Source organism: Actinomadura flavalba DSM 45200 (assembly GCF_000374305.1).
In the GTDB taxonomy this organism is placed as follows: Bacteria; Actinomycetota; Actinomycetes; order Streptosporangiales; family Streptosporangiaceae; genus Spirillospora; species Spirillospora flavalba.
In genome coordinates this window covers 1314747-2052655 of the sequence record NZ_KB894093.1, presented here as the reverse complement: position 1 = coordinate 2052655, position 737909 = coordinate 1314747, and the positions used below count along the sequence as shown (strand labels likewise).

Genomic DNA, 737909 nt, shown 5'->3' with positions numbered 1-737909 from the left:
GGTCATGAGCGGGAAGTCGCCCATGAACACCGTCTGGCTCTTGATCTCACCGGTGGTGTTGTTGATGAACTCCGCCGTGACGAACATCGGAGCGGAGAACGTCATGTCCTTGTCCTTGCACTCCTCCACGGAGTACTTCGGCGGCTCGAACCGGTGATCCCGGAAGGACAACGACATGGTTCCGGAGAAGTCCTCGATGGGACTGATCTCCTCGAAGATCTCTTCGAGGCCCGACTGGGTCGGGACGCTCTTACTTCCAGCCTCCTGGGCCGCCGTGACCCGGGACTTCCACCTCTCGTTGCCCAGCAGCCAGTCGAATGAGTTGGTCTGGAGAGCAAGGAGGTCCGGGACTTCGAGCGGCTCCTTGATGCGCGCGAAGGAGACGCGGTTCGGACCGGTTGCGGTATTCGAGGCGTTGCGCGAGGCTGCCAAGAGTGGTCCTTCCGAGGGCTCGCGGGTGACGACACGCACGCCGAGACGTCCAAGTGCGAGATGACCGGAGTACGCCTACAGGCAGGCGCGGGCAAGGGTGCTTCACACGAGGATAGTCAGAGGGCAGCGCAAAGAGGCAGTGTAGCCGAATGCTACACCGCTTGCAAGTCTGGCCCCGCTGTATGCATCACAGTTGCCTGCGAGCATCGCTGCTCGTGAGCCGCGAGTCAAGAGCGGACTTGGACTTTTCCGGCTCTGACCTGCGGTGAGGAAGGCCATAGTTTAGGATCTCACCGCTTACCCGCCGGTAGCGCCCATGCGGCGGCCCGGGAACGCGAAAGGCCGCCCCCACGGGGGCGGCCTCACACTGCGGCGACGGCTCCGGAGCGACGTCCGGGGCGGTCGCCGGCTACAGCACGATGAGGTTCGAGGCGAGCCAGCGGTCGCCCTTCTTCTCCATCGTCAGCCGGATGCGCAGCGGCTCGGGAAGCCGCTGCTGCTTGTCGTTCTTGCTGACGGCGTTGCGGTTCGCGAAGACCAAGACGTCGACCTTGTCCGTGCCCGCGCTGATCACGCCCGTCTTGACGACGGTCGTCGTCGCCACCATCTGCTGCTCGGTCACCGAGGCGCGGATCTGCTGCGCCTGCTGCTCGTACTGCGTGCGCAGCCTGCCGGTGACCGCCGCGCTGCCGGTCTTGAAGTCCTCGTCGAGCGTCTGGAAGTCGTAGGACGAGACGTCCTGCGCGGCCCGCGTCGCGGCGAACGCCGCCTGCCGGGACGCCGTCGCGATCGCGTCGGCCTCGCGCTTCTTCCAGAACAGGACGCCGGAGGTGACCACCAGGGCGACCGCCAGGACGCCGAGCAGGACGACGGTGAGCCCGGCCGAGGGGCGGCGGCGTCCGGAACCGGCCTCGGCGCGCTCGCGCTTCCGGACCTTGGCGGCGCCGGTCTTCTTCGGCTCGTCCTTCTCGTCGGACGTCGCGTCCTCGGCGGCTTCGTCGTCGGACTTCGTCAGGACGACGGGCGTGTCGTCCTTCTCATCCGTGTCGTCTTCTTTGTCGGCCTCGGGCTTCGCCTCGGTCCCGGACTTCGCCGTCACGACCGGGTCGTCGTCGGACTCGGCCGTCTCGGGCTCGTCCACCTCGACGGCGGCGGGCTTCGCCGCGGCGGCCGAAGCCACCGGCTCGTCGTCGTCCCCGGCCTCGGCCGCCTCGTCCGCCGCCGCGGCGGCAGCGGCGGCGACCTGCGCGAGACGCGCGGCCTCGCGCGCCCGCTCGGCGGCCTCCTCGGCCAGCGCGGCGATGCGCGCGGCCTCCCGGGCGCGCTCGGCCGCCTTCGCGGCCTTGGCGTCCTGCGGAGCGGCCTCGTCCGCCGGTTCCTCGGCGGCGGTCTCGTCGGCGTCGGCCGCCTTGCCGTCCTTGCGGCCCTTGCCGCGTCCGAGCATCGTCATGGGACCAGCTCCATCTTGGCCACGAGCCAGCGGCCGTCCTTGCGTTCGAGGTCCATCACGCACCGCCAGGGGCGGGGCGCGGCGTTCTTGACCTTGTCGTTGGTGACGACCGCGTTCATCGACACCATGACCTCCGCCGAGTCACCGTCCATCGCGACGACCGCCGCGATCGGCTCGCTGACCGTGGACTTGGCCTTGGTCTTGGCGAGCTGGTCCAGCAGCGTCTTGGACTGGCTCGCGAGCGTGTCCTTCAGGCCGCCGGTCGTGACGGCGAGAATGCGGTCCAGGTCGCGCTGGGCCTGCTCGTGGTCGAGCGAGTTGAGGTTCACGCCGAACTGGCGCGCCGTCTGCGCGGCCTTGGTGCGCTGCTCGTCGGCCTCGGCGCGGTCGTGCACGGCGAGGCCGACCCAGACGGCGACGCCCGCGAGCGCCACGGCGAGCACCGCGAGGACGACGGCCAGCGGCCCCCGTTCGCGCTTCACTGGCTCAGCGGCCCGACCAGCAGCCACTTCCACGAGGCATCCTCTCCCAACTGGCGAGTTCCCACGGAACGGGGCATCGCGTACTGCTTGCCGTCCGGGGCGTAGACCGTGCCGGTCGAAGGATCGTACCCGGCGTATTCCACCGTTCCGTCCGTTCCAGCGGCACCGGCGGCACGGGCTCCACCTGCGTTTCCGCCGCCACCGCCGGCCGGGAACCCGGCCCCGTCGGTCGCGCCCGCGGGCACCTTCGGCACCGGCAGCATCGCGTCGCGCGGGATGTTGCGGTGGCCGCGCACGGCCTGCTCGGAGTCCTTGGGCGCCTTGCAGCCGTTGTCGAGCCGGGGCACCTTGCGGGAGGTGTCCTGCGGCCAGCGCTTCTTGGTGTTGTAGCCGGTCGTGCAGTTCGGCGGCGAGGAGATGTTCAGCGCCAGGCCGAGGTGCTGCGTGCCGTCGCCCGGCGTCACGGTGAACGCGCCCGCCACCGTGACCGGGTACAGGATGAACAGCGACCGCAGACCGGGGATGCGCTGGTGGATGATCTGCCCCGTCGTCGTCAGGTTGGCCAGCAGCACCGGCAGCGTCGGCTCCAGGCCGGTGATGAGCTTGTCGGTCTCGGAGACCGCGCCCGGCGTGGCGTCGATGACGTTGCGCAGCGCCCGGTCGTCCTTGCGGATCGACGCGCTCAGCGTGTTGAGCTGACGGGAGAACGCCGCGATGTTGGACGCCTGGCCGCGCTGGGTGTCCAGCACGGTGCGGCTGTTGTCCAGCAGCGCCTTGGTGTCGGGGAACGCCTCGTCGAAAGTCTGGAGCAGACGGTCGGTGTCGTCCAGGATCTTCTGGAGGTCGGTCGCCGAGCCCGCGAACGCGGCGTCCAGCTCGTCCACGATCGTCCCGAGGTGCTTGGGGTTGACCGACGAGACGAGCTTGTCGACGTTGCGCAGCAGCTCCGCCGTCGAGACCGGCAGCGTCGTGTTCTGCCGGGGGATCGTGTACGGGCCGCCCGGGTCGTCCAGGTACTTGACGCCCCGGCCGTCCTTCGCGGCGGGCTGGAGGTCGATGTACTGCTCACCGACGGCCGACCGGTTCGCCACGACGGCCTTCAGGCCCTCGCGCGGGATGCGGCGCTTCTCGTCGCGGTCGAGGATGAGGCGGACCTTGATGCCGTCCTTGGCGTCGGTCAGGATCATCTCCCCGACGCGCCCGACGGGCACGCCCCGGTAGGTGACCTCGGCGTTGGTGAACACGCCGCCCGAGTCGGTCAGGTCGACGTAGGCGTTGTACTGCTTGCCGAACGCCTCGCGGCCGAAGCCGATGTAGTTGAACGAGACGATCCAGACGCCGACGACGGTGATCACCGCGAAGACGATCAGCTGGAACTTGACCCCGCGCTTGAGGATCACGCCAGACCCCCCCTCATCAGGCTGGAGATGTCACCGGGACCGGCGGCCCGCGGCTTCTGCGTCGGCGACGGGGACTTCGTCGTCGTGGGCGTCGGCGTCGGAGTCGGCGCGGGCGGCGTGCCCGCCGCTCCGGCGTCCGGCAGCGCGCCAAGCGGCGAGCGCGGCAGCGCCACGTTCGGCACCTTGAGCCGCTGCGCCATCTGGTGGGCTCCGGCGGACGGGTCCAGGTCGGTGCCGCCCAGCAGGTTGTGCGCGATGTTGTCGAAGTCCAGGTCGATCGTCAGCTTGACGTTGCCGAAGTCGCCCTCGATGACGTTGCCGAACGTCGCCGGGAACGGGAACGTGATCAGCGCTTCCAGGTTCTTCGGGATCTTGTCGCCGGCCTTGTTCACGTTCCGGAGCGTGGTGTCCAGCGACTTGAGGTTGGCGATCAGGTCGTCCTTCGACCGGTTCACGACGTTGGTCGTGGTGCGGCTGAGGTTGTCCAGCGCCTTGAGCATCTTGGTGAGATCGGCGCGGTTCTCGTTCAGGACGGTCAGCGCCGGGCCCGTCTTGTCGATCGTGTCGTTGATCGTCGCGCGCTCGTCGTTCAGCTTGCCGGTGAGCCGCTCGATGCTGTCCAGCGCCCGGGTGATGGCGGCGCGGTTGCCGTCCAGCGTCCCGACGAAGGTGTCGACCCTCCGCAGCACCGACTTGATCTCCGCCTCACGCCCGTTCATCGCGGCGTTCAGCTCCTTGGTGATCGTGGAGACCTGCTCGATGCCGCCGCCGTTGAGCAGCAGCGACATCGCCGACAGGACCTCTTCGATCTCGGTGCTGCGCGTCGTGCGGGAGAGCTGGATCAGGTCGCCGTTGCCGAGCTGCCCGCTGGCGGGCTCGGCGGTCGGCGCGGCGAGCGCGACGTACTTCTCACCGAGCAGGCTCGTCTGGCCGATCGACGCGACCGCGTTGTCCGGCAGCTTCACGTCGCCGCGGATGCGGACGGTCACCAGCGCGTGCCAGCCGGACCCGCCGCGCAGGTCGATCTTGTCGACGCGTCCCACGGACACGTCGTTGACCTTCACGACGGACTGCGGCACCAGGTCGAGCACGTTGGCGAACTCGATCTTCACCGTGCGCGGCCTGTCCCCGAGGTCGGGGCCGCCCGGCAGCGGGATCGACTCCACCCCCCGGAAACCGCAGCCGGTCAGGGCGACGCTCGCGGCGAGCGCCAGCCCGGCGAGCCTGACGTTGCGGCGGCTCATCGGCCACCTCCCGGGAGCAGAGCGGACACGTCGCGCTTCCCGCCCTTGCGGTTGGGGTTGCGCGGATCGTTCGGGCCGTAGGCGTCCGGCGGAATCGGCATCGGGTCGTAGTGCGTGGTCAGCGCCGTCAGCCACGACAGGTCCAGGTGCAGGCCCGTCAGGGCCTTGCCGATCCCGTTGTAGGGAGTGACGAAGTCCAGGCACTCCTTGGCGGGGGTGCCGACCGAGTACGCCAGCGAGCAGATCCAGTCGGCCAGGTCGTTGAACTGGCGCAGGTCGGCGCGGTTGTGGATGGTGCCGCTGATCGGGTCGTAGGCGCGCGCCAGGTTGTTGATCGCGAGCGGGCCGACCTCCAGCACCTCGGCCAGCGCGTCCTTCTGCTTCACCAGCACACCGGTGATCTGCGCGAGCTGGCGGGTGCTCTCCGACAGCTCGCCGCGGTTGTCCTTGACGAACTTCTGGACGTTGCGCAGTGTCGGGCCGAGCGTCTCCAGCGCGGCCGTCAGCTCCTCCTTCTCCCCCACGAGCTGTCCGGAGACGCCGTTGAGGCGGGCGCTGAACTGCTTGATCTGCTGGTCGTTCGCCTTCATCGACCCGGTGATGATCCGCAGGTTCTCGATCGTCTTGGCGATGTCGCCGCGGTCGGCGCTGAGCGTGCTCAGCATCTTGGACGTGTCGGAGATCGTCTTGCGGACGTCGTCGCCCTGGCCCTCGAAGGTGTTCGCGCCGACCTCCAGCAGCCGCGACAGCGACCCGTTGGCGTTGGCGCCGTCGGGGCCGAGCGCCTTGCTGAGGTCGTTGAGGCTGGAGCCGACCTGGTCGACCTCGACCGGGACGCGCGTCTGCGCGACGGCGAGCGTCCGGCCGTCGGCCATCACCGGCCCGCCCGTGTAGGCGGGGGTGAGCTGGATGTAGCGGTCGGCGACGAGGGTCTGGTTGACGATGACGGCCTGGGCGTTCGCCGGGACCTTGTACTTGGATTCGTACTTCAGTTCCACGCGGACCGCGTCGCCGGTCGGCTTCACCGAGACGACCTCGCCCACGGGCATGCCGAGGATGCGCACGTCCGCGCCCGGGTAGAGGCCGACGGCGCTCGTGAAGTACGCCGTCAGGCGCCGCTGCGGCGGTTCCCGCAGCAGCACCACGGCAACCGCCGCCAGCACCGCGAGCACGAGGACCGCGGTGCCGGCGCGGAGGAGGGTTGCTGAGTTTCGCACGAGTGACCTGCCTGCTACGGGAGGAACGGCAACGGGTTGTTGGTCTGGTTCTGGCCTCCGCCGGGCTGCTGCGTCCCGGTCGGGCCGCGTTCGCCCGATCCGCCCCGGTTCGGCGCGGGGTCCTTGATGGAGGCGGGGATCGGCAGGAGGTTCTGAATCCAGGCGTCGAACCAGCGGCCCGTGCCCGTGACGTCGGTGAACTGGCGGGCGAAGGGGGCGAACAGCTCCAGCGTCCGGTCCAGGTTGTCCTGGTTCTTCAGCAGCACCCGGCTGACCGCCTGGAGGTTGTTCAGCATCGGGCGGAGCTGCGCGTTGTTCTCGCGGATCAGCGCGTTCACCTGCTGGGAGAACACCACCGTGTTGACGAGGAGCTGGTGGATGACGTCGCGTCGCGCCTGGACGGCGGCGAGGATCTTGTCGCCGTCCTGGATGAGCTTGGCGAAGTCCTGGTTGCGGTCGGCCAGCAACTGCGAGACGTTGCGGGCCTTTCCGGCCAGTTCGTGCAGCTCGTCGTCGCGCGAGGCGACCGTGTCCGACAGGCGGCGCAGGCCCTGGAGCGACGCGCGGATCTCCTGCGGGCTGTTCTCGAACGTGTCCGACAGGGTGTTGAACGACTTGGCCACCTGCGCGTGGTCGATCTTCTCGACCCGCTCGGTCAGCTCACTGATGGCCGGGACGACCTCGAACGGCACCGTCGTCCGCTCGACCGGGATCTGCCGGGACAGCGTGCCGCCGCCGCGCGGGTCCAGGGCGAGGAAGTGCGAGCCGAGCACTGTCTTGATCTTGATTTCGGCGCGGGTGAGGGAGCCGAGCCGGACGTTGTCATCGTCCACGCGGAACGTGACCTTGACGCGGCCCCTCTCCAGCTCCATGCCGGTGACCTGGCCGACCTTCACACCGGCGACGCGGACCTCCTCGCCGGACCGCAGCCCGGCCGCCTCGGCGAACGCCGCGGTGTGGGTCGTGCCGCCGGTCAGGAACGGGATCGAGCGCAGGTTCATCGCGACCAGCAGCGTCACGATGATGACCGCGAACGCGGCGAGGCCGATGGGAACGGGGTTGCGCTCCCGGAACGGGACCCTCATCTACTTGCACCTCGCGTTCTCGTTCATGATCGCGGGCGTCTGGTACACGGGGCCGCCGGGCAGCTTCACCCGGGCGTCGAGTCCGCAGACGTACATGTTGAACCACGAGCCGTAGGAGGAGATGTTGACCAGTCCCTCCAGCCGCTTCGGGGAGCGCTGGAGGCCCCGCTCCAGGTCGGCGCTGCCCTTGTTCAGCTCTCCGGCCAGCTTGTTCAGCCCCGCGATGTCGTTCTTGATCGAGGGACGTGCGTCCTTGAGCAGGTCCGCGGTGGTCGCGGCGAGTCCGTTGATGCTCGCGACCGAGTCGAAGATCGCCTTGCGGTCGTTGGACAGGCCGGTGACGAACCCCTGGAGGTCGGTGATCATCCGGTTGACCTCGGAGTGCCGGGCGTCGATCGTGCCCAGCACGTTGTTGAGGTTGGTGATCACGTCGCCGATGACCTTGTCGCGGTTGGCCAGCGTGTTCGTCAGCGACGCGACGTGGCCGAGCAGGCTGTTGACCGTGCCCGCCTCGCCCTGGAGCGTCTGCACGATCTGCGTGGCCAGCGTGTTGACGTCCTTGGGCTCCAGCGCCTGGAACAGCGGCCGGAACCCGTTGAACAGGACGGTCAGGTCCAGCGCGGGCTGCGTCTGCGTGACCGGGATCGTGCCGCCCTCGGCCAGGTAGGCGTTCGCGGGGCCCGGGCCCTCGCTGAGCGACAGGTACCGCTGGCCCATGAGGTTGCGGTACCGGACCTGCACCTGCGTCGACTTCGGCAGGCCCGCCCGGAAGATGCTCTCCTCGTCCTTGTTGACGGAGAAGGTGACCTTCGCCTGGTTGTTGCGGAAGAGCTGGATCTTCTCGACCTGGCCGACGCGGACGCCGGCGACGCGGACGTCGTCCTTGTCGAGCAGGCCCGCGACGTCGGTGAAGATCGCGTGGTAGCGGTGGCCCTCGGTGAACCGGGCGTTGGTGATCGTCATCGCGAGGATGCCGGTGACGAGCGACGTCAGCACGACGAAGATCGTCAGCTTGATGGCCGGTGCGAGCGTGTTCACTTGACCGTCACCACCGATCCCTGCACGAGCGGGCCGAACAGCAGCACCGCGGTGTCGGTCACCTCGTCGGCGTGGGTCCGCGTCAGCGGCCCGACCAGGTTCCTGATCTTTTCCTTCTCGCTCATCTGGGTTCCCGGATCGACGAAGACGTTCGGCGTCTCGCGGTTACGCGCGCCCGCGCTCGTCGGGTGGTTGATGGGGTCGTCCCGGCCGTGCGGGTTCTTCCACCACAGGTTGTCCTCGGTGCCGTCCAGCGCCAGGTAGTCGGGGAACGGGACCTTCGGGTTCGGCAGGTTGTAGCAGCGCGGCCCCCGGAAGTCCTTCACCTCCGGCAGCTCCAGCGGGTTCTTGTACGGCGGGCGCGGCTTGACGATCTCGATCGTCAGGTTGAACGTCTTGCCGCCGTTGCCGCCCGCCACGCGCTCGGCCTCGGGGCGCAGCGCGTCCAGGCCCTCGAAGACGCACGGCAGCGACGGCGAGTACCGGGCGATCAGTTCCAGCCCCGCGCGGTTCGCCACATTGAAGCCGATGATCTTGGCGGCGTTGTTCGTCATGAACTGATTGCCGTGGGTCGCGAATTGCGCGGTCTGCGGCAGGATCTGCTCGATCGTGGCCTTCTTGTCCGTGACGGTCTTGCTGGTCACGTTCAGGTTCCGTAGCGTCTGGAGCAGATCGGGAGCCGCGGCCGAGTAGATGTCGGAGACGTCCGCGATTCCCTTCAGGTCGTAGACGAGCGTGTTCAGTTCCGGGTTGATCTTCCGGAGCAGCGCGTCCGCCTGCTCCAGGTTCTGGCCGAGCTGGTCACCACGGCCCTGCAACGCCGTCGCGACGGCGTTCAGCGTGGCGTTCAGCTTCTCCGGCTTGACCGCCTGGAGGAGCGGGAGCAGGTTGTTGAGCACCTTGTCGATCTCGACGGCGGCCTGCGACCGGTCCTGCTGGATCGTCTGGCCCTTGGCCAGGCCGGACCGGCCGGGCTGCGCCGGGATCTCCAGATCGACGTACTTCTCACCGAACAGCGTCTTGGGCAGCAACCGCGCCTGCACGTTGTTCGGGATCAGCTTGGCGTGGTCGGGGTCCAGCGCCAGGTCGATGATCGCGCCGTTCTCGGTCGCCCGGGTCGCGCGGACCTCTCCGACGATGATCCCGCGCACCTTGACGTCCGAACGCGGCAGCAGTTGCAGCCCGGCGCGCTCGGCCGCGACGCGCACCTTGATCGTCGGCGTCAGCGCCTTGTTGAACAGCGCGACGGTGAGCGCCAGCAGCAGCGCGAACACCAGCAGCATCGACAGGCCCAGCAGCCGGTAGCGCATCCGCTGCGACAGGCCGCGCCCACGCGGAGTTGCGGCATGAGTCATCGCTGTGTCACCCCGCAATCCGAACGGTCGTCGTGGCGCCCCAGATGGCCATGCCGAGAAGCAGGTCCGCCACGTTGATCACGACGATGCTGGTCCGCACCGCCCGGCCCACCGCGATGCCGACGCCCGCCGGTCCGCCGCTGGCGTGGTAGCCGTAGTAGCAGTGGATGAGCATGACGAGCATCGCGAAGATGATGACCTTGCCGAACGACCACAGGATGTCCTGTGGTGGTAGGAACAAGTTGAAGTAGTGGTCGTACGTTCCGGTCGACTGCCCGTAGAACGTCGTCACGATCAGCCGCGTCGCGCCGTACGAGGCCAGCAGGCCCACGATGTAGAGCGGGATCACCGCGACCATTCCGGCGATCAGCCGCGTCGTCACCAGGAACGGCATCGACGGGACCGCCATGACCTCCAGCGCGTCGATCTCGTCGGAGATCCGCATCGCGCCGAGCTGCGCGGTGAAACCGCAGCCGACCGTCGCCGACAGCGCCAGCGCCGACACCAGCGGCGCGATCTCGCGCGTGTTGAAGTACGACGCGACGAACCCGGTGAACGCCGCCGTACCGATCTGGTTCAGCGAGTTGTAGCCCTGGAGGCCGACCTGGCTGCCGGTGAAGAACGTCATGAACCCGACGATCACCACCGAGCCGCCGATGACGGCCAGGCCGCCCGTGCCGAGGCTGACCTCGGCCAGCAGCCGCATCACCTCGGTGCGGTACCGGCGCAGCACCCGGAAGATCCAGGCGAACGCGCGCGCGTAGAACGAGAGCTGGTGACCGAAGTCGTCCAGCCGCTGGAGGGGAGTGTTCACCGCTTTGGAGACGGCCTTCCCCGTCTTCGTGGGGGCGGCCATCACATGCCCTTCGACGGAACGAACTGGAAGTACAGGGCGGAGATGACGAAGTTCTCCAGGAACAGCAGCATGAACGTGATGACGACGGTCTGGTTCACCGCGTCGCCCACGCCCTTCGGCCCGCCCTTGGCGTTCAGCCCCTTGTACGCCGCCACCAGACCCGCCGTGATGCCGAAGACGAACGCCTTGAACTCGGCCTGCAACAGGTCGGGAAGCTGCGCCATCGCGTTGAACGACGCCAGGTACGCGCCCGGCGTGCCGTCCTGGAGCACCACGTTGAAGATGTAGCCGCCCAGCAGCCCCACCACCGAGACGAGCCCGTTGAGGAACAGCGCGACGAACGCGCAGGCGAGCATCCGGGGTACCACCAGGCGGTGCAGGGGATTGATCCCCAGCACCTCCATGGCGTCGATCTCCTCACGGATCTTGCGCGAGCCGATGTCGGCGCACATCGCCGAGCCGGCGGCCCCCGCGACCAGCAACGAGGTCACCAGCGGACTGGCCTCGCGCACGATCGCGACGACCGCCGTCGCACCCGTGTAGGACTGGGCGCCGAGCTGACGGATCAGCCCGCCGACCTGGAGCGACAGGATGCCGCCGAAGGGAATCGCCACCAGCATCGTCGGGATCACCGTCACGCTGACGATGAACCACGACTGCTGAATGAACTCGCGCCACTGGAACGGCCGCTGGAACATCGCCCGGAACGTGTCGAGCACGAGGGCGAAGAACCGGCCTGGTTCACGAATGGCGACATTGGTCGCACCGTCGGAGATCTTACGGAAGGTGGGAGACCCACTCTTCTTCGTGCCCTCTCGCTGGTCCGCGCCGATACCAGGAGTGGACATCAGTACCCAGCACCTCCCGGCTGGGCCGCGTGCCGACCGCGTCCCTGACCGTCGGGGCCGTCGTGGCCGGGCCCGCCCGCGGGCGCCCCGGCCGACATCGTCGCCACGTAGCGCGGCCACTCCTCGACCCAGTTGCGGCCCAGCTCGTCGATGAACGACCCGGGCGGGGGCGTCACGCCGTGCGCCGCGCACCACGCGCCCGGCGGGTGCTGGCCCGGGCGGACGCGGCCGTCGGTCGGCATCGGCTGCGGCGGGACCGGCGGCAGCTTGCCGGCGTCCAGGCCCATGTTGGCCTCGGCCTCCAGCTCGGAGATGTCCTTCTCCTCCGACATGCCGATCGGGCCGATGCGGCTGGCGTTGAGGAACTGCCGGACGACCGGCTCCTCGCTCGTCAGCAGCATCTCGCGCGGGCCGAACATCGCCAGCTCGCGCCGGTACAGCAGGCCGATGTTGTCCGGGATCGTCCGCGCGGTGTTGATGTCGTGCGTGACGATGAGGAACGTCGCGTTGATCTGCGCGTTGAGGTCGATGAAGACCTGGTTCAGGAAGGCCGTGCGGACCGGGTCGAGGCCGGAGTCCGGCTCGTCGATCAGCAGGATCTCGGGGTCCAGGACGAGCGCGCGGGCCAGGCCGGCGCGCTTCTTCATACCGCCGGAGATCTCACCGGGGAGCTTGTGCTCCGCACCGATCAGACCGACCAGGTCCATCTTCTCCATCACGATCCGCTTGACCTCGGACTCGGACTTCTTCGTGTGCTCGCGCAGCGGGAACGCGATGTTGTCGAAGAGGTTCATCGAGCCGAACAGCGCGCCGTCCTGGAAGAGGACGCCGAACAGCTTGCGGGTCTCGTAGAGCTGGTGCTCCGGGAGGTACGGCAGGTCCCGGTCCCCGATCCAGATGTGGCCCCGGTCGGGCTTCAGCAGACCGACGAGGGTCTTCAGGAAGACCGACTTTCCGGTACCGGAGGGGCCGAGGAGAACGGAGATCTCCCCTGCGGGCAGGGACAGCGACACGTCCTGCCAGATCATCTGACGACCGAAGGACTTCGTCAGACCCTCGACTCTGATTTCGACGCCCACTCGTCACCTTTCTCCAGGCCGGGGGAATCCGGATGCGATGCGCGAGCCTGCGGACTCGGCGGGGTGGTCGGTCCGTCACACCTGGTATCCGCACCGTTGCTACCAGCGGGTAGCTGTGGCGGGTGCCACTACCGTAGCGGCCTTCCGGCAGAAGGGAAGGGGTCGGAGGCCAAAACAGCGGGTTAATGCGACGTTGTACGACAATCGTTACTTACGTCACGCTGAGACTACTGGTCCACGAACCTGCACCTCAAGCCGGGGGTGGGAGTGACGGCACCGTGCCAGACGGGCCGGATGTGGCCCGTCATGCTCCCCGGACGCTACGCGGCGCCCGACATGCCGCACAAGCGGCCATCAGAAACGGTTTGGCGAACGGATTTGTCACACGAGCACAGTCCGTCCCAGGGTACGCACACCCGCGACCGGCCGGTTCGTCCGCTTCCCTCGGGTACACGCACGAAGGGCGGCCACCCCGGTGATGGGGTGACCGCCCTTCGCGGCGTCACACGCGCGGGCCGCACGGGCCCACCGCGGAACTACTTGACGGTGACCGTCGCGCCGGCCTTCTCCAGGGCCTCCTTGGCCTTGTCGGCGGCGTCCTTGGCGACCTTCTCCAGGAGCGGCTTGGGCGCACCGTCGACCAGGTCCTTGGCCTCCTTGAGGCCCAGGCTCGTCAGGGCGCGCACCTCCTTGATGACCTGGATCTTCTTGTCGCCGGCGGCCTCCAGGATGACGTCGAACTCGTCCTGCTCGGCGGCGGCCTCGGCGGCCGGGGCACCCGGGGCGCCCGGCGCGGCGGCGACGGCCACGGGAGCGGCGGCCTTGACGTCGAAGACCTCTTCGAACTGCTTCACGAACTCGGACAGCTCGAGGAGGGTCATCTCCTTGAAGACGTCGAGCAGCTCGTCGTTGCTGAGCTTCGCCATGGTGTTTCCTCCGTAATGACGTATGGGGTGGTGCTGGGGTACCGCGGTTCGGTCCGGACGGACCTACTCGGCGGGGGCCTCGTCGGCGGCCGGAGCGTCGGCGGCCTCGGCCGCCGGGGACTCGGCCGTCTCGCCGGCGGCCTCGCGCTTGGCCCGGAGGGCCTCGGCGAGCTGCGCCGCCTGCGTCGGCAGGGCGTTGAACAGCGCCGCGGCGTTCGCCATGGAGCCCTTCATCGCGCCGGCCAGCTTCGCGAGGAGGACCTCGCGCGACTCGAGGTCCGCGAGCTTGGTGATCTCGGCGGCGTCCATCGACTTGCCGTCGACGAAGCCTCCCTTGATCACCAGGAGCGGGTTGGCCTTGGAGAAGTCACGCAGGCCCTTGGCGGCCTCGACCACGTCGCCGGTGACGAACGCGATCGCCGAGGGACCGACGAGCAGGTCACGGAACTGCTCGTCGAGACCGGCGTCGTTCGCCGCGATCTTGGTCAGCGTGTTCTTCACCACGGCGAACTTCGCGTTCTCGCCGAGGTTGGTGCGCAGCTCCTTGAGCTGCGCCACCGTGAGCCCGCGGTACTCGGTCAGCACGGCGCCGTTCGAGCTCTCGAAGTCGTTCTTGAGCTCGGCGATCGCCGTGGCCTTCTCGGCCTTGGCCATGGGGCCTCCTTCCGATTACCTGGGTGGCCGCGCCGCACACTCGTGAGAGCGGACGGACGCGACCCGGTGTGGAAGCCGCCGGGGCGTAGCCCTGAAAAACAGCGAACGCCCCGGCGCAGGCGCGCGGGGCGTACAGGACACGGAGGTCATGGAAGCTCTCGTCACACCTACGCGGGCCGCCCGAATCTCTTCGGAACCTTCGGCCGTCCCTCACGGAACGGCGACCGGCGGTCTTCGGCAGCCCACAGACTACGTCGCCGCCCCCACCAACACCAAATCGAATTCCCGCCACCCCACCATCCACACACCTGCGCGCAGCACACCCCCACGACCGAAGGCCGACCGCACGACCCACCACGCAAGGCAGACGCGCGAACGCCGAACGCGCAAGGCGCGGGAACGCGCGAGGCCGCGTCCCGCTGGGCGGGACGCGGCCTCGATGCTCGGGGTCAGGAGTTGGGGAGCTTGACCGTGCCGACCTCGGCCGCCGGGGGCTCGGTGACCTGGACCGGCTTGCCGTAGTCGGAGTAGAGCGCCGTCGTCGTGGACCGGCCGCTGTTGGTGTCGAAGACGCTGACGTGCTTGCGGGGCAGGCCGTCCTTGTCGACCCAGACGTCGAAGTTGATCGTCTGCGCGCCGAGCTGCTGGAACGCCTTCTCGGCGGCGGCGCGTGCCTCGCCCTCCAGCTTGCCCAGCGCCTCGGACACGGGCAGCGTGCCCTTGTAGTGCGTCGTCTCGACGCCGCCCACGTTCTCGGTGCCGAGGTTCTTGGCGTCCTTGGAGGCGGTGAGCATCTTGGTCTGCTCGGCGGGGCTCTGCTGGCGGGCCTGCCCGATCAGCTCCTGCATGTTCATCCCGGCGGTGGCGCCGAGCTGGTCGAGCGAGAACCGCGTCCACGGCTTGCCGCCGTTGGCCTGCGACAGGGCGGGCATCTTCATGTACGCGGCCTTCTCGTTCATGACCATCTCGTAGCCCGGGACCTGCTGCGACGCCATCTTCATCGAGTCGACCTTCATGTTCATCGCGACCTCGGGCCGCAGCTTGGCCTGGAGCGCCATCTTCATCTGCACGGCGCCCTGCGGGGTCGGCGTGTTCATGTCGATCTGCGCGGCGAAGGTGTCGACCTGCCCCGCCTTCTCGGCCGCCTGCCCGAGCGCCTGCGACGCGGTCAGCTTGGCGTCACCGCCCCCGCCTCCGGCGGCCTTCTCCTCGCCGCCGCCGAGGCAGCCGGTCAGGGCGAGGACGAGGCCGGTGCCGACGGCGGCACTCGCGGTGAAACGACGAAGCATGAAAGGGAACTCCTCCGGAGGTGGGGGCAGGCGTCGGCCGGGGCGTTGGCCGCGCCTCAGAACATTCGACGCAGACTATGACAGACCGGTTCGCCTCCGCACACGACTTCTCACCGCCCGCAACCCGTCAGTTGCGGGGCTGGGCGTTGAAGAGGCCGTCGAGGGAGAGCTTGCCGACCTGGTCGGACGGGGGGCGGTTCACCGTGAAGGGCTTGCCGTAGTCGCTGTAGCGGACCTCGACCGTGCCGTTGCCGCCCTCGGTGCCGGTGCTCTTGGCGACCAGCTTGCGGGGCAGGTTGTCGCCGCCCGTCCACAGGTCGAAGGCGACCTTGCCGTCGTTCGGCAGGTGACGGCGGGCGTTCTGCCGGGCCTCCGGGTCGAGCTGCTTCAGCGCCTCCTGCACCGTCACCGTGCCCGCGTAACGGGTGGTCTTGACGCCGTCGACCGTCTCGGTGCCGACGCGGCGCACGTCCTTGGAGGCGGTGAACATCTTCGTCTGCTCGGCGGGGTCGATGGTCCGCACCTGCTGGAGCAGGGACTGGACGTCGAAGCCGGTGCGCTGGGAGATCTCGTTGACGTTCACCTCCAGCCACGGCTTGCCGCCGGCGACGAACCGGGCGAGCTGCGGGACCTTCGCGTAGAGCGTGTCGCCGGTGAACAGGGCGCGGCCCGTCACGCCGGTCATCGCCTGGCCGCCGCGCGAGTACTCGTCGAGCTGGGCGGTGAACTCCAGGTTCGGGCGCAGCCGGAACTGGCCCGTGCCCTTCAGCGTGCCGCCGTCACCGGCGTCGGTGACGGTCAGCGCGGCCTTGAACGCGTCGGCCTTGCGCGTCTGCTGCGACGTCTTGACCAGGGCCTCCGTCGCGCTCATCTTCACCGCGTTACCACCGGCGGCGTTCTCCACCTCGGCGTTGCAGCCGGACAGCACCAGGGCGGCGCCCAGCGTCGTGCCACCGGCGGTCATCATCCATCGGCGCCTCATGCGGAATCCTCCTCGGTTCGCCTGCTGACGAATCCAGTCTCGCCCTGCCGCCGCTCCCCCGGCATCACCCGAAGGAACGAAAGAACGGCCCCCCGGTCAGACCAGCGAACTACCCCGGAGATCGGCACCCTAACGAGCCCCGCCCCGGAAACGCCGAAGGGCGCCTCCCGCGCGGGAGACGCCCTCGGATCGAGCCGGATCAGCTCTCGTCGATCTCGGCGGTCAGGTTGCGGACCGCGTTCGGGTCGACCGGGATGCTCGGGCCCATCGACGTCGTGAAGACGGCCTTGCGCACGTAACGGCCCTTGGCCGCCGACGGCTTGAGCCGCTGGATCTCCTCGATCGCCGCCGCGTAGTTCTCCACGAGCTGACGCTCGGTGAACGACGCCTTGCCGATGATGAAGTGCAGGTTCGCGTGGCGGTCCACGCGGAACTCGATCTTGCCGCCCTTGATGTCGGTCACGGCCTTGGTCACGTCCATGGTGACCGTGCCCGTCTTCGGGTTCGGCATCAGGCCGCGCGGGCCGAGGACGCGACCGAGGCGGCCGACCTTGCCCATCTGGTCGGGGGTGGCGACCACGGCGTCGAAGTCCAGGAAGCCGCCCTGGATCTTCTCGATCATGTCGTCGGAGCCGACGATGTCGGCGCCGGCCTCGCGGGCCTCGTCGGCCTTGGCGCCGCCGGCGAAGACCAGCACGCGGGCCGTCTTACCGGTGCCGTGCGGCAGGTTGACGGTGCCGCGCACCATCTGGTCGGCCTTGCGGGGGTCGACGCCGAGCCGCAGCGCGACCTCGACGGTCGCGTCGAACTTGGTGACCGCGGTCTCCTTGGCCAGCCGCACGCCCTCCAGCGGCTGGTACAGGTTGTCGCGGTCGATCTTGGCGGCGCCGTCGCGGTAGCCCTTGCTGCGCTTCATGTTGCTTCTCCCTCGTGGTGTGCGGACCCGGACGGGTCCTCCCACAGGCCCGCGCGGACCGTCCGCGCGGGCGTTCACTCGAAACGAGCGGGTGTTACTTGACCTCGATGCCCATGGAACGCGCGGTGCCGGCGACGATCTTCTCGGCGGCGGCCAGGTCGCGGGCGTTCAGGTCGGGCAGCTTGGTCGTGGCGATCTCGCGGATCTGGTCCGCGGTGACCGAGCCGACCTTGGTCTTGTGCGGCTCGCCGGAGCCCTTCTCGACACCGGCGGCCTTGAGGATGAGCTGCGCGGCCGGCGGCGTCTTGGTCACGAACGAGAACGAGCGGTCCTCGTAGATCGTGATCTCGACGGGGATGACGTTGCCACGCTGCGACTCGGTCGCGGCGTTGTACTGCTTGCAGAAGTCCATGATGTTGACGCCGTGCGGACCGAGCGCGGTACCGACGGGCGGCGCGGGGGTCGCGGCACCGGCGTTCAGCTGGACCTTGACGACGGCCGCGATCTTCTTCTTCTTGGGAGGCATGCTCGCCCACCTTCCGTTCCGTGCACTGTGACCCCGACTCCCGCACAGCGGGCAACACCCGGACCGGAACGACTGCCGGGTGTTGGAGTCCTGGAGTTCTGCGTCCTGCGGGTACTGGGCCACCGGCGAGGCGGGGGCGACTTCCCCTGGCAGACGACGAACTCACCCAGTGTACGGCCTGATTGGAATCGTTAGGACACAGTAGAAATCAAACGCCCCGGCCATCAGGACCGGGGCGTTCTGCGTGCGTGCTGGGTCAGATCTTGGAGACCTGGTTGAAGGACAGCTCGACCGGGGTCTCGCGGCCGAAGATCGAGACGAGCACCTTGAGCTTCTGCTGCTCGGCGTTGATCTCGTTGACGGTCGCGGGGAGGGTGGCGAAGGGGCCGTCCATGACGGTGACCGACTCACCGACCTCGAAGTCCACGGCGGGCGACGCCTTGGCCTGCTGCTGCGCCTTGGCCGGGGTGCCCTCCTCGGGCTCGGGGGCGAGCAGGTTGGCGACCTCGTCGAGGCTGAGCGGGGACGGCTTGTTCAGCAGCCCCACGAAGCCGGTGACGCCGGGGGTGTTGCGGACGGCGGCCCAGGACTCGTCCGTCAGCTCCATCCGGACGAGGATGTAGCCGGGCAGGACCTTCTCGTTGACCTTCTGCCGCTTGCCGCCCTTGATCTCGGTGACCTCGTGCTGGGGCACCTCGATCTGGAAGATGAAGTCCTCCATGTTGAGCGTCTGGGTGCGGGTCTCGATGTTGGTCTTGACCCGGTTCTCGTACCCCGCGTAGGAGTGCACGACGTACCAGTCGCCCGGCTGGAGCCGCAGTTCCATCTTGAAGTCGGCGTAGGGGTCGACGGGGGGCTCGGGAGCCTCCTCGCCCGCGTCCGCGGCGGCGGCGTCGGCCTCGGCGTCCGGGAGGGCGTCCGTGTCGCCGAGGGCGTCGGACGTCTCGGGCGCGGCGGAGGTGTCGGCGTCGAGGACCTCGGTCTCGGCGACGGCGCTCTCGCCGGCCTGCTCCGCCGCAGCCTCGGTGGACTGGGCCTCGATGATGGCCTCGTCACGGGGCTGTGAGGACGACTCGGACACGGTGGCTGACTCTTTCTCTCGACGGATACTCGGGTGAAGACCAGGACGGTCGGAAACGCCGAATCTACGCGACGGCTCCGGCTAGCGGAGGCGGTGACCCGGCCGGCTCATCAGGTGAAGAGCCAGAACACGCCCTTCTGCAACGCCCAGTCCAGGCCGGAGACGATCGCGATCATCACGAGGACGAACATCAGCGCCGCCGCCGTGTAGGTGACGAGCTCGCGCCGGGTGGGCCAGATGACCTTGCGCAGTTCGGCGATCACCTGACGGACGAACAGGACGGGATTGGTCCGCTTGCCCGCGGGCTTGCCGCTGCCTTCGTCCTTCGCCGCGGCGTCGCCGCGCGTCTCAGTCGCCATGATGCCGCCGTTCACCTCGTAGGTCGTGTTCAACCACCTCGTGGTTGCCGCGCATTCCCGCGCCGGAGAGCACCGCACGGCGCTCGGTCGTGAGACCGGAACGGGTGCGCGCACCGCACCTCGCAGGGCAGGAGGGACTCGAACCCCCAACCGCCGGTTTTGGAGACCGGAGCTCTACCAATTGAGCCACTGCCCTTCGACTCCCCCGGCACAGGGTGCCGAAGGTCGTACCGGAGACAGCTTAGGGCCTGTGCGGAGATGGCCGCCACGCGTCGCGTCACCGGTACTAGGTGAAGGAGTCTACGGGGCGGAGGCGCCCGCGTCGAACCGGAAACGCTCTTGGTCCTCGCCCCGGCGTCCGCGCGCCGCGCGTCCCGCTCCGGGAGGTCCGGTGCGCATCGCGGTGCGCATCACGCTGACCTCGGCGCGCGGGGTCTGTAACGATAGGGACATGAGCACTGACCGTCCTCGCATCTCCCGGCGCATCGCCGCCATCTCCGAATCCGCGACCCTGGCCGTGGACGCCAAGGCCAAGGCGCTGAAGGCGGCGGGCCGTCCGGTCATCGGGTTCGGTGCCGGCGAGCCCGACTTCCCCACCCCCGACTACATCGTGGAGGCGGCCGTCACGGCGGCGCGCGTGCCGCGTTTCCACAAGTACACCCCGGCGGGCGGGCTGCCGGAGCTGCGGCAGGCGATCGCTGAGAAGACCGAGCGCGACTCGGGCTACACGGTGGACGCGTCGCAGGTGCTCGTCACCAACGGCGGCAAGCAGGCGGTGTACGAGGCGTTCGCCGCGCTGCTCGACCCGGGCGACGAGGTCATCGTGCCGACCCCGTACTGGACGACCTACCCCGAGTCGATCAAGCTGGCGGGCGGCGTCCCGGTCGACGTCGTCGCCGACGAGACGACCGGCTACCGCGTGAGCGTCGAGCAGTTGGAGGCGGCCCGCACGGACCGCACGAAGGTGCTGCTGTTCGTGTCCCCGTCCAACCCGACGGGCGCGGTCTACACGCGCGACCAGATCGCCGAGATCGGCGCGTGGGCGGCCGAGCACGGCCTGTGGGTCGTCACCGACGAGATCTACGAGCACCTGGTCTACGGCGGCGCCGAGTTCCACTCGATGCCGGTCGTGGTGCCGGAGCTGGCCGACCGCACGCTGGTGCTGAACGGCGTCGCGAAGACGTACGCGATGACGGGCTGGCGGGTGGGCTGGCTGATCGGCCCGCAGGACGTGGTGAAGGCGGCGGCGAACCTCCAGTCGCACGCGACGTCGAACGTGGCGAACGTGTCGCAGGCGGCGGCGCTCGCGGCGGTCACCGGCGACCTGTCGGCGGTGGCGACGATGCGCGAGGCGTTCGACCGGCGGCGGCGCACGATGGTCCGGATGCTGAACGACATCCCGGGCGTGCTGTGCCCCGAGCCGGAGGGCGCGTTCTACGCGTATCCGTCGGTGAAGGAACTGGTCGGCAAGGAGCTGCGGGGCAAGCGCCCGCAGACCACCGTCGAGCTGGCGGCGCTGATCCTGGAGGAGGCGGAGGTCGCGCTGGTCCCGGGCGAGGCGTTCGGCACGCCGGGCTACTTCCGCCTGTCGTACGCGCTGGGCGACGACGACCTGGTGGAGGGCGTCTCGCGGATCGCCAAGCTGCTGTCCGAGGCGCGCTGACGCCGCACGACCGTCGCGAGGGGCCGGGCGTTCCGCCCGGCCCCTTTCGCGTGCGCGCAGGCGGCGGGCCAGGCCGGGAATGGCTCCGGACGGCCATCCGCGCATGGCCCGCTGGGACCGTCCTGGTGAGCCGGGCGTTCACCGGCGCGCGGTATCCGGCAACATTGGCCCATGGAGGCCGTCATCACGTCACCCGTTTCCGCGCCGGGCGGCGGCGCCGTCCGCGACGTCGCCGCGCTGCCCAAGGCCCATCTGCACCTGCACTTCACGGGTTCGATGCGGCATTCGACCCTGGTGGAGCTGGCCGAGCAGAACGGTGTGCAGCTTCCCGACGCGCTCGTGGAGGACTGGCCGCCGAAACTGCGCGCGACCGACGAGCGCGGCTGGTTCCGGTTCCAGCGGTTGTACGACATCGCCCGGTCCGTCCTGGTCACCCCGGACGATCTGCGCCGGCTGCTGCGCGAGACCGCGCAGGACGAGGCGTCCGAGGGGTCGGGCTGGCTGGAGATCCAGGTCGATCCGAGCGGGTACGCGTCCCGGTTCGGGGGCCTCACCCCGACCGTGGAGCTGGTGCTGGACGCGGCACGCGAGGCGGGCGACGCGGCGGGCATCGGCGTCGGCGTCGTGATCGCGGCGAACCGGACGCGGCATCCGCTCGACGCCAAGACGCTCGCGCGCCTGGCCGTCCACTACGCCGACCAGGGCGTCGTGGGGTTCGGGCTGTCGAACGACGAGCGGCGGGGCCGCGCCTACGACTTCGAGGGCGCGTTCCGCATCGCGCGGCGCGGCGGGCTGCTGTCCACGCCGCACGGCGGGGAGCTTCAGGGCGCGGCGAGCGTCCGCGAGTGCGTCGACCTGCTGGGCGCCGACCGCATCGGGCACGGCGTGCGGGCGGTGGAGGACGGGCGGCTGCTGGAGCGGATCGTCGACCGCGGCATCACGCTGGAGGTGTGCCCGGCGTCGAACGTGAGCCTCGGCGTCGCGCCCACGGCGGCGGACGTGCCGGTGCGGGCGCTGTTCGAGGCGGGCGCGCGGATCGCGCTGGGCGCGGACGACCCGCTGCTGTTCGGCTCGCGGCTGGCGCGCCAGTACTCCCTCGTCCGCGACGAGCACGCGTTCACCGACGCCGAACTCGCGGAACTGGCCCGCCAGTCGATCCAGGGCTCGGCCGCCCCCGACGCCGTCCGCAAGGAACTCCTGACCGGCGTCGACGCCTGGCTGGCCGCTCCCTCGGACGCGCCTAGAGCGTGACGCCGACCAGTACCGGTTCGTTCACCAGCGTCACGCCGAAGGCGTCGCGGACGCCGTCGCGGACCTCGCGGGCCAGGGCGAGCAGGTCGCCCGTGGTGCCGTCGCCGGGGTTGGTGAGCGCGAGCGTGTGCTTACCGGAGATGCGGGCGGCGCCCGCGCCGTGGCCGCGGACGAAACCAGCGCGGTCGATGAGCCAGGCGGCGGACGTCTTGACGCGGGGTTCGCCGTCCGGGCCGGGCTTCTCGGCGTAGCGCGGCGGCTCGGCGTCCGGGCCGAGGCGCTCGTGGACGCGGTGTTCGAGCGCGGCGAACCCGTCCTGCGACAGGATCGGGTTGGTGAAGAACGACCCGGCGCTGCGGGTGTCGGGGTCGGCCGGGTCGAGCACCATGCCCTTGCCCGCGCGCAGCTCCAGGACGGCGTCGCGCGCCTCCTTGAGCGGGACGCGCGCACCGGGCTCGACGCCGAGGCGGCGGGCCAGCTCGGGGTAGGCGATCGGCTGGGAGTCCTCGCCCTCGCGGAGCGCGAACGCGACCTCCAGCACCACGTGCCGGTCCGAGCCCTTGAACGCGCTGTGCCGGTAGGTGAACGCGCAGGCGGCGTGGTCGAGCGTGACGGTGGTGCGGCGCTCGCGGTCGTAGGCGCGGACCGCCACGACGGTCTGGCCGACGTCCTGCCCGTAGGCGCCGACGTTCTGGATCGGTGACGCGCCGACGCGGCCGGGAATGCCGGACAGGCACTCGACGCCGGACAGGCCGTCTGCGACGCAGCGCGCGACGAACGGGTCCCACTCCTCGCCCGCCTGCGCGCGGACGATGACGCGTCCGCCCTCGTCGGCCTCGCGCAGCGTGCCGCGCGTGGCGACGTGCACGACGGTGCCGGGGAATCCGGCGTCGGAGACGACGAGGTTGCTGCCGCCGCCGAGCACCAGCACGGGTTCACCGACATCGTCGGCCGCCCGCACCGCGGCGATCACCTCGTCCTCGGTGGCCGCCGACACGAACCGCCGCGCCGGTCCCCCGAGCCGCAGCGTCGTGTACCCGGACAGGTTGACTTCCTCGGCGAACACCGCCACCCGCGCTCTCCCCCTCACCCGACGCCGCCCGGCACCGGAACGCTCATCATCTCGTACCCCGGTGGCGCCGTCCGCGTCAGGCGAGCCGGACGGTGGCGCGGGCCCGGGTGAGGACCTTCTGGTCGCCGCTGCGGGCGGTGAGGGTGACGCGGACGGTGCCGTCGTCGTGCTTCTCGTCGACGACGCCGCTGATCTCCAGGTCGGCGCCGCCCTCGTCCGGGACGACGACGGGGGCGGAGAAGCGGACGCCGTACGCGACGACGGCACCCGGGTCGCCCGCCCAGTCGGTGAGGAAACGCCCGCCCTGGGCCATCGTGAACATGCCGTGCGCGATGACGTCGGGGAGCCCGACCGACCGGGCGAAGCTCTCGCGCCAGTGGATCGGGTTGAAGTCGCCGGACGCGCCCGCGTACATGACGAGATTCGCGCGATCCACGTGGAAGACGCGGGCGGGGATCTCGGTGCCGGTCTCGACGTCGGCGTGCTTCACCTGCGCGGCCATCAGATCCCCCGCTCGACGATGGTGTTGTGGGTGGTGCAGATCAGCTCGCCGTCGACCGTCCTGATCTCGGTCTCGATGACGAGCTTCTCGTTCTTGCCGATCGCCTTGATCTCGGTGACCGTCGAGGTGCAGGTGACGACGTCGCCGGCGCGGACGGGCCGCTCGTAGGCGAACGACTGCTCGCCGTGCACGACCATCGCGTAGTTGAGGCCGAGTTCGGGGTCGGCGAGGGCGTCGTTGGCGAGCGACACGACGATGGGGAACGTCGGCGGCGCGACGACGTCGGGATGCCCGGCGGCCTGCGCGGCGGCGGGGTCGCGGTAGACGGGGTTGGCGTCACCGATGGCGTCCGCGAACTCCCGGATCTTGACCCGGCTGACCTCGTACGGCGCGCTGGGCGGGAACGCCCGTCCGATGAAGTCACGATTGAGTGCCATGCTGTCCCTCCGACGGAGCTGGGCGCCGCTCGCTTCGTCGCGCCTCCCGCGCGACAGGCCGGGACCTCGCGCGGGCGAGCGTTCCGGCCCGCTGGCAACGCTGGTCGGGACCATAACAGAACGACGTTCAGCCCGCTCCCGGCGGACGCGGGAACGGGCTGGGACGTGGTGCAAGCGAAGTCGCGCCGGGGGGCGCGGCGAACTGCCGGGTCAGCGGGTCTCGCGGTGCGCGCGGTGGCACCGGCAGTTCGGGCAGTACTTCTTGATCTCAAGGCGGTCCGGGTCGTTGCGCCGGTTCTTCCGCGTGATGTAGTTGCGGTGCTTGCACTCCTGGCAGGCCAGCGTGATCTTCGGCCGTACGTCGGTGGCAGCCACGATGGAGTGCCTTTCTGGGCTAGGAACTAGGACGTCACCATCGGCCGCCCCGAGAAGGGTGACCGGAGTGGATCAACCCAGCCTGCCCGCCCCCGTGAGGGGCGAGAGGCCAAGGTAGTAGCGAGGGCCGGACTTGAACCGGCGACACAGCGATTATGAGCCGCTTGCTCTGCCTGACTGAGCTACCCCGCCGCGATGGTCGGTGTGGACCAGATGCAAGGATACCGGATGCCGACACGGACCTGGAATCGCGAGAACCCTGCGGGCTCCCGCCTCCGGCCGAAGGCCGCCTCGGTGTGCACCGAGACGGCCTCAGATCCGGGAGCCCCTTTACGGAATCGAACCGTAGACCTTCTCCTTACCATGGAGACGCTCTGCCGACTGAGCTAAAGGGGCCTGGTCGGCGCCGCTTTCGCGGCGACGGGTGTAACCATACACGCCCGTGAGACCGGATACGAACTCGAAATCGGGGTCAGTCGCGCAGCAGCGCGCGGGCGATGACGAGCTGCTGAATCTGGCTCGTCCCCTCGTAGATCCGGAAGAGACGGGCGTCACGGTAGAAGCGCTCGACGGGGACACCGCGCATGTAGCCCATGCCGCCGAAGACCTGCACGCCGCGGTCGGCTACGCGGCCGACCATCTCCGAGCAGAAGTACTTCGCCGACGACGGGCCGATGCGGGTGTCCTCCCCCGCGTCGTAGGCGCGGGCGGCCTCCAGCACCATGGCGCGTCCGGCGTACAGCTCGGCCTGGGAGTCAGCGATCAGGCCCTGCACGAGCTGGTGGTCACCGATGCGGGCGCCGCCCTGCGAGCGTTCGCGGGCGTACGCGACCGTCTCGTCCAGGATGCGCTGGGCCAGGCCGACGCAGACGGCGGCGATGCTGACGCGGCCGTGCGCCAGCGAGGACATCGCGGTGCGCAGGCCGCTGCCCTCGGCGCCGATCAGCGCGGCCGCCGGGACGCGCACGCCGTCCAGGAACACCTCGGCGGTATGCGCGCCGCGCTGGCCCATCTTGGCGTCCGGCGGGCCGACGCGCAGGCCGGGTGCGTCGCGCTCGACGAGGAAGGTGGAGATGCCGCGTCCGCCCGCGCCGCCCGTGCGGGCGAAGACCATGAGGACGTCGGCCTCGGGCGCGTTGGTGATGAAGCGCTTGGCGCCGTCCAGGACGTAGCCGTCGCCCTCGCGGCGGGCGGTGGTGGTGAGCGTGCTCGGGTCCGAGCCGGCCTCGGCCTCGGTGAGCGCGAACGCGCCGACGACCTCGCCGGACGCGAGCCGGGGCAGCCAGGCGTCCTTCTGTTCGTCGGTGCCCGCGTGCACGAGGACCTGGCCGGCGATGCCGTTGCTCGTCCCGAACATGGAGCGGAACGCCGGGCTGGCGTAGCCGATCTCGAAGACGAGCCGGACCTCCTCGCCGAGCGTCAGCCCGAGCCCGCCGTACTCCTCCGGCAGCGCGTACCCGAACAGGCCCATCGCGCGGGCGGCGGCGCGCACCGGCTCGGGGATGGCGTCGGTCTCCTCGATCTCGTCCTCGCGCGGGACGACCTGATCGCGGACGAGGGTGCGCACGGCGTCGAGGACGGCGGCGAAGTCAGCGGAGTCCATGCGCCGCATTCTAGAAAACGATTCTAGGATTGGGCAATGGCCCGCAGCACGACCGCCGTCGCGTCGTCATGCGGCTTGCCGCGGACGATCGGCGCGGTGTGCGCGGCCTCGGCGGCGCGGGTGCGGGCGATGACGGCGGCGGGGCCCTCGGCGTCCAGCGCGTCGAGCAGGCCCGGCCAGGTCAGCGCGCCGAACAGTTCCACCAGGCGGGACGCGCCGTCGCTCAGGACGGCGGCGCGCCGCACGTCCGGCGCCGTCCCGACGACCGCCTCGTAGGCCGCCTCCGGGCGGGTGCTCGCCACCCAGAAACCGCCCGCGCTGTTGCGGGCCGCGCGGACGGCCTCGGCCGTGTACGACGGGAGGCGGTCGACGCGGTCGTCACGGACGACGCGGACCGCGCCGTCGTCCACCAGGACGGGCGAGTCTGCGAGCACGAGCCAGTCGAGGCGGCGGCCGTGCCAGCGGACGATCGACACCGTCGTCGACGGGCTGTCCGGGTTGCCCAGGTCGCAGCCGTCGTGCCGGGTCCGGACCTCGTCGATGGCCTCGGCCAGGACGTCGCGCAGGTCGCCCGCGCCGTCCCCCAGCCGGACGGCCAGGGCTCCCCCGAGCCGGCGCACCAGCCACGCCGGGTCGTGCGCGCAGCCGGTGACGACGCCGGGCCGCGCCGTCGCGCCGTCCAGCACCGCGGCCCAGCCGTCACCGGCGACGACGTGGTCCTCGTTGACGCCGCCCGGCGTCGCCGCACTGGCGTAGGTGACCTGCACGACCTACTCCTCGCCCCACGTCATGACGACGACGGCGAGCACCGCCACGACCGGTGCCCACGGCGCGACCGGCTCCGCCCACCGCAGCAGCGCCCCGGCCGTCGCCGCCCCCACGCCCACGGCCGCGATCACGCCGAGGCGGCGGACGGCCGACGCGTCCGGCCGGGCCAGCTCGGCGAGCTGCCCGAGCAGCGCGGTCAGCGTCCCCGTGACGTACGTCGTCGAAATGCCCGAAACGCCGATCCGCGTCGCGAGCGCGCTCTGCAACCCCATCGCGGTGCCCGCGCACAGGACCACGGCGGGCGCCCATGTACCCCATACCAACGCAAACAGGACCAGCAATGCCAGCTCGACCAGCAGCGCGACCCGCGTCCGCCGCCCCCACCGGGGATCGCGCCCCGCCAGCGCGAACCCGCCCAGCGCCCCGACGACGAATCCGCCGAACGCCAGCGCCGATTCCGCCGCCTCCCCGACCGCGCCCCGGCTCACCGACGTTCCGAGCAGGACGATGTTCCCGGTCATGTTCGCCGTGAACACCTGCCCGACGCCCAGATAGCTCAGCCCGTCGGCGGTGCCGGCGGCGAACGCCAGTACCGCGAGCGGCACCCCGTGCCGATACCGCGTCCTCGCCATGGCCCCGGCGTCAGGAGGCGGGCCCCGCCTCCTCGGCGGGCTCGGTCTCGGGGTCGTCCTTCACCGCGTCGCTCTCTTCTTCCCCGACTTCCTCCCGCAGCCCCTCGGGCAGCTCGCTGAACTCGTCCACCGGCACGTCCCGCGGCACCGGCTTCTCCTCCACCGGCCCGTCATCCGCGTTCCCGGCCCGCTCAGCCACAGTGTCCGACTCCCCACCAAGCCGCCACGCCTCAACCACGACACTCCTCCTAGCGCAGAAACCCATACGCCCGGGTACATCCCCACCCGTCCTGCGAGCACACCACACCGCTGCGGACAGCGGCCGGAAACCCGCACCCACATGCCCGACAACGAAACAAAGCATTCCGGCGTCGACCTGTCATGAAGACACATCGGTTGCCCCGCAGAAGAAACGCACTCTCGACCGAACCGAACGCAAACGGCCCTCCACCGTGTTCTACCTGGTGAAGGGCCGTTCTCAGTGTGTGGCGGGTGCAGGGTTCGAACCTGCGTAGGCTAAGCCGACGGATTTACAGTCCGCTCCCATTGGCCACTCGGGCAACCCGCCGGGCGCTCGCTTTCGCGGCGGCACTAGGAAGGATAGCGGACGGGGGGAGCGGACGTGACATCACTTGTGGACGCGGAGGAGGATGGGCCAGGTCTGGGGGCCGACGATGCCGTCGGCGGGGACGCCGCCCCACTTCTGGACGGCCTTGACCGCCGCCTCGACCTTGGCGTCGAAGCCGCCCTCCACGGGGCCGATCTCCTGGTGGGAGCGGGCGTGCAGGAGACCGCGCAGGGTGTGCACGGCCTCGCCGGTCGAGCCGCGCTTGAGCTGGGGCAGGTTCTTCACAGCTTTCTCCGTCCAGGAAGAGGTGCCGCCGGTGTAGGCGGGGCGGCCGAAGCCGGCGACGGTGTCGGCGCCGCGGACACGGCGCAGGACCGCGTCGGAGGTGTTGCCCTCGATCGTCTGGACGCGGCCGCCGGACAGGACCTTCTCGACGACGCCGACGTGGTCGATGGCGCCGACGCTGTTCGTCGCGCCCCAGTCGAAGAACACGATGTCGCCGGGCTTGGCCTTGCTCAGGTTCGCGGCCGTGCCGGTGTGCCAGCGACCGGCCTTCTGGAAGTCCTGCGCGTGCCAGACGGTGTAGGCGCGGTCGCCGCCCGGCAGGACGGCGCCCGCGTTGCCCGAGCGCCGCGCCCAGTACGTGACGGCCATGTCGCACCACGGCGCGGACAGGAACTCGCCGCCGTGCCGGGCCGCGTAGTCGCGCGTGATGTAGTTCGGACGTCCGCGCAGGCCGAGCGACTTGCGGGCCTCGGCCAGCATTCCCGCGGCGGTGCCCATCAGACGTCCCCCTCGTCCGCGTCCTCGACCGGGTCCTCGTGGGGTGCGATCGCGGCGCCGCGGAAGACGCCCTCGGCGTCGGGCTCTCCGTACAGGTCGCGCAGGATCTGGTCTTCGTCCGGTTCCGTCGCGCGGTGAACGTCGGGATGGACGTCCACCTTGTCCATTTCTTCCAGTTCTGCTGCATCAGCGGGCTTCACGGGGCCTCCGCGGTCGTTTCCGGGGTTCGACGACCAGTGTGGCGAGTCGTCCGCACGCACGGTGCCCTTTCCGCGAGACCGCACACACGCTCGCTACGCTGACTCCGTGCGTCGTGCTCCGTCCGGGCACGCTCTGCGGACCGTTTCCCCAGCTTGAAGGATGGTTGTGCTATGGCGGACAGCTCTTTCGACATCGTTTCGAAGCTCGACCGGCAGGAGGTCGACAACGCGCTCAACCAGGCGGCGAAGGAGGTCGCGAACCGGTTCGACTTCCGTAACGTCGACGCGGGGATCAAATGGTCCGGTGAGGCGATCGAGATCCAGGCGAACTCCGAGGAGCGCGCCAACGCCGTCCTGGACGTGCTGAAGGACAAGCTGGTGAAGCGGCAGATCTCGCTGAAGTCGATCGACCCGACGGAGCCGAAGGCGTCCGGCAAGGTCTACAAGCTGACGGTGGCCCTCAAGGAGGGCATCTCGCAGGAGAACGCCAAGAAGATCGGCAAGATCATCCGCGACGAGGGCCCCAAGGGCGTCAAGGCGCAGATCCAGGGCGAGGAGCTGCGCGTCAGCTCCAAGAAGAAGGACGACCTCCAGGAGATCATCTCCCTGCTCAAGGGCAAGGACCTGGACGTCGCCCTGCAGTTCGTGAACTATCGCTGACCTGGTCCGATCACGGAGCGGGGCGCGAGCCGCCGACGTCGTTGGCGGCGGCCCGCCACTCGGGCCACGCGGCCCAGATGCCGGAGGGGGGCCGGGCCGCGTGACGTTTCGGAGGGAGTGCGCCGGGTCCCTCCCCCGCAGAAGGTCCCGGCGCACTCGTTACCTCTGACGCGGCGAACCCCCGCCCGGTTCGGAGCAACCTGACAACCGTCCGCGGGACGGACGGATCAGCGGTGGCCGGCCATGCGTTCCAGGCGGGCGACGCGCTCGGCGGTCGGCGGGTGGGTGGAGAAGAGCCTGCCGATGCCGCCGCCGCGGAACGGGTTGGCGATCATCAGGGAGCTGGTGGAGGCGAGCTGCGGGTCCTGCGGGAGGGGCATCGCCTGGGTGCCCGCCTCGATCTTGCGGAGCGCGGACGCCAGTGCGAGCGGGTCGCCGGTCAGCGCGGCGCCGGAGGCGTCGGCCTGGTACTCGCGGGTGCGGCTGATCGCCATCTGGACGACGGCCGCCGCGATCGGGCCGAGGATCATCATCAGGAGCGCGCCGAGCAGGCCGGGGCCGTCGTCGTCGTCCGACCGTCCGATCGGGAGGAAGATCGCCAGATGGGACAGGTAGGTGATCACCGTGGCGATGGCGGCGGCGACCGAGGAGATGAGGATGTCCCGGTTGTAGACGTGGGACAGCTCGTGCCCGAGGACGGCGCGCAGCTCACGTTCGTCGAGCATGCGCAGGATGCCGCGCGTGCAGCAGACGGCGGCGTTGCGCGGGTTGCGGCCGGTGGCGAAGGCGTTCGGCTGGAGGGTCTCGGAGACGTACAGGCGCGGCATCGGCTGCCGCGCGGACGTCGCCAGCTCGCGCACGAGCCGGTACAGGACGGGCGCCTCGACCTCGCCGACCGGATGTGCCCGCATGGAGCGCAACGCGATGCGGTCGCTGAAGAAGTACGCGACGCCGTTCGTGCCGAGCGCGATGACCAGCGCGACGGCGAGGCCGACGCTTCCGCCCAAGGCCCAGCCGACCAGCAGCATCAGCGCGGACAGCGAGGCGATCAGAGCCGCCGTCTTGACGCCGTTGAAGCCCACGTCACCCGCCCTCCCGGTAGCGTTCGATCACCCAGGGAACGGTTTGACCAGGAGAAACGTTCCCAAACTAGGTGACAGACGTCACTGCCTGGAGAACGATCTGCGGCGCGACGGACAGCACGATCGCCCCGGCGGCCGTCACCGCGACGACCACGCGCAGCGGCAGTCCAGGCACGGCGGTCGCGTAGGCGGGGCCGGACGGCTCGCCGAACAGGCGCACCGCCCACTTCAGGTAGTAGTAGAGCCCGATCACCGTGTTCAGCGCCATGATCACGGCGAGCCAGGTGACGCCTCCGGCGACGGTGGCGCGGAACACGACGACCTTCGCGAACAGCCCCATGACGCCCGGCGGCAGACCGGCCAGGCAGATGAGGAAGAACGCCAGCGCCGCCGCCACGGCCGGGCTGCGGCGGCCGAGGCCCTGGTAGTCGGCGAGGGAGTCCCAGCCACCGACGGCACCGAGCCGCCGACGGAACCCGATGACGACGGCGAACGCGCCCAGGTTCATCACCGCGTACAGCGCCATGTAGGCGGTGGTGGCGGCGACGGCCTCGGGGAGCCGGTTCGCGCCGACGGCCAGCGGCGCCAGCATGTAGCCCGACTGCGCGATCGACGACCACGCCAGCAGCCGGATCGCGGTGCCCTGCCGCAACGCCATGAGGTTGCCGAGCGTCATCGTCAGCGCGGCGATGACGCCGACGACCGGCCCCCAGATGTGCCCGTAGGCGGGGAACCCGAGGGACAGGACGATCGCGAATCCGGCGAACCCGGCGGCCTTCGACACGACGGACAAGAACGCGGCGACGGGCAGCGGCGCGCCCTGGTAGACGTCCGGCGCCCAGAAGTGGAACGGCACCGCCGCGACCTTGAACCCGAAACCGACGAGGACGAGCACGATCCCGGCCCCGGCGACGGGGTCGAGCGTGCCGGGCAGGTTCTCCAGCGCGGGCGCGATGCGATCGAGGTGCATGGCGCCGGTCGCGCCGTAGACGAGACTGACGCCGAACAGCATCACCGCCGCCGAGACGACCGAGACGAGGAACAGCTTGATGGCCGCCTCGGAGGCGACGCCGTCGTAGCGGCGCAGCGCCACGAGCGCGAACACCGGCAGCGACAGCGTCTCAAGGGCGACGACGAGCAGGATCAGATCGCGGGCGGCGACCAGCGTCAGCGCGCCGACGACGGCGGCGAGCAGCAGGAAGTGGAACTCCCCCGCCGGAATGCGGCTGTCGGTGATCTCCCGCAGCGACAGCAGCACGACGACGAGCGCGGCGGCCAGCACGATGATCTGGAACACCATCGTGAACTGGTCGGCGACGTACGAGCACGACGGCGGGCCGTCGCCGCGCAGCCCGGCAGGGACGCAGAACGTGGCGCGGCGGTCGCCGAAGGCCAGCGGCACCGCCGCGGCGAGCGCCACCGCGACGGCGGCGCCCGACAGCAAGCCGAGGACGCGGCGCGGGACGTCGAAGGCGTCGGCGAGCAGCAGCCCAATCGCGGCGACGGCGAGGATCAGCGGCGGCGCGACCGCCGCGTAGTCGATGCCCTGGATCACGGGTCAGCCACCTCCGAACAGCGCGCGCACCGGTCCGGTGGTCACGTCGAGCAGCGTCTTGGGCCAGAGCCCGACGAGCAGGGTCAGCGCGATGAGCGGCGTCCACGCGGCGTACTCGTAGGCGGAGACGCGTCCTGCGCCGTCCGGGACGGACGCCGGTGGCGGACCGTGCGTGATCTTGGCGAGCATGCGCAGGAAGTACGCGGCGGTGAGCAGAGCACCGAGCGCCCCGGCGACCATGAACGCCAGGAAGACGCCGCGCGGCAGGTCCCCGTTGGGGCGGTAGGCGCCGAGCAGTGCGAGCATCTCGCCCCAGAACCCGGCGAGGCCCGGCAGTCCGAGGCTGGCGACGGACGCGAACGTCAGCACGCCTGCCAGGCGGGGCGCCGTGGTGAGCATGCCGCCGCCGAGTTCGCGGAGGTCGCCGGTGCCGTAGCGGTCCTTGACGGAACCGGCGAGGAAGAACAGCAGGCCGGTGATGAGGCCGTGCGCGACGTTGCCGAACAGCGCGGCGTTGACGCCGACCGGCGTCAGCGTCGCGATCCCGAGCAGGACGAAGCCCATGTGCCCCACGGACGAGTAGGCGATCATGCGCTTGAGGTCGGTCTGTGCGAGGCACGCGAGGGCGCCGTAGACGATGCCGACGACGGCGAACAGCCCGAGCCACGGCGCCCAGAACACGGCACCCTCCGGCGTGGCCGGCAGCGCAATGCGGATGATGCCGTAGGTGCCCATCTTCAGCAGGGTGCCGGCGAGCAGCACCGAGCCGACCGTCGGCGCCTCGGTGTGCGCTGCGGGCAGCCAGGTGTGCAGCGGCCACATCGGCGCCTTGATGGCGAAGCCGAGGCCCATGAGCAGGAACGCGGTGATCTGGACGCCGCGCGTCAGGCCCTCGCCGTGCCGGTCGGCCAGCACCGTCATGTCCAGCGTGCCCGCCTGCACGCCGACGAGCAGCATCCCGACCAGCAGCAGGCCCGAGCCGAGCAGCGTGTACAGGATGAACTTCGTCGCGGCGGGGCGCCGGTTCGCGCCGCCCCAGATCGCGATGATCGCGTACATCGGGATCAGGACGACCTCGAAGAACACGAAGAACAGCACGAGGTCCAGGGCGGTGAACGTGCCGAGCAGGCCCACTTCGAGGACGAGCAGCAACGCCGTCAGCAGCCGGGTCCGGCCGCCGGCGGGCGGGTGCTTGATCGTGTGGACGAAGCACAGGAACGTCAGCAGCGCGGTCAGCAGGACCAGCGGCAGCGAGATGCCGTCCATGCCGAGGTGGAAGCGCAGTCCGATCGCGGGAGACCACGAGCGGTCGATTTCGAGCTGCATCCGGGCCGGGTCGCCGAAGTCGAACGCCGTCACGGCCGAGACCGCGACGAGCAGCGTCGCGCCCGAGACGCCGAGGCCGAACCGGCGGACGGCCGTCTCCCCCGGCAGGAAGCGACCCGCCGGGAGCAGCAGTGCCAGCGCGCCCAGCAGCGGGATCGCCATCATCAGCAGGAAGATCACAGGAAGACCACCACCACGGCCGCGATGACGACGAACCCGGCGAGCAGGCCGGTGAGATAGGACTGGGCGTCACCGTCGCGCGGGAGGCGAAGCGTTCCGGCCAGGCGGCGCGTTCCGGTGGCGATGCCGTTGACGGCCGCGTCGATGCCCCGGTCGTCGGCGACGGCGACGCGTCCGGCGAGCCACCGGACGGGGCGGACGAACAGCAGCGCGTACACCTCGTCCAGGTAGAAGGCCCGGGCGAGGGCGGGCCGCGCCGGACCGAGGGAGCGTGCCGGGTCGAGCGCGGGGTCGCGGTTCCAGAGCAGGAACGCGGCACCGATGCCCGCCGCCGTCAGCAGCAGGCCGAGCAGCGCCGAGCCGAGGTGCGGGCGCAGCTCGCCCGAGGCGAGACCGGTGAAGCCGAGGAACGCGGCGGGGACGGCGAGCGCCGCGACCGTCCACGACATGAGGCGCGGCGCCTCGCGCGGCTCGCCGGTGCCGCGGTACTCGCCGAAGAACGTCATCAGCCAGGCGCGGGCGGCGTATGCGGCGGTGAGCACGATCGTGAGCAGCAGGCCGAGGTAGATGAGCCAGGCGACGGCCGGTGGGAGGGCGGCGTCGGCGGGCAGGTTGGTGGGGCTCAGCGGAGCGGGGGCGGCACCCGTGTAGGAGCCCGAGACGGCGCCCGGTCCCTCCGGGACGCCCACCAACGTCAAGCCGCCTTCGACGGCTCGGCCGCCGGGCGTGGAGGCGCTGTGGACGAGTTCGCCGCCGTGCAGGGCCGCGTGCTGGGCGCCTTCGAGGACGGCGTCCTTGCTGAAGAAGCCGCTGACCGGGGGGACGCCCGCGAGTGCGGCGAAGCCGATCGTCATCGCGCCGAACGTCAGCGGCATGCGGCCGCGCAGGCCGCCGTAACCGGCGAGGAGGTTCGTGCCCGCGACGAAGATGACGCTGCCCGCCGCGAGGAAGAGCAGCGCCTTGAACGCGCCGTGCGCGACGAGGTGGAAGACCGCGGCGGGCTTCGCGCCGACGGCCAGGCCCGCCGCCATCACGGCGAGCTGGCTGATGGTGGAGTAGGCGAGGACGCGTTTCAGGTCGTCCTGGGCGAGGGCCGCCAGCGCGGCTCCGACCATGGAGACCACCGCGAGGACGCCGAGGACCGCGAGCGCCGTCGGTGCCTGGACGAACACGTCGAACAGGCGCGCGACGACGTAGATCCCTGCCGCGACCATCGTCGCGGCGTGGATCAGCGCGCTGATCGGGGTCGGGCCCGCCATGGCGTCCGGGAGCCAGGTGTGCAGGGGGAACTGGGCGCTCTTGCCCGCGACGCCCGCCAGGAGCAGCAGCGCGGCGGCGAGGACGGTGCCGTCGGGGAGCATCGGGGCGCGCTGGATGATGCCGTCGATCGAGAATGTGCCCGCGCCGACGCCCAGGATGATGATGCCGAGCAGGAAGCCGACGTCGCCGAGCCGCGTCACCAGGAACGCCTTGACGGCGGCGCGGGAGTTCGCGCGGTCCTCCCAGTGGTGGCCGATGAGGAAGTACGAGCAGACGCCCATGACCTCCCAGCCCGCGTACAGCACGAGCAGGTCGCCGGACAGCACGACCAGCAGCATCGCGGCGGTGAACAGGGAGATGAACGCCGCGTACGAGGAGTACCGGGCGTCCTTGGCCATGTAGGCGACGGAGTAGAGCTGGACCGCGAACGCGACCGTGCAGACCATGACGACCATCAGCGCGGCCAGCCCGTCGACGTGCAGACCGACCCGGATCGGGACCGACCCGGCGTCGATCGTCGTGAGGACACCGGTGCGGACGCCGGGTGAGCGCCAGGCGACGAACCCGACGATCACGGCGAGGACGAGCGACACCGCGCTCGCCCCGCACGCGATGAGAGCCGGGCCGTTGCGGAACGCCGCAGCCCGCGCTGCCTCCGGAGGTGTCGCACCGGCGGCGGCGGAGTCAGGATCGGCGTCCGCCTCCGCCTCGGTCACGACGGTCGCCCCCACGGGCGCCGCCGCCGGCGGCCGTCCCCCGAGCAACCGCGTCAACCGGGGCCCGAACAGGAACCCGACGAACGCCGCCACGAACGGCACCAACACGATCAACGACGTAAGGACGATCACCGCCCGACCTCCGTCCCCTCGGCCCCACCCGGCGGCTCCTCGCCCTGCCCGCCGCCCCCACGCCCACGGCGCTTCACACCACCGGCCTCGGCGGCTCGGGACTCACCCTCACCAGACCCGGCGGGACCGGCCTTGTTCTCACCGGACTCAACGGCTCCGTCCTCATTCGCACCGGACTCAGCGGGACCGGCCTTGTTCTCGCCCGGCTCACCGGACTCGACCGGACCGGGCTCGTTCCCACCTGACTCAGCGGGACCAGACTCGATCTCGACGGACTCGACAGCTCCGGGCTCGTTCGCACCGAACTCGACCGGACCGGACTCGTTCCCACCCGGCTCAGCGGGACCAGACTCGATCTCGACGGGCCCGGCAGCTCCGGGCTCGTTCGCACCGAACTCGGCCGGACCGGACTCGTTCTCACTCGACTCAGCGAGACCAGACTCGATCTCGTCGGATTCGACAGCTCCGGACCCAACGGGGCCGGGTTCGTTCTCTTCTGGTTCAGCCGAGTCAGACTCAACCGGCCCGCGCTCCGCACCGCCGGATTCGGCCGCGCCGAGCTTCGTTTCGCCGGGCTCGGTACCACCAGGCGCCGTTCCTCCGGGCTGGATTCCGCTGGGCTCGGCCGGGCCGGGCTCCGTCCCGGCGGACTCGGCGGTACCGGACTTGCGGACGCCGCGCGCTTCCTCGGGCTCGATCACCTCCGGCGAAGCGCCCTCGGACGCGGCCGTGCTGGATTCGGCCGCCCCACGCTCGTCACGGGGCTCAGCCGCTTCCGACGCGATCGCGCGGGGTTCGAGCGCAGCAGGCTCGGCAGCGCTACTAGGTGCGGGCGTTGTGGGCTCTGCGGCTATGGGCTTGGCCGGGGCGGGGTCGGTCGTTTCGGGGGCCGTTGCCTCGGGGGCGTGTTCGGCTGGTGCGGTGACGTCGGGGTCGGGTTCGGCGGCGCCGGGTTCGGGGATGGCGGCCTCGCTCGTGGTGGGGACGGCCGCGGTGGGGAGCACCATGGTGCGTTCGTCGTCGGCGGCGGGCGGCGGGGCATCGGCTTCAAGCTCGCTGAGCGGTGGCGTCTTGGGTGCGCGGGTGTCGGCGTCGAGCTTCGGCGGACGTTCGTCGGCCGGTCGAGGAGGCGACGGCTCGTCTGCGAGGTCGGAGGGCTCCGCGCCGACCGGGGACGGCCGTTCGTTCGCCGGTGCGGCTTCGGCGGAGGCCGGGGCGGCGGGCGGGGTTTCGGCGAGGGTGCGGAGTTCGTCGACGTTGATGGTGGAGCGCGTGCGGTAGACGAGCAGGACGATGGCCAGGCCGAGGCCGATTTCGGCGGCGGCGATGACGATCGTGAAGAGGGTGAGGACCTGGCCGCCGTGCAGGGCGTCGCGCCACCAGACGTCGAAGGCGACGAGGTTCAGGTTGACGGCGTTGAGCATCAGCTCGACCGCCATCAGCATCAGGATCGCGTTGCGGCGGGCCAGGACGCCGTAGACGCCGACGGAGAAGAGCAGGGCGGACACGACCGCGGGATAGACGATGTGCATCAGTCGTCCTTCTCGCCGATGTCGGACCGGGACAGGACGATCGCGCCGACGAGCGCCGCGAGCAGCAGCACCGACAGCACCTCGAACGGCAGCACCCAGGTGCGGAAGACGGCGGCACCGAGCGTGTCGGCCGAACCGCCGCCGGGCTCGATCTCCTTGTAGGCGTGCCCGAAGCCCATGATCACGACGGTGACGAGGAGCGCCGCCGTCGCGAGCGCCACGCCGAGCGCGACCCAGCGGTTGCCGGAGTCGAGGGCGGGGTCGCGTCCGATCGGGGCGCGCGTCAGCATGATGCCGAACAGCAGCAGGACGACGACCGCGCCGACGTAGATGAGCACCTGCACCCAGGCGACGAACTCGGCCGTCAGCACCAGGTAGCCGCCCGCCAGGCCGCCGAAGGACACGACCAGCCACAGCGCGGCGTGCACGATCTGCTTCGTCGTCACGCAGAGCACGCCCGCGCCGACCGCGATGGCGCCCAGGAGCAGGAAGACGACGTCGTGGCCGGTCATGCCCTCCTCCCGCGCGCGGCCGCCTTCTCCGCCGCCGCGATCTCCTTGGGCGGGTCGCCGGACGGGTCGAGGGCCTGGGGCGGCGGGACCGTCCACATCCATTCCCGCAGCCGGTCTCGTTCGTGGGTGAGTTCGGCGATGTCGTATTCGGCGTACTCGAACTCGGGCGACCAGAAGAGCGCGTCGAACGGGCAGACCTCGACGCAGATGCCGCAGTACATGCAGAGCGAGAAGTCGATCGCGAACCGGTCGAGCACGTTGCGGGTGCGCGCCCGGCCGCCGCCCTCGGCGGGCAGCGTCTCCTTGTGGGAGTCGATGTAGATGCACCAGTCGGGGCATTCACGCGCACAGAGCATGCAAACGGTGCAGTTCTCCTCGAAGAGTGCGATCACCCCCCTGCTGCGCGGGGGCAGATCGGGCTGCACCTCGGGATACTGGCGCGTGTTGGTACGCCGCGTCATCGTTCGCAATGTGACGGCCAGCCCCTTGGCCAGACCGCCTCCTGGTAGCCGTCCCACGGGGGACATGATGGCGTACGCGGCGCGTGGGGGGAACGCGGCGGGGGTTGCGTTCGTCCCAAGAGCAGGGACGTGCGGAGGCTCCGGCACGGCCCGGTGGGAGGAGCGCAGATGAGCGATCACGTCCACGACCCCTACGGCGGCGGGGAAGAACACCTCCGGCACCACGCGTCCCGTCCGCCCCGTCATGGCAGGTCCAGGCCGGTCGACGGGTACGGTGCGCCACCGCACGGACGGCCGGTGCCACAGGCTCTCCCGCATCCCGCTCCGTTGCCGCCGCCGCCCCTCCCGCCGCGCCCCGGCGGTGCCGGATGGGCGCTCGTGCCCTTGGTCACGTTCGGTTTCGGGACGCCGTTCTCGTTCGGCTACATGGCGATCAAGCGCCGGTCGGCCTCGCTGGCGGTGGCGACGGCCGTCTACGGGGCGGTCGTCGCCCTGATGGTGGTGGCACCCGACGCGAGCGTCTTCGCGGCGATCGCCGGGCTGGTCTGGATGATGGCGTGGATCGGCGCGACGATCCACGCGTTCGCGCTGCGCCCCTCGCTGTTCCCCGCGCCCGAGCCGCCGACGCCGGCGAGTGTGCGCAACGAGCAGGCCGTGCACGTCGTGAAGTACCGGCGCAAGCTGCGCGCCGAGGCGCGGGCGCTGGCCCGGGAGGACCCGGCGCTCGCCTACGAGCTGCGCATCGGCCGCCCCGACCTGCCGCGCGCCTACGACGACGGCGGCCTGGTGGACGTCAACAGCGCACCGCCGGGCGTGCTGGCGGGCCTGCCGGGGATGACGGACGAGCTGGTGGAGCGGATCGTCGCCCGGCGGAGCGAGGAGGGCGGGTTCCTCTCCGCCGAGGAGATGGCCGTGGAGATCGACCTGCCCCCGGCGGTGTTCCAGCGCGTGGCGGATCTCACGCTCTTCATGCCGTGATCGCATGGCCTGACCTCGCTCTCCATCACCGACCGACCATCGGCCGTTACGGAGAGTCTTGTCGGGTCGGGCGGCTTCCGAAAGTCAAATCTGAGGCTGTGGATAACGGGAGCTGCGCCCGGCTAAGCCGACACCACCCGCATGACCCCCGTCAAAGCCAACTGCGCAAGGGCCAGCGGCACCAGCCACGCCCACGCCAAACGCTGTAGTTGATCTTCACGCATGCGCGGGAAGCTCACCCGAAGCCAGATCACGATGAAGGCCAGCGCGAACACCTTCAGCAGAAGCCAGAGCCAGCCGAGTTCCGCATCCAGGAACGGCCCTTTCCAGCCACCGAGATACAAAACGGCCGTCAACGCCGCCAGAACCACGATCCCGGCATATTCGGCGAGCAGGAAGAGAGCGAAGCGAAGACCGCCGTACTCGGTGTAAGGACCGAGAATGATCTCGGAGTCCGCGATCGGCATGTCGAACGGAGGACGGCGCAGCTCGGCCAGCCCCGCGACGAAGAAGACGACGAGCCCGACCGCCTGCCACGGCAGCCAGTACCAGCGCCATTCCTCGACGATCCCCGACAGCGACAGGGTGCCCGCCGCCATCGCCACCGACGCCGCCGCGAACACCATCGGCAGCTCGTACGACAGGAGCTGCGCCGCCACCCGCATGCCGCCGAGCAGCGAGTACTTGTTCGCGCTCGCCCACCCGGCCATGATCGCGCCGATGACGCCGATGCCCATCACGGCGAGCGCGAAGAACAGGCCGAGCCCGAGGTCGAGCACGACCATCCCGTCCGGCCCGACCGGGATCACCAGCAGGACCAGCAGGTACGGCACGAGCGCGACGCCCGGCGCGAGCTTGAAGATGCGCCGGTCGGCGGCGGCGGGGACGACGTCCTCCTTCTGCGCGAACTTCACGCCGTCGGCGACGAGCTGCGCCCAGCCGTGGAACCCGCCCGCGTACATGGGGCCGAGGCGGCCCTGCATGTGCGCCATCACCTTGTGCTCGGCCTGCCCGACGAGCAGCGGCAACACCGCGAACACCGCCGCGACGAGCGCCAGCTTCAGGACGATCTCCAGCAGATCAGGCATGCGGGCCCCAGTCGTCGGGCACGCCCGGCGGGCGCACGCGGCGGCGGCTGGGCGCACCATGGCCCGACTCGCCGGGTTCCTTCGCCCCGGGCCACGCCTTGGCGACCCGGGACGCGAGCACGAAGTCCTTGCGCAGCGGATTCCCCTGGAACCCGTCGGGCAGCAGTAGCGGGACGAGGTTCGGGTGGTCGTCGAAGACGATGCCGAACATCTCGAACGTCTCGCGCTCGTGCCAGGACGCGCCCCGGTACACGCCGACGGCGGTGGGCAGCCGGGGGTCCTCGCGCGGGACGCGGGTGTGGACGAGCAGATGGTGCCGCTTCTCCAGCGAGTACACGTGCGCGACGACGGCGAACCCCTCCGCCATCTCGTCCACGCCGGTGATCCAGTCGAAGAACTCGCACGACAGGACGTCCCGCGCGAACGTCAGCGCGGCGATCCAGTCGCCGGGCAGGACGCCGACGGACAGTCCCGCCTCGGTCTCCTCGGTGGTGACGTCGCCGTCGAAACGGTCGGTCCAGGCGGCTTCCAGCACGACCGCGCTCACGCCCCGTCCCCCCGTCGCTCGTCGGCGAGGCCGGGGATGATGGACGGGTCGTGCTCGGAGCCGTCGTCGGGCAGGGCCGACAGTGGCCGCGTCACGTCGTGCGGGCCGCCGTCCCCCTGAGCGTCCGGCGACGGTACGGGACGCGTCGCGTCATCCGGGCTCGCCGCGGCCTCCGGCGGCAGTGACGGCACCGGACGCGTCGCGTCCTCGGCATCGGCCGGAGCCTCGACGGGTTCGGGAACGGGCCGCGTCGCGTCCTCCGGGCCACCGGCCGGTGCCGAGGACGAGACGGTCGGCAGAATCTGCGTCTCCTGGGAATCCGGAGACCCGTCCCCGGCCGGAACCGGCCGTTCTTCGACCGCCGGCGGAGGCGGCGCCGCGACCGGCGGGCGCCGCAGGACGGTCGGCTTCAGCGGCCGCGACCGGGGCGCTGGGCTCACGCTCTCGCCGTCGCCGCCGTACCGCTCACCGAGCGACTCCCCGGCGATCTTCTCCTGGAGCTTGAGGATTCCGTGCAGCAGCGCCTCGGGCCGCGGCGGGCATCCGGGCACGTAGACGTCCACGGGGATGATCTGGTCGACGCCCTTGGTGACGGCGTAGGAGTCCCAGTAGGGGCCGCCGCAGTTCGAGCACGCCCCGAACGAGATGACGTACTTGGGCTCGGGCATCTGCTCGTAGAGCCGCTTGATGGCGGGCGCCATCTTGTCGCTGACGGTGCCGGAGACGACCATCAGGTCGGCCTGGCGGGGGCCGGGCGCGAACGGGATCACGCCGAGCCGGATGAAGTCGTGCCGGCTCATCGACGTGGCGATGAACTCGATCGCGCAGCAGGCCAGCCCGAAGTTGAAGACCCACAGCGAGTACCGGCGGCCCCAGTTCAGCACGAACCGCATGGGTTTGGGCGCGAGCCGCGACAGCGGCCCGACGCCCGGCGTCGGCAGATCGACGGTACTCATGCTGTGTCCCTCACGCTGGGCGGCCCGCTCGCAGTCACGGGTGCATTCTTACAGCCCCGGCGCCACCGTCCAGAAGGTCAGACCCACGACAGGACGCCCTTCTTGGCGGCGTAGAGCAGTCCGGTGGCGAGGAACCCGAGGAAGACGAACATCTCGGCGAGCGTGGTCATCCCATAGCCCGGAGCAGCGAAGATCGTCGCCCAGGGGAAGAGGAAGACGGCGTCGACCGCGAACACTACGTAAAGGAACGCGAACACGTAGTAGCGGACGTAGGACTGCGCCCAGTGCCCGCCAACGGGATCTACGCCACATTCGTAGGTGGTGAGCTTCTCGGGCGTCGGCCGGTCGGGACGCAGCAGCCGGTTGGCCGCGAGCCCGCCGCCGACGATCCCACCACCGACCAGGAGCAACGCCACGAAGACCGCGTAGCCACCGAAGTAGTCAGACACGTCTAACCTTCCCTAGAGCGTCGGACAAGTATCCCCGAGACCTCGAAGTTGTGGCGATGCCGCATCGGTCCGAACCTTCTGCCCGCAACGAGCGTCTTTTGCTGCACACTAGAAGTTGCATTTTGGGGTCTCTTGACCTGGAAGGACGTGACCGGATGAGCAACCCACCGCCTCCCCCCGGCTGGGATCCCCCGGCCGGCTCTTCGTGGCCCCCGCCTCCCCCGGCGGGTCCCGGAGGTCCGGGCGGTCCCGGAATGCCCGGTGGCGGACCGCCGCCGGGGCCGGGTTACGGCCCTGGCACTCCCCCGCCGTTCTTCCCGCCGCCGGGCGGGGGACCGCCTCCGCCGCAGCGGCGGGGTTCGAGCGGCGCGCTGATCGCCGCGATCATCGGCGGCACGGTCGTGGTGATCGTCGCACTGGCCGTGGTCGTGGTGATCATCGCCTCCGGCGGAAAGACGCCGGAGGAGCAGCTCAACGGTGCCGCCGCCAAGCTCAGCGGCGCGCGGGGCATCACCTACAAGGGCACGGTGACCAGCGGCGGCACGGACCTGCGCGGCGACCTGACGGTCACCAAGGGCGGCCGCGCGAGCGGCGCCGTCACCTACAGCGGCTCGCAGGTGACGCTGCTGTCCGCCGACGGCAAGACGTTCCTCAAGGCCAACTCGTCGTACTGGCGCGGCAAGGTCAGCAGCACCAGTGAGCCGTACTTCCTGGACGGCGAGCAGTGGGGCCGCCTCGGCTCCTCGGATCTGCGCATCGACTTCAAGGAGTCGCTGGCGCCGTCCGTGCTGACGGAGAAGCTGCGCACCGCCGCGAGGCTGAAGCGCGAGCCGGTCAAGACGACGGTGGGCGGCACGAAGGCCCTCCGCTTCACCACGGGCTCGACCGTGCTGTACCTGTCGGACACCAACGACCCGGAGCTGATCCGGTACGAGAGCTCGTTCCCGCGCATCGCGGCGGACGTCTCGGTGGCCGGTGACAGCGCGATCAACGACATCCGCAACCGGATGGGCGAGCTGGAGAACTCCTTCGACGTCTCGTCCCGCCCGCGGATCTCGGAGTGGAAGCGGGGCGGCTGCACGGGCACGTCCGGCTGCCTCGTCGAGGCGCAGGTCGCGCCGCCGTCCGGGCTGGAGGGCACGACGCCGATCGAGATCCGGTTCAACATCACGGCCGACAGCCTGACCGGCCGCGACCTCGGCAACTGCACCACGAAGATCACCGTGTCGGGTTCGACCCCGGTGTGGGCGCGCTGCCAGGTGACCAGCGCGGCGTGGACGTCCTGGGCCAAGAAGGGCGGGACGTTCTACAAGCACGTGCAGTACAAGGTCGCCGGTGCGAGCAGCTCCGACATCCAGTCGATGCAGAGCGGCCTCGACCAGGAGTGACACCCTCATGCCGGACGTTCCGGGCTCCACGAGTCCGGAACGTCCGGCATTCTGGGTCCGCACCATGAACGAAATCGGCTGAGGCGAGGCGATGAAGACGGCACCGCACCCCGCACGGACGACCCGGTGAGCACCGAGCCGCCCCGCCCCCGGCTCGACACCGACGGCCCGCACACCGGCGACATCCGCGTCGCGGGCGCCCCCCGTCCGGAGCCGTCCTTCGACGCCCGCGCCCGCCCAGAGGCGACCACCCGCGTCGACGGCTTCCCGGCGATCACCGTCACGAGCGGCCCCCCGTACAGCCCTCCGGCCAGGTCCGGGAAGGGCCGCCGCAAGGCGGTCTGGATCGCCGCCGGGGTGGGCGCCGTCGTCGTCCTCGGCGTCACCGCGTACGGGCTGACGTCCGGCGACGCCGCCGAGTCCGCGCCGCCCGAGCCGTCCACGGCCGCCGCGGCGGCGGCCCCGTGGACACCCGACGCCGCCCGCGGCCTCGCCGAACTCCCCGCCGTCCGTTACGCCGGGAAGCTCCCCAAGGGCGACGCCGACGTGCGGCTCCGCCTCGACGTCACCCGCGCCGGGTCCGCGACCGGCACGATCACGTCCGGCGCCTACCGCGGCGACCTCGTCACGATCGACGGCGACACCTACCTCCGCGCCGCCGCGCCGCTGTGGCGCGCGCTCGGCACGGGCGCCGAACGCCCCGACGACTACGCGAACCGCTGGACGCGCGCGACCCCCGCCCTCCTCGGCGTCGACCCCGCCGTCCTGGCCCCCAAGGCCCTCGCCAAGGCCCTCGACGGCGACGCCCGCGCCCTCGACGACGCGGTCGGCGGCACCGCCGCGCACCGCGTGAAGACGCCCCGCGCCGACGTCCTGGTGGCGAAGGACGCCCCGTACGGCCTGCTCGGCGTGCAGACGTCCGGGCACGGCGAGCCGCTGTTCACCGCCGCTCCGCTGCCGGACGCGGCACCGGTGCTCGGCCGGATTCGGACACGCGTCGCGGCGCTCGGCGGCGCCGTCGACCCGGCGCTGCGCTTCTCCCCGGGCAAGCTGACGTTCATCGGCTGCGCCGAGAACGTCAACGGCTGCACGATCAGCGTCCCCGCCCGCCTGACCGCCCCCGGCGGGAACGTCCCCGACGGCGCCCGCGCCGCGCTCCGCGCGACCGTCACCGCCGGCGGCCGGACGCTCGGCGCCTGCGCCGCGTCCGCGGACGTTCCGGAGAACCGCTCGCTCGTGCTGCGGTGCACGGTGACGAGCGCGGGCTGGCGCGCGTGGATGCGCCGCGCGATGGACACCCCCGGGCGTCACCCGTACTCGGCGACGGCCCGCGTCGTGGGCCAGGCCGTCGCGCCCGGCGACGTCGGCGCGCTGCTCACCGGGCTCGACGGGGAGCGCACGGCCCCGCCATGACCGGGGGGTCGGTGCGTTCGAGCACGCCACCGCTTATCTATAGTCGGGAAGTGTGAACTCCGCGCCCCCGGAGAGCCCCGGCTCCATCCCTCGTCGCAGGCGCCTCGTACGGCGGCTGCACGTCGACCTGTGCAGGCTTGCCAGCCAGCTTTGTCCGGAGTGACACGGAGCGTTCCCACGCACGCCCGGCGGGCTCCGGCCCCGTCCGGCAGGACGGCCACCTCGGCGTTCTCCGCGTCCGGTACCCGTCACCCGACATACCATGAAGGTAAGCCTAAGTAGCATCACGATCCTGGGACGCCTCCCCCGGGACGGATGCTGCGCGTCGAGGAGGTCTTCCTCTGTGACCAAACAGGTCCAGCAGCTCGACCGCGTCATCATCCGCTTCGCCGGCGACTCCGGCGACGGCATGCAGTTGACCGGCGATCGCTTCACCCAGGAGACGGCCGCGTTCGGCAACGACTTGTCGACGTTCCCGAACTTCCCGGCCGAGATCCGCGCCCCCGCCGGAACGCTGCCCGGCGTGTCCAGCTTCCAGCTCCACTTCGCCGACCACGACATCCTGACGCCGGGCGACGCGCCGAACGTGCTGGTCGCGATGAACCCGGCCGCCCTCAAGGCCAACGTCGGGGACCTCCCGCGCGGGGCCGACCTGATCGTCAACACCGACGAGTTCACCAAGCGCAACCTGGCCAAGGTCGGCTACGCGGCCAGCCCCGTCGACGACGACTCCCTCGCCGAGTTCCGGGTGCACGCGCTGCCGCTGACGTCGATGACGGTCGGCGCGCTGACCGGCTACGACATCAGCAAGAAGGACGCGGAACGCGCCAAGAACATGTTCGCGCTCGGCCTGCTGTCGTGGCTGTACCACCGTCCCACCGAGGGCACGCTCGCCTTCCTGGAACGCAAGTTCGCCCGCAAGCCCGAGATCATGAAGGCGAACATCGCCGCGTTCCAGGCGGGCTGGAGCTACGGCGAGACGACCGAGGCGTTCTCGGTCCAGTTCGAGATCAAGCCGGCCGAGCACGAGGCCGGTCTGTACCGCAACATCACGGGGAACGTGGCGCTGTCGTACGGGCTGGTCGCGGCGGGCGCGCAGAGCGGGCTGCCGGTGTACCTCGGCTCGTACCCGATCACCCCCGCGTCCGACATCCTGCACGAACTGTCCAAGCACAAGCGGTTCGGTGTGAGAACGTTCCAGGCCGAGGACGAGATCGCGGCCGTCGGCGCCGCGCTCGGCGCGTCGTTCGGCGGTTCGCTGGGCGTGACGACGACGTCCGGTCCGGGCCTGGCGCTGAAGGCCGAGACGATCGGGCTGGCGGTCGCGACGGAGCTGCCGCTCGTCGTGATCGACGTGCAGCGCGCGGGTCCGTCCACCGGGCTGCCGACCAAGACCGAGCAGGCCGACCTGCTCCAGGCGATGCACGGCCGCAACGGCGAGGCGCCGGTTCCGGTGATCGCGCCGCGGTCCCCGTCGGACTGCTTCGACGCCGCGCTCGACGCCGCCCGGATCGCCGTGAAGTACCGCACGCCGGTCATCCTGCTGTCGGACGGGTATCTCGCCAACGGCTCCGAGCCGTGGAAGCTGCCCGCCGTCGAGGACCTTCCGGTCATCGAGCCCGCGTTCGCGCCCGCCCACCAGGAGGACTTCCAGCCGTTCGCCCGCGACGCCGAGACGCTCGCGCGTCCGTGGGCGGTGCCCGGCACGCCGGGGCTGGAGCACCGCATCGGCGGCCTGGAGAAGGCCGACGGATCGGGCAACATCTCCTACGACGCCGCGAACCACGAGAAGATGGTGCGGCTCCGGCAGGCCAAGGTCGACGGCATCGCCGGCGACATCGCGCCGCTCGACGTCGACGACCCGTCCGGCGCGGCGAAGGTGCTCGTCCTCGGCTGGGGCGGCACGTTCGGCGCGATCTCGGCGGCGGTGCGGCGCGTCCGCAAGTCGGGCCAGCCGATCGCGCAGGCGCATCTGCGGCATCTCAACCCGTTCCCCGCCAACCTCGAACAGGTCCTGCGCTCCTACGACAAGGTCGTGGTGCCGGAGATCAACCTGGGCCAGCTCGCACTGCTGCTGCGCGGCCGGTTCCTCATCGACGTGATCAGCTACAACCGCGTGCGCGGCCTGCCGTTCAAGGCCGAGGAGCTGGCGGGTGTCATCCAGGATGTGATCGACAGTGAGTGACGTCAACGGCCACAGTCCGCTGACCCTGGTGCCCAAGGCCGAGGGGAAGCAGACCCTGAAGGATTTCAAGACCGACCAGGAGGTCCGCTGGTGCCCGGGTTGCGGTGACTACGCGATCCTGGCGGCGGTGCAGTCCTTCCTGCCCGAGCTGGGGCTGCGCCGGGAGAACATCACGTTCGTGTCCGGCATCGGCTGCTCGTCCCGGTTCCCGTACTACATGAACACCTACGGGTTCCACTCGATCCACGGGCGCGCCCCCGCCATCGCGACGGGGCTGGCAACGTCCCGTCCCGACCTGTCGGTGTGGGTCGTCACCGGGGACGGCGACGCGCTGTCCATCGGCGGCAACCACCTGATCCACGCGCTGCGCCGCAACGTCAACCTCAAGATCCTGCTGTTCAACAACCGGATCTACGGGCTGACCAAGGGCCAGTACTCGCCGACGTCCGAGGCCGGGAAGATCACCAAGTCGACGCCGATGGGGTCACTGGACGCCCCCTTCAACCCGGTGTCACTCGCGCTCGGCGCCGAGGGGACGTTCGTCGCCCGCACCATCGACTCCGACCGCAAGCACCTCCAGTCGGTGCTGCGGGCCGCCGCCCAGCACCGGGGCACGGCGCTCGTCGAGATCTACCAGAACTGCAACATCTTCAACGACGGCGCGTTCGACCCGCTGAAGGACCCCGACGTCCGCGACGACGTCACGGTGCGGCTGGAGCACGGACAGCCGATCGTGTTCGGCGCCGAGGGGCAGAAGGCCCTGCGGCGCACCGCCACCGGCGCGTTCGAGGTCGTGGACACCGCGACCGTGGACGCGTCGCAGATCGCCGTGCACGACGCGCGCGACCCCGACCCGTCGCAGGCGTTCGCGCTGTCGCGGCTCGACTCGCCCACGTTCGAGCACACGCCGATCGGCATCTTCCGCGACGTCGACCGGCCGTCCTATGACGAGCTGATGCGCGAGCAGGTCGAGGCCGCCGTCGACCGCGACGGCCCCGGTGACCTGGGCGCCCTCCTCGGCAGCGGGGACACCTGGCGCATCGACTGACCCCGGTCCGGGCCCGCGCCGGCACGGGCGGGCCCGGCCCCGAGGTGCGCTGCGACCCGCCGGGCTGGAAGACTTGGCCGATCATCAGCCGGGAGGTGACGATGCGGGTCGTTCCCCGCCGCGGCCGCAAGCGCGGCCGGCAGCAGGAGCACGCGGCGGACGCCGCCGTCGCGGAACGTTCCGCGCCCGTCCTGGAGGCGTCGCCCCCGGCCGATCCGGAGGAGCGCCGCCGGGCGCGGCTCGCGGCGCGGCAGCGCGAGGCCGCCGAGCTCAAGCGCAGCCGCGCGGCGGCGCGGGCGGAGCGCATCGAGGCCGAGGAGCGGACGCAGGCGACCGGCGAGCACCGGTCGGCGCTGCTGATCATGGTCGTGCTGCTGGGGCTGCTCATCGCGGCCGTGGCGGTGGCGGGCACGATGCTCGCGGCGTCCAAGCGCGACAAGGCGATCGCGCTGCGGACTCCGCTGAACGTCTACCCGGTGACGCAGACGACGCCCGGGCAGTGCCCCGCGGGCACTCAGGGCGTGACGGGGCAGGTCGCGACCGGGCCGGTGTGCTACCAGCTCGCGCAGGGCATCACGATCCGCAGCGTGACCGATCTGCGGGTGCAGCGCGCCGACGCGGGCGGTTTCGACGTCGCGGTGACGCTGCGCGGCCCCGACCGGCGGGCGTTCGCGACGCTGACGCGCGCGTCGGTCGGGCGCGATGTCGCGTTCGTGACGGGTGACCAGCTCGTCACGGCGCCCCGCGTCGACATGCCGATCACCGACGGCAAGGTCGTCATCACCGGTTCGCCGAACCGCGCCGAGGCCGACCGGCTCGTCACGCGGCTGCGCGGTTCCTGACGGCGGTCAGCCCGCGGTCACGTCGGCCGGTGCCGCGTCCTCGACCGGCGCCGCCGCCGGGCGCCCGCCGCGCAGCGGCAGTTCCTTGAGCAGCAGCACCGCGGCGAGCCCGACGAGCGCGCACGGGACGCCGACGAGGAACACCGTCTCCATCGCCCGGTTGAACGACTCCAGGACGATGCCCCGGACGGGTTCGGGCAGGGCGTGGATGGCGTCGGGGGCGCCGAGGTCGGGGCCGTCCGCGCGCGGGGCGGCGATCCCGGCGGCGTGCAGCCCGGCGCTCAGCTCGTCGCGCAGACGGCTCGCGAGGATGGCGCCGAACGCGGCGACGCCCATGGCGCCGCCGAGGTTGCGGAAGAAGGAGACGCCGGCCGTCGTCGCGGCCAGGTCGGCGCGGCCGGACGCGTTCTGCGCGGCGAGGATGAGGATCTGGAGCGTCAGGCCCATGCCGAAGCCGAGCACCGCGACGTCCACGCCGATCAGCGCGATGGGCGAGTCGGTGTGCAGCCGTGACAGCAGGAACAGGCCCGCCGCGACGCAGGTCATGCCGATGACCGGGAAGATCTTCCAGCGGCCGGTGCGGGTGACGATCTGGCCGGAGAACGTCGAGGTCACGAACATCGCCAGCACCAGCGGCAGCGTCATCAGGCCGGACGCGGTCGGGCTCATGCCCTTGACGATCTGGAGGTACTGCGGCAGGTAGATCATCGCGCCGAACATCGCGATGCCGATGCTCAGCGACGCGATCGCGGTGAGCACGAACGTCCGGTTGCGGAACAGGCGGGGCGGCAGGATCGGCTGCCGGGCGCGGCGCTCGGCGACGACGGCACCGGCCAGCAGGCCCGCCGTGGCGGCGGCGAGCAGGTACGTCCACACCGAGTTCCAGGCGAACTCCTTGCCGCCGAGCGACAGCAGGAGCATGAGCGTGGTCGCGCTGCCCGTGATGGTGACGGCGCCCGCGACGTCGATGCGGGTGTCGCGCTTGACCTTCGGCAGCTTGAGGACCCGCTGGATGACGGCGAACGCGATGACGGCGAGCGGGATGCAGACGTAGAAGCACCAGCGCCAGCCGAGGGCTTCGGTGTCGACGATGAAGCCGCCGAGCAGCGGGCCCGTGACGGTGGAGACGCCGAAGACGGCGCCCATGAACCCGGCGTAACGGCCTCGGTCGCGGGGCGGGACGATGTCGCCGAGGATGACCTGCGCGAGCGCGGACAGGCCGCCGACGCCGAGGCCCTGGAAGGCGCGGGCGGCGATGAGCTGGCCGATGTCCTGGGAGAGCCCGGCGGCCATCGACGCCACGACGAACAGCAGCAGCGCACTCTGGAAGACGAGCTTGCGGCCGAACAGGTCGGACAATTTTCCCCAGAGCGGGGTGGACGCCGTCATCGTCAGGAGGGCGGCGCTCGCGACCCAGGCGAGCTGGTCCTGTCCCCCGAGATCACCGACGATCGTGGGGAGCGCGGTGCCGACCACCGAGGTGGAGATCATCGCGGTGAGCATCGCCATCATCAGGCCGGAGAGGATCTCCAGGATCTGGCGGTGCGTGTACTGCGGCATCTCGGGTTCGTGTTCGTCCTCGGTCTGCTGTGCCACGCTTCGTCCCCCAAAAAGTTACCTGCACTTCGCATATATGCTAAGTAGTCGGGCGTTTACTTGCAAGGCGCAGGGATACTGGGGGACGTGTTCGACGACCAGATCACCGTGCCGCCCGTCCGTCCGCGCCGCGACCGCGAGGCCACCCGCGGCCGGCTGCTCGACGCCGCCCGTGACCTGTTCGGGCGGCACGGCTACGACGGCGTCACCGTCCGGATGATCGCCGGAGCCGCCGACGCGAACGTGGCGCTCGTCCACCGGTACTTCGGGTCGAAGGCCGCGCTGTTCGCCGAGGTGGTCGCCGGGGAGTCCCTGCTCACCGCCGTCATCGAGGGCGACCGGGACGGGCTGCCGAGGCGGCTCGCGGAGCACTTCGTCCGCGCCGCGCGGCGACCGCCGTCGGCCCCGCTGGCCCGGATCATCGACCGCTCGCTCGGCAGCCCGGAGGCGCAGGCGTTCCTCAGCGGCCACCTGGAGGCGGTCCTCGTCGCGCCGCTGGCCGCGCGGCTCGACGGGCCCGACGCACGCGCCCGCGCCATGCTCGCGGCGGCGCTCGTCATGGGCGGCGGGCCCGTGCGGCGGCTGCTGGACGTCGCGGACCTGGCGACGGCCTCCGACGACGACCTCGTCCGGCGTCTGACCGCGATGTTCGCCGCCGCGCTCGACTGAACCGCCTCCGACTTCAGGTGGTGGAGGGGTCACGGAGTGCGACGAAGGTGGCAGGGTCTGCGCCCGGAGGCGCAGGGGAAGTTCCTCCTCGCGGCCGGTGAGGGGCGATCGCGGAGCGCTCTAGGCTGCTGACATGAGGCCGAGGGGTGCGGAGCGGCTCCGCGAACGCTGGAAACGAACCGGGCGTGCCAAGCGATGGGGCGCGGCCGGGGCGGCGCTCGCCGTGCTCGCGGCCGGAGGCGTCGTCTGGGGCGTGACGTCCGGTGAAGCGCCCGTCCGCGCGGTTCACCAGCGCATCCAGGTGGTCGACGGCCCGCGCGACGATCAACGCGTCACGCTCGACACCTCGTTCTTCCTGCCCGACGCCCCGGGCCGCGCGCCCGCGCTGCTGCTCGGGCACGGCTTCGGCGGTTCCAAGGACGACACCCGCGCCGAGGCCGAACGGCTCGCCCGCGCCGGATACGCCGTCCTCACCTGGTCGGCGCGCGGCTTCGGCCGGTCCACCGGGCAGATCGCCCTCAACTCCCCCGACTACGAGGTCAAGGACACGCGGCAGCTCATCGACTGGCTCGCCGCCCGCCCCGAAGTGCGGCTCGACGCCCCGGGAGACCCGCGCGTCGGCATGACCGGCGAGTCCTACGGCGGCGCCATCGCGCTGCTCACCGCCGCGCACGATCGCCGCGTCGACGCCATCGCCCCGCGCATCACGTGGAACAGCCTGCCCGACGCGCTGTTCCCCAACGCCGCGTCGCCCGCCGGGGCCGTCCCGGCGGCGTCGCCGGGGCCCGACGCGCCGCCCAGCACCGGAGGCGCCCCGAGCGCGGGCGGGGCCGAGCTGGGCGTGTTCAAGAAGCTGTGGGCCGGGCTGTTCTTCACCGGCGGCGCCGGAGAGACCGCCTGCGGGCGATTCCTGCCCGACCTGTGCGCCATGTACCAGAAGGTCGCCGAGACCGGCCGGGCCGACGCCGCCGCCATCGCGACGCTCCAGCGGTCGAGCCCCGCCGCCTACCCGGGGCGTGTCCGGGTTCCCGCGCTGATCGTCCAGGGCCAGTCCGACTCGCTCTTCCCGCTCGACCACGCCGACGCCAACGCCCGCATGATCGCCGCGACCGGCGCACCGGTGTCGATGGTGTGGTTCCAGGGCGGGCACGACGGCGGCGACGGCGAGACCGCCCGCATCGACGGACGCGTCCGTGCCTTCTTCGACGAGCGGCTGCGCGGCGTCAAGGGCGAGGAACCCGCCTTCACCGTCACCCGGGCCGGGGGCATCGACTCGTCCACGCAGCAGGTCATCGTCCAGGCGGCGTCGGCGTCCCGCTACCCGGGGCTGCGCGCGGGCACCCGCGACCTCGCGCTCACCGGGAACGAGCAGACCGTCCACAACCCGGCGGGCGGAACCCCGGCGTCGATCTCCGCGCTGCCGGGGCTCGGCGCGCTCGGCGGCCTGGGCGATCTCGGCGGGTTCGGGGGCGGCCTGCCCGTCGACATGCCGGGGCAGAGCGCCACGTTCGACACCGCGCCGGTCGCCGAGCCGACGCAGGTCACCGGGTCGGCCACCGTCCGGCTCCGGGTGACCGGGCGCGGCGACGTCCCGCTGTTCGCCAAGCTCTACGACGTCGCGGCCGAGGGCGCGCCCGTCCCCGCCAAGCGCATCGCCGCGCCGTTCCGGGTGCCCGACGCCGGGGACGGCCGCGAGGTCACCGTCACGCTGCCCGCGCTTGACCACCGCTTCGACCGCGGCCACCGGCTCCGCGTCGTCGTCGCCACGACCGACATGGGCTTCACGACGCCCGTCGCGCCCGCGTCCTACCGCGTCGCCGCCGTGTCGCCGCTGTCCGTGCCGACGGTCCCCGCGCTGACGGCCCCGGCGGCCGGGGTGCCCGCGTGGGTGTGGGCGCTGCCGCTCGCCGCCGCCGTCATCGCCGCCGCGATCCTGCTCACCGGGCGCGGCCGCCGTCCCCGCGACGGCGAGTACGACGCCGCCCTCGCCGACGTCCCGCTGGAGATCACCGGGCTCACCAAGCAGTACAAGAACGGTCACCGAGCCGTCTCCGACCTGTCGTTCCGCGTCGAGAAGGGCCAGGTGCTCGGGCTGCTCGGGCCCAACGGCGCCGGAAAGACGACGAGCCTGCGCATGCTCATGGGGCTCATCCACCCCGACGCGGGCGAGATCCGCATCTTCGGGCGCCGGGTCACGCCCGGCGCGCCCGTACTGTCCCGGCTCGGATCGTTCGTCGAGGGGCCCGGCTTCCTCCCGCACCTGTCCGGCCGCGACAACCTCGACCTGTACTGGCGCGCGACGGGCCGTCCCGCCGCCGACGCGCACCTCGACGAGGCGCTCGCCATCGCCGACCTCGGCTCCGCGCTCGACCGGGCCGTCCGCACCTACTCCCAGGGGATGCGGCAGCGGCTCGCCATCGCGCAGGCGATGCTCGGGCTGCCCGACCTGCTCGTCCTCGACGAACCCACCAACGGCCTCGATCCGCCGCAGATCCGCGAGATGCGGGACGTCCTCGTCCGGTACGCCGCCGCGGGCCGCACCGTCATCGTGTCCAGTCACCTGCTGGCCGAGGTCGAGCAGACGTGCACGCACGCCGTCGTCATGTCCGGCGGACGGCGCGTCGCCGCCGGTCCTGTCTCCGAGATCACCGGGTCGGGGCGGCGCCTGGAAGACGCGTTCCTGGAGATCATCGGAGAGGGCTCATGAGGGGCACCGCGACCGCGCCCGGCTACGACGTCCGGCACACGCTGCCGCTGCGCGTCGAGGCGGTCCGGCAGTTCCGGCGACGGCGCACGCTGTTCGCGTTCGCGATCCTGCTGCTGTTGCCGTGGGTCCTGGTCGGCGCCTTCCAGATCGGCGGCGACCCCGGCCCCGACGGCTTCCCGAGCCTGGTCGACGTCGCCACGTCCAGCGCCCTCAACTTCGCGCTCTTCGCCCTGTTCGTCTCGACCGGCTTCCTGCTCGTCGTGGCGGTCGCCCTGTTCTGCGGCGACACCGTCGCAAGCGAGGCGAACTGGTCGTCGCTGCGCTACCTGCTCGCCGCGCCGGTGCCCCGCGCGCGGCTGCTCCGGCAGAAGCTCATCGTCGCGCTCGGCTACGCGACGGTCGCGCTGATCAGCCTGCCCCTGATGTCGCTCATCGCCGGGACGGTCGCGTTCGGCTGGGGCCCGGTGTCCCTCCCGACCGGCGGCACCGTCCCCGTCGACACCGCGCTGAGCCGCATGGGCGTCATCGTCGTTTACGCCGTCGTCAGCCAGCTCGTCGTCGCCGCGCTGGCCTTCCTCCTGTCCGTCACCACCGACTCCCCCCTCGGCGCGGTCGGCGGCGCCGTGGGCCTGGTCATCGTCAGCAACATCCTCGACGCCGTCACCGCCCTCGGCTCCTGGCGCGACTTCCTCCCCACCCACTGGATGTACTCCTGGATGGACGCCCTCCAACCCGACATCCAGTGGACCGGCATGGCCAAGGGCACCGCCCTCTCCCTCACCTACTCCCTCATCTTCCTGTCCCTGGCCTTCCGCCGCTTCCGCACCCGAGACATCACCTCCTAACCCCCCACGCCAACCCTCCACCCACCCACAACCCCAACGGCAAGCACGACGCCCACACCAGCCACCAAGACACCGGAACAAACCCAGCGCTGCCCAGCGGGCGAAAACAACCCAGCCACGCCCACCCCGGCGGCACACACCCGCTCACCGCACCACCAGACCAAGACGCCACCCGGCGGCGCTCCGACGGACGAAGGCGCCCCAACGGCGTGACGTCGAGCGCGCCTGCGTGCGGATGGCGCAGGAGCTGGGCGAGGCGCACCCGGAGATCGACGAGGTCTTCCTCGAACCGGTCCCCCGCGACGACCCCGACCTGCCCGCCCGCGTCGTCGCAGCGCCTTCCGGCGGCGCGCACGGCGCCCCACGCGCCAGCCGCCACACCAGACGGCACCAGCCTGGTGCCCTAGCGGGCGAAGACGGCCCAGCGGCGCCCGCACCCTTCCCGGCGGCGCGCACGGCGCTCCACGTGTCGGCGGCTGTATTGCCAGAGCACCAGGCGGGGCCGCAGTGGGCGAGGATGACCCACCGGCGCCAGCTCCCTTCCGGGAGGCGCGCACGGCGGCCCCACGCGCCAGCCGCCGCACCGCCACGGCACCAGGCGACACCCGGCGGTGTCCCACCGGGCGAAGACCGCCCGGCGGCGCCCGCGTCAGCTTCAGACGGCACGCACCCGCTCCACCACGTCGATCGCCTTCCCGCCACGGCACCGGGCGGCACCGGGCGGCACCGGGTGGTGCCGGGTGGTGCCGAGGCAGGCGAAGACGGCAGCGGGGCCAGCGCCCTTCTGGCGCCGCATACCCGGTCCGCCGCGTCAGGCGCCGTGCCGCCAGGGCGCCCGACGGCACCCAGCGGGCGAAGGCGACCCGGCGGTTCCCCAGCGAGCGCTGGCGGCTCGGCGGTTCCCCAGCGAGCGCTGGCGGCTCGGTGGGGCCGCAGCGGGCGAAGGCGGCCCGGTGGCACCCGCGTTGGCTTCCGGCGAAGGCGCAGTCGATCCGTCGCGTCGGCTGCCGTCGTGTTGGCTGCCCGTCGCGGCGGGGAGCTGGGCGGTGCCTCGGTGGTGTTCGTGTGGGTGGAGGCGGTTGGCCGTGTCCTTGCGTGTCGTGGTGTGGGCGGGGTGGGAGCTTCGAGGTGCCGGGTGGGCGCCGGTCGGGTAGCGTGCGGGCCATGTCGAGTCCTGAGGCAGACAGGGCGGGGGCTTTCGGTCACGCCGTCAGCCCCCTGCACCGCTGAGCTCGTAGGTCCGCCGTCGCGCCGTGACGCGCGGTCGGACGCGTGCGCCCGGGGACTGGCCGCGGTGACGAGATGACCTCTCGTGCCTCTCCTCACCTCGGAGCCACTCGATGCCTCTCGCGCTGTTCCTGCTCGCCATGGCCGTCTTCGCCATGGGCACCTCGGAGTTCATGCTCGCCGGTCTCCTGCCGGACATCGCCTCGGATCTCGACGTCAGCGTCGGGACGGCGGGCACACTCACCTCGGCCTTCGCGGTCGGCATGATCGTCGGGGCTCCGCTGATGGCGGTGCTCGCCCGCCGTCGGCCGGGCCGGTCGAGCCTGCTCGGCTTCCTCCTCGTCTTCCTGGCCGCCCACGCCGTGGGCGCTGTCACCACGAGCTTCCCGGTGCTGTTCGCGTCCCGGGTCGTCGCGGCGCTGGCGAACGCCGGATTCCTCGCCGTGGCCCTGACGACCGCCGCCACGCTGGTTCCCGCCGACCGGAAGGGACGCGCCCTCGCCGTGCTGCTGGCGGGTACCACGGTGGCCACGATCGCCGGAGTTCCCGGAGGGTCCGTCCTCGGCGCGCTCCTGGGCTGGCGGGCCGCGTTCTGGGCGGTCGCCGCGCTCTGCCTGCCCGCGGCCGTCGGCGTCCTCGTCGGCGTCCCCGCGCGTCCGGCGGATGCGGCCGATAGCGGCTCACCGAGTTTGCGCGCGGAGTTCGCACAGCTCAGAAGGGTGCGGCTGGCGCTGGTGATGCTGCTCGGCGCGCTGGTGAACGCGGCGACCTTCGCGACCTTCACCTTCCTCGCTCCCGTCGTCACCGGTCCCGCAGGGCTGGGCGAACTGTGGGTTCCGGTGGCGCTGATGCTCTTCGGTGCCGGTTCCTTCGTCGGTGTCACCGTCGCCGGGCGGTGGTCCGACCGGCGCCCCGGCCTGGTCCTCGCGGCCGGGGGCCCGCCGCTGCTCGTCGGCTGGCCCGCCCTGGCACTGCTAGCAGACTGGCCGCCCGCCCTGCTCGTCCTCGTGTTCCTGCAAGGAGCCCTGTCGTTCGCGGTGGGCAGCACGCTGATCACGCGGGTCCTCTACGAGGCGGCGGGAGCCCCCACCATGGCGGGCTCCTACGCGACGGCCGCGCTGAACGTCGGCGCCGCCGCCGGACCGCTCATCGCCGCGACGACGCTCGGTACCTCGGCCGGGAGCCTCGGACCTCCGTGGGCGAGCGGGCTCTTGGTCGCTGCCGCACTGCTCATCGCGTTCCCCCTCCGTTCCGTCGTCGCGGTCCGCCGCTCGCAGCGGCCTGCCACACCGGCGCGCAGCCCCGTCGGCGGCCCGGACGCCGTCTAGCCGTCGGTGCCAGGGCATGGGGTGCGCTTGGGCCAAGGACGAGCGTCACCAGTGTGACCAATACCACATCGATACAGTCTCCTGGCGCGGACGATGGCCCGAATTGCCCGAATCTAGGGGGCTGTAAGCCTACGTAAAGTGGCTGTATGGCAACCCATAGCCAGCTTGATCACGGAAAAGTACTGCGAAGACCCCGATCTCGTCGCATAGGCTCGGCGAAACCTCACTGAGGTCGCGCCGGTGAAGGTGTCGCGGGCGCGACATCGACTCGACGGCGGATTAACTTCCCGCCGAAGGGGGGAGATGATCACCATGGCACGGCAGCAGCTCATCAAGCGCCCGAAACCGCCACGTCAACCGAGCCCGCTCGACCTCCGGACCCCCTCCGGCCGAGTCCTGCCGTACTGACGACGCCGTCACTCCTCGGGGGAACCCACACTCGTCCAGGGCCCCTCCGCCCATCCAGGCGCGGAGGGGCCCTGTCACGTTCTGGCCCACCCCATCCCACCGCACCCAGCACAAGCCACGGCCCGCAACCGCCTGCGCGACTCCGGACACGCGACCGGCCTCGGCGCTGGAGGCGCGTCGAAGGGAGCACTGGCGGTGAGGGCTCAGCGTGATCGCGACCTCTGGGCGTACCCAGCGAGCATGCACCGAGAGGTCAGCGTCAACGCGTGCGCGGCCCTGACGCGGTCGACCTCGACGGCGGATGTACACGTCAGCGCGCGAGCGTCAGGCGTCTACACAACCCCACGGCGGTCCGCATCGAAGACCGGCCCCAGGCGGGCGCGACCCCACGGACCGCGCCGAGCTCCAAGACGCGATGCCGCGTACTGGCCCCAGGCGTGCGTGACCCACGGTGCGCGTTCAGCGCAGGCTAGGCACGTGCGCCGCCCCACGGACCCGTGGCGGGCGGCTCTAGGCGCGCGTGCGCGGCCTGGCGTGGCCCGCCACGGCCGTGGGAACACGTGCTCACAATCAGGACCGGGCTCGATGTGCCGGGCCGGTGAGCCTGACCCGCGTCGGCGCTCTGCGTACGGCGAGGGTCAGGTGTGCGTGCGGCCCTGGGCTCGGCCGGCCTCGGCGGCGGGGGTGCGCGTCGACGGGGCGAGCGGGTCGGGGCCGAAGGCGGCGAGCGAGGCTTCGTCCGGGGTGATGAGTTCCACGGTGCCGGTGAGGGCGGCGATCTGCTCGTCGAGGGCCGGGTCCGCGCTGGGGGCGAGGATGAGGACGCGGTCGTGGCCCTCGGCCAGGTCGGCGTTGACGAGGCTGCGGACGCCGCCGTCGATGTAGCGCGCGTCGCCGATCGTCGCGGGCGGCCAGACGCCGGGGACGGCGCAGCTCGCCGTGACCGCGTCCACGAGCGAGACGCCGGAGGCGCGGTCGAAGACGACGGGTGTCCCGGCGCTCGCCTCCACGGCGGTGATCCTGACGTCGCGGTCGGGCCAGTCGTGACTCGGCAGCCGGGCCTCGATGACCTTGCGGCGGGTCTCCTCCGGCGGCGTCGGCGCGTCCAGCGCGAACTCCGCGACGGCACGGCGCCTCTCGGCCGGGTCGCTGATCTCCCCGACGAGCCGCAGCATCGTCTCCAGCACGACCCCGACCGGCCCGGACGGCACCTCCTCCGGCGTCTGCAACGCCGGGTCGGCCTGCCGCGCGAACAGCGCCTCCAGCGACAGCCCGGCCCCGAGCTGCGCCGCCACGGCCGCCCCCGCCGACGTCCCGACGACCAGATCGGCCCCGGTCGCGTCCCGTCCGGCGTCCGCGAGGCCCGCCAGCACCCCGATCTGCCAGGCGATGCCCGCGACTCCGCCGCCGCCCAGCACCAGTGCGCTCGTCATCCCGTCACCCTTCCGTCAACGTTCCGCCCCAACCCTCCCACCCTCCCCACTCACAACGCTCCCAGCCCTCGCCGCAACCGCCGGACGATCTCGTCCCGCTCCCGCGCGGGCACCTCGACGCCGTCGCGCAGGTAGGCGAACACGCCGGGGCCCGTCCGCTCGGCGGGCAGCGCCGCCGCGCGCGGTACGACGTGGAAGTGGACATGCGCGAACCCGTCCGCCTCGGCGAACTGCGCGACGTACGTCTTCGCGCACCCGGTCGCGTCGTGCAGAGCCCGCGACAGCCGCACCTGCCACGTCCCGAGTCCCGCCGCCTCGGCGTCCGTGAGGTCCGCGACCGCCGTCACGTGCCGCTTCGGCACGAGGACCAGCCAGCCGGGCAGCGACGTCCCGAACGCGTGCGCGACGCGCCAGTGCTCGTCGTCCGCGATCCACTCGTCGGACCGTCGGCGCGCGCAAACGAGACATTCCACGCTCTCGACCCTAGGCGGGTGGGCGCTGGGTGAAGGTCGCGCGGTAGGCGGAGGGGGTGAGGCCGACGTGGCGGGAGAAGTGCGCGCGGAGGGAGTCGGGGGTGCCGAGGCCGGTGTGGCGGGCGACGTCGGTGAGCGGCAGGTCGGTCGTCTCCAGGAGTTCGCGGGCGCGGTCGACGCGCTGGCGGAGCAGCCATTGCAGCGGGCTGTGCCCGGTCTCCGCGCGGAAGCGGCGGGTGAGGGTGCGCGGGCTGGCGCAGGCACGGGCGGCGAGGGTCGCGACGGTTATCGGCTCGGCGAGGTGCGCGCGGGCCCAGTCCTGGACGCCGCCGAGCGTACGGCCGTCGGGCGGGGGCGCGGTGATGAACTGCGCCTGGCCCCCGGCCCGCATTGGCGCGACGACGACCCGCCGCGCGGCCGTGTTCGCGACGGCCGCGCCGTGGTCGAGCCGCAGCAGGTGCAGGCACAGGTCGATCCCGGCGGCGAGTCCGGCGGACGTGAGGATCTGCCCGTCGTCGACGTACAGGACGGACGGGTCGAGCCGGACGTCCGGATACGACGACGCGAACTCCTCGGCGCGCCGCCAGTACGTCGTCGCGGGCCGGCCGTCGAGCAGCCCGGCCGACGCCAGCACGAACGCCCCCGTACAGATCGACACAAGCCGGGTACCTCGCGCGGCGGCGTCCCGCAAAGCCGCGACGACCCGGTCATCGCGGGCGCGTCCGTCGGTCCCCGGCACGACGATCGTGTCCGCCCAGTCCAGCACGTCGAGCCCGGCCCCGATCGTGAGCGCGTAGTCCGCCGACGTCGGGACGGGTCCGGGCTCGGGCGTGCACTGCCGCACCGCGTACAGCCGCCGCCCGTCCCGCTCGGCGCCGCCCAGGACGAGGTCGGGGATCGCCACGTCGAACGGCACCACGGACGGCATCACCAGCACCGCTACCCTGTGCATACACCCTCCTTGGCCGAATCCTCCGGAACATTGGCATTATGGCCACTTCTGGGAGGAGTCGCGGGCCAGCAGAGTGAACCCGTGCGAACCCTCCCCCACCGCGCGTGGCTCGTCGCCGCCGTCGCGTTCGTCGCGCTGGTCGGCGCCGCCGGCTTCCGCGCGACCCCCGGCGTCCTGCTCGTCCCCCTCCAGGACGAGTTCGGCTGGTCACGCGCCACGACCTCGTTCGCGGTGTCCGTCAACCTCGTCCTCTACGGCCTCACCGCGCCGTTCGCCGCCGCGCTCATGGACCGGTTCGGCATCCGCCGCGTCACCGCCGCCGCCCTCGCGCTGGTCGCGGCCGGCAGCGCCCTCACCGTCGGCATGACCGCGAGCTGGCAGCTCGTCCTGTGCTGGGGGCTGCTCATCGGCCTCGGCAGCGGCTCGATGGCCATGGTGTTCGCCGCGACGGTCGCGGGACGCTGGTTCGAGCGGCACCGGGGCCTGGTCGTCGGCGTCCTGACGGCGGGCGGCGCCACCGGCCAGCTCGTGTTCCTGCCCGTGCTGGCGTGGCTGACGGAGGCGCACGGCTGGCGGTTCGCGTCGATCGCCGTGGCCCTCGCGGCGCTCGCGGTCATCCCGCTCGTCGTGCTCGTCATGCGCGACCGTCCCGCCGACGTCGGCCTCCTCCCCTACGGCGCGACGTCCGCCGAACCCGAGCCGCCGCGCGGCAACGCCGCCCGCGCCGCGCTCGGCGCGCTGGCCACCGCGTCCCGGACCCGCGCGTTCTGGCTGCTCGGCGGCGGCTTCCTCATCTGCGGCGCGACGACGAACGGCCTGGTCGGCACCCATTTCATCCCCGCCGCCCACGACCACGGCATGCCCGAGACGACGGCCGCCGGGCTGCTCGCGCTCGTCGGGCTGTTCGACATCGCGGGCACGGTCGCGTCCGGCTGGCTGACCGACCGCGTCGACCCGCGCAAGCTGCTGGCCTGGTACTACGCGCTGCGCGGCCTGTCGCTGCTGGTGCTGCCGACGCTGTTCACCGCGACCCCGCACCCGGGGATGCTCGTCTTCGTGATCTTCTACGGCCTGGACTGGGTCGCGACGGTCCCGCCGACGATCGCGCTGACCCGCGAGGTGTTCGGCCCGTCCGCCGGGACGGTCGTGTTCGGCTGGGTGTTCGCCGCGCACCAGCTCGGCGCCGCCGTGGCGGCGTCGCTGGCGGGCCTGCTGCGCACGTCGCTCGGCGCGTACACGGTCGCGTGGTGGGGTGCGGCGGTGCTGTGCCTGGTCGCCGCCGTCCTGTCCCGGACGATCGGGCGCCCCGCGCTTGAACCGCCGGGGCTCGCGGTCCGTCCTAGGACGTAGGAGGCCACCATGACATCCGCCGACGCCCGTCCCGCACCGCTGACCACCGCGCTCGCCCTGCTGGCGGGGGCGTCGGCGCTGCTGACGCTGGTGCTGCTGGCGCAGTACGACACGGCGCAGGCGTTCACGCCTTCCCCGGCGGAAGGACCGGCGGACTTCTCGCTGTCGTTCGCCGTCCTGGTCGTCGCGGCGGCGCTGATGGGCTGGGGCGGCGGACGCCGGACGCTCGGCCGACCCGCGCTGCTCGGCGCGGCCGTCCTGCTGACGCTGGAGCCGCTCCGGCTCGGCCTGGCGGCGGCGACGTTCGCGAACGGCCTGCCGTTCGTGCTGATCGGCGTGGCGGCGCTGCCGGCCGTGTGCCTGCTGGCGCTGCCGTCGGTGGCGGCGTTCTTCAGGTCCCGGCCCTGCTGAACACCCCGGACGCGGAGATCGCGGCGAAGACGCGTGCGCAGCGGGCGGCCATCGCGGCGGCGGACTCGTCCGGATGCTGCGTCCACCACACCACGAGCGACCCGACGGCGTTGTTCCACAGGCGTTTGAGCAGGTCGGCGTCGAGCGGGTCGCCGAAGCCGATGATCTCGGCGGTGCCGCGCGCGGCGAGCGCGTCGATCGCGTCACGGTAGCGGGCGGCGACGGCGGCGGGCGGGCTGCCGGGCGGCAGGGTCTGGTCGTAGAGCAGGAACCACGCCTGGTGCTGGCCCTCCAGGCAGCCGAAGACGGCGCGCAGGACGGCGAGCGGCGTGTCGGGCGACCGCTCGGCCATGACGGCGGCGACGGCCTGCGACAGCGGCGCCCCGATGCGCTCGACGCAGGCGGCGTAGAGGCCGTCCTTGCTGCCGAAGTACTGGTAGAGCAGCGGCTTGGTGACGCCAGCGCGGGCGGCGACCTGGGCCATCGAGACGTTGGCGTAGCCGTGCCGGCCGAACTCGTCGACGGCCAGGGACAGTAGCTGTTCCTCGCGCCGAGGGCGAGGCACGCCCTTCGTCCCTGCTCTTGCGTTCGCCATGGAACTGATCTTACCCTTCGGTAAATTACCGTAAAGTCATATAGGGAGAGCGAATGGGCACGAGGTCGTGGTGGGGCTGGGGCTGGGCCGAGAACGCCTTCCCAGACGCCGAGTGCGCCGCGCTCGGCGCGCTGATCCCCGGACTGCCGGACGCGCCGCTGCCCGTCCCGTCCGTCCCCGATCTGCCCGCCGCACGCGTCACCCCACCCGCCTCACTGGCCCCGATCATCTCGGACGCGCCGGACGAGCGCGCCGCCCACGCCCTCGGAAAGGCGTACCGGGACGTCGTCCGGGCGTTGCACGGAACGTTCGGCTCCGCACCCGACGTCGTCGCGCGGCCCCGGACCGAGCAGGACGTCGTAGACGTTCTGGACTGGGCGGGACCGGCGGGCGTCGTCGTCGTGCCGTTCGGCGGAGGCAGTTCCGTGGTCGGCGGCGTCGAATACCGGGGCGAAGCGCCCTGGCTGTCGCTCGACCTCACGGCCCTCGACCGCGTCCTGGAGATCGACCGGACGAGCCGCGCCGCCCGCGTCCAGGCCGGCGCCCTCGGCCCCGTCCTCGAAGACCAGTTGCGCCCGCACGGCCTGACGCTGCGCCACTTCCCGCAGAGCTTCGAGTTCTCCACGCTCGGCGGCTGGCTCGCGACCCGCGCGGGCGGCCACTACGCCACGCTGCACACCCATATCGACGACTTCGTCGAGTCCCTGCGCGTCGTGACGCCGATCGGCGTCAACGAGTCGTGGCGCCTGCCTGGCTCGGGTGCGGGCCCGTCCCCGGACCGGCTGTTCCTCGGCTCCGAGGGCACGCTGGGCGTGATCACCGAGGCGTGGATGCGGCTCCAGGACCGCCCGGTGCACAAGGCGTCCGCGTCGGTGACGTTCCCGTCGTTCGAGGCGGGTCTGGACGCGGTACGCGTCCTCGCCCAGTCCGGGCTGAACCCGTCGAACTGCCGCCTCCTGGACCCGGGCGAAGCCGGCTTCTCAGGCGCGGGCGGGTCGACCACGCTGGTCCTGGGCTTCGAGTCGGCGGCCGTCCCCGTCGATTCCCGCCTGGCCGAGGCCGTCGCGCTGACCCGCGACCACGGCGGCACCCCGACGCCGGAGCGCGGCACGTCGTCCCCGGCCGACGCGTGGCGCGCCGCTTTCCTCCGCATGCCCTACCAACGCGACGCCCTGGCCCGCATGAGCGCCATCGTGGAAACGTTCGAAACGGCCTGCACCTGGGACGTCCTGCCCACGCTGTACAACGCCGTCCGCACCGAGATCGGCGCCGCGATCGAACGGGTCACCGGCTCCCCCGGCATCATCAACTGCCGCCTGACCCACGCCTACCCAGACGGCGCCGCCCCGTACTTCACCGTGATAGCCGCCGCCCGCCGAGGCTCCGAACTGGCCATGTGGGACGAGATCAAGTCAGCCTCCATGACCCTCCTGACCCACCACAAAGCCACCATCACCCACCACCACGCCATAGGCCGCGACCACCGCCCCGCCTACGACAACCAACGCCCAACCCCCTTCACCAGAGCCCTGACCACCACCAAACAAACCTTGGACCCCCACAACATCCTCAACCCCGGCACCCTCATCGACTAGCGCTCCAGCCGCAGCAACCCATACGAGGGCGGGTGCTCAAGCGCTCGTAGCGCCAGTACTCGGTCAAAGTGACAGGTCCTGCCCTATGCGTAGCGCACAGACCGGGCGTTAACGATCAAGCTGACGGAGCTCGGTCCGCGGGCCTACGCTGTGCGTCATGACCGAGTTGCGGCCCGGCACGTACGAGCACATCGTGACCGCTGACATCCGGCGGCAGCTTCACGCAGTGGACGGCGATCTTGTACACCGCGAGGGGCTTCACACGGTGGACGGGGAAGAGATCCTCGTCCGTCACGTTGCCGGGATCGTTCGTCGTGCGCTCCGTATCGCGGGCGGGGCAGGCGAATCTCAGCCGGCGCTCGCCCGACAGGTCGCCGCTACCAATGCCATCAGTGCAGCGATCTCCGACATCGTCGCCGGTGCTGCCCTACCCGAAGAGATGATCGACGACAGCCAGGATGTTCTCCTCGCAGTCGCCGCGTCAAAGCTGCCGGACGGGTCCGTGCGCTTTCCGCAGCGACCGCAGGTCGGGCTGACATCTAGCGCGCTGCTGGTCAACGGACGCGACCAGCCCCAGATCGGACGCGAGATCGTCAAGGAGCTGGCCTCCGCCGACCGAGTCGATCTACTCTGCGCATTCATCAAGTGGACTGGCTTGCGCCTCATTCAGGACGCGCTCCATGCCTTCCTTCGGAGGGGCGGCAAGCTCCGCATCATCACGACGACCTACATTGGCGCGACGGACCTTCGCGCCGTCAATCGCCTGGAAGAGATGGGTGCCGACGTCGCTGTCTCCTACGACAGCCGACGGACGCGCCTGCATGCCAAGGCGTGGCTGTTCCATAGGGATTCTGGGCTTGATACCGCCTACGTAGGTTCGTCCAACCTCTCGCGGGCAGCGATGCTTGACGGTCTGGAGTGGAACGTCCGACTCGCACGGGCGGAACAGCCGCACCTGCTCGACACGTTCGCGGCGACGTTCGAGGAGTACTGGAACGACCCCTCGTTCGAGCGTTACGACCGCGAGCGCGATAACGAACGTCTCCGCAACGCGCTCGCCTTGGAGCGTGGCGGCTCGGAACCGCTTCCCCTCCAGATCGCCAACATCGACATTCACCCCTACCCATACCAGTCGGAGATCCTGGAGCAGCTCGCCGCGCTCCGCACTGTCCACGACCACCGGCGGAACCTCGTCGTCATGGCGACAGGCACGGGTAAGACGATCGTGGCCGCGCTGGACTATGCGCGACTCGCCGCAGCGGGGAACGCCGGCTCGCTTCTCTTCATCGCGCACCGCAAGGAGATTCTCGAACAGGCGCTCACAACGTTCCGCATGGTACTCAAGGACGGGTCGTTCGGTGAGCTGCTGGTCGGAACACAGAAGCCAACGCGCTGGGAGCACGTTTTCGCTTCGATCCAGTCGCTGAACAACCTACAAAATCTTCCGGCCGACCAGTTCACCATGGTCATCGTCGATGAGTTCCACCATGCGGCAGCCAACACCTACGCCCAGGTTCTCGATCGGTTGACTCCGCACGTCCTTCTTGGCCTGACTGCGACTCCTGAAAGACCCGACGGCGACGACATCCTGCACTGGTTTGACGGAGCAAGACCAGCCGTCGAGCTGCGGCTCTGGGAGGCTCTCGAGCGCAGTCTTCTCGCGCCGTTTCACTACTTCGGCATCCACGACGACGTCGATCTCTCCGCAGCCACGTTCCGCCGCGGTCGATACGATGCGGCCGAACTCACCACGCTCTACTTGCATCACCGCGAGCGAGTCGACAAGATCGTGCACGCATTGAACGCCAAGGTGGCGGACCTTGCGACCGTGCAGGCCATTGGCTTCTGTGTGAGCATCGAACATGCGGAGTTCATGGCCGAAGAGTTCAATCGCCGCAACATCGCGGCTCGCGCACTCTCCTCCCGTAACAGCACTGAAGAGCGCGAATCGACCCTTCGCGCGCTCAAAGATGGGACGGTCCGCGTAGTCTTCACCGTCGACCTCTTCAACGAAGGTGTTGACGTACCAGACATCGACACCATCCTGTTCCTCCGCCCGACCGAAAGCGCGACGGTCTTCCTCCAGCAACTCGGCCGAGGGCTACGACTCACAGCGACCAAAGATGTTCTTACCGTGCTCGATTTCGTCGGCCACCAGCATAAGGATTTCCGCTTCGACCACCGTTTCACCGCGCTGACCGGCATACCCCGAACTCGGCTGAGTGACGAAGTCGAGGCCGGTTTCCCGACGCTGCCGGCGGGCTGCTCGATCGACCTCGACCACGAAGTGAGCGCACTGGTACTCAGCAACCTCCGCCGATCACTCACTTACCGCTTCGACGACGCCGTCTCCGAGTTGCGCGCGCTTGGCGACCTCCCCTTGCCTGAGTTCCTGGAGCGGACTGACCGCGCTCTGCATGAACTCTACGCAAACAAGCGGGGCGGCTGGACTCGCGTGCGGCGGGCCGCCGGTTTCGACCAGCGCCCAACCCCCGACGCGGTGGAAGACGCAGCGTTGGCGCAGGCACTGGGGCGGCTGCTGCACGTCGATGACCCAGAGCGGCTGTCTTTCTTGCGGGAGCTTTTGATCAAGCCTCACCCGCCGCGGCTCACCGCACTCACAACGCACGAACAACGCTTGCTTAGGATGGTGCAGGCGGCAGTGGACAGCGGCAAGCAAACCAGCGAAGTCGAAAAGATGCTCGATGCACTCTGGCGCAATCACGCGCGCCACGAAGAGTTCAGGACTGTCATCGACATCCTCTACCAGGATATTCGCCGCGTTACACCGCACATCCCCGAAGCCGCACACCTGCCCCTACGCTTGCATGCACAATACAGCAAAGACGAACTCTTGGCGGCTTTCGGGCTCGAAAGGACGCGCAGTTGGGTGCAAGGCGTTCGCTGGATCGCCGACGCACAGGCCGATGTCTTCATGGTGACGATCAATAAGTCCGAGCGAGGCTACAAGCCCTCGACAATGTACAACGATCGCGCCATCACGCCATCGTTGATTCAGTGGGAATCGCAAAACCACACACGTCAAAACTCCAAAGATGGCCAGCGATATATCAACCATCGAGAACTGGGCTCGTCGGTCCACCTATTTATTCGCGAGACAAAGGCAGGCGCTCCGCCCTACCTCTACGCGGGGCCCATGACTTACCAGAGCCACGAGGGAGAGCGCCCGATGCGGATTCTCTGGGAGCTCGCGTACGAGCTACCGGCCGACGTCTTCCACTATGCAAAGGTCGCCACAGGCTAAGGAACGACGGAGCGCACGCGGGAAGAGCGCGACTGCGACCACGCTTGCACCGGAGCTAGTCGATGCGTGCCGCGACCTCACGAACACCGACAAGCGTCGCGGTCCCTCGAAGGTGTGGCAACCGCGTTTAAGTCGACACGAACGGCTCAGTCTGCCTGTCGATTCCTCTTGGGAAAATTTCCGGCGACGCGCTGACGGTAAACCTGACGCAGTTCGACTGACCGCTCTACGCTGTACGTCATGACCGAAATGTGGCTAGGCGTGGACCCCGCGCACAGGGCAACCCGCCGCCACGATGCGGACGCCCCCTCCCGTACCGACACTGCACCGACGGAGTAGCGCATGACGTTGATCCGCTTCAGCGGCCCCCAGGCCGACGACGAGGCTCGATCGTTCTACACGTTCCTGCTCGACCACGAAGAGCTGCGTAGCCGGCGCGTCAAGCTCGACGCTGCGGCGATCGAGCCTGGCGAGATGGGCGGCGCCCTCGAAACCATCTCGCTGGTGATCGACAACGTCGAGCAGTTGGGATCGCTCATCCTCGCCTACCTCACCTGGCGGGGCACACGACCGCGCAGGTCGCCCAGCCGCGACTCAGGTAGCGCCACGATCGAGCATCAAGGCACAACGCGGCAGCTTGGCGATGAAGTAAAGCCGGAGAATGCCGAAGAGATCGCGCGTTCCATGGAGCGTCCCCCCGATGAAACTGCCTGACCCCAGGAGTTCTCGTGCTGTTCTCATCGGGACTTCAACGTACGACCACCTGCCCCAGTTGCCAGCGGTCAGCAATAACGTCCTCGCACTCCAAGAAGCTCTGTGCGACGAAGACATTTGGGGCTTGCCTGCCGAAAACTGTATTACAGTGACCGAGCCCGGTACGTCCATCGAGATGCTTGATCCGGTAGTCGATGCAGCGGAATCCGCGGAACGGGTGCTGCTCGTTTACTACGCCGGACACGGACTCCTCGGCGGCAGTGCCGACCTTTCTCTGGCGCTTCGCGGGACCCGCGATGATCCGGCTCGACTGTTCTCGGCTGTTGACTATTCCGCCCTTCGGAACATCCTGCAATCTAGCTGCGCGCAGTACAACGTCGTGATCCTGGATTGCTGCTACAGCGGGAAAGTGATCGGACGTATGGCCGCCGCAGATGTTGGCCAGCACGCTGATATCGAAGGCAGTTTCATCTTGACTGCGACTGCCCCCAGCAAGCCAGCGCACGCAGACGAAGGCGCAGAGTTTACGGCCTTCAGCAACGAACTGATCACGGTACTTCGCGACGGTATCCCTAACGGAGAATCCACACTCAACCTCAACGCGATCTACCGGCACATTTACGCATCGCTCAATGCAAAAGGCAAACCCACGCCGCGTAGTCGCGGAAACAATGTTGCCGCGGAGATACCCTTCTTTCGCAACCGGGCAAGTGCATCGACAAAGCATCCGCAGGGTTACGGTGAAATTCCCGATACCCAAGAGGGGCAGCATTTCCCCACCCGTCGCGATCTGTCGCGCGCTGGTGTCCATCGCGCCCTACAAGCGGGGATCGTAGGGACGCAGGCCGCCGGCGGCGCCGAATCCATTGTGTCGTCCGGTGGTTACGTCGATGACCTCGACGAGGGCGACACCATTATTTATACCGGCCATGGCGGCCGCGACGAGCGGGGACGCCAACACAAGGATCAAGAGCCGACCGATTCCGGCAACGCTGCCCTCTTGATGAATATCGCCTCCGGGCTTCCCGTGCGCGTCATCCGAGGAGCACAGAAAGGCAATCCTCATGCCCCGGAGGAGGGCTATCGCTACGATGGCCTCTACGCCGTAGAGGAGTATTGGACGAATCGCGGGCAAGACGGCTTTCTCGTTCTTCAGTTCCGGCTGGAGAAGATCTATGACGACGAGAGTCGAGCACCGTTCTATCGCGCAACCGGCCCAGGCTCCCTTGACCCCTACGGCCGTAGCCACAGCGCCTCGGGCGGTGATCGCAGGACCGCCGAGAAGGTGAAGAAGGCACATGATCACGCGTGCCAAGTGTGCGGCGAGACACTCCGTACTCCATCGGGCTTCAAGTGGGCACAGACTGTCCACCTACAGAGCATCGGCATTCCGCACTATGGCCCAGACATCCCCGCGAACATCATCTGCGTCTGCCCTACTCATCAGGTTCAGATTCAGATGGGAATGCTCACGATAAATGATGACCACAGCGTGGTCGATGAGAGTACCGGCGAACCGTTTACCGACCTAGCGAGCGCGCGCGGCCACCGCGTCGGGTCCGAGTACATCAAATTCCACAGAGAACTCTACCGCGGGCGCGCTACGTCGGACTTCACCTCATTCTGATCTGCGCGAGAGGCTAGGTACACAGCACCATGGAGCACAGCAGCGAGAACCGGATCACGTCGTTTGGGCGTGGTGGGTTTGTGTTTGATGTTGTTGATCAGGGGCCGGTTGGTGGTGATGTCGTGGTGTTGTTGCATGGGTTTCCGCAGACTGGGCGTTGTTGGGATGTGGTGGCGCCGCGGTTGCATGCGTTGGGGTATCGGACGTTGGTGCCTGATCAGCGGGGGTACTCGGTAGGGGCTCGGCCGCGTGGGAGGTTCGCGTATCGGTTGTCGGAGCTCGTCCTCGATGTTGTCGGGCTCGTTGAGGTGGCTGTGCCCGCGGGGCGGAAGGTGCATGTTGTTGGGCACGACTGGGGGGCCACGGTTGCTTGGGCTCTTGCGGCTAAGCGGCCCGATGTAGTGGCTACGGTGACTGCGTTGTCTGTTCCGCATCCGCTTGCGTTTGTGCGGGCGCTTTTTACCAGTCGGCAGTTTTTCATGTCGTGGTACATGTTCGCGTTTCAGGTGCCCGGCGTGCCTGAGCTGGTGCTTCGTTGGATTTATCGGCGCGCGCGGGGGCGGCTGGTCGCCGGGCTCGCCGGGGGCGAGCACACCGAGGGTGGCGCTGCTCGGGACGTGGATTTCCTGGCGACGTCCGGGGCTCTTACGCCGGCGCTCAACTGGTATCGGGCCATGCCGTTCATCTCGCCGCGAGCGGTGGGGCGCGTCACCGTTCCGGCGTTGTTCGTGTGGAGTGACAAGGACCCGGCTCTGGGACGGAGGGGCGCTGAGCTGACTCGACGGTATGTGAGCGGCCCCTACACCTTCCATGTGCTGCCGGGAGTGGGCCACTGGATTCCCGAAGAGGCCGCCGGTGAGGTTGCTGAGCTACTACGAGGGCACCTGGCCCGGTGAACCCGGCTATTCCGCTGGGGCTACGCCGATGGGGCAGCTAACGCCTGTGCCGCCTATTCCACAGTAGCCGTTGGGGTTTTTGTTTAGGTATTGCTGGTGGTAGTGCTCGGCGTAGTAGAAGGTGGGGGCCTTGGTTATTTCTGTGGTGATTCTTCCGTAGCCTGCGTTGGTCAGGGTTTGTTGGTAGGTTTCGCGGGACTTCTCTGCTGCTTCCTGCTGTGCGGGCGAGTGGGTGAAGATGGCGGAGCGGTATTGGGTGCCTACGTCGTTGCCCTGGCGCATGCCCTGGGTGGGGTCGTGGGATTCCCAGAAGAGGCGGAGGAGGGTCTCGTAGGTGACCTCGGCTGGGTTGTAGGCGACTCTCACCGTCTCGGTGTGGCCTGTGGCGCCTGAGCAGACTTCCTCGTAGGTCGGGTTCTTGGTGTAGCCGCCCTCGTAGCCGACCGACGTCGAGACGACGCCCTTCGTCTCCCAGAACTTGCGTTCGGCGCCCCAGAAGCAGCCCAGGGCGAACTCCGCCAGCTCGGTGCCCTCCGGGAAGGGGGGCGTCAGGGGGGTGTTCAGGACCTCGTGGCGTGGGGGGACCGGGATCGGGGTGTCGCGGCCCGGGAGGGCGTCCTCCGGGGCGATCATCTTGGTCTTCGCGAAGCCGAACATGTCCTTCAATCTAGCTCGCGTCCCGCCATGTCGGACGGTGGACGAGGTCAAGGGAACCCCATCGCGACGACAGGAGCGTCTAACGAGTTCAATGCTTACGGGTGCTAGGGTCGGCGCGTGGTCGATCGTCGCGGGATGCTGGCCGGGGCCGCCGCCTATGGGCTGTGGGGGCTGTTCCCTCTCTACTGGCCGTTGCTGAAGCCGGCCGGGGCCGTCGAGATTCTCGCGCACCGGATTCTCTGGTCGCTGGTGGCGGTCGGGGTGCTGCTGCTGGTCGCGCGGAACTGGGCGTGGATTCGGTCGCTCGGATGGCGGCGGCTCGGGTTGCTCACGGTCGCGTCGGTGACGATCTCCATCAACTGGGGCGTCTACATCTACTCCGTGAACTCCGGGCACACGCTGGAGGCGGCGCTCGGGTACTTCATCAACCCGTTGATCAGCGTGCTGTTCGGCGTCGTGATCTTCCGGGAGCGGCTGCGGGCGTGGCAGTGGGCCGCCATGGGGCTCGGCGCGGCGGCGGTCGGGGTGCTGACGGTCGACTACGGACGGCCGCCGTGGATCGCGCTGACGCTGGCCGGGTCGTTCGCCGTGTACGGGCTCGTGAAGAAGTTCGCGGCGATGCCGTCGGCGGAGAGCCTCGCGGTCGAGACCGCCGTGATGGCCGCGCCCGCGCTGGTGTTCGTGCTGACGCTCGGCGGGGACGCGACGTTCGGGACGCGCGGGCTCGGGCACGTCGCGCTGTTCGTCGGCGCGGGAGTGGTGACGGCGCTGCCGCTCATGCTGTTCAACGCCGCCGCCACCCGCATCCCGATGAGCGCGCTCGGGATGCTCCAGTACCTCGCGCCCGTCCTCCAGTTCCTCATCGGCTATCTCGTGCAGCACGAGGAGATGCCCGCGAGCCGGTGGGCCGGGTTCCTCCTGGTGTGGACGGCGCTGGTCGTGCTGACCAGTGACGGCCTGTGGGCCGGACGCCGCGCCCGCCGCGCGCTCGTGGAGCCTGCGATCGCTCGCTGAGCCGGTCCCGCGCGCGTTACAGTGCCCTCGGTCACAAACCCCGTTCGTCTCCGAGGAGCTCCCGCGTGCGCGCTCTGTTCGTCCCGTTCGCCGTCGGCACCGCCGTGGTCGTGGCGGGCCTGGCCGCTCCCACGGGAGAGGCGACGATCGTCCCGACCGGCGCGGAGCAGGCGGGGCAGGGCAGGCGGACGGAGGTCGTCGTGCCGGGCTGCACGGGGACGGGCGACTACGCCGAGTCGCGGGCGTTCACGGCCCGGGTGAGCCTCAGCGGTGACGGGTCCGGCGTGGCGACGGTCCGTCCGGACGCGCCGCTGGGCCGCCACCCGGTGACGGCGCGGTGCGGCGCGCGGACGGTCCGGGGCGCGATCGTGGTCACGCAGGAGCGGGCCTGGCAGGGACTGCTACCGCCGTCGCTGGCGTTCCGCGCGTCGTGACGGCCTGACGCCCTTCAGTCCGTCCGTTTATACCTTTTCGGCCTGGCACTTTCGCCGGGCCGTTCCTTTCTCACCCTTTTTGCGATCGCGCCACTGCGCTGCCTGATAGCGCCGCTGCGTACATTCAGCGTCTGCCTCAATCCGGCGGTCCGAGCGCGCGCCATTCTTTACATCCCAGGTCAGTGGATGTGACACGCGAGCAGTCATGTGACGAAGGTCACGGAACCATCGTTGAAAGATGCACCACCTTGGCACTTGAACGCACATTTTTGCCATGTGATACTTCCCCGGAAACGCCCAAAACGCCCATGCCTTCGGAAGTCGACCCACCCCGCCAGGTGGCCTCCGGACGACGTGCGCGTCCCATGACATGAGACGAAGGGCTGCGTAAATGGCCGTTGACGTCGGTACCGTTCCTCTCCGAAAGGCTCGGAATTTCCCGCTGTACCAGACGGCCAGGCGGTTCATGCAGGACCCGCTCGCCGAACTGATGCGCATCGGCCGGACCGCCGACGGCCAGGTCGCCCGCCTCGACCTGGGCGCCTCCCGCCCCTTCCTCGTGACCCACCCCGACCACGTCCAGCAGGTCCTGCGCGGCGAGTCGGACAACTTCGTCCGGGACGGCATGTTCTGGCGTCCCCTGCACAGCCTGTTCGGCGACAGCATCATGTCCGAGTACGCCGAGTGGGAGCAGAGCAAGCGCGTGCTCCAGCCGGTCTTCTCCACCAAGACGATCCGCGGTCTGTCGACCAGCATGGCGACCGCGATCAACGAGGCCGTGGACCGCCTGGAGGAGCCCGCCCGGGCGGGCCGCGCGGTGCCGGTGATGCCGACGATGTCGCGGATCGTCAACGAGACCGTCATCAAGGTGCTGTTCGGCGACAAGATCCGGCAGGCCGAGGCGGACCGGCTGATCCCCGCCATGGAGAAGATCGCGACGTCGATCGCGTTCCGCTTCCTGCTGCCGTTCGTCCCCGACAAGGTGCCGATGCCCGGCGACAAGGCGTTCGCCGAGGGCCTCGCGATGATGGACGAGACCCTGTACGCGCTGGTCGACCGCTTCCGCACCTCCCCCGGCGAGGGCTACGACATCTTCACCGCGCTCTGCCAGGCGCGCATGGCCGAGGGCAGCGACCTCGACGACGCGTGGGTCCGCAACAACCTGCTGGCGATGTTCGCGACGAGCACCGAGACGACGTCGACGGCGCTGACGTGGCTGTGGCCGACGCTGGCCGCCAAGCCGGAGGTCGAGGAGCGGCTGCGCGCCGAGATCCGCGCCGTCGTCGGCGACGAGCGGGTCCGGCCCGACCATCTCCAGCACCTGCCGTACGTGAAGCAGGTCGTGCAGGAGCTGCTGCGGCTGTATCCGGTCGGCTGGATCTTCCCGCGCGTCGCGCAGCACGACACCAGGCTCGGCGGCCAGGAGATCAAGGCGGGGCAGACGGTGCTGATCAGCCCGTTCCTCAGCCACCGGCTGCCGTCGGTGTGGGAGCGGCCGCTGGAGTTCGACCCGGAGCGCTTCACGCCGGACAAGGCCCGCTCGATGCACCGGTACGCCTACTTCCCGTTCGGCGGCGGCCCCCACCAGTGCATCGGCCGGCACGTCTTCAACCTGGAGGCGGAGCTGATCCTGACGAGCATCATCAGCCGCTTCCACACGACGATGGAGGAGACGCCGACGTCGGTGGAGGCGAGGATCGGCGCGACGCTGCGGCCGAACCAGCCGATCCGGATGACGTTGCGTCCGGTGCGGGCCACGACGTGAGCGACGGCCTGACCGACGGTTTCGCGGCGGGCCGGACGTGCGCCGTCGCGGGGCAGGGCCAGCGGCAGATGCGCGACTGGGCCGCCGATCATCCCGGTCTGTACGGGGCGGAGGCGTTCGACCCGGCGCTGTTCAGCACGCTGGCGCTGGCGGCGGCGTTCAGCGGCCCGGGCCTGTCGGCGGACGACCTGCGCCTGGCGAACCGGACGTGCCTGTGGTGCTTCGGCCTGGACTGGCTGATCGACTACGCGGCCAAGACGCGCGCCGAGGTGGACGCGGTGACGGGCCGCTGCGCGGTGGTCGCCGACGGCGGCCCGCCGGTGCCGGGCGACGACCTGACCCGGTTCCTGCACGACGTCCGCGCGGAGCTGGCGGCGCAGCCCGCGTTCGCGGAACTGGGCGGGGTGTGGCGGGAGGAGTTCCAGGCGGTCCTGGACTCGATGGCGCTGGAGTGGGACTGGAACGCGGCGCGCGGACGCGGCGAACCCGGCCCGACGTTCGACGAGTATCTCAGCAACGCCGACAACCTGGGCTTCACGTTCGTCCTGGTCGCGCACTGGATCGCCCGGGGCGGCGGCGGCGACGTCGCGAAGGTGCGGGCGGCGAGCGCGGCGGTGCAGCGGGTGATCCGGCTGCTCAACGACCTCGGCACGTACCGGCGCGACCTGAAGTGGGGCGATCTGAACGGCCTGCTGCTGGACCTGAGCCGCGAGCAGGTCGAGGAGCGGCTGGCCGGGCTGACGGCGCGGGCGCGGGAGGCCATCGGCGCGATGCGGGACGGGAACCCCGAGCTGGCGGGCTACATGGAGCGCCAGATGGACTTCTGCGCCGGGTTCTACGGAGTGACCGACTTCTGGGGCGCGCCATGAGCGTGAGCGAGGAGACGGCGGTCGCCGCCGTCGTTCCCGCCCCGGACCTCGTCGCGAACGCGGCGCGGCTGGTGGACGGCCTCGTCCTGTGGCCGTGGGGCCAGGTGTCGCCGTCGGTGTACGAGACGGCGCGGGTAGCGTCGCTGACGCCGTGGCTGTCCGGGCACGCCGAGCGGATCGCGTTCCTCGTCCGGACACAGCGCGCGGACGGCGCGTGGGGGGCGCCGGACGACGGTTACGCGCTGGTGCCGACGCTCAGCGCGACGGAGGCGCTGCTGAGGGAGCTGCGCCGGGAGCGTCCGGCGGGTGCGACGCCGGCCGTGCTGGCGGACGCGGTGGCGCGGGCGCTGCACGTGTTGTTCACCCGGCTGTGCGGGCCGGACGGCGCCCGCCGGGAGTTGCCGGACATGCCGGCGGTCGAGCTGATCGCGCCGTCGCTGGCGGAGCGGATCGACGGGCATCTGGCGGCGCTGGGGCACGGCCCGGACGGGGGGATGGGCGATTTCGCGGGCCGGACGCTCACGCTGCCCGCTGGGCTGTCCGGCCGCAAGCTCGCGCTGGTCCGCGCGGTGATCGGGGCGGGCGGCGACCTTCCGCCCAAGCTGCTGCACGCGCTGGAGATCATCGGTGATCTGGCGGTGGCGCTGCCCGTCGTGTCGCCCGAGCCGACGGGCACGATCGGCGCGGCACCCGCGGCGACGGCGGCGTGGCTGGGCCCGGAGCCGCCGCGCGACGCGGGCAGCCCGGCGCGCTGGTATCTGGAGACGGTCTCGCACCAGCACGGGGGCCCGGTCCCGGTGGGGTTCCCGCTGACGGTCTTCGAGCGCGGCTGGGTGCTGGCGTGGCTGCTGCGCGCGGGCGTGCCGGTGACGGTTCCGCCGGAGCTGACGCTGAGCCTGACGGCGCCCCTCGGCGCGGCGGGCACTCCGGCGGCCGACGGCCTCCCGGCGGACGCCGACACGACGTCGGGCGCGCTGTACGCGCTGGCGCTGCTGGGTGCGCCGCGTCCGCCCGATCCGCTGTTCATCTACGAGCTGGACACGCGTTTCTGCACGTGGCAGGGCGAGGAGGGCGCGTCGCTCACGACGAACGCGCACGTGCTGGAGGCGTTCGGCGCATACGTCGCGTCGGTGCGCCCGGCGGACGACGCCCGGTACCGGGCCGCGATGGCGAAGGCGGCGGCGTGGCTGCGGGGCTGCCAGCGGGAGGACGGGAGCTGGACGGACCGCTGGCACGCGTCGCCGTACTACGCGACGGCGTGCTGCGCGATCGCGCTGGCGAAATTCGGCGGCGCCGGGTCGGCGGAAGCGGTGGCGGCGGCGCGCCGCTGGGTGCTGGCGACGCAGCGTCCGGACGGCTCGTGGGGCCGCTGGGAGGGCACGGCGGAGGAGACGGCGTACGCGGTGCAGCTCCTGCTGCTGACGGGCGCCGGGAACGCGGCGCAGGTCGCGGACGCGGTGGCGCGGGCGCGTCCGGTGCTGCGCGCCGAGCTGGCGGTGGTGCCGGCGGGGCCGGACCTGGGACCGGCGCTGTGGCACGACAAGGACCTGTACCGGCCGACGGCGATCGTACGCGCGGCGGTCGTGGCGGCTTTGTGGCTGGGAGACGGATTCCCGGACGTGAATTAGCCCACATCAGGGCGGTTCGCAAAACTTCGGCACCCCTCGTCCTGGACGATTCACTTGAGTGGGTTTAGAGGGGTTGCTAGGGTTCTACGCCGTATGGCAGGACGATCGAGCTTCCGGGTCGTCCGCCGAATTTAGTCGTTACGCTCCCGTTTTTCCCTCACCGGGCCCGGTTGCGAACCCACATACAATTTGTAGGGGCGATTGTCATGCGCTTCCGCAACTCGCGCCTGCGGACCAAGGTCACGGCGCTGTTGCTCTCCCTCATCGCACTCTGGGCGTTCGCGGCCTGGGTCACGCTGCGGGAGGGAGTCAACCTGCTCGGCGTGTCCTCACTCGACCAGAGCATCGCGCAGCCCACCGACCCGCTCCTGGCCGAACTTCAGACCGAGCGCCGCCTCTCGGTGCGCTTCCTCGCCGTCCCGGGCACACCGGACCGCCGCAATCTGGACGCGCAGCGCAGGACGACCGACCGAGCCGCGGCGACCGTCGCCAAGCTCGCCCGCGACGGCAACGTCGGCCGGTTCGCCAGTGACGACCTGAAGCGGCGTGTCAACGAGATGCTCGGCCAGCTCCGCGGCCTTCCCACGTTGCGTGACGACATCGACAACCGCCGCGCCGATCGAAATCGGGCAGCAGGCCAGTATTCCGGCATCATTGAGTCGATCTTCCGCTCGTATGACGAGCTGGCCACGCTCGACGACAAGGACTTCGCCACCGACACCCGCACCAGCATCGAGCTGAACCGCATGTGGGAAGTCCTCTCCCAGGAGGACGCGATCATCACCGGCGCCCTCGCCGCCGGACATATGACGGCCACCGAGCACGTCGAATTCACGCAGACCGTCGGCGTGCGACGCGTCAACACCGAACGGGCGCTCAGCGCGTTCCAGCCATCCGACGCGGTCGTGCACGAACGCCTCACCGCCAGCGCCCGGCTCGCCCAGGTCCGCAAGCTCGAGGACCGCGTCATGCAGTCGCGGCGGGTCTTCCAGTCCCGCGCCGGGCGACCGGCCGCGCTGACCGCCGCCGAGTGGGACCGCACCGTGCCGCCCGCGCTCGCCGAGATGCGCACCGAGATCCAGGCGGCCGGTGACCGCCTCGTCGAGCGGGCGACGCCCATCGCGACCGGCGTCCTCATCCGGCTCGCCCTGGCCGGTGGGCTCGGGCTGCTCGCGGTCATCGCGTCCATCGTCGTGTCGATCACCACGGCGCGGGCGCTGGTGCGGCAGCTCGAACGGCTGCGGGCGGCGGCGTGGGAGCTGGCCGACCGGCGGCTGCCCGACGTCGTCGACCGGCTCGGGCACGGTGAGAAGGTGGACGTGGCGGCCGAGGCGCCGCCGCTGCGGTTCGGCAACGACGAGATCGGGCAGGTCGGCCAGGCGTTCAACGCCGTCCAGGAGACCGCGATCCGCACCGCCGTCGAGCAGGCCGAACTGCGCCGGGGCATCCGCGACGTCCTGCTCAGCCTGGCGCGCCGCACCCAGACGCTCGTGCACCGGCAGCTCTCCATGCTGGACACGATGGAGCGTCGCCGCGACATCGACCCCAAGGAACTGGACGAGCTGTTCCGGCTCGACCACCTCGCCACCCGCATGCGGCGCAACGCCGAGAACCTCATCGTCCTGTCGGGCGCCATCCCGGCGCGCGGGTGGCGGCGGTCGGTGCCGATGGTCGACGTCGTCCGCGCCGCCGTCGGTGAGGTCGAGGACTACACCCGCGTCTCGGTCCTGCCGTTCGGGGACGTCGAGCTGGCCGGACGCGCCGTCGGTGACCTCACCCACCTGCTCGCCGAGCTGATCGAGAACGCGGTCTCGTTCTCCCCGCCGGACACCGTCGTGCAGATCGGCGGGCACCTGGTCGCGTCCGGGTTCGCCATCGACATCGAGGACCGCGGACTCGGCATGACCGACGAGAAGCTCGCCGAGATCAACGAGCGGATCGCGGACCCGCCGGAGTTCAACCTCCAGAGTTCGGTCCAGCTCGGACTGTTCGTCGTCGGCAAGCTCGCCGAGCGCTACGGCGTCCAGGTGCAGCTCAAGCGGTCCGCCTACGGCGGCACGACGGCCGTCATCGTCATCCCGCAGGAACTCGTCGTGGACGACCCCGACCGCGACCGCGGTTCCAGCGGGCCGGTGCCGGTCGCCGCCGGGACGACGACCCGCAACGGGCTCGCCGTCCGGCAGCCGACCGCCGTCGGCGTCGGCGCCGCGCCGCCGCAGGCCGAGGCGCCCCGGCAGCGGTCGCTGGTCGCGCTGCCGCCACCGCCCCGCGACGAGCCCGCCCCGCCCGCGTACCGCCCCGACCAGCCGCCGCGGGAACAGTCCCCCGGCCCCGCCGCGACGCCCGAGACCCACGAAGCGGAGGCTCCGTCACCCGTGTCCGATCCGACCACTCCGTCCGGGCTTCCGGTCCGGGTTCCGCAGGCCAGCCTGGCGCCCGCGCTGCGCACCGAAGAACCGCTCTCCGCCGAAACGGCGGAGGAGGAGCCGGACGAGAGCGTCCGGTCGCCCGAGGAGATCCAGCGAATCATGGGCGCGTACCAGCGCGGCACCCGCCGCGGCCGGAGCGACGCCGCCGCCGGTCCGTCCGGCGCGCACCCCACGGAAGGCGAGGACGAGTAATGCAGAAGGCGGGTTCATCGGCCGACCTCGGTTGGCTGCTGGACGACCTGGTCTCCCGGCTCCCACACGCCAGGAACGCTGTCGTGCTGTCGGCCGACGGTCTGCTGATGGCCTCTTCGGCGGAGATGAGCCAGGACGACGGCGAGCACCTGGCCGCCGTCGCGGCGGGCATCCAGAGCCTGGCCAAGGGCGCGGGCGTCCGGTTCGGCGGCGGCGCCGTCCGGCAGACGATCATCGAGATGCAGTCGGCGTTCCTGCTCGTGACCGTGGCGGGCAAGGGAGCGTGTCTGGCGGTGCTGAGCGACGAGGAGGCGGACGTGGGCCTGATCGCCTACGAGATGGCGATGCTCGTGACGAGCATGGGCCACCACCTGAGCACGCCGTCCCGCGCGGACGTGGGGACGGAGGGGCGGGCGCTGTCATGATGCCGCCGGAGGAGCCCCCGAAGGAGCGCTGGCCCGAGCAGCCCCGGCCGTCGTGGCCGGAGCAGCCGTCGCACGACCGGTTCCTGGACGACCAGGCCGGGCCGATGGTGCGTCCGTACGTGATGACGAGCGGCCGGCTGGAGCCGACGCGCGGCAAGTTCGACCTGATCACGCTCGTGGTGGCGGCCGGGCCGGAGCCGGACGGCCAGCTCGGCCTCGGGCCGGAGCACGTGTCGATCATGCGGCTGTGTCAGCAGGTGATGTCGGTGGCGGAGCTGACCGGGCATCTGGACCTGCCGGTCGCGACCGTCCGGGTCATGCTGGGCGACCTGCTCGACAAGGGGTTCATCAACATGCAGGAGCCCGAACCCGAGGCGGACATGCACGACATCAGGCTCTACAAGGCGGTGATCGATGGTCTCCGGGCTCTCTAGCCGTGACTCGCGCGGGCGGCGCCTCCCCACGGCGGTCAAGATCGTGATCGCGGGCGGCTTCGGCGTCGGGAAGACCACGATGGTCGGCACGGTCTCGGAGACCAAGCCGCTGCGGACCGAGGAGGTCCTGACCGACGAGGGCATCGGCGTGGACGACATCTCGGGCGTCGAGCGCAAGAAGACGACGACGGTCGCGATGGACTTCGGCCGCATCACGATGCGCGACGAGTACGTCCTGTACCTGTTCGGCACGCCGGGGCAGGAGCGGTTCTGGTTCATGTGGGACGAGGTGGCGCTCGGCGCGCTGGGCGCGGTCGTCCTGGCGGACACGCGGCGGCTGTCGGACTGCTTCCCGTCGGTGGACTACTTCGAGCGGCGCGGCACGCCGTTCATCGTGGCGGTGAACTGCTTCGAGGGCTCGCAGCAGTTCGACCTGCCGGAGATCCAGATGGCCCTGAACCTGGGGCCGAACGTGCCGGTCATGCTGTGCGACGCGCGCAGCCTGGAGTCGTGCAAGAAGGTCCTCATCGACATGGTGCTGCACGCGATGAAGACGCGGGGGCTGGCACCGGCCCCGGCCTGACCGTCGCGCGAGAGGACGGGGGGACGCCACGGCGTCCCCCTTCTTCTTCCTCCTGTTACATACTTAATTGGTAGGAATAGTTGCTCAACGGGCGGTCCACGTGGTCTCATACCGGCACCGGATCATGCTCCAAGGAGTCCTCTTCCCCATGCTCAGGAAAACCCTCGCCGCCGCGCTGCTTCCCGCCCTGGCCCTCGCGGGCTGCGCGGACCACGACACCGGCGCGACCGGCGGCACCCTCAAGATCGGCTACTTCCAGGGCGCCGTCGCCGGGCCCGAGGCCGTCGTCGCCGGCAGCCCCGACCTCGCCGGAAAGCTCCCGGTCAAGCTCGAACTGCGCCCCATCGACAGCGGCGTCGCCGGTCTGGCCCAGCTCCGGGCCGGGGCGTTCCCGGCCGTGTCGGCGGTCGGCAACCCGCCGATCGTCGGCGCGTTCACCAGCGGCACCGACATCCAGGTCGTGTTCGTCGAGAGCCTGGACGAGTCGGGGCTCGCGGTGAACGACAAGATCAAGTCTCCGGCGGACCTGAAGAAGATCGGCGTGCTCGTCGGCTCCACGCTCGACTTCCAGCTACGCGGCTGGCTGAAGTCCCAGAAGCTGGAGGGCAAGGTCGAGGTCGCGAGCTTCGCCGGCGAGGCCGCCGCCGCGGCGGCGTGGAAGGCCGGAAAGATCGACGCGGTCTACATCAGCCAGGCGTTCCTCCTGGAACTGACCAAGCACAAGGCTCGGGTGCTGGTGAAGTCGTCCGACATCGCCGAGCTGGGGTACGCGGCGGTCAACTCGCTCGCGGTCACCGCCGCGTACGCCGAGCAGAACCCCGACACCGTGCAGCAGCTCGTCTGCCAGTTCTCCAAGGCGCAGGAACTGGTCAAGGGCGCCGAGGCCGAGAAGTACATCCGGCCCGCGACGCGGTTCCTCGGCGTCAAGCCCGAGGACGCGCTCGCCGCGACGAAGGTGTACCCCTACATCCCGTCCGCCGAGCAGGCGTCCTGGCTGAAGGGCGCCGACGGGTCGGCGGCCACCGGGAAGCTCGCCCGGAACTTCAAGCTCACCGCCGAGTTCCTGGTCACGCAGGGCCGGGCCAAGGCCGTGCCGTCCGACGCCGAGATCGCCGAGCACATCAATCCGGCGTTCTGGGACAAGGCACAGAACGGCGGCTGCACGTGAGCGCGCCCACGCTGACCGCCGTCGCGACGCCGACCGCCGTGCGGCTGCGCGACGTCCGCAAGACGTTCCGGCGGCGCCGCCGCGAGGGCCGCGCCGCGCTGGACGGCATCGACCTCGACGTGGCGGCGGGCGAGTTCCTGTGCCTGCTCGGCCCGTCCGGCTGCGGCAAATCGACGCTGCTGAACATCCTCGCCGGGTTCACCTCCGCCGACTCCGGCGAGGTCGTCGTCGGTGACCGGCCCGTCACCGGCCCCGGTCCCGACCGGGGCGTGCTGTTCCAGACGCCGATGCTGTTCCCGTGGCTGACGACCTGGCAGAACGTGCTGTACGGGCCGAAGTCGCGCGGAGCGCTCACCCCGGCCGTCCGCGACGAGGCCGCCGAACTGCTCGAAACGGTCGGGCTCGCGGACGCCCGGGACGCCTACCCGCACGAACTCTCCGGCGGAATGCGGCACCGCGCCGCGTTCGCCCGGGTGCTCATCAACCGTCCGGGCCTGCTGCTCATGGACGAGCCGTTCGGCGCCCTCGACGCCATCACCCGCGCCGCCATGCAGCGGTTCCTGCTCGACCTGTGGCAGCGGCACAGCATGACGATCGTCTTCGTCACCCACGACGTCGAGGAGGCGACGCTGCTCGGTGACCGGGTGGCCGTGCTGTCCGCGCCGCCCGGCGGCACCAAGGACGTCGTCGAGATCGGGTTGCCGCGCCCGCGCCGCTACGAGGACACCGACACGCTCGCGTTCGTCGAGGCCAAACGGCGCATCCGGGAGGTGCTGGAACGATGACGACCACCGCGGCCGTCGCCGCCGTCGCGGCCGTCCCCGAACCGCGCCGGCACCGCTGGCGGCGCGCCGGGACGGGCGCCGCGTCGCTCGCGCTCGTCCTGATCGCCTGGGAGGCGGCGGCGCGCGTCATCGGGGACGCGGTCACGCTGCCGACCGTCACCGAGACCGTGTCCGTTCTGGTCAGGTACCTCACCGAGACCTATCCCGAGGTGCAGGGCAAGACGCTGATCCAGAACGCGCTGATCAGCACCGCGCGCATCCTCGCCGGATTCCTGCTCGGCTCGCTCGCCGGACTCGCGCTCGGCTCGGCCATGGCCGGGAGCCGCGTCGTGCGCGACCTGGCCGACCCCGTCATCAGCGTCATCCGGCCGCTGCCGCCGATCGCGTTCATCCCGCTGTTCGTCGTGTGGTTCGGCATCGGCGAGACCTCGAAGATCGCGCTGATCTTCTTCGGGGTGCTGCCGATCGTCACGATCGCGACGCTCGGCGCCCTCGACGCCGTGCCCGACGGGCTCGTCCACGCCAGCCGCAGCCTCGGCGCGTCACCGCTGCGCACGATGCTGCACGTCCGGCTGCGCGCCGCCGTCCCGGGGATCATCACCGGGGCGCGCATCGCGATGGGCGGCGCGTGGACCAGCATCATCGCCGCCGAGATGATCGCCGCGACCGGCGGCGTCGGCTTCCTCATCCTCCAGGCCGGGAACTACCTCCAGACGCCGCTGATCTTCAGCGGCATCGCGTTCATCGCGGTTCTCGGCTTCGCCTTCGACGGCCTGCTGCGGCTGCTGCTGCGGCTCGCCGACCCGACCGTCCGCCGCTAGAAGGGACACCTCCCATGACCGAGATCCGCCGCATCGGGGGCCGCATCGGCGCCGAGATCACCGGCGTCGACCCGCACGCACTTCCCTTCGACGAGCTGAACGGGCTGCTGCTGGAGCACAAGGCGCTCGTCTTCCGGGGCGCCGGGCTGGACGAGGACGGCCAGCTCCGCTTCGCCGCCCGGTTCGGGGAGCTGACCGGCGCGCACCCGACCGTCCCGTCCGTGCACGGCCGCCCGCAGATCCTGCCCGTCGACGGCGACGAGGGGATCCGCTCGAACGTGTGGCACACCGACGTCACGTTCGTGCTGACGCCGCCCGCGGTCAGCACGCTGCGGGCGCTCGTCGTCCCGCCCTACGGCGGGCACACGCTCATCGCCAACTCGGCCGCCGCCTACCGCGACCTGCCCGGCCCGCTCCGCGAGTTCGCCGACCGGCTGTGGGCCGTGCACACCAACGACTACGACTACGTGCGCCCCGGGCCGACGGCCGCCGGGGCCGAGGAGTACCGCCGCGTCTTCACCTCGACGCGGTACCGGACGGCGCATCCCGTCGTGCGGGTGCATCCCGGGACCGGGGAGCCCGGGCTGTTCATCGGCGGGTTCGCGCAGCAGATCGTCGGCCTCTCGAACACCGAGTCCCGCGACATCCTGCGTCTCCTCCAGGCGTACGTGACGCGGCCGGAGAACCTGCTGCGGGTGCAGTGGAACCCGGGCGACCTGGTCGTCTTCGACAACCGGATCACCCAGCACTACGCGCCGGACGACTACGGCGACCTGCCCCGCGTCCTGCACCGCGTGACCGTCGCGGGCGACGTCCCGGCCGGCGTGACCGGCGAACGCAGCCGCATCATCGAGGGCGACCCCGCCACCCACTACACCCCGGCCCTGTCGGCCGCCTCCTAAGCGACCCACGTCCTCAGCCGGTGGCGCCGAGGCGGCGCGTCAGCTCCGCGACGAGCCACCGGCTGAACCCGCCGTCGCGGTCGGGTGCGACCAGCGTGACCAGGCTCAGCCGGGCTCCGACGAGCACCGCGTCGTGCGCGGCGAACCCGAACGGCCGTGCGTAGGGATCGTCCAGCACGTGGACGCGGACGGCGGGGGCGCGGCAGGGTTCGTACATGACCATGAACGGTCCCTCGCCGCCGGCGTCGGGCTCGTAGCCGTCCTCGTCCCAGCGGCGCACCATCTCCGCGTCCCGCGCGACCAGGACGTTCCCACTCGCCGCGGGCAGCACACCGAGCCGGTCGAACGGCACGAACGGCCCGACCCCGGACTCCCCTTCCTCCACGGCGACCCGCAACGCGGGCCACCGCTCCGCCACCGCGCCGACGAACCCGCGCACCGCGCCCTCGACGGGCGCGGCGGCGACCAGGACGGTATCGACACCGGTGATCATCCGGGAGTCCAATCTGCGGTGGGCACCGTGGCACCCTAACGATCCGCGAGTGGCGGACAGATGCCGTCCGCTATGGCGCCTAGTGTGCGGGTACAGCGACATCGGGGCGTACGGAGGCCGGGCATGACAGTACTGACGCGCAGGACGTTGAACCGGACGTTGCTGGAGCGGCAGTTTCTGCTGGAGCGGGCGGATGTCGGGGCGGCGGAGGTCGTCGGGCGGCTGGTGGCGGTGCAGGGGCAGGAGTGCAACGCGCCGTATGTGGGGCTGCGGGCTCGGGTGTCGGGATTCGAGCGGGACGAGCTGGCCGGGCTGCTGCATGACCGGGCCGTCGTGCGCGGGGCCACCTTGCGGGGGACGCAGCATCTCCAGCTCGCTGCGGACTTCGGGTTGATGCGGCCGTTGCTGGCGACGTTGTTCGCGCGGATCGGGCGGACGGGGTTCGGGACGGCGATCGAGGGGATCGAGCCGGACGAGTTCGTCGCGGCCGTCCGGGAGTCGATGACTGGGCGGGTGCTGACGCGGCCGGAGCTGGGGCGGCTGCTCGCCGAGCGGTTCCCGGGGCGGGACGCGAAGGCGCTGGGCTGGATGGCGCACTTCCTGGTCGGGCTGCTGCATCCGCCGCCCAGCGGGATGTGGGGGTCGTGGTGGAGCCGGGGCGCGGTGCCGTGCGTGCTGGCCGAGGAGTGGGCACCCGAGGCGGCGCGGGAGGAGGCGTCGGCCGGGGAGCTGGTGCTGCGGTACCTGGCGGGACACGGGCCCGCCACCGTCGCCGACGTCCAGACGTGGAGCGGGTTGACCCGGCTCAAGCCCGTCGTGGACGCGCTGCGGCCGAAACTGCGCACCTACCGCGACGAGGACGGACGGGAGCTGTTCGACCTCGCGGACGCCCCGCTCGCAAACCCCGACGCCCCCGCGCCCGTCCGGCTGCTGCCGAACTTCGACAACCTCGTCCTCGCCCACCGCGACCGGACCCGGGTCATCACCGACGAGCACCGCCGCGTCGTCATGCCGGGGTACTCCCAGGTGCTTCCGACGTTCCTGGTGGACGGCTTCGTCGCCGGCACGTGGGAGGTGTCCAAGACCGCGCTGACGTTCCGGCCGTTCGAGCGGCTGGCACCGGCGGACGCCGAGGCGCTGCACGCCGAGGCCGAACGCCTGCTCGCCTTCGTCACCGACGAGGACGCGCCGCCGCGCACGATCGTGCACGCGTAGCCGGGCTCGCTACCCGTGCGGGATGAGGGCGTGGACCGTCTTCCCGCCGGTGGGCAGCGGCTCGGCCTCCCACCGGACGCCCAGCGCGGTGAGGATGGCGAGCCCGCGCCCGCCCTCGTCGTCCAGGGTGAGTTCCCGTTCGACGGGCAGCCTCGCGCTCCGGTCGGTGACGCTAACGACGACTCCGTCCTCGACCAGGCGGGCCCGCGTCAGAATCGAGGACCCCCGCGTATGCCCGTGCCGCCAGGCGTTCGTGACGAGCTCGCTGGCGACCAGCTCGGCCGTCCCCACGGCGTCGTCGCCGAGCCCGTTCTTCCGCAGCCATCCGCCGACGAAGGCCCGCGCCTCCCCTGCCGCCCGCCCCGACGCCTCCAGCATCGTGACGGCTCCCGCGCCCACCGGCACGGCAACGCACTGTCGGTACATGGCAACCGCCTTACGCGAACGACCGTGGAAGCTCACACGAAGAAGACGGCAAACCGACCCCCGCATAACGCACCAAGCAAAACTTTCTCCCCAGGCCGCCGGCACACCCCACCTCACCCGAAGAGCCGCGCGCGCCGCCCCTGGCGCCGCAAGCCTCCGATCCGGCCCGCGCGACCACAACGCGTCCCGACAACATCACCGGGGGTTCTCAGATCGTCTCGATCTCATGGGGGTGTCGCAGACACGGTGAAGAGAGGATCACCGTGACGCGCGGCGCCCCCTCGGCCGTGATCACCGCCGCGACCCTGGCGCCGAACCCCCCTCTGGGCGCCTCGATCAGCAGGCGCGCAAGGTCACCGGTACGCGCGTCGTCGACGGCCTCCTCCAGGAGCGTCCACCCCCGCACGGAGAGCGCATCCCGCAGCGCCCGCACAGCGCCCACCGCGTCCTCCGGCGTCGCCACGTCCAGAAAACCGAGACGAGCGGCCACATAGGGACTGAACTCAACACCGTCGTTCACGCCACCACCGATCGCGTGATCGACCGCATTGAGCCGCTCGACGGCCTCACAGGGGTACACCAGCTCCTGGTCGAACTCCCCGCTCAACGAAGCCGGCCGAACCGCCTCCACGACATCAACGGCGCACCGTTCGAGATCGGCCCGCGCCCGCACCGGTTCCTCAACACGCATCAACGACCTCCGACGAACTCACGACAGCTCGGGCGAACCCGTGTGGACAAGTGGAACACCGACCAGGAACCCAACCCCTCCGGAGTTCGGTTCAAGCATTCGGATGCTTGAAGCAACGGCTGGTGACCGTGACTTTGGCATTGTCCAGGTCCGGTGCTTCATGCCTGGCATTCATTGACAGATCACCTTTGGTAGCGTTGAACTGCGGCGGCGGACCTGTGTCGAGGTCGCGAATACGCCAGTTCTTGGCGGCTAACCCGGAACGAAGGGACTGCAATGCCTTCTCGCCCTCAGCGCGCTTCCGCGTCTCCGGGATGGAGAAATGATAGGAGAGCACATAGAGAGGATACATGACCTTTCGCGGATCATCATCGAGCGGCTGTACCGACGGGCCGGGAAAATCATACCCGGAGCATTCTTCATTATGGAAATCTGCGGCGACCTCACTCGAATTCAGACTGAGGACGTTCTCTACATCACCCACCGCCCGGTCGAGCTGCCGCTGAATGGCAACCGGATGCCGCCCGGGAGGCTGGGGCTGGCCACCAAGAAGCAATCCACATGCCGAAAGGAGGACACCCGTACCCGTCACAGCAAGAATACTAACGACCCGACCGGCGATCATCGCCGCAACCCCGCGATCACACGAGCCTGCTGATCCAAACTCCCCGACGCGCCAGAGAAGCTGTAGGAATTTCCTCCTCCCACTACCTGGTTGTAGTAATTCGAATGGCCGCCCTGGCCGTGATCCGGGTCACCGACCGGCAGTCTGTTCGCCCCGAACGAATCATCCGACGGCACGAGAAGACCCCCGCCGTGCGCGATGCGTCCAATTTTCGGAACAGGATCATCGTGCGCTGCCTGCGCCCACACATTGCTTGCCCCGATACCCAGGTCTTCAGCGTTCGAAACGCGCATTCCGGGACTTCCTGCGACGATGATGTCGTCCACGGGAAGCCGCCTGTACTTCGCGTTCGCTGCCTCTCCGATGACCGTTGAGCCATAGCTGTGCCCCAGAAGACTCAATCTGCTTCCCTGGTTTCCCTCCGTTGACTGAGCCTCACGCACACCATCGAGGAAACTATTCAACCGAGGCCCGCCTTGATCGGCATAGTGCCCTCCCCCGGCATTCCATTTAACATCGTCCGGGGCGTCATAGCCCAGCCACATCGTGGTGGCCACCGACTGCTGCGTATGAAGGCCCGTCGCCTCGTTGATCGCGAAGGCCCGCGACAACGCCCCGTTCGCCTTAGTCAGGTCACTCTCGGTGCCAGGAACATAGACAGAATTGATCTTGGCGGTGTCGGGGTTGCCGATGGACACGATGACGCGACCATCCGAGCCGTCGTCCGTTTCCTTCTTCCCCGTCACCGTGGAGTCGAGTCCGAGCAAGTACATGTCTTTTCCCTTGACCTCGTAGCCCGCGATCGTCCGGTCGAGCATTTCCAACCTGGCGAGGTCTCGTTTCTGGAAATCCGTACGTTGATCCTCCGGAATCTCCCTGAGCTGCTGCACACGCGACTGTAGCCGCGTACGATTGGCCTCGTCTCGGTCCTCGGACGGGATGCCGTTCAACCAACCAATTTTCTCCGGATACGCGTTCATCAGGAGATGGCGCTGCTCCTCGGGCAGCGCCTTCCACCAGTCGGCCACCTGCCTGGGTGTCTTCGCGCCCCTGGGCGGAATGTTCGCCGGATTGAATCCCGCAAGCTGCGTCGCCATCTTGGACTCATCCCGCAACTCCTTGAGCGGGTTCTCCTTCGCCATGATGTCCGCGCCGAGACGCCGCAGCGCCGCTGCGATCTCCTGGTCAGCGGCACTCGCCTCGCGCACGGCCGCGACGAACCGTGCCTGGATCTGCTGTGCCTTCTTCTGGAATTCTTCCCAGGATGAGTAGCGCGGCGGGAGAGACGTCGGAAAGTCGAGCGAGCCGTCCGGACCGACCTTGAGGTACTCGGCTTGCGCGACGCTGATCGCGTCGAGCAATTTCTTCTGCGCGGCCGTGAACCGTGGGACCGCGCTATTGATGACACTCGCTACCGAAGAAGACTGCGCGGAGGCCACCTTGAACCGTTGCTGCACCGGAACCATCATCGTGCGCGCGCTGTCGGCGTCATCACCGCGCCAGCGCGCGCCGCTGATTCCGGCGAGCAGCTTTCCCCGATAGCCGTCCTCAGCCCGCTCCAGCAGCTCCACCGTCTTGCGCCATGACCGCCACGCCGTGTCGAGTCCCTTGACGTCGGCGTCCTTCAACTGCTGGAAAGAGACCACGATCACGATCCTCCCGCGCGAATCCGCCGAATTCTCGCGGTGATCTCCGCTTCGGCCCAGACTCGATTCCGCGCGCACTTGTCCAGCGCGTCGCCCTGGTACTCGACCTCGGCGCGAAGGCGGAGCAGCGCCGCGTTCCATCCCGTCACGAGGGAGGTCAACTGTGCCCCGGTCTGCCAGCCAGCGAGTCCTTTCGCGGCGGCCTCGGTGGGTCCGACGAACGACTTGGCGGACCGCCCCACCGACTCGGCGATCTCGTCAGCGGCTTTCGCCGCCCTCCGCAGTGCTGCGGGATCCATTGCGGAGGTCGGCTGTGAGGCGTGGTTCGGCTGAGCGAACCGGGGCCGGGAGCTCGGTTGCGGCGGGCCGGGGTTCGGCTGGGCGGTCGGGGGCCGGTAGAGCGGGTTGTCCGGCTGCGGTCCGGGCGGGGCCGGAGGTTGGACTGACGGGTTGAGCAGTTTGCTGAACGGGTTCTCCGTCACTGGGATCTCCTGCGAGGTTTGGCTACCAGCACGACGATGCCGATGGTCAGGGCCAGGGCTGCCAGCGCTCCGGCGGCTATCAGGAGGGTTCTCATCTCGATGACGGCGTCTGACTCGCTCGCGGGGAGAGGCTTCGCTCGCCGTTGTTCGGCCAGGCGTCGCTGTTCGGCGCGGTGTCTGTCCCATTCGTCGTAGACGGGGTTCGGGGCGTTGGCGGAAACCTGTGCGGTCAGGGCGCGGTAGGGCAGGACCAGGCCGTTGCCGGTCTTCGGGTCGCGGCCGGCCGGTTCGATGTCCCGGGCCGTGGCGATGATCCGTTGCACGACCTGGCGTGCCGAGAGCCGGGGATGCCTCGCCCGGACCAACGCCACGACGCCCGAGGTGAGCGCCGTCGCGGAGCTGGTTCCGGAGCCGGAGCCGATCCGGCCTCCCTTTCCGATCAGTTCCATGCTGACACCGGGCGCCGCCACGTCAACGGACGGTTGCCTGGTCGAGCCTTTCCAGGGACGGATGTCCGGATCGACGGCCGCGACCGTGAGGACTCCGTAGCAGCTTCCGGGCTCGCTCGGAAACGCCTTGTCCCCTTCGTTCCCCGACGCGGCCACGACCACGATGTCCTTGTCGAGGGCGTAGTCGATCGCTTCCTGCAGATCCATCGAACAGCCGGTGTCCCTGCCGCTCGGATCTCCGATGGAAAGGTTAATGATCTTGACGTTTTTATCTGCGAGCCAGCGCACGGCCTTGACGTGCTGCTCAAGATCCGCCGCGGCGACCGGCATGATGCGAGCGTCCGGCGCGATACCGAGGTACCCGCTCCCCGTACCGTTGGCCGCGATCAGGGCGGCCATTCCGGTCCCGTGGCCCCATCCCTTACCCGGAGGCGCCCATGTGTCGTGCAGGTCGGTGAGTCCGTCGCTACCATCGCCACGAACGCTCCCGCCGGGCACCAGGCTCGTGCGCAGTTCCGGCAACCTCGAATCGGCACCGCTGTCCGCGACGCCGACGGTGACTCCCCCGCCACGGGAGAGCGGCCACAGCTTCTCCTGCACGCTCCACGTCGTGAACCACCACTGCCGCGCGCGGGGAGCACCATTCTCAGCGGCGGCTCCCGACGCGGTCCCCGCCCACGAGGCCGGCGCCAGCACGCAGGTGACGGCGAGGGCCGCCGCCCCCACAACCTTCAGCCCCAACGCCTAACCCTTCAGTTCCGGTGACGCCTCCAGCCGAGGCGGCGGCTCTTCGTCCCGTTTAGCCGTTGCCTGCCCGGCTTCCTCGGACTTCTCAGCGTCATCGTCCACGTCGTCCCGGTCCGTGGCCGGAGTTCCGGCCACGGCGCCGATCACCGCGTCACTGGGCAGCGTGTCCGGCTCCCAGACGGCTCGCTCATCACGCCGCCAGGCTTCGTTCTCCTCGGACTGCTCACCGTGCGAAGGATCCGCCCCGCCACCGACGATCGGCACGCCCGCAGGATCGCCCTGCCAGAACTCCGCGTCCTCGGCCAGCCAGAATTCGCGGCTCCGCTCGTCTCCGCCGCCCCGGCCCGATCCGGCACCGGCTCCGCCGGGCCCGAACGCCCCGGCGCCCGCCCCACCCGGCAGGGGACGACCTGACCCGCCGCTGGGATTCGTCCCTGGCGTAACCCGTGCGCCGGCGCCACCGCCGCGCACCGGGGCACCGGCCGTTCCGCCGGGTGCCGCCGGGGCTCCTGGCCGGGTGCCCCCGGCGAACCCCGGCAGCCCGCCCGGCCGCCCCGCGCCGACGGGGCCGGAACGTCCGCCGGACGCCGTACCCGCTCCGCCGCCGAGCCGTCCGGGCGGAGTGGAAGGCAGTCCGTTCGCGGGGAACGGACCCGGCCCAGCAGGAGCACCGGGCGTGCCGCCCGGCGGCACGGCGTTTCCGGCGCCGGGTGCGCTGAACGGGGCTGGTGAACCGCCCGGCGTCCCCGGGCTACCGGCGAGATCGGTGGTGCCCGCGGCACCTTGCGCGGCCGTACCCAGTCCGGTGCCGAGGGGCTCGGTCCCGGTACCGCGCACCCCCGCGTTGCCTGGACGGACACCGTCGCCCCCGAGAGCGTGCGGCGCCGTTCCGCTGGGTCGGCCGTCGGTTCCCGTGGCCGGGGTACCGACTTCCCCGGCCGTGTTGGTGCTGTTCGACGGAGGTTGGGCGGCAATATCCAACGGGTTCCGTTCAAGAGCGCTCCATTTGAGCGGCTGCGTCGTCACCGAAGCGGGCAACCGGGTCCACGCCTCGGCGATGCGGCCGTTCAGGCGTTGCATGAACTCGCGGGCGTACTCGTCGTCGCCGCCGTCCTTGATGAACCCGGTGCCGGGCTTGTGCGCGACGTACCAGGGCAGGATTTCGCCGCCGTACCAGTCCAGCGTCCTGCCGACCTGGGACGTCGCCGTGGCCAGTTCGGTCGCCGTCGTCACGAGTTTGCGCAGCGTCTTCTGTGCTTCGGCGGCGGCGTCGTCGTCCCAGGCGCCGTCCAGCGCGGCTACGGCGTGGCTGAGCGCCGCCCGGATTCCCGACAGGTTCCGGCCGGCCGCCTGGTAGGCGGCGGCGGCGTTGCGCACCGCACCGGCGTCCGTGCCGTCGAGCAGGGCCCTGATCCGGTCGATGTCGCCGTAGGACGCCGGGTCGCCGGTGGGTGCGCCGCCGTTGCGGAGGACGTAGTTCTCGGTCATCGTCACTCCACCGGCTTGGCGCTGGAACGCGTGGGCGGGCGGCCGTCCAGTCCGTTGCCGACCGCGTTGATCTCGGCGAGCATCTTCGCGTCGGATTCCCGGTAGTTGTTCGCGATCTTCTCAAGGGCCATCGTGACCTCGCGAAAATCCTTCACGAATTTCTCGTAGGCGTGAACGATCTGCTGGTTGCTGTGGTTCACGGTGGCGTGCAGCGCCTGCGCCGCGTCCCACTGCCCCAGGGCCGAGGGGGAGAGCGCGCCGCGTGCCGCCAAGCCGGCGGGCGTGCCGGTCACGGCGAGTGCGTCGAGTTCGCGCTGTAGCCGCCTGGCCACATCCTTGATCTGGGCGTGGTCGTAACTGCTCTTGCCGCCGTTTCCGGGAGGCGCCACCGATCAGCCTTTCAGTACGGGGGAATCGGCGCGGGGTGGCAGGAGTCTTTCGCACCGGCCTGACTGACGTCAAGCCACTTGAAATTGTGCACCCTTGGACGGCGGATAAAGCAGCGCTATGTGCGATAACGGCAGCGTGTGCCAATTCGGTGGATGAGTGAGGTGTCAATAACGCAGCAGGCCGACGACAGAGCTGTCGTCGGCCTGTCTGGTGGGGCGCGTCAGCCGGTTCGGGTGATGACGTAGTCGCAGAGGCCGGTGAAGGCGTCTCGGGACGGGAGGGGTGGGAGGGTGAGGAGCTGGTCGCGGGCGTCCTCCGCCCAGCGGCGGAGGTCGGAGCGGGCGCGGTCCATCGCCGGGTGGGCGCGCAGGAGCGTCAGGGCCTCGGCGTGGAGGGCGTCGTCCGTCAGGTCCTGGGTGAGGAGGTGGCGGAGGCGGGCGTCGTCGGGGCCCGAGCCGATGCCGGACAGGACGTGATGGGTGGGGAGGGTACGGATGCCCTCGCGCAGGTCGGTGCCGGGAGTCTTGCCGGACTCCTCGGCCTCCGAGGCGATGTCGAGGATGTCGTCGGAGAGCTGGAACGCGACGCCGATCTTCTCGCACGCCGAGGTGATCGTGTCGACGACGTGGTTCGGCGCCCCGGCCAGCAGCGCGCCGAGCTGCCCCGACGTGGCGATCAGCGAGCCGGTCTTGTCGGACACGACCTGGAGGTAGTGCTTGAGGGGGTCGCCGTCGCGCGGACCGACCGTCTCCTGGATCTGGCCGCGGACGAGACGGGCGAACGACCGGGCCTGGATGCGGACGGCCTCGGGCCCGAGGTCGGCGAGCAGGTCGGACGCGCGGGCGAACAGGTAGTCGCCGGTGAGGATCGCGACCGTGTTCGTCCAGCGGGTGTTGGCCGACTCCTCGCCGCGCCGGACGGTCGCCTCGTCCATGACGTCGTCGTGGTAGAGCGTCGCCAGGTGGGTCAGCTCGACCACGACGGCGGCGGGCACCACGCCGGGCGACGACGGGTCGCCGAACTCGGCGGCCAGCAGCACCAGCATCGGCCGGAACCGCTTGCCGCCCGCCTCGACCAGGTGCTTGGACGCCTGGGTGAGCAGCGGGTCCTCGCTGTGGACCGCCTCCAGGAGCTGCTCCTCGACGGCGGCGAGCCGCTCGCGCGAGGCGGCGGCCAGTTCCGCGTCGATCGGCAACCCGAACGGCGACCCTCCGGCGAAACCGCTGCTCACCCGTACCCCCTAGCGGATCTCTACCGCACGAACATCGACGAAGCCGCGTGCCCCGCCATGTCCAGGACGGGCTGCGGGAGCACACCCAGGACAACAGTAGCCGCCACGCCGAGCGCGACCGCCGCCGCGGTCGCCGGTGCGGCCACGACGCGGGGGCCGTCGGCCTCCGGCTCGCTGAAGAACATCACGACGATCACGCGGACGTAGAAGAACGCGGCGACCGCCGAGGCCAGCACACCGACGATGACCAGCGGCGTCGCGCCCGCGTCGATGGCCGCCTTGAACACCGCGAACTTGCCGGTGAACCCGGACGTGAGCGGGATGCCCGCGAACGCAAGCAGGAAGAACGCGAAGACGCCCGCGACCAGCGGCGAGCGGCGGCCGAGGCCCGCCCACCGGGACAGGTGCGCGGCCTCGCCGGCGTCGTCCTGGACCATCGTGACGACGGCGAACGCGCCGACCGTCGTGAAGCCGTAGGCGGCCAGGTAGAACAGTGAACCGGACAGGCCGTCGGTGGACGCCGCGACGACGCCGGTGAGCAGGAACCCGCCGTGCGCGATCGAGGAGTAGGCCAGCATCCGCTTGATGTCGGTCTGGGTGATCGCGACGACCGCGCCGACGATCATCGTGAGAATCGCCACTCCCCACAGCGCGGGACGCCAGTCCCACCGCAGGTTCTCCAGCGCCACGTAGTAGATCCGCAGCATGCCGCCGAACGCCGCGACGAGCGTGCACGACGCCATGAGCGCCGTGACCGGCGTCGGGGCGCCCTGGTAGACGTCGGGCTTCCACATGTGGAACGGGACGGCGCCGAGCTTGAACAGCAGCCCGACGGTGAGCAGCGCGACGCCGCCGAGCAGCAGGGTCTCGCTGCCCGCGTCGGTGCCCAGCTCGGCGGCGATGACGCCGAGCCGCACCGACCCCGCGTACCCGTACAGCAGCGCGGCGCCGTACAGGAAGAACGCCGAGGAGAAGGCGCCGAGCAGGAAGTACTTGACGGCCGCCTCCTGCGACAGCAGCCGCCGCCGTCGCGCCAGCCCGCACAGCAGGTAGAGCGGCAGCGACATGATCTCCAGCGCGATGAACATCGTCAGGAGGTCGTTCGCCGCCGGGAACATGATCATTCCGGTGACGGCGAACATCATCAGCGGGAAGATCTCGGTCTGCGTGTTCCCGGACGTGGCCGACCGCTGCTCGGCCTCGGTGCCGGGCAGCGCCGACGCCTGCGGCGTGAAGTGCGACCGGCTCCGCTCGGAGATCAGCAGCAGGCTGACCGTCGCGAGGATGAGGATCGTGCCCTGGAGGAACAGCGTGGGGCCGTCCACGCCGAGCGCGCCCTCGGCGGCGACGAGGTGCGGTTCGTCGCCGACGCCCATCCACACCGTCCACACGAACGCGGCGATGAGGCCCGCGAACGCCAGCGGCACCTGGATCGGGTAGCGCAGCCGGCGCCCGGCGAACGCCTCGACGAGGACGCCGAGGACGGCGACGCCGAACACGACGAGGATCGGGGCGATCTGCCCGTACTCGATGTGCGGTGCGGGGATGTCCTGCGCGAGGACGGCCCCCGCCGTACGGCTCGGGGTCATGGCCGGGCTCCGTTCTCGGCGACGTCACCGGTGATCTGCGGCCGGAAGCCCGGCCGGTCGAGCACCGTCTGCGTCGTCTCCACCGAAGGATTGATCACGTTGAGGACGGGCTGCGGAAAGAAGCCCAGCACCACGATGACCGCGATGACGGGCGCGACGGCGACCTTCTCCCGGACCGACAGGTCCGACAGTCCCGACACCTGCTCGGTGGCGGGGCCGCCCATGGTCCGCTGGTACATCCAGAGGATGTAGATGGCGGCCAGGACGATGCCGACGGCGGCGAGCACCGCCGCGACCCGGTACTGGGTGAAGGTGCCGGTGAGCACCATGAACTCGGACACGAACGGCGCCAGCCCCGGCAGCGACAGCCCGGACAGGCCCGCGACGAGGAACAGCCCGGCCAGCACCGGCGCCTTCTTCTGGACGCCGCCGAACGCGTCGATGCGGGCCGACCCGCGCCGCACGATGAGGAACCCGACGAGCAGGAACAGCGCGGCGGTGGAGAACCCGTGGTTCACCATGTAGAGCACCGCGCCGGACTGGCCCGCGTAGGTCATGCCGAAGATGCCGAGCACGATGAACCCGAAGTGCGACACCGACGTGTAGGCGACGAGCCGCTTGAGGTCGACCTGGCCGATGGCGAGGATCGCGCCGTAGATGATGCTGAGCACGGCGAGGCCGAGGACGACGGGCGTCGCCCACTGCGCGGCGCCGGGGAACAACTCCAGGCAGAACCGCAGCATGCCGTAGGTGCCGACCTTGTCCAGGACGCCGACGATCAGCACCAGCGCGCCGGGCGGCGCCTGCTGGGCGAGGTCGGGCAGCCAGGTGTGCACGGGCACCAGCGGCGCCTTGATGGCGAAGGCGAGGAAGAAGCCGAGGAACAGCCACTTGGCCGTCGTCGGCTCGATCGTCATCCCGCTGAGTTCCTCGAAGGAGAACGTCGCCGCGCCGAGGCCGCCCTCGGAGACCTTCCGCGACGACAGCGGGAACAGCCACAGCACCGAGACGAGCATGACGAGCCCGCCGAACAGCGAGTACAGCAGGAACTTCACGGCCGCGTAGGACCGCTGGGGACCGCCGTAGGACCCGATGATGAAGTACACCGGGATGAGCATCGCCTCGAAGAAGACGTAGAAGAGGAAGACGTCGGTCGCCGCGAAGACGCCGATCATCATCGTCTCCAGCGCGAGGATGAGCGCGAAGTACGTCTTCACCGACCGCTTGGGCGGGACGCCGGTGCCGCCGGACCGCTCGGCGTCCCGCCAGGAGGCGAGGATGACGAGCGGCACGAGCACGACCGACAGCACGACCATGGTGAGCGCGACGCCGTCGAGGCCGAGCGCGAAGTCGACGCCGAACGCCTCGATCCACGGCGTGCTCTGGGTGAACTGGAAGCGCGGGCCGCCGCTGTCGAAGCGGAACGCCAGCACGATGCCGAGGACGGCGGTGGCGGCGGCGAACCCGAGCGCGGTCTGCTTGGCGAGGGCGTCGCGTCCGCGCGGCAGCAGCGCGACGGTGATCGCGCCGAGCAGCGGCAGGACGAGCAGGACGCTCAGCCAGGGAAAGTCGTTCACGAGACGTTCACCGCCAGGAGCGCCGCGAGGATGACCGAGGCGCCGAGGAACATGGAAAGGGCATAGGAACGGGCGAAGCCGGTCTGGAGGCGGCGCAGCCGCCCGGACGAGCCGCCGATGCCGGCCGCGAGGCCGTTGACGGCGCCGTCAACGGCGCGGGAGTCGAACCAGACCGCGAGCCGGGTCAGCCACTGGCCGGGCCGCATCAGCAGCGACTCGTTCAGGGCGTCGCCGTACAGGTCCTTACGGGCCGCGACGGTGAGGAACGACCCGGCGGGCTGCTCGCGCGGCACCGGACGGGCGCCGTACTGCCGCCACGCGAGCCCGACGCCGGCGAGCATGAGGACGAACGCGGCGATCCCGTACGGGTTGAACGGGTTGAAGCCGTGGTGCTCGCCCTCGCCGACGACCGGTCCGAGGAAGTGCCCGAACCCGCCGAGGGTGAGCCAGCCGCCCGCGAACACCGACCCGAACGCCAGCACGACGAGCGGGATCGTCATGATCTTCGGCGACTCGTGCGGGTGGGCGTCGTCGGCCCAGCGCTTCTCGCCGAAGAACGTCATGAACATGACGCGGGACATGTAGTACGCGGTGATCCCGGCGCCGATCAGCGCGCAGGAGCCGAGGATCGCGCCGGAGGTGCCGCCCTTCTCGTAGGCGGCGGCGATGATGCCCTCCTTGGTGAACCAGCCGGACAGGCCCGGGACGCCGATGATGGCGAAGTAGCCGAGGCCGAACGTGGCGCCGGTGATCGTCATCTTCTTGAACAGGCCGCCGTAGTGGCGCATGTTCACGTCGTCGTTCATGCCGTGCATGACCGACCCGGCGCCGAGGAACAGCCCGGCCTTGAAGAAGCCGTGCGCGATGAGGTGGGCGATGGCGAACACGTAGCCCGCCGGGCCGAGGCCCGCGGCGAGCGTCATGTAGCCGATCTGCGACATCGTCGAGCCCGCGAGGGCCTTCTTGATGTCGTCCTTGCCGGTACCGATGATCGCACCGGCGAGCAGCGTGGCCGCGCCGACGATCGTGACGACGAGCTGCGCGTCGGGCGACATCTCGAAGATCGGGCCGGACCGGACGATCAGGTACACCCCGGCGGTGACCATGGTGGCGGCGTGGATGAGCGCCGACACGGGCGTCGGGCCCTCCATCGCGTCCAGCAGCCAGGACTGGAGCGGGAGCTGCGCCGACTTGCCGCAGGCGCCGACGAGCAGCAGCAGGCCGATCGCCGTGGCGGTGCCGGTGGAGAGCTGCGACGCCAGGCCGACGTGCTCGTGCCCGGTGCCGAGGATCTGCTCGAAGCCGACCGTGCCGAACGTCGCGAACATCAGCATGATCGCGGTGACCAGGCCGAGGTCGCCGACGCGGTTGACGATGAACGCCTTCTTGGCGGCGGTGGCCGCCGTCGGCTTGTACTGCCAGAACCCGATGAGCAGGTAGGACGCGAGGCCCACGCCCTCCCAGCCGACGAACAGCACGACGTAGTTGCCGCCGAGGACCAGCAGCAGCATCGCCGCGACGAACAGGTTCAGGTAGGCGAAGAACCGGCGCCGGTCCACGTCGTGCGACATGTAGCCGATCGAGTAGACGTGGATCAGCGTGCCCACGCCGGTGATCAGCAGCACGAAGCTGATGGACAGCGGGTCCAGCAGCAGCGACGCGTCGACCTTCAGGCTGCCCGCCTGGAAGAACTCCCACAGGTGCAGGGTGCGGCGCCGTTCCTCGTGCCCGTAGCCGAGCATCTGGACGAAGACGCCGACGCCGACGCCGAACGCGGCCAGCGAGGTGGCGGTGCCGAGCCAGTGCCCCCACTTGTCGGTGCGCCGTCCGCCGAGCAGCAGGATCGCCGCTCCGGCGAGCGGCAGTGCGATGAGAAGCCAGGCCAGAGCCTGGAAGCCTTCCGCTTTCATCCGTGACCTCTCAGTACTTCAGCAGGTTCGCGTCGTCGACCGACGAGGACCTGCGGGTCCGGAAGATGGTCATGATGATCGCCAGCCCGACCACGACCTCCGCCGCGGCGACGACCATCACGAAGAACGCGATGATCTGGCCGTGCAGGTTCCCGTGCATCCGGGCGAAGGTGACGAACGCCAGGTTGCAGGCGTTCAGCATCAGCTCGACGCACATGAACACCACGATCGCGTTGCGGCGGACGAGCACGCCGATCGCGCCGATGGTGAACAGGATCGCCGAGAGGGCCAGGTAGTGCCCCGGGCTCATTGACCAGCCTCGCCTTCGGTTGAGGTGCCGGTCGCGCCCGTCCCGGTGGAGCGGAACGGGGCCCGGCCTTCGGCGTCGGCGCCCTCCGCCTCCTCGGTGACGGCGCGGACCCGGCGGACGTCGGCGGCGAGCGCGTCGGTCTCGGAGTCGCCGTGCAGGTCGTCGTGGCGGGCGACGGTGTCGGTGCGCGCCGCGATGACGGGGCTGACCGACAGCTCCGACGGGGTGCCGTCGGGCAGCAGCGCGGGCATGTCGACGGCGTTGTGCCGCGCGTAGGTGCCCGGTCCGGGCAGCGGCCCGGGGTGCCGGCCGGACGCGAACCGCCGCTCGGAGAGCTGGCGCTGCGTCGGCCTGGGCTCGGTGCGCTCGCGGTGCGCCAGCACCATCGCGCCGAGCGCGGCGGTGATCAGCAGGGCGCTGGCCGCCTCGAACGCGAACACGTAGTCCTTGAACAGCAGCCGGGCGAGCCCCATGACGTTGCCGTCGGCGTTGGCGGCGCGCAGCCCGGCGGCGTCGCCGAGGGCGGCGTTGCCGAGCCCGGCGGTCAGCAGGACGAGGAAGCCGAGCCCGGCGACCGCGGCCCAGAACCGCTGCCCGCGGATCGTCTCGACGAGCGAGTCCGTGGAGGAGACGCCGACGAGCATGAGCACGAACAGGAACAGCATGAGGACGGCGCCGGTGTACACGATGACCTGGACGAACGCGAGGAACGGCGCGTCCTGGATGGCGTACAGCGCGGCGAGGCTCAGCATGACGACGGCCAGCAGCAGCGCCGAGTGCACGGCGCGCTTCATGAAGATCATGCCGACGGCGGCGGCGACGGACACGACCGCCAGGAGCCAGAAGAAGAACGGCTCGGCGGCGTGCGCGTCGGCCACCTGGGCGAGCGGCGCGTTCACTTGCCGTCACCGCCCTCGGGCTGCTGGAGGCCGAGCCGGTAGTAGTCCTCCTCGGTGTCGCCGAGCCGCATCTCGTGCGGCGGGGCGTCCATGCCCTCGCGCAGCGGCGCGAGCAGCATGTCCTTGGTGTAGATGAGGCTCTCGCGGCTGTCGTCGGCCAGTTCGTACTCGTTGGTCATCGTGAGCGCCCGGGTCGGGCACGCCTCGATGCACAGCCCGCACAGGATGCAGCGCAGGTAGTTGATCTGGTAGACGCGGCCGTACCGCTCGCCGGGCGAGTAGCGCTCGTCGTCGGTGTTGTCGGCGCCCTCGACGAAGATCGCGTCGGCGGGGCACGCCCACGCGCACAGCTCGCAGCCGATGCACTTCTCCAGGCCGTCCGGCCACCGGTTGAGCTGGTGGCGGCCGTGGAAGCGCGGCGCGGTCGGCTTCTTGGCCTCGGGGTACTGGACGGTCTCGCTCTTGGTGAACATCTGATGGAACGAGACCCCGAACCCCTTGACCGGGTTCAGGAAGTCAGTGAGTCCCACTGCCGACCTCCTCACGGGCGGTTGTCGTCGTGGACGCCGGGGCGGAGGCCGGTCGTCCGTGGTAGTGCGGCGCGTCGAGCGGCGGCACGGGGAAGCCCCCTTCGGCGGGCACGGGCTTGGCGGCGGACGCGCCGTCGTCCTCGTCGTCGTCGCTGCCGCCGCGCAGCAGTTCCCACGCGACGGTGCCGACCAGGATCACCGTCGCGGCGATCACCGAGACGATGACGATGTCCTGCATCTCGTAGCCCTCGTTGCGCAGCGCGCGGATGGTGGCGACGAGCAGGATCCACCCGAGCGAGAACGGGATGAGGACCTTCCAGCCGAGCTTCATGAGCTGGTCGTAGCGGACGCGCGGCAGCGACGCCCGCAGCCAGATGAAGAAGAAGATGAACGCCAGCAGCTTGCCGGTGAACCACAGCAGCGGCCACCAGCCGGCGTTCGCGCCCTCCCAGACCGTGGAGATCGGGGCGGGGGCGCGCCAGCCGCCGAGGAACAGCGTGGTGGCCAGCGCCGACAGCGTGATCAGGTTGATGTACTCGGCGAGGAAGAACATCGCGAACTTCAGCGAGGAGTACTCGGTGTGGACGCCGCCGACGATCTCGCCCTCACCCTCGGGCAGGTCGAACGGGATGCGGCCGGACTCGCCCATCATCGTCACGACGTAGATGAGGAACGACGGCAGCAGGAGCAGGACGTACCAGCGGTCGGCCTGCGCGTTGACGATCTCGCTGGTCGACATCGTCCCGGCGAACATGAACACCGCGACGAACGACAGCGCCATCGCGATCTCGTAGGAGATCACCTGCGCGGTGGAGCGCAGCCCGCCGAGCAGCGAGTACGGCGACATCGACGACCAGCCCATCAGGACGCCGCCGTAGACGCCCATCGACGCGGTGGCGAGGACGAGCAGCACCGCGACCGGCAGGTCCGTGCCCTGGAGCGGCGTGTGGTGGCCGAAGATCGACACCATCGGGCCGAACGGGATGATGATGAACGCGACGAACGCGGGCACCGCCACGATGATCGGCGCGAGGATGAAGACGACCTTGTCCACCTTGGACGGGACGATGTCCTCTTTCAGCGCCAGCTTGACGCCGTCGGCGAGGCCCTGGAGCAGGCCGAACGGCCCGGCCCGGTTGGGGCCGGTCCGGAGCTGCATGCGGCCGATGACGCGGCGTTCGATCCACATCGTCATCAGCACGCCGACGACGAGGAACCCGAAGATCGCGACGACCTTGATGGCGATGATCCACCAGGGGTCCTGGCCGAACGACTGGAGCGTCGGATCGGACGGCGCGGGTCCTGCGAGCGGGCTCATGCGGCACCTCCGGCGGTGATCGTGACCACGTCCCCGGCCGCCGCGCCGACCTGCGGGTAGAGCGCGCAGCCCGCCGAGTTCGTCGGCAGCCACACGACCCGGTCCACGAGGTCGGGGGTGATCTCCAGCGGCAACGTGACCGAGCCGCGCGGGCCGAGGACGGTGACCTCGGTGCGGGCGCCGATCTCGGCGGCGGTGGCGGGCGACAGCCGCGCGACGGCGGGCTTGGCGGTCCCGGCCAGGTGGGGTTCGCCGTCCTGGAGGCGGCCCCGGTCGAGCAGGAGTCGCCAGGTGGCGACGACGGCCTCACCGGCGGCCGGGGCCCCGGTGGCGGGCTGCGTCACGTTCGGCGCGGCGGGACGCTCGCCCCGGTACGCCCCGAGTTCGGTGAGTTCGCGGCGGGCGGCCTCCGGGCCGGGCAGGCCCAGGTGGACGTCCATCTCGGCCGCGACCGCGTCCAGGACGCGCAGGTCGGCCATCTTCCCGGACGACTTCAACACGGTGTCGAACGGACGACCCCGGCCCTCCCAGTCCACGAACGTGCCGGACTTCTCGGCGACGGCCGCGACCGGCAGCACCACGTCGGCGCGGTCGGTGACGGCGCTCGGCCGCTGCTCCAGCGAGACGACGAACGGGGTGGCGTCCAGCGCGGCCCGGACGGCGTCCGGGTCGGGCAGGTCGTCGGGGTCGACGCCGCCGACCAGCAGCGCGCCGAAGTTCCCGGCGGCGGCGTCGTCGACGATCGCCGCCGCGTCGCGGCCGGGGACGTCGGGCAGACCGGCGACGCCCCACACCCGCGCCACCTCGGCGCGGGCGGCGGCGTCGGTGACGGGCCGTCCGATCGGCAGCAGGGCGGGCAGCGCCCCGGCCTCCAGCGCGCCGCGCTCCCCCGCCCGGCGCGGCACCCACGCCACGCGGGCGCCGGTGATCGCGGCGAGCCGGGCCGCCGTGGACAGCGCGCCGGGGCTGCCCGCCAGGCGCTCGCCCAGCAGGACGATCGCGCCCGGCGCGGCGAGCAGGTCGCGGACGTCGCCGGGCAGCGAGCCCAGCGTCTCGGCCTCGGCGCCCGGCGCCGTCGGCAGCAGCGTGCCGCCGACCTTGGCCAGGCCGCGCGTCGCGAACGGCGCGACGCCGAACACCTTCAGCGTCCCCTTGCGGTACGCCTTGCGCAGCCGCAGGAAGACGATCGGCGACTCCTCCTCGGGCTCGAACCCGGCGAGCAGCACGACCGGCGCCTTCTCCAGGTCGGCGTAGGACACCTCGATCGGGCGGCCCGCGACGGACGCGGCGAGGAAGTCCGCCTCCTCCGCCGAGTGGGCGCGGGCCCGGAAGTCGATGTCGTTGGTGTGCAGCGCGGTCCGCGCGAACTTGGCGTAGGCGTAGGCGTCCTCCAGGGTGAGGCGCCCGCCGGTGAGCACGCCCGCGTTGCCGCGCGCGGCGGCCAGGCCGCGGGCGGCGATCGTCAGCGCCTCCGGCCACGACGCGACCTCCAGCTCGCCGCGCTCGTTGCGGACCAGCGGGTGCGTCAGCCGCTCGGGCCGGGTCGCGTACGGGAACGCCCACCGGCCCTTGTCGCAGTTCCACTCCTCGTTGACCTGCGGGTCGTCGCCCGCCAGCCGCCGCATCACCTTGCCGCGGCGGTGGTCGGTGCGCAGCGAGCAGCCCGACGCGCAGTGCTCGCAGGTGCTCGGCGCCGACACCAGGTCGAACGGCCGGGACCGGAACCGGTAGGCGGCGCCGGTGAGCGCCCCGACCGGGCAGATCTGCACCGTGTTGCCGGAGAAGTACGACTGGAACGGCTTGTCCTCGGCGACGCCGACCTGCTCCTTGGCGCCGCGCTCGAACAGGTCGATGAACGCGTCCCCGGCGATCTGGTCGGAGAACCGGGTGCAGCGGGCGCACTGGATGCAGCGCTCGCGGTCCAGCAGGACCTGGCTGGACAGCCCGATCGGCTTGGGGAACGTCCGCTTGGTCTCGACGAACCGCGTCTCACCGCGCCCGTTCGACATCGCCTGGTTCTGCAACGGGCACTCGCCGCCCTTGTCGCAGACGGGGCAGTCGAGCGGGTGGTTGATCAGCAGCAGCTCCATCACGCCGTGCTGCGCCTTGTCGGCGACGGCGCTGGTGAGCTGCGTCTTGACGACCATGCCCGGCATGACCGGCGTCGTGCACGACGCCTGCGGCTTGGGCATCCCGCGCCCGTTGCCCGCGTCGGGGATCTCCACCAGGCACTGGCGGCAGGCCCCGACGGGGTCGAGCAGCGGGTGGTCGCAGAAGCGCGGGATCTGGATGCCGAGCAGTTCGGCGGCCCGGATGATCAGGGTGCCCTTGGGCACCTCGATCTCGAACCCGTCGATGGTCAGCGCGACCATCTCCGGGCGCTTCTCGACGTTCTTCTCGTTCTCGGTGACGGTCATCAGGCACCTGCCCAGAGGGTGGACTTGGCCGGGTCGAACGGGCAGCCGCCCTGCTCGAAGTGCGCCAGGTACTCGTCGCGGAACAGCTTGATGGACGAGACCACCGGGCTCGTCGCACCGTCGCCGAGGGCGCAGAACGACCGGCCGAGGATGTTGTCGGACAGGTCGAGCAGGGTCTCCAGGTCCTCTTCGGAGCCCTGGCCCGCCTCCAGCCGCTTGAGGGTCTGCTTGTACCAGTACGTCCCCTCGCGGCACGGCGTGCACTTGCCGCACGACTCGTGCGCGTAGAACTCCGACCAGCGCAGCACCGCGCGGACGACGCAGGTGGTCTCGTCGAAGATCTGGAGGGCGCGGGTGCCGAGCATCGACCCGGCCGCGCCGACGGACTCGAAGTCCAGCGGGACGTCCAGGTGCTCGTCGGTGAACAGCGGCGTGGACGAGCCGCCCGGCGTCCAGAACTTCAGCCGGTGCCCGGCCCGCACCCCGCCCGCCATGTCCAGCAGCTCGCGCAGCGTGATGCCGAGCGGCGCCTCGTACTGGCCGGGCCGGGCGACGTGCCCGGACAGCGAGAAGATCCCGTAGCCCTGCGACTTCTCGGTGCCCATCGCCGCGAACCACTCGGGCCCGTTGCCGACGATCGAGGGAACCGACGCGATCGACTCCACGTTGTTGATGACGGTGGGACCGCCGTAGAGTCCCGCGACCGCCGGGAAGGGGGGCTTGAGCCTGGGCTGACCGCGGAACCCCTCCAGGGAGTCCAGCAGCGCCGTCTCCTCGCCGCAGATGTAGGCCCCGGCGCCGGTGTGCACGACCAGTTCCAGGTCGTAGCCGGAGCCGAGGATGTCGTGCCCGAGGTAACCGGCCTCGTACGCCTCCGCCACCGCCTGCTGGAGGCGGCGGATCACGTGCAGCACCTCGCCGCGCACGTAGATGAACGCGTGGTTCGACTTGATCGCGAAGGCGCTGATGATCACGCCTTCGACGAGCACGTGCGGGTTGGCCATCATGAGCGGGATGTCCTTGCACGTGCCCGGCTCGGACTCGTCCGCGTTGACGACCAGGTAGCGCGGGTTCGGGCTGCTCGGCGGCAGGAACCCCCACTTCATCCCAGTCGGGAACCCAGCGCCGCCCCGGCCGCGCAGACCGGAGTCCTTGACGGCCTGGACGATCGCGTCCGGGTCCATCGTGAGCGCCGTGCGCAGGCCCTGGTAGCCGCCCTCGCGCTCGTATCCGGCGCGGGTGAACGAGTCGGCCTGGTCCCAGTGCCGGGTGAGGATCGGAGTCAGAGTGGTCACCGGTTCGTCCCCTCCTGTGATCCGGGCTTGACCTCGCCGCCGATGGGCTTGCCGGGTTCGTTCGGCGGCGGGTCGGAGACCTCCTCCGGACGGACGGGCTCGTCGGGGCGCTCGCGGTCGGCGTCCGGGTCGGGCGCCGTCCAGCCGCGCTCGATCGCCAGTTCCAGGCCGCGCAGCGACTGCGGCCCGGCCTGCACGCCCTCGTGGGCGCGGCCGTCGGGGAACCCGGCGAGCACGCGGCACGCCTGCTTCCACGAGCACAGCGAGTCGGGGCCGCGCGACGGAACCACGGGCCTCCCGGCGCGCAGGTCGTCGACGAGTTGCTTGGCCTTCTCCGGCGTCATGTCGTCGAAGAACTCCCAGTTCACTGTCATCACCGGCGCGAAGTCGCAGGCCGCGTTGCACTCGATGCGCTCCAGCGACACCGTGCCGTCCGGGGTGACCTCGTCGTGGCCGACGCCGACGTGCTCGCTCAGCTCGGACCAGATCTGGTCGCCGCCCATCACCGCGCACAGCGTGTTGATGCAGACGCCGACGTGGTACTCGCCGACCGGCTCGCGCTTGTACTGCGTGTAGAAGGTCGCGACGCCCGTGACCTGCGCGGGCGTGATGCCGAGCAGTTCGGCGCACAGGTCGATGCCGCGCTGGGTGATGTGGCCGTCCACCGACTGCACCAGGTGCAGCATCGGCAGCAGCGCCGAACGCGCCTTCGGATAGCGCGCGATGATCTCCTTGGCGTCGCGCTCCAGCGCCTCGCGCGTCGGGATGTCGTAGGGGTCGGTGTTGCTGTACGGACCCTCGACGTGATCGTGCGTGTGCGTCATCGGTCCACTCCCCCCATCACGGGGTCGAGAGAGGCGACGGCGGCGATGACGTCGGCGACCATGCCGCCCTCGGCCATCGCGGGCGTCGCCTGGAGGTTGGTGAAGGACGGGTCGCGGAAGTGCGCCCGGTACGGACGGGTGCCGCCGTCGCTCACCAGGTGCACGCCGAGTTCGCCGCGCGGCGACTCCACCGCCGCGTAGACCTGCCCGGCCGGGACGCGGAAGCCCTCGGTCACCAGCTTGAAATGGTGGATCAGGGCCTCCATCGAAGTGCCCATGATGTGCGCGATGTGCCGGGGCGAGTTGCCCATGCCGTCGGCGCCGATCGCGAGCTGCGCGGGCCACCCGATCTTCTTGTCCTCGATCATGACCGGGCCGGTCACGGTCTTGAGCCGCTCGACGCACTGCTCGACGATCTTGAGCGACTCCTCCATCTCCTTCATCCGCACCAGGTACCGGCCGTACACGTCGGCCGACTCCTGCACCGCGACCTCGAAGTCGTAGGTCTCGTAGCCGCAGTACGGCTGCGTCTTGCGCAGGTCCCACGGGAGGCCCGCCGAGCGCAGCACGGGCCCGGTGATGCCGAGCGCCATGCAGCCCTGGAGGTCGAGGTAGGCGACGTCCTTGGTGCGGGCCAGGTAGACGGGGTTCTCGTCCATGAGCTTGCGCATCGCCTGGATGCGGCCCGGCATCCGGTCGAGGTAGGCGCGGACCTTGCTCAGCGTTCCGCTCGGGAGGTCCTGCGCGACGCCGCCCGGACGGACGTACGCCATGTTCATCCGCAGGCCGGTGATCTCCTCGAACAGGTCGAGGGTGTACTCCCGCTCCAGGAACCCGTTGAGCATGACGGTCGTCGCGCCCAACTCCAGGCCGAACGTCGCGATCGCCACCAGGTGCGAGGAGATCCGGTTCAGCTCCATCATCATCACGCGGATGATCTGGGCCCGCTCCGGGATGCGGTCCTCGACGCCGAGCAGCCGCTCGACGCCGAGCGCGTACGCGGTCTCGTTGTACAGCGGCGCGAGGTAGTCCATCCGGGTGCAGAACGTGGCGCCCTGCGTCCAGGTGCGGAACTCCATGTTCTTCTCGATGCCGGTGTGCAGGTAGCCGATGTTGAGCCGGCAGTCGTCGACGGTCTCGCCGTCGAGCGTCAGGACGAGCCTGAGCACGCCGTGCGTGGACGGGTGCTGCGGGCCCATGTTGACGACGAGGCGTTCGTCGCCGCCGTCCTCGGCCCCGGCCACGACCTTGTCCCAGTCCTGCCCGGAGACGTCGAACACACGTCCCTCGGCCGCCTCGTCGGCGGCGTACGCGTCGTATTCGGTGTACTTGGTGGAACTCATACGTACGACCTCCGCTCATCCGGCGGCGGGATCTCCGCACCTCGGTACTCGACGGGGATGCCGCCGAGCGGGTAGTCCTTGCGCTGCGGGTGGCCGACCCAGTCGTCGGGCATCTCGATGCGGGTCAGCGCCGGGTGCCCGTCGAACACGATCCCGAAGAAGTCCCAGGTCTCGCGCTCGTGCCAGTCGTTGGTCGGATAGATGTCCACCACCGACGGGATGTGGGGGTCGGCGTCGGGGCAGCTCACCTCCAGCCGCACGCGCCGGTTGTGCGTCATCGACAGCAGGTGGTAGACGGCGTGCAGCTCGGCGCCGGTGTCGTCGGGGTAGTGGACGCCCGAGACGCCCGTGCACAGCTCGAACCGCAGGTCGACGCGGTCGCGCAGCTCGCGCGCGACGGCCTTCAGGTGCTCGCGCCGCACGTGGAACGTCAGCTCGCCGCGGTCGACGACGACGCGCTCGACCGCGTCGCCGAAGTTCGGCAGCGCCGACTCCAGTTCGTCGGCGACGAAGTCGAACTCGCCCGGCTCGGCGCCGCCGCCCGGACCGCCGTACGGCCGCTCGGCGTACAGCTTGGGACGCTGCCGGACGACCAGGCCGCCGTAGCCGGAGGTGTCGCCCGTCGTCTTCGCGCCGAACATGCCGTGCCGGGCGATCGGCTGCTCGCGCCGCTCGTCCGGGGTCTCGGCGGGCAGCCGGTCGCCGCCCTGCTCGGCGTTCTGCTCGGGATGCTGTGAACTCACGACGCCGCCCCCGACTGGCCGAGCAGCGGAAGCTGCCGCCGCTTGGCGATCTCCAGCTCCTGCACCTGCTTCTTGCGCTGCGCGCCGAGCTTCTCGTTGCCGATCTTGTCGTGCAGTTTGAGAATGGCGTCCAGCAGCATCTCCGGGCGCGGCGGGCAGCCCGGCAGGTAGATGTCCACCGGGACGACGTGGTCGACGCCCTGCACCACCGCGTAGTTGTTGAACATGCCGCCCGACGACGCGCACACGCCCATCGCGATGACCCACTTCGGCTCGGTCATCTGGTCGTAGATCTGCCGCAGCACCGGCGCCATCTTCTGGCTCACCCGGCCCGCGACGATCATCAGGTCGGCCTGCCGGGGGGTCGCCGAGGCACGCTCCATCCCCCACCGGGAGAAGTCGTGCCGGGGGTCGCCGGCGGCCATCATCTCGATCGCGCAGCACGCGAGGCCGAACGTCGCGGGCCACACCGAACTCGCTCGCGCCCATCCGGCGACCTGCTCGACCGTGGTCAGCAGAAAGCCGCTGGGCAGCTTCTCCTCTAGACCCATCTCAGTCCCACTCCAGACCGCCGCGCCGCCAGATGTAGGCGTACGCCACCAGAACGGTGAGGATGAACAGCACCATCTCCACCAGACCGAAAATCCCCAGGCTGTCGAAGGCGACGGCCCAGGGATAAAGGAAGATGATCTCAATGTCGAAGACGATGAACAGCATCGCCGTCAGGTAGTACTTGACCGGCATCCGGCCGCCGCCGACGGGTTGCGGCGTCGGCTCGATGCCGCACTCGTAGGCGTCCAGCCGCGCCCGGTTCCAGCGTTTGGGGCCGGTCAGCGCGGCCATCGCCACCGAACCGGCGGCGAACAGGAAACCGAGCGCCGCCAGCACGATGACCGGGATGTAAAGGTCCATCTAGGGCCTCCCCTCGGGACGTACGACGTTGTACGGGGCGCGCCCGAACCGGCGCGCCCGGCGGCGGCCGGCCCCCTCGGGGCTGGCGCCGGAGTCACCGGCGCGGTCGGCCACCTGGATCAAGGTGATCAATCAACACTCCCCTCGGGGGATCACGTCATGGCGGAGGTCTCCGCTCGCCCGTTCACGTTCACGCCGCCGGAGCCACCTTCTGCATCGCGTTGATGAGGCGGTCCATGGCGTCGCCGCCGTGCGGGTCGGTCAGATTGGCCAGCAGCTTCAGCGTGAACCGCATCAGCGTGGGGTGGGGCAGGCCGTGCGAGGTGAGGAACTTCATCACCCGGGGGTCGCCGATGGCCTGGACGAAGACGCGCGCCAGCGTGAAGTAGCCGCCGTGCTCGTCCTTGAGGATGCGCGGGTACTCGTAGAGCGTCCGTTCGCGCTGCGCGGGGGTGCGGCGCGAGCGCGCCTGCACCATGATGTCGGCGGCCAGCCGCCCGGACTCCAGCGCGTAGTCGATGCCCTCGCCGTTGAACGGGTTGATCATGCCGCCCGCGTCGCCGACGAGCAGCATCCCGCGCGTGTAGTGCGGCTGCCGGTTGAAGCCCATCGGCAGCGCCGCGCCGCGGGCCGGGCCGCGCGCGTGGTCCTCGTCGAACTCCCACTCGGCGGGCATGCTGGACGTCCAGCCCTTGAGCATCGCGCGGTAGTCGACGTTCTGGAACGACTTGCTGGTGTTGAGCAACCCGAGGCCGACGTTGCAGGTGCCGTCGGCCAGCGGGAACACCCAGCCGTAGCCGGGGAGCAGGCGCTGCCCGTCCCACAGCTCCAGCCACGCCTCCATGTAGTCGTCGGTGTGGCGGGGGCTGTCGTAGTAGCGGCGGACGGCGACGCCCATCGGGCGGTCCTCGCGGCGCTGGAGGCCCATGGCCAGCGACAGGCGGGTGGAGTTGCCGTCGGCGGCGACGACGAGCGGCGCGCGGAACTCCACCTCCTCGCCCTGGTACTTGGCGGTGACGCCGATGATGCGGTGGGTGCGCTCGTCCAGGACGGGGGCGGTGACGTTGCAGCCCTGGTGGAGCCGGGCGCCGGCCTTCTCGGCGTGCTCGGCGAGGAGCTGGTCGAGGTCCATGCGGGAGCGGACGAGACCGAAGTCGGGGAAGCTGGCCAGCTCGGGCCAGTCCAGCTCGACGCGGTGGCCGCCGCCGTAGATGCGCAGGCCCCGGTTGCGGCTCCAGCCGTCGCCGTCGATGTCGACGCCCATGGCGATGAGGGCGCGGACGGCGCGGGGGGTGAGGCCGTCGCCGCAGATCTTGTCGCGGGGGAAGACGGCCTTCTCCAGGAGCAGCACGTCGAGACCGGCGTGCGCCAGCCAGTAGGCGGTGGCAGATCCGGCGGGGCCTGCTCCGACGACGATGACGTCGGCCTGCCGGGTGGAGTCGGTCACGGGGTTCCTCTTAGCTCGTTCGCTTGTGAAGTACTTCACAAGAGTCCGGTGGGGAGTCTATTCCTTCGGAGGCACTGGTGGGTACCTCTGTCCGGGTGTCGATTTGGACCGGTCCGTGGCGACTTGGGGGGTTCGGACCGAAACTCTGGTTACTGGGGGTTCGTGGCGTGGTGCAGAGCGGCGACGCCGAACGTCAGGTCGCGCCAGCGGACGTCCGTCCAGCCCGCCTCCTGGAGCAGCGCGGCCAGCGCGGGCTGGTCGGGCCAGGCCAGCGTGGACTCGGCGAGGTAGGTGTAGGAGTCGGGGTTGGAGCTGACGCGGGCCAGCAGCGGCAGGCCGACCTTCAGGTGCGCCTTGTGGCCGAGGGCCAGCACGCGGTTCGGCGGGTGGCTCACCTCGCAGACGAGCAGCCGCCCGCCCGGCCGCGTCACGCGGCGCATCTCGCGCAGGGCGCGCACGGTGTCGGCGACGTTGCGCAGGCCGAAGGAGATCGTCACGGCGTCGAACGCGCCGTCAGCGAAGGGGAGTTTCAGCGCGTCCCCGGCGACGAACGCCAGCCGGTCCACGCCCGCCTGCCGCCGGGTGCCGACGCGGAGCATGCCGAGGGAGAAGTCGCAGGCGACCGTCTGGGCTCCGGCGTGCGCGAACGGCACCGAGGACGTCCCGGTCCCGGCCGCGAGATCGAGGACCCGCTCCCCGGGCCGCGCCGCCACGGCCCTGACGACCTCGCCGCGCCACCGCCGGTCCTGCCCACCGGTCATCAGGGTGTTCAGCAGGTCGTAGCGGTCGGCGGTGCGGTCGAACATCGCCGCGACGTCGGCGGGCTGCTTGTCAAGAGAGGCGCGGGTCATGCGCCCCACCCTAGTAAGGGGTGGGCGTGACCTCGCGCGCGCCGCCCCTCCGGCTACACGTCTTCCTTCTCGCGGGCGACCTTGAGCCTGCCGCGGCGTTCGTTCAGGCCGTTCTCCACGGCGGCGGACATCTCGTCGCGGCGGGAGGAGAGCAGGACGAAGCTGATGACGCCGCTGATGAGCAGCGACAGCAGGAGCAGCAGGGCGCCGCGCGCGCCGACGAGGAAGAGGACGGCCGCGGTCACCAGGAAGAGGCCGAGGCGCGCCAGGGTGTAGAGCAGTACGGGTCGCATGACGGGTCCGAGCCTACCCGCGGGTCCGCCGTGCCGCGCGCCGGGGTGGTCGCGCACCCGGTCCCGTCGGCCCGAATGGGGTTCGGGAAAAGATTTCTGTCATGGTGCGGCGAAATATCGGATGCGCCCGCCGGATGCACTCCAGGGGGTGCATGATGACGACGGTAACGCGCGACCGCCTCGGCACCCGAGACCGAAGCGACGGCCGTGTTCGCGGCGCCCTTCACCCCTTGTCATCGCAACTGCTCGCGCCACTACTCTGCGTGATCTTTTGCGAAAACAAGGGAGAATTCGGTCGCGAACCGCCACACTAGGAAACAGTCCACCCGCACCGGAAGCGGGACAAAGGGGGAGAGAAAACGTGGAGAGCACGAGCGAGCGCCTGCTGACCCCGGGTGAGGTCGCCGCCCTGTTCCGGGTCGACCCCAAGACGGTCACGCGCTGGGCCGCCGCCGGCCGCATCAGCAGCATCCGCACCCCGGGCGGCCACCGGCGCTTCCGCGAGTCCGAGGTCCACGCGCTGCTGCGCGGAGAGGAAACCGTCGGCGCCGACCACTAGGCCGACCGACCGCCGCCCCCCTTCACTCCTCGGCCCGGCCCGCCTTCCACTCCTCGAACGTGCGGAGCAGCTCGTCGTCCTCCTCGCGCCAGCGGCGCCGCTTCTCCTCCAGCTCGGCCTCGGTCAGCGCACCGGCGGACAACCGCTCATAGTCGGGATCGTCCGGACCGATCTCCACGTACGCCTGGGCGATGACGCGCCCGCGCGCCGGATCGTCCGGCGATTCCGACAGGACCCCGTGCGGAACCCGCAGCGTGCCGTCGGGAAGCCGGATCACGTACATCGCCGCTCATCTCCCTTCGGTCGTCGCGCCACTCTAGATTCCGTACCTGCGGTTGAAGAAGAGCATGACCTCCAGGGCGACGCGGATGTTCCCGGCGAGCATGTCCACGAGGGCGGGCCGCTGCCGGGCCGAGATGGCGGCGAACGCGTCCGCGAAGAACTCGCGGCGGCCCAGGGCGTCGCCCTGGAGATGGAAGTCGCTGGCCAGGTGCGGACGGCACATCTCGTACAGCTCGCGGAAGCCCGCCGTGTCCGACACCCACGTGCCGGACTCGCCGTCGATGTCGTCGAGGGCGTGCCCGATCTCGTGCAGCATCACGTCCGGCGTGGGTGACGGGCGGTCGCCCACGACGATCTTGCCGTCGCCGTACGCGCCCGCGCAGATGTCCCACGTCGCCCGGTTCGACGGCAGCGGACGGCCCGCCAGATGGCCCATGTCGTCCAGCGCCGGGACGCCGCCGGGGCCGACGTAGATGCCGTCCAGCCCGGCTGCGAGCTTCACCTTCAGCCGGTCCGGCAGGGACGCCAGGCTGTCCACCGCGCGGACGACCTCGGCGGGCGGCGGGCCCTGCGCCGCGTCCCACTGCCGGTGCAGCACGCGTTCCAGCACGCCGCAGTTGAGGCGGCCGTCGGCCGCGTGCGGGACGCCCGGCGGATGCGGCTCGGCGTGCGGGAGACGGCTGTCCAGCTCATAGTCGCGCCACCAGTCGCCGCGCCGCGAGCGCGGGATGTCGCGGCGCTGGAACCGGCCGCGGCCGGATTCGGCCGGGACGCCCGGCGCGTCCGGCGCCCCGGGCACGGTGAAGCCGTCGTCGCGGCCCGCCTTGCGGAACCGGCCGAACCGGTCGCGGGGCTGGCTGCCGCGCGGGCGCAGCGTCTTCGGCTCGGACACCCCGTCGGACCGGTCGTCGTCGCGCCGGCCCGCGTCCCACCACCGCGACTCGCGCGTCTTGCGGTGGATGCCTTTGAAGCGCATCGGGCTCCTCTGCGGGGGAGGCACGGCGCACCTGTCGCGTCCCGGGCCTTCCGGGGCAGGGTAAGCCCTTCTCCGACCCGGCGTCATCCCCGCCGGTCACGGGTTACCCTGCCTGCATGGCGTATGTGCTGCTCGCCCTGGTCATCGTCGGAGTCTGGCTGTTCTGCCTCTTCGACGTCATCACCACCGATGAGGGGGAGGTCCGGCACCTCCCGAAGTTCGGCTGGTTCCTCGTCACGCTGCTGGGGTTCCTGCCGGGCGCCGTGCTGTGGATGGCGTTCGGCCGCCCCCGTCCCGTCGACGGGGACCGGGAGAACGTCCTGTGGCCCCCGGCCGCCCCCGGCGGCGCGTCGTCGCCGCCCCCGCGCGGACCCGACGACGATCCGGACTTCCTCCGCGACCTCGACCGCCGGTTGCGCGGCGACGAGGACAAGTAACGCGAAAAGGGCCGCGAATCCCCACGGGGGTTCGCGGCCCTTTCGCACGGCGTCACGCGTACGAGTGAAGCCCGGAGAACATGTAGTTCACGCCGAAGAAGTTGAACATCAGCGCGGCGAACGCGATCAGCGCGAGGACCGCCGCCTTGCGGCCGCGCCAGCCCGCCGTCGCGCGAGCGTGCAGGTAGGCCGCGTAGATGATCCAGGTGATGAACGACCAGATCTCCTTGGGGTCCCAGCCCCAGGCGCGGCCCCACGCCTCGTCCGCCCAGATCGCGCCCATGATGATCGCGGCGGTCCAGATCGGGAACGCGAACATCGTGACGCGCAGCGCGAGCCGGTCCAGGTCGCCCGACGACGGCAGGTGCGACCAGAAGCCGCCCGGCACGGCGTCCTTCCCGGCGGCCTCCCGGCGGGCCTGGAGGAGGTAGAGGATCGAGGCGACGCCCGCGACCGTGAACGCGCCCGTCGCGACGATCGCCGCGCTGACGTGGATCGCGATCCAGTACGAGTTGAGCGCCGGGACGACCGGCCCCGCCTCGCTGTACAGCCAGATGTTCGCCACGCCCAGCGCGATGACGGCCGCGAGCATCACGAACGCGCCCAGGAACCGCGCCTTGTAGCGCCACAGCACGACCAGGAACGCGCTCACGGCGGCGAACGCGATCGACGTGAGGAACTCGTACATGTTGCCCCACGGCCAGCGCTCCGTCGCCAGGCCGCGCGTCACGATCGCGCCCAGGTGCGCGCCCCAGCCGAGGACGGACAGCAGCACCGCGAACTTCGCCCAGTCGGTGCCGCGCGTCCGCGGCTCGGCGGGTGCGGCGGGCTCGGCGACGTCGGGGCCGCCCGCTCCGGCCAGCACCCTCGCCTTCTCCTCCGCGCGCTCGACCGCGTCGGCGGCGGCGCGGCGGCGGCCGAACCCGGCGTCCACCGCGAACGCGACCACCGCGATCACGTACAGGACGGCCGTGGCCAGGGTGAGCTTGTCGCTCAGGTTCGCGAGATCGGCGGCATTACCCACCCGTCACTCCTTCTTTCCGGTGTCGGACGACGGGTCTCCCGCGTCCTTCTCGCCGCGCAGCGCGGCCACGATGTCGTCGAACTCCGGCGTGGGATGGCCGAGCGTCAGACCGCCGACCTCCACCACGGTACGCCCGCCCTTCCCGGCGCGCGCACGGACCCACACCCGGCGGCGGCGCACCATGAACGACGCGACGATGCCCGCCACCGCCAGGATCGCCGCGATGAGCGCGGGCACCCGGCCCGGGTCGTGGTTGACCGACAGCGTCGTGTACTCCGCGAGGCCGTCGAACGTGATCGACCCGGCGCCGCCGGGCAGTTTCAGCGTCTCGCCGGGCTCCAGCAGCTTGCGGCCGTCCTTGACGACGTCGAGGCCGCGGCCGATGTTGTCGAGCTTGTAGACCGACTGCGGGGCGCCGTTGTCGAGGCCGACGTCGCCCTTGAACGCGGTGATCGACACCATCGGCCGGATCGGCGCCGGGAACGCCGACTGGATCTGCTTGCCGTCCTGCGACGCCGCCGCGCTCGGCCACAGGATGCCGTAGAACGCGAGCTGTTCGGGGCGCGCGTCGGGCGCCTTGATGACGCCCTCGGACGTCATGCCGCGCTGCTCCATGGGCAGGAACGGCACGGTGTCCTGGAAGGCGACCTCGCCCTTGCCGTCGCGGACGGTGAAGCGCGGCGCGTAGCCGTTGCCGAGCAGGTACACCTTCGAGCTGCCGACCTGGAGCGGGTGGTTGACCTTGAGGTCGTAGCGGCCGCCGGGGTCGTCCGGGCTCTCCTTGAACCGCAGCCGGGCCAGGTAGTCGAGCGCCTGGCCGCGCTGGGCGCCCTTCGCCTCGTACCGGGCGGTGAACTCGTCCAGCGTGATCGTGAACGGGGCGAGTTCGCCGGTGTCGAACCAGCGGCCGGGGGCGAACTGGTCGTAGTTGTTGATCGCGTTGGCGAACGTCTTGCCCTCGGTGAGCAGGACGTCGCCGCGGTAGCCGAAGACGTTGCCGACGCCGAGCGCGAACAGCAGGCCGAGCAGCGCCAGGTGGAAGACGAGGTTGCCGGTCTCCCCCAGGTAGCCCTTCTCGGCGGACACGGCGGCGCCGTCGGCGTCGGTGCGGAACCGCCGCCTGCGCAGCACCGTGCGGGCCTGCGCCAGGACGGCCTCGGGGTCGGCGTCGGTCTCGTACGTCGCCGTCTGCGGCAGCCGGGCCAGGTTGCGCGGCGCGCGCGGCGGACGGGCCCGCATCGCCCGGTAGTGGACGCCCGCGCGCGGCAGCACGCAGCCCGCCAGCGACACGAACAGCAGGATGTAGATCGCCGCGAACCAGGGCGCGGCGAACACGTCGAACAGCGAGAGCTTGTCGAGCCAGGGGGCCAGGGACGCGTGGTCCTCGTAGTACTGCTCGACGCGTTCGGGCGCCTGGCCGCGCTGCGGCAGGATCGACCCCGGCACGGTGCCGAGCGCGACGAGGAACAGCAGGATGAGCGCCGTCCGCATCGTGGTGAGCTGCCGCCACGCCCAGCGCAGCCAGCCCAGCGGGCCGAACCCGCGCGGACGCGGCGTCTCGGCCTTCGCCTGCCGCTCCGGCGGCGCGGCCGTGCCCGGTTCGGTGTCTGTGTCCGTCATCTCATATCACCGGTTCGAAGCCGCTGATCCACGACTTCAGCTCGATCGTCAGGTCGTTCCACAGTCCGGTCACCAGCAGGGCGCCGATGAGGACGAGCATCCCCCCGCCGACCCGCATGACCAGCGGATAGTGCCGGCGCAGCACGCCGAACGCGCCGAGCGCGCGGCGGTAGGCCAGCGCGGCGAGCACGAAGGGCAGCCCGAGCCCCGCACAGTACGCCAGCGAGAGCAGCGCGCCGCGTCCCGCGCTGGCCTCGGTGAACGACAGCGTCTGCACGGCGGCGAGCGTCGGGCCGATGCAGGGCGTCCAGCCGACGCCGAACAGCACGCCCAGCAGCGGCGCGCCCACCAGCCCGGCGGCGGGCAGCCGTCCCGTCTTGAACGTGCGCTGGAGCCCCGGGACGAAGCCCATGAACGCGAGGCCGAACACGATCGTGACGACGCCGAGAACCCGGGTGATCGGGTCTTCGTACACGGCGAGCCAGCGGCCCAGCCCCCCGGCGAGCGTGCCCATCGCGACGAACACGGCGGTGAACCCGGCGACGAACAGCCCGGCGCCGAGCGCGAGCCGCCCGCGCCGCTCGTCGGCCAGGTCGGCGCCGGACAGGCCCGTCACATACGACAGGTAGCCGGGGACGAGCGGCAGCACGCACGGCGACGCGAACGAGACCAGCCCGGCGACGGCCGCCAGCGGCGCGGCCGCCACCAGCGATCCCCCCATCACCGTCTCGGTCACGCTCACTGCGGCGTCACCGTTCTGCCAGGACTTCCGTCACGACCGGGGTGAGGCGCGAGTAGGTGGTGGAGCCGATGATGCGGGCGGCGACGCGGCCCTGGCGATCCAGGACGAGCGTGCTCGGGATCGCGTCCGGCGGGATGTCGCGGAAGGCCAGGCCGATCTGGCCGTCGGCGTCGAACCAGCTCGGGTAGGTGATGCCGAAGCGGCGGTCGAACGCCTGCGCGTTGGCCTTGGAGTCCTTGAAGTTGACGCCGACGAACTCGACGCCATTCGGCTTCTGCTCGGTGTGGACGCGCTGGAGCGACGGGGCCTCGCCCCGGCACGGAGCGCACCAGGACGCCCAGAAGTTCACGACCGTGACCTTGCCCCGCAGGTCGGACAGCTTGAGCTGCTCGTCCTTGAGCGTCGTCCCGGACGCCTGCGGACCGGCCTTGCGGTTCTCGGGGCGGATCTTCTGGACGTTGCCGTCACCCGCGACGAAGCGGTTGCCGGAGCCGTCCGGGCCGCCGGAGGCGCTCGTACCGGCGCAGCCGGCGAGCAGACCGAGCGCGGCGACGGCGGCGGCGACGCGGACGGGGGTGGCGCGGGGGCTCAACGGACCCTCCTACTACTACAGGGCGTAGTACTCAATGTAACGGCAAGGTCAGGCGCCCGCGACTCCGGGTTCCGCGCCGCCGATCCCGGCCGCCGGGCACAGGTAGGACACCTCGACCAGCCGGGCGTCCTCGAAGGTCAGGCTGGTGACGCTCGCCAGCGCGCATTCGCGGCGCCCCGGGTGGTGCCACAGGCGGCGCTTCTCCGCGTGCAGGCGCAGGACCCAGATCGGGAGCTGGTGGCTGACGCACACGACCTCGTGGCCGCGCGCCGCGTCCCGCGCGCGGATCACCGCCGACCGCATCCGCGCCGCGATCACCGCGTACGGCTCGCCCCACGACGGCGTGAACGGGTTCCGCAGGTGCGGCCAGTGCGCGGGACGGCGCAGCGACCCGGCGCCCGCGCCGAACGTCAGCCCCTCGAAGTGGTTGCCGGCCTCGATCAGCCGGTCGTCCACCGTCACCGGCAGCTCGAACGTGTCGACCAGCGGCGCGGCCGTCTCCAGCGCGCGCTGCATCGGCGAGGAGAACAGCGCGGCGACGTCCCGCTCGGAGAAGTGCCGCGCCGCCGCCTTCGCCATGAGGATGCCGTCCTCACTCAGCCGGTAGCCGGGCAGCCGCCCGTACAGAACGCCCTCGGGATTGTGCACCTCACCGTGCCGCAGCAGGTGAACGATCGTCGTCTCAGTCATCGCGCCGCCAGCGTACCGGCGCACCCCCACTGCCCCTCCCCAGCCCTGCCGCTTGCGCCGCTCAGCCCTGCCAGGCGTGGCGGTGCAGGAAGGCGCGCTCGCCCGTGGCGTACTCGTTGAAGGCCAGGCGTACCTCGGCTAGACCCGTCGAGGTGCGGTGGAGGGTGTCTTCCTTGTACTCCAGTTCGTAGGTGTCGTTCTCTGGGGACGTCTGGATGAAGTGTTCGCCGAAGACGACCAGGGACGTGAAGGGGTTCTGGGGGCCCAGGCGTTGGAGGGCGGCGTCGATGAGGCCCAGGTCGGGGTCGATGACGACCAGGCCGTCGCCGGAGTGGAGTTGCATTCCCCGGTAGGCGCCGAGGGGGCCGAGGTTGTGGACGAGGGCGCGTTCGGGGTCGTAGCAGATCAGTTCATGGTCGCGGGCGAGGGCGTAGACCTCGGACGACACCTCGTCCACCCGGTCGGGGGTCATCGTGACGACCGCGTAGCGCGACTCGGGGGCGGTGACCTCGGCGTCGGGGGCGAGCCCGGCCAGGTCCGTGTGGAACGCCGCGACCGCGGCGGCGGGGTCCAGTGTGTCCCGGTCGGTCGCCGCCGCCTGCTCGGCGCTGATCGTCCCGGTCTGCCGCCACACCACCAGCTCGAACGTCATGCGTCCATGCTGCCAGCCGCCCCGGCGGCGCGGGTCACAGGGACGGTGACGCGTCGTGGTCGGCGCTGAGCACGCGGCCCGCGGCGTCGAAGCGGACGATCCACGGGTTGGTGCCGGTGACGAGTCCGTTCCGGTCGCGGACGCGGCTCAGGTGGGCCTGGAACCGGGCCACGGTCATCGGGCGCCGCACGAGGCCGACGCCGTTCGGTCCCTCGCCGAGGGTGACGTATCCGGCCTTGAAGCCGGGGGCCAGCGCGACCGGGACGTACGTGCCCTTGCGCCGCACGGTGTAGTTGCCGGGGTCGTCCTTGACGGCGACGAAACGCGCCGGGGCGAACTTCAGGCCGGGCAGGAAGACCCCCTCGACTCTCCGGCCCGCGTACGGGTTCGCGGGCGCGCCCGCCCCGGTGCGCGACGCCGTGACGTACGTGCCGATGCGGGCCAGTGCCGCGTCGAGGGTCGCGGCCGGGGTCGCGGTGCCCTCGGCGTGCAGCAGGTAGGCGTAGCCGAGCGCCGCCGTGCACAGGTCGCGTTTCGCCCACGGCATCGAGCAGGTCGTGGACGTCGGCGCCCCGTTGTCGCTGACGGTGACCAGGCGGACGCTGACGCGCGGCGGAGGCGGCCCGGCGTCCGCGATGTCGCCGGGGACGAGCACCGCGCGGACGCCCTTCGCCCCGGCGGGCAGCGCCGTGCGGGGCGTGGACGACGTGCAGTCGCCCCGGTCCCGCCGGACCCGGGCGGCCTCCGGCGAGTCCGGGAAGTACTCGCACATCATGCCCGCGATCGTGCCGACCGAGCCCTGCCAGGACCGCGAGACGAACCCGGTCGCGGGCGTGCCGACGTCGTGGGTGCCGCTGGCGGCGCCCGCCGACGACAGGCACTCCCGGCCCGCCGGGCCGATCATGAACTGGTCGCCCCCGTAGTAGACGGCGGCCCCCTCGGGCAGCCGGATGCGCGCGGGCAGCGTCAGCGTCGCGGGCGGCGCCGCCTGGCTCGGGCCCGGCCCGGACGGTTTGCAGCCGATCGGCGCGACCGTCGCCGCCACCGGCGAGGCGCTGACGGCGGGGCGCGGCGGCGGGTCGTCCGGGACGAACTGCTGGGCGATGACGGCGCCGCCGACGACCACGGCCGCCGTCCCGGCCGCGATCCCGGCCATCCCCGCGCCGCTGCCGAGGAACCCCTTGGCCCCGCCCGCGGCGGCGGCCTTCCCGCCCAGCGACACCGCGCCCGCCGACGACCCGGCCGCGCTCGCCGCCGTTCCGGCGGGCACCGTCCACGCCGCGAGCGGGAACAGCGCGGCCAGGGCGACCGTGGCGAACGCGAGCATCTGCGCGCCCCGCCCCTCCCAGTCGTCGCCGTAGGCGGCGCGCGCGACGGTCTCCAGTTCCTCGACGAACACGGCCGCGCCGGGCGGCCGCGCGTCCGGCGTCTTGGCCATCCCGGCCAGGACGAGGGGCCGCAGCGGCTCGGGCACGTCCGCGACGGGGACGGGCGCGGTGAGGTGCGCGGCGCGCAGTTCGTCGCCGCTGCCGGAGTACGGGCGCCGCCCCGTCACGGCCTCCACGAACACGCAGGTGGCCGCGTACACGTCGGTCGCGGGCGTGGCGGTGTGCTCGGTCCACTGCTCGGGCGCCATGTACAGCGGCGTCCCGGCGCCGCCCGCGACCCGCCCGGCGGGGACGGCGATGCCGAAGTCGACCAGGCGGCTGCGCCCGTCGGCGGGGACGACGATGTTGGCGGGCTTGAAGTCGCGGTGCACGACGCCGAGGGCGTGCGCGGCGGCCAGCCCGAGCAGCGACCCCTTGAGCACCGTCAGCGCGGCCTCGGGCCCGAGCGCGCCGTGCCGTTCCAGCACGGCCTTGAGCGACACGCCGTCCACGGCCTCCATGACCAGCGCCGCGCCCGTGTCGCTCTCGACCATCCCGTAGAGCCGGGCGATGTGCGGGCTGTCGGCCTGCGCGAGCATCCGCGCCTCGTGCCGCATCCGCTCGCGCTCGGCCTCGTCGGCGGCGGGGGCGAGGTACTTGACCGCGACCGGCGCGCCGGACGCGTCGTTGCGCGCCAGCACGACCCGGCCCTGCGCCCCCGCGCCCAGCTCCCGGACTTCCGTGTACCCCGAAACCCGCCATTCCGTCACAAGGGGACGATAGCGCCCATCGCGGTCAGGAAGATCGTTCCGGCAGGCAGGCGCCGGTGGTGCGCAGCGCGTCGAGGGTGGCGCGGATCGCCGGGCGGCGGGCGGCCTCCTCGCGCCAGATCGCGAAGATGCGGCGGGTCATGACGGGCTCGACCTCGACGATCGAGACGGTCGGGGGCAGCGCGTCGCGGCCGAGCCGGGGCAGGATCGCGTTGCCGAGCCCCGCCGCGACCATGACGAGCTGCGTCGGGATCTCGTAGGCGGTGTGCGCGATGTTCGGCTCGCACTCGTGCCGCCGCAGCGTGTGGTTCAGCCACTCGCAGCAGATGCTGTTGGGCGACGAGCTGATCCACGCGTCGCCCGCCAGCTCCTTGAGGTGGATGCGGTCGCGGTGCGCGAGGCAGTGCGTGGACGGCAGCGCGATGTCGGCGACGTCGTCGCAGATGAAGCCGCGCTGGAGGTTGTCGGGGAGCGTGAGCGGCTGGTTGTTCCAGTCCTGCACGACGGCCATGTCGAGGTCGCCGCGCGCGACCAGGGGGATGCTCTGCATCGGGTCGGTCTCGTGCACGGAGACGGCGAGGTCGGGGTGGTCGCGGCGCAGCGACGCCAGCGCCTCGGGGACGAGCCCGCGCACGGCCGTGGCGAATGCCGCCATCGACAGCCGGCCGACGACGGCGCCGCGGTGCGCCTCCAGGTCGGACTGGGCGCGTTCCACCAGGGACAGGATGTTCTCGGCGTGGGTGACGAGCAGTTCGGCGGCGTCGGTGAGGCGGACGCCCCGGCCGTGCCGTTCCAGCAGCTTCTGGCCCGTCTCGCGTTCGAGCTTGGCGAGCTGCTGCGACACCGCCGACGTGGTGACGTGCAGGACGTCGGCGGCGGCGCTCACCGAGCCGTAGGTCGCGACCGAGTGCAGGGCGCGCAGGCGTTCGAGATCGAGCATGAAGCAATTCTAAAGCCGACCATGCAGGTTTTCTAGCTTGTTCTTAAACACCTCGCGCGCGAGGCTGAGCCCATGACGCAGATCCACGCCGCCCTGCCCACTCCCCTCACCGCCGCCGACACCGTGGACGTCGCGAGCCTGGAGCGGGTCGTGCGGCGCTGCCTGGACGGCGGCGCGGCCGGTCTCGTCGCGCTCGGCTCGACCGGCGAGGCGATGCTGCTCACCGACGACGAGCGCCGCACCGTCCTGGACGTGTGCCGCGCGTCCGGCGCGCCGCTGACCGTCGGGGCGGGCGGCGCGGGCACCGCCGCGACGATCGCCGAGGCGCGCGGGTGGCAGCGGTACGCCGACGCGCTGCTGGTCCCGGTGCCGTACTACGTGCGGCCCGACGACGACGCCGTCGTGGCGCACTTCGCCGCCGTCACGGCCGCGCTGGACGTACCCGTCATCGTCTACGACATCCCGTACCGCACCGGGAAGCGGCTCGCGCCGGACGCGCTGCTGCGAATCCTCGACCTGGACGGCGTCGCGGCGATGAAGCACTGCCCCGGCGCCCTCGGCCGCGACACCCTCGACCTGATCGCCAACAGCACCAAGCCGATCCTGTGCGGCGACGACGCGCTGCTGTTCCCGATGCTGGCGCTCGGCGCCGAGGGCGGCGTCACCGCGACGGCGTGCCTGGTTCCCGAGGCGTACCGCGACATGCGGCTGGACGACCACGACGCGCTGCTCCCGCTGCTCGACACGCTCGCCGAGCAGGCCGCCCCGGCGGTGCTGAAGGGGGCGCTGGCCGAGCTGGGCGTGATCGACACCCCGCTCGTCCGCGCCCCGCTCACCCCGGCGCGGCCGCTGAACGCCCGCCGCGCCGCCCGCCAGGCCGAGGCGGCGGCGCGCACCGCGCACACCGCGACGCCCCGCTACTCGACGGCCGGCGCGCCCTAGGCCGCGGCGGCCGCGCGGGCCGCGTGCGGCAGGGCCGCCAGGACGCGGTCGAGGGCGGCGTCGTCGTGCGCGGCGGACAGGAACCACACCTCGTACGCCGACGGCGGCAGGTAGACGCCGTGGTCGAGCGCGGCGTGGAAGAACGCGGCGTAGGCGGCCGAGTCCTGCGTCTGGGCGACGGCGAAGTCGTGCACGGGCTCGCCCGTGAAGAAGACCGAGAACAGGTTCCCGGCGCGCTGGAGCCGGTGCGGCACGCCCTCCTTGGTCAGCGCCTCGGACGCCGCGTCGCCGACGATCCGCGCCGCGCGGTCGATGGCGGCGTACACGTCCGGGGTGGCGTTGCGCAGCGTCGCCAGGCCCGCCGCCGTGGCGAGCGGGTTCCCCGACAGCGTGCCCGCCTGGTAGACGGGACCGGCGGGGGCGAGCAGCGCCATGACGTCGGCGCGGCCGCCGAACGCGGCGGCGGGCAGCCCGCCGCCCATCACCTTCCCGAACGTGACCAGGTCGCCCGCGACGCCCTCGACGCCGTACCAGCCGGACTCCGAGGCGCGGAACCCGGTGAGCACCTCGTCGACGACGAGCAGCGACCCGTTGCGCGCGCACAGGCTCTGGAGCAGCGCGTTGAAGCCGTCCAGCGGCGGCACGACGCCCATGTTGCACGGCACCGCCTCGGTGATCACACAGGCGATCTCCGGGCCGTGCTCGGCGAAGACGCGCTCCACGGCGGCGACGTCGTTGTACGGCAGGACGAGCGTGTCGGCCGTCGCGGCGCCGGTGACGCCGGGCGTGTCGGGCAGCGCGAGCGTGGCGACGCCGGACCCGGCGGCGGCCAGCAGCGCGTCGACGTGGCCGTGGTAGCAGCCCGCGAACTTGACGATCTTGGCGCGGCCGGTGAAGCCGCGCGCCAGCCGGATCGCCGACATCGTCGCCTCGGTGCCGGAGTTGACGAGCCGCACCTGCTCCACCGGCGTCCGCGCGACGATCTCCTCGGCCAGCTCGACCTCGCCGGGCGTCGGCGCCCCGTAGGACGTGCCGCGCCCGGCCGCGCCGGTGACCGCGTCCACGACGGCGGGGTGCGCGTGCCCGAGGATCATCGGGCCCCACGAGCAGATGAGGTCGACGTACTCGGTGCCGTCGGCGTCGGTCAGGTAGGGGCCCCGGGCGGAGGTGATGAACCGGGGCGTCCCGCCCACGGCGCGGAAGGCCCGCACCGGCGAGTTGACACCGCCGGGCACGATCCGCTCGGCCCGCGCGAACAGTTCCTGGGAGCGTTCGGTCGTCGTCACGCTCCCATCTTCCCCGCCTCCGCCCGTGCTCGCGACGGCCGGGTCAGCAGAACGCGGCGCCCTTGTCGGACCGGCCGCCGTCCTGCGCGGTGACCTTGAGCCGGCAGGGGTCGACTCCGGCGCCGCGCAGGGACGCCTGCGCGGCGGCGGTCTGCTCCGCGCTCAGCGCGGGGCGGCGGGACAGGACGAAGCCGCTGCCGCGCCCGGCGTCGGTGACGGTGGCCCAGCCGTAGTCCCGGTCGAGGCCGACGACGATGTAGTTGGCGGTCTTCTGGTGCACGTAGGCGCCGTCCCAGCGGACGAACGAGACGTTCAGCCGGGCGTTGGTGGCGTCGAGCGGCTTGGCCTCCCCCTGCACGGCGCTCGTCGCGCCGAACCACGCGGCGCACCGGTTCTCGACCGCGACCGAGCCGTTCGCGGCGAGGCCGTACCGCGCGGTGACGTTCTTGACGCACTGGATCTCGAACCACTGGGGTACCGCCGCGACCTGGTACCAGGTGCCGAGGTACCGGGGGACGTCCACCGAGGCGACCGGGGGCACCGGCGCCTCGGCCGACGCCGCTCCGGCGCCCGCCACCGTCGCGGCGGCCGCGACCGCGCCCACCGTCACCGCTCGCATCGTCCGCTTCGCGCGCATTCGTCGCTCCTCCGCTCGCCGGGTGTCGCCCCCTCTCTGTCCGGTCCGGCAATGAACAAACTTTGAACAAGTTCTTGCCGCGCCGACCGGCGCGCGACGCGGGCGCTCCGCAGTCGCGGCGCGACGGACCGCGCACACGCGCGCGCCGACGCGTTGCAGTTCGGTGACGTGCCTTGACCCTGCGGTGAACGGGCCTATAGTCCAGCAACGTACGCATCCGCCGTGTTGCGGTGGACAAGGTTGGAACGCACCGGAAAGCTCGCCTCGGACGCCGAGCCGGGCATGCGGATGCTCCGGCGGCACACGCCGCCGCGGAGGGGATGACTCGCAGGTGGTCAACGGCTGGACGGTCCCTGGCTTCACGCACGCCACGGATCTGGGCGGCGGCACCGCAGGCCGCGTGGTGCTGGCCGTCGACGACCTCACGCAGACCAAGGTCGCGATCAAGTACCTGGACTCCCGGCTGGACTCCGACGAGGTGTTCCTGTCCCGGTTCCGGATGACGGCGCGGCGGCTCTCCCAGATCGAGGACCCCAACGTCGTCGACCTGTTCGACCTCGTGGAGTCCCCGCAGGGCACCGCCGTCGTCATGGAGCGCGTGGACGGCGTGACGCTGCGCCGCATCCTGGCCGCGCAGGGGCCGACCGGCCCGCTCGCCGCGCTGTCGGCGTTCGGCGGCGTCCTGCTCGGCCTGGCCGCCGCGCACGACGCCGACGTCGCGCACGGCGCGCTGCGTCCCGCGAACGTGCTCGTGGACGCGTCCGGCAACGCCCGGCTCACCGACTTCGGCATGGCGCCGTCCGGCGACGCCGCGCAGGGCGGCCCCGCTTACGCGGCGCCGGAGCTGTGGGGCGGCGCGCCGCCGTCGGCGCCCGCCGACCTGTACGCGGCCACCGCCGTGTTCTTCGAGTGCCTGACGGGCTCGCCGCCGTTCACCGGCCGCTCGCTGGCCAAGGCGCACCGCGAGGCGCCGGTGCCGGTGGAGTCGGTGCCGGGGCCGCTGCGCGACCTGATCGCGCAGGGGCTGGCCAAGGAGCCGGAGAAGCGGCCCGCGTCGGCCGCCGACTTCCTGGAGGCCGTCGAGACCGCCGCCGTCGCCGCCTACGGGCCGTCGTGGGAGGCGCAGGGCCGCGAGCGGCTGACGGAGCTGGCCCGGCAGGCGGCCGAGGCGCCCGAGCCGCCGCCCGCCAAGGCGGCCAAGGCCGCGTCGCGCGGCGCCGCCGCCGCGCCCGCCAAGCGCAGCCGCACCAAGCCGCTGGTGGCCGCCGCCGCGACGATCGTCATCGTCGGCGGTGTCGCCGGGGCCGCGATCGCGATGCGCGGCGGCGAGGACACGCCGCCCGCGACGCCCGCCACGTCCGGCTCGCCGTCCCCGGTGCCCACGGTGGACCCGGCGCTGGCGCAGGCGTCCGCGCTGGCCGACAAGGTGGAGGCGGCGGTGGACCGTCCCGCCGGGGCGGCCTTCACGTTCCGCCGCAGCGGCTGCTGCGGCACCGCCAACGCCAACGGCTCCCTCGCGCTCCAGGCCGACGCGCCCGCGTCGTACCAGATGACCGTGCAGGGGTCGGGCGGCACCCGCAAGGCGGGCCGCTCGGTGCTCCTCAAGGACACCACCTGGCTGCGCGCGGGCGGACGCTGGCGCTCGGTCGACTTCGACCCCCGCGCGCGCGGCTACGCGGGCCTCGCCGCGCAGATCCGCGAAGGGTCGGCGGTGGCCAACGTCCCCGCGCTGCTGCGCAACAGCGCCACGTTCACCGCGAACGGCGGCGCCCACCAGGGCACCGCCCCGCTGGACCGGCTCGCCCAGGTCGCCAACGTCGGGGACCTGTTCGGCGACCTCGCCAAGCGCACCGGCGCCACCGAGGTCACCTACACCGTCCACCTGGACAAGCAGTCCCGGCCGACCCGCGTCACCTTCCGCGCGGCCGGACCCGAGCGCAACCAGACCTACACCTCGACCTACAGCCGGTGGGGCGCCAAGGTCTCCATCGGCGCCCCGCGCTGAGCGCCGGCTACGGCTCGCAGCTCTCCGACAGGACGGTGAGCAGGCGCAGCGGGTCGGGCAGCGGCGCGTCGCCGGGCGGGTGAATCCACGTGACGGCGCGGCCGAACGGCAGCATCGACGGCGGCGCCGGGACGTAGGAGTCGCGGCAGTGCCAGCGCATCCCCGGCGTGTCCGCGACGGTCGCGGGGGACGTGTCGAGCTGGCACGTCCACCACTCGTCCTCGTCCACCGGGGCGCCGCGCGTCGCGACGAAGAACAGGTGCCGGTCGGTGCCGATCGCGGCGACCGGCCCGACGGGAAGGCCCTCGGCCGCGATGCGGGCGAGGGCCAGGGCTCCGGCGGCGGCCGGGACGTCGAACACGTCGAAGACGCGTCCGGTGGGGAGCATGACGTTCGCGTCGGGCGCGGCGGCCCACAGCCGGGTCAGGACGTCGCCGTCCACGCTCGCCAGATGCGCCCACGCCTTCGACACCGGGTGCGCGCCCGGGTCGGGACAGCCGATGCGGTCGCATGAGCAGAACCGGTCGACGCCCGGCGTGGCGCCCGGGACGCACGGCCAGCCGATCTCCCCGTAGCCGCGCGCGGCCTCCACCATCGGCGGCGGCGCCTCGACCCGCGCGCGCTGCCGTTTCCTGCCCGAGACCACCGGCATCTTCCGCCCCCCAGAGTTCACCCGTGCGACGTTTCCCCGAATGATGACGGTCCGGCCGCCGGTGTGCCGGGCGACCGCATGAAAACGGTCCCAACTGACTACGCCGAAGTGATCACCGGCGGAAACCTACCGGCCGGTGCGCAACTCTCCGAGCCGTCTGGCGGCCTCGACGGCCCAGTACGTCAGGACGATGTCGGCGCCCGCGCGGCGGATCGACAGCAGCGACTCGTCGATCGCGCGTTCGCGGTCGAGCCAGCCGCGCTCGGCGGCGGCCTCGATCATCGCGTACTCGCCGCTGACCTGGTAGGCGGCGACGGGGACGTCCACGGTGTCGCGGACGCGGCGGACGACGTCGAGGTAGGCCCCGGCGGGCTTCACCATGACCATGTCGGCGCCCTCCTCCAGGTCGAGGAGGACTTCGCGCAGCGACTCGTCGGCGTTGGCCGGGTCCTGCTGGTGGGTGGAGCGGTCACCGAAGACGGGCGCGCACTCGGCGGCGTCGCGGAACGGGCCGTAGAACGCCGACGCGTACTTGGCCGAGTACGCCAGGATCGGCAGTTCGGGGTGCCCGGCGGCGTCGAGCGCCGCGCGGATCGCGGCGACCTGGCCGTCCATCATGCCGCTCGGCGCGACGACGTCGGAGCCCGCGGCGGCCTGCGCGGCGGCCACCGCCGCGTACCGCTCCAGCGTCGCGTCGTTGTCGATGTGCCCGGACTCGGTGACGATGCCGCAGTGCCCGTGGTCGGTGAACTCGTCCAGGCACAGGTCGGTCATGACGACGAGCGTGTCACCGAGGTCGGCCTTGAGGTCGCGGACGGCCGTCTGCACGACGCCGTCGGGGTCGTCACCGGCCGAGCCGACGGCATCCTTCACGGCGGGCACGCCGAACAGGATGACCCCGCCCACGCCCGCCTCGGCCGCCTCGTGGGCCGCCTTGCGCAGGCTGTCGCGGGTGTGCTGGAACACCCCCGGCATCGACGGGATCGGGTGCGGCTCGGCCAGACCCTCCTTGACGAACATCGGGAGCACCAGGTCGGCCGGGGCGAGCCGGGTCTCGGCGGCGAGCCGGCGCAGCGCGGACGTGCGGCGCAGGCGGCGCGGCCGGGCGACGGGGAACCGAGCGGACATGGCACTACTCCTTGGACGTCACTTGCGGCGGCGGGCACCCCGGCGCATCTGGCTGGGCTTGCGCAGCGGGTCGCCGGCCTCGACCTGGGCGGCCCTGCGCTTCGCACCGTACTCGGCGAGCGCCTCGGCGAGCGCCGAGACGGACGGGCGGTCGGCCATCACGTCGACCCGCAGTCCATACTCCTCGGCGGTGCGGGCGGTCTGCGGCCCGATGACCGCGATGACCGTCACATTGTGCGGCTTGCCCGCGATGCCGATGAGGTTCTTCACCGTGGACGACGAGGTGAACAGCACCGCGTCGAACCCGCCGCCCTTGATCGCCTCGCGGATCGGCGCGGGCGGCGGGGACGCGCGGACCGTCCGGTACGCGGTGACGTCCTCGCACTCCCAGCCGAGGTCGGTGAGGCGGGCGATGAGCGTGTCGGTGGCGATGTCGGCGCGCGGCAGCAGCACCCGGTTGATGGGGTCGAGGTCTTCGTCGTAGGGCGGCCAGACGGCGGCCAGCCCCTCGCTGGACTGCTCGCCCGACGGCGTCAGGTCGGGCTGGACGCCGAACTCGACGAGCGCGGCGGCGGTCTGCTCGCCGACGGCGGCGACCTTGAGGCCCGCGAAGGCGCGGGCGTCCAGGCCGTAGTCGACGAACTTCTCCCGGATGGCCCGGACGGCGTTGGTGGAGGTGAACACCACCCACTCGTACCGGCCGGTGACCAGGCCCTTGACGGCCCGCTCCATCTGCTGCGGGGTGCGCGGCGGCTCGACGGAGATCGTCGGGACCTCGTCGGGCACGGCGCCGTAGTCGCGGAGCTGTTCCGACAGCGAGGCGGCCTGCTCCCTGGTGCGCGGGACGAGCACGCGCCAGCCGAACAGCGGCTTGGTCTCGAACCAGGACAGCTTGTCGCGCCAGTTCACCACGTCCCCGACGATGATCATCGCCGGGGACTCCATGCCCTTGGTGTCGGCGGCGAGCCGGTGCAGCGTGGAGACGACGGTCTCCTGCTCGGTGGTGGTGCCGAGGCTCGTCATCGCGGCGGGCGTGGAGTCGGGGCGGCCGACCGCGATGAGGCCCTTGGCGACCTCCGCGACCGTGCCCTCGGCGCCGAGGATGACCAGCGTGGTGCCGGGCGCGGCGAACCGCTCCCAGTCGACGCCGCCCTCGGACGCGTCGATGACGCGGACCTCGCGGTGCTTGGCGTCGGTGAGCGGGATGCCCGCGTAGCCGGGGACGCCGGTGACCGACGAGACGCCGGGCACGATCTCGAACGGCACCCCGGCCTTGGCGAGGGCGCCGCCCTCGTCGGCGAGGCCGCAGGCCAGGCCCGGGTCGCCCCGGTAGAGCCGGACGACGCGGCGTCCGGCCTTGGCCGCCTTGGCGGCGAGCCGGGCGGGGTCGCCGGAGGCGGTGTCGAGGATCTCGACGCCGGGTCGGCAGTGGGCGAGGATCTCGGGGTGAACGGCGCTGGGATCGGCGACGACGACGTCGGCGCGGGCCAGCTCGGCGGCGGCGCGCAGCGTCAGCAGGCCGGGGTCGCCCGGCCCCATGCCGACGAGCGCGACGCGGCCCTCGGTGTCGGGGCGGGTGTCGGCGGCGGTGTCGTGGCTCTGGCTAGCGGGGCTCATCGTGCAGCTCCCCCATCAACTGGTCGGCCCCCTGGTCGAGCAGCCGGTGCGCGAGGTCGCGTCCCAGCTCCTCGGCCCGATCCGGGTGGCCGCTTGCGGACAGCCGCACCTGGCGGGCCCCGTCGGCAGCGACGACGTTGGCCGTGAGATGAAGCTTCTGTTCTTCTTCGGCAGCGTATGTTCCCACGGGTGCCGAACATCCCGCTTCGAGCACGGAGAGCACGGTTCGTTCCGCCGTGACCGCCGCGCGGGTCGCGCGGTCGTCCAGCGACGCCAGCAGCTCCACCAGCTCGGGCCGGTCGGCGCGGCACTCCAGCGCGAGCGCGCCCTGCCCGGGGGCCGGGAGCATCTGGTCGGGGTCGAAGACCTCGGCGACCTCGGCCAGCCGCCCGATCCGCCGGAGCCCGGCGTGGGCCAGCACGACCGCGTCCAGCTCGCCGTCCGCGATCTTGCGCAGCCGGGTGTCGGCGTTGCCGCGGATCGGGATGATCTCCAGGTCGGGGCGGAGCGCGCGGAGCTGCGCCACCCGGCGCGGCGAGCCGGTGCCGACGCGGGCGCCGCGCGGCAGGTCGGCCAGCTTGGCCGGACCGCACAGCGCGTCGCGGTGGTCGTCGCGGGCCGGGATCGCGGCGAGCGCGATGCCCTCGGCGGGGTAGGTCGGCAGGTCCTTCAGCGAGTGCACGGCGAAATCCACCTCACCGTCCAGCAGCTTGTCACGCAGCGCGCTGACAAAAACCCCCGTACCGCCCATCTGGGCGAGCAGTGCCTTGGATACGTCACCCTGCGTCGTTACCCCGACCAGCTCGACCGCATACCCCGTACGCTGCGTCAATGCGTCGGCGACGAGCCCGGACTGCGTCATCGCCATGAGGCTCTTCCGTGTCCCCAGGCGCAGTGGCGTGCTCATGATCGGTTTCCTTCGTCGTCGGTGCGGCGCCACGGGCGGTCACCGGCGGACGGCTCCTCGGCCGGCAGATCCGCCCGCGACACCGCCAGCGGCGCCTTGGGGTCCAGGTCGAACAGCTCGCGCAGCGCGGCGGCGTAGGTGTCGCCCCCCGGCGCGGCGGCCAGTTCCTTCACCCGGACGGTGGGCGCGTGCAGCAGCTTGTCGGTGACCCGGCGGACGGTCTGCTCGATCTCCGCGCGGGCCCGCGCGTCGAGGTCGGGCAGCCGGCCCGTCAGCCGCGCCAGCTCGCTCTGCACCACGGCGGCGGCCTTGCTGCGCAGCGCCACCACCGTCGGCGCGACGGCGGCGGCCCGCGCCGCCGACAGGAACGCCGCGACCTCGTCGGCGACGATCCGGCGCACGGCCTCCACCGCCTCGGGGCCGACCGCGCGCGCCGCCTCCTGCGCGGTGCGGAGCTGCTCCAGCCCGGCCAGCCGGACGCCCGCCAGCTCACCGGCGGAGGGCTCGATGTCGTGCGGCAGCGCCAGGTCGAGCAGGAACCGGCGGCGGCCCCGGCCGAACCCGTGCGCGGCGAGCTGCTCGGTGGTCAGGACGAGCCCGGTCGCGCCCGTGCAGGACACGACGAGGTCGGCGTCGGCGAGAGCGGCGTCCAGGTCGTCCAGGGCGATGGCCCCGGCCGGGACGTCCACCGAGGCGGCCAGCCGCACCGCCTTCTCCCAGGTGCGGTTCGCCACGACGATCTCGCCCGCGCCCGCGCGGCCCAGCGTCGCGACCGCGAGGCCGCTCATCGCGCCCGCGCCCACGACGAGCGCGCGCACGCCCGTCAGCGGCCCGAGGTGCGCCTCCGCGACCTTGAGGCCGACGCTCACCAGCGACGCGCCCGCCTGGTCGATGCCGGTCTCATGGTGGGCGCGCTTGCCGACGCGCAGCGCCCGCTGCACGACCTCGTGCAGCTCGCTGCCGATCGTGCCCTCCTGCTGCGCGAGCCGGAACGCGGCGCGGAGCTGCCCGAGGATCTGGCCCTCGCCCACGACCATCGACTCCAGCCCGCACGCCACCGCGAACGCGTGCTGAATGGCACGCTCCTCGTAGTGGACGTACAGGTGGTGCGACAGGTCGTCCAGCGGGACGGCCGAGTGCAGCGCCAGCAGCTCGGAGATCGCCGAGACGCCGCCGTGGAACTTGTCCACGACCGCGTAGACCTCGACGCGGTTGCAGGTGGAGACGATGACGGCCTCGGCGACGTGCGCCGAGTCGTGCACGGCGTGCAACAGCTTGACCAGGTCGTCCCCGGCCACGGCCGCCCGCTCCAGCACCGACACGGGCGCGGACCGGTGGCTCAGCCCCACAACCAGCACACTCATCGCGTACCTTCCGCATTCCCGCGACCCGGACGCCGCCGGGGCGCCGACTCGCCCATCACGCTTCCACCGTCTCAACGTACTGCGCCGCGCCCGGCGGGTCCTCTCCGAGCGGGCCTCCGGCCTTGCGCTGCTCGTGGAACGCGAGGATCTGGAGTTCGATCGACATGTCGACCTTGCGGACGTCGACCTCGTCGGGCACCGACAGGACCACCGGGGCGAAGTTCAGCACGCTGGTGACCCCCGACGCCACCACGCGGTCGCACACCGTCTGCGCGGCGGCGGCCGGCGTCGCCAGCACGGCGATGGACACGCCGCGCTCGGCGATGACCTCCTCCAGCCGGTCGATGTGCTCGACGACCATCCCGGAGATCTCCTGACCGACGATCCCCTCGTCGGCGTCGAGCAGCCCCGCGACGCGGAATCCGCGCGAGGCGAAGCCGCCGTAACCGGCCAGCGCCCGGCCCAGGTTACCGACCCCGATGATGGCCACGACCCAGTCCTGGGTCAGGCCCAGTTCACGGCTGATCTGGTAGACGAGGTACTCGACCTCGTAGCCGACACCGCGCGTGCCGTACGAGCCGAGGTGCGACAGGTCCTTGCGGAGCTTGGCGGAGTTGACGCCGGCCGCCGCGGCCAGTTCCTCCGACGAGACCGTCACGGTGCCGCGCTCCTGGAGGCCGTGCAGGGCCCGCAGGTACACCGGCAGCCGCGCCACGGTGGCGTCGGGGATGCCGCGTTCGGCGCGATCGCGGTTGCGGTTCTGGCGTGGTGTCACGGGCCTGCTCTTCGGGGGCTCGACGCTGGGGCCCGTCCGGGCTCCGGGCCCGGGGACGCGGCCGTCCGGCCGTGCAGGGCTGCCCCCAGGTTAACCCTTGTGAATACGCGCACAAAGTCGGCCCCGGCGTAGAGCGAACCGCGTTCGGCCCGGCGGGCGTCCGGCAGGGCCGGTCAGCCCGGCTTTCCGGGCGTCCGGCGCCCGATCGGCGCTGTTCGGCGGTGTGACAGATGAAACACCGCCGTCTCACGCGCCGTCGCGCAACCGCCCGATCGCGGCGCGCAGGCGCGTCTCGTCCACCCGCCAGAAGTCGTGCCGGACACCGTTCAGCAGCGTCACCGGGATCTGCTCCCAGTACTCCGCCGTGTCCTCCGCCGACAGCGTGATGTCGCGTTCCTCCCACGGCACGCCGAGATCGTCCGCGACGCGCGCGATGACCGCGCGGGCGTCGTCGCAGAGATGGCAGCCCGGCTTGCCGAGCAGCGTGACCACCACGTCGCTCACGGGACGGGATACCCCGGCCGGGCCGACGGCAGCGGCGGGATCTTCGCCGCGCCGAGCCGCAGGTCGATGACGTTCGTGGCGAGCACGTGGCTGCGCGAGTCGGCCAGGAAGCGCAGCAGGTGCGGCTGGCGCTGGTGCGCCGTGAACGACGCCTCGTCGCGGAACAGCCGGTACAGGATGCGCTGCGTCGGCGCGTTCACCACCGTGTGGCAGGCCAGGATCAACGCGTCCGGCTCCGAGCGGGCGCCGCGCACCAGGTCGTCGGCGAGGCGGTCGAAGGCGTCCTCGCGGCCGTCCAGCAGGGTGTACACGGTGATCTGGCCGTGCGCCGCCGACAGGTCGGGCGCGCCCGGCGGGCCCGGGACGGGCGCCAGCAGCGGGCCGTCCACGCTCGTCGGCGGGGCCTCGTCGGCGAAGCGCGGCGCCTCGTGCTGCGGCTCGGGGAAGCGCAGCTCGCCGTGCCGGTCGACCGGGGCGGGCGCCGGACGCGGCTCGGGCGCCTGCGGCGCCGGGGCGTACTCGGGCTCGTCGTAGCCGCTCGCGTCGTAGTCCTGGTCGTACTCGTCGTCCTCGTAGACGGGGATCGTGCGCATCGCCCCGTACCAGACCAGGCCCGCCGCGCCGCCGAGCGCGATCACCGCCAGCGCCCCCGGCAGCAGGCCGCGCGTGCCCGCCACGACGAGCACGCCCGCCAGCGCCACCAGCGCCACCGGGATCAGCAGCTCGGCCGCCTCCTCGTCGCGGCGCGACGCCAGCAGCGCGGTGAACACCGCGCACGCCACCAGCGCCAGGACGGCCACGACGTGCGCGCCGTCGATGAGCAGCAGCGGCAGGATGCCGTACACGTCGCCCGGCTTGGGCAGCCCGTCGCCGAACTTGCCGACGATCGGGTCGATCAGGGCGATCACGACCGCGACGAGCGTGTACGAGCACGCGAACAGCCACGCGCCGAACCGGATCTGGACGAACCGCGCGACCAGCTCGACCATGCCGAGCGCCAGCCAGATCGGCGCGAGCAGCGCGGCGCCGATCTCCAGCACGCGGAACAGCATGCCGTTGAAGTCGAGCAGCAGGCCGAGGGTCATCGCGATGAGCGCGAGCGAGATGCCGACCAGGGTGACCGACCAGGCGATCAGGTACAGCAGCCGGTCTCTGGCGGCGCGCCGGACCAGCAACCCGGTGGCCGTGAGGGCACCCGCGGTCGCCGGCAGCGCGAGAAGGGCGGTGAGCATCGTGGCCCCATGGTGCCCGATGTCCGGGCCGGAGAGGTAACCGCCCGTCCCTCGCGCTCGCGCGCACACGGCATTGCCCGAATGCCGTCCGGTATCTACAGTGGCGGTCCGCGACGGAGGCACCGGCCCCGAGGAGGACTGCATGAGCAGCCCGGCCCTCGACGCGCCGAGCCCGGCCCATGACCCGCTGAAGGCGCTCGTCCTGCGCGCCCGCGACGGCGACGCCGAGGCGTTCGGCGCCCTCTACCGCCGCTACCGGGGGCTCGTCTACCGGTACGTCCATCAGCGCGTCGGCTCCCACCCGCTCGCCGAGGACCTCACCAGCGAGACGTTCCTGCGTGCGCTGCGCCGCATCCGCGACTTCACCTGGCAGGGCAAGGACTTCGGCGCCTGGCTCGTCACGATCGCCCGCAACCTCGTCGCCGACCACTTCAAGTCCGGCCGGCACCGGCTGGAGGTCACCACCGCCGAACTGGTGGAACCCGCCCGTCGGCAGGAGGGCCCCGAGGGCGTCGTGCTCGGCGCGATGACCGACGCCGCCGTGCTGGCCGCCGTCCGGCTGCTCGGCCCCCAGCAGCAGCAGTGCGTCCGGCTGCGGTTCCTGCACGGTCTGTCGGTCGCCGAGACGGCCGACGTCATGGGCAAGCGGGCGGGCGCGATCAAGGCGCTCCAGTACCGGGCCGTCCGCTCGCTGGCCCGCCTCCTGCCCGACGACCTCCGGCGGAGGTGACGACCGTTCCCCTTCACCTCGCGTACACGGCCCGACGATCACGTCCGGCTAGGCTGGATCGCGCGCGGCGCGGCACCGGGGCAGGCGACGCTCCCGCGCGGAACTGAGGTCACATTGGAAGCAGGGGCTAGGCTCGGCCGCATGCGGTTTCTCTGGCATCGCGGCAAGGCGGACGACCCGGTCACGGCAGGTGCGGCGGCCGCCGCGGCGGCGGCCGAACCCGAGCCGCTGCCCGAGCCCGATCCGCACGCGGCGGCGTTCTTCGACGTCGACAACACGATGATGCGCGGCGCGTCGATCTACTACTTCGCGCGCGGCCTGGCCGCCCGCAAACTGTTCACCATGCGCGACCTCATGATGTTCGCCTGGGGGCAGGCCGCGTTCCGGCTGCGCGGCACCGAGAACGCCGAGCACATCGGGTCGGCCAAGGAGGCGGCGCTGTCGTTCGTCGCCGGGCAGCGGGTCGACGATCTCGTCCGGCTCAGCGAGGAGATCTACGACGAGGTCATGGCCGACCGCATCTGGTCCGGCACCCGCACGCTCGCCCTCAACCACCTCGACGCCGGGCAGCAGGTGTGGCTCGTCACCGCGACGCCCGTCGAGGTCGCCCGCACGATCGCGCGGCGGCTCGGGCTCACCGGCGCGCTCGGCACCGTCGCCGAGACCTCCGACGGCCTCTACACCGGGCGTCTCGTCGGCAACCTGCTGCACGGCCCCGCCAAGGTGGAGGCCGTCCGCGCGCTGGCGCAGCGCGAAGGTCTCGACCTCGCCCGCTGCTCGGCCTACAGCGACTCCATCAACGACCTGCCGATGCTCACCGCCGTCGGGCACCCGCACGCCGTCAACCCCGACGCCGCGCTGCGCGAGCACGCCCGCGAGCACGGCTGGCCCATCCACGACTTCCGCACCGGCCGCAAGGTCACGATGGTGGCGCTGCCCGCGGCCGCCGGTGCCGGGGCCCTCGCGGGCGGCGTCGCCGCCGGCATCGCGATCCGCCGCCACCACCAGCGCGCCTAGCGGCCCCTACAGGAACGCGGGACCGCGCAGCAGACGCGTGTCGTAGACCATCTGCTGGACGGTCTCGCGGACCTGGTCGGTCAGGTTGAAGACCGTCATCGCGTCGTCGGCGTCGCCCGGGCCGTAGTCGTCCAGCGGGATCGGCTCGCCCACCTGGATGAGCCACCGGGACGGCAGCGGCAGCAGACCCGCCGGGCCGAACCACGGGAACGTCGGCGTGACCGGGAAGTAGGGCACGCCGAGCAGCCGGGCCAGCAGCGGCAGTTCGGCGATCTTGGGGTAGATCTCCTCGGCGCCGACGATCGCGACCGGGACCAGCGGCGCGCCGGTGCGCAGCGCCGTCTCCACGAAGCCGCCCCGGCCGAACCGTTGCAGCCGGTAGCGCTCGGCGAACGGCTTGCCGACGCCCTTGAACCCCTCGGGGAACACGCCGACCAGGTTCCCGCCGTCGAGCAGGCGGGTCGCGTCGGCGCGGCAGGCCAGCGTGTGCCCGGCCTTGCGGGACAGGTGGCCGAGCACCGGCATCTCGTAGACGAGATCGGCGCCGAGCAGCCGCAGGTCGCGGCCGGTGGCGTCGTGCACGGCGACCGTCAGCATCAGCGCGTCGAGCGGGATCGTGCCCGAGTGGTTCGCGACGACGAGCGCGCCGCCGTCGGGGATGTTCTCCGTGCCGCGCACCTCGACGCGGAACCAGTGCTCGTACAGGGCGCGGGCGATCGGCAGCAGGACGGTCTCGTTCAGCTCGGGGTCGAAGCCGAACTCGTCCACCTCGTACTCACCGGCCAGGCGGCGGCGCAGGAACGCCAGCCCGGACGCGACGCCGCGCTCCAGCCGGGACCGGGGCGGCGGGTCGTCATGGCGGACGGCGTCGAGCGGGATGACCGGCGCGATGCCGTCGTCGTTCCGGGAGTGCTGCGCGGTCACGGGTGTCTCCTCACCAGCCGGTCGAACAGGGCCAGCGGGGCGGTCGCGGCGGGGCGGCGCTCAGCGACGAAGTCGGCGAACGCGGCCTCGGTGGAGTACTTGGGGTGCCACGACAGCTCGGCGGCGAGCGCGGCGGTGTCGACGACGCGGCCGTAGGTGAGCCAGCGCAGCAGTTCGGGCGAGAAGCCGGTGAGGCCCGCCAGGCGGCGCCCGGTGTCACCGAGGACCGACAGCGACGCGGCCGTGAGCGGGATCGTCGGGCGCTGCGCGCGGCGCAGGAGCTGCGACAGCAGCAGGACGCCGTCGCCGGCGACGTTGAACGTGCCGGGATGGTCCTCGACGGTCATCCGGCGCAGCACCTCGACGCCGTCGTCCTCGTGGACGAACTGGAGGCGCGGGTCGAACCCGAGCACGGTCGGCACGACGGGCAGCGACAGGTAGCGCGTGATCGGGGAGTCGACGCGGGGGCCGAGCAGGTTCGCGAAGCGCAGCACCGAGACGCTGAGGTCGGACCGGCGGCGGGTCAGGCCCCGGACGTAGCCCTCGACCTCCACGGCGTCCCTGGCGGATCCGCTCGCGGGCGGCTCGGGCGGCTGGTCGCGTTCGGTGAAGACCGCCGGGCCCTTGGCCGACGAGCCGTAGACGGCCGCCGTGGAGCGCAGGACGAGCCGCCGCATGCTCGGGGCGCGCTGGCAGGCCGCGAGGAGTTGCATCGTTCCGATGACGTTCAGCTCTTTGGCCCGCGCGGCCGTGCCCGGCGTACCCGGGACCAGGCCGGAGTGCACGACCGTGTCGACCCTGCCGGACGCGATGACCTTCGCGATCCCGGGCGTGCGGACGTCCACCCTGACGAACTCGGTCCGGCCGAGCGGCTCGACCGGCGGGACGGTGTCCACGCCGATCACGCGCTCGATGCCCGGATCGGCTTGCAGGGCGTGCGCGACCCGTGCCCCCAGGAAACGGGCGACGCCCGTCACGAGGACGACACGGGCCGCGGAGGAGGGCATATCTGACATGCGCCCCACCCCTCACGGCTGACGTGGCCGGACTACGGGTACTTCGTGGCGGATCGTTCCCCGCGCGGGGCGCGGGGCCGAGCCGTTCTACTTCTTGTTGCGCCGCTGGATGCGCGTCTTCTTGAGCAGCTTGCGGTGCTTCTTCTTGGCCATCCGCTTACGACGCTTCTTGATGACAGAGCCCACGAGACCTCGCCTCGGCAAATCGGCTGAACTGCTGACAGGGGACAGGCCGCAGCGAGGCAGAATCCTCAGCGCGCCCACGGTCCGACCGCCCAGCCTACCCGCCTCCCACCACGCGTGTGTCATTGAAGTCCCGGCCCAGGGGCTCGCCTAGCGGCTCACTCCCTGACCGTGCCTTTGCGAGTGCGGCATCGCTTCGCGATCTGGCCGGAGGGGCTCGCCTTCGGCGTCACCCCACCGGCCAGTCAACGCACTCGCGCGCGGGCCGAGGTCGGCCGCCGAATGGGACCGCGTATCCCGTGGGCGCTTTCGCGCTTACCCGGCTTCGATGTAGGCGTCCCGGAGGTAGTCGTGCACGGCCTGTTCGGGGACCCGGAACGAGCGGCCCACCCGGATCGCGGGCAGCTCCCCGGAGTGGACGAGACGGTAGACGGTCATCTTGGACACCCGCATCACCGAGGCCACTTCGGCCACGGTCAGGAACCTGACCTCGCTCAGAGGCCGATCGGATGAGCTCATCGGACGCCCTCTCCCACACGTGCCGAGCACCGGCTCTTGGGGTGACTTTGATCACGCACGTGTACTCCCTCAGCGTAAATCGAGTACCGACAGTCGCAAGAGGGGGGTTCCACCCATTTACGTCTCCGGACCTGGCGAAAGGGACACATTGCCCTTGCGGCCCGCACCCGCCACGGTTCCACCCCCGAGTAGGACGAATCCGGCGCACGTCTCTTCCGTTGCGTCCGAAACCCCCTTGACCAGCGACTCAGAGGTCGACGTCCGCACTCCGGCGGCACAGGGGCCCCGCGACGACCCACGCGTCACACGGCGTGACCGCGAGCGCGACCGGCCGGGCGGCTCAGCCGAGCCCCGCCCGCGCCAGGAGGAACGCCGTGAGCGGCTCATAGTGCTGCGGGGAGACCCCGTCGTCGAGCGGCACGACCACCTGCACCTTGCCCTCGGCCTCGCCGACGAACAGCGCCGGATCGTTACAGTCCGCGAACCCGACGGTGTCGATGCCCGCCTCCCCCGCCGCCCCGGCCCAGCCGTGGTCGGCGATGGCCAGATCCGGCCAGAGCGGCGCTTCCGCGTCCACCGAACCCGGTTCGGCAGCGGCGGCGCGGAGTTCGTCGAGCATCGCGTTCATCGGGTGCGGGTCGTGCGTGTGGTGCCCGCGACGATGATCGTCGACCAGGTAGGCGACGCCCGCCGGCGTGTAGGCGATGTGCCGGTTCACCCGGCGCCCGTTCCACTCCTGGATCTGGTACGTCCAGCCCTCCGCCGGGCGCAGCACCCGGCAGCCCGCAGCCGTGAGCGCCCGCGCCAGCTCGTCGTACAGGTCGATGAGCGGCTGCGGATGGCCCGTCGCCAGCACCACCGTCTGCCGCTCGCGCGCCGCCAGACCGATCCGGTCGCCCATGCGCTCCAGCGCGCCGACCGTGAGGTCGGGGTCGATCGTGTCGTCGCCGTACAGGTGCGACGGGTTCGCGTCCACGCCGCACAGGTCGATCATGACCTTGAGGACGTCGCGCTCGGTCCACTCCCGGTCGAAGGTGAGGCCGAACTGGTAGTACGGGTCGCCGCCCGCCATGCGGCGCATGTGCAGCAGGTTGTTCTGCCGGGGCGTCGCGACGTCTCCGGCGATCATCGTTCGGATCAGGTGCGCGCGCAGCTCGGCGCGGTCGGGTGCCATCACACGTCCAGGGGGTCGAGGCCGAGTTCGGGGAACACGGCGCGGCGCGTGGCCAGCACCGCCTGGTCGACCGGGTTGGCCGGATCGTAGCCGGATTCCCAGGTGCGGACGTCCACCCGCGCGGTGCCGTCCGTCATCCGGCGCGGCGCGATCTCGTCGGTGCGGCCCCGGACGAACGCGCGCCACTCGTCGGGGGTGGCGGCCTCCGGGTCGATCGGGGCGCCCGCCGCCTCGGCGAGCAGGTGCGTCCACGCGCGCGGCACGACCTGCACCAGCTCGTACCCGCCGCCGCCGGTGACGAGCCAGCGGCCGCCCGCGACCTCGTGGGCGAGCCGGTGCAGCGCCGCGTACGCGGCGCGCTGGCCGTCCACCGAGAGGGTGAGGTGGGCCAGCGGGTCGAGTGCGTGCACGTCGGCGCCGTGCTGGGTGACGAGCACCTGCGGCCGGAACGCGCGCAGCACCTGCGGGACGACCGCGTCGAACGCGCGCAGCCAGGCGGCGTCGCCGGTGCCGGGCGGCAGTGCGACGTTGACGGCCGTGCCCTCGGCGCCCTTCCCGCCCGTCTCGTTGGGGAACCCGGTGCCGGGGAACAGCGTGCGGGGCGTCTCGTGCAGGCTGACGGTGAGGACGCGCGGGTCGTCGTAGAAGACCGCCTGCACGCCGTCGCCGTGGTGGACGTCCACGTCGACGTAGGCGACGCGTTCGGCGCCCTGCTCCAGCAGCCACCGGATGGCCACGGCGGCGTCGTTGTAGACGCAGAAGCCGCTCGCCGTGCCCGGCATCGCGTGGTGCAGGCCGCCGGAGATGTTCGCGGCGTGCGCGGCCTCGCCCTCCCAGACGGCCCGCGCGCCCGCGACGGACGCGCCGACGACCAGCGCGGACGCGTCGTGCATGTTGAGGAAGACGGGGTTGTCGGCGGTGCCGAGCCCGTGCCGGGGCTGGGCGAGGCCGGTCGTGCCCGCCTGGCGGACGGCGGCGAGGTAGTCCTCGTCGTGGACGAGCCGCAGCAGCGCGTCGTCGGCGGCGTCGAAGGCGCGGACGTCGACGTTGGGGCGGTCCAGGACGCCGAGGTCGCGGGCGAGCGCCATCGTCAGCTCGACCCGGACCGGGTTCATGGGGTGGCCGGGACCGAAATCGTAGGCGGTCAGCCGTTCGTCCCACAGCACCCGCAGCCCGCAGTTCTCCGGGGACGCGGCCGAGGGCGGGGCTGACGGGCTGCTCATGCCCCACACGGTAGCGTCCCGGCCTCCGGACCGGCGGGGTGAGGTGGATCACTACAGGTTGTCGCCGGACGAGCGCACCGGGGATTCGGTTCGTCCTCAAACACGCCCGACTGACACAAAGTTGTGACGTGAACTACACGACGAACGGGGGAACAATCCCGTAACACGGATGTAACAGACACAAGCCCTGCGAGGGGGTGCAGATGGACACGCGAACCCGCACCGCGCAGCCCGCCGAGGTGACCCCGCTGCCCGTTCCCGGTGCCGACGTTCCCCGCCCGCGCCCCGCCACGCGGGACGACGCTCCCCACGATGCACCGTACGACCGCACGCCCACCCGCCGCAGCCGCGCCATCTCCGGCGCCCTGCGCATCGGCCTGCACCCCGTCATCCACCGCGTCCCCTGCTACGGCCGGGGCATCGCCGCCGCCCGCTCCACCGTCGACGCCGCCGCCCTGCTGCTGCGCGCCACCCCGCGCGTCCGCATCCACCCCGTCCTCGACCCGCAGGTCGAGACCGGCGGCCACCCGCTCGACGGCGAGTGGGTGGTCCCCCGCGACGGCGAGCGGCCGCGCGGCGCCGTCCTCTACCTGCACGGCGGCGCCTACGTCGTCTGCTCGCCGCGCACGCACCGGCCCATCACCTCGCGGCTCGCCGTCGACACCGGCCTGCCCGTCCTCGTGCCCCGCTACCGGCTCGCGCCCGAGCACCCGTTCCCCGCGCCGCTGGAGGACGCCGTCGCCGCCTACCGGTGGCTGCTCGCGCGCGGCGTGCCCGCCGACGGCATCGTCATCGCCGGCGACTCGGCCGGCGGCCACCTCGCCGCGTCGCTCACCGGCGAGATCCTGCGCACCGGCCTGCCGCGCCCCGCCGGAACCGTGCTGTTCTCCCCCTGGGTCGACCTCACCTGCGAGCTGTCGCTGGCCGAACAGCGGCTCGCCCGCGACCCCTACATCAGCGCGGCGACGGCCCGCCGGTTCGGGCGGCTCGTCGTCGGGTCCGGCGACTTCGACGACCCGCGCATCGCCCTGCTCACGTCCCCCTGGGCCGACACCCCTCCCGTGCTCATCCAGGTGGGCGGCGCCGAGGTCCTCCGCCCCGAGGCCGAGGCGCTGGCCGCCGCCCTGCGCAAGGGCGGCGGCACCTGCGACCTCCAGGTCTGGAACGGTCAGATGCACGTCTTCCAGATCCTGAACCGCGTCCTGCCCGAGGCCAGCGCCGCGATGCGCGAGACGGCCCGCTTCATCACCCGCGTCACCGCACCGTCCCGCGCGGACGCCGCCGTCGCCTGACGGCCCTTCGACGAGGCGCCCCCGGCGCGACCCGGCGACCCCCCACGGGCCGCACCGGGGGCCCTCACCACACGTCAGCCCTCGGCGAGGGCGCGGCCCCGGTCGCGGGCGGCCTCGATGGCCTCCAGGACGGCGGCGCGGACGCCGTGCCGTTCGAGTTCGCGGATCGCGGAGATCGTCGTGCCGCCCGGGGACGTGACGGCCTCGCGGAGCATCACCGGGTGCTCGCCCGAGTCGCGCAGCATGACCGCCGCGCCCACCGCCGACTGGACGACCATCTCCAGCGCGGCGGCGCGCGGCATCCCCAGCAGGATGCCCGCGTCGACCATGGCCTCGACCAGGTAGTAGAAGTACGCCGGGCCGCTGCCCGACAGCGCCGTCGCGCCGTCCTGGAGGGCCTCGGGGATGCGCAGCACCTTGCCGACCGGGCGCAGCAGCTCCTCGGCGAGCAGCAGGTGCTCCTCGCCTGCGTGCGCGCCCGCCGAGATGACGCTCATCGCCTCGTCCACCAGGACCGGCGTGTTCGACATGACGCGGACCACCGGCACGCCCTCGGGCAGCCGCTCCTCGATGAACGCCGCCGTGATACCTGCCGCCATCGAGATCACCAGCCGTCCCGCCGGGACGTGCGGGGAGATCTCCGCCAGCAGCGCGCCCATGTCCTGCGGCTTGACGGCCAGCACGAGCGTGTCCGCCGTCTTGGCGGCCTCGGTGTTGGACACGATCTCGATGCCGTACCGCTCGCGCAGCAGCACCCCGCGCTCGGGGCGGCGCGCGGTGGCCGTCAGCGCGCTCGCCGGGCGGCCCGCCCGCAGCACGCCGGACAGCAGCGCCTCGCCCATCTTCCCGGCACCCAGAATCGCGATCACACGCCCACCCTAGCGGCGCGCTACGACCGTCCCGCCAGCGCGCGGGCGAAGAACGCCAGGTTCGCGGGACGCTCGGCGAGACGGCGCATGAAGTAGCCGTACCACTCGGTGCCGTAGGCGACGTAGACGCGCATCCGGAAGCCCTGCCCGGCCAGGCGGCGCTGCTCCTGCGGGCGGATGCCGTAGAGCATCTGGTACTCGAACGAGTCGGCGGCGCGGTCGTCGAGGACGGCGAGGGCGCTCGCGATGTCCACCAGGCGCGGGTCGTGCGTGGCGACCATCGGGTAGCCCTGGCCCGCCATCAGCACCTTCAGGCAGCGCACGTACGACGCGTCTACCTCCGCCCGGCCGGTGAACGCCACCTCGGCCGGGGCCGCGTACGCGCCCTTGCACAGCCGCACCCGCGACCCCTCGTAGGCCAGCTCGGCGCAGTACTCCTCCGCGCGGCGCAGCGACGACTGGATCACGGCGCCGACGTCCGGATACTCGCCGCGCAGCGCGTGCACGACGCGGAGCGTGGAGGCGACCAAGGTGTGGTCCTCCATGTCGACCGTGACGGTCGTGCCCGCTTCCCTGGCCGCCGCGCACACGCGGCGCGCGTTGGCCAGCGCCATGTCCTCGTCCAGCGCCTGCCCGACGGCGGTGAGCTTCAGCGACACCTCGGCGTCCGCGCCGAACCCGGCGTCGGCCAGCGCGCCGAGCAGCGCCGCGTAGTGCTCGACGGTCGCGTCCGCGCGCGCCCGGTCGTGGGTGTCCTCGCCGAGAACGTCGAGGCTGACGAGCCGTCCCCCGGCGAGAAGGTCGCCGGTGACGCGCAGCGCGTCCCCGGTGGTCTCGCCCGCGACGAAGCGGCGGACGACGGCGCGCGTCGGCGGCGCCTTCTCGATCAGCGCGCGCACGCCCCCGCTGCGCGACGCGGCCAGCAGTGCCGAACGGAGCACGGCCACCTCCCCGGAAGTGCGTTTCCCCGGTTATGCCCGCCGTCGCGGAGAGATCACGAAACCGTGCCGACGCGGTTCTGGCCGCCGTGCGTCGCGACGTACTCCGCGACCTCCGACGTCTTCACCGCCTCGAACAGCGCGCCCGCCTTCGCCCGGTCCAGGAGCACGACGCTCTGCTTGGCGCGGCTCGCGCTGCCCTTGTTCGGCACGGTGAGGAACACGACGTCCGACGAGCGGATGCCGCGCAGGCTGAACGCCAGCGAGCGCAGGTCGCCGGTCTTGACGCCGCTGTCCACGCTGATCGACTTGGTGAACGCCGACAGGAACCGGTTCAGTTTCAGGGGGTTGCTGACGGTCCCGCCGTCGGCGGCCTTCTTCGCCAGCGCGCCCAGGAACGCCTGCTGGCGCTTGATCCGGTCGAAGTCGCCGTTGGGCAGGTTGTAGCGCTGCCGGACGAAGTTCAGCGCGTCCTCGCCGTTCAGCTTGTGCTTCCCTGCCGTCCACGCCGTCTTGCGGGCCGGGTCGTAGACGTCCTCCTTGATCGTCACCTCCACGCCGCCGAGCGCGTCGGTCATCGACTTGAAGCCGTTGAAGTCGATCGCGCCGAAGTGGTCGACGCGGATGCCGGTGAGGGACTCGACCGTCTCGGTGAGCAGCGGCGGGCCGCCGTAGGAGAACGCCGCGTTGATCTTCGAGGGGCCGTAGTCCCGGACCTGCACCCACGAGTCGCGCGGGAACGAGATGACGTACGCCTTCTTCCGGTCCGCCGGAAGGTGCAGCAGCATGATCGTGTCCGAGCGCTGCGCGCCCGGCTTCCACACCGCCTCGCCGCCGCCCGTCGTCGCGGCCTTCGCGCGGGTGTCGGAGCCGACGAGCAGCCAGTTCTCGGTGCCGACTGCGCCCGGCCCGGGGCGGTTCGGGCCGGTGGGCAGGGCGCTCGGCACCCGGTCGATGTTGTCGTCGTACGCCGAGCTGCGCTGCCAGAGCAGGCCGCCGACGCCCGCCAGGAGCAGGGCGACGAAGACGCCGAACGCGATGAGGACGCGGGGCCAGCGCTTCTTGCGCCTGCGCCCGGCGGGCGCGTCGCCGTCCGGCAGCAGGCCGCCGCCCGGACCGTCGCCGTACCCGCCGTCGTACCCGCCGTCGTCGCGGGGCTCCGCGGCGTGCGCGCCCGGGGCGCGGTGCGGGGCTCCGGCCGGACGATCCGGCCGGTCAGGGGCGCGCGCGTCGTCGTCGGCGGGGAGGTCTGGGGACGTCATGGCGCGCGAGACTACCACCGAGGCCAGCGGTTTTATCACCTTTGGCCATATCTGCGACGAGTGGATCTCCGCTGTGCGGTCGCGCACCGGGCTGCGCTCCGGAAAATACTTGACGATGTGGAAAGTGGGCTGTACTTTCTGGAGTGGAAAGTACTTCGCGGAAAGGAAGGTCGCCATGAACACCATGCCCACCGCGTCTGAGACGCTCGCCGAGATCCAGCGGGTCCAGTGCGCCGGGTACGCCGGTCAGCGGCTGCCGCGCTGGTACGCCCCCGGCCTGATCGGCCTCGTCACGCTCGCCGGGGTCGCCACCGAGGTGCACGGCGCCGTCCGCGCGGCGCTGTGGCTCGTCGCGGCGGGCTGGCTCGCCGTGTTCGCCGGGGCGCTGTGGTCCCGCACCCGGGTGAAGTGGCGCTCCCGCCCGTGGACGCCGCGCGCCACGGCGCGGATGGGGCTGTGGGTGCTGTCGCTGCTCGTCGTCTGCGGCGTCGTCCCGCCGGTCGTCTACCAGTTCACCGGCTCGCACATCTGGCCGCGCGTCGTGACGGGCGTCGTCGTCGCCGTCTACGCCGCCGCGACGATGCGCTGGGCCGAGCGCCGCGCCCACTCCGCCCTTGAGGAGCCGGTGACGCGATGAACCTCGACCCGATGATCCACGCACCGGCGCGGCTCCAGATCATGTCTTTGCTGGCCGCGGCCGACGAGGCCGAGTTCGCCTTCGTCCGCGACACCCTGGACATCAGCGACTCGGTCCTGTCCAAGCACGCCTCCGCGCTGGAGAAGGCCGGTTATGTCGCCATCCGCAAGGGCCACGTCGGCAAGCGCCCCCGCACCTGGCTCAAACTCACCCCCGAGGGCCGCACGGCCTTCACCGACTACGTGGCCACCCTCCAATCCATCGTGGGCTCCCCCCTCACCCCGTCCCCACCCGCCGACACGGCCAAGGCAAGCTGACCCGTCCCCCGCGGCCGGGCGGGGTCGTGAGGGTGGGTCACGGGGTGCGGCGGCGGAGGGTGGCGGCGCCCAGGAGGAGGGACAGGAGGGTGCAGGCGGCGATGATCGTGATGTCGCGGGTGAGGGTCGCGGTGACGGCCGGTTCGCGGGTGAGTTCCTGCATCGCGCTGATCGCGTAGGAGAGCGGGAGGACATGGGAGATCGCCTCCAGCCAGCCCGCCATCTGGTCGCGCGGGACGATCAGCCCGCACAGCAGCACCTGCGGCAGGACGAACGCGGGCATGAACTGCACCGCCTGGAACTCGGTGCGGGCGAAGGCGCTCGCCAGCAGGCCGAGGGCCATGCCGAGCAGCGCGTCCAGCACCGCCACGACGACCAGCGCCGCGACCGGGCCGCGCAGGTCCAGGCCCAGCCACGTCAGCGAGATCGCCAGCACCGCGCCGACCTGGACGAGCGCCACGAGCCCGAACGCCAGCGCGTAGCCGAGCAGCAGGTCGAGCTTGCCGAGCGGCATCGTCATCAGCCGCTCCAGCGTGCCGCCGGTGCGTTCGCGCAGCGTCGCGACGCTCGTCACGACGAACATGATCACGAACGGGAAGACGCCGAGCAGCAGCGGTCCCACCCGGTCGAACAGGCCCGGCTGGTCGAGCACGTACCGCAGCAGCACCATGAGCAGCGCCGGGACGCCCACGAGCAGCCCGAGCGTCCGGTGGTCGTGCCGGAGCTGCGCCAGGATGCGCCGCGTCGTCGCGAGGGTGATCGACGGGTTCACGCCGCCTCCCCCGTGATCAGCCGGAGGAACGCGTCCTCCAGGTCGGCGGCGCCGGTGCTCGCGCGCAGCGCGCCGGGCGTCCCGTCGGCGAGGATCTCGCCCTCGCGCATGAGCAGCAGCCGGTCGGTGCGGCCGGCCTCGTCCATCACGTGGCTGGAGACGATCAGCGTCACGCCGCGCCCGGCCAGTTCCCGGAACAGCTCCCACAGTTCCTCGCGCAGTACCGGGTCGAGCCCGACGGTGGGCTCGTCCAGGACGAGCACCTGCGGCTCGCCGAGCAGCGCCACGGCCAGGTTCGCGCGGTTGAGCTGCCCGCCCGACAGCGTCGCCGCCACCTGGTCGCGGTGCCGCCCGAGCCCGACCTCGTCCATGACGCGCGCCGCGTCGCCGCGCGGCGCGCCGAGCACGGACGCGAAGTACCGCAGGTTCTCCGCCACCGACAGGTCGGCGTAGAGGGCGGGCGCCTGCGTCGCGTACCCGACGCGCCGCCGCAGCCCCGCCGACCCGGCGGGCTCCCCCAGTACCGTCACCTCGCCGCCCGCGACGACCTGCACGCCCACGAGCGCCCGCATCAGCGTCGTCTTCCCGCACCCGCTCGGCCCGAGCAACCCCACCACCTCCCCCCGCGCGATCTCGAACGTCAGCCCGTGCAGCACATCCCGCTTGCCGCGCACCACCCGCAGATCGCGGACGCGCACCGCCGCCTCAGATTTCATCATGTGATGAATTAAAGACCGCGAAGCACCCCCGGTCAAGGACATGCCACAGAACCCGAGGTCAGCGCCCGGTCAACAGTGCTCTCGGGATCAGCCCAGGTAGCCCTGGAGGGCGGGGGCCACCAGGGCGATCAGGTCGTCGGCGGACGCCGAGGCCAGCGGCTCCACGCGCACTACGTGGCGGAGGATCATGACGCCGATGAGGTGCCCCGCCGCCACGTTCACGCGGAGCAGGGGGATGTCGTGCAGTTCGGCCGCGCGCGCGAAGAGGGCCGAGGTGACGAACTCGCGGAGCATCGTCGCGCCGTGCTCGCTCGTCATCGCCGTCCGGAGCACCGCGAGGATGGGGGCGCGGCGGTCCGGGTCCTCCCAGACGCCGAAGAACACGCGGGCCATCGACTCACCGAGCCGGTCCCGCGGCGCGCTCATGATCACCGGGATCAGCTCGCCCGGATTGACGGGGAACCGCATCGCCTCGGTGAACAGCCGCTCCTTGCCGTCGAAGAAGTGGTGCACCAGGGCCGGGTCGACCCCGGCACCGCGCGCGACGGCCCGCATCGACGTCCCGTCGTAGCCCTTCTCGGCGAACAGCTCGCGGGCCGACGCCATGATCGCCTCCCGGGTCGCGGTGGGGCCGGGCCGGCGGCCCCGCCCGCCGGTCACCGCGAGGACCGCCGGGTGACCTCCCCGCCGGAGGTGACCTCCCACGTCCGCTCCGCCGCCGCCAGGTGCAGCCGCGCGAACGCCAGCGCCTCGGCCAGGTCCTCGATGCGGTCCTCGCGGGTGTCGGCGCGGCGCGTGTTGACCTCCAGCACGATGTGCCCGGCGAACGCGCCCTCGGCCAGCCGCTCCAGCAGCGGCCCGCACGGCTGCCGTCCCCGGCCGGGGACCAGGTGCTCGTCCTTGTTGGTGAGGCCGACGCCGTCGGCGAGGTGGATGTGCCGCAGCCGGTCGCCGAGGTCGTCGGCCATCGCGAGCGCGTCCGACCCGGACACGGCCGTGTGCGACAGGTCGAGCGTGACGTGCGGGTAGTCCTGGTCGACGGGGTTCCAGTCGGGCAGGTACATGCCCGCCTCGGCGCCGCGCGCCTTCAGCGGGAACATGTTCTCGACGCAGAACTGGACGTCGGTCTCGTCCTGCATGCGGGCCAGTCCCTCGACGAACTCGCGGGCGTACTCGCGCTGCCAGCGGAACGGCGGGTGGACGACGACGACCTCGGCGCCCAGCTCCTCCGCGACCTCCTTGGACCGGATCAGCTTGCCCCACGGGTCGCGCCCCCAGACCCGCTGCGTCAGCAGCAGGCACGGCGCGTGGATCGACTTGATCGGCATCTGGTGGTAGTCGGACAGGCGCCGCAGCACGGCGAGGTCCTGCGAGGAGGCGTCGGTGGACACCATGACCTCGATGCCGTCGTAGCCGAGCAGCGCCGCGGTCTCGAAGGCGCTCGGCACCTTCTCCGGGTACACCGACGCCGTGGAGAGCGTGATCGGCGCGTCCGGCACGCGGAGGACCGGCGATGCCGCGCCGTTGTGCTGCGGGGTCAAGGCTCCCTCGCCAGATGAGTCGCTCAGAAGGATCGCTGGGGTATTGAAGCCTATGCTCCCGCGGGGCCGAAGGAACCCTCGCACTCCCGTGATCTCGCATTCCGGACCGTCGCCGCGGCTACCCTCGATGGCCGTGGCCGACATCGCTCCCGGGGCCGTCCCGAGCCCCAACATCTGGAACTCCCCGCAGGTCTACGAGATCGAGAACCGCGCCGTGGACCCGGAAAGGGCGCTGGAGGCGGCGATGCGGGCGCTGCGGCCGTGGGCGGGCGGCACCGTGCTGGACGTCGGCTGCGGTACCGGCTTCCACCTGCCGTTCTTCGCCCGGGACGCGGCGCGGGTCGTCGGCGTGGAGCCGCACGCGGGTCTGGCGGCGGCGGCACGGCGGCGTGTCGCGGACCTGCCGAACGTGGCGGTCCGCGTCGGCGCGGCGCAGGCGCTGCCGCTGCCGGACGCGTCGATCGACGTCGCGCACGCCCGCTGGGCGTACTTCTTCGGCCCCGGCTGCGAGCCGGGCCTGGCCGAGCTGGACCGGGTCGTCCGGCGCGGCGGCGCGATCTTCGTGATCGACAACGACGCGACGCGCTCGACGTTCGGCGGCTGGTTCCGCCGCTGGCTGCCGTCCTACGACCCGGCGGCGGTGGAGCGCTTCTGGACGCGCCGGGGCTTCTCCCGCGAGCCGCTGACGATCCGCTGGAGCTTCGCGTCCCGCGCGGACCTGGCGGCCGTCATGGACATCGAGTTCCCGCCGGAGCTGGCCGCGACGTTCCTGGCCGAGCATGACGGCGTCGAGGTGGACTACGCGGTGAACCTCTGGTGGAAGTACGCGTAACGGACCCCGCCCCTGGCTCGTACTGGCGCCGTGTACAACAATGCGGCTACCAGCCAACCAGGACAAAAGGGGTCAAGGTCATGGGTCGTGCCGCCAAGACCAGCCGCAACATCCTCGCCGCCTCGGCGCTCGGCGCCGGCGCCGCCGGCGCGGGCGTCCTCGCTCAGCGCCGCGCCCTGCGCCGGCTCCAGCTCCGCCCCGACCCGTACGCGGGCGAGCCGTTCGGCGCGCTGCGCGGACGTCCCGTCTCGGTCAAGGCGCAGGACGGCACCCGCCTCTACGCCGAGATCGACGGCGAGGACCGCACCGACCTCGCCATCGTCTTCTCCCACGGCTGGACCCTCACCCAGGACTCCTGGCACTTCCAGCGCAAGGCGCTGCGCGGCCTCGGTCGCCTCGTCTTCTGGGACCAGCGCGGCCACGGCCGCTCCGACGGCGGCGCCCGCGACGACTACGGCCTGCCCCGCCTCGCGCACGATCTCGCCGCCGTCATCGAGCAGACCGTGCCCGAAGGGACGCCCGTCGTCCTGGTCGGCCACTCGATGGGCGGCATGACGATCATGCGGTTCGCCGACGAGTACCCCGAACTGCTCGGGAGCCGCGTCGTCGCCGCCGGGCTGCTGTGCACGTCGTCGGGTAACCTCGGCAGCGTCACCCTCGGCATGCCCGCCGCGCTCGCCGCCGTGACCCAGCGCGTGCTGCCCCGGACGCTGCGCGCGGTCGGCCTCGGCGCCCCGGGCATCGAGCGGGTGCGCCGCTTCGGCCGCAACGGCTCGATGCTCATCGAGGACCTCATCGCGTTCGGCCCGGACGCCAGCCCCGCGTCGGTCAAGTTCGCGGAGGAGATGATGGCCGAGACGCGGATGGAGGCCCTGGTGGACTTCTTCCACTCGATGATCACCCACGACGTGATCTCCGACTGCGGCCGCCTCGGGTCCATCGACACGCTCGTCATCGGCGCCGAGAACGACCTGCTGACCCCCGTGGAGCACAGCCTGCACATCGCCAAGTGCGTGCCGTCGGCGCGGCTGGAGGTCGTGCCGGTCTCCGGGCACATGGCCATGCTCGAACGCCCCGCCGTCGTCTCCGACCACCTCGCCGACCTGGTGGAACGCGCCCGCAAGACGGACTGAGCGGTTCTGTCACCGGGCGCGGTTAGGGTGGCCGCCATGGCCAAGACGAAGGCGGCGAAGGCTTCCTACCGGTGCACCGAGTGCGGCTGGCAGACCTCCAAGTGGGTCGGCCGCTGCACCGAGTGCCAGGCGTGGGGATCGGTCGCGGAGGCCCAGTCCGCGACGCCCGCGCGCGTCGTCTCGGCCGGGCCGGTCAGCACGCCCGCCCGGCCGATCGGCCAGGTCGACGTGCGCTCCGCGCAGACCCGGCCCACCGGCCTGGACGAACTCGACCGCGTCCTCGGCGGCGGCATCGTGCCCGGCGCCGTGCTGCTGCTCGCCGGTGAGCCGGGCATCGGCAAGTCCACGCTGCTGCTGGAGGTCGCGGCGCTGGCGTCCAACCCCGGCGCGGCCCGCGACCCGGTGCCCGGCGCCGAGCCCCGGCCCGTCCTGTACGTGACGGGCGAGGAGAGCGCCGAGCAGGTGCGGCTGCGCGCCGACCGCGTCGGCGCCATCACCGACACGCTCTACCTCGCCGCCGAGACCGAGCTGTCGGCCGTCCTCGGCCACGTCGACGCCGTCGAGCCCGCGCTGCTCGTCGTCGACTCCATCCAGACCATCGGCACGTCCGAGGTCGACGGCGCGCCCGGCGGCGTCACGCAGATCCGCGAGGTCGCCGCCAACCTCATCCGGGTCGCCAAGGAGCGCGGCATCACCGTCGTGCTCGTCGGCCACGTCACCAAGGACGGCGCCATCGCGGGCCCGCGCCTGCTGGAGCACCTGGTCGACGTCGTCCTGTACTTCGAGGGCGACCGGCACTCCCGGCTGCGCATGATCCGCGCCGTGAAGAACCGGTACGGGCCCACCGACGAACTCGGCTGCTTCGACCTGTCCGAGGTCGGCATCGTCGGCCTGCCCGACCCGTCCGGCCTCTTCCTGACCCGCCGCGAGGAGCCGGTGCCCGGCACGTGCGTCACCGTCACGCTGGAGGGGCGGCGCCCGCTCGTCGCGGAGGTGCAGGCGCTCGTCGCCAAGTCGCACCTGCCGTCGCCGCGCCGCGCGTCGTCCGGGCTGGAGACGTCGCGGGTGGCGATGGTGCTGGCCGTGCTGGCGCAGCGCTGCAAGATCTCCATGCACGAGCAGGACGTCTACGTCTCCACGGTCGGCGGGGTGCGGCTCACCGAGACGTCCGTCGACCTCGCGCTCGCGCTGGCCGTCGCTGGCTCGACGGTCGAGCAGTCGCTGTCGTCCGGCCTGATCGCCGTCGGCGAGGTCGGCCTGGCGGGCGAGGCCCGTATCGTGCCCGGCGTGCAGCGGCGGCTGGCCGAGGCGGCGCGGCTCGGGTTCAAGTACGCGGTCGTCCCGCGCGGCTCGCTGGAGCTGGCGGACGGATCACCGCTGAAGAAGGCCGACCCCCAGCTCAGTAGCTACGAAGGCATGAAAGTGATGGAAGTGGACAGTCTCACTCAGGCGCTCCAGGTGGCCTTCACCGCACCCTGAGCGCACTCCCGACCGGGCGAGGGGCCGGTCGGGGCGTCTGCTCGGTAAACTGACGCCGTCCAGCGACCTCCGGGGGCCAGGTGCCAGCACACGACAAGGGCCATGACGAACGACGCCGAGCCACGCTCGCCGCGGTGGCGCCCGGCACCCAGATCCGCGACGGTCTGGAACGCATCCTGCGCGGCCACACGGGCGGGCTGATCGTCCTCGGCTACGACGATCTCGTCGAAGAGCTGTGCACCGGGGGGTTCGAGCTCGACGTCGAGTTCTCCGCCACGCGGCTGCGCGAGCTGGCCAAGATGGACGGCGCCATCGTCATCGACGACGACGCCATGCGCATCAAGCGCGCCGCGGTCCACCTCGTCCCCGACTCCACGATTCCCACCGAGGAGTCCGGAACCCGGCACCGCACCGCCGAGCGCGTCGCCCGGCAGACCCGCCATCCGGTCATCTCGGTCAGCCAGTCGATGCACATCATCGCGCTCTACCTCGACGGCATCCGCTACGTCCTGGAGGACTCGGCGGCGATCCTGTCCAAGGCGAACCAGGCCCTGGCGACGCTCGAACGCTACAAGCTCCGGCTGGACGAGGTGTCCGGCACGCTGTCCGCGCTGGAGATCGAGGACCTGGTCACCGTCCGGGACGTGAGCGCGGTCGTGCAGCGGCTGGAGATGGTGCGCCGCATCGCCGACGAGATCGAGGGCTACGTCGTCGAGCTGGGCACCGACGGGCGGCTGCTGTCGCTCCAGCTCGACGAGCTGGTGTCCGGCGTCGACGTCGACCGCGAGCTGATCGTCCGCGACTACCCGTCCGCCGAGGCCAAGACGCACGGCGTCGAGTCGATCCTGGCCGCGCTGGACGTCCTGTCCGCGAACGAACTGCTCGACCTGTCCACGGTCGCGGAGGTCATGGGCTTCTCCGGCCCCGACGCGCTCGACCTGCCGGTCAGCCCGAAGGGGTTCCGGCTGCTGGCGAAGGTGCCCAGGCTGCCGGGTCTCGTCGTGGAGCGCCTGGTCGAGCAGTTCGGCGGCCTCCAGAAGCTCCTGGCCGCGAGCATCGACGACCTCCAGGCCGTCGGCGGCGTCGGTGAGTCCCGCGCCCGCAGCGTGCGCGAGGGCCTGTCCCGGCTGGCCGAGTCGTCCATTCTCGAACGCTACGTCTGACGCCGCGTCAGACTTTGGTCGCACTCGGTCATCCCCCGGGATGACCTCGAAATCGTCCTGTGGTCCGTTCCGGAACACCTCTGACACTTCATAGAGTGACGAATACATCGCTCGAAGTGATGGCGGCCGGTCGGCCCGATGTCCGGGCCGGGGCCGTAGCCGAGGGAGCCGACCCATGTCATCTCATCGTCCTGCCGCCCTGATCGCCGCCCTCGCCGTGTCGGCCGGGGTGCTTCTCGCCACGTCCTCGACTTTCGAGGCGGCGGAGGCCGCCGTACCGGACGGCGCGGTGCGGGCCGCGTCCGGCGCCATTGAGGCGTCCACGGGGCCCGTCCGGTGGAGCCGGGTGCTGTACTCGCGAGAGGAGTGCATCACGACCCAGAGTGAGTTCGCGCGCTATTACCGCATCGTCCAGCCGTGCGTGAGCTGGAATCCGACCGCCTGGAGGTTCAGCTACACCGACCGATGAGCCCGCCCGAGCAAGCATAACACCGCCTTCCGTGGTCACCGATGGCACCGAAACGGATGACCCGCAATTCTCCGATTCGTTGATCCCGCGCGCCGTGCCGGGATACGCTCGGGCGGCGGTGGAACGCACCGCGGACCATTCCGGCGCCTGCGAGGACGATCTCGGTGAGCCTTTCGGAAATTCCTCGGATCGTCATTGTCGGGGCGGGCCTCGGCGGCACCGCGACCGCCGTGCGGTTTCTCCAGTTCGCGCGTGAACCGGTGCGGATCGTCATCGTCGAACGGCGGCCCGAATACCGCAACGCCGGTGTCGCCTACCACCCGGCGGGCAATCACTGGCACCACGTCTTCAACATCCAGGCCGGGCGCATGTCGATGTTCCGCGAGGACGTCGACGACTTCGTGGCCTGGGCGAACGACGAGGCCGACCGCACCGGCTGGCCTCCCGAGTGGCGCGACGTCGCGTTCACCGAGTCCGGCCCGGCGCCCCGCCGCGTCTACGCCGACTACCTCGCCGTCCGGCTGGCCGAGGCCGCCCGCGAGGCGGCGGACGGGGTGACGCTGGAGGAGATCGACGGCGAGGTGGTCGATCTGGCCGTTCGCGACGGCGGCGTGGACGTCGTCCTCGCGGACCGGCCGGAGGCGCTCCGCGCCGCCCACGTCGTGCTGGCGACCGGCCTGGAGGAGAAGGAACTCCCGTTCGCCGCCGCCGTGCGCGAGCACCCGTCCTTCGTGCGGCACGCCTACTCGGCGGCGGGCGTCGAACGTCTCCAGAACGTCCGGCCGGACGCCACGGTCGTCATCATCGGCTCGCTGCTGAGCGCCTACGACTCGGCGTCGCTGCTGCTGCGGCGCGGGCACACCGGCACGATCCACCTGATCTCGCGCTCCGGGCTGACGCTGCGCACCTACCCGCGGGATCACCGGCACCACGTGCTCGACCTGCCCCGCCCACGCCTGCACGCCGACGGCTATGAGGGCCGCGACGACTTCGTCCGGCTCATCCGGGACGAGTGGAGACGCGCCTGCGACACGGTCGCCCGCGAGCATCCCGGCGTCGCCCCGGCCGTGGTGACCGAACGCGTCACCAAGTCCTGGGAGCCGCACCTGCCCGAGGTGCTGGCGCGCGTCCCCTCGTCCGACCTGCGCGCCCTCCTGGACGGCTACGGCTCGCTGATCGCGACGCTGCGGGTGAGCGCCGTCGCCTACATCACCGAGTTCGTGGACGCCGCGCTGGAGCGCGGCGGGCCGCTCGTCCGCACCGTCGGCGGGGTCGACGAGATCGCCGCCACCGACGCGGGCACGCTGCGCGTCACCGTGTCCGGCGCGGACGCGGCGCAAGTGATCGACGCCGACCTCGTCGTCGCCAACTTCGGCCGCGAGACCGACTACGAGCGGGCCGGGTCGCCGCTGTGGGCGAACCTGCTGCGCACGGGGCTCGCGGTGCGGCACCGGCGGACCGGGCGCGGCGTCGAGGTCGACGCCTCCGGCGTACTGCTCGGGCCCGACGGCGCCCCCTCCGGCCCGATCACCGTCGTCGGCGGGCCCCGGGAGGGCGACGAGATCGTCCGGTACGGACGCCTCGGCGCGTTCGCGTTCAACCTCGCCGCGATCAAGAACCACTCGGTCGGCACGGCCGCGACGGTCCTGCACCGGGTCGAACACCGCTACGACGAGCGGGCGGGCGACGTCGCCGACGCCGTGGCCGGCGCGGCGGACGACGACGTGCGCGCGGCGTTTGAGCGCGCGGTCGAGCTCGACGTGCACCGGATGGCGGCGCGGAGCCGGGCCGACACCGAGGAGCTGGAACACCGGCTCGGCGCGAGCCTGACGGTCCTGTGCGACGCGCTCGCCCGCGCCGGCGGCCCGTCCGTACCGGACCGGGCGATGCGTTACGCGGTCAACAAGGCGGCCATGACCAGGCTCAACGACCTTTCGGTGACGCCCCGCGAACTGCGCCGCGAACTCGGCCTGCGGGAGCATGCCGAAGCGGAGTGAACGACGCGCACCCGGCATGAGAGAAGGTGCGCCCGCCGCGCATTCACTGCGAACCTCGAACCGTTAGCGCAATGGTGAGAGGGAGAACCTTCGTGAGTGATCGTGAAGTCCCCGGTGTTCTACTCGTCGGTGCACACCATCGATATGTTCAGGGAATATGCAATCGCACCACTGAACCGATCGAGGGCGCCGTTCTGGTGGCCGAATCACTCGGACCCGATCGGTACGACGCCCTGCTCGCCTCACGCGCGGTGATCTGCGCGCGAGGCGGCCGGACGGGCCACATGCAGTCGCTCTGCCGGTCGCGCGGAATTCCCGTCCTGCGCGTGGACCCGTCCCGGCTCGACGCGATCACCGGCGAGGTCACCGTCCTGCTCGACCGCGAGTCGGTGCTGCTCGGCGCGCCCGACTTCGTTCCGGCGGCGCCGGACCCGGCGGGCACCCTGTTCGGCGACGTCGAGTCGGTGTGCGTCGTCATCGCCGACGCCACCGACATCCGCTCGACCAACGCCCTCGCCGCGCAGGACGGGCGCGTGGAGTCCTACTTCGTCCGCGAGGAGTTCGTCTGCTTCTCCGCCGCGCTCAGCCCCATCGACGCGCTGCGGACGGGCCCCGCCGAGGCCGAGCGGTACGGCGTCGCCATCGCCGCCGAGCTGTGCGCCATGGTGCGGGAGCTGCTGCCCGGCCAGCGCCTGATCATGCGGCTGCTCGACCTGCGCTCCGACGACGCCGCCCGCATCACGTCCCCCGCCCACGTCGACGACGAGCCGAACCCCGAACTCGGCCGCCACGGCGCCCGCTGGCTGCTCCAGGAACGCCTCTACCCGCAGGCGTTCCACGCCCTGCGCGCCCGCCTGCGGGACCTGCTCGGCGCCGACGCCGACCTGGTGAGCTTCGCCGTCCCGTTCATCAACGACCGCGACGAACTGCTCGGCCTGCGCCGCCACCTCGCGCTGGACGACGCCACCCCGCTCGGCGTCTTCGTCGAGACCCCGGCGGCGGTGCACTCGGCGGCCGAGTTCTGCGCCTCCGGTGCCAGCGAACTGTTCGTCGGCACCAAGGACCTGATCCAGTTCTATCTCGCCGCCGACCGGGGCAACCACCTGGTGTCCGGCACGTACCAGACGCGGCACCCGGCCGTCCTGGCGGCGCTGCGCCAGGCCGTAGAGTCGGGCCGCGAGGCGGGCGTCCCGGTGCACGTGTTCGCGCTGGGCGTCGACCTGGACCACTACCTGCGGCACCTGCCGACGCGCAGGCTCATGATGTGCACCGCCGAGATGCAGCAGCACATCGCCGGGCGGCCCGCCGCCTAGCGCAGCGCGAAGACCGGCTTGGCCGTCTTGACGCCCTTGGCCTTGACCTCGGCGACGTAGGTGCCGGGGTTGACCTTGACGCGGTCGTCCTCGCAGCGGTCGGTGGTGCGGCGGCGGTCCCAGGTGAGCGTGCGGACGTGCGGGATGCCGCGCCGGAGCATCTGGATGGAGGAGCCGGAGGTGGGGTCGCAGTGGGAGGCGGCCCAGACGCGGTCGGAGCCGGAGCGGATGCGCACGTCCATGGCGCGGGTGCCGACGTCGAACGTGCAGGGCTGGGGGCCCGTGCTCACGACCGAGAGCTGCAGGTGAGGCTGCTCGCCCTTGGCGTAGACGTCCTTGGCCGACGTCAGGTTGACGACGACGTCGCGCAGCTCGCACGCGTCGCCCGGACGCTTGGGCGGCGGCGCCGTCGTCGTCACCTGGGCGGTCACGGTGACGGTCGGCATCGCCGTCGGGATCGCCGGGGACGGCGTCGCGCTCGCGGACGCCGCCGCGTTCCGCACCGGTTCCTTCTTCGGCGGCTCGCCTCCGCCGCCGCTGCACGCCCAGGCCAGCAGGCCCACCGCCCCCAGCACCCCGCCGAGCGCGAGCACCCGGCGCTTCCAGTACTGGTCCAGGCCCTCAACGTCGGGGTCACGCCCAGTGTCCGCAGCCATACGGCCAGTATGCATAGGGCGATCCCGGACGCCGGGCACGGCGCGCCGTGCGAGGATGAGTCACCGATGAACAGCCCTCTCAACGACGCCGTCCTCGACTGGTACGGCGTGCACGCCCGCGAGCTGCCGTGGCGGGAGCCCGGCGCCTCGCCGTGGGGCGTCCTGGTCAGCGAGATCATGCTCCAGCAGACGCCGGTGAAGCGCGTCCTGCCCGTCTGGCACGAGTGGCTGGCGCGGTGGCCGACGGCCGCGGCGCTCGCCGCCGAGCCGTCCGGCGAGGCCGTCCGCGCCTGGGGACGGCTCGGCTATCCGCGCCGCGCGCTGCGGCTGCACGCCGCCGCGCAGGCGATCGTGGAGCGGCACGGCGGCGAGGTCCCGGGCGACCACGCCGAACTGCTCGCGCTGCCCGGCATCGGCGCCTACACGGCCGCCGCCGTCGCCAGCTTCGCCTACCGGCAGCGGCACGCCGTCCTCGACACCAACGTGCGGCGCGTCCTGGCCCGGCTGGTCACCGGCGTCGAGTATCCGCCGAAGGCGCAGACGCGCGCCGAGGTCACGCTGGCCGAGGGCCTGCTGCCGCTCGACCCGCCGACCGCCGCTCGCTGGTCGGTCGCCGTCATGGAACTGGGCGCGCTGGTCTGCACGGCCCGCTCGCCGCGCTGCGTCGACTGCCCGGTGCTGGAGCGCTGCGAGTGGCAGGCGCGCGGACGCCCCGCCTACGACGGCCCGCCGCGCAAGGGCCAGACGTACGCGGGCACCGACCGGCAGTGCCGGGGGCGGCTGCTCGCCGTGCTGCGCGACGCGCCGCGCCCCGTCGAGAAGGGCGCGCTCGACATCGTCTGGTCGGACCCGGTCCAGCGCGAACGCGCCCTGGACGGCCTCATCGCCGACGGCCTCGTCGACCCGCTCGACGACGGCCGCTACGCGCTGCCCGCCTGACCCGCCATCTCGCTCGCCTTGATCTGGAGACCGTCGTCGGACGCCGTGACCGTCACGTGCTGCCCCGGACGGAGGTCCCCGGCGAGGAGCATGTCGGACAGGCGGTCGTCCACCTCGCGCTGGATCGTGCGGCGCAGCGGCCGCGCGCCGAAGTCGGGCTGGTAGCCCTCCCGGGCGAGCCGGTCGACGGCCTCGGTGGTGAAGTCGATCGTGAGGTCCTGCGCGTGCAGGCGGCGCCGGGTGTCCTCCAGCAGCAGGTCGGTGATCTGCCGGAGCTGCTCGGACTCCAGCCGCCGGAACACGATGATCTCGTCGATGCGGTTGAGGAACTCGGGCCGGAACTCCTCGCGCAGCCGCCGCATGACCTGCTCGCGCACGGACGTGGACGCGTCGTCGCCGCCGACCGTGCCGAACCCGGGCGCGCGGCGGCCGGTGATGACCTCCGAGCCGAGGTTCGACGTCATGATGATCACCGTGTTGCGGAAGTCGACCGTGCGGCCCTGCGCGTCGGTGAGGCGGCCGTCGTCCAGGAGTTGCAGCAGGACGTTGAACACGTCCGGGTGGGCCTTCTCGATCTCGTCCAGCAGGACGACCGAGTACGGGCGGCGCCGCACCTGCTCGGTGAGCTGCCCGGCCTCGTCGTAGCCGACGTAGCCGGGCGGGGCGCCGATCAGCCGCGACACCGTGTGCCGCTCCTGGAACTCGCTCATGTCGAACCGGATCATCCGGTCCTGGCTGCCGAACAGCGCCTCGGCCAGCGCCCGCGCCAGCTCGGTCTTGCCGACGCCGGTCGGCCCGAGGAACAGGAAGCTGCCGATGGGCCGGTCGGGGTCGCCCATGCCCGCCCGGGACCGCCGGACGGCCCGCGCGACGGCCGCGACGGCGTCGTCCTGCCCGATGACGCGGCGGTGGAGCTGCCCTTCGAGGTCGAGGAGGCGTTCGCGTTCCTCCCGGGTGAGCTGCGCGACCGGAACGCCCGAGATGCGGGAGACGACCTCGGCGATGTCCTCGGTGGTGACCTCTGGGACGGGGCTCTCGTCGCCCTCGGCGGGCCGGTGCAGCCGCGCCTCCAGCTCACCGATCTCGTCGCGGAGCGCCGACGCCTTCTCGTAGTCCTCGTCGGCGACGGCCTGGTCCTTCTCGCGGCGGCGCCGGTCGAGGCGCTGTTCCAGCTCGCGCTGGTCGCCGCCGCGCCGGCCCGCGCGCAGCCGGACGCGGGCGCCCGCCTGGTCGATGAGGTCGATCGCCTTGTCGGGGAGGAACCGGTCGGTGAGGTAGCGGCTGGACAGATCGACGGCCGCGACCAGCGCCTCGTCGGAGAACCGGACCTGGTGGTGCGCCTCGTAGCGGTCGCGCAGGCCGCGCAGGATCTCGACCGAGTCGCCGGTGGTCGGCTCGGGGACCAGGATCGGCTGGAAGCGGCGTTCGAGCGCGGCGTCCTTCTCGATGTTCTTGCGGTACTCGTCGATCGTGGTGGCGCCGATGACGTGCAGTTCGCCCCGGGCCAGCGCGGGCTTGAGCATGTTGCTCGCGTCCATCGAGCCCTCGGCGGCGCCCGCGCCGACGAGCGTGTGGATCTCGTCCACGAAGACCACCAGGGAGTCGGCGTTCTCCCGGATCTCGTCCATGATCTTCTTGAAGCGCTCCTCGAAGTCGCCCCGGTAGCGGGTGCCGGCGATGACGCCGCCGAGGTCGAGCTGGACGACGCGCTTGCCGCGCAGCGCCTCGGGGATGTCGTCGTCGCAAATGCGCTGGGCGAGACCTTCCGCGATGGCCGTCTTGCCGACGCCCGGGTCACCGATGAGCACCGGGTTGTTCTTCGTGCGCCGCGACAGCACCTCGACGGTCTGCTCGATCTCCTCCTCGCGGCCGATCACCGGATCGATGCGGCCCTCGCGGGCCAGCGCGGTGAGGTCGCGGCCGTACTCGTCCAGCGTGGGCGTGGCCGACTCCTCGCCGCCGCCCCCTCCGGACGCGCCGTTGGCGCCGCCGACCGCCGCCTGTTGCAGCGTCTCCGGCGTGACGCGCGCGTTGCCGAGGATGCGCCCGCCCGGCGAGTCGTGGTTCAGCGACAGCGCGTACAGCAGGTGCTCGGGGCCGATGTAGGACGAGCCGAGCGCCTGCGACACCTGCCGGGCGTCCAGCAGGACCCGCTTCGCCGACGGCGTCAGGTGCGGCGGCGTCTCCTTCGGCTCGCCGTGCCGGGTCGTCGTCTCGACCTCGCGGGCGAGCGCGTCGGCGTCGGCACCGGCGCGCTCCAGCCAGAGCCGGGTGCCCTGCTGCCGGGTCGCCGCCCACAGCAGGTGGTCGGTGTCGAGGTCGGGGCTGCCCCACTGCGCCGCCTGCGCGGCGGCGTCGCGGACCAGCTCCCGCGCCGGTTCGCTCATCAGGCGGGCCAGGTTGACGCGCTCGACCGGCGGCCGCGGCGTGCTCCCGAAGTAGCGTGCCAGCAGTTCCTCGAAGGGGTCGCGTCCGGCCCCGTACCATCCCGACGTCATGCCGGGCGACCTACCCCGGGACGCGGCGAACGCAAGCCCAGACCCAGGTCAAGCCTGTGACACGTCCGGTTCGGGCGGTACGGGGGCGGCGACGTGGCGCGGCACGTCGCGGAACAGCCAGCCCATCCGCGGCTCGACGGCCCAGGCCGTGACGGCGCGGACGGGCCGCGACGACAGGAGCACGGTCAGCGCCACGCACCCGGCCGTCACGCCGATGATCTGCCAGCCGTCCAGGCCGTAGTACCAGCTCTGGTAGCCCATCCACATGATCGGGACGCCGTGCAGCAGGTAGGCGTACATCGTCGCCGAGCCGTACCCGCTGAACCACGTCCCCCGGGCCGGGACGACGGCGAGGAACGCCAGCGTCAGCGCGAACGCGGCGGCCAGCGCGACGACGCTGAACCCCGTCCCCGCCGGGATCGTGACGCCGAGCTGCGCGAAGCTGCGCCGCCAGTGCACCCACTCGGCGTCCACGTTCCCGGCGACGAGATAGGCGACGCCCGCGCCCACGACGAGGACCGCCGCGCCGATCCAGCGCGCGGCGCGGCGGCGCAGCAGCGCCAGCCGTTCGGGCCGGACCGTCAGGCCGAGGACGAAGAACGGCAGGAACGACAGCACCTGCGCGGTGTTCAGCGCCGTCGGCAGCGTGATGAACCCGGACACGACGGAGATCGCGGTCGCGACGAGGACGGGCCGCTTGATCTGGAGCCAGAGCGGCACCGACAGCCGCCAGATCAGCAGCGCGAGCAGGAACCACGTCAGGTAGAAGGGCTGGAACGGGTCCCAGCCGCGCTGCTGGCCGTCGAGCAGCCCCGCCAGCGCGGTGTAGCCGAGGCTGAACAGCAGGTACGGGGCGACGATCGTCGAGACGAGCTTGCGCGTCCGGTTCCGCCCGGTGGGGAAGCCGCGCGAGAAGTAGCCGCAGATGAGGCTGAACACCGGGAGGTGGAACGCGTACACGAGCAGGTGCGCGGCCTCCAGCGTCCGGCCGCCCGCTCCGGCGTAACGCAGCGGCTCCCAGGCGTGACCGATGACGACGAGCGTGACCGCCAGGAACTTCGCGTTGTCGAAGTAGGGGTCGCGGAGCTTGATCGCTGAGGTTGTCGGGCGGGAGGAGGGCCTCGTCAGGAGCACGCCGGAAGACACCGATCCAGGGGTGGGAGCCAGGTCCAGCCGTCCACCGTACCCCGCTTACCTGAGAAGTTCCTTAACGCGGCGGGCCCGGCGCTTGCCCGCGTCGCGACGTAACCAGTATAAGTAGTTACATGGCTCTGAACTGGAAGCTCGTCATCGACTGCACCGACCCGCACGCGCAGGCCGCCTTCTGGGCCGCCGTCCTCGGCTACCGCGTCGAGGACAACGGACGCCTCATCGAGCAGCTCGCCGAACAGGGCGCCATCGGCCCCGACGTCTACACCGAGATCGACGGCACCAAGGCGTTCCGGCACGCCCGCGCCGCCCGCCACCCCGACGACCCCGCCGACCCCTTCTCCGACGTCGGGCTCGGGCGGCGGCTGCTGTTCCAGGTCGTGCCGGAGAAGAAGGAGGGCAAGAACCGGCTGCACATCGACGTGCACGCCGAGCCCGGCACCCGCGAGGCCGAGGTGGAGCGGATCACCGCGCTCGGAGCGACCGTCCTGCGCGAGGTGGTGGAGCCCGGATCGCACCACGTCGTCCTGGCCGACCCCGAGGGCAACGAGTTCTGCGTGCAGTGACGGCCGAAAAGGGGATGCCCGGAGCCGTCCGGTCGGCCTAGCGTGGCGCGGTGCGCGATCTGTCGACCCTTCCCAAGGCCCACCTGCACGTCCACCTGGAGAGCACCGTCCGGTGGACGACGCTCCGGGAGATCGGGGACGCGAACGGCGTTCCCGTCCCCGCCCGGCCCGCGTCGCTCGACGGCTTCGCCGGGTTCTTCGAGCAGAACTCCCTCGTGCGCTCCTGCCTGCGCACCTACGCCGACTTCCACCGCGTCGCCCGCGAGTTCTGCGCCGACGAGGCCGCGCAGGGCACCCGCTACGCCGAGGTCAGCTTCACGGCGGCGGCGCACGGCGAACGCGTCGGTGACCCGGACCTGCCGCTCGCGGCCGTCCTCGACGGACTCGCGACGGGCTTCACCGAGTCCGGCGTGCAGACCCGCGTCATCCTCGACCACTCACGGCGGCGTCCCGTCGAACGCGCGTGGGCGACGCTCGACCTGGCCCGCCGGCACGACGCCGTCGTCGCGATCGGCCTGGCGGGCGACGAGGCCCATCCGGGCGACCCGTTCGTCCCGGTGTTCGCGGCGGCGCGGGAGGCGTGCGTCCACGTCGTCCACCACGCGGGCGAGGCCGCCGGGGCGGAGAGCGTCCGGCAGGCGATCACGTCCGGCCGCGCCGAACGCCTCGGCCACGGCATCCGCGTGCTGGACGACCCGGCACTCGTCGCCGAGGTCCGCGAACGGGGCCTGGCCCTGGAGGTCTGCCCGTCATCGAACGTGGCCCTCGGCTTCGCCCCGTCCCTGGCGGAACACCCCCTCCCCCGCCTCCTGGACGCGGGCCTCACCGTCACCGTCAACACCGACATCCCGGCCATCATCGACACCACCCTCACCCAGGAGTACGACCACCTCCGCACCCTCCACGGCCTGACCGACGCCGAACTCGCCACCCTGGCCCGCAATGCCGTCAACGCCTCCTTCGCCCCACCCGCGACGCGCGACCGCGTACACACCGAAATCAACACCTGGCTCACCTGACGGCGCCTTCACCCCCCGAACCGGTCGGCCCGCACCGGCGAGGGGCGGCGGACGTCCACCGGGACGAGGCGGCCCGTGCGGATCTCGCGGAGGAACGGATCGGTGCCGGAGTGCCACTGGTCGCGGGTGCGGACGACGGCCTGGACGGGCAGGCCGAGGCGGCCGGACGCCGTCTCGGCGGCCAGGTGGGCCTCCGCGACCGGAACGTCCCCGACGATGAGGACGTGCACCTCGCCCGGAAGGGGGCCGGGGAAGCCCTGGTAGCGGTCGGCCCAGCGGCCGAACAGGAAGACGCGGGTGACGCCCGCGAAGTGCGCGCACTCCTCCGCCACGACGGCGCCCGGCCCGAACGTCAGCAGCAGCAACCGCGCCAGCGGCTCGTGCAGCGGCGTCGCCACGTTCCGCGCCACGACGCGCCCGCCCGCGACCTCCCGCACCCGGACGACACCGCTCGCCGCAAGCCGCTCGACCTCACGCCCCACCGCCGCCAGATCACTCCGCACCAGCACGGCCAGCTCCAGCATCGAGAACTCCCGCTCCGGCCCCAGCAGCAACCGCGCCAGCACCTCCCCCTGCACCCTCGACCGAAAGACCGGCAGCCGCGCCCCTGCCGCACCCTCCACCACATTCGATCGCATGTTCGAATGCTACGCCTGCCGTCCGACAAACCACAGGGGTTTCCAGCAGCGAACCCCGCACCCTCCGTGACCGCCCGTGGGAACCTCATAGCGAACGGAGGAGTACATGATCCCGGACCCTGGTTCCCGCGACGCCAAAAGGCCCTCGCCCGGGCTCCACCTGCCCCCTGGCGGCTGGACCGCCGAAGATCTCGACGGACTCCCCGGACCCGGGCGATGGGAGCTCATCGACGGGACGCTACTCCCGATCGCGCCGCAGACTCGCTGGCACTCCCGGGTCAGTACCCGGCTCGCCAACGAGATCGAGGGGTACGCCCCGGAAGGCGTCGAGATCGACCTGCGGTTGACCGTGCGGCTCGGCGCCCGACAGCGTCCCGAACCGGACATCGTCGTCTACCGGCAGACCGTGCCGGACGACGACGGCGACCGCACCTTCCTGCTCCCGGAAGAAGTCCTGCTCGTCGTCGAGGTCGTCACGCCGGAGTCGGAGATCCGCGACCGGCTGACCAAGCCCGCACGGTACGCGTCCGCGGGCATCCCGCACTTCTGGCGCGTGGAGAATGACGCCGGGCGACCCGTCGTCCACGTCTTCGGGGAAGCCGCCGCCGGGGCCTACGTCCCCGTCGCCATTCATCGGGGCACGATGAAACTCGATCTCCCCTTTTCGCTGGAGATCGAACTGCGCACCCTCCAGCCCTCATAGGCGGGAGCCGGAGGTCGCGGCGAGCGCAGGAACGGCGAAGGCCCGCACCCTTGTGGGTGCGGGCCTTCGTGGTGGTGCGGGTCAGTCCTTGTTGAAGTTGACCGCGCCCTCGATGGGGGGCGGGCTGTCGGGGACGCCGGTGGGCTTGGGGACGCCCTTGAAGGTGAACTTGGCCTTCTCGCCGGTGCCCTCGACGCCGACGATGACGATCTGGCCGGCCTTCAGCTCCTGGTACAGGATCTTCTCGGACAGGTTGTCCTCGATCTCCCGCTGAATGGTGCGGCGGAGCGGACGGGCGCCGAGAACCGGGTCGTAGCCGCGCTCGGCGAGCAGGTCCTTGGCCTCCTGGCGCAGTTCCAGGCCCATGTCGCGGTCCTTCAGCCGCTCGTCCACGCGGGCGATCATCAGATCGACGATCTGGATGATCTCCTTCGGGGTGAGCTGGTGGAAGACGACCGTGTCGTCGACGCGGTTGAGGAACTCGGGACGGAAGTGCTGCTTCAGCTCCTCACCGACCTTGGCCTTCATGCGGTCGTACGAGCCCTGCTCGTCGTTCGTCCGCGCGAAGCCCATCGACTGGCCCTTGGAGATGTCCCGGGTGCCGAGGTTGGTCGTCATGATGATGACCGTGTTCTTGAAGTCCACGACGCGGCCCTGCGCGTCGGTGAGACGGCCGTCCTCCAGGATCTGCAGCAGGCTGTTGAAGATGTCCTGGTGGGCCTTCTCGATCTCGTCGAACAGGACGACCGAGAACGGCTTGCGGCGCACCTTCTCGGTGAGCTGGCCGCCCTCCTCGTACCCGACGTAGCCGGGCGGGGAGCCGAACAGCCGCGAGACGGTGTGCTTCTCCATGAACTCGGACATGTCGAGCTGGATCAGCGCGTCCTCGTCACCGAAGAGGAACTCGGCGAGCGTCTTGGACAGCTCGGTCTTACCGACGCCGGACGGGCCCGCGAAGATGAACGAGCCGCCGGGGCGCTTCGGGTCCTTCAGGCCGGCGCGGGTACGCCGGATCGACTGGGAGAGCGCCTTGATGGCGTCCTCCTGGCCGATGACGCGCTTGTGCAGCTCGTCCTCCATGCGCAGGAGCCGGGTGGACTCCTCCTCGGTGAGCTTGAAGACCGGGATGCCGGTGGCCGTCGCCAGGACTTCAGCGATCAGCTCCTCGGTGACCTCCGCGACGACGTCCATGTCGCCGGCCTTCCACTCCTTCTCCCGGGTGGCCTTCTGGGCGAGGAGCTGCTTCTCCGAATCGCGCAGGGACGCGGCCTTCTCGAAGTCCTGCGCGTCGATCGCGGACTCCTTCTCGCGCCGCACGTCAGCGATCTTCTCGTCGTACTCGCGCAGGTCCGGCGGGGCGGTCATCCGGCGGATGCGCATCCGCGAACCGGCCTCGTCGATGAGGTCGATCGCCTTGTCGGGGAGGAACCGGTCGCTGATGTAGCGGTCCGCGAGCTGGGCGGCGGCGACCAGCGCGCTGTCGGTGATCGACACGCGGTGGTGCGCCTCGTAGCGGTCGCGCAGGCCCTTGAGGATCTCGATGGTGTGCGACAGCGACGGCTCAGCGACCTGGATCGGCTGGAAGCGCCGTTCGAGGGCGGCGTCCTTCTCCAGGTACTTGCGGTACTCGTCGAGCGTGGTGGCGCCGATGGTCTGGAGCTCGCCGCGGGCCAGCATCGGCTTGAGGATGCTGGCGGCGTCGATCGCGCCCTCGGCGGCGCCCGCGCCGACGAGCGTGTGCAGCTCGTCGATGAACAGGATGATGTCGCCGCGGGTGCGGATCTCCTTCAGGACCTTCTTCAGCCGCTCCTCGAAGTCACCCCGGTAGCGGGAACCGGCGACCAGGGCGCCGAGGTCGAGGGTGTAGAGCTGCTTGTCCTTCAGGGTCTCGGGCACCTCGCCCTTGACGATCTTCTGGGAGAGCCCCTCGACGACGGCCGTCTTGCCGACGCCCGGCTCACCGATCAGCACCGGGTTGTTCTTGGTGCGCCGCGACAGCACCTGCATGACCCGCTCGATCTCCTTGTCCCGGCCGATGACCGGGTCGAGCTTGCCCTCGCGGGCGGCCTGCGTCAGGTTGCGGCCGAACTGGTCGAGCACCAAGGACGTGGACGGCGCCGCCTCCGACGGCCCGCCGGCCGCCGAGGGCTCCTTGTTCTGGTAACCGTGCAGCAACTGGATGACCTGCTGGCGCACACGGTTCAGGTCGGCGCCGAGCTTGACGAGGACCTGCGCGGCGACGCCCTCGCCCTCGCGGATCAGGCCCAGCAGGATGTGCTCGGTGCCGATGTAATTGTGGCCGAGCTGTAGCGCCTCGCGCAGCGACAGCTCCAGCACCTTCTTGGCACGCGGAGTGAACGGAATGTGTCCCGAGGGGGCCTGCTGTCCCTGGCCGATGATCTCCTCGACCTGCTGGCGCACCGCCTCCAGGCTGATTCCCAGGCTCTCCAGGGCCTTGGCAGCGACACCCTCACCCTCGTGGATCAGACCCAGGAGGATGTGCTCGGTGCCGATGTAGTTGTGGTTGAGCATCCTGGCCTCTTCTTGAGCCAGGACGACAACCCGCCGCGCGCGGTCGGTGAACCTCTCGAACATCTCGTCGCTCCTCACAGAGCGGTCGGTCAAAGTCCGGGACGTCCGAACCTGTCCTTCCGCATGTTAGCCCGCCCCGAGGAGGTCGCCCGGTGCGCAACCACCGAGTGACGTTCCCCAGCTGAGCGCAGTTCAGTCTCGCTGGTGCGATCCTCGCCCGCCGCCGAGGACGAACGCCGTCTCTCCATCCAACTACCGTCCGACCTCTCGATGTTCCGGCTACGCCGCAAGCGAACGGGGCTTTTCGCACGCGCGCGGCGCGACCGCACGGGCGAACCCGGACGGCATTGCCGGTTGGAACCCTGTGTACCGCCCCGCCCGCCCGGATAACCCGCCATCCGCTACGCCAACGGCGAACGCCCGCCCCGGACAACCGGGACGGGCGCGCAGGGAGCGACGGCACAGATCGGGCCGCGGCCCGAGAGCGGGCGACCGCGGACCGGCACTTCTTCAGTGAACGGAGTCGTACTGCTCGATCACGGCGGCGGGGATGCGGCCCCGGTCGTTCACCTTGATGTTCTGGGCCTTGGCCCAGGCACGGATCTCCGCGCTGCGCTCCCGGTTGGACCCGGAACGGGGACGGCGGCCGCGCGGACCGCGCGCGGCGCCCGCCTTACGGGCCTTGTCGATGAACGGCGACAGCGAATCGCGCAGCTTCCCGGCGTTGGCGTCGCTGAGGTCGATCTCGTAGGAGGCGCCGTCGATCGAGAACGCTACGGTCTCGTCCGCCTCTCCACCGTCGAGGTCATCGACGAGAAGCACCTGGACCTTCTGTGCCATGGGGACAGACCTTTCGGTTCGAGCAAACTGCGAGCGGTTGTACAAACATATACCGGAGCGGCTGCCGCTGACAATTCAACACCCGCGATGGTAGCCATCTTGCCCCCGGTAACGCGGAGTAATCACCCGTCTTGCAATCGCCCGGCGAGACGTTAGCCACCCGGCCACAGGGGTTCCCAGGCGCGCGGAGCGGCAATTTCACGGCGCTTGCGCCGCCTCGGTCACACCCGTCGCACAGGGCTGCGACCTGGACATAGATCATTAATTGGACGCCGCCTCCAACGCCGCCGCGTACGGCGTGTCGCGCGTTCGAACGCGCCAAAGGCGTCTCGGCCCCCCATAACGGCCCGTGGTCGGCCCCGTCGTGAAGCCCCGGTGAATGCACACCCGGGCACTCGCCCGGGACCGGTCCGCGGCCGGGCTGAAAGCGGCCGGACCATGGAGGACCGGACGCCCCGCGTGAAGGAATACCGGCGTGCGGCCCGGCGCCGGAAACGACTTTCCGCACCCGGCGGCGGACTCCCGCCGTCGCCTGACCTTATTGGACAGATAAGTCGGTAATGACATGACTGTCCAGGAGGAGCGTGCGCAGCGCCAACGCGCCCTTCACCGACGCGGCCCAGCCCCTAGAGCACGGCGGCTCCCGCGTTAAGGGCAATTGCGCGGACGCAACCGTCCTATTCCGCGACGGCGGCCGGCTCCGGCCCGGTACGGACGACGACCGTGCCCGCGAACCGGTCGTGCAGCGCGCGGCGCGGCCCGTCCGGAACGGCGCGGCGCCCGCCCTCGTAAACGGCGGCGAGATTCACCACCCAGAAGATTCCGGCGAGCAGCCCGAGCACCGGAACCGGACGCGCGGCGATCGGCAGCGCGAACACGGCGGCGCGCAGCAGCGCCTGTACGGGCCTGAGCGGCCCGCCACCGTCCACGCGCACGACGGCGATACCCGCGATCCGTTTCCCGATCGTGCGGCCCCACAGGGCCGTCTGGACGCTTTCGTAGACGAGCAGCAGCCCCGCGACGGCGACCGGCGCGACCTCGTCCAGCCGGGAGCGCGGCACGGTCTCCAGCAGCACCATGACGGTGGGCAGGCCGACGATCAGCACGTCGGCGATGCGGGCGAGCAGCCGCTGCCCGGGGTCGGCGAGGGCGCCCTCCTCCGCCGTGTCCATCGCGTCCTCCGTCCGGCCGGACGCGCTAGTGGGCGTGCTCGCCGTAGTCGGCGTACTCGCGCTCGTCGACGACGAGCGTCCCGGCGACGCGGTCGTGCAGCGCCAGGTGCAGCGGCTCGTCCCAGATCGCCCAAAGGTAGGCCATGACGGCTCCGGCGAACGCGGCGGCGACGCCGTAGAAGGCGTAGTCCCACACCTGGACCGACAGGATGAGGAACAGGAAGACGCCGAGCAGGTAGCCGATGTTGTTGACGGCGGCGCGCGTGACGGCCTGCGCGGCGGGCGGCCGCTCCCCCGCCGGGCTCTGCCGGACGACGCCGAGGTGCAGCAGCCGCTTGCCGAGCGTGCGTCCCCAGACGACGAGCTGCACGGACTCGTACACGAACGGCAGCACCGCGAGCACCAGGAACATGAACCCGATGATCGGCCAGTCCCACACGCCGCCCTCGGAAGCCGCCTTGGTGCCGGAGGTGCCGAGCCCGTAGACGCCGATGCTGATCGGCAGCACGAGCGCGAACCCGAACACGGCGACGAGCATGTTGTCGATCAGCCGGGCGCCCGCGCGGCGGCCCACGGACGCCAGGTGGATCTCGGCGTCGGGGGCGTGGTCGCCGAGACCGAACTGCTGCGTCCGGAAGGGCTCCTGCCCGCCCTGCGGGGGCTGCTGCCAGCCGTCGGAGGCGGGCCGGGGCTGCGGCGGCTGCTGCTGGGGCGGTTGCTGCTGCGGACCCGGCGGCCGGTAGGGCGGGGGCGGGCCCCAGGACGCGCCGCCCCGCGGCGGGGGCTGCTGGCCGCCGCGGTGGGGGTGTTCGCTCATCGGTCAGTCCTCCAGGCGAAGCAACATCCGGGTGTTGCCCAACGTATTGGGCTTGACGCGGTCGAGGTCGAGGAACTCGGCCACGCCCTCGTCGTAGGAGCGCAGGAGTTCCTCGTACACCTCGGGCGACACCGGGGTGCCGAGGATCTGCGCGAAGCCGTGCCGGGCGAAGAACTCCACCTCGAAGGTAAGGCAGAAGACGCGCCGGACGCCGAGTTCGCGGGCGGTCTCCAGCAGCCGCGTGACGATGCGGTGGCCGATGCCGCGTCCGCCGTGGCGGGGGGCCACGGCGACCGAGCGCACTTCGGCGAGATCTTCCCACATCACGTGCAGCGCGCCGCAGCCGATGATCCCGCCGGCCTGGAGGTCCTCGGCGACCCAGAACTCCTGGAGGTCCTCGTAGAGGGTCACGGTGGACTTCTGGAGCAGGCGGCGGCCGTCGCCGCCGTACAGGTCGACCAGGGAACGGATCTCCTGGACGTCGGCGGTACGGGCACGCCTGATCACGACTTCCACAAACAGGCGAGGTTAGCGGACCGGCGGCCCGCCCGCCGCCGGGCGTGACTAGAGCGCGGCTAGTCCGACACGGCTGGTCCTCCCGGCGGATCGCCGTAGATACGACGTAAAGCCGCGTAAGGACGACCGGAACACCCGTCCTGTGGCGGTCCGTTCGGGTCGGCGGGACGCGGTATGCCGGAACTGGTTGGCATCCCCTGGCGACTCCGTTAGTGTCCCGCTGACATCGCGCCTCCGCCCGGTGCCGGACTCCACCCCGTGGCCGCGAAGCTCCCAGCTCGTGCGGACACGCCGGGTGCCGACGCCCACCGGGCTCGAAGGAGTCTTCGTTGGAGCCCTTGCGTCCCGCGTCCCGCCGCCGGATCGCGCTGCCGGTCCTGGCCGCCGCGCTCGTCGGCGCCGCCGCGCTCGCACCGCCGGCCAGCGCCGACCCCGAGCCGTCGACGCGCGAGCTGCGCACGCGCGCGTACAAGCTGGCCGACCAACTGGAGCAGCTCACCGAGCGGTACAACGGGCTGCGCGTTCGGATGCAGCAGTCGCAGCGCGCCGCCAAGCTCGCCGCGGAGAGCGCGCGGCGGCAGGAAAAGACGCTGACCGTCCTGCGGGACGAGTTCAGCGGCCTCGCGGCGACCACCTACATGCAGGGCTCCGGCGACCCGACGGCGTCGTTCGTCGCCGCGCAGGACCCGCAGACCGTGCTGGACCAGTCGGCGACGCTGCGCTACTTCGCCACCCGCGACGGCGACCAGATCCAGCAGCTCATGCGGGCGATGCAGGCGGCCGAGCGGTCGCGCCGGGCCGCCGAGGAGCGCACCCGGCAGGTCCGGGGGCTCCGGTCGGAGCTGGACGCCCAGCGCAAGCAGATCACCGGGCTGTACGAGAAGACGCGCGGGACGCTCGTCAAGCGCGACCCGTCGGAGCTGGCCAAGCTCCCGGTGGTCGGCGACGGCAAGGGCGCGCAGGCGCTGCGGATCGCGATGACGAAGCTGGGCCGCCCGTACGTGTGGGGCGGCGCGGGCCCGAGCGTCTTCGACTGCTCCGGCCTGACGATGTGGGCGTACCGGCAGGTCGGCATCAGCCTGCCGCACTACACCGGCAGCCAGTGGAACGCCGGGACGCGCATTCCACGCGACAAGCTCAAGCCGGGCGATCTGATCTTCTTCCACGCCGACCTGCACCACATGGGGATGTACGTCGGGAACGGCAAGATGCTGCACGCGCCGCACACCGGCGACGTCGTGAAGATCGCGCCCATCGCGGGACGCCCGTACGCGGGCGCGGTACGGGTCGCGTGAGGGGGAACCTCGTCCGCGGCGGCGCCACGGCAGGGACCGACCTGCCGGACGGCGCCACCGCGCGGGGTCGGACGCGGTTCGCCTCGGTCGTGCTCGGTTTACGGCCTAGATGAGCTGCCTTCGGGCCGCCCACACGACGGCCTCGATGGGGGTGTTGACATCGAGCCGGTCGCAGATGGTGCGCAACCGGCGCCGCAGGGTGCGCGCGCTCAGTTCGAGCTTGCGCGCCGCCACATCGGCGGTGACACCGCTGGCGATCTGTGCGAGAAGTTTCAGGTCCTCCTCGTTCAGTCGAGCGTCCTCGGTGCCACGACGTGCGAGTGTGGCCTGGTCCACTCCGTCCTCCCTCGTCCGTGGTGATGACCGCGGGGATGCAGCCGCCCGCTGCACAGGTGGGGGTGAGCGTCGGGTTGCCGGGTCCGGGCTACCGGACTGAGATCATCGGTTTCCTGCACTGCGAAGCGCGCCTGGCCGGAGGTGGCCGTCGAGTCATCAGCGGGGGCGCCGTGGGGAACTCCGGGTGACGATCCACTCGTTGCCGAGGTGAGCCGGGGACGAACCGTGATCTCCAGCAACCGCGATCCGTCCCTTCTCGCGATCCCCCTCTGCTCCACGCCTCCTCACGTGGAACCGAACGAAGATCGTGAATCGTTTCAAGCTACGCTTCGGCTCGGAACGCTAGGCGGCCGCATCCGGCCCGTCAAGCGCTGATTACGCACTATCTGTGCTCGTATGGAGACCTCGGGTGGCCTCCGCCGGGAAGCCCTTTCCGCGTACACCCCGTTGACCTGCGAGAACAGAACCGGCGCCGACGAGGAGTGACGTGCCGCAGACGAGTATCCGGGAAGTAGCGAGGCGTGCCGGCGTCTCAGTTGGGACCGTTTCGAATGTCCTAAACCGGCCAGAAATGGTGGCCGAAGCGACCCGTGACCGGGTCCGGGCGGCGATCGAGGAGCTGGGGTTCGTCCGCAACGAGTCGGCCCGGCGGCTCCGGCAGGGACCGGCGCCGGACGACGCCGACCGCCGCGCGCGGGCGTTCGGCGTCCTCGTCGAGGACCTGGCGAACCCGTACGCGTCCGATGTGGCGCGGGGGGCGGAGCTGGCGTTCGAGGAGGCGGGCTACGAGACGTTGTGGATCTCCACCGGCTACTCGCCCGAGCGCGAGCGGCGCGCGCTGGAGTTCCTGGTCGAGCAGCGCGCCACGGGCGCCCTCGTGAACCCGGTCGGCCTCGGCCCGGACAGCCTGGCGGCGCTGCGGGAGTCGGGGATGAGCGTCGTCCTGCTGGACCGGGCCGGGACGGACGCCTGCTCCGCGCAGGTCGACCACGTCGCCGGGGGCGACATCGCCGCCGCGCGGCTGCTGTCGCTCGGCCGCGACCGGCTGGCGTTCGTGACGGGCCGTCCCGAGCCGCAGCCGATCGTGGAGCGGGCGGAGGGGGCGGCGCGGACGCTGGCCAAGGCCGGCGGTGAGCCGCTGGTGACGCTCACCCAGGACGCGCTGTCGCCCACCGAGGGCCAGGCCGCCGCGCGGCGGCTGCTGGAGCTGGACCCGATGCCGACGGGGGTGTTCTGCGCGAACGACCTGCTGGCGATCGGGCTCGTCAACGAGCTGGTGAAGCGCGGCGTGCGGGTGCCCGAGGACATCGCGGTGATCGGTTACGACGACATCGAGCTGGCGGGCAGCGCGGCGGTGCCGTTGACGACGATCCGGCAGCCGCGCCGGGAGCTGGGCTGGGAGGCGGCGGAGCTGGCGCTCGCCGAGTACGCCGAGGGCGCGTCGCACGAGCACCGGCAGGTCGTGCTGGCGCCGGAGCTGGTGGTCCGCGAGACGGGCTGAGCGCGCCCCGGCACGGTACTTATCTGCATTTTGACCGGATGATCGCAATCTATTGACTTCGAGTGCAATGTCCGCCTGACTTGGCGCATGGACACTGCGGCCATTCTCGGCTTCGACCCGTCCGATCCGGCGTTCCGGGCCGACCCCTACCCCCGGTACCCCGCGCCCGGCGGACTGTCGCGGACGCCCGCCGGACTCTGGGTCACCTCCTCCTACGCCGCGTGCGAGCACGTCCTGCGCAGCCCCGCGTTCGGGCACCGCACGCCGGACGGGCAGAGCTGGCGCAGCGGCGCGCAGGGCCGCACCCCGTCCTTCCTGATCATGGACCCGCCCGACCACACCCGGCTGCGGCGCCTCGTCAGCAAGGCGTTCACGCCCCGGCTCGTGGAACGGCTCGAACCGCGCGTCGCCGCGCTCGTCGACGAGCTGCTGGCCGCCACCGGGCCCGAGTTCGACGTCATCCAGGCCCTCGCCTACCCGCTGCCCGTCATCGTGATCAGCGAGCTGCTCGGCGTGCCGCCGCAGGACCGGGAACGGTTCAAGAGCTGGTCCGACGCGCTGGCGCGCGGGCTCGACCCCGACTTCCTGCTCCCCGAACACGAGATCGTCCAGCGCGAGCAGGCGCGGCTGGAGTTCGCCGCGTACTTCCGCGAGCTGGCCGCGCTGCGCCGCGCCGAACCGCGCGACGACCTGCTCAGCGCGCTCGTCGCCGTCTCCGACGACGGCGACGCGCTCTCCGAGCCGGAACTGCTCGCCACATGCGTCCTGCTGCTCGTCGCCGGGCACGAGACGACCGTCAACCTCATCGGCAACGGAACGCTGGCGCTGCTGCGCGACCCGGAACAGCTCGCCTGGTTCCGCGACAACCCCGACGCCGCGGGCGCCGTCGTCGAGGAACTGCTGCGGTACGACCCGCCCGTCCAGCTCACGCTGCGCACGGCCGTCACCGACACCGAACTCGACGGGGTGCCGCTGCCCGCCGGCTCGATGATGCTGCTGCTCGTCGGCGCGGCCAACCGCGACCCGGCCGCGTTCGAGCGTCCCGGCACCCTCGACCTCACCCGGTACGCCGAGGGGTCGGCGGCGCCGCGCCACCTGTCGTTCGGGCACGGCATCCACTACTGCCTCGGCGCGCCGCTGGCCCGCCTGGAGGGACGGCTCGCGCTGCGGGCCCTCGCCCAGCGCGACCTCACGCTCGCCGCCGACGCCCTCACCTACCGCGACAACCTCGTCCTGCGCGGGCTGAGCGCCCTACCCGTCCGCGTGAACGACACGGCCGCGCAGGAGCACGTCATTCCGGCTTGACCAGCGGGAACAGGATCGTCTCGCGGATGCCCTTGCCGGTGAACGCCATGATCATGCGGTCGATGCCGGCGCCCATGCCGCCCGTCGGCGGCATCGCGTACTCCAGGGCGCGCAGGAAGTCCTCGTCGAGCTGCATGGCCTCCGGGTCGCCCCCGGCGGCCAGCAGGGACTGCTCGGTGAGGCGGCGGCGCTGCTCGATCGGGTCGACCAGCTCGGAGTAGGCGGTGCCCAGCTCGGTGCCGAAGCCGATGAGGTCCCACTTCTCCGTCAGCAGCGGTTCCTCGCGGTGCTGACGGGTGAGCGGCGACGTCTCCAGCGGGTAGTCCATGACGAACGTCGGCTGGATCAGCGTGTGCTCGATCAGCTCCTCGAAGATCTCCTGCACCAGGCGGCCCTGGCCCCACTTGGGGTCGTGGTGGATCTCGCGGGCGTCGGCGAGCTTGCGAACCGTCTCGATCGGCGTGTGCGGGGTGATCTCCTCGCCCAGCGCCTCCGACACCGACCCGTACAGCGTGATGCGCGGCCACTCGGGGAGGCCCAGGTCGATCTCGGTGTCGCCGTGCCGGACGACGGTGGTGCCCAGGGCCGCGACGACGGCCTTCTGGTACATCCGCTGCGTCAGGTCGGCCATGTCGTTGTAGTCGAGATACGTGCCGTACGCCTCCAACATCGTGAACTCGGGGTTGTGCGTGGAGTCGGCGCCCTCGTTGCGGAAGTTGCGGTTGATCTCGAAGACCTTCTCGATGCCGCCGACGACGAGCCGCTTCAGGTACAGCTCGATCGCGATCCGCAGGTAGAGGTCCATGCCGTAGGCGTTGATGTGCGTGCGGAACGGCCGGGCCGCCGCGCCGCCGTGGATCGGCTGGAGCATGGGCGTCTCGACCTCGAGATACCCCTCCTCGTGCCAGAAGTCGCGGACCGCGCGGACCGTGGCGCTGCGGATCTGCGCCATGCGGCGGGCCTCGTCGTTGACGATGAGGTCGACGTAGCGCATCCGGACCCGGGCCTCCGGGTCGGTCAGCCCGGCGTGCTTCTCCGGCAGCGGGCGCAGCGACTTGGACGTGATCGCGTACCGGTCGGCCATGATCGACAGCTCGCCGCGCCGCGACGTGATGACCTCGCCCTCGACGCCGACGTGGTCGCCGAGGTCGACGTCGCGCTTCCACGCGTCCAGCGCGTCCTGCCCGACGTTGGCGAGCGACAGCATGATCTGGAGGTCGCCCGAGCCGTCGCGGATCGTCGCGAAGCACAGCTTCCCGGTGTTGCGGATCAGCATGACGCGCCCGGTGACGCCGACCTTGTCGCCGGTCTCGGTGCCCGGCTCCAGCTCGGGATGCTTCTCGCGGATCTCCGCGATCGTCGCCGTCCGGGGGAAGTTCACCGGGTACGGCTCGACACCGCTCTCCCGCATCCGGTCGAGCTTCTCCCGGCGCACCCGCATCTGCTCCGGTAGCTCGTCATACGTCTCGTCGCTCACCCCCACAGGCTACCGAGCCGCGCACCCGCCCCGGGCCGCGCGTCCACGGCCTGTGGATAACTCAGGGAGTGTTGCGCTCGTAGATCAACCGCAGGCCGACCAGCGTCAGCCAGGGCTCGAACTCGTCGATGCAGCGCGACTCCTCCAGGACGAGCGGCGCGAGGCCGCCCGTCGCGATGACCGTCACCTCGGACGGGTCCTCGGCCAGCTCGTCGGACATGCGCTCGACGATGCCGTCGACCTGGCCCGCGAAACCGAAGATGATGCCCGACTGGAGCGCCTCGACGGTGTTCTTCGCGATGATGTTGCGCGGGCGCACCAGCTCGATCTTGTGGAGTTGCGCGCCGCGCGCCGACAGCGCGTCGATCGAGATCTCGATGCCGGGGGCGATGGCGCCGCCGACGTACTCGCCGCGCGCCGAGACCGCGTCGAACGTCGTCGCCGTGCCGAAGTCGACCACGATCGCCGGGCCGCCGTGCAGATGGACGGCGGCGAGCGCGTTCACGATGCGGTCGGCGCCGACCTCCTTGGGGTTGTCCATCCGGACCGGGACGCCCGTCTTGACGCCCGGCTCCACGATCACCGCCGCGACGTCGCCGAAGTAGCGGCGGCACATCTCCCGCATCTCGTGCAGGACGGACGGAACGGTAGAGCAGAGGGCGATGCCGCTGATGTCGGTCTCCGCGAGCAGCGGGCTCTGCGCGATGAGCCCCTGGAGCACCACGGCGATCTCGTCGGCCGTGCGCCGGGGATCGGTGTTGATCCGCCAGTGCTCGATGACCTCCTCGCCTTCGAAAAGGCCGAGGACGGTATGGGTGTTACCGACGTCGATGGTGAGCAGCATCAGGTCCCCGCTGTGGATCAGAGAAAGTCAAGGCCGATGTCGAACACGCGCGCCGAATGCGTCAGCGCGCCTACTGCAAGGTAGTCCACACCGGTCACGGCCACATCTCGGGCCCCGTCCAAAGCGAGTCCCCCGCTGGCCTCCAGCTCCGCGCTGCCCCCGGCCGCCCTGACCGCCTCGGTCATGTCGGCGACGCCCATGTTGTCCAGCAGGATCGACGTCGCCCCCGCCGCCAGCGCCTCCTCCACCTGCGCGAGCGTGTCGCACTCGACTTGAACGTGCAGCGACGGGTACACCGCGCGGATCGCCTCGAACGCCCGCGTCACCGAGCCCGCCGCCGCAATGTGGTTGTCCTTGACGAGCGCGGCGTCGCTCAGGCTCATCCGGTGGTTGACGCCGCCGCCGCACCGCACCGCGTACTTCTGGAGGGCGCGCAGGCCCGGCAGCGTCTTGCGGCTGTCGCGGACGCGCGCGCCCGTGCCCTCGATCGCGTCCGCCCAGCGGCGGGTGGCCGTCGCGACGCCCGACAGGTGCGTCAGCAGGTTCAGCGCCGTCCGCTCGGCGCGCAGCAGCGCCCGCGTCGGGCCCTCCGCCGACAGCAGCACCTGGCCCGCCCGCACGCGGTCGCCGTCCGCCGCGCGGAACGTGTACGCGACGTCGAGCAGTTCCAGCACCACCGCGGCGACCGGCAGGCCCGCGACGACGCCGTCCTCGCGGGCCGTGAACTCACCCGCCGCGCGGTCGTCCGGCGTGAAGATCGGCTCGCTGGTGACGTCGGTGCCGCCGTCCTCGGCCAGCGCGGTGCGCACGATCTCCTCGACCTCGGCGGGGTCGAGCCCGGCCTCGGTCAGCCGCTTGTCCAGGTCCGGCGTCATCGCGTCTCCTCGTCTCTGATCGAAGCGTGCCCCTCGAAGTCGGCCGTCAAGCCGTCGCCCGCCCGCCGCACGACGAGGTGCCCGCGCCAGGCGTCATCGGCGTCCGGGTAGTCGTCGCGCCAGTGACTGCCCCGCGTCTCGGCCCGCCGTCGGGCGGCCGCGACGATCGCGGTGGCGACCGTGTGCAGATTCGTCGCCTCCCAAGCGGCGACGTCCCCGGCGGCCCCCTCCTCGGCGCCCCCCGCAGGCGCGACAGGGACCTCCACAGCGGCGCGCGGACTCCCCGCGTCACCGGCGACGCGCCCGTGCGGCCGGGGGGCGAGGTCGGCCAGGGTTTGTTCGGCGGTGTTGAGGCCGTCGGCGTTGCGGAGGACGCCCACGTGGGCGGTCATCGTGGCCTGGATCGTCGCGCGGGCCGTCGCCGGGAGGAGGCGGGGCGGCCGGGTCGGGACGGGCGGGCCGGGTTCGGGCAGGTGGTCGCCGAGGGCCGCCGCGATGCGTTCGGCGAACACCAGGCCCTCCAGGAGGGAGTTGGACGCCAGGCGGTTCGCGCCGTGCACGCCCGTGCAGGCCACCTCGCCGCACGCGAACAGGCCCGGCACCGACGTGCGGCCGTCCAGGTCGGTGCGGACGCCGCCGCTGGCGTAGTGCGCGGCGGGGACGACCGGGATCGGCTCGGTCACCGGGTCGATGCCGTGGAAGCGGCAGGCGGCCAGGATCGTCGGGAAGCGGCGCTCCCACATCGCGGCGCCGAAGTGCCGGGCGTCCAGCAGCATGTGGGACGTTCCGGTCTCGCGCATCCGGGTCATGATGCCCTTGGCGACGATGTCGCGCGGGGCGAGTTCACCGAGTTCGTGGCGGCCCGTCATGAAACGCGCGCCGTCGTGGTCGACCAGGTGGGCGCCCTCGCCCCGAACGGCCTCGGAGATCAGCGGCTGCCGGCCGCGCGCGTCCGGGCCGAGCCACAGCACGGTCGGATGGAACTGGACGAACTCCAGGTCGGCGGCCTCGGCACCCGCGCGCAGCGCCAGCGCGACGCCGTCGCCGGTCGAGACCTCCGGGTTCGTGGTGGCCTGGAAGACCTGGCCGAGCCCGCCGGTCGCCAGCACGACGGCGCGGGCGCGGACGGCGACGGGGGCGGGCGCGTCGGCCATGAGACGCAGCGTGACCCCGGCCGCGCGGCCCCGGGCGTCCAGCAGCAGGTCGAGGACGAGCGCGTGCTCGACCACCTCGACGCCACTGTCCTTCAGCGCCTCCAGCAGCGCGCGGCTGATCTCCGCGCCGGTCGCGTCGCCGCCCGCGTGCGCGATGCGGTGCCGGTGGTGACCGCCCTCGCGCGTCAGCGCGAGGGCGCCCGCCGGGGTGGTGTCGAACGCGGCGCCGAGCGCGATGAGGCGGCGGACGGCGCCGGGGCCTTCGGTGACGAGGGTCTCGACGGCGGACTCGTCACAGAGGCCGACGCCGGCCGTGAGCGTGTCCGCGCGGTGCTCGGCGGGGGTGTCGGCGGGGTCGAGGGCGGCGGCGATGCCGCCCTGCGCCCAGCGCGTCGAGCCCGCGTCCAGCAGCGCCTTGGTGATCAGCAGGACGCGGCCGTGCGCGCGGCAGCGCAGCGCGGCGACCAGCCCGGCGATGCCGGAGCCGATCACGATGATGTCGGTGTCGGGGGTGGGCGACGTCAGCACGCGAGGGATCATGCTTCCCCTCCTCGGGGAGTCCAGTTCTCGTCATTGTGACATTAACCCGGAGCCGGTCATGCGACGACCCCCGCCCGAACGGACGGGGGCCGGTGGCCGCGCTCGACGGTGGACGAGATCGCGTCGCAGGTGCGGATGAACCGGGCGGCCGCGCTCAGTGGTGGACGAGATCGCCCCGGGCGTCCTTCGTCCCGGGGACGGGCTCGGCGGGGTCGGTGCCCAGCGCGATGATCCGGTTGGAGCGGTCGACGTGCACGACGTTCGGCTCGAACGAACGGGCGTCGGCGTCGCTCATCTGCGCGTAGCTGATGATGATCACCAGGTCGCCGGGGGCGACCAGACGCGCCGCCGCGCCGTTGATGCCGATCACGCCGGACCCGCGCTCGCCCGCGATCAGGTACGTCTCCAGTCGGGCGCCGTTGTCGATGTCCACGATGTGGACCTGCTCGCCGGGCAGCAGGTCGGCCGCGTCCATGAGGTCCTGGTCGATCGTCAGCGAGCCGACGTAGTGCAGGTCGGCCTGGGTGACGGTCGCGCGGTGGATCTTGGACTTGAACATGGTCCGGAACATCGGGACTCCTTACGGGGGATGCCGGTCAGGCGGGGAAGCCGAGCGGGAGATTGTCGATGAGGTGGGTGCCGCCGACGCGCCCCGCCACGGCGAGCACGGCCGGGCCGCGGTGCTCCGGGCCGACGTCCGTGAACGTCGCCGGGTCGACCAGGACCAGGTAGTCCCGTTCGAGCGGCGGCTCGGCCGACGCGGCCTCTTGCAGCACGGCGTTCGCCGCCGCCAGGACCGCGTCCGGGCCCTCCGCCACGGCGTCCGCACCGGCCCTGAGCGCCCGTGACAACGCCGTCGCCGTCGCCCGGTCCGCCGCCGACAGGTAGCGGTTCCGGCTCGACAGCGCCAGCCCGTCCGGCTCCCGGACGGTCTGGCCGCCCACGATCTCCACCGGGACGTTCAGGTCGGCGACCATCCGGCGGACGAGGGCGAGCTGCTGGGCGTCCTTCTCCCCGAAGACCGCAAGATCCGGGCGCACCATGTTCAGCAACTTCAGGACAACCGTGAGCATTCCCGCGAAATGCCCCGGACGAGTGATTCCTTCGACGCGCTCCCCCATCGCGCCCGCATTGACCGTGACCTGCGGAGCGTCCGGGTACATGGTCGCGACCGTGGGCGCGAACACGATCGCCACACCCTCTTGCGCGCACACCGCGAGGTCTGCGTCGAACGTCCGGGGGTAACGGTCGAGATCCTCGCCTGGTCCGAACTGAAGGGGATTGACGAAGACACTGACGACGACCGGGCCGCCCTTGCCCGCCCGCCGGATCAACGACCGGTGCCCCTCATGCAGCGCACCCATCGTCGGAACGAACCCAACACGTCCCCGCAAACCAGCACGAGCGACATCCAACTCATCACGAGTCCGCACCACGACCGGCCCCACCACGCCCTCGTCCCGGCCCACACCGGCACCCATTCCGGTGCTCATTCCGCTAGGACGTCGAGTAGGCGCTCGGCGTCCTCCGGCTTGAGGAGGCCCGCCGACAGGGCGCGGTCGGCGGTGAGGCGCGCGAGCGCGACGTAGGCGTTGCGGCTCTCCGGTGAGACGCGGCCCAGCTCGGCGAGGTGGCCCGCGACCGTGCCCGCGTCGCCGCGCGCGACCGGGCCCGTCAGGCCCTCCAGGCCCAGCCGCAGCGCGTTGTCGAGCGCGGCGCCGAGGAGGGGGCCGAGCATGCGGCCGGGTTCGGCGACGCCCGCCCGGCCCAGCAGGTCCATCGACTCCACGACCAGCGTGACCAGGTGGTTCGCGCCGCCCGCGAGCGCCGCATGGTAGAGGGCGCGCCGGTCCTCGGGTATCCAGACGGGCTCGCCGCCCATCTCCAGGACGAGCGCCTCGGCGACCGGGCGCAGCGGTTCGGGCGCCGTGACGCCGAACGAGATGCCGGTGAGGCGGTCGACGTCGTCGGGGCGGCCGGTGAACGTCATCACCGGGTGCACCGCGAGCGGCAGCGCGCCCGCGCGGGTCAGCGGATCGAGGACGGCGGCGCCGTGACGTCCGCTCGTGTGCAGCACCAGCTTGCCCGCGACGTCCGTGCCGGACGCGGCGAGACCGGCGGCCAGGTCGGGCAGGGCGTCGTCGGGGACCGTCAGCAGCACCAGGTCGGCGTGCGCGACGACCACCTGCGGCTCGGCGACGGCGGCGCCGGGCAGCCGCTCCTCGGCGCGGCCCCGGGACGTCTCCGACACGGCGGAGACGGCGACGACGCGGTGCCCGGCGCGGCCGAGCGCGGCGCCGAGCGCCGTGCCGACGCGGCCGGCGCCGACGACCCCGACGGTGAGGCGGGCGGGCCGGTCACGTGGGTCGCCCGCAGGCGCGTCGAACGACAGTGGGGACGAAGGGTCCATCTCGGTTCGTTCCAGTCCTCAAGGTTAGGTACCGGACGTGCGCGTCCCAGCGTACCCGCGCGACGCCGCCCGTCCAGTCACGCGGGCACCCCTGACGCGGTGGTGACGATAGCCGCACCACGCGTCACTCCAGTCTCGGGTAACGCGCCACACTTCACCGATGACACGCCGTGATCGGTTGCGGCCCCAGCGTCACCCTGACTACCTCTGGGGTGCGGCGCCCGGACGGGGCGCCGATGCCCGGGGCGCTCCGCCCCCTGACCGAGATGGAGCACACCGTGATCAGGACCGTCCTCAAGACCGCCGTCGTCACCGCGACCCTCGCGGGCGCCTCCCTCGCCGTCACCGCCCCCGCCTCGGCCGACACCCACTGGGGCGACAACAACAATCACACCCGCGGCGGCAACGCCGTCGTCAACATCATCGGCGGCTACGGCGTGAACTGCGGCTCGGCCTCGGTCGGCGGCCAGTCCACCACCAACTGCAACGGCAACAGCTTCTTCTTCTGGAACAACTGACTCCCTCCCACTCCGCGCCCCCGGCACCACCTCAGCCGGGGGCGCCCCCATACCGCTCCACACCGTTCCCACCGGGCCACACCCACCCGCGACCCGGGCTCGTACCGCCGGTGCCCAGTGACGGCGCCGAGTTCGCGGCGGGCGCACAGCGCGGCGCCGCCCCGGCTCGACGCTTCCTGACAGCTCCCTCCCGGCGGGTTCTAGCGTTGGCCCATGTCCACGCCGCCGCCACGCGTCGAACTCTGCCCGCTCACGCATTCCGCCCAGGACGAGTTCTGCTCGCTCGTGCGGGCCAGTTCCGGACTTCACCACCCATGGATGCGGCTGCCCGCGAACGCGGCGGAGTTCCGCACCTGGATGCGACGCTTCGACTCCGCGAACCTGGGCTTCCTCGTCCGGATGAAGGAGACCGGGGCCGCCGCCGGGATGGTCAACCTCAACACGATCGTCCGGGGCCGGTACCAGGGCGCCTCGCTCGGATACGCGGCGTTCGCGCCCTCCGCCGGACAGGGGTACATGACCGAAGCGGTCGGCCTCGCACTGCACCACGCCTTCACCGAGCTGCGCCTGCACCGGCTGGAGGCCGACATCCAGCCCGAGAACGAAGCGTCCCGTGGGCTGGTCCGGCGGCTGGGTTTCAGCTACGAGGGGCTGTCGCGCGGGTACCTCTACATCGACGGCGACTGGCGCGATCACGAACGCTGGGCCATCAGCGCGCCGCAACCCTGGACGCCCCACCCTTCGCTGCCGACGATCTGAGCCGCCCAACCTCATCGCGCATCGAACGGCGCAGCCCATCACCATGATCCGCGCCCCCGCCAACCTCCCACCCAGAGTCTTAGCCAGCGACTCAGCCGGAGCCTTGGCCGGCCTCGAAGCCAGCGACTTAGCCCGAGTCTTATCCAGCCTCATAGCCAGCGTCTTGGCCCACGCCCCAGCGAATTCTCTGGCCAACGTCTCGGTCAACGCCCTTGCCGACCTCCCTTCCCGCGTTCCAGCCAAGCCCCTGGCCAACGCCCGAAACCACGCCCTAGTCATGGGTCAGCGATTCCACGATGGACGCCTTGGTGGCGCGGCGGGAGGGCAGGAACGAGGCGGCAGTGCCAGCGACGGCGGAGAGGGCTATGAACAGGGCGATCTGCGCGTACGGGACGGCGAAGGCGGCTTCTTCGGTCATGGCGCGGGTGGCCGCCCAGGCGAAGGCGATGCCCAGGACGACGCCGGTCGCGGCGCCGATGACGGCCATGATCAACGCCTCCAGGGAGAGCATGCGGCGGAGTTGGCGTTTGGTCAGCCCCAACGCTCGCAGCAGGGCCGATTCCCGGGTGCGTTCGACCACTGACAGGGTCAGGGTGTTGGCGATGCCGAAAAGCGCGATGAGAATGGCCAGGCCGAGCAGCCCCGCGAAGACCATGAGGATCATGTCGATGGCCTTGTTGAGTTCGGCCTTCATCTCCGCCGACGAACCCAGGATCACGGACGGGTACGGCCTCAGCTCCTTCTCCATCACCGCGCGGGCGGTGTCCTCGTCGGCGCCTTCGGCGACCTTCGCATAGATCCGGGACGGGTCCTGGGGGCCGAAATAGCCGAGGAAGTCGGGCTCGGGAACGACGACGCCGGACAGCGGAGTGTCGCCGCCGAAGACGCCCGCCACCTTCACCTTGGTCTCGGCGCCCTTCTTGCCGCGCAGTGCGATCTCCGAGCCGGTTCGAAGGTTGAGGGACTTCGCCGTCTCCTCGTCCACGATGGCCGTGCCCGAGCGGAAGGCGGCCAGGGAACCCGCGCGGAACTCGGGACGCACCACGGTGCCCCACGCCGACGGCGTGACGGCCGTGACGGTCCGCTCCTCGCCCGCGATCCGGGTCTCGTGCCACCGGTGCTCGGTGACGGCGTCGAGTTCGGGTCGGGCGCGCAACGCGGTGGCGAGAGCGTGCGGGACGCGGGCCGTGTCCGAATCGCGGCCGAGCTGGGCGGAGACCTGGAAGTCGACGGGGAACTGGTCGGCGAGGCGGCGGTCGGTCTGCTCCTTGCTGCTCGCGGCGATGACGGCGAACAGGCTCATCAGCCCGACGCCGACCGTCAGCGCGATGGTCGTCGTCGCGGTGCGGCGCGGCGAGCGGCGGGCGTTCGCGACGGCCAGCCGCCCCGGGACGCCCCCGAACCGGGCGGGGACGGCCCCGGCGACGCGGCCGAGCGGGCCCACCAGCACGGGCATCAGCGCCAGGACCCCCAGGAACAGGACCGTGCCGCCCAACGCCACCGAGAAGAGCGCCACTTGGCCCTTCTCCAGGAAACCCGCCGCGAACACCGTGATCGCGAGGCCACCGACGCCGAACAGGGCGGTGACGCCCAATCGGAGCGGGCCGGGACGGAAGCGGCCGCCACCGGGCTCCTGCTCGGCGCGCAACGCGGCGACCGGCGCGACGCGCGTCGCGGCCCGCGCGGGCAGGACCGCCGCGCCGACCGTCACGACGATGCCGACGAACAGGGCGAGCGCGATCGTCAGCGGTGTCAGCACGACACCGGCCGAGGGCAGCCCCGCGCCCGCCGCGTTGATCGCCGCGAGCGCGCCCAGGCCCAGCAGCGCACCGGCGGCCAGGCCGAGCAGCGACCCCACGAGGCCCACGACGACCGCCTCGGCGAGCACGCCGCGGAAGACCTGGCGGCGGGTGGCGCCGACGCAGCGCAGCAGCGCCATCTCACGCATCCGCTGGGTGATCAGGATCGAGAACGTGTTGTAGATGACGAGCGCCGACACCAGCATCGCCACGAACGCGAACAGCAGCAGCCCGGTGCGGATGACGTCGGCGTCCGCTCCGTTCTCCCGCGTCAGCTCGGCGGCGAGCGCGTCGCCGCTCAGGACGCGGTTCGCGGCGCCGGCCGCCGTGGTGAGCGCGGCGGCGTCGGCGCCGAGGACGTCGACCTCGGTGAAGCCCTTGGCGCCCGTCATGCGCCGCGCGGTGGCGGGGTCGAAGCCGACGGCGCCCTGGAAGTTGGCGTCGGGGTCGATGCCGACGTCGATGAGGCCGGTCACGGTGAACCGGTGCGGACGGTCGGCGGGATCGAGGACGGTGACGGTGTCGCCGACGGCGAAGCCGTGCCGGGACGCCGTCCGCTGATCGAGGACGACGTCGCTCGGACCGTGCGGCACCCGGCCCCGCCGCACGTCATAGCGCAGCAGCGGCCCCTGCGGCACCGAGAGGCCGACCGTGGGGAAGTCGCCGACGGCGCGCCCGTCGCGGCCGAGGAGCGGGGCGTCGCCCTTCACCATGCCGTGCACGGCGGTCACGCCGGGGACGCGGCGGATCGCGTCGAGCGTCTGCGGCGTGACGGGTTCGTCCGCCTCGCGGGGCAGGACGGCGGCGTCGACCTTGTCGGCCGACTTGGCGAAGGTCACGGCGACGCCGCGGTCGACCGAGTCGGTGAGGACGAAGGTGCCGACGATGAAGCCGACGCCGAGCGTGATCGCGAGCGTGCTCAGGAGCAGCCGCACCTTGTGGGCGAGGAGACCCGCGAGGGTGGTCCGGAGCACGGGTCAGCCCTCCAGCGCGGCGAGGCGGTCGAGGACGGACGCGGGCACGGGATCGAAGAGCTCGTCGACGATGCGGCCGTCGCGCAGGAAGACGACACGGTCGGCGTAGGACGCGGCCACGGGGTCGTGCGTGACCATGACGATCGTCTGGCCGAGTTCGCGGACCGACGCGCGCAGGAACCCGAGGACCTCGGCGCCCGCCCGGGAGTCGAGATTGCCGGTGGGCTCGTCGGCGAAGATCACCTCGGGCCGCGCGACAAGCGCCCGCGCGCAGGCGACGCGTTGCTGCTGCCCGCCGGACAGTTCGGCGGGCCGGTGCCGCAGCCGGTCGCGCAGCCCGACCGTGGCGACGACCTGGTCGAACCAGGCCCGGTCGACGCGGCGGCCGGCGAGGTCGAGCGGGAGCAGGATGTTCTGCTCGGCGGTCAGCGTGGGCAGCAGGTTGAACGCCTGGAAGACGAACCCGGCCCGCTCGCGCCGCAGCAGCGTGAGGCGGCGGTCGTTCAACGCGCCGATGTCGGTCTCACCGAGGAACACGCGGCCGCCGCTGACGACGTCGAGCCCGGCGAGGCAGTGCAGCAACGTCGACTTCCCCGAACCCGAAGGCCCCATGATCGCCGTGAAGGCCCCGGCGTCGAAGGCGACGTCGACCCCGCGCAGCGCGTGGACCGCGGCGTCACCCGTCCCGTAGACCTTGGACACTCCCTCGGCCCGGACGGCGGGCGCGGCGGTGCCGACGCCCCCGTGGGTCTGCGGCGCGGACGTACTGGTCACGATGGCTCCTAGCGACGAGAAAACCGAACACGCCCCACGCTAGAAATTCCCCGGCCCCCCGCCATCGGCCGCGCGGCCACCGTTTCCCTGGTCCCCTGGTCGGTCTCCACGCCCCGGCTCCACCGAAAGTCTGATGCCCTTCACCGACTTCCGACGGTGATCCAGGCCGAAGCCGTGCTCGGGCGGGCGGCTGGGAGGCCGCAGTCTTCTCCCTGCTGCCTTCCACTCCTGGTGCGGGGTGTGCTTCTCGCCGCGCTTACCGTCGGCCGCGCTGACCGCGTTCGGATCAGAGGACCGGGTCGGGGCGGCCGCTCTTGATCAGGCCCGTCTCGTAGGCGAAGACGACGACCTGGACGCGGTCGCGGAGACCGAGCTTCATCAGGATCTGGCTGAGGTGGGACTTCACGGTGGCCTCAGCGAGGTGCAGGCGGCGGGCCACCTCGGCGTTGGACAGGCCGCGCGCCACGAGCAGCATCACCTGGCGTTCACGATCGGTCAGCGACTTGACCTCGGTCTGCGCGCGGGCGACCTCCGCGTCGGGCAGGTGGACGGCGAACCGGTCGAGCAGGCGGCGCGTCGTGGACGGCGCCACGACCGCGTCGCCCGAGCCGACCGCGCGGATCGCCTCGACGAGCTGCGCCGGGCCCGCGTCCTTGAGCAGGAACCCGGAGGCGCCCGCCTTGATCGCCGTGAACGCGTACTCGTCGAGGTCGAACGTGGTGAGGATGATGACCTTCGGGCCGCCCCGCGCGACGATGCGGCGGGTCGCCTCCAGGCCGTCCATGCGGGGCATCCGCACGTCCATCAGGACGACGTCGGCGGGGGCGGCGTCCAGCAGTTCGAGCGCGCGGACGCCGTCGCCGGCCTCGCCGACGACGGAGATGTCCTCCTGCGCGTCGAGCACCATTGTGAAGCCCGCGCGCACCAGCTCCTGGTCGTCCACCAGCAGTACCCGGATCATGGTGTTCCGTCCTGCCCGTCGTCCGTGTTCACGGCGCGCTCTCCTCCCGTACCGGTATGCGCGCCGCGACCTCGAACCCGCCGCCGGAGCGGGGCGCGGCGCGCACCTCGCCCCCGTAGACCGCGACACGCTCCCGCATGCCGGGCAACCCGTGACCGCGACCGTCGTCGTTCGCGGCGGCGCCGCGGCCGTCGTCGCTGACGAGGATCTCGACGGCGTCGGCCGCGTAGCGGAGCCGGACGCGCGCGGCGGCGGACGGACCGGCGTGCTTCAGCGTATTGGTCAGTGCCTCCTGGACGACGCGGTACACGGTGAGCTGGCGGCCCTGCGACATCGCCGGGGGGTCGCCACCGACCTCCAGCTCGACCGGCAGCCCCGCCTCGCGGACGGAGCCGACCAGCTCCCCGAGCTGGCCGAGGCCGGGCTGCGGCCGGGTGCCGGCGGAGGCGTCGTCCTCGCGCAGGACGCCGAGCAGCCGCCGCATCTCGGTGAGCGCGAGCCGTCCCGTGTCGGAGATGGCGCCGAGCGCCTGCCGTGCGCGGCCGGGGTCGGTGTCGAGGGCGTAGGCGGCGCCGTCGGCCTGGACGACGATGACGCTGACGTTGTGCGCGACGACGTCGTGCAGCTCGCGGGCGATGCGGGCGCGTTCGGCGGAGCGGGCCATGCTGACCTCGGCGTCGCGTTCGCGTTCGAGGCGGGCCGCGCGGTCTTCCACGGACCGCAGGTACTCGCGGCGGGTGCGCATGTAGACGCCGAGTATCCACACGCCGAAGACCACGGCGCTCACGGTGAGCAGGCCCTGGGCGAAGTGCGACCAGTCGACGCGGGTCATGCGGACGGCCAGCAGGACGGCGCCGAACTGCGCGGTGAGCACGGACGCGACGCCCCAGTTCGGTGAGCTGTACGCCGTCACGGTGTAGAGCGCGACGAGCAGCGACAGATCGGCCGGAAAGCTCAGGAACCCGGCGCACCACTGGGTGAAGCCGACGAGCGCCAGGACGGCGAACACCGCGCGCGGCCACCGCCGCCGCCATGCCAGCGGCACCGTGAGCGCGACCGTGAACGCCAGGTACACCGGGAGCGAGGGCGCGCGCGCCAGCGAGCCGTCGGCGACGAACGGCGTCTGCAACAACCCGAGCAACAGGATGGGCGCGGCGAACGCGGCGTCGACCAGCGTGCGCCGGCCGCGCCACCACTCCCAGAGCCCTGTCGCCATGACACGAGCCTAGGTTCTCCCAGCTCAGCCCGGCATCGGCCGCACGGACGAACACCTCAGCCGCAGGGATGACTACTTCCGGCGGAGGGCACGCGGCGGCGTGGCGCGGTAACGTCGCAGCGTGACGGCGTGGGAGAACTGGCGTGCCGCGATGGAGCGGGCGCTGTACGGCGAAGGCGGGTTCTACCGGCGGGGCGAGCGGCCCGCCGAGCACTTCCGCACGTCCGTGCACGCCTCACCGAGGTTCGCGCGGGCGCTGGCGCCGCTCGTGCTCGACGTGGACGCCGCGCTCGGCCGCCCGGAACGCCTCGACGTGGTGGACGTCGGGGCCGGGTCCGGTGAGCTGCTGGTCAACCTGCTCGCGGCCCTTCCCGGCGACGTCGCCGCGCGCGTCGCGCCGGTGGCGGTGGAGGTCGCGCCGCGTCCCGGCGCCGTCCCGGACGGCATCGCCTGGCGCGCGGAACTGCCGCCGCGCGTGACGGGCGTCGTGCTGGCGAACGAGTGGCTGGACAACATCCCGCTCGACGTGGTGGAGCTGACCCCGGCCGGGCCCCGCACCGTCCTGGTCGACGCGGTGACGGGCGCCGAACGGCTCGGGCCCGAGCCGTCCGAACCCGACCTCGACTGGCTGCGCCGGTGGTGGCCGCTGCGCGAACCGGGCGACCGCGCCGAGATCGGACGTCCCCGCTGCGCGGCGTGGGCGAGCGTCATCGAACGGCTCGACCGGGGGCTCGCGCTCGCCGTCGACTACGCGCACGCCGCCGACGCCCGCCCGCCGTACGGCACGCTCACCGGGTACCGCGACGGCGCCACCGTCCCGGCCGTCCCGGACGGCTCCTGCGACGTCACCGCGCACGTCGCGCTCGACGCCTGCTCCGTCGCGGGCGAGCGCGCGGGCGCCACGGACGGCGTCCTGACCACCCAGCGCGAAGCCCTGCGCGCGCTCGGCCTGTCCGGCGCCCGGCCCTCTCTCGACCTCGCGGGCACCGACCCGCGCGGCTACCTCGCCGCGCTCTGCTCCGCCGGCGAGGACGCCGAACTCACCGACCCCAGCGGCCTGGGCGGCTTCGGCTGGCTCGCCCAGACCGTCGACGTCCCGCTACCGGCCGTCCTGCGCCCGGCGGTCACCGTGTAGCCCGCCCGTCGCCGCGCGGGACATGGCCGCTTCGGGTCGCGAGGCGAAACGCACGACTCCGCTCAGCGGCTCAGGCCGTGGCGTTGAAGACACGCAGGCCAGAGCCCGGCTTCCGCTTCGCGGGCCTGAGCCGACCGCTGGTCGGCTCAGGCCGTGGGCTTGAAGGGTTGGGGCCACGTAGGACAGAGCCTGCCCTGCTCCGCGAGCCTGAGTGCGTACGACCGCTGGTCGGCTCAGGCCGCGGCCTTCAAGTACTGGGGGCCGCGCGGGACAGTGCCTGGCTCCGTTTCGCGGGCCTGGCCGCTGGTCGGGTCAGGTTGTGACGTCGAGGGACTGGAGGCCGCGAAGGACGTAGCCGGGCTTCCATTCGGGGGGCCGGGTCAGGGTGAGGCCGGGGGCCAGGCGCAGGACGGCGCTCATCGACTCGGCCAGTTCGATGCGGGCGAGCGGTGCCCCGAGGCAGTAGTGGACGCCGAGGCCGAACGTGATGTGCGGGTTGGGGTCGCGGGCGAGGTCGAGGCGGTCGGGGTCGGCGAAGACGGCCGGGTCGCGGTTCGCGGCGGCGAACTGGAGCGCGATCTCGGCGCCGCGCGGGATCGTCGCGCCGGCGACGGTGACGTCCTCCAGCACCCACCGCTCGAACATCGGCGCCGGGGTGTCGTACCGCATCAGTTCCTCGACGGCGGTGGGGATGAGGGCGTGGTCGGCGCGCAGGCGGGCCAGCTCGCCGGGGTTGCGGAACAACGCCCACCAGCCGTTGCCGGTGGCGTTGACGGTCGCCTCGTGCCCGGCGTTGAGCAGCAGGACGCAGGTGCCGATCAACTCGTCCTCGGTGAGCCGGTCGCCGTCGTCGACGACCTGCGCGAGCGCGCTGACGAGGTCGTCGCGGGGTTCGGCGCGGCGGGCGCGGGCCAGGCCGCGCAGGTAGTCGGAGAACTCGGCGGCGGCGCGGGCGGCGGTGTGCTGCACCTCCTCCGACGGGTTCAGCTCGTACATGGCGCAGATGTCGGCCGACCAGGGCCGCAGCAGCGCCCGGTCGGACGCGGGAACGCCGAGCATCTCGGCGATGACGTTGACGGGCAGCGGCTCGGCGAGGTCGGCCAGCAGGTCACCGCCGCCGCGCGCGACCAGGCCGCCGACCAGTTCCTCGGCCAGCGAGCGGATCATGGGCCGCAGCGCCTCGACGCGCCGCGCCGTGAACGCCTTGGACACCAGCCGCCGCAGCCGCGTATGCGCGGGCGGCTCCACGTCGAGCATCCCGGCGCGGACCATGTCCCAGAACGGACGCAGGAAGTCCGGCTCGGCCGTCTGCCCGAACTCCTCGTGCGTCGCGACGTGCAGGTACGACCGGCCGAGCCGCCGGTCGCGCAGCAGCGCGTCCACGTCGGCGTAGCGGCTGACGACCCACTGCCCGGTGGCGTCGTCGTAGAAGGCGGGCCGCTCGTCGCGGAGCCGGGCGAGCACCGGATAGGGGTCGGTCACAAAGGCACGGGAGGTCGGGTCATAACCGGTCATGCGGTGACTTTATGCGGCTCAGCGCGCCCATCGGGCCGTGTCGCCGCCGGTGCGGCGGGCGGCGAGCGCCCGCTGCGCGACGGACTCGACGATGGCGCGGGCCTCACCGAGGTCGCGCCCGGCGGCCTTGACGCGGACGGGCCCGGGCGGCGCGTCGATGTGGACGGTCGCGACGCCCAGCATCCGCTGCAACGGGTTGACCGTCATGCGGACGCTCTGCGCCCGCGCGTGCGCGATGACGTCGGTGCGCCGCGACGGGAACCCGCGCCGCGCGACGAACACGGTGTCGTCGGTTCCGGCGCCCTCGGGCCGGTCGGCGGCGACGGACTTCGGTGACGGCGGCACGAGCGGGATCGCGTCCAGCACCGTCCCGGGGAAGATCTCCCCGATGAGCCGGACGCAGACGGCGCGCGGCGCGACGGGCAGCAGCACCGACGACAGCGCCTGCCGCTCCCCCGCGTATCCGGCGACGGTGACCTCCAGCCGGGCCAGCGACAGCGGCCGCCAGGCGAGCGGTTCGACGAGCGCAACGGCCTGCACGCGGCCGGGCGGCACGGTCTGCATGCGGGTCTCCAGCACGCCGTACCGGAGCCGCACGCCGTCCGGGGAGAGCGCGACGGTGAACCCGCCGTACATGACGACGGGCACGACGACGGTGCGGATCATCGCGAGCAGCGCGGGCACGGCGACGGCGAGCATGGCGAGTTCGGCGAAGACGAGCAGGAACATCAGCGAGCCGAGGAACAGCAGGAACGTCGCGATGACGGGGACGCGCATGAGCAGCGAGCCGAGCAGCGTGCCGAACCCGAGCCGCCAGAACGGCGTCTCGGGCGCTTCGGGCGTTTGGCCGGGAAGCCCGGCGGCGCGGGCGAGGAGTTCGGCGCGGAGCTGCTGGGCGGGGTTCCGGCCGAGGTAGCGGAGCAGGATCTCGCTCCGCTCGCCGCCCGCGACCTCGACGCGGACCTCGGTGAGGCCGAACACGCGGGTCATGAGGGGCCGGACGAGGTCGATGGCCTGCACGCGCGACAGCGGGATGCTGCGCGTCCGCGCCCGGACCAGCCCGGTGACGACGACGAGATCATCCCCCTCGACGCGGAACCGGACGGCCCGCCATCCCCACAGCCCCGCCCCGGCGGCCGTCACGAGCGCGGCGGCGCCGGTGATCGCGAACAAGGTCAGCGCCTGCGCGGTGTCGTCCCCGGTGACGGCGGCGAACAGCAGCGGCAGGCCGAGCAGCACGAAGTAGATGACGAGCACGACGAACGCGCGCAGCGGCGCCGTCGCCCAGTGCAGCCGGTGCGTGCCCTCGGAGAAGTGGATCGGGCGCGGCGGAGCACTGTAGGACGCCGGTGGATATGGGTGCCCGACCTGCGGCGGATAAGGCCCCGGTCCACCCGGAGGACTGTACGGACGCGGCCCGCCCTGCGGCGGATACTGCCCCGCGCCCTGCGGCGGATACGCACCCGATGGATACGGCCCCGCGCCCTGCGCCGGATACGCGCCCTGCGGATATTGCGGCCCCGCGCCCTGCGACGGAAACGCGCCTCGCGGCGAGTGCGGCCCCGCACCCTGCGACGGAAACGCGCCCTGCGGCGAGTGCGGCTCCGCGTTCTGAGGTGGGTAGGCGGCCTGGGGGGTGTGCGGTCCGCCGGTCTGGGGCGGATACGCGCCCGGCGGGTGCGGTCCCGCGCCCTGGGGCGGATGCGGGCCTGGTCCGCGCGGCGGCGGGTAGGGCCCCTGCGGCGGGTACGGGTGCGACCCGCCCTGCGGTGCGTAGTGCCCCGGCGGGTACGGGCGCGGCGCGGGGGGCTGCCCCGGGTCCGGCGGCGCGAACGTGGGACGCGGCGGGTCCGGGCGGGGCGGCGGCTCGTCCTCGGGTGCGTCGCTCACAGCCCCATGCTCCGTTCCTCGCCCTTGCGCGCGAGCCGGTCGCGCAGCGCGGTCGCCTCGGCGACGGGCAGCGCGGGGATGCTCGCGTCGGTGGCAGCGGCGGCGGTGTGCAGCCGGACGGTCGCGATGCCGAAGACGCGGTCGAGCGGCCCGGCGGTGACGTCGACGAACTGCATCCGGCCGTAGGGCACGACGATGAGCCGCTTGACGAAGACGCCGTAGGTGAGGACGAGGTCGTCGTCGCGTTCGGCGTACCCGTAGGACCGGTGGGTGAGTTCGGCCACGATCCAGGCGAAGGCCAGCACGACGACGGCCAGCGCCACGATGATCACGGCTCCGGTGGCGCCGCCGTTCTTCCAGCCGGCGAGGGCGCCGCCGGCTCCTGCGAGCAGGCACCACAGCGTCGCGGACAGGCCGCGCGACCAGGTGTGGCGCCGCGAGACGCGGGACCACGCGCGTCCGTCGCCGGGCGCGAACGCCTGCTCGGCCGGGTATCCCGCCCGCTCCTCGTACTGGGACGGGGCGGACGAAGGCGAAGGTTCGTCATGGATCGGGTTCATCACCCCCTAGTCAACCGGAAAAGCCGCACGGTCCGCCATGGGAGCATGGGGGCGTCATCGCAGCAGCCTCGGGGCACCGGACGGTGGAGACACGACCATGACCACTGAGCGGATCGTCGGGATCGGCGCGGGCGCCAAAGAGCTGGCCACCGAGGACATGGTCCTCAACATCGGCCCGCAGCACCCGTCCACCCACGGCGTGCTGCGCCTGAAACTGACCCTGGACGGCGAGCGCATCACCACCGCCGAGCCCATCGTCGGCTACATGCACCGGGGCGCCGAGAAGCTGTTCGAAGTCCGCGACTTCCGGCAGATCATCGTGCTGGCGAACCGGCACGACTGGCTGTCGGCGTTCTCCAGCGAACTCGGCGTCGTGCTGGCCGTCGAACGGATGCTCGGCATGGAGGTCCCGCCGCGCGCCGTCTGGCTGCGGACGCTGCTCGCCGAGCTCAACCGCGTCCTGAACCACCTGATGTTCCTCGGCTCGTATCCGCTGGAGGTCGGGGCGATCACGCCGATCTTCTACGCGTTCCGCGAGCGCGAGGCGCTCCAGCGCGTCATGGAGGAGATCTCCGGCGGCCGGATGCACTACATGTTCAACCGCGTCGGCGGCCTCAAGGACGAGCCGCCCGCCGGATGGACCGGCCGCGTCCGCGCCGCCGTCGCCGACGTCCGCGCCCGGATGCCCGAGATCGACGAGCTGATCATGGGCAACGAGATCTTCCGCGCCCGCACGCGCGGCGTCGGCGTCCTGACCCGCGAGCAGATCCTCCAGTACGGGGTGTCCGGGCCGATCGCGCGGGCGTCCGGCGTCGACTTCGACCTGCGCCGCGACGAGCCCTACCTCGCCTACGAAGACCTCGACACCCGCGTCGTGACCCGTACCGAGGGCGACTGCCTGGCCCGGTTCGAATGCCTGCTCGACCAGGTCATGGCGTCCCTCGACCTCGCCGACGCCTGCCTGGACCGGCTCGCGGACCTGCCGCCCGGACCCGTCAACCAGCGGCTGCCCAAGGTGCTCAAGGTGCCCGAGGGCCACACCTACGCGTGGACGGAGAACCCGCTCGGCATCAACGGCTACTACCTGGTGTCGCGCGGCGAGAAGACGCCGTGGCGGCTCAAGCTGCGGTCGGCGTCGTACAACAACATCCAGGTGCTCGCCGAGATGCTGCCCGGCACGCTGATCGCTGACATGGTCGCGATCCTCGGGTCGATGTTCTTCGTCGTCGGTGACATCGACAAGTAGCCGTTCAGGCGCGGGAGGCGCCGCCGTCGCGGGCCTCGTCCTCCGGGTCGTGCGGGACGCGGCACGCGTACTCCAGGAACAGCGCCGCGCCCACCAGCACCAGGGCCGACACCCCGGACGCGGCGCTGACGAAGAAGTCGGCGCGCGGCGTCGTCATGTCGAGCGACCCCGTCAGCGCGAGGACGAACCCGCCGAAGACGCCCGCGAACACCGCCGCCGCGTGCGCGCTCGCCTTGGCCAGCGCCGCCATCCGGGCGACGACCAGCGGCTCCACCGGACGCGTGCCCGGTTTGCGGCGGATGCGGCGCAGCGTGTGGAAGGCGGTGAACGCCTCACCGAGCGCGAGCAGCAGGAACGTCGGGACGGCCGTCCACGGCAGCACCGGCAGTGCGCCGTAGACGGCCTGGACCAGCACCCAGGTGACCAGCGCGATCACCAGGACGAGGCCGACGAGGAAGAGCGGGCGGGTCGGTTTCATGCAGGCGGCTGGAGCGTCAGATCGTCGCGGCGGCCGACCTCCCCGGCGACCTCGGCGGCCAGGTCACCGACGCGGCCGTGCCCGGGCAGCAGGACGTCGGGCTCGATGTCGGCCCACGGCTTGAGGACGAACGCGCGCTCGTGCGCGCGGGGATGCGGGAGCGTGAGGTCGGGGTCGTCGGAGGAGACGTTGCCGAACACGACGATGTCGATGTCGAGCGTGCGCGGCCCCCAGCGGACCTCGCGGACGCGGCCCATCGAGTTCTCGATGTTGAGGACGCGTTCCAGCAGGTTCTCCGGTGGGAGCCGCGTGTCGGCGACGAGCACGATGTTGAGGTATTCGCCCTGCTCGGGCAGGGTCTCTCCGGGCGGCGCGTACGGCGCCGTCTCGTAGACCGGCGACGTCGCCACGTACTGGAGGCCCGGCGCGTCGAACAGCGCGTCGACGGCCTCCTGGAGGTTGTCGAGCCGGTCGCCGAGGTTGCTGCCGAGCGAGAGCACGACGCGGTGCTGAACGAGCATGTGGCCGCCGGTCGCGGTGCGGTCGGGCATCTGTTCGGTCATGGGCGGCTCCTCGTGATCTTCACGGCGACGTCCGTGAAGGGGTGCGGGACGGGGGCGCTCGGCTTGTGGACGGTGACCTCGGCCTCCGCCACGAGCGGATCGTCCAGACAGGTCTTCGCGAGCCGGTCCGCGAGCGTTTCGAGGAGATCGACCGGGTCGCCCTCGACGACCGCGACGAGCCGTCCCGCGAGCGTCCCGTAGTCGACGGTACGCGACAGGTCGTCGGTAGCCGCGGCGGGGCGGGTGTCGAGCCCGAGCGCGACGTCCACGACGAACTCCTGCCCGAGTTCGCGTTCGGCGGCGAGCACGCCGTGCCGCCCGCGGGCCCGCAGCCCGCGCAGTTCGATCCGGTCCAGGGTCATTCTTCCTCTGCGATGCCGAGTACGGGAGAACCGTGGTGGAGAAGGAGGCGCCAGCCCTCGTCGCCACGGACGAAGACGTTGGTCGCGACGGTGCTGCCGCCCGCGAGGAAGCCCGTCTCGGACTCGTCGTCGGCGGTCAGCATGTTCTCCTTGCACGTGACCACGGCGTGGTCACCATAAACGCCGCATTCAACATCGGTCAGGACGAACTGGATGTAGGTGGTGTTCGCCATGATCAGCGCCCACGAACGCAGCACCTCGTCCCGGCCGCGCAGCATCGGCCAGCCCGGATGCACGCACGTCACGTCGGACGCGAGCGGGCCGTCCGCCCAGACCGCCGCCATCCGATCCAGGTCACCCGCCTCGAACGCGGCGTAGTACTCGGTGTTGGCGGCCTCGGGTCCGTCAGACATCGGCGCCCCCCGCCTCCCGCACCGCCTGCGCGACCCGCACGGCGTCGGCGTTGCCGGGCACGCGGTGCACGCGCACGCACCAGGCGCCCGCGGCGGCGGCGAGCGCGGTGACGGCGACGGTCGCGTCGTCGGCGCCGGAGAACGGCCGCGGCGTTCCGTCGGGACCGGCGAGGAGACGGCCGAGGAACCGTTTGCGGGACGCCCCGACCAGCACCGGGTGCCCGGTCTGCGTCAGCGCCGCCAGATGCGCGATCAGCGCCCAGTTGTGGTGTTCGGCCGGGTTCTTGGCGAACCCGAGCCCGGGATCGAGGACGATCATCGACGGATCGACGCCCTCGGCCAGGACCGCGTCGACGCGCCGCAGCAGTTCGTCGCGCACCTCGGCGACGACGTCGCCGTAGACGGCGCGGGACTGCATGTCGTGGCTGTGCCCCCGCCAGTGCATCACCACGTACGGGACGCGGGCGGCGGCGACGACCCGGGGCATCGCGGGATCGGCGAGCCCGCCGCTGACGTCGTTGACGAGCCGCGCGCCCGCCGCGACGGCCGCCTCCGCGACCTCCGCGCGCATCGTATCGACGCTGACCGGGACGCCCTCGGCCGCCAGCGCCTCGATGACGGGCACGACGCGCCGCAGCTCCTCGTCCCGCTCGACGCGGGGCGCACCCGGACGCGTGGACTCCCCGCCGACGTCGACGATGTCGGCACCCTCGGCGACCAGGTCGAGCCCGTGCCGGACGGCCTTCTCGGGATCGAACCAGGAGCCGCCGTCGGAGAACGAATCGGGCGTCACGTTCACCACGCCCATGACGAGACACCGCCCCGGGGCGGGCAGCGTGGGAACGGCGACGCTCATGGACCCAAGCCTATGCCCCTGCGCCGCCCCGCCACGCACCCAGAACGCCGCCCGCCCGCCGAAAGGCGGAACGGACGGCGTTCGAGAGGGGTTCAGCGTCCGAGGATGAGGCTCATCGCCTCGGCGCGCGTCTCGGGATGATCGCGGAAGTCCCCGCGTACCGCCGACGTGACCGTCTTGGCACCCGGCTTGCGGACCCCGCGCATCGTCATGCACAGATGCTCGGCCTCGACGACGACGATCACGCCGCGCGGCTCCAGGATGCGCATGACGGCGTCCGCGACCTGGCTCGTCAGCCGCTCCTGCACCTGCGGCCGTCGCGCGAACACGTCCACCAGCCGCGCCAGCTTGGACAGCCCGGTGACCTGACCGGTCTTGTTCGGCGTGTACCCGACGTGGGCGAGCCCGTGGAACGGGACGAGGTGATGCTCGCAGGTCGAGTAGACCTCGATGTCCTTCACCAGGACCATCTCATCGTGGTCGGCCTCGAAGACCTTGTTCAGGACGTCCTCGGGCTGCTGGCGCAGGCCCGCGAACTGCTCGGCGTAGGCGCGGGCGACGCGGGCCGGGGTGTCGCGCAGGCCGTCGCGGTCGGGGTTCTCGCCGATGGCCAGGAGAATTTCCCGGACGGCCCGCTCGATGCGGGCGTTGTCGAAGTCACGGGCGTACAGGGCGCCTTCCGCGGCGGAGGCCGCGAGGCCCTCCGCCGCGATGGCGTCGTCGTGCTGATCGGTCAACGGTGCTCAGTTCTCGCCGTTGCCGGCCTCGGCCGCGGGCTCGCCGTCACCGGCGCCGTGGCCGTTCTGCTTGGTCAGGTCGGTGACGTCGCCCGGGCCGAGCAGCGCCATCTCCTTCGCGGTCAGGATGGGCGGCCGGTCGGACGGGAGCCGCTTGCCGTAGCCGGTGTAGGACTTCTGGAGCGGCCGCTTGGTGATCGGCGCGAAGATCTCCAGCACCATCTCCTTGGAGAGGGTCTCCTTCTCCATCAGGTTGACCACGAGGTCGTCCAGGACGTCCCGGTACTCGACCAGGATCTCCCAGGCGGTGTCGTGCGCCGACTCGATGTAGCGGCGGACCTCGTCGTCGATCGCGGACGCGATGTCCTCGGAGTAGTCGCGCTCGTGGCCCATCTCACGGCCCAGGAACACCTCGCCCTGCCCGCTGCCGAACTTGCGGGCGCCGAGCCGCTCGCTCATGCCGAACTCGGTGACCATGTTGCGGGCGATGGACGTGGCCTTCTCGATGTCGTTGGCGGCGCCGGTGGTCGGCTCGTGGAACACCAGTTCCTCGGCCGTCCGCCCGCCGAGCAGCATCGCGAGCTGGTCGTTCATCTCCGAGCGGGTGGTGAGGAACTTGTCCTCCATGGGCAGCGTCATCGTGTAGCCGAGGGCGCGCCCGCGCGGCAGGATCGTGACCTTGTGCACGGGGTCGGCGTTCGGCAGCGCGTGCGCCACCAGAGCGTGCCCGCCCTCGTGATAGGCGATGATCTTCTTTTCCTTCTCGGACATGACGCGGGTCTTGCGCTCGGGCCCGGCCATGACACGGTCGATCGCCTCTTCGAGGGTCTCCATGTCGATGAGCTTGCGGTCGGCGCGGGCGGTGAGCAGCGCGGCCTCGTTGATGACGTTCGACAGGTCGGCGCCGGTGAACCCGGGCGTGCGGCGGGCGATGACGTCGAGGTCGACGTCGGGGCCGAACGGCTTGCCGCGTCCGTGCACCCGCAGGATGCCCTTGCGGCCCTCCAGGTCGGGACGGTCGACGGTGACCTGGCGGTCGAAGCGGCCGGGGCGCAGCAGGGCCGGGTCGAGGATGTCGGGACGGTTCGTGGCGGCGATCAGGATGACGCCGCCCTTGACGTCGAAGCCGTCCATCTCGACCAGGAGCTGGTTCAGCGTCTGCTCGCGCTCGTCGTGGCCGCCGCCCAGGCCCGCGCCGCGGTGGCGGCCGACGGCGTCGATCTCGTCGATGAAGATGATCGACGGGGCGTTGGTCTTGGCCTGCTCGAACAGGTCGCGGACGCGGGACGCGCCCACGCCGACGAACATCTCGACGAAGTCCGAACCGGAGATCGAGTAGAACGGCACGCCGGCCTCGCCCGCGACGGCGCGCGCCAGCAGCGTCTTACCGGTGCCGGGCGGGCCGAACAGCAGCACGCCCTTGGGGATCTTGGCGCCGATGGACTGGAACTTGCCGGGGTTCTGGAGGAAGTCCTTGATCTCCTCCAGCTCCTCCAGGGCCTCGTCCGCGCCCGCGACGTCGGCGAACGTCGTCTTGGGCGTGTCCTTGGTGATGAGCTTGGCCTTGGACTTGCCGAAGTTCATCACCCGCGAGCCGCCGCCCTGCATCTGGTTCATGATGAACAGGAAGATCAGCACGATGAGGATGATCGGCAGCAGGCTGAGCAGCAGGCTCGTCAGGATGCTCTGCTGCGGAACGTCGATGTTGTAGCCGCCGGGCAGGTTGCCGGCGTTGAACTGCTGCTGAAGGGCCTGCTGCAACTGGACGCCCTGGCCGTCGACCCAGGAGGACTCAAGGTGGGTCTTGCCGTCCTTGAGGGTGACCTGGATCTTCTGGTCCTTGTCGATGATCTTGGCGGACCGTACCTGGCCCGAGTTGATCGCCGCGACGACCTTGGAGGTGTCGGCCGTCTCGTTGGAGTCACCTGAGTTGACGCTCCATACGACAAGGGAGACCAGGATGCCGAACAGCAGAATCCACAGCAGCGGCCCGCGAAAATAGCGCTTCACGTCCATGTATCCGGTTACCCCTTCGGGGCCCGTCCCTCCTGACCAACGTGTGTGTGGCGCCACGGGCCCGCCGAAGACGGGCCCGGCCGCCCTGCCCGTTCCGGCATGGCGCCCGGGGCCGCGAGGCCCCGGAGTATCGACGGTACACCGCCTTATACAGAGGATGCAGCCAGCGCCGATCCCCTGATCAGTTCGATATACCCCTTAGCCACTCATGCAACGATCCGTGACCGGCCCTTGTTCCCCGGACGGTTCGCCCGCGGCGAACGCCGTCAGGACGACGCGCCGCCGTACACGTGCGGGGCGAGCGTGCCCACGAACGGGAGATTGCGGTACTTCTCCGCATAGTCCAGCCCGTATCCGACGACGAACTCGTTCGGAATGTCGAAGCCCAGGTAACGGCAGTCGATCTCGGTCTTCACCGCGTCCGGCTTGCGCAGCAGCGCGCAGATCTCCAGCGACGCCGGGCCGCGCGACCGCAGGTTGCTGATCAGCCAGGACAGCGTCAGGCCCGAGTCGATGATGTCCTCCACGATGAGGACGTGCCGGTCGAGGATGTCGGTGTCGAGGTCCTTGAGGATGCGGACCACGCCCGACGACTTGGTGCCCGAGCCGTAGGAGGAGACGGCCATCCAGTCCATCGACGCCGGGGTGTGCAGCGCCCGCGCGAGGTCGGCCATGACCATGACGGCGCCCTTGAGGACGCCGACGAGCAGCAGGTCCTTGCCCGCGTAGTCGGCGTCGATCTGCGCGGCCAGCTCGCGGATCTTGGCCTGGAGCACGTCCTCGGGGATCAGTACCTTCTCCAGGTCGGAACCCAGGTCCTTCTCGTCCACAACCCCACCTCTGGGAGACGGGCGCGCCGGGTCGCGGCGCGCCGATGGCACGGTCTCAGCCTTCACCGAACAGCAGCCGGTCCCGCCGCCGGAACGCCCGGACGCCGCCGGGCAGGTCCACGTGCCGTTGCCCGCGCCAGGCCGTGACCAGGCGATCCACGGCGTCGACATGGACCGCCGCGAGCGTACCGGGTGCCGCTCCCGCGTCGATCGCCGCGGTCCGCAGGACGCGGGTGCGGACGGCGCGGGGCAGCCCGGCCAGCACCGGGACGGCGAGCCCTTCCCCGCCGTCGCGGGCGGGGCCGAGCGCGTCGGCGGCGAGGGCGTCCAGGGCGTCGGCGTCGTCGCGCAGGAGCCGCGCGGTGCGGGCGAGGGAGTCGGCGACGCCGGGGCCGAGGGTGCGTTCCAGCGCGGGCAGCGCCTCGTGCCGGACGCGGACGCGGGTGTAGGCGGGGTCGTCGTTGTGGGGATCGTCCCAGGGGTCGAGGTCCATCGCGAGGCAGGCGCGGCGGACCGTGACGCGGTTCAGGTCGAGCAGCGGCCGCACGTAGAGCACCCCCGGCCCGGGCCGCGACGCGGGGACCGGGGCGGGGCCGAGCGGCCCGCGCCCGGACGGCGGGAGGCGGCGGACGAACGTCGGCGGCATCCCGGCCAGCGACCGCGAGCCCGAGCCGCGCGCCAGGCCGAGCAGGACGGTCTCGGCCTGGTCGTCGCGGGTGTGCCCGAGCAGGACCGCGGTGGCGCGCAGCCGGTCGGCGGTCTCGTCGAGCGCGGCGTAGCGGGCGTCGCGGGCGGCGTTCTCGGGGCCGCCGCGCTCACCGACGACGACCGCGACCGACCCGGCCGGGTCGAGGCCGAGCCCGGCCATGACGCGGACGACGGTGTCGGCGCGGCCGGCCGAGCCGTCCTGGAGGCCGTGGTCGATCGTGACGCCCCCGGCGGGCCGCCCGGCGCGGAGCGCCTCGAACGCCAGCGCCCCGGCGAGCGCGAGCGAGTCGGACCCGCCGCTGCACGCGGCGAGGACGAGCCCGTCGTCCGGCAGCGCGGCGAGCGCCTCGCGCACCGCGCTCCGGACGGCGGCGACCGCCGGGTCGGGCCCCATGGCCGGTGCTAGCCGGGCGTGCCGGGGCGCGGCTCGTCGTCGGGGCCGCCGGGCGGCACGATGTCGGGACGGGTCGGCTCACCGGTCGGCCGGGCGGCCGAACCCGGCGTGCCGTCGGCGGGCGGAACACCCTCACCGCCAGGGACGGGCGGCAGGTCGCCCGGCCGAGCGGGCTCGCCAGGCGGCGGCACGGCCGAACCGGGAGTGCCGCCGCTGGGCGGGACGCCCTCGGCGCCGGGGGCGGGCGGCAGGTCGTCGGGGACGGCGGGTTCGCCGGGCGGCGGGACGTCCGGCACGGACGTCTCCGGGACGCCCGGGGTGTCGATGGGCAGGCCGCCGGGCAGCGGGTCGTCCACGGACGGCACGCCCTTGACGGGGCCGCCGCCGAGCGGGTCGCCCGGAGGCGTGTCGGGCGTCGTCGGGGCGCCGGGCGCCGCGTCGGGCGGCGTCGGGGCAGGGCCGGGCGGGGTGCCGCCGGTGGGCGGCGCGGTGAGCGGGGCGTCGGCGAGCGGCGCGGCGCCGAGGCCGCGCGCGCGGACGACGCGGTCGATCCACAGCTCGGGCGCCTTGATCTCGTCGAGCGTCGGCAGCGTCTGCGGCGACTCCCACACCCGGTTGAAGTCGGCCATACCGACCTGTTCCACCACGGTGCGGACGAACCGGGAGCCTTCGGCGTACTGCTTCATCTTCAGGTCGAAGCCGAGCAGCCGCCGGATCGCCTTGTCGAGCCGCCCGCCGCCCTCGCGGCGGCCCTGGAACCGGTTGCGGATCTGCTCGACCGACGGCACGACGCCGGGGCCGACCGCGTCCATCACGTAGTCGCCGTGGCCCTCGGCGAGCGTCATCACGGCGGTGATGCGGTCGAGGATGGCGCGCTGCTCGGGCGTCTGGATCGCGTCGATCAGCGAGCCCTCGCCGCCGCGGAACGCGTCGGTGATGACGTCGGCGGCGTCGCGGATGCGCTCCAGCATGGCGCCGGTGTCGAGGTCGGACGCGAGCAGGAACTCGGTCATCTGGGACTGCACGTATTCGCGCAGCCACGGCACGCCGGTGAACTGGGCGCGGTGCGTCTCCTCGTGCAGGCACACCCAGAGCCGGAAGTCGTGCGGATCGACCTCCAGCTCGCGCTCGACGTGCACGATGTTGGGCGCGACGAGCGTGAGCCGTCCGGTGGCCGCGCGGCCCTGCGGGTCGGGCGGGAGGAACAGCTCGTACTGGCCGAGCACGCGGCCCGCCATGTACGACAGGATGACGCCGACCTGCACGCCGGTGACCCGGGAGCCCACGGCCTGCACGATCGCCCCGCCGGGACCGTCGCCGAGCAGCCCGGCGCCGCGCTTGCTCTGCATGCGGTCCATCAGCGGCTCGAAGACGACGCGGAAGCCGTCGACGTTGGCGCGAATCCAGCCGGGCCGGTCGACGACCGTGGCGGGTTCGGGATCGTCCTCGATGGCCATGCCGGTGAACTCCCGCACGTGACCGTGCGCGATCTTGGAGAGGTCACGCAGCTCGGCCACGACCTCGCGGGCCTCGGCGTGGCTGATCTGGGGGCCGGGCCGGACGAGCCGGGTGCCCGTCTGGACGGCCAGATTCCAGTCGATCATTGAGGCGCTCATGAACACCACCGTACGTCTCGGCCTCCGCGCTCCCGCGCCTGCACGATCGTTCAACGAACGACCGTCCTCGTTATCTCCCGGTCGCGGCGGCCCAACCACGTTTCAGCAGCCGCAGGACGCGACGGCCGAGGCGAGCCGGTCGAGCTGGGCCGGGTCGACGGGGCCGCTGCCGTCGCCCGCCATGAACGCGAAGGCGAGCAGCCGCCCGTCGGCGTCGGCGGTGACGCCCGCGAGGGTGCTGACGCCCGACAGCGTCCCGGTCTTGGCGCGGACGGCACCGGCACCGGCCTGCGCGGAGCCGCTGGTGTAGCGGGGCGGGCGCAGTGTCCCGGTGAATCCGGCGACGGGCATGCCGGTGATCGCGGCGCGCAGCGCCGGACGGTCGGGCGCGGCGGCGAGCGACGTGAGCCGCGCCAGCGCCAGCGGCGTGATGCGGTTGCGGGTGGACAGGCCGCTGCCGTCGTTGACGACGATTCCGGCGGCGGCGCCGAGACCCGTCAGCTCGTCCTGGACGGCGCGGGCCGCGCCCGCGAACGACACCGGCGCGCCCCGCTTGATCGCGACCTGCCGGGCGACGGCCTCGGCGACGTCGTTGTCGGAGTCGGTCATGAGGTGCTCGACCAGCGCCGACAGCGGCGGCGACTGCACGGCCGCGAGGTCGGCGGCGTCCGGCCCGGCGCGGACGCCGCGTCCGGCCTCGGCCTGGACGCCCTGCCGGGTGAGCATCCGCGCGAACGTCCGCGCCGCCGCCTCCGGCGGGTTCGCGACGCGGTTCTTGCGGTTCGGGTCGGCGGGGAAGACGCGTCCGGCGTCGACGGCGAGGGCGCTGACGGGGGCGACCTCGCCGTCGGGGATGTAGTTGGGCTTCCAGCCGTAGGCGGCGGTGGAGCCGGTGTAGGCGGTGGCGTCGAAGTCGACGCGGGTGCGGGTGAGGCCCTGCGCCTTCAGCGCGGCGGCGGTGCGCGCGGCGAGCGTGCCGAGCGAGGCGTACGGCGGCTGCCCGGGGCGCGGGGGCAGCGCGGTGAGCGAGGGGTCGCCGCCGCCGACGAGGATCACCGACATGCCGCCGCCGCGTACCGTCCGCGTGGTGATGCGGTGGTCGGGGCCGAGCGCCGACAGCGCCGCGACCGACGTGACGATCTTGGTGGTGGAGGCGGGCGTCGCGGGGCTGCCCGCGTTGCGCTGGAAGAGGGCGCGTCCCGTCACGACGTCCAGGACGACGGCGTTCACCGGCGTCTTCGGCGTGTCGAGCAGCGGCGTCAGCCGCCGGGCGAGCACGGTGGCGTCGGGCACGTCGGCGGCGGCGTGGTCGGCGGCGGTCACGGCGCCGGACGTCGGCGCGGGCTCCCGCTCGGCGACGGCCGGGGGCTGCGGCGACAGGCGGCGGGCGGGTGTGACGTTCACCACTGCCACGGCCGCCGAGATGCTGAAAACGTTCAGCAGGGACAGCGTGATCATTGCTAGGGTGCGGGCCTGCATCGGCGCGTGAACGCCCCTCTCTGCTCAGCACTCACCAACGTGCGACATCCTTGTACCAGGGAACCCACCCTGTGGGGGTCGGCCTCACCCGCACAGACTCCCGGAAGACTATTCACTGCGAGAGCGCAGGGAGCGGAGGACAACGTGGATTTCGACGTCACCATTGAGATCCCGAAGGGTCAGCGCAACAAGTACGAGGTGGACCACGAGACCGGGCGCATCCGGCTCGACCGCATGCTGTTCACCTCGACGCAGTACCCCGCCGACTACGGGTTCATCGAGAACACGCTCGGCGAGGACGGTGACCCCTTGGACGCCCTGGTCATCCTCCAGGAGCCGACTTTCCCCGGTTGCCTCATCCGCTGCCGCACGGTGGGCATGTTCCGCATGACGGACGAGGCGGGCGGTGACGACAAGGTGCTGTGCGTCCCCGCGACCGACCCCCGCATGGAGCACATGCGCGACATCCACCACGTCGCGGAGTTCGACCGGCTGGAGATCCAGCACTTCTTCGAGGTCTACAAGGACCTTGAGCCCGGCAAGTCCGTCGAGGGCGCCAGTTGGACCGGCCGCGTCGAGGCCGAGCAGGAGATCGAGCGTTCGCGCAAGCGCTTCGTCGACGCCGGCGGCCACTGAGCCGGGCGGCGCCGGTCCGCTCCCGCCGCCGACGCTCCACTGCCTGCGAACCCTCCCGTGCCGGACACGGGAGGGTTCGGCCTTTCCGGGCGGAAAGGTCAGCCGGCCGGACGCGTGGCGCCGATGAGACCGCTCCGGTAGATCGAGGCGATCCGGACGCGGGCGCCGGTATAGGGCGCCTCCACCATCTTCCCGTTCCCGATGAAGATCCCCACATGGTGGATCGTGTCGGGATCGGACGTGTTGTTCGCGAAGAAGACCAGGTCGCCGGGGCGCAGGCGGCCGATCGGGATGTGCGGGCCGGACGTCCACTGGGTGCCCGTCCAGTGGTCGAGCCGGACGCCGACCTTGCTCCACGCGTACAGCGCGATGCCCGAGCAGTCGAAGCCGTGGATGCCCGAACCGTGCGCGATGCCGTAGCTCGGCCCGGCGGGGGTGCCGCCGCCCCACGAGTAGGGCGTGCCGAGCCAGCGCAGCGCGTACCGGACGACGGTCGCGCCCCGGCTCGACCCGGTGACGGTGGCGTTCCCGCCGAACGCGGACCGCGCGCGGCGTGCCTCGGCGGCCTCCAGCGCGGCCTTGCGGCGCCGCTCCAAAGCCCGCGCCTTCGCGCGTTCCGCGCCGAGCAGCCGTTCCAGTTCGGCCTTGCGCGCCTCGATGCGGCCGACGGCTTCGCGCTGCTCGGCGACCAGCGACTCCGCCTCGCGCTTGGCGTCCTCGGCGCGTTCGGTGGCCGCGTTCTGCGCGTCCACGGCCTTGACGGCCTGGCGGCGCATCACGTCGGCGACGGTGCGGGCGGCCTCGACGCGGCCGGTGTGGTCGGCGCGTCTGCGGGCGATCAGCTCGATCATGGTGGCGCGGTCGAGGAAGCCCTGCGGGCCGCCTTGGCCGGACACGACGGCCGACCACGGCGTGGCGCCGGTGACGTGCCGGTAGGCGTCGGACGCGAACGCGCCCGTCTCGGCGCGCGCCCGGTCCAGCGCGGTGGCCGCGTCGGCGACGCGTCGCTGCGCCTCGGCGTGCGCCTCCCGCGCCTTGCCCAGCTTCACCTGCTCGCCGTTGTAGCGCTCGACGGCCGCCGCCGCCCGCGCCGACAGCGCTTCCAGTTCCCCGTCGGCCTGCGCGAGCCGCGCGGCGATGCGCCCGACCTCGGCGGCGCGGTCGCGGACCTGCTCCCGTCCGCGCTCGACGTCGCGCGCGGACGGCGCGGGATCGGCCCGGACCGGGACCGGCGGGACGAACAGCGACGCGCCCACGGCGGCGGCCGACGTCCAGACGACGATCCGCCGTGCCGCGCCGGACGAGCGGGCCCGGCGCGGCACGGCGGCCGTCACGGTGGGTGTCGAAGCCATGGCCCTCCCCCGGAGTTCACGCACGTCGCGCAGGCGATCAGTTACCGAGCGTAGGCCACGAGGGGGACAAGAGGAACGTTCGTCACGGGTGCCACCCGAATTACTTCTGCCTCACCTTTCGTCACACGGTTGTGGCGGTTGGGGCAGGTGTCAGGCGTCGCGGCGGCGGAACACCGCATATCCGGCGAGGACGGCCGCGACGGCCCACAGCGCCAGGACGCCGAGGCCCGCCGGCGGCGGATACGCCGCGTCGTCGCCGCCGCGCATGAACGCCGCACCGGCGACCCCCGGGAAGTAGTCCGCGACGGCCGACGCGGTGTCCGACCCGACGGACTGGAGCGTCGCGGGGATCACGAAGAGCAGCAGGAACACCGTCGTCAACGTCAGCGCGGTGCTGCGCAGCGCGAAGCCCGCGCCCAGCGCGACGACGCCGATCAGCGCCGCGTAGACGCCCGCCGCCAGCACGTCGCGGGTCCACGACGCGGCCGACAGGTCCGCCCAGTCGCCGAGCATCGGCGCCGCCGCCAGCGACCCCAGCAGCGCCAGCGCGGTCCCGGCCACCAGGCCGAGCGCCGCCGCCGCGCCCGTCTTGGCGAGCACGACCGTGCCGCGCACCGGCACCCACGTCAGCGTCGACCGGATCGCGCCCGACGCGTACTCCGCCGTGACCAGCAGCATCACCAGCCCGATCACCGCGAACTGGGCGAGGTCCATCGCCTGCACCGCCGTCATGCCCGCCCCGACGACGCCCTTGTCGTCGGACGGGTCGTCGTTGGTGTTGGCGTTCGTGACGTAGATCGACATCTGCGCGGACGCCGCCACCATCAGCACGGCGCCGCCCAGCAGGCCCCACCAGGTGCTGCGGACCGACCACGCCTTCGTCCACTCCGACGCCAGCGCGCCCGGGAGACCGCCGCTCACCGGTCCGCCTCCGCCGCGTACTCGACGCTGTCGGCCGTCAGCTCCATGTACGCCTCCTCCAGGGTGGCCTCCTGCGGGCTCAGCTCGTGCAGCAGGACGCCGAGTCGGTGCGCGGTCTCGCCGACCTCCTCGATCCCGGCGCCGCGCACGAGCAGGCCGCCCGGCACGTCCTCCACGCTCGCGCCGCGCGCGGACAGCGCCGCCGCCAGCGCGCGCAGTCCGTCCACGTGCGGGCCGCGCACCCGGACGGCGCGGCGCTCGCTCGCCGCGATGACGTCCCCGACCGGCGCGTCGGTGATCAACCGGCCCCGGCCGATCACCGCCAGCCGGTCGGCGGTGAGTTGCATCTCGCTCATCAGGTGGCTCGACACCAGCACCGTGCGGCCCTCGGCCGCCAGACCCCGCACCAGCTCGCGGACCCACCGGACGCCGTCCGGATCGAGGCCGTTGACGGGCTCGTCGAACATCAGCACCTCGGGATCGCCCAGCAGCGCGCCCGCGATGCCGAGCCGCTGGCCCATGCCGAGCGAGAACGTCCCGGCGCGGCGGCGGGCGGCGTCGGCCAGCCCGACGAGGCCCAGGACCTCGTCCACGCGGGCGCCCGGGATGCCGTTCGTGCGGGCCATCGCGCGCAGGTGGGCGCGGGCGGTGCGGGCGGGATGCAGCGCCTTGGCGTCCAGCAGCGCGCCCACCTTGCGCAGCGGATACCGGTGGTCGGCGTAGGGGCGGCCGTCGATGAGCGCGGTACCGGCGGTGGGCCGGTCGAGCCCGAGGACCATCCGCATCGTGGTGGACTTTCCGGCGCCGTTCGGGCCGAGGAAGCCGGTCACCCGGCCGGGCTCGATCGTGAGCGTCAGGTCGTCCACGGCCACGGCGTCGCCGTAGCGTTTCGTCAGGTTCGTCAGCGTGATCACGGCACGCTCCGGCACAGGTTCGTTGACATGCCGTCGACGGTAGGAACGGCACCGGCCCCGCCACAGTGGACGGACGTCGGCGGGCACCCCCGACTTTCGTCGGGGGTGCCCGGCCCCCGTTCGGGGCTCCCGCCGATCGCTCAGACGCGCGCGCGTTCGCGGCGCAGCAGCGCGACCAGGTTGGCCAGGAGCCCCAGCAGCGCGACGCCCGCGACCAAGTAGACGCCCGGGTGGAACGGCGCGAAGCCCTCGCCCGCGCCGCCGTCCGCCGAGATGAGCGCCGTCACCAGCGCCAGGACCAGCGCCGCGCCGACCTGCGCCGAGGTGTGCACCAGCCCGGACGCCAGGCCCTGCTCGGAGTCGGCGACGCCGTCGGTGGCCTGCGCCATGATCGAGCTGAACCCGAACGCGAACCCGCCGCCGAGCAGCAGCATCGTCGGCAGGATCGACAGCGCGTAGTGCGGGGTGTTGCCCGCCGTGGCGATGAACCAGACGTATCCGGCGCTGAGCGACGCCATCGCGCCGATGATCAGCGGCGGCGTGCCGTACCGGTCGATGAGGCGGCCCATGAACGGCGACGCCGACGCCACGAGCAGGCCCGCCGGCAGCAGGCCCAGCGCCATCGACAGCGGCGACCAGCCGAGGACGTCCTGGAGGTACAGCGTCATCATGAACTGGAAGGACAGGAACGAGCCGAACAGCGCGACGATGCTCAGGTTCGCCCGGATGATCGAGCCCACCCGCAGGATGCCGAGCCGGATCAGCGGGTGCCGCACCCGCTTCTCGGTCGCGACGAACCCGGCCAGCAGCGCGACGGCCACGGCGGCCGACGCGAGCGTCACCGGGTCGAGCCAGCCCCGCTCCGGCGCGGCCACCACCGTGTAGACCGCGAGGAGCATGCCGCCCACCAGCGTCGCCGCGCCGAGCAGGTCGTGCCCGCCGTCGGCGGAGGGCCGGTCCCTGGGGATCAGGAAGTACCCGGCGGCCAGGGCGGCGAGGGCCAGCGGGACGGGCGTGAGGAACGTCCAGCGCCAGCCCATGCTGGTGAGCAGGCCCCCGAGGATCAGCCCGGAGGAGTACCCGCTCGCGCCGAACACCGAGAAGACCGACAGCGCGCGGTTGCGCGCCGGGCCCTCGCGGAACGTCGTGGTGAGGATGGACAGGGCGGTCGGCGCGGTGAACGCGGCGGCCACGCCCTTGATGAAACGGGTGGCGATCAGCAGCGCGCCGTTGTCGACCAGGCCGCCGATCAGCGAGGCCACGGCGAAGACGCCGAGCGCCGCCAGGAACACCCGGCGGCGGCCGAGCAGGTCGGCGGTGCGCCCGCCGAGCAGCAGCAGGCCGCCGTAGCCGAGCACGTAGCCGTTGACGATCCACTGGAGGGACGTCGTGCCGAGGCCCAGTTCGGCGCCGATGGACGGCAGCGCGACGCCCACCATCGACACGTCGAGCCCGTCCAGGAAGAGCACGGCGCACAGGACCGCGAGCACGCCCCAGAGCCGGGGCGTCCAGCGTTGTTCGTCGGGGTCGCGGACGTCGGGACCGCGCAGCGCTTCAGTGATGGTCATGGAGGAGGACAGTACATGCGTGCGCATAAGTTGTCGAAGCATAAGTTGCCTTGAGGTTTTATGCGCGTGCATCTAATGCGTCCGAATGCTAAGATGCCCGGCATGGACGCCGAGCGCACGGTGATCGAGCGGTGGCGGTCACTCGCGACCAGCTACAACGCGATCGCGGGCCGCCTCGACCGCGCCCTCCAGGAGGGCCACGGCCTCACGCTGAGCGAGTTCGAGACGCTGGAACGCCTCGTCGAGCTGGGGTGTGACAAACAGCGCATGCAGGAGGTCTCGGCTCGCATGTACCTGAGCCAGAGCGCCCTGTCGCGCACGGTCGGACGGCTGGAGAAGCAGGGGCTCGTCGAGCGCGCCCTGTGCACCGCCGACCGCCGCGGCATCTTCGTGAAGATCACCGAAGCGGGCCAGGCCCGGCACGCCGCCGCCCTCGCCACCCACCGCGCGATCGTCGCCGACCAGCTCGGCGCCGACGCGGCGCTGAGCTGATCCCGGGCCCGTCGCCCCCCGCATTCGGAACGGACGCAACCCGCCTTCGGGGCGGCCGCATCCCGGTGGAACGCCGCCGCGCACTATTTACTCAAGCGCTTGCTCGCTAACCTGACGGAGTGGAGCGCCTGCCGGACCGCGTCGCGATGGCCCTCCTGCTCTCCCTCTTCCCCGTCCCCCTCCTCGACGACGTGCTGCGCGCCAGCGGACGCGCCGGCGTGCGCCGCCGGACGCTGCCCGCGCGCCTCGTCCTCTACCACGTCCTCGCGCTCGCGCTGTTCTCCGACCGCAACTACGCGCAGGTCATGCGCCTCCTCCTGGACGGGCTGTCCTGGAGCTCCCACGACCTGCGCACCTTCGACGCCGCGCCGAGCGTGTCCGCGATCAGCCGGGCCCGGGCCCGGCTCGGCCCCGACCCGCTCCGCATGCTGTTCGAGCGCACGACACCCCGTCCGCCGCCCCGCCCCGGACCGCTGTTCGGCGGCCTGCGCGGCCTCTCGCTGGACGGCGTCTCCCTCGACGTGGCGGGGAGCCGGGAGAACGCGTCCCTCGGCTACCCCGCGCCCACCGCGCCGTTCCCGCAGATTAGGGTCGTCGCGCTCGCCGACAGCACGACCCACGCGCTCCTGGACGCGACGCTCGGCGCCTGCGGCACCCCCGACGCGACGCTGACGGACCGGCTGCTGCGCGGCGTCCGTCCCGGAACCCTCCTGGCGATGCCGCTCTCCGCGCGGTCCCCCGGCCTGCTCCGCGCCGCCGACCGCCGCGGCGCGCACCTGCTGCTCGGCGGCGGACCCGACGAGACCCGCCGGGGGCTGCGGACCGTCCGGACCGCGAACGGCGTCCTGCACACGACCCTCGACCCCGGCCGCGCCACCGCGTCCGCGCTGGCCGCCTGCTACGCGCGCCGCTGGACGATCGCGCCCGCGCTCGCGTGGCTGCGCCCGGCGCCCGCGGGCGGTGTGGCGCTCCGCTCCCGGAATCCGGAGATGGTCGTCCAGGAAGTGTGGGCACTGCTCTGCCTCTACCAGGCGCTGAACGCACTGACGTGCCAGTCGAGCGCGACCGAACACTTAAAGAAGAACTCCTGGAGCACCGGAAGATTTTCCTCCGCCGCTCGCCGTTGACGCCTTTTCCTGCCGTTTTTACGCTGACGGCGTTCGACGGACGAACAAGGAGTCATGCATGAGACACCCCCGCCCCACCGCCGCGACCCTGGCCGCCTCTGCGGCCGTCCTCGCCGCCGCGTCCCTCGCCACGGCGGCGCCCTCGGCCGCCGCTCCCCCGACCGTCATCCGCGTCGGCAACGCGGCGGGCGCGGCCTACAGCGGCAACATCCGCATGAACCTCACCACCCCCGTCTCCGTCTCCACGTCGCTCGGCACCGCGAGCTGCAACCGCGGCAGGATCGACGCCTCCGTCGCCTCCAGCGGCGCGAACCTGACCGTCTCGGTCTACACCTTCTACAACGACCCCGGCCCGGCCTGCACCAACAGCGCGGGCGGCAGTTCCAGCACGTCCCCCGTCGGCCTGCCCTGGACGGGCGGCGACATCAACTGGACCGGCTCGTCCGGGACCGTCCGCATCAACAACATGCAGGTCACCTCGACCAGCAGCACCTTCCTCGGCAACATCGTCTGCAACTACCGCGGCACCGGCCCCGGCAACAGCATCACGATGTCGGTGACCAACTCCACCGCCTCCACCCAGCTCAAGGCCACCGCGTCGGGCGTCTCGCTCGCCAAGGTCAACGCCGGCAGCAACGTCCTGTGCCCCTCCACCGCCACCTACAGCGCCGGATTCGACGTCTTCGGGCAGTCCGCCGGCGGCTACGACGTCAAGCTCTTCCTGAGCTGATCGTCCCGGGCCCGTTCCAGGCGCGGACGGGCCCGGTACGGAACTGTCGGACGGGGGTCCTACGCTCTGTGGCATCGGTGGGAAATGCTGAGGCGAAAGGGCGTCCGATGTCCGAGCAGGTCACTTACCTGGAACTGTCCGAGGATTCGGGGAGCGCCCACAAGTTCTACGAGGTCGTCCGTTCCGGAAACCGCGTGACCGTCACCTACGGCCGCATCGGCACGCCCGGGCAGGCCAAGACGTCCGAGTTCCCCACCGAGCAGGCCGCGCAGACGGCGGCCGCCAAGAAGATCGACGCCAAGGTGCGCAAGGGCTACGCGCCCGCCGTCCGGGGCGTCCGGCAGCGCCGCGCCGTCACCCGCCGACCCACCACCAGCGTCCGCTCCACCGCGCAGCAGGCGCCCGTCCGGTGGCGGTTCGCCAGCGGCGCCGCCGCCTTCGGCATCTTCGTCGACGGCGACCGCTGCTGGGTCGGCAACCAGCGCGGCGACGTCTACACCCTCGCCCACGACGGCGCCGTCACCGGCCACTTCCGCCTCCCCGACGGCGTGAAGTGCATCGTCGCGGACGACTTCTGGATCTACGCCGGCTGCGACGACGGCAAGGTGTACGACCTGAGCGGCAAGGTCCCCCGCGTCGCCTACGAGATCGCCGCCGACGTCGACATCTACTGGCTCGACATCGACGACGCCGTCCTCGGCGTCTCCGACCGCGCGGGCCGCGTCACCGCCATCGACCACGAGGACGAGTTCCAGTGGGCCCGCTCCGGCGACGGCGACGCGGGCTGGATGGTCCGCTGCGACGGCGACGCCGTCTACCACGGCCACTCCACGGGCGTGGCGCGCTACGCGGCGTCCGACGGCCGCCCGCAGTGGTCACGGCCGCTGCGCGAGAGCGTCCTGTTCGGCTGGCAGGAGCGCGGCGCCGTCTTCGCCGCCACCGCCGAGCACAACGTGTACCGCCTCGCCAAGTCCGACGGCACGGTCGAGGCCGTGTACCGCTGCGACGCGGCCGTGTTCTCCTGCGCCACGTCCCCCGACGGCCGCTACGTCTTCGCCGGCGACAACCACTCGTCCGTCTACTGCTTCGACCAGGACGGCACCCGGCTGTGGAAACTGGCGACGGGCTGCGGCTCGGCGTTCTCCATGCAGTACCTCGACAGCGACCTCTACATCGTCACCACCGCCGGCACCCTGGCCTGCATCGACGCCTCCGACCAGGCGATCCAGGCGGCGGTCCAGGGCTCCGTCCCGGCCCCGGTCGACGTGAAGGCCGCCGCGTCCCTCCCCACGGTGGAGCCGAGCACCCACGTAGAGATCACGACGCGGGTGGACGACGGCATCCTCGTCGAGTGCTACCAGGACGGCCCCCGCCTCCGAGTCCGCGTCACCCACCCCGACTACGACCCCACCTGGCACGTCCAGTTCCCCAAACACCTACGCCACCCAGGCGCCACCTACGTGGTAGACACCATCCGCCCCGCCACCCACGGCACCTTCTACAGAGCCCACGGAGAAATCCGCCGCCTCCACTAACCAAAAAAGACCCCCCGCAAAATCGCGGGGGGTCTTTGGGGTGGAGCCGCCTATCGGAATCGAACCGATGACCTATTCATTACGAGTGAATCGCTCTGCCGACTGAGCTAAGGCGGCGTTGCGCCGACGCCCTCGGGGCGTGGTGCGGGGATTAGTCTAGCGGGTCTTCGGGGTGGCGTGTGCATCAGTTGCAGGTCGTGCCGGTCGCCGGGGGGCGGGTCGTCGTCAGGTAGCGGTCGGTGGCGGTGGTGATGCAGGGGTCGCCCTGGAGGTAGGCGGTGTGGCCGTCGCCGTTCAGGGTGAGGAGGACGCCCTGGTCGAGCTGGGCGGCGAGGCTCTTCGACCAGGCGTAGGGGGTGGCCGGGTCGCGGGTGGTGCCGATGACGAGGATGGGCGGGGAGCCCTTGGCCGCGATGGGGCCGGGGGTCTCGGTGGGCTTGGTCGGCCAGTAGGTGCAGGGCAGACCGCCCCACGTGACGAACGGGCCGAAGCGGGGCGAGGCGGTCTTCGTGGACTCCGCGACGCGGGTGTAGGCGGCGAGGTCGGGCGGGCTCGGCTTGTCGACGCAGTTCACGGCCATGTTCGCCGGGGTCTGGTTGCTGTACTCGCCCTTCTCGTCGCGCTCCACCATCGTGTCGGCGAGCGTGATGAGCAGCGTGCCGTTGCGGTCGCGGATGGCCTGGCCGAGGGCCTGACGCAGGTACGGCCACGACTCCTTGGCGTACAGCGCCGTCGCGATGCCCATCACCGCCCACGACTCGGTGACGCGACGGGAGTCGCGCGTGTTCGTCAGCGGCGCGCGGTCGGCCTGCGTCAGCAGTTCGCTGACGCGGTTCAGCGCCGCCGGCGCGGACGAGCCGAGCGGGCACCCGGCCCGGGGGACGCAGTCGGCCACGAACGCCCGCAGCGCCGTCTCGAAGCCCTTCGCCTGCTCGACGAGGATGTCCGTCGCAGAGACCTTCGGGTCGACGGCGCCGTCGAGCACGAGCGCCCGCACCTTGCCGGGGAACTCGCGCGCGTAGAACGCACCGAGATAGGTGCCGTAGGACGCGCCGAAGTACGTCAGCTTCTCGTCACCGACGGCCGCCCGCAGCACGTCCATGTCGCGCGCGGCGTCGCGCGTGCCGACGTGCGGGAGGAGCTTGCCCGAGCGGTCGCGGCAGGCGTCCGCGAAGCCCTTGGACTGGGCGGCGAACGCGTTGATCTCGGCCTGGTCGTCGGGCGAGGCGTCGGTGCCGAAGAACGTGTCGAACTGCCGCCCGGTCAGGCACCGCACCGGGCTGCTCTGCCCGACGCCGCGCGGGTCGAAGCCGATGATGTCGAACCGGCGCCGCAGGTCGGCGCCGAACGCGCGCGCCGCCTGCCGGACGAACTGGACGCCCGATCCGCCCGGCCCGCCCGGGTTGGTGAACAGCGAGCCGATGCGGCGGGACGAGTCGGACGCGGGCAGCCGGATGAGCGCGATGTCGATCGCGTCGCCGCCGGGCCGCGCGTAGTCGAGGGGGACTTCGACGGTGCCGCACTGGAAGCCGTCGCCGCAGTTCTTCCAGGAGACGTCCTGCGCGCCGAACTCCGGGGTGGACGCGGAACCGGGGGCACCGCCGCCCTGGCAGCCCGCGAGCACGAGGAGCAGCGCGGCCACGGCACCGGTGAACGTCGTCGCCCGCACAAGAACCCCGTTTCGTAGCCTGCCGATCACACTCCGCCGGTCATGCCCGCCCATACTGGCATCGGATCTTCCCGGCAGCCACCCGGGGCGAACCGCCCGAATGCGATCAATCCGCCCGCCCCGGCATAGGACCCGCATCACACCGGTTGTCCCGGACATGACTTCCCTGCGAGTGGAGACGAGCGCCAAGCGCGTCCGGGCCTACCTCGCCGGACGCCTCGTGGCCGACACGCGAGCGCCCCGGCTGGTCTGGGAGCACCCCTACTACCCCACGTACTACATCCCGAAGGAGGACGTCCGCGCGGAACTGGAGCCCGGCGGCGCGGACGAACCGCACCGGACGCTCGGCACGCCCACCGTCTCGACGGTCCGCGTGGACGGTGCGGCGGCGCAGGACGCGGCCCGCGCGTACGACGCGCCCGAGCTGGCCGGGCTCGTCCGGATCGACCACCAGGCGATGGACGCCTGGTTCGAGGAGGACCGCGAGGTCTTCGCCCATCCGCGCGACCCGTACAAGCGCGTGGACGTCCTGCCCAGCTCGCGGCACGTCCGCGTCGAGGTGGACGGGGTGACGGTCGCGGAGTCTGCGAGCCCGACGCTGCTGTTCGAGACGGGGCTGCCCGTACGCTTCTACCTGCCGAAGACGCACGTCCGCATGGATCTGCTGGAGCCGACGCGGACCTCGACCGACTGCCCGTACAAGGGCACCGCCGAGTACTGGACGCTCCGCACGGGCGAAACCGCCCACGAGGACCTGGTCTGGTCGTACTCGACGCCGCTGCCGGAGAGCATCGACGTCGCCGGCCTGGTGTGCTTCGACGACGGTCGCGCCGCGCTGTTCGTGGACGGCGAGCGCCACTCCGAGTGAGTTATGGGCACGGGTGAGCGTTTTCCTCACTCGTGCCCACACTCTCCGAGCCGGTTTAGCAGCCGGGCTTACATCAATTAGTGGGACATCTTGCGATGGTGTGATGCCTGTCGCTTTGGGCACAGGACCCCTTGCATCCCTCCTGGACCTACGCGACCGTAGGTTACGGAAACGTAAGTTAGGACCGCCCGGGGAGGCCCGCTTGAGTCCGCAAGCGACGAGACAACGCACACCGGTCCGCCGGCTCGTGTCGGCCACACGCTGGCTGACCACACCCCTGCTGCCCGAGGACTACCTCGGCCTGGTCAACCCCCTGTGGTCGACGGCCGAGCTGCGCGGACGCATCGAGCACATCCACCCCGAAGCCCCCGGGACCGTGACAATCACCATCAAGCCCGGTCCCGACTGGGCCGGCCACCGGCCCGGCCAGTGGGTGAAGATCGGCGTGGACGTCGACGGCGTCCGCCACTGGCGGACGTTCTCGCTGTCCGCGCCCCGCACGTCCGACGGCAGGCTCCGCCTCACCGTCAAGACCAACCCCGACGGCGTCGTGTCGCGCTACCTCGCCGAACGCGCCGAGCCCGGCGAGATCGTGCGGCTGGAGCAGGCCGACGGCGAGTTCACTCTCCCCTCGCCGATCCCCGACCGGCTGCTGTTCCTGACGGCGGGCAGCGGCATCACCCCCGTCATGGCGATGCTGCGGTCGCTCACCGAGAGCGACGCGCTGCCGGACACGGTCGTCGTCCACTCGGCCCGAACGGCCGACGACGTCATCTTCGGCGCTGAACTGCGCGCGCTCGCCGCGCGTCATCCGCGGCTGACCCTGCACGTGCGGCACACCGCCACGGACGGCCGGTTCAAGCCGGCCGACCTGCCCGACGTCTGCCCCGACTGGACGACGCGGGACGCCTGGGTCTGCGGCCCGGCCGACATGCTCGACGAGGCCGAGGCACACTGGCGCACCGCGGACGCCGCGGACCGGCTGCGCGTCGAGCGCTTCCGTCCCGTGCTGGCGGGGGCCGGCGGCGAGGGCGGCCGGGTGCGGTTCTGCGCGAGCGACGTGACGGTGGACGCCGACGGCGCCACCCCCCTGCTGGACGCCGGGGAGAAGGCGGGCGCGCTGCTGCCGAGCGGCTGCCGGATGGGCATCTGCTACAGCTGCGTCGGCCGCCTGCGGTCCGGCCAGGTCCGCGACCTGCGGACCGGCGAGGTGCACGGCGAGGAGGGTCACCTCGTCCAGACGTGCATCTCGGCCGCGGCCGGGCCCGTCGAGATCGAACTCTGACCCCCGAGAGGAGTCACCCATCATGACCACGAACGTCACCGAGCATCTGACCCCGTCCGACTACGCGGCCATCGCCCGGGAACTGGACGCGATCCGCGACGAGATCAGCGCCGACCTCGGCGACCACGACGCCGACTACATCCACCGGATCATCCGGTGGCAGCGCGGTCTGGAGATCGGCGGCCGGGCGCTGCTGATGGCCTCCGTGCTGCCGCCCGCCTGGGTCGCCGGGACCGCGACGCTGTCCGTCGCCAAGATCCTGGAGAACATGGAGATCGGGCACAACGTCATGCACGGCCAGTGGGACTGGATGCGCGACCCCAAGATCCACTCGACGACATGGGAGTGGGACAACGTCTCCCCCGCCGAGCAGTGGAAGCACTCGCACAACTTCGTCCACCACACGTTCACGAACGTCCTCGGCATGGACCACGACGTGGGCTACGGCATCCTGCGGGTCCGCGCCGAGCAGCCGTGGCACCCGGCCAACCTGCCGCAGCCCGTCTACAACGCGCTGCTGGCGATGTTCTTCGAGTACGGCGTCGCGCTGCACGACCTGGACCTGGAGAAGATCCGCAAGGGCACGGCCGACCCGGAGGTCACCAAGGAGAAGCTGCGGCAGATCGGCCGCAAGATCCGCCGCCAGTGGGGCAAGGACTACATCGCGTTCCCGCTGCTCAGCGGGCCGCAGTTCCTGTCGACACTGTCGGCGAACTTCTCCGCGAACATCATCCGCAACGTCTGGGCCCACATGATCATCTTCTGTGGGCACTTCCCCGGCGACGTCGACGTCTTCGAGGTCACCGAGGACCGCCTGGAGGGCGAGTCCAAGGGCGAGTGGTACGTCCGGCAGCTCCTCGGCTCGGCGAACATCACCGGCGGGAAGCTGTTCCACATCATGACCGGCAACCTCAGCCACCAGATCGAGCACCACCTGTTCCCGGACCTGCCCAGCAACCGGTACGCCGAGATCGCGCCGCGCGTCCGCGCGCTGTGCGAGAAGTACGACCTGCCGTACCACACGGGTCCGCTGGCCAAGCAGGTCACGAGCACGTGGAAGAAGATCTTCCGGTACGCGCTGCCCGGTCCGAAGACGGTGCCGGTGCCGCCGCGCGCCCCGCTGGCCAAGGAGGCCGTCGCGGCGTGACGCCGGCTACCAGGCGACGTCGGTGAGATCGTCGGCCTTGGCGCCGAGCGCGCCCTTGCCGTAGAGCGTTCCGTCGGCGCCGGACGCCAGCAGGTGCCCGCCGCTGCCGTCGGCGTCGAGCCGGGCCACTCCGCCGTCGACCGGGCGGGTCCACAGGACGTCGGTGGGCTGCCCGGTCGCCACGGAGTAGGCGCGCAGCGACGTCTGCGCCTTGTCGGCGACACCCGCCAGCACGGTGCCGCCGTCGCGGCTGAGCACGGCGGCGCGCGAGCCCGCCGGGAGCCGCAGGACGGCGCGGCTGGTCTTCAGATCGCCCGCCGCGGCTGTGGTGTCGAGCGTGCGGAGCTGGTGGCGCTTCGCGCTCGGGCTCCAGACGAACGACAGCGTGTCCCCGGCCCAGGAGAGGCTGCCGATCCGCGCGGACGCGCGGGTCGTCCAGACCTTCCGCTCGCCGGTCTCGGCGTTCAGCACGGCGATGCGGCCCGTGGTGCCCTGGTAGGCGACGTAGGCGATGCGGTCGCCGTCCGGGGTGACGGCGAGGTCGGACCAGGCCGTCGAGCGGCCCTTCACCGTCGCGTCGGGGATGGCCGTGAGGGCGGTGGGGCGGCCCTTGTCGTCGAGCTTGAGCCGGTCGAAGGTGACGGTGCCGCCGCCCGCCGACGCGACGACGTAGCTGCGGGCTCCCCCGGCGGCGGCGACGCGCTGGAACCGCCGGTCGGCCGGGGCCGCGACGGGGACGCCCACGTCCTTGCCGGACTTGGCGTCGCGGACGACGAGCGCGCCACCGGCGCGGCGGACGCCGACGACGTAGCGCGGCTCGGTCTTCTTGGCGGGCTTCTTCTGCGCGGACGTGGTGGCCTCGGTCTGCTTGGCGCGCAGGTGGTCCTGGACGCGTTCGACGGTGTCGAGCCCGCCCGCGATCGTGAGCGACGCCCCGACCGCCACGGTGAGCGGGATCAGGCTGCGCCAGGAGAGAAGCCGTGGCCCGTTCCCGGCCTCGTTGTCGTGACCACTCATCGCCTGACGCTTCCACCCTTCCGTCCGCGCACGTGCCCGTCGTTTCTATCTCATCCCGCCCCCGACAAACACCCACATCCACGGAGTCAACCCCGCGTAACGGACGATTGCCGCGCACCAGCCTAAGCCGTCCGGCCCGACTCCACGCCCGTTCCCTGACACCTCCCCGGAACGCTCCACCTCCGCCCACACGACGCCGCGCGAACGCACCCCCGAACGTCCCGTCCTCACCTCGCGCCATGCCGAGCGGAAGCTCCCTCGTGCTCACCGCTGGACCTGTCAGCGGTGAACGTCGGCCCGCCACGGACCCGGCACCCGAAGACCCGAAACGGCCGCCCTACGCCCCAGGTACTCCCCCAACGGCACACGAGCTCGACGCCCGATCCCCGCAGAACCACCCCCACCGATTCCAGACTCAGCCCACGCGCGGGCGCGACGAGCGGGTCGGCCAGCTCGTCTCCGAGCGTCTACTCGATCTCCGCCCACGCGCGGGCGCGACGAGCGGGGCCGAGGTGGGGCCGTCTCGGCCTCGGCTGCTCCGCCCAAGCTCGGGCGCGACGAGCGCAGGCCGAATCCCGTCTCGCGGGCGCGAGGCTGCTGGTTCCTCCCAGACGCCGGTCGCGACGAGGCGGGTCGCGGCGGAGCAGGGGCCGGTGCAGGTCATCCCGCCCACACGCGGGCGCGACGCGTTCGGACAGCGCGCCCTCCGGTCGTCTCGCCCACGCGCGGGCGCGACGAGCCGGACGCGGCGGTTTGGATCGCGAGCCCGCCTCGTCTCGATCAGCCGGGTGTCGCCCTCAGCGAGCCCGGGGCCCGGGGTGACCGATGCGTCCACGTCCTAGCCGCCCGATGCGAGTGAGCGGGCGGCGGCGTCGGCGAGGCGGGGTGCGTAGGACGAGCCGAACAGCACGACGTGGACCAGGAGCAGGTGCATCTGGTGCAGCGGCACGCGTTCGCGCCAGCCGTCGGCGAGCGGCACCGTCTCGTCGTAGGCGGCGAGGACGCGGTCGAGGTGGGGGGCGCCGAAGAGGTCCAGGGCCGCGAGGTCGGTCTCGCGGTGGCCTCCGTGTGCGGCGGGGTCGATGAGGATGCCGCGCCCATCCGACCACAGCACGTTCCCGGACCACAGATCGCCGTGCGTGCGGCTCGGCGGCTCGGGCGGACCCGCGAGGGCGTCGATCGACTCCAGGACGCGCTCGACGCGCCGCACGTCGGCCGTGGTCAGATGCCGTGCGGCGGCGGGCAGGTAGGGCGCGAGGCGCCGTTCCGCGAACCAGCGCGGCCACGGCCCCGGATCGGGCGTGTTGTCGAGCGGGAGATCGGCGATGAAGCCGTCCCACGAGGCGCCGAACTCCTCCGGCCCGGCGGCGTGCAGCGCGGCCAGCTCGCGGCCGAACCGTTCGGCGGCGCGCGCGTCCGGGCTCCGCGTCGGCAGCCACGGCAGGACGAGCGTGCGCTCGTCGGCGTGCACGACCCGCGCCACGGGCGGATCGCCGCCCGCCTCGACGAGCCAGCGCAGGCCGCGCGCCTCGGCGTCGAAGACGCCCGGCGCGGACGCGGCGCGCTTGACGAACACGTCGGTGCCGTCGTCCAGCCGGGCGCGATGCAGCGTCCAGGAGTGGCTGGAGCCGAGGTCGGTGACGTCGTGCAGCGCGCTCATCGGCTGCGGATCTCGTCGAGCAGGCCGGGCATCGCGGCCTCCACCAGCGCGAGGACCTCGTCGAAACCGGCGTCGTCGCCGTAGTACGGGTCGGGAACGTCCAGGTCGTCCCCGGCGGCGGGATCGAACTCGCGCAGCAGCCGGATCTTGTCGCGGGACTCGGCGTCGGGTGCGCGGGCGCGCAGCTCGCGCAGATGGCCCTCGTCCAGCGCGAGGATCAGGTCGTAGCGGTCGAACCAGTCGGCCTCGAACCGCCGCGCCGCGTGGTCGAAGCCGTACCCCGCGCGGCGCAGCACGGCGACCGTCCGCGCGTCGGCCTCCTGACCGGCGTGCCAGCCGTCGGTTCCGGAGCTGTCGACCTCGACGTCGAGTCCCTCGTCCTTCGCGTGCCGGCGTAACACCTGCTCGGCCATCGGCGAGCGGCAGATGTTCCCCGTGCACACGAACGTCACCCTGAATGCCATGTCCCATGGGTATCAGCCGAGCGGCCCCCGGCGTCGAGACCGGGGGCCGCCTGTGGATAACTAGCGCCGGACGGCGTTCAGCGCGCTGATGATGCCCGCGCCGTAGAAGCCGTTGCGGCCCTTGGTGCCCTCGCACGTCTGCGTGGAGCTGTTCCGCACCCAGCTACCGTCGGCCGCGCGGGTGTACCAGACGTACTCCTGCGTGCGCGGCGACGGGCACGCCTTGGGCGTCGCCGTGCCGAGCAGGCGGCGTTCCACGGCCGCCGGGCTCATGGTCAGGCCGCCCCTGCGATCCTTCTTCCCGTACTTGCTGACGATCAGCGCCGCGACGCCCGCCGCGTGCGGCGCGGCCATCGAAGTGCCCTGGATCGACTGGTAGTACGCGCACGTGCCGCCCTTGCAGTCGCGCACGACGCGCGGCGTGTTCGGCGTTCCGTCGGCGTTCAGCTCGCCGCGCTCGCGGGCGATCGACTCGGGGTAGGCGGCCCAGATGCCGAGCCGGTCGTCGGCCTTGCCGTCCGGGTTGTCGACCTTGTCGCCACCGGGCGCCGCGACCTTGACGTAACCGTTGCCGTAGCTGGAGTAGTACGCCTTGCGCTCGCTGATACCGGTGGACGACACCGGGATCACGTGGTTGCCCTCGGACGGCATCGACTGGCAGCTCGGGTGGATCGTCCGCTCCCGCGGCTCCTCGCCCGGCTCGGACGCGAAGTTCGGGCTGCCGGTGTCGGTGAGCGGCTTGGTGTAGTCGACGCGCTGGTTGCCCGCCGCCGAGACGAGCGTGACGCCGTTGCGGTAGGCGAAGTCCAGGGCGCGCTGCGCCGCCTTGATCACCGTGGCCTGCTCACGCCGGTCGGCGGGCGAGTCGGCCGCGTTGTTCGTGCAGTTCCACGCCCACGGGTCGATGTAGTAGCTCATGTTGACCACGTCGATGCCGTTCTTGCCGGCGAACGTGAGCGCGTCCACGGTGGGCTGGAGGAAGAAGTAGCCCGAGTCCTGCCCGGCGCGCAGGTTCACGATCTGGACGTTCGGGGCGACGCCCGCGATGCCCAGGCCGTTGCGCGGCGAGGCGATGGTCGACGCGACGTGCGTGCCGTGCTCGTTCTCGTCGACGTCCGCCGGGTCGTTGCAGGAGCCGTCCGGCTCGTCCTCGCAGGGGCCGTCGACCTCGTTGCCGTTGGCGTCCGTGGGGACGTCGACGGTGAAGTTGCGGCTGAGCGCGCGGTTGAAGTTGGGCTTGATGTCCGGGTGGTCGCCGTCCACGCCGGTGTCGATGACGCCGACGATGACGCGGCGGTCGCCCGGCTCGGTGCGGTGCGAGCCCTTGGCGGTGGCGCCGATCTGCTTCATGTCCCACTGGAGGCCGGCGAGGGGCTCCTCGCCCTTGGGCCTGCCGAAGTCGAAGCGGCCCTGCGTGCCGGCGAGTTTCTCGTCGGTGTCGCGGCTGCGGGCGTGCGCGTTCTTGGGGGCCTTGCCGATGATCTGCTGCGAGGCGGCGCCGTCGAGGGCGGCCTGCGCCGCGACGGCCGCGCCGAAGTCGCGCGTCCGGGTACGGACGGTGGCGACGCCAACGTCGGTGTTCTCGCGGACGATCGTGGCGCCGACCGCCTTGAGCGCGGCGCGCGCCGCGCCGAGCGAGGCGCCGTCCTTGTAGAGGACGACGTATTCGGTGGCCTTGTCGGCCTGGGCTGGCTGCGCTTGCGCGGTGACGGGGGCGGCCAGCGACGCCGCGGTGGCGACGGCGCAGGCGGTGGCGAGCAGGACACGCCGCAAAGCGGACCTCCTGACGGATGGGTGCGCCCGGGAGGGGCCGGGCGCTTGGCCAGGAGACCGTAGGTTCGGCACGGTTGAGGCTTGCGTACGTGTTTATAACGAAGCAGGACAGTTTGCGTTAAGACGTCACAGATTGCGACGTTTAGAGGCGGGAAAAGGGGCCGCGAAGAAAGTTATCCACAGGGCTCGCGGAGGACGGCCGGGCGTCATCGCGTCGATCTAGCATCGCGGCATGGAGGGATTGCGGCGGAGACTGGGGACGTCGGACGCGGTGGTCGTCGGGCTCGGGGCGATGCTCGGTGCCGGGACATTCGCGGCGCCGGGGCCGCCGGGGGCGGCGGCTAGGTCGGGGCTGCTCGTCGCGCTGATGGTGGCGGCCGGGGTGGCGTACTGCAACGGGATGTCGTCGGCGTGGCTCACGACGCGGTACCCGTCGTCCGGCGGCGCGTACCCGTACGGGCGGGAACGGCTCGGCCGTTCTGGGGTACCTGGCCGGACGCCGCGCACGACGGTGAAGGCAGGTCGGAATTCAGACTCGCGATGCTGTGCGGGGCGGTGGACGTGGGACGGAGATCCGGCCGCACTATGCCGCACCGGGCGGCGGAAGCCGAGCGGAGGTCCGGTGGCGTGGCGCCGGGCAGGGTGGTGGAGGAGGGGCGAGGGACCGGCCGCACGGTCCCGCGCGGGGCCGCGAAAGTGGGGGAAGGGCCGGTGGCGTGGTGCTGTGCGGGGTGGTCGAGGTGGGGTGGAGGGTCGGGAGTGGGTTTTGTGCATGGTGGCGGGGCTCGCGGGGGTGGTTGGTCTTGGGTTTGGCGGCGGGGTGTGGCCGGGGGTGGGGGTCGTTGGTGTGCGGGGGTGGTGGCGTTGCCGTGGGTGTGGGCGTCGGGGGGATCGTGGTGCTGGGAGTGGGGGTCGTCGTGTACTTGGCGGGGGGTGTGGCGCGGTAGTTTGCAGGGATGACCACGTCCGCCGAGGCTGTGCCCGTCGCTGAGATCGGGCGGGAGATCGCCCGCCGTCGTACGTTCGCGGTGATCAGTCACCCGGACGCCGGCAAGTCCACGCTCACCGAGGCGCTCGCGCTGCACGCCGCGGCGATCGAGGAGGCGGGCGCGGTGCACGGCAAGGCCGGGCGGAAGGGCGTCGCGTCCGACTGGATGGCGATGGAGCGGGCGCGCGGCATCTCCATCACCTCGTCGGTGCTGCGGTTCGAGTTCGACGACGTCCTGCTCAACCTGCTCGACACCCCGGGCCACGCCGACTTCTCCGAGGACACCTACCGCGTCCTCGCCGCCGTCGACGCCGCGATCATGCTGCTCGACTCGGCGAAGGGTCTGGAGGCGCAGACGCTCAAGCTGTTCGACGTCTGCCGGCACCGGGGCGTCCCCGTCCTGACGTTCGTCAACAAGTGGGACCGGCCCGGCCGCGAACCCCTCGAACTGCTCGACGAGGTCGAACAGCGCATCGGGCTCAAGCCCGCCCCGCTGAACTGGCCCGTCGGCATCGCGGGCGACTTCCGCGGCCTCATCGACCGCGAGACGGGTGTCTTCACCCGCTACCGCCGCACGCCGGGCGGGGCGACGAAGGCCGTGTCCGAGGTCGTCGACGAGGACCGCGCCCTCGAAGAGGAAGGCGACGCCTACGTCACGGCCGTCGAGGAGATCGAGCTGCTGCGCGAGATCGGCGCCGACCTCGACGCCGAGGGCTTCCGCTCCGGCCGGGTGACGCCCGTCCTGTTCGGTGCGGCGCTGCCCAACTTCGGCGTGCGCGAACTGCTCGCCGCCATCCGCGACCTCGCCCCGCCGCCGTCCGCCCGCGCCGACATCGACGGCGACCCGCGCGATGTCACCGCGCCGTTCGCCGGACAGGTCTTCAAGGTGCAGGCCGGAATGGACCGCGCCCACCGCGACACGCTCGCGTTCGTCCGCGTCTGCTCCGGCCGGTTCGAGCGCGGCATGTCCGTCACGCAGGGCCGAACCGGGCGTCCGCTGGCGACCAAGTACGCGCAGACGATGTTCGGCCGCGACCGTGAGACCGTCGACCTCGCCTACCCCGGCGACGTCATCGGGCTGTCCGGCACCGGCGGTCTCGTCGTCGGCGACACCGTCTACGCCCGCACCCCCGTGACGTTCCCGCCGATCCCGGCGTTCGCGCCGGAGCTGTTCGCCGTCGCCCGCGCCAAGGACAAGGGCCGCACCAAACAGTTCCGCTCCGGCATCGACCAGCTCGACGGCGAGGGCGCCGTCCAGGTGCTGCGCAGCGACCTGCGCGGCGACCAGGCGCCCGTCCTCGCGGCCGTGGGGCAGCTCCAGTTCGAGGTCGTGGCACACCGGATGGAGACCGAGTTCAACTCCCCGGTGGAGCTGACCCGCCTCGACTACACAACGGCCCGCGTCACCGACGCCGCGTCCGCGCCCGTCCTCGACGCGCGCAACGGCGTCGAAGTCCTGACCCGCCGCATCGACGGCGCGCTCATCGCCGTCTTCACCGACAAGTGGCGCCTCAACGCCGTCCAGCGCGAGCACCCCGAACTGACCCTCACCCCCATGCTCGCCGCCGGTTCCTGACCGGGCGCCCGGTCAGGTGGCGGGGCGGCTGAGGCCGAGGTGCAGCGCCAGCGCGCCGAGGACGGTGCCGGTGACGTAGCGCTGGACGCGCTGCCAGGTGGGACGGGTGCGCAGGAACGCGGCGGCGGTCCCCGCGCCGAGGACGATGAGGCTGCTCACCGTGACGGCGACGGCGATCTGCGCGAGGCCGAGGATGAGGCTCTGCACCGCGACGGACCCGCGCGACGGGTCGATGAACTGCGGCAGCAACGACATGTACAGCATGGCGATCTTGGGGTTCAGCAGGTTCGTCACCAGGCCCATGGTGAAGAGGCGCAGCGGCGGGTCGACGGTGGTCCCGCCGGTGTCGAACATCGACGTGCCACCGGGGCGGAGCGTCTGCCAGGCGAGCCACAGCAGGTACAGCGCGCCCGCGATCTTCAGCACCGTGTACAGCGCGGGCACGTAGGTGAACAGCGCGGACAGCCCGAACGCGGTGGCGCACATGTAGCACGCGAAGCCGACCGCCACCCCCGCGAGCGACACGAACCCGGCCATCCGCCCCTGCGTCACCGATCGCGTCACGAGATAGACCATGTTCGGCCCCGGCACGAGCACCATGCCCAGCTCGACCAGCATGATCCCGAGCACCGCACCGGTCGTCACCATGCCGATCATTCAACAGCGCGGGGCCGAACGGCCGCAATCCGATTCACCCCCGCCCCACGCGACCCACCCGCCCCCACGCTGCACGGACACCGAAATCGCGCGGCCGTGCGGCGACGCACATCGCTGTCACGTGCCGCCGTCCCTCCGCGCACCCCGGGATCAGGCGCCGGGCTGAGATGTCCACCGCCGCGCGGACACCGGGATCACACGCCGGGCGGAGACGCCCACCCGCTCCGCGCACGCCGGAATCACACGGCAGGCGGCGACGCCCGTGCCTCCGCGCTCGTGGGGATCACGCAGCCGGGTGGTGCGGTTTCGGGGGTCGTGGAGGCGCGTGTGCGGTGTCCATGGGGTCAGGTCCGGGGTGGTGGCGGGTGGAGTTCGCGGTTGTGTTTCGCGCGTTGTGTGACGGTCGTCGGGGTGTTCGGGCGTTGGTCAGGTTGTGGGGCCGCTCAGGCCGAGGTGGACGGCCATGCCTGCGAGGACCGTGCCCATGACGCGGCGTTGGACGCGCTGCCAGGTGGGGCGGGTGCGCAGGAAGGTGGCGATGGTCCCGGCGCCGAGGACGATGAGGCCGTTCACGGTGAGCGCGACGGCGATGTGGGCGAGGCCGAGCAGAAGGCTCTGGACGGCGACCGAGCCGCGCGACGGGTCGATGAACTGCGGCAGCAGCGACACGTAGAGGACGGCGATCTTCGGGTTGAGCAGGTTCGTCACGAGACCCATCGTGAACAGGCGGCGCTTCGTGTCGTGGGCGGTCGTGCCGGGCTCGAACGGGGACGCGCCGCCGCGCAGCGTCCGGTAGGCGAGCCACAGCAGGTAGAGCGCCCCGGCGACCTTGACGGCCGTGTACAGGGCGGGGACGTGCGTGAACAGCGCCGTCAGGCCCACCGCCGCCGCGCACACGTACACCGCGAAGCCCGCCGCGACCCCGGCCAGCGAGACGAACCCGGCGCCGCGCCCCTGCGTCACCGACCGCGACACCAGGTAGATCATGTTCGGCCCGGGCGTCAGCACCAGGCCCAGCCCCACGGCCATCACACCGAGTACGGCCCCCATCGTCACCATCACCCCAGCCAACCTGCTCGTATCGGCTCGGTGCAATACTTCGCATTGCATTCAGAGCAAGAACGCAGCGCGGCGACCGCCCCCGGCCGGACGCCGAATGTGCTGCGCCGTGCCCCCTCGGGCGGGTTCAGCGGACGGAAGGTCGAGATGGAGTACCTGCGCATCGCCGATCGGATCGCGGCGGAGATCGCGGGCGGGCGGCTTCGGCCCGGGGACAGGCTGGCGCCGCAGCGGGTGTTCGCGCGGGCGGAGGGGGTCGCCGAGTCGACGGCGGCGCGGGTCTACGCCGAGCTGCGGCGGCGCGGGCTGGTCGTCGGGGAGGTGGGGCGCGGGACGTTCGTGCGCGCCGCGCCGCCGCGCGCCGATCCGGCCGTGGCCGAGCCCGCCGCCGAGCCCGTCGACCTGCGGTTCGGTCATCCGGTCGTCCCCGGGCAGGCGCGGCTGCTGGCGCGCGGCCTGGACCGGCTGCTGCGCCCGGACGCGCTCGCCGACGCGCTACGCCCCGCGACCACGGCCGGGAACGCGACACTCCGCCGCGCACTCGCCGCCCTGTGGACGCGCCCCGGCGGGCCCGACGCTTCCGGCACCGGCGCGGGCAATGCGGCATCCCGGGCAGGCGCGCGACCCGGCCGTTCCGGCATGGGCAGTGCGGCATCCCAGCCAGGCGCCCCACCCGGGTTGCCCGGCACCGGCAACGCGACACCCCAGACAGGCGAACAACCCGGGCGATCCGGCATCAACACGACCAGTGCGGCATTCCGGTCAGGCGTGCGGCCCGACTGTTCCGACATCGACGCGGGCGGTGCGGCGTCCCAGGCAGGCGCAGAACCAGGGCGATCCGGCGCCAGCGCGGGCGGTGCCGCGTTCCAACCAGGCGTGCGACGTGGGCGATCCGGCATCAGCGCGGGCAGTGCCGCGTCCCGGACAGGCGTGCAACCCGGGCGTTCCGACATCGACGCGGGCGGTGCCGCGTTCCAGGCAGGCGCGCCGACCGGCCTTTCCGGCGCAGATGGACGAACCGGTGCCTTCGGTGACGGTGCTTGGCCCGGTTGGGGGGCCGATGTCGAGGGGGTCGTGGTCGCCGGGGGTGGGCGGCAGGCGTTGGCCGCTGTCGTCGCGGCGTTGGTGCGGCCCGGGGAGCGGCTGGCCGTCGAGGACGTGAGCTATCCGATGGTGCGGGTGCTGGCGGAGCGGCTCGGGGTTCGGCTCGTGCCGGTGGCGATGGACGGCGCCGGGATGCGGGCCGACGCGCTGCTGGACGCCCACCGGCGCGCCCCGGTCGCGGCCGTGTACGTGCAGCCGACGCTGCACAACCCCTACGGCGTCACGATGCCGGCGTGGCGGCGCGCGGAGCTGGCGGACACCGGCCTCACGCTGATCGAGGACGCCGTCTGGGCGTTCCTCGAACCGGACGCCCCGCCCCCGCTGGCCGCGTTCGCGCCGGATCGCGCGGTCCTCGTGGACGGTCTCGCCAAGCGCTGCGCGCCCGGCCTCGGCGTCGGCTACGCCCTCACCCCGCCGCACCTGACCACACGGGTCGCCGACGCGGTCAGGGACGGCGCCTGGGGCGCGTCCGGCTTCGCGGTGGAGGCCGCGACGGGCTGGCTCAACGACGGCACGGTCGCCGCTCTCACCGACGCCAAGCGCGCCGACGCGCGGGAGCGGCAGCGGCTCGTCGGGAACCTGCCCGGCACGGTCCGCACCGCGCCGCACTCGTACTTCTGCTGGTGGGAGCTGCCCGCCCCGTGGCGGGCCGAGACGTTCACGGAGGCCGCGCGCCGCGCGGGCATCGCCGTGGCGCCGGGCGAGGCGTTCGCGGTGGCGCGCGGCAGCGCCCCGGCGGCGGTCCGGCTGGCGCTGTCCGCGCCGCCGCCCGACGTCCTGCGGGACGCCCTCGACCGCCTGGCGGCCCTCGCCGCCGGGGCGTTGTGAGCCGTCACCGTCACGGCGACCGTTCATGAGGCCACCGGACCTCCTCCCGCCGGGAGCGCGTCTGTGCGGTTCGCGCGTAAGCCCGACGGGCGGTGGGGCGGGGCCGCGGACGCGCTTCCGGCATCGTGCAGTTCGCCATGCCGGGCGTGCGACGCGTGTGCCAGGTGTTCGATACTGAGCGCGATGGTTTCCTACTCTCCGCGTTACAAGGCGGTCGCGTTCACCGTGGCCGCCGGGCTGGTCGGCGGTGGTCTCGCCGGGCTTGCCCCGAATCGTCACGAGCGGGGGCCCGACCCGACGCGGGCGCTGCTGGAGGCGCCGCGCGGGCCGCTGGCGACGGCGCGGACGGTGGTGCCCCGCGCCGAGGCCGCCGGATACGGCGGTGGGACGATCTACCATCCGGCGGAGATGCGGACAGGCGAGACGTACGGCGCCGTCGCGATCATCCCGGGCCGCAACGGCCCCCAGTCGGGCATGTCCTGGTACGGCCCCCGGCTCGCCTCCCACGGGTTCATCGTGTTCACGATCGACGCGCTGCGCCCGCTGGACCGTCCGCCCGCGCGCGGCGCCCAGCTCCAGGCGGCCCTCCAGCAGCTCGCCGTGCGGAGTCCCGTCGCGACGCACGTGGACGCGGGGCGCCTCGCGGTCATGGGCCACTCGCTCGGCGGCGCGGGGGCGCTGGAGGCGGCGAAGGCCCGGCCGGGGCTGCGCGCGGCGATCCCGCTGACGCCCTCGGACGTCGCCGGTCCGGACTTCTCCGGCGTGCGGGTGCCGACGCTGATCCTCGCGGCCGAGAAGGACACGGTCGCGCCGCTCGGCCGGCACGCCCGGAAGTTCTACCGGGCGATCCCGCGCGGCACCGAGAAGGCGTACGTGGAGCTGGCCGGGGCCACGCACGGCTTCCCGAAGCTCCCGCATCCGACGGTCGCGCGGTACACGATCGCGTGGCTGAAGCGGTGGGTGGACGGCGACCGGCGCTACGACCGCGTCCTGTGCCCGAGCGGGCGCCGCGAACCGGCGGTGTCGTTCCAGCGGGACACCTGCCCGCACGATTGACCTGCGCGGCGGGCATGATCGCGGCGCGTTCCGGGCACGTCCAGACGGGGTGATCGTTCGGAGAGAGGGCGTCATGGACGGTGTGCACGGACTGTCGGGGCTGGCCGGGCTCGGCGGCGACCCGCTCGCCATCTACCTGAACGACCACCTGGCGTCGGTCGTGGGCGGGGTGGAGCTGGCGCGGCGGACGGCGGGCGCGCTGGCGGACGGCCCGTACGGCGCGGCCCTGGAGCGGGTGGCCGAGCAGTTCGCCGACGACCGCGACGCCCTGCGCGACGTCATGGAGACGCTCGGCCTGCCGGTGCGGCACTACAAGGCGTGGGCGGCGTGGATGGCGGAGAAGGCGGGCCGGGGCAAGCTGAACGGCCGCGTCCTCGGGCGGGCGCCGCTGAGCGACGTCGTGGAGCTGGAGGGGCTGCGGCTCATCGTCACGCACAAGGTCGCCGTGTGGGAGACGCTGCGGGCGCTCGCCGCCCGCGACACCCGGCTGGACGGCGACCGCCTCGACACCCTGATCGTCCGCGCCGAGCAGCAGGCCCGCGTCCTGGACGACTTCCGCCGCACCCTCGCCCTGGAGACGTTCGCCCCGGTCTAGGACGTGTCAGCCGCGCAGCACCTCGCGGGCGGGTCCGACCGGGAGCAAGGCCGTGTCTGACACGCGGCCGGATATGGACGGTGATGAGCGACGAGACGGTGCGGCTGACCGGGTTGATCTACGAACTCGGGCTGTTGAAGCGCTACAAGCGGGCCGGGTGGCACGTGGCGGGGGTGGCGGTGCCGGAGAGCATCGCGGACCATTCGTTCCGGGCGGCCGTCATCGCCGCCGTGCTCGCGGCGATGGAGGGCGCGAGTCCCGAGCGGGCGGCGCTGCTCAGCCTTTTCCACGACTCGCAGGAAACGCGCCTCACCGATCTGCCGCTGCTCGCGAAACCGTATGTGACGCGCGCGCCGAACACCGAGGTCACCGCCCGGCAGACGCGCGGTCTCCCGCCCGCCGTCGCGGCGCTGATCGGCGGCGTCGTCGGAGAGTACGAGGCGAGGGAGAGCCCCGAAGCGCTCTGCGCCCGCGACGCCGACAAACTCGAATGCCTCTTCCAGGCCCTCGAATACGGCCATCAGGGCAACCCCGCGACCGGCCCGTGGGTCGACAGCAACCGCGCCCTCCTGCGCACCGCGTCGGCGCTGCGCCTCGCGGACGCCGCCGTCGCGACGGACTTCCTCGACTGGGTCAAGGCGGCCGTGGACGACGAGCGCTGATCCCGCTTGCGGTCAAGCCGGGGAGGGCAGGGCATCGCCGGTGTGTCCGGTCGGTGAACAGCCGGGCAACAGGGGTGCGTTTCGGTCTGTTTCGGGTGGTGCGGGCGCTGTACTGGGCGGGTTCGTGATCGAGGCGGAGGTTCCGTGAGCACCATTGATGTCTGGCAGGCCGTCGTCCTGGGGGTCGTGGAGGGGTTGACGGAGTTCCTGCCGGTGTCGTCCACGGGGCACCTGAAGATCGCCGAAGGGCTGATGGGGATTCCGGTGGACGACCACTCGGTGGTCGGTTTCACCGCCGTGATCCAGGTCGGGGCCATCGCGGCGGTGCTCGTGTACTTCCGCAAGGACATCTGGCGGCTCGCGTCGGCGTGGGTGCGGGGCGTGACCGGACGCGGCCCGCGGGACGCGCGCGACTACAGGTTCGCGTGGTGGATCATCTACGCGACGATCCCGATCGTGCTGGTCGGGCTGCTCGCCAAGCCGCTGATCAAGGGGCCGCTGGCGTCCCTGTGGGTGGTGGCGGCGTCGCTCGTCGTCGGCAGCGGGCTGATGTGGGCGGCCGAACGGTACGGGCGGCTCCAGCGCGGCGAGGAACAGGCGACGCTGACGGACACGATGCTCGTCGGGTCGTCGCAGATCCTCGCGCTGCTGTTCCCGGGCTTCTCCCGATCGGGCGCGACGATCTCCGTCGGGCTGCTGCGCGGCCTGGACCGGCAGGCCGCCACGCGGCTGTCGTTCTTCCTGTCGATCCCGGCACTGACCGGCGCGGGCGTCTACGAGCTGAAGGACGCGGCGGGCGGCGACACCTCGATCGCCGCGCTCGTCGTCGGCACGGTGGTGTCGTTTATCGTCGCCTACGCGTCGATCGCGTGGCTGCTCCGCTATGTCGCCCGGCACACGTTCACGGCGTTCATCGTGTGGCGCCTCGTCGTCGCCGCCGTGCTGGCCGGGCTGCTCGCGTCCGGCACCCTGGCCGCCTAGGGCGCGACGCCCTCCAGCAGCCGGATCGCCGACAGCGCCAGGACGAGTTCCACCAGGTCGCGCGGGCGGGCCAGCACGCACCCGGTCAGCGACTCGATCCGCCGCAGCCGGTTCAGCACCGTGTTGTGGTGGCAGTACAGCAGCGCCGCCGCGCGGGCGGCCGAGCCGTCGCAGTCGAGCCACGTCGCGAGCGTGGTGAGCAGGACGTCGCGGTACCCGGCCTCGACCTGGAGCAGCGGGCCGAGCCGGACGCGGCCCAGCCGGGCGCCGAGTTTCGGCTGCGAGATGAGCAGCGCGTCGGGCAGGCGGCGGTCCAGGACGGCGATGTCGACGCCGTCGGTCCAGCAGGTGCGCAGCGCGACCTCCGCGAGCCAGCGCGCGGTGCCCAGCTCGGCCAGCGACTCCACGACCGGGCTCACCCCGGCGTGCGCGCGGACGTGCGGACGCAGCGCCTCCACGACCTCGTCCAGTTCGAGTGAGCCGAGGTCGACCAGCGCGACCTGGGTGTCCGCGCGCAGCCGCCACAGGAAGCGCGGCGCCGCAGCGGTCGCCGGGCGCGGCACCTCGTCCTGCTGGCCGAGGATGACGACGGCGTACCGGCCCCGGGCGGGCAGCCCGAGCACCTCGGTCGCGGTGGTGAGCAGGTCGCCGTCCGCGCCGCGGCCCTCCAGCAGCGCGTCCAGGATGGCGTGCCGCCGCTCGTCGCTGCGCCGCATCAGGTCGTAGCCGGTGCGGTGGTACGCCTCGACGACGGCGGTGGACTGCTCCTCGATCGTCTGCCAGGTGCGGGTGGCCTGCCGGACGAGGATCGGCACGTAGGACGGGTCGTCCTGCGCGACGACCTCGACGACCGACTCCCAGAACACCCGCCCGGCCAGCCGGTACGAGCGCAGGAGCTGGTCGAGCGGCTGCCCCTGCTCGGCGCGGCGGCGGCCCAGGCGCGCCGCCCAGTCCAGGTCGGTGCGGCCCCGGCTCGGCGACAGGATCGCCTCGACGCCGTGGCTGAGGCCCACGTGGCACAGCTTCCACAGGTCGTCGCGCATCCCGGTGGGACGCGCCCACGTCTCCCCGGTGACGATCTCGGCGGCGAGCCGGTCGGCCAGATGGGGCAGCCGGTCCGAGAGAAGGCGGGCGGCCTGGCGCATGACCTCGGCGCCCTGACGGTCGGTGGACGTGGTCACGGTGGGCATGGCGGCCTCCCGGGGCGGGGTGGCCGTTCATAGTGCCAGGGATCACACCGGCGAAACCAGAGGTGCGCGCACGTGACTGTGAGTCTTCACAATCCGCCGCCCCGCGGGTTGCCCTTACTCCCTGTCATAGAACACCGCTCTAGACCGATGTTCCCGCAGCGTGCTGGTCTGTGCCCCCCGACCCCACCCCCTTGAGGAGGCATCGTGCGAGCTCCGCCAGCCCTGGACGTCACCGGACTGACGGTCGACTACGGCCCCGTCCGGGCGCTGCGCGACGTCTCGCTCACCGTGCCGGACGGCGGTCTGGTGGCGGTGCTCGGCGCCAACGGCGCCGGGAAGTCCACCCTGCTGCGGGCGATCTCCGGTGTGCTGCCCTACTACGGCGGTTCCATCCGGTCCGGCGACGTGAAGCTGCACGGCGACTCGCTGCGCGGCCGCCGCGCCGACCAGATCGTCGGGCGCGGCGTCGTGCAGGTGCCCGAGGGACGGCAGATCTTCGGCCGGATGACCGTGGGCGAGAACCTGCGGGCGGGCGCGCTCGGCGCCCGCGACCGGCGCCGCGTCGCGGACGCGCACGGCCGCGTCCTGGAGCTGTTCCCGGTGCTGGCCGAGCGGGAGAAGCAGCGGGCGGGACTGCTGTCGGGCGGTGAGCAGCAGATGCTGGCGATCGGCCGCGCGCTGATGGCCGATCCGAAGGTGCTGCTGCTGGACGAGCCGTCCCTCGGCCTCGCCCCGATCATCATCGAGCGCATCGCGGCGACGATCACCGAGATCAACGCGGCGGGCATCGCGGTGCTGCTCATCGAGCAGAACGCGGCGCTGGCGCTGGAGCTGTCGCAGCACGCGTACGTGCTGGAGATCGGCAAGGTCGCGCTGGACGGCGCGTCCGCCGAGCTGGCCGAGTCGCAGGACGTCCGCGACCGCTACCTGGGGGTCTCATGAGCGTCCCGGAACTGGCGGTGCGCGGGCTGACGGTCCGCTTCGCCGGGATCACCGCGCTGGACGACGTGTCGTTCACCGTCGCCCCGAAGACGCTGCACGCGGTGATCGGCCCCAACGGCGCGGGCAAGTCCACGTGCTTCAACGTGCTGTCGGGCGTCTACCGGGCGACCGAGGGCAGCGTGACGTTCGGTGACGCCGAGCTGACGAAGCTGCCGCCGCACAAGATCGCCTCGCTGGGCGTGGCGCGGACGTTCCAGAACCTCGCGCTGTCGGACTACCTGACGACCGCCGCGAACCTCCAGCTCGGCCGCCACCGGCTGACCAGGACCGGGTTCGTGACGGCCGGGCTGCACCTGCCGTCGGCCCGCCGGGAGGAGCGCGCGCAGGCCGACAAGGTGCGCGAGGTGGCCGAGTACGTCGGCATCACCGAGCACCTGCCGCTGCCGGTCGGGCTGCTCCCCTACGGCGTCCGCAAGCGCGTCGAGCTGGCGCGGGCGCTGTGCCTGGAGCCCCGGCTGCTGCTGCTGGACGAGCCCGTCGCCGGGATGAACGGCGGCGAGCGGCGCGCGATGGTCGAGACGATCGGCCGCGTCCGCGAGGTGATGGACCTGTCGATCGTGCTGGTCGAGCACGACATGGCCCTGGTCGGGCGGCTCGCGGACGAGGTGACCGTGCTCGACTTCGGCCGCCGCCTCACCACCGGCACGCCCGCCGAGGTGCGGCGCCATCCGGACGTGATCCGCGCCTACCTCGGCAAGTCCGCCGAGGAGGACCCGGCCGCCGCGCCGCGCACGAACGACACGCCCGCGCAGGGCCAGGGAGAGAACCCATGAGCGGGCTGATCGAAGTCCTCGTGAACGGCATATCGAGCGGTGCCGTCTACGCGTTGATCGCGCTCGGCTTCGTCATCATCTTCAAGGCGACCGAAGTGATCAACTTCGCGCATCCGTCGCTGCTGCTCGCCGGCGGCTACGCGGTCGCGGAACTCCACGACGACATCGGCTTCTGGCTGGCGCTGCTCGTCGGCATCGCGACGACGGCGGTGCTCGCCGCGCTCGTCGAGATGCTGGTGCTGCGGCGGATGCGGGGCAGGGACCACTCGGTGCTCAGCATCGTGACGATCGGCGTGGACATCGTCCTGACGGTCGAGCTGGCGCGCCGCATCGGCACCCGGGTGCTGCCCATCGGGGACCCGTGGGGCAGCGCCGTCGTCCGCTTCGGGGACGTGACGATCGCGCAGACGCGGATCGCGGCGATCGTCGTCGCGTTCGTCGCGATCGCCGCGTTCCTGCTGGCGTTCAAGTACACCTCGTGGGGCGTCGCGATGCGCGCCACCGCCGAGAAGCGGGAGACGGCGGCGCTGATGGGCGTCCGGCTCGGCCGCGTGTCGGCGGGGGCGTGGGCGGTCGCGGGCGTGTTCGCGGTGCTCGCCGCCGTGTTCCTGTGCGTGTTCCCGACGCCCGGCCTGGACCGGACGGTGTCGTTCGCGGCGCTGAAGGCGCTGCCCGCGGCGGTCCTCGGCGGCATCGACTCCACCACCGGCGCGCTCGTCGGCGGCCTGCTCATCGGCATCACCGAGGCGGCCGTCATCGGCTACCAGGGCGACATCGGGCTGTTCAGCCACGGCTTCGCCGACGTCGCGCCCTACCTGGTGATGATCGTGGTCCTGCTGGTCCGTCCGGCCGGGCTTTTCGGCACCCGGGAGGCCGCCCGTGTCTAGGAAACTGCTGTGGGTCGGCGCGGCCGTCCTGCTCGTCCTGCCGCCGTTCTATCTCGACGCGTTCTGGCTCCAGTCGGGCCTGTTCGCGATGAGCGCCGCCATCGGCGCGATCGGCCTCAACGTGCTGACCGGCGCCGCCGGGCAGCTCTCCCTCGGCCACGCGTTCTTCCTCGCCCTCGGCGCCTACGGCTACATCTGGCTCGCGGGCGGCGACGAGCGCACGGCCGGGATCGAACTCACCGGGCTCGGCCTGCCCACGCTGCTCGCCGCCGTCCTCGCGGTGCTGCTCGCGGGCCTGGTCGGTGGGCTGTTCGCGCCGCTGGCCGGGCGGCTGCGCGGCGCGTCGCTCGGCATCGCGACGCTGGCGCTGGTGTTCCTCGGCCAGCACGTGCTGTTCCGCGCCGAGGGCGTGACGGGCGGCGCCAACGGACGCGACGTCCCGCCGCTCAACGTGTTCGGGCTGGAGTTCGCCGACTCCCCCGAGCCCGTCCTGGTGCTCGGCATCCCGTTCAACGGGCTGGAGAAGCTCTGGTTCCTCGGCCTGGTGCTGCTGGCGGGCGCCGCGTGGTTCGCGCGGGGCGTGCTGGCGTCGCGGCCCGGCCGGGCGCTCAACACGATCCGCGACCACGAGATCGCCGCGGGCGCGCTCGGCGTCCCGGTGGCGCGGACGCGGGCGGCCGCGTTCGTGCTGTCGTCGATGTACGCGGGCCTCGCCGGTGTGCTGTTCGCGCTGATCTACCGGCGGACGGTCCCGGACACGTTCGGGCTCGCGCTGTCGCTCGACTACCTGGCGATGATCGTCATCGGCGGGCTCGGCACGGTCGGCGGCGCCGTCCTCGGGGCCGTGTTCGTCTCGATGCTCCAGCCGCTGCTCACCCGCTACGCCGACGGCATCCCGTTCGTCGCCGCGTCCGGCTCGGCCGGGCCCTCCCCGGCCGAGGCGGCGCGCATCATCTACGGCGTCGTGTTCGTCGCCGTCCTGCTGTTCCTTCCCACCGGGCTGGCCGGCGGCCTGTCCCGGCTCACCTCCCGGCTGCGGCGCCGCCGCCCGGGCACCACCCCGAATCCCCCCGCCTCCAACCCCAGTCGCGAGGAGTCCACCGCATGAACACCACCTTCCGGCGCGGTCGCGCCGCGGCCGTCGCCGCCGTCACGATGTCGCTCGTCCTCGCCGCCGCCGCCTGTAGCGGCAAGGCGTCCGAGGGCGGCGGCGACGGCGACGTCAAGACCGGCCCCGGCGTCACCGACGACAAGATCACCGTCACCGCGCTGACCGACCTGACCGGCGTCTACGCGGCGCTCGGCAAGGGCGTCACGCAGGCGCAGAAGCTGTACTTCGACGGGCTCAACAAGCAGGGCGGCGTCTGCGGACGCGACGTCGAGCTGGTCGTCCGCGACCACGGCTACGACGTGCAGAAGGCGCTGGCCGCCTACAGCGAGATGGCGCCGAAGTCGGCGGCGATCCCGCAGCTCATCGGGTCGCCGATCACGATGGCGCTGCGCTCGCGGATCGAGAACGACAAGCTCCTGACGATCCCGCAGGCGTGGGCGCACACGCTGCTCGGCAGCAAGTACGTGCAGGTCACCGGCACGACGTACGACATCGACATGATCAACGCGATCTCGTTCCTGCGCGACAAGCAGGGCGTGAAGTCCGGCGACACGATCGGGCACCTGCGGCTGGAGGGCGACTACGGGCAGAGCGCGCTCGCGGGCGTGAAGTACGCGGCCGAGAAGGGCGGGCTCAAGGTCGCCGAGCAGCAGGTCAAGCCCACCGACGCGGACATGACCGCCCAGGTCGCCGCGTTCCGCCGGGCGAACGTCAAGGCGATCCTCGTCAGCGTCGCGCCCCGCCAGGCCGCCTCGCTCGTCGGCGTCGCGGCGGCGTCCGGGCTGAAGGTGCCGATGGTCGGGTCGAACTCGGCGTTCGCGCAGCAGCTCCTGGCGACCCCGGCCGGGCCCGCGTTCGAGGCGTCGTACTACATCGCCCAGGCGTCGCCGCCGATCAGCGCCGACGTCCCCGGGCTGAAGAAGCTCGCCGCCGACTACCAGGCGGCCTACAAGGGCGAGCCGCTCGACCTGTCCGTCGTGTCCGGCTACAGCACCGCCGCCGTCATCGGCGAGGCGCTGAAGCGGGCCTGCGCGAAGAAGGACCTGACCCGCGAGGGCATCGTCAACGCCCACCGCGACGGGACGACCGTGGACCTCGGGCTCGGCCTGCCCAAGGAGGACTACACGCAGTGGACCAAGGCCGCCGCGCGGGCGACCTACATCAGCCGCCCGGACAAGAACGTGCTGGGCGGCACCAAGGTCGAGGTCGCGTCGTTCGAGTCGCCCGAGGCGAAGTCGTACGACCCGCCCGCCGGCTGACCCGTCCCCCGCCCCGGTCGCGCCCGCCCTCCTCGGGCGCGACCGGGTGTCGCCGGACGCGCGCTAGGAGACGACGCGCGTTCCGTCGCGGCGGCGGCGGCCCACGTAGGGGCCGGAGTCGCGGGACGGCTGGTCGGTCGGCTTCGGGTCGACCTGCGGCGGGGAGAAGGACACGACGCGGCGGCGTCCCGGCGTCGGCGGCTCCGGCTCGGCGGCGGGCTCGCGCTCGGCCGCCGCCGCACGGCGGCGCTGGTGCCGGGGGAAGGCCAGCACGGCGAGCGCGGCGAGCACGACGCTCCCGCCGCGCAGCAGCGTGACCGCGAGGTCGTCCGGCCAGGGCTCGCCGAGCAGCAGCGTCGAGGAGATCAGCAGGTGCGCCTTCGCGGTGACGGTGAGGACGGTGACGAGCACCGTCAGCCGGCACCGCTGGAGCCCGATCGACAGCAGCCCGATCCCGAGCACCCCGGCGAGCAGGAACACCCACGGGTACGGGGTCGCCCACAGTTCGGTGTGGCCGTCCTCCAGCAGCAGCGCCATGCCGAGCCCGAACGTCTCGGCGGTGCCGAGCAGCGCGCCCGCGCCGATGCCGTGGGCGATGCCGGTGAGGGCGCGGGCGTGCCGCCCGGCGGCGACGCGGTCGCGCAGCGAGAACATCCACCACGGCAGCACCAGCGACGGCACCAGCACGACCGCGACCGCCCACAGCGGCGGGACGGGCGGCACGTCCGGCCGCTCGACGCCGCCGAGCAGCGGCCCGGGCGCCAGGACGACCGAGAGGGCCGAGGTCGCCATCGCCGCGACGACGACGATCATCGCGAACCATTCCCGTGGCGTGAGCCGTTCACCGAACCGGACATATCCGAGGACGAGCAGAACGATGAGACTTCCCGCGTACGCGGGCAGCGCGCTGGCGATGGGCAGGGTGAGCAGGGCGAGGTCGGCCATCACGAACCCGGCCACGAGGATGAGCAGCCCGAACACCCAGCGGCCGTTGCCCGCGACGCGGGCGATGGTCTCCAGGGGGCGGCGGGCGGCGAGCGGTCGCATCTGGTCGGCGGCGGACTTGAACAGGACGAACGCGATGACGAAGACCACCTGTGCGGTACAGGCCAGAACCGGCGCTGTCATGGGCACCCCCGGGGTGGGACTCGATGAGCCTTGAGGTGGGGCCCGGCCCGCAAGCCGGACGAAAGGCTTATGCACGGATGGTGACATATGCCACCCCGGTAATAATCAACCCTGATGACGGAGAAAAAGTACGTCCTGTGCGTCCAGGTGAGTAATCCGGGACTGGGGTTTTTTGTTTCCGCACGGCAGGGAAAGGCGGGAGGGTAGTAACGTTGCGGTGGGTCCTCGTCCGCCGGTGTGCCTCCACCGACGGCGCACCCGTCCCCGAAAAATCAAGATCAATATGCGCAGCGCGTTGCCGATGACGCACCGTAGGTGAATGATTGCAACGCGTTCCCTATCCCGCAGAGTGGTGATCCAGTGACACTCGGTCCGTCCGCCCGCGCCCGCGCGACGTCCGCGCCCGCCCGACCCGGCCGTCCGCCCGCCGGCGCGCCGGGCCCCCGGCCATGACCGCGCCCATGGAGCGCATCGGCGACCGGCTGACCTTCCCCGGCGAGCGGATCGCGGGCCAGCAGGCGCGCCGCGCCGTCCGCGACCGCGCCGCCAAGGTCATCGCCGACGACGACGCCCTCGACGACCTCGAACTGATGAGCGCCGAGGCCGTCGCCAACGCCGTCCTGCACGGCTCCGGCCCGATCGACGTGGACGTCCTCGGCGACGGCGCGTCCCTGCGCGTCGAGGTGCGCGACCGCGGCCCCGCCGAGAGCGAGGAGGACGGGCAGACCCGCATCGACCACGGCCGCGGCCTCATGGTCATCGACGCCCTCGCGACCGCCTGGGGCCTGGAGTACGACTCCGCCGGCACGACCCTCTGGTTCGCCCTGGAACTCTAGGCGTCCGGCTCGGCGAGCACCCGCCGCAGCACCTTGCCGGTGGCGTTGCGGGGCAGCTCGTCGCGGAAGTGGACGTCGCGGGGCACCGCGAAGCGCGCGACGTGCTCGCGGACATGGTCCTTGACGTCGTCGGCGGTGAGCGCGCCGGCGTCCGGGGCCAGGACGATGTAGGCGGCGAGGCGCTGGCCGAACTGCTCGTCGGGCACACCGACGACGACGGCCTCCGACACCTGCGGCAGCTTGAGGACGACCTCCTCCACCGCGCTCGGGAAGATGTTCTCGCCGCCCGACACGATCATGTCGTCGTCGCGGCCGTCGACGGTGAGGCGCCCGGCCGCGTCCATGTGACCGAGGTCGCCCAGGCTCATCATGCCGTCGTGCATCTCCTTGGTCGCGCCGCTGGTGTAGCCCGCGAACAGCAGCTCGTTGGCGGCGAAGATGCGGCCCGTCTTCCCGGGCGGGACGGGGTTGCCCTCCGAGTCGAGGATCGCGACGCGGGTGCCGGACGGCGCCCGTCCGGCGGTGCCGGGGACGGCGCGCAGGTCCTCGGGGTTCGCGATCGTCACCCAGGACGCCTCCGTCGACCCGTACAGGTTGTAGAGGACGTCCCCGAACCGGTCCATGAACTCGGTGGACAGCGCGCCGGGCAGCGCCGACCCGCTCGCCGCGACGATGCGCAGCGCCGAGGTGTCGTAGGCGTCGATCGTCTTGGCGGGCAGGTCCAGGACGCGGCGCAGCATCACCGGCACGACGACCAGCGCCGTCGCCTTGCTCTCCTGAAGGCCGCGCAGCGTCTCCTCCGGGTCGAAGCGGCGGCGCAGCACGATCGTCGTGCGCAGCGAGATCGCGATCTGGAGCATCGCGTAACCCCACGTGTGGAACAGCGGCGCCTCGATGAACACCGTGTCGTGCACGCGCAGCGGAATCCGGGACAGGATCGACGCGAGCGGGCTCAGGCCGGGCTTGGAGTGCCGGTCGGCGCCCTTGGGGGTGCCCGTCGTGCCGGAGCTGAGCATGATCGTCCGGCCGGACTTGGCGGGCGGCTCGATGACGGCGTCGGGCGTGGACTCGATGAGCGCGTCCAGGCTCGGGTCGGGGCCGCCGGCCGTCAGCGTGTGCACGCCCTCGGGCAGGGCGGCGAGGAAGTCGGCGAACTCGTGGTCGGCGACGACGACGTCGACGTTCTGCTGCTTGACGACGTCGACGAGCTGCTCGGTGCTCATGCCGGTGTTGAGCAGGACGACGTCGGCGCCGCGCTTGCTCGCGCCGACGAGCACCTCGATGAAGCCGCGGTGGTTGCGGCACAGCAGGGCCAGCCGGGGCGGCTCACCGAAGCGGCCGAGGGCGACGGCGAGGCGGTCGGAGCGGGCGTCCAGCTCACCGAAGGTGATGGCGCCGTCATCGTCGAGGACGGCGACGCGCTCGGGGTCGCGGGCGGCGGCGGACACGAAGGACCCGCCGACGGTGGTGCCCCAGCGCTTGAGCGCGCCGAGCTGGCGGACGACGCGGCGCGGCGGGCCCGGCTTCCACAGCCCGCTGCGCGCGAACATCCCGCCCACCCGCGCCGCCGACCTCGTCCGGTCGCCCATGTCCGATCCGCTCATGTTGCCGTTCACCGCCGTCCGCCCAGGAGCCAGCGGCCCGGCCGTCCCGGGTCCGCCCCTAGACGCTAGGCGAACGGGAGGTGGCGTATCTTCGCCGCCGGACCAGGTGTTATCTGGCGATTTTGTCAATGTGCTGACAAGTACGCCCGGCCGGACGTGTAGCCGACAGACTATTGTTCACGTCGGCAGCACCCTTTCCCGGCAATTGCGCGCCCGGCGACAAAGCGCTGATCTTGCCCGCCGTTAGGATGGCCGCCATGGCCGACGACGACTCCGACCCCCCAGGCCGCGCGTTCCGGCGCCTGCCGTCGTCCCGCCGCCGTGAGGAGATCATCGCCGCGGGCGTCGAGGTCTTCGGCCACCGGCCCGAACCCGACGTCTCCATCGACGACGTCGCGGCGGCCGCCGGGACGTCCCGGTCCTCGGTCTACCGGTACTTCGACGGCAAGAACGAGCTGTACGCGGCGGTCGCCGACCGCGTCGGCCGCGACCTGACGGACCGCCTGGAACGCGCCACGGGCGACACCCCGTCCGCGCTGCTCATGGCTCGGCTGACCCTGTACTTCGACTTCGTGGAGCAGTACGCGGGCGGCTACGCGGGCATTCTCGGCATCAGCGACACCCGCGCGCCCGACGGCGCGCTGGCCGCCGCCCGCGCCGTCCGCGACCGCATCTGCGCGCTGACCTACCGCACCCTGGACGTCACCGACCCGAGCCCGCTGCTGGAACTGACCGTCCGCGCGTGGATCGCGAGCGTCGAGTCGGCCGGCGTCCAGTGGCTCGCCACCCGCACCCCGCCCCGCCGCCACATCGAAACGACCCTGGCCGCCCAGTTCATGACCCAGCTCGTCGCGGCCTCCCCCCTGGACCCCCTGTGCGCCGACCGCGTCACCTGGCTCTTGGGCACCGAACCCCCCGACTCCCCCCTGGCCGCCCTCATCCAGGCCATCACCACCACCTTCGACCGCCGCACCGTCATCCACCTGGCAGCCCTCCTCGCCGCCCCCTCCTGAGCCGGTGGCACGGTGTAGCACCGCATGGCACACCCGGTCTATCATGGGCGCTATGAGCGCTCAGCCCGAGGTCACCCAGCGGGACCTGCGCAGCCGGTCCAAGGAGATCATGGACGCGGTCGAACGCGGACAGGCGTTCACCGTCACGCGCGACGGCCGCGAGATCGGTGCGCTGGTCCCCCTGCGGCGGCGTCGCCGGTTCGTTCCGCGCACGGAGTTCGCGGCCATGTCCGCCAACGCCCCCGCCATCGCCCTGGACGCGTTCCGGGCCGACCAGGACGCGGTCGCCGACCACGACGCGGGCGACCCCTATGAGCGCTGAACCACACGCGCAAGGGCTCCTCGACACCAACATCATGATCCTGCGTAGCTGGATCGACCCGGCGGAACTGCCCGACGAGATGGCCATCAGCGCGATCACGCTCGCCGAGCTGTCGGCCGGTCCGCACGAGGTCCGGCGCAACGAGGACCAGGCCGTCTACGACGAGCATGTCGAACGGGCGCGGCGCCTGGACGTGCTCCAGCGGGCCGAGAACGAGTTCGACCCCATCCCGTTCGACGTCGAGGCCGCCCGGATCTACGGCCGGGTGTGCGCGGCGGTGGTCGCGGCGGGGCGTAAGCCACGGCGCCCGATCGCCGACCTGATGATCGCCTCTGTCGCCATCGCCGAGGGGCTGCCCCTCTACACCACCAACCCGCAGGATTTCCGGGGCCTGGACGACCTGCTCACCATCGTCCCCGTCACCCGACCCGACATCGCCTCGTAGCGGACACCGGGAGGCCGGGGACGGCGGCGCCGGTAGCGTCGGCCCGTCAGCGGGTCGGGGTGGGGGCGTGGCGGGCGTGGAGGATCATTTCCAGTTCCAGGGAGTGGTCCGGGTCGCGGAGGGATTCGCCGAAGAGTTCTTCCAGGTGGCGGAGGCGGTAGCGGACGGTCTGCGGGTGGACGTGCAGGCGGGCCGACGCCTCGGTGGCGTTGAAGTTGCACTCCAGGAGCGACAGCAGGGTCTCCGAGAGGCGTTCGGCCTGGGCCTCGGACAGGTGGTGGAGCGGGGCCAGGCGGGCGTCGGCCGCGTGGTGGATGAGGGTCTCGGCGCCAAAGATGACCAGGGTCGGGACGTGGTCCATGCAGCGCACCACGTCCGAGGCGGGCAGCCGGCCGCGGCGGGCCAGTTCGAGGCCCTGACGCGCCCAGCGCAGCGACTCCGGCGCCTGGTCCGGCGGCAGCGTGGGCCCCGCCACGACGATCCAGTCCCCCAGCAGCGCCTCCAGCACGCGGCCGCGTCCGGGCCCGTCCGGGTCGGGCAGCAGCAGGCACGGTTCGCGGCGGACGAGGTCGACCAGGACGTCCGGCGGCAGCGTCGGCGGGTGGACGCCCCGGTCGCGCCGGGGGTGCAGGACGACGGCGGCGAGGGTGCGGGGCAACGTCCACCCGGCGTCGGCCGCCGCGTCGGCGATCGCGGCCGCGTCGCCGCCCCCGAGCAGCACGCTCGACAGCCGCGCCCGGCGGCGCCGCAGCCCCTCGGCGCCGTGCGCGGACTCCTCCTCGTATCCGGCGGCGATCTCGGCGGCGACCGCGTCCATGTAGCCGAACTGCGCCTCGGCGATGCGGCCGAGCGTCACCCGGTCGACGTCGAGGGTGTCGGCCAGCGCGATCAGCGTCCGCCAGACGGTCTGCGCCGCGCGGCGCAGCGCGCGGTGCGTCTCCTCGGGGTCGGCGCCGCGGACGGCGAGGTCGCGGCCCTCGGCGCGGTAGGCGCGGGCGATCTCGGGCCAGGCGCTGCCGGGGTCCTCGACGAGGTCGTAGAACCGGCGCAGCGCGGCGAGCAGGGTGGCGCGGGCGGCGGAGTCGAGGGGGTCGTCGGCCGCCGCGGCGACGAAGGGGCGGATGCGGCGGATGAGGTCGCGGGGGATGGCCTCGAACGGACGGACGTCGAGCACGGGGTGGGGCATCGACCGACTCTCCTGCACGGTGGGGACCGATGTGACACGTCGAGTCCCACTAGGATGCAGCAGGCGTCCGGAACACGGTTGTCAGCCGGGCACAGCCTTCGCCCGTCGAATTCACCTCTGGATGCCAACGTGCCGGAGAAGTGCCAGCTCAACGCTGAGCCGCGCCCCCGCCCCCAAAACGGAGAGCCGAACCCCTTATGAGACGCCGTGTCCTACAGGGGCCGTCGCATACCGGGCGTGCAGGATCAGCTCCATCTCCAGGCACCGACGCGGATCGCGCAGGTCATCGCCGAACAGGTCCTCAAGCTGCCGCAGGCGGTACCGCACCGTCTGCGGGTGCACGCGCAGCCGCCGCGACGCCCGCGCCGCGTTGAAGTTGTGCTCCAGCAGCGCCTGCAACGTCTCGGTGAGCCGGTCCCGCTGCGCGGGCGCCAGGCCGTCCAGCGGCGCGAGCCGGGTGGACGCCGCGTCGTCGATCAGCTCCCCGGCGCGGAACACCACGAGCGACGGCAGATGGTCGGCGCTGCGGATCAGCCCGTTGCCGCCGAGCGCGCCGCGCCGCGCCAGCGTCAGCGTGTCCCGCGCCCAGCGCAGCGACTCGCGGGCCCGCGCCAGCGGCACCGTCGGCCCCACCGCGACGATCCAGTCCCCCAGCAGCGGCTCCAGCAGCCCCGCCCGCTCGGGCAGGTCCGGGTCGGGGACGAGCAGGTGCGGCTCGGCCATCCCGAGGTCGGCGAGCACCTCGGCGGGGACGGGCAGCACCGGCCGCGCGGCCGCGTCCCGCGCGGCGGGCGTCGGCCGGACGGCGACCGCGACGGCCGCGACCGTGCGCGGCAGCGGCCAGCGCGCCTGCTCGGCCAGCGACGCGATCCGGTCGCGTTCGCCCGGCGGCTCCCCGAGCAGCAGCGCCAGCAGCCGCGCCCGCCGCATCCGCGCGTCGCGCGCGGCGACGCCGTGCTCGGCCCGGTACCCCTCGGCGATCTCGGCCGTGACGGCGTCCAGGTAGGCGAACTGGGCCTCGACGACGAGCAGCACGTGGTCATGGTCGTGGTCGAGGATGTCGGTGAGGCTCGCCAGCCCCCGCCAGGCCGCCAGCGCCGACCGGCGCAGCACCTGGTGCGACTCGGCGAGGTCGCGGCCGTCGCGGGCGAGCTGCCGCCCGACGGCACGGTAGAACGCGGCGACGCGCCCCCAGCCGGTGTCGGGGTTCTCCAGCAGGTCGCAGAAGTGCGCCATGCCGGCGACGATCCCGGCCCGCAGCCGCATCCGGCGCGGCCCGTCGCTCGGCGGCGGGACGACGCCCTCGCCGTCGCCGTCACCGACGAGTTCGCGGAGCAGTTCGTCGGCGGCGTCCTCGATGGCGGGCCGCAGCCGTGTCCCCACCCAGCCGGGGATGGCCTCGAACGGACGGCAGTCGAGTGCGGTCACTGATCACTCCCCCGAAGGCGGCTGATTACCGTGTTCAGCGTGGCGCATCGGCGCTCTGGGCGGTTGTGTGCGGGGTAAGACCTTCGGGACCGACCTGGACAGGCGAGTGACAAAACCGGTGTCGGGGTGACAAACGCGAGAACACCCGCCCGCCCCCGGGAGATGGGGACGGACGGGTGCCCGGTGCCCTGACGCGGCGGACGAACCGCGTCAGGACGTCTTCGCGAGGATCACGACGTCGACGCCTTGCACGCCGGGGCCGTGTCGAACGCCTGAGTCAGCTTCGGGTCGGCCCGCAGGTCTTCGCGCGGACCCTGGTAGGTCGCCGCGGGGACCATGACCTTCGACAGCTTGCTCAGTTCCTTGGACAGCTCGGCCTTGTCGTTGACGTCGGCCTTCTTCAGCTCCTCCCGCGCCTTGCCCAGCGACTCGCGGGTCTCGGTGAGCTTGGCGAGCGCCTTGTCCACGGTGGGCTGCGCGCCGTCGACGGGCGGGGCACCGGCGCTCTTCAGCCCGGTCTCCATCGTCTCCAGCCGCTTGCCGACCTGGTCGAGGAACAGTTCGATGTTCGCCTTGTACTTCTGGGTGTCGGCATCGACGGCCGGCAGGGCGAGCTTCTGCCCGTTGATGCCGATCGAGGTGCAGACCTTGTCGGCCCAGGCGACCTGGGGGGACTGCTTGGGCTCGTCATCGCCACCGCAGCCGGTGAGGCCGGTGCCGACGGCGGCGGTCAGAACCGCGCCGATGATCAGACGCCGCATGGTGTTCTCCTTAGGCTTCGCAGTTGGGGGTGGGGTTCTCGCCGGCGAGCCGGGCGGCGATGTAGGCGAGGGCGTCGGCGTTGCCACGGCCGACTCCGGTGATGTGGTCGACCTCGTAGGTCTTCCAGGTGACGTTCACCTTGGCCGCGCAGTAGGCGGTCCGCAGCTCGGACGCCTGGCCGTAGGCGACGATGTCGTCCTTGGTGCCGTGGTACTGGAACACCGGCACCTTGGGCGGCAGCGAGCCCAGCTTGTTCTCGGCGACCCGGGCGAGCCACGGCGCGTCGAGGAACGGGGACTTGGTCAGGTAGTCGGCGGTGCGCTTGCCCGCCCACTCGGTGAGGATCTCCAGCGTGCAGGTGTCCTTCGGCATGTCCGTGAACGCCTTGCGACCGGCCTCGGTGAAGTACTGGTCGAGCTTGAGGTCGGCGTAGGCGTTGTCCAGGCCGATGAGCGCGTAGGCGAGGAACCCGAAGCCGCGACGGCCGTTGAGCGGCAGCGCGACCTTGGTCAGGTCGGACGGGACGCCGCCCGCGACGACGGCCGTGAGCTTCAGCTCGGGCGCGTACTCGGCCTGGAGCTGCCCGGCCCACATGGCGGCGCCGCCGCCCTGGGAGTAGCCGCGGAAGAAGACCGGCGACTCGGCGTTCAGCTTGGCGGCGGGCAGCCGCTGCGCGGCGCGGACGCCGTCGATGAGCGCGGGGCCCATGGCCTTGCCGGTCATGTACGTCGTCTTGACCTCGGGCTTGTAGCCCTCGTAGTCGGTCATCGCGACGGCGTAACCGGCCTTCAGCATCCCGTTGACGGCGGACTGCTCGTAGAAGGCGCCCTGGTCGAGGAACTTGGACGGCGCGCACCGGAACGCGGGACCGCTCGTACCGGGACCGAACCCGATGACGGGGGCCTTGGCCGGGTCGGCGCCCTTGGGAACCAGGACGCTGCCGGTGACGGCGTTGCGCTTGCCGAGCGCGTCCGTCGACAGGTACATGACCTGCCAGGCGTCGGCGAGGCTGCGCGCGGCCGGCGGGCCCGCCTTGGACGGGCGCCAGCGGATGACGTCGCCGGGCTTGCCCTCGGGCAGCGGGGACGGCGGCACGTAGAACGCGTCACCGGCGGGGGCGGGGTCGTCGGGGGCGGCGGACGCGACGCCGTTCAGCGACGCGCCGACCAGGACGGCGCCGACCGCGAGGGCGGCGAGGCGGCGGCAGCGGGCCGCCAGGGATGAGCCGTTCATCGGTCGTGGCTCCTTCACTGGCCCTGCGGCCGGGGCTGGGGGGTGAGGTCCAGGTCGAGGGTGTTGCCCGCGCCGGCGGTGAAGGCGCTGAGCAGCGGCGTCAGCAGGTCGCAGTCCTTGAGGCCGGACAGCTCGTACTCGCCGGTGAGCTTGCCGCCCTTCTCGAACGTGAAGGCGCCCTGGGAGGTCAGCTTGATCGCGGAAGGCTTCTCCGTGCGGCAGTTGGCGCCGCCGCCGAGCGGGATCGCGCCGAAGAGCTGGAACGTGGGCAGCTTCGTCTGCACCGTGGTGTTCGCGACGACCTTGCCGCCCTCGATCGTGCCGGTGACCTTGCCCTGCGGTTCCAGGACGATCCCGGCCCGCACCGGCAGGAAGCCGAGCACCTTGAAGTCGCCCTGCGTCGGGTTGAGGACGAGCGTGCCGGAGAACTCACCGGCGGACTGGAGGCCCACGTCGATCGCGCCGACGAGCGGCGCCGTGCCGTTGGCGGCCTTGACGGACGTCGAGCCCTTGATGGCGAACGACCCCTCGGGGTGGTCCGGGGGGTACTTCTCGGTGCGCACGGTGACGGGCGCGCTGGGCTGCGAGACGTTGCCGGCCTTGTCCTTGGCGCGGACGCGGAACGCGTACTCGGTGTCGGCGGTGAGTTCGCCGACGGTCGCGTTCGGCGCGGTGGAGGTGGCGACGACGTTGCCGGACGAGTCCAGGACCTCGTAGCCCGCGACGCCGGACCCCTCGTCGGTGGAGGCGGTCCAGCTCAGGGACGCGGTCGTGGTGGTGGCCTTGGCGGTCACGCCGGACGGGACGGACGGCGGCACCTTGTCCTCGCCGCCGTTGCCGTCCTCGTAGACCTCGACGGTGGCGAGCGTGACGTTCTGGCCCTCGTCCAGGGTGCACTCGGACTCGAAGGTCTCCAGGCCGGTCGGGGTGCCGTCGGCGAGGCGCGGCGTCAGCGTCAGCACGAGCCCGCCGAGGTTGATCTTCGCCTGGCCGGGCTTGCTGAACCGGATGGGCGGCGTCTTGCCGGGGGCGCTGATCTCGAAGCCGCCCGAGGCGGGCAGCTCCTTCTTGGCGAGGGTCGCGGGCACGCGCACCGGGACGTTGCCCTGCGGCGCGACGACGGTGACGGACGCGTGCGCGGTGCCCTCAAGGGTCTTGGAGCCGACCTCGCGCAGGCCCTGCGCGGACTTCTCGCCGACCGTCGACAGGGTCTCCACGTTGATCGCGGGCATCGACTCGCCCACCTTGGCGCGCTTCGGCACGTCGGAGTCGATCTTGACGGTGAGGGGCTGCGCGCCGAGCAGCGGGAACTGGCACTGGTACTTCAGCGTCAGCGACACGGGATCGGCGGCGGCCGGGGGTGCGGCCACGACACCGGCGACGCCGAGGGCGGCGGCGGCCGTGACGGCCGCGGCGGTCCGGAACCGGCGCGGCGGGTTCTCGACTCTCACAGTTACCTCTCGTCACCGAAGGGGGCGCGGGATGGACGGGCGGTCCGGGGGGTTCAGGGAGATCGGCCCCCGCCCGGAGGCGGGGGCCGATCAGTGTTCACGACCGGAGAACCGGTGCGTCAGGAGAGCGTCAGCCCTTGGCCTTCGGCGTCAGGTCCAGGTCGAGGGTGTTGCCCTTGCCCTGCGTGAAGATCGAGAGGATCGGGGTGAGCAGGTTGCAGTCCTTGATCTCGGACAGCTCGTACTCGCCCTTGAGCTTCCCGCCCTTGAGCGGCTGGAAGTTGCCCTCGGACTTCAGGGTGATGTCGGACGGCTTGGCCGTCTGGCAGTTCTCGCCGCCACCCAGGGGGATGGCGCCGAAGAGCTGGAAGGTCGGCAGCTTCACGAGCACCTTGGTGTTCGCGACGAGGTTGCCGCTCTTCAGCGAGCCCGTGACCTTGCCCTGCGGCTCCAGCTTGATGCCGGCCGTGACCGGGAGGAAGCCGAGGATCTTGAAGTCACCCTTGGTGGGGTTGAGCTTCAGGTCACCGGTGAACTCGCCGGTCTGGAGCTTGAGGTTGGCGTCGATCTCGCCGTCGAGGGGAGCCTTGCCGTTCGGCGCCTTCACGAAGGTCGAGCCCTTGATGGTGAAGCCGTAGTCAACGCCACCGGGGGGGTTGGTCGGGTCCGGCGAGGGCTCACCGGTCGGGTCCGGCGACGGCTCGCCCGTGGGGTCGGGCGACGGCTCACCGGTCGGGTCCGGGGAGGGGTCCGGCGAGGGCTCGCCCGTGGGGTCCGGGGAGGGGTCCGGCGACGGCTCGCCCGTGGGGTCCGGCGACGGCTCGCCCGTGGGGTCGGGCGACGGGTCCGGCGACGGCTCGCCCGTGGGGTCCGGCGACGGGTCCGGCGACGGCTCGCCCGTGGGGTCCGGCGACGGCTCACCGGTCGGGTCCGGGTCGACCGGGCCGCTGACGATCTCGGTGTTGGCCAGGACGGTGTTCTGTCCGGGCTTGAGGGTGCACTTGACGGCCTTCATCGAGATCGCGCCGTCGTCCTCGTCCGGCACTTCGATCTCGGCGCCGGTGTCGTCACGCGGCGTGATGTTCAGCACCAGGTTGCCGACGGTGACCTTGGCCGGGCCGGGCTTGTTGAAGCGGATCGAGGGCGCCGAACCGGTGCCCGTGATCGTGAACGCCTCCATCTCGGTGGGGACGTTCGTCTTCTCCAGCTTCACCGGGACCTGCACCGGGACGCGTCCCTGCGGGGCCTCCACGGCGGACTCCGCCTTGGCGGAACCCTCCAGGGTCGCCGCGCCGATCAGGCTGAGGCCACCCCAGGTGTCCTCGTTGATCGTCGAGATCGCCGTGATGTCGATCTTCGGGATCGGCTTGTTGACTTCGACCTTCTTGGGGATGTCCGACTTGATGTGGACAGCCAGGTCCTGCGACCCGATGAGCGGGTACACACAGGTGTAGTTCAGCTTCAGCTCGACCGGGTCCGCGGACGCGGAACCCATGCCGGCGAAGCTCACGCCGGCCGCGGCGATCGAAGCGGCGGCCACGGACGCCAGGGTGGTCCTGACCCTCACGGACTTCTTCTTGGGGTTCACTCGCTACCTCTCGCGTTGCGAAGAAACGGGTGTCTCGCCGGCGCCAGGTTCACCTCCAGGCAGCCGATGGACGTTGGCGGGGCGGGAGCACTCGGTGCGGGAACCGCGGCCGAGCGGAAGGCCAACCTGCGGGGCGTCCGGTAGCCGTTCGCCGTTCGGAATTCCCGTACGACTGCGGCTCCTCCGTCGGTGTTCCTTCGTTGGCGCAAACTATCCAGCGCCCGGCGAACGGGTCCACACCTTCTCCGGAGAGCTGGGAAATTTCATAAGTAGTGAGTGACACAGGCCACTGCCGCTATCGGGAGGCGCGAACGACCGGCAGGTCACAGTGACCATCGCAACTCGACCGGCGTTCAATTCTTCGCGTTCGAGTGCCAAAAAACGCTTCGATTTTGTCGGGGCCGGAGCACGCGGGACGACCGGCTCGGGACACCCCGGCCGCCCTCGACGGGCCCGCGCGGGCCGCGCAACGCGCCGTGAGCAGCGGCACCGGGCGGGTGCCCCGCGCGGTGTGCGGCACCGTGCGTCCGCGAACGGCCACGCTCGGCACTTGACGCCCCCCGCCGCCGGCGCGGGACGCCTCGGACCCCGTCCGCGTGCGGAAATGCGCCGATTCCGCGCCTTGACAGGCCCGGCCGCGCGCTGTGCCGCGCGGAGGCGGCACGGGCACGGTCGGCGCGGCCAGAGCACGGACGAGAGCGCGCACGGGGCGCAGGGGACGTGTGGGGGACGACGGGCGGGATGACCGGCCTACGCCTCGCCAGAGGCCGCCACGTGCCCGAGACCGGCGCGTGACGCCTACCGGTCCGGAGCGCCGGGCCGGGCCGCGAGAACGCGAACGGCCCCCGCCGCACGAGGCGACGGGGGCCGGACGGTCACGTCCCGGAACGGGAAGCGTCAGGGGCGGTTCAGCCCTTGGGCTTCGGCGTCAGGTTCATGTCGATGGTGTTGCCCTTGCCCGCGGTGAAGACCGACAGGATCGGGTTGAGGATGTTGCAGTCCTTGATGTTGGACAGCTCGTACTCGGCCTTGAGCAGACCACCCTTGAGCGGGTTGAAGTTCTCCACCGACTTCAGCGTGATGTCGGAGGGCTTCTCGGTCTGGCACTGGTCGCCGCCGCCGATCGGGATGGCCCCGAAGAGCAGGAAGACCGGCAGCTTCGTGATGATCTTGGTGTTGGCGACGAGGTTGCCGTTCTTCAGCGTGCCCGTCACCTTGCCCTGCGGCACCAGCGCGATGTCGGCCTTGACCGGCAGGAAGCCCAGGATCTTGAAGTCACCCTGGGTGGGGTTCAGCACCAGGTCGCCGGTGAACTCGCCGGTCTGGAGCTTGAGGTTGGCGTCGATCGTGCCCGAGAGCGGCGCGGTGCCGTTCGGGGCCTTGACGAACGTCGAGCCCTTCAGCGTGAAGCCGTAGTCGACGCCACCACCGGGGTTGGTCGGCGTGGGCGTCGGCGTCGGGGTGTCCGACGGCGTCGGCGTGGGGGTGGGCGTGGGGGTGGGCGTCGGCGTCGGGGTGTCCGACGGCGACGGCGACGGCGTCGGCGACTGCGTCCCGCCGCCGTCGACGATGTTGACGTTGGCCAGGACGGTGTTCTGTCCGGGCTTGAGGGTGCACTTGACGGCCTTCATCGAGATCGCGCCGTCGTCCTCGTCCGGGACCTCGATCTCGGCACCGGTGTCGTCACGCGGCGTGATGTTCAGCGTCAGGTTGCCGACGGTGACCTTGGCGGGACCCGTCTTGTTGAAGCGGATCGAGGGCGCCGAACCGGTGCCCGTGATCGTGAACGCCGCCATCTCGGCCGGGACCTTCGTCTTCTCCAGCTTCACCGGCACCTGCACCGGCACGCGTCCCTGCGGCGCTTCCACCGCGGACTCGGCCTTGGCCGAGCCCTCCAGGGTGGACGCGCCGATCAGGCTCAGGCCGCCCCAGGTGTCCTCGTTGATCGTCGAGATCGCCGTGATGTTGATCTGGGGGATCGGCTTGTTGACTTCGACCGACTTGGGGATGTCCGACTTGATGTGGACGGCCAGGTCCTGCGCCCCGATGAGCGGGTACACACAGGTGTAGTTCAGCTTCAGTTCCACGGGGTCCGCGTGCGCGGTCCCGGTGGAGACCGCGCCAACGAGACCGGCGGCCAGCGTGGCGGCGGCCGCCGTCGCGAAGGTGGTCCTCACCCTCGCGGTCTTCTTCTTCGCGTTCACTCGCTACCTCTCGCATGCAAGAAAACGGTGCATCCTCCTCGGCGCCAGGCTGGGGGGAGACCCGGACCTGTGGGTGGCCGCTGGATGCTTGGAACGAGCGGGGAAACGACCGGCGGATCGCCGGCCGGAAACTCCTCGTTCGGGGTCGTCCGAAGCGCCGCGGGAGACGCCGTACTCAGCGTTTCCGCGCCGCTTCCACCGGTACATCGGGGCTTCGTGGCGAAACGTATGCCGGAGCCGGGCCGGTGGTCCATGCATTTCCGCGATGCCGAGAAAACTTCATGACTTGTGAGTGACGCAGACCACTCGCACTGTCCTGGCCGCGCGTCGGCGTGTCGCCCGGCGGCCCCCCGGCCTGGCGCGGGACCATTACCTACTGGTCAGTAATGCGTCTTCTTGAACCATATTTCATCACCGGACGCGTCTTTTCCGAGCCGGACGCGGGCGGCGCGGCTTTCTTGTCACCACACGCGTGTCTGAGCCCTCCGCTTTGTTCCCAGACCATACGGAACATCCTCCGGACGCGGGTTAGCGTCAGCGTGTCCTGGATCACGGACGGCCCGGAGCGCGGGGGTCACGACGTTCAACGCGCTCCAGCCCGCCGTCCCGCGATCCCTGCACGAACCGGCCGGACGGCCGGGGACGCGCCGGGTGGCACCCCACATCCCGTCGCGAACCCCGCCGCTCCGCCGGTGCAGTGGAGGTGTCCCACAATGGCTCGAACCCTCGACCAGAGCCCGCTGACGGCGGTCCCTGGGCGCCCGGCGTCGCCGCTCCCCCGGCGGCTCGCCCAACTGATGCGGCCCGAGCTGCCCAGCCTGGCCGACGAGATCGTCACCGAGATCCGCCGCGCGATCCCCGAGTACGCGCGGCCCATCGACGGCCCGTACGGGCAGGTGCTGCGCGCCAGCGTCCGGCAGGCCCTGACCGCGTTCGTGGACCGGGTCGCGGCCGCGCCGCAGCCCGCCCCGCATCGCGACGGCGCCCGCCGGCTCGGGGAGTACGAGGCGCTGGAGGGCCGCAGCCTGGACACGTTGCAGGCCGCGTACCGGATCGGCGGGCAGGTCGCGTGGCGGCGCGTCATGAAGGTCGCGCCCCGCTACGACATCTCCTCGGCCGTCATGTCCCGGCTGGCCGACGCGCTGTTCTCGTTCATGGACGAGCTGGCCGCCCACTCCCTGGAGGGCTACCTCGCCGCCCGCTCGCACCCCGTCGCGGCGCTGGACGAGCGGCGCCGCCGGCTGCTGCGCGTCCTGCTGGACGGCGCGGCGGCGCCCGGCCCGGCGATCATGGAGCTGGCCGAGGCGGCGGAGTGGACGATCCCCGACGAGGTGACGCTGGTGACGCTGCGTCCCGGCGCGGGGTTCGTCCGCAGCGTCCTGGACGACGACCTGCTGCTCGACCTGGACGGCGCGGAACCCCATCTGATGTTCCCCGGCCCGCCGACGCCGCAGCGCCGCGCGATGCTCGCGGCGGCGTTCCCGGGCCGCCGGATCGCGGTCGGCTCGGCGGTGCCGCCGTCGCGCGCGCCGGACTCGCTGCGCTGGGCGCGGCAGGCGCTGACGCTCGCCGACGAGGGCGTCATCGCGGCCGACGGCCCGGTCGTGAACTGCGACGACCACCTGGTGACGCTGTGGCTGCTGGCCGATCCGGCGCTGCTGGAGCGGCTCGCGGCGCAGACGCTCGGCGTGCTGCCGTCGATGACGGCGGGCCAGCAGGACCGGCTCACCGAGACGCTGCGCACGTGGCTGGTGACGCGCGGCACGGCGGCGGAGATCGCCGCGCAGCTCCACATCCACCCGCAGACGGTCCGGTACCGCATGCGCAAGATCGAGCAGACGCTCGGGGACGAGCTGGCCGACCCCGACTACCGCTTCGGCATCGAGGCCGTGCTGCGCGCGATGGAGCTGCGTCAGCGGGCCGTGCACCAGAGCCGCCAGCAGTCCGGTCCCCGTCCGGCGCCGCGCCGGACCGCCCCGCCGATGGCGCACGCCGTCCGCGCGGCGGGGCCCCGCCGCCGCGCCTGACCGTCGTCCCCCGGCCCGGCCCTCCGGGGCCGGGGGAACGGTTTCCCCTCCGCCGTCCGGCCCGATTCTCTCGCCGTTCTATGGAACGTTCCACGATGGCCACCGGGCGGCGCTTGCTCACGACGCTGCCAAAAACGATCGCGCGAATATGAGTGCGGTTCATACTCACGACACACTGTGCGATACAGACTCCGAGACGGTTGACGAGCCGTCCGGAGGTGAACGCACATGGTGGTCGGACTGTGGTGGCTGGTGGGTGCCTGCATGGCGGGCAACGCGCTGCGGCTGCGGCGGCGGCTGAACGCGCTCGACCGGCTGGACACGGACGGCGTGCCCGGATCGGGGCGCTACACGCTGGTCACCGCGCCCGGCGTGACCGTGTCCGACGACGTCCGCCGCGCCGCCGAGCGGTACGCCGACGAACGCGGCCTGGACCTGCTGGACCTGGTCCCCGCCGCGCTCCCCGTGGACGACGCGCTCGACCTGCTGCGCCACCTCGCCCCCGCCGCCTACCGCGCCGACCGCCTCGGCATGGGCCGGGGCGCCTGCCACGCGCTGCTCGCCGACACCGAGGCGCTGAAGCGCGCCCGGACCGCCCCACGCCAGGCCGGGACCGCGCTGCCGGAGTGGGCGGAGACCGTCCCGGTCACGCTCGACCCCGACGAGCTGGCCGAGCTGACGGCGCGGGCGCGGCTGTTCACGTCCGGGGCCGCCGACCTCGTCGTCGTCGACGTCGGCGCGGCCGGACGCGGCGGCGTGCGGTTCCGGCGCGCGCGGATGCGGGCGATGGCGCTCGTCATCCCCCAGACGCTCGCGCTGCCGCAGACCCTGCTCGCCGCCACGGCCGGATACGGGCTCGTCCTCGCCGCCGTCGCGGTCAGCCCCGCGCACGGCGCGGGCCTGGCGGTGCTGTACTGCCTGCTCCCCTACGTCGTGTTCGGACGCACCGCGCTGCGCCCCCGCGACCTGCGCCGCGTCGCCCTGACCCGCCTCGCGCACACCCCCCGCTCGATCTGGCGGACGCTCCGCGCCGAGCGCACGCCGTGGGAACGGCGCCTCGTCGCGCGGCGCGAACGGGCCCGCGCCTGGTACCGCGACCAGATCAGCCGGGGCGTCGGCCGGTTCGTCGGCGAACGGCGCGCCGACTGCCCGTGGTGCCACGGGACGCGGCTGAAACGGCACGTCCGGCCGCGCGACATCCTCCAGGGCAAGCCCGGACGGTTCGTCCTGGAACGCTGCGGCTCGTGCGGGCACATCTTCCAGAACCCGCCGGTCACCGACGAGGGCCTGGCCTTCTACTACCGCGACATCTACGACGGCCTCGGCGACGTCCTCGCCGAACGGATCTTCAGCTCCAACACCCCCTGGTACCTGGCCCGCGCCGCGATGGTCGCCCGGCACACCGACCCGGCCGCCTGGCTCGACGTCGGCACCGGCAAGGCGCACTTCTGCCGGGCCGCCCGCACCGTCCTGCCGCACACCCGGTTCGACGGGCTGGACATGAGCGCCGCCGTCGACGAGGCCGTCGCGCGCGGCTGGGTCGACGCGGGCTACCGCGGCCAGTTCCCCGACCTCGCCCACCGCCTCGCCGGCCGCTACGACGTCGTCTCCATGCACCACTACCTGGAGCACACCCGCGACCCGCTCGCCGAACTCGACACCGTCGCCAAGATCCTGCCGCCCGGCGGCCACCTGCTCATCGAGATGCCCGACCCCGAGTCGCGGTTCGGCCGCATCCTGCGCGGCTGGTGGGTGCCGTGGCTGGCGCCGCAGCACCTGCACATGATCCCGCTCGGCAACCTGCGGGACGAGCTGGAGGCGCGCGGGCTGGAGGTGCGCGCCGTCGAGCGCCGCGAGGCCGACCAGGGCCCCGACTTCGTCGCGTCGGCCGCCGCCGTCGTCAACCGCCTCGGCCTCGACGTCGACCGCCCCTGGTGGCCCCGCCCGCCCGGCCGCCGCGAGTACGCGGGCGTCGTCGGCACGCTGCTGCTCGCCGGGCCGCTCATGGGCCTGGCCATCGCCGCCGACGTCGTGACCCGCCCCCTGGCCAGGACCAACAGCAACGCCTACCGGATCGTCGCCCGAAAGCAGGCAGGATGAAGAGACTCGTCACGGCGCTGGTGGCCACGCTGGCCCTGCTGGCGCTCGCCGTTCCCGTGCGCGCCGCCGACATCACCGAACGGCGCATCGACGCGCGCACCCTCGACCTGGAGTGGTACTCCCCGGCGGTCGGGCAGCGCGTGCAGGCGCGGCTGCTGCTGCCGCGAGGCTGGAGCCGCACCGCCAAGCGGACCTGGCCGGTCCTCTACGCCTACCAGGGCGGACGGGACGACTACACGTCCTGGACCCGCGAGACCGACATCGCCCGGCTCGCCGCGACGCGGGACGTCCTCGTCGTCATGCCGTCCGGCGGCGAGAACGGCAGCTACACCAACTGGTGGAACGACGGCGCGGGCGGCATCCCGCGCTGGGAGGACCACCACGTCCGCGAGCTGCCCGCGCTGATGAAGCGGTACCGCGCGGGCGACCGGCGCGCGGTGCTCGGCGTCTCGTCCGGCGGGCAGGGCGCCATGGCGTACGCGGCGCGGCACCCCGGCATGTTCCGCTACGCCGCGTCGTTCAGCGGCTCGACGCACCTGACGATGCACGGGATGCAGATCTTCCTGACGGCCGTGAACCTGCTCGGGTCGGGCGCCGACGCCTTCCGCATCTTCGGCGTCCCGGGCCGCGACGACGCCAACTGGCGCGCGCACGACCCGCACGTCCTCGCCGAACGGCTGCGCGGCACCGGCCTGTACGTCTCCAGCGGCACCACCGGCATGAACGGCCCGTTCACGCCGCCGGGCGCGCAGTGGCGGCTCACCCAGCTCAGCGAGATCCTCATCGGCCAGATGAACCACTCGTTCGTCAACCGGCTCCGCGAACTGCGCATCCCCGTCACCGCGCACATCTACGGCGACGGCTGGCACGCCTGGCCCGAGTGGACGCAGGAGCTGCACACGGCCTGGCCCCTGATCATGACCGCCCTCGGCGCCGGAAGGACGACCCCGTGACCCCGCTGACCGCCCGGCTCACCGAGTGGGCCCGCCGCTACCCCGACGAGCGCGCCTACACGTTCGTGGACCACGCCGCCGATCCCGCCGGGGTCGAACACCACCTCACCTGGGGCGACCTCGACCGCCGCGCCCGCGCGCTCGCCGCCCGGCTGCGCCGCACCGCCGTCCCGGGCGACCGGGCGGCGCTGCTGATGCCGCAGTCGCTGGACTACCTCGTCGCGTTCTTCGGCTGCCTGTACGCGCGGATCATCGCGGTGCCGCTGTTCGGCCCGGACCTGCCCGGGCACGGCGACCGGCTGCTGTCGGTCTACCGGGACGCGGCGCCGACGACCGTCCTCACGACGGCGGCCTCCCGCGACGCCGTCGCGTCCTTCCTCACCGACGGCACCCTCGACCAGCCCAAGGAGGTCGTCACCGTCGACGACCCGGCGCTCACCGGCCCCTGGGACGACGAGCCGGTCGGCCCGGGCGACGTCGCCTACCTCCAGTACACGTCCGGATCGACGCGCACCCCGGCCGGCGTCGTCATCACGCACGGGAACCTGACCGTCAACGCCGAACAGCTCCACGCCGCCGGACGCGGGACGCCGCGCACGTCCAGCGGCGTGAGCTGGCTGCCGCTCTTCCACGACATGGGGCTGGTGTTCACGGCGGCGCTGCCGCTCGTCCACGCCAACCCGTGCGTGTTCATGGACCCGGTGGCGTTCATCATGCGGCCGGTGCGGTGGCTGGAACTGCTCGGCCGGGAACGCGACGTGTACACGGCGGGTCCGAACTTCGCGTACGAGTACCTGACGAGCACCGTCACCGACGAGGAGAAGGCCGGGCTCGACCTGAGCGGCGTCCGGATGCTGCTCAACGGCGCCGAGCCGATCCGGCCGTCCACGCTCACCGGGTTCCGCGAGGCGTTCGCCGGGTGCGGGCTGCGCGCCGAGGCGCAGTCGCCCGCGTACGGGCTCGCGGAGGCGACCGTCTACGTGCTGGCCTGCTCGCCCGACCGGACGCCGGTCACCGCGTCGTTCGACCGGGACGCCCTCGCGGCGGGCGTCGCGCGGCCCGGCACGGGGAGCGCGCTGGTCTCGTGCGGCGTCCCGTTCGGGCAGCACGTCGCGATCGTGGACGACGGCCGCATCCTGCCGGACGGGCACGTCGGCGAGCTGTGGGTGCACGGCGCCAACGTCGCCGCCGGATACTGGGGCCGCGCGCGGGCCACCCAGGAGACGTTCGGCGCCGCCCTCACCGACCCGCCGCCGGGCCTGCCCGCAGGGCCGTGGCTGCGCACCGGCGACCTCGGCTTCCGCCACGACGGCGAGTACTACGTGACGGGCCGCAGCAAGGACCTCCTCATCGTCGACGGCCGCAACCACTACCCGCAGGACGTCGAGCACACCGCCGCCACCGCGCACCCGGGCGTCCGCGCGGGCTACGTCGCCGCGTTCGCCGGGACGGACGGGGACGCGCCCGTCGTCGTCGCCGAACGCAACCGCCGCGTGCCGGTCCGCCTGCTGGACCGGGCGGAGGTCGCGGCGGCCGTCCGCGCCGCAGTCCAGCGCGACCACGGCCTCGCGGTGCGCGACTTCCTGCTCATCGAGCCCGGCGCGCTGCCCCGCACGAGCAGCGGCAAGCTCAGCCGCACCGCCTGCCGCGACGCCTACCGCGCCGGGCGCCTGCACGAGCGGACCCGGCCGGCATGACGCTGGAGGTCCTCGCCGACGACGAGGAGTCGCCGCGCCTCCGGCACCTCCGGGTGCGCACGCCGTCGGTGCCCGGGCGGGTGCTGAGCGTCCGCGTCCTGCTGCCGGAGGGCTGGTCGCGCGACGTCCCCCGGCCGCTGCTGACCCTGCACCACGGCGGTCTGGACGACGGCTCGTCGTGGCTGCAATACGCGGGCGTCGAGGATCTGAGCCGCAACGACGACATCCTCATCGTCATGCCCGACGGGGGCCGCGCGGGCGGTTACGCCGACTGGCGCCGGGGGCCGCAGTGGATGACGTTCCACGTCCACGAGGTCTTCGCGCTGATGCGCGACCGGTACGGCGCGTCCCCGGTCCGCGCGGTGGCGGGCGTCTCCGGCGGCGGCTACGGCGCGCTGCTCGGCGCCGCGCAGAACCCCGGCACGTTCCGCTTCGCGGCCGCCCTGAGCGCCCCCTGCACGATCCGCACCCCGCTGACGGCCCTCACGCTGCTGGCCGCCACCGCGATCGCGGGCCGCACCAACCCCCTGCACATGTGGGGTTGGCCCGTCCTGCACGACCGGTTCTGGCGCCGCGCCGACCCGACGCACCTGGCCTCGTCCCTGAAGGGCACGGCCCTCTACCTCTCGGCGTCCCGCACGGGACGACGAGGTCCCCTGGACCCGCCGGACGCTCCGTGGAGCGCGGCGAACCTCGCCGAACCCCTCATCCACTCCACGCTGGCCCCGTTCCTGCGCCGCCTCCGCCACCACGACATCCCGGCGACGATCCACCTCTACGACCACGGCACCCACACCTGGCCGTACTGGCACCACGAACTGCACCGCGCCTGGCCCCTGCTCACCACGGCCCTCTCGCACCCCTGATCAGGGGCGGGGGACGTTGCGGAGGTTGCTCTTGGCCAGGTCGACCATGCGGCCCACGCCGCCGGTGAGGACGGTCTTCCCGGCGGCCAGCGCGAAGCCCTTCACCTGGTCGGCGGTGATGGCGGGCGGGATGGAGAGGGCGTTGGGGTCGGTGACGACGTCCAGCAGGTAGGGGCCGTCGTGGGCGAGCGCCGTCTCCAGGGCCTCGCGGACCTTCCTGGGGTCGGTGACGCGGGCCGACGCGATTCCCGCGCCCTGCGCGATGGCGGCGAAGTCGGTGGGGGCGTGGTCGGTCTCGTAGTCGGGCATCCCGTCGACCAGCATCTCCAGCTTGACCATGCCGAGGGACGCGTTGTTGAAGACGATCGTCTTGACGGGAAGGTCGTGCAGGCGGACGGTGAGGAGTTCGCCCATGAGCATGCCGAGGCCGCCGTCGCCCGACATCGAGACGACCTGGCGGCCCGGCGCGCCGAACTGGGCGCCGATCGCGTGCGGCAGGGCGTTGGCCATCGAGCCGTGCCGGAACGAGCCCGTCACGCGGCGGCGGCCGTTCGGGGTGAGGTAGCGGGCGGCCCAAACGTTGCACATGCCGGTGTCGACGGTGAAGATCGCGTCGTCGGCGGCCAGCTCGTCCAGCAGCGCCGCCACGTACTCGGGGTGGATCGGCGTGTGCTTCTCGATGTTGCTCGTGTAGGCGTCCACGACCTTCGACAGCGCCCGGTGATGCTCTTTCAGCATCTTCTCCAGGAACGCGCCGGAGGACTTCTGCTCCAGTTTCGGCAGGACGGCGCGCAGCGTCGCCCCCACGTCGCCGTGGACGGCGAGGTCGAGCGGGGTGCGGCGGCCCAGCCGGGACGCGTCGTGGTCGATCTGGATCGTGTTGCGGCCCGGGAGGAACGGGTCGTACGGGAAGTCGGTGCCGAGCAGCAGGACGAGGTCGGCCTCGTGCAGCGCGTCGTGGCAGGCGCCGTAGCCGAGCAGCCCGCTCATGCCGACGTCGAACGGGTTGTCGTACTGGATCCACTCCTTGCCGCGCAGCGAGTGCCCGACCGGCGACAGCACCCGGTGCGCCAGCTCCATCACCTCGGCGTGCGCGTCGCGGACGCCGACGCCGCAGAACAGCGTCACCTTCTCCGCCGCGTTGACCGCCCGCGCCAGCTCGTCCACCTGGTCGGCGGGCGGATGGACGGTCCCGCGCCGGACGAGCGTGTCGTGCGGACGCAGCGTGCCCGGAACCTCCTCCTTCGCGGTGTCGCCCGCGAGGACGAGCACCGACACGTCCTGGAGCCCGATCGCGTGCTGGATCGCGGTCCGCAGCACGCGCGGCATCTGCGCCGGGTTCTGGATCTCGGCCAGGTATCCGCTGCACTCGGTGAAGATGCGTTCGGGGTGCGTCTCCTGGAAGTACCCGGTGCCGAGCTGCGCGCTCGGGATCTGCGACGCCAGCGCCAGCACGGGCACCCGGGACCGGTGCGCGTCGAACAGCCCCTGGATCAGGTGCGTGTTGCCGGGTCCGCAGCTCCCGGCGCAGACGGCGAGCCGCCCGGTGGTCTCGGCCTCGGCGGCGGCCGCGAACGCGCCCGCCTCCTCGTTGCGGACGTAGACCCACTCGATGCCGTCGGTGCGGCGGACCGCGTCGACCACGGGGTTGAGGCTGTCGCCGACGACCCCGTAGATGCGCTGCACGCCCTCGTCCCGCAGGACCCGCACGAACTGTTCCGCGATCGTCGCCATGTCCCGGGAGATGCCCGGCGATCATCCGTCTAACCTCGCACGCGGGCGGGTAGGCGCAGCTCATGGGTGATGTGCGGATGCGCCGCGTGTACGACGAGCCGCAGGACGCCGACGGCGCCCGCGTCCTGGTGGACCGGCTCTGGCCGCGCGGCCTGTCCAAGGCGCACGCCGACCTGACGGCGTGGGCGAAGGACGTGGCGCCGTCCACGGACCTGCGCCACTGGTACGGCCACGATCCGGCCAGGAAGGACGAGTTCCGGCGCCGCTACCGCGCCGAACTCGACGCCCCCGAGCGCCGCGAGGCGCTGGACGGCCTGCGGGAGAAGGCCCGGCGGGGTCCGCTCACGCTGCTCACCGCGACCAAGGCGATCGAGGAGAGCCATCTCCCGCTGCTCGCCGAACTGCTGGACGGCTGAGCGATCCTTCGACTGACCTGCGTTTATCACTCTGCGTGCGGGAAAAACCGATAGTTGTCGGACAACTCCGTTACGTGGAAGCGACCTCGGGGGGTACCCGCGCTTCGGAGGCCACCGGTCCGCGGCACAGGGGGGTTTTTCGCGTGCAGACCAAGAGCACTGTCCAGGAACTGATGAACACCACCGTCACCGGCAGGGACGGCTCGAAGATCGGCGACGTCAGGCAGGTCTACCTGAACGACGAGACCGGCGAACCGGAGTGGGTGACCGTCAACACCGGCTGGTTCGGCAGCCGGGAGAGCTTCATCCCGATCTCGGCCGCGAGCCGCGAGGGCGACGAGCTGCACGTCCCGTACGACAAGCAGCTCATCAAGGACGCCCCGCACGTCGACGCCGACGAGCACCTCGACCGCGAGGCCGTCAACGACCTGTACCGCCACTACGGCATGCGGGCGCCGAACCGCGGCATTCCGGGGCAGGCCGGGCCGTCCGGCGAGGGCCGGACGCAGGGCGACCGGCGCCGCAACGAGCGCTCCGCCGCAGGCACCGACGCGGCGCAGCGCGACCAGATGGACCCGTCGCAGGAGGCCCTGATGGGCACGCCGGGCACGACCGCCGATTCGGACACGAGCCGGGCGCGCACCGGCAAGGCGGACCCGAACCGGACGAACCGCGCCGCCGACGACCACGCCCACCACCCGATCGAGATGATCCGGTCGGAGGAGCGCATGTCGGTCGCGACCGAGCGCACCGAGGCGGGGCGCGTCCGGATTCGCAAGACCGTGGACGTCGAGCAGGTCCGCGAGTCGGTGCACGTCTCCCATGAGGAGATCACCGTCGAGCGGATGCCGATCAACGACGCCGCGCCGGGCGAGATCGACCTCTCCGCCGACGAGCAGGAGATCATCCTGCACTCGGAGAAGATCGTCATCAACAAGGAGACGGTGCCGGTCGAGCGCGTCGTCGTCCGCACCGAGACCGTGACCGAGGAACAGGTCGTCCAGGACGAGCTGCGCAAGGAGCACGTCGAGGTGCTGGGGGCCGACGACGCCGACCGGGAGCGGGACCACCGGCGCAAGTGACGCGGCGGGGTGCGGCGGGCCGGTGCGGCCCGCCGCACTCGCGCGTCAGTAGCCGTAACCGCCGCCGTTCCCGCCCCCGGCGGCCCGCGCCTTCTTCCCCTCCGGCGTGCTCACCCACCACACGTTCTGCACGCCCTGCCCCTTGGTGTCGCCGGGCCGGGCGTCCTTGGCGAAGTAGTACATCGGCCAGCCGTTGATCGTGAGCTGGCACCGGCCGTCGTCCCTGCGCTCGATGTAGCCGACCGCCTTGCGGTCCACGCCCTTGAGCCTCAGCTTCTTCCACCCGTTGAAGATCACCGGCGGCCACGCCCTCTTGCACGCGCCGAAGCACGTCGTGCGCGGCGGGCGCGCGCTGTCGTCGTCGAACCGGTACATCACGCGGCCCTTGCCGTCGGTGAGGATCAGCCCGAGTTCCGCGTCCTTGCGGGCGGTCAGCACCGTCCAGCCCTTCCAGCGATCGTCCGGCGCGGCGCGCGGCGGCGGGGTGGACGGCGCGGCCGTCGCGACGCCCGCCTTGGCACCGGTCGGCGCCGCCGCGAACCAGGTGCCGCCGACGCCGTGGCCCCGCGCGTCCCCGGCGTTGAGGTCCTTGGTGTACCGGTAGAGGGGCCAGCCGCCGAGCGTGACCTGCCAGCGGCCGTCCGGGCGCCGGACCTTGCCGACCAGGTCGGCCCGCACGCCGTTGACCGACGGGTCCTCCTCGCCCGCCCAGACCGGCGGCCAGGTCGTCGCGCACGCGTCCTCGCAGGTCGACGCGGGCGGCCGGGCCGTGTCGTTGTCGAACCGGTAGAGGGTGCGGCCCTGCCCGTCGGTGACGACGCGGCCGATCCGGGCGATGTTCGCGGTCTCCAGCCGCGCCGGCTCGGGTGGCGCGGACGGGTCCGCCGAGGGGTCGGGCTCGGCCGAGGCGTCGGCCGGGGCCTGCCGCGTCCCGGCGGCCGTGCCGGTCTGCGGCCCGGCGTTCTGCCCGCAGGCCGTCAGCAGCACGGCGGACGCGGTCACGGCCGCGGCGGGAAGCGCCCAGCGGGGGAAGTCCATGTGCTCCTCCATCTTCGGAACCGGGGTCGGGGAGCAGTACGGGGACCGCCCCGGGCCGGTTCACTGTGACCACGGTCACATCGACGGGGCAGAACCGTGCGGCGCCGTGTCCGTCCAATCCCTTGTGAGCCAGTACGACCGGTCCAAGCCGCAGCCGCCGCCGTCCCTGTTCGTCCGCGTCCTCGCGGTGATCTTCGTGCTGCCGTTCCGGCTCGCGTGGGACCTGCTGTGCTGGCTGGGACGCGGCGTCCGGTGGCTACTGCGGCCGGTCGGGCGCGCGCTGGCGTGGCTGTGGACGCACGTCGTCTGGGCGCTGCTGCTCCGCCCGCTGCTGATCGCGCTGGCGTTCCTGGCGCGGTGGCTGCTCGCGTGGCCCGCGCACCTGCTGTGGACGTACCTGCTGTGGCCGATCCTCAAGGGGCTGGGGTACGTCCTGTACGGCCTGTTCGTCGTCCCCGCGCAGATCATCTGGCGCTACCTGCTCGCGCCGATCTGGACGTACCTGTTCCTGCCGGTGTTCCGCGCGATCGGCTGGGCGTGGCGGACGACCGGGCGGGCGCTGGCCTGGCTCGGGCGCGTGTTCGTCGTCGCCCCCTGCGCCCTGGTCCTGCACTACCTGCTCGCCCCGGTCGGCCGCGCGATCCGCGCCGTGTGGCGGGCGACGGTCGTCCCCGCCGCGCGCTGGGCCGACGTCCACTTCGTGCGTCCCCTCCGCCAGGCGATGCGCGAGCTTCGGCGCGGTCTCGGCCTCGGTGGCGGGGGCACGCGGCGCCCCTGAGATAATCGGGGATCGTGTATCGACACGTGTTCGACCTGGTCATCACCAAGGTCCCCGCCGAGACCGCCCACCACTGGACGATGCGCGGCCTGCGCGCGCTCCAGTCCGTGCCCGGCGGCACCGCCGCGCTGCGCCGCGTCCTCGCCCCCCGCGACCCCGCGCTGCGCGTCCGCGCGCTCGGCCTGGAGTTCCCCGGCCCGCTCGGCCTGGCCGCCGGCTTCGACAAGGACGCCGTCGCCTACGACGCCCTCGGCGCGTTCGGCTTCGGCCACGTCGAGATCGGCACGCTGACCGGGCAGGCCCAGCCGGGCAACCCGGCGCCGCGCCTGTTCCGGCTCCCCGCCGACCGGGCCGTCATCAACCGGATGGGCTTCAACAACCGGGGTTCGGCCGACGCGGCGGCCCGGCTCGCGCGCCGCCGTCCGGGCACCATCGTCGGCGTCAACATCGGCAAGACCAAGACCGTCCCCGAGGACGAGGCCGTCGCCGACTACACGGCCAGCGCCCGCCGTCTCGCCCCGCACGCCGACTACCTCGCGGTGAACGTCAGCTCCCCCAACACCCCGGGCCTGCGCGACCTCCAGGCGGTCGAGCACCTGCGCCCGCTGCTGACGGCCGTCCGCGCGGCGGCCGACGACGTCACCGACCGGCACGTCCCGCTCCTGGTCAAGATCGCCCCCGACCTGGCGGACGCCGACATCGACGCGGTCGCCGACCTGGCCCTCGAACTCGGCCTCGACGGCATCATCGCGACCAACACCACGATCTCCCGCGAGGGCCTGCACTCCCCCGCGCACCTGACGCAGGAGACCGGCGGCCTCTCCGGCGCCCCCCTCCGCGACCGCTCCCTGGACGTCCTGCGCCGCCTCCGCGCCCGCACCGACGGCCGCGTCACCCTCATCTCCGTCGGCGGCATCGCCACCGCCGACGACGCCTGGGACCGCATCCGCGCCGGCGCCACCCTCGTCCAGGGCTACACCGCCATGATCTACAACGGCCCCCTCTGGGCCCACCGCACCCACCGCACCCTCTCCCGCCGCCTACGAGAAAGCACTTTCGTGTCATTGACTGACGCTTCCCGCTGACGTTACGCAGCGAAGTAATCACCATTTCCGGAACCGCTTTATCCTGACACCAAAAATTGGCGCGCATCAGCCGACTTTCGCGCGGCAGCACACTATTCCACCGCTACGCGGCTCGCTAGATTGATCACGTTCGGCCTCTTTCCCCCGCTCTTCCGACCGGGAGACCACGTGCTCAAAACCCGCCATCCCGGCGGCACCCGCCGCCGCGCCGCCGCCGTCACCGCAGTGGTGGCCGTCGCCTCCCTGCTGTGCGGCGTCACCGGACCCGCCGCCGCGGCCGGCCCCGCCCCGTCCGAGCCCAGGCCGGGCACCGGCGGGACGATCGACCCGGCCCGTTTCTCCACGACGAGCTTCTCGGTCAAATTCCGTGCCGACCGGGAGGTCCGCCTCCGCGGCGGACGGCTCGTCTCCCGCGACGCCGCGACGACCACCGCGCTCCGAGCGATCTTCGCCGACCCCCGCGTGCGGATCGAACGCCTCACCCGGAGGGCGGAGAAGGATGTCGCGGACGAGCGCCGCCGACTTGAGGCGAAGACCGGCGAACGACTGCCCGACCTCAACTCCTGGTTCATCGTCACGCTGGAGACCGGCGGCATCGGGCCGCTGCTGACCAGGCTCAACGCCCTCCCCGCCGTCGAGACGGCCCAGGCGCAGAGCCTGCCGACCGCGCCCGCCGAGCCGTTCCAGCCCGCCCAGACCTACCGCAACGCGCCCGGCGATCCGGCGGGCGGCGGCGTGAACGCCGACGCGATCGGCACGCTGCCGGGGGGACGGGGCGCGGGCGTCACGATCACCGACCTCGAAACCCCTCCCGGCAAGGACCTGCTCCGTACGCCCAACGCCTACGGCGCGGTCGCCGCCGGCGACGCGCACACGCTGGCGGTGTCGCTCACGGGCGAGGTGTGGTCGTGGGGCGCCGGGTCGAACGGTCAGCTCGGGCTCGGCACGACGACCGGCAGCGACCGGCCGATGCGCGTGCCCGGCCTGACGGACGTGCGGGCGGTCGCGGCGGCGGCCAACCACTCGTTCGCGCTCCGGACCAACGGCGAGGTGTGGGCCTGGGGCGCCAACAACTCCGGCCAGCTCGGCAACGGGACCACCACGCGCAGCACCTCCCCGGTGAAGATCACCGCGCTGAGCGGGGTCCAGAGCATCGCGACGGGATTCGGCCACGCCCTCGCGGTCCTGTCGGACGGTCAGGTGCGCGCCTGGGGGGCGAACGCCTCCGGGCAGCTCGGCAACGGCACGAACACCGGCAGCACGACGCCGGTCACCGTCGCCGGTCTGCCGCCGATCCGCACGACCCCCGGCGCCCTCGCCGCCGGGAACCTGCACTCGCTGGCGGTCGGGGCCGACGGCAAGGTCCGCTCCTGGGGCGCGAACACGTCCGGTCAGCTCGGCGACGGAAGCACCACCAGCAGAAACGCCCCGGTGACGCTCACGGGGATCGACGACGTCACCCAGCTCGCCGCGGGCTCACTGCACTCGCTCGCCCGCCGGGCGGACGGTTCCGTGCGCTCGTGGGGCGCCAACGGATCAGGCCAGCTCGGTACCGGCGACCTGACGACGCGGACCAGCCCGGTCCCCGTGACCCTTCCCCATCCCGTCGCCGGTGTCGCGGCGGGCAACTTCCACAGCGTCGCGACGAGCGCGGCCGATCCGAGTCTCGCGTGGGGTGCCGGCTCCGACGGCCAGCTCGGCGGTGACGGGGACGGAAGCTCGGCCACGACACCGAGGCAGATGGGCCCCGGCGTCTACAGCGCGGCCGCCGGTGGCCGGGGCCACACGGTGCTGGTCGGCCAGGAGAAGCTTGCCGCCACCGGCGGGAACGGAGACGGGCAGCTGGGCCTCGGCACCACCGTCGCCAAGAGCGACAAGGTGGTGCCGGTCAGCGCCGAACCGACCCAGCTGAACACCTGCCACGAGGAATTCAGCGGCCGCCCGGCACCCGCCGGTCCGCCGGTCGTGCTGCCCGGCTTCATCGGTTCCGCCTGCTATGCGGGGACCGAAGCGCAGCACGCGACGCAAGTGGCCGGAGTCATCGGCGCCGATCCGGGCAACGGGGTGGGAATCGCGGGAATCGCGCCCCAGGCCCGTCTGGAGGTCGGATCGGCCACGGAGAGGCGTCTCTGTGACACCATCGACCGGCTCGCGCCGGGCGACGTGATCCTGTACGAGGTCGCCATCGGCGGCTATCCGTGGGAAGTACAGAAACCCATCCGGGACCTGACGAAGGTGGCCACCGCCAAGGGCATCATCGTCGTCGAGGCCGCCGGGAACGGCGGCCGCGATCTGGACGATCTCACCCAGCCGTCCGCGCGGGCCATCATGGAGGGGGGCGACTCGGGAGCGATCATCGTGGGCGCCGGTGAACCGCCCTCTCCGGGCGGCACGAACTGTCTCGGCTCGAACCGTCCGCCCGCGCGAAGCCGTCTCGCCCTTGACGACTTCGGTTCCACCTTCGGCTCTCGCGTCAACGTCCAAGCCCACGGACACTGCATCGTGACCACCGGAGTGCCCACGCGGAACGGGCACACTCCGGGGCAGACGGATCCGAACAAGATGTACTCGAACTCCTTCGGCGGCACCTCCGGAGCCAGCGCGATCGTCGCCGGTGCCGTCGTGGTGCTCCAGGGTGTCGCCAAGGCCCGTGGCGTGACGCTCACCCCGGCGCAGATGCGGCAGTTGCTGGTGCAGACAGGCACCCCGCAGACTGGGAACACCGCGCAGAACATCGGCCCGCAGCCCGATCTCGGCGCGGCGGCGAACTATCTGGCGGCCGGTCTAGCGGCGGGCGGGTCGCACACGCTGGCCGTCAAGAACGACGGCACCGTCCGTGCCTGGGGGCTCAACGGCTCGGGCCAGCTCGGCAACGGCACGACCACCAACAGCACCACACCGGTCACCGTCACCGGATTGACCGGCGTCTCCCGTGCCCATGGTTCGGTCGCGGGCGGGGACTGGCACTCCCTGGCGGTCACCGGCGGGACCGTCCGTGCGTGGGGCGCGGGCGCCAACGGGCGCCTCGGCAACGGCGGCACCGCCGACAGCACCGCACCGGTGACCGTGTCCGGGCTGGACGACGTCAGCTCGGTCGCCGCCGGAGGCGGCTTCTCCCTCGCGTTGAAGAAGGACGGCACGGTCTGGAGCTGGGGCGCCGGTACGAACGGACAGCTCGGCGACGGCGGCGCCACCGACCGCACCACCCCGGTTCAGGTCACCGGCCTGACCGGCATCCGCGCCATCGCGGCGGGCGCGACCCACGCGCTCGCGGTCCGGGCGGACGGGACGGTCTGGGCCTGGGGCAACAACAACGCCGGCAAGCTCGGCGACGGCACCTCGACGAACCGCACCACCCCCGTCCAGGTCTCCGGGCTGACCGGCGTCTCCACGCTGCCCGGATCGGTCGCGGCGGGCTTCGGTCACTCTTTGGCCGTCCGCACGGACGGGACCGTCCGTGCCTGGGGGCTCAACAGCGCCGGACAGCTCGGCGACGGAACCACCACCAACCGCACCACACCGGTCACCGTCACCGGGCTGACCTCAGTGCTGACGATCTCGGCGGGCAACTGGCACAACGTCGCCACCCGCTGGACCGGCACCGGATCGGCATGGGGCCTCAACACCAGCGGCCAGCTCGGTGACGGCACCACCACCAACCGCAGTACGCCCGTCGCCATCGGCGGGCTCGCCACGCCGTCGGGGCTGCTCGCCGGTGGGCAGCACACCGCGGGCGTCCGCACCACCGGGCATCTGTTCACCTGGGGTGCCAACACCAACGGGCAGCTCGGCAACGGGAACACCACCAACCGCAGCACACCGGGACAGCTCACCGGCTTCCCGTAAGGAACCGGCGCCGCCGTCCGGGCTTCCGGGCGGCGGTGCCCCTCCCGGTCAGTCCGGGGGGACGACGGTGAAGAAGCCGTCCGCGACGAGTTCGGGCAGGACGGCGGCGGCGTGGGCCTCGGTCTGGGACGGGTCGAGGCCGAGGAGCCGCGCGATGGCGTCGAGGAGGCGGGGCAGCGGGAGGGTGCCGTCGCAGACGCCCGCGAGGGCGGCCTCGATGGTGTCGACGCCCGCCGCGCGGCGCAGGCGGGTCGTCTGGCGGAGCAGGATGCGCTCGGGGTCGGCGGCGCCGGGCGGGCCGAGCTGCTCCTGCACGACGCCGTCGGCGGTGCGGAGATTTCCCCAGCCTGTGGAAAACTCCCGGGCGGCGCGGAGGCCGTCCAGGACGTCGTCCGCATAGGCGCCGACCGGCTGGTCGACGGCGTGCCGCAGTTCCTCGACGCGCACCGCCGGGACGGCGTCCGTGCGGCGCAGCGTGATCCAGCCGAAGCCGACGCCGGTGACGTTCCCGCGCTCGAACGAGTCGAGCCACGCGTCGTACCGGCGGCGATACTCGGGCGTGCCCGCCTCGGCCGAGTCGCGCAGCCACAGCTCGGCGTACTCGGCCGGGTCCTGGACGTCGCGCTGCACGATCCACGCGTCGCAGCCCGACTCCTCCGCCCACGCCCCGACGCGTTCCTCCCACGGCGTTCCGGCGACGTGCAGCCAGTTCGCGAGCAGGTGGCAGTGCCCGCCGGGGTTGAGGTGGTCGCGGGCGCCGAGGACGAGACGGCGGCAGAAGTCGTCGCCCGGCATGCCCGACTCGCGGTAGGTGTAGCGGGTTCCGCCCTCGGGCGCGACGACGAACGGCGGGTTGGACACGATGAGGTCGAACCGCCGGTCCGCGACGGGTTCCAGCAGCGACCCGGCGAGCAGTTCGACGCCGTCCAGGCCCGACAGCGCGAAGCTCATCGACGCCAGCGCGAGCGCGCGCGGGTTGACGTCCGTGGCGGTGATCGCGGCGGGCCGGGGCCGCACCCACGGCTCGGCGGCGTGCAGCGCCTGCACGCCGCAGCCCGTCCCGAGGTCGAGGACGCTGTCCACAGGGCTGTGGACGACGAGCCGCGCCAGGCTCGCCGACGCGCCGCCCGCGCCGACGACGTGGTCGGGCCGCACCGTCCCGCCCGACCCGGGCCGGACCTTGAGGTCGGAGACGGCCCAGCCCGCGTGCCCGAGCCCCGTCACCGACTCCAGCGGTTCGACGTGCAGCAGCGGGCGCAGCGCGTCGCCGTCGCGTTCGGCGAGCCCGGCGGCGACGAGGTCATCGGCGGCGGGCACGTCCGCCGGAACCGGCACCTGGAGCCAGAACAGCCGGACGAACGCCGCGAGCGCGCCGCCGTCCCCGGTCGCCCGGCAGGCGGGGACGATCTCGTCCCGCGCGAGCGCGCCGCCCGCGACCGGCCCGAGCAGCGCCCGCACCCCCTCGACGGTGTATCCGGCCTCTTCGAAGGCCGCACGGACGGAGAGAAGCGCACGATGTTCAGACATCCGCCCATCCTCCCGTCCCGCCCGCGCACCCGTACCGATCTTACGCACCGTAGTTACCTATTGACTCCATCGGAATACTGGGGAAAGGTGGGCAGCCCCGAACCCGAAGGAGCGTCCCCGTGAGCGTCACCGACGAACTGCTCGCCGCCAACGAGCGCTACGCCGCCTCGTTCGACCAAGGCGACCTGCCGCTGCCGCCCGCCCGCCAGGTCGCCGTCGTCGCCTGCATGGACGCGCGGCTCAGCCCCTACGACGCGCTCGGGCTCACCGAGGGCGACGCGCACGTCATCCGCAACGCGGGCGGCGTCGTCTCCGCCGACGTCCGCCGCAGCCTGGCGATCAGCCAGCGCCTGCTGGGCACCCGCGAGGTCGTCCTGATCCACCACACCGACTGCGGCATGCTCACCTTCACCGACGACGCCTTCAAGGACTCCATCCAGGCCGAGACCGGCATCCGCCCCGACTGGGCCGCCGAGGCGTTCCCCGACCTGGACGCCGACGTCCGCCAGTCCATCGCCCGCATCAAGGCCGACCCGTTCGTCCCGCACACCGACCGCGTCCGCGGCTTCGTCTACGAGGTCGAGACCGGACGGCTCCGCGAGGTCAAGGGCTGACCCGTCGTCCGTCCGCGCGCTCACGGACGGTTACCGTGAGTCGCATGGAAACGGGAGCGGACGATCCGTACGTCCGGGTGCGCGGCGCCCGCGAGCACAACCTGCGCGACGTGTCGCTGGCCGTCCCCCGCGACGCGCTCGTGGCGTTCACGGGCGTGTCCGGCTCGGGCAAGTCGTCGCTGGCGTTCGGCACGCTGTACGCCGAGGCGCAGCGCCGCTACCTGGAGTCCGTCGCGCCCTACGCGCGCCGCCTGCTGCACCAGGCGGGCACGCCGCAGGTGGACGAGATCACCGGGCTGCCGCCCGCCGTCGCGCTGGAGCAGCGCCGCTCGGTGCCGTCGTCGCGGTCGTCGGTCGGCACGGTGACGACGCTGTCGAACTCGCTGCGCCTGCTGCTGTCGCGCGCCGGGACGTATCCCCCCGGAGCCGCCCACCTCGACTCCGACGCCTTCTCCCCCAACACCGTCGCCGGCGCCTGCCCCCGCTGCCACGGCCAGGGCGAGATCCACGAGGCGACCGAGGCGTCCATGGTGCCCGACCCGTCGCTGTCGATCCGGGACGGCGCCGTCGCGTCCTGGCCGGGCGCGTGGCACGGCAAGAACCTGCGCGACATCCTCGCCGCGCTCGGCTACGACATCGACCGGCCCTGGCGCGACCTCCCGCAGGACCAGCGCGACTGGATCCTGTTCACCGACGAGCAGCCCGTCGTCACCGTCCACCCCACCCGGGACGCCGACCGCGTCCACCGCGCCTACCAGGGCACCTACTCCAGCGCGCGGCGCCTGCTGCTGCGCGCCTACGCCGAGTCCAAGAGCGAGGCGCGCCGCACGAAGGCCGCCGCGTTCCTGCACAGCACCACCTGCCCGGTGTGCGACGGCCGCCGCCTCAACCCCGACGCGCTCCGTGTCACGTTCGCCGGACGCGACATCGCCGCGCTCGCCGCGCTCCCGCTCGCCGAACTCGCCGCCGTCCTCGCCCCGTTCACCGGCGACGAGGGCCCGGCGGGCGTCCTCACCCGCGACCTCGTCGGCCGCATCGAGATCCTGGCCGAACTCGGCCTCGGCTACCTGGCGATCGACCGGTCGAGCCCGTCGCTGTCGTCCGGCGAACTCCAGCGGCTGCGGCTCGCGACGCAGCTCGGGTCCGGGTTGTTCGGCGTCGTCTACGTGCTGGACGAGCCGTCCGCCGGGCTGCACCCCGCCGACGCCGAGGCGCTCGTCTCCGTCCTGGACCGGCTCAGGCGCGCCGGGAACAGCGTCTTCGTCGTGGAACACGAACTGGACGTGGTGCGCCGCGCCGACTGGCTCGTGGACGTCGGGCCGGGCGCGGGCGTGAACGGCGGGCACGTCCTGCACAGCGGGCCCGTGGACGGACTGCGCGACGTCCCCGAGTCGGTCACGCGGCCGTATCTGTTCGGTGAGGTCGAGCGGACGGCCCGCGAGCCCCGGACGCCGTCGGGGTGGCTCAGGCTCGACGGCATCACCCGCAACAACCTGCGCGATCTGGACGTCGAGATCCCGCTGGGCGTCTTCACCGCCGTCACCGGCGTGTCCGGCTCGGGCAAGACGACGCTGCTCGGCGCGCTCGGCGCGGCCCGCGTCGACCGGATCGTCCGCGTCGACCAGCGGCCGATCGGCCGCACGCCCCGCTCCAACCTCGCCACCTACACCGGGCTGTTCGACACCGTCCGCAAACTGTTCGCGGCCACCCCCGAGGCGAGGAAGCGCGGGTACGGGCCGGGGCGGTTCTCGTTCAACGTCGAGGGCGGGCGCTGCCCGCACTGCCAGGGCGAGGGCTACGTGTCGGTGGAGCTGCTGTTCCTGCCGTCCACGTACGCGCCCTGCCCGGTCTGCCACGGCGCCCGCTACAACCCCGAGACGCTCCAGATCCGCTACCGGGACGCCACCATCGCCGACGTCCTCGAACTCACCGTGGACGACGCCGCCGCGTTCCTCGCCGGCGTCCCGGCCGCCGCCCGCTCGCTGCGCACGCTGCGGGACGTCGGCGTCGGCTACCTGCGGCTCGGCCAGCCCGCGACCGAGCTGTCCGGCGGCGAGGCGCAGCGCATCAAGCTCGCCTCCGAACTCCAGCGCGCCCGCCAGGACGACACCCTCTACCTGCTCGACGAGCCCACCACGGGCCTGCACCCCGCCGACTCCGACCTGCTCATGGACCGGCTGCACGCCCTCGTGGACGCGGGCGCCACGGTCGTCGTCGTGGAGCACGACATGGACGTCGTCGCGGGCGCCGACCACGTCCTGGACCTGGGCCCCGGCGGCGGCGAGCGCGGCGGGCGCGTCGTCGCGCGGGGCACGCCCGCGCAGGTGGCGGCGGCGGACGCGGGCGTCACCGCGGCCTACCTCAAGGCGCGCCTGCGCTAGCCGCGCAGGTAGTTCCCGAGGCCCTTGGCCAGTGCTTCGGCGATGCGCTGGCGGCCCTGTGCGCTCGTCATCTTCGCCGCGTCGCCCGCGTTGCGCATGTTGCCGCACTCGACGAACACCTTCGGCACCGTGGACAGGTTCAGCCCGCCGAGGTCGGTGCGGCGGTCGATGCCGTCGTCGCCGATGTAGTTCGACGGGGTGAAGCCGCTGTCGCGCTCGAACGCGTCCCGGACGTCGCGGCCCAGCTCGTTCGACGCGCGGACGACCGAGGCGGGCATGCCGCGCACCGGGCCCGGCTCGATCACGTGGAAGCCGTGCGAGGACGCGGCGGCGCCGTCGGCGTGCACCGACAGGGCCGCGTCGGCCTTCGCCTTGTTGCCGATTCCGGCGCGCTGGTCGATGCAGGGGCCCCAGCCGTCGTTGTCCTCCCGGGTGAGCACGATCTTCGCGCCCTGGCCGCGCAGGATCTTCGCCAGCCGCTGCGTGACGTCCCAGGTGAACGCGGCCTCGGAGTAGCCGTCGTTCGTGGACGTGCCGGTGGTGTCGCACTCCTTCGAGCCGTTCCCGATCTGCACCTTGCGGGCGATCTTCGAGGCGTTCGCGCCGTTCTTGCCGTTGTGCCCGGGGTCGAGGGCGATCGTCTTGCCGTCCAGCGCCCGGCCGTCCGGCCGGGACGGCGCGGGCTGCGTCGAACCCGACGCCGACGTCGTCGCCGCCGTGGGCGCGGTGGAGGGCTCACCGCCGTCGTCGCCGCACGCCGCCGTGACCAGTCCCAGGCTGAGCGCCAGCCCCGCGGCGACCACGCCGCCTCGATCGAAGCGCACCCGACTCTCCCCGTGATGGTTTCGTTACCGACCTCACAGAGTGTGCCACGCCCCCGTTTTCGTCAAACGGGGGCGTGCCTCACCCGGCGGGGCGCGGGGCGGCGGCGGCCACCTCCTCGCCGGACCAGGACGCGACCGGGAAGCCGTTCAGCACGGCGGCCAGCTCCCGCGCCTCGTCGGCGTCGAGCCCCAGCACCACCCGGGGCCTGCCCCACGGATGGTCGATCGAGTGCGCCACATAGCTCGCCACCGACTCCGGCGACCGGCCCGCCAGGCCGCGTGCGCGCCGCCACTGCGACCACGCGCGCTCCAACTCGCTCGCCGCGCGCTGCGCGCGCGACACCAACTCGGGATCACGCATGATCCGTCCCCCCTGGATACGACCGTCCCGCCGGGACCATTAACCACCTCCCGGCGGGGCGCGCGCGACGTGATCACGTCAGGCTTGGCCGGTCCCTTACCGGTGCCCGCGAACCTTCGAGGATGATCGACCCGCCGTCGACCCGCCGATCACCCGGGAGCCGGTCCGGTCGTCGCCCGCACCACCAGGTGCGGCACGACGAGGTTCTGCCGCGCGGGCCGCGCCTGGTCGGCGATCCGGGCCGTGAGCATCTCGGCGGCGACGCGTCCCATGTCGCGGCGGGGCTGGTCCACGCTGGTCAGCGAGATGTGCCGGATCGCGGCCAGATGCGTGTTGTCGTAGCCGACGATCGACACGTGGCCGGGGACGGCCAGCTCCAGTTCGTCGGCGGCCGACAGCGCGCCCGTCGCCACCAGGTCGTTCGGCGCGAAGATCGCCGTCGGGCGGACGTCCCGTTTCAGCAGCGTCAGCGCCGCCCGGTAACCGCCCTCCTCGGTGAAGTCGCCCGCCTCGACGAGGATCTGGTCGCCGAGGCCGTGCCGCTTCATCGCCTTCTCGTAACCGAGGCGCCGGTACCGCGCCGTCGTGGACCGTGCCCCCTCGATGTGCGCGATGCGCCGGTGCCCCAGCTCGACCAGGTGGTCGACGGCCAGCGCGGCGCCGAGTTCGTCGTCGTCCACGACGATGTCGACGTCGGCGACGTCGCGTTCACCGACGACGACGACCGGCACGCTCGCGGCGGCGTCGCGCAGCGACTCGGGCACGACGCTGAGCAGCACCAGCCCGTCCACGCGCATCTCCAGGAACGCCTCGACGGCCTCGGCCTCGAACAGCGGGTCCCAGCGGCCGCTGCCGACGAGCATGCGCAGGCCCGCGCCGTGCAGCGACTCTTGGAGCCCGTCCAGGAACTCGGCGAAGAAGGGGTTGTGCAGGTCGGCGACGAGCGCGCCGATCAGCCGGGTGCGGCCCTCGACGAGGCTGCGCGCCACGGCGTTCGGCCGGTAGCCCAGCTCGCGCGCCGCCTGGAGCACCGCCTGGCGGCGCCGCTCGCTGACGTGCGGGGAACCGCGCATGACGAGCGACACGAGCGACTTGGACACGCCTGCGCGTTCGGCCACGTTGCGGATCGTCGGCTTGGGCGGGCCCGGCGCGCGCCCCTCCGCCGGGGTGCGGGGAGCCGGGACAGCGACCTCTCGTGACGCAGACGTCGCGTTGTGCGGGGGATGGGCTTCACGAGCTGACATGCCACTCCGTCCGGGAGCTTTCTTGGACCTGCCGGCGCGGTGCTCCGCGCCCGCCGGGGACGGGTACGGGGCACCTTCCTCACTCGGGAGGAGATGCCATGATGCCCCGGCTCGCTCTGCCATGGCCGCAACTGCGAGTAACGGTCAGCCGTCAAATACCGTTCCGTACTGTGGTGTTCCGGATCACACCGTTCCAGGCGTAACGCCCGACCTGCGTCAGGACGCGGAACCGGACCTCGCGAGACCCGCGAAAATCCTCACCCGCGCACGGTCTCGCTCGTCTTCCGCGCACGTCCGCTCGGATACGCTGCCCGGGTGGCAGAGCGTGCGACGACGACCGGCAAGGACCCGGCCAGTTCCGGCAGCGGCCCCGCCCGGGCCGGTGGCCGGGGCCGCGGCGGCGGCCGGGCGCGGCGGCGGCTCAGCGTGGACGAGCGCCGCGACGAGCTGATCGAGGCCGCGCTCGAACTGTTCAGCTCGCGCTCCCCCGAGGACATCTCGATCGACGACGTGGCCGCCGCGGCGGGCGCGTCCCGGGCGCTCGTCTACCACTACTTCGGCGGCAAGCAGGAGCTGTACATCGCCGCGCTGAACAGCGCGAGCAAGCAGCTCTCGGTGCTGCTCGAACCGCCCGCCGAGGGCTCCCCGCTGGAGCGGCTGGCCCTGTCGCTGTCGCGCTACTTCGACTTCGTGGAGCGGCACGCCGCCGGGTTCACCGCGCTGCTGCGCGGCGGCCCCGCCGACCGCACCGGCGAGATCGGGGAGATCGTGGACGGCATCCGCGACCTGCTCCTCGGCCGCATCCTGGCCGCCCTCGACATCGGCACGCCGCCGCCCGTCCTGCGCATCACGCTGCGCTCGTGGATGTCGTCGGTCGAGACCGCCGGGCTGGACTGGCTGGAGAAGCGCGACCTGGACCGCCCCACGCTGGAGCGCCTGCTGGTCGACCAGCTCGTCGTCCTCCTGGACGTCGCGGGCAACTACGAGCCGCGCATCCGCACGCTGTTCAGCAAGCTGGCCGAGCAGGAGTTCGGCACCGCCTGAGAACGCAGACATCCCGCTCGAGACCGGTGGCCGTCGAACGGGACATCCCTGGCAGCGGCACTCGGCCCGGGACCGACGATTCTCGGACGATCGTGGTCCCGGGCCGTACGCGGTCGTGCCCCCCTGCTGTCCGCGCGGCGAAATTCGGGCCGCGCGGGGTACTACTCCGAGCGCTGCTGCGGAATGCCCGCGAGCAGCGCGCGCACCTCCGCCTCGCGATACCGGCGGTGCCCCCCGAGCGTGCGGATGGACGTGAGCTTGCCGGCCTTCGCCCACCGCGTGACGGTCTTCGGGTCGACGCGGAACATCGTCGCCACCTCGGCGGGGGTCAGCAGGGGCTCGGCCTCTGGCGTACGTGCTGACATGTGTGCGGCCTCTCCTTTGTGGACCGATGACAGTGATCCTCGCGCGGTCACTGATGTCCCCTATGGCCCGAAAGAGCCACTATGACATCACAACGTGTAACCTTGCCACCACTCATCGCAACAAGCAAGTACCTGACGGCATGAAACCTCCCGTGTACCCACGGGAGCCACACGCCGGAGATCACTGCCGCCGGACCTGTGGCCAGTGGGTCACGCTGAGTGATTCTAGCGACACGTATAGTCGTATGGCGCAGGGATTCGGGAAATTTGTTCGGGACGGACCCGCCGACCTGCGGTGTTCTCCGGAAAAAGCCGTCAGTTGGCCGATTCGAGAGCCCGTACCCGGCGCCATCGGACGGTCAGCCGCCCCGCCATGGCCACGGCCAGCTCCCGCTCGCCGCGCCGCAGCGCCGCCAGCGCCACGCCCGTCTCCGCGACCGACGCGTCCGCGCTCAGCGCGCCGTCGTCCAGCAGGTGCACCAGGCCGCCGTAGTCCAGCTCGACCAGCCCGCCCGGATGGAAGCCCGCCAGCCACCGCTCCAGCTCGGCCAGCCGCCCCTCCGTGACCGGGAACCCGGCCCCGGCCGGCGCCTCGGTGAGCACCGGCAGCGCGTCGGCGACGCGGCGCCGCGCCTCGGCCATCGAGGTGACGTACAGGAGCGTACGCGCGGGCGCCGCCGTCGCGGCGGCACCGCCGGGCGACTCGCCGGGGTCGGCCGGTTCCTCGCGCAGCACCAGGCACCGTTCGGTCCCGGCGAACGGCACGAACCACTCGCCCGGCACCCGCCACGTCGCCTCCCGGATGTGCGGGACGCGCGCCCGCCCGGCCCGCGACCACCGCTCGAACCCCTCGGCGGCCCGCGCCGCCGCGTCCGGCGCGACGACCGCCGCCGCGGGCGCGCCCGGCGCGCCGTCGCGGAACCGCGCGTACGCCAGCCAGCAGCGCAGCCGCGTCGCCCACGGCGCGACGTAGATCGTGTCACCGATGCGGCGGACGTAGGCGTCCCGGCTCTCCCGGTCGGGGGCGACGGCGGCGGGCTCGGCCACCAGCCGCAGCAGCGCGGCCCGGTGCTCGGCGGCCAGCGACCGCGCCCAGCTCGGCCGCCGGCGCGACTCCGCGTACGCCGTCCACACCGTGCGCTCCGGCTCCGGGAACGCGCTCACCGGCTCGTACACCCGGAGGTAGGCCGCATACGGAAGCACCCGTGCATCGTGGCACGCACCACTCCGCCCGGACACCCGACTCGCCCGCTTTCGCGGACTCCGTTCCCTCGCGTCCCGCCCGCCGCGCCCCCTACGCTTGATCCCGAGGACAGAGAGGAGGGCACCACCGTGCCTAATGTCTTCGGGTCGCCCCACAAGGGCTCAGGACCCGGTCACGAGCAGGTCGTCTTCTGCCAGGACGAGGCCAGCGGGTTGCGCGCCATCATCGCGATCTACTCCACGGCCCTCGGTCCGGCGCTCGGCGGCACCCGCTTCTACCCGTACGCCTCCGAGGCCGACGCCCTGGAGGACGTGCTGAACCTGTCGCGCGGCATGGCGTACAAGAACGCGCTCGCCGGGCTCGACCACGGCGGCGGCAAGGCCGTCATCATCGGTGATCCGGCCACCGGCAAGTCCGAGGCCGCGCTGCGCGCCTACGGCCGGTTCGTGCAGTCGCTGAACGGCCGCTACTACACCGCCTGCGACGTCGGCACGTTCAGCGAGGACATGGACGTCGTCGCCCGCGAGTCCCGCTTCGTCACCGGGCGCACGCTCGCGCACGGCGGCGCCGGGGACTCCTCCATCCTCACCGCGTACGGCGTCTTCCAGGGCATGCGCGCCGCCGCCGAGACGCTGTGGGGCTCGCCCACGCTGCGCGGGCGCCGGGTCGGCGTCGAGGGCGTCGGCAAGGTCGGGCGGCGGCTCGTCGAGCACCTGCGCGAGGACGGTGCCGAGGTCGTCGTGTGCGACGTCAGCGAGAGCGCCGTCGAGCGCGTGCTGGCGGCCAACCCGGGCGTGGAGGCCGTCGCGGACGGCGCCGCGCTGGTCCGCGCCGACCTCGACGTCTACGCGCCGTGCGCGCTGGGCGGCTCGCTGAACGACGAGACGGTGCCGGTGCTCGGCGCGTCGATCGTGTGCGGGGCGGCCAACAACCAGCTCGCCCACGCGGGCGTGGAGAAGCAGCTCGCCGATCGCGGCGTGCTGTACGCGCCCGACTACGTGGTGAACTCCGGTGGCGTGATCCAGGTCGCGGACGAGATCGAGGGCTTCGACTTCGAGCGCGCCAAGGCCCGCGCGAGCGGGATCTTCGCCACCACCGCGAAGATCTTCGCGCTCGCCGCCGACGAGGGCGTCCCGCCCGCCGTCGCCGCCGACCGCCTCGCCGAACGTCGCATGTCCGACATCGGACGGCTGAGGGGCATTCACCTCTAGAAGCCCGTCCGCGCCGCACGTTCCGTGCTCCGCGCCCCCTCCGGCCGCCCGCGCCGCGCCCGTCGCGACGCGGGCGTTTCCGGCCGTGCCGGACCCGCGCCGCCCTTCCGGCAGGCACCGGATACACTGGTGTTCTCCGCAGCCAGGGTGACCACCACGGACCGACCCTGTACCGAGCCGGGCGCAAAACGGGTACGGTTGTACCCGTGACTGACGCATGGCTCATCAGGCACCGGTTCGTGTGGTACACGCGCGCGTTGATGGGCCCACGAAAGCCCTGACCATCGAGGGGGTCGAGCCAATGGGTCGCGGCCGAGCCAAGGCCAAGCAGGTAAAGGTTGCCCGCCAGCTCAAGTACAGCAGCGGCGGAACAGACCTCGACCGCCTGAAGAGCGAGCTGGGAGTCGACGACTCCCCGGACGAGTCCTATGACGAGCTCGTGGAGAAATACGCCGACTACGCCGACGACTACGGCTCCGACGACCGCAAGGACAGCGCCTCCGGCCGCTGACCCCGCGCACTTCCCGCCGCCGCCCGCGTCCCTGGGCGGCGGCGTTCGTGTGAGCGGCGGCCCTACCGGCGCGGCTCGGCCAGCGCCTCGGCGACGCCCGTCTCGGTCCGGCCGAGCAGCGTGGGGTCGGGCCGCAGCGCCAGGCTCCGCACCGCCTTGAGCATCGCCAGCGGTTCGCGGGCGTGCCCGGCCGCCGTCGGCCCCGGCCACGCGCCGGAGCTGTCGTCCCCGACGCCCCACGCCCGCAGCCCGGCGGCCCGGCACAGCGCCACGGCGCGCGGCAGGTGGAACTCCTGGGTGACGACGATCAGCCGCCGCACCTGGAAGATCCGCCGCGCCCGGGTGCACGAGTCCCACGTGTCGAGCCCGGCGAAGTCGCGGACGACGTGCCGCTCCGGCACGCCCCGCCCCACGAGGTAGTCGCGCATGACGGTCGGCTCGTCGTAGCCGCGCACCCGGTTGTCGCCCGAGACGAGCAGCACCCGGACCGTCCCGCGCCGGTACAGCTCGGCGGCGATGTCGAGCCGCCGCGCGAGCAGCGGGCTCGGCCGCCCGCCGCCGATGCCGGCGCCGAGGACGAGCGCGACCGGCGCGGACGGCGCGTCCGCCACGCCGACGCGGAGCCCGGCCGTCGTCGCGTACGCCCATCCGGTCGGCGCCGCGCCCGCGTACGCCGCGAGCCCGGCCAGGACGAGCAGCACCCCCGCCCACCGGCGCACAAGGATCACGAAGAGTAGGACGGCCGGACCGCCGTCCGGGTTCACGCACCGCCCGGGCTGGCCTTTCTCCGCGAGAGGTGCACAATGGCGGGCGTGGATGATGGTTCCTGCGCCGAACTGCGGCGCATCCTCCGGTCGCTGATGGCGGCCGGGGGCGACGTGTACGTACGGGTCGCCGAGACCGGCGACCGCCACCCCTCCGAGTACCTGCACGCGCTGCTGGCCCGCGAGGGCCTGCTGGCCGGGGAGACCGGCGCCGCCGAGCTGCGCGCCCGGCTGCGCACGCCGCCGCACGAGGACGTCCTCGCCGCGCTGACCGAGATCGTCGCCGAGGACGACGCGTTCGGCACGCCGTCCCCGTGGTGCCGCGCGCAGGCGCAGCCCGCGCTGGAGCGGCTGTTCTCCGTCATGGGCCCCGAGGCCCGCTGGTGGAGCAACGTCCGGGTCGACGACGGCCGCATCGACGGCTGGGAGCCGGTCACGTCCCGCGCCGTCGACCACGTCGTCATCGGCCGCAACGACGAGACCACGGTCGTCTTCGTCCGGACGGGAGCGGCCGAGCGGGCCGCCCTCGCCTAGACGAGCGTCGCCCGGCCCGTGCCCTCGGTGATCTCCCCGAGGGCCCAGGCCGGGACGCCGCGTCCGGCCAGCAGCCGCAGCGCCGCGTCGGCGGTCTCGGGGGCGACGATGGCGGCCATGCCGACGCCGAGGTTGAACGTCTTGTCCATCTCGGGCGCGGGCACGTTCCCGGCCCCGGCCAGGATCGCGAACAGCGGCGGGACCGTCCACGACGCGCGGCGCAGCACCGCGTTCGCCGTGGCGGGCAGCGAGCGGGCCAGGTTGGCGGCCAGGCCGCCGCCGGTGATGTGCGCGAACGCGCGCACGCCGCCCGCGCGGGTCAGCGCCAGGCAGTCCTTGGCGTAGATGCGGGTCGGCGTCAGCAGCTCTTCACCGAGCGTGCGGCCGAGGTCGGCCGGGGTGGACTCCAGCGCGAGGTCGCTCGTGGCGAGGATGTGCCGCACCAGCGAGTACCCGTTGGAGTGGATGCCCGACGACGCCAGCGCCAGCACCACGTCCCCCGGCCGCACCCGCTCCGGGCCGAGCAGTTCGGACGCCTCCACGACGCCCGTGCCCGCGCCCGCGATGTCGAACTCGTCCGGGCCGAGCAGCCCGGGGTGCTCGGCCGTCTCGCCGCCGACCAGCGCCGCGCCCGCCAGCGCGCAGCCGTCCGCGATACCGCCCACGATGTCCGCGATGCGCTCGGGCACGACCTTGCCGCACGCGATGTAGTCGGTCATGAACAGCGGCTCGGCGCCGCACACCACCAGGTCGTCCAGGACCATCCCGACCAGGTCGTGCCCGACCGTGTCGTAGATCCCGAGGCGCCGCGCCAGGTCGACCTTCGTGCCGACGCCGTCGGTGGACGTCGCCAGCAGCGGACGCGTGTACCCCGTCAGCGCCGAGGCGTCGAACAGCCCCGCGAACCCGCTGGCGTCGTCCACCACCTCGGGGCGCCGCGACCGCGCCACCCGGCTCTTCATCAGCTCGACGGCGCGCTCGCCGGCGGCGATGTCCACACCGGCGGCCTCGTAGGACGTGCTCATGGGTTCCTTGTCGTTTCCGGGCCGCGTCACGGCCGGGACGGCTCCAGCAGGTGCTTGCCGCGCGCGGCCTCCTCGACGGGGATCGGGTAGACCCCGTCGAAGCACGCCCGGCACAGCCGGTCCTTGGCGATCTGCGACGCGGCGATCAGCTCGTCCAGCGAGATGAACCCGAGCGAGTCGGCGCCGATGGAGTCGCGGATGCCCTCGACGTCCAGCCGCCCGGCGATCAGCTCGGCGCGGGTCGCGAAGTCGATGCCGTAGAAGCACGGCCACGACACCGGCGGGCTGGAGATGCGCACGTGCACCTCGGCGGCGCCCGCCTCCCGCAGCAGCGCCACGACCTGCCGCTGCGTGTTGCCGCGCACGATCGAGTCGTCGACGACGACCAGGCGGCGGCCCTCGATCGCCTCGCGCAGCGGGTTCAGCTTCAGCCGGATGCCGAGCTGGCGGATCGTCTGCGACGGCTGAATGAACGTCCGGCCGACGTAGGAGTTCTTGACGAGCCCCTGCCCGTAGGGGATGCCGGACGCCTCCGCGTACCCGATCGCCGCCGGGGTGCCCGACTCGGGCGTCGGAATGACCATGTCGGCCTCGACCGGGTGCTCCAGCGCCAGCCGCCGCCCCACCTCGACGCGGGTGGCCTGCACGTTGCGGCCCGCGATCGTCGTGTCGGGACGCGCCAGGTACACGTACTCGAACAGGCAGCCCTTGGGGCGCGGCTCGGCGAACCGCTCGGCGCGCACGTCGGCCTCGCCGGGACCGTCGATCGCGATCAGCTCGCCGGGCTCGACCTCGCGGACGAACCGGGCGCCGACGATGTCGAGCGCGGCCGTCTCCGACGCCACGACCCAGCCCTTGTCCTCCCAGCGGCCCAGCACCAGCGGGCGGATGCCCTCGGGGTCGCGGGCGGCGTACAGCGTGCCCTCGTCCATGAACACCAGCGAGTACGCGCCGCGCGTGACCGGCAGGATCTCCCGCGCGGCCTCCATCGGGCCGCCCTCGCGGGTGGCCAGCAGCGCCGTCAGCACCTCGGTGTCGGACGTGGCCGTCAGCGCGCCGCCGTCCAGCCGGTCGGCCAGCTCCGGGGTGTTGATCAGGTTGCCGTTGTGCGCGAGCGCCAGGCCGCCGTGGCCGGTGGACCGGAACGTCGGCTGCGCGTTCTCCCACGTCGGCGAACCCGTCGTGGAGTAGCGGCAGTGGCCGACGGCCAGGTGCCCGTGCAGCGTCGACAGCACCGACTCGTCGAACACCTGGGAGACCAGGCCCATGTCCTTGAAGACCACGATGCGGGAGCCGTCGCTGACGGCGATGCCCGCCGACTCCTGGCCGCGGTGCTGCAAGGCGTACAGGCCGTAGTAGGCGAGCTTGCCGACCTCGGCCCGGCCCGCCTCGTCCGGCGGGACCCAGACACCGAACACCCCGCAGGCGTCCTGCGGGGCGCGGTCGGAGGGGTCGAGGTCGTGGCTCAGTCGTCCATCGCGGAGAGGCACGCCGTCAGTGTAGATGGCGGCCCCGCCTGCTCGGATCGGCGCACTCCTGGCTGGACCTTTACTCCTTGCGGGCACTGGGCGGAGGGGCGGCGCGGAAGTCTGGTCCCGAGACGGGGGAGGACGTTCATGACCATGCCGGGCTACCGCACCCAGACGCCGCTCGGGGCGCCGCCGCCCGACGGGCTGTCCCGTGCGTCGCTGGGGCTGGGGATCGCCGGTCTCGCCGGGCTGGCGCTGTGCCTGGCCGGGGTGCTGCCGGCCGTGGCGGGGCTGGTCGTCGGGGTCCTGGCGCTGCGGCGCGGGCAGGGGCGGCCCGGGCTCGCCAAGGCGGGCGTCGCGCTGTCGGCGGTCGCGCTGGTCGTCGCGGCGGTCGCCGTGTACGCGCTGCTCAGCAAGGCCGCCACCTGCGGCGACCGCGAGCGCTACCCCGACCACGCCGCGCGGGACCGGTGCATCGAGCGCGAGTTCCCCTTCACCGGCCGTGCCTCCGGGGGGTGAGAGATACCTCTCACCCGTCGGCCAGCGCGCGGACGGCCTCGTCGCCCAGTCCCGTGGCGTAGACGCGCAGGTCTTCGATCAATCCGGTGAATCCGGGACGTCCATCGTCGCCGCCGAGCACGATCGGGCCCATAGGGATCACCACCGCGTGTTCCAGCGGCAGCGCCACGTCCTTCTGCCCGTCCACATAGAGGAACATGCCGTCCGGGCTCACGACGAACGCCAGGTGCGTCCAGGTTCCGGCGGGCACCGAGCGGCGGCTGTCCACGTACTCCGGGCCGTGCGAGGTGAACAACTGCACCCTTATGCGCGGCGCATCCGGGTAGAGCCAGAACCCGAGCGCGCGGGCGTCGTCCTCGGCGACCCGCTTGGTGAGGACGGCCCGCCACTCCGACCCGTCCGGAGGCGCCTCGGGACGCACCGAGAACGCGACCGTGAAGCCGAAGAACTGATTCAGCACGAGCTGCGGCCCGACGCTCAGGACGGCGCGGCCGGTGCCGTCGAAGTTGAGCGCTCCGCCCGTCCGGCCCGGGATGACCGCGACGCCGTCGTCCAGCTCGGCGGTCATCCCGCCGCCGGAAACATCCGTCACCCGCCGCCCGTTCACGCTGTCCACCTCGAACGTCCAGTGCGCTACGAGCACAGCGTGTACCTCCCGTCCCACCCCCGAGATCGGTGACGCCCCTCACGCTGACACCGGAGAGGGCGGGCGGCAACCCCGTACCCGGCTAATCCAGCGGGATCGGGAGGTACGGCGACAGGTCGGCGCGCTGGCCGGACGCCGTGATCATTCCGGCGGTGCTGGCGTTGTCCCAGCTCACCTGGCCCGTCGCCAGCGCGATCCAGGTCGCCGCGTCCATCTCCACGACATTCGGCGGGGTTCCCCGGGTATGGTGCGGGCCGTCGACGCATTGCACGGCGGCGTGCGGGGGTATCCGCACCTCGACGGAGCGTCCCGGAGCCCGCTCGGCCAGCCGGTCGAGCAGGTACCGGACCGCCCCCGTCAGGACCGGACGGTCGGGTGCCGTGCAGCGCGCGCGGGCGGCCAGGACGGTGTCCAGCGCGGCACGGCGCAGCGGCGCGGGCTCGTCCGGACCGTCGTAGGGCGGCAGGCCGAGCTTGCTCCGCTGCTCGTCCAGCGCGGTGCGGGAGAAAGGTGTTCGCGGCATCATCCCGACCGTACCCCGCGAGATTCGCTCTAACGGAGGTCGAACGAGATGCCCGAGGCGCTGCCTCTGCAGCCCGGTGATCCGCGCCGGATCGGCGAGTACGAGATCACCGGCCGGCTCGGCGTGGGCGAGCACGGCACCGTGTTCCGGGGGCGTGCCGCCACCGGGCGCGACGTCGCGGTCAAGCTGCTGCACCAGCGGCTCGGCGGCGAGCCCGTCGCGCGCGCCCGCTTCACCGGCGCGTTCGCGGCGGCGCGGCGCGTCACCGGCTTCTGCACGGCGGCGGTCCTCGCGGCCGACGTCGAGAACGATCGCGCCCACGTCGTGAGCGAGTGGGTGGACGGGCCGTCGCTGGAGACGCTCGTCCGCGAGGAGGGGCCGCGCGGTGCCGCCGTCCTGGAGCGGCTCGCCGTCGGCACCGCCATCGCGTTCGCCGCCGCGCACCGCGCGGGAGCGGTCCATCTCGACCACACCCCCCGCGACCTGCTGCTCGGCCGCGACGGGCCGCGCCTCACCGACCTCGGCCTGGCCCGCGCGCTGGAGGCCGTCAACGCCGTGTCCGCCGGGCGCGCCGCCGACGAGCCCGCTTTCCGCGCCCCCGAACAGCTCAGCGGCACCGGCATCGGCCCCGCCGCCGACGTCTTCGCCTGGGCCGGGACGCTGCTGTTCGCCGCCACCGGCGCGCCGCCGTTCGGCGAGGGCACCCCGGCGGAGGTCATGCAGCGGATCGTCTACGACGACCCGGACCTGTCCGCGCTGCCCGAGTCGCTGCGGCCGGTCCTGGCGCGGGCGTTCGCCAAGACGCCCGGCGACCGGCCCACGGCGTCCCACCTGCTCGACCTGCTCCTCGCACCGGACACCGGCCTCGCCGACCGGATGCCGCCCCGCCTGATCGACGAGGCCCGCGCCCTCGCGGGCTCTCCCGGCGCCGCGCCGCCGCCCGTCGACGCGACGACGTTCGACCTGCCGCCCGCGCCCGCCGCCGAGCCGCCGTCCGTCCCGGTGCCCGACCGGGGCGCGGGCCGGTACGAGATCTCCCACGACCTGAGCGCCAACGACGCGGCGACGTCCGCGATCCCGGCCGTCCGGGCGGACGGGGACGACGCGACCGCGCTCATCGGCACCATCGCGCGCCCGCAGGCCGCCGCCGACGACGGCACCACCGTCATCCCCGGCCTCGGCGGCGACGAGCCCGGCGCCGGCACCGCCGTCATGCCCGCGCTGCCGCCGTCCGCGCCGCCCCGGCAGCGGCGCGGCAACCACGTGCTGGGCGTCGCGCTGTCGCTGGTGATCGGCGTGCTCGTCGGCGTGGCGATCATCGCGCTGGTGCTGTGGCCGCAGATGCGCGGCGACGACGAGGAGGCGCCCGGCGGCGACCCCGCCAACGTCGCCGACAACCGCCCGGTGACGGCGGTCCCGGCGTCGTTCGCGGGCACCTGGAAGGGCACGGCCGTGAACCAGAACAGCGGCGTCGGCTTCCCCGTCGAGGTGACGTTCCAGGAGGGCCGCAAGACCGCCCGCGCCGTCTATCCGCGCGAGGGCTGCGACGGCGCCCTGGCCCTCACCCGGGGCACCGGCAGCAACCTTCAGATGACGCTCCAGATCGCCAAGCCCTGCACCCCCGGCCACGTCCAGATCACCCGCCAGCCCGACGGCACGCTCCTGTACGCCTGGAGCCGCAGCACGCAGGGCCAGCCGGTCGGCTACCAGGGACGGCTGACTCGCGCGCAGAACTAGCCAGCAAATCACCCCAATAGCGGCGTATTACCGGCATAGGTGCGATCTGGTGCATTAAGGTTCTCCCGATCGAAAGAATCGATCTTGGTTGAGAAGGAGAACCCTTGCGGCCCACCTCCCGGCGGCTCCTCGTCATCGGCGTCGCCACCGCGCTCGCGGGCGGCACCCTCGCGGCGCCCGCGCTGGCCGACGAGCCCCTCGTGACCGTCGCCACCGTCACCGACGGCACGCCCGTCCCCGGCCAGTACATCGTGACGCTCAAGGACGGCGCGTCCGCCACCGCCGCGGCCAAGCGCGCCGCGGCCAAGTCCGTCCGGCAGTTCCCCGGGCGCGGCGGCTTCGCCGCCAAGGTGGACGCCGACGGCCTGAACAAGCTCCGCCGCGACCCCGGCGTCGCCGCGATCGAGCCGGACCAGATCGTCCGCGCGAACACCACGCAGCGGTCCCCGCTGCCGTGGGGCCTGGACCGGATCGACCAGCGCAGCGTCAAGCGGGACAAGAAGTACACCTACACCGCGACGGGCAAGGGCGTGAACGCCTACGTCATCGACAGCGGCATCGACCCCACGCACCCGCAGTTCGGCGGGCGCGCGTCCATCGCCTGGGCCGCGCCGAGCTTCGGCGGCGACGGCGCCGACTGCAACGGGCACGGCACGCACGTGTCGGGCACCATCGGCTCCAAGCTGCACGGCGTCGCCAAGGGCGTGAACCTGCGCGGCGTCCGCGTGCTGGACTGCAACGGCGAGGGATCGCTCTCCGACGTCATCGCCGCGGTGAACTGGGTGCGCACCAACGCGGTGAAGCCCGCCGTCGCGAACCTGTCCCTGGGCGGCTCGAAGTCCGCGGCGCTGAACACCGCCGTGGAGAACCTGTCCCGGTCCAAGGTCTTCACGGTCGTGTCCGCAGGCAACGACAACGTCGACTCCTGCAAGGTCTCGCCCGCGTCCGCCGGATGGGTCATGGCCGTCGGCGCCACGACGATCTACGACAACCGCGCCGGTTTCTCCAACTGGGGCAAGTGCGTCGACATCTTCGCGCCCGGCTACGGCATCACCTCCACGCTGCCGAACAACCGCACCGCCGCGTTCGACGGCACGTCGATGGCCGCGCCGCACGTCGCCGGAGTCGCGGCCCTGTACCTGTCCAAGTACAAGACCGCCGACTTCCCGACCGTGCAGAAGTGGCTGAACACCAACGCCACGAAGGTCGTCAAGAAGCTGCCCTCGGGCAAGGGCACGACGAACCGGCTCCTCTACAAGGCCGGTCTCTGATCCGGTCCGCGTAGGATCCGCCCGGCCCCTCCGGGGGCCGGGCTCACCGGACCGATGCCGAGGCGAACGCCACAGGGTCTAATCTTGGCGATGCACCGGCCGGTTCCTTACAGTTCAGTGGCATTCGGTCGGTGACTGGCCTCGAATCCCGGGGCAGGCTGGCCGGACCAGCCGAATCCCACGGTCTCCGCCGTGGGAGCCGGGGACCCGATCACCGGACCGACACGGTCCGGCCGGGGTGAATTCGCGGTCAGCGATAGGGCGGACTCCGCGCCCGAACCCGTCAGCTAACCCGGCAGGCGACCGAGGAGAGGAGACGACGACCCGTGGAGGCCCCCAGCTCCACCGGCCGGCGCCGGACGTCCGTCCGCCGCGCCGCCCTGGCCCTCACCGCGCTCGCCGCGGGAGCGCTGCCCCTCACCGCGGGCGCCGCCGTCGCCCCCGCGCAGGCCGCGCCCGGCGACACCAAGCGGATGGAGCAGCTCAACCGGCAGATCGCCAAGCTCGACAAGGAGTACGGCGGCGACCTCGCCAAGCTCCGCGACGCCGAGTACGGCGTGAAGAAGTCGCTGCGGCGCTCGGCCGAGCTGAAGAAGGACCTGGGCTCCGCGCAGCACCTCGTCGCGCAGATGGCCGCGAGCACCTACATGACGCGCGGGCAGGACCCGGCCGTCCAGGTGCTCGCCGACCGCGACCCGTCGTCGGTCCTCAGCTCCGCCTCGCTGGCCACGCACGTCACGCAGAACCAGGCGGCGCGCGTGCAGCAGATCTCGCGGCTCGTCGCGGAGCAGGAGAAGGCCCGCAAGGAGGCCGAGCAGAAGATCAAGGACCTGGAGAAGGACATCGCGGACCTGAACCGCGAACGGTCCCGCATCCGCGTCCTGGTCAAGAAGTACAAGCCCGAGTCACCGAGCGTCGGGATGGGCGGCGTGACGCCCCGCATGAACAAGGTCCACAAGGTCATCGACCTGGAGTTCGGGCCCTTCCCCACCATCGGCTGCGTCCGCATGACCGGCGACCCCCAGGACCACGCGAGCGGCCGCGCCTGCGACTTCATGGTGAGCATCGGCACGTCCCCGTCCTCCGCCCGCCAGCGCCAGGGCGACCAGGTCGCCGCCTACGCCGTCGCCAACGCCAACCGCCTCGGCATCAAGTACGTCATCTGGCGCCAGCGCATCTACGACATGCGCTCCCCTGGCTGGCGCTCCATGGAGAACCGAGGCGGCATCACCGCCAACCACTACGACCACGTCCACATCTCGGTCTTCTGACGCGTTCTCCGCGCCTCGGGTCACCGGGTGTAGGCGTAGTCGTCCAGGTCGAAGGTGCGGGCGCGGTGCCAGACGTGCAGGCCGGACTGGGGCCGGACGTAGGGCGAGTCGCCGTGGCGGTCGAAGTAGTAGCTGTTGGAGCGGGCGCAACTCGGCTGGGCGAGGATGGTGCCCTTCATGCGGCGGCGCATGTCGGCGGTGAAGTCGTCGTGCGGGGTCTGCCGGACGACGATGCGGGTGGCCCGGCGGCGCCTGGCCTCGACGATGCAGCGGACGGCGTGGGTGGAGCCCGCCTCGATGATCGAGAACCATGAGGCGCCCGTGACGGTGTAGGGGCCGTTCATCAGCCACAGGTTCGGCGCCTGCGGGACGGACAGGCCCTCGTAGTTGTGGTAGCGCTCGGTGTCCCAGTGGGCGCCGAGTTCGACGCCGTCCAGGCCCTCGACGGGGAACGGCGGCATGGCGCCGAGTTCGAGGATCTTGAAGCCGGTGGCGAGGACGAGCGTGTCGATCGTGCGTTCGCGGCCGTCCGCCGTGACGATGCCGTGCGCGGTGATCCGCTCGATCGGGTCGGTGACCAGTTCGACGTCGTTGCGGGTGAACGTCCGGAAGTACCGGTTCGAGAACGAGGGCCGCTTGCAGCCGAACCCGTACCTCGGGGTGAGCTTGCGGCGCAGCGTCCGGTCCGGGACCTGGCGGCGCAGGTGCGCGCGGCACACGGCCTCGGTGGCGCGGACGAGGAACGGCACCTTGCTGTAGTGCACGATGCCCAGCACCATGACGGCCTCGGAGATCGCCGTGGTGACGAACCGGACGAGCCGCTGCACCGGCGGCAGCAGCCGGAACGCCGTCCGCACCGCGCGCGGGATCGGGAAGTCGACCTTGGGCAGGACCCAGATCGGCGTCCGCTGGTAGACGTCCAGACGCGCCGCGCGTCCGGCGATCTCGGGGATGACCTGGAGCCCGGACGCGCCCGTCCCGATCACCGCGACGCGTTCGCCGGTGAGGTCGTGGCCGTGGTCCCACCGGGCGGTGTGCACGATCGTGCCCGCGAAGTCGTCCAGGCCCGGGATGTCGGGGTTCTTGGGCTGGTCGAGCGGCCCGACCGCGCACACCAGGAACCGCGCGGTGAGCACGCCGCGGCTCGTGTGGACGTGCCAGACGTCGGCGTCCTCGTCGAACACCGCCCGCCGGACCTCGGTCTCCAGCCGCAGGTGGGGCCGCAGCCGGTACTTGTCGGCGCAGTGCTCGGCGTAGGCGCGCACCTCGGCGCCGGGCGCGAACGAGCGCGTCCAGCCGGGGTTGGGCTCGAACGAGTAGCAGTACGTCGCCGACGGGATGTCCACGGCGACGCCCGGATAGGTGTTGTGCCGCCACACGCCGCCGACGCCGGGTGCCGCGTCGAGGATGACGAAGTCGCGGACGCCCTTGCGCCGCAGGTGCACGCCGACGCACAGCCCGGAGAACCCGGCGCCGACGACGATCACTTCATGGTCGGGTCGCATCCCGGTTCCTCTCGCGTGCCTGGACGGCGACCCGGCGGTCGTGGTCGCCTCGGGTGCCGAAGGTCTGCCGGTAGGCGCGGTCGCCGTCCAGGAGCCGCTGGACGGCCCGCACCACCGGCTCGGGCGTGACGCCGAGCGCGGGCTGCACGACGCGCAGCCAGCCGGGCACGGGGTACTCGGCGCGGCGGCTCACGCAGCTCCGGACGATCGCCGCGGCGACCTGTTCGGGGTCGATGGTCGGCAGCCCGCGTCCCAGCCGCACGCCCTCGGTGAGCCCGGTGCGGACGGCGGTGGGCAGCACGGCGCTGACGGTGACCCCGGTTCCGGCGACCTCCTGCCGGACGGCCGCCGACAGCCCCACGGCCGCGTACTTGCTGGCGTTGTAGACGGCCATGCCCGGCAACGGCAGCTTGCCCGCCATGGACGCGACGTTGACGACATGGCCGCGTCCCCGTTCGATCATCCCGGGCAGCGCGAGCCGCATCCCGTTGATGAGGCCGTGGACGTTGACGTCGAGGGTGGCGGCGCCGACCGCGTCGGGTTCGTCGAGGAACGGGCCGAGCGGCATGATCCCCGCGTTGTTGACCAGGATGTCGAGCGGGCCGATCTCCTGGACCCGGTCGAGGAAGGCGGCGAACGAGGCGCGGTCGGTGACGTCCAGCGGGAACGCCCGGATGCCGTCACCCGGTGGCGCGGAGACGTCCAGGTCACCGACGCAGACGCGGGCTCCGCGCCGCGCGAACGCCTCGGCGGTGGCGCGTCCGATGCCGCGGGCGCCGCCGGTGACGGCGACGACGGCTCCCGGCCGCGCGACGACGGGATCGCGCATGGCTCACTCTCCTTGGTCCGGCAATCCGGATACCGACGGTATTCGGAAACTGGACGAGTCGTCAATAGTCGCTCACTGGCGCGCTCCAGACGACGTGGATACCGTGGGCATCCCGATACCGATGGCCGATGGGACGGCGATGGCACGACTGACCAGGGCCGAGAGCCAGGCCCGCACCCGCGAACTCCTGCTGGCGACCGCCAAGCGGCTGTTCCTGCGTGACGGCTACCACGCCACCACGCTCGAAGGCGTCGCGGACGCCGCCGGCTTCTCCAAGGGCGCCGTCTACTCCAACTTCGGCACCAAGGACGACCTGTGCCGAACCGTGATCGACGCCGTCCGCGCCGAGCAGGTGCAGGCGATCGTCGCGGCGTTCGCGGGCGACGCCCCCGACGAGGACCGCCTCGCCGTCTTCGCGGCCTGGGCCGAACGCACCATCGGAGACCCGGGCTGGACGCTCCTGGAGGCCGAGTTCGCCATCCACGCCGCCCGCCGCGACCCGGCGCTGCGCGCCGAGATCGCCGCCGGGGGCCGCACCTGGGTGCACGCCCTCCGGCTCCTGCTGGACGAGGAGGCCCGCCGCCGCTCCGTCGTCCTCCCGCTGCCCGCCGACGAGCTGGCCGAGGCGCTGCTGAGCCTGGGCATCGGCCTCGGCCTGCGCCGCGCGATCGACCCGGACCTGTCCCCCCGGCCCCTCCCCCAGGCGATCCGGCTGCTCCTCGACGCCGCGACCCCCGCGCCGTAGCGGACGATCAGCGGGGGTCGGTGATGAGGGTGTTGATGAGGGCGGCGCCCCTCTCGGCGTCGTCGACGCTGATGAGGAACCGTCCGCCGTCGCGGTAACCGAGGACGAGGGCGTCCCCGGCGCGGAGCATCAGCGCGGCCCGGCCGGGGATGCCGCGCAGCCCCCAGCCGCCGACCTGGCCCGGCCTCGCCTCCTGCGCCCACGCCTTCTCGATCCGGCCGAGGGAGATCGTGCGCGACGGCCAGCCGAGCGGCCCGAGCCCGACGCGGACGCCGCCGGGGGTGACGCGCACCCGGACGGCCGAGAGCAGGAAGCCGGGGACGAACGTCGCGACCGCGACGACCACGAGCACCCACGCGGGCGCGGCGATGACGCCGAGGCCCGCCAGGAGGGCCGCCGCCAGGAGCACGGCCGTCGCACCCGCCGACGCCAGGACCAGCCACGGGTTCGTGAGACGCCCCACCCAGACGGACCGCTGGTTCGGGCGGGTCCGGAGCGTGGGCGGGTTCTGCTCGGCGGGGGTCGCCACGTCCTTCGGGCCGCGTCCGAGGTAGGCGGCGAGCGCTCCGACCAGCGGCGCGATGGCCAGGGCTAGGACGAGAGTCCAGGGCACCATGCGGGCGTCCTGCCAGTTGGAACGATCCATGTTGGCGGCGATCAAGGAGTACGTCATCGCGACGCAGAACGCCCCGCCACCGACGAGGAAGCCCCACCACAGCATCCGCCCGTACCGGAAGCCGAGCACCCTCCCGTGCGCTGCGGTGGCCACCAGGACGACCCATGCCACCGCCCACATCGCGCAGCAGACCGCGACGATGACGGCGAACGACGACGAACCGTCCGGCGTGGAACCGCTCCAGTGCGTCGCGAGCCGGCCGGGGAGGCGGTCGCGGAAGCCGAGCGGCAACGCGACGACGGCGGCCATCACGAGCGCGCCCCAGCCGGTGGAGACGAGCGTCGCGGGCGTTCTTCGGTTCATGGGAGCTCCTTCAGCATGTCGATGAGGTCGTCGCGGCCGTAGCCGTGTCTGCGTGCCTCCTCCAGTAACTCGTGCGTCCGCTGGACGAGCAGCGCCCGCCCGTCGGGCAGCGCCGCCACGCTCACGCCGCGTCCCCGGCGGAACTCGAGAATCCCCTCGTCCCGCAACTCCCGGAACGCCCGCAGCACGGTGTTGGCGTTGATCCCGAGCGCGCCGCCCAGTTCCCGCGCGGACGGCAGCCGGTCTCCCGGCCCGTAGGCGCCCTCTCCGACCGCCCGACGCACCGCCCCGGCCACCTGCTCGTGCAAGGGCCGGGGGTCATTGAGATCCAAGGTGAGCAACATGATGCATAGAACAGTAGCACCATCCACGCCATGAAACTAGCGCGAGTAGCACCATAAGAAAGTTATCCACAGGCTGTGGTCGGGCGCTCACGAAGGGTTCGGTCGTGTCTACGCTCCCGTCAAGGAGCCGGATTTCGGCTTCGGGACCGGCCGACGAGAGGAACCCCGAATGTTCGCCTTGGCACGGAAAGCGCTGGCCGCCGCCTCCCGGCGGGCACGGACGATCGCCGAGGCCGGGCGCAGGCGGCGACGGGCAGGTAAGGCGAAGGCCCGGACCGGGCGGGTCCGGGCCTTCGGGAGGGGGTCAGTCGGCGTAGCTCGGGAGCATGCGTTCGTGGGTCTCGCGGAGCTCGGCCAGCGGTACCGAGAACAGTTCCTGGTCGCCCTCCGGCGTCCACGACGCGACCTGGAGGCTGTCGCCGCCCGCGACGCCGAGCTGCGTGACGGGCACGCCCGCCTGCTCGCACAGCGCCGCGACGCGCGATTCGCCGCCGGGGCGGATCGTCACGACCGCGCGGGCCACCGACTCGCTGAACAGTGCCACGAACGGGTCGCCCGGCAGCGCCACCTTCGCGCCCAGGCCGCCGCGCAGGCACGACTCCACCAGCGCCTGCGACAGGCCGCCGTCGGACAGGTCGTGCGCCGCCGTCAGCAGGCCCTCGCGGCCCGCCTGGATCAGCACCGACGCCAGCGCGCGCTCGGCCGCCAGGTCCACCTTCGGCGGCAGCCCGCCCAGGTGCCCGTAGACGACGTGCGCCCACTCCGACCCGCCGAACTCCTCGCGCGTCTCGCCGAGCAGCGCGATCGTCGCGCCGTCCGACGTGAACGACATGTTCACCCGGTTGCGGACGTCGTCGTGGACGCCCAGCACGCCGATCACCGGCGTCGGGTTGATCGGCGTGGTGCCGGTCTGGTTGTAGAAGCTGACGTTGCCGCCCGTCACGGGCACGCCCAGGTACTGGCACGCGTCCGCGAGGCCCTCCGTCGCCTGCGCGAACTGCCACATGACGCCCGGGTCCTCCGGGGAGCCGAAGTTCAGGCAGTTCGTGACGGCGAGCGGGCGGGCGCCCGTCGCGGCGACGTTCCGGTACGCCTCCGACAGCGCGAGCTGCGCGCCCGAGTACGGGTCGAGCCGGGTGTAGCGGCCGTTGCCGTCCAGCGACAGGGCGACGCCCAGCCCCGAGTCGGGGTCGATCCGCACGACGCCCGCGTTCTCCGGCATCGCCTGCACGGTGTTGCCGAGCACGTACCGGTCGTACTGCGACGTGATCCACGTCTTGCTCGCCAGGTTCGGCGACCCGGCCAGCCACAGCACCGTGCGGCGCAGCTCGTCCCCCGTGGACGGACGCGTCAGACGGCCTGGCGTGTCGCTCTGGAGGGTGCCGAGGTCGGCGGGCGGCGCGATCGGACGCTCGTAGACCGGCCCTTCGTCGGCGGCCGTGCCCGGCGGGATGTCGACGATCGTCTCGCCGTGCCACGTCATGACGAGGCGGCCGGTGTCGGTGACCTCCCCGATGACCGTCGCGGGGATCTCCCAGCGGGCGCAGATCTCCAGGAAACGGTCGACCTTGGCGGGCTCCACGACCGCCATCATCCGCTCCTGCGACTCGCTCATCAGGATCTCTTCGGGAAGCAGCGTCTCGTCGCGCAGCGGCACGGTGTCCAGGCGGACGTCCATGCCGCCCGTCCCGGCGGCGGCCAGCTCGGTCGTCGCGCAGGAGACACCGGCGGCGCCGAGGTCCTGGATGCCGACCACCAGGTCCTCCTGGAACAGCTCCAGGCAGCACTCGATGAGGATCTTCTCCAGGAACGGGTCACCGACCTGCACGGCGGGCCGCTTGGCCTGCGACTCGTCGTCGAACGTCGCCGACGCCAGCACGGACGCGCCGCCGATGCCGTCCGGCCCGGTCGTCGCGCCGAACAGGATCACGCGGTTGCCGGGGCCGGGGGCCGTGGCGCGCTTGATCTCGTCGTGCTTGAGCACGCCGACGCAGAGCGCGTTGACGAGCGGGTTCTGCGCGTAGCAGGCGTCGAAGACGGTCTCGCCGCCGATGTTGGGCAGGCCGAGCGAGTTGCCGTAACCGCCGACCCCGGCGACCACGCCCGGCAGTACCCGCTGGGTGTCGGGCGCGTCGGCGGGGCCGAAGCGCAGCGAGTCCATGACGGCGATTGGGCGGGCGCCCATCGACATGATGTCGCGGACGATGCCGCCGACTCCCGTCGCGGCGCCCTGGTACGGCTCCACGTACGACGGGTGGTTGTGCGACTCGACCTTGAACGTGACGGCCCAGCCCTGCCCGATGTCCACGACACCGGCGTTCTCCCCCATGCCGACGAGCAACGCGTCCGTTTTGGGCGCCTTCTCGCCGAACTGGCGCAGATGCACCTTCGAGCTCTTGTAGGAGCAGTGCTCGCTCCACATGACCGAGTAGATCGCCAGTTCGGCGGAGGTGGGACGGCGGCCGAGGATCTCCCGCACGCGGCGGTACTCGTCCTCCTTCATGCCCAGCTCGGCGAACGGCTGCGGCCGGTCGGGCGTGCGCAGCGCGATGTCCACGGTGTCGGTGCCGGGATCGACGTCGGGCGCCCCGAGGTCGGCGGCCAGCACCGGCGGCGCCACGGGCGCGGCCGGAACGGCGGGCTGCGACCCGGTGTCGGCGTTCCCACGCCGTCCCCGCCGCTTACGACCCCGCCCGGACGACTCCCCACCGGAAACGGCGGGCTGCGGCCCGGTCCCCGACACGGCGGGCTGTGGCCCGGTGCCCGATACGGCGGGCTGCGGGCCGGTGCCCGTGACTGCGGGCTGTGGGCCGGTCGAAGTACCGGGAACGGTGGCCTGCGGCCCGGTATCGGAAACGACACGCTGCGGCCCGGTCCCCGAGACGGCGGGCTGTGGCCCGGTCGCCGTCTCCACGGTCGGTCCTCCGAGCACCGGCTGCGGCCCGGTGCCCAGGTCACGCCGCGTGTCCTCGTCCGTGAGCGACCCGACGGCGGGCTGCGGCCCGGTCCCGTGCGTGTCCGCGTCCACGACGAACTGCGGCCCGGTGCCGGAGCCCTCGCCGTCACGTCCGGCGCCGTTCCAGAACTCGTCGCTCTGCGAGCCGACCACGGGCTGCGGCCCGGTGCCGGAGACCCGCGTCTCCTCGTCGGAGCCGACGACGGCCTGCGGGCCGGTGCCCGTGCGCTCGTCGCCGCCGACCACGCGCTGCGGGCCGGTACCCGAAGCGAGCGGGTCGTCCCCGCTCACGCCGTACCCGGACCCCAGCGGGTCGTCATCACGCACGACGGGCTGCGGCCCCGTCCCGGACCCGACCGCAGGCTGCGGCCCGGTCCCCGACCCGAGCGGATCGTCCCCGCTCACCACATGCCGGGAGTACCCGGACCCCAGCGGGTCCTCATCACGAACAGCAGGCTGCGGACCCGTGCCCGACCCAACGGCGGGCTGCGGACCCGTGTCGAAGCCAACGGCAGGCTGCGGACCCGTGCCGGAGCCGACAGTCGGCTGAGGGCCCGTGCCGGAGCCAACGGCAGGCTGCGGGCCCGTGCCGGTACCGACGGCGGGCTGCGGACCCGTCCCCGACCCAACGGCAGGCTGCGGACCGGTGCCCGACCCGACGGCAGGCTGGGGGCCCGTCCCCGACCCAACGGCAGGCTGGGGGCCCGTGCCGGAGCCGACGGTCCGTTGCGGGCCGGAGTCCGTGCCGACGGCGGGCTGCGGGCCGGTGTCGGACGGCGGCGGGGTCCAGGCGGAGGGCACGTCGGAGGAGGCGTCGGCGCGGGTCGCGCCGGTGGCGCCCTCCTCGGCCAGGGCGCGCGAGAAGTCGCGGGCCGCCTCGGGCCCGGGGCCCTGCGGGGCGGGCGGCTTCGGGGCGGCGTGCGGCGCGGCGGCGGGGCCGCCGGCGCGGCGGCGGTCGCGCTCGTCGCCCTCGTCGACGATGGCGCCGAACGCCTGCGAGACCGACGGGTCCACCGGGGCCAGCTCGGGGTCGTCGGCGTCGGACTTGAGGTCGGCCAGCCACTCCAGGCTGGGCTCCTCGGCGCGGCGCTTGGACTTGCCGTCCGAGCCGCCGGGACGTTGCTCACTCATCGGTTCCCCCTCGGTACTGCGCTGCCGTCGTCACACCGGGCACGCTCACGCGGCGACCAGCCGCTTGACGATCGAGGTGAAGAACCCGAGACCGTCCGTGGACGGCCCGGTCAGCGACTCGACCGCGTGCTCGGGGTGGGGCATGAGGCCGACGACGTTGCCGGCCTCGTTGCGGATGCCCGCGATGTCGTTGACGGACCCGTTCGGGTTGAGGTCGAGGTAGCGGGCGACGATGCGGCCCGATTCCTCCAGCTCGTTCAGCGTCGCCGCGTCGGCGACGAACCGGCCGTCACGGTTCTTGATCGGGACGACGATCTCCTGGCCCTCGCTGTAGTCGGACGTCCAGGGCGTCTCGGCGTCGTCGATGCGCAGCCGCTGGTCGCGGCAGACGAAGTGCAGCCCCGCGTTCGGCAGCAGCGCCCCCGGCAGCAGGTGCGACTCGCACAGCACCTGGAAGCCGTTGCAGATGCCGAGCACGGGCAGACCCGCGTCGGCGGCGGCGACGAGCTCGCCCATCAGCGGCGCGAACCGGGCGATCGCCCCGGCGCGCAGGTAGTCGCCGTAGGAGAACCCACCGGGCAGGACGACCGCGTCGACGCCCTGGAGGTCGTTGTCGGCGTGCCACAGCGCGACCGGCTCGGCGCCGGCGAGCCGCACGGCGCGTGCCGCGTCGCGGTCGTCCAGGGAACCTGGGAAGGTGATGACCCCGACCCGGGCAGCATCCATCTCTACTGTTCCTTCGGTTGTGTTCCGCGCCCGCCGAGGACGGCGAGCGCCACTCCATCGGAGCTGGTGAGGGCGGCCGGAGACGGGCGGTTACGCCCGCCGATCACCGCTGCGCGTCAAGATTCCCCCGCGCGCGTACCAATCTACCCGGCACTGTGCATGAGCTGTCGGTCGAGGCGGCGGATCAGCGCCTCGTCCCGCCAGGCCAGCCGCTTGCGCAGGTGCACGACGGTGCCGCGGTCCGGGGAGGAGTCGATGGTGAGATCGTCGACGAGCGCGCGCATGATGCGCAGGCCGCGGCCGGACTCGGCCATCTGGTCCGTCTCGCCCGTGAGCGAGGTCTCACCGGTCGCCGCCCCGAAGTCGGTGATCTCCAGCACGCACACGCCGCCGTCGATCCGGGCGACGACCTCGTATCCGGACGCACCACTGGCGTGCTGGACGGCGTTGGTGCATCCTTCGGAGAGGGCGAGCAACAGTTCGTCCACGCAGTCCTCGGTGGCACCGACGTCGCGCAGGACGTCGCCGAGCAGTCTGCGCACCATGGGGATCGTCAGGTCCTCGCGTGGTAGCGCGAGTGAGAACGTCAGGTCCACGGGCCACCTCGCATCATCCCGCGCACCCCCTGGTCCGGGCCTTTACCCCGGGCCTGTCTCGACGTCGTCTGGCCGCAGGTATCCCTTCCCGCGCGTCCTTGCCATAACCGTGACCTCGTCAGGCCATTTCCGGACGCGCAGGTGACCCCCGTCTTACAGTGCGGGAATCGGAACCTTGCGAACAGCCCGCGAACCCCCACGCCGCAGGCGAGCGCGGACGATCAGAGCACGCGCAGCTCGAAGGTCTCGATGACGGTGTTCGTGAGCAGCGTCTCGGCGATTTTGCGGATCTCGTCGAGCGCGGCCTCGTCGGCGGGGCCGTCCAGCTCCAGCTCGAACCGCTTGCCCTGCCGGACGGACGTCACCGCCGTGTGCCCGAGCTGCGGCAGCTTCCGGACGATCGCCTGCCCCTGCGGGTCGAGGATCTCCGGCTTGAGCATGACGTCGACGACGACACGGGCCACGACCGCCCCCCTCACTGATCTGCGTGTTTCCTGACGCGGCGGGCGCCACGCTCTCTGACGACGAGAAGCGTACGGCACCATTGCAGAACACACTCACCATCCCCCTGGAGAGTCCCCCGATGAACCCCGACGATCTCTCGCCTCCGGAACGCCGCCTCTGGGACGCCTTCCGGCTCGGGGAGTCGGTCGACCTGTCGTCCGGCCACACCGAGCACGGCTCCGAGCTGTGGGGCCCCGAGCGCCTGGTCCGGGCCGAGGTGCTCGTCGCGCTGCTCGCCGGGGCCGTCGCGCCCGAGCCGGGGCAGGTCGCGGCCGTCCGGCTGACGGGCGCCCGCATCACCGGCTCGCTGAACCTCGGGCACGCGCAGGTGTCGGTGCCGCTGGCGCTGACGTCGTGCGTGTTCGACGAGAGCCCGCACCTGTACTGGGCGTCGATGAGCAGCGTGCACCTGTTGCGGTGCCGGCTGCCGGGGCTGGTCGCGTCCGGCGCGCGCGTGGACGGGCACCTGTGGCTGGAGGGCAGCCAGATCTCCGGCGGGCTCTGGCTCGACGGTGCCCACATCTCCGGCATCCTCAACATGTCGGGCGTGCAGCTCAGCAATCCGGGCGGGGACGCGCTGCTCGCCGACCGCCTCACCGTGGACGCCAACGTCTACTGCGACCAGGGCTTCACCGCGCACGGCGAGGTACGGCTGCCGGGCGCGCGGGTCGGCGGGCAGCTCATCTTCCGGCAGGCGCGGCTGAACAACCCGGCGGGCGCCGCCCTGTACGCGTCGCGGCTGGACGTCGCCGCGAACGTGTTCTGCGACGGCGGCTTCTCCGCCGAGGGCGAGATCCGGCTGCGCGGCGCCCGCGTCGGCGGCTACCTGTCGTTCGTCGGGGCGCGGCTCACGCATCCGGACAAGACCGCCCTCAACGCCGACGACCTGTCCGTCGAGACGGACGTCTACTGCTCGGACGGCTTCACCGCCCAGGGCCAGGTCAGCTTCGCGGGCGCCCGCGTCACCGGGCAGCTCAACCTGCGCGGCGCGAAGCTGGTGAACGAGGAGGGGACGGCGCTCAGCCTCCAGCGCCTCCAGGTCGAGGAAGTGCTGCTGCGCCCGGCCGAGCCGGTGCGGGGCGTCGTCGACCTCTCCTACGCGCGCATCAACCTGCTCCGCGACGACGCCGCGACGTGGCCCGAACGCCTCCAGCTCGACGGCCTCCAGTACGACACGCTCGAACCGCCGCTGGCGGCCAAGCAGCGCCTCAACTGGCTCCGCCGCGACACCGACGGCTACCAGCCGCAGCCCTACGAGCGCCTGGCGCAGACCTACCGCTCGCTCGGCCTGGACTCCGACGGCCGCTCCGTCCTGCTCGCCAAGGCCCGCGACCGGCGCGCCACGCAGGGACTCCCCCGCAAGGTCGTCGGCTGGATTCAGGACGTCCTGGTCGGCTACGGCTACCGTCCGTTCCGCGCCGCGAGCTGGCTGGCGGGCCTCCTGGCCTTCGGCACCATCGTGTTCTCCCTGCACAAGCCCGGCATCCTGGACGACGGCCACACCCCGCACTTCAACCCGTTCTGGTACACCCTCGACCTGCTCCTCCCGATCGGCACGCTCGGCCAAGAGGTCGTCTTCGCCCCCAAGGGCGTCTACCAGTGGATCGCCAACTTCCTCGTCATCGCGGGCATCCTGCTCGGCCTCACCGTCGCCGCCGGAGCGACCCGCGCCCTCTCCCGCGAGTGACGCCCCGGGCGTGAGGCGGGGCGTGGGGCGGGGTAGGGAATCGGGCATGAGGGCTTGCGCGACCCGGTGTGACATCTGACACGATGATTTGGCGGTCTTCGTCCCCTTATCCGGGGTCAGGCCGCTGACGTCGGCCGGTGCGCGGCGATCCCGCGATCCGGCCCCGAGCGAGGAGTGTCATCAATGACGATCGACTCCATGCGCGCGACGCCTCGACCGGGCGAAGCCGCCGATCCCCAGTTCGTCCAGCTCCTCACCCCCGAGGGGGAGCGGGTCGAGCACCCCGACTATCCGCTGGACCTCACGCCCGACGACGTCCGCGACCTCTACCGCGACCTCGTCATGGTGCGCCGCATCGACCTGGAGGCCGTGGCGCTCACCCGGCAGGGCGAACTCGGCATCTGGGCGTCGCTGCTCGGCCAGGAGGCCGCGCAGATCGGGTCCGGCCGGGCCATGAACGAGCACGACATGGCGTTCCCCACCTACCGCGAGCACGGCGTCGCCTACTGCCGCGGCGTCGACCCGCTCAACCTGCTCGGCCTGTTCCGGGGCGTCAACCACGGCGGCTGGAACCCCGCCGAGCACGGCTTCCACCTGTACACGATCGTCATCGGCAGCCAGACGCTGCACGCCGCCGGATACGCCATGGGCATCCAGCGCGACGGCGTTCTCGGCACCCCCGGCGCGGGCGCCGCCATCGCCTACTTCGGCGACGGCGCCACGTCCCAGGGCGACGTGAACGAGGCGTTCGTCTTCGCGTCCGTGTTCAACGCGCCGGTCGTGTTCTTCTGCCAGAACAACCAGTGGGCCATCTCCGAACCCCTCGAACGGCAGACCCGCATCCCGCTCTACCAGCGCGCGCAGGGCTTCGGCTTCCCCGGCGTCCGCGTCGACGGCAACGACGTCTTCGCCTGCCTCGCCGTGACGCGGGCCGCGCTCGCGCAGGCCCGCGACGGGCAGGGGCCGTCGTTCGTCGAGGCGTACACGTACCGGATGGGCGCCCACACCACCACCGACGATCCCACCCGCTACCGCCACAAGGCCGACGAAGAGGCATGGAAGCTGAAGGACCCCATCGAACGGGTCCGCTCCTACCTCGTCCGCAACGGCCTCGCCGACGCCGGCTTCTTCGACTCCGTCGACGCCGACGCCAAGACCGCCGCCCGCGCCCTCCGCGAAGCGTGCCTCTCCCTGCCCGACCCGGAGCCCGGCGCGATCTTCGAGCACGTGTACGCCGAACCGCACCCGCTGATGACCGCCGAGCAGGAGGCGTTCGCCGCCTACCTCGCGTCCTTCGAGGAGGTGACGGCATGACCGCCGAAACGCTCACCCTCGGCAAGGCCCTCAACGCCGGGCTGCGCCGCGCGATGGAAGACGACCCCAAGGTCCTCGTCATGGGCGAGGACGTCGGCAGGCTCGGCGGCGTCTTCCGCATCACCGACGGACTCCAGAAGGACTTCGGCGCCGAACGCGTCATCGACACCCCGCTCGCCGAATCCGGCATCGTCGGCACCGCGATCGGGCTCGCGCTGCGCGGCTACCGGCCCGTCTGCGAGATCCAGTTCGACGGGTTCGTGTTCCCCGCCGCCGACCAGATCATCACGCAGCTCGCCAAGATGCGGATGCGGTCGCTCGGCTCGGTCAGCCTGCCGATCACCATCCGCATCCCGTGCGGCGGCGGCATCGGCGCCGTCGAACACCACTCCGAGTCGCCCGAGGCGTACTTCGCGCACACCGCCGGGCTCCGCGTCGTCGCCTGCTCCAACCCCGTCGACGCCTACGCGATGCTGCGGCAGTCCATCGCCTCCGACGACCCGGTGATCTTCTTCGAGCCGAAGCGGCGGTACTGGGAGAAGGCGCCCGTCCCGCTCGACGGCGACTTCCCGTCGCTGCACTCCGCGCAGGTCGTGCAGGCCGGCACCGACGTGACCGTCCTCGCCTACGGGCCGTCGGTCAAGACGTGCCTGGAGGCCGCGACCGCCGCCGCGTCCGAAGGCCGCTCCATCGAGGTCATCGACCTGCGGTCGCTCAACCCGCTCGACCTGCCGACGCTCGCCGCGTCCGTCGAGCGGACCGGCCGGTGCGTCGTCGTCCACGAGGCGCCCGTGTTCGCCGGGTTCGGGGCGGAACTGGCGGCGCGGCTCACCGAGCTGTGCTTCTACCGGCTGGAGGCGCCGATCCTGCGCGTCGGCGGCTTCTCAACGCCGTACCCGCCGTCCCGGCTGGAGGACGAGTACCTGCCCGACCTCGACCGCATCCTCGACGCGGTCGACCGGACCTTCGCGTGGTGAGCGGCATGGCGACCAAGCAGTTCAAACTGCCCGACGTCGGTGAGGGCCTGACCGAGGCCGAGATCGTCAAGTGGCATGTGGCGGTGGGCGACACCGTCGAGATCAACCAGACGATCGTGGAGATCGAGACTGCCAAGGCGATCGTGGAGCTGCCGTGTCCGTTCGAGGGGGTGGTGAGCGAACTGCTGGCGGACGAGGGGGTGACGGTGGACGTGGGCGTGCCGATCATCTCGGTGGACGTCGGTGGGGATTCGTCCGGTGCGGAGGCGGTGCCTCGGGAGGAGGTCCTGAAGGAGGACCTTGTGCCGGACGCCGCGGAGGAGGCCGCCGCCGACGCGGAGCCGGAGCAGGCGAAGCGGCAGCCGGTGCTCGTCGGGTACGGGGTGAAGCCGGGGGCTACGAAGCGGCGGCAGCGTAAGGGCGGGTCGGTGCCCGGGTCGGGTGCGGGCGCGGAGGCCGGGGCGGGGCTGGCAGGTGCGGCTCACGCGGCCGGTGAGGCTCACACGGGCGGCGCGACCCACGCGACCGGCGCAGCCCACGCGACCGGCGCGACCGGCGCAGGACATCCCCCGCCCGCCCAGGGGGGCGACCCCACTCTCAGTGTCCAATGCGACACCCCTCCCCCGAGCCCCACAACCGAGCCTGTGGATAACTTTTCGCCGCTGGCGAAACCACCCGTCCGGAAGATGGCCAAAGATCTCGGTGTGGACCTCCGCACCCTGCGCGGCACCGGCCCCAACGGCTCCATCACCCGCGACGACGTCCAGGCGGCCACCGGCAACGGCACCACCGCGCCCACGCCGCCCGCACAGACCGGCCCGCCGGTCACCGCCCCGTCCACGGAACCCGCGCCTCACACCCCGCCGGTCGGCGACCGAGTCCCCCTCAAGGGCGTCCGGAAGGCCATGGCGGCGGCGATGGCGCAGTCCGCCTTCACCGCCCCGCACGTCACCATGTTCCACCAGGTGGACGTCACGGAGACGATGGCCACGGCCCGCCGCCTCCGCGAACTCCCGGACTTCGCGGACGTGAAGGTCTCGCCGCTCCTGCTGGTGGCCAAGGCGCTGCTGGTCGCGGTCCGCCGCCACCCGATCGCCAACGCTCGCTTCGACGGCGACGCGGTCGTCATGAACCCGTCGGTGAACCTGGGCATCGCGGCGGCGACCGACCGGGGCCTGATCGTCCCGAACATCAAGGACGCTCAGTCCAAGACCCTCCCGGAACTCGCCACGGCCCTCAAGGAGCTGACCGAGACCGCCCGAGCGGGCCGCACGACCCCGGCCGCCATGTCCGGCGGCACCATCACGATCACCAACATCGGCGTCTTCGGCATCGACACCGGCACCCCGATCCTCACCCCGGGCGAGTCCGCCATCCTGGCCTTCGGCCAGATCCGCGACCTCCCCTGGGTCCACGAGGGCGAGTTGGCGATCCGCAAGATCTCCGCCCTCGCCCTCTCCTTCGACCACCGCGTCCTGGACGGCGCCGAGGGCTCCGCAGTCCTCCACGACATAGCCACCATGCTCGAAAACCCCCTCCAAGCCCTCGCCTGGACCTGACAACCGCGCGGGGCCGGAGAACACCCCGGCCCCGCGCCCCAGCAAGGCCCCGCGCCAGCAAGGGCTGGTCCGCGAGGACTTCCCGCACATCTCCGCCCTCGGTCGCCACGCGCGCTCGTTGGCAGCCGCCGACGGCGTAGACCTGCCACCCTGCTCAGCGCCGCCGGGCGCGCTCGGTCAGGCCAGAGTGTCCGGCTGGATGAGCGTGTAGTCGTCCAGCAGCATGTGCAGCTGGGTCGCGCGCACCCAGCGCACCAGCGGGTCATCGAGAGCGACGATCATGGGCGTGGACTCCAGCCCTGCTGGCGTGGGCCGGTAGACCAGACCCGAGACCGCCACAGGAGCCACTTTCCGGGCACGCAGAACCACATGCCCGCCACGCAGATGCGGGCACAACCGCACCGACCGCTCCACACAGCTCGGGCACAGCGGCGGATGCGTGGTCGTGATCGGCGCAGGCCACGTACCGTCCGCGCCCTCGTACTCGCGCACCGACAGCATCCACACGGCATCGTCCCCGGCCCGCTGCCCGCACACCTGACAGAGCAACCTGCGCATCGCGCGACGCTGCCGCAGGAAGTGAACGGACTTGAACTGCGGAACCCCGACCCCCGGACTGAACCCCATACGCGCCCACAGCACTCCGGCAGCGTCCCGGTCGTACAGCGACTCGTCGGAATAAGCGACCCGCCCGCCACGGACGACGACGCGAGAGGGGGATGTGTCCTCCGATGACCACGCAGTGATGTACGGCACCGCGCCCCAGCGCGTCGACCTGTCTACGGTGGCAGCCTGATCGTGCAAGGACATGCGCACACGCCTCCCTAATATCGGGGCCGCATGGGACAGGCTGAAAGAATGGCTACATTCCCCAGATGTCGATCGAATCTTGGTCGACTCCCCACCTCGGCATGACGTGCGGAGCGGCTTTTCGCGCGTTTGACCGACATGTCCAACCTGCTTGCGGCTCGAATGTGACAGGCAACCCAGCGTGAGGCGCGAAATGGGACGTCAGTACCCCATTCGCGGGACGTCTGGGACGTTTTCCGTCTACAGTGAGAGAACGTCCTGGACGTCCCGGAAGGACTCGGCACCATGACCAACCTTGCGCTTCGCCAGGCGATGGACTCTGCGAAGCTGACGGCGGACGACCTCGCTGCACACTGTGGGGTCGATGTGAAAACCGTGACCAGATGGGTAGCAGAGGAGGGCCGGATGCCCCATCCCCGGCACCGCTGGGCGGTCGGCCAAGTCCTAGGAGTTGATCACACCGTGTTGTGGCCCGAGTCGATTCGGAAGAACATCAAGACCGGCCCCGACCGAGAGATCGTTGCCGCCTATCCGTACCGGTCGGCCGTCCCGAAAGCGCTGTGGCGCTCACTGATCAGTGACGCGACGACGAATCTCGTCTTCGCGGGCTACACCAACTACTTCCTCTGGCTGGAGATCCCGAACCTGCGCAGCATCCTGCGGCGCAAGGCTGAGCGTGGGTGCCGCATTCGCTTTCTCCTCGGAGATCCGGCAAGTGAGATAACGCGCCGCCGCGAGGAAAGGGAGGGCGTCCCCCTCACCATCGGTACGCGGATCAACATCACACTCGACGAACTCGGCAAGATGGGCGAGACCGAGGGAATCGACGTCCGATTCAGCGACGATCACATAGCCATGAGCGTCTTCATCTTCGATGAGGACATGCTGATGAGCACACACCTGGCGAACCTGGTAGGCCACGACTCGCCTGTTCTCCACCTGCGCCGAACACAGTCCGATGGCCTCTACGACCGCTACGCCCACCACGTGACCGAACTCTGGAACGGCGGTCGGCCCGAGAACGAAAGGCCGCAGCAGCCGTCCTGATCACGGGCCGCCAACGCGTGCAACAGGCCCATGACCGTCGCCGCGCCGACGGGCACCGTCGAACTGGACCCCCTCGCGTCGTGACCGACCGTTCTCTTGGTCCCCTGTCGACATAACGCAGGCACCAGACACAGCTCGCCTACGCCGACTCAATGCTCGACGTCCACCTCTCGCTAGGCACCAGCCCGTCTGTCCCCCGGGTACACAACCTCTCCCGACCGGCATACGCTGAGCACGGACTTGGACTCAGATTTCAGCGACACGCCGGGGTCCACCGCACCACCGGAGGGTCGCTGAAAACTCCGCCAAGAATCACGCACCTCACGCGCACCTGAACTGTGGCTTTACCGTGGGGTCCCCATCGCCCCTACGAGGGGTCGCAACGCCATGGTGCGGCAGATCCACGAGGAGATCCCGCAGGTCCCCATCGCCCCTACGAGGGGTCGCAACGGGATCACCTGGGCGCGCACGAGCCACCGGACCCAGAGTCCCCATCGCCCCTACGAGGGGTCGCAACCAGCGGTACCGCCGAGCTTCAGCGCGGCGTGGCTGTCCCCATCGCCCCTACGAGGGGTCGCAACGCCAGCATGGCGGCAGCGGTGCCCATCACAGCACCTTCCGTCCCCATCGCCCCTACGAGGGGTCGCAACCTGGATGTGTTCGGTGACGGGGAGGTCGGGGCGTGGGTCCCCATCGCCCCTACGAGGGGTCGCAACTGCTCGACCAGGACCCGGCGCTGGCCGAGCACGACCGTCCCCATCGCCCCCACGAGGGGTCGCAACATGGTGATCTTCACCGGGTCGCCTCGCTGTCCTGCTGTCCCCATCGCCCCTACGAGGGGTCGCAACACGTCGCCCCATTTCTGGACCGCCTTCACGGCGGCTGTCGTCCCCATCGCCCCTACGAGGGGTCGCAACGCTGATGGAGCCGCTGGACCGCGCCGCCGCGCGCTTGTCCCCATCGCCCCTACGAGGGGTCGCGCGTGCTGGCGCGGGGATGTGCCGCCTTCCCGCACTGTGAGGGGGTTGTTGGGTTCTGGGGTCGGCCCGGCCCCGGCGGCCCCTGGCGTCGGGGGCGGGTCTCGCGCCCTTCAGGAAGGGGGTTGACCCGTCATAGTACACAAGTTATATATGAGCCATGCCATATAGCGGAGTGGGTCGGGTTGTTGTGCTTGGGGCTGGGGTTGCTGGGTTGATGGCGGCTCGGGTGTTGGCTGAGCACTACGACGAAGTGGTTCTGGTGGATCGGGATGAGTTGCCTGAGCGGGCGGAGCATCGGCGGTTCGTGCCGCAGTCGCATCATGCGCATGGGTTGTTGGCGTCCGGGCGGCAGGTGATGATTCGGCTGTTTCCTGGATTGTCGGCGGAGCTGGACGCGGCCGGGGCGATCACTACCGGGTCGAACGATCCGGAGATGGGGGATCGGTCGATCTTCGTGGTGCGGGGTGGGACCACGATTCGTATTCCTGTTTGGTGGACGGGTGGGTTCTGCGCAAGCCGGGTGCTGATCGAGCATGCGATTCGTGCTCGGGTTCGGGAGATTCCGAACGTCACGGTGCGGGAGCGGACGCTCGTCACCGGGCTTCTGACGGGTGAGAACGGGCGGCGGGTCACCGGGGTCCGGACGCTCGACGGGGACGTGGGCGCCGATCTCGTCGTGGACGCCACCGGGCGGCGGTCGCGGTTGCCGGAATGGCTCGAACGGATCGGGTACCGGCCGCCGAAGGAGTCGGTGGTCCATTCCGACGTGCGGTACGCGAGCCTGGTCGCGCTCCCCGACCCGTCCTTCAATCCGGAGTGGATGATCGTCCTGGCCGCGCAGGCCACGCGCGGGTCGACCGTCGGCGGCGTCGTGCTGCGCGTCGAGAACGGGTTGCTGCACATCTCGCTCGGGTCGACCGGGCGCCGGAACCCGATCCCGTCCGACATCGACGAGCTGCGCGCCTTCGCCGACCGCATGACCGCGCCGGTGACGGCCGAGGCGCTGCGCCGTTCGGAGCCGATCGGCCCGGTGCGCACGTATCACGTCCGCACCAACGTCCGCCGCTACTACGAGCGGATGGACGCGATGCCGTCCGGCCTGGTCGCGATCGGGGACGCGGCCAGCGCGTCGAACCCGGTCTACGGCCAGGGGATGAGCGTGGCGGCGCTGGGCGCGGACGCGCTCGGCCGGCTGCTCGCCGCCGAGGGCGGCGTGCCGGGGCCGGGGTTCGAGCGGCGCGCGGCGCGGGCCGTCGCCGCCGTCTCGTCCGGGGCCTGGCGCCTGGCCCTCACCGAGGACCTGCGGTACGGGTGCCGCACCGAGGGTGCCCGGACGCCCTGGACGGCGCGCTTCGACGCGGGCTACCGGGACCGGCTGGAACGCGCGGCGTCGCTGGACCCCGAGGTCGCGGCGGCCTTCAACGACGTGCTGAACCTGAACCGGCCGCCGGCGGCGCTCGGTTCCCCGGCCGTCGCGCGGCGGGTGCTGCGCCCGCTGCGCGACCGCAACCCCGGTCCCCTGTCCGCGACCGTCCTCGCCGTCCTCGGCGTGTCCTGAACCCCGGAGCCCCTCATGTTCCTGCCGCTGTTCACCGACGTCGACGACGTCCTGCTGCACGTCGAGGCCGCCGGGCCCGAGGACGGTCCGCCGGTGGTGTTCCTGCACGGATGGCCCGACCTGTGGTTCAGCTTCGACCCGCAGATGCGCGCGCTCGCCGAGCAGGGGTACCGGGTCCTCGCGCCGGACCAGCGCGGGTACGGCCTGTCGTCCAAGCCGCCCGCGGTCGCCGACTACCAGATGCCGAAGCTCGTCAAGGACATCGTGCTGCTGATCGAGCGGCGGGCGTCGGGGCCGGTGCACCTGGTCGGGCACGACTGGGGCGGCGCGGTCGCCTGGGCGCTGGCGATCGAGCGTCCCGACCTGGTGCGGTCGCTGACGGCCGTCAACTGCCCGCATCCGCAGGTGTTCGCCGACGCGCTCCGCCGCAGGCCGTCGCAGCTCCTGCGGAGCTGGTACATGCTGGTGTTCCAGATCCCCGGGCTGGCCGAGACGGTGCTGAGCGTCCGCGACCACGCGGTCCTGCGGGCGATGCTCCGGCACGGCGCGGGCCTGGACGACGCCGACCTGGCCCGGCACCGCGCCGTGTGGCGGCATCCGGGAACCGTCCAGCGGCCGCTGTTCTGGTACCGCGCGATGTTCCGGAGCACGCTGCCGACGCTGCGCGCCGCCCCGCCGGACATGACGGTGCGCGTCCCGACCCAGATCATCTGGGGCCGCCGCGACGGCGCGTTCCGCGCGGATCTCGCCGCGCACAGCACCAGGCTGTGCGACGAGGCCGAGCTGCACGTGCTGAACGCCCGGCACTGGCCGCACCACGAGCAGCCCGAACGCGTGACCGAGTTGCTCGCCGCGTGGTTCGAGCGGCACGCGGGCCACGGCTGACCGATTGATATCCTTTCGGCGTCCACCGGAGGGAGCCCGATGCTCAAGTTCGCCCTGCTCGGTTTTCTGCTGCGTCAATCCATGACGGGCTACGACCTGGCCGCGGCGATCCGCAGCAGCATCAATTTCGTGTGGCCCGCGCAGCTCAGCCAGATCTATCGCACGCTGGGGCAACTGGAGAACGACGGCCTGGTCGTGTCCGAGGTGGTGCCGCAGCAGGGGCGTCCCGACCGGCGCGTCTACTCGGCCACCGACGCGGGGCGGCAGGCGTTCGACGGGTGGCTCGGCGAACTGGTCACCGAACTCGACCCGGTCAGGACGCCGTTCCTCGTGCGGTTCTTCTTCTCCGGAACCCGGGCGCCGGAGGAGATGGTCACGCAACTGCGCGTATTGCGCGACCTGCATCTCCGGCAACGCGACCAGCTCGCCCACGAATTGCCCGGATACATCGCGGAATTCGCGGCGGCCAACACCACCGACGACCGCGATCCGCTCATCTGGGACGCGGTGCGGCGGGCCGGGGAGATGCACGCCCAGACGTGGCTGGACTGGATCGACGAGACCATCGCCCGGCTGGAGGACGCCGCCGGGAAGGCTCAGCCGAGGTAGACGGGGACGGCCGCGCCGCCGAGCGCGGCCGTCTCGGCGGCGGCCGGGGCGCGGCGGCCGGTGCCGACGAGCAGCGCGTCCCGGTCGGAGAACGACGCGGGGAACGCGAAGCCGACGATCCGTTCCAGCAGTTCCCGGGCCGCCGCGAGACCTTCGGCGGGCGGCCCGGCCACGTCCGGCAGGTGCGCGACGAGGTCGAGGTGGTGCAGCGTCCACTCCAGGACGTAGGCGGCCAGGTAGTCGCCCGCCGTGAGGACCTCGCCCTTGGTGCCGACGTACGCGGACGGGTCGGCGAGCACGGCCGCGCGCCCGGCGGCGGCGCCGACGTCGTCCAGGTGGAACTTCAGCAGCCGGGGTTCCCCGTAGGCGGCGGCGAGCCGGACGGTCAGCGCGTCGAGCGGGTCGTCGCCGGTCGGCGGCGCCTCCAGGACGTCCCAGTACGTCGCGGCGTCGCGGGTGGGCGGGGCGTCGGCGGGCGTCGCGAGCGTGATCAGCACGTCCTGCGCGTCGATGACCAGGTGGCACGCCAGGTCGCGGACGAGCCACCCGGCGCAGCCGGACGGCGCCGCGAACGCGTCGTCCGGCAGTTCCGCGACCGTGTCGCGCAGCGCCGTCCAGGCGCGCGAGAAGAACGTCATGTCCGGCAGGCTAGTTGTTCGCAGCGATCGAGATGTTGAGCGCGGCCGCGTAGGTGACCCAGAGCCAGTACGGGACGAGCAGCCACGCGGCGGCCCGGGAGAGCCGGGCGAACACGGCGACGAGGATGCCGATGACGATCCACAGCGCCACGATGTCGACGACGGCCCAGCGGTAGGCGTCCTCGCCGAAGAAGATCGGCGTCCACAGGGCGTTGAGGACGAGCTGCACGGCCCAGAGCGTCAGCGACCAGTGCACGCCGTGCCGCGCCCAGACGAGCCAGCCCGAGATCCCGATCATCACGTACAGGACCGTCCAGACCGGGCCGAACAGCCACGACGGCGGCGCCCACGCCGGTTTGTCCAGCTCGGCGTAGGTGGACGTGGTGCCGTCCACGCCGAGCGCCCCGACCAGGGCCGCCACCGCGGCGAGCCCGAGGAACACCGCCAGTCCGATCCACCGTGTACGCGTCATGATCGCCCCCTCCCGGGTTCGTTACCCGGGACGCGGGGCGGCGAACGCGGAACGGCCCCCGCGCACGAGGGGCGCGCGGGGGCCGTCCGGGGGTGGGACTCGGGTCAGAACGCCTCTTCGGGGAGGTCCATCACGTCGAGCGTGGTGCCCTCGGTGATGACGCGCTCCGCGGCGATCTTCGGCAGGACCGTCTGCGCGAAGAACTGCGCGGCGGTGACCTTGCCGGTGTAGAAGGTGCGGTCGGCGTCGGAGACGTCGCCGCCGCCGAGCTTGGTCAGCGCGACCTCGGCCTGGCGCAGCAGCAGCCAGCCGACGACCAGGTCACCGAGGGAGAGCAGGAAGCGGCTGCTGTTCAGCCCGACCTTGTACAGCTCCTTCGGGTCCTCCATGGAGCCGAGCGCCCACCCGATCATCGGGTTGAGGATGCCCTGCACGTCGTCGAGGGCCTTGCCGAGCAGGACGCGCTCGTTCTTCAGGCGGCCGTTGCCGGCGCCGCTCTCCGCGAACGCCTTGATCTCGCCCGCGAGCACCTTCAGGGCCTCGCCGTTGTCCCGGAGGATCTTCCGGAAGAACAGGTCCATGCCCTGGATGGCGGTGGTGCCCTCGTACAGGGTGTCGATCTTGGCGTCGCGGATGTACTGCTCGATCGGGTACTCCTGGAGGAATCCCGACCCGCCGAGCGTCTGGAGCGACTCGGCGCCCAGCAGCGCGTAGGCGCGCTCGGAGCCGAAGCCCTTGACGATCGGCAGCAGCAGGTCGTTGATCTTCTCGGCCAGCTCGTCCTTGCGGCCCTCGTGCTCGGCGATCTGCACGGCGTCCTGGTAGGAGGCCGTCAGCAGGACCAGCGCCCGCATGCCCTCGGCGTACGCCTTCTGGGTGAGCAGGCTGCGGCGCACGTCCGGGTGGTGCGTGATCGTGACGCGCGGCGCGGTCTTGTCGGTCATCTTGGTGAGGTCGGCGCCCTGCACGCGCTCCTTGGCGTACTCCAGCGCGTTGAGGTAGCCGGTGGAGAGGGTGGCGATGGCCTTGGTGCCGACCATCATCCGGGCGTACTCGATGACCATGAACATCTGCTTGATGCCCTCGTGGACGTCGCCCACGAGGTAGCCGATGGCCGGGTGCTTCTCGCCGAAGGTCAGCTCGCAGGTCGTGGAGACCTTGAGGCCCATCTTCTTCTCGACGTTGGTGACGTAGGCGCCGTTGCGCTCGCCCAGCTCACCGGACTCGACGTCGACCAGGTACTTGGGCACCAGGAACATCGACAGGCCCTTGGTGCCGGGGCCGGCGCCCTCGGGGCGGGCGAGCACCAGGTGGAAGATGTTCTCGGACATGTCGTGCTCGGCCGAGGTGATGAAGCGCTTGACGCCCTCGATGTGCCAGGTGCCGTCGGCCTGCTGGACGGCCTTGGCGCGGCCGGCGCCGACGTCGGAACCCGCGTCGGGCTCGGTCAGCACCATCGTGGCGCCCCACTGGCGCTCCAGCGCCAGCTCGGCGAACTTCTTCTGCTCCGGGGTGCCGATGTGCCACAGGATCTGGGCGAAGCCGGGGCCGGAGGCGAACATGTAGATGGCGGGGTTGGCGCCCAGCACCTGCTCGGCGATCGCCCAGGTGAGGCTGCGGGGCGCGCCGGTGCCGCCGAACGCGGGCGACAGGTCGACGCGGTACCACTCGGCGTCCATCCACGCCTTGTACGACTTCTTGAAGCTCTCCGGCATGGCGACCGAGCCGGTCGCCGGGTCGAACTTCGGCGGGTTGCGGTCGGCGTCCTCGAAGGACTCCGCGAGCACGCCCTCGGAGAGGCGGTTGACCTCGTCCAGGATGCTGCGGACGGTCTCCTCGTCCAGCTCCGCGTACGGGCCGCTGCCGAGCAGTTCCTGGCGGTTGAACACCTCGAAGAGGTTGAACTCCAGGTCTCGGAGGTTGCTCTTGTAGTGCCCCATCGAACACTCCGTCTGGTCCGGCGGCGCGCTCGTGGCCCCGCGATCGTACTGGTCAGTAACTCGTCTTCATGCTACCCGCTGGTAACCGGCACGCAACCCATGCGCTGAGCACGTTCGAGCACGAGACGGGCGGTACACGACGGCGTACAGCGTGGTGCAAAGTGAGGCACCTCACAAGCCACGCGGACAGCCGCAAAAGGGTGCAAGAAGGGTGATCTGCGGGTATTCACCCCAGACCGGCTCACCAGGCCCATGCGGCGCCCACGTCCCGCTTGACGCCGTCGCCGCACTACCGATAACACACTCTCTGGTCCAACACCGGCAGACCCGACCAAACCCGCCACCCCGTCGGGGCGTCCGCCGCCTCGCCGCCCCCGGCTCCGCACCGCCACCCCGTCCCGTGCCGCGCCCTCCGCGCGCGACGGACACGCGCACCGCGGGAGAACAAGGAGGACCGCATGAGCTCCACCCCGGCACCGCGGCTCACCGTGATCGGCACCGGCTACCTCGGCGCCACCCACGCGATCTGCATGGCCGTGCTCGGCTTCGAGGTCCTCGGCGTGGACGTCGACGAGAGCAAGATCGCCCGGCTCGCGTCCGGCGAGGTCCCCTTCTTCGAGCCCGGCCTGCCCGAACTGCTCACCAAGGCGCTCGACTCGGGACGGCTGCGGTTCACCACGTCGTACGAGGAGGCCGCCCGCTTCGGCGACGTCCACTTCATCTGCGTCGGCACGCCCCAGCAGGCCGGGTCCGAGGCCGCCGACCTGCGCTACGTGGACGCCGCCGTCACCAGCCTCGCCCCGCACCTGGACCGGCGCGTCCTGGTCGTCGGCCGCTCCACCGTCCCGGTCGGGACGGCCGAACGCCTCACCGGCGTGCTGCGCGACCTCGCGCCCGCCGGAAGCGACGTCGAGCTGGCGTGGAGCCCGGAGTTCCTGCGCGAGGGCTTCGCCGTGGACGACACGATGCACCCCGACCGGCTCGTGTTCGGCGTCGCGTCCGACTGGGCCGAGGAGCGGCTGCGGGCGGCGTTCCGGCCCGTCCTGGAGTACGGCGCGCCCGTCGTCCGGACCGACCTGCCGACCGCCGAGCTGGTCAAGGTCGCCGCGAACTCCTACCTGGCCACCAAGATCTCCTACATCAACGCGATGGCCGAGGTGTGCGAGGCCGTCGGCGCCGACGTCAAGGACCTCGCCGACGCGCTCGCCCTCGACGACCGCATCGGCGGCCGGTTCCTCAAGCCCGGCCTCGGCTTCGGCGGCGGCTGCCTGCCCAAGGACATCCGCGCGTTCGCGCACCGCGCCGAGGAGATGGGCGTCGGGCAGGCCGTGTCGTTCCTGCGCGAGGTGGACGGCATCAACCGGCGGCGCCGCGCCCGCACCGTCGACCTGGTCTGCGAATTGCTGGACCACCGGCCCGAGGGCGCGCGGATCGCGGCGTGGGGCGCAGCGTTCAAGCCGAACTCCGACGACATCCGCGACGCGCCCGCGCTCGACGTCGCCGCCACGCTGCACGGGCTCGGCGCCGACGTCCGCGTCTACGACCCGGCCGCGCTGGACAACGCGCGGCGCGCGTTCCCGCAGCTCTCCTACGGCGAGAGCGCGCTGGACGTCGCGCGCGGCGCCGACGTCGTCGTGCTGCTCACCGAGTGGGCCGAGTTCCGCGAGATCGACCCCGAGGCGCTGGCGCGCGTCGTCGGCCACCGGCGGATCGTGGACGGACGGCACGCGCTGAACGCCGCGCAGTGGCGCTCGCACGGCTGGGAGTACCGGGCGCTCGGACGTTCCTGACGGCGCGGGAACACCCGGCCCCGCCGGGCCGTTGGAGCGGGTGAGGGCCCCAGCCCTCCCGGACGAGGTGCGCCGTACCCGGTGACGACAAGACGACGCACGCCTCTGTCGTCTCGTCTCCGGGAGTTCTCATGGCGTGGGTCCTCGTCGTCGTCGCGGGCCTGTTCGAGGTCGCGATGGCCCTGTCGCTCAAGGCCGCCCGTGGTTTCACGGTGCCGGTGCCGAGCGTCCTGTTCCTGGTGTTCGCCGTGGCCAGCTTCGGCCTGCTCAGCCTCGCCCTGCGCCGCCTGGACGTCGGCACCGCCTACGCCGCCTGGGTCGGCATCGGCGCCGTCGGCACCGCCGTGCTCGGCATGGTCGCGTTCGGCGACGACGCCTCCCCGCTCCGCATCGCCGCGCTGGCCCTGATCGTCGCGGGCGTCGTCACGCTGAACCTGGCGGGCGCCGCGCACTGACCGATCATGGCCGGGGACGGGTGTCCGGCCGCAGAGGTGGCCGAGGGCGGCCACCTGTGCGGCGGATTTGTTCGCGCGCGGGGGGTGTGCGCCGTTCGCGGGAACCGTAGCGTCCTCGGTGAGCGTCATAGGACGGTGTCCGGGTGCTCATGGCGCGCCCATCGAGGTAGGAGGCAGTGGTGGTCTTCAAGAAGCTCAAGCAGGCGATGGGCGTCGGAGGCCCGTCGATCGAGACGGTCCTACACAACCCCAACACGACCCCCGGCAACGTCGTCACCGGAGAGGTGACGATCATCGGCGGGCAGCACGACTCCGACATCCTCGCGGTGAACCTGGCGCTGCGCACCAAGGTCGAGGTGGAGAGCGGCGACAACGAGTACAACACCAACCTCACGTACGCCAAAGTGCCGATCGCGGGCGCGTTCAAGCTCGACGACGGCGCGCGATTCGGCATCCCGTTCCAGTTCCCGATCCCGTGGGAGGCTCCGCTGACCCACATGTACGGGCACCCGCTGCACGGCATGACGGTCGGCCTCGCCACCGAGCTGGAGGTCGCCCGCGCGCTCGACCCCGGCGACCTGGACCCGCTGGCGATCCACCCGCTGCCCGCGCAGGAGCGCATCCTCGCCGCGTTCTCCAACCTCGGCTTCCACTTCCGCAACGCCGACTGCGAGAAGGGCCGCATCTGGGGCGTCCACCAGGAACTGCCCTTCTACCAGGAGATCGAGTTCCACGGGACGCCCCGCTACTCGGGCATCAAGCAGCTCGAAGTGACGTTCGTGGCGAACCCGCACTCGATGGAGGTCGTGCTGGAGCTGGACAAGCGCGGCGGCGTCTTCACCGAGGGCCACGACGCGTTCAGCCGCTTCACCGTCGACTACGCCTCCGCCGAGCACACCAACTGGGAGCAGGAACTCGACGGCTTCCTCCAGCAGGCCGGCCGCCGCCGCGGCTTCTTCTGATCCTCCCCGTCGCGCTCCGGGACCGGCCCGGAGCGCGCCCCCCGCCACGCGCTGCGACCGGCGGGAACTTGATCAGTGCGGAATGGACGCGTACAAGTTGGTCTGTGCCTGAACCCCCTGGTTTGAACGATGCCGAGCGGCGGCTGTGGGCCGCGTTCCCGACCGGCGCGCAGGTCGTGCTCGGGGACGATCTGCCGCTCGGGCCGCAGCCCGACCGGATCGTCCGGGGCGAGATCATCGCCCAGTTGCTGCTCGGCGCGGGCAGCACCGTGCCGGGGGCCGTGGCGGCCGTGCGGCTCAAGGGCGCGTACGTCATCGGGCAGATCGACCTCGGCGGCGGGAACGTCGAGCCGGAGCTGCGGCTGGAGTTCTGCCGCCTGGTCGAGGAACCCGACCTGTCCAACACCCAGTCGCGGCAGCTCCGCATGTCCGACTGCTGGATGCCCGGGTTCGACGGCGGCGGCCTGCGCGCCGACGGGTACCTCAGCCTGTCCGGCTCGGTCGTCGAGGGGACCGTCCGGCTGCCCCGCGCGCAGCTCTCCGGCGGGCTCCGGATGAACGGGACGAAGATCACCTCGCCGTCACCGGACGAATGGGCGCTGTTCAGCGGCGGCCTCGTCGTGGAGGTCGGCTGCTTCGCCCGCAACGCCGAGATCACCGGCGGGATGCGGCTCGTCGGCGCCCGCATGAACGGCGGCCTCTACATGGAGGGCGCGACGCTGCGAAACCCCGGCCGGCTCGCGCTGGACGCGCAGAGCATGGTCGTCGAGGACGCCGCCGAGTTCAGCCAGGGCTTCACCGCGTACGGCACCGTCCGGCTGCGGAACGCCCGGTTCAACGGGATCGTGTCGTTCTCCAAGGCCGTCCTGGACTCCACCGACCCCGACCGGATGGCGCTGCACGCCAGCCACATGACGGCCGACGAGCTGCTGCTGTGGCCGTCCGAGCGGATCAAGGGCCGGGTGTCGCTGTCGTACTCGCGCGTCCAGGTGCTCATGGACCACCCCGAGATCTGGCCGGACCGGCTCTACCTCAACGGCCTGATCTACGAGACGCTGCGCGGCGGCGAGCTGCGCGACCGCATGAGCTGGATCAACCGCGACCCCGAGTTCCACCTGCAACCCTACGAGCAGCTCGCCACGTGGTTCCACAGCGTCGGCCACGACGACCTGGCCCGCAAGGTGCAGCTCGCCAAGATGCGGGCGCGGCGCCGCAAGCTCAACATCATCGGGCGGGGCTGGAACCAGCTCCTGGACTGGACCGTCGGGTACGGCTACCGGCCGTGGCTGGCGTTCGCGTGGTTCGGGTTCCTCATGGCCGTCGGCACGCTGGTGTTCTCGATCCACCAGCCGGGGCCGGTGAAGCCGCCCGAGGAACTGCCGAAGTTCCACGCGCTCATCTACAGCCTCGACCTGCTCATCCCCATCGACACGTTCGGGCAGCAGCAGTCGTTCGACCCGGACGGCTGGTCGCGCTGGATCGCCTACGGGCTGGTGTCGTCCGGATGGGTGCTCGCCACGGCGCTGATCGCCGGAACGGCACGCGTGCTGCGCCCGAACTGAACCTGACACGCGCTCCGGTCGTCGATGAGAAGGACGGAACAGCACCAGAATGGGGCGGCATGGGCACGTATCTCATCACCGGCGCGACGGGCGGCATCGGCGCCGCCGTCGCGGGACAGCTCCGCGACCGGGGCCATGACCTCATCCTCACCGGACGGTCGCCGCAGCGGCTGAACGAACTGGCCCGCACCCTGCGGACGGGCGCGCACGCCCGGACGCAGCTCATGCGGCAGGGCGGCGGCCCGGACCCCGACGCGGACGGGCCGGGGCTGCGCGCCGTCGTCCTGGACCTGGCCGAGCCGCGCAGGCTGGAGGCGCGGCTCGCCGAGGAGGGGCTGCCGGAGCGGCTGGACGGCGTGATCCACACGGCCGGGTTCGTGCACCTCGGCACCGTGGACGACCTGGAGGCCGACGACTGGATCACGCACATGTCGGTGAACCTGGTGTCGGCGGCGGAGCTGACGCGGCTGCTGCTGCCCGCGCTGCGCGCCGCGTCCGGCGACGTGGTGTTCGTGAACTCGACGGCGGGCCTGCGCGCGAACCCGCGCTGGTCGGCGTACGCGGCGAGCAAGGCGGGGCTGCGCGCGCTGGCCGACGCGCTGCGCGCCGAGGAACCGGCGCTGCGGGTGACGACGCTGTTCCCGGGCCGCACCGCGACCGAGATGCAGCAGCGGGTGCGGGCGCAGGAGGACAAGCCCTACGACCCGTCCGACTTCGTGTCGCCGCTGACGATCGCCAAGGTGCTCGTCGCCGCCCTGGAGGCGCCGACGGACGCGACCGTCGCGGAGGTCACGATCCGGCCGCGTCAGTAGCCGTAGGGCGGGGGTGCGGGTGAGGCCGCCGGGCGGGCGCCGTCCCGGCGGCGCAGCACCCAGGACGCGATGACGCCGCCGATCAGCCCGAACAGGTGGCCCTGCCAGGAGATGCCGGGGTCGCTGGGCAGCACGCCGAAGATCAGCGTGCCGTAGAAGACGACGACGAGCAGCGCGATGACGATGTCGACCATGCGCCGCTCGAACAGGCCCCGGCCGAGCAGGTAGCCGAAGAACCCGAAGATCAGGATGCTGGAGCCGAGCGTGTTGCCGGGGCTGGTGAACCACACGCCGAGGCCGCCCACGACGATGACGATGAGCGACATCGCGAAGAACTTGGCGATGCCCCGGAACGCCGCCAGGAAGCCGAGCACGAGGAACGGCACCGTGTTGCCCATGAGGTGGTCGAAACCGCCGTGCATGAACGGGGCCGTGAAGATGTGCGGCAGGTCGCCGACGTCGCGCGGCTGGATGCCGAACGTGTCGAGCGCGCCGCCCGCCGCGAAGTCGATGATCTCCAGCGCCCACATGACCGCCGCGAGGGTGAGCACGACGAGGGCGGCCGACACCGCGCGTCCGCCGTGCGTCACGAGTCCTGTCGATCGTCGCCTGTCGGGAACCGGGGGATAACTCATAGCGCCACCGTAGATCGGGAACACCTGGTCGTCACCGGTTCAACGACCGGCCGTCCGTGATGGTGCCCGGCCCCCCGCCACACGAACCTCCCGGGCGCGTCGCGGTCCCGGTGCCTCCTGCCCGATAAACGCGATCACCGGCGCCCGTCGGTAAAGAGCCGCCACATAGTGAATAAGAGGCACCTCACGTAGCATTCCTCGCGTGTGGGCCAAGGTGCGCATTCCGCTGATCGTGACCGGCGTCCTTCTCCTCTGCGCTTTGCTGCTCCTTCTGTTCGGTCCCGGCGCCGCCTGGCTGGCCGAACACGACTACGGGAACGTGCCCGCGAAATCGCGCGCCGAGAAGATCGGGAACGCGCGCAACGCGGCCCGGGGAATGTTCCTCCAGGTCATCGCGGGCGCGCTCGGCATCGGCGCGTTCGTCTACACCGCGCGCAACTTCGTGCTGGCGCGTCAGCAGAGCGAGCTGAACCGCAGGACGCTGGAACTGCACGCCGAGACCGCCGAACGCCAGGCCGAGACGGCGCTGGCCACGCTCGCGCAGGCCGAGTCGGCGCAGCTCACCGAGCGGTTCGCGCGCGCGGTGGACCAGCTCGGCGAGGCGTCCGACCAGGTCAGGGTCGGTTCGGTCTACGCGCTCGGCCGGATCGCGCGCGACTCCCGCGCCGACCACCCCGACGTCATGGAGGTGCTGACGACGTTCGTGCGCGGCCACTCCGGGCCCTCCGTCCCGCCCGCCGTGCAGGCCGCGATGAGCGTCCTCGGCCGCCGCACGACCGGCTTCGACGTCGCGCCGCTGGTGCTGCGCGGCGCGCAACTGCCTCGGTTGGAAGTGCACGGCGCCCACCTGGCCGGGGCCGACCTGCGCGGGGCCGACCTGACCGGCGCGGTCCTGCCGAAGGCGCGGCTCGGCCGTGCCCGCCTGGACGGGGCGCGGCTGGCCGACGCCCGCCTGGACGGGGCACGGCTGCGCCGGACGCGGCTCACCGGCGTCACGGCACGGGGCGTGTCCCTGACGGACGCGCGGCTGGACGGCGCGGCCCTCGACGACGCCGACCTCACCCGCGCCGTCCTGCGCGCGGCCCGGCTGGACGGCGCGCGCGGCGCCCGCTGCGTCCTCGCCACCGCCGACCTCACCGACGCGGCGCTGCCGGGCGCGGCGTTCCCCGACGCCGACCTGGGCGACGCGCGGCTCGTCCGCTGCGACCTGGACGGCGCGGTCCTCACCGGCGCCCGGCTCACCGCCGCCGACCTGCGCGACGCCCGGCTGCGCGGCGCCGACCTGAGCGGCACCCGGCTGGACGCGGCCGATCTGCGCGGGGCCGACCTGAGCGCCGCCGACCTGGGCGGCGCCTCGCTCGTCCAGGCCCGCCTGGCCGGAGCGCGCGTGCACGGCGTCGACCTGACCGGCGTCCTGATGGCCGGGCTCGACCTCACCGGCGCGCTGCCGGACGCGGCGACGACCGTCCCGCCCGGCTGGACGCGCGACGAAGCCGGTGCGCTCGCCCGCGAACCGTGAGCGGTGGTCAGGTGGCGCGGCGGACCGCGCGCCCGGCGGCGAAGAGGCGTTCGAGGTCTTCGCGGGGCGCGCGGACGCCGGGCGTGCGGTCGGTGGCGGCGTGCAGGAGGCGGGCGGCGCCGGGCGAGTCGCCCGAGGCGAGCCGCAGCCGCCCGACGGCGGTGAGCAGCGCGCCGACCAGGGCGCGGCGCCCGAGCGTCTCGGCCGACTGCGCCGCCTGCCGGTAGCGGGCCTCGGCGTCGGCGTACCGGCCGCCGTCGCGCGCGAGGTCGCCGAGCAGCAGTTCGGCGGTGAGCCGGTCGACGGGACGGTCGGCGGCGGTCAGGGCGCGCAGCGCGGCATGTGCGGCGAGGTCGGGCGATCCGGTGGCGCGGGCGTGCGCGGCGTCGTCGAGCCAGTCCGCCGCCGACGGGACGTAGGGCTCCCGCTCGTCGGCGGACCGGGCGAGGAGGCGCAGCGGCGCGGTGAGCGCGGGCCCGGCGAGGGCGCCGTCCGCGAGCAGGTGCCGGTCGGTCAGCGTCGCCGCGACGGCGTCGCCGAGCCGTTCGGGACCGGGGTCGGCGGCCAGCGCCGCGACGAGGTCGGCCGGTTCGCGGTCGTGCAGGGCGGCCGTCCGGCACACCGCCCGCCAGATCCCGGCGGCGGCCCAGCGCACCGGCCCGGGACCGGCGAACGTGTCCGGCCCGGCCGCCGGTTCGCCGGGCGGCCAGGCGTCCCACAGGCCGTGCGCGACGTCCTGCACGAGCGATCCGGGCACCGGCGCGTCGTTGCGGCGGCCGAACCGCCCGGCCAGCGCGGCGACGGCGGCGGGCGCGATCCGCCGGACGCCGGTCGCGGCGACGGCGGCCGCGAGGGCCGCCGCGGCCGGGCCGGGCCGCAGCGGGGGCAGCCGGTACGTCGCCGGCGCTCCGGGCAGGGCGCCGAGCAGCGGGGCCAGGTGCTCCGAGCGGACGGCCAGCAGCAGCCGCGCCGTCGGATGCCGCCGCGCCGTCTCGCCGAGCAGTTCCCGCAGCGCGCCGGTCGTCCGGGCGCGGACGGCGTTCTCGGCCTGGTCGACGGCGAGCAGCAGCCGGGGCGGGCGCGGCGGCCCGGCCAGGGCGCGGCCGAGCGACGTCTCGGCGGCGGCCTCGGCCCGCAGGTGCGGCGCCCAGCCGCGGATCAGCGCGTACTCGTCGGGCGTGGGGCCGGTGAGCGCGCCGGACGGGTGGTCGGCGGGCATGACGAGCGGCGCGACGTGCGCCACGGTGCCGCGCTCGCCGCGCAGCCGGGGCAGGACGCCCGCCGCCAGCAGCGACGACAGGCCCGCCCCGGCGGGGCCGTGCACGACGGTGAGCGGCGAGCGGAGCCACAGCGCGGCGACGTCGCCCGCCTCACGTTCCCGGCCGAAGAACAGGTGGCCCTCGTCGGCGCGGTAGGGACGCTCCCCGGGGAACGGCGCGGGGGGCGGTGCGCCGGTCATCGCGTCGCTTCCGCCGGTGGGGCGTGCTCGGCGGCGGGCGCGTAGTCGGGCGAGCCGCTGAAAAGGGGGTCGGGGATGCCGTGCTGACGGTCGCGCAGGAGGCGCAGGGGCTCGTCGGTGGCCGACCGTGGCCACGCGAGCATTGCCGAAAGAGATATTTCGGACAGATCAGACAGTGCGCACTGAATGTCCGATGAAGACGTCGACGACATCCCGCTCCTTCCACGTCCCCCCATCATGCACCAGGACGCCGAAGAATGCCGGACGGTCCCCCGGGCCCGCGCTTAGAATGAATTGTTCGCCGAATTTTCCGAGGAGCGTCCTATGACGGCCGGGGCACCGGGCAGCGCGCGGATCTGGGGCGGCGTCCCCTCCCGCAACCGCAACTTCACCGGACGCGAGGACCTGCTCGACGACATGCGCTCCGGAGCCGCCCAGGTCACGCTGCTGCTGCCCGCGCCGGGCGCCGCCGCCGCGTCCGGCCCGGTCGCGCTGCGCGGCCTCGGCGGCGTCGGCAAGACCCAGGTCGCCATCGAGTACGCGCACCGCCACCGCGAGGACTTCGACCTCGTCTGGTGGATTCCGGCCGAACAGGAGGGTCTCATCCCCGCCGCGCTCGCCCGGCTCGCGCCCGAACTCGGCCTCGGCGCCGCCGGCGCCGTCGCCGCCGAGGACGCCGCGCGCGAGGTGCTGCGGGCGCTCTCCAGCGGCGTCCCGGTCGCCAACTGGCTGCTGGTCTTCGACAACGCCACCGAGCCGCTGAAGGTCCTGGAGTGGGTGCCCGACGGCCCCGGCCAGGTCGTCATCACCTCGCAGAACCTGGAATGGCGCGAGGACGTCCGCACGCTCGGCGTGGACGTGTTCACCAAGGAGGAGAGCGCCGACTTCCTCGGCCGCCGCATCCCCGGCGTCGACCCCGACGAGGCCGACCAGCTCGCCGAGGCGCTCGGCCACCTGCCGATCGTGCTCGACCAGGCGAGCGCCCTGCACCACGCCAGCGGGCTCCCCCTCGACGAGTACCTCGCGCTGCTCGAACGCCGCACCTCCGAACTGCTCGACCAAGGCCGCCACCCCGACACCGCGGCGGTCTCCGCCTCCTGGGACGTCGCCATGTCCGAGCTGCGGCGGGCGCAGCCGACCGCGCTGGAGGTGCTGCGGGTCGTCGCCCACTTCGGACCGGCGCCGATCCCGCGCGCCGTCCTCACCGGCGGCACCGACGCGCTCGACCCGGGCCTGCGCGAGATCCTCAGCGATCCGATCAAGTTCCACCGCGCCGTCCGCGAACTCGGCCGGTTCTCGCTGCTCAAGGTCGACCCACGGCGCCGGACGTTCGAGCTGCACCGCGTCCTCCAGCGCTGGCTGCGCGAGAACGTGTCGCCGCAGGAGAGCGAGCGGCTGCGGAACGCCGCCCACCTGCTGCTCGCCGCCGCCGATCCGCGCGACCCCGACGACGCCACCACCTGGCCCGCCTACCTGCGGCTGGCCGCGCACGTGGAACCGTCCGGCGCGGTGGACAGCGGCGACGGGCGCGTCCGGTTCCTGCTGCGCAGCGTCGTCCGCTTCCTCTACCAGTCCGGCAACATCGGTGCGGCGCTGCGCCTGGCCGAACGGTGCGCCACTGCGTGGACCGCCGACCCCGAGTCGGACATGACCGACGTACTGGCGATGCGGCGTCACCTCGGGTCCGCGCAGCGCCGGGCGAGCCGGTTCGCCGACGCCTTCGCGACCGACGAGGCGGCGCTAGAGACGGCGCGCGAGCGCGGGGTGCCCGACGACCACACCGAGGTCCTGCGGCTCACGAACAACTACATCATCGACCTCCGGTCGGCCGGCCGGTTCACCGACGCGCTGAACCTGTCGCGGTCCTCGGTGGACGGCCACGTCAAGGCGTTCGGCGCGACCGGCTACCTCACCCTGACCGCCCGCACCAACTACGCCGTCGGCCTGGTGCTCAGCAGCCACTACGCCGAGGCCGTCGAGCTGCTGACCGACATCCACGCCACCCTGGCCGAGCGCGAGGGCGCGAGCAACGCGCTGCTGAGCATCGTCCGCGCCAACCAGATCCGCGCGATCCGGCTCGGCGGCGACTTCGAGCTGGCGCAGTTCATGGGCGAGGAACTCCTCGCCGCGCAGGAGGCCGCGTTCGGGCCCGACCACGCGTTCACGCTCCGCTGCACGAAGGACCTCGCCATCGCGATGCGGCTGGCCGAGGGCGGCTCGCCCGAGTCGGTCGAGTTCGCGGCCGACGTCCTCGACCGCATGCGGCGCCGCCACGGCGACGTGCACCCCGACACGGTGGCGGCGTCGCTGCTGCTCGCCAACACCGCGCGGGTCGCGGGCGACCTGCCCCAGGCCACCCGGCTGACGCACTCCGCGCTGGACGCGTACGCGCGCATGTACTCCGCCGACCACCCCTATACGCACATGACCGCGAGCAACCTGGCCCTGCTGCACCGGCTCTCCGGCGACGCGGCCGCGGCCCACGCGCTCGACCGGGAGGCTCACGCGGCGCTCACCGCGTCGCTGGGCGAGGACCACCAGTTCACGCTGATCGCCGCGCAGTGCCTCGCGGGCGACCTGGCGGCGCTCGGCCGGTTCCGCGAGGCCGCCGACCTCGGCCGCGCGACCCACCGGCGCGTGCTGGCGCTCCTCGGCGAGGAGAACCCGATGACGTTCGTCACGATGGCCAACCTCGCGCTCGATCTCATCGCGCTGGGCGGCGCCGACGCCGAGGAGGGGGCCGTCCTGCGCGAGTGGGCGGTGGCCTGGCTCGTCGAGCGGCTCGGTGACGACAGCCCCTGGGCGCCGCTGCTCGACGCCGGACGGCGCATCGAGTACGACTTCGACCCGATGCCGCTTTAGGCGTACCGTCCCGGCGCGGCCGTCGCGCGGTGCGGGGACAGCTCGGCGAGGGCGGCGCGCAGCCCGGCGGCGAAGCGGTGCCCGAGCGGGGTGAGCGCGCCGCTGTCCTCGACGGTGGCGAGGGCGGTCCCCGCGGCCGACCACCAGCGCAGCGCGCGGGCGTGCGCCTCCTCGCCGCCCCCGGCGGCGTGCCGGCGGCGCCAGAACGCGGCGACGCCGACATGGGCGTACGCGCCGTGCAGCAGGCCGCCGAGCGGCCGGGGGTCGGCGCGCCAGGCGGCCGGGTAGCGGCGGACGCCCTCGTCGCGGGCGAGGTCGACCAGGTCGAGCAGGACGGTCAGCTTGGCGTGCTGCGCCTCGTGCACCAGCGTCTCGGCGAAGGTGACCGGGTCGCGCGGCGGCGTCGTGGCGACGCAGCCGAAGGCGGCGCGGGACGTCCCGCCCCGGTAGCCGTCGATCGGGGTGAGGGTGGACGCCAGGGCGCGGACCTCGGCGGCGGCGGCCGGGTGGTCGCGGCCGAGCAGCGTCCACGCGCCGCGCAGGATCGCCGCCCAGCGGGCCGTCTCGACGGCGTCCAGGCGTCCGGCGGCGTGGCTGGGGAATCGGAACGGGTCGAGGTCGTCCAGGGTGAGGCGCAGCGCGCCGTGCGGGCCTCGCGCGCGCAGGACGCGCAGGCCCTGCCAGTGCGGCGTCTCGCAGCCGGTGTCGTGCGGCACGGGACGGCCGTCGACGGACAGGCGCCCGTCGGCGACGACAACGGTGCCCGCGGTCTCGTCGGTGCGCGCCGCGCCCAGCGACGGCAGCATCACCAGGCCGTCGTCGGCGGGGAGCACGGCGCGGTGCGCGATCCCGGCGCGCGCGGCGGCGGACGCGGCGACGGCGCGCATCCGCGCGGGTGCGGCGGCGTCCCCGGCCGTCGTCAGGCCGCAGGCGACGCGCGCCCACGCTCCGACGGCGGGATGCCGCAGGACGCGGGCGACCGCGTGCGGCGCCCGTCGCTCCAGCGCCGCCAGGTCGGCGAACGCGGAGGCGGCGGCGGGGTCTTCGGCGACGGTGCGCAGGAGCAGCCGCGTCACGCTGTGGGCACCGCGGCGCACGAAGGCGGCGACGTCGGGGTCGGGGACGCCCCGGGCGAGCCGGTCGAAGACCTGCTCGGTCAGCATCAAGGGCACAGGACCGCTCATGCCGCTCCCGTTCCGGAGTTGGGACGCCGGTCCCATTCTGCCTACGGGAGCCGCAGCGCTATGTGCCCTGTTGCACCGAACCCGGGGCGGATCGTGGTCACTCCGGGACGAGTTTCAGGCGGCTTCGGCGGACAGGTCACCCCGGACGGTGATGACCGGTAGCCTGCGGCGGGCCGGGGCCTCGGCGGTGCGGCGCAGCATGCGGCGTTCCTCCGGGTTGGTGCCGCCCCAGACGCCGTCGGGCTCGCCGACCTTGAGGGCCCAGGTCAGGCAGTCGGCGATGACCGGGCAGTTCCCGCAGATCTGCTTGGCGGCGCGCTCCTGCTCCTGGAGCAGGGACGCCGCGTAGCCGATCGGGAAGAAGAGGTCGGGGTCGGCGCCACGGCAGATGGCGTGGTCGCTCCAGTGTTCCTCGGTGCTGGGCTTCGGCATTGAAGTCTCCCTGCGGCGTGGGTCGCCGGGCGGACGGGGTGGATTGTCTTCCACCCAACGTAGTACTACATCGCGTAGTACTACAAGTCGCGGTGACCCACCGGGTATTCCGGACGGATAGCCTGGCTGACGTGCACCGTGATGCAGAAGTGACGTTCCGCGAGGCCGCCCGCGCCGACCTGCCCGCGGTCGTCCGCCTCCTCGCCGACGACCCCCTCGGCGCGACCCGCGAGGCCACGGGCGACGTCATCCCCGAGGCGTACTTCACCGCGTTCGACGCGATCGACAAGGACCCGAACAACGCGATCATCATCGCGGAGATCGACGGCGCCATCGCGGGAACGCTGCAACTGACCTACATCCCGTCCCTCACCTACACCGGCGGCGAGCGCGCCCAGATCGAGGGCGTCCGCGTCGCCGCCGAGCAACGCGGCAACGGCGTCGGCCAGCTCATGATCACCTGGGCCATCGACCAGGCCCGCACCCGAGGCTGCCGCGTCGTCCAGCTCACCACCGACCGCCAACGCCCCCAGTCCATCCGCTTCTACCAAAAAATAGGCTTCCGCCCAACCCACCAGGGCATGAAGTACCCCCTCGCCTAACCGGCCCCGTTCCGCCCCTCGGCGCGGACCAGGCGGCGGGGGCGGACGATCCACCGCAGCAAGCCGCCCCGGGCTACGGTTTTTCCACGGTTCCCCGCATTTGGGGCGGGGGCGCATAATGGTGATCATGGAGCGTCTCAGTGGTGCGATTGAGTTGCCCGAGGGGGCTTTCGTTCGGGGGCGGGGGTTGCGGAAGCCGCTTCCGGGTGGGGTGGAGCCCGAGTTCGGGGTCTATTTGGGGACGCCGCGGTTTCGGCGGGCGCACGGTGCGGGCATCGGCTGGGCCGCGACGTGGGTGGAGTGGCCCGACTTTCTGCTGCCGCGTGACCACGTGCACGCCGCCACCGTCCTGCGGGAGCTGCACCGCAGGGCCGGTGACGGCGAACGGGTCGAGGTGGCGTGCGGTGGCGGCGTCGGCCGGACCGGGACCGCGCTCGCGTGCCTGGCCGTGCTGGACGGGCTCTCGCCCGCCGACGCGATCACCTGGGTCCGCGCGCACCACCACCCGCGCGCCGTCGAGACCCCCTGGCAGCGCCGCTGGATCGCCCGCTTCCCCGACCTGGGCTGACCCTCAGACCCGCAGCCGCGCCGCCGCCCGAAGCAGCCCCGGCGAGACGCGCGAGGCGAACCGCGCCACGTGCGCCTCGGCCGCGACCGGGACGACCGGCGTGTTCGAGCGGACCGCCGCGACGATCCGCTCGGCCACCCGGTCCGGCCCGTAGCCGCGCCGCGCGTAGGCGCGGACGGCGCGGCGGCGCTGCCGCGACTGCGCGTCCGGGGAGAGGCCGACGAACGCGGTCGTGCGGGTGATGGCGGTGTCGATGAAGCCGGGGCAGATCGCGGACACGCCGATGCCCTCGGCGGCGAGCTCCGCGCGCAGGCACTCGGTGAGCATGAGGACGGCCGCCTTGCTGGTGCTGTAGGCGGGCAGCGCCCGCGACGGCGTGTACGCCGCCATCGAGGCGGTGTTGACGATGTGGCCGCCCTCGCCGCGCGCGACCATGCGGGCGCCGAAGAGGCGCGAGCCGTGGATGACGCCCCACAGGTTCACGCCGAGCAGCCGGTCCCAGTCGGCCGGCGTGTGGTCGAGGAACGCCCCGGCCATGCCGATGCCCGCGTTGTTGACGACGATGTCCGGCACGTCCAGCGACGCGGCGAACTTCTCCATGGCGTCGGCGTCCGACACGTCCACGGTGTACGCGGTGGCCTGCGGCCCGAGCGCGGACGCGAGGTCGGCGGTGCGGGCCGCGGCGGCGGCGTCGATGTCGGCGGCGACGACCTCGGCGCCCAGTTCGGCGAACGCGAGCGCGGTGGAGCGTCCGATGCCGCTCCCGGCTCCGGTGACGACGACGAGATGCCCCGCGAACTCCGGCTTGTCCGCGACCTGCCCGCGCACCAGCCCCCGCGCGGGCGCCCCGGACGTCTGCGCGACGTGCTCCCGCACCAGCCGCGCGATCAGCTCGGGCTTGGCGGCCGGAATCCAGTGCCGTCCCTTGACCCGGCGAATCCACAGGTCCCGGACGAACGGCCGCGCGGCCTCGGCGAGCGCGGGCGTGACGAACGCGTCGTCCTCGGGGACGACGAGCTGCACGGGCACGTCGGTGCGCCGGTCGCGGGGCCGCAGCAGCCGGTCGGGGACGTTGGCGCGGTACAGCGCGACGCCGGCCGCGCCGTCGGCGGGGAGCGTCCCGCCGAAGTGGACGTCGCCTTCGAGCCGGGCGAGCAGTTTGCCGCCGGTCCCGCTGCGCCAGCTCAGCTCGGGCAGCAGCGGCGACTGGAAGAACGCGATGTACCAGGAGTGCAGGCCCTGCCGCAGCGACGCGCCGGGGTGCAGCCCGCGCATCCAGCGCCCGACGTGGTCGAGCGACGGCCCGGAGATCGACGTGTAGGACAGGAACCGCTCCGGCATCGTGCAGACGGCCTCCCATCCCTGGATGGAGCCCCAGTCGTGCCCGGCGAGGTGGACGCGTTCGCCGGGCGCGACGGCGTCGAGCACGGCGCGCAGGTCGGCCATGAGGTGCTCGAACCGGTAGGCGTCCCGGCCGCGCGGACGGGACGACTCCCCGGCGCCGCGCACGTCGTAGGTGATGACGCGGTGGCCGGTGGCGAGCAGTTCGGCGACGTCGTCCCAGACCGCGTGGGTGTCGGGGTAGCCGTGCAGGAGGAGCACGACGGGTCCGGCACCGCGCTCGAAGACGGCCAGGTCGACGCCGTCGCCGCGGACGGTCCGGGAACGCAACGTATTGGACATGGAGTCATTAAGGTCCGGCGGGGACGCCCGGTCAAGCCCGCGTGAACGGCATCACAGAAACGGGTTCGCGTTCACCTCCGCGTGGTACTGCTCAGGTCAGGACCGGCGAAAGGGACGCAGCGTGGCAGATCGGCATCTGGAGATCGAGGACAAGTACGACGCGGCACCCGACTTCACCCTCCCCGACCTGTCCGGCCTGCCGGGCGTCACCGACGTGGAGGTCCTCCCGGCGCGCTCGCTGCGCGCCGTCTACTTCGACACCGCCGACCTGCGCCTCGCCGCGCACGGCATCACGCTGCGCCGCCGCCGGGGCGGCGCCGACGCGGGCTGGCACCTGAAGATCCCGGCGGAGGGCGGCCGGACCGAGACGCGCGTCCCGCTCGGCCGGTCCAAGACGGTCCCCGGCAGGCTGGCGCGGCTCGTCTCGGCCTGGACGCGCGGCGGACGGCTGCTGCCCGTCGCCGCGCTGGACACCGAGCGCACCGCGACGCTGCTGCACGGCGCGGACGGCCCGCTCGCGGAGGTCGCCGACGACCTGGTGACGGGCCGCGTCCTGCTCGGCACCGGCACCGGCGTCGACCTCGCCGACGGCGCCCCCACCGCCGAGCCGTCGGACACGTGGCGGGAGATCGAGGTCGAGCTGTCCGGCGGCGACCGCGCCCTGCTGAAGGCCGCCGCGAAGAAGGTGCGCCGGGCGGGCGCGGTGCCGGGGACGTCGCCGTCGAAGCTGGCCCGCGTCCTGAACGACCGCGTCCCGGTGCCGGAGGCCGCCCGCGCCCGCGCGCAGGCCCGCGCGACGACGGGTACCGCCGGTGACGCCGTCCTGGCCTACCTCGCCACGCAGGTCGACGCGATCTACTTCTGGGACACGAGGGCCCGCCAGGCCGGGGACGACGCCGTCCACAAGATGCGCGTCGCGACCCGCCGCCTGCGCAGCGCCTTCCAGAGCTACGCCCCGCTGCTCGACGCCGAGCGCACCGGCCCGCTCAAGGACGAGCTGAAGTGGCTCGCCGGGGCGCTGGGCGAGGTCCGCGACCTGGAGGTCCTGCGCATGCGGTTCACCGACCGCCTGGAAACGCTCGACGAACCGGTGCCGTCGCTCGTCTCCAGCACCCTGCCGCGCGAGGAGAAGACCGCCTACCGCGCGCTGAACCGGACCCTGACCAGCGCCCGCTACCACGCGCTGCTCGACGCGCTCGACGCCCTGCACACCGATCCGCCGCTCCGCGGCAAGGGCGCGGGCCGCGCCGCCGCTGGGGAACTCCCCCGGCACGTCGGGAAGGCGTGGCGCCGGATGGAGAAGCGCGAGGCGTCGATCGCGGCGGCGACCGACCGCGACGAGGCCCGCCACGCGACCCGCAAGGCCGCCAAACGCGCCCGGTACGCCGCCGACGTCGCCGTCCCGGTCCTCGGCAAACCGGCCAAGAAGACGTCCAAGCGAGCGAAGCGCCTGCAAACGGTCCTCGGGGACCACCAGGACGCCATCGTCGCCATGGAACGCCTGCGCGCCACCCGCCCCCGGCACGCCGCCGAGGGCTTCACGCTCGGCCTCCTGTACGGGCTGGAGCGCGCGGAGTCCGACCGCGCCGTGGCCGACTTCACCGAGCACTGGCAGGCGATCGGCCCGCCGGACCTCTAGACGTCGGCGGTGTGCCGCTCCAGCGCGACCAGCGCGCCGTCACCGATGTGCGCCACCCAGAAGCCCGCCTTGGGCAGGCACGGATCGTCCGGCGGGTCGGCCTTCAGCGTCGCGCACAGGGCGGTGACCAGGTGCCCGACGGTCTCGCCGTGCGTGCACAGGACGGCCGGGGCGGCGGCGGCGAGCAGGCCGTCGACCAGGCCGCCGGTGTGCGGTTCTCCGACCGTCAGCTCGGCGTCGGTGCGCAGCGGCGCCCGCGTGCGGCGGACGTAGGGCAGGACGGTCTCCAGGCACCGCGCCGTCGCGGACGACACCACCTGGAACCGGCCGAACGCGGCGAGCAGCCCCGACACCAGGGCCGCGTCCGTGCGGCCCCGCGCGTCCAGCGGGCGCAGTTCGTCCGGTTCGGTCCAGGCGTGCTTGTCCCCGGCCGACGCGTGCCGCAGGACGACCAGCGGCCACGTCCGCGCCGGGGCCGCCGCGAACGCGCGCAGCAGCCCGGCGTCGTGCGCGTAGCTGAGCCGGTCGGCGGCGGCCTCCACGTCCAGCCACTCCAGCGCGTCCACCTCGTCGTTCGGGGTGAACTCCGGGGCCGCGACCGGCGTCGCGGCCCAGTAGTCGACGGTCTTGGCCCGCCCGCCGACCTCGTAGGTGATCGTCGGGAGGCGGCGGCCGAGGCGCGGCACGACGCCGGTCTCCTCGATCACCTCGCGGACGACCGTCTCCAGGATGTGCTCGCCCGGGTCGAGCTTGCCCTTGGGGAACGACCAGTCGTCGTAGTGCGGCCGGTGCGCCACGGCGACCTGCACGCCGGACGGGCCGTCCCGCCACAGCACCGCGCCCGCCGCGCGGATCGGGTCAGCCATCGACGGTCTTCCAGCGGCGGCTGCGCACCAGGCTGGTCTGGAGGTCGAGCAGTTCGGTGGCCGAGCCCTCGCGGGTCCAGGTGCCCTCGGCGTCGAGCCGCCACGACGCGGTGCCGGGGTCCATGGCCAGGTCGAGGACGCGGAGCAGCTCGTCGCGCTGCACCCGGTCGGTCACGGTCACGAGGGCCTCCACCCGGCGGTCCAGGTTGCGGTGCATGAGGTCGGCGCTGCCGATCCACACCTCGGCCTCGCCGTCGTTGTCGAAGGCGAAGATACGGGAGTGCTCCAGGAAGCGGCCGAGGATGCTCCGGACCCGGATCGTCTCCGACAGCCCCGGCACACCGGGACGCAGTGCGCATATACCGCGCACCCAGACGTCCACCGGCACTCCGGCCCGCGACGCCCGGTAGAGGGTGTCGATGACGACCTCGTCCACCAGCGAGTTGCACTTGACCCGGATGCGCGCCGGACGTCCCGCCTCGTGGTGCGCGATCTCCCGCTCGATCCGCGACACCAGCCCGGACCGGACGCTCTGCGGCGCCACCAGCAGCCGGTTGTACGACGTCTGCCGCGAGTAGCCGGTGAGGTGGTTGAACAGCGCGCTGACGTCCTCGCCGACCTCCGAGGAAGCCGTCAGCAGCCCCAGGTCCTCGTAGAGCCGGGCCGTCTTGGGGTGGTAGTTGCCGGTGCCGATGTGGCAGTAGCGGCGCAGCGTCCCGTCCGACTCCTGGCGGACGACGAGCGCCAGCTTGCAGTGCGTCTTGAGCCCGACGAACCCGTACACGACGTGGCAGCCGGCCTTCTCCAGCTTGCGCGCCCAGGCGATGTTGGCGCGCTCGTCGAACCGGGCCTTCAGTTCCACGACGACCACGACCTGCTTGCCCGCCTCGGCGGCCTCGATGAGCGCGTCCACGATCGGGGAGTCGCCGCTGGTGCGGTACAGCGTCTGCTTGATCGCCAGGACGCGCGGGTCCTCGGCGGCGTCCTCGATGAGCCGCTGCACGGTCGTGGCGAACGAGTCGTAGGGGTGGTGGACGAGCACGTCCCGCTCGCGGATGACGCCGAAGATGCCCGCGTCGGCGGGGATGGAGTCCTTGGACGGGACGAACGGCGGGTACTTCAGGTCGGGCCGGTCCAGGTCGGCGATGGCGCCGAGCCCGGCCAGGTCGAGCGGGCCGGGGACGCGGTAGATCTGGCTCTCGTCCACGGCGAGTTCGTCGGTGAGCAGTTCCAGGACGTCCGGCGAGATCGACTCCTCGACCTCCAGCCGGACGACGGGCCCGAACCGGCGCAGCAGCAGTTCGCGTTCCAGCGCCTGGAGCAGGCTCTCGCTGATGTCCTCGTCGATCTCCAGGTCCTGGTTGCGGGTGACGCGGAACGCGTGCCGCTCGACCACCTCCATGCCGGTGAAGAGCTGGTCGAGGTGCGCGGCGATGACGTCCTCCAGGGGGACGTACCGGTCGGGCGACGCCTCGATGAAGCGGGGCAGGACGGGCGGCACCTTGACGCGGGCGAACATGGTCGCGTCGGTCTCGGGGTCGCGGACGATGACGGCGAGGTTGAGCGACAGCCCCGAGATGTAGGGGAAGGGGTGCGCGGAGTCCACGACGAGCGGTGTCAGGACGGGGTAGATGCGGTCGCGGAACAGCCGCCGCAGGTGTTCGCGCTCGGTCTCGGCGAGGTCGTCCCAGCGCAGCATGTCGATGCCCTCGGCGCGCAGCGCGGGCCAGACGTCCCCGGCGAAGCAGGCGGCCTGCCGCAGCATGAGCCGGTGCGCGACGGCGGCGGTGCGGGTCAGGACCTCGCGGGGCTGGCGTCCGCTGGCGGAGCGGACGGCGAGGCCGGTGGCCATGCGGCGGGTGAGCCCGGCGACGCGGACCATGAAGAACTCGTCCAGGTTCGTCGCGAAGATCGACAGGAAGCGGACGCGTTCGAGGAGCGGGAGGCCGGGGTCCTCGGCGAGCTCCAGGACGCGCTGGTTGAAGCGCAGCCAGCTCTCTTCACGGTCGAGGAAGCGGTCCTCGGGGAGCGCGTCCGCGTCCCGCGCGAAATGTCCTGGATTTACGGTCATGCCCCAATCGTCCCGTCCACAGGTGAACAACAGGCGAACACGGTTGTTTCGGTCATAAGTCAGATACACCGATGATGCCCACGGTTCCCCAGATCACGCGGGCTCCCCGCGTACGGCTCGCACAGAATTTCGTTCGGTCCACGGACCTGACCGCACGGACAGGTAAGCCCGTCCCCCCGGGACGGGTAGAACGGGCAGCGTGACCGTCTTACCGGGCTCCATCCGGCACCGCTGCGCCGTCCCCGGCTGCACCGGGCGCCCCGCCGCGTGCCTGCTCGACCCGCCCGCCGGGCTGCGCCCCGGCGACGACCTCGACCTGCGCGGCCTCACCGTGCCCGACGCCGCGCTGGCCGCCCTGCTGGACGCCCTCACCGACGCCGCCGGAACGCCGCGCGTCGGCCGCGCCCGGTTCGACGGCGCCGTCCTGCCGCCCGGCGCGGCGCTGCGCGGCGTCCGCTTCGAGGGCGACGCGTCCTTCGACGGGGCCCGGTTCACCGGCGCCGCGTCGTTCTACGGCGCGTCCTTCCTCGGCCACGTCTCGTTCCACCGCGCCCGGTTCGCCGGGAACGCCTCCTTCCACGGGGCGCACTTCCACCGGCACGCCGCGTTCACCGAGACCGTGTTCGCCGGTGACGTCCTGTTCGGCGACACCCGCTGGCACGCCGACGCCGTCTTCGACTCCGCCGACGTCACCGGCGCCGCCGCCTTCGACGCCGCCCGCTTCGGCCGCGACGTGACGCTGCGCGCCGCCCGGTTCGCCGGTCCCGTCTCGTTCCGGCACGTCGAGGCCGGGCGGCACGCCCGCCTCGACCGCGCCCGGTTCCGGCAGGGGCTGCGGCTCGGGCCGCTGACCGCGCGCGGCTCGCTCGTCCTGACCGGTCTCACCGCGCTCGGCGACCTGCACGTCCGGGCCACCGCGCCGGTCGTCACCGCCCGGGAGGCCGCCGTGCGCGGCGCGGGCGGGTTCCGGCTCCGCGACGGCGCGCTCGACCTGGAGGGCGCGGCGTTCGGCGCGCCGCTCACCGTCTGCGGCGAGGCCGCCGCCGTGCTGTCCCTGCGCGACGTGTCCGCGCCGCACGTCACGCTCACCGGGCTCGACCTGACGCACTGCCGCTTCCTCGGGCTGTCGGCCGCCGTCGCCCTGGACGGCTGCGCGTTCGCCACCGCCCGGCACCGCCCGGCTGCGCGGGCCCGCGCCGTCCTCGCCGAGGACGTCGGCGGCGCCGCCGACCCGCGCCTGACCGGCGTCTACACGCGCCTCGCGGCGTCCGCGCCCGGCGCGCTCGGCCGCGACCTGCGCCACGGCGCCGCCCGCTGCCGCCACCGCGCCCGGCCCCGCCGCGCGCGGCTGCTGCGCTGGCTGACCCTGGCGCTGTGACGGGCCTTTTCCCGCCGATCACGAACCGGCCGCGTATCCGTCCGTGCTCCCGGGAAACGCCCACCGGATGAAATGTCAGACCCACGGGTAATCATCGGGGGTATGAGCAGAGAAACTCATGCGGGCGCGGAGTGCCCTAACTGCCGCGCCCATCTCACGCTCGTTCCCGCCCCCGGCACGCCGAGCGTGCCGCTTCTTCCGCTGCCCGTCGTGCCGGTCGCGCGCGAGGAGTTCACGCCGCCGCCCGTCGCCGAGGTCCTCGCCGTCTACGCCGACCGCAAGGTCGATCGCACCACCGCCGCCCGGGGCGCGGCGAAAGTGCGGGAAAGCCTGGTGTCGGCGCGCGACGCCGCCGTCCGGCGCCGCGCCGAGCAGAAAGCCGCCCGTGCTCCGGCAAAGAGCGCGTAGTGCCATTGCGCGGCCGGTGAACCTGAAAGTTCCCTGGAGATCCCGGCCGCTCACTGACGCAGCGGAAGGAGGCATTCCAGGCCGCACCGGAGGATGAGGGAACGCACCTGCCGGGACGTGCCCGCGACCCGCAGTTCACCCCCGACGGCGCGAATCCGCTTGGCCACGTAGACCAAGGCGGAAAGCCCGTAGGAGTCGCAGAACGGCACCTCGGCCAGATGGAGTTCGAGCCGCGGCCCGCCACCGTCGGCGACCGGCGGCGACGCCGCCTCGATCACCGCGTCCACCGCGGCGCGCAGCAGGTCGGCGCGGGCGCAGTCGAGATCACCCCGGATGTTGATGATCTGCCAGTATCCCGACGTATGAGCGGTAGTACGACGTGCCGGTGGCACACTGGGCGCCATGACGGACCTCACCCCCCGGGTCTCCACCGCTTCCTTCCCGAAGTGACCCCCCGTAATCAAGCGTTCTGGAATACTCTTTGCCTCATGACAAGCTCTCGCAGCGCGACGCCCCGATCCGCGGGCGCCTGAGCGCGGGTCGATCATGACCGCGATGACGGGCCATGGCGGCGGTCTCCTGGAGGCGACCGCCCGGCTTCGGCTGCTCCTGATCGAGGACGACCCCGGCGACGCCTTCCTCTTCGAAGACCTCCTCACCGAGACCGAGCCCGACGTCGAGATCATCGTCGCGGGCACGCTCAAGGAGGCCCTGGCCGCCCTCACGCGCGACATCCAGTGCGTGATCGTCGACCTCTCGCTGCCCGACGCGACCGGCCTCGACGTGCTGCGCCAGGTCCTGAAGGCGGCCCCCGACACCGCCGTCCTCGTCCTCACCGGGCTCGCCGACGCCCACGTCGGCGTCGCCGCCGTCGGCGCGGGCGCGCAGGACTACCTCGTCAAGCAGGACGTCGACGGCCCCCTGCTCAGCCGCGCCATCCGCTACGCCATCGAGCGCCGCCGCGCCGACGAGTCCGAACGCCAGCTCGTCGAGGCGCGCGTGCTCGGCCAGGAGAACGCCCGGCTGGAACGCGGCCTGCTGCCCGTCCCGATCCTCAACGACGCCACCCTCGGCCACCACTCGCGCTACCGGCCCGGCCGCGACCGCGCCCTGCTCGGCGGCGACTTCTACGACACCGTCCAGGTCGGCGACGGCACCATCCACGGCGTCATCGCCGACGTCACCGGCCACGGCGCCGACGAAGCCTCCCTCGGCGTCCGGCTGCGCATGGCGTGGCGCACGCTCGTCCTGGCGGGCCACACCGGGGCGCCGCTGCTCCAGACCCTCGACACCGTGCTGTGCCACGAGCGGTGGAGCGAGGAGATCTTCACGACGCTGTGCATGTGGGCGCTCTCCCCCGACCGCCGCACCCTGCGCGTCTGGCGCGCCGGGCACCCGCAGCCCGTCCTGTTCGACCGCGACGGCGTCCGCGCCCTCCAGGACGACGACTTCGGGCCCGCGCTCGGCCTGCTGCCCGGCATCGAGTGGCCGTACACCGACGTCCCGCTCGGCGACGACTGGGCGCTGATGTTCTACACCGACGGCCTCATCGAAGGCTTCGCCGGCGACCCGACCGAACGCCTCGACCTGGCCGGGCTGCTCGTCCTCGCCGAGGCGGCGCACGCGCGCGGCGACCGGGGGCATACCCTCATCGACGGTCTGATCGCCGAGGCCGAGCGCCTCAACGGCGACGTCCTCTCCGACGACCTGGCCGTCCTGCTGCTGAGCCGAGGTGCACTCCGATGACGCAAGCCCCACCCGACGGGACGCGCGAGGCGCCCGCCGAGGAGTCCTCCGCCGCGCCCGAACCCGAGGTGAGCAACCCGCCGGTGCTGCTCGCGCCCCGCGCCCCGCAGGAGCGCGCGGGCCTGTCGCGGCTGAGCCTCGTCCAGCTCTACCGGGCCGGGGCGCTGCTGCTCGCCGTCCTGCTGCTGGCGGCGATGAGCCAGGCCGTGTTCGCGCTCGTCGGCAACAGCGACGCGCGCAGCACGCTGATCGGCCGCGTCGACCCGGCCATGCTGGAGCAGTTCCAGCACACCGGCGCGCTGGCCCGGCAGGACACCACGATCCGCGCCTACGCGGCCAGCGGCGACCGCGCCGACCTCGCCGAGTACCGCGAGGCCGTCGCCACCCAGCGCGCCGCCGCCGAGCGCATCCGGCGGCTGCTGACCGGCGTCGAGGGCGCGGACGAGGCGCTGGCCCGCCTCCGCGCGATCGCCGCCGGGGCGGCCGAGTGGCGCCGCACGTTCGCCGAGCCGATCGCCGCCGGGCCCGGCGGGCAGGAGATCCCCGCCGCGCTGGAGAGCGCGGGCCGGACGGGCTTCGCCCAGATCCGCGCCGAGATCGCCGGGATGCAGCTCGGGCTCACCTCCGTCCACCACCGCACCGCCGAGCATCTGCGCGAACGCGGCAACGTCACGACGTGGTCGGTCGTCGGGGCGCTGATCATCGTGGTCCTGGCGGCCGTCGCGCTCGCGGTGTTCCTCCGGCGGACCGTCCTGACGCCCGTGTCGTCGCTGAGCCGGAACGTCCAGGCGGTCGCGCAGGGCGACTTCACCCACGATCTCGACGTCAAGGGCCCCTACGAGATCACCGAGCTGGCCGCCATCATCGACGCGATGCGGCACCGCATCATCGAGGAGTGGCTCGCCACCGCCGAGGCCCGCCAGCAGCTCCACTCCCAGACCGAGGAGCTGCGCCGCTCCAACGCCGAGCTGGAGCAGTTCGCCTACGTCGCCAGCCACGACCTCCAGGAGCCCCTGCGCAAGGTCGCGAGCTTCTGCCAGATGATCGAGCGCCGCTACGGCGACCAGCTCGACGACCGCGGCCGCCAGTACATCGAGTTCGCCGTCGACGGCGCCAAGCGCATGCAGGCCCTCATCAACGACCTGCTCGGCTTCTCCCGCGTCGGCCGGATGGTCCGCCCCGAAGAGGCCATCGACCTGAACACCGTCGCGGAACAGGCGGTCGGCAACCTGGCGACGCTGCGCGAGGAGACCGGCGCCGACGTGCGGCTCGGTGACCTGCCGACGCTGCCGGGCGACCGCACCCAGCTCGGCCAGCTCTTCCAGAACCTCATCGGCAACGCGATCAAGTTCCGCCGCCCCGACGCGCCCCCGGTCGTGGAGATCACCGCCGAGCGCGAGGGCGACACGTGGCTGTTCTCCTGCACCGATAATGGGATCGGCGTCGACGCCAAGTACTCGGACCGCATCTTCCTGATCTTCCAGCGGTTGCATCCCAAGGACGAGTACACCGGTACCGGCATCGGGCTGGCGCTGTGCAAGAAGATCGTGGAGTTCCACGGCGGCCGCATCTGGCTGGAGACCGAAGGCCGGGGCGACTCCCCCGGCACCACCATCCGCTGGACGCTGCCCGCGGAGAAGGAGAACGACGACGATGACTGACGGTTTCCCGGGCGCGGACGGACGCTCCATCGAGGTCCTGCTGGTCGAGGACGACCCGGGCGACGTGCTGCTCACCACCGAGGCGTTCGAGCACAACAAGCTCCGCAACAACCTGCACGTCGTCAACGACGGCGAGCACGCGATGGCGTTCCTGCGCCGCGAGGGCGAGTACGAGGGCAGCCCCCGCCCCGACCTGATCCTGCTCGACCTGAACCTGCCCCGCAAGGACGGGCGGCAGGTGCTGGAGGAGGTCAAGGCGGACGCCGAGCTGCGCCGCATCCCGATCGTCGTCCTCACCACGTCCGAGGCCGACGAGGACATTCTGCGCAGCTACAACCTGCACGCCAACGCGTACGTGACCAAGCCGGTCGACTTCGACCAGTTCATCCGCGTCGTGCAGCAGATCGACAACTTCTTCGTGACGGTCGTCAAGCTGCCCCGCTGACCTTCGGCGCGGACCCGCCGTCCCCGGCGGGTCCGCGCGTCCGTCACTCGGTGGGGGCGCCGCCGCGCCAGTCCAGGCAGACGACCACGGCGTCGTCGCGCGGCTCGGCGCCGTCGTGGTACTCCAGGAAGCGGCGGATGAAGCCGCGCACGGCCTCCGACGGCGGCTGCAAACGGGTGTCGCGGATCGCCTGCACGAGCGCCGACTTGCCGTACAGCTCACCCGCGCGCGACTCGGCGGTGTGCACGCCGTCGCTCACCACGATCAGCCGGTCCCCGTAGCGGACGGTGAACTCCTGCACGCTGTAGTGCGTGTCGCCGAACATGCCGAGCGGAAGCTGCGCCTCGAAGTCGACGCTGTCGATGACGCCGCCGCGCAGCCGGTAGACGCGGGGCGAGCCCGCGTCGATGGCGCGGACGCGGCCCGTCCCCAGCTCGAAGTCCAGCAGCAGCGTCGCCAGGTGCTGGCTGCCCCGGTGCGCCGCGTACAGGGTCTGGTCGGCGAGGGCGGCCTGTTCGACGATGTCGCCGCCGGACCGGCGGGCGTTGCGCAGCGCGCTGATCGCCAGGTGGGTCAGCGCCGCCGCGTCGGTGCCCGTCCCGGTGCCGTTGCTGACGGTCAGCGTGAGCCGCTTGGACGTGATCGACCAGTCGAAGTTGTCGCCCCACACCGCGTAGGCGGGTTCGAGCTGCCCGGCGAGCCGGAACTCGTCGGTGCTGCACGCGCTGCCGGGCAGCAGCTCCCACTGCATCTCGGCGGCGAGGGTGAGGCGGGCGCGGCGGCGCAGCCGGCGCGGCAGGTCGGTGTGGGCGTCGGCGAGGCGCAGCGCCCGCGCGAGCACGCCCGCCAGACCCGCGTACGCCTCCCGGGCGTCCTCGTCCTGCGGTTCGGTCGTGCGCAGGATGAGGATGCCGCTGCGGTCGCCGTAGACGGTCAGCGGCAGCACCAGGGCGCCGTCGTCGGTCGTGACGATCTGCTGTGCCGCGAACGCGTGGCCCTCGGGGGTGTTGTCCACCGGGATCAGCGGCAGGTCGGGTTCGACGGGCACCAGGTGGGTGTGCCGGTAGTCGATCAGGTAGACCTCCGCCGGGACGCCGGTGTGCTCGAAGATCAGCGCGGCGGCGCGGGAGAGCAGCCCCGGCGGCTCCACGCTCCAGAGGGCATGCTCAAGAGCGTGCAAAGGGGCAGACTGCATGGTGTCCTCGCCTGGGTGATGAGGTTACCGCCTGGGCTTTCCCGGGCGAGCTTGGTGGGGTGAGATGCCGGGGCCGACGCAGTATGTAACAGTGGGGGGCATGGTCGGTGCCTCGGGTCAGGACGCCGCCGCGACGGCGGCGGCTCTGGACGAGGTGGCGCACACCCTGCTCAACGTCTTCGCGCGTGTCCACAACGCCCCGGATGTCCCGGTTCCGGCGACGCAGCTCCGGGCCCTGTTCATCGTGGAGCGCGGACCGGTCAGGGTGAGCACCCTGGCGGGCGAGCTGGGCGCGCTCGTCTCGTCGGCGAGCCGGTTGTGCGACCGGCTGGAGGCCGCGGGCCTGCTGCTGCGCGACGTCGGCCGCGACGACCGGCGCGAGGTCACCGTGCAGCTCACGAGCGAGGGACGTGAGCTGCTGGAGCGGCTGACGTCGCGGCGGCGCGAGGAACTGACCCGCGTCCTGTCCGGTATGCCGCCCACGGCGCAGCAGGCGCTGCTGTGGGGTCTCGGGCAGTTCCACGAGGCCGCCCACCGCGGCGGCACCGCCGGTGAGGGCGGCTCGGTCTCGCTGCCCGCCTGAGCGCGGACGGCCGTCCGGCCGGTCGTCGTCGCGCCAGCCCGTGCCCACGGTTCCTCCCCTGCCTCCGCGAGGCCGGTTCCCGAGCCGCCGCACGGCTGGTACTTGCCGCGCGGCAAATGTACCGCTCGCGACGGGCTTCCGGCGCCCGGACGCCCGAACGCGGCCATCCCTCACTGTGGGTTCACCACCCCTCGCACCGGCCGGGGCGTTCGTCCGATCTGGGATAGAACGCTCCAACTTGCCCTTTAAACCCCACATACCCATTAAGGCCAATGATTTCCGTGCATTAACCAATATGGCGGCCGGGCGCGACGAGAAAAGTGCCCCGACTTTCTCCGACTACGGGACACGCTCCGGGAACGCGGCGCTAGCCTGCCGCGAGATGCGAACCGTAAACGTTTTTCCCGATGTCCTTATCGGGAGGGGCATGAAGCCTCCCGGAGGAGAACCGTGACCCACCATCCGCGCGCACGCCTCGCCCTCGCGGCGCTGCTGCCGCTGCTCCTCGCCGCCTGCGGGTCCGGCGCCGAGTCCGGCGCCGACGCCGCGCCCTCCCCCGGCTCGCCGGGCCCCGCGCGGGCCGAGCCGGGCGAGACGCCGGACGCCACGACGTTCACCAAGGTGCCCGGAGCCCCGCTGGACAGCGGCGACGACGCGGACGGCACCGTCCTGCACCCGTCCAAGCCCCAGCCCGTCCTGGACAAGCCCGGCGGAACCGTCATCGCGACGCTTCCCGCCCGCCAGCTCGGCGGCCCTACCTGGGTGCCCGTCGTCGAGACGTCCGGCGACTGGATGCGCGTGCTGCTGCCGAGCCGCCCCAACGGCGCCACCGGCTGGATCACCGGCCGCGCCGACGGCCTGCGCACCGCCCGCTCTCCCTACACGGTCAAGGTCGACGTCGCCCGCCGCACGCTGACGGTCCGCCGGTCGGGCCGGCCCGCCGGAACCTGGAAGGTCGCCGTCGGCGCCGCCGCCACCCCCACGCCCGCCGGGCGCACGTTCGTCATGGCGCAGCTCAAGCCCAGCAAGCCGCAGCCGAGCCCGCTGATCATCCCGCTCGGCGCGCACTCGGCCACGCTCGACACCTTCGGCGGCGGCCCCGGCACCGTGGCGTTCCACGGCTGGCCGGACGCCTCCGCCTTCGGCCGCGCCGTCTCGCACGGCTGCGTCCGCGTGCCCGCCGACGCGCTGGCCGCCCTGGCGAAGGTCCCGCTCGGGACTCTCGTCCACATCACCGGCTGACACCCTCCCGCCGGACCTCACCGCACCACCTGAAACGGAGTCGAACCATGTCCTCGATGACGACCGCCCGCCGCCTGCTGTGCGCCGGTGCCCTCGCCGCGCTCGCCACCGGCGTCGCCGCCCCCGCGCACGCCCAGCCGTCCGGCGAGGGGTCCGCGTACGGGCTGACCGCGATCGGGCCGGTCGCGGTGCCGCCGCTGCCCGCCGTCCGGTCGACCGGGACGCCCGCCGAACGCAGCCTGCTGCGGACGAACCACACCAAGCTGATCGACGCCGGGGTGCTCGACGTCAAGGCCGCGCCGGGCCGCGCCTCGTCCAAGGTGGCCGACGTCAAGGTGCCCACGGCGCGGCTCTTCGCCGAGGCCGTCACCGCCGTGTGCCGCGACGGGCGCGGCGAGGCGCACCTGGCGCAGGCGTCGGTGCTCGGCCGCCGCCTCGCGGTGAGCCCGCCGCCGAACACGACCGTGCCGTTCGAGGTGGAGGGGCTCGGCAAGGGCGGCCTCGTCCTCAACAAGCAGGAGCGGCTGCCCGACGGGCGGCTGCGCGTGACCGGGCTCGCCGTCGACCTGCCGCTGCCCGGCGGCGGGATGCAGGCGCTGAAGGTGTCGTCGGCGACGTGCGGGAAGCCCGCGCGTCCGGCCGCGACGCCGTCCAAGCCCGGCAAGCCGCTGCACGAGGCGCCCGCGCCCCGGCCCGTCAAGGGCGACCTGCCCGTCACCGGCTGACCGCGCGCGAAAGCGGCCCCCGCTCCGGCGGGGGCCGCTTTCGCGTCAGTGCGGTTCGCCCACGGCCAGCGCGGCGTTGACCGACTCGTGCATCGGGAAGATGCGCGAGAGCTGCGTGACGTGGAAGACGCCCCGGACGCGGTCGTTGCCCCCGGCGAACGCGAGTTCGCCGTTGGCCGCGCGCAGCCGGTGCGCGACGCCGACGAAGACGCCGAGCCCGGTCGAGTCGAGGAAGGTGACGCCGTCGAGATCGACCAGCAGGCGTCCGGCTCCCTCCTCGATGACGTCGAGGAGCGTCGCGCGCAGCCGCTCGCTGGTGTTGACGTCGAGATCGCCGTCCAGCGAAACGATCACACGGTCGCCGTAACGGCGATGTCCGGCACTGAATTCCACGGTTTTCCCCCGGGGGCTCTGACGTGACCCGTCCTGCCCCCGAGGATAACCGACTAACGCGCGAATTCAGCGCGCCAATGACTTCTCGAAATGGACGACCGACCCATCTCGGTGTATTCGTTCGAGAATGTTCACGTCTTCGGTGAATGCCCGCATAAGTTGCAACCCGCGCCCGCTCTCGGCGTACAGCGAGGCGTGCGTGGCCTCCCAGTCGACCTGGCCGGCGTCCGGGCCGCCGCCGTCGATGACGTCGATCACACAGCGCAGGTCGTCGAGCAGGGCCCGCACCTCGTACTCGTCGCTGGAGCGCGCGTGCTGGATCACATTGGCGCACGCCTCACCGAGCGCGAGCGCGATGTCGGCGCGCACGTCGGAATCCACGCCGAGGCCGCGCAGGGAGGCATCGAGCGTGTGCCGGGCGAGCGGCGCACTGCCCGCGTCCCGGGGCAGGGTCATTTCGATCACGACCTTCATGCCTGATCGCCTCCGTTCCCTTGACAATGGCAGACTTCCCGCGAGTGACTGCGGGAAACGCCCGGTGCCGGGAAACCCTCGCGGTGCGGGTGAGACCGTCAGGCCCGTGGCGGCAGGGGAATCGCACCCGTCGGCAGGTCCCCTGGCACCCGCCGACAATCTCTGCGGCGACGACCGTTGCTTGACCCGTGCTTGACCCACGGCGGCGCCACGCCCAACCCGGACGATCCCTGACGATCCGCGCCCCGGCTCCGCGATCCATGATTGTCTTGCCCCGGTTCGCGCACGCCGGGTTCGCACGGGGAGGGCACTGATGCGCCGGGGAACGTCCACCTCGCCGCGCCGGAGACGGCTCGCCAGACGCCGGGACCGGCTCCGCTACTGGTTCGACGGCACCATGGCCCGCGGCACGCCCGCCCTCATCGCCTGGCTCGGGCTCGCCTCCGCCGTCCTCATCGTCGTCGTCGCCACCCTCGCGACGCTGCTGTCCCCGCGCGACACCGACGCCAACGGCCACTGGGGCGGCATGATCTGGCGCAGCCTGCTGCGCACCCTCGACCCCGGCACCATGGGCGACGACGAGGGCTCCGGGCCGTTCCTCGCCCTCATGCTCGCCGCCACCGTCGGCGGCATCTTCATCGTCAGCGCCCTCATCGGCGTCCTCACCACCGGCCTCGAAGGCAAGATCACCGAGCTGCGCAAGGGCCGCTCGCAGATCGTCGAGAGCGGCCACACCGTCATCCTCGGCTGGTCCGAGCAGGTCTTCACCGTCGTCGCGGAACTCGCGGAGGCCAACAAGGGCCAGGGCCGGTCCCGCATCGCGATCCTCGCGGACCGCGACAAGGTCGACATGGAGGACGCGCTGCGCCGCCGCATCGGCGACACCGGCCGCACCCGCGTCGTCTGCCGCCGCGGCAACCCGCTCAAGATCGAGGACCTCGACCTCGTCAGCCCGTCCACCGCCCGGTCCATCATCGTGCTCGCCCCGCCCGTGCAGGACTCGGACAACCACGTCATCAAGGTGCTGCTCTCGCTCGGCGCCCGCGCCTGGGACGGCGAGCGCCCGCACGTCGTCGCCGCCGTCCACCACTCGGGCAACCTGCCCGCCGCGCGGCTCGCGGGCGGGCCGTCCGCGCAGGTCATCGACGCCGACGACATGGCCATCCAGCTCATCGTCCAGTCGCACCGCCAGTCGGGGCTGTCCACCGTCTGCCTCGACCTGCTCAACTACGCCGGGCACGAGTTCTACATGCGGCCCGAACCCCGCCTCGCCGGGCGCACCTACGGCGCCGCGCTCAGCGCCTACGAGCTGGGCATCCCCGTCGGCGTCCGGACGGCCGCCGGGACCGTCCTGGTGAACCCGCCGCCGGGCCGCGTCATCGCCGCCGACGACGAGATCATCGTCCTCGCCGAGGACGACCTGCTCATCCGCCTCGCCGACGAACCCGTCCCCGTCGTCACCGACGCCGTCGCGACCGCCGCCGCGACGGTGCCCAAGGCCGAACGGACCCTGCTCGCCGGGTGGAACGAACGCGGCGTCAAGATCATCGAGCTGCTGGACGCGTTCGTCGAACCCGGCTCGCACCTCACCATCGCCGCGCCGAGCGACGACGACCCGCGCGCCGGGCTCGGCACGCTCGCCAACCTCGACGTGGCGTTCGTCCGCTGCGACCCCACCGACCGGGGGCAGCTCGAACAGCTCGGCGTCATCGGCTTCCAGCGCATCATCGTCCTCGGCGACGCCGGCCTCGACCCCCAGCACGCCGACGCCCGCACCCTCGTCACGCTGCTGCACCTGCGCGACCTGGAGGAACCGCACGGCGACCCGTACTCGATCGTCTCGGAGATCCACGACGACGCCAACCGCGAGGTCGCCCAGGTCACCAAGGCCGACGACTTCATCGTCAGCGACAAGCTCATCAGCCTCATGCTGACGCAGCTCTCGGAGAACCGGCACCTGCACGACGTGTTCACCGACCTGCTCGACCCCGAGGGATCGGAGCTGTACCTCAAACCCGCCTCGGACTACCTGCGTCCGGGCGCGGTCGCGAACTTCGCGACCGTCATCGAGGCGGCCCGGCGGCGCGGCGAGACGGCCCTGGGCTACCGGCTGCACGACCGGTTCCACGTGCCGCCGGACTACGGCGTCATCCTCAACCCGCCGAAGGCCGCGCCGCTGACCCTGACGGCCGACGACACGGTGATCGTGCTCGCCGAGGACTGAGCCCTCGGCACCCATTCCGTCGCGACGACCCGGCACGCCTCCAACGCAAGCCCAAGAGGCCCGACCCCGTGGCCCTTGTACAGAACGTGATCAAGAACCGCGTAGTCGTATACACGCGAACCACTCGGGTCAGGGCCGTGCCGCCCGGGAGAGCATGATCATCCGGACCGAAGGGAGGATGATCATGCTCTCCCGGGCGGCACCAAAAGGGCCCTGGTCCCGCCGCGACGAAGTCGCGGCAAAGCAAACACAGCCCTAGTTCGTGCGCGACGTGGGCAGGTGCGGGCCTATGTGGCCGACGTAGATGCGGCCGGTGGCGCCGTCGGTGTCGTCGTAGAAGTGCAGGCGGGGAGCCGGCGGGCGGGGGCCGTCGATCTTGATGTGCGCGGCGAAGTAGGCGATGCCGGTCGGCTGCGTGGCCGGACGGACGCGGAACATCCGGGCGTTGCGGTAGCGGGGGTCGGCGTCCACCGTGTCGGACTCGCCCAGCGCGACGACGTTCGCGCTGATCAGGGCGCCGTCGCCGCCCCCGCGAATGAAGGCGTGCACGTCCGACAGGTGCGGCACGGCCGTGACGTCCTGTTCGCGGGCCCGTTGCTTCGCCGCCGCGTAGGCGTCGAGCGTGGCCAGGGCGTCCCACGTCTTGCGGCGCCACACCGTCGCCTTCGGATAGCCGTCGAGCGTGGCGGCCACCGTGCGGTCGAGGTCGTCCAGGATCAGCGTCGTGAAGCGGGCGGCCTCCGCGATGAGGGTGCGGAAGTCGTCCGGGACGTCCTGCGTGCCCGTCTCCTCCTCGATCTCGGTCTGCGGGGCGAGCCGCGCCAGCCGCACCGCGAGCAGCCCCCGCTGCCGGACGGCCCGGTCGCGTTCCTCCTCCGCGATCTCCAGCGCCTCCGCGTACACGTCACGGTCAGCGACGACCTCGGCCAGCCGCCGTTCCAGCGCGTCGCGGCGGGCGTCCGCGTCGACCTCCGGCTCCGGCTCGGGCCGCGCGGCCAGATCGGCGGCGAGCCGCTCCGCCCGCGCGAGCGCCGCGTCCGCGCGGATCTCCGCGCGCTGCCGCGTCCGCTCGGCCTCCGCCCGCTCCCGCCGCGCCTCGGCCAGCTCCTGCTCCAGCCGCCACACCCGCCGGCGCAGCCCGCCCGCGTCCTCGCGCGGCGCGGGCAGCAGCGTCACCGCCTCGGCCGCCAGGCCCACCGGCTCCGCCGCCGCGCGGGCGGCGAGCGCGTCGTCCACCAGTCGCTGGTACGTGGCGCGGCGGCGCGCGTTCCCGTTGCCGAACCGCTGGTCGCTCGTCCCCGGCAGCACCGGCGCCGGCAGATACCGGACGCCGCACGACGGCACGGGCCGCTGCGGCAGCAGCCGGTTCAGCACCTGCCGCGACTCCTCCTCCACCAGCGCCAGCGTGCACACGCCGGGGAAGATGCCGTGCGAGGCGGCCTCCGGGTCGTCGGAACCGATGTCGACCACGATCAGCGCGATGTTGCGCTCCGGGTCGCCCAGTCTGCCCACGAGGTCGTCGACGTCCTCGTCGTCCCACAGGTGCAGGCTCCAGTACAGGACGTCGTCCGACACCTCGAACCCGGCGGGGTCGGCGAACTCCTCCCCGACCAGCCGCAGCCGGGTGCACGGGGACTGCATGTCCCACCGCCAGCCGTGCTCGGCGTCCGCGACGACGGCCCATTCGCACGTCATCTCGTCGTCGCGTCCGTCCGGCAGGCCCCGGACCATGACGGCGGCGTGGACCCGTCCGGCGCGCGGGTCGTCCCACCGGACCTCGGTGCGCGCCTCGGTCAGCCCGTCGCGCTTCGCGGAGAACTCCCATCCGGCGAACGCGTACCCGCCGTCGGCGGCGGCCCCCGCCACCGTCGCGGCCAACCGCCGCGCCGGGGCCGTCCCGCGGATCGCGGCCCGCCCCTGCGACCACATCCTCCGCACCGGCATCTGCGGCGGTGCCGCCTCGTCCGCGCCCCAGTCCCGCAGCCCGTCGTCCGGCGCCAACCGCGGCGGCACAACCCGAGGAAGCATGTCCATGCACGGACAGTATCCGCCCGAATGCGAGATCGTCCGCCAAACCCGAAGACGCTTGCCCCGCAACGCCACAGCCAGCGACGACACCATCGTGGGTAATTGTTTAGTACCCCTGTGTAACGTCATCGTGGAACCCTCACCGCACTCAGGAGGACCCGTGACTCCCACCCGCTCCGCCATCCTGACGGCCACCGCCGCGACCGCCCTGCTGGCCCCGGCGACCCCCGCGACGGCCACGGCGCCCGGCGTCCTGCCGCCCGGGATCACGGCCCTTCCCGACAGCGCCCCGTGCCCCGCGAACCGCCTCTGCCTCTACCGCGACTACGGCCGCCGCGGCCCCGCCTACGCGATCCCCGCCGGCCGCTGGACGAACCTGTCGAACCTCCCCATGGCCACCGGCAACGGCACGGCCGCCGACAACGTCTCGTCCTGGCACAACACCACCCGCGCCACCGCCGTCCTGGCCAACGCCCCCGACGACGGCCGCCTCCTCCCCCGCGGCACCGCCCTGGAGGAGCCCGCCGCGTCCAACGACACGGTCGACCACGTCCTCTGGCTCCCCTAGAAAACCGGCACACCCGCCAAGGGAACGGACAGAACCACCGCCCCCGCCGGGACGTCCAACAGAGGACGACCCACCCGAGGGAGCAACCGTTGCGTCTGTCCCTAGGCATCTACGACGTATTCGCCTACGCCATCCCCGGCTCCCTCTACCTGGCCCTGGGCGTCTACGTGGCGGACCGCCTCAACTGGTTCGACGTGAAAACCCTGGAGCCGACCCCGACCCTCTTCGTGGCAACGGCGATAGTCGTCACCAGCTACCTCCTGGGCCACGTCACCACGATCTTCGGCGCCCTGATCGACCGAGCCCTCTGGTTCTGGCGCCCCACCTTCGAAGCAGCCCGCGAAGACTTCTTCACCAACGTCCCCGAAGCGGCAACCCACCCCCACTCCACGTCCCACCCCCCGATCCTCCTGACGGCCATAGAGAGCCAGGACAAAGAAGCAGCCCAGGAGATCAACCGCCTGAGAGCAACCGGCCTCATGGTCAGAAACTGCATAACCCCCCTCCTGACAGCAGCAGCGATAGCAACCGCAGAAGCCATCACCACCACCGACCACAAGGCCCTGGCCACAACCTGCGCCGCAACCCTCACCGCCGCAGCCCTAACGGCCTTCCCAGAAAGCCGAAAACTCCGCTACTGGGCCCACCTGAAAACCCTGGAAAGCTGCTTCTGGCTCCCCACCCTCCAACCCCCGGAGCAACCCCAACCCGAAACCACCCCATAGACCGCCGCAGCATCCACAGAAGCGATCATCCGGGAACCCGAATAAGCCCGGACGTCCACACCGGAAGACCTCCACATGAGGCAAGATCGTCAGCGACCAGGGAGCAACATGACCTCACCCGAGAAACGCCGCCCCGGCCAGAGCAACGCAGAGTACGAACGCCGCGAGAACCCCAACGCAGACTTCCTAGGCGCACAATCACTGTCCGGCGGCGGAAACCCTTCCCTCCCCCTCAGAATCTTCCGCGCCCTCTCCACATGGCTCGACCGCCACCGAGCCCCCAAATCACCCTGAGCAACATCAGCCCCACCGCCACAAGGCATCTCCGACCCTGGAGTTCCGCGATCTCCAAGCGGTACAAGGTACCGCCCATGCCCACAGGCGTCTCGCTTGCGACCCTCACGGCACGCGCGAGTGCGGCGGGGGCGGACCGCGCCGCGGTATCAGCATTGGTCAGGCGAGACCGCGGGCGCGTTAGGCGCCGACGAGGGACGAGGCCCACGGCGGGTAGCACGGGACGGCAGACTCGTCGGCGCCTGCGGCTTGGTTGCACGACGGGAGGCTCAGGACGGTAGAGACCCGGGTTGGAGACGTCGCCTCCGGGTTGGGCTTCTTACTTGGAGCGGATGACGGAAATCGAACTCCGCTATAAGCTTGGGAAGCCAACCACCCACCCCCCACCGCCGACCTGCGCCTCAGCGTGATCTCGAGTACACATGGTTGACGCTGTCCCCTACCCCTAATCGCACGTGGGTTGCACGGCACCGAGATCGTGACCAGGCATCTCACGTTGAGCGAATGCCCGTCCCACCGCCCCCAAGAGCAGCGCCAAGACCCCAAGGGCAATGGGACAGACATGGAGCGCAGGACTCGTCGCGCTGTCTCCCGTCGCAAATCAACGTCGAGCACGGGAAGTTCCACGGCAGCGATCACCCTCGGCCACCCATCAACGTCCATCACCGAATGGCGATCATTGGGAGCCACGGTGATCATCCGATCCATCGCGTAACGAGCCGACCACGCCCGCAACGACATCCCTGCCGCCGGGCATCGCCATCCCGAACACCACAACAGCGCTCCGACGTATAGCTTGGACGACTAGCATCGACTTGGAGCTTCGGCGGCGAACCCGCGACAGCGAGCCGGAGCGAGCAACACAGCACAGACACGGGGTACTAGATGATGTACGCACACTTCGATGGCGATGATATAGGGCCGAAATTGGAACTCATGCTGCTTGATGACGACGATGACTCTGCCCGCAGCTACAGTCATTCGATAAGCCAGGCCCTGGCATGGGTACGTGAATATATGACAAATAAGGGCGCCACCGTCGTCGTCGCCGGCGGTGACGACCTCGTCGCGCGCTGGCCATCCAATTTCGTGACTATCGACGATATTGAGTACATGCGGAGCGGCTTCTTCGAGACGTGCGGTCGTACGCTGAGCGTCGGGGTCGGCAGCCGAGCAAGCGAGGCCGCGTCAAATCTTCGGCGGGCCAAGCTCCAAGGAAAGAACCAGATTGTTTCGGCCGTCGTCAGCTTCAACCAGGGATGAGCGTGCAGCGCGACAACTCGGGACGACTATATATCCTTGCATCGTCACCTCGCCCAGATCCGTACGTGAATGTACTCGTGCATACACTGCGAAGTTTCACGCTAACAGAGGTGGGATTCATAGTGATCAAGGAAGACGAGTATGCGAATGAACAGATCCGAATAAGTGCGACACAGGGGGCAATATACAGGCGACTGGAGGAATTGGCAAGAAAGCCTTCTACCGATACAACGGACACGTCCATCAACACCAAAGACAGGGCCGTGTACGAGAAGTGTCTCGAAAAGCTCGATAGCATCGAGGTTATTGCCACTGTAGTTTCGTGGCCAGACCTCGACCGGAAGTTGACCGATCTGATGTCTACCGGACGTCCGATGTTTGATGTGACCACCCTCAAGAAGAATCTCTTGGTCGATGTCACCGCCCTCCTCCTCTCCCGTGGATTCTCAGATGTTTATAGTTTCGAATTGATGAAAGATCCAAGCTACAACGATGGCGACCTTATCCACGCCCTCGGAGACGCCGACTACAGGTACCGAAGCCTTGCCGAAAGTCGTCATGTCGAAACCGCTCGGCGACGCATGGTGTCCCGCTCTTTCAGGTTTAGGACGGTCGCCTGGCTAACCCTTGCAATCACTATCATCGTCGCCTCGGTACAGGCATTCTTCCCTCACGGATGGGCCCAATCGACCGTCACCGTTATTGCAACAGTGGCGAGCATCGTAGGATGGCTCTATTTCTTTCGCCGAGACAATTCGACATGACGATAGAAGTATCGACATCGCGCTGGCCAATCCGACGGCTCGAGGGGTGCCGCGTTCGGCGGTGACTACGAGCGTGCGGCGGTGGCTGGGGTGTAGCGCGGCCAGGATCTTATAGACGGCGTGCGCTTCGAAGATCGTATTTCGTGGGAGTCGGCGCTGATAGTGGCGGTGTGCCGGTAGCGGGTGTGATCGCGGATGGCCGGTTAGCGCCGGACTGAGCCAGGTTGCGGCCGTACGGGCGGTCCATCTCGCGGATGTGACGCCGGATACCGTGGCTCCATGTGCAGCAGGCCGAGGAGCCGCAGCGGAAGCCGAAGCCGAGCGCCGCCGACGTCTCCGGCTCGTACACCCGGGCCGCGGCGGCGCCAGGTCGAGCAGGCCGGTTGCCTGATCCAGACCGATGTCGCTGACGCTCCGCGAGCTTCGACCGATCAGTGGCGTACTTGCCGCCGGTGCGGGTGCCTCGTGTGGGAGCGTCATTTAACGGGTGGGCGCGGCAGGCGTGTGGCGCGTCGCGGTGTCAGCAGCGGTTGAGCGGGCGCTGGTTTGCCGCGCTGGTAAGGGCGAGGGCTGGCGTGTGGGGTGGCGGGTTCGCTGGGGCCCTTCGCCTAGTCGCACACGGGTGGAACCACGGGCGTTGGGAGGCGCGGAATGAGCGAAGCCTCAGGTTTGAGACGTTGCGTCTCGCTTAGGTCTTCACGGTAGAGCGGATGACGGGAATCGAACCCGCGCTATCAGCTTGGGAAGCTGAAGTTCTGCCATTGAACTACATCCGCGTGGTGGTGCCGTCTCATCCTAGCGGATGGGGTGGGGTGGGCGCGTTCGGGTTGGGTGGGCGGTAGGTTCTTGGGGTGCTGCTCTCTGATCGTGACATCCGGGCTGAGGTCGAGGGGGGGCGGGTCAGGATCGACCCGTTCGACCCGGTGATGGTTCAGCCGTCGAGTGTTGACGTGAGGCTCGACCGGTACTTCCGGGTGTTCGAGAATCACAAGTACCCCCACATCGACCCCGCCGTGGAGCAGGTTGATCTGACGCGGATGGTGGATGTCGAGGCCGATGAGGCGTTCATCCTGCATCCGGGCGAGTTCGTGCTCGCGTCGACGTACGAGGTGTTCGGGCTGCCCGAGGACCTCGCGGCGCGACTGGAGGGCAAGAGCTCGCTGGGACGGCTCGGGCTGCTGACGCACTCGACGGCCGGGTGGATCGACCCCGGGTTCACCGGGCACGTCACGCTGGAGCTGTCGAACGTGGCGACGTTGCCGATCAAGCTGTGGCCGGGCATGAAGATCGGGCAGATGTGCCTGTTCCGGACGAGTTCGCCGGCGGAGTACCCGTACGGGTCGCCGAAGTACGGGTCGCGGTACCAGGACCAGCGGGGGCCGACGCCGTCGCGGTCGTACCTCAACTTCCACCGCACCAAGGTCTGACCGAGGCTTCCCGAAGGGCCGCCGCGCATCGCGCGGCGGCCCTTCGTCGTGCCGGGAGCGGACACGCGTTCCCCGAATCGCGGAACACAAACCTGCCGAGAATGGATTGTGGTGCACATCACCCAAAGATGAAAGTTCGTCACGGTACGGGTACTTTGAGTCGATGCCGAGCGGCTACTCCTACTTTGCTTGCGCTTTACTTGTGCCGGGAGCAGCCGCGCTGCACGTGACTTTCCCACGCGTCCGCGTGGGGCTGGAAAGGAGATCGTGTCCCTGCTCCGCGCGGAAAGCGTCACCAAGGTCTTCGGCCGCAAGGCGGCCGAGGCGGACCGAAAACTCAAGGCCGGGGCCGACGCCGCGGAGATCCGCCGGCTGGGCGTCACGCCGGCGGTCGTGGACGCGTCGTTCGAGGTCGAACGCGGTGAGATCTTCGTGGTCATGGGCCTGTCGGGCTCGGGCAAGTCCACGCTGATCCGCATGCTGAACGGCCTGCTGGACGTCACGTCCGGCCGGGTGCTGATCGACGGCCAGGACATCGCCGCGCTGCCTCGCAAGGCACTGCGCGCGGTGCGCCAGGAGAAGGTCAGCATGGTCTTCCAGCACTTCGCCCTCTTCCCCCATCGCACCGTTCTCGCCAACGCCGCCTACGGCCTGGAAGTGCGCGGCGTCTCGAAGGAGGAACGAGAGAGCAAGGCCCGGGAGTTCCTGGGTCTGGTCGGCTTGGAGGGCTGGGAGGACAAGCTGCCGGGACAGTTGTCCGGCGGCATGAAGCAGCGCGTCGGGCTCGCGCGGGCGCTCGCGTCCGGCACCGACATCATCCTCATGGACGAGGCGTTCAGCGCCCTCGACCCGCTGATCCGGCGCGAGGTGCAGGACCTGCTGCTCGACCTCCAGGGCCGCCTCGGCAAGACGATCGTGTTCATCACCCACGACCTCAACGAGGCGATGCGCCTCGGCGACCGGATCGCCGTGATGCGCGAGGGACGGATCGTCCAGATCGGGACGGCGGAGGAGATCCTCACCGATCCCGCGAACGACTACGTCGCGCAGTTCGTCGCGGACGTGGACCGTACCAGGGTGCTGACGGCGGCATCCGTCATGGAGAAGCCGCTGGTCACGGTCCCGGCGAACACCGGGCCGCGCACGGCGCTGCGGACGCTCCGCGAGAACCAGGCCGCCGCGGCGTTCGTGCTCGAACGCGACCGGCGCCTGGTCGGCACGGTGTCGGCGAAGGTGATCGCGGACGCGGTCGCCGACGGCGAACGGCCGCTGGCCGAGCTGGTCACGCAGGACGTCCCGCCGGTTCCGCCGGAGACGCCCGTCGCGGACCTGTTCGCGCGCGCCGCCGAGAGCGACCTGCCCGTCCCGGTGACGGACAAGCGCGGCACGCTGCTCGGCGTCATCCCGCGCGTGACGCTGCTGGCGGCGCTCGGCGCGATCAACACCCACGTGGACGAGGTCATCGAGGCGACCGACCCGTCGCCGGAGGCTCCCGTGCTGGTCAAGGAGGGCAGTGACGTTGACGACTGAGGCACTCGACGACACGCTGCCCCGCGTCCCGTGGGGCGAGTGGTTCGAGACGGGCGTGACCTGGCTGACCGAGCACGGCGGGTTCGTGTTCGACGGTGTGACGACGGCCGTGGAGGGCGTCGTCGACGGCCTGGTGGACGTGCTGATGCTGCCGCCGCCGCTGGTGCTGACGGCGATCCTGGCGCTGCTGGCGCTGTTCCTGCGCGGCTGGAAGCTGGCGGTGTTCACGCTGCTCGGCTTCGGGCTGATCGAGTCGATCGAGCTGTGGTCGGACGCGATGGACTCGCTGGCGCTCGTGCTCGTCGCGGCGCTGGTGTCGGTGCTGCTGGCGATCCCGATCGGGATCGCGGCGGCGCGCAACGACACGGTGAGCCGGATCGTCCGCCCGGTGCTGGACCTGATGCAGACGATGCCGGCGTTCGTGTACCTCATCCCGGCGATCTTCTTCTTCAGCGTGGGCGTCGTCCCTGGCGTGGTCGCGACGGTGATCTTCTCGCTGCCGCCGGGCGTCCGCCTGACGGAGCTGGGCATCCGCGGCGTGGACCGGGAGATGGTCGAGGCGGGCGAGGCGTTCGGCGCCACGCCGCGCGGCATCCTCACCGGCATCCAGGTGCCGCTGGCGATGCCGTCGATCATGGCGGGCGTCAACCAGCTCATCATGCTGTCGCTGTCGATGGTCGTCATCGCGGGCATGGTCGGCGCGGGCGGGCTCGGCGGGGTGGTGCTGGACGGCATCAACCGCGTGAACATCGCGAAGGGCTTCGAGGGCGGTACGGCGGTGGTCGTCCTGGCGATCTTCCTGGACCGGATCACGAGCGCCCTCGGCGACCGTTCGGCGGTCGCGCGCGCCACCGCCAAGGTCTGACCCCAAGATTTCTCCCCACCCCCAGAAGGAAGGAGCCTGATGCGTTTCGGGCTGAAGAAGACGGCCGCGGTGGCCCTGGGCCTGGTGCTCGGGCTGACGGCCGCGGGTTGCGGCGACGGTGACGGCGGTTCGGGCGGTGACAAGAAGCTGACGATCGGCGTCGTGTCCGGCTGGGCCGAGGGCGAGGCGGCGACCGCGCTGTGGGAGCGCCTGCTCAAGGACAAGGGCTACGAGGTCGACGTGAAGACGCTCGACACCGGACCCCTTTACACCGGCCTGGCCCGCGGTGACGTGGACCTGTTCGTCGACTCGTGGCTTCCCTACACGCACGAGGACTACTGGAAGCAGTACGGCGACAAGCTGGAGAAGCTGGGCGTCTGGTACGACTCGGCGCCGCTGACGATCGCCGTGCCGGAGTACTCGCCGCTGAAGTCGCTGGACGACCTCAAGGGCAAGGGCGGCCAGTACGGCGGCAAGATCGTCGGCATCGAGAGCAGCTCGGGCCTGGTGCGCGTCTCCAAGGAGAAGATGCTCCCGGCGTACGGGCTCAAGGGCGAGTACGAGGTGACGACGTCGTCGACGGCGGCGATGCTCGCCGAGCTGAAGAAGGCGACGGACGCCAAGAAGGACATCGTCGTCACGCTGTGGCGCCCGCACTGGGCGTACGCGAAGTTCCCGATCCGGGACCTCGCGGACCCGAAGAAGGCCATGGGCGACCCCGACGAGATCACGACGGTGGCGCGCAAGGGCTTCGCTAAGGACCACGCGGACGTCGCGGCGTGGTTCAAGAAGTTCAAGATGAACGACGAGCAGCTCGGCACGCTCGAGGACCTCATCGAGAACAAGCACGGCGGCAAGACCGAGCCGGCCGTGGACGAGTGGCTGAAGCAGAACCCCGACTACGCCGGCACCATCACGGGCTGACGTAGGCACGGCACAGGGCCGCCCGGACCGCTGGTGTCCGGGCGGTCCTTCGTTGTGGGTGTGGGGCATGATGGGCTGTATGGGCGATGAGCACGTACCGATCTGGCTCGGCAGCGACACGGCTCACAACGCGCGGGTGTGGAATCACTGGCTCGGCGGCCGGGACAACTTCCCCGTGGACCGCACCGTGGGCGACCGGGTGTTCGGCATGTATCCGAGCATCGTGCAGGTGGCGCGCGCCGATCGGGCGTTTCTCGGGCGGGCGGTGCGGTTCCTGGCCGGGGAGGCGGGCGTCCGGCAGTTCCTCGACCTCGGGACGGGGCTGCCCACGGCCGACAACACCCACGAAGTGGCGCAGCGGGTGGCGCCAGAGTCGCGGGTCGTCTACGTCGACAACGATCCGCTGGTGCTGCGGCACGCGCGGCGGTTGCTGCACAGCACGCCGGAGGGAGTCACCGACTACATCGACGCCGACGTCCGCGACACCGCCGCCGTCCTGGAGGGCGCGGCGCGGACGCTCGACCTGAGCCGTCCCGTCGGGCTGATCATGCTCGGCATCCTGAACTTCGTGCTGGACGACGACGAGGCGCACGCCGTCGTGGACGACCTCGTGGCGGCGGTCCCGTCCGGTTCCTGGGTGGCGCTGACGCATCCCACGCTGGAGCTGGGCGGCGAGGGCAACGTCGAGGCGATGGACTTCTTCAACCGCAACGCCAAGCCGCCGCTGCGCGCCCGGACGGGCGAGGAGATCGCGAGTTTCCTGCACGGTCTGGAGCTGGTCGAGCCGGGCCTGGTCTCGTGCACGCGCTGGCGGCCGGCTCCGCGCGACGGCGCCGAGCCGCCGGTCGTCGCGCAGTACGGCGCCGTGGCCCGCAAGCCCTGACGCGCCGCCGGTCGGCGGGAACGTCGTGCCGCGCCCGGGACGGCGAGCCGCCCGGCGGGTTCGTGCTGCCGGACCCGTATCTGCGCCTCGCCACCGACTGCGGCCCCGCTCCTTCGATGAGGGGCGGGGCCGCGGCGGTGCAGGCGGGTTACTCGGCGGGGGCGGGCTCCTTCTCCCCCTTGACCGAGCGGATGAGGAGCTGGGAGACGTCCACGACTTCCAGGGTCTCCTTGGCCGCGCCCTCGTTCTTCTTCTCGTTGATCGCGTCGCCCAGCATGACCAGGCAGAACGGGCAGGCGGTGGAGACGGTGTCGGGGTTGGTCTCCAGGGCCTCGTCGACGCGCTCGGTGTTGATGCGCTTGCCGATGCGCTCTTCCATCCACATGCGGGCGCCGCCGGCGCCGCAGCAGAAGCCGCGGTCCTTGTGGCGGTGCATCTCCTGCGTCTTGACGCCGGGGACGGTCGCCATGATGTCGCGCGGCTGCTTGTAGACCTTGTTGTGACGGCCCAGGAAGCAGGGGTCGTGGTAGGTGATGTTCTCCTCGATCGGGTTGATCGGGGTGAGCTTGCCCTCTTCGACCAGGTGCGCGAGGAGCTGCGTGTGGTGGACGACCTCGTAGTTCCCGCCGATCTGCGGGTACTCGTTGGCGAGCGTGTTGAAGCAGTGCGGGCAGGTCGCGACGATCTTCTTGGCGCCGGCCTCGTTCAGCGTCTCGACGTTCTGCTGGCCGAGCATCTGGAAGACGAACTCCATGCCGAGGCGGCGGGCCGGGTCACCGGTGCACGCCTCCATCGGACCGAGCACGGCGAACTTGACGCCCGCGATGTGCAGCAGCTCCGCGGTGGCCTTGGTGGTCTTCTTGGCGCGGTCCTCCAGGGCACCGGCGCAGCCGACCCAGAACAGGTACTCGGTGTCCTCGGGGAGCTTCTCGTCGACGACCTCGACCTCGAAGTCCAGCTCCTCGATCCACTCGAGGCGCTTCATCTCGGACATGCCCCACGGGTTGCCCTTGTTCTCCAGGTTCTTCAGCATGACGCCGGCCTCGCTCGGGAACGAGGACTCGATCATCACCTGGAAGCGGCGCATGTCGAGGATGTGGTCGATGTGCTCGATGTCGACCGGGCACTGCTCGACGCAGGCGCCGCAGTTGGTGCAGGACCACAGGACGTCGGGGTGGATGACGCCGTCGTCGCCGACGAGCTCCTTGTCGACCTGCATGGCGAGCTTCTGCTCGTCGGTGAACTTCTCCTTCTCCTCCTCGGACGCCAGCATGTACGGCGCCTTGGCGAAGGCGTGGTCGCGCAGTTCGAGGACGAGCATCTTGGGCGACAGCGGCTTGCCGGTGTTCCAGGCGGGGCACTGCGACTGGCAACGACCGCACTCGGTGCAGGTCGCCATGTCGAGGTAGCCCTTCCAGGTGAAGTCCTCGATCTTGCCGCGGCCGAAGGTGTCCTCGTCGGGGTCGGCCTCCTCGAAGTCGAGGGGCTTGCCCTTGCTCATCATCGGCTGCGCGGCGCCCAGGCCGTCGGGGCGGCGCTTGAACATGACGTTCAGCGGGGCGATGAAGATGTGCAGGTGCTTGGAGTTGACGACGATGACGAGGAAGACCAGCGCGACGCCGATGTGCAGCAGCAGGCCGACCGACTCGAGCCAGTTGAGGGTGCCGTCGCTCAGGCCGGTGAAGGGGCGGCCGGACAGCCAGGAGGCGTAGGCGGCCTTGCCGTAGGTCAGTTCGTCACGCGCGGCCTCGATGCCCCGGAAGAAGAACATCGTCCAGATGACGTTGAAGATCATGAAGAGGATGACCCAGGCGCCGCCGGTGTGCGAGCCCTTGAAGCGGGACTTGCGGCCGAGCTTCTTCGGGGACTGCTTGATCCGGATGGCGGCGAAGGTCGCCAGGCCGAGCAGACAGGCGAGGGCGATCGTGTCCTGGACGAAGCCGATCGGGCCCCACGTCTGGATGAACGGGATGTGGGCCTCAAGGCCGAAGATCAGCTGGACGCCCGCTTCGAGGTACACGGTGGCGAGCAGGAAGAACGCCCACATGACGGCGAAGTGCGCGGCGCCGGCGACCGTCCACTTGAGCAGCTTCTTCTGGCCGAGGACCTCGACGGCCTGGCCCTCGACGGCGGCCTTGGGCTCGCGCCTGACCTGGAGCGTGCGCTCGGGGTCGGGCTGGCCGCTGCGGAAGAGCTTGGTCAGGAACTGGATCCGGCGGCCGGCGAGGGCGAGCGTCACCACGATTCCGGCCAGCCCGATGATCAATGTCAGCCAGTACGCTGCTCCGTGCACTGTTCCGTCCTCCCTGAAGGTACGGGCGTTGGCTGTCAGCGTAGGGCTCGCGACAGTCCGGGCTTCATCCGGGGCCCGAATACTACTCGTCAGTAGGTTGTGTGTCGCCCGGCGTGCCGGGGCACGTCGGACGCGATCTTTCCCGGCCGTTCAATATAGGCCGCCTCGCGACCCGGCGAAACAGGCGCCGACCTGCGGGAACGCGCTCACGGCGGCATCGCGCGCGGGTGACCGAGCGGGCAGGTTCCCCGCAGCGTGTCGCTCACCCGTCGCACGTTCCAGTGCGCGCGGCAGTACGAATGCGCGCACTCGGCGCAGAAGAAGGGCAGTCTCCGCACCGCCGCGCCGTAGTCGCCCCGCCGGACGGCGGCGTACTCCGCCTCGCCGAGCACCGTCCACAGCGGCTCGCCGAAACCGGTGACGCGCACCCCCGGCGCGGGCCCGCGCCGCAGCCCGAGCGGCGGCCCGAGGTCGGCGGTCGCGCCGGGCGGCGTCGCCCGCAGTTCGGCGGCGACGGTTCCGCAGGTGGCGCACGTCACGATCTCCATGGCCCCCACCCTGCCTGCCCGATGAGTTCCGCGCACACCCGCAGTCGACCCTGTGGATAACTTTTTTCACGGAGAGGATTCCCGACCTATGACCGCCGACCTCGCCCCGGCCGCGACGCGCCTGTCCGGCCTGCTGCGCACCGTCCCCGACGACCTCCTGGACGCGCCGACACCCTGCCCCGGCTACACGCTCGCCGCGCTGTTCGACCACGTCGACGGCGTGACCCGCGCCTTCACCGCCGCCGCGCGCAAGACGCCGCTTGAGGAGGCGCCCGCCGGTGACCCGGCGCGGCTCGGGCCGGACTGGCGCGAGCGCATCCCCGCGCAGCTCGCCGAGATGGCCGCGAGCTGGGACGATCCGCGCGCGTGGGAGGGCATGACGCGCGCGGGCGGCCTCGACCTGCCCGCCGACGTCGCCGGGCTCGTCGCGCTCGACGAGCTGGTCGTGCACGGCTGGGACGTCGCCCGCGCGGCGGGACTGCCGTACGCCGCGGAACCGGCCGAGATCGAGGCGTGCCGGAGCCTGCTCACGCCGGGGGACGACGAGCCGGAGCGGACGGGCGACCCGTTCGGCCCGCCCGTCCCGGCGCCTCCGGACGCGTCGGAACTGGACCGTTTGATCGCGCTGGCGGGCCGCGATCCGCGCTGGGAGGGCTCGACCGGCGGGAGGTGAGTGGCTAGTCTCACCCCGCCGGGCGGTGGTGGATTTGGGGGATATGTCCATCGACTGACTGGCATGTCCCCCACGCCCCACCCCCTCTTGCGAGCTGCCCCATGAAGCGATTCCTCCGCCGCGCCGTCACCGGATCGGCGGTCGCCGCGCTGGCCCTCGGGCTGAGCGCGGCGCCCGCCGTCGCCAAGCCGTCCGGCGCGGCCTTCGCCGACTGCCCCGACCTGCCCGCCGGCGCCGACGCGTCCACCTGGACCTGCTACGTCATGACGGCGGCGGACACGCTGCTGCGGTTCAACAAGATGAGCGCGCACACCACGGCGCCGGTCACGCTCACCGTCGCGCAGGGCAAGCTGGCCGACGGCACCGAGGCCGCGAAGGTCGGCGCGCTGCGCGGCGACCCGATCCCGTTCGTCACCGGCGTCCCCGGCACGTCGCTGGAGACGCCGCACCCGACCGGCTGGAAGGTGCGGATCACGCCGACCGGCGCGATCAAGCCCGGCGTCCTGGTCCCGCACGAGATCGGGCTGACGGCGCAGATCGTCGGGAGCGGCCTGGGCGACGCCTGCGGGATCGGCCCGGTGACGGTCAAGCCCGCGCTCCAGTGGGTGTTCCCGTGGTTCGACGGCGGCCTGGCGTGGCGCGTCCAGGCGTACGACAGCGTCTACGCGCTGCCGTCCGCGAAGAACTGCGCCGGGAACGACTTCACCGTCAACCAGCTCCTCGGCCTGCCCGCCAACGCCACCAGCAATCACTTCCAGGTGGCCTGGACGCTGCGCAGCGCGGGCTACTAGACCCGCTCGAAGATCGCCGCGAGGCCCTGGCCCCCGCCGATGCACATCGTCTCCAGCCCGTACCGGGCGTCGCGGCGGTGCATCTCGCGGGCCAGGGTCGCCAAGATGCGGGCGCCGGTCGCGCCGACGGGATGCCCGAGCGAGATGCCGGAACCGTTGACGTTCGTCCGGTCCCAGTCGGCGTCCTTGTACTCCCATTCGCGGGTGACGGCGAGGGCCTGCGCGGCGAACGCCTCGTTCAGCTCGACCAGGCCGAGGTCGGCGAACGTCAGCCCGGCGGCGGCCAGCGCCCGCGCCGTCGCGGGGACGGGTCCGATGCCCATTGTCTCCGGCGGCACGCCCGCACGCGCCCACGTCACGAGCCGCACCAGCGGGCGCAGGCCGAGCTCGTCGGCGCGCTCGGGCGTGGTCACGGCGCAGACGGCGGCGCCGTCGTTCTGGCCGCTGGCGTTGCCCGCCGTGACGGTGGCGTCGGCGTCGTCGCGGCCGAGGACGGGACGCAACGCGGCGAGCCCGTCCAGCGTCGTGCCGGGACGCGGATGCTCGTCGGCGTCGACGACGGTGGCACCCCTGCGGCCGGGCACGGTGACGGAAACGATCTCGTCGGCGAACCGCCCGTCCCGCTGCGCGGCGACGGCCCGTTCGTGCGACAGCACGGCCAGTTCGTCCTGTTCCGCCCGGCCGATGCCGTAGAGGCGGCGCAGGTTCTCGGCGGTCTCCAGCATCCCGCCCGGCACCGGATAGTGGACGCCTCCGGCGGTGACGCGCCCGCGCGCCAGCGCGTCGTGCAGCTCGAAGCCGCCCTGCGCGCCCCACCGCGCGCGCGTCGTGTAGAGCGGCGCGGTGCTCATGCTCTCGACGCCGCCCGCGATGACGACGTCGCTCACCCCGGTCTGGATCTGCATCGCGGCGTCCAGGACGGCCTGGAGCCCCGACCCGCAGCGCCGGTCGATCTGGACGCCGCCGACCGTGACGGGCAGGCCCGCGTCCAGCGCGGCGACGCGGCCGACGGCGGGGGCGTCGGCGGTGGGATTGCACTGCCCGAGGATCACTTCATCCACGGCGTCGCCCGGCAGCCCCGTCCGCGCCAGCAGCTCGGTGATCACCGTCGCGGCGAGCGTCGCGGCCGGGACGTCGCGGAACACACCGCCGTAACGTCCGATGGGGGTTCGCAGCGGCTCGCAGATCACCACGTCGCGCATCGGTCCTCCTCCACAGGGGATGTCCCGCAGCGTACGCGTCGCGGCGGACGCGGTTGAATGCAGGGGAACCGACCGAGGGAGCGCGCATGGGCTGGGGACACGAGGTGAGGACGCTCCGCGTCGTCGGCACCGGGATGATGGGGCGGGGCATCGCGCAGTGGGCGGCGGCCGGCGGGATCGCGGTGGAGCTGGCCGACGCGCGTCCCGAGGCGGTCCAGGCGGCGATCGAGCAGGTCGGCGCGATGTTCGACCGGCTGGCGGCCAAGGGCCGGATGACGGCCGACGACGCGGCGGCAGCGCGCGGGCGGTTGCGCCCGGTCGGTGATCCGCTGGCGCCGCTGGACGGGGTTGACCTCGTCGTGGAGGCCGTCCGGGAGGATCTGGACGTCAAGCGGGACCTGTTCGCGGCGCTGGAGAAGGTCGCGCCGGAGCGGACGGTGCTGGCGACCAACACCAGTTCGCTGTCGGTGACGGCGATCGGCACCCGGATGGCCGATCCGTCCCGGTTGGCGGGATTGCACTTCTTCAACCCGGTGCCGCTGATGCGGCTCGTGGAGGTCGTGCCGGGGGCGCGGACGGCCGAGTGGATTCCCGGCGCGCTGGCCGAGCTGGTGCGGCGGCTGGGGCACGAGCCCGTCCTCGCGGCCGATACGCCGGGGTTCGTGGTGAACCACGCGGGTCGCGGGCTGGTGACCGAGGCGTTGCAGATCGTCGGTGAGGCCGTGGCCGATCCGGTGGACGTCGACCGGATCGCCCGGGACGTCCTCGGCCTGCGCATGGGACCGTTCGAGCTGATGGACCTCACCGGGCTCGACGTCTCCCATCCCGTGCTGGAGAGCATCTGGGAGGGCTTCTACGGCGAGCCGCGGCTGCGTCCGTCGCCGCTGACGCGGGCGCGGGCGACGGCGGGGCTGCTGGGCCGCAAGGTCGGCGCCGGGTTCTACCGGTATGAGGACGGCTCGAAGATGGAGCCCGAGCCCGTGGCCGCGCCGCCCGTGGCGTCCCGTCCCGTGTGGGTTCATCCCGAGGTGCGGGAGAAGCTGGGCGCGTTGCTCGGCACCGCCGACGTGCCCCTCGACACCGGTGACGCCCCGGCCGACGGGTCCGTGGTGCTCGTCGCGCCCGACGGCGGGACGGCCGCCGACTTCGCCCGCGAACAGGGCCTCCCCCTCGCCCGGACCGTCGGCATCGACCCGTTCGGGGGGTTCTTCACCAGGCTGACGCTGCTCGTCCATCCCGGCGTCGAACGCGAGGCGGCGCGGGCCGTCTGGGCAGCGGTGGCCGCGACCGGACGCGACGTCACGCTCGTCCGCGACACGGCCGGGGGTGTGGCCGGACGGCTGCTGGCGTCGATCGTCAACGTGGCGTGCGAGATCGCCGAACAGCGCATCGCGGTTCCGTCCGACATCGACACCGGTGTCCGGCTCGGCCTCGGATATCCGCACGGGCCGCTCGAATGGGGTGAGCAAACCGGTTCCGCCACGATCCTGCGCCTGCTCACGTCCCGCTTCGAGCGCACCGGCGACCCGCGCTACCGGCCGAGCCAGTGGCTGGTGGACCGGGTGGCCCTCGGCATGCCCCTCACCGACACCGGAACCACCCCGGCCGACCTGCACTGACGGGCGAGATCAGCCGCGCCGCGCTGGCGCGACGTCACGCCAGCCCGCGCCGACGACCAGCGACGAGAACAGGACGCGGCCCGGCGTGTGCCAGCGCTCGTCGCCCTGACGGGAGATGACGGCGCGTTCCTCACGGGGCGCGCCCGTTCGCGCGTCGATCAACGCGCCGTGCTTCCGGTCAGCGCGTTCAGCGCCCGCGACATCGGTTCGGTGGGTCGCCGCTGAGGCTCATGTTGACGATCTTCGCGCGGACGGCAGCCCACGATCACGCCGGACTCGGTCCCGTACCCGTCGTCGTAGCCCTGCCTGATGAGGATCGTCACGTCGAACAGCGCCGGGTCCAGCGTGCGGCCGACGAGACCGGAGACGTCGCCGGTCCCCAGCCTGACCTTCTAGTTATTGGGACGGCCCGGAGGGGTCGCGGGTAGGGGTCATTCGGGAGGCGTCCGCCGTGAGGGGGAGGGTGGCCGTTCTCCCTCATCCCGGAGGACCGACTTCCGGCGTGTGGGAACCGGAATGAGGCGCTCAGACGTCCTGTTAAGGAGAGCGTCAGCAAAGTTGAGTGCTGCCGACTCAACTCATTTGACAGATCGAGGACGGCAAGGCACTCTGACCAGAGGATCGACAGCCGGCCGCCGCCGCGCGGGGGACGCGTGGACGCGGCGGCGGTTCCACCGACAGGCAAGAACAGGCAAGTACGACGGAGGACGAGAGACATGGCACGTGCGGTCGGGATCGACCTCGGGACGACCAACTCGGTCGTCGCGATTCTGGAGGGCGGCGAGCCCACCGTCATCGCCAACGCGGAGGGGTCGCGGACCACGCCGTCCGTCGTCGCCTTCGCCAAGAACGGTGAGGTTCTCGTCGGTGAGGTGGCCAAGCGCCAGGCGGTGACGAACGTCGACCGGACCATCCGTTCGGTCAAGCGCGAGATCGGCACCGACTGGAAGACCACGGTCGACGGCAAGGACTTCAACCCGCAGCAGATCAGCGCGTTCGTGCTCCAGAAGCTCAAGCGCGACGCCGAGTCCTACCTGGGCGAGACCGTCACCGACGCGGTCATCACCGTCCCGGCCTACTTCTCCGACCACCAGCGCCAGGCCACCAAGGAGGCCGGGCAGATCGCGGGCCTGAACGTCCTGCGCATCATCAACGAGCCCACCTCGGCGGCGCTGGCCTACCACCTGGAGAAGGAGAACGAGGCCACCATCCTCGTCTTCGACCTCGGCGGCGGCACGTTCGACGTGTCCCTCCTGGAGGTCGGCGACGGCGTGGTCGAGGTCAAGGCCACCAGCGGCGACAACCACCTGGGCGGCGACGACTGGGACGACGCGGTCGTCAAGTGGCTGGTCGAGAAGTTCAAGAACGCCAACGGCGTCGACCTCTCCAAGGACAAGATGGCCCTCCAGCGGCTGCGCGAGGCCGCGGAGAAGGCCAAGATCGAGCTGTCCGGTTCGTCCGAGACACAGATCAACCTGCCCTACATCACCGCGTCGGCCGAGGGCCCGCTCCACCTGGACGAGAAGCTCACCCGGGCCGAGTTCCAGCGGCTCACCTCCGACCTGCTGGAGCGCACCAAGGCCCCGTTCAACCAGGTCCTCAAGGACGCCGGCATCTCGGTCTCCCAGATCGACCAGGTCGTCATGGTCGGCGGCTCGACCCGCATGCCCGCGGTGTCCGAGCTGGTCAAGGAGCTGACCGGCGGCAAGGAGCCCAACAAGGGCGTCAACCCCGACGAGGTCGTCGCCATCGGCGCGTCGCTCCAGGCCGGCGTCCTCAAGGGCGAGGTCAAGGACGTCCTGCTGCTGGACGTGACCCCGCTGAGTCTCGGCATCGAGACCAAGGGCGGCGTCTTCACCAAGATCATCGAGCGGAACACCACGATCCCGACCAAGCGGTCGGAGACCTTCACCACCGCCGACGACAACCAGCCGTCGGTGGAGATCCAGGTCTACCAGGGCGAGCGCGAGATGGCCCGCTTCAACAAGAAGCTCGGCACCTTCCAGCTCACCGGCCTGCCGCCGGCGCCGCGCGGCGTCCCGCAGATCGAGGTCTCGTTCGACATCGACGCCAACGGCATCGTCAACGTCTCCGCGAAGGACCAGGGCACCGGGCGCGAGCAGTCGATGGTCATCACGGGCGGCTCCGCGCTGCCCAAGGAGGACATCGACAAGATGATGCGCGAGGCCGAGGAGTACGCCGAGGAGGACCGCAAGCGCAAGGAGGAGGCGGAGGTCCGCAACCAGGCCGACACCCTCGCCTACTCCACCGAGAAGTTCCTGCGCGAGAACGACGAGAAGGTCCCCGCCGACCTCAAGTCCGAGGTCGAGAGCGCCGTCGCCGAGGTGAAGAAGGCCCTGGAGGGCACCGACACCGACGCCATCAAGACCAGCGCCGACAAGCTGTCGCAGGTCAGCCAGAAGATGGGCGCGGCGATGTACGCGCAGAACGCCGAGAGCGGCGCCCCCGGCGACGCCGGCCCCACGGCCGACGCGCAGGGCGGTGACCAGTCCCAGAACGACGACGACGTCGTCGACGCCGAGATCGTCGACGAGGACAAGCCGAAGGGTGGTGGCGCCTCGTGACCTCGCCCGACAGGGGTGACGAACCGGGCGGCCCGGTGATCCGCGATCGTCGGCGCATCGACCCCGAGACGGGTGCGGTCCGGGAGCCTGCCGAGACGCAGGCGCCCGGGGCCGCGCCCGGCGGGGGCGGCGCCCAGCAGCCGGGCCCGGCGGGCGGCACGCCCGCCGGTGCCCCGGCCGGTGGGCAGCCGGGTGCTCCGGCCGGAGCGCAGCCCGGCGGTCCGTCCGGTGAGCCGGCGGGTGCCGGAGGCGGGGCGTCCGACGAGGTCGCCGCGCTCAAGGCGCAGCTCGCCGAGCGCACCGCCGACCTCCAGCGGCTCCAGGCGGAGTACGTCAACTACCGCCGCCGCGTCGACCGCGACAAGGCCACGCTGCGCGAGCACGCGGTGGGCAGCGCGCTGAACGAGCTGCTCCCGATCCTCGACGACATCGGCCGGGCGCGTGAGCACGGCGAGCTGACCGGCGGCTTCAAGTCCGTCGCCGAGTCGCTGGAGGCCACCACGGGCAAGCTCGGCCTGGAGCGGTACGGCGAGGCCGGCGAACCGTTCGACCCCACCGTCCACGAGGCGCTCATGCACTCGTACTCCCCCGACGTGACGGAGACGAGCGTCGTGAACGTCCTCCAGCCGGGCTACCGCATCGGTGACCGCATCCTGCGCGCCGCGCGCGTCGCGGTCGCCGAGCCCGAGGCCGGCGGCGACACCGCCACCGCGGCGGACACGGAGCAGTGACCGGGCACCGGGCGGCCTCTCCGAGGCGAGGCCGCCCGGGCCCCGGCACCCCCGGCCCGGGACGGCGTCCCGGCGGGGCGTCCGCCCGCCGGGCGCGGATGGTCCCGGGCGTGGCGGCGTCCGCCGCAAGAGCACGCCGATGAAGATGACGACGCAAGTGGCGAGAGCAGAGAGCGGGGCGCCGTGAGCACCAAGGACTACCTGGAGAAGGACTACTACAAGGTCCTGGGTGTGGCGAAGGGCGCCTCACAGGAAGAGATCAAGAAGTCGTACCGCAAGCTGGCGCGCAAGCACCACCCGGACGCCAACAAGAACGACGCCGACGCCGAGGCGAAGTTCAAGGAGGTCTCCGAGGCGTACGACGTCCTGTCGGACGCCAAGCGGCGCAAGGAGTACGACGCGGTCCGCTCGATGCCGTCGGGGTTCCGCGGCGGCCAGCAGGGCGGCGGCTTCGGCTTCGACCTCGGTGACCTGTTCGGCCAGACCGGCACCAGCGGTGGCGGAACCGGCGGCGCGGGCGGCGCCGGTGAACGCATCGGGGACCTGTTCGGCGGCCTGTTCAACCGGGGCGGCGGCACCGGCACCCGGCCCGGCGGCACCCGCCGCGCCCGGCGCGGCGCCGACGTCGAGACCGACGTGACGCTGAGCTTCGCCCGCGCCATGAACGGCGTCACCATCCCCATCAAGCTGACGAGCGAGGCCGCCTGCCCGACCTGCCGCGGCACCGGCGCCAAGTCCGGCACCGTGCCGCGCGTCTGCCCGAACTGCGAGGGCACCGGCCAGGAGACCCGCAACCTCGGCGACTTCGGCTTCTCCGAGCCGTGCCACCTGTGCCACGGCCGCGGCCTGGTCGTCGACGACCCGTGCGAGACGTGCCACGGCAGCGGGCGCGCCACCGGCACCCGCACCATCCAGGCGCGCATCCCGGCGGGCGTCCGCGACGGCCAGCGCATCCGGGTGAAGGGCAAGGGCGCCCCCGGCGAGAGCGGCGGCCCGGCCGGCGACCTGTACGTCAACATCAAGGTCACGCCGCACGCGGTGTTCGGCCGCAAGGGCGACAACCTCACCATCACCGTGCCGATCACCTACCCGGAGGCGGTGCTCGGCGGCAAGATCCAGGTCCCGACGTTCCAGGGCCAGCCGGTGACCCTCCAGTTGCCGGAGGGCACGCCCAACGGCCGGACGCTCCGCGTGAAGGGGCGCGGCGCCTCCCGCCGGGACGGCACCAAGGGCGATCTGCTCGTCACCGTCGACGTGCAGGTCCCGCAGAAGGTGGACGACGCGAGCCGCGCCGTCCTGGAGCAGCTCCGCGTGTCGCACGTCGGTGACGACCTGCGCGGCGACCTGCTCCGCCAGGCCAAGACGGAATAGGCGAAGGGGTGACGTCGTGACCACCGACCCGTTCGGTGACGAGACGCCCGTCTACGTCATCTCGGTGGCGGCCGAGCTGTCCGGGCTGCACCCGCAGACCCTGCGGACCTACGACCGCCTGGGGCTGGTGTCCCCCGGCCGCACCGCCGGCCGGGGCCGCCGCTACTCGATGCGCGACATCGTCCAGCTCCGCGAGATCCAGCGGCTCTCGCAGGAGGAGGGCATCAACCTGTCGGGGATCAAGCGCATCCTCGAACTCCAGCGCGAGAACGCCCGTCTGCGCGACGAACTGGCCCGCGCGTCGGTCCACCGCGACGACGTCGCGAACGAACTCGAATCCACCCGCGCCGTCGCGGCCCGCCTCGCCCGCATGCTGCGCAGCGGCGCGCAGCCGTCTCCGTCCACCCCGGGCGCCGACCTCGTCCCGATCCACGGCACGAGCGTCGTCCTCTGGCACGAACGCAGACACGAGTAGGCCGCGCGATGCACGCACGATCGTCCATCCCAATCACACCCACCACGCAACGCACACGCCCACCGACCGGCCCACCCCGCGCCGGGGGTGCGTGGGGACGGGAGGCCGGGTGGGTTCGTGGTCGGGAGAGCAGCTAAGAAGCCCTAGGCACAGTTCACGGGGAGCAGGAGCATGGACAGCAAGCTGACGTTGAAGAGCAGGGACGCGATGTCGGTCGCGATCCGGCGCGCGGCGACCGAGGGGCACCCGGAGATCGAGCCCGCGCATCTGCTGGCCGCGTTGCTCGCCCAGCCGGACGGCACGACGGTCCCGCTGCTGGAGGCCGTCGGCGCCGACCCGGCCGCGATGCGGCGCGCCGTCGAAGAACAGCTCGCGCGGCTGCCGAAGGCGAGCGGTTCGACGGTCCCCGAGCCGCGCATCTCCGGCCGGTTGCAGCGCGTCCTCGCGACGGCGCAGCACCGCGCCGAGGAACTTCAGGACGAGTACGTCTCCACCGAGCACCTGCTCGTCGGCCTCGCCGCCGACGGCGGGCCCGTCGCGACGCTGCTCGCCGACGCGGGCGCCACCCCGCAGGCCCTGCTGGACGCGTTCGAGAAGGTGCGCGGGGGCGGAGGGCGCGTCACGTCGGAGAACCCCGAGGACACCTACCAGTCGCTGGAGAAGTACGGCGTCGACCTCACCGCGCTGGCCCGCGAAGGCGGCCTCGACCCCGTCATCGGCCGCGACTCGGAGATCCGCCGCGTCGTGCAGGTCCTGTCGCGGCGCACCAAGAACAACCCGGTGCTGATCGGGGAGCCCGGCGTCGGCAAAACGGCCGTCGTCGAGGGCCTGGCGCAGCGGATCGTCGCCGGAGACGTGCCCGAGTCGCTGCGCGGCAAGCGGCTCGTCTCCCTCGACCTCGGCGCGATGGTCGCCGGAGCGAAGTACCGGGGCGAGTTCGAGGAGCGGCTGAAGGCCGTCCTCACCGAGATCAAGGAGAGCGACGGGCAGGTCGTCACGTTCATCGACGAGCTGCACACCGTCGTCGGCGCGGGCAACGCCGAGGGCTCCATGGACGCCGGCAACATGCTGAAGCCGATGCTGGCGCGCGGCGAGCTGCGGATGATCGGCGCGACCACGCTGGACGAGTTCCGCGAGCGCATCGAGAAGGACCCGGCCCTCGAACGCCGCTTCCAGCAGGTTTTCGTCGGCGAACCCACCGTCGAGGACTCGATCGCCATCCTGCGCGGGCTCAAGGGCCGCTACGAGGCGCACCACAAGGTGCAGATCAACGACTCGGCGCTCGTCGCCGCCGCGACCCTGTCCGACCGGTACATCACGGCCCGGTTCCTGCCCGACAAGGCGATCGACCTGGTGGACGAGGCCGCGTCCCGGCTCCGCATGGAGATCGACTCGCGTCCGGTCGAGATCGACCAGCTCCAGCGGCAGGTCGACCGGCTCACGATGGAGGAGCTGGCGCTCGCCAAGGAGACCGACGAGGCGTCCAAGCAGCGCCTGGAACGGCTCCGCCGCGACCTGGCCGACAAGCAGGAGTCGCTGAACGCGCTCGTCGCCCGCTGGGACCGGGAGAAGGCCGGGCTGAACCGCGTCGGCGGCATCAAGGAGCGCATCGACCAGCTCCGGGGCGAGGCCGAGCGCGCGCAGCGCGACGGCGACCTGGAGACGTCGGCGCGGCTGACCTACGGGGAGATCCCGCAGCTTGAAAAGCAGCTTGAGGAGGCGTCCGAGCAGGCCGAGAACCGTGACGCGATGGTGAAGGAGGAGGTCGGCCCGGACGACGTCGCCGACGTCGTCGCGTCCTGGACGGGCATCCCGGCGGGCCGCCTGCTGGAGGGCGAGACCGCCAAGCTGCTGCGCATGGAGGACGAGCTGGGCCACCGCCTCATCGGCCAGCCCGCGGCGGTGCAGGCCGTGTCGGACGCGGTGCGCCGCGCCCGCGCCGGCGTCGCCGACCCGGACCGTCCGACCGGCTCGTTCCTGTTCCTCGGCCCGACCGGCGTCGGCAAGACCGAGCTGGCCAAGGCGCTCGCGGAGTTCCTGTTCGACGACGAGCGCGCCATGACCCGCATCGACATGAGCGAGTACTCCGAGAAGCACGCGGTGGCGCGGCTCGTCGGCGCCCCGCCCGGTTATGTCGGCTATGAGGAGGGCGGGCAGCTCACCGAGGCGGTGCGGCGGCGGCCGTACTCGGTCGTCCTGCTGGACGAGGTGGAGAAGGCCCATCCGGAGGTCTTCGACATCCTGCTCCAGGTGCTGGACGACGGCCGCCTCACCGACGGCCAGGGCCGCACGGTCGACTTCCGGAACACGATCCTGATCCTGACGTCGAACATCGGCTCGCAGTTCCTGGTCGACCCGGCCCTGGAGAACGGCGCCAAGCGGGAGGCCGTGCTGGGCGCGGTTCGCACCGCGTTCAAGCCCGAGTTCCTGAACCGGCTCGACGACGTCATCCTCTTCGACGCCCTGTCCACCGACGAACTCACCCGCATCGTCGACCTCCAGGTCGACCTGCTGGCCCGCCGCCTCGCCGACCGCCAGCTCACGCTGACGGTCACCCCGGCGGCGCGCGAGTGGCTGGCCCTCACCGGCTATGACCCGCTCTACGGCGCCCGCCCGCTCCGCCGCCTGGTCCAGACGGCCATCGGTGACCAACTGGCCCGCGAACTCCTCGCCGGGGAGATCCGCGACGGCAACGAGGTCGTCGTGGACCTGGACGAGGCGGCCGACCGCCTCACGGTCCGCCCGGGCGAAACCCTGTCCCTCTCCAAGTGACCCCACTCGGGCTGGGAACGACCTCCGAGGACGCTCCCGGCCCGGGCCGATTCCGCACCGAAACGAGGAAATGCCCTTGATCGGGCGCCCCGGCACGTCGCATCCGGCACAGCGCCGACGCCGCGACCGCGCGGAGGGGCTGCTGGAGCCGGTGGGGCCCGCCCCGATCTGCGGATGCGCACGGGGCCGCTGGCGCGGATCACCGAGGCGGTCGTCCGGACAGTGCGCCTGCCGGGGTGTCTCCCCCGGCGCGGAGCGACCTGCGCTTCTCGGCTCGGCCGCACGCGGGCCCCGGACCGGTCAGGGAGTTCGGGGCCCAAGAAGTACCGGGTCGTCTGGCAGGACTACGACACCGGCGCGCCCGCGCGGCGGGGCGATCGTCCAGGTCGGGTGGTGAACGCTCGGCGCGAGCACTACGAGGCGCAGCTCGTCGGCCCGGAGCGCGCCTCGGAATGCCCGCGTCCCCGGCGTCGGTGGTGTGGGCGTCGGTCGGGCGGGGGGCTGCTGGAGCGGGGGCGAGTCCGCTAGCGTGCGCGGATGACGTCCATTGAAGATCGTCGGTTGCCCGAGGCGCTCGCCGAGGTGGGGGCGGTGCTGTCGCGGGTGGGCGGGGGCGGAGGGATCGACTTCGAGCCGTTTCCCGAGTTCCTGTCCGGGGCGCAGACGACCGAGTGGATTCGGGCGTGGACGGGGAACGCGACCCTGTCCGGGGACGACTTCCGCGTGTTCGGGCAGGACGGTTCAGGCGGATACGCGGCGTTCTGGCTCGTGCGGAACGGGCGCCCGCTGGACGATCAGCCGGTGGTCTTCCTCGGGTCGGAGGGCGAGACCGGCGTGGTCGCCCGCGACCTCGGGGACTTCCTGTGGCTCCTGGCCGGTGGCCTCGGCCCGTTGGAGGCCGCCGAGCCCTACACGGCCGAGCGCGTCGGCGTCCCGAACCCGGACCTGACGGCGACGGCGGAACGCTTCGCCCCCGACCGCCACCGCCTCCCCGCCGAGATCGTCCTCCTGGCCGCCGAGGAGTTCCCCCACTTCACCGCCACCATCGACGGCCTCTGCCGCTTCGACTGACCCCGCAACATCGAGCGTCACCGGTAGGCCCGGCCGACGCCGGGCAGGGTCAGTGGTGGGTGCGGGCGGCCAGGTGGTCGAACGGTCCGTCCAGGGGTGGTGCCACGGTGCCTGATATGGCCGCTGCGACGGCCACGGTGATGATCAGCATCCGCTTTCTCATGGTGCGCCCTCTCGTTCGCTGAACGATCTCCACGCTAGGTGGCGGGGCGCGGCGCGGACACCGGCCTGGCTCCCCGGTCCGGGGTGGGGAGATCCCCACCCCGGACGCGGGGGTTCAGCGTCCGGCGAACGCCGCGAGGGCCGTCGAGATCGGTTCCGGACGTCCGTCGTTCTGCACCGGCGACGCCGTCAGGACGTCGATGTGCTGGTAGCCGGGCGCGATGACGTCGCCGGGCTGCGGGTCGCGGGCGCCGAGCCCGTCGCCGCCCTGGAGGTTCAGCGTCGGGTTGGCGGTGATGCCGCCGGGATGGACGGCTCCGGGCGCGACGCGCAGCGTGATGTCGGTGATGAGGCGGGTCGGGAAGTAGTCCTCGGTGAAGTCGAGGGGATGTTCGGCGAGGCTGCGGGCCAGTTGCGCGATGTCGGTGACCTCTTTGGCGGGCGTGGTGAACGGTTTCCCGTCGGCGGCGTTCGGCACGCCGGACAGTTCGTCGTAGTTCTGCCAGCCGTACAGCGGCCCGTTCGGGCGGTCCGGAATGGCCTTCCGCTCGGTGCCGAGGAAGGCGGCCAGGCCGCCGTTCCCGGAGACGACGAGGTCGTTCGGCGCGGGGAAGGACTTGTCCGCGATCGGCCCGCCGGTGAAGAACCCGACGCTGGACTGGAGGAACGCGAGGGGCTGGGAGTTGTCGTCCAGCAGGCCGCCGAGCGCGGCGTTGTTGGTGAACTTGAAGTCCTTCACCGTCGGTGAGCCGGTCACGAACGTCGGATAGTCCTTGGAGAACAGCAGCCGGTAGGTGGAGTCGGTGTTGAAGCTCGCCGGAATGTAGGTCGCGAGGTCGGAGAGGCCGGTCGGCGCGGCGTGCGCGGCGAGCCCGGCGATGGCGAGCAGGTTCATCGTCTCGGGGTTGATGAGCGCGGGCCCGCCGAGCGCGCGCGGGATGACGCCCGCCTCCAATCCGGCCTGGACGACGGCCGGCCCGAACTGGGTCGCGGGTACCGCGTTCACGGCGAGCTGTTCGTCACCGACGGGGATTCCGGCCCGGATGCGGGTGTCGAGCGCGAAGTAGCCGCCGCACTGCTCGTATCCGGCGTCGGCGGTGGTGGCGGGGTTGCCGTCGAAGTCCGAGAGGGCGAAGAACCCGGTGATGGAACCGCCGAGCGAATGGCCGCCGCACAGCACTTTCTGCTTGCGCAGTTTCTGGCCGGGCAGTTCGGCGGCGAGCAGGTCGTACTGGTCGCGGAGCGTCTGTTCCAGCCCGACGTGCTGGAGGAACTTCACCTGGTCGTTGGTGCGGTACCCGGAGAACGCGCGTCCGTTCACCGGCTTCTTCCGGTAGTAGTAGTCGACGGCGACATGGGAGTCCTTCGCGGCGACTCCGGCGAGAACTCCGGCATTGTCCTCCAGGCAGTTCGAGCGCCGGTCGAGCGCCCAGAACTCGATGTGCCTCCCGCTCTTCGCCGCCGCCGCGACGGTGTTGCGCGCGACGCCGTCGAACGCCCCGGCGCCTTCGAGGATGCCGGGCTGCGCGACGAGCACCCGGTGCGCTTTCGCCGATTCGGCGGGGCCGTCCTCGTGCCGGTACCGCAGGTAGGAGAGCCAGTCGCACTCCGGCGGCCGCGCGCCCGCCGCCTTCGGCAGCGGGATCTTGACCCGGACGACGCTCTCCCGCACCTCGCTCACCGGCGACGACGACGTCACCGCCGTCTCGCTCCGCTCCGCCGCCATCGCGGCGGGCGCCGCGACCACCGACAGGCCGAGCACGAGCGCACCCGGGATCGTCCAACGCCGCATCACGCCTCCTCGCCCCGAGATCGACCGTCCGCTCCGGCAGCATGGACGCGATCCCGCCGGGGCGATACTCACCCGGACACACACTTGTGCCCCGGCCCGGACGATTCGCCAGGCTCGCCTACAGTGGTCCGGTCCGGGAATCGAACCCCGCGACACATGGACGGAACGGTCCCCCATCCGCTAGAGAGGCGGACTATGACCGCATTGGTACTGGGGCCCCTCCTCCGGCACGCCGGTGAGCACACGGCGACGGTCTGGGTGGAGACGGCGGAGCCCTGCGAAGTCCGCGTGCACAACGTGGAACAGGGGCTCGACGCCCGCGCCCGGACGTTCACCGTCCACGGCCACCACTACGCGCTGGTCGAGGTGACGGGCCTGCCCACGGGCGCGCGCGTCCCCTACGAGGTCACGCTGGACGGCGAGACCGTCTGGCCGACGCCCGGCTGCCCGTTCCCGCGCAGCGCGATCCGCACGATCGACCCGGCGAACCCGGTCCGGCTGTCGTTCGGGTCGTGCCGCCGCTCCCCGGGCACCGTCGAGGACTACGGCTACGACTCGCTGGCCGCGTTCGCGCACCGCCTCGCCGAGGACCCGGACGGCCCGTGGCCGGACGCGCTCCTCATGGTCGGCGACCAGGTGTACGCCGACGAGCTGGGCGACGAGATGCGCGACTACATCCACGCCCGGCGCCCGGAGGGCGGCGAGCCCGAGGACGAGCTGGCCGACTACGAGGACTACACGCACCTGTACGAGCTGGCGTGGCGGGAGGTGTCCGTCCGCTGGCTCATGTCGACGGTGCCCACGTTCGCGATCTTCGACGATCACGACATCCGCGACGACTGGAACACCTCGTACACGTGGCGGAAGCAGATGTGGGAGCTGCCGTGGTGGCGCGACCGCATCGTCGGCGGCATCGCGTCGTACTGGGTGTACCAGCATCTCGGGAATCTCAGTCCTGAGGATCGCGCGGCCGATCCCGTCTACAAGGCGGTGCGGGAGGCGTCCGACGCGGGCGGCGACGGCGGCGCCCTGCTGGACGAGTTCGCCGAGCGGGCCGACAAGGAGCCCGCCACGACGCGCTGGAGCTACGCGCACGACTGGGGCAACACACGTCTCGTCGTGGTGGACAGCCGGTGTTCGCGGCTGCTCACCGCCGACCGGCGCGGGATGCTCGACGACGACGAGTTCGCCTGGCTGGACGGACGGCTGCGCGGCGGCATGGACCACCTGCTCGTCGCGAGTTCGCTGCCGTACCTGCTGGCGCCGGGCATCCACCACGCGGAGGCGTGGAACGAGGCCGTCGCGGGCGGCGCGTGGGGGCGGACGGCGGCGAAGTACGGCGAGAAGCTGCGGCAGGCCGCCGACCTGGAGCACTGGGCGGCGTTCGGCGAGTCGTTCCGGGAGGTGGCCCGCGACGTCGTGGAGGTGGGCCGCGGGGAGCGGGGTCCGGCGCCCGCCAGCATCACGTTCCTGTCCGGCGACGTGCACTACTCCTATGTCGCCCGTGTCACCGCACCGGATACGACGTCCCGGATCGCGCAGGTCGTCTGCTCGCCGCTGCGCAACCCGCTCCCGGCGCAGTTCCGGTTCGCGCAGCGTCTCGGCACGTCCCGCGCCCTGGCGCGCGTCCCCCGCGCGCTCGCGCGCCTGGCGAAGGTCCCGGTACCGCCGCTGCGCTGGCGCCTCACCGACGGCCCCTGGTTCGACAACGCCGTCGCCACCATCGAACTCACCGGCCGCAAGGGCACCGTCCGCTGGGACTCCCCCGTCTCCGAGACGACGATGCGCAAGGTAGCCCAAATCAACCTGACGGACTAACGAAGAGCACCCCGCACGGGTCAGGGCCGCGTCGCGCCAGAGGGCAAGATCATCCGGAGCGAAGTGAGGATGATCTTGCCCTCTGGCGCGACGCCAAAAGGGCCCTGCCCCCCCGCCGCGCCGGAGGCGCGGCAAACAAGCAGGTGGGCCCGTCCCGCCCCCACGCGGGGCGGGCCCACCCGTGTGAGCGCCGTCCGTCCCGCCCCCTCCAGCTTTTCGGGACGGACGGCGCGCTCTAGGACTCCAGGAGGGCCAGGGCCGTCGTGGAGTTGGCGGGGAGCCGCTGGACGCGGATGAGGAAGCGTTCGCTCTCGAACAGCGGCTCGGGACGGGGGTCGTCGGCGTCGGCGAGGGTGCGGCCGAGCAGGTCGCGGAGCGCGCGGACGTCATCGTCGAGCCGGGAACCGGCGGCGCCGAGGACGGCGGCGCGCGCCGGGTCGACCATGGCGAGCGTCTCGCCGCGCCGGAACACCTCCCGCAGGTCGTGCGCGACGACGATGGCGCGAGCGAGCCGCCGCCACGGCTCGGGCCCCCCGGTGAGGTCGACGAGGACGAGCGCGTGTCCGGGCGCGGCGCCCGCGCGGTACACCTCGGCGAGGCGGCTGCGCAGGTAGGCGGCCGAGAGCAGCCCGGTCAGCGGGTCCTCGCAGGTGTCGGTGGGCGCTCCGGACAGGCCCGCCTCCGCCCATCCCTCGGCGGCGCAGCGGACGAGGGACAGCGGCGGGTCGGGCCAGCGCAGTTCGGCGAACAGGGCGCCGAGGTCGTCGAGCGTCTGGCCGAGCCCGACTCCGGCGCGTCCGCGCGCCGCGCCGAGCCGCGCGCAGGCTTCAGCGAGTCCGGGCGCGCCGCAGGCCGCCGTCACGACGGTCTCCACGGCGGGCGTCCACCAGTCGCCGGGCAGCGACCAGCCGCCCGCGGCGCTGCGTTCGCGCCACCGTTCGCGCAGGTCGTCCGGGCCCGCGACGGGCCGTCGTTCATGCCACACGTTCGCTGTCACGCCGTCGTTCTCCGCTCGTTCCCCCGGGCCCCCGGTGGCCCGCCCACCTCTCCCACGGAGCACTGACGGAGTCATGACGCGACTCGCCTGTCGATTTCCCGCGACACTCGGTGGTCAAAGAACTACAGTATGCGGTCAAACCCCGCTTACCACCGGTGAACACACGCAAGGAGACGCATGGGTGAGAACGCGCCCGGCCCGGCCCTGGCAGAGCCCAGCGACGCGCTGCTCATCGCCCGCATCCGCGGCGGCGACCCGTCCGCCTACGGCACGCTCTACGAACGGCACTACGCCGCCGCCCGTTCCCTGGCCGGGCATCTCATCACGGGCGACGCCGCCGACGACGCCGTCCAGGAGGCGTTCGCCAAGATCCTCGACGTGCTGCGGCGCGGCGGCGGGCCGCGCGCCGACTTCCGGCCGTACCTGCTGACGGCCGTCCGCCGCACCGTCTACGACCGGTACCGGGGGGACCGCCGGCTCCAGCCGACCGCCGAGATGGAGGACTACGACCCCGGGCGCCCGTTCGAGGACACGATGGTGGAGGGCCTGGAGCGGTCGATGATCGTCCGGGCGTACCGGTCGCTGCCCGAGCGGTGGCGGGCGGTGCTGTGGCACACCGAGATCGAGGGTTCCCGGCCCGCCGACGTCGCGCCGATGCTCGGCATGACGCCCAACGGCGTCGCCGCGCTCGCCTACCGGGCCCGCGAGGGGCTGCGCCAGGCGTACCTCCAGATGCACCTGGCCGACCCGGCGGCGCCGCTGCCGGGCGGGGTCGCCGCGCCGCCCGCCGAGGCCGCGTGCCGGTACGCGCTGGAGCGGCTGGGCGCGCACGCGCGCGGCGGGCTGTCCAAGCGGGAGGCGCGGGCCGTCAACGCGCATCTGGACGAGTGCGATCGCTGCGCCGCGATCTACGGTGAGCTGACGGAGTTCGCGACGGCGATGCGCGAGGGGCTGGGCCCGCTCGTGCTCGGCGGCGCGAGCGTCGCGTATCTGGCGGTGGCGGGCAAGTCCGGCTTGGCCGGGGGCGGGCTGATCGGCTGGTTCCGGCATCTGCCCAAGCGGCAGCAGCAGGCGCTGGGCGGCGGGTCGGCGGTCGCGGCGGGGCTCGCCGCGGTCGCGATGGCGATGGCGCTGACGTCGGGCGGCGAGCCGCTGCGTCCGGCGCCGGAGCCGCCGCCCGCCGCGCAGCCGGGCGCCAAGCCGCGCCCGCAGCCCGCGCCGCCGCCCGCGCGTCCGCCCGCGGCGCCGAAGCCCGCGCCGCCGGGCGCTCCGCTGCCCGCGCCCGCCGATCCGGCGCGTCCGGCGGCGCCTCCGGCCGAATCGCCGTCACCGTCGCCGCCACCGGACGCGCGGGTCACCGCCGCCATCGGCACGGTCGGGGCGCTGCTGCGCGACCGGCCCGGCATCGTCGTCATGACGGTCCGCAACGAGGGCGCGGGACGCACCGAAGACCTCGTCGCCGACGTGGACCTGCCGCCCGGCGTCGACTACGACGGCGCCGTCACCGGACGCCGGAGCGCGCTGTTCGCGCCCGGCCGCGCGCCCGGCGACGGCTGGACGTGCCGTCCGCGCGGCGCCGCCGTCCGCTGCACCCGCGCGCCCGTCGCGCCCGGCGGCAGCACGGCCGCGTACCTGCGGGTGCTCGTCGGGTCGTCGGCGCCGATCGGCACGCCGCCCCGGCTGACGCTGCGCGGCGGCGGGGCCGCGCTGTCGGCGCGCGCCGAGCAGGGCGTCGCCGCCGACGGGATGCCCGCCCGGTTCGCCGTGGACGGCAACGTGCGGACCGTCGAGACCGGCAACGCGCTGCTGAGCTGCCCCGAGCGCGCGCCCCGCTGCGCCGCCGCCATGCGGCGCGAACGGGGCAGTCGTGACAACGACTTCTGGCCGATGGCGCCGGTCGACCGCGACGACGATCCGTCCACCCGGTCGTCCAGCGCGGCGCGGCTGCCGATCCGCTCCGGCGCGGACGTGCTGTGGGCGGGGCTGTACTGGTCCGGCGGCGACACCGGCGCGCCCGTGACGGCGCGGCTGCGCGGGCCCGGCGCCGCCGCGTACACGACGGTGCGCGCCGCCGACGTCGGCCGCGCCCGGCTGCCCGACTACCCCGTCTACCAGGCGTTCGCCGACGTCACGTCGCTGGTGAAGGCGCGCGGCGGGGGCACGTGGTGGGGCGCGGACGTGCCCTCGCTGCGCGGTCCCGGGCGGTACGCCGGATGGTCGCTGGTCGTCGTCGTGCGGGACGCGGGCGCCCCCTACCGGCAGGCGATGGTGCTCGACGGCGTCCGCGCGTTCGGCCCGCACGGCGCGGGAACGCACACGGTGCCGCTGAACGGGCTGCTGACGGCTGCGCGTCCGGCCCGGCTCGGCCTGGTCACCTGGGAGGGCGACGCCGACCTGCCCGGCGACACCGTCGCCCTGTCGGGACGGCGTCTCACGCCCGAGGGCGGCGACCGCGATCCCGGCAACGTCTTCGACGGCTCGTGTCCGTATTCAATGGGCACCAAACTCACCTTCGGGATAGATGTCGATACCTTTTCCGCGGTGCTCGCGCGGCGCCCCGTCCTCACCCTCACCACGCGCAACGACGCCCTCCTCACGGGGGTCATCACGGTCACGGCTCCGCTGCGGAGCTGAAAGCGCGCTGAAGGTCCGCTGAGGAACGCGAGTGCGCAGGCCGCGGCGGTCCCGGCGTCCGCGCCGTGCTCCGCCGGTGAACGCGCTGATCGCGACGTACGTAACGGTGCATAAAACCCGGACGCAAGGGGTCGCGCCCGGACGATCCCCGTGAAAGAGTGGCGAATCGCCGTACCGGCCTGCGTGGGTATCGGGCTTCACTACGCTAAAGACGCCCGGGGTCCACACGGCCCACGTCCCCGAGCTAGGAAGGGCGGACCCGTACCCCATGGCCACCCTCGCCCGTCCGGGCCGACCGGGCGACCCCGCGCTGAGGAAAGGCGGTGTCGCATGGATCGCTGCGCGCTGTTCGTAGACGCCGGCTACCTGCTCGCCGACGGATCGATGGCGGTGCACGGCACCCGCCACCGTGAGACCGTCTCCTGGGACTTCGGCGGCCTGCTGCAACTCCTCGGCAACCTCGCCCGCGAACGCACCGGCATCCCGCTGCTGCGCTGCTACTGGTACGAGGCCACCGTCGAGGGCCGCCGCGCCCCCGAACACGAGGCCCTCGCCGACCTGCCCGGCCTCAAGCTGCGCCTCGGCCGCATCCGGCCCGGCCGCCGCGAGGGCGTCGACGGCGAGATCCACCGCGACCTCATGACGCTCGCCCGCAACGGCGCGCTCGCCGACGCCGTCGTCGTCTCCGGCGACGAGGACCTCGCCCAGGTCGTCGCCGACGCCCAGGACCTCGGCGTCCGCGTCACGATCGTGCACGTCGCCGTCGACGGCAACTGGACGATCTCGCGCGTGCTGCGGCAGGAGTGCGACGACCTCATCGAGATCGGGTCCGGGCATCTGCGGCCGTACGTGAACCTGCTGAGCGGCGTGGAGAGCCCGTCGTCGGCGACGTCCAGCGGGGCGTCCGCGCTGCCCGCCGGGCCGCTGTCGAACGGGCACGGGGCCAACGGGTCCGGGGGCGCGCTGGGGTCGCTGCACGCGCCGTCGCACTCCGCGTCGCACACGGCGCCGCCGCCCGCGACGCCGATCACGCCGCCGTCCCCCGCGCCCTCGCCGTCGTCCGCGTCGTCGGGGGCGTCGTCGTACGGGGGGACGTCCTACGGTTCGTCGCCTTCGTACGGTTCGTCGTCTTACGGGTCGTCCACGCAGAGCACCGTGCACGCCGCGCCGACGCCCGCGCCCGCACCGCCCGCGCAGCAGAGCACGCACTCGACCGGGCCGCAGTACCTGCCGCCGCAGCCGCCGCCCGCCGCGCCGCAGCACAGCCCGTACACGGGCCCGCAGCAGATCGCGCCGCTGCCCGTGCAGCAGCAGAGCACCCCGACGCTGGCCGACGCGGTGAAGGCCGCGCACAACGAGGGGCAGGACTTCGGCGAGTCCGTCGCGCGGGACGCGCCCGCGCTGTGGCTGGAGGCCGTCCTGGCCCGCAAGCCGCGGATGCCGTCCGACCTGGAGGCGCGGCTGCTCCAGGGGTCGTCGCTGCCGATCGACTTCCTGCTGCACGACGAGGTCCGGCACGCGCTGCGCCGGGGATTCTGGGACGCGCTCGAACGTTCCCGCAGGTGACGGGGCTGTCCGGCACCGTGTACGTGTAGATGATTCACGATCATCCGTGATTCGCCCGCTTCGTTAGCCGACCGGCGGGTAGCGTTGAAGCGTGACGCATGTGACGGAAGACGATCTCGACGATCTGGAGTTCGACACCCTGCGCACGGGCGATCACATCTCGGCGGCACGGCGTCTATCCGAGCTGGCCGAGTCGGTCTCCGGCGGGGTGTCGCGCGCGAACGTGCTGCTGCGCGCGGGTGAGCAGTGGCAGCACGCGGGCGACCACGACCGCGCCGCCGCCCTGTACCGCCGCGCCGTCGAGGACGGCGGCGAGACCTACGGCGACCCGCGCGCCTACCTGGCCGACGCGCTCTTCGAGCTGGGCCACGCCGACGAGGCCCGCACCCTCATCGCCCAGATCCGCGCCGACTCCCCGCGCGACCCCGAGGTCTACCGCGCCGTCGCCGAAGTCCTGTACGCCCAGGGCGACACCGCCGGCTGCCACGACTGGTCCACCCAGGGCGCCGACGTCATCCTCGCCCTCCGCGACCGCGGCCCCGTCCCCACCGAGAACGTCGACCCCGACGACCTGGCCCTGGCCGAAGACTCCCTGGAGGCCCTCCTCCGCCTCCGCTACCGAGCCCGCCTAGACCTGGGCCACCCAGAAGACTCCTACGACGAACTCCTGGACGACCTCCTCAAAAACGCCTGACCCTCGCCCTCAGAGGGCTTTCAGGAGGTCGGTGAGGGATTCGGCCGGGGTCGTCGGTGGGGTTGGTTCTCGGGTGGGCCAGCCTCGGAGGCGGGATTCGCGGAGGGTTCGTTCCAGGCGGGCGGCCTGGCTGGTGGCCGGGTCGGCCAGGCGGGACGCGTGGGTGCGGAGGTAGCCGCAGGGGGCGTCGGGCCAGTCCGGCGGGACGGCGACCGCGTCGGGGTGGTCGTGGTCGGACGCGGGGCCGGGGAGGGCCGCGTCGACGAAGACGTACGCGCCGACCGCGCGGTGCGCCGCCCGCTGCGCGCGGGCCAGCGCGGGCAGCAGCGGCCCCGCGTCGCCGTGGCCGACGAGGACGAGCGGCGGCTCCGGCGCCGTCGCCGCGACGATCAGCGAGGCGCGGGCGACATAGTGCGGCCCCGTGCCGTCCGGGACGGTCGGCGCGACGACGTCGAACCCGTGCGCGCGCAGCGCCTCGGGAAGGTCGCCCCAGACGGCGGACGACGCGAGCGGCGCGTGCAGCAGGACGAGCGTGCCCGGAGTCACGCCGCAACCGTACACGCCGCGTGCGCGTCCGCACGCGGGGGTGAATAGGGTTCCCGATGTGAGCGAACGTGATGAGCTGCTGGCCGCCATCAAGGACAAGGCCGTCGTGCACGGCGACGTCGTGCTGTCGTCGGGGCGTACCGCGTCCTACTACGTCGATCTGCGCCGCGTGACGCTGGACGGCGCCGTCGCGCCGCTCGTCGGACGCGTCATGCTCGACGCCACCGCCGACCTCGGCTACGACGCCGTCGGCGGCCTGACCCTCGGCGCCGACCCGGTCGCGGCCGCGATGCTGCACGCGGCGGCGGCGCGCGGCCGGACGCTGGACGCGTTCGTCGTCCGCAAGGCGGGCAAGGCGCACGGCCTCCAGCGCCGCATCGAGGGCCCGGAGGTGAAGGGCCGCCGCGTGCTGGCCGTCGAGGACACCTCGACGACGGGCGGCTCGGTGCTGACGGCCGTGGAGGCACTGCGGGAGGCGGGCGCGGACGTGGTGGCCGTCGCGACGATCCTGGAGCGCGGCGCCGCCGACCGCATCGCGGCCGAGGGCCTGGAGTACCGCCACCCGTACACGGTGGCCGACCTGGGCCTCGGCTAGCCCGTCACTTCTCCGGCACGAACCAGGTGCCGCGCTGCCCGCCGGCCCGTTCCTCGACCTTGCCGTAGATCGTGACGCGGACGGCCCCGGCGTCGTTGGCGACGACGTTCAGCGGCGCCTGGTCGTACTGGCGTCCCTCGCCGGCGTAGAGCGTGCCGCGGAACACGACGTCGTTGCTGCCCGGCACGGTGATCGTGACGAGCGTCGAGCCGCCGACGGCCTGGATGACCAGCGGCGTCGCGGCGGTGGACGTGGGCCGTTCGGACGATCCGCCGGTGGAGGTGGGCGTGGGCGACTGCGCTCCCGGCGGCCCCTGCGTATCGGACGAGGTCAGCGCGTTGACCAGCGCCAGCCCGCCGACGACGAGCAGCGCTAAGGCCAGTGCCACGGCGATAACCGCGATCAGGATGCGCGCGAGACCCCTGGGGTCCGACCGATGACGTCCCACATGGGGAGGTTAGCGATAAGTCTCACGTGCCGGGGACTCCCGGCGGTCACGGGCGGGCATCGTTCTTCCACCGCACCCGCGATGACCTGCGCGGACACGCACGGTGATGCCGTGGATCACGAGCGTGCCGAGCCCTCGGGCGCCGGGTCGGCGTCGGCGGGGCCGCCGCGCCGCATCTCCCGGACGATCGGGATGATCGAGAGGATCAGGACGACCGCGACGCCCGGCAGGATGTAGGTCTCGATGTCGGGGACCTTGGCGCCGAGGAAGTGCCCGGCCAGGAACAGCGTGTCCGTCCACAGGACGGCGCCGACGACGTTCCAGACGGCGAACCGCCGGGCGTCCATGCCGAGCATCCCGGCGAGCGGGTTGAGGAACGTCCGGACGATGGGGATGAAGCGGGCGAGCACGACGGCCTTGGCCGGGCCGAACCGCAGGAAGTAGTGCTCGGCCTTCTCCACCCATTCCCGCCGGAAGATCCGCGAGTCGGGCCGGTCGAAGACACGCCGCCCGTACCGGGCGCCGATCCAGTGCCCGAGCTGGGCGCCGAGGATCGCGGCGAGCGGCCCGCCGATGAGCAGCCACGGCAGCGACAGCGGCTGGAACTCCTGCCCGTTGACCTGCGACACGGCCGTCAGGATGCCCGCCGTGAACAGCAGCGAGTCGCCCGGGAGGACGCAGCCGAACAGCAGCCCCGTCTCGGCGAAGATGATGGCGAGCACGCCGATGGTCGCGAAGGTGCCGAACAGGGTCAGCCAGGCGGCGGGCTGGAGCCATTCGGTGAGATCCAGCGGCATGAGGGCGACGTCCACGACGCCGAGGGTACCCGCCTCGGCCGGTGTGACCTGCGCCTTGACCATTCTCGGACACACCGGCGGGACACCCGGACTGGCCCGGGCGCGGAAAGACGGGATACTGGCCGCAGGACGGCATGCCCCGCCCGCGCCGCTCCCGCCCGGGACCGCTGACCTGGAGCGCGGCGGAGCGGGCACCCGCACCCCGCCCGGCCGGACGCCCGGCGGCACCACCGCAGAGGAAAGGACACCACATGCCCATCGCGACCCCCGAGGTCTACGCGGAGATGCTCGACCGTGCCAAGCGGGACGGGTTCGCCTACCCCGCCATCAACGTGACGTCCAGCCAGACGCTGAACGCGGCGCTGCGCGGCTTCGCCGAGGCCGAGAGCGACGGGATCGTCCAGGTGTCGACGGGCGGCGCGGACTACCTGTCGGGCTCCACCGTGAAGGACATGGTCGTCGGGTCGACGGCGCTCGCGGAGTACGCGCGCGTCGTGGCCGCGGAGTACCCGGTGAACATCGCGCTGCACACCGACCACTGTCCGAAGGACAAGCTGGACGGGTTCATGCGCCCGCTCATCAAGATCTCGCAGGAGCGGGTGGCGCGCGGTGAGGACCCGCTGTTCCAGTCGCACATGTGGGACGGCTCGGCGGTCCCGCTGGAGGAGAACCTCCAGATCGCCGCCGAGCTGCTCGACGAGTGCGCCAAGGCGAAGATCGTCATGGAGATGGAGATCGGCGTCGTCGGCGGCGAGGAGGACGGCGTCGCGCACGAGATCAACGAGAAGCTGTACACGACGCCGGGTGACGCGCTCGCGACGGCCGAGGCGGTGGGCGTCGGCGAGAAGGGCCGCTACATCCTGGCCGCGACGTTCGGCAACGTGCACGGCGTGTACAAGCCGGGCGCGGTGAAGCTGCGTCCGGAGGTCTTGAAGGAGATCCAGGACGCGGTCGGCGCCAAGTACGGCAAGGACCGCCCGTTCGACCTGGTCTTCCACGGCGGTTCGGGCTCGACGGTGGAGGAGATCCGCGAGGCGTTGTCCTACGGCGTCATCAAGATGAACATCGACACCGACACCCAGTACGCGTTCACCCGCCCGATCGCCGAGCACATGTTCCGCAACTACGACGGCGTCCTCAAGATCGACGGCGAGGTCGGCAACAAGAAGCAGTACGACCCCCGCTCCTACGGCAAGGCCGCCGAGGCGAACATGGCCGCCCGCATCGTCGAGGCCGCCGAGACCCTCCTGTCGGCGGGCAAGAAGCTCAAGTAGTCCCGAAGCGCGGGCGGTGGCCTCTCCGGCGGCCGCCGCCCGCGAGTTGTTTCACGCAACCGGGTGGGTAGGGTCGTGGGCATGGCGCTTCCCCGGACGTACGGATCGCAGAACTGCTCGGTCGCGCGTGCGCTGGAGGTCGTCGGAGACCGGTGGACGCTGCTCGTGGTGCGGGCGGTGTTCGAGGGGCGGCGGCGGTTCGACGACTTCCAGGACGATCTCGGCGTCGCCCGGAACGTACTGACCGACCGGCTGGCGCGGCTGTGCGACGAGGGGCTGCTGCGGCGCGTCCGGTACCAGGAGCGGCCGGAGCGGTTCGAGTACCGGCCGACGCGCAAGTGCGTCGAGCTGTGGCCCGCGATGATGGCGCTGATGCTCTGGGGCGATCGGTACTACGCGCCGGACGGTCCGCCGCTGGTGGTCCGGCACGCGGGCTGCGCCGGTTCGGTCACCACCGACCTGACGTGCTCCGCGTGCGGCGCCCGGCTGACGCCCGCCGACGTCGTCCCGGAGGAGGGCCCGGGAGCCCGCGCGGGGTGAACTCCGTCCCCCAGTGAGTAGCTTCACGCAACCGAAGACGCTTCTATGGGTTGCATGAAACAACTCACCGACCCGGTGGCCCTCCCGGAGATCCGCGTCCGCCCCTACGGCATCACCGACGCCGGCCGCCTCCGCGCCATGCCCGCCTCCCGCGCGAGCCTCTACACCCGCTTCCTCACCGGCACCCCGCGCGTCCCCGACGCCTACGTGCGCTCGCTCGCGGCCCTCGACCACTGGGACCACGACGCCCTAGCCGCCCTGCACGGCGACGCGCTCGTCGGCGTCGCCGAGTACGTCCGCGACCCCCGCCGCCGCGACCACGCCGAACTGGCCGTCCTCATCGCCGACCCCTGGCAGCGCCACGGCCTCGGCCGCCTCCTCGTCGACCACCTGACCGTCCTGGCCCGCCGCCGCGGCATCACCGACTTCGACGCCGACGTCGCCTTCGGGAACCACCCCGCCCTGACCGCCCTGCACCACGGCTGGCCCGGCGCGCGGGCCGGTACGGGCGACGGCACCGTCCGCTTCCACCTCCCGTTCCCGGTCCCGTGACGGACGCGATGGCGCCGCCGCGTCGCGGGACGCCTACGATGACCCGCATGACGCAGAACCTGCTCGGCGGCCCACCCCCCGCCGAACTCCCCGACCTCCCCGAGGCCCGCGAAGCGCTGGAGTCGGGCGTCGATCCCGTCGAAATCGCCGCCAAGCACCCCGAGTACCCGGGCGCGTGGGCGGTCCTGGCCGACAACGCCTTCGCCGCCGGCGCGGTCATCGAGTCCTACGCCTACGCCCGCACCGGCTACCACCGCGGCCTGGACGCGCTGCGCCGCGTGGGCTGGAAGGGCCACGGCCCGGTCCCGTGGGAGCACGTGCCCAATCGCGGGTTCCTGCGCGCCCTGAACGCGCTCGGCCGCGCCGCCGCCGCGATCGGTGAGGACGCCGAGGCCGAGCGGTGCCGGACGTTCCTGCGGGACAGCAGCGCCACGGCGGCCGACGAACTGGCCTGACGAGCGCTTTCGTGCCGTCCGTAACCGCCCGGCGGGTTCCTTCCACCGCCGGGGGACGGGTACGATTCGCACGTAAGAGGCCCCTTCGCACGTGTGCGTGCAGTCCGGTGAGAATCCGGGCGCCGCGCCGCTACGGGGCCTTCGTCGTGTGGGAAGGATCTCGGCATGCCGGCCATCGTTCTTGTCGGAGCTCAATGGGGAGATGAGGGCAAGGGCAAGGCCACCGACCTGCTGGGCGGCGACGTCGACTACGTCGTCCGCTACCAGGGTGGCAACAACGCCGGCCACACCGTGGTCATCGGCGACAAGAGCTACGCGCTGCACCTGCTGCCGTCGGGCATCCTGTCCGACGACGTCGTCCCGGTGATCGGCAACGGCGTCGTGATCGACCCGGCCGTCCTGCTCCAGGAGATCGACGGGCTGAAGGAGCGCGGCATCTCGGCCGACCGCCTGCTCATCTCCGCGAACGCGCACCTGATCATGCCGCAGCACCGCACGCTCGACAAGGTCACCGAGCGGTACCTGGGCAAGGCGCGGATCGGCACGACGGGCCGGGGCATCGGCCCCGCCTACGCCGACAAGATCAACCGCATGGGCATCCGCGTGCAGGACCTGTTCGACCCGAACATCCTCACCCAGAAGCTCGACCTGTCGCTGCGCGAGAAGAACCAGGTCCTGACGAAGGTGTACAACCGGCGCCGGATCGACACCGGCCCGATCGTCCAGGAGTACCTGGCCTACGGCGAGCGGCTGCGCCCGTACGTCTCCGACACCACGCTGGTGCTCAACGACGCGCTGGACGAGGGCAAGGTCGTCCTGCTGGAGGGTGCGCAGGGCACGCTGCTCGACATCGACCACGGCACCTACCCGTTCGTGACGTCGTCGAGCCCGACGGCGGGCGGCGCGTGCGCGGGCTCCGGCGTCGGCCCCACCAAGATCACCAAGGTGATCGGCATTCTCAAGGCGTACACGACCCGCGTCGGTTCCGGGCCGTTCCCCACCGAGCTGCTGGACGAGTGGGGCGAGTTCCTGCGCAAGACCGGCGGCGAGTACGGCGTCACGACGGGCCGCGACCGCCGCTGCGGCTGGTTCGACGCCGTGATCGCCCGCTACGCCACCCGCGTCAACGGCGTCACCGACTACTTCCTCACCAAGCTGGACGTGCTGTCCGGCCTGGACCGCGTCCCGGTCTGCGTCGCCTACGAGATCGACGGCCGCCGCGTGGACGAGCTGCCCACCACGCAGACCGACTTCCACCACGCCAAGCCGGTCCTGGAGTACCTGGACGGCTGGAAGGAGGACATCACGGGCGCCAGGACGTTCGACGACCTGCCGAAGAACGCCCAGGCGTACGTGCGTGCCCTGGAGGAGATGTCCGGCGCCCAGATCTCCGCGATCGGCGTCGGCCCGGGCCGCGACCAGACGCTGTCGCTGCGCTCCCTCATCTGACCTGCCCCGAGACCGGCGGGCGGCCCCGGGCCGTCCGCCGGTTTCGCGTTTCCCGGCCCGGTCACGCGCCCGCGCGCGTGCGGTGCCGATCGCCCCGGCGTCAAACGATCATGCAGCCGGGCAACCATGGTCGATCTTGAGTCAGTCGCGAGTTACTTTTGTGCCGAACACCAGTTCGACGCGTGCCCGGCCCGGTCCGCTCCCGTCCGCGCCGCATCTCCTGACTATCGCGAAGGTGCCTCCCATGCGCAGAACCGCCCTGCTCGGCCTGTCCGCCCTGTCCGCTCTCGCGTTGTCCGCCCCGCTCGCCGGGACGGCGCACGCCGCCGCGCCCGTGTGGAAGGTCGTCAACGGCAACGCCAACAACACTTTCACCGCCAGCGGCCCGCTCGTGATCAAGAACGCGAGCGGCAGCCTGTCGCTGACGTGCTCGCCCGCCACCCTGGCCGGGACGGTCACGACCCGCACCGGCACGTCCGCGAACATCGGTTCGCTCAACCGCCCGGCGCTGTCGGACTGCACCGACGCCTCGGGCGCCGCCTGGCAGGTCGGCTCGGGCACGAGCACGCTGAGCTCGGCGATCAACGCGACCGGCTACGACGCCGCCGCGGGCCGCACCACCCTCAAGATCGAAGGCCCGTGGATCCTCGTCACGAAGAAGAGCGCGAACGGCTGCACCTTCCAGCTTCCCGTGACGAACGGCACCTTCACCAACTCCACCTCGACCCTCGCCACCACCACCGGCACCGTCAACGCCCTCGGGACCGCCTGCTCGCCGCACGTCCAGACCGGCGACACCGTCACCTTCCAGGGCTCCTTCAAGACGGCGGCGCCGATCAGCATCATCCGCCAGTGACCGCCTGATCCACCCTCCGAATCCGCCCGCCGCGCCCACCTCCCGGGCGCGGCGGGCGACCCGGGAAAGTTATCCACAGGGGTGCGGAAGGCGGCTTCGGGGTCGTGGTGGACGGGCTAGGGTTTGGGTTGCCCGAGTGGTCGAGGGGGTCGCTGGGGCGGTGTCGCGAGGGAGGGGCAGAGATGGCGGATTCGTACGTTCACCTGCATGTTCACACCGAGTACTCGATGCTCGACGGGGCCGCCAAGATCTCGCCACTGGTCGAACGGGCCGCCGAACTGGGGATGCCCGCCGTCGCCATGAGCGATCACGGCAACATGTTCGGCTCCTACGAGTTCTACAAGGCCGCCCGCAAGGCCGAGATCAAGCCGATCATCGGCATCGAGGCGTACGTGGCGCCCGAGTCGCGGTTCGTCAAGAAGCCGGTCCTGTGGGGCGATCCGAGCCAGAAGAAGACCAACGAGGCCACCGGTGAGGGCGGCGACGTCTCCGCGTCCGGCTCGTACCTACACAAGACGATGTGGGCCAAGAACGCGCAGGGCCTGCGCAACCTGTTCAAGATCTCCTCGCTGGCCTCGCTGGAGGGGCACTACCGCAAGTGGCCCCGGATGGACGCCGAGCTGTTCGAGCAGCACGGCGAGGGCATCATCGCCACCACCGGCTGCCCGTCCGGCGCCGTGCAGACGCGGCTGCGGCTCGGCCAGTTCGACGAGGCCATCAAGGCCGCCGGTCAGTTCCAGGACGTCTTCGGCAAGGAGAACTACTTCCTCGAACTGATGGACCACGGCCTCCCGCTGGAGCGCCGCGTCCGCGAAGACCTCGTCGAGATCGGCCGCCGGCTCGGCATCCCGCCGCTGGTCACCAACGACTCCCACTACGTCACCGAGTCCCAGGCCGAGGCGCACGACGCCCTGCTGTGCGTCGGCACGCAGAGCCTCATGTCCGACCCGGACCGCTTCCGGTTCGGCGGCTCGGGCTACTACCTCAAGACGGCCGACGAGATGCGCGCCGTCGACGGGTCCGACCCGTGGCAGGAGGGGTGCCGCAACACCCTCCTGGTCGCCGAGATGGTCGAGGACTACGGCGACGTCTTCTCCCACCGCGACCTCGCCGCCAAGTTCCCCGTCCCCGAGGGCGAGACGGAGATGTCGTGGCTCCGCAAGGAGGCCGACCGCGGCGCCCGCAAGCGCTACGGCGACGACGTCCCCGCCGAGGTGGCCGAGCGCATCGCCTACGAGCTGGGCGTCATCGAGTCGATGGGCTTCCCGGGCTACTTCCTCGTCGTCGCCGACATCTGCAACTACGCGCGCGAGAGCGGCATCTGGCTCGGCCCCGGCCGTGGTTCGGCGACGGGCTCGATGGTCTCCTACGTCACCGGCATCACCGAACTCGACCCGATCGAGCACGGCCTGCTGTTCGAGCGGTTCCTGAACCCCGAGCGCGTCTCCATGCCCGACGTCGACCTGGACTTCGACGAACGTCGGCGCGGCGACATGATCCGGTACGTCACCGACCGGTACGGCGAGGACAACGTCTCGCTGATCATCACCTACATGACGATCAAGTCGAAGGCGGCCGTGAAGGACGCCTGCCGCATCCTCGGCTTCCCGTTCGCCCTCGGCGACCGCATCACCAAGGCGTTCCCGCCCGCCGTCATGGGCAAGGAGATCCCGCTCACCGGCATCTTCGACGAGAAGCACCCGCGCTGGGCCGAGGCCACCGAACTGCGCCAGCTCTACAACGACGACGCCGAGATCAAGCGCGTCATCGACACCGGCCTCGGCATCGAGGGCCTGACGCGCGGCACCGGCGTGCACGCGGCGGGCGTCATCCTGTCGTCCGAACCGCTGATCGAGGTCATGCCGATCCACCAGCGGCCCGACGACGGCGCCCGCATCACCGGCTTCGACGGCCCGTCCTGCGAAGAGCTCGGCGCCCTCAAGATGGACTTCCTCGGGCTCCGCAACCTGACGATCCTGGGCGATGCCGTCGCGAACGTGAAGTCCAACCGCGGCACCGACCTCGACATGGCCAACGTCCGCATGGACGACGCCCGGACGTACTCGCTGCTGCGCGCCGGGTGGACGCTCGGCATCTTCCAGCTCGACTCCACGATGATGCGCGACCTCACCAAGCTGATGTCGCCGACGGAGTTCGAGGACGTCTCGGCCGTCCTGGCGCTGGGCCGCCCGGGTCCGATGGGCGCCAACGCGCACGTCAACTACGCGCTGCGCAAGGCCGGGCAGCAGCCCATCGAACCGATCCACCCCGAGCTGAAGGACGCGCTCGAACCCATCCTCGGCAACACCTACCACCTGGTCGTCTACCAGGAGCAGGTCATGGCCATCGCGCAGCAGCTCGCGGGCTACACGCTCGGCGGCGCCGACATCCTGCGCCGCGCGATGGGCAAGAAGAAGAAGGCCGAGATGGACAAGCAGTGGGCCATCTTCTCCGAGGGCATGGGCAAGAACGGCTACTCCAAGGAGGCCACCCAGGCCGTCTGGGACGTCCTGGTCCCGTTCTCGGCGTACGGGTTCAACAAGTCGCACACCGCCGGGTACGGGCTCGTCTCCTACTGGACGGCCTACCTGAAGGCGAACTACCCCGCCGAGTACATGGCGGCGCTGCTCACCTCCGTGGGCGACAACAAGGACAAGATGGCGGTGTACCTGGGCGAGTGCCGCCGCATGAAGGTGAAGGTGCTCCCGCCGGACGTCAACGAGTCGGTGGCGCGGTTCGCGGCCGTCGGCGACGACATCCGGTTCGGCCTGAACGCGATCCGCAACGTCGGTGACAACGTCGTGGACGGCATCATGAAGGGCCGCGCCGACGGCCCCTACGCCGACTTCAACGACTTCCTGTCCAAGGTACCGATGCCGGTCTGCAACAAGCGGGCCATCGAGTCGCTGATCAAGGCGGGCGCGTTCGACAGCCTCGGCCACGAGCGCAAGGCGCTGCTCATGGTGCACGAGCAGGCCATCGACGCGGTCATCAGCGAGAAGAAGAACGCCGCCATGGGCCAGGACTCGCTGTTCGGTGGCCTGGAGGAGGCGTCCGACGGCGGCGGCTCGTTCACCGTCACGATCCCCGAGGGCGACGAGTGGGACAAGGCCACCCTGCTCCAGTTCGAGCGGGAGATGCTCGGCCTGTACGTCAGCTCGCACCCGCTGGACGGCGCCGAGCGCATCCTGGAGCGCAACCGCGAGCTGACCACGGCCGAGGCCGGCGCGGGCGGGCGCGAGGGCATGGTGCGGCTGTCGGGCATCATCGCCGGTCTCGACCGCAAGGTCACCAAGCAGGGCAACACGTGGGCGATCATCAAGCTGGAAGACCTCGACGGCAGCATCGAGGTGCTGTTCTTCCCGAAGGTCTACCAGCTCTACTCGCCGTCGCTGGCGTCCGACGTGGTGATCTCGGTGATGGGCCGCATCAACGAGCGCGACGGCAACGTGTCCATCCACGCGCAGGAGATGGAGGTCCTGGACGTCTCGGCCGCGACCGGCAAGGAGCCGCCGGTCGTCATCAGCGTCGCGATCGACCGCATCACCGAGCCGACCACGGCGGAGCTGAAGCGCATCCTCCAGGCCCATCCCGGTGAGGCGCCCGTCCACCTCCAGGTCCGCCGCCACGGCCGCAAGGGGCTGCTGGTCAACCTGGAGTACTTCCAGGTCCAACCCAACCCCGGCCTCTTCGGCGACTTGAAGAGCCTCTTCGGAGCGGGCTCGGTGACGCAGTAGCGACCGATCCGGAACTGAGCCGGTCACACAGCGACGGCCGGTTCCAGGGAGCCGATCACGCCGTGACAACCGGTTCCGGGGAGCCAGCCACGCCCTGACGACCGGTTCGGGCGGAGCCGGTGACGCCGTGACGGTCGGTTCGAGGCTGAGCCGGTCACGCAGTGACGGTTCGGGGCGGGGCCGGTCACGCAGTGGCGGGCGGTTCCGGGCGGGGCCGGTCACGCCGTGGTTGTCCGGGCGGGGCCGGTCATGCCGTGGTTGTCGGGGCGGGGCGGGGCCAGGCGCGCGGTGGTGGGCGGGGCTTGTGGCGGGGCAGTGATGGGAGTCACGTGGCCGTGTTCATGCTGTTCTCGTTCGTCCGCCACCCCCGATTTGGGCGTGGGCGGTAGCGTGCGGCCGTGACTTTGTGCGGGGGCGCCGTCGAGGTGCACGGCCATCGGGGTGCGCGGGGGTTGCGGCCGGAGAACACGCTGGCCGGGTTCGCGCACGCGCTGGAGCTGGGCGTCGACGCCCTGGAGCTGGACGTCGGCATGACCGCCGACGGCGTCGTCGTCCTCAACCACGACCAGGTGCTGTCCTCGGTCACGGTCGCGGACACCGCGCCCGCCGTCCCGGGCGATCCGATGTGGCCGTACGTGGGCCGCGCCATCGGTGACCTGACGCTGGCGCAGGTCCGCACGCTGGACGCGGGCGTCCGCCGTCCCGCGTCCGGCGACGATCCGTTCGTGCTGACGCAGCGTCCCGTCCCCGGCACGGGCCTGCCGACGCTCGCGGAGGCGTGCGCGCTGATCGGCCCGGCGGCGCCGGTGAAGCTCGCGGTCGAGCTGAAGACGGACCCGTCGTGGCCCGCGTCGCGGGTGGAGCGCTTCACGGTCGCGGTGGCGGCCGTCCTGGACGAGTGCGGCCTGACGGCCCGCAGCCGCCTGCTGGCGTTCGACTGGCGGGTGCTCGCCGCCGCGTCCCGGCACGCCCCGGATCTCGGCCGCGTCGCGCTGATCGAACGCAAGACGCTGCACCCGGGCACGCCCTGGCTGGCGGGCCTGCCCGCGACGGACCCGGTCAACGCGGCCCTCTCCATCGGCGCGACGGCCCTGTCCCCCGAGCACCACCTGGCGACCCGCGCCCTCATCGCCGACGCCCACGCGGTCGCGCTCCCGGTGGCCGTCTGGACGGTCAACGAGCCCGCCGCCATGACCCACCTCATCACCCTCGGCGCCGACGCCATCGTCACCGACTACCCCGACCGCCTCCACGCCCTCCTCCCCACCCTGAACCTCCCCACCCCGAAGCCAGCCCGCATCCCCGTCCCCGGCTGACCACCCACCCAACGGCCCCGACCCGCACCCCACACCGCCCGCCCAAGCCCCACACACAACGGCACCCCCCGCGTCCCCAGCCGACCACCGCCCCCACCCACCCAATGCGACCCGCCCCGCCCACACCCCGCCCGGCGCGCGCCCGCACCGCGCCCCACCCGAGCGCCCGCCGGGCGGGTGCGTGCGGGCGGTCGGGTTGGTCGGTGCGGGGGGCTTGGGTGGCTCGAAATTGCGTTGACCGGGGGGTGGGCGGCGGGTAGGTCTGGGGGTGACCGCCCGCACTTCGGACCTTGGGACGCATGTGAACATCGAGCAGTACACCATCACCGACTCGGCGTCCGGGCCCTACGGGCTCGCGTCGGGGCCGGACGGGGGTCTCTGGCTCACGCTCGTCCACAGTTCGCAGATCGCCAGGTTCTCTCCGGGCAGTCCGCTGGAGAAGTACGGCCTTCCCGAGGGTCGTCGCCCGACGATCATCGTTCCCGGGCCCGACGGTGCGCTCTGGTTCACCGAGAACGGTGCCGATCGGGTCGGTCGCATCACCACCGGCGGCGAGGTCACCGAGTTCGTCCTGCCTACGCCCGGTTCGGGGCCCTTCGGCATCGCGCCGGGCCCCGACGGCGCGCTGTGGTTCACCGAGACCAGCGCCGACCGCATCGGCAGGATCACCCCGGACGGCGACATCACCGAGTTCGGCCTGCCGGGCAGCGGCACGTTCCCGTCCGCGATCACCGCCGGAGCCGACGACGCCCTCTGGTTCACCCTCAACCAGGCCAACGCCATCGGCCGCATCACTCTCGACGGTGCCGTCACCCTGCACCCGCTGCCGACCGAGTCCGCCGCCCCGGTCGGCATCGCGCGCGGCCATGACGACGACCTCTGGTTCGTCGAGATCGGCGCCGGGCAACTCGGGCACATCACCCTGGACGGCACGATCACCGAACATCCGCTCCCCGACCGCGCGGCCCGCCCGCACGCGGTCGCCGTCGACGCCCACGGCGTCCCGTGGTTCACCGAGTGGGGCGCCAACCGCGTCGGCGCGCTCACCCCGGACGGCATCGCCGTCCACGACCTCCCCACCCCCGGCTCCGAACCCCACGGCATCACGGTCGCCCCGGACGGCTCCCTATGGGCGGCCCTGGAGATCGGCGCCCTCGCCCGCCTCACCCCGGCGTGACCGCCGCACCGCCCGCGCGATCCCCCACGCGACCAGCCCGCACAGCACACCGGTGATCAACCCGGTGAAGAAGCCGCTGAACGCCGCGAACACCCGGAGAACGACGGTCTGCACGGAAGGGTCGAGGTCGGCGAGGTTGCCGCCGAGCCGGGGTTCCTCGTCGAAGGCCGCGCCCCACAGCACCTGGTGCGTAACGGCGAGCAGCACCCCGGAGATCCCGCCGACGGCCACCAGCGCCGGGAACGGGTTCGCCGCCCGCAGCACGGCCACCGCGATCCACACCGCGAACGGCACGAACACCAGCGCCGCGTTGACGGCCGTCCCCTCCCGCACGACCCCGAGGTCGTGCAGGACGACGCGCGGCACCGTCAGCGAAGCCAGCCCGACCAGCACGAACACCCGACGCCTATCCATGCCGCCCACGCTAGGAACGCCGAGCCCCCGGCGGCATCCGTCGCCGGGCACCCGGCCCGTACGCCGCGCGACGACGCCGCGGGGTCGCCGCGGCGCGGCTGCCGCACCCGGAAGCCGCTGAGTACGGTGGCGGAACGCGCACGCAGAATCGGAGATCCGCCATGTTCGAGTCCGAGTACGCCCGGGACCTCCTCCTGACGGCGGGCATCCTCGGCCTGGCGGCGTTCGCGTGGTCCGGCTGGGCGCAGGAGCGCCCGCCGTCCGTCGCGGCCCGCGTCTACCTGGGCGTCCTGAGCGTGGCCGGCGCCGTGCTGGCGGGCGTCGGCACGTACAACGGGATCAAGGTCTACGGCGACGGCAGCGCGATGGTCGTGGGCGAACCGTCATGGATCGTCTACCTCGCGATGTGCGCGCTGGAGGTCGCCGCCGCGCTCGCCGCGTACGCGGTCCTGCGCGGGCGAGGCCGGACGGACCTCTTCGCCCCGGTCCTGCTGGTGATCGTCGGCGTGCACTTCGCCCCGCTGGCGGGGGTCTTCGACCTCTCCGTCCTCTACCTGCTCGCGGCGGCCGTCACGGTCGCGGGTCTCGCCGCGCTCCGCCTCCCGGCGCGCCGGAACGCGCCGAGCTTCTGGTGCGGAGCGCTCGCGGCCCCGGTGTTCCTCGCCGTGGCGGTTCCGTGCCTGGTCATCGGGCTCGGAAGAATGGCGGCATGAGGACGGACCTGCGCGTTCCGGCGTGGACGGTCGATGGAACGCTGGCGGTCGGGGTGGCCGTGACGGTGTCGGTGCTGATCGCGTCGAACCACGGCGGACGGCACGGTCCGGGCGGTGTCGCGTTCCTGTGGGCGGCCGGTCTCGGGGCGCTGATGTTCGCCCGGCGCCGCTATCCGCGCCTGGTCCTCATCGTGTCCGTGCTGGGGCTTTTCGCGTACTACGCGGCGGGTTTTCCGGCGATCGGGCTGGCGGTGCCGCTGGCGGCGGCGCTGTTCTCGGCGGCGGAGGCGGGACGCCCGGCGCTCGCGGCCGGGGCGGCGGCCGTCGCCGTCGCGGTGTCGCTGGCGTTCCGGCTCGCCGAGGGGCAGGACGCCGCGTACGTCGTCGGCTACGAGCTGGCCGGGCACGTCGCGCTGATGGCGGCGGCCATCGCGCTCGGTGACGCGCTGCGGGCCCGCCGCGCGCAGCAGGCCGAGCAGCGCCGCGTCACCGAGCTGACGGCGCGGCAGCGCGAACGCGACGCCGAACGCCGCGCGCACGCCGAACGGCTCGCGATCGCCCGCGACCTGCACGACTCCCTCGGCCACACGGTCGCGGTGATCTCGCTGCACGCCGACGTCGCCCGCGAGGCGCCCGGCCCACCGGAGCGGAACGCCGCTCTCGACGTGGTCAAGGACGCGGCCGGAACCGCCCTGCGGGAGCTGCGCCGCACGGTCGCGGTGCTGCGCGCGCCGGGCGAGCCGCCCGCGTCGCCGTCCCTGGCGAGCCTGCCCGAGCTGGTCGCCCCGGCCGAGAGCGCCGGACTGGAGGTCACGACGGACGTGGACGTCCCCGGCCTGCCCGGCACCGTCGACTCGGCCGCGTACCGGATCGTCCAGGAGTCGGTGACGAACGCCGTCCGGCACGCGGACGCGGCGCGCCTCGCGGTGTCCGCCCGGGTGAGCGGGGGAACGCTGCACCTGACCGTCCGCGACGACGGCGCGGCCGATCCCGGCCCGCCGGGCCACGGCATCGCGGGCATGACCGAGCGCGCGCGGGCGCTCGGCGGCACGCTCACCGCCGCGCGCGAACCGGACGGCTTCGTCGTCCGCGCGACCCTGCCGCTGGAGGAACCGTGATCCGCGTCGTGCTCGTGGACGACCAGGACCTCGTCCGCGCGGGCCTGCGCGCCCTGCTGGAGAACGATCCGGACATCGCGGTCGTCGCGGAGGCGGGCGACGGGCGGGCGGGCGTGGCGCGGGCGCGCGAGCTGCGCCCCGACGTCGTTCTGATGGACCTGCGGATGCCCGGCACCGGCGGCCTGGCCGCGACGGCGCAGATCCGCGCCGACCCGGCGCTCGCGGACGTCCGCGTCGTCGTCCTCACCACGTTCGACGACGAGGACGAGATCGTCGAGGCCGTCCGCCTCGGCGCCGCCGGATACCTGCTCAAGGACGCCCGCGCCGACGACCTGCGCGGCGCCGTGCGCACGGCGGCCGGGGGCGGCAACCCGCTGTCGCCGTCGATCGCCCGCCGCGTCATGGAGCACCTGGCCGACACGCCCCGGCAACGCCCCGATCCCCGCCTGGCGACGCTGACCGAGCGCGAGCGCGCCGTGCTGGTGCGCGTCGCGGAGGGCGAGACCAACGAGGAGATCGGCCGCGCGCTGCACATCAGCCCGGCGACGGCCCGCACCTACGTGAGCCGCATCCTCACCAAACTCGACGCCCGCGACCGCACGGCGCTCGCCGTGATCGCGCACCGCGCGGGCCTCATGCGCTGACGAGCCGCCGCACCGCCGCGGCCACGAGCGCGTCGCGCTCGGCGTCGGTCCGCAGGCCGGGAAGCGTGATCTGGTCGGTGATGAGGGCGGTGAGCGCGAGCATCAGCAGGTGGACGGAGGTCGCGTCGCCCGGCAGGCCGGACGCGCGCTGGTTCGCGACGTTGAAGTCCATGTCGGCGCGGACGCGCTCGGTCAGGACGCGCCGCAGCTCCGGGCGCCGGGTGGCCTCCAGCCGGAGTTCGAGCAGCGCGAGGTGCCCGGTGGGGAAGGCGGCGACGCGGGCGACGGTCTCGCGCATGGCCGCGAGGAAGTCGTCCACGGTCGTGCCGGAGACGCTCGCCTCAAGGACGGCGTCGTCGGGGACGAGCCGTTCGTAGACGCGCGCTCCGGCCTGCATGAGCAGGTCGTCCCGGTTGGCGAAGTAGTTGGACGCCGTGCCCGCCGGGACGCCCGCCCGCTGATCGACCGACCGGAACGTCAGGCCCCGCGCGCCCTGCTCGGCCAGGACCTCGATCGCCGCGTCCACCAGCGCCGCGCGCCGCTCCGGGTTGCTCCGCACGTTGACACCACTCCAAACGTAGTACTACGGTTAAACCACTCCAAACAGAGTACTACGAACGGAGCAATATATGCGCAAGCTGGTCTACTACATCGGCGTCTCCCTCGACGGCTACATCGCCGGTCCCGGCGGCGAGTTCGACTTCTACCCGCAGGGCGAGGGCGAACGGCTCGCCGCCTACCGGCGGTGGATGACCGAGCGGTTCCCCGAGGCGATCCCCACCCGGTTCCGGCCGCAGATCGGCATGCCGGTGGACGCCCCCAACCGCGGCTTCGACACGATCCTCATGGGCCTGGCCACCTACCGGGCCGACCCCGGCGTGACGAGCCCGTACGCGCACCTGCGTCAGTACGTCGTCTCGACCAGCCTCGGCAGCACCGGCGAACCGGACGTCACGCTCATCGACTCCGACCCCCTGCCCGTCGTCCGCGACCTGAAGGAGGAGGACGGCCTGAACATCTGGCTGTGCGGCGGCGGCAAGCTCGCGGGCGCGTTGCTGCCCGAGATCGACGAACTCGTCCTCAAGCAGTACCCGGTCGTCGCGGGCGGCGGCATCCCGGTCTTCGACGGCCCGTTCAGCCCCACCGAGTTCCAGCCGGACGAGTCCCGCGCGTTCGACAACGGCGTCCGCGTCGCCTGGTACTCGCGCCGCTAGAGCCAGCCGTTGCGGCGGAATCCCCGGTAGAGCGAGAAGCACGCCAGCGCGATGACGGACAGGATCATCGGGTATCCGAACGCCCACTCCGTCTCCGGCATGGACTCGAAGTTCATCCCGTAGATCCCCGCGATGGCGGTCGGCACCATGAAGATCGCGCCCCACGCCGAGATCTTCCGCATGTCCTTGTTGTCCGCGACGGTCACCTGGGTCATGTGGGCCGCCAGGATCGGGTTCAGCAGCTCGTCGTAGGACTCCACCTGCTCGCGGACGCGCGTCAGGTGGTCCTCGACGTCGCGCAGGTACTCGCGGATGTCGTCCGGCACGAACCGGCGCCCGCCCAGGCTGCGCAGCGGCCCGGCCAGGGGGCCGACGGCGCGCTTGAGCTGGATCACCTCGCGCTTGAGCCGGTAGATGCGGCGGGCCTCGTCGGTGCGCTCCGGCGAGAACACCGCCTCCTCGACCTCGTCGATGTCCTCCTGGACGGCGTCCGCGACGTTCACGTAGCCGTCCACGACGCGGTCCGCGATGGCGTGCAGGACGGCGGCCGGGCCGAACGCCAGCCGCTCGGGCGTCCGCTCCAGGCGGCGCCGCACCGGCCCCAGCTCGCCGTGCTCCCCGTGCCGGACCGTCACGACGAAGTCGGCCCCGAAGAACACCATGATCTCGCCGGTCTCGACGACCTCGGCCTGCTCCGGCGGGCGCCGCACGTAGCCGACCGTCTTCATCACGAGGAACTGCGTGTCGTCGTAGCGTTCCAGCTTGGGCCGCTGGTGGGCGTGGATCGCGTCCTCGACGGCCAGCGCGTGCAGCCCGAACACCTCGGCCAGCTCGGCCAGCTCGGCGGCGGACGGCTCGTGCAGCCCGACCCACACGAACCCGGCGCTCTCCTCGTTCCCGGCGTCGAGCCGTCCGTCGCGGACGAGCCGGACGGCGTCCGACACCGACTCGGTACAGACCCGGTGCCCGTCGATGTAGGCGGCCCAGTCGATCACCGCCGTGTCGCGGACGGCGGCGCGCGTGAGCTGTTCGGTGCGTCCACGGGGCTTGAACAGCGCCTTGGTGGCGCGTCCGGGACGGACTCGCGTCATGGCCATTGAGGTGCTCCTATACCCGCCGGCCACACGCGTTCAGCGCGCGCTCTACCCGGGTGGGATCGGGGAGCGCGCGTCAGGCGTGACGGCCGTGCGCCGTGCGAGGGCGGTCGGTCGGACAGTCCGCTCCGGACTGTGAGGGTTCTCCGGCGAGCTGCACGTATCACCAGGTTTCATCCCGACCACCTCCCTTCCTGCACAGGCAATGACCCGGCCGAGACTACCAGCCGACATTTGCGACGCTCCCGTGAACGCACGGGTTCCCACGGCCTTTTCCGGGCCTTTTCCCGCGTGCACCGGACGCCGCCGGAGGGACTCCGCGCCCGCGCGATACCGCACGCCGCGCGCTGCCCGGAACGACCGTCCGGACGACCCGTGGCCCCGATATCGGTAAGCTCCCGGATCGTGCGAGTACTCGTCCTTGGATCGGGTGGCCGCGAGCACGCGCTCGCCCGCGCCCTGCGCCGCGACCCGTCCGTCACCGCCGTGCACTGCGGGCCCGGCAACCCGGGGACGGCGCTGATCGCCGAGAACCACCAGCTCGACCCCGCCGACCCCAAGGCCGTCGTCGAGCTGGCGCAGCGGCTCGCGATCGAGCTGGTCGTCATCGGCCCCGAGGTGGTGCTGATGGCGGGCGTCGGTGACGCGCTGCGCCGCGCGGGCATCGCCTGCTTCGGCCCCGACCGCCGCGCCGCGAAGATCGAGGGTTCCAAGGCGTTCGCGAAGGAGATCATGGCGGCGGCGTCCATTCCGACCGCCGCCGCGTACGTGTGCGAGTCGCGGGACGAGGTCGTCGCCGCCCTCGACGCGTTCGGCCCGCCCTACGTCGTCAAGGACGACGGGCTCGCCGCCGGCAAGGGCGTCGTCGTCACCGGCGACCGCGCCGCCGCGCTCGACCACGCCGACGGCTGCGAACGCGTCGTCGTCGAGGAGTACCTGGACGGCCCCGAGGTCTCGCTGTTCGCGCTGTGCGACGGGGTGCAGGCCGTCCCGCTGCTGCCCGCGCAGGACTTCAAGCGCGCCCACGACGGCGACGCCGGGCCCAACACCGGCGGCATGGGCGCCTACACGCCGCTGCCGTGGGCGCCGCCCGGGCTCGTCGAGGAGGTCATGGCGACCGTCGTGCGGCCCGCGCTGGACGAGCTGCGCCACCGCGAGATGCCGTACGTCGGCGTGCTGTACGCGGGTCTGGCGCTGACGTCGCAGGGCGTGCGGGTCGTGGAGTTCAACGCCCGGTTCGGTGACCCCGAGACGCAGGTCGTCCTGGACCGTCTCGCGACGCCGCTCGGCACGCTGCTCCAGGCGTGCGCGCTCGGCGCGCTCGACCCGGAGCTGGAGCTGGCGTGGTACCCGGGCGCGGCGGTGACCGTCGTGGTGGCCGCCGAGAACTACCCGGCCGCGCCCGTCAAGGGCGACCCGATCACCGGCCTGGACGCCGCGGACGCCGTCCCCGACGCCTACGTGCTGCACGCGGGCACCAAGGACGACTTCGACCGGGGCCTGGTGTCGAACGGCGGCCGGGTGCTCAACGTCGTCGGCACCGGCGCCGACCTGGCCGCCGCGCGCGGCAACGCCTACGCGGCCGTCGAGCACATCGCCCTGCGCGGCTCGCACCACCGCCGCGACATCGCCGAGCAGGCCGCCAAGCACTGAGGGGTGCGACGGGCCGGGCGTCCGGCCCGTCGCGGACCGCTACTTCTTCGGCCCGAGGCAGAGGATGTAGCCGTTGCCGCCCTCGACGCCCTTCCAGAACGCGCTCTCGGTGCCCTCGAACGCGCTGCACGTCTCCTTGGCCTCCAGCTTGGCCTGGACGACCTTGTCCTCCTTGCCCAGCACGGTGAACTTCGCGGTCGGGTCGCCGCAGTCGACGACCTTCACGTTGTTCGCGCCGTCGGGCGCGACGCAGTCGCCGGCCTCGGCCAGGTCGGCGTCACCGGTCAGCATCGCGTAGGCCGTCCCCCCGATGATGAAGACGGCCAGCCCGCCGAGAGCGGCGAAGGCGCGGGGAAGACGGGAGCGAAACGTTGACGCCACAGCACGAACCTCATCCGAGAAGTGATCAAGACGAGGGAACGGTAGACCCACCCGATCGCGGACTCATAGCGCAATGATCTTCGTTCGGTCTCGATCACCACAGCACACGGGTCCTGCCTGATCAGGCTGCCGTGCGCCGGGCCGGGAAGTTATCCACAGGCTGTGGGGTGGGGTTCGTCGGGCGTGGCGGGGCCTGCGAGAATCGGGGCGTGATCGAACGGTACACGCTTCCGGAGATGGGCCGCGTCTGGAGTGACGCGCACAAGTACGAGCTTTGGTGCCGGGTGGAGACGCTCGTCGTCGAGGCTCACGCCGAGGCGGGGACGATCCCCGCCGAGGTGGTCGAGCCGGTGCGCAAGGCGGCGCCGCCGACGCCCGAGGCGGTGCACGCGATCGAGGCCGTCACCCAGCACGACGTCATCGCGTTCCTGTCGGCGTGGGCCGACAACACCGAGCCGCGCGAGGCCGCCGCGTACGTGCACTTCGGGATGACCTCGTCCGACCTGCTCGACACCGCGCTCGCGCTCCAACTCGTCGAGGCCACCGACATCCTGCTCGCCAAGGCCGACACGCTCGTCGCCACGCTGCGCGACCACGCCCTGGAGCACCGCGCCACCCTCCGCGTCGGCCGCACCCACGGCATCCACGGCGAACCGGACGTCTGGGGCCACCGCGTCGCCGACTTCGCGTTCGCGGCGGCGCGCTCGCGCGACCGGCTGCGCCGCGCCCGCGAGGCCGTCGGCGTCATGGCGATCTCCGGCGCCGTCGGCACGTACTCCAACATCGACCCGGCGATCGAGGCGCACGTCGCCCGCGAACTCGGGCTCACGGCCGCCGACGTGTCCACGCAGGTCGTCCTGCGCGACGGCATCTCCGAGTGGACGTCCGCGCTGGCCATCCTCGCGACGGTCTGCGAGGCGATCGCGCTGGAGGTGCGGCACGGGCAGCGCACCGAGGTCCGCGAGCTGTGGGAGCCGTTCGGCAAGGGCCAGAAGGGCTCGTCGGCGATGCCGCACAAGAAGAACCCGATCATCTCCGAGCGGCTGGCGGGGATGGCGCGGATCGTGCGGGCGCAGATCGTCCCGGTGATGGAGGGCATCCCGCTCTGGCACGAGCGCGACATCTCGCACTCGTCCACCGAGCGGATCGCCCTGCCGGACGCGTCGATCGCCCTCGACTACATGCTCAACCTGACGAACCGCCTGATGGCGGGCCTCGTCGTCGACACCGAGCGGATGCGGCACAACCTCGACTCCACCGGCGGCCTCATCTTCACCTCGACCGTCCTGCTGGAGCTGGTCGACGCGGGCATGTCCCGCGACGACGAGGCGTACCCGCTCGTCCAGAAGGCCGCGATGCGCACCTGGGAGACCGGCGTCCCGTTCCGCGACACGCTCCGCGCGGAGGCCGCCGCGCAGGGCCTCACGCTGGACGAGTCCCGCCTGGACGAGGTGTCGCGCCCCGAGCGTTTCGTCGCCCGCCTGGAGCCGATGTTCGAGAAGCTGGCCGCGCTGACGTAACGGCGCCGAATCCACACCCGGGGGACCTCGTGGACGCGACTCTGACCGAGCTGAACGTGTACCCGCTGAAGAGCGGCGGCGGCACGGCGGTGCAGCACGCGGAGCTGACACCCGCCGGGCTCCGCTGGGACCGCGAGTTCATGCTCGTCAATCCCGAGGGCCGGTATCTGTCGCAGCGGCAGGTCCCCCGGCTGGCCCTGCTGCGCCCGGAGTTCGACGGCGACGTGCTCACGGTCGGCCTGAGCACGGCGTCGGCGGCCGAGCCGCTCGTCCACAAGGCCACGATGGACGGGCCCGTGTGCGACGTCAACGTCCACTCGACGATGTGCCTCGGCGTCGACCAGGGCGACGAGGCGGCGGCGTGGCTGTCGGCGGCGATCCGGCGCGACTGCCGGCTCGTCCGGTTCACGGGGCATCGCGCCAGTTCGCGCGGCGACGAGATCCACTACGCCGACGGGCACCCGCTGCTGGTGATCTCGGTGGAGTCCCTGGAAGACCTCAACTCCCGGCTGGACGAGCCGCTGCCGATGAACCGGTTCCGTCCCAACCTCGTCGTGCAGGGCCTCGGCCGTTACGGCGAGGACACGGTCCGGCGGCTGCGCGTCGGCCCCGCCGAGATCGAGATGGTCAAGCCGAGCACCCGCTGCGTCATCACCACCACCGATCAGGAGACGGCCGTGCGGGGCCGCGAACCGCTCCGCACGCTGGCGCTCTACCGCAAGGTCGACCGCGGCATCGTCTTCGGTTACAACGCCGCGCCGCGTTCGCTGGGCACGCTCACGGTCGGAGATCCGGTCGAGATCCTGGAACGCGCCATGTGACGGCCGCGCAGGTCACCGGACCCGCCCGAGACCCGACAAGATGACCATGCCGAACATGTGAACCATTTCGGGCGCTCCCGGGTCTCATGTTGCGGAGAGAGTGGACAGGCCACCGGGTCACCCGCGGTGGACCGGAGTTCGGCCCGCGCAGCCGCACACCGGTCCGGCGCGAGCGGCCCGCGGGCGCTCCCCGGCTCCGCCCCCGGCACCCCACGCCCGGGGACGGCGGCGGGAACGCGCCCACCCGAGACGAAGATCCGGACATGCCCCGGCGCCGGACCCCGCACGCCCGGCGCGATGGTTTACTGGGTTCGCGTAGCGAGCCGAGGACGATCATGTCCGGCGCACGCCCACGGCCTCCGTGCCCCGCCGCGACGCGGCCCGGCCGCACGGCCGCCTCTCCGTTCCGGCAGGCACCGACCCCGCAGTTGAAGGAGTCACAACGCATGAACATGGGCCATGACGTTCGCTATCGCGTACGCGGGGGCCGGCGGCTGCACGGCACCGTCTTCATCCAGGGCGCGAAGAACGCGGTCCTGCCGATGATCGGGGCCTCGCTGATGGCCGCCGAGGGCCGCACCGTCCTGCGCAACGTCCCGATCATCGAGGACGTCCGCCGGGCCGTCGAGCTGGCCCAGGCGCTCGGCGCCAAGGCCGAGCTGCACGAGGCCGAGCGCACGCTCGTCATCGACGCCTCCACGCTGAACAGTCCGGTGCTGCCGGCCGACATCGCGGCGCGGTTCCGGGGGTCGTTCCTGTTCGTCCCGGCGCTGCTGCACCGGCTCGGTGAGGCCGTGATCGAGGGCGTCGGCGGCTGCAACCTCGGCAGCCGCAACCTCGACTTCCACTACAACGGCTTCAAGCGCATGGGCGCGACCGTCACCGAGCAGGTCGCGGACAACGGCGACGGCGTCATCCACATCAAGGCCGGTGAGCTGCGCGGCGGCACGCTCTACTGCGACACGCCCTCGCACACCGGCACCGAGAACCTGATCATGGCGGCGGCGCTCGCCAAGGGCACGACGCTGATCAAGAACGCGGCGCTGGAGCCGGAGGTCCTGGACAACATCGCGCTGCTCCAGGCGATGGGCGCGAAGATCACCGGTGGCGGCACCGGGTTCATCACGGTCGAGGGCGTGGACTCGCTGCACGCGGTGCAGCACACGGTCATGCCCGACCGCATCGACGCGGGCGTGTTCGTCATGGCGGCCGCGATCACCGGCGGCGACCTGAACCTCGTCGGCGCCAACTCCGAGCACCTCGGCGTCGCGGCCGACAAGCTGGAGCAGATGGGCGTCGAGTTCCACCAGCAGGGCGCGGTGCTCCAGGTCCGGCGCGACCGGCCGCTGCGGCCGATCAACGTCATCACCGACGAGTACCCGGGCTTCGCGACCGACCTCCAGTCACCGATCATGGCGCTGTCCTGCTTTGCGGACGGCCCGTCCTACATTTACGAGCGCATCTTCGACGGCCGGTTCAAGTTGGCCGACGAACTGCGCAAGATGGGCGCCGACATCGAGGTGGACGGCGCCCGCGCGAAGGTGAACGGACGCGCGGACGGCGGCCCGACGCTGCGCGGCGCGCAGGTGGAGGCTCACGACCTGCGCTGCGGCAGCGCGCTGGTCCTCGCCGGGCTGGCCGCCGAGGGCGAGACGACGATCACGTCCGCGTACTACCTTGACCGGGGTCACGCGCACACGGCCGAGCGGCTTTCGCAGCTCGGCGCCGACATCGTCCGCGAAGCCGGATGACAGAACCGGTCAAGTAGCCACTCCAGTGGCGGATGAGGCCGATACCGGCCAGCCAGCCAGATAGATCGTCTTTCGCCGATTTCGGCCGCCGTTCGGGGGGTAGTCCGGCGGAGCGGCGTCCGATCCGGCTTCCGAGGGGGCTCCCCGGGGCGCGCGAGCGTCACCGGGCGGGCCCCTTCGAGGATTTCGGGTCTTGTTTTTCAACTTCGGACGACCCAAGATGCAGGATCAAGGCTGGCCGAATGGTGACAAATTACTTCCTGGGGGGTCGCGTAGGTTACTTTTTCGCCGCACTCTTGATTCGATTTCGCGTCTGGGCGTCACGCTACGTCGCCCCGACCCGATCTGCCCACGAGGAACGAATCGCACGGGAACTGCGGTGCAGGGTCACAAGGCAGGGGCGACAAGCCATGAGTCAGACGTTGGGCGGAGCGTGCGCGAACGCATGGCCGGAACCGGAACGGGCCTGCCCGTCCGGGCGGGAAGCGAGCGGACACCGATGACGACCGCACGGACGGGGTCCGTCGCACCCGATCTCACGATCGGCGTCGTCGGACCGCATGACCTGGTCGAGCGGGTCATGTTGATGGGCCACGGCCCCACCCCGGTACCGAGCCGGCTCGTCGCCGCCGCGTACCGGGACGAACAGGAGGCGGCCGACAAGGTCGTCCGGCTGGGCTCGGGCGTGGACGTGTGCCTGTTCGCGAGCCCGGTCCCCTACGACTTCGCCCGCAAGGCGGGCGTGCTGTCGATGCCGGCGACGTTCGTCCCGCTCAACGGCGCAGCCCTGCAGGGCGCGCTGCTGCGGGCGTCGCTGGACGAGCGGTTCGACCCGTCCCGGGTCAGCATCGACGTGCTCGGCCGCGCCGAGGTCGAGGAGGCGTACTCCGAGATCAGCCTCGGCACCGACCAGGTGCACCTGCGCGAGGAGTCGGCCGGGCCGGGGACGCTCGCCGCCTTCCACGAACGCCTGTGGCGGCGCGGCGCGACCACCGTCGCGATGACGTGCGTGCACGCGACGGCCGAGCGCATGGAGCTGGCGGGCGTCCCGACGATCCGCGTCCGCCCGACCGGCGCCGCGATCCGCAGCTCCCTCCAGACGGCGGCGCTGCTCGGCGCCCACCACCGGCTGGAGGAGTCGCAGCTCGTCACCGTCCTCGTGGACGTGCCGACGCTGCGCGAGACGCCCCGGCGCGTCACGCCCCGGTACTGGCGCGACGAGCTGAAGCTGGCGCTGCACCGGGTGCTGCTCCAGGAGGCGCACCGGATGAACGCGTCGGTGTGGCCGCTGGACGACCACAGCTACCTGGTCATCGCGACGCGCGGCTCGGTGACCGCGTCGACGGAGGGGTTCCGGACGCCGCCGTTCGTGGAGCGCGTCCGCGAGGAACTCGGCCTGGCCATCGAGGTCGGCATCGGCATGGGCCGCACCGCCCACGAGGCCGAGGCCCACGCGCGGGCGGCGCTGGCCCGCTCGCAGTCGTCCCAGCGCTCGCAGGGCTTCACCCTCGACCGTGACGGCCGCGCGCTCGTCCCGGCCCCCCGGCAGCCTCCGCGCACCCAGCCGCAGGCGAAGCCGAAGGGCCTGGAGATCCTGGCGCGGCTGGCCGACAAGCTCGGCGACCAGGACCAGCCCCTCATCGTCGACGCGGAGAACGCCGGGAAGATGCTCGGCGTCACGCCGCGCACGGCCCGCCGTCTGCTCCGCACCCTCGTGGAAGAGGGCCTGGCCTGGCCCCTGCCGCCCAACCGCACCCCGCAGCCGGGCCGCCCCCGTCAGCTCTACCGTCTCATCGTCGAGAAGCTCGGTCCCCGGCCCGGCTCGTGACACCCCCGCCCACTCCTGCCAAGGAGGACACGCCGTACGCAGCCCCCTCCGCACCCCGGAACGGGATCAGGTGCGGTGGGGGTAGGTGGCGGCGACGGTGAGGAAGGCGTCGTTCTCCTCGGGGGAGCCGATGGAGACGCGGGCGCCCTCGCCGGGGAAGGGGCGGACGCTGACGCCGTGGGCGTCGCAGGCGGCGGAGAACTCGACGGTGCGGTCGCCCAGGCGGAGCCAGACGAAGTTGGCCTCGGTGTGCGGGACGGTCCAGCCGTCGGCGAGGAGGGCGTCGCGGACGCGGTCGCGTTCGGCGACGGTCGCGGCGACGCGGGCGCGCAGCTCGTCGCCGGCCTCCAGCGACGCGACGCCCGCCACCTGCGCGATCGAGTTCACGCTGAACGGCAGGTACGTCTTGCGGATCGACCCGGCGACCTCCGGGTGCGCCACCAGGAACCCGATGCGCAGCCCCGCGAGCCCGTACGCCTTGGAGAACGTGCGCAGGACGACGAGGTTCGGCCGCCCCGGCAGCAGCGTGAGCCCGTCCGGGACGTTGTCGTCGCGGACGTACTCGCGGTACGCCTCGTCGAGCACGACGAGGCAGTCGGCGGGGACGCGGTCGAGGAAGCGTTCCAGCTCGCGCCGCCCCACGACGGTGCCCGTCGGGTTGTTGGGGTTGCACACGAACACCAGGCGCGTCTCGGGGGTGATCGCATCGGCCATGGCGTCGAGGTCGTGGACCTCGTCGCGCAGCGGCACCTGCACGCTCGTCGCGCCCGACAGCCCGACCAGGAGCGGGTACGCCTCGAACGACCGCCACGCGTAGACGATCTCGGCGCCCGGCTCGGCGACGGCCTCCAGCAGCATCTGCGCGACGCCGACCGACCCGCATCCGACCGCGACCTGCTCGGCGGGCACCCGGTACTCGGCGGCGATGGCCTCGATGAGCGCGGTGGCGTTGTTGTCCGGATAGCGGTTGATGTTCCGCGCCGCCTCGGTGATGGCCTTCTGTACCGAGGGCAGCGGTTCGTGCGGCGACTCGTTGGACGAGAGCTTGAACGAACGCCCCTCGGGCGACAGCGCGACCTTGCCGGGCTTGTAGGCCGCGAACCGGTCGAGGACGGACCGGAAGCGCGGAGCGGTCACCTCGGACACCAGGGGTCCTCCAGACTCGAACAGGGGTGGTCGCGACCACCTTACGACCCGCCCCCGGCGCCTCGCGTCCGCCTGCGTGCGCAGGGCCGAGGGGCGCTCAGTCGTGTTCGGGGTGGCGCAGCATCCAGCAGACGGCGACGATGCGGACGAACTCCCAGTCCCGGGTGCTCTCCGGCCACCAGCCGCGCCGGAACGCGCCCTCGGCGAACTCGTGGAGGTAGCCGACCAGGCCGTCGGGGCGGCCGGACGTCAGGTCGCGGACCTCGGCGACGTGCTGGTCGACGGCCGCCGCCAGCCCCGGCGACGTCGCCATCTGCTCGACGCCCGCCTCACCGATGTCCCGCACGAGAATTCCCAGCTCAGCGGAGATGTCCCCATCCATGCCCAAAAAGCTAGCAACGCCCCGCCGATGCCCGGTCCGTCTCCACAGAAGCTTTAACGTCGCCCCGGAACTGTCAGAGGCGAACGGCATGCTCGGCGGCATGACCGCCTCGACCCTCACCCGCTTCTGGGACGCCTGCGCCGCCTCGTTCGACGACGAGCCCGACCACGGCCTCACCGACCCGCGCGTCCGCGCCGCCTGGCAGCGGCGGATGCGCGGCTGGCTGCCCACGGCGCCCGCCGACGTGCTCGACGCGGGCTGCGGCACCGGTTCCCTCGCGGCCCTGGCCGCCGCCGACGGGCACCGCGTCACGGGCGTCGACCTGGCCCCGGAGATGATCGCGCAGGCCCGTGGCAAGTTCGCCGCCGCCGGGCTGCCGGGGCGCTTCGCCGTCGGTGACGCCGCCGACCCGCCCACCGGCGACGCGCGGTTCGACGTCGTCCTCTGCCGCCACCTGCTGTGGACGCTGCCCGACCCGCATGCCGCCCTCGCCGCCTGGACGGCCCGGCTGCGGCCGGGCGGACGCCTCGTCCTGATCGAGGGCCGGTGGGGACGGCAGGACGACCCCGTCACCCCGTACGTCCCGGAGGCCGCCGGGCTGCCGTGGCCCGGCGGTGTCCCCGCCGCGGATCTGGCACGTGCCGTCGCGCCGCTGACACCGCGTGTCGAGCCGCTGCACGACGATGCCGACCTCTGGGGGCGTCCCGTCCACGACGAGCGCTACGCGCTGATCGCCCGGTGACCGAGGTTGTCAGGCGCGGGGGCGGAGCATCGGGGGGCGGAGTTGTTCGGCGGGGCCGCGGCGGTAGAGGCGGGCGGGGCGGCCGCCGTCGCGGGTCGTCGTGGTGCCCGTGGGGATCAGGAAGCCCTCGGCGCCGGTGACCTTGCGGTGGAAGTTGCGGGGGTCCAGGGGCGTGCCCCAGACGATCTCGTAGACGCGGCGCAGCTCGGCCACCGTGAACTCCGGGGGGCAGAACGCCGCCGCCAGCGACGTGTACTCCAGCTTCGCGCGGGCCCGCTCCACGCCGTCGCACAGGATGCGGCGGTGGTCGAACGCGGCCGGGGCGGCGATCAGCTCGTCCACCGCCGTCCACAGCACCTGCGCGCGGGTCGACGCGGGCAGGTCCGGCGCGAGGCCCAGATACGCGACGCTGACGACGCGCTGGCGCGGGTCGCGGTCGGGATACCCGTAGGTGGCGAGCTGCTCCAGATGGATGCGGACGTCGGCCAGCCCCGCCCGCTCGGCCATCAACCGCGCCGCCGCGACGGGCAGGTCCTCGTCGAGCTGGATGAACCCGCCGGGCAGCGACCACGCGCCCGGATAGGGCGGCTGGTCGCGCCGCCACATCAGCGCGGACAGCCGCTGCGCGCGCACGGTCAGCACGACGAGATCAACGGTGACGGCGAGGCGGGGTACGGACATGCCTGAACGTTAGCCCTGCTTGCCTTGCCGTGCTCTGTTTGCTTTGCCGCGCCTTCGGCGCGGCGGGGCCAGGGCCCCTTTGGCACCGCCCCGGAGGGCAAGATCATCCTCACTTCGCTCCGGATGATCTTGCCCTCCGTGACGGCGCGGCCCTGGCCCGTTGCGGGTGCGGGCTCTTACGGGGTCGGTCCGTCAGTTCGGGTTGTGGTCTGTCACGTCCTTCGACGCGGGGACGACCTGGCCGTTCTTGCCCTCGCTGCCCAGGTTGTTGAGCAGCGTGCGGGCCACGCCCAGGCCGGTGCCGCCGAGGGTGAGGGCCTTGGCGAGCATGTCCTCGACGCCCTGGGCGCCGTTGAGGACGACCATGTTGTCGACGTTGCCGAACACCCCGGCGCCCGCCTCGACGATCTGCGGCCAGTTCTCCGCGAGCTGCTGCGCGATGACGGCCTCCTGGTTCTCGGCCAGCGCCCGCGCGCGGGCCGCGATGGCCTCGGCCTCCGCGAGGCCCTTCTGCCGGGTCGCGTCGGCCTGCGCCTCACCGAGCAGCCGGGTCGCCTCGGCGTCCCGCTGCGCCTTGAGCTGCACCTCGGTCGCGGCGGCCTGCGCGTAGTGGATGCGCTCCTCGCGCTTGGCCTCGGCCATCCGCACCTGCTCGTAGGCGCGGGCGTCGGCGGGCTTGCGGACCTCCGACTCCAGCCGCTTCTCGGTGCGCTCGGCCTCCAGCTCGGCGTTGCGGGTCTCCTTCAGGATGACCTCCTGCCGGGCCTGCTGCGCCGCCTGCGAGACCTCGCCCTCGTACTCGGCCTTCTTGATCTCGGTGTCGCGGATGACGGCGGCGTTCTCCCGCATCGTCTCCTGCTCGCGCCGGGTCGCCTCCTGGTTGCGCTCGGCCTCCGCGATCCGCGCCAGCGACGCGATCTTGGCGGCGTGCGGGCGGCCCAGGTTGACGATGTAGCCGGTCTCGTCGTCGATCTCCTGGATCTGGAGGGAGTCGACGACCAGGCCGAGCTTGCTCATCTCGTCGGCCGCCGAGCTGCGGGTCTCGCTGGTCATCCGCTCGCGGTTGAGGATGAGGTCTTCGACGGTCAGGTTGCCGATGATGGAGCGCAGGTGACCGGTGAACAGCTCGTGGATGGCGCCGTCCATGCTGGACTGCTGCTCCAGGAAGCGGCGGGCGGCGTTGGCGATGGAGACGAAGTCGTCCCCGACCTTGTAGATGACGACGCCGCGCACCCGCACCGGGATGCCCTGCTGGGTGACGCAGCTGACCTCCAGGTTGGCGGCGCGGCTGTCGAGGCGGAGCCGCCGCGAGACCTGGAAGCCGGGGAGCACGGCCGTGCCCTTGCCGGTGACGATCTTGAACCCGAGGCTGTCCAGGCCGTTGACCGGCTTGGACCGCGCCCCCAGCCCGGAGATGATCAGCGCCTCGTTCGGTTCGGCGACACGCCAGACCATCTTGAACAGGACGATCAACACGATCAGGGCGACGACCGCGCCGATCAGGATGGCGGTTATGGGCATGGGGCCTCCTCTGGGGTCGGCAGGCGGCGGGCCGCGACGGTGCGGCCGTCGCTTCCGTGCCCATCAGACGCAGCGGAGCCCTGCACGGTTCGCCCGATTTTCCGGCCGGACCTGGTCAGCGGCGGGTCAGCCCAGCGCGTGCGCCACGTAGACCGTGCGCGGCGGGTGGTACTCGACCACGACGACGATCGTCCCGACCGTGATCTCCTCGCGCGGATCGGAGGGGTGGGCGTAGAACGCCTCGACGCCGCCCCGGATCGGGATCATGACCTCACCGACCAGCCCCGGGCCGATGCGACCGGTCACCCGGCCCTCCTTGCCGACCAAGAAGTCCCCCACTCCGTCGCGTGTACCGGAAAGGTACCGTTCGCGGTCGCCCGCCCGCGAGTGGCGCTAGGGCAGGACACGGCGGGCCTGGTCGGCGGCGGCGCGGGCGATGTCCTCGGCGGCGGTGCGGGTGGCGACGGGCCCGTAGAGGCTGATCGTGACGACGTGGCGGCGGCCCCGCAGCACCACGTACCAGGACTTGGTGTTGGAGTTGCCGCTGACGGTGGAGACGCCGACGGTGCGCGACCCCTCGCCCAGGGTGCCGGGCGGCAGCTCGACGACGCGGTGGTCGGAGGACTGGGTGCCGACGGTGGTGCGGAACGTCTGGCATCCGGCGGGGACGCGGACCTTGACGAGGTCTTCGGCCTCGGCGTCGGGGACGCCGAGCAGCGTCTGGGTGGCGCTGACGCCGTTGCTCTTGGCGAACGAGGTGATGGCGGCGGGCATGGTCCGGTCGATGACGCGTTCGCCGGTGGCGTCCGAGCAGCGCTTCTTGTCGATGCGGACCTGCCGCTGGAGCTGCTCGACGCGCTGGACGGGCGCGAGCGTGCCGTACTCGCCGGACTCGGGCTCACCGACCCGCCGGAACCCGGGCAGGTCGGTCAGCAGCGCCTGTTCGAGCTGGTCGGAGGTGTAGCCGGTGCCCGCCAGCGCGGCGCGTCCGGTGGACGGCGGCGGGCCGGGGCGGGCGCCGTCGTCTCCGCCGCCGCAGCCCGCGAGCAGGCCCGCGCCGACGAGCAGGGCGGCGGGGAGCTTCGGCGCGCGCTTCATGGGCGCGACTTTAGGGCTCAATCCGGGCGTTGACGCGGGGACGCGCCGTCCGCGCGCTCGTTGTAGGAGCCCGCGTACTCCTGCCCGCTGAGCTTGCCGATCTCCTCGACGATCTCGTCGGTGATGGCGCGGCGCGCCTTGGCGGGCGGAAGGCCCTGGTAGTGGGTGAAGTCCATGGGTTCGCCGAACCGGATCGTGGGGCGCGGCGCGAAGACGCGGGGCCGCCCGGTGCCGATGGGCTGGATCTTCTCGGTGCCGGCGAGCCCGACGGGCAGCACCCGCGCGCCGGACGCCAGGACGAGCCAGCCGACGCCCGTCCGGCCCCGGTAGAGGCGTCCGTCCGGTGAGCGGGTGCCCTCGGGGTAGATGGCGAACGCGCCGCCGCCGTCGAGGATGCCGACGGCCTGTTCGAGGGCGCCCATGGCGGCGCGCTGGGCGCCGCGCTCGATGGGGACGTGCCCGAGCGTGGTCATGAACCAGTGCACGAACCGTCCCTTGAGGCCGCCGCCGCCGAAGTACTCGGCCTTGGCGATGTAGGTGACGGGCCGGGGCAGCGACAGCGGGATGATGAAGCTGTCGATGAACGACAGGTGGTTGCTGGCGACGATGAGCGGGCCGTGGCGTGGCACGTTCGCGGCGCCCTCGACGCGCGGCCGGAAGATCAGCCGCAGGATCGGCGCGACGACGCGCGACATGAACGTGTAGAACACCCGGGCCTCCCGAATTCGGCACTCGTCACTGTAACGGCGTACCGATCCGTAGGGTTTCCGCCGGCCGCGCGGGCTTGCGACGTCTCCGCAGGTCAGAACCCGTGAAACCGGAAGAAAATTCACTTTTCTGCGGAGTGCGAATCCATTCCTTACCGATTAGTAAGTTCCTCGTCGGTAATGTCGAGTTCCCGTGCGTGAGCAATATCACTCCCCGTCGTGGCGGCCATTCGGTGACGCCTGCATGGCCCCCGGGACACCGGCCCGTGACGTCCCGCCACGCCCCGACGCGCGGGCTTGGACTCGCGCGCCGCGTTTGCCATGCTGGAAGCCCCTGCCCCTGAAGGTGCCCATGGATTTCGACCTCGCCCTGGTACGGCACGAGAGCTGCACGGTCGTCCTCGTGCGCGGAGAACTCGACCTCGTCTCCCGCGAACGCTTCGAGGCGTCCCTCCTCGACGCCCTCGACGCCGGCCGCCCCCTCGTCGTCGACATGCGCGACGTCACCTTCTGCGACTCCACCGGCCTCAACGCCGTCATCGTCGCCAACCGCCGCGCCACCGAACGCGCCGTCCCGCTCGCCCTCATCTCGCTGACGCCGCGCGTCCGCCGCGTCTTCCACATCACCGCCGTCGACCAGTACATCCCGGTCCACGAGACCCTCGCCGACGCCATCGGCACCTTCGCCCCGACCGCCTCCTAGCCGTTGTCCTCGGCCAGCTCGCGGACGCGGCGCAGCAGCCCCTCGCGCACCGCGTCGGGCGACAGCACCCGGAGCGCGGTGCCCAGCCCGAGAAGATAGGTGACGAGCTGGTCGGCGTCGTTGCCGCCGATCTCCACGACCGTCGCGTCCGGCCCGTCCGGACGGTGCGCGCCGATCGTCGGCGGGACCAGCCGCAGCGCCCGGCCCATTGGGTGCGGAAGCCGGACGGTCGCGTACACCGGGTACACGACGCCCGCGATGCCCTCGGAGACGAGCCGCGCCGCGTCCGGCGGGTCCGCGAGTTCGGCCGGGCGCCCGGTCGGCTCCACCCCGGCGACGCGGTCGGCGCGGAACGTCCGCCACCGGTCGCGGTCCACGTCGCGGGCGACGAAGTACCAGCGCAGCCCCGTGTAGACGACCCGGTAGGGGTCCACGTCCCGGACCGTGGCCAGGCCCGCGTGGTCCCGGTACGCCAGCCGGACGCGTTCGCCCCGGCGGCAGGCGGCGGCCAGGTCCGGCAGCGTGCCGGGCGCGATCGGACGGCTTCCGCGCCTGGGCGTGTGCACGAAGACGGCGTCCATCCCGGCCAGCCGTCCGGCGACGCGGGCCGGGAGGAGCGCCCGCAGCTTCGACAGCGCGGACAGCGCCGCCCGGTCGCCGCCGAGGACGCCGCTCAGCGCGGCCTCCCGCAGCGCGACGGCCACGGCCAGCGCCTCCTCCTCGTCCAGGACGAGCGGCGGCACCCGCCCGGCGCCGCCGAGGCGGTAACCGCCCCACGGGCCGGGCTCGGACTCGACGCCGTAGCCGAGTTCCCGCAGCCGGGCGACGTCGCGGCGGACCGTGCGGTCGGTGACGGCCATCCGCTCGGCCAGCTCGCGGCAGGTCCACGTCGGCCGGGTGGACAGCAGCGCGAGCAGGCGCAGGAGGCGGGCGGAGGTGCTGATCACCGCCGAAGTCTCCCCGGCGACCAGGACCGGATCTGTCCTGGTCGCGTCCTAGCGTCCTCCCCATGAGCACCCGAACCGCGATCCGCCTGCTGTCCATCGACTTCGACTGCGCCGACCCCGTCACGCTGGCCCGCTTCTACGGCGCCGCGCTCGATCTGCCCGTCGTGTACTCCAGCGACGACTTCGTCCTGCTCGGCCGGGACGGGGCGCCCGGTCTGGGCTTCGTCCGGGTGGACGACTACCGGCCGCCGACCTGGCCGGACCCGGCCCAGGGCAAGCAGGCCCACTACGAACTGGGCGTCGACGACCTGGACGCCGCCCACGCCCGGATGCTGGCCCTGGGCGCCGTGGAACCGGCGCTGCAGCCGCATCCGGACGAGCGCCGCGTCCTGCTGGACCCCGCCGGGCATCCGTTCTGCCTCTCCACGCAGATGTGAGCTACGAGCAGCCCTCGAACTGCGGGACGTGCGTCGTGACGTTGAGGCCCGAGTCGCGGAACCAGCGGTGCAGGAGGCGGGTCGCGGTGCCGTCCTGGTAGATCTCGGTGAGGGCGCGGTTGACGGCCTCGCAGCGGGCCAGGTCGCCCTTGGGCAGGCCGATGCCGTACTTCTCGTCGGTGAACGGGGCGTTCACGATGCGGGCGCGGCGGCCCGCAGCCAGGCCCGCCAGGATGAGGTCGTCGGTCGAGACGGCGTCGATCTCCCCGGCGTCCAGGCGGTCCATGCACTTTCCGTAGGTCGGGGTCTCGACGCCCCGCGCGGCGATGCCGCGCTCCTCGGTGACGCGGCGCCAGGAGTTCGAGCCGGTCACCGCGCAGATGCGCTTGCCCGCCAGGTCGCGGACGTCGCCGATCGAGCGGTCGTCGGCGCGCACCAGCGTGTCCTGGTGGGCGACGTAGTACGGGCCCGCGAACGTCACCTGCGTCTTGCGCTTCGGCGTGATCGAGTACGACGCGACGATGAGGTCGACGTTGCGCGCCTTCAGCTCCGCCTCCCGCACCGACGACGGCGTCGTCCGGAACACGACGCGGCCCGGCCCGTACCCGAGCCGTTTCGCGATCTCCCGCGCCATCGCGACGTCGAAGCCGTCGTACTTCTTCGTCCGCGCGTCCAGCAGGCCCAGGCCCGGCTGGTCGGCCTTGACGCCGATGACCAGTTCGTCGTCGTTCGCGGGCCCGAGCGAGCACCCGGCGACCGCCAGCGCGACGGCGGCGGCCGGGGCCAGGACGAGACGGCGCATGATCCCTCCGGACATCAGCGGAACTCGGCCAGCCGGGGGCGGACGCCCGCCAGCACCAGGACGGCGGCGGCGAGCGCCGCGACGGGCGGTATCCACTCCCAGCCGCGCAGCCCGTCGTCGCCGCCGCGGACCGCGGTGCGCATCCGGTGCGCGTGCGCCTCCCGCAACGCGACGACGGCCCGGTCATAGGCGTCGAACCGGGCGGTCGCGCCGGACGTGCCGCGGCTCATCCGCAGGCTCACCGCCTCCGCGCGGTCGCCCCGCGCGACCAGGTCGCGGATGCGCCGGTCGTCGCGCTGCACGTCGCGGTAGGCCGTCAGGACCCCGGCGAGGCGCGCCCGGACCGACGGCGACGCCAGCCGCGCCTCATCCCCGAAGAACCCGAGGAACGTCCCGCGCGGATAGGCGTCCACGATCCGCTCCAGGCCCTTGTAGTAGGTCGCGAGGTTGCCCGGTTCGCCCTCGCCCGGCTCGACGTAGAGGACGGTCTGCGACTTGTCGAGATACGTCTGCGCGTAGGTGTCGGCGCGGCCGGGGTCGAGCAGGAACCGGCTCTGGTCCGCGAACGCGCTGTGGCTGATCGCCCGCGCCCGCGACAGGGCCAGCACCGAGTCGAACCCGCCCTCCTTGGCCTCGCGCAGGTCGTCGGCCTGCGCGGACAGCATGAGGAACCCGGCGCCGGTGAGCGCCAGCGCCAGCACCGTCGCCAGCGCCAGCGCGGGGTTGAGCGTGCGGCGGAAGTCGCGGGCCAGGTAGACCTGCGCGGCGACGAGCGCGAGCAGCACGAGCGCACCGGTGCCCAGCACCCAGTTCCGTCCCGACAGCACCTCCGAGCGGCGCGTCTCGTACGCCTGCCGGACGGTCGCGCCGCTGTCCAGCGCGACGTTGTACGCCTTGGGCAGCAGCTCGATCTTCATCAGGTCCGACGCGCGGCGGTAGGTCGCGACGACCTCCCGCGTCGGCTCGCCCGCCGCGTAGCCGGACTGCCGCGCCAGCAGCATCGCCTCGCCCGCGAGCCGCTGGTAGCGGCCGAGCCCGTCCAGCACCTCGCGGACGGTCCGCAGCCGCTCGGGGTCGTCCCCGGCGAGCTGCGCGGCCTGCACGGCCGCCGCGCCCGCCTGCCCGCGGAACTGGTCGTAGCGCCGCGCCGCCGCGTCCCGCCCGGCGCCGCGGCCGGTGAGCAGGATGTCGGCGACCTGCGCGTCCATCGCGCTGAGCGCGAAGTACAGGTCGCCGGTGACGACGACCTGCGGCCCGGCGTCGTGCCCGATCGCCTGCACGCCCGACCGCGCGTTCCCGACGGCCGCCGCGAGCGCGACCGTCAGCAGACCCACCAGCACCAGGAGGACCGCGACACCCGTCCGGATGCGCCCCGGAACCGTCCGGACCGTGAGTCTCCGCCGCACGGCGGACTGTTCCGGGCGCACCGGCGTCATCGTCATGGGCCCTCCTCGGCGCGGTTGAGCGTCAGCGTCGTCCAGGCGCCCACGTGCACGCGATCGCCCGGCTGGAGCGGGACGGGCGTGTTGACCGGGATCGGGTCGAGGCCGCCGTTGATCGTCGTGCCGTTGGTGGAGCCGGGGTCGACGACCGTCCAGCCCTCCGGCACCGCGATCAGGACGGCGTGCGCGTGCGAGACGCCCGGGTCGGCGGGCGGGACGCCCAGGTCGATCTCGGGCAGCAGCCCCCGCGACGTGCTGCGCCGCCCGATCCGCACCTTGTCTCCGATGAGCGGAATGGTGCGCGGCGGGCAGTACGGCGGGAACCGGAGCCCGCCGGAGTCGGGGCCGTCCTCGGCCTGCACGGTCGCGAAGTACTCCCGGTCGGCGGCGATCGTCACCGACCAGCGGGCCAGGACGCGCGGCTGCGACGCCGGGAACTCCTCCGGCGGCAGCGGCCGGGGCGGGCGGCCGTCGCTGAAGCTGAACCCGCAGTCCTCGCAGAACCGCCCGCCCGTCCGGGGCGCGGAACAGAACGGGCAGACCGGCATCGGATCAGCGCCCCTGCCGCGTCCGGACGGTCCGGACCGACCGGGTGTCCAGCGACATCTCGTCGGCCTTGGCGACGTCCTTGCGGAGCCGCACCGTGCCCGACTCCTCGTCCACGACCTCCACGACCCGGTCGAGCAGCCCGGAGATCTGCTCGTTGCCGACCTGTCGCGCCAGCCGCACCGCGCGGCCGAGCCGGGCCGTCGCGGTGTCCTCGTCGCCGTCGCGGCGGGCCGCCAGGCCCTCCTGGATCGCCTCGGCCAGCTCGCCCTGGTCGGTGTGCCGCGCGACACGGCCGTTGATCAGCGTCGCCTTGGCCTCGTCGTCGGTCCACTCCGCGAGGATGTTCGCCGCCGCCAGCTCCCGGTCGCCCGCGATCAGCTTCACCCACGCCGCACGCATCTGACGGCCCACGTCGCCCGGCGGGACGTGCACGCACACGTGGTACTCGCGGGCCTCCGCGCCCCACGCGCCCAGCGGGTAGTCGGCCGTCTGCGGGCCGGACGGCGCCGCCTTCGGCGTCAGGTCGTCCAGCACCGGCACCATCTGCTTCACGAACCGGACGGTCGCCTGCTTCGGCGTCCACACGCGCAGCGCGACGTCCGCGACGCCCTTGCCCATCGCGCGTTCGGTCAGCTCGCGGAAGCGGGACTCCAGGTCGGCGGGCTCGGGGACGTCCAGGAACGTCCCGAGCAGCGCCCCGGAGATCTTGCGCAGCTCCGCGACGACCCAGTCGGTGCCGACGCCGAGCGCGTCGCAGGTGAACGCGCCCGCGCAGGCGCGCAGGGCGCCGTCCAGCTCGGCGTCGGTCTCGTGCTGGTTCTTGCCGTCGGTGAGCAGGATCGCGTGCCGGACGGCGTCGTCGTGCGGGGCCAGCAGCCGGTGCGCCATCAGCAGCCAGCCGCCGATCGCCGTGCCGCCCGCCGGTTCGACGCGGCCGATCGCGTCCAGCGCGTTGCGCCGCGTGTCCGGCGTCATCGGGACGAGCCGGACATCGCGCGTCGGGAAGATCATGCGCGGCTCGTTCGCGCCGACGATCACGCCGAACAGGACGCCGTCGCGGATCGCGTGCACCGCCGCGCGCGCCGCCGCCTTGGCCGCCGCCATCTTCCCCGAGTACGACATCGACCCGGACGCGTCCAGCACGATGACCTCGGCCGCGCGCGACGCCCGCGCGACGCCGCTCGCCTGCACGGTCAGCACGGCGTGCATCTCCCGCCCGCCCGCCGGCAGGTAGGGGTTCTGGTCGACGGTGAAACCGAACTGCGGGACGTCGCTCAACGGGGGCCTCCGTCCGTCCGACGCCGGAGACGGCGCACCGGTTCGCTCATCGGGGGGAACTCCTCGGGTTTCGGGGCACGCTCAGAAGAGCGTCCGGGGACGGACGCGGTTCGCCGCGCGGACCAGGCGGTGCCGTTCGGCGGCGTCGCCGGTCAGCTTGGCCAGGCGGCGGTAGGTGTCCTCCAGGGCGCGGCGCAGGTCGGCGTCGCGCAACTCGACGCCCAGCACCGCGCCGGGCGTCTCGGGCACCGGATGCGCGGCGGTGTGGACCAGGGCCGCCTCCAGCACGTCGGCGGTGAAGCGGGCGCGGCGCTCGGTGTCCAGGCGCAGCGCGGTGAGGCGGCGCCCGGCGCCGTGCAGCGCGGCCTCGTCCACGGCGCGGCGGTCCCGGACGGCCGCCGCGACCGCCGCGAGCTGCGCCTCCACGTAGTAGCTGGAGATGCGCGGGACGAGGTCCAGCACCGACTCGGCGGCCCGCCGGTCGCCCGCCGCCAGCCGCATCCGCGCCAGCCCGAACGCGGCGCTGACGTGCGTCGGGTCGGTGCGCCACACCGTCTCGTAGTAGCGGTCGGCGGCCTTCAGGTCGCCCTGGAGTTCGAGCGCGAACGCCAGCGCGAGCTTGGGCGCGGTCTCGCCCGGCATCAGCCCGTACAGGCCGTCGAAGACGCGGACGGCGGCGGCGCCGTCGCCCGCCGCCAGCGCCCGCACGCCCCGGTACCAGACGATGCGCCAGTCGGCCGGGCGCTCGGCGCCCAGCTCGTCCAGCAGCCTGCCCGAACCGTCCAGGTCACCGAGGTGGACGCGGACGCGGGCCAGCGCCAGCCGCACCTCCGTCGTCTGCGTCGGCGCCGCCGCGAGCGCCGCGGCCAGGTCGCCGGGGTCGCGGTCGCCGAGCTTGCCGAGGAACGCGGCGGCCTGGTCGGCGTCGTGCACCAGCGGGACCGGCAGCGCCGACGCCGCCTCCCGCTCGCGCAGCGGCGCCAGCGCGCCGCCCGGCCCGTCGTCGCCCTGCGGGGTGCCCGCCGCGTGCGGCTCCGGGCCGAACAGCGTGGACGGGCCGGGGCGGGGGCGTCCGTCCTGCTCGGCCAGCACCTCGCGCAGCACGCCGGTGAGCTGGTCGGCCATCTCCTCCGCGCTCTGGAACCTGCGCTCGGGCATCGGGTGCGTGGCCCGGCGGAGCAGCCGGTCGTACGACTCGTACCGCTGGAGCAGCGGCACCTCGTGCCGGGGCGGCAGGCTGCGCAGGTGGCGGCCGGTGTAGCCGCGGAACGGGAAGCTGAGCACCGCCAGCGCGCGTCCCACCGTGTACAGGTCGGACGTGACGGACGGGTCGCGCTCGGAGATCTCCGGCGCCTGGTAGCCGGGCGTGCCGAACACCGGGCTGTCCCGGTCGAACGCGCGGCGGACGCCGCCGAGGTCGATCAGCTTGAGCTGCTCCTCGGACTGGATCGCGTTGTCCGGCTTGAAGTCGCAGTACAGCAGCCCGACGTTGTGCAGGTAGCCGAACGCGCGCAGCACCTCCAGCCCGTAGGCGATCACCTGGCCGAGCGGCAGCGCCGCGTCGCCGCCCTCCTCGCGGCGGCGGCGCAGCAGGATCTCCTTCAGCGACTCGCCGCCGACGTACTCCATGACGATGTAGCCGGCGCCCTCGTGCCGCGCGAAGTTGTAGATCTTCACGATGTTGGGGTGCTCGACCTCGGCCAGGAACGCCCGCTCGGCCGTCGCGGCCGACCGCGAGTCGGCGTCGCCGGTGTCCAGCAGGCCCTTCAGCACCACCCACCGGTAGCCGAGCACCCGGTCGCGCGCCAGATACACCCAGCCGAGACCGCCGTGCGCCAGGCAGCCGAGCACCTCGTACTGGCCCGCGACCATGTCGCCGCGCTTCAGCTTCGGCGCGAACGAGAACGCGTGCCCGCAGTTGCGGCAGAACCCCTCGGTCCGGCCCGGCCGCCCGTCGCGGGCGCGGCCGACCTCGGCGTCGCAGCGGCTACAGAACCGGCGCGCCTCCGGGACCTCCGGGTTCGCCATCACGGCCGACGCCGGGTCGCGGTAGGGCACCGGCGGCACCTCGACGAGCCCGGCCCCGAGCATGCCGCGCCGCGCCCGCGACGACCCGGTGGAGCCCCGCGACCCTCCCCCGTCCGGCCAGGTGGCGCCGGTGCGCGGATGCGGCACCGAGGCCGCCGACCCGACCGGCACGGCCACCGGAGCTGCCTGCCCCGCCGCGTCCCCGACCGGTGTGAGGCCGCAGCTCGCGCAGACGCCGTCGCTGAGGACGCCGTCGCATCCCTGGCGGGGGCAGCGCGCGTCCGGCGCGGGCGTCACGGCCCGGACGGCCTCGCCGCACGTCTGGCAGGCGCCGTCCACGAGGACGCCGCCGCAGCCGTCCTCGCCGCACGTCTCGACCGCCCCGGCCGACACCGGCGCCATGCCGCACGACGCGCAGAACCCGTCGGTGACCTCCCCGCCGCACCCGGGCTGCGCGCACCTGCCCGCCTTGACCTCCACGACGGGCACGGCCACCGGGGCGAGCCCGCACTCCCCACAGAACCCGCCCTCGACGATCCCCCCACACCCGGCCTGCCCACACACCCGCCCAGCAGCACTGAACCCAAACGACCCCCGCCCACCCGAAGCGGACGAACCACCCTGCGCGGATGAGCCACCCGACGCGGGCGAATTTCCCGCCGGGGACGATTCGCCCGGAGCGGACGAGCCGCGTTGCGCGGACGAGTCGGGTGGAGTGGGTGAACCTTGGGCGGGGTGGGAGCCGTACGGATCGGCGGGGTTCGGTGCGGCGGGGGTGCTCGGGGTGGGCTGGCCCTGCGAAGCTGCCGAACCTTGCGATTCGTACGAAGCCGGCGAAGGTCGGCCCGGCTGAGGGAGGGGGGCGAGGCCGCAGACTTGGCAGAAGCCGTCGGTGATGGCGCCGTCGCAGCCGTCCTGGGCGCACTGCTCGGTCATCGGCGCGTCCCCGTTCCCGTCTCGGCGGCGTTGATCGCACGCTGATACTGCGCCACGGCGGCGGTCGCGCGCCGCAAATCGCACGGTGCTGACCACAACAGGTCTTTCGCGGCGGCGTGCAGCCGGGTCAGCTCGTCGTCCTCGACCAGGCCGAGCCGCGCCGCCTTCGCCTGATACGCGCCGAGCCGCCCGCGCAGCTCGGCGCGCCGGTCCAACAGCCCGGTGCTGAGCGCGCGGTGCTCGTTCGCGCTCGCCAGCGCGGCCCGCGCCGCGCGGTCCAGGTCGGCGACCCGCGCCGCGACGTCGCTCCACCGCCCCGACGTCCGCAGCGCGTCCAGCGCGACGAGCCGGTCGCCCAGCGCCGCCGCCACCGGCGACGCCTCCGGCACCCCCGGGTCCACGATCTTGACGACGACGGTCGTCCGCGCCCGCCGCGCCTCCTCCTCCGCGTCCGCCACCGCGCCGATCAGCGCCGCCAGCTCCCGCGTCCGCGCGTCGTACCCGTCGCGGACCTCCACCGCCGCCATCAGCTCGTCCCGGCGCCGCGTCAGCTCCCCGCGCACGCCGTCCAGCCGCGCCGTGTCCGCGACGCCGTCCCGCACCTGCGACAGCGGGTCGGTGCGCACCGTCCGCCCCAGCGCGGTCAGCTCCCGCCCCAGCCGGTCCAGCACCGGGTCGCGGCCCGCCCCCAGCCGCTGCGCCAGCCGCGCCGTCTCCCGCCACGCCTCCTCGGCCGCCTCCAGCGGCACCAGCAGCGCCGTCCACGCCGCGTCCGCCGCCGCGATCACCGCCGCTGCGCGCTCGAACGCCTCCGACATCCGCGCCACGGCCTCCCGCAGCGTCACCCGCTCCACCGGCGGGCCCAGCAACGTCCGCTGCTCCAGCGGGATCTCCCCGCCCGGCATCTCCACCGCGTCGCCCGTCAGCAGCCGCGTCAGCGTCGCGAGGTCGTCCGCGTCCGGCCTGGACCGCCGCGCCCGCACCGCCACGGCCTCGTCCAGCACCCGCTGGTACTCGGCGAACAGCCGCCATAGCAGCGCCACCCGGTCCTGCACCTCGTTCCAGCGGCGCCACGTCTCGCCTTCCAGCGACGCGCCGTCCAGCAGCCGGAACCCGTCATGCCCGTCCAGATCGAGCAGCGCCGCCGAGATCCGCTCCCGGTCCGCGCGCAACCCTCGCAGGGAGGCGTCGATCGCCTCCCGCCCCAGGGGCGCCCCTGCCCCGCTCGTCCCATGCTCCGTCACTGGGCCCCGCGTTCGGTGTCGGTCCGTCCCGTCCGAGCCACCCGTCCGATCCAGCACGTCCTCCCTCCGGTCATGACGACTACAGCGTGCACCGGCGGGCTTGGATTCAGTGTGATCGGTGACACTTTGGGAGACAAGTCATCCGGCTGTCCCGCGAACAACCGGGATGAGTCGCACTTCACGCCCCCACCCTCGCACCGTTATCCACAGAATCGTGTTCGGGTGCGCAGAGGGGCGGGCCGTGCTCGTACGTTGATCCAAGCACGGGACGGCAGGTGGGAGACGTCCCCCGCACGCGGACGGAGATGATCGAGAGGTGTGAGACGTTAGTCGCGCCCCTGAGCGGAGACGAACAACGAAGAACCGGACGGCGAACGGGATGGCGGCGGTGGACGACGAACTGCGGGCGCGGATCGAGCGCGAGTACGGGCCGCTCGTGCCCTACCTGGCCGGGCTGCGCGCCCCCGCCGGCACGGTCGGCTGGGAGGCGCACCGGGCCGCGCTCGACGCCTTCCTCGCGGGCCGCGTCGCCGGCGACCCCGCCGCGCTCGCCGCCGTCCTCACCCCCGACGGCGAAGCCCTGCGCGTCACCGAGACCCAGTCCGCCGACGTCCGCGACACCGTCGCACGCCTGCTGGAGAGCGGCGCCCGCGTCCTCCTGCTGGCCCCCGGGAACCACCTCGCCACCCTCGTCGCCGCCCTCGACGACGGCACCGGCGCCTTCATCGTCCACCTCACCGAAGACCCCCCGCGCCCCAGCCCGGTGCCCGCCGCCCCCACCGCCCGCCGCAACGGCGGCACGGTCGAGTTCGCCGACCCCAGCCGTTCCCCGTCGACCGAAACCCGCCTCGACACCCAGATCGTCCCCGAACTCCCGGACGACCCCCGCACGACCCTCTTCGCCCGCCCGTCCACCCCCGCACCGAACGACGCGCCAGGCTCCCCGGACGACACCGCCTCCCCGTCCGAGACCACAGCCGCCTACAGCCTCCCCACCCCGTCCGACCTCGCGACCCGCACGAACCCCCAGCCCAGCACGCCCCCGCACACCGCGCCGGAACGTCTCAACGACGAAGCCGCCTCCAGCGCCACAACACCCACGCAAGCCGACACGAACCCCACACCGTCACGAGACGGAACAGAGCCCCCCGCAGCCACCCGCGCAAACCCGCTGCCTGCGCCCCCCAGCGACGGGCCGGACCTCCCCCGCACCGCTCCCCCCTCGAACACACCCCCGTCCACGCGCGCGAACCCCCTGCCCAGCACCACGCCCCCGAGCGATGCGCCGGACAGTCCCGGCACCACCCCGGCCACCCGCGCGAACCCGCTGCCCAGCACCACGGCCCCAAGCGACGCGCCGGACAGTCGCGACAACACCGCCGACACCTCCTCGGTCACCCGCGCGAACCCGCTGCCGAGCTCCGAGTTCCCCCACGGCGTAGCGGACCTGCCCGACAGCGACGTCCCGCCCGCAAGCACCTCCCCGGCGCCCGAAGCGACCCGAGCGAACCCCCTGGCGAGCGCCGAGACCCCGCACCCAGACACCACACCGTCCGCGACGGCACCCCTGCCGCCACTGAGCGACGTACCCGACTCACCGACCTCCGCGGACACGCAACGCCTGCCGACCGTGCATCCCGACACGCCCGGCAAACAGCCCGCACCCCACCCGAGCGCCGCCGAAGCCCCGTCCACCGTCACACCCGAGCCGCCCAGCGACGACCCCACCTCGGAGCCGACCCCGCCGCCCGCACCCGGCACCCCCGCCCCGCCCTCCGACGCCCCTCGCCCGACCGCACCCGAACCGCCCCACGAGGGCCCCACCGGCACCCCCCGCGCAGGCGTGCCCCTCCCGGCCGAACCCCACCAAAGCGACCCCGCCTCCGCTCACCCGGCCACCACCGACCCGCAGTCACCGCCCGCCCACGGCCCCACAGGCACACCCATCGCCGGAATCACCCCCCTCCCCGACGAGGAACCGGACACCCCGGCAAGACTCACCCCCGGCCTGGGAACCCCCACTCCTGAAACCCACGACGCGGACACAACCGACACACGCACGCCCGCCGCCGAACGCCCATCCGACGCAACCCCGTCCGCGCCGGAAGCACCCGCCACGGCCACGCCCCCCGCCGGAACCCCCATCCCGGAACCCGACGCAGCCACTTCCAGCGCGCGCACACTCTCCCCCGACACGAGCGCATCCGCCGCAAGCACCCGCATCCCCGAAATGCCCGGCGCGAACACGACCGCCACCGCAGTAACACCCGACCCCGCAACACCCGACGCGAACACGACCGTCGCAGGAACACCCCTCCCTGGAACGCCCGGCACGGACACGTCCGACGCCACCACGACCGCCGCAGGTGCACCCGACCCCGCAACACCGGGCGCGAACACAACCGACGCGGGCACGACCAGCGCGACCACCACCGATCCAGGTACACCGGCCCCCGGATCATCCGGCACGGGCGCAACTCTCGCGGGCTCACTCGCCCCAGGAACGCCCGCCGCAGGAACACCCGTTGCGGGCGACGCCGCCGAGGAAACGGCCGCGCCCGAGACGTGGGTGCGCGGCGCCGTCGTGCGTCCCGTCGGTATGGCGTGGCGGGAGGCGTGGGAGGCCGAGGAACGCCTGCTGCGCCGGGGATTGCTGTGGCTGGAGCAGTGGCCGCGCGACGCGGCCGCCGTCCGTGCGCTGGAGGGTGAGCACCAGCGCCGCCGCGAGGCCGCCGAAGCCGGAATCGCAGCGCAGCGCACCACCATCGACGAACTCCGCCAAGCCGCCGAGACGGCCCACGACGCGATCACCGAGGCCGAAGCGGCCCGCGACCGCGCCGCCGCCGCGCACGCCGAGGCCGCCGAAGCCGCCGTCGCCCCTCGCGCCGAGGCCGACCGGCTCATCGCCGACGCCGAGGCGTCCGCCGCCGAGGCCCGCGACCGCACCCGCGCCGCCGACGCCGCCTACGCGCGCCTCAACGCCCTCGACGAACGCGCCGTCCACGCCAAGGGCGAGCTGCACGCCGCGCACAACCAGGAGGAACGCCTGTCCGGCGACCTGGCCCGCGCCCGCGCCGAACTCCCGGACGTCGTCGCCGAGGCCGACCGCCTGGGCAACGCCGACAGCGAGGCCGTGGGGCTCGGCCACCAGAGCTACTACCGGCTGGCGGCGGCCGAGTCGGCGCTCGCCGCCGCCCGCAGCCGGATGACCCGCGCCCAGCGCCTCCACCTCGCCGCGCCGCCGCCGGAGATCAAACGGCTCCGCGACGAGGTCCGCGACCGCACCCGCGAGGCGAGCGAGGCCGCGCAGCAGGCCAAGGGCGTCAAGGAGGCGGCCGACCACGTCCGGCAGCGCCGCGAGCAGCTCGAACGCTTCATCGTCGAGGGCGGCGAGCACCTGACGATGGCACAGCAGGCCCAGGCCCGCCTCAACGAGGAACTGACCCGGCTGTCCGCCGAACGCGAGACGGCCACCGCCGCCCACCAGGAGCAGGCACGTCTGGCCGCCGAAGCCGTGGACCGCGCGACGCAGACCAGCACCGTCGCCCGCCACGCCCAGCAGGTCGCGCTGACCGCCGAGCAGCAGGCGACCACGGCGGCCCGCTCCGCCGCCGACGCCGCGGCCGCGGTCTCCCGCGCGCAGCAGGCCGCCGCGGCCGCCGCGTCCCGCGTCGCCGACGCCGAAGCGGCCCTCGACCGCCAACGGGCCGACGCCGACGCACGCACCGCCACCGACGAGCAGGAACTGACCGCTGCCCGCGAGGTCGAGGAGCGCTCCCGCGCCCAGGTCCGCGAGGTCATCGGCGCCGATCCCGACCCGTCCGACCTGCCCGCCGCCACCAACCGCGCGATGGCCCGCCTGGAGCAGATCGCGACCCTCCTGTCCGACGGCGGCGACCGCACCCCCCTCCTGCAAACCGCCGACGTCGTCTGCGGCTCCCCCACCACGATCGGCGCACTACTGGGCGGGTCAATGACAACGGCCCAGCACACCCAGCCGTCGTCGCAGGCCGCTAAGCCCGCCCTACCCCACGACGTCCTCATCGTCGCCCACGCAGGCGCCCTCACCGACGCCGAATTCCTCATCGCCGCCATCCACACCCGAACCTGGCACCTCTTCACCACCCCCACCGACCACCTCACCCCCTACGAGGGCCACGAGCCCCCCGCCCTCCCCCTGACCACACGCCTAACCCCGCCAGACACAGCTCCCACCACCGCCCCGCCCACTTCCCCAATCCCACAAGACACGGCTCTCACCACCGCGCCCCCCGGCCCGAAACCCGGCCCCACCTCCCCCCGCTCGAACACCGGCCCAAGCCCCACTCCCGGCCCAGACTCCGACCTCGACCTCGGCGCCGACCTCGGTCGTGACACAGGCCCCGGCCTCGCGAACGACACCGGTCCCAACACCGACGACGCCCCCAAGCCGAACCCCGGACCTCCCACTTCCCACTCGGGTCGCAACCCCGACTCCAACCTCGGTTCCGTTCCCGGCCCCCTCCCGGGACTCGACCCCGAACTCGATCCCGATCCTGGCCCCCGCTCGGGCCTCGACTCCGACCCCGAACTCGATCCCGATTCTGGCCCTCGCTCGGGCCTCGCCACCGACACCGAACTCGGTTCCGGTGCTGGCAACGACACCAACCCGGACTCGGACCTCGGCTCTAAGCCCGGCCCCGACACAGGCCACGGCCTCAGTCCCAGCAACGACACCGCCCCTGACCCCGACACCGGCTCAGACACCGGCTCGCGTTTGGGCCCCGACGCCAACTCCACGCCCGGCCTCGAACACGATCCCGGCGGCGACGCCGACCCCGATCACGACACCGGACCAGACTCCGGCTCAGTCCTGGACCTCGACTCAAATCCCGATCCCAGCTCGGACCCAAGCCCCGGCTCGCAACCGAGCGCCAGCACGACCCCCGGCCCCGACGCGGAGGCTGGCGCGGACGCGGAGGCTGACGCAGACGCGGAGGCTGACGCAGACGCGGGATTCAGCGCCCCTGGCACGAACCACGGTCCCGGCTTCAGCCCTCACTCGGACCCCGCCGTCACCTCCGGGACCAACCCGAACCCCGACACAGGACCTGTCCCCGCCTCCAGCCCTAGCCCCGGCTTCGGCACCACAGGAGAGAGCCCCTCCGGCCGGACGGCCGCCTTCGGCATCCCCCGCATCCCCGACCGGCCCGACGCTCCCGCATCCGAGCCCCCGCCCACATCGCCGCCGCCACCCAAGGCGGGTCAGAACGGGCACGAGGAACCCACGTGACCCGGCCCCACCACAGGACGACGCACCACACCGCCAAAGAGCGACGAGAACCGTAACGGCGCACGGCAGAGCCCGGCACGGGTACGGCCCAGCCCGGCGCAGTGCGGGCCGCCACGGCACGGCGCGGTGCCGCGCGGGACGGGGCAGCACGGGTGCGGAGCGGGTCGGCACAGCCCAGCGCGGTGCGGTGGGGTGCAGCGCGGCTGCGGCCCAGCACGGGGCGGTCCGGCACGGCGCAGCACGGGTGCAGCGCAAAGCGAGGCGGGTCGGCACGACCCGCCACAGTACGGCCCGTCGCGGCGCAGCGCCGGGCAGCCCGGCGCGGGTCGGCGCGGTGCGGTGCGGTGCGGTGCGACGCAGCACGGCTGCGGCCCAGCACGGGGCGGTCCGTCACGGGGCGGTCCGGCACGGGTGCGTCGCGGGCCGGGGCGGGTCGGCACAGTGCGGCCCCGGCGCGGCGCGGGGCGGCGCGGCGCGGGGCGGCGCGGGGCGGCGCGGCGCGGGGCGGGGCGGCGCGGCGCGGGGCGGCGCGGCGCGGGGCGGCGCGGCGCGAGGCGGCGCGGGGCGGCATGGCGCGCACGGGTGCGGTGCGGTCCCCGGTAGTGCGGCCCTGGGCGGTGCGCGTCCAGGCTGGTTGGCGCGGGGTGGGTGATGTGGGTTGGGTTTGAGTTTTGGGGTGTGGGACGGGATTGGGGCGTTGTGTCGGTGGCTTGTGGGCGTGCCCACCGCGCTGCGGCCGCCGCGCCGCTGCGGGGCCTGTTCGCGGCGGTGGTGTCTAGCTGGTGGCTGGTTGGCTTGGTTGTGAGTGTTTGCTTGTCGGGGTGGCTTGGTCAGGGGGTTGGGGTGGGGGTGTGGCGTTCGCGGGCTTCCAGGAGGTCGTCCCAGTGGTCTGAGGTCCAGGCGCAGGCGGCGGCCAAGGGGTGCAGGACGCTGTGTCCTAGTTGGGTTAGTTCGTACTCGACGTGGGGCTTGGGGCCGGGGAGGACGGTGCGTTGGACGAAGCCGTCGCGTTCGAGGGAACGAAGGGACCGGGTGAGGACCTTCGGTGTGACGCGGTGCAGTGGCACGCGGAGCTCGGAGAAGCGGCGAGGACCGTCCTGAAGGCAGCGCAGGACCAGCGCCGCCCATTTGTCCCCGAAACGGATGGGGTTGAGCGACGACGGGCAGAGCTCGTCGAAGAGGTCTGCGGGCAACGGTTCCCTCATGGGCCGCACCCTAGCCGGTATCCGATCGGTCACCACGGACCCGGTTAGCGTCGCCGCACACGGCCGGGGCGAACCGCGCGACGGCCGGGCGGAAGGGACGGTCCATGAACATCGTGATCTTCGGGGCGGGCGGCCGGGTGGGGCGCGCGGCGGTCGTCGAGGCTCGGCGGCGCGGCCACGCGGTCACCGCCGTCGTGCGCGAGCCCGCGCGGTACCCGGACGGGACGGCCGTCGCGGGCGACGTCACCGACGCGGACGACATCGCCCGCGTCGCCGCAGGCCAGGACGTCGCCGTGCACGCCGCCGCCGACCTGTCGGCCGACCCCGCCGCGTTCTTCACCACCGCCGCGCGCGCCCTCGCCGAGGGCCTGAGCGCGGCGGGCGTGCAGCGGCTCGTCGCGGTGGGGCTCGCGCCGGTGCTCCCGGGTCCGTCGGGCGCCCTCCTCATGGACGAACCCGGCTATCCGCAGGAATACCGGTCCTTCTACCTCGGGCACGCGGCCGGACTGGACGAACTACGCTCCAGCCACCTCGACTGGGCATACCTGGCCCCGGCGGGCGACTTCGACCACGACGGACCTTCCGGTCACGCCTACCGATTCACCGACCACGGCGACCCTACGGCCCGTATCACCCCTGCGGACTTCGCACTCGCCCTGATCGACGAGGCCGAGACGCCTCGCCACCGCGCCGCGACCGCGAGCGTGACGACCCCGCAGGGCACCTGACGCCGCACCGGTCCACGCGTCCCGGAGCGCGCCCGGCCAGCCCCCGGGCTCGACCGTCCGGCTCCAAGAAGGGCCGACGTAGCCACGCATGCGCGCACCCGGCGCCGCCCGAGCGATCAGCGGGCCGACTGCTCCACGCGACGTGACCGTCCAGCCCCTGCATGGGGCTGGACGGTCCGACACCGAATCGGCGGACGGCCGGGAGGCGCGTCAGTCGTCGTCGTCCTTGCCGCCCACGAGGACGTTCAAGATCCAGCCGACGACAGCGACCACGATCGCGCCCCAGAACGCGGGCCAGAATCCGTCCACGTCGAAGGGCAGGTCGAGGCGCTGGGCCAGTTCGCCGGTGAGCAGCATCAGCAGGGCGTTGACGATGAGGCCGATGAGCCCGAGCGTCAGGACGTAGAAGGCGCAGCCGAGCGTCTTCACGATCGGCTTGATGATCGCGTTGATGAGCCCGAAGATGATCGCGACGCCGAGCAGCGTCAGGACGCGGCGGCCCGTCGTGTCGCCCTCGACGGCGATGCCGTCGATGAGGAGCGTCGCGACCCAGAGCGCGACGGCCGTGATTCCGATCTTGATGAGTATCCGCACAGGACCGATCGTGCCGATCCGTCCCATGCGCCGACATCCCTCCACGAACCCATCTTGGGACGGACCGCCTCATCTTCCCGGATGAGCCCGGCGCCCGATCTCCCGCACGCCCTGCGTAGGGCACCCCACATCGGCCTGGGGCAGCCCTGCTCTTGCGGCCGTCGGGGACGAAGCCGGACCGCCTCAGTCCTCCCGGTCGAAGAACGGCGAGTTCGCCGCCACCTGCGACCTCGCCGGGACGCCCGGCGTCCGAGGACGCGACGCCTGCTCGGCGACCGAAGGACGGCGTCCCGAATCCGGCCCGGGCCTCCGCTGGGGTGCGGACGCCGGGCCTCGCGGGGCGGCCCCGCGGTCCGGAACCGGAGGCCGGGGCGCGACGCCCCGCGCCACGGGAGGAGGTGTCCCGCCGCCCGGAACGGGCTGCCGGGGCGCGTCGCCGTCGCGCGCCGCGGAACGGGGTGCCTCGCCGCCCGGAACGGGCCGCCGAGCCGCGACGCCGCCCCGCGCCACCGGACGGGATGTCCCGCCGGCCGGAACAGGCTGCCGGGGCGCGTCGCCGTCGCGCGTCATGGGACGGGGTGCCTCGCCGCCCGGAACGGACCCTTGAGGCGCGTCGCCGTCGCGCGCCACGGGACGAGGTGTCCCGCCGCCCGGAACGGGCCGCCGAGGCGCCACGCCGCCCCGCGCCACGGGTGTCTCGCCGCCCGGGGCGGGGTGCCGGGGCGCGCTACCGTCCCGCGCCGGGGGCCGCGGCCGGTCACCGCCGCGCCGAGCCGGAGGCCGGGGGGCTTCGCGTCCGGTCGCGTCGCCGCTCGGAGACGGGAGTCGGGGACCGTCCCTGTGCTGAGGCGCATCGCCGCGGCGGTCCGTCCGGGTATCGGCGGTGCGGGCGCGGGCCAGTTCCGTCTGGAGGCGGGAACGTTCCCGTTCGAGGGTGGTGAGCGAGTCGCGCTGCTCGCGACGGGCGTGGCGGGCTTCGCGGCGGCGGCGCACGCGCCGTCCCATGCCGACGAAGATGAGCATGAAGCCGACGATCAGGACGACGGCGGTGGCCGCGCCGAGCAGGAAGACCTGCCACTGGTACTCGATGCCGGGCAGGTCCCGTCCGAGCACCGTGAGCCGCGCGGACGCGCCGTTCTCCAGGGCGATTCCGGCGGTGAGGGCGACGGCGGCCACGGCGAGGAGCAGTCCGAGGAACACCATGGGGCGGTCTCCTTCCCGATCTCCGCGGCGGGGGAGCCGGAGATCGGGACCACCTTGCCAGATTGTGCGCATAAATCCCTAGAAACCGCTGACCATCCGGTCCCGGTTCGCCGCAGCACGCGCCGGGTAGTGATCACTGACGGGAGGGATGCCATGACCGTGCGGGCCATCGTCTTCGACCTGGACGGAGTGCTGGTCGACTCCGAGCCCATCTGGGAGGAGGTGCGCCGCGCCTACGTGGACGAACATGGCGGAACGTGGCAACCCGACACACAGCGGCGGCTCATGGGCATGAGCACCGACGAGTGGTCGGAGTACCTCGCTCGCGACCTCATCGGCGGGCTCAGCGCCGACGAGGTCGCCTACGGCGTCATCGACCGGATGAGCGCCCGGTACATGAAGTCCGTCCCGCTTCTGCCCGGTGCGGTGGAAGCCGTCGAACGGCTCGGCGAGACGTTCCGGCTCGGCTTGGCCAGTTCGTCGCCCGGCGCCTTGATCGACCTGCTGCTCGGTCAGATGGGCGTCGCGTCCCGGTTCGTGACGACGGTCTCCACCGAGGAGGTCGACGCCGGAAAGCCCGCGCCCGACGGCTACCTCGCCGCCGCCGCGCGGCTCGACGTCCCCGCGCCCATGTGCCTCGCCATCGAGGACTCCTCCAACGGCGTCCGCTCCGCGTACCGCGCGGGCATGCACGTCATCGCGGTCCCCCGCCCGGAGTACCCGCTGGACGACGACGCCGCCGAACTCGTCTCGCACACCGCGTCCGGCCTGGACGAGGTGACGGTCGATCTCGTCCGCCGAGTCGGCGCCGAGGAGCGACCGGTTATCCACAGGTGACATGGAACGGCCTCCGCTGTCACTTGCGGCTCCTACGATGGGGCGCATGGTCACCCCCGTGAGCGAGACGGAGCCGTCGGAGGCACTGCGCACGCTGCGGCGCGTCTTCGGGTACGACGCGTTCCGCAGCGGACAGCAGGAGGTCATCGAGCACGTGGTCGAGGGCGGCGACGCGCTCGTCCTGATGCCGACCGGCGGCGGCAAGTCGCTGTGCTACCAGATCCCGTCGCTGGTCCGGAAGGGCACCGGCGTGGTGATCTCCCCGCTCATCGCCCTCATGCAGGACCAGGTCGACGCCCTGCGCGCGCTCGGCGTCCGCGCCGGGTTCCTCAACTCCACCCAGGGCATCGACGAGCGCCGCACGGTCGAGGCCGAGTTCGCGTCCGGCGAGCTCGACCTGCTGTATCTCGCTCCCGAGCGGCTGCGCGTCGCGTCCACCGTCGAGCTGCTCGACCGGGGCACCATCGCGCTGTTCGCGATCGACGAGGCGCACTGCGTCGCGCAGTGGGGGCACGACTTCCGGCCCGACTACCTCATGCTGTCCGGCCTGCACGAACGCTGGCCGGACGTGCCCCGCATCGCGCTCACCGCCACGGCCACGCAGGCCACCCGCGAGGAGATCGCCAACCGGCTCGACCTCGCCGGCGCCCGGCAGCACGTCGCCAGCTTCGACCGGCCCAACATCCAGTACCGCATCGAGCCCAAGGCCGACGCCAAGCGGCAGCTCCTCGCGTTCCTGCGCAACGAGCACGCGGGCGACGCCGGCATCGTCTACTGCCTGTCGCGCGCCTCCGTCGAGAAGTACGCCGAGTTCCTCACCGACAACGGCATCGAGGCCGTCCCGTACCACGCGGGTCTCGACGCGCAGACGCGCGCGCTGCACCAGGCCCGGTTCCTCCGGGAGGACGGGCTCGTCGTCGTCGCGACGATCGCGTTCGGCATGGGCATCGACAAGCCGGACGTCCGGTTCGTCGCCCACCTCGATCTGCCCAAGTCCGTCGAGGGCTACTACCAGGAGACCGGCCGCGCCGGGCGCGACGGGCAGCCGTCCACGGCCTGGCTCGCCTACGGCCTCCAGGACGTCGTCAACCTCCGCAAGATGATCGACGGCTCCCCCGGCGACGAGGCGCACCGTCGTCGGCAGAGCCGCCACCTCGACGCGATGCTCGCCCTGTGCGAGACGGTCGAGTGCCGCCGCGTGCAGCTCCTCAACTACTTCGGGCAGCGCGGCGAGCCGTGCGGCAACTGCGACACGTGCCTCACGCCGCCCGAGACGTGGGACGGCACCGTCCCCGCGCAAAAGGTGCTGTCGACGATCGTCCGGCTCGACCGCGAGCGGCGGCAGAAGTTCGGCGCCGGGCACATCATCGACATTCTGCTCGGCAAGCGGAACGCCAAGGTCGCCCAGTTCGACCACGACGCCCTCAGCACGTTCGGCATCGGCACCGAGCTGCGCGACACCGAGTGGCGCGGCGTCGTCCGGCAGCTTCTCGCGCAGGGGCACGCGTCCGTCGAGGCCACCTACGGTTCCCTGGTGCTGACCGAGTCCAGCGGCGAGGTGCTGTCCGGTGCGCAGAAGGTCCTGCTACGCCGCGAACCCGAACGGCAGAAGACGGCCCGCGCCGCGAAGGAACGCAAAGACCGCAAGGCCCCCGTCGAGCTGTCCGCCGACGCCCAGCCGCTCTTCGAGCGCCTGCGCGCGTGGCGCGCCGCCACGGCGAAGGAGCAGGGCGTCCCCGCGTACGTGATCTTCCACGACGCCACCCTCCGCGAGATCGCCACCGTCCGCCCCGCCACCCTCCTCGACCTCGCCGCCATCAACGGCGTGGGCGAGAACAAACTGAACAAGTACGGCGAAGGCGTCCTCGAAACCCTCACCGAGCCCTGACCCGACCCGCCCGCACCGACGGCCGAGGCGCCGCATGCGGTCACGTGGTGTCCGCCGGGCGGCAGCGACGCGCGTAGTAGGCGTACGTCAGCGCGAGCGTCATCGGGCCCCACAGGCCGACCGGGCCGACGCAGATCTTCGCCAGTGCGTCCCACCAGCCGTTCTCGTACGACGTTCCCTCGATGACGCCGTTCCAGGTGAGCACCATCATCACCGAGACCGCCGTCATGACGAGCCCGCCGATCGTCGCCGGGATGATCGCCGCCGACGGGCGGATCGGCTTGCCGCCGATGAGCGGGAGCCAAGCGGGCGCGACCTCCCCCCATCCGCGTACCAGGCCGAGGCAGAGCAACGCCGCCGTCTCCGTGAGCACGCTCAGGCCGAAGACGTACGGGACGCTGATCCACAGGGACGGCATGGTCTCGCCGCCGACCTGTCCCATCGTGAAGTCGAAGGCGAACGGCAGCCGCCACAGGCACGAGGGCAGGAGAAGCAGCGGCAGCGCGTAGGCGGCCCGCAGTGCCCAGCGTGGAACGGGCCGCCGGGTGTCGTCGACGGAAGGGGGCGTGTGCACCAGTTTGATCGCCATGTCCCCAGCCTTCGCGACCTGCGACGACCGGTGATCACCCGCGCGCGTGATCCGGTTCCCCCGCGAGGCGGGGTGCTCCGGTGAACGCGGGAATTGCGGCTAGGGCCGCGCGATGGCGAAGGCTTCGATCTCCAGGAGAAGGTCGGGGTGGACGAGGGCGCTGACCTGGACCGCGCTGCTCGCGGGCGGGTTGCGCGTGTCGACGTGTTCGTCGCGGGCCGTGCGGATCGCGGGCAGGTGGGCGATGTCGGTGACGAAGTAGGTGAGTTTCACGACGTCGGCGAAGGTGGCGCCCGCCGCCGTCAGGCAGTGTTCGAGGTTCCGGAAGATCTGGCGGGCCTGAGCCAGGGGGTCGCCCTCACCGACGAGGACACCGTCGGCGTCCAGGGCGATCTGTCCGGAGATCGCCACGAACCGTCCGGTGCCCGTGACGACGTGGGTGTAGCCGTTGCCGGGGACGACGCCCTCCGGGGCCGGGATGTGCGTGACGTGGTCGCTGCTCATCCGTCGATGATCGCCTACGCCGGTGTCGTCCGGGGCGGGGCGCCGAGGGCGTGTTCCCTGCGGTAGCGGGAGGGCGGTACACCCTTGTGGGCGGTGAAGACCTGGCGCAGGGATTCGGCGCTGGCGAAGCCGCAGCGGGCGGCGACCGTCGCGACGGGCAGCGTCGTGGACCGCAGGAGGTGCGCGGCGGCCTCGACGCGGGCCGCGCGGACGACCTGCCCCGGCGTCCGGCCCAGGTGCAGGGTGAACAGCCGGGTGAGGTGGCGGACGGTCACGGCGGCGCGGGCGGCGAGGGCCTCGGTGCCGAGGTCGTCGGCGGGATGGGCGGCGATGTGGTCGAGGAGCGTCCGGATCGTGTCGTCGCGGGGGGCGGGCGCGGCGGTGAACATGCTGAGCTGCGCCTGGTCGGCGGGCCGCTGGAGGTAGGTGACGAGGTGCCGGGCGACCTGGCGGGCCAGGTCGGCGCCGTGGTCCTCCTCGATGAACGCCAGCGTGAGGTCGAGCGCGCTGGTGACACCGGCCGCCGTGTACACGTGGCCGTCGCGGACCCACAGCGGCGTGGGGTCGACGACGGTGCCGGGGTGACGGGACGCGATGCGGTCGGCGTAGCGCCAGTGGGTGGTGGCGCGGCGTCCGTCGAGGAGCCCGGCGGCGGCGAGGACGGCGGCGCCCGTGCAGACGGACGCCACCCGCCTGCTCTCCCGCGCCAGCCGCCGGACATGCCCGACGAGCCGGACGTCGTCCGCCGCGCGCTCGAACCCGGTACCGCCGGAGACGACGAGCGTGTCGAGCGGCCCGGCGACCTGTTCCAGCGGCTCGTGCGCGCCGAGCGTCAGCCCGGACCCGCAGGCGACCGGCCCGCCGCCGGGCGCGGCGACCCGCACGCGGTAGGGCCGCCCGACCGCGCCGAGGACGTTGGCCATGGCGAGCGGCGTCGTCACGGACGCGACGTCGAGCAGCTCCGCCGCTTCGTAGCAGACCACCACGATCGCCCGATCTCGCACGCCGCAACCCTACGTCCGGCGGACGCGCACCCCAAGAGGACGGACATCCCGGACGCCCGGACGGGACAGCGCGCCGCCGCGCGCGCAGAGTTCGGGGCGAGGCGGCGAACGCACCGCCCCGACCGAAGGAGACGCCGTGTCCGTCGAAACACAGGAGACCCGACCCCGCCCGCACCTGATGACCGGCCATGCGCACCACGGCGTCCTGCGGGCGATCGGACGCCGCTGGCCCGCCTGGTTCGGGCTCGCCGTCGCGTTCGCGACGTTCGCGGACGGAATGCCGGGCATGGACCGGCTCGCGGCCCTGCTCATCAGCATGCCGCTGTTCTACCTGGGCATCGGCGCGGTCCGCCGGTCCCTCGGTGACCGCAGGACGCTCGCCGTCCAGCTCGCCGGACTTGTCGTCTTCGTCGGCCTGGGCGTGGCGGCCCTGGTCGCCGGGGGCACGGCGGGCTGGTGGCTGCTGGCCGCCGGATGGCTCGGCCACGCGCTGTGGGACGGCGTGCACTTCCTGACGCGCCGGGTCGTGCCCCGGGGCTGGTCGGAGTGGTGCGGGGTCATCGACCTGTGCGGCACCGTCGCGATCGGCGCGGTCGCGCTCACGGCCTGAGCCGTCCGTTCCTGGGAGTTCTCTCAGGGTTTTCCCAGCGGATCTCCCTCGCTCCGGGGGCGGCGGGAGGGTTTCATGGCTGACGTGAAAGCCGACAGGAAGACCATCGCCGTTGGGATCGGGTCCGTCGCGCTGCTGGGCGGGGGCCTGTTCGTCGCCGTCCCGGCCGTGGCGGGGCCGAGTCCCGCACCGTCCGCCTCACCGAGCGCGACCAAGACGGACAAGCCACGCAAGCCCGGCCAGCACCGGCATCGCGCCGCCACGCGCGGTGTGCACGGCGAGGCCACCGTGCGGCGCGGGAACGCCTTCCGCGTCGTGACCTGGCAGAAGGGCACGGTCACCGCGCGCGCCGACGGCAAGCTCACCGTCCGCAGCGCGGACGGCGCGTCGTGGCAGTGGACGACCAACGACCGCACCCGCGTTCGCGTCAAGGGCGAGAAGTCCAAGCTGGACGCCCTGCGCAACGGCGCCACGGTCGTCGTCAGCGGCCCGCGCTCCGGCGCGACCCGCACCGCGAACCTCGTCCGCGTCCCGAAGAGCTGACAAAAGGGGGACGGGCGGCGCCGCGATCGGCGCCGCCCGTCCCTTTTTCAGCGAAGGGGAAGGGTGACGCGCACGGTCGTGCCGTGGCCCGGGGACGACCGCAGGACCGCCTCGCCGCCGTGGGCGGAGGCGATGGCGGCGACGATGGGCAGGCCGAGTCCCGTCCCGTCCGGGGCGGGGTCGGCGCGGTGGAAGCGCTCGAAGGCGCGGGCCGCGTTCTGCGGCGTCATGCCGGGCCCGTCGTCGGTGACCTCGATGATCGCCACGGTTGCGGACGCGGTGAGCCGGACGGTCGCCGCCGTGTCCGGCGGGGTGTGCTCGCGGACGTTGGCCAGCAGGTTCCCGAGGATCTGACGCGTCCGCGCCTCGTCGACCGTGGCGCGCAGCGTCGGCGGGGCGTCGAGCGTGAAGACGCGGCCGGGCGCCGCCGCCGACGCGTCCGCGACGGCCTCCCGAGCGAGCGGCACCAGGTCGGCGCTCTCCGGGCGCAGGCCCGCCTCGCGGTCGAGGCGGGCGAGGTCGAGCAGGTCACCGACGAGCCGCGACATGCGCTGCGCCTCCGCCTCGATGCGGCTCATCGCGGCGGGCAGCTCGGCGTCGTCCAGCGCGCCGTGCCGGTACAGCTCGGCGTAGCCCTGGATGGTGGTGAGCGGGGTGCGCAGCTCGTGCGAGGCGTCGGCGGCGAACTCGCGGACCCGGGCCTCGGAACGGACGCGGGCGTGGAACGCCTGCTCGATCCGTTCCAGCATGACGTTGATCGCGGCGGCGAGCCGGGCCGTCTCGTCGCGCTCGCCGGGGCCGGGCATGCGGGCGCGCAGGTCGCCGCCCGCGGTGATCGCCTGGGCGGTGCCGGCCATCCGGCCGAGCGGCAGCAGGCCGGTCTGGATGAGGCGCCGGCCGACGAGCCCGAGGACGGTGAGCAGCAGCAGCGCCGTGATCAGCTCGGTGAGCACGAGGTTGCGGACGGCCGCGTCGATCTCCGCCAGCGGCGTCGCGACCACGACATAGTTCCCGTTCCGGGCAGGCCGCGCGACGGCCCGCAGGTCGGGCAGCGAGAACGGCCGCAGGTCGGCGGCCCGCCGCGCGACGCCCGCCGAACCGAGGCGCGTCAGCTCCGCGACGGCCGGGGACGGGTCGACGTCCGGCGCGCTCAGCACGCGGATTCGCCCGTCGCGGGTGACGACGGCGACGACGAACAGCGCGGGCGCCGTGGTGTCGTCGGGCAGGCCGGGGTTGACGAGCCGGGCGACGGTGCGGTCGCGGGCGGCCTCCAGTTGGCCGTCGACGCGGCGCATCAGGTAGTCGTGCAGGACGAGCGCGCTCACCAGCCCCGTGACCAGCAGCCCGGCGGCCGACACCGCGAGCAGCCCGGTCAGCAGCCGCGCGTTGAGCGTCATGGCTGGAGCGTGTAGCCGACGCCGCGCCGGGTGCGGATGAGCGGCGGGCCGAGCGGGTCGAGTTTGCGGCGCAGGTAGGAGATGTAGGTCTCGACGACCTGCGGGTTGCCGTGGTGCTCCCAGCCCCAGACGTGCTTGAGGAGCTGCGCGCGGGTCAGGACGCGGCCGTGGTGGCGCATCAGGTGGGCGAGCAGGCGGAACTCGGTGGGCGACAGCTCGATCTCAGTGCCCGCACGGCGGACCGTCCAAGTCGCCTCGTCGAGTTCGACATCCGCGACGCGCAGCACCTCGTCGCGTTCGGGCGGCGCGGTGCGGCGCAGCACGGCCCGCACCCGCGCGACCAGCGCCTCGATGGAGAACGGCTTGGTGACGTAGTCGTCGCCGCCGATGGACAGGCCGAGGACCGTGTCGGACGCGGTGTCGCGCGCGGTGAGGAAGATGACGGGGACGTCCTCGCCCTCTTCGCGCAGCACCCGGCACACCTCGAACCCGTCGATGTCGGGCAGCATGACGTCGAGCAGCATCAGGTCCGGCCGCGCGTCGCGCACCGCCGCGACGGCCTCGGCGCCGCTGCCCGCCTCGGTGACGTCGAACCCGTGGAACCGCAGCGCGGTCCGCATCAGGTCGCGGATGGCAGCCTCGTCGTCCACGACGAGCACCCGGCTCCTGTCCCCCACGCGATCGCCTCCAAGGCACGCCCACCCCGCACGCTACTGCGCCCACCCTTTACCCCGCCCTCAGTAACCACACCGGGTCTCGCGGGCCGCCTGGCTGGCTCGCATCGCCGGTGCCGTCCGAACGGTCCGCGGTCGGTGCCGTCCGAACGGTCCGCGGTCGGTGCCGTCCGGACGGTCTGCGGTCGGTGACGATGCCGGGGCGTGCGGACGGTGGGTGCGGCGGCGCCGTCGGGTCGGCTCGGTTCGGCTCGGTTCGGGCAGGGCAGGGCAGGGTGGTGGTGTTCGGGGATCGCTCATCTTGGGTGCCCTATCGGGGCTTTTGCGGGCTCAGGTCTGGCTCTGTTGGGCGAGGATGCGTAGGGCGTCGGTGGAGGGTGGGTCGTCCGGGGTGTAGACCTCCAGGCGGTGGTCGGGGCTGTCGGGTTGCAGCCACACCTGGTACGACACGTTCACGGCGCCGACGGTGGAGTGTTGGAAGCGCATGGCGCCGACCGTGCAGTCCGCGACGTCGCCGGTGGCCCACAGCGTCGCGAAGTCGTCGCTGCGCATGGTGATCTCGCCGATCAGCGCGGCCAGGCGCGCGTCCGTGGGGTACCGGCCCGCCGTGAGCCGCAGGTAGGCGACGTGGATACGCGCCAGTTCGTGCCAGTTGCGGTGCAGGTCGCGGGTGAGCGGGTCGAGGAAGAACATGCGCGGGATCGACGGGCGCCGGGCCGGGTCGTGCGGCGCGTCGAACGGGACGTGCCCGGCGACGAGCGCGTGCCCGGTGCGGTTCCAGGCGAGCACGTCGCCGCGACGGCCGAGGACGACGGCGGGCGTCGTCCCGCCGAGCGAGTCCAGCAACGCGAGGACGCGCGGGTGCGCCTCCTCGGGCGGCGGTTCCGACAGGCCGGACTTGCCGGACTGCCGCGCGAGGTTGCCAAGGTGGACGGTCTCGACCGCGTCGAGGCGGAGCACCCGGGCGAGCGCGCCGAGCACCTGCTCGGAGGCGGTCTCGGCCTGGCCCTGCTCCAGCCGCGTGTAGTAGCCCGCGCTGACGCCGGCGAGCTGCGCGAGTTCCTCGCGGCGCAGTCCGGGGACGCGGCGCGAGGTGCCGTAGGTGCGCAGCCCGACATCGGCCGGGGTGACCCGGTCGCGGCGGTTCTTCAGAAACGTCCCCAAGCTCTCCACGCCTCCGAGCCTAGGTCGCGGGCGGGGTGCCGTGGGTACACCTGCTGGGTCTACCCACGGCACGGGGATGGTTGCCCGGTCCGCGATGGCGGACGGTCGACGGCATGAAGAACCCACATTCGCCCCTCTCCTCGGGCCTGCGTTCATGGCTCGGACTCGTGGTGATCCTCGGACCGGTGCTGCTCGTCTCCATGGACGGGTCGATCCTGTTCCTGGCGATGCCCCGGATCAGCCAGGCCCTCGACCCGACCGCCGACCAGGCACTCTGGATTCTGGACGTCTACGGCTTCGCCGTCGGCTCCCTGCTGATCGCCTTCGGGAACCTCGGCGACCGCTACGGCCGCCTGCGGCTGCTGATGATCGGCGCGACCGTGTTCGGAGCCGGGTCGATCGGGGCGGCGCTGGCGCCGAACCCCGAACTGCTCATCGCGTTCCGCGTGCTCATGGGCGTGGCCGGGGCGACGCTGCTGCCCTCGGCGCTGGCCGTGCTGAGCGAGCTGTTCCCCGACGCGCGCCGCCGCGCGCAGGCCATCGGTATCTTCGCCGCCGCGTTCGCGGCCGGGTTCGCGATCGGGCCGGTCGTCGGCGGGGTGCTGCTGGAGCGGTTCTGGTGGGGATCGGTCTTCCTGATCAACCTGCCGGTCATCGCCGTGTTCGTCCTGGCCGCGCCCGTGCTGCTCCGCGAGGTGCGCACGACGCGGCCGGGCCGCGTGGACGCGCTCAGCGTCGTCACCTCCGCCGCCGGCCTGCTGCTGACGATCTACGGGCTCAAGCACGTCGCCGCGCAGGGGGTGTCGGCCGCGCCGGTGCTGACGACGGCGGCGGGTGCCGCGCTGGTGACGTGGTTCGTCCGCCGCCAGCGGCACCTCGACCACCCCCTGATCGACTTCTCGCTGTTCCGCGACCGGGTGTTCACGATCGCGATCATCACCGGTCTGCTGCCGCTGGCCGCGTGGTCGGCGGCGGCGTACCTGGCCGGGATCTACCTCCAGTCGGTGCGGGGCCTGACCGTGCTGGACGCGGCGCTGCTCGCGCTGCCGGGCGCCGTGGTCCTGACGGTCATGTGCGTCGTCACGCCGGTGATCGTGCAGCGCGTCGGCAAGCGGGCCGTGCTCGTCCTCGCCCACTTCTCGGTCGCGGCCGGGCTGGCGCTGCTGCTGCCCGTCACGGTCAGCGGCGGGACCGGCTGGTACATCGCCTCGACGGTGGTCGCGGGCGTCGGCTACGGCATCTCGTTCAGCGTCGTGGCCGACACCGCGGTCGCGGCGGTCCCGCCGGAGCGGGCGGGCGCGGCGGGCGCCATCGCTGAGACGAGCAACGAGATCGGCAACGCGCTGGGCATCGCGCTGCTGGGCTCCCTCGCCGCGCTGATCTTCCGCCTGCTGGGGCCGGACGCCGCGCCCACCCTCGGCGCGACCCTCGACCTGCCCGGCCTCGCCCCGGCGACCGTCCACGACGCGAAGACGGCCTTCACCACCGGCCTGCGCGCCGCCGCCGGGGTGGCCGTGCTGCTGCACGTCGCGCTCGGCGCCGCCGCGCTGCGCCTGCTCCCGCGAGCGGCGCCCGCCGTCGCGGAGCCGGATCTCAGCGAGGTGCGGTAAAGGTGCCGGTTCGTGGCGGGTTCGGGTGGCCGGGTGCGACGATGGGGCGACGTTCGGGGGTGAGGAGGCGCGTTGCTGCGACTGGTCGTCTCGCGTACGGCGCCCCGGGCGTTCCGGACGGTGCTGGACGCGTTGCGGGCTCCGCTGCCGCCCTACGGGCCGACGGGGAAGCACATCCTGGTCGAACCCGGGCACTACCCGGGCACCGGGTTCGAGAGCGAGGCCGACTTCATCCTCACCGCCGTCGCCGGCCCCGGAACGGTCACCCTGGACGGCGCCACCGACGTGACGATGCGGCTCAGCGGACGCGTCACGCTCCAGGGGCTCATCGTGCGGAACTGGAGCGACGACGGCAGCGCGCTGCGCGTGCCGGGCGGCAGCGTGCTGGCGCAGAAGTGCGAGTTCGTGAGCAGGCCCGGCAGCGTCGCGGTGAGCGTGTGGGGCGGCGCGAACGTCGGGCTGCGCGAGTGCTCGGTCGGGGACGGGGCCGTCGTCTACGCCGGTGCGACGGGCGTCATGGACGACACGACCGTGCGGGGCACCCGGGCGAACGCCGTCGCGTTCCGGACGGGGAGCGCGGTGCTGATGCGGTCGTGCCGGGTCGAGGCGGCGGGCGGCTCGGGCGTCTGGGCGACCGAGGGCTCGCGGCCGGTGATCGAGCGCTGCACCGTCTCCGACTCGGGCAGCGCCGCGATCCTCGTGGACGACCGCGCCGAGGCCGTCGTGCGGGGGACGCTGCTGGAGCGGACGGGCGAGTGCGCGTTCGTCGTCCGCGACAACGCGACCGCCCACGTGGAGGACTGCGTCGTGCGGGGCGCGGGGCTGGAGGCGCTGTGGGTGACGGCGCGGGCGTCGCTGACGGCGCGCCGGGTGCGGGCCGAGGGCGGCCGACGCGCGGGGCTGTGCGTCTCGGACGACGGCACCGGCGTCTTCGACGACTGCGAGGTGCGCGGCACCGCGACGCATGGCGTCGTGGTCGAGTCGGGGCAGGGCACGGTCACCGGCGGGACGGTGGCGGACGCCGGTGAGATGGGGCTGCGCGCGGTCGGCGGGGCGCGGCTCGGCGCGTCCGGCGTGGAGGTCACCGGCAGCGGCGGCTACGGCGTCTCGGCCGAGGACGACGCGGACGTCTCGCTGCGGGACTGCCGGATCACCGGCGGCGGCGACCGGGGGATCATCGTCGCGCCGGGGGCCCGGCTGGCGGCGAGCGGCGTCGTCAGCGAGGGCAACGCCCGTCCCGACCTGCTGGACGCGGCCGACGAGCCCGCCCGCACCGGCACCGCGACCCCGGCGACCGGCGACCAGGACGCGGCGGACCAGCCCGACCGCGCGGCCCCGCTGCTCGCCGAACTCGACGCGATGATCGGCCTGGCGACCGTCAAGCAGGAGATCAAGAAGATCATCAACCTGCAGAAGGTCGCGGAGCGCCGCCGCCGCGCGGGCCTGCCGCCCGGGCCGTCGATCAACCGGCACATGGTGTTCGCGGGCCCGCCGGGCACGGGCAAGACGACCGTCGCCCGGCTCTACGGCGAACTGCTCGCGGCGCTGGGCGTGATCGAGCGCGGGCAGGTCGTGGAGGTGAGCCGCGGCGGGCTGGTCGGCACGGGCGTCGGGCACACGGCGCAGCTCACGGCGGAGGTGTTCGAGCGGGCGCGCGGCGGCGTGCTGTTCGTGGACGAGGCGTACACGCTGGCCCGGCCGACCGGCGGCGGCCACGACTTCGGCCTGGAGGCCATCGACACCCTGGTCAAGCTCATGGAGGACCACCGCGACGAGGTGGTCGTCATCGTGGCGGGCTACTCGGCCGAGATGCGGTCGTTCCTGGCGGCGAACCCGGGCCTGGCCTCGCGGTTCTCCCGCACGATCGGCTTCCCGCACTACACGGCCGACGAGCTGACCGAGATCACCGGCAGTCTCGCCGCCCGCGACGGCTACCGGCTGGCGCCGCGCACCCGGGACGCCGTGGCCGCGCACTTCCGGGGACTCCGCCGGGACGCCGCGTTCGGCAACGGCCGGGAGGCCCGCCGGGTGTTCGAGGCGGCGGTGGAGCGGCAGGCGCAGCGCCTCGCCGACGGCGACCCGTCGGTGGAGGAGCTGACGCTGCTGCTCCCCGAGGACCTGGACGTCGCGGCGGGCCTGGCCGCCCGCTTCGGTGAGACGCGCGACCCGGACCAGGTCGCGGCGGTGCTGGCGCGGCTCACCGCGCTGGTCGGGCTGGACGAGGTCAAGCACGAGATCCAGAACCTGCTCGCGCTGCTCGACTCGGCCCGGCGGCGCCGCGCGGCCGGGCTCGACGCCGACGCCGTCACCGGGCACCTGGTGTTCGCGGGGCCGCCCGGCACGGGCAAGACGACCGTCGCCCGGCTCTACGGCGAACTGCTCGCGGCGCTCGGCGTGCTGGCGCAGGGTCAGCTCGTGGAGGCGGCCCGCGTGGACCTGGTCGGGGAGTGGGTCGGGCAGACGGCGCAGCGGACGGCGGCGGTGTTCGAGCGGGCGCGCGGCGGCGTGCTGTTCGTGGACGAGGCGTACGCGCTGGCGCGCTCGCCCGGCGGCGGCCACGACTTCGGGCTGGAGGCCATCGACACCCTCGTCAAGCTCATGGAGGACCACCGCGACGAGGTCGTGGTGATCGCCGCCGGGTACACGGCCGAGATGGACGCGTTCCTGGCGTCGAACCCCGGCCTGGCCTCGCGGTTCGCGCGGACGCTGACGTTCGCCCCCTACGACGTGGACGATCTGGTGCGCATCTTCACCGACAAGGCCCGCGCCGCCGACTACGCCGTGCCCGACGACACCGCCGCCGCGCTGCGCCGCCACCTGGCCGACGCCGCCGACCGCTTCCGGTTCGGCAACGGCCGCGAGGTCGACAAGCTCCTGCGCGCGGCCGTCACCGCCCACGCGCGCCGCACCGAGCAGTCGGCGGCCGAGGGCGACGAGCCCACCCGCGCCCAGCTTTCGACGCTCACCCCGGAAGACCTCCCGGACTAACCGCGCATGCGGACGACGGACGAGAACCCGCAGGTCGACAGGGATCATCACGGTACGCACAGCCGGACCTCGCTTCACGCTCGACGGATCTCGCCCGTCCGGACGAGACTCCTCGATCGTGCGCCACCCGCCAGGTGCGCCGCGCGAGATCTCCCGGCCTGTGGATAACTTTCTTCGCCGGGATCGAGGGAGCCCCCGCCCCGCGCTCTCCCCTCCGGAACGCGAGACGGGGGCCGTTCGAGAGGGCACGTCTCCGTGCCCTGGTTCAGCGGTGTGCCGCGCCGAGGCGTTCGGAGAGGGTGTCCGCGACCTTGGAGGGGTCGCCGCACGAGCACAGCTCTTCCATGTCGCGGCTGAGCACGACGGCGTGGCCGTCGATGACGACGGCGGTGACGCCGTAGCCGATCGACTTGTCACCCGGCGTGGAGGGGGTGATCCACAACGTCGGCACGGCGGACTGCGCCACCGAGCACGACCACCCCCGCGCCGTCATCTCCCCGCCAAGCACGCGCAGGTAGGACGCCGCCGCCGCACGGCGACGCACCCAGACGTACCAGGTCACGAGCGCTTTGAGGCCGGTCATACCTCGTCTCCGTTGCTTCCCCGGTACAGCCGCATGACCTCCGCCCGGTCGAACCGCAGGTGCCCCGACGGCGTGGTCCCCGCCGCCAGCAGACCCCTCCGGGTCCACCGCACCACCGTGTAGGAGGTGACGCCGAACAACCGCGCGACCTCTTTCGTCTTCATCATGTGCACGGAATCGCCGCCCATACTGCCTTTCCCTTGTCGTCCGCGAGGCACTGCCAGCCCCACATGCCGCCTGTCAGGCTGTCCACGATGAACAGCCCCCGGCCGGTCTCCGCCACAAAATCCGGCTGCCCGAGCACGGGCGGGTTCCCGGCGTCGGCGTCCCAGATCTCCACGCACACACCCGCATGAGCGCCCGGCAGCTCGACCGGATAGACCAGCGCGGCGAACCCCGCCGCACCGGCCACGTAACGGAGGCTGTTCGTGGCCAGCTCGGTGACGATCAGCGCCACGTTGCCGACCACCTCGGCACTGTAATTCTCACCGCGCACCCATTCCTCGGCGGCGGCGCGAGCCCGCCCCACCGTCGAGAGAGCACCACCCGGATAGGGACAGAAAATCCCCGGGGCGATCCTCACGGGCTTGTCCATCGTGATCATTACCGTGCCTCCGTGCCTGACCGCTCCAGCGCTCGTATGGGTGACCCGTGCATGCGTCTTGCGACACAAACCATCCTGGATGTGAAGCGCGAAAAAAAGGTGAGTGACCTACTACACCCACTACACCGCCGCCACTCTCCCGAAGTGGCCGCCGCGAGTCCGGTAGACATGAACGCGCACGTCAGCACGTGTCGGAGGTGACAATTCATGCCCAACCCCCCAAAACGGCCCGAGACCACAGCATTCGGGCGCGAGTCACGGAAACTCCGCCGGAGTCTGCCGCTCCGGCCGACGCAGGAAGAGATCGGCGAACTGGTGAATGTCGGCCGGTCGTACATCTCCCAGATCGAGAACGGCTCGGCGCAGTGCCGGGAGGACTTCGCGATGCGGCTGGGAAAGGTGCTCGACGGCATCACCGATCCCAGGCACACGGGCGAGGGAACCCGACTCCACAAGGCATGGCTCAAGTACATCAAGCCGCTGAAGCTCCAGGAGGACGAGCACCGGTTCCCGCAGGAGTACCGGAACTACCCGCGCGCCGAATCGAGCGCCGTGATGGCCCGCTGTTACGTGACCAAGGTCGTCAACGGCCTGTTCCAGACAGAGGCATACGCGAGCGCGATGCTCAACAGTCCGGAGGACGTGAAGGCGCGGATGGATCGAAAGCGGATTTTCGAGCGCACCCCACTCCCTCAGGTCAGCATGATCATGGACGAGGCCGTGCTCTACACGCGTGTCGGTTCGGACAAGGTCATGTACGACCAGATCACTGAACTCATGGAGATGATCGACAAGGGCCTGGCGATCATCCAGGTGCTGCGGCCGGTCTACATTCCGCACCTGCGTACCGACTTCGCAATCGCCAGCCAAGCCGATGGGCGGCAGATGATTTACTGCCCGTACCAGACTGGAGGCGTCACGAGCACCGACCCCGCCCGCGTGGCCGAGTGCGCTGCCATCTGGGTTAAGATCCAGGCGGAAGCGCTCTCGCCGCGCGAGTCGTACGATTTCATGGGAAAGGTACGTGACGAGCTGTATGGACCTTCGTAACGCGACGTGGCGCAAATCCTCACGCAGCCACGCCAACAATGACGACTGCGTCGAGGTCGCGAACGTCCCCGGCACGGTCGCCATCCGCGACACGAAGGACCGCGACGGCGGAACGATCCTGCTGGACCGCTCCGGCTTCCGACGGTTCTCCGGCGCCATCAAGGCTCTCTAGCACCACCACATCGAGGAGCCCTCGCCGGATACGGCGAGGGCTCCTCGATGTGCTCTCCGGCGACGACGGCGGGGGTCAGCCGGGGACGGTTTCGCCGGGGAGGACGGTGGGGGCGGCGGCGGGCATGGCGTCCAGGCCGCGGACCGTCACCGAGGACGCGTCGGCCACCAGGAGCGAGCGGTCGGGGACCGTCGTCCAGTCGTCGCGGTCGTCGTGGGGTTCGCTGGCCACGAGAACGCCGTCCGGCTCCTCCCGGTAGCAGAGAGTTTCGGCCCAGGTCGTCGCGACGACCCGGTGGCCGTCGCTGACGAGCATGTTGAGGCAGGCCGTCGCGTCGCGTTCGACGATCGCGTACAGCAGGTTCTCCACCGTCGTGTCAAGCGGGCCGCCGTCCTCCAGGCGCTCCCACAGGAGGGCGGCCAGCAGCGCCGAGTCGACGTCGGACTCGGTCGCGCGGCCGGGGCCGAGCAGCGCGGCGTTGCGCTCCACGCTGAGATGCCCGTTCAGGCTGAACAGGTGGCGGCCGTCGGTGAACGGCGCGTTCGCCGCGACCTCCAGCGGCATCCCGGGGCTCGCCGCCCGCGCCGCGCCGACCACGCACGCCGCCTCCAGCGCCCGCGCGCGAGGACGGAACCCGGCGTCCTCCCAGATCGGCGTGGTGGTCCGGAACACCTCGGGACGGGACGCGTCGTACCAACCCGCCCCGTACCCGTCCTTGTTGACCAGCCCGACCTGCTGCCAGCGCGGCAGCCGCGCCTGCTCGGGCAGCCCGTAGGACGGCTCGAACAGCAGCGCGTGCAGGTTCCTCGGCGCCCCGATCCAGGCGAAGTGGCGGCACATCCGGGACGGACTCCTCTCGTCGGCGGTCGTCTCACCGCGTTCGGGCCCTGCATACCCGCGCAGGCGTCCCCCTTACAAGTGGTGCTCCTGGAGCCACAGTTCGAGCAGCGCCGCCTGCCACAGCTCGCTGGACCCGAGCGTGGTCCGGTGGCCGGACGGGTCGGCCAGCAGCCGGTCGACGTAGGCGCCCTGGTAGAGCCCGCGCGCCTTGGCCTCCGGGGCGTTCAGCGCGTCCCGCACCAGGTCGAGGTAGGGGCCCGACAGGTGCCGGATCGCCGGGACCGGGAAGTACCCCTTCGTCCGGTCGATGACCTCGTCGGGCACCAGGCCGCGCGCCGCGTCCTTCAGCAGGCCCTTGCCGCCCTGCGCGAGCTTGAACGACGGCGGGCAGGACGCCGCCAGCTCGACCAGCTCGTGGTCGAGGAACGGCGTGCGGGCCTCCAAGCCCCACGCCATCGTCATGTTGTCGACGCGTTTGACCGGATCGTCCACGAGCATGACCGTGGTGTCCAGGCGCAGCGCGGCGTCCACGGCCATCGGCGCGCCGGGCCGCGCGAAGTGCGCGCGGACGAAGTCGCCGGACGCGTCGTCGTCGATCAGCCGGGCCGGGTCGAGGATGCCGGACAGGGCCGCGTGCGGGCGGTCGGCGAACACGTCCAGGTAGGCGTCGGCGGCGCGGTCGCGGGGGACGTCCGCGAGCGGCGGGTACCAGTCGTAGCCCGCCAGGACCTCGTCGGCACCCTGCCCCGACTGCACGACCTTCACGTACCGGGACACCTCCTGCGAGAGCAGGTGGAACGCGACGACGTCATGGCTGACCATCGGCTCGCTCATCGCGCCGATCGCGCCGCGCAGCGCGGGCAGCAGCCGCGCGTCGTCCACGGCGATGCGGTGGTGGTCGGTGCCGAACCGCCGGGCGACCAGGTCGGAGTAGCCGAACTCGTCGCCGGACTCGCCGCCGGCGGCCTGGAACCCGATGCTGAACGTGGCCAGGTCGCGCTGCCCGGCCTCGGCCAGGAGCGCGACGATGAAGGACGAGTCGAGCCCGCCCGACAGCAGCACGCCGACCGGGACGTCCGCGACCATGCGGCGGTCGACGGCGGTGCGCAGCGCGTCCAGCAGCGCTTCGGCCCAGTCGTGCCGGTCCATCCCGGTGCGGTGGGAGAAGTCGGGACGCCAGTAGACGTGGTCGTCCTGCGCGCCGTCCTCGGTGATCGTCGCGACGGTCGCGGGCGGCAGCTTGCGGACGCCCCGCAGGATCGTGCGCGGCGGCGGCACGACCGAGTGGAACGACAGGTAGTGGTGCAGCGCGACCAGGTCGAGGTCGGTGTCGACGTCCCCGCCGCGCAGCAGCGCCGGGAGCGTGGACGCGAACCGCAGCCGGTGCGCGTCCCGCGCGACGTAGAGGGGCTTGATGCCGAGCCGGTCGCGGCCGAGCACGACCGTGCCCGTGTCACGCTCCACGATCGCGAAGGCGAACATGCCGAGGAACCGCGTCACGCAGTCGCGGCCCCAGCGGTGATACGCCTTGATGAGCACTTCGGTGTCGGACGTGGAGAAGAAGCGGTAACCGTCCTCCCTGAGCTGTTCGCGCAGTTCGGCGTAGTTGTAGAGGCAGCCGTTGAACACGGCGGTGAGCCCGAGTTCGGCGTCCACCATCGGCTGCCCGCCGCGCTCCGACAGGTCGATGATCTTGAGGCGGCGGTGCCCGAGCGCGACGCGTCCGTCCGACCAGACGCCCGAACCGTCCGGTCCGCGCGGCTCCAGTTCCCCCATCATCCGGGCGACGCCCTCGACGTCCGCCCGTCCACCATCGAACCGGACCTCACCGCACAGACCGCACACGGGGCCTCCTTCCCGTCGCCGAGCCACCGGGCGTGCGAATCGGATTACCCACGACAAGGAAGTCATCACTTCCGGACAGTCGCGGGACGCGTCACACTCCCCGGCGAGACCGGCGTCAGCGCACCAGCCAGGTGTCCTTGGACCCGCCGCCCCGCGAGGAGTTCACGACGCGGCTGCCCTCGGGCGCGACGCGCGTCAGCGCCAGCGGCAACGTCTCCGTGGCGGCGCCCTGCACGACGAACGCGCGCAGATCGACGACGCGGGGGCGCAGCCGTCCGTCCACGAACGTCGGATGCGTGGAGAGATGCACCACTTCCTGCGCGATCCATCCGCCCGGGTTCTCCTGGATCGCGGCGCGCGCCTTCTCCAGCTCCGCCGTCGTCGCGTCCGGGCCGATCAGCACGCCCGCGCCGCCGTGCCCGTCCACGGGCTTCACGACGAGGTCCGCGATCCGCTCCAGCACCTCTTCGCGGCGCTCGGGCACCCGGCACAGGTACGTCGGGACGTTCTCCAGGATCGCGTCCTCATTCAGGTAATAGCGGATGAGCTGCGGCACGAACGCGTACAGCGCCTTGTCGTCGCCGACGCCGTTGCCGGGCGCGTTGGCGAAGTGCAGCTCGCCGCGCGCGACGGCGTCCAGCAGGCCGGGGCCGAGCACCTTGCCGTCGGCGCCGCGCGCGCCGAACAGCTCGTCCTCCTCGATGCGCCGGTAGATCGTCTCGATGCGGTCGTCGCCCGCGTACACGCCGTCCGGCTCGACGCGCAGGTCGCCGGGCGTCAGCAGCGGGACGTTCATCTCGCGGGCGAGCAGGCGGTGTTCGAAGAACGCGGAGTCCCGTTCGCCGAGCGTGACGACGGCGAGTGCGCCCGGCAGCGCGCCGCGCAGGGTGCCGATGATGCGCGACGGCGTCGGGGTCGGCAGCGCGCGCCGCAGGTCGGACAGGACGTGCGTCGACAGCCACCGGTTCGCCAGCGCGTACCCGATTCCGGAAGGGACGCGCAGGTTGTCCTCCAGGACGGCCCAGCGCCCCGCGTCGTCGCGGACCAGGTCGATCCCGGCGACCGCGCACCGGACGGACGAACGCGGCACGATCCGCCCGTCGTCCCGCAGACCGGGCGACTCGTCCACGACCCAGGACGGCACCACCTCGTCGGCCACGGCCTGCCGGTCGCCGTAGGCGTCGTGCAGGAACGCCTCCAGCGCGCGGACGCGCTGCACCATCCCGGCGTCGAGCAGGTCCCAGTCCTGCGAGGCGATCACGCGCGGCACCAGGTCGACGGGGAACAGCCGCTCGGGCGAGTCGGCGTCCACCCGGAACGTCATGCCCAGATGCCGCTGCACCTCGTCGCGGAGCTGCTCGCGCTCGCGCAGGCCCTCGACGCCCACCCGGTCCAGCGCCGTCATCAGCAGGCCGTACGGGCCGCGGGCGCTGCCGTCGAACACGACGGCCTCGTCGGCGGACGCGTCGTAGTCGCTGAGCATCGCGTTGACCTCGGTGCGCGCCGGGCCGGTGCCGGGCGACCACTCGGTGCCCGCCGCCGTCTCGGCCACCAGGAGTTCGACGACGCGGCCGAACCCGCCCTCGATGTACGCGGCGCGCTGCCGCGCCACCGAACCGCCGTCGGCCAGGACGTTGTCGGCCAGCTCCGCGACCAGTTCCCAGTCGCCCGTGCGCTCCAGCGAGGGGCGCAGATCGTTCAAAAGGCCCCGGATCGCCTTCGGGGCGGGCACCGGACGGCCGTCGGACGGGTCGATCAGCGCGCCCTCCAGGCCGTCGCGCGCCGCCCGCCACGTCATCGCGCGGAGCTGCTCGGGCCGCAGCGTGTGCGGCGGGAGCCCGTCTCGGACGGCGTCCAGCTCCTCCAGGACCATCGCGCGGAACAGCCCGGCGAGCAGCGCGACGTCCTCGACGCGCGGGCACGCGTCCGGGACGCGCAGCTCGATCGTCGGGACGTGCGCGGACGGCCGGACGTCGTAATAGATCATGCCGGGGTCGGTGATGACGCCCGACGCGACCAGGTCCGCGATGAGCGCGTCGTACTCCTCGATCGAGTCGAACGCGCCGATCGGACCGGCCGTGGGCCAGCGGCTCCACAGGACCGTCCGGTAACTGGCGTAGCCGGTGTCGGAGCCCAGCCAGTACGGCGAGCTGGCCGACAGCGCGAGCAGCGCGGGCAGCCGGGGGGCGAGCCGGTGGGCGATGGCGATGGCGTTCTCGCGGCCGCCGACGTCCACATGCACCTGCGCGCCACAGATCAGTTGCTCGCGCGCCAGAACCTGGTACTCCTCCAGCATGTTCTCGTAGCGCGGGTCCGGGGTGATTTGCAGGGCCGCCGGGTCAGCGACCGGGACGGTCCCGGCCGCGACGATGCCGAGTCCCTTCTCGCGCGCCGCGCCGATCGCCTCGCGCCGCAGGGCCGTCAGGTCCTCGGCGAGGTCGATCAGCCGCACGAACGGGCGGCTGTTGGTCTCCAGCACCGAGCGGTGGAGTTCCTGCCCGAAACGGTCTCCGGGAAGCTCTCCCAGCAGGCTGCCGGCCTTGGGCAGCAGACGGTGCGTGTCCAGGTCGACGGTGTGGAACTCCTCTTCCACGCCGACGGCCATCACTTCGGCCCGATCTCCGATCACGGCTGCATGAGTCCCCCATGAATCGGCAAAGAATCCGGGAACGTGCCGAAATTTCGCTTACGTGCCGATCATCGGACGGAAGCGTGCCCGAAACATCGTCACCAGACGCTGCGGACATGCTGCACTACCGGGACATCCACGGCTACCGGCGCGCCTACCGGCTGGCGGGCGACGGGCCGCCGCTGCTGCTCGTCCACGGCATCGGCGACAGTTCGGGCACCTGGTCGCACGTCCTGCCCATGCTGGCGGAACACCACACCGTGATCGCCCCCGACCTGCTCGGCCACGGCGCCTCGGCCAAACCCCGCGCCGACTACGCCATCGGCGCGTTCGCGTGCGGCCTGCGCGACCTGCTCACCACCCTCGACATCGACCGCGTCAGCGTCGCCGGGCACTCGCTCGGCGGCGGCGTCGCCATGCAGTTCGCCTACCAGTTCCCCGAACGCGTCGAACGGCTCGCGCTCGTCGGCAGCGCGGGCCTCGGCCGCGAGGTGCACCCCGCGTTCCGGCTCGCCGCCGGGCCCGGCGCCGGAATCGCGCTGTCGCTGCTGACGACGCCGCCCGCGCGCGCCGCCGTCCGGCTCGCGACCCCCGCGCTGCGCGTCCTGTGCGGCGGCGGGCTCGGCCGCGACCTCGACCACGTCCTGGAGCGCTACCACGACTTCGCCGACGGGACCGCGCGCCGCGCGTTCCTGCGGACGATCCGCGCCGGGATCGACCTGCGCGGCCAGGCCATCACCATGCTCGACCGCGGCTACCTCGCGCGCGGCCTGCCCACGCTCGTCGTCTGGGGCGGACGCGACCCGATCATCCCCGCCGCGCACGCGCGGATCGCCCAGGCGGCGCTGCCCGGCAGCCGGCTGGAGGTCTTCCCCGACTCCGGGCATTTCCCCCACCGCGACGAGCCCGAGCGCTTCGCCGCCGTCCTCACCGACTTCCTCGCCGGACGCGCCGCCGACCACGACCGCGACGACTGGCGCGAACTGCTCCGCGCCGGACGCGCCGCCGAACCGCCCGAGCCGTCCAGCGGGACGTGACCCCTAGCCCGCCATCTGCACGAGCTGGATGAGGTTGCCGCACGTGTCGTCCAGCACCGCCACCGTGACCGGACCCGCCGTGAACGGCTCCTGGGTGAACCGGACGCCGAGATCCTTCAGCCGGGCGACCTCGGCGTCCACGTCGGTGACGGCGAACTGCGTGAACGGGATGCCGTCCGCGACCAGCGCCTCCTTGTACACCTTCGACGCCGGGTGCCCGTCCGGCTCCAGGAGGAGTTCCACGCCGTCCGGGTCGTCGGGGGAGACGACCGTCAGCCAGCGGGCGCCGCCCGCCGGAACGTCCGTCTTGGGCAGGAAGCCCAGGACGTCGGTGTAGAAGCGCAGCGCTTTGGCCTGGTCGTCCACGTACACGCTCGTGACGTTGATCCTCACGGTTCCTCCGGTTGCGTCCAGCGGCCGAGAAGCTCGCGGATCGGCCGCGTGTCGATGTGGTGGAACTTGTAGCGGCCCTCGCGGCGCGCCCGGACGAGCCCGGCGTCCTCCAGCACCGCCAGATGCTGCGAGATCGCCTGCCGCGACGACGACAGCCCGTGCTTCATCGCCAGCCGCGAGCAGATCTCGAACAGCGTCTGGCCGTCGCGTTCGACCAGCTCGTCCAGGATCGTACGCCGCGTCGGATCGGCGAGCGCCTTGAAGACATCCCCCACAACAGGCAAGCCTACACTTGCCTATCTACGGCTTCACCTGGGACGCCGGCTTCACTTCGCGCAGGTACTCCGCACCGGCTTCCCGGCGAACCGGTCACCGAGGTAGATCACCGCGTCCGGCTCGCTGAGCACGGCGCCCAGGGCGTGCTCGCCCGGATAGACCCGCCACGTGACGTTCGCGCCCTTCGCGCACCACTCCTTCTGGAGCGTGTCCGCCTGCCCGAACGGGATGATCTGGTCGAGGTAGGCGTGCGGCTGGAACACCGGGGCCTTCGGCGCCCGCGAACCGAGCCGGTTCGCGTTCAGCTTCGCCCTCCACTCCGGCGTCGTCAGCGGGTTCGTCGTCGTGTAGTCGGTGAACTTGGTGAACGCGGTGTCGATCAGCGTCGAGACGCCGTCGAAGCTCACCAGGCAGATGTCCTGGGCCTTCTTGAGGAGCTGGCGGCCCCGGTCGTTGAGGTACTTGGCCAGGTCCAGTTCGGGGTAGGCGGTGTCGTAGCCGACCGCCGCCATGAACGCGAACGCGATGAACAGGTTGCCGTCGAGGTTCTCAGCGACCTTGACCAGGTCGGCCGGGACACCGCCCGCGACGACGCCCTTGATGTCGAGTTCGGGAGCGTACGTCGGGGCGAGTTCGGCGGCCCAGCCCGCCGACGTGCCGCCCTGCGAGTAGCCCCACACACCCACCGGGCCGGTGCCGACGCCCGCGTCCGGCAGCCGCCGCGCCGCGCGCGCCATGTTCAGCACGGCCTTGCCCTGCGAGCCGCCCACCTCGTAGGTGTGCTGGCCCGGCGTGCCGAGCCCTTCCATGTCGGTGACGGTGACGGCCCAGCCCTTGGTGAGCGCGTCGGCGATGAAGAAGCCCTCGTAGTCGATGCCCTGGCTCAGCGTGTACGACGGGGCGCAGGCATCCCCGAGGCCGCGCGTGCCGACCGTGTACGAGACGAGCGGCCGCTGCCCCTTGCCCGTCCACGCCTTCTGCGGGACGAGGACAGTGCCCGAAACCGCGATCGGCTTCCCGCCGACCGACTCCGACAGGTACAGCACCTGCCACGCCTTCACGCCCCCGAAGGGCGCGCGGCTGAACGGGTCGAGCGTGTAGACCGAGGGCCGGGACCGGATGACGTCCCCCGGCTTACCCGCCGGCAGCGGCGAGGGCGGCGTGTAGAACGGGTCCTTGGCCGGGAGCGGCTGCGGCGACGGCGCGGCCTGCGCCTGCGGCGCGGTGAAAGCGGTGAGCGCGACACAGGAGGCCAGCAAGGCGGACGCGAACCTACGAACTCTGATGGGCATGAACCGACGACCCTTCGATCATGCAACGCACCGCCCAGGTGACGGCCCCACGACCGTAGAGTAAGTAGACACTGATTCCAATAGTCGCCGTGCACCAAATCCACAGCCCCCAGTTGTGCCAAACGCCCCAACCCGAGCCCACCGCCAGCCGACCTTCACCCCGGCGCCCCCGCACGAGCGCACCCAGACCCTCCACCGGCACCTCACCCTTCAGCCAGATAGTTCCGGCGAAGAAGAACGGCTGCCGCGCCACACTCACACCCGGACCGGAGACGTTGAATTGCGGCCGTGTCGACGGTACGTCCGGGAGACCAGCCCGCCTCCAGCAGCGCCCGTTCGAGGCCGTCGTTCATGACGCCACCGTACTGATTGCGCGCCCTGCGGATTCTGCCCGTCGCCAAGCGTCCGGAGAGCGGAAAACAACCTCCACTTCCGGATATCCAGGGTCCGGTGTGGGCGTCCCCGGCGGCAGAACACGAGCGACGACCTCGAACAACGCCTCCAGCGCATGCTCATCGAATTCTGCGAGCGTGCCCGTCGCGCCTAGCATGAGAGCGCCATCAGGGTTGTCCACCGCCCGGAAGGAAGACCCCAACCTCCCCCACAGCCCACCTACCAGATCACGCGGGACCACAGGGGTCCACGAGTAACCGCGAAGATACCTACGCGTTTGCCGCTTCAATTCGATCACCGAGCAGCGCCAGATCACCAGCACTCCCATAGGAAGACGACGAGTAACGCATACCGCAACCAAAAGATCAAACACCTGAGCCAAGAACCGAGCATCCGCAGCCGACTCCTCCGAAACACAAAAGAGGCAGGCATTGAAATAATAAGAACCTACACGCGCCACGCCAGGCTTAACAGAAAGAGACCGAGACTAGACTCTGCTCCCCATGTCCCAAACTCAAATCATCAACACTCAAACACAGCCTTCGCGCACCCACACGCACGGCCCCGACCGGCCGAGGCGCCCCCACGAGCCCTTGACCGACCCGCAGCAGAGAACGAAAGAAGCCCTCCGTTATAGTCACGGAGGGCTTCTGATCTATGTGCACCCGAAGGGATTCGAACCCCTAACCTTCTGATCCGTAGTCAGATGCTCTATCCGTTGAGCTACGGGTGCCCGCCCTGTGGCTCTCACCTGGGGCGTTGTTGCCGGAGTCGAGTCTAGCACGCTCGTTCCGGGTGGATTGAGCATCTGACTTCGGTCCAGCGGTCCCAACTCTAGGGCATCGGAGGGCGTGGTCTTGACGGTGACCGAGACGACAGGGGCTCAGGGGAACCGATCGCCCTGTTGGGACGACGAAGGAGTTATCGAGACGAGAGGGACACGTGCGGTCTACTCTCAGTCGCGTTCCGACCCCCCTGCAAGGAGACTCCCATGCGTCCGTCCGCCCTGCGCATCGCCTGCGTCGCCGTCCTCGGTGGCGCGCTGATCGGCTCGACCGCGTGCAACCCCGCCGACATCGTCGGTGGGTCCAAGTCCGAGGCGTGCGGGAACATCGAGACCGAGCTGCGGACGCTGGCGAACGCCGGCACGGCGCCGAACCCGTCCGACCCGATGGGCGGGGCCGCCGCCAACGCGCAGAAGTTCTCGGACGTGGCGTCCAAGATCCGCGCCGAGGGCCAGAAGGCGGGCGGGGACGTCGCGTCGGCCTCCTCCGCCTTCGCCCGCGACCTGGACAGCGCCGCCACGACGCTCCGCAACCTCAGCTCCGGCAACCTCTCCGGCGGCGCCAACACCAACTGGGCCACCCAGATGCAGCAGAGCGGCCAGGCCCTCGCCTCCGCGTGCGGCTTCTCCGGCAACCGCTTCAACATCGGCTCCTGACCCGACCCCGGAAAACCGGCCCCCCGGCCCTCGCCTGCGGCTATGCTGAACGGGTCCAAGGCTCACTTTGCCGGTACCCCACCCCGCCCGGTAGCCTGTGCTGAGCCTTCGGGCCCCAGGAGGATTCGCCTAGTCCGGTCTATGGCGCCGCACTGCTAATGCGGTTTGGGTGCAAGCCCATCCGGGGTTCAAATCCCCGATCCTCCGCAGCTAGGAAGCACCCTCGTCGAAGACGATCTCTTCGGCGGGGGTCTTTTTGTCCCCTGGTGTGGCCAGGGTGTGGCCATCACGGCGCAGGGGCACCACGGCGGCCACCGCCTCGGCCGCCGAACGAGCGACCTCGGGCAGCATCGACGCGTACGTTTCCGCCGTGAACGATGACCGAGCGTCTCACTGATCACCTTCATGTCGACCCTGCTCAGGGGGCGGACCTTCGCGGCGCCGTGACGCAGATCGTGGAAGCGGATCGGCGGCAGCGGCCTGCTCTTCACGGCGACACGAACGGCGCGCTCACTGACACGGTGCCTCCGCGCCGTGCGCTCTACCGACCAGCCTTCGTCCAGGTAGCGGGCTCCGTACCGGGACCATCTCCGCGTGCACGGGGAGCGGATGGTGAGGTGTCGGTACCGCCGCCTCGTTTCGGGACGTCCGCGCGTGCGCGGGGAGAGGCCCCGCCTCCTGGAACGCGGGTCGGTCTGCGGATCGCCTGCGGCGTCGAGGAGTTGTTCGCGCACGAGCGTTGCGGCGTCGTGTGGCGCGGCGATGGTCGCGGCCCGGTGTTGTTCTGGCCTAGGTGTGCCGCCGTGCGGACCAGGTGGTGGCGTCCTGGCCGTAGCGGACGAGGTAGTGGGCGAAACGGTCGCGGTCGGCCGGGGCCCAGTCGGCGGTGATCGCCTCGAAGACGGCGCGTTGTTCGGCGGCCAGGCGGCGGCGCTCGGCCTCGCCCTCGGTCGTGAGGTGCAGGACGGTGCGCCGCCCGTCGGCCTGGGACGCGCCGCGCCGCAGGAGGCCGTCGGCGATGCAGGCCGCGATGGTGCGGCTGGCGACGGGCTGGGTGACGCCCATCTCGGCGGCGATACCGCCGACGGTCATCTCCTCGGGCGCCTCGGCGATGAGGTTGAGGACCATGTTGCGCGTCAGGTCGCCACGGTTGCGGAGGGTGCGGCGGCGCAGCCGGGCCAGGGCCGGACCGACCTGGTCGAGGAGGGCGTCGGCGTCCTGCGGGCTGGTCATGCGGCCATCGTAGCCGTCTCGGCCGCATATGCCATACGTTATGCATATACATAGCATTTGATATGTGATGCGAGGAGGTTTCCATGTCCGTGACCGCGATCACCGGCGCCCGCGTCTTCGACGGGGAGAGCCCGCTCGGGGTGGCCACCGTCGTCATCGCCGGCGGGCGCGTCGTCCAGGTCGGCGGCGAGGCGCCGGCCGACGCGCGGGTACTGCACGCGCCGGGGACGACGCTGCTCCCCGGCCTGATCGACGCGCACGTCCACACCTCACGCGAATCGCTGGCGCTGGCGCTGCGGTTCGGCGTCACGACCGAGCTGGAGATGCAGGGCACCAACACCCGCGGCAATCGCGCCCACCTCAGCGGTGACGACTCGATCGCCGACGTCCGTTCGTCCGGATTCGGCATCACCCCGCCGGGCGGCCACCCCAGCGAGCTGTTCCCCGAGGGCTTCCGTCCGGGGCAGCCGCCCGGCGCCCGGCCGACGGGGCCGCCGCCGCTGATGCCGTTCTCCACCACGCCGGAGGAGGCCGCCGCCTTCGTTCCGCGGCTCATCGAGCACGGCTCGGACTACATCAAGTTCATGGTGGACGACGGCAGCGTCGAAGGGCACCCCGGCCTGCCCATGCTGGACCAGGCCACGCTGAACGCCGGGGTCGCCGCGGCCCGGCGGCACGGCATGCTCACGATCGCCCACACCCTGACCGTCGACGCCACGCGGATGGCGATCGAGGCGGGCATCGACGGGCTGGCGCACCTGTTCATGGACGGGCCGCACACCGAGGACATCGTCGCCATGATCAGAGACGCCGGGGTGTTCGTCGTCCCGTGCGTCGTGCTCAACGCGTCCATGATGGGCATCGGCGGTGGCGAACTCGCCGACGACCCCCGCGTGGCGTCCCGGCTGGACGACGCGTGGGACACGGCGCTGCGCTCCAGCTTCGGCCGCTATCCGCAGGGCGTGCTCGGGGACGTCCTCGCGTCGGTCAGGGCGCTCAGCGACGCCGGGGTCGACCTGCTCGCCGGAACGGACGCGTCTCTGCCGTTGCCGTTCCTCGGCGGTCTCGCCCACGGCGCCAGCGTCCACCACGAGATGCAGTACCTCGTGCGCGCCGGGCTGACGCCCGTCCAGGCGCTCCGCGCGGCCACGGCCACGACCGCGCGCCGCTTCGGCCTCGCGGATCGCGGCCGTATCGCCGAGGGTCTGCGCGCCGACCTGCTCTTGGTCGACGGCGATCCGGCCACGACGATCGGCGACACGCTCAACATTCGCGCCGTCTGGCGGAACGGCGTCCGCCTGGGGTCGTGAGCGTTCAGGGTTCGATGATGAGTTTGCCTCGGGCGTGGGAGGTGCGGCTTTCGTCGAAGGCGGTGCCGACCTCGGTCAGGGAGTGGACGCCCGCGATGTCCACCTTCAGGGTGCCTTCGTCGGCGAGGTCGGCGAGGTCGGAGAGGGCGCGGCCGTCGGGGCGGACCCAGATCCAGTGGCCGCCGTGCTGTTCGGCGGTGGGGTCGGCCACGGAGGCGTGGCGGCCGTTGTCGGTGAGGACGGCCAGGGTCGTGTCGAGCTGGTCGCCGGCGAAGTCGGCCACGGCCGTGACGCCGTCCGGGGCCAGGGTGCGGACGCGGTCGGCCAAACCGTCGCCGTAGGTGACGGGTTCGGCGCCGCGCGACTCCAGGTGGGCGTGGTTGCGTTCGGAGGCGGTGCCGATGACGCGGGCGCCGCGCGCCAGGGCGATCTGGACGGCGAGGTCCCCGACGCCGCCGGACGCGGCGTGGATCAGGACGGTGTCGCCCGCCCCGACGTCGAGCCGGTCCAGGGCGCGCTGCGCGGTCAGGCCCGCGAGCGGCAGCCCGGCGGCCTCGTGCCAGCCGTACACGTCCGGTTTGCGTGCGACGGCCGACGCGTTCACGGCGACGTACGCGGCGAACGTGCCGGCGTGGACGACGTCCTTGCGCGCGTACGCCATGACCTCGTCGCCCTCGGCGAACTCGGGTGTGTCCGGCCCGCGTCCCCGGACGACGCCGGCGACGTCCCAGCCGGGGATGACGGGGAACACCGCGTCCATCATCCCGTCGAGTCCCCCGGCCATGATCTTCCAGTCGACCGGGTTGACGGCGGCGGCGCGCACCTCGATGAGCACCTGACCCGGTCCGACCTTCGGGTCGGGCACGTCCCCGACGGTGAGTCGTGAATTGTCGGACGCGTAGGCGTCGTAGGTGGCGGCGCGCATGGACGGCTCCCCGGTGTCGCGGAATGGTTCCCAGGTGCCCCCTTCCCCGTTCGCCCACGTCATGCGCACGAGATGCGGAACGCGCTGTCCGGTGCCGGTCGGGAACCCGGCGCTCTCTGGCGGACCCGGTGCGCGGGTTGCGATGATGGCGCGCGCCCCGGGGTGCCGGGACGTGGACCGCTCGGGGAGTACTGCGCATGATCGTCGATGGCATGAGCGTGGCCGAGGCGCACGGGATGCTGGAGGAGTTCGTCGCGGACGTGCGCGGCTACGTGGACGAGCTGCTCGACGACGTCGGCCTGACCCGCGACAGCTACGAGGAGTGCCCGCTGTCGCTGCTGGCGCCGCTGGAGGACTACCTCGACGTGTTCCCGCCCGACGACGGCGCGGCGGACGATCCGTGGGTGCGTCTCCAGCTCGCGCTGTCGGCCTATGTCGCCGATCTGCTGATCGCGCAGGGGGGCCGGTGGGAGGTGGACGCGGTGCCCGACGATCCGACCAAGAGCGCGTTCGTCGTCCGCGTCACCGGGGCGACGGGCCGGACGAGCACGGTCGATCCGGTCGAGATCATCCAGCACTTCTTCGACCCGGACGAGCCCGACATGTACTGGCCCGTCGTGAACGCGCTGCACGAGGCGGGCGTCGCCCCCTGGCACCGCCGGAACCATCCGGACACGCTGCCGGACGCGCCGGTGACGCCCGTCCAGCTCTGGGTCCTCGGCATGTGCGCGCACTTCGCGACGATGAACGACTACCGTCCCGACCGGCTCGGCGCCGATCCGGCGACGCTCGACGCCGACCGTCTCACCGCGCTCAAGCTGCTGCACTCGGCCTGGGGCGCCTACGACGCCGAGCGGCTCGACCGGCAGATCCGGTCGCTGCTGGAGCACGGGCACCGCGCCGAGTTCGAGCAGAGCGCGGCGCTGGCGGCGGCCCTGTCCGACGCCGAGCGCGCCGAGTACTCCGGTCTGCTGCGCAAGACGCGGCGGCTCAGCGAGCGCGACCGGCTCGGCCCGGACGACGTGGACTTCCTCGGGCGTCTGGTCGAGCTGCGCTACGGCGCGGCGGCCGGTGAGCTGCGCCGCCACCTGATGCCGCTGCTGGCGGGCACGGGCGGCCCGGACGACGGCCCGGCGGCCGCCGAGCTGCACTGGTTCCTCGGCCAGGTAATGGACCGGCACGAGTTCGTCGACACCGAGATCAACCGGCTGGAACTCAACACCGACCTGGCGTTCCAGGTGAACCGGGGCCGTTTCCTCATCTGGGACGTGGCGCGCGCGGCGATGCTGGCCCGCTGGGGGCACATCGTCGGCTGGCTGACGGCCGAGGAGTGCTGGTCGCGGCTGCTTCCGGCGGCGCGCCGCATCCAGGCGCGGTACGTGTCGTGGCAGGACATGGCCGCCTGCCACCTCCAGGGGCGGCTGCTGTGGTCGGGCGGCACGCCGCCGGACCAGGGGCGGTTCGAGGAGAAGGTCCGGGAGCTGGCGACCGATCCGGGCAGCCCGTGGAACACGGTCCCGTGGAATCTGGACCTGGACCGCGACTGGTGACTCAGCGGGCCGGGCGGACGCGTCCCCGGACCTCGCCGAGCCCGACGCGGGTGCCGTCCGGGCCGGGCGCGGTGGCGGTGAGGACGACCTCGTCGCCGTCCCGGAGGAAGGTGCGCTCCTCGCCCGCGACGACGATCGGTTCCTCGCCGCCCCAGGTCAGTTCGAGGAACGCGCCGCGCTGGTCCTTCTCCGGCCCGGACACCGTGCCGGACGCGAACAGGTCGCCGGTGCGGGTGGAGGCGCCGTTGACGGTGAGGTGCGCGAGCATCTGCGCCGGCGACCAGTACATCGTGCGGTAGGGCGGCCGGGACACCTCCTGCCCGTTCCAGGTGACCGAGATGTCCAGGTCGAGCCCCCACGGGTCGGTTTCGCGCAGGTACGGCAGCGGTTCGGGGTCCTGGACGGGCGTGGGGACGCGGGCGGCGTCCAGCGCGAGCAGCGGCAGCACCCACGCGGAGATCGACGTGGCGAAGCTCTTGCCGAGGAACGGCCCGAGCGGCACGTACTCCCACGCCTGGAGGTCGCGCGCCGACCAGTCGTTGAGCAGGACGACGCCGAACACCCGCGTCGCGAACTCGGTGACGGGAACGGGTGCGCCGAGCGCCGATCCGGTCCCGACGACGAAGCCGACCTCGGCCTCGATGTCGAGCCGCACCGAGGGCCCGAACGTCGGTGCGTCCGCTCCGGGCGGTCTGCGCTGGCCGGACGGCCGGACGACGTCGGTGCCGGACACGACGACGGTCCCGGCGCGGCCGTGGTAGCCGATCGGCAGGTGCTTCCAGTTGGGGGTGAGGGGGTCGGAGCCGGGCCGGAAGAGGCGTCCGACGTTGGTGGCGTGGTGCTCGGAGGCGTAGAAGTCGACGTAGTCACCGACCTCGATCGGCAGGTGCAGGGTGACGTCGGAGAGGGCGTGGACGGCTTCGTCCGGGATGTCACCGGAGACCAGGTCGGTGACGCGGCGCCGCGTCCGCACCCACTCCGCGTGGCCGGTCGCCATGAACGCGTTGAGGCTGGGCCGGGCGAACACGTCGCCGCCGAGGGTGGCGGCCAGGTCCACGACGGTGTCACCGAGGCGGACGCCGACGCGCGGTGCCTCCCCGGCCGGGGAGAAGACGCCGTACGGGAGCGCGGCGGGGCCGAAGGGGGACGTCATGCGGGGTCTCCTGCGGGGATGAGGCCGAGGGCGGCGAGGTCGTCGAGCGGTTCGCGGACGCTGCACGTCCCGAAGGACAGGAACGACCGGCGGGCCGGGGCGGCGTCCGCGACGGCGGCGGCGACGATCGCGGGGTCGCGTTCGGCGAGGGCGGCGGCGACGTCGCCGCCGGTCCGGGCGGCGTGCGCGGCGAGCAGCAGGTTGAGGAAGCCGTGCTGGTCGAAGCCCGTGGCCGGGTCGGTCGCGCGGACGGCGCGGTGCAGCCCGGCCGTCGCCTTGAACGGGACGCCCGCCGCGACGGCGGCGGAGATCGCGGCGGCCAGTTCGTCCACGCCGGGGTAGAGGTCGGCGGTGACGCCGCCGGTGCGGAACTTGGCGCGGTGGCCGGTCGCGGCGAGGCCCGCCAGGACGTCGTCGCGGCGCGCGTCCCGGGGGATCTCGGCGTAGACGTCGGGGCCGGGGGTGCCGAGGCCGGCGAAGAACGCGGCGGGGTCGTCCGGGACGGCGATCTCCAGCGCGACGACGTCCACCAGCGCGGGGTCGGCGGCGCGGAGCGCGTCGAGCGCCTGCGCGGGGCCGTCCGGCGCGGTGAGCGCGACGGCGAGCGGGGCGCCGGGCGTCTCGGCGAGGATCGCGTGCAGCGTCGGCAGCGCGGTCGCCGCCACGACCAGCGGCCCGACGGCGGGCGCGTGGGGCGCGGCGCGGTGGCGGCGGTGCGCGGGGACGGCCGCGTCCAGCGGCAGCGAGCCGGGCGGGAACATGGCGGCGTCGTCGAGCAGGCCGGTCGCGAACGCGGGGATCATCCGCGCCTCGCCCAGGTCCACGCGTACGCCGGGTCCTCGCAGGCCAGGCCGCCTTCGCCGAGGTCGAGCGAGCGGAACGTGTCGACCATGACGGCCAGTTCGTCGAAGGACTCGGCGCCGATCGAGCGCTCGTACGCGCCGGGCTGCGGGCCGTGCGCGTGGCCGCCGGGGTGCACCGACACCGAGCCCTGGCCGATGCCCGAGCCCTTGCGGGCCTCGTAGTCGCCGCCGCAGTAGAACATGATCTCGTCGCTGTCGACGTTGGAGTGGTAGTACGGGACGGGGATCGCCTGCGGGTGGTAGTCCACCTTGCGCGGGACGAAGTTGCACACGACGAAGCCGGGCCCCTCGAACACCTGGTGGACGGGCGGCGGCTGGTGGACGCGGCCGGTGATCGGCTCGAAGTCGCGGACGTTGAACGTGAACGGGTACAGGCAGCCGTCCCAGCCGACGACGTCGAACGGGTGCGTCGCGTGGGTGACGCGGCTGCCGACGATCCCGGCGGACGTGCGGTGCTTGACGAGCACGTCCACGTCCTCGCCGGTGACGTGGAGGGGTTCGGCGGGGCCGTGCAGGTCGCGTTCGCAGTACGGGGCGTGCTCCAGGAACTGCCCGTACCGGGACAGGTACCGCTTCGGCGGGGCGATGTGCCCGGACGCCTCGATGACGTACGCGCGGAGCGGCGCGTCGCCGGACGGCACCCAGCGGTGCGTGGTGGACGTCGGCAGCACGACGTAGTCGCCCGCCTCGGCGCGCAGCGCGCCGAACACGGTCTCGACGGTGGCCTCGCCGGACTCGACGTAGACGACCTCGTCGCCGGTGGCGTTGCGGTAGAGCGGCGAGGGCGCCGACCCGGCGACGTACGACAGCCGCACGTCGCCGTTGCCCAGGACCAGCCTGCGCCCGGTGACGACGTCGGTGCCCGCCCACGTCTCCGCGGGGAACAGGTCGTGCAGCTTCAGGTGCCGGGGCCGCAGCGGATGGTTCGGCGTGGTCGCGGTGTCCGGGACGTCCCAGATCTCCGACGCGGTGATCGCGGACGGCAGTTCGCGGTGGTAGAGCAGCGAGGAGTCGGACGAGAAGCCCTCCTCGCCCATCAGTTCCTCGTAGTAGAGCCGCCCGGACGCGTCCCGATGCTGGGTGTGCCGCTTGGACGGCACGTCCCCGACCCGCCGATAGTGCGCCATCTCCGCTCCCCAGTAGTACATGGATGAACTACTTAGACCGACTCTACGCCGCCGCGCCCCACCCCGAAAGACCCGAGGAACTCCTAGGGCCTCTCGCGGGCGCCGAAGCTCTCCCGGCCCGCGATGAGCTTGTCCAGCAGCATGATCAGCATCCGCTGCTCGGTCTCGGTGAGGACGCCGGCCCACTCGTGCTCGCGCGCGTTCTGGGCGGCGAACACCTCGGCGATGCGCTCCTGCCCGCTCGGGGTCAGGGCGAGCTGCGCCGAGCGGCCGTCGCGTCCGCCGCGCGAGCGGGTGAGCAGGCCGTCGGAGACGAGCGTGCGCGTCAGGTTGGACACCGCCGCCCGGCTCATCCCGGCCAGGGCCGCCGCGCGTCCCGGCTCCAGCGGACCGGCGAGCCAGGTGACGAACAGCAGCCGGAAGCCGGCCCAGGAGTGGCCGCGCGGGCGGTGGACGGTCGACTCCAGGTCGTAGGTGACGATCATCGACGCGCGGTTCAACGTGAGCAGCAGCCGCGTGGCGTGGCCGGTGGGGTAGCCGAACTCGTCCGCCAGGCGCCGGTCGGCCAGTTCCACGAAGGACCAGAAGTCGGGCGCCGGGGTCGGCGGTTCGTCGGCCATGTCCGGCAGCCTAGCCGCGCCGAGATGATTCATGAATGAACCATCCCGGCGCGGGCTCGGACGTCCTAGCGCTGGGCGCCGATGATCGAGATGACGCCCGGACGGGCCTCGACGGTGCAGCCCACCCCGATCGCGCGGCCGCGCAGGGTCACGCCGGAGGACGCGCCCGGACGGGACGCGACCGTCGAGCCGCCGCACTGGTCCCTCTCCTGCGACGCCTGCGGGGCGGTCGCCGGGAGGAGCCCCGGCATCGGCGCCCCGGGCAGCGCGGCGGCCGTGGGCGCGGCCGGCGGAGCCGCCTTGAGCGCACCGCCGCGCATGGTGAACGTCGAGCCGCGTCCGACGACGACGCGGACCGGCTCGGCGTCCCCCGACACGCCCTGGCGCGTCCGGATCGTGACGTCCCGCAGCACCAGCCGCGCCCCGGGCGCCACCTCGGCGAGCGGCTGCGTGCCGAGCCAGGTCAGCGTGGCGCCGTTGCCGCGCACGGTCGTGTCCCGGGTGACGCGGGGCAGCGCCGAGCGCGCGCCCGCGGGCTTGCCGAGCGTGAACGCGCAGCCCTTGGCGAGCGCGACGGTGCCGCCCGCGCGCAGGGCGTCGCCGAGTGCGGCGACGTCGCCCTTGCCGCCCGGGCAGGCGACGGGTGCGGAGGCGTGCGCGGCCGGGGCGAGCGGTGCGGACAGAACGGACACGGCGAGCAACGCGGTGAACGTCGGGCGGAGCGGGGTCATGTCGGGCCTTTCGGATGAGACGGTTTCGATGATCTTGCTCATCCGACTACCCACGGTGACGCCTCGCTGATCCACCACCCGGGCCCCAGAAAGTGACCAAGGGAGTATTACCCGATCCCGGGGTTCCCGCTCGCGTCGCCCGGCAATGAAGGGACGTGACAGTCCGCACACGATCAAGTACCGAGTGCACAGGTCGAGCGGATGACGCACGGCGCGCCCGGCTCGCGGCGCGAACAAGGGAGAAACGGGTTACATGAACAAGGTCCAGCGCATCACCATCGTCGGTCTCGCGTTCTCCGGCATGGCGCTCTCCGCGCCCGCCGCGATGGCCGACGCCTTCCACGCCCAGAGCGCGCAGAGCGCGGGCCCGGCGGGCGCCTCCTCGTGGGGCCTCTTCGCCGCGGCCTCCGACGGCGGCAAGGGCAAGGGCAAGGGCGGTGTCGTGTACGGCGCCAAGGCGCAGCACGCCGGGCCGGCGGGCGCTTCCTCCGCCAAGGTGTTCAGCGCCGCCGACTGACGGTGACCCCGTCAGCGCAGAGCTGAAGAGCCGGTCCCGTCCGCGTCGCGCGGGCGGGACCGCCGCATGTCCGGCCCTCAACCGTTCATTTCCGCCGTAGCACCCGAAAGGTCATTGTGAGCATGAACCGGAACCTGCGTCGCGCCGCCGTCCTCACCTTCGCCGCCGCCGGCGTCCTGGCCACCGCCCCCGCCCTCGCGCACGCCGACGCCGGCTTCGGCGCCTCGGCGGGCAAGGCCGGGCCGAGCGGCGCCGCCCTGCACGTCCGCACCGCCTACGCCGACGACCAGGGCAAGGTCCGCTACCGCGACTCCTACTACACGGCCGGCCCGAGGGGCGCCAAGGCGCGTCACGTGCACAGCGCCGCGCGCTGAGCTCCGAGCGGCGAAGCGCACGCGGCTCCCGGGTCCGGGAGGGCCGCGTGCGCTTCGGCGTCGCGGGAGGCGGGGCGGGGCCGGCCCCTGTGCGGCCCCGGCGTCCGTGCCGTCCCGGCAACAGGTCCGGCGGCCATTCCCCCCGAAATGGCCGCCGGACCTGTGGCTGAGACGTTAGCCCGAACCCGGACCGGCCGTTCACGTGTTGTCACGGTGGTGCGACAGACGGTGCCTGACGCGCGCCGAACGGACCCGTCAGGACCGCTCGCCGTACAGCTTGATCAGCCCGAGGTAGTCGCCCTTGCCGAGGGTGGACGGTCCCGCGTCGCACGGGGCGACCGTCGGCGACATCGTCAGGTTGTCGTGCTCGTTCCCCGACACGTGCCCGAGCCCGAGGACGTGCAACGTCTCGTGCGTCGCCACCGCCGACGCGTAGTACCGGCCCTTCGGGCACGTGCCCTGGCCCTGCTCCCACCACATGTCCTTCACGGCCCGCATCGCCGTGTCGCCCTCGATGGCCGTGCCGCCCCGGCCCCACTGGCACGTCATCGCCAGGACCTGGTCGCTCATGCCCTTGACGTTCCGCCAGCCGATGACGGACGTGCCGTCGGGCTTGCCGCACTCGCCCGCGGCGGCGATGTTGGGTTCCCTGTCGGTCGTGCCCTGGTAAGCCTGTTCGATGTCGGGCTTCGGCCCGAGGTCCTCGCAGTCGGTCGTGGCCTCGAACGCGTCCTTGACGCCGCGTCCCACCGCCTCGGCCGGGTCCTTGACGCCGAGGTCGACATCCGGCGGCGCGTGGTACGACCATTTCACCGCCTCGCCCTTCGGCCACGTCACCTTGCCCGCGTTGAAGGCCCCGTCCTTGCAGGCGGCCAGGGCCGCCGCCGCCGTGCGCCGCGGCTCGGGCGCCTCGCGGTGCAGCCGAAACCGCGAACCGCCGCGCTCGGTCGTGACGCCCAGCTCGCTGCGGCCGTCGCGGCGCAGCACGTGCGCGAGCACCGACGTCTCGTCGGCGGGGACGCGCACCGCCGCGCCGCCCTCGGCGCGCACGACGCGTCCGCGCAGATCGCACGCGTCCCGATCGACGACCTCCGGCAGCGCCCCCGCGTCCAGCACGGGGCCGGAGCACCAGGCGGGCGCGGCGTGCGCCGTGCCCGCGACGCCCGCGACGGCGCATGCGGACAGCGCCGAGAGTCCGGCGGCGGTCGAGGCGATCCAGTTGCGTTGACGCGACATGCGGTCTCCCATCTTTCGCGCGACGGATTCGACACCCGTCTCGCTCCAGACCTGCCGCAAGGTGATCACACAGAAACTAATCGGAAGTCCAAGGACTTACCCCGACCGCAACGCCGAAAGCCCCGATCCAGGATGGACCGGGGCATTTCGGATCAGTTTCGTCAGGCGTGCACCGGCTCCGACGTCCGCCGCGTCCCGCCCGAACGCGCCACCAGATGCCGGGCGATCCGGTCGGCCGCGAACGCCGACCCGTGCACGAACCGCATCACCGGCCCGAACGACGCCGCCGCCGGCAGACCCGTCACGTACAGGCCGCTCGCCGACGTCTGGAACCCGCGGTCGAGCCGGGGCGACCGGTCGCGGCGGGCCAGCGTGGCCCGCAGCTCCGGCGTCAGCACCGTCATCCGGTCGAGGTCGGGGACGTAGCCCGTCGCCGCGATCACGTGATCGGCGACGACCTCGCGCGTGCCGTCCCGCCCGGACGTGCGCAGCACCACCTGCCCCGACCGCTCCCGCGCCGAGACCACCCGGCGGCCCAGCAGCACCTCGACGCCGTCGAACCGGTCGCGCAGCCACCACGAACCCGCCGGGCCCATCGTCGTCCGCACGATCCGGCGGCGCGTCGCCGCCGGCAGCAGCCGGGTGAGCTGCGGGTACTCCGAGTAGATCCAGGTGCGGTAGCCGCGCCCGAGCCCGTGCACCGGCGGGCCCGCCGGCGACAGGCCGCGCGCCGCGACGTCCTGCGGGACCGCGTTCCAGACCAGCTCCGAGCCGCGCGCCACCACCGTCGGCTGCGCGCCGTTCTCGGCCAGCAGCACCGCCGTCTCGATCGCGGACTGACCCGCCCCGACGATCGCGACCGACTTACCCCGGAACACCCCGAGATCGTGGTGGTCGACCGTGTGCGAGGCCAGCTCGCGCGGCAGCCCGTCCAACTCGGCGGGACGGTGCGCGAACAGCGCCACGCCCACCGCGACGACGACGTTCGCCGCCCGGACGCTCTCGCCCGTCGCCAGCTCCACCCGGTAGGCGTCGCCGTCCGGCGCGATCCGCTCGGCCAGCGTCTCCTCCGCGCGCGGCGCGCACCGCTCCGCGAACCAGCGCCCGTACGCGACGAACGTGTCGAGCGGGATCGGGTCGCCGATGCCGGACCCCGGCGCGTACTCCGGGAACGTCAGCCCCGGCCGGGGCGCGCCCAGGCTGGAGGCGAACGGCTCGGACTTCAGCCGCATCCCGATCGGCAACTGGTCGGCCCAGAACGCCATCGGCGTCCCGATGACGCGGACCTCCGCGCCATGCCCGCGCAGATGCGCGCCCACCGACAGTCCGTACGGACCCGCTCCGACGACGACCGCGTCGAGCGCCGCACCCTGCGTCATCTCTCCCCCTTGGTTCCGGCGCCCGCCCGGGCGCGGACCAAGGCCCGCCCGGCCACGCGCGTCAGGCTGTGGCGGCCCATCGCGAGGAAGGGCCCGAGGTCGCCGCGGTCGTACCACGCGAGGTCGCCGGTGGCGGCCAGGTCGCGGAACCGGGCGACCGCGCCGCGCGAACCGAGCGTGCGGCGCAGGAACTGGTTCTCTACGAGCAGCGTGCGCCCGTAGCGGGGGGCGACGGGCGGGACCGGACGGCCCGACGCGTCGAGGTGCAGGGTGCGGACGAGGTCGAGGCCGCGCGCGTCCTCGAACAGGCGGAACTGCGCGCCGAGCCGCGGGTTGAAGTCGAGCAGCCGGTACACGCCCGCGCCCGGGTCGAACCGGAGGTCGAGATCGACGACGCCGCGGTAGCCGAGCGCGCCGACGAGGCGGCACGCCTGCTCGGCCAGCTCCGGCCGGTCGACCCACTCGCCCGCGACCGTGTGGCCGGTGTCGTCGGGGTAGGAGACGTGCTTGCGGCCCGTCGCGCCGAAGAGGCAGCGGCCGTCGCCGTCGAAGTAGCCGTGGAAGAACCAGTCGCCGCCGCCGGACGGGACCAGGCGCTGGAGCAGCAGCGGCCCGCCGGGGCCGTCCGCGCCGACCGGCAGCGCGCGGGCCTCGGCGACGGTGCGCACCAGCCACGTGCTGCGGGAACCGGACGGCAGCAGCCACGGGCGGGACCACTTCGCGACCAGCGGCAGGCCGAGCGCGGCGACCGCGTCGCGCAGTTCGTCGCGGTTCGTGGGGCGGTGGGTCTCGGGGACGGGGATGCCGCGCCGCTCGCAGGCGGCCGTGAGCGCGTCCTTGTCGGCGACGCGGCGGGGGGCGTCCGGGTCCTGCGGGGGCAGGACGTACCACTGCGCCAGCTCGGCCGAGTTCTCGGCGGCGTAGATGGCGCCCGCGTCGTCCAGCGGGACCAGCAGCGGACGGGCGCCGATGCGGTGGGCGAGGCCCGCGAGGCGCTGCCGCAGGGCGGCGGGCTCGTCCGGGCCGGGCCAGCCGGTGTGCGCGGCGCGCAGGTGCCGGGAGGCGGCGACCGGTTCGGTGCGGCCCGCGAGCGCCGCGTGCACCGCGACGCCCCGGCGGCCGAGCGAGCGGATCGCGCCGAGCGTGCCGTGATGGAAGGGGTTGGGGTCCGTGCGCAGCAGGACGACGGGCAGACCGGTATCCAGATCCGGGACGCTTGGGACCATTCCGTCGATTAGCATCGAAGTTCGCATTCCATCATTTGTCGATGATCTCGGGCGCCGGGGGGATCGGTGCGAGCGGTGAGGTTTTGTCGCGCCCTGACCTGTCGGTCTGTTCGGCCCCCTGTTCCACGGGCATACGTTACGCATGGGGACGGACGCCTTCCATCGCAATCGCCGCCCGGACAGATTACGACGGCGGATTTTTACCCCGCACGGACACTTCTCGGTAGCGCTCGTGACGGTCCTCGCAGTGATCACACTGACCGCGCAGAGCGTCTGGACCAAAGTGCGCCCCGCCGCGCAGGTGCGGGCGTCCGCGCCGATCGGCGCCTTCCTCGGCTCCGACGCCGCCGGCGCCGCCCGCATCGCCGAGTTCGAACGGTGGCTCGGCACGACCGTCAACGTCGGTCACACCTACCTGCCCGGCGAGAGCTGGCGCGGCGTCGAAGGCCCCGACTGGATCATCCGCCCCTGGTCCGAGTGGTACCGCGCCGCGCCCGGGCGCCTCTTCGTGCTCAACGTGCCGATGCTGACGCCCAACGAGGCCGGACGCCCCGACCGCGCCGTCCGCACCCTCCTGCGCGCCGGAGCCCGGGGCGGCTTCGACAAGCATTTCCGGACGCTCGCCGAAAGGCTCGTCGGCGCCGGGCTCGCCGAAACCGTCCTGGTCCCCGGCTGGGAGATGAACGGCACCACCTACACCGGCCGCTGCGGCCCCTCCCCGGACGACTGGAAAACGTACTGGCGACGCATCGTCTCCGCCATGCGCGCCGTTCCCGGCGCCCGTTTCCGCTTCGACTTCACCGCCACCCGCGGGCGCGACGCCCACCCCTGGCCCGACTGCTACCCCGGCGACGACGTCGTCGACATCATCGGCTCCGACAGCTACGACCAGCCGCGCGACATGGGCTTCCAGGAAATGATCGACGAGCCGTACGGCCTCCAGGCGCACGCGCAGTTCGCCAAGGAACGCGGAAAGCCGATCTCGTTTCCCGAATGGGGTCTCTTCCGCAACGGCGACAACCCCGATTACGTCCGCAACATGCACGCCTGGATGTCCCAGCAGAACGTCGCCTACCAGACCATCAGCGACTACTGCCCGCACGGCGTCTGGCGCTGCACCCGCAATCCGCGCTCGTCCGAGGTCTACCGGGCCCTCTTCGGCGGCGCGGGCGAAGCGTCCCCCTCGCCCTCACCCACGCCCGACGCCAGCGCCATCAGCCCCGAGCCGTCGCCGTCCCCGTCCACCGAAACGCAAGCCGAGCCCGCCGCTCCCGCCGACACCGCATCCGATCGCCCGGTCCCCGCCGAGCCCGCCGCAGCACCGCCGTCCAACGCCAGCCCCACGAACGAACCGGGGTCCCCACCACCCGCACAGGAAACCCCGCCGACCCGCCCAGAAGACCCGGCCACCATGCCGACCACCCAACCCGCACGCCCACCCGACCCCACACCCGACGACCCCACACCGACCCCCCGCAACGAGACACCACCCACCTGAGTCCCGCCAACCCCCACGCGAGGCGAGCCCCGTCGGCAAGCTCGCCAGAGCGGGGGACGTCGGGCTTGGGGAAAGTCGGTAAGTGTCAGGCCATACGGGGATGTTCAGTTCGGTGCGGGGGACGTCGCCGTGTCCTGGTCGGTTGTCGTGCCGGGGGTCGGGACGCCGCTGACGTCGGTGCTCAGGGCGGCGAGGGCGGCGAGGGTCGCGTCCTCGTCGTACTCGTGGGCGATCGTGCGCGCGGCGGTGCCCTCGGCGTCGGCCAGGGCCGGGTCGTCCAGCCGGGCGGCGACGGCGGCGGCGAGGGCGGGCGCGTCGTCCGGCGGGACCAGCGCGCCGACCGGCGGCGTGACGACCTCCGTCAGCCCCGGCACGTCCGACGCGACGAGGGAACGGCCGGTCGCGAGCGCCTCCAGCGCCGTCAGCGGCAGCCCCTCCCAGCGGGAGGGCAGCACGACGACGTCCGCGGCGGCGAGCCAGGGCCGCGTGTCGTCCACCTCGGACACGGTCACCACGCCGGGCTGCGGCGGAAGCCGTTCGGCGCCGCCGCCGACGACCGCCAGCACGGCGTCGGGCCGACGACGGCGCACCAGCGGCCAGGCGTCCAGCAGGACGTCCTGACCCTTCTGCCGCGTGACCCGCCCCACGCACACCGCCAGCGGCGCGGCGGGCAACCCGAGCGCGGCGCGCGCGGCGGCGCGCTCCCCGGCGTCCGCGGCCTCGAAGCGGCGCAGATCGACGCCGTTCCGCACGACCGCGTACCGCGCCTCGACCCGGCAGTCCCGTCCCTGCTCGAACTCCCCCGTCCCGACGCACACGACCCGCGCGGCGCGCCGCGCCGCCCACCGCTCCCAGGCCCTGCTGGCCGCCGCCTGCGCGGACGTCGCCGCGAGCCACGACCATCCGTGCGGCTGGAACAGCACCGGCGCGGGCTGCCGCACCAGCCGCCCGGCGAGCCCGGCCTTGGCCGAATGCAGGTGGACGAGATCGGGCGCGAACCCCCGCACGACCCGGCGCAGCGCCCACGCCTCCCGGACCGTCCCCGGCGACGGCGCCCGCCCCGCCTCCCACGGCAGATGCGTCACCCCGTCCCGCCGCAACCACCCGCCCAGCGCCCCCTCACGAGGGCACGCCACGGCCACCTCCCAGCCCCGCGCCCGCTGATCCCGCACGACCGCCCGCACATACCGCGCCACCCCACCGTCAACCGGCTGCGCCACATGCAAGACCCGCATCACCACACCACCCCTTCCCACCCCACCGACAAGGCCCCAGCCCGAGCCATCCCGACCCACTCACACACGACCCAGCCCCGAACCGGCATGGAGAACAGGACCAACGCCCCACTGAGAAGCCCACCCGCGCAACCGCAGCGCGCCGCACGGCGCGGAGCGCCCGCGAGGGCGAACCCTGGCGCGGGTGCGCCGCCGTGACCAGGCGGTCCCGGGACAGGAAGGCGGCGCGGAGCGCGCGCGAGGGCGGGCCCCGGTGCGGGGCTCATGGACGGCGGTGGGATCGGGTCGCGGCCGCGATGGTGGCGCGGTGGTGGGCCGGGGTGGCGTAGGCCGGGGCGAGGGGGGAGCTGCCGAGGATCAGGCGCGAGCTTACTTCCGCCGTGGGGCGCCACTTCGCCTTGTAGGGCTCGGTGCCGCGCAGCATGCTGAAGTGGCGGACGCCGCGCGAGGCCGCGAGGGCGAGGTCCTGGCGGAGGAGCATCAGCGTCACGTCGAGGCGGTCGCGGAGGGCTGGGTCGGCGCCGTAGAGATAGGCGCCCACCGTGTCGTGCCCGATGAGCGCGAGGTCGCTCGCGACGACCGCGCCGTCGACGCGGTACTCGAACAGGGCCGCGTCACCGTGCGCGATCATGTCGGGGACGGCCGAGGCGAGATGCCGCCGGAAACCGTCCCGCGCGTGCTCGGGGTTCAGGCCCCGGCCGCGCCACTGCCGGACGTGCAGGTCGAGAAGCCGTCCGACGGCCTCGGCGGCGCCCGCCGCGTCCACCGACGTCACCACGACGCCGCTCGCGTCGACCTTCCGCAGCTTGGCGCGCGCCTTCCCCGCCGTGCGCCCCGGCAGCGTCCCGAGCAGTTCGGCGATCGGACGCGCGGGCACCTGAAGGCAGGTGGAACCCGGCGCCGTCCAGACCCGTCCCGGCCACCGCGCGGCGAGCAGGTGCGCGACCGCGCCGGGACGCACCTCCGGGAGGTCGAGCGCCACCGCTCCACGTTCCGCCCGTAGTGCCCCGGCGAGGACGCCGAGGCTGCGGTCGGCGTGCACCGGGTCCATCAGGACGTCGGTGAAGTCGCTCTGTCCCCCGCCGACCGGCACCAGCACCGGCAGCCCCCACCGCCGGACCCGGTACAGCGGCGCCGCCGCCACCAGCCGCCCCCGGTGCCGGACGAGCACGAGCCGCAACGCGCCCGGCCGTCCCTTGCTCCGCCACCACCCGGCGAGCCACCCCGCCGACTGGAACGGCGTGGCCGCCGGACACCGCGCGTAGAGGTCACGCCACTCCCCGGCGAGGGCGTCGAACGCTCCGTCGTCCCGGCGCGTCTCCACCTCCCACGCGGTGCCCACCAACGTCACGGCCGGTGCGCTGGTCATCGGGCGACCTCCTCGCGGGGCGCGTCCGCCGGGGGCGTCGGGACGGGGGAGCGGCGGCGACGGGTCGGGCGCAGGCCCGCCATCGCCGCGAGCCCCGCCAGCAGGACGCCGGAGGCGGCGCCGACCGCGATGTCGAGCAGGAGGCGCGGAGACGAGGGGCGCAGCGGCGGGGTCGCCTCGCTCATCAGCGCGATGCGGACGCCGGTGTCCTGGCGGCGGGCCGCGCCGAAGCGGACGAGCGCGTCGGCGCCCGCGTTGGCGAAGGCCGCCGCGTCGGACGCGCCGGTCGCCGTGCCGGTGACGCGGATCAGCGGCGCGTCCGGGGACGTCGAGGCGCGCAGGTGCTCGGCCGCCCGGCGCGGCGAACCCGACGGCCACTCCCGGTCGCCCCAGCGCAGCGTCTCCGGCAGCGTCGCCAGGCGCCCGTAGACCTGGGCGAAGTTCACGGCGGCGGGGCCGGAGTCGTCCGCGTCGGTCACCACGATGACGTGGGCCGTCGCGGTGTACTCGGGTGTCTTGATCAGGGCGTATCCCGCCCCGGCGGCGGTGCCCGCGGTGACGAGCGCGGCGCCGAGGCCGAACGCGCGGGTCAGGCTCCGCAGAGGTCCCGGTGGCTGCTTCATCGGTGCGTCTCCTGGCGAGGTGGGGTGCGGACGGTCGGACGGCCCGCGCCGTACAGGTCAGCGAGCGCGCGGGCGAGCGGATCGAGGTCGTAGTGCGCGACGACCGGCGGCACCGGCAGCCGCGCGGCGGGCGGCCGGTCGAACCGGGCCAGCGCCGCACGCCAGGCCGCGACGTCGGTGGGAAGCCGCTCGGCGTAGGGGGCGAGCTCGGCGGGGACGTCGTCCACGGCGGGGCAGCGCGTGTACAGGACCGGCAGGCCCGACGCCATCGCCTCCAGCACGCTCAACCCGAACGTCTCCTGGACGGACGGGACGGCGTACACGTCCAGCGCGGCGAGGACGCCGGCGGCGTCGCCGGTCTCGCCGAGGAAGCGGACGCGGCGGCCGAGCGGCGCCGCCCGCCGCTCCAGCGCGGCGCGTTCGGGGCCGTCCCCGGCGAGCAGCAGGGTGCCGCCGGGCAGGTCCGCGAACGCGTCGATGAGGAGGTCGAACCGCTTGCTCGGCACCAGCCGTCCGATCGCGCCGACGACCGCCTCGCCCGCGTCGATGCCGAGGTCGGCGCGGACGGCGGCGCGGCGGTCGGCCGCGTAGGCGAACTCGGCGGGGTCGAGCCCGTTGGGGATGACGGTGATGCGGTCGCCCGGGACGCCCCACCCGCGCAGCCGTTCCGCGACGGTCGGGGACACCGCGACGGTCACCGTCCCGAGCCGTTCGGTGGCGCGGTACAGGGCGCGGACGGCGACGTGCGCCCGGCGGCCCTCGATCTCGCCGTCACCGAGCGAGTGCTCGGTCGCGACGATCCGCCGGATGCCCGCCATCCGCGCGGCGATCCGCCCGAAGACGCACGCCCGGTACAGATGCGTGTGGACGACGTCGAACCGCCCGTCCCGCATGATCCGGACGAGTCGCGGCAGCGCGGCCAGGTCGCGGTTGCCGCGCATGCCGAGGTCGTGCACCGGCACGCCCAGTGCCCGGATCTCCCCCGCGACCGACCCGGCGTTGGTGAGCGCCACGACCTCGCACTCCACGGCCGCCCGCCGCAGCAGCCCGACGAGCTGCCGCTCCGCACCGCCCTGGCCCAACCCGGTGATCACATGCAACACCCGCACCGCGCCCTCACCTCCGCCCGCCCGCATCCCGCCCCACCCAAGAGAACCGACCGCCCCCAACAACGGCCACGACGCGCACACCCAGCCCAGCCCAGCCCACCCCGACCCAGGCCCCCAACCGAGCCCGAACCCGCACGCGACCCAGCCGAGGCATCACGGCCCGGCATCGCAGACCCACACGCAAATCCTCCAAGCGACCACGAACCCGCACACACCCCGCCCGAGGCACCCGCACAACCCGACGCCGCAGGCTCATACGCGAACCTTCCGCGCGAGCGCGCACCGACCAAGGCGCCCGTACGGCCCGGAGGTCCCTACGCCGGGCTGTCGGATGAGCAAGGAACTGCGCGTCGGCGGGCCGAGGCGCACGTGCGGCCTGGGGTCGCGAGGGCATATGCGGGCCGCCCGAACGAGCACGGACCTGCACCCGAGCGAGCTGAGGTACCGGCACGGCCTGGCGGTGCGGGTCCATACGCGAACCCTCAAAGCGAGCGCGAGCGCGGACCAGCCGAGGCGCCAGTACAGCCCGGGGCCGCAGGCTTATGCGCGGGCCTTCCGCGCGAGCGCGTACCGGCCGGGGCGCACGTGCGGCCCGGAGGTCCCTACGTGAGCCTGTCGGGTGCGCAGGGAGTTGCGCGGCGGCGGGTCGGGTCGGCCGGGGGCCCGGGTTCATGCGCGGGGCGCCCGGGTGGAGGTGGGGCTGCGCGTTGGCGGGCCGGAACGTTGGTGTGGGCCGGGGGTGCGGGGTCATACGCGGGCCTTCCAGCGGAGTTCGTGGCGGCGGAGTTTCGCGTGGAGGCGGAGCCAGGAGTCGCGTTCACCGATGTAGGTGCGGGCGAGGGCGTGGCGGCCGGGGGCGTGCGGGGCGATGGCGACCGCATGGTCGTAGCCCGCGGCGGCGACGGCGGCGATCTCGCGGTCGCCCGCGTCGCCGTACGGGTAGGCGAAGCCGTCCACCGGGGCGTCGATGATCTTCTCCAGGGCGGCGCGGCTCGCCGTCAGCTCCGTCTCCAGCTCGGCGGCCGGGACCTCGGGCAGCTTGACGTGCCACTGCCCGTGCGAGGCGACCTCCATGCCCGCGCCGTGCACCGCGACGAGCTGCTCGGGCGTCATCAGCGGCTTGCGGGGGCCGTCGTCCCAGGCGTTGTGGGAGCCGAGCCGTTCGGTGACCGCGTACACGGTCGCGGTGAAGCCGAGCCGCAGCAGCAGCGGGACCGCGCGGGACGCGAAGTCGGCGTAGCCGTCGTCGAACGTCAGGCCGACGAGGCCGCGCGTGCTCCCGGCGTCCTGCGCGGCGAGCAGTTCGCGGGTGCTCACGCCGCGCAGCCCGCGCGCGACGAGCCAGCGCATCTGCCGCTCGAACCGCTGCGGGCTGACGGTGACGAGGTGCGGGTCCTCGGTGTAGTGGTCGACCGAGTGGTACATCAGCACCAGCGGCATGGGCGGGGTCGGGCTCATCGGGTTCCTCCGTCGTCGCTGAGATGGGCGAAGGCCGCCAGCTCGCGGCGCACGCCGCCGCCGCGCCACCGCGTGGGCGGGGCGACGAGCGCGACGAGCACGGCCACGTAGACGGCCGCCACGGCGAGGCCGCCGAGGGGCAGGGCGGCGAGCGGGGAGACGTGCGGCGCGAGCAGTTCCCGCGCGGCGAAGCCGGTGCCGCAGGCCGCCGCGGTGGCGAGGCCGACGCGGGCGAGGCCGGACAGCAGCACGCGCGCGCCGAGCGGCGCCACCGAGCGGCGTACCCCGGCGAGCATGAGCAGCGCGGCGACGGTGATCCCGGCGGCGTTCGCGGCGGCGAGCGCGGGGGCGCCGTACGTCCCGACGAACGCGACGCCGCCCGCGACGTTCACGGCGAGGCCGGCGGCGACGGCCCCGCCCGGCCCCCACATCGGGCGATGCTGGGCGAAGAAGGCGCGGGCCGCGACGCCGACCATCGACTGCCCCCACAGGCCGAGCGCGTAGACGCGCATGATCTGCGCGGTGGCGGCGGTGTCGTCCGCGGTGAACGCGCCGTGCTCGAACAGGACGGCGACGACCGCGTCCCCGAACGTGACGAGGAACGCGACGGCGGCCAGGACGATCGCGCTGACGACGAGGACGTCGCCCTCGATGCGGCGGCGGACGGCGCCGAGGTCGGCGTCGGCCGAGACGCGGGCGAGCTTGGGGAACGTCACGGTCACGACGAGCAGCGACAGGATCATCGGGACCTGCGCGACCTTCTGCGCGTAGTTGAGCTGGGAGATCGACCCGGCCGCGAGGTCGGAGCCGAGGAACCGTTCCACGAACACCTGCGCCTGGCGGCCGACGGTGTAGGCGACGATCGGGACGAGCGCCGCGAACACGGTGAGGCGGAGGGCGCCGCGCGCGGGTCCGGTGGGGGCGGGGGCGGGGCCGAGGCAGCGCACGAACGCGGGCACCTGCACGACGACCATGAGGACGCTGCCGACCGCGACGCCGAGGGCGGCGCTCAGCACGCCGTGCTCGTCCTTGAGGATCAGGATCGTGGCGACGATGCCGACGTTGTAGGCGAGGTAGATCGCGGCGGGCGGCCCGAACCGGCCGTGCGCGCGCAGCGTCGCGCTGAGGAATCCGGCGACGCCGAACATCGGGATCGTGACGGCGGCGAAGCGGACACAGCGCACGGCGTCATCGGGATGGGCGAGGCCGGGGGCGAGGACGGCGACCAGGTGCGGCGCGACGAGCATCAGCGCGGCGGCCACGAGGGCCAGCGCGACGACGAGCCGGGGCAGCACGACCCGCACGAGCGGCCGGGCGCTCGCCCGGTCGCGCAGGGCGCGGGTGACGAGCGGCACCATGAGCAGCGCCATGGCGTCCTCGATGAGCAGCGGCGAGGCCGTCTCGGGGATCATCCAGCCGATGAGGAACGCGTCGGTGTCGCCGCTGGCTCCGAACAGGTGCGCCATGATCAGGTCGCGGACGAACCCGAGTGCCGTCCCGCACCCGATGAGCACGGCGGTCAGCGCCGTCGCCCGCCCGACGGACACGCGCCGCGCGCCCCTTCGTTCGCCCGGGTCGCGTGGCGCGGGGACCACCCGTCCTCGTACTTTTCCGTGCCTGGTCATCGGGGGGCTCCGGGAGCGGTGGGGCCACGGCCCGGAGGGCTGAGGGCGCGGGTGGCGGCGAGGCCCAGCAGGATCGAGGTCAGGACCGAGGTGGGGCCGCCCATGTCGGCGTAGAGGAAGTTGACCAGGAGCCAGCAGAGGAAGCCGACGGCGAGGGGCCAGGCGGCGTCGTCCCGGGATCGGTGGCGCCACAGGCCGCGCACCAGGGCCAGGAGGAGGGTCACGAAGGCGGCCAGGCCGAGGAGGCCCTGTTCGCTGAGGATGAGCAGGTACTGGTTGTGGGGCGAGAGCAGCGGCTGGCGGACGTAGCCGTTGCGGGCGTCGGCCGTCTCGCTGCCGGAGGACAGTTGCAGCGGGGCGTAGGTGTCGCGGTACTGGGAGAAGTTCTTGACGCCCACGCCCGTCACCGGATGCTCGCGCCAGATCGCGGTGGCGGTGCCCCAGAGGCTGTAGCGGTCGCTGACGGACTGGTCGGGGGTGCCGACCGAGTCGGCGATCGACGTCAGCCGCGCGCCGACGGTCTCCGAGCCGAGGCCGAAACCGCCCATCACGATGATCGCCAGCGCGGCGACGCAGACGGCGACGCGGAGCAGGACGAGCCGGTCGTACAGCGCCAGCATCACCGTCACCGCGATGACCAGGGCCAGGAAGCTGCCCCGGCTGAGCGCGGCGCCGAGCGCGGCGAGCTGCACGACCACCGCCAGCAGCAGGACGAGCCGGAACCGCCCCCGCACGACCGTGGTGAACGCGACGGCGAGGACGATGCCGAAGCTCGACAGGGTCGCCAGCGCCATGATGTCGAGGGAGCCGAACGTGCCGACGGCGCGCACGTCGCGTCCGCCGTAGGACGCGCCGTTGAGCGTGAGCGCCTGCCACAGCCCGAAGACGCCCTCGCCGAGCGCGGTCGCCAGCACGGCGCCGCCGATGATGCCGACGTCGCGCCGGTCCTGGACGGCCAGGACGACGGCCAGCGGCACCAGCACGAAGATCTGCGCGGTGCGCACGAACCCGGGCAGGCTGGCCTCGACGTCCTGGGAGGCCAGCGTCGTCACGCCGAGCGCGACGACCAGCGGCGCGAAGGCGGGCAGCGCCCGGGCCGGGAGCGCGCGGCGGCGCGACACCGCGACGAACGTCACGAACAGCACCATGACGGCGCTGGCCACGTCGGCGGCGGTCACGCTGATCCCGCCGCCGGGGCGTCCGGCGGGGACCGCGACGCTCACCACCGTGGCGGCGACGAGCCAGCTCGGGCGGCGGACGATCGCCGCCCACAGCCGCCGCAGTGGCGGGGCCGGGCGCGGCGCGGACGGCTCGTCGGGCGCGGGCCGTGGCGGCGGCAGGGAGATCCGGGGGGCGACGGACGTCATGGACTGTTCCGCAGGACCATCGCGCCGAAGGTCAGCAGCAGGATCTTGAGGTCGGCCGCGAACGACCAGTGGTCGATGTAGTGGTTGTCGAAGCGGGCTCGCATCTCGATCGAGGTGTCGCCGCGCAGGCCGTGCACCTGGGCCCAGCCCGTCATGCCGACCGGGACACGGTGCCGCAGCACGTATCCGGGGCAGGTCTCGGAGAACCGGCGGACGAAGTGGGGTCGTTCGGGGCGCGGGCCGACGAGGCTCATGTCGCCGCGCACGACGTTCCAGAGCTGGGGCAGCTCGTCCAGCGAGGTGCGGCGCAGCAGAGACCCGACCGGGCCGATGCGGTCGTCGCCGTGGACGGACCAGCGCGTGTCGGACTCGGTCTCGTCGGCGGGCCGCAGCGTGCGGAACTTCAGCAGCACGAACGGCTGCCCGTCCAGGCCGATGCGGCTCTGCTTGAAGATCACGCCGGGGCCCGTCTCCCGCCGCACCGCGAACGCGCAGGCCGCGAGGACCGGCCAGAGCACAGCGAGCAGGGCCAGCGCGACCGAGCAGTCGAAGACGCGCTTGACCGTCCGGCCGACAAGGCCGTAAGGGCGTCCGCTCACCGGGACGCAGGGCACTCCGGCCAGGTGGCGGACGCGTCCCGTCGTGCCCGCCGCGATGCCCTCCGACGTCGGGACGACGAGCGTCTGGCACCCGGCGCCGACGCTGAGCCGGACCGCGGGCTCGACGAACTGGCGCTCGATGTCGTCCAGGACGATGACGACGGTGTCGACCCGGTGCGCCTCGATCACCCGGCGCAGGTCGTAGGGGCCGCCGAGCAGCGGGATCTCCCCCGGGCGCTCCGGGTCGCGGGTGCCGATCCGGCCGAGGGGCAGCAGCCCGATCTCGGGGCGGCGGCGCAGCGACCAGACCAGGTAGTCGCTGAGCACCCCGGTGCCGACGACGAGCGTCAGCGGGCGGCGGAGCGGGCCGCGCAGCCGGCCGATCCGGACGAGCCGGTCCAGCACCAGACGCGTCGCCGCCGGGGCGAGCACGAAGAGCGCCGCGCCACCGAGCCAGCGGGCCGGGACGGTCGAGCCGGGTGCCACCGGTGCCAGCACGCTGAAGAGCGCCGCGACGGCCAGGGCGCGCAGCAGCAGCGGACGCACGTCGCCGAGCAGGGAAGGGAAACGGCGGACGCGGTAGAGCCCGGCGGAGGCGTTGAGCGCCACCAGCAGCGCCGCCGCGCCGAAGACGGCCGGGTGCAGCCGTCCACCGAGCATCAGGCGCGCCACGACGGCAGCGTTGGCCGCGTCGAGCGCCACCGTCAGCAGGGGGAGGGCCAGCGCCCCACGGCCGGTCGGCCGGACGAGCACGTCGGCGCCCGATGCCGGGCCGAAGCCGCCCGGGGAGCCGGAAGTCGTCCCGGGGCCGATCTGCACGGCTTCGTCGATCAGTGTGGTGGTGTCCGTCCTCTGGCTTGTCACGCCAATTGCCCCTTACGCGGAGAAGAGTGCCCGCCGACGGAACGACCCCACCGGCGAACCGGGCTCGGCCGGGCGCGCCGACCTTCCGCCGGAGCTGCCGGGGCATTCTTTTCCCACCGGACGCGGCGACCCGCGGCCGGAATCCCCGGGCTTCGCTGGGAAAGATGGAGGATCTACCCGGAAGCGCACACCAGGATGCCAGCATCGCCCGCCACCGGCTCCTCTTCTGGCGCTCATGTCGGTTCTTTTTTTCCGAGCCGATGCCCCAATCCATGTCGTTACCACTGAATTCATTTATGTCGGACATGGGCGTCTTGTGCGGTGCTATGTCAACCCGCCGCCATGAGTCGGCCAGCTTTTCTTCAACGGAGGCCCGGATCGCAGTCTTGGGCGGGCTCTTGCTGAATGGTCCGTGATAGTTCTGATCTCGACGGGTGAGCTCGTGCCGGCTCGCCGACACCACACTGTTCTCACGCGGACGGCTCCCGTTTCCGCGTGACGACCTTCCTGGAGGCGAACCATGATGAAGAAGCTGGCCGCGGCCGGACTCCTGACCATGTCCATCGGCGGCGCGCTGTTCACCGCGGCGGGCCCGGCGATGGCCGGCGGCGACGACAACCAGAACACCCAGGTCGTCGGCGTCCAGACCTGCCGCAGCGTGGACGTCACGGTCATCGGCGCCGTGGTCCGCAACCTGCTCGGCGTCAACGACGAGTCGGGCGACTGCGCCAACGGCTCCGTGGTCGACGACTGAGTCGTCTCCACCCGCTGAACGGAGGGGGGTCATCGGCGCCGATGGCCCCCCTTTCGCATGCGCGTCACCACTGAGGACGATCGCTTTCGGTCGAACACTCATGAGCCTTATCCCCTTCGCTCCACTTAGCCGGTTTCGACCGGCTTTTCGCATATCCCCACTTCGCCCGCCTCGATCGCGAGATCGCGAACCGAAGCCGGGACGACCTCCCTGGCCCACGGCGCCGCCCACACCCTTCCGTGCGCCTGCGGCGAGCCGTTCACCTGCCTTCATCCTGCCGACCGCCGTCGCCTTGCGAAAGCCAAGTCCGCGCCTGTGGATAACTTTCTCGACGCGCTCGACGGCAGCCCGATCAGGGCCTCCCGCAACCTGCCCGGGAACCCCCATGAATCAATTCTCCCGCGTTTTCGCCAGGCACTGTGAGCGACGCCGGACGCTGTGGATAACTTCCCGATCGCTCACCCGGCCTGGCGTCCTGGGCAATAAAGCACTCAGTCGGTGGCGGAACGGGCCGCTCAGTCGATGACGGAACGGGCCGCCTTTAGGGCATGGACCGTAGCTCTCCCCTGCGCGGAGCCGTGGCGACGGAGCGGTCCGCCCTTGGGCAAGAGCCGTGGTGATGGAACGGCCCGCCTCTGCGCAGGAGCCCTAGCGACAGAACAGCCTGCCCTTGGGCAAGAGCCGTGGTGACGGAACGGCCCGCCCCCGCGGGGGAGCCGTCGTGATAGAACGGCCAGCCCTCGGGCAGGGATCGTGGTGACAGAGAGCGGCCCGCCTGGGGAGGAGCCGTAGCGTCCACCCGCGCACGGATCGCGGCCGCCGGCAAGGGCGTGCTCGGCCGCTGCTGCTTCGAGGCGTCTCGGCCGGGCTGGAAATGCGTAGCGCGGGCGGGTCCCGTGCCGGACCCGCCCGCGCTGGGCGTTACGCGTTGTGCAGCGGCCCCGTGCCGGGCCGCGTTGGTGGTGCGTGGCGGTCGCGGGCCCCGTGCCGGACCCGGTTACGCCGGATGTCGCTCTCCTTGCGGTAACCCCAAGGGTCGCGAGGTGCTCGTGGCGGTCGCGGGTCCCGTGCCGGACCCGGTCACGCCGGATGTTGCTGTCGTGCGGCGGCCCTTCATGGGCCGGAGTCGTGCTCAAGGTGGTCACGGGGCCTGTGGTGGACCCGGTCGCACCCGGTGTTGACGGTCTTGCCGTGCAGCTCTGGGCTGCGGTCGTGCTCGTCACGGTCGCAGGTCCCGTGCCGGACCTGGTCGCGCCGGGTTCTGTTGTTCGACGGCCGGCAACGGCCGTATTTCGCCGGTGGCGGTCGCGGGCCCCGTGCCGGACCCGGTCTCGCCGGATGTGCTGTCGTGCGACGGCCGTTCACGGCCGTGGTCCTGCTCGCGGTGCTCGCAGATCGAAACCCACTCGCACCGATCGCTGCCGGTCTTGCACCGGCCTGTGCGGCCGGTTGGCGGTCACAGGCCCTGTGCCGGGCCTGGTCACGCCGGGTGTCACTCGTCGTGCAACGGCCCGAAGGCCGTGGGAGGCGGTTCCGAGTCCCGTGCCGGACCCGGACGCCTGCCGTCGTGCTGGTCGAGACCCCGTGCCGGGCCTCTCCGTCGTGCGTGCGATCACGTGCCGGATCGCGGTTCCTGCCGGTGCTCGTGGCTCCGTCGCGAAGCCGTGGGCGCCGTCGTGCTCGTCGGGCCGTCCGCGATGGCTTCGGGGACGGGGCGGTCGGTCGGGTCGGGCGTCCGCCCGGAAGAGGCCGGACGCGTTCCGTCGTGTCTCGCCGCCTTCGACCCCAAGGTCTCGGGCGGGTCCTGCTGCGGCCTCGTGCCAGGCCGTCCTGCTCGGCGGGTGAGACCCCGTGCCGGGCCTCGGTTCCGCCGTCCTGCCTTCACCGCCCGGGACAACGCCCCGAGCGGGTTCTGCGGGTGACCCCCGAAAGGGCCGTCTTGCCTTCGGCGTCGCCGCGGCTCCGTGCCGAGTCGCGTCCTGCCGTCCTGCCGGTCTCGGACGAGACCGTCGTGCCGTGCTGTGCGGGTGGTGCTGGGCCGGGCGGTCGGTGCGAGCCGCTCGCGCCGGGTGCCGGGCCCGGGGAAGGCGGACGAAGAGTCCGCCGGTGGTGTGCGTGAGCGTCCGGTAGGCGGCCCCGTGCCGGGCCGGTGGGACGCTCAGCGGCCGCCGGTGGCGCGGGCGGACGGACCGCCCGCGCCCGGCGTGGTCATCGGGTGAGCGGGGTGCCGCCCAGGTGGATCGGCAGGCCCTCGGTCAGCGGCGGCAGCACGGGGCGGTCGCCGTCGGCGTTCTGCGCCGGGTTGCCGAGCGAGCGGACGACGCCGGTCAGGCCCTCGACGGGCGACGTCTCGGCCTGGCGCTGCCCGGCCTGCGGACGGGCCGCCTCCTCGCCCAGGCCCCGGACGACGCCGCGCACCGCGTACAGCGACTCGGTCGCGACCATCTCGGCCGGGCCGTCGGCCGCGGCCTTGCGCTGCCCGATCTGCGGGCGGCTGGCCTGCTCGCCGAGCGAACGGAGAACGCCGCTGACGGTGTGGACCGACCCGGCCGCAAGATCCTCGGTCGGGTTGTCGCCCTCGCGGCGGGTGCTCGTCGGCGCCTTCTCCGGCACCGGCACGCCGAGCGAGCGGATGAGGCCCTGCGTGGCGTGCATCGGCGCGGCGGCGTCGGACGTGCCGTCGAGGACGTCGGCGCGGCGCTGCTCCTGCGCGGGACGCGCGGGGATCGGGACGCCGAGGTTGCGGACGAGGCCGCGGACCGAGCGGGCGGGCTCCTTGAACCCGGCGTCGGGGTCGTCGGCGACGCGGCGCGCGGGGCCCTGCGCGGCACCGGGCAGCGGCAGGTTCAGGGACTTGAGCACGCCGTGCACGGCGTTCCCGGCGTCGCCGCCGCCGTCAGCGAGGCGGGCGTTGGCGAGGCGGGCGTCGCCGTGACGCTGCCCACCGAGGAGCCCGCCGCCGCCACCGCCGAGCAGGCCACCGAGGCCGCCGCCACCGCCGAGCAGCCCGCCCAGACCGCCACCGTCGGCGCCGCCCGTCGGCAGGGGCAGCGCGGCCTGACGCGCGGCGGCGCCGTCGGCGAGGCGGGCGTCGGCGTGACGCTGCCCGCCCAGGAGCCCACCGCCACCGCCACCGAGCAGCCCGCCGAGGCCGCCGCCACCGCCGAGCAGGCCGCCGAGGCCGCCGCCGTCGGCGCCGCCGGTCGGCAGGGGCAGCGCGGCCTGGCGCGCGGCGGCGTCGTCCACGCCGTCGGCGAGGGCGGGCGCGGCGGTGAGGCCGGTGCCGAGCGTCGCGACGCCGGCGGCCAGCAGCGCGGTCCTACTGATGTTCTTGACCCAGTTGCGCATGGTGAGAACTCCTTGGTGCTGAGTGAGTGATGGTGTTCCGTTCGGGCGGACGGCCGTGCCTGGCCGGCAGGCGGTGTCCGAGGTGCACGGCGTGGAGCCGCGTGGAAGGCCCTGTTCGGGGCTGGGTTCAGGTGTGGGGCGCGCGACGGCGCGGCCTGGTGCGTGCTGGGCACGCGGACGGCCGGTGCGGCCGGGAAAGGGACGGCTAGTCGGGGACTGCCGCGAGGTCCGCGGGCGCGAGGTGGTCGCGCAGCGCGGTGTGGTGGAACGGCGAGCGGCGGGCCGGACGCGGTGCGTCGGGCATGCCGGACGCGGAGACCGGCGCGACGGGCCCGGAGCCGTGGCCGGAGCCGGGCTGGGCGTCGTGCGCGGGTGCGTGGACCGGGTGTTCGGTGTCGGCGGGGGCCGTGGGCGCCCCGTCGGTGCGGTGCGGCCGGTCGTCGCCGGTGCTCGCGGACGTGGCCGCGGGCGTGCCGGGAACGGCGGACGCGGTCGGCTTCGCGGCACGGGTGCCGTGGGAGCCGTGGTCGTCGGCGTTCAGGTGCGCGCCGACGTCGTTGCCGGTGCCGGGCTCGTCGGCCGGAACCGGGGCGGTGGCCGGAGCGGGCTCCGGCGTGAGGTGCTCGGTGACGGAACCGACGACGGGCACGGGGACCGTGCTCAGCTCGCCGGTGACCTGACCCGTCGCCGTGCGGACCGTCTCGACGACTCCGCCGGGCTTGGTCGCGCCGGCCTCGCGGGCGACACCGGCCACGAGCCCGGTGCCGGTGTCGAGCACCGTGCGGCCGAGGTCGTGCGCGGCGCCGCCGGAGCCGGACTCGGCTGGACGGTCGGTGCGGAGCGCGGCGCCGGTGAGCGGTTCGGTGGCCTGGGCCGCCTGGCCCAGGACGCCGGACGTGAGCCCGACGAGCGACCCTTCCGCCTCGGGGCGGACGCGGGCGCCCGGAGCGCCGTCGTCGTGTTCCGCCGCGGTCGGGCCGTGCGGGCCGGTGGCGGCGTCGGCCGCGTCCGCCAGGCACGCGCCCAGCAGCCAGCCCGCCGCACCGAGCCCGACGACGATCGCGAGCCGGACGAGGAACACCGGGACACGCCACGCCCGGACGTCGGGGCGGTCGGCCCCGTGCGTCGCGGTGGTGGTGTTCATGGTCCCGGTGTCCCTTCGCGTGAAACGGCCCGCGGATGCGGCGGAGAAACGGTGAGTCAGGACGATAGCAGCATTCGAGCGGCCCGTGTCCACGATCAACTCGGATTCGGCGTGGACCGAAGTGACCGCACCGGGGACGCCCAAAAAGATCAGCCGACGGAAGGTCAAGTATCTCCATTCCCCTTGCGATGCGCGCGCGCCCGCGTATGGCATACAAGGGCGTTCCGGGCGGGCGTGCCACCGCCTGCGGACCGAAGACCTCGACCACCACAGCGAACCGGGAGTTCACCATGTTCAAGCGCGCGCTCGCGACCGGCCTCATCGCCGGGGCCGGCCTGCTGGCCTTCGCCGCTACCCCCGCCAACGCCGACGGCGACGACAACCAGAACACACAGATCATCGGCATCCAGACCTGCCGGGGCCTCGACGTCGTCGGTGTCGGCGCGGTGGTCCGGAACCTGCTCGGCGTCAACGACGAGAGCGGCGACTGCTACAACGGCTCGGTCGTCAACGACTGAGACCGCCGGACGGTGCCGCCCCGGACTTTCCGGGGCGGCATCCCCTTTTCCGGACGATCCACCCAGCGAATTGGCCACGTTTCCCACCGAACCGGACGCGAATGCGAGACCGCGCCCGACGCGCTACGCTCTGGCTGAACCATTCCGGAGGTGCCCGAACCGGGCCGGAAACGCCTGGAGTGCACCATGGGAAAGACCGTTCTGAGCCGTTTTCTCGGCGCCGCCGTCGCTTTCACGGTCACCGCCCCCGTGACCCTCGCCGCGCCCGCCGCCGAGAGCGCGCCCGCCGTCGCGCCGCGCATCCTCGCGCCGTCGCCCGCGCCCACGGCGCCCCTCGAACGCGTCACGTCCGCCCTCGCGCTGCGCACGGCGGCCCCCGCGCGCGACACGCCGGACAAGAAGGACGCTCCACGCCGCCCGCCCGCCAACGGCACGGAGCTGGGCGCCCTCGACATCACCCCGCTGCGCGTGCGCGGCACCATCCGCGAGGGCGTCGGCAACGACATCCTCGACCGGGGCGTCGGCCACTACCCCGGCACCGAGATGCCCGGCGAACTCGGCAACACCGTGCTGCTCGGGCATCGCACCACCGGGCCCAAGCCCTTCCTCAACCTCGACAGGCTGCGCCCCGGCGACCTCATCGGCGTCACCGCCAAGAAGCACCGGTACTCCTACCGCGTCCGCGAGCTGCGCGTCATCGAACCGGACGAGACCGACGTCCTGGCGCCCACCCCGTTCCGCAAGCGCAAGGGCAAGACCGGCACGTTCCTCACCCTCATCACCTGCCACCCCAAGGGCGAGGACACGCGCCGCCTGGTCGTCGTCGCGACGCTCGTCCCGCCCGCGCGGGGCTAGGGCGTCCGCCGCCGGAGGACGCGCGGCCGCACCCGGCCGAGCCCCTGGAGCGGACGGGCGCGCAGCGACGACACGTCGTACTCCGGCAGTTTCGCGATCGCCTCCGCAAGGCCGCCGTCGATCAGCACCGTGCCCGGATGCGCGGTGGCCGTGAGCCGCGCCGCGAGGTTCACCGGCGTGCCGAACACGTCACCGAGGCGCTGGATGACCTCGCCGTGGGCGATGCCGACGCGGACGCGCGGGAACGTCGGGTCGGTGTCGAACAGTTCCGCGATGCGCAGGCCGATCTCGGCGCCCGCGCGGGGGTCGTCGGCGGAGAACAGGATCTCGTCACCGAGCGTCTTGACGACCCGGCCGCCCAGTTCCGCGACCACCTCGGCGCCCGTGCGCTCGAACCGTTCGACGAACGCCGCCAGTTCCGAGCCGTCCATGCGGCGGCTCATCCGGGTGAACGCGACGACGTCGGCGAAACCCACGCTGACGTGGGCGAGCCCGGCGGCGGGGTCGGCGGTGGCGGCGGCCGTGGACGCCGCGGTGCGCAGCCCGGCCTCGGTGAGCTGACGCCGCCAGCCGTGCATCATGAGCCGCTCGAAGGCGGGCCGCAGTTCCTCGGTCGCGGCCAGCGCGCCCGTGACGACCTCCGTCGTCATCGGCTCGTCGGGCGGATAGACCTCGCTGAGGCGGCGCAGCCAGACGTCGGCGAGCCAGCTCGCGAGGCGGCCCATCGTCTGCCCGACGGCGCGGGAGAGCTGGAGGACCATGTCCTCGTCGACCATGTCGTGTTCGAGGAGCTTGTTGATCTCACGGAGGGCGGCGACGTCGCCGTCGGTGAACGCGACGACCTCGTCGGGCGGGGTGGGGAAGCCGAGGGCCTGCCAGACGCGCCGCGCGTAGTCCTCGTCTACCTCGGCGAGGGCCTCGACCTCCTTGCGGGTGTAGCGCAGGGGGCCGCCGAGCAGGGTCTGCTCGATGTCCTGGGGCATCTGGGGCTCTGCCATCAGCCAACCTTTTATGTGTCATCGGACGATGTCATGATTCTGGCGAAGTAGGATCAGCTAGGTCAAGGACACGAGCGCGGCGGGCGGGGCATGGCCGGGTACCGAATCGACGAGCTGGCGCACGTCGCCGGCAGCACCGTGCGCAACATCCGCGCCTACCAGGACCGCGGGCTCCTCCCACCGCCGCGGCTCGAAGGCCGCGTCGGCATCTACGACGACAACCACCTCGCGCGGCTGCGCCTCATCGGCAAGCTCCTCGGCCGCGGCTACACCGCCGCCGTCATCAAGGACCTCATCTCCGCCTGGGAGACCGGCAAGGACGTGAGCGAGGTCCTCGGGCTGGAGAAGGTCCTCACCGACCCCTGGTCCGACGAACTGCCCGGCCGGGCCACCACCGAGGAACTGATCGCCACGTTCGGCGCGGACGTCCCCGAAGAGGACGTCGAACGCCTCCTCCAGCGCACCATCGCCCTCGGCTTCATCGAACCCGACGGCGACGGCTACCGCGTCCCCAGCCCGCGCCTGCTGCACGTCGGCGCCGAGCTCGTCGCCGTCGGCATCCCGCTGGAGGCCGTCCTCGACATCGCCACCGAGATCCGCGACGACTGCGAGGTCATCGCCGGGCGGTTCGTCCGGCTCGTCGACGAGCACGTCTTCACCCGCTTCGACGAGCCGCCCGGCGGCGACGAGCTGACCGAGATCTCCTCGATCGTCCGGCAGATGCGGCCGCTGGTGAAGATGGTCGTCGACCCGTTCATCGCCCGCGCGATGGAGACGCACGTGCAGGCCGCGCTCGGCACCCGGCTGGAACTCATCCGCGACGTGCTCCGCCAGCCGTCCGCCTGACCGGTCACAGCAGCGAGATCCCCCAGACGATCTGCACCTGGCGGGCGAAGCCGCGCTCGTCCCGCAGCGTCACCGTCGCCTTGCCGGGCAGGTTCAGCAGGCCCGTCGCGAGGTTGACGGTGAGGTCGCCGACGTCCCCGGCGCCGAGCGTGCCGGACGCGGGCGACAGCGTCACCTGGTCCGAGGACGCCGACCCCTGCCAGCGCACCGGGCCGCCGTCCGCGCTGATCCGGATCTGGGCCGTCTTCTTGCCGAACAGCTCGACCTTCGCGGGCTGGACGACGAGCGTCCCGGGCGGCGGCGGAGACGTCCACGGCCGCTCGCTCGGCTGCGGCGACCCGGTCTCGCCGGGCCGCCCCGGGGACGGGACGGACGGCGCCGTCGGCGCGACGCCCGGCGGCTTGGTCGCGTCGATCTGCGGGCTCATCGGGGGATGCCCGCCCGGCTGCTGCGACCCGCCGCCCGGCGCGCGGGGCGTGCCGCCCGCCAGGCCGCCCGGCGAGTCGCCGGTGCTCGGACGCGGCTTGGGCTGGCCGGGCGGCCAGTACGTCGTGGGGTCGCCGAGGCCCGGTCCCATGATCAGCGCCGCGACGACGGCGGACACCAGCGCGCCCGCCATGCCGCCGCCCGCGAACAGCCAGCGGCGCGTGTACGGGGACGGGACGTCGGGCTGGTTCGGCATGCCGTCCGGCGACAGCGCGCCGCCGCGCGCGGCGATGTCGGCGCGGTGCCCGGCGAGTTCGGGGTCGGTGGCGGTGTGCATGAAGCGGTGCCGCAGCGCGGCCGGGACCACCGGCGCCGGGATCGCCGCCAGCGGCGCCAGGCCCTTCCCGTCCTCGCCGGACGGCTCTCCGGACCGTTCCGCCGCGACGGCGTCGGCGAACCGGCGCGCGGCCCGCTCGCCGCGCACCTTCACCCGGCGGACGCCGAGGCCGGTGACGGTCGCGACGTCGGCGGGGCGCAGGCCGTGCCGTCCGGTCAGCAGGACGATCTCGCGGTCGTACGGGTCGACGGCGGCCAGCGCCGCGCAGAGCGGTGCGGCGTCGTCGCCGCCGAACGCGGGGTCGCGCGTCCGGTCGCGTTGCAGGCAGCGGCGGCGCGCGGCGCCGTAGAGCCAGGCGCCGAGGCGGCCGGCGCCGCGCATGCGGGGGGCGCGGCGGCAGGCGTCGATGAACGTGTCGTGGGTGATGTCGGCGGCGACGCGCCCCTCTCCGACCAGTGACGTCACGTAGTCGAACAGTCGCTCCGCGTAGGCGTCCCACAGGTCGCTCAGGGCGTGTTCGTCGCCTTCGTGCAGTCCGTGGACCAACCGGCGGTCGGCCACGACGTCGAAGGGGGACCACCTCGCCATACACGCTCCCCGGCACCCGCGCCGCGTCAGGAAAATCCGTTCACCCTGAATACACCCGACCCGCACACAACACCACAGGGAAGCCCCGATTTCAGCCGATCCGAGACCTGCACCGGGTCTGCGGCGTCAGTCCAGGTGTTCGACGGGGAGGTTTCCGGCACGGTGCCGGTCGCGGAGGGTCGTCTTGGAGAACTTGCCGACGCTGGTCTTCGGGATCTCCGGGATGAAGGCCCAGCGTTCGGGGAGCTGCCACTTCGGGACGCGGGTGGAGAGGTGGGTGCGGAGGGTCTCGGCCGTGGCGGTGGCGCCCTCGCGGAGGACGACGGTGGCGAGCGGGCGCTCCTGCCAGCGGTCGTCGGGGACGCCGACGACGGCGGCCTCCAGGACGTCCGGGTGAGCCATCAGATGGTTCTCCAGCTCGACCGAGGAGATCCACTCGCCGCCCGACTTGATGACGTCCTTCGCCCGGTCGGTGAGAGTCAGGTAGCCGTCGGGTGACAGGGTTCCGACGTCGCCGGTGCGCAGCCAGCCGTGGTGGAACTTCGCGCGGTCGGCGTCGCGGTGGTAGGCGCCGGTGATCCACGGGCCGCGGATCTGCACCTCGCCGACCGCCTCGCCGTCGTTGGGCAGCACGACGTCGCCGTCCCCGACGATCCGCGCCTCCAGGCCCGCCAGCACGCGGCCCTGCGACACGCGGGCCGCGAACGCCTCCTCGCCGGACGCGCCGACCGGCGGATGCGCGATCGTGGCCAGCGGCGACGTCTCCGTCATCCCCCACGCCTGGACGATCCGGACGCCCAGCTCGTCGAAGCCGCGCATCAGCGCCGCCGGGACCGCCGAACCCCCGCACGGCACCAGCCGCAGCGACGACAGATCGGCGCCGTGCTCGTTGACGTACCGGAGCAGATCGGCCCAGATCGTCGGGACGGCGCCCGCGACCGTCGGCCGCTCGGCCTCGATCAGCCGCGCCAGTGCCTCCGCCTGCAGGTGCCGGTCGGGCAGGACCAGCGACGCCCCCGCCAGCATCGCCTGGTACGGCAGGCCCCAGGCGTTGGCGTGGAACATCGGGACCACCGGCAGCACCCGGTCGGCCGCCGAGACGCCCAGCGCGTTCGCCGTGCAGCCCGACATCGCGTGCAGGAACGCCGACCGGTGCGAGTACACGACGCCCTTCGGGTCGCCCGTCGTGCCGGACGTGTAACACATCGCGGCGGCGGCGCGCTCGTCCAGCCGGGGCCACGCGAACGTCGGCGCGGCGGCGGCCAGCAGCTCCTCGTAGTCGTGGATCGTCTTGCCGGCCCCGGCCAGCGGCGCCCGGTCGCCCTCGCCCGAGACGATGACGTGCTCCACGGTCGTCAGCCGCTTCAGGATCGGCGCCAGCAGCGGGATCAGCGACCCGTCCACGATGACGATCCGGTCGTCGGCGTGGTTGGCGATGTAGACGATCTGGTCGGGGAACAGCCGGATGTTGAGCGTGTGCAGCACGGCGCCCATCGACGGCACCGCCAGGTACGCCTCCAGGTGCTCGGTGTTGTTCCACAGGAACGTCGCGACGCGCTGGTCGTCGTCGACGCCGAGGCCGCGCAGCGCCCCGGCGAGCCGCGCGGCGCGCTCGCCCACCTCCGCGTAACTGCGGCGGCGGGCGCCGTCGCCGGTCCAGGTGACGGCCTCGGACGTGCCGTACACGCCGGTGCCGTACCGCATGATCGACGTGATCGTCAGGGGGTGGTCCTGCATCGTGCTCCACACAGCGCGCCTCCAGCGTTCGCGGCGGGTCCTGGAACGGGATTCTGCTGCGTGCGGCGCCGGATGTCAGTACTCGCCGGTCACCGGCGGGGCGGATCGCGGAAAATCGTCGCTGAGGACGGCGTCGTCGCGGAGCCGGGCGACCGCGCGGCTGACGGTGCTCTTCACCGTCCCGACGCTCACGCCGAGCACTTCGGCGACCTCCGCCTCCGGCATGTCCTCGTAGTAGCGGAGCATCACGGCCTGCCGCTGGCGCTCGGGCAGGCGGCGCAGCGCGCGCCCCAGGGCGTCGTGCAGTTCGCTGCGGCGGACGTGGTCGTCGGCGGCGGGACGGTCGGGGAGGCGGTCGGTGGGGTAGACCTCCAGCTTGCGGCGGCGCCACCAGGAGATCTGCGTGTTGGCCATGGCGCGGCGGACGTAGCCGTCGATCGTGGCGCGGTCCTCGATGCGGTCCCAGGCGAGGTAGGTCTTGGTGAGCGCGGCCTGGAGCAGGTCCTCGGCCTCGGCGCGGTCGCCGGTGAGCTGGCGGGCGGCGCGCAGGAGCGCGGGGCCGCGTTCCGCGACGTACGCGTCGAACTCCTCGTGCCGCGAGTCCTGCACTTCACCACCGTGCCTGGGGTCTCGGACGTGAACGCGGAGCCGTGGTCCGGCCCTTCTCTGAGCCTGGCACGCGCTGTGTAATTCCGGTTCAACCGGAACGGCATATTCATGCCAACCGGGTTGAGGAAGTTGCACCGAGGTTGAGGATTCTCTACCGCTCTCGACTTATGGCGACAAATCCGTCGACACGGAGTACGTGGACCGTGACTCTTGACTCACTGCCTAACAGCAGTCGCCGCCGGGCCGAACACCCGCGCGGCCCATGCCGGGACACCCACCCCACCCCGCCGAGACCGGAGCCCGCCATGCCTCCGAACCGCCGCCGCCGACGCCGGGACGCCGTACTGCACCTCTCCTCCGACCCGTCCCCCGCCCCCGCACCGCCCGGCACGTCCCCGGACGTCGCGGCCTCCGACGACCCGCCGCCCGCGTCACCCGACCCGACCGGCGTGCCCGATGAGACGCCGTCCGGCACGTTGCCTCTGTCGTCTCTCGGTGGGACGCCGTCGGGAGCGTCCGGCGAGATCACGCGTGGCGGCTCCGTTGATTCGCCTCGCGATGCGACGCTCAGCACGTCTGCCGGGGCCGGACGGTCTGCGGCCAAAGGGGATTCGGACGGTCGCGGTGTGGTGGCCGGGGTCGTGGTGGACGCGAGTCCGCATCTGCTCGTCGTCGCGACCGAGGGGGGCGGGGAGGCGCGGGTCGCGATGTCCGAGGGGACGCGGGTCTGGGACGGCGGGCGCGGGAGCTTCGCGGCGCTCGCGCCGGGGCGCGCTGTCGTGGTGCGGCATGGGATGGAGCGGCCCGGCGCGGACCGGGTCTGGGTGGACATCACCCGGGTGATCGGGACGATCACGGCGGTCGGACGGGCGTCCGTGGACGTCGACCAGGGCCCGCACCGGGAGGCCGTCACGGTCGAGATCCCGCCGAAGGCGATGACGGCGGTGCTCGTCCGGCATCCCCGGTTGGAGCCGGGCCACCTGGTCGACGTCATCTGCGCCGTCACGCCGGACGGGCCGCGCGCCGTCGCGCCCGGCACGTCCCAGCCGGGGCACCGCGCGGACGCGTCCCCGCAGGCCCCGGTGGACGCGCGGGTGGCCGACGTCTCCCACGGGTCCGCGACGTGGTTCGACGGGCCGGGGTTCGGCGCCGCCTACCCCGCGCTGGACGGCGAGGGCGACGCGGGCGGGTGCGCCGACGCGCCGCCGGGCTGCGTGCCGCTGCCGCTGCTGTCGCTCGGCAGCGTGGTCACGGTCGGGAACGAGTGCGCGAAGCGGACGGCCGAGGTCACCGTCGTCGCGTGCGGGTGCGTCGCGGCGCGGTACTGCGACCGGTGCGTGCAGTGCGGGACGTCGCCGCGCGGGCGGCTCGTCGAGCTGACGCCGGTCGCGTTCGCCGCGCTCGGCGGCGAGCTGGAACGCGGCTGCTTCAACGCCGCGCTGCGGCACGACCCGGGCGTGCGCGCATGATCGCGGCGGTGCAGAACACGCAGGTGCTGCTGCTCGCCGGGGTGCTGCTGGCGGCGTGCCTGGCCAAGCTCGTGCTGCCCGCTCCGGCCGGGCCGGGGCTGCGCGGCCGTCGCGCGGGGGTCGCGGTCGCGGTGGGCGAGGGGACGCTGGGGGTGGCGCTGCTGGTGACGTCGCACCTGTCGGTGCGGCTGGCGACGTCGGTGGCGTTCGCGGCCGCGACGTGGATCGTCGGCGAGCTGCGGACGCGGCGTCCGGACGACGGGTGCGGCTGCTTCGGCGCGCTGAGCACGCACCGCGTCGACCGTCGCAGCGTGCTGCGGGGCGCGCTGTTCACGGCGGCGGCGCTGGCCGCGCTGACGGCGCCGCACGCGGGCGTCGCGGCGCTGCGGAACGGGACGCTGCTGATGGGGTGCGTGCTGGCGCTGGAGCTGGCCGTGTTCGGGATGCTGTCGCCGGAGCTGTCGTCGTTCCTGGACCGGCGGCGGCTCCGGCGCCGGCCGGACCCGCCGTGTGAGCGCCGCCACAGCCCGCTGGACGAGACGTACCGGCGGCTGCGCTCCAGCGCCGCGTGGACGACGCACGAGGCCGCGCTGGCGGGCGCCGAGCCGCTCGACGTGTGGCGCGAGGGGTGCTGGCGGTTCGTCGTCTACGCCCTGGACGACGAGCGCGAGGTCGTCTTCGCCGTCTCCACGGCGGCGCGGGACGCGACCGTCCGGGCGGCCGTGATCGCTACGGACGACTAGCCGTCTCTAGTGTTTCACCTAGAGTCGCCTAGACAGACCGATGAACACGCCACGCCGGGAAAGCGAGCCGAATATTCGACTCTCTAGGCTTAACGCTAGAGAGTCATAGACACCGCGATGCGTCACGTCGATCGGACCGTCTACGCGTCTCTAGCGGAGAACCTAGGCATCCGGATACTCCGCTCACGCCGGCTGCGCCCGCAGGAACTTGCCGAAGTGCGGCACGGTGAACGCCACGAGCCCGCGTTCGGCGCTGAACACCAGCCCCTTCTTGATGAGGCCGTCCCGCGCGGGCGACAGGCTGGACGGCTTGCGCCCCAGCTCCTGCGCGACCGACGACGTCGCCACCGGCTCGTCGCCGAGCTGCGCCATCGCGCGCATGTAGTCGCGCTCGGCGGGGGTGGCGCGCTCGTACCGGCTGCCGAAGAAGCCGACCGCCAGCTCGCTCTCGGCCTCGGGCGCGGCGACGCGGATGTCCTCGGCGGTGATCGGGGTGCCGGGGGCGACGTCCCAGACGACCTTCGCGTACGCCTGGACGAAGTACGGGTATCCGTCGGCCGCCGAGTACAGCGCGTCGAGCGCGTCCGGCGTGAACGTGACCTCCTCGCGCTCGGCCGGGGCGAGCAGCGCGAGATCGGCGGATTCGCGGTCGAGACGGTCGATGCGGGCGTACCGGAAGAGGCGCTCGGAGTACGACTTGCTCGCCGACAGCACCGCCGGGAGGTGCGGCAGCCCCGCGCCGACGACGATGAGCGGGCCGCCGCTCTGCGACAGCTCGTGGCAGGCGGCGCACAGGGCCGAGACGTCGTCGGCGGGGATGTCCTGCATCTCGTCGACGAACAGGGCGATGCCCGAGCCGACGTCGGTGGCGACGGACGCCGCGTCGACGAACAGCTCGGTGAGGTCGATCTCCAGGTCGCCGGAGTCGGCGCGGCCCCGCGCGGCGGGGACGTCGATGCCGGGCGACCAGCGGTGCACCCGCGCCTTGCCGGACTTGTCCTCCGGGCCGGCCTGCGCGAACGCCTTCAGGACGCCGAGGAACTCCTCGATGCGGTCGGGCGCGCGGTGCCGGGGCGCCAGCTCGCGCACGGCCATGTGCAGCGCGGACGCCACCGGACGGCGGATCGACTGGTCGGGCCGGGCCTCGATCTTCCCGGTGCCCCACAGCCGCTGCATCGCCATCGAGCGGAACGTGTTGAGCAGGACGGTCTTGCCGACGCCGCGCAGCCCGGTGACGATCATGCTGCGTTCGGGCCGCCCGCGGGCGACGCGTTCGAGCACGACCTCGAACTGCTGGAGTTCGCGGTCGCGGCCGGCGAGTTCGGGCGGGCGCTGCCCGGCACCGGGGGCATAGGGATTGCGCACGGGGTCCACGGTCTCGGACTCTATGAGGCGATATAGCTGTGGGCGTAGACCTCCGTAGAAAACGCTACGGCGTGTCGCGCGCGGACTCCGCCGCCCGCATCCGCTCCCCACCTCGCCGACGACCGTCACACCCGCACCCCCTCGGCCTCACTCGAACCTTTGTTCGATGACGTCCATCACGCTAGCGCACTCCACCCCCGTCCGCCACCCAACCCCCGTCGAACGTGACGGAGGCCGGACCGCGCTGAGCGGTCCGGCCTCCGACGGGGGCAGTCATCAGTCCAGCGGCGCGTCCGCGCTGGAGCGGTGCGGGACCTCGACGGCCGGGACGGTGCCCATGCGGCCGGCCTGGAAGTCCTCGAACGCCTGGACGATCTCCTCGCGGGTGTTCATGACGAACGGGCCGTACCGCGCGACCGGCTCACGGATCGGGAGCCCGCCGAGGACGAGGATCTCCCACCCGTTCCGGCTCGCGACCGGCTGGCTCTCGGCGGCGCGGACGACGATGCCGTCCTGCTCGCCGGTGTGGTGCGAACCGGCGAGGGCCGCGAGCTGCCCCTCGCCCAGCCCGACCTCCTCGCGGCCGACCGTCCCGCGCCCGGACAGGACGTACACGAGCGCGTTGAACTCACGCGGCCACGGCAGCGTGAGCCGCGCGCCGGGCGCGACGGTCGCGTGCAGGTAGTTGATCGGCGTGTAGGTGACGCCCGGCCCGTCGAACCCGCCGACCGAACCCGCGATGACGCGGACGAGCGAGGACCCGTCGTCGGACGCGAGCAGCTTGACGTCCGCCGCGCGGATGTCCTGGTAGCGCGGTTCGACCCACTTCTGCGCGCGCGGCAGGTTCACCCAGAGCTGGACACCGTGGAACAGACCTCCCTTCGCGACGAGTTCGGGCGGCGGCTGCTCGATGTGCTGGATGCCGGACGCGGCCGTCATCCACTGCGTGCCGCCGTCGGCGATGAGCCCGCCGCCGCCGGTGGTGTCGCGGTGCTGGAAGGCGCCGTCGATGATGTAGGTGACGGTCTCGAAGCCGCGGTGCGGGTGCCACGGCGTGCCCTTGGCCTCGCCCGGCGCGTACTCGACGGCGCCCATGTGGTCGAGGAGGAGGAAGGGGTCGGCCATGGGGAGGTCGACGCCGGGGAAGGGGCGGCGGACGGCGAAGCCCTCGCCCTCCAGGTGCCGCTGGGCGGTGACGACCTTGGCGACGCGGCGCCAGTCGGTGGCGGCGTCCGCGAGGCGCGGCAGCCGGGGCAGGGTGAGCGGGTCGGCCAGTACGGCGGGCATGGCATCTCCTCGCGGTCCGGGTGTGCTGGACGTGCACCCGCTCGAACATGGTTGAAAGTTAAACTATTCCCTCGCACCGGTTCCCCGGCGTACGGTGGTCAGCCAGAGACTAACCCGACTTAGTTGAATCTTCAATCTGTCGCGTATACTGAGGTCCATGAGCGAACCGCGCTGGCTCGACGCCACCCAGCAGCGTGACTGGCGCGCCTACATCGACGGCAGCGTCCGGCTCACCGAGATCATCGACCGCGACCTCAAGACCCGGCACGGCCTGTCGGTGTCGGAGTACGAGATCCTGGTCCGGCTGTCCGAGGCCCCCGGCCGCCGCCTGCGGATGGCCGAACTCGCCGCCAACGCCAGCCAGTCCCGCAGCCGGCTCTCCCACACGTGCGCGCGACTGGAATCCAAGGGGCTCGTCCAGCGCGACAACTGCCCGAGCGACAAGCGCGGCGTCTTCTGCACCCTCACCCCCGAGGGCTTCGCGACGCTGGAACGCGCCGCCCGCGACCACGTCGAGACCGTCCGCGAGTTCTTCGTCGACGTCATCGACCCCGGCGACCTCGCCGCCGTCGGGCGGGCGTTCGCGGCCGTCCTCAAGCGCGCCGAGGACTCCTAGGGGACGAGCGGTCCGAAACCGGTCAGGAAGCCGACCGAGATCAGGCTGAGGAACACCCACGACGCCATCATCCCGACACCGAACGGACGCCACGCCCCGCCCACGCGGAACACCAGCAGGCTCCCCAGGCCGAACGCCAGCACCAGCAACGTGATCATCTGCGGGAGCAGACTCGGCCGGGACGCGTTCATCAGCGGCGCCCACATCATCACCACGTCCACGAAGAAGAACGTGGCGAACCCGGCGCCGAACGGCCACATCAGCCGGGACGACGGCAGTTTGGGCGGATGGTCCAGGCGCAGCGGCAGGCGCGGCCCGGCGCCCGGCGCCTCGGTCTCCACGGTGGCCGCCACCGCGAAGATGTCGTCCTGAAGTGTGGGGTCGCTCCGCTGCTCCGCCATGCCGGCTCCTCTGGATCTCCGATTCGCCGTTTATCCCACCCCTCGCCGCGATAAACCGCGCGGCAAGCCCTTCCCTAGAACCCACAGTAGACCCCGGTCGCGCCCGGCGGCGTGGCCTCTCCGTGCCATCCTGCTGCCATGCCAGCCCGCATGCCAGCCCGCACCCCGCTGCGCGCCGCAGCGTTCACGCTCGTGCTCGCCGCCACGACCGCCTGCGGCCAGGGCGACGGCGATCCCGAGTCGACCGGCACCGCGACGCCGCCCACGTCCTCGCCGACGGACGCGTCCCCGACCGCGAGCGCGTCCCCGCCCGCGTTCGCCTCGCGCGTCCGGCGGGTCGAGCGGGACGAGCTGCCGCACTCGTGGCGGCCGGGGTGCCCGGTGCCGGTGTCGGGGCTGCGGATGATCGAGATGACGTACTGGGGCATGGACGACAAGGCCCACCCGAACGGGAAGCTGGTCGTGAACGCGTCGGCCGCCGACGACCTCGTCGGCGTGTTCCGCAAGCTGTACGACGACCGGTACCCGATCAAGCGGATGGAGCCCGTCGACGTCTACCGGGGGGACGACTTCGACTCGATCGAGGCGAACAACACCTCGGCGTTCAACTGCCGCAACGCGACGGGCTCGGGCAACTGGTCACAGCACGCCTACGGCCTCGCCGTCGACATCAACCCGTGCGAGAACCCGTACGTGACGGCCGCGGGCCGCGTCGCCCACGACGACTGCGTCAAGTTCCGCGACCGCGACCGCGACGACCCGGGCGTCATCCACGCGGGCGACAACGTCGTCCGCGCCTTCCGCTCGATCGGCTGGGGCTGGGGCGGCACCTGGTCCGGCACCAAGGACTACCAGCACTTCTCCAGCTCGGGCCGCTGACGTCAGACGGCCATCACGATCGCGACGGCCGCGACGGCGACGATCGCCAGGACGACGAGGGCGCCGACGATGAGGGCGACGTTCGGGCCCGACTTGTCGGGCGTGGCCTGCGCGGCGAAGTTCTGGAACTGGTGCGTGGTCCCTGACGGGTCCTGCGGTGTTTCGGACATGGCGATGACTGTAACGGACAAGCCGCCCATGTCGCGGCGCGTCCCACCTTCCCCATGCGGACGTAAAAACCCCCGGTGACCCCGCTTGCGGCGGCGCTCCCGGGTAGGCGGCGGGAGGGCCGGAACGGCGGCCCCTCGCACGCGGACGGGGAGGACGCGCATGACGTCGGGCACCGTGCTCATCACCGGCGCCGGGACCGGCTTCGGCAAGGAGATCGCACTCCGGCTCGCGGACCGGAAGATCCCGGTCATCGCGGGCGTCGAGATCGTCGCCCAGATCGCCGCGCTCAAGGCCGACGCCGACCGGCGCGGCGTCGCGCTCCGCGTCGAGAAGCTCGACGTCACCGACGCCGCCGACCGGCGCCGCGCCTGGGAGTGGGACGTCGACGTCCTGCTCAACAACGCGGGCGTCTCCGAGGGCGGGTCCGCCGCCGACCTGCCCGAGGACCGGCTGCGCCGCCAGTTCGAGGTCAACGTCTTCGGACCGCTCCTCCTCACGCAGGGGTTCGCGCGGCGGATGGCGCGGCGCGGATCGGGACGGATCGTCTTCATGTCGTCGGTCGCGGGGCTGACGACCGACCCGTTCACCGGCGCGTACTCGGCGTCCAAGCACGCCGTCGAGGCGTTCGCCGAGGCGCTCTACGCCGAGTTGAAGGAGTTCGGCGTCCAGGTCGCGACGATCAACCCCGGGCCGTTCCTGACCGGGTTCAACGACCGCATGTTCGAGACGTGGCGGGCCTGGACCGACGACCCCGGCGACCGGCTGTTCGACTACGCCGAACTGGCCTTCCCGCACGAGCAGTTCGACCCCGAGCCGGTGTTCGAGCGGACCGTCGCCGTCCTGACCGGCGAGGCCGACGGCTACCGCAACCTGCTGCCCGCCGCGATGGAACAGGCGACGCGCGAGCAGCTCGACGAGCCGTGGACCCGCGTCCTCGACGACGACCGCACCCGCCCGCCGCTCGTCCAGAAGGCGTACGACCTCAAGCCCGGCACCGCCGCGCGGGGCGCGGCGGGCCACTGAACCACCGAACTCAAGGAGGAGTTCCCATGGCCGACAACGACCTCAGCGGACGCCGCGTCCTGGCGATCGTGACGAACTACGGCGTCGAGCAGGACGAACTGGTGGTGCCGCTCGAACATCTCCGCGACGACGGCGCCACCGTGGACGTCGCGGCGGTGTCGTCCGACCCGATCGAGACGCTCGTCGGCGACAAGGACCCGGGCCGCAAGGTCGCGCCCGACCTCACCCTCGACGACGTCGACCCGTCCGGCTACGACCTGCTGCTCGTGCCCGGCGGCACGCTGAACGCCGACACGCTGCGCACGGAGGACAAGGCCGTGGAGATCGTGCGGTCGTTCGCCTCGTCCGGGCGGCCGGTCGCGGCGATCTGCCACGGGCCGTGGGCGCTGGTAGAGGCCGGGACGCTGCCGGGCAAGACGCTCACGTCGTACCCGTCGCTGGAGACCGACATCCGCAACTCGGGCGCGACCTGGGTGGACAAGCCCGTCGTCAGCGACGACACGTCCGGCTGGACGCTCATCAGCTCCCGCAACCCGGGCGATCTGGACGACTTCCTCCGGGAGATCGACCGGGCGCTCGTCTCGTCCTGACCGGCGAAAATGTCGGACCCCTCGGGCACGCTGTGGCCCGAGGGGAAGGAGGCGCCCATGGAGGGGCTCGCCGAACGGTACCGGCGGCGCGCCGACGCGTCCCCGCAGGACCGGCTGCTCGGCCTCCTCGGCCGCGACCCCGCCTGGCGGGCGCCTATGGCGTGAGGCGAGCCGTCCCGGACGCGCGGGTCTCCACGACGAGTTCGTCGCCCGCCTCGGACAGTTCCAGTGCGACCGTCAGCGTGCCCAGATCGCCCAGGTGGGTGAGGTGCGTGCCGCCGCACGGGATCTCGGCGGTGCCCTCGGGCAGGGCGCAGCGCCAGCGCCGGAGCGCGGCCAGGCCCGGGTCGGGCGCGGCGATCGAGATGGGGGCGTCCGTCGCGATCCACGCGGCGAGCCGGTCTTCCATGTGCCCGGCGACGGCCGGCAGCGCGGCGGCGAGACCGTCGGCGTCGAAGCCCTTCTTCCGCAGCGACTTCCCGATGCGGTACGTGTCCACGCTGCCGTCGCGGACGATGCGGGAGCGGGTCACCGCCGCGCGGTCGAAGTCGGGGTGGCCGAGGCCGTCGGCCGGGACGTCCTTGCGCCACCGCCCGGCGAGCGCCGCGTTCAACGCCAGCGCCATCAGGTGGCAGCCGGTGTGCCCGGCCGACAGCGCGTTCCGCCGGTCGGCGTCCACCATGAGGCGGACGTCCGCGCCCACCGGCACCGACCGCTCCACCACGTGCACGACGACCCAGTCCCACGCGGGATCGCCGCGCCGCGCCGGAATGTCCGACCCGATCAGCAGCGGGCCGCCGGACGCCTCCGCCGCGCCCGTCACGCAGTCCACGATCTTCATCTCCAGGCCGTCGCTCTGGAGCAGCCCCGTATCGCCCGGTTGGTCCGGCCAGGACGGGTCGAGCGGATGGAACGGCGACGCGGCCGTGACGACCCCCTGCCCGCCGTCGACACGGACCGTCTCCACCACGCGCGACCAGGCGGTGACGTCGCCCTGCGGGAACGTCACCTGCGTCGATCCCCCGAAATCCCCCATCTCCTCGACGCTAGCAAAGCCCCCGCCTGCGGTTTCGGTCACGTCCCGCCCAGCCGCGCCGCCTCCCGCGCGGCGCCCGCGTTGAGGCGTCCGCCGCGCGACCCGGCGAGCTTGGCGCGCAGGTGCTCACCGACCGTGATCGGCGCGTAGGCGGCGGGGCGATCCGCGGTCACGCAGCCGGGCAGCGTCGCGATGACGGCGTCGACGTCGCCGTCGTGGAAGAACGCCGCCGAGCGGCGCGGGACCAGCTCGCCGTCCACGCGCGGCGGGGCGACGCGGTGCATCGTGGACACCCACTGGTCGTTCGTCCAGCGGGCCAGGGCGTCGCCGAGGTTGACGAGCAGACCGTCCGTGCGCGGCAGCACCGGGTGCCACGCACCGTCCAGGTGGATCTCCAGGCCGGGCACCGGGTCGGCCCACAGGACGGTGACGATGCCGTAGTCGGTGTGGGCGCCCATGCCCTCCTGGTCCGGCTCCAGGACCACGTCGGCCGACGGCAGCCGGTAGTTGTTCATCCGCAGGACGTCGACCGAATGGCCGGTGAACGCCGCGAAGTAGTCCTCCCCGAGGCCCAGGGCCCGCCCGAACACCCGCGTCATGACGCGCGCGACCCGCGCCGCCTCGGCGAAGTAGGCCATGACGGCGGGCTCGAACTCCGGCACCTCGGCGGGGAACTCATTCACCGCGTAGTCGTCCTCGGGGAGGCCGAGGCCCGGGAAGTCGGTGTGCTGCGTGCCGACGTTGACGGCCTCGAACAGGTCGGCGGCGGCCGTCAGGCCGAGGCTGTTGCGGAGCGTCTCCGACTTCGGCGGGCTGTAGCCCCGGTTGACGCCCGGCGGGCGGCGGTAGCGGTGCTTCGTCTCCGGCGGGAGGGCGAAGAACGCGCCGGTCGCCCGGGTGAACGCGTTGATGACGTCCGGGGCGATGCCGTGCCCGACGACCTGCATGAACCCGACCGTCCTTGCGGCGTGGTCGACGTCGGCGGCGACGGCCTCGCGGTCGGCGCCGGACGCGCGCGGGTCGCGGAAGGCGGTGATGTCGATGGTGGGGACGGTGAGCACGGCGGTCTCCTTGGTCGATAGCTGCCAGCGATCAATCTGCCCGATACGATCGCTGGTGACAATCGTCCGCTGTAAAGGTTGCGTGAACTGTGGAGCCGACGCCCGCCGAGGCCGCCCTGAACGCCCGTATCGGCGCCGCCATCCGCCGTCTGCGCGAGCGCTCCGGCCTGTCCATGCGCGAACTCGCCCGCCGCGCGTCCATCAGCCAGCCGTTCCTCAGCCAGCTCGAACACGGCACCAGCGCCCCGTCGATGATCACGACGTACCGGCTGGCCGAGGCCCTGGGCGTCCAGCCCGGCGCCCTCCTCCCGGCCCCCGGCACGTCGCCCGTCCACATCACCCGGGCGGCGGAGGGCCGCCTCATCCCGGTCGCCCCCCGCCCGGACGCCGCCCTGGGCCGCGCCCTCCTGATGCGGGGCGACACACCCCTGGAGATCATCGAGTACCAGGTCAAGCCGGGCGAATACCTACGGGAGTGGTTCACGTCCCCGGGCGACCTGGCCCTCTACGTCATCACCGGCACCGTGGACGTCGAGGTAGAAGGCACCGGAACCCACCGCCTCCACCCCCGCGACCTCCTGACCCACGACGCCTCGATCCGCCACCGCTGGACCCTCGCGTCCGACGCCCCCGCCCACCTCCTCCTGACGATCGCCCACCCGAGACCCACCCCGTAAAGAAACCCCAGGCCCACACCCACCTTGCTATCGTGTCCCTGCCCAGGAGGCTTCGCATAGTGGACGAGTGCGACGGTCTTGAAAACCGTTGGGCCGGTAACCCCGGTCCCGTGGGTTCGAATCCCACAGCCTCCGCACACCCGCACCTCCCCAGCTCAAGCCGCACGCACGGCGAAGGGCCACGACGCTGCGCCGTTCTCGCGCGCCGACGTTCAGCCGCCGTAGCGCATCCGCCTGGAGCCGGGGCACAACGCATCCTAAAGTGATCCGCACCGACCGGCGGCCCGCTCACGGCAGTGCGGAACGACAACGGCAGCAACCGAGCCCTCGGCCCCGCTCACCAAACTTTCCCGCGCGGTGACGGCGGGGCACGATCGCCCTCACCGCACGCCGGGGGTGGTTCCCGGGCACTGCCGCCCGTGCCGCACCGTCGAACCCGCAGCTCACTCCAAAGTGGCCGACCGCGCCGGGGCCTCATAGGACTCATGAGGCCGCTAGGAGGCTGTACATGCACCGCAGTGATTTTCGGCTCTGGCTTGAAGATCTCCGACCATCGGACGCCGCGATGATTTCATACGGTGACTCCGATGACCGCGTGATGCCACTTACTCGCAAAGCTGGTTGCCGACGGCTTACTCACGATCCGACATTAGATGCTTTCACTAGCGCCACCCGAGCACACGAATGCGGATTCTTTTACTCGCTTGCCACGCTGACCAGGCAGGCTTGACCCAGGCACAAACGGCTGGGATTTTCCTGACAATCCGCTCCGCAGGCGATCACCCGCCGAGAACTGCAGCGATCGTTCAGCCCAGTGATTCAGGCGATAAACCCATTTATACACTTGAGTGCCCTAGCTACGAAAAACTCCTCTGAGATCGTAGAAGCTTCACGCCTTCCCGGGACCGATATAGGCACTTACTATGAAGGAGGTCGCCTCTGCGGCAACGGACGTGAAGAATTCGATGCCTGATTATCCGTAGCCTCTAAGATCAGCCGAAACAAGAAGATAAGCCGAAGGAACTTACTCAGGCCAATCATTATTGCGAACTCAAAGACCCACTGGGATCCGAAAGTTCCCGACTTTCGATCCATCGACATCGCGACGATGCACAAGATTGCTGCACCGAGAAGCCACGTGCATATACTGGTCCATGCTCGCCGAATTCGTGGCCCAAAAGACAAACGCAAAGCATTAACGACCGGACCAGAAGAACTACCATACTGTGCAATTGCTGCTGCAGTGAAGCCTCCGATGAGTGACATTACACCCGCACCAGCTGCGTACGTTGCCACCCTTCCCTCACTTGAAGGCCATGTAAGAAAATTCCATCTGCCCGTAATCTGCACTGCGGCAAAATGTATCGAGATCACTATGATAGATAGCCCAAAATCAACGGAAGGGTGATCCGACCAAAGGTTCCCCACCCTCGTTCTCGGATACTGTAGAACGCTTCGTATCCCGCTGCGACGCCTGGACAACTGCCCACCTCCCCGCCTAGGTGCCACCAGTCTAGAGGCTGGGTACGACAGTCATAGCTCCAGGAGCTCTTGACGCAAATCAGATGAAGCCTGCATGATCGCATTCACCGCCGACTGCAAACGAATTGGATTGCCTTCATCATCCGTAACTGAGACATCCATTTTTTTGGCTAGACGATCTTCAAGCAGGTTGATCTTGTTGCGCTCCGGCCTTCCCGAAGGATCATAATTAATCAATTCTACTAGAGCATTCTTAACATCTGAATTGGAAAACCTGCGAGCGCTGTCGAGGATGCTTCGTCGCTCCTCACTTTGTGAACGCTTGAGCTTCCCAGCTACTCTCACGACCAGCTCTAGTTCTACGTCCCCAAAAGATTCCGATAGTGATTGGGCTGCACTGTACAAACCGTCACTATTTCGAGTTGCCCAAGCTTGATCACGAGTCAGATGCACGCGCAAAAGCGCCGCCTCGTCCGCGCCATTCAAACGCGCCATAACGTTCTGGCTGACGACCGGGCGGACATTCAATTCTGCATCGAAGATAGCGTGCTCATTGATCCATGCCACCATAGACGAGGGTCGCGGCGCAGCCTGAGAACCAAGAACGTAGCCGAAAATATTCGTGCCACGAATAAAAGAAGATATGGAAACTTCTACCCATGGCCGCTTGACGTCATTTTCGCCATCAATCACTTCATCAGTAGTAACGTCGAGAGACGACACGCCTTCTTCGCGATATTTGGCAAGAATGAAATGGTTCTGCTGTGCATATGTGTAGGACTTCCCCCAATGTGGTATCGAAAAAATATTGTGCCTGCGCCGCCCCACGGATTGTGTCGTTAGGTCGCCGATTACTTCATCCCACGGCAATGCGCCGGGGAGGCGGTGACCGTCCACATCGACGATCTCATAGAATGCAACGGTCTTCTTCTTTGTCTTCCGCACGGTCATGAGACCACCTCCTGAATTGTAGGATACAACAGCACATCCCCGTCCGGCTGCCCAAACGAAATTTTCCACATCGCCCATATCGGGCACAGAGTGCGGGGCGTGCTTTCGTTCAGTAAGTCGCGTCGTCTCAGGTGGGACGCCGCCGAGTATGGCTTCTAGTATCGAGGGCGGCGGCAGGTGAGTAAGCCGGTTCTACGAGATCGAACCAGGCGTAGGCCAGCCCTTGAACCCTTGGCTAGGCGAGGTGTGCAGGATCTGCGTGTGATGGAGCGTGGTGCGACGGAGCCGGACGAACGATGCCGCGCAGGTCAGGGGGTTCGAGTGTGTGGAGGGCAGCGGTCTTGAAACCGTTGGGGGTGACCCCGGTCCCGTTGGATCGAATCCCACAGCTTACCCGCGCTGTGCCGCGAGTGGTGGAGAAGCCGTGAGCGGACGTTCTGGTGTCACTGAGGAGCACCGGTCCGATGCCGTGGTCATCTGGGAGTACCACCTGATGGGGCATGTCGTGCGGCCCGCTTCGGTGGGGATCGGGCTGGGTAGCCACGATCTGGGGGTTGCGGCTGCTGCCGCTCGGCTTTATCACGCGGGGATGTTTCCGGTCCTCGTGTTCACCGGGGCCAACAGCCGGACGACCGTCGAGCGGTTTCCGCGCGGGGAGGCTGTGCACTTCGCCGAGCACGCGGTTGAGCTCGGGGTTCCCGAGTCGGCGATCCTCGTCGAGCCCACGGCTGCCAACACCGGGCAGAACATCGAGCGTTCCCGGACCATGCTCGCCCACGCCGGTGTTGCCGTCGACTCGGTTCTGCTGGTCTCCAAGCCGTACATGGAGCGACGTTCGTACGCCACGGCGCGCAAGCTCTGGCCCGAGGTCGAGGTGCTCTGTGCGAGTGAGCCGCTGACGTTCGACGACTATCTCAAGTCCATCGGTGACGACCGGCTCGTCATCGACATGGTCGTCGGTGACCTCCAACGCGTCATCGAGTACCCCGCCCGCGGCTACGCCGTCGCCCAACACGTTCCTGCCGACGTCGAAGCCGCCTACCACCGCCTGCTCGCCGCGGGCTACGACTCCCGCCTGCTGCCCACGTGATCTGAAGCGGCCGTCCCACGGGATGGCGGCGCTCCAGGTTGAGTATGCGTACTCAGGACGGCGGTGGTGGTGGGCGCGACGATCGGCGCATGTGGAAACCACGAGTGGCGACGCGTTATCGGTTCGGGAGTCTCGCCTTGGGGGTCGCGGGGGTTTATGCCCTTGTGGTCGTTGGGGTCTGGGCTTGGACCGAGTGGGTGTATCGGAGTGATGAGACTGGGTTGTCGGCGTTCGGGCTTGTTGTGGTGACGGCGCCGTTGTCGTTCGTGCCGTTGGTGACGTTGTGGCCGAAGTTCCTGTCGCTGACGCCTCTTGCTGGGGCCGGGCTGATTCAGGCGTGGTTGTTGTGGCGCGTGTTGCGGGGGCGTGAGGTGTGGTCTGGCGCGCGGCGGCCGGGGTGATTCCGGCTTGGTGTCCTGGGGCGGGGGGACGTGGGTGACCTGCGGTTCTTCGCAAGGCGGGCGCGCGGGCGTCGTTTTGTGGGAGGGGACGGTGGTCACCTGTGGCTGGGACCGGTGGGTGGGGAGGGTGGGTGCGTCGGTGCCGGGCGGGTCGTCGCCATCGGGGCGGTGGGTTCGGTGCCGGAGAAGGGGAGTCCCATGAGCGTGTACGGGGAGCGGGTGCGGCGGTCGGTGCGGAAGGGGGCCGTGCTCGCGGTCGTGGCCGGGGGTGTCGTGGCCGGGGCGGTGGCCGTGGCGGGGCCGGCGGTGGCGGCGCCGGACGGGTGTACGTCCGAGGTGACGAGTGTGCCGGACGGGAGCACGAAGCGGTTCACGTTCACCGTGCGGTGCACGGGCGGGGACGGGGCCTACCGGCCGCAGATGACCTGCTACCGGTACCGGACGGACATCCCGTGGCCGGGAACGGTCCCGCAGTACGTGCTCGGGGCGTGGACGGTGCCGGGGCCGGGGTCGTCCGCGTCGGTCACGTGCCGGGGCGAGACGCGGACCACCTCCGTTCAGTACCGGTGAGGTTGGACGCCCGGTGCGCTGCGACGGTCGCCCTGGCGGGGGCGATGGCGCGCGCCGGGCGTTCGGGTCAGGCTGGGGCGGGTGCGCGGATTGCGGACGGGGTCAGGCGTCCGGGGCTACGAAGATGCAGAAGGGGTGGCCGGACGGGTCGGCGTAGATGCGGAGGGATTCCACCGGGTCGTCGGCTTCGTCGCGTATGAGGTGGGCGCCCAGGGTCAGGGCTCGGGTGTGCTGGGTGTCCAGGGACTCGCGGGTCGGGACCTGGAGGTCCAGGTGGAGTTGTTGCGGGTGGGGGCCTTCCGGCCAGGTGGCCTTCGGGAGGGCCGGGACCTGTTGGAAGGCCAGGGCTCGGTTGCCTGATCGGTCCTGGAGGACCAGCCAGTCGGCGCCCTTGGGGTCTGGTTCGTCGGGTGCGGGTGGTTCGTCGCCCGGCACGTAGGTGTAGCCGAGCAGGGCGCGGTAGAACTCCGCCAGGGCGCGGGCGTCGGTGGTGTCGAGGACGACCTGGCGCAGGGTCGGTAGGTCCATGCGGCGTGGCCTGCCCGTTCCGGACGCGTCCATGCGGGACGCGCCCGGGACGGACGGTCAGCGGCGCCAGCGGGGCTGGCCTGGTCCTTTGCAGGTGTAGGGGCGGCCCACCTTCGAGACGCCCGTCGCGCCGGGAGGCGAGCAGAAGGCACCCGGCGTCACCGTGCGCGTCGCGGGCGGGTTCGGGCGGGACGGGGTGCGCGGCGCGGGCGCGGGCTTGTGCGTCTTGGGCGCTTTGCGGACCTTCGGGAGGGCCACCTTCGCGTGCGTCCCGCACCAGCGCCAGGCCGCGCCCGCCGACGAGCCCGCGCCCAGGCGGCGGACGGCCGGGACGGACGACAGCGTCGCCGCGTCCTTCGCCTTGCCCCACGCCGCGCGGGACTGCGCGCGGTTGCCCGCGCGGTGGTGGGCGAGGGCGAGGGCCGTGCGGGTGCACATGGCGCGGGCCGCCGCGTCGGGGCGGGCGACCGTCGGCGTCGGCGTCGGCGTCGGCGCCGGGGAAGGGCTCGTCGGCGCGGGGGCGGGCGACGTGGGCGTGGGCGTGTCCGTGGGCGCCCCGGCGGGCACGGCGGCGGGGGTGATGTCGCCGCACGCTGCGGCGAGTCCGGCGCACGCCGCCAGCACGAGCGCGGCGGCGCGTCCCCGCATCGTCGTCTTCGTCATGGTTCCTCCGTCACTCGGGGCGGTGCCTGTGTGACGTCTGGAACGGGCCACCAGAGGACAGCGCGTGCGTGACCGGATGCGGCATCAGTACCAATCCGCCACTCACGCGACAGAAGAGGCGATCTTCCAGTACAGCGGTTGACCGGGCACAATGCCGGAACACACCTGAGTACCTGTACTCAGGCGCCGACCCCTCGGCTCCAACCAAGATCGAGACATGCGCAAACTACGTGAAATCGCCCGGCGGTACCGGTTCGGCGCCCCGGCGATGATCATCGCGGGCGGCTACGCGGTGCTCGTCGCCCTGGTCGCCCTCGGCACCATCGCGGTGCTGCTCTTCGCCGAAGACACGGACTTCGCCGGGATCTACCTGATTCTCGTCACGCTGCCCATCGCGTTCCCGGTCTCGCTGCTGCCGCTCGACGGCAACGCGATGTTCGTGGCGTTCACCGCGGGCGGGTTCGTGCAGGCGTGGCTGCTCTGGCTCGTCCTGCGCGGCCGCCGGGCCGTCACTCCTGGGGCACCGCGTACCCCGGAACCGACGGCCAGCGGACGGTGATCACGACCGTCCCCTCCTCCTCGGCCTCCCACGAGTGGTCGACGCCCCGCTGCCAGACGACGTAGTCGCCGCGTTCGGCGAGCACGACGTCGCCGTCCGGGAACTCCATCCGGAACCGCCCGCTGATCAGGACCAGCAGCGCCGTCCGCGTCTCGCCGCGCGCCCACCGCGCGCGGCGCTCCCCCTTCGGGTGGACGCCCCACTTGATCTCGACGTCGGCGCTGTGCCGCGGGTCGCCCTCCGGCTTGAAGTGCCCGAGCAGCCAGCCCCGGTCGGCGGCGGCGTCCGGGCCCGCCTTCCCCACGTACACGTTCTCCACGGAAGGCGAGCCTAGGGCGTTCAGTCGCTGGGACGCTGATGCACGAAACCGTCACCGACGACGGCCGCGAGCTGGAGGTACGCGTCGCGGGTCGACGGGGCCAGCGCGTCCAGCTCGACCTCCGCGCCCTCCTCCAGGTGGTCGTCGTACGGGATGCGGACGACGGCGCGGCACCGGCTCTCGAAGTGCGCCTGGAGCTTGTCCAGGTCGACCTGGCTGCGGGTGCGGTGCCGGACCATCGACAGCACCACCACGCCGTTGCGGACCAGGTGGCCGTGGTCGTGCGCCTCCAGCCAGTCGAGGGTGGCGCTCGCGGAGCGGGCGCCGTCCACCGACGGGGAGCTGACCAGGACGAGCTGGTCCGCGAGCGCGAGGACGCCCGCCATCGCCGAGTGCAGCAGCCCGGTGCCGCAGTCGGTGATGCAGATCGAGTAGTACTGCTCCAGCACGACCGCGACGGCCGAGTAGTCCTCGGCGCTGAACGCCTCGCTGACCGCCGGGTCGCGGTCGGACGCGAGCACCTCCAGCCGCGCGCCGTTCTGCGACGTGAACGCGCGGACGTCCGCGTACCGGTGGATCTTGTCGCGGTTGTTGAGCAGGTCGCGGACCGTCGCGCCCGTCTCCAGCCGGACCTTGTCCGACAGGGTGCCGCGGTCGGGGTTGGCGTCGACGGCGATGACGCGGTCGCCGCGCAATGAGCCCAGCATCGCGCCGAGGCCCGTGGTCGTCGTCGTCTTGCCGACGCCGCCCTTCAGCGACATCACCGCGACGCGGTGGTGGCCGCCCGCGACGGCCGTCCGGGCGCGGTCGACGAGGTCCTTGCGGCGCTGGTCGGTGGTGGACTCGCCCGGGTTGATGTTGCCGCCGCTGGCCTTGTAGACGGCGCGACGCCAGCCGGACTGCGGCGCGATGCGCCGTTCGCCCAGCAGGTTCTCCGAGCTGAGGCTCTCGGCCGTCTGCGGCTGCTGCTGCTCGGGGTGGCCCGGGTACTGCGGGACACCCTGCTGCGGGCCGCCCTGGTAGGGGGCGGCGTACGGGGGGCCGCCCGGCGGGCCGTACGCGGGCGCGCCCTGGCCCTGCGGGCCGAGCGGGTAGGGCGGAAGCTGCTCCAGCGGCGGGGCGCCGGGGGGCTGCCGGTCATTGGGCTGGCCGCCGAAGAACGGGTTCTCGCCGGGCTGCGGGACGCCGCCGGACGGCTGCTGGCCGCCCTGGAACGGCGGGCCTTCGTGGAACGGCGGCTGGTCACCGGGGAAGGGGGCGTTCTGCGGCGGTCCCTGGAACGGACGCGGCTGATCGCCGTGGAACGGCGGGCCCTCCGGCTGCGGCGGGCGCGGCTGGTCGCCGGAGAACGGCCCGCCCTCGCGCGGCGGAGCGCCCGGGTACGGAGCGCCCTCCGGCGGCGGTCCCTGGAACGGCTGCGGCCGGTCGCCCGGGAAAGGTCCGCCCTCCTGCGGAGCGCCCGGGTACGGGGCGCGCTCCGGGGGCGGTCCGTGGAAGGGCTGCGGCCGGTCACCGGGGAACGGGGCACCTTCGCGCGGCGGGCCACCGGTGAACGGTGCGCCTTCCGGCGACGGTCCTTGGAACGGCTGCGGCTGGTCACCGGGGGACGGCGCGCCCTCGCGGACCGGGCCATCGGTGAACGGGGCGCCCTGTGGAGCCTGGAACGGCTGCTCACCGGCGAACGGGCCGCCCTCACGCGGCGGGCCGCCCGCGAACGGCGTGCCTTCCGGCGACGGTCCTTGAAACGGCTGCGGCCGGTCACCGGAGAACGGCGCACCCTCGCGCGGCGGGCCGCCGGTGAACGGGCCGCCTTCCGGCGACGGTCCCTGGAAGGGCTGCGGCCGGTCACCGGCGAACGGCGCGCCCTCGCGGGACGGGCCGTCGGTGAACGGGCCGCCCGCGAACGGGGCGCCTTCGTGTGGCGGGACGCCCGCGAACGGCGTGCCCTCCGGCGGCGGTCCCTGGAAAGGCTGTGGCTGGTCGCCGGGGGTGGGGGCGCCGTTGTGCGGGGGGACGGGTGGGGGTGCTTGGAAGGGGTTCGGCTCGGGGAACGGGGCGCCGGGCGGGCGGGACTCGAACGGGGCGGGGCCGGGGTGGGGCGGGCCGCCGAACGGGGGCTGCGGGGCGTCGGGGCGGTCCGCGTCGTCGCCGGACGGGGGGAGCGGCGGCACCGACGTCTCGCGGGTGCGTCCGTCGTCCGGGGCGTCGGCGTCGGTGACCGTCGCGTCGCCGTTCGCGGGTGGCGTCGCCTCACCGGGGAACGGCGGCGGGTTCTCCTGGTCGGGGAACGGGGCGGGGCCGCCCTCGCGCGGCGGCGCGCCCATGAACGGGGAGTTCTCCGCCGGATACGGGGGCAGCGGGTTCAGCGCGTACGGGGGCGGGCCGGGCGTCTCGGGCGGAGGCGGCGGGGCGCCGAAGTCCTTCGGGGGGCCGCCGGCGGCGGGCGGCGGCGGGGCCGTCAGCCAGGGGTTCTCCTCCTCGCGGGACGGCGGCGGCGAGAACTTGCGGGTCGAGGAGTCGTCGGCGGGGTCGCCCTCCGCGTCGAGCGAGGCGAGCCGCTCCTCCAGCGAACGTCCGTCATGATCGTTTCCTGCCACCGTCTCTCCCCTCGGGACTGCCCCTGGACGATCGTGTACGGAGTAGGTCAGCTTCGGCCCAAAGGCAGAATACCCGTCCGTCTAGCACACCCCATACGCGCGCAAAACCAGCCGCGCGCGGTCACCGGAAGCGGGCCGCGGCGATCAGCCCGGTAGCGTGATCCCCATGCGTGCGATCGTGATCCGCGAGCCGGGCGACGCCGACGTCCTCACGTGGACGTCCGTCCCCGATCCGGTGCCGGGCCCCGGCGAGGTCGTCGTCGAGGTCGCGGCGAGCGCCGTCAACCGCGCCGACGTCATGCAGCGCCGCGGGCTCTATCCGCCGCCGCCCGGAGCGTCGGAGATCCCCGGCCTGGAGGTGTCCGGACGCATCGCCGAACTCGGCGACGAGGTCACCGGCTGGCAGCTCGGCGACGAGGTGTGCGCGCTGCTCGCGGGCGGCGGCTATGCCGAGCGCGTCGCCGTCCCCGCCGGGCAGGTGCTGCCCGTCCCGGACGGCGTCGACCTGGTGACGGCGGCCGGTTTGCCCGAGGTCGTCTGCACCGTGTGGTCGAACGTGTTCATGCAGGCGAGGTTGCGCCGGGACGAGTCGTTCCTCGTGCACGGCGGCGGCAGCGGCATCGGCACGATGGCGATCCAGCTCGCCGCCGCGCACGGCGCCCGCGTCGCGTGCACCGTCGGCAGCGAGCGCAAGGCGCGGGCGTGCCGCGAACTGGGCGCCGACGTCGCCATCGACTACAACGACGACGACTTCGCCGAGCACGGCCCCTTCGACGTCATCCTCGACCACCTCGGCGCGTCCTACCTGCCGCGCAACGTGCGCAGCCTCGCCACCGGCGGACGGCTCGTCGTCATCGGCATGCAGGGCGGCGCGAAGGGCGAACTCGACCTCGCCGCGCTGCTGGCCCGGCGCGCGACCGTGCACGCGGCCGGGCTGCGGGCGCGGCCCGACGCGGAGAAGGCGCAGATCGTCGAGGCGGTGCGGGAGAACGTGTGGCCGCTGCTGGCGGCGGGCACGGTCCGGCCGGTCATCGACCGGCAGGTCCGGATGGCGGAGGCGCCGCTGGCGCACCGCCTGCTGGAGGAGAGCCGCCACATCGGCAAGATCCTGCTGGTCACGTGAGAGAGGAAGAGATGGACGAGCCGCAGCAGAACGAGCAGGAACCGCAGGTCCTCGTGGTCGGCCCGAACGGCATCGCGATGGGGTCGGCGAGCGAGGGCGGCGACGAGCCGAAGAACGTCGCCGAGATGGTCGAGCAGCCCGCCAAGGTGATGCGCATCGGCGGCATGATCCGCCAGTTGCTCGACGAGGTGAAGGCCGCCCCGCTCGACGAGGCGAGCCGCGCCCGCCTCCGCGAGATCCACCAGTCGTCCATCAAGGAGCTGGAGGACGGCCTGGCGCCCGAGCTGATCGAGGAGCTGGAACGCCTCTCGCTCCCCTTCGCCGAGGGCGAGATCCCGAGCGAGGCCGAGCTGCGCATCGCGCAGGCCCAGCTCGTCGGCTGGCTGGAGGGCCTGTTCCACGGCATCCAGACCACGCTGTTCGCCCAGCAGATGGCCGCCCGCGCCCAGCTCGAACAGATGCGCCGCGCCCTGCCCCCCGGCCTCGTCCCCGAGGGCGAGGAACGCCCCCAGCAGCGCCCCGGCCACTCCGGCCCGTACCTGTAGGTCAGGGGTAGAGGCGTTCGAGGATCTGTGCGACGCCGTCGTCGTCGTTGCGGGCGGTGGTGGCGGTGACGGCGGCGTGCACGAGCGGGTGGGCGTTCGCGACGGCGTAGGACGTGCCCGCCCAGGTGAGCATGGGCAGGTCGTTGGGCATGTCTCCGAACGCGGTGACCTCCCCCGCGACGATGCCCTGCGCGGTGCAGAAGTCAGCGAGGGCGCTGGCCTTGGTGACGCCGTGCGCGCTCATCTCCAGCAGGCCCCGGTTCGTCGAGTGCGTCACCGTGACCAGGTGCCCCACCGCCTTGTCGGCCCGCTCGGCCAGCCGCTCCGGCGGCGCGGACGGGTGCAGGGCGAGCAGCTTGGTGCCGCCCCGGGCGACCAGCGCCTCGCCGTCGGCGGGCCTGCCGCCGAACGCATCGGCGTCCCAGCGGCCGAGGTTGTAGCGCGCCTCGAACACGAACCCCGTCGGGTACTCGACGGCGAACCGCAGCTCGGGGTCGGCCTCGCGCAGCCGCGCGACCGCCTCGGCGAGGACGTCCGGCTCGATCAGCCGCGCGTCCAGCACCGTCTCGGTGTGCAGGTCGTACAGGACCGCGCCGTTCGCGCAGATCGCGACCCCGTGGTGGTCGACGGCGGCGGCGATCTCCGCCATCCACCGGGGCGGACGGCCCGTCACCATCACCAGCGCCGCCCCGGCCCGCTCGACCCGCGCCAGCGCGGCCACGGTGCGCTCGGAGATCGTCCCGTCACTCCGCACGATCGTGCCGTCGAGATCGGTCGCGATGAGGCGCGGTGGGGCGGTCATGTCACCTCCGGTCGATGGACCCCCACCCTAGATCCTGCCCGGACGCGCACCACCCGCAGCCCCGGAGCCGCCGCGTTGAGCTACTACATCGACCCGTGGGCGTGGAACTGCACGTGCATCAGCGCTTGACGGGCTCCAACACGTCCTGGCCGAGGTATTTCCGCAGGGCCTCGGGTACGCGGACCGAGCCGTCCGCCTGCTGGTGGTTCTCCAGGATGGCGACCATCCAGCGGGTGGTGGCGAGGGTGCCGTTGAGGGTGGCGACGGGGCGGGACCGGCCGTCGGCGTCCTTGTGCCGGACGGACAGGCGGCGGGCCTGGAACTCCGTGCAGTTCGACGTCGAGGTGACCTCGCGGTAGGTGTTCTGCGTCGGCACCCACGCCTCGCAGTCGTACTTGCGCGCGGCGCTGGAGCCGAGGTCGCCGGCGGCGACGTCGATGACGCGGTAGGGCAGCTCGACCTTGGCGAGCATCTGCTTCTCCCAGTCGAGCAGCCGCAGGTGCTCGGCGTGCGCGTCGGCCGGGTCGCAGTAGGAGAACATCTCCACCTTGTCGAACTGGTGGACGCGGATGATGCCGCGCGTGTCCTTGCCGTACGAGCCCGCCTCGCGCCGGAAGCACGACGACCACGCGACGTACCGGCGCGGCAGCGCGTCGATGATCTCGCCCATGTGGTACCCGGCGAGCGGCACCTCGGAGGTGCCGACGAGGTACAGGTCGTCCTGTTCGAGGTGGTAGACCTCGGCGGCGTGGGCGCCGAGGAACCCGGTGCCCTCCATCGCCTCGGGCTTCACCAGCATCGGCGGATACATCGGGACGAACCCGGCGGCGACGGCCTGTTCCATCGCGAGGTTCAGCAGCGCGTACTGGAGCCGCGCGCCGACGCCCGTCAGGTAGTAGAACCGGGCGCCCGACACCTTCGCGCCGCGCTCCATGTCGATCGCGCCGAGGCTCTCACCGAGCGCGAGATGGTCCTTCGGCTCGAAGTCGAACACGGGCGGCTCACCGATGTGCTCCAGGACGACGAAATCCTGCTCGCCGCCGGGCGGCGTGCCGTCCTCGACGAGGTTCGGGACGCGCCGCAGCAGCGCGTCCAGCTCGGTGCCGAGCCGGTCGGCCTCGGCCTCGGACTCCTTGACCTGCTGCGCCAGCTCCTTCGCGCGGGCGAGCAGTTCCTGCCGCTCGTCGCCCTGCGCCCGGGACACCGACTTGCCGAAACTCTTCTGCTCGGCGCGCAGCCGCTCGAACGACGACAGCGCGGAGCGGCGCCGCTCGTCGAGGTCGAGCAGGGCGCCGACGAGGGTCTCGTCGTCGCCGCGGGCGCGCTGGGAGGCGCGCAGGGCTTCGGGGTCGTCGCGGAGGGCTCGCAGGTCGATCACGCGTCCGAGGTTACCGGCCCTTCCGCCGCGACGCGCGCGGATAGCGGTGTCGCACGGGCGAGGAGCGCGTGCGCGGGCAGCGCGATGTTCCCGTCGGCCGTGGCGTGCCGGGCGGCGAGCCGGTCGTACTCGGTCTTGACGCGGGCGAGGGCTGCGTCGTCGAGGCGGCCGACGACGACGCCGTTGGCGCCGACGCGGGCGAGGGCGCCGTCCGTCCACCACTCCCGCGGGTCGACGACGTGGTCCCAGTCGAGTTCGGTGACGTCGGCGGAGAAGCCCACCTGCTCCAGCAGGGCCCGGAACGCGGGCGGGGTGCCGTGCTGGAGGAAGGGCGGGTCGGGCACGTCGTCCGGCCACGGGACGCCCGCCGCGTCCAGCGCGTCGCGGACCATTGCGAGGACGCCGGTGCCCGGCATCGCCCAGCACGTCAGCGCGAGCGTGCCGGACGGGGCCAGGACGCGGCGCAGCTCGCGCAGCGCGCGCACCGGGTCGCCGACGTGGTTGATGACGAAGTTGCCGACGACGGCGTCGAACGCGCCGTCCGGGAACGGCAGCTCGGGCAGCACCGCGACGCGCACCGCCGCGCCGGGCGCGTTGCGGGCCGCGACCCGCGCCATGCCGGGCTCGGCGTCCACGGCCGCGACCCGCGCGCCGCGCTCGGCCGCCTCGGCGGCGACGAACCCGGGCCCCGTCCCGACGTCCAGCACCCGCGCCCCCGCCACGACGCCGGCCGCGTCGAGCAGCGGCCCGATCGTGTGCCGGGTGACGCGGGCGAACCCGCGCTCGTAGGCGTCGGCGCGCCCGTCCCACAGCTCCCGCTCATAGGCGTCGAACACTTCGCTCATCCGGCCACGTTAACCGGGGAGGGCGGCGGCGCGTCCCAGTTGGTGTGGGGACCGGAGAGTACGCGCTCGTCGCCTACGCGGGGAACGCCGAGGACGTCGTGCTGATGCGGGCGTTCGCGGACACCCGCGACGGGTTCTTCGTGGACGTCGGCGCCGGTGAGCCGGTGCGCGGGTCGCTGACGAAGAACCTGGTGGACCGGCTCGGCTGGCGCGGCGTCAACCTGGAGCCGCTGCCCGGCCGGTGCGCCCGCCTGCGCGCCGCGCGGCCCCGCGACGTGACGCTGCGGGCCGCCGCCGGAGCCGCGCCGGGCCGGGCGACGCTGCACCGGATCGTCGGCGGGGACGGGCTCAGCACGCTGGACGCCGACGTCGCCGCGCGGCACGTGGCGGCGGGCTGGGATCGGGAGGAGCTGGACGTCGACGTCGTGCGGCTCGGTGACGTCCTCGACCGGCACGCCGCCCCCGGGTTCGATCTGCTCAAGGTGGACGTGGAGGGGTCGGAGGCGTCCGTCCTGGCCGGGGCCGACCTGGCGTTCTGGCGGCCCCGCGCGGTCGTCGTCGAGGCGACGGTGCCGCTCAGCACCGAGCCCAGCCACGAGGCATGGGAGCCCGCGCTGCTGCGCGCGGGCTACGACCTGGCGCTGTTCGACGGCCTCAACCGCTTCTACGCGCGCGCCGACGAGCCCGCGCTGCGGGCACGGCTGGCCGTGCCCGCCAACGTCCTCGACCGGTACATCCCGTACGCGTGCGCGGTGCGCGCCGGATACGCGACCTAGCCGAGCAGGGTGCGGACGAACGGGATCGTGTCGGTGAGCGACGCGGCCATGGTGGCGCTGTGGTCCTTGCCCGGGTACGTCTTGTAGGTGAACTTCTGGCCGCGCAGCGACAGGTCGAAGGTCAGCTTGGCGGTCAGGAAGATCGGGACGTCGGTGTCGTTGGTGCCCTGGCCGATGAACAGCGGGCGGTCGTAGCCGGTCAGCGGGACGTCCAGCACCTCGCGGGCCGTCTTCAGGTAGTCGCCGGTCAACAGCGGGCGGCTCAGAAGCTGCCCGATGCCGATGCCCTTCACCCGGGCGGCCATGTCCGCGTAGCAGAGGCGTTCCGCGTCGGCCATGACCTGGCGGCCGAGCGGCGTCAGATAGGAGTCCAGGTCGAAGCCGGGCCGGGCGGCCTTGACGCCGCGCAGCACGTAACTCAGGTACGCGGTGAGGTTCGCGAGCCCGATGTCCGGCACGTACGGGCCGATGAGCGCGGTGAACTCGGTGACGTTGGACGCCGGGCCGGTCGTGACGGCGCCCCGGTAGTCCAGCTCGGGCGCGTACCGGGTCGCCTTCGCAGCCGTGAACAGCGCGGCGCCGCCGCCCTGCGACTGCCCGATCGCCGCCCACCTGCGCGCCAGCGCGGGCGTCGTGGCGCGGGCGGCCCGCACCATGTCGATGACGGCGTTCGCCTCGGCCTGCCCGTCCAGGTAGGCGTGGACGCCGGGCGTCCCGAGCCCGATGTAGTCGGTCGCGACGACCGCGTACCCCTGCCGCAGCCACGTGCCCAGGTAGGTGCGGTCCCGTTCGGACCGCCCGGCCGTGGACGGCGCGCACGCGTCCCCGAGCCCGACCGTCCCGTGCGCCCACGACAGCACCGGCCATCCCCCGGCGGGCGGCGTCCCCGCGGGCACGAACACGGCCCCGGTGGACTGCGCGGCCTTCCCCTCCGATGTCCGCGACCAGTACGTCACCCGCTGCGCGGCCCCCGTCCCCGGAACCCACAACGCCCTCGGCAACGCCTCGGCCCGCACGACGACCCCGGCCCCCGGCTCGGCCGCGACGGCCGGAGCCGGTCCGAGCGCCGTCGCGGCCAGGACGGCGAGGGCGAGAACGCGGCGCATCACAGGCCCAGCTCGTCGGTGACCAGCGCGAGCAGGTCGGGGCGGACCGGGGCGAGGAGGTCGGCGAGACGGCGGCCGTCCGGCGTGTGCGGGACGTCGATCAGGCGGCGGAGCATCATCAGCGGCACCAGGGCTTCCAGGAGGGGTCGGTCGACGGCGCCGTAGCCGTCGAGCAGGGGTTCGCGGCGGCCGCCGCGAGGGAGGTCGACGGCCAGGGCCCAGGCGAGGTCGAGGGCGGGCGGGCCGTGTTCGACGGCGCCGGGGTCGAGGACGCCCGCGAGCGTGTCGCCCTCGAACAGCGCATTGTGCCCGACCGCGAGATCGCCGTGGATCGGCGTGACGGCCGCGCCCCGGCACGCCGCGTCGATCATGCCGGCGATGACCGGATAGGCGAGCGGGACGTTGCGCCGCGCCGATCCGAGCAGCACCCCGAGCGCGCCGGGGTCGTCGAGGCGCAGGCCGCCGTCCAGCCCGCTGGTGTGCCAGCGGCGCAACTGGCGGCCGATCTCGCGCTGCTGCGCCGGTGTCGGCGCGTCCCCGGGGGCTCCGGGCAGCCGTTCCAGCACCGCCCACCACGTTCCGTCGCCGGCGCGGCCCGCGTCGAGCAGCCGGGGCGCCCGCACGCCCGCCTCGTCCCGGAGTCGTTCGAAACGCAGCACCGTCTCGAACCGCTCGTGCGTGCGGTGCTGCACCTTCAGGACCGTGCGGCGCCCGACGACGGCCGTCCCGCCGGACGTGGCGTCGCCGTCGAACGCCTCGCTCCGCGCCGCGTCCCGGGCCACCCGTGCCGGGACGGCCGGATCGAGCCGTTCGGTCGGGACGTGCCCGGCGCGGTCGCCGACGTCCAGCGGGCCGCAGAACCGGCGCAGCGGCGCGCGCCAGCGGGCGCGTGCCTCGTCGGCTTCGTCGGGCCAGGTGAGGCGCGGTATGGGGGGCGGCTCCACGTCCGTCCACAGGCAGGTGACGAAGACCCAGACGGGCGGGCAGGCGGGTGTGCCGTCCCGTTCCGCGTCCGCCAGCCTCCGCGCGAGCACCGCCGCCTGGTCCGCCTGCCCCGCCAGGACGTGCTGGAGCACCTGAAGCGCCTCGACCGGCAGCAGCTCGCCGGGCGTGGCGAGGTCGGCGAAGCGCGTCACGGCGTCCGCGAGGAGTTCCGCCGCCCGTCCGGCGTCCCCGAGCAGCGCGTGCGCGACCGACGCCGCCAGGTCGCACTGCGCCACGCCGATCAGTTCGCCGACGCCCGCGCTCAGCTCCCGCGCGTGCGGGACGAGGCCCAGCGCGCGGTCCGGATCGCACCACATCAGCGCCAGCGCCAGATGCCGCAGCGCCCGCGCCTCCCAGACCGGGGCGTTCGCGGCGCGCGCTTCGTCCAGGGCCGTCTCGAAGAACCGCGCCGCGCGGGCGAACCGGGCGGCGTGCAGGTGGGTGTGGCCGAGCATGTCGGCGACGCGGACGCGGTCCAGGCTGGCGCCCGACGCCTTGTCCATCAGCTCGGCCACCGCCCGCAGGTCGCTGCGCCGCAGGGCGTTGTCCGCGAGCCCGAACAGCGCCGACGCGCCGATCAGCGACCCGTCCGGCGGGATCACCGACAGGTGCGCGATCGCGGTGTCGAGCAGGCCCGCGAGGTGCGCCGCCGTGCCGAGCTCGTAGTTGAGGTAGTCGGCGAACGGCCCGTCCGGCTCGCCGGGGACGAGGCCGCGCATCGTCCGGTAGCGGTCCTCGGCGTTCAGGTCGCCCCGGGCGGCGAGCCGGGCGAACGCCGTCAGCCGGTCAAGTTCGGGCACGTCCGGGTAGGCCGGGAGCCCGGCGAGGACCTGCCGGTGGCCGAGCACGCTCAGCGTGAACGCCAGGTCCGCCAGGACGGGCGGCGCCGCGCCGATCTCCGCCGCCGCGCGCAGGACGATGAGGAACGCCGCGACGCTCCGGCGGCTGCGGACGTCCTGCGGGACGGGATGGTCGGTCCGCTCGTCCCAGACGGCCAGCCCCGCCTCCGCGAGATACGCGAAGGCGGCCGTGAGGTGCTCGCGGCGTTCAGCGGGCGTCCAGCCGTCCTCCAGGTGGGCGTCGGACGCGCGGACGCTCTCCCGCAGCGTCTCGTGCAGCCGGTAGGGCGGCCAGACCGACGGGTCGTGGCGGACGAACGCGCGGGCCGTGAACGTCTCGATCCGGCGCCGCCGCACGGACGGGACGACGGCGTGCAGCAGGCCCGCGTCGAACGCCTCGACGAGCGAGGCGGCGCGCAGCAGGTCGCGGTCCTCGGCGGTGAGGTCGCGGAGCGTGCGCAGCACCAGTTCGGGGAAGCCCCGGCCGAACGCCGAGGCCGGGGGCGCGGTGCCTCGCGCGAGGTGCCGCTGGCACAGCTCGGCGGACAGGTCGAGGTAGAGCGGCGAGCCGCCCGAGCCGGTGACGATGCGTTCGCGGGTGGCCGTGGAGATGGCCGGGCGGTCGTCGATCGTGACGCGGGCGCGGAGGTAGGCGTCGGCGGCGGCGGGGTCGAAGCCGGGGAGCGTCCACTGGTCCGGACCGGTGAGGCCCGGCCAGCGGTGCGCGCCGCCGTAGGTGAGGCCGACCGAGCGCACCGGGTCGTGCCAGCCGAGCGGGGACCGGCCCGCCGCGAGGAACAGGACGTTCGGCATCAGGTAGACGAGCCGGGCGATGAGGTCTTCCGGGCCGCCGCGCTCGGACGACGACCGCTGCACGGTCTCCACCGTGTCCAGGACGCACAGCGCCAGGCGGGGCGCACGGGCGCGGGCGCGTTCGAGGTCGGCGGCCAGCAGCACCGGCATGTAGCCGATCATGAGGTCGGGGTCGTCCTCGGCGAGGATCGGGTCGAGGGCGGGCAGCTCGGCGCGGAGCCTGCGCAGGCGAGCCTTCTGCGCGGCGGTGCGGCCGACGTGACGGGCGGCGGCGATCGCCAGGGTCGCGACGCCGAACCCGCCCGCGAACTGGTCGACCACGCCGGTGACCTGGTCGGCGACGCGGCGTCCCTCGGCGCTGCCGTGCTCGCGCAGATGGTCGGCCAGGGACTCGCCGGGATGCTTGCGCGCCCAGTAGGCGGCGAGCGCGAGGTCGAAGGCGGGCCAGCTCCGCGCGAGCGGCGCGAGCGCCGTCCGCAGCCGGAGCAGCAGCGTCTCGAAGCCGGCGCTGGCCGGGTCCGCGAGGTCGAGGACGGCGGCGGCGCGGCGGTCGGGGAGGTCCGCCCAGGTGCCGTCGGTGGCGAGCGCGGCGACGCGGCGGGCGAGGGTCGACTTGCCGATGCCGCCCTCGCCGAGCACCGTCACGAGGTTGGTCGCCGGGCGCTGGAAGTCCAGCAGGTCGGGGTCGGGGTCGGGCCGGGTCGCGTGCGCGACGCAGCGCTGGTGCAGGCGGGCGAGCGGTTCGTCCCGGTCGGTGAAGACGTCGTGCGCGGTGAACGGAACGCCGGGACCGTAACTGAAGAAGTCATCCACTCCCACCGGGCCACCCGATCACATTCCGGACGTCCGGGCAATCTCCGGGTCACCCGACACTCCCGGCCCGATGTCAGGGTGTTCGCTAGCGTCGTCGGGCATGGGTCCGGGTTGGTCGGGCGGGTCGTCGAGCTGGTGCGGGCGGCGCCGGGGCGGCGGGTGTGGGAGCTTCGAGTACCCCGCCGATCCGTTCTAGCGGAGGCGGGCCCGCGACATGACCGAGACGCACCCGGGAGCGAGCATGGGCGAGATCCACATCGAGTTGTTCACGACCCTCGACCTGGTCGGGCAGGCGCCCGGCGGCCCCGAGGAGGACCCGGACGGCTTCCCGTTCGGCGGCTGGCAGGCGCCGCTGCTGGACGAGGTCTCCGAGGCCCAGGTCGCCGCCGCCTACGAGGGCACCGACGCGCTGCTGCTCGGCCGCCGCACGTACGACATCTTCGCCGCCTACTGGCCCCACCACGACGGCCCCGACAACGCGTTCGCCGCGCTGTTCAACCGCGTCCCGAAGTACGTGGCGTCGCGGGGCGGGCCCGAACTCGGCTGGGCGGGCGCGACGCTGCTCGGCCCCGACCTGCCCGCCGCCGTGCGCGAGGTCCGCGACCGGCACGCGAAGGTGAAGGTCGTCGGCAGCCTGAACCTGGTGCAGACGCTGCTGCGCGAGCACCTGTTCGACCGGCTCGACCTGTGGGTGCATCCGATCGTCCTCGGCGTCGGCAAGAGGCTGTTCGACGGCGGCGAGGTCCCGACGAACCTGACGCTGCTCGAACCTCCGGCGGCCGGGCCGCGCGGCACCGTCCACCTGCGCTACGCGCGCGCCGACGGCGTGCCCGGCACGGGCGACATGAGCGCACCGGACCGGGGGGTCTGAAACCGGGCTTCGTCAGGGGCGATGCGTTCGGGTGAACCGGGCCGTCTTGGTGCGGTTGCCGCAGATGTCCATCGAGCACCAGCGGCGGCTGCCGTTCTTCGTCGTGTCGAGGACCACAGGATGCAGTCGGGGTGCGCGCAGGCGCGGATGCGCTCGGGCCGGGCGGTGTGCAGGTGGACGAGGTCGGCGGCGGCGGTCCAGGCGGCCTCCCAGTGCGGGGCGTCGAGCAGGAGCGTCTGCGCGGGGGTTCCGGCGCGGAGGACGGGACGGCGTGAGCCGTGGGACAGGACGTCGTCGAGGGCGGCGTCCTGTCCGCGTTCGAGGGCCGCCCGGATGGCGTCGCGGGCGGCGAGCAGAGGGGGCAGCGCGCCGGGGACGTCGGCGAAGCCGTGCTCGGCCAGCCAGGACGCGAGGCCGTCCGACTCGTCGAAGAGGTCGTGGCGGCGGCCCTGGTCGAACCAGCCCCGCCGCCCCCACGCTCGTCCTGCTGCACGGGTTCCCGACGTCGTCCGTCGTCTACGGCCCGCTGATCGGCGCACTCCGGGACGACGTCCACCTCATCGCCCCCGACCTCCCCGGCTTCGGCCACACCGACGCCCCCGCCGCCGACGCCTGGGACTACACGTTCGACCACCTCACCGACGTCGTGGACGCCCTCCTCGAACGGCTCGGCGTCACCCGCTACGCCCTCCACGTGCACGACTACGGCGCGCCCGTCGGGTTCCGGCTCGCGCTGCGCCACCCCGAGCGCGTCACCGGCATCGTCAGCCAGAACGGCAACGCCTACGAGGAGGGCCTGACCCCCTTCTGGGAGCCGATCCGCACCTACTGGGCCGACCCGTCACCGGCGAACACCGCCGCGCTCGGCACCGTGATCGACCGCGACGCCGTCCACTGGCAGTACACGCACGGCGTCCCGGACGTCGAGCGCGTCGACCCGTCCTACGAGCTGCACGACCACGCGCTGCTGACCCGGCCGGGCAACGCCGGCGTCCAGCTCGCGCTGCTGCTCGACTACCGCACCAACCCGCCGCTCTACCCGGTCTGGCAGGAGTACCTGCGCACGCACCGGCCCCCGGTCCTGGCGGTCTGGGGCGCGAACGACAACATCTTCGCCGCCGCCGGAGCGGAGGCGTTCGCGCGCGACGTCCCCGACGCGCAGGTGCATCTCCTGGACGCCGGGCACTTCCCGTTCGTCACGCACGCGGCCGAGAGCGCCGACCTGATCCGCGCCTTCCTGCGCGCTCTGCCCCGGTGACCGGCGCACCCCCGCGTCCCCTCGCACCGACGCACGCGGGCGAGGCGGTGCGCACGGCGCTGGTGCCGGTGCTGGCCGCCGCCGTCGTCGTGGTCGCCGCTGGGTATGTGCTGGGACGCGTCGTCCCCGGCCACCGCTATCCCGTCACCTGGCGCCGGGGTCAGCGGTGGACGCGGGCGAGGAAGGCGCGGGAGAGGCGGACCATCTCCGGGAGGTTCGTCTCCAGCGCCCAGTGGCCGCCGTCGAGGAAGTGGAGGTCGGCGTCGGGGAGGTCGCGGAGGTAGGCGCGGGCGGAGTCCTCGGGCATGTAGCCGTCCTGGGGGCCCCAGGCGATGAGCGCCGGGGGGCGGTGCTCGCGCAGGTACGCCTGCGCGTGCGGGAACCACGCCAGGTTGTCGCGCAGGCCCTCCATCAGCCCGACCATCGCCTCGCGGCGGACCGGGTCGTCCATGAGCGTCCAGGACAGGCGCCACAGGTCGGGGCTGACGCGTTCGACGAGCCGGTCGGCGATTTCGCCGACGAACTCCTCCCGGAACCCCTCCTCGCTGACGTTCGCGGCCAGCTCGGCGCGGCTCTCCGGCGTGGGGTCGTCCCAGTGGGCGCGGAGCGGCGCGTACTTGGGGCCGAGCCGGTCCTCGTAGATGTCGCCGTTCTGGATGATGAGCCCGGCGACCCGCTCGGGCGCCCCCATCGCCAGCCGCAGCCCGATCTGCGACCCGTAGTCGTGCAGGTAGATCACGTAGCGGGACAGGCCGAGCTTGATGACGAACCGGTCGAGGAAGTCGGCGTACCCGTCGAACGAATAGGAGAACTCCGAAGGATCGGGCGTCCCGCTGTACCCGAAACCGGGGAAGTCGGGCGCGATGAGCCGCCACCGGTCGGCCAGCGCGGGCATGTAGTGCCGGAACTGGAACGACGACGACGGATAACCGTGCGGCAGCAGCACCACGGGCGCGTGCTGCGGCCCTGCCTCCCGGTAGAAGGTGGGAATGCCGTCGATCTCGATCGTGCGGTGGCGCATCGTGACACCTCGGTCGCGGTCGGGAGCCTCACCTGTGCCGCTGCCCTCCCCGGCGCGGAGAGAAACACACGGCCGGACGAACACTCCCGACCCGACCGGGATGTCGGCTCAGCGCACGTCCACGTAGTCCGCCTTACTGCTGGACGCGAAGTACGTGACACTCCCCGCGTACACCGCCCGCCACGCACCGTCCTTTACGGCGGTGAACGACCGCGAGAACGTCCCCTTCTTCGCGGTCTTGACGGACCCGAGCGTCGTCCACACGGACGAACCCGCCGCCCGGAACTGGATCTGCACCGCCGCGCCCGACGCCGACGCCCAGCCCTCCTCGGTGCCGCGCAGCAGCCGCCCGCTCACCGTGATCGGACGTCCCTTCCGCACCGGCTCCGGCGCCGCGTTGAACGCCGACGTGAACCCGGTGCGGCTGCCGACCTTCACCGCGTGCGCGCGGCTGGAGGCGCCGAGATAGGTGGTGCTGCCCGCGTAGCGCGTCCGCCACAGGCCGGTGCGCTGCGCGGTGGTCGTCACGCTGTACCGGCCCCGGTCGGCCGTGGTGGTCGTGGTGGCGACGGCCGTCCACGCGGTCGAGCCCGTCGGCTGGAACTCCAGGACGATCTTGGCGCCCTTACCGGCCGGTTCCGCCATCTGCTTCTCGGTCATGCGGTACAGGTGCCCGGTGAACGTCGCGCGTTCGCCGCGCCGAAGCTGCGCCGGCGACGTCGTGCCGGCGAAGGACGTGCGCACGCGGACGTCCACGAACTGGGGCGTGCTCACCGCCGGAGCCGTCTCCCATGTCCCCGCGTACCGGTAGCGCCAGTATCCGGGACGGTCGGCCGTCCGTTCACAACGCACCGCGCCGTCGCGGACCTCGGCCACGCACACCGTCGTCCAGGCGCCCCCGTCGAGGTCGAAGTACTGAAGGTCGGCGTGCCCATCCTGAACGGGGACGGCCTTCCCGTCGACGGTGCGGGTCAACCGCGCGGAGACGGCGAACGGCTCCCACCGGTGGGCGGGCACGGGCGTCGCCCGCACGTCCGAGAACGCCGACGGCGCGAGCTCGGTCAGCTCGGCACGCACCCAGGCCGGGGCGGCCGCGTTCGCGGGTACGGCGAGCGGCACGGTCAGCAGCGCGCCCGCTAGGAGGGGGAGCAGGAATCCACGGTTCATCGGACGTCCACGTAGTCGGTCTTGCCGGTTGAGGGGAGGTAGGTGGTCGAGCCCGCGTAGACGGCGCGCCAGGTGCCGTCCTTGGTGGCGGTGAACGACCGGGCGAAGGTGCCCTTCTTGCCGGTCTTGGCGGTGCCGAGGGTCGTCCAGGTGGACGAGCCCGCGGGCTTGAACTGGATGCGGACCGTGGCGCCGGAGGCGGGCTGCCAACTGCCGAGGTGGCGTGTCAGGCGACCGGCGGCCGTGAGCCGACCGCCCTTGCGGACCGGTTCGGGGGAGGCGTTGAACGATGTGAAGGCCGTTTTCGTGCCGACCTGAACGTGGTCGCCGCCACTGGTGGCGCCGAGGTAGGTGGTGCTGCCCGCGTACGAAGCGCGCCAGGTGCCGGAGCGGGACGCCTTGAACGACTTGCGGAACGAGCCGCGGTCGGCGGTCGTGGTGGTGCCGACGGTCGTCCAGGCGGTGGAGCCGTCCGGACGGAACGCGATGGTGACCTTTGCGCCGCGTCCGGCCGGGTACCAGGCGCCCTGGTGCCGGTTGAGCCGGCCCGACACGGTGAGCGTCGCACCCTTGCGGACCGGCTCGGGGGCGGCGTTGAAGGACGCGAACGCGGTGCGGGTCTTGACCTGGACGTACTGCGGCGCGGTCGGGGACGTGGCGCGGTGGCTCTCGTCGCCGTCGAACTCCGCCCGCCAGTAGCCGGACTTGTCGGCGGAGAGGGTGAGGTCGATGCGGCCCCGCGCGTCGGTCAGGTCGGCGCCGACCCTGCGCCACGTCCGGTTGTCGGCGGAGTACGACACACCGACGTACGCCTGCGGGGCGGGCGTGCCGTCGGCACGGCGGAGCTGGACGGAGGCGCGGAGGGGTCCTCCGGCGCCGGCGGGCTTCGGCGACAGCGTGAAACCGGTCAGCGTTGTGTCGTACTGGGTGGCCTGGGGCCAGACGGTGGCGTTGGAGTGCCGGTAGGGCTGGGCGATGCCGGTGCCGTCGGTCCACACGATGCCGTAGAACTGCGCCGTCCAGCTCGTCGCCGCCGGGACGGTGATCTCGGCGGCGTAACCGCCGTCGGCCTCGGTGATGGCGTCGCCGAGCTCGACGGTGCGTCCCGCACGCCGGTCGTAGGCGCGCAGGGCGACACGCTCACGCGCGATGCCGACCCAGCGGCCATCGGTGGCGTGGCGTTCGAGGCGGCCGGTGACTGTGCCCGCGCGGCCGACCGGCGTCGTAACGGGTGGCGCGATCGTCACGCGCGTGTCCTGCCGGGTCACCGTGATGCGGGTGGTGCCGACCGGTGCCAGCGGGGAGTTGAGAAGGGCGACGGCCGCGTCGCCGTCGCGCATCGACACGGTCCGGTAGTTGGAGAACAGCCGCTTGGTGAAGTCGAACCGGCCGTCCGCGCCACTGACGACGACGCCGCTACAGATCCCGTCGGGGGTCCGGCCGCAGAGACGCTGGTTCGCCACCGGTGCGCCGTCGGCGTCGACGACACGGCCTCGGTAGGTGAGGTCGGGCGCGTCCATGCTCACGGTCGTGGGAGTGATCTGGACGTCGGTGAGCGTGACGGCCGGGGTGTCCGCGTGCGCGGGCGGGCCGAGAGCGAGGGGCGCGGCGAGAGCGGCGCTCGCGGCGAAGGAGAGCACGAACTTGCGGGTCATCGGACATCCACGTGATCGGTGGGGCTGCTGGAGGGGGCGGGGGTGCGGCGCGCGGGCGGGGAGGCCCGCGCGCCGGTGTTCCCAGGTGATCAGAAGACGTCCCGGTGGATGGCCTGGTTGACGGTGGTCCGTCAGAAAACGATCACGGTTGAGTTACTGTCAGGTACTGACATTTTTGCAGGTCAGCGGACGTCCACGTGGTCGGCCGGGGAGCCGGTGTCGAAGTGCGTCGTGCTGCCCGCGTAGAGCGCGCGCCAGTGGCCGTCGCGGGACGCGGGGAACGCCACGGCGAACGTGCCCCCGGACGTCGTCTTCGTGGTGCCGAGCGTCGTCCAGCCGGACGCGCCGTCCGCCTTGAACTGGACCTGGATCACCGCGCCGGCCTTGGCGGGCAGCCACGTCCCGGCGGGCCGGCGGTCCAGCCGTCCGGCGACCTTGATCGGACGGCCCTTGGCGACCGGCTCCGGCGCGGCGTTGAACGCGCCGAACCGCGTCGGGACGCCGACGGCGACGCGGTCGTCGCCGCTGACGCTCAGCAGGTGCGTCTCGCTGCCCGGGTACACCAGGCGCCAGCCGCCGGCGCGGGTGGCCGTCGCCGTGGTGGCGAAGCGGCCGTTGCCGTCGGTCGTCGTGGTCCGGACGTTCTGCCAGGTCGTGGAGCCCTCGGCCTGGAACTGGACGGTCAGCTTCGCGCCCTTCTTGGCCGGAACCTCACCGTCCGCCAAAGTGCGCCGCAGACTGCCCCGGAGGTTCAGCGTTCCGCCCGGCGCGACCGGTTCGGGGCCGATGTCGACGTTGTGGAAGCGCGTGCCGATGCGGACGTCCACGAACACCGGCGCGCTGACGGCGGCGGACGTGTCGGCGTCCCCCGCGTAGGACAGGCGCCAGTAGGCGTCGTGTTCGGCCAGCCGCCAGCCGCGGACGAAGCCGTCGGCGGTGACGAGCGCGTCGGCCCGCGCCGTCCAGGTGACCTTGTCCGTCGAGGACTGGAGGACGACCGCGGGCCGGTCGGTGACGGGCTGCGGCGTACCGTCGGCACCGAGTTCGACCAGCCGCGCCGTCAGGTCGACGCCGTCGACGTACGCGGCGACGGGGCTGGGCGCCTTCACGTCGGTGAACGACGCGGGCGCCTTGTCGGCCGGTGCGGCCGAGGCAGCGGGCGCGGACCAGAGGGGCGCGGCCACGAGGGCGGCCGTGCCGAGGGACAGGACGGTTCTACGCACGTGCGTCTCCTTGCCGGGGGGATGGGCGGATGCGCACGCGCGGCGGGCACGGCGCGCCTCCCATGATCAGAAGACGCCTGCCGGGAACGCGAGGTTTACTCGCGTCTGGCCCTCAGTGGCAGGTCAGGTGTCGCGCAGGCCGCTGCGGAGGGATTCCAGCCAGGACGCGGCGCCGGTGAAGTCGGCGTCGGACGTGCCCCGGCGGATGTCGGGGCGGACGGCGTCGGCGCGCGGATAGGAGCCGATGAAGCGGACGTCGGCGCAGATGCGGCGCAGCCCCATCAGGGCCTCACCGACGCGGGCGTCGTCCACGTGGCCCTCCAGCTCCACCCAGAACAGGTACGAGCCGAGGCCCGCGCCCGTCGGGCGGGACTGGATCAGCGTCAGGTTGATGCCGCGCACCGAGAACTCGGTGAGGATCTCCAGCAGCGCGCCCGGGTGGTCCTCCCCGATGAACGCGACGACGGTGGTGCGGTCGGCGCCGGTCGCGGGCGGCGGCGTGCCCGGGCGGCGCAGCGCGATGAAGCGGGTGACGGCGTCGGACACGTCGTGGATGTTCTCCGCGAGCACGTCCAGGCCGTAGCGGGCGGCGGCGAACGAGCCCGCCAGCGCCGCGTCGTAGTGGCCGTCCGCGACGTGCTGCGCGGCCTCGGCGTTGGACGTGGCCGCGCGCCACTCGGCGTCCGGCACGTGCTCGGCCAGCCAGCGGCGGCACTGCGGCTGCGCGATCGGGTGCGACGCGACCGTCTTGACGTCCGCGAGCGCCGTGCCCGGCCGCACCAGCAGCGCGAACGACACCGGCAGGTTCACCTCACCGATGATCTGCAACGGCTCACCGGTGGCCAGCTCGTCCAGCGTGGTCGGCACCGACCCCTCGACCGAGTTCTCCAGCGCGACGAACGCGCCCTCGACCTCGCCGCGGCGCAGCGCGTCCAGCACGGCCGGGACGGTGGCCAGCGGCACGTGCTCGGCACCGGCCGCCCCCGGGAACGACCGCAGCGCCGCCTCGGTGAACGTGCCCTGCGGGCCGAGGTAGGCGTAGCGCTGCGGAGTGATCGTCATCGGTGGAACTCGACTCTCCCGCTCCGCGAGGAGCGTGTGGGACCGGTGAGACGAGTTTAACCGGCTCAGGCGTGGCTCGGTCCGAAGTCGGGGAGGGGGTCGGCCATGGTCACGACCGGGCCCTTGCCGAGACGGGCGGCGCGCAGCGCCTGCGTCTCCTCCGGCGACAGCGACTCGACGGCGTGCCCGCCGCGCACCGCCTTGGCGTAGGTGCGCGTCTCGGTGCGGCCGATGATCGAGCTGATGATGACGCCGTCGCCCGTCGCGTCGATCATCGCGAGGGAGAACGAGCGGTGCCCGGACATCTCGCGCAGCGCGTCGTAGTGGACGATCGCCACGTCGCGCAGCGCCTTCTCGTCCACGGTGCCCGAGGCGACCTGGGCCTGGCGGCGCAGCGCCGCGGCGCACTCGGCGGCGATCCGGTCGACGCGGGCGCGCGTGGCGACCGCGAGGGAGAGCCCGGCGACTCCGGCGGCCAGACCGGCGAGACCGATGACTACGGCGAGCATCACGGGCTGAGCGTACCGACCCGGGTTCGGTCGTGGGCGCGATCTTTCCGATCTTGACCTGCTCGTATCCGGTTCACCAGCCAGAAACCCAGCACGAAAAGCAGGAGCAGCGCGCCGAGCCCGAACGCGTTCTGCCCGATACGTCCGATGACGCGGACGAGCAGGGGGTTCTCGCCCCGGGACAGCGCGGCGCCCCGCCACGGCAGCGGGAACAGGTAGTACAGCCACACCCCGGCCGCCAGCAGGACGCGGCGCGGGTCGCGTCCGTCGCCCAGCAGCGCCCCCAGCACGATGATGATCCACACCAGGTGGTGCATCCACCCGACCGGCGACAGCAGCACCGACAGCAGCCCGGTGATCGCCACGCCCGCGAGCAGCAGGCTGTACGGGCCGGGGCCCGCGTCGGCGGCGCGCATCAGGTCGGTGCCGCCGGGCGTGCGGTGCGGGACGTCCCGCGCGAGCGCGTCGGCGGTGACGGTGGCGCGGCGGGCCAGCCGGAACCCCGCGTACGCCACGGCCAGCACCAGGACCAGGAACAGCAGCGACCGCACCGGGCCTTCCGCCAGAATCCGGGCCAGGACGCCGTTGACGGCCTGGTTCGTGGTGCCGTCGATCGCGCCCGTCCGGTCGCCGCCCTGGAGCAGCGCGCCGAACCAGTAGTCGGCCGAGTCGGACGGGAGCAGCGCGAACGCGCCCAGCGACGCGACGGCGGCGGTGAGCACGGCGTTGCCCGCGGCGTCCCGTCGTCCGGTCACCCAGAAGTAGATGAGGAAGACGCCCGGCACCAGCTTGATCGCCACGGCCAGGCCGACGAGCATCCCGCGCGGCCAGTACGCCGTGCGCGCCGCGCAGTCGGCCACGCACAGCGCCATCAGGATGAACCCGACCTGCCCGAACCGCATCTGGTCGAACGCGGGCCATATCCACGCCGACGCCCCGAACAGCGCCCCCGCCGCCACCGGCGCCCACCGCCCGGCCCGCGCGATGACGTCCCGGAACGCGTACCCCACGACGACCGCGAGCGCCGCGTACATCACGACCGTCCACGCCCACTGCGCCGCCGTCCACGACATCAGCGTGAACGGCACGGCGAGCAGCCCGGCGAACGGCGGATAGGTGAACGGCAGGAACTGCGGCGGCTGCGTCAGCACCTCGTACAACGGCGCTCCCCGCAGTAGCGCCCGCCCCCCGTCCCGGTACACCTCCAGATCGACCAGCCGCTGATCCACCGGATTCACCAACCACTGCCCCACGATCGGAGCAACGGCCCCCACCGCGATCCCCACCCCGAGCAGGACGCTCCACCAGGGGAGCCGCCCCTTCCCCTCGGACCCACTGCCTCCACGCATGGCGTCCATCCTGGCCCAACCCAGCGACCCCGGCGGAAGCGGACGCCGCGTGCGGTGGCGGAGAGGGCCGCCGGAGGGGTTATCCACAGGTTCTGGCTTGGCGCTGATCGACTTCGGTGGGGCCACTAATCTGTGGCGCATGGGTCAACGGGGGGCGGGCGACGTGGGGCGTGCATCGGTGGTGGTCAGGGGGTTGATCGCCGTTGTCGCGCTGGTCGGGTCGGGGCTCGCGGTCGGGGGCTGGGGGGTCGGCGCCGCGGCTGCGGCGCCGGTGCGCGCCGGGGGCACCGTCATCGTCGGTGTGCCCGGGTTGATGTGGAGTGACGTCACTTCTGAGGCGACGCCCGCTCTGTGGCGGCTGGCCGGGACTGGGGCGGCCGGGGGGATGTCGGTGCGGACGACGCGGCCCGGGACGTGCCCGACGGACGGGTGGCTGACGGTGTCGGCGGGGCAGCGGTCGCGGCTCGAACCCGGTGACTGCCTGCTGCCGTCCGCGCCGCAGGCCGTGCCGGGAGGCGGGGCGGTCGCGGCCGGGTGGGGCGCGATCAAGGGCGACAACGCGGGGACGATCTACCGGTCGCGGGTCGGGCTGCTCGGTGACGCGGCGCGGGCGGGCGGCGTCCGCACGCTCGCCGTCGGGGCCGGGGCCGTCTACGGGCTCGCCGACTCCGCCGGGCGCGTCGACCGGTACGTCGAGACGCCCGACCGGGTCACGCCCGACGAGTGGGCGCGGCACCGGCTCGCCGCCGTCGAGATCGACGACCTGTTCCGCGCGTACCAGGCGGCCGGGGTCGACAGCGAGGGCGAGCAGGTGCCGGTCGAGAGCGACGTCCGCGCCGAGGCGGTGCGGGCCGCCGACCGGCGGCTGGCCACCGTGCTCGCCGCCGTCCCGCCGGGGACGAACGTGCTGGTCGCGGGCGTGTCCGACATCGGTGTCCCGCCGCATCTGCGGCTCGCGCTCGCCGCGACGACGTCCGGGGGGCCGCAGGCGTTCCCGTCCGGCTACCTCACCTCCAGTGCCACCCGCCAGAACGGCATGGTGACCCTCACCGATCTCACCACCACCGCGCTGGACCTGCTGGGCCTGGCGCGTCCGGCGGGCGCGGTCGGGTCCGTCTGGGAGTCCGAGCCCACCCGCGACGGCGCCGCCGCCAAGGCCGCCGCCCTCACCGACCAGGACGTCGCCGCCCAGGGCATCCGCGGCGTCCAGGGCTCGTTCTTCCGGGTCCTCGCGGGCACGCAGATCGTCTTCTTCGGCGTCGCCTGGCTCCTCCTGCGCCGCACCCGCCACCCCGCCGGACGCACCCGCCGGGACACCTCCTCGTCCCCGCTTGGGGGTGCCGGAGGTGGCGACGAGGACGGCGATGCCGCCGGGGCGGTGCCACCCGACGCCTCACCTGGCCCCGACGCCGCGACCGAGGCCCGGCATCCGGCGGAACCCAGGGACACGCACGGGGCGACCTCTTCGACGCGCGCGGTCGTGACGAGCAGGCTCGACCCGGAGAACACGCCGACGCGAGACGGCGAAACGACCCCACCGCACGAAGGCGCGCCGAGCGTCCGCGGCGAGGGCCGCACGAGCGACGTCGAGGGCACCGCGGAACCGCGCACCGACGCACCGGTGAACGATGGCGCCGAGCGCGACGGCGCAACGCACGACACCCCGGCACGTGAAGGTACGGCGAGCGTCTCCGAGGACGCGGCGACGCTCGCGCGCGAGGACGTGACGACCGGCGATGAAGGCACGGCAGCGCAGCAATCTGCGGCGGAACGCCGCCCCGACGCGCGGGGACGCGAAGGCTCCGTGAAGGACGGCGCCGTGCACGAGGGCGCGGCGCACAGCGGGGCAGCGCACGAAGGCTCGGCGCACAGCGGGGCAGCGCACGAAGGCTCGGCGCACAGCGGGGCAGCGCACGAAGGCTCGGCGCACAGCGGGGCAGCGCACGAAGGCTCGGCGCATGAAGGCTCCGTGCGCAACGGGGCGGTGCATGGCGGGGCGGTGCCCAGTGGCTCGGCGCGCGGTGGCTCGGTGTTCGGTGGGGCCGGGTCGGGCGGGATGCCTGGTGGGGCGCCGGTGCGTGGGGGCGTGGTGCGGCCGGTGTTGCGGCGGCGGGTGCTCGGGGTGGCGCGGGTCGTGGCGTTGATGGGCGGGGCGGCGCCGGTGGCGTCGTTCCTGGCGGGGCTGGTGCCGTGGTGGCAGGCGGCGCGGCCGACGCCGGTGCTCGTCGCGACGGTGCTGGCGTTCAGCGCGGCGCTGGCCGGGGTGGCGCTGGCGGGGCCGTGGCGCCGGACGGTGCTCGGGCCGGGGCTCGTCATCGCGGCCGTGACCGTCGTCGTGCTCGCGCTCGACGTCATGACCGGCTCCGGGCTCCAGATGAACTCGCTCATGGGCTACACCGCGCTCGTCGCGGGCCGCTTCTACGGGTTCGGGAACCAGGCGTTCTCGCTGTTCGCGGTCGCGGCGGTGCTGACGGCCGCATGGCTGGCCGAACGTCCGCTGCGCGCCGGACGGCGCTGGACGGCCGTGTCGATCATCGCGGGCGTCGGCGTCGTCACGACGGCCGTGGACGGGCTGCCGATGTGGGGCAGCGACTTCGGCGGCGTCCTGGCGATGGTGCCGGTGTTCGCGATGCTCGCCCTCATGGTCACCGGACGCCGCGTGTCCGTGCCGTGGCTCGGCCTCTTCGGCGCGGTCGCCGTCGCGGTCGTGCTGGCGATCTCCTGGCTGAACTCGCGCAGCGCGAACCCGACCCACCTCGGCCGCTTCTGGGACGACCTCGTCTCCGGGAACGCCGGCGAGGTCGTGGCCCGCAAGTTCGGCGCGATGACGCGCAGCCTCAGCTTCTGGCCGGTGACGGTCCTGCTGCTGGTCGGACTGGTCTTCCTGTACTTCGTCCTCGCCGATCCGGCCCGCTGGAAGGCCCGCGTCCTCGTGCGCGCCTACGAGCACAACATCACGATGCGCCCCGCCCTGACCGCCGCCCTCACCGTCGGCATCATCGGCACCCTCGTCAACGACTCGGGCGTCATCATCCTCTCCGTCGCCTTCATCCTCGCCGCCCCCCTCACCCTGGCCGCCGCCCTCCGCTCCATGGAACTAGCACCCCCACAAACCCCCACCCCAGAACCAACAAGACACCACCCGGCCCCCACTCCCTAGACGGCGCCCTCACGCGCACGCTCGGCCGACGCCAAGACGCGCCGACGACGAACCCGGCCAGGGAGTGCACGCGGGGCCGATCAGCCACCGCTAGACCCGTCGGCCCACAAAGCCCTGCGCGAAGCCCGGCCGCACTTGAACGCGGACAACGCGAACAACCTCGCAGCGCCCTCGGCCGCCGACCCGGCGCCTGCACCCGCGCAAGTGCTACCGGCCACGCCCCAAGCGGGAGCCCGGCCGCGCTCACACGTAGACGGCTTGGACGACCTCGCGCCGCCCCCTAGCCGCCGACCGCTGCCTGCGCCCGCGCAGGCCCGTGAGAGCCCGGCCTGCGCTTGAACGCGGATGGCACGGATGACGTGGACGCCGATGGCGCGGACGCGGACGGCGCGGACGCGGACGGCGCGGACGGCCTCGTGGCGGCCTCGGCCGCCGACCCGGCGCCTGTGTCCGCGTTGGGCGACCGGCCACGCCTCAAGTGGGAGCCTCGCCTTTGCTTAGACGCGGGCGTGCTTGGGCGTGGGCGGCTTGTGTGGCGTCGGGGTGTGGGTGGGCGTGCGGCGGGTGCGGCTGCGTTTGGTGTCGGCGCTTGCCCGGCCGGTCGGCCTCTAGTCGGTGGGCCTCTAGTGAGGGGCCTCTAGTGAGGGGCCTCTAGCCGATCGGCCCCCAGTCGTTGGGGCTCTAATCGGTGGGCCTCTAGTGAGGGGGCCTCTAGTGAGTGGGGCTCTAGTCGGTGGGCCGTCCTGGTGCTGGCGGTCGTCGGGGTGTTCGGAGGGGCAGGCAGAGGAGGGGCACGGTTAGGAGGATTGCCGTCAGGATCCACGGGACGATCAGGGGGCGCACCGTTTCCGGTAGCCAGGACAGGTTCTCGGGGAGGCCGATGACGCGGGGGCCCCGGGCGGGGAGGTAGGCGAGGCTGAGGGCCGTGGTGTGCAGGAGGAGGAGCCAGTCGAAGCGGGACGCCGGGAGCAACGCCAGCAGAACCCAGGCGTAACCGTCGTACCAGGGCAGGACGTACGGGGCCGCCACGAGCCAGGCCAGGACGACGGCCGCCGCGACGCGGCGGGGGTCGTCGCGCGGGACGTCGGCGGTGCGGGGCAGACCTCGGAAGAGGAGCAGCGCCAGCACGACCGTCAGGAGCGCGGCGGCGATCTTGATGACGTCGCGGTCGCCGGTGACGTGCACGTCCACCAGGTGCCACGGCGTCGCGAACGACACCATCTCGCTCGCGCGCCCCGCCTGGGCGAGGACGTTCGGCCCCGCCAGCGCGTACAGCAGCGCGGCGACGGCGACCGCCGACCCCGACAGCGCCGCGAGCACCCCGGGACGCCGCCCGCGCAGCGCCGTCCACGCCGGACCGGCGGCGGCCAGCCCGGCGGGCAGCTTCACGGCCGCGCCCAACCCGGCCAGCACCCCGCTCAGCACGGCCTTCCGGACGGTCGGCCGCCCGTGGAACACCGCCACCGACCCGATCATCAACGCGACCGCCCACACGTCGTTGTGCGCGCCCGCGACGAGCTGGAGCAGCACCAGCGGGTTGACGGTCCAGAACAGCGCCGCCCGCAACCGCCCCCGCGCGCCGGACGCGCGCCGGTGCAGGATCAGCGCCGTCGCCGCGAACGCCGCCCCGTTCAGCACCGACAGCCCGAACACCGTCAGCCGCACCGACGTCCCGCCCGCCCACGACGCGGCGGCCTGCGCCGCCGTCGTCAGCGGCCCGTACACCGAGGGCGTCCGCCGCCACTCCTCCGTCGCCCCGACGACGGGATCGTGCGGAACGTCCGTCGAGCCCGTGGTGTACGGGTCGTGCCCGAGCACGACCATGCGCCCGTAGGCGGCGTAGTTCAGGTGGTCGCTCGACCCGATCGGCGGCAGGAACGTGAACGCCGCCATGACCAGCAGCCCGGCGACCAGCAGCGGCCGGGCCCGCATGCTCCAGCCGCGCCGCAGCGCCGCGAAGCACGCCGCCAGCCCCGCCGCCCCGGCCAGGACGCCGCCCGCGACGAGCCCGACGACGAGGTACGGCGACGCCCCCGCGTCCAGCGCGTACGGCGGCTCCCCCGGGCGCCCGTCCAGCGCGGGCTGGAACAGCGAGGGCCCGAGCAGGGCGGTGAGCAGGAAGCACCCCACCGCGCCACCGATCGCGACGAGTCCGGCGGCGCCGAGCCGTCCACCGCCCCGCCGGGGCGCGACGAGCATGTCGGCCTCCGTCGCGGAGGTCGGATGCCCGATCATCGGCACGGCGTCACGAACGCCGCCCGCGCAGCCGGTCGAGCCCGGCCACGACGGCGGGTTCGCGGGCGGCGAGCGCGCGGGCGACGTCGCGGAACTGCCGCGCGCGGTGCGCCTGGGCGCGCCAGTCGGTGCCGGTGGCGCGGTGCGCGAGCGGCACCTCGACCTCGCGGACGCGGAATCCCTGCCGCAGCAGGTCGATGGTGAGGCCCGTCTCGACGCCGAACCCGGCGGCGAGCGGACGCGCCGCCTCGAACGCGGCGCGGGTCAGGCAGCGCTGCCCGTTGAGGGGTTGCGTGGGGGTGAAGCCGGTGGCGCGGTGGATGCCGTCGCGCGACAGCCGGACGACGAACCCGTGCCCGCCGAGCTTCACGATGCTGGAGAAGACGGCGACGGTCATGTCGGCGTCGCCCGCGCGGACGGGTTCGATCAGGGGTTCGGCGGCGACGGCCGTCTCGGCGAGGTCGGCGTCGAGGAACAGCAGGTGGCGGGGCTCGCGGCCCTCGTCGAGCAGGGCGGCGGCCTCGGCGCCGGTCTCCATGGCGGCGGCCTTGCCCCGGTTGCGGCTGTGCCGGACGACGCGGGCGCCCGCCTCGCGCGCGACCTGTCCGGTCGCGTCGGCGGAGCCGTCGTCGACGACGATGACGAGGTCGGCTCCGGCCAGTCCGAGGGCCGCCTTGACGGTCGCTCCGATCCGGTCCGCCTCGTCCTTGGCCGGGATGATCACCGCTACGTCCTGCATAGGCGTGATCGTAGTGGGCCCGGCGCGAAAACGTCGGCGGCCCGCGGGTCGTCCCGCGGACCGCCGGTCGGTCGGACGTTCGCCGGTCAGCCGTCCATGGCGGGCACGGCGTCGACGACGGTGAACACCGTGTCGAGGCCGGTGACCTGTAGGATGCGCCGCACCGAGGTGCGCGGTGCCGCGAGCTCGAACGAGCCGCCCTTCCCCTGGACCCGCTTCATCGCGGAGAGAAGGACGTTCATTCCGGTCGAGTCGCAGAACTCGACGCCGCTGAGGTCGACCACGATGTGGTCCGCCTCGTCGCGCAGCAGGCTCGCGAGCGCGGCTTGCAGCCGCGGCGCGGTGTACAGGTCGAGCTCGCCCGTCGCCGTGACGACGGCGTGATCCCCCTGAGATGCAGTCGAGACGTTTAGCTCCACCCTCGGCACACTAGCGGGCGAACGGGCCGTCGGCCAGAGAGCGGCGCCCGTCTTCGCGTCCCGGGCGTGTTGCCGTCCCGCACCCGCCGTACGCTTTGCGTATAACGTACCGTTACGTGAAGGTGACGCCGTCGGGAGCGCCCGCTGAACTCCCGGATTCGCGCCCCGCCCGCCGTCCGGGTGAGAGAACCTGAACCGATCGCGACCGGGGCCGACACACGGGGGGTAGCGCCGCGATGCTGTCCGGACGAGAGCCCGACCGGCGGGAGCTGCGCCTGCGCGAGCGGCTGGAGGCGATCCGGGCACGTTCGGAGAAGGCGTCGTCCTGGCGGGACGCGTCCCGGTACCTGACCCGGCTCGTGAACCGCTCCGGCTTCGTCCCGGTCCGCACCAGACTCTCCCGGGAAGACCTGACCTTCCTCGCCGCCGCCCGCGACGACGTCCTCGCCCTCACCGACCTCGGCCTCCGCCTCACCGACCTGCACCGCCCGCAGGACGCCGGCGGCATCTCCAGCGACCCGTCCTACCCCATCCGCCGCTGTCACGCCTGCATGTGGCGCTGGCCCTGCCCCACCTTCCGCCTCCTCGACGAGTCCCTCGACCCCTAACCGCCGAGGGTTGCGCCGAGGTTGGCCTTGCGGTTGGGGATGCCGAGGGTGCGGGGGGTCAGGACGGTCGCGGAGTTCGGCGTGAGGCCCGTCTTCGTGGCGAGGACGGTCGTGACGCCGCCCTCGGGGGCGTTGAGGTTCGGGGTGCCGGCGGTGAGGTCGGCGCGGCCGTCGCCGTTGTGGTCGAGGAGCGAGACCTGCGCGCCGAAGTACTCGTAGGCGCGCGGGGCGCCCGGGACGCCCGCCGTGCTGCGGCCGATCGCCTGCGAGCCCCGGCCGGTCAGCCCGGACGGCGAGCCGTACAGGACGACCGCGCGGCCCGCGTCGAACACGCGTCCGCTGTCGGCCTTCGGCGCGCCGACGGCGAGGTCGGCGCGGCCGTCGCCGTTGACGTCCCCGGCGGCGAGGGAATGCCCGAAGTTGTCCTCGACGGACGCCACGCCCGGAACGCCGGAACTGTTCTGGTGCAGCGTGTACGTACCGCCGAGCCCGAAGGGCGAGCCCCGGTGGACGGTGACGCTGCCGCCGTTCCACGGCGAGTCGTAGGTGTCACCGACCGCGACGTCCGCGCGGCGGTCGCCGTCGAAGTCACCGACGGCGAGCGCGTGCACCGTCGTGTACACGGTCTTGTCGCGGGTCAGGCCGCCCCCGGCGGTGCCCTTGAACAGCGTGAACCCGCGCCGGTGCTTCACCTGGGGGTCGTCGTGGTCGTACCAGCCGTAGACGACGTCGCCGCGCCCGTCGCCGTTGACGTCGCCGGTCGCGATCCACGACCGGTTCACGTCGAACTTGGACGTTCCGCCCGCGCGGACGCTCGCCTTGCGGCCGGAGAACGTCAGCCACGTGAACGTGCTGGTGCCCGGGATCGTCGCGAACAGCTCGGGCCGTCCGTCGCCCTGGAGGTCGCCGGCCGCCAGCGCCTCGCCGAACCGGTTCCCGGCCTTGGCCGTGCGGCCCTCGCCCCACGCCGTCGCCCCGCGCAGCCCCGACTTCGACCCCCACAGGATCGTGACGGTGCCGACGTTCTTCTTGGCCGAGTCCTCGCCCGGCGCCCCGATCGCGAGGTCTGCGTACCCGTCTCGGTCGAAGTCGGCGGACGCGAGCGAGGCGCCGAACCGGTCGCCTGCCTCGGGCGCCCCCGGCACGCCGGACGTGGCCTGCGTGATCACCTGGCGGCGCCGCGCGTCGGGCCCGCCCTTGGCGCCGTAGACGACGGTGACGAACCCGGCGGCGGCGCGCTTGCCGACGGTCCCGTCCGGGCTGCCGAGGGCGAGGTCGCGGCGGCCGTCGCCGTCGAAGTCGTAGGCCCCGGCGGGGGCCTTGGCGTGCGCGGGCGCGGCGACCAGTCCGGCCGCGCCGACGACGACGCTCACTCCCAGGGCGTACGCCACCCGGAAACGCATGGAGAACCTCCAGGTCACGCGCGTCCGAGACGCGCCGTCCAATAACCCGGGGGAACGCTACCGTGCGTAAGCAGATCCTTATGTGGAGTGACCCGCGCCACAAACTGACCGTAAATCAGTACGTTCGGCCTGGTCAGAGCGGTGCGGACCGGCCCGCCCCGATGACCACCCGGCCACTTGCGATGATCCAGATCACGGCTGAGGTCCCCGTCACAACCCCGCCGCGATCGGCACCGGCCGCGCGGTCATCCGGAAGTCGTCATCGTCCCGTGGGAACTCAGGGTCGGTCTCCGCCTTCGGTATGGGTGTCCGGCCGCGCCGGAGTCCTCCCGCAGGGTGATGCGGGGCCCGCGCCGCAGCGCCTACGGTGAAGGCATGGGTCGGACAATTCTCACCGTCATCGGAGTCATCCTCGCGATCTGGCTCGCCTTCACCGTTCTGGGCTGGCTGTTCTCGCTGCTGAAGTTCTTCCTCTTCCTCGGCGTGGTCGCGACCGTCGTGTTCCTCGTCGTCAAGGTCGTGGCGGGGTCGGGAAAGAGTCACCGCTAGCCGGGGCGACCTGCCGGGAACCACTTGTGTCCTGCCTCACGTTGACCGGATGATGCGTGACAACCCCAGGCGGTTCAACGGCGAAAGGTTCCTCCCCATGGCGGGTCTTACCGACGTCCTGCGCGCGAACGCGCAGAACCACCCCGACCGCGTCGCCTTCCACGCGGGCGACGAGACCGTCACCTACGCCGGTTTCGACCGGCGGGTCGACCGGGCCGCGGCGGCGCTCGCCGCGGCCGGCGTCACCGCCGGCGACCGCGTCGCCGTCCTCGACAAGAACTCCCTCGAATACGCCGAGATCCTGTTCGGCGCCGCCCGTCTCGGCGCCGCGCAGGTCCCGGTCAACTACCGGCTCTCGCCGGACGAGGTCGCGTTCATCGTCAACAACGCGCGGGCCAGGGTGTTCGTCGTCGGGCCCGAGTTCGTGCCCGTCCTCGACGCCATCGCCGACAAGCTGGAGCACACCGCGCTGACCGTCGTCATCGGCGGCGCCGAGGGCCGCACCGCCTACGCCGACTGGGTCGGCGCGCACGAGGGCGCCGCGCCGCCCGCGCACGAACCGGCCGCGTCCGACGTGTTCGTCCAGCTCTACTCCTCGGGCACCACCGGGCTGCCCAAGGGCGTGATGCTCACGCACGACAACTTCCTGGCGCTGCTGCCCGCCGCCGACGAGCTGTGGAACATCACCGACGACACCGTCCTCATGGTCGCGATGCCGATGTACCACGTCGCCGGGTGCGTACTGACGATCGCCGTCGTGTACAAGGGCCTCACCGGCGTCATCTCCCGCGAGCCCGACCCGGTCGGCCTCTCCCGCGACATCGAGCGGCACGGCGTCACGCACGTCTTCCTCGTGCCCGTGCTGCTCCAGTTCTTCCAGCTCATCCCGCAGGTGGCCGAGGCCGACATGAGCAGCCTCGAACTCATCATCTACGGCGCGTCCCCGATCAGCGGCGACGTGCTGAGCGGCGCGATGGCGATGTTCCCGACGACCAAGTTCATGCAGGTCTACGGGCTGACCGAGACGTCCGGCTCCATCACCTACCTCCCGCCGGAGGACCACGTCCCCGACGGACCGAACGCGCACCGGCTGCGCAGCGCGGGCCTCCCCAGCCCCGGCTGCGAACTGCGGATCGCCGACCCGGCCACGCTGGAGGAGGTGCCGCTCGGCGACGTCGGCGAGATCCTGTGCCGCACCCCGCAGAACATGGTCGGCTACTGGGGCCTGCCCGACGCGACGACGTCCGCCCTCCTGCCCGACGGCTTCTTCCGCACCGGCGACGTCGGCTACCTCGACGCCGACGGCTACCTCTACATCCACGACCGCGTCAAAGACATGATCATTTCCGGCGGGGAGAACATCTACCCCGCCGAGGTCGAGAACGTCGTCATGCAGCACCCGGCCGTCACCGACTGCGCCGTCATCGGCGTCCCCGACGACCGCTGGGGCGAGACGCCGAAGGCCGTCGTCGTGCTCTCCGAGGACGTCTCCGACGCCGACCTCATCGAGTTCTGCCGGAGCCGCCTCGCGCACTTCAAGTGCCCGACGTCGATCGACCGCCGCGACGCCATCCCCCGCAACCCCACCGGCAAGATCCTCAAGCGCGAGCTGCGCACCCCGTACTGGGAGGGCCAGGACCGCGCCGTCCACTGACGCCCGGCGGTGCGTCTCCCTCTCGCGGGGGAGACCGCCGGGCCGGGCGGGTGAGGTGCCGGGACGGCCGCGACGGCAGAGTGGTCGGCATGATCGTTGACGAGGCCCCCGCCGTCGCCGCCGCGCCCCGCTGGGCGCGGCGGGCCGCGCACGCCGCCGCGCTGCTCGCCCTGCCGTCGGGGCTGTGGCGGATCGGGCTGGCGCTCGGGTTCCCGCTGGGCCACACCGACGAGGGACTGCGCGCGCTGGTCGGAACCTCGGCGTGGGGGCCCGTCTACCTGGTCGCGCTCAGCCTGCTCACCGAGGCCGCCGCGCTCCTCACGCTCGGGCTGGTGGCCCGCTGGGGCGAGGTCGCGCCGCGGTGGGTACCGCTCGTCGGCGGCGCGCCGCTGCCGCGCAGAGCCGTGGCGGGCGCGGCCTGGCTGGGCGTCGCCGTCCTCGCCGTCCTGTGGACGCCGTTCCTGTTCTGGTGGACGCTGCCCGACGACGGCATGACCCCGCTCGGGCACACGCTCGTCGGCTTCCTGTACCTGCCGCTCGTCGCGTGGGCGCCGCTGCTCGCGGCGGTCACCGTGTCCTACCAGCGCCGCCGCGCCGCCGCCTAGGGGAAGTGGACGACGGACGTCAGCGGGCGATGGTCCGAGGACGGGTTCGGGCTGCGGGGGACCGCGCAGGAGACGGTCGACTCCGCGTTCACGAACAGGTAGTCGGTCTTGGTGACGGCGTGGCCGCGCCAGTCCTGGAGGGTCTTGCCGCCGTCGCGGCTGTCGGGGCCCTCGTCGCACTCGTCGAAGTCGGCGTACAGGCCGTCGAGGGCGGGGGCGGTGGGCTCGGCGGCGAGGTGGCCGCCGAAGACGGTCCGGCCGGGGCCCGCCGCCTTCGCCAGCGCGGCGGCCTGCCGGGCGCGCCACGCGCCGGACGGGTCCTGGGCGGCGTCGCTGAACGACGCCGAGCACAGCCGGGTCGCCCACTGCGGCGACGTCGCGCACACCGCCGCGCGGCCCTGCCCCTGGTCGGCGGGCAGCGCCACGGTGCGGACGTCGCCGAGCGGGCCGCGCGCGCCGAGCGCCACGCCGGGACGGCCCTGCCCGTTCGCGCAGACGGCGTCGGGCGCGTCGGGGCTGAACACCCATGTCCAGTCCCGGAACGCCGGGGCGTCGCCGAGCGCCGTCACCTGCGCCGAGCACACCTCCTGAAGGAGGATCGCGTTCGCCGCGACCCGGCGGCCGCCGACGCTGTTGGCGGCGGCCTCGCGCGCCACGGCGTCCACGAGCGCGCCGGGGTCCGTGCCGGACGGGCACTCAGGACGCGCGTCGCCGCAGACGTTCCAGGTCATCGCGGTGATCGTGGCGGGGGCGGCGTCCTCCACGACGGAGTCGGCGAGGACCGGCGCGGGATCGTGCTCGATCGCGGCGCCGGCTCCGGCGAACGCGACGATGGCGGCGGCTCCGCAGACGGCGAGCAGGGGAATCAGAGCGCGGGGCGCACGCACACATAACTCCAGAAAGGTGAATCAGCGGGGGTTTCCGGGAAATCTCACCACATCAAGATCGCCACCGCCACCGGTTCCGGACGACCCGGCCACTCAATTGCGGACGAAAAGGGGGACGGGCCGTGGCCCGTCCCCCTCGTCACCGCTCAGTCCAGCACGGACAGCACCGTCCCGGCGCCGACCGTCCGGCCGCCCTCGCGGATCGCGAAGCCGAGCCCCTCGGCCATCGCGACCGGCTTGCCCAGCTCGACGACCATCTCGACCGTGTCGCCCGGCACCACCATCTCCCCGGCGCCGCCGAGGTCGATGCCGCCGGGGACGTCCGTCGTCCGGAAGTGGAACTGCGGCCGGTACCCGTGGAAGAACGGGCCGGACCGTCCGCCCTCGGCCGCCGTCAGTACCCGCACCCGCGCCCGGAACCGGACGTGCGGGGCGATACTGCTCGGCGCCGCGACGACCTGCCCGCGCCGCACCTGGTCCCGCCGGACCCCGCGCAGCAGCACCGCGGCGTTGTCGCCCGCCTCGGCCCGCCCCATCGACTGCCCGAACGTCTCCAGCCCGGTCGCGACCGACCCGAACGCGTCGCCGAGCCCGACGACCTCGACCGCGTCACCGACGCGGACGCTGCCCTGCGCGATCACGCCGGTCACGACGGTGCCGCGCCCGGTGATCGTCAGGACGTTCTCGACGGGCATGAGGAACGGCCGCTCCACGGCCCGGTCGGGAACCGGGACATAGGCGTCGATCGCGTCGAGCAGCGCGTCGATCCGCGCCGTCCAGTACGGGTCGCCCTCCAGCGCCCGGAGCCCGGAGACGCGGACCACCGGCACGTCGTCGCCGGGGAACCCGTACTCCGACAGCAGCTCCCGCACCTCCAGCTCGACCAGGTCGAGGATCTCGGGGTCGTCGGCCGCGTCCGCCTTGTTCAACGCCACGACGATGTACTCGACCCCGACCTGACGCGCCAGCACGATGTGCTCCCGCGTCTGCGGCATGGCCCCGTCCTGCGCGGACACGACGAGGATCGCCCCGTCGATCTGCGCGGCACCGGTGATCATGTTCTTGACGTAGTCGGCGTGGCCCGGCATGTCCACGTGCGCGTAGTGCCGGGTGGCGGTCTCGTACTGGACGTGCGCGACGTTGATCGTGATCCCGCGGTCGCGCTCCTCGGGCGCCCGGTCGATCCCCTCGAACGGCACGGCGCTCGCGAGCCCCCGCCCGGCGAGCACCTTCGTGATCGCCGCCGTGAGCGTCGTCTTCCCGTGGTCGACGTGCCCCATCGTCCCGATGTTGAGATGCGGCTTCCCGCGCTCGTACGCCTGCTTGGCCATCTCTCGGCCTCTTTCTCAAGAAGGGTGCCCTGAGAACCCGAACGGCGCCCGGAACATTCCGGACCCCTCACGACCCCCCTCCGCCGGTTCTCGAAGGGCACGCAGGAGGGTCACCGTCGGACGCCGTCAACGCAGGCGGCCGACACCGCGCTCAGCGGGCCAAAGCCCGCGAACGTATCGATGCCGGTCACGAAGTACATGCGGCCGAATCTAGGCGGGGTCGCCCTGGGCGGTCCACTGGATTTCCGGCGACCACGGCGGCGTGAGCGCGCCGTCCGGATCGAGGCCGTGCGGCCACCAGGCGTGCAGGAGCGTCCGTTCCCCGGCCCGTTCGACGATCCCCGCCAGGGAGTCGGCGTGACCGGCGTCGATGAGCGACCGGTACAGCGGCTCGGCCGCCGGGCCCCGGACCTGCTCCCACACCTGCGCCAAGAGCACGGTGACATGGCCGTTCTGCGCCGCCTGTCGCACCAGCGTCTCGGCGCCCACCCGGTCGCCGGCCTGCTCCCGCAGCCCCACCAGCCGGATCAACGCGTCCGTGTCACCGAGTTCGGCGCACTCCCGCCACAACGCCTCGGCGCCCGCCCGGTCACCCGCCGCCTCACGCAACTCCGCCAATCGCGACAACGCGCCGGTATGGCCGGACGCCCAGCGCTCCGCCGCAGCCCGGTCACCGGACCGCTCACCGAGCACGGCCAACCGGACCACCGCCTCCGCATCACTGAGTTCCGCGCACTCCCGCCACAACGCCTCGGCGCCCGCCCGGTCACCCGCCGCCTCACGCAGCGCCGCCAACCGCGACAGCGCGTCCGGCCCGGCCGACCGGCGCGCCCAGCGCTCGGCCTCCGCCCGCTCACCGGACTCCTCGCACAGCACGGCCACCCGGGCCATCGCCTCCGGGTGGTCGTGCCCGGCCGCCCGCCGGTACAGCGCGGCGGCGCCCGCGTGGTCGTCCGCCCGCTCGCGCAGTGCCGCCCAGGCGAAGAGCATCCGGCGTGGAGCCAGGTCGGCGGTGCGCCGCGCCAGGGCCTCAGCCTCCTCCCGGCCGTCCGACTCCTCCCGCGCGTGCACCAGCCAGGCCAGCGCGTCGCCGCCGTCCCCCGCCTCGGCGGCCCGGCGGGCGAGATCTTCGGCGCCCGCGCGGTCCCCCAGCTCCGCACGCCGTTCCGCCAGCCGCGCGATCGCGCCGGGCTCGCCCGCGCGCACCGCCAGCCGGGCCAGCCGTTCCGCGACGTCCCGCTCGCCGCGCAGCTCGTAGAGCCTCGACAGGCTCGCGTAGGCGTACGGCTCGCCATGTTCGGCGGCGAGCCGGGCCAGGTCCTCGGCGCGCTCGCGGTCGCCGCTGGCCGCGCTGATCTCGGCGAGCAGCGTCAGCCCGTCGGGTGCGCCCGCGCGGGCCGCCCGCCGGGCGAACGGCTCGGCGCCGGACCAGTCGCCCACCCTGGTCCGCTCGTCCGCCAGCGAGAGCAGCGCCCGCGCGTCCCCGCTCTCGGCGGCCCGCCGCAGCAACGCCGCGGCGCCCTCGGGGTCCCCGGACTCCTCCCGCGCCTCCGCGAGCCGACGCAGGGAGCCCGGATGGCCCGCTTCGGCGGCGTGCATCCGCAGCGCGTGCGCCCACTGGAGGCGGTGCCGGTCGGCGGCGGCCTCGGCCAGCGCGGCGACGTCCGCCGCGCGCGGGAGACGGGTCAGCGCGGCGTGCCAGAACGACGCGGGCGGGCACACCTGCCAACGGGTGACGCGGCCGTGCTGTTCGAGGTAGTCCGCGAGCCGGTGGCCGTCCTGCGGGACCGGCGCGGCGGCGGACGGACGGCTGGCCGGACGCGCCACGACACGTTGCAGCGGCGTCTGCCTGCCGTGCACGGGACGCGCCAGATCCGCGAACGCCGTGTCCGCCCAGTCGGCGGGCAGCGCGGCCAGGTCGTCGTCGCTCAGGTAGTCCGGTACCGCGTCGACCAGGAAGGCGCGGGGGAGGTGGAGGCCGACGCCCAGGCGGCGGGCGTCCATCGCGGCGTCCAGGAGCGCGCGCACCGCCGGGGACGCGGGTTGTTCGTAGCGGCGCAGGAGTTCGGGGGCTCCGGCGAGGTCCTGGGTCACGCGGCCGTGCTCGGCGGCGCGAGACAGGGCGTCGGAGAGCAGGTCATCTCCGGAGGCGCGGGCGGCGCGGAGTTCGTCCGGGCCGAAGGTGTCGGGGACGGTGACGGTGCGGGCGGCGAGGAGTTCGCGGACGCGGCTGTACGGGTCGGCGGCGTCGGGGCGGGGAGGGGCGGTGTAGCGGTCGGCGTACTCGGGCCAGAGGGTGCCGAGGATCAGGACGGGGGCGCGGTCGGCGTCCGTCAGCAGGGTGTGCAGTGCGGCGGCGACGCGCTCGCCGGTCGCGGGGTCACCGAGGTAGTGCTGTGCCTCGTTCAGCCACACGACCGTGTGCGGCGCCACGCGGTGCAGTTCGTCCAGCGCCGCCTCCGCACGCGTGGGGTCGAACGGATGCCACAGCCGCCAGCCCCGGTCCGCGAGGGGCTGGACGGCCTCCCAGCAGGCGCGCGTCTTGCCCGTCGAGGACGTTCCGACGAGGACCAGCATCCGGCTGCGTCCGGATGCCACGTCCCGGACGGCCTCGGCCAGGACGGCGTCGTGCGCGCGGGCCACGTAGGACGGCAGCGCCTCCGTGACGGCCCCGGCGGGATGGACCTCCAGGTCGTGCGGGTGCCATGCGCCGATCGGCCGTCCCGGAGCGTCGGGAGCAGGCTCCGCAAGCGCCGCGCGGCGCAGCTCCAGCAGTTCGTCAGCGGGCAGCCGCAGCACCTTGGCCAGCGCCGCCACCGTCTGCGCGGAAGGAGGCTCGGGGGAGTCGGCCTGGAACGCCTGCTGCACGGTCGTCCGCCCCAGCCCGGCCCGCGTCGCCAACTGCGTCTTGGTCAGCCGAGTGCCCGCGAGACCGTCCGCCAACCTGCCACGCAGCTCGGCGAGCACGTCCGCGCGCCGCTCGTCCATCCGCACCCCGGAAGACCCGATGTTCGCCGATGTCCATCATCGTCCGCCCGAACCCCGCCGAACAACGGAACCGCGACATTCAAGGCCGGCAACCGACCACGAAGGAGCCCCGAAATGCCCGGCCTCGCCCTCATCCTGATCTCCACCGCCCTCGTGACCATCACGGCCCTCCTCGCCGCCGCCACCATGGCCAAACTCGCCCGCCTCGGCGGCGCCGACTATCCCGCCGCCCTCACCCGCGCCGCCACCGCCTTCCTCGCCGTCCTCACCCTGGCAACCGCCGTCGCCGCCCTGTTCCGCTGATCGGTGGCAGGGTCAATCGCGGAGAGCTGCGGCCGACTCGACCAGGCCGGCGCGCTCAAGCGCGTCGAGGACGGCTGCGAAGGTCTTGGGCGGTCGAAGGCGGCTGTTCGCGATCTGATGCACGCAGTCGCGGACGATCCCGTTGTCGAGATCGAGTTGGTCGAGGACGAAATCGTCGGGGCTCTGGACTCGCACGCAGAAGTCCGTGAGCCTGTCGGCCGGGAAGTCGCGCAGGTTCGAGGTGACGATGACCTGCGCTCCGGCCTTCACAGCGGCGGCAAGCACATGCCGGTCGTCGGCGTCGGGGAGTTCGAGGGCCTTGATCAGACCCTCATAGCCCTCGACCAGCGCCCCTGGGACCGCACTGTTCATACGCTCGCGCAGAAGTGACATCTTGTCCACCGAGATGTCCGGCCGGTTGGCGAGGAGGTTCCGCTCCATCTCGTCGAGGATCTCGTTCGTCCAGCGTGCCTGTACCAGGCCGGAGAGGGACAGCCGGACAAGGAGGTCGCGGACCTCGTTGCCGTAGAGGACATTGGCGTCATAGATGACAACGAAGGCCATCAGTACAAGCCCAGTTCCTCGCTGAGTGCCACAAGGTCGTCGGCGGCCTTGCGGCTGTCGGCGTCGCTCTGCTGCTTGTAGGCCATGAGGTCCTCGAAGAGGATGCGCCGGTGCCTTCCCACTAGGCGGTGGGGGATTTCGCCCCTGTCGACCAGGCCGATGAGGTACGGCCTGGACACGTTCAGGATGTCGGCGGCCTGGTGCGTGGTCAGCTCGGCGTGGTTGGGGATCATCGTCACCCCGCGCCCTGCGGCGAGCTGGGTGAGCATGTAGGCGAGCATGGTGACGACGTCGCGCGGCAGGACCAGTGCCTCGTCCGCTAGTTCGCCGGTGACACGGATGTCGTCGGCGCCAGGGTGTTCTGTCAGGTAGTCCTTGATCCGCCGCAAGGCGCGGGCCGCATCCTGAGCGTCCACACGCCCCGGTTCCAGAGACTTCGGGGTACGTACCGCCATGACCACACTCCCCTCTGAATGCAGTATGTGCCATAAATGCAATAAACGCAAACGGCATGGGGCTGAGCACTTCAGCCGTCAGGGTGGGGGGTCGCGGAGGATGGGGCAGGACATGCAGCGGGGGCCGCCTCGGCCGGAGCCGAGTTCGGAGCCGCTGATGGGGAGGATTTCGATGCCCGCCTTCTCCAGGTGGTGGTTGGTCTCGGTGTTGCGTTCGTAGGCGATGGCCAGGCGGGGGGCGATGGCCAGGGTGTTGTTGCCGTCGTCCCACTGTTCGCGTTCGGCCGTCACCGGGTCCAGGCCGGTGTCGATGACCTTGAGGCGGTCCACGGCCATGGCCTCGGCGGCCGCCTGGAGGAACGGGCGGGGTTCGGCGACGTGCAGGTCGCCGTCGCGCCAGGTGACGGGGTAGGCCGTCAGGGAGTCGGCCACGGGCGGGTACATGACGACCGTGTCGACGTCGACCATCGTGCAGATGGTGTCCAGGTGCATCGTCGCGCGTTCCTGCGCGATGGGAACCGCCAGGACGACGTGCGCCAGCCCCGCCTCGAAGACCTGCCGGGCCAGCCGCTCCACCCCGGCGGGCGTCGTGCGTTCGCCGGTGCCGACGGCCAGGACGCCGGGGGACAGCAGCAGGACGTCGCCGCCCTCCACGTGCTCCAGCGACGGGTCGTACACCGGCCGCACGCCCGCGAAGCGCGGATGGTGCGCGTAGAGCAGCTTCGTCAGCGCCGACTCGCGGCGGCGGGCGGGCATCGCCAGGCTCGTCAGCGCCACCCGGTCACCGATCCACGCGCTGTTGTCGCGGGTGAACAGCAGTCCGGGCAGCGGGTCGATGATGAAGTCGAGCCGGTCCATCAGCCGGTAGACGAGACCGTGCCCGGCGCGCAGCTCCTCGTGGGCCAGGCCCGCGATGAGGGTGTGGGCCAGGTCCTCGGGGTCGAGGCCGGTGAGGTACTCGCGGACGATCGCGCGGAGCCGTTCGCCCCAGCGGGCGTCCGCGACGACCTCGGCGATGGCCTGGTCGCGGGCGGCGCCGTACTCCAGGACGTCCTGGAGCAGCTCGGTCACGTACAGGACCTCGACGTCGTGGGCGCGCAGCAGCTCGGCGAACGCGTCGTGCTCCTCCTGGGCGCGGTCGACCCACGGGATCGCGTCGAAGAGCAGGTAGTCGCTGTTGCGCGGCGTGAGTCGTTTCAGTTCGGCGCCCGGCCGGTGCAGCAGGACGGTCCGCAGCCGCCCCACCTCGCTTGTGACGGAATGCTGCTCATCTCCCATGTTCCACACCTTCCCACCCCGATGCCGCTTTCACCCCGCATGGAACGATGCGGACGTGCGCTCCCCCGGCCTCCCCCTGCACCTCACCGCCGCCACGCTGCTCCGCGTCTCCGCCGAGGGGCTGGCGACGGCGCTCGTCCTGACCGTCCACGCGCGGACGGGCGACGCCGCGACGGCCGGGTTCCTCCAGACCGCGCTGCTGCTGCCGTACGTGCTGTCCGGCCCGGTCATCGGGCACACGCTCGACCGCGTCGCCCGGCCGCGCCGGGTCGCGGTCGCGCTGGCGGGCGTGTACGGGGTCGCGACGGCGGCGCTGCTGGCGGTGGCGGGCGCGTCGCCGCTGGTGCTGGCGCTGACGATCGCCGTGGTCATCGGGCTGACGGAACCGATCGTGGTGGCGCTGACGAGCCTGCTGCCCCGGTTCGTCCCGCCGGACCGGCTGCCGCGCGCCTACGGGCTGGAGGCGTCGAGCTACAACGTCGCGGCCATCGCCGGGCCGGGGCTGGCGGCGGGCGTGGCGTCGGTGGCGGGCGGCGCGTACGCGGGGGCGGCCATTGTGGCGGGCGCCGTGGTCGGCGTGCTGGCGCTGATGCTGCTGCCGCTCCCCGGCCCCGGCGAGACGCACGACCCCGCCGCGACGCCGCGCGACTCGATCCGGACGATCGTCGGCGGCGGCCTCGGTGTCCTGTTCGGCAACCGGGTGCTGCGCGCCCTGACGGTCGGCACGACGTTCGCGTGGACGGGCTTCGGCGGCGTCGCGATCACGGCCGTCCTGCTCGCCCGGCACCTGGGCGCGGACGAGGCGGTCGGCGGCCGGCTCCTCGTCGCGATGGCCGTGGGGTCGCTGGCGGGATCGCTGGCGTCGTCGCGCTGGCTGACGGCCCGGCACGCCGAGCGCGTCATGCTGCTCGGGCTCGTCGCGTTCGGCGCGGCGCTGGCGTCGCTGGCGGTGGTGCCGGACGTCGCGTGGGCGATGGCGGCGTTCGCGGCGGCGGGCGTCGCGGAGGGCCCGGTCTTCGCGGCGACGCTCATGCTCCGTCAGCGCGAGGCGCCGCCGGGACGGCTGGGCCAGGTCAACACGACGGCGGGCAGCCTCAAGATCGGCGCGTCCGCGATCGGCGCGGGGCTCACGGGCGCCCTGGCGAGCACGGCCGGTCCGATCGGGCTCGTCCTGGCCATCGCCGCCTGCCCCTTGCTCGGGGCGGCCACGGCGGCGGTGCTCCTGCGGGCGAGATCGTCCTGAGCGGGGGTTCGCTCCAAGATCATGCAGGTTTGACGACTTTGTAGGCACTTGTTGCCATACGGTGGCGGCGTCGTTGATCTTTACCCTTCTCGCGAAGATCATTTCGAGGCGCCCGGCCCGCTCCCCCGCGACCATCCCCCGGGCTCGGACGCCTCCCTTCATGAGAGGTGAGGATGGCAGGCACACCCCCGTCCAGAGTCAGGCTCGCGGCCCGCATCCTGACGACGGCGACGGTCGCGGCAGGCGCGCTGCTGGCCGTGCAGGCGCCGGCGAGCGCCACCACGTTCCCCGAGACCTACCTCGCGGACAACTCCACGCACACCTACTGCTTTAAGGGCAGCGGCTGGTCGACCGCGCGCAAGGACGCCGTGGTCTACGGCATGAAGCGCCTCGGCGACACCACCGACATGACCGTCCGGTACGAGACCGGATCGAAGTGCTCCAACACCACCGACATCCACTTCTACGCCTCGAACCTGAAGTCGGGCGTGCGCGGGGACGCCACCTGTATGAAGTGGGTCAAGAAGGGCAAGTGCGACCGCGCCCGCGTCCGCATGGACTTCCCCGAACTCGATAAGGGCTCGAACGACTGGTACGACCGGCGCAAGACGGTCGTCCACGAGGTCGGCCACACGATCGGGCTCGGGCACCACTCGCCCAAGGCGCACCAGTGCGCCATGCGCAGCGGCGAGATCCCCAACACGTCCCTCACCTACCGCAGCTACCACGCCCACGACCGCGGCCACCTCAACAAGGCCTACTGAGGGAGACGACCGACATGACGACCAGAACAGCGGTCGGGGCCACCGTCGCCTGCCTCGCGGTGCTGTCCGCCGCCGCCTGCGGGGGCGACGCCACCACGGCCGCCCCCGCCGCGCAGCCCACCACGGACGGGTCCGTCCGTCAGCTCACCGAGCTGGCCGGGTACAAGCTCGAACCCGGCGACTACAACCCGCTGCGCACCCCGGCCGACGCCCGCGCCCAGGCCGACCTCATCGTGTCCGGCACGGTGGAGAAGGTCATCGACGGCATCCGGGTGACCGGCCCCAGCTCCGAGGGCGACACCTACACGACGTTCGTCCTCAAGGTCGACAAGGTCCTGGACGGCGACCGCCGCCACGTCCTCGACGGCCGCGTGTACGTCGCCGTCGCCACCGGGACGGCCGTCGCGCCCGCGAAGCTGTCGGCGCTCAACCCCCGGGCCAGGACGGTCGCCGTCCTGGAGGACCTGACCGGCTGGAAGCCCGACCCCGAGTCCGCCGTCCAGCGACCGGCGGGCGTCCCCGCCAAGGCGCGCCTGTTCTCGCCGTTCACCGACGGGTTCTGGCTCCAGGGCGGCAAGGACACCCAGATGTTCGGCATCACCGCCCAGCACTCCGAGCTGCCCGCCGGATGGAAGAAGCCCCGCACGGTGGACCAGTTCACCGCCGCGTTCGGCCGCTGACCCGACGAAGGCCCGGCACCCTCGCGGGTGCCGGGCCTTTTCGCGTCAGGTCACTGGCCTTCGGGGGGCTGCGGGGTCTCCGGGGGCGACGGCGGCGGGGTCGGCTTGGGGACGACGCGGATCGTCACCGTCTCGCCCGCCGTGGCCTTGGAGTCCGGCGGGGCCGACTGCTCCCACACCCAGCCCGGCGGGGCCGTGTTGCCCGGGGGCGGCGGCGCCTCCTCCACGTTGCACTTCAGGCGCAGCGAGCGGAGCTGCTTGCAGGCGGTGTCCTTGGACTGGTTCGTCAGGTTCGGGACGGTGATCAGGTCGACGCCGTCGGAGATGTACATCGCGACGGTCGAGCCCTTCTTCAGGCTCTTCCCGGCGGCCGGGTCGGTCCGGGTGACCGAGCCGCGCGGCACCGTGTCGGACTTCTCCTTGCGCTCCTCGACCTTGAAGCCGCGCGCCTCCAGGATCTGCTGCGCCTCGGACGCCGACCGGCTCCGCACGTTCGGGACGTCGACGCGCTCGATCGGCTTCTTGCCCTTGGACACCGTCAGCGCGACCTCCTGGCCGCGCTCCAGCGACGTACCGGCCTCGGGGTCGCTCTTGATGACCTTGCCCTCGGCGACCTCGTCGTCGTAGACCTCGTCGACGGGCTCCTTGAGCGTCAGCCCGTCCTTCTCCAGCGCCGCCTTCGCCTCCGCGACCGTCAGGTCGAGGACGGCGGGCACCGAGACCTTCGGCGGCGCCTTGTTCTCGTCGCCGTTCACCAGCAGCACGCCGACCAACGCGGCGACGCCGATGATGGCCAGCACCGCGAGCCCCACGGCCAGCGCGGTCTTCTTGCCGTTGCCGCCCCGTCCGTCGCCCTCGTCGTACTGGACGGGCGGAAGATCGTCATAGCCGCCGCGAGCGGGCCGCTGCACCTGCGTGCGTCCGCCCATGACCTGCGTCCCCTGCGGCGCGGCGCCCATCATCATCGTGGACGCGGCCGTCGACGCCACCGGCTGCCCGTGCAGCACCCGCTGGATCTCCTGCCGGAACTCCGTCGCGTTCTGGTACCGGTGGTCGGCCGACTTGGCCATCGCCTTGAGGACGATCGCGTCCGCCCACTGCGGGATGTCCGGGTCGACCTGGGACGGCGGGACGGGCTCCTCCCGCACGTGCTGGTAGGCGATCGCGACGGGCGAGTCGCCGGTGAACGGCGGACGCCCCGTCAGCAGCTCGTACAGCACGCAGCCGGTGGAGTAGATGTCGCTGCGGAAGTCGACCCGCTCGCCGCGCGCCTGCTCGGGCGACAGGTACTGCGCCGTGCCGATGACCTGCGCCGTCTGCGTCATCGTGGACGCGGTGTCGGCCATGGCCCGCGCGATGCCGAAGTCCATGACCTTGACCTCGTGCTGGCGCGTCAGCATGACGTTCGCGGGCTTGATGTCGCGGTGGACGATGCCGCCCCGGTGGCTGTAGTCGAGGGCGCGCAGGATGCCGTCGGTGATCTCCAGCGCCTTCTCCGGCCGCAGCGCGCGGTTCTCCCGCAGGAGGTCGCGCAGCGTGCTGCCGTCCACGTACTCCATGACGATGTACGGGATGGAGTTGTCGCCGATCATGTCCTCGCCGGTGTCGTACACGGCGATGACGGACGGGTGGTTCAGCGACGCGGCCGACTGCGCCTCGCGGCGGAACCGCTCCTGGAACGTGGGGTCGCGCGCGAGGTCGGAACGCAGCGTCTTGACCGCCACGATCCGGTCGAGGCGCAGGTCGCGAGCACGGTACACCTCGGCCATACCACCGCGTCCGATGACGGTGTCGAGCTCGTACCGGCCGCCGAGCAGCCGAGGTTGACTCATATGCGCACTTTCCCTCGTACCTCTACGCCTGGTCCTCAGAACCTAGCCCGCCGCTGGGTGTGGGCGAGGGAGCCGGGTCCGGAGTCGGCGAAGTCGTGATGGTCTCCGCCGGGGTGGGCTTCGGTTCCGGGTCGGCGGGTGCCGGCCTGGACGGTCTCGTCGTAGGTCTGCGTGTGGGGGGAGCGTCGTGCCGGTTCTCTTCCGACGCGCGGGTCGGCCGGAGGCTCCGCGGGTCCGCCGTCGTCGCCGGCGCGGGCCGGGTGGCGGCGGTGGTGCGGGCCGTCGCGGCCGGGCCGCCGCGCGGGGTGTCCGGCGGAGTGCCCGGGGTGTGTCCGGCGGGGGTGGCCGGGGGCGTCTCCCGCTCGTCGTGGACGAGATCGGCCGTGGCGGGGCCCCGCCAGAGCGGGCCGGCCGCGAGCACGGCGAGCAGGCCGATCCCGGCCGTCGCCAGGAGGGACGCCGAGACCGCGCGGCCGACCGTGCGACGCTGCCCGGTCTCCGCTACCCGGCCGAGGGTATCCGGTGGGTCGCCGACGTCAAATCGCGACAAACCCACGGGACGGCCCGAAACCGGTACCGGACGGGGCGCTCCGGCGAGCGCCCGCGCCCGCCGCGCCACCTCGGCCGCCCCGGCCGGACGGTCCGCCGGGTCCTTCGCCAGCAGCTCCGCCACGAGATCCCGCACGTCCGGCGGGACGCGGCCGGGCAGTTCCGGCGGCGCGAGCCGCACATGGGCGTGCGCGATGGTGACGGGAGTGTCACCGTCGAACGGCGGCGCGCCGGTCAGGCACTCGTGGGCGACGACGCCGAGCGCGTACAGGTCGGACGCGGGCGTGGCCCGCTCGCCCGCCGCCTGCTCGGGCGACAGGTAGTGCGCGGTGCCGAGCACGACGCCCGTCCGCGTCGGCTCGACCGCGGCCGCCGGGCCGCGCGCGATGCCGAAGTCGGTGATCTTGACGGTGCCGTCGGCGGTGACCAGGAGGTTCGCGGGCTTGACGTCGCGGTGCACGATCCCGCGCGCGTGCGCGGCGGCCAGCGCGTCCGCCGCCTGCGCGAGCAGGTCGCAGACCTTGCGCACCGGAAGCCCGCCGGTGCGCCGGACCAGCAGCGACAGCGGCTCGCCGCGCACGTACTCCATGACCAGGTAGGCGCGGCCGTCCTGCTGGCCGAAGTCGTACACCTGCGCGACGCCGCCGTGCCGCAGCGCCGCCGCGAACCGGGCCTCGGCCGCGAACCGCGCCCGCGCGGCCTGCGGCGAATCGCCGCCCGGAACGTCCGGCAGGTCGCGGCGGAGCAGTTTGACCGCGACGTCCCGCGCGAGCGCGTCGTCGCGGGCACGCCAGACCTCGCCCATGCCGCCGGTGGCCAGCCGCTCCAGCAGCCGGTACCGGCCGGACAGGACGAGGTCGGCGGTCACTTCGACAGCACCTGCGCCATGATCGACGCCGCGATCGGACCGGCCGCCTCACCGCCCGAGCCGGGGCCCTCGGTGACGACCGCGAACGCGTAGCGCGGCTTCTCGGACGGGCCGAAACCGATGAACCAGCGGGCGTTCGGGTTGCCCGCGCCCTGCTCGGCGGTGCCGGTCTTGCCCGCGATGTTGCGGCCCGCGAGGTTCTTCGCCGTGCCCTCGGAGATGACCGCGCGCATCATGTCGGCGAGCTGGTCGGCGGTGTCGCCCTTCATCGCCTTGGAGTACACCTTCGGCGACGCGCCGTACAGCTCGTTGCCCTCCTTGGACGTCACCTTCTGCACCAGGTACGGCTGCATGATCTCGCCGCCGTTCGCGACCGCCGCCGCGACCATCGCCATCTGGAGCGGCGTCGCGCGCACGTTCTCCTGGCCGATGCCCGAGCGGGCCGTGCCGTCGGCGCCGGTGCGGATCTGCTTGCCCTCGGCGTCGCGGACCGAGATCGGGACGTCGCTCTCGGCCGGGCTCAGGTCGGGCTCGATCTGGAACCGCTTGTTGAACCCGAACTTCGACGAGCCCTTGTTCAGCGCCTCGATGCCCATGTCCATCGCGAGCTTGCCGAACGTGGTGTTGCACGACTCGGCGAACGCGCCGCGCAGCGGCGCCGAGCCCGCGCAGTTGCCGGTGTCGTGCGAGTTCGGCAGCGGCCGGTTCGACTCGGGCAGGATGAGCTGACCGGTCGGGACCGTCGAGGACGAGTTCAGCCCCTGGGTGTCCATCGCGATCGCGGCCGTGACCGTCTTGAACGTCGAGCCCGGCGGGAACGTCTGGCTCATCGCGTTGTCGATCAGCGGCTTGATCGCGCCCTTGGCGGCGTCCAGCTCAGCGAGCCGCTTGCCGCCCTTGCTTTCGCGCTGCGGCGCCACCTCGTTCGGGTCGAACGACGCCGACGACGCCAGCACCACGACCGCGCCCGTCTTGACGTCGATGACGGCGGCGCCCGCGCGCCGCGTCGTGTTGCCCTTCACCAGCCGGTACGCGGTGCGCTGCGCCGACGGGTTCAGCGCCAGCTCCACGTTCGCGCCCTCGGCCTTCTTGCCGATGAACGCGTCGAACCAGCGCTGCCGCGTGATGCGCGGGTCGGTGCCGCCGAGCAGCGAGTTGTAGGCCAGCTCGACCTTGGACGCGCCGCCGTTGAAGTAGCCGGTGACGGGCGAGAAGACCAGGCCGTCCTTGTAGTCGCGGCCGTACTTGGGATTGTCCTTGCCGGTCGGCGACGACGACACGATCACCTGACCGCCCGCCGTGATCTGGCCGCGCGGGGAGTTGAACACCTCCGAGAAGCGGCGGGTGTTCGCGGAGTCGGTCTGGAGGGCCTTGGCCTGGCTGCCCTGCACGTAGTTGACCTGGGCCATCAGCCCGAAGAACAGCAGCATGCCGAAGATCGCCACGCGCCGGAGGGGTTTGTCCATGTTCATGGGGTGATCACCTCGTGCTCACGATCTGCGTCATGCCCTCGTCCTGGATGGCCTGCGGCGCCGGCTTGCGCGCGTCGTGACTCATCCGGACGAGGATCGCGATGAGGATCCAGTTCGCCATCAGCGACGACCCGCCCTGCGACAGGAACGGCGTCGTCAGACCCGTCAGCGGGATCAGCTTGGTGACACCGCCGACGATCACGAACACCTGGAGCGCGACGACGAACGAGACGCCGCCCGCGAACAGTTTCAGGAACGGATCTCGTGCCGCGACGGCCGTCTTGAACCCGCGCTGCACGATGATCGCGTAGATCAGCAGCAGCGCCATCAGACCGGTGAGGCCCAGTTCCTCGCCCAGCGAGTCGAAGATGAAGTCGGAGAACGACAGCGGCGTCCGCCAGGGTTCGCCCTGCCCGAGGCCGGTGCCGAGCACGCCGCCTTCACCGAGCGAGAACAGCCCCTTCATGAGCTGCGCGCTGTCGGCGTAGCTGCCGCCCAGCTCCGCGCACGCCGAGAAGCCGGGCGAGCCGTCGCCCTGCTCCTTGAACCTCTTGTAGATCTCGGTGTCGGGGTTGACCGGGACGACGCGGCCGCTGTCCAGCAGGCACCCGCCGTCGAAGTACGGCTTGGGGTTCTGCCAGATGTCGATGCGCTGGTTGACGTGCCCCATGAAGGGCAGCAGCGTCGCCACGAAGATGCCGACCGCGAGCAGCCCGACGCCGATGACGACCCACGACACGCGCTGCGTCGCGATGTACAGCATCGAGATGAACAGGCCGAAGTACAGCAGCGCGGTACCGAGGTCCTTCTGGACGAACAGCACGCCCAGGCAGAAGAACCAGATGATCAGGATCGGGCCCAGGTCGCGCATGCGCGGGATGCTGAACGGCCCGATCTTCTTGCCGATCAGCGACATCGCCTGGCGCTTGTTCACCAGGTATCCGGCGAAGAAGACGACCAGGGCGAGCTTGGCGAACTCGCCCGGCTGCACCGAGAAACCGGCCACCCTGATCCACACCCGGGCGCCGTTGATCTGGGCGCCGATGCCGGGGACGATCGGCAGCAGCAGCAGGATGATCGCCGACAGGCCGATCAGGTAGGTGTACCGCTGCGCCGTCTTCGGCGTGAACGAGAGCTTGGCGTCCGGCCGGTCGGTGTCGCGCATGATCAGCACCGCGGCGACGAACAGCGCGATCCCGACGAACGTCCACATCAACTGGGTCGGCGCGTTGGCCTCGTCCGGGATCAGGGCGCGCCCCGCCTGCGCCGCCACCTTGCGGTCGGCGCTGGTGTCCAGGTCGAGGCGGTAGATCATCGCCAGGCCGATACCGTTCAGCGCCACCGCGAGCGGCAGCAGCAGCGGGTCGGCGTACGGCGCGAACTTCGCCTGCACCGCGTACGCCACCAGGCCCAGCACCACCAGGCCGCCGCCGTACACGAACAGGCCCGCCGGGACGTTTCCGTCACGGGCCAGGCCGACCTCCGCGAACGCCGACAGCGTCAGCACCATCGCGAAGATCAGCAGCACCAGCGTCGCCGCGTTGCGGCGCTGGTACGGCAGGCGCGCGCGGATCTGCTCACCGATCGAGGTCATGGTCATCTACGACTTGCCCCCGTTCGGCGGACAGTCCTTGATCGAGTTCTTGTCGCCCTTGCACGCGTCGCGACGCTGCTGGAGCGTCTTGAGCGCCTTGTCGGCCTCGGCCCGGTTCACGAACACGAACTTGCCGTCGCGGACCGACCGGGCGTCGCTCTCCGGCAGCTCCGCCACCGTCAGCGCCGTGCCCATCGCCTTCGACTGCTTGCAGTTCGTCTGGCCCTTGCCCTTGAGGATGACGACCTTGCCGCCCTCATCGGCCAGGGAGTGCTTGCAGACCTGCTCTTCGAGCTGCGTCACGGCCTGGCGGCCGTCCGGCACCTCGTACTTCGCGCGGACCGCGATCTGCCGGTCCTCCGGGAGGTCCGCCAGCATGATCGCCGGGTTCGGCTGCTGCTTCGCGTCCGCCTTGCGCGACAGCGGCAGCAGCGGCACCTCCTGCGTGGTGCCCCGGAACAGCACGACCCGGCCGTTCTCCTCGCCCACGTAGTAGCCGCTGCGCACGCTCTGCAACGTCACCACCGCGACCGCCGCGAGGCCGACCACCGCGACGCCCGCCGCCACGACCAGCCACGTCCAGCGGCGCGGACGCCGCTCGCGGCGCGACGAGCGCTCCGCCGCGTCCGGGACGGTGTCCGGCACGGTGCGCTGCGCCGGCGGCGGACGCTCGTCCACCGCGACCGGCTGCTGCGGCATCGTGTCGCGCAACTGCGCCGCCCGGCCCGCCGGGGTGTCCGGCGAGGGGCCCGCGCCCGGCTCGGGCGGCGACGCGTTCGCCGCCGCGCCCACCGCCTGCCCCGGCGCCGCCTGCGGCGGATGCTGCCCGAGGTCGACGACGTCCGCGACGACGCACGTGATGTTGTCCGGGCCGCCGCCCCGGTTCGCCAGGTCGATGAGCTGCCGGACCGCCTGGTCGGCGTCGGACACCTCCGTCAGCACCTGGAAGATCGTCTCCGCCGTGACGACGCCCGACAGGCCGTCCGAGCACAGCAGGTACCGGTCACCGACCTTCGCCTCGCGCAGCGACAGATCCGGGTCGACCTCGCCGCGGCCGTCCAGCGCGCGCAGCAGCAGCGACCGCTGCGGATGCGACGCGGCCTCGTCCGGGCTGATGCGGCCCTCGTCGACGAGCGTCTGCACGAGCGTGTGGTCGTGTGTGATCTGGAACAGGCTGCCGTCGCGCAGCAGATACGCGCGCGAGTCGCCGATGTGCACCAGCGCGACCTGGTCGCCCGCCCACAGCATCGCCGTCAGCGTCGTGCCCATGCCCTGCAACGCCGGATCGGACTCCACGATGCGGTGCAGGTTCTCGTTCGCCGCGCGGACCGTCTGCTCCAGCGCCGCCAGCAGCTCCGGCGGCGACAGCTCGGCGGTGTCGAGCCGGCGCAGCGCCGCGATCGCCGCCGCGCTCGCGATCTCGCCGCCGACGTGGCCGCCCATGCCGTCCGCGACCGCCAGCAGATGGCTGCCCGCGTACGCCGAGTCCTCGTTGCCCTCGCGCAGCATCCCCACATCGGAGCGCGCGGCGTACCGGATTCCGAGGCTCATTTGCGCAACTCGATCACGGTCTTGCCGATGCGCACCGGGACTCCCGGCGGAATCGGCATCGGGCGGCTCACCTTCGTCCGCCCGAGATACGTCCCGTTGGTCGAACCGAGATCTTCCACGATCCACTGACCGTCCTGCGCGTAAATACGGGCATGTCGGGTGGAAGCGTAGTCGTCGGTCACCACCAGGGTGGCGTCCGGCGCACGCCCGATCGTGATCGGGACATCCGACAGGTTGATCACCGTCCCCGACCGTTCCCCCTGGACGACGACCAGCTTGGTCGGGGCGTTCCCACCGCGCTGCGCCCTCGGGGGTTTGGGCGCGCGCGAGGGCCTCTCCGGCCGGGGCCTGGCGGCCCGGTCGGCGGCCTTGGAGCCGAACAGGTCGGCCCGGATCACTCCGACGGCGGCGATGACGAACAGCCACAGCACCGCGAGGAACGCCAGCTTGATCAGCGTGAGGGTGAATTCGGACATCGGAGTCGGGGTTACTCCCTATCGCGGCGGAAGACCAAGGTTGTCCGTCCCATCGTGACGCGCGAACCGTCCACCAGCGTGACCCGCCGGATCGGCTGCCCGTTCACGAAAGAACCGTTGGTCGACCCTAGATCCACGAGCGCGATTTCGGGACCTTCTACGCGGATCTCGGCATGATGCCGGGATACGCCGGGATCGACCAGACGCAGATCGCAGTCCGTACCGCGACCCAGCAGAGTCACCGGAGTGGTGATCTCGTACGTGCGCTGCGTGGCGTCCGCGCCCTCCACGGCCGTCGTCACCAACAGCCTCGGATGCCCGCCGAACGCGCCGCCGCGACCCCCCTGCGGGACGTCGCTCACCGGCCGGCGGATCTCGCCGCCCTCCACCGTCGAGCCGCGAATCACCCCGGACCGGATCCGGAACATTCCGGTGGCGAGATCGCCCGCATTCTCGAACCGGACCCGCACCGGGCCCACGAACGAGTAGCCCTGCTCCTTCGCGTACTCCCGCGCCAGATTCGCCAGCTCCTGGCTCAGGCTGTCGGCGTACACCTGGAGCCGCTGGCCGTCCTGCTGCGAGATCTCCACCACGAAGTCGTTCGGCACCAGCGTGCGGCCCTGCGCCACGATCGCGGCCCGGTCGTCCATCTCGCGCTGCACCGCGCTGGCCACCTCGACCGGTTGCAGCTCCGACCTGAACGCCCGCGCGAAGGCACCTTCGACCATGCCCTCCAGCCGTCGCTCGAAGCGCTGAATGACGCCCACGGGCACCTCCCTTCCCCACTCGTAGACGATCGTATCGGTGCGAAGGTTCGCTCGAAGTATCCAGATACCGATCCAGTGCCCTGACCGTGCTAGTCTCTTCGAGCACCCGGGGAAACCCGGGCCATCACCCGGGGCGGGTGGCGGAACGGCAGACGCGCACGGTTCAGGTCCGTGTGTCCGAAAGGACGTGAGGGTTCAAATCCCTCCTCGCCCACGAATGGGTTGGGGGTAGTGTGCCCGCAAAAAGCGCGGGCCGCTACCCCTTCTTCATGCCTCCCGGGGGGACGACCCCCCGGAACCCCCCGATGTGGGGGCTTCGCCCCCACGCCCCCCTCGTGCGGGGTGCTGTTGGTGGGGTTCTTTCCCTCTTTTGCCTTCTCTGGCCCCTTTGATCTTGTTGTTTCTTGGGCGCTGCTGCCCTGCCCTGCCCTTGTGCCCTGTTCCCTCGTTCCCTGCCTTGTGGCTAGGAGGCCAGGCTTGGGGTGTTGGGTGGGGTGCTGATGTCGGTCCAGAGGGTGTCCAGGGAGAGGTTCAGGGTTTGGGCCAGGGTTGCGATGGTTGGGAACGATGGGGTGGCTATGCGGCCGCTTTCGATCTTGCGGAGGGTTTCTGGGGAGATGCCCGCATCCAGGGCCGTCTGGAGGATGGTTCTGTCGCCTCTTGCCTCGCGTAGGCGGGCGCCTAGGCGGTTGCCTCGTTCCTGGTCGGCCTGGGTGAGTGGGAGTCGGACCATGGGGTGATGATAGTGCCGGTATAGTATGGCCGGTATTGTTATTGGTCTGGAGGGTGTCCGTGATCGAGGTCTTGAGCGCTGGCGAGGTCGGGCGGGCTCGGGTCGCCGGGGCGTTGGTGGGGGCGATCCTGGCGGAGTTGCGGGCGCGGTGCGTGGTGGGGACGAATCTGCTCGACGTCGATGCGTGGGCTCGGTCGATGATCCTTGCTGGCGGGGGTTCCTCCTGTTATGTCGACTACGCGCCCTCGTTTGGGGTTGGGGCGTTCGGGTCCTACATCTGTACTTCTGTGAACGATGCCGTGTTGCATGGGCGGCCTCGTGACTACGTGCTTCGTGACGGGGATCTTCTGTCTCTTGACCTCGCGCTGGTCAAGGGCGGGGTGGCCGCTGATGCCGCCGTCAGTTTTCTTGTCGGGGAGGCTCGGCCCGACGGTGGACTTGCTCTCGTCGACGTGACCGAGCGGGCTTTGGCGGCGGGGATCGCGGCTGCCCTGCCCGGGGGGCGGGTGGGGGACATCTCCTCCGCCATCGGCCGGGTGCTGCGTGGCGGGGGGTACTCGGTCAGTACCGAGTTCGGGGGGCACGGGATCGGGTCGACCATGCACCAGGACCCGCATGTGCCCAATGACGGGCGGGCCGGGCGGGGGGTGCGGTTGCGGCCGGGGATGATGCTCGCGCTGGAGCCCTGGGTGATGGCCGACACGACGCGGCTCGTCGTCGATGACGACGGGTGGACGCTGCGCAGCGCCACCGGGTGCCTCACCGCGCACAGCGAGCACACCGTCGCCATCACCGAGGACGGGGCCGAGATCCTCACGCTGCCCGGCTGAGCGTCAGTGGCGCTCGACGGTGACGTGGGGCGCGAGGGCGTCGAGGAAGTCCGTCGCGTCGAAGATCTCGCCCGCCGACGCCACGCCCGTCGTGTTCGTCTTTCCCTTGAGGATGCGGTCGACCGCCTCGACGGCCAGGGGTGCGGTGACGGCGTAGATGTCGCGGCCGGTGGCGGTGGCGCGGCGTTCCTCGGTGCCCGAGCGGACCACGACGTCGACGACGAAGGTCTGCGCGGAGCGGCCCGTCGCGTCCGCCGGGGCCGGGGCGGGGGTGTCGGGGGAGGACAGGTCGGTGACGGCCTCCACGGTCATGTACGAGTGGACGTCCCGGACGTCGAGATGGCTCGGGATCGTGACGACGTCGGCCATGCTGAACCGGCCGAGCACCCGCCGGGTGCCGGTGGGCTCGGGGAACGTCCAGTCCAGGGTCGACAGGGGCTCGTCGTGGTACTCCAGCGCGCCGCCGGTGAACCGGACGCGGCGTCCGGCGCGGCGGTCGGTGGACACCCGGCCCGACGCGCGGGTGCCCTCGGTGGGGTGCCAGGTGCTCAGCGCGTAGGCGACGTGGACCTCGTCGGCGCTCGTCCAGTCGCCGCGCGCGGTGGTGGCCAGCAGGTCTCCGAGGCCGCCGAAGAACGCCATCGCGGGGACGACGACGGCACCGGCCGCGCGGGCGCGGTCCGCGAAGTGCGCGAAGGTGTCGGCGTTGGCCTCGATCTCGGCGGCGACGTCCACATAGGGGATGCCCGCGCGGAGGGCGGCCTCGACGACCGGGGCGCCGGTGGCGGCGAACGGCCCGGCGGCGTTGATCACCGCGTCGGCGCCGGCGAGGGCGCGGTCGAGGGAGGCCGGGTCGTCGGCCGACGCGGGACGCGCGTCCAGGCCGGGGAAGGCCGCGGCCAGCCTCGCGGCGTCGCGGCCGGACGGAAGCGGGGTGAACCCCCGGGCGCGCAACTCCGCCACGACGAAACGTCCGGTGTGTCCGTAGGCGCCGTAGACCGCGACGGTCGATCCCATGATGTCTCCCCTGGTAGATCCGATGTGACGATCTTCGCGACCGGGGACCGCCGGGCGTGAGTGTCGGGAACGCCATCCGCCGTACAATTCCGGACATGAAGCGCGTGGCGGTCGCCATGACCGACGGAATGCTGCACTTCGAGCTGTCCGTGGCGTTCGAGGTGTTCGGTCCCGCCCCGGCCGCCGTGACCGGCCCCTGGTACGACCTCGTCGGCTGCGGGCCGGACGCCGTGCGCGCCGGACGATTCCTCCTCGAACCCGACCACGGGCTCGACCGGCTCGCCGACGCCGACACCGTGATCGTCCCCGCCTGGGCCGACGTGGACGTCCCCCCGCCGCCCGCCCTGCTCGACGCCGTCCGCGCCGCCCACGACGCGGGCGCCCGCGTCGCCGCGCTGTGCACGGGCGCGTTCGTCCTGGCCGCCGCCGGGCTGCTGGACGGACGCCGCGCCACGACGCACTGGGCGCACACCGACGTCCTGTCCGCCCGCCACCCCCGCGTGGACGTCGATCCCGACGTGCTCTACGTGGACGCGGGCACCGTGCTCACCTCGGCGGGCAAGGCCGCCGCGCTCGACCTGTGCCTGCACCTGGTCCGGCTCGACCACGGCTCGGCCGTCGCCAACGCGGTCGCGCGCCGTCTCGTCGTCCCGCCGCACCGCGCGGGCGGCCAGGCGCAGTTCATCGCCGCGCCGCTGCCCGAACGGCCCGACCATCCGCTCGCCGCCCTGCTCCCCTGGGCGATCGAACGGCTCGACCGCCCGCTGACCGTCGAGGACCTGGCCCGCCGCGCCGCGATGAGCTCCCGCACCCTCGGCCGCCACTTCCGGCAGGTCGCGGGCACGACGCCGTTGCAGTGGCTGCACGTGCAGCGCATCCGCCGGGCCCAGGAACTCCTGGAGACCACCGACGACCCCGTCGCGGCCATCGCGACCGCGACCGGCATGGGCACCGCCACCACCCTGCGCCGCCACTTCCACCGCACCGTGGGCGTCCCGCCCGACACCTACCGCCGCACGTTCCGTACCGGCGAGCGCTGACATCGCCCCGATCCGTGCGGGACGCTGGGACGCATGGAGTACATGTTGCTGATCTGCGGGGACGAGTCCGCCGCCGCGCACGCCGCCGACGGCTGCGACGGGTGGGCGGACGAGATGGCGGCGCGCGGCGTGCTCCGCGACGGCGCGGGCCTGCGCCCGCCGTCGGACGCGACGACCGTGCGGCGGCGGGCCGGGGAGGTGCTGCTGACCGACGGCCCGTTCGCCGAGACGCGCGAGCAGATCGGCGGGTTCTGCCTGATCGAGTGCGCGGATCTGGACGAGGCCGTGGAGGTCGCCGGGCGGCATCCGGCCGCCGCGTACGGGACGATCGAGATCCGGCCCGTGCTGCGCCCGTGACCGGCGCCGCCGAGGTCCGCCGCGCCGTGGACGCGGCGTTCCGCGACGAGTGGGGGCAGGTGCTCGCCACCGTCATCGGCCTCACGGGCGACTGGGAGCTGGCCGAGGAGTGCGTGCAGGACGCGTTCGCCCGCGCGCTGGAGCGCTGGGAGCGCGACGGGGTTCCCCGCCGTCCCGGCGCGTGGCTGACGACGACCGCCCGCCGCCGCGCGCTCGACCGGCTGCGCCGCGACGCGGCCGGGGCGGCGAAGCTCCGCCGGATCGTCCCCGAGGGCGACGCCGAGGACGTCCCCGACGACCGGCTCCGCCTCATGTTCACCTGCTGCCATCCGGCGCTGGCGATGGACGCCCGCGTCGCGTTGACGCTGCGGACGCTGGCGGGCCTGACGACGGCCGAGATCGCGCGCGCGTTCCTGGTCTCCGAGGACACGATGTCCAAGCGGCTCACCCGCGCCAAGCGCAAGATCCGCGACGCGGGCGTCCCGTACCGCGTGCCGCCCGCGCACCTGCTGCCCGAGCGGCTGCCGGGGGTGCTCGCGGTGCTGTACCTGCTGTTCACGCGGGGGTACGCGGCGTCGGCCGGGGACGCGCTGGTGCGCCGCGACCTGTCCGCCGAGGCCGTCCGGCTGGCGCGGGTGCTGTCCGGGCTGCTGCCGCGCGAGCCGGAGGCGGCGGGGCTGCTGGCGCTGATGCTGCTGCACGACGCCCGCCGGGACGCGCGGCTGGACGCGGCGGGCGATCTCGTCCTGCTGGAGGACCAGGACCGGTCCCGCTGGGACGCCGCCGCCGTCGCGGAGGGCGTCGCCGTGCTGCGCGCGGCGCGGCGGGAGGCACGGCCGGGTCCGTACCAGGTGCAGGCGGAGATCGCGGCCTGCCACGCGACGGCGCGGAAGGCCGCCGAGACCGACTGGCCGCGCATCGCCGCGCTGTACGACCGGCTCGCCGTGTTCGTCCCGACGCCGGTGGTGGCGCTGAACCGGGCCGTGGCGGTGGGCATGGCCGAGGGGCCCGAGCGCGGCCTGGCCCTGCTGGACGGGCTCGATGACCGGCTGCCCGGCTACCACCTGCTGCCCGCGACCCGCGCGGACCTGCTCCGGCGCCTCGGCCGCGCCGCCGAGGCCGCCGCCGCGTACCGGGAGGCGCTGGCGCTCGCCCCGACCGAGCCCGAGCGGCGGTTCCTCGCCCGCCGGATCGCGGAGATCGAGTAGGGGTGTCCGTCCGGGCGGGTTCCCGTTCGTCGGTGGGGTGAAGATCCTCGGCACGAAGGAGACGATCATGGACGTACGGGCCGCCACCGCCGCCGAACGCGGGGAGCTGGCGTCGCTGCTGGCCGACCTGCCCGCCGACCGCTGGGACGAGCCGACGCTGTGCGCGGGCTGGCGCGTCCGCGAGGTCGTGGCGCACATGACGATGCCCTACCGGCTGTCGCTGCCGCGCGTGGCGCTGGGCATGGTCCGGGCGGGCGGGCGCTTCAACCGGTTCGCGGACCGGGACGCGCGCGCCGCCGCCGTCGCGCATTCCCCGGGCGAGCTGGCCGCGCTGCTCGCCGCGAACGTCGACCACCCGTGGACGCCGCCGGGCTCGGGCCCGGAGGCGGCGCTGGCGCACGACGTCATCCACGGCCTGGACGTCACGGTCGCGCTCGGCCTGGACCGGCGGGTGCCGCCGGAGCGGGTGGAGGTCCTGCTGACGGACGCGGCCCGGCCACGGGCGCTGAAGTACTTCGGCGTCGACCTGGACGGCGTCGAGCTGCGCGCCGACGACCTGTCCTGGTCGTCCGGCGCGGGCGCCCCGCTGACCGGCGCCGCGCAGGACCTCCTGCTGGCCCTGTCCGGCCGCCGCCTGCCCGCGGGCCACCTGCGCGGCGAACCGGCCGCGCGCTTCACGGCCGCGTCATAGCGGGAAGTTCGAGCGGAGGGTGCCGTTCGGGTCGCGGTCCTTCTTGAGGGCGCGCAGGCGGTCCAGGGTCGCGGGGACGAAGGCGTCGGACGCGGACTCGTCGCGGGCGAGGTTGGTGAACGGCTTGCGGCCGGTCACCGGGAGGCGGCCGACGAGCGCGTCCTGCGCCGCCGCGATGTCGCCCAGGTGCGGGAGGCCGAACAGGTAGAGCGAGAACGGTTCGGTGATCGGGTCGGCCGCGCCGCCGGACGGCGCGGCCAGGGCGCCGCCGAGGTGGCGGACCTGGACGCTGAGCAGCGGCGCGATCGGCTCGGCGAGCAGCGCGTCGGCGTCGAGGGACGTGAGGAGTTCGCCCCGTGAGACGCCCGCCGCCGGGTCGGTGGGCTCGTCGGTGATCGTGCCGAGGTCGCCGGGCGCGAGCGGGCCGCGCGTGTCGGAGAGCGCGCCGCCGACGGACTCCAGCGGGCGCAGCAGCCGCCGCGCCTCGGCGTCGGTGCCGAGGTGGGTGACGTCCACGGCGACCAGGGGATCGCCGCCCGGGAAGTGCAGCAGGTCGAACCAGGCGGTGAGCGCGTCGGGCGCGGCGGCGGTGACCTCGCGGTAGGCGTCCAGGACGTCCCGCGCCCGCGCGGCGGGCCACAGCATCCGGCCGCCGTACAGGTGCGGGGCGGGGAACAGGTCGAACTCCAGCGCGGTGACGACGGCCAGGTCGCCGCCTCCGCCGCGCAGCGCCCAGAACAGGTCCGGGTCGGACGCCTCGGTGACGCGGGCGGGGGTGCCGTCGGCGGCGACGACGTCGAAGGCGCGCACGGCGGCGGACGCGAAGCCGTGCCGCCGCGCGAACCAGCCGAGCCCGCCGCCGAGCGTGTAGCCGGTGACGGTGACGACGGGCGAGCTGCCGGCGAGCCCGACCAGGCCGTGCGGTGCGGCGGCGCTCAGCACGTCCCCCCACCGGACTCCGGCGCCGGCGCGGGCGGTGCGGGCGGCGGCGTCGATCTCCAGGGTGTCCAGGGCGCCGGTGCGGAGCAGGACCGTGCCGCCGGTGCGTCCGGTGGCGCCGTGGCCGCTCGGCTGCGCGGTGACGGTGAGCCCGGCTCCGGCGGCGTACCGGACGAGGCCGATCACGTCGCGGGCGTCGCGGGCGGTGACGACGGCGTCCACGGGTTGGTCGACGGCGAGGTTCCAGGGGCGGCGGGCGGCGTCGAAGCCGGGGTCGCCGGGGGTATGGACGGTGCCGAAGGGCTGGAGGGCGGAGGAGAGATCCATGGTTGTCCCTATCTAGTATCTAGAATGTCCAGAATTTGCGGCGGCCGAAGCCGTTTCAGGTCGGCGCGTTGACGAAGCGGTCGCGCGTCGCCTCGGGCGTGTGCGGGAACCGCGTCTCGACGGTGGCGCGCACGTCGGCGAGCGTCCGCCCGGCCAGGGCGCGCCGCCACTCCAGCTCGGCGGCCCGCATCTCCTGGGAGATCACGCAGTGCGCGCGGTAGTCGACGTCGTCGCTTCCGCCCGGCCCCTTGCGCAGGAGTTGTTCGCAGCGGAACGCGTCCTCGGGGCCCTCGATGGCGACGACGATGTCGAGCAGCGAGATCTGCTCCGGCGCCCGGTTCAGCCGGAATCCGCCCCGGGGGCCGGAGACCGAGCTGAGGATGCCCGCGCGGGCGAGCGCCTGGAGCTGCTTGTTGAGGTAGGCGGGCGGCAGGTCGTAGAAGGCGGCCAGCCGGCGCGCGGTGACGGCCTCGCCGGGCTCGGCCCAGCTCAGGTTGAGGCAACTGTGCATCGCCCACTCGACGCCTTCGCTCATCCGCATATTCTGGATATTACATGTCCAAGATAAGCGCGTGCAACCCGTCCGATCCCTCCGGGGTTCTCCCCGCGAACCCTACGGAAGGAACCCGCATGGACCTCCAGCTCGCCGGTCGCGTCGCGCTCGTCACCGGCGCGTCCAAGGGCATCGGCCTCGCCGTCGTCCGCACCCTGCTGGCCGAGGGCGCCCGCGTCGCCGCCGTCTCCCGGACGCCGGGCGGGCTGGCCGAGCTCGCCGGGCCGTCCCTCGTCCACGTGCCGCTCGACCTGACCCGGCCGGACGCCCCCGCGACCGCCGTCGACGAGACCGTCGCCGCGTTCGGGCGGCTCGACGTCCTGGTCAACAACGCGGGCGGTCCCCCGCCCGGCGTGACGCTGCCGCGCTTCGGCTTCGCGTCCGTCGGCGACGACGACTGGCACGCGATGCTCGACTTCAACCTCGTCGCCGTCGTGCGGACGATCCGCGCCGCGCTGCCGCACCTGCTCGCCGGGGACGCGGCGGCGATCGTCAACGTCTCGTCCGGCAACGCCCGCGTGCCGGGGCCGATGAACTACGACTACAACGCCGCCAAGGCCGCGCTGAACAACCTCGCCCAGGGCCTGTCGGAGGAGTTCGCGCCGCAGGGCGTGCGGGTGAACACCGTGTCGCCGGGACCGGTGCTCACCGACTGGTGGACGCGCGACGGCGGCGCGGGCGACGTCCTCGCGGCGGCGACCGGCACCGACCGGGACACCGTCCTCACGAAGTCGGCCGCCGAGATGATGAACCTGACGGTGGGCCGCCTGGTCGACCCGCAGGAGGTCGCGGACGTCGTGGCGCTGCTCGCCTCGCCCCGGTCCGCCGCGACCACGGGCAGCGACTACGCGGTGGACGGCGGCTTCGCCAAGTCGGCATAACCATTTCTTCTAACACATAGCCGATCCATCTATTGGACGCATGGACGCGGAGTTCCCAGACTGGAAGGTGAACGCGACAGGGGGACTCCGCCATGACCATCCACGAAGCACTGACCGGACAGGTGAAGGGCGCCGTGCTGCGCCCCGGCGACGACGGCTACAACACCGAGCGCGTCGGCATGCAGACGTGGCGCCCGCGCACGCCGGACGTCATCGTCGTCGCCGCCGACGCGGCCGACGTCGCGGCGGCCGTCCGCGTCGCCGCCGACCACGGCGTGCCCGTCGCCGTGCAGGCCACCGGGCACGGCGTGCCGGACGCGGCGGCGGGCGGCCTGCTCATCGCGACCCGGAAGCTGTCGGGCGTCCGGATCGACCCGGACGCCCGGACCGCCCGGATCGAGGCGGGCGTCCGCTGGGGCGCCGTCGTCGGCGCGGCCGCCGAACACGGGCTCGCGCCGCTCAACGGCTCGACGCCCACGGTCGGCGCCGTCGGCTACACGCTCGGCGGCGGCGTCGGGCTGCTGGCCCGCACCTACGGGTACGCGTCCGACCGGGTGCGCGCGATCGAGATCGTCACCGCCGACGGCACCGCGCGCCGCGTCACCGGCGGCGACCTGTTCTGGGCGCTGCGCGGCGGCGGCGGGAACTTCGGCGTCGTGACCGCGCTGGAGGTCGGGCTCGTCCCGGTCGCGCGGCTGTACGGCGGCGGGCTGTACTTCGACGCCGCGCACGTCCCGGCCGTCCTCGCGGCCTGGCGGGCGTGGACGCAGACGGTGCCGGAGGAGATGACGTCGTCGCTGGCCGTCGTGCCGCTGCCGGACGTGCCGGGACTGCCCGGGCCGCTGCGCGGACGGCACGTCGCGCACGTCCGCATCGCCTACACCGGGAGCGCCGAGGACGGCGAACGGCTCGTCGCGCCGCTCCGCGCGGTCGCGCCCCGGCTGGTGGAGAACGTCCGCGAGATGCCGTACTCCGACAGCCACACGATCTACGCGGAACCGACGTTCCCGTCCGCCTTCCACGGCACGTTCCGGTTCCTGGACGGCCTCGACGACGCCACCGGCACCGCTCTGCTCGACCTGGCCGGACCGGGCGCCGGCACCCCGGCGGTGCTGACGTTCCGGCACGTCGGCGGCGCGCTCGCCCGCGAGCCGGAGCCGAGCGCGGTCGGCGGACGAGACGCCGTCCACCTCGCCGGCGTCCTCTCCGCGATCCCGGACGGCGCGGACGTGTCCGCCGTGGCACCGCTGCACGACGGCGTCCGCGCCGCCCTCGAACCGCGCGCGACCGGGACGAGCCTGAACTTCCTCTACGGCGCCGCCGCCACGCCCGACCAGGTCGGGGCCGCGTTCACCCCGGACGCGCACGCCCGGCTCGCCCGGATCAAGCGCGAGCACGACCCGGACGGCCTGTTCCGCCGGACCCACAACCTCTAGGTCACGGCTTGGTGCGCGGCAGGAACAGCGCCGGGACGATCGACAGCGCGATCAGCGCCATCGGCATCAGGTAGGCGTGCTGGAACGCGTCCGCCAGGCTCGGCGCCAGCCCCGCGTGCTGGGCCGCCGTCAGCCCGTGCAGCTCCTGGAGGCCGCCCGCCACCGGCAGCAGCGACGACAGCAGCACCGCCATGACCGCCATCGCGACGGCGCCGACGGTCGTGTTGATCAGGTTGACGGTCGTGCTGCCCGCCGCCGTGTCGGCGCGCGGCAGGTTCCGGGTCGTGGCGGTGATGACGGGCATCAGCGTGCCGCCGCCGCCCGCGCCCATCAGCACCATCGTCAGGCACAGCCGCCAGTACGGGGTGTCCTCGCCGACCTGGAGCATGAACAGCGTGAACCCGGTCAGCGCCAGCAGGATCGCGAACGGCAGGTAGCGGCCGATCGCGACGCGGTCCACGATCCGGCCCGCGACCTGCATCGTCAGCCCCGACGCCAGCGCCCACGGCACCGCGAGCGCGCCCGCCATCGTGGCGCTCTCGCCCCGGACGACCTGGAAGTACAGCGGCAGCAGGATCATCGCGCCGAAGTACCCGGCGGCGAACAGCGCCAGCGTGCCGCCGCCCGCCGCGAACGTCCGCTGCCGGAACAGCCGCAGGTTCAGCAGCGGGTGCGCGGCCGTGAGCGCCCGCCGGACGAACGCGCCGAGCAGCACGACGCTCACCAGCAGCGGGACGAGCACGTGCGCCTTGAGGAACCCGCCGCCCTCGCCGCCGGACGTCACCGCGAAGATCAGCAGCGCCAGGCCGGGCGACAGCATCAGCAGGCCGGGCACGTCCAGCGGGCGGCGCTCCTGGTCGGTGTCGGCCGGGAAGATCCGCCCGGCGAGCACCAGCACGGCCAGGCCGACCGGCAGGTTGATGTAGAACATCCAGCGCCACGACAGCTCGTCGATCAGGTAGCCGCCGAGGACGGGCCCGGCCAGCGGCCCGACGAGGATCGCCAGCCCGAGCGTGCTCATCAGCCGCCCGAACCGGTCCGGCGGCGCGACCCGCATGAGGATCGTCATGCCGACCGGCATCAGCATGCCGCCGCCGAGGCCCTGCACGACGCGGAACGCGACGAGCGTCTCGACGTTCCACGCGAGCCCCGCGAGCACCGACCCGGCGGTGAACGCGGCGACGGCCGTCAGGTACAGGCGCTTGGCGCCGAACCGGCCGACCGCCCACGCCGAGACGCCGATGACGGCGCCGAGGGCGAGCGAGTAGCCGGTGACGACCCACTGGATCGTGCCGAGCGACGCGCCGAACTCGGCCGACAGCCGGTTCAGCGCGACGTTCACGACGGTCTGGTCGAGGGCGGACATGACGCCGCCGAGCACGAGGACCAGCGCGACGGTCATCGGGCGGGGGCCGGCGGGCCGCGCGGGGGCGGCCTCGGCGGCGGGAAGGGTCGTCGTCATGGTGTCAGGCTCCGTACGGGCGGGCGGCGCGGGCGTCGCGCAGCGCGGCGCCCCACCAGGTGAGCTGGTCGAGGAGGGTCTTGGCGGCGGCGATGGCGCGCTGGCCGTCCACGAGCTCGCCGGAGTCGTCGAAGAGGCTCCACGGCTGGTGCAGGCTGACGGTGTCGCGGATCGTGACCGCGTGCAGCTCGGCGAAGACGGGCCGCAGGTGCTCGACGGCGCGCAGCCCGCCCGACAGCCCGCCGTAGGACACGAACGCGACGGGCTTGGCGTGCCACTCGGCGCCGTGCTGGTCGATGAGGTTCTTCAGCGTGCCGGGGTAGCTGTGGTTGTACTCGGGCGTGACGACGACGAACGCGTCGGCGGCGGCGAGCTTGGCGGTCGCGGCGGCGAACCCGGCGTCGTCGGCGGCGGTGCCGAACGTGTGCGGCATCACCGCCTCGGCGGTGTCCACGACGTCGAGGACGACGTCGTCCCGCTCGGCGGCGCGCCGGGTGAACCAGCGGGCAACGGTGGGGCCGAAGCGGCCCTGGCGGGTGCTGCCGATGATGACGGCGACGCGGATGGGCGGGGCCTGGACGGTGGCGGCGGTCATGCCGGTCTCCTCACGCGTTGGGGTGCGTTTCGGAGACCAGCTTCGGACCTCAAGAAAAGTTGAGGTCAAGCCTCGCGGGCGACTTTCTCGATCAGCCCGCCTTGGGAGTGGCCGTCAGGTGGCCGACGCAGGCCAGCGTGGCCTCGCGCATCTTCTTCTCGTCCGTGCCCGGCGGGAGCGCCTGGTTGGGCTTGAGGTCGATGCCGCGCTGCCGCATGCAGGCCAGGAAGGCGTTCATGGCGGGCGGGGTGGGACGGGCGCCGTTCCCGCCGCCTCCGCCGTTGTTCGTCCCCCCGCCGGGGTTCTGCTGGCCCGGGGCGCCGGGCGTCTGCCCGGGGACGCCCGGCGTCTGGCCCGGGACGCCGGGGGTGGCGCCCGGGGCGCCCGGCGTCTGGCCGGGGGTGCCCGGGGCCGCGCCGGGGGTGGTCGGAGTGACGGGGAGCGTGGACCCGGCGGACGGCTTGTCGTCGTCGCCTCCGCAGGCGGCGGCGCCGAGCAGGAGCGCCGGGGCGAGGACGAGCGCGGCCAGGCGGCCGGGGGTGACCATCATCCGTGTTGATCCTTCTCCAGGGGGTGGGGGTAAACGTATGCGGTGTGGCGTGCATCTCGCCAGGCGTGGTGGGAACAATCCGGGGGGCCTGGTCGGTTACAGGTATTGATCGATGCGGCTGGTGTCCCCGGGCTCCAACCATTGCCTTCACGGAATACCGTTCGGCTGGAACCGTGTTGTGCGTCTCGCCGAGAGGCGACCCCCGCATCGGTCACGGACAGGCCCCGCCTCCGGGCGGGGCCTTCCGCATGTCCGGCCACCTGCGATGATCCGGGCATGAGTCTCGCCGCGAAGCTGGAGGACCTCGGCCGCCCCCTGGTCGAGGAGCAACTGCGCCACCCGACCGTCGCCGGGATCGCCCGGGGCGACCTGGACGAGGCGGTGTTCCGCTCCTGGCTCGAACAGGACTACCTGTTCCTCCTCGACTACGTGCGCGTGTTCTCCCGGCTGGCCTGGCAGGCACCGGACGCGCACGTCGGCGACCTCGTCGACCTGGCCCACGCTACGTTCCACGACGAACTGGACCTGCACCGCGACCTGTCCGGCACGTTCGGCGCGAACCTGGAGAACCCCGTCAAGGGTCCGGCGTGCGCGGCGTACACGGGGTTCCTGCTGGACAGCGCCGCGTCCTACGGCGAGGGGCTGGCCGCGCTGTACCCGTGCATGTGGGGCTACTCGACGCTCGGCGCGCGGCTGGCCGAGGACCCGCCGGACGAGCCCCGCTACCGCCGCTGGGTCGACACCTACGCCGACCCGGGGTTCGCGGAGCTGACCCGCCGCGTCGCCGTGATGATCGACGAGGCGGACCCCGATCCGGAGCGGGCGCGGGAGCTGTTCCTGACCGGAATGCGGCACGAGATCGACTTCTGGGATGTTCCTCTTTGACGATGAATTGGCCGTAGGCCCGGAATCCGCGCTGATCGTCCGTTCGTTTCCTCCTGTATGAGCACTTCGACTGTCCAGGTGAAGCGCGGACTGCCCGATCCGGCGCGGCCCGCCGCCGCCGAGCTGTACTGGGAGGGCTTCGCCCGCAAGCTCAGCCCGGTCCTCGGCGGCGCCCGGCCCACGGACCTCATCGCCGCCGGCCTCGCCGCCGACCAGGTCCTGTGCGCATGGGACGGCGGCGACCTGCTCGGCATCGCCTGCCTCCAGCCCGGCACCGCGCCCGCGCTCCGCCTGGACCGGCGCCGCCTCACCCGCGCGTTCGGCCCGCTGCGCGGCGGCTGGCGGCTGCTGCTCAGCTACCTGCTGGAGTCCGACCGGCCGGGGCCCGACGAACTGCTCCTCGACACCCTGGCCGTCTCCGGCCGGGCGCGCGGACGCGGCGTCGGCACGGCGCTGCTCGACGGCACCGTCGCGGAGGCGCGCCGGATCGGGCGCCGCTACGTCCGGCTGGAGGTCGTGGACACCAACCCGCGCGCGAAGGCGCTGTACGAGCGCTACGGGTTCGAGCGGGTGAAGACCGTCCGCACGCCGTACCTGAAGCGGCTGATGGGCTTCGGCGCCGTGGACGCCCTGCGCTACGACGTCACCGGGAGTGACTGAGACCCGACACCGGCGCCGCACGTTCCGTCACTTCGAGTAAGGTTCGATGAACCGAACGTGAGGTACGTTCTCTCGTGTGACAGCCAGCCGAGCCCGCCGCAGCGCCCCGGGGCGCCGTCTTCCGGTGGTGTTGTGGCTGGTGGTCCTGACCGGGCTGCTGACGCTCACGAGTCCCGCCGCCGCCGTGGCGGCGCCCGGGACCGTGCCGCCGCCCCCGCTCGTCCCGGTGAGCGCGCCCGGTGACGCGGAGCGACCGCCGACGCTGGACGGCGGCGGCTCGGCCGACACCGCCCGGTTCGGCTCCCTGCGGCGCTCGACCGTCCGGCCGCTGCTGCCGTACACGCCCGCCGCGACGGTCCCGGTCCCGGCGCCCGCGTACTCCACGCACCGCGTGGCGGCGCCGCACACGGCGCGCACGCCCGGCGCCGCGCTGCTCATCGAGCTGGAGATCTTCCGTACGTAGACGCGCGCGGGCCGTGCGCCCGTGTGGTTCCGGGCGTCTCGGCCCGGTTTCCGTGCCGTGCTCCTTCGCGTACCGAAACGGAATCTCCATGGGCATCCGAGACATCCATGTCATCTTCGAGAAGTGGCGGTTCCACTGCGCCCTCTGCCGGGGCGAGTGGGAACGGGTCTTCGAGGCCCGCCACGCCGACGACGGCCACGGCGGCGACCACGTCGCCTGGACCCTCGCCGGTCAGGCCAGCCTCCCGCCCTGGGTCGACCAGACCTGCCCGTCCTGCCGGGGCCTGCACGTCAAGGCCCTCCCGGCGGGCACGCTGATCCCGCCCCAGCGCTGAGAACGACCGTGCGGCCCGCCCCGGTCCGGGACGGGCCGCACGGCGCCCCGATCATGCCTTGAAGCGCCGCAGCCGCAGGCTGTTGGAGACGACGAAGACCGAGGAGAACGCCATCGCCGCGCCCGCGATCATCGGGGTGAGCAGGCCCGCCGCCGCCAGCGGCAGCGCCGCGACGTTGTAGGCGAAGGCCCAGAACAGGTTCCCCTTGATCGTGCCGAGCGTGCGGCGGGACAGCCGGATCGCGTCGGCCGCCGCGCGCAGGTCGCCGCGGACGAGCGTCAGGTCCGACGCCTCGATCGCCACGTCGGTGCCGGTGCCCATCGCCAGGCCCAGGTCGGCCTGGGCGAGGGCCGCCGCGTCGTTGACGCCGTCACCGACCATCGCGACCGTCCGGCCCTCGGACTGGAGCCGCTTGACCACGTCCACCTTGTCCTGCGGGAGGACGTCCGCGATGACCTCGTCGATGCCGACCGCGTCCGCGACGGTCCGCGCCACGGCGGCGTTGTCGCCGGTGAGCAGCACCGGGCGCAGGCCCAGTCCGCGCAGCCGCGCGACCGCCTCCGCCGACGTCGGCTTCACCTGGTCGGCGACGGTCAGCACCGCGCGGGCGGCGCCGTCCCAGCCGACCGCGACGGCCGTGTGGCCGCGCCGCTGCGCCTCGTCCAGCGCCTTCTCCAGGTCGGCGGGCAGGTGCTGCGACCACTCCGCGAGCAGCCGGGGCCGTCCGACGAGCACGCCGTGCCCGTCCACGACGCCCTGCACGCCCAGCCCCTCGACGGCCGTGAAGCCCTCCACGGGCGCCGGGTCGCCGGTGCGCTCGGCGGCGCCCCGGGCGACGGCCCGCGCGATCGGGTGCTCGGACGCGTTCTCCAGCGCCCCGGCCAGCCGCAGCGCCTCGTCGGCGTCCACGCCGTCGGCGGTGACGACGTCCACGAGCGCCATCCGCCCGGTCGTCACGGTGCCGGTCTTGTCCAGGACGACCGTGTCGACGGCCCGCGTCGACTCCAGCACCTCCGGCCCCTTGATCAGGATGCCGAGCTGCGCGCCGCGTCCCGTCCCGACCAGCAGCGCGGTCGGCGTGGCGAGCCCCAGCGCGCACGGGCAGGCGATGATGAGGACGGCGACGGCGGCGGTGAACGCGGCGGCCACGCCGGTGCCGGTGCCGAGCCAGAACCCGAGCGTCGCCGCCGCCAGCGCGATGACGATCGGCACGAAGATCCCCGACACGCGGTCGGCGAGCCGCTGCACCTCCGCCTTGCCCGACTGCGCCTCCTCCACGAGCCGCGCCATCTGCGCGAGCTGCGTGTCGGACCCGACGCGGGTCGCGCGCACCAGCAGCCGCCCGCCCGCGTTCACCGTCGCCCCGGCGACCGTGTCGCCGGGCGCGACCTCGACCGGGACGGACTCGCCGGTGAGCAGCGACGCGTCCACGGCGGACGAGCCCTCCTGCACCACGCCGTCGGTGGCGATCTTCTCGCCGGGGCGGACGACGAACACGTCCCCCGCCGTCAGCTCCTCGACCGGGACGCGCACCTCGCGGCCGTCGCGGAGCACCGCGACGTCCTTGGCGCCCAGCTCCAGCAGCGCCCGCAGCGCCGCCCCGGCGCGCCGCTTGGACCGCGCCTCGAAGTAGCGGCCCGCCAGCAGGAACGCCGTGACGCCCGCCGCCGCCTCCAGGTAGATGTTCATCGACCCGTCCGAGCGCGTCATGGTGAACTCGAACCCGTGCTTGACGCCGAGCTCTCCGGCGGTGCCGAAGAACAACGCCCACAGCGACCATCCGAACGCGGCGAGCGTGCCGACGGACACGAGCGTGTCCATCGTGGCGGCGCCGTGCCGCAGGTTCGTCCAGGCCGCCCGGTGGAACGGCCAGCCCGCGTAGACGACGACGGGCGCGGCCAGCGTCAGCGAGAGCCACTGCCACGCCTCGAACTGGAGCGCCGGGACCATCGCCATCGCGATGACCGGCACCGACAGGACGACGGCGGTGATCAGGCGCTGCCGCAGCGGGCGCAGCTCGTCGGGCTCCTCGCCGGTGTCGGCGGCGGCGGGCGGGGCGGGCGGCTCGGCGGTGTAGCCCGCCTTCTCGACGGTGGCGATCAGCTCTTCGACCGCCACCCCCTCGGGGTATTCGACGCGGGCCTTCTCGGTGGCGTAGTTCACCGACGCGGTCACGCCGTCGATCTTGTTCAGCTTCTTCTCGACGCGGGCGGCGCACGACGCGCAGGTCATGCCGCCGATCGCCAGCTCGATGCGGCCGGTGGTGCCTGGTCCGGCGTCGGTGCTCATCGCGGGTTCCTCCCTGCTCGTCGGCTCGTCGGATCAGTGCCGGTGGTCGCCGTGCCCGCTCTCGGCGGGCGTGGGCGCGGTGGGCGGCGCCTGCCCGGCGTGGACGGTGAACTCGGCCGTGCGGACGCGGCCCGCGTGCTTGAAGTCCAGGTACAGACGGTAGGCGCCGGTGCTCGGTGCCTCGGCGTGGAACGTGATGCCGGGACCGGGGCGGGTCTCACCGTCGCCGGGGGCGCCGTCCGGGTGGACGTGCAGGTAGGCCAGGTCGCGGTCGCGGAGCGCGACCAGGTGGCCGTACGCCTCCAGGTAGGGCTCCAGGTCGGTGACGGGCCTGCCGTCCCGGCTGACGGTCAGCGTCAGCTCGGTGCCCTGGCCCGGCTTGAGCGTGCCGTCCAGGCGGACCTCGTAACCGTCCACCTCGGCCACCTGGACCGGTGCGGGCAGGTCGCGCGGGGTGAAGTGGCCGGGGACGTTCACGTCGGTGCCGAGCGTGAGCTGCTCCCCGGCGCCCTGCGGGTGGACGTCGGTGAAGAAGCGGTACGTGCCCGCGTCCGGCAGCGTCAGCGGGACGCTCCACACGCCCTTCGCGTCGCGGACGGGGTGCACGTGCTGGAAGCCCGACAGGTCGCGGCGCGCCACGATGAGGTGGAGTTCCTTGCCGTGCAGCGCGGTGTAGCGGGTGACGGGCTTTCCGTCCGGGCCGGTGACGGTGAACCGGAAGTCGGTCTTCTTCCCGGCGGGGACGGTGGTGGTCTCGGGTGTGAGGGTGTAGCCGTCCTGGGAGACCTGGAGGCCGCCCGGCAGGGCCTCGCCCCCGGCCTGGGCGGCGGGGGCCGTGTGGCCGCCGTGCCCGTGGTCGTCCCGTTCCGGCGCGGCGCCGACGGGGCCGGCGAGCGAGCCGGCCCCCAGGGCGACCGCGAACAGGGCGGCCAGACCGGCGCCGTAGCCGCCGAGCTTCGTCGCGGTGTTCATGTCATGCCTTCACTTCGTATCCGGCCTCTTCGACGGCGGCGCGGACGCGGGCGTCGTCGAGGGGGGCGTCGCTGGTCACGGTCACGGCTCCGGTGGTGAGGTCGACGTCGACGCCGGTCACCCCGGTGATCTCGCCGACCTCCTCCTTGACGGAGGAGACGCAGTGGCCGCAGGTCATCCCGGTGACGGTGTAGGTGGCGGTGCTCATGCGGGTCGCTCCTTCGTTATTACCCCAGGGGGGTATCTCGTCGGCCTTACTCTGGCACAGCGGCTACTCGCTTGCAACCCATACCCCCTAGGGGTTATTGCGTGAGGCCGGTCACGGGCGGCGACCGGGAAGTTATCCACAACCCACGCACAGGCCGGACACCCGGCACCACAGGGCGAATGTCGGGTTTTGTCGAGGTTATGGCCCCGGAATGCCCGTCTCCGCAGCGGATCGCAAAGTTTTCCACAGGAGTGTCCACAGGCTTCCACAGGGCTGTGGATCGCGGATACTGGAGGCATGCCTGAGCTGCCAGAGGTGGAATCGCTCGCGGGCTTCCTCCGGGAGCGCGCGGTCGGCCACGCCGTCGCCCGCGTCGATGTTCTCGCGATCTCCGCCCTGAAGACCTACGACCCGCCGATCACCGCCCTCGCGGGACTGACCGTCACGGGCGTCGGGCGGCACGGCAAGTTCCTCGACCTCGACGTCGACGGGCTGCACCTCGTCGTCCACCTGGCCCGCGCGGGCTGGCTGCGCTGGCGCGAGGAGTTCCCGGCCAGGCCGCCCCGCCCCGGCGGCAAGAACCCCCTCGCCCTCCGCGTCCACCTCGACGACGGCACCGGCTTCGACCTCACCGAGGCGGGCACCAAGAAGGGCCTGGCCGTCTACGTCGTCCGCGATCCGGCGGAGGTCCCCGGCGTGGCGTCCCTCGGCCCCGACCCGCTCTCCCCCGACTTCACCGAGGAGACCCTGGCCGGGATCGTCAACGGCCGCCGCACCCAGATCAAGGGCCTGCTGCGCGACCAGAAGATCGTCGCGGGCATCGGCAACGCCTACAGCGACGAGGTCCTGCACGCCGCCCGCATGTCCCCCTTCAAGATCGCCGCGACCCTGACCGACGACGACGTCCACACCCTCCACCGGGCCATCCTCGACACCCTGAACGACGCGGTGACCCGCTCGGCGGGCCTGGCCGCCCAGGACCTCAAGGGCGAGAAGAAGACCGGCCTCCGCGTCCACGCCCGCACCGGCGAGAAATGCCCGGTCTGCACCGACACGATCCGCGAGGTCTCCTTCGCCGACTCCTCCCTCCAGTACTGCCCCACCTGCCAGACAGCAGGCAAGCCCCTGGCCGACCGCCGCATGTCCCGCCTCCTGAAATAACCGGAAAGGGCCGCCGGACCGGGTGGTCCGACGGCCCCGGGGTGGGTGGGTCAGGGCTTGGTGAAGGTCTTCTTGGCCCACAGGTAGGAGAGGGCCGTGATGGCCGTGCACCAGGTGAGGGCCAGGGTGGCGCTGTTGGCGATGGGGGTGCCGAGGAGGAGGCCGCGGAGGGTTTCCATGATGGGGGTGAAGGGCTGGTAGTCGGCGAACCAGCGCAGGGCGGTGGGCATCGAGTCGGTGGGGACGAAGCCGCTGCCCAGGAAGGGCAGGAGGATCAGGGGCATCGGGGCGTTGCTCGCGGACTCCGGGGTCGGGGACCTCAGGCCGAGCGCCACCGCGAGCCAGGTGATCGCCACGGCGAACAGGGTGAGCAGGCCGACGGCGGCCAGCCACTCCACGGCCGTCGCGTTCGGGCGGAAGCCGATCGCGAACGCGATGCCGAACAGGGCCGCCATGCCGAGGAGCTGCTGCACGACGCTGCCGACGACGTGCCCGGTCAGCACCGAGCCCCGGGAGATCCGCATCGTCCGGAACCGGGCGATGATGCCCTCCGTCATGTCCGTCGCGACCATGACCGCCGTGCCGGTCGCGGCGGTGACCACGGCCAGCAGCAGGATGCCCGGCACCACGTAGTTCACGTAGGCGGACCGGCCGCCCGTCCCGCCGCCGAGACCGGTGCCGAGGGTGCCGCCCAGGACGTAGACGAACAGCAGGAGCAGCACGACCGGCGTGACGATGAGCTGGATCGTCATCGACGGGTAGCGGACGAGCCGCTTGAGCTGCCGCCGGACCATGGTGGAGGAGTCGCGCAGCGCGAGGGTCGGGGTGGTCATCGTGCGTTCTCCTTGGTCTGGCCGGTGAGGGTGAGGAAGACGTCGTCCAGGTCGGGCGTGTGGACCGCGACCCCGGCGACGGCGACGGCGTGCTCGTCCAGGGCGACGAGCAGGTCGCGCAGCGCGTCCGCGCCGCCGTCGCCGGGCACCTGGAGGGTGAGCGCCTGCGGGTCGGCGGCGCCGGTGCCGACGATCCGGTGGGCGGCGCCGAGCCGGTCGGCGTCGGCGAAGGTGAGAGTGACGTGGCCGCCGGGGATGAGCCGCTTGAGTTCGTCGGCGGTGCCTTCTGCGATGAGCCGTCCGTGGTCGAGCAGGGCGATGCGGTCCGCGAGCTGGTCGGCCTCTTCGAGGTACTGGGTGGTGAGGAAGATCGTGACGCCGGTCGCGACGAGGTCGCGGACGATCTGCCACATGGTCCGCCGCGAGCGCGGGTCGAGGCCGGTGGTGGGCTCGTCCAGGAAGATCACCCGTGGGTCGCCCACCAGCGTCATCGCCAGGTCGAGGCGGCGCCGCATGCCGCCGGAGTAGGTGGACGCGGGTCTGCCCGCCGCCTCGACCAGGTCGAAGCGTTCCAGCAGCGCGTCGGCCGTCCGCTTTCCCTGCTTGCGCGGCAGATGGTGGAGATCGGCCATCAGCAGCAGGTTCTCCCGCCCGGTGAGCAGCTTGTCGACGGCCGAGTACTGGCCGGTGACGCCGATCGCTCCGCGCACCTCGTCCGGAGCGCGCGCCAGGTCGTGCCCGGCGATCCGGACGGTTCCGGCGTCGGCGGGGATCAGCGTGGACAGGATCTGGACGGTGGTGGTCTTGCCGGCGCCGTTGGGGCCGAGCAGGGCGAAGATCGTCCCGGCCGGGACGGTCAGGTCGACGCCGTCCAGCACGATCTTGTCGCCGTTCTTGCCGGGGTAGGACTTGCGCAGGCCGCGCGCGGTGATCGCCGGTTCGGTCATGGGGGGGCTCCTTCGAGGACGTGGGGGACGGTTCAGAGGCTGCGGGCGACGATGTCGCCGTGGGACGTGGTGGCGCGGACGTCCAGTGCGACGGCGCCGTCGTTGCGGAGGGCGTTGGTGACGCGGCCGTGCGGGGTGGCGGCGTCCAGCGCGGCGGAGACGCCGGGGGCGGCGCCGACCGTGATCGCGCCGGACTGGACGGTCAGCGCGAGCGTGCCGCGCACGGCCTCGGTGATCTCGACGTCGCCCCGGGCGACGGTCACCTCGCCGGACCCGGTGAGGCGGCCGACGCGGACGTCACCGGCGGCGACGTCGAGCCGGACGCTCGACGCCTCGTCCAGCTTGACCGGCCCGGTCGCGCCCTGGACGGTCACGTCGCCGAGCCGCCCGACGCCGCGCACCTCGCCCGCCGTCGCGACCTCGACCCGCGACCCGGCCGGGAGCCGCACCGTGACCTCGGCCGACCCGGACGGGCCGAGCAGCCGGTCCTTCGCCGTGGACTCGACGCGCAGGACGCCGTCGTGGAACGTGGCCCGCGTCCGCTCGGCGGCCTTGACGTCCCGGCCGCTGGACGGCCGCGCGGGCCGGATCTCGACGACGGTGTCCGGCCGGTCGGCGGCGATCACCTGGACGCGTCCGGCGGGGACGGCGATGACGGCGGTGATGGGGGCGGGGGTGGGGAACTGCATCGTGTCCTCCTGCGTTCAACTGCTTTCGACATCGCTAAAGCTACGTTGCCTTCACAGTTTTCTGCAACGCGATCTTTGCAACCGAACAGCATCTATGCAGGTGAAGATAAATATTTCATTGCATCCAGGCTGAACGCTAACGCAACCATCGAAGCGGTTACGTTGCAATGAAATGAGCATGAAAGCTAAGGTGGCCCCACCACGGCAGCCGGACGACACCCCGAGGAGAGCGCGCGATGCCCGGAGGCAGACTCACCCAGCAGGAACGCCGCCAGATCGCGCAGGGCCTCGCCGACGGCCTGCCCTACGCGCAGATCGCCCGCGCCCTCGACCGCCCCACGTCCACGATCACCCGCGAGGTGATGCGCAACGGCGGTCCCGGCGCCTACCGCGCCGAGCTGGCCCACCGCGCCACCGAGCGACGCGCGCGGCGGCGCGGGCAGGGCTCCGCCCGCACGCCCGAACCGGCCCCGCAGCCGCACGGGCGCGACCCCGAGGCCGTGCACGAGTACCAGGAGGCGTTCGTCACCGCGCTCATGGCGCAGGGCCTGCCGCAGATGATGGCGCGCGTGCTCGGCTGCCTGTACACCACCGACACCGGCAGCCTCACCTCGGCCGAACTCGTCCAGCGGCTCCAGGTCAGCCCGGCGTCGGTGTCCAAGGCGATCGCGTTCATGGAGGGCCAGGCGCTCGTCCGCCGCGAGCGCGACGGACGCCGCGAACGCTACGTCGTCGACGCCGAGCTGTGGCACCAGGCGATGCTCGCCAGCGCGCGCTCCAACGACGCGTTCGCCACGACGGCGCGCGAGGGCGTGCGCGTGCTCGGCGCCGGGACACCCGCCGCCGCACGGCTGGAGAACATCGCCCGCTACCTGGACTTCGTCACCGAGAGCCTCACCCGCGCCGCCGAACAGGCCCGGGACGTGCTGCACGCCCGGGCGCCGGACGTCAGCGCGGAGTGAAGACGGGGGCGAGCTTGTCCCAGCGGGTCATGGCGCAGCCGTCGGTGCGCTTGAAATCGGCCTTGATCGGCGCACCCTGCCAGGTGCCGGTGAGGGTGGCAGTCTCGGGACCGCCATAGATGGTGGTGCACATCTGCCCGGTGGGGGGCGTCTTGAGCGCTTCGGGGGCCGCCTTGAGGGCGGCGCACGCCTTCTGCCCGGCGGGATGGTCGCCGCCGACGGGGTCACAGGTCAGGGTCCAGGTGGTGGGCGCGGCGTCCTTATCCGCTTTGACCTGGACGGTGAGGGTTTCGGGGGACGTGTGCGTGGGAGCCACCTTGGACGGCCCCGCCGGGGCGTCGTCCGAGCCGCAGGCCGCCAGTGACAGGATCAGGGCGAGGCCGGGCGTGGTGAGCGCGAGGGTCCGATACCGCATGAGAGTTCGACGCGCGGCACGTCCGCGCGGTTCCAGGGAGATGCGCATGTTCTTCGGAAACGACGTTCCGGCCGTGGACGCGGCCGACGTCCCCGCCGACGGCTACCTGCTCGACGTCCGCGAGCAGGACGAGTGGGACGCGGGCCACGCGCCCGAGGCCGTCCACATCCCGATGACCGAGCTGAACGACCGCGCCGCCGAGATCCCGCAGGACCGCGAGGTCTTCGTCATCTGCCGCTCCGGCGCCCGCTCCGCGCAGGTCACGGTGGCGCTGAACCAGGCGGGCTGGCTCGCCAAGAACGTCGCCGACGGGATGCAGGGCTGGCACGCGTCGGGCCTCCCGATGGACGCGAGCGGGGACGCACCACCGCACGTCGCATAAGGGGCGGTACGCTGCCGTCTGTTCTTTTCACCGCGCGGGAGTCCGGGCTGACGGGCTGAGAGGGCGACGACGATCGCGTCGCCGACCGCAGAACCTGTCCGGATCATGCCGGCGTAGGGAGCGTGTGTCGTGGCGGCCACCGCCAAGACGTCCGAAGTGCCGTTCACCCTCGACGAACCGGCCCCCAAGGTCCTCGGCTTCTGGGACCAGTCCGCGTTCTGGGCCAACCTCGGCGTCAGCCTCTTCGCGTTCTCCGGCGCGTACACGGTCCTCGCGCCGGACGCGGCCGGGAACCCGACGCTGTCGATCGTCGCGGGCATCGTCGCGATGACGGTCGGCACCGTCCTCGGCGGGCTCATGCTCGGACTGGCCGCCGCGCCCGGCGCCCGCACCGGGCAGCCCGCGATGGTGCTGCTGCGCGGCCTGTTCGGCGCGCGGCTGTCGTACGTGCCGACGGTGCTGAACATCGCGCAGCTCGTCGGCTGGGGGACGTTCGAGCTGATCGTCATCGCCGACGCCGCGTCCGCGCTGTACGACGGGATTCCCCGCTGGGTCTACGTCGTCGCGGCGGGCGTGCTGACGACGGCGCTCACGATCTGGCCGCTCGGCTCGGTCCGGCTGCTGCGCCGCTACGTGACGGTGGCGGTGTTCGTCGCGCTCGTCTACTTCTACGTCCGGTTCCTCACCGGCCCGCTCCCCGACCTGACGGCGGGCGACTGGGGCGGCTTCTGGATCGGCGCCGACGCCGCGCTGGCCGTGTCGATCTCGTGGGTGCCGGTCGCCGCCGACTACACCCGGCACTCCCGCACGGCGCGCAGCGCGTTCGGCGCCGCCGCCGTCGGCTACTCGGCCACGCAGATCTTCGCCTACGTCCTCGGCCTCCTCGCGCTCGCGATGGTCGCGGGGAACACCGAGAAGGTGTTCGACCCGTTCCTGGCGGTGCCGCTCGGCGTCCTGTTCTTCGGCATCTTCGTGCTGCGCGAGGCCGACCAGTCGTTCGCGAACGTCTACTCCACGGCCGTGTCGATCCAGAACCTCGTGCCGCGCGCCGACCGCCGCGTGCTGTGCGTCGCGCTCGGCACCGGCATCACCGTGCTGGCGCTGATCTTCAACATCGGGGACTACGCCGGGTTCCTGTCGCTGATCGGGTCGGTGTTCGTGCCGATGCTCGGCGTGCTGGCCGCCGACTTCTTCCTCGGCAGCGGGCGGCGCGGCTGGGACACAGGGCGCGACGCCCCGTCCCGCTGGGGCATGATCGCCGCGTGGGCGGCGGGCTTCGCCGTCTACCAGCTCATCTACCCGGGCTCGGTCGGCTGGTGGGCGGCGTTCTGGACGCGCGTCCAGGAACTGGTGCACTTCACCGCGCAGGGCTGGATGAGCGCGTCGCTGTTCTCGTTCCTCGTCGCGGGCGCCGCCGCCGCGCTCGCCGGAAGGCTGGACCGTTCCCGGCGTTCGTGACGTTCTTCCGGCGGGACCCCCCGCGATGCGAGAACCTTTCCGTGGTGGTTGCCCGGCGCACCCCCATGATCCGGTGGCACGATGAAGGACGTGCACGCCCACGACCCGATCGCCCGCGCGGTCCTCGAATCCGCCGCCGACGCGATCATCGCCGTCGACCACCGGTCCCGCGTCACCGTGTGGAACCCGGCGGCCGAGCGCATGTTCGGCTGGAGCGCCGCCGAGATGACCGGCCGCGTCCCGCCGCTCGTGCCCGACGAGCTGAAGGCCGAGCACAACGCCGTCCAGGAGCGGCTGCTCACCCGCCCGTCCGGCGACGGCGGCCGCATCTCCATCGCGACGCGCCGCTTCCGCAAGGACGGCGGCCTCATCGACGTCCGCATCGACACCAGCCTGCTGAAGGACGCGTCCGGGCAGCGGCTCGGCTGGGTCGGCGTCTACCACCCGGCCGACGAGGACGACGGCGCCCAGCACCACATGGCCGAGCGGGCCCGGCTGGTGCGGCGCCTCAACGACATCGTCGCCGACCTCAACGCCGAACTCGACCTGGCCACCGTCCTCGACCGCATCACGGCCGCGCTCATCGAGCTGACCGGCGCCGACGCGGGCGGTTTCGTCCGCATCGACGGCGACCGGCTGACGCTCGTCAGCCTGTCCGGCCTGCCCGACCGGATGCGCGGCACCGGCGCCGCGCTGCGCACCAGCCTGGTCGGGGAGGCGCTGCGGTCGGAGAAGACGGTCATGCTCGCCACCGGCGCCGAGCGGCTGTCGGAGCTCGTCTGGTCGGAGCTGGACGGGCTGCACACGATCGCGCTCGGCCTGTCGTTCCTCCAGAACCGTCCCTACGGCGCGCTGTACGCGCTGTTCTCCGGCCGCAAGGTCGGGCACATCGAGCTGGAGCTGCTGGAACTGCTGGCCGGGCACGCCGGTGTCGCGGTCGGCAACGCCGTCGCCTACGAGCGCGTCGTCCGGCAGCGGGCGCACGAACGCGCCGTCATCGACTCCAGCGCCGACGGCATCGCCGTGCTCGACCGCGACCGCGTCGTCCGGCAATGGAACCCGGCGGCCAGTGCCCTCACCGGACGTCCGGCCGCCGAGGTCATCGGGGGCGCGCTGCCGTTCGCGGCGCCCGCGCCGGGGGAGGGCACGACGTTCGAGCCGCCCGGCCGCCCCGGAAGCTGGCTGCACGCGGTCGCCGCCGAGATCGAGGAGACCGGCGAACTCGTCGTCGACATCCGCGACGTGTCGGAGGCGAAGGCGCTCGAAGAGGCCAAGGACCTGTTCCTCGCCACCACCAGCCACGAGCTGCGCACCCCGATCACCGTCGTGCAGGGGTTCGCGAGCACGCTCGTGCACCGCTGGGACGAGCTGTCCGACGCCGACCGCCGCTCCGCCGTCGCCACCATCGCCGAACGCGCCCAGTCGCTCGGCCGCCTGGTGGAACACCTGCTGCTCGGCGCGCGCGCCGGGGCGGACGAGCTGGCGGTGACGCTGGAGCCGTTCGACCTGACGCGGGTGCTGGAGGGCGTCGCGGGCGGGTTCCGGTCGCTGTCCACCGTGCACAGCGTCGATCTGGACGTTCCGGACGGCTTCCCGGCGGCGCTCGGGGACGCGATGGCCACCGACATCATCCTCGGGCAGCTCCTGGAGAACGCGTTCAAGTACTCGCCCGACGGCGGCAAGGTCACCGTGACGGCCCGCGCCGAGCCCGCCGGGCTCGTGGTGACCGTCCGGGACGAGGGCATCGGCATCGCCCCCGGCGACCACGAACGGGTCTTCGAGCGGTTCGTCCAGGGCGAGGCGGGCGACCGGCGCCGGTTCGGCGGCATCGGGCTCGGCCTGTACATCGTGCGGCGGCTCACCGAGGCGCAGGGCGGCGCCATCTCCGCGCACCCGGTTTCGGACGGGCCCGGAACGGTGATGCGGCTCGTCCTGCCGCCCGCGCCGTGATGCCGTTGTGCTGACTCAACAGTTAGGCGAGCGGTCGTTTGCGGAAACGCACAGTGTCGCCGTGGTGTGACGGACGAAACGTATGCGTGAGGAGTATTCCGTCAGTGGGTGGATAGACCTCAGAAGGATCGTCAGCGAGAGTGGGTTTCCCATGTCCGCCACAGACGGGGGTGTTGACCGTGTCCGCGACGCGGTGCCGTCGCCCGGCCGGCGCGAGTTCGTTAAGTTCGGGTTTCCGGAACCCCACGACCGGGCATTTCGGTCGTACCGAAGGGGCGAGGAACCAACGGAACGGAACGGGGAGGTGAGGACGTCGAGCGTCTCCATGCTTCCCCACGCGGCGTCCAGCGTCTCGCTGGCCCGTCGGCGCCTCAGCGGCGAACTGACCGCCGCCGGAGTCTGCGAGTCGGCCATCGACGACGCGCACGTCATCGTCAGTGAGCTTCTCAGCAACGCGCTGCGCCACGCGCGTCCGCTGCCGTCCGGGCAGATCCGGCTCTCCTGGGCCCGTTACGGCGACGCGCTGGAGTTCGCCGTCACCGACGGCGGCTCCATGACCGAGCCGCGCAAGGGCCCGGGCACCCTGTCCTCGCTCGGCGGCCGGGGCCTCGGCATCGTCGAGGTGCTCGCCGAGAGCTGGGGCGTCCGGCACGACCACGGCTCGACCACGGTCTGGGCCCGCGTCGACGCCCCCCAGTCCGGCGGGTCGAGCGCGTCCGCGCCCCGCATGGCGCACGCCGTCCTCACCGAGTTCACCGACCTCCCCGACACTTCGGCGTCCCACGCCGCCACCTGGCACGACGCCGCCCCCCGCCGCGTCCACCCCGCCTGAGCGAGACACCACGCACCACCAAGTGACGTATACACGCGAACCACCCGGGCTAGGGCCGCGCCGACGCAGAGGGCATGATCATCCGGACCGAAGGGAGGATGATCATGCCCTCTGCGTCGGTGCCAAAAGGGCCCTAGCCCCGCCGCGCCGAAGGCGCGGCAATAAGAGAGAGCTTCCGCCACTCGGGGGCAATGGCGGAAGCCCTCGATCTGTCATCGGGTGACGGTCCTGGGGTGTTACAGGTTTCTTCGACGGATTTTCGCGTTTTATGGGAGCGTGCTCACGCCGGGACCGGCCGGGCGGTGTCCTTGCAGGTCAGCAGCCAGGTTCCGAGCAGGTCGCGGCCGTGCTCCGACAGGATCGACTCGGGGTGGAACTGGATACCCTCCACCGGCGCCGTCCGGTGCCGGACGCCCATGATCACGCCGTCGTCGGTGCGGGCCGTGACGGCCAGCGGCGGCGCCACCGTCTCCGGGCGGACGGCCAGGGAGTGGTAGCGGGTCGCGGCGAAGCCGTCCGGCAGCCCGGCGAAGACGCCGCCGCCGTCGTGGTGGATCGGGCTGGTGTAGCCGTGCACGACGTCGGGCGCGCGCCCCACCGTCGCGCCGAACGCGTGCGCGATGGCCTGGTGGCCCAGGCAGACGCCGAGCAGCGGACGGCCCGTCCGGGCCGCGTCGCGCACCAGGTCGAGGCAGACGCCCGTCTCGGCCGGATGCCCCGGCCCCGGGCTCAGCAGCACGCCGTCCGCGTCCGCCGCGTCGGCGGGCGTCACGTCCTCGCGGGGCAGCACCGTGCACGACGCGCCCAGCTCGCGCAGGTACTGCACGAGGTTGAACACGAAGCTGTCGTGGTTGTCCACGACGAGGACCTGCACCTCACCCACCGCCCGGCGGGGTCGACGCCGGCGTCACGACGCCGTGGTCGAACTGGAGCTTGGGCTCCAGCCACGGGAACACCACGTACCAGAGCGCCGCGACCACCACCAGGACGGCCAGCATCGTCCACATCAGCTTCTTCGGCCCCGAACCGGGCAGGTGCCGCCAGATCCACGCGTACACGCATCTCCCCTAACGTTGCGCGGTCGCCGGTACGCGCGGGACCTCCGCGCTCAGCTTCCCGAAGATCACGAGCCGCTGCGCCGCCGAGTACTTCGGATGGCACGTCGTCAGCGTGATCATCCGCTGCTTCGGCTTCCGGCCCGGACGCCCCGGCACCGGCGACGTCACCTCCACCGCCGACGGGTTCACGATCCGGCGGCCGGTGACCTGGTAGGTGTACTTCCGGGTGCGGGTGTCGATGACGATCTCGTCGCCGTCCTTCAGCTCCCCGACGCGGTTGAACGGCGCCGAGTACGTCGTGCGGTGCGCCGACACCACGAAGTTGCCGACCGCGCCGGGCAGCGCGCTGCCCGGATAGTGGCCCGGCCCCTTGCGCAGGTCGGCCGGCTCGACGCCCTCGACGATCACGTAGCTGAACTTCTTCCCGAACCGGGGGACGTGGATGCGCGCCATGCCCTTGCCCAGCGACACCTTCTCGGTGGTCACCCGCGGCTCGCGCCACGCCCGGGACAGCTCGTCGTCGAGCTTGTCCTGCTGGGCCTGGGTGTAGCGGCCCGTTCCCCACAGCGAGTAGGTGACGAACAGCAGCACCACGACGCCCGCCGTGATGCACAGCTCGCCCAGGCCACGGATGATCACCCGCACGTTCCGTCCGCTCCCTCGCTTCAGTCCTGCTCCGGCACGGACGCGTGGTTCATCGTCACGTGGCCGGTGTAGGCGGGCAGCGTGACCCGGCCGAGCGGGCGCACCGCGTAGCCGAGCCCGTACGCCCGCACGTACTTGCGGTACGTCGCGATCTCCGGTGCGCGGTCCAGCGCGGCACGCAGCCGTGCCGGGTCGCCCACGGCGGTGACGCGGAAGGGCGGCGAGTACACCACCCCCTGGAGGATCAGCGTATTGCCCACGCAGCGCACGGCGCTCGTGGCGATGATCCGTTGATCCATTATTTGCATGCCCGTCGCCCCGCCCTCCCACAGCGCGTTCACGACGGCCTGCACGTCGCCCTCGTGCACGACGAGGTCGTCGGCGCCGACGCCGCGCGGCAGCTCGCCGTCCGGGCGGTGCGGCGCGTCGTCCAGGACGACCCGCAGCCCCGGCCCGCGCAGCGGCGCGAACCCGGCGGACGGGGCGAGCCGGGCGGCGCGGCCCTGCTCGGCGCGGACGCGGCCGTCTCCGGCGGCGGCGCGCGCGGACAGGTCGTCCACCTCGCGGCTCAACCGGCGGTACTCTTCCCGTTCGCGGTCGCCGCGCCGCTGCTCGGCGGCGATCAGCTCGGTGAGGCGGGTGCGCCCGGCGTCGCGCAGGTCGGTACCGCGGGACGTGCTCGCGCTCGCCGCGAACAGGGTTCCCGCGATCAGCGTGAGGACTGGGATGATGCTTCCCCACGTTCGACGTCGTACGCTCTTCACCAGCGACTACGCTAACCGACAAAACACCCATGCGCGGACCGGCGCTCCGGCCGCCGGACGCCCGAGGAGACCGATCCACCGTGGCCAAGTCCAAAGTGCGCAAGAAGGCCGTCTACACGCCGCCGCAGAAGTCGAAGGCGCCCGAGGTCAGCCCGCGTTGGCTGGCTCCCACGATGATCGCGCTGTGGGTCGTCGGGCTGGCCTGGCTCGCGACGTTCTACGTGACGGCGAGCACCGGCACGCGCGTCCCCGTCATGAGCGATCTTCAGAACTGGAACCTCGGCATCGGCTTCACGTTGATCATCATCGGCGTCATCCTGTCGACGCGCTGGCGCTGACCCCTACCCGCTTTCGTGGCGCATTAATCCACGAAAGTTATCCACAGGCTGGGGACAATTGACGTTCACGGGCCGCCGCGTCGACGCGACGCGGCGGCCCGTGGTCGTTCTCACCCCGTCAGGCTCACGGTCTGCACCGCCGTCGCGGCGAGCAGCAGCGCGGCGACCGCCACCGGAGCCGCGATCCCCACGACGCGCTGCGCCGAGCGCGGCGCGTAGGCGAACGCCGCCGCCAGCAGGCCGCCCACGGCCAGGCCGCCGATGTGGCCCTGCCACGAGATGCCCGGCACGGCGAACGTGATCACCAGGTTGATCACCAGCAGGAACACGATCCCGCCCGCCGGAGCGCCCGTCTTGCGGCTCAGCACGAAGAACGCCGCGAACAGGCCGAAGATCCCGCCGGACGCGCCGACCGCCGCACCGCCCGGTTCCACCAGGTACAGCAGCACCGAGCCGCCGATGCCCGACAGCACGTACAGCGCCAGGAACCGCCAGCGGCCCAGCGCCTGCTCCAGCGGCGGGCCGATCACCCACAGCGCCCACATGTTGAACAGGATGTGGGCGATGCCGAACGAACCGTCGCCCATCCGCTGGTGCAGCAGCATCGGCGTCACCAGCCGGTACCACTCGCCGTGCGCGACCCCCGGCCCCCACATCAGCAGCGCCTCGAAGAACGCGTCCGACGTGAGCGACACCACGTACGCCGCGACCGTGACACCGATCAGCGCGTACGTCACGACCGGCGTGAACGAGCCCCGCGCGACCGCGCCGCCCATCGTCCCCCGGGGCTGCCGGACGGACCGGTTCCCCTCGGCCACGCACTCCGGGCACTGGTGCCCGACCGCCGCGTCGTGCATGCAGTCGGGGCAGATGTGCCGGTCGCAGCGCGTGCAGCGCACGTACGTCTCGCGCTCCGGGTGGCGGTAGCACCGGGGCGGCGACGTCTCGGGGGCGTGGCGGGGATCAGTGGTCATCAGGCGGCTCCAACCGGCCGGGCAGGGGTCTCACCCTGTACTACGACTGGCGGCGCTCGATCGTCACCGACTCGATCACCACGTCCTGCTGGGGACGGTCGTTGCGGCCCGTCGGCGCGGCGGAGATCTGGTCGACGATGTTCGTGCCCTCGATCACCTTGCCGAAGATCGTGTGCCGGTTCGTCAGGTGGCGGGTGTTCTCGACGTTCGTCGTGATGAAGAACTGCGAGCCGTTCGTGCCGGGCCCGGCGTTGGCCATGGCCAGCAGGTAGGGACGGTCGAACGTCAGCGACGGGTCGAACTCGTCCTTGAACTGGTAGCCGGGGCCGCCGGTGCCGGTGCCGATCGGGTCGCCGCCCTGGATCATGAAGTTCGGGATGACGCGGTGGAAGATCGTCCCGTTGTAGAGCGGGGCGTCGGACTTCTGGCCCGTCTGCGGGTGCGTCCACGGCTTGCCGCCCTCGGCCAGCCCGACGAAGTTCGCCACGGTCTCGGGGGCCTGCTCCGGATAGAGCTGGACAACGATCTTCCCGGCGTTGGTGTTCAGCGTAGCGAAGACTTCTTCGGCCATCTGGGGGCCTCCTCTGCGGTTGGGTGCGTCTGTTGCCTGCCCGCGCGGCGCGGCGTTCCGGCGCGCGCCTCACCGGGTCTCCGCCCGGCCGCGGTCACGGTCGCGGGGCGACCGCTCGCAGAATGCGAGGTTAGCGCGTCGCGCGCCTCCGCCCCGCCGGGACGGCCTACCCTCCGCGCCGGGGAACACACGGCTCCGGCCCTGCGGGCACCGATCTTTCGTTCAGGGTTCGGCCACGCTCGGAGGGGGCGGGGTTTACGTCCGGTCCAGAGGGAAGGGTGCTCGGCAGGACCTCACGGACCTGGAGGTTAGCGTGTCCCTGAAGAACACTGTCAGTCGTAAGCGCAAGGGTGAGACCCGCTACCAGTTCGACCGCGCGCAGGACGTCGCGCGCAGCGGAGTGGAAGCGGCGAGGCAGGGTGCCTCGACGGCGGCCGAACGGATCGGCCCCGCCGCCCAGCAGACGCGTGTCGCCACCGCCGACGGCATCCTCGCCGCCCGCGAGTGGAGCGCCCCGCGTCTGGAGCGTGCCGCCAAGTACGTCGAGAGCGATCTGGCGCCGAAGGTCAGCGCGGTGCTGTCCGACACGGCGCAGCGCGTCGAGCCGCCCAAGCCCAGGCGCGGCCGCAAGTTCGCGCTGACCGCGCTGGTGGCGGTGGCGCTGGTCGGCATCGCGAGCGTGATCGCCAAGAACAAGGCCGCGAGCGACCCGCTGCTGGACGATCCCGCCACCGACCCGGAGCCGCCGGCCACCACCGGCACGTCGAGCACGGGTGCCACGCCGACGACCGGCACGGCCACGGCCGCGTCCGGCAACGGCAGCAAGCCGGGCCCGACCGGCAAGGGCGCGCCGGGTTCCACCGGCACCCCGGGCTCGGCCAAGAAGCCGTAGCACGCAGAGGGGCACCAGCGAGGGGGCCCGGTCCACGGACCGGGCTCCTCGGCTGTCCCCGCATGCGGCCCGTGGGACGGGAGCGGACGGACGATACCGGCGTTTCGTACCAACCGGTACCGTGGGCGCATGTCAGCGAAATCCGGCCGGGCGGTCCACCCCCTGCGCGCCCGGCTGCGCCGCCGCGTCGAGCGGAGCCTGCACACCGCGGTGCAACGCGGCTGGGAGTGGGTCCAGCGGCACGGTGAGATCACCCCGCACACGCCGGGCAGCCGGAAGTTCGCCTACCTGGGCGAGGGCGCCTGCATCGGGTTCCCCGTCGGCGCCGTGTACGGGGAGCCGTGGATCTCCATCGGCGACCACACGCTCGTCGGCACGCACGTGACGATCTCGGCCGGTTTCGTCCCGGGACTGGACCTCGGGCCCGACATCGTCGTGAAGATCGGGCGGGGCTGCTCGCTCGGCCGCGGCACCCACGTCGTCGGACATCAGTCGATCGAGATCGGTGACGACGTGTTCACCGGCCCGAACGTCTACATCACCGACCAGAACCACACCTACGGCGACCTGGACATGCCGATCGGGCGCCAGTGGCCGGAGAACAACCCGGTCGTCATCGGGAACGGCTGCTGGATCGGCACCGGCGCGATCATCCTGCCGGGCACGCGGCTCGGGAAGAACGTCGCGGTCGCGGGCGGCGCGGTGGTGCGCGGCGAGTTCCCCGACCACGCCGTCATCGGCGGCGTCCCCGCCAAGGTGCTGCGCACGCACGACCCCGAGACGGGCTGGCAGCCGCCGCTGCGCACCGCCTCGCCGCTGATCTCGCTGCACGAGCTGGCCACCCTGTCCGCCGAGGGCATGGAGGGCCTGCAAATCCTCTCCGACCGCCTGCGCGCCGAAGACCAGGCCCGCCTCGCCGCCCGAGCGGCCCCCGAACCCCTCCACGAAGAAGCCGGCTGACGCCCAGCGTCAGGCCGATGCCGGGGCCGTGTCCGGGAAGGCGGCGGGGCCCAGGCTGAGGCGCAGTGCCTCGGCCAGGCGGGTTCGTGTCGCGGACGCCTGGAGCAGCAGCCGGACGGCCTCGCCGTCCTCGCCCGCCAGGACGCGCGCCGCCGCCAGCCCCTCCAGCGCGCGCCGGACGGCGGCCGGGTCGTCCGCCGCGCGGGCCGTCTCCAGTTCGAGGGCGTGCAGCGCTCCGGCGGAGGCGACCACGTCGGCGGGGAGGGTGTCGCGGCGTTCGGGCAGTTCGCCGCGTACCGCCCAGTACCAGGCCAGCGCCGCCGCGATGCGCGCCGCGAGGGCGGTGTCGCCGGAGTCGAGCGAGGTGCGGAGCGCGGCGCGGAGGTTGGCGTCGTCGGCCTCCAGCCGGGCGAGCCAGCGGGTCCGCGCCGGTCCGAACCGGTTCGCTTCGGCGCATTCCGCCAGGAGCGCGTAGTACCGGGCGTGGCGGAGCCGGAGCGTCGCGTCCTCCCCGGCCGCCGCGAGCCGTTCGCGCGCGTAGGCGGCGACGGTCTCCAGCAGCCGGTACCGCTCCCCCTCGCGCACGACGAGCGAGCCTTCGACGAGCGCCGCCAGCGTCACCGTGTCCGGCACGTCCGGCGCCACCGGCTCCGGGCCGCCGCACTCGGCGTCGCACGGGGGAGCGGCGGCGAGCAGGTCGGCGGCGCGCTTGGCGGCGGCGATGTTCCACGTGGAACCATCGGGGGCGCAGATGTCCGCGACGTCCTCGGCGTCGAACGAGCCCGCGAAGACGCCGAGACGGCGCAGCAACCGCCGCTCGGCCGGGGGCAGCAGCTCCCAGCTCCAGTCCAGGACGGCGCGCAGGGTGCGCTGCCGGTCGGGTCCGGCGCGGCCGGGCGTCAGGACGGCGAAGCGGTCGTCGAGCAGGGCCGCCAGGCGTTCGGCGCCGAGCGCGGCGACGCGTCCGGCCGCCAGCTCCAGCGCGAGCGGCAGGCCGTCCAGCCGTCGCGCCACGGTGGCGGCGGTGTCCGGGTCGAGGTCCGGGGCACCGGCCGCGGCGGCGCGTTCGGTGAACAGGCGGACGGCGGGGGAGTCGCGCGGGTCGGCGCCCGGTTCCGGCAGCGCCAGCGGCGTGACCGCGCGGACGACCTCGCCGGGGACGCCGAGCGCCGTCCGGCCCGTCGCGAGCACGCGCAGCCCGGGGGCGCGGCCGAGCAGCAGCGCCGCCAGGTCGCCCGCCGCGCGGGCCACGTGCTCGCAGTTGTCCAGGACGAGCAGGACGTCGTGCGGTTCCAGGCCGTCCGCGAGCGCGCCAACCGTCGTCGCGGGGGAGCCGAGCGCGGACGCGGCCGCCTCGGCGACGGCGTCGGGGGACGCGTCGCGCGGCACCGCCGCCAGGTCCGCGAACACCGCCGGAGCGGGGCCGTCGGCGGCGACGTCCACGGCCAGCCGGGTCTTCCCGACACCTCCGGGTCCGGTCAGCGTCACCAGCCGCGACGCGCGCAGCAGGCGCCGCACGTCGGCGCGTTCGGCGTCGCGGCCGACGAGCGCGGTGAGGGGGAGCGGCAGCCGGGCGCGCGGCGGCGCGGCGGACGACGCGTCCAGCGCGGGGTCGCGGCGCAGGATCGCGGTGTGCAGGTCGTCCAGGTCGGGGCCGGGGTCGACGCCCAGTTCGTCTGCGAGCCGGGCACGCAGCGAGCGGTAGACGTCCAGGGCCTCGGCGTGCCGCCCGCTGCGGTACAGGGCGCGCATCAGCGCGGCGCGCAGCCGCTCGCGGAGCGGGTGGCGGCCGGTGAGATCGACCAGCTCGGGGACCAGGGCGGCGTGCTCGCCCGCGTCCAGCCGGGCGTCGGCCAGGTCCTCCACGGCGGTCAGGCGCAGTTCCTCCAGCCGGACGGCGTCGCCGCACGGATGGTCCGCGAACGCGGGGCCGCGCCACAGCGCGAGGCCCTCGGTGAGCAGCGCGACGCGGCGGGCCGGGTCGGCGCGGGCGTCGCGGGCCAGGTCGGTGAAGCGGACGGCGTCGAGTTCGCCCGGCAGCAGCGCGAGCCGGTAGCCGGGGGCGGTCGCCGTCAGGCGGGTGCGCGCGCCGGGTTCGGCGTCGTCCAGGACGCGGCGGAGCTGCGACACCTTGACGCGCAGCGCGGGCAGGGCGCGTTCGGGCGGGCCGTCCGGCCAGAGCGCGTCCACCAGCGCGTCGAGGCCGACCGGGCGGCCCTCGGCCGCAAGCAGCGCGGCGAGCAGCGCCCGCACCTTGCGCTCCCGCACGACGACGGGGCGACCGTCGTCCGTCCGGACCTCCACGGAACCCAGCACCCCGTACCGCATGAGGGCCACGCTATCCCGCCATAAGCCGATCCGAACTCGCCCATAACGTGCGCGCCGGAGCCTGGACGCGGAATCCCACGAGAGGCTCTGCGATGACGATGACCGAAACACCGACGCGGGCGCCCGCCCGCGCCTGGGCGGGGCTGGCCGTGCTCGCCCTCCCCACCCTGCTGCTCGCCCTGGACAACACCGTCCTGTACCTGGCGCTCCCCCACCTGACCGCCGATCTGCGGCCCGGCCCCGTGCAGCAGCTCTGGATCATGGACGTCTACGGCTTCATGATGGCGGGCTTCCTCGTCACGATGGGCGGCGTCGGGGACCGCATCGGACGGCGCCGCCTGCTCATGATCGGCGCCGTCGCGTTCGGGCTGTCGTCCGCGCTCGCCGCCTGGTCGGTGACGCCCGAGATGCTGCTCGCCGCGCGGGTGCTGCTCGGGATCAGCGGCGCGACGCTGATGCCGTCCGCGCTGGCGCTCATCGGCACCATGTTCACCGACCCGGCGCAGCGCGGCATCGCGGTCGGGACGTTCGTCGCGTGCTTCATGGGCGGCGCCGCCCTCGGCCCCGTGATCGGCGGGGCGCTGCTCCAGTCGTTCTGGTGGGGGTCGGTGTTCCTGCTCGGCGTTCCCGTCATGGTGGTGCTGCTCGTCGCGGCGCCGCTGCTGCTGCCCGAGCACCGGGGCGCCGAGGGCGGGCGGCTCGACCCGGTGAGCGTCGCGCTGTCGCTCGCCGCGATCCTGCCCGTCGTGTACGGGCTCAAGGAACTGGCCGGAGACCCGGTGCGCGTCGTCCCGTACGTGTCGCTGGCGGCCGGTGCGGCGTTCGGCGCCGCGTTCCTGTCCCGGCAGCGGAGGCTGGCGTCGCCGCTGCTCGACCCCGCGCTGTTCCGCAGCCGCGCGCTGACGTCCGCGCTGGCCATCCTGCTCGGCACCATGGTCGCGCAGGGCGGCGTCTACCTGCTCGTCAGCCAGTACCTCCAGAACGTCGCCGGGATGGCGCCGCTGCGCGCCGGGTTCACGCTCGTGCCGCCCGCGCTGGCGCTCGTCGCCGGATCGCTCGGTGCGCCCGTGCTCGCCCGGAAGGTCCGGCCGAGCACCGTCATCGGCGGCGGGCTGCTGCTCGCCACGGCCGGGTTCACGTTCGCGGCGCTGTCCGGCAGCACGTTCGAGCTGATGGCCGGGCTCGTCGTCGGCTACCTCGGCACCGCGCCGGTCGGCGCGCTCGGCATGGGCATGGTGCTCGGCGCCGCGCCCGCCGGGAAGGCCGGTTCGGCGTCGGCCGTCGCCGAGACGAGCGGCGAGTTCGGCATCGGGCTCGGCATCGCCGTCTTCGGCAGTCTCGGGGCCGTGTTGTACCGGCTCGCCCTCGGTGACGCGCCCGCCGCCGCCCGCGACTCGGTCACCGGCGCCGTCCGGTCCGGCGATCCCGCGCTGGCCGACCGGGCCCGCGACGCGTTCACCACGGCCGTCACCACCGCCTACGGCGTCACCGCCGTCCTCGCGGTGCTGCTCGCCGTCCTGGCGTTCGCGCTGCTGCGCCACGTCCGCCCCGCCGAGGGGTGAGACACGACAACGGCGGCCTCCCCCGCGCAAGGGAGAGGCCGCCGTTGTCGTGGTGTCTAGCTGGAGCGGGCCGGACGGCGCGACGTGCCGCCGTTGTAGCCGCCGCCGCTGCGCCGGTTGCCGTACGACGAGCCGCCGGAGCGCTCACCGTACGAGCCGCCGTGGCCGGTGTGGCCGCCGGAACGGTCGCGGTCGAAGCCGCCCTCGCGGCGCTCGCCGCGCGGCGCGCCACCGCGTCCGCCCTGGTAGCCGCGGCCGCCGCTGCGACGCCCGCCGCCCGGACGGCCACCGCGACCGCCCTCGCGGCGCGCGGGACGCTCGGGGATCAGCGGCTCTTCGATCGGCACGCCCGACGGCTCGCGGGCGCCGGTCAGCTCGACGAGCCGGCCGTCGCCCGAGATCGCCTTCAGGCGCGGCGCCTCGATGCCCGCGCGGCGCGTCATCGCCGACGTCGAACGCACCTGGTGCGGCAGCACCAGCGTGACGACGGTGCCCTTCTCCCCCGCGCGGGCCGTGCGGCCGGCGCGGTGCATGTAGTCCTTGTGGTCGGCGGGCGGGTCGACGTGCATGACCAGCGACACGTCGTCCACGTGGATGCCGCGCGCGGCGACGTCCGTGGCGACCAGCACGTTGATCGAGCCCTCACGGAACTCGTGCAGCGTGCGGGTGCGCAGCCCCTGGCTCTTGCCGCCGTGCAGGCCCGCCGCGCGGACGCCCACCTGGGTGAGCTGCTTGGCGAGCCGGTCGACGCCGTGCTTGGTGCGCGCGAACAGGATCGTGCGGCCCTCACGGTTGGCGATCTCCGCCGTGATGAGGCTCTTCTCCTTGGGCGCGACGAGCAGCAGGTGGTGGTCCATCGTGTCGACGGACTCGTCCACCGGGCCGATCGCGTGCGTCACCGGGTCGTTCAGGTAACGCTTCACCAGGACGTCGACGTCGCGGTCGAGCGTGGCGGAGAACAGCAGCCGCTGCCCGCCGGGACGCGCCTGGTCGAGGATGTCGGTGACGTCGGGCAGGAAGCCCATGTCGGCCATGTGGTCGGCCTCGTCCAGCACGACGATCTCGATGTCGGACAGGTCGCACGCGCCCTGGCGCATGAGGTCCTTGAGGCGGCCCGGGGTGGCGACGAGGATCTCGACGCCGCGGCGCAGCGCGTCGATCTGCTTGAACATCGACGTCTGGCCGATGACGGTCTTGAAGTGCAGCCCGACGCTGCGGCCGAGCGGCTCCAGGTTCGTCTGGACCTGCTGGGCCAGCTCGCGGGTCGGGACGAGGATGAGGCCGAGCGGGCGCTTGGACGCCGCGCGGCGGCCCGCCAGGCGCGCCAGCATCGGCAGGCCGAAGGCGAGGGTCTTGCCGGAACCGGTCTTGCCGCGGCCGAGGACGTCGCGGCCCGCCATCACGTCCGGGATGGCGGCGGCCTGGATCGGGAACGGCGCGTCGATGCCCTGCCGGGCGAGCGCCGCGACGAGGTCGGCGGGAAGGCCGAGCTCGCCGAAGGAGGGGACGATCTCCGCGTCGGTGGACACGGCGACGTCATGGGCAGCAGGAACGTTGGTCACGCAGTACCTTCCGAGAGGGGGGCACGTCTCGGGAGGCACCACGACCATGTGTCGGTGGGCTGCAAGGACGAGCCGGACGCGTTCAGCGTCGTAAGAGTGATTCGACCATTCTAACGTCGACACACCCCGTGCTTATGCCCCGTCCGCAGGAAAACCTTCCCGACCGCCCCTCACCGGCACCCCGTACCGGGCGGTATCCGCGCTTCAGCACGCGCAGCCGACGCCCCCCTTCGGCGCGGTGAGCGGATCGACCGGGCGGCGGGCGGTGGTGCCGTCGCCGCGCTCGTACGGCAGGCCCTCGCGGGCCCAGTACTCGAAGCCGCCGAGCATCTCGCGCACCGCGTAACCCAGCCGGGCGAGGGCCAGGGCCGCCTTCGTCGCGCCGTTGCAGGCCGGGCCCCAGCAGTAGACGACGACGTCGGTCCCCGCCGGGACGAGGGCGGCGGCGCGGTCGGGGATCTGCGCGGTGGGCAGATGGAGCGCGCCGGGGAGGTGCCCCTCGTCCCACGCGGCACGGCTCCGCGTGTCGATGATCACAGTGCCGGACGGCGCGGCGGCGACGTCCGCGACGTCGGTCTCGAAGGCGAGGCGGGCGGAGAAGTAGCGGACGGCGTCGTTCATCGGACTCCTTCGAGATCAGGTGCTCCGATCCTCGCGCGCCGCCCGACCTCCGCAGAAGTGGCAGCAACGCCGCACATCGCTAATATCCCGCCATGCGGCACACAGTCTCAGTCCTGGCCTTCGACGGCATGACGCCCTTCGAGCTGGGCACCGTCGTCGAGGTGTTCGGGCTGCCGCGCCCCGAACTCACCGTCCCCTGGTATGACCTGCGGGTCTGCGCCGACCGGCCCGGCCCGATGCGCATGGCCGGTGGCCTCACCCTCACCGCCGACCACGGCCTGGACGCGTTCGCCGCCGCCGACACCGTGATCGTCGTCGCCGTCCCGGACGTGCGCGCGCCCGTCCCCGCCGACGTGGTCGCGGCGCTGCGCGCGGCGCGGGCCAACGGCGCCCGCGTCGTCTCGATCTGCTCGGGGGCGTTCGCCCTCGCCGCCGCCGGGCTGCTGGACGGCCGCGCCGCCACCACGCACTGGCGCTACGCCGCCGAGCTGCGCCGTCGCCACCCGGCCGTGCGCGTGACGCCCGACGTCCTGTACGTGGACGGCGACGACGTCCTGACCGGCGCGGGCAGCGCCGCCGGGCTCGACCTGTGCCTGCACCTCGTCCGCCGGGACCATGGCGCGCGCGTCGCGAACATCGTGGCGCGGCGGCTCGTCGTCCCGCCGCACCGCGACGGCGGGCAGGCGCAGTTCGTGGAGGCCGCCGTGCCCGCCGCCGACGCGGGCGACCCGGTCGCCGCGACGATGGCGTGGGCGCTCGACCATCTCACCGAGACGCTCACGGTGGCCGATCTCGCCCGGCACGCCGGGATGGCGCCGCGCTCCCTGATCCGCCACTTCAACCGGCAGGCCGGGACGAGCCCGGTGCGGTGGCTCATCACCCAGCGGATCATGGCGAGCCTGCCGCTGCTGGAGGACGGGACGCTGCCCGTCGAGACCGTCGGGGCGCGTGTCGGTTTCGACAGTCCCGCGACGTTCCGGCACCACTTCGCCCGGGTGATGCGGACGTCCCCGTCCGCGTATCGGCGCACGTTCAGGACGAGAATTCCGGACACATCCCAGGTTCGACCGGTCTGACGCTGGGGTACGTCTCCGTCACGCTGCGTTATATCGCATGATCTGCGCACACTCGGGGGTGGAACGGATGGACGTGTTCATTACGGCATTCATCGTCGGCATCATCATGAGCGCGATGCTGTTCAGCTACCGCTGGGCCCGCCGCGCGCTCGACCGCCGCGCCGACGGCCCGTCCGCCTGACCGGGCGTCAGCGGCCCGCCCAGGCCAGCAGGTCCGGGCCGAGCGGAACGTCCACGTTCGTGATCGCCACCCGCTCGACGCGCACGCCCCACGGCCGCACCGCCGCGTCGATCCGTCCGGTGAGCGCCGCCGGGCCGGGACGGCCGACGAGATCGGCGAGGGTCAGGTCGCCGAGCGCGTCCGCCAGGGCGCCCTCGGCGGCGGCCTGCCCGCCCACGTAGGACGGCTCGGACTCGCGCGCCGACGTCACCGGATCGTGCACGGCGAGCACCACCGTCGCCTCCACCTTGATCGCCACGTCGTCGCGCGTGACGGCGCGGACGAACACGTCCAGCTCGGTCGCGCGCATCGACACCCGCTCGGGCTGGTCGAGGCCGGGCACGAGGAACCGCAGCCCCGGCGCGCGCACGGCGTGCACGCGCCCGAACCGGCGCACCACCAGCCGTTCGTGCTCGCCGACGATCCGGACCCCGGCCGCCACGAGCAGCGCCACGGCGGCGAGGGCGACGATCGTGGCCGCATATGCGGACATGACCCCTCCTTCCCCTCCAGCGTGACCGCTCGCGGGCGCCGCCACCATCGGGGCCGTCCCCCATCCCGGCCGGTTCCCGGCATGTAGCCCGTCGCGGCGGAATGGACATCGCGCCGCCGATGCTGTGACCTTGGGAATCATGAGCACCCCCACGCGGACCCCCGTCTCGGCGCTGTACTGGCGGCTGCTGCTGCTCAACGGGCTGATCTTCGCGGTCGGCACGATGGTCCTCGCGCTGTCGCCCGCCACGGTGTCCTCACCCGTCCTATGGGGCGAGCTGCCCGTCCTGACCATCGGGCTCGCGCTGATGATGACGGCGAACGCATTCCTGCTCCGCGCCAGCCTCACCCCGCTCGAAGGGCTCACCACCCTGATGGAGCGGCTCGACTCGCTGCGCTCCCACCACCGGCTGCCCGTCAGCGGCAACGGCGACCTCAGCTACCTGATCGGCACGTTCAACGCCATGCTCGACCGGCTGGAGGCCGACCGCGCCGCCAGCACCGCGCAGGTCCTCGCCGCGCAGGAGGCCGAGCGCAGCCGCATCGCCCAGGAACTGCACGACGAGATCGGGCAGAGCCTCACCGTCGTGCTGCTGTCGCTGAAACGCGTCCGCGACCGGGCGCCGGACGACCTCGCCGAAGAGCTGGAGACCGTGCGGGAGGCGGTGCGCGGCGGCCTGGACGAGGTGCGCGACGTCGCGCGCCGGCTGCGTCCCGGCGTCCTGGAGGACCTCGGCCTGCTCAGCGCCCTCACCGCCCTCACCGACGACTTCGCCGGGGCGGGCGAACCCGAGATCACGCGGCGGCTGCGCCCCCAGTTGCCCGAGTTGAGCCCCGACGTCGAGCTCGTCCTCTACCGGATCGCGCAGGAGAGCCTGACGAACGTCGCCCGGCACGCCCGCGCCGCCCACGCCGAGGTCTCGCTGCGCTCCGGTGAGGACGGCGTCGTCCTCACCATCACCGACGACGGGATCGGCCCGCCCGCCGCCGAGGGCAGCGGCATCCACGGCATGCGCGAGCGCGCCGGCCTCATCGGCGCCCGCCTCACCATCGACGCGGCGCCCGGCGGCGGCACCCGCGTCCGCCTCATCGTGCCCCCGGCCGCCTGACCCGGCGCGTCACGGTTCGACCAGGCCCACCCGGATCGCGTACTTGGTCAGTTCGAGGCGGTCGCGCAGGCCGAGCTTGCCGAGGATGTTGGCGCGGTGGCGGTCCACCGTCTTGACGCTGATCGAGAGCGTCGCCGCGATCTCCTTGGACGAGTGGCCCTCCGCGATCAGCTTGATGACCTCCTCCTCGCGCGGCGTCAGGACGCTGTCGGGGACCTCGCCGCCGCGCCAGTCGCGGCGCAGGTACTCGCGGATCAGCGCCGTCACCGCGCCCGGGTACAGGAACGGCTCGCCGCGCATCGCGGAGCGGCACGCCTCCAGCAGGTCCCGGTCCGCCACCGATTTCAGCACGTAACCGGACGCGCCCGCCTTGAGCGCGGCGAAGAAGTACTGCTCGTTGTCGTACATCGACAGGATCAGGATGCGCACCCCGGGCGCCGTCCGTGCGATCTCCCGCGCCGCCTGCAACCCCGTCATGCGCGGCATCGCGATGTCCAGGATGACCAGGTCGACCTCGCCGGGACGGCACAGCCGCACCGCCTCCGCGCCGTCGTCGGCCTCCGCGACGACGGTCAGGTCGGGCTCGGCGTCCAGGATGAGCCGCAGCCCGCGGCGGACGAGCGCGTGGTCGTCGGCGAGCAGGATGCGGGTGGGCGGCTCGGTGCTCATGACCTCCCACTCTCCTCGACGGCACGCGACGCGTCCACACGGACCGGCGAACTACACGGTCACGACCCCCGTAAATGGGTGTCAGTCCCGATGGCCCGTGTGGCTACTGACTCCCATCCTTACCAGGGAGAAGACGGTCACCGGCGCGCCACGGGGACAGACTGGAAGGACATGTCATCGTCGTTGAGACCGGGCACCGCCCGAAAGGACGTCATGCGGGCAAGCGATATCGCTGTTCAGATCCCCACGGTGACGCTCGCCGATCCCGTCGCGCGCGCCGTCCGCGTCATGGGGCTGGGGCGCCTCCCCGGACTGATCGTCGTGGACGAACGGCGCCGCCCGGTGCAGGTGCTGCCGGGCACCCAGGTGCTGCGGCTCATCGTCCCGCGCGCCTACCAGGAGGACCCGGCGCTCACCCGCATCGTGGACGAGGCGCACGCCGACCTGTTCTGGCAGGAGCTCGCGGAGATGAGCGTGGGCGACTGCCTCGCGCGGCCGAAGGCGAAACCCGTCACGGTGCGCGCCGAGGCGACGCTGCTGGAGGTCGCCGGGCTGATGGCCTCCGTGCGCAGCCCGCTGATCGCCGTCGTGGACGAGACCGGATCGCTGACCGGGGCCGTCACGCTGGACCGCCTGGTGTCGATCCTGGCGTTGGGCGAACCGGACTCCTGACCCCGGAGCGGGTCCGATGAGCGGGATCATCGCGCTCGCGATCTTCATCACGGCGTTCTTCTTCATCGCGACGGAGAAGGTCGACAAGGTCAAGGTCGTGCTCGTCGCCGCCGGGCTGATGGCCGTCCTCGGCCTCATCCCCGGCGCGGAGGTGTTCTTCTCCGAGCACGAGGGCATCGACTGGAACGTCATCTTCCTGCTGCTCGGCATGATGATCATCGTCGGGGTGATCAAACGGACCGGCGCTTTCGACTACCTGGCGATCTGGGCGGCCAAGCGCTCGCGCGGGCGGCCCTACCGGCTGATGGTCATGCTGATGGCGATCACCGCCATCGCGTCGCCGTTCCTGGACAACGTCACGACGATCATGCTGGTGGCGCCCGTCACCGTCGTCGTCTGCAGACGGCTCGACATCCCGGCGCAGCCCTACCTGATCGCGGAGATCCTCGCGTCGAACATCGGCGGCGCGGCGACGCTCATCGGTGACCCGCCCAACATCATCATCGGCAGCCGGGCCGGATTCAGCTTCAACGACTTCCTCATCAACATGGCGCCGATCGTCGTCGTCGTGTTCGTGGTGTTCGTCCTGCTGACCCGCGTGATGTTCCGCAAGTCGTTCCGCTACAACCCCGACAACGTCGCCGAAGTGATGGCCCTCCAGGAGCGCCGCGCCATCACCGACCCGGCGCTGCTCGTCCGCTGCATGATCGTGATGGCGGGCGTCGTCATCGCGTTCGGGCTGCACTCGGTGTTCCACATCGAGCCGTCGATCATCGCGCTCGTCGGCGCGGGCGTCATGGTGCTCGTGTCGCGCGAGGACGTCTCGGACGTCATCTCCGAGGTCGAGTGGCCGACGCTGGTGTTCTTCTTCGGCCTCTTCGCGATGGTGTCGGGCCTGACGCACACCGGCGTCATCGAGACGATCGGCACCTGGACGATCGACGTCGTCGGGGACAACTACTTCGCCGCCGCGACGGGCCTGCTGTTCGGCTCGGCCGTCCTCGGCGCCTTCTTCGACAACATCCCGTACGTGGCGACGATGGCGCCGATCGTCGAGGGCCTCGTCGAGGGCGCCCCGGCGGGCGAGGGCGAGGCGCTGTGGTGGGCGTTCGCCCTGGGCGCCGACTTCGGCGGCAACGGCACCGCCGTCGCGGCGAGCGCCAACGTCGTCGCCATCGGCATCGCCGCCCGCACCGGCAACCACATCTCCTTCTGGCAGTTCACCCGCTACGGCCTCATCGTCACCTTCCTAACGACGGTAATGGCCTGGGTGTACGTAGCCTTGCGCTACTTCCTCTAGCGCCCAGGTGGACGGGGCCCGCCGATGCGGCGGGCCCCGTTCGCGTGCGAACGGGGCCTGAAATGCGAAAACGCCCCGGAGGGCGTCTTCGTGGGTGGAGCCGTGGGGAATCGAACCCCAGACCTTCTGCATGCAAAGCAGATGCTCTACCAATTGAGCTACGGCCCCGAGACGGGACCAGTTTACCTGTGGCGGCGACCCGGCGGAGACGCCGGGGAACCCGGCGGGAACCGGGCGGGCGCGCGGGGCGCCGTGCCGGTCACGCCGGGGTCCGCTCGGGTCGCGCGCGGATCGCCGATGCGGAGCCGGATCAGCTCTCGGACGAGGTGGCCTCGGTCCACAGGTCCAGCTCGGCGCGGTCCTGCTGGAGCCGGCGCCAGACGGCGAGACCGCCCACGGCGACCACGGCGAGAACAAGCAGCTTCTTCACGATCGGGACCCCTTCACCTTCGACTATGAAGTCCATCCTGGAGATCTCGGACGGATCACGGGCGAACCTTCCCCCCAGGCTCCTCGCAGCCTAGCAACCACGGGACGGCGCCCCGCACCCGCTCGGCGGTATCGGACCCAACATCCGAACTCGGCGCGAAAACGACCGACCGCACGGCCCTACCGAGAGACGGACGGTGATGGAACAATCCCCCGCATGAGGCTGGAAGGCGCCAAAGTGCTCGTGACCGGAGCGACCGGCGGCATCGGCGCGGCGCTGGCGACGGCGCTCGCCGGGCGCGGCGCGCACGTCGTCCTCAGCGGACGGCGCATCGACGTGCTGGAGCCGCTCGCCGAACGCCTCGGCGGCACCGCCGTCCCCGCCGATCTCGCCGAGCCGGACGCCCCCGCCGCGCTGCTCGACGCCGCCGGGGAGATCGACGTCCTCGTCGCCAACGCGGCGCTGCCCGCGTCGGGGCTCCTCAGCGACTACCCGGTCGACGCGATCGACCGGGCCCTCGACGTCAACCTGCGCGCGCCCATCGTCATGGCGAAGCTGGCCGCCGAGCGGATGGTCGCGCGCCGCACCGGGCACCTGGTGTTCGTGTCGTCGCTGGCGGGCAAGGCCGCATCCGGACACGCCAGCCTCTACAACGCGACCAAGTTCGGGCTGCGCGGCTTCGCCCTGGCGCTGCGCGAGGACCTGCGTCCGCACGGCGTCGGCGTCTCGACCGTCTTTCCCGGGTTCATCCGGGACGCGGGGATGTTCGCCGACGCGCGCGTGACGCTGCCGTTCGGCGTCGGGACGAGGACGCCCGCCGACGTCGCCCGCGCGACCGTCCGCGCGATCGAGCGCGACACCGCCGAGACCGACGTCGCGCCGCTCGCGCTGCGGCTCGGCGCGGCGATCAGCGGCGTGGCGCCGTCGTTCGCCGCCGCCGTCCAGCGCCGCACCGGCGGCGCCCAGGTCGGCCGCGACCTGGCCGCGGCGCAGCGCGGCAAACGCTGACGCCCCCGGCTCAGGCCGGGAAGACATGGCGCAGCCGCCAGCGGTCGGCGTCGCGGCCGAGTTCGACCACGGCGCTGCCCGCCTCGCCCGTCACGCGGACGCGGTAGGCGCGGGCCTCGTAGCTCTTGATCACGGCGTCGACGGTGTACCGCTCGCCCCGCCAGCGGTACGCGGTGAGCCGGCCGACGGCGTCGTGCTCGGCGACGACCGGCTCGTTGAGAAGGTGCCCCATGGCCCCGGACCCTACCAGGCACTCGAACACACGTTCGCATTTATCCACAGGCTTGGGTCGCGTCTTCCGCAGCCCGGGACGTGCGGACGCCGACACCCGGCGTCGGCGTGCCCGCGCAGCTCACGGCACATACCGGACGCTCGCACGCCGCCTCCGGCCCCCGTGGCCGGACGCGTGCGCCGCTCCCGATTTCACCCCACTGTTTCCACAGCCTGTGGATAACGTGTGTGCACAGCCTGTGCATCGGAGCGATTCCGGCTGTCCACGTCCCGTCCCCATTTTGATCAACAGGTTCGGCCCGCGCCAGCCTCCGGTGGATAACTCTCTGACCAGCGACATCGCGTCCGTCCCGCGCGGTCGGCGACCGGTTGTGCACAGGCTGTGGGCAAATCTCGTCCACATGGCCGCCGGACCGGTGGACAACGTTGCCCACCGGTCGTCCCCAGCGTTGTCCCCAAGCCGACCGCGCCCGCGCCCGCTCGCCTACGCGACACGCCGGTGCGGTCCACACCCGGCGCCGGGTGTGCTCAGGCCGCGACGCCCGCGGTCTCCACCCGGGCGAGGTGGTACCAGGCCGCGCTGAAGTCGGTGAAGATCCGGCCCGGCGCGTCCGTCACGTGGTCGCCGCCCGCGCGGTAGGACACCGACGACGCGGACGGCCGGTAGGTCGCCGGGCCGGTCGCCCGCGCGTACGCGACCGTCAGCGCGAGCCGGTCGCGGGCCCGCGCCGTGAACGGCAGCGGGTCGGACACGGCCTCCGTCCCGGGCGCGACGACGACGCCCGGCGCACCGCTGAAGCGCAGCAGGCGGACGCTGTCGCGGTGGACCGCGGGCCCGCCGGCGGACCGCGCGACGCTCAGCGCGGTGATCCGCAGCGGCTGCGCGCCGTACCGGTTGGACAGCCGGACGCGCACCCGGTCGCCCCCGGCGTTCAGCGGCACGATCTGCCGCAGCGTCTCCCGCTCGAAGCCCCGCGCCGACCAGTCCGCGGCGGCGGCCGTGCCGGGCGGCCGCACGTCGGTGCTCCAGGCCGCGGTCCACCGCGTCCCCGAGCCGGTCAGCTCCGCGACCGCGATCCGCGCCGGCGACTCGTGGACGAGCCCGGCGATCAGGGCACCGCCCGTCAGCGCGCCGAGCACGACGCGCAGGGCGCGGAGGGGGACCAACGTCGTCTGCATGGTCCGATCCCATCGCGTCCGGACGCCGCGCACAGCGGTGCCGCCACCAGAACCCGGGTGGGGGAAACCCCACCTTTCGCGCCCTGTGCACAACCGGCGCGCGCCCGCCCGGGAACGGTGGACGACGCGGCTTCGTCCCCAGCATGTGGACGAGGACGATCCCCAGCCTCGGGAAACGGTGGACGAGAGTTGTCCACCGCCTCGTCCACCGGTGGATCGCGGTCATGCACGTCAACGTCGCAGGTCATCCGGCCATGAACAGCAGAATCCACAGCCTGTGGATAACGTTGTGCCCAGCCCCGCGCCGCCTGTGCGTTTCCGTGTCCACACGTTGTACGCAGCGTTATCCCCAGATCATGACCTGTGCACGACCACGATCCGCCGCCCGCCCGCCGACCACCAGCCGCCACACCGTGATCGGCCCCGGCGGGCTCAGCCGGCGGCCGGACCGGCCCCGTTCCCGCCGAGCGGCACGATCATCATCGAGAAGTCCCCGGCCGCGACGAGCGCCCCGTGCTCGTCGGTGACCCTGCACTCGACGGTGATGATCTGCCGCCCCACCTTGAGCACCTCGGCCCGCGCCCGCACGAAGGCCCCCCGGGCCCGCCCGAGGTACCGCACGTGCAGATCCACGGTCACCAGCGTCTGCCGCGCCGGGTCCAGCCCCCCGGCCCGCGCGGCGGCCGTCCCCGCCGCCTGATCCACCAGCGCGGCCACCGCACCCCCGTGCAGCCGCCCCACATGGTTGAACGCCGCCTCCGCCACCGGCATCACCAGGACGGCGTACCCGTCCCCCAGCTCGTCGATCTCCATCCCGAGCGCCGCGTTGATCGCCGCCTCCTGCAACATCCCCCGCATCGCGTCCCGCTCAGCCCCCGCCAACACCCCACCCTGCGCCGAACCGTCCACCGAGAACCTCCACTGATGTGCACCGTACATATCGCCCGCATCGTACACATGACCCACCGCACATCCACCCCTGCGCGACACCTCCCTACGCTGACCCTCGTGAACCTCGCCCCGATCACGCGCACGCACGTCCTGGCGGCCCTCGCGGAGTTCGATCGCCTGGGCCGCGCGGCCTTCCTCGCCGCCTACGGCTTCGCCGAGGCGCGGCAGTACTTCGTCCACCATGAGGGCCGGTACTACGACTCCAAGGCCGTCGTCGGCGCCGCGTACGGGCACGCGACCGGGCGCCCCCTCACCGCCGACGAGTTCAGCGGCGGACGCCAGACCGTCGCGCGGCTGCTGGAGAGCCTCGGCTTCACCGTCACGGACGGAACCGGGCCCACGCGGGACCTCGTCCAAGCCCTCACCTCACTGCGGGTCCAGCCGACCGATGCCGGACCCGCGCGCCATCAGCCGATCGTCGTTCTGTGGGCGATGGGGCGGGCCGTCCGAGGACGGGCGCGGCTCGTGCGATGGAGCGAGGCGCGGGTGGAGCTGCGGGGGCTGCTGCGGGAGTACGGGCGGGACGGCGCGCGGCCGAGCGCCGAGTACCCGCTGCTGGCGCTAGCCCGGCACGACTTCTGGGAGATGTCCGGGTACGCCGGGGAGCGTCCGGCCGCGCACGGGGAGCCGCGCGGGTGGATGGACGCGCAGGACCCGCGCGGCGGACTGGCGGCATGGGCGGCCGAGGCCGTGCAGGTTTCGCCCGCCACGCGCGACGGTGTGACGGCGCTGCTCGGCGCACGGTTCTTCGACGGCGCGGTGCCGGAGGAGCTGCTGCGGGACGTCGGGCTCGGGCCGGTGTCCACGGCGCTCGGCGCGCAGCCGCCGAGCCCTGTGGAGGAGTACGTCCGGCGGTGTGCGGCGATTCGGGCGGCCGAGCGCGCCGGGCACCACGAGCGGCGCCGGATCGACGTCCGTGAGGCCCGGGTGCGTTCGTCGGCGTCGGTGCAGGCCGTGCTGCTGCGGTCCGGCGGGCGCTGCGAGAACCCGGCGTGCGCGGGCCAGCCGGACGACGTGACGCGCGACGGAGCGCCGCTCCTGGAAGTGGACCACGTGGACGACCACGCCGCCGGTGGACGGGACCATCCGGCCGCGATGGTGGCGCTGTGCCCGAACTGTCATGCCGTCAAGACACGCGGACGGGGCGGCGAGCGGTTGCGCGAGGTGCTGCGCGCCGAGGCGAGGGAGCGGCACGTCGCCTGGTATCCGGGCGACGAGGCGGTCAGCGGGTGAAGCCGTTGAGGAAGGGGCGTTCGGCGGGGTCCGGGCGGTCGGTGGCGTTGAGGGCGCGGTGCCAGAAGGGGTAGTAGGCCGGAAGGGCGGAGATGTCGGTGAGTTCGGCGGTGTGGGCCGGACCCAGGTCGAGGTCGAGCGCCGCGAGGTCGTCGCGGAGGTGGGCTTCGGAGCGGGCGCCGAGGACGATGCCGGTGACGCCGGGGCGGCGCAGCAGCCAGGACAGGACGACGCGCGGGATCGAGACGCCGTGGGCGTCCGCGATGTCGGACAGCTTGTCGATGATGCGGTAGGCGCGTTCCCAGTCGACGACGTGGGGTTCCGGCCAGTCCGTCCCCTGCCGCGTGTCGGGCGGGGTCTCCCGGCCCCGGCGCACCTTCCCCGTCAGCAGGCCCTCCCCGAGCGGGCTCCACACGAACGTGCCGATACCGAGGTCGAGCGCCGCCGGAAGGATCTCGTACTCGATCTCCCGCGCCTCGGGCGTGTAGTACATCTGCTGGACGACCGGCGCCGTCAGGCCCAGTTCCCGCGCGCGCAGCACGGTCTTGGTGAGCTGCCAGGCGCTGTAGTTCGACGTCCCGACATACCTGACCTTCCCGTCCCGGACGAGCGTGTCGAGCGCCGACAGCGTCTCCTCGATCGGCGTCACGCCGTCCCACTGGTGCAGGTACAGCAGGTCGAGGTGGTCGGTCCGCAGCCGCCGCAGGCTGTTCTCCACCTCCCGCAGGATGTGGAACCGGCTCGCGCCGCCGTCGTTGGGGCCGTCGCCCAGCGGCATCCGCACCTTGGACGTCAGGACGACGTCGTCCCGCCGCCCCGCCAGCGCCCGCGCGGTGATCTCCTCGGCCTCGCCGGACGAGTACATGTTCGCGGTGTCGACGAGATTGACGCCCGCGTCGAACGCGATGTCGAACAACCGCCGATAGTCGTCGGCGCCCAACCCGGCCACGGCCGCGAACGCCGGATCATGCCCGGCCGTAAGAGTGCCGATCGCAAAACGAGAGACCTTCAACCCCGACGCACCAAGCGTCCTGTACTCCATGTCCGCCCCCCCGCCGTCCAGGTCCCCGTCGCCCCACCGAGCCCTGACCCACAAGCGCCCAGCCCACGCAGATGGGGCGTGGGGCGAAGAGCCCCACCCGGGGGGCTCCGGGGGGTCGTCCCCCCGGGCAAAATGACGAAGGGACCCCGGGGAAGCCGCTAGCGGCGACCAAGGGGTCCCAGTTCCGAGTGGGCCTAGGTGGACTTGAACCACCGGCCTCATCCTTATCAGGGATGCGCTCTAACCGACTGAGCTATAGGCCCGCAACCTGCCGCCTCGTGGGCGCGCAACGAGAGATTACCTCATCCGGTGGAGGAACCGGTAATCAATTCGCGTGGGCGGCAGGGTGGGTCACTCGGCTTCCTTCAGGGTGACCTCGACGCCGCCGACGATCTCGGCGACGAGGTTGTAGATGACGGAGCCGACGGTGGCCAGGGAGGTGATGAGGACGACGTTCAGTGCCCCGACGATGGCCGTGTAGCCGAAGATCCGGGCGAACGAGAACCAGTTGCCCGCGTCGACGCCGTCGCCGGCCTCGTTGCGGGTGAGGCTGTTGACCGTGTCACCGATCGCGTCGAAGACGCCGAGGCCCGCCAGGATGATGTACAGGACGGTCACGGCGACGAGCAGCACGACGAAGCACACCAGCGACATCACGAAGCTGAACTTCATGACCGACCACGGCTCCAGCCGCGCGAGCTGCAACTGCGCCTTGCGCGCGGGCTTCCCGCCGCCGCCCGGACGGGCCGACGCGCCGTTCCCGGCCGCCGCGCTCACCGTGCCACCGGCGGCGGTGGCCGACGGCGGCGGGGACGGACGGTCCTTCACGGCGGTCGCCGCGAACCCGCTCCGCCCCGACGACTCGCGCGGGCCGCCCCCGGCCTCAGCGCGGACCGGGGTGTCGGTGCGCCGGTTCGACAGCGAGTCGGCCGGTTCGGCGGGAGTCGTCCAGCTCGGGGCCGGTTCGTCGGCGACCGGGGCGATCGGCACGGCGGGCCGGTCGATCACGGTGTCCTCGACGGACGACGGCGCGGGCGGGTCGTCGTCGGCGGCCGCGGGCTTGTCCGGCGCGTCGTCGTCGGAGGCGACCGGGGCGGCGTCACCGTCCGGCCCGGCCCCCGGCACGACCGCGTGCTCCCCCGACTCCTCGGCGGGTTCGCCGGTCCGGCCCTTGTCGTCCCCGGGCTGGGTGCTCACGTGTCCTCCTGGCCTGGCGCGAACTCAGGGCCGTCACTCACCGGCCGGCCCCTCGCCCTCGGCGTCGTCCGAGTCCACATCGGACTCTACGTTCCTCGCGATGGCGACGATCGTGCCGCCGTCGGCGAGGCTCATCAGGCGGACGCCCATGGTCTGCCGGCCGGACTGCTTGATCTCCGCAGCGCGGGTGCGGATCACGCCACCGCTGGACGTCATCGCGAAGACCTCGTCCTCCAGGCCGACCATCAGCGCTCCGACCAGCCTGCCGCGCGTCTGCACGATCTTAGCGGTGAGGACCCCCTTGCCCCCACGACCCTGACGAGGGTACTGGTCGATCGGGGTGCGCTTGGCGTAGCCGCCCTCGGTGGCGACGAGCACGTCGTGCACGTCGTCGCGGACGACGAGCATGTTGAGGACGTCCTGCTCGCCCTCGAACCGCATGCCGATGACGCCGCTGGTGGCGCGGCCCATCGGGCGCAGCTCCTCGTCGGAGGCGGGGAAGCGGATCGCCTGCGCGCCGGTGGAGACCATGAGCAGGTCGTCGTCGCCGGAGACGAGCCGGGCGGCGATCAGCTCGTCGTCGTCGGCCAGGTTGATCGCGATGATGCCGCCGGTGCGCGGCGAGTCGAAGTCGGTCAGCGCCGTCTTCTTCACCTTGCCGCGCTTGGTGGCCAGCACGAGGTAGGGCGCGACGGCGTAGTCGCGCAGGTCCATCACCTGGGCGATGTGCTCGTCGGGCTGGAACGCGAGCAGGTTCGCGACGTGCTGGCCGCGCGCGTCCCGGTTGGAGTCGGGCAGTTCGTACGCCTTCGCCCGGTACACACGGCCCTTGTTCGTGAAGAACAGAATCCAGTGGTGGGTGGTCGTGACGAAGAACTGGTCGACGATGTCGTCCTGCTTGAGCTGCGCGCCGCGCACGCCCTTGCCGCCGCGCCGCTGCGCGCGGTACTGGTCGGTGCGGGTGCGTTTGGCGTAGCCGCCGCGGGTGATCGTGACGACGACGTCCTCTTCCGCGATCAGGTCCTCATAGGACACGTCGCCGTCGAACGGGATGATCTCGGTGCGCCGGTCGTCACCGAACTTCTCGACGATCGGGGCCAGCTCGTCCGCGACGATCTGCCGCTGCCGCTCGGGGGAGGCGAGGATCGCGTTGTAGTCGTTGATCTCCGCCATGAGCTTGTCGTACTCGTCGATGATCGCCTGACGCTCCAGGGCGGCGAGCTTGCGGAGCTGCATGTCGAGGATGGCCTGCGCCTGGATCTCGTCGATCTCCAGCAGGCCCATCAGGCCCTGCTGCGCCTGCTGCGCCGACGGCGACCGCCGGATCAGCGCGATGACCTCGTCGATGCGGTCGAGGGCCTTGAGCAGGGCGCGCAGGATGTGGGCGCGCTCCTCGGCCTTGCGCAACAGGTAGCGCGTGCGCCGGACGACGACCTCGATCTGGTGCTCGACCCAATACCGGATGAACTGGTCGATGCGCAACGTGCGGGGCACGCCCTCGACCAGCGCCAGCATGTTCGCGCCGAACGTCTCCTGGAGCTGGGTGTGCTTGTACAGGTTGTTGAGGACGACCTTGGCGACCGCGTCGCGCTTGAGGACGATGACGAGCCGCTGCCCGGTACGGCCGGACGTCTCGTCACGGACATCGGCGATGCCGTCAAGCTTTCCGTCCTTGACGAGATCGGCGATCTTGGTCGCCAGGTTGTCGGGGTTGACCTGGTACGGCAGTTCGGTGATGACGAGGCAGGTGCGGTTCTGGATCTCCTCGACCTCGACGACGGCGCGCATCGTGATCGAGCCGCGCCCGGTGCGGTACGCCTCCTCGATGCCCTTGCGGCCGACGATCAGCCCGGCGGTCGGGAAGTCCGGCCCCTTGATCCGCTCGATCAGCGCTTCGAGCAGCTCCTCGTCGGAGGTGCCGAAGTTCGCCAGGTACCACTGGACGCCCTCGGCGACCTCGCGCAGGTTGTGCGGGGGGATGTTCGTCGCCATTCCGACCGCGATGCCCGCCGACCCGTTGACGAGCAGGTTCGGATACCGCGACGGCAGGACGTCCGGCTCCTGCGAGCGGCCGTCGTAGTTGGGGGAGAAGTCGACGGTCTCCTTGTCGATGTCGCGCAGCAGCTCCATCGCCAGGGGCGCCATGCGGCACTCGGTGTACCGCATGGCGGCGGCGGGGTCGTTGCCGCGCGACCCGAAGTTGCCGTTGCCGTCGACGAGCGGGTAGCGCATCGACCACGGCTGGGCGAGCCGGACGAGCGCGTCGTAGATGGCCGAGTCACCGTGCGGGTGGTAGTTGCCCATGACGTCGCCGACGACGCGGGCGCACTTGAAGTACCCGCGGTCGGGGCGGTAGCCGCCGTCGTACATCGCGTACAGCACACGCCGGTGCACCGGCTTGAGCCCGTCCCGGACCTCCGGCAGTGCCCGCGAGACGATGACCGACATCGCGTAGTCCAGGTAGCTCTTCTGCATCGAGACCTGGAGATCGACCGGCTCGATCCGCTCGGGGGAGCCGCCCTCGGTGGTCACGTCCGTCACTGTGCAAGACCTCTTCTGCGTGGTGGGAAAGGGAAGTCGTCGGCCGGCGCTAGATGTCCAGGAAACGCACGTCCTTGGCGTTGCGCTGGATGAAGTCGCGGCGGGGTTCGACCTCCTCGCCCATGAGAACGCTGAACAGTTCGTCGGCCTGGGCGGCGTCGTCGAGCTGGACCTGGAGGAGCAGGCGGCGGTCGGGGTCCATCGTGGTGTCCCACAGCTCGCTGGGGTTCATCTCGCCGAGGCCCTTGAAGCGCTGCACCTGGTCACGGGGGCGCGGGTCGCGCCGGCCGGCGGCGATACCGGCCTCGATGGTGGCGTCGCGTTCGGCGTCGGAATAGACGTAGTCGGCGTCGACGCCGCGCGCGTCCCACTTGATCTTGTACAGGGGCGGCTGGGACAGGAAGACGTGCCCGGCCTCGATCAGCGGCTTCATGAAGCGGAACAGCAGCGTCAGCAGCAGCGTGTTGATGTGGTGGCCGTCGACGTCGGCGTCCGACATGAGGATGATCTTGTGGTAGCGGAGCTTCTCGATGTCGAACTCGTCGTGCACGCCCGTGCCGAGCGCCGTGATGATCGCCTGTACCTCGTTGTTCTTGAGGATGCGGTCGATCCGGGCCTTCTCGACGTTGAGGATCTTGCCGCGGATCGGCAGGATCGCCTGGAAGTGCGGGTCGCGGCCGCCCTTGGCCGAGCCGCCCGCCGAGTCGCCCTCGACGATGTACAGCTCCGAGCGCGACGGGTCGGTGGACTGGCAGTCCGACAGCTTGCCGGGCAGCGACGTCGACTCCAGCAGGCTCTTGCGCCGGGTGAGGTCGCGCGCCTGCCGGGCCGCCATGCGGGCGCGGGCCGCCTGCGTCGCCTTGTTGATGATCTCCTTGGCCTCGCCCGGGTTCTCCTCGAACCAGTCCCGGACGTGCTCGTTGCACGCCTTCTGGACGAACGACTTGGCCTCGGTGTTGCCGAGCTTGGTCTTGGTCTGGCCCTCGAACTGCGGATCGGCCAGCTTGATCGAGATGATCGCGGTGAGGCCCTCGCGGACGTCCTCGCCGGTGAGGTTCTCGTCCTTCTTGTCGCGCAGCATGCCCTTGTCGCGGGCGTAGCGGTTGACGATCGTCGTCAGCGCGGCGCGGAACCCCTCCTCGTGGGTGCCGCCCTCGGCCGTGTTGATCGTGTTCGCGAACGTGTGGACGGACTCGGAGTACGAACCGTTCCACTGCATCGCGATCTCGACGGACATGCCCTCGACGTGGTCTTCGAAGTAGATGACCGAGTCGTGGACGGCGTCCTTGGTCTTGTTGAGGTAGCGGACAAAGTCCTCGATGCCGCCCGCGTAGTGGTAGCTGACCTCGCGGGGGGCGGGCTCGTCCTCGGAATCCTCGGCGACGAGGTAGTCGGGCCGCTCGTCGCGCAGCGAGATCGACAGGCCCCGGTTGAGGAACGCCATCTCCTGCATGCGCCGCGACAGCGTCTCGAAGTTCCATTCGAGCGTCTCGAAGATGTCGCCGTCGGGCCAGAAGGTGATCTGCGTGCCGGTCTCGTCGGTCGGCTCGCCCTGCTCCAGCGGGCCGGTGGCGCCCTGCCAGGTGTAGGACTGGCGCCAGTAGTGCCCGTCGGTGCGGACCTCGGCGTCGAGCCGGGTCGACAGCGCGTTCACCACGGCCGAGCCGACGCCGTGCAGGCCGCCGGAGACCGCGTAGGACTTGCCGTCGAACTTGCCACCCGCGTGCAGCGTCGTCAGGACGAGCTCGATGGCGGGGCGCTTCTCCACCGGGTGCTCGCCCACGGGGATGCCGCGGCCGTTGTCGCGGACGCGGACGCCGCCGTCGGCGAGCAGCACCACGTCGATGGTGTCGGCGTAGCCGGCGAGGGCTTCGTCGACGGAGTTGTCGACGATCTCGTACACGAGGTGGTGGAGCCCGCGCTCCCCGGTCGATCCGATGTACATGCCCGGTCGTTTGCGGACCGCCTCGAGACCTTCGAGGACAGTGATCGAACTAGCGTCGTACGCCAAAGGAGATCCTCCTGCCGGGGAGACCCGCCGCCCCCGCGCTGGAGAACGCGGTGTGCCCCGTAACACACGTAAGGGCGCCCACGTGCTCTGGTCGAGTCCGACCGAGCCCCGGGCGACCCAAGGCGGCGCAGCATCCTGAACCCACTGCTCATTCTACCGGTTCGTGGGCGAAAAAGTGGCACTGACGAGCGCTGTGCGCTCGTGTAGCGCCCGGACGGGCACGGAGCCACATCCCCCCATTGGCCCTGGGGGTCTCCCTGGCCTACGGCGCGCTCGCGACGGAATCCCATCTCTTCCTCCCGAACAGATGTTCCCACCCGCCACCGACACTCCGCCCCCGAGCACCTGCAAGCCCCCCACCAGCGGCGATACACGTGGCGAACCCGTCCGGGGGGAGGACCCGAACCCCGTGGTCGACGTGAACCCCGACCGGGTCAGGGCCGCGCCGCCGCAGAGGCCATGATCCTCCGGACCGAAGGGAGGATGATCATGGCCTCTGCGGCGGCGCCAAAAGGGCCCTGACCCCGCCGCGCCGAAGGCGCGGCAAAACAACACAGCGCGGCAAAAATTAGCGCGCCCGCCAGGCGCCCGTGCGGCGGGGGCCGGTGGACGGGCCGACGACCTTGACGCGGCGGACGGTGCCCTGGCCGAGTTCCTCGTTGAGGCGGCGGACGAGCTGTCCCGCGAGTGCGCGGACCTGGGCGGCCCACGTCGGGGAGTCGACGAGGACGGTCAGCTCGCCGTCCTCGAACCGGTCGGGGCGGGTGTGCTCGGCGAGTTCGGGGCCGACGATGCCGGGCCAGTTGCCGAAGACGCCGCCGACGGCGGCGCGCTGTTCCCAGCCCCGGTCGGCCATCAGCTCGCGGATGGCCGAGCCGAACAGCTTCGGGTCGCCGCCCCGGGAGCCGCCGCGCGCCGGGCCGGGGACGCGGCGGCCCTTGCGCTTGCCCTGGCCGGGGAGCGTGCCGCGCTTGAGCGCGTCGGCCTTCGCCTGGGCCAGCGCCTCGCGCGCCAGCTCGATGCCGGACTTCGCGGGCGCGGAGTTATCCACAGGCTGTGGATCTTCCGCCATGGCGGGCTCCTCTCCTGGCACGCTCATGCGCGGGTGACCTTGCCGTCGGCGACCGCGTAGGACGCGCCGGAGAGCTCCTCCGGCACGTCCGCCGGAACCGCCGCGGTGATGAGCACCTGCTCGGCGGGGGCGACCATCCCGGCGAGCCGGCTGCGGCGCCCCGCGTCCAGCTCCGCGAACACGTCGTCCAAGATCAGAACGGGGTCATCGCCATCGGAACGCAACAGATCGAATGCCGCCAGCCGCAGCCCGAGCGCGATGCTCCACGACTCGCCGTGCGAGGCGTAGCCCCGGGCGGGCAGGTCCCCGAGGCCGAGCACCAGCTCGTCCCGGTGCGGCCCGACGAGGCTGACGCCCCGCTCCAGCTCCTGCTTGCGCGCCTCCGCGACGCCGCCGAGCAACTGCTCGGCGAGTTGTGCACGGTCTGTGGACAACTCGACGTCACCGAGCGAGCTCTTGTACCGCATGTCGGCCGCACCCCCGTGCGGAGCGAGAGCCGTGTACGCGTCGGCGAGGAGGGGCCGCAGGGCGGTGGTCAGCTCCAGCCGCCCGGCGAGCAGCTCGGCGCCCGCCCGGGCCAGATGTGAATCCCACACGTCCAGGGTCGCGAGCACCTCCGCGCCGGGGGAGCGGCGGTGCGCGGCGGCCGATTTCAGCAGGGCGTTGCGCTGTTTCAGCACGCGCTCGTAGTCCGACCGGACGCCCGCGAACCGGGGGGTGCGCAGCGTCAGCAGCTCGTCCAGGAAGCGGCGGCGCTCGCCCGGGTCGCCCTTGACGAGCGCCAGGTCCTCGGGGGCGAACAGCACGGTGCGCAGCATGCCGACGATCTCGCGCGGACGCGGCACCGGCGAGCGGTTCAGCCGGGCCCGGTTCGCCCGGCCCGGGTTGATCTCCAGCTCGATGAGGGCGCGGCGGTCGTCCTTCACCACGGCCGCCCGCACGATGGCGCGCGGCGCGCCCTGCCGCACCAGCGGCGCGTCCGAGGACGCCCGGTGGCTGCCGTGCGCGGCGACGTACCCGACGGCCTCGACCAGGTTCGTCTTGCCCTGCCCGTTCGGTCCCACGAACGCGGTGACGCCCGGCTCGAACTCCACCTCGGCGGTGGGGTACGACCGGAAGTCCTGGAGCGAGAGGTGGGCGACGTGCACGAGAGACGAGCGTAGGCCAACGTGGCGCCGGCCGCGCCCCTCCCGCCCGGCCGGACCCGCCGCCGGGACGGGCGGGCTCCGGCCGAAGGGCGGATCAGGTGGGCGGCGGCTCGACGTCGGCGCCGGGGGAGTCGGCGCCCTTGGCCGACTCGACGGCGTGGCCGCCGAACTGCCCGCGCAGCGCCGCGACGACCTTCATCGCGGGCGAGTCGTCCTGGCGGGACGCGAACCGGGCGAACAGCGACGCCGTGATCGCCGGGAGCGGGACGGCGTGGTCGACGGCGGCCTGGACCGTCCAGCGGCCCTCGCCCGAGTCGTTGGCGTACCCGCGGATCGCGTCGAGTTCGGGATCGTCGGCCAGGGCGCGGTTCATCAGGTCCAGCAGCCAGGACCGGATGACCGTGCCCTCCTGCCAGCTCCGGAACGTCTCCGGCACGTTCGTAACGATCTTGGACGCCTCGATCAGCTCGTAGCCCTCGCCGAACGCCTGCATCATCGCGTACTCGATGCCGTTGTGGACCATCTTCACGAAGTGGCCCGCGCCGATCTCCCCGGCGTGCACGAAGCCGAACTCCCCGGGCGGCTTGAGCGCGTCGAAGACCGGCATCAGGCGCTCGACGTCGGCGGCGTCGCCGCCGACCATCAGCGCGTAGCCGTTCTCCAGCCCCCACACCCCGCCGCTGACGCCGCAGTCGACGAAGCCGATGCCCTTGGCGCGCAGTTCCTCGCCGTGCCTCTGGTCGTCGACGTAGTGCGAGTTGCCGCCGTCGATCACCACGTCGCCGGGGGAGAGCACCGTCCCCAGGCTGTGGACGGTCTCGTGCGTCGGCTCGCCCGCCGGGACCATCACCCACACGGCGCGCGGCGGTTCCAGGCGTTCGACGAGTTCGGCCAGGGAGCCGACGTCGGTGACGCCGGGATCACGGTCGTAACCGACGACCTCGTGGCCGCCGCGGCGCAGCCGCTCGGCCATGTTGCCGCCCATCCTGCCCAGGCCGATCATGCCCAGTTGCATGCTCACTCCCCTAACGCGCGTCCCTGCCGATATCCACAGCCGCTCGTCACCCCGTCAGCCGCACCGGCATGATCAGGTAACGGTAGTTGGGGTTCTCCCCATCCTGCGGCGGTTTACCGGTGAGCACGGCGGGCTTCGTCGGCGTGGTGAACGACAGCCGCGCGGTGTCCGAGCCGATCGCGGCGAGCCCGTCGAGCAGGAAGCCCGGGTTGAAGGCGATGTCGATGTCCTCGCCCTCCAGCGTGGCCTCCAGCGCCTCGACGGCCTGCGCCTCGTCGCCGGTGCCCGCCTCCAGCACCACCTGGCCCTGGCTGAACGACAGCCGCACGGGCGTGTTCCGCTCGGCGACCAGCGAGACGCGCTTGACGGCCTCGATGAACTGCCCGGTGTGGACCTCGGCGAGGCCCGCGTACTCCGACGGCAGCAGCGACCGGTACTTGACGAAGTCGCCGTCGAGCAGCCGCGACGTCGTGCGCCGCCCGCCGCCCGCGAACCCGATCATGCCTTCGCCGGCGCTGCCCTGGCCGCCGAGCGCGATCGACACCTCGGCGCCGGACGTCAGCGACTTGGCCGTGTCGGCGAGCGTCTTGGCCGGGACGAGCGCCACGGCGGAGAAGTCGGGCCGCTCCGGCTTCCAGTGCAGCTCGCGGACGGCGAGCCGGTACCGGTCGGTGGACGCGAGCGTGACGGTCTCGCCCTCGATCTCCACGCGGACGCCGGTCAGCATCGGGATCGTGTCGTCGCGCCCGGCGGCGATGGCGACCTGCGCGACGGCGGCGGCGAACTCGTCACTGCCGACGGCGCCCGCGGCGGGCGGCATCTCCGGCAGCGTCGGGTAGTCCTCCACAGGCATCGTCAACAGTGTGAACTTCGCGCTGCCGCAGCGGAGCATCACCTTGGCCCCGTCCGTGGTGACTTCCACAGGGTGGGGAGGAAGGCTGCGGCAGATCTCGGCGAGCAGCCGCCCGGAGACCAGGCCGGTGCCGGGCTCCTCGGTCTCGATGTCGGTGGAGACCTGCGCGGAGACCTCGTAGTCGAACGCCGACAGCTTCAGCCGGTCGCCCGCCTCGATGTGCATGCCCGCCAGCACGGGCACCGGGGGGCGCACCGGGAGGGTGCGGGCCGTCCAGGCCACGGCGTCGGCCAGGGCGTCTCGGTCGATGCGGAACTTCAAGGGACCCGCCTCCAGTGGGTGTCGGCCTCGATGAGGTTCGGAGCCCCGGGAGCGCGCTCGGAGCGCGTTGTCCCCAGGCCCTGATTTGAGCTGTTCATTTTTCTTGAGAGAGATAAGGGGTAGTACTCGTAGTAGGTGCTGTGGATACCGTGGACAACCTGTGTTCGTGCAGGTCAGGCCGCGGATTTTCATCCACCGGGGCTGTGTATGACCGGTGGACGGAGCCGTCGTGCCTGGGGATGAGATTCTCCTCCCCACAGCTCGTCCCCACGTCATCCACCGGTTGTCCACCGGTTTTCCTCAGCCTCGGAGCGGGGTGACGGCCCGGGGAAGATCGTCGGGGTCGGTCGTCCCCAGGCGTCCACAGCGTGTCCCCAGGTTGTCCACCGGTCCGTCCCCATGATGCCGGGCCGTCGTCCCCAGGCGGAGGGAAACTGTCCACGGGTTGTCCTCAAGTTATCCGCAGGTTATCCCCGGGGTTATCCACGAAAATCCCCAGGGTTATCCACAGGCTGTGGGCGGGGAACGGAAGTCGATCAGCGCTTGCGGGCCTGGTGCTTGATCCGCCCGGTCAGCTCGGTGACCTGGTTGTAGATGGCCCGCCTTTCGGCCATCAAGCTGCGGACTTTACGTTCGGCGTGCATCACGGTGGTGTGGTCGCGGCCGCCGAACTGCTGTCCGATTTTGGGGAGACTGAGCTCGGTCAGCTCCCGGCAGAGGTACATCGCGATCTGCCGCGCGGTGACGAGCATCCGCGACCTCGACGGTCCACAGAGGTCCTCGATCGTCGTCCCGAAGTACTCCACAGTCTGCGCCATGATCATCGGGGCTGTGATCTCGGGTCCGGAGTCGTTGGGGATAAGGTCCTTCAGCACGATCTCCGCGAGCTTCATGTCGACCGACTGCCGGTTGAGGCTGGCGAATGCGGTCACGCGGATCAGCGCGCCCTCCAGCTCGCGGATGTTCGTCGCGATCTGCGAGGCGATGAACTCCAGGACGTCCGGCGGAGCGGCCAGCCCCTCCTGCCGCGCCTTCTTCTGGAGGATCGCGATGCGCGTCTCAAGCTCGGGCGGCTGCACGTCGGTGGTGAGGCCCCATTCGAAGCGGTTGCGCAGCCGGTCCTCCAGCGTCACCAGTTCCTTGGGCGGACGGTCGCTGGAGATCACGATCTGCTTGCTGGCGTTGTGCAGCGTGTTGAAGGTGTGGAAGAACTCCTCCTGCGTCTGCTCCTTGCCCTCCAGGAACTGGATGTCGTCGACGAGGAGGATGTCCACATCCCGGTAGCGGCGGCGGAAACCGTCGGCCTTGCCGTCGCGGATCGAGTTGATGAAGTCGTTGGTGAACTCCTCAGAGCTCACATAACGGACGCGGGCGCCGTTGAAGAGGCTCTGCGCGTAATGGCCGATCGCGTGCAGCAGGTGCGTTTTGCCGAGGCCCGAGTCGCCGTAGACGAACAGCGGGTTGTACGCCTTGGCGGGCTGCTCGGCGACGGCGACGGCCGCCGCGTGCGCGAACCGGTTCGACGAGCCGATGACGAACGTCTCGAACGTGTACTTGGGGTTGAGCCGGGCGTGCTCACCGGCGCCGCCGCCCTTGCCGCGCGCCTCGCCCTCCTCGGCCGGCGGGGGCCGGAAGCCCTGGTCGCCGCCGAACCCCTCGTCGCCGGGACGGGCGGCGGGCTCGCTCGGCGGCTCGGCGCGTCCGGGGCGGGGGGCGCCGAGCGTGCGGTCGTTCAGGTGGGACGGCGCGGGCGGGCCGGACGGCTCGAACGGCTCGCCGCGCGGCGCCTCGCCGCCGGCGGGCCGGCGCGGCGCCGGGAAGGGCTGCGGCCCGGTGCGCTCGCCGAACGGGGAAGATCCGCGCCCGCCGCCGTACGCGGGCGGACGAGGCGGCGGCGCGGCCGGGTACCCGCCCCGGTCGGCGTCGCCCTGCGGCCAGCCGCGCTCTTCCTCGGCCGGGGGGTAGGGCGCGGAGCGGCCGCCGAACCCCTGGTCGCCGTAGGACTGCTGCTGCTCGGGGTAGCCGCGCTCGGCGTAGTCGGGGTACTCGTAGCCGCGCTCGTCCCGGCGGTCGCCGCCGTAGGACTTCTCGTACGGCGCCTTCTCATAGGACGGCTCGTACGCGGGCTCGCCGTAGGGCGGCTCGGCGGCGTACTTGTCCGGCGCGGGTTCGCGTTCGGCGGGCGGGCCGGGCGGTTCGGGCTGCACGGTGACCGCGACGCGGATCTCCCGGCCGAGCTCGTGCGAGAGGGCCTGGGTGATGAGGTCGCGCAGCCGGGTCTCCAGCGCGTCCTTGGCGAACTCGTTGGGTGCGGCGAGCAGCGCGGTGCCCTCGACGAGCGCGAGCGGACGGACCATCGGCAGCCAGGCGCGGTAGCTCGGGGCCAGGTCCCGTTCGCCCAGGGACGACAGGGTGCGGGCCCAGACTGCGTTGAGGTCCTGACCGTCCATGCGCAAGTGCCCCTCCTGCATCTCCGCTCACCGGAGTCGGCGTCCGGCCTGGTCGAACCACGGGTTCGGGCCGTCTCAGGGAGCACGGTGACGCCGCGGAAGCCCTAACTCTCTCACGAGTTGTCCACAGAGTTGTCCACAACCTGTGCACAACTCGGGGGCTCCCTGTGTACAACGCGTGTGCACAAAGGCGAGCAGGGGCGGAAATCGCGGCTGGGGCGGGAAGCCGCAGATCGCGGTGCCGGAATGCGGCGCGGCCGGATCGACGGGAGTGGGCGGCTTCGGTGTCACGACCCTAACGGCGCCCTGACCGTCCCGCAACACGAACACCGCTTCCCGCTCTGACCGTTTTCCCCCGGCTCCGCCCGCCCTTGTACGCCCTCGGAGCTGCCCTCTTTCCGGCGAAGTGCGGCGTCTCGCCGAAGTCGGGCGATTCACACTTCCCGCGTCCGTTCCGGGTTCCCGCGCCGCGTCGCGGCATGGCGCCTCGTGCCGCGCGGGCGCCTGTGGGACGTTGATCCGCCCGTGCCCCGCCGCCGACCCGGCCGTCCCGTCGCGCACTGGCAGTTGTCCACAGGTTGGGGATGACCGGGACCGCCGGACGCGTTCCGTTTGACCTCGGCGCGGGCCAGCCCGTAACGTGCTGAGGTCGATACGCATCGACGGAGATGACGCGTGCCCGCTGGCAAAGCCGCCGAGCTCCTGCTGGACGGGCCCCCGCTGCGGGGGACCGAACGCACCACCCGCGATGCGCGGCTTTCACACTTTCCCGACCGACCGCAGCACCTGGAGCCTCGAAGTGAGCAAGCGTACTTTCCAGCCGAACAACCGCCGGCGCCACAAGAAGCACGGCTTCCGGCTTCGCATGCGCACGCGCGCCGGCCGCGCCGTGCTCGCCTCGCGCCGCAACAAGGGCCGCGCCCGCATCGCGGTCTGACCCTCCTCCCCGTGCTGCCCTCCGGCAACCGGATGCGGCGGCGGGACGACTTCACGCTGGCCGTCCGGCGCGGCAAACGCGCCGGGCGGCCGACGCTCGTCGTCCACCTGCTCCGCCGGGACGTCCCTCCCGAGCCGGGTCCGCCGCTCGTCGGGTTCATCGTGGCCCGTCCCGTGGGGAACGCCGTCGTCCGCAATCTGGTGCGGCGGCGGCTTCGTCATCTTCTGCGCGATCACGTCCACGCGCTGCCGCAAGGTAGCCTGCTCGTAGTGCGCGCCAACCCGGCCGCGGGTACGGCGCGCCCCGACGAACTGGCCAGCGATCTTCAGTCGGCCCTCGACCGGCTGACGCGGCCCACGTCCAAGGGGCGGAGATGACGCGTCATCCCGGGGAGGCGCTCCCCGAGCAGCACCCGGTGGCGGGCGTGAGCCTCGCCGCGCGGGCGCTCATCCTGTTCGTCCGCGGCTACCGGCGCTTCCTGAGCCCCCTGCTCGGACAGCAGTGCCGGTTCTACCCCTCGTGCAGCGCGTACGGCCTGGAGGCCCTGCACGTGCACGGCGCCCTGCGGGGCACGTGGCTGACGGCCCGTCGCATCGGCCGCTGCCACCCCTTCAACCCCGGCGGATTCGACCCGGTACCGCCGAAGAAGTCTGCGAACTCGGCGTCCACCGAGCCCGCCGGCCGCACCGAGAGCGGCCCCGCCCTAGCAGAGCCCAAGGAGCTGCCCGGTGCTTGATTGGCTATACCAGATCGTCGCTCAGCTGGTCGTGTGGATTCACAGCGGACTGAGCCTGGTCTTCCCCAAGGACAGCGGCTGGGCATGGGGTGGCGCGATCATCCTGCTCACCGTGCTGCTGCGGCTCGTCATGGTTCCGCTGTTCGTCAAGCAGATCCACGCGTCCCGCAAGATGCAAGAGCTGAACCCGAAGGTTCAGGCGCTGCGCAAGAAGTACAAGAACGACAAGCAGCGGATGAACCAGGAGGTCATGAAGCTCTACCAGGAGAACGGCGCCAACCCCATCGCGGGCTGCCTGCCGCTGCTGGTCCAGCTTCCGGTCTTCATCGGCCTGTTCCAGGTGCTCAAGCGCGTCTCGGACGCCAAGGAGGGCCAGGGCGTCTTCGCCGTCACGCCCGACCTGGTGCAGAGCGCCCAGCGCGCCAACATCTTCGGCGCCCACATTCCGGACACGTTCCTCAACGCCTGGAGCGACAAGGCGTGGAGCGCGATCGTCATCACCGGCATCGCGGTGATCATCAGCTCCTGCACCACGTTCTTCACCGTCCGGGCCAGCATGAAGCGCCAGCCCGTCACCGACGACCAGAACCCGATGATGCAGGCGCAGAAGATGATGGTCTTCCTCGCCCCGCTGTTCGGCCTGTTCGGCATCGGCTTCCCGCTGGGCGTCCTGATGTACTGGGTGACCTCCAACAGTTGGACGCTCGTGCAGCAGCACTACATCTTCTCCAAGTACCCGCCGCCCGGGTCCGAGGCCGAGAAGGAGAAGCTCGCCGCCGAGGCGAAGAAGGCCGCCGCCAAGAACGGGAAGTCGCCCGGGGGCAAGGCCAAGCTCACCAAGGACGCCGAGCCGGTCGAGGCCGCCGAGGCCGACAAGCCGAAGGCCGCCCGCAACCAGCCGACGCGCAAGCCCCGGAGCAAGCGCACCGGCACCCAGAAGCGCTAGTTTTGTTCATCGGCCGTCGTTGTCGCAGAAGGAGATCCCGTTGAGCCAGACCGACACCACCGAGGTCGACGTCCAGGCGCTCGAACAGGAAGGCGAGATCGCCGCCGACTACATCGAGGGCCTGCTCGACATCGGTGACTATGACGGCGACATCGACATGGACGTCGAGGGCGAGCGCGCGGTGGTCGCCGTCGTCGGCGCCTCGCTGGACGAGCTGGTCGGCAAGCGCGGCGAGGTCCTGGAGGCCCTCCAGGAGCTGACGCGCCTGGCCGTGCACCGGCAGACCGGCAACCGCACCCGGCTCATGCTCGACGTCGGCGGCTACCGCGAGCGCCGGCGCGCCGAGCTGACCAAGCTCGGCGAGGACATCGCCGCCGAGGTGAAGCAGAGCGGCGGGTCCAAGCCGCTCGCGCCGATGACGCCGTTCGAGCGCAAGATCGTGCACGACGCGATCGCCGCCGCCGGACTGCGCAGCGAGTCCGAGGGCGAGGAGCCCGAGCGTTACGTCGTCGTCCACGCCTCCTGACACGGCACCGCAGCGGCCCCCGGCTCCGATGAGCCGGGGGCCGCTGCGTCGTTCCGGCAGGGCGGGGCGGGCGGCGATCCGCACCGCGTCGTCCGGACGGGAGGTCGGGCGGGGGCCCGGCGCGCGTCGCCGCCTCGGCACGCCGGGCACCCGGGGTGTGGCGGACGCGCCCGTAAATCGTCCTGCCACGCCCTTCTTCAGTTGGTCTGTGCGGTCCGCTCCGGGGGAGCGGGACGGGGGTTCAGCGGCGGCGGTCGGACGACGGGGGGTTGTGGAAGCCGGGGTCGTGCTGGCGGCCGGGGTCGTTGGCGATCGCGGGGTCGTTCGCCATGCGGGGGTCCTGCGCGGGCCGGATCGTCGGCTCGACGGGCTCTTCCCGCACGACGCGCTCGGTCTGCACGGGACGCTCGACGATGCGCTCGGTGGGCCGGTCCACCACGACCCGCTCGGTGGTCACGGGGGCCTCCTCGACCACCGTCTCCTCGCGCAGCGCGGTCTCCCCCGTGCTGGAGCCGTAGGGCTGCTCGACGAGCTGGGCGGCGCGGCGCCGGGGACGCGTGTAGCCGAAGGTGATGGCCATGCTGGCGAGTCCCACGAGCATGAGAATCCAACCGACCATCTGGATGTTGACTCCGCTCATGTCAACGTTGAGGGCGAAGGCGAGGATCGCCCCGAGGGCGATGAAAGCGAGACTGACTCCGATACCCATCGGTCGGAGCCTCCTTCCGTGACGGGCGGACTTCAGTGGTCAGCCTCTACCCCGCTGTCGGCGAATATTCCTGCGAGACGTTGCGCGTGTGCGCACGTGCCGTTTCATGTGGAACGATTCGTTCGGTGGGCATCGCACGTGAGGTATTCGGGGACGCGCTTCCGGTCGCGGAACGGTACGCGGAGTTTCTCGCCGGGCCGGGGGTCGAGCGTGGGCTCATCGGGCCGCGCGAGGCCGACCGGCTCTGGGAACGGCACCTGATCAACTGTGCCGTCGCCGCCGAGGCGATCCCGGAGAACGCGCAGGTGGTGGACATCGGGTCCGGGGCGGGGCTCCCCGGCATCGTGCTCGCCATCGTCCGGCCCGACCTGTCCGTCACGCTGCTGGAACCGCTGCTGCGCCGGACGCGCTTCCTCGACGAGGCCGTCGCGCTGCTCGATCTCGGCAACGTCGAGGTCCGCCGGGGGCGGGCCGAGGAGGTCGTCGCGGACTTCGAGGCCGACGTCGTGACCGCGCGGGCCGTCGCGCCGCTGGAGCGGCTCGTCGGCTGGGCGCTCCCGCTGCTGCGACCGGGGGGTGAGCTGCTCGCGCTGAAGGGGGAGCGGGCCGCCGCCGAACTGGACGAGGCACGGCCCGTGCTGAAGCGTTTCGAGGTGCGAACGGCCGAACTGCTCCAAGTCGGGCAAGGTAAGGTCGAGCCGCCGACAACGCTTGTCCGAGTGGTCGCGGAACGTGCGCCCCGGCGCGCTCCACGGTCGAGGAAGAGGTCTTCATGAGCACGGGACCAGGGCCGGCCCGGCCCGACAGTGCCGGTGAATCCCCCGACGTTCAGCTACCGGGCCCCGTCCCGGCACCGGCGCCCGCACCCGAGCCGGAAGAGACCGAAGCCGGAGCGGGTGTCACCCCCTCCGGCCACGCCATGTGGGGAAGCACGACGTCCGGAACGGCGGAGAACGTCGGCTATGTGCCGACGCAGGGAGGCGCCGCGCCCGCTCCGCACCAGGGACGTCCATCTCAGGGGGAGTCAGAACTCGTGCGCGAGGCGCTCAAGGACGCAAAGGTTTCACATGAAACCGCGCCGACCGGGACCACGGTGATGCCCGGCCGCCGCGATCGGGAATGGCCACGGCCGGGACGCTGCCGTGTCATCACGATCGCCAACCAGAAGGGCGGCGTCGGCAAGACGACCAGCTCGGTCAACCTGGCGGCGTCGCTGGCCATGCACGGCGCTCAGGTGCTCGTGGTCGACCTCGATCCGCAGGGCAACGCGTCCACGGCGCTCGGCGTCGACCACCACGCCGAGGTGCCGTCGATCTACGACGTGCTCATCGAGGACATGCCGCTCGCCGACATCGTCGTCGCGGCGCCCGACATCCCGAACCTCTTCTGCGCGCCCGCCACGCTCAACCTCGCGGGCGCCGAGATCGAGCTGGTGTCCAAGGTGGCGCGCGAGTCGCGGCTCCAGCGCGCGCTGGACGCCTACGACAAGGACAAGTACGACTATGTCCTCATCGACTGCCCGCCGTCGCTCGGCCTGCTCACCGTCAACGCGCTCGTCGGCGGCGAAGAACTGCTCATTCCCATCCAGTGCGAGTACTACGCGCTGGAGGGGCTCGGCCAGCTCATCCGGACCGTCGACCTCGTCCGGGCGCACCTGAACCCGCACCTCAACGTGTCGACGATCCTGCTCACCATGTACGACGCCCGCACCCGGCTCGCCGCCCAGGTCGCCGACGACGTGCGGAGCCACTTCGGGGACGTCGTCCTCAAGACCGTCATCCCCCGCAGCGTCCGCGTCTCCGAGGCGCCGAGCTACGGGCAGTCCGTCATGACCTACGATCCCGGGTCCAGCGGCGCGCTCGCCTACAGCGAGGCGGCGTCCGAGGTGGCCCACCGTGGAGCGGGAGCAGTGCAGTGAGTCAGCAGCGCCGCGGGCTGGGCCGGGGTCTGAACGCCCTCATCCCGCAGGCACCCCCGCCGCCCGCGTCCCCGCTGGACGACGAGGTCGGCGGTACGGCGAGGCCGGGCGGCGGCCCGGGCCCGGCGGGTCCGAGGTCGGCCGGCGAGCACGCCGCGCCCGTGCAGGAGGTGGCCGGGGCGTTCTTCGCCGAGCTGCCGCCGCGCGCGATCCGTCCCAACCCGCGTCAGCCGCGCGAGCACTTCGACGAGGACGCGCTCGCCGAGCTGGCCGAGTCCATCAGCATCGTCGGGCTGCTCCAGCCGATCGTCGTCCGCCGCATCGACGACGCCGACCACGAGTTCGAGCTGATCATGGGGGAGCGGCGGTGGCGGGCCTCCCAGGAGGCCGGGCTGGCCGCGATCCCCGCGATCATCCGGGCGACGAGCGACGACGATCTGCTCCGTGACGCGCTCATGGAGAACCTGCACCGCCAGCAGCTCAACGCGCTGGAGGAGGCGGCGGCCTACCAGCAGCTCCTGGACGACTTCGGCGTCACCCACGAGCAGCTCGCCACGCGCATCGGCCGCTCCCGCCCGCACATCAGCAACACCCTGCGGCTGTTGAACCTGCCGCCGGCGGTGCAGCGCCGTCTGGCCGCCGGGGTCATCTCCGCCGGGCACGCCCGCGCGCTGCTCTCGCTGGACAGCATCGAGGCCCAGGAGCACCTGGCCCAGCGGATCGTCGCCGAAGGTCTCTCGGTCCGGGCGATCGAGGAGATCATCGCGCTTCGCGAGGCGGACGACGGCCCGGCCGCGCCGCGTCCCGGCCGCCGCAAGAAGCCGATGGCGCCGGGGCTCAAGCAGCTCGCCGACCGCCTGTCGGACCGCTACGAGACCAAGGTCCGCGTCGATCTCGGCCGCAACAAGGGCAAGATCGTGGTCGAGTTCGCGACGCTGGAGGACCTGGACCGCATCATCAAGTCCATGGCGCCGGAAGACGAAGGCGTCCCGTTCGACGCCCAGTAGGCCCGCTCCTGCTACTGACGCCCCGGAACCACCTCCGGGGCGTCCCCTGTTTCACGGGAAACATGCGCCACGGCACCTCGCCCCGGCGGTTTCCCGTGAAACATGGGCCGCCCGAGCCCGACGTTTCACGGGAAACCGGAACGGGGAGGCGTGGGCGATACGGAAAACGCCGTCCGAAGCCGAGGTGAGGTCACGTGACTGAGTCCCCTGTCGAACTGCGTGCCGACTGCACGCAGTGCTTCGCCCTCTGCTGCGTGGCGCTCCCGTTCACCCGGTCCGCGGACTTCGCCGTCGACAAGGCCGCGGGGGAGCCGTGCGGCCACCTCCAGGACGACTTCGGCTGCGGCGTGCACGGCAAGCTGCGGGACGTCGGCTTCCGGGGCTGCACCTCGTTCGACTGCTTCGGCGCCGGGCAGCGGGTGTCCCAGGAGACGTTCGGCGGCCGGGACTGGCGTGCGCACCCCGAGACGGCCGGGGCGATGTTCCAGACTCTGCCGGTGATGCGGGCGCTGCACGAGCTTCTGTGGTATCTGGCCGATATCGAGGAGCGTCCGGAGACGGCCTCCCTGCACGCGGAGGCCCGCGCGCTGCACCGCGAGATCGGGGAGACGGCGCAGAAAGACGCCGACAGCCTCGCCACGGTGGACCTGGACGGCCTGCGGGGCTCCATCGGCCCGTTCCTGACCCGCGCGAGCGAGATGGTGCGCGGCAGCGTCGGCGGCCGGTTGAAGAGCCGCCAGCACCTTCAGCTCATGGGGGCGAACCTGTCGGGCGCTCGCCTGTCCGGGGTCAGCTTCCGGGGCTCGCTGCTGATCGCCGCCGATCTCCGCAAGGCGGACCTGCGGTACGCCGACCTGCTCGGCGCGGACCTGCGCGACGCCGACCTCTCCGAGGCCGACCTGACCGGCGCCGTCTTCGTCACCCAGAGCCAGATCAACTCCGCGCGGGGAAGCGCGGGCACCGCGCTCCCCGCACGCGTGGAGCGCCCGGCCCACTGGTGATGTTTCCCGTGAAACCACGCGGGCGCGTGTTTCACGGGAAACCAAGCTCCGCGCTCAGGCGCGCTGGAGGAGCAGATCGCGGCAGACGGTCGCGAGATCCCGTGAGGCGGCCTCCACGGCGCGCGGCAGCAGGCTCGTCTCGGTCATGCCCGGGGCGACGTTCACCTCCAGGAAGTGCACCTCGCCCGCGCCGTCCACGATGAGGTCGGTACGGGACAGGTCGCGCAGGCCGAGCGCCGTGTGTGCGGTGACGGCGGCGGCGGCGGCGCGCTCGGCGATCTCGGGGGAGAGGCGGGCGGGCGTCACGAACGCGGTGTCCCCCGCGTCGTAGCGGGCCGTGTAGTCGTACCGGCCGCGCGGCGCGACGATCTCCACGGCGGGCAGCGCCTCGGGCTTGCCGAAGTCCAGCACGCTCACGGCGATCTCGGTGCCCGCGACGAACTGCTCGATGAGCGCCGCGTCGCCGTAGGCGAAGCAGCCGACCATCGCGGCGGGCAGGTCGGCCGCCGCGCGGACGACGGACGCGCCGAGCGCCGATCCCCCGCTGGTCGGCTTCACGAACAACGGCAGCCCCAGCCGGTCCACCACGCGGTCGAGGACGGACGCCGCCCCGAGGTCGTGGAAGACCTCCTTCGGCAGTGCCACCGACGCCGGGGTGGCCAGCCCGGCCCGCCGCACGACGGCCTTGGCGGTCGGCTTGTCCCACGCGACGCGGCACGCGTCCGGCCGGGCGCCGACGTAGGGCAGCTCCAGCAGGTCCAGGACGCCGCGCACCGCGCCGTCCTCCCCCGCGGCGCCGTGCAGCACGGGGAACACGACGTCGGGCCGGTCGCGCGCCAGGGCGTCCAGCAGCCCGGCGTCGGCGTCGCGGAGTTCCACGGGGATGTCGAGCGACCGCAGCGCGTCCGCGACCCGGCGCCCCGACCGTAGCGACACCTCCCGCTCGTAGGACAGTCCCCCGGCGAGAACGACGACGTGCCCGAGTTCCACAGGCGTGCTCCTAACCAAAAACGAAGGCCGGCTCTCCGCCAGGAGAGCCGGCCTCGACGTACCGTGTCCGACGCTTCCCGTCAGACGATCCCGGGTCCGGGCGTGTGGACGCCGTCGCGGGTGGGGCCCGGCCGGGCTCCTCCGAAAGTGTCCCGCATGGAGATCTCGTTCTCGATCACGCCCGCGAGGCGCCGGACGCCCTCGCGGATGCGGTCGGGCTCGGGGAAGCAGTACGACAGGCGCAGGTTCCGGCGGCCGTCGCCGTCGGCGTAGAAGCCGGTACCGGGCACGTACGCGACGCGTTCGGCGATGGCGCGGGGGGCCATGGCCTTGGCGTCCAGGCCCTCGGGCAGCGTCACCCACACGAAGAACCCTCCGGCGGGGCGCGTCCACGTGACACCGGCGGGCATCAGCGCGCCGAGCGCGTCGAGCATGGCGTCGCGGCGGGCCCGGTACAGCTCGCGGAAGTCCTTGATCTGCTCGCGCCACGGCTGCGTCGTCAGGTACTCGCGGACGGCGAGCTGCGACAGGCTCGGATGGCAGAGCACGGCCGACTCGGCGGCCAGGACGAGCTTGGCGCGGACCGCGTGCGGCGCGAGCGCCCAGCCGACGCGCAGCCCGGACGCGATCGTCTTGGAGAACGAGCCGAGGTAGATGACGCGGTCGGCGTCGTCGGCGCGCAGCGCCCGCAGCGGTTCGCCGTCGAACCCGAGGAGCCCGTAGGGGTTGTCCTCGATGATGAGGACGTCGTGCCGGGCGCAGATCTCCAGCACCTGCGCGCGGCGGGCACCGGTCAGCGTGACGCCCGCGGGGTTCTGGAACGTGGGGACGGTGTAGAGGAACTTGACGCGGCGTCCCTCGCGGGCGAGCCGGTCGAGCGTGTCGCTGAGCGCGCCGGGGATGAGGCCGCCCTCGTCCAGCGGGACGTGCACGACGTCGGCCTGGTAGCTGGCGAACGTGCCGAGCGCGCCGACGTAGGAGGGCGCCTCCGCGAGGACGACGTCGCCGGGGTCGACGAAGATCTTGGTGATGAGGTCGAGGGCCTGCTGCGCGCCGACGGTGACGACGATGTCGTCGGCGGACGCGCTGACGCCCTCCAGCGCCATCACCTCGCAGATGCGCTCGCGCAGGACGGCGTCGCCCTGGGCCGAGCCGTACTGGAGCGCCTCGGCGCCCCGGGTCGCGACGAGTTCACCGATCATGTCGCCCACGACGTCGAGCGGCAGCGCCGAGACGTAGGGGGCACCGCCCGCCAGCGAGACGACCTCGGGACGAGCGACCATCGCGAACAGGGCGCGGATCTCCGACGGGACCATCCCGGCTGCGCGGGCGGCGTACCGATCGGAGTAGGCGTCTGTTCGCGCGTGCTGTTCCACGAGGCACCTCCGCAGGGTGGATCGGATGTCCTTGCAACTTACGGCATCGCCGGTACCCGGGATCGCGCCGACCCCGGGGGCCGCGCGACCCCTGTCCGATACGATGCCCGAGGATCGCTGCCGGTTGGCGGGACTTTCGCGAAGTGGTGGGTCCGGACCGCGCGATTCTGCCGTCCGCACCAGACCAGGAGGTGCCCGCTCCGGTGTCGCGTCGTCTCGTCAACATCACGCTGGACAACCTGTCCGACCTGCCGCATCGCTGCCGCCGCTGCGTGTTCTGGGAGCTCGATCCGGTCACTCGCGACCGCGCCGAGGCGGCGGGCGGGACAGATCTGGAGAAGGAGGCGTGGATCTCCTCCACCCTCCTGGAGTGGGGCTCGTGCGGCCGGATCGCCTACGTGGACGACGTTCCGGCGGGCTTCGTCATGTACGCGCCGCCGCTGTACGTGCCGCGTTCGGTGGCGTTCCCGACGAGTCCGGTGAGCGCGGACGCGGTGCTGCTGATGACGGCGCACATCCTGCCGGAGTTCACCGGCGGCGGCCTGGGCCGGATGCTGGTGCAGGGCGTCGCCAAGGACCTGACCCGGCGGGCGGTGAAGGCCGTCGAGGCGTTCGGGGACGCCAAGGGCGAGGAGGGCGGCTGCATGGTGCCGGCCGACTACCTGCTGTCGGTGGGGTTCAAGACGGTCCGCCCGCATCACCGGTATCCCCGGCTGCGGCTGGAGCTGAAATCGGCGCTGTCGTGGCGTGAGGACGTCGAGGTGGCGCTGGAACGGCTGCTGGGCTCCATGACCCCGGAGGGCGCGCTGCGTCCCGTCTGAGCGGCTCTCAACGCCGACGGCCCCCGTTCCACGTGAAACGGGGGCCGTCGCGCGTTCGGCGGGCGAGACTCAGATGAACTCGGCCAGGTCGCGGAGCAGCGCGGCCTTGGGCTTGGCGCCGAGGATCTGCTTGACGACCTCGCCGTCCTTGAACACCAGCAGGTTCGGGATCTGCATGATGCCGTACTTGGAGGCGGTGCCGGTGTTCTCGTCGGTGTTGAGCTTGACGATGTCGAGCTTGTCGCCGTGCGCCTTGGAGATCTCCTCCAGGACGGGGGCGATCATGCGGCACGGCCCGCACCACTCGGCCCAGAAGTCGACGAGGACGGGCTTGTCGTTCTTCAGGACCTCGGTCTCGAAGTCGGCGTCGGTCACGGCCTTCATGTGCGTGTTCTCCTTCGTTCTCAACCCTGGACGGACAGTTCGGCCGGGTCCTGCTGGGGGACCGTGTCGGCGATGCCCTGGTCGGCGAGCCAGCGCTCGGCGTCGATGGCGGCCGAGCAGCCGCTTCCGGCGGCGGTGATGGCCTGCCGGTAGATGTGGTCGACCACGTCACCGCAGGCGAACACGCCGGGGATCTTGGTGTGGGTCGTCGGGGAGGCGACGGTGAGGTAGCCGTCGGCGTCGGTGTCGAGCTGGCCGGTGAACAGCTCGCTGCGGGGGTCGTGGCCGATCGCGATGAACAGGCCGGTGACGTCGAGCGAGGACGTCTCGCCGGTGCGCAGGTTGCGGACGGCCAGGCCGGTGACGCGGTCCTCACCGAGGACGTCGGTGACCTCGCTGTCCCACAGGAAGCGGATCTTGTCGTTGGCGAAGGCGCGGTCCTGCATGATCTTGCTGGCGCGCAGCTCGCCGCGGCGGTGGATGACCGTGACGGAACGGGCGAACTTGGTGAGGAACGTCGCCTCCTCCATGGCGGTGTCGCCGCCGCCGACGACGGCGATGTCCTGCTCGCGGAAGAAGAACCCGTCGCAGGTGGCGCACCAGGAGACGCCGCGTCCGGAGAGGCGCTTCTCGTTCTCCAGGCCCAGCTCGCGGTAGCCGGACCCGGTGGCGACGATGACGGCCTTGGCGCGGTAGACGTCGTCACCGACCTTGACGATCTTCGGGGTGGCGGTGAGGTCGACCTCGGTGACGTCGTCGGTGATCAGCTCGGCGCCGAACCGCTCGGCCTGCTTGCGCAGCCCGTCCATGAGGTCGGGGCCCATGACGCCGTCGGGGAAGCCGGGGTAGTTCTCGACGTCGGTGGTGTTCATCAGCGCGCCGCCGGCGGTGACCGAGCCCTCGAACAACAGGGGCTTGAGGTCGCCGCGTGCGGCGTAGATCGCGGCCGTGTAACCGGCCGGACCCGAGCCGATGATGATGACGTTGCGGACGTCGCTCACTGTTCTTGCCTCTCCTCTGTGACCCGGTGCCGGGTGGGACGGGCCCCCGCGCCGGACCCTGCTGTCGCGACAACCGATCCTACGGCCCGGTGATTCCCGGCCGGAGCGACCCCGTTCACGGCCGGGTCATTAGGCTGTCCGCATGGCGTCGATTCTGCTGTTCCACTCCACCTACGGGCTGCGTCCCGCCGTGCACGGCGCGGCGGACCGGCTGCGCGAGCGGGGCCACACGGTGCACGTGCCCGACCTGTTCGACGGCCGCGTGGTGGACGCGGCCGAGGAGGGCGCGGCGATCCGCGAGGAGATCGGCCGGGACGAGCTGCTGCGCCGGGCCGTCGCCGCCGCCGCGCCGCACTCGGGGGACGGTCTGGTGTACGCGGGGTTCTCGCTGGGCGGGGCGCTGGCGCAGAACCTGGCGCTGGCGGACGCCAAGGCGCGGGGACTGCTGCTGATGCACGGCACGTCCGACATCGCCGACGACGCCTCCACGGAGATCCCCGTCCAGTTGCACGTGGCCGATCCGGACACCTTCGAGCCCGACGACTGGCAGAACGCCTGGTATCTGCGGATGCGCCGGGCGGGCGCGGACGTGGAGATCTACCGCTACCGGGGCGCGGGGCACCTGTTCACCGACCCGGACCTGCCCGACTACGACGCCGAGGCGTCCGAGCGGGCGTGGTCGGTCGCGCTGGACTTCGTCGACGGCCTCTGAGCGCCGCCGCGCGGCAGCAGCAGCGGGGTCACCAGTAGGAGGGCCCCGGCGAGGGCGAGCGCGGTCCGCGTCCCGGCGGCGTGCGCGAGGAACCCCCAGCCCAGCGTCAGCCCGGCCGCCGCGGCGCTGGAGGTGATGGACCAGGCCGACAGGACGCGGGCGACGCGGTCGGCGGGCACGTGGCCGAGCCGCCGGGCGGCGAAGACCGGGTTGAACACGCCGATGCAGGTGATCAGGGCGAACTCGACGGCCATGACCCAGCCGAGCCCGGCGATGCCGGACGGGGTGAACGCGAGCAGGACGGGCCACAGGACGCGCAGCGTCCCGGCGACCCGCAGTACGCGATCTTCGCCGTGCCGGACGGTCAGGATTCCGGCGAGCCGGGCGCCGAGCAGCCCGCCCAGGCACGGCAGGCTGAACGCCAGCCCGTACTGCCAGGGCGCCAGGCCCAGTTCGCGCAGCATCAGCACCGCCAGCAGCGGCGCCGTGGCGAGGATCAGCGCGTTCACGAGGACGGTGTTGAGGAACAGCGGACGCAGCACGGGATCGGTGAGGATGTGCCGCCAGCCGCCGGTGACGCCGCCGCGCGCGGCGGACCGGTCGGGCGGCGGGGGCTCCCCGGCCCGGATGGCGCGGATGCCGAGCGCCGACAGCAGGTAGCTCGCCGCGTTCAGCACGACGGTGGTGACGGGTCCGAGCGCGCCGATCGCGGCGCCGCCGACGGGCGGGCCGAGCGCGGTCGTCGTCCACATCGTCGCCTCGAACCGGCCTTGGGCGACGACGAGGTCGCCGGGCCGCACGAGCGCCTTCACGCACGCGCCGCTCGCGGCGGCGAACACCAGGTCGGCGGCCTTGACGACGACGGCCACGGCGACGAGCTGCGCGAACCCGAGGACGCCGAGGGCATAGGCGGCGGGAACGGACAGCAGGACGGCGCAGCGCAGCACGTCCATGCCGATCATCACCGGCCGCTTGCGCCGGACCTCGACCCAGGGCCCGGTCGGCACGGCCAGCAGCGCCCCGGCCGCCACCCCCGCCGCCGCGATGACCGACACCTGGACGGTACCGGCGTGCAGCGCGAGGATCGCGATGATCGAGAAGGCGTCGAGCGCGAGCCGGGTGCCCAGCGAACTCGCCGCGTACGCGGCCCACAGCCACGCGAAGTCGCGGCCGAGGGACCGCCGCACCGCCAATGGAGCCCCCTGACCGGACGACCCCGCGATTCAAGCGAACGCGGCCCCGGCGCGCAAGCGCGGTGCCGCGCGGCCGCGAAACGGCCGCACGGCACCGCGCGGGCGGCGTGCCGGACATGCGTGGTCGCCGGGCCTGCGGCGCGGCGGGAAGGGACTAGCCGGTGTGCTGGAGGATCTTGGGGTCGTCCGCCGAGCAGGCGGGGTCGACGGCCCAGACGTCCAGCCGGCTCTGGGCGCGCACGGCGATGATGAGCGCCGCGCCGCCGTCGAGCGTCGCCCGGTCGACGAGTGCGGGCGGACGGCCGCCCGTCACGCGGTTCACACAGCCGGTGAGCCGCTCGTCGGCGGGCGGGGCCTGCGCGGACGTCGCCGCCTGCGCGAGCCGGTCCCGGACCTGACCGGCCAGGGTGGCGGCACGGTAGGCGGTGCCGCTGGAGGTCGGCCGCCAGACCTGGACCGCCAAGGGGGCGTCCGAGGGGCGGGTGGGGTCGGCGAGCGGCTGCTGCGCCGTTGTGGACGACGTGTCGTCGCCGCCTTCGAGCACCGTCTGCGCGACGAGTCCGCCTCCGCCGAGGACGACGACGGCGGCGGCCGCGGCGGACAGAATCCGCCAGGGTCGCCGCCCGCGCCGCTCCGCCAGGCTCACGACCGGCGCGTCGCCGCGCGACTCGGCCGCCAGAGCCGAGTCGATGCGGGCCGCGAGATCGGGAGGCAGGGACGGCGCGGGCGCCTCCGCCAGCAGCCGGGAGACGTCCGCGAGATCGGCGGACAGGTCACGGCAGGGGGCGCAGGAGTCGAGATGCTCGTTGACGGAGGCGGCCCGGGCTTCGTCGAGCAGACCTTCGGCCAGGTCGGCCAGAACGTCGTAGTCGAGATGTGCGGGGTGAGTCATGTGGGCACGCCACCTCCTTCCACACCTCCGACGTTTCTCGCCTCCTTTCGGTTCCTGTGGTGCCGCAGCAGCGGCGCGAGACGGGCGCGGCCCCGGGCGCAGCGGCTTTTGATCGTCCCGGCGGGGACTTCGAGCACCCGGGCGGCGTCCTCGACGGAGTACCCCATCATGTCCACGAGGACGAGCGCGGCCCGCTGCTCGAACGGGATCGCGGCCAGCGCGTCCTGGACGTCGAGGGAGACGCCGTGCGCGTCGCTGGGGTCGGGCAGCTTGGGCGCGACCGCGTCGAAGGTGGCGTCGTCGCCCATGGGCGTCGCGGGCCGCACGGACTTGCGGCGGATGCGGTCGAGGCAGGCGTTGACGACGATGCGGTGCAGCCACGTGGTGACGGCGGCGTCGCCGCGGAACCGGGCGGCGGCGCGGAAAGCGGACAGGCACGCGTCCTGGAGCGCGTCGGCGGCCTCCTCGGGGTCGCCGAGGGTGCGCAGGGCGACGGCCCACATGCGGTCGCGGTGACGCTGGACGAGCGTGGAGAAGGCGTGCGGGTCCCCCGCGGCGTGCAGGGCGAGGAGTTCCTTGTCGGGGATCTCCTCTAGGCGGGGCATGCTCACGGAGGCCATGGGGGCCCGCTCTCACCTGCGATAGGGACGGATCGGGCGGCCGGGGAGTGCACCGGCGCACCTGCTGAGGTGTGCACCACAGATTCCTGGGGGGAAGGGGACAGACTGCTTGACCGGCACGATACCGACTGTGACCCGCTCCGGCACAGCTCAGCGGCCGTTACGGGTCAGGACGCGGGCGGCCCGTACACCGTGATGCCGGTCAGACGGGCCTTGTACGGCGGGGGAATCGGGGTGGTGAACCACACCATGACGTACTGGCCACGGGTGCCGGGCTCGGCCTTGATGCGGAACGCGCCGCTCTGGGACTGGGCCTCGCCGCGCTTCTTGAGCGCGTCGAGCGTCCTGGCGTCACCGACGCGCAGGTGCAGCGGAGCGCCCGCGACGGGCGTCCTGACGATGACGCTGGAGACCTCGACGGGCTTGCCCATGTCGAGGACGACGCCGAATCCGCGCGAGTACCGCCCGAAGTCGCCGGAGGCGTAGCTCTGCGAGTGCCATTCGCCGGACCGGCCCTTGAGCACGGCCTCGGCGTTGTTGTGGATGGAGCTGTCGCGGCGTCCGCCGATCGGGTCTTCGAGGGCGGAGGCGCCGACGGGCGTCAGCTCGACCGGCGTCGGTGACGCGGTGGGCGTCGGCGCGCCGCTCTGCGCGGGCGTGCGGGGCTTGTCGTCGGAGCCGCCGCTGGCCACCGCCCAGGCGCCGAGGCCGACGATGACGGTGAGCGCGGCGGCGGCGACGCCGAGCAGCGCGCGGTTGCCGGGGCGGCGCGACTCGGTGTGCTGCGCGACGGTGCGCGTCGTGGACGGCGGCGGCGTGCTGCGGTGCTGGGCGGTGTGCGTGGAGCGGCGCGGCGGCGACGACCGGTGCTGCCGCGTCGCGCCCGTGCGGGCGGCCGCGTCGGGCCGGGTGACGGACGGTCCGCGCCGGGGCGGCGCGGGCGGGGCGGTGCCGAGCCCGGCGAACAGCGGCAGCGGGGTGCGCGGGACGCCGCGCAGCGCGGCGGCGAACTCGGCGGGGCTGGTGATCGGCTCCTGGCCGGGGACGTCGAGGCCGAGGCTGCGGCAGACGATGATGTCGACGGACTGCGGGATGCCCGCCTGCACACGGCGCGGCGCCTGCGGCGCGTCGTCGTCGGTGGTGGGCGCGGCGGGCAGGTCGGACGCGGCCGGGGCGCCGGGCCAGTGCGCCGTGAGCGCGGCGTAGAGCATGGACCCGAGGCCGCGCGCGTCAGCGGGGCCCGGTTCGTCGGCCTGGCACTCGGACAGGACGGCGTCGGTGGCGACGCCGAGGACCTTGACGGTGCCGCCCGTCGTCCACACCAGGTCGCGGGGGCTGAGGCACAGGTGGGCGAGCCCGGCGCTGTGCGCGGCGGCCAGCGCCTCGGCGGCCTCGTACAGCAGGGTGGCGGCGCGGCCGGGTTCGAGGGGGGCCTTGGCGAGCATCTGCTCAAGGGTCTCCCCGGCGACCCATTCGCTGACGACGTAGGCGTTCTCGCCGCTGTCGTCGGCGTCGAAGACCTGGGTGAGGCGCGGGTCGGTGAGGCGGCTGGCGGCGCGGGCGGAGGTGACGACCTCGGCGACGCGGGGGAAGCCGGGGTCGAAGGTGCGGACGGCGACGGCGCGCGCGAGGATCTCGTCGATGGCCTTCCACAGGGTGGAGCCGCCTTCGGCGACGCGCTCCTCAAGCCGGTAGCGGCCGGCCAGCCTCGTGCCGGGCTCGATGACGGACGCGGTCACGGCGACGTCCTGCGCGAGTGGTCAGATCCCATGTTCGTGGCGTGGCAGCTTACGCCTCCGACCCTCCTCTTTGCGTTTCTCAGGGTGTCGCCCCGCAAGCCGTAGTCCCCTCCATGGTAGTGGCTGCGCGCCCGCGCAGGGGTCATAATCGACGCGCGTCCTCCGCACTTTGCCGTGCTTTACGCGCGCTTCCCGCCCGGCAGCCGCCGCGTGATGGTGGACAGCATGGCCTGGACCTCACCGACCCGGAGCAGCTTGGCGAACAGAAGGTACAGGACGCCGCCGCCGGCGCTGCCCACGGCGAGCGAGACCAGACCGGGCAGCGTACCGGTGCCGAGCCACGCCTCGACGATGGCGTGCACGGCGTAGGCGAAGCCGATGAGCGGCCACAGCGCGACGGCGAGCTTGAGGTAGGTCACGGCGACGCGGCGGCCGTCCATGCCGCCCAGGCGGCGCCGCAGGATCGCCCAGCCGACCAGGGCGCCGGCGGTCTGGGCGAGCGCGAACCCGCCCGCGATACCGACGATGATCTTGTCGGTGGGGAACAGGGCGTAGACGGTCAGCGCGGACGCGATGTTGGTCAGCACGACGGCGACGCTGATGAACGCGGGCGTCCGCGTGTCCTGCATGGAGTAGAAGACGCGCAGCATGAGCTGGTAGGCGGCGAACGGCACCAGCGCGATCGCGAACATCTGGAGCACTTCCGCGATGACGTGCGCGTTGGCGACGCTCGTCTGGCCGTGGGCGAACAGGACGGTCGTGATGTCGGCGCCGAGGACGCCCATCAGCGCGGCGGCGGGCAGGATGATCGCGGAGGCGAGCCGCAGGCCGGAGGAGAAGTCGTCGCGCACCTCGGCCATCCGGCCGCTCGCCGCGTGCTCGCTCATCCGGGGCAGCAGCGCCGTGATCACCGAGACGCCGATGATCGCGTACGGGAGCTGGAAGAGCTGGTAGGCGTTGAAGTAGGGCGTGTAGCCGACGTCACCGAGACCTTCGGCGCGGCCCTGCACACCGGCGGAGTTGGCGAGCCGCGTGGTGACCGCGAACCCGACCTGGGTGATGACGACGTAGGCGAGCGTCCAGACGGCCATCCGCCCCATCTCGCCGATCTCGCCCTTGCGGAAGTCGAGCCGGGGCCGCCACCGGAACCCGCTGCCGCGCAGCGACGGCCACAGCGCGAGCGTCTGGAGCGTCATGCCGCCGATGGTGCCGCCCGCCAGCAGCGCGACCTGCGTGCCGCTGATCGACGACGGGGTGACGGTGCCGGTCGTCATGAGCAGGAACGCGGCGGCCGTGCAGATGATGACGATGTTGTTCAGGACGGGCGCCCACATCGGCGCCGCGAACCGCTTGCGCGTGTTGAGGATCGCGCCGGAGAACGCGGAGACGCCGAGGAAGAAGATCTGCACGGCGAACAGCCGGGCGAACAGGACGGCCAGGTCGCGCTGGTCGCCCGCCATCGACCCGCCGTAGATCGAGATGAACACCGGGCCGAGCGCGACGGCGGCGGCCGTGATGAGCGCCAGGCCGAGGACGGCGCCGGTGAACAGCCGCTGCTCGTAGCCCGCGCCGTACTCGGGGTCCTTCTCGCGGGCCCGGACGATCAGCGGGATGACGACGGCGGTGAGGATGCCGCCGAGCAGCAGGTCGTAGACGATGAACGGGACGGTGTTGGCGGTGTTGTAGGCGTCACCGAGCGCGCCGACGCCGAGGGCGGCGACGAGCATCGCGGTGCGCAGGAACCCGGTGACGCGGGACGCGAGCGTCCCCACGGCCATGATCGCGCCCGAGCGCATGAGCGCGCTGGCACCGCCGCCGGACGGGGGCGGTGGGACGGGCGCGGGGGCCTCGCCGTCAGGGAGCGGAAGGTCGATCGCCGTCTCGGCGGCCCGTCCCGGCCCCACCGGCGGCGGGCTCGGCGGCGCCGTCGACACCGGTGGCGTCGGTGAGCCCGGGTGCGGCCGGTTCGGCGGCGGGGTCGTAGGCGGGCCGGGCGGCGGGGTCGTCGGCCGGCCAGTCGTCGGCGGGCCAGGGGCCTGCGGATTCGGGAGTCCAGGTTCCTGGGGCGGCCGTGCCCAGGGGTTCTCCCGGTCGCGGTCCTCCGGTCGACTCGTCACCCGCTGCCTCCGCGTTCCGGCGCCGGCGGGCCCGCATGGCCCGCACTCCGACGCCCACGAAGAGTACGGCAAGTCCCCCGCCGGTGATGAGCAGGGCGGACTGGCCGTAGCCGGTGGTGCGGACCGTGATGTCGTGGCCGTCGTCGAATCTGCGGCCCTCTTCGGACAGCAGTTGCAGGTGGATCTGGAAGTTGCCGTTTCCGGATGCCTGGAGGGGGATGTTGCGCGTCGTCTTCTGACCGGGTTCGAGGTCGATGACGCGGGTGCCCTCCTCGATGCGGCCGATCTGGAGCTTGGCGGTGTTCTGCGAGGTGACGTCGAGCCGGACGCGGACGCGCTGGTCGGGCAGTTCGTTGGCGATCGTGACGAAGATGCGGCCGGAGCGTCCGGCCAGGGAGCGCTTGTTGTCCAGGACGCGGACGCCGCCCATGTCGCGGTCGAGCCCGGCGGAGAACGCCGTCCGGGCCTGCTTGGCGCGGCCCGGCCGCCCGCGCCAGGCGGCCGACTGCATGCGCAGCACGGCGGGACGGTAGGTCATGTTGAAGGGCTCGGCCATGATGCCGGTGAACGCGGTGGCGCGCTTGGCGATGCCGCGCACCTCCGACAGGTAGGCCGGGTCGAGTTCGTAGCGCTCGTACTCGTCGGGATAGCCGGTGGACGCGCGCTCCTGCGGCGCCACCTTGGCGATCTTGTCGAGCGGTTCCTCCTTCAGCCAGGGCGCGCCCGCCGTGTAGGAGAGCAGGGTGCGCGCGTAGGCCGGGGCGGGGTTCCAGTGCCGGTTGGGGGCGACGACGAGCGTGCGCGGCGTGTTCGGCGCCTCGGCGGTGATCATCGCGGTCTCGGCGAGGAACCGCTGCTGGTTGAGCACCGCGGCGCCGGGGGCCTTGCTGTCCTGGCTGACGAGGCGGCTGAGCTTCTCGTCGTAGGCGACGACGTTGCGGGCGCCCTGGTCGGTCTCGATGCGGGTGGTGGCGCGCGGGGTGCCGTTGGCGGGCGGCGCGAACATGGTGTCGCTGAGCAGGAACGAGCCGTTGCCGCCGGGGCCGACCTTGGAGTGCTGGGCGAGCTGGTTGAGGGTGGACGGCCCGGCCATGCCCGACGGCGGCCACGCGTACGACGCGGCGGGCTGCCGCCCGAGGATCTGCGCGGCGACGCCGCCGTGCTCGTAGGCGGCCTTGATGTCGCCGAACATGCGGTATCGGGCGAGGGCGACGACGTCGGGGTCGGCGTACGGGACGGTGAAGTACGGATCGCCCGAGGACGCGGACTTCAGCGCCGCGAGCCAGTCGCGGGCGGCCTTGCTGGCGGGCTTGCGCTCGCGCTTGCCGCCGCGCGGGTTCTGCACCGTGTACGCGGACTGGCTCATGGCGCGGGCGTCGTCGAGCAGGGCCGGGTCGACGGCCCAGGTGATCGGCGTCTTGGTGCCGGCGGCGGCCTGGACGAGGCCGTGCAGGCGTCCGCCGGGGTTCATCGCGCCGGTGAGCCGGTCGTCGATGAAGGTGGTGTCGGTGGTGCGGTGCATCCGGTCGATGAGGGGCCAGACCCACCCGATGCGGACGGGCGTGAAGTCGCGCCGCCCGGTGGTGAGGACGGTGAAGGACGTGACGCCCGCGACGGGCTGCTGCGCGGCGTTCACGACCTCGACGCCGACGGGATAGACGCCGAACGACCGGAACCCCGCCGCGCGGGCGTTGAGGGTCAGCTCGAAGTCCTGGGCGCCGCCGGCGGCGACGGCCTGCGGCAGCGGCACGTCGGCGCCGCGGCCGGGCAGCGCGCCGGGCTCGGCGGCGGCGAGCTGGTCGAGCTGGCCCCGGCTCCCGGCGGCCTGGCCGCTGTAGCGCAGCCGGACGGCGATGCCCTCGACGGCCTGCGTCGTGCCGTTCTGGACGCGGCCCCGCACGCGGATCACCGACCGCTTGCCGGACGCCTCGGCGCGCGGCGTCATCTCGGTCAGCGCGACGGTCACTTGGGCGCGTTCGCGTCCGGGCGCGGCGGGCTGGGCGGCGACGGGCGGCGCCACCGCCAGCAGGACGGGCAGCGCCGCGGCGACGGCCGCCAGCCGCTTGATCAGTGCCACGCCACGTCCGTTCCGGGGCCGCCCCCGGCGGGACGGCGGGCCTCGTAGTCCCGCTCCACGCGCTCGATGGTAGCCGCGCGGCCACCCCGATCAGTCCCATGATCGCGGACTTGTGGACAACCCCGTGCCGGGGGGTGACCGAAGGCCGGTCAGCGGACCTCGGCGGCGGGCTCGCCGAGCAGAACGGGCTTGGCGCCGCTCAGCGCGTACAGGTCGAGGACGTGCAGGCCGAGGGCCGTGGACGCCTCGCCGGTGGCGGTGTAGACGACGTCGTCGCAGGGCCGGTCTCCGACGGCGTTCTCGTCGATGAGGACGGGCATCGAGGCGGGCAGCAGCAGCGGGCAGACGAGCCCGGCCGCGTACTGGGTGGCGCGGTTGACGATGTCGGGCCGGGCGGGCCGGATGAGCCGGGCGCCGACGGCGAGCCGTACCGCCTCGGCGTGCGGCCGGAACCCGGCGGGCACGATGACCGCGCACAGGAACCGGTGCCCGCGCATGACGTCGTTGCACGCGTAGACGCGTGTCACCAGGCACCGTACGGCGGGCAGCCCGAGCGCTCGCGGCAGCTCGTCGGCGTGTCCGATCGGAGAGGGCAGCCGCACGATCTCGTGGTGCGTCTGCCGTTCGAGAAGGGACCGGTGGATGGCGAGGGCGTCCTTCATCGAATGCGGCTCCGTCCTGCGGGGATCGCCCGCGTGTGCTCCGGCCGTCCGCATGCCGGGGGAAGATGGTCATACCCAGCGAACCGCCCTTCACGCTTGGTGACGGTCCGTGCGGCCGGTCGCGCCCGCTACCGTGGATCGGTACGGGAGTGGCGGCGGCGTCCGAGACATCCCCCGGACGAAAAGCGCTCTGTCAGCCTCCGACCAAGGACCTACGCTCGATGGCCGTGCCTGAAGTCAACGCCAGTTCCCGCCGGACCGCGATCACCGACCTGCTGCGCGGTGTCGCGCCCGTCGCCGACGAGCTCGGGGCCAGGTTCGCGGCGGCCGGTCACGAGCTGGCGCTGGTCGGCGGACCGGTGCGCGACGCGCTGCTGCGCCGTCCCACCAAGGACGTCGACCTCACGACGGACGCGCCCCCCCAGACGATCCTGGCGATCATCGACGGCTGGGCGGACGCCGTCTGGACGATCGGCATCGAGTTCGGCACGGTCGGGCTGCGCAAGAACGGCACCGAGCTGGAGATCACCACGTACCGGTCGGAGTCGTACGATCCGAAGTCCCGCAAGCCAGACGTCTCGTACGGCACGTCGCTCGTGGAAGACCTGCGCCGCCGCGACTTCGCGGTGAACGCGATGGCGGCGCGGCTGCCCGGCTACGAGTTCGTCGACCCGTTCGGCGGCCTGGACGACCTCGGCGCCCGGCGGCTGCGCACCCCGGGCCGCCCGCAGGACTCCTTCGGTGACGACCCGCTGCGCATGCTGCGCGCGGCGCGGTTCGCGTCGCAGCTCGGGTTCACGGTCGCGCCCGACGTCGTCGCGGCGATGACGGAGATGGCGGACCGCATCGAGATCGTGTCGGCCGAGCGCGTCCGCGACGAGCTGTCCAAGCTGGTCTGCGGCGCGCACCCGCGCGAGGGCCTGGCGCTGCTGGTCGAGACGGGCCTGGCGGCGCGGGTGCTGCCGGAGCTGCCCAAGCTGCGGCTGGAGATCGACGAGCACCACCGGCACAAGGACGTCTACGACCACTCGCTGATCGTGCTGGAGCAGGCCATCGCCCAGGAAGAGGACGGTCCCGACCTCGTCCTGCGCCTGGCGGCGCTGCTGCACGACATCGGCAAGCCGCGGACGCGCCGGTTCGAGGACGGCGGCCGCGTCTCGTTCCACCACCACGAGGTCGTCGGCGCGAAGATGACGCGCAAGCGGCTGACCGCGCTGCGCTACCCCAAGGACGTCATCGCGGACGTGTCCCGGCTGGTCGAGCTGCACCTGCGGTTCCACGGCTACGGCAACGGCGAGTGGACCGACGCGGCCGTCCGCCGCTACGTCCGCGACGCGGGGCCGCTGCTGGAGCGGCTGCACAAGCTGACCCGCGCCGACTGCACGACGCGCAACCGGCGCAAGGCCGAGCGGCTGCGCCGCACCTACGACGAGCTGGAGGAGCGCATCGCCCGGCTCGCGGAGGAGGAGGAGCTGGCCGCGATGCGGCCCGAGCTGGACGGCAACGACATCCAGGACATCCTGGGCGTGAAGCCGGGCCCGGTCGTCGGCAAGGCGTACAAGTTCCTGCTCGACCTGCGGCTCGACAAGGGCCTGCTCGGCAAGGCGGAGGCCGAGCGGGAGCTGCGCGCGTGGGCGGCCGAGCAGGGGATCGGCTCGTGATCGACCTGCGGCTCGGGCGGATGAGCCCGGCGGCGGCGCAGCGGATCACCGACTTCGACCGCGAGCACGTCTGGCACCCGTACGCGCCGATGCCCGCCGCCGCCGAAGCGCACCTGGTCGTGTCGGCGTCCGGCGTGACGCTGACGCTGGCCGACGGCACCGAGCTGATCGACGGCATGGCGTCGTGGTGGTCGGCGATTCACGGCTATCGCGTGCCGGAGCTGGACGCGGCGGTCACGCGGCAGCTCGGCAAGATGGCGCACGTCATGTTCGGCGGGCTGACGCACCCGGGCGCGGTCGAGCTGGCCGAGAAGCTGGTGCGGCTCACGCCCGAGCCGCTGACGAAGGTGTTCTTCGCAGACTCGGGGTCGGTCGCGGTCGAGGTCGCGATCAAGATGGCGCTCCAGTTCTGGCGGGCGCGGGGCCGTCCGGAGCGGCACCGGCTGCTGACGGTCCGGGGCGGCTACCACGGCGACACCTTCGGGGACATGGCGGTCTGCGACCCGGTGAACGGGATGCACCGGTTGTTCACCGACGTCTTGGCCCGGCACGTCTTCGCCCCGGCGCCGCCGCCCGGCTACGACGCCGAGCCCGACCCGGCGTACCTGGACGAACTGTCCGCCCTGGCGGCCGCGCACGCGGACGAGCTGGCGGGCATCATCGTCGAGCCGATCGTGCAGGGCGCGGGCGGCATGCGCTTCTACGCGCCCGAGTACCTGCGCGCCCTCCGCGACCTGGCCGACGAGCACGGCGTCCTGCTCATCCTGGACGAGATCGCCACCGGCTTCGGCCGCACCGGCGAGCTGTGGGGCTGCGACCACGCCGAGGTCGTCCCCGACGTCATGTCCGTGGGCAAGGCGCTGACGGGCGGCTACCTGACGATGGCGGCGACGCTCTGCACCGACGAGGTCGCGGCGACGATCTCGTCCGGCGAGGGCGGCGCCCTCATGCACGGCCCGACCTACATGGCGAACCCCCTGGCGGCGGCCGTGGCGTCCGCGTCGATCGACCTCCTGGAGTCGCGCGACTGGCGGACCGAGGTCGACACCGCCGAAGCCGTGCTCACCGCAGCCCTCCACCCCGCAGCCGACCTTCCGGGCGTCGCGGACACCCGCGTCCTGGGCGCGATCGGCGTCATCGAGGCGAGTTCGCCGGTGGACGTCGCGGCCGTCCAGGAGATCGTCATGGACCACGGCGTCTGGCTGCGCCCCTTCGGCAAGCTGATCTACACCATGCCCCCCTACGCCTGCACCGAAGACCACCTCGACCACATCGCCGACGCGATGTACGCGGCGGCCGCGTCACTCGGCTGAGGCGGCGCGGAACAGGCCCGCCAGCGACTCGTCGCGGAGGACGGGCCGGGCGGTGGCGTCGGCGTAGGCGGCGAGGGCGGCGGTGATGAAGACGGCGAGGACGCGGGCGCGGATCGCGGTGGCAGGGGAGATCGCGCCATAGGCGTCGAAGAAGGCGTCGCGGGCGGCGGCGTCGAAGGCGCCGTAGACCAGGGAGAGGTCGACGGCGGGATCGGCGCGGCACACGTCGCCCCAGTCGATCACGCCGACGGCGCGGTCGTCGGCCACCAGGACGTGCCGGACGTGCAGGTCGCCGTGGGTCAGGACGAGGCGCGAGGCGTCCGTGCCGACGCGGGCGCCCGCCTCGAACAGCGCCGCGCAGTCGGGCGTGGGGTGGCCCTTCGCGGCCAGCTCGGCCAGCCGGGCGCGGGCCTGCTCGGCGCGGAACACCGGGTCGCCGCGGCGCAGCGGGTCGGCGGGCAGGTCGCCGGGGTCGAGGGCGTGCAGGACGCGCAGGAACGCGCCGACGTCGGCGGCGATCCGCTCGCGGGGGCCGTCGTGGCAGGCGAGTTCCACGCCCTCGATCAGCGGGCCGCCCCAGAACGGCCACGGGAACCGCGCCGAGGGCGCGCCGACGAGTTCGGGCCGGGGGACCGGCAGCGGCAGCCGCCCGGCCAGGCCCGGCAGGACGGCGATCTCGCGTTCGACGCCCGGCACGGCGACCTCCCGGCGCGGAAACCGGACGATCCACGTGTCATCGGCCAGGAAGACCGTGTTGTCCCAGCCGGTCGCGAGCGGCCGGACGTCGGTGAAGCGCGGGCCGAGCAGCGTGCGGGCGAGGTCCGGGGTGACCTCGATCTCGGCGTCCCAGGCGTCCATGCCCGTCAGGCTACGGGGACGGGGCGGGTCGCGGTGCGGTAGGCGAGGGCTCCGGCGGCGTAGGCGGTGACGAGGGCGGCGAGGGTGAGGGGGGAGACGCCGTCGGGCGGGAGGAGGGCGGCGGAGGCGGCGGCGCCGGCGGCGAAGAGGGCGTTGAAGAGCATGTCGTAGAGGGCGAAGACGCGGCCCCGGTAGGCGTCGGTGATCGACTGCTGGAGGATCGTGTCGACGCTGAGCTTCACGCCCTGCGAGACGACGCCGAGCGCGAACGCCCCCACGGCCCAGGGGAGCCGCGTGAACGGTGTCGCGAAGAGGGCGAGCGCGCCCGCGCCCGCCGCGAGGTTGATCGTGATCCACGCCCGCTTGCCGACCCGCTCGACCGCCCACGGCGTGATCAGCGCGGCGACGAAGAAGCCCGCCCCGGAGAAGCCCAGCATCGCGGCGAACGTGGTCATTCCGGCGTCGGCGTCGCCGCCGGTGAAGTGGTTGCGGCACAGGAGCAGCGTCATCATGAGCACCACCCCGTACAGCAGCCGGTGGTAGCCGATGGCGGCGAGCGCGAAGGCGCCCTGCCGGTGCGAGGCGAGGTATCGGACACCGTCGGCGAGGCCGTGCGCGACGTCCCGGACCGCCGCGCGGGGCGCGTCGTCGGGTCCGAGGTCGGGCAGCCGGGTCGCGATCGCGCCCGCCGCGAGGAACAGCGCGGCCGTGGCGAGCAGGATGACCGCCGTCCCCTCGGCGCCGCCGCCGACGACGGCGCGCAGCCCGTAGCCGATCCCGGCGCCCGCGAACGCGGCGATCGTCCCGGACGTGACCGTGAACGCGTTCGCCGTCACCAGGCGGGGCGCGTCCACCACGTGCGGCAGCGACGCCGACAGCGCGGCGAGGAAGAACCGGTTCACGCCGAGCACGATCAGGACGGCCGCGAAGAACACCGCGCCGTCGTCGCCGGACGCGACCAGCACGGTGACGCTGAGCACCAGCAGGGCCCGCACGACCGGCGCCCACACGAGGATGCGGCGGCGCGCCCAGCGGTCGATGAGGACGCCCGCGAACGGTCCGAGCGCCGAGTACGGCAGCAGCGTGACGGCGAACGCGGCGGCCGCCTGCCCGGCGGACGCCTGGCGTTCCGGGGAGAAGAAGACGTATCCGGCGAGCGCGACCTGGAAGACGCCGTCGGTGAGCTGCGACGTCAGCCGCGTCGCGTACAGGCGGCGGAACGCGCGCACCCGCACGATCGCGGCCAGCTCGCTCGCTCTCACTCCCTCACTCTACGGCCACGATCACCATGATCTTGCTCAGACCTGGGCATTCTCGGCACGGTTCGCGTGCATGGCCGCGAGCAGGTCGCGGAGGCGGCGCCGGTCGCCGTCGGGCAGCGCGAAGACGGACCGTGCCTCGGCGCCGCTGCGGCGGCGCAGTTCCGCGCGCCGCCGGACGCCCTCCTGCGTGAGCACGACGCGCTTGACCCGCCGGTCGGCCGGATCGGGCTGCCGGACCACGACGCCGAGCCGTTCGAGGCCGTCCACGATGCCGGTGACGTTGGACGCGTCGCAGCGCAGCAGTTGGGCGAGGTCGCGCATCGGCGCGGGCGCGTCGAGGTGGTGCAGCGCCATGGCCTGCGTGGGCGTGAGCCCGAGATCGGTCGCGGCGATGTTGAACCCCTCCCGCAGCATCCCGGCGGTGGCGAAGACGAGGTCGGCCAGCTCGGCGATGTCCGTTTCGGATGCTGCGTCCATGGCGAGGATTCTACGCGGCTCTTTGTGAACGTCGATTGTTGAGTTACTCCAGTAAAACGCCTATGCTCCTCGATAGTTGACCAACTCAATCAATGAGTAAAACCAGGAGCTCCCATGGCCACGCCCGCCACCGCCACCGCCCCCATGTCCGCAGGCACCCGCCGGGGCCGCCGCGCCCTCGGCGTCGTCGGCGCGACGCTCGCCACCCTGCCCGTCTGGTTCGTCGGCGAACCGATCCTCGGCCACGACCTCAAATTCGACCAGCCCGGCCATCCGACCACGGACCTGGACGGCTTCGCGTTCATGCTGTTCGCCGCCGTGTCCTCCCTGCTGGGCTGGGCCCTGCTGGCCGTCCTCGAACGCGTCGTCCCGGCCCGCGCCGCGCAGATCTGGACGATCACCGCTCTCGTCGTCCTGGTCCTGTCCTTCCTGCCGTCCCTCGCCATCACCGCCACGGCGGGCACGAAGGCCGTCCTGATCGTCGCCCACATCGCCGTCGCCGCCGTCCTCATCCCGGTCTTCCGCACCACGACCCGCCGCTGACGCGCGGCGGGTCAAGCGTCGGGGAGAAGCTGGTCCAGGGTGATCTCCTCGCGGTCGAGGGTGTGCTGGGCGTGGTCGAGGGCCTCGGAGCTGTAGAGGCCGTTCGTGCGGTTGGCTATGAGCGTCGCGCGCTGGGCCGAGAGGACCTCTTTGCGCAGGTCGATGTAGGTCTGGCGCGCGTCTTCGAGCCGGGGGCGGTCCTCGGGGGGAGGGTCCTGGATGAGGCTGTCGGCGCGGACCTTGTCGAGGACCGGCGCGGGGGCGTCCCGGGCCGCGTCCAGAACCCGGCGGCCGCTCTCGGAGAGTTCCTGGACGAGGTCGGCGTACTCGGCGCGGAGCTGGGCCGGGTCGTCGCCGGGGACCTTCGCGGCCCGGATGACGCCCGGCAGCGAGAGGCCCTGGACGAGCAGCGTCGTGGCGGCGACGACGAACGCGATCAGGATGAGCTGCGGACGGTGCGGCGTGGCGGGGGGCAGCGTCATCGCGGCCGCCACGGTGATCGCGCCGCGCATGCCGGACCAGCCGAGGACGAGCCCCGCCCGCCTGCCGAGCCGGTGGCCCGACAGCAGCCGGACGTCGGCGGACGCCTGGGCGACGCGCTGCTCGAAGCGCTCGCGGCGGCCGCGCCTCCAGGCGGGCGCCTCGTCGTCGGCCAGCCACTCCTTGGCGCGTTCGAGCCGGAACGTGCGCCGCCGCTCGTCCCGGCGCATCCCGCCGACGAGCGGGGCGACGTAGGCGAGCCGCAGCACGATGACGACGAGCGTCGCCGCCAGCCCGAGCAGCACGCTCTGCCCGACGCTGACGTGCGCGGCGTCCACGTCCTCCACGAGCGGGTGCAGGACGAGGCCCATGAACAGGAAGATGCCGCTCTCCAGCAGGAACGCGACGGTGCGCCAGTTCGCCGCCTCGGCCAGCCGGTCCACGGCGCGCAGGTGGCGGGGACCGAGGAACCCGGTGACGACGCCCGTCACGACGACGGCCAGGACGCCGGAGGCCCCCAGCTCCTCGGCGGGCAGGAACGCGACGAACGGGACGACGAACGAGGTCGCCGTGTTGAGCACGGGGTCGTTCAGCCGCGCGCGGACGCGGACGCCGAGGTGCGCGACGGTGAACCCGATCACCGTCGCGACCGCGACCGAGTACACGAACTCGCCCGCCACGCTCCACAGCGACACGGCACCGGCGGTCGCGGCGATGGCCGAGCGCAGCAGCACCAGCGCGGTCGCGTCGTTGACGAGCCCCTCGCCCTCCAGGACGGTCAGCAGCCGCGACGGCAGCCCGAGCCGCCGCCCCATGGACGTCGCGGCGACGGCGTCGGTCGGGCTGATCACCGCGCCGACGGCGAACGCCACGGGCCAGCTCAGCCCGGGGACGAGCATGTGCAGCAGGGCGCCGGTGGCCAGCGTCGTCACGACGACGAGCACGACGGCCAGCCCGAAGATCGGCTTGAAGTTCCGCCGGAAGTCGTTGGCGGGCATGTTGACGGCCGCCGAGTACAGCAGCGGCGGCAGCACGCCCGCCAGCACCCAGTCCGGTTCGACGTGCAGGTCGGGGATGTCGGGGACGAACCCGAGCCCGGCCCCGATCACGACGAGGCTGAGCGGCGCCGCGAGGCCGAGGCGGTCGGAGAACGCGGCCACGGCGACGAGACTCACCACGCCGGCGACCAGGACGAGCGTCACGTTCATGCCCATATCTTGCGCCCGCCGCGTCCCTGCCGTCGCAGCGCCCCCGGCGAACGTCAGCCGCGCGCCCGGGTCTCGCCCTGGAGCGGCAGCGCGAGCGTGCGGGGGTCGGTGAGCCTGGCGAGCAGGAGCGCGCGGCTGTCCGCGACGCTCGCGGCGATCTCGCGTTCGATCTCCTCCCAGTGCTCGGTCTGGTCGGGGATGAACCGGATGCCGACCGCGTCGGGCGCGAGGCTGATCCGGTCGCCGACGCGGGGGAACGCCAGCACGTCGAAGGGGTTGGCGTAGTGCTCGTAGGGCGTCGTGTCCTCGGGGACGAGCCGGACGCGGAAGCCGCGCCGGTCGGACAGGTCGAGCAGGTGCCGGACCTGCTCGGTGAGGACGTCGCGGTACGGGATGCGGTTGAGCGTCCAGGCGTCGATGATGATGTCGACGAACCGGCCGGGGATGCACGGCCGCCGCTGGCGGTGGTCGAGCAGTTCCCACGCGGCGCCGGGGTCGAGGCCGCCGTCGAGGTGGTGGGGCGCGGCGGCCTGCCCGGCGCGGCGGGCGTAGCGTTCGCACTGGGCGAGGTCGGGGATGCGGTAGGTCCCGTAGGTGCGGATCTCGGACGCTTCGGCCTCGGAGATGAGCACGTCGCGCAGCAGCGGTTCCAGTTCGTCCAGGTACGGGACGATCCAGGCCGGTCCGTAGGGCCGCTCGGCGAGGTCGATCATCACGCCCGCGACCTTCGCCGCCCGGACCCCGTAGCGCTCCAGCATCCGCTCGACGTCGGCCGGCGTCGGCCACGCGAACCCCGTCTCGACCCGCGCGAGCCAGTCGGCGTCGCATCCGAGCACTGCGGCGGCCTGCCCGTAGTCCAGTTCGACGATCTCTCGCGTCCGCCGCAGGTAGAGCCCGAGGCGCCGCGCGTTGATGTTCGGGTCTCGACCGTCCATCGCGTCCCTCCACTGGGGTGTCCGTCCCCCCAGTCTCCGCACCCCGCCTCCGCCGCGCGGTCGTTCGGTGTTACCTCCGGATTTGTGACGTCACGTCAGTCGGCCAGCCACAGGAGCGAGTAGTCGTAGGTCGCGGCGGTCGGGAGGAACTTCGCGTTGCGGACGCGGGACGAGCGGAAGAGCGTGTGCGCGCGGTCGAGCAGGGGGACCAGGGCGGCGTCGTCGATGATCTCGCGGTCGGCGGCCTGCCAGGCGGACGCGGCGGCGGGCGCGGTACGGGCGTTGAGGGCCCGGTCGATGAGGGCGTTGACGCGCGGATTGTCGTAGCCGCCGAAGTTCGTCGTGGACCGGGTGCGGGCGCGGCCGTCCAGCAGCGGCTGGATCGTGCTGCGGCCGTTGTTGCCGTACCAGTCGGGGTTCCAGCCCGGGGCGGCGATGTCCCAGCGGCCCGCGCGGGCCTGCGACGGGTCCATCAGGGTGGTGCGGTAGAAGGTGCCGCCCGCGTCGGCGCGCAGCGTCGTCTCGACGCCGCACGCCTTGAGGTTCGCCGCCAGCGACTCGGCGATGCGGCGGTGCACGCTGTTCGTCCGGTACGGGAACGTCAGCTTCAGCGACGGATGACCAGCGGCGGCCAGGCGGCGACGGCACTCGGCCGGGTCGCCCGCGTCGCCCGGCGTCGCGGAGACCGTGGACGGCGCGTACCCGACGTTCCCCGGCGGGATCACCGTGTACAGCGGACGCGCCACCGACGGCCCACCGACGATCTTCACGAGCGTCGCCCGGTCCACCGCGTACTGCAACGCCCGCCGCACCTCCCGCTTGGCGAGAGCGCCGTCGTTGTTCGGGCTGCGCAGGTTGAACACCAGGAACGGGCTCGTCGACGGCGCCCGCCGGATCGCGAACCGGGGGTCGTCGCGGACCCGCGACAGCGCCGACGCCGGGACGGGCTGGTCCCACGCGAGGTCGGCCGCGCCCGACTCGATCTGCTGCTGGACGGCCTCGGGCGCGTCCTGCCCGAACGTGATGCTGACGCGCGCGACATGGCGGGACCGCAGCGGATCGGTCGCCGCGTCCCACGCCGGGTTGTGCGCCAGCGTGATCGACTGGCCGGGGCGGTACTCCGCGACGCGGTACGGGCCGTTGGCCAGCGTCCGCCGCCGGAAGTCGGGGGAGTCGGGGACGAGCCGGTCGTACTCGGCGGGCGCGGCGGCCGTCGCCTGGAGGGTGAGCAGGTGCAGGAAGTCGCTGGCGGGCCGCTCCAGCCGGAAGACGAGCGTCCGCGCGTCCGCCGCCCGCACGCCCGGGACGTCGTGCTCGTTCTGGTAGGCGGCGATGGCGGCGGCGTTCCGCGCGTCGACCTTCGCGAACCCGGCGCAGTACGCGGTCATCCCGCGCAGCGTCCCGGCGAAGTACCCGGCGCTGGATGACGGCGCCGCCGGGTTGCACAGCCGCTTGAACCCGCGGACGAAGTCGGCCGCCGTCACCTCCCGAGCCGGGGAGGTGTTCCACCGCACCCCGGCGCGCAGCCGCACCCGGTACGTCCGTCCGTCGGCGGACACGCCGCCGTTCTCCCGCGTCGGCATCGCGGCCGCGACGTCGGGCCGGACGGCCGCCGACTCCGTGAAGTCGTCCGACGCCCGGTTGCCGAACAGCGTCCGCGCGAACAGCCGCGTCAGCCCGTACGTCCCGACGCTGTTGACGCTCGCGGTGTCCAGATGTTCCACGTCCGACGAGCCGACGACGCGCAGCGTCCCTCCCTGCCGCGCGCGGCCCTGGTCGGCCCCCGCCGAGTCGCTTCCCGAGCATCCGGCCAGCACCAGGAGAAGCCCCGCGCACCCCGCCGCCGTCTTGAGCATCGTCCGCCTCCGCGGTCGGTTCGTCATCACCCGCAGTGCCACAGTAGGCCCGGAGAGTGACGCAAGCCGGTACATCACGAAAAGCGGAAGCCCCCGGCGGGCCGAAGAGGCCGCCGGGGGCTCACCGGAGCAGGAACGCTGCCCCGCACGGCCCGACGTCGCCGCGCCGGAGGCCGATCGACCCCGTACAGGGACTCACCGCCCCGCACGTGCCGGAGAACCCTCTGCCCGTCCTTACAGAGCGAAAGGACGGGACACCGGGCTTCTTTCTACGTTCTTGGGGCTTTGTTGCGGGTCAGGCAGCCTCAAAGGCCACGCAGCGCGTCCGCGAACCGGCGGAAGTCCGCCCGGCCGACGAGCAGCGTCCCACCGTCACGGTTCTTGGTGTCGCGGATCGCGACCGTGCCAGGGACGTTGGCGACCTCGACGCAGTTGTCGCCTTCTTCGCTGCTGCGCTTCGACTTCTTCCACGACAGTTCATTCAAGGAATCCACAGCTTCCGCCTTTCTTCAACGAACGCACGGGAGTCCGCCACGTTCAGCGCTTCGGAGTGGAGTGTAGCGAAGACCCCGTGTGCCTGGTTGATCCTGGCCTCGTCGACGTAGGTTGATCCGCCGATCAGCTCTTCTTCGAAGAGCATCTCCGAACGGTCTGCTTGCGTGGCGATGGCAAAGCTCACTTTTGCGCCCGGATACCACCCGCAACGGGAGACCTGGAGAATGACGCGGGGCCGGTGTGACATGTCGAGCAGGAAGCCGCACTGCTCTTCCATCACCGCCGGTGAGCCGATCTCGCGGTTCAGCACGCTTTCATCTATGACAGCGTGCAGAAGCGGCGGGTTCGGCCGGAAGAGGATGCTCTGTCGCGCCTTCCGGCTGGCAAGCTTCCGCTGGTCGCCGCCGAGGATAACGCTCGCATAGGCGTCCGTCTGCAACAATCCGGGAACCAGACGCCATTCGTAGGAGCTGACGCTTTCGGCGGTGCCCTCTAGTTCGGGGTACTGGCCGTAAAAAACGGGGAACGACGACTCTGAGACGAAGCGGTTCCACGCCCTGATGATCTCACCGTTGGCGTTCAGCAACCCGTCCAACTTCACGGCGTCCTCGAAGAAGCACTTGAACCCACCGAGTTCGAGTCCGCTCAACCAACCGCGCGACCTGTTGAGCGTACGCGACAGCGCGACCCCTGAGCCTGAATACGAGGACCGTTCCCGAAAGTCCCGCACGACCGCTCCGAACCGCACGTGTCCTGGCTTGCGCTCACGCGCCATCAAGATCACCTCCTGTGCGTCCAACCGCGTCTAACGACGTACACCCCGTGTGAGCGTCGCTCGTTGTGTGGTGAACGTTACAGCCAGCCATGCCACTTTGGGACTCGAAACAGCCAATCACCACTCAGCGAGCGCGGGAGCGGTCAGGCACGGAGGTACGGCGATGATCAGGACGGTGACCAGTCCGAACAGAACCGGTCCGGGGATCATGAGACTTCTGCACAACGATCCCCACAAGATCGCGGATGTGCGTTGCGACGCGGAGAAGTGGGCCGCCGATCAGGGGCTCATGTCTGACGTCATCGACTCGGTGCTGATCATCGTCAGCGAACTGGCGACGAACGCGCTGCGCTATGCGGCCGGTCCGGGAATCTTCGTTCAGCTCTGCGCCGTGCGGCTCCCGCCCGATGACGCCTGCGGTGTGTGGATCGAGGTGTGGGACGACGCGCGCGATGTCATGCCCGACCGGCAAGAGCCGGACCACATCGCTGAATCGGGGCGCGGACTGTTCATCGTCGATCAGATCACCGGCGGGTTCTGGGGCGCCTACGCCCGCCGCGACGGAAAGGGGAAGGCCGTTTGGGCAGGGCTCAAGATCCCGGCCACATGACGACGCGGGAAGCCACCGACGACAAGGAGAAAGCGACGTGAACGGCGAGCCCATGCAGATGATGAAGACGAAAGAGGTCGCGCGGTTGTTCGGCGTCACCCCCTACACGGTGGTGCGCTGGACCCGCAGGGGCTTCCTGACGGCCGGGTCCACCCCGTCCGGGCATCTGCGGTTCGACCGCGCGGAGGTCATGCGGTTGTACCGGGGAAGCAACGGAGACGAGGTATGACCGGGGGACACGGGCGCACCTTCCGCGTGCGTCCTTGTCCCCCCAACAAGACGACCCCCGGTGCCTGTTCAGAGGGGAAGGCACCGGGGGTCCGCCATGCACGGCGTCGGCGGGTCGGCCGAGCCGTTACCGCTCGATGTCGCCGCGGATGAACGCTTCGACGGCCTCGCGGGCCTGGTCGTCGTTGTACTGCTCCGGCGGGGACTTCATGAAGTAGGAGCTGGCCGACAGGATCGGGCCGCCGATGCCGCGGTCCTTGGCGATCTTGGCGGCGCGGACCGCGTCGATGATGACGCCGGCGGAGTTGGGGGAGTCCCAGACCTCCAGCTTGTACTCCAGGTTCAGCGGGGTGTCACCGAAGGACTTGCCCTCCAGGCGGACGTAGGCCCACTTGCGGTCGTCGAGCCACGGCACGTGGTCGGACGGGCCGATGTGCACGTCGGCCTTGGCCATCTCGTGCGGGATCTGCGACGTGACCGACTGCGTCTTGGAGATCTTCTTGGACTGGAGGCGCTTGCGCTCCAGCATGTTCATGAAGTCCATGTTGCCGCCGAAGTTGAGCTGGTACGTGCGCAGCAGCTCGACCCCGCGGTCCTCGAAGAGCTTGGCCATGACGCGGTGGGTGATGGTGGCGCCCACCTGCGACTTGATGTCGTCACCGACGATCGGGACGCCCGCGTCGACGAACTTCTGGGCCCACTCGGGGTCGGAGGCGATGAACACCGGCAGGGCGTTGACGAACGCGACCTTGGCGTCGAGGGCGCACTGCGCGTAGAAGCGGTCGGCCTCCTCCGAGCCCACCGGCAGGTACGACACGAGGACGTCGACCTCGGCGTCCTTGAGCGCCTGCACGACGTCGACCGGGGCGGCGTCGGACTCCTCGACCATGTCGAGGTAGTACTCACCGAGGCCGTCGAGGGTCTGGCCGCGCTGCACGATCACGCCGGACGGGGGGACGTCCGCGAACTTGATCGTGTTGTTCTCGCTCGCGTGGATGGCCTCGGAGAGGTCCATGCCGACCTTCTTGGCGTCCACGTCGAAGGCCGCGACGAACTCCACGTCACCGACGTGGTACTCGCCGAACTGCACGTGCATCAGGCCGGGGACCCTGGTCTCCGGGGCCGCGTCCTTGTAGAACTCGACACCCTGGACGAGCGACGAGGCGCAGTTCCCCACACCCACGATGGCTACGCGCACCGAACCCATCCGGTTGCTCCTTCTCTGCTTAGGTTGCGCCGTTTCGGCATGCGCGGCGCGTGGTGCGTCCGCGTTCCGAGGGGAGGCCGCGGTCAGCGGTCCATCTCCCGAGGCTTGTCATCCGATGTTCTGCTGGCTAGTTCCTGCTCCGCCCGCTCGCGCCCGATCAGCTCGTTGAGCCACCGGACCTCGCGTTCGACGGATTCGAGCCCGTGGTTCTGGAGCTCAAGGGTGTACTGGTCGACCCGCTCACGGGTGCGCGCCAGGGCGGCGCGCAGCCGCTCCATCCGCTCCTCCAGCCGGCTGCGCCGGCCTTCGAGGATGCGGAGCCGGACGTCGGCGCGGGTGTGCGAGAAGAAGGCGAACCGTACGCCGAACCCCTCGTCCTCCCATGCCGCCGGCCCGGCCTCGGTGAGGAGCTCCTGGAGACGCTCCTTGCCCTCGGCCGTGAGCTTGTAGACGATCTTGGAACGCCGGCTCTGCAACGCGAGCGCCGCGGTCCCCTCCTCGGGACGGTCCTCCATGATCAGCCCTTTGGCGAGGAGCTGCTTGAGGCACGGGTACAGCGACCCGTAGGAGAAGGCGCGGAACATCCCGAGCAGCGTGTTGAGCCGCTTGCGCAGCTCGTACCCGTGCATGGGGGCTTCGTGGAGCAGTCCGAGGACGGCGAGTTCGAGGACCCCCGCACCCTTCTTGCCTGCCATGTCGCCCGCTCCCGCAAGTGCCGATGTCGCGTTCCGATGTATCGAGTCAATGTATCGGCTCGATACATCTGAAAGATACGTAGCGTCGTGCTTCACCGCAAGTCGCCCACAGTGTGACCGGCGTCCCTCGGGTGTGCGGCGGGCTCGTGAATACCAGGAATCCGGGATCTTCCGGGTCGAAGTGTGTCAAAGTTGCGCCTGGAACCATCGGCCGGTACCGCTCGTCTCCCGTCTCGGAGCCGACTTCCGATCACCGACGATCGGGGCGATACCGGACGCTCGGTGCGCACGCCGGTACCCGCTGTTCCCCTCGCGCCACACCCGTCTCCCCCGCAATGGCCCGCGCAGTACCCTTCCGGTCGACGCACCACCCGTTGTCCCCTGTTGATCGAGGTCGCGTGAGTTATCCAAGCCAGCCCCGACCGGAACCCGGGTCGCCGCGGCCGGGCGGACAGAGCCCCCGCCCCGGTCCCGCAGCGTCCGAGCCGGGACCAGGCGCGCCGCCGCCCGGCGGTGCGCGGACGAGTGGTGCGTACGGTGCCCCGCCTCCGGTCGGCCCGCCCCCGGGCGTGCCCGGCGGCCCGGGTGGTCCCGGCGGTCCGGGTGGTCCAGGTGCTCCCGGCGGTCCGAGTGCTCCCGGTGGTCCGGGTGCTCCCGGTGGTCCCGGGCGTCCCGGCCCCGGCGCGGGCGGTTCGAATGCGCCCGGTGGCCCGCCCGGAGGACCGATGCGTCCGCCCGCGCTGCACCGCCAGGGCGGCCCCGGGGCGCCGAACGGCCCCGGCGGACCGGGTTTCCCCGGCGGCCCCGGCAAGCCGGGCGGCCCGGGTGGTCCGGGCGGCCCGGGTGGTCCCGGCGGGCCCGGCGGGCCGGGCGGAAGTGGTCCCGGAGGCCCCGGTGGACCGGACGGTCCGCGCGGCAGGTCGGGTCTCCTCGCCGCGCTCCAGTCCCGTCCGACCGGCTGGCGCCGGTTCCTGCCGTCGTGGAAGCTCGTCGCCGGCGTCGCGTTCCTCGGCGTCGTGACCGTCATCACGGGCGTCTGGGTCGCGTACGCGAAGACGCCCGTCCCGACCACCGCCAACGCCGACGCCACCAAGACGTCCGCGATCTTCTACTACGCCGACGGCAAGCGCGAGATCGGGCGTCTCGGTACGAACCGTGAGATCGTCCCGCTCGACCGTGTGCCCAAGCACGTGCAGGAAGCGGTCATCGCGGCCGAGAACCGCAGCTTCCGCACCGACAGCGGCTTCTCCGCCAAGGGCCTCAGCCGCGCCGTGTGGGCCAACGTCACCGGCGGCGAGGTGCAGGGCGGCTCGACGATCACCCAGCAGCTCGCGAAGAACTACTACCTGACGACCGACAAGACGATGAAGCGCAAGTTCAAGGAGCTCTTCATCTCGGTGAAGCTCGAAGAGGAGCTGGGCAGCAAGGACAAGGTCCTTGAGCTGTACCTCAACACCATCTACTTCGGGCGCAACTCCTACGGCATCCAGGCGGCGTCCAAGTCGTTCTTCGGCAAGGACGTCAGCAAGCTGACCGCCGACGAGGGCGCGCTGCTCGCGGCCGTCATCAACCAGCCCGGCAAGTACGACCCGCGCAGCGAGAACAAGGGCTACCGGGAGATGACCGAGGCCCGGTACCGCTACGTGCTGGACGGCATGCGCATCCAGGGCGTCCTGAACCAGCAGGACTTCGACAAGTTCGGCAAGAAGCTGCCGAAGACCGTGTCCAAGGACGCCCCGGCCGTCTACGGCGGCCAGCGCGGCTACATGATCAAGCGCGCGCTGCTGGAGCTGGAGCGCGACCAGAAGATCACCGAGAAGTCGATCATCGACCAGGGTCTGAAGATCTACACGACCTTCGACTACGGCAAGATGGCGTCGGCCAAGCGGGCGGTCGAGGGCAACATCGGTGAGTCGCCCAAGCGGCTGGCCAAGAAGCGGGTCCGCGTCGGCCTGGTGTCGGTGAACACCAAGAACGGCGAGGTCCAGGCCATCTACGGCGGCCCCAACTACCTCGACCAGACGTTCAACAACATCTGGCAGGGGTCCGCGCAGGCCGGTTCGGCGATGAAGCCGTACGTGCTGGCCGCCGCGCTGACCAAGGGCTACAGCCTCAAGAGCCTGGTGGACGGCCGGTCGGGCGTCGAGTTCAACTACGAGGGCGACGTCGTGCCGAAGGGGCAGGGCATCGCCAAGGGCCTGCCGAACAGCCACTCGGCCAAGGGCGGCATCGACCTGCTCCAGGCGACCAAGGAGTCGAGCAACACCGGGTTCGTCCAGCTCGCCCTGAAGACGAAGATCGGTTCGGTCGCGGACGCCGCCGTCAAGGCGGGCATCCACCCGGACATGGTGAAGCCGTACCGCAACCAGGTCGGCCTGGCGCTCGGCATCAACGACCTGCGTCCCATCGAGCAGGCGGCCGGATACGCGACGTTCGCCAACGGCGGCACCTACCACCAGCCGCATGTCGTCCGCGACGTGAAGAACAAGGACGGCAAGCGGATCAAGCGCCTCAAGTGGAAGAAGGTCGAGGGCGCCTTCTCCCAGGGCGTCACCGCCGACGTGACCGCCGCGCTCCAGGGCGTCGTCAAGCCGGGCGGCACCGCCCCCGGCGCGGCGCTGCCCGACCGGCCCGTCGCGGGCAAGACCGGTACGACGGACAACAACGTCGCGACGTGGTTCGTCGGCTACACGCCGCAGGTCTCCACGGCCGTGACGATGTACAACGACAAGCGCAAGACGCTGATCGTCAACGGCGCCGAGGTGGTCGGCGGCTCGGTCCCCGCCAAGATGTGGAACGCCTACATGCGCGAGGCGACGCGGGGCATGCCGGTCGAGCAGTTCCCCCCGGCGGCCAACGTCGGTGAGCCGCAGTCGTGGGCGAAGAAGTGGACGCCGCCCAAGCGTGAGAAGGGCGACGACGACGACCGCCCGTCGTGGTGCCAGGGCCGTCTCGCCGAGCTGCACCCGCGCTGCCGCGACGACGGCGACGACCCGCCGCGCGGCGACAAGCCGCCGTGCCCGTCGCCGGTGGCGACCGGGGACTGCAACCCCAACAAGCCGCCGTCCAACCCGCCGCCGCGCTGGTGGTGCATGATGCACCCGGAGAACGGGCAGTGCCGGACCCGGCCGAACCGACCGAACCGCCCGGACGGGCAGATGCTGCCGAACCTGGGCCAGTTCGAGACCCGGTTGCCGTTCGACGGGTTCCCGCCCGACTAGCCGGGTCCGCGTCCGGGGGACGTGCTCCCCGGACGCGGAACCTCGGCAAACGCAAGAAAAGCCGTATGTCCGACTAGGTGTGTCAAAGTGGGTAACAGCGAGCAAAACGGAACGTTCCTACGGCCGGGTAGCCGATTCGGCGGCCCGGAACCGGCCACCACCGGACGGTCCGCATCCCCGCGCGCGGCCGCCGGGTCACCCCGTCTCCCGGGCTTGGACCCCCGCGCCGCAGGGCGGGCAGTACCCTCGGACGCTGTACGGCCGTACCCCAGGTGATGAGGTCGCGTGAGTAACGGAAGCCATTTCGGACCGGAGAACGGAGACCCCCGCGGACGGGGCCCTCGTCGTCCGGACGCGGGCGGTCCCGGTCGTCCGGCCCGTCCGGGCGCGCCCGGTGCCTCACCGCAGCCCGGCCGGACTCCGCAGGGTGGCGGACGTCCCGCGCAGCGGGGCGGTGGCGGCTCGCGGGGCACCGCGCCCGGCCGCCGCCGCGCCGGTGGACCCCCGCCCCGGCGCGCGGGCGGACCGCCGCCGCGCAGGCAGGGCGGCCCCGGACCGGCCGCACCCGTACCGATGCCCCCGCCGAACGGCGGCCCCGGCCGTCCGCCCGGCGGCCCGAACGGCCCGGGCCGTCCCACCGGCGGCGGACCCGGTGGCCCCGGTGGTCCGCGCCGTCCCAACGGTCCCGGTGGCCCGAACGGCCCGGATGGCCCGAACAAGCCCGGCGACGACTTCTGGGGCGACGCCGAGCGCGCGCCCAAGGGCCGCCGCAACGAGACGGACCCCGAGAAGACCGGCTGGCGCCGGTACGTCCCGTCCTGGAAGATCGTCGCCATCGCGGCGGCGGTGCTGCTGCTGGCGGTCTGCACGCTGGTCGGCGTCGCGTACGCGTCCACCCCCGTCCCGTCCGGCACGCAGGCGTCCGCCACCGCGCAGGAGACGGTGATCTACTACCGGGACGGCAAGACCGTCCTGGCCCGCCTCGGCACCAAGCGCGAGGACGTCGAGTTCAAGCAGATTCCCAAGCACGTCCGCGACGCCGTGCTCGCCGCCGAGGACCGCACCTTCTACACCGACGGCGGCGTCTCCCCGGTCGGCATCGCCAAGGCGATGTTCCGTTCCGCCGCCGGCGGCGAGGTCCAGGGCGGCTCGACGATCACCCAGCAGTTCGCCCGGAACTACTACGCGGGCCTCAGCCAGGAACGCAGCCTCAGCCGCAAGTTCAAAGAGATCCTGATCTCGGTCCGCGTCGACAGCGAGCTGGACAAGGACGAGATCCTCAAGCGCTACCTGAACACGATCGCGTTCGGCCGCCAGGCGTACGGCATCCAGGCGGCCTCGCGCGCGTACTTCAAGAAGGACGTCAGCAAGCTCTCGGTCGCCGAGGGCGCCATGCTCGCCGCGATGATCCAGCGCCCGAGCTACTTCGTCACCCAGGGCGACGACGACCTGCCCGCCAAGAAGGCGCTGGTCAGCCGCTGGAACTACGTCCTCGACGGCATGGTCACCGAAGGCTGGCTCGACTCCGCCACGCGCGCGAAGCAGAAGTTCCCCCCGACCGCCCGCAAATGGAGCGACGTCCGCGAATCACCGCAGACCGGCTACCTGAAGGAACGGGTCCTCGACGAACTGAAGGACCTGGGCATCGACGAGCAGGCGATGTCCCAGGGCATGCGGATCACCACGACCTTCGACCCGAAGCTCCAGAACTACATGCACGAGCTGATCTCCCAGCTCAAGCGGCAGAAGAACCTCGGTAAGGACGTCCGTTTCGGCATGGCGTCGGTCGACCCTAAGACCGGTGGCGTCGTCGCCGCCTACGGCGGTCCGGGGTACGAGAAGCAGCAGTTCGACGACAGCTTCCACGGCGCGCCGCAGCCGGGTTCGTCGTTCAAGCCGATCGTGCTGGCGACGGCGCTCGACCAGGGCGTCAGCCTCAACACGACGCTGAACGGCGCCTACAAGCGCACGATCGGCAACTGGACCGGCACCAACGACGCCCGGCACGAGAACGGCGTCTACAACCTCCTCCAGATGACGCAGATGTCGATCAACACGGCGTACGTGGACCTCGGGCAGAAGGTCGGGCTGGAGAAGGTCGTCAAGATGGCCAAGGACATGGGCGTCCCGGCGGACACCCCGGGCCTGTCGCCGGAGATCACCGCGCTGCCGCTCGGCACCGCGGGCGTCAGCGCGAAGAACATGGCGTCCGTGTACTCGACGTTCGCCAACGAGGGCAAGCACATCAAGGCCCACGTCATCAGCAAGATCACCGATGCGGACGGCAAGGTCGCCAAGCGGCTGCCGTACAAGGAGCAGGAGGTCTTCTCGCCCGCCGTCGCGGGCGACGCGACCAAGGCGATGCGCGCGGTGGTCACCTCGGGCACCGGCCGGGGCGCGAACCTCGGCAGCCGTCCCGTCGCCGGTAAGACGGGTACGACCGACCGGAACCGCGCCGCCTGGTTCGTCGGCTACACGCCGCAGTACGCCACGTCGGTCGCCATGTGGCGGCAGAACAAGAAGGGCGGGCTCGAATCGCTCACGGGCGTCGGCGGCTACAACCAGATCTACGGTGGCACCGTCCCGGCCGACGCCTTCAAGCAGTTCATGCTCAAGGCGCACGAGGACGAGGAGATCCTGCCGCTGCCCACCCCGGGCAACGTCGGCAAGATCGCCACGTGGGCCGCGCCGAAGCCGCGCCCGACGCGGACCGCGACGCCCAGGCCCGAGCGGACGCCGATGTGCCGTCCGGGTCAGGAGAGCAGCGAGGACGAGCCGTGCAAGCCGCGGCCGTCGGACTCGCCGTCCCCGCGGCCGAGCGGCACGCCGACCGCGCAGCCGACGCCGTGCGTCCGGCCCGGCTACCCGGAGGGCTGCACGCCGACGACGCCGCAGCCCACGCAGCCGGCCGAGCCGCCGTGGTGCGAGGACGATCCGGATCGTCCCGGCTGCTCCCAGCGCCGCGAAGGCGAGTGAGAGCGGGCGGTTTGTACGAATTAGCTAAATAGCGTGCTCCGTGCCCCGGTCCAGGATGGAAACCGGGGCACGGGCGTGTCAGGGGCAAGATCGGGCCCCTAGTCTGCTCCCTATGCCGTCGCCCTCCAGCACTCCGCCCACGGCCGACACCGAACGGCCCCCGCCCAGCCGGTTCGTCCGTCTCGTCCCGGTCCTGACCGGGGTGACGGCCCTGGTCTGCCTGCTCGGCTGGGTGCAGAAGCAGCCGTGCGCCCGCAACGGCTTCGACTTCGTCAAGACGACGACGTACGCCTGCTACACCGACGTCTACCCGCTGTTCTACGGGCGCGGCTTCGCCGACGGCAAACTCGCGTACTTCGACAGCTTCCCCGGCGACGACATCCGCTACATCGAGTACCCGGTCGTCAGCGGCTTCTTCATGCAGGTCGTGACGTGGCTGTCCCAGCCGTTCGGCAAGGACGGCCAGGGCATGGTGTTCTTCAACATCACCGCCGTGCTGCTGGCGCTGCTGGCGATCGTCGCCGTCCTGGCCACCGCGTACGTCGCGGGCCGCCGGTCACTGCGCGTGGGCCTGATGATCGCGCTGTCCCCCGCGCTGCTGCTCAGCGCCTACATCAACTGGGACCTGCTCGCCGTCGCGCTGTCGGCGCTGGCCGTCCTGGCCTGGTCCAAGCGCCGCCCGGCGCTCGCGGGCGCGCTGCTGGGCCTCGCCATCGCCGCCAAGTTCTATCCGCTGCTGTTCCTCGGCCCGCTGTTCCTGCTGTGCGCGCGGTCCGGGCAGTGGCGCGCGTTCGGGCGCCTGTTCACCGGAACGGTCGTCGCGTGGCTCGCCGTGAACCTGCCCATCATGATCTTCGCCTGGGACGGCTGGGTCCAGTTCTACCGCTTCAGCCAGAACCGCGGCATCGACTGGGGCTCGATCTTCTTCTACCTCCAGGATCACGGCCTGGAGTCGGCCGACGAGCACCTCAACCTGCTCGGCACCGGCACGTTCGTGCTGCTCGCCGGGGGCATCGCCGTCCTGGCGTGGGCGGCGCCGCGCCGTCCCCGGCTGGCGCAGCTCCTGTTCCTCGTCGTCGTCGCGTTCATGCTGTCGAACAAGGTGTGGTCGCCGCAGTTCGCGCTCTGGCTACTGCCGCTCGCCGTGCTGGCCCGGCCGAAGCTGCCCGCGTTCGTCGTCTGGCAGATCGGCGAGATCATCTACTTCTTCGGCATCTGGTGGTACCTGCTGTCGGTGAAGGTCGAGGACGAGCCGAGCGACCTGGGCGCGACGGTCTCGGCGGTCCTGTCGCTGGAGGCCCCGCCGGGCGGCATCTCCGACGACGTCTACTACCTCGCCCTGTTCGCGCGGTTCCTGACGGTGCTCGCCATGGCGATCCTCGTCGTCGTGGACATCCTGCGCCCGTCCCTGGACCTCGTCCGCCGTGACGGCGACGACGATCCGGCGGGCGGCGTCCTGGACGGCGCCCCCGACCGGTTCTCCCTGTCGGCCCTGCGTGCCCGCAAGACGAAGGCCCCCGATGTTCCACGTGGAACATCGGAGACCCTGGCCGAGAACCCGGCCTAGAGCCGGGCGCGCGGATCAGTAGGTGCTGGAGGACGCGCCGCCGAAGCCCGCGACGACGCCGACGAACAGCAGGCAGAAGTACAGAATCCAGCCGACCAGGCACAGGTAGCCGAGGATGAGGCCCGCGACGGCCATGCCGCTGCCGGCCTCGCGCGTGCGCTTGATCTGGCCGAGCGCGACGTGCCCGAAGATGACCGCGAGCGCCTGCGGGATGATCAGGAAGCCGAAGCACAGGAAGCTGGCGATGCCGAGCACCAGCGACGTGACCGCCATGCCGTTGTTGCGGGCCACGACCGGCGGACCGCCGCCGCCGTAGTAGTGGTGCTGCACCGGGGCCGGCTGGCCGTAGCCCTGCTGGCCGTAGGGGTCGTACTGCTGCTGGCCGTAGGGGTCGTACGGGTTGGACATGGGCTTCCCGATCGTTCGCGCGCCCGCCGCCGCCTACTGGCCGGACACGTGCGCTGGGGGGTCGGATCTCGGTGGCCAGTGTGACAAGGCGTGGAGGGGTTTGTCGTCACGCTGGTCCGTCGCGATGTTAGATGCCGACTCCGACGTTACGGTTCCCCATGTCCGAATGATGAGAAACGGCCACGTCAGGCCAGGTTGCTCCGGAGCAGGGCGATGTCGTCGGCCTGGCCCGCGCCGGGCGTCTCCACGATGACGGGAGCCCCCGCCGCGCGCACCACGCCGAGGATGAGTTCGGTGCCGATCTCGCCCTGACCGAGGTTGGCGTGCCGGTCGGCGCCCGACCCGAAGGCGTCGCGGCTGTCGTTGCAGTGGACGAGGTCGATCCGGCCGGTGATCGCCTTGATGCGGTCGACGGCGTCGATCAGCTCTTCCCCCGCCGCGTGCGCGTGGCAGGTGTCGAGACAGAAGCCGACCTTGGACTCCAGGTCGGTCACGCCGGACAGGACCTCCCAGAGCCGGGCGATCCGGTCGAACTTGCGGGCCATGGCGTTGCCGCCGCCCGCCGTGTTCTCGATGTAGATCGGGATCGGGGTCTCCAGTCGCTCGAAGACCTTGCGCCAGTTCTCGTAGCCGTTCTCGGGGTCGTCGTCCTTGAGGACGTGCCCGCCGTGCACGATGAGCGCCTTCGCGCCGATGGCGGCGGCGGCGTCGAGCTGCTGCTGGAGCAGCTTGCGGCTCGGGATGCGGATGCGGTTGTTGGACGTCGCCACGTTGATGACGTACGGCGCGTGCACGTAGACGTCGACGCCCGCAGCGGCGACGCCTTCGACGCCCTGCGGCGGCACGGGCTTCTTCCAGCCCTGCGGGTCGCCGAGGAAGAACTGGACGACGTCGGCGCCGCGCTCGCGGGCACTGGCGAGCGGGTTCTCCTGGTCGACGTGGGCTCCGATGCGCATGCCGACGAGACTATCCGCCGGTACCGACAACGGCACCGGAACGCCGGGGCCGGGAAATGTCGGCGGGAGACGGTACGGTCGAACATGGATTCGATGGCGTGCCGTCGGAGGGCGGCCGGGCACAGGCAGGGAAGGGTGAACTCGCGATGACGAACGACGCCGGGTTCGTACAGGAAGACGACGCGGCCCTCGTGGAGGAGCTGTCCGAACTGACGACCCAGACCGCCCGCATGCGCGCCAGGATGGCCGACATCATGGCCGAGCTGGAGCGCCGCCGCTGCACGCGCGGCACCCGTGGCCCGGCGCGGCACCAGCCGTCGTCCGGCGCGCGCGCCCGCACGCCGTGACCTCGTGCGGAGGACGTTCGCGAGCGGGCTCCGCACGTCGCGGACTGTTGGTAGCCTGTACCGGTCTCGCGGTCGGCGCGCCCACCTGGGCGGCGACCCGCCGCGACGGACGCAAGAGCCCTCCTGTCACGGAGAGACCGTGACCGCACCAGTCCAGAGGAGGTAGGGACACAGCATGCGTCGTTACGAACTCATGACCATCCTCGACCCGGCCATCGACGAGCGCACCGCTCAGGCCGCCCTCGACCCGTTCCTGAAGGTCGTCACGACCGACGGCGGCAGCGTCGAGAAGGTCGACATCTGGGGTCGTCGCCGGCTGGCGTACGACATCCAGAAGAAGTCCGAAGGCATCTACGCGGTGGTCGACCTGTCGGCTGAGCCTGCCACGGTCAAGGAGCTCGACCGTCAGCTCAACCTGAGCGAGTCGATCCTCCGTACGAAGGTCATCCGCCCCGAGGTCCACTGAGCCCCGGCTCAGTTCCTCACACCAGCCGGAGCGAAGTCCCATGGCAGCAGGCGACACCGCCATCACGATCGTCGGGAACCTCGTCGAGGACCCGAATCTGCGCTTCACCCCGAGCGGCCAGGCGGTCGCCTCCTTCCGCATCGCCTCGACCCCGAGGTTCTTCGACAAGCAGTCGAACGAGTGGAAGGACGGCGAGTCGCTGTTCCTCACCTGCAACGTGTGGCGGCAGGCGGCCGAGAACGTCGCCGAGTCCCTCACGCGGGGTATGCGCGTCATCGTGCAGGGGCGGCTCAAGCAGCGCTCCTACGAGACCCGCGAGGGTGAGAAGCGCACCGTCTTCGAGGTCGAGGTCGACGAGGTCGGCCCGTCGCTGCGCAACGCCACGGCGAAGGTCAACAAGACCCAGCGCCAGGGTGGCGGCGGCGGCTTCGGCGGCGGAGGCGGCGGCGGTTTCGGTGGCGGCCAGGGCGGCGGTCAGGGCGGCGGCGGCTTCGGCGGCGGCGGCCAGGACGGCGGCTTCGGCGGCGGCGGCCAGGACGGCGGCTACGGCGGTGGCGGTCAGGGTGGCGGCGGCTTCGGCGGCGGCCAGCAGGGCGGCTCCCGCGGCGGCGGCGCCCCGGCCGACGACCCCTGGGCCACCGGCGGCGGAGGCGGTGGCGGCGGCGGAGGCTACTCCGACGACCCCCCCTTCTAACCACCCGCAGGTCCTCGATAAAAAACCGTTCGCACGCGCGAACCCCGTGAAGTTCGGGGCCGCGTGCGGCTGGACTGAGGAGCGAAGGTCGCCCTGGCGACCGAGCGACGAGGGAAGCCGCACGCTACAAAGGCCCCGAACCCGTCGCGGCGAAGGCCGCGACAATGAATACAGCCCATTCCCGCGTGAGCGGGGCTCTTACAAGGGAGCACCACGATGGCGAAGCCTCCTCCTCGCAAGCCGAAGAAGAAGGTCTGCATCTTCTGCCAGGAGAAGATCTCCTACGTCGACTACAAGGACACGAACCTGCTGCGGAAGTTCATCTCCGACCGCGGCAAGATCCGTGCCCGCCGGGTGACCGGTAACTGCACGCAGCACCAGCGTGACGTCGCCACGGCGATCAAGAACGCCCGTGAGATGGCGCTGCTGCCGTACACCAGCACCGCGCGCTGAGAAGGGATTCACGCGACATGAAGCTCATCCTGACTCAGCAGGTGTCCGGGCTCGGCGAGCCCGGCGACGTGATCGAGGTCAAGGACGGCTACGGCCGTAACTACCTCGTCCCGCGCGGATTCGCGATCAAGTGGACCCGCGGCGCGGAGTCCCAGATCGCCTCCATCAAGAAGGCGCGTTCGGCCCGCGAGATCGCGACCGTCGAGCACGCCAAGGAGGTCGCCGGGCAGCTCAAGGCGATCAAGGTGACGCTGCGGACCCGCACGGGTTCCAACGGCCGCCTGTTCGGCGCGGTCACCGCGTCCGACATCGCCGACGCGGTCAAGGCCGCCGACGGCCCCGACCTGGACAAGCGCCGCATCGAGATCGGCAACCCGATCAAGACGGTCGGCACGCACCAGGTCAGCGTCCGGCTGCACCCGGAGGTCAGCGCGACCGTCGACGTCGACGTCGTCTCGGGCTGATCCACGCACGTTCCGGCCGGGTCCCCACACCGGGGGCCCGGCCGTTTCGCGTGCCCGCAACGCCCGGTGCACCGCGTTCCTTGGTGATCGGCGCCGCGCTCGCTACCGTCCGTGCTGAGATCGTCGCGGACGGGAGGATGCCGGTGTCCGGAGATTCGGGCGGGTACGGCGGCGCGCCGCCGACCCGGCGCATGATGCTGGGGGCCGCCGCGGCGCTCGGACTGCCGCTGCTGGCCTCGCCGGCGGCCGCCGCGGAACCGGAACCCGAGCCGGAGCGGGAGGTCCGGCGGCCCCGCGTCTACACACGGCTCGACTGGGAGGCGGTGCCGCCCACCGCGCCGGTGCAGGTGCTGGACCGCGCGCCGGACCGCGTCGTCGTCCACCACACCGCCACGACCAACTCCAAGGACCTCTCGCTCGGCCACGCGTTCAAGCTGTCCCGTGCGATCCAGCGGTTCCACATGCAGGACCGGGGCTGGAGCGATGTCGGGCAGCAGCTCACGATCGGCCGCGGCGGTCAGGTGATGGAGGGCCGCGAGGGCAGCCTCGTCGCGATCGCGACGGGACGGCACGTCGTGGGCGCGCAGGCGCTCGGGCACAACGAGCACACGATCGGCATCGAGAACGAGGGCACGTACATGTGGGCCGACGTCCCGGCCTCGCTGTGGACGTCCCTGGTCGACACCTGCACGTGGCTGTGCCTCACCTACGACCTCGACCCGGTGAAGGCCATCGTCGGCCACCGCGACCTCGGCAACACCGACTGCCCCGGCGACGTGCTCTACGCCCGCCTGCCGGAGCTGCGCGCGGAGGTGGCGATGCGCCTGGGCCTTCCGGCGGCGCCGGTCCGCCGTCCGGAGCGTCCCGTGCGGCCGCGCCGCGACCGCTCGTTCCGGCTCGATTAGCGGCCCGGGTCGGTGTAGCGGGTGCGGCGGCGGGCGATCTCGGGATCGGCGGCCGCGACCAGGGCCCACAGTGCCGCGATACGTTCCAGGAGGACCTCCGGGGGCAGGCCGGCGTCGCCGTCGGCGGCCAGTTCGTCGATGGCGTGCATCAGCCGGGCGAGGTGCTCACCACGCGTCGAACACATGTTCGGATCGTAGCGGGAGTGGCGCGTGTTCCGGGTGAGGTCCGCGCAACGCGTGCGGGAGCGATCAGCGGACGGCGCCCGTGACCAGCCACGCGTCGCCGCGCGCCCGCAGCCCGAGCGTGACCAGGCGCGCCGCCATCCACAGGCCGATCGCGAGCCACAGCCCGCCCAGCCCCGCGCCGGTACGGTAGGCCAGCAGCGCCGCCGGGAGGAAGACGAGCGTCGCCAGCACCGTCGTCCGCGCCAGGTACGTGCCGTCCCCGGCGCCGATGAGGATGCCGTCCAGCACGAACACCACGCCCGCGATCGGCTGCATCAGCGCGACGATCACCAGCGAGAGCAGCAGCAGGTCGCGGACGGCCGGGTCCTGCGTGAAGAGGGCGGGCAGGAACGGGCGCACCAGCAGCACGCCGAGGCCGAACACGACGCCGCCCGCGACGCCCCACCCGATCATCCGGCGCGTCGCCGCGCGCGCCCCCGCCCGGTCGGCGGCGCCCAGGTAGCGGCCGGTGATGGCCTGGCCCGCGATGGCCAGGGCGTCCAGCGCGAACGCCAGCAGCGTCCACACCAGGAAGCCGACCTGGTAGGCGGCGATCTCGGCGTCGCCCATGCGGGCCGCGATCGACGTCCCGACGACGAGCACGACGCGCAGCGCCGCCGTCCGCAGCAGCAGGCTCACCGCCGCCGTCGCGGCGGTCCGCACGCCGCGCCCGTCCGGGCGCACCGGCGCGCCGTGCCGCCGCGCCGCGCGCAGCACCACCGCGACGTAGACGGCCGCGCTGCCCGTCTGCGCGATGACCGTGCCCCACGCCGACCCGGCGATGCCCCAGCCGAGCCCCAGCACGAACAGCACGTTGAGCAGCAGGTTCACGGTGAAGCCGCCGACGGCGACGTACAGTGGCGTGCGGGTGTCCTGGAGGCCGCGCAGGACGCCCGTCCCGGCCAGGATGACGAGCATGCCGGGGATGCCGAACAGGCTGATGCGCAGGTACGTCTCGGCGTAGGGCGCGACGGTCGGGGACGCGCCGAACAGGTCGACCAGCGGCGCGGTCAGCGGCACGCCGACCGCGATGAGCGCGAGGCCGAGCCCGGCGGCGAGCCACATGCCGTCGATGCCCTGCTTGACGGCGGCGCGCAGGTCCCCGGCGCCGACCTGCCGGGCGACGCCGGCGGTGGTGCCGTAGGCGAGGAACACGCACAGGTACACGAGCGTGTTGAGGAGCTGCGCGGCGACGCCGAGTCCGCCGAGCGGCGCGGTGCCGAGATGGCCGATGATCGCGGAGTCGGTGAGGAGGAAGAGCGGCTCGGCGACCAGGGCGCCGAAGGCGGGGACGGCGAGCCGGAGGATCTCCCGGTCGTGCGGGTTGCGGCGGGGTCGCCGCAGGTGGGGGAGCATGGTGGCTCGCACGCTACCAACACGTAAGCGATGTCCACAAAAAGACGGTTACCGGTGCGCGGTCAAGATCGTCCGCGGACTTTCTTCCACACACACGGGGTGGACGAAGTTTCCGCAGCTCAGGGCGGTGGGTGTGGGCAACGACACGCGTTTTCCCCAGGGTTGTCCACAGGTGTGTACACAGGATTCCGGGCGTGTCTGCACAGGTCGTCCACAGGCTCGTCCACAGGCGGCTTTGCCTCTGGCGGGCCGGTGCTCGGAGAATGTCAGACGCTCGCGATAGACGTGGGACGAACGGAACGGCGGCGGGTGCACGGGGGTGCCCGGCCGCCGAGTGAAGGGGGTGCACGATGAGCGTGACCGACCTCGGCTCACACGAGCAGGAGTTCGAGCGCACCCCGCCGCACGACATCAACGCCGAACAGGGCGTGATCGGCGGCATGCTGCTCTCGCAGGACGCGATCGCCTCCGTCGTCGAGGAGCTGCGCACCGCCGACTTCTACCGGCCCGCCCACCAGCTCCTCTACGACGCCATCCTCGACCTGTACGGCCGCGGCGAACCCGCCGACGCCGTCACGGTCGCCGGTGAGCTGACCAAACGTGGCGAAATCACCCGCGTCGGCGGCGCGCCCTACCTGCACACGCTGATCTCCTCGGTGCCCACGGCGGCGAACGCCGGGTACTACGCCAAGATCGTCCGCGAGCGCTCGGTGCTCCGCAAGCTCGTCGAGACCGGCACCCGCATCGTCCAGATGGGCTACGCCGCCGACGGCGCCGACGCCGACGACGTCCTCGACCGCGCCCAGGCCGAGGTCTTCGCCATCGCAGAGAAGCGCGCCGGTGAGGACTACGTCCCCCTCAGCGAGATCATGCCGGGCGCCCTCGACGAGATCGAGGCCATCGGCTCGCGCGGCGGCCAGATGACCGGCGTCCCCACCGGCTTCGCTGACCTGGACGCCCTCACCAACGGCCTGCACGCCGGGCAGATGGTGGTGGTCGCCGCACGACCCGCGATGGGCAAGGCGCTCGAACTGGACACACCGCTGCCCACCCCTATGGGTTGGACGACCATGGGCGACGTGGCGGCCGGTGACCACCTCATCGGCGCCGACGGCCGCCCGACCCGCGTCGTCGCCGCGACCGAGGTCATGCGCGGACGGCCCTGCTACGCGGTCGAGTTCTCCGACGGTGAGGTCATCGTCGCCGACGCCGGGCACCAGTGGCGCACGGTCGCCCGCGTCCCCGAGCGCGCCCGCCGTCCCGCGGTGCTCGTCGGCGCGTCGTCGCGCGTGGTTCCACGGGAAACATCCCACGTCCCGCCGCCGCACCGGGCCGTCTGGACGACGCACCAGCTCGCCGACCAGCTCGCGGTGGGCGTCCGCCACACGATCGAGCCGCCGCGCCCGTCCGCGCTGACGTCCCGCGCCGGCGCGGCGGCGCGCGCGCGGGAGGTCGTCGCCGTGCGCCCGGTGCCGAGCGTGCCGGTGCGGTGCGTGCAGGTGGACAACGCCGATCACATGTACCTGGCCGGGCGGGCGTGCGTCCCGACGCACAACTCGACGCTCGCGCTGGACTTCGCGCGGGCGGCGTCGATCAAGCACGGGCTGACGTCGGCGTTCTTCAGCCTGGAGATGGGCCGCAACGAGATCACGATGCGCCTGCTCTCGGCCGAGGCGCGGGTGGCGCTGCACGCGATGCGCTCGGGCACCATGCAGGACGAGGACTGGACCCGTCTCGCCCGCCGCATGAGCGAGGTCGCCGAGGCGCCGCTCTTCATCGACGACTCCCCGAACATGTCGATGATGGAGATCCGCGCCAAGTGCCGCCGCCTCAAACAGCAGAACGACCTGCGCCTGGTCATCATCGACTACCTCCAGCTCATGACGTCCGGCAAACGCGTCGAGTCCCGCCAGGTCGAGGTCTCGGAGTTCTCCCGCTCCCTGAAACTCCTCGCCAAGGAGATCGGCTGCCCCGTCATCGCCCTCTCCCAGCTCAACCGAGGCCCCGAACAACGCACCGACAAGAAACCCATGGTCTCCGACCTACGCGAATCGGGATCGATCGAACAGGATGCCGACATGGTGATCTTGTTGCATCGGGAGGATGCGTACGAGAAGGAGTCGCCGCGGGCCGGGGAGGCGGATTTGATCGTGGCGAAGCATCGTAATGGGCCCACGGCGACGGTGACCGTGGCTTTTCAGGGGCATTACAGCCGGTTCGTGGATATGGCGCAGTAGGCGGGCTGCGGCATGGAGTTGCGGCAACTGCGGTACTTCGTGGCCGTGGTGGAGGAGGGGTCGTTCACGCGGGCGGCGGAGCGGCTGCATGTGGCGCAGCCCGGGGTGAGCGCGCAGGTGCGGGGGCTGGAGCGGGAGTTCGGGGAGACGCTGCTCGACCGGTCGGGGCGGAGCGTGACGCCGACCGCCGCCGGGGAGGCCGTGCTGCCGTACGCGCGGGCGGCGCTCGCGGCGGTCGAGGACGCGCGCGCCGCCGTGGACGACCTGCGCGGGCTCGTGCGGGGGCGGGTCGCGGTGGGCGTCGTGACGTCGGTGCCGTCGGCGCTCCTGCCCGACATCCTGGCCGGGTTCCACCGGGACCACCCGGACGTCGAGATCACCCTGTCGGAGGGGCGGACCGACCGGCTGCTCGCGGGGCTGCGCGACGGCGACCTCGACCTGGCCGTCCTCGGCGTGTGGGGGACGCCGCCGCCCGGCGTCGCCGTCCACGTGATTCTTGAGGAACGGCTGGTGGCGGTCGTGGCGCCGGACGATCCGCTCGCGTCGGCGGGCGACGTCCCGCTCACGGCGCTGCGCGGGCGCAAGCTCGCCGGGCTCCCGGCCGGGACGGGGCTGCGCGCCGTCGTCGAGGACGCCTGCGCCCGCGCCGGTTTCACGCCCGACATCACGCTTGAGGCCGCCGACCCGCTCGTCCTCGCGCAGCTCGCCGCGCGCGGCCTGGGCACCGCCCTCGTCCCGGCCTCCCTCGCCGCCGCCCACGCCGACGAACTCACCACCGTCGAGATCGCGGGCGGCACGCTACGCGGCGACCTCGTCCTGGCCTGGCCCGCCGAAGGCCCCCGCAGCCCCGCCGCCCGCACCCTCCTGACCCGAGCCCGCACCGCCCTCTGACCACGCAGCGCTGTGGGGGGCTCTGCGGGAGACGTCAGGTCGGGGGGCGGCAGCCGGTCAGGAGGATGGTGACCATGTGTTCGGCGCCGGTCTGGTCGTAGTCGCCGCCGGTGATGCACAGGTTGCCGATGGCTCGCAGGAGCCGGTACGCGGTGATGTCGGTGCCGAGTTCGCCGGCGGCGGCGCAGGCGTCGAGGAGGGTCGCGCAGGCCGGGACCAGGGTGTCGAGCATGAGGGTGTGCAGGTTTTCGAGCCCGGGGTCGTCGGAGCCCAGGGCGGCGCCGAGGCCGTGCTTGGTCACCAGGAAGTCGACGAACGCGTCGACCCAGGCGGTCAGGGCGGTGAACGGGCAGTCCGAGTCCGCCAGGAGGCGGGGCGCGAGGGCGGCGCAGGTGTCGATCTGGTGCCGGTAGACGGCGGTGACGAGGTCCGCCCGGGTCGGGAAGTTGCGGTAGATCGTCCCGACGCCGACCCCGGCGCGTTCCGCGATGTCGCGGATGGGGGCTTGGACGCCCTGGTCCACGAAGACCGCCGCCGCAGCCGCCAGCACGGCCTCGCGGGTGCGTTGCGCCTGCGCTTTGCGCACGCCCACCGACTCCGGCACGGACCCTCCCCTTGTTCGCGGAACGATGTTCCGCTAAGTTGGCGGAACGCTGCTCCGCCAAAGTATGGCAGGGCGCCACGAGAAAGAGAGCACAGGTCCGCCATGTCCTCGCAGATCGTCGCGATCAAGCCCATCACCGTCCCCGCGCCCGGCCGCGACCTCGACCTCCAGGTCAAGGTCACCGCCCCGGTGTCGGGCCGGAACCTCCCCGTCCTGGTGTTCTCCCACGGCAACGCCTGGTCCATGGACGGATACGAACCCCTGGTGGACCGGTGGGCCGCCGCCGGATTCATCGTCGTGCAGCCCACCCACCTCGACTCCCGCCGCAACGGCATCGCCTGGGAGGACCCGCGCTTCGGCACGATCTGGCGCGTCCGGATCAGCGACCTGCACGCGGTCCTCGACGGACTCGGCGGCATCCTCGCCCAGGCGGGAGACCTGGAGCACCGCGCCGACCGGGACCGCGTCGCGGTCGCCGGTCACTCCTGGGGCGCCCAGACGGCGGGCACGCTCCTCGGCGCGCGCGTCTTCGACGCCGACGGGAAGCCCGGCGAGGACTTCTCGCACCCCGCCGTCCGGGCGGGCGCGCTGATCGCCGTGGCCGGGACGGGCGACACCCTCACCCCGTTCGCCGCCGAGCACCTCCCGTTCATCCGGCCGGACTACTCCACCATGACCGCCCCCGCCCTGGTCGTCGCGGGCGGAAAGGACGATTCCCCGCTCTCGACCCGGGGTCCGGACTGGCTGACCGACGCCTACCACCTCGCCCCGGCCCCCAAGAGCCTGCTCACCATCGCCGACGGCGAGCACACCCTGGGCGGCATCGCGGGCGAGGCCGTCGCCGAGACCACCGACGAGGACCCCGCCCGCGTCGCCCTCGTCGCGGACGCCGTGGCCGCCTACCTCCGCGCCGCCCTCAAGCTCGACGCCACCGACTGGACCGCGCTCACCGCGTCCGGCGACGGCACGTGGAGCCTCATCGGGAAGTGAGCCGGGGTCAGGCTCCTTCCGGTTCGGTGGCGTACGTGGGGATGAGCCGGGAGATGCCCTCGTCGGCGTGCCCGGCGGCGACGGCGCGGTCGAAGGCGGACTTGGCGGCGCGCAGCAGGGACGAGTCCAGGCCGTGGGACGCCGACGTCTCCAGGATGTGGTCCAGGCTCGCGGCGGCGGAGCCGAGGGTGGCGTCCGCGCCGTCGTGGAAGCCGCTGTCGGCGGCGTCGCCGAAGTACGTCACGATCTCGGGCAGCAGCGCGGTGATGCCCTGCGCGAACGGGGCGAAGTCGCGACCGCGGATGTCCTCGGCCTTGGCGAGCGCGAAGGCGTGGGCGAACGCGGCGACGCTGAGCCACCACGCGTCCAGCAGCGCGAGGTCGTGTGCGGCGGCGCGGCCCGGCTCGGTGCCGAGGAACGTCTGCGTCCCGCCGAGGGCGGCGAGGGTGTCGCGGTGCGCGGCGTGGACGTCCTCGGGGCCGCTGTACAGGACGACCGCGTCGGAGCCGCCGATCGTCACGGTCGGAGACATGATCGCGCCGTCGAGGTAGGCGATGCCGTGGTCGGCGGCCCAGGCGGCCATGGTGCGGGCGCGCTCGGGGGTGTCGGCGGTCAGGTGGACGAGCGTCCGGCCCTTGAGCGCGTCGGCGGCGGACGCGGCGATGGCCGTGCCCGCCGCGTAGTCCAGGACGCACAGCACGACGAGCGGGCTCGCCGCGACGGCCTCGGCCGCCGTCGCGGCACCGGTGGCGCCGCGGGCGACGAGGTCGGCGTCCTTGCCGGGGGTACGGTTCCACACGGTCGTGGGGTGCCCGGCGTCCAGGAAGGCGCCCGCGAGGGCGCGGCCCATCGGGCCGAGGCCGAGGACGGTGACGGGGGTGCTCATGGTGGTGTTTCCTCTCGTTCGCGGTGGTCCGCACTCTGCGCGGGGGCGCTGTCGGGAAGCCGTCGGTCCGCTGTCGGCGTTACGTTGACGTGGTGTGGTTCGGGGTGCTGGGGGCGTTGCGGGTCCGGTCGGACGACGGTGCGCCGGTCGCCGTCCCCGAGGCGAAGGTGCGGGTGCTGCTGGCGGCGCTGCTCGCGGCCGGGGGACGTCCCGTCGCGTCGGGCACGCTGATCGACGATCTGTGGGGCGCGGCGCCGCCCGCGAACCCGGCCGGGGCGCTCCAGGTGAAGGTGTCGCGGCTGCGGCGCGCGCTGCCCGGCCGGGTGCGGCGCGAGGGCGGCGGGTACCGGCTCGTCCTGGAACCGGGCGAACTGGACGCGGCGCGGTTCGCGGACCTCGTCGCGGACGCCGCCCGCGCGGCCGACCCGGGCGTCCGCGCCGACCTGCTCACCGAGGCACTGGCGCTCTGGCGGGGCGACGCGTTGGCCGACCTGCCCGACGTTCCGTCCGCCGTTCCCGTCGTCGTGGGGTGGGAGGAGCAGCGGCTCGCCGCGACGGTCGAGCTGGCCGCCGTCCGCCTGGAGCGCGGCGAGCACGCGGCCGTCGCCGCCGATCTCGCGCCGCTGACGGCCGCGCATCCGCTGCACGAGGGCCTGCGGGCCGCGCACGTGCGGGCGCTGTACCGGTCGGGGCGGCAGAGCGAGGCGCTGGAGAGCCTGGCGGGGCTGCGCGTCCGGCTCCGCGACGAGCTGGGCGTCGATCCGGGGCCGGAGATCACCGGGCTGTATCAGGCGATCTTGGGTGCGGCCGAGCGTCCGGCCGGGAACCTGCCCGCGCCGGTCACGTCGCTGGTCGGGCGGGAGTCGGCGGTCGCGGAGGTCGCGGCGCTGCTGGACGACGCGCGCGTCGTGACCTTGACCGGTCCCGGGGGCGTCGGCAAGACGCGGCTCGCGCTCGCGTCCGCCGCCGGGGTCGCGGACGGGGTGCGGCTCGTGGAGCTGAGCGGGCGGGACGGCGGCGGGGTCGCGGCGGCCGTCGCGGCGGTGCTGGGGGTGCGGGACGACGTCGCCGCGCTGCCCGTCGCCGAGCGGATCGCCGACGCGCTGCGCGACCGCCGGATGCTGCTCGTCCTGGACAACTGCGAGCACGTGCTCGAAGCGGTCGCTAGCCTCGTCGCGCCGCTGCTGCGGGCCGCGCCCGGCGTGCGGGTGCTGGCGACGAGCCGGGCGCCGCTGGACGTCGCGGGCGAGGTGCTGTGGCCGGTGCCGCCGCTGGACCGGGACGCGGCGCGGCGGCTGTTCGTCGAGCGCGCGACGGCCGCCGCGCCGGGGTTCGTCCCCGACGACGCCGCGATCGGCACCGTCTGCGACCGGCTCGACGGGCTGCCGCTGGCGCTGGAGCTGGCCGCGACGCGGGTCCGGTCGATGCGGGTGACGGAGCTGGCCGACCGGCTCGACGACCGGTTCGCGCTGCTGTCGACCGGCCGCCGGGACGCGCCCGCGCGGCAGCGCACCCTCCGCGCGGTGATCGACTGGAGCTGGGAGCCGCTGCCTGCCGCCGAACGCGCCGTTCTGCGGCGTCTCGCCGTCTTCGCGGGGGGTTGCACCCTGTCCGCGGCGGAAGACGTCTGTGGCGGAACGGAGGTACTGGGCTCGCTGGGGCACCTGGTGGACCGCTCGCTCGTCGTGCAGAGCGACGGCAGGTACCGGCTGCTGGAGTCGGTCGCGGCGTACGCGCTCGAACGGCTCCGCGAGGAGGGGGAGGAGGAGGCCGTCCGTGCGCGTCACCGCGCGCACTACGCGGCGTTCGCGGTGGAGGCCGGCAGGCACCTGCGCGGACACGGCCAGGCCGACCGGCTCACCGGGCTCGACGCCGAGTCGGCGAACGTCCGCGCGGCGCTCGACGGCGCCGTCCGGGCGGGGGAGACGGCCCGCGCCCTGCGCATGGCCGACGCCCTGGCCTGGTACTGGTTCCTGCGCGGTCACCTCGGTGAGGCCGCCCGCGTCCTCACCGCCATCGTCGGAACGCCCTCCGGCGGGGACGAGGCCGCGCTGCGGGCGCGGGTGCGGGCGTGGCTGGCCGGGGTGCTGATGCTGTCGGGCCGGGAGCTGGACCCGGACGGGAGGAGCGGGGAGGCGCTGCGGGGTTTCGACGGGGTGGACGACGCGGCCGGGAGCGCGCGGGCGCACTGGTTCCTCGGCTACGCGCAGTGGGGCTACGGCGATCAGGAGGTGCGGGTCGCGCGGTTCCGGCGGGCCGAGGCCGACGCGCTGGCCGCCGGTGACGCGTGGGGCGTCGCGCTCGCGCGGATCATGCTGGCGCAGCTCGCGCCGCCCGAGGGCGGACGGGCGGCGCTGCGCGCGGTCGCGGAGCGCAGTCTCGCGGTGTTCGCGGGCGCCGGGGACGGGTTCGGGCGCTTGCAGGCGCTCGCCGTCCTCGGCCGTCTGGCCGAGATCGACGGCGACTACGCCGAGGCGGAGCGGCGGAGCGGCGAGGGGGTGCGGCTGGCGCGGGAGCTGCGGCTGTGGCCGGAGGTCGCCGCGCACCTGGCGGGCCTCGGCCGCATCGCGTTGCTGACGGGCGACCTCGACCGCGCCGACGACCTGCACGAGCGCGCCCGCAGGCTCGGCGCGGAGACCGGCGACAAGCAGGCCGAGCAGTTCGCCGACCTCGGTCTCGCCCTGACGGCCCGCCGCCGGGGACGCCTGGACGACGCCGAACACCGCCTGCGCCGCTGGCTCGACTGGAACCGCTCCCGCGAGGGCGCTCCGGGCGTCGCGCTGATCCTCGCGGAACTCGGCTTCATCGCCGAGCTGCGCGGCGACCCGCAGGCCGCCCGCGCCCTGCATTCCGAGGGCCTGTCCGCCGCCGCGTCAATGAACGACCCCCGCGCCTCGGCGCTCGCCCATGAGGGCCTGGCCGGGGCCGCCGCACTGGCGGGCGACGCCGGGGCCGCCGCGTCCCACCTGGCCCGCGCGACCGGCCTGCGCCTCTCGGCCGGGGCGCCCCTGCCGCCCGCCGAGCAGACCGACGTCCGCCGCATCCGCGCGGCCCTCGCCCGCCTCTGACCGTCAGGCGCGGAGGCGCCAGAGGGACGTGGTCTCGGCGGCGCGGGCGCTGTGGAGCGGGTCGTCGGGGTCGGCGGGACGGGTGTGGCGGGGCTTGGTGTCGAGGCGGTCGACGACGGTGAGGCCCACGTCCGCGACGAGGGCGAGGAGGTCGGCGCGGGTGCGCAGGCCGAGGTGCTCGGCGAGGTCGGACAGGATCAGCCAGCCCTCGCCGTCCGGCGTCAGGTGGGACGGGAGGCCGCGCAGGAAGCCGCGCAGCATGCGGGAGTCCGGGTCGTAGACGGCGTGGTCGAGCGGCGACGCGGGCTTGCCGGGAAGCCACGGCGGGTTGCAGACGATCAGCGGCGCGCGGCCGTCCGGGAACAGGTCGGCGGCGACGACGCGCGCCGGAACCCCGAGCCGGGCGAGGTTGTCGCGGGCGCAGGCGAGGGCGCGGGGGTCCTGGTCGGTGGCGACGAGGTCGCGGACGCCGCGCCGTCCGAGGACGGCCGCGAGGACGCCGGTGCCGGTGCCGATGTCGAACGCGCCGTCGTCCGGCGGCAGCGGCGCCTGCGCGACGAGATCGACGTATTCGCCGCGCACGGGCGAGAAGACGCCGTAGTGCGGATGAATGCGGTCGCCGTCCAGCGCCGGGATCGGCACTCCCTTCACCCGCCACTCGTGCGCGCCGATCACGCCGAGCAGTTCGCGGAGCGACACGACGTAGGGCGCGGCGGCGTCCCCGTACGCCTCGGTGCAGGCGTCCACGACGTCCGGTGCGCGGCGCAACGGCACGACATGCCCGGCATCGACGGGAACGAGCACGGCGCCGAGCGTCCGCGCCCGCTGCGCCCGCGCCTGCCGGTACAGGTGGAACGCCTGGGCGCCCTCCGGCGCGGCCTTCCGCCGCCGCTTGGGCCGGTCCACCCGCCGCGCGAGCGCGGTGACGAGCGCGCGGGCGTTCTGGAAGTCGCCGCGCCACAGCACGGCCGTCCCCTGCGAGGTGAGCCGGTGGGCGTCGTCGGCGCGGAGCGTGTCGTCGGCGACGACGACGCGGCGCGGCGGCGCCGTCCCGTTCTCCGACCGCCACCGCGCCGCGCGCGGCGCGCCGTCCTCGTCCCACTCGATGACGTCCACCCGCCGATCCTCCCAGGCGGCCGGGCATGGCCCGTCAGGCGGCGAGCAGGTCCGCGCTCGACCGCAGGTGCCCCGACGTCTCGGCGAGCCGTCGCAGCGCGGCCTCCGACGGTGAGCCCGGTTCGGCCGCGTACAGCATGAGACGGTCCAGATCGGGGTCGCCGGGCAGCCGCAGCGTCTCGAAGGGCAGCACGAGCGGGCCCGCCTCGGGGTGCTCGATGCGCGCCGCGCCGTGCCGCAGGTCGACGACCTCGTGGTCCTCCCAGACCTCCGCGAATCCGGTGCTGCGCGCGAGCATCTCCGCGACGAGCGCCGCCACCGACGCGTCCTCTCCGCTCCGGAACCGCAGATACGCGACGTTCCGCCGCGCCACCACGTCCCAGTTCGTGCCGAGCCGTTGCCGGTACTCCGGGTTCAGGTGGATCTGGTGCGTCCAGGTGCGCTCGGCGGGCGGCATGGCCGCCAGGTCGGTGAACACGGCGGCCGTCAGCCGGTTCCACGCGACGACCTCGGTCCGGTGCCCGACGACGTACGCGGGAGCGTGCGTGATCGCGTCCAGCAGGTGCTGGAGCGGCGGACGCAGCCGCGGCGGCGCGGAACGCGGCTCGGCGCGGGCCGGGCGCGCGAGCCGGTGCAGGTGGACGCGCTCGTCGTCGTCGAGCCGCAGCGCCCGCGCCAGCGCGTCGAGGATGTCGGCGGAGACGTTGTCGGCCTGCCCCTGTTCGAGCCGGATGTAGTACGCGACGCTGACCCCGGCGAGCTGCGCCAGCTCCTCGCGCCGCAGCCCGGGGACGCGGCGCCGCCCGCCGTAGGCGCGCAGGCCGACGTCGTCCGGCCGCAGCCGCGCCCGCCGCGAGCGCAGGAACGCGCCGAGTTCTCCGCTCATGGTCGATGAGCGTAGAACCTGCCACCGGTGGTGGTACCAACGGGCGGGGGCTGGGTAACCCGGCCCGTGCCCGCGAGGGTGGCCGTCATGGCCACTCTGACGGCCGTCGCCCCCGCCTCCGCGCGGATGACGCGACGGCAGAAGCTGCTGCTCGTCCTGTTGCTCAGCGCCCAGTTCCTGCTGGCGATCGACTTCTCCATCCTCAACGTCGCGCTGCCGGTGGTCGGCGCCGGGCTCGGGTTCGCGGCGCGCGACCTGGCGTGGATCGCGACGGCGTTCGCGCTGCCCGCCGCCGGGCTGACCCTGTTGTTCGGGCGGATCGCGGACCTGGCGGGCCGCCGCCGGATGCTGCTGACCGGCATGGCGCTGCTGGCCGCCGGGTCGGTGCTCGGCGGGCTGGCCACGTCCCCGGCGGTGCTGCTGACGGGCCGCGTCCTGCAAGGCGTCGCGACGGCGATCGCGACCCCGGCCGCGCTGTCGCTGATCACCACGTCGTTCGCCGAGGGGCCGCTGCGGACGCGGGCGCTCGGCCTGTCCGGCGCGCTGATGTCGGCGGGGTTCACGGCGGGCGCGATCCTCGGCGGCGTGCTGACCGACCTGCTGAGCTGGCGGTGGGCGTTCCTGGTGAACGTGCCGGTCGCGGTCGCGGTGGTCGTCGCGACGCCGCTGCTGGTCACCGAGAGCCGCACCTCGGGGGTGAAGCTGGACGTTCCCGGCGCGCTCACCGTGACGGGCGGGCTACTCGCGCTGGTGTTCGGCATCTCGGCGCACGCGCCGCTGGCCGTGCTCGCGGCGGTCGTGCTGCTGGCGGCGTTCGTCGCGATCGAGCGGCGGCACCGGGCGCCGCTGGTCCCGCTGCGCCTGCTGACGCGACGCAACGTCGCCTGGGGCAACATCGGCGGCTTCATCGCGTTCGCCACGATGACGTCGCTGGTGTTCCTGATGACGCTCTACCTCCAGAACGTCCTCGGCTACTCGCCGCTGGCGACCGGGCTCGCCCTCGGCGTCCTCGGCCTCGGCACGGTCGCGGGCGGACTGTCCGCGCCGCGGCTCATCGCCCGGTTCGGGGTGCGGCGGACGCTCGCGGGCGGGCTCGCCCTCCAGGCCGTCGCGACGCTCGCGCTGCTCGGCCTCGGCACGTCCCGCGACGGGCTGCTCCTGCTGCTCGCCGCGACCGCGATCGGCGGATTCGGGAACCTCGCCGCGATCGTCGCGTTCATGAACGCCGCGACGTCCGGCCTCCCCGACGAGGACCAGGGACTCGCCACCGGCACCGCCACGCTCACCCAGCAGATCGCCATCACGCTCGGCATCCCCGTCATGGGCGCCATCGCCGGGGACGCGGCCCTGCGCGGCCTGCACACCGCGACGCTCGCCAACGCCGCGATCGTCGCGGGCGGCGCCGTCGCGGCGGCCGTGTTCCTGCGCCGCGCGTCCTGAGCCGGCCGATCCGCCCGTCGGCGCGCCCCGGCGGGCGGATCGCCGTAGACTCTGGGGAGCGGCCGCGTCGTTGATGTCGAATTCTCGCCAGTGAACACCCGCGACCATCGGTGATGCTGGAGACATGCACACGGATGTGGAGCGTTGCCTCCGAGCCGTCCGGGCGAAGGACGCCCGGTTCGACGGCTGGTTCTTCACGGCCGTCCTGACCACCGGGATCTACTGCCGGCCGTCCTGCCCGGCCACCCCCAAGCCCGCCAACATGCGCTTCTACCCGAGCGCGGCGGCCGCGCAGCAGGCCGGATTCCGCGCCTGCAAGCGCTGCCGTCCCGACACCACGCCCGGTTCGCCGGAGTGGAACCACCGCGCCGACACCGTCGCCCGCGCCATGCGGCTCATCGCGGACGGCGTCGTGGACCGCGACGGCGTCCCCGGCCTCGCGACCCGGCTCGGCTACAGCGTCCGGCAGATCGAACGCCAGCTCACCGCCGAACTCGGCGCCGGACCGCTGGCCCTGGCCCGCGCGCAGCGGGCGCAGACCGCCCGGATCCTCATCGAGACGACGGCGCTGCCGATGGCCGACGTCGCGTTCGCCGCCGGATTCGCCAGCATCCGGACGTTCAACGACACCGTCCGCGAGGTGTTCGCGCTCACCCCGACCGCGCTGCGCGACCGCGTCGCGCGCGGGCACCCGTCCGCCGCGACGGGCACGCTCACGCTGCGGCTGCCGTTCCGGCGGCCGCTGTTCCCCGACAACCTGTTCGGCCACCTGGCCGCGACCGGCGTCCCCGGCGTCGAGGAGTGGCGCGACGGCGCCTACCGGCGGACGCTGCGGCTCCCGCACGGCCCCGGCATCGCCGCGCTCACCCCGAACCCCGAGTACGTCGGCCTGACGCTCACCCTCACCGACCAGCGCGACCTCGGCATCGCGATCAGCCGGTGCCGCCGCCTGCTCGACCTGGACGCCGACCCCGTCGCCGTCGACGCACTGCTCGCCGAGGACCCGGTGCTCGCGCCGCTCGTCGCCAAGGCGCCCGGACGGCGGGTGCCGCGCACCGTCGACGCCGCCGAGTTCGCCGTCCGCGCCGTCCTCGGCCAGCAGGTCTCGACGGCCGCCGCCCGCACGCACGCCGCGCGGCTCGTCACCGAGCACGGCACCCCCGTGGAGGACCCCGCCGGGGGCCTCACCCACCTGTTCCCCGACCCGGCGGCCCTGGCCTCCCTCGACCCGGACCGGCTGGCGTTCCCGCGCGCCCGCCGGACCACCCTCACCACGCTCGTCGCCGCGCTGCCGTCGCTCGACCTCGGCGTCGGCGGCGACTGGGACGAGGCCCGCGCCCGCCTGGCCGAGCTGCCCGGCATCGGGCCGTGGACGATCGAGACCATCGCGATGCGGGCGCTCGGCGACCCCGACGCGTTCCTGCCGACCGACCTCGGCGTCCGGTACGCCGCCCGCGACCTCGGCCTGCCCACCGCCCCCGGCGCCCTCACCCGGCGCGCGGCGGCGTGGCGGCCCTGGCGCGCCTACGCCGTCCAGCACCTGTGGGCGACGGGCGACCATCCCATCAACCACCTTCCCGGGAGGAACTTCGCATGAGCATCGTGCACACCGTCGTGGACAGCCCCGTCGGGCCGCTCACCCTCGTCGCCGACGGCGACGGCCTGCGCGGCTGCTACATGGACGCGCAGCGGCACCGCCCCGACCAGGCCGTCTTCGGCACCCCGGACCCGGCGCCGTTCGACGCCGCCCGCGACCAGCTCGCCGCCTACTTCGCGGGCGACCTGAAGGAGTTCGACCTGCCGCTCTCCATGCACGGGACGGACTTCCAGCGGCGCGTCTGGGACGCCCTGCGCACCATCCCGTACGGGACGACCGTCAGCTACGGGGAGATCGCCGCCGAACTCGGCAACCCGGGCGCCTCCCGCGCCGTGGGCCTGGCCAACGGCCGCAACCCGATCGGCATCATCGTCCCCTGCCACCGCGTCGTCGGTTCCACGGGAAACCTCACCGGCTACGGCGGCGGCCTGGAGCGCAAGCGCCACCTCCTCGACTTCGAACGCGGCGCCGCCCTTTTCTGAGCGACCCCGTTTCTGTCAGCGGCGCGGGTTACCGTGCTGGAAGACAGACGACGACGCGGGTTGAACCCGAACCACTCGGGTCAGCGTCGTGTCGTCCCGGAGAGCATGATCATCCGGAGCGAAGTGAGGATGATCATGCTCTCCGGGACGACACTAAAGAGGCGCTGACCCCGGTCGCGCGGAGGCGCGACCCATGAACACAGAGGTGGAGCAATGGTCGAGTTCCGGGTGGAGCGGCAGGCGCTGGCCGACGGCGTCGCCTGGGCCGCGCGCACGATCCCGTCCCGTCCGGCGCTGCCGGTGCTCGCCGGGATGCTCGTGGAGGCGGGGGAGGGCGGGCTGACGCTCGCCGGGTTCGACCATGAGGTGTCGGCGCGGGCGCGGGTCGACGCCACCGTCACCGAGCCGGGCCGCGTGCTCGTGCCGGGGCGGCTGCTCACCGAGATCGTCCGCAGCCTGCCCGCGCAGCCGGTGGAGGTCACGGCGAAGGGGTCGGAGGTCGTGGTGCGGTGCGGCAGCGCCGAGTTCGGGCTCCAGATCATGCCCGTGGAGGACTACCCCACGCTGCCCGAGCCGCCCGCGCGGGCGGGCACCGTCCCGGCGGACGCGTTCGCGGCGGCCGTCGCGCAGGTCGTCCCGGCCGCCGGGCGCGACGACACGCTCCCGATGCTGACGGGCGTCCGGATGGACTTCGACGGCGCCGTGCTGCGGCTGGCCTGCACCGACCGGTACCGCATCGCGGCCGTCGAGCTGCCGTGGTCGCCCGCTTCGGAGGACTTCCGCACGGGCATCGTCGTCCCGGCCCGCACGCTGGCCGACACCGCCAAGGCGATCCGTCCCGGTGCGGACGTCGCGCTCGACCTCACCGGCTCCGCCGACACGCTGCTCGGCGTGTCCGGCGGGGGCCGCAGCATGACGACGCGCCTCCTGGACGACCAGTTCATCGACTACCGCTCCCGGCTGACCGGCACCTGGTCGTCGGTGGCGCGCATCGAGACGGCCCCGTTCGTCGAGGCGATCAAGCGGGTGGCGCTCGTCGCCGAACGCAACACCCCGGTCCGGCTGGCGTTCACGTCCGGCACGGTGCAGATCCGCGCCGCGTCCGGCGACGCCGCCCGCGCCAACGAGAGCATCCCCGCCGACCTCGACGGCGACGACATCGACATCGCGTTCAGCCCGCAGTACCTCCTGGACGGCCTGGCCGGCGTCCACAGCCGCCTGGCCCGCCTGGAGTGCACGGCCCCCACCAAGGCCGCCCTGCTCACCGGCGTCCCCGACCCGAAGGGCGACGACGAACCCGACCTCACCGCCGACACCGGGTTCCGCTACCTGGCGATGCCGGTCCGCCTCACGGGCTGAGCGCCGTCCCGGTCAGAGGTCGAGGACGGCCATGACGAAGCGGACCGGGGCCGTCGTCTCGTTGGCGAAGGCGTGCGGGCGGTCGCCGACGAAGACGGCGGCGGTGCCGGTGGGGAGGCGGTCGACGCGGCCGTCCACGGTGAGGGTCAGGGTGCCCTCGCGGACGTGGACGATCTCCTTGGTGCCGGGGGCGTGGGCGTCGCTGTCGCGGATCTCGCCGGGCGGCAGCGTCCAGTCCCACAGTTCCAGCGACGGGCGCGGGTCGCTGCCCGCCAGCAGCGTGCCGGTGCCGCCGTCCGGGCCGCGCCACAGCTCGATCTGCCGTCCGGGCGGGAACAGCCGGACGGCGGGCGTCTCCTCGACCTGCACGAGCCGGGTCAGCGCGACGCCGAGCGCGTCGGCGATGCGGATGAGCGTGCCGAGGTTGGGGTTGCCGCGGCCCTGTTCGAGCCCGACGAGCACGCCCTTGCTGACGCCGGAGCGGCCCGCCAGCTCGTCCAGGCTCCAGCGGTGCTCGGCCCGCAGCGCCCGCACGGTCCGCGCGACGGCCTCGGCGACGTCCTGATCGCTCATCCGGCCAGGGTAACGAGACCCGGTGGTCGGTATAGTGATACTTGTGGTTCGCTGAAATGACCGACCGAGGAATGCGCCCATGCTCACCCCCTACGACCACGACCGGCTGCGCGCGGCGGGCGACGCCCTCGCGTCCCGCCTGCGCGCCATCACCCCCGGCGCAGGCATCGCCGTCGCACTGGTCACCGCCTGATGGTCACGGTCCTCGCGCTCGGCGCGGCCCTGGCCTACGGCGCCGCCGACTTCCTGGGCGGCGCCGTGTCGCGACGCTCGACGGCCGTCCGCACCGTGCTGTGGTGCGTCCCGATCGGCCTCGCCGGGCTCGTCGCCGTGTCGCTGCTCGCCGGTGGACGTCCCGCGTCCGGGCCGCTCGGCTGGGGGTTCGCCGCCGGGCTCGCGGGCGGTATCGGGCTGATCGCCCTGTACCGGGCGCTGGCGCGCGGCCCGATGAGCGTCGTCGCGCCCGTGTCGGCGCTGGCGGCGGCCGTGCTCCCGGTCGGCGTCGGCGTGCTGCGCGGCGAACGCCTGGACGGTCCCGTCGTCGCCGGGGTGCTGCTGTGCCTGGCCGCGATCGGCCTGGTGAGCATGGAACGCGACGAGCGGCGCCGCGACGCCGCGTCCGGGCTCCTGGAGAACGGGCCGCTCCTGGCGGCGGTGTCCGGGCTCTGCTTCGGCGTCTTCTACATCCTGCTCAAGGAGGCGGGCGACTCGGCCGGGCTGTGGCCGATCGTCGGTGCGCGCGTCGGGAACCTCGCCGTCGTCCTGGTCGCGGCCGGGGTGCTGCTCGTCCGGCACGGCGCGCTCCCCGGCCCGCCCGTCCGGGGCCGCGCCACCCTCGCCCTGGTCGTGCTGTCGGGCCTCCTGGACGCGGGCGCCAACGCCCTCTACTTCCTGGCCGCCCAGGCGGGCCTGCTGAGCCTCGCCGCCGTCCTGACCTCGCTGTACCCGGCCGTGACGGTCCTGCTGGCCCGCGTCGTCTACGCCGAACGCCTGCGCGCCGTCCAGCGCCTCGGCCTGGCCGTGGCCATCGCCGGCGTGGCCCTGGTCACCGTGGGCTGACCCCGGAAACGACGGAAGCCGCCGGTCCGAAGACCAGCGGCTCACGCGCGGAACGCGGTGGTGGTGGGATTCGAACCCACGGAAGCTTGCACTTCACACGCTTTCGAGGCGTGCGCCCTCGTCCACTAGGCGACACCACCGCGACAGAGCCTACCGGACTCTGCGGGTGGCGAAGAACTCGATCAGGAGTGCGGCGCACTCGTCCGGCAGGACCTCGGCGGCCACCTCGGGACGGTGGTTGAGACGGCGGTCGCGGACGACGTCCCACAGCGAGCCGACCGCGCCCGCCTTGGCGTCCACCGCGCCGTACACGATCCGGTCGACCCGGGCCTGGACGGACGCGCCCGCGCACATCGTGCACGGCTCCAGCGTCACCACCAGCGTGCAGCCCGACAGCCGCCACGTGCCGAGCGCGGCGGCGGCGGCGCGCAGCGCGACGATCTCCGCGTGGCCGGTCGGGTCGCCGGTGCGCTCCCGGTCGTTGCGCCCGGCGCCGACGACCGTCCCCGCCGCGTCCACGACGATCGCGCCCACCGGCACCTCGCCCTCGGCGAACGCCGTCCGCGCCTGCGCCAGCGCCGCCCGCATCGCGGGAACGTACTCGGGATAGGCGTCCGTGGAGTCGGCCACGACGGTCAGCCGCGCAGCCGCTCGAACGCGTCACCGAACCCGGCCAGCTCCGCGATGGTCAGCAGCGCGTCACCGGGCAGGCCGCCGTCGGCCAGGTCGTCGAGGTGGGCGCCCGCGACGCCGAGGTCGGCCAGGACGCCCGACGTGCCGGTCGTGTCGCCGAGGAGCGGCTGGAGCAGCCCGCCCAGGCCGTCGTCGCGGGGCGCCGAGCAGTATCCGCGCGGCTGCCCGAACCCGTCCAGCCGGAGCACGGCGAACCAGTCGCCGTCCTGCTCCAGCAGGAACACGACGAGGTCGGCGGACATCTCCGCCGACGTGACGCGCATCAGGTCGGCGAGGTCGTCGAAGGACTCCGCCTCACCGGGGTCGGCGGCGAAACCCGCCCAGCCGTCGGCGGAGCGGGCGAACACGGCGGCGAAGGACGGCACGGCCCCATTCTGGACCACGTTCAGCCCAGCGCGTCGAGCGCCCGTTCAAAGGCGACGGCGAACCCGAGGCGGCCGGCGATGCTGAGCAGCATCTCGTCGGGATACAGGTCGAGGTCGCCGGAGATCGCGCCCAGCTCCATCTCGTCCAGGCCGAGGTCGGCGAAGATCGACATGTCGCCCACCGGGAGGACCTGGTCGAGTTCCTCGTCCTCGGGGACGGGGATGTCGAGCACGTCCAGCACCTGCCGGGCCAGCGGCCAGTCGACCGAGGCCGTCACGTCGGAGAGGAACAGCATCTCGTCGTCGCCCAGCAGGCGGATCGCGACGAAGAAGTCGTCGCCCGCCGACACCAGGCCGATCGTGCCGCCGAGACTCGGCTGCTGACGCAGCGCGTGCACCAGGCCGTCGAGGTCCTCGGTGAGGGCCACGGGGAGGATCTCGACCTCCCAGCCGTCGTCCTCCCGATATACGACGACGGCGAAGTCCGTCGCGTCAACATCCGTCATGTCCACCCCACCGGCGCGGTTCCTGGCCAGGGCATGGTCGCAGATGCAGCGCGCCCTCGCGTGCCTCCCGCCGAAACCCGTTCCGGTGGGAGCAGCGGCGTTCCGGGCACGCCACCGCCGGAGAATCTACTGGATCGCGTCAGTTGATGCGGTACGTCCGGCGGCGCAGCACCGCGTGGATGCGGGCCCGGCGCGAGCGGTGCGGGGTCACCCGGCGGCGCAGTTCCCGCGCCTCGGCCAGTTCCCGCAGGAACGCCGCGCGGCGGCGCAGATGGTCCCTGATCTCTTCCTGCGTCAGCTCCCGCGCGAGCGGCGAACCGTCGCCCCGCACGGGCGGGTCCGGTGCGGACGGGCGCACGCGGACCACCCGCGCTCGATGCTGTTCCCGTTCTGAAGCCATATCGTCATACTGCCCGAAAGGACTGCGTTTATTGCCGCGCCTCCGGCGCGGCGGGGTCGGGGCCCCTTTGGCACCGCTCCAGAGGCCATGATCATCCTCACTTCGCTCCGGATGATCATGGCCTCTGGAGCGGCGCGGCCCCGACCCGTGATGGCTCACGTTCACACCTCACGATCGTCGGCCTGACCGGGCGCGGAGCACGGGTACGGTGATCCACATGCAGACCCTTGCCGTCGACCACCCGCTCGTCGCGCACAAGCTGACGACGCTGCGGGACGTCCGGACCGACTCTCCGACGTTCCGCCGCCTCGCCGACGAACTCGTCACGCTGCTGGCCTACGAGGCCACCCGCGACGTGCGCGTCAACCCCGTCACGGTGCAGAGCCCGCTCGTCCCGGCGGCGGGCGTCCAGCTCGCCAGCCCCAAGCCGCTCGTCGTCCCCATCCTGCGCGCCGGGCTCGGCATGCTCGACGGCATGACGCGGCTGCTGCCGACCGCCGAGGTCGGCTTCCTCGGCATGATCCGCGACGAGGGCTCGCTCCAGGCCCAGACGTACGCGACGCGGCTGCCCGACGACCTGTCCGGCCGCCAGTGCTACGTCCTCGACCCGATGCTCGCGACCGGCGGCACCCTCGCCGCCGCGATCCGGCTGCTGTTCGACCGCGGCGCCGACGACGTCACCGCGCTGTGCCTGCTCGCCGCGCCCGAGGGCCTGCGCTACCTGGAGGACGCCTTCGCCGGCACCGACGCGCCCGTCCGCGTCGTCACCGCCGCGATCGACGAGCGCCTCAACGACCAGGGCTTCATCATCCCCGGCCTCGGTGACGCGGGCGACCGCCTGTACGGAGTCGTGTAGACGTTCACAGGTTCGTCCCGTAGTCACACTGGGTAGTAGGTCATCACGGAACGTCAGGATCGTTCCCCTCGCCCGCACCGGCACTCTGGACGGTTGCGGACCGGCGTGGCGCGAGCGAGTTCAAGGATGCGTGATGGCTCTCCACGGGGACGACGACCAGCCGGTGTACGAGAAGATCGACGAGCGGCTCACCGCCGAGTTCGCGGCGGTGCACCCGCCCGACACGGTCACCCGCTGCGTCGCCGCCGCACGGCATGGCGCGCTAGAGGTCGTGGGCTCCGCCGAGCCCGTCCTGGTCGAACGAATCGCCCGCAAACACCTTGAGGTCCTGGCCCTCGTCGAGGCCGAGCGCCGCCGCCGACGCCCGCGCAACGCCCCGTCACCGGGCTGACGCGCGACGGGGTTCGGCGGAACGCACCGACGGGGCCCGCGCCGCGCAACGCCCCGTCGGTGCGTTCGACCGGGCTACATCAGTAGAACCCGAGTCCCGCCTGGTTCCAGTTCCGGCCCTTATGGTGCCAGTGCACGTGCAGGTTGCCCGTGAGATACCTCGTAGGGATGCCCCGGTTGGCGTTCACGGTGCACTGGGCGCGGTAGATGTTTCGACGAGTCCCGTTGATGTGAATCTCGGAGCCCTTGGCATCCGGCCAGCATCGGTACATGACGTGTCTGCGCTGGCTCATCTTGCACGTGCGCGGCCCGTTCTTGTCGTTGGACGGCTTCGATTTCCCCAGCCACCTCCACGCTGGGAAGGTGCGGTTCCTCACGTCCAAGCTCGGATACGCGCACATGTGTAGTGTTGCCGCCGCGGCGGCAACGCTACGCCCGGCAATCGAACCTTCCTCCGGGACTGGAGGGACGTCCTGATCGGCGGGTTCGGGAAGCGGCACGATGATGTGGCCGCGTGCGGCGACGTGTACATGAACCGTGCCGGCGCTGTGGTTGGTGAGGGTGACCTTGCCGTCCTCGCCGCCCCCGGCGAGCAGTTCGTGCTTGGACACCGTCGGGCGGGTGGGATCGAAGTCGATGCTCGTGGTGACGGGATCGGGGTCTCCGGCGCGGTAAATCGAGAGTCCGCCCCGTGTAGTGGGTGCCGACGCCGTGATGGTGGCGGCGGCCGCGGCGACCATGTCTGGGTCTTCGCCGGGAAGTGTGGTGGCCGTGAAGGAGACGGACGCTCCCGGCGCCAAAGGCGAAGTGCCGCCCGCGGTGCCCACGCCAGAGGCGGTGTCCAGCAGAACCTGCGAACCCAGAGGGCGGTAGCGGCCCTCCTCGGGGTCTTGGTGGCTTTGGAAGTAGCCGTGGTAGCGGACTGCGACCTTCACCGGGATCACGCCGTGGTTGGTCAGCTTGAGCTTTCCACTCGTCGTTAGCTGCGCGACGTCGGTGACGCTGGTGGCCTCGTTCTTGCGATAAGTGAGAGAGGCCAGTTGGGGATCAGGCTGGTCGGAGGGGTAGACCGAGACCCATCCCGATCGTGTCTGCTCGGTGACGGTGAGTTCGAACATGACGCCAGTAGCTCCCGAGGCGGGGAGGGGATCGACGCCTGCGGCGTCGACCTCGACGGTGGCGCCGGCGGCCAGCGGTATCTGCTCACCGCGGAAGTCGAAGGGCCAAGCGCTCTCGTCCTCGGGGTCCGGGATGGGCGTCAGGACCGGGTGGAACGCACTTCCCTGGCCGGGGGCGTCAGTGAAGTATCCGCGCATATACGCCGCCGCGTGCGCTGGGCCGTTGCTGTTGTTGACGATGGTTATTCTTCCGGTGTCCGAGAGCGGGGTGATGTCGGCCGCCGCTCCGCCGCACTTCTCCGAGTCGAACGAGACGATCGGGCTCAACGACGGTTGGTCGGACGGGTGCACGGAGAAGGTCCCGGGCGCGGGCGGGCAGTCCATCGCCTGCACGCTCAGCGCCACAGCGGTGACGTTCGTCGTGGGGACGCCGTTCTGGCCGGTCACCTGGAAGGTGACGGACTGTCGCGCCGGGATGGGGTCGGTGCCCGGCGTCCCCTTGGCGCGACGAGTGTCGAGCAGGGAGCGGGGAGCGATGGCAACGAACGTGCTGTCCGCTTGGGTGTTCACTTGGTTGGCGGCTGTGTCCCGCGCTCCGGCCGGGGTCGACATCAGCCCTGCAACGGTCAGTGCGACGGCGGCCACGGACGCGAAGCCCATGGGAAAAGAAACACGCACTCAGTCCTGCCTTCTTCGGAGGGTGAGAGCGATCCTGTCACGGTACGTTCGCGTCATCACTGGCGCGGCCGCGCGACTTCCCGTCGCCGAGCGGCGACCGTCTCGGGCTCGCGAGCGGTATGTCGCCGCGACGCCGCCGGGAGGGGTTCGGCGCGTGCTTTGCCGGGCATGAGGGCTGTGCGAGACTGGCCGGGGGTTCGGGTCGTCACGCTCTGGGAGGCAGTCGTGCCCGCCATGTCGTCGAGGGTGAGATTCCCGGCCCGTCCGCGCTCGCGCGCGGGCGGCGCCCCCGTCCCGACCGCCGTCGTCACCGCACCCTGCTGAGGCCGCCATGAGACTCGTGACCCCCGGCGACTCCGCTCCGGCGTCGGTGAACAAGTACCTGCTCCCGCACGAGACGCAGGTCATCACGGTGCGGCGGCATCCCGCCGTGCTCATGGTCCCGGTCGGGCTGGTGCTCGGCGGGCTGATCGTCGCGGGCGTGCTGAGCAACGTGGCCGCCTCCGGCGACAGCGGCGGCCTGATCAGCTGGATCTGGTGGGCGTGGCTGGCGCTGCTGGCCTGGTTCGTGTGGCGGGTCGCGGAGTGGTCCGTCGACTACTTCGTCATCACCAACCAGCGGATGCTGCTGACGACGGGCCTGATCACGCGCAACGTCGCGATGATGCCGCTGGCCAAGGTCACCGACATGGGGTTCAAGCGGTCGATCACCGGCCGGATGCTCGGGTACGGCGAGTTCGTGATGGAGTCCGCCGGTCAGGACCAGGCGCTCGACCGCGTCCCGTACCTGCCGTATCCGGAGCAGTTGTACCTGGAGGTCTGCGAGATGATCTTCCCGAACAAGAACGCCACCGCCGACGACTGAACGCCCGAACGCCGTCAGTCTCTGACGAAATTCGACATTACCGGCGTGGTGGCTGTAGTCCGGCGGAGTGTCCGATAATGTCGATGGCAAGCGCGGTTCTCCGGCTGCGTGCACCCCGGGCCGGTCCGCCGCGCGGTCCTGCCGAGCCACGGCGGGCCGGGGAACCGAACGAGTGATCTCGACTCGTGCCGTCTGGTTACTCTCCCTGTGAGATGACCGGCGATGTGCAATCATGTCGGCACCCCAGCCGCCTGATTACTTCCGCTAAGTGAGTTCACATGCCGGGTCCAGGCAACGTCGGCGAACGCGTCCGCAACCTGCGGCTGACCAGACGCCTGTCGCAGGCGCAGCTCGCCGGTCACGATCTCTCCGACAGCTACATCTCGTTGATCGAGTCCGGAAAACGGACGCCGACCCCGACCGTCCTGCGGATGCTCGCCGAACGCCTCGGCTGCACCCCCGAGTACCTCGCCGAGGGCGTCGAACCCGAACAGCGGGCCCACCTGGAGGTCCGCGAGCGGCACGCGCGGCTCGTCCTGCTCGCCGGTGACGCCACCGCCGCCGAGACCGCCTTCGCCGACATCCTCGCCCGCGCCGACGACGTCGACCTCACCACCCGCGCCCGCTGGGGCCGCGCCCGCGCGCTGGAGGAACTCGGCCGCGTCGAAGAGGCCATCGCGCTCTTCGAGGAGCTGCGCGAGCAGGCCGACCGCGACCCCGGCCGCGCCAGCCGCCTGCCCCCGGTGATCGCGCTGGCCCGCTGCTACCACGCCGTCGGCGACCTCGGCCAGGCCGTCGCGCTCGGCGAACGCGCCCTCGAACGGCTCGACCGCTTCGGCCTCACCGCCGGTGAGGAGTACGCCGAGGTCGTCCGCACCCTGCTCATGGGCCATGTCGACCGATCCGACCTGGTCCGCGCGCACGAACTCGGCCGGGGCCTGGACGTCGGCGGCGGCGAGCCGCTGAGCGTCCGCTACCAGCGGGCCAGCCTGCGCGCGCTCGACGAGGGCGCCATCGGCGACTCGCTGCACTTCGCCGACCAGGCCCTCGCGACCCGCGCGGCGGGCGAGCCCGACCGGGCCCGCGCCCGGCTGCGGCTGGCCGCCGCGAAGGCGCTGCTGCGCGGCGTCCCGTCGTTCTCGGCGGCGGCGCCGGAACCGGTGCGGCCTGGCGCGGAACGTCCGGCCGCCGGTCCGGACGCCGCCCGCGACGCGCTCGACCTGCTCACCGAGCTGGACGGGCTCGCCCCCGCCGAGGCCGCCGAGGCGGCGATCGAGCGGGCCCGCGCCCTCGTGCTCGCCGGGGAGGCCCGCGACGCCGTCGCCGCCCTGGAGGAGTTCCTGGAGCGGGGCATGGCCCTCGCCGTGTCGAGAAGCTTCAGCCCCGCCCCCGGCCCGGACGGCGCGCTGCGCGTGCAGCGGACCGTCCAGGCGCGCCTGGTCCTGGCCCGCGCGCGCCTCGCCCAGGACGACGCGAACGCCGCGCTCGTCGTCCTGCGGGCGGCCCAGGCCGCCCTGCCGGACGCGGGCGTCCCCTCCCGTCCCGCCGCCCAGCTCCACCGCGAGCTCGGTGACCTCTTCGCCGCCGCCGGGGACCACCCGGCCGCCACCGACGCCTACCGTTCCGCCCTCACCGCCGCCGGTCTGCCCCTTCCGTCCGCCCGCGCCACGACCTGCGAACGCGTCTGACGAGACCAGCGTCACGCCCGTTCGAGCAGATCCCGGTCGGCCCCGGGGCCTTGGGTGAGGTAAACATGGGATGACTGGTTGATCCGAGGTTCGGGAGGGCTCATGACGCTGCGCACCGCGCGCCGGTCGTCGCTCGTCGAGCAGGTGATCGAGCAGCTCCGCGCCGAGATCGCCGCGGGCGCGTGGCCCGTCGGCGGCAAGATCCCGCCCGAACCGGTCCTGTCGGAGACGCTCGGCGTCGGACGCAACACCGTGCGGGAGGCCGTGCGGGCGCTGTGCCACGCCGGTCTCCTGGAGGGACGCCAGGGCGACGGCACCTACGTCACCGCGACGAGCGAGCTGTCCGGCGCCGTCCGCCGCCGACTGGAGACGGCCGAGCTGATCGAGATCCTGGAGGTCCGGCGCGGGCTGGAGGTCGAGGCCGCGCGGCTCGCCGCGCTGCGCCGCACCCCCGCCGACGTCGAGGCCATCGGCGCCGCCCTCGCCGCCCGCGACGCCGCGTTCGCCGCCGGCGACCACGACGGGTTCGTCGAGGCCGACCTGCGCTTCCACACCACGGTCGTGGAGGCGACGCACAACCGCGTCCTCACCGACCTGTACCGCGACTTCAGCGCCGTGCTGCGCGCCAGCATCGGCGCGGCGGGCTCGCTCCTGGCGCACGCCGACGTCCCGCACGGCCCGATCGCCGCGGCCGTCCGCGCCGGGGACGCCGACGCGGCCGTCGCCGCCACGCACGCGTGCCTCGACCAGATCCTGCGCTCCACACGCGCCTGAACCCCCCATCCGGCACCGACCCGCGCACCCGCGCAGACCAAAGGCTCATGAACGTTCTCCGCCCCGCCCGGCTCCAGGCCGCCTGGACCCTCGCCGGACTCGTCCTGCTCACCGTCAACCTGCGCGCCGCGATCACCGGCGTGCCCCCGCTGATCAGCGACCTGCGCGACGCGCTCGGGCTGTCCGGGGTGCAGGTCAGCGTGCTGACGACGCTGCCCGTGCTGTGCCTCGGCCTGTTCGCGGCGCTGGCGCCGGTCGCGGCGCGGCGGTTCGGCACCGAGACGGCCATCACCGGGGCGCTGCTGCTGATCACAGCGGGGATCGTGCTGCGGATCGTCCCGGCCGCGCCCGCGCTGTTCGGTGGAACGGTCCTGGCCGGTGCGGGCATCGCGATGGGCAACGTGCTCGTCCCGGCCGTCGTCAAGCGGGCCTTCCCGGACCGGATCGGGTCGCTGACCGGGCTGTCGATGATGCTGATGGCGTCCAGCGGCGCCGTCGCGGCGGGCCTCGCGGTGCCGCTGGACGGCGCGGGCGGCTGGCGGCTCGCGCTGGCGTTCTGGGCGGTGCCGTCGTTCGTCGCGGCCCTGGTGTGGGGGCCGCTCGCGCTGCGCGGACGCCGCGTCCCCGCCCCGCCCGAGCCGCCGCGCGCGACGGGCTCGCTGCTGCGCGACCCGCTCGCCTGGCACGTCACCGCGTTCATGGGCCTGGCGTCGCTGATGTTCTACGTGCTCATGTCGTGGCTGCCCTCGGTGATGCGCGACGCGGGCACCGACGCCGCGACGGCCGGGCTCATGGTCTCGGTCATGATGTTCATCGGCATCCCGCTCGGCTACGTCGTGCCCGTCGCGGCGGCCCGCATGCGCGACCAGCGCCCGCTGATCGTCGGCCTCGGCGCGCTCATGGCGGTGGCGCTCGGCGGCCTGGTCGTCGCGCCCGGCGCGGGCTGGACGTGGGTGGTGCTGCTCGGCGTCGCGACCGGCTCGGCGTTCCCGCTCGCGGTGACGCTGCTGAGCCTGCGCGCGCCGAACCCGTCGATCGCGGCGCGGCTGTCGGGGATGGCGCAGACGTTCGGCTATCTCGGCGCGGGCATCGGCCCGTTCGCGGTCGGGCTGCTCCGCGACGTGACGGGCGGCTGGACGGTCGCGCTCACCGTGCTCCTGCTGCTGGTGCTGCCCGAGGTGGTGTTCGGGCTGCTGGCCGCGCGTCCCGGGCTCGTCCGCCCGGCGGTGTCGCCGCGCCTGGTCGAGCCGAAGGACGTCCCCGCCGCCCGCTACGCCCGCCGCTGACGCGTCAGCGCTGCTCGGCGCTGCGCGCGGCGCCGGACCCGATCGCGTCCAGGTCGAGGACGCGGGCGTGCAGCACGGTGCGCTGGTGCAGCGCGGCGCGCAGCGCGCGGTGCAGGCCGTCCTCCAGGTAGAGGTCGCCGTGCCACTGGACGACGTGCGGGAACAGGTCGCCGTAGAAGGTGGAGTCCTTGGCGAGCAGGGACTGGAGGTCGAGTTCGCGCTTGGTGGCGATGAGCTGGTCCAGCCGGACCTGCCGAGGCGGGATGCGCGCCCAGTCGCCGGACGAGAATCCGTGGTCGGGATAGGGCTTTCCGTCACCTACCGCCTTGAAAATCACGCTCGAAGTCTACGGCGTCTCCCGGAACGGCCGCCGCCGTTCCGGAGGTCAGCGGACGATCCAGAGATCGGGGCCGAACCACCGAGGCATAGCGGAATTAGGCGGACAAGCACGTGCATTAGCCGTTCACATCGACTATTCACTCTGTTGCTGCACCGTCACGGAGTGTTATGGTCGGCGCAAGCGGGAACCCCGGCTCCCGCCTCCGCGCACCCGTGGTGGTCAACGGAAAGGTGGTAACGATGCAGCAGGCGGTCATCGACCGAGCACGACTCGTCTTCACCCTCTTCGACGCCGACGGCAGCGGCGAACTCGAAGCCCACGACTTCGAGCTGATGGCCGCCCGCGTCGCCGCCGCGGCGCCCGGCTCCAGCGAGACCGACAAGGCGGCCATGCTCGCCGCCTTCCGCCGGTACTGGACGACGCTCGCCGCCGAACTCGACGTCGACCGCAACGGCCGCATCACCTTCGAGGAGTTCCGCGCCTGCGTGCTCTCCCCCGAGCGCTTCAGCGCCGCGCTGGACGACTTCGCCGAATCCCTCGCCGCCCTCGGCGACCCCGACGGCGACGGCCGCATCGAACGCGACCGGTTCACCGCCCTCATGACCGCCATCGGCTTCGCACGGCCCAACATCGACGCGCTCTTCGACGCGTTCGGCCCGTCGGACGACGACCGCATCGAGGTCCCGGTCTGGATCACCGGCATCAAGGACTACTACAGCCCCGACAAGACGGGAATCCCGGGCGACCAGCTCGTCGGCACGCCCACCTGAACCCTGCTCCGACCCGCCCGCAGTGACCGCCCCGGCCGACGAAGGAGCACGAGTGCAACCCGTCATCGGACTCGCCGTCGGCCGGGGCACCGGCCCCGAACTCGCCGCCGTCTTCGAACGCGTACTGGCCAGGATCACCGACGTCCACGCCACCGACGTCGGTGTCGTCCGGTCCGACCGGATCTACCACTCGTACGCGTCGCTCGGCACCGGCGCCGGGATCGACCGCGCCCGCGACCTCACCCGTGACGACGCCGACCACTACACCGACTTCTGCCGCACCCAGGCCGCCCTCGGCACCACGGCCGTGTTCCGCACGGCGATCAACGCCCAGTCGCTCTACCTCGTCCGGCAGCGCCTCCGGGCGGTCAAGGTCGACCTCATCGCCGGCCGGGACGTGTCGCTGCTGCTCGTCCGCGACGCCGCCCAGGGCTTCTACACCGGTGAGAACATCCACGTCGCCGACGCGCTCGTCCGCACCATGACGTTCAGCCGCGAGATCACCGCGAAGGTCGTCGCGTTCGCGCTCGACCGCGCCCGCCGCCAGTGGCCCGACGGCGGCGCCGACGAGATCGTCATGGCCTACAAGTTCCACCTGCTCGACGGCGCCCTCGACGGCTGGGCCGCCGAATGCGCCGCCCGGCACGGCGTCCGCATCCGGCTCTGCCAGCCCGACACCGTCAACCGCGACCTGGTCGAGCGGGGTCCGGCGCCGCGCACGCTCATCATCGCCGGCAACGAATGGGCCGACATCATGCACGTCATGCTGCTCGACCGGTTCGCCTCCGAACGGCAGGAGAGCCGCAGCACCGAGAACGTCTACCTGCACCCCGACGTCGCCGGGCTCGCCGAATACCAGACGGTGCACGGCTCCGCCGACGACCTGGCGGGCACGAACACCGTCAACCCCGTCGCGACCGTGCGCGCCGCCGCGATGATCGCGGAACGGCACGCGGGCTGCGCGGGAGCGGTGCGCCAGGTCGAGCAGAGCCTCGCGGCGCTGGCCCGGCGCGGCGTCGGCACCCCCGACACCGGCGGCGCGCACTCCACGACCGCCGTCGTCGACGCGCTGATCGACGCGCTTGAACCGGAGCGGCGCCCGCTCCAGACGGCGGAGTCCTGACGTGGAGACGACGGCGCTGCTCGTGATCGACCTACAGAACGACTTCTGCACCGGGCCGACTGCCGCCGCACGCCATCCAGGCTCCCTGCCGCGGATCGGGGAGGTCGCCCGCAACACCGCGCGGGCCGTCGAACGCGCCCGCGCCGACGGCGTCGAGGTGATCTTCGTCCGCTTCGTCGGCGACCCCGGATACCAGGGGCCGAGCTGGCGGCGTCGCGACCGCGTCCTCGGCAAGCGTCCCAAATGCCTGGAGAACACGTGGGGCGCCGAGTTCTGCGAGGTCATCCCCCGGCCCGGCGAGGCCGTCTTCACCAAGTACGCCTGCTTCGACGCCTTCCTCGACCCGGGCCTGGAACGGCACCTGACCGGGGCGGGCGTCGAACGGCTCGTTCTCGCGGGCCTCTACACCGACGTCTGCGTCGACTCCACCGCCCGCACCGCGTTCCAGAAGGGCTTCCACATCACCGTCCTGACCGACTGCACCGCCGCGCTGCACCTCGACGACGCCGACGTCCTGCGCTTCATGACCGCCGTCTACGGCGCGCGCACCACGACCCACGACCGCTGGTCGCCCCTCGCCCCGCAGGAGGACGCGTGCTCGCCCCCGGCGTCCAACACGGCGTCGCGCTGACGGCCCTGCTCGTCGCCGCCGCCCGCGCCATCGAGACCCACCGCCCCGACGCCCTCGCCGCCGACCCGTACGCCGAGCACTTCGTCCGCGCCGTCCCCGCGTCCGCGTCCTGGCCCACCCATCCAGCGGACGTCCCGGACGGCGACGCCGACCCGCTGTGGGGCAGGCTCGGCCGCTACTTCGGCCTGCGCACCCGCGTCCTGGACGACCACCTGCTGCGCGCCGCCCGGACCGGCGCCCGGCAGATCGTGCTGCTCGGCGCCGGACTGGACACCCGCGCGCTGCGCCTCGCCTGGCCGCCCGGACGGACCGTCTACGAACTCGACCGCGCGGACGTCCTGGCGTTCAAGGACGACGTGCTCGGCCCCCTCCCCGCCGCCCCGGCCGCGACTCGGCGCACCCTCGCGGCCGATCTTCGCGACGACTGGGCCCCGGCGCTGCTGGCCGCCGGGTTCGACCCGTCCGTCCCGTCCGCCTGGCTGGCCGAGGGACTGCTGCTCTACCTTCCGCCCGCCGCCGAACGCCGCCTGATCGCCACCGTCGACCGGCTCAGCCCCGCCGGAAGCACGCTGGCGTTCGAGGTGAAGACCGGCTGGGAGTCCGGCCCCGTCCGCGCCAACCCCGTCTACACCGCCGCCCGCGCCATCGGCGTCGACCTGCTCGCCCTCTTCGACGCGGCCCCACGCCCCGACTCCGTCGCCGACCTGGCCGCCCGAGGCTGGACGCCCACCGTCCGCACCCCCTTCGACTTCACCCGCCACCACGGCCGAGGCCCCCTCCCCGAACCCGACGACGCCCTGGCCGCCAACCGCTGGATCTTCGCCGCCAAACCCTCCTGACCCGACATGATCCGGAATGTGACGAAGGCCGATGTCCACCGCGTACTCGGCATTCGTCCTAGGTGATCACCGGCGCGGCGTATTCCTCTCGTTCCACTGCACAGCCGGATCGTTCGGGACGGCGGGACGAGCAGGCGCGACGCCCGCGACGACGCGCGCACGGTTCGATGACAGCCGAACCAAATTCCTGTCACCCGCGCATAATGACCCGTTCCAAAATGGCGGCGCTTCGACGGGGTGATTGGTTCTTTGTGACCGTTCGGCGGATTTGACTGTCCTTTTGCGGAACGGGGAACTACAAAGGCCGTGCGGATCTCGGGGGTTCGCGCGGACGGTCCGGCGCGGAGGTCTGCGACCCCACCCCCGAGGAGGAGCCTGTGCAGGCCAAGTCCATCGCGGTGGCGTCCGCGTTCGCCGTGTGCGCCGCCGTCCTGTCCACCCCCGCGTCCGCCGCCACCACCACCGTCCGGCAGGAGACCGCCACCGGCGCCCCGTACTCGGGCAACTGGCGCGTCTCGACCGTCGGCCCGCTGACGTTCGGCGTCACGTTCCTCGGCCTGCGGGTGACCGGGACGTGCGACGGCGCGACCCTGGAGGGCACCGTCACCCCCGCCGGCGCCGGCGACCTCACGGCGGCGACGATCGGCGCCTGCCGCACGTCGAACGGCCTCAGCTCCCCGCCGACCGACCTCGTCGACCTGCCCGGCAACACCGGTCAGGTCACCTACGCCCCGGTCCGCGGCGGCCGCGACGGCACCCTCGCCATCAACGGCGACCTGACGTTCCGGCTGGAGGGCGAGTTCCTGGGCCGCGTCCGCACCTGCGTCTACGGCTTCCGCACCGGCGCCACCGACGGCCTGTCCTTCGACCTCTACAACCGCGACAACCCCAACCGCCCCCTCCCCGCCGACGACGCCCAGGGCAAGGCGACCGCCATCACCCTCGTCCGCCTCCCCGGCAGCGACGGCCTCTGCCCCACCAACGGCACCGGCGCAGCCTCAGCCATAGCCCGAGGCGAAACCACCCCGAACACCGGAACCTTCGACCGCAAGCTCTACCTGACCCAGTAGCCGCCGACCCGGCCCTCCGCCACCGGAGGGCCGGGCCTCACCACGATCGGCCGACGCTCAGGCGCCCTTCCGCCGGGCCTCCCGCCGCTGCCGCTTCCCCAATGGCGCCTGCGAGAGATCCTCGGCCTGCGACCGCAGGTTCTTGTACCCGTACCCTCGCCCGTCCAGCCAGGCCCGAGCGGCCGCCTCGGCCCGCTCGACAGCCTGGAGGATGTCCTCTTCCTCCTCCCCGGAGTCCGAGAACCGAAAGGTGAACGCGTCCCGCGCCGCCAGGTCGTAACTGAGATGCCCGCCCACCGTGAACGCCGCCCCCAGCACGTCATGTTCAGCGGCCGGCCCCAAGAGCTCGGCGCGCTGCCCGTCATCCAATCCGTCAAAAACCCCACGAACGATCACACGAAACTCACGAGTACTCACGTCGCGACCCTAACCAGCAGCCGTGACGCTTTCCATCGGATTTTCACTGATCCCGCACGTCACATAGGCCCGCCGCGCCTCTTGGACATGGTTCGCTTACCGCCGAGAGGGCGGAGTGTGCCAGCGGTGAACGCGGCCCGATGCAGCCATCTCCTTGCCCGCGCCGAGACGTACCGCTCATGGTGGTGACGATTCCCGAACGCTGGAGGCATCGCCGATGGACGCTGCTGCTACCGGAAGTTCCGCCACCGACGCGTGTCGCCTTCCCGGGAAGGCCGGTGGTGAGGCGACGCGATGAGACCGCGGATCGCATCCCGCCGCCGGAAACGGAAGACCGAACGCGCGGCGGCTTCGCTGGGGCCGGAATTGGCCGAACACAAATGGCACGCCAAGGCGGCCGAACTGTCGCAGACCGGCACATGGACGATGGCACGGCGCCTCCCGGCGCTGATCGCGCAGGCGATGCGGCTGGCGTGGCAGGCGAACCGCGTGGACCTGGCCGTCACGGTGGCGTTGAACTTCGTCGCCGGACTGTTCACCGCGTTCGGGCTGCTGGCGACGACGAACGTGCTCACCGCCCTGTTCGCCGCCGGGCCGACCCCCGACCGTGTCCGCTCCGCGGCACCCGCCCTGCTGCTCGTCGGCGCGGCCGTGACGTTGCGCGCCGCATGCGCGGCGGCGGCACAGTGGGCGCAGGCCCGGTTGCGGCCCCAGGTCGAGCAGATCGTGGAGCGGCGCCTCTACGAGCTGACGACCGGCGTCGAGCTGGCCGCGTTCGACGACTCGGAGTTCCAGGACGACCTGCACCGCGCGCGGCTGCGCGGTGTGGACTCAGCGCCGTCGATGGTCAACGACACAGTGGACCTGTTCACGGCGGCGGTCGGTGTCGCGGCGGCCGCCGGAGCGCTGGGAATCCTGCACCCGCTGCTGCTGCCGCTGCTCCTGCTAACCGCTCTGCCCGAGGGGTGGGCGGCGGTGCGGGCCGCCCGGCTGGGATACCGCACCCAGCTCTCCCTGGTAGAGGTGTACCGGCGCAGTTGGATCATGACGGACCTCATGACGGGCCGCTGGCACGCCGCCGAGGTCCGATCGTTCACCATCCGGGATTTCCTGCTGGCCCAGCACAGCCGGCTCGCCGATCACGTCCGCGACGTGCTGCTGGGACTGGCCCGCCGCCAGACGGTGACGCAGATCTACGGCGATGTGTTCAAGGGCGCCGCGACAGCGCTGATGTACACCGCACTGGGTCTGCTGCTGTGGAAGGGCGTCATGCCGCTGGCGGTCGCCGGGACCGCCGTGCTGGCGATCCGCGCCGGGCAGACCTCCCTGATCAACCTGGTGTACGCGCTGAACCGCTGCTACGAGGACGGCCTCTACTTCGGCGACTACGTCGCCTACTGCCGACGGGCCGAGCAACGCCTCCACCGCGACCGTCCCGCCCCCGCGGATTCGTCCGTCGCGGGCACGATAGAGGAACTGGAACGGTTCACGCAGATCACCGCCGAGAACGTCACGTTCACCTACCCCGCTTCCGACGCGCCGTCGCTGGACGGGGTGTCGGTGCGGCTGAGGCGCGGCGAGGTCGTCGCGCTGGTCGGCGAGAACGGATCAGGCAAGACCACCCTGGCCAAGATCCTCGCCGGTCTCTACACGCCGCAGCAAGGGCGCGTCTGCTGGGACACCACCGACGTGGCCGGCCTGGACCCTGAGCACCTGCGCCGCGCGATCGCCGTCATCGCCCAGGACCACACGCACTGGCCGATGACCGCCGCCGACAACATCGCCATGGGCGACCCGCTCACCGATCCCGGCGTACGCCGGGCCGTCGAGCAGGCCGCTGCCACCAGCGGCGCCGCCGAGGTCATCGACGAACTGCCCCACGGCTACGACACCCTGCTGGACAAGCGCTTCACCGACGGCAAGGAACTGTCGGGCGGGCAGTGGCAACGCCTCGCCGCCGCCCGCGGCTTCTACTGGACGGCCCCGCTGCTGATCTGCGACGAGCCCACCGCCGCCCTGGACGCCCGCGCCGAACACCACCTGTTCGAGCAGATCCGCGCACACGCCCGCACCCACGACCGCACGGTCCTGCTCATCACACACCGCCTCGCCAGCGTCCGCCACGCCGACCACATCTACGTCCTGACCAACGGCCACGTCACCGAACACGGCACCCACCACGACCTGATGACAACGGGCGGCCTGTACGCCGACCTGTACACCCTCCAAGCCGCCGCCTTCACAGCCGACGACCCGACCACGACCGTCACCCCGTAACGCGGCCCGAAGGGCTGGGGGTGCCGGTACGAAGCCCGGCACCCCCGACTTGTGTCGGCGGTCGGCCACCCGCCTTCGACAGGAACGCTTACCGGCGACGCAACGTTATCGAACGCTGCATCGGACACATCAAGCAATGGCGAGCCATCGCCACGCGCTACGACAAACTCGCCCGCCACTACAAAGCAGCACTCATCCTGATCAGCGCGCTGCTCCGACCAACACATGATCTACCGGACACGTCCTAGGGCGGCGGGCACACCGGAAGCCGGTGCACAGTGGCCGTGGGCGTCTTCCCTCCTTGAACGATGTGGAACCGGGCGCATTGGGCTGCCTCGACCTCCCCGGCGGGGGTGAGGGCGATGTAGTCGACGACTACGGTCTCGGAGCCCTTCTGTGTAAAGGACCAGAGGGAGCTGAAGCCCTCCGCCGACCAGCAGCCGGACCTGTTGCTTCGTGAGAGGCGGCCCGGCGGACGCGGCGTTGCGAAGAGCGTTACGGGTGGCGGCGGCGGTCCGGCCGATGCGCTCGATGGCCCGGGGGCGAGTGCTTGGGGACCGTGGGCAACGCTCGAGCATCGCGGTCTCGATTCGCGGCGCTCCCTGCGCGGGTGGGCGGTCGTTGACGGTGAATCGATGGCAGAACTCGTCGCCGCGTGTGCGTCCCGTCCAGCCGCCGTAGCCGATAGGCAGGACGACGATCTCGCTGCGATCTCGGGAGCCGGTGTACCCCACCAACTGAGAGTCGGCCATGGTGGCGGCGCGTAGCGCGCTGTGCTGGTCGACGGAACCGTCACGGGCCTGCGTCGTCAGGATGGTGGTGACCTGGCTTCTGGCCCTGCCCTCGGCGTCACGCTGGGGTTTTTCCAGCCACCAGGGCAGTCCGAACCAGAGCAGAAACGGAGAGACCGCGACCGTGACGAGAGCGGTGAGACGGCCGATCCGGCCGAGCAACCGCCAGCCTCGGCCTGATTCCGAGTGGTCAGAGGGCGGGCCAAGGGTCACGCCAAGACTCTCCTTCGTCGCGGGAGCACGGAACGGGGAAGTGCACTCCCTGGGCCCCGGCCTCGAACAGGCCGGGACCCAGGAGCGCCCGGTCGGTCACGCCCCGGCGATCACTGTCATGAATAACCGAGGAGGAACCAGGATGCCGTGATCAGATCGGCGTACCCGGTCGTTCCAGAATTCTTCGGATGAAAAGACGTCCGGCTGAAACAGAGGGTGTTGTTGGTGATACACACCTGGGTGGGGCGGTTGCCTTGATCGAAGTCGCCGTCGCCGTTGGGGCCGTCGACGAACTTGTTGATCCATTCGTCCGAGTCGCATCCGGCATGGTTGGTGAACTTCTCAATGACCTTGTCCAGGTAGACGATCTTGGCGTCACCCATTCCCGTGACGAGCTTCTTCTGCTCGGCCGCCCCGTGCCGGGCCAGATCCCCCAGGGCACGATCATCACGGGTGGAAAGATTTCCAGGAGGCGGTGGGATTGCGAGAGAGCCGCATCTACGACGTTCGGCAGACGGCTGCGACGGTCCCGCTGAGCCATGGAGCCCGAGGTCGGGGAGTTCAAGCGGAAGGACCGTGATTAGGTGCGGCTGACCAGTGCGTTCGGCGTCAACTGAGACCGCAGACGAATCAGCCCCGGCTCCTGGTGGAGGCCCGGGGCTGTGTTCTGCCTGGTCAGGCGGGGCGGAGGATACGAGATTCGAACTCGTGAGGGCTTGCACCCAACACGCTTTCCAATTCTGAGTCCCACCGTCCGCCGACGTCTGCCACCGTCGCTGACATGCGGAGACGCGATCCGGTGGACGTCCGCGGACGCCCCCGAACGACCACGAATGAGACGGAAACTGAGACGGAGATCCGCGCGCGTTCCCCCGTGGGTCAGCGCCGGAGAGGGTGATCTCCGTAGGGTGGCCCTAGACCCGGCCTTTTCGTGCACCAGCTGGCGGAGGCGTCCGTCTAAGGCGGTGCGGATGTCGGCACCAAGCCTCGACCAGCCGAAGAAACGGCAGGTCTCGACGAGTAGCTGTTCGGCGGTGATCCCGGGTGACTCGGCGACGATACCGAGCAGAGCCCAGCCCAGCTCGACGGGCGCGATGTCCGCGACCTTGCGCGCCGGGCTGTCGGAGGACGGGTATCGGGCCGCCTCCGGACGGCCTGCACGGTGTACGAAGCGGCCGTCATCGGTGATCACGGTGCCGTCGACCACCTCGCGGAGCACGATCTGAAGGTTGGCGCGGATACGTGAGCCGACCTTGCCGCCGCCCCATGCCTCGACCGCTCGGCGAAAGAGCACATCGTGGCTGACAGGTGCCTCTGTCTCGATGACCTGCCGCAGGATCTGTTGTATCTGGGGCAGCGCCTCAAGAGTATGGATCTCATACCTGGAATAGAGCGGGGATATGACGGCCAGCCGGTACTCATAGGCCCACAGGCGAACCGGCTCGCTCTCGGCCTCGATGATCGCGACGCGGTGCTCCTGGACGGCGGGCCTGGCTCCGATGCCGGCATGACCGCCGAGAGAGGGTCGTCCGGAGATTCCACAGCTGTTCGACGGCGGCACGCAGGCGGATCTCGGCCGAGCGCTGATCGCGGTACCAGTCAGTTCCCCAGATGCGGTGCAAGGTCCAGCCGCGGCCGCGCAGGACGTTCTCGCGGAGCCTGTCCCGGTCACGGGCGGTTCGCGAGGAGTGGTACATCGCCCCGTCACACTCGACGGTTTCCCAGGCTCTTGACGAAGAAGCCTGCGAGGCGGTTCTCCGTGAAGTGCGGATCCAGCGCGGGCTCTCGACGACGTGCCTCATCGACCGCGTCCTCGATCGCTGACGCCTGCGCTGCGGACATGGCGACGACACCCAGGCTCAGGTCGGGCCTTGTCCGGAAATGGTGCATGACCCTCAGGGCGACTTCCTCGGCCTCCAGCGGGTTCTGCTGGGACTTGCCCCGCCCGTAGGTTCCGTTCACTTCGTGAAGGTGACACCGACGTCGTCACCGTGCTCGAGAGCGCCGGGAAAGGTGATCAGCTCGTCGTTGTAGAACCTGCGGTTGCTGAAGGTGATGAGGTCCTCGTGGCGGCTGCGGTAGTGCCAGCGCAGAGAGAGGCTCCGTATCTTTCCGCTCGCCTTGCTCTGGTCGAGAAGTGACTCGAACCGAGCAGGTTCGTCCTCGTCGTATTCGCCGTCTTCACCGTCTTGAGCACTGCCGAAGAAGTCGGTGGGAGGCAGCTGCTTCTGATCGCCCGCGACGATCAGGGACTTGCCCCGGTACACGCAGTTGATCGCGTCTTCGGTCCGGACCTGCGAGGCCTCGTCGAAGATGACCACATCGAAGGAGTACTCGGGCGGTAGGAACCGGCTGACGGTCAGGGGCTCATCATCATGCACGGTTTGAGCAGCGGGGTGACGGACCTGGTTTCTTCCAGCAGCAGCCGGACCGGCTTGTGCCGCGCCTTCTTGTTGGCCTCCGCTTGGATCGTTTGGGTCTGGCCGAGGCCGGGCCTTGGACGGCGCTGGTTGCAGGCCTCGATCACCTGGGCGTAGGCGGTCTCCACAAGGAGCCCGTCCAGGCGCCGGAACTCGCGGACGAGCTCGTCGCGTTCCGCGGCAATGGCGGGGGGGGGGCGCAGCCGGGTGTCGACGTCGAGCCGACGCTCCAGCCAGCTCTCAAGGAGCGCGCGTTCGAGGGCGATGCGGAAACCCGTACCCGGGATGCCGCGCTCGGCAGCCCGCTCGACGGCTCCGCCGCATCCATGCGTGTCGAGGGCGGAGACAGCTTCTTGGTGACTGCGCCAGATGTCTGGCGGTGAAGTCGGCAAGAGCGTCGAGCCAGTTCTTGTGCAGCCGAGAGAGGGCACGGTCCGGTGTGGTGCTGAGCAGCGCGGCCGCTGCCTCTGGTGAGAAAGCGCCGACGGCGTGGCAGACATCGGCCGTCCAGCCCAACGCGGTCCAAGGCGTCCAGATCGGTGGACGCACCCTCGTAGAACGCACCTAGAAACGCGCGGTCTGTCTCCCCATGGCCGAGGAATGATGCCCGAAGGGCGCGGTGCTGCTCCGCCTGCTCGATGAGGGCGAGGCCCGCGCGTAGTCGACGTCGGAGCCCGCCGCCACCTCCACAGATGCGCAGGCGTCTGCGAGCACTGTCAGCGGGCCGGTCCACGCCTCGTACCAGGCGGTGGCGTCTTCGAGAGAGAGGAGGGAGAGAGCAGGAGGTTCCCCGGGAAGAGGAGCCGGCACGAGGCGGGAGCGCCAGGCTTTGAGTGCCTTCGCGGTCTCCTTGGCGGTCTGGGCGAAAGCATGTGCGGCAGGGGATCCGCACTGCGCCACCAGGGGCACGGGATCGACATCCGTGCCAAGCTCGATGATCCGGGCAGCCCTTTTTAGCGCCTCGGCCAGTTCCGTGAAGTCGGTCTCTGCGCCGCACAGACGTCCACCGAGTGCCATGTCGTGGCGAGAGATGGCTTCAGCGAAGGCATGTTGGGCGGCCTGCCAGGCGACGGCCTGGCCGACGCGTTCGGGCAGTACCTTGTGCCAGGAGCCGCTGACTGTCAGGGCGGCGAGGGCACGCCTGTCCTCGCGGTAGGAGCGGGACAGGAAGAGGGCCCTGGGCGGATCGGTGATCCTTCCGGCAAGGGAGGCGAGGTCTTCCTGGTCGAGAACGGCCTCAGTGAACAGGTCGGCAGCGGCGGTGTGGGCGGCGCGAAGGTCGAGGTGGGTTCCGCGTACCTCGG

Annotated in this window: 689 protein-coding genes, 13 tRNA genes, 6 pseudogenes, 1 CRISPR repeat array and 2 riboswitches (1 of these 711 only partly in view); of the genes and pseudogenes, 301 read left to right on the top strand and 407 right to left on the bottom strand. The window is 72.3% G+C overall.

The genetic code is table 11. The annotated features are described in order from the left end of the window. From C229_RS0109435 to C229_RS0109335, 21 genes and pseudogenes are all read right to left on the bottom strand, one after another. Positions 1-432: pseudogene (locus tag C229_RS0109435) on the bottom strand (DNA-directed RNA polymerase subunit beta); the annotation flags it as partial. A 409-nt stretch (positions 433-841) separates the two neighbouring features. After that, positions 842-1882 (bottom strand): hypothetical protein, encoded by a 1041-nt coding sequence (locus C229_RS32735; RefSeq protein ID WP_018654824.1) that lies wholly within the window; start codon positions 1880-1882, stop codon positions 842-844. Beyond that, positions 1879-2364, bottom strand: a complete 486-nt coding sequence (locus C229_RS0109425) for a hypothetical protein (protein WP_018654823.1) — start codon at positions 2362-2364, stop codon at positions 1879-1881. Before C229_RS0109425 ends, C229_RS32735 begins: the two co-directional genes overlap by 4 nt. After that, entirely contained in the window at positions 2361-3764 is a 1404-nt protein-coding gene (locus C229_RS0109420; RefSeq protein ID WP_018654822.1) for an MCE family protein, read from the bottom strand. The genes C229_RS0109425 and C229_RS0109420 overlap by 4 nt, the downstream gene beginning before the upstream one ends. Then, positions 3761-5008 carry an MCE family protein gene (locus tag C229_RS0109415; RefSeq protein WP_018654821.1) on the bottom strand — a complete coding sequence of 416 codons (1248 nt, stop codon included), beginning with the start codon at positions 5006-5008 and terminating at the stop codon, positions 3761-3763. Before C229_RS0109415 ends, C229_RS0109420 begins: the two co-directional genes overlap by 4 nt. Beyond that, positions 5005-6225, bottom strand: a complete 1221-nt coding sequence (locus tag C229_RS30050) for an MCE family protein (protein ID WP_240487137.1) — start codon at positions 6223-6225, stop codon at positions 5005-5007. Before C229_RS30050 ends, C229_RS0109415 begins: the two co-directional genes overlap by 4 nt. 14 nt (positions 6226-6239) lie before the next feature. Continuing rightward, entirely contained in the window at positions 6240-7310 is a 1071-nt protein-coding gene (locus C229_RS0109405; RefSeq protein WP_018654819.1) for an MCE family protein, read from the bottom strand. Beyond that, entirely contained in the window at positions 7311-8348 is a 1038-nt protein-coding gene (locus tag C229_RS0109400; RefSeq protein WP_018654818.1) for an MCE family protein, read from the bottom strand. It lies immediately after the preceding gene. Further along, entirely contained in the window at positions 8345-9703 is a 1359-nt protein-coding gene (locus C229_RS0109395) for an MCE family protein (protein WP_155884661.1), read from the bottom strand. The genes C229_RS0109400 and C229_RS0109395 overlap by 4 nt, the downstream gene beginning before the upstream one ends. Positions 9704-9710: 7 nt before the next feature. After that, entirely contained in the window at positions 9711-10559 is an 849-nt protein-coding gene (locus tag C229_RS0109390) for an MlaE family ABC transporter permease (RefSeq protein WP_018654816.1), read from the bottom strand. After that, positions 10559-11278, bottom strand: a complete 720-nt coding sequence (locus C229_RS0109385; protein ID WP_018654815.1) for an MlaE family ABC transporter permease — start codon at positions 11276-11278, stop codon at positions 10559-10561. Before C229_RS0109385 ends, C229_RS0109390 begins: the two co-directional genes overlap by 1 nt. A 128-nt stretch (positions 11279-11406) precedes the next feature. Continuing rightward, complete coding sequence (locus C229_RS30045) at positions 11407-12486, bottom strand: ABC transporter ATP-binding protein (RefSeq protein WP_081639778.1); 1080 nt, start codon at positions 12484-12486, stop codon at positions 11407-11409. Positions 12487-13022: 536 nt separating this feature from the next. Continuing rightward, positions 13023-13412 (bottom strand): 50S ribosomal protein L7/L12, encoded by a 390-nt coding sequence (gene rplL, locus C229_RS0109375; protein WP_018654813.1) that lies wholly within the window; start codon positions 13410-13412, stop codon positions 13023-13025. Between the two features lie 63 nt (positions 13413-13475). Then, on the bottom strand, positions 13476-14066 hold the full coding sequence (gene rplJ / locus C229_RS0109370) for a 50S ribosomal protein L10 (RefSeq protein WP_018654812.1): 591 nt from the start codon (positions 14064-14066) through the stop codon (positions 13476-13478). Between the two features lie 449 nt (positions 14067-14515). After that, positions 14516-15355: an SCO4651 family lipoprotein gene (locus C229_RS0109365; RefSeq protein WP_018654811.1), complete on the bottom strand. Its 840-nt coding sequence runs from the start codon at positions 15353-15355 to the stop codon at positions 14516-14518. A gap of 127 nt (positions 15356-15482) precedes the next feature. Next, complete coding sequence (locus C229_RS0109360) at positions 15483-16337, bottom strand: SCO4651 family lipoprotein (RefSeq protein ID WP_240487135.1); 855 nt, start codon at positions 16335-16337, stop codon at positions 15483-15485. 199 nt (positions 16338-16536) lie between these two features. Next, positions 16537-17253, bottom strand: a complete 717-nt coding sequence (rplA, locus tag C229_RS0109355; RefSeq protein ID WP_018654809.1) for a 50S ribosomal protein L1 — start codon at positions 17251-17253, stop codon at positions 16537-16539. Between the two features lie 94 nt (positions 17254-17347). Beyond that, entirely contained in the window at positions 17348-17779 is a 432-nt protein-coding gene (rplK, locus tag C229_RS0109350) for a 50S ribosomal protein L11 (RefSeq protein ID WP_018654808.1), read from the bottom strand. Between the two features lie 256 nt (positions 17780-18035). Next, positions 18036-18860 (bottom strand): transcription termination/antitermination protein NusG, encoded by an 825-nt coding sequence (gene nusG, locus C229_RS0109345; RefSeq protein ID WP_018654807.1) that lies wholly within the window; start codon positions 18858-18860, stop codon positions 18036-18038. Between the two features lie 110 nt (positions 18861-18970). Continuing rightward, a complete protein-coding gene (secE, locus tag C229_RS0109340) occupies positions 18971-19219 on the bottom strand; it encodes a preprotein translocase subunit SecE (RefSeq protein ID WP_033424214.1) in 249 nt (82 codons plus the stop codon). Between the two features lie 123 nt (positions 19220-19342). Further along, a tRNA-Trp gene (locus C229_RS0109335) sits at positions 19343-19415 on the bottom strand. 255 nt (positions 19416-19670) lie between these two features. Here C229_RS0109335 and C229_RS0109330 point away from each other — a divergent pair. Both C229_RS0109330 and C229_RS0109325 read left to right on the top strand, forming a co-directional pair. Then, positions 19671-20882: a pyridoxal phosphate-dependent aminotransferase gene (locus tag C229_RS0109330; protein WP_018654805.1), complete on the top strand. Its 1212-nt coding sequence runs from the start codon at positions 19671-19673 to the stop codon at positions 20880-20882. Between the two features lie 171 nt (positions 20883-21053). Then, entirely contained in the window at positions 21054-22133 is a 1080-nt protein-coding gene (locus C229_RS0109325) for an adenosine deaminase (protein WP_018654804.1), read from the top strand. On the opposite strand, the gene C229_RS0109320 is transcribed toward C229_RS0109325, so the two are convergent. The 13 genes from C229_RS0109320 to C229_RS34150 form a co-directional block, all read right to left on the bottom strand. After that, positions 22123-23205 (bottom strand): UDP-N-acetylmuramate dehydrogenase, encoded by a 1083-nt coding sequence (locus C229_RS0109320; RefSeq protein WP_018654803.1) that lies wholly within the window; start codon positions 23203-23205, stop codon positions 22123-22125. The two genes, C229_RS0109325 and C229_RS0109320, sit on opposite strands and share 11 nt — an antisense overlap. Before the next feature lie 76 nt (positions 23206-23281). Beyond that, positions 23282-23707 (bottom strand): MaoC family dehydratase, encoded by a 426-nt coding sequence (locus C229_RS0109315; RefSeq protein WP_018654802.1) that lies wholly within the window; start codon positions 23705-23707, stop codon positions 23282-23284. Continuing rightward, on the bottom strand, positions 23707-24144 hold the full coding sequence (locus C229_RS0109310) for a MaoC family dehydratase N-terminal domain-containing protein (protein ID WP_018654801.1): 438 nt from the start codon (positions 24142-24144) through the stop codon (positions 23707-23709). The genes C229_RS0109315 and C229_RS0109310 overlap by 1 nt, the downstream gene beginning before the upstream one ends. 210 nt (positions 24145-24354) lie before the next feature. Continuing rightward, positions 24355-24519, bottom strand: a complete 165-nt coding sequence (rpmG, locus tag C229_RS0109305; RefSeq protein ID WP_018654800.1) for a 50S ribosomal protein L33 — start codon at positions 24517-24519, stop codon at positions 24355-24357. 118 nt (positions 24520-24637) lie between these two features. Then, a tRNA-Met gene (locus C229_RS0109300) sits at positions 24638-24711 on the bottom strand. A 131-nt stretch (positions 24712-24842) separates the two neighbouring features. Then, positions 24843-24915, bottom strand: a tRNA-Thr gene (locus tag C229_RS0109295). Between the two features lie 76 nt (positions 24916-24991). Beyond that, complete coding sequence (locus C229_RS0109290) at positions 24992-26122, bottom strand: acyl-CoA dehydrogenase family protein (RefSeq protein WP_026313610.1); 1131 nt, start codon at positions 26120-26122, stop codon at positions 24992-24994. A 23-nt stretch (positions 26123-26145) separates the two neighbouring features. Further along, complete coding sequence (locus C229_RS0109285; RefSeq protein WP_018654798.1) at positions 26146-26889, bottom strand: protein phosphatase 2C domain-containing protein; 744 nt, start codon at positions 26887-26889, stop codon at positions 26146-26148. Positions 26890-26892: 3 nt separating this feature from the next. Then, a complete protein-coding gene (locus tag C229_RS0109280) occupies positions 26893-27522 on the bottom strand; it encodes a YoaK family protein (protein WP_026313609.1) in 630 nt (209 codons plus the stop codon). Between the two features lie 10 nt (positions 27523-27532). Next, entirely contained in the window at positions 27533-27721 is a 189-nt protein-coding gene (locus C229_RS0109275; RefSeq protein ID WP_155884660.1) for a hypothetical protein, read from the bottom strand. Between the two features lie 287 nt (positions 27722-28008). Further along, a tRNA-Tyr gene (locus tag C229_RS0109270) sits at positions 28009-28090 on the bottom strand. 60 nt (positions 28091-28150) lie between these two features. Continuing rightward, positions 28151-28873: a CHAP domain-containing protein gene (locus C229_RS0109265; protein ID WP_018654795.1), complete on the bottom strand. Its 723-nt coding sequence runs from the start codon at positions 28871-28873 to the stop codon at positions 28151-28153. Then, the gene (locus C229_RS34150; RefSeq protein WP_033423959.1) at positions 28873-29073 is read right to left on the bottom strand and encodes a hypothetical protein; all 201 of its coding nucleotides are present in this window, start codon (positions 29071-29073) and stop codon (positions 28873-28875) included. The genes C229_RS0109265 and C229_RS34150 overlap by 1 nt, the downstream gene beginning before the upstream one ends. A gap of 171 nt (positions 29074-29244) precedes the next feature. Between C229_RS34150 and C229_RS0109255 the strand changes: the two genes are divergently transcribed. Then, on the top strand, positions 29245-29733 hold the full coding sequence (locus tag C229_RS0109255; protein WP_018654793.1) for a YajQ family cyclic di-GMP-binding protein: 489 nt from the start codon (positions 29245-29247) through the stop codon (positions 29731-29733). A gap of 227 nt (positions 29734-29960) precedes the next feature. Here the strand turns inward: C229_RS0109255 and htpX are convergent, their stop codons facing one another. From htpX to C229_RS0109220, 7 genes are all read right to left on the bottom strand, one after another. Next, positions 29961-30815, bottom strand: a complete 855-nt coding sequence (htpX, locus tag C229_RS0109250; protein ID WP_018654792.1) for a zinc metalloprotease HtpX — start codon at positions 30813-30815, stop codon at positions 29961-29963. A gap of 67 nt (positions 30816-30882) precedes the next feature. After that, positions 30883-32370, bottom strand: coding sequence for an NADH-quinone oxidoreductase subunit N (locus tag C229_RS0109245; RefSeq protein ID WP_018654791.1), 1488 nt, complete (start codon positions 32368-32370; stop codon positions 30883-30885). 3 nt (positions 32371-32373) lie between these two features. Continuing rightward, entirely contained in the window at positions 32374-33876 is a 1503-nt protein-coding gene (locus C229_RS0109240) for a complex I subunit 4 family protein (RefSeq protein ID WP_018654790.1), read from the bottom strand. Continuing rightward, positions 33873-35984, bottom strand: coding sequence for an NADH-quinone oxidoreductase subunit 5 family protein (locus C229_RS0109235; RefSeq protein WP_018654789.1), 2112 nt, complete (start codon positions 35982-35984; stop codon positions 33873-33875). Before C229_RS0109235 ends, C229_RS0109240 begins: the two co-directional genes overlap by 4 nt. Next, positions 35981-37516 (bottom strand): NADH-quinone oxidoreductase subunit NuoK, encoded by a 1536-nt coding sequence (gene nuoK, locus C229_RS35960; protein ID WP_018654788.1) that lies wholly within the window; start codon positions 37514-37516, stop codon positions 35981-35983. Before nuoK (C229_RS35960) ends, C229_RS0109235 begins: the two co-directional genes overlap by 4 nt. Then, on the bottom strand, positions 37516-38028 hold the full coding sequence (locus tag C229_RS0109225) for an NADH-quinone oxidoreductase subunit J family protein (RefSeq protein WP_018654787.1): 513 nt from the start codon (positions 38026-38028) through the stop codon (positions 37516-37518). The genes nuoK (C229_RS35960) and C229_RS0109225 overlap by 1 nt, the downstream gene beginning before the upstream one ends. Then, on the bottom strand, positions 38025-38384 hold the full coding sequence (locus C229_RS0109220; RefSeq protein ID WP_018654786.1) for a 4Fe-4S binding protein: 360 nt from the start codon (positions 38382-38384) through the stop codon (positions 38025-38027). The genes C229_RS0109225 and C229_RS0109220 overlap by 4 nt, the downstream gene beginning before the upstream one ends. A gap of 483 nt (positions 38385-38867) precedes the next feature. Between C229_RS0109220 and C229_RS30030 the strand changes: the two genes are divergently transcribed. Then, positions 38868-39467, top strand: a complete 600-nt coding sequence (locus tag C229_RS30030) for a ComEA family DNA-binding protein (RefSeq protein ID WP_240487133.1) — start codon at positions 38868-38870, stop codon at positions 39465-39467. Between the two features lie 122 nt (positions 39468-39589). Here C229_RS30030 and C229_RS0109210 read toward each other — a convergent pair whose 3' ends face one another. The 4 genes from C229_RS0109210 to C229_RS0109195 form a co-directional block, all read right to left on the bottom strand. Then, a complete protein-coding gene (locus C229_RS0109210) occupies positions 39590-40555 on the bottom strand; it encodes a complex I subunit 1/NuoH family protein (protein ID WP_026313607.1) in 966 nt (321 codons plus the stop codon). After that, entirely contained in the window at positions 40548-41102 is a 555-nt protein-coding gene (locus tag C229_RS0109205) for an NADH-quinone oxidoreductase subunit C (protein ID WP_018654783.1), read from the bottom strand. The genes C229_RS0109210 and C229_RS0109205 overlap by 8 nt, the downstream gene beginning before the upstream one ends. Beyond that, positions 41099-42058, bottom strand: coding sequence for an NADH-quinone oxidoreductase subunit NuoB (locus tag C229_RS36135; protein WP_018654782.1), 960 nt, complete (start codon positions 42056-42058; stop codon positions 41099-41101). Before C229_RS36135 ends, C229_RS0109205 begins: the two co-directional genes overlap by 4 nt. 77 nt (positions 42059-42135) lie before the next feature. Then, the gene (locus C229_RS0109195) at positions 42136-42507 is read right to left on the bottom strand and encodes an NADH-quinone oxidoreductase subunit A (protein WP_018654781.1); all 372 of its coding nucleotides are present in this window, start codon (positions 42505-42507) and stop codon (positions 42136-42138) included. A 254-nt stretch (positions 42508-42761) separates the two neighbouring features. Here C229_RS0109195 and C229_RS0109190 point away from each other — a divergent pair, with 254 nt between their 5' ends. The 6 genes from C229_RS0109190 (at position 42762) to C229_RS0109170 (ending at position 49383) form a co-directional block, all read left to right on the top strand. Continuing rightward, entirely contained in the window at positions 42762-43895 is a 1134-nt protein-coding gene (locus tag C229_RS0109190) for a hypothetical protein (RefSeq protein WP_018654780.1), read from the top strand. Positions 43896-44021: 126 nt separating this feature from the next. Then, positions 44022-45308 carry a hypothetical protein gene (locus tag C229_RS0109185; protein WP_026313606.1) on the top strand — a complete coding sequence of 429 codons (1287 nt, stop codon included), beginning with the start codon at positions 44022-44024 and terminating at the stop codon, positions 45306-45308. A 52-nt stretch (positions 45309-45360) separates the two neighbouring features. Then, a complete protein-coding gene (locus C229_RS36050; protein ID WP_420804635.1) occupies positions 45361-45471 on the top strand; it encodes a putative leader peptide in 111 nt (36 codons plus the stop codon). Between the two features lie 180 nt (positions 45472-45651). Then, on the top strand, positions 45652-47493 hold the full coding sequence (locus C229_RS0109180) for a 2-oxoacid:acceptor oxidoreductase subunit alpha (RefSeq protein ID WP_018654779.1): 1842 nt from the start codon (positions 45652-45654) through the stop codon (positions 47491-47493). Next, entirely contained in the window at positions 47486-48541 is a 1056-nt protein-coding gene (locus tag C229_RS0109175) for a 2-oxoacid:ferredoxin oxidoreductase subunit beta (protein ID WP_018654778.1), read from the top strand. The genes C229_RS0109180 and C229_RS0109175 overlap by 8 nt, the downstream gene beginning before the upstream one ends. Positions 48542-48642: 101 nt before the next feature. Next, on the top strand, positions 48643-49383 hold the full coding sequence (locus C229_RS0109170; protein ID WP_018654777.1) for a SecDF P1 head subdomain-containing protein: 741 nt from the start codon (positions 48643-48645) through the stop codon (positions 49381-49383). Positions 49384-49389: 6 nt separating this feature from the next. Here the strand turns inward: C229_RS0109170 and C229_RS30025 are convergent, their stop codons facing one another. Continuing rightward, entirely contained in the window at positions 49390-50943 is a 1554-nt protein-coding gene (locus C229_RS30025) for an MDR family MFS transporter (RefSeq protein WP_051108924.1), read from the bottom strand. A gap of 123 nt (positions 50944-51066) precedes the next feature. Here C229_RS30025 and C229_RS0109160 point away from each other — a divergent pair, with 123 nt between their 5' ends. From C229_RS0109160 to C229_RS0109145, 4 genes are all read left to right on the top strand, one after another. After that, entirely contained in the window at positions 51067-51648 is a 582-nt protein-coding gene (locus C229_RS0109160) for a TetR/AcrR family transcriptional regulator (RefSeq protein WP_018654775.1), read from the top strand. 133 nt (positions 51649-51781) lie between these two features. Continuing rightward, positions 51782-54355, top strand: a complete 2574-nt coding sequence (locus C229_RS0109155; protein ID WP_051108895.1) for an alpha/beta fold hydrolase — start codon at positions 51782-51784, stop codon at positions 54353-54355. Then, positions 54352-55200 carry an ABC transporter permease gene (locus C229_RS0109150; protein ID WP_018654773.1) on the top strand — a complete coding sequence of 283 codons (849 nt, stop codon included), beginning with the start codon at positions 54352-54354 and terminating at the stop codon, positions 55198-55200. The genes C229_RS0109155 and C229_RS0109150 overlap by 4 nt, the downstream gene beginning before the upstream one ends. A gap of 1340 nt (positions 55201-56540) precedes the next feature. Then, entirely contained in the window at positions 56541-57755 is a 1215-nt protein-coding gene (locus C229_RS0109145; RefSeq protein ID WP_018654772.1) for a Cmx/CmrA family chloramphenicol efflux MFS transporter, read from the top strand. A 1046-nt stretch (positions 57756-58801) separates the two neighbouring features. On the opposite strand, the gene C229_RS0109140 is transcribed toward C229_RS0109145, so the two are convergent. Genes C229_RS0109140 through C229_RS0109130 form a run of 3 tightly spaced genes read right to left on the bottom strand, consistent with a single transcriptional unit; the run spans position 58802 to position 61021 of the window. Beyond that, a complete protein-coding gene (locus tag C229_RS0109140; protein WP_018654771.1) occupies positions 58802-59596 on the bottom strand; it encodes a patatin-like phospholipase family protein in 795 nt (264 codons plus the stop codon). Positions 59597-59646: 50 nt separating this feature from the next. Beyond that, positions 59647-60069 carry an HIT family protein gene (locus tag C229_RS0109135; protein WP_018654770.1) on the bottom strand — a complete coding sequence of 141 codons (423 nt, stop codon included), beginning with the start codon at positions 60067-60069 and terminating at the stop codon, positions 59647-59649. A gap of 10 nt (positions 60070-60079) precedes the next feature. Beyond that, the gene (locus C229_RS0109130) at positions 60080-61021 is read right to left on the bottom strand and encodes a GlxA family transcriptional regulator (protein WP_026313604.1); all 942 of its coding nucleotides are present in this window, start codon (positions 61019-61021) and stop codon (positions 60080-60082) included. Between the two features lie 81 nt (positions 61022-61102). On the opposite strand from C229_RS0109130, the gene C229_RS0109125 reads away from it, so the two are divergent. Beyond that, positions 61103-62371 (top strand): MFS transporter, encoded by a 1269-nt coding sequence (locus tag C229_RS0109125; RefSeq protein ID WP_018654768.1) that lies wholly within the window; start codon positions 61103-61105, stop codon positions 62369-62371. A 9-nt stretch (positions 62372-62380) separates the two neighbouring features. After that, positions 62381-62782, top strand: a complete 402-nt coding sequence (locus C229_RS0109120) for a hypothetical protein (protein ID WP_018654767.1) — start codon at positions 62381-62383, stop codon at positions 62780-62782. Here the strand turns inward: C229_RS0109120 and C229_RS0109115 are convergent. Continuing rightward, complete coding sequence (locus C229_RS0109115; protein ID WP_018654766.1) at positions 62763-63347, bottom strand: TetR/AcrR family transcriptional regulator; 585 nt, start codon at positions 63345-63347, stop codon at positions 62763-62765. The two genes, C229_RS0109120 and C229_RS0109115, sit on opposite strands and share 20 nt — an antisense overlap. A gap of 83 nt (positions 63348-63430) precedes the next feature. On the opposite strand from C229_RS0109115, the gene C229_RS0109110 reads away from it, so the two are divergent. From C229_RS0109110 to C229_RS0109090, 5 genes are all read left to right on the top strand, one after another. Next, positions 63431-64972: an FAD-binding oxidoreductase gene (locus C229_RS0109110; protein ID WP_018654765.1), complete on the top strand. Its 1542-nt coding sequence runs from the start codon at positions 63431-63433 to the stop codon at positions 64970-64972. Positions 64973-65129: 157 nt separating this feature from the next. Then, positions 65130-68237 (top strand): DEAD/DEAH box helicase, encoded by a 3108-nt coding sequence (locus C229_RS0109105; protein WP_018654764.1) that lies wholly within the window; start codon positions 65130-65132, stop codon positions 68235-68237. A gap of 342 nt (positions 68238-68579) precedes the next feature. Next, the gene (locus C229_RS32730; RefSeq protein ID WP_018654763.1) at positions 68580-68951 is read left to right on the top strand and encodes an effector-associated constant component EACC1; all 372 of its coding nucleotides are present in this window, start codon (positions 68580-68582) and stop codon (positions 68949-68951) included. Beyond that, on the top strand, positions 68938-70578 hold the full coding sequence (locus C229_RS33500; protein WP_169513819.1) for a caspase, EACC1-associated type: 1641 nt from the start codon (positions 68938-68940) through the stop codon (positions 70576-70578). The genes C229_RS32730 and C229_RS33500 overlap by 14 nt, the downstream gene beginning before the upstream one ends. Before the next feature lie 29 nt (positions 70579-70607). After that, positions 70608-71474 carry an alpha/beta fold hydrolase gene (locus C229_RS0109090; protein ID WP_026313601.1) on the top strand — a complete coding sequence of 289 codons (867 nt, stop codon included), beginning with the start codon at positions 70608-70610 and terminating at the stop codon, positions 71472-71474. A gap of 6 nt (positions 71475-71480) precedes the next feature. On the opposite strand, the gene msrA is transcribed toward C229_RS0109090, so the two are convergent. Continuing rightward, positions 71481-72131, bottom strand: a complete 651-nt coding sequence (gene msrA / locus C229_RS0109085) for a peptide-methionine (S)-S-oxide reductase MsrA (protein WP_018654760.1) — start codon at positions 72129-72131, stop codon at positions 71481-71483. A gap of 135 nt (positions 72132-72266) precedes the next feature. Here msrA and rarD point away from each other — a divergent pair, with 135 nt between their 5' ends. From rarD to C229_RS0109020, 13 genes are all read left to right on the top strand, one after another. Then, positions 72267-73145, top strand: a complete 879-nt coding sequence (rarD, locus tag C229_RS0109080; protein ID WP_018654759.1) for an EamA family transporter RarD — start codon at positions 72267-72269, stop codon at positions 73143-73145. A gap of 65 nt (positions 73146-73210) precedes the next feature. Then, a complete protein-coding gene (locus C229_RS0109075; protein ID WP_018654758.1) occupies positions 73211-73579 on the top strand; it encodes a hypothetical protein in 369 nt (122 codons plus the stop codon). Between the two features lie 466 nt (positions 73580-74045). Further along, a complete protein-coding gene (locus C229_RS0109070) occupies positions 74046-75344 on the top strand; it encodes a cytochrome P450 (RefSeq protein WP_018654757.1) in 1299 nt (432 codons plus the stop codon). Further along, entirely contained in the window at positions 75341-76213 is an 873-nt protein-coding gene (locus C229_RS0109065; RefSeq protein WP_018654756.1) for a terpene synthase family protein, read from the top strand. Before C229_RS0109070 ends, C229_RS0109065 begins: the two co-directional genes overlap by 4 nt. Beyond that, on the top strand, positions 76210-77841 hold the full coding sequence (locus C229_RS0109060) for a prenyltransferase/squalene oxidase repeat-containing protein (protein ID WP_018654755.1): 1632 nt from the start codon (positions 76210-76212) through the stop codon (positions 77839-77841). The genes C229_RS0109065 and C229_RS0109060 overlap by 4 nt, the downstream gene beginning before the upstream one ends. A 206-nt stretch (positions 77842-78047) precedes the next feature. Further along, on the top strand, positions 78048-80462 hold the full coding sequence (locus C229_RS0109055) for a sensor histidine kinase (RefSeq protein ID WP_018654754.1): 2415 nt from the start codon (positions 78048-78050) through the stop codon (positions 80460-80462). Further along, positions 80462-80887 (top strand): roadblock/LC7 domain-containing protein, encoded by a 426-nt coding sequence (locus tag C229_RS0109050; RefSeq protein WP_018654753.1) that lies wholly within the window; start codon positions 80462-80464, stop codon positions 80885-80887. The genes C229_RS0109055 and C229_RS0109050 overlap by 1 nt, the downstream gene beginning before the upstream one ends. Continuing rightward, positions 80884-81321, top strand: a complete 438-nt coding sequence (locus C229_RS0109045; protein ID WP_018654752.1) for a DUF742 domain-containing protein — start codon at positions 80884-80886, stop codon at positions 81319-81321. Before C229_RS0109050 ends, C229_RS0109045 begins: the two co-directional genes overlap by 4 nt. Further along, on the top strand, positions 81302-81904 hold the full coding sequence (locus C229_RS0109040) for a GTP-binding protein (RefSeq protein WP_018654751.1): 603 nt from the start codon (positions 81302-81304) through the stop codon (positions 81902-81904). Before C229_RS0109045 ends, C229_RS0109040 begins: the two co-directional genes overlap by 20 nt. A gap of 148 nt (positions 81905-82052) precedes the next feature. Next, positions 82053-83072 (top strand): ABC transporter substrate-binding protein, encoded by a 1020-nt coding sequence (locus C229_RS0109035; protein WP_018654750.1) that lies wholly within the window; start codon positions 82053-82055, stop codon positions 83070-83072. Beyond that, positions 83069-83857 (top strand): ABC transporter ATP-binding protein, encoded by a 789-nt coding sequence (locus C229_RS0109030; protein ID WP_018654749.1) that lies wholly within the window; start codon positions 83069-83071, stop codon positions 83855-83857. The genes C229_RS0109035 and C229_RS0109030 overlap by 4 nt, the downstream gene beginning before the upstream one ends. Next, on the top strand, positions 83854-84678 hold the full coding sequence (locus tag C229_RS0109025; RefSeq protein WP_018654748.1) for an ABC transporter permease: 825 nt from the start codon (positions 83854-83856) through the stop codon (positions 84676-84678). The genes C229_RS0109030 and C229_RS0109025 overlap by 4 nt, the downstream gene beginning before the upstream one ends. A gap of 14 nt (positions 84679-84692) precedes the next feature. Next, complete coding sequence (locus tag C229_RS0109020) at positions 84693-85580, top strand: TauD/TfdA dioxygenase family protein (protein ID WP_018654747.1); 888 nt, start codon at positions 84693-84695, stop codon at positions 85578-85580. Between the two features lie 13 nt (positions 85581-85593). Here C229_RS0109020 and C229_RS0109015 read toward each other — a convergent pair whose 3' ends face one another. After that, entirely contained in the window at positions 85594-86073 is a 480-nt protein-coding gene (locus tag C229_RS0109015) for a hypothetical protein (protein ID WP_018654746.1), read from the bottom strand. Positions 86074-86196: 123 nt separating this feature from the next. Here C229_RS0109015 and C229_RS0109010 point away from each other — a divergent pair, with 123 nt between their 5' ends. Continuing rightward, positions 86197-87288: a winged helix DNA-binding domain-containing protein gene (locus C229_RS0109010; RefSeq protein WP_026313598.1), complete on the top strand. Its 1092-nt coding sequence runs from the start codon at positions 86197-86199 to the stop codon at positions 87286-87288. Between the two features lie 9 nt (positions 87289-87297). On the opposite strand, the gene C229_RS30015 is transcribed toward C229_RS0109010, so the two are convergent. The 27 genes from C229_RS30015 to C229_RS0108880 all read right to left on the bottom strand — a co-directional run bounded on the left by C229_RS30015 (position 87298) and on the right by C229_RS0108880 (position 113721). After that, positions 87298-87693 (bottom strand): ATP-binding protein, encoded by a 396-nt coding sequence (locus C229_RS30015; protein WP_018654744.1) that lies wholly within the window; start codon positions 87691-87693, stop codon positions 87298-87300. Positions 87694-87922: 229 nt separating this feature from the next. Further along, positions 87923-88405, bottom strand: coding sequence for a hypothetical protein (locus C229_RS0109000; RefSeq protein WP_155884659.1), 483 nt, complete (start codon positions 88403-88405; stop codon positions 87923-87925). 91 nt (positions 88406-88496) lie between these two features. Further along, on the bottom strand, positions 88497-88997 hold the full coding sequence (locus tag C229_RS34145; RefSeq protein ID WP_155884658.1) for a hypothetical protein: 501 nt from the start codon (positions 88995-88997) through the stop codon (positions 88497-88499). 29 nt (positions 88998-89026) lie between these two features. Continuing rightward, positions 89027-90682: an alpha/beta hydrolase gene (locus C229_RS0108995; RefSeq protein WP_018654742.1), complete on the bottom strand. Its 1656-nt coding sequence runs from the start codon at positions 90680-90682 to the stop codon at positions 89027-89029. Beyond that, a complete protein-coding gene (locus C229_RS34655) occupies positions 90679-91158 on the bottom strand; it encodes a hypothetical protein (RefSeq protein WP_169513818.1) in 480 nt (159 codons plus the stop codon). The genes C229_RS0108995 and C229_RS34655 overlap by 4 nt, the downstream gene beginning before the upstream one ends. After that, positions 91155-92207 carry a S8 family serine peptidase gene (locus tag C229_RS30005; protein WP_169513817.1) on the bottom strand — a complete coding sequence of 351 codons (1053 nt, stop codon included), beginning with the start codon at positions 92205-92207 and terminating at the stop codon, positions 91155-91157. Before C229_RS30005 ends, C229_RS34655 begins: the two co-directional genes overlap by 4 nt. A gap of 144 nt (positions 92208-92351) precedes the next feature. Then, complete coding sequence (locus tag C229_RS34880) at positions 92352-93731, bottom strand: hypothetical protein (protein ID WP_205624430.1); 1380 nt, start codon at positions 93729-93731, stop codon at positions 92352-92354. A gap of 113 nt (positions 93732-93844) precedes the next feature. Next, complete coding sequence (locus tag C229_RS0108975; protein ID WP_155884657.1) at positions 93845-94231, bottom strand: hypothetical protein; 387 nt, start codon at positions 94229-94231, stop codon at positions 93845-93847. Between the two features lie 221 nt (positions 94232-94452). Then, positions 94453-95463, bottom strand: coding sequence for a polyprenyl synthetase family protein (locus tag C229_RS0108970; RefSeq protein WP_155884656.1), 1011 nt, complete (start codon positions 95461-95463; stop codon positions 94453-94455). Positions 95464-95483: 20 nt separating this feature from the next. Continuing rightward, a complete protein-coding gene (nuoN, locus tag C229_RS0108965; protein WP_018654737.1) occupies positions 95484-97052 on the bottom strand; it encodes an NADH-quinone oxidoreductase subunit NuoN in 1569 nt (522 codons plus the stop codon). Then, the gene (locus tag C229_RS0108960) at positions 97049-98629 is read right to left on the bottom strand and encodes an NADH-quinone oxidoreductase subunit M (RefSeq protein ID WP_018654736.1); all 1581 of its coding nucleotides are present in this window, start codon (positions 98627-98629) and stop codon (positions 97049-97051) included. Before C229_RS0108960 ends, nuoN begins: the two co-directional genes overlap by 4 nt. Further along, positions 98626-100539: an NADH-quinone oxidoreductase subunit L gene (nuoL, locus tag C229_RS0108955; RefSeq protein WP_018654735.1), complete on the bottom strand. Its 1914-nt coding sequence runs from the start codon at positions 100537-100539 to the stop codon at positions 98626-98628. Before nuoL ends, C229_RS0108960 begins: the two co-directional genes overlap by 4 nt. Before the next feature lie 10 nt (positions 100540-100549). Further along, positions 100550-100849: an NADH-quinone oxidoreductase subunit NuoK gene (gene nuoK, locus C229_RS0108950; RefSeq protein ID WP_020608190.1), complete on the bottom strand. Its 300-nt coding sequence runs from the start codon at positions 100847-100849 to the stop codon at positions 100550-100552. Further along, a complete protein-coding gene (locus C229_RS0108945) occupies positions 100846-101748 on the bottom strand; it encodes an NADH-quinone oxidoreductase subunit J (protein ID WP_018654733.1) in 903 nt (300 codons plus the stop codon). Before C229_RS0108945 ends, nuoK (C229_RS0108950) begins: the two co-directional genes overlap by 4 nt. Further along, positions 101745-102278: an NADH-quinone oxidoreductase subunit NuoI gene (gene nuoI, locus C229_RS0108940; RefSeq protein ID WP_018654732.1), complete on the bottom strand. Its 534-nt coding sequence runs from the start codon at positions 102276-102278 to the stop codon at positions 101745-101747. Before nuoI ends, C229_RS0108945 begins: the two co-directional genes overlap by 4 nt. Next, entirely contained in the window at positions 102265-103596 is a 1332-nt protein-coding gene (gene nuoH, locus C229_RS0108935; protein WP_018654731.1) for an NADH-quinone oxidoreductase subunit NuoH, read from the bottom strand. Before nuoH ends, nuoI begins: the two co-directional genes overlap by 14 nt. Continuing rightward, positions 103593-106013: an NADH-quinone oxidoreductase subunit G gene (locus tag C229_RS0108930; protein WP_018654730.1), complete on the bottom strand. Its 2421-nt coding sequence runs from the start codon at positions 106011-106013 to the stop codon at positions 103593-103595. The genes nuoH and C229_RS0108930 overlap by 4 nt, the downstream gene beginning before the upstream one ends. Continuing rightward, positions 106013-107308: an NADH-quinone oxidoreductase subunit NuoF gene (gene nuoF, locus C229_RS0108925; RefSeq protein ID WP_018654729.1), complete on the bottom strand. Its 1296-nt coding sequence runs from the start codon at positions 107306-107308 to the stop codon at positions 106013-106015. The genes C229_RS0108930 and nuoF overlap by 1 nt, the downstream gene beginning before the upstream one ends. Then, positions 107305-108132 carry an NADH-quinone oxidoreductase subunit NuoE gene (gene nuoE / locus C229_RS30000; protein WP_018654728.1) on the bottom strand — a complete coding sequence of 276 codons (828 nt, stop codon included), beginning with the start codon at positions 108130-108132 and terminating at the stop codon, positions 107305-107307. Before nuoE ends, nuoF begins: the two co-directional genes overlap by 4 nt. Beyond that, a complete protein-coding gene (locus tag C229_RS0108915; RefSeq protein ID WP_018654727.1) occupies positions 108129-109475 on the bottom strand; it encodes an NADH-quinone oxidoreductase subunit D in 1347 nt (448 codons plus the stop codon). The genes nuoE and C229_RS0108915 overlap by 4 nt, the downstream gene beginning before the upstream one ends. Further along, on the bottom strand, positions 109472-110218 hold the full coding sequence (locus C229_RS0108910; protein WP_018654726.1) for an NADH-quinone oxidoreductase subunit C: 747 nt from the start codon (positions 110216-110218) through the stop codon (positions 109472-109474). The genes C229_RS0108915 and C229_RS0108910 overlap by 4 nt, the downstream gene beginning before the upstream one ends. Further along, entirely contained in the window at positions 110215-110769 is a 555-nt protein-coding gene (locus C229_RS0108905) for a NuoB/complex I 20 kDa subunit family protein (RefSeq protein WP_018654725.1), read from the bottom strand. The genes C229_RS0108910 and C229_RS0108905 overlap by 4 nt, the downstream gene beginning before the upstream one ends. A gap of 1 nt (position 110770) precedes the next feature. Then, positions 110771-111130, bottom strand: coding sequence for an NADH-quinone oxidoreductase subunit A (locus C229_RS0108900; protein ID WP_018654724.1), 360 nt, complete (start codon positions 111128-111130; stop codon positions 110771-110773). Beyond that, positions 111131-111262: a hypothetical protein gene (locus C229_RS35745; RefSeq protein ID WP_018654723.1), complete on the bottom strand. Its 132-nt coding sequence runs from the start codon at positions 111260-111262 to the stop codon at positions 111131-111133. It abuts the gene before it with no gap. Between the two features lie 58 nt (positions 111263-111320). Then, positions 111321-112577, bottom strand: coding sequence for a geranylgeranyl reductase family protein (locus C229_RS0108890; protein WP_018654722.1), 1257 nt, complete (start codon positions 112575-112577; stop codon positions 111321-111323). A 149-nt stretch (positions 112578-112726) separates the two neighbouring features. After that, positions 112727-113428, bottom strand: coding sequence for a demethylmenaquinone methyltransferase (locus C229_RS0108885; protein WP_018654721.1), 702 nt, complete (start codon positions 113426-113428; stop codon positions 112727-112729). 53 nt (positions 113429-113481) lie between these two features. Next, positions 113482-113721 carry a DUF4229 domain-containing protein gene (locus tag C229_RS0108880; protein ID WP_018654720.1) on the bottom strand — a complete coding sequence of 80 codons (240 nt, stop codon included), beginning with the start codon at positions 113719-113721 and terminating at the stop codon, positions 113482-113484. Positions 113722-114082: 361 nt separating this feature from the next. Here C229_RS0108880 and C229_RS0108875 point away from each other — a divergent pair, with 361 nt between their 5' ends. Then, entirely contained in the window at positions 114083-114280 is a 198-nt protein-coding gene (locus C229_RS0108875; RefSeq protein WP_018654719.1) for a BldC family transcriptional regulator, read from the top strand. Between the two features lie 22 nt (positions 114281-114302). Here the strand turns inward: C229_RS0108875 and C229_RS0108870 are convergent, their stop codons facing one another. Together C229_RS0108870 and C229_RS0108865 are read right to left on the bottom strand one after the other, a co-directional pair. Beyond that, positions 114303-114563 carry a hypothetical protein gene (locus C229_RS0108870; RefSeq protein WP_018654718.1) on the bottom strand — a complete coding sequence of 87 codons (261 nt, stop codon included), beginning with the start codon at positions 114561-114563 and terminating at the stop codon, positions 114303-114305. A gap of 33 nt (positions 114564-114596) precedes the next feature. Continuing rightward, positions 114597-115538: a hypothetical protein gene (locus C229_RS0108865; RefSeq protein ID WP_018654717.1), complete on the bottom strand. Its 942-nt coding sequence runs from the start codon at positions 115536-115538 to the stop codon at positions 114597-114599. A gap of 116 nt (positions 115539-115654) precedes the next feature. Between C229_RS0108865 and C229_RS0108860 the strand changes: the two genes are divergently transcribed. Beyond that, complete coding sequence (locus C229_RS0108860; RefSeq protein ID WP_018654716.1) at positions 115655-115975, top strand: PLDc N-terminal domain-containing protein; 321 nt, start codon at positions 115655-115657, stop codon at positions 115973-115975. Between the two features lie 52 nt (positions 115976-116027). Here C229_RS0108860 and ccsB read toward each other — a convergent pair whose 3' ends face one another. From ccsB to C229_RS0108820, 8 genes are all read right to left on the bottom strand, one after another. After that, complete coding sequence (ccsB, locus tag C229_RS0108855; RefSeq protein WP_018654715.1) at positions 116028-116999, bottom strand: c-type cytochrome biogenesis protein CcsB; 972 nt, start codon at positions 116997-116999, stop codon at positions 116028-116030. A 3-nt stretch (positions 117000-117002) separates the two neighbouring features. Then, positions 117003-118619 carry a cytochrome c biogenesis protein ResB gene (gene resB, locus C229_RS0108850; RefSeq protein WP_018654714.1) on the bottom strand — a complete coding sequence of 539 codons (1617 nt, stop codon included), beginning with the start codon at positions 118617-118619 and terminating at the stop codon, positions 117003-117005. A 1-nt stretch (position 118620) separates the two neighbouring features. Beyond that, entirely contained in the window at positions 118621-119340 is a 720-nt protein-coding gene (locus tag C229_RS0108845) for a cytochrome c biogenesis CcdA family protein (RefSeq protein WP_033424201.1), read from the bottom strand. A 28-nt stretch (positions 119341-119368) separates the two neighbouring features. Next, entirely contained in the window at positions 119369-119953 is a 585-nt protein-coding gene (locus tag C229_RS0108840; protein ID WP_018654712.1) for a TlpA family protein disulfide reductase, read from the bottom strand. 48 nt (positions 119954-120001) lie between these two features. Continuing rightward, positions 120002-120643 carry a histidine phosphatase family protein gene (locus C229_RS0108835; RefSeq protein ID WP_026313595.1) on the bottom strand — a complete coding sequence of 214 codons (642 nt, stop codon included), beginning with the start codon at positions 120641-120643 and terminating at the stop codon, positions 120002-120004. A 61-nt stretch (positions 120644-120704) separates the two neighbouring features. Then, positions 120705-121295: a hypothetical protein gene (locus C229_RS0108830; RefSeq protein WP_018654710.1), complete on the bottom strand. Its 591-nt coding sequence runs from the start codon at positions 121293-121295 to the stop codon at positions 120705-120707. 34 nt (positions 121296-121329) lie between these two features. After that, entirely contained in the window at positions 121330-123432 is a 2103-nt protein-coding gene (locus C229_RS34875; RefSeq protein WP_051108890.1) for a serine/threonine-protein kinase, read from the bottom strand. Between the two features lie 25 nt (positions 123433-123457). Next, entirely contained in the window at positions 123458-124372 is a 915-nt protein-coding gene (locus tag C229_RS0108820; RefSeq protein ID WP_018654709.1) for a LysR family transcriptional regulator, read from the bottom strand. Between the two features lie 72 nt (positions 124373-124444). On the opposite strand from C229_RS0108820, the gene C229_RS0108815 reads away from it, so the two are divergent. After that, positions 124445-125314 (top strand): dihydrodipicolinate synthase family protein, encoded by an 870-nt coding sequence (locus tag C229_RS0108815; RefSeq protein WP_018654708.1) that lies wholly within the window; start codon positions 124445-124447, stop codon positions 125312-125314. Here the strand turns inward: C229_RS0108815 and hemL are convergent. After that, complete coding sequence (gene hemL / locus C229_RS0108810) at positions 125311-126600, bottom strand: glutamate-1-semialdehyde 2,1-aminomutase (RefSeq protein WP_018654707.1); 1290 nt, start codon at positions 126598-126600, stop codon at positions 125311-125313. The genes C229_RS0108815 and hemL overlap by 4 nt on opposite strands. Positions 126601-126643: 43 nt before the next feature. Continuing rightward, a complete protein-coding gene (locus tag C229_RS0108805) occupies positions 126644-127237 on the bottom strand; it encodes a lipocalin family protein (protein WP_018654706.1) in 594 nt (197 codons plus the stop codon). Positions 127238-127568: 331 nt separating this feature from the next. Here C229_RS0108805 and C229_RS32715 point away from each other — a divergent pair, with 331 nt between their 5' ends. Then, on the top strand, positions 127569-129242 hold the full coding sequence (locus C229_RS32715) for a serine/threonine-protein kinase (protein ID WP_051108889.1): 1674 nt from the start codon (positions 127569-127571) through the stop codon (positions 129240-129242). Positions 129243-129249: 7 nt separating this feature from the next. Here C229_RS32715 and C229_RS0108795 read toward each other — a convergent pair whose 3' ends face one another. From C229_RS0108795 to C229_RS0108760, 8 genes are all read right to left on the bottom strand, one after another. After that, the gene (locus tag C229_RS0108795; protein ID WP_026313594.1) at positions 129250-129894 is read right to left on the bottom strand and encodes a bifunctional DNA primase/polymerase; all 645 of its coding nucleotides are present in this window, start codon (positions 129892-129894) and stop codon (positions 129250-129252) included. A gap of 126 nt (positions 129895-130020) precedes the next feature. Then, a complete protein-coding gene (gene hemB, locus C229_RS0108790) occupies positions 130021-131022 on the bottom strand; it encodes a porphobilinogen synthase (RefSeq protein WP_018654704.1) in 1002 nt (333 codons plus the stop codon). 18 nt (positions 131023-131040) lie between these two features. Beyond that, the gene (locus C229_RS0108785) at positions 131041-132639 is read right to left on the bottom strand and encodes a bifunctional uroporphyrinogen-III C-methyltransferase/uroporphyrinogen-III synthase (protein ID WP_018654703.1); all 1599 of its coding nucleotides are present in this window, start codon (positions 132637-132639) and stop codon (positions 131041-131043) included. Further along, a complete protein-coding gene (hemC, locus tag C229_RS0108780; protein WP_033423956.1) occupies positions 132626-133546 on the bottom strand; it encodes a hydroxymethylbilane synthase in 921 nt (306 codons plus the stop codon). Before hemC ends, C229_RS0108785 begins: the two co-directional genes overlap by 14 nt. Continuing rightward, the gene (locus tag C229_RS29980) at positions 133543-134910 is read right to left on the bottom strand and encodes a glutamyl-tRNA reductase (protein ID WP_051108888.1); all 1368 of its coding nucleotides are present in this window, start codon (positions 134908-134910) and stop codon (positions 133543-133545) included. Before C229_RS29980 ends, hemC begins: the two co-directional genes overlap by 4 nt. Before the next feature lie 55 nt (positions 134911-134965). Continuing rightward, entirely contained in the window at positions 134966-135685 is a 720-nt protein-coding gene (locus C229_RS29975) for a redox-sensing transcriptional repressor Rex (protein WP_018654700.1), read from the bottom strand. Positions 135686-135931: 246 nt separating this feature from the next. Beyond that, a complete protein-coding gene (locus C229_RS35295) occupies positions 135932-136189 on the bottom strand; it encodes a glutaredoxin family protein (RefSeq protein WP_018654699.1) in 258 nt (85 codons plus the stop codon). Beyond that, positions 136186-137421: a putative quinol monooxygenase gene (locus tag C229_RS0108760; protein WP_018654698.1), complete on the bottom strand. Its 1236-nt coding sequence runs from the start codon at positions 137419-137421 to the stop codon at positions 136186-136188. Before C229_RS0108760 ends, C229_RS35295 begins: the two co-directional genes overlap by 4 nt. A gap of 142 nt (positions 137422-137563) precedes the next feature. On the opposite strand from C229_RS0108760, the gene C229_RS0108755 reads away from it, so the two are divergent. Next, a complete protein-coding gene (locus C229_RS0108755) occupies positions 137564-138151 on the top strand; it encodes a sigma-70 family RNA polymerase sigma factor (protein WP_081639771.1) in 588 nt (195 codons plus the stop codon). 141 nt (positions 138152-138292) lie between these two features. Beyond that, positions 138293-139168 (top strand): HAD family hydrolase, encoded by an 876-nt coding sequence (locus C229_RS0108750; protein ID WP_018654696.1) that lies wholly within the window; start codon positions 138293-138295, stop codon positions 139166-139168. 6 nt (positions 139169-139174) lie between these two features. Here the strand turns inward: C229_RS0108750 and C229_RS0108745 are convergent, their stop codons facing one another. From C229_RS0108745 to C229_RS0108720, 6 genes are all read right to left on the bottom strand, one after another. Continuing rightward, complete coding sequence (locus tag C229_RS0108745) at positions 139175-140092, bottom strand: lysophospholipid acyltransferase family protein (RefSeq protein ID WP_018654695.1); 918 nt, start codon at positions 140090-140092, stop codon at positions 139175-139177. Next, a complete protein-coding gene (locus C229_RS29970) occupies positions 140089-141099 on the bottom strand; it encodes an NAD-dependent epimerase/dehydratase family protein (RefSeq protein WP_018654694.1) in 1011 nt (336 codons plus the stop codon). Before C229_RS29970 ends, C229_RS0108745 begins: the two co-directional genes overlap by 4 nt. A 96-nt stretch (positions 141100-141195) precedes the next feature. After that, positions 141196-141294 carry a 30S ribosomal protein bS22 gene (locus C229_RS33490; protein ID WP_018654693.1) on the bottom strand — a complete coding sequence of 33 codons (99 nt, stop codon included), beginning with the start codon at positions 141292-141294 and terminating at the stop codon, positions 141196-141198. A 312-nt stretch (positions 141295-141606) separates the two neighbouring features. Continuing rightward, on the bottom strand, positions 141607-141810 hold the full coding sequence (locus C229_RS0108730) for a helix-turn-helix domain-containing protein (protein WP_018654692.1): 204 nt from the start codon (positions 141808-141810) through the stop codon (positions 141607-141609). Between the two features lie 340 nt (positions 141811-142150). Next, positions 142151-142984: a phosphatase gene (locus tag C229_RS0108725; RefSeq protein ID WP_018654691.1), complete on the bottom strand. Its 834-nt coding sequence runs from the start codon at positions 142982-142984 to the stop codon at positions 142151-142153. Then, on the bottom strand, positions 142984-144207 hold the full coding sequence (locus tag C229_RS0108720; protein ID WP_051108887.1) for an acetoin utilization protein AcuC: 1224 nt from the start codon (positions 144205-144207) through the stop codon (positions 142984-142986). The genes C229_RS0108725 and C229_RS0108720 overlap by 1 nt, the downstream gene beginning before the upstream one ends. A gap of 203 nt (positions 144208-144410) precedes the next feature. On the opposite strand from C229_RS0108720, the gene C229_RS0108715 reads away from it, so the two are divergent. Next, the gene (locus C229_RS0108715; protein WP_018654689.1) at positions 144411-145499 is read left to right on the top strand and encodes an alpha/beta hydrolase; all 1089 of its coding nucleotides are present in this window, start codon (positions 144411-144413) and stop codon (positions 145497-145499) included. 74 nt (positions 145500-145573) lie between these two features. Here the strand turns inward: C229_RS0108715 and proC are convergent, their stop codons facing one another. The 3 genes from proC to C229_RS0108700 are packed head-to-tail and all read right to left on the bottom strand — an operon-like array spanning position 145574 to position 148568. Next, positions 145574-146368, bottom strand: a complete 795-nt coding sequence (gene proC / locus C229_RS0108710; RefSeq protein WP_018654688.1) for a pyrroline-5-carboxylate reductase — start codon at positions 146366-146368, stop codon at positions 145574-145576. A 20-nt stretch (positions 146369-146388) separates the two neighbouring features. Next, a complete protein-coding gene (locus tag C229_RS0108705; protein WP_026313592.1) occupies positions 146389-147309 on the bottom strand; it encodes a proline dehydrogenase family protein in 921 nt (306 codons plus the stop codon). A gap of 53 nt (positions 147310-147362) precedes the next feature. Then, positions 147363-148568 (bottom strand): LCP family protein, encoded by a 1206-nt coding sequence (locus C229_RS0108700; RefSeq protein ID WP_018654686.1) that lies wholly within the window; start codon positions 148566-148568, stop codon positions 147363-147365. A 175-nt stretch (positions 148569-148743) separates the two neighbouring features. Between C229_RS0108700 and C229_RS0108695 the strand changes: the two genes are divergently transcribed. After that, a complete protein-coding gene (locus C229_RS0108695) occupies positions 148744-149205 on the top strand; it encodes a hypothetical protein (protein WP_018654685.1) in 462 nt (153 codons plus the stop codon). After that, positions 149202-149522, top strand: coding sequence for a winged helix-turn-helix domain-containing protein (locus C229_RS0108690; RefSeq protein ID WP_018654684.1), 321 nt, complete (start codon positions 149202-149204; stop codon positions 149520-149522). Before C229_RS0108695 ends, C229_RS0108690 begins: the two co-directional genes overlap by 4 nt. A 37-nt stretch (positions 149523-149559) precedes the next feature. Here C229_RS0108690 and C229_RS0108685 read toward each other — a convergent pair whose 3' ends face one another. From C229_RS0108685 to C229_RS0108670, 4 genes are all read right to left on the bottom strand, one after another. Continuing rightward, entirely contained in the window at positions 149560-150294 is a 735-nt protein-coding gene (locus C229_RS0108685) for an ABC transporter permease (RefSeq protein WP_018654683.1), read from the bottom strand. After that, entirely contained in the window at positions 150291-151013 is a 723-nt protein-coding gene (locus C229_RS0108680; RefSeq protein WP_026313591.1) for an ABC transporter ATP-binding protein, read from the bottom strand. Before C229_RS0108680 ends, C229_RS0108685 begins: the two co-directional genes overlap by 4 nt. Before the next feature lie 87 nt (positions 151014-151100). After that, positions 151101-151673 carry a TetR/AcrR family transcriptional regulator gene (locus tag C229_RS0108675; protein ID WP_018654681.1) on the bottom strand — a complete coding sequence of 191 codons (573 nt, stop codon included), beginning with the start codon at positions 151671-151673 and terminating at the stop codon, positions 151101-151103. Then, entirely contained in the window at positions 151670-152554 is an 885-nt protein-coding gene (locus tag C229_RS0108670; RefSeq protein WP_018654680.1) for a sugar phosphate isomerase/epimerase family protein, read from the bottom strand. Before C229_RS0108670 ends, C229_RS0108675 begins: the two co-directional genes overlap by 4 nt. 127 nt (positions 152555-152681) lie before the next feature. Here C229_RS0108670 and C229_RS0108665 point away from each other — a divergent pair, with 127 nt between their 5' ends. The 7 genes from C229_RS0108665 to C229_RS0108635 all read left to right on the top strand — a co-directional run bounded on the left by C229_RS0108665 (position 152682) and on the right by C229_RS0108635 (position 160940). After that, complete coding sequence (locus C229_RS0108665) at positions 152682-153386, top strand: class I SAM-dependent methyltransferase (protein WP_018654679.1); 705 nt, start codon at positions 152682-152684, stop codon at positions 153384-153386. A gap of 80 nt (positions 153387-153466) precedes the next feature. Beyond that, complete coding sequence (locus tag C229_RS0108660) at positions 153467-154519, top strand: alpha/beta fold hydrolase (protein WP_018654678.1); 1053 nt, start codon at positions 153467-153469, stop codon at positions 154517-154519. Positions 154520-154555: 36 nt separating this feature from the next. After that, positions 154556-155998, top strand: coding sequence for a DNA repair protein RadA (radA, locus tag C229_RS0108655; protein WP_018654677.1), 1443 nt, complete (start codon positions 154556-154558; stop codon positions 155996-155998). Between the two features lie 80 nt (positions 155999-156078). Continuing rightward, positions 156079-157161, top strand: a complete 1083-nt coding sequence (gene disA / locus C229_RS0108650) for a DNA integrity scanning diadenylate cyclase DisA (protein WP_026313590.1) — start codon at positions 156079-156081, stop codon at positions 157159-157161. A gap of 175 nt (positions 157162-157336) precedes the next feature. After that, complete coding sequence (locus tag C229_RS0108645) at positions 157337-157630, top strand: hypothetical protein (protein ID WP_018654675.1); 294 nt, start codon at positions 157337-157339, stop codon at positions 157628-157630. A 164-nt stretch (positions 157631-157794) separates the two neighbouring features. Then, a complete protein-coding gene (locus C229_RS0108640) occupies positions 157795-159627 on the top strand; it encodes an FAD/NAD(P)-binding protein (protein ID WP_018654674.1) in 1833 nt (610 codons plus the stop codon). A gap of 71 nt (positions 159628-159698) precedes the next feature. Continuing rightward, a complete protein-coding gene (locus C229_RS0108635) occupies positions 159699-160940 on the top strand; it encodes a putative PEP-binding protein (protein ID WP_033423955.1) in 1242 nt (413 codons plus the stop codon). Here C229_RS0108635 and C229_RS0108630 read toward each other — a convergent pair. After that, the gene (locus C229_RS0108630; protein WP_155884653.1) at positions 160937-161596 is read right to left on the bottom strand and encodes a hypothetical protein; all 660 of its coding nucleotides are present in this window, start codon (positions 161594-161596) and stop codon (positions 160937-160939) included. The genes C229_RS0108635 and C229_RS0108630 overlap by 4 nt on opposite strands. 66 nt (positions 161597-161662) lie before the next feature. Between C229_RS0108630 and C229_RS0108625 the strand changes: the two genes are divergently transcribed. Next, on the top strand, positions 161663-162535 hold the full coding sequence (locus tag C229_RS0108625) for an HhH-GPD family protein (protein ID WP_018654671.1): 873 nt from the start codon (positions 161663-161665) through the stop codon (positions 162533-162535). On the opposite strand, the gene C229_RS0108620 is transcribed toward C229_RS0108625, so the two are convergent. After that, positions 162517-165033: an ATP-dependent Clp protease ATP-binding subunit gene (locus C229_RS0108620; RefSeq protein WP_018654670.1), complete on the bottom strand. Its 2517-nt coding sequence runs from the start codon at positions 165031-165033 to the stop codon at positions 162517-162519. The two genes, C229_RS0108625 and C229_RS0108620, sit on opposite strands and share 19 nt — an antisense overlap. A 48-nt stretch (positions 165034-165081) precedes the next feature. Beyond that, positions 165082-166167, bottom strand: a complete 1086-nt coding sequence (locus C229_RS0108615; RefSeq protein WP_018654669.1) for an acyltransferase family protein — start codon at positions 166165-166167, stop codon at positions 165082-165084. 131 nt (positions 166168-166298) lie between these two features. Between C229_RS0108615 and C229_RS0108610 the strand changes: the two genes are divergently transcribed. Together C229_RS0108610 and add are read left to right on the top strand one after the other, a co-directional pair. Beyond that, positions 166299-166748 (top strand): VOC family protein, encoded by a 450-nt coding sequence (locus C229_RS0108610; RefSeq protein WP_018654668.1) that lies wholly within the window; start codon positions 166299-166301, stop codon positions 166746-166748. A 50-nt stretch (positions 166749-166798) separates the two neighbouring features. Further along, positions 166799-167767: an adenosine deaminase gene (gene add / locus C229_RS0108605; protein ID WP_018654667.1), complete on the top strand. Its 969-nt coding sequence runs from the start codon at positions 166799-166801 to the stop codon at positions 167765-167767. A gap of 8 nt (positions 167768-167775) precedes the next feature. Here add and C229_RS0108600 read toward each other — a convergent pair whose 3' ends face one another. After that, positions 167776-168405, bottom strand: a complete 630-nt coding sequence (locus C229_RS0108600; RefSeq protein WP_033423954.1) for a hypothetical protein — start codon at positions 168403-168405, stop codon at positions 167776-167778. 106 nt (positions 168406-168511) lie between these two features. On the opposite strand from C229_RS0108600, the gene C229_RS0108595 reads away from it, so the two are divergent. Then, positions 168512-169108: a Uma2 family endonuclease gene (locus C229_RS0108595; RefSeq protein WP_018654665.1), complete on the top strand. Its 597-nt coding sequence runs from the start codon at positions 168512-168514 to the stop codon at positions 169106-169108. Between the two features lie 81 nt (positions 169109-169189). Here the strand turns inward: C229_RS0108595 and C229_RS0108590 are convergent, their stop codons facing one another. The 5 genes from C229_RS0108590 to C229_RS0108570 form a co-directional block, all read right to left on the bottom strand. Further along, positions 169190-171703, bottom strand: coding sequence for an ATP-dependent Clp protease ATP-binding subunit (locus C229_RS0108590; protein WP_018654664.1), 2514 nt, complete (start codon positions 171701-171703; stop codon positions 169190-169192). A gap of 447 nt (positions 171704-172150) precedes the next feature. Continuing rightward, positions 172151-172480: a histone-like nucleoid-structuring protein Lsr2 gene (locus C229_RS0108585; RefSeq protein ID WP_018654663.1), complete on the bottom strand. Its 330-nt coding sequence runs from the start codon at positions 172478-172480 to the stop codon at positions 172151-172153. Between the two features lie 677 nt (positions 172481-173157). After that, positions 173158-173652, bottom strand: coding sequence for an RDD family protein (locus tag C229_RS0108580; RefSeq protein WP_018654662.1), 495 nt, complete (start codon positions 173650-173652; stop codon positions 173158-173160). Positions 173653-173677: 25 nt separating this feature from the next. Then, positions 173678-174469, bottom strand: a complete 792-nt coding sequence (locus C229_RS0108575; RefSeq protein ID WP_018654661.1) for an RDD family protein — start codon at positions 174467-174469, stop codon at positions 173678-173680. Positions 174470-174472: 3 nt separating this feature from the next. Further along, the gene (locus C229_RS0108570) at positions 174473-174985 is read right to left on the bottom strand and encodes an amino-acid N-acetyltransferase (RefSeq protein ID WP_420804634.1); all 513 of its coding nucleotides are present in this window, start codon (positions 174983-174985) and stop codon (positions 174473-174475) included. 329 nt (positions 174986-175314) lie between these two features. Here C229_RS0108570 and C229_RS0108565 point away from each other — a divergent pair, with 329 nt between their 5' ends. Then, positions 175315-176280, top strand: coding sequence for a C40 family peptidase (locus tag C229_RS0108565; protein WP_240487129.1), 966 nt, complete (start codon positions 175315-175317; stop codon positions 176278-176280). Positions 176281-176385: 105 nt separating this feature from the next. On the opposite strand, the gene C229_RS0108560 is transcribed toward C229_RS0108565, so the two are convergent. Then, on the bottom strand, positions 176386-176616 hold the full coding sequence (locus tag C229_RS0108560; RefSeq protein WP_018654658.1) for a hypothetical protein: 231 nt from the start codon (positions 176614-176616) through the stop codon (positions 176386-176388). Between the two features lie 487 nt (positions 176617-177103). Here C229_RS0108560 and C229_RS0108555 point away from each other — a divergent pair, with 487 nt between their 5' ends. After that, positions 177104-178117 (top strand): LacI family DNA-binding transcriptional regulator, encoded by a 1014-nt coding sequence (locus C229_RS0108555; RefSeq protein WP_026313586.1) that lies wholly within the window; start codon positions 177104-177106, stop codon positions 178115-178117. 87 nt (positions 178118-178204) lie between these two features. Continuing rightward, entirely contained in the window at positions 178205-179422 is a 1218-nt protein-coding gene (locus tag C229_RS0108550; RefSeq protein WP_018654656.1) for a cytochrome P450, read from the top strand. On the opposite strand, the gene lysX is transcribed toward C229_RS0108550, so the two are convergent. From lysX to C229_RS0108515, 7 genes are all read right to left on the bottom strand, one after another. Then, a complete protein-coding gene (lysX, locus tag C229_RS0108545; RefSeq protein WP_018654655.1) occupies positions 179409-180863 on the bottom strand; it encodes a bifunctional lysylphosphatidylglycerol synthetase/lysine--tRNA ligase LysX in 1455 nt (484 codons plus the stop codon). The two genes, C229_RS0108550 and lysX, sit on opposite strands and share 14 nt — an antisense overlap. Before the next feature lie 97 nt (positions 180864-180960). After that, complete coding sequence (locus tag C229_RS0108540) at positions 180961-181743, bottom strand: type III pantothenate kinase (protein WP_018654654.1); 783 nt, start codon at positions 181741-181743, stop codon at positions 180961-180963. A gap of 17 nt (positions 181744-181760) precedes the next feature. After that, the gene (gene nadC / locus C229_RS36045; RefSeq protein ID WP_018654653.1) at positions 181761-182618 is read right to left on the bottom strand and encodes a carboxylating nicotinate-nucleotide diphosphorylase; all 858 of its coding nucleotides are present in this window, start codon (positions 182616-182618) and stop codon (positions 181761-181763) included. Next, positions 182615-184312 carry an L-aspartate oxidase gene (locus C229_RS29965; RefSeq protein ID WP_081639769.1) on the bottom strand — a complete coding sequence of 566 codons (1698 nt, stop codon included), beginning with the start codon at positions 184310-184312 and terminating at the stop codon, positions 182615-182617. Before C229_RS29965 ends, nadC begins: the two co-directional genes overlap by 4 nt. Positions 184313-184466: 154 nt before the next feature. Next, positions 184467-184883: an aspartate 1-decarboxylase gene (gene panD / locus C229_RS0108525; RefSeq protein WP_018654651.1), complete on the bottom strand. Its 417-nt coding sequence runs from the start codon at positions 184881-184883 to the stop codon at positions 184467-184469. Positions 184884-184908: 25 nt separating this feature from the next. After that, positions 184909-185793, bottom strand: coding sequence for a pantoate--beta-alanine ligase (gene panC / locus C229_RS0108520; RefSeq protein ID WP_018654650.1), 885 nt, complete (start codon positions 185791-185793; stop codon positions 184909-184911). 8 nt (positions 185794-185801) lie between these two features. Beyond that, the gene (locus C229_RS0108515; protein ID WP_018654649.1) at positions 185802-186722 is read right to left on the bottom strand and encodes a Rossmann-like and DUF2520 domain-containing protein; all 921 of its coding nucleotides are present in this window, start codon (positions 186720-186722) and stop codon (positions 185802-185804) included. Between the two features lie 278 nt (positions 186723-187000). Between C229_RS0108515 and C229_RS0108510 the strand changes: the two genes are divergently transcribed. Together C229_RS0108510 and C229_RS0108505 are read left to right on the top strand one after the other, a co-directional pair. Further along, the gene (locus tag C229_RS0108510; RefSeq protein WP_155884652.1) at positions 187001-187240 is read left to right on the top strand and encodes a hypothetical protein; all 240 of its coding nucleotides are present in this window, start codon (positions 187001-187003) and stop codon (positions 187238-187240) included. A gap of 213 nt (positions 187241-187453) precedes the next feature. Further along, complete coding sequence (locus C229_RS0108505) at positions 187454-187999, top strand: GNAT family N-acetyltransferase (RefSeq protein ID WP_026313582.1); 546 nt, start codon at positions 187454-187456, stop codon at positions 187997-187999. 271 nt (positions 188000-188270) lie between these two features. Here C229_RS0108505 and C229_RS0108500 read toward each other — a convergent pair whose 3' ends face one another. The 4 genes from C229_RS0108500 to C229_RS0108485 form a co-directional block, all read right to left on the bottom strand. Next, a complete protein-coding gene (locus C229_RS0108500; protein WP_018654646.1) occupies positions 188271-190772 on the bottom strand; it encodes an ABC transporter permease in 2502 nt (833 codons plus the stop codon). 3 nt (positions 190773-190775) lie between these two features. Next, the gene (locus tag C229_RS0108495; RefSeq protein ID WP_018654645.1) at positions 190776-191546 is read right to left on the bottom strand and encodes an ABC transporter ATP-binding protein; all 771 of its coding nucleotides are present in this window, start codon (positions 191544-191546) and stop codon (positions 190776-190778) included. Between the two features lie 286 nt (positions 191547-191832). Continuing rightward, on the bottom strand, positions 191833-192507 hold the full coding sequence (locus tag C229_RS0108490; RefSeq protein ID WP_018654644.1) for a response regulator: 675 nt from the start codon (positions 192505-192507) through the stop codon (positions 191833-191835). Between the two features lie 28 nt (positions 192508-192535). Continuing rightward, positions 192536-193723 (bottom strand): sensor histidine kinase, encoded by a 1188-nt coding sequence (locus tag C229_RS0108485; RefSeq protein ID WP_018654643.1) that lies wholly within the window; start codon positions 193721-193723, stop codon positions 192536-192538. A 121-nt stretch (positions 193724-193844) separates the two neighbouring features. Here C229_RS0108485 and C229_RS0108480 point away from each other — a divergent pair, with 121 nt between their 5' ends. Further along, positions 193845-194858: an SAM-dependent methyltransferase gene (locus tag C229_RS0108480; RefSeq protein ID WP_018654642.1), complete on the top strand. Its 1014-nt coding sequence runs from the start codon at positions 193845-193847 to the stop codon at positions 194856-194858. Between the two features lie 312 nt (positions 194859-195170). Here C229_RS0108480 and C229_RS0108475 read toward each other — a convergent pair whose 3' ends face one another. From C229_RS0108475 to C229_RS32710, 3 genes are read right to left on the bottom strand one after another with little or no spacing between them, the layout of a single operon-like run. After that, complete coding sequence (locus tag C229_RS0108475; protein WP_026313580.1) at positions 195171-196373, bottom strand: cytochrome P450; 1203 nt, start codon at positions 196371-196373, stop codon at positions 195171-195173. An 18-nt stretch (positions 196374-196391) separates the two neighbouring features. Next, positions 196392-198263, bottom strand: a complete 1872-nt coding sequence (locus C229_RS29960) for a PH domain-containing protein (RefSeq protein WP_240487127.1) — start codon at positions 198261-198263, stop codon at positions 196392-196394. After that, positions 198260-198823, bottom strand: coding sequence for a PH domain-containing protein (locus C229_RS32710; RefSeq protein WP_018654639.1), 564 nt, complete (start codon positions 198821-198823; stop codon positions 198260-198262). The genes C229_RS29960 and C229_RS32710 overlap by 4 nt, the downstream gene beginning before the upstream one ends. A gap of 97 nt (positions 198824-198920) precedes the next feature. Here C229_RS32710 and C229_RS0108460 point away from each other — a divergent pair, with 97 nt between their 5' ends. Next, positions 198921-200069, top strand: coding sequence for an NADH-quinone oxidoreductase subunit D (locus tag C229_RS0108460; protein ID WP_018654638.1), 1149 nt, complete (start codon positions 198921-198923; stop codon positions 200067-200069). A gap of 4 nt (positions 200070-200073) precedes the next feature. Here the strand turns inward: C229_RS0108460 and C229_RS0108455 are convergent, their stop codons facing one another. From C229_RS0108455 to dacB, 11 genes and pseudogenes are all read right to left on the bottom strand, one after another. Beyond that, on the bottom strand, positions 200074-200547 hold the full coding sequence (locus C229_RS0108455; RefSeq protein WP_018654637.1) for a DUF3180 domain-containing protein: 474 nt from the start codon (positions 200545-200547) through the stop codon (positions 200074-200076). Next, positions 200544-201110: a 2-amino-4-hydroxy-6-hydroxymethyldihydropteridine diphosphokinase gene (gene folK / locus C229_RS0108450; protein WP_018654636.1), complete on the bottom strand. Its 567-nt coding sequence runs from the start codon at positions 201108-201110 to the stop codon at positions 200544-200546. Before folK ends, C229_RS0108455 begins: the two co-directional genes overlap by 4 nt. Further along, positions 201107-201472, bottom strand: a complete 366-nt coding sequence (gene folB / locus C229_RS0108445) for a dihydroneopterin aldolase (RefSeq protein ID WP_018654635.1) — start codon at positions 201470-201472, stop codon at positions 201107-201109. Before folB ends, folK begins: the two co-directional genes overlap by 4 nt. After that, a complete protein-coding gene (locus C229_RS0108440) occupies positions 201469-201885 on the bottom strand; it encodes a nuclear transport factor 2 family protein (protein WP_018654634.1) in 417 nt (138 codons plus the stop codon). The genes folB and C229_RS0108440 overlap by 4 nt, the downstream gene beginning before the upstream one ends. Next, complete coding sequence (gene folP, locus C229_RS0108435) at positions 201878-202741, bottom strand: dihydropteroate synthase (RefSeq protein WP_033423953.1); 864 nt, start codon at positions 202739-202741, stop codon at positions 201878-201880. Before folP ends, C229_RS0108440 begins: the two co-directional genes overlap by 8 nt. A 92-nt stretch (positions 202742-202833) precedes the next feature. Next, entirely contained in the window at positions 202834-203454 is a 621-nt protein-coding gene (folE, locus tag C229_RS0108430) for a GTP cyclohydrolase I FolE (RefSeq protein WP_420804643.1), read from the bottom strand. 30 nt (positions 203455-203484) lie between these two features. After that, positions 203485-205494 (bottom strand): ATP-dependent zinc metalloprotease FtsH, encoded by a 2010-nt coding sequence (gene ftsH, locus C229_RS0108425; protein ID WP_018654631.1) that lies wholly within the window; start codon positions 205492-205494, stop codon positions 203485-203487. A gap of 266 nt (positions 205495-205760) precedes the next feature. Next, complete coding sequence (hpt, locus tag C229_RS0108420; protein ID WP_018654630.1) at positions 205761-206324, bottom strand: hypoxanthine phosphoribosyltransferase; 564 nt, start codon at positions 206322-206324, stop codon at positions 205761-205763. A 55-nt stretch (positions 206325-206379) separates the two neighbouring features. After that, positions 206380-207426, bottom strand: a complete 1047-nt coding sequence (gene tilS / locus C229_RS0108415) for a tRNA lysidine(34) synthetase TilS (RefSeq protein WP_018654629.1) — start codon at positions 207424-207426, stop codon at positions 206380-206382. Positions 207427-207959: 533 nt separating this feature from the next. Next, positions 207960-209030 (bottom strand): annotated as a pseudogene (locus C229_RS29950) (zinc-dependent metalloprotease); the annotation flags it as partial. Between the two features lie 114 nt (positions 209031-209144). Next, on the bottom strand, positions 209145-210500 hold the full coding sequence (gene dacB, locus C229_RS0108405; RefSeq protein WP_026313577.1) for a D-alanyl-D-alanine carboxypeptidase/D-alanyl-D-alanine endopeptidase: 1356 nt from the start codon (positions 210498-210500) through the stop codon (positions 209145-209147). A 165-nt stretch (positions 210501-210665) separates the two neighbouring features. On the opposite strand from dacB, the gene C229_RS0108400 reads away from it, so the two are divergent. Next, a complete protein-coding gene (locus C229_RS0108400) occupies positions 210666-211157 on the top strand; it encodes an inorganic diphosphatase (protein ID WP_018654627.1) in 492 nt (163 codons plus the stop codon). Positions 211158-211255: 98 nt separating this feature from the next. Here C229_RS0108400 and C229_RS0108390 read toward each other — a convergent pair whose 3' ends face one another. From C229_RS0108390 to C229_RS0108375, 4 genes are all read right to left on the bottom strand, one after another. Continuing rightward, the gene (locus C229_RS0108390; protein ID WP_155884651.1) at positions 211256-212509 is read right to left on the bottom strand and encodes an NlpC/P60 family protein; all 1254 of its coding nucleotides are present in this window, start codon (positions 212507-212509) and stop codon (positions 211256-211258) included. Between the two features lie 150 nt (positions 212510-212659). Further along, entirely contained in the window at positions 212660-213430 is a 771-nt protein-coding gene (locus C229_RS0108385; protein WP_018654625.1) for an ABC transporter permease, read from the bottom strand. Then, positions 213427-214344, bottom strand: a complete 918-nt coding sequence (locus C229_RS0108380) for an ABC transporter ATP-binding protein (RefSeq protein ID WP_026313576.1) — start codon at positions 214342-214344, stop codon at positions 213427-213429. Before C229_RS0108380 ends, C229_RS0108385 begins: the two co-directional genes overlap by 4 nt. A 140-nt stretch (positions 214345-214484) precedes the next feature. Next, entirely contained in the window at positions 214485-215912 is a 1428-nt protein-coding gene (locus tag C229_RS0108375; RefSeq protein WP_018654623.1) for an MFS transporter, read from the bottom strand. Between the two features lie 102 nt (positions 215913-216014). On the opposite strand from C229_RS0108375, the gene C229_RS0108370 reads away from it, so the two are divergent. The 4 genes from C229_RS0108370 to C229_RS0108355 all read left to right on the top strand — a co-directional run bounded on the left by C229_RS0108370 (position 216015) and on the right by C229_RS0108355 (position 219796). Beyond that, the gene (locus tag C229_RS0108370; protein WP_026313574.1) at positions 216015-216404 is read left to right on the top strand and encodes a MarR family winged helix-turn-helix transcriptional regulator; all 390 of its coding nucleotides are present in this window, start codon (positions 216015-216017) and stop codon (positions 216402-216404) included. 119 nt (positions 216405-216523) lie between these two features. After that, a complete protein-coding gene (locus C229_RS0108365; protein WP_018654621.1) occupies positions 216524-217531 on the top strand; it encodes a transposase domain-containing protein in 1008 nt (335 codons plus the stop codon). 58 nt (positions 217532-217589) lie between these two features. After that, positions 217590-218261, top strand: a complete 672-nt coding sequence (locus C229_RS0108360; protein WP_020608189.1) for a hypothetical protein — start codon at positions 217590-217592, stop codon at positions 218259-218261. A 107-nt stretch (positions 218262-218368) separates the two neighbouring features. Beyond that, positions 218369-219796: a WGR domain-containing protein gene (locus tag C229_RS0108355; protein ID WP_018654620.1), complete on the top strand. Its 1428-nt coding sequence runs from the start codon at positions 218369-218371 to the stop codon at positions 219794-219796. Positions 219797-219837: 41 nt separating this feature from the next. Here C229_RS0108355 and C229_RS0108350 read toward each other — a convergent pair. Both C229_RS0108350 and C229_RS0108345 read right to left on the bottom strand, forming a co-directional pair. Beyond that, a tRNA-Thr gene (locus tag C229_RS0108350) sits at positions 219838-219913 on the bottom strand. A 67-nt stretch (positions 219914-219980) separates the two neighbouring features. Further along, positions 219981-221465: an alpha/beta hydrolase gene (locus tag C229_RS0108345; RefSeq protein ID WP_018654619.1), complete on the bottom strand. Its 1485-nt coding sequence runs from the start codon at positions 221463-221465 to the stop codon at positions 219981-219983. Positions 221466-221622: 157 nt separating this feature from the next. Here C229_RS0108345 and C229_RS0108340 point away from each other — a divergent pair, with 157 nt between their 5' ends. The 3 genes from C229_RS0108340 (at position 221623) to C229_RS0108330 (ending at position 224765) form a co-directional block, all read left to right on the top strand. Further along, a complete protein-coding gene (locus tag C229_RS0108340) occupies positions 221623-222333 on the top strand; it encodes a DUF427 domain-containing protein (RefSeq protein WP_026313573.1) in 711 nt (236 codons plus the stop codon). A 247-nt stretch (positions 222334-222580) separates the two neighbouring features. Further along, on the top strand, positions 222581-223618 hold the full coding sequence (locus C229_RS0108335) for a ferredoxin reductase (protein WP_018654617.1): 1038 nt from the start codon (positions 222581-222583) through the stop codon (positions 223616-223618). 22 nt (positions 223619-223640) lie between these two features. Continuing rightward, positions 223641-224765, top strand: coding sequence for a fatty acid desaturase family protein (locus C229_RS0108330; protein ID WP_018654616.1), 1125 nt, complete (start codon positions 223641-223643; stop codon positions 224763-224765). Between the two features lie 6 nt (positions 224766-224771). On the opposite strand, the gene C229_RS0108325 is transcribed toward C229_RS0108330, so the two are convergent. The 5 genes from C229_RS0108325 to C229_RS34870 all read right to left on the bottom strand — a co-directional run bounded on the left by C229_RS0108325 (position 224772) and on the right by C229_RS34870 (position 230099). Next, positions 224772-225782: a hypothetical protein gene (locus C229_RS0108325; RefSeq protein ID WP_018654615.1), complete on the bottom strand. Its 1011-nt coding sequence runs from the start codon at positions 225780-225782 to the stop codon at positions 224772-224774. An 838-nt stretch (positions 225783-226620) separates the two neighbouring features. After that, on the bottom strand, positions 226621-227442 hold the full coding sequence (locus C229_RS0108320) for a fructosamine kinase family protein (RefSeq protein WP_018654614.1): 822 nt from the start codon (positions 227440-227442) through the stop codon (positions 226621-226623). After that, a complete protein-coding gene (locus C229_RS0108315) occupies positions 227439-227906 on the bottom strand; it encodes a low molecular weight protein-tyrosine-phosphatase (RefSeq protein ID WP_026313572.1) in 468 nt (155 codons plus the stop codon). The genes C229_RS0108320 and C229_RS0108315 overlap by 4 nt, the downstream gene beginning before the upstream one ends. Before the next feature lie 60 nt (positions 227907-227966). After that, on the bottom strand, positions 227967-229679 hold the full coding sequence (locus C229_RS0108310; protein WP_018654612.1) for a S8 family serine peptidase: 1713 nt from the start codon (positions 229677-229679) through the stop codon (positions 227967-227969). 219 nt (positions 229680-229898) lie between these two features. Beyond that, the gene (locus C229_RS34870; RefSeq protein ID WP_033423950.1) at positions 229899-230099 is read right to left on the bottom strand and encodes a hypothetical protein; all 201 of its coding nucleotides are present in this window, start codon (positions 230097-230099) and stop codon (positions 229899-229901) included. Between the two features lie 536 nt (positions 230100-230635). On the opposite strand from C229_RS34870, the gene C229_RS0108305 reads away from it, so the two are divergent. Next, positions 230636-232243, top strand: a complete 1608-nt coding sequence (locus C229_RS0108305; protein ID WP_018654611.1) for a peptide chain release factor 3 — start codon at positions 230636-230638, stop codon at positions 232241-232243. A gap of 12 nt (positions 232244-232255) precedes the next feature. Here C229_RS0108305 and C229_RS0108300 read toward each other — a convergent pair whose 3' ends face one another. Together C229_RS0108300 and C229_RS0108295 are read right to left on the bottom strand one after the other, a co-directional pair. After that, on the bottom strand, positions 232256-232891 hold the full coding sequence (locus C229_RS0108300; protein WP_018654610.1) for a LysE family translocator: 636 nt from the start codon (positions 232889-232891) through the stop codon (positions 232256-232258). A gap of 435 nt (positions 232892-233326) precedes the next feature. Continuing rightward, on the bottom strand, positions 233327-233959 hold the full coding sequence (locus C229_RS0108295) for a LysE family translocator (RefSeq protein ID WP_026313571.1): 633 nt from the start codon (positions 233957-233959) through the stop codon (positions 233327-233329). 147 nt (positions 233960-234106) lie between these two features. On the opposite strand from C229_RS0108295, the pseudogene C229_RS36040 reads away from it, so the two are divergent. The 6 genes and pseudogenes from C229_RS36040 to C229_RS0108270 form a co-directional block, all read left to right on the top strand. Continuing rightward, positions 234107-234241: pseudogene (locus tag C229_RS36040) on the top strand (PLP-dependent aminotransferase family protein); the annotation flags it as partial. A gap of 792 nt (positions 234242-235033) precedes the next feature. After that, complete coding sequence (locus C229_RS36035) at positions 235034-235891, top strand: aminotransferase class I/II-fold pyridoxal phosphate-dependent enzyme (RefSeq protein ID WP_018654607.1); 858 nt, start codon at positions 235034-235036, stop codon at positions 235889-235891. Positions 235892-236074: 183 nt separating this feature from the next. Further along, positions 236075-236947 (top strand): dienelactone hydrolase family protein, encoded by an 873-nt coding sequence (locus tag C229_RS0108285; protein ID WP_018654606.1) that lies wholly within the window; start codon positions 236075-236077, stop codon positions 236945-236947. A gap of 73 nt (positions 236948-237020) precedes the next feature. Beyond that, the gene (locus C229_RS0108280) at positions 237021-237542 is read left to right on the top strand and encodes a hypothetical protein (protein WP_018654605.1); all 522 of its coding nucleotides are present in this window, start codon (positions 237021-237023) and stop codon (positions 237540-237542) included. Positions 237543-237625: 83 nt separating this feature from the next. Then, entirely contained in the window at positions 237626-238204 is a 579-nt protein-coding gene (locus tag C229_RS0108275; protein WP_018654604.1) for an HD domain-containing protein, read from the top strand. Positions 238205-238348: 144 nt separating this feature from the next. Further along, the gene (locus C229_RS0108270) at positions 238349-239185 is read left to right on the top strand and encodes an undecaprenyl-diphosphate phosphatase (RefSeq protein WP_018654603.1); all 837 of its coding nucleotides are present in this window, start codon (positions 238349-238351) and stop codon (positions 239183-239185) included. Here C229_RS0108270 and C229_RS0108265 read toward each other — a convergent pair. Continuing rightward, positions 239182-240375, bottom strand: coding sequence for a PucR family transcriptional regulator (locus C229_RS0108265; protein ID WP_018654602.1), 1194 nt, complete (start codon positions 240373-240375; stop codon positions 239182-239184). The two genes, C229_RS0108270 and C229_RS0108265, sit on opposite strands and share 4 nt — an antisense overlap. A gap of 204 nt (positions 240376-240579) precedes the next feature. On the opposite strand from C229_RS0108265, the gene C229_RS0108260 reads away from it, so the two are divergent. The 5 genes from C229_RS0108260 to C229_RS0108240 are packed head-to-tail and all read left to right on the top strand — an operon-like array spanning position 240580 to position 245407. Then, complete coding sequence (locus tag C229_RS0108260; RefSeq protein WP_018654601.1) at positions 240580-241317, top strand: ABC transporter ATP-binding protein; 738 nt, start codon at positions 240580-240582, stop codon at positions 241315-241317. Next, a complete protein-coding gene (locus tag C229_RS0108255) occupies positions 241314-242150 on the top strand; it encodes an ABC transporter ATP-binding protein (RefSeq protein WP_018654600.1) in 837 nt (278 codons plus the stop codon). Before C229_RS0108260 ends, C229_RS0108255 begins: the two co-directional genes overlap by 4 nt. After that, entirely contained in the window at positions 242147-243037 is an 891-nt protein-coding gene (locus C229_RS0108250; RefSeq protein ID WP_018654599.1) for a branched-chain amino acid ABC transporter permease, read from the top strand. Before C229_RS0108255 ends, C229_RS0108250 begins: the two co-directional genes overlap by 4 nt. Next, positions 243030-244145: a branched-chain amino acid ABC transporter permease gene (locus C229_RS0108245; protein ID WP_018654598.1), complete on the top strand. Its 1116-nt coding sequence runs from the start codon at positions 243030-243032 to the stop codon at positions 244143-244145. The genes C229_RS0108250 and C229_RS0108245 overlap by 8 nt, the downstream gene beginning before the upstream one ends. Continuing rightward, positions 244142-245407, top strand: a complete 1266-nt coding sequence (locus C229_RS0108240) for an ABC transporter substrate-binding protein (protein WP_018654597.1) — start codon at positions 244142-244144, stop codon at positions 245405-245407. Before C229_RS0108245 ends, C229_RS0108240 begins: the two co-directional genes overlap by 4 nt. Before the next feature lie 63 nt (positions 245408-245470). On the opposite strand, the gene C229_RS0108235 is transcribed toward C229_RS0108240, so the two are convergent. After that, a complete protein-coding gene (locus tag C229_RS0108235) occupies positions 245471-246535 on the bottom strand; it encodes a DMT family protein (RefSeq protein WP_026313569.1) in 1065 nt (354 codons plus the stop codon). 449 nt (positions 246536-246984) lie between these two features. Here C229_RS0108235 and C229_RS0108230 point away from each other — a divergent pair, with 449 nt between their 5' ends. Beyond that, entirely contained in the window at positions 246985-247371 is a 387-nt protein-coding gene (locus tag C229_RS0108230) for an ATP-binding protein (RefSeq protein WP_240487125.1), read from the top strand. On the opposite strand, the gene C229_RS0108225 is transcribed toward C229_RS0108230, so the two are convergent. Next, complete coding sequence (locus C229_RS0108225; RefSeq protein WP_081639809.1) at positions 247368-248975, bottom strand: AMP-binding protein; 1608 nt, start codon at positions 248973-248975, stop codon at positions 247368-247370. The two genes, C229_RS0108230 and C229_RS0108225, sit on opposite strands and share 4 nt — an antisense overlap. A 257-nt stretch (positions 248976-249232) precedes the next feature. On the opposite strand from C229_RS0108225, the gene C229_RS0108220 reads away from it, so the two are divergent. Genes C229_RS0108220 through C229_RS0108210 form a run of 3 tightly spaced genes read left to right on the top strand, consistent with a single transcriptional unit; the run spans position 249233 to position 250755 of the window. Then, positions 249233-249988 carry a TetR/AcrR family transcriptional regulator gene (locus tag C229_RS0108220; protein ID WP_018654593.1) on the top strand — a complete coding sequence of 252 codons (756 nt, stop codon included), beginning with the start codon at positions 249233-249235 and terminating at the stop codon, positions 249986-249988. 52 nt (positions 249989-250040) lie between these two features. Continuing rightward, entirely contained in the window at positions 250041-250310 is a 270-nt protein-coding gene (locus C229_RS0108215) for a type II toxin-antitoxin system prevent-host-death family antitoxin (RefSeq protein ID WP_018654592.1), read from the top strand. Next, positions 250300-250755, top strand: a complete 456-nt coding sequence (locus tag C229_RS0108210) for a type II toxin-antitoxin system VapC family toxin (RefSeq protein WP_026313567.1) — start codon at positions 250300-250302, stop codon at positions 250753-250755. Before C229_RS0108215 ends, C229_RS0108210 begins: the two co-directional genes overlap by 11 nt. Before the next feature lie 46 nt (positions 250756-250801). On the opposite strand, the gene C229_RS0108205 is transcribed toward C229_RS0108210, so the two are convergent. From C229_RS0108205 to C229_RS34130, 7 genes are all read right to left on the bottom strand, one after another. Next, complete coding sequence (locus tag C229_RS0108205; protein ID WP_018654590.1) at positions 250802-251941, bottom strand: helix-turn-helix domain-containing protein; 1140 nt, start codon at positions 251939-251941, stop codon at positions 250802-250804. A gap of 195 nt (positions 251942-252136) precedes the next feature. Beyond that, positions 252137-253369 carry a PucR family transcriptional regulator gene (locus tag C229_RS0108200; RefSeq protein WP_018654589.1) on the bottom strand — a complete coding sequence of 411 codons (1233 nt, stop codon included), beginning with the start codon at positions 253367-253369 and terminating at the stop codon, positions 252137-252139. A gap of 230 nt (positions 253370-253599) precedes the next feature. Beyond that, positions 253600-254130 (bottom strand): hypothetical protein, encoded by a 531-nt coding sequence (locus C229_RS0108195; protein ID WP_018654588.1) that lies wholly within the window; start codon positions 254128-254130, stop codon positions 253600-253602. Positions 254131-254140: 10 nt separating this feature from the next. Further along, positions 254141-255364, bottom strand: a complete 1224-nt coding sequence (locus C229_RS0108190; RefSeq protein ID WP_018654587.1) for a lipase family protein — start codon at positions 255362-255364, stop codon at positions 254141-254143. A gap of 14 nt (positions 255365-255378) precedes the next feature. Next, positions 255379-256815 carry a fibronectin type III domain-containing protein gene (locus C229_RS0108185; protein ID WP_018654586.1) on the bottom strand — a complete coding sequence of 479 codons (1437 nt, stop codon included), beginning with the start codon at positions 256813-256815 and terminating at the stop codon, positions 255379-255381. Positions 256816-256945: 130 nt separating this feature from the next. Continuing rightward, on the bottom strand, positions 256946-258310 hold the full coding sequence (locus C229_RS0108180; RefSeq protein ID WP_155884649.1) for a DUF6801 domain-containing protein: 1365 nt from the start codon (positions 258308-258310) through the stop codon (positions 256946-256948). Positions 258311-259311: 1001 nt separating this feature from the next. Next, the gene (locus C229_RS34130; protein ID WP_026313564.1) at positions 259312-260580 is read right to left on the bottom strand and encodes a DUF6801 domain-containing protein; all 1269 of its coding nucleotides are present in this window, start codon (positions 260578-260580) and stop codon (positions 259312-259314) included. A gap of 740 nt (positions 260581-261320) precedes the next feature. Here C229_RS34130 and C229_RS0108170 point away from each other — a divergent pair. The 5 genes from C229_RS0108170 (at position 261321) to C229_RS0108150 (ending at position 268250) form a co-directional block, all read left to right on the top strand. Beyond that, positions 261321-262634, top strand: coding sequence for a helix-turn-helix domain-containing protein (locus C229_RS0108170; protein ID WP_018654584.1), 1314 nt, complete (start codon positions 261321-261323; stop codon positions 262632-262634). Positions 262635-262862: 228 nt separating this feature from the next. Further along, entirely contained in the window at positions 262863-264734 is a 1872-nt protein-coding gene (locus tag C229_RS0108165) for a class I SAM-dependent methyltransferase (RefSeq protein ID WP_018654583.1), read from the top strand. Continuing rightward, the gene (locus C229_RS0108160) at positions 264731-265687 is read left to right on the top strand and encodes an alpha/beta hydrolase (RefSeq protein WP_018654582.1); all 957 of its coding nucleotides are present in this window, start codon (positions 264731-264733) and stop codon (positions 265685-265687) included. Before C229_RS0108165 ends, C229_RS0108160 begins: the two co-directional genes overlap by 4 nt. Beyond that, on the top strand, positions 265684-267384 hold the full coding sequence (locus C229_RS0108155; RefSeq protein ID WP_018654581.1) for a fatty acyl-AMP ligase: 1701 nt from the start codon (positions 265684-265686) through the stop codon (positions 267382-267384). Before C229_RS0108160 ends, C229_RS0108155 begins: the two co-directional genes overlap by 4 nt. Beyond that, positions 267381-268250 carry an alpha/beta hydrolase gene (locus tag C229_RS0108150; RefSeq protein WP_018654580.1) on the top strand — a complete coding sequence of 290 codons (870 nt, stop codon included), beginning with the start codon at positions 267381-267383 and terminating at the stop codon, positions 268248-268250. Before C229_RS0108155 ends, C229_RS0108150 begins: the two co-directional genes overlap by 4 nt. On the opposite strand, the gene C229_RS0108145 is transcribed toward C229_RS0108150, so the two are convergent. Beyond that, positions 268251-269984, bottom strand: coding sequence for a pyruvate dehydrogenase (locus C229_RS0108145; RefSeq protein ID WP_018654579.1), 1734 nt, complete (start codon positions 269982-269984; stop codon positions 268251-268253). A 62-nt stretch (positions 269985-270046) separates the two neighbouring features. Here C229_RS0108145 and C229_RS0108140 point away from each other — a divergent pair, with 62 nt between their 5' ends. Next, entirely contained in the window at positions 270047-270400 is a 354-nt protein-coding gene (locus tag C229_RS0108140; RefSeq protein ID WP_033423949.1) for a DUF488 domain-containing protein, read from the top strand. 143 nt (positions 270401-270543) lie between these two features. Then, the gene (locus tag C229_RS0108135) at positions 270544-271482 is read left to right on the top strand and encodes a PRC and DUF2382 domain-containing protein (RefSeq protein WP_026313563.1); all 939 of its coding nucleotides are present in this window, start codon (positions 270544-270546) and stop codon (positions 271480-271482) included. A gap of 45 nt (positions 271483-271527) precedes the next feature. Here the strand turns inward: C229_RS0108135 and C229_RS29935 are convergent, their stop codons facing one another. Then, positions 271528-272520: a hypothetical protein gene (locus C229_RS29935; RefSeq protein WP_018654576.1), complete on the bottom strand. Its 993-nt coding sequence runs from the start codon at positions 272518-272520 to the stop codon at positions 271528-271530. A 106-nt stretch (positions 272521-272626) separates the two neighbouring features. Here C229_RS29935 and C229_RS29930 point away from each other — a divergent pair, with 106 nt between their 5' ends. From C229_RS29930 to C229_RS32700, 3 genes are all read left to right on the top strand, one after another. Further along, on the top strand, positions 272627-273298 hold the full coding sequence (locus tag C229_RS29930) for a hypothetical protein (protein ID WP_155884648.1): 672 nt from the start codon (positions 272627-272629) through the stop codon (positions 273296-273298). A gap of 11 nt (positions 273299-273309) precedes the next feature. Then, a complete protein-coding gene (locus C229_RS0108120) occupies positions 273310-274383 on the top strand; it encodes a quinone-dependent dihydroorotate dehydrogenase (protein WP_205624458.1) in 1074 nt (357 codons plus the stop codon). Between the two features lie 168 nt (positions 274384-274551). Beyond that, positions 274552-278229: an RCC1 domain-containing protein gene (locus tag C229_RS32700; protein WP_018654574.1), complete on the top strand. Its 3678-nt coding sequence runs from the start codon at positions 274552-274554 to the stop codon at positions 278227-278229. A 48-nt stretch (positions 278230-278277) separates the two neighbouring features. Here the strand turns inward: C229_RS32700 and C229_RS0108110 are convergent, their stop codons facing one another. After that, positions 278278-279756 (bottom strand): DUF7059 domain-containing protein, encoded by a 1479-nt coding sequence (locus C229_RS0108110; RefSeq protein WP_018654573.1) that lies wholly within the window; start codon positions 279754-279756, stop codon positions 278278-278280. 119 nt (positions 279757-279875) lie between these two features. Between C229_RS0108110 and C229_RS0108105 the strand changes: the two genes are divergently transcribed. Both C229_RS0108105 and C229_RS0108100 read left to right on the top strand, forming a co-directional pair. Continuing rightward, positions 279876-280370: a beta-class carbonic anhydrase gene (locus C229_RS0108105; RefSeq protein WP_018654572.1), complete on the top strand. Its 495-nt coding sequence runs from the start codon at positions 279876-279878 to the stop codon at positions 280368-280370. 44 nt (positions 280371-280414) lie between these two features. After that, the gene (locus C229_RS0108100) at positions 280415-282751 is read left to right on the top strand and encodes an ATP-binding cassette domain-containing protein (protein WP_018654571.1); all 2337 of its coding nucleotides are present in this window, start codon (positions 280415-280417) and stop codon (positions 282749-282751) included. On the opposite strand, the gene C229_RS0108095 is transcribed toward C229_RS0108100, so the two are convergent. The 3 genes from C229_RS0108095 to C229_RS0108085 form a co-directional block, all read right to left on the bottom strand. Then, positions 282748-283575, bottom strand: coding sequence for an N-acetylmuramoyl-L-alanine amidase (locus C229_RS0108095; RefSeq protein WP_155884647.1), 828 nt, complete (start codon positions 283573-283575; stop codon positions 282748-282750). The two genes, C229_RS0108100 and C229_RS0108095, sit on opposite strands and share 4 nt — an antisense overlap. Before the next feature lie 79 nt (positions 283576-283654). Next, on the bottom strand, positions 283655-283936 hold the full coding sequence (locus C229_RS29915) for a hypothetical protein (protein WP_240487122.1): 282 nt from the start codon (positions 283934-283936) through the stop codon (positions 283655-283657). Positions 283937-284085: 149 nt separating this feature from the next. Then, positions 284086-285054, bottom strand: a complete 969-nt coding sequence (locus tag C229_RS0108085) for a LacI family DNA-binding transcriptional regulator (protein ID WP_018654568.1) — start codon at positions 285052-285054, stop codon at positions 284086-284088. A 441-nt stretch (positions 285055-285495) separates the two neighbouring features. Here C229_RS0108085 and C229_RS0108080 point away from each other — a divergent pair, with 441 nt between their 5' ends. Next, on the top strand, positions 285496-286224 hold the full coding sequence (locus tag C229_RS0108080) for a TetR/AcrR family transcriptional regulator (protein WP_018654567.1): 729 nt from the start codon (positions 285496-285498) through the stop codon (positions 286222-286224). Between the two features lie 161 nt (positions 286225-286385). Here the strand turns inward: C229_RS0108080 and bldC are convergent, their stop codons facing one another. Then, positions 286386-286589, bottom strand: coding sequence for a developmental transcriptional regulator BldC (bldC, locus tag C229_RS0108075; protein ID WP_012850682.1), 204 nt, complete (start codon positions 286587-286589; stop codon positions 286386-286388). Between the two features lie 315 nt (positions 286590-286904). Further along, positions 286905-287792 carry a DUF8083 family protein gene (locus tag C229_RS0108070; RefSeq protein ID WP_018654566.1) on the bottom strand — a complete coding sequence of 296 codons (888 nt, stop codon included), beginning with the start codon at positions 287790-287792 and terminating at the stop codon, positions 286905-286907. Positions 287793-287921: 129 nt separating this feature from the next. Between C229_RS0108070 and C229_RS0108065 the strand changes: the two genes are divergently transcribed. Further along, complete coding sequence (locus C229_RS0108065; RefSeq protein ID WP_026313561.1) at positions 287922-289004, top strand: Leu/Phe/Val dehydrogenase; 1083 nt, start codon at positions 287922-287924, stop codon at positions 289002-289004. Between the two features lie 301 nt (positions 289005-289305). Then, positions 289306-289515, top strand: coding sequence for a DUF3073 domain-containing protein (locus C229_RS0108060; protein WP_026313560.1), 210 nt, complete (start codon positions 289306-289308; stop codon positions 289513-289515). A gap of 62 nt (positions 289516-289577) precedes the next feature. On the opposite strand, the gene C229_RS0108055 is transcribed toward C229_RS0108060, so the two are convergent. After that, positions 289578-290243, bottom strand: coding sequence for a SanA/YdcF family protein (locus C229_RS0108055; RefSeq protein WP_155884646.1), 666 nt, complete (start codon positions 290241-290243; stop codon positions 289578-289580). Positions 290244-290327: 84 nt separating this feature from the next. Here C229_RS0108055 and C229_RS0108050 point away from each other — a divergent pair, with 84 nt between their 5' ends. After that, entirely contained in the window at positions 290328-290813 is a 486-nt protein-coding gene (locus C229_RS0108050) for a hypothetical protein (RefSeq protein WP_155884645.1), read from the top strand. Here C229_RS0108050 and purM read toward each other — a convergent pair. Beyond that, positions 290810-291838 carry a phosphoribosylformylglycinamidine cyclo-ligase gene (gene purM / locus C229_RS0108045; protein ID WP_018654561.1) on the bottom strand — a complete coding sequence of 343 codons (1029 nt, stop codon included), beginning with the start codon at positions 291836-291838 and terminating at the stop codon, positions 290810-290812. The genes C229_RS0108050 and purM overlap by 4 nt on opposite strands. Before the next feature lie 26 nt (positions 291839-291864). Then, a complete protein-coding gene (gene purF, locus C229_RS0108040) occupies positions 291865-293328 on the bottom strand; it encodes an amidophosphoribosyltransferase (RefSeq protein ID WP_026313559.1) in 1464 nt (487 codons plus the stop codon). 126 nt (positions 293329-293454) lie between these two features. Here purF and C229_RS0108035 point away from each other — a divergent pair, with 126 nt between their 5' ends. Further along, positions 293455-293826 carry a hypothetical protein gene (locus C229_RS0108035; RefSeq protein WP_018654559.1) on the top strand — a complete coding sequence of 124 codons (372 nt, stop codon included), beginning with the start codon at positions 293455-293457 and terminating at the stop codon, positions 293824-293826. A gap of 10 nt (positions 293827-293836) precedes the next feature. Here C229_RS0108035 and C229_RS0108030 read toward each other — a convergent pair whose 3' ends face one another. Both C229_RS0108030 and C229_RS0108025 read right to left on the bottom strand, forming a co-directional pair. Beyond that, entirely contained in the window at positions 293837-294469 is a 633-nt protein-coding gene (locus C229_RS0108030) for a LamG domain-containing protein (protein ID WP_033423948.1), read from the bottom strand. Between the two features lie 85 nt (positions 294470-294554). Continuing rightward, positions 294555-294998, bottom strand: a complete 444-nt coding sequence (locus C229_RS0108025; RefSeq protein ID WP_018654557.1) for a sterol carrier family protein — start codon at positions 294996-294998, stop codon at positions 294555-294557. A 45-nt stretch (positions 294999-295043) separates the two neighbouring features. Here C229_RS0108025 and C229_RS32695 point away from each other — a divergent pair, with 45 nt between their 5' ends. The 3 genes from C229_RS32695 to C229_RS0108010 all read left to right on the top strand — a co-directional run bounded on the left by C229_RS32695 (position 295044) and on the right by C229_RS0108010 (position 299274). Next, on the top strand, positions 295044-296732 hold the full coding sequence (locus C229_RS32695; RefSeq protein WP_051108882.1) for a serine/threonine protein kinase: 1689 nt from the start codon (positions 295044-295046) through the stop codon (positions 296730-296732). Positions 296733-296836: 104 nt separating this feature from the next. After that, entirely contained in the window at positions 296837-298003 is a 1167-nt protein-coding gene (locus C229_RS0108015; protein ID WP_018654556.1) for a S8 family peptidase, read from the top strand. 159 nt (positions 298004-298162) lie between these two features. Further along, positions 298163-298321: riboswitch (cyclic di-AMP (ydaO/yuaA leader) on the top strand. A gap of 8 nt (positions 298322-298329) precedes the next feature. Then, positions 298330-299274, top strand: a complete 945-nt coding sequence (locus tag C229_RS0108010) for a VldE C-terminal domain-containing protein (RefSeq protein WP_018654555.1) — start codon at positions 298330-298332, stop codon at positions 299272-299274. 20 nt (positions 299275-299294) lie between these two features. Here the strand turns inward: C229_RS0108010 and C229_RS0108005 are convergent, their stop codons facing one another. Beyond that, the gene (locus C229_RS0108005; RefSeq protein ID WP_026313558.1) at positions 299295-300779 is read right to left on the bottom strand and encodes a flavin-containing monooxygenase; all 1485 of its coding nucleotides are present in this window, start codon (positions 300777-300779) and stop codon (positions 299295-299297) included. Then, the gene (locus C229_RS0108000; protein ID WP_018654553.1) at positions 300763-301608 is read right to left on the bottom strand and encodes an SDR family oxidoreductase; all 846 of its coding nucleotides are present in this window, start codon (positions 301606-301608) and stop codon (positions 300763-300765) included. The genes C229_RS0108005 and C229_RS0108000 overlap by 17 nt, the downstream gene beginning before the upstream one ends. A 139-nt stretch (positions 301609-301747) precedes the next feature. Here C229_RS0108000 and C229_RS0107995 point away from each other — a divergent pair, with 139 nt between their 5' ends. Beyond that, entirely contained in the window at positions 301748-302353 is a 606-nt protein-coding gene (locus tag C229_RS0107995; protein ID WP_018654552.1) for a TetR/AcrR family transcriptional regulator, read from the top strand. A 7-nt stretch (positions 302354-302360) separates the two neighbouring features. Here C229_RS0107995 and C229_RS29905 read toward each other — a convergent pair whose 3' ends face one another. The 6 genes from C229_RS29905 to purS form a co-directional block, all read right to left on the bottom strand. Then, the gene (locus C229_RS29905; protein ID WP_018654551.1) at positions 302361-303332 is read right to left on the bottom strand and encodes a hypothetical protein; all 972 of its coding nucleotides are present in this window, start codon (positions 303330-303332) and stop codon (positions 302361-302363) included. Then, the gene (locus C229_RS0107985) at positions 303329-303664 is read right to left on the bottom strand and encodes a GntR family transcriptional regulator (RefSeq protein ID WP_033424176.1); all 336 of its coding nucleotides are present in this window, start codon (positions 303662-303664) and stop codon (positions 303329-303331) included. Before C229_RS0107985 ends, C229_RS29905 begins: the two co-directional genes overlap by 4 nt. A gap of 316 nt (positions 303665-303980) precedes the next feature. Further along, the gene (gene purL / locus C229_RS34125; RefSeq protein ID WP_033424175.1) at positions 303981-306281 is read right to left on the bottom strand and encodes a phosphoribosylformylglycinamidine synthase subunit PurL; all 2301 of its coding nucleotides are present in this window, start codon (positions 306279-306281) and stop codon (positions 303981-303983) included. 1527 nt (positions 306282-307808) lie between these two features. After that, positions 307809-308489 (bottom strand): phosphoribosylformylglycinamidine synthase subunit PurQ, encoded by a 681-nt coding sequence (gene purQ / locus C229_RS0107975; protein ID WP_018654548.1) that lies wholly within the window; start codon positions 308487-308489, stop codon positions 307809-307811. Between the two features lie 143 nt (positions 308490-308632). Next, positions 308633-309085, bottom strand: a complete 453-nt coding sequence (locus tag C229_RS0107970; RefSeq protein ID WP_018654547.1) for an ATP-binding protein — start codon at positions 309083-309085, stop codon at positions 308633-308635. A gap of 221 nt (positions 309086-309306) precedes the next feature. Then, positions 309307-309549, bottom strand: coding sequence for a phosphoribosylformylglycinamidine synthase subunit PurS (gene purS / locus C229_RS0107965; protein WP_018654546.1), 243 nt, complete (start codon positions 309547-309549; stop codon positions 309307-309309). Positions 309550-309668: 119 nt separating this feature from the next. On the opposite strand from purS, the gene C229_RS0107960 reads away from it, so the two are divergent. The 4 genes from C229_RS0107960 to C229_RS0107945 all read left to right on the top strand — a co-directional run bounded on the left by C229_RS0107960 (position 309669) and on the right by C229_RS0107945 (position 315126). Then, entirely contained in the window at positions 309669-311276 is a 1608-nt protein-coding gene (locus C229_RS0107960) for a hypothetical protein (protein ID WP_018654545.1), read from the top strand. 183 nt (positions 311277-311459) lie between these two features. Further along, positions 311460-312590 (top strand): pyruvate dehydrogenase (acetyl-transferring) E1 component subunit alpha, encoded by a 1131-nt coding sequence (pdhA, locus tag C229_RS0107955; protein WP_018654544.1) that lies wholly within the window; start codon positions 311460-311462, stop codon positions 312588-312590. Continuing rightward, positions 312587-313567, top strand: coding sequence for an alpha-ketoacid dehydrogenase subunit beta (locus C229_RS0107950; RefSeq protein ID WP_018654543.1), 981 nt, complete (start codon positions 312587-312589; stop codon positions 313565-313567). The genes pdhA and C229_RS0107950 overlap by 4 nt, the downstream gene beginning before the upstream one ends. A 5-nt stretch (positions 313568-313572) precedes the next feature. Further along, positions 313573-315126 carry a dihydrolipoamide acetyltransferase family protein gene (locus C229_RS0107945; RefSeq protein ID WP_033424174.1) on the top strand — a complete coding sequence of 518 codons (1554 nt, stop codon included), beginning with the start codon at positions 313573-313575 and terminating at the stop codon, positions 315124-315126. A gap of 177 nt (positions 315127-315303) precedes the next feature. Here the strand turns inward: C229_RS0107945 and C229_RS0107940 are convergent, their stop codons facing one another. Next, positions 315304-315936: a hypothetical protein gene (locus C229_RS0107940; RefSeq protein ID WP_051108881.1), complete on the bottom strand. Its 633-nt coding sequence runs from the start codon at positions 315934-315936 to the stop codon at positions 315304-315306. Positions 315937-316221: 285 nt separating this feature from the next. On the opposite strand from C229_RS0107940, the gene C229_RS0107935 reads away from it, so the two are divergent. The 4 genes from C229_RS0107935 to C229_RS29890 all read left to right on the top strand — a co-directional run bounded on the left by C229_RS0107935 (position 316222) and on the right by C229_RS29890 (position 321015). After that, on the top strand, positions 316222-316983 hold the full coding sequence (locus C229_RS0107935; RefSeq protein ID WP_018654540.1) for a DUF5919 domain-containing protein: 762 nt from the start codon (positions 316222-316224) through the stop codon (positions 316981-316983). A gap of 354 nt (positions 316984-317337) precedes the next feature. Then, positions 317338-317966: direct repeats of the CRISPR family, unit length 30 nt; unit sequence GTCCCCATCGCCCCTACGAGGGGTCGCAAC. 154 nt (positions 317967-318120) lie between these two features. After that, positions 318121-319521, top strand: coding sequence for an FAD-dependent monooxygenase (locus C229_RS29900; protein ID WP_081639765.1), 1401 nt, complete (start codon positions 318121-318123; stop codon positions 319519-319521). 15 nt (positions 319522-319536) lie between these two features. Continuing rightward, positions 319537-320406 carry an alpha/beta fold hydrolase gene (locus C229_RS29895; RefSeq protein ID WP_018654538.1) on the top strand — a complete coding sequence of 290 codons (870 nt, stop codon included), beginning with the start codon at positions 319537-319539 and terminating at the stop codon, positions 320404-320406. A gap of 39 nt (positions 320407-320445) precedes the next feature. Next, positions 320446-321015 (top strand): PadR family transcriptional regulator, encoded by a 570-nt coding sequence (locus C229_RS29890; protein ID WP_018654537.1) that lies wholly within the window; start codon positions 320446-320448, stop codon positions 321013-321015. Here C229_RS29890 and C229_RS0107915 read toward each other — a convergent pair. The 3 genes from C229_RS0107915 to C229_RS0107905 form a co-directional block, all read right to left on the bottom strand. Beyond that, entirely contained in the window at positions 321003-321653 is a 651-nt protein-coding gene (locus C229_RS0107915; RefSeq protein WP_018654536.1) for a maleylpyruvate isomerase N-terminal domain-containing protein, read from the bottom strand. The genes C229_RS29890 and C229_RS0107915 overlap by 13 nt on opposite strands. A gap of 10 nt (positions 321654-321663) precedes the next feature. Beyond that, positions 321664-322125 carry a TspO/MBR family protein gene (locus C229_RS29885; RefSeq protein WP_018654535.1) on the bottom strand — a complete coding sequence of 154 codons (462 nt, stop codon included), beginning with the start codon at positions 322123-322125 and terminating at the stop codon, positions 321664-321666. Positions 322126-322229: 104 nt separating this feature from the next. After that, a complete protein-coding gene (locus tag C229_RS0107905) occupies positions 322230-324065 on the bottom strand; it encodes an acyl-CoA dehydrogenase (protein ID WP_018654534.1) in 1836 nt (611 codons plus the stop codon). A 458-nt stretch (positions 324066-324523) separates the two neighbouring features. Between C229_RS0107905 and C229_RS0107900 the strand changes: the two genes are divergently transcribed. The 5 genes from C229_RS0107900 to C229_RS0107880 all read left to right on the top strand — a co-directional run bounded on the left by C229_RS0107900 (position 324524) and on the right by C229_RS0107880 (position 329646). Further along, complete coding sequence (locus tag C229_RS0107900) at positions 324524-325855, top strand: UDP-glucose dehydrogenase family protein (RefSeq protein WP_018654533.1); 1332 nt, start codon at positions 324524-324526, stop codon at positions 325853-325855. Between the two features lie 39 nt (positions 325856-325894). Further along, positions 325895-325957, top strand: a riboswitch (guanidine-III (ykkC-III) riboswitch). A gap of 29 nt (positions 325958-325986) precedes the next feature. Then, on the top strand, positions 325987-326310 hold the full coding sequence (locus C229_RS0107895) for a DMT family transporter (protein WP_018654532.1): 324 nt from the start codon (positions 325987-325989) through the stop codon (positions 326308-326310). Between the two features lie 179 nt (positions 326311-326489). Then, entirely contained in the window at positions 326490-327272 is a 783-nt protein-coding gene (locus tag C229_RS0107890; RefSeq protein ID WP_018654531.1) for a sporulation protein, read from the top strand. Positions 327273-327394: 122 nt separating this feature from the next. After that, on the top strand, positions 327395-328834 hold the full coding sequence (locus C229_RS0107885) for a hypothetical protein (RefSeq protein ID WP_018654530.1): 1440 nt from the start codon (positions 327395-327397) through the stop codon (positions 328832-328834). A 59-nt stretch (positions 328835-328893) separates the two neighbouring features. Further along, the gene (locus C229_RS0107880; RefSeq protein WP_018654529.1) at positions 328894-329646 is read left to right on the top strand and encodes an SDR family oxidoreductase; all 753 of its coding nucleotides are present in this window, start codon (positions 328894-328896) and stop codon (positions 329644-329646) included. Here C229_RS0107880 and C229_RS0107875 read toward each other — a convergent pair. Then, positions 329640-330236: a rhomboid family intramembrane serine protease gene (locus C229_RS0107875; RefSeq protein ID WP_018654528.1), complete on the bottom strand. Its 597-nt coding sequence runs from the start codon at positions 330234-330236 to the stop codon at positions 329640-329642. The genes C229_RS0107880 and C229_RS0107875 overlap by 7 nt on opposite strands. A gap of 247 nt (positions 330237-330483) precedes the next feature. Here C229_RS0107875 and C229_RS29880 point away from each other — a divergent pair, with 247 nt between their 5' ends. Beyond that, positions 330484-331800 (top strand): pentapeptide repeat-containing protein, encoded by a 1317-nt coding sequence (locus C229_RS29880; RefSeq protein WP_018654527.1) that lies wholly within the window; start codon positions 330484-330486, stop codon positions 331798-331800. Between the two features lie 7 nt (positions 331801-331807). Here the strand turns inward: C229_RS29880 and C229_RS0107865 are convergent, their stop codons facing one another. Both C229_RS0107865 and C229_RS34120 read right to left on the bottom strand, forming a co-directional pair. After that, complete coding sequence (locus C229_RS0107865; protein ID WP_018654526.1) at positions 331808-333259, bottom strand: nSTAND1 domain-containing NTPase; 1452 nt, start codon at positions 333257-333259, stop codon at positions 331808-331810. Then, complete coding sequence (locus C229_RS34120; RefSeq protein ID WP_155884642.1) at positions 333256-333402, bottom strand: hypothetical protein; 147 nt, start codon at positions 333400-333402, stop codon at positions 333256-333258. The genes C229_RS0107865 and C229_RS34120 overlap by 4 nt, the downstream gene beginning before the upstream one ends. A 181-nt stretch (positions 333403-333583) precedes the next feature. Here C229_RS34120 and fxsT point away from each other — a divergent pair, with 181 nt between their 5' ends. Next, complete coding sequence (gene fxsT, locus C229_RS0107860) at positions 333584-336121, top strand: FxSxx-COOH system tetratricopeptide repeat protein (RefSeq protein WP_018654525.1); 2538 nt, start codon at positions 333584-333586, stop codon at positions 336119-336121. On the opposite strand, the gene C229_RS29875 is transcribed toward fxsT, so the two are convergent. Further along, entirely contained in the window at positions 336118-337305 is a 1188-nt protein-coding gene (locus C229_RS29875; protein WP_169513816.1) for an aKG-HExxH-type peptide beta-hydroxylase, read from the bottom strand. The two genes, fxsT and C229_RS29875, sit on opposite strands and share 4 nt — an antisense overlap. 114 nt (positions 337306-337419) lie before the next feature. Then, positions 337420-337737, bottom strand: coding sequence for a WhiB family transcriptional regulator (locus C229_RS0107850; RefSeq protein ID WP_018654523.1), 318 nt, complete (start codon positions 337735-337737; stop codon positions 337420-337422). Between the two features lie 131 nt (positions 337738-337868). Between C229_RS0107850 and C229_RS0107845 the strand changes: the two genes are divergently transcribed. Next, positions 337869-338339 (top strand): GNAT family N-acetyltransferase, encoded by a 471-nt coding sequence (locus tag C229_RS0107845; RefSeq protein ID WP_240487120.1) that lies wholly within the window; start codon positions 337869-337871, stop codon positions 338337-338339. Between the two features lie 211 nt (positions 338340-338550). Further along, a complete protein-coding gene (locus C229_RS0107840; protein WP_338029154.1) occupies positions 338551-338907 on the top strand; it encodes a protein-tyrosine phosphatase family protein in 357 nt (118 codons plus the stop codon). A 3-nt stretch (positions 338908-338910) separates the two neighbouring features. Here C229_RS0107840 and C229_RS0107835 read toward each other — a convergent pair whose 3' ends face one another. Then, on the bottom strand, positions 338911-340590 hold the full coding sequence (locus C229_RS0107835; protein WP_026313554.1) for an SDR family oxidoreductase: 1680 nt from the start codon (positions 340588-340590) through the stop codon (positions 338911-338913). Positions 340591-340711: 121 nt separating this feature from the next. Here C229_RS0107835 and C229_RS0107830 point away from each other — a divergent pair, with 121 nt between their 5' ends. After that, a complete protein-coding gene (locus tag C229_RS0107830) occupies positions 340712-342229 on the top strand; it encodes a CYTH and CHAD domain-containing protein (RefSeq protein WP_018654519.1) in 1518 nt (505 codons plus the stop codon). Here the strand turns inward: C229_RS0107830 and C229_RS29870 are convergent. Both C229_RS29870 and C229_RS0107820 read right to left on the bottom strand, forming a co-directional pair. Further along, positions 342226-343095, bottom strand: coding sequence for an NUDIX hydrolase (locus C229_RS29870; protein WP_018654518.1), 870 nt, complete (start codon positions 343093-343095; stop codon positions 342226-342228). The genes C229_RS0107830 and C229_RS29870 overlap by 4 nt on opposite strands. After that, complete coding sequence (locus C229_RS0107820; protein WP_018654517.1) at positions 343088-345166, bottom strand: RNA degradosome polyphosphate kinase; 2079 nt, start codon at positions 345164-345166, stop codon at positions 343088-343090. The genes C229_RS29870 and C229_RS0107820 overlap by 8 nt, the downstream gene beginning before the upstream one ends. A gap of 199 nt (positions 345167-345365) precedes the next feature. Between C229_RS0107820 and C229_RS0107815 the strand changes: the two genes are divergently transcribed. Then, positions 345366-346544 (top strand): pentapeptide repeat-containing protein, encoded by a 1179-nt coding sequence (locus C229_RS0107815; protein WP_018654516.1) that lies wholly within the window; start codon positions 345366-345368, stop codon positions 346542-346544. Between the two features lie 186 nt (positions 346545-346730). Continuing rightward, a complete protein-coding gene (locus tag C229_RS0107810; RefSeq protein ID WP_018654515.1) occupies positions 346731-346952 on the top strand; it encodes a hypothetical protein in 222 nt (73 codons plus the stop codon). Positions 346953-347002: 50 nt separating this feature from the next. On the opposite strand, the gene C229_RS0107805 is transcribed toward C229_RS0107810, so the two are convergent. Further along, the gene (locus C229_RS0107805) at positions 347003-347356 is read right to left on the bottom strand and encodes an STAS domain-containing protein (RefSeq protein WP_033424168.1); all 354 of its coding nucleotides are present in this window, start codon (positions 347354-347356) and stop codon (positions 347003-347005) included. 142 nt (positions 347357-347498) lie between these two features. On the opposite strand from C229_RS0107805, the gene C229_RS0107800 reads away from it, so the two are divergent. Genes C229_RS0107800 through C229_RS0107790 form a run of 3 tightly spaced genes read left to right on the top strand, consistent with a single transcriptional unit; the run spans position 347499 to position 350804 of the window. Continuing rightward, positions 347499-348698: a PP2C family protein-serine/threonine phosphatase gene (locus C229_RS0107800; RefSeq protein ID WP_018654513.1), complete on the top strand. Its 1200-nt coding sequence runs from the start codon at positions 347499-347501 to the stop codon at positions 348696-348698. Continuing rightward, positions 348695-350359 (top strand): sensor histidine kinase, encoded by a 1665-nt coding sequence (locus C229_RS0107795; RefSeq protein WP_018654512.1) that lies wholly within the window; start codon positions 348695-348697, stop codon positions 350357-350359. The genes C229_RS0107800 and C229_RS0107795 overlap by 4 nt, the downstream gene beginning before the upstream one ends. Continuing rightward, positions 350352-350804 (top strand): response regulator, encoded by a 453-nt coding sequence (locus C229_RS0107790; RefSeq protein ID WP_018654511.1) that lies wholly within the window; start codon positions 350352-350354, stop codon positions 350802-350804. The genes C229_RS0107795 and C229_RS0107790 overlap by 8 nt, the downstream gene beginning before the upstream one ends. 43 nt (positions 350805-350847) lie before the next feature. On the opposite strand, the gene C229_RS0107785 is transcribed toward C229_RS0107790, so the two are convergent. Beyond that, the gene (locus C229_RS0107785; RefSeq protein WP_018654510.1) at positions 350848-351954 is read right to left on the bottom strand and encodes a PP2C family protein-serine/threonine phosphatase; all 1107 of its coding nucleotides are present in this window, start codon (positions 351952-351954) and stop codon (positions 350848-350850) included. 145 nt (positions 351955-352099) lie between these two features. Here C229_RS0107785 and C229_RS0107780 point away from each other — a divergent pair, with 145 nt between their 5' ends. The 3 genes from C229_RS0107780 to C229_RS0107770 all read left to right on the top strand — a co-directional run bounded on the left by C229_RS0107780 (position 352100) and on the right by C229_RS0107770 (position 354549). Then, positions 352100-352582, top strand: coding sequence for a MarR family winged helix-turn-helix transcriptional regulator (locus C229_RS0107780; protein ID WP_018654509.1), 483 nt, complete (start codon positions 352100-352102; stop codon positions 352580-352582). A 450-nt stretch (positions 352583-353032) separates the two neighbouring features. Beyond that, entirely contained in the window at positions 353033-353824 is a 792-nt protein-coding gene (locus tag C229_RS0107775; protein ID WP_018654508.1) for a L,D-transpeptidase, read from the top strand. Between the two features lie 47 nt (positions 353825-353871). Beyond that, positions 353872-354549: a choice-of-anchor P family protein gene (locus C229_RS0107770; protein ID WP_018654507.1), complete on the top strand. Its 678-nt coding sequence runs from the start codon at positions 353872-353874 to the stop codon at positions 354547-354549. Positions 354550-354594: 45 nt separating this feature from the next. Here the strand turns inward: C229_RS0107770 and C229_RS0107765 are convergent, their stop codons facing one another. Both C229_RS0107765 and C229_RS0107760 read right to left on the bottom strand, forming a co-directional pair. Further along, complete coding sequence (locus C229_RS0107765; RefSeq protein WP_026313552.1) at positions 354595-354942, bottom strand: STAS domain-containing protein; 348 nt, start codon at positions 354940-354942, stop codon at positions 354595-354597. Between the two features lie 66 nt (positions 354943-355008). Further along, the gene (locus C229_RS0107760; protein ID WP_018654505.1) at positions 355009-355416 is read right to left on the bottom strand and encodes an ATP-binding protein; all 408 of its coding nucleotides are present in this window, start codon (positions 355414-355416) and stop codon (positions 355009-355011) included. 313 nt (positions 355417-355729) lie between these two features. On the opposite strand from C229_RS0107760, the gene C229_RS0107755 reads away from it, so the two are divergent. Then, positions 355730-357640 (top strand): CASTOR/POLLUX-related putative ion channel, encoded by a 1911-nt coding sequence (locus C229_RS0107755; RefSeq protein WP_018654504.1) that lies wholly within the window; start codon positions 355730-355732, stop codon positions 357638-357640. A 255-nt stretch (positions 357641-357895) separates the two neighbouring features. On the opposite strand, the gene C229_RS32690 is transcribed toward C229_RS0107755, so the two are convergent. Then, complete coding sequence (locus tag C229_RS32690) at positions 357896-359674, bottom strand: hypothetical protein (protein ID WP_155884641.1); 1779 nt, start codon at positions 359672-359674, stop codon at positions 357896-357898. A 154-nt stretch (positions 359675-359828) separates the two neighbouring features. On the opposite strand from C229_RS32690, the gene C229_RS0107745 reads away from it, so the two are divergent. The 4 genes from C229_RS0107745 (at position 359829) to C229_RS34115 (ending at position 363282) form a co-directional block, all read left to right on the top strand. After that, complete coding sequence (locus C229_RS0107745; protein ID WP_018654503.1) at positions 359829-360236, top strand: peptidase inhibitor family I36 protein; 408 nt, start codon at positions 359829-359831, stop codon at positions 360234-360236. A gap of 89 nt (positions 360237-360325) precedes the next feature. Next, on the top strand, positions 360326-360961 hold the full coding sequence (locus C229_RS0107740; RefSeq protein ID WP_018654502.1) for a hypothetical protein: 636 nt from the start codon (positions 360326-360328) through the stop codon (positions 360959-360961). 1179 nt (positions 360962-362140) lie between these two features. Beyond that, complete coding sequence (locus C229_RS0107735; protein ID WP_018654501.1) at positions 362141-362518, top strand: mCpol domain-containing protein; 378 nt, start codon at positions 362141-362143, stop codon at positions 362516-362518. Between the two features lie 122 nt (positions 362519-362640). Beyond that, the gene (locus C229_RS34115; protein ID WP_155884640.1) at positions 362641-363282 is read left to right on the top strand and encodes a hypothetical protein; all 642 of its coding nucleotides are present in this window, start codon (positions 362641-362643) and stop codon (positions 363280-363282) included. A 705-nt stretch (positions 363283-363987) separates the two neighbouring features. Here C229_RS34115 and C229_RS0107730 read toward each other — a convergent pair. Continuing rightward, positions 363988-364058 (bottom strand) — tRNA-Gly (locus C229_RS0107730). A gap of 75 nt (positions 364059-364133) precedes the next feature. Between C229_RS0107730 and dcd the strand changes: the two genes are divergently transcribed. The 5 genes and pseudogenes from dcd (at position 364134) to C229_RS0107705 (ending at position 368911) form a co-directional block, all read left to right on the top strand. Continuing rightward, on the top strand, positions 364134-364709 hold the full coding sequence (dcd, locus tag C229_RS0107725) for a dCTP deaminase (protein WP_026313550.1): 576 nt from the start codon (positions 364134-364136) through the stop codon (positions 364707-364709). Positions 364710-364976: 267 nt separating this feature from the next. Continuing rightward, positions 364977-366239: a quaternary amine ABC transporter ATP-binding protein gene (locus C229_RS0107720; RefSeq protein ID WP_018654499.1), complete on the top strand. Its 1263-nt coding sequence runs from the start codon at positions 364977-364979 to the stop codon at positions 366237-366239. 151 nt (positions 366240-366390) lie between these two features. After that, positions 366391-367104, top strand: a pseudogene (locus C229_RS0107715) (ABC transporter permease); the annotation flags it as partial. Between the two features lie 39 nt (positions 367105-367143). Then, positions 367144-368028, top strand: coding sequence for a glycine betaine ABC transporter substrate-binding protein (locus tag C229_RS0107710; RefSeq protein WP_018654497.1), 885 nt, complete (start codon positions 367144-367146; stop codon positions 368026-368028). Positions 368029-368107: 79 nt separating this feature from the next. After that, entirely contained in the window at positions 368108-368911 is an 804-nt protein-coding gene (locus C229_RS0107705; protein ID WP_018654496.1) for an SAM-dependent methyltransferase, read from the top strand. Between the two features lie 148 nt (positions 368912-369059). Here the strand turns inward: C229_RS0107705 and C229_RS0107700 are convergent, their stop codons facing one another. Further along, on the bottom strand, positions 369060-371177 hold the full coding sequence (locus tag C229_RS0107700) for a (Fe-S)-binding protein (RefSeq protein ID WP_018654495.1): 2118 nt from the start codon (positions 371175-371177) through the stop codon (positions 369060-369062). A gap of 233 nt (positions 371178-371410) precedes the next feature. Next, positions 371411-371752, bottom strand: a complete 342-nt coding sequence (locus C229_RS32685) for a hypothetical protein (RefSeq protein ID WP_018654494.1) — start codon at positions 371750-371752, stop codon at positions 371411-371413. An 88-nt stretch (positions 371753-371840) separates the two neighbouring features. Here C229_RS32685 and C229_RS0107690 point away from each other — a divergent pair, with 88 nt between their 5' ends. Together C229_RS0107690 and C229_RS0107685 are read left to right on the top strand one after the other, a co-directional pair. Continuing rightward, on the top strand, positions 371841-372425 hold the full coding sequence (locus tag C229_RS0107690) for a TIGR03086 family metal-binding protein (RefSeq protein WP_018654493.1): 585 nt from the start codon (positions 371841-371843) through the stop codon (positions 372423-372425). Positions 372426-372526: 101 nt separating this feature from the next. Then, entirely contained in the window at positions 372527-373216 is a 690-nt protein-coding gene (locus C229_RS0107685; RefSeq protein ID WP_018654492.1) for a hypothetical protein, read from the top strand. Here the strand turns inward: C229_RS0107685 and C229_RS0107680 are convergent. Next, complete coding sequence (locus C229_RS0107680; RefSeq protein WP_018654491.1) at positions 373213-374418, bottom strand: acetyl-CoA C-acetyltransferase; 1206 nt, start codon at positions 374416-374418, stop codon at positions 373213-373215. The two genes, C229_RS0107685 and C229_RS0107680, sit on opposite strands and share 4 nt — an antisense overlap. Before the next feature lie 86 nt (positions 374419-374504). Here C229_RS0107680 and C229_RS0107675 point away from each other — a divergent pair, with 86 nt between their 5' ends. Then, positions 374505-376037, top strand: a complete 1533-nt coding sequence (locus C229_RS0107675; protein WP_018654490.1) for a 3-hydroxyacyl-CoA dehydrogenase — start codon at positions 374505-374507, stop codon at positions 376035-376037. A 9-nt stretch (positions 376038-376046) separates the two neighbouring features. Here the strand turns inward: C229_RS0107675 and C229_RS34110 are convergent, their stop codons facing one another. Continuing rightward, entirely contained in the window at positions 376047-376199 is a 153-nt protein-coding gene (locus C229_RS34110) for a hypothetical protein (RefSeq protein ID WP_018654489.1), read from the bottom strand. A 554-nt stretch (positions 376200-376753) separates the two neighbouring features. Here C229_RS34110 and dnaK point away from each other — a divergent pair. The 6 genes from dnaK (at position 376754) to C229_RS0107640 (ending at position 385042) form a co-directional block, all read left to right on the top strand. Beyond that, positions 376754-378622: a molecular chaperone DnaK gene (gene dnaK / locus C229_RS0107665; RefSeq protein WP_018654488.1), complete on the top strand. Its 1869-nt coding sequence runs from the start codon at positions 376754-376756 to the stop codon at positions 378620-378622. Continuing rightward, positions 378619-379353 (top strand): nucleotide exchange factor GrpE, encoded by a 735-nt coding sequence (gene grpE, locus C229_RS0107660; RefSeq protein ID WP_018654487.1) that lies wholly within the window; start codon positions 378619-378621, stop codon positions 379351-379353. Before dnaK ends, grpE begins: the two co-directional genes overlap by 4 nt. Before the next feature lie 183 nt (positions 379354-379536). Beyond that, on the top strand, positions 379537-380724 hold the full coding sequence (gene dnaJ / locus C229_RS0107655; RefSeq protein WP_018654486.1) for a molecular chaperone DnaJ: 1188 nt from the start codon (positions 379537-379539) through the stop codon (positions 380722-380724). A 16-nt stretch (positions 380725-380740) separates the two neighbouring features. After that, positions 380741-381199 carry a heat shock protein transcriptional repressor HspR gene (locus C229_RS0107650; protein WP_018654485.1) on the top strand — a complete coding sequence of 153 codons (459 nt, stop codon included), beginning with the start codon at positions 380741-380743 and terminating at the stop codon, positions 381197-381199. A 171-nt stretch (positions 381200-381370) separates the two neighbouring features. Continuing rightward, positions 381371-383971, top strand: coding sequence for an ATP-dependent chaperone ClpB (gene clpB / locus C229_RS0107645; RefSeq protein ID WP_018654484.1), 2601 nt, complete (start codon positions 381371-381373; stop codon positions 383969-383971). 537 nt (positions 383972-384508) lie between these two features. Next, positions 384509-385042 (top strand): SMI1/KNR4 family protein, encoded by a 534-nt coding sequence (locus C229_RS0107640; RefSeq protein WP_033423945.1) that lies wholly within the window; start codon positions 384509-384511, stop codon positions 385040-385042. 277 nt (positions 385043-385319) lie between these two features. Here the strand turns inward: C229_RS0107640 and C229_RS0107635 are convergent, their stop codons facing one another. Next, positions 385320-386996 carry a hypothetical protein gene (locus C229_RS0107635; RefSeq protein WP_018654482.1) on the bottom strand — a complete coding sequence of 559 codons (1677 nt, stop codon included), beginning with the start codon at positions 386994-386996 and terminating at the stop codon, positions 385320-385322. 195 nt (positions 386997-387191) lie between these two features. Here C229_RS0107635 and C229_RS0107630 point away from each other — a divergent pair, with 195 nt between their 5' ends. Further along, positions 387192-388814, top strand: a complete 1623-nt coding sequence (locus C229_RS0107630) for an alkaline phosphatase D family protein (protein WP_026313547.1) — start codon at positions 387192-387194, stop codon at positions 388812-388814. Positions 388815-389049: 235 nt separating this feature from the next. Here the strand turns inward: C229_RS0107630 and C229_RS29855 are convergent, their stop codons facing one another. Continuing rightward, a complete protein-coding gene (locus C229_RS29855) occupies positions 389050-389811 on the bottom strand; it encodes a hypothetical protein (RefSeq protein ID WP_051108880.1) in 762 nt (253 codons plus the stop codon). 177 nt (positions 389812-389988) lie between these two features. On the opposite strand from C229_RS29855, the gene C229_RS32680 reads away from it, so the two are divergent. The 3 genes from C229_RS32680 to C229_RS0107610 all read left to right on the top strand — a co-directional run bounded on the left by C229_RS32680 (position 389989) and on the right by C229_RS0107610 (position 394705). Beyond that, entirely contained in the window at positions 389989-392445 is a 2457-nt protein-coding gene (locus C229_RS32680; RefSeq protein ID WP_051108879.1) for a sigma-70 family RNA polymerase sigma factor, read from the top strand. Between the two features lie 330 nt (positions 392446-392775). After that, positions 392776-394011 carry an NYN domain-containing protein gene (locus tag C229_RS0107615; protein WP_018654479.1) on the top strand — a complete coding sequence of 412 codons (1236 nt, stop codon included), beginning with the start codon at positions 392776-392778 and terminating at the stop codon, positions 394009-394011. Between the two features lie 91 nt (positions 394012-394102). Further along, complete coding sequence (locus C229_RS0107610) at positions 394103-394705, top strand: tetratricopeptide repeat protein (protein WP_026313545.1); 603 nt, start codon at positions 394103-394105, stop codon at positions 394703-394705. Between the two features lie 9 nt (positions 394706-394714). On the opposite strand, the gene C229_RS0107605 is transcribed toward C229_RS0107610, so the two are convergent. Next, positions 394715-395251: a hypothetical protein gene (locus C229_RS0107605; protein ID WP_018654477.1), complete on the bottom strand. Its 537-nt coding sequence runs from the start codon at positions 395249-395251 to the stop codon at positions 394715-394717. A 58-nt stretch (positions 395252-395309) separates the two neighbouring features. Between C229_RS0107605 and pyrE the strand changes: the two genes are divergently transcribed. Further along, a complete protein-coding gene (gene pyrE / locus C229_RS0107600; protein ID WP_018654476.1) occupies positions 395310-395846 on the top strand; it encodes an orotate phosphoribosyltransferase in 537 nt (178 codons plus the stop codon). A 4-nt stretch (positions 395847-395850) separates the two neighbouring features. Here the strand turns inward: pyrE and C229_RS0107595 are convergent, their stop codons facing one another. Together C229_RS0107595 and C229_RS0107590 are read right to left on the bottom strand one after the other, a co-directional pair. After that, positions 395851-396234 (bottom strand): hypothetical protein, encoded by a 384-nt coding sequence (locus C229_RS0107595; protein ID WP_018654475.1) that lies wholly within the window; start codon positions 396232-396234, stop codon positions 395851-395853. A 176-nt stretch (positions 396235-396410) separates the two neighbouring features. Beyond that, positions 396411-397154, bottom strand: a complete 744-nt coding sequence (locus tag C229_RS0107590; RefSeq protein WP_018654474.1) for a DedA family protein — start codon at positions 397152-397154, stop codon at positions 396411-396413. A gap of 188 nt (positions 397155-397342) precedes the next feature. On the opposite strand from C229_RS0107590, the gene fbaA reads away from it, so the two are divergent. The 9 genes from fbaA to C229_RS0107545 all read left to right on the top strand — a co-directional run bounded on the left by fbaA (position 397343) and on the right by C229_RS0107545 (position 408447). Further along, positions 397343-398365: a class II fructose-bisphosphate aldolase gene (gene fbaA / locus C229_RS0107585; protein ID WP_018654473.1), complete on the top strand. Its 1023-nt coding sequence runs from the start codon at positions 397343-397345 to the stop codon at positions 398363-398365. Positions 398366-398446: 81 nt separating this feature from the next. Next, complete coding sequence (locus C229_RS0107580; protein WP_018654472.1) at positions 398447-398905, top strand: winged helix-turn-helix transcriptional regulator; 459 nt, start codon at positions 398447-398449, stop codon at positions 398903-398905. Between the two features lie 54 nt (positions 398906-398959). Further along, entirely contained in the window at positions 398960-399457 is a 498-nt protein-coding gene (locus tag C229_RS0107575) for a GNAT family N-acetyltransferase (protein WP_018654471.1), read from the top strand. Between the two features lie 38 nt (positions 399458-399495). Then, positions 399496-399912, top strand: coding sequence for a DUF3151 domain-containing protein (locus C229_RS0107570; protein WP_018654470.1), 417 nt, complete (start codon positions 399496-399498; stop codon positions 399910-399912). A 165-nt stretch (positions 399913-400077) separates the two neighbouring features. After that, the gene (locus tag C229_RS0107565; protein WP_018654469.1) at positions 400078-401361 is read left to right on the top strand and encodes an adenylosuccinate synthase; all 1284 of its coding nucleotides are present in this window, start codon (positions 400078-400080) and stop codon (positions 401359-401361) included. A 244-nt stretch (positions 401362-401605) separates the two neighbouring features. Then, on the top strand, positions 401606-402217 hold the full coding sequence (locus C229_RS0107560) for a hypothetical protein (protein ID WP_018654468.1): 612 nt from the start codon (positions 401606-401608) through the stop codon (positions 402215-402217). A 182-nt stretch (positions 402218-402399) separates the two neighbouring features. Continuing rightward, positions 402400-405954: a DNA polymerase III subunit alpha gene (gene dnaE / locus C229_RS0107555; protein ID WP_026313544.1), complete on the top strand. Its 3555-nt coding sequence runs from the start codon at positions 402400-402402 to the stop codon at positions 405952-405954. A gap of 398 nt (positions 405955-406352) precedes the next feature. Next, positions 406353-407270: a glycerophosphodiester phosphodiesterase family protein gene (locus C229_RS0107550; RefSeq protein WP_033423944.1), complete on the top strand. Its 918-nt coding sequence runs from the start codon at positions 406353-406355 to the stop codon at positions 407268-407270. Between the two features lie 301 nt (positions 407271-407571). Next, positions 407572-408447 (top strand): Vgb family protein, encoded by an 876-nt coding sequence (locus tag C229_RS0107545; RefSeq protein ID WP_018654465.1) that lies wholly within the window; start codon positions 407572-407574, stop codon positions 408445-408447. Here C229_RS0107545 and C229_RS0107540 read toward each other — a convergent pair. Next, positions 408397-408861: a hypothetical protein gene (locus tag C229_RS0107540; protein ID WP_026313542.1), complete on the bottom strand. Its 465-nt coding sequence runs from the start codon at positions 408859-408861 to the stop codon at positions 408397-408399. The two genes, C229_RS0107545 and C229_RS0107540, sit on opposite strands and share 51 nt — an antisense overlap. Positions 408862-409022: 161 nt before the next feature. On the opposite strand from C229_RS0107540, the gene C229_RS0107535 reads away from it, so the two are divergent. The 3 genes from C229_RS0107535 to C229_RS0107525 are packed head-to-tail and all read left to right on the top strand — an operon-like array spanning position 409023 to position 411336. Then, positions 409023-409574 (top strand): hypothetical protein, encoded by a 552-nt coding sequence (locus tag C229_RS0107535; protein WP_018654463.1) that lies wholly within the window; start codon positions 409023-409025, stop codon positions 409572-409574. Next, positions 409571-410692: a sensor histidine kinase gene (locus C229_RS0107530; protein WP_018654462.1), complete on the top strand. Its 1122-nt coding sequence runs from the start codon at positions 409571-409573 to the stop codon at positions 410690-410692. Before C229_RS0107535 ends, C229_RS0107530 begins: the two co-directional genes overlap by 4 nt. After that, the gene (locus tag C229_RS0107525; protein ID WP_018654461.1) at positions 410689-411336 is read left to right on the top strand and encodes a response regulator; all 648 of its coding nucleotides are present in this window, start codon (positions 410689-410691) and stop codon (positions 411334-411336) included. The genes C229_RS0107530 and C229_RS0107525 overlap by 4 nt, the downstream gene beginning before the upstream one ends. Here the strand turns inward: C229_RS0107525 and C229_RS0107520 are convergent. After that, the gene (locus tag C229_RS0107520) at positions 411326-411895 is read right to left on the bottom strand and encodes a TetR/AcrR family transcriptional regulator (RefSeq protein ID WP_018654460.1); all 570 of its coding nucleotides are present in this window, start codon (positions 411893-411895) and stop codon (positions 411326-411328) included. The genes C229_RS0107525 and C229_RS0107520 overlap by 11 nt on opposite strands. A 70-nt stretch (positions 411896-411965) precedes the next feature. Between C229_RS0107520 and C229_RS0107515 the strand changes: the two genes are divergently transcribed. After that, positions 411966-412550, top strand: a complete 585-nt coding sequence (locus tag C229_RS0107515) for a dihydrofolate reductase family protein (protein WP_018654459.1) — start codon at positions 411966-411968, stop codon at positions 412548-412550. Here C229_RS0107515 and C229_RS0107510 read toward each other — a convergent pair. Next, a complete protein-coding gene (locus C229_RS0107510; protein WP_018654458.1) occupies positions 412547-413647 on the bottom strand; it encodes a magnesium and cobalt transport protein CorA in 1101 nt (366 codons plus the stop codon). The genes C229_RS0107515 and C229_RS0107510 overlap by 4 nt on opposite strands. A gap of 402 nt (positions 413648-414049) precedes the next feature. On the opposite strand from C229_RS0107510, the gene purD reads away from it, so the two are divergent. Further along, on the top strand, positions 414050-415297 hold the full coding sequence (purD, locus tag C229_RS0107505; RefSeq protein ID WP_018654457.1) for a phosphoribosylamine--glycine ligase: 1248 nt from the start codon (positions 414050-414052) through the stop codon (positions 415295-415297). A gap of 39 nt (positions 415298-415336) precedes the next feature. Here purD and C229_RS0107500 read toward each other — a convergent pair whose 3' ends face one another. After that, positions 415337-415678: an LppU/SCO3897 family protein gene (locus C229_RS0107500; protein ID WP_018654456.1), complete on the bottom strand. Its 342-nt coding sequence runs from the start codon at positions 415676-415678 to the stop codon at positions 415337-415339. 209 nt (positions 415679-415887) lie between these two features. Here C229_RS0107500 and purB point away from each other — a divergent pair, with 209 nt between their 5' ends. From purB to C229_RS0107480, 4 genes are all read left to right on the top strand, one after another. Then, positions 415888-417198, top strand: a complete 1311-nt coding sequence (gene purB, locus C229_RS0107495) for an adenylosuccinate lyase (RefSeq protein ID WP_018654455.1) — start codon at positions 415888-415890, stop codon at positions 417196-417198. A gap of 29 nt (positions 417199-417227) precedes the next feature. Next, positions 417228-418019: an MOSC domain-containing protein gene (locus tag C229_RS0107490; RefSeq protein ID WP_018654454.1), complete on the top strand. Its 792-nt coding sequence runs from the start codon at positions 417228-417230 to the stop codon at positions 418017-418019. 452 nt (positions 418020-418471) lie between these two features. After that, on the top strand, positions 418472-419770 hold the full coding sequence (gene murA, locus C229_RS0107485; RefSeq protein ID WP_026313541.1) for a UDP-N-acetylglucosamine 1-carboxyvinyltransferase: 1299 nt from the start codon (positions 418472-418474) through the stop codon (positions 419768-419770). 499 nt (positions 419771-420269) lie between these two features. Further along, positions 420270-421598 (top strand): transcriptional regulator, encoded by a 1329-nt coding sequence (locus C229_RS0107480; protein ID WP_051108920.1) that lies wholly within the window; start codon positions 420270-420272, stop codon positions 421596-421598. Positions 421599-421664: 66 nt separating this feature from the next. Here C229_RS0107480 and hisC read toward each other — a convergent pair whose 3' ends face one another. Then, the gene (gene hisC / locus C229_RS0107475) at positions 421665-422744 is read right to left on the bottom strand and encodes a histidinol-phosphate transaminase (RefSeq protein WP_018654451.1); all 1080 of its coding nucleotides are present in this window, start codon (positions 422742-422744) and stop codon (positions 421665-421667) included. 97 nt (positions 422745-422841) lie between these two features. After that, complete coding sequence (locus tag C229_RS29845; RefSeq protein WP_155884636.1) at positions 422842-423126, bottom strand: DUF6401 family natural product biosynthesis protein; 285 nt, start codon at positions 423124-423126, stop codon at positions 422842-422844. Between the two features lie 100 nt (positions 423127-423226). On the opposite strand from C229_RS29845, the gene C229_RS0107465 reads away from it, so the two are divergent. Further along, positions 423227-423868, top strand: a complete 642-nt coding sequence (locus C229_RS0107465) for a class I SAM-dependent methyltransferase (RefSeq protein ID WP_026313539.1) — start codon at positions 423227-423229, stop codon at positions 423866-423868. A gap of 9 nt (positions 423869-423877) precedes the next feature. Here the strand turns inward: C229_RS0107465 and C229_RS0107460 are convergent, their stop codons facing one another. The 5 genes from C229_RS0107460 to C229_RS0107440 all read right to left on the bottom strand — a co-directional run bounded on the left by C229_RS0107460 (position 423878) and on the right by C229_RS0107440 (position 427878). Next, positions 423878-424549: an NUDIX hydrolase gene (locus tag C229_RS0107460; protein ID WP_018654448.1), complete on the bottom strand. Its 672-nt coding sequence runs from the start codon at positions 424547-424549 to the stop codon at positions 423878-423880. 192 nt (positions 424550-424741) lie between these two features. Continuing rightward, positions 424742-426070 (bottom strand): flotillin family protein, encoded by a 1329-nt coding sequence (locus tag C229_RS0107455; protein WP_018654447.1) that lies wholly within the window; start codon positions 426068-426070, stop codon positions 424742-424744. Between the two features lie 126 nt (positions 426071-426196). Beyond that, positions 426197-426376, bottom strand: coding sequence for a hypothetical protein (locus C229_RS0107450; RefSeq protein ID WP_018654446.1), 180 nt, complete (start codon positions 426374-426376; stop codon positions 426197-426199). An 87-nt stretch (positions 426377-426463) separates the two neighbouring features. Further along, positions 426464-427168, bottom strand: a complete 705-nt coding sequence (locus tag C229_RS0107445) for a hypothetical protein (RefSeq protein ID WP_018654445.1) — start codon at positions 427166-427168, stop codon at positions 426464-426466. Between the two features lie 17 nt (positions 427169-427185). Then, a complete protein-coding gene (locus C229_RS0107440; protein ID WP_018654444.1) occupies positions 427186-427878 on the bottom strand; it encodes a lysophospholipid acyltransferase family protein in 693 nt (230 codons plus the stop codon). A 349-nt stretch (positions 427879-428227) separates the two neighbouring features. On the opposite strand from C229_RS0107440, the gene C229_RS0107435 reads away from it, so the two are divergent. Then, positions 428228-428578 (top strand): STAS domain-containing protein, encoded by a 351-nt coding sequence (locus C229_RS0107435; RefSeq protein WP_018654443.1) that lies wholly within the window; start codon positions 428228-428230, stop codon positions 428576-428578. Here the strand turns inward: C229_RS0107435 and C229_RS0107430 are convergent. Next, positions 428575-429525, bottom strand: a complete 951-nt coding sequence (locus tag C229_RS0107430) for a helix-turn-helix transcriptional regulator (protein ID WP_018654442.1) — start codon at positions 429523-429525, stop codon at positions 428575-428577. The two genes, C229_RS0107435 and C229_RS0107430, sit on opposite strands and share 4 nt — an antisense overlap. 62 nt (positions 429526-429587) lie before the next feature. On the opposite strand from C229_RS0107430, the gene C229_RS0107425 reads away from it, so the two are divergent. Then, a complete protein-coding gene (locus C229_RS0107425; RefSeq protein WP_018654441.1) occupies positions 429588-429962 on the top strand; it encodes a VOC family protein in 375 nt (124 codons plus the stop codon). Between the two features lies 1 nt (position 429963). Here the strand turns inward: C229_RS0107425 and C229_RS0107420 are convergent, their stop codons facing one another. From C229_RS0107420 to C229_RS0107395, 6 genes are all read right to left on the bottom strand, one after another. Then, complete coding sequence (locus tag C229_RS0107420; protein WP_155884635.1) at positions 429964-430764, bottom strand: glutamate ABC transporter substrate-binding protein; 801 nt, start codon at positions 430762-430764, stop codon at positions 429964-429966. 14 nt (positions 430765-430778) lie between these two features. Then, a complete protein-coding gene (locus C229_RS0107415) occupies positions 430779-432206 on the bottom strand; it encodes a hypothetical protein (protein WP_018654439.1) in 1428 nt (475 codons plus the stop codon). After that, positions 432203-432754: an FHA domain-containing protein gene (locus C229_RS29840; protein WP_018654438.1), complete on the bottom strand. Its 552-nt coding sequence runs from the start codon at positions 432752-432754 to the stop codon at positions 432203-432205. The genes C229_RS0107415 and C229_RS29840 overlap by 4 nt, the downstream gene beginning before the upstream one ends. 4 nt (positions 432755-432758) lie before the next feature. Then, positions 432759-434033 carry a VWA domain-containing protein gene (locus tag C229_RS0107405; protein ID WP_018654437.1) on the bottom strand — a complete coding sequence of 425 codons (1275 nt, stop codon included), beginning with the start codon at positions 434031-434033 and terminating at the stop codon, positions 432759-432761. Positions 434034-434114: 81 nt separating this feature from the next. After that, a complete protein-coding gene (locus tag C229_RS0107400) occupies positions 434115-436124 on the bottom strand; it encodes a serine/threonine-protein kinase (RefSeq protein WP_026313537.1) in 2010 nt (669 codons plus the stop codon). Positions 436125-436993: 869 nt separating this feature from the next. Further along, a complete protein-coding gene (locus tag C229_RS0107395) occupies positions 436994-438169 on the bottom strand; it encodes a hypothetical protein (RefSeq protein ID WP_018654436.1) in 1176 nt (391 codons plus the stop codon). A 460-nt stretch (positions 438170-438629) separates the two neighbouring features. Here C229_RS0107395 and C229_RS34105 point away from each other — a divergent pair, with 460 nt between their 5' ends. Further along, positions 438630-443513, top strand: a complete 4884-nt coding sequence (locus tag C229_RS34105; protein ID WP_155884634.1) for a hypothetical protein — start codon at positions 438630-438632, stop codon at positions 443511-443513. A gap of 830 nt (positions 443514-444343) precedes the next feature. On the opposite strand, the gene C229_RS0107375 is transcribed toward C229_RS34105, so the two are convergent. Further along, positions 444344-444718, bottom strand: coding sequence for a winged helix-turn-helix transcriptional regulator (locus C229_RS0107375; protein ID WP_018654433.1), 375 nt, complete (start codon positions 444716-444718; stop codon positions 444344-444346). Between the two features lie 104 nt (positions 444719-444822). Between C229_RS0107375 and C229_RS0107370 the strand changes: the two genes are divergently transcribed. Next, on the top strand, positions 444823-445446 hold the full coding sequence (locus C229_RS0107370) for an NAD(P)-dependent oxidoreductase (protein ID WP_018654432.1): 624 nt from the start codon (positions 444823-444825) through the stop codon (positions 445444-445446). Positions 445447-445656: 210 nt separating this feature from the next. Here C229_RS0107370 and C229_RS0107365 read toward each other — a convergent pair whose 3' ends face one another. Together C229_RS0107365 and C229_RS34865 are read right to left on the bottom strand one after the other, a co-directional pair. Beyond that, on the bottom strand, positions 445657-446067 hold the full coding sequence (locus C229_RS0107365) for a phage holin family protein (RefSeq protein ID WP_018654431.1): 411 nt from the start codon (positions 446065-446067) through the stop codon (positions 445657-445659). 156 nt (positions 446068-446223) lie between these two features. After that, on the bottom strand, positions 446224-447243 hold the full coding sequence (locus tag C229_RS34865; RefSeq protein WP_205624426.1) for a hypothetical protein: 1020 nt from the start codon (positions 447241-447243) through the stop codon (positions 446224-446226). A 153-nt stretch (positions 447244-447396) separates the two neighbouring features. On the opposite strand from C229_RS34865, the gene C229_RS0107355 reads away from it, so the two are divergent. Further along, positions 447397-448080: an HAD family hydrolase gene (locus C229_RS0107355; RefSeq protein WP_018654430.1), complete on the top strand. Its 684-nt coding sequence runs from the start codon at positions 447397-447399 to the stop codon at positions 448078-448080. Positions 448081-448126: 46 nt separating this feature from the next. Beyond that, positions 448127-449968 (top strand): DNA helicase RecQ, encoded by a 1842-nt coding sequence (recQ, locus tag C229_RS0107350; protein ID WP_033423943.1) that lies wholly within the window; start codon positions 448127-448129, stop codon positions 449966-449968. Between the two features lie 40 nt (positions 449969-450008). On the opposite strand, the gene C229_RS0107345 is transcribed toward recQ, so the two are convergent. From C229_RS0107345 to C229_RS29830, 3 genes are all read right to left on the bottom strand, one after another. Further along, positions 450009-450557, bottom strand: a complete 549-nt coding sequence (locus tag C229_RS0107345; protein ID WP_018654428.1) for a hypothetical protein — start codon at positions 450555-450557, stop codon at positions 450009-450011. 99 nt (positions 450558-450656) lie between these two features. Beyond that, on the bottom strand, positions 450657-451061 hold the full coding sequence (locus tag C229_RS0107340; RefSeq protein WP_018654427.1) for a RidA family protein: 405 nt from the start codon (positions 451059-451061) through the stop codon (positions 450657-450659). A gap of 14 nt (positions 451062-451075) precedes the next feature. Then, a complete protein-coding gene (locus tag C229_RS29830; RefSeq protein WP_018654426.1) occupies positions 451076-452044 on the bottom strand; it encodes a GlxA family transcriptional regulator in 969 nt (322 codons plus the stop codon). Positions 452045-452201: 157 nt separating this feature from the next. On the opposite strand from C229_RS29830, the gene C229_RS0107330 reads away from it, so the two are divergent. Beyond that, a complete protein-coding gene (locus tag C229_RS0107330; protein ID WP_205624425.1) occupies positions 452202-452675 on the top strand; it encodes a hypothetical protein in 474 nt (157 codons plus the stop codon). Positions 452676-452750: 75 nt separating this feature from the next. After that, on the top strand, positions 452751-453218 hold the full coding sequence (locus C229_RS32675) for a hypothetical protein (RefSeq protein WP_018654424.1): 468 nt from the start codon (positions 452751-452753) through the stop codon (positions 453216-453218). A 47-nt stretch (positions 453219-453265) separates the two neighbouring features. Here C229_RS32675 and C229_RS0107320 read toward each other — a convergent pair whose 3' ends face one another. The 3 genes from C229_RS0107320 to C229_RS0107310 form a co-directional block, all read right to left on the bottom strand. After that, a complete protein-coding gene (locus C229_RS0107320) occupies positions 453266-454615 on the bottom strand; it encodes a sensor histidine kinase (protein ID WP_018654423.1) in 1350 nt (449 codons plus the stop codon). Beyond that, a complete protein-coding gene (locus C229_RS0107315) occupies positions 454612-455292 on the bottom strand; it encodes a response regulator transcription factor (protein WP_033423941.1) in 681 nt (226 codons plus the stop codon). Before C229_RS0107315 ends, C229_RS0107320 begins: the two co-directional genes overlap by 4 nt. Before the next feature lie 327 nt (positions 455293-455619). Continuing rightward, positions 455620-456462, bottom strand: a complete 843-nt coding sequence (locus C229_RS0107310; protein ID WP_026313533.1) for a helix-turn-helix transcriptional regulator — start codon at positions 456460-456462, stop codon at positions 455620-455622. Between the two features lie 104 nt (positions 456463-456566). Between C229_RS0107310 and C229_RS0107305 the strand changes: the two genes are divergently transcribed. Then, positions 456567-458063 carry an MFS transporter gene (locus tag C229_RS0107305; protein WP_051108878.1) on the top strand — a complete coding sequence of 499 codons (1497 nt, stop codon included), beginning with the start codon at positions 456567-456569 and terminating at the stop codon, positions 458061-458063. A gap of 72 nt (positions 458064-458135) precedes the next feature. Beyond that, positions 458136-461051 (top strand): AAA family ATPase, encoded by a 2916-nt coding sequence (locus C229_RS0107300; protein WP_018654419.1) that lies wholly within the window; start codon positions 458136-458138, stop codon positions 461049-461051. A gap of 265 nt (positions 461052-461316) precedes the next feature. On the opposite strand, the gene C229_RS0107295 is transcribed toward C229_RS0107300, so the two are convergent. From C229_RS0107295 to C229_RS29820, 3 genes are read right to left on the bottom strand one after another with little or no spacing between them, the layout of a single operon-like run. Further along, on the bottom strand, positions 461317-461634 hold the full coding sequence (locus C229_RS0107295) for a hypothetical protein (RefSeq protein WP_018654418.1): 318 nt from the start codon (positions 461632-461634) through the stop codon (positions 461317-461319). Then, positions 461631-461798, bottom strand: coding sequence for a helix-turn-helix domain-containing protein (locus C229_RS33465; RefSeq protein ID WP_240487113.1), 168 nt, complete (start codon positions 461796-461798; stop codon positions 461631-461633). The genes C229_RS0107295 and C229_RS33465 overlap by 4 nt, the downstream gene beginning before the upstream one ends. Further along, entirely contained in the window at positions 461798-462238 is a 441-nt protein-coding gene (locus tag C229_RS29820; RefSeq protein ID WP_018654416.1) for an ATP-binding protein, read from the bottom strand. The genes C229_RS33465 and C229_RS29820 overlap by 1 nt, the downstream gene beginning before the upstream one ends. Before the next feature lie 207 nt (positions 462239-462445). Here C229_RS29820 and C229_RS0107280 point away from each other — a divergent pair, with 207 nt between their 5' ends. Continuing rightward, a complete protein-coding gene (locus tag C229_RS0107280; protein ID WP_155884633.1) occupies positions 462446-463288 on the top strand; it encodes a helix-turn-helix domain-containing protein in 843 nt (280 codons plus the stop codon). Beyond that, a complete protein-coding gene (locus C229_RS0107275; RefSeq protein WP_018654414.1) occupies positions 463275-463460 on the top strand; it encodes a DUF397 domain-containing protein in 186 nt (61 codons plus the stop codon). The genes C229_RS0107280 and C229_RS0107275 overlap by 14 nt, the downstream gene beginning before the upstream one ends. Before the next feature lie 75 nt (positions 463461-463535). On the opposite strand, the gene egtC is transcribed toward C229_RS0107275, so the two are convergent. The 3 genes from egtC to C229_RS0107260 form a co-directional block, all read right to left on the bottom strand. After that, positions 463536-464300: an ergothioneine biosynthesis protein EgtC gene (gene egtC / locus C229_RS29815; RefSeq protein ID WP_018654413.1), complete on the bottom strand. Its 765-nt coding sequence runs from the start codon at positions 464298-464300 to the stop codon at positions 463536-463538. A gap of 72 nt (positions 464301-464372) precedes the next feature. Further along, complete coding sequence (locus C229_RS0107265; protein ID WP_018654412.1) at positions 464373-466145, bottom strand: N-acetylglutaminylglutamine amidotransferase; 1773 nt, start codon at positions 466143-466145, stop codon at positions 464373-464375. 115 nt (positions 466146-466260) lie between these two features. Next, positions 466261-468774 carry a carboxylate--amine ligase/circularly permuted type 2 ATP-grasp protein gene (locus C229_RS0107260; RefSeq protein ID WP_240487112.1) on the bottom strand — a complete coding sequence of 838 codons (2514 nt, stop codon included), beginning with the start codon at positions 468772-468774 and terminating at the stop codon, positions 466261-466263. A 116-nt stretch (positions 468775-468890) separates the two neighbouring features. Between C229_RS0107260 and C229_RS0107255 the strand changes: the two genes are divergently transcribed. Beyond that, positions 468891-469811: an alpha/beta fold hydrolase gene (locus C229_RS0107255; protein WP_018654410.1), complete on the top strand. Its 921-nt coding sequence runs from the start codon at positions 468891-468893 to the stop codon at positions 469809-469811. A 3-nt stretch (positions 469812-469814) separates the two neighbouring features. Here the strand turns inward: C229_RS0107255 and C229_RS0107250 are convergent, their stop codons facing one another. From C229_RS0107250 to C229_RS0107235, 4 genes are all read right to left on the bottom strand, one after another. Then, entirely contained in the window at positions 469815-470204 is a 390-nt protein-coding gene (locus tag C229_RS0107250) for a VOC family protein (RefSeq protein ID WP_018654409.1), read from the bottom strand. Then, a complete protein-coding gene (locus tag C229_RS0107245; protein WP_018654408.1) occupies positions 470201-470479 on the bottom strand; it encodes an ArsR/SmtB family transcription factor in 279 nt (92 codons plus the stop codon). The genes C229_RS0107250 and C229_RS0107245 overlap by 4 nt, the downstream gene beginning before the upstream one ends. Before the next feature lie 51 nt (positions 470480-470530). After that, positions 470531-471739, bottom strand: a complete 1209-nt coding sequence (locus tag C229_RS0107240; protein ID WP_018654407.1) for a lipase family protein — start codon at positions 471737-471739, stop codon at positions 470531-470533. Positions 471740-472825: 1086 nt separating this feature from the next. Then, positions 472826-472898 (bottom strand) — tRNA-Arg (locus C229_RS0107235). Positions 472899-473156: 258 nt separating this feature from the next. Between C229_RS0107235 and C229_RS0107230 the strand changes: the two genes are divergently transcribed. Both C229_RS0107230 and C229_RS0107225 read left to right on the top strand, forming a co-directional pair. After that, a complete protein-coding gene (locus tag C229_RS0107230) occupies positions 473157-473606 on the top strand; it encodes a hypothetical protein (protein ID WP_018654406.1) in 450 nt (149 codons plus the stop codon). Positions 473607-473724: 118 nt separating this feature from the next. After that, positions 473725-473813 (top strand) — tRNA-Ser (locus tag C229_RS0107225). A gap of 3 nt (positions 473814-473816) precedes the next feature. On the opposite strand, the gene C229_RS34100 is transcribed toward C229_RS0107225, so the two are convergent. Together C229_RS34100 and C229_RS0107215 are read right to left on the bottom strand one after the other, a co-directional pair. Further along, positions 473817-473957 (bottom strand): hypothetical protein, encoded by a 141-nt coding sequence (locus C229_RS34100; RefSeq protein ID WP_018654405.1) that lies wholly within the window; start codon positions 473955-473957, stop codon positions 473817-473819. Positions 473958-474395: 438 nt separating this feature from the next. Further along, the gene (locus C229_RS0107215; RefSeq protein WP_018654404.1) at positions 474396-474839 is read right to left on the bottom strand and encodes a MarR family winged helix-turn-helix transcriptional regulator; all 444 of its coding nucleotides are present in this window, start codon (positions 474837-474839) and stop codon (positions 474396-474398) included. Positions 474840-474922: 83 nt separating this feature from the next. On the opposite strand from C229_RS0107215, the gene C229_RS0107210 reads away from it, so the two are divergent. Next, entirely contained in the window at positions 474923-476149 is a 1227-nt protein-coding gene (locus tag C229_RS0107210; protein WP_018654403.1) for an amidohydrolase family protein, read from the top strand. Between the two features lie 4 nt (positions 476150-476153). On the opposite strand, the gene C229_RS0107205 is transcribed toward C229_RS0107210, so the two are convergent. Continuing rightward, positions 476154-477074, bottom strand: a complete 921-nt coding sequence (locus C229_RS0107205; protein ID WP_018654402.1) for an NADP-dependent oxidoreductase — start codon at positions 477072-477074, stop codon at positions 476154-476156. Positions 477075-477271: 197 nt separating this feature from the next. On the opposite strand from C229_RS0107205, the gene C229_RS0107200 reads away from it, so the two are divergent. Then, positions 477272-478624: a DUF1266 domain-containing protein gene (locus C229_RS0107200; RefSeq protein ID WP_020608188.1), complete on the top strand. Its 1353-nt coding sequence runs from the start codon at positions 477272-477274 to the stop codon at positions 478622-478624. A 1-nt stretch (position 478625) separates the two neighbouring features. Here C229_RS0107200 and fahA read toward each other — a convergent pair whose 3' ends face one another. From fahA to C229_RS0107175, 5 genes are all read right to left on the bottom strand, one after another. After that, a complete protein-coding gene (gene fahA, locus C229_RS0107195; RefSeq protein ID WP_018654401.1) occupies positions 478626-479777 on the bottom strand; it encodes a fumarylacetoacetase in 1152 nt (383 codons plus the stop codon). Beyond that, positions 479774-480601, bottom strand: coding sequence for a hypothetical protein (locus C229_RS0107190; protein WP_018654400.1), 828 nt, complete (start codon positions 480599-480601; stop codon positions 479774-479776). The genes fahA and C229_RS0107190 overlap by 4 nt, the downstream gene beginning before the upstream one ends. Next, positions 480577-481767, bottom strand: coding sequence for a homogentisate 1,2-dioxygenase (locus C229_RS0107185; RefSeq protein WP_018654399.1), 1191 nt, complete (start codon positions 481765-481767; stop codon positions 480577-480579). The genes C229_RS0107190 and C229_RS0107185 overlap by 25 nt, the downstream gene beginning before the upstream one ends. Positions 481768-481850: 83 nt before the next feature. Further along, the gene (locus tag C229_RS0107180; protein ID WP_018654398.1) at positions 481851-482387 is read right to left on the bottom strand and encodes a MarR family winged helix-turn-helix transcriptional regulator; all 537 of its coding nucleotides are present in this window, start codon (positions 482385-482387) and stop codon (positions 481851-481853) included. Between the two features lie 65 nt (positions 482388-482452). Further along, positions 482453-483118, bottom strand: coding sequence for a hypothetical protein (locus tag C229_RS0107175; protein ID WP_155884632.1), 666 nt, complete (start codon positions 483116-483118; stop codon positions 482453-482455). Positions 483119-483371: 253 nt separating this feature from the next. Between C229_RS0107175 and C229_RS29810 the strand changes: the two genes are divergently transcribed. Together C229_RS29810 and C229_RS29805 are read left to right on the top strand one after the other, a co-directional pair. Continuing rightward, the gene (locus C229_RS29810; protein WP_018654397.1) at positions 483372-483635 is read left to right on the top strand and encodes a hypothetical protein; all 264 of its coding nucleotides are present in this window, start codon (positions 483372-483374) and stop codon (positions 483633-483635) included. A gap of 122 nt (positions 483636-483757) precedes the next feature. Next, positions 483758-484009 (top strand): hypothetical protein, encoded by a 252-nt coding sequence (locus C229_RS29805; RefSeq protein WP_018654396.1) that lies wholly within the window; start codon positions 483758-483760, stop codon positions 484007-484009. Positions 484010-484264: 255 nt separating this feature from the next. On the opposite strand, the gene C229_RS32670 is transcribed toward C229_RS29805, so the two are convergent. From C229_RS32670 to C229_RS0107150, 3 genes are all read right to left on the bottom strand, one after another. Then, a complete protein-coding gene (locus tag C229_RS32670) occupies positions 484265-485245 on the bottom strand; it encodes a zinc metalloprotease (protein ID WP_018654395.1) in 981 nt (326 codons plus the stop codon). 161 nt (positions 485246-485406) lie between these two features. Continuing rightward, complete coding sequence (locus tag C229_RS0107155; RefSeq protein ID WP_018654394.1) at positions 485407-486624, bottom strand: FAD-dependent oxidoreductase; 1218 nt, start codon at positions 486622-486624, stop codon at positions 485407-485409. After that, positions 486621-487850: a carboxylate--amine ligase gene (locus C229_RS0107150; protein ID WP_018654393.1), complete on the bottom strand. Its 1230-nt coding sequence runs from the start codon at positions 487848-487850 to the stop codon at positions 486621-486623. Before C229_RS0107150 ends, C229_RS0107155 begins: the two co-directional genes overlap by 4 nt. Positions 487851-488097: 247 nt before the next feature. Between C229_RS0107150 and C229_RS0107145 the strand changes: the two genes are divergently transcribed. After that, positions 488098-489348 carry a glycoside hydrolase family 26 protein gene (locus tag C229_RS0107145; protein WP_018654392.1) on the top strand — a complete coding sequence of 417 codons (1251 nt, stop codon included), beginning with the start codon at positions 488098-488100 and terminating at the stop codon, positions 489346-489348. A 104-nt stretch (positions 489349-489452) separates the two neighbouring features. Here the strand turns inward: C229_RS0107145 and C229_RS29795 are convergent, their stop codons facing one another. From C229_RS29795 to C229_RS0107100, 8 genes are all read right to left on the bottom strand, one after another. Continuing rightward, positions 489453-490583: a glycosyltransferase gene (locus C229_RS29795; protein ID WP_081639806.1), complete on the bottom strand. Its 1131-nt coding sequence runs from the start codon at positions 490581-490583 to the stop codon at positions 489453-489455. Positions 490584-490845: 262 nt separating this feature from the next. Then, complete coding sequence (locus tag C229_RS29790; RefSeq protein WP_018654390.1) at positions 490846-491952, bottom strand: GNAT family N-acetyltransferase; 1107 nt, start codon at positions 491950-491952, stop codon at positions 490846-490848. Next, complete coding sequence (locus tag C229_RS29785; protein WP_018654389.1) at positions 491949-492575, bottom strand: Wzz/FepE/Etk N-terminal domain-containing protein; 627 nt, start codon at positions 492573-492575, stop codon at positions 491949-491951. Before C229_RS29785 ends, C229_RS29790 begins: the two co-directional genes overlap by 4 nt. Next, positions 492572-493684 carry a glycosyltransferase gene (locus C229_RS0107125; RefSeq protein WP_026313527.1) on the bottom strand — a complete coding sequence of 371 codons (1113 nt, stop codon included), beginning with the start codon at positions 493682-493684 and terminating at the stop codon, positions 492572-492574. The genes C229_RS29785 and C229_RS0107125 overlap by 4 nt, the downstream gene beginning before the upstream one ends. Positions 493685-494431: 747 nt before the next feature. Beyond that, positions 494432-495142, bottom strand: a complete 711-nt coding sequence (locus C229_RS0107115; RefSeq protein WP_026313526.1) for a polysaccharide deacetylase family protein — start codon at positions 495140-495142, stop codon at positions 494432-494434. Next, positions 495139-496689 carry a lipid II flippase MurJ gene (locus tag C229_RS29775; RefSeq protein WP_018654385.1) on the bottom strand — a complete coding sequence of 517 codons (1551 nt, stop codon included), beginning with the start codon at positions 496687-496689 and terminating at the stop codon, positions 495139-495141. The genes C229_RS0107115 and C229_RS29775 overlap by 4 nt, the downstream gene beginning before the upstream one ends. Before the next feature lie 74 nt (positions 496690-496763). Further along, positions 496764-498134, bottom strand: coding sequence for an O-antigen ligase family protein (locus tag C229_RS35735; RefSeq protein ID WP_018654384.1), 1371 nt, complete (start codon positions 498132-498134; stop codon positions 496764-496766). After that, positions 498131-499597, bottom strand: a complete 1467-nt coding sequence (locus tag C229_RS0107100; RefSeq protein ID WP_240487109.1) for a sugar transferase — start codon at positions 499595-499597, stop codon at positions 498131-498133. The genes C229_RS35735 and C229_RS0107100 overlap by 4 nt, the downstream gene beginning before the upstream one ends. A gap of 520 nt (positions 499598-500117) precedes the next feature. On the opposite strand from C229_RS0107100, the gene C229_RS0107095 reads away from it, so the two are divergent. Beyond that, entirely contained in the window at positions 500118-500351 is a 234-nt protein-coding gene (locus tag C229_RS0107095; protein ID WP_018654382.1) for a hypothetical protein, read from the top strand. 2208 nt (positions 500352-502559) lie between these two features. On the opposite strand, the gene C229_RS34095 is transcribed toward C229_RS0107095, so the two are convergent. Beyond that, positions 502560-503699, bottom strand: coding sequence for a hypothetical protein (locus C229_RS34095; RefSeq protein ID WP_018654381.1), 1140 nt, complete (start codon positions 503697-503699; stop codon positions 502560-502562). A 205-nt stretch (positions 503700-503904) separates the two neighbouring features. Further along, positions 503905-504843 (bottom strand): hypothetical protein, encoded by a 939-nt coding sequence (locus tag C229_RS0107085; RefSeq protein ID WP_026313525.1) that lies wholly within the window; start codon positions 504841-504843, stop codon positions 503905-503907. 290 nt (positions 504844-505133) lie between these two features. Here C229_RS0107085 and C229_RS0107080 point away from each other — a divergent pair, with 290 nt between their 5' ends. Together C229_RS0107080 and C229_RS32660 are read left to right on the top strand one after the other, a co-directional pair. Beyond that, positions 505134-505361 carry a hypothetical protein gene (locus tag C229_RS0107080; RefSeq protein WP_018654380.1) on the top strand — a complete coding sequence of 76 codons (228 nt, stop codon included), beginning with the start codon at positions 505134-505136 and terminating at the stop codon, positions 505359-505361. Positions 505362-505547: 186 nt separating this feature from the next. Beyond that, positions 505548-506216, top strand: coding sequence for a class E sortase (locus C229_RS32660; protein WP_018654379.1), 669 nt, complete (start codon positions 505548-505550; stop codon positions 506214-506216). Here the strand turns inward: C229_RS32660 and C229_RS0107070 are convergent. Then, entirely contained in the window at positions 506213-507214 is a 1002-nt protein-coding gene (locus C229_RS0107070; RefSeq protein WP_155884629.1) for an adenylate/guanylate cyclase domain-containing protein, read from the bottom strand. The genes C229_RS32660 and C229_RS0107070 overlap by 4 nt on opposite strands. 90 nt (positions 507215-507304) lie before the next feature. Between C229_RS0107070 and C229_RS0107065 the strand changes: the two genes are divergently transcribed. Further along, positions 507305-508060 (top strand): MerR family transcriptional regulator, encoded by a 756-nt coding sequence (locus tag C229_RS0107065; RefSeq protein WP_018654377.1) that lies wholly within the window; start codon positions 507305-507307, stop codon positions 508058-508060. A 4-nt stretch (positions 508061-508064) separates the two neighbouring features. On the opposite strand, the gene C229_RS0107060 is transcribed toward C229_RS0107065, so the two are convergent. The 3 genes from C229_RS0107060 to C229_RS0107050 form a co-directional block, all read right to left on the bottom strand. Beyond that, complete coding sequence (locus C229_RS0107060) at positions 508065-509411, bottom strand: RNA polymerase sigma factor (RefSeq protein ID WP_018654376.1); 1347 nt, start codon at positions 509409-509411, stop codon at positions 508065-508067. A gap of 126 nt (positions 509412-509537) precedes the next feature. Then, positions 509538-511148 (bottom strand): long-chain fatty acid--CoA ligase, encoded by a 1611-nt coding sequence (locus C229_RS0107055; RefSeq protein WP_240487108.1) that lies wholly within the window; start codon positions 511146-511148, stop codon positions 509538-509540. Positions 511149-511223: 75 nt separating this feature from the next. Then, complete coding sequence (locus C229_RS0107050) at positions 511224-511757, bottom strand: SigE family RNA polymerase sigma factor (RefSeq protein WP_018654374.1); 534 nt, start codon at positions 511755-511757, stop codon at positions 511224-511226. 641 nt (positions 511758-512398) lie between these two features. Between C229_RS0107050 and C229_RS0107045 the strand changes: the two genes are divergently transcribed. Beyond that, positions 512399-513226, top strand: coding sequence for a hypothetical protein (locus C229_RS0107045; protein WP_155884628.1), 828 nt, complete (start codon positions 512399-512401; stop codon positions 513224-513226). An 8-nt stretch (positions 513227-513234) separates the two neighbouring features. Next, positions 513235-513969 (top strand): MauE/DoxX family redox-associated membrane protein, encoded by a 735-nt coding sequence (locus C229_RS0107040; protein WP_240487105.1) that lies wholly within the window; start codon positions 513235-513237, stop codon positions 513967-513969. Positions 513970-514152: 183 nt separating this feature from the next. Here the strand turns inward: C229_RS0107040 and C229_RS0107035 are convergent, their stop codons facing one another. Both C229_RS0107035 and C229_RS0107030 read right to left on the bottom strand, forming a co-directional pair. Then, positions 514153-515334, bottom strand: coding sequence for an ATP-binding protein (locus C229_RS0107035; protein WP_018654371.1), 1182 nt, complete (start codon positions 515332-515334; stop codon positions 514153-514155). A 276-nt stretch (positions 515335-515610) separates the two neighbouring features. After that, positions 515611-516621 (bottom strand): pirin family protein, encoded by a 1011-nt coding sequence (locus C229_RS0107030; protein WP_018654370.1) that lies wholly within the window; start codon positions 516619-516621, stop codon positions 515611-515613. Positions 516622-516778: 157 nt separating this feature from the next. Between C229_RS0107030 and C229_RS0107025 the strand changes: the two genes are divergently transcribed. Next, positions 516779-517237: a MarR family winged helix-turn-helix transcriptional regulator gene (locus tag C229_RS0107025; protein WP_018654369.1), complete on the top strand. Its 459-nt coding sequence runs from the start codon at positions 516779-516781 to the stop codon at positions 517235-517237. Here the strand turns inward: C229_RS0107025 and C229_RS0107020 are convergent. Beyond that, complete coding sequence (locus C229_RS0107020; RefSeq protein WP_018654368.1) at positions 517234-517638, bottom strand: hypothetical protein; 405 nt, start codon at positions 517636-517638, stop codon at positions 517234-517236. The genes C229_RS0107025 and C229_RS0107020 overlap by 4 nt on opposite strands. A 138-nt stretch (positions 517639-517776) precedes the next feature. Here C229_RS0107020 and C229_RS0107015 point away from each other — a divergent pair, with 138 nt between their 5' ends. Further along, the gene (locus tag C229_RS0107015; RefSeq protein WP_240487103.1) at positions 517777-518517 is read left to right on the top strand and encodes a M15 family metallopeptidase; all 741 of its coding nucleotides are present in this window, start codon (positions 517777-517779) and stop codon (positions 518515-518517) included. A gap of 2 nt (positions 518518-518519) precedes the next feature. On the opposite strand, the gene C229_RS34650 is transcribed toward C229_RS0107015, so the two are convergent. Then, a complete protein-coding gene (locus C229_RS34650; RefSeq protein WP_018654366.1) occupies positions 518520-518687 on the bottom strand; it encodes a hypothetical protein in 168 nt (55 codons plus the stop codon). Between the two features lie 160 nt (positions 518688-518847). Between C229_RS34650 and C229_RS0107005 the strand changes: the two genes are divergently transcribed. Both C229_RS0107005 and C229_RS0107000 read left to right on the top strand, forming a co-directional pair. Then, positions 518848-519711 (top strand): SDR family oxidoreductase, encoded by an 864-nt coding sequence (locus C229_RS0107005; RefSeq protein ID WP_018654365.1) that lies wholly within the window; start codon positions 518848-518850, stop codon positions 519709-519711. Positions 519712-519737: 26 nt separating this feature from the next. Further along, a complete protein-coding gene (locus C229_RS0107000) occupies positions 519738-520301 on the top strand; it encodes a DJ-1/PfpI/YhbO family deglycase/protease (protein WP_018654364.1) in 564 nt (187 codons plus the stop codon). A gap of 154 nt (positions 520302-520455) precedes the next feature. Here C229_RS0107000 and C229_RS0106990 read toward each other — a convergent pair whose 3' ends face one another. Further along, positions 520456-521337, bottom strand: a complete 882-nt coding sequence (locus tag C229_RS0106990; RefSeq protein WP_026313522.1) for an alanyl-tRNA editing protein — start codon at positions 521335-521337, stop codon at positions 520456-520458. Between the two features lie 38 nt (positions 521338-521375). Beyond that, a complete protein-coding gene (locus C229_RS0106985) occupies positions 521376-522398 on the bottom strand; it encodes an isopenicillin N synthase family dioxygenase (protein WP_018654361.1) in 1023 nt (340 codons plus the stop codon). Positions 522399-522487: 89 nt separating this feature from the next. On the opposite strand from C229_RS0106985, the gene C229_RS0106980 reads away from it, so the two are divergent. Together C229_RS0106980 and C229_RS0106975 are read left to right on the top strand one after the other, a co-directional pair. After that, positions 522488-523075 carry a helix-turn-helix domain-containing protein gene (locus C229_RS0106980; RefSeq protein ID WP_018654360.1) on the top strand — a complete coding sequence of 196 codons (588 nt, stop codon included), beginning with the start codon at positions 522488-522490 and terminating at the stop codon, positions 523073-523075. Between the two features lie 45 nt (positions 523076-523120). Beyond that, positions 523121-523210, top strand: a tRNA-Ser gene (locus C229_RS0106975). Positions 523211-524608: 1398 nt separating this feature from the next. Here C229_RS0106975 and C229_RS34090 read toward each other — a convergent pair. Next, a complete protein-coding gene (locus C229_RS34090; RefSeq protein ID WP_155884627.1) occupies positions 524609-525508 on the bottom strand; it encodes a hypothetical protein in 900 nt (299 codons plus the stop codon). Positions 525509-526001: 493 nt separating this feature from the next. Between C229_RS34090 and C229_RS0106970 the strand changes: the two genes are divergently transcribed. The 3 genes from C229_RS0106970 (at position 526002) to C229_RS0106960 (ending at position 527569) form a co-directional block, all read left to right on the top strand. Next, positions 526002-526598, top strand: coding sequence for a YdcF family protein (locus tag C229_RS0106970; RefSeq protein WP_081639805.1), 597 nt, complete (start codon positions 526002-526004; stop codon positions 526596-526598). A gap of 44 nt (positions 526599-526642) precedes the next feature. Next, positions 526643-526999, top strand: coding sequence for an SCO4225 family membrane protein (locus tag C229_RS36030; protein ID WP_420804633.1), 357 nt, complete (start codon positions 526643-526645; stop codon positions 526997-526999). Positions 527000-527197: 198 nt separating this feature from the next. Beyond that, on the top strand, positions 527198-527569 hold the full coding sequence (locus C229_RS0106960) for a hypothetical protein (protein WP_018654357.1): 372 nt from the start codon (positions 527198-527200) through the stop codon (positions 527567-527569). Between the two features lie 102 nt (positions 527570-527671). On the opposite strand, the gene C229_RS0106955 is transcribed toward C229_RS0106960, so the two are convergent. After that, a complete protein-coding gene (locus C229_RS0106955) occupies positions 527672-528097 on the bottom strand; it encodes a VOC family protein (protein ID WP_018654356.1) in 426 nt (141 codons plus the stop codon). Between the two features lie 57 nt (positions 528098-528154). Next, entirely contained in the window at positions 528155-528760 is a 606-nt protein-coding gene (locus C229_RS34860) for a hypothetical protein (RefSeq protein WP_026313520.1), read from the bottom strand. A 217-nt stretch (positions 528761-528977) separates the two neighbouring features. Between C229_RS34860 and C229_RS0106945 the strand changes: the two genes are divergently transcribed. Next, positions 528978-529319, top strand: coding sequence for an SCO4225 family membrane protein (locus C229_RS0106945; RefSeq protein ID WP_018654355.1), 342 nt, complete (start codon positions 528978-528980; stop codon positions 529317-529319). Here C229_RS0106945 and C229_RS0106940 read toward each other — a convergent pair. Both C229_RS0106940 and C229_RS35730 read right to left on the bottom strand, forming a co-directional pair. Beyond that, the gene (locus C229_RS0106940; RefSeq protein ID WP_018654354.1) at positions 529270-529638 is read right to left on the bottom strand and encodes a cupin domain-containing protein; all 369 of its coding nucleotides are present in this window, start codon (positions 529636-529638) and stop codon (positions 529270-529272) included. The two genes, C229_RS0106945 and C229_RS0106940, sit on opposite strands and share 50 nt — an antisense overlap. A 20-nt stretch (positions 529639-529658) precedes the next feature. Next, positions 529659-532235 (bottom strand): MinD/ParA family ATP-binding protein, encoded by a 2577-nt coding sequence (locus tag C229_RS35730; RefSeq protein WP_018654353.1) that lies wholly within the window; start codon positions 532233-532235, stop codon positions 529659-529661. A gap of 166 nt (positions 532236-532401) precedes the next feature. Between C229_RS35730 and C229_RS0106930 the strand changes: the two genes are divergently transcribed. Together C229_RS0106930 and C229_RS0106925 are read left to right on the top strand one after the other, a co-directional pair. Beyond that, entirely contained in the window at positions 532402-533358 is a 957-nt protein-coding gene (locus C229_RS0106930) for an NAD(P)H-quinone oxidoreductase (RefSeq protein WP_026313519.1), read from the top strand. 11 nt (positions 533359-533369) lie between these two features. Next, the gene (locus C229_RS0106925) at positions 533370-533903 is read left to right on the top strand and encodes a bacterial proteasome activator family protein (RefSeq protein WP_018654351.1); all 534 of its coding nucleotides are present in this window, start codon (positions 533370-533372) and stop codon (positions 533901-533903) included. 1 nt (position 533904) lies between these two features. Here the strand turns inward: C229_RS0106925 and C229_RS0106920 are convergent, their stop codons facing one another. The 3 genes from C229_RS0106920 to C229_RS0106910 form a co-directional block, all read right to left on the bottom strand. Beyond that, positions 533905-534705, bottom strand: coding sequence for an HAD family hydrolase (locus C229_RS0106920; protein ID WP_018654350.1), 801 nt, complete (start codon positions 534703-534705; stop codon positions 533905-533907). 118 nt (positions 534706-534823) lie between these two features. Then, positions 534824-536083 (bottom strand): serine--tRNA ligase, encoded by a 1260-nt coding sequence (serS, locus tag C229_RS0106915; protein ID WP_018654349.1) that lies wholly within the window; start codon positions 536081-536083, stop codon positions 534824-534826. After that, positions 536080-536928, bottom strand: a complete 849-nt coding sequence (locus C229_RS0106910) for a class I SAM-dependent methyltransferase (RefSeq protein ID WP_026313518.1) — start codon at positions 536926-536928, stop codon at positions 536080-536082. The genes serS and C229_RS0106910 overlap by 4 nt, the downstream gene beginning before the upstream one ends. A gap of 44 nt (positions 536929-536972) precedes the next feature. Between C229_RS0106910 and C229_RS29755 the strand changes: the two genes are divergently transcribed. Beyond that, on the top strand, positions 536973-537704 hold the full coding sequence (locus C229_RS29755; RefSeq protein WP_018654347.1) for an FkbM family methyltransferase: 732 nt from the start codon (positions 536973-536975) through the stop codon (positions 537702-537704). Here the strand turns inward: C229_RS29755 and C229_RS0106900 are convergent. Together C229_RS0106900 and C229_RS0106895 are read right to left on the bottom strand one after the other, a co-directional pair. Then, positions 537701-538810 carry a lipase family protein gene (locus C229_RS0106900; RefSeq protein WP_018654346.1) on the bottom strand — a complete coding sequence of 370 codons (1110 nt, stop codon included), beginning with the start codon at positions 538808-538810 and terminating at the stop codon, positions 537701-537703. The genes C229_RS29755 and C229_RS0106900 overlap by 4 nt on opposite strands. After that, positions 538810-542265, bottom strand: coding sequence for a phosphotransferase (locus C229_RS0106895; protein WP_155884626.1), 3456 nt, complete (start codon positions 542263-542265; stop codon positions 538810-538812). Before C229_RS0106895 ends, C229_RS0106900 begins: the two co-directional genes overlap by 1 nt. Positions 542266-542473: 208 nt before the next feature. Between C229_RS0106895 and C229_RS0106890 the strand changes: the two genes are divergently transcribed. Continuing rightward, entirely contained in the window at positions 542474-543130 is a 657-nt protein-coding gene (locus C229_RS0106890) for a dihydrofolate reductase family protein (protein ID WP_240487102.1), read from the top strand. A gap of 12 nt (positions 543131-543142) precedes the next feature. On the opposite strand, the gene C229_RS36025 is transcribed toward C229_RS0106890, so the two are convergent. Continuing rightward, positions 543143-543247, bottom strand: a complete 105-nt coding sequence (locus tag C229_RS36025; protein ID WP_081639757.1) for a CGNR zinc finger domain-containing protein — start codon at positions 543245-543247, stop codon at positions 543143-543145. Between C229_RS36025 and C229_RS34075 the strand changes: the two genes are divergently transcribed. Further along, positions 543234-544388 (top strand): alpha/beta fold hydrolase, encoded by a 1155-nt coding sequence (locus tag C229_RS34075; protein WP_420804632.1) that lies wholly within the window; start codon positions 543234-543236, stop codon positions 544386-544388. The two genes, C229_RS36025 and C229_RS34075, sit on opposite strands and share 14 nt — an antisense overlap. 160 nt (positions 544389-544548) lie before the next feature. Here C229_RS34075 and C229_RS0106875 read toward each other — a convergent pair whose 3' ends face one another. From C229_RS0106875 to C229_RS0106845, 7 genes are all read right to left on the bottom strand, one after another. Beyond that, positions 544549-545409 (bottom strand): alpha/beta fold hydrolase, encoded by an 861-nt coding sequence (locus C229_RS0106875; RefSeq protein WP_018654341.1) that lies wholly within the window; start codon positions 545407-545409, stop codon positions 544549-544551. A 108-nt stretch (positions 545410-545517) separates the two neighbouring features. Further along, positions 545518-546576, bottom strand: coding sequence for a hypothetical protein (locus C229_RS32655; RefSeq protein ID WP_018654340.1), 1059 nt, complete (start codon positions 546574-546576; stop codon positions 545518-545520). Continuing rightward, positions 546573-548231 carry a hypothetical protein gene (locus tag C229_RS32650; protein WP_018654339.1) on the bottom strand — a complete coding sequence of 553 codons (1659 nt, stop codon included), beginning with the start codon at positions 548229-548231 and terminating at the stop codon, positions 546573-546575. Before C229_RS32650 ends, C229_RS32655 begins: the two co-directional genes overlap by 4 nt. 182 nt (positions 548232-548413) lie before the next feature. Then, positions 548414-549454: a hypothetical protein gene (locus tag C229_RS32645; RefSeq protein WP_018654338.1), complete on the bottom strand. Its 1041-nt coding sequence runs from the start codon at positions 549452-549454 to the stop codon at positions 548414-548416. Between the two features lie 123 nt (positions 549455-549577). After that, complete coding sequence (pheA, locus tag C229_RS0106855; RefSeq protein ID WP_018654337.1) at positions 549578-550516, bottom strand: prephenate dehydratase; 939 nt, start codon at positions 550514-550516, stop codon at positions 549578-549580. Positions 550517-550581: 65 nt separating this feature from the next. Then, positions 550582-551025 (bottom strand): DUF4446 family protein, encoded by a 444-nt coding sequence (locus C229_RS0106850; protein WP_018654336.1) that lies wholly within the window; start codon positions 551023-551025, stop codon positions 550582-550584. Continuing rightward, the gene (locus C229_RS0106845) at positions 551025-552254 is read right to left on the bottom strand and encodes a glycosyltransferase 87 family protein (RefSeq protein WP_240487101.1); all 1230 of its coding nucleotides are present in this window, start codon (positions 552252-552254) and stop codon (positions 551025-551027) included. Before C229_RS0106845 ends, C229_RS0106850 begins: the two co-directional genes overlap by 1 nt. A 313-nt stretch (positions 552255-552567) precedes the next feature. On the opposite strand from C229_RS0106845, the gene C229_RS35725 reads away from it, so the two are divergent. Then, positions 552568-555534, top strand: coding sequence for an ICP22 family protein (locus C229_RS35725; protein ID WP_155884625.1), 2967 nt, complete (start codon positions 552568-552570; stop codon positions 555532-555534). 726 nt (positions 555535-556260) lie between these two features. On the opposite strand, the gene C229_RS29720 is transcribed toward C229_RS35725, so the two are convergent. From C229_RS29720 to C229_RS29715, 3 genes are all read right to left on the bottom strand, one after another. Continuing rightward, positions 556261-557769 (bottom strand): MptA/MptB family glycosyltransferase, encoded by a 1509-nt coding sequence (locus C229_RS29720; RefSeq protein ID WP_051108877.1) that lies wholly within the window; start codon positions 557767-557769, stop codon positions 556261-556263. A 10-nt stretch (positions 557770-557779) separates the two neighbouring features. Then, complete coding sequence (locus C229_RS0106830) at positions 557780-558508, bottom strand: glycosyltransferase family 2 protein (protein ID WP_026313516.1); 729 nt, start codon at positions 558506-558508, stop codon at positions 557780-557782. Between the two features lie 86 nt (positions 558509-558594). Continuing rightward, the gene (locus tag C229_RS29715; RefSeq protein ID WP_018654332.1) at positions 558595-558927 is read right to left on the bottom strand and encodes an STAS domain-containing protein; all 333 of its coding nucleotides are present in this window, start codon (positions 558925-558927) and stop codon (positions 558595-558597) included. 236 nt (positions 558928-559163) lie between these two features. Between C229_RS29715 and C229_RS0106820 the strand changes: the two genes are divergently transcribed. Next, positions 559164-559535, top strand: coding sequence for a hypothetical protein (locus tag C229_RS0106820; RefSeq protein WP_018654331.1), 372 nt, complete (start codon positions 559164-559166; stop codon positions 559533-559535). On the opposite strand, the gene C229_RS0106815 is transcribed toward C229_RS0106820, so the two are convergent. Further along, a complete protein-coding gene (locus C229_RS0106815; RefSeq protein ID WP_018654330.1) occupies positions 559532-560938 on the bottom strand; it encodes an FG-GAP-like repeat-containing protein in 1407 nt (468 codons plus the stop codon). The two genes, C229_RS0106820 and C229_RS0106815, sit on opposite strands and share 4 nt — an antisense overlap. Positions 560939-561313: 375 nt before the next feature. On the opposite strand from C229_RS0106815, the gene C229_RS34645 reads away from it, so the two are divergent. The 3 genes from C229_RS34645 (at position 561314) to C229_RS0106800 (ending at position 563746) form a co-directional block, all read left to right on the top strand. Further along, positions 561314-561487: a hypothetical protein gene (locus tag C229_RS34645; RefSeq protein ID WP_018654329.1), complete on the top strand. Its 174-nt coding sequence runs from the start codon at positions 561314-561316 to the stop codon at positions 561485-561487. A 97-nt stretch (positions 561488-561584) separates the two neighbouring features. Beyond that, positions 561585-563141 carry a long-chain-fatty-acid--CoA ligase gene (locus C229_RS0106805; RefSeq protein WP_018654328.1) on the top strand — a complete coding sequence of 519 codons (1557 nt, stop codon included), beginning with the start codon at positions 561585-561587 and terminating at the stop codon, positions 563139-563141. Positions 563142-563230: 89 nt separating this feature from the next. Further along, positions 563231-563746 (top strand): hypothetical protein, encoded by a 516-nt coding sequence (locus C229_RS0106800; protein ID WP_051108919.1) that lies wholly within the window; start codon positions 563231-563233, stop codon positions 563744-563746. Here C229_RS0106800 and C229_RS0106795 read toward each other — a convergent pair. The 3 genes from C229_RS0106795 to C229_RS29710 all read right to left on the bottom strand — a co-directional run bounded on the left by C229_RS0106795 (position 563743) and on the right by C229_RS29710 (position 568952). Then, the gene (locus C229_RS0106795) at positions 563743-564633 is read right to left on the bottom strand and encodes an endonuclease/exonuclease/phosphatase family protein (protein WP_018654326.1); all 891 of its coding nucleotides are present in this window, start codon (positions 564631-564633) and stop codon (positions 563743-563745) included. The genes C229_RS0106800 and C229_RS0106795 overlap by 4 nt on opposite strands. Positions 564634-564779: 146 nt before the next feature. Further along, complete coding sequence (tuf, locus tag C229_RS0106790) at positions 564780-565964, bottom strand: elongation factor Tu (RefSeq protein WP_018654325.1); 1185 nt, start codon at positions 565962-565964, stop codon at positions 564780-564782. A 210-nt stretch (positions 565965-566174) separates the two neighbouring features. Next, the gene (locus C229_RS29710) at positions 566175-568952 is read right to left on the bottom strand and encodes a transcriptional regulator (RefSeq protein ID WP_018654324.1); all 2778 of its coding nucleotides are present in this window, start codon (positions 568950-568952) and stop codon (positions 566175-566177) included. 114 nt (positions 568953-569066) lie between these two features. Between C229_RS29710 and C229_RS0106775 the strand changes: the two genes are divergently transcribed. Next, positions 569067-569255: a hypothetical protein gene (locus C229_RS0106775; protein WP_018654323.1), complete on the top strand. Its 189-nt coding sequence runs from the start codon at positions 569067-569069 to the stop codon at positions 569253-569255. Between the two features lie 12 nt (positions 569256-569267). On the opposite strand, the gene C229_RS0106770 is transcribed toward C229_RS0106775, so the two are convergent. The 3 genes from C229_RS0106770 to C229_RS0106760 all read right to left on the bottom strand — a co-directional run bounded on the left by C229_RS0106770 (position 569268) and on the right by C229_RS0106760 (position 571552). After that, the gene (locus tag C229_RS0106770) at positions 569268-569819 is read right to left on the bottom strand and encodes a PIN domain-containing protein (protein ID WP_018654322.1); all 552 of its coding nucleotides are present in this window, start codon (positions 569817-569819) and stop codon (positions 569268-569270) included. Then, positions 569819-570235, bottom strand: coding sequence for a helix-turn-helix domain-containing protein (locus tag C229_RS0106765; RefSeq protein ID WP_018654321.1), 417 nt, complete (start codon positions 570233-570235; stop codon positions 569819-569821). The genes C229_RS0106770 and C229_RS0106765 overlap by 1 nt, the downstream gene beginning before the upstream one ends. Before the next feature lie 117 nt (positions 570236-570352). Then, positions 570353-571552 (bottom strand): arginine deiminase, encoded by a 1200-nt coding sequence (locus C229_RS0106760; protein WP_026313512.1) that lies wholly within the window; start codon positions 571550-571552, stop codon positions 570353-570355. 55 nt (positions 571553-571607) lie between these two features. Here C229_RS0106760 and C229_RS29705 point away from each other — a divergent pair, with 55 nt between their 5' ends. The 3 genes from C229_RS29705 to C229_RS0106745 all read left to right on the top strand — a co-directional run bounded on the left by C229_RS29705 (position 571608) and on the right by C229_RS0106745 (position 574239). Next, positions 571608-572795 carry an MFS transporter gene (locus C229_RS29705; RefSeq protein WP_018654319.1) on the top strand — a complete coding sequence of 396 codons (1188 nt, stop codon included), beginning with the start codon at positions 571608-571610 and terminating at the stop codon, positions 572793-572795. 173 nt (positions 572796-572968) lie between these two features. After that, positions 572969-573559, top strand: coding sequence for a hypothetical protein (locus C229_RS0106750; RefSeq protein ID WP_018654318.1), 591 nt, complete (start codon positions 572969-572971; stop codon positions 573557-573559). Positions 573560-573573: 14 nt separating this feature from the next. Continuing rightward, positions 573574-574239, top strand: a complete 666-nt coding sequence (locus tag C229_RS0106745) for a hypothetical protein (protein WP_018654317.1) — start codon at positions 573574-573576, stop codon at positions 574237-574239. A gap of 50 nt (positions 574240-574289) precedes the next feature. On the opposite strand, the gene pknB is transcribed toward C229_RS0106745, so the two are convergent. Genes pknB through C229_RS0106710 form a run of 7 tightly spaced genes read right to left on the bottom strand, consistent with a single transcriptional unit; the run spans position 574290 to position 583348 of the window. Then, entirely contained in the window at positions 574290-576071 is a 1782-nt protein-coding gene (gene pknB / locus C229_RS29700) for a Stk1 family PASTA domain-containing Ser/Thr kinase (protein WP_018654316.1), read from the bottom strand. Between the two features lie 22 nt (positions 576072-576093). Next, complete coding sequence (locus tag C229_RS29695) at positions 576094-577488, bottom strand: serine/threonine-protein kinase (protein WP_018654315.1); 1395 nt, start codon at positions 577486-577488, stop codon at positions 576094-576096. Beyond that, entirely contained in the window at positions 577485-578954 is a 1470-nt protein-coding gene (locus tag C229_RS0106730) for a penicillin-binding transpeptidase domain-containing protein (RefSeq protein ID WP_240487100.1), read from the bottom strand. Before C229_RS0106730 ends, C229_RS29695 begins: the two co-directional genes overlap by 4 nt. 13 nt (positions 578955-578967) lie before the next feature. Beyond that, a complete protein-coding gene (locus C229_RS0106725; protein WP_018654313.1) occupies positions 578968-580560 on the bottom strand; it encodes an FtsW/RodA/SpoVE family cell cycle protein in 1593 nt (530 codons plus the stop codon). Further along, entirely contained in the window at positions 580561-582105 is a 1545-nt protein-coding gene (locus C229_RS0106720) for a PP2C family protein-serine/threonine phosphatase (RefSeq protein ID WP_026313510.1), read from the bottom strand. Continuing rightward, positions 582102-582581 carry an FHA domain-containing protein FhaB/FipA gene (locus C229_RS0106715; RefSeq protein ID WP_018654311.1) on the bottom strand — a complete coding sequence of 160 codons (480 nt, stop codon included), beginning with the start codon at positions 582579-582581 and terminating at the stop codon, positions 582102-582104. Before C229_RS0106715 ends, C229_RS0106720 begins: the two co-directional genes overlap by 4 nt. Before the next feature lie 11 nt (positions 582582-582592). Continuing rightward, positions 582593-583348 (bottom strand): FhaA domain-containing protein, encoded by a 756-nt coding sequence (locus tag C229_RS0106710; RefSeq protein ID WP_018654310.1) that lies wholly within the window; start codon positions 583346-583348, stop codon positions 582593-582595. Between the two features lie 131 nt (positions 583349-583479). On the opposite strand from C229_RS0106710, the gene C229_RS0106705 reads away from it, so the two are divergent. Beyond that, positions 583480-583562: transfer RNA gene (locus tag C229_RS0106705), tRNA-Leu, on the top strand. Positions 583563-583811: 249 nt separating this feature from the next. On the opposite strand, the gene C229_RS33440 is transcribed toward C229_RS0106705, so the two are convergent. Then, complete coding sequence (locus tag C229_RS33440) at positions 583812-584081, bottom strand: helix-turn-helix domain-containing protein (RefSeq protein WP_081639754.1); 270 nt, start codon at positions 584079-584081, stop codon at positions 583812-583814. Between the two features lie 59 nt (positions 584082-584140). On the opposite strand from C229_RS33440, the gene map reads away from it, so the two are divergent. Continuing rightward, the gene (gene map, locus C229_RS0106700) at positions 584141-584911 is read left to right on the top strand and encodes a type I methionyl aminopeptidase (RefSeq protein ID WP_018654309.1); all 771 of its coding nucleotides are present in this window, start codon (positions 584141-584143) and stop codon (positions 584909-584911) included. Positions 584912-584914: 3 nt separating this feature from the next. On the opposite strand, the gene C229_RS0106695 is transcribed toward map, so the two are convergent. Then, on the bottom strand, positions 584915-585928 hold the full coding sequence (locus tag C229_RS0106695; protein WP_018654308.1) for a saccharopine dehydrogenase family protein: 1014 nt from the start codon (positions 585926-585928) through the stop codon (positions 584915-584917). Positions 585929-586023: 95 nt separating this feature from the next. On the opposite strand from C229_RS0106695, the gene C229_RS0106690 reads away from it, so the two are divergent. The 4 genes from C229_RS0106690 (at position 586024) to C229_RS0106675 (ending at position 589224) form a co-directional block, all read left to right on the top strand. Beyond that, positions 586024-586968 carry a helix-turn-helix domain-containing protein gene (locus C229_RS0106690; protein ID WP_018654307.1) on the top strand — a complete coding sequence of 315 codons (945 nt, stop codon included), beginning with the start codon at positions 586024-586026 and terminating at the stop codon, positions 586966-586968. Positions 586969-587001: 33 nt separating this feature from the next. Next, positions 587002-587325 (top strand): YciI family protein, encoded by a 324-nt coding sequence (locus C229_RS0106685; RefSeq protein WP_018654306.1) that lies wholly within the window; start codon positions 587002-587004, stop codon positions 587323-587325. Next, positions 587322-588533: an RNA polymerase sigma factor gene (locus C229_RS0106680; RefSeq protein ID WP_018654305.1), complete on the top strand. Its 1212-nt coding sequence runs from the start codon at positions 587322-587324 to the stop codon at positions 588531-588533. The genes C229_RS0106685 and C229_RS0106680 overlap by 4 nt, the downstream gene beginning before the upstream one ends. A 67-nt stretch (positions 588534-588600) precedes the next feature. Further along, positions 588601-589224, top strand: a complete 624-nt coding sequence (locus tag C229_RS0106675) for a maleylpyruvate isomerase family mycothiol-dependent enzyme (RefSeq protein ID WP_026313509.1) — start codon at positions 588601-588603, stop codon at positions 589222-589224. Here C229_RS0106675 and C229_RS0106670 read toward each other — a convergent pair. Next, entirely contained in the window at positions 589219-590490 is a 1272-nt protein-coding gene (locus C229_RS0106670) for an FAD-binding oxidoreductase (protein WP_018654303.1), read from the bottom strand. The genes C229_RS0106675 and C229_RS0106670 overlap by 6 nt on opposite strands. A 55-nt stretch (positions 590491-590545) precedes the next feature. Then, positions 590546-591025, bottom strand: coding sequence for an RrF2 family transcriptional regulator (locus C229_RS0106665; RefSeq protein WP_033423938.1), 480 nt, complete (start codon positions 591023-591025; stop codon positions 590546-590548). A gap of 95 nt (positions 591026-591120) precedes the next feature. Here C229_RS0106665 and C229_RS0106660 point away from each other — a divergent pair, with 95 nt between their 5' ends. Next, a complete protein-coding gene (locus tag C229_RS0106660; RefSeq protein WP_018654301.1) occupies positions 591121-591924 on the top strand; it encodes an SDR family NAD(P)-dependent oxidoreductase in 804 nt (267 codons plus the stop codon). Between the two features lie 92 nt (positions 591925-592016). Then, the gene (locus C229_RS0106655) at positions 592017-593360 is read left to right on the top strand and encodes an FAD-binding oxidoreductase (protein ID WP_018654300.1); all 1344 of its coding nucleotides are present in this window, start codon (positions 592017-592019) and stop codon (positions 593358-593360) included. A gap of 1 nt (position 593361) precedes the next feature. On the opposite strand, the gene C229_RS0106650 is transcribed toward C229_RS0106655, so the two are convergent. The 3 genes from C229_RS0106650 to C229_RS34070 form a co-directional block, all read right to left on the bottom strand. Beyond that, positions 593362-594822, bottom strand: a complete 1461-nt coding sequence (locus C229_RS0106650) for a DHA2 family efflux MFS transporter permease subunit (RefSeq protein WP_018654299.1) — start codon at positions 594820-594822, stop codon at positions 593362-593364. A gap of 4 nt (positions 594823-594826) precedes the next feature. Then, positions 594827-595417, bottom strand: a complete 591-nt coding sequence (locus C229_RS0106645; protein ID WP_018654298.1) for an NADPH-dependent FMN reductase — start codon at positions 595415-595417, stop codon at positions 594827-594829. 91 nt (positions 595418-595508) lie between these two features. Continuing rightward, positions 595509-595967: a hypothetical protein gene (locus tag C229_RS34070; RefSeq protein WP_026313507.1), complete on the bottom strand. Its 459-nt coding sequence runs from the start codon at positions 595965-595967 to the stop codon at positions 595509-595511. Positions 595968-596243: 276 nt separating this feature from the next. Between C229_RS34070 and C229_RS0106635 the strand changes: the two genes are divergently transcribed. The 4 genes from C229_RS0106635 (at position 596244) to C229_RS0106620 (ending at position 598309) form a co-directional block, all read left to right on the top strand. Next, entirely contained in the window at positions 596244-596852 is a 609-nt protein-coding gene (locus C229_RS0106635; RefSeq protein WP_018654297.1) for a TenA family protein, read from the top strand. Positions 596853-596909: 57 nt separating this feature from the next. Then, positions 596910-597512: a GNAT family N-acetyltransferase gene (locus C229_RS0106630; protein ID WP_026313506.1), complete on the top strand. Its 603-nt coding sequence runs from the start codon at positions 596910-596912 to the stop codon at positions 597510-597512. 76 nt (positions 597513-597588) lie between these two features. Beyond that, entirely contained in the window at positions 597589-597975 is a 387-nt protein-coding gene (locus C229_RS0106625) for a hypothetical protein (protein WP_155884623.1), read from the top strand. An 88-nt stretch (positions 597976-598063) separates the two neighbouring features. Then, positions 598064-598309 carry a hypothetical protein gene (locus tag C229_RS0106620; protein WP_018654294.1) on the top strand — a complete coding sequence of 82 codons (246 nt, stop codon included), beginning with the start codon at positions 598064-598066 and terminating at the stop codon, positions 598307-598309. A 51-nt stretch (positions 598310-598360) separates the two neighbouring features. Here the strand turns inward: C229_RS0106620 and C229_RS0106615 are convergent, their stop codons facing one another. The 3 genes from C229_RS0106615 to C229_RS0106605 are packed head-to-tail and all read right to left on the bottom strand — an operon-like array spanning position 598361 to position 601778. Next, positions 598361-600598, bottom strand: a complete 2238-nt coding sequence (locus C229_RS0106615; protein WP_018654293.1) for a heavy metal translocating P-type ATPase — start codon at positions 600596-600598, stop codon at positions 598361-598363. Positions 600599-600631: 33 nt separating this feature from the next. Continuing rightward, a complete protein-coding gene (locus C229_RS0106610) occupies positions 600632-601570 on the bottom strand; it encodes a cupredoxin domain-containing protein (RefSeq protein ID WP_018654292.1) in 939 nt (312 codons plus the stop codon). A gap of 1 nt (position 601571) precedes the next feature. After that, positions 601572-601778: a heavy-metal-associated domain-containing protein gene (locus C229_RS0106605; RefSeq protein ID WP_018654291.1), complete on the bottom strand. Its 207-nt coding sequence runs from the start codon at positions 601776-601778 to the stop codon at positions 601572-601574. A 297-nt stretch (positions 601779-602075) separates the two neighbouring features. Here C229_RS0106605 and C229_RS0106600 point away from each other — a divergent pair, with 297 nt between their 5' ends. After that, positions 602076-602939 carry an Fpg/Nei family DNA glycosylase gene (locus C229_RS0106600; protein WP_026313505.1) on the top strand — a complete coding sequence of 288 codons (864 nt, stop codon included), beginning with the start codon at positions 602076-602078 and terminating at the stop codon, positions 602937-602939. A 50-nt stretch (positions 602940-602989) separates the two neighbouring features. Here C229_RS0106600 and C229_RS0106595 read toward each other — a convergent pair whose 3' ends face one another. Genes C229_RS0106595 through C229_RS0106585 form a run of 3 tightly spaced genes read right to left on the bottom strand, consistent with a single transcriptional unit; the run spans position 602990 to position 605408 of the window. Then, positions 602990-603772 carry an ABC transporter permease gene (locus C229_RS0106595; RefSeq protein WP_018654289.1) on the bottom strand — a complete coding sequence of 261 codons (783 nt, stop codon included), beginning with the start codon at positions 603770-603772 and terminating at the stop codon, positions 602990-602992. Then, entirely contained in the window at positions 603769-604719 is a 951-nt protein-coding gene (locus tag C229_RS0106590) for a daunorubicin resistance protein DrrA family ABC transporter ATP-binding protein (protein WP_018654288.1), read from the bottom strand. Before C229_RS0106590 ends, C229_RS0106595 begins: the two co-directional genes overlap by 4 nt. A 32-nt stretch (positions 604720-604751) precedes the next feature. Next, the gene (locus C229_RS0106585; protein ID WP_018654287.1) at positions 604752-605408 is read right to left on the bottom strand and encodes a DUF4097 family beta strand repeat-containing protein; all 657 of its coding nucleotides are present in this window, start codon (positions 605406-605408) and stop codon (positions 604752-604754) included. Between the two features lie 236 nt (positions 605409-605644). Between C229_RS0106585 and C229_RS0106580 the strand changes: the two genes are divergently transcribed. Beyond that, positions 605645-606370, top strand: a complete 726-nt coding sequence (locus tag C229_RS0106580; protein ID WP_018654286.1) for a helix-turn-helix domain-containing protein — start codon at positions 605645-605647, stop codon at positions 606368-606370. Here the strand turns inward: C229_RS0106580 and C229_RS0106575 are convergent. Further along, on the bottom strand, positions 606357-606833 hold the full coding sequence (locus C229_RS0106575; protein WP_240487098.1) for an SSI family serine proteinase inhibitor: 477 nt from the start codon (positions 606831-606833) through the stop codon (positions 606357-606359). The two genes, C229_RS0106580 and C229_RS0106575, sit on opposite strands and share 14 nt — an antisense overlap. Between C229_RS0106575 and C229_RS0106570 the strand changes: the two genes are divergently transcribed. From C229_RS0106570 to C229_RS29685, 4 genes are all read left to right on the top strand, one after another. Continuing rightward, positions 606832-607167: a rhodanese-like domain-containing protein gene (locus tag C229_RS0106570; RefSeq protein ID WP_018654284.1), complete on the top strand. Its 336-nt coding sequence runs from the start codon at positions 606832-606834 to the stop codon at positions 607165-607167. The two genes, C229_RS0106575 and C229_RS0106570, sit on opposite strands and share 2 nt — an antisense overlap. Positions 607168-607296: 129 nt before the next feature. Further along, positions 607297-608625: a purine-cytosine permease family protein gene (locus tag C229_RS0106565; RefSeq protein WP_018654283.1), complete on the top strand. Its 1329-nt coding sequence runs from the start codon at positions 607297-607299 to the stop codon at positions 608623-608625. An 81-nt stretch (positions 608626-608706) separates the two neighbouring features. Next, the gene (locus tag C229_RS0106560; RefSeq protein ID WP_018654282.1) at positions 608707-610575 is read left to right on the top strand and encodes a sensor histidine kinase; all 1869 of its coding nucleotides are present in this window, start codon (positions 608707-608709) and stop codon (positions 610573-610575) included. Between the two features lie 325 nt (positions 610576-610900). Beyond that, on the top strand, positions 610901-611407 hold the full coding sequence (locus tag C229_RS29685; RefSeq protein ID WP_018654281.1) for an ATP-binding protein: 507 nt from the start codon (positions 610901-610903) through the stop codon (positions 611405-611407). Positions 611408-611687: 280 nt separating this feature from the next. On the opposite strand, the gene C229_RS0106550 is transcribed toward C229_RS29685, so the two are convergent. Genes C229_RS0106550 through C229_RS0106535 form a run of 4 tightly spaced genes read right to left on the bottom strand, consistent with a single transcriptional unit; the run spans position 611688 to position 613874 of the window. Then, complete coding sequence (locus C229_RS0106550; protein ID WP_018654280.1) at positions 611688-612290, bottom strand: anthranilate synthase component II; 603 nt, start codon at positions 612288-612290, stop codon at positions 611688-611690. Further along, positions 612283-612465 (bottom strand): hypothetical protein, encoded by a 183-nt coding sequence (locus C229_RS29680; RefSeq protein ID WP_018654279.1) that lies wholly within the window; start codon positions 612463-612465, stop codon positions 612283-612285. Before C229_RS29680 ends, C229_RS0106550 begins: the two co-directional genes overlap by 8 nt. A 9-nt stretch (positions 612466-612474) precedes the next feature. Continuing rightward, entirely contained in the window at positions 612475-613110 is a 636-nt protein-coding gene (locus C229_RS0106540) for a class E sortase (RefSeq protein ID WP_240487096.1), read from the bottom strand. A 20-nt stretch (positions 613111-613130) separates the two neighbouring features. Continuing rightward, positions 613131-613874, bottom strand: a complete 744-nt coding sequence (locus C229_RS0106535) for a DUF881 domain-containing protein (protein WP_018654277.1) — start codon at positions 613872-613874, stop codon at positions 613131-613133. Positions 613875-613903: 29 nt separating this feature from the next. Between C229_RS0106535 and C229_RS0106530 the strand changes: the two genes are divergently transcribed. After that, complete coding sequence (locus C229_RS0106530) at positions 613904-614212, top strand: cell division protein CrgA (protein WP_081639752.1); 309 nt, start codon at positions 613904-613906, stop codon at positions 614210-614212. Between the two features lie 110 nt (positions 614213-614322). Here C229_RS0106530 and C229_RS0106525 read toward each other — a convergent pair whose 3' ends face one another. Further along, positions 614323-615186 (bottom strand): rhomboid family intramembrane serine protease, encoded by an 864-nt coding sequence (locus C229_RS0106525; protein WP_018654275.1) that lies wholly within the window; start codon positions 615184-615186, stop codon positions 614323-614325. Positions 615187-615226: 40 nt separating this feature from the next. Beyond that, positions 615227-615757, bottom strand: a complete 531-nt coding sequence (locus tag C229_RS0106520; RefSeq protein WP_018654274.1) for a peptidylprolyl isomerase — start codon at positions 615755-615757, stop codon at positions 615227-615229. Positions 615758-616070: 313 nt separating this feature from the next. Here C229_RS0106520 and C229_RS0106515 point away from each other — a divergent pair, with 313 nt between their 5' ends. Together C229_RS0106515 and C229_RS29675 are read left to right on the top strand one after the other, a co-directional pair. Continuing rightward, entirely contained in the window at positions 616071-616649 is a 579-nt protein-coding gene (locus C229_RS0106515; RefSeq protein WP_018654273.1) for a hypothetical protein, read from the top strand. A 129-nt stretch (positions 616650-616778) separates the two neighbouring features. Next, positions 616779-617609: an acyltransferase gene (locus C229_RS29675; protein WP_018654272.1), complete on the top strand. Its 831-nt coding sequence runs from the start codon at positions 616779-616781 to the stop codon at positions 617607-617609. Between the two features lie 9 nt (positions 617610-617618). On the opposite strand, the gene C229_RS29670 is transcribed toward C229_RS29675, so the two are convergent. After that, positions 617619-619937 carry an ATP-binding protein gene (locus C229_RS29670; protein ID WP_018654271.1) on the bottom strand — a complete coding sequence of 773 codons (2319 nt, stop codon included), beginning with the start codon at positions 619935-619937 and terminating at the stop codon, positions 617619-617621. A 92-nt stretch (positions 619938-620029) separates the two neighbouring features. Here C229_RS29670 and C229_RS0106500 point away from each other — a divergent pair, with 92 nt between their 5' ends. Beyond that, complete coding sequence (locus tag C229_RS0106500; protein WP_018654270.1) at positions 620030-621499, top strand: MFS transporter; 1470 nt, start codon at positions 620030-620032, stop codon at positions 621497-621499. 56 nt (positions 621500-621555) lie between these two features. Here C229_RS0106500 and C229_RS0106495 read toward each other — a convergent pair whose 3' ends face one another. Continuing rightward, the gene (locus C229_RS0106495; protein ID WP_026313501.1) at positions 621556-623061 is read right to left on the bottom strand and encodes a DEAD/DEAH box helicase; all 1506 of its coding nucleotides are present in this window, start codon (positions 623059-623061) and stop codon (positions 621556-621558) included. A gap of 204 nt (positions 623062-623265) precedes the next feature. Continuing rightward, positions 623266-623682 (bottom strand): rhodanese-like domain-containing protein, encoded by a 417-nt coding sequence (locus C229_RS0106490; protein ID WP_018654268.1) that lies wholly within the window; start codon positions 623680-623682, stop codon positions 623266-623268. Positions 623683-623774: 92 nt separating this feature from the next. On the opposite strand from C229_RS0106490, the gene C229_RS0106485 reads away from it, so the two are divergent. Continuing rightward, on the top strand, positions 623775-624758 hold the full coding sequence (locus C229_RS0106485) for a helix-turn-helix domain-containing protein (protein ID WP_033423935.1): 984 nt from the start codon (positions 623775-623777) through the stop codon (positions 624756-624758). A 188-nt stretch (positions 624759-624946) separates the two neighbouring features. Here the strand turns inward: C229_RS0106485 and C229_RS29665 are convergent, their stop codons facing one another. Next, the gene (locus C229_RS29665) at positions 624947-625471 is read right to left on the bottom strand and encodes an SPFH domain-containing protein (protein ID WP_018654265.1); all 525 of its coding nucleotides are present in this window, start codon (positions 625469-625471) and stop codon (positions 624947-624949) included. 139 nt (positions 625472-625610) lie between these two features. Between C229_RS29665 and C229_RS0106470 the strand changes: the two genes are divergently transcribed. Next, positions 625611-626579 (top strand): HAMP domain-containing sensor histidine kinase, encoded by a 969-nt coding sequence (locus tag C229_RS0106470; protein ID WP_018654264.1) that lies wholly within the window; start codon positions 625611-625613, stop codon positions 626577-626579. A gap of 9 nt (positions 626580-626588) precedes the next feature. Here C229_RS0106470 and C229_RS0106465 read toward each other — a convergent pair whose 3' ends face one another. Further along, positions 626589-627248 carry a response regulator gene (locus tag C229_RS0106465; protein WP_018654263.1) on the bottom strand — a complete coding sequence of 220 codons (660 nt, stop codon included), beginning with the start codon at positions 627246-627248 and terminating at the stop codon, positions 626589-626591. Between the two features lie 213 nt (positions 627249-627461). Here C229_RS0106465 and C229_RS0106460 point away from each other — a divergent pair, with 213 nt between their 5' ends. Both C229_RS0106460 and C229_RS0106455 read left to right on the top strand, forming a co-directional pair. Continuing rightward, the gene (locus tag C229_RS0106460; RefSeq protein WP_033423934.1) at positions 627462-627920 is read left to right on the top strand and encodes a CBS domain-containing protein; all 459 of its coding nucleotides are present in this window, start codon (positions 627462-627464) and stop codon (positions 627918-627920) included. A gap of 16 nt (positions 627921-627936) precedes the next feature. Next, positions 627937-629220 carry an ArsB/NhaD family transporter gene (locus C229_RS0106455; protein ID WP_018654261.1) on the top strand — a complete coding sequence of 428 codons (1284 nt, stop codon included), beginning with the start codon at positions 627937-627939 and terminating at the stop codon, positions 629218-629220. Positions 629221-629315: 95 nt separating this feature from the next. Here the strand turns inward: C229_RS0106455 and C229_RS0106450 are convergent. Together C229_RS0106450 and C229_RS35255 are read right to left on the bottom strand one after the other, a co-directional pair. Next, positions 629316-629388, bottom strand: a tRNA-Ala gene (locus tag C229_RS0106450). A 142-nt stretch (positions 629389-629530) separates the two neighbouring features. Beyond that, positions 629531-629650: a DLW-39 family protein gene (locus C229_RS35255; RefSeq protein WP_240487094.1), complete on the bottom strand. Its 120-nt coding sequence runs from the start codon at positions 629648-629650 to the stop codon at positions 629531-629533. A 216-nt stretch (positions 629651-629866) separates the two neighbouring features. On the opposite strand from C229_RS35255, the gene C229_RS0106440 reads away from it, so the two are divergent. Next, positions 629867-630658, top strand: coding sequence for an SDR family NAD(P)-dependent oxidoreductase (locus tag C229_RS0106440; protein ID WP_026313499.1), 792 nt, complete (start codon positions 629867-629869; stop codon positions 630656-630658). Positions 630659-630668: 10 nt separating this feature from the next. On the opposite strand, the gene C229_RS0106435 is transcribed toward C229_RS0106440, so the two are convergent. The 3 genes from C229_RS0106435 to C229_RS0106425 all read right to left on the bottom strand — a co-directional run bounded on the left by C229_RS0106435 (position 630669) and on the right by C229_RS0106425 (position 632953). Then, a complete protein-coding gene (locus C229_RS0106435; protein WP_018654258.1) occupies positions 630669-630890 on the bottom strand; it encodes a hypothetical protein in 222 nt (73 codons plus the stop codon). A gap of 527 nt (positions 630891-631417) precedes the next feature. After that, entirely contained in the window at positions 631418-632068 is a 651-nt protein-coding gene (locus tag C229_RS29660) for a hypothetical protein (RefSeq protein ID WP_018654257.1), read from the bottom strand. A 432-nt stretch (positions 632069-632500) separates the two neighbouring features. Beyond that, positions 632501-632953 (bottom strand): PaaI family thioesterase, encoded by a 453-nt coding sequence (locus tag C229_RS0106425; RefSeq protein WP_033424123.1) that lies wholly within the window; start codon positions 632951-632953, stop codon positions 632501-632503. A gap of 123 nt (positions 632954-633076) precedes the next feature. Between C229_RS0106425 and C229_RS33430 the strand changes: the two genes are divergently transcribed. Further along, positions 633077-634252 carry an HNH endonuclease signature motif containing protein gene (locus C229_RS33430; RefSeq protein ID WP_155884620.1) on the top strand — a complete coding sequence of 392 codons (1176 nt, stop codon included), beginning with the start codon at positions 633077-633079 and terminating at the stop codon, positions 634250-634252. Here the strand turns inward: C229_RS33430 and C229_RS0106415 are convergent. The 10 genes from C229_RS0106415 to dnaA form a co-directional block, all read right to left on the bottom strand. Continuing rightward, positions 634242-635201, bottom strand: a complete 960-nt coding sequence (locus tag C229_RS0106415) for an aldo/keto reductase (protein ID WP_018654255.1) — start codon at positions 635199-635201, stop codon at positions 634242-634244. The two genes, C229_RS33430 and C229_RS0106415, sit on opposite strands and share 11 nt — an antisense overlap. Positions 635202-635483: 282 nt before the next feature. Beyond that, positions 635484-635557, bottom strand: a tRNA-Ile gene (locus tag C229_RS0106410). An 88-nt stretch (positions 635558-635645) separates the two neighbouring features. Further along, positions 635646-636491: a DUF3566 domain-containing protein gene (locus C229_RS0106405; protein ID WP_018654254.1), complete on the bottom strand. Its 846-nt coding sequence runs from the start codon at positions 636489-636491 to the stop codon at positions 635646-635648. A gap of 33 nt (positions 636492-636524) precedes the next feature. Continuing rightward, positions 636525-639032, bottom strand: a complete 2508-nt coding sequence (gyrA, locus tag C229_RS0106400) for a DNA gyrase subunit A (RefSeq protein WP_018654253.1) — start codon at positions 639030-639032, stop codon at positions 636525-636527. A 49-nt stretch (positions 639033-639081) separates the two neighbouring features. Beyond that, a complete protein-coding gene (gyrB, locus tag C229_RS0106395; protein ID WP_420804642.1) occupies positions 639082-641022 on the bottom strand; it encodes a DNA topoisomerase (ATP-hydrolyzing) subunit B in 1941 nt (646 codons plus the stop codon). A 589-nt stretch (positions 641023-641611) separates the two neighbouring features. Continuing rightward, entirely contained in the window at positions 641612-642115 is a 504-nt protein-coding gene (locus C229_RS29650; protein ID WP_051108876.1) for a DciA family protein, read from the bottom strand. A gap of 23 nt (positions 642116-642138) precedes the next feature. Further along, positions 642139-643263 (bottom strand): DNA replication/repair protein RecF, encoded by a 1125-nt coding sequence (gene recF, locus C229_RS0106385; RefSeq protein ID WP_018654250.1) that lies wholly within the window; start codon positions 643261-643263, stop codon positions 642139-642141. A 94-nt stretch (positions 643264-643357) separates the two neighbouring features. Beyond that, on the bottom strand, positions 643358-644278 hold the full coding sequence (gene gnd / locus C229_RS0106380; RefSeq protein WP_018654249.1) for a phosphogluconate dehydrogenase (NAD(+)-dependent, decarboxylating): 921 nt from the start codon (positions 644276-644278) through the stop codon (positions 643358-643360). Positions 644279-644324: 46 nt separating this feature from the next. Continuing rightward, entirely contained in the window at positions 644325-645452 is a 1128-nt protein-coding gene (gene dnaN / locus C229_RS0106375) for a DNA polymerase III subunit beta (RefSeq protein WP_018654248.1), read from the bottom strand. A 536-nt stretch (positions 645453-645988) separates the two neighbouring features. Beyond that, a complete protein-coding gene (gene dnaA, locus C229_RS0106370) occupies positions 645989-647923 on the bottom strand; it encodes a chromosomal replication initiator protein DnaA (RefSeq protein ID WP_026313496.1) in 1935 nt (644 codons plus the stop codon). A 778-nt stretch (positions 647924-648701) separates the two neighbouring features. Between dnaA and rpmH the strand changes: the two genes are divergently transcribed. Genes rpmH through C229_RS0106345 form a run of 5 tightly spaced genes read left to right on the top strand, consistent with a single transcriptional unit; the run spans position 648702 to position 651047 of the window. Further along, the gene (gene rpmH / locus C229_RS0106365; protein WP_018654246.1) at positions 648702-648839 is read left to right on the top strand and encodes a 50S ribosomal protein L34; all 138 of its coding nucleotides are present in this window, start codon (positions 648702-648704) and stop codon (positions 648837-648839) included. Between the two features lie 11 nt (positions 648840-648850). Next, complete coding sequence (gene rnpA / locus C229_RS0106360; RefSeq protein WP_018654245.1) at positions 648851-649216, top strand: ribonuclease P protein component; 366 nt, start codon at positions 648851-648853, stop codon at positions 649214-649216. Next, the gene (gene yidD, locus C229_RS0106355; RefSeq protein WP_018654244.1) at positions 649213-649575 is read left to right on the top strand and encodes a membrane protein insertion efficiency factor YidD; all 363 of its coding nucleotides are present in this window, start codon (positions 649213-649215) and stop codon (positions 649573-649575) included. Before rnpA ends, yidD begins: the two co-directional genes overlap by 4 nt. Next, positions 649568-650521, top strand: coding sequence for a membrane protein insertase YidC (yidC, locus tag C229_RS0106350; protein WP_018654243.1), 954 nt, complete (start codon positions 649568-649570; stop codon positions 650519-650521). The genes yidD and yidC overlap by 8 nt, the downstream gene beginning before the upstream one ends. A 40-nt stretch (positions 650522-650561) precedes the next feature. After that, positions 650562-651047, top strand: a complete 486-nt coding sequence (locus C229_RS0106345; protein WP_018654242.1) for a Jag family protein — start codon at positions 650562-650564, stop codon at positions 651045-651047. A gap of 241 nt (positions 651048-651288) precedes the next feature. On the opposite strand, the gene C229_RS29645 is transcribed toward C229_RS0106345, so the two are convergent. Beyond that, positions 651289-651756 carry a DUF6458 family protein gene (locus C229_RS29645; protein ID WP_018654241.1) on the bottom strand — a complete coding sequence of 156 codons (468 nt, stop codon included), beginning with the start codon at positions 651754-651756 and terminating at the stop codon, positions 651289-651291. 125 nt (positions 651757-651881) lie between these two features. On the opposite strand from C229_RS29645, the gene rsmG reads away from it, so the two are divergent. From rsmG to C229_RS0106320, 4 genes are all read left to right on the top strand, one after another. Continuing rightward, the gene (gene rsmG, locus C229_RS0106335) at positions 651882-652532 is read left to right on the top strand and encodes a 16S rRNA (guanine(527)-N(7))-methyltransferase RsmG (RefSeq protein ID WP_018654240.1); all 651 of its coding nucleotides are present in this window, start codon (positions 651882-651884) and stop codon (positions 652530-652532) included. Between the two features lie 320 nt (positions 652533-652852). Next, positions 652853-653674, top strand: a complete 822-nt coding sequence (locus tag C229_RS0106330; protein ID WP_018654239.1) for a ParA family protein — start codon at positions 652853-652855, stop codon at positions 653672-653674. Next, positions 653671-654681 carry a ParB/RepB/Spo0J family partition protein gene (locus C229_RS0106325; protein WP_018654238.1) on the top strand — a complete coding sequence of 337 codons (1011 nt, stop codon included), beginning with the start codon at positions 653671-653673 and terminating at the stop codon, positions 654679-654681. Before C229_RS0106330 ends, C229_RS0106325 begins: the two co-directional genes overlap by 4 nt. Before the next feature lie 194 nt (positions 654682-654875). After that, complete coding sequence (locus C229_RS0106320) at positions 654876-655682, top strand: pentapeptide repeat-containing protein (RefSeq protein WP_033423932.1); 807 nt, start codon at positions 654876-654878, stop codon at positions 655680-655682. A 54-nt stretch (positions 655683-655736) separates the two neighbouring features. Here C229_RS0106320 and C229_RS0106315 read toward each other — a convergent pair whose 3' ends face one another. Together C229_RS0106315 and C229_RS0106310 are read right to left on the bottom strand one after the other, a co-directional pair. Continuing rightward, positions 655737-656672: a D-alanine--D-alanine ligase family protein gene (locus C229_RS0106315; protein WP_018654236.1), complete on the bottom strand. Its 936-nt coding sequence runs from the start codon at positions 656670-656672 to the stop codon at positions 655737-655739. Positions 656673-656752: 80 nt separating this feature from the next. Then, the gene (locus C229_RS0106310; protein ID WP_018654235.1) at positions 656753-657988 is read right to left on the bottom strand and encodes an aminotransferase-like domain-containing protein; all 1236 of its coding nucleotides are present in this window, start codon (positions 657986-657988) and stop codon (positions 656753-656755) included. 263 nt (positions 657989-658251) lie between these two features. On the opposite strand from C229_RS0106310, the gene C229_RS0106305 reads away from it, so the two are divergent. Continuing rightward, positions 658252-658869 carry an N-acetyltransferase GCN5 gene (locus tag C229_RS0106305; RefSeq protein ID WP_018654234.1) on the top strand — a complete coding sequence of 206 codons (618 nt, stop codon included), beginning with the start codon at positions 658252-658254 and terminating at the stop codon, positions 658867-658869. A 69-nt stretch (positions 658870-658938) separates the two neighbouring features. Here the strand turns inward: C229_RS0106305 and trxA are convergent, their stop codons facing one another. Together trxA and trxB are read right to left on the bottom strand one after the other, a co-directional pair. Beyond that, positions 658939-659253 (bottom strand): thioredoxin, encoded by a 315-nt coding sequence (gene trxA, locus C229_RS0106300; protein ID WP_018654233.1) that lies wholly within the window; start codon positions 659251-659253, stop codon positions 658939-658941. Positions 659254-659273: 20 nt separating this feature from the next. Then, on the bottom strand, positions 659274-660254 hold the full coding sequence (trxB, locus tag C229_RS0106295; protein ID WP_018654232.1) for a thioredoxin-disulfide reductase: 981 nt from the start codon (positions 660252-660254) through the stop codon (positions 659274-659276). Between the two features lie 142 nt (positions 660255-660396). On the opposite strand from trxB, the gene C229_RS0106290 reads away from it, so the two are divergent. Then, positions 660397-660966: a dienelactone hydrolase family protein gene (locus C229_RS0106290; protein ID WP_018654231.1), complete on the top strand. Its 570-nt coding sequence runs from the start codon at positions 660397-660399 to the stop codon at positions 660964-660966. Here the strand turns inward: C229_RS0106290 and C229_RS29640 are convergent. From C229_RS29640 to C229_RS0106255, 7 genes are all read right to left on the bottom strand, one after another. Continuing rightward, complete coding sequence (locus C229_RS29640) at positions 660903-662153, bottom strand: MFS transporter (RefSeq protein ID WP_240487091.1); 1251 nt, start codon at positions 662151-662153, stop codon at positions 660903-660905. The two genes, C229_RS0106290 and C229_RS29640, sit on opposite strands and share 64 nt — an antisense overlap. A gap of 160 nt (positions 662154-662313) precedes the next feature. Beyond that, positions 662314-663051, bottom strand: coding sequence for an anti-sigma factor family protein (locus C229_RS0106280; RefSeq protein WP_018654229.1), 738 nt, complete (start codon positions 663049-663051; stop codon positions 662314-662316). Beyond that, positions 663048-663671 carry an RNA polymerase sigma factor SigM gene (gene sigM / locus C229_RS0106275; protein WP_018654228.1) on the bottom strand — a complete coding sequence of 208 codons (624 nt, stop codon included), beginning with the start codon at positions 663669-663671 and terminating at the stop codon, positions 663048-663050. The genes C229_RS0106280 and sigM overlap by 4 nt, the downstream gene beginning before the upstream one ends. A gap of 167 nt (positions 663672-663838) precedes the next feature. Then, positions 663839-665410 (bottom strand): protein kinase family protein, encoded by a 1572-nt coding sequence (locus C229_RS0106270; RefSeq protein ID WP_018654227.1) that lies wholly within the window; start codon positions 665408-665410, stop codon positions 663839-663841. Between the two features lie 179 nt (positions 665411-665589). Next, on the bottom strand, positions 665590-667314 hold the full coding sequence (murJ, locus tag C229_RS0106265; protein ID WP_240487160.1) for a murein biosynthesis integral membrane protein MurJ: 1725 nt from the start codon (positions 667312-667314) through the stop codon (positions 665590-665592). Further along, positions 667265-669604, bottom strand: a complete 2340-nt coding sequence (locus tag C229_RS0106260; protein ID WP_018654225.1) for a DUF6049 family protein — start codon at positions 669602-669604, stop codon at positions 667265-667267. Before C229_RS0106260 ends, murJ begins: the two co-directional genes overlap by 50 nt. Before the next feature lie 149 nt (positions 669605-669753). Then, positions 669754-670266 (bottom strand): aminoacyl-tRNA deacylase, encoded by a 513-nt coding sequence (locus C229_RS0106255; protein ID WP_018654224.1) that lies wholly within the window; start codon positions 670264-670266, stop codon positions 669754-669756. A 221-nt stretch (positions 670267-670487) separates the two neighbouring features. On the opposite strand from C229_RS0106255, the gene C229_RS0106250 reads away from it, so the two are divergent. After that, positions 670488-671927, top strand: coding sequence for a CCA tRNA nucleotidyltransferase (locus C229_RS0106250; protein WP_018654223.1), 1440 nt, complete (start codon positions 670488-670490; stop codon positions 671925-671927). Further along, entirely contained in the window at positions 671924-673240 is a 1317-nt protein-coding gene (locus tag C229_RS0106245; RefSeq protein WP_018654222.1) for an adenosylmethionine--8-amino-7-oxononanoate transaminase, read from the top strand. The genes C229_RS0106250 and C229_RS0106245 overlap by 4 nt, the downstream gene beginning before the upstream one ends. Here the strand turns inward: C229_RS0106245 and C229_RS0106240 are convergent. Genes C229_RS0106240 through C229_RS29635 form a run of 3 tightly spaced genes read right to left on the bottom strand, consistent with a single transcriptional unit; the run spans position 673229 to position 675837 of the window. Beyond that, positions 673229-674098, bottom strand: coding sequence for a phosphotransferase (locus tag C229_RS0106240; RefSeq protein WP_018654221.1), 870 nt, complete (start codon positions 674096-674098; stop codon positions 673229-673231). The genes C229_RS0106245 and C229_RS0106240 overlap by 12 nt on opposite strands. A gap of 5 nt (positions 674099-674103) precedes the next feature. Further along, positions 674104-675360 (bottom strand): MFS transporter, encoded by a 1257-nt coding sequence (locus C229_RS0106235; protein WP_018654220.1) that lies wholly within the window; start codon positions 675358-675360, stop codon positions 674104-674106. 36 nt (positions 675361-675396) lie between these two features. Continuing rightward, positions 675397-675837, bottom strand: coding sequence for a MarR family winged helix-turn-helix transcriptional regulator (locus C229_RS29635; RefSeq protein WP_018654219.1), 441 nt, complete (start codon positions 675835-675837; stop codon positions 675397-675399). Positions 675838-675951: 114 nt separating this feature from the next. On the opposite strand from C229_RS29635, the gene C229_RS0106225 reads away from it, so the two are divergent. Beyond that, positions 675952-676380, top strand: a complete 429-nt coding sequence (locus C229_RS0106225) for a DUF6069 family protein (protein ID WP_018654218.1) — start codon at positions 675952-675954, stop codon at positions 676378-676380. A gap of 11 nt (positions 676381-676391) precedes the next feature. Here C229_RS0106225 and C229_RS0106220 read toward each other — a convergent pair whose 3' ends face one another. From C229_RS0106220 to C229_RS32630, 5 genes are all read right to left on the bottom strand, one after another. Further along, entirely contained in the window at positions 676392-678068 is a 1677-nt protein-coding gene (locus C229_RS0106220; RefSeq protein WP_026313491.1) for a cation:proton antiporter, read from the bottom strand. A gap of 53 nt (positions 678069-678121) precedes the next feature. Then, the gene (locus C229_RS0106215) at positions 678122-679003 is read right to left on the bottom strand and encodes a Scr1 family TA system antitoxin-like transcriptional regulator (protein ID WP_018654216.1); all 882 of its coding nucleotides are present in this window, start codon (positions 679001-679003) and stop codon (positions 678122-678124) included. Between the two features lie 95 nt (positions 679004-679098). Next, positions 679099-680859 (bottom strand): ABC transporter substrate-binding protein, encoded by a 1761-nt coding sequence (locus tag C229_RS0106210; RefSeq protein WP_018654215.1) that lies wholly within the window; start codon positions 680857-680859, stop codon positions 679099-679101. Positions 680860-681164: 305 nt separating this feature from the next. Next, the gene (locus C229_RS0106205) at positions 681165-681344 is read right to left on the bottom strand and encodes a DUF397 domain-containing protein (RefSeq protein WP_018654214.1); all 180 of its coding nucleotides are present in this window, start codon (positions 681342-681344) and stop codon (positions 681165-681167) included. Next, a complete protein-coding gene (locus tag C229_RS32630) occupies positions 681341-682129 on the bottom strand; it encodes a DUF5753 domain-containing protein (RefSeq protein ID WP_155884618.1) in 789 nt (262 codons plus the stop codon). The genes C229_RS0106205 and C229_RS32630 overlap by 4 nt, the downstream gene beginning before the upstream one ends. 163 nt (positions 682130-682292) lie before the next feature. On the opposite strand from C229_RS32630, the gene C229_RS29625 reads away from it, so the two are divergent. Both C229_RS29625 and C229_RS0106190 read left to right on the top strand, forming a co-directional pair. Beyond that, positions 682293-682739: an ATP-binding protein gene (locus C229_RS29625; RefSeq protein ID WP_018654212.1), complete on the top strand. Its 447-nt coding sequence runs from the start codon at positions 682293-682295 to the stop codon at positions 682737-682739. 61 nt (positions 682740-682800) lie between these two features. Next, complete coding sequence (locus tag C229_RS0106190; RefSeq protein ID WP_081639803.1) at positions 682801-682968, top strand: MerR family transcriptional regulator; 168 nt, start codon at positions 682801-682803, stop codon at positions 682966-682968. Positions 682969-683094: 126 nt separating this feature from the next. Here the strand turns inward: C229_RS0106190 and C229_RS0106185 are convergent, their stop codons facing one another. Further along, positions 683095-684174, bottom strand: coding sequence for an inositol-3-phosphate synthase (locus C229_RS0106185; protein ID WP_018654210.1), 1080 nt, complete (start codon positions 684172-684174; stop codon positions 683095-683097). An 83-nt stretch (positions 684175-684257) separates the two neighbouring features. Then, the gene (locus C229_RS0106180) at positions 684258-684869 is read right to left on the bottom strand and encodes a PadR family transcriptional regulator (protein ID WP_018654209.1); all 612 of its coding nucleotides are present in this window, start codon (positions 684867-684869) and stop codon (positions 684258-684260) included. A gap of 725 nt (positions 684870-685594) precedes the next feature. On the opposite strand from C229_RS0106180, the gene C229_RS29615 reads away from it, so the two are divergent. From C229_RS29615 to C229_RS0106165, 3 genes are all read left to right on the top strand, one after another. Then, on the top strand, positions 685595-688090 hold the full coding sequence (locus C229_RS29615) for a transglycosylase domain-containing protein (RefSeq protein ID WP_051108874.1): 2496 nt from the start codon (positions 685595-685597) through the stop codon (positions 688088-688090). Positions 688091-688663: 573 nt separating this feature from the next. Then, positions 688664-691066 (top strand): transglycosylase domain-containing protein, encoded by a 2403-nt coding sequence (locus C229_RS29610; protein WP_018654208.1) that lies wholly within the window; start codon positions 688664-688666, stop codon positions 691064-691066. Positions 691067-691178: 112 nt separating this feature from the next. After that, complete coding sequence (locus tag C229_RS0106165) at positions 691179-692633, top strand: glycosyltransferase family 87 protein (RefSeq protein WP_018654207.1); 1455 nt, start codon at positions 691179-691181, stop codon at positions 692631-692633. Positions 692634-692648: 15 nt separating this feature from the next. Here the strand turns inward: C229_RS0106165 and C229_RS0106160 are convergent, their stop codons facing one another. Both C229_RS0106160 and C229_RS0106155 read right to left on the bottom strand, forming a co-directional pair. After that, positions 692649-693041: a DUF4190 domain-containing protein gene (locus tag C229_RS0106160; protein ID WP_018654206.1), complete on the bottom strand. Its 393-nt coding sequence runs from the start codon at positions 693039-693041 to the stop codon at positions 692649-692651. A 185-nt stretch (positions 693042-693226) separates the two neighbouring features. Then, positions 693227-693997, bottom strand: a complete 771-nt coding sequence (locus C229_RS0106155) for a deoxyribonuclease IV (protein WP_018654205.1) — start codon at positions 693995-693997, stop codon at positions 693227-693229. A gap of 146 nt (positions 693998-694143) precedes the next feature. Here C229_RS0106155 and C229_RS29605 point away from each other — a divergent pair, with 146 nt between their 5' ends. The 6 genes from C229_RS29605 to C229_RS29600 all read left to right on the top strand — a co-directional run bounded on the left by C229_RS29605 (position 694144) and on the right by C229_RS29600 (position 697326). Next, a complete protein-coding gene (locus C229_RS29605; protein WP_018654204.1) occupies positions 694144-694344 on the top strand; it encodes a hypothetical protein in 201 nt (66 codons plus the stop codon). A 175-nt stretch (positions 694345-694519) separates the two neighbouring features. Continuing rightward, positions 694520-694810, top strand: a complete 291-nt coding sequence (gene rpsF, locus C229_RS0106145) for a 30S ribosomal protein S6 (RefSeq protein ID WP_026313490.1) — start codon at positions 694520-694522, stop codon at positions 694808-694810. 40 nt (positions 694811-694850) lie between these two features. Next, positions 694851-695504, top strand: coding sequence for a single-stranded DNA-binding protein (locus C229_RS0106140; RefSeq protein ID WP_018654202.1), 654 nt, complete (start codon positions 694851-694853; stop codon positions 695502-695504). A gap of 216 nt (positions 695505-695720) precedes the next feature. Continuing rightward, the gene (gene rpsR / locus C229_RS0106135; RefSeq protein WP_018654201.1) at positions 695721-695957 is read left to right on the top strand and encodes a 30S ribosomal protein S18; all 237 of its coding nucleotides are present in this window, start codon (positions 695721-695723) and stop codon (positions 695955-695957) included. Positions 695958-695974: 17 nt separating this feature from the next. Further along, complete coding sequence (gene rplI, locus C229_RS0106130) at positions 695975-696421, top strand: 50S ribosomal protein L9 (protein WP_018654200.1); 447 nt, start codon at positions 695975-695977, stop codon at positions 696419-696421. A gap of 137 nt (positions 696422-696558) precedes the next feature. Then, positions 696559-697326 carry a peptidoglycan recognition protein family protein gene (locus C229_RS29600; RefSeq protein ID WP_018654199.1) on the top strand — a complete coding sequence of 256 codons (768 nt, stop codon included), beginning with the start codon at positions 696559-696561 and terminating at the stop codon, positions 697324-697326. Here C229_RS29600 and C229_RS34065 read toward each other — a convergent pair. Together C229_RS34065 and C229_RS0106115 are read right to left on the bottom strand one after the other, a co-directional pair. Then, entirely contained in the window at positions 697323-697511 is a 189-nt protein-coding gene (locus C229_RS34065; protein WP_026313489.1) for a hypothetical protein, read from the bottom strand. The genes C229_RS29600 and C229_RS34065 overlap by 4 nt on opposite strands. 64 nt (positions 697512-697575) lie before the next feature. After that, positions 697576-698907, bottom strand: coding sequence for an MATE family efflux transporter (locus tag C229_RS0106115; RefSeq protein WP_018654197.1), 1332 nt, complete (start codon positions 698905-698907; stop codon positions 697576-697578). A 350-nt stretch (positions 698908-699257) separates the two neighbouring features. Between C229_RS0106115 and dnaB the strand changes: the two genes are divergently transcribed. After that, positions 699258-701144, top strand: coding sequence for a replicative DNA helicase (gene dnaB, locus C229_RS0106110; protein WP_018654196.1), 1887 nt, complete (start codon positions 699258-699260; stop codon positions 701142-701144). A 12-nt stretch (positions 701145-701156) separates the two neighbouring features. Then, a complete protein-coding gene (locus tag C229_RS0106105; RefSeq protein ID WP_018654195.1) occupies positions 701157-702035 on the top strand; it encodes a LysR family transcriptional regulator in 879 nt (292 codons plus the stop codon). A gap of 34 nt (positions 702036-702069) precedes the next feature. Here C229_RS0106105 and C229_RS0106100 read toward each other — a convergent pair whose 3' ends face one another. After that, positions 702070-702639: a TetR/AcrR family transcriptional regulator gene (locus C229_RS0106100; RefSeq protein ID WP_018654194.1), complete on the bottom strand. Its 570-nt coding sequence runs from the start codon at positions 702637-702639 to the stop codon at positions 702070-702072. A 102-nt stretch (positions 702640-702741) separates the two neighbouring features. Here C229_RS0106100 and C229_RS0106095 point away from each other — a divergent pair, with 102 nt between their 5' ends. Then, positions 702742-703629 (top strand): alpha/beta hydrolase family protein, encoded by an 888-nt coding sequence (locus C229_RS0106095; RefSeq protein ID WP_018654193.1) that lies wholly within the window; start codon positions 702742-702744, stop codon positions 703627-703629. 7 nt (positions 703630-703636) lie between these two features. Here C229_RS0106095 and C229_RS29595 read toward each other — a convergent pair whose 3' ends face one another. Then, the gene (locus C229_RS29595; RefSeq protein ID WP_018654192.1) at positions 703637-704515 is read right to left on the bottom strand and encodes an NAD(P)-dependent oxidoreductase; all 879 of its coding nucleotides are present in this window, start codon (positions 704513-704515) and stop codon (positions 703637-703639) included. 89 nt (positions 704516-704604) lie between these two features. Here C229_RS29595 and C229_RS29590 point away from each other — a divergent pair, with 89 nt between their 5' ends. Beyond that, entirely contained in the window at positions 704605-707583 is a 2979-nt protein-coding gene (locus C229_RS29590) for an ATP-binding protein (protein WP_018654191.1), read from the top strand. Between the two features lie 3 nt (positions 707584-707586). Here C229_RS29590 and C229_RS0106080 read toward each other — a convergent pair whose 3' ends face one another. Next, positions 707587-708699: a methyltransferase gene (locus tag C229_RS0106080; protein WP_018654190.1), complete on the bottom strand. Its 1113-nt coding sequence runs from the start codon at positions 708697-708699 to the stop codon at positions 707587-707589. A gap of 34 nt (positions 708700-708733) precedes the next feature. After that, a complete protein-coding gene (locus C229_RS0106075) occupies positions 708734-709585 on the bottom strand; it encodes a helix-turn-helix domain-containing protein (RefSeq protein ID WP_018654189.1) in 852 nt (283 codons plus the stop codon). Between the two features lie 87 nt (positions 709586-709672). On the opposite strand from C229_RS0106075, the gene C229_RS0106070 reads away from it, so the two are divergent. The 4 genes from C229_RS0106070 to dnaN (C229_RS0106055) all read left to right on the top strand — a co-directional run bounded on the left by C229_RS0106070 (position 709673) and on the right by dnaN (C229_RS0106055) (position 714463). Beyond that, the gene (locus C229_RS0106070) at positions 709673-711025 is read left to right on the top strand and encodes an MFS transporter (protein ID WP_018654188.1); all 1353 of its coding nucleotides are present in this window, start codon (positions 709673-709675) and stop codon (positions 711023-711025) included. Between the two features lie 124 nt (positions 711026-711149). Then, positions 711150-712622, top strand: coding sequence for an AlkA N-terminal domain-containing protein (locus tag C229_RS0106065; RefSeq protein ID WP_026313487.1), 1473 nt, complete (start codon positions 711150-711152; stop codon positions 712620-712622). Beyond that, on the top strand, positions 712619-713104 hold the full coding sequence (locus C229_RS0106060) for a methylated-DNA--[protein]-cysteine S-methyltransferase (RefSeq protein WP_018654186.1): 486 nt from the start codon (positions 712619-712621) through the stop codon (positions 713102-713104). Before C229_RS0106065 ends, C229_RS0106060 begins: the two co-directional genes overlap by 4 nt. A 213-nt stretch (positions 713105-713317) precedes the next feature. After that, positions 713318-714463 carry a DNA polymerase III subunit beta gene (gene dnaN, locus C229_RS0106055; protein WP_018654185.1) on the top strand — a complete coding sequence of 382 codons (1146 nt, stop codon included), beginning with the start codon at positions 713318-713320 and terminating at the stop codon, positions 714461-714463. Positions 714464-714475: 12 nt separating this feature from the next. Here dnaN (C229_RS0106055) and C229_RS0106050 read toward each other — a convergent pair whose 3' ends face one another. Next, positions 714476-715036, bottom strand: coding sequence for a helix-turn-helix domain-containing protein (locus C229_RS0106050; protein WP_018654184.1), 561 nt, complete (start codon positions 715034-715036; stop codon positions 714476-714478). Between the two features lie 192 nt (positions 715037-715228). Here C229_RS0106050 and C229_RS0106040 point away from each other — a divergent pair, with 192 nt between their 5' ends. Continuing rightward, the gene (locus C229_RS0106040; RefSeq protein WP_018654182.1) at positions 715229-716095 is read left to right on the top strand and encodes a DMT family transporter; all 867 of its coding nucleotides are present in this window, start codon (positions 715229-715231) and stop codon (positions 716093-716095) included. 55 nt (positions 716096-716150) lie between these two features. On the opposite strand, the gene C229_RS0106035 is transcribed toward C229_RS0106040, so the two are convergent. From C229_RS0106035 to C229_RS0106015, 5 genes are all read right to left on the bottom strand, one after another. Beyond that, positions 716151-716235: transfer RNA gene (locus tag C229_RS0106035), tRNA-Ser, on the bottom strand. A gap of 10 nt (positions 716236-716245) precedes the next feature. Beyond that, a complete protein-coding gene (gene tadA, locus C229_RS0106030) occupies positions 716246-716683 on the bottom strand; it encodes a tRNA adenosine(34) deaminase TadA (RefSeq protein WP_081639801.1) in 438 nt (145 codons plus the stop codon). 47 nt (positions 716684-716730) lie between these two features. Beyond that, a complete protein-coding gene (locus tag C229_RS0106025) occupies positions 716731-717153 on the bottom strand; it encodes a hypothetical protein (RefSeq protein WP_018654180.1) in 423 nt (140 codons plus the stop codon). Between the two features lie 20 nt (positions 717154-717173). Beyond that, on the bottom strand, positions 717174-717659 hold the full coding sequence (locus tag C229_RS0106020; protein WP_026313486.1) for a tRNA adenosine deaminase-associated protein: 486 nt from the start codon (positions 717657-717659) through the stop codon (positions 717174-717176). Positions 717660-717798: 139 nt separating this feature from the next. Then, the gene (locus tag C229_RS0106015) at positions 717799-718017 is read right to left on the bottom strand and encodes a hypothetical protein (protein ID WP_155884617.1); all 219 of its coding nucleotides are present in this window, start codon (positions 718015-718017) and stop codon (positions 717799-717801) included. A 259-nt stretch (positions 718018-718276) separates the two neighbouring features. Between C229_RS0106015 and upp the strand changes: the two genes are divergently transcribed. Beyond that, entirely contained in the window at positions 718277-718915 is a 639-nt protein-coding gene (gene upp, locus C229_RS0106010; RefSeq protein ID WP_026313484.1) for a uracil phosphoribosyltransferase, read from the top strand. Positions 718916-719048: 133 nt separating this feature from the next. Then, the gene (locus tag C229_RS29585) at positions 719049-719306 is read left to right on the top strand and encodes a hypothetical protein (RefSeq protein WP_018654176.1); all 258 of its coding nucleotides are present in this window, start codon (positions 719049-719051) and stop codon (positions 719304-719306) included. Between the two features lie 79 nt (positions 719307-719385). On the opposite strand, the gene C229_RS0106000 is transcribed toward C229_RS29585, so the two are convergent. Next, positions 719386-721083 carry a hypothetical protein gene (locus C229_RS0106000; protein WP_018654175.1) on the bottom strand — a complete coding sequence of 566 codons (1698 nt, stop codon included), beginning with the start codon at positions 721081-721083 and terminating at the stop codon, positions 719386-719388. Positions 721084-721432: 349 nt separating this feature from the next. On the opposite strand from C229_RS0106000, the gene C229_RS0105995 reads away from it, so the two are divergent. The 4 genes from C229_RS0105995 to C229_RS0105980 all read left to right on the top strand — a co-directional run bounded on the left by C229_RS0105995 (position 721433) and on the right by C229_RS0105980 (position 725714). After that, on the top strand, positions 721433-721966 hold the full coding sequence (locus tag C229_RS0105995) for a PH domain-containing protein (RefSeq protein ID WP_026313483.1): 534 nt from the start codon (positions 721433-721435) through the stop codon (positions 721964-721966). Between the two features lie 278 nt (positions 721967-722244). Next, positions 722245-723654 carry a helix-turn-helix transcriptional regulator gene (locus C229_RS35720; RefSeq protein ID WP_018654173.1) on the top strand — a complete coding sequence of 470 codons (1410 nt, stop codon included), beginning with the start codon at positions 722245-722247 and terminating at the stop codon, positions 723652-723654. A 102-nt stretch (positions 723655-723756) separates the two neighbouring features. Further along, positions 723757-724428, top strand: coding sequence for a FadR/GntR family transcriptional regulator (locus C229_RS0105985; RefSeq protein ID WP_018654172.1), 672 nt, complete (start codon positions 723757-723759; stop codon positions 724426-724428). Between the two features lie 47 nt (positions 724429-724475). Next, positions 724476-725714, top strand: a complete 1239-nt coding sequence (locus C229_RS0105980; RefSeq protein ID WP_018654171.1) for a CynX/NimT family MFS transporter — start codon at positions 724476-724478, stop codon at positions 725712-725714. Positions 725715-725718: 4 nt separating this feature from the next. Here C229_RS0105980 and C229_RS0105975 read toward each other — a convergent pair whose 3' ends face one another. Beyond that, positions 725719-726051, bottom strand: a complete 333-nt coding sequence (locus C229_RS0105975) for a type II toxin-antitoxin system VapB family antitoxin (RefSeq protein WP_018654170.1) — start codon at positions 726049-726051, stop codon at positions 725719-725721. A gap of 242 nt (positions 726052-726293) precedes the next feature. Between C229_RS0105975 and C229_RS0105970 the strand changes: the two genes are divergently transcribed. The 5 genes from C229_RS0105970 (at position 726294) to C229_RS0105950 (ending at position 730487) form a co-directional block, all read left to right on the top strand. Next, on the top strand, positions 726294-726824 hold the full coding sequence (locus C229_RS0105970; RefSeq protein ID WP_018654169.1) for an EF-hand domain-containing protein: 531 nt from the start codon (positions 726294-726296) through the stop codon (positions 726822-726824). Positions 726825-726876: 52 nt separating this feature from the next. Beyond that, positions 726877-727947: an isocitrate/isopropylmalate family dehydrogenase gene (locus C229_RS0105965; RefSeq protein ID WP_018654168.1), complete on the top strand. Its 1071-nt coding sequence runs from the start codon at positions 726877-726879 to the stop codon at positions 727945-727947. A gap of 1 nt (position 727948) precedes the next feature. Further along, positions 727949-728578, top strand: coding sequence for a cysteine hydrolase family protein (locus tag C229_RS34850; RefSeq protein WP_018654167.1), 630 nt, complete (start codon positions 727949-727951; stop codon positions 728576-728578). Further along, complete coding sequence (locus C229_RS0105955) at positions 728542-729417, top strand: SAM-dependent methyltransferase (RefSeq protein WP_018654166.1); 876 nt, start codon at positions 728542-728544, stop codon at positions 729415-729417. The genes C229_RS34850 and C229_RS0105955 overlap by 37 nt, the downstream gene beginning before the upstream one ends. Before the next feature lie 377 nt (positions 729418-729794). Then, positions 729795-730487 (top strand): hypothetical protein, encoded by a 693-nt coding sequence (locus C229_RS0105950; RefSeq protein ID WP_018654165.1) that lies wholly within the window; start codon positions 729795-729797, stop codon positions 730485-730487. A 57-nt stretch (positions 730488-730544) separates the two neighbouring features. On the opposite strand, the gene C229_RS0105945 is transcribed toward C229_RS0105950, so the two are convergent. After that, complete coding sequence (locus tag C229_RS0105945; RefSeq protein WP_026313482.1) at positions 730545-730904, bottom strand: DUF6204 family protein; 360 nt, start codon at positions 730902-730904, stop codon at positions 730545-730547. 366 nt (positions 730905-731270) lie between these two features. On the opposite strand from C229_RS0105945, the gene C229_RS0105940 reads away from it, so the two are divergent. Next, positions 731271-733181: an ABC transporter ATP-binding protein gene (locus C229_RS0105940; protein ID WP_018654163.1), complete on the top strand. Its 1911-nt coding sequence runs from the start codon at positions 731271-731273 to the stop codon at positions 733179-733181. 77 nt (positions 733182-733258) lie between these two features. Further along, a pseudogene (locus C229_RS33420) lies at positions 733259-733429 on the top strand (IS5-like element ISAs34 family transposase); the annotation flags it as partial. 872 nt (positions 733430-734301) lie between these two features. Here C229_RS33420 and C229_RS0105935 read toward each other — a convergent pair. The 7 genes and pseudogenes from C229_RS0105935 to C229_RS0105910 form a co-directional block, all read right to left on the bottom strand. Next, positions 734302-734568 (bottom strand): SGNH/GDSL hydrolase family protein, encoded by a 267-nt coding sequence (locus C229_RS0105935; protein ID WP_018654162.1) that lies wholly within the window; start codon positions 734566-734568, stop codon positions 734302-734304. A gap of 197 nt (positions 734569-734765) precedes the next feature. Then, on the bottom strand, positions 734766-735746 hold the full coding sequence (locus C229_RS0105930) for a DUF3320 domain-containing protein (protein ID WP_018654161.1): 981 nt from the start codon (positions 735744-735746) through the stop codon (positions 734766-734768). A gap of 52 nt (positions 735747-735798) precedes the next feature. Further along, positions 735799-735882, bottom strand: a pseudogene (locus C229_RS36020) (hypothetical protein); the annotation flags it as partial. A 7-nt stretch (positions 735883-735889) separates the two neighbouring features. Then, positions 735890-736147: a hypothetical protein gene (locus C229_RS34640; protein ID WP_018654160.1), complete on the bottom strand. Its 258-nt coding sequence runs from the start codon at positions 736145-736147 to the stop codon at positions 735890-735892. Then, positions 736144-736566 carry an AAA domain-containing protein gene (locus C229_RS0105920; protein ID WP_018654159.1) on the bottom strand — a complete coding sequence of 141 codons (423 nt, stop codon included), beginning with the start codon at positions 736564-736566 and terminating at the stop codon, positions 736144-736146. The genes C229_RS34640 and C229_RS0105920 overlap by 4 nt, the downstream gene beginning before the upstream one ends. Further along, positions 736545-736997, bottom strand: coding sequence for a hypothetical protein (locus tag C229_RS0105915; protein WP_018654158.1), 453 nt, complete (start codon positions 736995-736997; stop codon positions 736545-736547). The genes C229_RS0105920 and C229_RS0105915 overlap by 22 nt, the downstream gene beginning before the upstream one ends. Positions 736998-737169: 172 nt before the next feature. Next, positions 737170-737909, bottom strand: the 3' portion of a protein-coding gene (locus tag C229_RS0105910; RefSeq protein WP_018654157.1) for a hypothetical protein. Its footprint extends 208 nt past the window's final position; only the last 740 of its 948 coding nucleotides appear in the window; the start codon falls outside the window, past its right edge — the gene reads right to left on this strand; the stop codon is at positions 737170-737172.

Coding starts and splice junctions, on each gene's coding strand:
- C229_RS32735 (WP_018654824.1), bottom strand. CDS start 1,882: ATGACGATGCTCGGACGCGGCAAGGGCCGCAAGGACGGCAAGGCGGCC.
- C229_RS0109415 (WP_018654821.1), bottom strand. CDS start 5,008: ATGAGCCGCCGCAACGTCAGGCTCGCCGGGCTGGCGCTCGCCGCGAGC.
- C229_RS0109405 (WP_018654819.1), bottom strand. CDS start 7,310: ATGAGGGTCCCGTTCCGGGAGCGCAACCCCGTTCCCATCGGCCTCGCC.
- C229_RS0109395 (WP_155884661.1), bottom strand. CDS start 9,703: ATGACTCATGCCGCAACTCCGCGTGGGCGCGGCCTGTCGCAGCGGATG.
- C229_RS0109390 (WP_018654816.1), bottom strand. CDS start 10,559: ATGGCCGCCCCCACGAAGACGGGGAAGGCCGTCTCCAAAGCGGTGAAC.
- rplL (WP_018654813.1), bottom strand. CDS start 13,412: ATGGCGAAGCTCAGCAACGACGAGCTGCTCGACGTCTTCAAGGAGATG.
- rplJ (WP_018654812.1), bottom strand. CDS start 14,066: ATGGCCAAGGCCGAGAAGGCCACGGCGATCGCCGAGCTCAAGAACGAC.
- C229_RS0109365 (WP_018654811.1), bottom strand. CDS start 15,355: ATGCTTCGTCGTTTCACCGCGAGTGCCGCCGTCGGCACCGGCCTCGTC.
- C229_RS0109360 (WP_240487135.1), bottom strand. CDS start 16,337: ATGAGGCGCCGATGGATGATGACCGCCGGTGGCACGACGCTGGGCGCC.
- rplA (WP_018654809.1), bottom strand. CDS start 17,253: ATGAAGCGCAGCAAGGGCTACCGCGACGGCGCCGCCAAGATCGACCGC.
- rplK (WP_018654808.1), bottom strand. CDS start 17,779: ATGCCTCCCAAGAAGAAGAAGATCGCGGCCGTCGTCAAGGTCCAGCTG.
- secE (WP_033424214.1), bottom strand. CDS start 19,219: ATGGCGACTGAGACGCGCGGCGACGCCGCGGCGAAGGACGAAGGCAGC.
- C229_RS0109330 (WP_018654805.1), top strand. CDS start 19,671: ATGAGCACTGACCGTCCTCGCATCTCCCGGCGCATCGCCGCCATCTCC.
- C229_RS0109325 (WP_018654804.1), top strand. CDS start 21,054: ATGGAGGCCGTCATCACGTCACCCGTTTCCGCGCCGGGCGGCGGCGCC.
- C229_RS0109315 (WP_018654802.1), bottom strand. CDS start 23,707: ATGGCCGCGCAGGTGAAGCACGCCGACGTCGAGACCGGCACCGAGATC.
- C229_RS0109310 (WP_018654801.1), bottom strand. CDS start 24,144: ATGGCACTCAATCGTGACTTCATCGGACGGGCGTTCCCGCCCAGCGCG.
- C229_RS0109290 (WP_026313610.1), bottom strand. CDS start 26,122: ATGGACTCCGCTGACTTCGCCGCCGTCCTCGACGCCGTGCGCACCCTC.
- C229_RS0109280 (WP_026313609.1), bottom strand. CDS start 27,522: ATGGCGAGGACGCGGTATCGGCACGGGGTGCCGCTCGCGGTACTGGCG.
- C229_RS0109265 (WP_018654795.1), bottom strand. CDS start 28,873: ATGGGCACCGCCGCGGGAATGCTGGCCGAGGCCCGCAAGTCGCTCGGC.
- C229_RS0109255 (WP_018654793.1), top strand. CDS start 29,245: ATGGCGGACAGCTCTTTCGACATCGTTTCGAAGCTCGACCGGCAGGAG.
- nuoK (WP_018654788.1), bottom strand. CDS start 37,516: ATGCACATCGTCTATCCCGCGGTCGTGTCCGCCCTGCTCTTCTCCGTC.
- C229_RS0109225 (WP_018654787.1), bottom strand. CDS start 38,028: ATGACCGGCCACGACGTCGTCTTCCTGCTCCTGGGCGCCATCGCGGTC.
- C229_RS0109220 (WP_018654786.1), bottom strand. CDS start 38,384: ATGCTCTGTGCGCGTGAATGCCCCGACTGGTGCATCTACATCGACTCC.
- C229_RS0109210 (WP_026313607.1), bottom strand. CDS start 40,555: ATGCCTGATCTGCTGGAGATCGTCCTGAAGCTGGCGCTCGTCGCGGCG.
- C229_RS36135 (WP_018654782.1), bottom strand. CDS start 42,058: ATGAGTACCGTCGATCTGCCGACGCCGGGCGTCGGGCCGCTGTCGCGG.
- C229_RS0109190 (WP_018654780.1), top strand. CDS start 42,762: ATGCCCGGTGGCGGACCGCCGCCGGGGCCGGGTTACGGCCCTGGCACT.
- C229_RS0109170 (WP_018654777.1), top strand. CDS start 48,643: ATGCGGGTCGTTCCCCGCCGCGGCCGCAAGCGCGGCCGGCAGCAGGAG.
- C229_RS30025 (WP_051108924.1), bottom strand. CDS start 50,943: ATGCCGCAGTACACGCACCGCCAGATCCTGGAGATCCTCTCCGGCCTG.
- C229_RS0109155 (WP_051108895.1), top strand. CDS start 51,782: ATGAGGCCGAGGGGTGCGGAGCGGCTCCGCGAACGCTGGAAACGAACC.
- C229_RS0109150 (WP_018654773.1), top strand. CDS start 54,352: ATGAGGGGCACCGCGACCGCGCCCGGCTACGACGTCCGGCACACGCTG.
- C229_RS0109145 (WP_018654772.1), top strand. CDS start 56,541: ATGCCTCTCGCGCTGTTCCTGCTCGCCATGGCCGTCTTCGCCATGGGC.
- C229_RS0109140 (WP_018654771.1), bottom strand. CDS start 59,596: ATGACGAGCGCACTGGTGCTGGGCGGCGGCGGAGTCGCGGGCATCGCC.
- C229_RS0109130 (WP_026313604.1), bottom strand. CDS start 61,021: ATGCACAGGGTAGCGGTGCTGGTGATGCCGTCCGTGGTGCCGTTCGAC.
- C229_RS0109120 (WP_018654767.1), top strand. CDS start 62,381: ATGACATCCGCCGACGCCCGTCCCGCACCGCTGACCACCGCGCTCGCC.
- C229_RS0109110 (WP_018654765.1), top strand. CDS start 63,431: ATGGGCACGAGGTCGTGGTGGGGCTGGGGCTGGGCCGAGAACGCCTTC.
- C229_RS0109105 (WP_018654764.1), top strand. CDS start 65,130: ATGACCGAGTTGCGGCCCGGCACGTACGAGCACATCGTGACCGCTGAC.
- C229_RS32730 (WP_018654763.1), top strand. CDS start 68,580: ATGACGTTGATCCGCTTCAGCGGCCCCCAGGCCGACGACGAGGCTCGA.
- C229_RS33500 (WP_169513819.1), top strand. CDS start 68,938: ATGAAACTGCCTGACCCCAGGAGTTCTCGTGCTGTTCTCATCGGGACT.
- C229_RS0109090 (WP_026313601.1), top strand. CDS start 70,608: ATGGAGCACAGCAGCGAGAACCGGATCACGTCGTTTGGGCGTGGTGGG.
- msrA (WP_018654760.1), bottom strand. CDS start 72,131: ATGTTCGGCTTCGCGAAGACCAAGATGATCGCCCCGGAGGACGCCCTC.
- rarD (WP_018654759.1), top strand. CDS start 72,267: ATGCTGGCCGGGGCCGCCGCCTATGGGCTGTGGGGGCTGTTCCCTCTC.
- C229_RS0109070 (WP_018654757.1), top strand. CDS start 74,046: ATGCAGGACCCGCTCGCCGAACTGATGCGCATCGGCCGGACCGCCGAC.
- C229_RS0109060 (WP_018654755.1), top strand. CDS start 76,210: ATGAGCGTGAGCGAGGAGACGGCGGTCGCCGCCGTCGTTCCCGCCCCG.
- C229_RS0109055 (WP_018654754.1), top strand. CDS start 78,048: ATGCGCTTCCGCAACTCGCGCCTGCGGACCAAGGTCACGGCGCTGTTG.
- C229_RS0109050 (WP_018654753.1), top strand. CDS start 80,462: ATGCAGAAGGCGGGTTCATCGGCCGACCTCGGTTGGCTGCTGGACGAC.
- C229_RS0109045 (WP_018654752.1), top strand. CDS start 80,884: ATGATGCCGCCGGAGGAGCCCCCGAAGGAGCGCTGGCCCGAGCAGCCC.
- C229_RS0109040 (WP_018654751.1), top strand. CDS start 81,302: ATGGTCTCCGGGCTCTCTAGCCGTGACTCGCGCGGGCGGCGCCTCCCC.
- C229_RS0109035 (WP_018654750.1), top strand. CDS start 82,053: ATGCTCAGGAAAACCCTCGCCGCCGCGCTGCTTCCCGCCCTGGCCCTC.
- C229_RS0109025 (WP_018654748.1), top strand. CDS start 83,854: ATGACGACCACCGCGGCCGTCGCCGCCGTCGCGGCCGTCCCCGAACCG.
- C229_RS0109020 (WP_018654747.1), top strand. CDS start 84,693: ATGACCGAGATCCGCCGCATCGGGGGCCGCATCGGCGCCGAGATCACC.
- C229_RS0109015 (WP_018654746.1), bottom strand. CDS start 86,073: ATGATCACCGGTGTCGATACCGTCCTGGTCGCCGCCGCGCCCGTCGAG.
- C229_RS0109010 (WP_026313598.1), top strand. CDS start 86,197: ATGACAGTACTGACGCGCAGGACGTTGAACCGGACGTTGCTGGAGCGG.
- C229_RS0109000 (WP_155884659.1), bottom strand. CDS start 88,405: ATGCGTGTTGAGGAACCGGTGCGGGCGCGGGCCGATCTCGAACGGTGC.
- nuoN (WP_018654737.1), bottom strand. CDS start 97,052: ATGACCCCGAGCCGTACGGCGGGGGCCGTCCTCGCGCAGGACATCCCC.
- nuoL (WP_018654735.1), bottom strand. CDS start 100,539: ATGAAAGCGGAAGGCTTCCAGGCTCTGGCCTGGCTTCTCATCGCACTG.
- nuoK (WP_020608190.1), bottom strand. CDS start 100,849: ATGAGCCCGGGGCACTACCTGGCCCTCTCGGCGATCCTGTTCACCATC.
- nuoH (WP_018654731.1), bottom strand. CDS start 103,596: ATGAGCCCGCTCGCAGGACCCGCGCCGTCCGATCCGACGCTCCAGTCG.
- C229_RS0108930 (WP_018654730.1), bottom strand. CDS start 106,013: ATGACCGTCACCGAGAACGAGAAGAACGTCGAGAAGCGCCCGGAGATG.
- nuoE (WP_018654728.1), bottom strand. CDS start 108,132: ATGACGCACACGCACGATCACGTCGAGGGTCCGTACAGCAACACCGAC.
- C229_RS0108915 (WP_018654727.1), bottom strand. CDS start 109,475: ATGAGTTCCACCAAGTACACCGAATACGACGCGTACGCCGCCGACGAG.
- C229_RS0108905 (WP_018654725.1), bottom strand. CDS start 110,769: ATGGGTCTAGAGGAGAAGCTGCCCAGCGGCTTTCTGCTGACCACGGTC.
- C229_RS0108900 (WP_018654724.1), bottom strand. CDS start 111,130: ATGGACCTTTACATCCCGGTCATCGTGCTGGCGGCGCTCGGTTTCCTG.
- C229_RS0108885 (WP_018654721.1), bottom strand. CDS start 113,428: ATGACCCGCGCCTCTCTTGACAAGCAGCCCGCCGACGTCGCGGCGATG.
- C229_RS0108880 (WP_018654720.1), bottom strand. CDS start 113,721: ATGCGACCCGTACTGCTCTACACCCTGGCGCGCCTCGGCCTCTTCCTG.
- C229_RS0108870 (WP_018654718.1), bottom strand. CDS start 114,563: ATGTACGTGATCCGGCTTCCCGACGGCACGCTGCGGGTTCCGCACGGG.
- C229_RS0108865 (WP_018654717.1), bottom strand. CDS start 115,538: ATGCGCTTCAAAGGCATCCACCGCAAGACGCGCGAGTCGCGGTGGTGG.
- C229_RS0108860 (WP_018654716.1), top strand. CDS start 115,655: ATGGCGTATGTGCTGCTCGCCCTGGTCATCGTCGGAGTCTGGCTGTTC.
- resB (WP_018654714.1), bottom strand. CDS start 118,619: ATGACGGACACAGACACCGAACCGGGCACGGCCGCGCCGCCGGAGCGG.
- C229_RS0108845 (WP_033424201.1), bottom strand. CDS start 119,340: ATGGGGGGATCGCTGGTGGCGGCCGCGCCGCTGGCGGCCGTCGCCGGG.
- C229_RS0108835 (WP_026313595.1), bottom strand. CDS start 120,643: ATGACTGAGACGACGATCGTTCACCTGCTGCGGCACGGTGAGGTGCAC.
- C229_RS0108830 (WP_018654710.1), bottom strand. CDS start 121,295: ATGACGTTCGAGCTGGTGGTGTGGCGGCAGACCGGGACGATCAGCGCC.
- C229_RS0108820 (WP_018654709.1), bottom strand. CDS start 124,372: ATGCTCGATCTCGAACGCCTGCGCGCCCTGCACTCGGTCGCGACCTAC.
- C229_RS0108815 (WP_018654708.1), top strand. CDS start 124,445: ATGACGCAGATCCACGCCGCCCTGCCCACTCCCCTCACCGCCGCCGAC.
- C229_RS0108805 (WP_018654706.1), bottom strand. CDS start 127,237: ATGCGCGCGAAGCGGACGATGCGAGCGGTGACGGTGGGCGCGGTCGCG.
- C229_RS0108795 (WP_026313594.1), bottom strand. CDS start 129,894: ATGCCGGTGGTCTCGGGCAGGAAACGGCAGCGCGCGCGGGTCGAGGCG.
- hemB (WP_018654704.1), bottom strand. CDS start 131,022: ATGTCCGCTCGGTTCCCCGTCGCCCGGCCGCGCCGCCTGCGCCGCACG.
- C229_RS0108785 (WP_018654703.1), bottom strand. CDS start 132,639: ATGAGCCCCGCTAGCCAGAGCCACGACACCGCCGCCGACACCCGCCCC.
- hemC (WP_033423956.1), bottom strand. CDS start 133,546: ATGAGCACGCCACTGCGCCTGGGGACACGGAAGAGCCTCATGGCGATG.
- C229_RS29980 (WP_051108888.1), bottom strand. CDS start 134,910: ATGAGTGTGCTGGTTGTGGGGCTGAGCCACCGGTCCGCGCCCGTGTCG.
- C229_RS0108760 (WP_018654698.1), bottom strand. CDS start 137,421: ATGCTCACCGCCCTTCTCGCGCTGCCGGCGACCGCGGGTGCCCTCACG.
- C229_RS0108755 (WP_081639771.1), top strand. CDS start 137,564: ATGAGCAGCCCGGCCCTCGACGCGCCGAGCCCGGCCCATGACCCGCTG.
- C229_RS0108750 (WP_018654696.1), top strand. CDS start 138,293: ATGCGGTTTCTCTGGCATCGCGGCAAGGCGGACGACCCGGTCACGGCA.
- C229_RS29970 (WP_018654694.1), bottom strand. CDS start 141,099: ATGCCCTCCTCCGCGGCCCGTGTCGTCCTCGTGACGGGCGTCGCCCGT.
- C229_RS0108730 (WP_018654692.1), bottom strand. CDS start 141,810: ATGAGCTCATCCGATCGGCCTCTGAGCGAGGTCAGGTTCCTGACCGTG.
- C229_RS0108725 (WP_018654691.1), bottom strand. CDS start 142,984: ATGGCACCCGACCGCGCCGAGCTGCGCGCGCACCTGATCCGAACGATG.
- C229_RS0108720 (WP_051108887.1), bottom strand. CDS start 144,207: ATGAGCAGCCCGTCAGCCCCGCCCTCGGCCGCGTCCCCGGAGAACTGC.
- C229_RS0108715 (WP_018654689.1), top strand. CDS start 144,411: ATGGACACGCGAACCCGCACCGCGCAGCCCGCCGAGGTGACCCCGCTG.
- C229_RS0108700 (WP_018654686.1), bottom strand. CDS start 148,568: ATGACGTCCCCAGACCTCCCCGCCGACGACGACGCGCGCGCCCCTGAC.
- C229_RS0108695 (WP_018654685.1), top strand. CDS start 148,744: ATGAACACCATGCCCACCGCGTCTGAGACGCTCGCCGAGATCCAGCGG.
- C229_RS0108690 (WP_018654684.1), top strand. CDS start 149,202: ATGAACCTCGACCCGATGATCCACGCACCGGCGCGGCTCCAGATCATG.
- C229_RS0108680 (WP_026313591.1), bottom strand. CDS start 151,013: ATGATGAAATCTGAGGCGGCGGTGCGCGTCCGCGATCTGCGGGTGGTG.
- C229_RS0108665 (WP_018654679.1), top strand. CDS start 152,682: ATGGCCGTGGCCGACATCGCTCCCGGGGCCGTCCCGAGCCCCAACATC.
- C229_RS0108660 (WP_018654678.1), top strand. CDS start 153,467: ATGGGTCGTGCCGCCAAGACCAGCCGCAACATCCTCGCCGCCTCGGCG.
- radA (WP_018654677.1), top strand. CDS start 154,556: ATGGCCAAGACGAAGGCGGCGAAGGCTTCCTACCGGTGCACCGAGTGC.
- C229_RS0108645 (WP_018654675.1), top strand. CDS start 157,337: ATGTCATCTCATCGTCCTGCCGCCCTGATCGCCGCCCTCGCCGTGTCG.
- C229_RS0108635 (WP_033423955.1), top strand. CDS start 159,699: ATGGTGAGAGGGAGAACCTTCGTGAGTGATCGTGAAGTCCCCGGTGTT.
- C229_RS0108630 (WP_155884653.1), bottom strand. CDS start 161,596: ATGGCTGCGGACACTGGGCGTGACCCCGACGTTGAGGGCCTGGACCAG.
- C229_RS0108625 (WP_018654671.1), top strand. CDS start 161,663: ATGAACAGCCCTCTCAACGACGCCGTCCTCGACTGGTACGGCGTGCAC.
- C229_RS0108620 (WP_018654670.1), bottom strand. CDS start 165,033: ATGACGTCGGGATGGTACGGGGCCGGACGCGACCCCTTCGAGGAACTG.
- C229_RS0108610 (WP_018654668.1), top strand. CDS start 166,299: ATGGCTCTGAACTGGAAGCTCGTCATCGACTGCACCGACCCGCACGCG.
- C229_RS0108600 (WP_033423954.1), bottom strand. CDS start 168,405: ATGCGATCGAATGTGGTGGAGGGTGCGGCAGGGGCGCGGCTGCCGGTC.
- C229_RS0108595 (WP_018654665.1), top strand. CDS start 168,512: ATGATCCCGGACCCTGGTTCCCGCGACGCCAAAAGGCCCTCGCCCGGG.
- C229_RS0108590 (WP_018654664.1), bottom strand. CDS start 171,703: ATGTTCGAGAGGTTCACCGACCGCGCGCGGCGGGTTGTCGTCCTGGCT.
- C229_RS0108585 (WP_018654663.1), bottom strand. CDS start 172,480: ATGGCACAGAAGGTCCAGGTGCTTCTCGTCGATGACCTCGACGGTGGA.
- C229_RS0108580 (WP_018654662.1), bottom strand. CDS start 173,652: ATGGACACGGCGGAGGAGGGCGCCCTCGCCGACCCCGGGCAGCGGCTG.
- C229_RS0108575 (WP_018654661.1), bottom strand. CDS start 174,469: ATGAGCGAACACCCCCACCGCGGCGGCCAGCAGCCCCCGCCGCGGGGC.
- C229_RS0108550 (WP_018654656.1), top strand. CDS start 178,205: ATGGACACTGCGGCCATTCTCGGCTTCGACCCGTCCGATCCGGCGTTC.
- lysX (WP_018654655.1), bottom strand. CDS start 180,863: ATGCGGGTGCGCCGGGAGAAGCTCGACCGGATGCGGGAGAGCGGTGTC.
- C229_RS0108540 (WP_018654654.1), bottom strand. CDS start 181,743: ATGCTGCTCACCATCGACGTCGGTAACACCCATACCGTCCTCGGCCTT.
- nadC (WP_018654653.1), bottom strand. CDS start 182,618: ATGACGCCGGACCTGGACAAGCGGCTGACCGAGGCCGGGCTCGACCCC.
- C229_RS29965 (WP_081639769.1), bottom strand. CDS start 184,312: ATGATCCCTCGCGTGCTGACGTCGCCCACCCCCGACACCGACATCATC.
- panD (WP_018654651.1), bottom strand. CDS start 184,883: ATGTTCCGGACCATGTTCAAGTCCAAGATCCACCGCGCGACCGTCACC.
- panC (WP_018654650.1), bottom strand. CDS start 185,793: ATGGGTGCCGGTGTGGGCCGGGACGAGGGCGTGGTGGGGCCGGTCGTG.
- C229_RS0108515 (WP_018654649.1), bottom strand. CDS start 186,722: ATGGACCCTTCGTCCCCACTGTCGTTCGACGCGCCTGCGGGCGACCCA.
- C229_RS0108505 (WP_026313582.1), top strand. CDS start 187,454: ATGTCCACGCCGCCGCCACGCGTCGAACTCTGCCCGCTCACGCATTCC.
- C229_RS0108490 (WP_018654644.1), bottom strand. CDS start 192,507: ATGATCCGGGTACTGCTGGTGGACGACCAGGAGCTGGTGCGCGCGGGC.
- C229_RS0108485 (WP_018654643.1), bottom strand. CDS start 193,723: ATGGCGACAGGGCTCTGGGAGTGGTGGCGCGGCCGGCGCACGCTGGTC.
- C229_RS0108475 (WP_026313580.1), bottom strand. CDS start 196,373: ATGACCGGTTATGACCCGACCTCCCGTGCCTTTGTGACCGACCCCTAT.
- C229_RS32710 (WP_018654639.1), bottom strand. CDS start 198,823: ATGAACCCGATCCATGACGAACCTTCGCCTTCGTCCGCCCCGTCCCAG.
- C229_RS0108460 (WP_018654638.1), top strand. CDS start 198,921: ATGACCACTGAGCGGATCGTCGGGATCGGCGCGGGCGCCAAAGAGCTG.
- C229_RS0108455 (WP_018654637.1), bottom strand. CDS start 200,547: ATGAAACCGACCCGCCCGCTCTTCCTCGTCGGCCTCGTCCTGGTGATC.
- folK (WP_018654636.1), bottom strand. CDS start 201,110: ATGACCGAACAGATGCCCGACCGCACCGCGACCGGCGGCCACATGCTC.
- folB (WP_018654635.1), bottom strand. CDS start 201,472: ATGACCCTGGACCGGATCGAACTGCGCGGGCTGCGGGCCCGCGGGCGG.
- C229_RS0108440 (WP_018654634.1), bottom strand. CDS start 201,885: ATGTCTGACGGACCCGAGGCCGCCAACACCGAGTACTACGCCGCGTTC.
- folP (WP_033423953.1), bottom strand. CDS start 202,741: ATGAGCGTCGCCGTTCCCACGCTGCCCGCCCCGGGGCGGTGTCTCGTC.
- ftsH (WP_018654631.1), bottom strand. CDS start 205,494: ATGGACGTGAAGCGCTATTTTCGCGGGCCGCTGCTGTGGATTCTGCTG.
- tilS (WP_018654629.1), bottom strand. CDS start 207,426: ATGGGGCCCGACCCGGCGGTCGCCGCCGTCCGGAGCGCGGTGCGCGAG.
- dacB (WP_026313577.1), bottom strand. CDS start 210,500: ATGATCACGCTGTCCCTGCTGAACGTTTTCAGCATCTCGGCGGCCGTG.
- C229_RS0108390 (WP_155884651.1), bottom strand. CDS start 212,509: ATGGCTTCGACACCCACCGTGACGGCCGCCGTGCCGCGCCGGGCCCGC.
- C229_RS0108375 (WP_018654623.1), bottom strand. CDS start 215,912: ATGACCATCACTGAAGCGCTGCGCGGTCCCGACGTCCGCGACCCCGAC.
- C229_RS0108370 (WP_026313574.1), top strand. CDS start 216,015: ATGGACGCCGAGCGCACGGTGATCGAGCGGTGGCGGTCACTCGCGACC.
- C229_RS0108360 (WP_020608189.1), top strand. CDS start 217,590: ATGAGACACCCCCGCCCCACCGCCGCGACCCTGGCCGCCTCTGCGGCC.
- C229_RS0108355 (WP_018654620.1), top strand. CDS start 218,369: ATGTCCGAGCAGGTCACTTACCTGGAACTGTCCGAGGATTCGGGGAGC.
- C229_RS0108340 (WP_026313573.1), top strand. CDS start 221,623: ATGACTTCCCTGCGAGTGGAGACGAGCGCCAAGCGCGTCCGGGCCTAC.
- C229_RS0108330 (WP_018654616.1), top strand. CDS start 223,641: ATGACCACGAACGTCACCGAGCATCTGACCCCGTCCGACTACGCGGCC.
- C229_RS0108325 (WP_018654615.1), bottom strand. CDS start 225,782: ATGAGTGGTCACGACAACGAGGCCGGGAACGGGCCACGGCTTCTCTCC.
- C229_RS0108320 (WP_018654614.1), bottom strand. CDS start 227,442: ATGAGCGCGCTGCACGACGTCACCGACCTCGGCTCCAGCCACTCCTGG.
- C229_RS0108315 (WP_026313572.1), bottom strand. CDS start 227,906: ATGGCATTCAGGGTGACGTTCGTGTGCACGGGGAACATCTGCCGCTCG.
- C229_RS0108305 (WP_018654611.1), top strand. CDS start 230,636: ATGACCACGTCCGCCGAGGCTGTGCCCGTCGCTGAGATCGGGCGGGAG.
- C229_RS0108300 (WP_018654610.1), bottom strand. CDS start 232,891: ATGGTGACGACCGGTGCGGTGCTCGGGATCATGCTGGTCGAGCTGGGC.
- C229_RS0108295 (WP_026313571.1), bottom strand. CDS start 233,959: ATGGTGACGATGGGGGCCGTACTCGGTGTGATGGCCGTGGGGCTGGGC.
- C229_RS0108285 (WP_018654606.1), top strand. CDS start 236,075: ATGGTTTCCTACTCTCCGCGTTACAAGGCGGTCGCGTTCACCGTGGCC.
- C229_RS0108280 (WP_018654605.1), top strand. CDS start 237,021: ATGGACGGTGTGCACGGACTGTCGGGGCTGGCCGGGCTCGGCGGCGAC.
- C229_RS0108275 (WP_018654604.1), top strand. CDS start 237,626: ATGAGCGACGAGACGGTGCGGCTGACCGGGTTGATCTACGAACTCGGG.
- C229_RS0108265 (WP_018654602.1), bottom strand. CDS start 240,375: ATGCCCACCGTGACCACGTCCACCGACCGTCAGGGCGCCGAGGTCATG.
- C229_RS0108255 (WP_018654600.1), top strand. CDS start 241,314: ATGAGCGTCCCGGAACTGGCGGTGCGCGGGCTGACGGTCCGCTTCGCC.
- C229_RS0108250 (WP_018654599.1), top strand. CDS start 242,147: ATGAGCGGGCTGATCGAAGTCCTCGTGAACGGCATATCGAGCGGTGCC.
- C229_RS0108240 (WP_018654597.1), top strand. CDS start 244,142: ATGAACACCACCTTCCGGCGCGGTCGCGCCGCGGCCGTCGCCGCCGTC.
- C229_RS0108235 (WP_026313569.1), bottom strand. CDS start 246,535: ATGACAGCGCCGGTTCTGGCCTGTACCGCACAGGTGGTCTTCGTCATC.
- C229_RS0108230 (WP_240487125.1), top strand. CDS start 246,985: ATGACCGCGCCCATGGAGCGCATCGGCGACCGGCTGACCTTCCCCGGC.
- C229_RS0108225 (WP_081639809.1), bottom strand. CDS start 248,975: ATGAGCGGATCGGACATGGGCGACCGGACGAGGTCGGCGGCGCGGGTG.
- C229_RS0108220 (WP_018654593.1), top strand. CDS start 249,233: ATGGCCGACGACGACTCCGACCCCCCAGGCCGCGCGTTCCGGCGCCTG.
- C229_RS0108215 (WP_018654592.1), top strand. CDS start 250,041: ATGAGCGCTCAGCCCGAGGTCACCCAGCGGGACCTGCGCAGCCGGTCC.
- C229_RS0108210 (WP_026313567.1), top strand. CDS start 250,300: ATGAGCGCTGAACCACACGCGCAAGGGCTCCTCGACACCAACATCATG.
- C229_RS0108205 (WP_018654590.1), bottom strand. CDS start 251,941: ATGCCCCACCCCGTGCTCGACGTCCGTCCGTTCGAGGCCATCCCCCGC.
- C229_RS0108195 (WP_018654588.1), bottom strand. CDS start 254,130: ATGCGGCGTCTGATCATCGGCGCGGTTCTGACCGCCGCCGTCGGCACC.
- C229_RS0108190 (WP_018654587.1), bottom strand. CDS start 255,364: ATGAACGGCTCATCCCTGGCGGCCCGCTGCCGCCGCCTCGCCGCCCTC.
- C229_RS0108180 (WP_155884649.1), bottom strand. CDS start 258,310: ATGGGTTCCGCGTCCGCGGACCCGGTCGAGCTGAAGCTGAACTACACC.
- C229_RS0108170 (WP_018654584.1), top strand. CDS start 261,321: ATGGCTCGAACCCTCGACCAGAGCCCGCTGACGGCGGTCCCTGGGCGC.
- C229_RS0108165 (WP_018654583.1), top strand. CDS start 262,863: ATGGTGGTCGGACTGTGGTGGCTGGTGGGTGCCTGCATGGCGGGCAAC.
- C229_RS0108160 (WP_018654582.1), top strand. CDS start 264,731: ATGAAGAGACTCGTCACGGCGCTGGTGGCCACGCTGGCCCTGCTGGCG.
- C229_RS0108150 (WP_018654580.1), top strand. CDS start 267,381: ATGACGCTGGAGGTCCTCGCCGACGACGAGGAGTCGCCGCGCCTCCGG.
- C229_RS0108145 (WP_018654579.1), bottom strand. CDS start 269,984: ATGGCGACGATCGCGGAACAGTTCGTGCGGGTCCTGCGGGACGAGGGC.
- C229_RS0108140 (WP_033423949.1), top strand. CDS start 270,047: ATGGGTGATGTGCGGATGCGCCGCGTGTACGACGAGCCGCAGGACGCC.
- C229_RS29935 (WP_018654576.1), bottom strand. CDS start 272,520: ATGGACTTCCCCCGCTGGGCGCTTCCCGCCGCGGCCGTGACCGCGTCC.
- C229_RS0108110 (WP_018654573.1), bottom strand. CDS start 279,756: ATGTCTGAACATCGTGCGCTTCTCTCCGTCCGTGCGGCCTTCGAAGAG.
- C229_RS0108100 (WP_018654571.1), top strand. CDS start 280,415: ATGGAAACGGGAGCGGACGATCCGTACGTCCGGGTGCGCGGCGCCCGC.
- C229_RS29915 (WP_240487122.1), bottom strand. CDS start 283,936: ATGCGTGATCCCGAGTTGGTGTCGCGCGCGCAGCGCGCGGCGAGCGAG.
- bldC (WP_012850682.1), bottom strand. CDS start 286,589: ATGTCAGCACGTACGCCAGAGGCCGAGCCCCTGCTGACCCCCGCCGAG.
- C229_RS0108060 (WP_026313560.1), top strand. CDS start 289,306: ATGGGTCGCGGCCGAGCCAAGGCCAAGCAGGTAAAGGTTGCCCGCCAG.
- purM (WP_018654561.1), bottom strand. CDS start 291,838: ATGAGCACGTCCTACGAGGCCGCCGGTGTGGACATCGCCGCCGGCGAG.
- C229_RS0108035 (WP_018654559.1), top strand. CDS start 293,455: ATGACCATGCCGGGCTACCGCACCCAGACGCCGCTCGGGGCGCCGCCG.
- C229_RS0108025 (WP_018654557.1), bottom strand. CDS start 294,998: ATGATGCCGCGAACACCTTTCTCCCGCACCGCGCTGGACGAGCAGCGG.
- C229_RS32695 (WP_051108882.1), top strand. CDS start 295,044: ATGCCCGAGGCGCTGCCTCTGCAGCCCGGTGATCCGCGCCGGATCGGC.
- C229_RS0108005 (WP_026313558.1), bottom strand. CDS start 300,779: ATGCGACCCGACCATGAAGTGATCGTCGTCGGCGCCGGGTTCTCCGGG.
- C229_RS0108000 (WP_018654553.1), bottom strand. CDS start 301,608: ATGCGCGATCCCGTCGTCGCGCGGCCGGGAGCCGTCGTCGCCGTCACC.
- C229_RS0107995 (WP_018654552.1), top strand. CDS start 301,748: ATGGCACGACTGACCAGGGCCGAGAGCCAGGCCCGCACCCGCGAACTC.
- C229_RS29905 (WP_018654551.1), bottom strand. CDS start 303,332: ATGAACCGAAGAACGCCCGCGACGCTCGTCTCCACCGGCTGGGGCGCG.
- purQ (WP_018654548.1), bottom strand. CDS start 308,489: ATGGATGCTGCCCGGGTCGGGGTCATCACCTTCCCAGGTTCCCTGGAC.
- C229_RS0107960 (WP_018654545.1), top strand. CDS start 309,669: ATGAACCCCGACGATCTCTCGCCTCCGGAACGCCGCCTCTGGGACGCC.
- pdhA (WP_018654544.1), top strand. CDS start 311,460: ATGACGATCGACTCCATGCGCGCGACGCCTCGACCGGGCGAAGCCGCC.
- C229_RS0107950 (WP_018654543.1), top strand. CDS start 312,587: ATGACCGCCGAAACGCTCACCCTCGGCAAGGCCCTCAACGCCGGGCTG.
- C229_RS0107945 (WP_033424174.1), top strand. CDS start 313,573: ATGGCGACCAAGCAGTTCAAACTGCCCGACGTCGGTGAGGGCCTGACC.
- C229_RS0107940 (WP_051108881.1), bottom strand. CDS start 315,936: ATGTCCTTGCACGATCAGGCTGCCACCGTAGACAGGTCGACGCGCTGG.
- C229_RS0107935 (WP_018654540.1), top strand. CDS start 316,222: ATGACCAACCTTGCGCTTCGCCAGGCGATGGACTCTGCGAAGCTGACG.
- C229_RS29900 (WP_081639765.1), top strand. CDS start 318,121: ATGCCATATAGCGGAGTGGGTCGGGTTGTTGTGCTTGGGGCTGGGGTT.
- C229_RS29895 (WP_018654538.1), top strand. CDS start 319,537: ATGTTCCTGCCGCTGTTCACCGACGTCGACGACGTCCTGCTGCACGTC.
- C229_RS29890 (WP_018654537.1), top strand. CDS start 320,446: ATGCTCAAGTTCGCCCTGCTCGGTTTTCTGCTGCGTCAATCCATGACG.
- C229_RS0107915 (WP_018654536.1), bottom strand. CDS start 321,653: ATGACGTTCTTCTCGCGCGCCTGGACGGCGCTGCGCGACACGGTCGCG.
- C229_RS29885 (WP_018654535.1), bottom strand. CDS start 322,125: ATGACGCGTACACGGTGGATCGGACTGGCGGTGTTCCTCGGGCTCGCC.
- C229_RS0107905 (WP_018654534.1), bottom strand. CDS start 324,065: ATGGGGCACTACAAGAGCAACCTCCGAGACCTGGAGTTCAACCTCTTC.
- C229_RS0107900 (WP_018654533.1), top strand. CDS start 324,524: ATGAGCTCCACCCCGGCACCGCGGCTCACCGTGATCGGCACCGGCTAC.
- C229_RS0107895 (WP_018654532.1), top strand. CDS start 325,987: ATGGCGTGGGTCCTCGTCGTCGTCGCGGGCCTGTTCGAGGTCGCGATG.
- C229_RS0107880 (WP_018654529.1), top strand. CDS start 328,894: ATGGGCACGTATCTCATCACCGGCGCGACGGGCGGCATCGGCGCCGCC.
- C229_RS0107865 (WP_018654526.1), bottom strand. CDS start 333,259: ATGACCGGCGCACCGCCCCCCGCGCCGTTCCCCGGGGAGCGTCCCTAC.
- C229_RS34120 (WP_155884642.1), bottom strand. CDS start 333,402: ATGCTCGCGTGGCCACGGTCGGCCACCGACGAGCCCCTGCGCCTCCTG.
- fxsT (WP_018654525.1), top strand. CDS start 333,584: ATGACGGCCGGGGCACCGGGCAGCGCGCGGATCTGGGGCGGCGTCCCC.
- C229_RS29875 (WP_169513816.1), bottom strand. CDS start 337,305: ATGAGCGGTCCTGTGCCCTTGATGCTGACCGAGCAGGTCTTCGACCGG.
- C229_RS0107850 (WP_018654523.1), bottom strand. CDS start 337,737: ATGCCGAAGCCCAGCACCGAGGAACACTGGAGCGACCACGCCATCTGC.
- C229_RS0107835 (WP_026313554.1), bottom strand. CDS start 340,590: ATGTCCAATACGTTGCGTTCCCGGACCGTCCGCGGCGACGGCGTCGAC.
- C229_RS29870 (WP_018654518.1), bottom strand. CDS start 343,095: ATGGCTGACCCGATCCGCGCGGCGGGCGCGGTGCTGTGGCGGGACGGC.
- C229_RS0107820 (WP_018654517.1), bottom strand. CDS start 345,166: ATGACCGTAAATCCAGGACATTTCGCGCGGGACGCGGACGCGCTCCCC.
- C229_RS0107805 (WP_033424168.1), bottom strand. CDS start 347,356: ATGGCGCCCAGTGTGCCACCGGCACGTCGTACTACCGCTCATACGTCG.
- C229_RS0107800 (WP_018654513.1), top strand. CDS start 347,499: ATGACCGCGATGACGGGCCATGGCGGCGGTCTCCTGGAGGCGACCGCC.
- C229_RS0107795 (WP_018654512.1), top strand. CDS start 348,695: ATGACGCAAGCCCCACCCGACGGGACGCGCGAGGCGCCCGCCGAGGAG.
- C229_RS0107790 (WP_018654511.1), top strand. CDS start 350,352: ATGACTGACGGTTTCCCGGGCGCGGACGGACGCTCCATCGAGGTCCTG.
- C229_RS0107780 (WP_018654509.1), top strand. CDS start 352,100: ATGGTCGGTGCCTCGGGTCAGGACGCCGCCGCGACGGCGGCGGCTCTG.
- C229_RS0107770 (WP_018654507.1), top strand. CDS start 353,872: ATGTCCTCGATGACGACCGCCCGCCGCCTGCTGTGCGCCGGTGCCCTC.
- C229_RS0107760 (WP_018654505.1), bottom strand. CDS start 355,416: ATGAAGGTCGTGATCGAAATGACCCTGCCCCGGGACGCGGGCAGTGCG.
- C229_RS0107755 (WP_018654504.1), top strand. CDS start 355,730: ATGCGCCGGGGAACGTCCACCTCGCCGCGCCGGAGACGGCTCGCCAGA.
- C229_RS32690 (WP_155884641.1), bottom strand. CDS start 359,674: ATGGACATGCTTCCTCGGGTTGTGCCGCCGCGGTTGGCGCCGGACGAC.
- C229_RS0107735 (WP_018654501.1), top strand. CDS start 362,141: ATGATGTACGCACACTTCGATGGCGATGATATAGGGCCGAAATTGGAA.
- C229_RS0107710 (WP_018654497.1), top strand. CDS start 367,144: ATGCGTTTCGGGCTGAAGAAGACGGCCGCGGTGGCCCTGGGCCTGGTG.
- C229_RS0107705 (WP_018654496.1), top strand. CDS start 368,108: ATGGGCGATGAGCACGTACCGATCTGGCTCGGCAGCGACACGGCTCAC.
- C229_RS32685 (WP_018654494.1), bottom strand. CDS start 371,752: ATGGAGATCGTGACGTGCGCCACCTGCGGAACCGTCGCCGCCGAACTG.
- C229_RS0107690 (WP_018654493.1), top strand. CDS start 371,841: ATGACCGCCGACCTCGCCCCGGCCGCGACGCGCCTGTCCGGCCTGCTG.
- C229_RS0107685 (WP_018654492.1), top strand. CDS start 372,527: ATGAAGCGATTCCTCCGCCGCGCCGTCACCGGATCGGCGGTCGCCGCG.
- C229_RS0107680 (WP_018654491.1), bottom strand. CDS start 374,418: ATGCGCGACGTGGTGATCTGCGAGCCGCTGCGAACCCCCATCGGACGT.
- C229_RS0107675 (WP_018654490.1), top strand. CDS start 374,505: ATGGGCTGGGGACACGAGGTGAGGACGCTCCGCGTCGTCGGCACCGGG.
- dnaK (WP_018654488.1), top strand. CDS start 376,754: ATGGCACGTGCGGTCGGGATCGACCTCGGGACGACCAACTCGGTCGTC.
- clpB (WP_018654484.1), top strand. CDS start 381,371: ATGGACAGCAAGCTGACGTTGAAGAGCAGGGACGCGATGTCGGTCGCG.
- C229_RS0107640 (WP_033423945.1), top strand. CDS start 384,509: ATGACGTCCATTGAAGATCGTCGGTTGCCCGAGGCGCTCGCCGAGGTG.
- C229_RS0107635 (WP_018654482.1), bottom strand. CDS start 386,996: ATGCGGCGTTGGACGATCCCGGGTGCGCTCGTGCTCGGCCTGTCGGTG.
- C229_RS0107630 (WP_026313547.1), top strand. CDS start 387,192: ATGACCGCATTGGTACTGGGGCCCCTCCTCCGGCACGCCGGTGAGCAC.
- C229_RS32680 (WP_051108879.1), top strand. CDS start 389,989: ATGGGTGAGAACGCGCCCGGCCCGGCCCTGGCAGAGCCCAGCGACGCG.
- C229_RS0107615 (WP_018654479.1), top strand. CDS start 392,776: ATGGATCGCTGCGCGCTGTTCGTAGACGCCGGCTACCTGCTCGCCGAC.
- C229_RS0107590 (WP_018654474.1), bottom strand. CDS start 397,154: ATGGTCAAGGCGCAGGTCACACCGGCCGAGGCGGGTACCCTCGGCGTC.
- fbaA (WP_018654473.1), top strand. CDS start 397,343: ATGCCCATCGCGACCCCCGAGGTCTACGCGGAGATGCTCGACCGTGCC.
- C229_RS0107580 (WP_018654472.1), top strand. CDS start 398,447: ATGGCGCTTCCCCGGACGTACGGATCGCAGAACTGCTCGGTCGCGCGT.
- C229_RS0107575 (WP_018654471.1), top strand. CDS start 398,960: ATGAAACAACTCACCGACCCGGTGGCCCTCCCGGAGATCCGCGTCCGC.
- C229_RS0107570 (WP_018654470.1), top strand. CDS start 399,496: ATGACCCGCATGACGCAGAACCTGCTCGGCGGCCCACCCCCCGCCGAA.
- C229_RS0107565 (WP_018654469.1), top strand. CDS start 400,078: ATGCCGGCCATCGTTCTTGTCGGAGCTCAATGGGGAGATGAGGGCAAG.
- C229_RS0107560 (WP_018654468.1), top strand. CDS start 401,606: ATGCGCAGAACCGCCCTGCTCGGCCTGTCCGCCCTGTCCGCTCTCGCG.
- dnaE (WP_026313544.1), top strand. CDS start 402,400: ATGGCGGATTCGTACGTTCACCTGCATGTTCACACCGAGTACTCGATG.
- C229_RS0107540 (WP_026313542.1), bottom strand. CDS start 408,861: ATGGATAGGCGTCGGGTGTTCGTGCTGGTCGGGCTGGCTTCGCTGACG.
- C229_RS0107535 (WP_018654463.1), top strand. CDS start 409,023: ATGTTCGAGTCCGAGTACGCCCGGGACCTCCTCCTGACGGCGGGCATC.
- C229_RS0107530 (WP_018654462.1), top strand. CDS start 409,571: ATGAGGACGGACCTGCGCGTTCCGGCGTGGACGGTCGATGGAACGCTG.
- C229_RS0107515 (WP_018654459.1), top strand. CDS start 411,966: ATGCGCAAGCTGGTCTACTACATCGGCGTCTCCCTCGACGGCTACATC.
- C229_RS0107510 (WP_018654458.1), bottom strand. CDS start 413,647: ATGGCCATGACGCGAGTCCGTCCCGGACGCGCCACCAAGGCGCTGTTC.
- murA (WP_026313541.1), top strand. CDS start 418,472: ATGGGCCATGACGTTCGCTATCGCGTACGCGGGGGCCGGCGGCTGCAC.
- C229_RS0107480 (WP_051108920.1), top strand. CDS start 420,270: ATGACGACCGCACGGACGGGGTCCGTCGCACCCGATCTCACGATCGGC.
- C229_RS29845 (WP_155884636.1), bottom strand. CDS start 423,126: ATGGATGGGGACATCTCCGCTGAGCTGGGAATTCTCGTGCGGGACATC.
- C229_RS0107465 (WP_026313539.1), top strand. CDS start 423,227: ATGACCGCCTCGACCCTCACCCGCTTCTGGGACGCCTGCGCCGCCTCG.
- C229_RS0107460 (WP_018654448.1), bottom strand. CDS start 424,549: ATGTCCGTACCCCGCCTCGCCGTCACCGTTGATCTCGTCGTGCTGACC.
- C229_RS0107455 (WP_018654447.1), bottom strand. CDS start 426,070: ATGCCCATAACCGCCATCCTGATCGGCGCGGTCGTCGCCCTGATCGTG.
- C229_RS0107445 (WP_018654445.1), bottom strand. CDS start 427,168: ATGAAGCGCGCGCCGAAGCTCCCCGCCGCCCTGCTCGTCGGCGCGGGC.
- C229_RS0107435 (WP_018654443.1), top strand. CDS start 428,228: ATGGATTTCGACCTCGCCCTGGTACGGCACGAGAGCTGCACGGTCGTC.
- C229_RS0107425 (WP_018654441.1), top strand. CDS start 429,588: ATGAGCACCCGAACCGCGATCCGCCTGCTGTCCATCGACTTCGACTGC.
- C229_RS0107420 (WP_155884635.1), bottom strand. CDS start 430,764: ATGCGCCGTCTCGTCCTGGCCCCGGCCGCCGCCGTCGCGCTGGCGGTC.
- C229_RS0107415 (WP_018654439.1), bottom strand. CDS start 432,206: ATGACGATGACGCCGGTGCGCCCGGAACAGTCCGCCGTGCGGCGGAGA.
- C229_RS29840 (WP_018654438.1), bottom strand. CDS start 432,754: ATGCCGGTCTGCCCGTTCTGTTCCGCGCCCCGGACGGGCGGGCGGTTC.
- C229_RS0107400 (WP_026313537.1), bottom strand. CDS start 436,124: ATGCTCGGGGCCGGGCTCGTCGAGGTGCCGCCGGTGCCCTACCGCGAC.
- C229_RS0107375 (WP_018654433.1), bottom strand. CDS start 444,718: ATGAGGGAACCGTTGCCCGCAGACCTCTTCGACGAGCTCTGCCCGTCG.
- C229_RS0107370 (WP_018654432.1), top strand. CDS start 444,823: ATGAACATCGTGATCTTCGGGGCGGGCGGCCGGGTGGGGCGCGCGGCG.
- C229_RS0107365 (WP_018654431.1), bottom strand. CDS start 446,067: ATGGGACGGATCGGCACGATCGGTCCTGTGCGGATACTCATCAAGATC.
- C229_RS34865 (WP_205624426.1), bottom strand. CDS start 447,243: ATGGTGTTCCTCGGACTGCTCCTCGCCGTGGCCGCCGTCGCCCTCACC.
- C229_RS0107355 (WP_018654430.1), top strand. CDS start 447,397: ATGACCGTGCGGGCCATCGTCTTCGACCTGGACGGAGTGCTGGTCGAC.
- recQ (WP_033423943.1), top strand. CDS start 448,127: ATGGTCACCCCCGTGAGCGAGACGGAGCCGTCGGAGGCACTGCGCACG.
- C229_RS0107345 (WP_018654428.1), bottom strand. CDS start 450,557: ATGGCGATCAAACTGGTGCACACGCCCCCTTCCGTCGACGACACCCGG.
- C229_RS0107340 (WP_018654427.1), bottom strand. CDS start 451,061: ATGAGCAGCGACCACGTCACGCACATCCCGGCCCCGGAGGGCGTCGTC.
- C229_RS32675 (WP_018654424.1), top strand. CDS start 452,751: ATGGCTGACGTGAAAGCCGACAGGAAGACCATCGCCGTTGGGATCGGG.
- C229_RS0107320 (WP_018654423.1), bottom strand. CDS start 454,615: ATGACGCTCAACGCGCGGCTGCTGACCGGGCTGCTCGCGGTGTCGGCC.
- C229_RS0107305 (WP_051108878.1), top strand. CDS start 456,567: ATGAAGAACCCACATTCGCCCCTCTCCTCGGGCCTGCGTTCATGGCTC.
- C229_RS0107295 (WP_018654418.1), bottom strand. CDS start 461,634: ATGACCGGCCTCAAAGCGCTCGTGACCTGGTACGTCTGGGTGCGTCGC.
- C229_RS33465 (WP_240487113.1), bottom strand. CDS start 461,798: ATGAAGACGAAAGAGGTCGCGCGGTTGTTCGGCGTCACCTCCTACACG.
- C229_RS29820 (WP_018654416.1), bottom strand. CDS start 462,238: ATGATCACGATGGACAAGCCCGTGAGGATCGCCCCGGGGATTTTCTGT.
- C229_RS0107280 (WP_155884633.1), top strand. CDS start 462,446: ATGCCCAACCCCCCAAAACGGCCCGAGACCACAGCATTCGGGCGCGAG.
- C229_RS0107275 (WP_018654414.1), top strand. CDS start 463,275: ATGGACCTTCGTAACGCGACGTGGCGCAAATCCTCACGCAGCCACGCC.
- egtC (WP_018654413.1), bottom strand. CDS start 464,300: ATGTGCCGCCACTTCGCCTGGATCGGGGCGCCGAGGAACCTGCACGCG.
- C229_RS0107255 (WP_018654410.1), top strand. CDS start 468,891: ATGCTGCACTACCGGGACATCCACGGCTACCGGCGCGCCTACCGGCTG.
- C229_RS0107230 (WP_018654406.1), top strand. CDS start 473,157: ATGCGTCCGTCCGCCCTGCGCATCGCCTGCGTCGCCGTCCTCGGTGGC.
- C229_RS34100 (WP_018654405.1), bottom strand. CDS start 473,957: ATGCTGCCCGAGGTCGCTCGTTCGGCGGCCGAGGCGGTGGCCGCCGTG.
- C229_RS0107215 (WP_018654404.1), bottom strand. CDS start 474,839: ATGACCAGCCCGCAGGACGCCGACGCCCTCCTCGACCAGGTCGGTCCG.
- C229_RS0107210 (WP_018654403.1), top strand. CDS start 474,923: ATGTCCGTGACCGCGATCACCGGCGCCCGCGTCTTCGACGGGGAGAGC.
- C229_RS0107205 (WP_018654402.1), bottom strand. CDS start 477,074: ATGCGCGCCGCCACCTACGACGCCTACGCGTCCGACAATTCACGACTC.
- C229_RS0107200 (WP_020608188.1), top strand. CDS start 477,272: ATGATCGTCGATGGCATGAGCGTGGCCGAGGCGCACGGGATGCTGGAG.
- fahA (WP_018654401.1), bottom strand. CDS start 479,777: ATGACGTCCCCCTTCGGCCCCGCCGCGCTCCCGTACGGCGTCTTCTCC.
- C229_RS0107185 (WP_018654399.1), bottom strand. CDS start 481,767: ATGGCGCACTATCGGCGGGTCGGGGACGTGCCGTCCAAGCGGCACACC.
- C229_RS0107180 (WP_018654398.1), bottom strand. CDS start 482,387: ATGGCCGACGAACCGCCGACCCCGGCGCCCGACTTCTGGTCCTTCGTG.
- C229_RS0107175 (WP_155884632.1), bottom strand. CDS start 483,118: ATGACCCCGCTCCGCCCGACGTTCACCGCGTTGCTCGCCGTGTCCGTT.
- C229_RS29810 (WP_018654397.1), top strand. CDS start 483,372: ATGAACAAGGTCCAGCGCATCACCATCGTCGGTCTCGCGTTCTCCGGC.
- C229_RS29805 (WP_018654396.1), top strand. CDS start 483,758: ATGAACCGGAACCTGCGTCGCGCCGCCGTCCTCACCTTCGCCGCCGCC.
- C229_RS32670 (WP_018654395.1), bottom strand. CDS start 485,245: ATGTCGCGTCAACGCAACTGGATCGCCTCGACCGCCGCCGGACTCTCG.
- C229_RS0107155 (WP_018654394.1), bottom strand. CDS start 486,624: ATGACGCAGGGTGCGGCGCTCGACGCGGTCGTCGTCGGAGCGGGTCCG.
- C229_RS0107150 (WP_018654393.1), bottom strand. CDS start 487,850: ATGGTCCCAAGCGTCCCGGATCTGGATACCGGTCTGCCCGTCGTCCTG.
- C229_RS29795 (WP_081639806.1), bottom strand. CDS start 490,583: ATGCGGGTCTTGCATGTGGCGCAGCCGGTTGACGGTGGGGTGGCGCGG.
- C229_RS29790 (WP_018654390.1), bottom strand. CDS start 491,952: ATGACCAGCGCACCGGCCGTGACGTTGGTGGGCACCGCGTGGGAGGTG.
- C229_RS29785 (WP_018654389.1), bottom strand. CDS start 492,575: ATGAAGCAGCCACCGGGACCTCTGCGGAGCCTGACCCGCGCGTTCGGC.
- C229_RS0107115 (WP_026313526.1), bottom strand. CDS start 495,142: ATGAGCCCGACCCCGCCCATGCCGCTGGTGCTGATGTACCACTCGGTC.
- C229_RS35735 (WP_018654384.1), bottom strand. CDS start 498,134: ATGACGTCCGTCGCCCCCCGGATCTCCCTGCCGCCGCCACGGCCCGCG.
- C229_RS0107095 (WP_018654382.1), top strand. CDS start 500,118: ATGATGAAGAAGCTGGCCGCGGCCGGACTCCTGACCATGTCCATCGGC.
- C229_RS34095 (WP_018654381.1), bottom strand. CDS start 503,699: ATGCGCAACTGGGTCAAGAACATCAGTAGGACCGCGCTGCTGGCCGCC.
- C229_RS0107085 (WP_026313525.1), bottom strand. CDS start 504,843: ATGAACACCACCACCGCGACGCACGGGGCCGACCGCCCCGACGTCCGG.
- C229_RS0107080 (WP_018654380.1), top strand. CDS start 505,134: ATGTTCAAGCGCGCGCTCGCGACCGGCCTCATCGCCGGGGCCGGCCTG.
- C229_RS32660 (WP_018654379.1), top strand. CDS start 505,548: ATGGGAAAGACCGTTCTGAGCCGTTTTCTCGGCGCCGCCGTCGCTTTC.
- C229_RS0107070 (WP_155884629.1), bottom strand. CDS start 507,214: ATGGCAGAGCCCCAGATGCCCCAGGACATCGAGCAGACCCTGCTCGGC.
- C229_RS0107065 (WP_018654377.1), top strand. CDS start 507,305: ATGGCCGGGTACCGAATCGACGAGCTGGCGCACGTCGCCGGCAGCACC.
- C229_RS0107060 (WP_018654376.1), bottom strand. CDS start 509,411: ATGGCGAGGTGGTCCCCCTTCGACGTCGTGGCCGACCGCCGGTTGGTC.
- C229_RS0107055 (WP_240487108.1), bottom strand. CDS start 511,148: ATGCAGGACCACCCCCTGACGATCACGTCGATCATGCGGTACGGCACC.
- C229_RS0107030 (WP_018654370.1), bottom strand. CDS start 516,621: ATGCCCGCCGTACTGGCCGACCCGCTCACCCTGCCCCGGCTGCCGCGC.
- C229_RS0107025 (WP_018654369.1), top strand. CDS start 516,779: ATGAGCGAACCGCGCTGGCTCGACGCCACCCAGCAGCGTGACTGGCGC.
- C229_RS0107020 (WP_018654368.1), bottom strand. CDS start 517,638: ATGGCGGAGCAGCGGAGCGACCCCACACTTCAGGACGACATCTTCGCG.
- C229_RS0107015 (WP_240487103.1), top strand. CDS start 517,777: ATGCCAGCCCGCATGCCAGCCCGCACCCCGCTGCGCGCCGCAGCGTTC.
- C229_RS34650 (WP_018654366.1), bottom strand. CDS start 518,687: ATGTCCGAAACACCGCAGGACCCGTCAGGGACCACGCACCAGTTCCAG.
- C229_RS0107005 (WP_018654365.1), top strand. CDS start 518,848: ATGACGTCGGGCACCGTGCTCATCACCGGCGCCGGGACCGGCTTCGGC.
- C229_RS0107000 (WP_018654364.1), top strand. CDS start 519,738: ATGGCCGACAACGACCTCAGCGGACGCCGCGTCCTGGCGATCGTGACG.
- C229_RS0106990 (WP_026313522.1), bottom strand. CDS start 521,337: ATGGGGGATTTCGGGGGATCGACGCAGGTGACGTTCCCGCAGGGCGAC.
- C229_RS34090 (WP_155884627.1), bottom strand. CDS start 525,508: ATGACCGTGCGGAAGACAAAGAAGAAGACCGTTGCATTCTATGAGATC.
- C229_RS0106970 (WP_081639805.1), top strand. CDS start 526,002: ATGGGGCATGTCGTGCGGCCCGCTTCGGTGGGGATCGGGCTGGGTAGC.
- C229_RS36030 (WP_420804633.1), top strand. CDS start 526,643: ATGCGTACTCAGGACGGCGGTGGTGGTGGGCGCGACGATCGGCGCATG.
- C229_RS0106960 (WP_018654357.1), top strand. CDS start 527,198: ATGAGCGTGTACGGGGAGCGGGTGCGGCGGTCGGTGCGGAAGGGGGCC.
- C229_RS0106955 (WP_018654356.1), bottom strand. CDS start 528,097: ATGGACCTACCGACCCTGCGCCAGGTCGTCCTCGACACCACCGACGCC.
- C229_RS34860 (WP_026313520.1), bottom strand. CDS start 528,760: ATGACGAAGACGACGATGCGGGGACGCGCCGCCGCGCTCGTGCTGGCG.
- C229_RS0106945 (WP_018654355.1), top strand. CDS start 528,978: ATGCGCAAACTACGTGAAATCGCCCGGCGGTACCGGTTCGGCGCCCCG.
- C229_RS0106930 (WP_026313519.1), top strand. CDS start 532,402: ATGCGTGCGATCGTGATCCGCGAGCCGGGCGACGCCGACGTCCTCACG.
- C229_RS0106925 (WP_018654351.1), top strand. CDS start 533,370: ATGGACGAGCCGCAGCAGAACGAGCAGGAACCGCAGGTCCTCGTGGTC.
- C229_RS0106920 (WP_018654350.1), bottom strand. CDS start 534,705: ATGACCGCCCCACCGCGCCTCATCGCGACCGATCTCGACGGCACGATC.
- C229_RS0106910 (WP_026313518.1), bottom strand. CDS start 536,928: ATGAGCGAAGTGTTCGACGCCTATGAGCGGGAGCTGTGGGACGGGCGC.
- C229_RS0106900 (WP_018654346.1), bottom strand. CDS start 538,810: ATGCGCCGCGTTCTCGCCCTCGCCGTCCTGGCCGCGACGGCGCTCGGA.
- C229_RS0106890 (WP_240487102.1), top strand. CDS start 542,474: ATGACCGAGACGCACCCGGGAGCGAGCATGGGCGAGATCCACATCGAG.
- C229_RS0106875 (WP_018654341.1), bottom strand. CDS start 545,409: ATGCGCCACCGCACGATCGAGATCGACGGCATTCCCACCTTCTACCGG.
- C229_RS32655 (WP_018654340.1), bottom strand. CDS start 546,576: ATGAACCGTGGATTCCTGCTCCCCCTCCTAGCGGGCGCGCTGCTGACC.
- C229_RS32650 (WP_018654339.1), bottom strand. CDS start 548,231: ATGACCCGCAAGTTCGTGCTCTCCTTCGCCGCGAGCGCCGCTCTCGCC.
- pheA (WP_018654337.1), bottom strand. CDS start 550,516: ATGACGATCACTCCGCAGCGCTACGCCTACCTCGGCCCGCAGGGCACG.
- C229_RS0106850 (WP_018654336.1), bottom strand. CDS start 551,025: ATGCTCGCCGTAGTCATCGGTCTCGCCGGTCTGGCCGCCGGAGTCGCC.
- C229_RS29720 (WP_051108877.1), bottom strand. CDS start 557,769: ATGATCGGGCATCCGACCTCCGCGACGGAGGCCGACATGCTCGTCGCG.
- C229_RS0106830 (WP_026313516.1), bottom strand. CDS start 558,508: ATGCAGGACGTAGCGGTGATCATCCCGGCCAAGGACGAGGCGGACCGG.
- C229_RS0106820 (WP_018654331.1), top strand. CDS start 559,164: ATGCTGTCCGGACGAGAGCCCGACCGGCGGGAGCTGCGCCTGCGCGAG.
- C229_RS0106815 (WP_018654330.1), bottom strand. CDS start 560,938: ATGCGTTTCCGGGTGGCGTACGCCCTGGGAGTGAGCGTCGTCGTCGGC.
- C229_RS34645 (WP_018654329.1), top strand. CDS start 561,314: ATGGGTCGGACAATTCTCACCGTCATCGGAGTCATCCTCGCGATCTGG.
- C229_RS0106805 (WP_018654328.1), top strand. CDS start 561,585: ATGGCGGGTCTTACCGACGTCCTGCGCGCGAACGCGCAGAACCACCCC.
- C229_RS0106800 (WP_051108919.1), top strand. CDS start 563,231: ATGATCGTTGACGAGGCCCCCGCCGTCGCCGCCGCGCCCCGCTGGGCG.
- tuf (WP_018654325.1), bottom strand. CDS start 565,964: ATGGCCAAGCAGGCGTACGAGCGCGGGAAGCCGCATCTCAACATCGGG.
- C229_RS29710 (WP_018654324.1), bottom strand. CDS start 568,952: ATGGACGAGCGGCGCGCGGACGTGCTCGCCGAGCTGCGTGGCAGGTTG.
- C229_RS0106775 (WP_018654323.1), top strand. CDS start 569,067: ATGCCCGGCCTCGCCCTCATCCTGATCTCCACCGCCCTCGTGACCATC.
- C229_RS0106770 (WP_018654322.1), bottom strand. CDS start 569,819: ATGGCCTTCGTTGTCATCTATGACGCCAATGTCCTCTACGGCAACGAG.
- C229_RS0106760 (WP_026313512.1), bottom strand. CDS start 571,552: ATGGGAGATGAGCAGCATTCCGTCACAAGCGAGGTGGGGCGGCTGCGG.
- C229_RS0106750 (WP_018654318.1), top strand. CDS start 572,969: ATGGCAGGCACACCCCCGTCCAGAGTCAGGCTCGCGGCCCGCATCCTG.
- C229_RS0106745 (WP_018654317.1), top strand. CDS start 573,574: ATGACGACCAGAACAGCGGTCGGGGCCACCGTCGCCTGCCTCGCGGTG.
- pknB (WP_018654316.1), bottom strand. CDS start 576,071: ATGAGTCAACCTCGGCTGCTCGGCGGCCGGTACGAGCTCGACACCGTC.
- C229_RS0106730 (WP_240487100.1), bottom strand. CDS start 578,954: ATGGACAAACCCCTCCGGCGCGTGGCGATCTTCGGCATGCTGCTGTTC.
- C229_RS0106725 (WP_018654313.1), bottom strand. CDS start 580,560: ATGACCATGACCTCGATCGGTGAGCAGATCCGCGCGCGCCTGCCGTAC.
- C229_RS0106720 (WP_026313510.1), bottom strand. CDS start 582,105: ATGAGCCTCGGAATCCGGTACGCCGCGCGCTCCGATGTGGGGATGCTG.
- C229_RS0106715 (WP_018654311.1), bottom strand. CDS start 582,581: ATGTCCGAATTCACCCTCACGCTGATCAAGCTGGCGTTCCTCGCGGTG.
- C229_RS33440 (WP_081639754.1), bottom strand. CDS start 584,081: ATGGTCCGACTCCCACTCACCCAGGCCGACCAGGAACGAGGCAACCGC.
- C229_RS0106695 (WP_018654308.1), bottom strand. CDS start 585,928: ATGGGATCGACCGTCGCGGTCTACGGCGCCTACGGACACACCGGACGT.
- C229_RS0106690 (WP_018654307.1), top strand. CDS start 586,024: ATGAAGCGCGTGGCGGTCGCCATGACCGACGGAATGCTGCACTTCGAG.
- C229_RS0106685 (WP_018654306.1), top strand. CDS start 587,002: ATGGAGTACATGTTGCTGATCTGCGGGGACGAGTCCGCCGCCGCGCAC.
- C229_RS0106675 (WP_026313509.1), top strand. CDS start 588,601: ATGGACGTACGGGCCGCCACCGCCGCCGAACGCGGGGAGCTGGCGTCG.
- C229_RS0106670 (WP_018654303.1), bottom strand. CDS start 590,490: ATGGATCTCTCCTCCGCCCTCCAGCCCTTCGGCACCGTCCATACCCCC.
- C229_RS0106665 (WP_033423938.1), bottom strand. CDS start 591,025: ATGAGCGAAGGCGTCGAGTGGGCGATGCACAGTTGCCTCAACCTGAGC.
- C229_RS0106660 (WP_018654301.1), top strand. CDS start 591,121: ATGGACCTCCAGCTCGCCGGTCGCGTCGCGCTCGTCACCGGCGCGTCC.
- C229_RS0106655 (WP_018654300.1), top strand. CDS start 592,017: ATGACCATCCACGAAGCACTGACCGGACAGGTGAAGGGCGCCGTGCTG.
- C229_RS0106650 (WP_018654299.1), bottom strand. CDS start 594,822: ATGACGACGACCCTTCCCGCCGCCGAGGCCGCCCCCGCGCGGCCCGCC.
- C229_RS0106645 (WP_018654298.1), bottom strand. CDS start 595,417: ATGACCGCCGCCACCGTCCAGGCCCCGCCCATCCGCGTCGCCGTCATC.
- C229_RS34070 (WP_026313507.1), bottom strand. CDS start 595,967: ATGATGGTCACCCCCGGCCGCCTGGCCGCGCTCGTCCTCGCCCCGGCG.
- C229_RS0106635 (WP_018654297.1), top strand. CDS start 596,244: ATGAGTCTCGCCGCGAAGCTGGAGGACCTCGGCCGCCCCCTGGTCGAG.
- C229_RS0106630 (WP_026313506.1), top strand. CDS start 596,910: ATGAGCACTTCGACTGTCCAGGTGAAGCGCGGACTGCCCGATCCGGCG.
- C229_RS0106620 (WP_018654294.1), top strand. CDS start 598,064: ATGGGCATCCGAGACATCCATGTCATCTTCGAGAAGTGGCGGTTCCAC.
- C229_RS0106615 (WP_018654293.1), bottom strand. CDS start 600,598: ATGAGCACCGACGCCGGACCAGGCACCACCGGCCGCATCGAGCTGGCG.
- C229_RS0106610 (WP_018654292.1), bottom strand. CDS start 601,570: ATGAACACCGCGACGAAGCTCGGCGGCTACGGCGCCGGTCTGGCCGCC.
- C229_RS0106605 (WP_018654291.1), bottom strand. CDS start 601,778: ATGAGCACCGCCACCTACACCGTCACCGGGATGACCTGCGGCCACTGC.
- C229_RS0106600 (WP_026313505.1), top strand. CDS start 602,076: ATGCCTGAGCTGCCAGAGGTGGAATCGCTCGCGGGCTTCCTCCGGGAG.
- C229_RS0106595 (WP_018654289.1), bottom strand. CDS start 603,772: ATGACCACCCCGACCCTCGCGCTGCGCGACTCCTCCACCATGGTCCGG.
- C229_RS0106590 (WP_018654288.1), bottom strand. CDS start 604,719: ATGACCGAACCGGCGATCACCGCGCGCGGCCTGCGCAAGTCCTACCCC.
- C229_RS0106585 (WP_018654287.1), bottom strand. CDS start 605,408: ATGCAGTTCCCCACCCCCGCCCCCATCACCGCCGTCATCGCCGTCCCC.
- C229_RS0106580 (WP_018654286.1), top strand. CDS start 605,645: ATGCCCGGAGGCAGACTCACCCAGCAGGAACGCCGCCAGATCGCGCAG.
- C229_RS0106570 (WP_018654284.1), top strand. CDS start 606,832: ATGTTCTTCGGAAACGACGTTCCGGCCGTGGACGCGGCCGACGTCCCC.
- C229_RS0106575 (WP_240487098.1), bottom strand. CDS start 606,833: ATGCGCATCTCCCTGGAACCGCGCGGACGTGCCGCGCGTCGAACTCTC.
- C229_RS0106560 (WP_018654282.1), top strand. CDS start 608,707: ATGAAGGACGTGCACGCCCACGACCCGATCGCCCGCGCGGTCCTCGAA.
- C229_RS29685 (WP_018654281.1), top strand. CDS start 610,901: ATGCTTCCCCACGCGGCGTCCAGCGTCTCGCTGGCCCGTCGGCGCCTC.
- C229_RS0106530 (WP_081639752.1), top strand. CDS start 613,904: ATGCGCGGACCGGCGCTCCGGCCGCCGGACGCCCGAGGAGACCGATCC.
- C229_RS0106525 (WP_018654275.1), bottom strand. CDS start 615,186: ATGACCACTGATCCCCGCCACGCCCCCGAGACGTCGCCGCCCCGGTGC.
- C229_RS0106520 (WP_018654274.1), bottom strand. CDS start 615,757: ATGGCCGAAGAAGTCTTCGCTACGCTGAACACCAACGCCGGGAAGATC.
- C229_RS29675 (WP_018654272.1), top strand. CDS start 616,779: ATGTCAGCGAAATCCGGCCGGGCGGTCCACCCCCTGCGCGCCCGGCTG.
- C229_RS29670 (WP_018654271.1), bottom strand. CDS start 619,937: ATGCGGTACGGGGTGCTGGGTTCCGTGGAGGTCCGGACGGACGACGGT.
- C229_RS0106500 (WP_018654270.1), top strand. CDS start 620,030: ATGACGATGACCGAAACACCGACGCGGGCGCCCGCCCGCGCCTGGGCG.
- C229_RS0106490 (WP_018654268.1), bottom strand. CDS start 623,682: ATGAACGACGCCGTCCGCTACTTCTCCGCCCGCCTCGCCTTCGAGACC.
- C229_RS0106485 (WP_033423935.1), top strand. CDS start 623,775: ATGCGGCACACAGTCTCAGTCCTGGCCTTCGACGGCATGACGCCCTTC.
- C229_RS29665 (WP_018654265.1), bottom strand. CDS start 625,471: ATGTCCGCATATGCGGCCACGATCGTCGCCCTCGCCGCCGTGGCGCTG.
- C229_RS0106470 (WP_018654264.1), top strand. CDS start 625,611: ATGAGCACCCCCACGCGGACCCCCGTCTCGGCGCTGTACTGGCGGCTG.
- C229_RS0106465 (WP_018654263.1), bottom strand. CDS start 627,248: ATGAGCACCGAGCCGCCCACCCGCATCCTGCTCGCCGACGACCACGCG.
- C229_RS0106460 (WP_033423934.1), top strand. CDS start 627,462: ATGCGGGCAAGCGATATCGCTGTTCAGATCCCCACGGTGACGCTCGCC.
- C229_RS0106455 (WP_018654261.1), top strand. CDS start 627,937: ATGAGCGGGATCATCGCGCTCGCGATCTTCATCACGGCGTTCTTCTTC.
- C229_RS0106440 (WP_026313499.1), top strand. CDS start 629,867: ATGAGGCTGGAAGGCGCCAAAGTGCTCGTGACCGGAGCGACCGGCGGC.
- C229_RS0106435 (WP_018654258.1), bottom strand. CDS start 630,890: ATGGGGCACCTTCTCAACGAGCCGGTCGTCGCCGAGCACGACGCCGTC.
- C229_RS29660 (WP_018654257.1), bottom strand. CDS start 632,068: ATGCAGACGACGTTGGTCCCCCTCCGCGCCCTGCGCGTCGTGCTCGGC.
- C229_RS29650 (WP_051108876.1), bottom strand. CDS start 642,115: ATGGCGGAAGATCCACAGCCTGTGGATAACTCCGCGCCCGCGAAGTCC.
- gnd (WP_018654249.1), bottom strand. CDS start 644,278: ATGCAACTGGGCATGATCGGCCTGGGCAGGATGGGCGGCAACATGGCC.
- dnaA (WP_026313496.1), bottom strand. CDS start 647,923: ATGCAGGAGGGGCACTTGCGCATGGACGGTCAGGACCTCAACGCAGTC.
- yidD (WP_018654244.1), top strand. CDS start 649,213: ATGACGCGTCATCCCGGGGAGGCGCTCCCCGAGCAGCACCCGGTGGCG.
- C229_RS29645 (WP_018654241.1), bottom strand. CDS start 651,756: ATGGGTATCGGAGTCAGTCTCGCTTTCATCGCCCTCGGGGCGATCCTC.
- C229_RS0106330 (WP_018654239.1), top strand. CDS start 652,853: ATGCCCGGCCGCCGCGATCGGGAATGGCCACGGCCGGGACGCTGCCGT.
- C229_RS0106310 (WP_018654235.1), bottom strand. CDS start 657,988: ATGGTCCCGTCGGAGATCCGCGCCCTGTTCGCGATGGTCGCTCGTCCC.
- trxA (WP_018654233.1), bottom strand. CDS start 659,253: ATGAAGGCCGTGACCGACGCCGACTTCGAGACCGAGGTCCTGAAGAAC.
- C229_RS0106290 (WP_018654231.1), top strand. CDS start 660,397: ATGGCGTCGATTCTGCTGTTCCACTCCACCTACGGGCTGCGTCCCGCC.
- C229_RS0106280 (WP_018654229.1), bottom strand. CDS start 663,051: ATGACTCACCCCGCACATCTCGACTACGACGTTCTGGCCGACCTGGCC.
- sigM (WP_018654228.1), bottom strand. CDS start 663,671: ATGGCCTCCGTGAGCATGCCCCGCCTAGAGGAGATCCCCGACAAGGAA.
- C229_RS0106255 (WP_018654224.1), bottom strand. CDS start 670,266: ATGAAGGACGCCCTCGCCATCCACCGGTCCCTTCTCGAACGGCAGACG.
- C229_RS0106250 (WP_018654223.1), top strand. CDS start 670,488: ATGGCCGTGCCTGAAGTCAACGCCAGTTCCCGCCGGACCGCGATCACC.
- C229_RS0106240 (WP_018654221.1), bottom strand. CDS start 674,098: ATGGACGCCTGGGACGCCGAGATCGAGGTCACCCCGGACCTCGCCCGC.
- C229_RS29635 (WP_018654219.1), bottom strand. CDS start 675,837: ATGGACGCAGCATCCGAAACGGACATCGCCGAGCTGGCCGACCTCGTC.
- C229_RS0106225 (WP_018654218.1), top strand. CDS start 675,952: ATGGCCACGCCCGCCACCGCCACCGCCCCCATGTCCGCAGGCACCCGC.
- C229_RS0106220 (WP_026313491.1), bottom strand. CDS start 678,068: ATGAACGTGACGCTCGTCCTGGTCGCCGGCGTGGTGAGTCTCGTCGCC.
- C229_RS0106215 (WP_018654216.1), bottom strand. CDS start 679,003: ATGGACGGTCGAGACCCGAACATCAACGCGCGGCGCCTCGGGCTCTAC.
- C229_RS0106210 (WP_018654215.1), bottom strand. CDS start 680,859: ATGCTCAAGACGGCGGCGGGGTGCGCGGGGCTTCTCCTGGTGCTGGCC.
- C229_RS32630 (WP_155884618.1), bottom strand. CDS start 682,129: ATGGCGCGTGAGCGCAAGCCAGGACACGTGCGGTTCGGAGCGGTCGTG.
- C229_RS29625 (WP_018654212.1), top strand. CDS start 682,293: ATGATCAGGACGGTGACCAGTCCGAACAGAACCGGTCCGGGGATCATG.
- C229_RS0106190 (WP_081639803.1), top strand. CDS start 682,801: ATGAAGACGAAAGAGGTCGCGCGGTTGTTCGGCGTCACCCCCTACACG.
- C229_RS0106185 (WP_018654210.1), bottom strand. CDS start 684,174: ATGGGTTCGGTGCGCGTAGCCATCGTGGGTGTGGGGAACTGCGCCTCG.
- C229_RS0106180 (WP_018654209.1), bottom strand. CDS start 684,869: ATGGCAGGCAAGAAGGGTGCGGGGGTCCTCGAACTCGCCGTCCTCGGA.
- C229_RS29615 (WP_051108874.1), top strand. CDS start 685,595: ATGCGTCCGCCCGCGCTGCACCGCCAGGGCGGCCCCGGGGCGCCGAAC.
- C229_RS29610 (WP_018654208.1), top strand. CDS start 688,664: ATGCCCCCGCCGAACGGCGGCCCCGGCCGTCCGCCCGGCGGCCCGAAC.
- C229_RS0106165 (WP_018654207.1), top strand. CDS start 691,179: ATGCCGTCGCCCTCCAGCACTCCGCCCACGGCCGACACCGAACGGCCC.
- C229_RS0106160 (WP_018654206.1), bottom strand. CDS start 693,041: ATGTCCAACCCGTACGACCCCTACGGCCAGCAGCAGTACGACCCCTAC.
- C229_RS0106155 (WP_018654205.1), bottom strand. CDS start 693,997: ATGCGCATCGGAGCCCACGTCGACCAGGAGAACCCGCTCGCCAGTGCC.
- C229_RS29605 (WP_018654204.1), top strand. CDS start 694,144: ATGACGAACGACGCCGGGTTCGTACAGGAAGACGACGCGGCCCTCGTG.
- rpsF (WP_026313490.1), top strand. CDS start 694,520: ATGCGTCGTTACGAACTCATGACCATCCTCGACCCGGCCATCGACGAG.
- C229_RS0106140 (WP_018654202.1), top strand. CDS start 694,851: ATGGCAGCAGGCGACACCGCCATCACGATCGTCGGGAACCTCGTCGAG.
- rpsR (WP_018654201.1), top strand. CDS start 695,721: ATGGCGAAGCCTCCTCCTCGCAAGCCGAAGAAGAAGGTCTGCATCTTC.
- rplI (WP_018654200.1), top strand. CDS start 695,975: ATGAAGCTCATCCTGACTCAGCAGGTGTCCGGGCTCGGCGAGCCCGGC.
- C229_RS29600 (WP_018654199.1), top strand. CDS start 696,559: ATGCCGGTGTCCGGAGATTCGGGCGGGTACGGCGGCGCGCCGCCGACC.
- C229_RS34065 (WP_026313489.1), bottom strand. CDS start 697,511: ATGTGTTCGACGCGTGGTGAGCACCTCGCCCGGCTGATGCACGCCATC.
- C229_RS0106115 (WP_018654197.1), bottom strand. CDS start 698,907: ATGCTCCCCCACCTGCGGCGACCCCGCCGCAACCCGCACGACCGGGAG.
- dnaB (WP_018654196.1), top strand. CDS start 699,258: ATGAGCGTGACCGACCTCGGCTCACACGAGCAGGAGTTCGAGCGCACC.
- C229_RS0106105 (WP_018654195.1), top strand. CDS start 701,157: ATGGAGTTGCGGCAACTGCGGTACTTCGTGGCCGTGGTGGAGGAGGGG.
- C229_RS0106095 (WP_018654193.1), top strand. CDS start 702,742: ATGTCCTCGCAGATCGTCGCGATCAAGCCCATCACCGTCCCCGCGCCC.
- C229_RS29595 (WP_018654192.1), bottom strand. CDS start 704,515: ATGAGCACCCCCGTCACCGTCCTCGGCCTCGGCCCGATGGGCCGCGCC.
- C229_RS0106075 (WP_018654189.1), bottom strand. CDS start 709,585: ATGAGCGGAGAACTCGGCGCGTTCCTGCGCTCGCGGCGGGCGCGGCTG.
- C229_RS0106070 (WP_018654188.1), top strand. CDS start 709,673: ATGGCCACTCTGACGGCCGTCGCCCCCGCCTCCGCGCGGATGACGCGA.
- C229_RS0106065 (WP_026313487.1), top strand. CDS start 711,150: ATGCACACGGATGTGGAGCGTTGCCTCCGAGCCGTCCGGGCGAAGGAC.
- C229_RS0106060 (WP_018654186.1), top strand. CDS start 712,619: ATGAGCATCGTGCACACCGTCGTGGACAGCCCCGTCGGGCCGCTCACC.
- dnaN (WP_018654185.1), top strand. CDS start 713,318: ATGGTCGAGTTCCGGGTGGAGCGGCAGGCGCTGGCCGACGGCGTCGCC.
- C229_RS0106050 (WP_018654184.1), bottom strand. CDS start 715,036: ATGAGCGATCAGGACGTCGCCGAGGCCGTCGCGCGGACCGTGCGGGCG.
- C229_RS0106040 (WP_018654182.1), top strand. CDS start 715,229: ATGGTCACGGTCCTCGCGCTCGGCGCGGCCCTGGCCTACGGCGCCGCC.
- tadA (WP_081639801.1), bottom strand. CDS start 716,683: ATGCGGGCGGCGCTGGCGCAGGCGCGGACGGCGTTCGCCGAGGGCGAG.
- C229_RS0106020 (WP_026313486.1), bottom strand. CDS start 717,659: ATGACGGATGTTGACGCGACGGACTTCGCCGTCGTCGTATATCGGGAG.
- upp (WP_026313484.1), top strand. CDS start 718,277: ATGCAGACCCTTGCCGTCGACCACCCGCTCGTCGCGCACAAGCTGACG.
- C229_RS29585 (WP_018654176.1), top strand. CDS start 719,049: ATGGCTCTCCACGGGGACGACGACCAGCCGGTGTACGAGAAGATCGAC.
- C229_RS0106000 (WP_018654175.1), bottom strand. CDS start 721,083: ATGGGCTTCGCGTCCGTGGCCGCCGTCGCACTGACCGTTGCAGGGCTG.
- C229_RS0105995 (WP_026313483.1), top strand. CDS start 721,433: ATGAGACTCGTGACCCCCGGCGACTCCGCTCCGGCGTCGGTGAACAAG.
- C229_RS35720 (WP_018654173.1), top strand. CDS start 722,245: ATGCCGGGTCCAGGCAACGTCGGCGAACGCGTCCGCAACCTGCGGCTG.
- C229_RS0105985 (WP_018654172.1), top strand. CDS start 723,757: ATGACGCTGCGCACCGCGCGCCGGTCGTCGCTCGTCGAGCAGGTGATC.
- C229_RS0105980 (WP_018654171.1), top strand. CDS start 724,476: ATGAACGTTCTCCGCCCCGCCCGGCTCCAGGCCGCCTGGACCCTCGCC.
- C229_RS0105970 (WP_018654169.1), top strand. CDS start 726,294: ATGCAGCAGGCGGTCATCGACCGAGCACGACTCGTCTTCACCCTCTTC.
- C229_RS0105935 (WP_018654162.1), bottom strand. CDS start 734,568: ATGGGTGACGCCAAGATCGTCTACCTGGACAAGGTCATTGAGAAGTTC.